Origin of the sequence: Sphingopyxis sp. SE2 (genome assembly GCF_032227185.1) — a bacterium.
Lineage (GTDB): Bacteria > Pseudomonadota > Alphaproteobacteria > Sphingomonadales > Sphingomonadaceae > Sphingopyxis.
Map to the genome: position 1 here is coordinate 1130541 of NZ_JAPMXW010000001.1, position 908163 is coordinate 2038703.

Below are 908163 nucleotides of genomic sequence, written 5' to 3' on the forward strand. Positions count from 1 at the left end.
GGCCTTTGGGCCGCGTTGAACCAGAAGCCTTGGGGTAGGTCTTGGGGGCCGCTTTGTCACACTCTCACGGCCCGTTGGCCCCGATTTTGCGGGCCGCTGTGACCTATGGGCAACACATTCCTATAATCATTTGGGGTTTGGCGCTTTGCTGGCGCCCATTGCCAGCGGTGTTTGACCTGCCTAAAGCGGCGGTATGCGTGTCACTATACATGCGCCGCAAAGGCCGATCGCTTCATGATCCTGCGTCCGTACGAGCGCACCATTTTCAAACGCTATTTGCTTCCGCAGCGCGGCGAGGGGTTCATCTTCGTCGCGGCGGCGTTCAGCTTCACCGCGGTGATGCTGGGGGTCGCGGCGCTGGTCGTGGTGATGAGCGTGATGAACGGCGTGCGCAGCGACCTGTTCGACAAGATCGTCGGGCTGAACGGCCACGCGGTCGTTCAGGGATTCGGCGGGCGGATCGACGATTGGCAGGGCGTGTTGAAAGAGGCGAAGGCGACGCCGGGGGTCGTTTCGGCGACGCCGCTGATCGAACAGCCCTTGCTCGCAACCTTCAGCGGGCGGGTCGAAGGCGTGCTGGTGCGCGGCATGACCGTTCCCGACATCCGCAGCAACAAGACGCTGGGCGGAAAGGTGCTGCAGGGCAGCCTCACGACGCTGACCGCGGGTTCGGGCAATGTCGCTATCGGCAGCGAGCTGGCGCGCAATCTGGGCGCGCAGGTCGGGTCGAACGTCACGATCATCAACCCGCAGGGCCGCTCGACGCCGTTCGGGACGGTGCCGCGCGAGATCAGCTACCGCGTCTCCGCGATTTTCGAGATCGGCGTCTATGATTTCGACAAGGCCTATATCGTGATGCCGATGGAGGATGCGCAGCTGCTGCTGCTCACCGGCGATGCTGTGCAGATGATCGAGGTCAAGACCGAGGACCCCGACCGCGTCGGCGAGATCATGCAGCCGCTCGCCGAAAAGCTCGCGGCGCGCGCGGTCGTCTCCGACTGGCGATCGATGAACGCGAGCCTGTTCGAGGCGTTGTCGATCGAACGCGTCGCGATGTTCGTGATCCTGTCGCTGATCATCCTTGTCGCCTCGTTCAACATCATCTCTTCGCTGATCATGCTCGTGCGCGCGAAGACGCGCGACATGGCGATTTTGCGCACGATGGGGGCGCCGCGCGACGCGGTTATGCGTATTTTCATGGCGATCGGGCTGTCGATCGGTGTTGCCGGAACGATCGCCGGGATGATCGTCGGTTTCTCCTTGCTCTATTTCCGGCAGGGTGTGCTGCGCGGGGTCGAGTTTCTGACCGGCCAGCCGCTGTGGGATCCGTCGATCCGCTTCCTCACCGAATTGCCGTCGAAGCCCGATCCGGTCGAGATCACCGCTATCGTCATCATGGTGATCGTGTTCAGCTTCCTCGCGACGCTCTATCCGGCGTACAAGGCCGCGAATACCGACCCCGTACAGGTGCTGCGTTATGAATGATGTCGCGCTGGAACTGGTCGGGCTGAAGCGCAGCTTCCGCCAAGGCGACGTCACGATCGAAGTGCTGCGCGGCGTCAACGCGTCGCTGCGGCGCGGCGAGATCGTCGCGCTGCTCGGGCCTTCGGGATCGGGCAAGTCGACGATGCTGCAGGCGGTGGGCCTGCTCGAAGGCGGGTTCGAGGGCGTCATCCGCATCGACGGCGAGGACGTTACGCGCTTTGAGCAGGGCGAGCGGACGAAGACGCGGCGCGAGAAGATCGGCTTCGTCTATCAATTCCATCATTTGCTGCCCGATTTCAACGCGATCGAGAATGTCGTGCTGCCGCAGTTGATTCGCGGCGCGGGGCAGGCGGAGGCGGAGGAGCGGGCGGCCGATCTGCTCGGACGGCTGGGGCTGGGCGAGCGATTGCACCACAAGCCGAGCAAGCTATCGGGCGGCGAGCAGCAGCGCGTCGCGGTGGCGCGCGCGCTCGCGAACCGGCCTCTGCTCGTGCTCGCGGACGAGCCGACGGGCAATCTGGATGAGGCGACGGCGGACCGGGTGTTCGACCAGTTCGTCGGCCTCGTGCGCGATCATGGTTCGGCGGCGCTGGTCGCGACGCATAACGAGCGGCTGGCGGCCAAGATGGACCGCGTGCTTCGCTTGCACGAAGGGCATATCGAGGCGTAGGCTGACGCCGGCAAAAAAGGGGACCAACGATGGCGCTTTACGATCTTTCGGCGAAATTGCCCGGCGGCGGGACGCAGTCGCTTGCGGACTATCGCGGCAAGGTGCTGCTGATCGTCAACACCGCATCGAAATGCGGTTTCACCCCGCAATATGAAGGGCTGGAGGAACTGTATCGCGATTATAAGGATCGCGGGTTCGAAATCCTCGCTTTCCCGTGCAACCAGTTCGGCGCGCAGGAGCCGGGCGATGCCGAGGAAATCAAGAATTTCTGCTCGCTGACCTATGATGTTTCCTTCCCTCTGATGGCCAAGATCGACGTCAACGGCGACGATGCCGATCCGATCTTCAAGCATTTGAAGAAGGAAAAATCGGGGCTGCTCGGCAGCGGGATCAAGTGGAACTTCACCAAATTCCTCGTCGATCGCGACGGCAAGACCGTGTCGCGGCACGCGCCGACGACGAAGCCCGAACAATTGCGCAAAGAGATTGAGGCGCTGCTGGGTTAAGCCTTGGCAGAATCACCGCTGTCACTGTAGCGTCATCCAATGGCCTACAGCCCCTTCGTTCCCCTGCGCGTCTTTTCCAGTTTCACCATGCTGGAGGGAGCGATCGAGCCCAAGGCGATTGCGAAAGCCGCGCGCGAGCGCGGGTTTCCGGCGATCGCGGTGGCCGATCGCAACGGGCTCTATGGCGTCATGGCATTCGGCGAGGCGTGCAAGGCGGCGGGGGTGCAGCCGATCGTCGGCACGCTGCTCAGCGTTGCGCGGCCCGGGCAGCGGCTGGCGAACGGCGCGCCGCAGATCGACTGGCTCGCGCTCTATGCGCAGGACGACACGGGATACGACAATCTGTGCGCGCTGGTGTCGGCGGCGCATCTCGGCCGTCCGGTCGAGCAGGATCCGCACGTGCTGCTGTCCGACATAGCGGGCAAGACCGACGGGCTGATCTGCCTGACCGGCGGCGGCGAGGGCGCGCTCGCGCGGCTGCTCGCGGGCGAGCAGAAAAGCGCCGCCGACGATTATGTCGAGCAGTTGGAGGCGCTATTCGGCGGGCGGCTCTATATCGAGCTGTCGCGGCGCGGCGATGAGGTCGAGAAGGCGGCCGAGGATGCGCTGATCGATCTGGCTTACGCACGCGCGCTGCCGATCGTCGCGACCAACCCGGCGAACTTCGTCGAGCCGCAATTCCATCCCGCGCACGATGCGATGCTGTGCATCGCGCAATCGGCCTATGTCGAGAGCGAGGACCGGCGCGTATCGAGCCCCGAGGCGTGGTTGAAGCCCGCCGAGGCGATGGAGGATGCTTTCTCGGACCTGCCCGAGGCGATCCGCAATACGCTGGTCGTCGCGCAGCGCTGCGCCTTCATGGCGCCTAAACGCAAGCCGATCCTGCCGAGCCTTGCGGGCGACCGCGAGGGCGAAGCGGCGCAGCTCAAGGCCGACGCGCACGCGGGGCTGGCGGCGCGGCTTGCCCATTATCCCGACCTCTCCGACGAAGACCGCGAAGCCTATGTCACGCGGCTCGATTTCGAAGTCGACGTCATCACCCAGATGGGTTTCCCCGGCTATTTCCTGATCGTTGCCGACTTCATCAAATGGGCGAAGGCGCATGACATTCCGGTGGGGCCGGGGCGCGGTTCGGGCGCGGGCAGCGTCGTCGCCTGGGCGCTGACGATCACCGATCTTGACCCGCTCAAACTGGGCCTGCTGTTCGAACGCTTCCTCAATCCCGAACGCGTGTCGATGCCCGACTTCGACATCGACTTCTGCGAAACGCGGCGGGGCGAGGTGATCCGTTATGTGCAGGAGAAATACGGCCGCGACACCGTCGCGCAGATCATCACCTTCGGTAAGCTGAAGGCGCGCGCGGTGCTCAAGGACACGGGCCGCGTGCTCCAGATGAGCTACGGTCAGGTCGACCGGCTCGCGAAGCTGGTGCCGAACCATCCGACCGATCCCTGGACGCTCGAACGCGCGCTGAACGGCGTCGCCGAGCTGATGACCGAGTATAAGCAGGACGACGGGGTGCGGCGCCTGTTCGACATGGCGCGGCAGTTGGAAGGCCTGCCGCGGCACAGCTCGACCCACGCCGCGGGCGTGGTGATCGGCGACCGCCCCCTCGACCAGCTCGTCCCGCTCTATCGCGACCCGCGCTCGGACATGCCGGTAACGCAGTTCGACATGAAATATGTCGAGACCGCGGGCCTCGTGAAATTCGACTTTCTTGGCCTCAAGACGCTGTCGGTGTTGAAGGAAGCACGGCGCCTGCTCGCGCTGCGCGGAGTCGACGTCGATCTCGACGCGCTCGCGTGGGACGATGAGGAAGTCTATGCGCTGCTCCAGCGCGGCGAGACCGTCGGGGTGTTCCAGCTGGAATCCGAAGGCATGCGGCGCACGCTGTCGGCGGTGAAGCCGACCAATTTCGGCGACATCATCGCGCTCGTCGCGCTCTATCGGCCGGGGCCGATGGACAATATCCCGCTGTTCGGCGCGCGCAAGAACGGGCGCGAGAAGATCGCCTATCCGCACCCTTTGCTCGAAGGCATCCTTGCCGAAACCTATGGCATCTTCGTCTATCAGGAACAGGTGATGCAGGCGGCGCAGATCCTCGCCGGCTACAGCCTCGGCGGCGCCGACCTCTTGCGCCGCGCGATGGGCAAGAAGGTCCAGGCCGAAATGGACGCCCAGCGCGACACCTTCGTCAAGGGCTGCGGCGAGCATAATGGCATCGACGCGAAGGCCGCGAACGAGCTGTTCGACTTGATCGACAAATTCGCGGGCTACGGCTTCAACAAGAGCCACGCCGCGGCCTATGCGCTGCTGTCGTACCAGACCGCGTGGCTGAAGGCGCATTATCCGCACGAATTTTTCGCGGCGTCGATGTCGTTCGACAGCCACCAGACCGACAAGCTCTCGATCTTCATCGACGACATGCGCCGGCTCGACGTCGCCATCGCGCCGCCCTCGGTCAACGACAGCGAGGCCGATTTTTCGGTCGGACGCGGCGATGACGGACTGACCGTCCGTTACGCGCTCGGCGCGCTCAAGGGCGTGGGTGAGAAGGCGATGGAGGCGCTCGTCGCCGAGCGGGCGAAGGGCGATTTCGTCAGCCTTGACGATTTCGCGAGCCGCATCGACCCCAAGCTGCTCAACCGGCGCCAGATCGAGGCGCTGGCGGCGGCGGGGGCGTTCGACTGTATCGAGCCCGACCGCCCGCGCGCCTTTGCCGGGGCCGAGAGCCTGCTCGCCTGCGCGAACAGCTCGGCGCACGAACGCTCGACGGGGCAGGGCGGTCTGTTCGGCGGCGACATCGCGATCGCGCCCGCGCTGCAACTGCCCGCCGCCGAACCCTGGACGCTCGCCGAGCGGATGACGCGCGAGAAGGACGCCTTCGGCTTCTATTTCTCGTCGCATCCGGTCGAGCAATATGAAGCGATCGTCTCGGCGCGCGGCGCGCGCTCCTATGGCGACATCTGCGACAATGTCGAAATGACGGCGGGAACGCGCATCCCGATGGTGATGGCGGCGATGGTCGAAAGCGCGCGCCCGCGCGTGTCGCAGCGCGGCAACCGTTTCCTCAACCTCACCCTGTCGGACCGCAGCGGCCAGTTCCAGTCGAGCTGTTTCGACGAAATCGCCGGCAAGACGCTCGAGGCGCTGGCGGCCGAGGGCGGCTGCGCGATGCTGTCGGTCGAACTCGATCTGCTCGAAGGCGAGGAAACGCCGCGGGTCACCGTGCGCGGTGCGCAGTCGCTGGCCGATATGGCGGCGACGGCCGCGCTCCAGCTGACCTGCCGCGTCGACACGCCGGCGGCGATCGAGGACATGGCGCGGCTGCTCGTCAAGCGCGACGACGCGAAGGGCCGCGTGGTCGTCACCACGATCGATCCGCTGACCGATGACGAGATCCGCATCGAACTTGGCCGCGGTTTCGCGCTCGGCCCCGACACGGTATCGCGGCTCGACATGATCGCGGGCGTGACCGAGCCCGCGCTGTCGCTCGTCGCGCCGCGCGAGTTCCGGGTGCGCTGACCTTCCTTCCCGCTTGCGTATCGGAGGTTTCCGCCCCTATCCATTGCCGGCAACGATATATATTTGAGGATGCCGCACCATGGGAATGCAGGGCCAGCCGCTGCTCGTCACCAGCCTGATCGATCACGCCGCACGCGAACATGCGGGGCGCGAGATTGTGTCGCGATGGGCCGACGGCAGCATGACGCGATCGAACTGGGGAGAAGTCGGCGCCGACGCGCGCCGTTTCGCTGCCGCGATGGTGAAGCTCGGGATGAAAAAGGGCGACCGCATCGCGACGCTGGCGATGAACCATGGCCACCATCTCGTCAGCTGGTACGGCACCGCCGGCATGGGCGGGGTGCTGCACACCGTGAACCCGCGGCTGTTCGACGAACAGCTGATCTACATTATCAACCATGCCGAGGACCGCGTGCTGCTGTTCGACGCGATGTTCCTGCCGATCGTCGAACGGCTGCGCCCGCAATTGCCGGCCGTCGAGCATTTCATCCTGTTCGACGCCCCGGCACGCGAGGGCTATCTTTCCTATCGCGACCTGATCGATGCCGAAGACGGCGGCTTCGAGTGGGTTTCCCTCGACGAGCGCGATCCGGTCGGGCTTTGCTATACCAGCGGGACGACGGGCAATCCGAAGGGCGTGCTTTACGAGCATCGCTCGAACGTCATCCACGCGATCACCGAAATCCAGCCCGACGTGTTCGACATGTCGAACCGCAGCGTGGTCCTGCCGATCGTGCCGATGTTCCACGCGAACAGCTGGGGCATTCCCTTCGCCGCCGCGACCGTCGGCGCGAAGCTGGTATTTTCCGCAACCAACGACGCGCAGATACTGTGCGACCTGATGCACGACGAGGGCGTCACCCACAGCGCGGGCGTGCCGACGGTGTGGATCGCGATGTTCGCGCATATGGACGCGACGGGGATCGGCTATGGCAAGCTGCACCGCGTGATCATCGGCGGGTCGGCGTGCCCGCGCGCGATGATCGAGCGGTTCATGACGGCGGGGATCGACGTCGGCCATGCTTGGGGGATGACCGAAACCTCGCCGATCGGGACGATGGGCAAGCGGCCGTGGAATTGGGACGAAATGAGTTTCGACGAGCGCGTCGACATCGTCGCGCGGCAGGGCTGCCCGCCGTTCGGGGTCGAGCTGCGCGTCGTCGACGACGAGGACAAGGAACTGCCGCGCGACGGCGAGACGAGCGGGCGGCTGCAATGCCGCGGACCGTGGATCATCCAGCGCTATTTCAAGGCCGATACCGACGCCGCCGATGCCGACGGCTGGTTCGATACCGGCGATGTCGCGGTGCTGCACCCCGACGGGGTCATGCAGATCACCGACCGCGCCAAGGATGTGATCAAGTCGGGCGGCGAATGGATCAGCTCGATCGAGCTCGAAAACGCCGCCGTCGGCGCGCCAGGGGTGCAGGAAGCCGCAGCGGTGGGCGTCTATCATCCCAAATGGGACGAGCGGCCGATCCTGCTGATCGTGAAGAAGCCGGGCGCCGAGGTGAGCGAGGCGAGCGTGCTCGATTACCTTTCGGACAAGGTCGCCAAATGGTGGCTGCCCGACGAGATCGTCTTCGTCGACGAGCTGCCGCACACGGCGACGGGCAAGATTTTGAAGCGGCAAATTCGGGATGATTACAAGGATTACAGGTTGAAGTCGCTGGCGGAAGCGTGAGGCGAGAGAAAAGGGATCGCCCCCGCGAAGGCGGGGGCCGCTGGCGCCCTGGCTCAGGCGTTGATGCTGTCAAACAGATCGGCCCATTCGGGGTTACCCTCGGAAATCAGCCGCAATTTCCATACGCGATTCCATTTCTTCAACGCTTTCTCTCGAACAATCGCTTCGTCGATACGATCGGAAGGCTCGGCATACACTAGCCGGGTCAAGCTCCACCTTTTGCAAAATTCCGATCCCGTTCCCGATCGGTGTGCAAAAATCCGAGCTGGCAAATTGTCTGTCACGCCGATGTAGAGGATTCCCATCGGCTTGTTGGTCATGATGTAGACATAGGCCTTCCTCATCCATCGTCTCTCCATGACGCCAGCGGCCCCCGCCTTCGCGGGGGCGACGGTGTTTAGAACAGCTCCATCTGGCCGTCGCGTTCGGGCGGGCGGAACAGGTCGCTGCGGATCGGCGGGAAGCTTTTGTCCATGCCATGTTCGCGCGCGGCGCGCTTGACGCGGGTGCGGATGAGCTGCGCCCAGACGCCGTGGCCGCGCATGCGCGTAAAGAACTGGGCGTCGTTGTCGCGACCGCCGCGAATGTCCTGCACCATGTGCATGACCTTGTCGGCGCGGTCGGGATAGTGCGCGTCGAGCCAGGCGCGGAACAGCGGTGCGACCTCATAGGGGAGGCGCATCAATATGTAGGACGCACGGATCGCCCCTGCTTCGGCGGCCGCGGCCATGATCGCCTCGATTTCGTGGTCGGTGATCGCGGGAATGATCGGCGAGATGTTGACCTGTGTCGGCACGCCCGCTTCGATCAGCCTGGCGATCGCGGCGAGGCGGCGTTTGGGGTGCGGCGCGCGGGGCTCGAGCGTGCGCGCGATGGCGGGATCGAGCGAGGTCACCGACACCGCAACACCGACCAGATTGTCGCGCGCCATGTCGGCGAGCAGGTCGATGTCGCGCAGCACGCGGTCGGACTTGGTGGTAATGATCAGCGGATGGCGCGTTTCGGCGAGGACCTCGACGACCGAGCGGGTGATGCCCCATTCGCGTTCGATCGGTTGGTAACCGTCGGTGTTGGTGCCGATCGCGAGCGGCGCGACCTTGTAATTGCGTTTCGCGAGTTCGGCGCGGAGCAGCTTCGCGGCGTCGGGCTTGGCGAAGAGCCTGCTTTCGAAGTCGAGCCCGGGCGAGAGGTCGTGAAAGGCGTGGGTCGGGCGTGCGAAGCAGTAGATGCAGCCGTGCTCGCAGCCGCGATAAGGGTTGATCGAGCGATCGAAGCTGATGTCGGGAGATTTGTTGCGCGCAATGATGGTCCTGGGATGCTCGACGGTCACCGTCGTACGCAATTTGGGCGCTTCGCCATCGATTTCATTAGCAGCGTCGAGCCAGTCGCCATCGGCCTCGCGGTCGAGCGATCCGGTGCGGGTCGGGCGCAAGTTGGTCGGGGCTCCGCGGCCCGCAATCGGGGGCAGGGGCTTCGGTGAGTCCATTGGTCGAGCTTAGCTCGGCAATGAGAACATATAAAGAACAAATCTAGTTTCGTCATTCCGGCGAAGGCCGGAATCCCGATCTCGGCGTGAAAGCGATAAGGCGAGATCCCGGCCTTCGCCGGGATGACGAAATGACTATTCGGTCAGCCGCGGCATCAGCTCGACGAAGTTGCACGGCTTGTGGCGGCTGTCGAGCTGGGTCGAGAGAATGCCTTCCCACGCGTCGGTCACCGCGCCGGTCGAACCGGGGAGCGCGAAGATATAGGTGCCGCGCGCAACCACGGCGCAGGCGCGCGACTGGATCGTCGAGGTGCCGATCGTCTTATAGCTGAGCCAGCGGAACAGCTCGCCGAAACCCGGAATATCCTTGCCGTCGAGCCGGTGCAGCGCTTCGGGCGTGACGTCGCGGCCCGTGAGGCCGGTGCCGCCGGTGGTGATGACGACATCGACCTCGGGGTCGTCGATCCAGTTGTGGAGGCGCGAGACGATCAGGTCGGTCTCGTCCTTGATGAGCGCGCGCGCGGCGAGGATATGGCCGGCGCCGGTCAAGAGGTCCTCGAGCTTGTCGCCCGACCGGTCGTCGGCGGCGCTGCGGCTGTCCGAAATCGTCAGGAGCGCGATGCGGACGGGCCTGAACGCCAGGCTCTCGTCAATCGGCATTCGCGAAATCGCCGGCATAGGTCAGGCGCGTGCGGTCCTTCCCGTCGGGGAAGCGCGGCCATTTCCCCTGCGCGAGCGCGGCGCGGCTGACCGACGGCTTGCCCTGCTGCGCTTCGTACATCCAGTAGTTGCGCAGCACGATGCCGACATAGCCGCGCGTTTCCCAATAGGGGATCGATTCCATATAGAGCAGCGGGTCGCCATTGTCGCGGATCTCGGTCTGCCAGCGCGCGATCGGCGCGGGGCCGGCGTTATAGGCGGCGATGACCTTGGGCAGCTGGCCGCCCGTCGCGGGATCGCGGCTCAGATATTGCAGATAACGCTGGCCGAGATCCATGTTCACCGCGGGCGTCTTGAGATCGCCGAGCGCCGCGACCGCGCCTTCCCAGCGCACAATGTCGCGCGCGGTGCCCGGGCGCACCTGCATCAGCCCGGTCGCGCCCGCGGGGCTCACGACGCCGCGCTGGAAGCGGGATTCCTGCAAGGTGTGGGCGAAGACGAGCGCCGGATCGACACGCCAGCCACCATTCGGTTCCCATTTGGGTTGCGGATAGCGGGCCTGCACAGCGGGCTTGCGGCCGTGCGGCGTATTGTGCGCGAGATAGAGCTGGGTTTCGGGCAGGCTGAGCGCGCCCGCCATCGCGATCAGCTGCGCATGCTGGTCGGAATTGCCGATCTGGGCCTGATGGCGCAGCGCCTGACCCGCGTAGACATCCTCGCCGATCTCGGCGAGCGCCATCGCGATGCGGACGTTGGGCAGCTTCTCGAGCGCGCGCCACGCGCTCCGGTCGGCGCGGATATTTTCGCGCTGGACCGCCGCCTCGACGCCGAGCGATTCGGCGGCGAGCAGGCCGTAGAAGGTTTCCTGATTGGCGGCCGCAGCGCGCAGGCGCGGCTGTACGAGGGCGGGCTGGCCCGCGGCGACGGCGGCGCGCGATGCCCAATAATAAGCGGCGGCACGCTGTTCGCTGTCGGGCGCTTCCTTGGCGACGCGGTCGAACGCGGCGAGCGCGGTGCGGTAATCGCGAAGCCGCCACGAAGCGAGACCCTGAACCCAGGCGCCCTGCGTCGCCCAGGCTCCGCCGGCGGCCGTGCAGGCGAGCGACAGGCGCAGCGCATTCTGATCGTCATTTTCTATATAATAGGACCATGCGACCTTTTGCGTCCATTCGGCGCGTGCCGGGGGGCTCAGCTGGTCGATGACGGCGTTGAGCAGGGCTTCGGCGCCTGCGGGGTCGTCATTCTTGATCCGGTCGGGGATCGTCGCCGCGAGGCGCGCCGCCGCGGGGTCGCTGACGCTGTCGGCGCCGAGCCGGCGCGGCGCGCTGCCGGCCCAGGCGAGACGCGCCTCGAAGGGAAGCGTCGGCAGATCGGTCGCGCCGCGCCTGGTCGCGAGGCGGCCGAGCTGCGCGGCTTGCGGCAACCAGGGCGAGCGCGAAAGGATCGGCATGATGTCGGCGACTTCGGCGCGCGGGCTGTTCGCCGCGGTCAGCAGTTCGGCGCGCAGGAAATCGGTGAGCGGGCCGTTATCGGAACCGTCGAGCAGGGATTTGGCTTCGGCCCAACGCTGGCCGCGGATCGCTGTGAGGACCTGCGTGTAAAGCTGCTTTTGCTTCGATGACAGGATATCGGGCACCGTTTGCGGCGCCGAGGCGAAATCGCGGTCGCCGGCATCGGCGGCGACCGCCGGCGCGGCGGCGGCGAGCGAAAGCGCCAGAGCGGCGCCGGAGAGGAGGATTCTGGTCATATTTTCCATCTGTCAACGTCCCCGGTTGAACCGTTTCAGGCTATCCCAAGCCGCCGCTTTCTGGGCGGGCCGGGCCAGCAACATCGCGGGATGCGCCACAGCCACCGCGTCCATCTTGGCGCCATCTTGGTTAATATTCAGTAACCTTCCGCGCGCGTCGGGAAGCGCCGTCGCGGCGGCCATGCGCGTGATGTCGCTTCCGATCAGCAGCAAGCGTTCGGGTTTGGCGAGCCGCAAATGATGCCATAGCAGACGGTCGAGTTCGGCCGCATCCGGGCCGTCGCAGCGACCGCCCGCGGGGCGCGTCACGGCAAGGCTCGCGGTGTAGCAGTCGCCGCGCGCCACGCCGATCGCGCGCAGCATCGCGTCGAGCAATTTTCCGGCGGGTCCGGCAAAGAGCGTGCCGTCCTGCTGATCGTCGATTTCGGGCCAGGCGGTGAGCAGCATCAGCGGCGCGCCCGCTTCGCCGACGGGAAGCACGCGGCGCGCGTCCCATTGGCTGCCGGGCACGTCGGCGCCGGTCGCCAGCCAGTTTTGAAATTCGGTCCAGTCGTCGGGAAATACGACCGGGCCCTTCGGTTCGAGTGCCTCGGGCGCTTCCTGCCGCTGGAGCGCAGCGGGGAGCGGGAGCGGCTCGGGATCGTTATCGGGGGCGCGTTTCGCCTTGGCGGCCGCAGCGTCATTCGCCGGCGGCACGACGAGCCAGCCCGCAGGTTCCTCGCCGACGAGCGCATCGACACCCGCCAGCGACCACCAGTCGCGGATGCTTTCCGCCAGCAACGCAGAGTTTTGCCCTCCCATGAAATTGTTTGAAACAGACAGTTGACGGGCGCGTCAATTGGCGGGCATCGCAATTCGTGACAGAATGAGCGCCGGACACGATGAATGATCGGCGCGGGGACGGCAGAAAGGTATTTGCGGTGAGCGAACGGGAATCGATGCCCTATGACGTGGTCATCGTCGGCGCGGGTCCGGCGGGGCTTTCGGCGGCGATCCGCCTGAAACAGATGGCGAATGAGGCCGGCAGCGAATTATCGGTGTGCATCCTCGAAAAGGGGTCCGAAGTCGGCGCGCACATCCTGTCGGGCGCGGTGATCGATCCCAGGGCGCTCGACGAACTTTTGCCCGAATGGCGCGATCAGGGCTGCCCGCTCGCCGAAGTGCCGGTGAACGACAATCAGCACTGGATTTTGACCAAGAACAAGAAATTCGGCCTTCCCGAATTCATCTCGCCCGGTTTCATGCACAATGAGGGCACCTATACGGGCAGCCTCGGCAATCTTTGCCGCTGGCTCGCCGAGCAGGCCGAAGGGCTGGGCGTCGAAATCTTCCCCGGATTTCCGGCTGCGGAAATCCTCTACAATGAGGATGGTTCGGTCAAAGGCGTCGCGACCGGCGACATGGGCGTCGCGCGCGACGGCAGCCACAAGGCCGATTACGCACCGGGGCTCGAACTCCACGCGAAATACACTTTCTTCGCCGAAGGCGTGCGCGGCCATCTGACCAAGATGCTCAAGCCGCAATTCGCGCTCGACGCCGATTGCGAGCCGCAGGTCTATGGCCTCGGCGTCAAGGAATTGTGGGATATCGACCCCGCGAACCATGCCGCGGGCCGCGTCATTCATACGCAGGGCTGGCCGCTCGACCAGAACGCCAATGGCGGCGGCTTCCTCTATCATCAGGCGAACGGACAGGTGGCGCTCGGCTTCGTGACCTGGCTCAACTATCGCAACCCGCACATCTCCCCCTTTCAGGAGATGCAGAAGTGGAAGACGCATCCCGAGATCGCTAAAATCCTGAAGGGCGGCAAGCGCGTCTCCTATGGCGCGCGCGCGATCAGCGATGGCGGGCTCCAGTCGGTGCCGAAGCTCGCCTTCCCGGGCGGCGCGCTGATCGGCGACAGCGCCGGTTTTCTCAACGTACCGCGCATCAAGGGCACGCACACCTCGATGAAATCGGGGATGATGGCGGCCGAAGCGGCCTTCGCGGCGGTGACCGCTGGCCGGTCGAGCGACACGCTCGACGCCTATCAAGCGGCCTATGACGGCAGCTGGGTCAAGAAGGAACTCAGCGTCGTGCGCAACGTGCTGCCGCTCGTCGAGAAATATGGCGACCTTGCGGGCACGATCCTGTCGGGCATGACGATGTGGCTCGAAACGTTCAAGATCAAAGTCCCGTTCACGATGAAGCATCATCCCGACAATGAGAGCCTCTATCGCGCCGACATCATGCCGAAACCGGACTATCCCAAACCCGACGGTGTGCTGACCTTCGACCGCCTGTCGTCGGTGTTCATTTCGAACACAAATCACGAGGAAGATCAGCCGGTTCACCTCCAGCTCAAGGATCCGTCGATCCCGGTCGCCTATAATCTGCCGCTCTATGACGAGCCCGCGCAGCGTTATTGCCCTGCGGGGGTTTACGAGATCGTCGGCGAGGAAGAAGGCGATCCGAAATTCGTGATCAACGCGCAGAATTGCGTTCACTGCAAGACGTGCGATATCAAGGACCCGACCCAGAACATCAACTGGGTCACCCCCGAAGGCGGCGGAGGCCCCAATTATCCGAACATGTAAGCCCGCGCGCTTCCTTTTGATCTCCGCCGCCGTTGCGGCGGCGGCGCCCGTGCATGCCGCCGAGGACAGCGGCGAAGTCCTCAATGCGCTCGTACGGGCGCGATTGGCGGAAGAGGGCGGAGCGCCGGCGGCGGCGCTGTCGGCGCTGGCTGCGGTGGCGAGCGCGGCGCCTGGGCTGCCCGGTATCCGCGGACGGATGCTCGAACAGGCGATCGAGGCGGGCGATCTCGATGCCGCGCGCTCCGCCGCGCAGAGCCTGTGGACGGCGGGCGACCGGCGTTTCGATGCGCAGCTGGTGCTGATGGTCGACGCGATGCGCCGGTCGGATTGGAACGCCGCCCGTACCTATATGGCGGGGCGGGCGGACAAGACGGGCGCCGACACGATCGCGCGGTTGATCCTGCCGACGGTGAGTGCGTGGATCGACATCGGCGCGCGCAAGAAATTTCCCGAACAGCATCTGCTCGCGGTGAACAGCGCGACCCGGCCCGAGCCGGCGCTGACGCTGCAGGTCGTGCTCGTCCAGATCGCGGCGAAGCGCGCCGATTCGGCCGCGTCGCTGACCGACAGCATCACACTGACCGACCGGACGAGCCAGCTCATGGGAGTGCGGGTTGCTGCGACGCTGGACAAGGCGGGTAAAAGCGACGCGGCCGAGCGTCTGCGAGGGCGGATCGCACTTGCGTCGGGGCAACGCGAAGATCCCATGCTGCTGCTTCCCGACCAGCCGGTTTCGACACCGCGCGCGGGCGTGGCGCAATGGCTCGGCATTTTGGCCGACGGTCTTGCCCGGACGCCGAACGGCAGCGCGAAGCTGCCGTTGCTGTTCGCGCGTGCGGCCTATTGGCTCAACGAGGACGATTGGGCAGTGCGGGCGACGCTGGTGGAGGCCCTCGACCGCAACGGCCAGTCCCGGGACGCGATGGCCTTGCTCGATAGCGGGCGTCAGGAACTGCCCGCCGCGCTGACGATGCGGCGCGCCGAACTGATGGCCGACGCGGGCGATCTCGCGGGCGCAGCGCAGCTTGCCGAAGCCGCCGCCAATGCCAGCCCTGCGCGCGGTCTGCTCGTCCGGCTTGCCGACATCGCGCGGCGATCGGGCGACCCCGCGGCGGCAGCGCGCGCCTATGAGCGGCTCGAGGCATCGCTCGGCGACGGCGAAAACGACCGGGCTTTACGCGGCACCTTGCTGATTGCGCGGGCGGAATTGCTATTGCAGTCGGGGCGGTGGGACGAGGCGCAAGCGCTGATGGAGCGAGCGGTTGCGCTGCGGCCCGGCGACGCGTCGATATTGAATTTCGCCGGTTATTCGGCGCTCGAACGGCGCAAGGATATCACGCAATCGCTGGCGCGGATCGAGGCGGCATGGCGCCGCGAGCCGCGGAATGCGAGCATCAGCGATTCGCTCGGCTGGGCCTATTTCCTGACCGGACGCACCGGCGATGCCGTGGATCTGCTCGAAAAAGCCCAGCGCGGCGAACCTGACAATCCGGTGATCGTCGAACATCTGGGCGACGCCTATTGGAAGGCGGGACAGAAGTTTCGCGCGCGCTATAATTGGCGCGCCGCGGCGCTGCTCGCCGAGGCCGAGATGGCGACGCGGCTGACGGCAAAGCTGCGCGACGGGTTGACTCCCGCCACGACGGCGCCGTGACGGCGTTTCGCGAGACCGGCTGGGCCAAAATCAACCTCGCGCTGCATGTCCGGGCGCGGCGTCCCGACGGCTATCATGCGATCGAGACACTGTTCGCCTTTGTCGACGGCGGCGATGCGATCGCGGCGGAGTTCGCCGATGCCGACAGCCTGACGATCGACGGCGAGTTCGCCGAAGGATTGAGCGCTGACGGCGACAATCTGGTGATGCGGGCGCTGGCGCTGCTTCGCGACCGCCATGGCGCGGACCGCGTGCCACCGCTCGCGGTGACGCTGACCAAGGCGCTGCCCGTTGCGGCGGGGATCGGCGGCGGGTCGGCCGATGCCGCGGCGATGGCGCGGCTGGTGCGGCGTCACTTTCTGCGCGAGATCGGCGATAGGGCGCTGGCGCGGATTATGAGCCCACTCGGCGCCGATGTCGCCGCTTGCGTGGCGAGCGAGACCTGCCTCGGTGTCGGCACGGGCGAAGAATTGAGCGTCGTGCCCGGACTGCGGCTCGGCGGAACGCCGGTGCTGCTGGTCAATCCGCGCCAGCCGGTCGCGACGGGGCCGGTGTTCGCCGCATGGGACGGGATCGATCGTGGGCCGCTGTTCACGGGCGCCGAGCCGCGCGCGGGGTTGCTCAGCGCGCGCAACGATTTGCAGCGCCCGGCGATCGCCCAGTGCCCGGCGATTGCGGACATATTGCTCGAACTCGGCGCGCTCAGGCCCTGGCTGGCGCGCATGTCGGGTTCGGGGGCGACCTGCTTCGCGCTGTTCGATGCGGCGGCCGAGCGCGACGCGGCGGCCGCCTTGCTCGCGGAGCGGCATCCGGGCTGGTGGACGATGGCGGGAGCATTAAGGTGAGCGAAGCGTGGCGGCAGATCGGCGAAGCGCGCGCGGGCGGTATCTTGCTTATCGCCGATCATGCTTCGGCGTTCGTGCCCGAGGATATCGATCTGGGTATCGAGCCGGCGCTGCTGTCGAACCATATCGCGATCGACATCGGCGTTGCCGAGGTCGCGGCGCGGCTCGTCGAAGCGGGCGCGGTCGATGCGGCGATCCTTGGCGGCGTGTCGCGGCTCGTCGTCGACTGCAACCGCGAGGAGGATGCGCCGGGGGTGCTCCCGATCGCGAGCGACGGCCATGCGGTGCCGGGCAATGCGCTGAACGACGATGCGCGCGAGGCGCGGCTGGCGCGCTTCTTTCGGCCCTATCACGACCATATCGCGGCGACGATCGCGGCGGCGCGGCCCGCGACGATCCTGTCGCTGCACAGCTTCACCCCGTCGCTCGCGGCGCATCCCGATCAGGCGCGGCCGTGGCATGTCGGGGTGCTCTATAACGAGGACGACCGGCTCGCGGGCGCGGCGATCCCGGCTTTGGAGGCCGAAGGACTGATCGTCGGCGACCAGCAACCCTATTCGGGCAAGCTGCTCAACGCGACCATGAACCGCCATGCGGAGGCGAACGGCATCCCCTATGTCGGGATCGAGATGCGGCAGGATCTGGTCGGCGAGGCCACGGGCCAGGCGCTGTTCGCCGAGCGGCTGGCGCGGATGTGCGAGAAAGTGGCGTTGAACATCGGTGCATAGGCGTGTAGAGGCGCATTTCATCGTCATTTTATGAAATAATATTATCAGGAACTCTCCAAATGCCTTCTTATCGTTCGCGCACGACCACCCATGGCCGCAATATGGCGGGTGCCCGCGGCCTTTGGCGCGCGACGGGGATGAAGGACGATGATTTCGGCAAGCCGATCATCGCGGTGGTCAATAGCTTCACCCAGTTCGTGCCGGGGCATGTTCACCTGAAAGACCTCGGCCAGATGGTCGCGCGCGAGATCGAGGCTGCGGGCGGGGTGGCCAAGGAATTCAATACGATCGCGGTCGATGACGGGATCGCGATGGGGCATGACGGGATGCTCTATTCGCTACCGAGCCGCGACCTGATTGCCGACAGCGTCGAATATATGGTCAATGCGCATTGCGCCGACGCGATGGTGTGCATCTCGAACTGCGACAAGATCACGCCGGGCATGTTGATGGCGGCGCTGCGCATCAATATCCCGGTGGTGTTCGTGTCGGGCGGGCCGATGGAGGCCGGCAAGGTGGTGCTGAAGGGCAAGGAAGTCGCGCTCGACCTCGTCGATGCGATGGTCGCCGCGGCCGACGAGAAATATACCGACGAGGAAGTCACCGCGATCGAGCGTTCGGCGTGCCCGACGTGCGGGTCGTGCTCGGGCATGTTCACCGCAAACTCGATGAACTGCCTGACCGAAGCGCTGGGGCTGTCGCTGCCGGGCAATGGCTCGACCCTCGCGACGCACGCCGACCGCAAGGAGCTGTTCCTGCGCGCCGGACGGATCGTCGTCGAGATGTGCAAGCGCCATTATGAAGAGGGCGACGACAGCGTGCTGCCGCGCAATATCGCCACGTTCGAGGCGTTCGAAAATGCGATGAGCCTCGACATCGCCATGGGCGGGTCGACGAACACCGTGCTCCACCTGCTCGCCGCGGCGTTCGAGGCGGGCGTCGATTTCACGATGGAGGACATCGACCGGCTGTCGCGCCGCGTGCCGTGCCTGTCGAAAGTCGCGCCGGCAAAGAGCGATGTCCATATGGAGGACGTCCACCGCGCGGGCGGGATCATGGCGATCCTCGGCGAGCTCGAGCGCGCGGGGCTGCTCCACGCGCACCTGCCGACGGTGCACAGCGCGACGCTGGGCGATGCGCTCAACAAATGGGATATCGCCCGCACGAACGATCCCGAGGTGCAGAAATTCTTCCTCGCCGCGCCCGGCGGAGTGCCGACGCAGACCGCGTTCAGCCAGGACCGGCGCTGGGACAATCTCGACCTCGACCGCGAGGCGGGGGTGATCCGATCGGCCGACCATGCGTTCAGCAAGGACGGCGGGCTCGCGGTGCTGTCGGGCAATATCGCGCTCGACGGCTGCATCGTGAAGACCGCGGGGGTCGACGAAAGCATCCTCAAATTCTCGGGCCCGGCGAAGGTCTATGAAAGCCAGGACGCGGCGGTCGCGGGCATCCTTACCGGACAGGTCGAGGCTGGCGACGTCGTCGTCATCCGCTACGAAGGGCCAAAGGGCGGCCCGGGGATGCAGGAAATGCTCTATCCGACGAGCTATTTGAAATCGAAGGGGCTGGGCGCTGCCTGCGCGCTGATCACCGACGGGCGCTTTTCGGGCGGCACATCGGGGCTGTCGATCGGCCATGTCTCGCCCGAGGCGGCCGAGGGCGGGGCGATCGGGCTGGTCGAGAATGGCGATCTCATCAACATCGACATCCCGTCGCGGACGATCACCCTCGCGGTGGCGGATCGCGTCCTTGCCGAGCGCCGCGCCGCGATGGATGCGAAGGGCGACGCCGCCTGGCAGCCCGAGAAAGCGCGCCCGCGCAAGGTTTCGGTAGCACTTCAGGCCTATGCCGCGATGACGACGAGCGCCGCCAGAGGAGCGGTGCGCGACCTGTCGCAGCTGAAGGGCAAGGGATGAAGCGATTTGGGGGGGCATTGCTGGCGCTGATCGCGCTCGCGGGCTGCGATCGTGCGCCGGACAATGGCGATCTGGCTGAGGCTGAAGCGCGCGGGTCGCGCGAGGCGGCCGAAAATGGCCGTATCGAATGCGCGCTGGAGGGCGCCAAACTGTTCGACCGCACTTGCACGGTCGACGAAATGAGCGGCGCGGACGGAACGATCCTCGTCGTCGGGCGCGCCAATGTCGGTTACCGCAGGTTACAGATCACCACCGACGGGCGCGGGGTCGTGTCGGCGGATGGCGCCGAGCCGGCGAAGGTCAGCATCGTCGGCAACAATATGATCGAGGTGGCGATCGGGCACGACCGCTATCGCCTGCCAGCGAATACGGGCGGCGCGAAGTAGGCGCGTTCGCGCGATCGTGATAAGGCGGAGGCATGTCCGTTCCCGCCGACGCCCCGATCCTGACCAGCGATGCGATGCGCGAGGCCGAGGCGGCGTGCGCGGTGCAGGGAACCTCGCTTTCGGAACTGATGGAGCTTGCGGGCGCGGCCGTTGCCGATACCGCCTGGCGGATGGCGGCGGGCGCGCCGATCCTGATCCTCTGCGGCCCGGGCAATAATGGCGGCGATGGCTATGTCGCGGCACGACGGCTCGCCGAACGTGGCGCGGCGGTGCGGGTCGCCGCGCTGGCCGAACCCGCGACCGCGCTGGCGAAGGCGGCGCGGGCGGGGTGGAACGGCCCCGTCGAAGCCCTCAATGGCCGGCTAGCCGCGGCGCCTCTGATCGTCGATGCGCTATTCGGCGTCGGCCTTTCGCGGCCCATCGCCGACGATATCGCAGTTGTTCTGGGACTTTTTTCGGACCGGCGCATCCTGGCGGTCGATGTGCCGAGCGGCGTCGACAGCGACGGGGGCACCGACTGGATGCCGCCGCTTCGCGCCCATGTGACGCTGGCGCTGGGTGCGCTGAAGCCCGCGCACGTCCTGCTGCCGACCGCGCCCGCCTGCGGCCGCGTCCTGCTCGCACCGATCGGCATAGCGGCAAACAAGGCGATGCGGACGCTGCCGAGGTCGCGCGAGACGAAACCGGAGGCGGCGGCCCACAAGTTCACGCGCGGCATGGTGCTGGTCTTTGCGGGACCGATGCGTGGCGCCGCCGGCCTGACGGCCGCAGCGGCGCTGCGGGCGGGCGCGGGCTATGTCGTGCTCGACGGCAGCGAGCGCGCACCCTTTTCGGCGATCATTACCGAGAGTGACGAGAAGTTCGGCGAACGGCTCGACGATCCGCGCGTCGGCGCCGTCGTCATCGGGCCGGGATTTCCGGCGGGTGATGAATTGTTGTTCGACGTCGAGGCGGCGCTCGATTCGGGGAAGCCGCTCGTGCTCGACGCCGCGGCCATCGACGCAGCGCTGCCGCGTCTCTCCGAAACGCCCCGAAAAGCCATCCTGACGCCGCATGAAGGCGAGTTCTCGCGCGCCTTTCCGCAACTTTACGGCAGCAAGATCGACCGCGCCAAGGCAGCCGCGGCGCGCACGCAAGCGGTCGTCATCTACAAGGGCGCCGACACGATCATCGCCGCCCCCGATGGCCGGGTGGTCGCCGCGTGGCCAGGGGAACCCTGGCTCGCGACAGCGGGGACGGGCGATGTGCTCGCGGGCGCGTGCGGCGCGATGCTGGCGCGCGGCGGCGATGCGTTCGATGCGGCCGTGGCGGCGGTGGGCTGGCATATCGCGCGGGCCGCGCGTATAGGCCCCGGCTTGATAGCCGACGATCTGATAAGGGACTGACATGAGCGAAGCTGCGCTGATCGAGCGCATCGCCGCGCGCGGCGATGGCGTGACGGGCGACGGCCGCCATGTGGCGGGCGGCGTGCCCGGCGACCGCGTGCGCGACGACGGCATCATCATCCCGGGGCCGAACCGCACCGAACCCGTGTGCCGCCATTTCGGCAAATGCGGCGGATGCCAGTTGCAGCATGTCGCCGAACCGGCGCTCGCCGATTTCGTGCGCGACCGGGTGGTCGGCGGGCTTGAGGGACAGGACGTTCCCTATGGCGATGTGCGTCCCGCGAAGCTTTCGCCGCCGCAGAGCCGCCGCCGCGCCGCGCTGACCGCGCTCAGGACGGGCAAGCAGGTCGCGATCGGTTTCAACGCGGCGCAGAGCAACCAGATCGTCGACATGCGGATGTGCCCGTTGCTGCTTCCCGAACTCCTCGCGCTGATCGCGCCGGTGCGCGCATTGCTCACGATGATCGCGCAGCCGCGGCGCCCGGTAAAGGTCAAGCTGCAGATGCTCGATCAGGGCGTCGAGTTGATATTGGAGGGCGTCCGGGCCGAGGGGCTCGACGCCGCGATGGCGCTACAGGATTTCGCCGGCGCGCAAAACCTCGCGCGCTTTGCGATCGATCAGGGCGAGGGGCTCGAAATCCTCTGGCAGCCCGAACCGCCGACGATGCGCTTCGGCGACATTTTGGTCGAGGTCCCGCCTTTCGCCTTTCTGCAGGCGACGGCGGCGGGGCAGGCGGCGTTGGTCGATGCGGTGGCCGAGGCAATCGGCGATGCCGGCGCGGTCGCCGACCTGTTCGCCGGCGTCGGCACCTTCGCCCTGTCGGTGCAGGCGGGACGCAAAGTCTATGCGGCCGAGGGCGCGCGCGATGCGATTGCCGCGCTGACCGGCGCCGCGAACCGTGCCCGAGCGCTCGTGGCGACCGAGCATCGCGACCTGTTCCGCCGTCCGCTGGTGCCCGCCGAGCTCAATCGTTTCGGCGCGATCATCCTCGACCCGCCGCGCGCCGGGGCCGAGGAGCAGGTGAAGCAGATCGCGGCCTCAAGCGTGCCCGCGATCGCCTATGTCAGCTGCAATCCCGCGAGCTTTGCGCGCGATGCGAAAATCCTGACCGAAAGCGGCTATACGCTCGACTGGGTACAGCCCGTCGGCCAGTTCCGCTGGTCGACCCATGTGGAACTGGCGGCGCGCTTTTCGAAATAAATCGTCGTCCCCGCGAAGGCGGGGGCCGCTGTAGGCTTTTTCCAGCACCGCTGCGTAAAACGACCGTCGCCCCCGCCTTCGCGGGGGCGACGGGTTCTCTCAATGCAGCACAAATCCCATGAAGGCGTGCAGGCAGAGCGCGAATAAAGCGAGGCTGGCCAGCGCGAAGACAAGGAAGCGCCACATGACGCGATTGACCGTCACCTGAATCAGGCTGTGGACGATGCGAAGGACGACATAGGCCCAGGCGATCTGGGTGTTGAGGCCGCCGCCCATTCCGCCGACCGCCAACGCGATCGCGACGGCATAGAAGACCGTCGGCTGTTCCATCAGATGGTTATAATTGTGCGCCTTCCACTGCACTTCGGGGGGAAGGACGTCGTCGAGCCCCTTGCCGGTGCCGCCGACCATCTTTGCCGCGTCGATCTTTGCGCGCTGCATCGCCGGGATGCGCGTCGCATACATCCACACCCACATGATCATCGACCAGAGCGCGAGCGTCGCGACCGGTCCCAATATGGCGTTCGTGTCCATCCTTCTTTCCCCCTCAACCCAAAGTGGCGATTACCGCAAGCAGCGCGAGGGCCAGAAGACACAGGGTCGACGCCGCAAAGATGGCAAAGCGCACCGGAATGCGGTTCACCGTCGCCTGCCAGACGCTGTGCACGACACGCAGCGCGACATAGGCCCAGGCGATCCATACGACATAGGCGGGGTAGCCGCCGACGCCGTGCAGGATCAGGATGACGGCATAGAAGAGCGTCGGCTGTTCGAGCAGATGCGTGTAATTGTGCGATTTCCAGTTGGTGACGGGCGGCAATATGCCTTCGAGGTCGCCGCCGCGACCGCCCGGTGGTGCTGCCTTGAGATCGATACCCGATTGGGCGAGCGCGCGAAAACGCGTCACGGCGACCCAGACCAGCATGACGAGCGTCCACAGGATCAGCACCGCGCCCGGTGCGAGGATGTTCGGCGTCATATGGCTCCCCCTTTTGTCGTGTGGCTGCGATGCTAGGGATGATGCGCCGATATGCAATTGTGAAAATTCAGCGGTGCCGGGTCGCGAGTTCGCCGCGGATCGCCGCGCCGTCGCCGTCGACGCGCGGCGCGAAGCCGAGATCGCGGGGCGGCATCGCGCCATATTTCACCGGCGGCTGCATTTCGTGGAAGGCGCCGGCATCGGGATGGGTGCGGTGGCGGAAAAATCCGGTCGCGACCAGATGCGGGTCTTGCCTGACGTCCTGAAGGTCGCGCGCCGCCATCGCGGGAATGTCGTTGGCGGCGAACAGTTCCAGCCAGTCGGCGCTGGTCTTTGCCGGCGTCTTGCGCGCGATTTCGCTATAGATGATCGGCATGTGCTGCCCTTTGGCCTTTGCCGCCTCATATTCGGGGGTCGCGAGGAGGTCGGCACTTCCCAGCAGGCCCAGCAGCCGCGCCGTCGAGTCGGGGGTGTAGGGAACGATCGCGAGATAGCCGTCGCTTGTCGGGAAAGGCTGACGCGTCGGGTCGAGCTGGCGCGGATAGCCGGCGGGCCCGATCGGCGGGTCGAGCGTATCGTCGCGCAGATGTTCGGTGAGCATGAATGAAGCGAAGCATTCGAACATCGGCACTTCGACCTCTTGCCCTTCACCCGTGCGGAGTTTGTGGACGAGCGCAGCGAGGATAGCCTGCGCGCCGAACTGGCCCGCGATCTTGTCGGCGATCAGCGACGGGAAATAGCGCGGGGCAGGGTTGCCGTCGACGCGGGGAAGCAGGCTGGTGGTGCCGGTCGCCGCCTGGATGACGTCGTCATAGGCCTGAAGGTCGGCGTAGGGGCCGTCCTGTCCGAAGCCCGTGCCATGGACGTAAATGATATCGGACTTGAGCGCCTTGCAGCCTTCGTAATCGAAGCCGAGCCGCGCGATCGCCTTGCCCCGCACATTGTGGAAGAAGACGTCGGCGTCCGCGATCAGCTCGCGAAGCACCGCCGCGTCTTCGGGCTTTTTGAGATCGAGCGCTATCGAACGTTTCCCGCGATTCACGGTGAGGTGGATCGACCCCATCGTCGGGTCGGGAACGCCGTTGCCGAGATAGCGCGATATGTCGCCCATGCCGGGGGTTTCGATCTTGATCACCTCGGCGCCGAGATCGGCGAGCATCTGGGTCGCATAGGGTCCGAAGATGACCGTGGTAAGGTCGACGACCCGGATCCCTGACAACATATGCGCACATCCTCTCTCTGCTTCGCGCGCAGGATAGAATGATTGCAAAGTAAAACGGAAGAGGCTTCGTCGTCAGGCCGGCTGTTCTGTCGGGCGACCCGCTTCGTTGCCGGTTCCGACGGCGTAGGCGGCCGATATGCGGCGATAGGATTTCGACCGGAAAGCCGCGATCGTCGCGATGACGCCGAGCGCGCCGGCAATCGAAAAGACGATCGCGATGCCGCGTTCGGGGCCGCGACCGTACCAGTCGCCGATCGCGTCGGCGCCGGCACCGTCGGTCATCAGCGGCACGAAGACGAACTGCGTCAGCGGCGCGATCAGGAAGGCGGTGAGCGGCGAGGCCGACTGCTCGACCGACTGGGCGAAGCCGAAAACGCGGCCCTGCCGTTCGTAGGGAACGACCTTTTGCAGCGTCGTCTGTTCGGCCGCTTCGGCATAGGGACCGAGGAACATCCAGAGAAAACAGCCTGCCGCAAGCAGCAGGATCGACGACTGGATCGTGAAGAAGACCGCGACGATCCATGCCGCCAGATTGACGAGAAGCAGGGTGCGGACGGGGTTCGCGCCGAGCCCGGTTCGCGCGATCACCATCCCGCTGAGGATGAAGGCGCAGGAAATGACGGCCCAGAGCAGCCCCCATTCCTCGACCTTCATCAGCGACAGGCCATAGGCATCCATCAGCGCCATGAAGACGCCGCCGAGAAGATTGTTGAAGGTCGTGAAGAGGATGAGCGCGATGAGGCCCGGAATGCCGAGCACGACGCCGAGCGTCCCGGCAAGATCGATGCGCCGCGGCGCGTCGTGCATTTCGGTATTGCGCGGCTCGTCGACCCGAACGAACAGCATGTGGAAAATCGCGACCAGCGTAAAGCCGATCGCGAAAGCCAGCGTCCCGACCATGCCGCCCCATGCGACGAGGAAGCCGCTGATCGCCGATGTCGTCAGGAAACCGATGCCGCTGACCATGCCGACGAGGCCATTTGCCTTATCGCGCCGGTCTTCTGGAACAAGGAGGGTGACGAGCGTGGGAAGCGCGATCATGCGGATATTGCCGACGATCACGGCGAACATCGTGACGAGGATGAAAAGCCAGAGCGTGAGGCTGCCGGTATCCGCGCCGCGAATGTCGGGGTCGAGCGCATAACCCGCCAGCGCGGCGGCGTAGAGCGCCAGCGACGCCATGCTCGACACGAGCATCATGTTGCGCTTGCCATGATGGTCGACGAGGCTGCCGAACCAGATGCCGAGCGCGGCGGTGAGCACCAGATAGATGCCGGCGATCATCCCCGTCGCGAACACCGACCGGGTTTCGAGAAAGGTCCAGAAGGTCAGCGCGAACCACACCGTGAAATTGGTGATATTGGCGATCAGGTTGTTGGCGAGGAGATGATGGAAGGGCTGCATGGGAGGCGCAATCTAGCGCTCCCGCCCAAAAGGAAAAGGGCCGGTCGCATCGCGCGCCGGCCCTCTTTTTTTCCGAATTGCCGTCCGTCAGAACAGCTTGGTCACCGTCGCGCTGCGGCGTTCCTGTTCGACTTCGCCCGTATAGAGGCTGACCATGGGTTCGTCGCTGACGACATGGGTCTCGTCGGCGCCGAAGCCGTTGAACTTGGTCCGCATCGCGCAGCCATAGGCGCCGAGCATCCCGATCTCGATGAAATCGCCGGCCTTGATGTCGGCAGGCAGGAAGAAAGGCCCCGCCATATGGTCGAGATCGTCGCAGGTCGGGCCGTAGAAGCTGAACGGCACCATCTCGGCGTCGCTGCCCGCGTCGCGCTGCAGCGTGACCGGAAAGCGCCAGCCGACATGCGCGGCGTCGAACAGCGCGCCATAGGCGCCGTCGTTAATGTAGAGTTCCTCGCCGCGGCGCTTTTCGACGCGGACGATCAGCGAGCTATACTCGGCCGACAGCGCGCGGCCCGGTTCGCACCAGAGTTCGGCCGAATAGCTGATCGGCAGGCTTTCGAAGCTGCGGTGGATCGTCTCGAAGTAGGCGTCGAGCGGCGGCGGCTCCATGCCCGGATAGGATGAGGGAAAGCCGCCCCCGACATCGATGATGTCGACGGTGACCGACGCCGCGACGATCGCGGCGCGGACGCGCTCCATCGCCTGCGCATAGGCGTGCGGCGTCATCGCCTGGCTGCCGACGTGGAAGCAGATACCGAGCGCGTCGGCGGCCTGCCGCGTCGCCATCAGCAGTTCGGCGACCTCGTCGGGCTCGGCGCCGAACTTGGCGGCGAGGCTGAGCTTCGAATGGTCCGACGAGACGCGCAGGCGCACGAGCAGGTTCAGATCCTGCGCGCCTTCGGTCGCGCGGACGATCTTTTCGAGCTCGTCGAGCGTGTCGAGCGAGAAAGTGCGCACGCCATGCTTCCAATAAGCTTCGGAAATCGCTTCCTCGGCCTTCACCGGGTGCATGAAGCAGAGCGTCGCCTGCGGCAGCGTGCGCGCAACGAGGCGGACCTCGGCGATCGACGCGACGTCATAATGGGTGACACCCGAATCCCACAGCACGCGCAGCAGGTCGGGCGACGGATTCGCCTTGACCGCATACATGGTCGTGCCGGGAAATCGCTCGATGAAGAAACGCGCTGCGCGCCGCGCGGCATGCGGGCGGACAAGCGTAACAGGTTCGACCGGCGAAAGTGCCTGAATCAGCCCGTGGGCGCTATGATGCTGGTGCAACTCAAGGGACCCCCAAAAATAACGTTAAACATCCAAGGCTGCCTTGCGGTTATTGGAAGTCCCCCTGGGGCAGCGGGTTGCGCATATATGGCGGGGGGTCTCCCCTGTAAAGACCCTCCCTCGCAATTTTGTAACGCGATGGTAACAGGCGAAGTCGAACCGGGGCCGATCCGTGTCAAACCGCGTCGAGCCGCGCAATGCGAGACGAGTACGAGACAAGGCTTTGTCGTCGCGCTAGAGACGGCACATAGTCAAAGCCGAAAAGGACCTCCCCGCCATGGTGTCTCGCGCCGACGTGAATCATGACTTTTCCGACGCGGAACTCGAAGAATTGGCAGCCTATGGCACGATCGAGTCGCATCGCGCCGGCGACCTGATCGTCGAGGAAGGCGCGATGGCGCCCGACTGCATCATCACCCTGTCGGGGCATACCGATATCTATGCGTCGACCGACGAGGGGCGCAAACGCGTCGGCTGGATGGAGCGCGGACAGTTTTCGGGCGACCTGTCGGTCCTGACCGGTCAGCGCCACCTGTCGCGCGTCGAAATGGGCGCGGACGGCGAGATCATTCGCATCGCTCACGCCGATTTCCAGCGGCTGATCGCGAGCAACAGCCATTATTCGGATATCTTCGTCCGCGTGCTTTCGGCGCGACGCGAGTTCAGCAAGCACCGCGGCTTTGCCGTCACGATCATCATCGGCGCGGCGATGGATCGCAGCGTCTATGCGATACGCGACCTGTTGATGAAGCACGGCGTCGCGCATCGCTGGTTCGACCCCGCCGACGGGCCGGTCGCAGGACATCTGCTCGCCGAGCGCGGGCTGACCGAGGATCAGCTGCCGGTCGCGATCCTCGGCGCCGCCGAAGTGCTGGTGCAACCGACCCCCGAGCAGCTTGCGGTGGGGCTCGGGCTCGATCTGCTTCCGGATGGCGCGACCGCCGATGTGCTCGTCGTCGGGAGCGGGCCCGGCGGGCTCGCGGCGGCGGTCTATGCCGCCTCAGAAGGGCTGACGGTCATCGCGCTGGATTCGCTCGCGCCGGGCGGACAGGCGGGCACTTCGTCGAAGATCGAAAATTATCTCGGCTTTCCGACCGGCATTTCGGGGAACGAGCTAGCGCGCCGCGCGACGGTTCAGGCGCAGAAATTCGGTGCGCGGCTGGTGTCGCCGGTGCGCGCCGCGTCGATTAATCGCGACGGCGACGCCTATTGCCTGCACCTCGCCGACGGACGCAAGCTGCGCAGCCGTGCGGTGGTCGTGGCGAGCGGCGCGAAATATCAGAGCCTGCCGATCGACGGGATAGAGGCCTATGAGGGCCGCGGCATCTATTATGGCGCGACGCCGATGGAGGCGCAGCTGTGCAGCGACGCCGAGGTGACGATCGTCGGAGCGGGCAATTCGGCGGGGCAGGGGGCGATCTATCTCGCGAGCGTCGCGAAGAAGGTCTATGTGATTTTCCGTCGCGGCAGCCTCCGCGAGACGATGTCGGAGTATCTCGTCAAGCGGCTGGAGGAGCATCCGAATATCGAGATCATCCCGTCGACCGACGTCGTCGCGCTGCACGGCGAAGAACATCTGGCGGGCCTGACCTATCGTTGTCGCGAAACCGGAGACGAGGGGCATTGCGATTGCGGCTTCCTGTTCCTCTTTCTGGGCGCAAGCCCGAACACGAGTTGGCTGCCCAAGGAAATGGTGTGCGACGAGCGCGGCTTCGTGAAGACCGGCACAGACATCGCTCCGCTCGAGCTCGTCAAGGCGGGCTGGTCGCTCGACCGCATGCCGAGCCGGTTCGAGACGAGCTGGCCGCGCATCTATGCCGTCGGCGACGTTCGCAAGGGATCGGTGAAGCGCGTCGCCTCGTCGGTCGGCGAGGGATCGGTCGTGGTCAGCGACATCCATCAGGCGCTGGCGGAGCTTGGCACCCAATAATCCTCCCTGCCGCGAAGCGATGGGGAGGGGGACCGCTCGCGTAGCGAGTGGTGGTGGAGGGGCGGCGTCACAGCCCCTCCGTCAGCGCTCCGCGCTGCCACCTCCCCATGGCTTCGCCACGGGGAGGATCAATTACCCCAGCCGCGTCTTGAAATCCTCGTAACCGAATTCGCGGATCTGCGTCAGTTCGTCACTCTCGCTGTCCCACAGCCAGATCGACGGCAGCGGCACGCCGTTGAAGGTGTTCGTCTTGACCATCGAATAATGCGCCTGGTCGAGAAAGGCGAAGCGCTGGCCGATCCGCGCGCCGCCGGGCAGGCGATAGTCGCCGATCACGTCGCCCGCGAGGCACGACGGGCCGCCGAGACGCGTGGGCATGCCCTCGCTACCTTCATCGAGCATCGCCGGACGGTAGGGCGCCTCGATCACGTCGGGCATGTGGCAAGTCGCCGATATGTCGGTGATACCGATCGGCATGCCATTGTCGAACAGGTCGAGGATTTCGCCTACCAGAATGCCCGCGTCGAGCGCGATCGCTTCGCCGGGTTCGATCATCACGTCGCAATCGGTCGCCGCGCGCACCTGTTTGAGGAAGGCGATCAGGTCGTCGACCTGATAGTCGGCGCGCGTCACATGGTGCCCGCCGCCGAAATTAATCCATTTGAGCTGGTTGAAAAAGGGGCGCAGCATCGGCTGCACCGCGTCCCAGGTGCGCTGGAGCGGCGGAAAATCCTGCTCGCACAGGCTGTGCATATGGACGCCGTCGACGCCCTCCATATGCTCGGGCAGCAATTGGCTGATCGGAAAGCCGAGGCGGCTGCACGGCGCGGCGGGGTCGTATTTCGCGACCTCGCCCTCGCTGTGCATCGGGTTGATGCGCAGGCCGATGTCGAACGTCGCGCCTTGGGCGCGCAACTCGTCGAGCAGCGGGCGGAAGCGCGCAATCTGACCGGGCGAATTGAAGATGAGATGGTCCGACAGCGCCGCGATCTCGGGCAGGTCGATCTCCTTGTAGCCCGCGCAATAGGTCGCGACTTCGCCGCCATATTCGCTGCGGCCGAGCTTTGCTTCGTAGAGGCCCGAGGCGCACACGCCGTCGAGATAGTCGGCGACGGTCGATCCCAGCGACCACATCGAAAAGGCCTTGAGCGCCGCGAGCACGCGCGCGCCCGATGCGTCGCCGATATGACGGAGCAGCGCGAGGTTCGCGCGCACTTTCGCTGCATCGACGACGAAGGCGGGAGAGGGGACGCGGCTCAGGTCGAAGCGGGCAAAGGCTCCGGGGTCGCCGGCACGGGTTTCCATGTCGCTTGGGATTCCTGAATTAAGTCAGACCGCGATGGGTCCCTTGAAGATGAAGAACGCCCCCGCCGCGATCAGACCGAAGCCGACGAGATGGTTCAAGGTCAGCTTCTCACCGAGCCAGAAGACCGCGAACCCGGCGAATATGATCAGCGTGATCACTTCTTGCAAGGTCTTGAGTTCGGCGGCGCTGTAAACGCCATAGCCGATCCGGTTCGCCGGGATGACGAGGCAATATTCGAAAAAGGCGATCCCCCACGCGATCAGCACCGCGAGCCACACCGGCCGCGACACCGCCCCGAGTTGTCCATACCAGGCGAAGGTCATGAAGATGTTCGAAACGAACAGCAGCCCGATGGGCGCGAGCCAGGCGGTCATTTCGGGTCTTTCGTCGCGGTCAGCGGCAGCACGTCGCGAAACAGCGCGGCGAAGAAATGCCCCGGTTCCTCGACCATCGGCATATGCGCCGAATGTTCGAGCCAGACGAGCTTCTTCGAGGGTGCCTTGACCTGTCCGAACCACTGGGCCGCAACAGGCGAAGGGACAGTATAATCATGCCGTCCGAGCAGGAAGACGATCGGCACGTCCATCTTCTTCACTTTCGTGAAGCTGACATCGGCGAGGCGCGGCCAGAGCGTCGTCACCGAAAATTCGCTGCCCTTGCCCCAAGCCTGCACGTCTGCTGGCCCATATTCGGGCGACAGGCGCGGGGTCTGGAAATAATATTTGAGGTCGGGCTTGTTGTAGATGAGCGATCCGTAGGGGATCGCATATTTGCGCCAGCCGTCGGCCTTGGCGATGGTGAATTCGCCTTGCGGATAGGGGGCGAGTGCGTCGAGCGCCGCGACGGCTTCCGTATTGCCCGCCGCGAGCGCCTTTGCGCGCGTCCACGCCATGCCCGTTTTTTCACCTTCGCGAAAATCGATGCCCTGGCCGACGCCGACATAGGCGTAGAGAAGGTCGGGCCGCTCGACCGCGACCGACAGGCCGACGATCGAGCCCCAGCTGTGCCCCATCAGCACGACCTTGCGCTTGGCATAGCGTTTCTTGAGTAGCTCGATCAGTTCGATGGCGTCGTCGCGATAGCGTTCGGGCGTCATCGTCGGCGCGAGCGTCGCGGGGTCGTTGAGCGGATAGCTGCGTCCGGCGCCGCGCTGATCATATTGCACGACCGTGAAGACATCCTCCCATGGCCGCTGGAAGGCCCATGCGAAGGGCATCTCGACCGCGCCCGGACCGCCATGGACGAAGATCAGGATCGGATTCGCCTTGTCCGAGCCGCGGACGTTCACGACCTGCCGCGCGCCGCCGAGCGTGACCTCGAACGTCTCCTGTACCCCGTTCGGCGTCACGATCTTGCCGATGTCGGCGATGATCGCACGAGCGGGGGCATAGGGATCGTCGGATTGGGCTGCGACGGGGGTGGCGAAAGCCGCAAGCAGCGCGGCAGTCAGGAGGGCGATTCTCATGCCCGATCCTTAGCGCGCCAACCCTGCGATGTCGTCATCCCGGCGAAGGCCGGGATCTCGCCCTATCGCATCGACGCGCCGGCGAGATCCCGGCCTTCGCCGGGATGACGGATTTTTGGGATGGCGGGCCTTTAGAAATCAAGCGGACCCGCGAGTTCCTTCACCTGCCACGGCAGGCCGTGCTTGTTCAGCATGTCCATGAAAGGATCGGGATCCATCTGCTCCATGTTGAACACCCCGTTACCCGACCAGGTGCCGGTGACCATCATCGCGGCGCCGATCATCGCCGGGACGCCGGTGGTATAGCTCACCGCCTGATTGCCCGTTTCGGCGAACGCGTCCTCGTGATCGCAGATATTGTAGAGATAGAGCGTCTTTTCCTTGCCGTCCTTGCCGAGGCCGGTCGCAATGACGCCGATGTTGGTCTTGCCCTTCGTCGTCTCGCCAAGGCTCGACGGCTCGGGAAGCACGGCCTTCAGGAACTGCAGCGGGATGATCTCGCGGCCCTCGTAGATTACCGGGTCGATCCGCGTCATGCCGACATTCTGCAGCACGGTCAGATGCTGGATATAGGCGTCGCCAAAGGTCATCCAGAAGCGGATGCGTTTGATCTCGGGCAGGTGCGTCTTCAGGCTTTCGATTTCCTCATGATACATGAGATACATATTCTTCGGGCCGACTTCCTCGAAGTCGAACGACTGCTTCACCGACATCGGCGGGGTTTCGACCCAGTCGCCATTTTCCCAGTGGCGCGCGACCGCGGTCACTTCACGGATGTTGATCTCGGGATTGAAGTTGGTCGCGAAATGCTGGCCATGGTCGCCGCCGTTGCAGTCGAGAATGTCGAGCGTGTCGATGCGGTCGAAATGATGTTTCCTGAGCCAGGTCGTGAAGACGCTGGTGACGCCGGGGTCGAAGCCCGAGCCGAGCAACGCCATCAGCCCGGCTTCCTTGAAGCGGTCCTGATACGCCCATTGCCAGTGATATTCGAACTTCGCCTCGTCGCGCGGTTCGTAATTCGCGGTGTCGAGATAATGCGCGCCGGTCGACAGGCACGCCTCCATGATCGTGAGATCCTGATAGGGGAGCGCGAGGTTCACGACATGCGTCGCGCCGATCGAGCGGATCAGCGCCGCGGTCGCGTCGATATGATCGGCGTCGACCTCGGCGGTCTTGATCGTGACGCCCGTGCGTTCCTTCACCGACTCGGCGATCGCGTCGCATTTGAACTTGCGGCGGCTCGCCAGCGTGATGTCGGGAAAGATGTCGGGGTTCATCGCCATCTTGTGCACCGCGACCGAACCGACGCCGCCCGCGCCGATCACCAATACCTTGCTCATGAAAAATCTCCTGCCCGCTATGCTGCGGCTTGTGTTGTATGCCGCGCCCTATAGGACGAAGCCATGACACAGCAAAGCCCCGAAGCCCTGATCGATCCGACACGTACGCCCACGCTTGCAGGGGTCGAACGCGCGGCGGCGAAAGTCGCTGCATTGCTGCCGCCGACCCCGCTGCTGCCGCTTGAGGTCGATGGCAGGACGATCTGGTGCAAGGCCGAGTGCCTGCAGCCGGTCGGCGCCTTCAAGATCCGCGGCGCGTGGCACCGGCTGACCGACCTCAGCCCCGAACAGGCCAATGAAGGCGTCGTCGGGGTGTCGAGCGGCAACCATGCGCAGGGGGTCGCCTGGGCGGCGAAGCGGCTGGGGATCAAGGCGACGATCGTGATGCCGAGCAATGCGCCGGCGATGAAGCTCGCCGCGACGCGCAAGCTCGGCGCCGAGGTGGTGCTCTATGACCGCGTCACCGAATCGCGCGACGCGGTCGCCGCCAAGCTGCTCGCCGAGCGCGGCGGAACGCTCGTCCATGCCTATGGCGACCCGTGGATCATCGAGGGACAGGGCAGCGCCGGGATCGAGGCGGCGGCGCAGATGAAGGCGCGCGGCATCGACGGCCCCGACAAGGTGATCGCCTGTTGCGGCGGCGGCGGTCTGTCGGCGGGGCTCGCGCTTGCCTTGCCCGATGCCGAGATCGTCGCGGTCGAACCCGAGGGCTGGGACGATGTGACGCGCAGCCTTGCCGCGGGCAAAATCCTCTCGGTCGAGGATATGGCCTATCCGACCGAATGCGACGCGCTTCAGACGCCCGAAACCTGGCCCATCAACTTCGCGGTACTGCAGGCGCGCGGCGTAAAGGGCGTCGTTGTGACGCGGAGCGAAGTGCGCGATGCGATGCGGCTGGCGTTCGAGAGACTGCACCTCGTCGTCGAGCCCGGCGGCGCGGCGGCGCTCGCGGCGGTGCTCGCGGGGAAAGTATGGGTGACCGATGCGACGCTCGTCACCCTGTCGGGCGGCAATGTCGACCCGCTGAAATTCGCCGAGATCATCACCGAATAGGCTGGCGGAAACTTATCCGCCCGCATGCGTTTGGACGGGGAAGGAGAAGCAAGATGCAGAAAAGCGTAATTCTGGCGAGCGCCGCGGCGCTCGTGCTGCTGGCCGGCTGCGAAAAGGCCGAGGCGCCCGCCCCGACCGATACGACCACGACCGAGGTTCCGGTCGAAACCGCACCGCCCGAAACCGCCGAAGCCACCGACCCGGCAACCGCGCCGCACCGCTTCGCCAGTTGGGCGGGCAAGTGGACCGGCGTCGAGGGCATGTACGTCACGATCACGACGGCCGAGCCCGGAAAATACAAACTTGAGATGCAGTCGGACCTCGACACCAAGGGAACCTATGACGGTGAGGACAGCGAGCATGGCATCCGGTTCAAGCGTGGCGGTGAGGATCTGAGCCTCCACCGCGGCAATGGCGAGGATACCGGGCTCAAATATCTGGCGGGCAAGAAGGAATGCCTGATCGTGAAAGAAGGCGAGGGTTATTGCCGCGATTAAAGCATGGTGAGTATCGCGGCATGGTTTTTTGACGCTGTCGCGGCTTTGTCACCGAACCGTAGCGGGAATGGCAAGAATCGCTGGCATGGGCGGCCCCGGGGACAACCTGTCTCAGGGAGACCATGTCGCATGGCCACACAGCCGAACCGCACGATCGCCGCTGCCGTTGTGCGCGAAGATGCCGAGCAAAAGCAGCGCTTGCTCGACCGCGCCTTCGCGCTGGCGTTCAAGGGCCTTGTCTATGCCCAGATTTGGGAAGATCCGGTCGTCGATATGGAGGCGCTGGCAATCGGGCCGGGCAACCGGATCGCAACGATCGCAAGCGGCGGCTGCAATGTCTTTTCCTATCTGACCGCCAATCCCGCCGAGATCGTCGCGGTGGACCTCAACACCGCGCATGTCGCGCTGAATAACCTGAAACGCGTCGCAATACAGCGGCTTCCCGACTATCTCAGCTTCCGGCGCTTCTTTGCCGATGCCGACAGCAACGCGAATATCGCCGACTATCGCGCGTTCGTCCGTCCCTATCTCGACGAGACGAGCCGCCGCTATTGGGAAGGCCGCGACATCGCCGGGCGCCGCCGCATCAACGGCTTCGCGCGCGGGCTCTACAAACGCGGACTGCTCGGAAACTTCATCGGACTCGCGCATCTTGTCGCAAGGATGCACCGCGTCGATCCGCGGCAGTTCCTCGAAGCCAAGACGATCGCGGAACAGCGGGCGATCTTCGACGCCAAGTTCGCGCCCTTTTTCGACCGGAAATTCATCCGCTGGGTGACCGATCAGCGCTCCTCGCTCTTCGGGCTCGGCATCCCGCCGGCACAATATGACGCGCTCGCTTCCGGCAGGCCGATGGCCGATGTGCTCCGTGCGCGGCTCGAAAAGCTCGCCTGCGACTTTCCGCTGGAGGAGAATTATTTCGCCTGGCAGGCGTTCGGACGCGGTTACGGGAAGGGCGTGACGATGCCGCTGCCGCCCTATCTGCAGGCCGAAAACTATGCGGCGGTGAAGGCGCGCGCGGCGCGCGTGACGATGCTGCATGCCAACATGACCGACATGCTTGCCGCTGCCGACGCGGCCAGTTTCGACCGATATATATTTCTCGACGCGCAGGACTGGATGAGCGACGCGCAGCTCGCCGCGCTGTGGACCGAGGTGACGCGCACCGCGCGGCCCGGCGCGCGCGTGCTGTTCCGCACTGCCGCCGAGCCGAGCCTGCTGCCCGGTCGGCTTCCCGGCGATTTGCTCAGCCGCTGGATCTATCGCGAGCAAGCGTCGCGCGACTATACGCGTCGCGATCGATCCGCGATCTATGGCGGGGTCCATCTTTATATGCTGAAGGATTGAGGCATGCGCCGGGGGGAGGGGCATGCCGCGCTGATGGATGGCGTCTATCGCGGCCAGCGTCATATCTATGATCTGACCCGCAAATATTATCTGCTCGGCCGCGACCGGTTGATCGACGAGCTGACGCCGCCGGTGGGCGGCCGGGTACTCGAAATCGGATGCGGAACCGGACGCAATCTGATTGCCGCGGCGCGATGCTGGCCCGGCGCGCGTTTCTATGGCATCGATATTTCAGAGGAGATGCTGAAAAGCGCACGCGCCTCGATCGCGCGCGCCGGACTCTCCAAAAGGATCAGCGTGGCAGCGGGCGATGCGACCGATTTCGATCCGAACGCGCTGTTCCGGATCGACGGGTTCGACCGGATATTCCAAAGCTATACGCTGTCGATGATCCCCGACTGGCAGCGCGCGATGCGCGAAGCGATGCGTCACTTGTCGGCCAACGGCTCGCTCCACATCGTCGATTTCGGTCAGCAGGAGGATCTGCCTGGCTGGTGGCGTGCTGTGCTCCTGGGCTGGCTGGCTCGCTTTCATGTCGAGCCGCGCGCGATGCTGATCGAAGCGGGACGCGAAGTGGCGAATGATATCGGTGGAAAAATGTCGGTAGAGCGTCTCCATCGCGGCTATGCCTGGTCGCTCAGGATCGACAGGCGGTCGCCGCGCTGATCAGGGTGCTGTGCGGATGGCGTTGAACGAGAAATCGACGTCGACCGCGGCGGCGATCGCGTCGGTCGCGGTCCATTCGCCCTGCCCAACACCAAAAGCGGTGCGATCGATGCGCGCGGTGCCGGCAACGCGCGCCTCGTCCCCGTCGATGCGCAGCGTGAAGCGCACGGTCGCGGGCTTGCTGGCGCCGCGCAGGTCGAGCGTTCCGCGCGCTTCGTAGCGGTCGCCGCCAAGGTGCCGGACGTCGCGCGCGGTGAAGACCGCGTTCGGCTGCACGGCGGTGTTGAAGAAATCGCTCCCTTTCAGCGAATCGTCGCGCTGTCCGTCGCCCGTGTCGGCCGACGTAAGGTCGATCGTCACGCGGATATTCGACTTAACGAGTTCGTCGGGGCTGAAGCGGATCGCGGCGCGCCAGCGGCCAAAGCTGCCGTTTACGGCCTCGCCGTTCCAGCGCGCGGTGAAGCCGAGGCGGCCGCCCGGCGCGACGGTCCAGTCTGCGAGCGGTTCGCCCTTGTCCTCGGGAGCCTCCTTGGCGACATCCTCGACAGGCGCCTTGGCGTCGTCGGTCGCGGAAGCGGCGGGCGCCACTGCGGGCACGACGGGCGCCGCAGTCGGCACCGGCACCGCCTTCTCCGCGACTGTCCGGCTCCTCTCGGGATAGATCGTCTGCCCCACGGCGAACGCGCCCGCGAGGAGCGCCAGCGCGCCGATCGCCGCGCCGACGGCCTTGCCGCGCGCGAAGGGGATCATGCGCTGCAGTTCGGGCTTGCCGAGCAGCCACTGGTGGCGAAATGCCCCCGCGATATGGAGCAGGAACAGCCCGATCGCGATCCATGCCATTGCACCGTGGAGGCTCTCGGCGGGTTCGTGCCAACTGCGGCCGACGGGCAGGTGCGGCCAAGGGAGGATGCCGTAGAGCAGCGTCGGCACCTGCACCCGCGCCGTCGATACGAGCAGCCAGCCGGTGAGGGGGCCGAGAATCATCACGAGGTAGAAGAGCCAATGGACGATGGCGGCAAGCATGCGCGCCCACGCCGGACCGTCGGATGCGGGCGGGCGCGGCAGGATGAACCGGATGGCGAGCCGCGCGACGCTGAGTAGCAGGATCGTGATGCCGATCGATTTGTGGAGCTGATATCGCGCGAAGAGTTCGGGGCTGTTGTTCCCCTCGAGCGCCCAGCCGAGCGCGATCTGGAAGGCCAGAAGCAGCGCGATGAGCCAGTGAAGCGCGATGGCGGTGTAGCTGTAACGCGTTGCAGGCATGGCAATCTTTCGTGATCGACGGCGTCGGATTCTCGCCCTAGCTTATCGCGTCGCCAATATGCTGTCGCCCGGGAATCAGTCGTCGAAACCGACGAACCGCACCGCCTCGTCAACGCCCTTGCGCTTCGACACCACGGCATTCGCCGGAAAGTCGCCATCGGGCCAGCCCATCGCGACGCAGATCATGATCACCTGATCGTCGGGGATGCGCGCATGTTCGCGCACGACGGGGCTCTGCATGATCCCCTGGCTGTTGATCACGCAGCCGAGCCCGCGCGACCATGCCGCGTTGACCAGCGCGTTGGTCACCGCGCCGCAATCGAAGGGCGCGATGTCGCTGCCGAGCAGCACGCGGTCATAGGTGACGACGATGCTGACCGGCGCGTCGAACTGACGAAAGCCGCGCAGCACCCAATCCTGCCGCGCGTCCTTGTCCTCGCGCGCGATGCCCATCGCACCGAACAATTGCTTGGCGATCTCGATCTGGCGCGCGCGATGGTCGTCGGCGATGCCGTCGAAGCGGCGGAATTCGCGGCTGTCGGGTTTGCCCGCGAGAATGCCGTCGGTGTTGCCTTGGCGGATCGCCGCAAGCGGCGCGCCGGTGACGACCGAGAAATTCCAGCACTGGTTATTGAACGACGAAGGCGCGCGCATCGCGACCTCGAGTATCTCGGCGATCAGTTCCCTGGGAACGGACTTGTCGAGGAAGCCGCGGATCGAGCGTCGTCCGACGACGACGTCGTCATAACCGGGCGCGGTCCTCACGCCGCCTTCAGAAGCTGCAGTTCGAGCCGGTCCCAGATTTCGACGAGCGCCTCGGTGAGTTCGCGCATCATCGCTTCGTCATGCGCCGGGCCGGGCGTAAAGCGCAGGCGTTCGGTGCCGCGCGGCACGGTCGGGAAATTGATCGGCTGCACATAGACGCCATATTCGGCGAGCAATATGTCGCTGATCTTCTTCGCGCGCACCGGGTCGCCGACCATCAGCGGGACGATGTGCGTGGTCGAATCCATCACCGGCAGACCGGCGTCGCGGAAGCTTTGCTTGAGATAGGCGGCGGCTTGCTGCTGCGCCTCGCGCTCGACGCTCGACGATTTGAGGTGCCGCACGCTCGCGAGTACGCCCGCGACGAGCACCGGCGACAGGCTGGTCGTGAAGATGAAGCCGGGCGCATAGCTGCGGATCACGTCGATGATATTCTTCTCGGCGGCGATATAGCCGCCCATCACGCCGAATGCCTTGCCGAGCGTGCCTTCGATGATCGTCACGCGGTGCGCAGCCTCGTCGCGGTCGGTGATGCCGCCGCCGCGCGGGCCGTACATGCCGACGGCATGAACTTCGTCGCAATAGGTGAGCGCGTTATACTTCTCGGCAAGGTCGCAGATCGCGTGGATCGGGGCGACGTCGCCGTCCATCGAATAGACGCTTTCGAACGCGATCAGCTTCGCCGCTTCGGGATCGTCGGCGGCGAGCAGTTCTTCGAGATGGTCGAGGTCGTTGTGTCGCCACACGCGCTTTTCACAGCCCGAATTGCGGATGCCCGCGATCATCGAGGCGTGGTTGAGTTCGTCCGAGTAGATGATGCAGTTGGGCAGGAGCTTGCCGAGCGTGCCCAGCGTCGCTTCGTTCGAGATATAACCCGACGTGAAGAGCAGCGCACCGTCCTTGCCGTGCAGGTCGGCGAGTTCGTGCTCGAGGTCGATGTGGTAGTGGGTGTTGCCGCCGATGTTGCGCGTGCCGCCCGAACCGGCGCCGACGTCGTGCAGCGCCTCTTCCATCGCCTCGACGACCTTGGGATGCTGGCCCATTGCGAGATAATCGTTCGAGCACCAGACGGTGATCGGCTTCGGCCCGTTATGGCCGGCGAAGCAGCGCGCGTTCGGGAAAGCGCCCTTGTTGCGCAGGATATCGATGAAGACGCGGTAGCGTCCCTCCTCGTGCAGCCGATCGATCGCGCGTGCGAAGATATCGTCGTAATTCACGTTTCAGCCCCGCAGTCAGGTTCCAGTCAAGCTCTGGGCGCCGCTCCCCCGGCGGCTATTAACATGCGGGCCAATAACGCCGAAAAGCGCCGAAGGCCAGTGCGAACGATTCGCAGCACTGGGGCAAATTGTCCTATCGCCTTGATATCGCCATCGCTGTGATCGACCGCACGCCAGATTCGATCCGCGACGGCTAGTTGCGAATCCAGTGAAAATGGAAAGGATGCCGCTATGCGTCTTGTCATGACCGTCATCGTGCCGATTGCTGCGGGGCTTTGGGCGTCGAGCCCGGCACCCGCGCAGGCGCCGGCACCTTTCGACGGGAGCTGGATGAGCTGCGAAACATATCAGGGCGCGGAGATCTGCGAGTATAAAATGCTCGCCCAGCGCGGCGACCGGCTATGCGGCGTCCAGCGCTATTTCGCGACCAATGCCTATTATGAACAGCGCTTTGTCGGCACGGTAAAAGACAATGCCGCGCATATCGAGAAGATTTGCGGCGACCCGGGGTCGGAGACCGACACTTATTGCAGCGGACGCGCGCCTTCGGGCGCGGCGAAGGTGGGCTGGCAGGTTATCGACCGGAAGCTGGGCCTGTGCGGCGGACGGTTGGTCGATGGTGGGCGCGATTCCCACTCCTGCACCGGCGCAGGCCAGCATTTGGGGATGCCGCGCGCGGACGAACTGGGCGAGCAAGGTCCCGGGCCCGAGGACCGCGCATGGCTGGCGTCGTGCGCCGGCGGCGCCGAGTGAATTAGATCGTTTCGACCGATCCGATGCCATAGGGGGCAAGCGCGGCGAGCGGCGGGGGCGGGCGGTCGTCGCTGCGGGTGAAGACGGCAATGCCGGGCTGGGGCGTGTCGGGCCAGGCTTGACCTTGGGTGAGATGGGCGATGCGTCTTGCAATGCCCGCGGCGCCGTCGATCAGGCAGACTTCGGGGCCCGCGGCCTCCTGCAATTCGTGCTGGAGCAGCGGAAAGTGCGTGCAGGCGAGGATGATGACGTCGATCGCATCGCCACCCGGCTGATCGCGCAGGCCCGCGATCGCATGCGCGATCGCATCGGGATCGACCGCCTCGCCGCGCAGCTTGGCCTCGGCGCCGGTGACGAGGCCCGGGCTGCCATGACGCAGCACGGTCTTTCCGTCGGCGAACCGCGCGCTCAGATCGTCGACATAGGGTTGGCGGACCGTCGCTTCGGTGCCGAGCACGCCGATCACGCCGGTCTTCGTCATTTCGGCCGCGGGTTTGATGGCGGGGACGGTGCCGACGATCGGCAGGTCGAGCGCGGCGCGGACGTGGCCGAGCGCGATCGTCGAGGCGGTGTTGCACGCAATGACGGCGAGCCGCGGCTGATACCGCTCGACGAGGCGGCCGAGCAGCGCCGGAACGCGCGCGGCGAGTTCCTCGTCGCTCTTCCTGCCATAGGGCAACCCGGCATAATCGGCGGCATAGACGATCGGTGCGGTCGGCAGCAGCGCCCGCGTGGGGCCGAGGACGGTGAGCCCGCCGAGGCCGCTATCGAAGAAAAGGAGGGGCGCGTCAGGGGGCGGCGGGTGCATGTCCGTCGCCTAGCAGGCGGCGGTGAGAGGTCAATGCCCCGTGGCCCCGGCTGCGCGGGGACGACGGATTTATCCATTTCGGCGATCGTCCGTCCGAATCCGTTGATTGCTTTTTCCAACCCCGGCAAAAGGAGCCGAACGGAGCGGGGATTTTATGACGATATTTTTGCTGATCGCTGCGGGATACCTGCTGGGTTCGATCCCGTTCGGCGTCATCCTGACGCGGTTGTTCGGCGCGGGCGACCTGCGCCAGATCGGGTCGGGCAATATCGGCGCGACCAATGTGCTGCGCACGGGGCGCAAGGAGCTGGCGGCGGCGACCCTGATCCTCGACGGCGCGAAGGGCGCGGTCGCGGTGTTGCTCGCGCGGCATTTCGTTCCCGAACTCGGCGATCATGCCGCTATGATAGCGGGCGCGGCGGCGATGATCGGCCATTGCTATCCCGTGTGGCTGAATTTCAGGGGCGGAAAGGGCGTTGCGACTCTGCTCGGGCTGGCGCTGGCGCTCGCCTGGCCGATCGGGCTGATATTCGCAGTCGTCTGGCTCGGCACGGTTCTGCTTCTGCGCATCTCGTCGCTTGGCGGAATGCTCGGCGCGGTGTCGGCGCCGATCGCCGCGCTGGCTTTGGGCTATCCGATTTATGCGATCGGGCTCGCAGGGCTCGCGGTGATTATACTGTGGCGGCATCGCGAAAATATCGCGCGGCTGCGCGCCGGAACCGAGCCGCGAGTCGGCGCCGGCAAAGGGCCTAAGTGACTCACGCGGAGCGGCTGGCGCGGCTGCGGCTGATCCGTACGCCGCATGTCGGGCCGATCAGCTGGCATCAGCTGATGGCGCGGTTCGGGTCGGGCGAGGCCGCGCTCGAGGCCTTGCCCGACCTCGTGCTGCGGGGCGGGGCGGGGCGGGCGCGGATCGCGCCGCTCGACGTCGCCGAGCGCGAGGTCGAGCGGGTCGCGGCGCTCGGAGCGCGGCACATCTTCAGCGACGAGGATGATTATTCGCCGATGCTGCGCGAGGTCGAGGGCGCGCCGCCCGTGGTCGTCGTGCGCGGCGACACCGCGATGCTGCGCCGCCCGTGCGTCGCCATCGTCGGTGCGCGCAACGCATCGGCGATCGCGTGCCGCTTCGCGCGCCAACTCGCCGCCGATCTCGCCGCGCGCGAGGTCACGGTGGTCAGCGGGCTGGCGCGCGGGGTCGACACCGCCGCGCACATCGGCGCGCTCGGCGGCGCAACGGTCGGCGTGATCGCGAGCGGGATCGATATCGCCTTCCCGCCCGAAAACGCCGCGTTGCAGGAAAAGATCGCGAGCGATCAGCTGCTCATCGCCGAGCAGCCGCCGGGGACCGAGCCGCTCGCGCGGCATTTCCCTTCACGCAACCGGATCATCGCCGGCCTTGCCCACGGCACCGTGGTGATCGAGGCGGCACCGAAATCGGGGTCGTTGATCACGGCACGTCGCGCCGGCGATTATGGCCGCGAGGTGATGGCCGTGCCGGGGTCCCCGCTCGACCCGCGCGCGCAGGGCTGCAACCTGCTGATCCGCGAGGGCGCGACCTTGATCCAGACGGTCGACGACGTGCTGGAAGCGGTCGGACCGATCGACACGCGCATGGTTCGGGAACCGGTGCGCCGCTATGCGGCGGCCGCTGCGCCGTTCGAGGCGGGCGAGGGCGAGCGACGCGGCGTCGCCGAACTGCTCGGGCCGACGCCGGTGGCGATCGACGAACTGGTCCGGCAGTCGGGGCAGGCGGCGGCGACCGTCCAGCTGGTCCTCCTCGAACTTGAGCTGGCGGGCCGGATCGAGCGGCATGCGGGGGCGCGGGTTTCGCTGGTGTGATGGCCGGCACAGCGCCCTAAGCCACAGCAATATAACAATTCATCCCGGTTCAGCCACGGTTCAGCGGCCGAGCGACAGGCTGATGATATTGTATCACATGCGGGGAGATTGATGATGCGTAGCCGATATCTGACCGGCGTTACGATGTTCGCCATCCTGGCATCGGTGCCGGCGCCTATGCCGATCGCCACCGCCCACGCGCAGGCGCCCGGCAGCCAGCAGGGCTTTTGCCGCACCGCCGATCCCTTGCCGCGGCTCGATCCCGAGACGCGGCCGCAGCAGCAATCGAACGCGGACTACAAGACCGAGGGCGGCCGCGACTCGCGCGACGAAGCGATGCCGATGGCACCGCCGCCGCCGCCACCACCTCCTCCTCCGCCCCCGCCGCCGTCCCCCGTCTATGCGCCCGAGGCGCGTTCGGACGATAGCGCCGAGGCGGTTGTGGTCACCGGATCGAGCGCCGAGCGCGGCGCGGACGACGTGTCGGCACCGGCGCCGCCCGCCGCTTCGTCGAGCGACTATGCGCGGACCAGCCCGACCATCGTGCCGCCCCATCCGCCGCGCCCGCCGCGCCCGCAGCCTCAGCCGCAATCGGGCATATTGACCGCGGGCGAGCATGACGACCTGCTCAATCCCGAACTTTATGCCGCCTATGTGAACCGTAGCGGCGATCTGGGGCAGGAGGTGCGGGCGCTGCCGCGCGTCGACACGACCCGCGTGGTGACGGTGAAAGTCAACGACCGCAGCGGCCAGCCGATCCCCTTCGCCGATGTCGTCGTGACCTGTTCCGACGGCAACAGCATCACCATGGCGACGCAGGCGGACGGCAGCGCGGTGTTCTTCCCGGGCCTCGACCGGCTGAGCGAACGGATCACCGTCGCGGCGCGCAAGGGCGGCCGTACGATCGCCGATGCACGGCCCGTGCTCGTCGCCGACGCGCACGGCGGCCAGACCGTCGGGCTGACCGCCAGCCAGGCCGCGACGAAGGCGACCAAGCTCGACCTGATGCTGGTCATCGACACGACGGGCAGCATGGGCGACGAGATCAATTACCTGCAGGCCGAACTCCGCTCGATCATCGGCGCGATCACCGCGAAGCACCGCAATCTCGATATCCGCATCGGCTTCGTTTTCTACCGTGATCTCGGCGACGAGTATGTCACGCGCACGATCGCCTTCGACCGCGACATCGGACGCGTGCAGGGGGCGCTCGCGCAGCAACAGGCGAACGGCGGCGGCGATTATCCCGAGGCGATGGATCAGGCATTGATCCGGGCGGTGGGGCAGGATTGGCGTCCCGACGCCGTAAAGTCGCTGCTGCTCGTGGCCGACGCGCCGCCGCACGACGACAAGTTCGGCCGCACTTGGATCGCCGCCGAGGCGGCGCGCGCCAAGCGTATCCACATCACCCCGGTCGCCGCGTCGGGCGTCGCCGACAAGGCCGAATATGCGATGCGCGCGATGGCGGCGGCGACGCAGTCGCGCTACCTGTTCCTGACCGACGACAGCGGCGTCGGCAATCCGCACGCGCCGCCGGCGATCGACTGTTATCTGGTGACCCGGCTCGACGCGCTCGTCCGCCGCGTGATCGACAGCCAGATCAGCGGCCGCCGGATCGAACCCGACGACAAGGAAGTCATCCGCAGCGTCGGCAAATATGACGCCGGCAAGTGCATCCTGCCGGCGGACTTCAAATGGCGGAATCAATGAATGATCGCAGCCGCAACACGCGCCGATTAGCCTCTTGACGGGCAGGGAAGGCGCGCGCCACCTGTGCGTCACAGGGCACGGGGAGTTCGGCAATGCAATTCGACGTCAGTATGGTCGCGCCGGTCGCGCGCGAGGCCTTCGAACGGATGCACGTCGATACATTGAATTTTGCCGTCCTGTTCGGGATATTGATCGCGACCGGCGTCGGTTATGACGTGGTCGCTACCTGGTATTCCGACCTCGCGCTCGCCTATCAGATCGGTTTTCTGTTCGCGAACCTGATTATTCAGGCGTGGGCGACGCTGTCCATTCTCGATGGTGCCGGCATCGCGCCCGTTCGGCCATGGAAACTACGCATCGGATCGATGTTCGGCGTTGGATTGCTGTCCGGGCTGGGGATTGGCTTGGGCCTGGTGCTGCTGATTCTTCCGGGTGTATATCTCGCGGGACGGTGGTTTCTCGCCGTGCCGATCCTGCTCGCCGAAGATATGTCGGTATCCGATGCGCTTTCCCAAAGCTGGGAGCGTACCGAAAACACGTGGTTGAGTTGCTCGACGATTGTGGTCGTTGCCTTCGCCTGGCAACTGGCACCGATTGCCGGGGGACTTTTCGTCGAAACGCCGAACGTGGCGGCTCAATGGGGATGGATGCTTTTGTCCAACACCTTCTCGCAAGCTGGCTGGTTGTTCGGTGTGGTGGCAGCCGCTACATTCTATATAGCGCTTGGCAGGCGGCAATCGGGCGCAGCCGAAATTTTCGGTTGACGCTGCCGCATACGGCGCCACCCTCACGCGTACGTACGTAAGAGGCATCTCAGGACTAAGGTTTTTCATGCAATTGGTAATTGTGGAATCGCCCGCAAAGGCGAAAACGATCGAGAAATATCTCGGCCGTGATTTCAAGGTGCTGGCCAGCTATGGCCATGTTCGTGATCTGCCGCCCAAGGACGGGTCGGTCGATCCCGACGACGGCTTCGCGATGCAGTGGCAGCTTTACCCCGACAAGGCGAAGCGGCTGAAGGAAATCCAGGATGCCGCCAAAGGCGCCGACCGCCTGATCCTCGCGACCGACCCCGATCGCGAGGGCGAGGCGATCAGCTGGCATGTGCAGGAGTTGCTGCGCGCGAAGAAAGCGCTCCCCGCCTCGGTCGACCGCGTGACCTTCAACGCGATCACCAAGCAGGCGGTGACCGACGCGATGGCGCATCCGCGTGCGCTCGACGACGATCTGATCGACGCCTATCGCGCCCGCCGTGCGCTCGACTATCTCGTCGGTTTCACCCTCTCGCCGGTGCTGTGGCGCAAGTTGCCCGGCGCCAAATCGGCGGGGCGCGTCCAATCGGTCGCGCTGCGCCTCGTGGTCGAGCGCGAGCGCGAGATCGAGGCCTTTGTCGCGCAGCAATATTGGTCGGTGACGGGCCTGTTCGAAATGGGCGGGACGCCGTTCAAGGCGCGGCTTTCGCGCTGGCGCGGCGACAAGATCGAGCGCCTCTCGATCACAAACGAGAGCGACGCGCGCGCCGCCGAGGCCGATGTGGAGGCGGGCCATTTCACCGTCGATGCGGTCGAAACCAAGCCGCTGACGCGCAACCCGCCGCCGCCTTTCACCACCTCGACGCTGCAGCAGGAGGCGGCGCGCAAGCTCGGCTTCTCGGCGAGCCACACGATGCGCATCGCGCAGGCGCTCTACGAGGATGGCGCGATCACCTATATGCGTACCGACGGCGTCCAGATGGACGGCAGCGCGATCAGCGCCGCGCGGAAAGCTATCGCGACGCGCTATGACGGCGGCTATGTCCCCGACCAGCCACGCCAATATCAGACCAAGGCGAAAAATGCGCAGGAAGCGCACGAGGCGATCCGTCCGACCGACTTTTCGAAGGACAAGGCGGGAAGCGGCGATCATGCGCGGCTTTACGAGCTGATCTGGAAGCGCGCGCTCGCGAGCCAGATGGCGTCGGCGCGGCTCGAACGCACCAGCGTCGACCTTTCCGACGGCACCGGCAAGACCGTGATGCGCGCGACGGGGCAGGTCGTCAAGTTCCCCGGCTTCCTCGCGCTCTATGACGAAGGCCGCGATGACAGTGCGGACGACGACGACGCCCGCCTGCTGCCCGCGATGACCAAAGGTGACGCGCCCGCGAAGACCGGCGTCGAGGTCGAAAGCCACGAGACGCAGCCGCCGCCGCGCTATTCGGAAGCAAGCCTCGTCAAGAAGATGGAAGAGCTCGGCATCGGGCGCCCGTCGACCTATGCTTCGATCCTGCAGGTGCTCAAGGACCGCGACTATGTGAGCGTAGAGAAGAACCGCTTCATCCCCGAGGAGAGCGGGCGGCTGCTCACGGCTTTCCTCGAACGCTTCTTCGAACGCTATGTCGGCTACGACTTCACCGCCGGGCTCGAGGAAGAGCTCGACGACGTGTCGGGCGGCCGCGCGCAATGGCAGGCGGTGCTCGAACGCTTCTGGCGCGATTTCAAGCCGCGCACGGGCGAGGTGATGGAGCAGAAGCCGTCGGAGATCACCGCGGCGCTCGACGAATTCCTCGGCCCCTATCTCTTCCCCGACAAGGGCGACGGCAGCGATCCGCGCCTGTGCCCCAATTGCGGCACCGGGCGGCTCGCGCTGCGCGGCGGCAAGTTCGGGCCGTTCATCGCGTGCAGCAACTATCCCGACTGCAAGTTTACGCGCAAGTTTGCGCAGCCCGGCGGCAGCGACGGCGCCGACACGGGGCCGGAGACGCTGGGCACCGATCCCGAAAGCGGGCTGGAAGTGACGAAGCGCAGCGGGCGGTTCGGCCCCTATATCCAGCTCGGAGACGGCAAGGAAGCGAAGCGGTCGTCGATCCCGAAGGATATTCCCGGCGAGGATTTTGACCTCGATTATGCGCTGCGGCTGCTGAGCCTGCCGCGCGAGGTCGGCGTGCATCCCGAAAGCGGCAAGGTCATCATGGCGGGGCTGGGGCGATATGGCCCCTATCTGCTCCACGACGGCAAATATGCCAAGCTGACGGGCACCGCCGAGATTTTCGACATCGGCATGAACGCCGCAGTCGTCCGCATCGCCGAGGCAGCGAACGGCGGCGGGCGCGGGCGTGCGAAGGCCGAGCCGCTCCAAACCTTCGGCCCGCACCCCACGAGCGGCGGCGAAATGAAGCTGATGGAGGGGCGCTTCGGTCCCTATGTCACCGACGGCACGACCAACGCGACGCTGCCCAAGACCGCCGACCCGGCGACGCTGACCGCCGACGAGGCGGTCGCGCTGATCGACGCGCGCGCGGCAAAGGGGCCGGCAAAGGGCAAGAAGAAGGCGGCGCCCAAGAAAAAGGCGGCGGCGAAGAAGCCAGCGGCAAAGAAGGCTCCGGCGAAGAAGGCTCCGGCGAAGAAGGCCGCAACCAAGGAATAGCCGTCATCCCGGCGAAGGCCGGGATCTCACCATCGCTTCATAGCGTTACGGCGAGATCCCGGCCTTCGCCGGGATGACGATCTTGTTTTGCCGTGATAAGGGAGGCGCATCGGGGAGACTTGCCCATGCGCCACGTTTTCGCTGTCGTGCTCGCCCTTTTATCGCTGCTCGCGCTACCCGTGTCGGCCCAGCCGACGCGCTACCTCATTTCCGCACAACCAATGACCGATACGCCTCCCGGCACACAAGCCTGGCGCGTGCAATATTGGACCACCAATGGCAGCGGTCAGCGCTTCGCCGTGACGGGCATCGTCGCCGCGCCGATGGAAGCGATTCCGCCGCGTCCGCGCCGCGTGATCGCATGGACTCATGGTGCGTGGGGCGTCGCCGAGAAATGCGCGCCGTCGCTCAGTCCCAATTTCTTTCAATATTCGGCGGGAATGAACGCGGTTCGGTCGGGCTATGTCGTTGTCGCACCCGACTATATCGGCCTCGCCAGCCCGGCGATGCACCCGTTTCTGGTCGGCCCCGATACCGCGAATGCGGTACTCGATGCGGTGCGGGCGGCGAGGGAGATTCCGGGTACCGCCGCTGGAAGCAGCTTCGCCGTGTGGGGCGAATCGCAGGGCGGGCACGCCGCGCTGTGGACGGCCGTGTTGGCCCGTTCCTACGCGCCCGACCTGACGCTCGTCGCGACCGCAGCCGCAGCGCCGCCGACCGATCTCGCTGCCAACCTGCGCGAAGGCGGCGACAAAAATGCGCGCGCGCTGCTCCTCTCTTTCGCGCTGCACAGTTGGTCGACGCTCTACGGCTATTCGATGGACGGCGTCACCAATCGCACCAATCAGGGGATCATCAACCGGCTGGCGCAGAATAATTGTGTTGCGTTCAACAAGAAGCCGAAGCTCGGCACGATCCTTGGCATCCTTACCGTCGCGCGTACTACGAAGAACAAGGATATCGGCAAGATCGAACCCTTCGGCTCTTTCGCGCGCGCCAACAGCGTCGATCCGGCGCGCGTGCCGGGGCCGCTGCTGATCGCACAAAGCAGCAAGGATATGATCGTTGCGCCCGCGGTCACCCGCAAGTTCGCCAAAGCGGTCTGCAAGCGCGGAACGCCGACCCGCTGGATCGACATGACCGGCGATCATGGCGCGAGCGCCAAGGACAGCACGCAAGAGACGATCGGCTGGATCACCGCGCGCTTCGACGGCAATTCTCCGCCAAATGACTGCCGGCGGATCTAGGCCCTTAAACCCGCGTCGCCGGCTTGGCGCGTAACTGGCCCTGATAATGGTATTTTCCGAGCGGCACGCCGCGGGTGCGCAGGATGTTGTATGCGGTCACCGCATGAAAATAGAAGTTTGGCAGCGAGTAGGAGAGAAGGAAAGTCTCCGGCGTGAAGGCCAGTGTCCGGGGACCCCAGTCCGAAGTTGTGGCATTGTCCACGTCGAGCGGCTGAAAGATTTCAATGTCCAGTTTCTTGCCAAGCCAGCCGTTGACTTCGTCCGGAGAAAACGCCTCCAAGGCCGTTACGGCCTGACCGATCATAACTTGCAGGTCGGCGAAAGGCATCGCGCCGACCAGCGGCGGCGGAGCGAATACGCCGGTCTTGGCGGCCTCAAGCCCCCATACGGCATGGTTCCTCAACGCCTCGATCTGAAAATGGAAGGGGGCCATGTCTTCGTACAGCCGGGCTCCCACGAAATCGTCCGGATCGCGGCCGGTTTCAGCGCAGTGCCGCGCCGCACGGTCGAGAAAGCCCTCAACGGCTCTTGTGGTCTGGAGGAAGGTCGGAACGATGAGGTCGTAGAACGATGCCATCACAAAGGCTTCCCCCAAGGGCGTCGTACACGGATAGCGACGCGTGAAATCAATGCTGCTGCAGATAGGCTAATATGACTTGCGGCCCGCTTTCCGAGAATTCCCCGATCTGCGAACCAATAGTCCGGCTTTTAGCGGAAGGTCTCTGGGTCGATCGGCGGCGTGCGATTGAACCACGCGGCGGCATCGGGACGGAACAGCATGTAGACTGCGGCACCCTGAATGGCGGTGATGATGATCGCTATGCCCAGCGAGAGGCCTTGGGGGCCAAGCGGATTGCTGAGATTGCTCAGCATCGACAACAGCCCGATCGCGAAAAATACCACCAATATCCATTTGGCGATCTTGCTCGCCCGCACCGAGATGAAATACCAGATGATCAGGTTGATGATCATGCCGACGGCGAACGTGCCGATAATGAAGCCCGATCCAAAGCCCATCGCCGCAAACTCGGGCATGCTCGCGAGTTTCTCCGATACGTCGTTCCACGCGAACAGGAAATTCAGTACGCTGAGTATCAGCGACCCCAGAAACAGACGGTCGAAAAATATGATGGAAACGGGTTTGATCATCTTTAGCCCCTCGTTGCTGTCGTTCAGTCGACCCAGTCGAGCCCCATGTCGCGATAGATGCTGCGGTCCTCGTCCCAGTTTTCCTTGACCTTGACGTGCAGGAACAGGTGGACCTTGCGGCCCATCAACTCGGCCAGCTCGGCCCGCGCGCGCGCGCCGATTTCCTTGATGCGCGCACCGCCCTTGCCGAGCACGATCGCGCGCTGGTTGTCGCGGGCGACGAAGATCTGCTGGTGGATTTCGGCGCTGCCGTCGGGACGCGTCTTGAACAGCTCGGTCTCGACCGTCGACTGGTAGGGCAGTTCCTCGTGGAGCTGGCGATAGAGCTGCTCTCGCGTGATTTCGGCAGCGAGCATGCGTTCGGGCGCGTCGCTGACCTCGTCCTCGGGGAAATGCCACGGCCCCTCGGGCATCAGCTTCGCGAGATGCGCCTTGAGTTCTGCGACGCCGTCGCCGCTGCTCGCCGAAATGAAGAAGGTTTCGTCGAAGGGGGCCTTGGTATTGAGTTCGGTCGCGATCGTGAGCAGCTTGTCCTTCTTGGTGAGGTCGACCTTGTTCAGGATCAGATATTTCTTCTCGGGCCGGTTCGCGATGCCCTCGAGCACGCGCTCGACGCGGCCCGTCAGTTTCGCCGCGGCGTCGATCATCACGAGGATCGCCTCGGCTTCCTCGAGGCTGCCCCAGGCTGCGGCGACCATCGCGCGGTCGAGCCGGCGCGTCGGGGCAAAGATGCCGGGCGTGTCGATCAGGATGATCTGCGTTTCGCCCTCCATCGCGACGCCCATCAGCCGCGTGCGCGTCGTCTGCGCCTTCGGGCTGACGATCGCGACCTTCTGGCCGACGAGCGCGTTGACGAGGGTCGACTTGCCCGCGTTGGGCGCGCCGACGACGGCGACGAAACCGCAATGCTGGATCATTCTTTCATTCCTTCGAGTTCGGCGAGCAGGGCTGCCGCCGCGGCCTTTTCGGCCGCCTGTTTGCTCGCGCCCTCGGCCTCGGCGCGCGCGAGCTTGCCGACGCTCACCGCAACGCGGAAGCGCGGCGCATGGTCGGGGCCTTCGCGCGAGACGATTTCATATTCGGGCGGGCGGCGCTTGCGGGCGAGCGCCCATTCCTGGAGCGCGGCCTTGGGGTGCTTGGGCGCCGCCTGCTGCCCGTCGATCATCTCGTTCCAATGGGTCAGGATGAACTGCCGGGCGGTGTCGGCTCCCTTGTCGAGATAGAGCGCGCCGATCAGCGCCTCGATCGCGTCGGCGGCGATATTGTCGCTGTAGCGGCCGCCGTCATTGCGCGCCTGCGCGCCGAAACGGATCAGCGCAGTCAGGTCGAGCCGCTGCGCGATCGCGGCGCAGGTCGCCCCCGATGCGAGCACATGCAGCCGCGACGACATCTCGCCCTCGCTTGCCGTGGGAAAGCGCGTGTAAAGCTCCGATGCGATGACGAGCCCGAGCACGCGGTCGCCCAGGAATTCGAGCCGCTGATAATCGGCGCGCCCGGTGCTGCCGTGCGTCAGCGCAAGGTCGTAGAGCGCGACATCGTCCGGGGTGCAGCCGATAATGTCGGCGAGCGCCCCGGTGTCCAGCGTATCGCTCAAAAACCGTCCCCGATGCGGCCCCAGCGCGCGGCGGTGAACCAGCTGATCGGGTTGATCCAGCTCGCCGAACCGTCGGTCGAGAACATGCCGACGAGCGCGTGGCCGACGAGATTTTCTTCGGGAACAAGGCCGATGCCCTGATTTTCCATCGCGGGGAAACGGCTGTCGGCGCTGCGGTCGCGGTTGTCGCCCATCAGGAACATATGCCCCTCGGGCACGACGACGAGCGGCGTATTGTCCTCGGCGATCGTCGTGATGTCGAGGATCGCATAGCTCTTGCCGCTGGGCAGCATTTCCCTGAACTGCTTGTAACGGCACTGGCGCGTCCCGTCGGCGGCGACTTCCTCGAACTCGGGCGCATAGCAGGGCAGGGTGCCCGTCGCGCGCGATGCTTCGATCATGTTCGGCGTCACCGGGATGACGAAGTCGGGCATGGCTTCGCGCTTCAGCGGCTTGCCGTTGAGCCAGACGATGCCGCCCTTCACCTGCACGCTGTCGCCCGGCAGGCCGATCACGCGCTTGATATAGTCATTGTCGTTGACCGGCGGCGCCTTGAACACGACGACGTCGCCGCGCTCGGGCGTGCGCGGGAAAATGCGGCCCGGGATCAGCGGCGCGCTGAACGGCAGGCTGAACTTCGAATAGCCATAGGCCATTTTGTTGACGAGCAGATAGTCGCCGATGAGCAGCCGCGGCTGCATCGATTCCGACGGAATGTTGAAGGGCGACAGGAAAAAGCTGCGGAAAATCAGCACCGCGATCGCGAGCAGCGCGAGGAAGCGGACGGTATCGACCGCCTCTTCCTTGGCGGATACCGGAGCGGGAGTCGGAGCAGGCGGCGTGGGGCCCGTCGGGGGCGTCACATCGGCGGTAAAGCTGGCATTGGTCATGCTGCGGCATTGGCGATGAATAGGTTGCCACGTCAAGCGAATATCGGCGGACGCCACTGGCGCCGCGCGGGCGGCGGGCCTAGAGAAAGGTCGTGATTCACTCCCCCTTCGAGGATATTAGACGATGACGACCGCATCCGACGCCTGGCAGGCTCTTTCCGACTGGCAGCCGCAAAAGCTCACCGATCTGGTCGCGGCCGATCCCGAAGCACGGCTCCAGGTGCTGGTGCGCAATGTCGCCGACATCCGCTTCGATTTCGCCAAGACGCATCTCGACGGAGCGGCTCTCGCGATCCTGTCGGGTCTTGCCGAAGCACAGGATTTCGCGGGGCGGCGCAAGACGCTCTTTTCGGGCGGCATCGCCAATCCAACCGAGGACCGGGCGGCGGAACATAGCGCCGAACGCGGCGACGGCGCGCCGGAATCGGTGCATGTCGCGCAGGCGCTGCATCAGCGGATGCGGATGATGATCGACGCGATCGAAGCGGGGGCGTTCGGCGAGATCCGGCACCTGCTCCACATCGGCATCGGCGGATCGGCGCTCGGCCCCGACCTGCTCGTCGACGCGCTCGGCCGTCATAGCGACCGATATGACGTCGCGGTGGTGTCGAACGTCGACGGCGCCGCGCTCGACGAAGTCTTCGCCAAATTCAGCCCCGAGCATACGCTGGTCGCGGTCGCATCGAAGACCTTCACCACCACCGAAACCTTGCTCAACGCCAATTCGGCGCTGCAATGGCTCGACGAGGCGGGCGTCGAAGATCCGGTCGGCCGTTTCATCGCGCTGACCGCCAAGCCCGAGCGCGCGATGGAGTGGGGGATCGACGAAACGCGCATTCTGCCGTTCAGCGAAACCGTCGGCGGCCGCTATTCGCTCTGGTCGTCGATCGGCTTTCCCGCGGCGCTCGCACTGGGCTGGGACGCCTTTGCCGACCTGCTCGAAGGCGCCGCCGAGATGGACCGCCATTTCCGCCTCGCCGACGGCGCCGACAATATCTGCCTGCTCGCGGCCTTCGCCGACCAGGTTTACGCCAATCGCCTGGGCTGCCAAACGCGCGCGGTGTTCGCCTATGACGAGCGGCTGCGGCTTCTGCCTTCCTATCTGCAACAGCTCGAAATGGAATCGAACGGCAAGTCGGTGACTTTCGAAGGACAGGCGGTGGCGCAGCAGACCGCGCCGATCACCTGGGGCGGGGTCGGCACCGATGCGCAGCATGCGGTGTTCCAGCTGCTTCATCAGGGAACGCATCTGACCCCGGTCGAATTCGTCGTCGCGCGCGAGCCCGATCACCTGCTCGACGATGCGCATCACGAAACGCTCGTCGCCAACTGCATCGCGCAGGGCGCCGCACTGATGACCGGGCGCGCGAGCGAGGATGGCGCGCGCAACTATCCGGGCGATCGCCCATCAACGACGATCCTGCTCGATCAGGTGACGCCGCGCAGCCTCGGCGCGTTGATTGCTTTCTACGAGCATCGCGTCTTCGCCAACGCCGTGCTGCTCGGCATCAACCCGTTCGACCAGTTCGGGGTCGAGCTGGGCAAGGAGATGGCGAAAGGCCTCGCCGAAGGCACGGTCGAGTTCGACGCCGCGACGCAGGCGCTGATGCAGGCGGCGCTCGGCGACTGAAGGCCTCGTCGCTGACTCTGAGTGCAAATTTCGATTGGCAAGCCGCGCCCGTGTAACCACATAGGCGCCGGGCGCGAATGCCTGCATGTCCAATTCAGGGGTAATTCATGAGCGATTTCGACTATGATCTCTTCGTTATCGGCGCCGGTTCGGGCGGCGTCCGCGCTTCGCGCATCGCGGCCTCGCACGGCGCGCGCGTCGCGGTGGCGGAGGAGTATCGGGTCGGCGGCACCTGCGTCATCCGCGGCTGCGTGCCCAAGAAGTTGCTCGTTTTCGGCGCCCATTTCGCCGAGGATCTGAAGGACGCGCGCAAATTCGGCTGGGATGTGCCCGACTGCAAGTTCGACTGGCCGGTGCTGCGCGACAATGTGCTCGCCGAAGTCGACCGGCTGGAGGGCCTCTATGGCCAGACGCTCGACAACCACAAGGTCACCGTGCTCAAGACGCGTGCGACGGTCGCCGGCCCGCAGAAGATACGCCTTGCCGACGGAACCGAACTCACCGCCGAGCGCATTCTGATTGCGACCGGCGGCTGGCCGCACGTTCCCGAATTTCCAGGCAGCGAATATGCGATCACCTCGAACGAGGTCTTCCATCTAGAAAGGCTGCCGAAACGCGTGGTGATCGCGGGCGGCGGCTATATCGCCAACGAGTTTGCCGGCATCTTCAATGAATTCGGCAGCAAGGTGACGATCGTCAATCGCGGCGACACGATCCTGCGTGGCTATGACGAGCAGATCCGCGACCGGCTGCTCCAGATTTCGATGACCAAGGGCATCGATTTCAAGTTCAACGCGCCGTTCCAGTCGATCGAGAAGAAGGATGACGGGACGCTCACGGTCCATCTCGAAGGCTGCGATGCGATCGACGCTGATGCAGTGCTGATGGCGACCGGGCGCACCCCGAACACCAAGGGGCTGGGGCTCGAAGAGGTCGGGGTCGAACTCGACAAAAAGGGTGCGATCAAGGTCGACGAGCGCAACCAGTCTTCGGTGCCGAGCATCTTCGCGGTCGGCGACGTCACCGACCGCATCCAGCTTACGCCCGTGGCGATCCGCGAGGGGCAGGCCTTTTCGGACACCTTCTACGGCGAAAAGCCGACGGTGGTCGACTATAGCAATGTTCCGAGCGCGGTGTTCAGCCACCCGCCGATCGGTGCCGTCGGGATGACCGAGGCCGAGGCGCGCAACAAGCTCGGCTCGATCCGCGTCTACACCAGCGATTTTCGCGCGATGAAAAATGTCCTCGCGGGGCGCAACGAGCGCGCGCTCTACAAGATGATCGTCAACGCCGCGACCGATCAGGTTGTCGGCCTCCACATGATCGGCCCCGACGCCCCCGAAATCCTGCAAGCGGCGGCGATCGCGGTGAAGGCGGGGCTCACCAAGACCGATTTCGACGCCACCGTCGCGCTGCACCCCAGCATGGCCGAGGAGCTGGTGCTGCTGAAATAGCCTCGATCCCCGTCTTGGCGGGCTATAGCTAGCCGATCCGGTAGGGCACAACGTCGCGCCGGTCGGGATCGACAAGGATCGGGCGGTCGCTCGGCGGGAAGGCGCGCTGGTCGCAATCGTCGCGCGGACAGATGCGGCACGACGGGCCGATGCGCGTCGCGGCCTGCGGTGCCGCGACGTCGACTCCGTCGGCATAGACGAAATCACCGGCATATTGCGCCTCGCACCCGAGCGCGACGGCGTAGCGCCGGGGGCTGCGCGCATAGCTGCCCGAGGGTTTCACGAGGCCCTTCGCCATCGACACATAGCGCAGCCCGTCGGGGGTCTCGGCGAGCTGGAACAATATGCGGTCGGGGATCGCCGCGGCCTCGTGGACGATCCACAGCGGACAGGCGCCGCCAAAGCGCGCGAACTGGAGGCGCGTCGCGCTGTGCCGCTTGGTGATGTTGCCCGCCATGTCGACGCGGCAGAAGAACATCGGAATGCCGCGCGCACCGGGACGCTGGAGCGTCGAGAGGCGGTGGCACGCCTGCTCGAAGCTGACGCCATATTCCAGCCGCAGCCGGTCGATGTCGTGCCGTACCGCGCGGGCGCTGGCGCGAAAGGGCGCATAGGGCATCAGCACCGCGCCCGCGGCATAGTTGGCGAGGCCGACATGGAGCAATTGGCGCGCGGCGGCTGTGCGCAGCGGCGAAGCTTCGACCACCGCGGCGATTTCCTTCGCGAGCGCGAGCGCGGCAAGCTGGTGCGCAAGTTGGAAGCGGCGGGTTTCGGCAGGCTGCGACGGGTCGATGACGAGGTGCCTCATCGTTGCGTCGAAATCGCGCAGCACCTGGCTCTGCTGATAGACGATCGAAATGCCGAGCGTGTCGCGAAGCCGCCGCTCGATCGTCTCGATCGCGGGCGAAGGCGCCTTGCCGCGCAATTGCCCCGCGAGTGCCTCAGCTGCGCGGTCGATGCTGTCGACATAATTGCCGGCATCGTGGAACCAGTCGCGCACCTCCTCCCACGGCAGACGGCTGCCTTCGGCGGTGCCGCCGGTCAGCGCCTCGTCGATGATCTGCAGCCGCTGCCCCGCGCGGCGATAGGCGGCGTGGAGTGCGACGAACTGGTCGGCGAGTTGCGGTTGCTGGAGCGCCGCGCGTTCGAGTTGCTCGGGCGGCAGCGGCGCCGAAGCGAACAGAGGATCGGCGGCGGCTTCGCGCAGCGCACCCGCCCGGCGATCGCCGGCATCGGCCGCGACCTCCTCCCATTCGAGCGGGAACAGGCGTTGCAATCGTTCGAGAAGCGCGGGGGTCAGCGGGCGGTCGTCGTGCTCGATCTGGCTGAGATAGGAGGTCGAAATACCAAGCTGCTGCGCAAAAGCAGCCTGCATCGTGCCGCGCTCGACGCGTAACTGCTTCAGCCGGGTTCCGGCAAAAATGCGTTGCCGAGCCATCGCATTCCTTCATCGAGTTTTTCGGCGGATTGCCGAGACGCAATCGATTTGAGACGTAATCGATTGCGTCTCGACGCTGTCCCAACGGATGAGGAGCCTATACGCGCGCAACAAATTTTGCAAAATCGAACTTCGCAATTTTGCAAATTCACATTTGCCTCCGCGATGCGAAGCGGGCAGACGACGCTTTCGAATTTTGATGGAGAGCCGCTTTGTCCGCCAATATCGCCGAAATGGAACGCCGCCGCGCCGCCGCAGCCCTTGGGGGCGGTCAGAAGCGCATCGACGCGCAGCACGCCAAGGGCAAGCTGACCGCGCGCGAGCGGCTCGACGTGCTGCTCGACGAAGGCTCGTTCGAGGAGCTCGACACCTATGTCGAGCATAATTGCACCGATTTCGGAATGCAGGATCAGAAGGTGCCCGGCGACGGCGTCGTCACCGGCAGCGGTACGATCAACGGCCGCCTCGTCTATGTCTTCAGCCAGGATTTCACCGTCTTCGGCGGCTCGCTATCGGAGCGCCACGCCGAAAAGATCATGAAGGTGATGGACAATGCGATGAAGGTCGGCGCGCCCGTCATCGGCCTCAACGACAGCGGCGGCGCGCGCATCCAGGAGGGTGTCGCGTCATTGGGCGGCTATGCCGAGGTGTTCCAGCGCAATGTGCTGGCGTCGGGCGTCGTTCCGCAGATTTCGCTGATCATGGGCCCCTGTGCCGGCGGCGCGGTCTACAGCCCCGCGATGACCGACTTCATCTTCATGGTGAAGGATTCGAGCTACATGTTCGTCACCGGTCCCGACGTCGTGAAAACGGTGACCAACGAGGTGGTGACGCAGGAGGAGCTTGGCGGCGCCATTACCCACACGACGAAAAGCTCGGTCGCCGACCTCGCGTTCGAGAATGACATCGAGGCGCTGCTCGCGGCGCGCGATTTCTTCGACTATCTGCCCGAGAACAACCGCAGCGGCGTGCCGGTGCGCCCGACGAGCGATCCTTATGACCGTGCCGAAGCCAGCCTCGACACGCTGATCCCGCCCAACGCGAACCAGCCGTACGATATGCACGAGCTGATCCGCAAAACCGTTGACGAGGGCGACTTCTTCGAGGTGCAGCCGGCGCATGCCGCGAACATCATCTGCGGTTTCGGCCGCATCGAGGGGCGCACGATGGGCATCGTCGCGAACCAGCCGATGGTGCTCGCGGGCGTCCTCGACATCAATTCGTCGAAGAAGGCGGCGCGCTTCGTGCGCTTCTGCGACGCGTTCGAGATTCCGATCATCACCTTCGTCGACGTCCCCGGATTTCTGCCCGGCACCGCGCAGGAATATAACGGCATCATCAAGCATGGCGCGAAGCTGCTCTTCGCCTATGCCGAGGCGACGGTGCCCAAGATCACGGTGATCACACGCAAGGCTTATGGCGGCGCGTACGACGTGATGGCGTCGAAGCACCTGCGCGGCGATCTGAACTATGCCTGGCCGACCGCGGAAATCGCGGTGATGGGCGCAAAGGGCGCGGTCGAGATCATCTTCCGCAGCGACATCGGCGACCCCGAAAAGATCGCCGAGCGCACCAAGGAATATGAGGACCGTTTCGCGAACCCGTTCGTCGCGGCATCGCGCGGCTATATCGACGAGGTCATCCACCCGCACAACACGCGCAAGCGGATCGCGCTGGGGCTGCGCAAGCTGCGGAACAAGCACCTCGAAAACCCGTGGAAGAAGCACGATAATATCCCGCTGTGACAACAGGCACTAAAATTTCGCTGTGGATGAGATAGTTAGGAACTGCGGCCCGGAAACGCGACCGCGATGTTTGGCTATCAGATGAGGTATCGAGATGCGTAAATCCGTTCTTGCCGCTGCTGTCGTCCTGTCGGCGCTCGTATCGCCGGCAGCATTGGCGTTCGACCCCGACACGCCGGTCGATGCGGAGAAGGAAGCCTTTCCGATCACGCTCGGCAGCGACGAGGACCCGACGATCGATCTGGCGTTCCGCACCGCCTTCGGGCTTCCCAAAGGCGCCGGGGCGGAGGCCGCGCGGACGATCGACGAACGGGCCTATCGTTTCCGCCCGGTCGCTATCCACCTGCTGCCGAATAATGTCGGCGTGCTGTTGAGCGCGGGATCGCTCGACGATGCGGGGCACAGCGAAGGGGGACTGAACGCGGTCCATTATCTGAAGTCGAGCGCTGCGGGCTGGGTCAAGCAGGGCGAATGGATCGGGATCGGCGCCACCGGCACGGTAGGCAACGCCGCGACGAGCTGGGCCTTTACGAACCTCCTCGGGCGCAATCCCTATCTGATCACCGCGGGCGGCGGCGTGTGGCAGGGCTGCGCGATCGGATCGGCCGTTGTGACCGAGTTGACGCCCGACGGGCCGGTCGACCGTGGCGGCTTTACCGACGGGATGAGTTCGGGCGCCGGAATCGGCCAGACCGAACAGGAATATGAAGGCCGGATCGCAGCGGCCGCGCCCGACAAGAGCTTTACCGTCGCCTACACCGGCACGCGGTCCTTCAAACAGCAATATGTTCTGAATAACGGCAAATATGAACCGGTCGGCAAGGACCAGGTTCCGGGTTGCTGAGGAGAATGGAATGAAACTGGGCCGCCTCAACCATATCGGCGTCGCGACGCCGTCGATCGCCGAAAGCATCATCTTTTACCGCGATGTGATGGGAGCAACCCACATTCACGAACCGTTCGACCTGCCCGAACAGGGGGTGAAGGTGTGTTTCGTCGATACGCCCGGCGCCGATGGCGCGCCGAACGGCACGCAGATCGAGCTGGTCGAGCCATTGCCCGGCAACACTTCGATCACGGGCTTCCTCGAAAAGAACCCGGCGGGCGGACAGCATCATCTATGTTATGAAGTGCCCGACATTCATGCCGCCAAGGCCGAGTTCGAGGGACAAGGCAAGCGCGTGCTTGGCGAGCCGCGGATCGGCGCGCACGGGACCTTGATCTTCTTCCTCCACCCCAAGGATATGGGCGGGGTGCTGACCGAGATTATGGAGACGCCGAAGGGCGATCACTGACTGTTCTCCTCTCCCCCTGCGGGAGAGGCAAAGTGAAGGTTGGGGACTTGTCCCCTACCGGAATTTGGAGAGGGGTTGGTTGGCGAGCCTGCGGCTCGCGACCCCTCTCCCAGCTACGACTGGCCAGCAAGCTGGCAAGTCTTCGCATCCCTCTCCCACAAGGGGAGAGGGGGTTTGGGATTAGGACTGCATATGACCGATAAACCGACCCTCGACCAATGGGCCGCCGCCGCCGACAAGGAAGTGAAGGGCAAGGACCTGACCTGGGCGACCCCCGAGGGGATCTACGTCAAGCCGCTCTACACGGCCGAGGACGTGACCGCCGACCCCGGCCTGCCCGGGTTCGCGCCCTTCACGCGCGGCGTGCGCGCGTCGATGTATGCGGGGCGGCCGTGGACGATCCGGCAATATGCGGGCTTCTCGACCGCCGAAGAATCGAACGCCTTTTACCGCCGCAACCTCGCCGCGGGGCAGAAGGGCCTCAGCGTCGCTTTCGACCTCGCGACCCACCGCGGCTATGACAGCGACCATCCGCGCGTCGTCGGCGACGTCGGCAAGGCAGGGGTCGCGATCGACAGCGTCGAGGATATGAAGATCCTGTTCGACGGCATCCCGCTCGACCAGATGTCGGTGTCGATGACGATGAACGGCGCGGTGATCCCGATCCTCGCCTTCTTTATCGTCGCGGGCGAGGAGCAGGGGGTCGAGCGCAAATTGCTCGACGGGACGATCCAGAACGACATCCTGAAGGAGTTCATGGTCCGCAACACCTATATCTATCCGCCCGAGCCGAGCATGCGGATCATTTCGGACATTTTCGGTTACACCAGCCGCGAGATGCCCAAGTTCAACAGCATCTCGATCTCCGGCTATCATATGCAGGAAGCCGGCGCGACGCAGGTGCAGGAACTCGCTTTCACCATCGCCGACGGCGCCGAGTATGTGCGCTATGGCGTCGCATCGGGGCTGGACATCGACAAGTTCGCGGGGCGCCTGTCCTTCTTCTTCGCAATCGGCATGAACTTCTTCATGGAAATCGCGAAGCTGCGCGCCGCGCGGGTGCTGTGGCACCGCGTGATGACCAACCTCGGCGCCAAGGACGAGCGGTCGAAGATGTTGCGCACCCATTGCCAGACGTCGGGCGTCTCGCTCACCGAGCAGGACCCCTATAACAATGTGATGCGCACGACGATCGAGGCGATGGCGGCGATGCTCGGCGGGACGCAGTCGCTGCACACCAACGCGCTCGACGAGGCGATCGCACTGCCGACCGACTTCTCCGCCCGCATCGCGCGCAACACCCAGATCGTCATCCAGGAAGAGACCGGGATGACCAAGGTCGTCGACCCGCTCGGCGGCTCCTATTATGTCGAGGCGCTGACGCAGGAGCTGGTCGACAAGGCGTGGGAGATCATCGAGCGCGTCGAGAAGGAAGGCGGCATGGCGAAGGCCGTCGCGGCGGGCTGGCCCAAGGCGATGATCGAGACCGCCGCCGCCGCCCGTCAGGCGCGCGTCGACCGCGGCGACGATGTGATCGTCGGCGTCAACAAATATCGGCTGAAGGACGAAGACCTGCTCGAAACGCTCGAGGTCGACAATAGCAAGGTCCGCGAGGCGCAGGTCGTACGGATCAACCGGGTCAAGGCGAGCCGCGACGAAGCGGCGTGTCAGGCGGCGCTCGACGCGCTGCGCAAAGCGGCCGCGGCGCCGCAGTCGATCGAGACCAATTTGCTTGCCCATGCGGTCGACGCCGCGCGCGCCCGCGCGACGCTTGGCGAAATCTCGTCGGCGATGGAAGAAAGCTTCGAGCGCTACGGCACACAGCCGACCCCGGTGAAAGGTGTCTACGCCGCGCCTTACGAGGGCGACGACCGCTGGCAGCAGGTGCTCGACGGCGTGAAGGCGGTCGAACGCCGAATGGGCCGCAAACCCAAATTGCTCGTCGCCAAGATGGGGCAGGACGGGCACGATCGCGGCGCCAATGTCATCGCCTCGGCGTTCGGCGACATGGGTTTCGACGTCGTGTCGGGGCCGCTGTTTCAGACTCCCGAAGAGACCGTCGTGCTCGCGCTCGATAGCGGCGTCGACGTCGTCGGCGCGTCGAGCCTCGCCGCGGGGCACAAGACGCTGATCCCCGAATTGATCGGCAAGCTGAAAGAGGCGGGCCGCAGCGACATCAAGGTCATCGCGGGCGGCGTCATTCCGCCGCAGGATTATCAATATCTCCGCGACGCGGGCGTGCAGGGCATTTACGGCCCCGGCAGCAACGTCGTCGAATGCGCCGCCGACGTGCTACGCCTGCTCGGCCACAACATGCCCCCGCTGGAGGATGCCGCGTGATCGGTTCGCTCGGCCTGTTGATCGCTGCTTTGTCGGCAGCTTCGGTAGATGCCGAACCTGCAAGCCGTCCGAGCGAGTTTCGCAAGGATGTCGCGGTCGAGTTGATCTACCGGCAACAAATCGACGATGTCTATTTCACCGATTGGTACGGCCGCCTTGAAAAGGCCGACGGCGCGTGGCGCGACATCTATTTCGAGACGAGCGACAAATTTGTGAACAAGGGGCTGGTCCGGATCAACTGCGACGATCCCGAGGCCGATATCGACTTCATCTTCTATAGCGTCGGCGAATATGGCGCTTCCGAAGACGCACGACAGGTGACGATCAGCTATGGCGACCGCCGACCTTGGGCGGACGGCAATTATCAGGACATGTTCGGCGAAACGCCGACGATCGAATTTTACGGCGCCGCGATCGAGCGCTTCTGCAAATAACATCAAAGGGTCGACGATCATGAATCTCTCCAAAACTGCCGAACAGGATAACCAGCCGCGCACCGACTGGACGCGCGAAGAAATCGCCGAGCTGTTCGACCTGCCGTTCGACGAATTGATGTGGGAAGCGCAGGGCGTTCACCGCCGCCATCACGCGCGCGGCGAGGTGCAGCTTTGCACGCTGCTCAGCATCAAGACCGGCGGGTGCGTAGAAGATTGCGGCTATTGTTCGCAGTCGAAGAGCGCCGACAGCGGGCTCAAGGCCACGAAGCTGATGGACGTGCGCGCTGTGCTGCAGGCGGCCGCGCAGGCGAAGGATGCCGGGTCGAAGCGCTTCTGCATGGGCGCCGCATGGCGCAACCCCAAGGACCGCGATATGCCCGCGATCGTCGAGATGGTCGAAGGCGTGCGCGCGATGGGCATGGAAACCTGCATGACGCTGGGCATGCTGACGAAGGAACAGGCGCAGACGCTCGCGGTCGCCGGGCTCGATTATTATAATCACAATATCGACACTTCCCCCGAGAATTACGAGAATATCATCTCAACGCGGACGTTTCAGGACCGGCTTGATACGCTGGAGGAAGTCCGCAATGCCGGGATCAACGTCTGCTCGGGCGGCATCGTCGGGCTCGGCGAGACGCGCGCCGACCGCGTCGGCTTCATCCACGCGCTCGCGACCCTCGAACGCCATCCCGAAAGCGTGCCGGTCAATGCGCTGGTGCCGGTGAAGGGCACCGTGCTCGGCGACATGCTCGCCGACACCCCGCTGGCGAAGATCGATGATATCGAATTCGTCCGCACCATCGCGGTCGCGCGCATCACCATGCCGAAATCGATGGTGCGCCTGTCTGCAGGGCGTGAGAGCATGTCTGAAGCGACGCAGGCGCTCTGCTTCATGGCGGGCGCGAACAGCATCTTCACCGGCGACAAGCTGCTTACCACCGCGAACGCGGGCGACAATGCCGACGCCGCGCTGTTCGCGAAGCTAGGCCTCCGCCCGATGGAAAGCGAAGAGCCGATGCGTGCGCAGATGGAGGCGGCGGAATGATCCTTGCAACCCTTTTGGCGCTGGCGGCGGCCGCGCAGGATCCCGAGATCGATTGCGACAATGCGATGGCGCAGTTCGAACTCAACGCCTGCGCCTACAAGGAATATGAACGCGCCGACGCTGCGATGAACGCGCAGTGGAAGGTGACGGCCGCGCACATGAAGGAAATCGACGCCGATTTCGACCGCTCGCAGGACAACCGCCCCGGCTATTTCGATACGCTCCTCGCCGCGCAGCGCGCGTGGCTGACCTATCGCGATCAGCATTGCGCCAGCGAAGGCTACACGATGCGCGGCGGGTCGGCCGAGCCGATGGTCATCAGCGGGTGCCAGACCCAGTTGACGGAAGCGCGCACCAAGCAACTCCAAGATTTGCTCGAGGAATATTGAGACAGATGTTCAAGAAAATCCTGATCGCCAATCGCGGCGAAATTGCCTGCCGCGTCATCAAGACCGCGCGCCGCATGGGTATCGCGACCGTTGCCGTCTATTCGGACGCCGACGCGCGCGCGCCTTTCGTGCAAATGGCCGACGAGGCCGTGCATATCGGGCCGTCGCCCGCGTCCGAATCCTATCTGATCGCCGACAAGATCATCGCGGCGTGCAAGCAAACGGGCGCCGAGGCGGTGCATCCGGGCTATGGCTTCCTGTCCGAACGCACCAGCTTCGCCGAGGCGCTGGCCAAGGAAAATATCGCCTTCATCGGCCCGCCGGTGAATGCCATCGCCGCGATGGGCGACAAGATCGAGTCGAAGAAGCTCGCCAAGGAAGCGGGCGTCAACGTCGTCCCCGGCTTCGTCGGCGAGATCCGCGACACCGAACATGCGGTCGAGATCTCGAACGAGATCGGCTATCCGGTAATGATGAAAGCATCCGCCGGCGGGGGCGGCAAGGGCATGCGGCTTGCCTATGACGAGAAGGAGGTCCGCGAGGGCTTCGAGAGCGTCAAGCGCGAGGGGCTGAACAGCTTCGGCGACGACCGCGTCTTCATCGAGAAATTCATCCTCAACCCGCGCCATATCGAGATCCAGATTCTCGGCGATCAGCACGGCAACACGCTCTATTTGAACGAGCGCGAGTGCAGCATCCAGCGGCGGCATCAAAAGGTCGTCGAGGAGGCGCCGTCGCCTTTCGTCTCGCCCGAAATGCGCAAGGCGATGGGCGAGCAATGCGTCGCACTCGCCAAGGCGGTCGGATATTACAGCGCCGGCACGGTCGAGCTGATCGTGTCGGGCGCCGATCCGACGGGTGAGAGCTTCTACTTCCTCGAAATGAACACGCGCCTGCAGGTCGAGCATCCGGTGACCGAGGCGATCACAGGCATCGATCTCGTCGAGCAGATGATCCGCGTCGCGGCGGGCGAGAAGCTCGAGTTGACGCAGGACGATGTGAAGATCGACGGCTGGGCGATCGAGAACCGCGTTTATGCCGAGGATCCGTATCGCGGCTTCCTGCCCTCGACCGGGCGGCTGGTGCGCTATCGCACCCCCGTTCCGGCGTGGGAAGGCGACGAACGCGGCGTCAACGGCGTGCGCGTCGATGCGGGGGTCGAGGAGGGCGGCGAGGTGTCGATCTTCTACGACCCGATGATCGCCAAACTCGTCACCTGGGGCGAAACGCGCGACGAGGCGGCCGACCTGCAGATCGCGGCGCTCGACCGCTTCGAGCTCGAAGGGCTCGGGCACAATATCGATTTCGTCTCGGCGATCATGCAGCATCCACGCTTCCGCTCGGGCGAACTCACGACGGGGTTCATCGCCGAGGAATATCCCGAGGGTTTTCACGGCGCCGATGCGGGTGAAGAGGTCACCCGCGCACTCGCGGCGATCGCGGGCTTCATGGCGAGCGCCGAGGCCGATCGCGCGCGGCGCACCGACGGCCAGCTCGGCGACCGGCTCGACCCGCCCGCGAAGTGGCAGGTGTCGATCGACGGCGCCTCGCACAAGGTCAAGGTGGGTGAAAAGCATATCAAGGTCGAAGGCGACCGGATCGACATCGCGCTCGAATATACGCCGGGCGACCGGCTGGTGGTCGCCGAGATCGACGAAACCGAACTCGCGGTAAAGGTCGCGAAAACGCGCACCGGCTGGCGCATGACGACGCGCGGACGCATCCACGATGTGCGCGTGCTGCCGTGGCATGTCGCTCCGCTCGCGAGCCATATGATTGAGAAGATCCCGCCCGACCTGTCGAAATTCCTGATCTGTCCGATGCCGGGCCTGCTCGTCGCGCTGCATGTGGGCGAGGGCGACAAGGTTGAGGCCGGCCAGCCGCTCGCGACGGTCGAGGCGATGAAGATGGAGAATATCCTACGCGCTGAAAAGGCGGGGGTGGTGAAGACCGTCAACGCGGCGCAGGGCGACAGCCTCGCGGTCGACGCGGTGATTCTGGAGATGGAGTGACGTTGTGCACGTCGATCACGAGCGGGGCGCACCGGCAGCGGAGGAAATCACCTTCGACGATTTCCTCCGCGTCGATATCCGCATCGGCACGATCGTCGACGCCGAGCCTTTTCCCGAGGCGCGCAAGCCGGCGTTCAAGCTGAAGATCGACTTCGGCCCCGCGATCGGGGTGAAGAAGAGCAGCGCGCAGATCCTCGACCGCTATGCGCTGGAGGAGCTTGCGGGGCGGCAGGTCGCAGCCGTGGTCAATTTTCCGCCGCGCCAGATCGGCAAGTTCATGTCCGAGGTTCTGACGCTTGGTTTTGCCGATGAAGAGGGTGCGGTGATCCTGTTTGCGCCCGATCAGGGGGTGCCGAACGGCTCGCGATTGTTCTAGCGGGATATTGCGTGTTCCGCTTCGGGGTGGGGAGCGGACGTTTAGTCCTCCCTGTCGCGAAGCGATGGGGAGGGGGACCGCGCCCGTAGGGCGCGGTGGAGGGGCTACGACGCTGCGTCATGAGCCCCTCCGTCAGCGCTTCGCGCTGCCACCTCTCCATGGCTTCGCCACAGGGAGGATTTGATGGCAACTATCGGTCGCGATCAGTCGTTGCGCCCAGCCTCCACCAACGCCACCGCCCTGATCCACCCGGCGCTCGCGCGCTCGATCTTCACCGGAAAGCAGCTGAAGGTGAAACCCGTCGCCGGGATCGCGGCGAGGTTGGTGAGCTTCTCGATCTGGTAATAGGGCCGAATACGCCCCGCCTTGTGGCCTTCCCAGATAATCGACGGATCGCGCGTTTCGGCCCAGCGTCGCGCGGTGTGACTGAACGGCGCGTCCCAGCTCCACGCATCGGTGCCGACCACCTGCACGCCGCGTTCCGTCAGATAGAGCGTCGCCTCGGCGCCCATGCCGCAACCCTGATCGGTAAAATTGTCGGTGCCATAGATCGCGCCCGACTGGACAAGCACGATGTCGAGCGGCTGGAGATCGTGGCCGATCCGTGCGAGTTCGGCCTCGACCTCGGCACCGCTCACCACATGGCCGTGCGGGCGATCCGAAAAGTCGAGCTTCACTCCGGGACGGAAGAAGAGGTCGAGCGGCGCTTCGTCGATCGACGGGGCGGGCGAGGCGCCGCTGTCGGTTGTCGAATGATAATGCCAGGGCGCATCCATATGCGTGCCGTTATGCGTGCTCAATGACAGCATCTCGACCGCCCAGCCTTCGCCGTCGGGCAGGTCATCCTTCGTCAGCCCCGGAAAGAACATCGCGATCTGCTCCCACGTATTCTCATGCGTCATATAGGTGATGTTGGGGCGCATCACCGGCGGGTCGGAGACGACATCGTTGGTGATCGGGATCGATAGGTCGATGAACTGCATGGCGTCCAGTCTGCCACCGGAATGACGCTACGCCAAGAAGGCTTGCGCACCGTCCGGCGCCCGTTAGAGATGGCGCAAAGCCCCGCCGACGAAACCGGGGCAGGGGAGAGTGTATGACCGACGCAGCCGCCGTCGCCGACCATGGCGCGGACTATCAGCCGACCGCGAAAGACATCCGCATGGTCATCGCCGCTTCGTCGGCGGGCACGGTGTTCGAATGGTATGATTTCTTCATCTACGGCACGCTCGCGGCGATCATCGGCAAGGCCTTTTTCCCCAGCGACAATGCGACGCTCGAAATATTGCTCGTCTGGGCGGGGTTCGCGGTCGGTTTCGGTTTCCGCCCGCTGGGCGCGGTGCTGTTCGGCTTTCTCGGCGACCGGCTCGGGCGCAAATATACCTTCCTCGTCACCGTTACGCTGATGGGTATCGCGACCGCGGGGGTCGGTATGATCCCGTCGGCGGCGACGATCGGCATTGCGGCGCCGATCATCGTCATCCTGCTCCGCGTGCTGCAGGGCCTCGCGCTCGGCGGCGAATATGGCGGCGCGGCGATCTATGTCGCCGAACATTCGCCGCCCGGAAAGCGCGGCTTTTACACCAGCTTCATTCAGGCAAGCGTCGTCGGCGGTTTCGTGCTCAGCCTGATCGTCGTGCTCGGCTGCAAGGCGCTGATGCCCGATGCCGTTTGGGAAAGCTGGGGCTGGCGCGTGCCTTTCCTGCTGTCGCTGATCCTGCTCGCCATTTCGCTGTGGATGCGGCTCAAGCTGTCCGAAAGCCCGGTGTTTCAGGCGATGAAGAAGGAGGGCGAGCTGGCCAAGAACCCGCTCAAGGAAAGCTTCACCTATCCCGGCAATCCGCGCCGCATCTTCATTGCGCTGTTCGGCATCGCCGCGGGCCTGACGGTTATCTGGTACACCGCGATGTTCTCGGGCCTGTCGTTCCTGAAAGGACCGATGAAGGTCGAGGATACCGCCGCCGAGATCATCGTCGGCCTTGCCGCCGCACTCGGCATGGGCTTTTTCATCTGGGCCGGCAAACTCTCCGACCGGATAGGCCGCAAGAAACCGATCGTCTGGGGTTATGCCGCGACGCTGGTGCTGCTCTTCCCGCTCTTCTGGTGGATGGGCAGCGTCGGCAATCCCGCGCTCTCGGCCGCCGCCGAGCGCGCGCCGGTGACCGTGACGGGTTCGCAATGCAGCTTCGACCCGTTCGCGCAGCAGCAGGCGACCGCGTGCGGCCGCACGCTCGGCGAACTCACGAAACTCGGCGTGCCCTATACGATCGCCGAGACCGGCAGCGGCTTCGACAGCGTCAAGATCCGCATCGGAAACCGCGAGGTCGCGAGCGAGGACCCCGAATTGCTCCAGCCCGCGCTCGAAGCGATGGGCTATGATTTCGCCAAGCAGATCCCGAACGCCGGCGGCGGCGTCGTCATCTTCCTCGCGCTGCTCGGCCTCAGCGCGCTGTCGGGTTTCACTTATGGCCCGGTCGCGGCGCTGCTGTCGGAGATGTTCCCGCCGCACGTCCGCTATTCGTCGCTGTCGATCCCCTATCATCTCGGAACCGGCTATTTCGGGGGCTTCCTGCCGCTGATCGCGAGTTTCATCGTCGCGAAGACCGGCAATGCCTATGCCGGGCTCTGGTACACCTGGGTCGTCGTTCTCGTCGCCTTCCTCGTCACGGCCTTCATGCTGAAGGACCCGGTCGAGGGGCAATGGGACAGGCCGGCCCTATGATCGCCCCCATTGGCGGAGGCAGCCAAGCCGTATAGGGGCGAAGGAATGATTGCCATTCCCTCGCCGCTTCGCCTTCGCCTTTCATCCGAAGCCCTCGTCGCCAACTGGCGCTGGCTCGCCCAGCAGAGCGGTCCGGCGGCGTGCGGCGCGGCGATCAAGGCCGATGCTTACGGTCTTGGCGCGCGCGAGGTGATGCGACATCTTTCCGCTGCGGGATGCCGCGACTTTTTCGTCGCGACCTGGACCGAAGCCGCCGCGCTGATGCCCTTGCCCGAAGGCGTGTCGCTCTCGGTCCTCCACGGCGTCGGCGCGAGCGACATGATCGCGGCGCGCACGCTCCCGGCGCGCCCGGTGCTCGGCAGCCTCGAACAGATCGCGCGCTGGCGCGAAGCGGGGGAGGGGCGCCCGTGCGATGTGATGATCGATACGGGCATGAACCGCCTCGGGCTTCGCGTAGAGGAAGCGATCGGCGGCGCGCTCGACGGCCTGAATATCGGCACCCTGCTCAGCCATCTCGCCTCGGCCGACGAGGACAGTGAACAGAATGCGCTGCAACTGGCAGCGTTCCACAGCGTCCGGCAGGCGGTTCCCGCCCGGCGCTACAGCCTCGCGAACAGCGCGGGCATCTGCCTCGGCGCCGACTATGCGTTCGACCTGACGCGCCCCGGCATAGCGCTCTATGGCGGCACACCCCGCGGCGAAGCCGGGGGGCATATCCGGCAGGTCGTGTTCCCTGAAGTGCGCGCCCTCCAGGTGCGCGACGTGTTTGCTGGCGAGACGGTCGGCTATGGCGCAACCTGGACCGCGAGGCAGGATAGCCGGGTCGTAATTGCGAACTTGGGCTATGCCGACGGCTATCTACGCTGCCATGCCGGATCGGGCTCGGCCACGTGGCGGTCGCGCCCGCTACCGCTCATCGGCCGCGTATCGATGGATCTGACCGCCTTCGACGCCAGCGAGGTGGACGAACTCCAGGAAGGCAACTGGCTCACGCTCGATTATGACCTCCCATCGACCTCCGCTCGCAGCGGCCTGTCGCAATATGAGCTGCTGACGGGGCTGGGGCCGCGGTTCGAGAGGCGTTGGATTTAGAGCGAGCGTTGCAAAAGGAAAATCAAACAAAAAAAGACCGCCTTCCCAAAGGAAGGCGGTCGATTTTCATGAAGCTCGATTGGCTTACCAGCTGGCCTTGATGCCCGCATAGAAGTAGCGACCAAAGCTGTCGAACGGATCACCGCCAGCGGTACCGAGCAAGCCGAGCGGCGGGAGCTTGTCGAACACATTGTCGATGCCGACATAGAAGTTGAACTTCTTGTCGATTTCCAGATTCGCCCGGAAATTGTGATAAAATGCGTCCGGATAATAGACCTGCGGGAACTGATCAGCGTTCTGCGGCGGAAGCGTCACAATGTTCCCCGGTGTGCAGCTGCCGCCGCCAGGGATCGTGCCGTTGGCCGGGCAGGCACCCTTATAGGGGTTCTGCGCTTCCTAAGTTCCGATCGTCTGTTTGCCGATGTACCGCACCGACCAGCTGAGGTCGAGATCGCCAAAATCGTAGTTGATGCTCGCGTTCGCGGCCCAGCGTGGATCGCCCAGTTCGCTCATCTGGCGGTTCGGGTTCGCCGGGTTCAACGGATCGGTGTAGTTGTCGAGGCGGATCAGATAAGTCGCGATCGCGCGGAACGACAGACGATGACCATTGTCGAACGTCCGGCGATAGGCGACGTCGAAGTCGATGCCTTCGGTCTTTTGCGCGGCGAAGTTGACGCCGCCCGAAATGACCGCACCGGCCTGCTGATCGAAGAAGCCGGTCGACTGGCGGTTCACCGTCGAACAGAACTGGTTGTTGATGCCGTCCGGGCTGTCATAGCACAGATTGATGATCGTCTGTGCACCAAGAGCCGCGATCAGGCTTTCGACTTTGATCTTGTAATAGTCGACCGTGAAGTTGAAACCCGGCAGGAAGCTGGGTTCGAACACCGCGCCGATCGTCAGGCTCTTGCCGATTTCGTTCAGCAGGGTGGGGTTGCCGCCCGAAAGGAAGCTGGTCGACGAGGTGCGGGCAAGGCAGTTCACCCACGGATCGCCCTCTTCGCGCTGGTCTTCCGGCACGCCCGACCCGGCGCACGCTGCGGCCGCAGCCGCGTCGAACACTGTCGGGACCCCGGCGGCGGCGCAATTGGCCGCGCGGTTCGGGTTGTTGCTGATGAACGAGGTGTCGCACGGGTCGGTCAACTGAGCGAAGTTCTGGCTGAGCGGCGAGAACAGGTCGCTCTGCGTCGGTGTACGAACCGACTTTGCATAGGCCGCGCGGAAACGAACGTCAGGGATCGGCGCGTACAGACCCTGGACGTTGTAAGCCCAGACCGTGCCCGCCGACGTATTATAGTCGGAGACGCGGGCCGCCGCACCGATCGTCAGTTCTTCAGCGAGCGGAACATTGGCGAGCAGCGGAATACTCACTTCGCCAAAGGCTTCCTTCACCGACAGCTTTGACGGCGTGAACGGCTGGATGGCGTTCAGGAACGTACCGCCGCTGGCCGTCAGCGCGTCATAAACCGACGATGCCGTTTCTTCGCGATATTCGGCGCCGAGTGCAAAACCGATCGGACCGCCGGGAAGTTCGAACAGCTGCGACAGATCGCCGGAAACGCTGGCCGTTGCGACGAACTCTTCAGCCTTTTCGACGCGCTTCGCCTTGGTGTTCACGAAGTCGAGAGCCGCCTGCGAAGGCGCCCCGCTGCCGAACACGTTGATCGGAACGCAATCCGGGCGATCATTGGTCGGGTCCGCATCGGCGTTCACGCGGCAAACGATCTGGCCCGACGTATTCTGTACCGCGTCAATGGCGAGCAGGAAGCCGTCAAGGTTGCCCTGTTCGTCGAACAGCACCAGATTGTTCAGCGAATCCATCTTGGATTCAAAGCGGCCATAATTCAGGGCGATTTCATAACCCCAGTCGTCGTTGAACGTCCCCTCGACGCCGCCTACAACGCGATAGGTTTCGCGTTTGTGCTTTTCGCCGCGACCACCGAAGTCGGTGTTGAAGCGGGAAATGGTGAACTCGGTCGCATCCGGCGTCGCACCGCAAACGCCATAGGCGGACAGGGTGCCGAAAGCCTGTGACGTCAGGAAGGGGTTGTCGCAGCGCAGTTCGGGGATCGCGTCGAACTGTTCCTGCGTCAGCGCGAAGAAATTCGCCAGCGATCCTTGGAAGAAGCTGGGCTGACCTTCCTGCAGCGCATCGACACGAACATATTTGGCCTCGATGAAGGGACGGAAGGCGTCGCTCACATCATAATGGGCCAGCAGGTTGAAGGCATAACGCTTTACGCCCGCGGCAAGCTGCCCGGTGTTGCGCAGCGTCGACCCCTGTCCGCCAAGGATGTTAGCGGAACCGCCGGCTTCGAAATCGCCATCGGGAACGTCGACGAACAGGTCGCCCACCGAGTTGAAGCGCAGATATTGCCCCCGACCGACACGGCCGAGCGTGCCGCCGTCCGAAATCGAGCCATTTTTGACGCCGCAGAAAAACTCCGTGTCGGTGATGCCGTCCGAGCCACCGGGCTCACTGCCGGTCGGTTCGACGGTCTGGAACTGACAGCGACCCGAATAAGCGCCCGTCAGGGCGTCGCGGTCGCTGAAATAGAGCGGCGTCTGTTCTGCATATTCGGCCGAAATCGCGATGTTGCCGCGGCCATCGGCGAAGTTTTTGCCGAAGGTGCCGCTGACAAAGACGTTGCCGCGGTCGCCGCGCGACGAGAGGCCGCCCTGGGCGCGGAGGTTGATACCTTCGAAGTCGCGCTTCGTAATGAAGTTCACAACGCCCGCGACTGCATCGGAACCGTAAATCGCCGAATTGCCGCCGGTAACGATGTCTACGCGTTCAAGCAGATCGACCGGAATGGTGTTCACGTCGACCAGATAGTCGCCCGGCGACGCCGTGATGTGGCGCTTGCCGTTGACGAGCACCAGCGTACGGGCGGTTCCAAGGCCGCGAAGGTCAAGGATGTTCAGGCCAGCGGTCCCGATGAAGCGCGTCGAGTTGCCCTGACTGAAGGTCGAACGCAGCGACGGCAGGTCATTGAGCGCGTCGCCCAGCGAGATGTCGCCGGTGTCGGTCAACTCGCCGACGTCTACCGACGTAAGCGGAACGGACGATTCCAGCGTCGGGCGCACGATGCGCGAGCCGGTGACGACGATCGAGCGTTCGGTATTATCATCGGTTGCTTCGGCGGTGTCCGCCGGAGCGGTGTCCTGCGCCAGCACGGGCTGGCTCACCGATATGGCCACTGCAAAGGCAGCAGCACCCCGAAACAGGTGCGACTTGTTCATTGATAACTCCCCGGTTGTCCGTTCAAAAAACAAGTTGAACGGATTACGCAGCAGAAAGACCGAAAAGAAATCCGAGCACAAGCCTTCCGTAGCGATTTCCCGACGCAGGCGATTTATGACAGGACGTTTGTGACATTTGCGCAACACCGGAGTCGCGAAACGGCAATAAGCCGCGGATAATATGCTTTGCCTCGCGCGACATGAACGAGCGCACTTGGCCCTCCGTACAGAGCAATATTTCAGATTTCTCGTTGCAGCAGAAACTAAATTTCTTTCCAGCCTTTGTCATGGGGTGAGGTCCGGCGCCGCAAGACTCGAGCGGCCGCTGTTCAGCCTGGCGGCGCGCGCGCCGCCACGACTCGCAGCGAACGGCGGCGCATGTTGCGACGCATCATAATTTGATGCTAATGCGGCAGCCTGTCCGGTGCGGCGCGGTCGCCAGGTTCCGGGCGTGCAGGGAGCGCGGGTGAAAATGGCGAAGTCCAAGGGGACGGCGGAAGACGATGTCGTCACGATCAAGAAATACGCCAACCGGCGGCTCTACGATACCGAACGCAGCTGCTACATCACACTCGACGATCTGGGGACGATGGTCCGCGATGGCCGCGATTTTCGCGTCGTCGATGCGAAAAGCGGCGAAGACATCACGCATAATGTGCTGACCCAGATCATCATGGACGAGGAAACGCGCGGCGAAACGCTGCTGCCGGTCAATTTCCTGCGCCACCTGATCGGCATGTACGGCGACAAGATGCAGTCGATGGTCCCGCAATATCTCGAAGCCTCGATGACGGCGTTCCGCAAGAACCAGCAGGACGTCCGTTCGGCGTTCGAAGGGGCGCTCGGCGCGAACCCGCTCGCCGAACTCACCCGCCGCAATATGGAAATGTTCCAGCAGGCGGCGGGGGCTTTCATGCCAGGTGCTGCGGGCAGCAAGGCGAAGGATACCGAGATCGCCGCGCTGAAAGCCGAAATCGCCGAGCTCAAGGCTGAGCTCGCCAAGAAATAACGGGGGCCGCTCTCCCGGCTCCCAAGCACAGAAAACAGGACAGATGATCAAGCATGCGCTCAGCGTAACCCGTCAGGCCGACTTCGCGGCCTGGTATCAGGATGTCATTGCCGAAGCCGACCTCGCCGAGGAATCGGGCGTGCGCGGCTGCATGGTGATCAAGCCGTGGGGCTATGGCATCTGGGAACGTATCCAGACGGTGATGGACGCCGCGATCAAGGACGCCGGCGTCCAGAACGCCTATTTCCCACTCTTCATTCCGTTGAGCTTCTTTGAAAAGGAAGCCGACCATGTCGATGGTTTCGCAAAGGAAATGGCGGTCGTCACCCACCACCGGCTGATCGCGGACGGGAAGGGCAAGCTCGTCCCCGATCCGGAAGCGAAGCTCGAGGAGCCGCTGATCGTTCGTCCGACTTCCGAAACGGTGATCGGTTCGGCGATGAGCCGCTGGGTGCAGAGCTGGCGCGACCTGCCGCTGAAGGTCAATCAATGGGCCAACGTCGTCCGCTGGGAAATGCGCACGCGAATGTTCCTGCGCACCAGCGAATTCCTGTGGCAGGAAGGTCATACCGCGCACGCCGACAGGGATGACGCGATGGCCGAAACGCTGCGCGCGCTCGAAATGTACCGCGCCTTTGCCGAGGATGTGCTGGCGATGCCGGTGATCGCGGGCGAGAAGCCCGAGAATGAGCGTTTCCCGGGCGCCGTCGCGACCTATTCGATCGAAGCGATGATGCAAGACGGAAAGGCGCTCCAGGCCGGCACCTCGCATTATCTGGGCACCGGCTTCGCCGAAGCCGCGAACATCCGCTATCAGGACAAGGACGGGGGTCACAGCCTCTGTCACACGACGAGTTGGGGCACCTCGACGCGCATGATCGGCGGCGTGATCATGACGCACGGCGACGACGACGGGCTGCGCTGTCCGCCGCGCATCGCGCCGCACCAGATCGTGATCGTGCCGATGCTGCGCGACAATGACGAGGATGCCGCGATCCTCGACTATTGCCGCGACCTCGAAACGCAGCTGAAGACGCTCGACGCGTTCCGCGAACCCGTGCGCGTGCTGTTCGACACCGGCGCGAACAAGGCGCAGACCAAACGCTGGGGCTGGGTCAAGAAGGGCGCGCCGATCATCGTCGAGGTCGGCCCGCGCGACGTCGCGGGCGGCAATGTCGCGGTGATCCGCCGCGACCGGCTCTACAAGGATGACGGCAAGCTCAACTCGGCGTTCGTCGCAAAGGGCGATTTCATCGCCGAGGCGGTTGCGACGCTTCAGGACATCCAGTCGAGCCTTCATGCCGAAGCGCGCGGGCGGCTGCACAGCAACATCCGCCGCGACGTCACCGACTTGAAGGCGCATTTCGCGGGCGATGACAAGTTCGTCGGCTGGGCCGAGGTGCAATGGTCGCGCCCCAGCGGGGCGGCGCTCGACAAGATCGTCGAGCAGTTGAAGGCGCTCAAGCTGACGATGCGTAACACGCCGCTCGATGCCGCGCCGGCGGACGGCGCCTGCTTCTTCACCGGCGAACCCGCGGTCGAGCGGGTGCTGATCGGGCGAACTTACTGAGCCCGACGCTCTTGCACCGAGGGCTGCGGGTCTTTAGCCTTCACGCCGAGGGGCTCGAAGGAGACTGTCGATGCGCTACCCCCTGCTGATCGCGGCAACGACGCTGGCCTTGGCCGCGCTCCCCGCCGCGGCCCATCATGGCTGGTCGTCCTATGACGAGACCAAGCCGGTCACCTTGACCGCGTCATTCACCGAATTGTCGTGGGGAAACCCGCACGGCAGCGCGAAGATGCGCTGGAAGGGCAAGGTCTGGGACGTCATCCTGGCGCCGGTCGGCCGCATGGAGGCACGCGGACTGACGCGCGCCGAGATCGAGCCCGGCAAACGCTTTCGCCTGACCGGTTATCTCCGGCGCGACGGCGCGCCCGAAATGCGGATCGAGCGCGTGATGATCGGCAAGAAAACGGTCGAGCTTCGCTGAGGCGGGCAGCGTGGAGCCTGTCCTGACCGCCGCCGCGGCGTGGCTCGATACGATCGGCGTCGGGCCATGGGCGCGCGGATCGGCGCTGGTCTATCCCGTTGCCAATACGCTGCATCTGCTGGGCCTCGTCATGCTGGTCGGCGGAATCGGCGTCGTCGATTTGCGGGTTATTGGTCTTTGGCGCAGCCTGCCGATGGCGGAACTGTCGCGCGCTCTGACGCGGGTTGCCGTCGCGGGGCTGGTCCTGATGATGGCCAGCGGCTCGATATTGTTCGCCGCCGACGGCGCGGCGCTGGCGCGATCGGCCATTTTCGAACGAAAATTGCTCCTTATCGCAGCGGCGTTGGCAAACGCCGCCGTTTTTCGACGGATATGGAACCCGCACATGGCGCGCTGGGCCGACAGCGTGCCCCGTCCGGCGCGGATAATGGCCGGCGCATCGCTGCTCCTCTGGCTCGCGGCGGGCGCATCGGGGCGCTGGATCGCCTATGGCTGACATCGTCCGATCGCGCGCTATCGCTTGGTAAAGGCGCCCGGCGCGCTTATAGCCTTGGACCAATGAAAAAACGTTCGAATATAGCCCCCGGCCTGCCGACCAGTGAGCAGATCCTCGACTTCATTACGGCGTCCGACCAGCCCGTCGGCAAACGCGAGATCGCGAAGCATTTCGCGCTCCACGGCAATGACAAGATCGCGCTGAAGGCGTTGCTCAGGGATATGACCGACGAGGGGCTCGTCGATCTGGCGCCGGGCCGCGCCTTTCACAAACATGGCGGCTTGCCGCGCGTAACCGTGCTGCGCGTCGCGGCGATCGAGGGCAGCAATGTCTGGGCGGTGCCCGAACGCTGGGAAGGCGCCGGTCCCGCGCCGCGGCTGCGCGTGATGGAGCAGGGACGCCCGAAACGTACGGGGGGCGCGCTCGGCGTCGGCGACCGCATCCTCGCGCGCACCGAGGAACGCGGCAGCGGCCATGTCGCGCATCCGATGAAGCGGCTGCAGGCGAGCGCAGAGATGGTGATCGGGGTGCTCGTCGAGGACAAGTCGCCCGGCGGCAAGCCGATGGTCTGGCTGCGTCCCGCCGACAAGCGCGCGCGCTTCGACTTCGCGGTCGCCGACAAGGGCGATGCCGAAATCGGCGATCTGGTGCGCGCCGAACTGACGGGGCGCGGGCCGGCGACCAAGGCGAAGGTCATCGACCGTATCGGCGATCCCTTCGCGCCGAAGTCGCTGAGCATGATCGCGATCGCGCGGCATGAGATTCCGCACGTCTTCGACGGCGAAACGCTCGCCGAGGCCGGGACGGCAGCGAAACTTCCGCTCACCCCCGACGGGCGCGAGGATCTGCGCGAGCTGCCGATCGTCGCCATCGATCCCATCGACGCGCGCGACCATGACGATGCCGTCTGGGCGATCCTCGACGAGGACCCCGGCAACAAGGGCGGCTTTCGCGCGATCGTCGCGATCGCCGACGTCAGCTTCTATGTCCGCCCCGACGGCGCGCTCGACCGCGAAGCGCGGCGACGCGGCAACAGCGTCTATTTCCCCGACCGGGTCGTGCCGATGCTTCCCGAAACATTATCGGCGGGCGTCTGCTCGCTGAAAGCGGGGCAAGACCGTGCTGCGATGGCGTGCCATCTTGTCATCGACAGGCATGGCAAGGTGACGTCATGGCGTTTCGCCCGCGCGTTGGTGCGGCTGCGCGCGAACATCGCCTATGAACATGCGCAGGCGGCCTATGACGCCGACGCGCCGCGCGAGGAGTGGGACGCCGATGTGCTCCCGACGCTCAAAAATCTTTGGGCGTGCTGGGCGCTCCTCGCAAAGGCTCGCGCCGCCCGCGCGCCGCTCGATCTCGACCTGCCCGAACGTCAGGTCATTCTCGACGAGCAGGGAGGCATCGCGGAAATTCGCGTCCGCGATCGGCTCGATTCGATGCGGCTGATCGAGGATTATATGATCGCGGCGAACGTCGCGGCGGCGAAGGCGCTCGAGGCGAAGAAATCGCCGGTGATGTACCGCATCCACGAACCGCCGAGCCGCGAGAAGCTCGTGAGCCTCAAGGATTATCTCGAAACCTTCGAGCAGAGCTTCGCGCTCGGGCAGGTGATCACCCCTGCGGTGTTTAACCGCCTGATCGATGGATTTTCGGAGGACGACCGGCTGCCCGAGATCATGCAGGCGATCCTGCGGAGCCAGACGCAGGCCTATTATGGCCCCGCCAACGCGGGTCATTTCGGCCTCGCGCTCGGCTCTTATGCACATTTCACTTCGCCAATCCGCCGCTACGCCGACCTGATCGTCCACCGCGCGCTCGTCGACAGCTATCGCCTCGAAGTGCCGGGCAAGCCCAAGGGTCTGCCCGCGCGCACCGGGCTGGGCGAGGCCGACGCCAAGGGACTGTCGCGCATCGGCGAGACGATCAGCGCGCTCGAACGCCGCGCGATGGAGGCCGAGCGCGAGACCGTCGACCGCTATGTCGCGGCTTACCTCGCGACCAAAACGGGCGAGATACTCGTCGCGCGCATCACCGGGGTCCAGCCCTTCGGCTTTTTCGCGACCGTCGACGGGCTCGGCGGCGACGGGCTCGTGCCGGTCTCGACCTTGGGCAGCGAACGCTTCTTCTACGACGAAGCGGCGCGGACGCTCGACAGCGAACATGGGCGCGTAAGCTATACGGTCGGACAGCGGATCGAGCTCAGATTGCTCGACGCCAATCCGATCAGCGGCGCGCTGCGCTTCGAACTGCCCGATGCGCCCGAGGGCGGCTTCCGGAATCGGTCGCCGCGCCGCGACGGGGTGAAGAAGACCGGCAAGGGCGCCGGGAAAGATAGGGCGGGCAAGCATATGGTCGGCAAGCGGGGGCGCCCGGCGAATATCAAGCACAAAGGACGGAAACGGTAGTTCAGGCCGCAGCCATCGCCTGCAACAGAGCCGCGCTCTCCGCGTCGGCCGGGAAGAACGCCTCGATGGCCAGTTCCGACAGGGTGATATCGACCGGCGTGCCGAAGATCGTCACCGTCGACACGAAGCGGACCTGCCCCATCGGCGTGTCCAGGATCAGCGGCACCGCGATCCCGTTCGCCGCGCTGCCGTCATGCGCGTGGGTGCCGCCGCCATAGCCCGCGAGTTCCTCGCGCAGTGCGATCAATCCAGCATCGGCGCTCGCATCGATCTGATGATCGAGCCGTTCGAGGAGATGCGCACGCCATTCGCCATGGTTGACGATATGCGGCGCGAGCCCATTGGGGTGCATCGCGACGCGCAGCACATTGACCGGCGGCTCGAGCAATTCGGGCGCCACGAGTTGCATGAGCAGCGCGACGGCGGCGTTCGCCGCGACCATGTTCCAGTGGCGATCGACCGCGAGCGCGGGATAGGGCTCGTGCCCTTTCAGCACATGCTCGACGATCGCCCGCATTCCCGCCATTTCGGGGCTGTCGAGCGGTCGCTCCTGATAGTCGGGGGCATAACCGCCCGCGAGCAGCAGCGCGTTGCGCGCGCGGTGCGGCACCTCGAGGCAATCGGCGAGCCGCTGCAGCATCGCCGCGCTCGGTTTCGAGCGGCCCGTCTCGATGAAGCTCAGATGCCGGGTCGAAATCTCGCTGTCGAGCGCGAGGTCCATCTGGCTCATCCGGCGCCGGACGCGCCATTCGCGGAGCTGTTCGCCAAGGGCTGCGGGCTTCATCATCATTCTCCTTCGTAACGTCCGCTATACCCCTGGCTTCGGTTTTTCCATTACCTCGGGCGTAATCGACGCCATTCCATTCGCGGTCCAATTGGGGCGGGTCGAAAGGAGAATCACTATGTCGATCCGCAATCTCAAGAATATCCTCATCGCCGACGCCGTCACCTGCACGGGCGTCTTCGCCATCGGCCTGCTCGCCGCGGCGCCGGTCGGCGCGCTGCTCGGTCTGCCAGCCAATATCGTCGCGATCGGCGGCTGGATCTGCCTCGCCGCCGCGCTGCTGATGGTCGTTGCCGCGCTGCAGAAGGTGCCGCACGCCGCGCTGGTCAAGCTGATAGCGCTTGGCAATCTCGGTTGGGTCGCGGCGAGCTTCGCGGTGGTCGCGAGTTTTGCCGCCGGAATGACCGGCATCGGCATCGCGGTCGTCGTCGCGCAGGCCTTTGGCGTGCTCGGTTTCGCGATCCTCGAATGGAAAGCGGTGGCGACGCCGCGTGTCGCGGCCGCCTAACTCAGCGCATCGAGCCGGGCGATATCGATCCCGCCCGGCACCAGCATCACCGGACAGGGGAGGGTTCCCGCATCCTGTCCGGTGAAATGCGCGACCAGCGGCCCGGGCGCTCCCGACGGCGCCGTCGCAAGGACCAGCGCGGCGATCTCGTCGCTCGCACCGATCAATTCGCGCACGACCTCCACGGGCTTTCCCGACTTGATCAATATCTGCGGCGTCAGGCCCGCTTCCTGCACCACGGCATCGGCAGCCGCGGCGGTCAGTTCCTCGGCATGTTCGCGCGCTTCGGCTTCGATCGTCGCCTGGACGCCGCCAAAGGCTACGAAATCGTGCGGCGCGATGATCGCGAGCACGGTGACGCCGCCGCCCGTTCGCGCTGCGCGCCGCGCCGCGAAGCGCAGCGCCAGCGATGCCTCCGGGCTGTCGTCGATCACCACCAGATATGTCCGCATCACCCCGACCCCTCGTGTTTTTGCTTGGCCCAAAGAGTGCGTCACATTCGTATGAAACGCAAGCTGGCCCGCTGGACCTTGATCGGTACAGGGCTTATGGCGAAGAAGAATCCGTAGCGGCAGGCCCCGCCTGCAAGACTGACAGGGACAAGCCTAGACATGCCAATCGAACTGAAAATGCCCGCTCTCTCGCCGACGATGGAGGAGGGCACCCTCGCCAAATGGCTGGTGAAGGAGGGCGATACGGTCAAGTCGGGCGACTTGCTCGCCGAGATCGAGACCGATAAGGCGACGATGGAGTTCGAGGCGGTTGATGAAGGCACGATTGCGCAGATTCTCGTCACCGAAGGCACCGACAATGTGAAGGTCGGCACCGTGATCGCGACGATCGCGGGCGAGGGCGAGGACGCGTCAAGCGCGAAAGCTGCGCCTGCGCCCGCCGCCGAGCCGAAGGCCGAAGCCCCGGCGCCGGCACCCGCTGCTACGGCGGCGGCTCCAGCGCCGACCCCGGCACCCGCGCCGGCAGCCACCCCCGCCGCATCGGGCGACCGTATCAAGGCGAGCCCGCTCGCCAAGCGTCTCGCCGCCGAGCAGGGCATCGACCTCAAGAGCGTGACCGGCACCGGCCCGGGCGGCCGCATCGTCAAGGCCGACCTCGAAGGCGCCCCGGCGGGCGCCGCAGCCCCCGCCGCGACAACCGCCGCTCCGGCTCCCGCCGCGGCCGCTCCGGCCCCGGCAGCCGCCGGCGCGATCCCCGATTTCGGCATCCCGCACGAGGACGAGAAGCTCAGCGGCATGCGCAAGACGATCGCGCGCCGCCTCAGCCAGTCGATGCAGGAATCGCCGCATATCTACCTCACCGTCGACATCCGCCTCGACGCGCTCTTGAAGCTGCGCGGCGAACTCAACGCCAGCCTCGAGAGCCGCGGCGTCAAGCTCAGCGTCAACGACATGCTGATCAAGGCGCTCGCCGTCGCGCTCGAACGCGTGCCCTCGTGTAACGTCAGCTTCGGCGGCGACGTGATGCGCCAGTACAGCCGCGCCGACATCTCGGTCGCGGTCAGCATCCCCGGCGGCCTGATCACCCCGATCATCGTCGACGCGGGCGGCAAGTCGATGTCGAAAATCTCGACCGAAATGTCGGAGCTTGCCGCGAAGGCGAAGGAAGGCAAACTCCAGCCAAACGAATATCAGGGCGGCACCGCCTCGATCTCGAACATGGGGATGATGGGGATCAAGCAGTTCACCGCGGTGATCAATCCGCCGCAGGCGATGATCATGGCGATCGGCGCGGGCGAGAAGCGGCCCTATGTCGTCGACGACGCGCTCGCGATCGCGACCGTCATGTCGGCAACCGGCAGCTTCGACCACCGCGCGATCGACGGCGCCGACGGCGCGCTGTTGATGAAGACCTTCAAGGAACTGGTGGAGAACCCGCTGGGGCTGGTGGCGTAAAATGCCCGCGAGGAACATTAGCCCCTCTCCCCTTGCGGGAGAGGGGTTGGGGAGTGGGGTCCGCGCCGCGGCAGCGGCGCATAAGACTCTCTCCGAAGTCCTCGCCCGCAAAGCCCTGTTGCTGGACCGTGCCCGCCAGATGCCCTCGAACCCGACCGATGCTGAACGCAAGCTCTGGTCGATCCTCCGCGCTGGTCGGCTCGAAGGTCTGAGATGGCGCCGCCAAGAGATGATCGATGACCTCTACATCGTCGACTTCATCTGCTTCGAGCATCGGCTGATCGTTGAAGCCGACGGCGGCCAGCATGGCAAAAATGCTTACGACATCGAACGCGATGCCTATCTGAACGCGCAGGGTTTCCGCGTCCTTCGCTTTTGGAACAACGACATACTCGCCAACAGCGATGGCGTCGTTGCGAGCATATTGGACGTCATCGATTCTTCAGGCGCGCAGACGCGCGCCGACCCCACACCCCAACCCCTCTCCCGCAAGGGGAGAGGGGGCTTTTGAAGGAGCCCATAATGGCTGACACAAACTACGACCTCATCGTCCTCGGCTCGGGCCCCGGCGGCTATGTCGCGGCGATCCGCGCGGCGCAGCTGGGGCTGAAAACGGCCATCGTCGAGCGCGAGAATCTCGGCGGCATCTGTCTCAATTGGGGCTGCATCCCGACCAAGGCGCTGCTGCGCTCGGCCGAAATCTATCATTATATGCAGCATGCGGGCGATTACGGCCTGATCGCCCAGCAGATCAGCGCCGATATCGACGCGGTGGTGAAGCGCAGCCGCGGCGTCGCCAAGCAGCTGAGCCAGGGCGTCGCCTTCCTGATGAAGAAGCACAAGATCACCGTCCATATGGGCGAAGGCAAGCTGACCGCACCGGGCAAGCTGGAAGTGAAGGGCGAGAAGGGGAGCGAAACCCTCACCGCGAAGAACATCATCGTCGCGACCGGCGCCCGCGCGCGCGATCTGCCCTTCGCGCCTGCCGACGGCAAGCGCATCTGGACCTATCGCCACGCGCTCGTCCCGCCCGAAATGCCCAAGAAGCTGCTCGTCATCGGATCGGGCGCGATCGGCATCGAGTTCGCGAGCTTCTACAGCGACATGGGCGCCGAAGTTACCGTCGTCGAAATGCTTGACCGGCTCGTGCCCGTCGAGGATGCCGACATCTCGGCCTTCCTCGAAAAGCAGCTCAAGAAGCAGGGCATGACGATCTTTACCGGCGCCGGCGTCGAGGAATTGAAGGCGACCGCGACCGGCGTCACCGCAAAGATCAAGACCAAGGACGGCAAGACCGAAAGCGCCGAGTTCAGCCACGCGATCGTCGCGATCGGCATCGTCCCGAACACCGAGAATATCGGGCTCGAGGCCTTGGGCGTGAAAACTACCAAGGGCCATATCGACACCGACGCGATGTGCCGCACCAACGTCCCCGGTATCTGGGCGATCGGCGACGTCACCGCGCCGCCGTGGCTCGCGCACAAGGCGATGCACGAATCGATCATCGCGGTCGAGGCGATCGCGGGCAATCACCCGCACGCGATGGACGTCCGCAACATCCCCGGCTGCACCTATTGCCGCCCGCAGATCGCCAGCGTCGGGTTGACCGAGGCGAAGGCGAAGGAACTGGGTTACGAGGTCAAGGCCGGAACCTTCCCCTTCATCGGCAACGGCAAGGCGATTGCGCTGGGCGAGTCCGAAGGCTTCACCAAGACCGTGTTCGACGCGAAGACCGGCGAGCTGCTCGGCGCGCATATGATCGGCGCCGAGGTCACCGAGCTCATTCAGGGCTATACGATCGGCAAGACCGCCGAGCTGGTCGAGGATGATTTCATCGGCACGGTCTTCCCGCATCCGACGCTCAGCGAGACGATGCACGAGGGCGTGCTCACCGCGTTCGGACGTCCGCTGCATATCTAGGCGCGCTTGAACCCGTCGATCCTTCATTTCTCCCGGACGGGCAGCGTTCTCAAGGCGCTGTTCTTCCTGGGGATGGCGGCGATCGCTTTCACTGTCTCCGGCCTGATGCACGCCGAGCGCGAAGCCCCGCCGCGGACCGTCCGCCTGCCCGATATCGAACTGTCCGCGCCGGCGCCGCATCGCGACCCGCTGGCGCCGTTCAAGGTCCCGTTCCTGATGATCGCGGGCGGGGTTTGCCTATTCTATGTTGGCCGGCACGGCCTCCGGGGCTTCATGCGAAGCGAGGCGGTGAAGATCGAAAACGGGGCCTTGCGCTTTCATCCGAGCTATGGCGCCCGGCCGAACCCGCTGCCGCTCGATGCCATCGCCGAGGCGCTCTTCGACCGCACCGACCGGCTGCCGGGCGATGGCCCCGCATCGGCGAAGCTCGGCGCCCGCCTACGGCACGGCCTTTACCTTCGCTACCGCGTCGATGGTTCGTTGAAGGAGGTGTGCCTGATCGACAATGACTTCGACGGCGGGGCGGAGCATTTACGGCGTTTCGCAGCCCATCTGGACAGCTGGCGCCAATCGGCGGCGCGAACGGCAAGGGGGGACCGGTCGTGACGCCGCCAATGACGCGGGTAGTGACGGGGGCCAGCAAGCAAAGGCACGTGCCTGCCGCGATTTCGCTGATCATCGCTGTCCTCGCGCTCGGCTTTGCGGTCGGCGCGGGCTGGACGCAGGATGCCGACTGGCAAGTGTCACACCTGCTCTCGCTGCGCATCGACGAAAGCGACCCCGCCTTCATTGCCTTCATGCAAGGCGCAAGCTGGATCGGCGGCGGCACGCCGCGCTGGATCATCGTCATCCTGCTCTGCGCGCTCGTCTGGCACTGGTGCGGGCCGCGCTGCGCGGTGGCGCTCGGCGGCGCGTCGCTGCTTTCGAACCTCGCGTCGAGCTTGCTCAAGCTCGGCTTCGGCCGCGCGCGGCCCGATCTGATCGATCATCTCGACCATCAGACGAGCTTTTCCTACCCGAGCGGCCACGCGACCAGCGCCGCGGTCGTCTATCTGCTCCTCGCCTGGCTCGCCCCGCCGCGCTGGCGCCCCTTTGCCTGGGCGTTCGCCGCGACGATGATCGTCCTCAACGCTTTCTCGCGCATCATGCTCGGCGTCCATTGGGCGAGCGACATCGCAGGCGGCACGATGCTCGGCGGCGCCTTCGCGCTGCTCGGTGCGTGGTGGGCCGGGCTTTCCTCTCGACAGACGGCGATCAACGGCTAACCTTGCGGCATGGCTCAAGGTACCCACGATTTCATTCCCGATCCGCGCAACGACGCGATCCTGATCAACGTCAACGGGACCCTCGTTCCTCGGGCACAGGCAAGCGTATCGGTGTTCGACAGCGGCTTCATGCTCGGCGACGGCGTGTGGGAGGGCATCCGCGTTCACAAAGGATGCATGGCGTTTCTCGACCAGCATCTGGACCGGCTATGGGAAGGCGCAAAGGCGATCGCGATGGATATCGGGATCACGCGCGACGCGCTCGAACGGCGCCTTTACGACACGATCGACGCGAACGGCATGGACTATTGCCATATCCGCCTGATGGTGACGCGCGGCATCCGTTCGACGCCCTATCAGGACCCGCGCGTTGTCGTCTCGCCCGCGACGATCGTAATCATCGCCGAGCACAAGGATCCGCTCCCCGCGACGGTCGAGAAGGGGCTGTCGCTTTTCACCGTCCATGTCCGGCGCGGCGACCCCGCAGTACAGGACCCCAAGCTCAATTCGCATTCGAAGCTCAATTGCATCACCGCGTGCATCCAGGCGGCACAGGCCGGCGCCGACGAGGCGCTGATGCTCGACCCGCACGGTTTCGTCGCGACGTGCAATTCGACGCATTTTTTCATCGTGCGCGGGGGCGAGGTATGGACGTCGAGCGGCGATTATTGCCTTGGCGGCATCACGCGCGGCAATGTCATCCGCATCTGCCGCGAAAACGGCATTCCGGTCTATGAGAAGAATTTCTCGCTCACCGACGTCTATGGCGCCGATGAGGCGTTCGTTACCGGCACCTTCGCCGGCGTCGTGCCCGCGCACACGATCGACGGGCGCAAGCTGACCGAGGGAAGGAGGGCGATGGTCGAACGACTGCAAAGCCTCTACAAGGCGCTGATCGAGCGCGACATTGCCGGGCGGTCGCGGCCGTGACAGACTGCGTGCGTATCGCCCCGAGCGGGGATCCGCTCAGGATCGCCCCGAGCGGGGAACCGCTCAAGATCGCAATGTGGTCCGGGCCGCGCAATCTGTCGACCGCGATGATGCGCAGTTTCGGCAGCCGCGCCGACAGCTTCGTCAGCGACGAGCCCTTTTATGGCGCATATCTCAAGGAAACCGGCGATCCGCAGCCGATGATGGACGCGGTCATGGCGTCGATGGACTGCGACTGGGGCGGCGTTGCGCGCAGCATGGCGGGCACCTGTCCGACCGGCGCGAAGCTCTGGTACCAGAAGCATATGGCGCACCACATGGTCGGCCCGATCGCCTACGACGATCTTCCCGGCCTGCGCCACGCCTTCCTGATCCGCGACCCCGCGCGCGTGATCGCGAGCTATGCGGCAAAGCGCGTTGCGGTGCGCCCCGATCATCTCGGCACCGCGAAGCAGGTCGAATTTTTCGACCGCGAGGCCGACCGGCTGGGCCACGCGCCGCCGGTGATCGACAGCGCCGACATATTGCGCGATCCGTCCGCGATGCTGCAGAAGCTGTGCGCAGCGCTCGGCATCGCATGGGACCCCGCGATGCTGCGCTGGAAGGCCGGAATCCACGATACGGATGGCGTCTGGGCCTCGCACTGGTACGATGCCGTCGCGTCAAGTACGGGCTTCGGTCCGCCCGACAAGCCGCAACCTGAACTGACGGCGGAGGGGCGGGCGGTCGCCGATGCCTGCCGTCCCGGTTACGACTATCTGGCACGGCATAAAATCACCGCCGCGTGAAAATTCTGCTGTCCTATTAAGTCCCGTTTTGCCATCCATTTTGCGGGCACTGAAAAGGGGCGGGAAAAACATGCAATCGCGAGTAAAGTTCGGCAGTTTTCTGCGGGGAATCATCTTTGTCTCGACGGCGCTGGCCGGAGCCGCTGCGCTCCCGGTGCAGGCGCAAGATAGTGCCGGCCAGATCGTCATCACCGCCGCGCGTTACGTCGACGTGCTGACCGGCAAAACGGTCGACAATCCCGCGATCTTCGTCGGCGCCGACGGCCGCATCACGAACATCGCCGATGCGCGCACCGTGCGCTGGGGATCGAACGTCAAACATGTCGACCTTGGCGACAGAACGCTGCTGCCGGGCCTGATCGACATGCACGTCCATCTCGACGGCCCCGCCGACATCGGCGGCTATCGCGGGCTCGAATTCACCGACAGCTTCTGGGGCATGACCGCGGTCAAGAATGCGAACGACATGCTCGGCGCGGGCTTTACGACCGTGCGCAACCTTGGGTCGAGCGACCGCAACGATATCGGGCTCAAGCAGGCGATCGACGCGGGCTATGCCACCGGCCCGCGCATCGTGCCCGCGGGCTATGCACTGGGCGCCACCGGCGGCCATTGCGACAGCACCTTTCTGCCGCCAAGCCTCGAAAGGGAGGACGGCAAAGAAGAGGGCATCGGCGATACGCCCGACGAACTGCGCTATCAGGTCCGCCGCCAGCGCAAATATGGCGCCGAGGTGATCAAGGTGTGCGCGACCGGCGGGGTCTTTTCGCGCAACACCGAACCGGGGCAGTTGCAGGTTTCCGAAAAGGAGCTCGCCGCGATCGCCGACGAGGCGCATCAATGGGGCCTGCGCGTCGCCGCGCACGCGCATGGCGCCGAAGGCATCCGCGCCGCGATCGCCGCGGGGATCGACACGATCGAGCATGTCAGCCTGGTCGACGACGAGGGCATCCGCATGGCTACCCAGCGCAAGCGGCCGGTGTGGTTCTCGATGGATATCTACAACACCGAATATACCCAGGCCGAAGGCGCGAAGAACGGCGTGCTCGAGGATAATCTGCGCAAGGACCGCGAGATTGCGCAGATCCAGCGCGACAATTTCCGCAAGGCGGTGAAAGCCGGGGTGCGCATGGTGTTCGGCTCCGACGCCGGGGTGATGCCGCACGGCGAGGTCGGCAAGCAGTTCCGCGTCATGGTCGAATATGGGATGACCCCGATGCAGGCGATCCAGGCCGCGACGAAGAACGCCGCCGAGGCGCTCGGCCGCGAGCAGGACGTCGGCGCGATCGCGGTCGGCCGCTATGCCGACATCGTCGGGGTCGACGGCGACCCGCTGACCGACGTACGTCAGCTCGAAAGCGTCGATGCGGTGGTGAAGGGCGGGGTGCTGGTGAGGGGCGAATAGCCCCTAGACCACCAGCCGGTCGAGCATCGCCTCGCGCATCTCGGGCGTGAAGTTCAGCACCGCCTCGGCATAGGTCGGGATATCGCCATGGTCGCGGCGCACCGTGGCGAGCGCGGCGTCGAGATAGGAGGGATTGACCGACATCAGCGCGCGGATCGCATCGTCGTGAATCTCGGCGCCGTAACGCGATCGGATATGCGCCGCGCCCTGCGCGATGCGTTCCTCGATCTTGCCCGCGGTGTTGGTGAGCAGATAATCGTGCATCAGATCGTCCTCATGGACGCCGAGCAGCCGGTGGACGATCGCGACGGCGAACCCCGTGCGATCCTTGCCCGCGACGCAATGGACGAGGCTGGGCGCATCATATTCGGACAGCGCGGCGAGATAGAGCCGCAGCGTCGCGACGAGCGCGGGGCGGTAGGGCATGCCGGCATAGGTATCGATCATCCGGTCGCGCGCCGTCGCGACGTCGATCGTCCCGCCCGCCGCCTGCAGATGCGGCGCGAGCCCCGCAGTCACACCGCCCGCGAACAGCACGCGCGCCGAGAAATTGTCCGACCGCCGGCACGGATGCAGCTCGCGCTCGTCGTCGCCGCGAAGATCGACGACCGTTTCGAGCCCCAGCGCGTCGAGCGCGGTCAGATCCTCGTCGGTCGCCGCCTCATGGTGCGCCGATCGCCACAGCATCCCATCGCGCAGCCGCCCGTTGCCATCGACGGCATAGCCGCCATAGTCGCGGAAATTGTGGATGCCGGACAGCGGCAGGACACGCTCGGCGAGCATGGTCATTCTCCTGTAAACATAGGGGGACGCTTTTCGACGAACGCATTGATCGCCTCGCGGTTATCCGCGGTTTCGTGGACGATCGCCTGATAGGCTGCGCTCAACTCCAAAATATCGTTCATCCGGCTGTGCTGCGCCTCGCGCAACAAACGCTTCGTCAGGCGCAGCGCGCGGGGCGGGTTGCAGACGATCCGCTCGGCGATGGCGATCGCCCGGTCGAGCAGCTCCGCATCGGGCACGACGTCCGTCACCAGACCATATTCCTTTGCCTGCGCGGCGTCAAAGCGGTCGCCGGTCAGGAACAGCTCGGCGGCGCGCGGGTAGCCGAGTATCTTCTGGAGCAGCCAGGCGCCGCCGTCGCCCGGGACGATCCCGACCTTGATGAAACTGCACGCGAATTTGGCACTCTCGGCCGCGATGCGAATGTCGCAGGTGCAGGCGAGGTCGGCGCCGAGCCCGATCGCATGACCGTTGACCGCCGCGATCATCGGCACCTCGCAGTCCATCAGCGCACGGATCACCGCCTGCACGCCCTTGCGATAATTGGCGCGGGTGGAATCGGGCTGGTCGAGCACGCCGATGCCGGTGCGGTCCTGCATGCCTTTGAGGTTCCCGCCGGCGCTGAACGCCTTGCCGCTACCGGTCAGGATGATCGCGCTGACGCTGCGGTCTTCGCCAAGGTCGCGCAGCGTGTCGATAATGTCCTGGCAGTCCTCGTGCGTGCCGATCGCATTCATGCTTCCGGGCTTGATCATCGTCAGGATCGCGATCTTGCCCCGCCGCTCGACACTCAAAAATTCGCCCATCTTCAATTATCCTTTGCTGCCTAACCAAAGCTATTGCATGGCTGGTGCGACATGCAAGGCTTTGCGCTCTATCCGTTCGATCCGCCTAGCGACATTGCCGCACTGCGCACCGATTTGCGGGCCTGGCTTGCGGTGAACCAGCTGCAGGGCGATCTGGTGGCGCGGGCGAATTGCTGGGTGAGTTTCGACGCCGGTTTCAGCCGCGCGCTCGGTGCCGCGGGCTATGTCGGGATGACGCTGCCGGCGCGCTATGGCGGCGGCGACCGCCATCCGCTCGAACGTTATGTCGTGATCGAGGAATTGCTGGCGGCGGGCGCCCCCGTTGGCGCGCACTGGATCGCCGACCGTCAGACCGGCCCGCTGATCCTGCGTTACGGCAGCGAAGAGCAGCGCGAGCGCTATCTGCCGGGCATCGCGAAAGGCGAGCTCTACGCCTGCATCGGCCTGTCCGAACCCGGCGCGGGGTCCGACCTCGCAGCGGTGCGGACCACGGCGCGCGAGACCGCCGAAGGCTGGCGCATCAACGGCCAGAAGATCTGGACCACCGGCGCACATTTCTCGCACATCATGCTCGCGCTCGTGCGGACCGAAGAGGGCAGCGAACGCAACGCGGGGCTTAGCCAGCTGCTGATCGACCTCGCCACCCCCGGCATCACGATCCGACCGATCATCGACATGGCGGGCCACCATGATTTCAACGAAGTGTTCTTCGACGATGTGCTCGTCCCCCACGGCGCCCTCGTCGGCGAGCGCGGGCAGGGGTGGCAACAGGTCACCGCCGAACTCGGGCTCGAACGTTCGGGGCCCGAGCGTTATCTGTCGAGCCATGCGCTGCTCGTCGCATTGATCGACGCGGCGGGCGCCGACCCCGATCCGGCGGTCGCGACATTGATCGGCGAACTCACCGCCGAAATGTGGACGCTGCGCCAGCTGTCGATGTCGACCGCAGCGAAGCTCGCGGCGGGCGAGGATCCGATGGTCGAGGCGTCGGTGGTCAAGGAACTGGGCAATGCGTTCGAACAGGATATGCCGCGCCGCGTGCAGGCGATCGTGACAAGCGGCTGGGATGATCCCGATGACCTCGCAAAACTGCTCCGCGCGCTGCTTATCGCTTCGCCGAGTTTCTCGCTGCGCGGCGGAACGCGCGAAGTGATCCGCGGGATCATTGCACGCGGATTGGGCCTGCGATGAGCGCCGCGCGCGACATGCTGTGCGATACGGCAAGCGCCGTATTCACCGAAGCGGCGAGCGTGGGCATCGGGCCGGTCGAGGATGCGGGCTTTGGCCTGCTGCTCGTTCCCGAGGCCGACGGCGGGTTCGGCGGCGACTGGGGCGACGTGAACGCGGTGCTGTGGATTGCGGGTCATAGCGTGCCCGACCTACCCGTCGCGGCGCTGATCCTGTCGGGATTGGGCGATGTCGATCCTGCCCTGCACGCCGCCGCGACGGTCAGCCTGATGGCTGGCGCGATGGGGCAGGCGCTCACCCTGTCGATCGACCATGTCAACACGCGCCAGCAGTTCGGCCGCCCGCTCGGCAAATTCCAGGCCGTGCAGCAATCGCTTGCCGTGATGGCATGTGAGGTGCGCGCGGTCGAGGCCGCGGCGGCGGCGCTGGCGGCGCGGCTCGACGCGACGGGGGGCGATGCGTTGGCCGCGGGCTTCGAGATCGCAGCGGCGAAACTGCGCGCCAATCGGGCGGTCGGAGTTGTGACGTCGGTAGCGCATCAGGTGCATGGTGCGATCGGTTTTACCGAGGAATATGACCTCCATCGTGTCACCGTCCCGCTAATGCGCTGGCGCGGTACGCACGGTAACGACGCGCATTGGGCGCAAATCCTCGGCCGTCAGGTCGCCGGTTTCGGCGGGCGCGGTCTCTGGAAAGCGATGACCGCGCGCGACGCCTGAACCCTAACGGACCGCGCCGTCGTCTCGGAGCGCCGCTATCTCATCGGCGTCATAGCCAAGCCCTGCCAGAACCGCATCGCCATCGCCGCCGACCGCAGGCGCCGGGCGCGGCGTATCGTTGACCGTCGCCGAATAGCGCGGGGCGGGGGCAGGCTGGATCGCGCCGCCGACGGTCAGGAAGGTCTCGCGTTCGACATTATGTGGATGCTGCGGGGCTTCGGTCAGCGACAGGATCGGCGCGAAGCAGACGTCGGTCATTTCCATGATCGCGCACCATTCATCGCGCGTCTTCGTCCGGAACAGCGCGGTCAGCTTTTCCTTGAGCGGCCCCCATTTCGACGGGTCGAGTTGCGCATCGAAATCAGGGTCATCGGCGAGCCCGGTTTTTTCGCGGAGCAGCGCATAGAATTGCGGCTCGATCGAGCCGATCGAGATATATTTGCCGTCGGCGCAGACATAGGAGTCATAGAAATGCGCCGCGCCGTCGAGCATGTTGACGCCCGCTTCGTCCTTGAGCCGCCCGGCGGCGAGAAAGCCCCAGGTCATGCCCGCGAGCAGCGCCGATCCGTCGGTCATCGCGCAGTCGATCACCTGACCTTCGCCAGTGCGCGCCGCGTGGACGAGCGCGCTCGACATGCCGAAGGCGAGCATCATGCCGCCGCCGCCGAAGTCGCCGACATAGTTGACGGGCGGGACGGGCTTTTCGCCTGCGCGGCCGATGCCGTGAAGCACACCCGACAGCGAGATATAGTTGATGTCGTGCCCCGCCGCCTGCGCATAGGGGCCGAACTGGCCCCAGCCGGTCATGCGCCCGTAGACGAGCTTCGGATTGTCGGCGAGCAGCACCTCGGGCCCGAGTCCGAGCCGCTCCATCACGCCCGGGCGATAGCCCTCGATAATCCCGTCGGCGCTCTTGCAAAGTTCGCGCGCGATCCGCACCGCCTCCGGGTTCTTCATGTCGAGCGCGATCGACGTGCGGTTGCGGCTCAGCGGATCGCGTGGATCCATGAAACCGCCGGGGCGATCGATGCGGATGACCTCGGCGCCATGGTCGGCGAGCATCATGCCGCAGAAGGGACCGGGACCAATGCCGGCAAATTCGATGATCCTGATGCCCTTCAGCGGCCCGGCCATGATGCTCTCCTGTTCCTCAGATACGTTCGATGATGATCGCGGGCGCCATGCCGCCGGCGGCGCACATGGTGACGAGACCATAGCGGCCGCCCGAGCGTTCGAGTTCGTCGAGCGCGGTGCCGATCAGGATCGAGCCCGTTGCGCCGATCGGGTGCCCGAGCGCCATCGCGCCGCCGTTGATGTTCACCTTCTCACGGTCGAGATCGAGGTCGCGGATGAACTTCTCGGCGACGACCGCGAAGGCCTCGTTGATTTCCCAGACGTCGATATCGTCCTTGGTCAGCCCGGCCTTTTCCAGCACTTTCTTCGCCGCCGGGACGGGGGCGTTGAGCATCAACGTCGGATCGTCGCCGATATTGGCATAGGCGACGACGCGTGCGCGCGGTTTCAGGCCGTTCTTCTCGGCATAGTCCTTCGACGTCAGCAGGATCGCCGCGGCGCCGTCGACGACGCCCGACGAATTGCCCGCATGGTGGAAATGCTGGATTTCGAGATCGGGATAGCGGCGGTTGATCTGTTTCCGGAAGGTGAAACCGCCGCCCATGTCGAAATCGGCGAGGCCGGCGAAGCTCGGCTTCAGCGCGGCGAGGCCTTCGGCGGTCGTTTCGGGGCGCGGAAACTCCTCGCGGTCGAGCGCGACGCTGCCGTCGGGATTGTACACAGGGACAACCGACTTGGCGAAGCGGCCTTCCTTGATCGCGCGATCGGCGCGCTGCTGGCTGACGAGCGCGAGCGCGTCGAGCGCCTCGCGGCTGATGCCTTCGATCGTCGCGATCGCGTCGCCGCACACACCCTGATGCGATTGCGGGTGGATTTCGTCGAGCGCTTCATGACCCGACCCCATCAAACGCGGGGGCAGGCCCGCATTTGCCTGTTCCGCCGCATAGGCGGTCGTGTAGCTCATCATCTCGGTCCCGCCCGCGATGACGCAATCTTCCATACCGCTCATCACGCTGGCAGCGGCGAAGTTCACCGAGCTGATGCCGCCGCCGCAAAAACGATCGAGCGTCGTGCCGCTGGCCTTCGTGTCATAGCCGGCCGACAGCGCCGCCATGCGCCCGAGGTCGCCGCCCTGCTTGCCGTTCTGGCTCGACGTCGACCAGACGATGTCGTCGACCGTCGCGGTGTCGAGATTGTTGCGGTCGCGGATCGCGGCGAGCACGGTCGCGGCGAGATGCTGCGGATGGAGGTGCGAGAGAGCGCCCTTGCCCGGCTTGCCGACCCCGCGGGGTGTACGAACGGCGTCGATGATATAGGCCTCGGCCATGATGGTATCCTTTCGTGGAGAGCTTTGAAGATCGTCGGTCGATTGAAAAGCGCGTTGATGGGGAGTTTAGCGGGGGGCCATGCGGATTGCGCCGTCGAGGCGGACGGCTTGGCCGTTGAAATAGGTGTTGCGGACCATCTCCATCGCGAGGCTCGCATATTCCTCGGCCTTGCCGAGACGTTTGGGGAAGGGGACCGAGGCCTCGAGGCTCTCCTTTACCTTCGGGTTCATATTGTTGAGGAGCGGCGTGCCGAATACGCCCGGCATGATCGAATTGACGCGGATACCGAGATCCATCAGGTCGCGCGCCATCGGCAGGACGAGGCCGTTCACGCCGGCCTTTGCCGAGCCATAGATGACCTGGCCGATCTGCCCGTCCTGCGCCGCGACCGAGGCGGTCAGCACGATCGCGCCGCGCTCGCCGTCTTCCATTTCGGGGAGTGTCGCCATGCCTTCGGCGGCGATCGACGCAACGCGATAGCTCGCGGTCAAAATGCCTTCGACACCGAAGGCATAATCGGCGGTCGGCGTCCGGCGATAACCGCCGCTTTCCTTGTCGTACGCGAGCGTCTTGCCGCGGCGCGAGGTCATCGCGCAATGGACGCACACGCGTTCCTGCCCATGCGCTGCGCGCGCTTTCGCATAGCCGTCGAGGACCGATTGTTCGTCGGTAATGTCGACATGCACGAACAGCCCGCCGATCGACGCCGCGACCTCTTCGCCAAGCGCGTCATTGATGTCGAAGATCGCGACCTTCACCCCCGAGGCTGCGAGAGCCTCGGCGGTTGCGCGGCCGAGGCCCGACGCGCCGCCGGTGATCACGGCCGATAAGCTGGAATCGATTTTCATGGGGGGCTCCTCAGGCGGGAATCTGGTTGAAGGGGACGCCCTTGTCGGGGCGATGGTCCTGCGGCAGACCGAGGATGCGCTCGGCGATGGTATTGAGCAAGGTTTCGTCGGATCCGCCCGCGATGCGGCCTGTCGGCGCATTGATCCAGCTCGACGCCCAATCGTCCTTGGGCGAGGCATGTTCGTCGAACGCGAAGGCATCGGTGCCCTGAAGGTCGAGCGCGAGTTCGGAGAGCTTCTGGCGCGAGCGCACCGCGACGAGCTTGTTGAGCGAGCCTTCGGGGCCCGGGGTCATGCCCGCCTGCATCATCAGCCGGGCGCGCCGGTTGATCGAATCGAGCCCGGCGCGCATCGCATGGTTGCGCGCGATCTGCTGACGGATACGACCGTCCTCGATCGCGGGGCGGCCGTTCAACCGCACCTCTTTGGCAAGCTCGACGAAGAGGTCGAGGTGCGGCCCGAAACCCGCGCTGTCGGTCGCGACATAGCGCTCGATCATCAAGGTCGCGATCGCGACCGCGAAGCCGCCGCCGACCGGCGACATGCGATGGTCGTCGCTGACCTTCACATCGTCGAAGAACACCTCGTTGACGTGACTGTCACCGCCCGCGAGCTTGATCGGGCGCACGGTGACGCCGGGCGCCTTCATGTCGACCCAGAAATAGGTGAGGCCTTTGTGCTTCGCGACCGTGGGATCGGTGCGCACGACGATAACACCATAATCGCTATATTGCGCCCAGCTCGTCCAAACCTTCTGTCCGTTGATCTTCCAGCCGTTGCCGTCGGTCTCGGCACGCGTGCGCAGGCCGGCAAGGTCGGTGCCGCCCGAGGGCTCCGAAAAGAGCTGGCACCAGATTTCTTCGCCCTTGAGCGCCTTGAGCACGCGTTCCTTGACGAACTCGCGGTCGCTGCCGAACTGCATCAGCACGGGGACGGGCATGCCGAGCGAGATGCCGAAATAGACGTTGGGGAAGCCATGCTTCATCTCCTCGCCCTCGAAGGTGATTTTCTCGATATGGCCGAGGCCCTGACCACCGAGGTCGGTCGGCCAGTTGATCCCGGCGTAACCGGCGTCGAACTTCGCCTTCTGGTAACGGCGGCCGAGCGCGAGATCCTCCTCGACGCTCAACCATTTGCGCGCCGCCTTGCCGAAGGTCGGCACCATCGATTCGCACCAGGCTGCCGCCTGGGTGCGATATGCTTCGAGATCGGTCATGCGTGTGCTCCTGCCAACCGGTCGACGAGTATATCTTCCCAGAAGAAGCTGCTCCCCTGCTCGAGCGCGAGCGTGCGTGCGCGGCGCATGTGGAGATGCAATCCGATCTCCCACGTTACGCCGATCCCGCCGTGGATCTGCACGCAATCACGCGCCGCGGTGTCATAGGCCTCGGTCGCCGACAGGCGCGCGGCGGCGGCGGCCGGGATGAAATCATTCTGTCCCTCGCGCGCCGCGGCATGGATGGCGTTTGCGCGCGCGAGTTCGACGAGGCCGTAAAGCTCGGCGATGCGGTGCTTGATCGACTGGAAGGCGCCGATCGGCTGGCCGAAGGCTTTGCGGGTTAGCGCATAGTCGCGCGCGATCTCCATCAGCGCTTCGGCCCCGCCGGTCTGTTCGTGCGCGGTCACGACCGCTTGCAGCGCAAGAATATGGAGCGCGGCCGCGCGCGCAGCGTCGCCGGTGACGAGCGCTTCGCCCGGAGCCCCGGCGAACAGAAGGTCGGCGATGCAGCGGCTGTTATCGAAGCTGTCGACGGCCTTGCGTTCGATGCCGGCGAGATCGACGATCGCCAGCGCGGGTGTTCCGCCCTCTTGCGCGAAAACGATGGCGACATCGGCGAACAGTCCGCCCGATACGCCCGGAGCGGTTCCTGCAACCTGACCCGCTTTCGATGTCACGGGCGGGACAGCGGGCAGGGCATCCGGCCCCGAAACAAAGGCGATGGCACCGATCGTCTCGCCGCTCGCGAGGCCCGGAAGCCAGCGCGCCCTCTGCTCGTCGCTACCGTAAAGCTCGATCGCCTTGGCCGCCCCGAAGCTCGACGTCAGGAACGGCGCGCCGCTGAGCGACCGCCCCGCCTGATGCGCGATCAGCCCCAGCTCGACGAGGCCGAGGTCAAGGCCACCATAGGCCTCGGGGAGCGCGAGCGCGGTCCAGCCCTGTTCCTTCGCCGTCGTCCAGAAACCATCATGATATTGGCCGCTGGTCTGGAGAAGCGGGAGTAGCTCGTCCTTGTTCACCCGCGCTTCGAGCGCGCGCCGCGATTCGGTTGCGATCGCCTGTTGCCCTTCGTCGTACAAGATCGACATTGGCTCGATTCCTCTACCCTATGTTTTCGGTCATCATCCGGACGTTAACGTAAACGTCAAGTGTTTTGACGCTACGGCCGCTCGCCGGTCAACTGACGGCCGTGTCAGGCGTGCCCGGCTTTCCAGTCGCGCTTGATCTTTTTCGCGAGGCTCCATTTGTGAACCTCGGTCGGGCCGTCGTAGATTCGGAACGCGCGTACCTCGCGGAACACCTGTTCAACGATCGTCCTGTCGGTGACCCCGGTACCGCCCATCACCTGAACGCAGCGATCGGCGATACGCATCAGCGCCTCCGACACCGCGACTTTCGCCATCGAGCTTTCGACGGTGCCAAGCGACCCGGTGTCGAGCACGCCGGCGCACCAGTCGATCATCAGTTCGGCCTGTTTCAGATCGATCATATTCTCGGCGAGCATGAAGCCGACACCTTCATGGTCGATCAGCGGCTTGCCGAACGCCTCGCGGCGGTTGGCATAGTCGGTCGCGATCTCGTGTGCGCGGATGCAGCAGCCGAGCCAGCGCATGCAGTGCGACAGGCGGGCAGGGGAGAGGCGAACCTGCGCGTAGCGGAAGCCTTCGCCGGCTTCGCCAAGCATCTGGTCAGCGGGAACGCGCAAATTGTCGATGGTCAGCGTCGCATGGCCGCCGGGCATCGAACTGTCAATCGTGTTGGGTACTTCGTCGATGCGGATCGCAGGGTCGGGCAAGTCGACCAGGAACATGCACGCGCCTTGCTCGGCCTTCGCCATTACGATGCCGACACGCGCGCCCTGTGCGCCGGTGATGAAGGTCTTGCGGCCATTCACCACCCAATGATTGCCGTCGAGATGGCAGGTCGTCTTCATCATCGACGGGTCGGATCCCGCGCCGCCCTCATCGGCGGGCTCGGTCATGAAGAAGGCCGAACGGACGCGGCCCTCGACCATCGGCTTCAGGAACCGTTCCTTGAGTTCGGGGCTGCCTTCCTTACCGAGCAGATACATATTGCCCTCGTCGGGTGCCATCGTGTTGCACGCGAGCGGGCCGAGCGGCGACAGACCGCTCTTGATCAGCACGACGGCGGTCTCGCGCTGGTTGAGATGGCTGCCGTCGTCGAAGATATGCGGTGTCAAAACCCCGGCGGCGCGGGCATGCTCGCGCATTTCCATCACCAACTCGTCGGTCGGCGCGCCGTGATGGTCGCGGCGCGGGTCGCTTTCGTAAGGAATCACGATTTTGCGGACGAATGCTTCGACCTGGTCGGCGATGGCCCGCGCCCGATCCGATATGCCTTCGCCCGCCGTCATTCCGATTCCCTTCGTTATCTAAGTTTCTTTTCAGTCAACCCGACGTTGACGTAAGCGTCAAGTTATTTCATGGACCACCGCGACGATGCCGTAAGGGCAGGACCGCACAGGAGGATCGAGATGGCTTTCAAGACACGCATCACCGAAATGCTGGGTATCGAACATCCGATCGTCCAGGGCGGGATGCAGAGCGTCGGCTATGCCGAGCTTGCGAGCGCGGTGTCGAACGCCGGCGGCCTTGGCATATTGACCGCGCTGACCCAGCCGACGCCCGAAGCGCTCCGCGCCGAAATCGAGCGGTGCCGCGCGATGACCGACAAGCCGTTCGGCGTGAACATGACCGTCTTCCCGACGATCAACGCACCCGACTACAACGCCTATGCGCAGGCGATCATCGATGGCGGGGTCAAGATCGTCGAGACCGCGGGCACGCAGGCGGTGCGCGAGATTTGGGAGATGCTGAAGCCGCATGGCGTTACCATCCTCCACAAATGCACCGCGGTCCGCCACGCGCTGTCGGCCGAGCGCGCGGGCTGCGACATCATTTCGATCGACGGCTTCGAATGCGCGGGCCACCCAGGCGAGGACGATATTCCGGGCCTGATCCTGATCCCGGCGGCGGCCGACAAGGTGAAGATCCCGATGCTCGCGAGCGGAGGTTTCGGCGACGGGCGCGGCCTCGTCGCGGCGCTGTCGCTCGGTGCCGAGGGCATCAACATGGGCACACGCTTCTGCGCGACGAAGGAAGCCCCTATCCACGACAATGTGAAGCAGGCCTATGTCGACAATGACGAGCGCGGCAGCTTCCTGATCTTCCGCAGCCTCAAGAATACCGCGCGCGTCGGCAAGAGTGCGGTGAGCGAAGAAGTCGTCCGCCGCCTCGCGGTCCCCGACGCGACCTTCGCCGACGTCGCCGAGTTGGTGAACGGCAAAGCGGGGCGCGAACTGCTCGAAACCGGCGACCTCAGCAAGGGCGTGTTCTGGGCGGGCATGGTGCAGGGTCTCATCCATGACATACCGACCTGCAAGGAACTGATCGACCGGATCATGTCGGAAGCCGATGCGATCGTCGATCAGCGGCTGGCGTCGTTGCGCACCTGATGCGCCCAAAGGCCTGACCTTAGCCGCTGGCGCGCCGCAACGGCTTTCGATATGATCCGATTCTTCGCAATTTGACCGTATCGAAGCCCGCCGGCGCCCGCGCCCGCCGGCGCGGCAAGGGGGATGTTTGAGCCTCATCGAATATAAGGGTTTCGGCGGTGTCCGCCTCGCCGCCGATATGCTGGGCGACGAGAACGATCCCGCCGTGTTGCTGGTCCCCGGGATCGGGCAGGATCGCGCCGCGTGGCGCGAGGTCGCCGACGCGCTCGTGCTGTCGGGGCGGCGTGTCGTGAACCTCGGCCTGCGCGACGAACAGCCGTTGGCGCCGCATGTCGAGGATCTCCGCCTGGTGCTGGCGCAGATGGGGTCGCGCCCCGTCGTGGTCGCCGCAGCCGACGGCGGATGGGTCGCAGCGCGCGCGCTCGCGCTCGACGGTGCCCACCTTGCCGCCGGGCTCGTCGTTGTCGACATGCCGGTCGACGAGGGGGCGATCGCCGACGGCCTTGCGGCCCGTGTCGCGGTTCCGACCCTCGTAATACGCGGCGGTTTCTCGCCCGCGCAAAGCAGCGCGGTGGGCGATGCCTTCAACGTCGCGCTGCCGATGGGAGAGAGCGCCGACATCGACGATTGCGACCTCGCGCTGGCATCGGACCGGAAAGAGGCGCTGCTCGGGCAACTCCTCGAATTTCTCGAACGTCACCAGCCGCGCGAGGCGATGGAGTTCAAGGCGGGATCCGACCCGCGCACCCTCCGCGATGCGATGGGCTGTTTCGCGACCGGAATCACGATCGTCACCGCGCTCGACGCGACAGGAACGCCGGTCGGGCTGACCGCGAACAGCTTTACCTCGGTGTCGCTCGACCCGCCGCTCCTCCTCGTCTGCATCGCCAACACGGCGGGAACCGCGCCGATACTGCGTGACGCGGCGCATTTCGGAGTCAATGTCCTGCAAATCGGCCAGCAGCCGACGTCGAACCGGTTCGCCGCAAAGGGCGAAGACCGGTTCGCCAACCAGCCGTGGGCGCCCGGGCAAACCGGCGTGCCGCTCCTCGGCGGTTCGCTCGTGTCGTTCGAATGCCAACGCGAATCGCTCCACGAAGCGGGCGATCATTTTATCCTCGTCGGCCGCGTCGTCCGCGCGCAGTTCGAACCGCATCGCGACCCGCTGCTCTATTTTCGCGGAAAATACCGGCGGCTGCATTTCGCATGATGGCGGACAGGGTGGTTTTGTTAAGTTAAATCCATGTATTTGAAATATAATTTCAAATCATGTCCGCGTAATTTCGGACCCACACGGTTCCACCGCGCATCTGAATTCATGATTCAGTCCGTTCAACTCTTCTGCCATTGTTCGCTGCAATTGTCTAATATATTCTTCGCTACTCCATCGCGCACTGGGAGCAGTCCGATCTATTTATCGTCAGAGATTTGAGGCCTGAAGTTGTCATGCACAGCATCGGGAAAGCGAGCCAACGGGGAGGCGTTGGATGAGTACCATTGGCCGTTTCCAGCCTGTCGGCTTTCGGACTGAAAATGAAAGAAGCAGACATTGAGCTTCGCCAAAGCGTCGTCCTTGCGAAAACCGACATTGGTCTGTGCTGGCCGACGGCGGCTAGCCGGCAGGAGGCCGGGCAGACGGATCGATCGAACCGAATAGCGTTTCCAGCAGCGGGCATTCCGGGGTCTTGCCATCCGCGCATCGCACGACGGTTTCGGCAAGCACCGACTCCATGGCCTGAAGATCCGCGATCTTGGTACGAATGTCGGTCAGATGGACCACGGCGACCTCGCGCGCTTCGGTGCATGGGCGATCGCGGTCCTCGGCCAGCCGAAGCAGCGCGCGGATCTCGTCCAGCGTGAAGCCCAGTTCCCGCGCGCGCCGCACAAAGCCGAGCCGCATGAGATGACCATAGCCATAGAGCCGGTGACCGCCGTCGCTGCGCGCAGGCGCGGAGAGCAGGCCAATTTTCTCATAATAGCGGATCGTCTCGATGTTGCATCCGGTGCGCCGCGACAGTGCTCCGATGGGGAGCCGGGGCGCTGTGTCCTGCAGATTTTTCCGATCCATGCTGAAATACCTCTTGAACCTGTAGCCGCTACAGATCCTATCTAGGGTCAACAACGTGATTCGGAGAACAGAAAATGACCCAGCCGAAAACGGCTTCCAGACGTGGTGCGTGGATAGCGATTGTTGGAGGAAGTCTGGGCGCGCTCGGCGCGGCCTCTTGCTGCATCGTCCCGCTAGTGCTCTTCACACTGGGCGTCAGTGGCGCATGGATCGGCAACCTGACCGCGCTCGCCCCCTATCAGCCCATCTTCCTGGCGGTGGCGATCGCCTTCCTGGCCGCCGGGTTCTGGCGGATCTATCGTCAGCCGCGCGTGGTCTGCGCCGAGGGCGAGTGCGGCACGCCTTCCTCCAACCGCTTGGCAAAGACGGCCTTGTGGCTTGCAACGGCGCTGATCGGACTCGCCGTCCTCTTCCCCTATCTCGCCCCCCTATTCCTCGACCTTTGAACAAGGAGACCATGATGAAGAAGCTTACCCTGTTCGCGGCCGCGGCTGCGCTGTTCGCATCCGGGCCGGCCTTTGCCGCAATCCGGACCACCACCTTGGCGGTCGAGAACATGACCTGCGTGACCTGCGCTCCCACCGTCAAAAAGAGCCTGTCGCGCGTACCCGGCGTGACCGCTGTCGAAGTGTCGGCCAAAACGCATACCGCGACGGTCACCTATGACGACGCCAAGACCAGCACCGCGGCGTTGATCGCGGCGACCACCAACGCTGGCTACCCTTCCCGAGTCCGCAAGTGAAAGTCGTATCATGAGTGATTGCTGCAATCGGGGCGACGGCTCTCAGGCCAAGAAGTACGACCTTATCGTCGTGGGCGGCGGCTCGGCTGGGTTCTCGGCCGCGATTACCGCGGCGGAGCAAGGAGCCCAAGTCGCCGTTATCGGTGCCGGCACCATCGGCGGAACCTGCGTCAACGTCGGCTGCGTTCCTTCCAAGGCGCTGATCCGCGCGGTCGAGAGCATTCACCACGCGAATGCCGCGCCGATGCGGTTCAACGGTGTCGAGGCCGGGGCACGAATGGCCGATTGGGGCAAGGTGATCGCCGAAAAGGACTCGCTCGTCTCGGGCCTTCGTCAGGCGAAATATGCGGATCTCCTGCCTCTCTACAATAATATCGCCTACCATGAAGGCACGGCGCGGCTCGTCGAAAATGGCGTCGAGGCCGGTGGAAGGCGGTTCACCGCTGACCGGATCGTGATTGCGACAGGTACGCGTCCGGCGGTGCCGGCTATCCCGGGCCTTCCGGACGTCGATGCGCTCGACAGCACTACCGCGCTCGACCTGACCGAGTTGCCGAAATCGATGATCGTCCTCGGGGGCGGCTATATCGGTGTGGAACTCGCCCAGATGTTCTCCCGCGCCGGCGTCGACGTGACGCTCGTTTTCCGCAGCCGCCTTCTCCCCGATATGGAGCCGGAGATCGGTGCCGCGCTGACCGACTATCTTTCGAGCGAAGGCATCACGGTTCTGGGCGACCTCGCCTATCAGTCGGCCCACAAGACGGCGGAAGGGGGCACTGCGCTCACCGTCCTGCGCAACGGGGTCGCCGAAACCATCGTCGCGGAGCGCCTTCTCGTAGCGACCGGGCGCGCCCCGAATGTGGAGGACCTCGGTCTCATCGAGGCAGGGGTGAAGCAGACGCTCAGCGGTGCCATCATTGTCGATGACCATATGCGAACCTCGGTGCGCGGCGTCTATGCCGCCGGCGATGTGACGGGCCGAGACCAGTTCGTTTACATGGCAGCCTATGGCGCAAAGATCGCCGCCAAGAACGCCTTGAACGGCGATAGCCTGCGGTACGACAATTCGGCCATGCCGGCCGTCGTATTCAGCGATCCGCAGGTAGCCAGTGTCGGCTTCACCGAAGCGCAGGCTATCGCGGCAGGATATGCAACGCGAACCTCGACCCTCCCGCTCGAGAATGTTCCGCGCGCATTGGCGGCTCGCGACACGCGCGGCCTGATCAAGCTGGTTGCGGATGGCCGGACCCGCAAACTGCTGGGCGCGCATATCTTGGCGCCGGAAGGTGCGGACAGTATCCAGACCGCCGCCATGGCGATCCGCTGCGGCCTCACGATCGACGATCTGGCGGAGATGATCTTCCCCTATCTGACCACGGTCGAAGGACTGAAGCTGGCTGCGCAGACATTCGATCGGGATGTGAAAAGGCTGTCCTGCTGTGCAGGATAAGATTGCTCGGTCGCGTCGCGGCGGTGAGATGACATGAGTAGCCCGCGCGGTTCCGATCCCGCCAGCGGCGCCGGGGATTGGTCGGGTAACTGGCGCACGCTTGTCGGGCTCTGGGCTATTCCCGGCCTAGCCATGCTGGCCGCCATGTGGCTGGAACCTACGCCCCGCGCGGTCATCTGGACCGTCATGCTGGCCTCCATGGGTGCGGCTTGTATCATGAACGCCAGACGGTGCGGCCGGACTCATTGCCGTTTCACCGGACCGTTCCTGATTGGGATGGCGATACTGGTCGTCGCCTACGCGATTGGGATGCTGCCGCTGGGGCCACATGGCTGGGGTATTCTGGGCGGAGTCACGCTTGGCGGGTTTGCCGCTCTGTGGTGGGGCAGCGAACGGGCATGGGGCAAGTTCTCGCGTTCCAAAGATAAGGGCGTTTCTCGCAGCTGTTAGGTTTCGTGGGAGATCGGACGTCCGGCCACTGCTATAATGGCCCATTTGCGAACGACTGGTTTTGGGCCACGCGTCGCTGGCGGTGAATGGCCGGGCTTGGGCGCGAAGCTGCCTATTCCCGCTCAAAGAGGGGAATGGACGCAAAATCGTTGGGCGCGCTCCTGCGGCGAGATTGGCGTCCCGATTTCCGTACTTCGTCCTGATCACTCCGGCGTCGGATCGGCGCCGCCGTCCGACTGGTCGAAGTGCCGCGCTGCCGCTCAATTAAGTCGCGCAGACTTTCCGTCAGGACCAGGGTTGCGGCGCCCATCTTGACGATCTCGACTTCGCCTCTTGCGATTAGAAGATAGAGGGAACTGCGACTTATGCCCGTAAACCGACATGCATCGGGAACCCGCATGCTGATGGGCTCGATTGCAAGCGGCGACGACGGCGGAGGGACAGGGGACTGGAAGGGCAAACGGCGCTCTCGCTGAATAATGGTGACGGGACGGTTGGAAGGGCACCGCCCTGTCGCGCTCGATTATCCAGAATCGTGCTGCGCGATTCCACACGACGTTTGTACGCCACCGCCTGTTCTCCTACGTTAGGCTGCCTTCAACTTGGCCCGATGGACCCCCTTGGTTGTCGCCGAACGGCACGGCATACGGACGTAAAGCAACGCGTTCTCGGATGCAGGCGGAGTGTCGCGGGACAGTTGCGATTGCCCGGAACGCGGGTCGACAGATCGCCAGACACAGTCTCAGCGCTGCCAAATTGGCGCGCGGCTGATCCGCCGCTCGGTCATTTTCGTCCGCCATGTTCGTGTCCCGCGAGGGTGCGGATGCGCACCTCGAAACGTCGCAGAAAACCGTCGATTTGAGATCGAGAGGCAGCGGCGACGTCGGATCAGCCGCTCCAAAAGCGGCAGAAAAGCGCTATGCACCCGTGCGTGAGGTGTGTCTCTCCAGTATGTGGGTCCGATGCGAAGCATCGCGGCCCGGAAACGTCGGACCGGGGCAGGTGAAAGAGCCTAGGGGCGATTGACCGTTTTGGGGTGGGGAGCGGACATTCCACAACCGTCGCCCCCGCGAAGGCGGGGGCCGCTAGCGGCCTTACTCAGCGGCATTGTGTAAAACGACAGCGGCCCCCGCCTTCGCGGGGGCGACGGCTAGGTTCGGTCGCTAACGGACGTTCGTGTGGCTTTGCCCCGATCGGGGGAGAAGCGACGCATTCTCCTTGAGAATTTCGATCCGTTCCGAGCAGATCGCGTGGACCGCGCGACCGAGTTCCTCGACACACCTGCCGAGCCACGTCAGCTCCTCTGCGGTAATGCGGTAATGCTTCGAATACCGGGCTTTCACATAGGCTTCTTTGAGCTTCTCAAAGCGTGCCCGATCCTCGCGCATTTCACGCGGCCAGGCATCCACCAATCGCATGTCGATCCGCTCAGCTTGGGTGCGGAGGAAGACTAGGTTGTGTACATGCGGCGTGTAGAACGTGCAGACTAGCAAAACGCAGTGGTATAGGCGCTCGGTCGATTGGTGCAGTTGGAAGGCCGCATTGTTTTCGCGGCCTTGGTCCTTGTTGAACCGGTAGTTGTCGAAGAACTCGCCCGCGCTCGGGTACCACTCGTCGAAATACTCCTTCGCCATTGCGAGCGCCTGCTCCGGCGTCTTGGGCTTGGGAGTGTGAAGCGGCTTGTCGTCATATTCATAGAGCGCGATGCCGTCGCGCGCGACGTCCATGAAGAAATAGCGGCCATGGGCGAGGCCGTCGTTCACCTCCTGTAAGGTGTGGACGATGAAGTTGACGGGCGTCTTGAGCGTCTTGTCGATCGCGAGTTCGCGGATCAGCCGGTCTTCGAGCTTGCTCCAGAAATCGACCTTCTCGGTGAGACGCTTATCATTGACGATGATGAGAAGGTCGAAGTCGGAGCGGTAGCCCTTGGAGGTGTGCGGCTCGTCTACCCAGCCGCCGCGTGCGTAGCTGCCGTAGAGAATGATCTTGTCGATCCGGCCCTTCTTCTTCCAACCCATCGTGCCTAGTGCGATGGCGTCTTCGAACTCTTCGAAGACGATTGCCTTCACGCGTTCAAGCTCGCGCTGCTTACTGGCGGGAAGATGGTCGAGATCGGTTTTCATCGTTGGCGGCACCCTGTCGGCGCGGCGGCTGATTGGCAAGGTCTAGGAGGCTCATCGCCGCCAGAATTGCCACCACCTACGGTTCTTTCTGTCGACCGATTGGGCGATGACCCGCAAACTGCGGATCATCGCTTCCTCGACTTCTACGACGCTAACGCCGTGACGCTCGGCCAACTGGCGATAGCTTAGCTCCTCCACGCGGTGTCCGAGGAAGATGGCGCGGTCGGCCTCGTCAATCCGATCGACGGCGCGCTCATACTGGTGGAGCAGGTGGCGCCGCGCGCGGGTGTAGCGGCTCACCGTTTCCTCCCGTCGCAATAGTTCGCCCAATCCTCCATCATGAGGCGGCGCTTTTCGAGAAGATTGCCACGCCGGTAGGCGGCCTCGACCTTGTTGGCGACAGTATGGGCGAGCGCGGCCTCGGCAACGTCGCTGGGGTGGTTCGTTTCCTCGCTTACCCAATCGCGGAAGGACGAGCGGAACCCATGCGCCGTGTAGGGCTCGCCCATTTCCTTGAGCAGCTTGGTCAGCGTCTGATCCGACAGCGGGCGATTGCGCCGCATGCCGGGAAACACAAGGTCGCAACCCTTGATGCGAAGCCGCGCGCACCGCTCGACGATACGCAGCGGGCGGCGGGTGAGGGGGACGACATGCTCCCGATAGGCCTTCATGCGGTCCTTGGAGAGCTTCCACAGGCCCTTTTCCAGATCGAACTCACCCCATGTGGCGCCGCGAACTTCGCCGGACCGTGCGGCCGTGAAAATGGCAAATTCGAGCGCGAGGCGGCTGAAAGATTCCCTCTCTCGCAGTCGCTGCACGAAGGCAGGCACATCTTCATATGGCATCGCGGCAAAATGATTGTCGCGGCGCGGCTGGCGGGGCAGGCCTTTCGTAATCGCGCGCATCGGGGCGTCAGTGTCGCGATAGCCTGATGCGTAGGCCCAATCGAGGACGGCGCCGATCCGCTGCCGGACGCGGCGCGCCGTCTCCGGCTTCGCCAGCCAGATGTCCGCGAGCAGGTCGCGGATCATCGGGCCGGTGATCTGATCGACCTTGAATTTTCCGATGTGCGGGAAGGCGTAAAGCTCCATCGTTCGCATCCATTGCGCGTGATGCTTGCCGTTGCGCCACGTCTTCGAGTGTATCTCGTAGGTTGTGACGGCGGCGTCCTTGAAGGTCGGCACTGCCTGCCGCTTCCGCCGCTCAATTTGAGGATCAACGCCCAGCTCGATCTGGCTGCGAATTTCCTGCGCCATTTCGCGCGCGTGAGCCAGACTGACTTTCTGGCAGCTGCCAAGGCCGAAATCGCGGCGCACGCCGTCGCTCTGGACCCGGCACACCCAGCTGCTGGTGCCTCCCGGCCGTTCGAGGCGCATGAGGCCGTCACCGAGACTCACGCGCCGCTGCTTTTCCTTGGGCTGCGATAGCCCGTTCGAAGTGCTTTTCATCCCTTTGATCATAAAATTTGTTCCCACATTGGCAAAAATGTCGGCCTGGATCATGTGGGACGCACAGGGATACGAATCGCATCTCAAACCCGCAGCTAAGCTGGGATTTCGGAGATGGTTCGGGAAAGAGTGGGATTGAAACCTGGCGGACAGGGTGGGATTCGAACCCACGGTGAGCTTGCACCCACGGCGGTTTTCAAGACCGCTGCCTTAAACCACTCGGCCACCTGTCCTTGTGCCGCCGCCATAGCGCGCGGATGCCCGGCGGCAAGCGAAACCTTGCCCGCTCGACCCATCGTGCGAATGACTCGCCTCGTCCCGCCGCAGCCTAGCCAAGCCGCTCGCATCTGTGCGACACACACCCTATGGGTGGGGACATGATGCACGCTATACGTTTCAGAACCGGACGCCTTTTCGGGATCGCCGCAGCCTTCCTGTCGGCATGGATGCTCACCGCTTCGGCACCGCTTCATGCGCAAAGCGGCGATGCCGGCTTCGATAGCTATGTCCAATCACTGTGGCCCAAGGCGCAGGCGCGCGGTGTGTCGCGCACCACCTTTGACCGCGTCGCGGCGGGACTGCGTTACAATCCCCGCGTCGTTGCGCTCGATCGCGACAATCTGGGCAGCCCGCCAAACCCCAATACCCCGATCCCGGCCTTCGCGCCTTACAGGGCAAAGCATGTCGATGCCGCGCGCATCGGGGGCGGACGCCGCGTCCATGACCGCTTGCTTCCGCTCCTGTCGCGCATCGAGCAGCGCACCGGCGTTCCGACGAGCATCATGATCGCCATCTATGGCCACGAAACCGCCTATGGTCAGGTGACCGGGAATTTCGACCTGCCCGAGGCGCTCGCCACCCTGGCATATGAAGGGCGTCGCCGCAGCCTGTTCGAACCCGAACTGATCGCGACGATGGTGATGGTCGAGCGCGGCGTCCCGCGCAGCGCGCTGAAGGGCAGCTGGGCCGGCGCCTTCGGCTATCCCCAGTTCCTGCCGTCGGTCTATCTGCGCGTCGCCGAGGACGGCGACGGCGACGGTGTCGCACGGATCTGGTCGAGCGAAGCCGATGCGATCGAGTCGATCGGTTCCTATCTCCGGAACGCCGGCTGGCGCGCCGGACAGCCGTGGGGCGTCGCGGTCACGGTCCCCGCGAGCTTCAATCGCGGCGCGGTCGCCAATCGCCTTAACCCGACGCGATGCCCGCGCGTTTTCGACCGCCACAGCCGCTGGCGCTCGATGGCCGAATGGCGCGCGGCGGGCATCCAGGGGGCGTTTGCGGGAGGGGGCGGAATCCTACGCCAAGCTCGCCCAGATAGCCGGCGCGAGATCTTACTTGTTGCTGCCTTCTACGGTCGCGCCAGAAAGGCGACGGCTCAGTTCTATCCGGCGATGGCTACGCATTTTGAAGGTGTCTGGCCCAACGCGCCGATACTCAATGAAGCCGAGAGAACGCCAAAATCGCTCTGCCGCTTCATTCGCTTCCAGCACGGCCAACCGAATCTCTGTGGCACCTCTCGCAGCGGCCCAGCTTTCGACCGTCGAGTAAATTGAGCGTCCGACGCCACGACCACGCTGTGCGGCATCTACGATCATGAAGCCGAGATACCATGTGCCATCACGCGGATAATCGCGGAGGATGGCCGCGATTGCATATAGGCCGCCAGGCCCCTTCCATCCCAGGACAGCTTGATTGTGGGCGCTCTTTTCGGGCGGCACATCGGAGAAAAGCTCGCGAGCATCGTCCAGCGTGGGCGCGGCCCCGTCCTGCAACAGGAAATAGTCGCTGCAACGGTTGTACAGGTCTGCAACGTCTGCGGCGTCCGCTTGGGTAAGTTTGATCGGGGCTCCCGTCATCATCATCGCGTTTTGGCAGCAAGCACGCGCTGACCGTAATCCCGGAGTTCCCCGTTGGGACCGACATAGCGGTAGAGAGTGACGCGCTCGATCCCGAGTTCCTTGCAGAGGTCGGAAACGGACGTGTCGCGTTGGGCCATAGCAGCCTGAGCGAGCCGCACCTGGGCCTTGGAGAGGGCGAACTTGCGGCCACCCTTGCGTCCCCGCGCGCGGGCAGCGGCCAGGCCAGCCATGGTGCGCTCGCGGATCATATCCCGCTCAAACTCCGCCAGTGTGGCAAAAATGCCGAACACCATCCGGCCCGATGGCGTCGTGGTGTCGATCTGCGCGCCCTTGCCGGTGAGCACCCGCAGACCGATACCGCGATCCGACAGATTCTGCACCGTGCTGACCAGGTGGGTGAGCGTTCGGCCGAGCCGGTCGAGCTTCCAAACGATGAGGACATCGCCGTCGCGCAACGATTTCAGGCAGGCGGCAAGACCGGGGCGATCATCACGGCTACCGGATGCACGATCATCATAGATATTGCCTGGCTCGACACCGGCAGCGCGAAGGGCATCGTGCTGCAGGTCGAGCGACTGCGAGCCGTCGGCTTTGGACACGCGGGCGTAGCCGATCAGCATGGATCACAAACGAAGGTTTGAGGCGGTGACGAACATGAGCACATAAGATTGGGCTATTGTGTATCTTAACCAGCATCTCAATCAAGCTATCTCAAACCGTAGCTCGGAAAGAATAAGGAGCATGTATGCCGCGTCGCGTGACCCTGACCGATCGACAGCGCGAGGCGCTGCTTCACTTGCCGGTCGATCAAGGTGAGCTGCTGCGGCACTATACCCTCAGCGATGAGGATCTCGGGCATATCCGCCAGCGCCGGCGCGCCCACAATCGTTTTGGCTTCGCGCTGCAACTGTGCGTCCTGCGCTACCCGGGCCGGGTGCTCGCTCCTGGCGAGTTGATCCCGGCGCAGGTATCGGATTTCATCGCGGCCCAGCTCGGCCTGACCAGCGACGATCTACTCCTCTATGCCGCGCGCGAGGAGACCCGGCACGAGCATCTGGCGGACCTTCGCCGAATCTACGGCTATCGCTCCTTTTCGGGGCGGGGCGCACGGGATTTGCGCGAATGGATCGCTCGGGAAGCCGAGGCGGCGACATCGAATGAGGATCTTGCCCGTCGCTTCGTTGCGGAGTGTCGCCGCACCCGCACGATCCTTCCCGGCTCCTCGACGATCGAGCGCCTTTGCGCCGATGCGCTGGTTGAGGCCGAGCGCCGGATCGAGGATCTTATCGCCCATCGCATCACGCCAACCCTGAGCGAGAATTTGGCTCACCTGTTGGAGGATACGGTGGATGGTCGCGTCACGCGCTTCGTATGGCTGCGACAGTTCGAGGTTGGCGCAAATTCAGCAGCCGCTAACCGGCTGATGGATCGACTGGAATATCTTCAAAGGTTCGATCTTCCGGCGGATTTGCTGGACGGCGTGCCGGCGCATCGTGTGACCCGGCTTCGCCGGCAGGGCGAGCGCTATTACGCCGACGGCATGCGTGATCTGCCCGAAGACAGGCGGCTTGCGATCCTCGCTGTCTGCACCCTGGAATGGCGGTCATCGCTGGCCGATGTCATCGTGGAGACCCACGATCGCATCGTAGGCCGTCTCTATCGGGCCTCCGAACGCCTTTGCAACACCAGGATCGCCGACGCAAAGGCGGCCGTTCGGGACACGCTGAAGTCCTTTGCCGAAATCGGTGGTGCTTTGCTTGGAGCGCAGGACGATGGCACGGCCCTGGACGGGATAATCGCCACCGGGCCTGGCTGGGAACGGTTCAGAACCCTTGTCGCCACGGCCTCCGCGCTGACCAACGTGCTCGCGGCCGACCCGCTCAGCCGTGTGCTGGACGGCTATCACCGTTTCCGCCTCTACGCGCCCAGGATGCTGCGCCTGCTCGACATGCAGGCGGCGCCGATCGCCACGCCTCTTCTGGCGGCCGTTGCGATGCTGCGTAACGGGATCAAGGTCGATCCGCCGGTGGATTTTCTACGTCCCAACTCGAAATGGCATCGTCATCTTCGCGCTGAGCCCAGCGGCGACCACCGGCTTTGGGAAATCGCGGTGCTGTTCCACATCCGCGACGCCTTCCGGTCCGGTGACATATGGTTGGCGGGATCGCGCCGCTATGGCGACCTCAAGCAGCTTCTGGTCCCGCCACAGGCGATAGAGCAGACCGCGCGGCTCGCCGTGCCGCTGCGACCCGGCGAATGGCTGGCCGAGCGCAGGGCTCGACTGGATACACGGCTGAAGGAGTTTGGCCGCGCGGCGCGAACCGGCACGATCCCAGGCGGCATCATCGAGAACGGCAAGCTGCACATCGACAAGCTGAGGGCCGACACGCCCGAAGGGGCCGAGGATCTCGTGCTCGATCTCTATCAACAGCTCCCGCCCGCGAGGATCACCGATCTGTTGCTGGAAGTCGATGAGCGAACCGGATTTTCCGAGGCGTTCACGCATCTGCGCACCGGCGCGCCCTGCAGCGACCGGATCGGCCTGATGAACGTGTTGCTGGCGGAAGGCGTCAATCTCGGTTTGCGCAAGATGGCGGCGGCGACCAACACGCACAGCTTCTGGGAATTGCTGCGGATCGCGCGCTGGCATGTCGAAGGCAGCGCCTATGATCGGGCGCTCGCCATGATCGTGGAGGCCCACGCCGCCCTGCCCATGGCCGCCTTCTGGGGACAAGGGCAATCGGCATCCAGCGACGGGCAGTTCTTCCTTGCTACCGAGCAGGGCGAGGCGATGAATCTGATCAACGCGAAATATGGCAACGTCCCGGGCCTCAAGGGATACAGCCATGTGTCCGATCAATATGCGCCGTTCGCAACCCAGGTGATCCCGGCAACGGTCAGCGAGGCTCCCTATATCCTGGACGGGCTGCTCATGAATGACGCGGGCCGCCGCGTTCGCCAGCATTTTGCCGACACGGGCGGCTTCACCGATCATGTGTTCGCCGCCTGCGCCTTGCTCGGCTACAGGTTCGCCCCCCGTATCCGCGATCTCCCTCAGAAAAGACTCTATGCCTTCACGCCCAACGCGACGCCGGCCAATGTGCGAGCGCTGGTCGGAGGTAAGATCAATGAACCGCTCATCGAGCGCAACTGGCCCGACATCCTGCGCATCATGGCGACGATCGCAGCGGGGATCGTCGCCCCCAGCCAGATTCTTCGCAAGCTCGCCTCTTACCCGCGCCAGAATGAGCTGGCCCTCGCATTGCGAGAGGTGGGCCGCATCGAGCGAACCCTGTTCATGATCGACTGGATTCTTGATGCCGGCCTCCAGCGCCAGGCTCAGATCGGCCTCAACAAGGGTGAGGCCCACCACGCCCTAAAGCGCGCCATCAGCTTCCACCGCCGAGGTGAAATCCGGGATCGATCCGGCGAAGGCCAGCACTATCGCATCGCCGGAATGAACCTGCTCGCCGCCATCATCATATTCTGGAACACCATGAAGCTCGGCGAGGTCGTCAATACCCGGGCCGCCAGCGGTACCCATATCGAGCCTGATCTACTCGCCCACGTCTCGCCGTTGGGATGGGAACACATCAATCTAACCGGGGAATATCGCTGGCCCAAATCCTTAGCGTAGGATTCCGCCCCCTCCCGCAAACGCCCCCATCCAGCCGCTCAGCGGGCGCTGGCCCGACGGCAATGTCCAGGCGACCTTGCTCGAACCCGATGGCCCCGGCCGGACGGCATATTTGCTGACCGGTAACTATCGTGCGATATTGGACTATAATTGTTCCAATTTTTACGCATTGTCTGTGGGGTTGCTGGCGGATGAAATCGATCGTTAGGGGCGGGGGCCTGATGGCCGGGACGGCGTTGCTGCTCTCCGGTTGCGGCAGTTTTAATGGTCAGCGGGCGGAGGGGCCAACCGCAAGCCCCGCGCCTGCGACCACGGTGACGGGCGTAGTCGACGTGCCTGTGATGATCGGCGAGCCTTACAAGATCGGCGGGGTGACCTATACGCCCATCGACGTCGCCGATTATGACGAGGTCGGCTACGCGGGCTCATATGGCGACGAACTCGCCGGAAAACCGACCGCGAACGGCGAAAACTTCAATCCGGCATCGATCAGCGCGGCGCACAAGACCCTGCCGCTGCCGAGCTATGTCGAAGTGACCGCGCTCGATACCGGGCGGACAATCCTGGTTCGCGTCAACGACCGTGGCCCGATGGTCACCGACCGCCTGATCGACCTGTCGCGCGGCGCGGCCGAGCAACTCGGCATCACCGATGGCGCCACCGCCGTCCGCGTGCGCCGCACCAATCCGCCCGCCGCCGAGCGCGCACGGCTTCGGACCGGGCAGTCGGTCCGCGAACGGATCGCCACGCCCCAATCGCTGCTGGCGATTCTCCGCGCCAAGGCGAAGGAATTGCCGGTGCCAAAGGCCGCGACGGCGTCGGCGCCCGCCAGTCCGGCGACCGCATCGGCGACCGGAAAGGGAGGCGAGGACCGTTTCATTGTCGAAGGACCGAGCACGAAGATGCCGGCGCCCAACGCCGAGCCGGCCATAAAACCCGCGCAGAGCGCCAAGTCGGCGACCCCGGCGGCGAAACCTGCCGCCACCGGCACTTATGTCGTGCAGGTCGGCGCCTTCAGCACCGAAAGCCGCGCCAATGCCGCGGCGAAGTCGGTCGGGGGACACGTCAGCAAGACCGGAAAGCTGTGGCGCGTGCGTATGGGGCCGTTTGCCAGTGACGCCGAAGCCCGCAGCGCGCTTGGCGCCGCGAAAGCCAAAGGTTTCCGCGACGCCTTCGTCCAACGCGACCGCTGACGGCCGGATATGACTGAGCCAGCCCTGTTTTTGCGAACCGGCGCGATCCTCCTGTCGGGTTTGGCGCTGGCTGTTTCCAGTCCCGCGACATCGGCCGGCGAGGCTCGCCCGAAAAGCGCGCCGGTCGTCCGCGCGCCCTATGAGACCGAAGCCCCAATCGTGATGCTCAAGGATCTCGATTCGGGTCGGATTCTCTTCTCGCGCGGCGCCGACAAACGTTTCGCGCCCGCGTCGATGGCAAAGGTGATGACCGCCTATGTCGTTCTCGACCTGATCGAGAAGGGGCAATTGTCGCGCGACAAGCTGATCACCGTCGAAGACGCGACATGGAAGAAGTGGAGCGCCCGCCGAGGCGGCTCCACGATGTTCCTGCGCGCGGGCGAAAAGGTGTCGGTCGATGATCTTCTCAAGGGATTGATCACCGTTTCGGGGAATGATGCGGCATCGGTTCTCGCTGTAGGGATCGATGGCAACGAGGATGCCTTTGTCCAACGAATGAATGAGATGGCAGCAGAGATGGGTATGGCGTCGAGCCGATTCGGCACCGCGAGCGGCTGGCCCGACGGCGGCGTAACCAAAGTCAGCGCGGGCGATCTGGTCCTGCTTGCCAGCCGACTGATCCGCGATCATCCCGATGGCTATGCCCGCTATTTCTCGATCCCGAAATTCCAGCACGGCGTATCGCCCGACGGCCAGCCGATCATCCAAGCGAACCGCAATCCCATCCTGGGCCGTTTCGCCGGCGCGGACGGGCTTAAAACCGGGCATACGTCGGAAGCCGGTTATTGCTTTCTCGGCTCGGCGAAGCGTGACGGGCGCCGCTTGGTCATGGTCGTGGCCGGCCTGTCCAGCGCAAAGGCGCGCCGCGACGAGGCCGAACGGCTGATGAACTGGGGCTTTGCGCCCACCAACACATCGGTTGCTGCGAAAGGCCGGACAAGCGCTGCCGCGGCGAGATGACAAAGCCGATCCGCCGGGCTACGGCCGGTTCATGCGCGGCGTGCTTTTCCTTTTCATCCATCGCGGGCTAGCGACGTGACGTCCGGGCGTTTCATCACGCTGGAGGGCGGCGAGGGCGTCGGGAAGTCGACGCAGATCGGTGCGCTGGCGGCAGCCCTCGAAGAACGAGGCCTCGAAGTCGTCGCGACGCGCGAACCCGGCGGCAGCGCCGGCGCAGAGGCGATCCGGACGCTGTTGATGGAAGGCAGCGAGGACCGCTGGAACGCGCGCAGCGAGGCCTTGCTCTTCGCCGCGGCGCGCGCCGACCATGTCGCGCGCACGATCCGTCCGGCGCTGGCTGGGGGGGCGTGGGTGTTGTGCGACCGTTTCGTCGATTCGAGCCGCGCCTATCAGGGCGGCGGCGGCGGCATCACCGATGCCGATCTCCTCGCGCTGCACCGCTTCGGTTCCGAAGGGCTGTTACCCGATCGTACGTTCCTGCTCACCGTCAGCGCCGAAGAGGCGGCGCGGCGCCTCTCCGAGCGCGGGGGCAGCGACCGCATGGGGAACAAGCCGCTCGATTATCAGGCGCGCCTCGCCGCGCGCTTCGTCGAAATGGCCGCGGTCGAATCCGGACGCTGGCGGATCGTCGACGCCGACCGGCGCACCGAAGAGGTGACGGCGGCAATCCTTGCGGACCTTGCGGAATGGCTACCATGATCGGCCATCAGGAAGCCGAAAAGGCATTTCTCGAAGCGTGGCAGGGCGGCCGCGTCCATCATGCCTGGCTGCTGGCGGGGCCGCAGGGGATGGGGAAGGGGACTTTCGCCGAGCGCGTCGCACGCTTCCTCGTCACCCACGGGCGCAGCGGCGAAGGCCAAACGGCGCCGCTCGACGATCGCGGCGACGATGCCGCCGCGCGGCTGGTTGACGCGGGCAATCACCCCGAAATCCTGCGCCTCGCCCGTCAGCCGAAGGACAAGGCCAAGGAACTCGCGCGCAACATCACGATCGAACAGGTGCGGCAGATGATCCGCCGCCTGCATCTCTCTTTGTCGCTCGGCGAGTGGCGGGTGATCATCGTCGATGCGGTCGACGACCTCGAAACCGACGGGGCGAACGCGCTGCTCAAGACGCTCGAGGAACCGCCGGCGAAAACCCTTTTCCTGCTCGTCAGCCACTCGCCCGGACGCCTGTTGCCGACGATCCGCTCGCGGTGCAGAACCTTGCGTTTTCAGCCTGTTGGGCGTGACGCCATGACGACATGGCTGCATGATCTGCGGCCGATGATCGAGATGGAGGAGGTGCGCGCGATCGTCACCGCGTCGGGCGGCGTTCCGGGCAAGGCGCTTGCACTCGTCGATAGCGACGTCGCGGTCATGGAGAAGAAATTGCTCGCGATTGCGGCGAGCGGCGACCCGGAGAACCGGCTGCGCGAAGCGCTTGCGCGCGAGGTCGGCGGCACGAGCAATCGGGCCCGCCTCGAACTGGTCATCGATATCGTGCCGGGCCTGCTCTCGCGTATCGCGCGCGAACGCCCCGCCTCCGAAATCGCGCCGGTCCTCGCGCAATGGGATCGCGTCCAGCGCACCGTTCGCGATGCGATCCGCGGATCTTATGACGGTGCGATGGTCGGCTTTGAGATCGGCAACTGCCTGGCCGAGTTGGCGCCGCGGCACGATCGGGCGGCACGCTGACGCTTTCCCTCCCGCGCGCCAGCGGCTAAGGCGCGCGCATGTCCGAAAATAACCAACCTTTCTATATCACCACCGCGATCAGCTACCCCAATGGTCGCCCGCATATCGGTCACGCCTATGAAGCGATCGCCACCGATGTCGTGGCGCGTTTCCAGCGCGCGCGGGGCCGCGACGTCCGGCTGGTCACCGGCACCGACGAACATGGGCTGAAGATGTTCCAGACAGCGCGGGATCAGGGCCGTGCGACGATCGATCTTGCGGACGAAATGTCAGGATATTTCCGTGAGATGTATGCCAAGCTGAACATCAGCTATGACAATTTCATGCGTACGTCGGACGCCGCGCACCATGCTGCCTCGCAGGCGATCTGGAAAGCGATGGAGGCGAAGGGCGATCTCTATCTCGACCGCTATGAAGGCTGGTATTCGGTTCGCGACGAGGCTTTCTACGACGAAAGCGAGCTGAGCGACGGGGAAGGGGGCGCGCGCCTTTCGCCGCAGGGGACGCCGGTCGAATGGACCGTGGAGGAAAGCTGGTTCTTTCGCCTGTCGAACTATCAGGACCGGCTGCTCGCGCTCTACAACGAGCAGCCCGATTTCATTCGTCCCGAAAGCCGGCGGAACGAGGTGTTGCGCTTCGTCGAAGGCGGACTCAAGGATCTCAGCGTCTCGCGCACCAGTTTCGACTGGGGCGTGCCGGTGCCGGGATCGCCGGGGCATGTGATGTATGTCTGGGTCGATGCGCTGACCACCTACCTCTCGGGGCTCGGCTATCCCGATCCCGCCAGCGACTTCGGGACGTTCTGGCCGGCGAATATCCATATGATCGGCAAGGATATCGTTCGTTTTCATACCGTTTACTGGCCGGCCTTTCTGATGAGTGCCGACCTGCCGCTGCCCAAGCAGGTGTTCGGCCACGGCTTTCTGCTCAATCGCGGCGAGAAGATGTCGAAATCGCTCGGCAATGTCGTGGACCCGATGGCGCTCGCCGACCGGTTTGGCGTCGATGCGCTGCGTTATTATTTGCTCCGCGAAGTCAGCTTCGGTCAGGACGGAAGCTATTCGGCCGAAGCGATCGTGCGCACCGCAAACGCCGACCTCGCGAACAGCTTCGGCAACCTTGCGCAGCGCAGCTTGTCGATGATTTTCAAGAATTTGGATGGCAAGCTTTCGGACGACTATGCGCCTGCTCAGGACGATATCGACCTGCTGGCCGACCTCGCCGACATGGCGGCGGTCCGTCTGCCGCGCGAATTCGAGCAGCTCGCCTTTTCGGTGGGCATCGAGGATTGGATCCGCGCCGTCTTCGCCTGCAACCAATATGTCGACACGCAGGCGCCTTGGGCGCTGCGTAAGACGGACCCCGAACGCATGCGTGCGGTGCTGATGACGCTGTTTCAGGCGGTCCGCACGCTCGCGATCGCCATCCGTCCGGTCGTGCCCGCTGCGGCCGACAAGCTGCTCGACCAGATGGGTATCGCCGAGGATGCGCGCAATTTTGCGGCACTTTCTGACACCGACTGGTTCGCGAAGCTGGTTGCAAGCGGCTTCGCGGTCGGCCAGCCCGTGCCGATCTTCCCGCGCCTCGAATTGCCAGAGGGAGAAGGGGAAGGGGAGGCCTGATGCTCGTCGATTCGCACTGCCACCTAAATTACAAGGGCCTTGCCGAACAGCAGGACGAGGTGCTGGTGCGCGCCCGGGCACGCGCGGGGTTACCGCGATGCTCAACATCGCGACGCGTGAAAGCGAATGGGACGAGGTGCTCGCCGCGGCCGAGGCGAACGCAGATGTTTGGGCCAGCGTCGGCATCCACCCGCACGATGCCGACCATCATCCCGATATCGACACCGCAAAGCTGGTCGAACGCGCCGCGCACCCGCGCGTGATCGGGATCGGCGAAACTGGGCTCGACTATTATTACGACAAAAGCGACCGCGTGCGCCAACAGGACAGTTTCCGCCGCCACATCCACGCGTCGCAGGAAACCGGCCTGCCGATCATCGTCCACACGCGCGATGCCGAAGCCGACACGCTGGCGCTGCTCGGCGAGGAGATGGGCCGGGCGAGCTTTCCCGGCGTGATCCACTGCTTCACCGCGAGCGACGATTTCGCGCGGAAGGCGCTCGATCTCGGCCTTTACATCTCGATTTCGGGAATCGTGACCTTCAAGAATGCCGCCGATCTTCAGGCGACCGCCAAATGGCTGCCGCAGGACCGGCTGCTGATCGAAACCGACTCCCCCTTCCTTGCCCCCGTCCCGCACCGCGGCAAGCCCGGCGAGCCCGCCTTCGTCGCCGACACACTCGCGTTTCTCGCCAACCTTCGCGGCGAGGAAAGCGATGCGCTGGCAGCCGCGACAAGCGCCAATTTCTATGCGCTTTTCGACAAGGCGGCACCATGACGTCGCACGCGCAATGAAGCTGAGAATTCTGGGTTGCGGCACGTCGTCGGGCGTGCCGCGGATCGGCAACGATTGGGGGCAGTGCGACCCCGACAATCCCCGCAACCTGCGCAGCCGCGCGTCGATCATGGTATCGCTCGGAGGCTTCCGTATTCTCGTCGACACCAGCCCGGATATGCGGCTACAGCTCCTCGACGCGGGGATCGGCGAGATCGACGCCGTCATCTGGACGCACGAGCATGCCGATCACACCCACGGTCTCGACGATCTGCGCCAGGTTATGCACCTGCGCCGCTCGGCGGTCCCGGTCTACGCCCGCGACCATGTCCTCGACATATTGAAGTGGCGCTTCACCTATGCCTTTGCGGGCAATGCAGGCTATCCGGCGTCGGTCGATCCGATCGATCTCCACGATCATCAATCGATCGGCCCGATCGAGGTTTCGGCGATCGAAATGCCGCACGGACCGATCAAGGCGAGCGGGCTGATCTTCAGCGATGGCGCTCACAAGATCGCCTATGCCACTGATTTTTCTAAATTTACGGACGAGATGGTCGATTTTTTCCAGGACGTCGACCTGTTCGTCATCGACGCGCTGCGCCGCTACCCCCACCCGACGCATCCGCACCTTCAGATGACGCTGGAGGGGCTGGCCAAGGTCGGCAATCCGCGCGCGATCATCACGCATATGGATAATACGATGGATTATGAGGATCTTGCGGCCGAATTGCCCGCGGGGGTCGAACCGGGCTATGACGGGTTGGAGGTCCAGCTATGAATGGAGATACCGTCGTCCAGACGCTGTGGTTCGCCGGCGCGTTCGCGCTGGTGTTAAGCTCGTTGCTCGCGCGCCGTTTGCCGATGGCCGACTGGCTCAAGATGGCCCTCGCATGGGTTGCGATATTCGGCCTCGTGTTCCTCTTGATCCGGACGTGGCAGACGGTGACATAAAGAGGGCGGGCCGCGTCGCGGCCCGCCCAGTTGTCGATCGGCGGCATTGGGGTCATCGCCGATCGCCCCATTCGATCGGTTATTCGCCGTTTTCCTGTTGTTCGGCCGCGTCCTTGAGCTGGCCTTTCGTCATCCCGGTCACGAGCACGTCGCCCGAACCCGCAAAGTTTGCGGCGGGCAGCGTCGCAACCCGGTCACCCACTTCGACCGTCACCGCCTGCACGACACCGCGGCCGGTCTGGCGCAGATTCTGGACGTGACCGATCACCTTGCCGCGCGGGTCGGTGACGGGCATGCCCGGAGCGACCGCGAACATGCCGTTGCCGCTGGCTGCGCCGCTACCCGCGGCGGCAAGCTGGCCGAGGCTGCCCTGGAAGCTGCCCGCGATCGAGCCGGCGCCGCTGGCACTGCCTGAGACGTCTGACAGCGCGCCGCCGGCCCGATCACGGACAGTCCCGACCGCACCGCGCGCGGTGCCGGTGACGGTCGAAGCGGCACCATGCGCGGTGCCGACGGCGCCACGCGTGGTCTGGCCCACGAAATCGGTGCCGACGGCTTGCGCGTCGAGGCTGCCGCTACCCGATGCCGAACCCGAACCACTGGCGTCGCCGCCGATCGTGCGGCCGAGCAGATTCGCGTCGCCATTGGCCGAACCCTTGCCGTTCGCATCGGCGCTGCCCTTGCCCTGAACGCGGCCCGAGCGGCGATCGACATTGGCGTCGCCGCGGCCCGAACCTGTGATGTCGTTCGCGGTGCCGAGCGTGCCGCCGATCGGCCCGGTGGGATTGCCGAGCGTGCCGCCTATCGTTCCGCCCAAGCCGCCGCCGAGTCCGCCGCTGCCGCCGAGCAGCTGCGCCGCGGCGGGGGTCGAAATTGCGATAGCCGACGCGGCGAGCGCGAGCGCCGGCATGAAAATACGATGTGCCACCATTCTTCTCCTTCATTGCGGCCCGGAGGGGAGGGCCTGAAGGAAGAACGATGGCGCGTTCGAATTTCTTCCGAAAAACCGTGCCGGGCGGGTCAGCGCCCGCCGCAATCCCCGCAAATTAGCCCGTGGCCATAGATTTTATCGCGACCCTTTTTGCCGAGGTCGCGCGCTTCGAAGACCAGCGCGGAAACCGCCGGTCCGATCCGTTCGATCGCCGGCGCGGGATAGCGAAGGGCGAGGCGCCCGGCGACCAATGGCGCAGCGAAAGAGGTGCCGCGCAGGCGGTCGGTTGTGTCGAGCCCGGTCGCGGCAAGCACGGCGTCGCCCGGCGCGGCAAAGTCGAGGTGCAGCGCCCGACCAGCCTCGGGCAGGGCGCGATTCCTGGCATCGACCCCGGTCACGGCAAACACGCCCTTATAGGAGGCGGGGTAAGCGGGCGGGGCGGCGGGGCCGTCGTTGCCGACCGCCGCGACGATCAGCATGCCGCGCTGCTGCGCGCGCGACACCGCGGCCGCCAGCAATTTGTTGTCGGGCCCGACGAGGCTGATCGTGGCCACAGCGACGCCGCGCTGAACCAGCCAGCCGAGCGCGCGCGCGATGGCGCTCGCATTGCCGCCCGCCGGATCGGAACCGTAAACGTCGGCGGCGAGCAGCTTCTGTCCCGAAGCCGCGCCGCGCACCCGCCCGCTGCCGATTAGCAGCGACGCCACGGCGGTCCCATGACGGCTCGCATGCGGCGCGCCGGCAGCGAAACCGCGCTGCTCGACGCGACCTGCGACCGACGGATGCGCGGCCACGCCGCCGTCGATCAGTCCGAGCCGGGCTTGGCCGGGCGACGCTGCCGTCGCCAAAACGGCTGTCGGCAGCGCGCCGCCGGGACCGCTCGCGAAATAGATATGATCGGCATCGACTTCGGCATGGGGGAGCAGCTTGGCGAGACGTTTTTGCGCGCGAGCGAGGCTATGATCGTCGGGAACGGCGAAACGAACGATGCCGAGATCGATGCCTTCGATCCGATCGCGGTCGATCAGCCGAAACCCTTCCTTGGCAGCGCGCGCGATCATCGCTTCGTCGACGCCGGTAGCGACGAGTATGCCGCGCACCGCAGGCTGGCCGTTGCGGTCGGGCTCTATCCGGTCGCGATTGTCGCGAAGCAGCCTGTCGATCCGGTCGAGCCGGACCCGTGCGAGCGTATCGCCCGCAGCTTCCAATGGCTCGGCGACGATGTCCGGCAGCGAAGGCAGGGTGCGCGACGTGTCGGGCAGCCGAACCGATGGCAGCGCGATCTGGGCGTCGACACGCACCGCGATTCCCGCGCACAAAAGCGAGAACATCACGGGCAGGGCGATCAAGACGCGCATCGAAACTCCTCATATCGTCGAACGGAAAGGCAGGGGAACCAATCGCGTCCGAAAAATTTAGCATGCTGCGGAAGAAACGATAGAGTGGCGTCGTTTCTTCCTCGAACCCGATGAAAAGGCGAATATGCGCTTCGAAGAGGAACTGGTCGAACTGCTGCCGCGCTTGCGCCGGTTTGCGCGTGGATTGGCGCGTCATCAAAGCGATGCCGACGATTTGTGCCAGGCCGCGATCGAGCGCGCGCTGAAATCGCGCGACCAATGGCAACAAGGAACGAGACTGGACAGCTGGATGTACCGCATCACCCGCAATCTCTGGATCGACGAGCGCCGCGCGGCAGGCCGGCGCGGCGTTCACGCCCCGATCGACGACGCGGCAACGCAAGTCGCGGGCGAAGGCGCCGCCGAGGTCGAGGCGGGGGCGCTTCGCGGCGATGTCGACGGCGCCATGGCCCGGCTTCCCGACGAACAACGCGAAGTCGTGATGCTCGTACTCGTCGAAGGCTATGCCTATCGCGAAGCCGCGGAGATACTCGATGTGCCGGTCGGCACGGTTACCTCGCGCCTCGCGCGCGGGCGCGAGGCATTGATGTTCTATCTCGGAGAAGCGGCATGAGCTTTGATCCCGCCACCGTCGCGGCTTTCATCGACGGCGAACTCGACGACCTGACAGCGCGCCGGATCGAGCGCGAGGCAGCGACCGACGCGGCGCTCGCGGCCGAGATCGCGCGCCACCGCACGCTCAAGGCGCAGTTGATGGCGCATTATACTCCCGTCGCGGAAGAAGCGGTTCCGGAACGGCTCCGGTCGCTGCTCGCGGTCGATGATGCAGTCGATGACAAGGTCGATACCAGTCTGGCCAATCGCCGCAGCGCCCGGCGTGCGCGCTTCAGCGGCATTCATTGGAGCGCCATCGCAGCATCGCTCATACTCGGACTCACGATCGGGCTGCGCCCCTGGATGCCTGCCGCGGATGTCGCGATCGACAATGGCACGCTGGTCGCGGCGGGCCCGCTCGCCGAGGCGCTCGATACGCAGCTCGCCTCGACCCAGCCGGGCGATCCCGCGGTGCGGATCGTCCTCAGCTTCGAGGACAAGGCCGGCCGCTATTGCCGCAGCTTCGAAAGCCGCGCCATCGACGGCATCGGGTGCCGCGAGCAGGATCGCTGGCAAATCGAAAGGACGTTGCCGGGCCAGAGGCGCGGTGATTACCGGCAGGCCTCATCGGGCGAACTTGCCGCGGCGGCGGCCGCCATGATGAAGCGCGATGCGCTCGACGCCAGCGGTGAACGGGCGGCGCGGGACGTCGGATGGGTCCGGCACCGATAATATTCGTCGGCAAAGGTTCATTCGCGGCAACCCATTCAGACATGGGGTGCTCAGGCTTTACTGTCGCATGAAGCGATTTTAGAAGCGATTTTAGACGGGGTTTATGATTTGCCGTGAGGGTGGATGGGATACCGCCCGTTGCACGTACCAATCTAATAGCATTTAACATAATATATATTATCGGATAAATATATGCCCGACGCGGCGAACCAATCCCCCATCGATCGCTTGCTCGTCATCATGCGCCAGTTGCGCAATCCCGACGGCGGTTGCGAATGGGATCTCGCGCAGAATTTTTCGACGATCGCGCCTTATACGATCGAGGAAGCCTATGAAGTTTCCGACGCGATCGCCAGCGGCGATCCTGCCGCGATCCGCGACGAACTCGGTGACCTTCTGCTTCAGGTTGTGTTCCACAGTCAGATCGCGACCGACGACGGCCTGTTCGGTTTCGACGATGTCGCCAATACGATCAGCGACAAGATGGAGCGCCGCCATCCGCACATTTTCGGAGATGCAAAAACCGACGATGTCCGCAGGCAATGGGAAGCGATAAAGGCCGACGAGCGCGCCGCCGAAGGACCAAGCGGCGCGCTGGCGGGCGTCGCGCTGTCGCTACCCGCCCTGCTCCGCGCCCAAAAGCTGCAAGGCCGTGCCGCGCGCGTCGGTTTCGACTGGCCCGATACCGACGGCCCGCGCGACAAGATCGCCGAAGAACTGGCCGAAGTGGCGGGTGCCACCGATGACAGCGAGCGTCACGAGGAAGTGGGCGACCTGTTGTTTGCCGTCGTCAACTACGCGCGCAAGCTGGGTGTCGATGCCGAAGGTGCGTTGCGCGATGCCAATGCCAAGTTTGCGCGCCGCTTCGCGGCCATGGAAGACCGCGCAGGCGGAACGCTGACGGGCCTGTCGCTCGACGCGCAGGAAGCGCATTGGCAAGCGGTCAAGCTGTCGGAGCGTCCCTGAGGTTCGGCCACAGCCGTTCGAACCGCGCGCGGTCGGCGGGATCGAGCCGCACGGTCAGCACATGCCCCTCACCCTCCGGCTCGTCGGCGAGCACCTCGCCGCGCGCATGGAGCCATGCCATCGCCTCGCCCTGCTCATAGCCCAGATGGATACGTTGCACCTGATGCCGCGCGGTCAATTGTGACGCCATGAGGATGCGCGCGTCCTCGACGCCCTCGCCCGTCACCGCGGAAATGACCGCGACGTCGGGACGCCGCGCCGCCATTTCTTCGATGATCGCCCGGCGATCGATATCGGCGGTGTCGATCTTGTTCCATATCTCGATCTGCGGGATGGCCTCGGCCGTATCGCCCTCCCCGCCATCCTGCGGGCCGTTCGCGCCGAGCGAATTGAGGATTGCGCGCACATCGTCATATTGCGCTTCGCTGTCGGGATGGACGATGTCGCGCACATGAACGATCAGGTCGGCGGTGGTGACTTCCTCAAGCGTCGCACGGAAAGCGGCGACGAGCTCGGTCGGCAGGTCGGACACAAAGCCGACCGTGTCGGACAGGATCGCCTTGTCGATGCCGGGCAGCCGGATTTCGCGCATCGTCGGATCGAGCGTGGCGAAAAGCATATCTTCCGCCATGACGTCACTTCCAGTCAACCTATTGAAAAAAGTTGATTTTCCGGCGTTGGTATAGCCGACGAGCGCGATGACGGGCCATGGTGCACGCTGGCGTTTCGACCGTTGAAGCTGGCGCGTCCGGCGCGCGTCCTCAAGGCTACGCCGGATTCGCGCCATCCGGTTGCGGATCATCCGCCGGTCGGCCTCGATCTGCGTTTCGCCGGGGCCACCGAGGAAGCCGAAACCGCCGCGCTGGCGCTCGAGGTGGGTCCAGCTGCGCACGAGCCGCCCCGCCTGATAATCGAGATGCGCGAGTTCGACCTGCAAGCGGCCCTCGGCCGTCGCGGCGCGCTCGCCGAAGATTTCGAGGATCAGGCCGGTGCGGTCGATCACCTTGGTGCCGAATGCCGTTTCGAGATTGCGCTGCTGGATCGGGGTGAGCGCCGCATCGACGACCACGAGCTGGACGCCCTTCGCCGCTATGTCGGGCGCGATCGCGTCGATCTGCCCGACGCCGAGCAACGTTGCGGCCCGCGTCTGGCGCAGGCGGAGCGTGTGGACGGCGACGACATCGAGCCCGATCGCGAGCGCAAGCCCCCGCGCCTCCTCGGCGCGCGCGTCGAGATCGCGCACGAGCCGCTGGCTATGCCATTCGGGCACGATGACAAGCGCGGAAGCGCCGCGCGTTACCTCGTCTTCATTGTCAATTATCGGGTCGATCAGGCGTCGTCCGTTTCGCCGTCACCCTCGCCATTGTCGGTCAGGTTGATCGGCCCGTTCGGCTGAACCGTCGAAATCGCGTGCTTGTAGACGAGCTGCACCTGCCGCTCGCGCTCGAGCAGCATGCAGAAGAGGTCGAAGGCGACGATGTCGCCCTGCAGCATCACGCCGTTGACGAGGAACATCGTGACCGACTCGTCCGAACGGCGGACCGCGTTCAGGAACACATCCTGCAACGCCTTGCCCTTGCTCGCCGGCGCATCGCGCAGATTGTCGCCGAGCAGCGACAGGTCGAAATCGTGCGACGGCATCACGGTCGAGATCGCATGCTTGTACACCAGCTGCGACTGCCCGTCGCGGCGGAGCAGCAGCGAGAAATTGTCGAACCAGGTGATGATGCCCTGCAACTTGACGCCCTTGACCAGGAACATGGTCACCGGGGTCTTGCTCTTGCGGAGGGCGTTGAGGAAAATATCCTGGAGATTCTGGTTTTTATCGGACACATTTGCCTCCTGTTTTTGGCGGTGTAACCGCGGGGTACGGTGCCGGTTTCCTCCGGCATTCAAGACCTTCTTCTGAAACGCAATATGCGGCAAAGCGCGTGGGACGTCTAGCGCAAAGCCTAACCTTCGCCTTCCGAACTCTCGGTAAGGCCCAAAAGTTTCAGTTTGCGGTGCAGGGCGGACCGTTCCATCCCGATGAAGGTCGCGGTGCGCGAAATATTGCCTGAAAAGCGGTTGATCTGGATACGCAGATATTCGCGCTCGAAATTCTCGCGCGCTTCCTTAAGTGGAATCGCGGTGATCGATTCCGAATTGGGCAAGATGTCGGCCCCGCCACGTACCAGTTCGGCGGGCAGCATGTCGGCGTCGATCCGCGCCAGCCGGTCGCTCGGTGCAAGGATCATGACGCGTTCGATGACGTTTCGCAGTTCGCGGACGTTGCCCGGCCATTCATGCGCCTGCAGCGCCGCCATCGCCTCGGCGCTGATCTCGGGCGGCGGGACCCGGCGGTCGGCCGCATAGCGCCGGACATAATGGTCGCAAAGGCTCGCGATATCGTCGCGCCGCTCGCGCAGCGGCGGGATATGCACCGGCACGACGTTGAGCCGGTAATAAAGATCCTCGCGGAACCGGCTTTCGGCGATTTCGGTCATCAGGTCGCGCGCCGAACCCGAAATGATGCGGACGTCGACGCGGATCATCGTGCGTCCCCCGACGCGGGCGAAGCTCTGGTCGGTCAGCACGCGCAGGATCTTGCCCTGCGTTGTCAGCGGCATGTCCGCGACCTCGTCGAGGAACAGGGTGCCGCCGTGCGCCTGCTCGAGCAGGCCGACGCGGATCGAACCGTCCTCCGCCTCGGACCCGAACAATTCGAGCTCGACCGTTTCCGGGTCCATGCGCGCCGACGAAATGACGCGGAAGGGCGCATTTTGCCGTCCGCTCCATCCGTGCAGCACACGCGCCGCAACCTCCTTGCCAACGCCCGGCGCGCCCGTGATCAGCACGCGGCTTCCCGTCCCCGCCACGCGCTTCAGCGTCGCGCGGACATTGTTGATTGCCGCGCTGGTGCCGGTGAGTTCGTCAGACGGACCCGCCTTTTCGCGCAGCTGCTCATATTCGAATTTCAGCCGCTCATTTTCGGTCGCGCGCGCGACGAGATGAAGCAGGCGCGACGCCTCGAACGGCTTTTCGATGAAGTCGAACGCGCCGCGCCGGATCGCCGCGACCGCGGTATCGAGGCCGCCATGGCCCGAAATGACGATGATCGGCAGCGTTGGATCGAACGCCTTGATCGCTTCGACGAGACCGAGGCCGTCGAGCCGCGAGCCCTGCAACCAGACGTCGATCAGTGCGAGCGAAGGCCGCCGTTGACGGATTGCTTCGAGCGCGGAATCGCTGTCGGACGCGGTGCGCGCCTCATAACCTTCGTCTTCCATGACCCCGGCGACTAGGTCGCAAATGTCGCGTTCGTCGTCGACGATCAGAATATCAAGCGCCATGATCTTCTCTGTCCTGCCGGTTCCGGATGCGCCCCGGGACCGTTTCGTTCTGCCCCATATTCTGCTCCCCGCCCTTTCCGGCCAAGGGCCGGAGCCGGTCGGGATGGAGCGTCAGGGTCACGCACGTCCCCTGCCCCGCCGGATTGTCCGAAAATTCAAGTTCGCCATAATGTTGCTCGACGATCTTCTTGACGATTGCGAGGCCGAGGCCCGTCCCGCCCTGGCGCGTCGTCATATAAGGTTCGGCGATCGCGTCGCGCGCCTCGGGCAACCCGATACCGTCGTCGGTGACGCGAATGATCACCTCCCCGCCCGCACCGATGTCGAGCGCCGCATTGATGTGGCCCGTCGCAGCGGTATCGGAGTTTTTATGTTTTTCTTCAACCGCTTCTACCGCATTTTTGACGATATTAGTCACCGCCTGCGACAAGAGGCGGCGATCGCAGACGAGCGGTTCGGTCTCGGCCGGGGTCTTGACCGAGAAGGCGATGTCGGGCTTTGCGACCTCGAACAGAAAGACCGCCTGGCGCAATATGTCGCGCACGTCCTCGACGCCGAAGGTCGGCTTGGGCATCCGCGCGAAGCTCGAAAATTCATCGACCATGCGCCGCATGTCGTGAACCTGCCGGATCACCGTGTCTGTGAGCTTCCGGAAGGTCGCCGCATCGCCCTCGACCTTATCGCCGAAGCGGCGCTGGAGCCGCTCGGCGGCAAGCTGGATCGGCGTCAGCGGATTCTTGATCTCGTGCGCGATGCGGCGTGCGACATCCGACCAGGCGGCGCGACGCTGGTCGAGCAATTGCTGCGTGATGTCCTCGAAGCTGAGGACGAAACCGTCGCCCTGCGCCACAGCCTTGGCGGCGAGCGTCGCGGGTTCGGCGTCCTTGCGCGAGAGTTGCACGATCGCTTCGCGCTCGTCACTCGTCAGCAGGCGCGCCAGTTCGGGTGCAACATCGTCGAGAAAAAGGCCGACAAGGTCGTCGGCAGGCTGACCGATCAGCCGCTCGGCAGCGGCATTGGCGAGCAGAATGCGGCGATCGGCATCGACCGAGACCACTGCGGACGACACGCCGCTGAGCACCGCTTCGATGAAGCTGCGCCGCGCCTCGAGTTGCTCGTTCACATTGACGAGCACGCCGGTCTGCCCCTCCAGCTGCTCGGTCATCCGGTTGAAAGCACGGGTCAGTACCGCGATTTCGTCGTCGCGGACCGGCGGTGTCACGCGGACCGACAGGTCGCCATCGGCGGCGGTTCGCGTCGCGCCGATCAGCGTCCCGAGCGGCCGCACGATGCGGTCGGCGACCACGATCGCGGCGATCACCGCGAGCGCGAGCAGCAAAAGCGACCCGAGATAGAGCGCACCGTTGAACTGGAGCTGGAGCATCTGCGACCGGTCGAAGAGCTGATTATAGTCAGCGAGGACCGCACCCGCGCGCGCCGATTGCTGAAACCCTGGAACATTGGTATCGCGGGAGGCATAGACAAAGGCGCGATCGGTTCCCGGCAAACGCGCCGCGGCTTCGATGCGATCGGACCGGCGCACGACGACGACATCCTCGCCCGCGTCGAGGCGCGCGATCATCGCCTTGCTCAGCCGGCTTGTGGCAGGGCGTTCGTCCGGATCGATCGCCGTCGCCGTCCGCGCGACGCCATCGCTGCCGATCTCGATGATCGCCGATTCATTGAGGCTGCGAACGACGACCTGCTGGAAATAATAATCGTTAAATCCAGGCGCATCGATCGGAAACTGCTGCAATCGCGTGCCGAGGTCGGTCGCCATGGCAAAGGTGTTCGCGCCGACCTGTCGCTGATTTTCCTGATAATAGCCTTCGGCAAGGTTGGCGGCGTTTTCGAACATGCCGCGCGAGCGATCGGAGAACCAGAAGTCGACGCCGAACTGGAACAACAATGAAGCGAAAATCACGACGAGCAGCGTCGGCGCCGCCGCGATCAGCGAAAAAAGCGCGACGAGCCGGACATGGAGACGGCCGTTGCCACCTGCCATCGAACGCACCGCGCGCGCGCGCGCGACGCGGCTGCCGATCAGCACGATCAGCGCCATCGCCGGCACAAGGTTGACGACCATGATCGCCGCCACCAGCGCCGGGGTCAGCAACCGCTCGCTCTGCGCGTCGCCGGTAACGAAAATATAGGTCGCGATCGCGACGCTGACGATGATGCCGAGCGTGTAATATTCGGGCGTTCCAAAGCGCCAGAAGCCCGAACGCGCTTCCTCTTCGTCCGAATCCATGTCGAGGGCCAGGGAAGTCGATCGCGCCATTGTTGCCGCGTTACGACAATCCTGTTGCATAGAAAACACACAATCCGTGCGAATGTCGCCCAATCGCACCGATTTCAGGATTATTTCCCGGTCAGGGATGCGCCGGATCGATGTCGAGCTGCCCCAGCCGCTTGCGCAGCGTGTTGCGGTTGATCCCGAGTCGCCGCGCCGCCTCCAGCTGATTTCCGCGCACTTCGCGCAGAACGCGGCGGAATAATGCCGCCTCGACGATGGCCTCGAGCTGTTCGTGAATGTCGCCGTCGTTCGTCGGATCCGCCATCTGCTCGCGCGCCCAGTCGTCGACGGCGCGCGCGATCAGCGCCGCGGGCTCGACCGCCCCGCCCCCCTCGCCGTTTTCGCGGAGCAATGTTTCGACATCGCGCGCCGTCACCACCGTATCGCGCGACAGCACGGCGAGCCGCTGGACGACATTGCCCAGCTCGCGGACATTGCCGGGCCAGTCATAGCGTTCGAGCCACTGCATTGCGGCGGGAGCGAATTGGCGGTGCGGAAGCCCCGAGCTGCGCCCCGCATCGACGAAATGACCGACAAGTGCGGCGATGTCGCTGCGGCGGTCGCGCAACGGCGGCAGCGTGACCGGGATGACGTTGAGGCGGTAGAAGAGATCCTCGCGGAAGCGGCCATCGGCGACGAGCGTACGCATGTCGCGGTGCGTAGCGGCGATGACGCGGACGTCGGCGCGCAGCGCCTGACTGCCGCCCACGGTTGAATATTCGTTGCTCTGGAGCACGCGGAGCAGCCGCGTCTGCGCCTCAAGCGGCATGTCGCCGATCTCGTCGAGAAAAAGCGTGCCACCCGCGGCCTGCTCGAAGCGCCCGGCATTGCGGCTGTGCGCGCCGGTAAACGCCCCCTTTTCGTGCCCGAACAGCTCGGCTTCGATCAACTCGCGCGGGATCGCAGCCATGTTGATCGCCACGAAAGGCCCGCCCCGGCGCAGTCCGGTCGCGTGGATCGCGCGCGCAACGACTTCCTTGCCCGTGCCCGATTCGCCGAGGATGAGGACCGCGAGGTCGTTCGACGCGAGGCGGGCGATGGTGCGGTAGACCGCCTGCATCGCCGGCGCACGCCCGACCAGTCCGTGGCTGTCGGCGGGTGCGGTGGCGTCGCGCGCCGCCGGTTCGCTGCTCCGTTCGAGCGCGGCGCGGACGCTGGCGGTGAGTTCGTCGAGATCGAAGGGCTTGGGCAGATAGTCGTAGCTGCCGATGCCGGTCGCGCGCACCGCGGTGTCGAGCGTATTCTGCGCCGACAGCACGATCACCGGCGTCGCAGGGTCGATGCCCGTGTGCGCCAGCGAATCGATGCCGTCGCCGTCGGGCAGGACGACGTCGGTGATGACGAGGTCGGGGCGATGGTCGGCCAGCCAGGCGTTGCGCTCGGCAAGGCTGCCGACCGATGCGAAATGACCGCATTCGCCGACAAGCGTTTCGCGGATGATCATCGCGATCGCCGGATCGTCCTCCACGAGCAGGATCGTCTTGCCCTGCGTCATGCCGCGCGCCCTTCCCTAGCGACGGGCAGGTGGACGCGAAAGCGCGTCCATTCGCCGTCGCGGATATGCTGGACCGTGCCGCCCATGTCGCGCGCGAGCTTGGCGACGAGCGCGAGACCGAGCCCGCGTCCCTCGCGCTTCGTCGTCACGAAGGGATCGAACAGATCGCCGCGAATGTCGGCGGGAACGCCGGGACCATTGTCGCTGACGCTGACCTCGATCGGCAGCGCGATGCGTCCGCGCCCGTCGCCATTGTCGATCGACAGGCCGTGGCGATAGGCGGTCGTCAACCGCACGACGCCGTCGTCGCGCCCGCCCACGGCCTCGCACCCGTTGGTAAGGAGGTTGAGCAATATCTGTACCATGGCGTCATGGTTGCCGTGCACGAGCGGCAGCGAAGGGTCGAAATCCTCGGCAAAGCGCACGCCGGGAAACTGGCGCGCACGCGCGGTTTCCATCGCCTGATGGATCGGCTGATACAGGTTGATCGGACTGCACGCGATCGGCTGGCCACGCGAAAAATGCTCCATCTGGTCGATCAGCGTCGCGATCCGGTCGACCTCGGCGCAGATCAGCGTCGTGAAGCGTTGCCCGCCGGCGTCGGTCTTGCGCGCGAGCAGCTGCGCCGCACCCTTGATGCCCGCGAGCGGATTCTTGATCTCGTGCGCGAGCATCGACGCGGCGGCGCCCGCCGCCCGCCCCGAACGACCGATCGCGCCCCCCATCAGCTCGGCATCGCTTGGCGAGGGGACGAGCGCGAGGATACGGTGGCCGCTGTTTCCATAGGGGACCATCTGCATGTCGACGAAGACCGCCTTGCGCCCACCGACCGAGATTTCGGCGCGATGCGCGAAAAGCGCCGACGTCGCGGCGTCGCTCATCCGCTGACGATAGCTGCGATCCATCGCGATCACGTCATAGATGACGCGCCCGACCATCGCAGAGCGGCTGACGTTGCAAAGCTGTTCGGCGGCGGCGTTGACGAAGAGCACGACCCCGCCGCCGTCGATGAGCAGCGTGGGAACGGGGTGCGACTGGATCAGCTCGTCATGGTCGAAGCTCGGGATGCTCGACGTCAGAGCGCTCACGCAGCGGCCCTGGTCAAATGCGGACCGTAAAAGGCCTCGAGCGCGTCGAGCACACCCTTGCTGTCGGGGATCTGGTTGACCTTGTTGCGGAACTCGGCCGAGCCGTGCAGCCCCTTGACGTACCAGCCGAGATGCTTGCGCGCCATATTGACGCCGGTCATCTCTCCATAATGGTCGATCATCGCGCGGTAATGCGATGTAATGACGTCATATTGTTCGTCGAGGCCGGGATCGGGCCGCTCGGCCTCGCCGCGCAGCGCCGCCATGACCTGGCCGAGCAGCCAAGGGCGGCCATAGGCGCCGCGGCCGATCATGACGCCATCGGCGCCGCTCTGCGCGAGTGCCGTGCGGGCATCGTCGGCCGAGCAGATGTCGCCATTGACGATGACCGGGATCGACACGGCATCCTTGACCGATCGGACAAAGCCCCAGTCGGCCTCGCCGCGATACATCTGGTTGCGCGTGCGGCCGTGAACGGTGACGAGCTTCGCGCCCAGATCCTCGGCGATATGCGCGAGTTCGGGGGCGTTGAGGCTGTCGTGGCACCAGCCCATACGCATCTTGACCGTCACCGGCACCGAGACCGCCTCGACGCACGACTTGATCAGCGCCGCGGCGAGCTTCAGGTCGCGCATCAGCGCCGATCCGGCGTCGCCGTTGGTGACCTTGCGCACCGGGCAGCCCATGTTGATGTCGATGATCGACGCGCCGCGGTCCTCGTTGAGCTTCGCGGCCTCGCCCATCTCATAGGGTGTGCAGCCGACGAGCTGCATCGAGACCGGTTCCTCGACCGGATCCCACGCCGCTTTCTGGATCGACTGGCGCGTTTCGCGGATCGCGGCCTGGCTCGCGATCATCTCGGTGACGTTGAGCCCCGAGCCATAATAGCGCACGAGCTTGCGAAACGGCAGATCGGTGACGCCGGTCATCGGCGCGAGGATCACGGGATCCGCGATGGTGATATTGCCGATCTGGATGGGCCGGAGCGGCGCCATGGCGGGGAGCTTTCGTCGAATTGCCTAAAATTTAAGCAGCGCCCCTACACGCTAAGCAGCTTTCCCGCAAGGCGCGGCTGCGCTAACCGCGCGGGCGATGACCGAGTCCGTTTCTTCTTCTTCTGTTCTGCGCGTCGCCGCGATCCTGCTTGCCGGGGGCACAGGCACGCGCGCTGGGTTCGAACAGCCAAAACAGCTTGAATGGCTCGGCGGGAAGCCGGTGCTGTGCTGGAGCCTCGAGGCATTCGATGCGCATCCGGCGGTTTCGGGCGGCGTTCTGGTTGGCAACGGCGACGTCAAGGCTGTCGTCGCTCCGCTTCCCGAAGGATGGATTTCCGCCAACCCCGGCCCCGAAAGGCAGGATTCGGTCGCGAATGCGCTCGCCGCCCTCGCCGAATGGGAGGATGACGCGATCGTCCTGGTCCACGACGCGGCGCGACCCGGTGTCGGCCCCGAGGTGATCGACCGGCTGCTCGAAGCGCTCTCTCACGCCGACGCGGCCATTCCCACGCTTCCCGTTCCCGATACGCTGGTCGAGCAGGCCGATAGCGCGGCGGGCGATGTTATCGCGCGCGAGCGGTTGGCGCGGGTCCAGACGCCGCAGGCGTTCCGGCTTGGCGCGCTGCGCCGCGCGCACGCCGCGGCAGCTGGCGCAAGCGCGACCGACGATGCCCAGCTTGTGCGGCAGACCGGCACCGCCGTCGCGACCGTCGCCGGCGACGCGCGGCTCCACAAACTGACATATGCCGAGGATATGGCGATACTCTCGGGGCTATTGGGGACAGGCGCCATGATGCGAACCGCCGTCGGCATGGGATATGACGTCCACCGCTTGGTGGAAGGAAAACCCCTATGGATCGGCGGCATAGAAATTGCGCATAGTCATGGACTTGAAGGCCATAGCGATGCCGACGTCGGGCTTCATGCACTGACCGACGCAATCCTCGGCGCGCTCGGCGATGGCGACATCGGCGATCATTTTCCACCCACCGACCCGCAGTGGCGCGGCGCGGCATCCCATCGCTTCCTGAGCTTTGCCGGCGAGCGCATCGCTGCGAACGGCGGACGGATCGCGCATCTCGATCTGACAATCATCGCCGAAGCCCCCCAAATCGGGCCGCACCGCGTCGCGATCCGCGAACGAATTGCCGAAATCCTTGCGATTCCGGTCGGACGGGTTAGTGTGAAAGCGACAACGACAGAGCGGCTCGGCTTTACCGGCCGTCGCGAGGGGATATCGGCCCAGGCCGTCGCGACCATCCAACTTCCGGAGAATTGATCTTGCAATCTGTCGAAGAAGCGCGCCTTGCCGCGCGCGACGAACTTGCCGCCGCCGTGCTCGCCGGCAATCGGTCCGCAGGTCGCAGGGTCGCCGTTGCCGAAAGCTGCACCGGCGGCATGGTCAGCGCCGCGCTGACCGATATCGCGGGCAGCTCGGATGTGTTTTCTGCCGGGTTCGTTACCTATTCGGGACAAGCAAAACAGGCGCAGCTCGACGTCAGCAGCGAAATCCTCGAAACCTTCGGCGAAGTTTCGCTCGCCACGGCGTGGGCGATGGCCGCGGGTGTGCTCGCGAACAGTGACGCCGACGTCGCGGTCGCGATCACCGGCATTGCCGGACCGGGCGGCGGGTCGGAAAAGAAGCCCGTCGGTCTTGTCGTTTTCGCACGCGCGCTGCGCGGGCAGAATCCCGACGATTATTTCACCCAGCGCGTCCAGTTCGAATCGACCGATCGCGCCACCATCCGCCACCATGCGACGCTGTTTGCTCTCGACCTGCTTCAGCCCGACAAGGACGGGCTGCGGCCGTCGGAGGATATCGCCCTCCCCGCCCCGTAAAGCGCGTCGGCGCGCGCCTCGAACGCTGCGATCATCTTGCGCAGGGCCTTGTCGAACATCTGTCCGGCGAGTGCTTCGAACATGCGGCTGCGGAACGCGAAATCGACCATGAAATCGACGCGGCAGCCGCCGCCCTCGAGGGCATGGAAATGCCATTCGTTGCTGAGGTGCTTCATCGGCCCGTCGATATAGCTGACGATAACCTCGTGCGGCCGCTGCTTGTGGACGCGGCACGAGAAGCTTTCGCGCAGCCCCTTGAAGCCGACGATCATGTCGGCGACGGTTTCATGCTCGCTATCGTCGCGGATGCGCAGCGCGACGACCCATGGCAGAAATTCGGGATAGCGCGCGATATCGGTGACGAGCGCGAACATCTGCTCGTCGCTGTACGGTAACTCGCGCGTTTCGTGATGCCTTGGCAAAGGCCGCTCAGTCCGCCTTGACGCGCGCCAGTTGCGCCTCGCGCGCGGCGCGCATCCGCTCGAAATCGTCGCCGGCGTGGTAGCTGGAACGGGTCAGGGGCGATGAGGCGACCTGCAGGAAACCCTTGGCGCGCGCGATCTGCGCATAGGCGTCGAACGCTTGCGGCGTGACGAATTCGGCGACCTTCGCATGCTTCGGCGTCGGCTGAAGATACTGGCCCATCGTCATGAAATCGATGTCGGCGCTGCGCATGTCGTCCATCACCTGATGCACCTCCATCCGCTCTTCGCCGAGGCCGAGCATGATCCCCGATTTGGTGAAAATCGACGGATCGCGGCGCTTGACGCTTTCGAGCAGGCGCAGCGAGGCATAGTAGCGCGCACCGGGCCGGATCGTCGGATAGAGCCGCGGCACGGTTTCGAGATTATGGTTATAGACGTCGGGGCGCGCATCGACGATCGCGGCGACCGCGCTTTCGGGCTTGTTGCGGAAATCGGGAGTCAGGATTTCGATCGTCGTCTGCGGCGTTTCGCGGCGCAGCGCGTTGATGACCTTCACGAACTGGCTCGCGCCGCCATCGGGCAGGTCGTCGCGGTCGACCGAGGTGATGACGATATGCGTCAGCCCCATCTTCGCCGCGGCGATCGCCGTATGCTCGGGCTCGAGCAGGTCGACCGGGCGCGGCATGCCGGTCTTGACGTTGCAAAAGGCGCAGGCGCGGGTGCAGGTGTCGCCGAGGATCATCACCGTCGCATGCTTCTTGGTCCAGCATTCGCCGATGTTCGGGCACGCCGCTTCCTCGCACACCGTGTGCAGGTTGAGCTCGCGCATCAGCTTGCGGGTTTCGGCATAGCCTGGGCTGGTCGGCGCCTTGACGCGGATCCAGTCGGGCTTGCGCGCGCGCTGGCTGGGAGTGGTAGCGGAGGCCGGCTGGGATTGAGCGGGAGCGTTCATGGCGCCCACATAGTCGTGCACGCGCCTCTTCTCAACCTCTCTACCTATGCTAAGGCGCCTCCATGACTCACTTTGCAGACATGATCGAAGGATACCGGCGTTTCCGTAACGGCGGCTGGGCGGAACAACGCGAACGCTGGGAACAGCTTGCCGAGGGGCAATCTCCCAAGGTGATGGTGATCGCCTGTTCGGACAGCCGCTCGGAACCGTCGCAGATTTTCGACACCAATCCGGGCGAAATCTTCGTTGTGCGCAACGTCGCCGCGCTGGTGCCCCCGTTCGAAACGAATCCCGGACGCCACGGCGTTTCGGCGGCGCTCGAATTCGCGGTGCAGTTTCTGAAGGTCGAGGAAATCGTGGTGATGGGGCATGGCCTCTGCGGCGGCTGCCATGCGGCATTGCACCGGTCGATGGAAGGCGCCGAACCCGGGCGCGGCGGTTTCATCGCCGACTGGATCGGCGTGCTGGACGAAGCAAGCGCCGAAGTGCGCGCGGCGCATCCCGACATCGACAATCGCGACGCGGGGCGCGCGATGGAAATGGCAGCTGTGCGCGTGAGCATAGCGAATCTGCGGACCTTCCCCTGTATCGAGGAGAAGGAAAAGCGCGGAAGCCTGAAACTGCGCGGCGCCTTTTTCGCAATCAGCGACGGAATATTGCATGTGATGGACGACGCGACGGGAGAATTCGCTCCCGCCTGACAGGGGAGAATGCGATGAGTTTCAGAAATATGATGTGGCTGACGATCATCGCGATCGCGGCCCTTATCGGCGCCTTCCTCGGCCCTCCGATTTTCGAGGCCGTGGGCGACACGACGATGATGATCCTCGCGCCGATCCTTCTGATCCTCCTCGTCGGCGTGTGCGTCTGGGCCCTGTCGAGCAACAAACGCGGCATCAAGGCCGACGGGCCCGCGCTTGCCGACGCGCGCGCGATGCAGCCGCAGGCAGGAAAGGCGCGCATCTATGTTTGCCGCCGGGGTTTCGTAGCCGCAATGCAGGGGATGGACGTCACGCTCGACGGCAGCGAACGCGGCCAGATCAAATCAGGTCAGATGCTGATGGCGGAAGTCGAACCGGGGCGTCATCATCTGCATGTCGCCACGGCGAAGAAAAGCCTGGCACGTCCCGCCGAGTTCGAGATCGATCTGGGCCCCGGCGGGGTCGCGGTGATCCACGCGATGATCGAAATGGGGGCGCTCAAGGGCGACATCAAACTGACCCGCCTCGACGCGCAGGCGGCGCGCGACAATGTGAACGCGACCAAATTGATCCTGTGGCAAGAGGCCCCCGCCTAGCTGGCGTCTTCAGGCCGGGGGTTGCGCTCGGCATTCGGCCGGTTCACAGCAGCATCATGTCCTTCAAGCCGGTCATTCCGCGCTGGCTGCGCCTCGCGCAGTTGCGCTTCCACCGTCGCGCCCGGAATGAAGTCGGCGATATCCGCCGTCGGATCGCGATGGTCGGCGGCGCGGTCCTGCTCGGGCTCGTCGCGCTGGCTTTTGCCGCAGCGGGCGATCGGGCGCAGCACGCGATATTCCGGATGTCGGACTTCGCGTGGTGGCTGCCGGCGGTGGTGACCCCGGCTGCCTTCGCACTGATCGTATGGACGGCGAACCGCTATTTCCCCGCCTCGCGCGGATCGGGCATTCCGCAGATCATCGCGGCGGGGCGGCGTCCCGAACAGGAGGCCGGCGGCGCGCTCGTCTCGCTGCGCACCGCCTTCGCCAAGCTGGGCCTGACGCTTGCGACGCTGTCGGTCGGTGGATCGGTCGGGCGCGAAGGTCCGACGGTGTGCAGGTCAGCGCCGCGATCATGGTCGCGATGCACCGCTGGCTGAAGGTCCGCGTCACCGCCGGCGTCTTCATCGCGGGCGGTGCGGCGGGCGTCGCGGCGGCGTTCAATACGCCGCTCGCCGGCATCGCCTTTGCCATTGAGGAACTCGCCGCGGCCTATGAACAGCGCGTCGCGGTGCTGACGATGGGCGCCGTGCTGATCGCCGGTCTCGTCAGCCTGTCGGTCGCGGGCGACTATGTCTATTTCGGCGTGATGCGCGATACGCTACCCATCGCCGACGTGCTGCTGATCGCGCCGATAGCCGGGATCGGCGGCGGCTTGGCCGGCGGGTTGTTCGCGCGGATCGTTCTCGCGGCGAGCGACCGGTCGGCGGGTTGGGCCCGGCGCGCTGCTGCGCAGCCGGTGCTGTTCGCCGCGGGATGCGGGCTGGTCGTTGCGCTGGTCGGGATTGCAACCAACGGCGGCACCTGGGGCACCGGTTACGACGTCACGAAATTCCTCGTCGAAGGCAATCAGGGGAAGCTCTGGTTTTTTCCGGCCAAATTCGCCGCGGCGCTCGCTTCGACGCTCAGCGGCGCGCCGGGCGGCATTTTTGCGCCGTCGCTCGCGGTCGGCGCCGGTTTCGGCAACCTTCTGACGCCCGCCTTTCCCGACAGCCCGGCGGGCGCGGTCGTGATGTTGGGCATGGCAGCCTATTTCGTCGGGGTCGTGCGCGCTCCGCTGACTGCGGTGATCATTCTGATCGAAACCACCGCGGCGCGCGGCATCATCCTGCCGCTGTTCGCCACCGCGCTGATTGCCGACTGGACGAGCGCGCAAATCTGCCCGACCCGACTGTATCACGGGCTCGCGAGACGCATCATGCAGCCAAAGGCTTCGGCGGTCAGACGGGACGAGGAGTAGCGGCACGCCCGGCGAGTACGCCGAAAGCTAAGCCCACATATTTTCCGATGTCCGAAATGGGGTGGGGAGCGGACGTTGCGGCAATTTAGCCCCTCCCCTTCAGGGGAGGGGCAACGCAGACTTGGCAGCTTGCTGCCTAGTCGTAGTGGGGTGGGGTCTATCGGCCTTGCGCAAGGCCGATAGACCCCACCCCCAACCCCTCCCCTGAAGGGGAGGGGCTTTCTTCTCTCAATGGCCGCAACCGGTCGCGATCGGCCATTCGGCTAAACCCTGCCACATCACTCAAAGCAAAACGCCCGCGGAAAAACCGCGGGCGTTTCGTTATTCCGGCAATGCGTGGCTGGGCTCAGCCCCGAGCGACGCCCGCGATGGCCTGATCGACCAGCGCCTTGTCGGCCGCGGAGTCATGCTTGTCGGCGATCAGCTTCGCCGCCGCATCGGTCGCCGCCTTCGCGGCAGCGGTGCGGACTTCGGCGAGGGCGCCGGCTTCGGCCGCGGCGATGCGGTCTTCAGCCATCTGCTTGCGGCGCGCGATCAGCGCGGTCGCATCGGCCTTCGCCTTGGTCACGAGCGCCTCGGCCTCGGCGTCGGCGCGGGCGCGCATCTCTTCGGCTTCCTTGGCCGCGTCGGCGAGTTTCGCCTCATATTCGGCCTTCAGCGACTCGGCGTCGAGGCGCAACTGCTCGGCTTCCTTGAGCTGCTTCGAAATCTCGGCAATCTTGTTGTCGAGCATGCCCGCGATCAACGCCGGCACTTTCTTCCACAGCAGGATCGCGATGAAGATCGCCATTGCGATCGACACCCATGTGGTCGCCGTAAGGATACCGAAGGACGCGGGTTCAGCCGCCCCTTCGGCCATGATCATGAGGAAATCAGCCATGGAGCACCGCCTTCACCGCCGCCTTGGCATCCGCCGCGGCGACCTTCACACCCGACAGTTTGGCGACGAGGTCGCCCGCCGCTTCGGCCGCGACAGCCTCGATTTCCGCCATCGCCGACGTGCGCGCCGCGCCGATGTCGGATTCCGCCGCCGCCAGCTTGTCGGCGAGTTCGGCATCGACCTTGGCAAGACGCTTTTCGGCGTCCTTTGCGGCCTTGTCCTTGGCGTCGGTCACCGCCTTTTGCGCGGCGGCGCGGCTCGCGTCGCTCTGCTGGCGGTAGCTTTCTTCCAGGCTGTCGGCCGCGGCGTGCGCGGCTTTCGCCGCCGCCAGATCGTCGGCCACCTTGCGGTCGCGGGCGTCCACCGTCGCCTCGATCTTCGGCAGCATGCCGCGGCCGATGACGAAAAAGACGAAGCCAAAGGTCAGCAGCACCCAGAAAATCTGCGATGCGGCGTACCAGCTTTCAGCGAATTGGCTGATTTGAGGCATGGATATACTCGACCGACAAAAGAAAAGCAGTCGCGGGGCCTGTTTTAGCGAGCAGACCCCGCAGACGAAATCAGGCTGCCTTGAGGTACAGCAGGATCGCGATCAGGAACGACAGCAGGCCGAGAAGTTCGGCGGCCGCGAAGCCGATGAACAGGCGGCCCTGCTGGCCGTCGGCCGCCGCGGGGTTGCGCAGCGCGCTTTCGAGGAAGCTACCGAACACGTTGCCCACACCGATGGCGGCCATACCGGCACCGATAGCGGCCAGACCGGCACCGATGAGCGAAGCAGCTTGAACGTCCATTTTATACTCCTTGGGAAAAACGTAGATTATGCAGTTGAAAAATTAGTGAAGATTGATCGCGTCGTTCAGATAGAGCGACGTGAGCAGCGCGAAAACATAGGCCTGGATGCCCGCCACCAGCAGTTCGAGACCGCTGATCCCGATCATCAACGCCATGCTGGGGAGGCCGACGCCGATCCCGATCGCGGGGCCGGCGGCAATGCCGTCGATGATGAACGACGCGAACACCTTCATCAGCACGTGGCCCGCGGTCATCGCGACGAAAAGTCGCAGCGCAAGGCTGAACGGACGAACGAGGAACGACACCAGTTCGATAACGGGGATCAGCCACATCAGCCAGATCGGGGTGCCGTGCGGCACGAAAAGCGAGAAGAAATGGAAGCCGTGGCGCCAGAAACCGACGATCAGCACGATCGCGAAGCTGAGGATCGCGAGCACGCCGGTGATCGCAAAATGGCTCGTCACGGTGAAGGGATGCAGGCCGAACAGGCCGAAGGGCATCAGACCCAGCACGTTCAGCATCAAGATGAACATGAAGAGCGAGAAGACATAGGGCGTATATTTGCGGCCTTCGGGGCCGATATTCGCGTTCATCATCCCCGAAATGAAGCCGGTGAAGCCCTCGACGGCGACCTGCCAGCGGCCGGGAACGAGCTGGCGCTTCATCCCGCCGATCATGAAAACCCACAGCAAAAGGCCGGCGATCACCATCCACAGCGCGCTGGTGGTGAAGGCAACCTCATGATTGCCGACATGGAACATGTCGAACATCTTCTGCACCTCGAACTGGTGCATCGGGTCCACTTTGCCTTGATCCGCCACGCGATACCTCGCCTAAAATCCAATCAATCCGGCTTCTTGGGCCGGACGTTCGCAATCCGAAATATGTTCCTGAAGGCGACGACTATTCCGAGGAACAGCACCGCCAACAGGCCCCAGGGCGACGTGCCGGCAAAATGGTCGATCGTCCAACCGACCAACGCGCCGCCACCGATCCCGCCCAGCAGCTCGGCCAGGACGCGATTACCGAGCTTGTAATTGGCATCGGTCTCCGGTCCGGCGGTCGCTGCGGTCCTTCTTGCTTCTGCGGTTTCGGCCCGGTCCAATCGCTCTTCGAGCGAGACCAGGCGCGAATCCTCAGAGTCAAGTTCCGGATCGCTGCCATTCCCCGTCATTTGCGCCATCCTCCTGAAACGGAACCGGAAACTCCCGATTCCGCCTGCAAAAAAAGGCCCGAAAATTCGGGGGACCCCTAAGGCGCGGTCCGTTTAGGAACGCGGCCCCATTAAGTCAATGCTTCTGCTTGTGCGCACAAAAATGCCGCCGCGTTTAGGGGCGCGGCGGCATCTGAGAGCCCTCGGGCTCCGTTATTCGGTTTCGGATCTTACGGGCAGCGCGCGTCGCGTTCGGGCGGGCTCGCGTCGCGCGTTTTCCATACGCCGCCGGGGGTTTGATATTTTTCGCCCGGCTTGGTCTTCGCGATCAGGTTGCAGCCGCTGGTAAAGGCGAATTGCTCGACCGTGCTGCCGGTCGACTGCGCGCTCGCGGTATAAGCTGCCTTGCGCTTGATGTTGAGGTCCTGCACCAGCGCGCGGATCGCCGGCGTCGGCGGCGTCGCAAAGCCCAGATAGCCGTCTGGCTGCTCGCCGATCTGTCCCGCGGCGCGCGCGGCGGCATAGGCCGGGTCGCGCTGCGCCATCGCCGACGGCACGGCAAGCGCCACGGCCGCCGTCGTCGCGATCGCGGCAAGGGCCAATCCGGTCGGTTTCCACTTCGTCATACGCATCACATTCTTCCCCATCAGAATATCTCGCTATTCTGCTCGATGAGCTTTTTGGCATCGCCATCAAGCCTGTACACTACTTCCTGCCGGATGTTGATGTTCAGGTTGATCTCGATCGGCTTGTCGGGCGTTTCGATCTGCACGCAGCCCGTAAGGGCCCCCATCAGGGTCGGCGCACCTATCATCACCGCAACATGCCTGACGTCAATGGTCGGCCTCCTTGCTCCTATCTTGGTTCTCTTCATCGCACAGGCTCGCTTTCTGGTGGCTGAACGGGGGCGGCCTCACCCCCTGCGGCGGCTTCGGCTTCTTCCTGGGCCCGCATCAGGGCGGGCAAATTCTGTTCGATCAGCAGCGAGGGGTCGTAAAACCCCTTCGCCGAGGTGAGGAGCTGGCGGAACGGCGCCTTGATCTTCACATTGAAGACCAGCGGCAGTTTCGCAACCTGATTGGTCAGGAAATTGCGCGTCGCCCCCTCGCCCTGTCCTACGCCGCCAAAGCGGATGTCGGTCACCATTTCGCCGTCGAGATCCCCATTCAGGATGATCGTCAGATCGTCATATTTGAGGCTGCGCAGCGCACCAAAGGCAAAATTGGCGATCGTGCCGAGATTGCGGTTCGACAATTCGCCGACATAGGCGAGCGTGCCGCCGCCGGCGCGCGAATCGATGCGTCCGCCAACGATGCGCCCGCCGAGCCCGTCGAATTCGACGGGCAGCGTCCCGTCGAACACACCCGTTGCGTTGATATTGTCGAACCCGAAATTCTGCAGGAACACCGCGGCGTCGACGCCGACGATGTCGAACGACAGCCGCCGCGCCTTGTCGGCATTGAAATCGAGCGTCGTCGGGTGGAGCAGCAGCTTGCCGCCGCCGAAGGGCCAGCTCCCGCCCTCGATGCGGACGCGGTTGTCGCCGAGCAGCCGATATTCGATCTCACCGTCGACCACGGGAATACCCGGATTGATCTCCGTGATCTTCGCGATCTGTCCCGGCGCCGACTTGAGTCCGATCAGATCGTCGAAGCTCAGCGTCGTCGTCAGCCCGGTCACCGGACCGAAGGCCGCGGCGAGGCTGGCATCGGCGGTGGCGAAGGTGCCGCGGCTCGTGACGCCGTCGGCGGTCCACTCGATCCGTCCGTCGCCGACCACCGAGCCCTGGACGTTGGCGACAACGCCGAGCGCGAGGCTGGTCAGCTGGTCAGGCTGGAATGCCTCGTCGAACCGGAGTTCCTCGACGACGAGGTCCGCCGAGCCGCTGCTGTCGGCGAAACGGTGACGGATCAGCGTGTCGAGGATTTTCGTTCCGGTCTTCCGTTCGTTGAAGCCGGCTTTCGCTTCGATGATTCCATCGGCGAAACGCAGGTTCGCATCATCGCTGACGAGCGGGGAGAAGCGTGCGTCGGGCGCGGCGTCGGTGAGCAAAAGCCCGCCGTCGAGCGTCAACGCGCCATTAGCGAAACGCCACTGCCCTGCAATCTCGCTCATGTTGAGGGGCACTGCGCCGATCTTGCCCTCGGCGCCGCGAAGCTCGCCGGCCATGCCGTGCGGTATCGCGCGCCCGTTCAGGCTGTCGGCGGCGAAGCGCGTCGCGCCCTCCCCCTTGCCCATTCGGATATCGGCGCCCGCGAGCGACCAGCGCATCGCCGTGAGGTCGATGTTCGCCGGCCCGCTCGTCAGGCTGAGCGGCGAGCTGCCACTCGTTCCTCGCAAGGCGATGCGCGGAATGCGGATATCGCCGCGCAGCCCGCCCGGCCCGGCGCTGAGCAGCGGCGCGCCCGGACGGCTGCACAGATCGATCGCGCTGCGACCGAGCCGGAATCCGCCGACCTCGATCCGGTCGACGGCGAGGCGACTGCATCCGCCGTCGAGCGCAAGGGCTCCAGTTGGAGCGAGAAAACCGTTCAGCGGCACCGTCAGCCGCTCGACGCGCCCGCCCACGAGCGGGCCCGACAGCGCCGCGGTCGTCGCGAAGCGGAGCAGGCCGCCGACGCCGCCCGAAAAGCGCACCGGCGTCAGCGCAAGCCGCGCCCCTTCGGCGCTATAGGGTTCGAAGCTGGCAAGGCCTGTCACCCGGCCGTCCTCGTCGCGATCGATGCTGAGCGTCCCCGACGGCAGATCGCCGCCATCGATGCTCCAGCGGCCCGTCGCGATCACCGCGGGTTCGTCCGCGCCATAGAGATAGCCGATGCGGCTGTCGGCGCTGCCGGTGAAGCGGGCGCCGCTCGCGCTCGTCAGTTCGGGCGCGATCAGGTCGACCCGCGCGGTCGCCCCCTCGCCCGCGAGCGCGAACCCCGCGCTGCCGCTCGCATCGGCGAGCACGCGGCCAAGCGCCGCCATCGCCTTTTCCGCAAGTGGCCCGACCGGCGATCCCGCCAGTCCGCGCGCGCTTTCGGCGAGCGAGCGGCGCAAATCCGCGCTGCCGCTCGCGCGTGCGAAACCAATGCGGCCGTCGAACTTCGGCGCCGCGCTGCCGACGCTGCCCTCGGCCTCGAGATTCACGCTCTCGGCCGCGAAATCGGGTCCACGCAGGCGCGCCATGTCGGCGTCGATGGCGAGTTTGGTCAGCACTGCGGTCCCGTCGAAGCTGGCGAGCAGCCCCATCCGGTCGGCGGCGAGCGATCCGGCGATCAACCGCACGATGCTGGCGTCGGCCTTGCCCTTCCAGCTCTGCAAATCCTCCGTCAGCGACAGGTCGAGCGCGATTTGCGGCGACGCCGCACTGACGCTGCCGTCGGCGCAGCGAAGCGAGCGTCCGCGCAGCGGCCCCACCAGCTGCGGCCGGACATCGCGGACGAGGATTGTCCCATAGAAGCTGACATCGTCGCCGTTGCACCCCGCCGCCGCGACCCGCGGAGCAATCAGCGCGAGCTTGCCGGTAAAATCGCGGCGCAGATTGCCGCCGCCGTTCAGCGCCGCGCCGACGTCGCCCCACGGCGTCTCGACCCGCGCCCGCGCATCGCGGAGGGCCACCGACAGATCGGGCAAGGCGAAGGGATCCTTGCTTTCGGGATCGCGAAACTTGTCGAGCGAACCGAACGACAGCCGCCCGTCGATGAAGCGGCCATAAAGCCGGACACCCTCGGCGTTGATTCCCGACACATAGGGCCCCGACCAGCCATAGCCGAGCAGGACTTCGACGCGCCGCGCCGTCAGGTCGGGCCGCTTCGGGTCGCCGATAACGATGTCGGACAATATCTCGCTGCGAAAGCCGATCCGCTCGATCGTGTAACGCGCGGGAACGTCGCGGCCACTGAGTTCCCCCCGGATAAACTCGTCGGCGATCGGTTCGCGCGCGATCCAGGCCCCCGCGACGAGGACGATCACCGCGCCGGCGGTCAGCCATCGCTTCTTGAACAGCAGCTTCCGGTATTTGAACCTCGGCGCCGCTCCGTCCGTCGCGTCAGTCATGCTAGGCTGGCCGATGACGTCATGGCGGCAAAATCTCGTCCCTCACCCCAAATCCTGTTCAGGGGAGAAACGCCGGACATCATATTTCGCTGCAAGAAACTGATCCGGTTCGCCATCTTCCTTTTCCTATGACCGTTGAGTGCGCCCCACAAGGCGGTTATTCCCGCACCATGGGGGACAGGGAAACACCGGATCATCTCGGGCACCGCGCGCGGCTGCGATCGCGTTTGCTCGCCGATTCCGAAGGGCTCGCGGATTATGAACTGGTGGAATATCTGCTCGCCCTCGCGATCCCGCGCCGGGACACCAAGCCGCTCGCAAAGGCGCTGCTCCGCGAATTCGGGTCGCTTGCGCAGCTTGTGAGCGCCGATCCCGAATCGCTGCGCCGCGTCCACGGGCTCGGCGACACCGGGATCGCGGCACTCAAGATCGTCCAGGCGGCCGCTCTGCGCCTTTTGAAAGGCGAGTTTCGCGACAAACCGCTCTTGTCGAGCTGGGACGCCCTTCTCGACTGGCTGCGCGCCGACATGGGACCGATCGACGTCGAGCGCGTCCGCGTCCTCTATCTCAATTCGCGCAACATGCTGATCCGCGACGAGCTTGCGAGCGAGGGATCGATCGACCAGTCGGCCATCTATGTCCGCGAGGTGATCAAGCGCGCATTGGAACTCGGCGCCTCAGCGATCATCCTCGTCCACAATCATCCAAGCGGCAGCCCCGAACCGAGCCGGCAGGACATCGCCATCACCCGCGAGATCGCGAGCGCGGCCGCAAAGCTCGGGATCGCGCTGCACGATCACATCGTCATCGGCGGTTCGGAGTATCGCAGCTTTCGCGCGATGGGACTTCTTTAGCCCATTTGACTTATTCCGCCCCCGGCGACATCATCGCGTGATGCAGATTCGACGCGGCCTTCTCCGCTTCCGTTTCCACGGAGGACAGCTTCTCGCGGGCATTTAGCCCCGGGTTCCGGCGCGATCGCCCCGAGCCCGGGGCACCTTCCGTCCCATATTGCCGCGCGTGGCGAAAGGCCGCGCGCCAGCCGGAAAGTCCGCGCCATGACCAAGAAGAAAAGCGGGGCCGCGATGCCCCTTATCCGCATGATCGACAGCGAAGCCGACGCACTGACCGAACTCACGCTGCAAAATCAGCGCGATTCGATCTCTTTCCATGAATTGCTGCTCGACGAGATCGACCGCGCCGCGATCTGCGACCGCGCCGACATCCCGCCCGACGTCGTCACGATGGGGTCGAGCGTCACCTTCCTCGACGAAAAAAGCGGCGCCCAGCGGACGGTGCGCCTCGTCTATCCCGCCGACGCCGATATCGCCGCCGGACGAATGTCGATTCTGACGCCGGTCGGCGCGGGATTGATCGGACTCAGCGTCGGCCAGTCGATCAACTGGCCCGACCGCGGCGGCATCGAGCACCGGCTGACGATCGTCGCGGTCGAGCAGCCAGTACGCGCCGCATGAACGGCGATGCGGCCGCCGGATCGCTCCGACGGCCGCACCACCCCGCGAGGCGCGCTTAGGCGCCGCGCGACAGGAAACCGGTAAGTTCGGTCTTGTTCACGCCGCCCGACTTGTCGCCGTCGGCCGATGCGAACGCCTGACCGATCCAGCTCTTCACCTCGGCCGATTCGACATCGGCGGCGGGGTCGGTCGCGGCACGCAGCTTCTTCATCCACGCACCGAATTCGGTCTCGTTGAGATCGCCATTCTTGTCCCCGTCATAAGTCGGGAATTCCTGATCGACGATCTGCGCGATCTGCGTCGGCGTCGCCGCACCCGACTGCGCGGGTTCGGTCGCAGCCGGCGGCGTCGAAGAATCGGGCGCCGGAGCCGGAGCGGTCGTGTCCGGCGTCGTCGTGTCGGGCATCGGAGCCGGCTCGGTCGTCGTCGGCGGATTCATCGGATCCGAAGCCGGCGGGGTCGTCTGAGCCAGCGCCGGGAAACTCACGGCGGCGGCGCCGATCAAAAGCATCTGTTTCAACATGGTCTATCTCCAGTGTAGCGGATTATTCCGGTTCCGACTCGGGCTTTTCCTCATCGTCCGGAGCGGGCTGATCGGCCGGAGGGGTCGGCTCAGCCGCGGGGGGCGTGTCGCTGGGGACCGCGTCCTCGGTCGGCGCCTCGTCAGCAGGCTTGGTTTCGTCCATGGGGGTGCTGTCCGGAGCAGGCGCGGTGCTATCGGTGGGAGCCGGCGGCGTCTGGGTCGTCGGAGCCTGCTCTTCGCTTGCCGGGGGAGTGGTCTGGGCCAGGGCGGGGAAGCTGATGGCCGCTGCGCCGATCAAAAGCACTTTTTTCAACACATTCATTCTCCTGTATCGGCGACCTTGATTGATCGGTCGCCTTTCTGATGGGGCGAAAGATCAACACACCGGATTTCGGCAAAGTTGCCGCTGCGGGAGATTTGGCGAAACGCCCCGTCCCTGCTACGGGGCGCCCCGTCCCGGTTACGCGGGGATTCCGCGACAAGCCGCCCGAAAAGGAAGGAAATTCAATGGTTCCGCGTTACGCACGGCCGGAAATGACCGCGATCTGGTCGGCCGAGAATCGCTTTCGCATCTGGTTCGAGATCGAAGCGCACGCGACCGACGCCCTCGCCGAACTCGGCACCGTCCCCAAATCCGCTGCCAAGGCGCTGTGGGACTGGTGGGCGACGAACCCTACGATCGACGTGGCCGCGATCGATGCGATCGAAGCGGTGACCAAGCATGACGTCATCGCCTTCCTGACCTGGGTTGCCGAAAATGTCGGCGACGAAGCCCGTTTCATGCACCAGGGCATGACGAGCTCCGATGTGCTCGACACCTGCCTCGCGGTCCAGCTTGCCCAAGCGGCCGATATCCTGCTCGCCGACCTCGACGCGCTCCTCGATGCGATCAAGCGCCGGGCCTATGAGCACAAGCTGACCCCGACGATCGGCCGCAGCCACGGCATTCACGCTGAGCCCGTCACTTTCGGGCTGAAGCTGGCCGAGGCCTATGCCGAATTTTCGCGCTGCAAGCTGCGCCTCCAGGCCGCGCGCGCAGAGATCGCGACCTGCGCAGTGTCGGGTGCGGTCGGCACCTTCGCCAATATCGATCCGCGCGTCGAAGCGCATGTCGCCGCCAAGCTCGGCCTGTCGATCGAGCCCGTTTCGACGCAGGTCATCCCGCGCGATCGCCATGCTATGTTCTTCGCGGTGCTCGGCGTCATCGCCTCGTCGATCGAGCGCCTTGCGGTCGAGGTCCGCCACCTCCAGCGCACCGAAGTGCTCGAGGCCGAGGAATATTTCTCGCCCGGACAGAAGGGCTCATCGGCGATGCCGCACAAGCGCAATCCGGTGCTCACCGAAAATCTGACCGGCCTTGCGCGCATGGTGCGCAGCGCCGCCATCCCCGCGATGGAAAATGTCGCGCTGTGGCACGAGCGCGACATCAGCCACTCGTCGGTCGAACGCTTCATCGGCCCCGACGCGACGATCACGCTCGACTTCGCGCTCGCGCGGCTGACCGGGGTCGTCGACAAGCTGCTCGTCTATCCCGAGCGGATGCAAAAGAATCTCGACCGGATGGGCGGCCTCGTCCATTCGCAGCGCGTGCTGCTGGCGCTGACGCAGGCGGGCGCCAGCCGCGAGGACAGTTATGCGCTGGTCCAGCGCAACGCGATGAAGGTGTGGGAATCGGACGGCCAGCTCTCGCTGCTCGAACTGCTGAAGGCCGACGCCGATGTGACCGCGCGGCTGTCGGCGGATCAGCTCACGGAACTTTTCGACCTCGGCTATCATATGAAGCATGTCGACACGATCTTCGAGAGGGTGTTCAAAGCGGCCTAGCCGCGGGCTGGAAACGCGCGGCATTCTGTCATAGTGTCGTCGCCGGATCGACAGAGGAGCAAGACGAAGTGGGAATCCTGCGTACGATCATCTGGGTCTTGCTAACCGCCGTGCTCGTCATCTTCGCGATGGCGAACTGGCAAGTCGTCACCGTCACGATCTGGCCGGGCTGGGAAGCCGAGACCAAATTGCCCGTCGTCATCTTCGCTTCGTTCCTGATCGGCAGCGTGCCGATGTGGGTCGCACTGCGCACGACGCGCTGGTCGCTGAAGCGCCGCCTCGACGCCAGCGAGCGGCAGGCCGCCGACCTGCGCGCGCTCGCCAACCGTCCGGTCGCCCCTGCCCCCGCGACTGAGCCGGTGAACGATATTCCGCCCGCCCCCACTGACCTCTTCTCGACGGACAAGCCATGACCTCCCCGCTTTACCTCGCCATCGATACCACGCACCTCGATGCCGCGCTGACGCTCGCGCAGAAGGTGCGGCGCCATGTCGGCGGGTTGAAACTGGGCCTCGAATTCTTCTGCGCCAACGGCCACCATGGCGTGCACGAGATGGCGAAACTCGGCCTGCCGATCTTTCTCGACCTCAAGCTTCACGATATTCCGAATACGGTGGCGAAGGCGATCCAGGCGCTGCGTCCACTCGAACCCGCGGTGCTGACCGTTCACGCCGCGGGCGGCCGCGCGATGCTCGAAGAGGCCAAGGCGGTGGCCGGCGCCAATACGAAAGTCGTCGCGGTCACCGTGCTCACCAGCCTCGACGCGCCCGATCTCGACGACATCGGCGTCGGCGGCACCCCGCACGATCAGGTCGTGCGCCTCGCTGCGCTGGCGCGCAAAGCCGGGCTCGACGGTATCGTCTGCTCGGGCCAGGAGGTGAAAGCCGCGCGCAAGGCATGGCCCGGCGGCTATTTCGTCGTCCCCGGCGTCCGCCCTGCGAACGGCAAGAGCGGCGACCAGAAACGCATCGTGACGCCGGCGCAGGCGATGTCGGACGGCGCCTCGATCCTCGTCGTCGGCCGCCCGATCAGCCAGTCGGCCGACCCCGATCTCGCCGCGCGCGAAATCGAGGCGACGCTTTAAAGGGCAGGCCTCAGTTCATGATCAGCGCTTGCGACTGGATATTGTAGCCGACAAGCATCGGTCCCTTCGGCGACGATTTGAAGGTAAAGGTTTCGGTCGCGTCGCCCTTTTCATATTTCGTTTGCATATTGAGCACGATCAACGTCGCGCTCCCGTAATTGACCCGCCACCCCTGCTGCGTCGATTTCCCTGCTTTGCCGAGCTTGCGTTGAACGACTCCCAGAAACTCCTCAAACTCCACAATATCGGCGGTGTTCTGCATTTCATCTGCCGATCCGAAATAGATGTCGTCAAACTTTCCCGCATTCGCAGACGCGTGAAAAGCGGCAACGGCCTTTTCCGATGCTGCAAGCTCTGCGGTCGCATTGACCGGATTGCAGGCGGCGAGACAAAGGCACGATAAAGCCAGCAATAATCGATACACCGCACTCTCCCCCTTGAGCGGAACCTAGCATAATGCCCGGGACTGCCAATATGCCCTACATCGACGGTTGCCTCGACGCCGATTGACGAGCAAAGAGCGGCCATGCTCCCTCTCGTCAAAATCTGCGGGCTGTCGACGCCCGAAACGGTTGACGCCGCCATTCACGGCGGCGCGACGCATATCGGCCTCGTCCATTATGAGCCGAGCCCGCGTCACGTCGACCTCAAGACCGCGGCAGCGTTGCGCAAGCGCGCGGGGCCGCATGTCAAGGTCGCGCTGTTGCTCGTCAACGCCTCGCAGCAGTTGACTGGCGATGCACTCGGCATGGTGCGGCCGGACATCATCCAGTTCCACGGCAGCGAGACGCCCGAATGGCTTGCGGTCGTGAAGCGGCTCGCGCCGGCGGAAATCTGGAAGGCGGTGGGGTTGAAGGATTCCGAGACTCTGGTGCGGATGCAGAAATATCACGGGATCGCCGACCGCATCCTGTTCGATGCCCCCGCGGCCGCCCTGCCCGGCGGGACGGGAACGCGGTTCGACTGGTCGCTGCTCAAGAACCACCGCCACACGATGGACTGGGGCATCGCAGGCGGACTGACGCCGGGCAATGTCGCTCAGGCGCTCGCCGAAACCGGCGCCCCGCTCGTCGATGTCTCGTCGGGCGTCGAAAGCGCGCCGGGCGTCAAGGATGTGGACAAGATCGCGGCTTTCCTTAAAGCGGCGGGTCGATGACCGACCTACCCAACAGCCTCCGCACCCAGCCCGACGAGCGCGGCCATTTCGGCCAGTTCGGCGGCCGCTATGTCGCCGAAACGCTGATGCCGCTGATCCTCGACCTCGAACGCCATTATCGCGCGGCGCAGCAGGACAATGCTTTCAAAGCCGAGTTCGACGATCTGCTCAAAAATTATGTCGGCCGCCCGAGCCCGCTGTGGTTCGCGCAGCGGCTGACCGAGCACCTCGGCGGGGCGAAGATTTACCTCAAGCGCGAGGATCTCAACCATACCGGCGCGCACAAGATCAACAATTGCATCGGCCAGATCCTGCTCGCCAAGCGGATGGGCAAGACGAAGATCATCGCCGAAACCGGCGCGGGCCAGCACGGCGTCGCGACCGCGACCGTCGCCGCGCTCTTCGGCCTGCCCTGCACCATCTTCATGGGCGCGGTCGACGTCGCACGGCAGCAGCCGAACGTGTTCCGCATGAAACTGCTCGGCGCCGAAGTCGTCGCGGTCGAAAGCGGCGCGAAGACGCTGAAGGACGCGATGAACGAGGCCCTGCGCCACTGGGTCGCGAACGTCCACGACACCTTCTACATCATCGGCACGGTAGCGGGGCCGCACCCCTATCCCGAACTCGTCCGCGATTTCCAGTCGGTGATCGGCGACGAGGCGCGGGCGCAGATATTGGAAGCCGAGGGGCGCCTCCCCGACATGCTGATCGCGCCGGTGGGCGGCGGTTCGAATGCGATCGGGCTGTTCCATCCCTTCCTCGACGACGAAAGCGTCGAGATCGTCGGGGTCGAGGCGGCAGGCGAAGGCCTCGACGGCAAGCACGCCGCCAGCCTCGCAGGCGGACGCCCCGGCATCCTCCACGGCAACAAGACCTATCTGCTCCAGGACGAGGACGGCCAGATCACCGAGGCGCACAGCATCTCGGCGGGGCTCGACTATCCGGGTATCGGGCCCGAACATAGCTGGCTCCACGAAATCGGCCGCGTCCGTTACGAACCCGTCACCGACGCCGAGGCGCTCGCGAGCTTTCAGAAGCTGACGAAGCTCGAAGGCATCATCCCCGCGCTCGAAAGCGCGCACGCAATCGCTGCCGCCGAACGCATCGCGCCGACGCTGGGCAAGGACAAGATCATCATCGTCAATTGCTCGGGCCGGGGGGACAAGGATATCTTCACCGTGGCCGATGCGTTGGGAGTTTCGTTGTGAAGCCCGATCAACGTCGCGCGCTCGTCGTCTTTCTGATCGCCGCAGCCGTTCAGGCACTCGGCTTTCCGCTGATCAGCAGGATCTTCGGCCTCGGCGACCGGTTCCAGTCGCCGTCCTGGGTGGTCGTCGTTCTTGTGTCGTTGATGTTCGTGTGGCTCGATAAGGCCGCCAACCAGAAAAAGCCCGCCGAATGACCCGCTTCGCCGCCACCTTCGCCAAGCCGCGCCCCGCGCTCGTCGCCTTCATCACCGGTGGCGACGGCGATACCGCCGCGAACCTCGACGCGCTCGTTTCGGGGGGGGCCGACGTGATCGAGCTCGGCATGCCCTTCACCGATCCGATGGCCGACGGCCCCGCGATCCAGGCTGCGAACCTGCGCAGCCTTGCCAAGGGCACGACGACCGCCGATTTGTTCGCGATTGCCGCCGCTTTTCGCCAGCGCCACTCCGACACGCCGCTCGTCCTGATGGGCTATGCCAATCCGATGACGATCCGCGGCCCCGAATGGTTCGCCGACGAATGCGCGAAGGCCGGGGTCGACGGCGTGATCTGCGTCGACATTCCGTCCGAGGAAGACGCCGAACTCGGCCCCGCGCTCCGCGCCGCGGGGGTCGACCCGATCCGCCTCGCGACGCCGACAACCGACGCCGCGCGCCTGCCCGACGTGCTGAATGGCGCCGGCGGTTTCCTCTACTATGTCTCGGTCGCGGGCATCACCGGGCTCCAGCAGGCCGCGCAGGCGAGTATCGAGGGCGCCGTCGCGCGTCTGAAAGCCGCGACCGACCTGCCCGTGGCGGTCGGCTTCGGCGTCCGCACCCCCGAACAGGCCGCGCAGATCGCCAAGGTCGCCGACGGCGTCGTCGTCGGGTCGGCGTTTATCGACATCATCGCCGAACATGGCGACGCCGCGGCGCCGCATGTCGAGGCTTTCACCCGCACCCTCGCCGATGCTATCCATAGCGCCAAGGAGATCGCCGCATGAGCTGGCTCGACCGCGTCCGCAACGCGCTGCCCTTCGGGGCGAAACGCGACACCGCCGACAATCTCTGGCACAAATGCCGCCAATGCCAACAGATGGTGTTCGTCAAGGAATGGCAGGACAATCTGAACGTCTGCCCGCGCTGCGACCATCACGACCGCATCGGCGCCAAGGAACGCTTTGCGCAGCTCTTCGACGGCGGCTTGCACGAGTTGATCGCTGCCCCCGCGGCGCCCGAAGATCCGCTGAAGTTCCGCGACACCAAGAAATATGTCGACCGCATCAAGGCGGCGCGCGCGCAGACCGGCGACCGCGACGCCTATCAGAATGCGTTCGGCCGTATCTCGGGCCAGGGCGCGGTGATCGGCGTCCAGGATTTCGCCTTCATGGGCGGGTCGATGGGCGTCGCCGTTGGCGAAGCCTTTGTCGCGGGGGTCGAGGATGCGATCAAGCGCGGCGTCCCCTATATCGCGATCACCGCGGCGGGCGGCGCGCGGATGCAGGAAGGCACGCTGTCGCTGATGCAGATGCCGCGCGCCACCGTGGCGCTCGCGCGCCTGCGCCGCGCCGGCCTGCCCTATGTGGTGCTGCTCACCGATCCGACCACCGGTGGCGTCACCGCCAGCTATGCGATGCTCGGCGACATCCAGATCAGTGAGCCCAAGGCGCTGATCGGCTTCGCAGGCCAGCGCGTGATCGAGAATACGATCCGCGAAAAACTGCCCGAAGGCTTCCAGCGCGCCGAATATCTGCTCGACCACGGGATGATCGACATGGTCGTCCACCGCAAGAACCTGCCCGAAACGCTGGGGCGCCTGATCGGTTATCTGGCGCCCGAGAAGGCGGCCTAAGCGGACCCGGCGACAGGCCTTTTCCTTCGTCACCCCGGACTTGATCCGGGGTCCATACGACCGCAGCGGCAAATGGATGCCGGATCAGGTCCGGCATGACGAACGAGAAGCAGGCCCTGACGACCGTCCCACGATCAAGGCTCGACCATGCCCGACCACGCCTACAGCTCCGACCCCGCGGTCCAAACGCAGCTCGATCGGCTCGCCGCGCTGTCGCCGGGGCGCGACATTCTTGGGCTCGAGCGGATCGCTGAACTCTGCGCGCGGCTCGGCAATCCGCAGCTCCAGCTTCCGCGCACCTTTCATGTCGCGGGCACCAACGGCAAGGGATCGACCTGCGCCTATCTCCGCGCGATCCTCGAAGCGCAGGGGCGCCGCGTCCACGCCTATACAAGCCCGCATCTCGTCCGTTTCAACGAACGCATCCGCCTCGCCGGAACGCTGATCGACGATATGCTGCTCGCCGCCCTCCTCGAAGAAGTGCTCGACGAGGCGGCCGACCTGCAGGCGAGCTTTTTCGAAGTCACCACCGCCGCCGCCTTCCTAGCCTTCGCCCGCATCCCCGCCGACGACTGCATCATCGAAGTTGGGCTCGGCGGACGTCTCGACGCGACCAACATCATCCCGCCCCCTGCGGTCGCGGGCATCGCCTCGCTCGGCATCGACCACGAAGCCTTCCTGCTCGCGCCCGAAGCCGGGACGCCCAACGATCCGGCAATGCGGATCGCGTGGGAAAAAGCCGGAATCATAAAGCCCGAGACCCCCGTCGCGACGCTTGCCTATCCGCCGCATGTGCGCGACACCGTCGCCGCCAAGGTCGCCGATGTCGGCGCCACGCTCTTTCCGGAGGGCGACGGCTGGACAATCCAGCAAGAAGATGACGCTTTTCGCTGGACCTCGAAACTGGGCTCGGTCGCGCCGTTGCTGCACCCGCGCATGACGGGCGCACACCAGATGCGCAACGCCGGGCTCGCCATCGCGATGCTGCGACTCGCTCCCAATCCGCAGCCAACCGACGACGCGATCGTAGGCGGTGTCGCAAATGCCTTCTGGCCGGCCCGCATGCAGCGCCTCGGCGCAGGACCGCTCGCCGACCTGCTGCCTGACCGCGCCGAGATTTGGCTCGATGGCGCCCATAATATCGATGCGGGTTTCGCGCTCGCACGGCAATTTGCAGGCGAACCGCGGCGCATCCACCTCGTCACCGGAATGCTCGCGAACAAGGATCCCGCCGCGATTATCGCGCCGCTTGCCGGTCGCCTTGCCAGCCTGACCGTCGTCCCGGTACCGGGGCACGCGCATCATGACGCCGCCGCCTTTGGGTCCGATGCGAAAACCGCCGTCTCGGTCGGTGACGCGCTTCGCGAACTCGACGTAGACCCTGCGCGCGAAATCGTGCTGATCGCGGGCTCGCTCTACCTCGCCGGCGAAGTGCTCAGCGCGAACCGGGAACTGCCGGAATAGGCTTGTCCTCTTCGGGGTGCGCGAGCTCGTGCCCGTCATCCTCGGTGCTTGGCTGGCGTACCGTCTGCACCACGAAACCCTTCTTCCAGAGAATCCAGAGCAGCAGCATTCCGGGCACGGCGATAGCGACGGTGAACAGCCAGAAACCGACCCAGCCGAGCCCTTCGGCAATATATCCGCCCGGCGCGGCGAGCCAGGTGCGCCCGACCGCCGCGAAGGACGATAGCAGCGCGAACTGCGTCGCAGTATAGGCGAGGCTCGACAGACCCGAGAGATAGGTGACGAATACCGTCAGCCCGATGCCGCTGGTAAAATTCTCGGTTCCCACCGCGATCGCGAGCATCAGCGGCGAATGACCGACCGAGGCGAGCACGGCGAACAGCAGGTTGCTGAACATCATCAACAGGCCCGAGACCAGCAGCGCGCGTCCCATGCCGAGCCACGCTATGAACGGCGCCGCGACCGCCGATCCGACGATCAGCGCGACGAAACCGACGCCTTTGTTGATCGCGACGAATTCGGTGTCGGTGAATCCCAGCTCGACGATCATCGGATTGAGCATCCCCTGCCCCATCGCATCGCCGACCTTGTAGACGAGGACGAAGAGCAGGATCAGCACAGCGCCATGGCGCGTGAAGAATTCGCGGAATGGATTCACCACCGTGTCCTGCAGCCAACTGCCGAAGCTCTGGCCCGCAGCGCGCGCGCGGCTGGGATCGAAGCGTCCGGGCCCCGCATAAAGCGCGCCGAGCAGCGCCGGCAGCACGGCGAGCCCGGTAAAGCCATAGGCGACCGCCCAGCCGAGGTTGAACCCCTCGGGCGACGCCAGCGCGATTGTTCCAACACCCGCGATCAGATTACCCGTCCGATATCCGAACTGGTTCATCGCGGTGCCGTGCGGCAATTCGGCGTCGCTCAATATCTCGATGCGATAGGCATCGATGACGATGTCCTGCGTCGCCGACAGGAAAGCGACGATGATCGCCCAGAAGGCGAAGGCGGCCAGATTGTCATTGGTCGGGTTACTCGTCCCCAGCTGCCAGATCGCGACGACCAGAAGCGCCTGGATGAAGAACAGCCAGCCGCGCCTTTGCCCGAACGTCTTGGTCAGAAAAGGCAGAGGCAGCCGGTCGACAAGCGGCGCCCAGAGGAATTTCAACGTATAGGGCGTTGTCAGCCCGATCGCGAAGCCGATCGTCGATTTTTCGATCCCGACCTTGGATAGCCAAAAGGTCATAGTCCCCAGCAGCAACGTGAGCGGAAAGCCGCTCGAAATGCCGAGCAGAAAGGCGACGATCGGCATCGGCTTGCGATAGGGCGCGAAGCTCGGGATCACGAACGCCAGGCCGATAACGAGCGCGATCACGAGGAGCAGTATCAAAGAATCGAGCCCAAGCTGCATCGCGAACCTCCCCATATCCGCTCATGCGGACCCTCGGAGGTGAAAGGCCTAAAGCCTTGGCCTCAAATTGGAAGCGGCTAAATGGCGGATCGACCGCGCCAACGCTCGACCGGTCGCGCTCAAGCGGCTTCGGGTCGCCAAAAAGTCGTCAGCCCGCTTACCTTGCGCGGCGCCTCATTCTTGCAGATCATCGTTTCGAGCGCCTTCAGCGCCGCGACGAGCGCCGACGCGCTGTGCGGCTTGCCGAGGCAGGCGAGCGCGATCTCGCTCGCGTCGGCGGGGCAACGACCCGTCACCAGCAGCACTGCGATCCCGCGGTCGCGCGCCAGCCTTGCCACTTCGCGCCCGGTCATGTGGCCCGCAAGCCCCAGGTCGAGCACCAGCGCGTCGACCGGCTCGGCCGCCATCACCGCCACTGCGGCCTCGCCCGAATCGACGGTCGCGACGACCTGGTACCCGCCGTGTTTCAGCGTGTGTTCATTGTCGAAAGCGGTCAGCGGATCATCCTCGATGATCAGCAGCCGCTTGATGCAGGTCGGGCGGGACGCGAAGAGCATAGTTACTCCCTTTGACGTCGCCATGACTCGCTCCGCGCCGTCCCGCAAGATCGCTTCTGCTTGCCATCGACGAAGCGGGTCTTTTCCGGCTATGAGCGTGATCACGACGCAACACTCTCCCCTGAAAACGACAAGAAAGCCGCATCCGTTCCGATGACGACCCGCCGCCCGCCTCGCTCGACGTCTCGCCCCGCCGCAAACCGCCCCCCCGCAGGCCGCGACGCCCCGAAAGGCCGCCGCGACGCGCGCGGCGCCGCATCGGCGCTCAAAACCAAGCCCACCGAAGAGCGCGAGGACGGGCCGCAGCGCATCGCCAAGCTGCTCGCGCGCGCCGGCGTCGGATCGCGCCGCGACGTCGAGCGGATGATCGAGGAAGGGCGGATCGCGCTGAACGGCGAGGTGATCGCCCAGCCCGCGCCTTTGCTCGCCTCGCTCGACGGGCTGACGGTCGACGGCAATCCGGTCGCCAAGCCCGTATCGACGCGGCTCTATCGCTTCCACAAGCCCGCCGGCTGCCTCACCGCCGCGCGCGATCCCAAGGGACGCAAGACGATCTACGACCTCTTGCCCAAGGGACTGCCGCGCCTGATGCCCGTCGGCCGCCTCGACTATAATACCGAGGGGCTGCTGCTGCTCACCAACGACGGCGAGTTCAAGCGCCAGCTCGAATTGCCCGCGAGCGGAGTCGAACGCACCTATCGCGCCCGCGCCTTCGGCGACATCAGCCAGGCGCAGCTCGAGGAACTGGCGATGGGGATCGAGATCGATGGCGTGCGCTATGGCAAGATCGACGCCAATCTCGAACGCCGCACGGGGCGCAACCAGTGGGTCGAATTGACGCTGACCGAAGGCAAGAACCGCGAAGTCCGCCGCGTCCTCGAACATTTCGGGCTGCAGGTCAGCCGCCTGATCCGCACCCGCTACGGCGAATTCACCCTCGCCGGGCTCGACATGGGCGCGGTCGAGGTCGTGCCGCGCGACGAACTCTTCAAGTTCCGCCGGCGTTTGAGCTGATGCGCGTGATTTCGGGCGAATGGCGCGGGCGCAAGCTGCTCGCACCGAAGAACGACGCCACCCGCCCCACGGCCGATCGCACGCGCGAAACGCTCTTTTCGATGCTCGCGAGCCGTCTCGGCAGCTTCGAGGGGCTCTATGTCGCCGATCTTTTCGCGGGATCGGGGGCGCTCGGGATCGAGGCGCTGTCGCGCGGCGCCGAACAATGTCTGTTCGCCGAGCAGGATCGCGATGCGCTCGACGCGCTCCGTAAGAATCTGGGAGCGCTCGGCGCAACGCCGCGCGCGGACATTCGCGCCGGATCGGTCCTGGCGCTGGGTCCGGCAAGGCGCACTTACGACCTCCTGATGCTCGACGCCCCCTATGACACGGGTGCAGGGAGTGTCGCGCTCGACAAGCTGGGCCGCCTCGGCTGGATCGGGCCCGACAGCTGGATCTCGGTCGAAACGGCGCATAACGAGAATGTGGACGTCGCCGGCTTCGAAATCGACGCCGAGCGTAAGGTCGGCAAGGCGAAGCTGACGCTGCTTGTGCGGGCGGGCGGGCTTTGACCGCAAGAAGCGGGACGTTGCGCTCCCCGGTTCGCCGCTAGGGCCGCGCCATGACCGCACCGATCAACCTCCGTATGGGCGCCGCCGAATGGGCCATGTTGATCCTGCTCTCGGTCCTCTGGGGCGGTTCCTTCTTCTTTCTCGGGGTCGCCCTGCGCGAGGTGCCGCCCTTCACCCTCGTCCTCGCCCGCCTCGGCCTCTCGTCGCTGCTGATGCTGGGTTTCATGGCCGCGACGCGTCGCGCGATGCCGCGCCGCGCCGGGCTATGGCCCGCGCTTTTTCTTCTGGCGCTGCTCAACACCGCGCTCCCCTTTTCGCTTTTCGCCTATGCGCAGACCCAGATCGCCAGCGGCCTCGCCTCGATCCTCAACGCGACCACGCCGCTCTGGGGCGTGATCGTCGCGCACCTCTTCACCCTTGACGAAAAGGCCACGCCCGCGAAGCTCACCGGGGTCTGCGCTGGTCTTGCCGGGGTTGCCGTGATGATCGGCGGCGCCGCGCTATCGGGGATCGGCACCAACTTGTCCGCGCAATTGGCGTGCCTCGGCGCAACGCTGTGCTACGCGCTCGCCGGCGTCTATGGCCGCCGTTTCCGTGCGTGGGGCGTCGGTCCGCTCGACGTCGCGACCGGGCAGCTGATCGCGGGAACATTGCTTATCCTGCCCGTCGCGCTGTTCGTCGACGCGCCCTGGCGGCTCGCGCTCCCGGGAACGACCACGCTGCTCGCGATCGGCGGGCTCGCGCTGTTTTCGACCACAGTCGCCTATTTCCTCTATTTCAGCCTGATCGCGCGCGCCGGCGCGACCAACACGCTGCTCGTCACATTGCTCATTCCGGTCACCGCGATCCTGCTCGGCACGCTGCTGCTAGGCGAAGTGTTGTTGCCGCGGCACTGGGTCGGCATGGCGCTGATCGCCGCCGGGCTGGTTGCGATCGACGGCCGCCTCGTCGACCGTTTTTGGCTCAACCGGCTTCGGGTCTGAGCATCCGCGCGCGGACCATCAGCAGGCCGAGCCAGCTCACAATCCCGGCAAGCGCCAGATAATAGCCCACGGTTTCGGTCCCGCCGCGTTCGGCCAACGCCTGCGCGATGATCGGCGCCATCGCGCCGCCCAGGATGCCGCCCGCGTTGAACGCCACCGACGCCCCCGTATAGCGCACGCGCACCGGAAACAGCCCGGTTAGCCAGCTTCCGAGCGGGCCATAGACCAGCCCCATCACGAACAGCGCTGTCGCCAGCCCGAGGAATATCAGCGGCCAGCTTTCCGACGCCAGTGATGGCCCGAACAGGAAACCGATCAGGATCGTCGCGCCGCAGCCCCAGCTCAGCACACGCTGCGCGCTCGACGCGTCGCTCCAATAGCCCGCGACGATGATCCCGGCGGCCATGAACAGGATCGCGCCGAGCTGGATCAGCAGGAACTGCTCCTTAGGATAGCCGAGTGCGGTCGTCCCGTGCGCGAGCGCGAAGCTGGTCGCGAGATAGAAGATCGCAAAACAGGCGACGACCGCGAAGGTCCCCGCGAGCGTCGCGACCAGATGGTGCCGGAATAGCTCGCCGAGCGGCACCGCGACCGGCGCTTCCTTGGCGACGGCTTGGGCGAAATCGGGCGTCTCGCCGATCTTCAACCGCACCCACAGCCCCAGTCCGACGAGCACCGCCGACAGCAGGAACGGTATGCGCCAGCCCCAGGCGGCAAAGTCGGCGTCGCTCAGCCCCAGCCCCAGAAGCAGGAACAGGCCGTTCGCGGCGATGAAGCCGACCGGCGCGCCCAATTGCGGAAACATGCCGAAGCGCGATTTCCATCCCGGCGGCGCATTCTCGACCGCGAGCAGCGCTGCCCCGCCCCATTCGCCGCCGAGCCCGAAGCCCTGCCCGAAGCGCAGGATGCACAGCAGCAGCGGCGCGACCCAGCCAACCATCGCATAGGTCGGCAGGAAGGCGATCAGCAAGGTCGAGGCACCCATCAGCATCAGCGAGGCGACGAGGGTCGACTTGCGCCCGATCCGGTCGCCATAATGGCCGAAGACGATCGCCCCGACGGGCCGCGCGAAAAAGGCGAGCCCGAACGTCATGAAGCTGTACATCAGCTGCGCCGAGGCCGAACTTTCGGGAAAGAAGAGCGGCCCGAACACCAGCGCTGCCGCGGTGCCATAGATGTAGAAATCATAAAATTCGACCGCGGTGCCGGCGAGGCTCGCGGTCAGGATGCGTCGATGCTGTCGATAGGGTGCCAGATCCACGGGCAACGCCCCTCCCCTTCAAAGTTGGCGACGCTTTGGGCGCGCGTTCCATCGCGCGCAAGCATAATGCGAACGTCAGCGTCCCCCCGCGGCGAGTTGCGCGCGCAGGCGCACCAACTCGCGCTCGGGCACCCGCGACATCGAAGCCGCGGGCTTGCCCTTGCGCAGCCGTTCGCGGTCCTTCTCCGACGGCTCGACGCGGCGCACGCGCACCGGCGCATGCCCCTGCGCCTTCATGCCGAGCTGTTCGGCCGCGCCGCGTGACAAGTCGATGAGCCGCCCGCGCGCGAACGGTCCGCGGTCGTTGACGCGGACGATGATCCGCCGCCCGCTATCGAGCGCGGTAACCTCGACATAGGTCGGCAGCGGCAATGTCGTGTGCGCGGCGGTGACCCAGCCGGGACGGAATTTCTCGCCGTTGGCGGTGTGGTTCCCCGATTCGCCGCCGTACCAGCTCGCATAACCGAGCGCGTCATAGGCGGGCGCGGCGGCGGGCACATAGGTCGTGCCGCGGATGCTATAGGCGGGCCCGATACGCACGGGGGCGTCGGCCACCGGGCGATAATTGCCGCCGGCGCACGCGGAGAGCGCCAGAAGGGGTAAAGTCATTCCGGCGAGTTGCGTTGTCGAGCGTCGCTGCATCGCGCGACCGTAGAGGCCGGATATGGGGAGATAAAGTCCTTATGGGCGGCTTTGGGGTGGGGAGCTGCCGTTTAGAGAATGCGTCGCCCCCGCGAAGGCGGGGGCCGCTAGCGGCCTTATTCAGCGGCGCCTGCGTAAACCGACAGCGGCCCCCGCCTTCGCGGGGGCGACGGCAGCTTCCGGCCGAACGCCGATGTTCCATTCGCCAAACATCCGCTCGCGCATTACATCCGAGCCCATGACCGATTTCCGCTTTCATCGGCCCGGCATCGTCGGCGCGGGTCGCGTCGCGCGGGCGCTCGCGCTCGCGCTGAGACGACATGCGACCGAACCGCCGATGCTGTGGGGCCGCTCCCCCGAAAAGGCAGGCGGCGCGGCAACCGCAGTCGGCGCCGTCGCGGAACCGGACCTCGGTCGCCTGATCGCCGAATGCGACGTCATCGCGATCGCGGTCGCCGACGATGCCCTCACCGATGTCGTGTCCCGCATCGCGGCGGCGCTCCCCGCGGGCCCCTCTCCCTTCATCTTTCACGTCAGCGGACGCAACGGAGCGGCGGCGCTCGAAACGCTCGGCAAGACCGGCGCAATGGTCGCCGCGATCCATCCGGCGATGACCTTTACCGGCGATCCCGAAGCGGAAGTTATCCGCATGACCGGAGCGCGGTTTGCGATCACAGCGGCGCCCGGCGAGGCCATCGAACGGGCGCGGCAAATCGTCGCATCGTTCGGCGGGGTTGCGGTCGAAATCGCCGAGGATCGGCGCGCGCTCTATCATGCCGCGCTTTGCCACGCGTCGAACCATCTCGTCACGCTGATCAGCGGCGCGGCGCACGGACTGGAGCGCGCCGGGGTCGATGATCCGGCGGCATTGCTTGCTCCGCTCGTCCGCGCCGCGCTCGATAACAGCCTCGCGCACGGTTTTGCGGGATTGTCGGGCCCGCTTTTGCGCGGCGACGCGCAGACGATCGGCGGCCATCTCGAAACACTCGAGGCGCATAGCCCTAGCCTGCTGCCCGCCTATCGTGCGATGGCGCGCGCGACGCTCGACGAACTCAAGCGCCGCGAAACCACGCCCTCGGACCATCTCCCCGCACTGGACAGGCTGCTCGCTGTTCCCTAATCGTTCGCGCGTGAACATGTCTCCCACCTCGACGCCTGACCTGACCCGCCCCGACCCGTCGGACCCGCCCTATCTGCAGGGCCTCAACGGTCCGCAGCGGCAAGCGGTCCTGACCACCGAAGGCCCCGTGCTGATGCTCGCGGGGGCCGGCACGGGCAAGACCGCCGCGCTCACCGCACGCCTCGCCCATATCATCGCGACGCGCCGCGCGTGGCCGTCCGAAATCCTCGCGGTCACCTTCACCAACAAGGCGGCGCGCGAGATGCGCGAGCGGATCGGGCGGATGATCGGCGACGCGGTCGAGGGCATGCCGTGGCTCGGCACCTTCCACAGCATCTGCGCCAAGATGCTCCGCCGCCACGCCGAACTCGTAGGGCTGCAGAGCAATTTCACGATCCTCGACACCGACGACCAGCTCCGTGTTTTGAAGCAGCTGATCCAGGCCGAGGGGCTCGACGAGAAACGCTGGCCCGCGCGCCAGCTCGCGGGGCTGATCGACAAGTGGAAGAACCGCGGGCTGACCCCCGCCGACCTCGATGCCGCCGACAAGGAGGCCTATGCAGACGGCAAGGGGCAGCATTTCTATGCGCTCTATCAGGCGCGGCTGAAGACGCTCAACGCCTGCGATTTCGGCGACCTGCTGCTCCACATGCTGGTGATATTGAAGACGCACCGCGACGTGCTCGAACAATATCAGCAACGCTTCAAATATATCCTCGTCGATGAATATCAGGACACCAACGCCAGCCAATATCTCTGGCTGCGGCTGCTCGCGCAGGCGCGGAAGAATATCTGTGTCGTCGGTGACGACGACCAGTCAGTGTACAGCTGGCGGGGCGCCGAAGTCGCAAATATCCTCCGCTTCGACAAGGATTTCCCAGACGCGACGGTGATCCGCCTTGAACAGAATTACCGCTCGACCCCGCAGATTCTCGCCGCCGCATCGGCGCTGATCGCGCAAAACTCGGGCCGGCTCGGCAAGACCTTGTGGACCGAACTCGACCCGGGCGACAAGCTGCGCGTCGTCGGCGTATGGGACGGACCCGAGGAAGCGCGGCGGATCGGCGAAGAGCTCGAAAGCCTCCAGCGCCAGCGCGTGTCGCTCGACCGGGCCGCGATCCTCGTCCGCGCGCAGTTCCAGACGCGCGAATTCGAAGACCGCTTCATCGCAATCGGCATGCCGTACCGCATCGTCGGGGGTTTCCGTTTCTACGAGCGCGCCGAAATCCGCGATGCGCTCGCCTATCTCCGTCTCGTCCAGTCAAGCGCCGACGATCTCGCTTTCGAACGCATCGTCAATGTTCCAAAACGCGGGCTCGGCGACAAGGCGCTCGCGCGCATCCACCAGTTCGCGCGGGCCGAGCAAGCGCCGCTGTTCCACGCCGCGTCGCGGATCACCGAGACCGACGAGCTGACGCCGCAGGCGCGCCGCCAGCTCGTCAATTTCGTGGCGCAGATGCGCGGTTGGCAGGCAAAGGCGAACGAACTGTCGCATCCCGAACTCACCCAGCTCATCCTCGACGAGTCGGGCTATACCGCGATGCTGCAGGCCGATCGCAGCGCCGAAGCCGCGGGGCGCCTCGAAAACCTCTCCGAACTCGTCCGCGCGATGGAGGAATATGAAACGCTCGAGGAATTTCTTGAGCATGTCAGCCTCGTCATGGACCGCGACAACGACGACCAGACCGAGACGGTGACGATCATGACGATCCACGCCGCCAAGGGCCTCGAGTTCGACCATGTCTTCCTCGCGGGCTGGGAGGACGGCGTCTTCCCGTCGCAGCGGTCGATGGACGAAGGCGGCACCGCCAGCCTCGAGGAAGAGCGCCGCCTCGCCTATGTCGCAATCACCCGCGCGCGCCAGCGCGCGAGCATCTATCACGCCGCCAACCGCCGCATCTATGGCCAGTGGATGAGCAGCATCCCCAGCCGCTTCATCGGCGAAATCCCGCCCGAGCATGTCGATAGCGAGAATAGTTTCGGAGGCGGCCAGAGCCTGTGGCGCGCCAATTGGTCGGCGCAGGGCGACCCCTTTGCGCATGTCGCCGAACGCCAGCCTGCGCGCACGATGACGCGCGGCCCCGCATGGCAGCGGGCGCTCGCCTCATCGTCGACCGTCACGCGCGCGCCGGCCCCCAGCGAGAAAGGCCCCGCAGCGTCGGTCGGCGCCAAACCGCGCGCCGACCTCGCGATCGGGATCCGCGTTTTTCATGAGAAGTTCGGCTACGGTGAAATCATCGATATCGACGGCAACAAGCTAGAAGTCGAATTCGATCAAGCGGGCAGCAAGCGGGTGCTCGACAGCTTCGTCAAGCTCGCCTGACGCATATTGTCTACTCAATCAATTATGATATGACATTACATGCGACCCGAGTCGCATGTTGGGAGAGACTTCATGAAAACCAAGCTCTTAGCGGGCGCGATGGCGCTCGCCCTGGTCGGCTGTTCGGAAAAACCCGCTGAAGCGGTCAGAGAGGCCCCTGCTTATGACATGGCGCCGGTCGACGCCTCCGAAGCGGTGTCGACCCAGGCCATTCCCGCGCCATCCACTGTGAGTAGCCCCAATATCAACGTCACCGCGGCGCCCGGGGTCGCGTTCAACTATGCCTATGCCTTCCGGCTCGACGACAATCGCATCGCCAAGGTGCAGGAGGAACACGCCGCGGCGTGCGAAGCACTCGGCACGACGCGCTGCCGGATCACCGGCATGACCTATCGCCTCGTCCGCGGGAATGAAGTCGAGGCGCAACTGCTGTTCAAGCTCGACCCCGCGATCGCGCGCAAATTCGGTCGCGACGCGCTCGGCAGCGTCGAAAAGGCTGAAGGCGTGCTGGCGGAAGCGCGGATCAGCGGCGAAGATGTCGGGACGCAAATCAACGACTCGCAGCGGCGCAGCGCCGATATAGGGGCCGAAATCGCCCGGTTGGAGGCACGGCTCAAGCAGGGCGGCCTCGGCGACCGCGAGCGCACCGAATTGCAGCAACAAATTTCCGCTATGCGTCGGCAGCTTGATGGCGAGCGCGACACGCGCCGCGCCGGCGAAGCGATGCTCGCGACCACGCCGATGCAATTCGACTATGTCGGCACCGGCGGGCTCCCCGGCATCGGCTACGGCAATCCGTTCAGCGACGCGCTGAACATGCTGATCCGTAGCGGCAGCGTGATGCTGTCGTTCCTCCTCGTCGTCGGGGCGGCGGTCCTGCCATGGGCAGCGCTATTCCTGTTGCTGCTCGCGGGATGGCGGACGGCGCCCGCGCTCGCGATCCGGAAATGGCTGCACGGAGCCTCCAAAACGCCCGCCGTTCCGGCGCCGTCGGCCGACTGAGATCCGGGCGCGCGCTTGCAAAGGTCCGGCGCCCCGTTATGGCTGGAGCCATGACGGGGCAGACGACATGGCTGGACCAGGCACGCGACGCCCATCGCCGCGGCGATGTCGCCGCCGAAACCGCCGCGCTCGACACCGCGATCCGGGCCGACCGCGGCAACATCCCCGCATTGCTGGCGATGGCGGAGCTCAAGCGCCGCCTCGCCGACGACCGCGCGGCGGGCAGCTATTACCGCCTCGCGCTGGGCACAGCCGCGCAGGCCCGCAGCGTTCCGCCGTCGCTTCATCCCGGACTCCAACGCGCCGAGCAGTTCCTTGCCGAGACCGACCGCGCCTTTGCCGATCACCTGCTCGGCCAGTTGCGCGGTGCGGGTATCGACACCGGAAACGCCACGCCACGTGTAGCCGAAGCGCTCAGGATGCTCGCCGGCGAGCAGCCGCTCTACCTGCAACAGCCGAACATGTTCTATTTTCCGGGTCTCGCCCAACGCCCCTTTTTCGAACGGTCCGATTTCGGCTGGGCGAAAGCGGTCGAAGCCGCGACCGACGCGATCCGCGCCGAGTTGCTCGCCATGGTCGATGGCGCCTCCGATCCGTTCGGTCCCTATGTCACCGCCGCGCCCGGTCGGCCACCGCCGAACAATCCGCTGCTCGACAAGCCCGACTGGGGCGCGGCCTGGCTCTGGAAGGACGGCGCGGTCGCCGACGGGATGGCGGCGCTGTGTCCCGCGACCCTCGCCGCGCTGGAACTCGCGCCGCAGCCCGTGATTCCGGCGCGCGCTCCGATCGCGCTCTTCTCGCGCCTGACGCCCGGCACGCATATCCAGCCGCACCACGGCATGCTCAACACGCGGCTCATCTGTCATCTGCCGCTGATCGTCCCCGACGGTTGCGGGCTGCGCGTCGGCGCCGAAACGCGCAGATGGTGCGAGGGCGAGCTTCTGATTTTCGACGACAGCTTCGAGCATGAGGCGTGGAACCGCGGGGTCAGCGACCGCACCATCCTGCTGTTCGAAATCTGGCGCCCCGACATCGATGCCGACGAGCGCGAGCAATTGACGCGCATCTTCGCCGCGATCGACACTTATGGCGAACAATAGACCAGGGAACAGGAAGACATGATCAATCCGGGAATGGATGCCGACATATACGACGCCTTCATCGAGCAGTTGCAACGCTATGTCCGCGAGCGGCTGATCCCGGCCGAGGACCAGCTCGAGGAACTCGGCCGCGTTCCCGACGATATTCTTGCCGAAATGCGCGACATGGGGCTGTTCGGGGTGACGATGCCCGAAGAATATGGCGGCGCGGGCATGAACGTCAGCCAATATGTCGGCTTCATCCGCGAACTCGCTTACGCCTCCCCCGCCTATCGCTCGATCGTGTCGATCAATATCGGCATGGTGTGCAAATCGATCGTCGGTTTCGGCACAGAGCAGCAGAAGGCACACTGGCTGCCCAAGCTCGCGGCTGGATCGATCGCGGCCTTCGGCCTCACCGAACCCGACAGCGGCTCGGACAGCGCGGCGATGAAGACGCGCGCGGTGCAGAGCGGCAACGGCTATGTGCTGAACGGCACCAAGCGCTACATCACCAATGCGCCCTTCGCCGACGTCATCCTCGTCATGGCGCGCACCAATGCCGGGGCATTGCCCAAGAATGCGCATGTCAGCGCCTTCCTCGTCCCGCGCGACGCGCCCGGCGTGTCGATCGGCAAGCCCGACGGCAAGATGGGTCAGGCGGGATCGCAGATCGCCGACGTGATCCTCGAGGATGTGCATGTCGACGGCGATGCGCTGCTCGGCGGCGAGGAAGGGATCGGCTTTCGCGCCGCGATGCAGAGCCTCGACAACGGCCGTCTCTCGGTCGCCGCGGCGAGCGTCGGCTATGCCAAGCGCATGCTCGACGCCGGCCTTCAATATGCGATGGAGCGCAAGGCGTTTGGCGAGCCGATCGCCAATTTCCAGCTGATCCAGGCGATGCTCGCCGACAGCAAGGCCGAAATCTATGCCGCCGATTGCATGTTGAACGACGCATGCGCACGCGCCGATCGGGGCGAGAAGATATTGGTCGAAGCCGCGGCGACCAAGATGTTCGCCAGCGAAATGTGCGGACGCGTCGCCGACCGCGTCGTCCAGATCCACGGCGGCGCCGGCTATCTCAAGGAATATCTGGCCGAACGCTTCTATCGCGACTGCCGCATTTACCGCATTTATGAAGGGACGACGCAGATTCAGCAGCTAGTGATCGCGAAGAATATGATTCGGGATTTCGCTGGTTAAGGGCTAGCGACACCGGTCCGCTCCCCCATCCGGCCTCCCATAGGCTACTATCATCGGGGAGGCCGGGCGGGGAGCGGGCCGGTGCCGACGAAAGGGGAGGAAAGTCGCTGGTGGAGCCGAGGGGAATCGAACCCCTGACCTCTGCAGTGCGATTGCAGCGCTCTCCCATCTGAGCTACGGCCCCGCGACGGGCGGGGTCTTAACGGCACTGGCTGGCAGTGGCAACGGCTTTTCTGACGATTGCCGCCGCCGCGGGAAAAATTTGAGGAATGGGGGGATTCCGATGGCCAAGGCATGGCATTTGACCAGTCGACCGCAGGGGCTGCCGACGCACGACAATTTCGCGCTCCGCGACCTGCCCGACGCACCGCTCGAAAAGGATCAGCTTTGCGTCCGCAACCTCTGGCTGTCGGTCGATCCCTATATGCGCGGGCGCATGAATGATGCCAAAAGCTATGCGGCGAGCTTTCAAATCGACCAGCCGATGACCGGCGGCGCGATCGGCGAGGTCGTCGAAAGCCGGATGGAAGGTTTCGCGCCCGGCGACCTGATCCTTCACATGGGCGGCTGGCGCGACGGCGGCGTGATCGGGCTCGACATGATGCCGAACAAGCTGCCCGCCGCGGCGCTGGCGGCGGGCATGACGCCGCAGACGTTCCTGCACAATATGGGCCTGACGGGCGGCACCGCCTGGATCGGCCTACTGCGCATCGCGAGCGCGAAACCCGGCGATACGGTTTTCGTCTCGGCCGCCGCGGGCGCGGTGGGCTCCGCGGTGGTCCAGATTGCCAAGGCGCGCGAAATGACGGTGATCGGCTCGGCGGGCGGCGCGGAAAAATGCGAATGGGTCCTCGATCTCGGCGCCGACGCCGTGATCGATTACAAGGCGGGACGGGTGCTGCCGCAACTCGCCGCCGCGCTCGAACGCCTCGGCAAGCCGGGAATCGACGTCTATTTCGACAATGTCGGCGGCGAGCATCTCGACGCCGCCTTTGCGACAGCGAATGACTTCGCACGCTTCGCAATCTGTGGCATGATCGATGTCTATAATGATGGAAAATCACAGGAAATGAAATATCTCATCCGCGCGATCCCGGCGCGGATCCGCATGGAAGGCTTCATCTACACCGACCAGTTCATCGAGTGCATGGAGGAATTCTATGCCGACATGGGCGGCCTGATCGCCAGCGGCGCGGTGACGATGCGCGAAACCGTGCACGAGGGGCTGGAAGCGACGCCCGATGCGTTTCTGGGTCTGTTCTCGGGCAAAAATACCGGGAAAATGCTGGTCAGGCTCTGACCTGCAACCAATCCGGCTTCAGCTACCGAAACCCACCGAGAGAAAGTCCGGCATCGGGCCGTTCCAGCCGTCGTCCGGATCATCGTCGTCGTGCTGGCGCGGCTTCGTCGGCGTCGGCTTGCGGTCGCCGGTTTTCTTTGCAGGCTTCGCCGCAGGCTTTTCCGTATCGCCGCGCTTCGTTCTGCCGCCGCGCCCCGACTTCTCGCGTCGCGGTTCGCCTTCTTCGTCCTTTGCCGGCGCGGCGTCGGCTTTGCCGCCGCCATGGACGGGGATCTTGTAGCCCGTCAGCTTCTGGATGTTGTCGACCGCCTCATCGTCCGAGGGGGTTACCAAGGTAAACGCGCGTCCCTTGGCTCCCGCGCGGCCAGTGCGGCCGATGCGGTGGACATAATCGTCGGGATGCCAAGGCGCGTCGAAGTTGAAGACGTGGCTGACGCCCTTGACGTCGAGCCCGCGCGCCGCGACGTCCGACGCGACTAGGATGTTGATCGTTCCCGCCTTGAACCGGTCGAGTTCGGCTGTGCGGCTCGACTGATCCATGTCCCCCTGAATCTCCCCCGCTTTGTAGCCATAGCGCTGGAGGGATTTCGCCAGTTCGCGCACCGTGGTCTTGCGGTTGCAGAAGATGATCGCGGTACCGACTTCCTCCGCCTCGATCAGGTCGCGCAACGTGTCGCGCTTGCCGCGTTCCGACGTCTTTACGAGGAACTGCTCGATATTCTCGTTTCGGCTCGCCGGGCGCGCGACCTCGATCGTCTTCGGATTCGAGAGGAACTTGTCGGCCAGCTTCTTGATCGGCGGCGGCATCGTCGCCGAGAAGAGCAGCGTCTGCCGATTCGCCGGCAGCTTGGTGCAGATATTCTCGATGTCGGGGATGAAGCCCATGTCGAGCATCCGGTCCGCCTCGTCGATCACCAGCAGGTTGCAGCCGGTCAGCAGAATCTTGCCGCGCTCGAACAGGTCCATCAGGCGGCCGGGCGTCGCGATCAGCACGTCGACGCCCTTTTCGAGCGCCTTCACTTGGTCGCCCATCTGCACGCCGCCGATCAGCAGCGCCATCGAAAGCTTGTGATACTTGCCGTACTTCTCGAAATTTTCGGCAACCTGCGCCGCGAGTTCGCGCGTCGGCTCGAGGATCAGCGAACGCGGCATCAGCGCGCGGGCGCGACCGTGCGCGAGAATGTCGATCATCGGCAACACGAAGGAAGCGGTCTTGCCCGTCCCCGTCTGGGCGATGCCGATCATGTCGCGCATCATCAGCACCGAGGGGATCGCGCCGGCTTGAATGGCGGTCGGTTCGTTGTAGCCCGACTCGTCGATCGCGCGCAAAAGTTCGTCGGAAAGGCCGAGGTCGGCAAAATTCATGAGGCAATATGTCCGGAAATAAAAGGAGCGTGCCGCCTCCCACGCAGGCGGACGTTGCCGCGGCCCTTGGGGAAATAGCGGAGAAAAGTCAAGGAAAGGCCGCGAAGAACGCGATCAATCGTCCTCGTCGTCGTGAACCGGGACCATCAGCCGGAACTTGTCGATCTCGCACTTCGCGCCGGTTCGCGCGTGAATCTCATCGCGGTCCTCGCAGAGCTTGCCGTCCTTGCTGCCCTGCATGTAAAAGCCGGCGTAGAAATCGAGCGCGCGACAGCCGCGATTGAGCTGGGCGCGCAATCTCTGCTTCTGCCGCGTGATCAGGTCGATACTGTCGCGCTGAACCGCCTGCATCCCCATGATGTTGCGCATGGCGACGCATTTGGGGGCCTTTTTTTCCTTCCAGACGATCGGCAACTCGATTTCCCGTCTGGGCGTCGAGCGTTCGGCGGCGAAATTGTTGATCGGCGACCGCCGGGCGGGAACGCGGATGATCAATTGCTGCTCGATCACCATCTGCCAGAAGGACGATGCCTGATCGACGGTCGGCGTGGACATCGCCACCAGCGGGTCGGGCGCCGCCGGGGGCGGCGCTGCATCGGCGGCCGGCGCAGCCGCGGCAAACCACAGGAACGCCGCTGTCAGCACAGCCGCGCCGCCGCTCCCTTGGCGTCCTGACAAAAGATGCTGCTCACCCTTGGCTCCCGCGTCCATCCCCGCTGGACGAATACACGCGATTCGTCCATCGCCCCCTTTAACGAGGATGATTGAACATCAAATGAACTGTCGTCCCCTCATTCGCTATCGGGGTGCAGGAATTTACGGAGTGTAAGCTATGACGCAGGCGCCATCGACATCGCTGCTGCGTGACCTCGCGGCTTTGCTCGGGCCCAAAGGCTATAGCGCCGACCCAGACACGATCGCGCCCTGGCTGACCGACTGGCGGGGCAAATATCACGGCCGCGCCGCCGCGATGCTGTCGCCCGCATCGACCGAAGAGGTCGCCGCCATCGTCCGGCTGTGCGCCGACGCGAAGGTCGCGCTGGTCCCGCAGGGGGGCAACAGCGGCATGGTCGGCGGCGCCACCCCCGACGCCAGCGGCGACCAGTTGCTGCTGAGCCTGCGGCGGATGAACCGGATCCGCCATGTCGACGAGGCCGCCCGGCTCGCCGTCGTCGAGGCGGGCGTGATCCTCGAAACCTTCCATAACGATGTGCTGACTCACGGTCTGCGCTTTCCGCTGACTCTCGGGGGCAAGGGGTCGGCTACGATCGGCGGGCTCGTGTCGACCAACGCCGGGGGGACGCAGGTGCTGCGCCACGGAACGATGCGCGCGCTGGTCGCGGGGATAGAGGCGGTGCTGCCCGATGGCAGCGTCTTCGACGGGCTCGCACCGCTCAAGAAGGACAATCGCGGCTATGATTTGCGGCACCTGCTGTGCGGCGCCGAGGGGACATTGGGCATCGTCACCGCGGCCTGCCTGCACCTCGTCCCCGCGGCGGCGGCGCGGCGCACCGCGTGGATCGGCGTCGATTCGCCCGAAAGCGCGCTTCTGCTGCTCCGCCGTCTCGACGCGGCGGTCGGCGATGCGCTCGAGGGGTTCGAGCTGATCCCGCAAAGCTGCCTCGATGCGGTGCTGCGCCATATTCCCCAGACGCGCGCACCGCTTGTCGCCGCGCACCCTTGGCACGTACTGATCGAGCTCGCCGGCGACAGCGATCAGGCGCTGGGCGACGCGCTCGACCCGCAGCTCGCGGCGGCGATCGACGCCGGCCTGATCCGCGATGTGGTGATTGCCAAAAACGAGCGCGAAAGCGACGATTTCTGGCGGCTGCGCGATTCGATTTCCGAAGCCGAGCGCGCCGAGGGGCCCGCGCTGCAACATGATATCAGCGTGCCCGTCGACCTGATGCCCGCCTTTATCGCCGAAAACCCGCGCCGGCTGGATCGCGCCTTTCCGGGCATCGGGGTGCTGTCCTTCGGGCATCTGGGCGACGGCAACGTTCATCATCACGTCCAGCCGCCCGCCGGGGTCGACGCTGCCCCATGGCTCGCCGAACATGGCGCGGCGGTCAGCCGGCTCGTCTATTCGCACGTCGTCGAGCTCGGCGGATCGATTTCGGCCGAACATGGCATCGGCCAGATGAAGCGCGACATATTGGCCGAACTCGACAGCCCGGCGCGGCTGTCGGCGCTCCGCGGCGTCAAGGCCGGTCTCGATCCCGCGGGCATCCTCAACCCCGGCAAACTCATCGCCTGACGCATCGCACATACGATCGCCCCCTTGCGTCGCACGGCGCGGGCCAATAAGGCGCTGTATCTTTTTTGTCCCGCCGACGGGAACCTACCGGAGTTGAAACATGGCCACTGCGCCCGCACCTGCCAACCTGCCGCTGTTCTACAAGGACCTCGCTCCGCTTTCGAGCGTCGATCACGCCGATTTCCGCGCCCGCCCGCTTGACAGCGCCGAATTTCTGGTTGGCCAGCATGCGATTCCGCTGACGTCGGACGAGTTCGTGTCGGCCTGCCGCTTTTTCCCGATCGTCTTTTCGGCCGGCGACAATCCCGTCCCGCTCGCGTTGATGGGCCTCAATGAAGGCATCAACACCTTCGTCGATGACGAAGGCAAGCTGGTCAACCCGGTCTATGTCCCGGCCTATATCCGCCGCTACCCCTTCCTGCTCGCCAAGCTCCAACCCAATACGGACGAACTGTCGCTGTGCTTCGACCCGACCTCGGGCGCGCTCGGCAAGTTCGACGAAGGCGACGAGCTGTTCGTCGATGGGCAACCGTCGGACCAGACCAAGGCGGTGCTCGAATTCTGCAAGAATTTCGAGGAAGCCGGCCAGCGCACCGGCATGTTCATGGACGAGCTGAAAAAGGCCGACCTTCTGATGGACGGCGAAGTCGCGATCCAGCAGGAAGGCAATGACAAGCCCTATGTCTATCGCGGCTTCCAGATGGTCGACGAGAACAAGCTGCGCGAACTGCGCGGCGACGTGCTGCGCAAGCTGATGCAGAACGGCATCCTCGGCCTGATCTTCGCGCATCTCTTCTCGCTGCAGCTGATGCGCGAAGTGTTCGCCGAACAGGTCAAGAGCGGCAAGATGCCGCTGAACACCGAATTGCCCGCCGTCTAAAGGCAGATAAACACAAGGCCGCTCCCGGCTCGGTGCCGGGGGCGGCCTTTTGCGTTTTGGCGGCACCGCTCGGCCGCAGGCTCAAAAGTCGACTGCGACGCCCTTGAGTTCCCAGTCGCCATAGCGCACCGGGTTGCGCCCGCCGGGCTGATCCTCGGCCTTGTCCTCATCGATCGGCCGGGGCGCCGGAACCGCGCTGTTCGTCCAGCCTTCGGGCGCCTTCATATGCGCGGGGCGCTTTACAGCGCGCGGCGTTCCGCCGATGGTCGCGTTCGGGCTGCTGTCGTTCGTCATGCCCGCAATATAGGATTTTTCATGCGCCACGCCAACCACGCCCTTCCCGGTCATGGCTGATCGTCGCCCGCCGCGTCGCCGCCGGTCGCCGGGCGAGGCCGATCCGCCGGGCATGGCGCCGCGCCGCGCCGCGCTCCGCCTGGTCGATGCGATCCTGCGCCGCGGCGATCCGCTCGACGTCGCGATGCACGCCGCCGCGCAGGGGCTGACCGGCGCAGACCGCGCGTTCGCCGTCGCGATCGCGTCCGAAACGATGCGCTGGATGGTCGACATCGACGCGCTGATCGACGGGGCGACGGCGCAAATCCTTCCCGATGACGTCAAATCGCGCGCCGTGCTGCGGATCGCGCTCGCGCAGTTGCTGGTGCTAAAGAGCCCCGGCCATGCGGTCGTCTCTACCGCGCTGCCGCTCGTCGATGGCGGGCCGCGGCGGCTCGTCCACGCGATCCTGTCGCGCGCGCAGCAGGAGGAATGGAGCCTTCCCGACCGCGCGACCCTGCCCCTGCCCGCCGCCGAGCGCTGGGCCGAGCAATGGGGCCTGAAGATGGTCGAAGCCGCCGAAGCAAGTTGGAGCGCACCGCCACCGATCGACCTCAGCTTCGCCGCCGAACCCGGCGCGGACGAATGGCCCGAAGCGCTGTCGCTCGCGCCGCGCCACCGCCGGCTGCCGCGTGGTCAGGCGGTGGAGGCGATGCCCGGCTTCGACGAAGGCGGTTGGTGGGTGCAGGATCTGGCCGCCAGCCTGCCCGCAAGATTGCTCGGTGCCGGCGAAGGCCGGACGGTGCTCGACCTCTGCGCCGCGCCCGGCGGCAAGACGATGCAACTCGCCGCCGCGGGCTGGGATGTCGTCGCGGTCGACGCCAGCGCCAAGCGGCTCGAACGGCTGCGCGCCAATATCGAGCGCACCGGCCTTTCGGCCGCGATCGTGCGGGGCGATATCCGCTCGTGGGACCCGGGCGCACCCGCCGATGCGGTCCTGCTCGACGCGCCCTGCTCGGCGACCGGAATCTTTCGCCGCCATCCCGACGTGCTCCATCGGATCGAGCCGCGGCAGATTGCCGAAATGGCCGCCTTGCAGGCCGATCTGCTCGCGCGCGCGGCGCGCTGGGTCAAGCCGGACGGGACGTTGGTGTATGCCACCTGCTCCCTCGAACGCGCCGAGGGGGAAGATCAGGTGGCGGCCTTCCTCGATCATCACAAGGATTGGGCCGTCGACCCCGTCCGCCCCGACGAACTGCCCGACGCGATCGCGCCCGACGGCAGTGGGTTCATCCGCACCTTTCCCGGTCTGCTCGCCGACGCGGGCGGCCTCGACGGCTTCTTCGTCGCACGGCTGCGCGCGCCTTCAAACTGAATCACGCGAACGCGCCGGCTACTTGAATCGTCATCCCGGCGAAGGCCGGGATGACGGGAAGAGGAGACCTCCTCAGAACACCGCCTTCGGCGCGTCTTCCTTCATCATCGCGGCGCGGACCATCGGGATCGGCGGGCCGCCATAAGACAGGAATTCGTCGTGGAAGGCTTTCCACTTCGTCCGGTCGCCCTTCGTCCAATCCTCGCGCAGCTTGCGGATCATCAGCTTACCCATCGTATAGTTGAGATAGGCGGGATCATAGGTGCCGCGTGCCGCCTGCTGGCGCGCATTGCCTTCGTCCTGATAGCATTGCTCCTTGAACAGCTTTTCCGAATCCGCGACCGTCATGCCCTGCGTGTGCAGGCCGATCGCCGACAGATAGCGGCAATCGCGCAGCAGCGCGTTCGACAGCTGGCCGATGTGCGTTTCGAGGTCGCCCTCGCCCAGTCCGGCATCCCACATCATCTCCTCGGTATAATGCGCCCAGCCCTCGGCAAACGCATAGCCGACGAACAGCTTGCCGAAGATGCTCTCGGCGCGGTTCGAATGGAGGAAGTTGAGGAAGTGCCCCGGCCACACTTCGTGGACCGAGGTGAAGAGCAGATCCTTCTTGCCGGGAATGAAGGCGTCCTGCGTCGCCTTGTCCCACGCCGGATCGGGCGGCGAGATATAATAGACCGACGGCAGGCCTTTCTCATACGGCCCCGGAATATCGATATAGGCGCTGTTCTGCCGGTTGTATGGCGGCGATTCCTCGACCTGCGCCTGTTCGGTGCCGGGGATCGACACGATATCCTTCTCGACCAGAAAGGCGCGCAGGACCGGAAGCTGGCGCCGCGCCTCAGCGACGGGGCCGCCCTCGGGCTTGTCCGAATTCATCTTCTTCATGCAGTCGGCGATCGTCATCCCCGCGGCATAGGTCGCGCAGGCCGCTTTCAACGCGTCCTGGTTGCGCTTGAGGTCGGCGCGGCCGATGCGTTCGAGTTCGGCGAGCGGAGTATCGACGCCCTCGTTGGTCAAGATCATCTTCGCGAACTTGTCGGCGCCCAGCGCATAGCCGTCCGGCGTCCCCGGCTGCGACCCGACATATTCGGCGAGGTCGGTCATCGCCGCGCCCGCTTTCGCTACTGCCTCGTCGAATTGCTTCTGCAGCGCCGCGTCCTTGACCGACGCGAAAGCCGCCTTGGCGTCGCCCTTGTAATAATCGGCAAAGCCGCCGAAGCCCGCGGTGCCATATTTAACGAAGGTCGCGGGAAGCGGGAGCTTGAGGTTCGCCTTGATCTGCGCCGCCGCCGCCGGAACCTTTTCGGCATAGGCGATGAACGCCTTCATCCGCGTGGTCGCGTCAGCATAAGGACGCGCGATATAGACATTGGGATCGAGCGCGCCGGTGTAGAAAGCCGGGTTCTTCTGCGCGAAATCGGTGTCCCGCAGGAAGAAGAGCTGGCCCTGCGCGACATGGATCAGATAGTCGCGCTCGAATTTTTCGGCGTCGGTCATCTCGCCATCGAACGCCTTCGCGTCGGCGATCGTCTTTTCGAGATAGGCGGCCTGCTTTTCGAGGCCCTCGGGCGACCAGTCGGGTAGCTGACCGTCATACTCATGCTTGCCTTGATAGACGGCGAAATTCGGGTTGAGCGGGAAATAGCCGGCGAGAAAATTGTCGCGAAACTCGGTCCATGACTTGGCGCTCGGGGCCGTTGCCGATTTGTTTTCGGATGCGTTGCAAGCGGTCAGCACGAGCAGCGTCACGGCCATGGCAGCGCCGCCGAAACGAGTGAATTTGCGAGTCATTCCCGGTATCTCCCTGATAGTGATGGGGGTTTCTGCCACCCTGACCGACAAGTGACACCCGCTAATCGACGAACGGCAGTTTTGGGGTGGGGAGCGGACATAGGTCCCTAAGGGAACTCAATAGACCGCATCCCCGAGCGAAGACGAGGGGCTATGCCGAGCAAAGTCGAGGCAGCGTGGCTACGCGGTTCTCGCTTCGCTCGAACGAGCCCCTCGTCTTCGCTCGGGGACGCGGGTTCTATAGTTGGCTCGCCAAACCGATTACGTCGCTTCCGGCCGAAACGGCCACGGCACAATTGGCCTAGACAGCTTCGCAAACACCATTACGGCGGTCGGCGATGGCGACGATCCCCCCACCCGAAGGCGAAGATCCGGTGATGCCGGAACCGGCGCCCAAAGCCCCCTCCCCGCTCAGCTTTCCCGACTTCCGCTATTTCTGGCTCGCGCGCTTCACCGCGGTGATGGCGACGATCGCGATGGTCGTCGTGATCGGCTACCAGCTCTACGATACCGCGCGCTCCGACTATGGCATGTCGATCAAGGAGGCGTCGTTCCAGCTCGGGCTGCTCGGCCTCTTTCAGTTCGTCCCGCTCGCAATCCTGACGCCCGTCGCCGGCTGGGCGGCCGACCGGTTCGAGCGGCGGAGCGTCGCGATCTTCTCGAATCTCATCGACCTGCTCATCGCCGCGACGCTCGGCTGGTTCACCTGGACGGACGGGCTGACATTGCCACTGCTCTTCGGCCTCGCCGCGCTGCACGGCGTCGCGCGCGTCTTCTCCGGCCCGGCGATGAGCGCGATCGCGCCCAATATCGTGCCCCCCGCCGTGCTGCCGCGCGCGATCGCGATGAGCAGCATCGCCTGGCAATCGGCGTCGGTGATCGGCCCCGCCGCGGGCGGCCTCATCTATGCCGCCCACCCCGCCTCGGTCTATGGCTTCGCCGCCGCGCTGCTCGCGGTCTCGGCCTTCACCTTGAGCCGCGTGCGCCCGGTTCTGCCCCCGCCCGCCGAAGTCCGCCGCCACCCGCTACGCGAGATGGTCGACGGGCTGCAGTTCGTGTGGGTCGAACGCTTCCTGCTCGGCACGATCACCCTCGACCTGTTCGCCGTGCTGCTCGCCGGCGCAACCGCGATGTTCCCGGTCTTCGCGCGCGACATATTGCACGCCGGGCCCGAAGGCGCGGGATTGATGCGCGCCGCCGTCGCGGCGGGTTCGGTCGCGGTCGCCGTCGGCCTCGCCATCCGCCCGATCGAGCGCAATGTCGGGGTGAAGATGCTGTGGGCGGTCGCGGTATTCGGCGCCGGGACGGTGATTTTCGGCCTCTCGACCAACCTGTTGCTGTCGCTCGGCGTGCTCGTGGTCATGGGCGCGGCCGACATGTTCTCGGTCTTCGTGCGCGGCACGCTCATCCAGCTCAACACCCCCGACCATATGCGCGGCCGCGTCAGCGCCGCATCGGGGCTAGCCATTTCGGCGTCGAACGAACTGGGCGAAATGCGTGCCGGAGCCATGGCCGCGGCGCTGGGACCGGTCGGCGCGGTCGTCGTCGGCGGTGCGGGCGCGATCGGCGTGACCGCGCTCTGGGCGTGGATATTCCCCGAACTCCGCCGCGCGCGCACCTTCGAACCGCAGTTCAGGCAAAGCAAGCAATAGGTCAAAACCATTTGCCGCCCCTCGCGCTCGTTTCGTCCGAAACCTATTGTCAATTTAATTTGTTGAGTTATCTATCTCCTACCCGTCACCGCGGTTCCCCCTTGTCCCCTCAATGGAGAAACCGTCATGCACAGCGCGACGATCCGCCATAAGATCCTCACGATTCCAGGCCTCAACAACAGCGGCCCGACCCACTGGCAAAGCCTGTGGGAACATCGATTCCCCAACAGCGAGCGAATCGAACTCGGGAGCTGGGACAATCCCGACAAGGACCAATGGATCCGGAAAATCGCCACCGCGATCGAGGCCGAGAGCGAACCGGTGCTGATCGCCGCGCACAGCCTCGGCTGCCATGCCTTTGCCCATTGGTTCGCCGGCGCGAGTGCGCTGACGCGGACGCGCATCGCCGGCGCGCTGCTCGTCGCGCCGCCCGACCTCGGCCGGCTGCGGTACAAGCACAGGACGCTGCGCTTTGCCGACTCGCCTACGTTCACATCGCGCACGCCGATGATCGTCGTCGCCAGCGACAATGATCCTTATGCCAAGACCGCGCAGGTGTGGCGCCTCGCGCGGCATTGGGATGCGCGCTTCGTCAACGCCGGGCCCTTCGGTCATATCAACGCCGACTCGGGGATCGGGGACTGGCCTTATGGACAGTATCTCCTCGCCTCGTTACAACCCGCGCCGACGCCGGCATTGGCGGACGAGGCCCGCTGGCTGCGCGCCGGGGACTGGCCAAATCGCGTCCGCCGCGACCCGCGGTTCGAATTCAAGGAAAGAGCGCACCGATCATGAAAGCCAATTCGATCCTCGATACCATCGGGAACACGCCGCACATCCGTATGGCCAAGCTGTTCCCCGACGCCGAAGTCTGGGTGAAGTCGGAACGCAGCAATCCCGGCGGGTCGATCAAGGATCGCATCGGCCTCGCGATGATCGAGGCGGCCGAGCGCGACGGCAGCCTGAAAGCCGGCGGCACCATCGTCGAACCGACGTCGGGAAACACCGGCATCGGTCTCGCGATGGCGGCCGCGGTGAAGGGCTACAAACTCGTGCTCGTCATGCCCGAAAGCATGTCGGTCGAGCGCCGCCGGCTGATGCTCGCCTATGGCGCGACCTTCGACCTGACGCCGCGCGAAAAGGGCATGAAGGGCGCGATCGAGCGCGCGATCGAACTGGTCGAGACGACGCCGGGCGCGTGGATGCCGCAGCAGTTCGAAAATGAGGCGAATATCGACGTTCATGTCCGTACGACGGGCCCCGAAATCCTCGCCGATTTCAAGGACACGCCGATCGACGTGCTGATAACCGGCGTCGGCACCGGCGGCCATATCACCGGCTGCGCGCAGTTCCTGAAAGAGCATTGGCCGAACCTGAAGGTCTTTGCGGTCGAGCCCGATCTCTCGCCGGTCATTTCGGGCGGCCAGCCCGGGCCGCACCCGATCCAGGGCATCGGCGCGGGCTTCATCCCGCGCAACCTGCACACCGATCTGCTCGACGGGGTGATCAAGGTCGACGCCGCCGATGCGAAGAATTTCGCGCGCCGCGCCGCGACCGAGGAAGGCCTGCTCGTCGGCATCTCGTCGGGGGCGACGCTCGCCGCCATCGCGCAGAAGCTCGCCGAGCTGCCGCCCGGCACCCGCGTGCTCGGCTTCAACTACGACACGGGCGAGCGTTATCTGTCGGTCCCCGATTTCCTGCCGGAAATCTGATCTTCCGCCATGCGCCGCGAGGGCGATGACACGGCGTTGCCGCTGCGGCACGACTGGACGGGCTGGCTGTTCGTCCTGATCGCCGCGCTGGCGATCGGCGGCGTGCTCTATGCCAATGGCGCGAAAGACGGCGCACGCTATATGGCGCGGCCGCACCCCGTGGCGCCGCCCGCCGACATCGTGCCCGAAGCGCCGCCGATGGAACTCGCGCCGGTGACCGAGGCCGACGCGCGCACGCAGAATGCGAAGATTCCGCTCGTCACCAAGGGTTTCGCCGCGCCGCGCCCCTTCGTCTATGCGGGCGGCGGCGACGCCAAGGCGCGCGCGCGCGACTGCCTTGCCGCCGCGATGCTCTATGAAGCCGGCGACGATGCCAAGGGGCAACAGGCGGTCGGCCAGGTCGTGATCAACCGCGCGCGCCACCCCGCCTTCCCCAAATCTATCTGCGGCGTCGTGTTCCAGGGCGCCGAGCGCGTCACCGGCTGCCAGTTCACCTTCACCTGCGACGGGGCGCTCGCACGCCGCTATTCGGACGCGGCGTGGCAGCGTGCGCGGGACAATGCCGACCTGATGCTGGCGGGCGGCACCTATCCCAAGGTCGGACTCGCCACCCATTATCACACCGACTGGGTGCGCCCCTATTGGAGCGACAGCCTCGAAAAGATCGCGATCGTCAATACGCATCTCTTCTTCCGCTGGCCGGGCTATTGGGGGACGCCGGGCGCCTTTCGCGGCGCGGTATCGGGCAGCGACGGGCCGGTGGCAAAGCTGGCAGCGATTTCCCCGCTTCACGCGATCGCGCTGGGCCTGTCCGCCGACACCGCTCCGGTCGATGCGAACGCCGCGGTCGGCGAGGCGAAGATCGTGCCCGGCGCCGGCGAGAGCGCGGGCCGCGATACCATCTATATCCAGCTCGACCGCAAGGCCGCGCCCGAAAGCTTCGTGACCACGGCGCTGCGGCTGTGCGGCGACAAGCCCTATTGCAAATTCATGGGCTGGACCAACCCGGTGCTGAAGCCCGACAGCGACGCGATGAACGACACGCAGCGCGCGGCGATGAGCTTCTCCTATCTCCGCGACGACAAGGCGGGGTTCGAAAAGGCGCTGTGGAACTGCAGCGAGTATAAGCGCGACGACGTCCGCCAGTGCATGAAGCGGTAGCGGCGGCCCCCATCCACCGGTCTCAGGGAATCGCGTAGGTCACATTCGCCTGCCCGACCGGCCGGTCGGCATCGTCGGTCCATATCCGCACATCCATCACCGCAAGCCGCTTGCCGAGGCGGAGCATATGCGCGTCGGCGAACAGCGGCCCCGGGCGGCACGGGCGCAGGAACTGGTAATTGAGCGCGCTCGTCACAGCCATCGCGACGGGGCCGATATGCGCGAGGACGAGGGCATAGGCCGCCATGTCGGCAAAACCCATCTGCGTCGGGCCCGAGATCAGCCCGCCGGGGCGCAGCGCCTTGTCGTTCGGGTCCATCCGCGCCTGGATATGGCCGGGCACGGCCGATATCACATAGCCGCGCGAACCCGGCTCGGAATGCGGAAACGCCTGCTTCATGAATTCGTTGAGCGCGTCCGCATCCAAACGGATCACGCCCGAAGAGATTGGCTCCGATATGGGTGCGGCCTCCCCCGCCATCGGGCTTAGCGCGACAGCTTCTTGTAAGTCGTCGCGTGCGGACGCGTCGCGCCTTCGCCGAGGCGGCGGATCTTGTCCTCCTCATAGGATTCGAAATTGCCTTCGAACCATTCGACATGGCTATCGCCCTCGAACGCGAGGATGTGTGTCGCGAGGCGATCGAGGAAGAAACGGTCGTGGCTGATGACCACGGCGCAACCCGCGAAATTCTCGAGCGCTTCTTCGAGCGCCGCGAGCGTTTCGGTGTCGAGGTCGTTGGTCGGCTCGTCGAGCAGCAGCACGTTGCCGCCCTGCTTCAGCATCTTGGCCATATGGACGCGGTTGCGTTCACCGCCCGACAGCTGCCCGACCTTCTTCTGCTGGTCGGTGCCCTTGAAGTTGAAAGCGCCGACATAGGCGCGCGTCTGCATCTCGTGCTTGCCGATCGACATCATGTCGTGACCGCCCGAGATTTCCTCCCAGACATTCTTGTTCGGGTCGAGCGCATCGCGGCTCTGGTCGACATAGCCGAGGCGCACCGTGTCGCCGATCGACACATTGCCGCCATCGGGCTGTTCCTGCCCGGTGATCAGCTTGAACAGCGTCGATTTGCCCGCGCCGTTCGGGCCGATGACCCCGACGATGCCGCCCGGCGGCAGCGTGAACGACAGATCCTCGAACAGCAATTTGTCGCCATAGGCCTTCGAGATGTTCGACACCTCGATCACCTTGCCGCCGAGGCGTTCGGGGACCTGGATGACGATCTGCGCCTTGCCGGGGGTCCGGTTTTCCTGCGCCTCGACGAGCTGGTCGAAGCTCTTGATACGCGCCTTCGATTTGGCCTGACGCGCCTTGGGCGATTGCCGGATCCACTCGAGCTCGTCCTTGATCGCTTTCTGGCGCCCCTGGTCTTCGCGCGCTTCCTGTTCGAGGCGCTTGCCCTTCTTCTCGAGATAGGTCGAATAATTGCCTTCGTAGACGAAATAGCGGCCGCGATCGAGCTCGAGGATCCAGTTCACGACATTGTCGAGGAAATAGCGATCGTGGGTGACGAGGATCACGTTGCCCGGATAGTCGACCAGATGCTTTTCGAGCCACGCGACGCTTTCGGCATCGAGGTGGTTGGTCGGTTCGTCGAGCAGCAGGATCGACGGCTTTTCGAGCAACAGGCGGGTGAGCGCGATGCGGCGCTTTTCACCGCCCGACAGATTCTCGACGCTCCAGTCGCCCGGCGGGCAGCGCAACGCTTCCATCGCGATTTCGAGCTGGTTGTCGAGCGTCCAGCCGTCGATCGCGTCGATCTTTTCCTGCAGCGTGCCCATTTCCTCCATCAGCGCGTCGAAATCGGCGTCGGCGGGCGGGTCGGCCATCAGCGTGCTGATCTCGTTGAAACGGTCGAGCATGTCGGCGACGGGGCGGACGCCGTCCATGACATTTTCCTTGACCGTCTTGGTCGGGTCGAGCTGCGGCTCCTGCGCCAGATAACCGACGGTGATGCCCTCGCCGGGCCAGGCTTCGCCCGCGAAATCCTTGTCGATGCCCGCCATGATCTTCATCAGCGTCGATTTGCCGGTGCCGTTCGGGCCGACGATGCCGATCTTGGCGTCGGGATAGAATTGCAGGCTGAGGTTGTTGAGCGTCGGCTTCTGCGCGCCGGGATAGGTCTTGGTCAGACCCTTCATCACGAAACTATATTGGGCGGCCATGGGGTCAAGCTCCGGTAGTGGCTGGGCCGCGGTCGTGCGGCCGGGAGAGTTGGGGGCCGGTTAGCGAATGGGGGCGCGGTTGGCAATCGGCGCTTGCGGCGGGCCGAATTGCCCCGCTAGGACAAAGGCATGACGAACCCCATTCCTGCCCGCCTTCTCGCGCTTGGCGGCGCGAGCCTTGCCCTTTTCGCCACGCCGCTGTCGGCATCGATTCCGCCGCCGCCGAGCGCGGTCGAGCTCGCACAAAGCGGAGACGACCTCGCCTGGTCGATCACCGAGGACCTTACGACCGAGATTGGCCCGCGGATGGCCGGCACCGAAGCCGAAGCCGCCGCGCGCAAATGGGCGGTCGCGCGGCTGCAATCGATGGGGTTCGCCAACGTTCGCGACGAGCCGTTCGATATGCCGGTGTGGGTGCGCGGCGAGGAGGAGGCGTGGCTGACCAGTCCCTTCCTGCCGCAGAAGCTCGCAATCACCGCGCTCGGTACCAGCGCCTCGACCGGCGCGAAGGGCATCGAGGGCGAAATCGCCTATTTCGAAAGCTTCGACGCATTGGTTGCGGCGCCCGACACCCAAGTGAAGGGCAAGATCGTCTTCATCGATCACCAGATGGCGCCCGCGCAGGACGGCAGCGGCTATGGCTATTACGGCCGCGGCCGCTTCACCGGCGCCAATGTCGCGGCCAAGAAGGGCGCGATCGCGACCGTCATCCGCGCGATCGGCACCGACGATCATCGTAACCCGCACACCGGCGGCACCAATTTCGAGCCCGGGGTGAAGCCAATCCCCGCCGGTGCCATCTCGAACCCCGATGCCGACCAACTCGTCCGCCAGTGGAAGCGCGTGACCGCAGGCACGGCAACCGGACCGCTGCGCATGAAACTCGTCCTCACCCCGCGGAATCTCGGGACGAAGAAGTCGGGCAATGTCATCGCCGAGGTTCCCGGGCGCGATCCCGCCGCGAGCCCGGTTGTCGTTGCCTGCCACCTCGACAGCTGGGACCTCGGCACCGGCGCGATCGACGACGCGGCGGGCTGCGGCATCGTCGCCGCCGCTGCCAAACATGTGATGAGCGCAGGCCAGCCGCGCCGCACGATCCGTATCTTGTGGGCGGGCGCCGAGGAAGTCGGCGTGTTCGGCGGCAAGGCCTATTTCGATGCGCACGGCAAAGAGAAGCACGCCGTCGCGCTCGAATCCGATTTCGGCGCCGATCGCGTGTGGCGGATCGACTTCAAATTGCCGGACAGCGCCAAGGGCCTGGCTGACCGGCTCGCGGCCGCGGTGATGCCGTTTGGCGTCGTTCGCGGCAAGCAGCCTGCGAACGGCGGCGCCGACATCGGCGCGCTCGTTCAGGCGGGCGTTCCGGCGATCGATCTGGCACAGGATGGGACACGTTATTTCGACCTGCACCACACGCCCGACGACACGCTCGACAAGATCGACCCTGCCCAATTGCGGCAGAATGTGGTGGTCTGGAGCGCGGTTCTGGCGATTCTCGCGAACAGCGAGGATAGCGAACTTCCGTGACGGTTACGGATAAATGACAGATTCCCGCGCACGCCGACCATCTCAATTATTTTTGTTGACGATTCACGCGGAACGGCTAAATCCCGCCGCTCGCGGTACGGGAAGTTTTCCCGGACGCGGAAAGGCATTTTAGGGAGCCCACACATCATGAAGAAGTTTGCTGCTATCGCCGTTGCTGCCAGCATGTTCGCCCTCGCCGCTTGCGGTGAAAAGGCTGCTGAAGAAGCCACCACCGAAGCTCCGGCTGCTGAAGCTGTTGCTGAAGAAGGCGCTGACGCCGCTGCTGCCGGCGCCGAAGCCGCTGCCGCTGGTGCCGACGCTGCTGCCGCTGGCGCCGAAGCCGCTGCTCCGGCCGACGCCGCTGCCGCTCCGGCCGACGCCGCTGCCGCTCCGGCTGACGCCGCTGCCGCTCCGGCCGAAGAAACGAAGTAAGTCGCAGCCCTTCGGGGCATTGACTGAAACGAAAAAGGACGGTCTTCCTTCGGGAAGGCCGTCTTTTTTTGTGTCCGCGGTTTTCGCGCCCGTCGCCTTGCGGCCTCCCCGCGGACATGAGAAGACCCCACCCCGATGGGAGAGCAGCGCGCGATGGCAAAAGGGCCCGTGACCATGCCGGGAAAGAGGCTCGTCCTCCTGCTCGACGGCACCTGGAACAGTTCCGAAGACAATACGAGCGTCTGGCGGCTCAGCCAGCTCGTCGCGCCGCAGGATGCGGCGGGTGTGCCCCAGCCTTGCTATTACACCGCCGGGGTCGGCACCCCGCGCGGCGAACGCATCCGGGGCGGCGCGCTCGGCTATGGCCTCGATCGCGACGTCATCGGCGCCTATCGCTGGTTGATGGGTCACTACGACCAGGGCGATCAGATATTCCTCTTCGGTTTCAGCCGCGGTGCCTTCACCGCGCGCAGCGTTGCGGGCATGATCGCGCGCTGCGGCCTGTTGCGCCCCGGCTCGCCGCTCTCGGTCGAGGAGCTTTACGAACGCTATCGGCTCGACGACAGGGCGCCCTCTTTCGTCGAACTGCACCAGACGAAAAAGCTCCCGCCCGGGGAAAAGCGCCTGCTGCGCCACTCGCGGCGCGTCCCGGTCAAGATGATCGGCGTTTGGGACACCGTCGGCGCGCTCGGTATTCCGTTCGGCAATATTCCCGGGATCAGCCGCCGACGCTTCGGCTTTCACAACACCCGGCTGTCGGCGATCTTCGAGCATGCCTATCAGGCGCTCGCGCTCGACGAGCATCGCGCGGCGTTCGCGCCGACGCTCTGGACGCGCTTCACCCCCGACACGCCCGATCCGCCGGGCAAGCGCCGCGTCCGGCCGACGATCGTCGAACAGCGCTGGTTCGCGGGCGCGCACGCCAATGTCGGCGGCGGCATTGCCGGCGACGACCTGCCGCAGCTGCCACTCGCCTGGTTGATGAAAAAGGCCAGCGATCTCGGTCTCGCCTGGCGCGGCGAAGTTGTTCCCACCGGCCATGAGATCGGAGCGCCAATCCACGACAGTTTCAGGAGTTTTCTGGGGGGCTTCTATCGCATCTTCAAGCTTGGTCGACGCTTTCACCGCCGTGTCGCCGCGCCCGCCGTTCCGGGTGAAAAAGGGACATGGCTCAGCGTCAACGAAACGATCGACGCCAGCGTGTTCGACCGCTGGCGCAAATCGTCCGGATATCGCCCGCCCGACCTTCGCCGTTGGGCGGCGGAGGTTCGCATGGATCCCGCCAAATTACGCGGCACAGTCGATGCGCGAAGCGGTGCGGTGATCGAGCCGCCCGCGTCGCTCGCCCCGCGAGCGCCACGACGCACGTCGGCGAAGAAACGGGGCTGATCGAGCAGCAAATGGTCGGGGAGACAGGATTCGAACCTGCGACATCTTGCTCCCAAAGCAAGCGCGCTACCGGGCTGCGCCACTCCCCGACGCTGCGGGCGCCTTAGACAGGCTTTGACGCCAAGTCTATCCCGCAGACGTCGCAATCAGCCGCGCATAGAAATCGATCATGCGTTTGAAGCTGTCGATCGTCATATGTTCGTTGGTGCCATGGATCATCGCGGTTTGCTTCAGCGTGAAGTGCATCGGCATGAAGCGGTACACATCCTGTGAAATCGGCTCCATGCTGCGGCTGTCGGTCGCGGCGACGACCAGATAGGGCGCGACGACGGCGCGAGGCGTATCGGCGCGCGCGGCCGCCACCACATATTTCCAGCCTTGCGAGTTCGTCGACGACACGCGTGACGGCTCGTTCGGCGGCTTGACCCAGCTGAGCTCGACCGGCGCGTCGCCCACCGCGGCCTTTGCGCGCGCCATGACGTCGGCGGAGCTGTTCCACGGCGCGATGCGATAGTTGATCAGCGCCGTGGCCGATTGCGGCAGGACATTCTCCTTGGGGCTGCCCTGCAGCATCGTCGGCGCGATCGTGGTGTGAAAGGCGGCCGCCGACGAGGGTGACGTCGATAACTGGTTCTTGACCAGGTAGCCGAGCAGCCACTTGTTCGCGACCGCCATCTTCGTCGTCCCGCCCTTGTGCGCGGCGAGCGCCTCGATCATTGCCGCGCCGGGCCCGCGCATCTCGATCGGGAACGGCTTTTCGGTGATCGCGAGCACCGCGCGCGCGAGCGTCGTCACGCCGGTATCGGCCGGCGGCATCGAACTATGCCCGCCCGGCGCGTTGGCGGTGACTTTCAGCGTCGCATAGCCTTTTTCCGCAACGCCGATCAGGATGGCGGGCCCGTCGATCACCGGCGTATCGAGCAGCACGACGCTGCCTTCGTCGAGTGTATAGAGCGCGCGAACGCCTTCAGCTTTCAGCTTCGCGGCTGCGGCGACCGCGCCCGAACCGCCGGCTTCCTCGTCGTGCCCCGACACCAGATAGATGCCGCGCTTCGGCTGGAAGCCCTGCTTTGCCAGCGCCTCGATCGCCTCGAACAGGCCGATCAGCGATCCCTTGTCGTCGACCGTCCCGCGCCCCCACACCGAATTTTCGGCGATCGTTCCGGCGAAGGGCGGATATTTCCAGTCCTTTTCGGTCCCCTCGGTCACCGGCACCACATCCTGGTGCGCCATGAGAATGATCGGCGCCAGCGACGCGTCGCTGCCCGGCCAGTGATAGATAAGCGTGCGGTTCGGCAGGATCGTGCGCGTCATCGCGTCGTGCGTCGCGGGATAGGTCGCCGCGAGCCACGCGTGCAGCCTGTCCCATTCGGCGATGTCGTTGTCGGCCGCGTCCTGATGCGAGATCGTCGGAATCTGCGCCGCCGCGCTCAGATGCGCGACCGCGGCGTCCAAGTCATAGGCCGGCACCGCGGCAAGCCGGACGTCGCTGCCGTCGGCGATATTCTTTGGCGCAAAGTTCGCGGTGCGCACCGCCACCGTTCCCGCCACGACCGCGATGACCGCAAGCCCCCCGGCCAGGATGGCCCGACCTTTCCCCATGTCCCTCTCCTTGCTGACGGCGCAATGGACCGCCATCGGTCAGGATTTGCAAGGGAAATGGTGAAGGGAGTGGTGGGCCCGGCAGGACTCGAACCCGCAACCTAGCCGTTATGAGCGGCCAGCTCTAACCATTGAGCTACAGGCCCCCTCTCGAAACCCGGTCGGGGAATGTGCGGGCGATAGCGGACGGCGCGTTGCGTTGGCAAGCGCCAACCTCAACGCGCCGCCTTGCGCTCGGCCATCGCCAATATTCCGGCCGCGGTCGTCGCCTCGATCCCGCGCCGCGCGAGATGGCCGAGCACCACGTCCCACCAGCGATAGAAGAGATCGAGATCGGCCTGGCTGCGAACATAGGGGGTGTTTCCCGGCTGCAGCGACGGCGAATGGAAGGAGAAGTTCAGTACCGGCAGGCGGAGGTCTATGGCGATGTCGATCGCCCGGCACGCACGCTGGGCCGGGATGCCTTCGGGGGTCAGTGCGATCCGTTCGACGAGGCCGAGGCGCGCGAGCGCGGCGCCGGCATGTGTCCCTTCGCGCGCGACCCGGTGATAGATGCCGCGGCCGGCGCGGCCCAAAAGGCCGCCGAACACCGTCGTAACCGGAACCTCCAGCACCGCGCCCTGTCCCGCCTTGACCCACCAGGGATGAAGCGGCGCGTCGCGATAGTCGGGGCCATGGCCCGCGCGATAATCGAAGCCGCTTCGGACCGATGTGTCGCAACGAAATCCCAGTTCGGCGAGCATCGCCGCCGTACCGGAACCAAGCCCATAGCGCCCGGCGCGATAGGCCGTCGGCTGAACACCGAACCGATCGCGGATCCCATCGCGCAGCGCGGTCATCTTCGCGCGTTGCAGGCCCGGCGGCAGGTTGCCGGTATAGCTGTTCCGCGCATTCACTTCTTCATCGTGCGGCGGCGTGACCCACGGGTGAAGCTGCGCGCCGATCTCGCAGCGCCCGGCCTGCTGCGCGGCGCCGAGTATCTCGGCGGCGCGGTCGTCGGCGACGATCGGCCAGTCAACGAGATAGATGGGGTGCACCCCCGCGCGCTCGAAATAGCCCTGGCATTCGGCGAGCGCCGGGACCGAGGCAAGGCGATAGCCGGTGCGCGCGAACGGCGCATCCCAGTCGAAATCCTCCTCGGTGTCGATCGTGACCCAGAAACGCGGCTTCTCGCCCGAATCCAGTGCGATCATTTCCGACGCGGCCGGATATGCAAAGAAACTGCCCGCAGGCTGCACGACGCCCCCCTTTGCCAGCCACCGGCCCGCAGGCCTATTCGCCCTGCTGCGCCTCCAGCTCGACCTCGGCCTTCGAGTTGGCGGAGGGCAGGTGCAAGGTCAAGGCGTTATGCCCGATATCGAGCCGTCCGCCGATCGCGCGGGCGAGGCTGTCGACAAGGCGGAGCGAGAAGCCGAGGCTGAGCACCGCGGCCCCGGGCGCTTCGCCCTCGGGGCTGAATCCCGGATCGAGCAGGTCCGCCGCCGTCGCGAAACGGATCGCCGCGGGGCGGACCACCCGCAGCTGGAGCATGTCGTCATGCCGCGACTCGGTGACGAGTTGCCCCACCAGAATCGCACCCGGTTCGGATACATCGACGAGCGCGGTGAGCAATCGACCGACCATACGCCGCACATTGGCGTCGCCGGCGAGCCCGAGAAAGGGTCCGCCGACGCGCGAGATACTGAGGTCGACGCGCTGGTCCGCCAGCAGTGCGGCAAGGTCGCGTTCGATCTGCGTCACGATCGCGCCGATGTCGACCACCTCTTCGACCGGTTGCACCAAGGGCACGGCATCGCTGCGCGCCGCGGTTTCGAGGTCGTCGATGATCGACTGCACCGACGCGGCGTCGGCGACGATCGCGTCGGCCATCGCGCGATAGCCATGGCTCACCGGCCCGAACATCTGGCCCGAAATGATCTGGGCGAAACCCGAAATCGCGTTGAGCGGGCTGCGCAGTTCGTGGATCAACTGGCGGATCGAATCGCCCGAATCTTCGGCGGCAGCCGGGCTGTAGGGGGTTTCATTGCGATGCGGACGCCGCGCGCTCGCACGATAGCCGCGAAACTGCCCGGTCGCCGGGTCGAACCAGGGCAGCGCCGAAAAGCGCCATTCGCCGGCCTCGGCGGGGGTTCCCTCCAGCAGCATGCGCGCGTTGATGATTTCCGCCCGCTGGCGAAAGGCGCCCGCGGCGACGCCGTCGGTGCCCGGCTCACCGCCAAAGGCCGCCTCGGCGATCGACAGCCCGATCACCGCGCCGCGTGTCACCCCGTCGACCCAGTGAATCACGCCATCGGGCCCGGTTTCGAACAGAAAGGCGGCGCGCGGCGGTCGCGGCGTGGCTGCCGGCTGGCCGCGGGTCGACTGATATTTGTCGATCCGGCGGACAAGCTCGCTGATCTGGCTCGGGCCGCTATCGGCGACGGATTCGGGCGCCGCTGGCGCCACCGGCATCGGCTCCTCGACCGCAACGCTTACGGGCTGCGGCAATGCTACCGACGCGCTGCCGAGGCTGGCCAGGGCGCGCGTGACGCTTTCCGGCAGGTCGCGGCGCCCGGCGAGCACCGACCGCGCCATCGCGCTCGTCGCGGGCAGCAGCGCAAGCCAGTCGGCTTCGGCCAGCCGCACTTCGCGCAGCATGATCGCCGATACCGCCGGAACATCGTTGGCATAGAGCGCGACGAGCGGTGCGAAGCGGCCGTGGGGCGCGAGCGCGCGCGCGCAATCGCGGCGGACGGATTCAGGGACCCGTGGCCGCAGTACGGCGAGCGCATGCAGGCTGCGGCGAATATCGTCATCGTCCAGTTGATTGCCGCGCTGAGCCAGAATATCGGAGAGTTGCCGCCAAGCGGTGATACTCGCGCGGCGATCCGCTGGCGCCTGGCGCAAGATGGTGGCAATCATCGAGTCAGCGGTCACGCGAAGTCAGCCCCACACCATCGGTCGTTGGTTAGCATATGTTTACCGGCTAGCGTGAATCCTCCGGTCATGAAAGTGTCTTAACCTTCCGCGTCGCATTGTGGGACAATTGCAATCGCCTGAAATAATATTATGGTCATCGCAATTTTGGAAAGCGGATGTTTCAACGATGGCTAGTCAGAAATTCGATCAGATTGATTTGCAGATATTGGGCGAGCTGCAGAAAAACGGGCGGATGACGAATGTCGAACTGGCACAGATGGTGGGGCTGACGGCGCCGCCATGCCTCCGCCGCGTTCGGGCACTCGAGGAGTCGGGCGTGATCCGCTCCTACCACGCCGACCTCGACGCCGCGAAGCTCGGCTATGGCATCACCGTCTTTGCGATGGTCAGCCTGCGCAGCCAGGCCGAATCCGACCTGAAGGCGTTCGAGGATTATGTCGGCGGCCTCGCCGAAGTGCGCGAATGCTATATGCTGAACGGCGAGATCGACTTCCTGCTCAAGGTCGTCGCGCGCGACCTTCAAAGCTTCCAGTCGTTTCTGACCGCGCATCTGACGTCGGCGCCGAACGTCACGAGCGTCAAGACGTCGCTGACGATTCGCACGGCCAAGCAGCTCGCGGGCATCCCGGTCGAATCCTGATCCTCCGGGCATGAAAAAGGGCACCGTTCCGGCCCGGAGCGGCGCCCTTTTCATTGACCGCCGGGTTCAGTTGCCCGTGGCGGACGTCGCCGCGGGCGCAGCCGGAGCCGCGGCGGCAGCCGGAGCCGTTGCCGGCGTGTCGATCTTCACCGTCCACAGTTCGGCAAGCCGCTTGCGGGGCCCGGTCACCTGCGCAAAGCTGGCCTTCGCGCCGGCGGTGTCGCCCGACTGCGCCTGCGCCACACCCAGGCGATAGGTCCACAGGTCCTTGTCGCCGCCGGCGGCGAGTGCCGCCTTGTAAAGCGGGATGGCGTCGGCGTAGCGGCCGTAACCGACCATCGCGTCACCCGTCGCTCCCGCGACCTTGGGGTTTGACAGCGTCGACGGCTTTTGCGCATAGGCGGTGAGCGTCGATTCCTCGTCGCCCATACGCTCGGTCTGGCTCTTCAGAAGTTCGTTGAACTTCGCGTCGCTGGCGGGGATCACATTGCTCTGTTTGCCGGCCTTGATCAGCGCGACGACCTCGCCCGGCAGCGCGGCTTCGGTCGCGAGCGCCGCATATTCCGCATATTCGGGACGCTCCTGCATCGCCCCGGTGGCGCGCATCAAGCGAAAGATGTCGAGCCCGATTTCCTTGTCCTGATTAGACTGCAGCGCGATGAACAGCGTCTGGCGCCAGACCGTCGGCTGGTTGTAGTCGCGCAGGCGCAGCGTCATGAGGTCGAGCACCTCATTGTTGCGCTTGGCGGCCTGCAAAGCCTTGATCGGGCGGACATAGAGTTCGTCGGAGGGCCGTTGCCCCGCGGCGCGGCTCGCTTCGATCGCGGCCTTTGCCGTCGCGAGCCCCTGCTCGACCTGCCCGGCGTTGAGATAGCTGTCCATCAGGAGGACCGGCACATTGGGCTCGGTCGAACCCGCGGCCTTCGCGGCCTCGAGCCGCTTGATCGCCTTCGGATAATCCTTCGCGCCATAGGCGAAGTTGCCCGAGAAGAAATTGTAGACGGCCAGATTCTCGGGCGGGGTGCGGCCCGAATCGAGCATCGCGTCGAGCGCCTGCGCCTGGATCGTCTGATCCTTGTTCAGGATGCCGAGCTGGAGCTGATAGAAAGCGGCGAGATATTTGTCGTCGGGCGTGGTGGCGGTGCCCTGCCCCTCGGTCAGCGCCGCCTGGAGCGCCGCGGCGTCCTTTGCCGTCGTCGCTTCGGTCATTTTCTTGAGCGCGGGCGCGAAGCCCTTGCTCGCCGACAGGCCCCCGCCCTTGGCTTCCTCGCCCTTTTTCGGCTTTTCCTTCTTCTGAGCGGAAGCCGGCGCCGCGGTCGCCATCAGCGCACAGCCCAGCACGGCGGCCATTGCCGTTGCGGGCATCGAGCGGAAACGGGTGAACATCGAAATCTCTCCTTTGAACTCGGCTACCATCGCCACACGCGCAAATCGGGCGCGCGCAGGCTCGGCCGCGCGTCGATAACGCGGCTAACCGCGTCGCGTTGCCATGGCAAGACAGCGGACATCGATATTTCACTGGAGGAAAGCGGCTGAACGGGAATTGAACCCGCTTCACCGGTCCACGCATCGGGCGCGGTCAGGCGATCTCGTCGATCGTCCGCTTGATCTGGCGCAATATGGCGGGATCGCCCGGTGCGCCCGCCATCGCCGCTTCGGCGAGTTCGATCAGGGGGATGATACCGAACGTCGCGGCGAGACCTTTCAGGCGGAGCGCCGCCATTTCCCAGTTCGCGTCACAGCGCGCACGGCGCATCAGGTCGGACAGGTCGCGCGCGCTGCCGGTGAAGGCGCCGCGCAGGTCCATCGCCATCGCCGGATCGTCGCCGAACGCGGAATTCAGGTAACGATCGAGGGGGCCACTGTCGAAGGACATTCCACAGCTTTGGCAGTCTGTGGTTAAGTTTCCGTTTCATGGCGGCTATTTGATGCTAAGATGGCGGGATGACAGGGGAAAAGAAAATCGTCGGATTGTGGCGGGATTCCGCGGCAAATCAGGAAGCGGACAGCGCGGCCTCGGCCGAAGCGACGGCGCCCGAGACCTTGGCCGCGCCCGAAGCGGCGGTGCCTGCCGAACGGGATTGGCTCGATATGTCCTCGCTGAACGATGACGAAAACGTCGGGGAGGCGCCGCCGCCGGCATGGCATGATCGAACCGTCCCCGCCCTGCTCGTTCTTCTCGCGATCGGCTGGACGGGTTTCGCACTCGCGGCGGCTACCGAAGCCTTCGCGCGAGCGCCAGCGCTCGCCGACTGGCCGCTGCTGATCGCAACGATCGCGATGCCGCTGACCTTGCTCGCGGTGCTTTGGATGCTCCTGCTGCGCTCTGGCCGATCGGAACAGGCGCGCTTCGCCCGCGTCGCCGCGGCGCTGCGCGAAGAGAATATGGCGCTCAACCAGTCGATGCACGCGCTCGGCCTGCACCTCGCCGATGCGCAAAAGCAGCTCGGCGAACAGGCGAAGCTCGTCCAGCAGCTCGGCCTCGATACCGTCTCGCGCCTTACCGAAAGCAGCGACAAGCTCGCGAGCAACGCCTCGGTGATCGCCAACGCCCACGACCAGCTCGCACGCTCGGGCGACGTCGCGATGCAGCGGATGGACGGACTGCTCGCCGGTCTACCGCGGATCGACGATGTCGCCCAGCGGCTGGCGGTCAATTTCCGCGAGGCGGGGCTCGTCGCGCATCAGCAGGGCGCCACTCTCGAGGCACGGCTAGCCGCGCTCGGCGAGGAAGCCGCCAGGACCGCGCAAACGAGCGACACGGCGACCGCGAGCATTCTCGAGGCGATCGTCGCGTTACAGGGACAGGCAAAGGAAACCGAGTCCGACCTCCTCGCCGCCTCGGCGCAGGTCACCGACGCGCATGCCGCTGCGCTCGCCCAGATGACGAGCCTCGCCGTTTCGGCGCGCGGCGAGATGACTTCGACCGTCGCCGCGATGACGGGCGAGATCGACAAGAGCTGGCAGCAGTTCCGCGACGGCGTCGATGCCGCCGCCGCGCAAATGGACGTCCGGCTCGCGGCGGCGCGCGAGGCGAGCGATGCGATGGGCGCGCAGCTTGTCGCGCACGCCGACGCCAGCGACGCGCTCGCTTCGCGCATCACCGCGCATGTCGCCGATGTCGGCGCACAGCTCGAAATACTCGACGTGAGCGTCACCGCGAGCACCGGGGTGATCGGCCGCGCGATCGACGATACCAAGGCGCAGCTCGGCGCTTTCATGCAGGAAGTGCAGAGCGGCAATACGTCGGCGCACCAGCTCATCGGCCACGCCGAATCGCTGCTGCTCGCGCTCGACGCGGTGACGCGCGAACTCGACGAGACGCTGCCGCATGCGCTCGACCGCATCGCCGCGCACGGCCAGACGACGCAGACGGCCTTGTCGCAATTGCGCCCGCTTCTCGACGCCTCGGAACTGGTGGCGCAGTCGACGGTGTCGCACGTCAACGCCGTCCAGACGACATTGAAGGCGAACGAGGAACAGATGGCGGGTCACGCGGCGAGCCAGCAGGAGCTGGCCGACCGGATCAACGGCGCGCTGGCGGAGGCCGAAGCCGCGCTCGCGAAGCTGCGCGAAGGCGCCGACGACTTCGCCGAACAGGGCGGCGCGCGGATGATCGCGACGCTGGCCGAGGTCCGTACCACCGCCGATTCGGCCGCCGACGAAGCGCGGCTGACGCTCGAAAAGCTGGTGTCGGGCGCGCGCGACGCAATGCAGGCGACCGCAACCGGCGCGATCGATGCGGCGTTCAAAAATGAAGTGACGGCCCAATTGAACGCGATCGAGGAAGCGTCGGCGCGCGCCGTCGCCGCGGCCAATGGCGCAGCCGACCGGCTAATGCGCCAGCTGATCACGATCATGGACACGAGCGCGAGCGTCGAGCAGCGCGTGAACGAGGCCGAGCAGGCGATCGCCGCGTCCGATCGCGATTCGCTCGCCAAGCAGGCCGGCCTGTTGACCGAGGCGCTGAAATCGACCGCGATCGACGTCACCAAGATCCTGTCGAGCGAAGTCAGCGATACCGCCTGGGACGCCTATCTCAAGGGCGACCGCGGCATCTTCGCGCGCCGGGCGGTCAAGCTGGTCGAGAATAGCGAGGCCAAGGAAATTCTGCGCATCTACCAGAATGACGACGCGTTCCATGCCTCGGTGAACCAGTTCATCCACGATTTCGAGGCGATGCTGCGCCTGCTGATCGGCGCGCGCGACGGATCGGCGATCAGCGTGACTTTGCTGTCGTCCGACATCGGCAAACTCTATGTCGCACTGGCGCAGGCGATCGACCGTCTGCGGAACTGATCGCGCGGGAAACGGCCGCATGCGACCGGTTGCGGCCATTGAGAGAAGAAAGCCCCTCCCCTTCAGGGGAGGGGTTGGGGGTGGGGTCTATCGGCCTTGCGCAAGGCCGATAGACCCCACCCCACTACGACCAGGCAGCAAGCTGCCAAGTCTGCGTTGCCCCTCCCCTGAAGGGGAGGGGCTAAATTACCGCAACGTCCGCTCATCACCCCAAAGCCGACGATGCCAGAGCGACAATCGTGCCTGCCGGGGAACTCAGGCCCGCCCGGTCAGCACGTCCGGGTCGGCCCAGCCGTTCACATAGGCGGTATAATAGAGCACAAAGGCAACCGCTGCGGCGATAGTCATCTGCAGCATGATACGCCCCGGACGAAAACGCGCGGGTGCACCGCGATCCTGCCCCGGCACGAACGGCTCATCGTCGTCGCTCACGCGTCGCCCGTGAAAGGGCAGAACGAAAAAAGCGCTGAACACCCAGAATAGCGTGAAGATCGCGAGCGCCGAGGTCCATTTCATCGCGATCGCTCCTCAGACATCGACGAGCATGACATCGACGACGGGCTTTTTCCCCGTCCAGTCGGTCGCGACGCGGCGCACGCCCAGCCGGATCGCCTCGCGCAGCTTGTCTTCTTCGCGTGCGGGGCCGGTGGCGGCCTGCTCGGCCGCCTCGCGCATTTCGTCGATAAAGGCTTCGCGCTCATCCTCGACCGGCACACCGCGATAACTGATCGCGCTTTCGACGAAGGCCTTGCCGGAGAAGATCGCCGCAACGGTTATATGGCCGTTGAGCGACAGCTTGCGCCGCTCGTTGATCGTCTCGCCGTCGGCGGGAAGGATGACGTCGCCGTCGAGGATCAACCGCCCCGCGCGCACGCGTTCGACGATCTTCGCCTTGCCCGGCGCCAGTTTCACCAGATCGCCATTTTCCTGCACCAGCGCGTCGGGCACGCCCTTTTCGAGCGCGAAGCGCGCCTGTTCGTGCATATGACGAATCTCGCCATGCACGGGCACGACGAGCTTCGGCCGCAGCCAGCCATAAAGCGCGGCAAGCTCAGGTTGCCCCGGATGGCCGCTGACATGGATATGCGCCTGCTTCTCGGTCACCGTCAGCACATCTTTTGCCGCAAGCTGGTTCATGATCCGCCCGATCGCGACCTCGTTGCCCGGGATCTGCTTCGACGAGAAGACGACAGTGTCGCCCGCCTCGAGCTTGATCTGGTGGATGTCTGCCGCCATGCGCGCGAGCGCGGCGCACGGTTCGCCCTGGCCTCCCGTGGCGATCACCATCACCTTGTCGCGCGGCAGACGCATCGCCTCGTCGAAATCGACCGTCGGCGGGAAATCCTTCAAATAGCCGACCGAACGCGCGACGCCGAGAATGCGGTCGAGCGAACGCCCCGCGACGCACAGGCTGCGCCCGGTGGCCTTCGCAACTTCGCCCAGCGTCGCGAGCCGTGCGGCGTTCGATGCGAAGGTGGTGACGACCACGCGCCCCTTGGCCGCGCCGACCGCTTGTTCCAGTCCTTCGCGAAGCGCCCCTTCGCTGCCCGAGGCCTCGGCGTTGAAGGCGTTGGTCGAATCGCACACGAGCACATCGACGCCCTCGTCGCCGATCGCGGTCAGCGCCGCGGCGGTCGCGGGCACGCCGAGGATCGGTTCCTCGTCGAGCTTCCAGTCGCCGGTGTGGAAGACACGGCCGTAAGGCGTGTCGATCACCACCGCGCTCATTTCGAGAATCGAGTGCGCGAGCGGGACGAGGCGGATGCCGAACGGGCCAATCCGGAAATTGTCGTCGATATCGACCACCTTGATCTCGACTTCATTTTCCAGCCCCTCTTCGGCGAGCTTGTGCGCGATCAGCCCCGCGGTGAAGCGGTTCGCATAGAGCGGCACACCGAGCTCGGCGGCGAGATAGGGGATGGCGCCGATATGATCCTCATGCCCGTGCGTCAATATGATGCCGAGCAGGTCCTTCTTCCGGTCCTCGATGAATTCGAGGTCGGGCATAACGATGTCGATGCCCGGATAATCGTGGCTGCCAAAGGTCACGCCCAGATCGGCCATGATCCATTTGCCGTCGCAGCCATAGAGATTGGCGTTCATGCCGATCTCGCCCGATCCGCCCAGCGCGAGAAAAAGCAGCTCCTTGCCCGGAGTCGTCATATTATTGGCTTTCGTTGATGATAGAGGTGCATCAGCCCGTTCAGCGTCAGATCGGGTTCGATACGATCGAACAGGTGCGCCTGTTCCTGGAATAGCGTCGCGAGACCGCCCGTCGCGACGACGGTGAGCGGCTTGCCGATCTCGGCTTTCATGCGCGCGATGAGCCCTTCCATCATCGCGACATAGCCCCAATAGACGCCGATCAGCATCTGGCTTTCGGTGGTCCGCCCGATAACGCTGTCGGTCGCCGGCGCCTCGATCGCGATGCGCGGCAGTTTCGCCGCCGCCGCGACCAATGCCTCCAACGACAGATTGACCCCGGGCGCGATGATTCCGCCCATATAGGCGCCGTCGGGGCCGATATGGTCGAGCGTCGTCGCGGTGCCGAAGCTGATTACGAGCTTGTCCTTGCCGGGCTCGACCGCCTGCGCCGAAATCGCGTTGCACGCGCGGTCGGCGCCGACCGATTGCGGCTCGTCGACCTTGAGCGCGATGCCCCAGCTCACCGGATCGCGTCCCGCGACGAGCGCGTCGACGCCGAAATATTTGTGGGCGAGCAGCTGGAGATTGTGGAGCGCTCGCGGGACGACGGTCGAGATGATCACCGCGTCGACCTCGCGGCGCTCATGGCCTTCGATCCGCATCAGCTGGTCGAGCCACACCATATATTCGTCGGCGGTGCGCCGGTCGTCGGTCGCGATCCGCCAGCGCGCGAGGAGTTCGGTGCCGCGGAACAGCGCAAATTTGGCATTGGTGTTGCCGACGTCGATCGCGAGCAGCATCTATTTCCCCTCCTCGACCGGACGGCGTAGTTCGATGTCGCCCGCATGGATCAGCATGACTTCCCCGTCCGCGCGGCGCAAGCGCAGCGCACCGTCGGCGGCGAGCCCGTCGAACGTCCCGTCGATGTCCTGCTCCAATACGCGGAGCGGCGTCCCGACCGGATGCCCAAGCGGCAGCCACGCGCGGACGATGCTTTCGACGCCCTCGTGCCGCCAGGTCCAGAGCGCATCGACCAGCGCGACGGCCAGCGCCTCGGCGAAGCGATCGCGGTCGATCGCAACGCCGCACTCGGCGAAGCAGAAGGTTTTGCGATCGGGCAGTTCGGGCGCCGACGCCAGATTGACCCCGATGCCGATCACCACGCTATCGCCGCTACGCTCAAGGAGGATGCCTGAACATTTCGCGCCATCGACCAGCAGGTCGTTCGGCCATTTGAGTTCGAGCGGAACCGAGGGCGCGAAAATCTTTACGACCTTCGCCAGTGCGACCGCGACAACGAGCGCGAGCGTCGCCGGCGACGGATCGCTCGCGGTCAGCCGGACGACGGTCGAGCCCATGAAATTTCCCAAGCCGTCGCCCCACACCCGACCCAAACGGCCGCGCCCGGCGGTCTGGCGGTCGGCGACCAGCCAATGCCCCTCGCCGACATGCTCGCCGCCTGCCAGCCGCGCCAGCAGGTCGGCGTTGGTCGAGCCTGTCTGCTGGGTCCGCTCGATCGGCGGGATCAGAAGAGCACCGCCGCCGCGCCGGCCGAAAGAACCGCCAGTGCAGGGATGAAGAGATAGCCGATGACCGAGAGCCAGAGAGCGCTCGCGGTAATCACCGCATCCTCGACGATCGCCCCGCCGCCCTTCGGAAATTCGGTGTCCGACTTGTCGTCGAAATACATCGTCTTGATGATCGCGATATAATAGAAAGCGCCGATCACCGAAGCGACGATGCCCGCAACCGCCAGCGGCACGAGGTTCGCGTTCACCGCGGCCTCGAACACCAGATATTTCGGCCAGAAACCGAACAGCGGCGGGATGCCTGCAAGGCTGAACAGAAACACCGCCATCGCCGCGGCGAGCCCCGGGCGGCGCTGCGACAGGCCGGCGAGCGCCGGAATGCTCTCGACCTGATTGCCGCCCTCATCGTGCAACTGGAGCACGACGAGGAAGGCGCCGAGCGTCGTCAGCATATAGACGAGCAGATAGGTCAGCACGCCCTCGACCCCCTGCTGCGTCCCCGCCGCAAGGCCGATGAGCATGAAGCCGACATTGTTGATCGACGAATAGGCGAGCAGGCGCTTGATATTCTTCTGCCCGATCGCCCCGACCGCGCCGAGGATGATCGACGCGAGCGCGAGGAAGATGACGATCTGCTGCCACGCGCCGGCCGCGGGGCCCATCGCGTCGATCACGACGCGCGTCATCAGCGCCATCGCCGCGACCTTCGGCGCGGTGGCGAAGAAGGTCGTCACCGGGGTCGGCGCGCCCTCATAGACGTCGGGCGTCCACATGTGGAACGGCACCGCGCTAATCTTGAAGCCGAGACCCGCGAGCACGAAGACGATGCCGAAGATGAGCCCGATGTTGAGCTCGCCTCCCATCGCCTTTGCGATGCCCGCAAAATCCGTGGTGCCCGAAAAGCCGTAGAGCAAAGAAATGCCATAGAGCAGCATGCCCGACGCCAGCGCGCCGAGGACGAAATATTTGAGGCCCGCTTCGCTCGACCGCTCGTCGGTGCGCATGAAGCTCGCCAGCACATAGGCGGCAAGACTGTTGAGCTCGAGCCCGACGTACAGCGTCATCAGGTCGCGCGACGAGGCCATGATCCCCATGCCAAGCGCGGCGAACAGGATCAAAGCCGGATATTCGGCGCGCATTCCGCCGCAGAAGAAGCGCGGCGCGACGACGATGCAGACGAAGCTCGCGGCATAGATCAGTAGTTTGGCGAAGCCGCCGAAGCTGTCTACCGAGAGCGTGCCCGAAAAGACCGTCGCCTCGACCCCGAACAGCGCAACCGCGGCGGCAGCTGCCGCAGCGAGCGTCAGCAGCGCGCTGAGCTGGTAGAGGCCGACCTGCCGGTCACCGACGAAGGTGCCGAGCATCAGCGTGATGAGCCCGCCGATCGTCAGGATCAGCTCGGGCCAGATGAGCGCGAGATCGGCGGTCATTGGACGCCTCCCGCATGGCTCGATCCGTGGGCGGCTTCTCCGTGCGCGGCAGCCGGCTTGGGCTTGCCGGCGGCAAGATGCGCGTCGCCCGCGGGCCTCGCGGGAGCGAGGCGCGCAACGACCGTCGTCACATCGCCGCGCATCGGCGCGAGGAAGCTTTCGGGATAGACGCCCATCCACAGCGCCACGGCGGCGAGCGGGGCCATGATCGCCCATTCGCGTGCGTTCAGATCGGGCATCGCCTTCACATCGTCCTTGGTGAGTTCGCCGAACACGACGCGGCGGTAGAGATAGAGCATGTACGCGGCGCCGAGGATGATGCCGGTGGTGCAAACGAAGGCGACGACGCTCGACGCTTCATAGATGCCGAGCAGACTCAGGAATTCGCCGACGAAGCCGCTGGTCCCCGGCAGGCCGATCGACGCCATGGTGAACAGCATAAAGAAGAGCGCATAGGCCGGCATGTTCACCGCAAGCCCGCCGTAGCGGTCGATCTCGCGCGTGTGCAGCCGGTCATAGATCACGCCGACGCAGAAGAAGAGCGCGGCCGAGACGACACCATGGCTGAGCATGATGATCAGCGCGCCTTCGATCCCCTGCTGGTTGAAGGCGAAGAGACCCGCGGTGACGATCGCCATATGCGCGACCGACGAGTAAGCGATCAGCTTCTTCATGTCGTTCTGCGCCAGCGCGACGAGGCTGGTGTAGACCACCGCGATCATCGACAGGCCGAAAACGATCCACATCAATTGAGCGGACGCATCGGGGAACATCGGCATCATGAAGCGGATGAAACCATAGGCACCGAGCTTCAGCAGCACGCCCGCAAGGATCATCGACCCCGCGGTCGGCGCCTGCACATGCGCGTCGGGAAGCCAGGTGTGGACGGGCCACATCGGCATCTTGACCGCAAGGCTGGCGAAGAAGGCGAGCCACAGCCAGGTCTGCATCGCGGGCGGGAAATCATAGTTCAGCAGCGTCGGAATGTCGGTCGTTCCCGCTTCCATGATCATCGCGATCATCGCGATCAGCATCAGCACCGATCCGAGCAGCGTGTAGAGGAAGAATTTGAACGCCGCATATTTGCGGTTCGCCCCGCCCCAGATGCCGATGATGAAATACATCGGGATCAGTCCGGCTTCGAAGAAGATGTAAAAGAGCAGCAGGTCCTGCGCCATGAAGACGCCGATCATGACGACTTCCATGATCAGGAACATCGCCATGTAGAGCCCGACGCGTTGCTTGATCGCATCCCAGCTCGCGAGGATGCAGAGCGGCATCAGGAAGACGCTGAGCATGATCAGCATCAGCGCCATGCCGTCGATACCGAGCGCCCACTGAAAACGCCCGAACAGGTCGGCGCGCTCGGTGAACTGCCACTGCGCGCCGCCGATGTCGAAATTCGCCCAGAGGATGCAGCCGAGGACAAAGGTCGCCAGCGTCGCGCCGAGAGCGACGAAGCGCGACATCTTGTCGCCGACGAACAGACAGACGATGGCGGCGATCGCGGGGACCGCCAGCATCAGCGAAAGGATGGGAAGCCCGCTCACAGGAAATTCACCATGGCCCAGCTGGCGAGGCCGACAAGACCGAGCAGCATCACAAACGCATATCCATAAACATAACCCGATTGCAGCCGGACCGCGAGACGGGTCCCCCCTTGGACGAGCGCCGCGGCGCCATCGGGACCGAAGCGGTCGATGGTGCCTTCATCCCCTCGCTTCCAGAAGAAGCGGCCGATCGCGAAGGCGGGCTTCACGAAGAGGATGTTGTAGAGCTCGTCGAAATACCATTTGTTGTACAGGAACTGGTGGAGCAGCTTGAACTGCGCAACGAAGCGCGCCGGCAGGCTGGTGTTGCGGATATAGCTGTTCCAAGCGAGGAACAGGCCGATCGCCATCACCGCGAACGGCGTCCACTTCACCCAGGTCGGAACCTCGTGCGCGGCGTGCATCAGATGCTCGTCGAAAGCGATGCTGCCCTTCCAGAAGGCAAGCCCTTCCTCGGGATAGATGAAGGGGTGCGCGAAGACGAAGCCCGCGAACACCGCGCCGATCGACAGCACGACCAGCGGGATGAGCATGCTGACCGGGCTTTCGTGCGGGTGATAGCCCGCGGTGCCGTCGCCGTGCGCATCATGATGGTGATGCGCATGGGCATGATCGTCGGCCGAATGCTCCTCGGAGGGATCCTCATGCTCGCCATGCACCGCATGCTGGATATGCTCGCTCTCTTCCCAGCGCGGCTTGCCGTAGAAGGTCAGGAAGACCAGGCGCCACGAATAGAAGCTCGTGAGCAGCGCGGCAAAGATGCCGACCCAGAAAGCGACCACGCCGCCGCCTCCGGCAGCGAAGGCCGCTTCGAGGATGCCGTCCTTCGAGTGGAAGCCGGCAAAGCCCGCGACGCCCGCGATACCGACGCCGGTGATCGCCAGCGTGCCCATCATCATCGCCCAGAAGGTGAGCGGGATATGCTTCCTGAGGCCGCCATAATAGCGCATGTCCTGTTCGTGGTGCATCGCATGGATCACCGAACCGGCACCGAGGAACAGCAGCGCCTTGAAGAAGGCGTGCGTAAACAGGTGGAACATCGCCGCGCCATAGGCGCCGACACCCGCGGCAAAGAACATATAGCCGAGCTGCGAACAGGTCGAATAGGCGATGACGCGCTTGATGTCCCACTGTGTCGTGCCGACGGTCGCGGCGAACAGGCAGGTCGCCGCGCCGACGAAGGTAACGACGCCGAGCGCAATCGGCGCGGTTTCGAACATCGGCGACAGGCGGCACACCATGAAGACGCCCGCGGTGACCATCGTCGCGGCGTGGATCAGCGCCGACACCGGGGTCGGGCCTTCCATCGCGTCGGGAAGCCAAGTGTGGAGGCCGAGCTGCGCCGACTTGCCCATCGCGCCGATGAACAGCAGCAGGCAGAGGATCGTCATCGTGTCGAGACGCATCCCCATGAAGGTGATGCTGCTGCCAGCCATGCCCGGCGCCGCGGCGAGGATCTCGGGGATCGAGACGGTGCCGAAGACGAGGAAGGTGCCGAAGATTCCGAGCATGAAGCCCAGATCGCCGACGCGGTTCACGACGAACGCCTTGATCGCGGCGGCGTTGGCGCTCGGCTTCTTGTACCAGAAACCGATGAGCAGATAGGATGCGAGGCCGACACCTTCCCAGCCGAAGAACATCTGGACAAGATTGTTCGCGGTCACGAGCATCAGCATCGCGAAGGTGAAGAGCGACAGATAGGCGAAGAAGCGCGGCTGGTCCGGATCCTCCTCCATATAGCCCCAGCTGTAGAGGTGGACGAGCGCCGACACCGTCGTGATCACGACGAGCATCACCGCGGTCAGCGTATCGACGCGCAATTCCCAGTTGAACTGGAGCGCGCCCGAGCTCACCCAGTGCAGCACCGGGGTCACGCCAGCTTCGCCGGTGCCCATCACGAACGACAGGAAGATCGGCCAGCTCAAGGCGCAGCTGGTGAACAGCGCGCCCGTCGTGATGATTTTCGACGGCACATTGCCGATCACGCGCTGGCCGAGCCCTGCAACAAGCGCCGCCAAGAGCGGCAGGAATACGATCGCCTGGATCACCGGCTTACCCCTTCATCCGGTTGGCATCGTCGACGGCAATGGTGCCGCGGCCGCGGAAATAGATAACGAGAATGGCGAGACCGATCGCGGCTTCACCCGCGGCGACGGTCAGCACGAACATCGAGAAGACTTGGCCCACGAGATCGCCGAGCGCCGCGCTGAACGCGACGAGGTTGATGTTCACCGCGAGCAGGATCAGCTCGATCGCCATCAGGATAACGATGATATTCTTGCGGTTGATGAAGATGCCGAGCACGCCCAATGTGAACAGCACCGCCGAAACGGCGAGATAATGGCCGACCGAAATCACAATTCCATCCCCTGCCCGACGCCCGGATCGACGAGGCGCGTCGCCTCTTCGGGACGGCGCCGGTTCTGCGCCGAAATATTCTGGATGCGAACGCCACCGCGCGTGCGATGTGTCAGCACGATCGCGCCGATCATTGCGACGAGAAGAACGATGCCCGCCGCCTCGAACAGGAAGATATACTTCGTGTAGAGCAGTTCGCCGATCTGCTGGATATTGCTCTTGTCGCTGACGACCGGCGCCGCGCGCGCGGCGAGGTCGACCCCGCCCGCCTGCCAGGCGCCGACCGCGAACACCAGCTCGGCCGCCAAGATGATCGCGACGAGCGCACCGAGCGGCAGATAACGCACGAAACCGGCACGCAGTTCAGCGAAATCGATGTCGAGCATCATTACGACGAACAGGAACAGCACCGCGACCGCGCCGACATAGACGATGACGAGCAGCATCGCGATGAATTCGGCTCCCGCGAGCAGCATCAGTCCCGCCGCGTTGAAGAAGGCGAGGATCAGCCACATGACGCTGTGGACGGGGTTGCGCGCGAAGATCACCATCGCCGCGGAGGCGATGACGATCGTCGCGAAGAGGTAGAAGGCGAAGAGCTGGATCATGTGCGCGCGCCCTTATCGCCAGGGCGCGTCGGCGGCAAGATTCGCCGCGATCGCGCGTTCCCATTTGTCGCCGTTGGCGAGCAGCTTGGCCTTGTCATAGAGCAGTTCTTCGCGCGTTTCGGTCGCGAATTCGAAGTTCGGCCCCTCGACCACCGCATCGACCGGGCATGCTTCCTGACAGAAGCCGCAATAGATGCACTTGGTCATGTCGATGTCGTAGCGCGTCGTGCGGCGCGAACCGTCTTCGCGCGGTTCGGCCTCGATCGTGATCGCCTGCGCCGGGCACACCGCCTCGCACAGCTTGCACGCGATGCAGCGTTCCTCGCCGTTCGGATAGCGGCGCAGCGCATGCTCGCCGCGGAAACGCGGGCTCAGCGGGTTTTTCTCGAACGGATAGTTGATCGTCGCCTTCGGCTTGAAGAAATATTTCAGCGTGAGGGCGTGCGCCTTCACAAACTCCCACAGCGTGAAGCTTTTGATGAGGTGGGCAATGGTACTCATGAATACCTCGTCAGCATCAGATAGCCGGAGATCAGGAAGATCCAGAGAAGCGAGATCGGCAGGAAGACCTTCCAGCCCAGCCGCATCAGCTGGTCATAGCGGTAGCGCGGGACCGTCGCCTTGACCCAGCTGAAGACGAAGAAGAAGAACAGGATCTTCGCGAACAGCCAGATGATGCCGGGAACGGCATAGAGCGGCGCCCAGTCGATCGGGGGCAGCCAGCCGCCCCAGAAGAGCACCGCGTTGAGCGTGCACATCAGAAGGACATTGGCATATTCGCCGAGCCAGAAGAGCGCGAAGCTCATCGACGAATATTCGGTCTGATAGCCCGCGACGAGCTCGCTTTCCGCTTCGGTCAAGTCGAACGGCGCGCGCGCGGTTTCGGCGAGCGACGAGATGAGGAACATCACCGCGAGCGGGAAGAGCAGCAGGTTGAAGCCGAACGCGTTGACGAAGCCGAGCCCGTGGCCCTGCTGCGCTTTCACGATCTCGTTCATGTTGAAGCTGTCGGCGAAGAGCACGACGCCGATCAGGATGAAGCCGATCGAGACTTCATAGCTGATCATCTGCGCCGAAGCGCGCATCGCCGAGAAGAAGGGATATTTCGAGTTCGACGACCAGCCCGACAGGATCACGCCGTAGACGCCGAGCGACGAGATCGCGAGAATGTAGAGCAGCCCGACGTTGATGTCAGCGAGCACCGCGCCCGAATTGAACGGGATCACCGCCCATGCGAGCAGCGCGACGGTGAAGGTGATGATCGGCGCGATCAGGAACAGGCCGCGGTTGGCCGAGCTCGGGATGATCGTTTCCTGCAGGAACACTTTCAAACCGTCGGCGAAGCTTTGCAGCAGGCCGAAGGGGCCGACGACGTTCGGGCCGCGGCGCAGCGCGATCGCCGCCCAGATCTTGCGGTCGGCATAGATGATCATCGCAACCGCGAGCATCAGCGGCAAAGCGATGAGCAGGATGCCGCAAATCGTCGCGACGCCCCACGCCCAGTTCGGGTCCATGCCCCACGAGATGAAGGTCTCGGTCATTTGCCGGCCCCGTCCTGGTTGCGCCAGCCGTTATGCGGGCCGGGCCGTTCCGACTTGCCCTTGGGATTGAAGCCGCGCCAGACGGCATAACCCATGCCGGCAAACAGCACGCCAGCGATTGCATGTACCGGGGTCATTCCGCGGCCTCCGCAAAATCGACGCCATGGATCAGCTCTTCCGAGCAGCGCTGCATCGTCGGCGACGCGCGGCAGATGGCGTTGGTGAGATAGAAATCCTTGATCGGCGACGGGATCGCGCGCGCTTCGGGCTTGGCGGGCAGCTTGGGCACCGTCCAGCCATAGTCGGCGATGCCTTCGACGCCCAGCGCAGGCACGGCAGCGATCATCGCGGCGCGGCACTGGTCGAAGCTATCGAAGCCGACCGAGACGCCGACCGCATCGGCGAGCGCACGGAAAATGCTCCAGTCCTCGCGCGCATCGCCAGGTGCGAACACCGCCTTCTCGCTGCGCTGAACGCGGCCTTCGGTGTTGACTGTGGTGAAGTCCTTTTCGGTCCACGCGGCGGCGGGCAGGATAACGTCGGCGGCATGCGCGCCCTTGTCGCCATGATGGCCGACATAGACTTTGAACGTCTCGGGCAGCGCCGCGAAATCGACCTCGTCGGCGCCGAGGAAGAAAGCGAGCTTCGGCTTCGCCGCGATCACATCCTTGATCCCGCCGGGCAGGCCGTAGCCGAGCATCAGCGATCCCATGCGCGCGGCCGAGAAATGGACGACGTTAAAGCCGTTCCAGCCGTCCTTGACCGCATTCACCGCCTTGGCGAGCGCGAGGCCCGCGCCATGCACGCCGGGAACCGACAGCGCGCCGCCACCGAAGATCAGCATCGGCCGCTCGGCGCCCTTCAGCGCGTCGAGGACATGCGCGGGCAGCTTCGTGACGAGCGATGCGTCGTCGCCGAGCCATTCGGTCTTGTAGGTGAGGTCGGTTTCGGGGCCGATCGCAAAGACCTTCGCGCCCTTCTTCCACGCCGCCTTGCGGATACGCGTGTTGATGAGCGGCGCTTCCCAGCGAAGGTTCGTGCCGACGAGCAGGATCACGTCGGCATTCTCGGCCTCAGCAATCGTCGTGTTGAAATTGACCGCCGACAGGCTGGTAACGTCATAGTCGAGCCCGGTCTGGCGTCCTTCGAGCAGGTTGCCGCCGAGCGCGGTCACCAGCGATTTCGCGGCGAACATCGTCTCGCAATCGGCGAGGTCTCCCGCGATCGCGGCGACCGACGAGCCCGCATTCACCGCCTTGATCGCGGCAAAGGCTTCGGCCCAGCTTGCGGGCTGGAGAGCGCCGTTCACGCGGACATAGGGCTGGTCGAGGCGGCGGCGGGTCAGACCGTCGACATGGTGGCGCGTCTTGTCGTTCGCCCATTCCTCGTTCACATCGTCGTTGATGCGCGGCAGCACGCGCAGCACCTGCCGCCCGCGGCTGTCGATGCGGACGTTGGTACCGACCGCATCCATCATGTCGATGCCGAGCGTCTTGGTCAGCTCCCACGGACGCGCCTCGAACGCATAGGGCTTGCTGGTCAGCGCGCCGACGGGGCAGAGGTCGACGACATTGCCGCTGAGTTCGCTCTGGATTGCATGCTCCAGATACGACGTGATCTGCATATTCTCGCCGCGATAGATCGCGCCGATATCCTCAACGCCCGCGACTTCCTCCGCAAAGCGGACGCAGCGCGTGCACTGGATACAGCGGGTCATCACCGTCTTGACGATGGGGCCCATATATTTTTCGGTGACCGCGCGCTTGTTCTCGTCATAGCGCGTCGCGCCGCGGCCATAGGCGACCGACTGGTCCTGCAGGTCGCATTCGCCGCCCTGATCGCAGATCGGGCAGTCGAGCGGGTGGTTGATGAGCAGGAACTCCATCACCCCTTCGCGCGCCTTCTTCACCATCGGGCTATCGGTGCGGATCACCTGCCCTTCGGCGGTCGGCAGCGCGCACGATGCCTGCGGCTTCGGCGGGCCGGGCGATACTTCGACAAGGCACATACGGCAATTGCCGGCGATCGACAGACGCTCGTGGTAGCAGAAGCGCGGAATTTCCTTCCCCGCCATCTCGCACGCCTGCAGAACGGTCGCGCCCTGCGGGACGTCGAGTTCTACGCCATCTACGGTAACTTTAGGCATTATTCGGCTGCCTCCAGCGCGCCGCCATTCTCGCGGATGCGGCGTTCGATTTCGGGGCGGAAATGCTTGATCAGGCCCTGGATCGGCCACGCCGCCGCGTCGCCGAGCGCGCAGATCGTGTGGCCTTCGACCTGCTTGGTCACGTCGAACAAAGTGTCGATCTCGCTGATGTCGGCGTCGCCGGTGCGCAGCCGCTCCATCACGCGCCACATCCAGCCGGTGCCTTCGCGGCACGGCGTGCACTGGCCGCAGCTTTCATGCTTGTAGAAATAGCTGATGCGGCTGATCGCCTGAACGACGTCGGTCGACTTGTCCATCACGATCGCGGCGGCGGTGCCGAGACCCGATCCGACGGCCTTCAGGCCGTCGAAATCCATCGGCGCGTCCATGATCTCGGCCGCGGGAACCAGCGGAACCGACGAGCCGCCGGGGATCACCGCGAGCAGATTGTCCCAGCCGCCGCGAATGCCGCCGCAATGCTTGTCGATCAGTTCGCGGAAGCTGATGCCCATCTCTTCCTCGACGACGCACGGGCGCTCGACATGGCCCGAGATCTGGAAGAGCTTGGTGCCCTTGTTATTCTCGCGCCCGAAGCTTGCGAACCACGGCGCGCCGCGGCGGAGGATTGTCGGGACGACCGCGATGCTTTCGACATTGTTCACCGTCGTCGGGCAGCCGTAGAGGCCCGCGCCCGCCGGGAACGGGGGCTTGAGGCGCGGCTGGCCCTTCTTGCCCTCGAGGCTTTCGATCATCGCGGTTTCTTCGCCGCAAATGTACGCGCCGGCGCCGCGGTGGACGAAGACGTCGAAATCATAGCCCGACTTCGCCGCATTCTTGCCGAGCAGGCCGGCATCATACGCCTCCTGCACCGCGGCGAAGAGCGTCTCCGCCTCGCGGATGAACTCGCCGCGAATATAGATATAGGCAGCGCGCGCGCGCATCGCGAAGCCCGCGATCAGCGCGCCTTCGATCAGCTTGTGCGGATCGTGACGGATGATCTCGCGGTCCTTGCACGAACCCGGTTCGGATTCGTCGGCGTTGATGACGAGGAAGCTCGGGCGATCGGCGCGCGGCTCCTTCGGCATGAAGCTCCATTTGAGCCCGGTCGGGAAGCCCGCGCCGCCGCGGCCGCGAAGCCCCGACGCCTTGATCTCCTCGATAATCGCGTCCTGGCCGCGGCTCATCAGATCCTTGGTCTTGTCCCAATCGCCGCGCGCCTGCGCGGATTTGAGGTTCCACGGCTGGAAACCGTAGAGATTGGTGAAAATGCGATCCTTGTCGGCGAGCATGGTTACTCACCCTTCCCTTTGCCGCCCTGACGCGCGGCATATGTGGCAAAAAACACGACGGCGAGCCCCATGAAGGCGGCGCCCAATGCGATCCAGACCGCCATCACCAATCCTTCCGATAGTCGTGGTTGGCCTTGACCATTTCCTTCAGCGTCGTTGGTCCGCCCTCGGGCTCGCTCGTATGGCGTCCCGGAACCTGCGTCCCCGTCTTCGGCGTCTTGCCCGCGGCAAGGTCGTCGAGGATGCGCGTCATGCTGTCGTAGTCGAGGTCTTCGTAATTATCGTCGTTGATCTGAACCATCGGTGCGTTGGTGCAGGTGCCCATGCACTCGACCTCGGTCAGCGTGAACAGCCCGTCGGGCGTCGTCTTGCCCTTGGTCATCCCGCGGTTCTTGCACGCCGCCATCACATCGTCCGACCCGCGCAGCAGGCACGGCGTCGTGCCGCAGACCTGCACATGATAGCGGCCGACGGGGACGAGATTGTACATCGTATAGAAGGTCGCGACCTCATAGGCGCGGATGAACGGCATATCGAGCGCGGCGGCGACATATTCGATCACCGGTACGGGCAGCCAGCCCTGCGTCTGCGTCTCGGCACCGACCTGGCGTTGCGCAAGGTCGAGCAAAGGCATCACCGCCGAACGCTGCCGCCCCGCAGGATAGCGCGCGATGACCGCCTTCGCCTTCTCGGCATTTTCGGCGGTCCACGCAAAAGCGCCCCAGCGCGCGCGGACTTCGGCTTCATCTGGAATTTGCGGTGCGTCGGCCATTAGCGGTCACACTCTCCGAAAACGACGTCAATGGCGCCGATAATTGCAGTGGTGTCGGCGAGCATGTGGCCCTTCGACATCATGTCCATCGCCTGCAGGTGCGAAAATGCCGTCGGGCGGATCTTGCAGCGGTACGGCTTGTTGGTGCCGTCGCTGACCAGATAGACGCCGAATTCGCCCTTGGGGCTTTCGGTCGCCACGTAAACCTCGCCCGCCGGGACGTGGAATCCCTCGGTATAAAGCTTGAAGTGGTGGATCAGCGATTCCATCGACTGCTTCATCTCGCCGCGCTTTGGCGGGACGACCTTGCGGTCGAGGCTCGCGACCGGGCCGGTGGGCATGTCGCGCAGGCATTGGAGAATGATGCGCGCCGACTGATAGACTTCCTGCACGCGGACCATGAAGCGGTCGTAGCAGTCGCCGCGCGTGCCGACCGGAATCTCGAAATCCATCTTGGCATAGGCGTCATAGGGCTGCGACTTGCGCAGATCCCAAGCGATGCCGCTGCCGCGGATCATCGGGCCCGAAAAGCCCCATGCCAGCGCGTCTTCTTTCGACACCGTCGCGATGTCGACGTTGCGCTGCTTGAAGATGCGGTTGTCGATGACGAGGCTCATCGCGTCGCCGAACAGCTTCGGCAGCCGCTTTTCGCACCATTCGCCGATGTCGTAGAGCAGCCGTTCCGGCACGTCCTGATGGACGCCGCCCGGACGGAAATAGGCGCTGTGCATCCGCGCGCCCGACGCGCGCTCGAAGAAGTTGAGGCAATCCTCGCGCAGCTCGAACACCCAGAGGTTCGGGGTCATCGCGCCGACGTCCATGACGTGCGAGCCGATGTTGAGCATGTGATTGCAGATGCGCGTCAGCTCGGCGAACAGCACGCGCAGATATTGCGCGCGGTCGGGCACTTCGAGGTCGAGCAGCTTCTCGATCGCGAGGACATAGCTGTGCTCCATCCCGAGCGGCGAGCAATAGTCGAGCCGGTCGAAATAGGGCAGCGCCTGCAGATAGGTCTTATACTCGATCAGCTTTTCGGTGCCGCGGTGGAGCAGCCCGACGTGCGGGTCGACGCGCTCGATGATTTCGCCGTCGAGCTCCATCACCATGCGGAGAACGCCGTGCGCCGCGGGGTGCTGCGGGCCGAAGTTGATCGTGTAATTGGTGACGACTTGATCGCCCGCGGTATCGGCGGTATCGACCGGATAGCCCTCGAACATGTCGCTGCCGTGGTGCTTGACCGCCCCGGAATAATTGGAGGGAGAGTCGGTCATGCGTCACCTCCTGTTTTGGGCTTGCGCGGCGCGCGCGGCTTGGCGGGCGCCTTTTCGGCTTTCTCGGTCGCGGGCGTCTTGGCCTTGGCGGCCTTGGTCGCCTTTGCGCCGTCGCGACTCGTCTTCGCGGCCTTGATGTTGGTCTTCGCGCCCGCGCCGGTCTGCGCCGTGTTTTCGGTCGTTTTCGGAGTCGGCGGCGGCGAAGCCTTCGCCTTTTCGTCGGCTGCCTTGACCTCTTTTGCGGTCATCGGCGTCGGTGCGCCCTTGCCCGGACCTTCGCCCGTCCCGCCGGCCTTTTCATCGCCCGGCAGCACATAATCGGCGCCTTCCCACGGGGACAGGAAGTCGAAATTGCGGAAATCCTGCGCCAGCCGCACGGGCTCGTACACGACGCGCTTGTCCTCTTCGGAATAGCGCAGCTCGGTATAGCCGGTCAGCGGGAAGTCCTTGCGCTGCGGATGTCCCTGAAAACCATAGTCGGTCAGGATGCGGCGGAGGTCGGGGTTGCCGCTGAACAACACGCCGTACATGTCGAACACTTCGCGCTCGAGCCAGCCGGCGTTCGGCCACACGGGAACGATCGTCGGAACCGGCGTCGCCTCGTCGGTCGACACGCGGACGCGCAGGCGGTGATTCTTCGTCACGCTGAGCAGGTGATAGACCACCTCGAACCGCTCGGCGCGATCGGGATAGTCGACCCCGGCGATTTCCATCAGCTGCTGATATTCAAGGCTGTCGCGCAGCGCGACCATCACCCCGGCGACGGCTTCGCGCGTCACCGTGATGCTGTCTTCATCGACCGTGAACACATGCGCGACGAGGTCGGCGCCGAGCACCGTCTTCAGCGAAGCCGCGAGCGAAGGCTGCGGCGCGACGAGGGGAGCGGGATGGGCCATCAGCGTTCGATCGTTCCGACGCGGCGGATCTTCCGCTGCAACTGCATCACGCCATAGAGCAGAGCCTCGGCGGTCGGCGGGCAACCGGGAACATAGATGTCGACGGGCACGATGCGGTCGCAGCCGCGCACCACCGAATAGCTATAGTGATAATAGCCGCCGCCATTGGCGCAGCTGCCCATCGAGATCACATACTTCGGGTTCGACATCTGGTCGTAAACCCGGCGCAGCGCGGGGGCCATCTTGTTGCACAGCGTTCCCGCGACGATCATCACGTCCGACTGGCGCGGGCTCGCGCGCGGCGCGGCGCCGAAGCGTTCCATGTCGTAACGTGGCATGTTGACGTGAATCATCTCGACCGCGCAGCAGGCGAGCCCGAAGGTCATCCACCAGAGCGAGCCGGTGCGCGCCCAGTTGAACAGATCCTCGGTCGAGGTGACGAGAAAGCCCTTGTCGCCGACCTCTGAATTGAGGTCGTCGAAGAAGCCCTGATCGGGGTTCGTGCCGGGGGCAACCGGCATCTGGCCGGGCATGATGATGCTGGAAGTGCTCATTCCCAATCCAACGCGCCTTTTTTCCACGCGTACACAAGGCCGAGGGTCAATTCGGCGAGGAAGATCATCATCGTCGCCCAACCGGCCCAGCCGATTTCCTCGAGGCTCACCGCCCAAGGAAAGAGGAAGGCCGCTTCGAGGTCGAAGATGATGAAAAGGATGGCGACGAGGTAGAAACGCACGTCGAACTGGCTGCGCGCGTCTTCAAAAGCGGGAAAACCGCATTCATATTCGGTCAGCTTCGCCGGATCGGGCTTGTGCGCCCCGGTCAGCCGGGCGACCCCCATCGGAAGGAACACGAAGGCACAGGACAGGCCGAGGGCGATGACCAGAAAGATCAGAATCGGCAAATATTGCGTCAGATCGACCATGGGAGCTCGCAGTTCTGTTGTTTTGGGGTGTCGCGCACCCGTTTATGGGGGGCGCTTTAGGCCAGCGCGACGCGTGTCGCAAGCGCTGCGGGCAGGATTTTCGTTCCTTGCGTAACCAAAAACCCATTGCATGCTGGCGAGCGGGCCTATCGCTGTGATACGCCATCGAAAAAGGGCCGCTGGACCGCAGTTTCAGGGCCAAAATCGATAAAGGGAGCTTTCATGGGACCAATCACCGCTCGCGCCGCCCTCGCCCTCGCCCCGCTGGCGCTTTTTCCGGCGACCCCGGCGCATGCCGAACTGGTCAACGCGGCGAATCCGGAAACGATCAAGGCGATCGTCGAGTCGCAGGGCTGGCCCGCGACGATCGTCGCCAAGGATGGTGACGACCCTTATATCGAGAGCAACCGGGCCGGCCTCAAATTCCTCGTGCTTTTTATGAACTGCGACGCGGGCGAGCGGTGCAAGACGCTGCAATATTATATGGGTTTCAGCGACGCGAAAGACGTCACGCTCGACCGGCTCAACCAGTGGAACAAGGAAAAACGCTTCGCGCGCGCCTATAAGGACGACGCGGGCGACCCGGTGCTCGAAATGGACGTCGACCTCGATTTCCAGGGCATCCCGCGCGAGAATGTCGGCGAGACCTTCAACACCTGGGCGTCGCTGATGGACAGCTTTCGGGCGTATGTTTTCGAGAAGTGAGACAGGCCAAGCAAAAACGCACAGCACTTCCCCCTTTTCGTCACCCCGGACTTGATCCGGGGTCCATAACCGCACCGTTGGAATGGATGCCGGATCAAGTCCGGCATGATGAAAGGAAGATCACGCGTTGCGCAGCGCGCCCGCGACCAGCTTCTGCAGCTTCGAATGCACCGCGGCGCTGCCCGCAATGAATTCGCTGCGGTCGATCGCACGGTCGCCGCCGCGGAAATCGCTGACGAAGCCGCCGGCTTCGCGCACGAGCAACATGCCCGCGGCGACGTCCCAGACCTGCAGGTCGCTTTCCCAGAAACCGTCGTAGCGGCCCGCCGCGACCCACGCGAGGTCCAGGCTCGCGGCGCCGAAGCGGCGGATGCCGGCGACTTCGGGCGCGACCGCACCGAAAATGCGACTCCACTGCGCCATATTGCCATGGCCCATATACGGAATGCCCGTCGCGATCAGGCATTCGTTGAGGTGGCGGCGCGACGCGACGCGAAGGCGCCGGTCATGCAGCCACGCGCCGCGGCCGCGCTCGGCCCAATAGCTTTCGTCGGTGACGGGCTGATAGACGAGCGCCGCCGTCACCTCGCCCCAGCCGCCGCCGGGCTTGGGCTCCTGCACCGCGATCGAGATCGCGAAATGCGGGATCGCGTGGAGAAAGTTCGAGGTTCCGTCGAGCGGATCGATGATGAAGCGCGGCTTGCCGGGATCGCCCTCGATCTCGCCTGCCTCTTCCATCTTGAAGCCCCAGCCCGGACGCGCGTGGGTCAGCTCGTCGTAAAGCGTGCGCTCGGCCGCCTGATCGGCCTTCGACACGAAATCGGCCGGGCCCTTCTGCGAGACCTGCAGATGCTCGATCTCGCCGAAGTCGCGACGCAGCTTTGTGCCGGCCTTGCGCGCGGCGCGTTCCATGACGGTGATGATGCCGGATACGGCCATAATCAATCTCCCCCCTCCCGCTTGCGGGAGGGGTCGGGGGAGGGAATGTTTCCTACCGGAAAGAACCCGTCCCTCGACAGGCCCTCCCCTAGCCCCTCCCGCACGCGGGAGGGGAACTCATTCAATCCGCACGCCGCACATATTCGCGGTCGTACACATGCACGACGATGCGGGTCCCGCTGGTGATGTGCGGCGGCACCATCACGCGCACGCCATTGTCGAGGATCGCGGGCTTGTACGACGAGGACGCGGTTTGTCCTTTGACCACCGCGTCGGCCTCGACGATCGTCGCTTCGATCGTTTCAGGGAGTTCGACCGAGATCGGGCGTTCTTCCCAAAGCTCGAGCACGACGTCCATGCCGTCCTGCAGGAACTCGTGCGCTTCGCCGACGACGTCCTTCGAGATGTTGATCTGTTCGAAGCTGTCCTTGTCCATGAATACCAGATCGTCGCCCTCGGCATAGAGGAACTGGAAATCCTTGGTGTCGAGGCGCACCTTTTCGACCGTATCCGCGCTGCGGAAACGGTTGTTGAGCTTGCGCCCGTCGATCAGATTCTTGGCTTCGACCTGCATATAGGCGCCGCCCTTGCCCGGCTGGGTGTGCTGGATCTTGGTGACCTTCCAGATGCCGCCTTCATATTCGATAATATTGCCGGGACGGATTTCAACGCCGGTGATCTTCATCGCGCACACTCACTAGACAAGAATGGAAAGAGCAAAGCCGCGCCCGCCGGGCACCGCCATCAGGTGCGCGCCTTTAGCCGCGCGCGCGCCGAAGGGCAAGCGGCGTGTCAGGGCGTCGCCACGACCATCGCGCGCGTGCGCTTGTAGCTGAGCCAGACCAGCCCGACGAAGAGCAGCAGGCCCACCCACGGCGCATAGGGCGCATAACCGTCGCCGACCACGGCGAGCGGCGCGTCGCTGCCGCTGCCCGCGACAATGCCTGCATAGAGCACGCCGAACAGGCTTTCGCCGACGATCATGCCCGTCGCGGTGAGCACGCCCATGCGGTGCGCGAAGCTCGCGTTCGGGCGCTTTGCCGCCCAGCGATCGTAGAACCAGCCGCCGACCGCGCCGATCACCACCGGCAGGATCACCGCCATCGGCAGATAGATACCGATGCCGATCGCCAAGGGGGGAAGCCGGAGCTTGCCCGCGCGCCCCAGCATCGCATCGACGACGATGAAGCCGGCCCCCGCGATCGCGCCATAGCTCAGCATCGTCCAGTTGAGGTCGCCGCCGAGCACCCCCTGCGCGAGCGACGAGATCAGCCCCGCCTGCGGCGCCGCGAGCGCGTTCGGCCCTGCCCCCGGCGCGCCGACGAAACCCAATGTCTCGTTGAGCACGTTGAGCACCGGCGGCACGACAAGCGAGCCGAAGATCACGCCGATGATCAGCGCGACCTGCTGCTTCCAAGGCGTCGCGCCGACGAGCTGGCCGGTTTTGAGGTCCTGCAGATTGTCGTTCGAGATCGTCGCGATGCCGAAGACGAGCCCGGTGACGATCAGCGCATAGGCGACCATCGCGCTCACTTCGACCTCGCCCCCACCGCGCCCGAGCAGGCCGAGAAGGAGCAGCGACGAAGCGATGATCGCGAGGATGCCGATTCCCGACACGGGCGAGTTCGACGCCCCGATCAAGCCCGCCATATAGCCGGTGACCGAGGCGATCATCAGCCCGACGATGATGATGAACAGGATCGCGCCCGCGATCAGCGCGAACGACGCGCCGGCGAGCGGCCCGCCCGAAAGCTCCGTCCAGAGCAAAGCGCCGATCGGCAGCATCAGGAACAGCGACCCGCCGAACACCCAGCCGATCGACATATCCTGTTCCTCGATCGCCAGCGCCTGCCCGCCCTGTCGCGCGCGGCTTGCCGCCATCGCCGAACGGATGCCGCCGAGCACCGGGCCTGCGATCTTGATCAGCGTCCAGATCGCCGCGACCGCGATCACCCCCGCGCCGAAAAAGCGCACGTCGGCGCGAAACACCGTGTTCGCCAGCGTCTCGGCATCGCCCGCGCCGCCTTGCGTCAGGATCGGTAGCAGCACCCACCAGCCGGTGATCAACCCGACGAGTTGCGCCATGCCGACCGACAGCCCGACGAGGTGGCCGACCCCGAACAGCGCGAAGGCGAGCCCGCCCGCGACGCCGGTCGCGCCGCTCCCGACCGCGAACCAGCGCGCGACCTCGGCCCCTGCGAGCTTCATCTGGGTGAGCAGGGTAAAGCCCGCCGCGACGAGCGCGTTCCACACGAGCGCCGACAGGCCCGCGCGATTCTCCTCGGCGCCCTCGGCGCTGGCCACACCGACCTTCAGCACTTCGGCGGCGGCGCGGCCTTCGGGATAGGGCAGGTCCGAATCGACGACGAGCGCGCGGCGCAGCGGTACCGAGAAGAGCACCCCCAATATGCCGCCGAGCATCGTGATCGCGGTCGTTTCGAGCAGCGGAAAGCCCTGCCAGTAACCGACCATGACCAGCCCCGGCAGCACGAAGATGATCGCCGCCAGCGTGCCGGCGGCGCTCGCGATCGTCTGGACGATATTATTCTCGAGGATCGTCGACCCCGCCATATAGCGCAGCAGCGCCATCGAAATCACCGCCGCGGGAATCGACGTCGCAAAGGTCAGCCCGACCTTCAGCCCCAGATAGACGTTCGCCGCGGTGAACGCCAAAGTCAGCAGCCCCCCGAGCAAGACGGCCCGGATCGTAAGTTCGCGCCCGCGTGACGTCGGCGCTGCGGTGGTTTCGGCCATAAATTTCTCCCCGGCGGCTGTCTTGCGGGCTGGCGCGCGCCGCGCAAGCGAAAACGCGATGAACCGAAGCCGATTTGACGCATCGATCCAATATGGCGCGCGGCAACGGTGCCATATCGGCCGCCATGATGAGTATCGAGCGTCCTGACCTTACCCCGCCGCCCCCTCGCGGCAACGCAGCAACTTCGTCGCGGGGGGCTCCTTGCGCCGGCCTTTTTGGCTGGCGCAAGGATGCGGCGACGTCGCCTGCTCCCAAAAAGGCGCCGAAAACGCCGGGGCGCGACTATCCCGCCGGCTGATTTTCGAGAATATCGGCAAAGGCGCGCACCGCCGCTGCCGGCCCGTCGGGATGCGCCCACACGCCGCCGGACACCGCAAGAAAATCGGCCCCGGCTTCGACCAGAATCTTTGCATTATCCGTCGTGATCCCGCCGATCGCGACGCACGGCAGTTCGAACAAGCCCTGCCACCAGGTCAATATTTCGGGTTCGGGATGATGCTCGACGGCCTTGGTCGTCGTCGGGAAGAAGGCGCCGAACGCGACATAATCCGCGCCGGCTTCACCCGCTTCCATCGCGAGATGGCGGCTGTCGTGGCACGTCACCCCGATCTGCGTGTCGGGGCCGAGCAGGCGGCGCGCTTCCTTCGGATCGCCATCGCCCTGCCCCAGATGGACCCCGTCGGCCTTCAGCCGTTTCGCGAGCGCGACGTCGTCGTTGACGATGAAGGCGACCTCGTGCGCGGCGCAAATCGCCTGCAGCGGTTCGGCGAGCCGCGCCGCTTCATGCTGGTCGATGTCTTTGACGCGAAACTGGAAAGCGGCGACAGGTCCGGCGGACAGCGCTTCCTCCAGCCGGGCCGGAAAATCGCCCCCGACGTCGAGAGGAGAAATGAGGTAAAGCTGGCAATGGGTCGTGGTCATGGCGCGTTCATAGCGATGCCGCCAGAGACGGGCAAATGCAGAACATCGTGCGCCTTGCCGCCATCACCCTCCCCGCCGCCATCGCGCTTTCGGCCTGCGCCACTACGGCCGCTGCACCGCTGCCCGACGGCAGCGACGTCGCGCTTGGCGAGCGCGCCTATGTCGACGGCCCGATCGTCCAGCCGGTCGAAGTTATCGAGGACAGCCGCTGCCCGATGAACGCGCGCTGCGTCTGGGCCGGGCGCGTGCGGGTCAAGATGGTCTGGATCCGCGGCAATGGCGAAAAACAGCCGTTCGAGGCCACGCTCGGCGAGCCGACCCATCTCGCCGACGGCCAGTTCACGCTCGAATCGGTGCGGCCGGAAAAGCGCACCGATGTGGCGCTGGAATCCTCCGACTACCGCTTCTCGTTCCGTTTCGCGGGCGGGCTGTAGATCCCTCGTCATCCCGGCGAAGGCCGGGATCTCGCCGGTGCATCAGAACGCGAGGTTGAGATTCCGGACTTCGCCGGGATGACGCCCGACATGGGGCGGCCGGCTAACGCACCCGCGCCAGCACGAAACCGTCCCATTTCTTCGCGCCGACCGTCTGCACCGCGGTCGCGTCGAGGCGCGGATTGGTCGCAAGCATGTCGAACAACGCGCGTGTGCCGGCAATGCGCTCGTCGTCGCTGTCCGCGTCGAGCACCCCGCCCTCGCGCACGACATTGTCGACGATGATCGTCGTGCCGGGACGGCCGAGCCGGATCGCCTCCTCGACATAATGCGCGTTGTTCTGCTTGTCGGCGTCGATGAAGACGAAGTCGAAAGGCGCTTCGCCGGTCATCGCGGCAAGGCTGTCGGCGGCGGGGCCGACGCGGATATCGACCTTTCCCGCCTGTCCCGCCCGCTCCAGATTCTCGCGCGCCACGCGGGCGTGATGCGCCTCCAACTCGAGCGTCACCAGTTCGCCGCCGTCGGGCAGCGCCCGCGCCAGCCAGATCGTCGAATAACCGCCGAGCGTTCCGATTTCGAGGATGCGCTTCGCGCCGGCGATCTGCGCGAGCAGGAAGAGCATCTTGCCCTGCACCGCCGACACGTCAATCGGCGGCAGTCCCTGTTTTTCATTGTTGGCGAGCGTGGTGGCAAGCGCGTCGTCCGTGCCCAGCAATTTGCCGGCGATATAATCGTCGACGGCTTGCCACCCCTCTCCCATCACCTAGGCCACAGAGGCCGCGTGAATTTCGTCGATCGCGCCGCCGAGCGAGCTGTTGAACTCGTCGTCATTCATCTGGTGACGAAGGTCTTCCAGAAGCGCGCGGCTGAAGCTCGCGATGATGCCCGGGTTTTTCGCCAGCTCGACGCACGCCTCGGGGCGCGCGAAGCCGCCCGACAGCGCGACGACGCGCAGTACCTTGGGATGATCGACGAGCGGTTGGAACAGGCCTGCTTCGGTCGGCAAGGAGAGCTTCAGCATCACCGGCGCGCCGGTCCAGGCATCGAGCGCCGCGAGCAGTTCCTTGAGCAGCAGGCGGTCGGCGGCATCGCGCTCGGCGCTCTTGATGTTCACTTCGGGTTCGATGATCGGGACGAGGCCATGCGCCGCGATGCGCTTCGCTTCGGCGAACTGCTGATCGACGATCGCCTTGATCCCCGCCGGATTGGCGAGATTGACGACGCTGCGCATCTTGGTGCCGAACACGCCCTTCGCAACCGCGCGTTCGCACAGATCGTCGAGGCCCGGGTTCGCCTTCATCAACTGGACGCCATCGGCTTCGTCCTCAAGCCCCTTGTCCACTTTAAGGAACGGCACCACGCCGCGTTCCCACAAGAGCGCCGGAACCGGCTTGCCGCCCGCTTCGCCGTCCATCGTGCGTTCGAACAGGATCGCGCCGATCACCTTCTCGCCATTGAAGCAGGGTGCAGTGACGATGCGGCTGCGCATGTCGTGGATCAGGCCGAACATCTCTTCGTCGTTCGAAAAGGCGTCGGCTTCGATGCCATAACCCTTCAATGCCTTGGGCGTCGAACCGCCGCTCTGGTCGAGCGCGGCGATAAAGCCCTGCCCCGATTTGATCTGGTCGAGCATTTCGGCATTGGCGGTGGTCATGGGATCTCCGGTTGTTTGCATACGTATGTGGCGGTGCCCATAGCGGCCCCAGTGGCCCGATGCAACGCGGGCGGAAGTTCTACGCCTTCAGCGCGTCGACGCCCGGCAACGGCTTGCCTTCCATCCATTCCAGGAAGGCACCGCCGGCGGTCGAAACGAAGCTGAAGTCGCCGGCGACTCCGGCGTGGTTGAGCGCCGCGACGGTATCGCCGCCGCCCGCGACCGAGGTCAGCGAGCCTTCGCGCGTCAGCGCGGCGGCAGTCTTGGCGAGCGCGACGGTCGCGGTGTCGAACGGCGGCGTCTCGAACGCACCGAGCGGCCCGTTCCACACGAGCGTGCGGCAATTTTTGAGAACGTCGGCGAGCGCCTCGACCGCGGCGGGGCCGACGTCGAGGATCATTTCGTCGGCGGCGACCTCGTGGACGTTGACGGTGCGCGTCGGCGGATTCGGCGCGAATTCCTTCGCCACCACGACGTCATAGGGCAGATGGATCGTGCAGCCCGCCGCATCGGCGGCGTCGAAGATCGCATTGGCGGTGTCGACCAGATCATGCTCGCAAAGCGACTTGCCGACATCGACCCCGCGCGCGGCGAGGAAGGTGTTCGCCATGCCGCCGCCGATGATCAGATGATCGACCTGCGCAACCAGGTTCCTGAGCACATCGATCTTGCTCGACACCTTCGCGCCGCCGACGACCGCCGCGACGGGATGCGCCGGATTGCCGAGCGCGGCGTCGAGTGCCTTGAGTTCGGCTTCCATCGCGCGGCCGGCATAGGCAGGCAGGCGATGCGCGATACCCTCGGTCGAGCCATGCGCGCGGTGCGCCGCCGAAAAGGCGTCGTTGACGTACAGGTCGCCGATCTTGGCGAGCGCATCGGCGAAGGCGGGGTCGTTCTTTTCCTCGCCGGGATAGAAGCGCGTATTTTCGAGCACCGCGACGTCGCCGGGCGCGAGCACCGCGACGCCCGCCTTCGCGCCGTCCCCTATGGCTTCGGGGATGAACATGACCGAATGGCCGAGCACATCCTCGACCCCGCCCATGACGAGGCTCAGCGACTGCGTCGGGTTCTTCGCGCCCTTCGGCCGCCCGAAATGCGCGAGCAGCAGGACGATCGCCCCCTTGTCCGACAGTTCGCGGATCGTCGGCATCGCCGCCTGGATCCGGGTCGCGTCGCTGACCGCCCCCTCGAACAACGGAACGTTGAGGTCGACGCGCACGAGCACGCGCTTGCCGGTGACGTCACCGATATCGTCGAGGGTCTTGAACGCGGTCATTTCTCTCACTCCGTCCCCGGAGCGTGCCCCTGCGAAGGCAGGGGCCCATCTCCTAAGCTTTCCGTCTCCGCGTCCTCACTGTATCGATCCGACCGGAGATGGCCCCCTGTTTTCGCAGGGGCACCGTCGAATTACAGCAGCTTGGCGATCACGCCCGCGGTGTCGACCATGCGGTTCGAGAAACCCCATTCATTGTCGTACCAGCTGACGACGCGAACCAGCTTGCCTTCGAGCACCGAGGTTTCGAGGCTGTCGATCGTCGAGCTGGCCGGGCAGTGGTTGTAATCGATCGAAACCAGCGGTTCGTCCGAATAAGCGAGCACGCCCTTCAGCGCGCCTTCCGACGCATCCTTCAGGATCTTGTTCACTTCCTCGACGCTCGTGTCGCGCTTCGGGGTGAAGGTCAGGTCGACCAGGCTGACGTTCGGGGTCGGCACGCGGATCGCCGAACCGTCGAGCTTGCCCTTGAGCTCGGGAAGCACTTCGCCGACCGCGCGCGCGGCGCCCGTCGTCGTCGGGATGATCGACATGCCCGCGGCACGCGCGCGGCGCATGTCGCTGTGAATCTGGTCGAGGATCTTCTGGTCGTTGGTATAGGCGTGGACCGTGGTCATCAGCCCGCGCTCGATGCCGAGCGTGTCGTTGAGCACCTTGGCGACCGGCGCGAGGCAGTTGGTCGTGCAGCTCGCGTTCGACACGATCTTGTGCTCGCCGGTCAGCTTGTCGTGGTTGACGCCATAAACGACGGTCAGGTCGACGCCCTTCGCGGGGGCCGAGATCAGCACGCGCTTCGCGCCGGCGGCGAGGTGCTTGCCCGCGCTGTCGGCGTCGGTGAAAAAGCCCGTGCATTCGAGCGCGATGTCGACGCCCAGCGCGCCGTGCGGCAGGTTCGCGGGATCGCGTTCGGCGGTCACCTTGATCGCCTTGCCGTTGACGATCATCTGGTCGCCTTCGGCCGAAACCTCACCCGGGAAAGGACCGTGAACGCTGTCGCGCTTGAACAGCAGCGCATTGGCCTTGGCGTCGGCGAGGTCGTTGATCGCAACGAGCTCGAGCCCGCAGTCGGGGCGTTCGAGGATCGCGCGCGCCACGAGGCGGCCGATGCGTCCGAAACCGTTGATTGCGACTTTCACTGCCATGTCGGGGAGTCCTTTCTGCGAATGGGCGGCCGGTCCTTAATCGTTCAGCCGGGCCAGGATCTGGGGTGCGATAGCATCGGCGGTCAGGCCGAAATGCTTGAATAGTTCTTCAATCGGGGCCGAGGCGCCGAAGCTGTCGATGCCGAAGCGCAGGCCGTGGCGGCCGGTATAGCGTTCCCAGCCGAAGGTGGTGCCCGCCTCGATCGACACGATCAGCGCGTCCTGGGGCAGGATATCGGCCTGATAAGCTGCGGTCTGCTCGTCGAACAGCTCGGTTGAGACCATCGAAACGACGTCGGCACCCCGACCTGCGGCTTCGAGCTTGTCGGCGACTTCGATCGCGAGCGACACTTCCGAGCCCGTTGCGACGAGCACGACCTTGCGCGCGGCCGAAGCTCCACGCAGGCGGTAACCGCCTTTCGCGCATAGATTTTCGGTGACGTCATGACGCAGCGGCGGGAGATTCTGGCGGGTCAGTGCGAGCAGCGACGGGCGATCCTCCTGCGCCAGCGCGAGCGCCCAGCATTCGGCGGTCTCGACCGCGTCGGCGGGACGCATAACGAGCAGGTTCGGCATCGCGCGGAGCGACTGGAGATGCTCGATCGGCTGGTGCGTCGGGCCGTCCTCGCCGAGCCCGATGCTGTCGTGCGTCATCACATAGACGACGCGCTGCTGCTGGAGCGCCGACAGGCGGATCGCCGCGCGGCAATAATCGGCGAACACCAGGAAGGTGCCGCCATAGGGCACGACACCGCCATGCAGCGCCATGCCGTTCATCGCCGCGGCCATGCCGAACTCGCGGATGCCATAATAGATATAGCGGCCCGAATAATCATTCCTTGTCAGCGGCTTGGTCGACGAGGTTTTGGTATTGTTCGAACCCGTCAGGTCGGCGCTGCCGCCGACCAGCGACGCGATGTCGGCGGTGAGCGCGCTCAGCGTGTTCTCCGACGCCTTGCGCGTCGCGACCTTCGGCGGCTCGGCGACGAGGCCGTCGAGATAGGCCTTGAAGGCGTCGCCCGGAACGACCTTGCCACTCAGCCGCGCTTCGAAATCCTTTTTCTTTTCGCTACTTGCGAGCCGATCATTCCATTCGGCATGAAGCTTCTTGCCCTTCTCGCCGAACGCCGCCCACGCCGACGCGATGTCGGCCGGGATAACGAACGGCTCGGCGGTCCAGCCGAGTTCCTTGCGCGCCGCGGCGATCTCGTCGGCGCCGAGCGGGGCGCCATGCGTCGCCGACGTCCCCTGCTTGTTCGGCGCGCCGAAGCCGATGATCGTGCGGCACGCGATCAAAGACGGGCGCGGATCGGCAAGCGCGGCGTCGATTGCGCGGCGAATGTCGGCCGGATCGTGACCGTCGCAGCTTTCGACATGCCAGCCCGTCGCCGCATAGCGCGCCTGAATGTCCTCGCTCGTCGACAGGTCGGTCGACCCGTCGATCGTGATCTTGTTGTCGTCCCACAGCACCATCAGTCGCCCGAGCTGCAAATGTCCAGCCAAACCAATGGCTTCGTGGTTGATGCCTTCCATCAGACAGCCGTCGCCGGCGATGACATATGTGCGATGATCGACAAGATCGTCGCCATAGACCGCGTTCAGATGCCGCTCGGCGATCGCCATCCCGACCGCGGTCGCGAGCCCCTGCCCCAGCGGCCCCGTCGTCGTCTCGACGCCCTCGAGCTCGAAATTCTCGGGGTGTCCCGCGCACGGACTGCCCAGCTGGCGGAAGTTGCGGATGTCGCCCAGCGTCGGCCGCGCATAGCCCGCGAGATTGAGCGTCGCATAGGCGAGCATCGAGCCGTGACCCGCGGAAAGAACGAATCGGTCGCGATCGGCCCATTTCGGATCGCTCGGATCGAACTTCAAATAGTCCGAATAAAGCACGGTGGCGACGTCGGCCATGCCCATCGGCATCCCGGGATGGCCGCTGTTTGCGGCCTGTACGGCGTCCATCGCAAGCGCGCGGATCGCGTTGGCGAGTTGACGTTCGGCCAAATGACCTTCGGGATATGTCATGAGTCCCCCGGGAAAGGATGTGAAGATGACCGGATTCGGTGGGGACAGCCCTTTGCGGGGGCGGGGTCAGGAGTCAACCGCCTGTGGACAAATTGTGGCGCATTTCGGCGCGGAGAGGCGATTGCACCCCTCCCCGCGCGCTGCTAACCCTTGGCCATGGAACTCGATCTCGACGAATCCAGTCTGGCCATCGGCCGTATCGAACGCGCACTGAGCCGCATCGAAAAGGCCCTGACCGACCGGGCGAACCGCCCCGCACCCAGCGTTGCCGCGCCCGCCGCCGATCAATCGCCGCTGAAGGCCGAGGTTGCCGCCGTCATCGGCGAACTCGACCGACTGATCGCGGAGGCCGACCGTGGCTGACGTCAAACTGACCATCGGGGGCCGTCCCTACGACGTCCACTGCGCCGACGGGCAGGAAGCGCAGTTGACCCAGTTGGCGTCGGTCATCGATGAAAAGGTCCGGACGATGCCGGGCGGGACCGAGGTGCGGCAATTGCTGTTCGCGGCGCTCATGCTCGCCGACGAGATGCAGGAAGCCCGCGGCAGGGTCGAAAAGACCGAACCCCAATCCGATTCGCTGCGCGCGGCGGTCGCGCTCGCCGAGAGCCGCGAGGCGCAGGCGCGCGACGAATTGAAGGCGGCCATCGCGCGCGAGCAGGACGCGATCAAGGCGCTGGAGACTGCGCGGCAAAATTCGGCGACCACGGCGCCTTCCACCAATCCGTCGAACGACCGCGCGCTGCTGCAGATCGCCGACCGTATCGAAGCCCTCGCGGGAAAAGTCGAGCAACTCCCTTGAGCACGCGCGTCCGCGCCCTTACATAGGGGGCGGCGGGTACTGCCCGGCACGAGCTTTTGCGAAAATCCCTGAGGCGATACATCATCCTAGGGGGCTGTCCCTGCCCGGACCCTGGTCCGACGTACATGGTCCCCACCTGACGTTACTGGCGTCAGAGGACTTTCCAGCAAACGACCTCGGCGGTCCCGCCAACCTGCCCGCCAAGCTCCCGAGGAGGCGATGACCGACCTGTCCGCCGACCTTGCCCAGCAGAAACAGAAATTGCGCGAGCGGCTGCGCTTCCGGCGACGGCATTTCGCCGCGAATCTTGACGGCATGGCGCAACTGGCCGCGTTCCGCGCGCCCCCTGCGCCGCTTTCCGAGCTTCTCGCCGACCATGCCATCGTCGGCGCCTATGTCGCGTGGGGCGACGAGCCCGACATACTTCCGATGTTCGCGGACCTTGCGCAAGCGGGCGCGCTTGCCCTGCCCCATCACGCCGGACGAATCGCGGAAATGGATTTTCGCTTGTGGCGGCCCGACGAATCGCTGGCGAAAGGACCGTGGGGCACGCGCCAGCCTACCGACGACGCACCGTTAGCGAGGCCGAACCTCATTTTCTGTCCGCTCGTCGGATTCGACCGCAGGGGCGGCCGGATCGGTCAGGGCGGCGGTCATTACGACCGCTATTTTGTCGCGCATCCCGGCGCGCTGCGCATCGGTATCGGCTGGTCGGTGCAGGAAATCGACGCTACGCCGCGCGAATCGACCGATATCGCGCTCGACGCGATATTGACCGAGCAGGAATTCATCCTTTGCGGAGATCGTTTGTGAATCAGGACAGCCAGGATCGGTTCGACGGCAATCCTCGCCCGAGCTGGCGCAAGCCCGCGGGCATGTTCCTGATCCTTGCGCTGATCGGCGGCTGGACCGCGATCGTCGTCAGCCTTTCACCATGGGTCGGCACATGGCCGGTGCTGGTGCAGGCGATCTTCTATCTCGTGGCCGGGATCATCTGGATCGCGCCCTTGAAGCCGCTGCTGCGCTGGATGGAACTGGGGACTTGGCGCCGCTAAAGAGCGGCGCCAATCCAATTTTCCGGTGATGGAAAGTCCCAAGCTGCGGTGGCCATTCCGTCCCTGAAGACGAGAAATGGCGCGAGTGACGGGGCTCGAACCCGCGACCTCCGGCGTGACAGGCCGGCACTCTAACCAACTGAGCTACACCCGCGTGTGCTTGGGAGCCGCGCCAATATGGCCCCCGCTTCGGCCTGTCAACCGTCGCTTTCATCATGCGTGCGATTTAATCGATCGCGCACCTCGTCGGTGGTCGTGAGCGTGCCGTGTTCGAACAGGAAACCCGCGAGATCGGGCGTCCCCGTCGACGCGAGCACCGTCTGCAAAATCAGCAGCAGCGGAACCGCGAGCAAAGCGCCCGGCGTCCCCCACACCCACCCCCAGAAGCTCAGCGACACGAGAATGAGCAGTGGATTGATCGTCAGCCGCTTGCCGAGCACCAGCGGCGTGATCAGATTCGCCTCGACCAGATGGACGCCGATAAAGATCAGTGCAGGCAAAAGCGCGAGCCCGACGGCGTCGAAGGTCATTAGCCCGCCGAGCCCCAGCAGCACCGCGGCGACGATCGGCCCCAGATAGGGCACGAAATTGCAGATGCTGACGATCCCGCCCCACATGAAGGGCGACGGCATGCCGAGCGCCCACAGCAGCAGCGCGACCGAAAGGCCCAGAATCGCGTTGATCATCGTGATAGTCGCCAGATAGTCGGCGGTCGCATCGACGACATTCTGAATCACACGCGCGGTCTGCATCGCGCCGTCGAAGCTGCCGCGCCGGCGAATCGTGCCTTTGCGCAGCCGCGTCCAGCCCGCGAGAAAGAAGAAGATGACGAGCACCGCGAAGAACAGCTGGATCGCGGCCGAGGGCGCCGACGAGATGAAATAATCGACCACCGAGGTGGGCGCGGTAGCAGCGACCGCCTGCGCGGTCGCCTCGGTCCCGCTGGCGACCGAGGTCAGCGTGCGGTCGACGAAGCGTTGCAGCGTCGAATAAAAGTCGATGAGCGGCGCCAGATTGCTCTGGATGCGCGGAATCGATTCGGGGATGCGCGCGAACCAGCCCGTTGCCGGCACGACGATGATTGCGAGCGCCGCGTTGATAATCGCGAGGAAGGTAGCAAGCGCAAAAAACGCCGCGAGCGCGGATGGCAGGCCGCGGCGTTCGAGCCATTCGAGCAGCGGCACGAGCGCGATCGCGATGACGATCGCCGCGGTGAGCGGAAGGAAGAATTCCGCGCCGGCTTGCAGGGCAAAGGGCAATCCCAGGCAGAATGCGGCGCCGAGGATCAGCGCGAGCGCGGCAAGCAGCCGGTCGCGGCGAAAATCGTCGATCTCGATCTGGTGCAGCGGATTGACGCGCGGCGGACGCACATCCTTGCTGCCCCGGTCCTCCGCCACCCCGCTTCTCCTCGTTAACCGCCTCACCTTACGCGCGCTTTCCTTGCCGCGCCAGCCGCCCTGTTTCGCGCCGGGCAAGGACCGCACCTGTCCCTAATTGGAGCAAAACATCCTCTTCTACCTGCATTTTAACCAGAAATTACCCTTTATCGGCGACTGACGGCTCCAAGGACCAACCTGTTTCGGAGTCAAAATGATGATGATAGCGCCTGTGGGGGGCGCGAAGCATCGGCTTCTTCCCTCTTGTTCGATCGTTGCCCTGCTCGCCGCGCTCGCGCTGCCGATGCAGGCCGACGCCGCCGGCACACGCGCCGGCTCCACCATCAGCAACACCGCGACCGCGAGCTTCGATGCCGGCGGCGGCGCGACGACGATCGATTCGAACCGCGTCGACCTGCTCGTCGACGAGCTGCTCGACGTCACCGTCGATTCGAGCAACCCCGCCGACGTCCCGACGACGCCCGGCGCGACGGGTCAGGTGCTGACCTTTTCGGTCACCAACAACGGCAACGGCGTCGAGGCCTTCGCCCTGACGACGATCGCCAATGCGGGCGGCGACGATTACGACCCCGCTGTCACGCAAATCTATCTCGACAATGGCGACGGCCTTTTCGATTCGAGTACCGACGCGCTTTATACGCCGGGCGCGAACGACCCGTCGTTCGATCCCGACGAAAGCGTGACGGTCTTCGTCCTCGCAACGACCCCGGGTTCGGCCGCCGACGGCAATCGCGGTATCATCAGCCTCGCCGCCGCCGCAAAAACGGGCACGGGCGATCCCGGCGACAGCTTCGCGGGACAAGGCGAAGGCGGCGGCGATGCTGTCGTCGGCTCGACCGGCGCCGACGGGCAGGACGCGGGTGCATTCCTCGTTTCGGCCGCGACCGTGACGCTCGTCAAATCGGCGGTCGTCACCAATTCGCTGAGCACAGCCGACCCGATCCCGGGTGCGACGATAACCTACACGATCGTCGCCACCGTCGCCGGCAGCGGCTCGGTGAACGGCCTCGCGATCACCGACGATATTCCGGCGGACACCAGCTATGTCCCCGGGTCGATCACGCTCGGCGGCAGCGTGCTCTCCGACGCGGCTGATGCCGACGCCGGCAATTATAACGGCACGCGGATCAACGTCGCGCTCGGCACCGTTGCCGGCGGCCAGACCCGCACCGTCACCTTCCGCACCACGATCGATTGATGGAGATGCCCATGCGCACCGGCCTTTTCCTTTTGCTCGCCGCACTGATGCCCGGTCCGGCGCTTGCCGCGAACCAGGTCGCGCTCGACAATCATGTGTTCGTCGAGCGCGTTTCGACCGACGCCGAGGGCAAGCAACGCATATTGCTCGAAGAACCCAAGGTCGTCGTTCCCGGCGACCGGCTCGTCTTCGTGCTCAACTATCGCAACGCCGGCGCGCAGCCGGCCGACAAGTTCGTCGTCACCAATCCGATGCCCGCGGCGGTTCGCTTCGCGGACGCCGGCGACACGCGGCCTTTCGTCTCGGTCGATGGCGGCAAGCAGTGGGGACTGCTTGCCGACCTCAGCGTTCCGATGGCGGACGGCACGCGCCGCGCCGCGCAACCCGCCGACGTGACGCATATCCGCTGGGCTTTCCAGACCCCGATCCCGGTCGGCGGCACGGGCAAGCTCATGTTTCGGGGAGTTGTCAAATAGCGAAGTGAAATAACCGCTTAACGGTCGCCAGCGGTGGGGAAACGGCGACCACATAAAGCCCAGGAGCTCAGCTATGACCAGCAAGCTGACTTATATGGGTGCCATCGGTCTGACGGCGCTTTCGAGCGTCGCCGCCGCGCCGGCCCTTGCCGCCGGCACGACCGCGGGCACCACGATCACCAATACCGCCACCGTCGACTATCAGGTCGGTGGCGTCGCGCAGGGCCAGCAATCGGCCTCGAACAATTTCACCGTCGACCGCAAGATCAACCTGCTCGTCGAGGAAGTCGCGGATCTCACGACGACCGTCGTGCCCGGGCAGGCCAATGCGGTCACCACTTTCCAGTTGACCAACATATCGAACGAGACGCTCGATTTCGCGCTAGTGGCGACGCAGATCGTCGGCGGCACCGCCTCGCACGGCGGCAGCGACAGCTTCAACGTCAACAATGTCCGCATCTATCGCGACAATATCTCGTCGGGGACGATCGGCAGCTGGGATGCGGGCGATACGCTGATCACCGGCTATGTCGACGAACTCGTCGTCGATACCGCAATCCGCCTGTTCGTCGTCGCCGATATCCCGGCAGCCCTCGCGAACAATTCGGTGGCGGGCGTAACGCTCCGCGCGACCGCCCGCGAAGGCGGGAGCATCGGAACCCAGGGGGCGGCTATTACCGAGACGGCCGGCGCGAACACCGCCGGCAAGGACACGGTATTCGCCGATATCACGGCGGGCGTCGCCGGCGATGCGGCCCGTGATGGATCGCACAGCGATAACGACGATTATACGGTGCAGACGGCGACGCTTGCGGTCACGAAGACCAGTCGCATCATCTCGGATCCGGTCAATGCTACGTCCAATCCGAAGCTGATACCCGGCGCGGTCATCGAATATTGCATTGCGGTCGCCAATAGCGGCAGCGCCGCGGCGACATCGGTGGTCATCACCGACCCGGTTCCGGGCCAGTTGACGTTCAATGCGGGCTCGATCCTGCTCGGCGGAACGGTCACCAGCGGAACGTGCGATTTCAACGGCGCGACGGGCGGCAGCTATGCGGCGCCGAACGTATCGGGGACGATCGCGTCGATCGCCGCGGGCACCGCCAGCACGCTCGTCTTCCGCGCGACCGTCAACTGACCGGGTAACGAAGGGGGCTGCGGGCGATCCGGCAAAGCCGGCGTCCGCAGCCTCCTTCGGGGCTTGTATGGCACTCCGCACGACCTTTTCCGGCCTCGTGACCGCCCTGGTCGCGGCAGCGCTGCTGCCCGCAACCACGGCCGATGCGCAGATGATCAGCAACACCGCTTCGGCGCAGTGGACGCATGACGGGCGCCCCGGTCAAGCGCTGTCGAACCGCGTCGATGTAACTGTCAGCCCGCAACCGCCCGACCGCCCGACGATTACCACCTATCGCCTGACGAACGGCGGTGGCACCAAATCGGCACCGATCGCGCCGACGCAATGCAGCCGCGCCGCCGCGCGTAGCGCGACGAGCACGATCAGCCTCGGCGGCGCCTATGCGGGCATATCGACCGCTCCGGCGTCGCTGCAAAGCACCGACAATTTCCGTGCCGGCGAAGTGCTGGTGGTGGGAATCACGCTCGCATCAGCGAATAGCGATCCACAGGCGCGCGACATTCTCTCCGTCGCTCTCGAACTCGAAAACGGCGATCGCGAGCAAATCGGCTTGACCGAGACCGCGGCCAACAGCGGCGAATTCGTCGGCTTCATCAACACGATCGGCGTCCCTCCCGCCGTCGTGCAGGGCGATTGCCGCCTGTCGGTCAATCCCGGCGCCCCGGTGGCGCTACGCTTCACCGGTTCGGCAAACGCCAGCCTCGTTGGGCTCGCGACGATCAATTTCCTCGTCGACCCGTTCGGCATCGTCTTCGACAGCGGCGACGGCGCGCCCGTTGCCGGCAGCCGCGTGACGATCGTCGACGCAGCGACCGGCCAGCCGGCACCGGTGTTCGGCGACGACGGCGTCTCGGCCTATCCGTCGAGCGTGGTCACGGGCCAGAGCGTCACCGACGCGGGCGGCACCGTCTACGACTTTCCGCCGGGCGACTATCGCTTTCCTTTTGTCACACCCGGCAGCTACCGCCTCATCGTCGAACCGCCAGCGCCGTTCACCGCGCCTTCGAAGTCAAACGCCGCCGATCTGGCGAGCTTGCGACGCCCCGACGACGGCCAGCCGTTCGAGATCACGCGCGCAAGCTACGGCGATATATTCACGCTGAGCAGCCCCGCCCCCGTGCGCGTCGATATTCCCGTCGATCAGCCGGGGGTGCCGCTGGTTCTGCGTAAAACGACCTCGACACAGGTCGCGGTGCCCGGCGACGTGATCCAGTATCGCATCGAGGTTGCGAACCGCGATGCCCGCCGCAGCACCGGCGCCGTCACGGTGCGGGATCTGCTGCCCACCGGCATGCGCCTCCGCGCCAATACGGTGCGCATCGACGGCGTCCGCACCGACGCTCTCGTCCAAGCGAATGGCCGCGAGTTCGCGGTCACCCTGCCCGGTATTGCCGCGTCGCGATCGCTGCTTCTCACCTATCTCGCCGAGGTCATTGTGTCGGCGCAGCCCGGCAATGCGCTCAACCGTGCGAGCGCGACCGACAACCGTGGAACACAAAGCAATATCGCCGAAGCGACGATCGCGATCAAACGCGACCAGCTCGGCGACCGCATGACGATCATCGGCCGCATTACCGACGGCGGCTGCAGCGTCGATCCGGGCAAGGCCGACGGCATCGGCGGCGTTCGCGTGATGCTGCAGGACGGTAGCTACACCGTCACCGACGAGGACGGCCGCTATCATTTCGAGGGCGTGCGCCCCGGCATCCATGTCGTCCAGATCGACCCGTCGACGTTGCCGCTCGATCGCGAAGCGGTCGATTGCGCCCGTTCGACGCAGAGCGCCGGCAGCGCCATCTCGCGCTTCGTCAAAGGGCGCGGCGGGTCGCTGAAGCGCGCCGATTTCCGCGCGTTCGCCGCTACGCCCCGCGCCGCGCCCGACAAGGCGACCATCAAGGCGCCCAAGGTTCTGAGCGATCCCGAAGCCGCCGGTGGGGGCCGCGACTGGCTTGCCGGCCAGGCACCGGGCATCGGCTGGCTCTTTCCCGAAAGCGACCACAATCCGCGCGCGAAGGCGATCCGCGCCGCGATCAAGCACGCGCCCGGGCAGACGGTGTCGCTTCACGTCAACGGCAAGCCCGCCGATCCACTGACCTTCGAGGGCGTGAGCAAGTCGGCCGACGGCAGCGTCGCGGTCAGCCTGTGGCGCGGCCTCGAAATCCGCGAAGGCGAAAACCGTCTTGTCGCCGAGGTGAAGGACGCGAACGGCGCCACCGTCGAAACGCTCGAACGCACCGTCCATTATTCGATCACCCCGATGCGCGCATCGCTGATCCGCGAAAAGTCGGCGCTCGTCGCCGATGGCGTGACGCGGCCGGTGATCGCGGTGCGCCTGACCGATCGCGACGGCAAGCCGATCCGCGACGGGCTGACGGGGGATTTCAGCGTTCCCGCTCCCTATTACCCGGCGGTCGAGGCCGACGCGCAGCAGGCGCGCCAGCTCGCGGGTCTCGAACGCGCGCAGCCGGTGTGGAAAATCGACGGCGACGACGGCATTGCCTATATCGAACTCGAACCGACGACGGCATCGGGCACGCTCGCGATCGATTTCATCTTCCGCGACGACAAGGTGACGCGCAAGCAGACGATCGAGGCCTGGCTCGATCCTGGCAATCGTCCGTGGACTGTGGTCGGCTTCGCCGCCGGCACGCTCGGATACAACAGGCTGGACGACCGGATGGAGCCGGTGGCCGAGACGCTCGACGATCTCAACGCCGATGCGCGTCTCGCCTTGTACGCCAAGGGCCGCGTGCTCGGAAAATGGCTGATGACGCTCGCATACGACAGCGACAAGGACAAGGACGACGCGCGCTTCGGCGGCGTGATCGACCCGCGCGCCTATTACACCATCTACGCCGACCGCAACGAGACGCGCTACGACGCCGCCTCGGTCCGCAAGCTCTACCTGCGGCTCGAACGTGCGCAATTCTATGCGATGTTCGGCGATATCGAGACCCGCATTTCCGAACCCGAACTCGCCCGCTACCAGCGCGCGCTCAACGGCGGCAAGGCGGAGTATCGCGGCCGCAACCTCGCCGCGACCGCCTTCGTCGCCGACACCCCCTATCGCTTCCGCCGAGACGAAATTCAGGGTAACGGCCTGACGGGCCCGTACCAGCTCGGCGCCAAGGACATCTTGCCGAACAGCGAGCGGATTGTCCTCGAAACGCGCGATCGGCTGCACAGTGAGCGCATCGTCGAGAGCATCAGCCTATCGCGCCATGTCGATTACGACATCGATTATCTGGCGGGCACGATCCGGTTCCGCGAACCGGTGCTCAGCCGTTCTTCCGCGCTCGATCCACAATTCATCGTCGCCGAATATGAGGTCGACGGCGTCGGCCAGCGTGTGCTCAATGCGGGCGGCCGCGTCAGCTACCAGTCGAGCGACGAGACATTGCGCGTCGGCGCGACTTTCATCCACGACGAGGACGGCAACGCCCGCACCGACCTCGGCGGGATCGACGCGCGCTATCGCCCGACGATCGAGACCGAGGTGCGCGCCGAACTCGCGGTAAGCGAAGCCAAGGCGGTCAACGGCGGCACGGCCGCCGCCGGCACCGCGAAGGCATGGCTGATCGAAGCCGAGCATCATAGCAGCAACGCCGACTTTCTCACCTATGTCCGCGAGCGCGAGGCTGGTTTCGGCACCGGCCAGCTCAACAGCGGCGAGAACGGGACGCGCAAGTTCGGTTTCGACGCGCGCGTGAAAGCCAGCCGCAACCTGTCGGTGATGGGCAGCGCGTGGCAGGAAGATTATCTCGAAACCAGCGCGCGACGCCGCGCGGCGCGCGCGCGCGCCGAATATGACAATGGCAACAGCGTCATGCGTGCCGGACTGACCCATGCCGAGGACCGCTTGGCCGATGGCACGCGTAACCGGTCGGACATCATCCAGCTCGGCGCGACGCAGCGGCTCTTCGCCAAACGGCTCGAACTCGATGCGCAGACCGAATTCGCGCTGGGCGGGAAAGATGCGAGTGTTGATTTCCCGACCCGCCATCGCCTCGGCGCGCGTTTTGCGGTGACCCGTGACGTCAATTTCGTCGGCAGCTACGAGATCGCCGACGGCGATACGATCAAGGCGCGCACCGCGCGGCTCGGCTTCGACCTGGCGCCATGGTCGGGCGCGCGATTGCTCGCGACAGCGAACCGGCAGGAGATTGGCGAATATGGCCCGCGCAGCTTCGCCGCCTATGGCCTGTCGCAATCGCTGAAGCTCAGCGAGCGCGTGTCGGTCGATGTATCGGTCGACAGCAACCGGACGCTCGACGGCGTCCGCGCGAAGGACGTGCTCAATGTCGATCATCCGGTCGCGTCGGGAGGCTTCCTCGGCGGTAACGGCGCGCTGACCGAAGATTTCGTCGCGATCAGCACCGGCGCGACCTATCGCGCCGGCCGCTGGACGCTGACCGGCCGCGCCGAATATCGCGACGGCGAACTCGCCAACCGGTACGGCCTGACGCTCGGCGGTCTCCGCCAGCTCGGCGAAGGCCGCGCGCTTGGCGCCCTTTTCACCTACGCCAAGGCGAGCGGCAGCGGCGCGACGCCAACGACCGAGGTCATCAACTTCGAATTGAGCTGGGCCCACCGCCCCGCTGATTCGCGCGTGTCATGGCTGGGCAAGAGCGAATTCCGTTCGGACAAGGTGCGCGACGCCGTCGCGGGCGAGGCCAGCCCGATCGGCGGCGGCGCGCTGACCATCGATGGCGACGCGACGAGCCGCCGCGCGCTCAACAGCCTGTCGGTCAACTGGACGCCGATGGGCAACCGCGAGGTGGGCGGCCGCCGCGGCGGCGACCGGATGTGGTATGAACGCGGCGAATTCGGCTTCTTCTGGGGCACGCGCTATAATTTCGACAAATTCGGCGCCGACGACGTCAAGGGCTGGTCGAACCTGCTCGGCGCCGATTTCCGCTTCAACCTCGGTGAGCATATCGACGTCGGGGCATCGGGCACCGTGCGCGTCGGCACCGGCGGCGACACCGCGAGCTGGGCGGGAGGCCCGACGGTCACGCTGGCGCCGATGAAGAATGCGAATGTGACGTTCGGCTATAATTTCGCGGGGTTTCACGACCGCGATTTCGAGGATGCGCGTTATTCGCGCTCGGGCGCCTATGTGACCTTCAAGCTGAAGTTCGACCAGTCGAGTTTTCAGGGGTTGGGCTTGTAATGGCTAATCCTCCCTGTGGCGAAGCCATGGAGAGGTGACAGCGCGAAGCGCTGACGGAGGGGCAAGGAAGCAACGTTGCTCGCCCCTCCACCACCCTTCGGGCGGTCCCCCTCCCCACCGCTTCGCGGCAGGGAGGATTAATCTCAATCCGCGAACAGCAGGACCGGCGTCTCGATCAATTTCTTGAGCGCCTGCACATAGCTCGCGGCGTCCCAGCCATCGACGACGCGGTGGTCGCAGCTTATCGACAGGTTCATCAGCTTCGCGCGGCGGATATCGTCGCCGTCGAACACCGGGCGTTCGACGATCTTGTTCGGGCCGATGATCGCGACCTCGGGCCGGTTGATCACCGGGGTCGTCGCGATGCCGCCGAGCGGGCCGAGCGAGGTCACGGTCAAAGTGCCGCCGGTTAATTCCTCGACCTTCGCCTTGCCCGTGCGCGCGGCTTCGGCAAGGCGCGCGATCTCGCTCGCAAGCTGCCAGACATTCTTGTCCTGCGCATCACGGATCACCGGAACCATCAGCCCCGCGTCGGTCTGCGTCGCCATGCCGAGATGCACCGCGCCGTGGCGCGTGACCACGCCGCCTTCGTCGTCGTAGCGCGCGTTGATCATCGGAAATTCGGGAATCGTGCGGCAGATCGCGACGATCAGGAAGGGCAGCATCGTCAGCTTGGGACGGCCACCACGGTTGGCGTTGAGGTCGGCGCGCATCTCTTCGAGCGCGGTAACGTCCATTTCCTCGACATAGGTGAAGTGCGGGATCGCGCGTTTCGACGCCGCCATATTCTCGGCAATCTTGCGGCGCATGCCGATGACCTTGATCGGCTCGTCGGCGCGCGCACGGCTGGCGCCGGGGGCGTGATAGCCCTGCCCCGCGCTGTAACGCAGGAAGGCATCGAGATCGGCGTGACGGACCCGGTCGCCATCGGATTGCACCTGTGACAGATCGATGCCCAGATCCTTGGCGCGCGCGCGGACAGCGGGCGATGCCAGGACAGCCTTATCTCCCCTCCCGCTTGCGGGAGGGGTCGGGGGAGGGGTTGTTTCAGAAACGGCCGGAGTGGGCTCAACAGGCCCTTCCGCAACCGGGAGCGAAACCGCCTCAGCATCCGAAACCTCTTCGGCCCCCGGCGTCTCCGAGACAATCTCTTCTTCGATCGGCGTATCGGCAGGGGGCGCTTCAACCTCGCCCTCCCCATCGCCATCGGTCTCGATCACCGCGAGCGTCGAGCCGATCGGGATCAGGTCGCCGACCTCGCCCGCCAGTTCAACGACGATCCCCGACACGGGCGATTCCATTTCGACGGTCGCCTTGTCGGTCATCATGTCGGCAAGCTGCGCATCTTCCTCGACGCGTTCGCCTACACGCACGTGCCAAGCGACAATTTCGGCCTCGGCGATGCCTTCGCCGATGTCGGGCAGACGGAATGAATAGCGGGCCATGGCGTCAGTCCTTCAAAATCTTGGTCAGCGCGGTCGCGATACGCACCGGGCCGGGGAAATAGGCCCATTCGAGGCTATGCGGATAAGGCGTGTCGAAGCCGGTGACGCGCTCGACCGGCGCCTCGAGATGATAGAAGCAGCGTTCCTGCACCAGCGCGGCGAGTTCGGCGCCGAAGCCCGAGGTGCGCGTCGCTTCGTGGATGATCAGGCAGCGGCCGGTCTTTTTCACCGACGCCTCGATCGCTTCGATATCGAGCGGCAGCAGCGTACGCAGGTCGAGAATCTCGGCGTCGATGCCCATTTCCTCGACGATCGTCTTGGTCACATGCACCATCGTGCCATAGGCGAGGATCGTCAGCGCCTCGCCGGCGCGAACCGTCGCCGCCTTGCCGAGATCGATGCGGTAATAGCCCTCGGGCACCGCGCTCGCGTCATGCTTCGACCAGGGTTCGACCGGGCGGTCGTAATAGCCGCTGAACGGGCCGTTATAAATGCGCTTGGGTTCGAGGAAGACGACGGGATCATTATCCTCGATCGCCGCGATCAGCAGACCCTTTGCATCATAGGGATTCGACGGAATCACCGTCTTCACGCCGCAGATGTGCGTCATGATGCTTTCGGGCGACTGGCTGTGCGTCTGGCCGCCGAAAATACCGCCGCCGAACGGGGTGCGCACGGTCATCGGACAGATGAAATCGTTCGCCGAACGATAGCGCAGGCGCGCCGCCTCGCTGACCAGCTGGTCGAGCCCGGGATAGATATAGTCGGCGAACTGGATCTCGGGAACCGGGCGAAGGCCATAGGCGCCCATGCCGACCGCGACCCCGATGATCCCGCACTCGTTGATCGGCGTGTCGAACACCCGGGTCTTGCCATGCTTTCTCTGGAGGCCCGCGGTGGCGCGGAACACGCCGCCGAAAAAGCCGACATCCTCGCCCATCACGACGGTCGCCGGATCGCGTTCGAGCATGACGTCCATGGCGCTGTTGATCGCCTCGATCATGTTCATCGTTTTGGTTTCGGCCATCATTCGGGCTTCCAATCCGGGCCGAACTTGGCCTCTTGCTCGGCGAGCATCTGATCGCATTGCTCCTTGAGATGCCAAGGCATCTCCTCGAACACATCCTCGAACATCGTCTCAAACGGCTGGTGCATCCCGTGCCCCAATATGCCGAGCTTTTCAGATTGTTTCTGCGTCGTCTTGACCAGCTCGTCGAGCTCCTTCGCCTGCGCCGCGTGGCGCTCCTCGTCCCATTCGCCGAGCGTGATCAGGTGCTGCTTGAGCCGCGCGATCGGGTCGCCGAACGGCCAGGCGGTCGCTTCGTCGGCGGCGCGATAGGCGCTCGGGTCGTCCGAGGTGCTGTGCCCCTCGCTGCGATAGGTGAAATGCTCGATCAAAGTCGGGCCGTTGTTCGTCCGCGCCCGGTCCGCCGCCCATTGCGTCGCGGCGTAAACCGCGAGCGGGTCGTTGCCGTCGACGCGCAGCCCGGCGATGCCATATCCGACCGCGCGCGCCGCAAAGGTTGTCCGCTCGCCGCCGGCAAAGCCCGAGAAGCTCGAGATCGCCCACTGGTTGTTCACGACGTTGAAGATGACCGGTGCGTTGTAGACGGTCGCAAAGGTCAGCGCCGAATGGAAGTCGCCCTCCGCCGACGAGCCTTCGCCGCACCATACGGTCGCGATACGGCTGTCGCCCTTCGACGCCGAAGCCATCGCCCAGCCCACCGCCTGCGGATATTGCGTCGCGAGATTGCCCGACACGCTGAAGAAGCCATGCTCGGGCGCCGAATACATGATCGGCAACTGGCGACCGAGCAGATGATCGCCGCGATTCGAATAGATCTGGTTCATCATCTGGATCAGCGGATAATCGCGCGTGATCAATATGCCCTGCTGGCGATAGCTCGGGAAAACCATGTCGGTCCGGTCGATCGCCATCGTCGAGGCGACCGAGGTCGCTTCCTCGCCGGTACACTTCATATAGAAGCTCGTCTTGCCCTGCCGCTGCGCGCGGAACATCCGGTCGTCGAACGCCCGCGTCAGCATCATGTTGCGCAGCATCGAACGGAGCCGCTCGGGCGAGAGCCGGGGATCCCACTGCCCCTTCGCCTGCCCATCGAAATCGAGCACACGGACAAGACCATAGCAAAGCTCGCGCATCGCATCGGGCTTGGTCGCTTCGCCGGGGCGCGGGGTCGCTTCGACGGCGGGGACCTCGATATCGCCGAAGTCGGGCGTGTCGCCCGGACGATAGCGCGGTTCCGGGATATGAAGCGACAGCGGCGGCAAATTGCTCGCCGGACGCCCAACCTCCTTTTGGGGGGTCGTCTCAGGCATATCTTCTTCCCTTCGGGCGCGAATCGCGCACCTAGTTATATTTCAACGTGGCGACATATTATTACTGTCGTCATACGAATGCAATGCCGGCGGTCAGACCGCTACCGGCGCGGAAATATGCGCTTGCGGCGCATAATCCTCGACCGCGAAATCCTCGAATCTATAGTCGAATATGCTCGAAGGCCGGCGAATGATGCGCAGCTTCGGCGCGCCTTCGGGAATGCGCTGCAACTGCCGTTCGACCAGTTCGGCGTGATTGAGATAGAGATGGACGTCACCGCCGGTCCAGACGACTTCATGCGCAGTGAGATCGCACATCTCGGCGATCATCCGCGTCAGGAGCGCCGCCTCGAAGATGTTGAACGCAAAGCCGAGACCGAGGTCGCACGACCGCTGGAAGAGCAGGCACGACAGTCCGCCGTCGCTGCGGATGTGGAACTGATAGGTCATGTGGCAGGGTGGCAGCGCCATCCGGTCGAGATCGGCGACGTTCCAGCCGGTGAAGATATGCCGGCGCGACCCCGGATTGTTGCGAAGCGAATCGATCAGCGCCGCGATCTGGTTGTGGCCCCGCTCGGAGCGGCGGAAGAGTCCGTCGCCCGCCGGCTCGTAGCGGGGCCAGTTCACCCATTGGTGCCCATAGACCGGCCCGAGATCGCCCCACTTGGCGGCGAAATCCACGTCGGCGATGATCCGCGCCTCGAAATCCTCGGCGCTGATCGCCTCACCCGTCGCGCGGCGATATTTGTCGAGCGGCCAGTCGGTCCAAATCCGCACGCCTTGCGCAACGAGCGACCGGATATTGGTGTCGCCGGTCAGGAACCACAGCATCTCGCGCAGCGCGGTCTTCCAATAGACGCGCTTGGTGGTCAGCAGCGGAATCGCATCGTCCTTCAGCGAGAATCGCATCGTCTCGCCGAACAGCGAGCGCGTGCCGACGCCGGTGCGATCGACGCGCTCGTCGCCTTCGACCCAGATCCTGCGCATCAGGTCGAGATATTGCAGTTCATAATGGATGGAATCAGACAAGACTCGGCTCCCGGCTTTGTCCCTTGGTGCTAGGCTTCGCGCCGCGAGGGGACAAGGGAACAACATGGGAAGCGGCATGGCTTGCGTCACAAAGCCTCCGATGCGGGGCAGTCGGACGTTGGGAATCGCGCTGCGTGAGCGCATGGGGACGGCGATGACCCTGTTCGAACCCCTCGGCAAAGCGCCGGATCCGGCGGCGCTGGCTGGCTTCGTGCCGTGCCAGCTTGAGGATGATTTCGCGCGCCTTTTGCTGCGCCCGATGTTCAACGACGAGCGCGAAACCCTGTTCCTCGCCGCATTCGACGCCTTCGAACGCCTCGTGCGGCTCGAACGCGTCGATGGCGATAGATCGGGCCGCTGCGTTATCCCGCCGAGCGCTTGGCGCACGCTCGTCGATGGCGGCATTACGACGGTCGTCATGGCGCACAACCACCCCTCCGACACGCCCTGGCCGAGCGATGCCGACATCCGCGCGACGCACGCTGCCGCGCTTTTCCTGCGGACCATGGACATCGATCTGGCCGATCATCTGATTTTCGTTGCGGGCGGTCATTTCAGCTTTCGAACTGCCGAAATGCTGTAGCTACGGCAATTGCATTGAATGTGCCGATTGGCGCTTGAAGTTCACAGATTGCGCGTCTAGAGGACCGCCCTGCCTTCGCGGCGACCCCGGTCGGCGCGCAGATCGGTCGGGGAGTAGCTCAGCCTGGTAGAGCACTGTCTTCGGGAGGCAGGGGCCGGAGGTTCGAATCCTCTCTCCCCGACCAATTTCCTGCAAATTGCAGATTCTATACTGTCGCTTCTTGTAAGTCGGCGAACAAATCCCTAAATTCAAACTACGCCGCCATGGTTTTCCCCCTTTCCATCGCGGCCAGTGTCCCGTCAGCTTTGGCGCGGACGCGTCCTCCCTGGACCCTGGCCACCTCGTACTTCGGTACGAGGTGGTTTTTTATTATTCGGCTGCCTCGGGATAAATTTCCGAGTCGGGGGTCGCTCGACCGACCTCGGCAACAAGGTTCGAAAACCAGTTCGCAAGACGCATGACCCGTTCCGAATCCGGCGTTCGGCCGGGCGCGAGATACAGGCTTCGGTCGATCTCGATCTGCACGGCATGGATCGCATGTCCCGGCTTCCCATGTGTTCGAACGATATGCCCGCCGGCATAGGGCTGATTTCGCGACAGCGGCGCGCCCAGACACTCCGCCGATGCCATGACCCGATCGACCAGCCATGCGCCCGCCGTCGCTCCGAAATGGTCGCCAACGACGATTCGCGCACCATGCCCCATCTGGCCGGCAGGAATCGGGGGCATCGAATGCAGGTCGATCAGGATCGCATGTCCGAACCGGCGCCGCGCCTCCTCCAGCGTGCGGGCCAGCGCAGCATGATAGGGCCGGTGGAACGATTCGAGCCGCCAATGCAGTGCTGCATGATCGATCGGCCGCCTCCACAGCGGCCCGCAGTCGGCAAGCCGCGTCGGAATCACGCCGAGCCCCGCACGCTCCTTTCGCCCCGGCGCCGAAAATTGCATCCGAAGCGGCATCGCGACCTCGCCCGGCGCCATCTGCCCTTCGCCGCGATTGAGGTCGGCTACCGCGCGTGCCCACAGGGCCTGCACGACGGTGGCACCCGCATCGGCGGCACCCGCGGCGATCAGGTCGCACCAGCTATCCTCGAGCCGTTCGAGCTCGGGCCGGCCAACGCGGGCGGCGGCGAGGATCTCGGGCGGATAGATGCGCCCGGCGTGCGGCACCGACACCACGACCGGGCTGCTCACCTCAGGCCGGTTGACAGCGATGGCCGTGGGCGGAATGGTGCGGGAGGGCATGAACGATGGGTGGCAAAAAAAGCCGGACAAATCCAGTGTCCGCGTCAATTTGTTAAATCTCTGACGCTATGCCGGACGGGATTTTGAAGGCGCATTCCGAACGAATGGGCGGCGCCGAAAGACCAGGGAACAGATTTCAGCATGATTCGCATTTTGCTCGCCGAAGACGATGATGTGATGCGCGAGTATCTGGCGCGAGCGCTGACAACCGCCGGCTATCACGTCACTGCGGTCGACCGCGGCACCGCCGCCGTGCCCTATATCGATTCGGGAACCTTCGACCTGCTCCTCTCCGATATCGTCATGCCCGAAATGGACGGGATCGAACTTGCGCAGCACACCGCGAAGGCGGCGCCGCAGACGCAGGTGATGTTCATCACCGGATTCGCCGCGGTGTCGTTGCGCGCCGAGGAAAATGTGCCGCAGGCCAAGCTCTTGTCGAAACCCTTCCACCTCAAGGATCTGGTGCGCGAGGTCGACAATCTGTTCGGCCGTGCGGACCGGTCGAACCAGCAATAGCCTTCTTTTCCGCTCGCGCGGAGGCGGCACCGGCCCGGTCCCCCAGCGCCCCAAGACGACGCGTGGCGTCGAAGGGCCTCCCTGACGATAGTAGCCTATGGGAGGCCGGGTGGGGGAGCGGGCCGGTGCCGAACTGTTGGAACAGACTCGAAGGAAGGGCTTGCCAAGCCGCGCAGAGGCCTTTAGGGGCCGCGTCACCCCAAGGGATGGGCGTGTAGCTCAGTGGTAGAGCACTGTGTTGACATCGCAGGGGTCGCAAGTTCAATCCTTGCCACGCCCACCATTAAAAACGCCGCCGCCCCATCGGGTTGGCGGCGTTTTTGCTGTCAGGCCATTCCCTTCGTCAGGTCGCCGCGCGACGCGTCGCCGATCTGGCTGCCGCCGTCGCAGTCGAGAATCGTGCCGGTGATATAGCCCGCGGCCGGCGAGCAGAGGAACACCGCCGATTCGGCGACCTCTTCGATCCGGCCCCACCGTTTCATCGCGATCCGGTCGTAATGCGCAGCCCGTGTTTCGGCGTCGGGCGCGAGGCGCTTGATCCCTTCGGTATCGGCGATCGGTCCCGGCGAGATGCCGTTCACCCGCACCTCCGGCCCCCACTCGAGCGCGAGCACGCGAATCAGCTGGTTGATCCCCGCCTTCGCCGCACAGGCATGCGCCTGCAAAGCCGAGGCGTTGATCGCTTGCCCCGCGGTAATCGCGATCAACGAGGCGCCCGGCCGGTTGAGCAGATCATGACAGCCACGAAACACGTTGAAGGTGCCGTTGAGGTCGATGTCGACGACCGTGCGAAAGGCGTTCGCCGACATGCCGAGCACGGGTGCGAGGAAATTCCCCGCCGCGCCCGAAATCACGATATCCATCGGCCCCAGTTCGCCCGCGACCTGTTCCATCACGCCGCGGATCGCAGAAAAATCGCGCACGTCGCCCGTAAGGCCGAGCGCCCCCTTGCCGATCTCCGCTGCCGCGCGCGCCGCCTTATCGGGATCGCGCCCGGCGACGGCGACCTTCGCGCCGAGTTCGGCAAAGCGTTTCGCGATGCCAAGGTTGATGCCGCTTGTGCCGCCTGCGACAAAGGCGGTCTTTCCTGCCAGCAGGTTATCCCGAAATGTCGACATCGCATTCATCCTCTTCTCCACGGTTGGCGACGACCTGGACGATGCGGGGTTGACGGATCGAAACCAGTCGCCTTTTGAAACTGGAACAGACAGCAAGGATGATCCGATGGCAAGTGCCGGCCCCACCTCGAACAGCTTCATCTCGCAGCGGCTGAAACTTCATTATGTCGACTGGGGCAATCGCGGCGCGCCGCCGCTTCTCCTCGTCCACGGCGGCCGCGACCATTGCCGCAACTGGGACTGGGTCGCCGAAAAGCTCCGCGATCGCTACCATATCATCGCCCCCGACCTTCGCGGTCATGGCGACAGCGCCTGGTCGCCCGACGGCAATTACGACATGGACGGCTTCGTCTACGACCTCGCGCAGCTGATCCATCAGCTCGACCTCGGACCGCTGTCGATCGTCGCGCATTCGATGGGGGGGAATATCGCGCTGCGCTATACCGGCCTTTATCCGGACAATGTCCGCAAGCTCGTCGCGATCGAAGGGCTCGGGCCCTCCCCCAAGGTGATCGCCGAGCGCGCGAAGACCAGCTATGCAGAGCGTTTCCGCAAATGGATCGACGACAAGAGGCAGGCGGCGGGACGCACCCCGCGCCGCTACGCTACGCTCGAAGATGCACTGGCGCGCATGATGGGCGAGAACGCCTATCTGACCGAAGCGCAGGCGCGCCACCTGACGATCCACGGCATCAGCCGTAACGAGGACGGGACGTGGAGCTGGAAGTTCGACAATTATCTGAACGTCTGGCCCGCCTTCGACATGCGGCAGGACGACATCGCGTCGCTATGGGGCGCGATCGCCTGCCCCACCCTGCTCCTCTATGGCGCGAACAGTTGGGCCTCGAATCCCGAGAAGGACGGCCGGCTCGAGCATTTCAACACAGCAAAGGTCATCGAGTTCGAAAATGCCGGCCACTGGCTGCACCACGATCAGTTCGACCGGTTCATGTCCACGCTAGACGAATTCCTCTAAGCCGGACGTCGATTGCGCGCCGCGGCGCGCGATGAGAGGCGGCGCGATGGCCTATACGGGGCACATATCGACAAGACAGCGTGTGTTGGCCGGCGGCAGCGCCCTGATGATCGTCGTCGCGGTCGGTTTCGGTCTTGCGAGCGGCCTCGACCTCGACGTCGTTCGCAAGGCGAGTGAAGCCATCACGGCTATCGCGATCCCGGCCCCTCCCCCGCCCCGCTCGGAGGCTCGGCCTGCGGAGACACCAAGCGAAAAGGCCAGCGGCAAGGCCTCGCCCGCCAACAAGGAGGCAAGGGCCACGGCGGTTGCCGCGCCGCCACCGAAGCTGCCGCCGGTCATCCCGCCCGTCGCGGCTGCGCCGAAACCCGGGGCCGGCAACGATATCTCGGCGGGCGCCGCCACCCAAACCGGACCGGGATCAGGTGCAGGCGGGCGCGGCGACGGGACGGGCGCAGGCGGCGCGGGGAGCGGCACCGGCGGGGGCACCAAAGCTGCGTGGCGGAGCGGGACGATCCGCGACCGCGATTATCCGCGCGAAGCGAGCCGGGCGAAAACCGGGGGCGAGGTCGAGGTGCGCTTCACCATCGAGGCCAGCGGCCGGGTCAGCGGGTGCCGCGTCACCCGGTCGAGCGGCGACGCTTCGCTCGACGAAACGACGTGCCGGCTAATCGAGGAGCGGTTTCGCTTCAAGCCCGCGACCAACGCGGCGGGCGAGGCAATCGCAAGCCCCTATGGCTGGCGGCAGACATGGTGGCTGGAGCGGCGGCGCTAGGGGCCGGACAGCGGCCGGAGGGACCACCCGGCAGGACGGTCGGCTCGCTTCGATCGATCGGGAAATGAGGTGGCGGAGACGGAGGGATTCGAACCCTCGGTACCGGATTTACCAGTACGACGGTTTAGCAAACCGTTGGTTTCAGCCACTCACCCACGTCTCCGCATGGTCTGCCGCGCTAACGGCAGTCTGGCCTAGGCGGGTCGCTATAGCTATGCGCTTCGCGCCCCGCAACGCCAAAGATTGTGCTTTTTTGACGTCGCCGCGGCCATTTCGTCGCGCGAACGATTCGATCCGGCGCAAATTCGACTCGGGTCATCGCCCGTTCATTGCCCGGGCGCCAAAGCGAGTCATGATTAACGCAGGTTTCGCCGTGAAGGCGCGGTTCGATTTTTGGGGGTCCACTATGCGGAAGACGTTCACCAGCCTTGCTTTTGCGGCGATGGCATCGCTCGGCCTCGCGCTGACGCCGCTGCCCGCGGCGGCGCAGATGCGCGAGATCGACCCCAGCAACATGGAAATCGATTCCGACCTCGATAATCCCGCCCCGCCGCCGGTGACGAGCTCGACGACGGACCCGTCTTACGACAGCGACCTTGCGACCGGCGATCAGCAGACGAGCGAAGTGCCCATCGACGGCAGCACGGCGGCTAGCGCCGCTCCCGCCGACGTGACGGCCACCGACGTTTCCGCCGACGCCAGTTCGACCTATAAGAAGGATGATCTGATTGGCGCCGCCGAAGGCATCTTCGGCAAGGGCGCGCAGGGGCTTGCCGGCTTGATCGAGGATATCCTCAAGGAACAGGGCGAACCCAATGCCTATATCGTCGGGCGCGAGGCGGGCGGCGCGCTGGTGGTCGGGCTGCGCTACGGGTCGGGGACGCTCCACCACAAGATCGAGGGCGAGCTTCCCGCCTATTGGACCGGCCCGTCGATCGGTTTCGACGCCGGCGCCAATGCCGGCAACACCTTCGTCCTCGTCTATAACCTCTTCGACAGCGAGGACCTCTACAAGCGTTATCCGGCGGGCGAAGGCGCCGCCTATCTGGTCGGCGGCTTCAACGCGAGCTATCTGCGCCGCGGCGACGTCGTGCTCATCCCGATCCGCGTCGGCGTCGGCGCACGGCTCGGCGCGAACGTCGGCTATATGAAGTTCCGCAAGAAACAGAATTGGCTGCCATTCTGATAACAACCCGTTTGCCACGGGGGCGATAGCCCGCGCTTCGGCGCGGGCTTTTTCTTTGCGCGGCGGCTCGATCCGCCCTTTTCTGGCGTCGGGCGATCCATCGTTACCGGACGTTAATATGATTGGTGCACAGTGGGCAGCATGAGACGGTCGGATTCCTCCACACCGATCGAGCCGCGCCGCTTTCGCTTTCGGATTTTTCCCAGCCCGGCGGCCCTGCCGTTACCGGTGTATCGCGATTTTGTGGCGATGCTGTACAGCATGTGGCTTCCCATATCCGGGCTCGGAATCGTGTTCGTCGGCATCTGCCTGCTTGTCGGCCGCGAGCTCGAAAGCCCCTTCCTGCTCTTTCTGGCCGCAATGGGCGCTCTCACCACCCTTCTGCGCCTCGCCACCATCCGTGCCTATTCCCGCGCCGCCCCGGTGGGCAGTTTCGACGACCTCAGACGCTGGGAACGGCGTTACGCGATCGGAAACTATGCCTTCGCGATCCTGTTGGCACTTCTCAACATGGTCGCAATCTCCGCCCATTATCCGCTGCTGCATCTCATCACGATCAGTCTGGTATTCAGCTTTGGCGCGGGTATCGTCTCGCGCACCTCGATCCGCCCGAATATCTGCGTAATCAGCCTGCTTCTCGCAACGCTGCCGACTGTTGCCGCGCTGACGCTCCATGCGCTCGAACGCCATGGCATGCCGTTGCATGCCGAACTGTTTCTGGTCGAGGCGCTGGTTGTCGCGATGATCACGGCGCTCAGCCTCCAGACCGTTGCCCACCTCTACCGCTCGGCGGTCGAGCACCATACGGCACGGCACGACATGGCGAAGCTTGCAAGAACCGACGCATTGACCGGTCTCTCGAATCGCCTGCTGCTCCGCGAACTGTTCCAGCTTCATACCGAGACGGCGATCCGCGCCAAAAACATGGTCGCACTGCATTTTCTCGACCTCGACGGCTTCAAGGCGATCAACGATCGCTACGGCCATCCGGCGGGCGACGCGTTGCTCGAACAGGTCGCGCGGCGCCTTGAGGGGATGGTTCGCGCCGACGACGTCGTGTCGCGGCTGGGCGGAGACGAATTCGTCGTGCTTCAGATCGGCTTGCGCGATGATTCCGAAGCCGAGTTGCTCGCGCGCCGGATCATCCGCGAGATCAGCAAGCCCTATGTCGTCGATGGCATATCGATGTCGGTGTCGGTCAGCGTCGGCATCGCCACCGCGCCCAAGCTGGGAGTCGAGCTGGAACGCCTTTTGGCGTGTGCCGATGCCGCTCTCTATCGCGCGAAGGCGGATGGAAAGGCGCGCGCGCTCTTCTGTATCGAAGCCGACGCTGCGATGGCCGACATGGCGGCCTGACGCCTCCCGTCCGCACAATTGTCCGAAAGGCGGCTCATCGTTTCCTTCGCCGCTGTCAGTCGCCGTCGAAGGCGATCAGCGTTTCGCACGCCAGCCCCGCCGCCGTCAGCCGCTGCGATCCTCCGAGGTCGGGCAGGTCGATGACGAACAGCGCCGCGGCGACTTCGGCGCCGACGCTCCGCATCAGCGCCGCGGCGGCGAGGATCGTGCCGCCGGTCGCGAGCAGATCGTCGACGAGGATAACGCGGTGCCCGGGCAGCACGGCGCCTTCGTGCAGTTCGAGGCGGTCGACGCCATATTCGAGTTCGTAATCGACGCCGATCGTCACGCCGGGCAGCTTGCCCGCCTTGCGCACGGGGACGACGCCGAGGCCCATCGCGGTCGCCATCGCGGCGCCGAACAGGAAGCCGCGCGCTTCGACCGCGACGACGAAATCGGGGCGATAGGCCGCCGCGCGTGCGCTCAGCCGGCGCACGCTCTCACTGAAACCGGCGGCGTCGCCGATCAGCGTCGTGATGTCGCGAAACTGGATGCCCGGCTTTGGAAAGTCCGGGATGGTGCGGACCAGCGACGTGAGGTCGAGATCCGGCTGGGGCGGAAGGGCGATCATGTGGTCACAATCGCCCTTCCCTTTTCCCTCAATGCTTCTTGTCGGCCCAGATGTTCCGGTACGACAGGTAGGTCAGCACCGTGAAGATGAGCACGAAGAAGAAGACGGCATAACCGACCTGGATGCGCTTGATCAGCTTCGGTTCGGCAGTCCAGACCAGGAACGCGGTCACGTCCTTCGACATCTGGTCGACCGTCGCCTTGGTGCCGTCGGCATAGGTGACCTGGCCTTCGGTCAGCGGCGGCGCCATCGCGAGGTTGAGGTTCGCGAAATAGGGGTTGTAGTGCAGCCCCGTGCCCGGCTTCAGCTCTGCCGGCAGGTTCGCCGGTGGGTTCTGGAAGCCGGTCAGCAGCGAATAGACATAGTCCTTGCCACCTTCGCGCGCCTTGGTGATCAGCGAAAGATCGGGCGGCAGCGCATTGTTGTTCGCGGCGCGCGCGGCGACTTCATTCGCATAGGGCGACGGAAAATAATCCGACGGCAGGCCGTCGCGGGTCGCCGGCTCACCCGTGTCGGGGTTGATCGACGGGACCTGGAAGCCCTTGGCGAAAGTCTTGATCTGCCCTTCGGTGTATCCGAGGTCCGCAATGTCGCGGAAGGCGACGAGGTGCAGGCTGTGGCAGGCCGAGCAGACTTCCTTGTAAACCTGCATCCCGCGTTGCAGCTGGGCCTTGTCCCAATGCGGCAGCAGGATGCCGTCGCTGGCGAGCTTCAGATGCTTGGGATGCTTGTGAAACTCGTGCGCGACATTGGGCTCATTCTTGAGCGGCGTCGTGAGGATCGCGAGCACCAGCGCGGTAATGAAACCGAGACCGACGAGAAAACCGAGCGGACGAACCATGGCTGTATCAGCTCCTATTAAAGTCCGGCGCTCAGGCCGTTGCCGAAGCCGACGTCGCGTCGGTGGCGTGTTTGGCGAGGACCGCTTCGGTGATCGAATTCGGCATCGGCAGCGGGCGTTCGATCCGCGACACGATCGGCAGGATCACCAGGAAGTGAGCGAAATAATAGATCGCACCCAGCTGGCTGAGGATCACCCACGGCTGTTCGGCGGGCTGCATGCCGCACCAGCCGAGGAGCAGCACGTCGGCGACGAGGATCCAGAAGAAGATGCGGTACAGCGGACGATAGTTCGACGATTTGATCGGCGAGCTGTCGAGCCAGGGCAGGAAGAACAGCAGCGCGATCGATGCGAACATCGCGATGACGCCCCATAGCTTCGCGTCGATCCACAGGAAGTTGAAGGTGAAGGCCTTCAGGATCGCGTAGAAGGGCAGGAAATACCATTCGGGAACGATATGCGCCGGGGTTGAAAGCGAGTTCGCCGGGATATAATTGTCGGCGTGGCCGAGCGTGTTCGGGCTGAAGAAGGTCAGCGCGACGAATACGAGCAGGAAGACGCCGACGCCAAAGCCGTCCTTCGCGGTGTAATAGGGGTGGAACGGGACGGTGTCCTGTTCGTCCTTCACTTCGATGCCCGTCGGGTTCGACGAACCCGGGATGTGCAGCGCCCAAATGTGCAGGATGATGACACCCAGGATCACGAACGGCAGCAGATAGTGCAGCGAGAAGAAGCGGTTGAGCGTCGCGTTGTCGGGGACGAAGCCGCCGAGCAGCCATTCGCGCACCGGCTCGCCGACGAGCGGAATCGCCGAGAAGAAGCCGGTGATCACCTGCGCACCCCAGAAGCTCATCTGGCCCCACGGAAGGACGTAGCCCATGAAAGCGGTCGCCATCATGAGGAGGAAGATCACGACGCCGAGCAGCCACACCATCTCGCGCGGAGCCTTGTACGAACCGTAATAAAGGCCGCGGAAGATGTGGAGATAGACGACGATGAAGAACATGCTCGCGCCGTTCATATGCGCGTAGCGGATGAACCAGCCGGCGTTCACGTCGCGCATGATATGCTCGACCGAGTTAAACGCGACGTCTGCATTCGCCGCATAGTGCATCGCAAGAACGATGCCGGTGATGATCTGAATCATCAGCGCGGCGCCAGCAAGGACGCCGAAGTTCCAGAAATAGTTGAGGTTGCGCGGGACCGGATAGCCGGGCCCCGTGGCATTATAGACGAGGCGCGGAATCGGCAGCTTCTCGTCCATCCACTTCATCAGCGGATGCGTCGGCTCATAGGGTTTCGCCCAGGGAAAGCTCATCTTATTCCTCTCCTCAGCCGATCGTCACGACGGTGTCGCTGGTGAATTCATAGGGCGGCACAACCAGATTCTTGGGTGCTGGCCCTTTACGGATGCGCGCCGCGGTGTCGTAGTGCGACCCGTGGCACGGGCAGAAATAACCGCCGAAATCGCCGCGATTCTCGCCCTCGGCTGCGCCGAGCGGCACGCAGCCCAAATGGGTACAGACGCCCAGCGTGATCAGCCAGTTTTCCTTGCCCGGCTTGGTGCGCTGGTCGATCGTTTCCGGATCGCGCAGGTCGCCCATCGGGACCGCCTTGGCTTCGGCGATTTCCTTGGCGACGAGATTGCGCACGAACACCGGCTGCTTGCGCCAGCTCGTCTTGATCGCCTGCCCCGGCTGGATCGCCGAAATGTCGATCTCGGTCGACGACAGCGCGAGCACGTCGGCCGACGGGTTCATCTGGTTAAGCAGGGGCAGCACCACGGCGACCGAACCGACACCAGCGAAACTCACTGCCGCAATATTGATGAAATCCCGGCGGCGTACGCCATCTTCGATACCGGCGTTGAGTTCAGTTTCACTGGCCATTCGATTGCCCTTGTATGGGTGAACCACAATAGTTCTCGAAGGTTTGGCCGTCCCTGTTGCACGCGCACGAAAGCGCACAACCCGGCGGCCCCTCCGGGAATTGCGGGCCTGATAGCCGCACAGTCCGAGCTTGCCAACAGGCAATTTCCGCTTGCGTCACCCGGCCGCCGCGATGCAGCCAAGCCCCTCGATTCGCGGCGCCTTCGGCTTTATGGCGGCACCATGGAAATCGCCCTGTTCCAACCCGACATCGCCGGCAACGTCGGCACGATCCTGCGCACTGCCGCCTGCTTCGGCACGCCGGCGCACATCATCGAACCCTGCGGTTTTCCGTTCGGCGACGCCGCGCTCAAGCGCGCGGGCATGGATTATGCCGTGCGTGCCAACGTCCGGCGGCACCCGGGCTGGGACGCTTTTCACATATGGTCGCAGATCGGCGGGCAGCGCGTCGTGCTGCTGACGACCGCGGGCGCGACGCCGCTTCCCGATTTCGAATTCGAGGCAAGCGACGTCCTGCTGTTCGGGTCGGAAAGCGCCGGGGTACCGAAGCACGTCCACGACGCGGCCGCCGCGCGGGTCGCGATTCCAATGCTGCCCGGCTTTCGATCCTTGAATGTCGCGGTCGCGGCTGGCATCGCGCTCGCCGAGGCGCTCCGGCAAACGAAAGGCTTTCCCGCATGATCTCGCTCGACCCGCAGCAACAGCGCGCGCGCACCTGGTTCGAATCGCTTCGCGACCGCATCTGCGCCGAATTCGAGGCGATCGAGGCCGAGGCGGGAAGCGACGCGCGCTTTTCCTATACGCCGTGGGACCGCGAGGCCGAGGGGCTGGCGCCCGGCGAAGGCGGCGGCGGCGTGCGCGGCGTGATGACGGGCCAGGTTTTCGAAAAGGTCGGGGTCAATGTCTCGACCGTCGGTGGCCAGTTCGCGCCCGATTTCGCCGCCTCGATCCATGGCGCGGCCGAAGACCCGAGCTTCTTCGCCACCGGAATCAGCCTGGTCGCGCATATGGCGAACCCGCACGTCCCCGCGGTGCATATGAACACGCGCTTCCTCGCGACGACGAAGCGCTGGTTCGGGGGCGGCGCCGACCTCAATCCGCCGATCCCGTATCAAGAAGATACCGATGCGTTCCACGCGCGGCTGCGCGCCGCCTGCGCCCCCTTTGGCCCCGACGTTTATGAACGCTATGCCAAGTGGGCCGAGGATTATTTCTATATCCCGCACCGCGGCGTCCATCGCGGCGTCGGCGGCATTTTCTACGACCATCTCGAATGCGGCGACGATGTCGAATATGACCGCAATTTCCAGCTGACGCAGGCGGTCGGCGAGGCGTTCCTCGACATTTTCCCGCAGATCGTGCGCCGCCGCATGAACCTGCCCTTCACCGAGGCCGAGCGCGAGGAACAGCTTATCTGGCGCGGCCGCTACGCCGAATTCAACCTCGTCTACGACCGCGGCACGCTGTTCGGGCTCAAGACCGGCGGCAATATCGACGCGATCCTGATGAGCCTGCCGCCGCTCGCCAAATGGGCCTGATACGAAAAGGGCGCCCCGTTGCCGGAGCGCCCTTCTCTCTTAGGCTTATGCCGGATCAGGCGAAGACGTCGCCCGACGCGCGCGGTGCGATCGCGCGATAGACGCCCACCGGCATCGAAAAGGAGATCATGATGATCGGCAGATAGACGAGCGCCGCCATCACGATCATCGTCAGCATCGCGCCGACGACCGATCCGCCAACGATCGCCCCAAGCACGCCTCCGAAGATCATGCTTGCGATAAAGATATAGACGAGCATTCCGATCGTGAAGAGCAGGTAAAAACCCACGATTACCCATTGCGACGGGCCGGTCAGCCGCCACGATTCGCCGAGCCCGGTAACCGGATTGCGCGTCAGCCGCTCGGCCATCACCGGCCCGGCAACCATGAACCGGCCCTGCACCCACAAGAGAAAGACGACCATCGCGATATAGAGAATGATCATCAGGAAGATCGCCCCGCCGCCGATCGCGCCGGCGCCGCCCGATTCGAACGCAGCCGGGGACAATCCGCCCATGCCACCGAGCGCCGCACCGAAGATCAACGTCATGATGAACATGACGATGAAGATGACGATATAGGCGGCGATCATGACCACGATCATGCCAAAGGCGAGCGCCGGCCCGGCCTGGAATGCCCAAGCGAAATTGGGCGCTTCGCCGGGGTGCATGCCGCCGCGCCAGATCAACATCGACACGCCGTAGAAAATGACCGCGGCGATCAGCGCGAACAGCCCGATCTTGCCGAAAGCCCCCATGATAAGCGACGGATCGTTGGGCGACATCGCCATCGCGGAAAAGGTCGACCCGAGAAACAGATAACCGAGCAGACCAACGAGGATCAGCGCCCCGCCGACCCACATCAGCATCTGCATCCAATTGGCCTTCAGAAACGCGAAGGTTTCGGAAAAGGCCGCTCCGATACTCATTTTCGTCATGTCACTTTCCCCTGCTTGTCAAAGCCTGTTCTTCACTCCGTTCAAGACTGGACGAAAACCGACCGGCTTCGTCCCGATTGCGACACCTTTATCATTATTGCGGGCTTGCCCGTCACTGAAACACCTCGGACGAGGTCCGTAGCGCGAGCTGGCGATAAGCGGCCGCCGATACCGCGATCGACACCAGGCTTCCGATCGCGCCGAACGCCGCCTCGACCAGCCCGCCCATCATGCGGCCGAGGCCCGGTTCGCTGCCGAAGATCACCGAGACGACGCCGCCGATGATCAACGCCGCGATCACGATCACGATGCCGACGAGAAACAGAAAGAAGAACACGGCCCAGCCGTTGTCGCGCGTGAGCTCCCAGCTCGTCCGGATCGCCTCGAAAGGATTGTAGATCCGGCGATCGGCGATTGCAGGCGTCACAAGCGCGAGCCGCCCGATCAGGTAGATGCCGGGCACGATCAGCAGGATGAAACCGAAACCGATCGCGATTCCGCACAGGATCTGGACCGCAATCATCGTCGGGAAGAGCATCAGGCCGAAGGTCAGCGCCTCGCCGACGCTGATCCCCGCCCGCGAGAGCCAGAGCCTCAGGATCGCTGCGGTTCCGATCAGGGTGCAAAGCGCGATCACCACCTGCCCGGGGATCATCTGGCGGAAGCTTTCGCGGAATGTCGCCATGACCTGGTTGAAATCGGCGCCCGCGGGCGGCTCGATCGGAACGGGTCCGAACCAGGCGAAGGCGAGCGCCGGCAGGAAGAGAAATACGCCCGCGATCGTGCCGACGAGCGCCGTGTGCGATTTCAAAAGCTGCAACGTGTCGTCCCACGCCGCGCCCATGTCGAATTTTACCATTGATACCCCGTCATTTTTTGGTTCCCCGTTGGCGCGAAGGTGACGATCTTCGGCGCGTCTGTCCAGCCCTGTCGGTCATGCGGGCCGGGGGGTCTTGCGTCCGAGGCCCCGGCGGGCCAGATAGCCGGCACAATGACCGCCCTGCCCCCGCCCGAATGGACGATAAGCCCCGGCCTCACCTGCTATGACGCGGCGCTCGTCGACATGGAGGCGCGCGCCGCGGCGATCCACGCAGGGAGCGCCGGCGAGCGCATCTGGCTGATCGAGCATCCGCCGCTCTATACCGCGGGAACGAGCGCCGATCCCGCCGAGCTGCTCAATCCGCAGTTCCCGGTTTACGATGCGGGGCGCGGCGGACGCTATACCTATCATGGGCCCGGCCAGCGCGTCGGCTATGTCCAGCTCGACCTGACGCGGCGCGGGCGCGACGTGCGCGCCTATGTTTCGGCGCTCGAAGGCTGGGTGATCGACGCGCTCGCGCTGCTCGGCGTCGCGGCGCGGCGCGCCGAGGGGCGGATCGGCATCTGGACCGATGATGTGGAGGGCCGCGAAGCGAAGATCGGCGCAATCGGCGTGCGCGTGAAGCGCTGGGTGACGATGCACGGCTTTTCGCTCAACGTCGCGCCCGACCTCGCGCATTTCGGCGGGATCGTGCCGTGCGGCATCGCCGAGTTTCCGGTGACCAGCCTCGCCGCGCTCGGCAAGGCCGCGACCTTCGCCGATGTCGACGCGGCGCTGGCCCAGACACTGCCCGCCTTTCTCGACAAGCTCGGGCCGACCGACTAGGAAGCCCGCATGACCCGCATATTCCTCACCTCGCTCCCCCTGCTCGCCCTGGCCGCCTGCGGCGGCGGCGACAGCACGGGCAAATCGACGACCAAGCTCGACGCGGTCGAGGTCCAGCCCGGATCGATCAGCGATTCGATGATCGTCCTCGATAATGTGGCGGGCGACGGCACTGCGGTCGACAACAGCATTCCCGACGATGACACGAAAAAGGACGCGCCCAAGGCCGAAGCGGCGAGCGAGGGCGACGAAGCCGCGAGCGACGACGGCGACGATCCCGAAGCGGTCGACATGCCGATCGCGAAAAAGGCGATTACCGACGACGCCGCCGCCAAGAAGGGAGAATAACGCCTAGCGCAGCCCCAGATGCTTGTGCGTCTGGAGCGACAGGCGCCAGCGCGGATCGGCCATCACCAGATCGATGCACGCCTGCACATTGGCGCTCGCGTTCGGGTCGTCGAGCGGCTGGACGAGCAGATGTTTGAAGTCGAGGCCCGCGAGCCGCGCGACATCGCTGCCGGGCTGCGGCCAGACGAGTTTGAGTTCGTCGCCGCTCGTCTGAACCAGTTCGCTTCCCGCTTTCGGGCTGACGCAGATCCAGTCGATGCTGCGCGGGATCGGCAGCGTGCCGTTGCTTTCGATCGCGATGGTGAAGCCGCGATCGTGCAGCGCACCGATCAGCGCGTCGTCGACCTGCAGCATCGGCTCGCCGCCGGTGAGCACGATATAGCGGTCCTCGCCGCCCTCGCCCCAGCTTTCGGCGACAACGTCGGCTAGCGCCGCGGCCGATTTATACTTGCCGCCGAGCGTGCCGTCGGTGCCGACGAAATCGGTATCGCAGAACTGGCAGATCGCCTTGGCACGGTCCTGCTCGCGTCCCGTCCACAAATTGCAGCCGGCAAAGCGGCAGAAGACCGCGCGGCGTCCCGCCTGCGCCCCCTCCCCCTGCAGGGTGAGGAAAATCTCTTTGACGGCGTAGGTCATGGCTTCAGGCGTAGCGCGTCGGGTCGGTGAGACCCGCGTCGGCGAAGCCCTTCGACCGCAGGCGGCAGCTGTCGCACGCCCCGCAATGCAGCCCCTCGGGCGTCGGATCGTAGCACGACCAGCTCATCCCCGCGTCCATGCCGAGCCGCGCCGCTTCGGCGGCGATATCGGCCTTGGTCATATGCTGGAGCGGCGCATGGATGCGGAATTCGACGCCCTTGTCGCCGTCGCGCGTCGCCAGCGCCGCGAGCTTCTCGAAACCCTGGATGAATTCGGGGCGGCAGTCGGGATAGCCCGAATAGTCGAGCGCATTGACGCCGATGACGATGTCCTGCGCAGCCCGTGCCTCGGCGAGCCCGAGCGTCAACGACAGGAAGATCAGGTTGCGCGCGGGGACATAGGTGATCGGGACATCGTCGCCCACTCCGTCCTTGGGCACGTCGATGTCGGCGGTCAGCGCCGAGCCGCCGAAACGGCGGAGGTCGAGCGGCAACACGATATGTTCGGCGGCGCCGACATAGTCGGCGATGCGCGCGGCGGATTCGAGTTCAACGCGGTGGCGCTGGTTATAGTCGATGGTGAGCGCGACGATGCGCGCGCCCGCTTCGCGCGCGAGGCCCGCACAGACCATCGAGTCGAGCCCGCCCGACAGAAGGACGATCACGCTTTTTCCGGAAACTTGCTGCATCGGCGCCAGATAGGCCCGTGCCGCCGGGGGTGCAAGAGGGCCCGCCGCATCAAAGAAACGGGCCGCGAGGCGGTCGCCGCGCGGCCCAGTCCGGCATGACAGCCGTTAGGGAGAAGACATACGAAGAAGCATGTCTTCCTTCGACCTAGCGCCGGATGGTAAACATCGGGTTAGCGCGGCGCGCAAAGATCAGCAGCCGCCTGTGCGCCGCGCTTCGATCGCCTGCGAGAAGGGCCGGCCCTCGGCAATGCCCTGCGTATCGATCTGGACCAGCCGGTTCGTCTCGCTGCGGATGGTCGTACGACCGTGCCCGGCGCCGGGACAGGTATAGTGGACGGTCACCGAATTCGGCGTATCCTCGATGACATAGCGCGAACAGGTCGCACCCGGGTGATAGACCTGGATCATCCGCCGCGCGTCGCCGACGCAGACGGTCTGGACGACCGCGTCCTTGCCGCGTTCACGCAGCTGCCAGCTGCCCTTTTCGAGCCGGTCGAGCATCGCCAGCGACGGCGCCTGCGCCGGCACCGCGGTCGCCGCGCCCGCAAGGCCGAGCGCCATCAAACCATATCGCACGAGGGGAGAGAAGATCGCCATTTTCACCTGTCCACTGGTCGCCGCGCGGGCTGGATGCGACCCCGTTGCCCGTAGGTAACAACGCGCCCGAGGCTTTTCAACCGCTTGGCGCTGGATTTGCTCGTTTCGTCGCCGGCTTCGACGAAGCCCGTTCGGTTATTCGGCGCGATCGTGGGTCGCGATCTCGTCGAGCGGGATCGGGAAAAAGCGCGAGCAAAAGGCGCAGTCGACGACGATCCTGCCGTCGTCGTCGGCCATTTCGGCGCGCTCGGCCTCGGGAAATTGCGCGAGCACGCCGGCGAAATAGCCGGTGCTGCACCGGCAGCCCCGCGACACTGTAACGCCCGGCTCGACGCGCACCTCATCCTCATGGAAAAGCCGCCACGCCAGCGTCTCGAGCGAGGTCGCGGGATCGGTGAGCTCCTCGTCCTTGAGCGTCGCCGCGATCGTCTTGGCATGCTCCCATTCGGGATTGTCGTGGCGAACGTGCAACCGGTCGCGGCCGACCTCGCCCTCGGGAAGATGCTGGAGCAGCAATCCGCCGGCAACGCATCCCGCCTCGGGATCATGACGCGCGGCGAGCTTGATCAGGCTCGAAATCTGCTCCGATTGCTCGAAATAATGCTCGGCCGCCTCGCCGATCGACGTGCCTTCGAGCGGAACGATGCCCTGATAGCGTTCGCCGGTCGTCGCCTGATCAAAGGTGATCGCAAGAAAGCCCTCGCCGAACAGCGCGAACAAGGTCGGATCGGAACCCGCCTCGGCTAGCCGCTCGGCATCGAACTTGAGGTAGCCGCGCAGTTCGCCGCCGCGATAATCGCAGACGAGCAGCTCGACCGGCCCGCCGCCGGTCTGCGCCTGCAGCGTCATCTGGCCGTTCTCGTCCTTCAGCGTCGAGCCGAGCAGCACGGTGAGCACCAGCGCCTCGGCGAGCAGTTTTTCGGCGACCGGCGGATAATTATGTGCGCCGATAATCGTCCGCAGCGTCGGCCCGAGCCGCACCAGCCGCCCGCGTACATGGCGCTTGGCGATGGTGAACAGCAAAGGCTGGTCGAACCAGGTTTCGATGGTCTCGCTCACGTCCTTAAACTCACAATTTCCCGAGCGCCCAGAGCAGGATCGATTTTTGCGCATGGACGCGGTTTTCGGCCTCGTCCCAGACGCGCGACTGCGCGCCATCGATCACCGCATCGACGACCTCGTCGCCGCGGTGCGCGGGCAGGCAATGAAGGAAGATCGCGTCTTTCTTCGCACCCGCCATCAGTCGCTCGTCGACCTGATAAGGCGCCATCGCCGCAATCTTGTTATGCGCGTGATCCTGTCCCATCGACACCCATGTGTCGGTGACGACCAGATCGGCGCCCGCCACGGCCTCGCGCGCATCGCGCACGACCTCGATGCGTGAACCCTTCGCCCGCGCCGCCTCGACGAAGCTCGCCTCGGGCTCATAGCCTTGCGGCACGCCGGCGCGGACGTGGAAGCCGAACAGCCCCGCCGCCTCGATCAGCGACGCGAGGACATTGTTGCCGTCGCCGAGCCACGCGAGTTCGAGCCCCGGCAGGGCCTTGCCACTCTCGACCACCGTCAGCAGGTCGGCGACGATCTGGCACGGGTGCGAGAGGTCGGTGAGGCCGTTGATCACCGGCACGCTCGCATATTCGGCGAGTTCCTCGGCTTTCGCATGATCGTCGGTGCGGATCATGATCGCATCGGCATAACGCGACAGCACGCGCGCGGTATCGGCGATCGTCTCGCCGCGCCCGAGCTGGGTCACGCCCGCGTCCATGATCATCGGCACCCCGCCGAGCTGGCGGATCGCGATGTCGAAGGATGCGCGCGTGCGCGTCGAATTCTTCTCGAACACCATCGCGAGCACATGGCCCGCGAGCGGCGCATCGGCGTCGGGCTTTGCCTTCGGCCAGCCCGCGCGCGCCGTCTTGCGGTCGATCGCGTCCGACAGCATCGCGGCTACGGCGTCGCCGCCCGCGTCGGACAGGTTCAGGAAGCGCCGCATCATGCCCTCCGTTCTGCAGGAACGGAAAACATCAGGACTCGGGCGGCGTGTAGCTCGCCGCGCCTGCCGACAGTTTTTCGATGAATTCGGCGATGTGGCTGTCGTCGATGTTGAGCGGCGGCAGCACGCGGACGACATTCTCGCCCGCCGCGACGGTCAGCAGCCCGTGATTGTCGCGCAGGTGCGCGACGAACGCGCGGCTGTCCGAATTGAGCTTGAGGCCGAGCATCAGGCCAACACCGCGCACACTGTCGAACAGATGGTCGTGGTTGGGGATGAGCTGTTCGAGCGCGCCGCGCAGCCGCTCGCCGGTCGCCTTCACCTGATCGAGGAAGCCATCTTCGAGCACGACGTCGAGCACCGCCTGCCCCGCCGCGCAAGCGAGCGGGTTGCCGCCATAGGTCGACCCGTGCGTGCCAATGACCATGCCGCGCGCCGCCTTTTCGGTCGCGAGGCACGCCCCCATCGGGAAGCCGCCGCCGATGCCCTTGGCGCTCGCCATAATGTCGGGGGCGACACCATAATGTTCATAGGCATAGAGATGGCCGGTGCGCGCGACGCCGCACTGGACCTCGTCGAAGATCAGCATCAGGTCGCGCTTGTCGCAGATGTCGCGCAGCGCCTGCAGGAAAGGCTGCGAGGCGGGGCGGATGCCGCCCTCGCCCTGGATCGGCTCGACAAGGAAACCCGCGGTGTTGTCGTCGACCAGATCGAGCGCGGCGTTGATGTCGTCGAACGGCGCATAGGCGAAGCCGGGCAGCAGCGGATCGAAACCCTTGCGCAGCTTTTCCTGATTGGTCGCCGAGATCGTGCCGAGCGTGCGGCCGTGGAAGGCGTTGTTGAAGGTGATGAGGGTGTGCTTTTCGGGATTGCCCGCGCTCGAATGATAGGCGCGCGCGGTCTTGATCGCGCATTCGACCGCCTCGGCGCCCGAGTTGGTCAGGAAGACCGTGTCGGCGAAGGTATTGTCGACCAGCCGCGCGGCATAGGCCTCACCCTGCGGGCTGCCGTAAAGGTTCGACACATGCATCAGCGTCGCGGCCTGCTCCTGAATCGCCTTGGTCAGGTGCGGGTGGCCGTGACCGAGCAGGTTGACCGCGATCCCGCTCGCGAAGTCCAGATAGCGCTCGCCTCGCTCGCCGATCAGATAGGCGCCCTCGCCGCGCACCGGACGCACGGCACACCGGGGGTATACGGGCATCAGCGGCGTGATCGACATGGCAAGCACCTTTCAGTCAAAAGTAAAAAGGCGACCCCGTTCGGGCCGCCCTTGGTCGGGCGGCTCCTATACTGCCGGTGCCGGAGGCGCGTCAACACAGCGGCGCCGTGCGCCCGGACGACAAAAAGATCAGAGCGCCGGAACCGGCGTCGCCCGGATTTCCTTCTTCGCGCGATCGATCGACCACAGCAGGCGCGGCTCGGCCGGGTCCCAGTCGATCGCCTGCCCCTCGGTCGGCACCGGCAGCGTCGCCACCAGTTCGAGCGTCGCGCCCGCCTTCGGCAACCGCAGCGCATAGATTTCGGGCCGGTCGTGCCCGCTGGCGTACATCAGCCCGTCGGCGCCCCACGCGAAACCCGAACAGCTTTTGGGCGCGAAGCGCGCGAGTACGGCGTCGGGGAAAAGCCAGGATTCGAGCGGACGAAAGGAGGCGTCCATGCGAACCAGCGTCGTGAAGCGGTGGTCGCGCCCCGGCTCGCCGCCGCGGTCGTCATAATTAGCGAACACCGCCCACCAGCTTCCGCCGTGCCAGTCCATCGCGGTGAGCGAACCATAGATCCGCCCGAGGCTGACCGTGCGGACATGGCGGAGCGTCTTTGCATCGAAAATCTCGACGCTGCTCGCCATCGGCACCTTCGGATAATTGGAGGCGGCGCAGACGAGCTCGGCCTTCACCACCGCGCAGCTGTTGAGGTGCGGGAACAGCTTGGGGTCGCCTTCCCACGCGGCGACCCGCTTGCCGCTCGCCTTGTCATATTTGCCGATCGCGAAATTATCGATGGCATAGACATGGGTCCGATCCGCCGCGACGCCCTGATCGGCCTCGGGCGCCGCGATCGTCGCAAGCGTCAGGAGCGCGGCGGCGAGCATCAGAAGCGCACCGACGCGCCGGCATAGAAGGTCCGGCCATAGCGTTCGTTCTGGATGATCCAGTCACGGCGCTCGCCCTGATACTGGCGCGTCGGCTCGTCGGTCAGATTCTGCCCCTCGACAAACAGGCTGACATTGTCGGTCAACGCGAACGACGCCTTGGCGTCGAGCCGGCGCAGATCGTCATTATACTGATCGCCGAGCATATCGGCGCCGAGCGAAATCAGCGCGCTGCCGGTGTTGTGATAGGCGATCGACGCCTCGATCGGCCCCTTCTGATAGAAAAGCTGCGCGCCATAGAGCAGGTTCGACTGCTCGGGGAACGCCGCGGGGTCGGCACGGCCGGGAACTTTCAGCTTCGAATCGATCAGCGTCATATTCGCCTCGAGCCCGAAGCCGGAGAGAAAGCTCGGCAGGAAGTCGAACTGCTGGCGATAGGCGAGCTCAAGCCCGATGATGTCGGCGCTCGTCCCGTTCGCCTTTTGCGAGAAGCCGAGCACGGCATAATCGCGCCCGCCATAGCTGGTGTCGAGCAGCGTAAAGCTTTGTGTATAGACGGGGTTCTGGATGAATTTGGCGAACACGCCGACCGAAAGCAGCCCGCCCTTCGCAAAATACCACTCGGCCGAGGCGTCGAGCGCGTCGGCGACATAGGGTTCGAGGTTCGGGTTGCCGAGCGACACCGACCCGTCGAATGTGCCGTCGTCGTTCGCTTCATAGGCGATCTCGCCGCCGGGGGTGAGGTCCGAATAATTGGGACGCCCGACGCTGCGCGTATAGGCGAGGCGGACAATGACCTCGTCATTCGGTTCGATCCGCACGATCAGGCTCGGCAGCCAGTTGGTGTAGCTGCGCTTCGCGTTCACCGGGACGACGTCGGCCTCATTCTCGAGCTGGAACCCGCGGATCGTCAGGTCGGTGCGTTCGACGCGGATGCCCGGCGTCACCGTGATCGACCCGAAATCGAGGTTCGCCATCGCATAGCCCGCCGCGATATCTTCGCCGAGGTCGAGGTCGTCCAGCGTCGCATTGGCGAGCGTCGAGCTCTCGTCGAGCACAAAATAGGCCGCGTTCGCGGGGTCAGCGGTGAAGGCGTCGATCAGGCCGGCGTCAATCACCGGCGTGATCAGATAGTCGTGCCCGCCGCCGGCATGCGAAATCACGTCGGCGCCCTGCAAGCCGAACTGGCCGAGCGTGAAGCGCGTCGCCGCATTGCTCCCCCGCGAAAAGATGCTGTTGTTCGCATCGAAATCCTTGTCGGTCGCGCGATATTTCCCGCCGAGCTTCAGCCAGCTGTCGTCGCCGAAGCCAAGCTTGCGCGTGACGTCGAGCCGGCCAGTCCAGATATATTCGTCGCCGCTTTCGTCCTGCACCGTATATTGGCGAAAGCCGAGGCCGTCGGCGGTCAGCGGAGTGCGCGGCACCGCGCTGAACAATTTGTCGGTGAAGTCGAAATCGACGGTCCCCGGGTTGCCGCGGAATTGCCAGAGCTGGTTCGGCTCGATCACTTCATTGTGCGAGCGCGCGATGCCATAGTCGAAGGTCCAGTCGTCGGCCTCGGTCGTCCCGCCGACCATGCCGACGAGAACGGACTTCTCCTTATACTCAAGCCGCAGGTCCGATCGCTGCTCGGTCACTGTCGATACGCCGGTCAAGCCATCTGGGTTCAATGTTACGGTCCCATTGTCCCGTTGTGCCTGCGTCGCGAAATCGAGGCGGAAGCGCTGGCGATATTCATTCTCGGTGAATTTGCTGTAGAGCCCGCGCGCCCACAGGTGGGTCGTGTCGCTCGGCCGCCAGTCGAGCGAGGCGATGCCCCCGATGCGTTCGCGCTCGAGCTGGTAATCGGTATATTTGATGTTGGTCGGCAGCCCGCCGCGCGCCGCGCCCGGAAACGGCGCCCAATCGTCGGGAAAGATGCCGAAGCTCTGGAAATCGCGCTTCGAATAGCTCGCGCCGATCAGGATGCCGAATTGCTCGTCGCCGCCGAAGCGCCCGCCGATGCTCGCATCGCCGCGTACCGGCACCTTCTCGTTGAGCGTCTGGTAACCCGCTTGCACATTGGCCGAGAGGACGAAAGGCTCGGCGAAGTCGAACGCGGTCTGAGTCACGAGGTTGATCGTGCCGCCGATACCCTGCGCATCGAGATCGGCGGTCTTCGCCTTGGTCACCTCGACGCGGTTGAGCAATTGCCCCGAGACGATGTCGAGCGGCAGACGGCGCGTGTTGCCGTCGGGGTTGCCGAGCTCGAAGCCGTTGACGGTATAATTGTTGAGGTCCGACGGAATACCGCGGATCGCGACATAGCGTCCCTCGCCCTGATCATATTGCACGCCGACGCCGGGCAGGCGCTCGATCACTTCGGCGACGTTGCGGTCGGGAAGCTGGCCGATCTCGTCCGCCGCGGCGACGTCCATGATGCCGACGGCCTCGCGCTTGATCTCGATCGCGCGTTCCTGCTGCGCGCGCTGGCCGGTGACGACGATCGCCTCGCCCTCGTCGGTCGGCGTGGCGCCCTGCCCGAAAGCTGGCGAGGCGGCGAGCAGCGCGATGGCGCTGACGCCGGCGAGGGAGAGTTTGACGGACATGAAAGCGACCCCTTTTGGAAAGACGCGCTGCGCCTAGGGGTCCGCCGCGTCGATTCGACGACGCATCAATGACAATACGACTATTCTTTCGTGACGTCGCCGTCACATTGTCAAAGCAAGCGCGCCGCCTCCATCGTCAGCGCGAGCGAGCGTTTGCGCGCACCGTGATCGTACATCGACGAAGCGATGATCACCTCGTCGACACCGGTGCGCGTCTGAAAGGCCTTGAGGCCCGCCGCGATGTCGTCGGCGGTGCCGATCGCCGAGCATTGCAGCACATGGTCGAGGATCGCCCGCGCATTGGGCGGCAGACTGTCCTTATAGCCCGCGAGCGGCGGCTTCATCTTGCCCGGATTGCCGGTGCGCAGCGCGACGAACGCCTGCTGCTGCGACGAGGCGAGGAGTTCGGCCTCCTCACGCGTGTCGGCGGCGAAGGCGTTGAACGCCGCCGCGGCATAGGGTTCGGCGAGCTGCGCCGAGGGTTTGAACTGGCGGCGGTAGATATCGAGTGCTTCGTCGAGCGCGTCGGGCGCGAAATGGCTGGCGAAGGCGTAAGGCAGCCCGAGCATCGCCGCGAGCTGTGCGCCAAAGGTGCTGGATCCGAGAATCCACAGCGGGATATGGGTGCCCGCGCCCGGAACCGCTGTGATACCGAGTTGTTCGTCGCCGGCGAGAAAGGCCTGCAATTCCAGCACATCCTGCGGAAACTGGCGCTCGTCGCTCGCGAGGGTGCGGCGCAAGGCGCGCGCGACGCGCTGATCCGATCCGGGTGCGCGTCCCAATCCCAAATCCACACGGCCAGGGAACAAGGCTTCGAGGGTGCCGAATTGCTCGGCGATCACCATCGGCGCATGGTTCGGCAGCATGATACCGGCCGATCCGATCCGAATGCTCTTGGTGGCCTGCCCGATATGCGCGAGCACGACCGAGGTCGCGGCGCTCGCGATCCCCGCCATGCCATGATGTTCGGCGACCCAATAGCGCGCATAGCCGAGCGCCTCGGCATGCCTTGCGAGATCGGCGGCGTTGGCGAGCGACTGGGCGATCGTGCCGGTATCGGTAACGGGCACGAGGTCGAGGAAAGAGAGTTTCGTCATGAAACCGATATGCGGTTGGCGAGTGAGAGGTGCAAGCGCACCGCTTCACGGGCGGCGCGAAGAAAAACTACGCCCGCTCGTCCTTGGGCGAGTCCATCAGCACATAGGTGGTGATCGAATGCACCTGCGGCAGCACGCCGAGCACCTCGGTGTGGAAATGCTTGTACGACGCGAGATCCTCGGTCTCGACGCGCAGCAGATATTCGATCGTGCCGGTGATATTGTGGCATTCGCGCACTTCGGGCGCCTCGGCCATCGCGGCCTCAAAACCGGCCTGCGACTTTTTGGTGTGCGACGACAGCCCTACGGTCACATAGGCAAGGAAGGTGAGCCCGAGCTTCGCGGGGTCGATCACCGCGCGATAGCCCTTGATCACCCCGCTGCGTTCGAGTTCCTGCACGCGGCGCAGGCAGGCCGAGGGCGACAGCCCGACGCGATCGGCGAGTTCGAGGTTCGAGATTCGCCCGTCGCGCGACAATTCGTGCAATATCTTGCGGCCGATGGCGTCGATCTTGATCATGGATTGCATAATCTAACCGAATGCGGGTCATCTTTGCAATCCGTCGCGCAGCTAAACGCATTATGTTGCGCGCATGGAACAGACCACCCTCGCCGCGCTCTCCGCCTTCGCGCTCGTCTCGTCGATCACCCCGGGGCCGAACAATATGATGCTGATGGCGTCGGGCGCCAATTTCGGCCTGCGCCGCACCGTTCCGCATGCGCTCGGCGTCGGCATCGGCTTCACGCTGATGATCGTCCTCGTCGGCGTCGGGCTGATGGGGCTGTTCGACCTGTTTCCCGTGCTCAATATCATACTCAAGGTGGTGAGCGTCGCCTATCTGCTCTGGCTCGCGTGGAAGATCGCCAATGCCGCCGCACCCGACACGACGGGCAGCGCGCGCGGCAAGCCGATGAGCTTCTTTCAGGCGGTGCTGTTCCAGTGGGTCAATCCGAAGGCCTGGTCGATGGCGCTCACCGCGATCGCGCTCTACGCGCCCGACCGCAATTTCGCCGCGGTGCTGCTCGTCGCGGTGATCTTCGGGATCATCAACCTGCCCTCGACCAGCCTGTGGGCGGTAATGGGGGTGTCGCTGCGCGGCTGGCTGTCGAGCCCGGCGCGATTGAAAGCGTTCAACTGGACGATGGCGGCGCTGCTCGTCGGCTCGCTCGCGCTGCTGATCTGATTGCAAGGTTGCATCCCGCAACCTAAAGACGGCGCTCCCCTCCCTCTGACCGGAGAACAGAGCCATGCAAAGCCGCCGCCTCGGACAAAGCGCCATCCACGTCTCCGACATCTGCATGGGGACGATGACCTTCGGCAGCCAGGCCGACGAGGCGACGGCGTTCCTCGTGCTCGACCGCTGCTTCGACGCCGGGATCAATTTCTTCGACACCGCCGAGGGCTATCCGGTGCCGCCCGACGTCAAATGGGTCGGCCGCACCGAGGAAATCGTCGGGCGCTGGATGAAGACCAAGCCGCGCGACGCGATCATCCTCGCGACGAAAGTCTCGGGTCCGAGCCATGTGTGGTTCAAATCGCCATGCCGGGGCGGCATGACCGCGCTCGACCGCAAGAATATCATGCAGGCCATCGACGACAGCCTGACGCGGCTTCAGACCGACTATGTCGACCTCTACCAGACGCACTGGCCCGACCATGACGCGCCCTATGACGAGATGATGGACGCGCTCGACGAGCTAGTTCGCGCCGGCAAGGTGCGCATCCTCGGCTGCTCGAACGAGACGAGCTGGGGGCTGATGAAGTCGCTCGCGGCGTCGGAGAAGCTTGGGCTTGCGCGCTATCACACGATCCAGAATAATTTCAGCCTCAACAACCGCCGCTTCGAGGACGAGCTGGCGCAAGTGTGCCGGCAGGAAGGCGTCAGCCTGATCCCCTATTCGCCGCTCGCCGGCGGCGTTCTGACGGGCAAATATCAGGGCGGCGCGACCCCCGAGGGCGCGCGCTTCTCGCGCTACTTGCAGATGGAGGGGCGGCAGGCGGCGATGGGCCGCCGCTTCGTCAACGACAAGACGCTCGCCGCGACCGAACGCTATCTGAAGATCGCCGAAGAAGCCGGGCTGCATCCGGTGACGATGGCGACGGCGTGGTCGAAACAGCATGATTTCGTCGCGTCGACGATCGTCGGGGTCAGCGCCTATGATCAGGTCCAGCCGATCCTCGATGCGATGGAACTGGTGCTTTCGGACGAGGTGATGAAGGCTCTGCACAAGGTGAGCAAGGACATCCTCTACCCGATGGGGTAAAGCCGGTCCTTTCATTTCGTCATCCCGGACTTGATCCGGGATCCATTTACGCGACGGTGGAATAACGGATGCCGGATCAAGTCCGAGGATGACGATTCAAATAACTTTAGTGGGCGGCCATTCGAGGGTCAGCGCCTCGCCGACCCGCAGCGCCCGCCATGTCGCCGAAAGCCGCTCGAAATCCTCAAACACCCGCCGCCGCGCGGCGTCGAATTGCGCGCGCTCGTCGGCGCTGAGCGAAGCGCGCGTCCGTTCCGCCTCACCGAGCGCCGCGCGCTGCGCCGCGCTGTCGGGGCGCTGGCCGCTCCGCCAAGCGACGTCGAAAAGGAAGGCGGCGAGTTCGGACAGCTCGCCCTCGCGGCCTTGGCTTTTGATCAGCTTCGCGCCCTTCGCGACCTGCTTGCGCGCTGCGCGCTGACGCTCCTTCGCCGACAGCGCACCGCCCGCCTCGACATGGAAGGAGCCCGCGTCGCCGCCCGCCGCGATCTGGCCGAACACGCCGGCCTTCAGGCCAAGCGCCGCCTCGACGACGAAATGCACCATATCGTGCGGCAGGTCTGGATCGAAGCCCGGCGCCGGATCCATGACGAGCGCCGGGGCGCCTTCGCGCTCGATGCGCATGCTGTAGCGGCGTTCGCCCGAGCGGATGAAATGGACTTTCATGGGACCTGTCTGTAGCTTCGCGTCCCGTTCCACCAAAAGGATTTGCGATGACTTCTGCCCGCCGCGCGTTTTTCGCCCTCGCCGCCTTCTCCGCCGTCATCGGCACCGCGCATGCCGCGAACCCAACGATGTTCCGCGACGCGGGTTGCGGCTGCTGCCTCAAATGGCTCGAGCAGGTGAAGACCTCGTTCGGGGCGAAGGCGGTCGTCGTCAATTCGCCCGACATGGCCGCGGTCAAGGACAAGCAGGGCGTGCCGCAGGCGCTCAGAAGCTGCCACACCGTGCTCGTCGGGGGATATGTGATCGAGGGCCATGTCCCCGCGAAGGAGATCGCCCGCCTGCTCCGCGAAAAGCCGAAGGGCGTGAAGGGCCTCGCCGTCGCGGGCATGCCGGTCGGGTCGCCCGGCATGGAACATGGCGACCACCGCGAAGCCTATAAGGTCATGACCTTCGGCCCCGGCGGCCAGCGCGTCTATGCGAGCTACGCCGCGAGCGGCGGCGCGCACGCGCACTGACCGTCAAGCGGGGCTTCAGGCCAGCTCGGCCTTGAACAGTTCGAGCATCCGCGCCCACGCCTTCTCCGCCGCCGCTTCGCTATAGACGCGGCCGTCGGGCGGGCACCAACCGTGCTGGGCCGGATAGACCTCAACCTCGTGCCATTGCTTGCGGGGTTCGAGCACCGATTTCAGCAGGACTTTCTCGTTCGGGCTTTCCTTGTCGTCATCCTCGGCGATCGCGAAAAGATAGCCGGCTTTGGTGCCGGGGATCAGCAGGTGCGGGCTGTCGGGCTTGTCGGTGCCCACGCCGCCGCCGTGAAAACTCGCCGCCGCGCCGACGCGGTCGGGCTTCAGCGCCGCGGTATAGATGGTCATCGGCCCGCCCATGCAGTAACCGGTGGTGCCGAGCCCCCGCTTCGTATCGACCTCGCCCTGCGCGTCGAGGAAGGCGAGATGCGCCTTCGCGTCGGTCTCGACGATCGGCTTGGTGAGCTGCTTGAGATAGCCGAACAGCTTTTCGCGCACCGCGGCGACGCCCCAATTATTCTCGGCATCGACGACGGGCGCCTTCTGCCAGCGGTAGAAGGGATTCACCGTCAGCACCGCATAGCCCTCGCCCGCGAGCCGGTCGGCCATCTGGCGAAAGGCGGGGCGCAGCCCGCGAATGTCGGGCCACACCAGCACGCCGGGGTGCTTGCCCTCGGCGGGGGCGACGAAATAGGCGTCGCAAATGCCGTCGGCGGTCGTGATGGTGACGTCGCGGCCCTTCACCGGCTTGCCCGCGATCGCGCGCGCCGGCAGCGCCGCCATCAACGCGCCCGCACCCGCGAGCGTGGTGAAGCTGCGGCGCGCGACGGGCATTCCGGCGCGGTCGCGATCGGCTTCCATCTTTTCGGTACACATGGGCTCTCTCCTTGGGGCATTTTTTGAAAAGGCGCAGAAAACTGCGCAACTTCACTCGCGATTGCAGGTTTCGTCCCGTTATCGGGATCGACCAGAGGGCAAAGCTAATCGACGCTCGCTTTATAGGACAGCGGTTTTTGCCCGATTAGATCCTCCCTGTGGCGAAGCCATGGGGAGGGGGACCGTCGCCGCAGGCGATGGTGGAGGGGCCGCGACGGGTGCGCCATAGGCCCCTCCGTCAGCGCTTCGCGCTGCCACCTCCCCATGGCTACGCGACAGGGAGGATCATTATCTCATCAAAGTTCAGCGCCACATGATGAACGCCAACCTCGCGCAGCATTGCGCCGTGCGCCGCGCGGTCGACGATATGCCCCGCGCCGCAGAAGCCGACCACCGTCATCCCCGCCGCGATCGCCGCTTGCGCGCCGGTCGGCGAATCCTCGATCGCGAGGCACGCCGCCGGATCGACCCCCAGCCCCTTTGCCGCCGCAAGATAGATGTCGGGAAAAGGCTTGCCGCGATCCCAGCCGTCGGCGCTGTAGACATGCTCGCCGAAATGATGGCCAAGCCCGAACAGTCCCAGCGCCCAGCCGATATATTCGGCGCGGCTCGACGAGGCGATCGCGCGCGGCGTGGCGCCGAGCGTATCGAGAAAGTCGGCGACGCCCGCGACGGCATCGAACCCTTCCATATAGCGCGCCCGCGCCCGCTCGCGGTGCGTTTCGCGGAAATCGGCGGGAAGCGGCCGCCCGTAACGCGCCTCGATCCGCCGCTGCGTCTCCTGCCAGTTATGGCCGTAATAGTCGCGCAGACATTCGTCATAGGTCGCAGGCATCCCCGCCGCGGTCAGGCTTTCGGCGAGCGAGAGGTTCGCGCGCACCTCACTGTCGGCGACGACGCCGTCGAAGTCGAAGATCACCGCTGCATAGGACATGGGATTCAGCGCATCACCTCATGTTCGCGGACATGGGTCCACGGTCCCTCGCCCGACCAGCCGCGCCCGTCGGGAAAGGCCAGCTTCAACCCGCGAAGCTGTTCGGGCGCAAACAGGCGCATGTTGACGCCCATCAGGTCGACTTCGCCGCCCATCCGCTCGATCAGGCCTTCGGTGGCCGACCAGTGCGTCGAGCAGCCGCAGGTGGCGCAGAAATGCAGGTCCGAATTGGGGTTTTCGCGGTCGGCGCGGTTGTAGGTCCGCGTTTCGCCTTCGATCACCACATCGCGCGGCGAACAATAGGCCCAGAGAATGCCATGCGAAAAGCAGAGCGAGCAATTGCACTCGGCGAGTTCTTCGGGTGCCTTGGCGAGGCGCACCGAAACGGCGCCGCAATGGCAGCTCGTCTCCCAGCTCATTCCACCGTCACCGACTTGGCCAGATTGCGCGGCTGATCGACATCGGTCCCCTTCGCGACCGCCACATGATAGGCGAGCAACTGCACCGGCACCGCATAGACGAGCGGCGCGATCAGCGGGTGGACCTTGGGCATCTCGATCGTCGCCATGCAGCCGTCGCCGGCTTCGGCGAGGCCTTCGGCGTCGCTGATCAGCACGACCTTGCCGCCGCGCGCCATGACTTCCTGCATGTTGCTGACGGTCTTTTCGAACAGCGGGCCCGACGGGGCGAGGACGATCACCGGCACCGCTTCGTCGATCAGCGCGATCGGGCCGTGCTTCATCTCGCCCGAGGCATAGCCTTCGGCGTGGATGTAGCTGATTTCCTTGAGCTTGAGCGCGCCCTCGAGGGCGAGCGGATAGTCGGGGCCGCGGCCGAGGTAGAGCACGTCGCGCGCGGGGGCGACGAGGTGCGCCATCGCGGCGATATCCTCGTCGTGCGCGAGCGCGGCGTTGAGCGCGGCGGGCGCCTCGATCAGATGTTTGACGATCTCGCGCTCGTCGGCGGCGCTGAGCTTGCCCTTCTTGAGCGCGAGATGCGCCGCGAGCGCGGCGAGCACCGCGAGCTGGCAGGTGAAGGCCTTGGTCGAGGCGACGCCGATTTCGGGCCCCGCGTGGGTCGGGAGCAGCAGGTCGGCTTCGCGCGCCATGCTGCTGGTCGGCACGTTGACGACGACCGCGATCGTCTGGCCATGCGCCTTGCAGTGGCGGAGCGCCGCGAGCGTGTCGGCGGTCTCGCCCGACTGCGAGATGAAGAGCGCGAGACCGCCCGGCGCCAGCACCGGATCGCGGTAACGGAACTCCGACGCGACATCGATGTCGACGGGCACGCGCGCGAAGGTCTCGAACCAATATTTGGCGACCATTCCGGCGTAGAAGCTGGTGCCGCATGCAACTATCGTGATGCGGTCGATCTTCGAAAGGTCGAAATCCATCTGCGGCAGCGCGACCGTCTGTTCGAGCGGGCGAATGTACGAGGAGAGCGTCTGCGCGACCACCGTCGGCTGCTCGAAAATCTCCTTCTGCATGAAGTGGCGGTAATTGCCCTTCTCGACCGCTGCGGCGGTGACGCCCGAGGTGGTGATCTCGCGCTCGACGGGATTATTGTCGGCGTCGAATATCTGCGCGCCTTCGCGCCCGACGATGACCCAGTCGCCTTCGTCGAGATAGGCGATCTTCTGCGTCAGCGGCGCGAGCGCCAAAGCGTCGCTGCCGAGATAGGTTTCGCCGTCGCCATAACCGACGACGAGCGGCGAGCCGAGGCGCGCTCCGATCAGCAGGTCGGGGTGGCTGCGAAAGGCGATCGCCAGCGCGAAGGCGCCGCGAAGCTCTGGCAGCACCGCCTTCACCGCATCGGCGGGCGATTTGCCGGCTTCGACCTGTTCGGAAACGAGGTGCGCGACGACTTCGGTATCGGTTTCGCTCTCGAACCGCCGTCCGCGGCCGGTCAGCGCCTCGCGCAGCGGCTTGAAATTCTCGATGATGCCATTGTGGACGAGCGCGACTTCGCCCGTCGCGTGCGGGTGCGCGTTGCTCGTCGTCGGCGCGCCGTGGGTCGCCCAGCGCGTGTGGGCGATGCCGACGGTGCCGGGCGCGGGGTTGCCCGCCAGTTCCTTCACCAGATTACCCAGCTTGCCTTCGGCGCGGCGGCGGATCAGCTGCCCGTCCTCGACCGTGCACACGCCCGCCGAATCATAGCCGCGATATTCCATGCGCCGAAGCCCGTCGACGAGACGGTCCGCGACCTGGGTCGTGCCGATGATTCCGATGATTCCGCACATGGATAATGGCTTTCTCTTATAGCGTGTAGGGGACGCGAATACCCGGCATCGATGCCGGGAAATCCTTTGTATTGCGTGTCACGAGAACGCGGCCGCGAATCTGGGCGGTCGCAAGGATGATGGCATCGGGCGCTTTCAGTCTCGATCGTTCGCGGCGCAGCGCGGCCGCGCGGTGCGAAATCTCATCGTCGATTTCGTCGAGCCCGAAACGGCCGAGAAACTGCAGCGCATCGCGAACGACCGCGTCATGGCCCTTGGACAATATTTCGATCCACGCCATCCGGCTGATCCACATGCGGGCCCCGCTTTCCGCGATGCGCCGCAACTCCCGCTGGGCGGGAGCATGGTCCAGCAAGGTGTCGATGAGGATATTGGCGTCGAGGCTGTAGCCGCTCATCCGGACTTCTTTTTGCGCTTTTTGGCGGCTTTTTTGGTCAGCGCCAGATAATGCGCGCGTTCCTTGTCATCCTCGTCGGTGAAACATTCGGGCGATTCCGCCCGGACCTCTTCATAATCATCGTCCCACGGCCGGGTCCATTCGGCGCGCCGCTGGCGATCATATTCGCGCGGATCGATCGAAATGCCGTGCCGCGCCCAGGCACCGAAGCCCACTTCCAGCCAGTCCTTCGGCGTCTCGGCGCGATAGGCCGCCACCGCCTCGCGAAGCACCGATGCGCGCGACTTCCCCTGCTCGGCCGCAAGCTGGTCGAGCCATTTGATATCTTCATCGGGCAGGTCGGCAAGAATACGAGTCATTGATATACTGATATCATATCATGATATCATGTCAATCGATCGACTTGCGGTAGACGAGGAAACCCGACTTTTCCGCGACCCGATCGTAGAGCGCCATCGCGGTCTCGTTGGTTTCGTGCGTCAGCCAGTATACGCGCGGAAGCGAACGCTCCCGTGCGGCGCGATAGACCGCTTCGATCAACGCCCGACCGACGCCCTGCCCCCGCGCCCCTGCGGAAGCGAAGAGGTCCTGCAGATACAGCGACGGCAGCAACGACGTCGTGCTGCGGTGGAGCAGATAATGGGTCAGGCCGAGCAGTGCGCCGTCCCGTTCGGCGACGAGCGCGAACATCGGTTCATACGGATCGAAAAAGCGCTCCCAAGTCGCCGCGGTGATCTCGGGCGCCAGCGCGGTACCGCCGCTGCGTCCGTAAAATTCATTGTAGCCGTCCCATAAGGGGAGCCAGCGGTCGTAATCGGCGCGGATCGCCGGACGGACGATCAGATCGCTCATACCCGCCCGAAATTGCGATCGACGAAGATCATCGCGAATTGCACCGGGTCGGGTGCCGCGCCATTGCCCTCGGCAAAGCGCGCCCGCCCATCGGTCCAGATTTTCCGGATCTGCGCGGGCAGTTCGGGACCGAATTTCATCTGCTGTGCAACGATCTGATCCCAGCTTCCCTTCGCACCGAAACTCTGCTCGAGCTGCGGCACCATCGCCTCGCAATAACGCTCGGTCGCTTCGTCGAGATGGCCGATCGCCCTCAGCACCCACGCGTCGACGAAGCGCAGGAAGGGCTTGTCGTCGTAGCGATCGCTCATTTGCTCTTCTCCGCCGCCTTCTTCTTGCGCATCGCGTCGTGGAAGCGGTCGGCCCAGCCGGGCTTCATCAACTGCTCGCCGCGCACGATGCGAAGCTCGCCGTCGGCGACGTCGCGCGTCACCGCGCTGCCCGCCGCGACGATCGCGTCGGCGCCGATCCTGACCGGCGCAACGAGCGCGCTGTTCGATCCGATGAAGGCGCGCTCGCCGATCTCGGTCTTATATTTGAAATAGCCGTCGTAATTGCAGGTGATCGTGCCCGCGCCGATGTTGGCATTCGCGCCGACGCTGACGTCGCCCAGATAAGTGAGATGGTTCGCTTTTGCGCCCGGGCCGAGCACAGCCTTCTTGGCCTCGACGAAATTGCCGATCTTCGCCTTCTCGCCCAGCACCGTGCCGGGGCGCAGCCGCGCGAACGGACCGACTTCGCATCCCGCGCCGATGATCGCGCCCTCGATATGGCAGTTGGCGCGGATATTGACGCCATTGCCGACCGACACGCCGGGACCGAAAAAGACATTGGGCTCGATCGTCACGTCGCGGCCAAGCTCGGTATCCCACGAGAACCAGACCGTGTCGGGGGCGCGCAGCGACGCGCCGCCCGCCATCGCTTCTTCGCGTTTGAACGCCTGCCACTGCGCCTCGGCCGCGGCGAGTTCGGCGCGGCTGTTGATCCCGGCGACGTCGGCGGGATCGGTCGTCACGACCGCGCACGACCGCCCGTCGGCATTCGCGATATTGACGATATCGACGAGGTAAAATTCCTTCGCGGCGTTGTCGTCGGTCACCCGCGCGAGCAGCGCGAACAGGTCGCGCGCCTTTGCCGCCATCAACCCTGAATTGCAGAGCCGCACCGCGCGCTCCTCGGGAGTCGCGTCCTTGTGCTCGACCATCTTCACAACGCGGTCGCCTTCGGCAATCACGCGGCCATATTGCAGCGGATCGGCGGGTTCGAAGGCGAGGACGACGACGGCGGGCGCGTCGGGAGTGTTCAGCCGGTCGATCATCGACCGCAGCGTTGCCTCGGGAACGAAGGGCACGTCGCCATAGAGGATCAGCACATCGCCCTCGAAGTCCGCGAGCGCGCCCTCCGCCTGCCGCACCGCATGGCCGGTGCCAAGTTGCGGGTCCTGCACCGCCAGTTCGGCACTGCCGCCGAGCGCGGCCTCGAGCTGATCGGCCTTGTCGCCGACGACCACCACTTTCTTCGCCGGCGCGAGCGCATCGACCGCCGCCATCAGGTGCAACAGCATCGGCCGCCCCGCGATCGGGTGGAGCACCTTGTGCAGGTCGGATTTCATGCGGGTGCCCTTGCCCGCGGCAAGGACAATGGCGGCAATGGGGGCGGCGATGGAATTGCTCATGGCCGCTGCCATGCCAGCAAATCATTGCGGTTTCCAGAGCATCGCGCCATGCGCGGCGGATGAACGGATTTCCTTTTGCGATCGTCGGCTTCGATCTCGACGGCACCCTTCTCGATACGCTCGGCGACCTGGCCGCGGCGGTCAATCATACGCTCGCGCAAATGGATCGCGCGCCGCTTGCTGAGGCGGCGGTGCGGCCGATGATCGGGCGCGGCGCGAAGCATATGCTCGAGGAGGGGCTGCGCGCTTCGGGCGGCGTCCCCGATGGCGCGGTTGAGCGCCTCTATCCCGAACTGCTGCGCTTTTACGAAGCGCATATCGCGGTCCACAGCCGCCCCTTTCCCGGCGTCGTCGCCGCGCTCGACCGCCTCGACGCGCTGGGCGTGCGCACCGCGGTCGTGACAAACAAGCTTGAGGGGCTCGCGCGGCAACTGCTCGGCGAACTGGGGCTCGCCGACCGCATGGCGGCGATCATCGGCGGCGACACGGTGGGGGCACGCAAACCCTCGCCCGAGCCGATCCGCGCGATGCTCGAGCGGTGCGGCGGCGGACGTGCGGCGTTCGTCGGCGACAGCATCTATGACGTAACGGCGGCAAAAAATGCGGGTCTGCCGAACGTCGCGGTGAGCTTCGGCTTCCTCGATCGGCCCGCGAACGAGCTGGGCGCCGACCATGTGATCGATCATTATGACGAGTTGGTCCCGCTGCTCGCGCGGCTGTAGAAGGGAAATATCGCCTCCTTGTCCGTCATCCCGGCGGAGGCCGGGATGACGATAATCAAGAATCGGCTAGCGTTTGCGCCACTTCGTCCAGAGATGCTTCGCGAGCATCGCGGGCGGCATGCGCAGCCAGTGCGAGCGGATGTAGAAAACCTGTTCGAGCAGCGGGTTCGTCACCCGCCCCCAGTCGTCGCGCGCGAGCAGGCGGCGGCGGAACCATGCGTCACCGGGGTCTTGCCGGTCCCATCCGCCCGGCAGCACCGCGCCATAGAGGTCGCGCGACAGCCGGGCGGCGCGATGCACCGCAGCTTGCAGCCCGTGCAGGTCGGCGCGCCCGTCGAGCTGCCCCCAAAACCCCGCGTCGGCCGCGGCGAAATCGCGCGTCATCAGGTGAAAATCCCAAAGGTTGCGCAAGCCCCCCTGCAGATCGCCGTCGGCGAGCATGTGCGCCGCGCAATGCACCGTCATGTCGGTCGGTTGCAGCACCGCAAAGCCGTCCCCGCTCGTCACCGCATCGCTGACCAGCGCGAGCGCGTCGGGGGTGATGCGGTGCGTCTTGGGCAGGATCGTGTGGTGGACGTCGATCATGCGGTCGCGGCCCGAGTGGATCATCGGCGGCAGTTCGTGCATGTGCGCGCGGTAATAATGATCGTCATAGGGGTCCGACTTGACCCATTCCCAGCCCGCCTTGAGCAGCGCATTCTCGGCGCGGCGGATGTCGGCCGCGAGCACGAGGATATCGAGGTCGCCGATCTGGCGTCCGGCAGCGCACGCCATGGCCGCGGCGGCATAGGCCGCGCCCTTCAGGAGCACGAACTCGATCCCCACGGGCGCGAGCGCGCGGCGCGCCATTTCGGCTTCCCACAAGGCTTGGCGCTGCGCGACCTCTGCCGCCGCGCGCTGGTCGGCGAACAGCGCGGCAACCGCATGCGGGAGGGCGGCGCCGTCGAGCCGGTGCGCGAGCGTCGCGAGCATCGCTTCGCTGCGCGCGACGCCAATCACGCCGTCCCAGTCGCGCGGCGCAAGGCCCGCGGGGTCGCGCCGCCCGGCGAGCAGATCGACGAAGGCGGCGACGGCGCTCACCGCGCCGCCTCCGCCCATAATTCTTCGACCAGCGCTATCCCCGCCGCGCTGTCGGGATAGGTGATGCCGAACGCCGGCGTTTCGCGCACCAGCCGCGTCAGCGCGGCAAAGCCCGCTTCGCCGAGCGCGACATAGTTGGTCGACGCCTCGGTCAGCCGGACGAAGGCCTCGCCCTCGCCCATCGACTCGATGCCCGCCGCTCTGCCGAAGCGCGGGAAGAGCAGCAGCGCCGGGCGCGCGGGCGCGTGCATCGCGGCGATCGCGTCGGCGCGCGGGATCAGGTGGCGGATATCGCCCTTCGGCGTCCCCGCCAGCAGCGGCCCGAGCCGCGCGGCATCGACGCGCGCAGCAACCTCGGCGATCGCTTCATTCTTGAGGCTCACCGCGCGCGGAAAGGCGAAAGCGTCGCCACCCGCCGGGTCGATCAGCGTGAACTCGTCGCCCATCAGCCGCCAATCGCCTTCTCCGAGCAGCGCGGCGAGGGTCGATTTGCCCGAGCCCGATTCGCCCGACATGATCAGCGCGCGGTCGTCCCTGGCGACCGCGCTCGCGTGGAGCAGCAGGTGCCGCCGCCACCCCAATGCGACCTGCAGGTTCATCGCCATCTCGGCGGCGAGCAGCCCCATCGACAGCGGCAGCGGCAGCGCGCCGGGGACGATGAAATCGCCGCCGATATGCACCGACGGGCGCAGCCAGCGCCGCCACGGCCGCGCCGCAAACAGCCGCACCGTCGCGTCGGCAGGGCGCGCATCATCACGCGGATAGCCGGCATAAAGACGGTCGAGCGCCGCCACGGGACCGGCCCAGTCGCTGCCGATGCGAAATTGCACCGGGCCGACGGCAATGCGCACGCTGTGCCTCACGCGCGCTCCACCAGCCCCATCGCCGCGAGTTCGCCAAGCCGCTCGGCAAGGATCGGCTGCGCCTCCCCGGCGCCGCCGAGGTCGAACGTCGCAGCAAGCCGCTCGGCAACGCGCGCGGGGGTGCAGGCGTCGGCACCCATCGCGTCCAATATCTCGGGCAACGGCGACACGACGAGATGCGTCTGCATCGACCGCCGGTCGAAAATCGCAGTCAGCTCGCCGAGCGGTTCGATCCGCAGCGCATCGGCCGGGGCGGCGCGATAGGCGCGATCAGCCATAATCTTCGGCGGCGGCGGTCAGTTTGGCGAGGATGGCCATCAGCTTCGCGCGTTCGCCCGCGCTGATGTTCGATTCGAGCTGCGCCTCGCTCGCAAGCGCCGCGGGGACGATCGCATCATAGAGCGAGCGCCCGGTGTCGGTGAGTTCGAGATGGTGCGAGCGCCCGTCGGCCTCGTGCGCCTGGCGCGCGATCAACTGGCGGTCGGCGAGCACCTTGGCGGCGCGGTTCACGGTGACCTTGTCCATGCGCGTCGCGGCGACCAGCTCACGCTGCGTCTTCGGCTGGCCTTCGCCGAGCACCGCCATCAGCCGCCATTCGGGAATCTTGAGCCCGAAGCGATTCTCATATTCGGCGGCGATCCGGCTCGACAGGGCATTCGATGCGATGGAGAGGCGGTAGGGCAGGAAATTGTCGAGATTCAGCTTCTTCGCGGCCATGCTTGTCAAAACCCCCAACTATCCCGGCGCCGGAAGCCTAAACGGCCCTTTATCGGTGCGCAATCCCGGGCGGCGAGGATTTCCGATTAGGGTGGAAAGCGGACGTCCAAATGTTACCAGCGTGCATGGCCATCTTGCACAAATCCGCCGCCTCGCTTGGGTTCTACGGCGATGATCTTGATCCAACCGAGATAACCGATCTGCTAGGCGGTGAACCATCAGTAGGTGTTCGAAAAGGCGGGACTTGGCTTACTTCCTTGGGTGCCGAGAAGGTTGCTCGCACCGGGTCATGGCGATTGAAAGCGCACCCCCATGAACCCGCAAATCTGGATTTCCAGATAAGCTGGCTGTTGAACGGCCTGACGAAGGACCTTGGTCCATGGCGATCATTATCAAAACGCTATCGAGGCAGGATTTTCTGCGGTTTGTTCCTAGCGAGCGGGAACGAAGGCCTCACCCTCCAACCTGAAACCCTTGTTTGCGTTGGTGAACGGGGTCTGCTTATTGATCTCGATATCTACGGGCAAGATGTCCCTGATTGAACGGCAGCAACCGGTCGAAAGCGGACGCCGTCCCGCAAAAGGTGCATCTGTCAGAACGTCGTCCGAACACCGACCCACAGCGTGCGCGGGATCGCGCGCTCGACGATGCCCGACGAGGAAATCGCCGCCGGCACCAGCTCGTCGAACAGATTCTCGCCGCGCGCCTCGATGCTGACCGCGTCGCTGAACCGCCACGACAGCCCGGCGTCGAGCGTCAGTGCGTCGCCCAGCGTAAGCAAGCCAAGGTCATCCTCATTCTGCTCGCCGATATAGCGCAGCGTCGCGAAGCCGCCCAATGGCCCCTGCGCATGGCTGCGCAGCGAGACGCTGCCGCCATGCTCTGCGATCTGCGCAGGGCGGCGGCCGTCGAGCGTCGCCGCGCCCCCCGACGCATCGACCTCGGCGTCGGTAAAGGCATAGGTCGCACGCAGCGTCGCGGGCCCGATCCGCTGCTCGGCCGCCACCTCGACGCCCTTGCTGTCGATCGCGTCGAGATTCTGCCGCTGGTTGAGGTTCGGCGCGAGCGTCACATTGGCGATCGCGTTCGTGAGCCGGTTGGCGAAGAGCGTCGCCGACAATTTCGTGCCGCCGCTTTCCCAGTCGGCGCCGACCTCGCCGCCCCACAGCCGCTCGGGCTTCAGCATCTCGTTCGCCATCGTCGTCTCGGCGCCGACGCGGAACGGGCGGTAAAGCTCGTTGAGCGTCGGCAGGCGCCAGCCGCGATAGGCGGCGGCGCGCAGCGAAACCGAATCGGAGGTCCAGCGCACGCCCGCGCGCCCGCTGCCTTCCCACCCCCGCCGCGCGGCAAAGCGGAGGTCGGTGATGACCGGCCCGCCGCCGCGATTGCGCTCGAGCCGATAGCCGGTGCCGAGCCACCAGCGATCGACACGCCCGCTCAGCGTCCAAAGGAAGCCGTCGCTTGCATCACCCGACGTCCATTCAGCGAAGGCCCCGACGGTATCGCTGCTGCCCCCGGCCGTGCGGTGGCGGCCGGGAATGCCGTCCGTGAAGAAGAAATCCTCCTCGGTCCGGCCGACGGTGCGGCGCCAGTCGGCGCCGACGCGGAGCGGATTGGCCCCGCCGATCGCGGGACGCAGTTCGAAGCGACCGCCGATACCGGTCGCAGGGATGCGCTGGAACAAGACGGGGTTCGCGCTGTCGCGCCCCGCCGCGACGCTCGCGAAGCCGCTCTCGAAATCGCGGAGTTGGATATAGCCGAGCGCGAGCCATTGGGTTGCGCCCACTGGGTCATGGACGAAACGCACGCTGGCATCGACGCCGTCGGTCTTGCTCGTCGTGAAATCGACCCCGCGGTCGCGCCGGTCGGAGAAGCCGCGGACGCTTGCTTCGATCCGGCTGCTGTCGCCCGCGTCGAAGCGCAGGCGAAGCCCTAGCCCGCCCTGTTCATACGGCGCCGCGCGGTCGGCCGCGCCGCGCTGGCCCTTAGCGACGGGGATGAATCCGTCGCCGCGGCTGTAGCGCCCATCGATCGCGACCTGCCCGCCGCCGATCTGACCGCCCACCGACGCCGACGCATCCCATCCGTCGCGGCTGCCATAAGCCAGGCTCGCCTCGGCGCCGTCGGTCATCGTCGAATGGAGGCCGATCGTCCCCGCAAGTGCGCCCGGCCCGTCGGCACCGCCGCCCCCGCCGCGCGTCACGACGATGCCGCCGAGGTTGATCGCGTCATAGGCGCCCCACGCGACCCAGCCGCCGAACGGGTCGGCCTGCGGCACCCCGTCGAGCGTTACCAGCGCGCGGCTCGACGCGTTGCCGCCGAGTCCGCGCAGCGTCACGCCCTGGCTTGTCGGATGTGCGCTGCGGCCGTCCGAGCGGCGGAACTGAACGATGCCCGCTTCGTCGCGCAGGCGGTTCTCGATGCGCGAGCCAAGGCCTGGATCGATATCCGCGATCAGCGATACGCTCTGAACGGCATTTCCTGCGCCGGGTCGAAGCATGCCACCGGCGGTGACAACGATCCACTCATCCCAATTCGCCGGCTTTGGCGCCTCAACAAGCGGATCGAGATAAACGGGGTCATTGACATCCTGCCCCATCGCCGCCACCGGCATGACCAGCAGCGCGGCTCCCGTCAGCAGCCGGATCACGCGGGCTTGACCGCGTCGGGATGCGCCTTCTGGAACGCTTCCAACTCCATGCACGCCGCATCGATCGCCACCAGCCGCGGATAATCGCCCAGCGGGGTCTCGAAACGCCGCGCATTATACATCTGCGGGACGAGGCAGCAGTCGGCGATCCCCGGCGTGTCGCCGCCGAGGAAGCGCCCCTCGCCGGCCATCGCTTCGAGCGCATCGAAGCCTTGCACGATCCAGTGGCGATACCAGCGGTCCTTGGTCTGCTCGTTGAGCCCGAGGTCGCGCTTCAGATATTTGAGCACGCGGAGGTTGTTGAGCGGATGGATGTCGCTCGCGATCACCTGCGCGCGCGCCAGCGCGACCGCGCGCGGCATCGCCTCTTCGGGAATCAGCCGCGGTTCGGGAAAGGCGCGGTCGAGCCAGTCGATGATCGCCATGCTCTGGATGATCGGTTCGCCATCGACGACGAGCATCGGGACGAAACCCTGGGCATTCTGTTCGAGAAAGGCGTCGCTACGCTGTTCGCCCGCGATCAAGCTGATTTCGACGCGGCTATAGTCGAGCCCTTTCAGGTTCAGCGCGATGCGGACGCGAAAGCTGGCCGAGGAGCGGAAATAATCGTGAAGGACGAGCTGGGTCATAAAATAGTGCGCGCCATTCTTTCCTCGTCATCCCGGCGAAGGCCGGGATCTCGCCCTTGCGTCAGCCCGGAACGGTGAGATTCCGGCCTTCGCCGGAATGACGAATATGAGGAGGCTGCGTTTCGTTCAAGGACGATCGGCCAGCGGCTTTTTATTCTTTCGGCATCTCGGCAATCCATTGCCGCAGCAGCGCCGCCCCTTCCTTGTGCACCGTCGACCGCCCGACCTCGGGCATCGCGATGCCGGGGTCGGTGCTTTCGAGCCGATAGATCAGGAAGCTGTGATCAGGATCGCCGGGCGCGATTGCGAACTCCATGCCGCCGCTGCCGCGTCCCGCCGCGGTCGGGCGCTTGCCGATGCCATAGTTGACGCCCGTCGGATCGTCGGTCCAGCGCAGGAACAGCCCGCTGTTCGACGCGCTGCCCGCCGGGTTGTGGCAATGCGCGCAATTGACGTCGAGATAGGCGCGGGCGCGGGTTTCGACGCTCCCGGCCTTGGGATCGTCCCATTGCGGCATAACCGGTTTCAGCGCGGCCGGATTTTCGAAATAAAGGCCCCGCACCTTCTCCGAGACCGCGGGGTCGAGGATGAAATTCCGCGCCTTCGGCCCGATCGGCACGATCGCCCCGTTCAGGCTGTGGCATTCCTTGCACTGGTTCTTGTTCGGCACCGCATAGCGGATGCTGTGCGTTTCGCCATCGGGGCTCTTGAACGTCACCGGCACGCGGCGCCCGCCGAGCGCGAGCGTCGCATCCTTGCCATCGGCATCCCAGATATAGGGCAGCGCCACCCAGCCCGCCGCGCGGTGGATGAGCAGCCGCGTCTCGACCGCGCGCCCGCCGTTGACGTCCGCCCAGCCGAAGCTTTTGACGAGCACCGTCCCGACCGGAAATTCGACCGACCCGTCGGCTGCGACCTTCGCCTTCTTCGCCGCGGGGATCGAGATGAAACGTTGCTTGTCGGTATAGTCGCTGAACAGCGGCGCGCGCAGCGTATAGCCGACGCCGGTCGCGGGCTGTCCGGGGTCGTTGCCGCGAAACAGGCCGAACGCCGAAAGCTTCGGCGGCATCGCGTCGCTCTCGACGAGCGCCTGATCGACGCCGGGCAGCGAACCCGCCGCTCCCCCGCTCGCGCATAGCAGCGCCGCGGCCAGCGCGGCGAAAACGCGTTTCACTTGACCTTCGCCTCCATGCTTTCGGGCAGCGTGATCGCCGGCAGCGCGGCGGGCGGCGCGCCCTTCGACAGGTCGGCCGGCGCGGGCTTCGCCTCGCTCTGCGGCGTTTTCACATCGGGCAGGTTCAGCGACAGCACCCCGACCGGATCGAGCACGATCGCATCGCCCGCGCCGTCCCACAAAATCGGCGGAATGCCGCCGCCCATCGCCGCCGCGATCTGATCGCCGCCGGGGAATTGGGGCGCATAGCCCGCCTTGCCATGCTGGTTGCCGCGCACGACGATTGCGCGGGGCAGCGGCTGATATTTGGGATCCTTATGTTCGTAGCGATAACCGACGATCATCACATTGGCGGTGCCGTTCTGGTCGAAGACATTGTCGAAAATCTCGACATTGCGGTTCGCCATCACGAGCACGCCGGTGCCCGTCGGCACGCTCGCGACGATATTGCCCTTCGGCGCGAAATTGGGCGTGCTGTTGTCGTTCACGACATTTTCGAAAACGCGGACATTATGCCCGCCCTGCATCGGCAGGCTCGGCAGGTCGAACACCAGGATTCCGCCGGTATTCTTCGTCGCGACATTGTCGTGAACGTCGGCGTCATAGCTGTTCTCAATCTCGATCCCCGCGACATTTTCGGTCGCGACCGAATCGCGGACGACGATATTTTTCGACTGGCCGACATAGATGCCCGCATCCGACGCCCCGCGCACATAGGCGCTGTCGATCAGTACGTCGGTGCTTTCGACGGGGTAGATGCCATAGGCGCCGTTGGTCGCCTTCGGCCCCGCGGTCCATTCGACGCGCAGCTTGTGATAGACGATGCGGTCGGCGCCCTTCGACTTGATCCCGTCGCCCTTCGTATTGAGCACCGCGAATTCGGTGAGCAGCACATCGTCCGAGGTGACGAGCAGCCCCTCGCCCGCGCCCTGCTGCCCGGTGAAGTCGAGGATCGAGCCGCCCTCGCCCGCCCCGGCACCGCGCAGCGTGACGTTCGCGACGTCGAGCGACAGCCCGTCGGTCAGCGTCCACGTGCCCGCGCCCAGTTGCACGGTGTCGCCCGGTTCGGCGAGGATCAGCGCCTCCTGCAGCTTTTCATTGGCGTCGGGCGTTGTCGCACTGACGCTGATGACTTTCGCCGCCGCCGGCTGGGCGGCAAGCGCCGCCACGATGCAAAGCGTCGCCGCGTGGTGGCTGAGGCCATGGAATCGCATATGTCTCTCCCCTGATTTTTACGGGAGCATGGTGCAAGACTTGACGGAAGCCAAGCGATGTTGCTGACATATGTGTAGCTAACCGGGGAGAGGTCGCTTGATTCACAGATTTGGACTGGCGCTTGTCGCCTTCATTGCCGTGCCGTCGATCGCGGCGGCGCCCGCATCGCTGGCGGGCCGCTGGAAAACCGACGACGGCAAGGGCATCGTCGCGATGGCGAAGTGCGGCGCCAAAATGTGCGGCCGCATCGCCGAGCTTTTGATCAAGGAACCCGCCGGCGGCCAGCGCGACGACCGCAACCCGGACAAGGCGAAACGCGGTCGCATGGTCGAGGGTCTGCAAATCTATTGGGATCTCGTCCCGCACGGCGATGGCTGGAAAGGCGAAGGCTATAGCCCCGAGGACGGCCGCTATTACAACGCCCACCTGCGCGTGAAGGGCAACAAGCTGACGATGAAGGGCTGCGTGTCGGTGTTCTGCCGCACGGTCACCTGGACGCGGGTGGGGTAACACAATCCTCCCTGTCGCGAAGCGATGGGGAGGTGGCAGCGCCCTTCGACTGCCTTGCAGGCGCTCAGGATAAACTGCACCCTTTGGCGCAGCGCTGACGGAGGCTACGGCACGAGGTCCCCGCCTCTCCACCATCCGCCCGCGGAGGTTCTGCTCCTCTCCCATGGTTATCGCCACGGGAGGATATTTCGTCACCCCTCGCCCAAAATCCAGTCGACGCCCGCCGCGACATGGATGCGCGTCGTGTCGTAGATCGGCAGGACATTGGCGTCGGTGTCGACGAGCATCACCAATTCGGTACAGGCGAGCACGACCGCCTGGATATCCTGCTTCGCAATGTCGGTGATGAAGGTCTTCATCGTCCGGCGCGAGCTTTCGTTCGCCTTGCCGAGCATCAGCTCTTCGTAAATGATCCGGTCGATTTCGTCGGCGCGGCTCGCGTCATAGGGCGCGAGCGTCAGCCCGTGACGCACAAGGCGCTGGCGGAACCAGGGTTCGGTCATCACATTGCGCGTGCCGATCACCGCGGCCGCCTTGATCCCGTCGGCCTTCATCTTCTCGCCGGTCTCGTCGACGATATGGAGCAAGGGGATCGAGATCGCCGCCGCGACATCCTCGGCGACCTTGTGCATCGAATTGGCCGCGATCATCAGCGCGGTCGCGCCCGCCGCTTCGAGCCGCTGAGCCGAGGCGATCAGCACCTCCTTCGCATGCGTCCATTGCTCCGCCGTCGTGATCCGCGACAGCTCGCAATAGTTGAGGCTCTCCATCAGGATCGGCGCCGAACAGGCGGTACCAAGGCGCTTTTGCACCCCCTTGTTGAGATGGCGGTAATAGAGCTCGGTCGACGCCCAGCTCATCCCCCCGATCAGGCCGATTTTGCGCATAAGATTCCCTGTCTCAAAAACACGTCGCCCCCGCGAAGGCGGGGGCCGCTGTCGAGGTAGCGCGAGGCTGCCAGCGGCCCCTGCCTTCGCAGGGGCGACGATTCTTGTCTAGTGCCCGCTGCCGCTCAGCGCCTTGACGATATCGTCGGCCATCTTCTTGGCGTCGCCGAGCAGCATCATCGTCTGGTCCATATAAAAGACGTCGTTGTCGACGCCAGCATAGCCCACGCCGCCCATCGAACGCTTCACGAACAGCACGGTCTTGGCGTTGGCGACGTCGAGGATCGGCATGCCATAGATCGGCGACGTCTTGTCGGTCTTTGCCGCCGGGTTGGTCACGTCGTTCGCGCCGATGACGAAAGCGACGTCGGCCTGTGCAAATTCGCCGTTGATGTCCTCGAGCTCGAACACCTCGTCATAGGGCACATTGGCCTCGGCGAGCAGGACGTTCATATGGCCCGGCATGCGCCCCGCGACCGGGTGGATCGCATATTTGACGTTGACGCCTTCCTTCTTGAGCTGATCGGCCATTTCGCGCAGCGCATGCTGCGCCTGCGCGACCGCCATGCCGTAACCGGGGACGATGATGACATTTTCGGCCTGGCTCATCAGGAAGGCGGCGTCGTCGGCGCTGCCCGGCTTCCACGGGCGCTGTTCCTTGGTGCCGCCCGCACCCGCCGCGGCATCGTCGCCGCCGAAGCCGCCGGCGATCACGCTGATGAAGCTGCGGTTCATCGCGCGGCACATGATGTACGAAAGGATCGCACCCGACGAGCCGACAAGCGCACCCGTGATGATCATCGCGGTGTTGCCGAGCGTGAAGCCCATCGCCGCCGCGGCCCAGCCCGAATAGCTGTTGAGCATCGACACGACGACCGGCATGTCGGCGCCGCCGATCGGGATGATCAGCAGGAAGCCGATCAGGAAGCTGAGGCCCGTGACGGTCCAGAACACCCACGGCGACTGATCGAAGGTGAAATAGGCGACGAGGCCGATGATCGCGGCAAGCGTGCCGAGATTGATGACGTGCCGCCCCGGCAGCATGATCGGCGCGCCCGACATATTGCCGTTGAGCTTCAGGAAGGCGATGACCGATCCCGAGAAGGTGATCGCGCCGATCGCGATGCCAAGCCCCATTTCGACGCGGCTGACGGTGAATATCTGCCCCGCGGCATCGGCGATCCCGAATGCCTGCGGGTTGAGATAGGCGGCGGCTGCCACCGCGACGGCGGCGAGACCGACGAGGCTGTGGAACGCCGCGACGAGCTGCGGCATCGCGGTCATCGCGATCTTGCGCGCCATGACGATGCCGATCACGGCGCCGATACCGATCGCCACGAGAATCTCGACCAGACCGATTGAGTCGACGCCGCCGTCAACCGTAACCGGCGCATGCGTCAGCAGCGTCGTGACGACCGCGATGGTCATGCCCGCCATGCCATAGCGGTTGCCGCGGCGCGACGAGGCCGGCGACGACAGGCCGCGCAGCGCGAGGATGAAGAGGATGCCCGAAACGAGATAGGCGATGGCGGCCCAGGGGTTCACGGCGCCGTGGCCGCCGGCTGCGGCGGCAAGGATCGGCTGAAAGTCCATCTCAGCGTTCCTTCTTCTTGTACATCGCCAGCATGCGTTCGGTGACCGCGAAGCCGCCGAAGATGTTGATGCTCGCCATCACGACGGCGGCGAGCCCGAGCCATTTCGACGAGGCCGAACCCGCCGCGGCGCTCGCGATCAGGGCGCCGACGATGATGACCGACGAGATGGCGTTGGTGACGCTCATCAGCGGCGTGTGCAGCGCCGGGGTCACCGACCAGACGACGAAATAGCCGACGAAGCACGCCAGTACGAAAATCGAAAAAATCGCGATAAAATCCACGGGCTCGCTCCCCTGCTGATTCCGTTTCGCGCACCTCTTGCCGTGGCGGCGCCAGCCTGTCGACTCCAAAGCGGACAAAAAGAGGCGCCCGCATTTCCCAAGGCGAGAAATGCGGGCGCTTTTAGACATAAAATATCGTGTCGCCGGGCTCTCGGCGATATTTTTACATGCCAGGCACCAGCACCGCATCGACAATATGGACGACGCCGTTCGACTGGTCGAGATCGGCGCCGGTCACCGTCGCCTTGTTGCCGCTGCTGCTCGTCAGCAGGATCGCGTTGCCGCTTTTCGTCACGGTCAGATCCTGCCCGCCCGCGGTCTTGAGTAACGCTTTGCCGCCACCTGCGTCGATCTTCGCCGCGAGATCGGCGGCGGTCAGCTTGCCCGGGACGATATGATGGTTGAGTACGCCCGCCAGCACCGCCTGCTGCGCCGGGCGCATCCAGCCGTCGCGCGTCACCGGCGGGACCTGCGTGAAGCCTGCGTCGGTTGGCGCGAAGATCGTGAACGGCCCCGCACCCGACAGCGTCGCGGCGAGCCCCGCCTGCGTCAGCGCCGCCGTCAACATCCTGTGGTTCGGCGAGGCCGCAAGATTCGCGGCGATCGTGCTCGTCGCCTGCATCGCCGACGCATCGCCGCCGATCGCGGCCGACATCGCGCCTTCGCCCGCGGCCGGTTCGGCCGGCGTTTCGCCCTTGCCGCAGCCCGACAGCGCGAGCGCGGCCGCGGCGGCGACCGAAATCAGGAGGGTCTTCATATGATATCCTTCGAAAAGCCTGTCCGCAGCCCGAATCGGCCGCCGCGCGCCGGCATCAACACGCCGTTGATGACGCTCTTGTTACCGCCCGGCCGAGATTTATGACGCCGCCTCAGCGGCCGACGATCAACTGCGTCATCAGCTTGTGGATGCGCTGCGGGTCGCTCTTGCGCGAAATCTTGACCTCGAGCGGCGTCGCGGCGCCCGAAACCCACATTTTCATGTCGGCGTCGAGATCGAAGGTGCCCGCCGTCTCGAACGAAAAGCGCGTGACCGAACGCCACGGGATGCTCAGAAATTCCTTCTTCGATCCCGTCAGCCCCTGCACATCGACGAAGACGAAGCGCAGATTGGTCAGCAGCGCGGTGTCGCGAACGGTGCGGAAGGCGGCGAGCACGCGTTCGCCGTCGATCAGCCACGCCTGAAACTCGGCCTGCGCTCCGGCGACGTCGATATCCCCGGCGCTGAACAGGCCCATATTTCGCTTACCCCAGCAGCCGCTCGTTCACGACCTTGCCGCCCTGCGTCAGGCGCACGGCATTGCCGATTTCCTCGTCGAGCACCGGCCTCCCCGCTTCCTTGTCCCAGAAGGCGGAGAGGAAGTTGAACAGGTTGCGGCTGAACAGCGCGCTGGTGTCGGCGGGCATCAGCGCCGCGATATTCTTCGCGCCGATCACGGTGACGCCGTGGATCTTCTTCGCCTCGCCCGAAACCGAGCCTTCGACATTGCCGCCGCTTTCGGCCGCCATGTCGACGATCACGCTGCCCGAGCGCATCGTCGCGAGCTGCGCGTCCGAAATCAGCCGCGGCGCGGGGCGCCCCGGGATCAGCGCGGTCGTGATGACGATGTCCTGCTTGGCAATGTGCGACGACACGAGTTCGGCCTGCGCCGCCTTATATTCGTCGGACATTTCGGTGGCATAGCCGCCCGCGCCCTCGCCCTCGATCCCCGCGACGCTTTCGACGAAGATCGGCTTGGCGCCGAGACTGAGAATCTGTTCCTTGGTCGCCGCGCGCACGTCGGTCGCGCTGACCTGTGCACCGAGGCGGCGCGCGGTCGCGATCGCCTGAAGCCCCGCAACGCCGACGCCCATCACGAACGCCTTGGCGGCACTGACGGTGCCTGCGGCGGTCATCATCATCGGAAAGGCGCGGCCATAGGCGTTCGCCGCCATCAGCACCGCCTTGTAACCCGCAAGGTTCGCCTGACTCGACAATATGTCCATCGACTGCGCGCGCGTGATGCGCGGCATGAATTCCATCGCGAGCGCCTCGATCCCGAGCTTGGCATAGCCATCGACGCGTTCGCGCTCGCCGAACGGGTTGAGCCCCGCCGCGAGCCATGCCCCATCGGCAAAGCCCGACAGGCTCGCCGGATCGGGCCCCTGCACGCCGAGGATGATGTTCGCGCCCTTGAGCACATCGACGCGGCTGCCGACGCTCGCGCCCGCGGCGCTATAGTCGGCATCGGCGATCGAGGCCTCAACGCCCGCCCCCGACTCGATGGCAACTTCGGCGCCCAGACCGATGAATTTCTTCACGGTTTCGGGGGTCGCGGCGACGCGGGTCTCGCCGGCGGCGAGCTCCTTCAATACGGCGATGCGCATGCCGGCCGGATCAGGAGGCGATGAGGAGGACGACGACGAGCGTGACCACCGCGGTGATGATCGACCCGACTTTCAGCAGGCTGAGGAAACCCGAATAGGTTTCGTTCGCTGCCTTCATTTCCTGCTGTGCCATCGCTTTTCCCCTATTACGCCTGTTTGCTGTGCGCAAACGCACAGCGCAGCGCCCAGAATCGGTTATCGCGCCGGTCTTAGCCACGCGCCCCGCGATGCTCAAGTGCGGGTTTGGCACCATTATAAGCGTGTGGCAAAAGAGGATTGGCCTTAATCGCCCTTTTACCCCTATCGGATAGATATGCGTCCCACAGCAGAACATACCCGTAGCAATGTCGGTTCAGGGGGCAGATTCGAAACGATGACGAACACGCGCGACACGCGAATGGTGATGATCGTCGACAGCGAACCTGCCCAGCAGCGTTTCCTGTCGGCCCTGGCGTCGCGCGGCGGCTGGCGCAGCATCGTCGCGCCCGACACCGACACCGCGCTCGCCAAGCTCGGCACGCAGGAAGGCATGGCGCTCGACGCGGTGCTCGTCGATCAGGGCGCGCCGGGCATGGACATCGCCGAATTCGTCGCCGAGCTGCGCCGCTGGCGCCCCGCGCTGCCGCTCGTCGTCATCACGATGCGCAACGGGGTCGAGGTCGCGGTCGGCGCGATGCGCGCCGGGGCGAGCGACTTCGTCCAGAAACCGATCGCGCCCGACCGGCTGCTCGAAGCGCTCGACCGCGTCGTGTCGACCGGCGGTCCGCAGGGCGAACTGCGCCCGCTCACCGAAAAGCTTCGTGCTCCATTGGCTTTCGAGGAAATCATCGGGTCGAGCCCCAATTTCCGCAGCGCGCTCGCGATCGCCGCGAAGGCCGCGCGCGCACGCGTGCCGGTGATGATCAACGGCAAGCCCGGCACCGGCAAGGAAGTCTTTGCGCGCGCGATCCATAGCGCCAGCCCGCGCGCCCGCGGCCAGCTTGTCATGGTCGATTGCTCGGCGGTGTCGCCGGGCCTGATCGGATCGGGACTGTTCGGCCACGAACGCGGTGCCTTTCCGGGCGCGTTCGACCGTCAGGTCGGCCGGCTCGTGCAGGCCGACGGCGGCAGCATCATCATCGACCATGTCGAGTGCATCCCGCTCGAAACGCAGGCGAAGCTCGTCGAATTCCTGAACTCGGGCGAGGTGCAGATGATCGGCGGTTCGATCCGCCAGAGCGTCGACGTCCGCATCATCGCGACGAGCGCCAGCCCGCTCGACAAGCTGATCGAGGCGGGCCATTTTCGCGAAGACCTCTTCTACGCGCTGTCGAGCGCGCAGCTCACCCTGCCCTCGCTTTCGGAGCGCCGCGGCGACGTCGGCCCGCTCGCGCGTCACCTGCTCGCGCGCATCGGCGGCCTGCCCGGCATGGGACCGATCGGCGTCACCGACGACGCGCTGCGCCTGCTCGCCGCCTATGCCTGGCCGGGCAATGTCCGCCAGTTGCAGGACGTGCTGTTCCGCGCCGCGGTCGAGAGCAAGACCGGCGTGCTCACCAGCGCCGATTTCCGCGCTATCGAAGCGGCGCTCGGCGGCGTCAGCAACGACGGCGACGTCGTGATCAACGGCGAGGCGATCGGCGTCACCCTCTATCTGCCCGACGGCAATTTGCGTCCGCTGGAGGAGATCGAAGCCGACGTCATTCGCCTTGCGATCGGCCATTATCGCGGCCGGATGAGCGAAGTCGCCCGGCGCCTCGGCATCGGCCGCTCGACGCTGTATCGCAAGCTCAGCGATCTGGGGATCGATACCGCGGCCTGATAGCTTTCTCGTCGTCATCCCGGCGAAGGCCGGGATCTCGCCGGTGCGTTTCTACGATAAGTCGAGATCCCGGCCTTCGCCGGGATGACAAACTTGGGGTCAGGCCGTCAGCGCCGCGTCGCGTAGCCCGCGCCACACGCGCAGCGCCTGCCGGTTCTCGGCGATGTCGTGGACGCGCAGCAACTGCGCGCCGTGCGCCGCCGCCTGATAGTGCAGCGCCACCGTACCGCCGAGCCGCTGGTCGGCGGGCGCCTCATTGTCCAGCGCGCCGATCATCCGCTTGCGGCTCGCGCCGAACAGGATCGGGCAGCCGAGCGTATGAAACAGCGCGAGGCCGTTCACCAGCGTCAGATTTTCGCCGACCCCCTTGCCGAAACCGAGGCCCGGATCGACGATGATCTTCGCGCGGCCGATCCCCGCCGCGACGCACGCCGCGACGCGCTCGGCGAGCATGTCGTAGACGTCGAACAGGACGTGCGCATAAGTCCCGTCCGCGTGCGGATCGCTCTTCGCCGACGGCGCGTGCATCAGCACCACCGGGCAGCCGGCCTGCACCACGACCTCCATCGCGCGGTCGTCGTAGCGCAGCGCCGAAATATCGTTGACGAGGTGCGCCCCGGCGGCGAGCGCCGCCTCCATCACCGCGGCCTTGCGTGTGTCGATCGATACCGCGACGCCGCCTTTCGCCAGCGCGGCAACGACGCCCTCGATGCGCGCGATCTCGTCGCCTTCCCAGATCAGCGGCGCGCCCGGCCGCGTCGATTCGCCGCCGACGTCGACGATCGCCGCGCCCGCGGCGCCCATCGCAAAGCCCGCTTCGGCCGCAGCGGCGGCATCGACATGCTTGCCGCCATCGGAGAAGCTGTCGGGGGTGACGTTCAAAATGCCCATCAGCTGTGGCTCGCCCAGCCGGACGGTCCGTTCACCGAGCTGGAGATTGCCCCGCGGGCGCGCCACGCCGGCGCGCTGTGCTTTCGCCGCCTCGGCGAGCCGGTCGGGCATCGCCGCGATCCAGCCGTCGAGTTCGGCGACGGGGACGACCGCCGATTTCACCGCGCCATCGTCGCGCAGGCTGACATGCCACGCCGCGAACCAGACCATCGTGTCGGCGATGCGCAGGCAATGCTCGTCCAGCTCGTGCGGGCGGTCGACGAAGCAGGTGGGGCGGAGATAGACGCGCGCGTCCTCCCATGTCTTGCCGAGATCGGGCTTGGTGAGTGGCTGAAACATGCCCGTTCCCTCAATCCGTCACCCCCGCGAAGGCTGGGGCCGTTGGCAACCTTGTGCAACACCAATAGGGTCTCCCCGCCTTCGCGGGGGCGACGCCTATTAAGCCTCGTTGGCGAGCAGCCAGTCCTGCCGCACCGCGTCGATCACCCGCAGTTCCTTGCCGGTATCGATATGCCAGAAGGTCCAGCCGTTGCAGCTCGGCGCGCCCTGCACCCCCGCGCCGACCTTGTGGATCGATCCCGGCGCCTGACCCTCGCAATCGAGGCTGCCATCGACGCGCACCTTCGCTTTCCAGCGGCGCCTGGTATCGGTCAGCAGCGTTCCCGGCGCGATCATCCCGCATTCGACGAGCGTGCCGAACGCAACGCGCGTCGCGGCTTTCGGCGCCATCATCGTCCTTACCGCGCTCTCGTCGAGCGGCAGCGCCATTTCGATGCGCTCGTTCGCCGCGGCGATATAGTCATCCTCGCGCTCGATGCCGATGAAATGGCGGCCGAGGCGCTTCGCGACCGCGCCCGTCGTGCCGGTGCCGAAGAAGGGATCGAGCACCACGTCGCCGGGGTTCGAACAGGCGAGCAGGATGCGATAGAGCAAGGCTTCGGGCTTCTGTGTCGGATGCACCTTGGTGCCGCCCTTCTTGAGCCGCTCCTGACCACCGCAGATCGGGATCAGCCAGTCCGAACGCATCTGCAATTCGTCGTTCAGCGTCTTCATCGCGCGATAGTTGAAGGTATAGCGCGACTTCTCGCCCATCGACGCCCAGATCAAAGTCTCGTGTGCGTTGGTGAAGCGCGTGCCCTTGAAATTGGGCATCGGGTTCGCCTTGCGCCACACGATGTCGTTGAGGATCCAGTAGCCATTGTCCTGCAGCGCGGTGCCGACGCGGAAGATATTGTGATAGCTGCCGATCACCCAGATGCTGCCATTGGGCTTCAGGATGCGCTTCGCTTCCTTGAGCCAGGCGTGGGTGAAGCGGTCGTAAGTGGCGAGGCTGTCGAACTTGTCCCAATCGTCGTCGACCGCGTCGACCTGACTGCCGTCGGGACGCAGCAGATCGCCGCCGAGCTGGAGATTATAGGGCGGATCGGCGAAGATCATATCGACCGACGCTGCGGGAAGGCTGCGCATCATCTCGACGCAATCGCCCTGCAAAATGCTGTCGAGCGGCAGGTCCGCGGGGTCGACCTTCGGCGTCCGCCGCTTCGTCGCCGGCGCCTTGACCCGTTCCATCACACCCATGTTTCGCCCCTGTCTTCGACTGAAAGAAGGCCCTGATGAGTCAGGCGGAGTCCGCCGTCAAGCACCGGACTCTAGGGATTCCGCGTGTCCAAATAGTTAATATGATGAGAACGAAACGAGTCTGACACACCATATGGAGTCGCTCGCGACTCGGAGACTCAACCACTGGTGGTGTGGCGATGAGGACTCACCGGCGAAATTTTTTCCTCTCCCCTTGGGGGAGAGGGATGTGAAGACTTGCCGGCTTGCCGGCTAGTCGGAGCTGGGTGAGGGTCTGATGGCGCAAATGCCCTCATCCAAGTCCGCCTAATCGCTTCGCGATAAGGCTGCCTATCCTTCTCCCCCAAGGGGAGAAGGACTTAGAGCCCCGGATCGACCCCCGTCAGTTCGATCGAGCGCATCCACAGCTCGCGCGCCAGCTTCAGGTCGCGCGCCATGCGCGTCGCGCGCGCCGGGCCCGACCGGCCCGTCACTTCACCCAGCCCCTGCGGCCCCAGATAGTCGCCGCCCTGCACATGCGCGCCCGTCGCCGCCTGCAACGTCGGCCACGCCCCCTGCGCCGCGCTGTTGAAGAAAGGCGACGCGAGCGGGGTCAATGCGCGCAGCGGCAACGGCAGGTGGCGCTGCAATTCGGTGAGCGCGACGCCGGGATGGCAGCCGATCGCCTGCGTCGCGCGGCCCGCGGCGCTCAATCGGCGGTCGAGCTCGAACATGAAGAGCAGGTTCGCAAGCTTGCTCATCTGGTAGCGCCCCCAGTTGTGATAGCCGCGCGACGCCGACAGGTCGCTGTAATCCATCGTCCCGCTCTTGTGCGCGATGCTGCCGGTGACGACGATGCGATCGTCGACATGGCCGTGGACCAGCCCGGTGAAGGCGAAGGTGCCGAGGTGATTGACCCCGAATTGCAGCTCGAAGCCCTGTTTCGTGAGCGTCCGGGGCGGGATCATGACCCCGGCATTGTTGACCAGCACGTCGATCCGCGGCCCCGCGACTATGGCCTTCGCGGCATCGCGGACCTGATCGAGATCGGCGAGATCGAGCGGCTGGAAGGACAGCTCGGCGCCCGGCACATCGGCCCGGATGCGGTTCATCGCCGCCTCGGCCTTGTCGCCGTCGCGGCAGGCGAGGACGACATGCGCGCCCCGCGCGGCGAGGATTCTCGACACTTCGAAACCGATACCGGCATTGGCGCCGGTGACAAGGAAACGCCGCCCCGTCTGCGCGGCGACATCGTCGGCCGAAAATCCCCTGCTCATCGCCGTTTCCCCTCTTAGGCTGTCGGGCGGTCAGACCAGCTGCATTTGTGCGACCGGAGCGAAACTGGTCCGATGGTGCGGCGTGGGGCCATGCTGACGCAGCGCCGCAAGATGATATGCCGTGCCATAGCCCATATTGGTCTCCCAGCCAAAGCCGGGATAATCGCGCGCCGCCGCGACCATGAAGCGGTCGCGATGCTCCTTCGCAAGGATGCTCGCGGCAGAGATGCACGGGTGCAGCGCGTCGCCGCCGATGATCGCGCGCGCGCTGTAACGCCATTTGGGCAGCCGGTTGCCGTCGACCAGCACCTCATGCGGATCGAACCCCAGCGCCTCGACCGCACGCGTCATCGCGAGGAAGGTCGCCTGCAATATGTTGATCCGGTCGATCTCGGCGACGGTCGCTTCGCCGACACTCCAGCGACAACGCGCCTTGATCTCGACTTCCAGCTCGCCGCGCCGCTTTGCCGTCAGCTTTTTGGAATCGTCGAGCCCGGCAATCCCGCCTTCGCACAGCAGCACCGCCGCCGCGACCACCGGCCCCGCCAGCGGTCCGCGCCCGGCCTCGTCGACCCCGACGATCATGAAATCCGCCACGGCGGATACCTCCGATATTCGGCCGCCTGATACAGGCACAGCCGGTTGCCCGCAGGGTCGGCCAGCCGCGCCTCGCGCCAGCCCCATGCCTCGTCCTTCGGCATCTGGTCGAAACGCACCCCGCGCCGCGCGAGATAGGCAACCCACGCATCGAGCGCGCCGCTCTCCAGATACGTCGTCGCGCCGCCCGCCGCGCCGTCGCCGGCATGGATCGACAGCGTCACGCCGTTCGCCGCCTCGAAGCGCGCGTAGCCATTGTCCGGGCTATCGACGATCTGGGTCAGCCCGAGTTGCTTGTAGAAAGCGACCGACACCGCATAATCGGTCGCGGGCAAGGTGATCTGGTTGAGCGCCGGCCCGGTGAACAGCCCGTCGTTGCGCACATATTGCTGCCCCATCGGGCCGTGCCCCGCGCCCAGCCCCGGCGCGCCATGCAGCGACAGCCGCACGAAATCGCGCGCGCGCGCGATCGCGGGCTCGAGCGGCATGCCCTGTGCGAGCCCGGTCGCGATCGCGCTCGCGAGCGTGCAGCCGGTGCCATGGCTGTGCGGCGTGTCGATCCGCGGCGCTTCCCAGCGCGCGACCTCGCCTTCGCCGGTTTCGAGCAGCCGGTCGGTCACGGTCTCGCCTTCGGCATGGCCGCCTTTGACGAGCAGCGAACAACCGTGCGCGAGCACCGCCTCCTCGCCGCCCAGGGCTTCGAGTTCGGGCAGGTTCGGCGTCGCGACCATCGCGCGATCGAGCAGGGCCTTGAACGCCGCGATCGTCGCCGCGTCGGCGAGCACCGACCCGCTCGACGCGATCATCACCGGATCGAACACCAGCGCCGCTTGCGCGAGGTCGGGCTGGGCAAGCCGATCCGCCACCGCGGCAGCGGTTTCTGCACTCCCGATCATGCCGATCTTGATCGCATCGACGCCGATGTCCGACGCGACGCTGTCGATCTGCGCGAGCACCATGTCGGTCGGCACCGGATGGACGCCCTGCACGCCCAGCGTGTTCTGCGCGGTGATCGCGGTGATCGCCGTCATCGCATGGCCGCCGAGCATCGTGACCGCCTTGATATCGGCCTGGGTCCCCGCGCCGCCGCCGCTATCCGACCCGGCGACAATCAGAACGCGTGCGGTCACGGTTCACCAACATAAGCATCGTCACCCCGGACTTGATCCGGGGTCCACGACGCCGGGGCAGCGGAGGATGCCGGATCAAGTCCGGCATGACGAAGGAAGAAATTGATCACCCCTTATACTTTCGCTCCGTCGAAGCCGGGAATTTCGCCAGCGCCGCGCCTTCGCGCAGCGGGCGGTCGAGCAGGTCGCCGCCGCAATTGGGGCAGCGCTCGTCGAGCTTGTCGGCGCAGTTCGCGCAGAAAGTGCATTCGAACGAGCAGATGAAGGCGCCGTGGATGTCGGCGGGCAGATCGCGTCCGCACTTTTCGCAATCGGGTCGCATTTCAAGCATGTCTGGATTCCTTAAAAGCCGTTCGCCCTGAGCTTGTCGAAGGGCCGTTCTTCCTCCCCGTCCATAGAGAAAAGAACGGCGCTTCGACAACCCCGGGTCCGGCCCGGGGACAAACGGGAGAGAGTTGATATTCAGGCCGCCGCCGCGCGCACCGCGTCGCAGATCATGTCGACGACCTGCTCGACTTGCCCGGCATCGTCGCCTTCGGCCATCACGCGGATCAGCGGTTCGGTGCCCGACGGGCGGATCACGAGGCGCCCGCGCCCATTGAGCGTCGCCTCGCCCTCGGCGATCGCCGCGACGACATCCTTGTGCTCGAGCGGCTTGCCGCCGGCAAAGCGAACATTCTTCAAAAGCTGCGGCACCGGGTCGAACCGGTGAAGCAGCTCGCTCGCGGGCTTCCCGGCCGCGACGAGTTCGGCGAGCACCTGCAATGCCGCGAGCGTGCCGTCGCCGGTCGTCGCATGGTCCGACAGGATCATATGCCCCGACTGTTCGCCGCCGACGTTGAAACCACCATCCTTCATGCGTTCGAGGACATAGCGATCGCCGACCTTGGTGCGCTCGAGCCGCAGTCCCTCGCCTTCCAGAAAACGTTCGAGGCCGAGGTTCGACATCACCGTCGCGACGACCCCGCCCCCCTTCAGCCGCCCCTGCCGCGCCCAGCTCGCGCCGATCAGCCCCATGATCTGGTCGCCGTCGATAATCGTCCCCTTTTCGTCGACGACGATCAGCCGGTCGGCGTCGCCGTCGAGCGCGATGCCGATATCGGCGCCGCTCGCGACCACCGTTTCCTGCAGCAGCGCGGGCGCGGTCGATCCGCATTTATCGTTGATGTTGGTGCCATTGGGCTCAACCCCGATCGCGACGACGTCGGCGCCCAGCTCCCAAAACACCGTCGGCGCGCTGTTGTACGCCGCGCCATTGGCGCAATCGAGCACGATACGCAGCCCGTCGAGGCGCACCGATTCGGGCAGGCTCTGTTTCACCGCGTGGATATAGCGCCCGCGCGCGTCGTCGATCCGCTTGGCCCGGCCGATATGCGCCGCATCGGCCAGCTTCGGCTCGACGGTCAGCAGATGCTCGATCTGCGCCTCGTCCTCGTCGGACAATTTATATCCGTCGGGCCCGAACAGCTTGATCCCGTTGTCCTGATAGGGATTGTGGCTCGCGGAGATCATCACGCCCAGGTCGGCGCGCATCGAGCGCGTGAGCATCGCGATCGCCGGGGTCGGCATCGGGCCGACCTGGACGACATCCATGCCGACGCTGGTAAAGCCCGCGACGAGCGCGTTTTCGAGCATATAGCCCGACAATCGCGTGTCCTTGCCGATCACGACGCGATGCTTGTGGTCGCCGCGCAGGAAATGCGCGCCCGCCGCCATGCCGACACGCATCGCGACCTCCGCCGTCATCGGAGCCCGGTTGGTCAGGCCGCGAATCCCGTCGGTTCCGAAAAATTTGCGCATCGTCCCTCTGCTATCTGACCATCGACCGGCAAATGCCTGCCCCGGCTTCCCACGGGATGGCCCCCGCGGAGCATTTCCCGGCCCAAAAACCGGTTCCCGTTTCTTTCGGGAGGTGCTCTAAGTCACCCTCTTTTGCTTGGCAAGCTGGCCAGAATAATCGCCGGGAGAATCCGCTTTGAAATCCGCTTGGTTCATTCTCTCGGCGCTGGTCGCCGGCATGTTGCTCGGGATCGGCGTCGAGATGGTCTCGGTCGAATGGGGAACGGCATCGCTGCCCTATGTCGAATGGATCGGCCTGCTGTGGCTCAACGCACTCAAGATGACGATCATCCCGTTGATCGTCGCACTCCTCGTAACGGGCATCACCGCGACGGCCGATGCCGCGCGGGCGGGCAAACTGGCCGGCCGTGCGGTGGCGATCTTCGTCGGCGCAAACCTGGTCGCCGGGCTGATGACCTTGGTGGTGCTCCCGCTTCTGCTCCGCGCCTTCCCCATGTCCGCCGCCGCCGCCGAGGGGTTGCGTCATGGGCTCGGCGGCTCGACCGAGGCCGTGCCGTCGCCCACCTTCACCGATTTTGTCCTCGGCCTCATCCCGACCAATCCGATCGCCGCGGCGGCCGACACATCGATTCTCCCGCTCATCGTTTTCACGACAATTTTCGCTTTCGCGATCAGCCGTGTAGGCAGCGCCGAGCGCGCAACCCTGTCGGGCTTCTTCAAGGCGCTGGGCGATGCGATGCTCGTCGTCATCGGATGGGTGCTGGCGCTCGCGCCGCTCGGGGTTTTCGCGCTCGGCTATGCGCTCGCGATCAAGGCCGGGGTCGCCGCGTTCGGCGGGCTCGTCCATTATGTGCTGATGCTTTCGGCGATCGGCGCCTGCACCATCATCCTTGGCCTCGCTCTCGCAATGTTCGTCGTCGGGGTGCCCCTGCCACGCTTCGTGCGCGCGATGGTGCCGACCTTCGCCGTCGCGATCAGCACGCAAAGCTCGCTCGCCAGCCTGCCCGCGATGCTGAAATCGTCGGAGGAACTCGGCGTCGACCCGAAAAAGGCCGATATCGTCCTGCCGCTCGCGGTCGCATTGTTCCGTTTCACCAGCCCGGCGATGAACCTCGCGGTCGTTGTCTATATCGCGTGGCTGTTCGGCGTCGAACTGACGCCGTGGGAGATGGCGGTGGGGCTTGCGGTCGCGCTCGCCGCGGCGCTCTCTTCGGTCAGCCTGCCCGGCTCGATCAGTTTCGTGACCTCGATAGCGCCGATCGCGATCGCGATGGGCGTCCCCGTCGCGCCTTTGGGGCTGCTCGTCGCGGTCGAGACTTTTCCCGACATCTTCCGGACACTCGGCAATGTTATCGGCGACGTCGCCGCGACGAAATATGCCGCCGACGGCGTCGAAAATGAAGCAGTAGGAGAAACGCCATGAAATATCGCAAGCTCGGCCACGGCCTCGAAGTTTCGGCGATCGGCATCGGCTGCATGCCGATGATCCGCGGCGGCAACATCCTTTATGGCGAGGCCCCCGACTTGGGCGAATCGACGCGCACGATCCACCGCGCGATCGACCTTGGCGTGACCTTTTTCGACACCGCGCAAATCTATGGCCCGTTCAGCAACGAGGAATTGCTGGGCGAAGCGATCCGCGGCAAGCGCAACGGGCTGGTCATCGCGACCAAATTCGGCTTCCGCTTCGAAGGCAAGCAGATCATCGGCGTCGACGGCTCGCCCGCGAACGCCCGCGCCGCGTGCGAAGGCTCGCTCCAGCGGCTCGGCATCGACACAATCGATCTTTTCTACCAGCACCGCGTCGACCCCAATGTGCCGATCGAGGAGACCGTCGGCGGCATGATGGAGCTGGTGAAGGAGGGCAAGGTCCGCCACATCGCGCTCTCCGAAGCCGGGCCCGAAACGCTCCGCCGCGCCGCAAAGGCCGCGCCGATCGCCGCATTGCAAAGCGAATATTCGATCTGGGAACGCGATATCGAGGACGAGATCCTTCCCGTCTGCCGCGAGCATGGCATCGGCTTCGTCCCCTATTCGCCGCTCGGGCGCGGGTTCCTCGCGGGCGCGGTGCGCAGCCGCGACGAACTTCCCGAAAGCGACTGGCGCCGGAACGACCCGCGTTATTCGGACGAGAATCTTCCCGCCAACCTCGCGATCGTCGATGCGATCGGCGCGGTGGCGGACAAGCATGGCGTGTCGAAAGCGCGGGTCGCGCTCGCCTGGCTGCTCGCGCAAGGCGACGACATCGTGCCCATCCCCGGCACCAAACGCCGCGCGACGATGGAGGACAGCGTCGCCGCCGCCGACGTCACGCTCACCGCCGAAGATCTCGCCGCGATCGACGCCGCCGCGCCCAAGGGCGGCACCAGCGGCCCGCGCTATGGCGAACAGGGGATGCGGATGGTGCGGCTGTGATCTTGTAGCGGGTCGTGGCGGCTGGCGACCGAACCTAGCCGTCGCCTCCGCGAAGGCGGGGGCCGCTGTCGTTTTACACAATGCCGCTGAGTAAGGCCGCTAGCGGCCCCCGCCTTCGCGGGGGCGACGGTTGTGGAATGTCCGCTCTCCACCCCAAAACAGACGTCCCCCTCGCGCACCGCACACAAGGCTTACCCCCGCAAGGCAAACCCGCTAGCGTCGCCCCCATGCACCAGATTCTCGCCTCGCTCGCCCTCGTCCTGACCAGCACCGCCGCCGCCCACGCGCAAACGATCGACGGCGCGGTCGAGGGCGATGCGATCCTTCAGGATTTCACCTTCGCGACCGGCGAAAAACTGCCCGAGCTCAAGATCCATTACACCACGCTCGGCACGCCGCGGCGCGATGCCAAGGGCGATGTCACCAACGCGGTGATGATCCTCCACGGCACCGGCGGGACCGGAAAGCAATTCTTCCAGCCGCAATTCGCGAACGAGCTGTTCGGCCCCGGGCAGCCGATCGATGCCGGCAAATATTACATCATCCTGCCCGACAATATCGGCCATGGCGGCTCGTCGAAGCCGAGCGATGGGCTGCGCATGAAATTCCCGCGCTATGATTACACCGACATGGTCGCCGCGCAGTATCGGATGCTCACCGAAAAGCTCGGCGTGAAGAAATTGGAGCTGATCCTCGGCACCTCGATGGGCTGCATGCACGCCTTCATGTGGGGAACGACGCGCCCCGGCTTCGCCGAAAAGCTCGCGCCCTTCGCCTGCCTGCCGGTCGAGATCGCGGGGCAGAACCGCATGTGGCGGACGCTGTCGATCGACGCGATCAAGGCCGACCCGATATGGAACGGCGGCGATTACAAGGAACCACCCGCTGCGGGCCTGCGCACCGCCGCTTCGCTCGTCCTGATCGCGGGCGCCAATCCCTATGCGCTGCAGGCGCAATATCCGACGCGCGAAGCCGCCGAACAATATAAGGATCAGGCCTTCGCGCGCGCCTATGGCCGCAATGACGCCAATGACGCGATCTACCAGCTCGACAGCTCGCGGACCTATAATCCCTGGCGGGATCTCGAAAAGATCGAGGTGCCCGTCCTGTGGATCAACTCGGCCGACGATTTCATCAACCCGCCCGCCTATGGCATCACCGAAAAGGCGACCCCGCGCATGAAGCGGGCGAAGTTCATCCTCATCCCGGCGAGCGCAGAAACCAAGGGTCATGGCACCCACACATGGGCGAAATTCTGGAAGGATGATCTCGCCAAGCTGATGGCGGAATAGGGCCGCCGCGCCTTCGCCGCTATGGCGAAGTTGGGTTTGCGGCGTCCCAAGCTTCTATCCCTTCCCCAATTCCCGCAAAACCGTTAGTGCGCGCCCATGATCCTCGTCATCGACAATTATGACAGCTTCACTTTCAACCTCGTTCACTATCTGATCGAGCTTGGTGCCGACGTGCGCGTCGAGCGCAACGACGCGCTTACCGCGGCGCAGGCGCTGGCGACCGGCGCCGACGCGATCCTGATCTCGCCCGGCCCCTGCACCCCGAACGAAGCGGGCATCAGCCTCGACCTCGTCGCCGCCTGCGCCGACGCGCGGCGCCCGCTGCTCGGCGTGTGCCTCGGTCATCAGGCGATCGGCCAGCATTTCGGCGGCACGGTGCAGCGCGGCCACCTGATGCACGGCAAGACCTCGCCCGTCTGCCACGACGGCAGCGGGCTTTACGCGGGCCTGCCCTCGCCCTTTCAGGCGACGCGCTACCACAGCCTCGAGGTTGTCGACATTCCCGAAAGCCTCGTCATCAACGCGACGAGCGACGACGGCGCCGTCATGGGTTTCCGCCACGCCGACCTCCCGATCCACGGCGTCCAGTTCCACCCCGAAAGCATCGCGACCGAACATGGTCATGCGATGCTCGCCAATTTCCTGAAGATCGCGGGATTGCCGGTCGGCGAACGGCAGGCGGCATGAGCCGCTTCGGCCCGTTCCCCGACCCCTCGGAGCTGCTGGGGCACGACGAGGCGGCGGGCGCCTTCGCGACGATGCTCGACGGCGGCGCGACCGACGAGCAAGTCACCCAATTTCTGATCGCGCTCTCCGACCGCGGCGAAACGATGGTTGAAATCGCCGCCGCCGCGCAGGCGATGCGCGAGCGGCTGATCCCGATCGACGCCCCCGCCGGCGCGATCGACGTCTGCGGCACCGGCGGCGACGGCCATCATACGCTCAACGTCTCGACCGCCGTGTCGATCGTCGTCGCGGCATGCGAGGTTCCGGTCGCAAAGCATGGGAATCGCGCCGCTTCCTCGAAATCCGGCGCCGCCGACACGCTGGAAGCATTGGGCCTCGACATGGAGCGCGCCGACCGCCAGGCGCAGGAACAGCTCGCCGATCTCGGTATCTGCTTCCTCTTCGCCGGAACGCGCCATCCTGCGATGAAGCGCATCATGCCGATCCGCCGGGCGATCGGGCGGCGGACGATCTTCAACCTGATGGGGCCGCTCGCCAACCCCGCGCGCGTCACGCGCCAGCTCGTCGGCATCGCGCGCCCCGCCTATGTCCCCGTCTATGCCGAGGCGCTGCACCGGCTCGGCACCGATCATTCGCGCGTCATTTCGGGCGACGAGGGGCTCGACGAGCTGTCGCTCGCGGGCGGCAACGAGGTCGCGGTGGTGACGCCCGAAGGCGTGCGGATGCAGCGCAGCGTCGCCGCCGATGCCGGGCTCCCGACGCGCGCGCTCGCCGAAATCCGCGGCGGCGATGCCGAATATAATGCGAAAGCGCTTCGCGGCCTGCTGCAAGGCGAGCCCGGCGCCTATCGCGACGCGGTGCTCTACAATGCCGCCGAGGCGCTCGTCGTCGCGGGCGCCGCCGAAACCTTGTTCGAAGGCGTCGAGGAAGCCGCCGAGGCGATCGACAAGGGTCTTGCCAACGCGCTGCTCAATTGCTGGATCGCCTATAAATGAACAAGCTAACCCAGATACTTGCGACCAAGGCCGAAGAAGTCGCCGAACGCCGCGCGGCACGGTCCTTTTCCGATCTCGACGCCGTCGACGCCGGCCCGGTGCGCGGCTTCGCCAAGGCGTTACAGGCGAAGATCGACGCCGGCGGCTTCGCCCTGATCGCCGAAATCAAGAAAGCATCGCCTTCCAAGGGACTGATAAGGGCGGACTTCAACCCGGCGGAGCACGCCCGGGCCTATGCCGGGGGCGGTGCCGCCTGCCTGTCGGTGCTCACCGACGCGCCCTGGTTTCAGGGGCATGAGGATTATCTCGTCGCCGCGCGCGCCGCCTGCGCGCTTCCCGCGCTGCGCAAGGATTTCATGGTCGATCCGTGGCAGGCGGCCGAAGCGCGCGCGATCGGTGCCGACGCGATCCTGATCATCGTCGCCGCGCTCGACGACGGCGTGATGCAGGAGATCGAAGCCGCCGCCTCCGATCGCGGCATGGACGTCCTCGTCGAGGTCCACGACGAAGCCGAACTCGACCGCGCGCTCACGCGGCTCAAATCGCGCCTGATCGGCGTCAACAACCGCGACCTCCGCACCTTCGAAACCGACCTCGCGGTCACCGAACGCCTCGCAAAGCTGGTCCCGCCGGGCACGTTGCTCGTCGGCGAAAGCGGCATCGCGAGCCACGCCGATTGCGCAAGACTGGCCGAAAGCGGCGTCAAAACCTTCCTCGTCGGCGAAAGCCTGATGCGCCAGGATGACGTCACGGTGGCAACGAGGGCGCTGCTGGAGGGCTGACGTTCGCTTTGGGGTGGGAACTGCTATTGCCGATCCTCCCTGTCGCGAAGCGATGGGGAGGGGGACCGCCGCGAAGCGGTGGTGGAGGGGCCGCAACCTCGCACTATTAGCCCCTCCGTCAGCGCTACGCCGCTGCCACCTCCCCATGGCTTCGCCACAGGGAGGATTAAAACTGCAAACGCTTTGCTGCCATTGCTCTTGCCTTTCCCCCGCCGCCTTGCTTCCGTCCTCCCGCAATGACACTCAAACCGACTCATCTCGACGAGACCGGCGCCGCGCATATGGTCGATGTCGGCGGCAAGCCCGTAACGCAGCGCCGTGCGGTCGCCGGCGGGCGCATCGCCATGTCCCCGGAGGCGCTCGAAGCGATCCGCAGCGGCAATGCGCCCAAGGGCGATGTCCTCTCGACCGCGCGCATCGCCGGGATCATGGCCGCGAAGCGCACGTCCGACCTTATCCCGCTCTGTCACCCGCTCGCGCTGACCAAGGTCGGCGTCGATTTTACGTGGGAAGAGGGTGGCATCGCGGTGACTGCTGTCGCACAGACAACCGGCCAGACGGGGGTCGAAATGGAGGCGCTCACCGCCGCCTCGGTCGCGCTTCTCACCCTCTACGACATGGCGAAGGCGCTCGACCGCGCGATGATCCTCGGCGACATCCGCCTCCTCGAAAAGAGCGGCGGCCGCTCGGGCGACTGGCGCGCCGAATGAGCGGACTGCTCGCCGTCGAGGACGCACAGGCGCGGCTCCTCGCGCTGCGCGACCCCATCGTCAGCGAAAATATCGCCTTTTCCGAATCGCTTGGGCGCCATCTTTCATCCGATGTCGTCGCGCTGCGCGACCAGCCCGCGGCGCCGCTCTCCGCCATGGACGGCTACGCGATCCGCTTTGATGACCTGCCCGGCCCGTGGACCGTCATCGGCGAAAGCGCCGCGGGCGCCGCGCCCGACCGCGCCGTGGGTCCGGGCGAGGCGATGCGCATCTTCACCGGGGCGATGCTTCCTGCCGGCGCCGACACCGTCATCGTTCAGGAGGATGTCGCACGCGAAGGCGACGCGTTGACGCTGACGCGCGACGGCCCCGGCGCGCGCGGCCGCCATGTTCGCGCGCGCGCCGCCGATTTCGCCGCCGGCGACTGCCTTCTCCCTGCAGGCACGCGCCTGACGCCCGGCGCGATCGCGGCGGCGGCGATGAGCGGTGCGGGAGAACTCGCCGTCGGCCGCCGTCCGCGCGTCGCGATCGTGACGACCGGCGACGAGCTTGTCCGGCCCGGACGTCCGCTCGCGCCCGGCCAGATCCCCGACAGCAACGGCGTCATGCTCGCCGCGATGCTCGCGGGCGAAGCCGATGACGCCGTCCTCGCGCATCATCTTCCCGACGATCGCGCGAAACTCGCCAGCGCGCTCAAGGAGTTGGCACGACGTCACGACGTCATCGTCACCGTCGGCGGCGCGTCGGTCGGCGATCACGACCATGTTCGCGGCGCGCTGGGCGACGCCGGCGGGCGGCTCGATTTCTGGAAGATCGCCATGAAGCCCGGCAAGCCGCTGATCGCCGGCACGCTCGGCGACGCCGTCCTGCTCGGCCTGCCCGGCAACCCCTCGTCGGCCTTCGTCACCGCGACCTTGTTCCTGTTGCCGCTCGTCCGCCATCTCGCCGGCGCGGGCACTCCCTTGCCGCCCGTGCATCGCGCGCCGCTCGCCGCGCCGCTCGGCGAAGGCGGTACGCGCCGCGATTACCTCCGCGCGCGACTCGAAAACGGCCGCCTGACGCCGATGATCGGACAGGAAAGCGGCCGCACGCTTCCGCTCGCCGCGGCCAATGCGCTGCTGATCCGCGAGATCGGCACGCCCGCGCGCGATGCCGGGGCGATGGCGGACTATATCGTCATCGCTTGACAAGTTCCGATTTGTTCCACTATCGTTCTCAATATGTCCGATACGGCATCATGGAGAACGACCGATGTTGACCGCGAAGCAGCATGAACTGCTCCACTTCATCCAGCAGCGCCTCGACGCGAGCGGCATCTCGCCCTCGTTCGAGGAGATGAAGGAGGCGCTCGGCCTCAAGTCGAAATCGGGCATACACCGGCTGATAAGCGCCTTGGAAGAAAGGGGTTTTCTCCGCCGCCTACCCAACCGCGCGCGCGCGCTCGAAGTGCTCAAGGTACCCGAAGCGGCGAAGCCCGCCGTGCGCAACGATCGCGACAATATCGTCCCGCTGCGCAAGAGCCCGCCCGCGATCCGGCCGATCGCGGCGAACGACATCGTCGAAGTGCCGCTGCACGGCAAGATCGCCGCCGGCGTGCCGATCGAGGCGTTCGAGGATCACAACAATCTCGCCGTCCCCGCGGCGCTGCTCGGCTCGGGCGAACATTATGCGCTCGAAGTCTCCGGCGATTCGATGGTCGAGGCGGGCATCTTCGACGGCGACTATGCGCTGATCCAGAAAGCGAGCACCGCGCGCGAGGGCGACATCGTCGTCGCGCTCGTCGACGGGCAGGACGCGACGCTCAAATATTTCCGCCGCGAAGGCCAGATGATCCGGCTCGACCCCGCGAACAGCGCCTATGAGCCGCAACGCTACCCCGCCGAGCGCGTCATCGTGCAAGGGCGTTTGTCGGGACTGCTTCGTCGTTACCACTAAGCTGCTGCGGACGCCGCCACGGATGCTCGTCGCCCACGCGAAGCGCGGCCACGGCTTCCGGCGCTTCGCCCAGATAGATCGCCAGCCCGCCGGTTTCGGCAAGGCTGTCGCGGTCGATCGTCATCCAGCGCACCACGCATTCGTGCGGTAACCAGCGGTCGCTGATCACGACGTCGGCGGCGGCGCAGGCGGCGGCCATGTCAGCCCCCTCGATCCGGTCGCGCCCGTGCGACGCCAGTATGATGCGCCGCGCACTGCCCTCACCCTGCGCCCAGCGGCAGAAATCGCGATTGCATTCGACATAGTCGAGCTCGGCCAATGCCAGAAGCGGCGCGTCAACCCCGGCCGCCTCGGCGACGGTATCGCGGACATAATCGCCCGCCCGGTCGCGCAGCAGCGCGTAGCCGCCATCGGGGAGCGCGGCGGCGATATGCCGCCCGTCGCCGGTGACGAGCAGATCGGGGCGCGGCGCGGCGAGCAGCGTCGCCATCCCGATGATCAGCGGCACCGCCCCGGCGCGGCGCCAGCGCGTCTGCCACAGTAGCAGCCACAGCCCGCCGAAGACCGCGAGAGCGAAACCCCAGCGCGGAAAGTTCGGCATCGTCGCGACCGCGCCCGGCGCGTTGGCGACGCCGTGCGCCAGCGCGATCAGCGCGCGCAGCGCCTGTTCGGCCACCCACCAAAAGGGCGCGCCCAGCCCCACGCTGTCGAACAGCAGCGCGAGCGCCTCCGCCGGCATGATGACAAAGGTCGTCAGCGGGATCGCGACGACATTGGCGAGCGCGCCGTAAAGCCCCGCCTTGTGGAAATGGAACAGCGCGATCGGCGCCAGCGCGACTTCGACGACGAGGCCCGTGATCAGCAATCCGGCGATCCCGCGCCCCAGCCGGAATAGCCACGGCTCCTCGCGGCGTGCCATGAATGCCCGCATCGGCCGGCTCTCGTGCAGCGCGATGATCGCCGTGACCGCGGCAAAGCTCAGCTGAAAACTCGGCCCCGCCAAGGCTTCGGGCCGCCAGAGCAATACGATCAACGCACCCGCCGCGACGAGCCGCAGCGTCAGCGCCTCGCGCCCCATCAGGAAGGCGACGAGCACGAGCAGCGCCGCGATGAACGAGCGCAAGGTCGGCACTTCGGCGCCGGCAAGCAGCGTATAGCCTCCGCCCGCGAGCGCCCCCGCCGCCGCCGCGAGCGGCAGGGCAAGGCCCGCGAGCGCCAGCCGTCGGTTGAGCGCCAGCAAGCGCATCCCCAGCAGCATGGCAAAACCGACCACCGCGGTCACATGCAGCCCGCTGATCGACAGCAGATGCGCGAGGCCGCTGCGGCGCATCGCCTCCTCGTCGGCCTCGGAAATCGCGCCGCGGTCGCCGGTCACCAGCGCCGCCGCGATGCCGCCCGCCGAGCCTGCAACCTCGCCCTGGATATGCGCGCTCAGCCGTGCGCGCAGCGGCGGCGCGGCGGCTTCCTTCCCCGGCACGCGGGACACCTCGCCCAATATCGTCCCGACCGCGCCGATTCCGTCGAACCAGGCGCGCTGGGCAAAATCATAGCCGCCGGGCAGGCTCGCGGTCGGCGGCGGCATCAACCGCGCGCGGACGCCAATCGTTTCGCCGTCGGCAAGCTCCGCCGCCTGTTCGGCGCGCAGCGTCAGGCGCACGCGCGGCGGCAGGTCGCTCCGCCGCTGCGGCAGCGCGAGGATGCGGACCTGCCCCTTTGCCGGAAGCGGCTCGACGCGCTCGACGATGGCCGAAAAGCTCGTCGTTACCGGCGCCGCGAGCACGGGCGCCGCGACCCACAGCGCGCGGGCCCAGATCAGCAGGATTCCTGCCGCCGCGGCCCCGCTCCCGACGGCAAGCGCGCGGCCGAGCCGGCTGTGCCAGCCGACGAGCAAGCCGAACAACAGGACCGCCGCCAGCGCGAGCAACAGCCCGATCCAATGCGCATGCGCGGGCAAGGCGAACCAGGCGGCGATCCCCGCGCCCAATGCGACGGGGAGCCAAAGCCCGATCCGCTCGCGCTCGGCTTCGAGCCGCGCTTCGAGCGCTTCGCGCATCCGTTGCAGGACAGCCGCGCGGCGCGTCGAAATGGGCGTTTGAAGCGGACTTGTCGCCATGCTAGGGGCACCCCCGATCCCCGTCCAACAGGGCGGCAAAGTGAGTGAAAGAGGCCGTAGTGGCAACCGAAAACCCAACCAGAACGGCCGAAGCGACCCCCGAGGCGACCGGCGCCGACGTCGTGACCCGCTTCGCCCCGTCGCCGACCGGCTATCTGCATATCGGCGGCGCGCGCACCGCACTGTTCAACTGGCTCTTCGCGCGCCATCACGGCGGCAAATTCCTGCTCCGCATCGAGGACACCGACCGCGCGCGCTCGACCGACGCCGCGATCGACGCGATTCTCGACGGGATGCAGTGGCTCGACCTCGATTGGGACGGCGAGACCGTGTATCAGTTCGCGCGCGCGCCGCGCCATGCCGAGGTCGCGCACGAATTGCTCGCGAAGGGCGAGGCCTATCGCTGCTATCTGACGCAGGACGAACTCGCCGCGCTGCGCGCCGAAGCGCAGGAAAAGCGCCAGCCTTTCCGCGTCCGCAGCCCATGGCGCGATCGCGACGACGGCGATCCGTCGGTGCCGCATGTGCTGCGCCTCCGCGCGCCGCAGGAGGGCGCGGTGACGATCGCCGACAAGGTGCAGGGCGAGGTCACCGTCCAGAACGCCGAACTCGATGATTTCATCCTGCTCAGGAGCGACGGCACGCCGACCTATATGCTCAGCGTCGTCGTCGACGATAACGACATGGGCGTGACGCACGTCATCCGCGGCGACGACCATCTCAACAACGCCTTCCGCCAGCTCGCGCTGCTTCGCGCGATGAACTGGCGCGAACCCGTCTATGCCCACGTCCCGCTGATCCACGGCGCCGACGGAGCGAAGCTGTCGAAACGCCACGGCGCGCTCGGCGTCGACGCCTATCGCGACGAGATGGGCTATCTGCCCGAAGCGGTGAACAATTATCTCCTCCGCCTCGGCTGGGGGCATGGCGACGACGAAATCATCAGCCGCGCGCAGGCGACCGAATGGTTCGATCTCGACCATGTCGGCCGCTCGCCGTCGCGCTTCGACTTCAAAAAGCTCGAAAATCTCAACGGCCATTATCTCCGCGAAGCCGACGGCGCGCGTCTTGCCGACCTCGTCGCGCCGCGCGTCGAAAAGCTGGTCGGGCGCGCGCTCGATGGCGTCGATCGCGACCTGCTGACGCGCGCGATGGACGCGCTGAAGCCGCGCGCGAAGACACTCGACGAAATCGCCGACGGCGCGACCTTCCTCTTCCAGCCGGACCCGTTGCCGGTGGACGAAAAGGCGGCCGAGGTGCTAAAGGCCGCGCCCGAAGGCTTGCTGGCCGCCGTGACCGAGCGGCTGCGCGGGCTGAACGACTGGACGACAGAAGAGCTGGACGCCGCCGTGCGCGCCGAAGCCGAAGCCGCCGAACTGGGGCTCGGAAAACTCGCGCAACCCCTACGCGCTGCATTAACCGGCCGCACCGTTTCCCCGGGAATTTTCGACGTGCTGCTCTTGCTCGGACGCGATGTCAGTCTCGCCCGACTTGACGCAGCGCAACATTATCCGGCAGGGGCGTAGCCACTCTCTCTCCCCGCCGTCAGAACAGGGAAAAAAATATGACCGACACCGCGAAAATCACGCTGGGCGACAAGACCGTCGACAGCCCTGTCCTGTCGGGCACCGTCGGCCCCGATGTGGTCGATATCCGCAAATTCTATGCCCAGACGGGCGCCTTCACCTACGACCCCGGCTTCACCTCGACCGCGAGCTGCGAATCGCAGATCACCTATATCGACGGCGACGAAGGCGTCCTGCTTCACCGCGGCTACGCGATCGGCGACCTCGCCGAAAATTCGAGCTTCATGGAGGTCTGCTACCTTCTCCTTAACGGCGAGCTTCCGAACGCGGGCGAACTCGAAAAATTCGACAACACGATCACGCGCCACACGATGCTGCACGAACAGCTCGCGACCTTCTATCGCGGTTTCCGCCGCGACGCGCACCCGATGGCCGTCATGTGCGGCGTCGTCGGCGCATTGAGCGCCTTCTATCACGACTCGACCGAGATCCACGATCCGCACCAGCGGATGGTCGCCAGCCACCGGCTGATCGCGAAGATGCCGACGATCGCCGCAATGGCTTACAAATATTCGGTGGGTCAGCCCTTCGTCTATCCCGACAACAAGCTCAGCTACACCGGCAATTTCCTGCGCATGACCTTCGGCGTCCCGGCCGAGGAATATGAGGTTGTTCCCGCCGTCGAGCGCGCGCTCGACCGCATCTTCATCCTCCACGCCGACCACGAACAGAATGCGTCGACCTCGACCGTCCGCCTCGCCGGCTCGTCGGGCGCCAATCCCTTCGCGTGCATCGCCGCGGGCATCGCCTGCCTGTGGGGCCCCGCGCACGGCGGCGCGAACGAGGCCGCGCTCAACATGCTGCGCGAAATCGGCCGTCCCGAGCGCATCCCCGAATATATCGCGCGCGCGAAGGACAAGGACGATCCGTTCCGCCTGATGGGCTTCGGCCACCGCGTCTACAAAAATTACGACCCGCGCGCGACCGTGATGCAAAAGACGGTGCGCGAGGTGTTCGACGCGCTGAAGGTCAACGACCCGGTGTTCGAGGTCGCGTTGCAGCTCGAGGAAATGGCGCTCAACGATCCCTATTTCATCGAAAAGAAGCTGTTCCCGAACGTCGACTTCTATTCGGGCGTGATCCTGTCGGCGATCGGTTTCCCGACGACGATGTTCACCGCGCTCTTCGCGCTCGCGCGCACCGTCGGCTGGGTTGCGCAGTGGAACGAGATGATCTCGGACCCCGCGCAGAAGATCGGCCGCCCGCGCCAGCTCTACACCGGCCCGGCGCACCGTCCGTTCGTCCCCGTCGACAAGCGCTGAGCGGGTTCGTCACCTAATGACAAAGGGGCCGCACTGCGGCCCCTTTTTGTGTTAGGTGGCTTTCGACCGATAGCGGACATTTAATCCTCCCTGTCGCGAAGCGATGGGGAGGTGGCAGCGCGAAGCGCTGACGGAGGGGCTATGGCGCACCGTCGCGGCCCCTCCACCACCGCCTGCGGCGGCGGTCCCCCTCCCCATCGCTGCGCGACACTCCTCGTCATCCCGGCGAAGGCCGGGATCTCGTCCTATCGGTTTACCGCACCGGCGAGATCCCGGCCTTCGCCGGGATGACGGTCAAACTGATGACAGCTCACCACCCCGAAACCGCCCTTCTACTCCCCCTCCCCATCCATCCGCGCGCACAGCGCATCGATCTTCGCCGCCAGTTCGGCGATCCGCATCTGGTCCAGCTTTTCGTGCAGCCGCATGATCTCCAGCTCGGCGCGCAGGTTGATCTCGTAATCGACGCTCGCGGTCAGCCGGTCCTTCGCCGCCTGCCGGTTCTGGCTCATCATGATGATCGGCGCCTGCACCGCGGCGAGCGTCGAGAGCATCAGGTTCAGGAAAATGAACGGATAGGGATCGAACGCCAGCCCGAAATGTTCGAGCACTTCCGAGTTGAGCAGCATCCAGCCGAGCAGCACCAGCGAAAAAACGATGATGAAGCCCCACGAGCCGCCCACGGCAGCGACCTTGTCGGCGAGCCGATCGCCCATGCTCGCCTGCGCATCCCCGATATCGGCGGCGTCGCGGCTGCTCGGCGCGCGCTTCGCGATCGCCTGCACGACGCGGTTTTCCTCGGAATCGAGTTCGTCGAAGGCGCGGCCGAGCAATCGCAGCGACAGATCGTTGAGATGCGTGTCCGCGTTCACATCGCTCCTATCCGACCCAGCGCCACATCCCGGCGACCATATAGCCGAGCGCACCATGCGCCCATGTCGCGACGATCCAAAGCACTATTCCGCCCAGCAGCGCGTGCGGCCGCGGAACCGCTTCGCCCCATGAGGCCTTGCCCGCAAACTGTCCCGCATAAGGCACAAAGCTCGTCCGCGCCGCCCAGCCGCGCCACGCATCGCCCATCAGCCGCGCCTTCTTCGCATCCTGCCCCGCCGACCCGACGAGCGCGAGAAAGGCGATCGTCGCGGAGAGTATGATCTGCCCCGGCGTCGGCATGACCATGATATGCGCGGCCGCCCATAGCGCGAACCCCCACATCATCGGGTGCCGCGTGATCGCGAACACCCCGCGCGGGGCGGCGGCCGCGTCCCTGGCGGCGTGCGGCGCGGGCAGCGCCGGATTGCCGATCAGCGACCCCATGAAGAGGATGCTGGCGAACAGCACGATCAGCGAGGCTGCCGCCCACAGCGCATCGCCGACCGCCCACAGCGGCGGCTCGGGCGGCATCCCGCGCCAGGCCTGCACGACCATGATCAGCGTCGCGATCGCGACGATCGAATAGACGATCTGGAACCCCCGCTCGCCGAGCCGCCCCGCGAGCCCATCCCGAAGCGGATGCGACAGAACAAGATGCGATCCGACGAACAAAATGCAGGTGACGATCAAAAGCGAGATGGGTTGCATGGCCAAATCCTCATCGAGCAATGCCGCTGCTCCGACGTCCCCCTCGTCGGGCGACTCGGAACATTGTCATCGCCACCATCCGCGACAAAGATAACAGTGTCAACATAGAGGATGGGAAAGCGGTGCGAAGGTTCGACCTCCGCGCCGCATCCCTACCAGTCGTATGCGTTGGGCAGCGCCCCTTCCTGCGGCGTCGCATAGCGCTCGCGCAGGCGGTCCTGCCGCGTCGTCAGCGACTGCGCCTTGCCGTCGATCCACACCATCGTCGGACGACTGCCCAGCTCGAGCGGGTCATTGTCCCAGATCACGACGTCGCCGGCGCGCCCCGGGCGCAGCGACCCGATGCTGCCTTCCATGCCGACCGCGCGCGCGGGCACGCTGCTGATCGACGCGAAAGCCTGGTCCCAGCTCAGCCCGCTCGCACCCGGCACGCGCGTCAGACCGACAAGGTTGCCGGCATATTGCGTCGCATAGCCCATCTTGTGCGCGTCATCGTCGTCGAACACCCCGACCGACACGTCGACGCCGGCAGCCTTGAGCCGTCCCGCGTTCGACTGCGTCGCCCCGAGTTGTTCGAAGCTCGACGGCAGGTCGGTGAGCGGCGAGACGAGCACCGGCACCTTCGCCGCGGCGATCTCGCGCGCGACGATCCAACCCTCGGTGGCGCCGACGAGCACCAGCTTCAGCGCGGGAAATTCGCCCTTCAGCTTCAGCACATTGACGATGTCGACCGCACGGTCGACGCGCACGAACAGCGGCGTCGTGCCGTCGATCACGCGCACGAGCGCGTCGGCGTCGGCGCGCTGGATCATCGCGTCATTGCCCCACTCGGCAAGCGCCGCGGGGTTGCGCGCATAGCTGCGCGCCGCGAGCAATTGTTCGCGGAACAGGAGGAAGGTCGCCGCACGGCTGCCGCCGGCCTTCGACGCGCCATCCTCGCCGAACGCGACATATTGGAGGGCGCGTGGGCGCGTCACCATGTCCATGTCGTCGGCCAGGTCGACCACCGCGCCCTGCCCGGCGAACAAATTGCTGCTGCCGCCCGGTGCGACGATCGCGCGCGTGACGCCCGACGCACGATTGACCGCGACGGGCGACCCCATCGGGTTCAATGCGGGCGCGATGTCGAGCCCCGCCGAAAAGCGCGTGCGCGGCGCCGAGCGGTCGTTGGTGCCGCTGACCGCATCGACCTCGACCAGCCCGACGCGGCTGAACGCCGCGACGATGCCAGGCGTCACATAACGGCCCTCGGCATCGACGCGCTCGATGCCGGCGGGGACCGCGACGCCCGCGCCTGCCGCGACGACCTTGCCGCCGCGCACGACGACGGTGCCGCGCTCGATCGGCGCACTGCCGTCACCGATGACGAGCTTTGCGTTGGTGATGGCGACGTCCTGCGCTGCGGCGGGAAGCGCGACCAGCGCAGCGGCAGACAGAAGGAGCGAACGGATCATTTCACATCTCCTTCACCCGGCTGGCCGAGCTCGAAATCGCTCACCGGCCGCCGCTTGGGGTCCATCGCGTCGAACATCAACGCGCCGTCGATCCACACTTTTTCGGGGCGCGTATAGGCGCTGAATGGATTGCCGTTCCACAGCACGACGTCGGCCATCTTGCCGGGCTTCAGGCTGCCCGTGCGGTCGGCGATCCCGAGCGCCTTCGCCGGATTATACGACAGCCAGGTCCAAGCCACCTCGTCGCTGACGTCGATGCCGATGCGGCGCCCGGCGGCGCGTGCCTTCGCGGCTTCCTGGTTCAGCCGCTGGATCTGGTTCGCGTCGTCCGAGTGGACGATCGTGCACGCACCGGCCTTGTAGACGAGCGGGATATTCTCCGGCACCGAGTCATAGGCTTCCATCTTGAAGCCCCACCAGTCGGCCCACATCGCCGAACAAATGCCTTCCTTCGCGAGGATGTCGGCGATCTTATAGCTTTCGACCGCGTGGTGAAAGGTCGACACCTTGTAGCCGAACTCCTTCGACATATCGATGACGAGCGCCATCTCGTCGGCGCGGTAGCAATGATTGTGGACGAGAATCTCGCCCGCGAGCACGCCCGCGAGCGTTTCCATCGCGAGATCGCGGTCGACCGCCTTGCCGTCGTCCATCTTCTTCTTGTACGCGGCCGCCTTGGCCCAGGTCGCGCGGTTCACCGCGAAATTGCCCATCCGCGTCGAGGGGGCACGCCCCTTGCCACCGTAAACGCGCTTCGGATTTTCGCCGCACGCCATTTTCAGGCCATAGGGCGCGCCGGGGAATTTCATCCCCTGTACCGTGCGCGAGGGCACATTCTTGAGCGTGATGGAGCGCCCGCCCATCAAATTCGCGCTGCCCGGCAGGATTTGCAGGCTCGTCACGCCGCCGTTGGCGAGCGCGCGGCTGAACCCCGGATCCTGCGGCCAGACGCTATGTTCGGACCAGACTTCGGGCGTCGTCGGCGACGTCGCCTCATTGCCGTCCGAATGCGCATCGACACTCGGGCTTGGATAGTCGCCAAGATGGCTGTGGATGTCGATAACGCCCGGGGTCAGGAACTTGCCGGTTCCGTCAAAGACCGCGATGTCGGCGGGAATCGGCGTATCGGGACCGCCGATCGCCTCGACCTTGCCTTCCGCCAGCAGCACGGTGCCATTTTCGATCCGCCCGCCCTCGCCGTCGAAGATGGTGACGTTGCGCACGGCGGTGACCTGCCCCGGATAAGGTTTATAGGTCGACGGGTAAGGATCCTTGTTGAACTTCGCCGGCTTTTCGGCGGGCTTGTCGCTCGCCGAGGCCGTGTCCTTTCCGGTCGCCGCACAACCAACGAGCGCCAGCGACACCGCAGCCAGCAGGCTGCCCTTCACACCCTTGATCATCGATTACGCCCCTTTGGGATGGGTACCGGCCGCCTGCGGCTCGCCCAGTTCGCCGCTGCCCGGAACGGCCGGTTCGCGGTCGGCGAGCGTGTCGAGGTGCATCCACTTCTTCACGATCGGCGACAGCGCCAGCACGACGATGCTGACCCCGATGGTGATCAGGCCGATTTCCCAATAGATGCCGAGCGTGGCGTCCTTGGTCATCGCGCCGTCATGCCCGCCGGTCGCCTCGCCGATCTTGCCGGCAACGAAATTTCCGACCGCGGTCATGTAGAACCAGGCGAGGAAGCTCGGCGCGAGGCGGTTCATCGCGCTCAGCCCGACCGGCGACAGGCAAAGCTCGCCGGTCGTATGGAGGAGATAGAGCAGGAAGACGAAGAGCACCGGCGTCGCGACCTCGGGCCCGACGCTGCTCGCGCCCCACACGAAGACGAGGAAGCCGAGACCGACTTGCGCCAGCGCCAGCGCGAATTTCGCGGGCGCCGACGGCTCGAGGCCCTTTTTGCCCAGCCATTGCCACAGCGCGGCGAAGACCGGCGCGAACAGGATGATATAGATGGGGTTGATCGACTGGAACACCGACGCCGGCACGCCGCCCTTGTCGACATATCGGTCGGTGTAGAGGTTGAAGCTGCCGCCGGCCTGTTCGAACAGGCCCCAGAACAGCGGGTTCAATGCGATCAGGAACAGGATCGCGAACATGCGCTCGCGCGGCTCCTTGTCGAGCTTGAACGATTCGTAAAGCACATAGCCGAGCAGCGCGAGGCCCGAGATGATCAGCAGGTTCTGGATGATGTCCTGATACTGGACCAGCGCCCACATCACCGCGACGGCGCCGAGGCCGACGGCATAGATGGTCATTTCCTTGTTGCGCGGGAGCGGCGCCGGCGCTTCGCCCGCGCCGAGCAGCACATTCTTGCCGAGAACGAAGACGATCAGGCCGGCGACCATGCCGATGCCCGCAAGGCCGAAGCCATAGGCCCAGCCGATCTTCTGCCCCAGATATCCGACGAGGATCGTGCCGAGCGCGGCACCGACGTTAATCCCCATGTAGAAGATGGTATAGGCGGCGTCGCGGCGCATGTCGGTCAGGCGGTAAAGCTGGCCGACCATCACCGAGATATTGGCCTTGAGGAAACCCGAACCGACAATGATCAGCGCGAGCGCGAGCCAGAAGACGTTGATCGTCGGGTCTTCCTGCCCGCCGACGCCCTCGAACGCCATGAACAGATGCCCGAGCGCGAGCAGAACGCCGCCGAACAGCACCGCCTTGCGCTGCCCCAGATAGCGGTCGGCCAGATAACCGCCGAGCACCGGGGTAATATAGACGAGGCTGGTGTAGGCGCCGTAGATCAGGTTCGATTTGCCGTCCGAAAACAGCCAGTGCTGCGTCAGGTAGAAGATCAGCAGCGCGCGCATGCCGTAATAGGAGAAACGCTCCCACATCTCGGCGAAGAAGAGCATATAGAGGCCCTTGGGATGGCCGGCGAATTCGGGCTTCTTGCTGCCGGCGATCAATCCGCCGACGGTCAGGAATACCCCGAGAACGACCAGCGCGATTACCGCGATCCAGTCGCCTTCGTCCCAAAGGCCTATATCTTTCATCAAAACGTCCCTTTTATCGATTATCTTGGACGCGGCCTCCCGCCGCGCGAATGGGGCAACCTAGCGCGAAAATTGCGTATGGGAAGAATCTAATTGCGCCTGAAACCGGTTCAGCCGGGCCAAAATCCGTTGCGAATCATTCGCAACACTTGCGCGGCGGCGCGGAAAAGCCCACATGGCGCCCCATGTTCAACGACACCTCCTCGCTCCTCGCCCACCTTGCCACCCGCCGCTCGGGCAAGGCGCGCGACATGGTCGCCCCCGGCCCCGACGCCGCGGCCTTGCGCGACATCGTCGCGCTCGCGCTGCGCACCCCCGACCATGGCAAGCTCGCACCCTGGCGCGTCGTTACGATCGCCGACGACCAGCGCGACGCCTTCGCGGCGCTGCTCAAAAAGGCGTGGGTGGCCGAAAATCCCGGCGCGGCGGGGCTGGACCTCTCGGCGCTCGACCAGTTCGCGCATCAGGCTCCGTCGCTGCTCGTGCTGATTTCCACCCCCGCCCCCGGCGCCAAGATTCCCGTGTGGGAGCAACAGATGTCGGCCGGCGCGGTCGGCATGAACCTCCTCCACGCCGCGCATGCGCACGGCTTCGTCGGCAGCTGGCTCACCGGCTGGGCGGCCTATAGCGCAGAGGTCGCGGCGGCATTCGGCGCCGGCGAAGACGACAAAATTGTCGGCTATTTCTTCATCGGCACCGCTTCGCGCGATCTCGACGAACGCCCGCGCCCCGAATATGACGACGTCGTTCGCGCCTGGGAAATTTAGTTTCAAATGCCGGACTGAATTTGTAATTAGCCGAATTTGACTGTGCTGCTGTCTTATGGCATTAAGGCGGCATGCTCGATCAGTCCAAACCCGTGTATCAGCGTCTGCGCGACGTCATCGCCAACGCCATCCTCGACGGCAGCTATCGTGACGGCGACATGCTTCCCTCGGTGCGTTCGCTCGCCGCGGAGGAAGGCGCAAACCCGCTGACGGTCGCCAAGGCCTATCAGACGTTCCAGGACGAAGGGCTGGTCACGGTCAAGCGCGGGGTCGGCATGTTCGTCGCCGAGGGCGCCACCGAACGCCTCCGCGACCTGATGCGCGCCGATTTCCTCGCCAACGTCTGGCCTCCGGTCGCGCAGCAGATGCGCCGCATCGGCCTCGACGCGCGGACCTTGCTCGATCTGACCGAGGCCTGACGGCTACCGCCCGATCTGCGCCGCCTTGTCGCGCAAATCCGCCGCCGCCTGCGCCTTCCCGCGCTTTTCCAGCAGCCCGGCGTAAAATTCCATGATCCCCGCATTGAGCGGCTGCAACCGATAGGCGCGGTCGATCAGCACCAGCGCGCGCGCATCATCGCCCTTCGCCGCCCAGGCGCGCGCCAGTTCGCGCAGGATCACCACGTCGCGATCGCCGATCCGCCGCCGCACCCGCTCGAAATGCCCGATCGCCTGGTCCCAATGTTCGAGGTCCATCGCGAGGTGCCCGGCGAGCCGGTCGGCGGCGATGCTCGACGGCTGCCCGTCGCGCAGCGCGAGGATCGCCGCGCCCGATCCGGCGGCATCGCCCGCGCGGTAAAGTGCGTTGGCGAGGCGCAGCGTGGTGCGCTCGCCCGCGTCGATCGCGCGCGCGGCGCGATAGGCTTCGACCGCAAGGGCGAACCGCCCGCCCGCGAGCGCGGCGTCACCGAGCAGGATATGCGCATCGGCGACGCCGCGGTTCGCGTCGCGCAGCCGCACGGCGCGGTCGATCGCGCGCGCGCCGTTGCCGCTCGCAAGGTCGGCGGCGATCGCCGGGATCGCCTTGGCCGGGTCGAGCGGCGCGGCGTCGGCCGCCATCGCCACCAGCCCGTAATCATCGTCGATCGCGAACGGCACGGCTTCGCCCGGGCTGAGCGCCGTCGCGCGCCCCATATAATCCGCCGATTCCATGTCGCGTCCCAGCTCGGCGGCCGTACGCGCCGCAAGGATCAGCGACCAGCTGTCGGCGTCGGGGCGGCGGACGAGCGGCAGCAGCGCCTCGCGCGCGGCGTCGGGATCGCCATCGGCCCATTCGGCGGCAGCAAGAATACGCCGCGCGGTGAAATTATGCGGCTGTTCGGCAAGCAGCCGGTCCGCCCACGTCGCCGCGACCGCCTCGCCGCCGAGCTCGAGCTCGACGACCGCGCTCAGCAGCATGAACGACGGCTGTTCGTCGAGTTCGCCCCGCGTGCGCTGGAGCAGGCTGCGCGCCAGCGCATATCGGCCCGCGCGCGCTGCGAGCACCGCCTGCAGATAATAGAGGCGCGGGTCGCGCGGCACGATCGTCGCCGCATGGCGAAGCGCCGCCAGCATGTCGCGATACCGCCCGAGGTCGCCGAGCGTCGCGGCCTGGTCGATCAGCGCGTCGGCATTGTCGGGGTCGGCTTTGAGCGCATCGGCATACCAGCTTAGCGACGCCTCCAGCCCCTCCCCGCTCCGCACGAGATTGGCCTTGAACGCCAGCGCCGCGCTGTTCGCCTTGTCGAGTTCGATCGCATAATCGACCGCGTCGCGCGCGCCGAGCGCGTCGGCATTGGCCTCACGAAAGCGCGCAACATCGACCCATAGCGCCGAATTGCGCGGCAGTTCGTGCACCGCGCGGTCATAGGCTTCGCGCGCGGCGAAGAGATCGCCGTTCGCCAGATGGACGTCGCCCGCGACCCATGCCGCCTCACCCATCATCTCGGGGATGACCGGCCCACCCTCCAGCGTCTCGAGCGCGCGCGCGCCTTCGCCTTGCATCGCATAAGCCCGGGCGAGCAGCGGCCGCAGCGCCGCATCCTTGGCGCCGGCGCCGAGCGCGCCCTTGACCGCCGCCTCGGCGCCGACTCCGTCGCCGAGGCGGATCGCGACGCGCGCCAGCATGACGCGCCTTGCGATGTCGCCCGGATCGTCGGCGATCGCCGCCTGCAACGCCGCGCGCTGTTGCTCATAAGCCCGGCGCGGCGTGTCCGGTCCGCCGCCGCCGCACGCCGCGAGCAGCAGCGCCGCCACCAGCGGCGCGGCGGTCCAGACGCGGCGCAAGGTCATTCAGCCCTGCATCCGATATTGTTTGAGCAGGTCGTAGAGCGTCGGCCGGCTGATCCCGAGCAATTTCGCCGCGAGCGAGATATTGCCCTCGCTCTGCGTCATCGCGCGGCGGATCGCGACGCGGTCGGCGGCCTCGCGCGCGCTGCGCAGGTTGAGCCACGCCTCTTCGCCCTCTTCGCCGCCGCCCGCCATATCGAGATCCTCGCGCATCACCAGCTTGCCGTCGGCCATGATAACGGCGCGCTTGATGCGGTTTTCAAGTTCGCGGACATTGCCCGGCCAGCGCGCCTCGTCGATCGCCTGCAGCGCGTCGGGCGCAAAGCCGCGCACCCCGGGATTCATCTCGGGCGCATATTGGTGGAGGAAATGGCGCGCGAGCAGCACCGCATCGCCCGGCCGCTCGGCGAGCGACGGGATCTTCACCACCATCTCGGCGAGCCGGTAATAAAGATCGTCGCGAAAGCTCTGCTCGGCGATCATCGCATCGAGGTCGCGGTGCGTCGCGCAGACGATCCGCGTATCGACCGGAATCGCCTTGCGCCCGCCGATCCGCTCGATCGTGCGTTCCTGCAAAAATCGCAGCAGCTTGACCTGCAACGGCAACGGGATGTCGCCGACCTCGTCGAGGAAGAGCGTCCCGCCGTGCGCCAGCTCGATCTTGCCCTCGGTCGTCTTCACCGCGCCCGTAAAGGCGCCCTTTTCATGCCCGAACAGCTCGCTTTCGAGCAGATTCTCGGGGATCGCGGCGCAGTTGATCGCGACGAACGCGCCGTCGCGCCGCCCGCTCGCCTCGTGCAGCCCGCGCGCGAGCAATTCCTTGCCGGTGCCACTCGCGCCGAGCAGCATCACCGACACGTCGAGGTTCGCGACGCGCTCGATCGTGCGCGCGACCTTCAGCATCTCGGGCGCGCCGGTAATCATCCCGCCGAGCACGCGATTATCGCCCGCACCCTGGCTCGCCAGCCGCGCATTTTCGACTTCGAGTCCGCGAACGTGAAACGCACGCGCGACGATCAGCCCCAGTTCGTCGATGTCGATCGGCTTCTGATAGAAATCCCACGCCCCGCTCGCGATCGCGGTCAGCGCGCTCGCGCGTTCGCCATGCCCCGACACGACGATCACCTTGGTATCGGGCTTGGCCTCGAGGATCGCCTTCAGCGTCCGGAACCCCTCGCGCGTTCCGTCGGGATCGGGCGGCAGGCCGAGGTCGAGCGTCACCACCTCGGGTTCCTCGGCGCGCAGCAGTTCGATCGCGGCGTCATGGTCGCCCGCGACAAACACGCGATAATCGTCATAGGCCCATTTGAGCTGCGTCTGCAGCCCGGCGTCGTCTTCGACCACCAGCAATTTAGGCAATCCGGTCCCGCCCTCGCTCATTTCATTCCCGCCTTCATCACCCGCGCATCGCCCCCGGCGGCGGCGCGCGCGTCGGCTAGCGGCAACCACAGGGTGAAATTGCTTCCCTTGCCCGGTTCGCTCGTCACCTCGATCGCCCCGCCCATCCCTTGCGCGAGCTGCAGCGCCTCGAACGCGCCGAGCCCGAAGCCCGATTCCTTCGTCGACACGAACGGCTTGAACAACTCGTCGCGGATGAACTCGCGCGTCATGCCGCATCCCTGGTCGATCACGTCGATGCGCGCGCGCCCCTGTTCGGCGACCGCGACGACCTGAACCGGCGTGTCCGGCGCCGACGCGTCGATCGCGTTGGCGACCAGATGCTGGACGATCTGGCGGACCGCGCCCGCCTCGGCCCACGCCGACAGGCCGGCCTGGCAGCCGACGAACAGCGCGCGGCGCGGCCGCATTTCCGCGGCAACCTCGTTCAGCAGCGGCTCGACCAGCGTGCGGCCGGGCTCGGCCGCCGGCCCGCGCTCGCGCGGCGACAGGCGGACGAGCAGGTCGCTGAGCCGCCCCGCCGAAATCTTCAGCGTCTGCGTCATGTCGGCGCGGAATTCGGGCTTGTCGGCGTGGCGCTCGGCATTGCGCGCGAGCAGCGACAATTGGCTCGCCAGATTCTTGATGTCGTGCATGATGAAGGCAAAGCGGCGGTTGAATTCATCGAAGCGCCGCGCCTCCGACAGCGCCTGCTGGCTCTGCGATTCGGCGAGATAGCTCGCCGCCTGCTGCCCCGCGATGCGCAGCACGTCGAGATCTTCCCAGTCGAGCGCGCGCGAGACCGCCGGGCGGTGCAGCACCGCGATCGCGATCATCCGCTGGAAATGGAGGACCGGCACGACCACCCACGCGCGCGTGTCGGCGATCAGCCAGTCGGGGATCGCCAGATCCACACCCGCCGGATGCTTGCCCGGAGCGCCGCGCCGCTCGGCGTCGAGGTCGACGATATGTTGCGTTTCCTGCAGCATGAAGGCCGAACGCAGCGACAGTCCGGCCTCTTCGCCCACGCCGCCAGGCCAATGCCATTGTTCCGCGACGCGAAAGCCGCCCGACGCGGCGGGCAGCATCAGCAAGGCACCCGGACTGCCGGTCAATTGCGCGAGCGCCTTGGCAACGCGCCGATAGAGGTTGCGATCGTCATCGCTCCCATCCCCCTTGGCGCCCTGCGCCAGCGTCGCGGTGAATCGCATCCACTCGGCGCGATAGTCGTAACGATGCTCGAAGAAATGCTTGGAGATGATCACGGCGAGCCACGCGCGCGAACGCGCGGACGCCAGCATGAGTCCTCCCGCGCCCAGCGCGACAGCCAGCGAGATCGCCTGCGCCAGCTCGGCATAATCGCTCCCGACCGCGCGCGCGACCGCACCGGTCAGCGCGATCAGGATCAGATAGACGGCGGCGCCCAGCAGGATCAGCGATCGCGTCGCCGCGGTGCGCGACAGCCGCATCCGCTCGCGCCCGATGTCCATCGCCGCGACGATATGGATCGGCACGGTGAGCAGCGCGACGGCAGGCAACAACGCGATCAGCGTCGAGGCCTTCGCTCCCGTCAGCGCGCCGATCAGCTGGACGTTGAGTTCATAGGCCCACAGCATGGCGAAACCGCCAGCGACCGCCAGCACCGGCATCCGCAGCCCGCCGCTCGCGCGCCGGACGGCGCCGTCGATGATCAGCAGCCCGCCGATCGCGACGATCATCGCGGTGAAGGTCAGCGTCGGCTTCATCCATGGCGCCGCGGCGGCGCCCGCGCGCCAATGCGCCGCCGCGCCGAGCAGGAAGGCGAGCAGGCAGATCGTCGCCAGCATCCGCAGGATCAGACGCAGCGGCCGCGGCATCGGCGCGCGCGGCGACCAGAATGTCGCGCCGAGCCAGCCGAGCATCGCGCCGTCGCGGACCATCTGCGCCACCAGCGCCTCCGACGATCCCGGCGAAAAGATCGTCAGCGCCGCGCACCACAGCGCGGTCGCCGCCGCCACCAGCACCTGCCAACGCGGCGCGGGCATCAACGCCGCCATGCGCGCGCGCGGCCGCATCAGCAGCCACAGGGTCGCGCCCGAAAAACTTGCGAGCGCCGCGACGCACAGGATGTACGACAGGGTCGCGAGCACGCTAGCGCGCTCCCTCCGGCCACAGCACGACGCGCACCGTCTGGAGCAGGATCAGGAGGTCGAGGAAGGGCGAGTAGTTTTTGGCGTAATAAAGATCATATTCCAGCTTCACGCGCGCGTCCTCGACCGAGGCGCCATAGGGATAGTTGATCTGCGCCCAGCCGGTCAGGCCGGGTTTCACCATGTGGCGTTCGGCATAATAGGGCAGCTTTTTCTCCAGCTCCTCGACGAAGCTCGGCCGTTCGGGGCGCGGCCCGACGAAGCTCATGTCGCCCTTCAGCACGCACCAGGTCTGCGGCAGTTCGTCGATGCGCAGCTTGCGGATCACGCGGCCGACGCGCGTGACGCGGGGATCATTCTCGCTCGCCCACACCGCCTTGCCCGACGCTTCGGCATCGATACGCATCGAACGAATCTTGAAGATGTCATAGGTCTCGCCGAACAGGCCGACGCGCGGCTGGCGATAGAAGACCGGCCCGCGGCTGTCGAGCACCACCGCGATGCCGGCGAGAAAGATCAGCGGCAGTCCGACGATCAGCACGATCAGGCTGGCGAGGATGTCGAACAGGCGTTTGCCCACTTTGGAAATCCGCTGCCCCGCCGAAAAGCCGTCGGAAAAGATAAGGCCGCTCGGGTTGGTGGTCGCAAGGTCGACGCGCCCCGTCTCGCGCTCGATGAAGCTTGCGATGTCGTTGACATGCACCCCCGTCGTCTTGACGCGGAGCAGGTCATTCAGCGGCAGCGCGTTGCGTCGCTCCTCGAGCGCGAGCACGACTTCGCCCGCGCGCAGCATCACGACATGCTCCGACAGATTGGCGATCGCCTCGCGCGGGATCGCCCCCGGCACCGTCTTCTCGTTCGCGCTCATCGCGACGAAACCGACCATCTCAAGCCCGCTCCCCGGCGCATCGGCGAGCGCCGCGAGCCGCGCCGCACGCGGCCCGGCGCCGAGCACCAAAATGCGCCGGCGAAAGGCTTCGGTGCCCGCCGACTGCGTCAGCGCGACGCGGATCACGAACAGCACGCCGATGGCGAAAATCATCGCATAGAGGCTGTTCGCACGCCACAGCGTCGCCGTTGGCAGCAGGAACCCCAGTACCGACAGAAAAATCACCCCGAGCGAAATCGCGGCGAGCAGGCGCGCGGTCGCAAAGCGCATCGAGCGCAGCCCCTCGTTCCCGTACATCCCGGTCGCCATCATCGCGAGCGAATTGGAAACGCCGAAGGTCAGGAGCGGCAGCCAGCGGCTCGCGAGCGGCCCCGCATCGAACCCCGCCTGATGCGCGTAGAGATGCCACGCCCCCTCGGCCGAGCCGAGCAGCGCGAAAAATTCGATCAGCGCCAGCCAGACGACGGCGTGCGGGACATAATGTTTGAACAGCCGGAACATGTTGGCGAAGTCCTACAGCCGAGGCGTCAACTGTCGGTTAATTTTACACTTGCTATATCGGCAATGACAAGGTGACCCGCTGCTTCGAAAGCGATAGACCGAATTCATGACGCTGATGATCCAGCCCCTCATCCTGTGCGGCGGTGCAGGCACCCGCCTGTGGCCCGAATCGCGCGGCACCCGCGCGAAGCAGTTCCTGCTGCTGCACGGCCAGCGCAGCCTGTTCCGCCAGACCGTCGAGCGCACGCCCGCGGGCCCCGATTTCCTGCCACCCATTGTCCTCTGCGGCGACGGCCATGTCGCGATGGTGCGCGAACAAATGGGCGATCGCGAAGAGACGCTGCTCGTCGAGCCGATGCCGCGCAACACCGCCGCCGCGATCGCGCTCGCCGTCGCGCAGGCCGACGCCGACACGCTGCTGCTCGTGATGCCGAGCGATCATGTCATCGCCGACGTCCCCGCCTTTCACGCCGCGATCGCCAAGGGAGTGCGCCTTGCGCAACGGGACTGGATCGTCACCTTCGGCATCACCCCCGACCGCCCCGAAACCGGCTTCGGCTACATCGCCGCCGGCAAGGCGCTCGGCGAGGACGGGTTTGCGGTCGACCGCTTCGTCGAGAAGCCCCCGCTCGCCGATGCCGAGGCGATGCTCGCGGCGGGCGGTTACAGCTGGAACGCCGGTATCTTCCTGTTCCGCGCCGCGCGGATGCGCGACGCGATGCTCACCCATTGCCGCGCGATCTTCGAAGCGGCGGACAATGCGGTTGCCGCCGGGATGCGCGACGGCGACGCGCTCTATGCCGACGCGATCGAGTTCGCCAAGGCGCCGTCGGACTCGATCGATTATGCCGTGATGGAAAAGGACGATCGCGTCGCGGTCGTCCCCGTCGCGATGGGCTGGTCCGACCTCGGCTGCTGGCACACGATCCACGCCCTCGCCGAAAAGGATGCCGCCGACAATGCCGTCACCGGCGACGCCTTTCTCCACGACAGCCGCGGCAACCTCGTCCGCGCCGGCGACAAGCGCGTGTCGATCCTCGGCATGGACAATATTGCGGTGATCGTCGACGGCGACGACATTTTGGTCATTCCGCTCGAACGCTCGCAGGAAGTCCGCGCCGCCGCCAAGGCGCGCGAATAGGCCTGTGCGATCGCCCAATTTCGCCGACGCCCCGCTCGGGCTGCTCGATCATCATCCGAACGAGCTGCGCGCGCGCCACTGCCACGACGACGCCTTCGTCGCCGTGGTGCTCGAGGGCGGCTATCAGGAAGCGGGCGACGAGGGCCGTTTCGACGTTCGCCCCGGCGACGCGCTGATCCACCACCCGTTCGAATCGCACCTCGACCGCGTCGAGGCGAAGGGCGCGCGCGTCCTCGTGCTGGGCCTGCCCGCCGAACTGGCGGCGACCTCGCATGTTCGCGGCCGCGTCGGCGACCCCGACGCGCTCGTCCGGATCGCCGCGCGCGACCCGCGCGCCGCCGCGGCCGCCTTCGCCGAGCAATTTGTCGCCACCCCCGACGCCGCGCTCGACTGGCCCGATTTGCTCGCCCGCGACCTCTGCGGCCACGCGCCCGTCCGGCTCGGCGAATGGGCCGAGCGCACGGGCGTGCGCGCCGAAACATTGAGCCGCGGCTTTCGCGCCGCCTATGGCTGCACCCCCAAGGCGTTTCGCGCCGACGCCCGCGCCCGCGCCGCGCTCGCGGCGATCCGCGTAGGCGGCGAGCCGCTCTCCGACATCGCGCACCGCCTCCATTTTACCGACCAGGCGCACATGACGCATGCGGTCGCGCGGCTCAGCGGCGCGACGCCGGGCGCGTGGCGCCGCATGGTGCCCGACGTCAAATCGATACAAGACATGGCCGACCTTGGCGTGTAGCAACCGGACAACACACCTGTTGGAGACGATCATGCTCGACCGCCGCACCCTCATCGCCACCCTCGCCGCGACCTCCGCGCTCGCGGGCGTCCGAAATCCCGCCGCCGCGCTGACGGCCCAGACCGCAAGCGGCGAAGGCGCGAAGCTCACCGCGATCTACGATCGCTTCTACGACCGGATGGTCGATGAAAGTCCCGAATTCGCGACCGCGCTCGGGCTCGACAAGGACGCCCGCCTGCCGCTCAAGGCCAAACTCGACGACCGCTCGCCCGCGGGAATCAAGCAAAGCCACCAGCTCTATCGCGACGGTCTCGCCGAACTGAAAAAAATCGATGCCTCAAAGCTTTCGGGCATGGACCTCGTCAACTACGAAACCTTCCGCGGCCCGTGGGAGCATTCCGTCAAGGCGTATGACACGTTCGGCTATGGTCTCCACAGCTGGCCCGAACCGCATCCGGTCACGCAATTGAGCGGCACCTACCGCTCGATTCCCGATTTCCTGATCAACCAGCACAGCATCGCGAACGCCGCCGATGCCGAGGCCTATCTCGCGCGCTGCGCCGATTTCGCGGTGCAGATGGACAACGAGACGGGGCGGATCAAGGCCGACCATGCGAACGACATCATCCCGCCCGATTTCGTCATCGACCGCACACTCGGCCAGTTCGACCGCATCTGGGCCCCCGCCGCCGACGCCAACGGGCTGACGAAAAATCTCGCCGCCAAGACGAAAGACATCCCCGGCGACTGGGCGAAACGCTGCGCCGCCATCGTCGAGGGCAAAATCTATCCCGCGATGCGCCGTCAGGCCGACGAGCTTCGCGCCGCCCGCCCCCGCGCGACCCACGACGCCGGCGTGTGGCGCCTGCCCAAGGGCGACGAATATTATGCCTATGCGCTCCGCTATGCGACGACGACGGGCATGTCGGCCGAGGAAGTGCACAAGCTCGGGCTCGACCGCGTCGCGGATCTCAGCGCGCGCGCCGACGCGATCTTCAAGACGCAGGGGATGACCAAGGGGACGGTCGCCGAACGGATGCGCGCGCTCGGCAAGGACCCGCGCTTCCTCTATCCCAACACCGACGAGGGCAAGGCGAAGCTGATCGCCGAACTCAACGCCCAGATGCAGGCGATTCAGGCGCGCCTTCCCGAAGCCTTCGGCCGCCTGCCCAAGGCCAAGGTCGAGATTCGCCGCGTCCCCGCCGATATCGAGGATGGCGCGACCGGCGGCTATTACCAGATCCCCGCACTCGACGGCTCGCGCCCCGGCGCTTATTACATCAACCTGCGCGACACCGCCGAAAATCCGTCGTGGACGCTGCCGACGCTCACCTATCACGAGGCCTCGCCGGGCCATCACCACCAGATCGCGCTGGCGCAGGAGGCCGAGGGCATCCCGCGCCTCCGCCGCCTCCCCGCTTACTCGGTCTATACCGAGGGCTGGGGCCTCTACGCCGAACAGCTCGCCGACGAGATGGGGGTCTATGAAAACGACCCGTGGGGCCGCCTCGGCTATCTGCAATCCTATATGTTCCGCGCCGCGCGGCTCGTCGCCGACACCGGCCTCCACCACTATAAATGGACGCGCGAGAAGGCGATCCAATATTATAACGAGACGCTCGGCACCCCCGAACCGTCGAACATCACCGAGATCGAGCGTTATTGCGTGTGGCCGGGACAAGCGACGAGCTACATGGTCGGCCAGACGAGCTGGGTCCGCATCCGCGAACAGGCGAAGGCCGCGCTCGGCGACAAGTTCGACCTGCGCGCTTTCCACGACACCGCGCTCGCGGCGGGCGCAATGCCGATCGAAGTGCTCGAATCGGTGATCGCCCGCTGGACCGCGGCGCAAAAGGGCTGACGATAGCGTCAGGAAAAACTCTGAAGCGTGCCCATCCTTATTTGGTCGTCATCCCGGCGCAGGCCGGGATCTCACCGATGCGTTTCGATGCAAGGTCGAGATCCCGGCCTGCGCCGGGATGACAAAGAAGAGACCGCGCTTCAGCCTGAGATACGCTCGCCCTAATTCTGGAAAATCGCCGGAGTTCCGGGTTTGACCATCTGCGCGACGCGCGCGGCGTCCCAGTTGGTCAGCCGGACGCAGCCATGGCTCTCCGCGCGGCCGATCGTGTGCGGCTCGCTCGTTCCGTGAATGCCGTAATGCGGCTTGCTGAGATCGATCCACACGACGCCGACCGGGCTGTTCGGGCCGGGCTGGAGCAATTTCGCCTCCTTGTTGTCGCTCACGTCCCAGAACAGCTTGGGATTATAGTGAAAGTCCGGGTTGCGGCTGACGCCCTTTATCTCCCACGTCCCGATCGGCAGCGGGTCGTGGCGGCTGCCCATCGTCGCGGGGAATTGCCCGACGAGCCGGTCGGCGTCGTCATAGACTTTCAGCACGCCTTCCGATTTGTCGACGACGATCTTCGCGGCGGCAAGCTGCTCGGGCGCGACGCCCAGCCGTTCGAGCGTGCCGTTCCAGCCGCGCGGGTCGTCCCCCGTCTTCGGGACAGCGACATCGGGGATGTTCGGAACGCGAAAGGACCGCCCCGCGCCGACCAGCGTCGACGGGCTGTTCAGCGCGACCAGCGTCTCGGGCGTCGTATGAAACCGCTCGGCAAGCGCTTCGGTCAGGTTGCGATAGCCGAGCGCGGGCAATTTGGCCTGATCGGCGGCGTCTTTCGGAAAGGCCGGAACGAACGGCCCCTTCGCGAAGCCCGCGGGGATGATGACCATCCGCGTCGCGGGGATGTCGCGCCCCTGTTGCAGCGCCTGTTCGGTCGCCGTGTCGAGCTTCCCATTTTCTTCGAGCCCGCGCGCTTTCTGGAAGCCGCGCAGCGCGGCGACATAGGACGCCCCTTCCTTCCCGTCGATCACGCCGGGCGAGAAGCCGAGATGGTCGAGCAGAACCTGCGCGCGAAGCGTCGGCGGCGCGGCGAAGGGCGCCGCCTCGGTCTCGGCATCCTCGAATCGCAAGCTGTCGGCGTCGGCCGCGACTGCCTCTTTCTGGTCGGTATCCGTATCTTGGGGGGCTGAATCGCAGCCGGCGATCAACAACAGGCACGGCAGAATGGATAAACGTTTCAAAAATTGTCCTCCCGGGTTCGAGGAGGATCAACGGTCCGGCGCACCAAAGGATGCGGGGACGGCGAACCGCCCAGCGCCGAGCTGCCCCAGGACATCGTGCGCTCAATTTGCACCGTCCTGCGCCCGACAAGCTCAGGGCGAACGGTTCATATTAGCGCATGCCGCTTTAGGGCGCGGGCGGGACGCTCGCCGCCCGCTTCGGCCGCGAGACGCGCGGCAGCGACCTGCGCGACCTCGATCCCGACGGCCATGTGTTCGACAAATCGGGGCTGTGATCCGTCCGGTTCAATCGGCCGGCGGGACGGCGATCGCCATGCCCGCTTTCACCCGGTCCATCACGACGAAGGATTCGAAGCGCTTGATGTCGGGGTCGTCGAAGAAGTGCGCGGCGATAAAGGTTTCGTAAGCAGCCATGTCGGGGACGACGACGATCAGCAGAAAGTCGGTGCGGCCCGTGACATAATAGCATTGCTGCACCTCGGGCGCCGCGCGCAGCCTGCTTTTCAGCGCCGCCATCTGCGCCGTATGCTCACGCTCCAGCTCAACCTCGACGATCACGCTGATCGCGCCGCCGCAGCGGGCGGGATCGACAATCGCGACATTGGCCTCGATCACGCCCAGCCGCTCCATGCGCCGCAACCGGCGCTGCACCGCCGCCGCCGAGAGATTCACGCTGTGGCCGATGTCGCGCAACGGCGTCCGGTTGTCGGCCTGCACCGCGCGCAATATCGCCCGGTCGAAACGATCCAATTCGACAGTCATGCAAAATTGTTGCGTAGCTTGCGGTAAAATCAAGCAGATTTTTCGGCAACGGCGCAATAGAATCTCGCCATGCCCCGGATTCGTCCCCTCTCCCGCCGCCGCATCCTTGCCCACATTCCGCTGATCGCCGCTGCCGGCTTTGCCTCGTCGCTGCGGGCCGCGGAACCGCCGGAACAAGACATCGCCGACATGGCCGCCGATGCCGTCGCCACCGGCGTTCCACCGGCGCTGGGAATGATCGCGATCGAGAACGGCCGCCTCGGAACGCCGAGCGCCTTCGGCGTCGAGGCGCGCGGCCGGCCCAGCGCAGCGTCCGCAACGGGGCGCTGGCATATCGGATCGAACGCCAAGTCGATGACCGCGACGATGGTCGCGCGGCTCGTCGAACAAGGCCTCCTCGACTGGAAGGCTTCGCTCGCCGACCTGCTGCCCGACGTGCCAATGCGCGAAGACTATCGCGCCGTCAGCTTGCCCGACCTTCTCTCGCATCGCGCAGGCCTCGCGCGCAACAGCGCCGCCGGGCTCGCGGCCATGCCCGACGACGATCCGCGCAGCGAGCAGGAGCGGCGCCGCGCATATGCCGCCGCGGCCCTGACCGAACCGCCGGTCGGCCCGATCGCCGTCGGGGCGGGAAGTTACAGCAATACAGGATTCCTTCTCGCCGGCCTCATCGCTGAACGCGCCACCGGACTGCCGTTCGAAGCGCTAATGCGCCGCGAGCTTTTCGTCCCGCTCGGGATGACGAGCGTCGGCTTCGGCGGCACGCCGCCCGGCGAAATCGCGGGCCATTCAAAGGGGGGGCCGGTCTATGGCGCGGCCGGCGACAATCCCGACTTTCTGCGACCTGCCGGCGGCCTTCATCTGTCGCTCGCCGACTGGGGCAGCTATATTCTCGACCAGATGCGCGGCCAGCGCGGCGAAGGGCGGCTCCTGCGAGCCGAATCCTATCATTTCCTTCATCGACCGCAGCCCGGCAGCAACAACGGCCTCGGCTGGGGGCTGGAAGCCGCTCCCGGCGGCAAGCCGATGTGGAGCCACGACGGCTCCAACGGCCGCTGGTTCGGCATCGTCGCCGTGCTGCCCGACGAACAGCGCGCCGCGATGGTCGTTGCCAATGCCGCCGGCGCCGAGGTCGAAGCCGTCGTCAACCGCATGGTCGTCAGGACGCTCGGGCTCGCCTGATCGAAGCTCGGCCGGGAATCGACACGGACTCTAATCCCCCGCGAAATCGAAGGCGCTGACGCCGCGCTCGCCCTCGCGGAACCGCAGCGGGCGGCCCAGCGGCGGCATCGACCGCTGGACGCAGCCGGTGCGTGTGCAGCGGCGACAGCCAAGCCCGATCGGCGTCGCGGGCGATCGCATCAGGTCGATCCCGCGCGCGGCGATCAACGGCGCGGCGACCTTGGCATCGACCCCGACGCATACGGCAAAGCGCGCGGGCGTCCCGCTGCCCGTCGCGCCGGGTGCCGCGACCGAGCGCGACTGGGTGAACCAGCGCGACCCGTCCTCCAGTTCGACCAGATCGGCGATCACCTCGCCGGGCCGCGCGAATGCCTCATGAACGCTCCACAAAGGGCAACGCGCATCGCCATCGACCAGCGGCGACTGGCTCGCCCCGGCATAGCGCTTGCTCCCCTGCCCCGCGCGGTCGATGCGCAGCATGAAGAAGGGCAGCCCGCGCGCGCCCACGCGCTGCAACGTCGTCAGCCGGTGCGCGACCTGCTCGTAACCCGCGCCGAAGCGCCGCTGGAGCAGCAGCAGGTCGTACCCCGTCGCGTCGCAGGCGCGCAGGAACCGGCCATAGGGCATCATCAGCGCCGCGGCGAAATAGTGGATCAGATGCCGCTCGAACAGCCGCGCCGCCGCGCTCTCGGCAAATTCCGCCCCCGCGACGAGCGCGTCGATCTCGTCCTTCGCCTCGATCTGCGCCAGCGTCGCCGCCGCCTGAAATGTCCGCGAGGCCGGACGCAGCAGCTCGTTCAGCATCAATTGGCGCGCGTGCCAGTCGAGCCAGCGCAGCCGGTCGGGCATGACGTCCGACGGCAAGATGCGGATGCCGAGCTGGTGCCGCATGCGCAGCCGCTCCGAAATCGTCCCGTACAGGTCGCCTCCCGCCAGCCGCAACTCGTCGGCCAGTTCCTCGGCGCGCGCGTCGAGGTCGGGAAAATGATTGCGCCATTTCTCGATCGCGCGGCGCACCGCGGCAACTTCGGGCGCGTCGCCGTCGCCTTCCGAACGCCCTTCGGGCACCGCATCGAACAATCTTGCGAAAGCCGCCGCGGTTGCCGGTGCGGTCTGCAACCATTCCTCGACCTCCTGCGCCCCGATCCCCAGATCGGCAAAGCGCGGATCGGCGAGCCGGCGCCGCAGCCCCGCGAGCCCGCCAGGCACTTCCTCCGCCCCCAGCTTCGCCGCATCGAACCCGAACCGCTCTGCCAGCCGCACGATCACCGTCGCGCTCAGCGGCCGCTGGCCATGCTCGATCAGGTTGAGATAGCTCGGCGAAATGTCGAGCGCCTCGGCCATCGCCGCCTGCGTCATCGCCGCCTCGCGCCGCACCTTGCGCACCGCCGGCCCCGCAAACACTCGCCGCTCCGCCATTTTGTAACTTTCTTTACTAATTTACACGCAAATTTACACCTTATTGGCATATTTCACAAATAATATTGACAAAGCTTTTCACTTTCCGCGGCACCTTCGCCAACATCCACCCCATCACCTCCTCTCAAGGACAAAGACGATGGGTTATCAGGAAGACATGGCACAGGCCGGCCGCCTCATCCGCGACTATGACGGCACCTGGGACGGCATCAGCGGCGAAAGCATCGCCCGCATGCGCGCCCAGAACAAGTTCCGCACCGGTCTCGACATCGCCCGCTACACCGCGCGCATCATGCGCGCGGACATGGCCGCTTATGACGCCGACCCCGCCAACTACACCCAGTCGCTGGGCTGCTGGCACGGCTTCATCGCGCAGCAGAAGATGATCTCGATCAAGAAGCATTTCGGTACCGTCAAGGGCCGCTACATCTATCTCTCGGGCTGGATGATCGCCGCGCTGCGCAGCGAGTTCGGTCCGCTGCCCGACCAGTCGATGCACGAAAAGACCAGCGTTCCGGCGCTGATCGAGGAAATCTACACCTTCCTGCGTCAGGCCGACGCCCGCGAACTCGGCATGCTCTTCCGCGACCTCGACGCCGCGCGCGCCGAGGGCGACGAACTCAAGGCCAAGCAGGTTCAGGCCGCGATCGACAATCATGAAACGCACGTCGTGCCCATCATCGCCGACATCGACGCGGGCTTCGGCAACGCCGAGGCGACGTACCTCCTCGCCAAGAAGATGATCGAGGCCGGCGCCTGCGCGCTCCAGATCGAAAATCAGGTCTCGGACGAAAAGCAGTGCGGCCATCAGGACGGCAAGGTCACCGTGCCGCACGAGGATTTCATCGCGAAGATCCGCGCCTGCCGCTACGCCTTCATGGAACTCGGCGTCGAGGACGGCATCATCGTGACGCGCACCGACAGCCTCGGCGCGGGCCTCACCAAGCAGATCGCCTTCTCGAAGGAGCCCGGCGACCTCGGCGACCGGTATAACAGCTTCCTCGACTGCGAAGAGGTCGAGGGCGCGGGCAACCCCGGCGACGTCCTGATCAACCGCAACGGCAAGCTGATGCGTCCGAAGCGCCTGCCCTCGAACCTCTATCAGTTCCGTCCCGGAACCGGCGAGGATCGCTGCGTGATGGACTGTATCGCCTCGCTTCAGAACGGCGCCGACCTCTTGTGGATCGAGACCGAGAAGCCGCACATCGAACAGATTGCCGGCATGGTCGACCGCATCCGCGAAGTCGTCCCCAACGCGAAGCTCGCTTATAACAATTCGCCGAGCTTCAACTGGACGCTCAACTTCCGCCAGCAGGTGTTCGACGCGTGGGAGAAGGAAGGCAAGGACGTCGGCGCCTATGACCGCGCCAAGCTGATGAGCGCCGATTATGACGCGACACCGCTCGGCGAAGAGGCCGACAACCGCATCCGCACCTTCCAGCGCGACGCGGCGAAGCGCGCGGGCATCTTCCACCACCTGATCACGCTGCCGACCTATCACACCGCGGCGCTGTCGACCGACAATCTCGCCAAGGAATATTTCGGCGACGAAGCGATGCTCGGCTACGTCAAGGGCGTCCAGCGCGCGGAGATCCGTCAGGGCATCGCCTGCGTGAAGCACCAGAATATGAGCGGAAGCGACATCGGCGACGACCACAAGGAATATTTCGCCGGCGAAGCGGCTCTCAAGGCCGCGGGCAAAGACAATACGATGAACCAGTTCGCCGCTTGAACGAGTTAGACGCGGGGGCCCGTTGCAACCCCCGCGTCGCCCATCTTGGCGCGGGACTCGCGGCCCGCCCCGCGCCTACCGAGCTTTCCTGGGGAGGAAAGCCTGTCCGTCGGAAGCTTATACGGGCTTCCGGCGGACATTTTTATCGCGGCAGCACCGCCGCCTCGCCGCGCGTCTTGACGAGCGACCAGATGATCCCGCCCGCGATCAGCGCAACCGTCACGCCAAGGCTGACCAGCGGCGGGAATTTATCGCCGCCGAGGACGAAATCGGCGACGAAGATCTTCGACCCGATGAAGACGAGCACCAGCGCGAGCGCATATTTGAGGTAGTGGAAACGGTGCACCATCGCCGATAGCGCGAAGTAGAGCGCGCGCAGACCAAGGATCGCCATGATGTTCGACGTATAGACGATGAAGGTGTCGGTCGTGATCGCGAAGATCGCCGGCACGCTGTCGACCGCAAACACCAGGTCGGCAAGGTTGATCACGACGAGCGCAAGGAACAAGGGCGTCGCTGCGAGCACGATCTTGCCCGTCTTCGTATCGGGGACACGCACGAAGAATTTCTCGCCGTGCAGCTCGTTGGTGATCGGGATGTGCCGCGATAGCCATTCGACGACCGGATTGCCCTTCACATCCATCGGCGTGTCGCTCGCGAACAGCATCTTCACGCCGGTAAAGACGAGGAAGGCCGCGAAGATATAGAGCACCCAACCATATTCGGTGACCAGCGCCGCGCCGCCCGCGATCATGATCCCGCGCAGCACGATCACCGCGACGATGCCCCAGAGGAGCGCGCGATACTGGTAGCGCGGCGGGATCGCGAAGGTCGCGAAGATCAGCGAAATCACGAAAATATTGTCGATCGACAGCGCCTTCTCGATGAAGAAGCCGGTATAATATTGCAGCCCCGCCTCGCCGCCCTTCGCAGCCCATACCCACGCGCCGAACGCCATCGCGATGCCGATGTAGAGCGCCGAGAGCTTCAAACTCTCGCCGATCCCCATTTCCTTGTTCTCCTTGTTCAGGACGCCGAGGTCGAAGGCGGTGAGCGCAATGACGAGCGCGATGAAGGCGAGCCAGAACCACGCCGGGGTGCCCAGCCAGTCGGCAAAAAGAAATTCCATGATGTCTTTCCCTGGATGCGCCGAAAGCGCCGCCTTTCGGCAGCGCTCCAGTCGTCAATTGTCGGTGATCAGCGGGCGAGCGCCGGGCGCAACGCGGGCGAACGCAAAGTCAGCGCCACAAGCCGCTCCTTGACCACGAGCTTCAACGTCTTCAGCCGCAGCAGACGGAATGGATCCACGCTACGCCGACGCGCCTCGCGCCGCTCGGCATCGTCGAGCTGGCGATGGAGCTGGGTCAGGCGATAGAAACTGGGATGGAAAATCATCGAAAAAGGGCCTCCTGATTGCAAGATCAAGCAGGTGACGCCGATGCCAAAACCCTCAAAACAGGGGGGAGAAAGGGCCGCAAGCATCGGTGTCACCCGATGCGGTCCGACATCACGTGGCGGGATATTCCGCCGACATGCCAGAGTAGCCCGCATTTCCTTTATTTAGAAGCCGCCGCCGCTTGCAAGTCCCCGCCCGCCACCCCTATTCCGATGAAGGAGCAAGCATGATGAGCGTCGAAATCGCAAAGGACGGCCCCGTCACGATCGTCACGATCGAGCGCCCGGCGAAGCGCAACGCGGTCGATCCCGCGGCCGCCGACGCGCTGCGCGACGCCTTCGCCGCCTTTGCGGTGGACGACGATGCGAAGGTCGCCATCCTGACCGGCAGCGGAGGTCATTTCTGCGCCGGCTTCGACCTCGGCGCGGTCGGCGCTAACCGCTACGATCCCGACGGCCCCGGCCCGATGGGACCTACGCGGATGCTGCTCGAAAAGCCGGTGGTCGCCGCGGTCGAGGGGCATGCCGTCGCCGGCGGGCTCGAACTCGCGCTCTGGTGCGACCTCCGCGTCGCGGCGGAAAGTGCCGTCTTCGGCGTCTATTGCCGCCGCTGGGGTGTCCCGCTGATCGACGGCGGCACCGTCCGCCTGCCGCGCATCGTCGGGCAAGGCCGCGCGCTCGACATGATCCTCACCGGCCGTCCCGTCGAAGCCGACGAGGCGCAGCGCATCGGCCTCGCCGACCGCGTCGTCCCCGACGGCAGCGCGCTCGCCGCCGCGGTCGAGCTCGCCAAACAGATCGCCGCCTTTCCGCAAATCTGCATGAACAGCGACCGGCTGAGCGCCTACCGCCAATGGGATTTCGGAATCGAAGGCGCGCTCGCGCACGAAGCGCACGCCGGCCTCGCTCCTTTGCGCGAAGGCGCGGCAGCGGGCGCGAAACGCTTCACCGACGGAGCCGGTCGGGGCGGCAGCTTTGCTACTTTTACCGGGGAATGACCGAGAAACCATAAAGGCGGCCCCCCGGGGGCAAGCCCGAGGTGCCGAAGGTTGGGAGGGGGGCATTGCGCACGCGATGTCTGCAACTTTGCAGGCCGCGAACGCGTGAGGTCCGGCATTTCTTCGAAGCCCCGCGCGATGCCGGTGGTGGAAGCGATCAGGAAACGCGATTAAAGTGCGTCGTTTCCAGTTTTTGAAGCTTGTCGCTGGACCAGACGATCGTTTCGGTCATGGATTTCAGATCCTTCGCAACGGTATAGACGCGCGTCGACACCCGCGCGCCCGCCTTGCTCAGCGTCATCACCAAGGTGTCGGGCGCCGGCTGACGCAGAGCGACGCTGTCGATGAAATCCATATTGCCGGTGACCGGTACGGCGACGCCATCGAGCGCGGCGGTCGATTCGGCATGCCTGCGCGAGCCGTCCGGCGCGACGATTTCGACCCGCGTTGTCCATTTGCCGTCCTGCGATGCGCGAAACGTCATCGTCACCCGTTGCGGCCGTTCTTGCTCGGGCATGGCCGATGCGTCCAGCGACCAGCTTCCGGCGAGCGGCAGCGGCTCGGATGCCGCGCTGTGGACGGCGTCGGATGTTCCGGCCTGATCGGCGGAAGGGGCGGTTGCGACCATCAATCCAGCGGCCGCCAAGGGTATTGCGATGAGCATAACGATCATTCCTTTCGAACCACGAACCCCAATGGTTGCGGTGTGCGCCAAATCCTTCACGGTGGAGCGCTGGCTCGAAAGATCGATATTTTCGTCACAAGTTTTTTGGCGGTCCAGAAGCCGCGCCAATTCGCGGCTGCTGCCGACGCCCGTTTTCCGGCGGGCGGAGCGCAAACGCTCGTTAATCGAGGTTTCCGAACGGCCCAGACGCGCTGCGATGGTCTTGACCGTATGCCCGGCGACCAACAGGCGCAAGATTTCCATTTCCAGGTCGGTAAGGCGTGCGGACAAGCCGGGAGCAGGTTCATCGGCAGACATGTGCTTCGCTCACCACAGCCTCACGAACAGGTCCATCCCAATTTAATTGGGAAAAGGCAGCAGGGCCAGACCGGGCGTGAGAGAAGCGTCTCCGCCTACCCCTTCGCCATCAGCTTCATCGTCATCGCCGTCAGCGCCTCGGTCGCAGTCGAGATCACCGCCGGCGCGTCGGGTGCCCAGAAGGGTGAGTGCAGGCTCGGCAGCGTGCGGCCTTCCTTCTTCGCCGCGTCATATTCGGCCTGCGGCACCCCGCCGACCCAGACAATCAGGCTCTTGATGCTTTTGTCCTCGCGCCCGAAACGGCCGAAGTCCTCGCCGCCCATCACCGGCGGCATCTTGACCACGCGTTCCCCGCCGAAGCTCGTCGTCAGGAACGCTGCCATTTCCTCGGTGAATTCGGGGGTGTTGAAGGTCGCGGGTGTATATTCGTCCCGCTGCACCGTCACCACGGGCATCCGGTCCTCGGGCACGCCCGCCGCGATCGCCTCGCCCTTCGCGATGCGTGCGATGCCGTCGAGCAGATGGTCGCGCACCGTGTCGGTATAGCTGCGCACCGTCAGCTGCAGCCGCGCTTCGTCTGAAATAATATTATGCTTGGCGCCCGCATGAAAGCTGCCGACGGTCACCACCGCGCTATCGAGCGGGCTTACCTCGCGCGACACCAAGGTCTGGAGCGCGCCGACGATGCGGCTCCCAAGCACGATCGGATCCTTCGTCGCCTGCGGATAGGCGCCGTGGCCGCCGACGCCCTTCACCAAAATGTCGACGCTGTCGACATTGGCGAGCGCATAGCCCGGCGTATAGCCGATCTTGCCCGCGGGAAACTGCGCCGCGTCGTGGAACGCCAGCACATATTCGGGTTTCGGGAAGCGCGTATAGAGGCCGTCCTCGAGCATCATCCGCGCGCCCGCGCCGCGTTCCTCGGCGGGCTGGCCGATCATCACCAGCGTGCCCGACCATTTATCCTTGTTCGCCGCCATCAGCCGCGCGACGCCGACCCAGGCGGTCATATGTGTGTCGTGGCCGCACGCGTGCATCACGCCGGTTTCGACGCCTTCCTTGGTGGTGACGCGCACCTTCGACGCGCCGGGCAGCCCCGTCTGCTCGGTCACCGGCAGCCCATCCATGTCGGCACGCACCATCACGACGGGGCCGGCGCCGTTCTCCATCACCGCGACGATGCCGGTGCCGCCGACCTTTTCGGTGACCTTGAAACCCAGCTCGCGCGCCTCGGCGGCGAGGATGCCCGCCGAGCGGACCTCCATGAAGCTGAGTTCGGGGTGGGCGTGCAGATCCTTGTAGATCGCCATCAGCGACGGCATCTGCTGTTCAACCTCGCCGCGCAGCGCCTGCGCCGCCGCGGGCATCGCGCCCGATACCGTCAAGACCAGCGCCGCCGCACCCGTCCACAAAATCCGCATCATCTTTCCCCTGTTTTGTCCGTTCTTCAGCCCGCCGGGACCAGTTCGATCACGTCGAGCAGCGATTCATACGCCGGTGCGGGCAGCACGACGCGCCACCGATTGTCGCCGATCCGTTCGACCAGCCCCGCCATATCGCGCATCCGGTCGCTGCCGTAATTGATCGCCATCTTCTCGTCGCCGAGCTCGAGCGTGCCGAGGAAGACCTGGCGCTTCAGATTGTCGGGAAAGATCAGGCCGACGGGGCGCTGCGACCCCGACAGCTTGGTCAGGCTCGACAAGCCTTGCTCGGGCGCGACGCGGCAGCGGAACCAGCTATAGGCGATATAGCCGAGCACCCCGCGCCCCTGCGCACCGACCTTGATCGTGCGGCAGCGATATTCGCCCGCGGGCAGATGCGGGTTGGGCAACGCCGCCATCGGCTGAAGCAGCGCGCCCTCGCGGTCGATCTCGGCGCCAAAGCCCTTGGCGCGCGCATCGGCGAGCGCCGCCTGCCAGCTGCTGTACCAGCCGCGGATCCGCTGCTTGTCGGCATCGGTCGCGGTCGCACGCCAGCCGCCCGTCGCCTCGGGAAGCGGCGCGTCGGCCGACGACGACGGCATCGCAGGAACCATCGTGCGACACGCGCTCAAAGTGACGCCCAGCGCCACCGCAAAAACCCATATGGTGCGACCCATGATTCTCTGTTTCTCCCCGACCCCTCGATGGTTAACCTTAAGGGCGCAAAGGAGATTGCTCAAGGGCGGAGGAGCTTAAGCCGCCGTCCAGCCGCCATCGACGCTGAGGTTCGCGCCGGTGATGTTCGCCGCTTCGTCGCGCGTCAGGAAGCTCGCGAGCGCCGCGACCTGCTCGACCGTGACGAACTGCTTCGTCGGCTGCCCCGCCAGCAGCACATCGTTGATCACCTGCTCGCGCGTCATGCCGCGCGCCTTCATCGTGTCGGGAATCTGGTTCTCGACCAGCGGCGTCCAGACATAGCCCGGGCTGATGCAATTCACCGTTATTCCGGCGTCCGCCACCTCCAGCGCGACGGTCTTGGTCAATCCCGCAAGCCCGTGCTTCGCGGTGACATAGGCCGATTTGAACGGCGAGGCGACGAGCGAGTGCGCCGAGGCGGTGCCGATGATCCGCCCCCATTTCTTCCTCCGCATCCCCGGCACCGCGTGACGGATGGTGTGGAACGCCGCGGTCAGGTTGAGCGCGATGATCATGTCCCACTTCTCGACCGGGAAATCCTCGACCGGCGAGACGAACTGCATGCCCGCATTGTTGACGAGGATGTCGACGCCGCCGAAATCCTTGTCGGCGCGCGCGAACATCGCCTCGATCTCTTCGGACTTGGTCAGGTCGGCGCCGTCATAGCCCGCCTTGCCCCCGCTGATCGCCTCCAGCCCCTTGCGTTCTACCTCGACCGCATCGGCGTCGCCGAAGCCATTGATGATGATGTCGGCGCCGTCGGCTGCGAAGGCTTTCGCGATGCCGAGCCCGATGCCCGAGGTCGATCCGGTGACGAGGGCGGTCTTTCCTTTAAGGCGCATGGTGCGGGGTCCTTCTTCTTGGGGGGAGAGAAATCATCCGAGGTCGTTGCCGGCCTTCGGCTTCAGCCCGTCGGGCTGCACTGCGAAGCTGTCGGACCGGCCCTCGGCGATGCTTTCGGCGAGCAGATGGCCGTCCTTCATCGCCGCCTCGACCGCGGCGCGGCCGAGCGCCCAGTTGACCTCCATCGTCGAGCGCGAAAATTCGAAGTCGCGCGCGCCGGTCTGCCACGCGGGCGGCTCGTGGATCAACTGCACGACGTTCAGCGCCTTGCACTCGACCATCCGCCGCACCGCCTTCACTTCGGCGAGGTCGGCGAACTCCTCGGGCAGCTTCGCGAGCATCCGGTCGATCAGCCGATGCTCCTTGCGCCGCCGTACCAGCCCGTCCGAGATCCGCCGCGTGCGGCTCGAAAAACGGATGTCCTTCTCGCGCGACCAGGCCTGCTCGAGGTCGTGCGGCCGCTCGCCCCGCGCCGGAAACAGGTCGACCTGAAACACCAGCATATCCTCATGCGCCGCCGCGACGACATGTTCGAGCGGGGTGTTCGACACGAGGCCGCCGTCCCAATACCAATGCCCGTCGATCTCGACCGGCGGCAGCCCGGGCGGCAGCGCCCCAGACGCGAGGATATGCCGCGCGTCGATCGTGTCGCATGTCGTGTCGAAATAGCGGAAGTTTCCGGTCTCGACCGCCACAGCGCCGACCGACAGCCGCACCTTGCCCCGGTTCACCCGGTCCCAGTCGACCAGCCGGTCGAGCGTCGCCGCCAGCGGCGCGGTGTCATAGAAGCTCACCGCCTCGGGCGTCTGCCGCGCGGCGAGTGCCGGCGGCGGAAAGCGCGGCGTGAAAAAGCCCGGCACGCCGAACGCCATCACCTGCCCCGCCGCCGCCATGTGCGACCATTCGCGTGCCCAGTCATTGTCGGGGGTCGGCAGCGAGGGGAGCGCCGACGACACGCCCTCCCAAAACTCGCGCATCTTGCCGACCGCCTGATCGCGCTCGTTCCCCGCGATGATCGCGGCGTTGACCGCACCGATCGAAATCCCCGCGACCCAGTCGAGTTCGATGCCTAGGTCGATCAGCGCCTCATACACCCCCGCCTGAAACGCCCCGAGCGCGCCGCCGCCTTGCAGGACGAGCACGACGAGGTCGGGAAGCGGCAAGGCGGCGCGGGCGGCTCGGCGGGGCATGGACTCGGGCGACAATCCTCTGACGTGCAGCGGCGCCCATGTTGCACCGCAGCACGCGCCATTGCAATGGCTTGTCGGCTTCGAAGCCCCTTCCAATTGCCCCCCGCTGCTGTAACACTCGCGCCGGAACGACCTTGATGGTGGAGAAGCCCGATGCGCCTCGACGATTATGATCCCGGAGACGATATTCGCGATCTGGGCCGGGGCGGCGGCGGTTTCGGCGGCGGCGGAGGCGGTGGTCTCGGCGGGCTGCTGATCGGTTTCCTGCCGATGCTGCTCGGGCGCAAAATGGGCTGCGGGACGATCCTGCTGCTCGGCGCGGTGGCGTTCTTCGTGCTCGGCCCCGGCTCCAACATGTTGAATCTCGGCAGCGGGACGAGCGATCCGATGGCCGACAGCCGCAGCGGTGCCAACGTCGCCTGCGACACCCAGGCCGAACGCTTCGCATGCAACGTCTTCGGCTCGACGCATCAGGTGTGGAGCGAACTCATCAGCGGCTATCAAAGGCCGGCGCTCAACTTCTTCACCGAACGGAACCAGTCGGGCTGCGGCGCGGCGCAAGCGGCGATGGGCCCCTTCTATTGCCCCGCCGATCAGGGCGTCTATCTCGACACCGCCTTCTTCCGCGAACTCGAACAGCGTTTTGGCGCCGCGGGCGACGCCGCGCAGGCCTATGTCGTCGCGCACGAGGTCGGCCATCATATCCAGACGATCAGCGGCATCTCGAACCAGGTTCGCCAAGCGCAGGCGCGCGCCTCGCAGGCCGAGGGCAACCAGTTACAGGTTCGCATGGAATTGCAGGCCGACTGCTACGCCGGCGTCTGGGCATCGCGCGCGCGCAACAGCGCTGGCCAGCCGGTGATGGAACCGGGCGATATGGAGGAAGCGATGCGCGCCGCCAACGCGATCGGCGACGACACGCTGATGCGCTCGGCGGGGCAGCGCCCCGTCCCCGAAAGCTTCACCCACGGGACGAGCGAGCAGCGCATGACTTGGCTCCGCCGCGGCCTGCAGACGGGGGACCCGCGCCAGTGCAACGCCTTCGATACCGCCATCTGACCGCCGCGCTCGCGGCATCCCTCTTGGCGGCATCGCCGGCGTCGGCCGAAACGCTCTATATCGTGGCCGGGCGGCTGATCGACGGCGTGTCCGAAACCGCCCGCACCGGCCAGTGCATCACGGTTGAGGCCGAGCGGATCAAGGCGGTCGGCGCGTGCGGGCAAACGCCCGAAGGCGCAACGCGGCTCGACTGGTCGGCCTTCACCGTCCTCCCCGGCCTGATCGACCTCCACACCCACCTCGCCGACCTCGGCCAGAGCGCCGATCTCGCCGCGCCGATGAAGGCCTCGCCCGCCGAAACCGCGCTCGTCGGCGCGCGCAACGCGCGCGTCACGCTCGAAGCGGGCTTCACCAGCGTCCGCGACGTCGGCACCTATCGCGGCCTCACCGATGTGGCGCTCCGCAATGCGATCGACCGCGGCGACGTTCCCGGACCGCGCATGTGGGTCGCGGGCGCCTATCTCACCATCCCCAAGGGCGGCGGCGAACTCAACGGCGTCGTCCCGAACGAAGAGTTGCCGCCCGACATGCGCCTCGGGGTCGCCGCGACGCCCGAGGAAGCGGCGGCCAAGACGGCGTATCTGCTCGACCATGGTGCCGATTTCATCAAGACGATCGCGACCGGCGCGGTGCTCGCGATCGGCACCGAACCCGGCGCGCCCGAACTGACGCCCGAACAACTCCGCGCGATCGTAAAGGTCGCGCATGCGCGCGGCAAAAGGGTCACCGCGCACGCGCACGGCGCCGAAGGGATCAAAAATGCGATCCGCGCCGGCGTCGACAGCATCGAGCACGCCAGCCTCGCCGACGAAGAGGCGCTGCAACTCGCGAAAAAGCACGGCACCTGGCTCGCGATGGACATCTACAACGGAACCTATATCGACGAGGTCGGCACGAAAGAGGGCTGGCCCGAGGAATATCTGCGCAAGAACCGCGAGACGACCGACGCGCAGCGCGCCGCCTTCCGCCGCGCGGTCGAGCTCGGTGTCAACATCGGCTATGCGACCGACGCCGGGGTCTATCCGCACGGGCTCAACGCGCGCCAGTTCCGCAATATGGTCAAATACGGGATGACCCCGATGCAGGCGATCCAGTCGGCGACCGGCCGCGCCGCCGAGGAAATGGGGCGCGGCGACGTCGGCGTGATCGTTCCCGGCCGCTATGCCGACTTCGTCGCGGTCAGGGCCGACCCGCTCGCCGACATCGGCGTGCTCGAAAAGATCGACCATGTGATGAAGGGCGGCGTGCTGGTGCGCTGACGGCGGGTTTCAGCCCCTCTCCATCATCGTCACCCCGGACCTGATCCGGGGTCCATTAGCGCGACGCCGGAGGATTGGATCCCGGATCAAGCCCGGGATGACGACGTCAACTATGCTCGACCTCGTGCACCGCCTTCTTGCCGCGCACCTTCTTGACCGCCGCAATCTGCGCCCGCCCGATCCGCGACGCGGCATGAACCTCTGCCCGCGCGAGCAGCAGCGCCAAATCCTCGCGGCCGATGTCGAACGTCTCGCCCAGATCGTCGAGCGCGGCGTCGATGTCGTCCATCAGCAGCCCCGCCGGCGCCGCAGCGACCGCGGGCTTGCCTTCGACCGCCGCCGCGCGGTGCGGATAGCTGTGCCCCGAAAAGCGGTGAAAGACCCAGCCCGCCGCGACGAGGAGCAGCGAATTGACGAGCATCGGCAGCAGCAGGTGCGCGGCGTGCCCCGATTGCAGCGCATGGCCGCCGATCACCGCGCTCAGCGCCGCGGCGCCCCCCGGCGGATGCAGGCAGCGCAGCAGCGACATGATCAGGATCGCGCCGCCCACCGCCAGCGCCGCCGCGAGCGCCGGCTCCGGCACCATTCCCGTGACGATCACCCCGAACGCCGCCGACAGGACATTGCCGCCGACGATCGACCAGGGCTGTGCGAGCGGGCTCGCGGGGACCGCGAACAGCAGCACCGCCGACGCGCCGACCGGCGCGACGATCCACGGCGTCGCCGCTGGAAAGAACAGCACGCAAAACACGCCCGCGACCGCGATCCCGATCAGCGCGCCGACGCTGCCGATCGCGCGGTCGCGCAGGCTCGCGCCCGCCAGCAGCGGCACGAACAAACGGATGGTGGTGGTCGACAGCGCCCGGAACAAGCGATTCTCCTCTTTCGGGCCGCGCCGATGGACCATTATGGCGCTGCGATCCAGACAGCTTTGATTGAACGGCGCGAAGTTCGATTTACGATCACCCTTGAACCAGCCGGTCGCGCCGCTAAACCGCTTTCATGCGAAACCAACTCCTTGCCAGCGCGATCGCGCTCGCCGCCGCCCTTTCCACCCCCGCCCTCGCCCGTCCGATGACCGAAGTCGACCTCGCGACGCTGAAGCGTGTTGCCGCGCCGACGGCGTCGCCCGACGGCCGCTGGGTTGTCTTCCAGATGACCGAGACCGAGGCGGAAACCTACAAAAGATCGACCGGCCTCTGGCTCGTCGACCGTCAGACGAAGGGCGCAAAGCCGGCACCGATCGCCGACACCGCGGGCAAGAACGAGACCTCGCCTGCCTTCGACAAGGACGGCTTCCTCTATTTCCTCTCGAACGCCTCGGGCAAGGATCAGGTCTGGCGCATCGATCCGAAAGCGGGCGGCGCCGCGACGCAGGTGACCGACACCCACGCCGACGTCGCGGGCTTCAAAATCTCGCCCGACGCGACCAAGCTGCTCGCCTGGGGTGACATCGCCAAGGAGTGCACCGACTTCGGCTGCGAGGCAAAGGACAAGGGCGCGCTGACCGGCCCCGGCACCGGCCGTCTCTACAAGGATGGCGCAGGTTTCGTGCGTCACTGGGACCATTGGGAAACCCCCGGCACCTACAGCCGCCCCTTCGTCTTCAACCTCGCAGGCGGCAAGGCGATGGCCGCGCGGCCGGCCGACGGCAATCTGATTGGCGACACCCCCTCGAAGCCCTTCGGCGGCGGCGAGGAACTTGCATGGGGTGCCGACAGCCGCACGGTATTCTTCACTTTGCGCAAGGCCGACCGGAACGAGCCGATGTCGACCAATCTCGACATCTACAGCTGGCTCGTCGACAGCCGGATGGCACCGGTCAATCTGACGCAGGACAATCAGGCGACCGACACGCTGCCGACGCCGTCGCCCGACGGCAAATGGCTCGCTTACGTCGCGATGGCGCGCCCGGGTTACGAGGCCGACCGGCTCGTGCTGATGCTGCGCAACCTCGAAAACGGCGAGACGAAGAAGCTCACCAACGCGTGGGACCGCTCGGTCGGCTCGATCGCCTGGGCCCCCGACAGCAAGTCGCTCTACGTCACCGCGCAGGACACGCTCGAACATCCGGTCTTCCGCGTCGATGCCGCGACGGGCAAGGTCGAGAAATTGAAGGCGTCGCCCGATGAATATGCGGGCAATATCGGCGATGTCACCCCGCTCCCCGGCGGCGCCCTCCTCTATTCGCGCAACAGCGCGCTCGCGCCGACCGACCTCTTCGTCCGCGATGCCAAGGGCAAGGTCGGCCAGCTCACCGACGTCAACGCCGCGACCCTCGCCACATTCGATCCGGTAAAGCTCGAAAAGATCGAGTTCGCCGGTGCGAACGGCGACAAGGTCTGGGGCATGATCCTCAAACCCGCGAACAGCACGGGCAAGCTGCCGGTCGCCTTCATCGTCCATGGCGGGCCGCAGGGCAGCTTCGGCAACAGCTGGTCGACGCGCTGGAACCCGCGCCTCTTCGCGCAGCAGGGTTATGGCGTCGTCACCGTCGATTTTCACGGCTCGACTGGCTATGGGCAGGCCTTCACCGACAGCATCAACAAGGATTGGGGCGGCAAGCCGCTCGAGGACCTCAAGCTCGGCCTCGCCGCCGCGGGCCAGCAGGATGCGCAGCTCGATCTCAATAACGCCTGCGCACTCGGCGCCTCCTACGGCGGCTATATGATGAACTGGATCGCGGGCCAGTGGACCGACGGCTTCAAATGCCTCGTCCAGCACGATGGCGTCTTTGATCTTCGCGCGATGGCGTTCGAGACCGAGGAGCTGTGGTTCGACGAATGGGACCATGGCGGCCCCTGGTGGGAACGCACCGACCCCGAAAAGTGGAACCCGGTCAATCATGTCGACAAGTGGAAGACCCCGATGCTGGTGATCACCGGCGAAAAGGATTTCCGTATCTCGTACAGCCAGGGCCTCGCCGCCTTCACCGCGCTCCAGCGCCGGAATGTTCCGTCGCAATTGCTCGTCTTCCCCGACGAAAATCACTGGGTGCTCAAGGGGGCGAACAGCGTCCAGTGGCACCAGACGGTGTTCAACTGGCTGGGTGAGCATCTGAAGAAGTAGGCCGACTTTTCTGCATCGTCACCCCGGACTTGATCCGGGGCCTGCCTTCTTGACGAAAAGAAAGGCGGGTGCCGGGTCAAGCCCGGCATGACGAGGTAGATAGGGCTGTTCCAGCTATCCCCCCTTGCCGCCTCGCCCCCCGGCTGGCAAAGGCGCCCGGCTATGCCGATGGAAAAAACCTTCGATCCCGCCGCTATCGAGGCGAAATGGGCCCATGAGTGGGAAAGCCGCGGGCTGTTTCGCCCGTCGCGCCCCGACGCGACCCCCTTCACGATCGTCAACCCGCCGCCGAACGTCACCGGCGCGCTGCACATCGGTCATGCGCTCGACAACACGCTGCAGGACGTGCTCGTCCGCTACGAGCGGCTGCGCGGCAAGGACGCGCTGTGGGTGGTCGGCATGGACCATGCCGGCATCGCGACGCAGATGGTCGTCGAACGCCAGCTCAACGAGCGCCAGCAGAAGCGCACCGATTTCACGCGCGACGAATTCGTCGACAAGGTCTGGGAATGGAAGGCCGAAAGCGGCGGCCAGATCACCGGCCAGCTCCGCCGCCTCGGCTGCTCGATGGACTGGAGCCGCGAGCAGTTCACGATGGATCCGCATTTCACCGAGGCCGTCGTGAAGGTCTTCGTCGACCTGCACAAGAAGGGCCTGATCTACCGCGACAAGCGGCTCGTGAACTGGGATCCGGCACTCAAGACCGCGATCTCGGACCTTGAGGTCGAATCGCGCGAAGTGCCGGGCCATATGTGGCATTTCAAATATCCGCTCGCGGGCGGCGAAACCTACACCTATGTCGAGCGCGACGCCGACGGCAACGTCGTGCTGCAGGAAGAGCGCGACTATATCGCGATCGCGACGACGCGCCCCGAAACGATGCTCGGCGACGGCGCGGTCGCGGTGCACCCCGACGACGAACGCTACCGCCCGATCGTCGGCAAATATTGCGAAATCCCGGTCGGGCCGAAGGAACATCGCCGCCTGATCCCGATCATCACCGACGAATATCCCGATCCGCATTTCGGGTCGGGCGCGGTCAAGATCACCGGCGCGCACGACGAGAATGACTATGGCGTCGCGCAGCGGGGTGGCATCCCGATGTACCGGCTGATGGACGAGGTCGCGGCGATGCGCGCCGACGGGGCGCCCTATGCCGAAGCCGCCGCGCGCGCGGTCGAGATCGCGAAGGGCGCGACCGCGACCCCGGCCGAAATCGACGCGCTCAACCTCGTTCCCGAGGAATATCGCGGGCTCGACCGCTACGAAGCGCGGAAACGCGTCGTCGCCGACATCGACGCCGAGGGCCTGATGGTCAAGGTCGAGGACAAGCTGATCATGCAGCCCTTCGGCGACCGCGGCGGCGTGGTGATCGAACCGATGCTCACCGACCAATGGTATGTCGACGCCAAGACACTCGCGCAGCCGCCGATGCAGGCCGTGCGCGACGGACGCATCAACATCGTGCCGAAGACGTGGGAGAAGACCTTCTTCAACTGGATGGAGAATATCCAGCCATGGTGCGTCTCGCGCCAGCTCTGGTGGGGCCACCGCATCCCGGCCTGGTACGCCGACGATGGCCGCATCTTCGTCGCCGAGACCGAGGAAGAGGCGCAGGAACAGGCAGGCGCGGAAGTCGCCCTCACCCGCGACGAGGATGTGCTGGACACCTGGTTCTCCTCCGCGCTCTGGCCCTTCGCGACGCTCGGCTGGCCCGAGAATACCGAGCTGCTGAAGCGCCACTACCCCAACGACGTCCTCATCTCGGGCTTCGACATCCTCTTCTTCTGGGATGCGCGCATGGCGATGCAGGGCATGGAGTTCATGGGCGATGTGCCGTGGAAGACGCTCTATCTCCACGGCCTCGTCCGCGCGCCCGACGGCGCGAAGATGTCGAAGTCGAAGGGCAATGTCGTCGATCCGCTCGGACTGATCGACCAGTATGGCGCCGACGCGCTGCGCTTCTTCATGTCGGCGATGGAAAGCCAGGGCCGCGACATCAAGATGGATGACGCGCGCCTCGCGGGCTATCGCAACTTCGCGACGAAGCTGTGGAACGCCGCGCGTTTCTGCGAAGCCAATGGCATTTCGGCCTCGACCAGCTTCGAAGCGCCGTCCGCGACGCGCCCGGTCAACCGCTGGATCATCGGAGAAGTCGCCGCGACCGTCACCGCGATGGAAAGTGCCTTCGCCGCCTATCGCTTCGACGAAGCCGCGAACGCGATCTACAGCTTTGCGTGGGACCGCTTCTGCGACTGGTATCTTGAGCTGATCAAGGGAAGCATCGACGAAGAGACCAAGGCCGTCGCCGGCTGGGTGCTCGACCAGATCCTCGTCATGCTCCACCCCTTCATGCCCTTCATCACCGAAGAGCTGTGGACCGGGCTCGGCGACCGCGCCGATTATCCGCTGATCACCGCCAAATGGCCCGCGCCGAACGCCGCACGCGATGCCGACGCCAGCGCTGATATCGACTGGCTGATCAAGCTCGTGAGCGAACTGCGCACCGCCAAGGCCGAACTCGGCCTGCCGCCGGGCGCGCGCCTCACCGCGCATTTCCCGGCATCGCTGAAATCCCGCACCGACAAGCTCGCGGCGCAGCTCGACCGCCTCGCGCGCCTCGAAAGCGTCAGCTTCGACTCCGCCCCCGCGGGCGCATCGGCGCAGCTCGTCGTCGAGGGCGAGACGATCACTGTCCCGCTCGAGGGCGTGATCGACATCGCCGCCGAACGCGACCGGCTGACCAAGGCGCTCGCCGCCGCGACGAAGGAACGCGACGGCCTCGCCGGCCGCCTGAACAATCCCTCCTTCGTCGAACGCGCCAAGCCCGAAGCGGTCGAAAAAGCGCGCGCCGACCACGCCGCAAAGGAGGCCGAAGCCGACCGCCTGACCGCCGCACTGGCCCGCTTGGGGTGAGTGACGGCGAAAGCCCCGTCACGCCGACGCCCGTCGCGGCGGCGGCCGATCCCGCCGCGAGCCCAATCCCGCCGCGCCAGACCGCGCGCGACGGGCGGATGGATCTGACCCACGGCCCGATCACCAAAACGCTGATCCTCTTCGCGCTGCCGACGCTCGCGTCGAACATCCTCCAGACGCTCTCGGGGTCGGTGAACGCGATCTGGGTCGGGCAATTCCTCGGCGAAGGCGCGCTCGCCGCCACCGCCAACGCCAACATCATCATGTTCCTGATGTTCGGCGCCTTCTTCGGTTTCGGCATGGCGGCGACCGTCCTCATCGGCCAGTCGATAGGTCGCGGCGACGTCGACGCCGCGCGCCGCGCGACCGGCGGCGTCATCGGCCTCGCGCTGATCTTCTCGGTCGTGATCGCGGTCGTCGGCTGGTTCGCGTCGGATCGCATATTGCGCTGGCTCGAAACCCCGCCCGAGGCCTTCGCGCTCGCGCACGATTATCTCCGCGTCACCTTCCTCGCCGTCCCCGCCTCGATGCTGTCGGTGACGCTGATGATGGCATCGCGCGGCGCGGGCGATGCGATAACGCCCTTGCGCTTCATGATCCTCGCGGTGGTGCTCGACATCGTCTTCAACCCCGTGCTGATCCTCGGCCTCGGCCCCTTCCCGCGCCTCGGCATCGCGGGCAGCGCGCTCGCCACCGCCGCCGCCGGCACGATCAGCCTCGCGGGCATGATCGGCTGGTTCTATGCGAAGAACCATGTCCTGCGCCTGCGCGGCCGCGAACTATCCTATCTCTACCCCAAATGGTCGGAGCTGCGTTTCATCATCGGCCGCGGCCTGCCGATGGGCGCGCAGATGCTCGTCATCTCGGGCGCCGGGCTCGTCATGGTCGGCCTCGTCAACCGCGAGGGGCTGGTCACCGCCGCCGCCTATGGCGCGACGCTCCAGCTCTGGAACTATATCCAGATGCCCGCGCTCGCGGTCGGTGCGGCGGTCAGTTCGATGGCGGCGCAGAATATCGGCGCGAACCGCTGGGACCGCGTCGCGTCGGTGACGAACAGCGGCATCATGATCAACCTCGCGATGACCGGGGCGCTCATCGTCCTGCTCCTGATCTTCGACCGCGCCGCGCTCGCCCTCTTCCTCGGCAGCGAGAGCTCCGCGATCGAGGTCGCGCGCAATATCCAGCTCATCGCGACCTGGACCTTCCTGCCTTTCGGTACGACGATCGTGCTGATCAGCACGTTGCGCGCCAACGGATCGGTCGTGCCGCCGCTCGTCATCCTCTTCCTGTCGATGTTCCCGATCCGCCTCGGCATCTATTATTTCGGTTATCCGACGGTGGGCAGCGACATCCTCTGGTGGAGCTTTCCCTCGTCGTCGCTCGCCTCGCTCGCGATGGCGTGGGCGATCTACCGGCGCGGCAACTGGCGCCGCACGCTGCCGCAACCCGCCGGCTGACCGGCGGCCGCTTTCGACCAAGGCGCGCGCAGCTTCGACTGGCGGCCCGGCGCCCGCTAGCCATCGACCGGCTTTTGCCGCTAAAGCAACGTCAATGAATGTGACAAACCGCAAAGACGCGCTGCGCGACCAGCGCGCGAAAATGCTGGCAGCGGCGCCCGACTGGCGCGCCTCCGACGCCCGCGTCAACCCGCGCGTCGCGATCGGGTCGATCATCGCGATGTGGCTGATCTATTTCCTGATCACCACGGGGCTCGCGATGCTGACGGGCGCGCCTGATCAATGGTCCTATGCCGGCCGCCGCGCGATCGTCGTCATCGCGGGTATATTGTGCACCTTCGTCCTCTATCAGCTGCTCCAGCGCGCGCAGCCGCAAAGCTTCGGCGCCCGCCTTGCCGCGGCGATGGGCGCCGCGATCCCCCTCGTGGTCGTCTATGCGACGATCAACCTGCTCGTCTTCTTCTATTGGTTTCCCGCACCCGACACCGCGAAGATCATCGAGGAAGTGCAGTCGAAATTTCCCGTCGCCTGGGAAATGGTCCTGATCCTCGACAGCTCGATCCGCTGGTACTTCTTTTTCGCCGTATGGGCGGCGCTTTACGTCGCTTTCGGCTATGCCAACGAAATGCGCGCGGTCGAACGGCGCGCCAATCATTTCCGAATTGAAGCGCAAACCGCGCAGCTTCGCGCACTCCATTACCAGGTCAATCCGCATTTCCTCTTCAACACGCTCAACTCGCTGTCAACGCTGGTCCTGAAGGGATCCAAAAGCGAGGCCGAGACGATGATCATGAACCTCTCGTCCTTCCTCCGCTCGAGCCTGGCGGTCGACCCCGAACAGCTCGTCAGCCTCGACGAGGAAATCGCGCTTCAACGCCTCTATCTCGACATCGAACAGACGCGCTTTCCCGACCGGCTCCAGGTCGAAGTGACGATGCCCGACGAGCTGAAAAACGCCTGCGTGCCGGTGCTGATCCTGCAACCGATCATCGAAAATGCGATCAAATACGGCGTTTCGCCCAGCAAGGGCAAAATCGCGATCCGCCTTGCCGCCAGCGCCGAATTTGGGCTGCTCATCCTTCGCATCGAGAATGACATCGACCCCAGGGCGCCGGTTCCCGCCTCGGGCACCGGCCTCGGCCTCGGCAATGTCCGCGAGCGCCTGCTGACGCGCTATGGCCCCACCGCCGGCTGCGAATGGGGCCCGTCGGACGATGGCGGTTTTGTGGTATCACTGTGGCTGCCGCTGGCTAGGGAGGCTTGCTGACCCTCATGATACAGACGCTTCGCACCCTGATCGTCGACGACGAACCGCTCGCGATCGAGCGCCTGCAAATCCTCGCCGGCCAACAGGATGGCGTCGCGCTCGTCGGCACCGCGAGCGACGGTGCGTCGGCGCTGCGGATGGTCGACGCGCTCGCGCCCGACCTCGTGCTCTGCGACATCGCGATGCCCGACCTCAACGGGCTGGAGGTCGCCGCGGCGATCGAGGCCATGGACAATCCGCCCGCGGTCGTTTTCGTCACCGCCTTCGATCGCTATGCCGTCGCGGCATTCGACGTCGCCGCGGTCGACTATCTGCTCAAACCCGTGTCGCCCGACCGCCTCGCGCGCGCGCTGTCGCGCGTCCGCGAATGGCGGATGACCGAGCGGACGCCCGCGCAAAAGAGCAAGTGGATCAACGAATTCTGGGTCCAGAACCGCGGCGAGATGCTGCGCATCGACGCGGGCCAAGTCGACCTCATCGAGGCAGAGCGCGACTACATGCGCCTGCACGTCGGCGGCCGCAGCTGGCTCATTCACCAGACGATCAAGTCACTGGAAGCGCGCATGGACCCCGACCAGTTCATGCGCATCCACCGCTCGAAGATGATCCGCCGCGAAGGGATCGTCGGATTGAAACATCATGGCGACGGCGCGTGGAGCGTCGATCTGGGCGAAGGCGGCATCCACCGCATCGGCCGCACCTATTTGCACGACGTCAAGGCGATCATGCACGCCTGACGAAACGGCGGCCATGCCGCCGGCTCGCTGGAAGATGTCACCTTGGGTGAGGAGCGGACATATGCTCCTCTCCCCTTGAGGGAGAGGATAGCGCAGCTTGCTCCCTTGGGAGCTAGCGAAGCTTGGAGAGGGGGTGCGACGCCGGCGGACGCAAACCCCCTCTCAACTTCGGCTAGGCAGCAAGCTGCCAAGCCTTCGTATCTCTCCCTCAAGGGGAGAGATATCAAACCATCCAATGGCAGCTACCACAAAAAAGGCGGTCATGCCGTTGGGCAAGACCGCCTTCTTGGGACGACATACGGCCGGGGTTGGTCAGGGAGCGGCGACGACCACCGGCCCTTGGTCGGCCAGTCGCGTGCCGCCGCCGTTGAACAGCGCGGCAAGCTTCGTTTCGGCATCGCGCGTCGCGTGCGCCATGCACTCGCGCTCGGCGACGCGCTCGCGCAGCGTCACGCGGCTCGGCGATCCGCAAACCTTCTGGACGGCCATCTTGACGCGGGTCGTCAACCGTTCGCGGCCGCGTTCGCTCGACAGGTTCAGATCGTCATACGACACGGTAACGCTCCGCGTGTCGTCTTGCGCGAAAGCGGGCGCAGCGAGGCCGGCCGTCGCCAGCGGCACTGCCAGCAGCATGAGGGAAAATTTCGCCATGGGGGAGTCCTCTCTACAAGGGATGCGGGATACCGGATCGCGGACCGGGGAGACCGTCTTCCGATATCCCGCAACACGGGTAATACTCTTTGGACGTCATGGGATTCATCTTTGGATCGATGGGGGCGAACGGCCGCTCGATTTACGGACGAAGTGCGTCCATCCGTCGACGAATGGCCGGCGGCGGGGCAATATCATGGCGCCGGACTTGCATTGAACACGCGCTTGGGGTCAAATCCGCCAGTGGCCAGGAAATTATCTTTCGTTGCGAGTCGGCGCGGCGGCGAATTGCTGCTCCGCTTGCTGCTGCTCGCGCTGGCGGGAGCACTCGCCGGAGTGCTGCTGGGCGACAAGAGTGCCGAACCGCTTGCGGCAGCGCGCATCGGCGATGATCCCGCCTCCTATGCGCAGTACAGCGCCAACCCCGACGCGCGCGTACCGCAGGGCGAAACCGCCGCCCCGTGCTTCGCTTGCCCCGACAGCTATGGCGTCGCGGCCCGGCTTCGCGTCGAACGCGAGTCAAGGATGGAGAATGCCTTCCGCGAACTCGGCGCCGTCGACCTCGACGCGCCGCTGCCGGACGAACGGGTCCCCGAACCCGCCCCCGAACCCGCCGACGATGGCTACCAATATGGCGGTCGCTTTCCCGACCCCGGCCCGCGGCTCGAAACGCTCGCGCCCGAAGACATAGCCCTACCGGTTACGGAAAAGGGAACCCCGCCCGTCGAAACGCCTGTCGCGCCGACGACGAAATATTGAGAATCTTGAACGGATTTAGTTCAATCTACAACAAATGAGCTGTTCGTCCTGAGCTTGTCGAAGGGCCGTCATTCCTTTGCTACGTCAAAAAACAGGACGGTGCTTCGACAAGCTCAGCACGAACGGATGGGCGTTGCAGATTAACTGCTCGCCGCATTCCAAATTCTCCAGCCCCTACTTCGGCGGCACGGGCGCGGGCGGCGCGCAGCGCGTCGTATCGCCCGCCTTGCACGCCGCGACGTCGGCCTCCCATTTGATCCGCTCTTCGGCCGACATGGCGGCCACGCGCGCCTTTTCGGCCTCATAGGCCGCGGTTTCATCGGCATAGACCTGCTGGTCGTGCGCCACCTGCTGCTGCGCCGCCGACACTTCCTGTGCATAAATCGTGTTGTCGGAACGCGCGCGCGCGGCCTGTTCGGCGTTGAGCCGCGCCGTATTCGCGCGCTCCTCCGGCGTTGTGCCGTCGGGCGCCTTCTCTTCGGCGGCGGGCGCGGGCGTCGCCGCGGGTTCGGTAGCGGGGGCCGCTTCGGGCGCCCGCCAAGCCATCGCCTGGCCCGACGAAAGCAGCGCGAAAGCGGCGGTCGCCGCCCAAATCCTTCTGGTCATCGAAGTCACTCCTTCAAATCATTCCTGTCCGGCGGTCGAACGCTTGGTCCGGTGGACCGTTCCCGCCGATTTGACCTCGGGCGGGGCAGCCGCCATGCTGGAGTTCACCCTGTCCGATCGGCCGCCCCTTTGCCAGCACCCCCTAAACGCCCGCTCACCAAACATCCCCTCAACCGCCCGGTATTTTTCACGCCGCTGGCGGTGCTGCTCGCCGCCGTCATCCTCAGCCTGTGGCAGGGCGCAGCCGTCGTCGCGGCCGAAACCGCGATCAACGACTGGATCCTTCGCAATTTCTCGCCGCTTTTCGCCTGGGCGGGGATCGGCTTTCTGGCGCTGCTCGCGAGCATCGCTCTCTCGCCGCTCGGCGGGCGGATCATCGGCGGCCCGGGTGCGACGCCCATTCTCTCGCGCTGGCGCTGGTTCGCGGTAACCCTCTGCACCACCATCGCCACCGGCATCCTCTTCTGGGGCGCGGCCGAGCCCTTGTTCCACCTCAACGATCCGCCCGCGATGCTCGGGCTAGAGCCCGGCAGCGACGCCGCCGCGACCTTCGCGATGTCGACGATGTTCCTGCACTGGACGCTGACGCCCTACGCGATCTACACCGTCGCCGGGCTCGCCTTCGCGCTGGTCTATTACAACCGCCGCGAGCCCTTCAGCCTTTCGTCGCTCTTCGTCCCGCTGCTCGGCCAGCGCGCGCATGGCGTAGCGGGCGTCGCGATCGACATCCTTTGCCTCTTCGCGCTCGTCGCCGGCATGGCCGCCTCACTCGGTGCCGGCGTTCTCGCGCTCGCCGGCGGGATCGAAGGGCTCGGCGGTTTCACGGGCGGCGCGCCGCTCCGCTGGACGATCGCCGGCGCGATTGTCGCGACCTTCATCCTGTCGGCCGCGCTCGGCCTCCAGCGCGGCATCACGCGCCTCTCGCTCTTCAATATTTGGCTGTTCTTCGCGATTCTGTTGTTCGTGCTGATCGCGGGGCCGGCGGACAGGCTCGCCGGGCTCGGCATCGCGGGCGCGGCCGATCACGTCGCGACATTCCTGCCACGCAGCATCGGTGTCGACGTCGATCCCGAATGGCACCGACAATGGACGATCTTCAACTGGGGCAACTGGTTCGCTTGGGCCCCGGTCACCGCACTTTTCCTCGGCCGCCTCGCGGTCGGTTACACCGTCCGCGCCTTCATCCTGTTCAACCTGCTGCTCCCGTCGCTATTCGGTGCGGCATGGATGACGATCATCGCCGGCACGACCATCGCCCTCGACCAGCAATCGGGCGGCAACCTTTACGCCGTGCTTAGCAGCGTCGGCCCCGATCCGCTCCTCTATCGGCTGTTCGACCAGCTCGGCGGCGGCCTGCCGGTTCTCACCTTGCTGATCGGCGCGATCTTCATCTCCTACGTCACCGCGGCGGACAGCAATGTCTCGGCGATGAGCGCGCTCTCGACGCACGGCATCTCCCCCGAAACGCCGGAGGCGCCGCTGATGGTCAAGATCGTTTGGGGCGCGACCGTCGGGCTGGTCGGAACGATCCTCGTCGCTGCCGGCGGGATCGGCGGCATCCGCATGATGTCGGTGCTTGGCGGGTTCCCTGCGCTCTTCATCATTCTGGGCGCCGCGCTCTCGTTGCTCGCGATAGCGGTACGGGGACGGCACGAGGCCGCCCCCGCCCGGTCCTGAGAAAGGGGTCCCAGGACCTACCAGATTTTCGTGCGTTCTTCGGGCTTCAGATAGTATTTGGCGCCCGCGTCAACGCCGAACGCCTTGTACCACGCATCGACGTTGCGCACGGGACCGATGATGCGCCAGCGCGCGGGGCTGTGGGGGTCGCTCGCCACCTGCTGCTTGATCGCGTCGTCGCGCGCCTTGTCGCGCCACGCCTGCGCAAAGGCGAGGAAGAAGCGCTGATCGCCGGTCAGCCCGTCGATCACTGGCGCTTCCTTGCCGCCAAGCGAGCGGTGATAGGCATCATAAGCGACCTCCAGCCCCGCGAGGTCGGCGATATTCTCACCCATCGTCAGGTCGGGATTGATGAAGGCGCCGGGCGCCGCCTCATAGGTCGCATATTGCGAGCCGAACGCCTTCGCCTGGGCATCGAAACGCGCCGCGTCCTCGGCGGTCCACCAGTCGCGCACCGCGCCCTCGGCGTCGATCTTGCGGCCCTGATCGTCGAACCCATGGGTGATCTCATGGCCGATCACCGCGCCGATTGCGCCGTAATTGACCGCATCGTCGACGCTCTCGCTGAAATAGGGCGCCTGCAATATGCCCGCCGGAAACACGATCTTGTTCTCCAGCCCGCCATTATAGGCGTTCACCGTCTGCGGGTTCATCGCCCATTTCTTGCGATCGACGGGCTTGTTCAGGTCCGACAGGGCATAGGCATATTCGAAGGCCGAGCTGCGCTTCACATTGCCGTAAAGATCGACGGGGTCGATCTTCAGCTCCGAATAGTCGCGCCATTTGTCCGGATAGCCGACCATCACGTCCATCTTCGCGAGCTTGGCAAGCGCTGCATCCTTCGTGGCGGGCGCCATCCAGCTGTTGGCCCGGATGCGATCGCCCATCGCGAGCTTCAGGTTCGCGACGAGCGTCTCCATCTTGGCTTTGGCCCTCGCAGGGAAATATTGCTTCGAATAGGTCTCGCCGACCAGTTCGCCGAGGCTGCCGTCGACGAGCGTCAGCCCGCGTTTCCAGCGCGGACGCAGCTCGCCGACCCCGCTCAGCGCCTTCGTATATTCGAAGCGACTGTCGACGAACGTCTTGTCGAGATAGGGCGCCGCATTGTCTGCGACATGGAACTGCTGCCACAGCTTGATCGTGTCGAGCGGGGTCTTGGCATAGAGCGCGGCGATGTCGCGAATTGCGGTCTTCTCGTTGACGATGATGCGTTTCTGCGGCGCGATGCCGGCGCCGTCGAACCACGCTTTCCAATCGAGCCCCGGCGCATAGGCGGCGAGTTCGTCCGACGACATCGGGTTGTTGATCTTGCCGATGTCGCGGCGATCGGCGATCGCCCAGCTGACCTTCGCGATCTCGGTCTCGAACGCCATGATCGCGTCGGCCGCCCTTTCGGGGTCGGCGTTGCCCGCCATCTTCATCGTCCGCGCGATATAGGCGCGATAGGCGTCGCGCTGCGGCTTGAAGCTGTCGTTCAGATAATAGTCGCGTTCGGGCAGGCCGATCCCCGCTTGGCCGAGCCAGAGCACGTTGACGGTCGGATCGGCGGTATCGGCATAGGGGCCGCCGCTGACGATCGTCGAACCGAATGTCCCCTGCGTGCTGCCCATGAAACGCGCCATGGCGCTCTTGTCCGCGATCGCCGAGACCGCGGCGATGTCGGCCATCAGCGGCTTCGTGCCGAGCGCCTCGACCCGCGCCTCGTCCATGAAGCTCTGATAAAGGCCGCCGACCTGACTCGTCGCAGGCGCGCTCGTCACAAGTTGGCGAAGCTGCCGCTGGGTCAGATTATAGACGTCATAATCGACCCCCGCCGAGGCCTGGTCGGCCGGAATCTCGGTTCGGGCGAACCAGCCGCCGTTCGCATATTTGTCGAAATCGTCACCCGGCTTCACCGAAGTGTCGCGCGCGCCCAAATCGACACCCCATTTTCCGAAGGTCAGGGCCGTCAGCGCATCTTCCGCCGGGGCATCGTCCCCGCCCGTTTCCGCCGCCGCCTTGAGCATATCCCGCGCATCGACGTCATTCGCCATGGCGGGCGTCGCAACCAGCGCTACCGCAATCGCCAGCCCCGCGACGCTCGAAGTGAAATTCTTCATATCCCCAGTCTCCCATTCCCCGGCGCCGCGTGTAGACGCGGCGCGCATGGCCATCCTTGTCCGCCCGCCGCGCCGGAGGGTCAAGCGAGCGGCCCGACGCTGGTCGAAGCCTTTGTGGGGTTGGTGGAAACACCCGCATTGCGGCGCCGCATCGGGCCACCTATCTATGCGGCGAACGGGCGCAAACCGCCCTTGCGCTATCAGAACAAATCTGGAACAAATCCCTCCCATGAGTCTCACCCATATTTCGGTTCGCGGTGCGCGCGAACACAACCTCAAGGGCGTCGACGTCGACCTGCCGCGCGACGCGTTGATCGTCATCACCGGCCTGTCGGGCAGCGGCAAATCGTCGCTCGCCTTCGACACCATCTATGCCGAGGGCCAAAGGCGCTATGTCGAGAGCCTCTCGGCCTATGCCCGCCAGTTTCTCGAGATGATGCAGAAGCCCGATGTCGAGCATATCGACGGGCTTTCGCCGGCGATCAGCATCGAGCAGAAGACGACGAGCCGAAACCCCCGCTCGACCGTCGCGACCGTCACCGAAATCTACGACTATATGCGTCTGCTTTGGGCGCGCGTCGGCATCCCCTATTCGCCCGCGACGGGGGAACCGATTTCGGCGCAGACGGTCAGCCAGATGGTCGACCGCGTGATGGAGCTGCCCGAGGGTACGCGCGCCTATCTGCTCGCTCCCGTCGTGCGCGGCCGCAAGGGCGAGTATAAGAAGGAGCTCGCGCAGTGGCAGAAGGACGGCTTCACGCGCGTCCGCATCGACGGCGAGTTCTACGAAATCGGCGAGGCGCCGGCGCTCGACAAGAAATACAAGCATGATATCGAGGTGGTCGTCGACCGTATCGCGGTGCGCGAAGGGCTGGAGACGCGGCTGGCCGACAGTTTCGAGACGGCGCTGAAACTTGCCGAAGGTGTCGCGTATGTCGACATGGCCGATGGGGAGGTTCCGGGGCGCGGGGGCGAGGTCGGCGGGGCGATGAAGGGCGCGGGCATACCGGCCAACCGCTTGATTTTCAGCGAAAAATTTTCCTGCCCGGTCAGCGGCTTCACGATCGCCGAGATCGAACCGCGATTGTTCAGCTTCAACGCGCCGCAGGGCGCGTGTCCGGCGTGCGACGGGCTCGGCGAGCGGCTGGAATTCGACCCCGAACTCGTCGTCCCCAACCACGCGCTGAGCCTGAAAAAAGGCGCGGTCGTGCCGTGGGCGAAGTCGAACCCGCCCTCGCCTTATTATATGCAAGTGCTTGAAAGCCTGGGCAAAGCTTATGACTTCGGGCTCGACACGCCGTGGCAGGACCTGCCCGGCGCGGTGCAGCAGATCATCCTCCACGGCACCGGCGGCATGCCCGTCGAGCTGACCTTCAAGGACGGCAAGCGCACCTATACGACGCACAAGGCGTTCGAAGGTGTCATCGGCAACCTCAACCGCCGGATGTTGCAGACCGAGAGCGCGTGGATGCGCGAGGAGCTGGGAAAGTACCAGACCGCACAGCCGTGCGAAACGTGCCACGGCGCGCGGCTGCGCCCCGAACCGCTCGCGGTGAAGATCGCGGGCGAGGACATCAGCATGTCGGCGCAGCGGTCGGTGGCGGACGCGCTCGATTGGTTCAGCACGCTCGACGAGAAGCTGAACGACACGCAGCGGCAGATCGCGAAGGCGATCCTGAAAGAGATCAACGAACGGCTGGGCTTCCTCAACAATGTCGGGCTCGACTATCTCAACCTCAACCGCACCAGCGGCACGCTCAGCGGCGGCGAGAGCCAGCGCATCCGCCTCGCGAGCCAGATCGGCAGCGGCCTGTCGGGCGTGCTTTATGTGCTCGACGAGCCGAGCATCGGGCTGCACCAGCGCGACAACGACCGGCTGCTCGCGACGCTGAAGCGGCTCCGCGACCTCGGCAACACGGTGATCGTCGTCGAGCATGACGAGGATGCGATCCGCCACGCCGACTATGTCGTCGACATGGGCCCCGGCGCGGGCGTCCATGGCGGCGAGATCGTCGCCGAGGGCACGCTGAAACAGGTGCTCGCGAACAAGAAGAGCCTGACCGCGGCGTATCTGACCGGCGCGAAGAAGATCGAGGTGCCGGCGCACCGCCGCCCCGGCAACGGCTTCGACCTGGTGCTGAAAGGCGCGCGCGCGAACAATCTCCAGAATGTCACCGCGACGATCCCGCTCGGCACCTTCACCTGCGTCACCGGCCTGTCGGGATCGGGCAAGTCGAGCCTGATCATCGACACGCTTTACGCGAGCGCGGCGCGCGTGCTCAACGGCGCGCGGCTGGTCGCGGGGCCGCACGACAGCCTCTCCGGCCTCGAACATTGCGACAAGGTGATCGACATCGACCAGTCGCCGATCGGCCGCACCCCGCGGTCGAACCCCGCCACTTATACAGGAGCCTTCACGGTGATCCGCGACTGGTTCGCGGGGCTGCCCGAGGCGCAGGCGCGCGGGTACAAGCCGGGGCGTTTCAGCTTCAACGTCAAGGGCGGGCGCTGCGAGACGTGCACCGGCGACGGGCTGATCAAGATCGAGATGCACTTCCTGCCCGACGTCTATGTGACGTGCGAGACGTGCCACGGCAAACGATATAACCGCGAAACGCTGGAGGTGAAGTTCAAGGGGATGAGCATCGCCGACGTGCTCGACATGACGGTCGAGGATGCGGCGGAGTTTTTCAAGGCGGTGCCCGCGATCCGCGACAAGATGGCGATGCTCGTCCGCGTCGGGCTCGGCTATATCAAGGTCGGGCAGCAGGCGACGACGCTGTCGGGGGGCGAGGCGCAGCGGGTGAAGCTGGCCAAGGAACTGTCGCGCCGCTCGACCGGGCAGACGCTCTATATCCTCGACGAGCCGACCACCGGCCTGCATTTCGAGGATGTCAGGAAGCTGCTCGAAGTGCTGCAGGCGCTGGTCGATCAGGGCAACAGCGTCGTGGTGATCGAGCATAACCTCGATGTCATCAAGACCGCCGACTATATCCTCGACCTCGGCCCCGAAGGCGGCGTCAAGGGCGGCGAAATCGTCGCGGCGGGGACCCCCGAGCAGGTGGTGAAGGAAAAGCGCAGCTTTACCGGACAATATCTGGCGCCGTTGCTGGCAGGGTAACCGAACAGCCGCGCGGGCGGCGGCCACTGCACCCGAACCGGCGCGCTTCCTTTCAGAAAGAGGCGCCGCCTTCGCCTCCGCGCGATGGCCGGAATGGAACCAGATTGGAACGAATCGCGATTGATTATTCGATCGCGCCGAATAGCCTTGCCCTTTGCTTGCGGGGGTGGGCGGGATGACCAGATCGAATTCGGCAATCGCGGCGATATCGATGTTCGCCGTCGGCTTGTCCGCATGCACGAGCGGCGGCGCGGCGCGCGTCGAGCCCGCGCATGTGATGCTGTACGACAAGGCGCGCAACTGCGAAGTCGACCGCCCCGACCCGGCGGGGATCGGACCGCGCAAGAGCGGGTCGCCCCGGCCGGGCGCGATCGCGCTCGACTGTTTCCGTTTCCCCTCGTCGAACCCCGGCAAGGAATTTGCCTATGAGCTGGCGCTGAAAAGCGATCTCGACCGCAACCGGCTGGCCTTTGTCCTGCTGAGCCAGGCCGACACGATCTGCATCGTCGAAAAATCGCTGATGCTGGAACGGCAGGCCGAGGTGAACGGCTGGCTGAGCATCGCGACGACGGGGCTGTCGGTGGCATCGACGATCGTGACGGGCGATCAGGCGAGCAATATATTGTCAGGCGGCGCCGCCTTTACCAGCGGATCGCGCGACCATGTGAACACGCATGTCTATCGCAACCAGATCATCCAGACGGTGACGACCGCGATCGACACCAAGCGCGGCGAGGCGCTGGCCGATATCCTGACCAATTTGAAGAAAAAGAAGGAAGAATATTCGATCGACGCGGCGATCCGCGACGTCAACGCCTATCACCAGCTCTGTTCGTTCGGAACCGGGCTGCAACTGGTGATGGAGGCGGTCGAAAAGCAGGCCGCCTATGAAGAGGCGATCAAGCTGAACCATATCGACACCGAATTGTCGCGGCTGGAACGCGACCTGCGCACGGCGGGCCGGACGTCGGAGGAAGGCAAGGCGATCATTACGCAGATGAACGCGCTGCGCGAGGCGCGCATCCTGCGCAGCACCGACGTCGACCTGAACCCGCCCGATCCCGACGACGCGACCGGGCAGGTGGTAACCCCCGCCGCACCGGGCGACGGGACGCCGGTCGTGACGCCCGACCCCGCAGCGGGCGGCGGCGACGGCGAAGCGGAAGGCGATACGGCGGCGCCGGATGGCGCGGTCCAGCCGGCGATCGTTCCCGCCACGGAGGATGAGGGATAGGCACGGGCGCGACGGCAAAAGGAGCGCGGCGCCGCGCCCCTACCCCATCAGCGTCGCGGTGATTTCCTCGGCGGCGTAGATGCGGATCACCGGCGGCGCGGGCGACAGGGCGCACATCTCGGTGACGAAGGCGCGCGATGCGGGCTGCGCGAAATGCGCGCGCACCGCGTCGACGCTCTCCCACTCCTCGACGAACATCAGCCGGTCGGGGTTTTCGACATCGATATGGCAATTATGCGCCAAACACCCCGGCTCGGAACGCGACCGCGCGCTATGTTCGGCGCCGAGCGCGATGATGCGTTCGCGATGCTCGGGGGCGAGGATGACGTGGCCGGTGATGAGGATCATCTAAGCCTATTCCGCATCCTCGGTTTGCTCATCATCATTAGCATAAGAAAGTACGGACGTGCGGAGCTGCTCAAAAATTTGATCCGCACCCGACCGCTTGTCCGTAACACTCCTAAGTCGCTCGGCCACCTTGCGCCCAGTTTCAAGTGCGGGTGCACCTTGGTAAGCAATCAACAGATCTCGGCAATCGTTCTGTTGGATGCTAGCTGAAAGTGGCTTAAATGTTACCTCAAAGTCTCTGCTTTCAGGCCCCGCCACAAAGATGCCATTGAGCATCTCGTAAACCTTGCCGGATAGTGGGACTTCGTTCCCAGAAATTGTCGCTGCCGGATCATTTCTGCCCGGATGGACAAGGTACGCATGGATAGCGGAAATAGGCATAATCTTGATTAAGCAAATCCGATCTGAACTGACAAGATTAGAGTTCAACTCGCTCTGGCACGTTCAGAGCGGGGTCATGACACTTCCATGACACTCCCTGTCACAAACACGTCACACAAAACCCCCATTGGCGGCTCAGCGAGTCGCCGCGGGGGTGGCGGCTTGGTTTGGTAACGACCCCCGACAGGATACCCCGATGTTCCAGAAATTTGGTCTTATCGCTGGTGCGGCGACGTGCGCGCTGGCGCTTTCCGCGTGCCAGGATCAGGCGTCTTCGGGCGGCGGCGCGCGCGATTATATCAGCGCGGTCGGTTCGTCGACCGTCTATCCCTTTGCCACCGCGGTCGGCGAGAAGTTCGCCGAAGCGACGGGCAACAAGACGCCGAAGATCGACAGCACGGGCACCGGCGGCGGCTTCGAGCGTTTCTGCGCCGGCGTCGGCGGCGACACGCCCGACATCGCGAACGCGTCGCGCCGCATCAAGAAGAAGGAGTTCGACACCTGCGCCGCGAACGGCGTGAAGGAGATCGTCGAAATCCAGGTCGGCATCGACGGCATCGCGCTCGGCGAAGCGCAGCGCGGCCCGGGCTTCAAGCTGTCTGAAGAGGATGTCTACAAGGCGCTCGCCGCGAACCCCTATGGCAAGCCCAACACCGCGAAGACGTGGAAGGACGTGAACCCCGCGCTTCCCGCGGTCGCGATCTCGGTATTCGGCCCGCCGTCGACGAGCGGTACCTATGATGCGTTCAAGGAGCTGATCCTCGGCAAGGGCTGCGACGCCAATCCCGAGATGAAGGCGCTGAAGGACAGCGACAAGGACAAGCATGAGGCGGTGTGCACGACGCTGCGCGGTTCGCCCTATTATGTCGAGCAGGGCGAGAATGATAACCTCATCATCTCGAAGCTCGACAAGAACCCGACCAGCCTCGGCATCTTCGGCTTTTCCTATCTCGACGCCAACAAGGACAAGATCAAGGCGGTGCCGGTGCAGGGCGTCGCCCCCACTTACGCGGCGATCGCCGACGGCAGCTATCCCGGTTCGCGCCCGCTGTTCATCTATGTGAAGAAGGCGCATGTCGGCGTCGTCCCCGGGCTCGCCGAATATGTCGCCGAATTCCTGAAGGGCGCGGCCGACGGCGGTTATTTGAACGCCAAGGGGCTGATCGTGTCGCCGAAGGCGGTTGCGGACAAGGCGGCGGCGAACGGCAAGAATATGACCGCGCTGGACGGCGCCGAGCTGAAGTAAGTTTCCTCCCGCTGGTGGCCGGGCGGGTTCGCCCGGTCCGGCCGCCGCTTTTTTGACGTTGGACTCCCCTACCCCGTTTGTGCTGAGCTTGTCGAAGCACCGTCCTTCCTTCCTCTGCGGTGAAGAAAAGAACGGCCCTTCGACAAGCTCAGGGCGAACGGAATTGGGGTCAGGTTAAGAGAAAAACGTGACCTTCAACGCCGCCGCCCTTTTGCTTTTGATCGCGGGCCTTGCGCTGATCGGCTGGCTCGCCGGCCGGGCGCGGTCGAGCCTGCTCGCGGGCCGCGCGGGGGCGAAGCTCCATTCGCGGCCGCAATATCATGGCTGGTATGTCGCGCTGTGGCTGTTCGCGCCCGCGGCGATCTTCCTCGCCGTCTGGTCGTCGGTGTCGCCGGCGTTGATCACCAACCAGGTGCTGACGAGCGAGGCGGCCGAGAGCCTGCCCGCCTTCGGGTTCGAGCGCGGGGCGATATTGTCGGATGCCCGTTCGGTCGCGCAGGGCGAGCAGGCCGACGTACGGCTGCCCGCCGCGGCGCCGCTGGTGAAGCCCTATGCCGACGCGAGCCACAAATATGCGTGGATCGGCATCGCGGCGATGCTCGCGCTGGCGCTCGCGGGCGGGCTTTATGCCTTCACGCGCATCCACCCCGATTTCCGGGCGCGGAGCCGCGTCGAGAAGATCGTGATGGCGGTGCTGCTGCTCGCGTCGCTCGTCGCGATCCTGACGACGTTCGGCATCGTGCTGTCGCTGCTGTTCGAATCGATCCGCTTCTTCCGCCTCGTCTCGCCCGCCGAACTGCTGTTCGGCACGACCTGGGCGCCGACGAGCGGCGCGCCGCAGCCCGATACCTTCGGCGGCATCCCGCTGTTCTGGGGCACGGTGCTGATCGGCGCGATCATCGCGATGATCGTCGCCATTCCCATCGGGATGATGACCGCGGTCTACCTCACCCAATATGCCGCGCCCGCGGTGCGCAAATGGGTGAAGCCGCTGCTCGAGATCCTCGCGGGCGTGCCGACCGTCGTCTACGGCTATTTCGCCGCGCTGACGGTGGCGCCGGCCTTGCGCGAATTCGCGGTGATGATCGGCATCCCCAACGCCTCGACCGAAAGCGCGCTCGCCGCGGGCATCGTGATGGGGGTGATGATCATCCCGTTCGTGTCGTCGATGGCCGACGACAGCATCAACGCGGTGCCGCAGGCGATGCGCGACGGGTCGCTGGCATTGGGCGCGACGCCGAACGAGACGATCCGTCAGGTGCTGATCCCCGCCGCGCTGCCGGGCGTGATGGGCGGCATCCTGCTCGCGGTCAGCCGCGCGATCGGCGAGACGATGATCGTGGTGATGGCGGCGGGCCTCTCGGCGAACATGACCGCCAACCCCTTTGCCAGCGTCACGACGGTGACCGCGCAGATCGTCAAACTGCTCACCGGCGACCAGGAGTTCGACAGCGCCAAGACGCTCGCCGCCTTTGCGCTGGGGCTCGTGCTGTTCATCGTCACGCTGCTGCTCAACATCGTCGCGCTGCGCATCGTCAAAAAATATCGGGAAGCATATGAATAGGGACACCGCCCCGACCGACTGGAAAGGCGCGGCGATGCAGAAACGCATCGCGGGCCGCTACGCCGCCGAGCGCCGCTTCAAGCTGATGGGGCTGGGCGCGGTGCTGCTGTCGGGCGCGTTCCTGGCCTTCCTGCTGTTCGTGATGGTCGGCAACGGCGCGCGCGGCTTTACCTATACGCATGTCGCGGTGCCGGTCGATTTCGTGGGCACGCCGCTGACGATCGACGCCGCGCGCCTCGACGATCCCGACGCCGACCAACTGATCGCGAACGCGGGGCTGGCCGACATCGTCGCCTTTGCCGCCGACGAGGCGCTGGGCGACGGCGGGTCGGCGCTGATTTCCGAAAATGCGTGGAAGGAAGTGCGCAGCGCGATCAAGGCCGATCCCGAGCTTTTGAACGGCAAGACCGTGTTCGAACTGCCCGCCGCGTCCGAAGTCGACATCATGGCGAAGGAAGGCGCGCGCGGCGACCTTGGCGCGCGGGTCGATGCGCTGGAGAAGGACGGCAAGCTGTCGACGGGCATCCACTGGCCCTTCTTCAAGAACGCCGACGCCACCGACCCCGCGGTCGCGGGCATCTGGGGCGCGCTCAAGGGGTCGGTGCTGACGATCTTCATCGCCTTCCTCATCGCCTTCCCCACCGGCGTGCTCGCGGCGCTTTATCTGGAAGAATATGCGCCGAAGAACCGCTGGACCGACCTGATCGAAGTGTCGATCAACAACCTCGCCGCGGTACCCTCGATCATCTTCGGCCTGCTCGCGCTCGCGGTGTTCATCAACTGGTTCGGCCTGTGTCAGGCGAGCCCGCTCGTCGGCGGACTGACGCTGGCGCTGATGACGATGCCGGTGATCGTGATCGCCAGCCGCAACGCGATCAAGTCGGTGCCGCCGTCGATCCGCGACGCCGCGCTCGGTGTCGGCGCCAGCCCGGTGCAGGTGGTGTTCCACCACGTCCTGCCCCTCGCCCTCCCCGGCATCCTCACCGGCACGATTATCGGCATGGCGCGCGCGCTGGGCGAGACGGCGCCGCTTCTGCTCGTCGGCATGCGCGCCTTTATCGGCGACGTGCCGGGCGGTATCTGCTCGCCCTCGACCGTGCTGCCGATGCAGATATTCCTCTGGTCGGACGAAGTCGACCGCGGCTTTGTCGAGAAAACCTCCGCCGCGATCATCGTGCTGCTGATTGTGCTGCTGTCGATGAACGCCTTTGCGATCTATCTTCGCAACAAATTCGAAAAACGCTGGTGAAGCTGACAGGCATGATAATGACCCAAGAAGACCTGACCATTACCGACCCGAAGATGAAGGCGCACGGCGTCAACGTCTTCTATGGCGAGAAACAGGCGATCAAGGATGTGTCGATCGACGTCGGCACCGACCTCGTCACCGCGTTCATCGGCCCGTCGGGCTGCGGCAAATCGACCTTCCTGCGCTCGCTCAACCGCATGAACGACACGGTCGCGAGCGCGCGCGTCACCGGGCAGATCGAGCTCGACGGCGAGGATATCTATGCGCCGTCGATGGACGTCGTGCAGCTGCGCGCGCGCGTCGGCATGGTGTTCCAGAAACCGAATCCCTTTCCCAAATCGATCTATGACAATGTCGGTTACGGCCCGCGCATCCACGGCCTCGCGCCGTCGAAGGCCGACCTCGACGTGATCGTCGAACGCGCGCTGGTGCGCGCCGGCCTGTGGGACGAGGTCAAGGATCGCCTCGGCGAAAGCGGCACCGCGCTGTCGGGCGGCCAACAGCAAAGATTGTGCATCGCGCGCGCGATCGCGGTCGACCCCGAAGTCATTTTGATGGACGAGCCCTGCTCGGCGCTCGACCCGATCGCGACCGCGAAGATCGAGGAGCTGATCCACGAACTGCGCGGCAAATATGCGATCGTGATCGTCACCCACAATATGCAGCAGGCGGCCCGCGTGTCGCAGCGCACCGCCTTTTTCCACCTCGGGACGCTGGTCGAATATGGCAAGACCACCGACATCTTCACCAACCCGCGGCAGGAACGCACCAAGGATTATATCACCGGCCGCTACGGTTGATCCGTAGCGCAACAGGACGAAAACGATGGCATTAACGAACGATCATACGGTCAAAGCCTTCGACGAGGACCTCAACCGCCTGCGCGGGCTGATCAGCGAGATGGGCGGCCGCGCCGAACAGGCGCTGCTCCAGGCGATGACGGCCCTCAGCAAGGGCGACCTCGACCTCGCGGCGCAGGTCGTGCGCGACGACAAGAAGATCGACGCGCTGGAGGCCGAGGTCGAACAGCTCACGGTGCAGACCATCGCCCTCAGGGCCCCGATGGCCGACGACCTCCGCGAAATGATTGCGGCGCTGAAGATCGTGTCGGTCGTCGAGCGCATCGGCGATTATGCGAAGAATATCGCGAAGCGCGTCGCGCTGATGGACCAGACGCGGTCGATCGAAGCGATCCCGGTGCTGATGTCGATGTCGAACATCGTCGTCGAGCTGGTCCACGACGCGCTCGACAGCTTTGCCGCGCGCGACGCCGAACTCGCGGTGCGCGTTACGGTGCGCGACAAGAATGTCGACGATTTCTACAACAGCATCTTCCGCACGCTCGTCACCTTCATGATGGAGAATCCGAAATATATTTCGGAAAGCGCGCACCTGCTGTTCGTCGCCAAGAACCTCGAGCGCATGGGCGACCATGCGACCAACATCGCCGAGATGGTCTATTATGTCGTGACCGGCGAGCGGATGGAAGAACGCGAGCGCGGGGAGACCCCCGAGGAAAGCGCCGCGGCGGAGAAGGAGCAAGGCTGATGCCGCAGCCCGACCTGCTGCTGATCGAGGATGACGAGGCGATCGCCGAACTCATCGTCTGGCATTTCGCGCGCGAGGGTTTTTCGGTTCGGCAGACGCCCGACGGCGAACAGGCGCTCGTCCTCGTCGAGGAACGCGTGCCCGACATCGTCCTGCTCGACTGGATGATCGAAAGCCTGCCGGGGATCGAGGTCTGCCGGCGCCTGCGCCGCAATCCCAAATCGGCGAACGTCCCGATCATCATGCTCACCGCGCGCGGCGAGGAAGAGGACCGCATCCGCGGGCTGGAGACCGGCGCCGACGATTATGTCACCAAGCCGTTCAGCCCGCGCGAACTGGTCGCGCGCGTGTCGGCGGTGCTCCGCCGCCTGCGCCCGGCGCTCGCCGGCGAGATGCTGAGTTATGCCGACATCGAGCTCGATTCGGTCGCGCACAAGGTCGTGCGGAACGGCCAGATCGTCGCGATGGGGCCGACCGAGTTCCGCCTGCTGCGCCATTTCATGGAGCATCCGGGCCGCGTCTTTTCGCGCGGGCAATTGCTCGACAGCGTCTGGGGTCAGGACAGCGACATCGAACTGCGCACGGTCGACGTGCATATCCGGCGGCTGCGCAAGGCGATCAACCTGCCGGGTACCGCGGATATCATCCGCACGGTTCGATCGGCGGGTTATGCACTCGATTCCGGCAAGAGCGTGTAGAGGTCGCGCGGCGGTTCCGCCGGTTGCGGTCATGCCATCATCGTCACCCCGCACTTGATCCGAGGCCCGTGACTCAAGGCCGCGATGGATCCCGGATCAAGTCCGGGATGACGAAGGTCGGATAACGACCGATTGCGGACATAGGCTGCGAGGTGGTAAACCCTCGTCGATGACCACGAGACGAGACCTGCTACTCTTTTTTGCTTCCGCGGTTGTTTTTGGCGCGTGTTGCGTCGCCATGCTCACTGCGAGTGCTGAGCTGTCGATTTATCCCGTCGTCACTTACGGATTTATGGCGATATGGGGATTGAGCGCACTTGTTTGGCCGCTGTTTCTGGTGCGGGTTTTAAGCGACGCCGTGCGGATCGCTTGGAATAGGCTACTATCTCGCTAGCTTTTTGTTTCGTCCGCCCTCCACCCCAATGCGGACGTTCGTCAGAAAACAATCTGCGCGCGCGCGCCGACACTGTCGACGCCATAGTCGCGGTCGCCGCCGGCGGGGATGACCGCGTCGTGATATTGCAGCCGCGCATAATTGATCATGAAGCGCACATAATCGATTGGCGTCCAGATCAGCGACGCCATATAGCCGTCCTGCTTGCCGCCGACGATGCCCGCGTCGTTGAGGTCGAGGTGATCGTAGCGCAGGTTGATCTGCCAGGCGCCGATCCCGCCGTCGCTCACGGGGTTCTTGACATGGACCTCCTTGAAGATGCCGCCTTTGTAGGCGCGCGTGTCGTCGGTCAGGAACAGCCCGGCCTCGACCGAGCCGCCGAAGAAATGCGGATCGGCGAGGCCCGGACGATCGACTGACTGCCAGAAGGCCTCCGCCGCGCCGTGCAGGCGCCCGCGGATGAAGGCGGTCTCGGCGCCGAAGCCGGTCTCCGCATCGGCCTCCATATTCGGGGTCGCAACGAAGCGAATGTCGGCGCTATGGACGAGCGGGCGCTGGCGATAGCGCACCGTCGGCACGGTATCGCCGAGCTTGCGCCAGTGCGCCGAGCCGCCGAAGTGGAGCTGGGTCTTGCCCGCCTTGGGCGCGTAAACGACGCGGCCGTCGAAGCTGTAGCCGTCGTTGCCGCTGTCGAGCGCGGTGAAGTTGTCGGTGAAGACGCCGCCCTGCAACAGCAGTGCGCCGGTCGAATATTCGGCCGAAACGCCCGCGCGGCGGATGAAGTTGAAGGCGTCGGTAAAGGCCGAACGCTCGATGAAGCTGGTATCGTTGCTGCTCGACAATTCTTCCAGCCCCTGGAAGCTATTGTGCTGGCCGACGGTGAGCTTCAGGGGTCCGTCATCGTAGGTCATGAACGCGTCGAGCAATACGACGTCGCTTTCGGCGAAATCGGCCTCGACCTTATATCCGAAGCCGCCGGGGATCGTTCCGCCGAAACCCATGCGGATGCGGCGCAATTCGTTCGAAAAGCCGAGCGCGGGATCGGTGATCGCGCCGGGTGCGCCGACATAGGCGGCATCGACCTGAACCCGGCCGCGCGGCTTGAAGCTCCAGCCGTCGGCGGTCTTGATCTCGGGCGCGCCCTTCCATTTGATTTGCGTCGCCGAGGCCTCGGGGGCGGGCGCCGGAGCGGGAGCCGGCGTCGCGACGGGCGGCGGCGACGCCTGATCGAGGCGCGCTTCCAAGGTTTCGACCTTGGTCCGAAGCGCCGCGAGTTCGGCGCGCAACGCGGCCGCCTCCTCGGCGCTCATCGCCTGTGCATGCGCCGTCGCCGGCAGGCTGAACATCGACGTCGCCAAAAGGGCGGCGACCAGGGCGTGGCGCATGAACGAAGCTCCATTGCGAAAAGGTGACTGTCCGATGGCGCTATTATTGCTGGTATATGACAATCCGGCGTCACTGACATGACAATTCAGCGACAATTGATGTTTTTCGGCGGCGCGCATCCCCCTTGCCTGCCCGCGATGAACGGTTAAGGACGGTCGCGTTTTCATTGACAACTTTTCAGCCTTTCCGGGAGACCATCATGACGATCAAATTTGACGGCCGCGTTGCCATTGTCACCGGCGCCGGCGGCGGCCTCGGCCGCGCCTATGCGCTCGAACTCGCGCGGCGCGGCGCCAAGGTCGTGGTCAACGATCTCGGCGGATCGCGCGACGGCACCGGCCATTCGGACGCGGCATTGCAGGTGGTCGAGGAAATTCGCGCCGCGGGCGGCACCGCCATGTCCAACGGCGGCAGCGTCACCGAATATGAGCAGATGGTCGAAATGGTCGCCAAGGCTAGGCAAGAATGGGGCGGCGTCCACGTCCTGATCAACAATGCCGGCATCCTGCGCGACAAGAGCTTTGCCAAGATGGAGCCCGCCGATTTCGACCTGGTGCTGAAAGTTCATGTGTCGGGCAGCGCCAATGTCACCAAGGCGTGCTGGGAGCTGATGCGCGAGCAGGCCTATGGCCGCATCCTCATGACCGCCTCGTCGACCGGCCTCTACGGCAATTTCGGGCAGGCGAATTACGGCGCGGCGAAGTTGGGCCTCGCAGGGCTGACCAAGACGCTCCACCTCGAAGGCGCGAAATATAATATCCGCTGCAACACGATCGCGCCGGTCGCGGGGACGCGGATGACCGAGGACATCTTCCCGGCCGAGCTGTTCGAGAAGTTCACGCCCGAGAATGTCGTCCCCGCCGCGCTCTATCTGGTCAGCGAGGATGCCCCGACCAACATGATCGTCGGCGCGGGCGCGGGCGCGTTCCATGCCGCCTATGTCACGATGACCCCCGGCGTCGCGCTACCCGAAGGCGAACGCACCCCCGAGGGCGTCGCGGCGGCGTGGGAGAAGATCATCGACCGCAGCGGCGAAACCGTCCCGCAATCGGGCAGCGAACAGTCGATGAATGTCATGAAGGCGTTGATGGCGCTGGGCTGAACCTAACGATCCTCCCTGTCGCGGAGCGATGGGGAGGTGACAGCGCGAAGCGCTGACGGAGGGGCGATGACGCTACCGTCGCGGCTCCTCCACCACGCCCTTCGGGCGCGGTCCCCCTCCCCATGGCCTTCGGCCACAGGGAGGATTAATCCGCTTCACTGTATTGACACAGCAACACGCCAGTGCGATAAGGGCGGCGGGGCAAGGGGATCGGACAGAAGGACGACCCCGATGTATAGTGAAAGCGACCTGCAAGCCGCGGTCGATGCAAAGGTTCTGACGCCGGAGGCCGCCACGGCATTCCGGTCGCATATCGCATCGGTTCGCGCTGCCCCCGGAGCGGATGAGGAATCATTCCGCCTCATCACCGGCTTCAACGATATTTTCGTCAGCATCGCGGCGGTCATCCTGCTCGTCGCGGTGGGCTGGATCGGCGAATCGATCCATAGCGCGCTCGCGGGCGCCTTCGTCGCGGGCTCGGCCTGGTTCCTCGCTGAATATTTCACCCGCAAACGCCGCATGGCGCTGCCCAGCATCGTGCTGATGCTTGCCTTCGCGGGCGGCGTCGCGGCGACGATGATCGGTTTTCTGGTCGAACATGGCGAAGCGATATTCGGTCAGGACCCCGGCGATACGGTCGGGGGACTGCTGATGGGCGGCATCGCGTTGGTCACCGCAGCCGCGACCTGGTTCCACTGGCGGCGCTTCATGGTGCCGATCACCGTCGCGGCGGGCACGGCCGCGCTCGCGGCGATGGCGGTGGCGCTGATCCTGTCGATCACCGGCATGCCCGAAGAACCCGACGCGCTGGTGATGTCGCTCGTGCTCATCGCCGGGCTCGGCGTCTTCACGCTTGCCATGTGGTGGGATCGCAGCGACCGTGCACGCCAGACGCGCCGCAGCGATGTCGCCTTCTGGCTCCACCTGCTCGCCGCGCCGATGATCGCGCATCCGATCTTCTTCCTGCTCGGCGTCACCGAAGGCGAGAATATCACGAGCATCGCCGCGGTGCTGGTGATCGGCGTCTATATCCTCTTCGGGCTGATTGCGCTCGCGATCGACCGCCGCGCGCTGCTCGTCTCGGCGCTCGCCTATGTGCTCTTCGCGATGACCCAGCTGTTCCGCACCTTTGGCGCGGTCGAGCTCAATGTCGCGCTGACCGCTTTCGTCATCGGCTCGGCGCTGCTGCTGCTTTCGGCCTTCTGGCAGAATGCCCGCGCGGTCGTTGTCGGCCTGCTGCCCGACGATCTGGCGAACCAGCTGCCCGCGACCGTCCGGACCGCCGGCGTCGCGGCGCACGGATAGGAAATCGCGGAAAAACAAGCCGGGCCAAGCCGGTTTTCGGGGGCTCCGACGGAAGGGTCGGGGCCCCTTTTTCGTCGCCGCCATCCGGCGACCGGGCACCCGGAGATGATTCGCCCCCTTGCCTGCACGGCGAGGCACGGTAAGAGAAGCGCGGATCCGCAGGGCCGAGCATCCTGTGGACCGTGCTTTCGCCTGAGCCGCAACGGCAAGGCGTTCCTGCACCCCAGTAACAGGGCGCGGACGGGCGGGTCCGGGCCAAGGAATGTGCCACTCTCCCAGGTGAAGCGATGACACCGCCGAACATCTTGATGGTGGAGGACGACCCTCCGATCCGAACCCTGACCGCGCGCGCGCTGCAGGAACATGGTTATATCGTCCGCACCGCCGGGACCGCGCCGCAGATGTGGGACGCGCTCCGGGCGGCGCCCGCCGACCTCTTGCTGCTCGACATCATGCTGCCCGGCACGTCGGGGATCGACATCTGCCGCGAAGTCCGGCGGACGAGCGACATCCCGATCATCTTCCTGTCGGCGAAAGGGACCGAGACCGACCGGATCGTCGGGCTCGAACTGGGTGCCGACGATTATCTTCCGAAACCGTTCGGGGTTCGCGAACTCGTCGCGCGCGTGCGCGCCGTGCTGCGGCGCCACGCGATCGAGCGGCCGCAGGCGGACCGCGAGCGCGGCCTGATCCGCTTCGACGATTGGACCGCCGACCTGCCCCGGCGCCAGCTCACCTCGCCCGATGGCGCCGCGGTCGAGCTGACCGGCGCCGAATTCGACCTGCTCGTCAGCCTGTGCGACAATGCCCAGCGCGTCATCGCGCGCGAGCGGCTGATCGAATTGTCGCGCACGCGGCTTGGCGACAGTTCGGACCGCAGCATCGACGTCCTCATCAGCCGCCTGCGCCGCAAATTGTCGAGCCCCGGCAAGCCGGCACCGATCGTCACCGTTCGCGGCATCGGCTATATGCTGAACGTGCCGGTGGAGCGGCTTTGAGCCTGTTCGAAAAGCGCGGCTTCGGCCTGTTCGGACAGATCGTCGCGATCCTGTTCGCCGCGGTCCTGCTCGAAAGCGCCGCGAGCATGTTCCTCTATGAGCGCGCGAGCCAGTTTTCGATCAACGGCGACAAGGCGCGGCGCCTTGCCGAACATCTCGTCCTCTCGGGCAAGCTGATCGAGGAAGCGCCGCGGTCGCAGCGCGACACGGTGGCGTCCGAACTGACGACGACGCGTTATCATCTGGTGTGGCAGGAACGGCTGGTCAATCCGCCGCCGGTCTCGCCCAAGCTCAACCAGATCACGCGCCAGATCCTCGACTGGGAGCCCGAGATACAGAAACGCGACCTGCGCCTCTATCTCCAGTCGCCGGGGCTGCACAGCACGATTTCGGGCGCGATCCGCCTCAACGACGGGAGCTGGGTCAGCTTCAGCGCGCGCGACCATGTCCGCAAACTCGACCTGACGCTGTTCCGGACCTTGCAGACGCTGGTTCCCGCGATCGCGCTCGTGCTGCTCGCCAGCCTGCTCATCCGCCATACGCTCCGCCCGATGCGCGACCTGACGCGCGCCGCCGAGACGCTCGGCAAGCATGATTTCGTCGATGTCCCGTTGCGCGGCCCCGCGGAGGTCCGGAAGGTCATCGACGCCTTCAACGACATGCAGCACCGCATCACGGCGATGATCGCCGACCGCACGCAGGCGCTCGCGGCGGTGGGACATGATTTCCGCACGCCACTCGCGCGGCTGAGGCTGCGTGCCGACAGCGTCGCGGATCCGTCGGTCGCGTCGGCGATGGAGCAGGATATCGGCGAGATGGAGCGCATGATCGACTCGCTGCTCGCTTATCTTTCGGGCGACATCGACGATCCGACCGAGCCCGTGGCGCCGACCGACATCGCGGTGATGTGTGCGACCGCGGCCGACGAGGCGAGCGACCGCGGGCATCGCGTCCTTTATGCCGGGCCCGATCATTTGGTGCTGTCCGTGCATGGCATCGCGATCAAACGCGCGCTGCTCAACCTCGTCGGCAATGCGCTGCGCTTCGGGAACGAGATCGAGGTGCGGCTGCGCAGCGGCGACCGGCGGATCGAAATCGAGGTGGCCGACGACGGCCCCGGCATTCCCGAACATCTGCGCGAACAGGCCGTCCAGCCCTTTGCGCGGCTCGACAGCGCCCGCGCGCGCGACACCGGCGGTTTCGGGCTCGGCCTGTCGATCGTCGAGCGGATCGCGCGGATGCACGGCGGCTCGCTCGAGCTCGGGCAGAGCCATCTTGGCGGTCTCGCCGCACGCCTGCACCTTCCTGCCGCCTGAGAAACATTTCGTTACACAGGCGCTGCACCGCAGCAAAATTCGATCGCCATGTGCGTGAAACCAACCAGCAAGGAGTGGTTTCATGAACGATCTGATCGGGCGCGTGTTCGATTTCGAAAAGCGCGTCTTCCCCAGCCGCAACGACCTGTTCGCCAAGCTCGTCGCCGACGGCCAGAGCCCCAAGGCGCTGATGATCTCCTGCGCCGACAGCCGCATCGTACCCGAACATATCATGCAGGCCGAACCCGGCGACATGTTCGTCTGCCGCAACGCCGGCAACATCGTCCCGCCCTTTGCGACGCAGAATGGCGGCGTGTCGTCGACGGTCGAATATGCCGTCGCCGCACTGGGCGTGCGCGACATCATCGTGTGCGGCCATTCGGACTGCGGCGCGATGAAGGCGCTGATGAATCCGCACATGATGGAAGGCATGCCCAATGTCGCCGCCTGGCTGCGCCACAGCCACGCCGCCGAGCATGTCGTGCGAACCGGCTATTCCGACCTTGACGACGCCGGTCTGGTCCGCGCCGCCAGCCTCGAAAATATCGTCGTCCAGCTTGCGCATCTGCGCACCCACCCCTCGGTCGCCGCGGGTATCGCGCGCGGCGAGATTTCGCTGCACGGCTGGTTCGTCGACATTCATCTGGGCGTCGTGATGGGCCTCGACGGCGCCACCGGGCGCTTCATCCCGATCCGTGCCGAAGACCCCCTGCCCGTCGCGCTCGCCGCCGGGCAGCGGCTCGCGATGCACGCCGGTCAGGCAGAGGCCGCCTGATCATGGCAAGCCAGGCTCTCCCCGCCAGCTCGGCCAGTGGCTTTTCGCGCGATTTCGCGGCGTCGATCGTCGTGTTTCTCGTCGCGATGCCGCTGTGCATGGGCATCGCCGTCGCATCGGGACTTCCGCCGGAAAAAGGCCTGATAACAGGCATTATCGGCGGGATCGTCGTCGGCGCGATCGCCGGTTCTCCCCTCCAGGTCAGCGGCCCCGCCGCCGGCCTCGCGGTGATCGTGTTCGAACTGGTCCGCACGCAGGGCATGGAGGCGCTCGGCCCCATCCTGCTCATCGCGGGCGCGGTCCAGCTGATCGCCGGCGTGATGAAACTCGGCGGCTGGTTCCGCGCGATTTCGCCGGCGGTCGTCCACGGCATGCTCGCGGGCATCGGCGTGCTGATCGTCATCGGCCAGTTCCACGTGCTGTTCGATGCCAAGCCGCTCGCGAGCGGGCTTGAAAATATCGCCGCGATGCCGGGCCGCCTGCTCGGCCTCAACGCGAGCAGCCCCGGCGGCGCCGAACTCGCGCTTTTGATCGCCGGCATCACGATCGGCGTCATGGTCGCGTGGGAAAAGTGGCGCCCGGCGTCGATGCGCCTCGTCCCCGGCGCGCTGCTGGGCGTCGTCGCGGGTACGGTGGTTTCGCTCGTGCTGGGCATGAATGTCGCGCGTGTCGAGGTGCCCGATTCTATCCTCGCCGCGATCACCCCGCCGACGGCTTTCGCAAGCTGGCTGACGCCCGAAATCATCGCCGCCGCGATCGCGGTCGCGTTCATCGCCAGCGCCGAGACGTTGCTGTCGGCGGCGGCGGTCGACAAGATGCACGACGGTCCGCGCAGCGATTTCAACAAGGAGCTGCGCGCGCAGGGCGTCGGCAACATGCTGTGCGGCGGCGCGGGCGCGCTGCCGATGACGGGCGTCATCGTCCGCAGCTCGGCGAACGTCCAGGCCGGTGCCGTGTCGCGCCGTTCGACGATCCTGCACGGCGTCTGGATCCTCGCGTTCGTCGCGCTGCTGCCGTCGGTGATGCGCGCCATGCCGATGGCGACGCTCGGCGCGGTGCTCGTCGTGACCGGCTGGCGGCTGGTCAAGCTCGACCATGCGCGCGAGCTGCTCAAGCACCACGGCGTGCTGCCGGTACTCATCTGGGCGACCACCCTCGTGCTCGTGGTCGCGGTCGACCTGCTGACCGGCGTGATCGTCGGCATCCTCTTCTCGCTCGTCGAACTCATCCCCCATGTGCGCCGCCTGCGGCTCAAGGTGGATCATTCGGACAATGCGGAAGGGACGCGCGTCAGCCTGTCGGGCGCGGCGACCTTCGTCCAGCTTCCCAAGCTGGAAGACACGCTGGGTTCGATCCCGCGCGACAAGGCCGTCACGATCGACTGCGGACAGCTTTCGGGGATCGACCATAGCTGTGCCGAATTGCTGCGCGACTGGGTCGCACGCCGCAAGGCGCATGGCAGCCCGACGGTGCTGCTCGGCGACGACAAAAGGCTGCGGCGTCTGGCGACCGCCTGACTGATCGAGAGCTCCCCCCGAAGGGCGGAGGAACGGGTGTGGGTCAGGCGACCAGAGAGAGGCCTGATCCACACTCGCCGTTTTGGAGGTGGACGCTGCGACAGCAGCATTCCTGATTGAATTCCTGATTGAATCGTCATCCGGCGAAAGCCGGGATCTCAGCGTCTCGGCCTGACGCACCGGCGAGATCCCGGCCTTCGCCGGGATGACGAGGTAAAGATTGGTCTGACCTAGTCGCCGACCAGCTTCATCAGCTTGCGTTCGACCGGAGCAAGCACATTCGACAGCTCGTCCCCGCGCTTCAAAATCGCCCCGGCTTCGGAGACAAGGGCCCACATGCCCTGCCGGCTCCGCAAGGCGGGGCGTTTTTCGATGCGATATTCGGGCCGCTCGGCAGCGCGGCGAAAAGCCGAGAAGATCGCGGCGTCGCGGTGGAAATCCATCGCATAGTCGCGCCAATGCCCCGCCGCGACCATGCGGCCATAGAGGTCAAGAATGCGCATCAGTTCTGGGCGCTCGAAGCCGGTCTGCAGCGGTGCCGTTCTAGTTGCGAACGGCAGGGGCGTCACCGTCCCCATCAGGCGCGGGTCCGGCTCCCTTTGCGCCGCGGCGCTTCGTCATCCACGGCGGCAAGCTCGCGTTCTTCGAGCAGCGCTGCGAGCTGCTTCTGCATCTGCTCGAGCTGGCATTGCAGCAGTTCGACCTTTTGCGTCGCGGGGTCGAAGGTTTCGCTGCACGGCGTGCCATAGGGCACGAATTCGCGCGCATATTCGGTCGCGTCGAGCAGGGTCGAGCGCGCCGGGATGCCGACCATCACCGCACCCTCGGGCACATCCTTCGTCACCACCGCGTTGGCGCCGACGCGCGCGCGCGCGTTGACGGTGACGGGGCCGAGGATCTGGGCGCCCGAACCGACAATGACATCGTCGGACAGCGTCGGGTGGCGCTTGCCGCCGATGCCGTTCGCGGGGTCGGTACCGCCGAGCGTCACGCCCTGATAGATGGAGACATTGTCGCCGATCTCGGCGGTCTCGCCGATCACGACGCCGAAGCCGTGATCGATGAACAGATGCCGGCCGATCGTCGCACCCGGATGGATGTCGATCGCGGTCAGGAAACGCGACAGATGATTGATGAAACGCGCGAGGAAGAACAGCCGCGCCTCGAACAGCCAGTGCGCGACGCGGTGCATGCCGACCGCGAGCAGCCCCGGATATAGCAATATTTCCCAGCGCGACCGCGGTGCGGGATCGCGTGCCTTGATCGAATCGAGATAGGCGACCAGCCCGTTGAACATACAATGTCCCCTGCGACCCTATTTGTTCCCACCAAGATAGAGGCTGGGAAGCGCCATTTCCAGCCCCGGTGCGTTTTTCCTCGTCAGCGGCCGAAAAGGCCGATGCGAAGCAGGAGCAGGCCTTCGGAACGCAACCGGCGCTCGCCTCCGTGGCTCGCGATCAGACCGGCCCAGCGATCGAGCATCAGCAGCGCGCGACTTCCGGAGAAATCGCGGCGTGCCGGCGTTGCGGAATTTCTGGCATCGGCCAACCGCGCCCTTGCTTCGGGTTCGGCTTCGACGACGCCCGCGCCCCAAACAAGGCCCCAGCGTTTGCCGCCGACCTCGGTGCCGCCGGACAGCGCGAAGAGATGGGCGCCGAAGCTTTCGGACGCCGCGAACCGATCGGCATCGCTTTCGGCGAGCAACATCGCCTCCGCCGCATCGACCAAGGCGTCGAGGCCGCCCTGCCCCGACCAGCTCGCCTGAAGCTCGGCAAGCAAGGGTTCGCCCTTGGGCAGCGCCGCGGGGTCGTTCGCGATCATCGCCGCCATGTCGCGCCACCAGGCGAGCTTGATCTGCCCGATCAGCGGCTCGCGCGCGTCGAGCAGCAGCTTGGTCAGCCGCGCGGCGAGCCCCCATAGCGCCGCCATGGCGGGGCGCCGCTCGCGGGGCACCGCGACCATGACGCGCGGATCGCGCATGTCGGGGTAGAACGCCGTCTCCGGGTCGTCAGGCGCGATTGAGGACCGCCTTTACCGCCTTCACGACGCGCGGCGTATCGACGAGCGCGGCCTTTTCGAGATTGTTCGCATAGGGCAGCGGCACATCCTCGTTGCACACGCGCATGACGGGCGCGTCGAGGTCGTCGAAGCCATGCTCCATCGCGACCATGGCGAGTTCGCTGGCGATCGAGCAGACCGGCCAGCCTTCCTCGACGACGACGAGATGGTTCGTCTTCTTGAGGCTGGCGAGCACCGTCGCGGTGTCGAGCGGGCGGAGCGTGCGGAGATCGATGACCTCGGCGTCGATCCCCTCGCCCGCCAGCTGGTCGGCGGCTTCGAGCGCGAGCCCGACGCCGATCGAATAGCTGACGATGGTGACGTCGCCGCCCTGGCGCATGATCCGCGCCTTGCCGATAGGCAGCACGAAGTCCTCGACGTCGGGAACCTCGAAGCTGCGGCCATAGAGCAGCTCGTTTTCGAGGAACACGACCGGATCCTCGGTGCGGATCGCGGCCTTCATCAGCCCTTTGGCATCGGCGGCGTCATAGGGCGCGATCACGATCAGGCCAGGGACGCTGGCGTACCATGGGCCGTAATTCTGGCTGTGCTGCGCGCCGACGCGCGCCGCGGCGCCGTTGGGCCCGCGGAAGACGATCGGACAGCGCATCTGGCCGCCCGACATATAGTTGGTCTTCGCCGCCGAGTTGATGATGTGGTCGATCGCCTGCATCGCGAAGTTGAAGGTCATGAATTCGATGATCGGCTTGAGGCCGCCCATCGCCGCGCCCGCGCCGAGACCGGCGAAACCATATTCGGTGATCGGGGTGTCGACGACGCGTTGCGCGCCGAATTCCTGCAGCAGGCCCTGCGTGACCTTGTACGCGCCCTGATATTCGGCGACTTCCTCCCCCATCACGAAGACGCGGTCGTCCTTGCGCATTTCCTCGGCCATCGCGTCGCGCAGCGCTTCGCGGACGGTGAGTTTGACCATCGCGGTGCCTTCGGGAATCGCGGGGTCCGAGGCGCGTTCGGTCGCGGCGGGTTTCTCGGCAGCGGGAGCGGGGGTCGGAGCAGGAGCCGGCGCTTCGGCCTTGGGCTCTTCCGCCGGAGCGGGTGCCGCGGCAGGCGCCGCCGCATCCTCGCCCTCACCCGCGATCGTCGCGATCACCGTGCCGACCTTCACATTGTCGGTGCCTTCGGCGACCAATATCTGGCCGATCGTGCCCTCATCAATGGCTTCAAATTCCATCGTCGCCTTGTCGGTCTCGATCTCGGCGAGGATGTCGCCCGACTTCACCGTGTCGCCTTCCTTGACGAGCCACTTGGCGAGCGTGCCCTCTTCCATCGTCGGCGACAGCGCCGGCATCTTCAATTCGATGGCCATCTCAATATTGCTCCACCAGCACGTCGGTATAAAGTTCGGACAATTCGGGTTCGGGCGCGCTTTCGGCAAAGTCGGCCGATTCCGCGACGACTTGGCGGATCTCCTTGTCGATATCCTTGATCTTGTCCTCGCTGACGCCGGCGTCGGTCATCAATTTCTTCAAATGCTCGATCGCGTCGCTCTTGTCGCGCACCGCCTGCACTTCCTCGCGGCTGCGATATTTGGCGGGGTCGGACATCGAGTGGCCGCGATAGCGATAGGTTTTGAGCTCCATCAGCACCGGACCCTTGCCCGCGCGCACCCATTCGAGCGCCGCCTCGGCCGCGCCGCGCACCGCGAGCACGTCCATGCCGTCGACCTGCATGCCCGGGATGCGGAAGCTTTCGCCGCGGCGATACAGCTGATCCTCGGCCGACGCGCGGTTGACCGATGTGCCCATGGCGTACTGGTTGTTCTCGATCACGAAGATGATCGGCAGCTTCCACAGCTCGGCCATGTTGAAGCTTTCGTAGACCTGCCCCTGGTTCGCGGCGCCGTCGCCGAAATAGGCCATCGCCACGCCGCCGTCGCCGCGATATTTGTGCGCGAAGGCAAGCCCGGTCCCGAGCGACACCTGCGCGCCGACGATACCGTGGCCGCCGTAGAATTTATGCTCGACGCTGAACATGTGCATCGAGCCGCCCTTGCCCTTCGAAATGCCCGCCTGGCGTCCCGTCAGTTCGGCCATGATAACCTTGGGATCGATGCCGTAGGCGAGCATGTGGCCATGGTCGCGGTAGCCGGTGATGACGCTGTCCTTGTCGCCGTCGAGCGCCGACTGCAGGCCGACCGCCACGGCTTCCTGGCCGATATAGAGATGGCAGAAACCACCGATCAGGCCGAGACCGTAAAGCTGCCCCGCCTTTTCCTCGAAACGGCGGATGAGCAGCATTTCGCGGTAGAATTTCTCGAGCTCCTCGGGCGACGCGTCATAGGGGACGGGATCGCGCGGCATCTCGCGATTGGTCGCGGGGGCTGGGGTGGATGCAGTCTTTGTTGGCGCGGCAGACTTGCGCGCGGGAGCTTTGGCCAAGACGGGTTCCTTTGCATTTAGCCGTTACGGCAAGGGTCCCTATAGGAGAGCCGCGCCGCACTTGGCAACGCCCACCATGGCAGGGGACAAAGCCAAGTTACGTATGCAGGAAAAGGCCGCAATCTGGCCCCTCCCTTCAGGGGAGGGGTTGGAGTGGGGTCTGTCGAGATCGCGCCAGGCGATGGATTCACCGCTGCGACTAGGGAGCAAGCTCCCAAGTCTCGCTGCCCTCCCCTAAAGGTTAGGGCTTGGTTCGCTCAGCGCTTCGCGTCGGGCTCCATCGGAATGATCACCTCGTCGGGGTGATAGGCGCCCAGTTTCTCGCGCACATATTCTTCGGCGAGATCGGGGTCGACGCGCCGCCGGTCGAGCAGGTTGACGCGGTTCTGGAGCTCATTCTGTTTCCTGGTGAGCTCGCTTAAGATGACGCGCTTCTTTTCGACCGACTGGCCATATTCGCCCCAGGCATAAAGCCCCGTCGGACCGAAGATGATGTAGCCGACCATCGCCAGCACGACCATCACCGCAATGGCCGGACCGGTGGCCCGGCTCATCGATTTGCGGAATTTGTGGCGCTGCGTCATTCCGGCCCTTGAATCAGAGTTGATTCGTGGCGTCAAGGCGCCAGGCGCCGGTTTTCAACCGTTCATCGCATCAGGACAGCCGCCAAAGGTGGGGGGCCGATTTGCAGAAGGTGCCAAGCCGCATCGCGCCCTCCCACAGCTCGAGGCTACGACCGGCCGCTTGCCCCTGCGCGATCTGCAGCGCGAAATCGGGGCTTTCCGCCTGGAAATCAATGCGCTCGGACTGGCCCGAGGAGTGATCCTCGAGCAAAATATAAAAGGACCGCATGTCGAATACCTTGGATGACGGGAGCGGGTGCGACCCGGGCTCTCGGCATATTATGATCGGCTATCCGCACGAAACGGAGGGACTGCGGGCATTGAGCCGGGACCACGAAAAGCCAATCTGGTGGAAAAACCGCAACCGTCGAGAGAGAAGGTAACAGGTTTCGGCCGATCGACCTAAGCAATTCGGGCCCGGCTGTAGCCCATGTTATGAAAAAATCGCTGCGCCCGGATAGCGCGCCATGTCGCCCAATTCTTCCTCGATACGGATCAACTGGTTATATTTGGCGAGCCGGTCCGAACGCGCGAGGCTGCCGGTCTTGATCTGGCCGCAGTTGGTCGCGACCGCGAGGTCGGCGATCGTCGAATCCTCGGTCTCGCCCGAGCGGTGCGACATGACGGCGGTGTAGCGCGCGCGGTGCGCCATATCGACCGCGTCGAGCGTTTCCGACAAAGTGCCAATCTGGTTGACCTTGACGAGCAGCGAGTTGGCGAGGCCGTCCTTGATCCCCTGTTCGAGGCGCGCGGGGTTGGTGACGAACAAATCGTCGCCGACGAGCTGGCACTTGTCGCCGATGAGGTCGGTGAGCGCCTTCCAGCCGGTGAAATCATCCTCGCTCATGCCGTCCTCGATCGACTTGATCGGATAGTCGTTCACCAGCGCGGCGAGATATTCGGCCATCTGTTCGGGGCTCAGCGAGAGCCCTTCGCCGCTGATCTCGTACTTGCCATTCTTGAAGAATTCGGTCGCGGCGCAGTCGAGCGCGAGCACGACGTCGGTGCCGAGCTTGAAGCCCGCCTGATCGACCGAGGCGGCGATGAAGTCGAGCGCGGCGCGGGTCGAGGCGAGGTTCGGCGCGAAGCCGCCCTCGTCGCCGACCGCTGTGGCGAGCCCCTTCGCCGACAGCCCCTTTTTCAGCGTGTGGAAGATTTCGCTGCCCCAGCGCACCGCCTCGGCGATGCTGCTGGCGCCGACGGGCATGATCATGAATTCCTGCACGTCGATCGGGTTGTCGGCATGTTCGCCGCCGTTGATGATGTTCATCATCGGCACCGGCAAGGTGCGAGCCGAGACGCCGCCGACATAGCGATAGAGCGGCAGGCCGCGCGCGTCGGCCGCGGCCTTGGCGGCGGCGAGGCTGACGCCGAGGATCGCGTTGGCGCCGAGGCGGCTCTTGTTCGCGGTGCCGTCGAGGTCGATCATTGCCATGTCGAGTTCGCGCTGGTCCTCGGCATCGAGGCCGATCAGCGCCTCGACGATGTCGCCGTTGACCGCCGCGACCGCCTTGGTCACGCCCTTGCCGAGATAGCGCGCCTTGTCGCCGTCGCGCAGTTCGACCGCCTCGTGCGCGCCGGTCGAGGCGCCCGAGGGAACCGCGGCGCGGCCGAAGCTGCCATCCTCCAGCAGCACATCGACTTCGACGGTGGGATTGCCGCGGCTGTCGAGGATTTCGCGGCCGTGGATGTCGATGATGGCGGTCATGGAAACTGTCCTGCTGGGCGCCCCGAACGGAGCAGGTTGAGAGAGCGCCCGCCTGTTATCGGCCGGGTGACGTTAGTGCAACCGCTGCATAGGAATTTTGCGCGGGGATGGAACCATTGGGCGCGCCTTGCTATATATCTTGCAGGACCAAAAGAGGATGCCCGCCCGCGCGGCGCCCGACACGACAGAAGAGGACTAAATGATGGCCAAAGCCGCTACTCCCGCGACGAAGAAAGCCGCAGCTCCCCGTCCCAGGGCGCCCGCGAAGGCTGCCGCCACCAAGGCCGCGCCCGCCCGCAAGCCCGCATCCGTGAAGGCCGCCAAGGACCATCCCATCCGCGACCAGATCGCCGCGACCCGCGACACCATCAAGTCCGAAGCGTCGAAAAAGGCCGCCTCGCTGAAGGATGAGGCGACGGCGTTCAAGAACCAGGCCTCGGCCAAGGCGCGCGACGCCGCGACCAAGGGCAAGGACAAGGCGGCCGAGGCCGTCGGCAGCCTTGCCAAGATGCTTGAGGACAGCGCCGGCACCGTCGACAGCAAGTTCGGCAAGCAGTACGGCGACTATGCCCGCTCGGCCGCCTCGACCGTCGCCGGCCTCGCCACGACGCTCGACAAGAAGGATCTCGACGAACTCGCGGCCTCGACGCGCGACATGGTCAAGAAGAACCCGGCGATCGCCGTCGGCGCCGCCACGGTGATCGGCTTCGTTCTCGCGCGCATGCTCAAAGGCAGCTCCAACGATTGACAGCAGCTTGTCATCTTCCGATCCGAACATTCCGCCAACGTCCGATGAGCGCCGTTTCGACGGCATAAGTCATGGCTATGCGCCGGACGGGCGCCCGCTCGCCCCGCCCCCCGTTCCGCTCGAAAAGATTGTCGGCGATGTCGTCGACAATCTGTCGGCGACGGCAAAGGCGGAGCTTGCGCTGCTCGAAGCGCGCGGCGAGCTGGCGCTGCACGGCGCGTCATGGACCGCGGGTTGGGGCGCGGTCGCCGCCTCGGCTTTGGGCATCGCGATGCTCGCGCTCGCTTTCGGGGCGATTCTGGCGCTCGCGCCGCATGTCGGGCCGTTCGTCGCGACCCTGATCGTCGTCGCCATATTGCTCGCCGTGGCCGGGTTCGCCGGCTGGCGCGCGCGAAAGAGCTACGCCGACATTCGCACTGCGCTCCGCAGCGACCTGACCAACGAGAGGATCGACGATGCCGCGGATGCGTAACCGCCTGATCGCCGCGGCGCGACGCTCGATGCTTCAGCGGGGCGAACTTTATCGGCGGCTCGATGTCGCGAAGGAGGCGCTCCGGCCGTCGGCGCTCGTCGATCGGGGCAAATACCGGATCGGCGAAAAGGTCGACGATGCCGCGCATGCCGTCGGCCAAGAGCTTCGCGACAATCGCTGGCCGATCGCGATCGCCGCGGCGGCGGGCGCGCTGTGGTTGCTGCGCGAACCGATCAAGGAACATGCGCCGAAACTGACGCGCAAGATTCAGGACCTGGCGAGTGAAGTCGCCGATCATTTTCGTGCCGTCGACGAACCGGCGGACGAGGATGAATTTGAAACTCTGGAGGAAGACGATCATGAAGCCGTTCGGTGAAACCGCCCGCGAAACGCGTGCCAAAGCGAGTGAACTTGCGGAGAAAACCGCCGAAAACGCCCGCCTGACCGCCGAGGCGGCGAAGGCGCGCATTCAAGGCGGCTATGGCCGCGCCCGCGCCGCGACCGAAGAATTCGCGGCAAAGGCCAGCGAACAGGCCGGCGTCGCGCGCGAAGCCGCCGGTGAGGCCTATCAGAAGGGCAAGGCGCAGGCGAAACGAGCCAACAGCAAGCTCAAGGACGTCGCCGAGAAGCAACCGCTGACGCTCGTCGCCGGCGCGGTCGCGATCGGCGCGCTGCTCGGTTCGCTGCTGCCCAAGGGCGTCCGCAAAGACGAGGAATGAGCTGCACTTGCCGTTAGGGCAAAGCACTGGTAGGGGCCGCGCCTTCTCCCCTACCAGCGTTTATCCGCAAGGAAAGCAGTCATGAGCAAATTGCATCTCGTCTTCGGCGGACGCGTCAGCGATCCGCAGGGTCTCGACTTCGTCGACCTCGGCAATCTCGACGTCGTCGGCCTCTATCCCGACTATAAATCGGCCGAAAAGGCATGGCGCAGCGCGGCCCAGCGCACCGTCGACGACGCCGAAATGAAATATGTCGTCGTCCACCTGCACAAATTGCTGCAGCCCGACGCTGAGTAAGCGGCATACATCCCATCCGTATCCCCGAGCGAAGACGAGGGGCTATGCCGAGCGAAGTCGAGGCGGCGACATGGCAGCTTCTCGCTACGCTCGAATGAGCCCCTCGTCTTCGCTCGGGGATACGGTGGTTTAACTAGCCGCTTTACCGAAAATTGTCCGCGTAGGCCTGGATTTTCAGCGTGCGGACCGGCGTCGGCGTAATCTCGACCTCGATACCGTTCTTCTCGGCGTAAGCGACCGCCTCTTCGCGGCTGGCGAAGCCGAGGCGAAGCTGGCGCTGCGTGTCGCCGCTGCCCGCCCAGCCCATCAGCGGATCGGCCTTGCGCGCCTCGGCGGGCGCGAATTCGAGCATCCAGCGCTGCGTCCCGGCGCGCCCCGACTGCATCGCATTCTTGGGCTTTTGGAAGATACGCGCTTTCATCGGGGTCGTCCTGTATAATCGGGGTCTGTGCCGCCGCCTTAGCGCCAAGCTCGCGACACCGAAAGGGGTCTATTGCGCATCGCGCCGCGCCTGCGCGGCTTTGGTCAGCAAGGTCGGGCGCGCGTTCGCCGGATCGTCGGGCCAGCTGTGCTTGGGATAGCGTCCGCGCATCTCTCGCGCGACATCGTGCCAGCTCCCGCCCCAGAAGGATGCGATGTCGCGCGTCGTCTGGATCGGGCGGTGTGCGGGCGAGGTCAGCGCAAGGATCAGCGGCACCGGCGGATCGCCCACCGTCGGGTGGCGCGCGAGGCCGAAGAGCTCTTGGACGCGCACGTTGACGGTCGGGCCGCCGTCGGCGCCATAGTCGATCGGATGGCGGCTACCCGCCGGGGTCGCATAGTCGGCGGGGGCGTGCTTTTCGAGCAGCTGCCGCGCCGGCCAGTCGAGCATCGCCATCAGCGCGTCGGCAAGCTTGCGATCGCCGATATCGCGCAGGCCGCGGCACCCCGAAAGCAAGGGTTCGAGCCAGATTTCGAGGCTGTCGCCGAGCGCGTTGGTCGACAATATGTCGAGCCCCGCGAAGGATGCGCGCTGGCGCAGCGCCTGCGACGCTGGCCCCCAGCCGATCAGCACCAAACCCTTGTCGCGCACCGCAGCCATGCGCACCGCGACGTCGTCCTCGGCCTTGTCGCTGCGCGCCGCCTGCCCGCTCGTCAGCGCGATCGCGCCGAGCCGTCGCTCGCGGCGGTGGTCGACGCGGTCGTTCGCGCTGTCATAACTGCTCGCCGAATGTTCGACGATCCGGTCGGCGAACAGCGCCTCGACCTCGTCCTGCCCGATCGGCGCGGCGGCGAGGATGCGCACGCCCGCGGCATGGCCCTGCGCATCGGCGATCGCGAGCCATTCGCTGCCCGCAAGCGGGTCGACCGCATCGATGCGATAGGCGCGGCCGCCGACGCTCAGATATTCGCCGCGCTGCCCCGCGCGCTGGCGCGCGACGCGGTCGGGCCAGGCGGTCGCGATCCAGCCGCCGATCGAGCGCGGCGCGGCCTCGCCCGCCCCCGCCGCCAGTTTCTCGCCGATCGTCGCGAGCCGCCGCGCGAGCCGCCACGCGCCTTCGCTGCGCTGGTTCCGCTGGCCGCGCCAGCGCGACAGCCGCGCTTCGACATCGACGCCGCGCCCGCCGAGCCCCGGCTCGGTGAGCAGCACCGCGAGCCGCCCCGCGATCTCACCCTCGCCCGCGCGCGCCGCATCGAGCAGCATGTGCGCGAGCGGCACCGGCAGCGGGATCGCCGCGAGCGCCTTGCCGTGCGCGGTGATGCGGCCATCGTCTGCCAGCGCGCCGATCGCCTGCAATCGCGTCTTCGCCTCCGAAATCGCGGCGGGCGACGGAGGGTCGAGCCAGCCCAATTGACGCGGATCGACAATGCCCCAGCTCGCGCAATCGAGCACGACGGGCATCAGGTCGTTTTCGTGGATTTCGGGCGGATCGAAGGGCGGCATGCCCGCGGTCGCCGCGGCTTCCCACAGACGGTAGGCGACCCCCGGCCCCTGCCGCGCGGCGCGGCCCGCGCGCTGCGTCGCCGACGCCTGGCTCGCGCGTTCGGTGACGAGGCGCGCGATCCCCGCCGCCTTGTCGAAGCGCGGACGGCGCGACAGGCCGGCGTCGATCACGATGCGCACGCCGTCGATCGTCAGGCTGGTTTCGGCGATGCTCGTCGCGAGGATCAGCTTGCGCCGTCCGTCGGGATCACGGACGAGCGCCTTGCGCTGGAGCGCCGGGTCGATCTGGCCGTGCAGGCGGTGGACGGCCAGCGGCAGGCGCGCCTCCTCGACCGCCGTCGCCGCGCGCTCGATGTCGGCGGCGCCGGGCAGGAAAGCGAGCATGTCGCCTTCGGCCTCATCGGCGAGCGCCTGCCGCACCGCCGCGAGCACCGACGCTTCGAGCCTGTCCTCGGCGCGGCGGCCGATATGGCGCAGGTCGAGCGGCCAAATCTTGCCTTCGCTCTTCACCACCGGCGCGTTGCCGAGCAGCGCGCCGAAGCGCGCGCCATCGAGCGTCGCCGACATGGCGACGAGGCGGAGGTCGTCGCGCAGCCCCTGCTGCGCGTCGATCGCCAGCGCGAGTGCGAAATCGCCATCGAGGCTGCGTTCATGCACTTCGTCGAACAGCACCGCCGATACGCCGGCAAGTTCGGGATCGGCGAGGATGCGGTTGCGGAACAGCCCCGGCGTCATCACGAGTAGGCGGGTGTCCTTCGACTGCTTGCTGTCGAGGCGGGTCGCATAGCCGACCGGGCCGCCGACCGCGGCGCCCATCTCTTCGGCAATCCGCTCGGCGGCAGCGCGCGCCGCGAGCCGGCGCGGCGAGAGCAGCCACACCGCGCCCGTGCACCATGGCTGGGCGAGCAGCGCCGGGGCGACGCGTGTCGTCTTGCCCGCGCCGGGGGGTGCTACAACGACCGCATTGGGTTTCAGCACCAGCGCCGCCATGATGTCGGGCAGCACCTGATCGATCGGAAGCGCCTGCCTCATACGCGCGCTGCCGGGTTGCCCAGTTCGGCATTCAAACGGAAAGCCTCGGCGGCGAGTTTCGACACTTGGCCGCCCCCCACCTCGCTCGCCTCGGTCAGCACCAGATTGCCGAGCTCATATTTGCCGCTCGCCTTGATCCGGGGTTCGAGGTCGCGCAGCCTTTTGCCGCGCCAGAAGCCGAGCAGGACGCGATGCGCTTCGGCGCGGATCAATATGCACGGGCCATTCGCCATGAAGACGAGGTTGGTCCATTTGATCGTTTCTTCAAAGGGCGCGGCGGCCATGATCGCCGCGCGCATCATCCGACACCGTTCCAGCTGCCAGCCCGACAGCGCCGCGATATAGTCATCGGGGCTGTCCGCCGCGGGGCCCATCGTCGCCATGAAAGCTCAATAAGCGCGCGCGACCGCGAAGGCGACCGCCTCGGTCAGCGCCGATTTCGCCTGGCTCGCACGGAAGCCGCCGATCGCATCGACCGCGCGCTGGCCGTAGTGACGCGCCCGCGCCAGCGTATCGGCGATCGTATCGTGCTTGTGGAGCAGCGAGGTCGCATAGGCGAGATCCTCGTCCGATGTGCGGTGGCCGACGATCGCCTGTTTCCAGAATTCGCGCTCCTCCGCGGACCCGCGCGCATGGGCGAGGATGACGGGCAGCGTGACCTTGCCGTCGCGGAAATCGTCGCCGACGCCCTTGCCCATCGTTTCGGCGTCCGAAACATAGTCGATCGCATCGTCGACGAGCTGGAAGGCGATGCCGAGATTGCGGCCATAGGCGTCGAGCGCCGCTTCGGTCGCTTCGTCGCGCTCGGCCACGACCGCGGCGATCTTGCATGCCGCGGCGAACAGTTCGGCGGTCTTGGCGTTGATGATCGCGAGATATTGATCCTCGCTCGTCTCGATCCGGCGCTGGGCGGAGAGCTGGTTGACCTCGCCCTCGGCGATCACCGCCGAGGCGCGGCTGAGGATCTTGAGCACCTTCAGCGATCCGTCCTCGACCATCACCTCGAACGCGCGGCTGAACAGGAAGTCGCCGACGAGCACCGACGCGCTGTTGCCCCAGATCATGTTCGCGGTCTTGCGGCCGCGGCGGAGGTCCGATTTGTCGACGACATCGTCATGGAGCAGCGTCGCGGTGTGGATGAATTCGACCGCCGCCGCCAATTTGCAATGCCGCCGCCCCGGATAGTCGAGCAGCTTGCCGCAGGCGAGCGTCAGCATCGGCCGCATCCGTTTGCCGCCGCCCGCGATCAGGTGCCCTGCGAGTTCGGGGATCAGCGGCACTTCGGACTGCATGCGGTCGAGGATGACCGAATTCACCTCATTCATGTCGGCGGCGACGAGCGCCATCATCGGGTCGAGCGAGGGCGGCCTCTGCCCATGTAGCTGATGAATTTCGGCAGTCATGACGCGGCGACCCTTGGCCGCGCGGTCGCGATTTTGCAACGACTTTCGGCTTGCCAGCAGCCCCCCGCCGGTGCCAAGCGTGCCGGAGATAAGAGGAGCCGCGCACCCATGGACGACCAGCTGAGCCGTTACCGCCAGAGCATCGACAATATCGACGCCGCGCTCGTCTATATGCTCGCCGAACGGTTCAAGGTGACCAAGGCGGTCGGCGAACTCAAGGCGCGCGAGGGCCTGCCCCCCGCCGACCCGAGCCGCGAGGAACGGCAGATCGAGCGGCTCCGCAGCCTCGCCCGCGATGCCGACCTCGACCCCGATTTCACCGAGAAATTCCTGCGCTTCATCATCGACGAGGTGATCCGCCATCACCAGCAGGCGAAGCGCGAGCAGGACGCATGAGCCCGGGCCACCCGATCTTCGCCCGCTGGCCGGCCGAGCATCCCGAGCGCATCCAGCTTTTTTCCGCGCCGACGCCAAACGGGGTGAAGGCGGGGATCATGCTCGAGGAAACCGGCCTTCCCTATGAGCCGCACCGGATCGACATCATGGCGAACGAAAGCCATGACCCGGCCTTTCTCGCGCTCAACCCCAACGGCAAGATCCCCGCGGTCTACGACCCGCAGGGCCCCGGCGGAAAACCGCTCGCGCTATTCGAATCGGGTGCGATTCTGATCTACCTCGCCGACAAGAGCGGGCGGTTCCTGTCGGCCGATCCGGCCACGCGCTACGAGACGATCCAGTGGGTGATGTGGCAGATGGGCGGCGTCGGCCCGATGTTCGGCCAGCTCGGTTTCTTCCATAAATTCGCCGGGCGCGAATATGAGGACAAGCGCCCGCGCGACCGCTACGCGGCCGAATCCGCGCGGCTGCTCGGCGTGCTCGACGGCCGTCTCGATGGCCGCGCGTGGATCATGGGCGATGAATACAGCATCGCGGATATTTCGCTGCTCGGCTGGGTGCGCAACCTGATCGGCTTTTACGAGGCGCGCGAAATCGTCGGTTTCGATCGCTTTGCGCATGTCCAGCGCTGGCTGGATGCGGGGCTCGCACGGCCCGGCGTCCAGCGCGGGCTGGAAGTAACCGCGGCGTGAGGCTGGTAAAGGCGGGAGCTCGGCACCGTCAGACTCTTCAATTTTTCAGATGGACGTTGATCATGCCGTCGGCTGGAATCGCTTTTCGGCAGCACGACAAATTGCCGCACACGAAATAGGGCTTTGCCGGAAGGAATACGGCGGGATGATGATCGGCAAAAAGGTGGTCCCGCTCTCGTGCGCGGCGCTGCTCATCCTTCTCGCCGCCGTGCCGATGTTGGTCGTTACCGTGCCCGGAGCATCGGATTATCCCAATCATCTTGCGCGTCACCATATTTTCGCGGCGATCGGACAGGGAACGGCACTCGACCGTTATTTTATCGTCGACTGGCGCTGGGTCGGCAATCTTGGCGTCGACCTTCCCGTCCTGGCGCTTTCGTCCTGGCTTGGCGTGGAGCCCGCCACGCGCATCGTGAGCGCGCTGATCGCTCCGCTCACCGTTGCCGGCATCCTCCTATTGTCCCGTTCGGCGCACGGCCGTGTGACGGGGGGCGCGATGCTCGCGCTGCCATTCGCTTTCGCGCAGCCCTTTTTGTTCGGTTTCCTCAATTATTGCCTGTCCGTGGCGCTGGCGCTGCTCGTCGCGGCGGCGTGGTATGCCAAGCGGCCGGGTAGCCTTCATGCCGCGCTTGCCTTCGGTCTCGGCGCCATCGCGGTGTGGACCGCCCATATCATGGGATGGGCGATCCTGCTTTTCCTTGTTGCCAGCGCAGAGCTCGCGATGGTGCGAAGCTGGCGCGATCTGGTGCATCGCGCCTTGCGCGCTGCGCCGTTGATTTTGCCGATCGTTCCACTCCTGGTCTGGCACGCCGAAGGCGGCGGCCGTTTGTTCTGGTATGCTCCCCACCTCCTGCAGGCGAAGGCCATGAATTTCGTCACGGCGCTCAAAGGCCTGTCGATGCCATTCGACCTCGCGATAACGGCGAGCATCTGCCTCGGCGCGATCCTTGCGTTCCTGTGGGCGGGCGGGCGCCGGCTGGAGCCTCGCCTCGCCGCGGGCGGCGGATTGCTGCTGTTCGCGACGCTCGTGCTGCCGACGACGGTTTTGGGAAGCTGGGGTGCGGACCTGCGCCTCGCTCCCGTGGCGATGATGGTCACGATCATGGCGATCCGCCCCGCTCCAAGACCCGAACGCGAGCGGCTGCTGATCATGCTGGGCGCGAGCCTGTTCGTGCTGCGCGCAGGGTGGACATCGGTGCATTGGTGGCAGGCCGACCGCGCGCTGCAAAAGAGGCTGGTTCTGCTCGACGAGGTGCCGCGGGGGAGCCGGCTTGGATTCCTGTCCGCGGAAGCAGGGTGCGACAACTGGACATTGACCCCGAACCGCAAGCTCGGCGCCTATGCGATCACGCGGCGCGACGCATTCGGCAATACGCTGTTCCAGATCCCCGGCTCGGACGTGATGACGATCCGGCAACCACCGGATCGCGCCCGCTGGTTCGACGGTTCGCAGGACATTCCGGTCCACTGCCCCGAAGGCGCGCCGGATCGGCATGTGCTCGGCGAACGAATGAGAAGCATGGCACAGGCGGATTTCAACGCATTGTGGATCGCGGGAATCGATAGCAAGAGCGTTCCCCGCTTGCCGGGCTATGCGATAGTCTACAGCCGCGGGATCGATACGCTGTTGATCAAGCAGGCGTCCGAGCCCCCTGAGCCCGGCTCGATTCCGCGCCCTCAATCGGCGATCAGGTGGATGGGCGCCGGTCCGTAGAGGGCGCCAAGGAAAACGCAGGCCATAACGACGCCGACGAAGAGGCTTCGCCTGTCCTTTATCGCGAAAGCCACCGGGTCGCCCTCGACCTCGCCGCGCCGGGCCATCATCCAGATGCGGTTCAGCCAGTAGATCAGCGGCAGGCAGAGCAGCCACAGCATTTCGGGCAACGCATAATGTTCGGCCGTTTCCGGGTCATGCGCGAACAGAGCGAGCACGAGGATCGCTACCATTCCGGCCGAGATCCCCGACATCATCACCACGTCAAGATCGCCGCCGACATAGCCGCGCCCGCTCAGCAGGCGCCCGGGTTCGATCGCGTCGCGCATCTCGACATAGCGTTTCAGATAGGCGAGGCTCAGGAACAGGAAGACCGAGAAGAGCAACAGCCAGAAGCTGAGTGCTACCCCGATCGCGATCGCGCCGATCCAGATACGGATCGTGTAGAGCGAAGCGAGGACGATCGCGTCGCCGACCATCACCGCCTTCAGCCGGAACGAATAGGCGGTCGTGATCGCCATATAGGCGAGGAGCCAGAAGGTCAGTTCCGGGCCACCCAACAGCCATCCCCCGGCAAGGCCGACGGCCGCGAGAAGCAGGGACAGGCCGAGCGCGGCGGGGATCGGGAGATCGCCATAGGCAAGCGGCCGTTTCCATTTGGTACGATGCGCACGATCGGAGTCGATATCGAGCAGGTCGTTCAGCAAATAGATCGACGAGGCGATCAGCGACATGAGCAACGCGGCCGCCACGGCCGTGAGCAATATGGCGGGCTTCGTGAACTCGCCCGACGTCAGCGCGGGAACGATCACCAGCGCGTTCTTGGCCCATTGGTGGGGCCGCATGGCCCTGACAATGGCTCGGGCGGGGCTGCGGCGCAGGTCGCCGAGGCGTTCGACCGCCGATCGCGGCGGGACATGGCCGACCGACCAGCCCTGCCGCGCTTCGCGCCACAGGCAGCTGTCGGCGCGGCTGTCGCCCACATAGTCGAACGGCGTATCGGCACCGATGCGTGCACGGATGGCCGCCAGCTTGGCGGCGCCTTTCAGGTTGGAGCGGCCGCGCGTTGCAATGACCGGATCCGAAAGCGCCAGATGATCGGCGATGCGGCGGATGTGCCGCCAATGGCTTGCGCTCGCGAGGATCACCGGGCGGCCTTCGGCCCTCGCCTGCTCGATGAGATCGAGTACTTCTGGCCGGTAGGGCAGTCGCGCGGCATCGATGCGGTCGCGCCGCGCGGCCATTGTCTTGGCGACGGCGCGACCCGCGATCAGCCATGCCAGCACCGCGATCAGCGCGGCTATGCCCGATCGCCCGATCCGCACGAAGCTTTCGAGCGAGATATCCGCGCGCGTCAGCGTCCCGTCGACGTCGACGAACAGCGGCACGGCCTCGTTGGCGAGGTCAGGGGCGCGGTCGGGTTGTTCATGCAGCATCGCGTACGGCCCTTCGCGCCGGAAGCCGCTCGATCCAGGCGGCGACCGGGACGGCTGCCATGACGATCAGCAGCGGAATCGCCGGATCGCGGTAGCGGATGATGATATAGGCGGCGGCATGGATCAACCAGAAGCCCGCGATCATGGCGGCAAAAATCCATTTGCCGTCGCTTGCGATCCGCCGCGAACGAAAGGCGAGCAGCCCGATCAGCAGGATCAGCCCATATTGCGCAACCTCGAAGAGCCGGATCGAGGCGATGGCCTTCGAGGCCGCGAAATCGTTCGCGTCGGGAAGATTGGGTTGCCAGAAATAGACGAGTTTGAGCGCGGCCAGTTCCGCCGCCCGGCCAGGATTCGCGTCGATCCAGTCGAGCGCTGCGGCTTGCAGGCGGTCCGCATTGCCGGCCTCGCCAAGGCGCAGGCGCGTGGCGTCCCAATCCTTCGCCAGCGGCGTGTCGGCGATGCTCACGAACCTGCCGGTCGCGGCGGGGTTGTTGCCGAGATACAGGTTGAACGCGGCGTTGGTGGTGAGGACCGGACGGCCGACCATCTGGTTGGTCGCGTAAAGCCACGGCGCCAGCATCACCGCGCCGCCGACGATGAAGCATAGCCCCGCGGAAAAGGCCGGTGCAAAGCTGCCCCGCGCGCGCCAGAGCATCAGCAGCGCGGCGGCGACGCCGAAGCAGAGCAGCAGCGCCGAACCGCCCGTGACCAGCGCCGCCCCCCACAACAGGCCGGCGACCAGCGCGGTGCCCGCCGGGCGTTCGCCGCGCGCGATCCCGACCGCGCAGAGGGCGATGCCAAGCAGCAAGGGGGTCGAGAGATTCTCCTTTGCCAGCATCGTCGCGTTCCAGAGGCCGGGAAACCAGAGCGCATAGACGGCAGCGGCGATCAGCCCCGCGCCGCGATGCCCGGACAGCGCGATCGTGAGCCGGTAGATCAGTCCGATGCTGACCGCGCACAAAAGCAGATTGACCGCGATCGCCACGCCGACCGAACTGCCCAAAGCCTTGAAAAAGGGAGCCAGCAGCAAGGGGTAGCCGGCGCTGTAGAAAGCCTTTTGGCCGTACATATCGGCGAGCTCGCCGCGTTCGGCGAGGCCTTGGGCCATGGTGAAATAGGCGAGCGGATCGCTATCGAGTGGATGCTGCAGGACCCACGCGCCCGCCACTCTCAGAACCACGGCGACGAGGACGATCGCGGCGAGCAGGGCCGAGCAGGCTCGCGGTGAGAGCTCCAGTATCGCGGGCTGAAGATTTGGGCTCGGCGGAGTCACGGGATTTACGCCGAGCGCGCGACCAGCACGCAGCCGACGGCGATCAGCAGGGTTCCGACGACGCGTGCGACGCTGATGCTTTCGTTCAGCCAAAAGGCACCCGCAAGCATCGTCAGAATGAAGCCGATCCCGACGAAGGGATAGGCCAGCGACAGCGGGGCACGGCCGAGAACGAAAAGCCAGAGCAGCGCTCCGATGCCGTAGAGGGCGAGGCCCAGCAGGATCATCGGGGATTGCGCGAGGCCGCCAATCTCTCCGCCGATGCCCGTCGATCGGCCACCGGCGGCGGCGGTCGTCCCGATCTTGAGGGCGAGCTGCGCAAGGGCGGAGAGGCTTACGCTTGCGAGGATCAGAAGGAGCAGGCGCACTGTCATGGACAATCTTTCGGTCTGTCAGCGGTTTGCCACTAATCGCGGCGATACAAGATAAGGTTAATCTTGAGCCAAATGTCGAGCCAATTCCTGCCGAACAGGCCACTGTCCGTCGCGCGTGCCGACTTACCGCCGGCCGCGATCAGGATCGTCGCGAATGTCGGCGCGGGGCGGCTGAACGACGCTTGCCGGATCGATCATGACCCACTGTGGTTTGCGATTGAGCCGCGCATTGAACAGCTTGTTGAAGCTCACAGGATCGTGCGAAGCTTCGTTCAGCGCCCGTCCGTAGCGCTTTTCGACGGCGCCCGGATCATAACCCATCAGTTCCAGCAGGGTCGGGAAAATCATATAGTGGCTCGACCGGTTACGGTTATGCGCGACATCCCGGCGCCAATCCACGCCCGAACCCCGGTTGCCGTCGATCACCACCAGCGGAACGACGCCTTCTTCCTGGACGGGATCGACGCTGCAATGGGTGGAAAGTCCGGGATTGCCCCGCTCATGCAGATTCTGGCCATGGTCGGACGTGTAGATCATCGTCGTCTGCGAAAAATCGGCCTCGTCGCGAAGCGTTTCGAAGAACGCCCCGACATTCCACAGCAACGTATTGCGATAGGAATTGTGGTAGCGAACCCAATCCTCCATTCCACCGGCGAAGCCCGCGCGGCTGCCGGTATCGGAAATATTCCGGTATCGTCCGCGTGGCAGAACCGGATGATAGCGCAGGTAAGCCGCCGGAAACTTGTCGTGAACCGGAAAATGGGCACCGACCTTGTTCACGAGAATGAATTTCGGACGATGATCGGCAGGTTCCCGGATGAGTTCGCTCGCCGCCGCCCGGTCGCGCTGTTCCACGGGCACATTGTCGAATTGCACGAAGTGGTCGATCAGCGCGCGCTCTTCATCGCTCATCATGTTTTGCAGCGCGCCGCCGGTTCGCTGGCTGTCGATATAGACGGTGCGCAGCCCGGCCTTGCGGGCATAGGCCCAGATCGACGGCTGCGTGCCGTTGATCCGCTGATAGTCATTGCGCGTGCCGCCGTAGCGAAGGGTGACATTGCTGCCGACGCTGCAATTGGTGACCGACGCGGCGAGACCATAGTTGTAAATGCGGGCGGATGGCCAAGTGCCTGAGAGCGGCGTGGGCACGCCGGTCGGCGAATTGACGTCCAGATACTGGCCGGCGACGCTTTCATCGACGATGAGGATGATATTCCGGCTGAGCGGCCGGCGGGCCCACCGAAGGCGAACGGACTGGCGCTCGCCAATATTGCCCGTCGCCTTCTCATATCCGGCAAGCGTCAGATAGGCGATCGGCGCGAAGCTCGGCGGCTGTCCACGCGCACCGTCGCCGCCGCGAAGGAAAAGCAGTCCCGTCAGTGCGAACATCGCCAGCCAGGGCGTCGCGGCGACCAGCCATCGGGGGAGCGGAAGGTGCCGCCGCGGCGCCATTCCGATGGCCGCCAGCAGAAGCAGCGCGGGAAGCGCCGCCCCGACAAACGCGGTCTGATTCTGCGCCAGGGCATCGCCAATGAACGCCGCGGAGTGCAGCATGTTGATGAAGGCGTCGTAGGTCAGGAACTCGGTCGTCACGCGCTCGAACACGAGCATGTAATAGGCCGCCCCGGCCAGCAGGAACGCAGTGATCCAGCGTAGAATTGCCGGCGGAGTGTAGGCGGCCCCGAGGAGCCCACCCCACAATATGATGAGGAGAAACAGATAGCCCGCGTGCGGGACGGGTCCTACGAGATCGGCAGAGCGATTACGATAGCGGGCAGCGCCGAAAGAAAACAAAGTGCCAGCAATACCTCTTTGACGTAAGCCCGCACATCAGAGTATCGCTTCATGTCGCCCCCGGAACATGCCCTATGCTATTCCCTTTCCCGCCAAGGGAATATTAAATCGACGTTATTGTCGGCAAGGTCCGCAGCGACGATACCGATTGGCGAGACGATCATCGTCGCGGCGAGGTGCCAGTTCACCTTGTTTTGGCAGCTTCTCCGCGGTCATTCTTTCCCGGCCGAAAGCGAGCGCGAGCCTCGACCAGGCGGCACGTCATCTGCTCGAGATCGTCGTGGTCGCTGGACAAAATGACTTCGCACCCGGTCGGCTTTCCGTTCGTTCCGTAGCGCACGAGAAACTCTGCGATCCGACGCGGTCCTACCCCGCCGGCAGCCTTAGGCGCACCAGCAACCCGCCCAGATCCTCGCTCTCCTCCAGCATGATATTGCCGCCGTAAATCTCCGCCACGTCGCGCACGATCGCGAGCCCCAGCCCCGTCCCCGGCTTGCCGCTGTCGAGCCGCACGCCGCGGTCGAAGATACGCGAGCGGTCGGCGGGCGAGATGCCCGCGCCGTCGTCCTCGACCAATATCTCGGCCATATTGTCGTCGCGGCCGATCGTCACGAAGATGCTGCCCCCGCCATATTTGGCGGCATTTTCGAGCAGGTTGCCGATAAGTTCGTCGAGATCCTGCCGCTCGACGCGCGCAATGACGCTCTTGTCGCCCGCGGCATCGAGCCGCACATCGGGATAGAGCGCGGCGACCGCGCGCGACACGCTGCCGACGCTGTCCCATACCACCGCGCGGGCCTGCGCCGCGCCGCGGCGGCCGACCGCACGCGCGCGTGCGAGGTGGTGGTCGACCTGCCGCTGCATCGTCGCCGCCTCGCGCCGCACCGTTTCGGCCAGTTCGCTGTCCGAGCTGGTTGCACTATTGACGAGCACAGTGAGCGGGGTCTTCAGCGCGTGCGCGAGATTTCCGGCGTGGAGCCGGGCTTCCTCGGCCTGTTTCTCATTATGCGCGAGCAGCGCGTTGAGTTCGTCAACCATCGGCTGCACTTCGAGCGGCAGCGGCGCGGTGACGCGGCGGTTCTGCCCCCCGCGCATCGCCGCGATCGCGCGCCGGATGTGGCGCAGCGGCCACAGGCCATAGAAGGTCTGGAGCGCCGCGAGGATGATGAGACCGAGCCCGAGCAGCACGAGGCTGGGGATCAATGTCTGCCGCACCGCGCTGACCTGCGCATCGAGCGCCTCGCGCGACTGCGCGATCTGGTACCGCCAATTGGTCCGGCTCCCCGGCAGGATGACATTGCGTTCGAGCACGCGCAATTCCTCGTCGGGGAACTGGTTGCTGTCGTATGTGTGGATCTGGTTGTCGACATGGGGTGTCGGCGCCTTCAACGTGCGCTCCCACAGCGAACGCGAGCGGTAGGGTTCCTGATTGCCCCCGCTGATCTGCCAATAGAGGCCGCTGTACGGTTCGAGGAAGCGCTGGTCGCCGAGCGGCTCGATCAGCCGCACCTCGCCATCGGGGCCGATCTCCGACGAGCGGATCATCGCGATCAGCACATATTCGAGGCCCGAGTCGAAATTGCGCGTGATCGCGCTCTTCAGCACCTGATCGAGCGCGAAACCGCCGCCGATCAGCAGCACCGAAATCCAGAGCGCCGCGATCGCGATCATGCGCCGCGCCAGCGAGCCGGTGATGCGGCCCGACGTGGCTAGGGGCTTGATTGCCGCGTCCGGGTCGGTTTCGACCTCCGGGGCGACGTCGGCCGTCGACATGGTTTATTGCGGATCGTCGAGTTGATAGCCGAGCCCGCGGATCGTCGTGATGATGTCGGCGCCCAATTTTTTTCGGATGCGCGTGACGAACACTTCGATCGTATTCGAATCGCGGTCGAAATCCTGATCGTAGATATGCTCGATCAGCTCGGTACGCGACACGACCTTGCCCTTGTGGTGGAGCAGGTAGGACAGCAGCTTATATTCCTGCGCGGTCAGCTTCACCGGCTCGCCGGCGAGCGTGACGCGGCCCGAGCGCGTGTCGAGACGGACGTCGCCCGCGATCAGTTCGCTCGACGCATTGCCCGACGCGCGGCGGATCAGCGCGCGCAGGCGAGCGATCAGCTCCTCGGTCTGGAAGGGCTTGGCCAGATAGTCGTCGGCGCCGGCGTCGAGCCCCGCGACCTTGTCCGACCAGCTGTCGCGCGCGGTCAGCACGAGCACCGGGAAATTGCGCTTTTCGCGGCGCCAGCGGTCGAGCACGGTCAGCCCGTCGATTTCGGGAAGCCCGAGATCGAGGATCGCCGCGTCATAGGTTTCGGTCGAGCCGAGGAAATGCCCGTCCTCGCCATCGGTCGCGAGGTCCACGGCATAGCCAGCCCCCTCGAGCGTCGCCTTGAGCTGCGGGCCCAGCGTGGGTTCGTCCTCGACAATCAAAATCCGCATTCAGGCGCCTTTCCTTTGCGAAACCGAACCGGACGGCCCGCATGTTTCGACTGTGTATCAAGTCCGAACGTCCATCGCAAAATCTCGTTGCGACGAAACGGGCGGTCTTTTTGGGGTCCAGACCCACTATTTGTCAGGGTTTGCGGCCGACGATCCGGCCCGTGCGGGCATCGACATAGACAACGACCACCTGGCTGCCGTCCATGAATTTGAGCTTGTAGATCATCCGTCCCGCATCGAACTGCGGTCCGCCAAGATAGGTCATGTCGTTGTAGGGCGGGCGCGAACGGATATCCGCGACCAGCTTGTTCAGCGGAACCACCTGCCCCTGCGCCGCGGCCTGGCGCAGATTGTCCTGATCACGGTCGCCGCGCGCGAGCGCGGGGGCGCCTGCCGACAGCAGCAGGGCGGAGATCAGCGAAAGGGTCAGGGTGCGGGTCATGGCCGTTTCTCTAACGCGAAAGCATTGAATAGGCGATGAATGGGCGGGTCAGCCACGGTTCGGGTTTCCACCATGGCGCGAAGGGCCATGGTGGGCGCGACAGGGATTGAACCTGTGACCCCACCCGTGTGAAGGGTGTGCTCTACCGCTGAGCTACGCGCCCGTCCCGGTGCGAACCGAAGTCCGGCGTCCGAAAGCCGGACGTCCATAGCCGCTGGCGCGGTGAATGCAACGCCCATTTGCCCGAAAATTCGCCCACCGACCGACTGGTAATGCAAATCGGGCCGCAGCTTGCGCCGCGGCCCGAGATGTTTTTACCAAAAGGCGCGGGCCAACTTAGTTGACGGCGTCCTTGAGGGCCTTGCCGGCCTTGAACTTCGGCTGGTTCGACGCCGCGATGGTCATCGTTTCGCCGGTGCGCGGGTTGCGACCGGTCGATGCCTTGCGCTTGCTGACCGCGAAAGTGCCGAAGCCGACGAGACGGACTTCGCCGCCCTTCTTCAGCGAGCCGGTGATCGCGTCGAAGACAGCTTCCACGGCCTTGCTGGCATCACCCTTGGTCAGGCCGCTCGAATCGGCGACGGCGGCGATCAGGTCTTGTTTGTTCATGCCTAAGGAACCCCTGCATTATGGTTGAATGATTCTCATGGCCCGAAGCCATGGCGCGCCACTAACGATGTTTGCCCCTGTCTTGTCAAAGCAAAAAAGGGCGAAAAACGTTCCAAAACGTCGATTTTGCGACGAATTTGGGGTGAAACGCCCCCGAGCGGCGGCGCCTCAGTGCCGAATCGCCGATTCGGGGTCGCTTCCCGGCGGCACCGGCGGCGACGCGGCAAGCTCGTCGGCCTCGGTCCATTCGATCGGCACGACCGGCGACACGAGCGCTTCGGCCAGCACCTGATCGACATGGTTGACCGGGATGATCTTGAGCCCGCTCGTGATATTCGCCGGGATTTCAACGAGGTCCTTTTCATTTTCCTCGGGTATCAGCACCGTCTTGATGCCGCCGCGCAGCGCCGCGAGCAGCTTTTCCTTGAGCCCGCCGATCGCGAGCACGCGCCCGCGCAGCGTGACTTCGCCCGTCATCGCGACGTCGCGGCGCACCGCGATCCCGGTCAGCGTCGAAATCATCGCGGTGACCATGCCGACGCCCGCCGACGGGCCGTCCTTCGGCACCGCGCCTTCGGGCAGGTGAATGTGGATATCCTTGCGCGCGAACAGGCTCGGCTTGATGCCATAGGCCGGCGCGCGCGCCTTCACGAACGACAGCGCCGCCTGCACCGACTCGGTCATCACTTCGCCAAGCTTGCCGGTGGTACGCACCTGTCCCTTGCCCGACGCGGTGACCGCTTCGATCGTCAGCAATTCGCCGCCGACCTCGGTCCATGCCAGCCCGGTGACGGCGCCGACCTGATCCTCCAGATCGCCCATGCCGTGGCGGAACTTGCGCACGCCGGCGAATTCGGAAAGATTGTCCGGCGTAACGGTGACGCTTTCCGCCTTGCCTTCGAGAATGCGGCGCAGCGCCTTGCGCGCCAGCCGCGCGATCTCGCGTTCGAGCGTGCGGACGCCGGCTTCGCGGGTGTAATAGCGGATGAGGTCGCGCAGCCCCTCTTCGGTCAGCTCGAACTCGCCGGCCTTCAGCCCGTGCGCCTCGACCTGCTTGGCGATCAGGTGCAGCTTGGCGATCTCGACCTTTTCGTCCTCGGTATAACCTTCGAGCCGGATGATCTCCATGCGGTCGAGCAAAGGCTGCGGCAGGTTGAGCGAATTGGCGGTGGTCACGAACATTACGTCGCTGAGGTCGACGTCGACCTCCAGATAATGGTCCTGAAACTTGCCATTCTGTTCGGGGTCGAGCACCTCGAGCAGCGCCGAGGCCGGATCGCCGCGAAAATCCTGACCGAGCTTGTCGATCTCGTCGAGCAGGAACAGCGGGTTCATCGTGCCGGCCTTTTTGAGGTTGGTCACGATCTTGCCCGGCAGCGAGCCGATATAGGTGCGGCGGTGGCCGCGGATTTCGGCCTCGTCGCGCACGCCGCCCAGCGACTGGCGCACGAATTCGCGGCCCGTCGCCTTCGCGATCGAACGGCCGAGCGAGGTCTTGCCGACGCCCGGAGGGCCGACGAGGCACAGGATCGGCCCCTTCAGCTTGTTGGTGCGCGCCTGCACGGCGAGATATTCGACGATCCGGTCCTTGACCTTTTCGAGCGCATAATGGTCGTCGTCGAGGACGGCCTGCGCCTTGGCGATATCCTTCTTGAGCTTCGACTTCTTGCCCCACGGCAGGCCGATCAGCGTGTCGAGATAGTTGCGGACGACCGTCGCTTCGGCGGACATCGGCGCCATCGCGCGCAGCTTCTTGAGCTCCGCCTGCGCCTTCGCCTTCGCCTCCTTCGACATTTTGAGGCTGTCGATCTTGAGCTGCAACTCGGCCAGGTCGTCGCCACCCTCGCCATTGTCGTTGCCGAGCTCGCGCTGGATCGCCTTCAACTGCTCGTTGAGATAATATTCGCGCTGGCTCTTTTCCATCTGGCGCTTCACGCGGCCGCGGATCTTCTTTTCGACCTGCAGCACGCCAAGCTCGCCCTCCATGAAGGCGAAGACCATTTCGAGCCGCTTCGACGGCGCATCCTCGACGAGCAAGGCCTGCTTGTCGGAGACCTTGATGTTGAGGTTGCCCGCAACCGAGTCGGCGAGGCGCGAGGCGTCTTCGATCTGCGACAGCTGCACCGCGGTTTCGGCGGGCATCTTTTTGTTGAGCTTGGCGTAATTTTCGAACTGGTCGACGACCGAACGCATCAGCGCGGCAGTATCGACGCTGTCGTCGACCGTGTCGCCGATCGGCTTGACGCTCGCCATCACCGCCTTGTCTTCGTCGGCGAGCGACAGCAGCTTCGCGCGCTCCTTGCCTTCGACGAGCACGCGAACGGTGCCGTCGGGCAGCTTGAGCAGCTGGAGCACGGTCGCGATCACGCCGACATCGTACAGGTCGTCGCGCTGCGGATCGTCTTCGCCCGGATCGAGCTGCGCGACGAGGAAGATTTCCTTGTCGCTTTCCATCGCGGCCTCGAGCGCGGCGACCGAGCGGTCGCGGCCGACGAACAAAGGTACGATCATGTGCGGGAAAACGACGATGTCACGCAGCGGAAGAAGGGGATAAGATTGCGTCATTACGGCTCCTGGGCGGGCCCCGCGACCGGGCGCACCGCCCTTTCTTATAGGTGGTTCGTCGCTAATATGGCGTAACTTCGCACGCATTCAATGTAGGAGTGCTGAACAGGAAGAATAACGTCGCCCCCGCGAAGGCGGGGGCCGCTATCGGCCTGATACTGCGCCGCAACGTAAAGCGACGGCGGCCGCTCCCAGAGGCACGTGACTCTGGTCGCCCTTCGCGGGGGCGACGGATAATCAGAACGGCAGCTTGAAACCCGGGGGGAGCGGCAGGCCGCTCGTCATCTTGCCCATTTCCTCATTGCTCGCGGCATCGGCTTTTTCGCGCGCGTCGTTGAACGCGGCGGCGAGCAAATCCTCGAGCATCTGTTTGTCCGAAGGAACGATGAGGCTGTCGTCGATGTGGATCGCCTTGATGCGGCCCTTCGCGGTCGCGGTGATCTTCACCAGACCGCCGCCCGACACGCCTTCGACCTCGACGCTGTCGAGCTTCGCCTGCGCCTCCTGCATCTGCGCCTGCACGGTGGCGGCGGCTTCCTGCGCCGCCTTCATCATTTCTTCGATCGATTTCATAGGTTCGACCTATGGCGATTGTCGTCGTCTTCGACAAGCCTCGCCTCGGGAAAAGCGGTCAGGGCGGCCTTTACGACAGGCAATTCGCGGATTCGCGCATCATTATCGTCGAGCTTCGCCTGCCGCACCTGCCCAAGACTCGGCCGCGCGTCACCCTCGCCCGGCCGCACCTGCCAGCGGCTGCCGGTGTGGCTCAGCAGCGCCTCGCCAAGCCGCCGCGCGAAATCGCCGTCGAGCGCGGGAACCGGTGCGTAGACGAGTAGGCCGGGCTCGAGCTCGACAAGCTTGAGATCGTCATAAACTTGACGCGCAAGCTGATGATTGCCCGAGCTTTCGAGGAGTTGGTGAATTTGCGCGATCGTCAGCGCCGAAGCCGGCATTTCGGCCGCGGGCGCTTCTGCGGGCGATGCCACGGAAGTATCGCTTTGCGCCGAAGGCGCCGCGGGCGCGACCATCGGCGTCGCCGGCACACCGCCCTTTTCGAGCAGCTTCGCAAGCTCGCCCGGATCGGGCATCGACGCGGCGTAGATCACGCGCAGCAGCAGCATTTCGAGATGTTCGAGCGGATTGTTCGCGCGCAGCACCTCTTCATGCCCCTTGAGCAAGAGCTGCCAGAGGCGATTGAGCGGCGCGAAACCGAGCTTTTGCGCCCAGTCGCCGATGCGTTCGCGGTCCGATGCAGCAAGCGCGGGGTCGTCGTGGCGCGAGACCTTTGCCAGCGTGATCGCATGCGTCAGGTCCATCAACCCGCGCACCATCGCGACAGGCTCGATCCCAAGCGCATATTGCGACCGCGCCAAGTCGATCGCGCCACCCGCGTCGCCGCCCAAGATCGTCGCCATCAACTGCGCGATCGACGTGCGATCGGAGAGGCCGAGCATCACGCGAACCTGATCGGCACTGATCTTTCCCCCGCCGTCGAGATCGGCGTGCGCGATCGCCTGGTCGAGGATCGACAGGCCGTCGCGCACCGATCCCTCGGCGGCGTTGGCGATCAGCCAGATCGCCGGCGCCTCGGCCTCGACGCCTTCCTTCTGCAGGATCGCGCTGAAATGCGCGAAGAGCATGTCGGGGGTGATGCGGCGAAGGTCGAATCGCTGGCAGCGCGACAGCACCGTCACCGGCACCTTGTTCACTTCGGTCGTCGCGAACAGGAATTTGACGTGCGGCGGCGGCTCTTCCAATGTTTTCAGCAATGCGTTGAACGCGTTGCGCGACAACATATGCACTTCGTCGATGATGTAGATCTTGTAGCGCGCCGACACCGCGGCATAGCGCACGGCCTCGATAATCTCGCGCACATCGTCGACGCCGGTGTTCGACGCGGCGTCCATTTCGATCACGTCGATATGGCGGCCTTCGGTGATCGCGCGGCACGGCTCGCACACGCCGCATGGGTCGATCGTCGGCCCGCCCTGCCCGTCGGGACCGATGCAGTTCAAGGCTTTGGCGATCAGGCGCGCGGTCGACGTCTTGCCGACCCCGCGCACGCCGGTCATCAAAAAGGCGTGCGCCAGCCGGTCGCGCGCGATCGCATTGCCGAGCGTGCGCACCATCGCGTCCTGACCGATCAGTTCGGCGAAGGTCTGCGGGCGATATTTGCGGGCAAGGACGCGGTAGGGACCCGATGACGCCTGCGGCACCGTCTCGGGCAGATCCATTCCCAGCATCGGGGTATCGTCGTCGGCGGAATCGTCCATGGCCCCGTCTTAGGGGGACGCTGCGGTCTTGTCGAAGGGGGAAATGGGTGGAAGCCGGAACGACCCGCGGCGAATTCGTTGCGGCTGCTTCCTTCCGGACCTGACCGGGTTGGCGAAGACCACGTCCGCCCGACTTCCGCTGCGCATATGGCGAGGAGCGCGGGGAAATGCAAGCGGTGGTCCCAACCCTCCACTTCGTCATTCCGGCGAAGGCCGGAATCTCGACCTCGCGCCCTGACGCCTCGGCGAGATCCCGGCCTTCGCCGGGATGACGAAAACGGGCTAGCGCGGTCCCTGCATATTGCGGCTTTCGGCCGGGATATGGACGGTCAGCCCGTCGAGATCGTCGGTCAGCACGATCTGACACGACAGGCGGCTGGTGCGGCGCACCCCGGCGGCGAGGTCGAGCATATCTTCCTCCATCTCGCTCGCGGGCGGCAGGCGGTCGAAATCCTCTTTCGCCACAATGACGTGGCAGGTCGAGCAGGCCATTTGGCCCTCACACGTGCCTTCGAGCGGCATCAAATGCGCCTGCGCGACGTCGAGCAATATGTCGCCGGCCTGCGCCTCGGCCTCGGTGCGCGCCTTGCCGTCGGCGTGGATGAAGGTGACGCGCATCAGTTCACGCCCTGCAATCGCGCGGCGTCCTTGATCGCATTCAGACCCTCGCGCAGTTCCCGCTCGCTCGTATAGCGCCCCCAGCCAAGCCGGATCGACGCGCGCGCGTCGGCTTCGCCGATCCCCATCGCGCGCAGCACATGGCTGACCTTGCCCGAACCGCTACCGCAGGCGCTGCCGAGCGAAAAAGCAACGTCGCGCGCGTCGGACATCAGGCGGAGGCCGTTCACGCCGTCGCGCCGGACGTTGAGATTGCCGTGGTAGCGCGGGTTTTCGGCGCCATTCAGCGTCCATTCGGGGAGCATATCGCGCGCGAGCGACCAGAGCCGCTCGACATGCGCGGCGTCCTTGTCGAAGCGTTCGGCGGCGAGCGCGGCGGCGGCGCCGAAGCCGGCGCAGAGCGCGGGCGAAACGGTGCCCGAACGCATCCCCTGCTCCTGCGCGCCGCCGAACATCAGCGGCGGCAGGTCGACGCCGTCCCGGACCCACAGCGCGCCGATGCCCTTGGGTCCGTGGATCTTGTGCGCCGATATCGCGATCAGATCGGGGCCGTCGGGAATGGCGACGCGGCCGTAGCCCTGCACCGCATCGCAGAGCAGCAGGCTGTTCTTCGCATGCGCCGCCGCGGCGAAATCCGCGACGGGCTGGATCGTGCCGACCTCGTTGTTGACGAGCATCGCCGCGACGACGCCGCCTTCCGGGATCAGTGCGTCATCGGGCGGCAGGGCCAGCCCTTCGCCGTCGGCCGGGAGGATCGTCGCATTCAGCCTTTCGAGGCATTGCAGCGAGGCTGCATGTTCGATGCTCAGCCCCGCGACGCCGCCCGGCATGACCTCCGCGCCGCGCAGCAGCGCCCAGTTGAGCGCCTCGGTCGCGCCCGAGGTAAAGAAGACGCGCCCGCCCTTCGGTAGCAGCGCCGCGACCTGGTCGCGCGCGACCTCGACCGCTGCTGCGGCGGCGCGGCCGGCCTTGTGCGTGCTCGAGGGATTCGCAAAACTATCGCCCTCACCAGCCCCCTCGAGCCAGCGCAGCATCGCCTCGCGCGCCTCGGGAGCGAGCGGCGTAGTGGCTTGATAGTCGAGGTAAATCATCCGGCGCGAAAGTCCTTATTGCGAAAGATTCGCAAAAGTTGCATGTTGAGACCTATTTTCTATATAGGCGCCAATCTCGCTCCGCCACCCCGCCCCTCGGCGAATCACTGGCAAGCCCAAGACATATAGAAGGTGCGCCCATGCCCGACGTCATTTTCCCCGGCCCCGAGGGCCGCATCGAAGGCCGTTTCTCCCCCCCGCCGCGTCCACGCGCGCCGGTCGCGCTGATCCTGCACCCGCACCCGCAGGGCGGCGGGACGATGAACGACCGCATCACCCAGGCGATGTACAAGAGCTTCGTCGCGCGCGGTTTCGCGGTGCTGCGCTTCAACTTCCGCGGCGTCGGCCGCAGCCAGGGCACGTTCGACAACGGGATCGGCGAACTCTCCGATGCCGCCTCGGCGCTCGACTGGGTCCAGTCGATCCATCCCGAAGCGCAGACCACCTGGATCGCAGGCTTCAGCTTCGGCGCGTGGATCGGCATGCAGCTCTTGATGCGCCGCCCCGAAATCCGCGGCTTCCTGTCGGTCGCGCCGCCGGCGAACATGTACGACTTCAGCTTCCTCGCCCCCTGCCCCTCGTCGGGCATCATCGTCGCGGGCGGGCAGGACGAGATCGTGCCGCCGAGCGCGGTGCAGAAGCTGGTCGACAAGCTGCGAACGCAAAAGGGCATCACGATCCATCACGACGAAATCCCGCGCGCGAATCATTTCTTCGAGCATGAGCTCGACCAGCTGATGAAGTCGCTCGATAACTATCTGGATATGCGCCTCGCGCCCGATTCGCCGATCCGCTGACGAAATGATCCTCCCTGTGCCGCAGGCATGGGGAGGTGGCAGCGGCGTAGCCGCTGACGGAGGGGCCAATGGCGCAACGTCGCTGCCCCTCCACCACCGCTTCGCGGCGGTCCCCCTCCCCACCGCTTCGCGGCAGGGAGGATCTTTTATTATTTCACCGGCACCAGCCAGATCGCGACATTCGCGAACATCACCAGCGCGGCGACCAGCATCAGCCGCGCGCGGCGACGATCGCCCTTGCGGAAGACGATGACGGCACCGCCGGTAAGCAGCACCCCGGTCAACATCAGGATGGACATGATCGTGTCGGACATGGGGCGGCTTTATCGGCGCCGTCACAAATTTGCCACCTCGCTTATGGCCAATTCGCGCGGCTTGGCCTAAAGGCCGCTCATCGATTCCCTTAGACCCCTCGGGAGCCGCATCATGCGCATCGCCATCGCCTCCGACCACGCCGCTTACGAGCTGAAAGCCGCGCTTGCCGATTGGCTGCGCGAACAGGGGCATGAGGTCGAGGATCTCGGCACCAACGGCCCCGAAAGCGTCGACTATCCCGACTATGGCTATCGCCTCGGCGCCGCGATCGCTGAGGGGCGCGCCGACCGCGGCGTCGCGCTATGCGGTTCGGGCATCGGCATTTCGATTTCGGTCAACCGCAACCCCGCCGCGCGCTGCGCACTCGTGTCCGAGCCGCTGTCGGCGAAACTCGCGCGCGAGCATAATGACGCCAACGTCGTCGCGATGGGCGCGCGCCTGACCGGCATCGACATGGCCAAGGCGTGCCTCGACGCCTTCCTGACCACCGAATTCGCCGGCGACCGCCACGCGCGCCGCGTGGACAAGCTTTCCAATCCTCCCGTCAATTTGGCCCAACTGGAGACCAGCCGATGACCACCGAAACGCTCGACAAGCCCATCAAATCGGCCGGCTATTTCACCGACGGCGTCGGCACAGTCGACCCCGCGGTCGCGGCGGCGATGAAGCATGAACTCGAACGCGAACAATATCAGATCGAGCTGATCGCGTCGGAGAATATCGTTTCGAAGGCGGTGCTCGAAGCGCAGGGCAGCGTGTTCACCAACAAATATGCCGAAGGCTATCCGGGCCGCCGCTATTATCAGGGCTGCGCCCCGTCGGACGAGGTCGAACAGCTCGCGATCGACCGCGCGAAACAGCTCTTCGACTGCGGCTTCGCCAACGTCCAGCCGCATTCGGGCGCACAGGCTAACGGCGCCGTGATGCTCGCGCTGACCAAGCCGGGTGCAACGATCCTCGGCATGAGCCTCGACGCCGGCGGCCACCTGACCCACGGCGCGGCGCCCGCCATGTCGGGCAAATGGTTCAACGCGGTGCAATATGGCGTGCGCGCCGACGATCATCTCGTCGATTTCGACCAGGTCGAGGCGTTGGCGAAGGAACATCGCCCGTCGCTGATCATCGCGGGCGGCTCGGCCTATCCGCGCACGCTCGATTTCGCGCGCTTCCGCGCCATCGCCGACGATGTCGGCGCGCTGCTGATGGTCGATATGGCGCATTTCGCCGGCCTCGTCGCCGGCGGCGCGCATCCCTCGCCGATGGAGCATGCGCATGTCGTCACCACGACGACGCACAAGACGCTGCGCGGCCCGCGCGGCGGCATGATCCTGACCAATGACGAAGCGATCGCCAAGCGCATCAACTCGGCGGTCTTCCCCGGGCTGCAGGGCGGCCCGCTGATGCACGTCATCGCCGCGAAAGCCGTGGCCTTCGGTGAAGCGTTGCGCCCCGAGTTCAAAACCTATGCGAAGGCGACCATCGCCAATGCCCAGGCGCTTGCGGGCCGGCTGAAGGCGCGCGGCGCCGATGTCGTCGCGGGCGGCACCGACACGCACCTCGCGCTGATCGACCTCCGCCCGCTCGGCATCACCGGCCGCGACGCCGACGAGGCGCTCGAGCGCAGCGCGATCACCTGCAACAAGAATGGCGTGCCCTTCGACCCGCTGCCGCCGGTCAAGACCAGTGGCATCCGCGTCGGATCGCCCGCGGGCACGACGCGCGGCTTCGGCATCGCCGAGTTTGAAGAGATCGGCGATATGGTCGCCGACGTGCTCGAAGCGTTGCGCGACAAGGGCGAGCATGGCGACGCCGACGTCGAAGCCAATGTCCGCGGCCGCGTCCGCGCGCTGTGCGAGCGCTTCCCCATCTATCAGGGATAAGACGATGGCGCGGCAGCACCCCGAGGAACCGACGCTGGTCGAGTTGACGATCGAAGAGATCAAGGCGATGGGCAAGCAGGGAATGGATCATCCCTCGACGCGTCCGGTACTCGTCGGGGCCGGGATCGGTACGGTTCTGGGTGCGGCGCTGCCGGTGGTGAGCTGGCCGGTCGGCCTGTTCGTCGGGGCGGCTGTTGTGCTGCTCAACCGGGTGAAACGCTAGGCCTATGCGCTGCCCCTATTGCGGACATGAAGACAGCCAGGTGAAGGACAGCCGTCCGACCGAGGACGGCGCGGCGATCCGCCGTCGCCGCCAGTGCGAGGATTGCGGCGCGCGCTTCACGACCTTCGAGCGCATCCAGCTCCGCGAAGTCGCGGTGCTCAAGACGGGCGGGACGCGCGAACCCTTCGACCGCGAGAAATTGATGCGCAGCGTTCAGATCGCGTGCCGCAAGCGCCCGATCGACGGCGCGCGCATCGAACGGCTGGTGTCGGGCATCCAGCGCCAGCTCGAAACCTCGGGCGAAAGCGAAGTGCAGGCACAGCAGATCGGCGCAATGGTGATGGAGGCGCTCAAGGGCTTCGACAATGTCGCCTATATCCGCTTCGCCAGCGTCTATCGCGATTTCACCGAAGCCAAGGATTTCGAGGAATTCGCCTCGACGATCACCGAGGCTGCGCGGCCGATCAAATGACCGCGGCCGCCCCGCCCCCCGTCATCGTCCTCGTCCGTCCGCAGCTTGGTGAGAATATCGGCAAGGCGGCGCGCGCGATGCTCAATTTCGGGCTGACCGAACTGCGCCTCGTCGCCCCGCGCGACGGCTGGCCCAATCCCGATGCCGGCCCGGCGGCGTCGGGCGCCGATGCCGTGCTGGCCGAAGCGCTGGTTTTCGATACGCTCGCCGACGCGGTCGCCGATTGCACGACCATCTATGCCACCACGGTGCGCAAGCGCGGCGTCACCAAACCGGTGCTGACGCCGGAAGCGGCCGCCCGCGAGGTCCATGCCAGCGCGGGACGCTCGGCCTATGTTTTCGGGCCCGAACGCTCGGGACTCGAAACCGACGACGTCACCCTCGCGCACAAGATCGTCACCGTGCCGATCAACCCCGAATTCGCGTCGCTCAACCTCGCGCAAGCGGTGATCCTGCTCGCCTATGAATGGTCGAAAGGCGTCGCGCTGGCGAGCCCGCCCGAAGTGCCGCTCGATCCCCCGGCGGAGCATGGCGTACTTGAGGAATTCATCCAGCATCTGGAGCGCGATCTCGACAAGAGCGGTTATTTCTTCCCGCCCGAACGACGCGAAATGACGCTGCGGACCTTGAGGAACGCGCTAACCAAGACGGGCTGGTCTTATAATGACATCCGCATGATGCACGGCATCGTTACGGCGCTTGGCCGCCCAAAAGAAAAGAGCTAAGCCCGCAGAATCATATAATATAGGATCGATGCCTCCATGATGACGCTCATTCTTTCGCTCGCACTCGCCGTGGCCGGCGCGCCGGATCAGGCTGCCAGCGACCAGACCGCCTCGGTTCAGACGGCCAAACCTGCCAAACCGAAGAAAATCTGCAAGTCGACGAAGATGACCGGCAGTTCGATCGGTCGCCGCGTCTGCAAGACCCAGGAGCAATGGGCCGCGCAAGCCCGCGACGGCACACAATCTCTCGATCTGGTCGACCAGGGCTACAAGGCCAATACCGGTAACGGCGCGGTCAATTAATACCGGTCTCGGTCCTGCAACATCGCATTTGGTCCGACAGGTTCGCGAGGTGCAGGAAGAACGGGCCAGGTATCCCATGCGGCTGAACGAAGCTGGCGACCAATCGCCCGGACGCAGTAGAGCCGCCTCTTTACACGGAGCGAACAGTTTATGATTTCCGCGATGCTTTCCCTTGCCTTGGCGGCAAGCGCCGCCAATAGCGCAGAGGCCCCGGCAAAAGCAGCAAAACCCAAAAAGGTCTGCGAAAAAATCGAGGTCACCGGCAGCACTGTACCCAAACGCGTGTGCCGCACGGTCGTCGAAACCGCGAAGCCGAAAGACGAGACGGCCCCGGCACCCGCCGAAGCCCCGGCAGGCGGTTCAACCAACTAACCGGTCTCAGCGATCGGCGCGCGCGCGGTCCCATTCGACCGCCTCATAAGCGATCGACTGTTCGACCAGTTCGTTCCACACCGCGCGCAGCCGCTCGGGCTCCAGCCCGGCAGCTTCGGCTGCGCGCGCGACATTGCCCAGCACCTCGGCCTTGCGCGCTTCATCGCGGACGGCATTGCGGTCGGTCTTGATGCGCGCGGCGGCATCCATATAGCCGAAGCGGCGGACGAGCAGCGCAACGAGTTCGCGGTCGACCTGATCGACCCCGGCGCGGACCTCGATCATCGTTTCGCATTGTTCTGGAAGTTTGGCGGACGTCATGCGCGCTGCCTTTAGCGGCTTTTTCGCCGCTGTCGAGCGGCGGGCTTGCCGCTTGACTTTACCGACCTCTCCGTCTAACCGCGCGCCTTCGCAATGGACCCCGCACCCCGGTGAAGCGGCGGTCGCATATGGTGTCGAGCCTGTCGAGACATCCATATGGTGCGACCCGGGAACGAGCCGAAATCCTTCGGCACACAGCAAATTGGAGACGACAATGTCGAAGCGCCAGAGCGCCAAGTATAAACTCGACCGCCGGATGGGCGAAAATATCTGGGGTCGCCCGAAGAGCCCGGTCAACCGCCGCGAATATGGCCCCGGCCAGCACGGTCAGCGCCGCAAGGGCAAGATGTCGGACTTCGGCATCCAGCTTCGCGCGAAGCAGAAGCTCAAGGGCTATTACGGCGACATCACCGAAAAGCAGTTCAAGAAGAACTACTTTGAGGCTTCGCGCATGAAGGGCGACACCGGCCAGAACCTGATCGGCCTGCTCGAGCGCCGCCTCGACGCCGTCGTCTACCGCTCGAAGTTCACGCCGACGATCTTCTCGGCACGCCAGCTCGTCAGCCACGGCCACGTCTATGTGAACGGCGTGAAGTGCAACATCGCGAGCCGCCTCGTGAAGCCGGGCGACGAAGTCACCCTCGGCAAGAAGGCGCAGGAAATGGCGCTGGTCGCCGAAGCCCAGAGCCTGCCCGAACGCGACCTGCCCGAATATCTCGCCATCGACGGCACCAAGGCGACCTTCGTCCGCGTCCCGACGCTCGACGAAGTGCCCTATCCGGTGAAGATGGAACCGAACCTCGTCGTCGAATTCTATTCGCGCTGATCGGGTTTCCAGGAACCAATTCAGAAGGGCGGCCGATCTGGCCGCCCTTTTTTTTGCGCTGCGTCAGCGCGGCAGGAACTGCGTGATACGTCGCAACATCTCGGCGCGAACATCGCTGTCGCCGATGTCCTGGGCTACGCGCGGATATTCGATGAACTCGACTTTTTTTCCGGCCGTCGACAGCGCGCCGTGCATGGCGCGAACCTGGTCGATTGTGGAGTCATGAGCGAGCCCGCCGGCGACCATCAACACCGGAGCCTGAATCCGCTCCGCATTTTGTGCCGGAGATCCCTCGCGGAGATGGGGCCCCGAACCGAGGAGTTGCTGCATGACCAAATTATTGCTGAACTTGGTGCTGGCGTCTTTCAGCTTCTGAAGGTCGGTAATGGGCGCTATCGCCACGATCGACCGGAACAAGGATGGCGCCACGACGCCCGATTGCAGTGCGGCGTAGCCGCCATAGCCCCAGCCGACGATGGACAGCCTGCCTGGATCGGCGCCCTCTCCCACGATCCAGCGCCCCGCATCGCTGACGTCGCCAATGGCGGTGCGCCAGGATTGAAAACCTCCGTCGCGAAACCATTGCTCGCTATAGCCCGTCAGCCCCCGATAATCGGGCTGCACCACCGCATATCCGCGCTGGGCAAAATATTGCGCGAGCCAGTTGAACCCCCATTCGTCGCGATCGGCCAGTCCGCCATGCGGAATGACGATGGCGGGCAACCCCACCGCATCGGCACGGCCGGGCGGCAGCGTCAGATGAGCCGAGAGCATGGTCCCGTCAGCGGCTGGATAACGAACCGGCCGGACGGGCGATAACGCCAGGTCGGCCAGCGCAGGGCGGTCCTCGAGCAGTGGCCGCAATTGCTTCAATGTCGGCGTATAGCGATAGTAACGGCCCGGATCTGTGTCGGAGCCTGCCCACAACAGCCAGTGCGCCTCGCCGACCGATGCGTCGATGAAATATACGCTGCGTCCGCCCAAAGCCTTGGAAAGCGACTGGGCCATATCCGACAGACGAGGGTCGGTCAGTTTCATTTGCCGACGATCGGTAACATAGGTCGCACCGATGACGCGCTGGTCGCGACCGACCTGAACCAGTCCATCCACATCGGCCCGAGGGTGCCGGAACAATGTCTGTCCCTTGCCCGTTCCGTCGAGCTGAACTGCGACGACGGCATCGCGACCGTCAACCTTTGCCAAACCAATAGCCCGGTTGCTTTCGGCATCGACGGCAAAGGGGTCGAATCCATTGTGCCGGACAAGATCGAACGCCGACAGCGGTTGCCAGTCTCCACCTTTGTCGTCCCGAAAGAAATAGCGTATCCGGTCGGTCGGGTAGCCTGTCCTTCCGGCGGCCGTCAAAGCCCCCATGATCCTGATGTTGCCTTGGCCATCGGTGATATATTCGACCGCATCACGCTGGGGCCTTTCGGCAATTTTTATGAGGTCTCCGGACAGGTCCACCAAATCGACGCCCATCCCTTCCTCATCCTTCTTCAGGAGCGATGCCGAGTGGAGATTGGCCTCACGGACATTGCTGCGCATGATCAGAAGGCTATCAGGGGTTCCAGGCTGCCAGTCGATCACGCTCCCGCCCCGCCCGTCGAAGCCGATCGAATTGGCGCCGCGCCGTTTGCTCAATGTCTTGACGTTGCCGCCAGCGGAATCGACCGCGATCAATGTCGTGAAGCCGTAGACGAATTCGCCGATCTTCTCCCTCCCCGCGACCTGGCAGACGATGCGAGCGTCGGTGGCCCACCGGCACCATCTGAGCGTTTCGGGATCGCCGCTCGCTCGCAGGATACGCTGTGGCGCCGATCCATCTTCGATACGGACGACATAGAGGTCGTTGGCCAGACCCTTGTTCGGCGCCACGAATGCAATCTGCTGCCCGTCGGGCGACAGGCTCACTTGCGCGACCCCTTCCTGCGCCCCGAAGCGGCGCTCCAGATCATTCTCCTGCGCCTGCGCCGCCCCCGCGGCAATCCCCAAACCCAGCAAATATAGCCAGCGCCCCCGCATATCCATCCCCCTGTTATCCGGTCCCCTTTTGCTTCTCTAAAAGCCGACGTCCGCTTTTCCAAGCGCCGAAAGTGCCACAAGCGGCGCTTGCGCCCCCGGCACGGGGCTGGCACAAGCCCGCGGTCGAATACGAAAACCCGAGGAACTTCCATGCTTCGTTTCCCCCGATCGACCGCAGCCCTTGCGGTTCTCCTGACCGTTGCCGCGTGCAACGCGTCGGACAAGACGGCCACGTCGGCCGTCGCCATTCCCGATGTCGAAATCCCCGAATTGTCGCTCGCGACGCTTCAGGAGGTGACCAAGGAATTGTCGTCGGACGCTTATGAGGGCCGCGCGCCCGGCACCGCGGGCGAGGAAAAGACCGTCGCCTATATCATCAAGAAATATGAGGAAGCGGGGCTGAAGCCCGGGAACAACGGCAAGTGGACGCAGGACGTGCCGCTGGTCGAGATCACCGCGAAGAACGCAACCCCGCTGAGCTTCACCGGCGGCAAGACGCCGGTCACCGCGCAATATGCGAAGGACTATGTCGCATTCAGCTATCGCGTGCAGCCGAAGACCGCGGTCAAGGACAGCGACGTCGTCTTCGTCGGTTACGGCATCAACGCCCCCGAAAAGGGCTGGAACGACTATGCCGGGCTCGATGTGAAGGGGAAGACCGTCATCGTCCTCGTCAACGATCCCGACTGGCAGACCAAGGAAGCCAAGGGCGAATTCAACGGCCGCGCGATGACCTATTACGGCCGCTGGTCGTACAAATATGAGGAAGCCGCGCGGCAGGGCGCCGCGGCGGTGCTGATCGTCCACGACACCGAGCCCGCCGCCTATGGCTGGAACGTCGTCGAATCGAGCAATACGGGGACGCAATATCTGGCCGACAGCAAGAATGGCGGCGCCGACCAGACCGTCGCCAACGGCTGGATCCAGCTTCCCAAGGCGAAGGAACTGTTCGCGAGCGCCGGGCAGGATTTCGACGCGCTGCGCGAGGCCGCCAAGAAGAAGGGTTTCAAGCCCGTCGCGCTGACCGGCGTGAAGGCGAATTTCAGCTTCGACAACGCGATTTCGAAGAAGATGTCGCGCAACGTCATCGGCGTGCTGCCGGGCGCCAAGCGCGCGCAAGAATATGTTCTCTACACCGGCCACTGGGATCACCTCGGCCGCTGCACGCCGGTCGACGGCGACGACATCTGCAACGGCGCGGTCGACAATGCGAGCGGCATCGCGGGCCTCGTGACGCTGGCGCATGCCTTTCAGAAGGCGGGCGCGCCCGACCGCAGCATCGTCTTCCTCGCCGTCACCGCCGAGGAATCGGGCCTGCTCGGCTCGAAATATTATGCCGAAAACCCGATCTTCCCGCTCGCGCAGACGGTCGGCGGCGTTAACATGGACGCGCTCAACGCCAGCGGACCTGCCAAGGACATCGTCGTTGTCGGCGGCGGCAAGTCCGAACTCGACGCCTATGTCGAAAAGCTCGCCAAGATGGAGGGTCGTACGGTCAAGGCCGAGCCGACCCCCGAAAAGGGCTTTTATTACCGTTCGGATCACTTCAGCTTCGCCAAGCTCGGCGTGCCGATGTTCAACTTCGGCAGCGGCGACGAGTTGGTCGAGGGCGGGGTCGAGGCCGGCAAGAAGGCGGCCGAAGATTATGAGAAGAACCGCTATCACGCGCCGGGCGACGAATATGAGGCGATCACCAACTGGGACGGCATGATGTCGGACCTGCGCCTCTATTATGCCGCGGGCCGCATGCTCGCGATGACCGACGCGTGGCCGAACTGGGTCGAGGGCGACGAATTCCGCGCCGCCCGCGACAAGTCGCGCGCTGCTGCGAAATAGGGTAATCCCCTCATCCGTTGGTGCTGAGCTTGTCGAAGCACGGTCCTTCTTTTCGACGGTGCAGGAAAAGAACGGCCCTTCGACAGGCTCAGGGCGAACGGATTTCGAGATAGCTCTATACCGGAAAGCAACATGACCCTACGCATGCCTGCCGAATGGGCGCCGCACGATGCCGTGTGGATTGGCTTCCCGCACCTCGCAGAGGAATGGTCGGGGGCGATCGATGAAGGACGGCGCGACGTCGCCGCCTTCGCCAACGCCGTCCACGACGGCGGCCGCGGCGAAGAGGTGCGGCTCGTGGTCAACGATGCGCGGCAGGCGGACATCGCCGCCGCGCTCGTCGATCCGGGCGTGAAGATTCTCGTCCAGCCCTTGGGCGACATCTGGCTGCGCGATACTGGGCCGATCATCGCGGGAACGGGCACGGGACGCCGCGCGCGCAATTTCAAATTCAACTGGTGGGGCGAGAAGTTCGTCATGCCGGGCGACCAGGAAATCGGCGCCGCGCTGGCACGCGAAAGCGGGCTGCCGGTCGACGATCAGGACTGGGTGCTCGAAGGCGGCGGCATCGATGTCGATGGTAGCGGCCTTTGCGTCACCACCGAGGAATGCCTGCTCAATCTCAACCGCAATCCGTCGCTGACGCGCGAGGATATTGCGGTGCGGCTGCACCAGTCACTCGGCATCGAGCGGCTGTTGTGGCTCGGCAACGGCCTCGTCGGCGATCACACCGACGGCCATGTCGACAATCTCGCGCGCTTTGTCGGCGAAGGCCGGCTCGCGCTGCCGGTCGCGGCGGGCGAGGACGATCCCAATGCGCATATCTATGCCGATGCCCGCGCGCGCACCGCGGCGTTCGGCGGGGTCGAAATCGTCGACCTCCCATCGCCCGGCCGGGTCGAGATCGGCGGCGAAATCGCCGCGGCGAGCTATATGAACTTCTATATCGGCAACAGCGTCGTGATCGTCCCGATCTATGGCGTTCCTAACGATCAGACTGCGATCGACACCCTTGCCGCACTGTTCCCCGACCGCCGCGCGGTCGGCGTTCCTGCGCGCGGGATCATCGTCGGCGGCGGCAGCTTCCATTGCTCGAGCCAGCAGCTTCCTAGCTAGCATCGGGCGCGAAGCCCCCTATATTCCGCCCCGACTCCCGCACACCGGATAGGCCATGACCCGCACCATCACCGTCTCCGCGCTACAGCTTGCCCTGCCCGGCCCCGTCGAACCGAATATCGAGGCCGTCTCGGCGCTTGTCGAGGAAGCGGCGGCGAAAGGCGCGCAGGTCATCCTGCCCCCCGAGCTCTTCGAAGGCCCCTATTTCTGCCAGGTCGAGGAAGAGGAGCTGTTCGCGACCGCGCGCCGGACGACCGAGCATCCGAGTGTCGTGGCGATGCAGGCGCTGGCGGCGAAGCTGAAGGTCGCGATCCCGACGAGCTTCTTCGAGCGCGACGGGCCGCATTATTACAACACGCTCGCGATGATCGGCCCCGACGGCGCGATCATGGGGACCTATCGCAAAAGTCATATCCCCGACGGCCCGGGTTATGAGGAAAAATATTATTTCCGTCCCGGCAACACGGGCTTCAAGGTGTGGGACGTTTTCGGGACGCGCATCGGCGTCGGCGTCTGCTGGGACCAATGGTATCCCGAATGCGCGCGCGCGATGGCGCTGATGGGCGCCGAACTGCTTTTCTATCCGACCGCGATCGGGTCCGAACCCTATGACGCCGACCTCGACACCAGCCGCATGTGGCGCCGGGCGATGCACGGCCATGCGGTGTCGAACTGCATGCCGGTGGTCGCCGCGAACCGCATCGGGCCCGAGGGCGACGCGAATTTCTATGGCCACAGCTTCATAACCAACGAATGGGGCGACATGACGCAGGCCTTTGGCGCGAGCGAAACCGGGGTGCTCGTCGAGACGATCGACCTCGACCGCGCGGCGAAGCACCGTGCCGGCATGGGCTTCTTCCGCGACCGCCGGCCCCAGCTTTACGGGCGGCTCGTCGAGGACATCTGATCGCCAGCAAGGGGGCAAGCGATGGAATTACCCGCGGATATCTTCACCGAGCCCGAGGACGTCGATCCCGAAACGCTCGCCAACCTCGGCCCGCTGCGGCGGCTTGCCGGAATCTGGGAGGGCCAGCGCGGGGTCGATATCAACCCCAAGGCCGACGGCCCCGAAACGCGCGAATATTATGAGCGGATTGAGCTGCAGCCGATCGACCCGCAGGCGAACGGCCCGCAGCTCTTCTACGGGCTGCGCTATCATCTGCACGTCAACACGCGCGAAGAGGATATCGCCTTCCACGATCAGGTCGGTTACTGGCTCTACGAGGCGTCGACGGGCCTGATCCTCCAGACGCTCGCGATCCCGCGCGGGCAGATCGCAATCGCCGCGGGCCACGCTGCGCCCGATGCGAAACAACTCGTCGTCAAGGCGGAGCGCGGCCAAACCGAATATGGCATCTGCTCGACGAGCTTCCTCGAACTCGCCTTTCGCACCGATGCCTATCAACTGACGGTCGATTTTCACGACGACGGGTCGTGGAGCTATGTGTCCGACACGACCTTGATGGTGAAGGGAAAGGGCGAGCCCTTCCTCCATCGCGACCGCAACCGCCTGACAAAAATCGCCGAGCCCGACCTCAACCCCTGGGCGAAGATCGTCCGCGGCGCCGCCTGAGCATCAGCTTTCGAAGCGGCGGATGCTTTCCAGGTCGGCGCGGTCGAGCGGCTGCGTCAGCCACAGGCCGCCGCGCCCGGCCCGCGACCAACGCACAATCGCGCGGCGCTTGACGTCGCCGGCGAGTATGAGGTCGAATTCCTTGCCGACCTCGAAATGGCCGTCGTGGACGAAGCCCGCGCCGTTCTGCGACAGGTCGACCAGTTCGATGGGCGTCGCCGCGCCCTCATCGGTCACCGCCTGCGCTTTCGTATGCACCGGCAGGCGCGGCTGACGATAGCCGGTGGCGCGCTGCTCGGCCGCCAATTGCTTGAGCACGTCGGCGACGTCGACTTCCTTGTCGAAGGAGACGCCGCAGCGTCCTGCGTCGGACCAGACGACCTCGCCGCGGATCGTAACGGTATCGGAAAGCGCGATCTCGAGCTTTTCGCCGACCGCGATGGGGACATCGGCCGCGAGCATCATGCCGCGGTCGGAAATGTTGCGGACCCGCCACAAGCCCGCGTCGCCGTTGCGCATCACCTTGGCGATCCGCCAGACCGTGCGATAGCGATCGCCTTCGCGGCGATCGGTGCTGGCGGCGATATCCCGCTCCTCTGCCGGATCCGAGAAGCGATGTTGGTTCATGCCGTCCACCTTATAGAAGCAGCGGAACAAGCATAAGTGCTTGTCTATACTGCAAAACACACAATCCCCACGCCACCGCAATACTAGAATTAGTCATATAATTCAATCATGTTGCAGATCATCGTTAACATCTTCGTCGTCACGCGCCGGAAACGCGCGCACCCCGTGAAGGCGAATGTCGCATTTTGCATATTTTACGGTGGTGGAATGCAGGGATTAAGCGCCGGATCGGCAGATATCGGCATTGGCTCAATAGCGGCCGGAAAGCAGCGCGCCGGCGCCCGGAACCCGCGTCGCAAGCCCGAGCCGCGCGAGCATCTGGTGCGCGGTGCAAATCGCCGCCGATATCACGGGTTTCCCGATCGCATCCTCGATCCGCTGCACCGCCGGCAACGACGGCATCTGGACGCACGCGGAAAGGACGAGCGCGTCGACGCCGGTCAGGTCGAGCCGCTTGTAATGGTCGAGCAGCTTGGCGGGATCCTGCGCCGCGACCTCCAGATTGTCGGGGATTTCGAGCGCGAGCCAGTCGGCGACCTCGACGCCCTCATTTGCGATATAGCCGACGACCATCTCGGTCAGCGGCTTCATATAGGGCGCGACTAGCGCGATGCGCTTCGCCCGCAGCGCCTTCAGCCCCTCGATCAGCGCGCCGGCGCTGGTGACGACGGGCGCCGCATGGCCATTCTCGACCGTGCGCTGGTGGAGGCGGGCTTCTGAAACGCGATGATACCCTTCGCCCATGCTCATGATCGCGACGAGGCAGGCATAGCCGAGCACATCGACCGCGGCGTCGGACAATTCGAGCGCGCAGCGGTCGGAGTCGGCGTCCATCGCCGCCAGTTCTTCCTTCGTCACCTTCTTCATCCGCATCCGCGACGAGTGGAAGGTGAAGCGTTCGGGCGCGATGGCCTCGCGCGCGCGGAGCAGCGCGGGGATTTCGGTTTCCATCGTGACGTTCGAGCTGGGCACGATCTGCCCGATGCGAATGGGGCGTGTCATATCGCGCTCAGACCGCGACGATCGGATTACGGAGCGTGCCGATGCCTTCGACGGTGCATTCGACGACGTCGCCCGGCCACATGAATTCCTGCGGATCACGCCCCGCGCCGACCCCCGCCGGGGTTCCGGTCGCGATGATATCGCCGGGTTCGAGCGTCATCACGCCCGAAATGTCGGCGATCAACTGCGGCACGTTGAACAGCATGAAGCGGGTGTTGCTGTTCTGCTTCTCGACCCCGTTCACATGCGTCAGGATGTTGAGGTTGTGCGGATCGCCGATCTCGTCGGCAGTCACGATGCACGGCCCCATCGGCGCGAAGCTGTCCTGCCCCTTCGATACGATCCACTGCCCCGCGCGGCGGCAATCGCGCGCCGACACGTCGTTGATGACGGTGTAGCCGAACACATGGTTCAGTGCGTCGCCCTCCGCGACGTGGCGCGCGGTGCTGCCGATGATCACCGCAAGTTCGGTTTCCCAGTCGAGCTGCTGCGTGACCTTCGCGTTGTGGCGGATCGGGTCGTTCCACGCGACGACCGCGGTCGGCGGCTTCGAGAAGATCACCGGCTGCTGCGGGAGTTCTTTCGATGTGTCGAGGCTGCGCGCCGATTCAGCAACATGTTCGGTATAGTTAAGACCGATACCGAAGATATTCTTGCGCGGGCGCGGGATCGGCGCGAGCAAGGCGACATTACCCTCGGGCAGCGAGGTGCCGATCAGGTCGGCGGTCGTCGCGCTTTCGATCGCTTCGCCGAGGAAACGCAGACCTATCGGGCCCAAGTCGATGAAATCGAGCATCGTCGAGGGCAGATCCTGCCCGATCGCGTCGCCGAAATATTCGACGTCGATCACAAGCCCGTCGTGGATAAGGCCGAGCCGGGGTTCGGTCTCGACCGTGCGATAAGTCACAAAGCGCATAGATAGTCCTGTCTGCTCAGGCGGGCTGGTGGCCGCCATTTTCGGAATAGGGTTCCTCAATGCGGACGCCGAGCGCCTCCATCACAGGGAAGTCATTGAACGAGAAAAGGAAAGCTTCCTCAGAGGCATCGAGGTTGACATGCTCGTGCCACATCCACGCGGGCACGCAGAAAATGTCATGTGTCGCCCAGTCGAACCGCTCGCCGCCGATGATCGAATAGCCGCGGCCGCCCGCGACATTATAGACGACATTGCCGGTGTGGCGGTGCGCCTTTCCGCGGAAACCGCCTTTGAGCATCTGCATATGCGCGCCCATCGTCTGGAGCGCCCAGCCGCCGGTCAGCGGGTTCGAATAGCGGACCATATGCCCGTCGAAGGGCGTGCCCTCGGAGACTTTGGCGAGGTTCCACAGCGCGTCGCGCGTCGCTTCCCAGCGATAGACCAGCACCGGCGAATAAGGCTTCTCCCACGCTGGCACGCCCTCGGGCCGCAACCCCGCCCCACCATAGCTCAGCGGCAGATCGTCGACCGGAAACGCCGCCGTTTGCGCGGGCTGGTCGTAGACCGCGTAGAAATTGGTCTCGAGGCTGTTCATCAGCGGGATATCGAGCCCGTCCTGCCAGATCGACACCTCGCCCCCGGCGAGGACGCCATGATCGTGCCAGGCGCCGTTCGGGGTCAGCACATAATCATTGGCGCCGAGCGTGATATGATGCCCATCGACGACGGTATACGCGCCCTTCCCCTCCATGATGAAACGGTGCGCCGACGCGGTGTGCTTGTGCGCGGGGGTGATTTCGCCGGGGCGCATCGCCTGCATGCCGCTGAACAGCCAGCCGCACACCGCGACATTCTCGCGCCCCGCATCGCTGTCGTTGAGCAAAGTCACGACGCGGCGCCCCGCCTCTTCGGGCTTCACCAGATCGAGCGCGCGCAGGCACATGTCGCGCATCTCGGCATAGCGCCAGAGCGTCGGGCGATAGCGCGTCTCCGGCTCCCACGGCTCGATCGCATTGGCGCGTTTCCAGAAGGCGCCTGCATTATGCCCCGCAAGCTCCTGATAAAAGGCTTCGAGTTCGGGCGTATCTGTCACGCGCGACCGCCCGAGCACATCGTCACGCGGATCGACGATCGTGCTATTGCCTGCCATCATGACGTCTCCTCGGAATCGGCGGGCCTCGGCTCGTCGACGAACAGGGCCGACGCGCGGGGGGTCCGGTCGACCGTCAGGTTGAAAATGTCGAAGCGGTTATAGCCGCCGATGATGTCGTGCATCAGCTTCGGCCGGATGCACTCGCCAAGGTCAATATCGGCATAGACGATGCCTTCGTCATCAATCAGCGCCTCGCCGACCAGATTGCCGTGCGGGTCGATCACGCCCGAAAAGGCGCTGTTCGGGCGCGACAGCAACTCGCGATTCTGCGGCCGATCGGCGCTCATTGCGTCGATGATTTCGGGGCTTATCGCCGAACAAGCGACGATGGTGAAGACCTTGCCCTCGAAACTGTGCGCGGTCGCGCGGATTTTGATCGCCTCGGCCATATTGTACGACGCGGGCGCGACGGGCAGCGCGATATAATTGGCGACGTGGACCAGCTCGCCCTGCGACAGCAAGGCGAAGCGCGCGAGCGTGTTGGTATTTTCGCCGCATGCGAGCGTGCCGAGCGGCCCGACGGGGGTATCGTAAATGCGGATCGAGCCGCCGTCGCCGCCCGCCCAAGTCAGCTTCTCGGCCCAAGTCGGCACCAGCTTGCGATGCCGCCCGAGCAGGCTGCCGTCGGCACCGATGATCAGGTTGGTGTTGTAGAGCGTGCCGACGCTCACCGGATCGCGTTCGTTGATGCCGATGACGACGGTGCAGCCATGATCGCGCGCGGCATCGCACAGCGCCGCGACCTCGGGGCCATCGACCAGCACCGACGCGCGGTACAGCCGCTCGTGCCACTCGGCGCCCTCGATCGGCGTCATCAGCCAGTTCCAATAAGGATAGGCGGAAACGAACACCTCGGGAAAGGAAACAAGCTCAGCGCCATTGCCCGCGGCCTCCGCGATCAGCGCGCATGCCTTGTCGATCGTGCGCGCAGTATCGAGAAACACGGGCGCGGCCTGCACCGCGGCGACGCGCGATTTGGGCAGGAAGGGCGCCGATGCCTCGCTCATGTCACTGCCGCCCGTTGGTGATATTGCGGCTTGTCCCACGCGCGCATCGCGCAGACCTTTTCGAGCCGGCGGGCCGTTTCGACGATGTCGCGATAGCGCAGGTAAAGCGGCGTCAGTCCAAAGCGCAAAATGTCGGGTGCGCGGAAGTCGGCGATCACGTCAAATTCCTTGAGCGCCTGCACGATCTGATAGCCTTGCGGATGCGCATAGGCGACCTGGCTGCCGCGCTCCGCATGCCCCTGCGTGCTCACCAGTTCGAAGCCGTAAACGTCGCACAGCGGCTGCATCTGCTCGATGAACAAGTCGCCGAGCGCGAGCGATTTGCGGCGGATTTCGGCCATGTCGGCTTCGAGCATCAGGTCGACGCCGACTTCGAGCGCCGACAGCCCCAGCACCGGCGGCGTGCCGCACTGAAAGCGTTCGATCCCCTCGGCGGGGTCGTAATCCTCCTCGAAATCGAACGGCCGCGCATGACCGAACCAGCCCGACAGCACCGGCGTGGCGCCGTGGTGCCGCGCCGCGGCGAAGAGATAGGCGGGCGCGCCGGGGCCGCCGTTCAGGAACTTGTAACCGCAGCCGATCGCGAAGTCGGCGTTCGCGCCATTGAGGTCGACCGGGATCGCGCCCGCGCTGTGACTCAGATCCCAAACGACGAGCGCCCCGGCTTCGTGCGCCGCCCGCGTGACTGCCGCCATGTCGCGGACACGGCCCGACTTGTAGTGGACCTGCGTCAAGAGCAGAACCGCGACATCATCGTTCAGCGCATCGACGACATCGTCCGGCGCGACGGTCACCGCCTTCACGCGCCCACCCGAAAAAGCCTCGATCCCCTGCATCATATAGACATCGGTCGGGAAATTGGTCGCTTCCGACAGGATCACCGTCCGTTCACGCCGCAACGAAAGCGCGGCGGTCAATGCCTTGAAGATATTGACTGAAGTCGAATCGGTCGCGACGATCTCTCCCGGCTTCGCGCCGATCAGCCGCCCGATCTTGTCGCCGATCCGGCGCGGCGCGGTCGACCATTCGGCGCCGAGCCACGAGGTGATCAGCCCCTCGCCCCACTCGTCGCCGATCACGTCGGCGAGCCGCTCGCCCGTCGCCTTGGGCAGCGCGCCAAGCGAATTGCCGTCGAGATAGATCAGCCCCTCGCGCAGGTGAAAGCGCCCGCGAAAATGAGCAAGCGGATCGGCTGCATCGAGCGCCGCCACGTCGGTCGCGAAGATCGTTTCGGTCATGCGATTTCCCTCAGGATGGCGCGCACCGGGCTGGCATCGGCGCCGACGATGCGGAGCGGCAGCGCGACGAGCTCGTACCGGCCCGGCGGCACATCATCGAGCACCAGCCCTTCCAATATTCGCATATCAGCGGCCTTCACCGCCTGATGCGCGTCGAGCGTCTTCGATTGTTCGGGGTCGAGCGATGCCGCATCGGTGCCGATCAGGCGCACGCCGATGCTGCCGAGCCGCGCTATCACTTCGCTGGCGATCGCGGTGAAATCGCCGTCCCACGCCTCGTGCGGAAACCGCTCATAGGTTCGCAGCAACACGCGCTCGGCACCGTCGATCGCGGTCCAGTCGATATCGGCAATCTCGACCCTCCCGCGCGCATGGCGCACGTCGAGCAGCACGCACGGTCCGATATAGGGATCGAGGTCGCAGTCGGCCGACGAGACGCCGTCATTGGCATAGTGCAGCGGCGCATCGCCGTGGGTGCCTGCGTGCAGCGGCGTGAACATGCCGCCGACGTTGACCGGGCACCCATCGCCGATCACCGCATGGCTGTGGAGCGCGAAGGCGGGCTCACCCGGCCACACCGGCACCGCGGCGTGGAGCGGCTGCGAAATGTCCCAGATCCGGCTCATGCGCGCGTCCCTTCGGAATAATCGCCGCCCCCATAGTCACCACCTTGCCGCGGCGCGACCATCTCGGTCCGCATCGACCAGAGTTCGGGGAAGAAGCTGAGGCTCAGCGCCTTGACGAGGTAATTGACCCCCGACGATCCGCCCGTCCCCGGCTTGTGCCCGATCACGCGCGCGACGGTCTTCATGTGCTTGAAGCGCCATTCCTGGAAATAATATTCGAGCGCGGTGATCTTCTCGGCGAGGGTGTAGAGATCCCAGTGATGCTCGGGATCGGTGTAGATCGCGAGCCATGCCTTCTCGACCGCCTCCGACGCCTCATAGGATTTGGTCCAGTCGCGCTCGAGATGATCGGCGGGAATGGCGAAGCCGCGCCGCGCGAGCAGCCGCAGCAACTCGTCATAGAGCGACGGAGCCTCGAACGTCGCACGCAGCCTTTCAGTCGCTTGCGGGTCGTCCTTGTGGACGATCATCATATCCTCGCGCTTGTTGCCGAGCAGATATTCGAGCTCGCGATATTGCTGCGACTGGAAGCCCGACGCGCGGCGCAGGAAACCGCGAAAGGTCAGGAAGTCGTGCGGTGTCAGCGTCGCGAGCACTTCCCAGCTGTGGATCATGTGGCGCTGGATCGTCGCGATCCGGTCGAGCCCCTTGCCCGCGATCTCGAGCTGGTCGCCCTTGATCGCGTCATAGACGATCCGGCCTTCATGCAGGACGAGCTTGAGCCACAGCTCCATCGTCTGGTGCATGATGATGAACAGCATCTCGTCGGGCTTGTCCGACACCGGCACCTGCGCCGACAGAAGCTGCTGCGTCTGGATATGGCGCGCATAGGTCAGGCCATTGTCCCACTGGATCGTCTCGCCGTCGATCTCGGTCTCGAAAATTTCGGTGCCGCCGTCGCGCGTCTGCCTGATCATGAGCGTGCCTCTCTGCCTGCCGGAGCGGCCGGCAGACGTCCTTCATAGGCCAGATCGCCGGGCCAGCCATCCCCCGGTTCGAGCGCCGGTTCGCCCGCAATCTTGCGATAGATGCTGGCGAAGTCGGTTTCCTCGGTCGCGCGCAGCAATTCCTCGAAGCCCGCAACGACGAAATAGGTCTGCTGCAACTGGTCGAAATGATATTTGGTCCGCATCACGCGCTCGATATCGAGCCAAATCCGCCGCGGTTCGGGCGCGGTCAGCGCCGACACGGTTTCGGCGAGGCTGGACATCAGCCCGCCGCCAAAGGCGCGAAGCTCGCCATCCTCGACGACCAGCCCGAACTCGACCGTATAAAGCCAAAGCCGCCCGAGGAAATCCGACGCGCCCAGCTTTTCAGCGCGCAGCCCCGCCTGCCCATAAGCGACGAGGAAGTCCGAAAAGGCCGGATCGGTCAGCATCGGCACATGCCCGAAAATGTCGTGAAACATGTCGGGCTCTTCGCTGTACGCAATCTGCTCGGGCGAGCGGAGGAAATTGGCCGCGGGAAAGCGCCGGTGCGCGAGATGCTCGAAAAAAGGCTCGTTCGGGATCCAGCCGGGCACCGCGACGACTTCCCACCCCGACGCGGGTTTCAGCAGCGCGTTGAGTTCGGCGAAATCGGGAACCCCCGGCTTCAGCTTGCGAAGAATGTCGAGCCCGCCGAGAAACGACCGGCACGCATAGCCGTCGAGCGCCGCCGACTGCCGTTCGAAAAGGGCGCGCCAGGTCTTGTGCTGCCCGTCGGTGAAGGCACGCCAGTTTTGCGGCATTGTCCAATCGGCCGCGACGCCTTCGGGCGGTACGTCGAAAATATGCGTCGCGGCCATCGGTCTCTCTCCAAACCTTCGGCCGCCAGACTAGCCTGCGCGTGCGCGAACATTGTGCGGATTTGGTGGCGAAGCGGGGCGAAAAATCGTCATTCGTTCTGCATTTTTTCTTATTTGAAGGAATATGTTCCTCCATGTTAGCTTCTTGCCGCCATTCAAGGACGAAACGCATGGACAAGCTCGACTGGAAGATCGTCGCCGCGCTCGAACGCGACGGCCGCCAATCCTATGCCGACCTCGGCGAGCAGGTCGGCCTCTCCAAATCGCCCTGCTGGTCGCGGGTGAAAAATCTCGAGGAAAGCGGCGTGATCGAAGGCTATGCCGCGCGCCTCGATCCGATCGCGATCGGCCTCGCGGTGCAGAGCTTCGTCGAGGTGCAGATCCGCTTCGACGCGCATATCGAATTCGAAGCCGCGGTGCTCGCGCATCCCGCCGTCGTCGAGTGCCACACGACCGCGGGCGAAAGCGACTATTTGCTGAAGATCTTCGCACGATCGGCCGACCATCTCGACGAGCTGCTTCGTCACAATCTGTCGAAACTGCCCGGCGTCCAGCGCTTGAAGACGGTGGTGTGCCTCAAGACGATCAAGCGCCATGGCCATCTCGCCGAATGGGCGCGCACGACCGAGAGCCGCGACCGCGTCAACTGACCATCAAAACCGCTTCCGTACCGAAAGCTGGATCGTGCGCCCGAGCGGGTCCACATCATAGCGCCGATACCCCGCCGGAACACTCCCGTCGTCCAGCACCACGCGCCGATAGCTGTTGAACAGGTTTCGGATTTCGAGCGAGATGTTCAGATCCGAAAGCCATTCTGGCTTCTCCGGCGTTCGCAGCAGGCGCTCGGGCTCGGCGAAGAGGCGGAGGTTCAGCGTCGTCACGGGGCGATGGAGATAATCCGGCTGGCCATCCGATCCGGCAGGCGCGCGGAGCCGGAATCCGCTCTGCCAATTGCCGTCGAGCGTCACGCCCATGCCCGGTTTGCCCGCCACAAGCTGGACGCTCACATTGTGCCGCGACTGCGCCGTATCGCCGTCCAGCCGGTCGATCACGGGGGCGCCAAGGCTGGTCAGCAGTTCGCTGCGCAGCAACCAGCCGTGGTTCACAGACAGGGTGAATTGCCAGGGATGACCCGTCAACGCAGCGGAGGCGCCTTCCTCCTTCCGCCCCGGTGCAAGCAACAGCGTCAGGCTGTTGTTCAGCCGTTCGGTCGTGTCGCGCACGATCCGGATCGGCCGGGCGTCCACCCGGATCAGGCGCCCCGCCGCATCGCGGACGAACCGGTCGGGAAAGGCGACTTCGACCGCCAGCGAAACCCCGGGAAATCCGCCCGCGCCACCCGTCGACTGCTGTCCCCGATATTCGACCGACAGCGAGAGCAGCCGGGGATCGAACGGACGCAAAGTGGCGCCCAGCGACAAGGTGCGACGTCGGCCCGATCCCAGATCGGGGTTGCCGCCGGTGACCCAGACCGGTTCGGCGATTTCCTGTCGTGCGAAATCGTAAACGCGTCGCACCTCTTCTGAATAAGGGGCGGTCAATTGATCGAGCGATGGCGCGAGCTTGGCGAAGCTGACCGATCCGTCGAACCGGAGTGCGGGAACAGGGCTCCAGTTCGCGCCCAGCTCGAACCGCGGACGCGACGTCTCGCGGGAACCGAAGGTCAGACCGCCGGCGAAGTCCAGCGCCAGGTCACCGAGCAGCGAATGCGGGTTTTCGTTTCGACTGGCGATCGGCACCGCGAACGACAGCCGGCCGTCATATCGGTCCTGTCCCACGCGGACGGTGCGGTCGTCATCGTCTATTCCGTTCCTGAACCGACTGGTCGTGCGGTTGCGGTTCATTCCCGCCGTCAGCGTCGCCGTCAACGGCCCGGCCGGCAGGTCGGCGATCGATCGGTTGTAGGTCAGCCGCGTGCTCAAGTTTTCGCTCACCGACCGGTTGCGGCTTGTAGCGAATCCTTCGGGCGACAGCCCGTCGGGCTGGTCGATGCGGCCGTTCGCCCAGACGCGCGTATAGTTGGCGCTGAAGATCGCGCGCCCGCCGGCGAGAGGCCCCGACAAGCTGGTCGAAAGACCGAGATTCCGGGAATTTTGCCTGCCGAGCAGGACCGGCGCGCGCGCGCCGGGGTCGGTCTGCGCCAGGCCCAGCGATTGCCGGCTGCCACTTGCCGCGGCGTTGAGGCTCAAGGAAGCACTGAAGCGCCCGATCGGCCGCGTAAGCCCCGCGGAGACCGACATCTGCTCCGTCGCGGGACGCAGCGACCGAAAGGCGTCGTCATCCGCCCGTGGTGGCGACGAGGCGCGCGAACTTTCGAACAGCGCGCTCTCGCCCGCAAGCTGGACCTGCGCGCTCCACCGCGCCTTGCCGTCGATGACGAAACGCCCCGCCGATCCGCTGCCGCCAATTTGGCCCCCCGCGGTCGGCGCCTTAACGCTGGCCTGCGCCTCCCAAGACACGAAATGTCGTTTGAGGACGAGGTTCACGACGCGCTGGTTGCCCGCATAGCCGTATCGCCCGGCGGCTTCGGGCGGCAGGATCGCAAGACGCTTGAGCGCGGCCGGCGGGAAGCTCGCCAAATCCTGAATCGAATCGACGCGCTCGCCATTGATCAGAATGATGGGCCGTTCGTCGGGTCGCCCGGTCAGCGGCGTGATGCGGCGCACCAGTTCCCCGATCGAATAGGCACCATAGGAATCGATCTGCAACTCGTCGAGCTCGATTTCGGGTTCGACGAGCGCCTCGCCATATCGGGCGGTGACGACGATCTCCTGATCATCGCCGACTGCGACGGCCTCGCCGTCGGCGGCGTCCGGCGATAGCGCCCCGGCAGAAGGCAGGTCCTGCGCGCCTGCAGCAACGAACGGCCACAGGCACATCGAGGCCAGCAGCACCGCACAACGCCATCCGGGATTGCGGAAGGCCTCGCGCCCGCCGGACGGGCCCGATGGATCGTCCGCGTCGTTTTTGCGCGCTGCTTCCCTTTCCCGCATCCGGCTTCGCGATTCCCTGGCCCTAAACCTCCGTTCGTAACCGATTATCGAGTGCGCTAAGACCGCCGCCCCCCGGCCGCCGACAAAGTCGAATGCGGACGGGAACGGCGACGGTCGCAGCGGCGAGAAGCCATACACTGATTGATGTGGCCGGGCACGGAGGGTTCAGCCCGGCCACCTCCCAACCGGACTTAGGAGAGATTCAGGTTGGGGATCGAGATGCTTGCATCGTGGATCGTGCAGGTGTTGCCGTTCGGATCGATCGGCGGCAGCGTCTTGTTGGTGATCGTCAGCACCTTGGTGCTGTTGTTCCAGTCGCCGCGAACGGTGCCATAGCAGGGGTCGTTGGCGATCGTGTTGGCGCCCATGGTGATGTCGACCTTGGTGGCATCGCCCGGGACCGTAGCGGCCGACCAGGTGCCCTGCGGGACGACGGCGAAGCAGCTGAAATCGCCCGGCGCGATATCGGGCGATGTAATCGCGACGGTGGTGCTCGACGTGACCGTTCCGTCGAAGGTGACGTCGCAGGTCACACGAAGGGTCTGCTCCAGATCGGCATAGCCGCTGCTGCCGTTGGCGTTGCCGCTGAACGATTGCGCATTGGCAGCGAAGGGCATGGCGAGCGCTGCGACGGTTCCCATCAGGGCCGTGAATTTGTTCATGACACTTCCTCTTCCTAGTCGATGTTGATTTGGAAAGGCGGGATGCCTCCCGACTCCTATGACGCACGCGATGCGAAAGAGAGGGGATGGAGCGCGACATTTTTTATACGCATTTTTAGTATTTTGGTAGTGACATCGAATAGGGTTTCGAAGAAATTTACCATCGCCCGCAGATGTCTGCCAATCTTCTTGAGCGCCGTGCGCCAAATCTGCATCGTCACCCAACACCCGTTCGTGTTGAGCTTGTCGAAGCACCGTATTTTTTGACGGCAGAAAGGAAGAACGCCCCTTCGACAAGCTCAGGGCGAATGGATCATATTAAACGCACGATGCTCTGACGCCTTAACCTCGTTGCCGACCATGGAGCGAGAGCCATGATCCGACCGGGTTCAGGCGCATCGCCCTCCTATCGCGTATAAAAAAACGGAGGCCGCCGTCGATAACGAGCGGCGGCCCCAGGGGAGAGGTTCGTGATACTCGCGCGGTCCGATTGCACGGAGAAACCGACACCCCTCCAATATCGCTTGTTCCGAGCCGGCGCCGTGTCCCCTTCGCGACGCCTCTTCGGCCAGATGTTCGACCAGCCAGGTCCCGTCGATGGCCCTCCTAGAACTTCACCGTGGCGTTCAGGCCGACGATGCGGGGGTCGAGCGTGAAGACGTTGGTGCTGAGGCCGGTGTCGTCGCTGTTGGTGAAGGTGCCGGTGATCGGCGCCTTGTCGAACAGATTCTTGACATAGAGCTGGAGCGCGAAATCGCCTTCGCCGCGTGCGAGGTTGACCGCCAGATTGACATTGTCCCACGCCTTCAGCCGGTCATATTCGGTGTTGAAAACCCGCGCATAGCTCTTGCCCTGCCGATAATAGTCGCCGCGGAAGGTCAGCACCCAGTCGCCGCCTTCGAGGAAGACGCTATATTGGGCGCCGATGTTGAACGTATAATGCGGCGCGTTGGGCAACTCGTTGCCGCCGAGGTCGGCATAAAAGCCCTTCCCGCCGTTCGGCGCATCGGTCAGCGGATTATAGGTGAAGCCCAGCAGCCGATCGAACTGGAACGCGGGATTAACGCCCGGGAGCTCCGGATTGAAGGTGCCGTAACGCGCGGACCCGGCGCATAGCGCCGAGAGCATCAGCAGCTTGAAATCCTCGGGCACCCGATCAAAATCCAATATCCGTTCGACGAGAGCTTTGGGCGCGATGCAGTTGGAGGGAACCTGAAGCCATGGCCGCAGCAGCATCCAGTCGGGATTGCCCTGGGTCCGGTCCATCACGTCGATCGACTTCGCGCCCTTGTCGATCCGCGTGTCGAGCAGGCCGAGCGTCGCGTCGAGCCGGAAGTTGCGCGAGGGCCGCCACGCCGTCTCGAGCTCGAGCCCCCAGGTCTTGGCGCTGAAATTTTCGTTGAGCGAGATGCGGTCGACGATCTGCGAAATCTGATAATCCTGATAGGCGTTGAAGAAGGCGGCCGCGTTGAGCGTGAACCGGCCGCCGTCGAAGCTGTTCTTCGTCCCGATTTCGAACGCCGTCACATATTCGGGTTTGAAGGTTTCGGGGAGCGGCTGATATTGAATCACCTTCTGGTCGATATCGGCGCGCGGCGGGTTGGCGCCGCCGCCCTTGTAGCCGCGCGATCCCGAGGCATAGAGGAGGGTGTCGTCGGTGAAGGACAGGTCGGGCTTCCAGTCGACGACCAGCCGCCCGGTCACCGCGTTCCATTTCTGTCGGATTTCGGGAAACTCGCGGAAACCGCGGCTGATCGTGCCGCCTGAGATTGGGCCACCCCTCGTGGGGTCATTTTCGATCGCGCCGAGCAGCAACTGGCTGGGGACCGGTGTCGCGATCTTCTTGTCACGCGTATAGCGCAGCCCCAGCGTGATTTTCAGGTCATCGGCCGCCTGCCAATAAAGCTCGCCGAATATCGCCTGCGATTTGGTCCGTACCGGATTCTTGCTGCGGAAATAATTATGGCCGTCCTCGGGTCCTTCGCCGATCGGATTGGGATCGACCCAGACGCATTCACGGCCTGTCGGCGTTCCTTCGCCGCAGTTGCGGGTTATCGAGCCGCCGCCCTCCCTGGCGCCATTATAGTTATACTGGGCGATCAAGGTGAACAGGTTGTTGTATACGAAATAGTCGTCCTGCGATTTGAAATCGAGATAATTGGCGCCGATGTTGAAGTTCAACGGGCCGTCGAAGGCGGATTGCAGCCGCAGTTCCTGCGTCCATTGGCGATTGCGCGACCGGCTGAGATCGGCCGACAGGATACGATCCGACGCCCCCAGTTGCGGATCGGTGAAGATACCCCCCGGGGTCGGCCCCGGAACGGTTACCGGCTGGGGCGGGCCCGACGAATTTTGAACCAGCACCGCCGAATCGTTGAAAACGGGCGCCGAGACGAAGCGATTATAATCCTGCGACGAATAATAGCGATCGCGCGCATAGGCGGTCTGCGAAACGAGTTTCAGATCGTCGCCAAGGCCTAGTTCCATGTTGAACTGAAACACATCATTCTTGGCGCGGAAGACGGGGTCATAACTCGTCGCGACCTCCCGCAAGTCGCGCGATTGGACGACATCGCCATAAGGATCGAAATTGCGAGGAATTGGAAAGACGAGCGGGCGGCGTGTCGCAACGGTCGGATCCCGGCCCATACTCATGTTGATCTGGGGGAACATGACGTAAGCGAGCGCCTTCGCATTCGGCGCACCAAAGGCGGCATCGCCATAGAGCGACGCCGACTGGCACCCCTGGCTGAACCGGCTCTGCAGGAATTCGGGCACCGCGATATCGCCGACCTGCGCCACGCCGGGATCGGTGGTGCATAGCTGTTTGCCGGTGCGCGAGCGGTTGTCGTCTTCCTCGAAATGCTGCCAGATCGCATTGACCTTGAACCGGTCGCTCGGCTCCCACTGGACCGATGCGCGCGTCGACCACAGGTCGCGGCCGTTGATCCGCTGCTGCGTGAACGTATTATAGTCGAAGCCATCGCGCTTCGTCATCGCGCCCGCGACGCGGACGGCCAGCGTGTCGGTGATCGGCACATTGAGCATCCCCGACAGGCGCCGCGTTTCGAAGCTGCCGGCCTCGGCCTTCACTTCGCCTCCAAAACTGTCGTCGGGAAGCGCCGGGATGACGTTGACCACGCCCGCGGTCGCGTTGCGGCCGTAGAGGGTGCCCTGCGGACCGCGCAGTACCTCGACGCGCTCGAGGTCGAAAAATTCGGCTTCGAAAAGGCGGTTGCGGATCAGCGGCGTGTTGTTGAAGCTCACCGCGACGGCGGGGTCGTTCGATGCGGAAATCGCCTTGGTCCCGATGCCGCGGATCGTGAAGTCATAGCCGCTGAAATTGCTTTTCGAGAAATTGACGTTGGGCACCGCGCGCACCAGTTCGGCTCCGCTCTCGATCTTGTGGTCGTCGAGCGCCTTCGGCGTGAAGGCGCTGATCGCGATCGGCACGTCGCTGATCTTTTCTTCGCGCTTCTGCGCCGTGACGACGATTTCAGTATCGTCCTCGATCTCACCGCCGGCGGCGAGCGGGGTTACGTTTCCCTCCCGCGTCACCACAAAGACGTCGCCGTCGCGGCGATAGCCGAGGCCGGTGCCGAGCAAGAGCGCGCGCAGCGCCGTTTCGGGGTCGGACCGCTTGCTGTGGCCCGCGGTGCGCTTGCCGTTGACGATCGCCGCATCGACCAGGATCGTCGCGCCGCTTTGCACGCCGAAGTCGCGTAGGGCCCGGTCGAGCGACTGCGCCGGAATGCGGTAACTCGTGACATGTTCGCGCGCCAGCGCCGTATTGCCCGACAACGCCAGGCAGCCGATCGCCGCACCACTCAACAGAAATTTGCGCAAATTGCATGCACGAACCCGCATGTCCCCTCTCCCTCACCCTGTGCTGCGGGATTCATGTCCCGCTGTTCCGGCGTTCGATGCGACGCCATTCGGATAGACGCCCCATTTTCAGACATGGGGGGATCGGTCGAATAATATTTTCAACAATGTTAATATCTACGCCGGTGAACGGGTCGTTAGGAAAATTAGTCGGCGGGCGCGTTTTTATCCCCCCTCTTGCGAATTTCCCGCGTCTACCCTGTTAACTCCAGCACAGAGTGGAGCCGCAATGACCGTTTTGGGGACGATGCCGGGATGACGCGTAGGGCTGGGAGCATCTCGCAATGCCTGTTTTGTCAGGATCATTATTGACGATGGCTGTCCCGCAACAGGACCGGGATCTGGCCGCATGGATGGCGACCTATGGCCCGGGCCTGCGCCGCTATTTCCGGCGTCGCGCCGACGACGCCGATGTCGATGATCTGGTGCAGGAGGTTTTCCTGCGCCTGCAATCGGCACAGCTCAGCGCGCCGATCGACAATGTCGAACGCTATCTGTTCACCGCCGCGCGCAACGCGCTGATCAGCCGGCACCGCCGGCAAAAGGCGCGCGCGAGCCTTTTGCACGACGAGTTCGAGGACGGCCTCGAAATCGCCGAGCAACGGTCGCCCGAACGCATCGTGATCGGCCAGCAGGAATATCGCCGCGTGCTCGAGGCGATCCAGAATCTTCCGCCGCGCGCACGCGAGGCCTTTCAATATCACCGGTTCGAAAATCTGACCTATCAGGCGATTGCCCAGCGGATGGGCATTTCCAAGGAGGCGGTGAAGGAGCTGATGCACCGCGCGCTCGTGCGCATCGTCGAAGAAATGGAGCCCGACCTGTGAGCGGCAACGACGCCTTCGCCCGCGCCGCGCTCCGCGCCGAGGCGGTGCAATGGTTCAACCTCGAACGGTCGGGCGACATGACGGTCGACGACGAGCTTCGCTTCCTCGACTGGCTCGATCAGTCCGACGCCCATCGCGACGCCTATCGGCTCGTCGAGCGCGCCTGGCTGATCGCCGGAACGATTCCACAGGAAGCCGAAATGCTGGCACCGCCTGCGCTCGATGGCGAAACGGGACACCGGCGGCCCGGCTGGCGCCGACATCTGGCGCTGGCGGCCTCGCTGCTGCTGGTCTTCACGCTCGGTTGGATGGCCTATCTCGATGGTTTTCCGGGCTTCGGCACGACACAGGCTCAGCAGTTCCGCACCGGCGTCGGCCAGACGACGACCGTCACCCTTCCCGAAGGCTCGGTCGTGACGCTCGATGCCGAAACCGAAATGCGGCTACACGAAACACCGCGCGAGCGCCGGGTCGATCTGGTCGCCGGACGCGCCTTCTTTCGCGTGGCTCCCGATCCGTCGCGACCCTTTATCGTAAACGCCGGCGGGAAGAGCGTGCGCGCGATCGGTACCGCCTTCGAGGTCAGCTTCGAGCATGGCAACATGGTCGTCACGCTCGCCGAGGGGAAAGTGCGGGTTGAGGAGACGGAATCCGGGTCGGGCAGCGGCACCGACATGGTGCCCGGCGGCCAGCTCGTCATCGGCGCCGACCATAATTGGACGCTCAGCCGCGTCGATGTCGCGAAAGAGACGAGCTGGACCGAGGGACGCCTGATCTTCATGCGCGACCCCTTGTCCGAAGCGGTAGCCGAAATGAATCGCTATTCGCCGCGAAAGCTCATCTTCAAGGACGGCAAGATACCCGAAAAGCAGGTCGTCGGCGTGTTTCAGGCGGGCGATGTCGACGCTTTTGTCAAGGCGATGGAATTGAACGGCATCGCGCGCCGGGTCTCAACGACCGACGATCAGATTGTCCTGTCAGGAAACGAGTAGTGCCGGTCAGGCCGCAGCGGGGGGAATTCCCGTCGGAATCAGGAACAGCGGCAGGATACGCGCGATCAGGTCGCGCATCGCGTCGTCGGGCTGGTCGAGCATATCGCGAACATGCGGTCCGATGACGGCGTCGCCGAAAGCGGTCACCGCCATCATCAGCACCGCCGCGCGCACCCGGTCGGGTGCGGCTTCGTCGGTCGACTGGCCGACAATCGCCTCGACCAGCGCGCGCACCGCGGCGCGCACGGGTTCGAGATGTTCGACGTCGCCCGACAGGATGATCCACGCCGCGAGCGGCCCCGCGCCGCCCTTGTCGAAAGCGTCGAACACGCGGTCGGCCACCGCGCGCGGCGCGGCGCTGTCGGTTTTCATGAGTTCGACGACATTGCCGAGCGCGTCGGTCAGGTCGCGCACCATCGATTCCATCAGCGCCGACTGCAGCCCCGCCGCCGAGCCGAAATGATGGAGCACATTGGCGTGCGACATGCCGATCGCCTGCCCCACATTGGCGAGCGTCACCGCGGCGGGCCCGCGATCGAGGAGCAGCCCGCGTGCCGCCGCCAACCCCTCCTCGCGAACCTCGGCCCCCGAACGCTTGCGCCGTTTCTGGTGCGGCCGCGCTTGCTTGTACATGCACAATTTCCTTGCGGCCCCGCGCCCCGCGACGGCCTTCGCTTCAAAAGCCTTACCCGAAAGCGGCGGATTGTCACCCTCATCGTCCCGCTTGCCGTTTCGGAAATCACATGATATATACATTGATGTTAATGTAACTTTGATCGCAGAAAGGTTGCACGATGACCATCCCCCTCCGCACCCCCGACGACATCCGGATCGAAAAGCGCGACCTCAAATTCGGGCGCGAGACGCCGCCGCCGCGCTGGTGGCACAGCGGCGACCCCGGCCGCACCGCCTTTTTCAACGCGCTGTCGTCGACCTTCCCGGTCGGCGAGAAATTCTTCATGACTTCGGTGCGCCATTATCGCGAGGGCACGCCCCAGCCGCTGCGCGGCCAGATCGACGATTTCCTCTATCAGGAATCGATGCACAGCCGCGAACATGTCGTGTTCAACCGCCAGGCCGAGGACGCGGGCTTCGACATCGCGTCGGCCGAGGATCGCGCGCGCCGGACGATCGCCTGGGTCAAGCGCCGCTCGCCGATCCAACAACTCGCCGCGACCTGCGCGCTCGAACATTTCACCGCGACGCTCGCGCACGATGCCCTCGCCAACCCCGTCCATCTGGGCGGCGCGGCCGAAGAGGCGCGGCAGCTGTGGCGCTGGCACGCGATCGAGGAGATCGAGCATAAGGCCGTCGCCTTCGACACCTATCTCCACGCCGCGCGGACGATGACCCCGCTGCGCCGTTGGCTGAAGCGCAGCACGGTGATGTGCGTGACGACGATGCGCTTCCACTATGTTATCTTCCGCAACACCGCCGACCTGCTCGCGCAGGACAGCCACAACAATTGGGCGACATGGAAAGGTCTGCTGGCATGGCTCTATGGCCGCGACGGGCTGATGCGCGCGCTGCTGCGCGGCGTCTTCACCTATATGAAGCCGGGGTTCCATCCGTGGGAGCTCGACGACCGGCCATTGCTCGAAGAGGCGCTCCGCCTGCTCGAAGGCGGCAAGGCGAAGGAGCTGGCCGCATGAGGCGGGCGCTCATCCTTCTCGCCGCCGCCGCATTCGCTACGCCCGCCGCCGCGGCCGACATCACCGGCGTCTGGGCGACGGGCAGTGAGGGCGGGCGCGTCGAAATCTATCGCTGCGGCAAGGCGCTGTGCGGCAAGGTGGTCGACGCCAAACGCCTGCGCGCCAACCCCGACCTCCGCGACGTGCGCAATTCGGACCCCGAGCTGCGCCAGCGCAAAATCAAGGGCCTCGTCGTCCTCAACGGCTTCACCGGCGGCCCGACCGAATGGAAGGGCGGCCCCGTTTACGACCCGGAAACCGGCGATGGCGCCGCGAACGGCCGGCTCAAACTGCTTCCCAACGGCAAACTCGAGCTCAAGGGCTGCATCGCCTTTTTCTGCCGCACCAAGATCTGGACCCGCACCGGATAGAGCGCGATCCTATTGACGAGATAAGGAAGGCAGTGTTTCAATCTAGCGCGATCGCCCTCAATGCTTCAGATACTGGCTCGGCGGGACGCCGAAGGCGCGGCGGAACATCGCGGCGAACCCGCTGGGGCTGTCATAACCGACATCATAGGTGACCTGCGTGATCGACGCGCCCGCCGCGAGCAGCGACAGCGCTTCCATCAGCCGCACCTGCTGCCGCCAGACGGCGAGCCCCATTCCCGTTTCCTGCTTGAAGCTGCGCGTGAAGGTGCGCCGCCCCATCGCCGCGAGCGCCGCCCAGTCGTCGATGTCGCGCGGGTCGGCCGGGTCGGCGATGATCGCGTTGCAGACGCGCAGCAGCCGCGGATTCGACGGCATCGACACCTGATAGGGCGCGTTGGGCATCCGGGCGATCTCGTCGAGCAGCAGCGCGATGATCCGCCCTTCGCGCCCGTCGACATCATAGAGCGCCGGAAAATCGACGACCTCGAGGATCAGCGATTTGACGAGGTTCGACACCTCGAACACGCGGCATTGCTTCTCATGCTCGTGCCCCGCGCACGGCAGATAGAGCGTGCGCAGCGACACCGGGCCGCGGCACGCGACCTCGTGCCGCGTGCCCGCGGGCAGCCATACCGCACGCTGCGGCGGGATCACGAAGCTCGTCTCGGGCGTGCGCACCGACATCACCCCGGCCGAGGCATAGAGGATCTGGATATGGTCGTGGCTGTGCATCGGGTCGACGAAGCCCGCGGGATATTCATCCTGCAGCGCCATCACCGGCCGGCCGGCTGTCAGGACATCGACACTATGCTTCATGGCCCGATCCTCGCAGATATTGGACAAATACGCCATATAGGCCGAACGCCGCGCTGACCAGCCGCGCAGCCTCCACTGGCCTGTCCCGTGCGGTGATTGGCCCGTTTGGGCGATAGAAGCGAGCCTGTAAAAGCTATCAGACGATCAAAGGATCGTTTCGAGAGGATATACCAATCATGTCAAAGGGCTTGAGTGCCATGCAGGACGACATGGCCGACCCCGACATCCGCCGCTTCGTCGATGCGATCAACGCCGCCTATGCCGAACATGCAGCTCCGGCCGGTGCAAGCATGGCGCTGCGCCGCGCGGTCGCCGAACGCGTGCGCCGGCCGTGGCGCGAGGGTGGCCCGATAATGGCAGAGACCCGCGAAATGGATATGGGAGGCGTCCGCCTGCGCCTCCACTGTCCGGTCGCGGACGAAAAGCTCCCCGTCATGCTCTATATCCATGGCGGCGGCTGGATGTTGTTCAGCATCGACACCCACGACCGGCTGATGCGCGAATATGCGGCGCGCGCGCGAATAGCGGTGATCGGGATCGATTACAGCCTGTCGCCCGAAAGCAAATTCCCTGTCGCGCTCGAGCAATGCGCCGCCGCGCTCGACTGGATCGGTGCGGAGGCCGACGCGCTGAACCTCGACGCGGACCGCGTGCTCATCGGCGGCGATTCGGCTGGCGCCAATCTGTCGGTCGCGACCTGCCTGCTGCAACGCCAGCGCGGACGCCCGCTGCCCGCCGCAATGTTGCTCAATTACGGCGCCTTCGCGCCCGAACGCACATCCAGCTATGCACGCTTCGGCGCGGGCGATTATTCGCTCGAGGCCGACGAGATGGATGCCTTTTGGGCCGCCTATATCGACGGGCCCGAGCAGCTCGCCGACCCGCTCGTCGCGCCGCTGCGCGCCGACCTGACCGGGCTCCCGCCCGCGTTCCTGGCGATCGCCGAATGCGACATCCTCGTCGATTGCAACGACGCCTTCGCCCGCAAGCTCGAAGAAGCCGGCGTCCCGACCCGTACCGTCACCTACGGGGGTGCGACGCACAGCTTCCTCGAAGCCATGTCGATCGCGCCGCTCGCGAACCGCGCGCTCGACGAGCAGGCGGCGTGGATCCGTGATACGCTGAAAATATGACCTCGCTCTACGATCCGCGCGACGCCGCCGACGTCGGCCGGCTGATCGCCGGCTATCCGCTCGCGTGGCTCGTCTCGCGCGATTTTCACGCGAGCCCGCTGCCGCTGATCGCCGAGACCGACGCGAACGGAGCGGTGACGGCGCTGTTCGGTCACTGCGCGCGGCGCAACCCGCTCGTCGCCGATTTCCGCACCGACCCGCGCGGGCTGATCCTGTTCACCGGACCCCAGGCCTATGTCCCGACGGCCTTGCTGTCGAAGCCCGACTGGGCGCCGACGTGGAACTATGCCGTGCTGCGCTTCACGGTCGACATCGAGTTCGTCGAGGGCGAAACCAAGGAGGCCATCGAGCGGCTCGTCGCGAAGATGGAAGACGGCACCTGGTCGACAGCGAACCTCGGGCCGCGCTATGCCAAGATGATCGATCAGATCATCGCCTTTCGCGCGCATGTCCGCTCGGCCGAGCACAGCTTCAAGCTCGGGCAGGACGAAAGCGCCGGTGGCTTTGCCGAGATCGTCGCGGGCCATAGCGACCGGACGCTCGCGGCGTGGATGGAAGGACAGGCAGACAGGTGAAGCTTTTCTTCGACGACCGCCAGATGGCCCACGCGCCGGCACGCGAATTGCATAATGGCGACTGGGTGCCCTATGCCGAAAATATCGAGCGGCCGCGTTCGATCGTCGAGGCTTTCACCGACTGGCACGCAGTGCGCGACTTCGGCATGGCGCCGCTGCTCGCCGTGCACGACGCCGGCTATCTCGCCTTCCTCGAACGCGCGCATCGCGACTGGATCGCCGCAGGCCGCAATGGCGATGCGATCGGCTACACCTTTCCGGTCAGGCGGCGGCGGCCGCTGAGTTTCGGGCGCATCGATGCCGATCTCGGCGCCTACAGCTATGACGCCGGGACGCCGATCGCGGCGCGAACCTGGCAGTCGGCCTATTGGTCGGCGCAGGGCGCGCTGACCGCGCTCGACCATCTGGCGACGAGCGGCGAGACACACGCCTTCGCGCTCTGCCGCCCCCCCGGCCACCACGCCGGACGCGACTATATGGGCGGCTATTGCTACCTCAACAACGCCGCGATCGCGGCGCGCGCGGCACGGGACCGCGGCCTTGGCCCGGTGGCGATCCTCGACATCGACTATCACCACGGCAACGGGACGCAGGACATCTTCTACGAAGATCCCGATATCTTTTTCGCCTCGATCCACGCCGACCCGCGCACCGACTATCCCTTCTATTGGGGGCATGCCGACGAGCGCGGCGAAGGCGCGGGCGAAGGCGCGACGCTCAACCTCCCCCTGCCCCGCGGCACCGACGGGCGAAGCTATGCGCCCGCGCTCGACGCCGCGCTGGCCGCGATTGCGGACTGGGGCGCGAAACTCCTCGTCCTGTCCTTCGGCGCCGACACGCACAGCAGCGACCCGATCTCGAGCTTCGCGCTAGAGCGCACCGACTATGTCGAGCTGGCGGGCCGCATAGCCGCGCTCGGCATCCCGACGCTGATCGTGATGGAGGGCGGCTACGCGGTCGGCGACCTCGGCAAGAATGTCGCGGCATTCCTGTCGGGATTTGTGGAATAGGGTCAGCTCTGGAGAGAGAGAGCTGCCATTGCCAACGTTCGTCGGTTTCCATCTTTTCGTCATCCCGGACTTGATCCGGGATCCCGGCGGCGCTGAAGTCATGGACCCCGGATCAAGTCCGGGGTGACGATGATTGAGAGGTCCGCTTCCGGTCGTTAGCGGACGCCCTCAAAAATCCCGCTCGCATCGACTTCGCTCGATGCGAGCGGAGCAGGTTGGGCTGCTTCCGGTCGAAACCAGTCACCCCCACCTCGGCCACGATAAAAAGGCCGCCCCGCCTCCCGACGGGGCAGTCCTCCTCACATCAATCCAGGCTAAACCGCACCGTCGCGCCCAGCGTCCGCGGCCGGGCGACCGAGCCGGCGAACGCAAAGGGCGCATTCAAAATGCCATATTGGTTGAACAGATTCTTCGCGAACAGCCCGAGTTCGATCCGGTCGTTCACCGTCACCGACGCGTTGAGGTCGACGAGGTGGAAATCGCCCTTCTCCAGCGACCCCGCAAAATCGACGGGCGCGCTCGACAGATAGCGGTGCGCGATGCCGAAGCGCGGTTTCAGCGGCGCGTCGGCGAAGCTCAGGTCGAGCGAGTTCGACAGCGTCCATTCGGACGCTCCCGGCAACCGCGTGCCCTTCGCATAGCCGCCGCCCGGCGCGAAGCTGTCGGGCAGCAGCGTCGACAGGCGTGCATCATTATAGGTGATGTTCGACGAGAAGCTGAGGTTGCGCGTCGGCCGCAGGTTCAGGCTGATCTCGACCCCGTCGATGTCGGCACCGCCGCCGTTCACCGTATAGGCGTCGAAATCGACCGGCGTGAACAGGCGCGCCTGCACATTGCCCCAGTCGATATGATAGGCTGTGACGTCGACGCTCAGCGTCCGGTCGATCAGGTCGAACCGCGTACCGATCTCGTAGTTCTTCGTCGTGTCGCTTTCGAAAGTCAGCGGCAGGCCGGGGACGGCGGCCGAATAGACGTTGACCCCGCCGATCCGGAAACCTTCCGAATAGAGCGCATAGATCATGAAGTCGTCCGACGGCTTGTACGTCAGCGAGGCCTTCGGAATGAAATCCGAATCCTTGTCCGCCGCCGGCGCGAAATCGAACGGGTCGACCAGATTGGCGTTGGGCAGATATTGCAGCCGCGGCCGCGAGCGATATTCGAACAGGCGCCCGCCGAGCGTCAGCGTCAGCGTGTCGATGATGTCGAACGACGCTTCGCCGAAGATCGCCTTTTCGGTGACGCGGTTGCTGCTGATCGTCCGCGTCGCAAGGTCGCCGGGGGCGAGTTCGCTGCCCGGCCGCCCGCCGAACTCGCCGGGGTTCGCGTCGATATAGTCGGCGATGCCCTCGACAAAGGTGCCGTCGGTGTTGTTCGAGCGCAGCCGGGTATAATTGGCGCCGAGCAGCCAGCGGAAACGCCCGCTGTCGGGCGAGGCGAGCCGCAGTTCGCCATATTCGGTCTTCGACTTGCCGTCGCTGCTCGCCAGTTCGGGCGTGTCGGTGCGCGGGTCGTTGCCGTTGAAGATCGAATTGTCGAAGGCGAGGTTCGCTTTTTTCTCGGTATAGCTGCCGACCGCGGTCAGTGTCGCAAAGCCCAGATCCTGCTCGATCCGCAGGCTGTGCATCATGAAGCTGGTGTCCTGATATTCGGCGACGTTGGTCGCGCGCTCGAAGGTCTTGGGCGGACCGAAGATCACATAGGTCTGATCGTCGAGATCATATTCCTGATACATGCTCAGCGCCGAAATGCGCGTCGCCTCGGTCGGGGTGAAGACGATCGACCCGCGCAGTCCCCTGACCCTGAGGTCGTTGCTGCCGTCCTTGCCGAGCAAAGTGTTGTCGAGATAGCCGGCGTCGTAGCGCTGGAGCGCGACGAGGCGAACGGCGAGCTTGTCGGTGACGATCGGCAGGTTGACCATACCCTTGACCGCATAGCTGGCCTCGCCGGCGCGCTTGGTCGTCGCGACATTCCCCTCAAACCCCGCGTCGAACCGGGCGGGATCGGCCTCGTTCACGACATAATTGATCGCGCCGCCGAGCGAGGAGGAGCCGAACAAAGTGCCCTGCGGCCCGCGCAGCACCTCGACGCGGCTGACGTCGAAGCTGTCAACGTCGGGGATGACGAGCGGGAAGCCGGGTTCGATCAGCGGCACTTCGTTGAGATAATAGCCCGTCGTCGCCTGATTGGCTTCGTGATAGGTCGAGGAAGCGACGCCGCGGATCACGACTTCGGACACGCCCGGCTGATAATCGTTGAATATGACGCCGGGGACGCGGGTGATATAATCCGAGAGGCTCTGGGCGTTGAGTTTCTGCAGCGTCGCTTCGCTGACCGCACTCACCGATCCGCTGACGTCGCGCACCGACTGTTCGCGCTTGGCGGCGGTGACGACGATCTCGCTGTCGTCGGTCTCCTGCGCCAGCGCGCCCGTCGCATAACCCAGCGCCAGGATCGAGATACCGCATGCGGCGACCCGCCGGATCGATGCAAACCCCATTTTTGCCTCCCTATTTGATAATGCCTATTGGTAGGAAAATCCGACGCTCAAGCTATCACGCGAAACTGGCGTGACGGCGATGGTCGGGCCATTATCCAGCCGGATCGGGCCAGCGCGTGCCCGTAGGAAAGCGCAGTTTCGCGGGGGCTTGCGATCAAATTGCCCGATCGATGGATTGGGCGGCCTGATCGGCGCAGTAAGCCATCGGCGCCGTCATAGACTGGACCGAACATCCCGCCGGTCGAAAGAGGGTCGCATGCGCAGCATCGGAAATATGGGTCGGAGAGCGTTTATGAGCGGTGCCGCGATGGCGGTCTTCCTGCTCGGAAACCGCGCTGTTTGGGCCAAGGGTCCCGCCCGACGCTGGCCCGCGGTCGCGCCGCCGCAATCGCCCCGCATTTCGGACGTGATCGAGCAATTGGGCCGCACGCGCGACGATGCTTATAGCTGGATGAAATTCATTCCGGAAAGCGGCGAGCGCGACCGGACCAACCTGCCCGCGCCGGTCGCGAAGATGCTCGCCGACGAAAACGCCTATGCCGATGCGGTGCTGAAGCCGACCGAGGCGACGCAAGCCGAGTTGGTCCGCGCGATGCTGGCGCGCGGTTCGGATGCCGCTGCGGCGCCCGCGCTCGAAAAGGACGGCTGGACCTATTCCTCCGCGATCCCGCCGGGTGCGACGCACGCGCGCTACAGCCGCCAGCGCGGCGACGATAAGGCCGAACTGCTCGTCGACGAAAGCGTGCGCGCCGAAGGCCAGCCCTATTTCCGCAGCACCGGCCACCAGCCGAGCCCCGACCATCGCTGGTTTGCGTGGGCCGAGGATGTCATCGGCAACGACCGCCACCGCATCTGCATCCGCGACAATCAAGACGGCGCGATCCGCACGATCGTCGACAAGGACGCCTATGGCTATGGCGGGCTCGTCTTCTCGCCCTCGTCGCGCTGGCTGTTCTGGATCTGGCGCGACGCGCGCAACCGGCCGACGCGGCTCTATCGCACGTCGGTCGACGGCAAGACCACCGATCTCGTCTATGAGGAGAAGGACCCGGCGATCTTCATGTCGGTCAAGCGCACAGCGGCCGATGGCTTCGTCGCGCTGACGCTCGCGGGTCCCGAGACCGCCGAAGTCCGCCTCGTGCCCGCGCGCGACGAAACCGCCGCGCCTGCCCCGGTCTGGCTGCGCAAGGCGGGCGTGCGTTACGAAATCGACGAATGGGACGGCGGTCTCGTCGCGCTGACCGACCGTGACGATGCCTTCGACATGCAGTTGCTGCGCCTCGACCCAAAGGATTTCCGCACGCTCGCCGCGCTCGTCCCGCACCGCCCGGGCACGCCGATCCTGTCGATCCTGCCGTTCCAGCGCGCACTCGTCCGGCTCGAACGCGCCGAGGGCCTGCACCGCCTCGTCATCCTCCGCCCCGACGGATCGGAGCAGGCGATCTCCTTCGACGATCCCGCCTATGCGATCGAACTCCCGCCCGAACAAAGCTATGACGCGGCTTCGGTGCTGATCGCGCACCAGTCGCCCAAATCGCCGCGCCGCTGGATCCGCGTCGACCTCGCGAGCGGCGGACAGACGGTCGTTCAGCAGCAGAAGGTCGAAAGCTTCGACCCCGACGATTATCAGGTCGAACGCCTGTTCGCCCCCGCCCCCGACGGCGAATTGGTTCCGATCACCTTGTTGTCGCGCCGCGGCGCGCCCAAGGACGGCAAGGCGCCGCTCCTCCAATATGGCTATGGTTCCTACGGCGTGCCGAGCGATCCCGAATTTTCGATTCCCGCGCTCGCGCTCGTCGATCGCGGCTGGCGCTACGCGATCGCGCATGTCCGCGGCGGGTCGGAGAAGGGCCGCCGCTGGTTCCTCGGCGGCCGCAAATTCACCAAGCGCAACAGCTTCACCGATTTCGTCGCCTGCGCCGAATATCTCGCCGCCGAAGGCTATACGGCGAAGGGCAAGGTCGTCGCCTATGGCCTTTCGGCCGGCGGACTGCTGGTCGGCGCGAGCATGAATATCGCGCCTACGCTATGGGGGGGCGTGATCGCAAAGGTGCCGTTCGTCGACATGCTCAACACGATGAGCGATGCGACGCATCCGCTCGTCCCGCTGTTCCGTCCCGACTGGGGCGACCCGCTCGCCGACCCCAGGGCCTACGACTATATCGCCTCGATCTCGCCCTATGAAAATGTCCGCGCGGCCCCCTATCCGCCGCTGCTCTGCACCGCCGGGCTCAAGGACGACCGCGTCGCCTATTGGGAGCCGGCGAAGCTGGTCGCCGAGGTGCGGCAGAAGTCGACGAGCGGCAATCCCGCGATGTTGATGACCGATATGGACAGCGGCCACCAGGGCAGTGCCGACCTCGCGAGCGAATATAAGGAAATGGCGCTCTTCTGGGCCTTCGCCATGCGCTGCGTCGCGTGAGCGGAAACGCTAAACACTGAGTTCCAACCTGGCCCGCATCCCCGAGCGAAGACGAGGGGCTATGCCGAGCGAAGTCGAGGCAGCGTCACTACGCGGCTCTCGCTCCGCTCGAGCGAGCCCCTCGTCTTCGGCCAAAGGCCGAAGTTTATCCTGAGCGCCCGCCAGGGCAGTCGAAGGGCTCGGGGATGCGGATGATTTAGATTTCGCAGTTCGATCTAAGTCTCTGTTTTGACGAATGGATCGCAGTTCCTCCATCCATGACGCCGCTTGCCACCGCCAAATCCCGCCGAAACGGAGCAAAGTCGCGCTTAAATCCGGCCGCGCGCGCTCGTTAAAGCTCGCATGACCACCAAAGCGACAGCATCGAACGAGCCGGTAGGGCGGCTCCTGGGTTGGCTGGGGCTTCGCCACGCACGCGGCAGCGCCCCCGATGGCGGCCTTGCGCCCCCCGACCCCGGCGGCCCGCGCCATCTGGCGCGCGAGGCGCGTTACGAGCTCGCCGCTTCGATCACCTCTTTCCTCGTCGACAACGACCTCGACGTGTCGCCGACGAACCTCCTGATCGCGCATGGCGCCTTTTCGGGGCGCAACCCGCGGCTCGCGCGACAGATCGTCGCGCAGGCGCAGACCGCCGAGGGGATCAGCCAGAAATGGCTCAACGAACTCGATGATCAGGAAGCGGGCCAGCCCGATCGCGTCGAAATCGACCGGCTGATGACGCGGCTCGAAACGAATATCGAGGCCTTTCAGGCGAATACGAAGGAAGCCCGGACCGTCACGAGCGACTATGGGATCGAGCTCGAACAGCATGTCACCGATCTCGAGCAGCTCGAGAAGACCGGCCGTATCGTTTCCAGCCTCGCGGATCTCGCCAAAGTGATGCTCGACCGCACGCGCAAGGCCGAAGACGATATGCGCAAGAGCGAGGACGAAGCGAAAGCGCTGCGGCGGAGCCTCGAACGCGCCAAACGCGACGCCGAGCTCGACTATCTGACCGGCTTGCCCAATCGCCGCGCCTTCGAGGTCCTGCTCGACCGGCACCACAAGGAAGCGCGCGCCGCTCTCGAACCGCTGAGCGTCGCCTTCTGCGACATCGACGAGTTCAAGAAAGTCAACGACATCCACGGCCACGAGGCGGGCGACCGCGTGATCAAGGCGATCGCCGATACGTTGGCGCGCATCTCGAACGATCATTGCCATGTCGCGCGGCACGGCGGCGAGGAATTCGTCATGCTATTCCGCGGCCTGACCCCGACCGAGGCCGCAGCCAAGCTCGACGACGCGCGCGAAGCGCTTGCCGACCGGCGGCTGATCAACCGCAAGACCGACGAACCTTTCGGCCAGATCACCTTCTCGGGCGGGGTTGCCGACGTCTTCGGCTATGGCGACACGCGCGCCGCGCTCAAGGCGGCGGACGAGGCGCTCTACAAGGCCAAGGCCGCCGGCCGGAACTGCATCCGCATCGCCGACCCGGCCTAGACTTCACTTTCCCACAAGGGGGGCGGGGGCCCGCGGGCGGCCGGCACCAGCGCCGGCCGCCCGCGGCACTATCATGCCGTCGCCGGGCGCGTCGTCCACCACCCGAAACTCGCGATGATCGCATAGCAGATCAGCGGGACCGCCAGCGCGATGCGGATATCGCCGCTGAGATCGGCCACCGTTCCGAACAGAAACGGGACGATCGCCCCGCCGATGATCGCGGTGCACATGATGCCCGACCCCTGCGGCGTCCGTTCGCCCAATCCCTCGGTCGCGAGGCTGAAGATCGTCGGGAACATCAGCGAATTGCAGAAGCCCACCAGAATCAGCGCCCAGCCGGAGAGCGCCCCCGTGGTCACCGCCGACAGGATGATCAGCGAAATCGCGCCGGCCGCAAAGGTCGCGAGCACCCGTCCCGGCTTGGCCAGCCGCAGGATGAAACCGCCGAGCAAACGGCCGACCAGCGCGCCCAGCCAGTACATCGCAACCAGCTTGCCCGCCGCCTGGAGCCCCAGCCCCATCACGCTCGGCTCGGCGAGATAGGCCATCAGGTTCGACCCGATCGCCACTTCGGCGCCGACATAGACGAAGATGCACAGCGCGCCGAACTGGACGCGTCGGTTGTGAGTCAAGAGGCCCCAGGTGCCCTCCAGCTTCACAGCGTCGGTCCTGGCGTGGTCGAGCGCCGACCGGTACATCCAGAACACTGCGGCGATGACCAGCATCAGCACGCCGAGCCACATATAGGCGGTGCCGATCGAAGCACCCTCGGCGACGCGATAGGCCTGAATTTGTGCCTCGGTAGAGGTCTCGGCGTCGATCGGCTGCTCATCGCCGAGCAGAAAGGCCGCGCCGCCATAGACCATCAGGAACACGCCGATCGAATTGAACGCCTGCGCAAAGGTCAGCCGGCTGTGCGAGGTTTCGACGGGCCCCAGCGTCGTGATCACCGGATTCATCGCGACCTGAAGCACCGTGATCCCCGCGCCGATGCAGAAGAGCGCGGCAAGAAATCCGGGATAGGATGCCGCGGCCGACGCCGGGATGAACAGGAAGGCGGCGGCCGCCACGATGATGAAGCCGAGCACGAAGGTGCGGATATAACCGAGCTTCGACATGATGATCCCGGCGGGGATCGAAAAGGCGCCATAGGCGATAAAAAACGCCATCTGCACGAGGTTCGCCTCGGCATGCGTCAAATGGAACATCGGCTTGAACTTGCCGACGAGCAGGTCGTTGATGTTCGTCACCCCGCCGAGCAGGAAAAACACCGCGAAGGCGAGGATCAGCACGACTTTGGTGCCGCCCCCTCCCTTGCCGGGCTGTTCGACCGCGTTCGGGTCCACACTCGTCGCAACGCTCGGCGCCAATGCCATGTCTCTCTCCAAACCTTGTTTTCTGGCTATCCCGCGCCCGGTCTTGTCATTTTGCGGCGGGCGGGCAAGGCAGATTCTCGCCGACGGCCTCGACATTCGTATTCAGCAGCGTCGCGGCAAAGCCCTTGTCGGCCTTGACCGTCACCGCATTGTCGACCTGCCGCAAATTCGCCTCCGCATCGGCGAAGCAGCGCAGCGGGACCTTGATCGTCGAAACCTGACCCCGCGCCGCCGCCTTGACCACCTCCGAAATGTCGAACGCCTTGCCGCCCAGCGCGAGGCTGACCGGCGCGCCGCCGGCGGCATCGACCCGCCAGTCGACGCGAAGCGCGAAGCTGTTATTGAGCTGGCGCGACAGGTCGGCATAGGGCCCGGTCAGCTCGAGCGTGGCCGGGCCGGTCCAAGTGAAGCTCTTGCCGTCTTCCTGCGCGCGCACGTCGACCGAGCGCGCCGCGATCATGCCGCCGGGGCTCGCGATCGGCGCCGATTCGACCGGGCGCTTGCCCCCCGCATCGGTGATCGACAGCACCCACGGCGCCCGCGCGCGGCCGCCCGAGAAGAAATTCTCGACGTTCAGCGCCGCCGAAATATCGACGCCCAGCTCTTCCGAGAGCTGCGGCACCGTCGTCGTATCGCCATATTTCAGCCCGTAGCCTGCGGCAAATTGTGGCTTTTCGACCGGCGAGCGCGCATCGGAGGGCCAGGCGAAGGGCAGCGTGCCGGTGAAGCCGCGCGCGGTCTTGCCGTCCTTGCCCGCGACGAGCACGTCGGCGACGCCCGCGCCCTGCGAGCCCGGCAGCCAGGCCGCGACGAAGGCGTCGGCGACGTTGATTTCGGGGTTGGTGAACATCGGCCGCCCCGAGAGGAAGAGCGCGACCACCGGAATGCCCGCCGCCTTCAGCTTCTTGAGCGTCGCCAGATCGGTGGCTTCGGTCGGCTGATAATCGAGCGTCGCGACGTCGCCCTGGAACTCGGCATAGGGCGCTTCGCCGAACACGACGATCGCGACGTCGGGCTTTTCGGCAAAGCTCCCGCTTTCCGACAGCACGGCCTTGCCACCCGCATCGCCGACCGCCTTGTCCAGCGCTTCCCAGATCGTCTGCCCGTTCGGGAAGTCCGACCGCACGACGTCGGTGCCCTGCCAGCTGATCGTCCAGCCGCCCGATTGCATCGCCATATTGTCGGCGCCCGGACCCGTGACGAGCACGCGCGCGCCGGGCTTGACCGGCAGGACATTGCCATTGTTTTTCAGCAAAACGAGCGACTTGGCGACGGCCTCGCGCGCCACGGCGACATGATCGGGCGTCCCGACCGCCTTCACGGCGCTGCGGTCGACATGGCCTTCGGGAAACAGCCCCAGCTTGTATTTGACGCGCAGGATGCGGCGCACCGCATCGTCGAGGCGCGCAGCGGCGATCGTGCCGTCCTTCGCCTGTTTCAGCGTCGTTTCGTAAAGACCCTTCCAGCTGTCGGGCGCCATGAACATGTCGAGCCCGGCGTTGATCGACTGCGCGCAATCGGTGACGCTGCACCCCGCGACCTGCCCATGGCCGTTCCAGTCGCCGACGACGAAGCCTTCGAAGCCCATCTTCTCCTTAAGCGCGTCGGTCAGCAGCCCCTTGTTGCCATGATGCTTGACCCCCTGCCAGCTCGAGAAGCTCGCCATCACGGTCAGCGCGCCCGCGTCGATCGCGGCGGGATAACCCATCGCATGTTTCGCGATCAGTTCCTTCTCGTCGACCTTGGCATCGCCCTGGTCCTTGCCCTCGAACGTCCCGCCGTCGGCGAGGAAATGCTTGGCGGTCGCGGCGACATGGCTTGCATCGACGGTCTTGCCTGGGGCGAGCTTGCCCTGCAGCCCCAGCACCATCGCTTTCGCATATGCGGCGACGAGCTGGGGATCGGCGGCATAGCCTTCATAGCTGCGGCCCCAGCGCAGATCCTGCGGCACGGCGAGCGTCGGCGCGAAGGTCCATTCGATGCCGCTGCCCGCGATCTCGGCCGCGGTGACCGCGCCGATGCGATGGATCAGTTCGGGATCGCGCGCCGCGCCGAGCCCGATATTGTGCGGAAAGAGCGTCGCGCCCGGGATATTATTATGCCCATGGACGGCATCGACCCCGAAAATGATCGGGATCGCGACTCCATTCGCCTGCGGCTTCATCGAGACGGCACGAAATTCGCCGACAAGCTTCGCCCAGTCGGCGGCGCTCGAACGTTCATTGCCATTGGGGCCGCTGTTGCCGCCCGCGAGGATCGACCCGAGCGGATAGGCCTCCAGATCCTTAGGCGTGATCGTGCTGATGTCGCCCTGGATCAGCTGGCCGACCTTCTGCTCGATCGTCATTTTCTTCATCAGCGCGTCGATGCGCGCCTCGGTCGCGGCGTCGGTGATGGCGGCCGGGCTCTTCGCCGCGGGCCAGAGTTCGGGATGGACGGTCGCCGCGCCGCCGGAGTCCTGCGTCGCTGCCATTGCGGTTCCCGCCAGAAGCAGCGCGGTCGCGATCACCATTGCCTGTCGGCGCATCGTCTCTCCCATCCCCATAATGTGAACGTTATCAATATTCGATGTCGCATAGGGGCCGAATGAAATCAAGCACTCTGTTGGGCTTGTTCGGGAGGGTGCGTCAGCGTGGACGCGGCATCGTCGCGAGCAGCAGCACCGCGATCGCGGTGAGCCCGGCAAGCAACAGGAAAAGCGCGTCGAATCCGAAGCCGGGGACGAGCGAAATGGTCAGCCACGGCATGATCAGCGACGGCATCGTATTGGTCAGGTTGAAGATGCCGAGATCGCGTCCGCGCCGGTCCGAACGCGGCAATATGCGCAAGGTCTGGCTGGCATGGAGCGACAGGAACACCGTCGTTGCAACGCCGAACACCAGATAGCTCGCCTTTGCCGTGTCGAGCTCGATCGCGAAGGCCATGCCGATCATCCCGGCTGCCGACACGGCCGCGCTGGCAACGAGCGGCAGGAAGGGCCGGTCGTTGCGGTCGGCCCACCGGCCGCTCGCCAGCGCGATCGGTATCGCAAGCGTCAGCGCGACCCCGAATATACGCGCCTTTTCATTGTCGTGCATATCGGGATCGATCGAACGGAACCAGAAATAGAGATAGGCGAAGAGCGCCGCCTCGGCGATCTGGACCAAGAGGCGCGCGAGCCACATCCGCACCGCCGGCCCGCTCGGGCGCTGCCGGGGCGCATCGGCGGCGCGCGCCGGGGGCGCGGTCAGTTCGGGAAAGGCGCGCGGCCGGCCGAACAGCAACACCGGGAGCACCGCGCTCGCGACGAGCAGCGCGATGACGGCCAAGCGGCTGTCGCCCGAAACGAGGCCCGGCCAGGTCACGAGCGCGCCCGACCAGGCGCCGAGCGCGGGCGAGAAAGCGAGCAGCCCGCCGAGCAGCCCCTTTTGCGCATCGGGGACGCAATCCCCCGCCCAGGCCGAAAGCGGCCCGAGCATCATGTTGAGTGCGAGTTGCCAGCCGAGGATGATAGCAACGAGCGTCCAGACATCGTGCGCGCGCGGGACGAGGAGCAGCAGCGAAATGCTGAGCACCAGCCCGGCCAGCACCCAGCCGCGCCGATTGCGCGTCCGGTCGCTGAGCCAGCCGAAAAGGATGCCCCCGGCGCTCGCCGCGATCGCCCCGAAGAAGGTGGTATAGCCGAGGGTCTGAACATCGGCCGCTCCGGCCAGCTCGGTCATGCGCGCCGGCAGCCAGATCGTCAGGAACGGAACATAGGCGATCGCCCCACCCGCCCAGGCAAGTGCATAGAGGAGCAGGAAGGGAAGCGACTGGCGCCGCGCTGCGACGCTGTCAGCCATGGACGATTGCCGGCGCGGCGGTCGATCCTCGCGGGACCAGCCCGCCCTGCACCCGCGTCGGTTCGGTCGGGCGCGGGGCACCGCGCTGCGCCGCGATGATCAGCTCGACCGCGCGCGACGCGGTCTCGGCGACCGGCTGATCGACCGCGGTCAGCGCCGGCTGGGTGAAGCGCACCACGGGCGTATTGTCGAAGCTGACGATCGAAAGCTCGCCGGGCACGTCGAGCCCTCTTTCGCGCGCGACCTCCAGCGTCGCCAACGCCATCTGGTCGCTGCTCGCGATGATCGCGGTCGGTGGGTTCGCACCGTCGAGCAGTTGCCGCGCCGCACTCGCCCCCGACGCATAGGTGAAATCGCCCTCGACGAGCAGCCCATCGGTCGCGAGCCCCGCCGTCGCCATCTCGCCCGCCCAGCCGTCGATGCGCCAGCGGCTGAGGCTATATTCGGGCGATCCCGCGATGAAGCCGATCCGCGTGTGACCGAGGTCGATCAGGTGGCGCGTCGCGCGCCGCGCCGATCCCTCATCGTCCATCGTCAGCGCGATTCCCGCCGCGCCGCCGCGCGATCCGATGCGCGCGAAGGGGATCTTCTGCTGGTCGAGCAGCCCGACGATCAGCGGGTTGTCCGAATGCGGCGGGGTCAGGATCACGCCGTCGGGCTGGAGCGCAGCGATCGCCGCGCGCAGTTCGCGCTCGACATGGTCGTTGTGCGTGTCAACCAGCTCGAAAATCATGCGATAGCCATATTCGGCGCATTTCAGCATCCCGCCGAGCAGCATCTGGTCGACCCAGTCGACCCCCTGCCGCCCCTGCCAGTCGGCGATCGTGCGCTCGCGGTCGTTGATCGCGAGGATCAGATAGGAGCGCGACCCGCTCATCCGCTGCGCCGCGATCGACGGGACATAGCCCAATTTGTCTATCGACGCCTGGACGCGTTCCTTCATCTCGGGGCGGACATTGGGCTCGTCGTTGATGACGCGGCTCACCGTCTGCAGCGACACGCCCGCGTCGGCTGCAACATGCTTGATCGTGACCGACTGCCGCCGACGCCCCATTATTCGCCTTGATCCCCCCTGCTGCCGCAATCGCTAACGGCATCACCGCCACATTGCCAGACGCGAACCCAATCTATTTCCATGTTTTTCGGATATCCGCTTTCGTCAACACCCTTCAGCCCGCGTCCTTCGGCGAGCCCGCCGCCGACCGCGAGGTTCAGGATCAGGTGGAAGGGGCGGTCGAACGGCGCCGCGGGATCGTTCGATCCGCTCGTCGACCATTCGCTCGCGACGCGCGTCGCATAGGGCTTGCCGTCGACCGTCCAGACGATCTTGCCCTTTTGCCAGACGATGCCGAAGATATGGAACCCGTCGAGCGGCGCGGGAAGCGCGGTTTCGTCGCCCTTATATTTATTATCGGGCCATTGGCCCCCGAAATGCAGCGTGCCGAGGATGCGGTTCTCTACCCCGCCCGCGCAGGTATCGCACTGCACGCCCAGGTTCACCGCCTCCAATATGTCGATCTCGCCCGATGCCGCCCAGCTGCCGTAACGATTGGCCTCGGGCAGCATCCAGATCGCCGGCCACGTCCCCTGCCCCTGCGGCAGCTTTGCGCGTACCTCGATCTTCCCGTAGGTCCACGCCGCCTTGCCGCGCGTGACGAGCCGCGCCGAGGTAAAGGGCTTCGTCGCCTCTGCCTTCGCCTTTTCGGGGTCGCCGCGCTGCGACAGCGGGAACGCCGGCCCGGTCATCGCCTCCTTGCGCGCGGTGACGACAAGCTTGCCGTCCGCGACCACCGCGTTCGCGGTTCGGTCGGTATAGCATTGGCGCTCGCTATTGCCGCCGCCCCAGCAATCGACGTCGAAATCCCATTTGCCGCGATCGATCGCGCGTCCGTCGAACTCGTCGGACCAGACGAGCCGCCATCCGGCGTCCGCAGGCTGCTGCGCCGCGGCGACGGCCGGCGCAGCGGCCAGCATCAGGATCGCTGCTGCGCGCATCAAGCCGCCTTCGGCTCCTCGGCGCCGCAATAGCGCGCGACATAGGAGTGGTGCTCGGGCAGCGTCGCGACCGTCTGCTCGATATTGTCACGCAGCGTCTGGAACAGGCGCTCGACCTCGTCGTCGCGCAGCTTGGCGGCGATCGGGTGATAGGTCTGCGGCTCGATCCCCTGCCCCATCATCACCTGCACCCAGCTATTCTCGGCGAACAATTCCTCATTCTTGCGGAAGACGCGCCCCGTTTCGCGGAACAGCTCGATCTTCTGCTGCAGCGAATCGGGGATCGGCATCGCCGCGACATGGCGCCAGAAGGGGCTGTCGCGCCGGTTCGTCGCCTTATAGTGCAAGACAACGAAGTCGCGGATCTGCTCGATGTCGAGCCGCTGCTGGTCGTTGAACTCCATCGCGTCGCGCTCGCTGACGCGGCCGTTCGGCATCAGCCGGATGAAGCGCAGCACCGCGCGCTGGATCAGATGCACCGTCGTCGCCTCGAGCGGCTCGACGAAGCCTCCTGCAAGCCCCACCGCGACGCAGTTGCGGAACCATTGCTTGCGCCGCACCCCGCCCCGGAACTTGATGTCGAAGGGTTCGATCAGCGGCTCGCCGACGCTGCTCATCAGCCGCTCATACGCCGCATCGCGCGACAGATAGCCGCTTGCATAGACGATCCCCGCGCCCATGCGGTGCTGCAGCGGGATGCGCCATTGCCAGCCCGCGTCGTGCGCGATCGCCTGTGTATAGGGCATCGGCGGCCCCAGATGTTTCGCCTGCACCGCGATAGCGCTGTCGTTGGGCAACCAATGCCCCCAGTCCTCGAACCCCGCGTGCAATGCGCCTTCGATCAAGAGGCCGCGAAAGCCCGTGCAGTCGACGAACATATCGCCCTCGATCCGCCGCTCGCCGTCGAGGTGCAGCGCCGCGATGTCGCCGCTTGTCCCATCGAGTTCGACACGCGCGATCTTGCCTTCGACGCGCTTGCAGCCGTCGGCCTCGGCCAGTTTGCGTAGATAGCGGCCATAAAGCGTCGCATCGACATGATAGGCATAGTTCATGCGCTCTTCGGGAAGGTGCGCGAACTTGCCCTGCATCCCCGCGACGAGCTCGAGGCAATAATCGGCATAAGGCTGCTCGTGCCCGCGCTCGCGCGCGTTGAGCCAGAAATGCTGGAAGCCCGCCGACCAGTGATCCTTCCCGCTGAGGCCAAAGCTGTGGAAATAGCTGTCGCCGTCGTGCTTCCAGTTATCGAACAATATGCCGAGTTTGAAGGTCGCCTGCGCCGCGCGCATGAACTCGGTTTCGGCTATGCCGAGGATGCGGTTGAAATTGACAAGCGGCGGGATCGTCGATTCCCCGACACCGATCGTGCCGATCGCCTCGGACTCGACCAGCGTCAGATCGACGGTATGTCCCATCGTGCGCGCAATCGCCGCCGCCATCATCCAGCCCGCGGTGCCGCCGCCCGCGATCACGACGCGCTGAACCGGTTTCCTGTCGCTCATTTACTCAAGGCCCTCAGCAAGAAGGCGCGCAGCCGCCCCGCCGTCTCGGACGTGAGCGGGGCGAGGATGCTGCGCGCGGTTTCGGGAATATGGTCGGTGACGCTGGCGTCGTTTTCGAAGACATAATGGTCGAACTGTTCACGCCAGATCGCCTTGTCTTCGGCCGGCAGGTCGCGGATCGCGAGGATCGCGTGGTTGAGCGCCGCCTGCGGCTGGCCGAGCCATGCCGGGGTGCGGCGCCACCAATAATTGACGAGGATGTTGAAGTCGGCGAGCCCCTCGACATGGTGCCACCACATCGACGGGATGAAGATCGCATCGCCGGGTTCGAGCTCCACCGTCAGCGCCTCGGCCATCGCCTCGACGAAGCGCGGATGCTTCGCGAGGTCCGGCGCGTCGAAATCGACCATGCTGACGACGCGCCCCGCGGGCGTATTGTCGATCGGCCCGAGATAGAGGTTGCGGAACGCGCCCGGTGGGAACAGCGTGAAGCGGCGACGTCCGGCGGCGCAGCACGCCAGATTGTCGGGAAAGTCGTTGTGCGCCGCGATCTTGGTCCGCGTGCCGATCCAGATGCTCTTCAAAGGATCGCGTGTCCCAAGCTCGACCCCGTTCGCTTCGTCGAGCCCGTCGAAATGCGACGGAATATCGATCGATGCCAGATAGACGGTGCGCGCCTCGCCGCGTTCCTCGGCCGTATCGATACCGGCAAAAATATCCGCGAGCTTGCCCGTCCCGACGCGGAAATTCATTTGCATTTCGTTGTCGTAGAACAGCCGCCCGTCGTGCCCCGGCGGGCCGATCGACACTTTGAAGGGCCGATCGCGCGCATGGTCCAGTAGATAGCGCCGCGCATCGCGCGCCGACTTCCTGCCCGCTTCGACGAGCGGCCAGTCGGCGACGAGCCCGCGCAGGACAAAGGGCTCGCGCGCGCCTTCCAGCAACGCGCCCGGCCCCGCCCCCTTGTCCCATGGCCGCTCGGGCACCCGCGCGAGGCGGCCGGTAAAGGCGCCGGGTTGTTCAGCCACCGCCGAGCCTGCGGTTCTTGCGCGCGACGAGCGCCGACAGTTGCGACAGCGACGCGAGCGCCATGAACATCGGCATCAGATGCCCCGCCGCGTGCAGCGCGCCGAGCGCCTCGGCGTCGAGCCCGCGCAGCTTCGCCTCGTCGATGATATGGAAACCGACGAGCGAATGAACCGAACCATCGTCGAGCGTGACCTCGAGGCTGAAGGGTTCGAGCAGGTCATAGGCGAGCAGCGCATCGTAAAAGGCCTTGCTCTCGCGATAGCCTTCGTCGAGATCGCCGAGCCGCTCGGCGATCTCGTCCAGATAGGGGGTCGCTTTCCCTTCGCCGTCGAACAGCCGCACGCCGTCGCTCGCGCCGGCGATCCGCGGATGGTCGAGGTCGATATGGACCTGCCCCGCCCCCTCGCCGCCCGCCGGCCGCCCGATCAGGAACGGCCCGATCGCAAGCGACAGCGGGCGATAGCGCGCATCCCAGCGTGCCCCTTCGAGGAACAGATTCTCGCCATTCTGGAATCCGAACATCGCGAGCGCGGTGAAATCGTCGCGTCCGGTTTCGCGGCGGAACAGGATCGGGAAATGCGCCTGCACGCGCCGGAACTCGGTCGGCACGGTCAGCGTCGCCATGACATCGTCGCCCAGTTCCGCCCCGGCGTCGGTGCGCACGCGCAATTCGCGGTGGGTCATATTGTCGAGAACGGCGTGGCGGGTCATCCAATTCCTTCCTGTCGCGCCGCGGCGGCATGGGCGCCGGGTCGCAGGGCGTCGAGATAATCGCGATTGGCGGGCAGCGCCGCGGCGAGCGACCGCGCGCGCTGGCGGTTGTCGGCAAGCAGCCCGGCCGCACGCCCGCCCGTCGCCGGCAGATCGGCGGGGACCGGAAAGCCCATGCCATAGAGAATATATTGATGGCTCTCGGCGGAGAAAATCTCGTCGACGCGCGGGAAGTCCCAGACCGACGGCGGCTGGTCGCGCCAGAGCGCCAGCATCTCGGCCAGCCGCGGCGGGATATGCGCCGCGTCGCGCTGCGCCAGCCAATAGGGCTCTTCGCGCCGGCTGAGCGCGTAATGCAGCTTCAGAAACTCGACGATGCGGTCCCAGCGATAGCGGAACAGCTCGTTGAACCGCGCGGCGTGGATCGGCAGCGCCGCGCGGCTCGCGGGAAAATTGTCGATCAGCGCGTTCAGCGACAGTTCGATCATCACGATCGCCGAGGCTTCGAGCGGCTCGATGAAACCCGCCGACAGGCCGACCGCGATGCAATTGCCTTCCCAGAAGCGCGCGCGATGCCCGGTCGGGAAGCTCAGCCGCCGCGCCGGAACCTCGGGCGCATCGGGCAGCGCGCGCGCGATATAGGCACGCAGCACCGCCTCCGCCGCATCGTCGTCCATGAAGCGGCTCGCATAGACGCAGCCGATGCCGCGGCGCCCCGGCAAGCCGATGTCCCAGATCCAGCCCGCTTCGTGCGCGGTCGATACCGTCTGCGATGCGACCGGGCTGCCCGGCGTCACCGGCACCTGCGCCGCGAGCGCGCGGTCGTTGAACAGCGTATCGCCGCGGTCGATCCAATCGACCCCCAAATGCCCGCCGATCAACAGCGACGCATGGCCGGTGCAGTCGATGAACAGATCGCCCGCGATTTCACCATTCTGGTGCGTGGAGACCGAGGCGATTCCGCCCGCTCCGTCTGCATCGATGCCCGTGACATGATCGGCCACATGCCGCACGCCCAGTCGCTGCACCGCGTGGCGCGCAAGCAGCGCCGCGAATTTCCCGGCGTCGAGATGATAGGCATAATTCGCCGCACCCTGATAATCGGGCATCGCCCGCTGCCGCGGCGCGAGGTTCAGGTCGCAGACATGCGCCTGCGGCGTCATCGCCGCGGCGAAAGACAGGTCGGCGGCGCCCGAGCGCCACGCCGCAAGCAGTTCGGTCGTCGGCGCCGCGGGCGGCGCGGTGAAGGGGTGGAGATAGCGGTCGTCCGCCGCGCCGGTGACCCAGCCGTCGAACCGCGACCCCTGCTTGAAAGACCCGTCGCACGCGGCGAGAAATTCGCCCTCGCCGATACCGATCGCCCCGAGCGTTGCGCGCATTGTCGGCCAGGTGCCCTCGCCGACACCGATCGTCGGAATATCGGGCGCCTCGATCAGCGTCACCGAAAGCCGGCCCGCCATCGCCCGCGGCGAACTGGCGAGGCGTGCTGCCGCCAGCCAGCCGGCGGTGCCACCGCCCACGATGACAATCCTCTCGATCGCGCTCGCGCTATTCATTGTCTTCGATCCTAGGCCGCGAAACCGCCCTCGTCACGCAAAAGAGCCGCGCCCGAAAAAGGCGCAACTCTCTTGCCTGCGACCCGGCGGAAATGGCCCGCCGCCCTAAAAGCTGAACCTGACCCCTGCCGCGTAGCGGGCGAAGCCCGGCTCGACGAAGTTGACATTATTCTTGTGGCGGAGGTGCCCGCGGCGCCCTTCGCCGGTCAGGTTGATCGCCTCGACAAAGCCTGTGAGCCCCGGGATGAACTCGTAACTCGCGCTGGCATCGATCTGCCAATATTCCTCGGTATAGAAGGGGTTGGGGCCCGTTCCTGCCAGGAATTCGTCGCGCCAGTTCCATGCGACACGCGCCTGGATGCCATTCTTGTCATAGAAAGCCACGGCGTTGGCGCTGTCGCTGAGGCCGGTCAGCGCGAACTGCGGGACCGACGACGGCAGCCTGTTGTCGTAAGTCGCATCGCCGTTGACGATCGTATAGTTCAGGATCACGCCGAAACCCGTGTCCCAGAAACTGTGCTGGAGCGCGAATTCCCAGCCGTTGAGCGACGCGGTCTGGTCGCTGTTCACCGGCGTCGTAATCTCGAAATTGACCAGCGGATCGCCGGGCGCCGCGTTGATGATGTTGCCCGTGACCGTGTCGGGGAAGGTGTCGATGATATATTCGCGGATGTCGGCCACGGTCGCGTCTGCGCCGAGCGCGGCGATCGCGGCATTCCAGCGCGGCCCGCCGACCGGCGTCGTCAGGCCGAAGGCGCTCGCGTCGATCCGCGTCGAGGAAATGAAGTTTTTCACATCCTTGTGGAAATAGCCCACCGACAGATAGGAATCGCGGCCGTAATACCATTCCGCCGACAGGTCGATATTCTTCGATTTATACGGGATGAGCCCCGGATTGCCCTGCGCGCCAAAGCCGCCGCCGACGCGGAACAGCGTGTCGATCGTCCGCCCGCCCTGCATGCTGGCATAGTCGGGGCGCGTGATCGTGTGGCTGTACGATGCGCGCAGCTTGACGTCCTGCATCGGCGAGATGTCGAAATCGATCGCGGGCAGCCAATTGTCATAGGAGCCTTTGAACCGCGTGAAGTCGCTCTCGCCCGAAAAGACGACGTTGAGTTCATTGTCGCCGATCCAGCGGGTGGTGACGGGCACCGGCACCAGCGCCGCCGACGAAATGTCGGTCGTCTCGTAGCGGATACCGGCGACCAGATGCGCCGGATTCTCGAACAGGTCGAATACGGTCGCCACCTGCAAATAGGGCGCCAGCGTCTTTTCGGTGATGCGTCGATCGGTGTTGAAGTTCGCCAGGCAGGTTCCCGGTTGGGCGGAGCCCGTCGCGGGATTGCTGCAAACCTGATAATTCTGCTCGTTGAGATCAGCCAGCCGTTCGAAATCGAAGCTATAGAAGCTCTCGATCATTCCCGATTGGGCAAGGCCCGGAAACTTGTCGGGCAAGGTGACCAGTTTGAAAATGTCGTCGGGAATATCCGACGCGGGCCCCGCCCCGCCCCAGGTGTCGTCGTTCTGGACCGTACCGAACGCCGAGCGCACCTTGCTGTCGACATAGGACACGCCGAAATCGATGCTGTCGAGGAAGCCGTCGTCGTGATCATATTGGCCGCGCAACTGCACCTGGTTGATCCGGTTGCGGAAAAAGGCGTTGCGGAAGGCGTTGCCCGTCGGCGTGATCAGCGACGCATCGAGCGGATCGATGCCGGGGTACATGCCATAGGATATGACCGGCAGGTCATTCTCGAAATTGATCGTCTGGTTCTGGACGCCGAACACGGCATTGCCCAGCGACATGCTCGACCCGAAGCGGTTGACCGGATTGACCTCGGCGGTCGAATGATGCGCGTCGAGCTCGAAGGTCACGCCGTTCGTGCCCTTCCATTCGAGGTTGAACCCGAGCGAATTATTCTCCGCCCGGTTCTCGATCAGCGCGCCGCTGTACGACAGATCCTTGCCGCCATAGAGCGCATCGGGTCCGGGCGTCCCGTCCGGCGCGGCAAATTCCTCGCTATAGAAGATCGGCCCGGCGACCGGCCCGTCGGTCCACGCGCTCGACGTGTTTTCATGGTTGAACCACACGCCGACATTGCTGTTCCGCGTTTCGACGGTGTTGCGCGAATAGATATAATCGACCGTCGCGGTCAGCTCGTCGGTCGGCCGGAACTGCAGCACCGCCTGCCCGTTGATGCGCTCGCGGTTGATGTCGTTGAGGTCGTAGGACGCGTTCTGCGGCACTTGATAAACATCGTCCGGCCCCGGCCGGTTCGTGATGTTCGCATAGCGCGGATCGGGCACTTCCACCCCGTCGACGATACGGGTCGGGTTGGCCAGCGAACCCCAGTTGTTCTCGTTACCGAGATAGCCGTCGCGCCAACCGACGTTCGCCCGGTTGGTGCTCGACTTGCGCTTTTGATACGACCCCGCGACCATGATGCCGACGCGATCGTCGGCGAAGGTCGTGCTGAAGATGCCCGATACTTCGGGCGTGACCGTATCGCCCCCGTTGCGCGACGTATCATAGACGGCCTTGGCCGACAGGCTGCCGCGCATCCCCGGATTGTCGAGCGGGCGCGGCGTGCGGATATTGATCGACGAGCCGATGCCACCCGACTCGATCGTCGCGCGGCCGCTCTTATAGACCTCGACCGACGCGATGCCTTCGGACGCGAGGTTGGCGAAGTCGAACGAACGCGACGACGGCGCGCTGCCGCCGTCGCCGATCAGCGCGGTCGGCATCTGGCGGCCGTTGAGCGTCACCAGATTGAATTCGGGACCGAAGCCGCGAACCGTGACCAGCGAGCCTTCGCCGTTCGAGCGGTCGATCGACACGCCGGTGATGCGTTGGAGCGATTCGGCGAGGTTGGTGTCGGGGAATTTGCCGATGTCTTCCGCCGAAATCGCATCGACGACGCCCTGCGCCTCGCGCTTGATGTCGGCCGAGGCCGCGAGCGAGGCGCGGATGCCGGTGACGATGATCTCGTCGCCGTTCACTTCGCTGTCGGCCGGCGCTTCCTGCGCGACCGCGACCTGCGCGACGCCCATCATCGACAGCGCCGAAGTCCCCGCCAGAAATTTGGCAAGCCACTGTTTTTGAGATGCCCGCATCCCCGTTCCTCCCACATAGCCGCTCTCTTTTGGTGGCGGCATTCCCGTTATGTGAACGTTATCTAAATGGGAACGTTCTCATTGTCAACGAGTCGAGCGCGGCATTTGGGTCACAATGCTGCGGTTTTTTGTGCGGCAAACGTATGCAGCAAACGCCAGGCGCGGAAAAGCGTCAGCGGCTCCAGCGCGCAAAAATCGCGGTCGGCAGCAACAACCCCCGCGCTTCCTCGCGCACCGCGAGTTCGCCGCACTCGATCTTGCCGGGCAGGTCGGCGAAAAGCTGCGCGAGCAGTTCGCCGATCGCGAGCGCCGACATGCGCACGGCATAGACGGTCAGGAACAGCGCCCGGCTGTCCGCGTCGAGCAAGCGGCGGCAATCGGCGAGCAGCGGCGCGAGCCCCTCCTCGATCTGCCAGCGTTCACCACCGGGACCGCGTCCGAACTTCGGCGGATCGAGCAGGATCGCGTCGTAACGCCGCTCGCGCCGCACTTCGCGCGCGGTGAATTTCCCCGCATCGTCGACGATCCAGCGCACCGGCTTGTCGCCCATGCCGGCGAGCGCGGCATTTTCGCGCGCCTGTCCGACCGATTTCTTCGACGCATCGACGTGCGTCACCGACGCGCCCGCGGCGGCGAGCGCCTGGCTGCCGACGCCGGTATAACCGAAGAGGTTGAGGAAAGCGGGCTCGGCCTTGTCCGCCACTTGCTCGCGCAGCCAGTCCCACACCGGCGCCATGTCGGGAAAGAAGCCGAGATGGCGAAAGGGCGTGCACGACGCGGTGAAACGCGTCTCGCGCCACGCGAGCGGCCAGCCTTCGGCCGGAACCGGCTTGTCGTAATACCAGCGCCCCCCGCCATCGTCGTCCGACGCCGGGATGAATTCGCCGTCGGCCTTGTCCCATTCGCTTTGCGGCAGCGCGGGCGCCCACATCGCTTGCGGCTCGGGGCGGATGAAGCGATAGCGGCCATAGCGTTCGAGCTTGCGCCCGTTCCCGCTGTCGACCAGCCCATAATCGGCCCACGCCTCGCCGACGAGCGTGACGAGGGGCAGCAGATCAGCCACGCGCGGCTTCCGCGAGGATGAACGCCTTCACCGCGTCATAGTCGCCGGGAAGCTTCGTATAACGTTCCTCGCGCTCGAACAGATTGCCGAGCCGCGCGGGCAGCGGCGGGCGCACGCCGGTGGCGCGCTCGACCGCCTCGCGGAATTTCGCGGGATGCGCCGTCGCGAGCGTGACCACCGGAATGTCGGCATCGATGTCGAGCGTGCGCGCCGCGGCAAGGCCGACCGCGCTGTGCGGGTCGATCACCTGCCCGCCGCGCTCCTGCGCCCAGCGCAGCGCGAGCGCCATCGTGTCGCCGTCGATGCTCGCGCTCGCGAACAGGTCGCGCGCGCCCGCCAGCATGTCGGCGGGGATCGTCATCGCGCGGTCCGTGTCGAATTCGCCCATCATCGCGGTGATCGCGGCGCCGTCGCGCCCCGCGAGGTCGAAGAGCAGCCGCTCGAAATTGCTGCTGACCTGAATGTCCATGCTCGGCGTCGCGGTCGGCGTGACCGTCCCGGCGCTGTAATCGCCGCTGGTCAGCGCGCGGTGGAGAATGTCGTTGACGTTGGTCGCGACGACGAGCCGCGCGATCGGCAGCCCCATCTGCGCCGCGACATAGCCCGCGAACACGTCGCCGAAATTGCCCGTCGGCACAGAGAATGCAACTGCGCGGTCGGGCCCGCCGAGGCGAACCGCGGCATAGAAATAATAGACGATCTGCGCCATCAGCCGCGCCCAGTTGATGCTGTTCACGGCCGACAGCGTCACATGGCTCCGCGCCTCTTCGTCGCCGAACAGCCGCTTCACCATGGCCTGCGCGTCGTCGAAGCTGCCGTCGATCGCGATATTGTGGACGTTCGGCGCTAGCACCGTCGTCATCTGGCGGCGCTGGACGTCGCTGACGCGGCCTTCGGGGTGGAGCATGAAGATGCGGATATGCTCGCGCCCGGCGACCGCCTCGATCGCCGCCGACCCCGTATCGCCCGAGGTCGCGCCGACGATCGTGATATCGGTCTCGCCGCCCGCGAGGAATTTTTCGAACAGCTGGCCGAGCAGTTGCAGCGCGACGTCCTTGAACGCGAGCGTCGGGCCGTGAAAGAGTTCGAGCAGCCAGTGACGATGGTCGAGCTGGACGAGCGGCGTCACCGCGTCGTGGCTGAAGCGGCCATAGGCGGCCTTGCACAGCCCGCGCAGCTCGTCCTCGCTCAGCGCGCCTTCGACGAACGGCGCCATCACCCGTACCGCGGTTTCGACATAGTCGAGCCCGGCGAGCGCGCGGATTTCGTCGGTCGACATCCGCGGCCAGTTCGCCGGAACATAAAGCCCGCCGTCGCCGGCAAGCCCCGCGAGCGTCGCGGCACGAAAGTCGAGGGTCGGCGCAGAGCCGCGGGTGCTGATATATTCCATGACGCAGATGCGCCTAGCGGGGGGCGATCAAGGTCGCAAGCGGCGACGGACAGCCAATATATAGATGACGAGCGCCGCGGCGGCGAACAGGAACCATTGCACCGCATAGGCGAGATGGTTGTTCGGCGTATCGTCGGCCGACGGCACTCCGCTCGCGCGCAGGCCAGCCACCGGCGCATCGGCGACGAGCATCGCGCGCGCGGGCGCCGCCTTGCCCGTCGCCCGCTCCATCACCGTCGGCTGCTCGGGGCCCGGGACGATCGTTCCCTGCACCGTGCCGCCCGCCCATTTCGGCGGTTTGAAATCGTCGCCGATGCCGACGTCGACGAGCACGCCGGGCCCTTCGGCGCCGGCGCGGCAGTCGGCGATCATGCGGATGCCGGACCTCCCCTCGCGGTCGGTGCCGCTGCGCGGGTCCCAGCGCACCGGTTCGAGGCACACGACGCTGCTCTTGCGATAGAGCATCGCATCGGGAACCGGCGGCAGTTCGGGGTAGGTCACCAGCGACGACATCGCCATGTTGCGCTGGTAGAGCGCGATCAGCGCCTCCTTCTCGCTCTTGCGCTGCAGCTGCCAGACGCCGAGCGCGATCATCACCGCGACCGCGGCGAGGACGAGCAGCGTCGGGATCAGCGGCCAGCGCCGCGCGGGCACCGGATCGTTCGCGGGTCCGGCGGGATCAGTCATTTTCGTCCTCCACCTTACGCCCCTCGCCGGCCTGGCGCTGATGCTCGCTCGCCAGCAAAGCGGCTTTGCCGACGCGCAGGCCGTAAACGACCGCGGCGGCGGTCAGCGGCACCCACAAGAGCACATGTACCCAGAAGGGCGGCCGGACCAGCGCATCGAGCGTCAACGCGATCGCGATCAGCAACGCACCGATGATCAGCGTCAGGAACGCCGCGGGCCCGTCGCCGACATTATAGCGGCCGAAATCGAGCGCACAGACGCGGCAGTGCGGCGCGAATTTCACCGGCCCCTCGAACAATGTCTGCGCGCCGCACTGCGGGCAGAGGCCAAAAAGGGCAGCGCGCCAGACCGGCGGCTGCCCCTTTTGCATTTGGTTGTCGTCGGGCAATTTAGTGCGCTGCGACCGGCGCGCCCCAGCCACCCCAGACATAGACGATGATGAAGAGGAACAGCCACACGACGTCGACGAAGTGCCAGTACCACGCCGCGGCTTCGAAGCCGAAATGCTGCTGCGGGGTGAAATGGCCCTTATAGGTGCGCACGAGGCAGACGATCAGGAAGATCGTGCCGACGAGGACGTGGAAGCCGTGGAAGCCGGTCGCCATATAGAAGGCCGAGCTATAGTTGCTCTGCCCGAAACCGAAGGGCGCATGGGCATATTCATAGGCCTGGATCGCCGAGAAGACGGCGCCGAGAATGATCGTCAGCCACAGGCCTTTCTTCAGACCTTCGCGGTCGCCGTGGATCAGCGAATGGTGCGCCCAGGTGATCGTGGTGCCCGAGCAGAGCAGGATCAGCGTGTTGAGCAAGGGCAGCGAGAAGGCGTCGATGACTTCGATGCCCTTCGGCGGCCACATGGTGATCGCGTCGGCGCCGTCCTGGCCGAACAACGAGGTGACCGCGCCTTCGGCATATTCGATCGGAACCGGGAAGAGCGAAAAGTCGAACCAGGCCCAGAACCAGCCGACGAAGAACATCACTTCGGACGCGATGAACAGGATCATGCCGTAACGCAGGTGCAACTGGACGACCGGGGTATGGTCGCCGGCATGCGCTTCGTTGATGACGTCCGACCACCAGCTGAAGAAGGTCGCGATCACGCCCATGAAGCCAAGGCCGAGAACCCATTTCCCGACGCCGCCGAAATGGTCGGCGTGCATCGCCATCACCAGACCGAAGAACATCGTCAGCGCCGCGACCGAGCCGATGAGCGGCCAGACGCTGGGATTTACGAGGTGATAGTCATGATGTTTGGCACCGGCCATGTCACAATTCCCGTTTTTGCTGCCCCAGCATGACGATTCCCCATCATCTGCCGGCCCTTGTTAGACTCTTGTTCGCGGCCTTAGCTCGCCTTTTTACCCTCGTCTACAGGGTGAAAGGTATAGCTTAAGGTGATTTCCTGCACGTCGCGCGCGTCAGGGTCGTCCTTGATCTTCGGATCGACGAAGAACAGCACCGGCATGCGCATCTGTTGCCCCGGCTCCAGCCGTTGCTGGGTGAAGCAGAAGCACTGGATCTTGGTGAAATATTGGCCTGCCTGCGTCGGCGTGACGTTGAAGCTCGCGGTCCCGACCACCGGCTGGGCCGAATTATTCTCGGCGATGAAGATCGCCATGTCGCGCGCGCCGATGCTGACCGTATCGGTCGGATGCTCGGGATAGAATTTCCACGGCAGGTTCGGCGAGACGTTGGCGTCGAAGCGCACGGAAATGGTGTCCGACAGGATCTTCGGTTCCTCGGCCGCGGCGACGGGGTCGTAACGCTGCGTCGTGCCGCCGAAACCGGTCACGCGGCAAAAGAGATCGTAGAGCGGCACCGCCGCGAAGCCGAGGCCCACCATCGCCAGCGCGAGCAGCGCGGCGAGGCTGGCGGTCTTCGCGTTGGGGGACATGCGGGCGATCATGCGAAAATCTGCATCTTGGCGATGGTGATGAAGAAAAAGAGGATCGCGAGCGCGCCGAGCATCCACGCCATCATGTTGGCGCGGCTGCGCTGGCGGCGCCGATATTCGGCTTCATCGAAGGGCTCGAGATTGGGTTCGTCGGTCATAGCGGCCACCAATGGTCGGCGACGACCGCGCCGAACAGGATGAAAAGATAGGCGATCGAATAAGCGAACAGCCGCTTTTCGGGTTGCATCGTATCGCCCTCGCCCGTGCGGCGCGTGCCGACCTGGATCGACAGCAGCACGAAGATGGCCGACAGGATCACCGCGGTCCAGCCGTAAAGCGCGCCGGTGTAACCGAGCGGCCACGGCGCGATCGCGCCGATCGCCATGATGATCGCATAGAAGAGAATCTGGCGCCGTGTCGATTTCTCGCCCGCGACGACGGGCATCATCGGAATGCCCGCGGCGGCATAGTCCGAGCGGACGAACAGCGCGAGCGCCCAGAAATGCGGCGGGGTCCACAGGAAGATGAGCAGGAACAGCAGCACCGGCAGCGGCGCGATCGACCCCGTCGCGGCGACCCAGCCGATCAGCGGCGGAAAGGCGCCCGCCGCACCGCCGATGACGATATTCTGCGGCGTCCGCGGCTTCAGCCACATCGTATAGACGAAGACGTAGAAGAGGATCGAGGCGAGCAGCAGCAAGGTCGCCTGCCAGTTCGACGCGAACAGCATCAGGAACAGCGAAAAGGCCGCAAGCCCGACGCCGAACTGCAACGCGGTCTGGCGGTCGAGCCGTCCCGCGGGAAGCGGCCGCCCGGCGGTGCGCTTCATCTTCGCGTCGAGCCCCGCCTCATACCATTGGTTGAGCGCGCCCGACGCCCCTGCCCCCAGCGCGATCGCGAGGATCGACGAAAAAGCGAGCACCGGATGGACCTCGCCCGGCGCCGCGAGCAACCCGCACAGCGCGGTGAACACCACCAGCGACATGACGCGCGGCTTGGTCAGCGCGAACAGGTCGCGCCAGTCGGCGGGAAGCGCCGTTTCGCCGTGGGTCAGGCTCTGCGCCATGGTCACTCCGGCCATCAGGGAAACGCCCCCTGCCGATTGTCGGCAGGAGGCATAACCGATCAGGCGATAACGTTACGCGATCCGGGGCAGTTCGTTGAACTGGTGGAACGGCGGCGGGCTCGACAGCGTCCATTCGAGCGTCGTCGCGCCTTCGCCCCACGGATTGTCGGCGGCCCGCTTGCCCGCGAACAGCGAGTAGAGAATGTTCGCGAAGAAGATCAGCACGCCCACGCCCATGATCACATAGCCGTAAGACGAGATCAGGTGCCAGAAGGCATAGGCTTCCGCATAGTCGGGGTACCGGCGCGGCATGCCCTGCTGGCCCAGGAAGTGCTGGGGGAAGAACAGGACGTTCACGCCGATGAAGAAGATCCAGAAGTGCAGCTGGCCCAGGAACTCGCTGTACATCCGGCCCGACATCTTGGGGAACCAGTAATAGAAGCCGGCGAAGAGCGAGAAGACCGCGCCCAGCGACAGCACATAGTGGAAGTGCGCGACCACATAATAGGTGTCGTGCAGGTTGGTGTCGACGCCGCCGTTGGCGAGCACGACGCCGGTCACGCCGCCCACGGTGAACATGAAGATGAAGCCAAGCGACCAGACCATCGGGGTCTTGAAGCTCATCGAACCGCCCCACATCGTCGCGATCCAGCTGAAGATCTTGATACCCGTCGGGACCGCGATGACCATCGTCGCCGCGGTGAAATACATCTTCAGGTTCACGCTCATGCCGACGGTGAACATGTGGTGCGCCCACACGATGAAACCGACGACGCCGATTGCGACCATGGCATAGGCCATGCCGAGATAGCCGAACACCGGCTTGCGGCTGAAGGTCGAGATGATCTGGCTGACGATGCCGAAACCCGGCAGGATCATGATGTAGACTTCGGGGTGGCCGAAGAACCAGAAGAGATGCTGGTAGAGGACGGGATCGCCGCCGCCGGCCGCATCATAGAAGGTGGTGCCGAAGTTGCGGTCGGTCAGCAACATGGTGATCGCCGCGGCAAGCACCGGCAGCGCGAGCAGCAGCAGGAAGGCGGTGACGAGCACCGACCATACGAACAGCGGCATCTTGTGCAGCGTCATGCCCGGCGCGCGCATGTTGAAGATGGTGGTGATGAAATTGATCGCGCCGAGGATCGACGCCGCGCCCGCGAGGTGGAGCGAGAAGATCGCCATGTCGACCGCCGGCCCTGCCGAGCCGCTGGTCGACAGCGGCGCATAGACCGTCCAGCCGGTACCGGCGCCAAGCCCGCTGCCGCCGGGGACGAACATCGATCCGACGAGCATGACGAACGCGACCGCGGTCAGCCAGAAGGAGACGTTGTTCATGCGCGGGAACGCCATGTCGGGCGCGCCGATCATCAGCGGCACGAACCAGTTGCCGAAGCCCCCGATCATCGCGGGCATGACCATGAAGAACACCATGATCAGGCCGTGCGCGGTGATCATCACGTTCCAGAAATGCTTGGCCTGCACTTCGCCCGCCGATGCGTCGAAGAATTGCGCCCAGCCGACCAGATGCTGGATGCCGGGTTCCGCCAGCTCCCAGCGCATCATGCCCGAAATCACGCCGCCGACGATGCCGGCGACGATCGCGAAGATCAGGTAGAGGGTGCCGATGTCCTTGTGGTTCGTCGACATGAACCAGCGGACGAAAAAGCCCGGCGTGTCGTGGTCGTCATGCGCGTGATCGGCATGGCCGTGCGCGGGTGCAGTCGCTGCGATATCGGTCATCTGTCGGACCCCTTGTTAATTCTTGGCGGCCGGCGCGGCGGCGGGAGCCGCTGCGGGCGCAGCTTCGGTCGTGGCGGGAGCCGGCGTCGCGCCGGCGTGGGGGCGGGCGGCGCGGCTGCGGGCGCAGCGGCGACCGGACCGGCGGGGTTGCCGCCCTTCGAGCGGACCCATGCTTCCCACTTGTCGACCGGAAGCACTTCGACGGCGATCGGCATATAGCCGTGATCGACGCCGCACAGTTCCGAACACTGGCCGTAATAGACGCCGACCTTGTTCGCGGTGAAGGTCGTTTCGTTGGCGCGGCCCGGGACCGCGTCCATCTTGGTCCAGAAGGCCGGAACCGCGAAGCTGTGGATGACGTCGGCGCCGGTGATGATCAGCTTCACCTGGCGGCCGACGGGAACGACCATGCGGTTGTCGACGGCGAGGTGATAGGGCTCGCCCGCCGCCTCGGCCTTGTCCTTGGGCAGTATCTTGGAGACATATTCGCCGATGCCCTGGTCGGGATAGGCATAGCCCCAATACCATTGATAGCCGGTGACCTTGATCGTCAGCGCGTCCTTCTTGGGCGGTTCATATTGCGCCGCGAGCAGACGGATCGACGGAACGGCGATCACCGCGAGGATCAGCACCGGAATCGCGGTCCAGATGATCTCGATAAAGGTGTTGTGCGTCGTCTTCGACGGCACCGGATTCGCCTTGGCGCGGTAGCGGAACATCGCCCAGAGCAGAAGCCCGAGAACGATCAGCGTGATTATCGTGATGACGGGCAGCAGGATGACATGGTTGAACCAGTAAGCCTGTTCGCCGATCGGGCTGACCTGCGGCTGGAAATCGATGCCCGCATCGACCGGCTGGCCGACGCCGGGGGTCGGCTTCATCGGCACATAGGTGGCATCGCCCGCCGAAGCCGCGGCGGTCGTCGCCGCCGGGGCGGCCGCATCGCTGGCGGCCGGAGCCGGATTCGCCGGAGCCGTTGCGGCGGGGGCTTCGGCCGGCGCCGCAGCCGGTGTTGCCGGCGTTTGCGCATGACCGGCGCTCACCGCGCCGAGCGACAAAGCCGCCGCAATTACAAGGGTTTTCAAGCTCTTCATAAGGATAGTGCCGCCCGTTGCCTGTTGTATTTATGATGCCCCAGCCTGCCCTTCCCCGCTGCCGGACATGCGCCCGCGCAGCCATCGGACAGGCTGAATCTCGCGGGCGCTATAGACCCGCTTGCCGCTTGCCTCAAGCATCTCTAACACTATTTTGCGGCTGGCAAATCTTCGCCGCTTAAACCCGCTCGCCCGCCACGGGCGGCGCACAGGACAAAAGAATAATCCTTCATGACCGACGATGAAATCCTGGCCGAATTCCGTGCCGCCGACGCCTTGCTCCAAGGCCATTTCCTTCTTTCCTCCGGCCGCCACAGCGAATATTATCTGCAATGCGCGCGCGTGCTGATGGATACCGAGCGCGCCGGGCGGCTCGCCGCCGCGCTCGCCGCGAAGCTGCCGCGCGACCTTCGCCAGGCGATCGACATCGTCGTGTCGCCCGCGATGGGCGGCGTCATCATCGGCCATGAAATGGGCCGCGCGCTCGGCAAGCCCGCGATCTTCGTCGAGCGCCCGACCGGAACCTTCGAACTGCGCCGCGGCTTCGCGATCGATCCCGGCGCGAAAGTGCTGATGGTCGAGGACGTCGTCACCACCGGCCTCTCGTCGCGCGAGGCGATGGACGCGGTACGCGCCGCCGGCGGCGAAGTGGTCGCCGAAGCCGCGCTTGTCGACCGCTCGGCGGGCAGCGTCGAACTCGGCGTGCCCTTCTATCCGCTCGTCGCGATCAATTTCCCCACCTATGCCGAGGACGAACTGCCCGAGGCGCTCGCCGCGACCGAAGCGGTGAAGCCCGGCAGCCGGAGCAAGGCGGCTTGACCGGCCCCGCCTCCTCGCGCCTGCGGCTCGGCGTCAACATCGACCATGTCGCGACGATCCGCAACGCGCGCGGAGGCGAGCATCCCGATCCGGTGCGCGCGGCAGAGATCGTCGCCGCGGTCGGCGGCGACGGCATCACCGCGCATCTGCGCGAGGATCGCCGCCATATCCGCGACGACGATCTCGCGCGCATCCAGGCCGCGACCGACCTGCCGCTCAATCTCGAAATGGCGGCGACCGACGAAATGCTCGAGATCGCGCTGCGCCACAAGCCGCACGCCGCGTGCATCGTCCCCGAAAAGCGCGAGGAGCGCACGACCGAGGGCGGGCTCGACGCCGCGGGCCAGCACAATCACCTCGCCCCCATCGTCGCGCGCCTCAACGACGCGGGCATCCGCGTCAGCCTGTTCATCGAACCCGACCCGCGCCAGATCGAGGCCGCGATGCGCCTCCGCGCGCCCGTCGTCGAATTCCACACCGGCCGCTACGCGCATGTCGAGGGCGAGGAACGCGCCGCCGAACTCCGCCGTCTCGCCGACGCCGCCGCGCTCGCGTGGAAGAACGGCATCGAACCGCACGCGGGCCACGGCCTCACCTATGACAATGTCGTCCCCGTCGCCGCGATCCCGCAACTCGCCGAACTCAACATCGGCCATTATCTGATCGGCGAGGCGATCTTCACCGGGCTCGAAGATGCGGTGCGCCGGATGCGCGCGCTGATGGACGAGGCGCGAGGGTGAGTGTGAGTGTGAGTGTGAGTGTGAGAAATAACCGTCGCCCCCGCAAAGGCGGGGGCCGTTGTCGGCTTGTCACGACAGCATGGTCCAAGGCCGACAGCGGCCCCCGCCTTCGCGGGGGCGACGGCCTGTCGGGGCCGTCATGATCATCGGCCTCGGCTCCGACCTCTGCAATATCGAGCGCATCCAGAATTCGCTCGACCGTTTCGGCACCCGCTTCGAAAATCGCGTCTTCACGGATATCGAGCGCGCGAAGGCGGCGCGCCGTCCCTTCACGCGCGCCGGAACCTACGCCAAGCGCTTCGCCGCGAAGGAGGCCTTTTCCAAGGCCGTCGGCACCGGCTTCAAGCGCGGCGTGTTCATGAAGGACATCGGCGTCGTCAACGCCCCCTCGGGCGCGCCGACGCTCGCGCTGACGGGTGGTGCCGCCGACCGCCTCGCGCAGATGGTCCCGTCGGGATATCGCGCGCACATCCATCTGACGCTGACCGACGACCATCCGTGGGCGCAGGCCTTCGTCATCATCGAAGCAATCAAGGACTGACATTTTCATGGCGAAGCGTGGTTCGAAAAACAGGGCGAAGGACGACGGCTGGGGCAAGCTGATCCGCGATATCGTGGTGATATTGCTGCTCGTGCTCGGCATCCACAGCTGCGTCGCCAAGCCCTTCTATATCCCGTCCGATTCGATGATGCCGGTGCTGCGCAACGGCGACCGGCTGATCGTCAGCAAATATCCCTATGGCTGGTCCTATTCGTCGGTCAGCTTCCACCTCGCGCCCAAGGTCGAGGGACGGATCTTCGGCAAGCTGCCGCAGCGCGGCGACATCGTCGTGCTTGAACATCCGGTGACGCGCATCGACTATATCAAGCGCGTGATCGGCCTGCCCGGCGATACGATCGAGCTCCGCAACGGCGAACTCAGCATCAACGGCAAGCCGGTGAAGCGCGAGGTTCAGCCGATGCTCACGATCCCGGTCGATTCCAACCTGCCCGGCCCCGACAGCAGCCTGTTCCGGTTCGTGAACCGCGACGCGGGCGGCAAGCCCGTGCTCGAACTCCCGATCGTCCGCGAAACCCTGCCCGGCGGCGCCACTTTCGACACGATCGACATGGGGCCCGGCTATGCGACCGACGATTATGGTCCCGTCACCGTGCCTGCGGACCATCTGTTCCTGATGGGCGACAACCGCGACGGTAGCGCCGACAGCCGCGTCGACACCAGCCAGAAGGGGCTCGGCGGTCCCGTACCCTTCGACGCGATCGCCGGGCGCGCGGAGATCATCAGCTTTTCGACCGACGGAACCGCCGAATGGTATAATCCCTTGAGCTGGTTTGGCGCGCTCCGATCGGGCCGCGCGGGAACCGATCTGCGCCCGGAACGTCAAGGCGAATAGGACAACAGGGAGCAACCATGGCGGCGACACGAAAACCGGCGGCCACACGCACCGCCGCCTCTGCCGCCGCCAAGGCCGAGGCGCACCGCGAAGCCCCCGGCCCCACCGAAATCCGCAGCCAGCTCGTCCGCGCCGAACTTTTGAAGGCGGGTGTCTGGCTCGGCCTCGCGTTGCTCATCGGCGTGTGCATCGTGCTCATCCAGCCGATCCTGCTGATTTTCGCCGGCATCGTCATGGCATCGATGCTCGACGGCGGCGCCCGGCTGCTCGGCCGCGTGCTGCCGATCGCGCGCGGCTGGCGGCTACTCATCGTGTGCCTTTCGCTCCTCGCCTTCCTCGGCTGGACGATCCTGTTTGCTGGGTCGCAGATCGCCGATCAGGCCGCAACGCTGCAAACCGTCGTCATGGCGCAGATCGAACGCATCGCGGCCTGGGCGAGCGACCATGGCATGGGCAGCTTCCAACTCGATACCAAGACGATCACCGAAAATATCGCCGGCACCGTCGGCCGCGTCACCGCGGCGGTCGGCACCGTTCTCGGGGGCCTCACCAGCCTCGTGATGATCGTCGTTCTCGGCATCTTCATCGCGATCGAACCGCGTCTCTACGAGCGCGGCGTCGCGTGGATGCTGCCGATGAAGGCCCGCGAGAATTTCTATATCACCACCGCGCGCATGGGCTTCACGCTCCGCCGCCTGATGGCGGGCCGCCTGCTCGGTATGCTCGTCGAAGGCATCGGCACCTGGCTCGCCTGCATGGCGGTCGGCATCCCGATGGCGGCGTTGATGGGGCTGCTCACCGGCCTCCTCGCCTTCATTCCCAATATCGGCGCGATCGTGTCGGGCGTGTTGCTCGTCCTCGTCGGCTTTTCGGCGGGGACCGACACGGGACTCTATGCGATCCTGATCTATCTCGTCGTCCAGACGGTCGACGGCTATCTGATCGTCCCGATGGTCGCCAAAAAGACCGTCGACCTCGCCCCCGCGCTCGTGCTCGGCGCGCAGATTCTCTTCGGCACGCTGCTCGGACTGATGGGCCTGTTCCTCGCCGATCCGATCGTCGCGATGATCAAGGTCGCGCTCGAACGCGAGGCCGAGCGCAACGCCGGTGCGGCAGACTGGAAGACGACCAGCTAGCAAACCCCACAATCGTCATCCCGGCGAAGGCCGGGATGACGGAATAAGGATCAGGGCTGCGGCGCACCCGGCGGCGGGCCCGCCGGACCACCGGGGGCGCCCTGCATCATCTGTTGCTGCTGCATCTGCTGCATCTGCTGCTGCATCGCGCGAACCTCGGCCTCCGAGCGGAAGTCGAGCAGCGTGACGGCGAAGTGCAGCGTGCTGTTCGCGGGGATCGGCCCGACCGCGCGGTCGCCATAGCCGAGCTGCGGCGGAATCGTGATCTTGTATTCGCCGCCCTTCTGCATCCGCGTCAGCGCCTCGGAAAAGCCCGGGACGACCTGCGCGACCTGCATCGGCGCCTGTTCGTTGGCGTCGAAAACCGTGCCGTCGTCGAGCTTGCCTTCATATTTGACCAGCACGACATCGGCCTTCGTCGGGCTCGGCCCGGTGCCGGCCTTGACAACCTCGAACCCGATGCGCGGGGTCATATGCCAGGCAAAAGCAGCGCCCGCGACCAGCAGCGCGGCGAGGCCGAACCACATCAGCCACAGCCCGCCCTTGCTCACCGGACGCAATGGAACCGTCGTTACGCTCATCTTGGCTAATCCTTCCGCTGCCCCGGCCGGGGCGAAAATGCTGGCGAGGCCTATAGGCGGTGCGGCGCGGACCGGTCCAGAGGCAATTGAGCATCAGAAGCGCACGCGAGAGAATGTCGGCATTGGGGTGGGAAGCTGTCGTCCAGATCCTCCCCTTTGCGCAGCAATGGGGAGGTGGCAGCCCGCAGGCTGACGGAGGGGTCGACGCCGTCAGGCGTCGATGCAAGGCCAGCCCCCTCCACCACCGCTTCGCGGAGTGTAGGGTTGGATTGCCCCCGGCAATCCAAGTCCAGTCCGGGGGACTGGACGACCCAACACTCCCCCTCCCCAGCGCTTCGCGATGGGGAGGATCGAGCGGCCGCAACCGGTCGAAACCCGCCATCCCGCTCCGCACAAACGAAAAAGGGCGCCGCGTTGCCGCGGCGCCCTTTTCACGAACGGGATCCCGAACGGGAGACGGTCTTACTTGATACCGTCGCGCTCCATCCGCTTGCGCTCCATCTTGCGGGCGCGGCGGACGGCGGCGGCGTGCTCGCGCGCACGCTTTTCGCTGGGCTTCTCGTAGTGACGGCGCAGCTTCATTTCGCGATATACGCCCTCACGCTGCAGCTTCTTCTTGAGCGCGCGAAGGGCCTGGTCGACATTATTGTCGCGAACGATGATCTGCATACGCCGTGTCGTCTCCTGTTCGTCAAAACGGTTCGGGCCACCGGTGCGTCCGGTCCGCCGTAAACCGCCGATATTCGGGCAATAAAAAGAGCGCCGCGAAAGCGCGACGTTCCGATGCTGCGCCAACTAAAGGGATTCGCGCCGAAATGCAAGCCCAAAGGCGGTGAACCGCGCCGGTCGCATCGCCGGACCGCCCTGCCCTCGCCGGGATTGTGCCCGGCCGGTGGCTTGTGGCATAGGTAGCAGGACGAAACCAATCAATATGTAAGGGACAGGCCATGGCGACCCAGCTCAAGCGCAACAGCAAATATAGCGAAGCCGAATGGACGGCGCGGCAGGAACTCGCCGCCTGCTATCGCATCTTCGCGATGATGGGCTGGGACGAGATGATCTTCAACCACATTACGGTGAAGGTCCCCGACGAGGACGGCGCCTTCCTGATCAACCCCTATGGCATGCACTTCAGCGAAGTGACCGCGTCGAGCCTGATCAAGATCGACATCGACGGCAACAAGCTCGACGAAGACAATCCCTGGCACGTCAACAAGGCGGGCTTCGTCCAGCACAGCCTGTTCCACCGCGTCCTGCCCGACGCGCATGCGATCATCCACACGCACACGACCGCGACGATGGCGGTCTGCGGGCTCGAAGGCGGGCTCCAGCCGACCAATTTCTATGCGTGCAACTTCATGGGCCAGCTCGCCTATCATGACTTCGAGGGCGTGACGGTGCGCGAGGAAGAGGGCGAGCGGCTCGTCAAAAACCTCGGCGACAAGCGCATCCTGATGCTGCGCAACCATGGCCCCGTGGTGATGGGCAAGTCGCTGACCGACGCCTTCATCAAATATTGGGCGCTGCAGCGCGCGTGCGAGATCCAGCTCGCGACGATGAGCATGGGCAAGCCGGTTCTCGTCGACGAGGAGGTGATCAAGGTCCACCAGCGCGACCTCTATATGGCGGCGATTCCGGGCCAGTCGGGCAAGGCCGAATTCGACGCGATGGTGCGCAAGGTCGACAAGATCGATACGAGCTGGCGTGACTAATCCGCTCGCTGCGCTAACAGGGGCGGCATGACGCGATTCTCGGTCAACGACCGCCCGGTCGAATATCGCATGGACCCCGAAACGCCCCTTCTGTGGGCGCTGCGCGACGCATCGAACCTGACGGGGACCAAATATGGCTGCGGCACCGGCGATTGCGGGGCGTGCACCGTCGACATCGACGGCGAGGCGATTCGCAGCTGCCTCGTCACGATTGCCGAGTGCGAGGGCCGTTTCGTCACGACGATCGAGGGGCTCTCGCGCGACCGCAGCCATCCGGTCCAGCAGGCGTGGGTCGCCGAGCAGGTGCCGCAATGCGGCTTCTGCCAGTCGGGGATGATCATGTCGGCGGCGGCGCTGCTGCGCGCCAACAGCAACCCGAGCGATGCCGAGATCGACGCCGCGATGACGGGCATCTGCCGCTGCGGCACCTATCCGCGCATCCGCACCGCGATCCGTCTCGCCGGCCGCGTGATCCGCGGCGAGGAACGCATCGCCGCCGCCCCGCCCCCCGGCATCCGTCCCGAGGACGCCGCGCGCGCCGTGCCCGCGCTGCGCCCGCCGCGCGGCAGCTGAATGCGCGCGTTCATCTAGCTGAACCGGAGGCAACGACGCGGTCAGCCATCGATCATCTTGCCAATGGTAAGAATCGATTCATCATCCCGGCTGGCGTCTCCAGCAAACGGGACTTGAGTTGGAGAATGGCGAGATGAAGAAGATGTTCGGAGGGTTGCTGATCGCGGCGACGATCCTGACCCCCATTGCCCCGGCGGCCGCGCAGGCGGCCGGCGAAAGGGTACAGATCGCGCAGCGCGGCGACCGTGGCGACCGGGGCCCGCGCGGCCCCGAAGTGCGGCGCGGCGGCAACCGCGGCGGCGAAGCCCGTCCGCAGCGCCAGCGCAGCGAGCAACGGCAGGTCCAGCGTCAGCAGCGCAGCGAAATGCGGCAGCGCAGCAATGATGAGCAGCGTCAGGCGCAGCGCCAGCAATGGCGACAGCGCGGCGATAATGAGCAGCAGCGCCAGGCTCAGCGCCAGCGCAGCGGAGTCTACGACCGCAACAACGATGGCCGTATCGATCGCCGGTGGGACCGTAACCGCAACGGTCAGGTCGATGGGCGGTACGATCGCAACGACAATAATCGCGTCGACCGGCGTTACGACCGCAATCGCAACGGCGACCTCGATCGTCGCTGGGATCGCAACAACAACAACCGCATCGACCAGCGCGACCGGCGTTACGATCGCAACCGCGACGGCCGGATCGATCGGCGGTACGACCGCAACAACAACGACCGCGTAGACCGGCGCTATCGCGACGGCCGCCACGACCGCTGGGATCGGAACCACAATCGCTGGAACCGCGACTGGCGCAGCGACCGCCGCTACGACTGGCGCAGCTATCGCGACCGGAACCGCAGCTATTACCGCCTGCCCCGCTATTACAACCCGTATCGCGGCTATGGTTATACGCGCTTCAGCATCGGCTTCACGCTCGGCTCGCTCTTCTACGGCCAGCGCTACTGGATCAACGATCCGGGCTATTACCGCCTGCCGCCCGCCTATGGGGGCTATCGCTGGATCCGCTATTATGACGACGCGCTTCTGGTCGATACCTATTCGGGCGAAGTGGTCGACGTGATCTACGATTTCTTCTGGTAATATTCCTTTCGGTTACCCGAAGACAAACTGAGGGGCCGGTTCGCCGGCCCCCTTTTTTGCATGGCTGCTTGCGACCGAACCTAGCCGTCGCCCCCGCGAAGGCGGGGGCCGCTGTCGTTTTACACAATGCCGCTGAGTAAGGCCGCTAGCGGCCCCCGCCTTCGCGGGGGCGACGGCTGTGGAATGTCCGCTCTTCACCCCAAAGCAGACATTTCTCACCCCCCCTTGCCCTTCCCCGCCCGCTCCGCCACGATGGCGCGATCAAACAGGGGAGACTTCATGCGTAAACTGGGAATGGTCGCGGCAGCAACGCTGGCGCTGCTCGGAACGACCGCGCACGCGAAAACCACGGTGATCTATGCAGCCCGCATCATCACCGACGCCAGCAAGCCCACTGGCGGTCCCTCGACCGTCATCGTCACCGACGGCCGCATCACCTCGATCGCTCCCGGCCGTGCCGGAGCCCCCGCGGGCGCCGAAATCGTCGACCTCGGCGACAAGACCTTGCTTCCCGGCCTCGTCGACCTCCACGTCCACCTGACCGGCGACCCGGGCGGCGACTATCGCAGCGAAGCCGTCGATCCCGACGAATGGGGCGTCGTCGTCGGCGCCAAGAACGCCGCGATCACCTTGCGCGCGGGCTTCACGACGGTGCGCGAGGCCGGATCGGCGCAATATACCGCCTATGCGCTGCGCCGCGGCACCGCGAACGGCTTTATCGAAGGACCGCGCATCGTCGCCGCGGGTCCGGCGCTGTCGATCATCGGCGGCCACGGCGACGTCACCGGCTTCCGCGAGGATGTTCACGACGTGCTCGATCAGGGCTACACCTGCACCGGCGCGCTCGAATGCGCCGAAAAGGTCCGCAAGGCGTCGCGCGCGGGCGCCGACGTCATCAAGATTACCGCGACCGGCGGCGTCCTGTCGCAACAGGCGCGCGGGCTCGAGGGCCATTTCACCAGCGCCGAACTGCAAAGCATCGCCGACACCGCGCACTCGCTCGGCCTCAAGGTCATGGCGCACGCGCATGGCGCGGGCGGCATTACCGCGTCGGCCGCCGCGGGGATCGACAGCATCGAACATGGCACCTTCGCCGACGATGCGACGCTGAAAGTGATGAAAGCCAAGGGCACCTATCTCGTCCCCACGCTGATGGCGTTCGAGGGGATCCGCGAACGGCTCGGCAAGGGCATCTATACCCCGACGGTCGAGGACAAGGTGCGCATGACGCTGAACGATGTCGGCAAGGCGGTGACGCGCGCCAAGGCGCTCGGCGTCCCCATCGCCTTCGGCACCGACGCGGGCGTGTTCGAACATGGCCGCAACGGCGGCGAGTTCGCGCTGCTGGTCAAATATGGCCTGACCCCGCGCGAAGCGCTCGCCAGCGCCACGACGGTCGCCGCGGAGCTGCTGTCGATGGAAAGCGAGATCGGCCGCATCGCGCCCGGCATGTCGGCGGACATGATCGCCGTGAGCGGCGACCCGCTCGCCGACGTCACGGCGCTCGAAAAGGTCGACTGGGTGATGGCGCGCGGCCGCATCGCCGACTGAGTATCGGCCGCCGCGCCCGCGCCGCGCGCTTTGGTCGTTTGACACGGCCGTTTGACACGGCGGGCCGCGTCGTCCACCCTCGCGCCTTCGCTCACAGCCAAAGGAGATCGACCCGCCGCCTTGCGGGCATGACGCTATGCGCCAGTTCACGATTGAAAGCCTTTCGACCGCCGATTCCATCCCCTTCCTCGCCGACCTCCCGCCCTGGGCCGAAACGCTGACCGGCCTCGGCCTGCTCGCATTGCTTGCGTGGACCGGCTATTTCATCGTCAAGCATGTCGTGCTGCGCATCGTGACCCGCTGGCTGCCGCACGAAGGGCTCACCCCGCTTCCCGTCGCGGCGCGCCTCGCCTTCATCGTCCCCGCGCTCATCATATCGAACGGGATCGCCGCGGTGCCGCATCTGCCGCCGGCCGCCGTCACGGTGGTCAGCAATGTCGCCGCCGCCTCGATCATCCTCTTCGTCGCGATGGCGGTCAGCCGCGCGCTCAGCCTCGGCAACCAGATTTACGACCGCCGCCCCGACGCCGCCAGCCGGCCGATCAAGGGCTATGTCCAGCTGCTGAAGATCATCCTCTACGGCGGTGCCACGATCCTCATCGTCGCCGCGTTGATGGACCAGTCGCCGGTCCTCCTGCTGTCGGGGATCGGCGCGATGGCGGCGGTGCTGCTCTTGGTGTTCAAGGATACGATCCTGTCGCTCGTCGCCTCGGTCCAGCTCACCTCGAACGACATGCTGCGCGTCGGCGACTGGATCGAAATGCCCGCGCTCAACGCCGACGGCGACGTGATCGACATCGCGCTCCACACGGTCAAGGTGCAGAACTGGGACAAGACGATCACCACCATCCCGACGCACCGGCTGATTTCGGAAAGCTTCAAGAATTGGCGCGGCATGTCCGAATCGGGCGGGCGGCGGATCAAGCGCTCGCTGTTCATCGACCAGAACGGCATCCGTTTCCTGACGCCCGACGAAAAGCAGGCGCTGCGCCGCTTCCAGCTGCTCGACGATTATCTCGGGCACAAACAGGCCGAACTCGGCGAATGGAACGCCGCCGCCGAACGCGCCGGGCGCGATCCCATCAACATCCGCCGCATCACCAATATCGGCACGCTGCGCGCCTATATCGTCGAATATCTCCGCGCCAATTCGCATATCGCCACGGATATGACGCTGATCGTGCGCCAGCTCGATCCCACGCCGCAGGGGCTGCCCATCGAACTCTATTGCTTCACCAACACCACCGCGTGGAGCGCGTACGAGGATATCCAGTCGGACATCTTCGACCATCTGCTCGCGATCCTGCCCGAATTCGGTCTCCGCCCGTTCCAGGAACCGAGCGGCCTCGATCTGCAGCGCGGCTTGGCGGCCTGATCGCGACGGGGCGGCGTCACGCCGCGCGGCGGACCCGTCCCCGCGCCGGTGCGGCCGCCTTCAGCCCGATCAGCGCCTCGATCTCGACCGCTGCGGCGAACTGAACACCGACGCGGTTGCCCGCCGACCAGCGCGCTTCGGCGTCGACCGGCTGGCCGGGCCCGAATTCGAGCGTCAGCGGCGTTCCCGTCGGCACATTCCACAGCCCCTCGATCAGCGCGCCGCGCGACGACATGTTGCGGACGATCGCTTCGTAACGATGTCCGCCGCTGTCGATCTGGATCGTGCGGAAGATCGTGAGCCGCGCCTCGCGCGCGCTCTTATACCCCTTGGCCTCGACGCGCCCGCCGCCCTCGCGGAGCATTTCGAGCACTTCGGTGAGGTCCATCGGCTTGCCATAGATATAGCCCTGAACATGGCTGCACCCGAGCCCGCGGACCAGCGCGAGATCGTCGTGCGTCTCGACTCCCTCGGCGGTCGTCTCCATATCGAGCGCGGTCGCAAGCCCAACGATCGACGAGATGATCGCGGCGTTCATGCTGTTCTTGTCGGCGGCGCCGAGCACGAAGCTCTGGTCGATCTTGATCTTGTCGAACGGCGCCTTCTTCAGATAGCCAAGCGCCGAATAGCCGGTCCCGAAATCGTCGAGCGCCAGCCGCACGCCGGTGCGCTTCAATTTCTGGAACATCGCCAGATTCTCGGGGCTTTCGTCGAGGAATACGCCCTCGGTGATCTCGAGCTCGAGCTGTTCGGGCCGGATCCCCGCCGCCGACACCGCGTTCACGATCGTCGCCGGCAGTTTTTCGTTGGCGAACTGGCGCGGCGAGACGTTCACCGCAACGCGGTAATCGGGACCGAGTTCGGCGATCGCGGCGCAGGCCGATCGGATGATCCATTCGCCGATCGGGACGATCAGGTTCGATTCCTCGGCGACGGGGATGAATTTTGACGGGCTGATCGTGCCCGCCGTCGCATGATGCCAGCGGATCAGCGCCTCGAAGCCCGAAATCCGCTCGCTCGCGACGTCGACGATCGGCTGATAGAGCAATTGCAGCTCGTCCTTCGCCAGCGCGTCGCGCAGCGCATCCTCGATCGCCTTTCGCTCGCTCGCCTGATTGTGCATCGCGTCGGCATAGAAACGATAGACGCCGCGACCCGCATCCTTCGCGGCATAGAGCGCGAGGTCGGCGTTGCGGACGAGCGCGGAGGCGCTCACCCCCTGCCCGTCCGACACCGCGATCCCGATCGACGATCCGATCCGCACCTGCTCGCCCTCGATCGCGAACGGCTTCGCGAGGCTCAGGATGATCGCATTGGCGATGCCCGCGAGCTTCTCGGGCTGGCTCATCTGCGGAACGACGATCTGGAACTCGTCGCCGCCGAGGCGCCCGACCTGTCCCTTGTCGCCGATGATCTGCGTCAGCCGCCCCGCGACCTGTTGGAGCAGCTGGTCGCCGACAGGATGCCCCAGCGTGTCGTTCACCGCCTTGAACCGGTCGAGGTCCATCAACAGCAGCGCGCACGGTTGCGGCTGGCCGCTGTGGCTCTTCAGCGCGCGTTCGAGCAGGTCGGTGATGTGGCGCCGGTTCGCAAGGCCGGTCAGCGTGTCATAGCGCGCGAGCTGGTTGATCTCGCGCTCCGACCTCTTCTGGTCGGTCAGGTCGGTGCCGCTGCCGCGGAACCCCTGGAAATTGCCGAACTCGTTGCTGATCGGCTGGCCCGAGATCGACCACCAGCGCTCCTCGCCCGGCACCGCCGCCTGCACCGTCAGCTCCTTGAACGGCGTGCGCGACGACAGGCTAAATCCCAGCGTCCGCTCCTCGCTCTCGTCCTTGCCGACGCGCTTGCGGATGATGTCGGTAAAGGGGTGGCCGAGCAGATGGGCGAGCGGCCGGTCGAGGCGCGCCGCGACGGTGGGCGAGATATAGACAAGCCGTCCTTCGCGATCGGTTTCCCAGAACCAGCCGCGCCCCGCACGCTCGAAATCGCGCATCAGGTTGAGCGCGCGTTGCTGGTCGCCGACCGCGAGGCGCGCCGCGCGCGTCGCGCGCCGCTGATGGCGGACATCCTCGCGCATCATCGCGGTGAGCAGGCCCAGGAAGATGAAACCGGCGACGCCGAACGGCCACGACGCGACCCCGATCGCACCGCCGAGCACCGTCGCCCCGGCAAAGGTGAAGAAGGCGGGCCGCACGATCGCCGCCGCCGACGCGGCGACCAGCAGCGACCCGACATGGATCGCGGTGAAGGCGTCGAAATAGCCGCCTCCGTCGGGAACCGCGATCGCGGCGAACATCGCCGCCGCGTTGAGCAAGGAACCGAGCGCGATCAACGCCATGCACAATATCGCCATCGTCCGCACGCGCTGGTGCGCGATCGGCCGGGGACGGCGCATCGCCTGGCCGATCACCATCAGCGCCACGTCGCACGGCAGCCCGGCCGCCATCACCAGCCAGTGCGAGGCATGATCGAGAAAGCCGGCGGCGCCCGGCAAAAAAGCAAAGCTCAGGAAAGCAAGGACGCGGCCGATGAGCACATAATGCCACAGCTTCGCGACGCGCATGACGTCGGTAACGAACGCGGGCGAATCGAACGGCGATTCACCTGTCGCCAGATCGCCCGCTCGCGGCTGGATGATGGTGCGCCTTACCCCCAATGTCCTGATTTTCCCGCTTTATGTGATGGCGGTTTCACTGGCCGCAGGGGGTTACCAAATCCTTACCGCAGCGCGCCGGTTTCCGCCGATACTGTGCCAAAACGGAGACGGTCATACCGATGCAACTCGCCGGAGGATGTTGGCTTTGGGGTGGTGGGCGGGCGTCAAAATCCTCCCTGTCGCGAAGCGATGGGGAGGGGGACCGCCGCCGCAAGCGGTGGTGGAGGGGCTGCGACGTAGCTTCATCAGCCCCTCCGTCAGCGCTTCGCGCTGCCACCTCCCCATGGCTTCGCCACAGGGAGGATCGTCCGTCCGCAATCGGTCGAAACCGGCCGTGCCGCTATCGCGGTTAAAAGCCATGACCGTCAAAACGGAAGGGGTTACGTTTCGGTTCGCAACTTGTTATGGTGCGGCATGCCTGCCGTCCGCCTGTTCCCGCCCGACCGCTTTTTCGACCGCGCCGAATGGTCGGCGATCACGCGCGCGTCATCGTGGCGCGGTATCTGGCTGGTGGCGCATGCGTGGATCGTCAGCATCGCGCTCGTCAGCCTCGCCGCCTGGTCGCAGAACCCCGCCGCATGGCTGCTCGCCATCATCTTTGTCGGCGGACGCCAGCTCGGGCTCGCGATCCTGATGCACGACGCGGCGCATGGCGCGCTGCACCCGAACCGCAAACTCAACAATTTCCTCGGCCAATGGCTGACCGGCGCGGCGGTCGGCTCGGACCTGATCGCCTATCGCACCTATCACCTTCAGCATCACAAATTCACCCAGCAGCCCGAAGACCCCGACCTGTCGCTGTCGAAGCCTTTCCCCACGACGCGCGCCAGCCTGCGCCGCAAGATGCTGCGCGACCTCACCGGGCAGACCTTCTTCAAGCAGCGCATGGCGCAATTCACCTTCGCCTTCGCCGGCCTCAAGGCGATGCTGCGCGGCGAGGCGGCGCAGAAGGGCGGCGCGAGCACCAAGGCGGGGACGCCTTTCAACAAGCAATCCGACGACGGCATGACGTCACCGACGATCGACGTCGCGGGCGCGATGGCGGTAACGCGCGCGGTCGGGCGTTTCCTGATCGTTCAGGCGGTGCTGCTAGGCGCTTCGCTCGCGCTCTACGGCTGGACGCCTTACCTGCTCTGGCTCGCCGGGCTCGCGACGACCTTCCAGCTTTACCTCCGCATCCGCAACATAGCCGAACATGCCTGTACGACGACGGGAAGCGAGGATCCCTTCACCCATGCGCGCACCACCCATGCGGGCTGGCTCGCACGGGCGACGGTCGCTCCATATTGGGTGAATTATCACGCCGAACATCACCTGTTCATGGGCGTGCCCTGCTATCGCCTGCCAGAGGTCCACGCCGCGCTCGGCCGCGCGGGCAAGCATGATTCGATGACGATCGCGCCGAATTACACCGCAGTGCTGCGCCGCGTCACCGCTGCCGGCTGATCAGCCTTCCTGCACAAACCGCGCGCCCGCGCGATCCTTCACCGTCTTTTCGGGATCGAAAATCATCCCGTTCATCGCGACATAGACGCCGGGCGGCAGCGTCTGCACCGCCGCCAGTGCAAAGCCGACATTGAACTCGGCATCGCTCGCGCGCACCGAGGCGGGCTGCATCGCGCCGGTCATCACGATCGTCTTGCCCTCGATCCCGGCAAGCACGCGCCCGGTGACGACCATGGTGTCGGTGCCGTGCGTCACGAGGATGCGCGACGCGTCGCTCGCCGCCACCGCGGCGCGGATCGCCTCGCGATCGGCATCGTCGAGTTCAAGGCTGTCCTTGCGCATCAGCTGCGTCACCCGGTGCGCGACATGGACATTATTCTCGCGCAGCATGTCGGGGATCGCCGCCGGGCCGATCTGGAATTCGCTCAGCGCGTCGAAATAGACCTTGTCGATCGTCCCGCCCGTCGTGAAAATATCGATCACGCGCATTCATCCTGCACCGGCAGCGCCGGCGTGCCGTCGGGCGCCGCAAAGGGCCGCTTGAAGGTGAAGGCCTCTGCGGTCGGCCCCTTGGCCTCGATCACGGCGATCCGCGCCATGCCCTCGGCCACCGTCGGCCGATGCCCCGCCGGGACCCACCACAGCGCCTGGTAAACCGCCATATGCTCGAACCACTCCTTGCGCCGCTTCATCACCGTCAGATGATCGGGGGTGCGATAGACATAGGCCGCGAGCGCATCGATATCGCGCCACACCGACATGTTCGCGATCAGGTGCGGATCGTCGGTGACGGGCACGTCGGTGGCATTATTGCCGTCGCCGGTCAGCCGCCATACGAAGCCATCGGCCGCCTCGGCCACCGCATTCACATGGTCGAGCGCATCCATGAAGTCGCGATTCGCGACATGCTCGGGCGGCAGGCGAAAGCGCCCGATATTGATCTGCGCCAGCTCATAGGCCGCCATCTGCGTCTCCTTCAGGCCAATGCCTCGGCGATCAACCGCCGCGTGTTCTCGATCCCGAACAAGGCGATGAAGCTCCCCATCCGCGGCCCCGCGCTCGATCCGAGCAGGGTTTCGTACAGCGCCTTGAACCAATCGCGCAGATTTTCAAAGCCATAGGCCTCGTTCTTGCCGATCTCATAGACGATATTCTGAATATCGTCGGCCGACGCATCGGCAGGCAGCGCGGCGAGCTTCGCGTCGAGTTCCTTGAGCGCCGCGCCCTCGCCGCCCGCGGGCTTGCGGCGCTTCAGCGTCGGCGCGACATAGTCGCGGTTATACGCCATCGCATTGTCGATGAGGCCATCGAGCTCGGGATAGGTCGCGGCATCGGCGCCCGCGACATATTGGCCGAGGTAGCGCCAGATCTGCTCCTTCGACGCGTCGGCGCCCATCACCCCGACAAGGTTGAGCAGCAGCCCGAAAGTCACCGGCAATTCGGTCGCGGGCACGTCCTGCGCGCGCGCCACATGAACATGATGCACCGGGTTGCCGAGCTTCTTGTCGGGCTCCTGCGCCGGATAATTTCCGCGCATCTGCAGATATTCGTCGACCGCCTTGGGCACGACGCCGATATGGAGCTGCTTCGCCGCCTTGGGCTCGCGAAACGCGAAAAAGGCGAGGCTTTCCTCGCTGCCATAGCTCAGCCATTCCTCGATCGAGAGGCCATTGCCCTTCGACTTCGAAATCTTCTCGCCCTTTTCGTCGAGGAACATCTCGTAGATCAGCCCCTCGGGCTTGCGTCCGCCGAGCGCCTTGGCGATCTTGCCCGACTGGACGCCGCTGTCGGTCAGGTCCTTGCCGTACATTTCATAATCGACGCCAAGCGCGACCCAGCGCATCGCCCAGTCGACCTTCCACTGCAGCTTCGCGCCGCCGCCAAGGATCGAGTGCGTGATCGTCTCGCCCTCATCCTCGAACGACACCAGCCCCGCATCGGCATCGACGACCGTCACCGGCACCTGCAGCACGATCCCCGACTTGGGGCTGACCGGCAGGATCGGCGAATAGGTCGCGGCGCGCTCGGCGCGCAGCGTCGGCAGCATGATGTCGAGGATATCCTGATTGTGGCGGAGGACATTCTTCAGCGCGTCGTCGAACGCGCCCGCCTTATACTGTTCGGTCGAGCTGACGAATTCATATTCGAAGCCGAAACGGTCGAGAAACTCGCGCAGCATCGCATTGTTATGATGCGCGAAACTTTCGTGACTACCGAACGGATCGGGGATCGCGGTCAGCGGCTTGCCCAGATATTCGCGCAGCATGTCGCCGTTCGGCACATTGTCGGGAACCTTGCGCAGGCCATCCATATCGTCGCTGAACGCGACCAACCGTGTCGGCGCACCGCCGGTAAGGGCTTCGTATGCGCGGCGAACCATCGTCGTGCGCAGCACTTCGTTGAAGGTGCCGATATGCGGCAGCCCCGACGGGCCATAGCCGGTCTCGAACAGCACCGGATCGTTCCCCGGCTTGCCCTCCGGATAGCGTTTGACCAGCTTGCGCGCTTCCTCGAACGGCCAGGCCTTGGACGTTTGCGCGGGCTCGCGCAGCGAAGGATGAAGGTGCAAGTCGGTCATGCCGCGCCCATAGCGGCAAGGCGGGCGGAAGAAAAGCGCGCCCGTCGCCCCCGCGAAGGCGGGGGCCGCTGGAGACCTTTTTCGGCGTCGCTGCGTATACCGACGGCGGCCCCCGCCTTCGCGGGGGCGACGGGCGGCAGTCATCGTTACCGGAAAATTTACCATGAAAGCATAATGTCCCGGACATGGACAATTTCCGCCTTCCCGCGCCTCGCGGCCACAAACGCACCCCGGTGTCGATCGACGTCACCGTCAACGGCATCCTCAACTTCGTCGACGGCCGGATCACCGACCTGTCGGAGGGCGGCGCGCGCGTCGACGGAGCGAGCATGCCGGCGCGCTCGCGCTGCGAAATCCATTATGGCGGCGAAGTCACCTACGCCGTCGTCATGTGGTCCGAATTCGACCGCATGGGCGTGCGCTTTCCCTATGAACTCACGCACGGCGCGCTCCACAAGGCGCTCCAGAGCGCACGGAGCGCGGCGACGATCGAACCCGCGCAAATCTTCCACCGCAACCGCCCGGCGGTATTCGGGCGGCGCGGATTGAGCTGAACCTCTCAACCAAAGCGGACCTGAATTCCGTTCGCCCTGAGCTTGTCGAAGGGCCGTTCTTCCTTCTATCCAGACGTCTATGGCGTTCTGGGCATATATTCTGCATTGCCACGGCGGCGCCTATTATACCGGGCATACGGACAATCTACCGCGTCGCGTGGGCGAACATGAGTCTGGCATGATCGCTGGCTTTACCGCCGACAAATTACCCGTCACTCTCGTCTGGAGCCAAGAGTTCGCGACGCGGTTCGAGGCGTTGGAAGCTGAGCGTCGGATCAAGGGATGGAGCCGCGCTAAGAAAATGGCGCTGATCCGAGGAGACTGGGACAAGATTTCGGCGTTGGCAAAAGGAAAGAACGGTCCTTCGACAAGCTCAGGACGAACGGATGAGGAATAGCCGGGCTCCCGTCCGCCTTGCCGCGTTCGCCTTTTGTCCCTAGCGTGGGACGATGGCGCCCGACCCGCTTACTCTGCCCGCGATCCACGCGAGCCATATCGGCATCTGGATCGCCGACACGCACGGCCGCGTCCAGCGCGTCGGGCGCGGCGAGGCGATCGCCGCCGTCGCGGCAACGCCGCACCTGCTCCTGAACGCGACGCTCACCGGCGACCGGCTCGGCTATCCCGAACTCTCGGGGCTCGACCTGCTCGAGCTTTTCGCTTTTCTCTACCCCGCGCGCTTCGCGGTGCCGACCCCGGCGGGGATCGCCGCCGCCGTCGGGCTGACGCCGCCGAAGGCCGAGGAAGACATCGCCGCCTTCCTGCCCCAGGCCGCGGCGGCGATGCTCGCCAGCCTCACCGATCCCGACTGGCCCGAACGCGAAGGCGCGTGGCACGGCGTCGAGGCGCTCGCGCGCCAGCGCTGGTCGTGGGCGCCGCTCGTCCAGCCGCGCCTGTCGCGCCCCGACGCCAATGATCGGTGGCTCTTCGCCCGCCTCCCCGAATGGGAGGAGCAATCGCCGCGCGGCGCGCCGCGCCAGGTGACGATCGACGAAGCCGACGTCGCCGCGCGGCTCGACCGCCTCACCGGCGACGGCGCCGAGCGCCGCCCCGGACAACAGGATTACGCCCGCGCGACCGCCGCGATCTTCGGCCCGCGCGAGCGCAAGGACGCGCCGCAGATGCTCGTCGCCGAGGCCGGCACCGGCATCGGCAAGACGCTCGGCTATCTCGCCCCCGCCAAGCAATGGATCGACCAGTCGGCGGGCAGCGTCTGCATCTCGACCTTCACCAAGGCGCTGCAACGCCAATTGTCGCGCGAGACCGAACGGCTCTACCCCGACGCCGCGACCCACCGCGAAAAGGTCGTCGTGCGCAAGGGACGCGAAAATTACCTTTGCCTGCTCAACCTCGAGGATGCACTGCAGGGCGGCTTTTCGGGGCGCGCCGCGATCCTCGCGCAGCTCGTCGCGCGCTGGGCCGCCTATAGCCGCGACGGCGACATGATCGGCGGCGACCTTCCCGGCTGGCTCCCCGCGCTGTTCCGCCGCAACGGCACCACCGCGCTCACCGACCGGCGCGGCGAGTGCATCTATGCGGGCTGCCCGCATTTCCGCAAATGCTTCATCGAACATTCGGCGCGCGCCGCGACGCAGGCCGATATCGTCATCGCCAATCATGCGCTGACGATGGTGCAGGCGGCGCGCCCGCGCGACGGCGGCGCGCCCGCCACCCGCCTGATCTTCGACGAAGGCCATCACCTCTGGGACGCCGCCGACAGCATGTTCGCCGCCGCGCTCACCGGGCAGGAAGCGGTAGAGATCCGCCGCTGGGTGCTCGGGCCCGAGGGCAAATCGCGCGGGCGCCGCCGCGGCCTCGCCGCGCGCCTCGCCGATGTCGCAAGCTATGACGAGGCGGGAGACCGCGCGATTCAGGCCGCGATCGCCGCTGCCGCCGAACTCCCCGGCGACGGCTGGCTCGGCCGCCTGTCCGAGAATGAGCCGTGGGGCGCGATCGAGCGGCTGCTCGTCGCGGTGCGCGCCATGGTCTACGCGCGCGGCATCGACAGCCGCACCGCCGACACCGGCTATGGCCTCGAAACCGAGCTCGCCGATCCCGACCCCGAACTCGTCACCGCCGCCGCGAGCGCGAGCGACGCGATCGAGGCGCTGCTCCGCCCGCTGATGGCGCTCGGCAAAAGGCTCGAGGCACTGATCGAGGATCCGCCCGACTGGCTCGACGGGCAGGCCCGGGCAAGGGTCGACGGCGCGCGGCACAGCCTCGGCACGCGCATCGACACATTGGGCGGCTGGCTATCGCTGCTCGGGCGCGTCGGCGGCCCCGCCGACCCCGACTTCGTCGACTGGCTCGCGGTCGACCGTTACGACGGGCGCGAGTTCGACTGCGGCCTCCACCGCCACTGGCTCGACCCCGCGCGTCCCATCGCCGAAGTCGTCTATCGGCCGGCGCAGGGCGTGCTCGTCACCTCGGCGACCTTGCGCGGCGGCGGACACGGCAGGGGTGACAAAGGAAGCGGAGGCTGGACCGACGCCGACATCCGCACCGGCGCGCGCCACATGGACGGCGGCGTCCAGCATTTCGCCGTGCCGAGCCCCTTCGATTATGCGCGCCAGTCCGAAGTGCTGATCGTCACCGACATCGCGCGCGGCGACCTGCCCGCGCTCGCCGGCGCCTACAGCCGGCTGATCGAGGCGTCGGGCGGCGGCGCGCTCGGGCTGTTCAGCGCGATCCGGCGGCTGCGCATCGTCCATTCGCGCATCGCCGACCGGCTCGCGCGCGCCGGGCTGCCGCTCTTCGCGCAGCATGTCGACCCGCTCGACACCGGTACGCTCGTCGACATTTTCCGCGCCGACCCGCACGCCTCCTTGCTCGGCACCGATGCGCTGCGCGACGGCGTCGACGTCCCCGGCGATTCGCTGCGGCTCGTGGTGATGGAGGGCGTACCATGGCCGCGCCCGACGATCCTCCACGCGGCGCGCCGCGCGGCGCAGGGCGGCAGCGCCTATGACGACATGGTCATTCGCGCGCGTATCGGACAGGCGTTCGGCCGCCTGATCCGCCGCGCCGACGATTTCGGCCAGTTCGTGATGCTCTCGCCCAGCTTTCCCTCGCGGCTGCTCAGCGCCTTTCCCGAAGGAACGCCGGTCCGTCGCCTGCCGCTCGACGAGGCGGTCAATCATGTCGCCGCGGCGAATGTCGAAAGGCGAAAAAGCGCGTTTGCCGCCTTTTCACCGTCATAAGTTTGCGGCACAAGGCCCCGAATAAGGGCATAAGCGCGGGGACGCGGGGAGAAATTTTGAAAACCTTGACCATCCTGCGCCACGCCAAGTCGGGTTGGGACGTGGCCGTCGAGCGCGACTTCGACCGTCCGATCAACAAGCGCGGCGCGCGCGGCGCCGAACTGATCGGCCAATGGCTGAAACGGCGGAAACTGCCCGTCGACCGCATCGTCGCCTCGCCCGCTGTCCGCGTGACCGAAACGCTCGACATCTTCCAGCCCGCCGCCGGCCTCGACGCGCTCGAACCGCATTGGGACCGCCGCATCTATCTCGCCTCGGCCGCGACGCTGATCGACGTGATCCGCGACACCGGCCGCGATGCGCAACACCTGCTGATCTCGGGGCATAATCCGGGCCTCGAGGATCTGATCCTGATGCTCGTCCCCGAATCGGACGATGACGACCTCCGCGCCAGGGTCGAGGAAAAGCTCCCGACCTCGGCGCTCGCCCGCCTCGACCTCGACATCGCCGACTGGCACGATCTCGACACCGGCATGGCGCGCTTCGCCGACTTCATCCGCCCCCGCGACCTCGACCCCGCGCTCGCCCCCGCCATGGACGACGATTAGGGCCCAGCTCGCCCGCCCGTCCCGTCTGGCCAACCCGCCTCGTCGCCCCTATGGCGGCAAATGATGGCCGACGACCGCTTCCAGTCCCGCTTCGCCGCCGATGCGAGCCTGCTGCCGCATATGGCGGACCTCGCGAACGACCGGGTGCTGATCGCGCTGCTGGGCGAAGCCGATTATCGCGCCGCGAGCTTCCTCGACCAGCGGCTGCTCACCGATCGCATCGGGCGCGAGTGGACGGCGTGGAGCGCGCTGCCCGACCTCGGCGCGTCGGCGCCGCGGCCCGATTTCATCTTCCACATCGGTCATGTCGGATCGACGCTGGTCTCGCGCCTGCTCGCCGAGGTCGGCGGCGCGTTGCCGCTGCGCGAGCCGATGCTGCTGCGCACGCTGGCGCAGGTCGCCGAGCGGCTCGACCGGCCCGAATCGCTCTGGTCGCCCGAGCTTTACCGCGCGCGCCTCGCGCAAAGCCTCGGCTGGCTGGGCCGCGGCTTCGCGCCGGACCAGCGCGCGATGGTCAAGGCGTCGAGCGTGATCACCGTGATCGCCGGCGACCTCACGGGCCCCGACGGCCACGCGCTGTTCCTCCATGTCCCGCTTCCCCGCTATATCGAAACGATCCTCGCGGGCGAGGCGTCGATGGCCGAAACGTTGACACAGGCCCCGGCGCGCATGGCGCGGCTCGCGGGCCTGCTTCCCGATTTCCCGCATGCGCTGTGGCAGCTGCCGCCGGTCATCCGCGTCGCGATGAGCTGGCTGTGCGAAATGGCGACGGCGCAGCGCGCGCTGCCACCGGACGCTCCGCGCCACCTCTGGGTCGATTTCGAGGCGATGCTGACCGCCCCCGCCGCCGCGCTCGCGGCGCAAGCGGCGCATTTCGGCTTGCCGGTCGACAGCGCGCGTATCGATGCCGCGCTCGCCGGGCCGATCATGCGCCAATATTCGAAGGCGCCCGAACATGGCTACAGCCCCGACCTTCGCCGCGAACTGCAGGCGCAGGCAGCGCGCGATCATGCCCATGCGATCGCCGAAGCGATCGCATGGGTTGAAGCGCTCGCCGCGCGCTATACAAGCCTTGCCGACCTGCCGATCCACGGCCAATAGGAAGCTTTAGATGTTCAAGCTCGTCCAGCTGCTCGACGACAATGCGGTCCGCACGCTGCGCGAGATCGCCGCCGGCGGAAAATTCGTCGACGGCAAGATCAGCAACCCGCATTCGAAGGTGAAGAACAACCTGCAGCTTCACGACGCGGGCGCCTATGAACGTTCGTCGAAGATATTGCTCGACGCGATGGTGCAGAATCCCGACTTCATGGAATTCTCCTTTCCGGCGCGCATCGCGCCGCCGCTGCTGACGCGCTACACGCCGGGCATGCACTATGGGCTGCACCCCGACGCCGCCTATATCCCGCTGCCCGACGGCCAGCTGCGCACCGACGTCAGCTGCACCGTCTTCCTCAACGACCCCGCCGATTATGACGGCGGCGCGCTGCATGTACGGCTGGGCAGCGCCGACCTGCGCTTCAAGGAAGCCCCGGGGGTCGCGATCATCTATCCCTCGCACACGCTGCACGAGGTCGAGCCGGTGACGCGCGGCGAGCGGCTCGTCGCGATCACCTTCATCCAGAGCCTGATCCCCGACGTCCAGCACCGCGGCCTGATGTACGAACTCAACGAGGTGGCCGCGCTGGAGGGCGGCAAGATGGAGCCCGCGAACTTCACGCGGCTCCAGGCGGTCCAGTATCAGCTGCTCAGGATGTGGCGGCGCTAGGCGCCACCCACCCTCAATAGCCCATCAGGCTGAGCACTTCCTTGCGGCTGCGCTCGTCGTCGAGGAAACAGCCGAGCAGGCGGCTCGTCACCATGCCGACGCCCGGGGTGCGCACGCCGCGCCCGGTCATGCAGCCATGCTGCGCGTCGATCACCACCGCGACGCCGTGCGGCTGGAGATTGTCCCAGATGCAGCGCGCGACTTCAGCGGTGAGGCGCTCCTGCACCTGCAACCGCCGCGCATAGCCATTGAGCACGCGCGCGAGTTTCGAGATGCCGACGACGCGGTCCTTCGGCAGATAGGCGATCGACGCCTTGCCGGTGATCGGCGCCATATGATGTTCGCAATGCGACTGGAACGGAATGTCGCGCAGCAGCACGATCTCGTCATAGCCGCCGACTTCCTCGAAGGTGCGCGACAGATGGACCGACGGATCCTCGCCATAACCCTGGCAATATTCCTTCCACGCGCGCGCGACGCGACGCGGCGTGTCGCGCAAACCCTCGCGCGCCGGGTCGTCGCCCGCCCACTCGATCAACGTGCGCACCGCGTCGGCGACATGGTCCGGAACCACCACCTTGCCGTCCGGCCCCAACTCGACTTTGTCGCTCATTGCCCCGCTTTCACTGTTGCCATCATGTCGCACATTTCGACGTCCCGATGGAGATACGCAAGGGCAGGACCAAAAGAAATTGTCCTCCCCCGTCAACTTTACGTTGCGGAATCTTGACTTTTTCTCATTCCGGAGAGGCGCGGTTTCGCGTCCTTTTTCGGGCCGAACAAGTGACTTGACGCTTTCGTCAACTCGGCGCACCTTCCTTGCCATACAGAACTCGCTCAAGCGGGTCGTATTCCGGAGAGGCCGGCGTTTTCCCCGACGCCGGCGGGAGAGGACGATGACCAGCATAGCTGGCAAGTGGGATTCACGAGGGCACATGGCCGTTTCGGCCCGGTGCCCTTTGCCATGTCTGGTCGTATCCCCTCCCCTTACCACAATTTGAAAGTTGGGCGGCCCCGCACCTCGCGGGGCTGAAAAAGGGAGGCTATAGATGAAGTTCAAGGCACTGATCGGAACGTCGCTCCTTGCGATGACGGTGGCGACGCCGGCATATGCGCAAGACGCGGCGGATGAAGTGGAACGCGATGCTTTCGGCGGCGAAATCGTCGTCACGGCGCAGCGCCAGTCGGAACGTCTGCAGGACGTGCCGATCGCGGTCAGCGCCTTTTCGACCGAAGCGCTCGAAGCGCAGCAGATCAAGACCCCGTCGGATCTTCAGCTGACCTTGCCCAACGTCACCTTCACCAAGACCAATTTCACCGGCGCCAGCTTCACGATCCGCGGTATCGGCGACCTTTGCGTCGGCACGACCTGCGACAGCGCGACCGCGATCCATCTGAACGGCGATCCGCTGTTTTCGACCCGCCTGTTCGAAACCGAATTCTTCGACCTCGAACGCGTCGAAGTGCTGCGCGGGCCGCAGGGCACGCTGTTCGGCCGCAACGCGACGTCGGGCGTGGTCAACGTCATCACCGCCAAGCCGAAGCTCGGAACGTTCGAAGCCGCCGCCGAAGCCGAATATGGCAATTATAATTCGCTCAAGGGCAAGGCGATGGTCAACATCCCCCTTGGCGATTCCGCCGGCATCCGCGTCGCGGGCATCTACCTCAACCGCGACGGCTATACGAAGAACGAGTTCCTCGACACGCGGATCGACGACCGCGACCTCTATTCGGTCCGCGGCTCGTTCCGCTGGGAGCCGACCGAGGACACCACCATCGACCTGCTCGCATCCTATTTCCGCGAAAAGGACAAGCGCACCCGCATCCAGAAACAGCTCTGCCAGCGCGACCCGACCGGCATCCTCGGCTGTTTGAACAACCGCCTCGACAATTCGCCCTTCAACGGCAACGCGACCTTCACCGCGGCGCTGACCTCGCGCGAATTCCTCGCAACGCAAGGGATCCCCGCCGCCTTCGCCTTGGGCAGCCTCTATGGCCCCGACGTCTATGCCAATACGACGATCCCGTCGGATCCGCGCACGGTAAACACCGCCTATACGCCGAGCTATTTCACCAGCGAACTGACGCTGCAGGGCCAGATCGAGCATAATTTCGGCCCGGTGTCGCTGCAGGTTTCGGGCCAGTATCAGAAGGTCAAGCTCGACGCGTCGCAGGATTATAACAGCAATATCGGCGACCGCTCGCTCTATGCCGGCGGCCTCGCAACGCTTGCGGCGGCGGCGGGCGGCGCGCTCGGCCCGGCGCTTCAGGCCTATTTCGCCCCGGTTGCCGACGCGATCATCCCGAACGGACCGAACGGCCAGCTTTGCACCTCTCTCGCGGAAGAGAGCGGCTTCGGCTCGTTCGGCGGCAACAGCATCTGTTCGGACCAGTCGCTGCAATTCGACCGTTCGAACCAGTATAACAGCAGCTGGTCGGTCGAAAGCATCCTGACGAGCGACTTCGACGGGCCGTTCAACTTCCTGCTTGGCGGCATCTATGCCGACTATCACCTGACCGAGAACAGCTATTACGTGAACGCGTTCCCGATCGATTATCTGACCGGCGTTCTCGGCGCGTTCAACTCGTTGAGCAACGGGCTGCCGCCCTCCTTCCTCGGCACGCCCTTCTTCCGTAACAATACCGCCGATTTAAAGATCAAATCCTACGGGATCTTCGGCGAAGCCTATGTCGAGTTCAACGACCGGATCAAGCTGACCGCCGGTCTGCGCTACAACAACGACAAGAAGAGCGTCCAAGCGCGTTCGACGCTGGCCAGTTTCCTCGTGCCCTTCGGCCAAACGGGGACGGCCTTCGATTCGCCTTTCGTCGGCACCTTCGACGCCGATCCAGGCACACCCGGCAACCAGCTGATCCAGTCGCGGAGCGTCAAGTTCAACGAATGGACTGGGCGCGCGGTGCTCGACTTCAAGTTGACCGAGGACAATCTCCTCTATGCCTCCTATTCGCGCGGTTACAAATCGGGGGGCATCAACCCGCCGCTGCAGCCGATCTTCCAGGTGCCCGAGTCCTTCCAGCCCGAGCAAGTCGACGCTTTTGAGATCGGGTCAAAAAATACCTTTGGCAACGGCGCACTCCAGCTGAACCTCACCGCCTTCTATTATAAATACAAGGATCTGCAGCTCAGCAAGATCGTCGCACGCACGGCGGTCAATGACAATGTTGACGCCGACATCTACGGCTTCGAAGTCGAAGGCATGGTCCGCCCCGATCCCGATGTGCTGATCAATCTGGGCTTCAGCTATCTGCACACCAAGGTCGCGAGCGACAAATATACCAGCAACCCTCGCGACTTTGGCGGCGGACGCGCCGATGCGGTGATCATCAAGGATATCACCAACGCAGCGAACTGTGCGGTGGCGTCAGCATCCGGCAGCGTGGCGGGAGTCAACGCCTATGTGAATCAGGTCAATCAGCTGATCAATGCCGGCGCCATTCCCGGTCTTCAGGCCGGAGCCGGTTTGCAGGGGACAAAGCCTTTCCCGGCCGATGGCGGTATCGCGTCGACCGGCGCCTACAGCGTTTGCGCCGTCGTCGCGGCACTCGCGCCGACTCTTGGCCAAGCCTTCGGAGGCATCGAAACCTCGACCACCATCAACGGCGAAACCTTCCAATATTCGGCCGGCATTCCCGTCAACATCAAGGGCAATCAGCTGCCGCAGGCGCCGAACTACAAGTTCAGCGCGGGCATCCAATATACGGCGCGGCTGGGCGACGGCGACATGACGCTCGTCCCCCGCGTCGACCTCGCCTATACCGGTGAAAGCTATGGCAGCATCTTCAACGGCAATGTGAACCGGATCAAGGGCTATGCCCAGGTCAACGCCCAGCTGCAGCTCAACGGTCCCGACGACAAATGGTATGTGAAGGGGTTCATCCAGAACGTCTTCGACGCCAACAGCGTCACCGGCCTCTACATCACCGACCAGTCGTCGGGGAATTACACCAACATCTTCACCCTCGAACCGCGCCGCTACGGCATCGCGGCGGGCGTGCGATTCTGACGACCGACCGGCAACAATACCGACGAACCCGGCCTCTCGATCGAGAGGCCGGGTATTCTTTTGATCGGGACCGACGAAAAGAAAAGGGCCGGGCCATCATGCGATGGCCCGGCCCCTTCTTCGACCCTGCGCGTCAGCGCATCAATCAGAACTTCGCGCGCAGCTTCACCCCATAGAGCCGCGGCGGCGCCGGATAGACGGCGAAGCTCGCGCTCTGCTCGGGGATCGGGAAGGCCGTGATGTTGTAATATTTGTTGAAAAGATTTTCGACGTAGAACTCGACCGCATAATTCTGGTCGGGTCCGAAATTCAGGCCCGCCCGCGCATTGACGATCGTATAACCATCGTTGGTCGTGAACGGCACCGCGACCGGATCGTTCATCGTGTTCGCGTCGCTGTTCATCCGCCAGTCGAGGTGCAGCAGGCCGCCAACATTGCTGCTGAGCTGCGGCGTCCAGGTGACCGCGCCGGTGACGACATGCCTGGGCGAATTGGTGAGCGGCAAGCCGTTGTCGTCGCCGGCGACCGCGTCCTTCACTTCGGTATCCACATAGGAATAGCCGAGCACAATGTTGAGGCTGGGCGCCGGACGGATCACCGATTCCAGCTCGACACCCTTCGCCACGAGCTTGTCGAAATTCTGGACGACGAAGTTATTCCCCTCGAACGCCAGGTTCTGATAGCCCTTGAGCTCGGTATAGAAGGCATTGGCGTTGAACTGGAACGCGTTGCTGAAATCGGTCTTCACGCCGAATTCGAACGAATCGACATCTTCATTCCCGAACTCGAGGTCCGACGCCTGTGCGCCATTGCCGCCGAGGAAGGCGGTGTCGAACGACCCGCGGTCGAGGTTGTAGCCGCCCGATTTATAACCGCGGTCATAACCGCCATAGACCATCACGCGATCGTCGAGCTTGACCGACAGCTTTGCAGTTCCCGTCAGCTTGCTCTCGCTGCGCTTGTCGCGAAAGATGCCGTTGAATTCGGGATTGACCACGGGGTTGCAGACAAGGTTGAAAATCGCGTTGCCGAGTCCCGACGGCAGACCCTGCAGCGCCTGGCGATAGAGGCCGTAACGATCGCTTTGCAGCGTCGCGCACCCCGGCAGGTTCGACTGCAGGTCGGCGTTCAGCTTCTTCGATTCATGATTGTAGCGCAGACCAAGGGTCAGCGAGACATTGTCGTTGAAGTCGATGATATTGTGCGTGAACAGCGCAAAGGCTTCGGTGTCGACCCGATAACGATCGCCAATCTGCCCCTGCCCCGCCTGCGGCGCGGGAAGGGGCGTCAGGAAGGTGTCGAGCACGCCCGCCTGCGCGGCGGCGGCCGCGAGCTGCGGGTTCGACGCCAGCAGTACCTGTCCCACCAGCGGCGAGTTCGGGATCGACTGGAAAATCTGGAAGCCCGTCGGACCGGGCACCGCCGAATCGGTCAGCGCGTTGATAAAGGCGTCGACATATTGCGCGCCCTGCGTGCCGAAGCGGGTGCGTTCGGTATATCGCAGCTTCTCGTTGAGGTAGAAGCCGCCGATCAGCCAGTCGACATGATCGTCGAAAGCCGTGCCCTTGAGGCGGATTTCCTGCGTGAAATCGCGCATGTTGATGGGCATATTTTCACGATAGGCGCGGTCGATCCCCGAGAAATCGACGTCCATGCCGCGGATCGCCTTCCAGTCGCGATAGGCGGTGATCGACGTCAGTTCGACGCCGCCCAGATCCCAGTCGAGCTGGCCCGAAACGCCCCATTCGCGCATTTTTTCGGTCAGGTCCCGATCAGGCGAGTACGCGACCTCGCGATTCTTGGGGTTATATGGGATCACGATGCCGGTCAGGCCATTGGCCGCGGCCAGCCCCTGAATCACAGCGCTTGCGGCGAAGGCCGGCGTGCCCGGCTGCGCGAAGCCCGAATTGGTGTTGAGCGCGCCGCAGCACTGCTCATTGGTCTTGGCATAATCGGCGATCAGCCGGAACGAGACGTCATCCTTTTCGAACAAGGCCTGCCCGCGCACCGACCAGCGGTCGAGATCGTTGAAACGGCGATCGCTGTTGACGTCTTTGATATAGCCGTCGCGCTTGTGGTAGCCGCCGTCGAGCCGCACCGCGAGCGTTTCGGAAACCGGTCCGGTGACGCCGGCCTTCAGCTCGATCTCGTCGAGGTTGCCATAGCTCGCCTCGGCATAGCCGCCGAGATTGAAGCTGGGCTTTTGCGTAATGATGTTGAGCGCGCCGGCCGAGGTGTTGCGGCCGAACAGCGTGCCCTGCGGCCCGCGCAGCACTTCGACGCGGTCGATCGGCGGCAGGTCCGCGAGGGCAAGGCCTGCGCGCGCGCGGAAAACGCCGTCGACAAAGACGCCGACCGAGGGTTCGAAGCCGGGGTTGTCGCCTGCGGTTCCGATGCCGCGGATGCGCAGCACGACGCCGGTTGCCGAGGACTGACCGGTCGTCGCCTGAAAGCTGGGCGCGATCTGGCGAAGCCCGCGAATATCGCTGATGCCCGAGTTTTCCAGCTGCTCTCCGCCAACCACATTGACCGCGATCGGGATGTCTTGCGAGCGCTGCGCACGGCCGGTTGCGGTCACGATGATGTCATTACCATAATCGCTGTCGTCGGTGACCGCAGGCGTCGCGGGCGCCGCATCCTGGGCAAAGGCATAGGCCGGGGTCGTGGCAGCGCACAGCATCGTGCCGCCCAACAAAATGTTGCGCAAAATCATGACAGGTCCTCTCTCCAAAACCGTCGCGGCGCAGCCAAAGGCTTATCGGGAGATGCCCGACGGTGAAGTGCCGGTCTAACGCACCGCCCCGCGGCGTCAACGCGCGCGCGCGCGAGCATCCGGCTTTTCCGTCCATTAGTGGCACAAAAGCAACAGTTTACGCTACGGCAGGCGTAATCTGATTGTCACAAAAAGTGCTGAAGCAACGATGGATGAGGGGTGGTGCCTGGGGACGGGATCGAACCGCCGACACTGCGATTTTCAGTCGCATGCTCTACCAACTGAGCTACCCAGGCGAAGCGCTTGCGGCCGGTCGGCCGCGCTGGCGAGCGGCGGCTATAGGCAGGGCTTTGCGTCCTGTCCAGCATCTTTCTTTGCGATCATCCCTCGTCGAAACGATCGTCGTCGGCGGTGCCGTCGGGCGCCTGATCGGCCGGCACGCGATAGTCCTCGCCGAACCAGTTGAGGAGGTCGCGATCGCGGCAACCGCGGCTGCAAAAGGGCTTATATTCGGGGTCGCGCGGCTTGCCGCACAGCGGACAGCGCGGGGGTTTACTGGGCATGACCCGCTCCTTTGACGGCCGCATCCGCGATCAGGCGGACCGCGCGGCCGGTGCGATTTTGTAGAGTTTCGATCCACGCCGAATGCGCCGCGATCCGGTCGATCACCGCGCCGCGCGCGGTCAGCGTCAGGTCGCCCGTCCCCACCGCGCGTTCCGCCTGACGCAGCAGCAGCGCGGCATCGGTCGCGGCGGGATCGAGCCGGACCTGCTCGATCAGCGAGGGCCGCTCGCGGCGGCGGACGATCTGCATAAAGCCGAAGCCGTTGACCGCGGTGCGCTCGAACGGCTGGGGCAAGGCGGCGTCGACCGCCGCGTCGATCGCCTGCCGCCCGGCGCGATCGGGCACCGAGGGAAAGTCGATCCCGATCGACCCGCCGATGTCGCAGCGACGGATCAAGGCCGCCGCCTCGCGCGCGCCCGCCAATGCCAGCGCCAGCGCGTCCCCCTCGCCGTCGATGTCGATCAGCAGCATCGCGGGGGTCGCATCGACCCACAGCGCGCCGCCCGCAAAGGGCCAGTGGCCGGTGCGGACATGGTCGATCAGTTCGGACCAGCCCGCCTGTTCGAGCCGGTCGGGAGCGGCCGGTTGCAGCTCGGCGACGGCGATGCCAGTAGCGGCAATGCGCGCCCGCAGATCGGGCCCGTCACCGACGTCGGCGCCCGCCTCCGCCATCCGCGCCCGCGCGGGCTTGTCGCGGCCGCGTTCGCGCAGCGCCATGCGGGTGATTTGGACGATCAGCCGCGCCCCGGTCGAGGTCGACGGCGGCAGGCCGGTCAGCGTCGCCTGCGGCGCCCCCGGCCAGTCGAGCGCGACCAGCGCGCCTTTGCCGCCCCTGCCCGCTTCGATCAGCTTCGCGCCGACGATCGCGCCGACGCGCGGCCCTTCGCCTTCGCGTTCGATCCGCGCCTCGACGATTGCGCCGTCCTCGATCAGCGCCGCGCGCGCTTCGCCGATCCCGGCTTCATAGAGCCACTCAGCCAAGCGGGATTCCCGCGCTCGTCAACAGCGCGCGCGTTTCGAAGAGCGGCAGGCCGACGACGTTCGAATGGCTCCCCGACAGGAATCGCACAAAGGTTTCGGCGCGCCCCTGGATCGCATAGCCGCCCGCCTTGCCCATCCCCTCGCCGCATTCGACGTAGCGGTCGATCTCGGCGGCGCTCAGCGCCTTGAACGCGACGATCGTGTCGACGACGCGGACGCGCGGGCGATCATCGGCCCCGACGACGCAAACCCCCGACCAGACATGGTGGCGCCGCCCCGACAGCAGGGCGAGCATGCGGCGCAGGTCGGCTTCATCGGCCGGCTTTTCGAGGATGCGGCGCCCGACCGCCACCGTCGTATCGCCCGCGAGGACGATTTCGTCCGGTGCGCGCGCGACCGCGAGCGCCTTGCCCCGCGCCAGCCGCGCGACATAATCGCGCGGCAGCTCGCCCTTCAGCGGCGTCTCGTCGATTTCAGGCGCCGCGATGCGCGCAGGCTCCAGCCCGATCCGCGCCAGCAATTCGCGCCGCCGCGGCGAGGTCGAAGCCAGAACCAGTGTTGGCATGGGCGCAGCCATGGTCGCCGCGCCGCTCACTTGAAGCGATAGGTGATCCGACCCTTGGTCAGGTCATAGGGGGTGAGTTCGACGAGCACTTCGTCGCCCACGAGAACGCGGATGCGATTCTTGCGCATCTTGCCGGCCGTGTGGCCCAGAATCTCGTGATCATTTTCCAGTTTGACGCGAAACATCGCGTTGGGCAGCAGTTCGACCACTTGGCCGCGCATTTCCAGAAGTTCTTCTTTCGCCATCTATCCTCTATGGGCTCGAAATATCGGGATGCGCGCCCATAACCGCAATTCGCGGCAATTGAAAGCAATCTGTCATGGAGCGCGGTGCAAGGGGCGCGGAAGGCCGCGAACCCGGTTCTTTTTGTCTCACGCGGAGACGCGGAGCCGCGGAGAGGTTCGCTCGGGCCGACAGGCCCTTTCTCCATCTACGGTGCGTCGTGTCGCAGCGCGGAAGAGGAAAGGCCGCTGCGCGGCCGGCACGACATCTCCGCGTCTCCGCGTCTCCGCGTGAATCGGAATGTCACGACACCAGTTTGAGCTTGCGTACGATCCGCCAGCCGACGGTCTTCATCCACGCATAGCTCGGCCAGCGCGGCGGCATCGCGGGGTCGAGCCCCATGCGGCGCAGCGCGGCGTTGGCCGCATGCGCTTCGGATTCGCGATAGCTCCATTCGCTGCGCCAGGTGATCGACAGCGAAATCGACGGCGCATCGCCATTGGCGACGAAATGCGGCGCCATCACGGGCATCAGCACCGCGTCGCCGGGGCCGAGCGGCACCTGCTGCGCGTCGTCCTTATACGCCTCCTCCCATGGCAAATTGCGGTGGCCGCCGGTGTGATAGCGCTCATGCTCGCGGCGATGCGCGAAACGCTCGTCGCCCGCGGGCCAGACGTTCATCACCTTCCGCCCCTTGAGCTGGAGCAGGATATTATGCTCGGGGTCGAAGTGGAACGGCGTGATCGACCCCGGCGACGAGATGAAGATGAAGCCCTGCGGCGTCAGCATCGCGCCGGTGCGCGGGGTCACGACGGGTTCGAGTTCGCCGAGCAGGTCCATCAGCAGCGTGCGATAGGCCGCGACATTCTCGATATTCTTGAGCACCGCCCAGCTGCCGTTGCTGTCGATCGTGCGGATGGTCTCGCCGATCGACAGGCCGTTCGAGGGCACATCCTCGGGCCGGATGCCGATCGGCACATCGCCCGGATTATATTCGACCTCGCTGGCGGGCAGGCCTTCGCCGAGCACCGCGAGCGCCTCGATCGACAGCAAAGGATGGTCGGGAAGATGGTGGTGCAGCAGTCCCGCGCGCTGCGGATAGAGCGCCGCCATCCGCTCGAGCGTTTCGGCGGGGAATACGGCGCGGTCGATCGGCTGGTGCGCGGTCATGTCGGGCTTCCTACTTCATTTGCGGGCGCGGCGGCACCCTTCCAGCGCCGCCACAGGCGCTCGGCCTTGTCCAGCATCGCAAAGCGCAACCGGTCGGCGGGCGCCGACAGCGGCACATTGACCCAGACGAGCGCGCGGCGCTCGCGCCAGACGCTGTCGATCATCGGGTGGCCGGGCGCGGCGCAGCTGTCGACCCACGCGATCTTCGGATCGTCGAGCAGGTCGAGATTCGCCTGTTGCAGCAGCACCCCGGGCGAGAAGCGGGCATAATGTTCGTCGAACGCGGTCTTGAACGAAAAGCCGCCGGGCGGGCAAAGGAAGTTGACCAGCATCGCGAGCGGGCGGCCGTCCAGATCGAGCGCGCGCATGTCGAGCTTCCCCGCGTCCGCCGCGCCGGTCAGGATCGCGCGAAACCACGCCGCGGTATCGCCATGGCTCGCGAGCGCCGATCCGGCGCGCCCCTTCCAGCCGCGCGCTTCGAGGGTGAGGAAGGCATCGATCCAAGGATCGAGCCCCTCCCCCGCCTGCCAGCGCCGGACGCCGACCGCACCCTCTTCGGCGAGCCGGTTCGCCTGGCGCCGCAATTCCTTGCGCTTCTTCGCGCGCACCGCGCCATCCCAATAATCGCCCGGCGACAGCGCGCTTTCGAGCAGCGCGCGTTCTTCGCGGTGCACCGCCCGCGCCTCGCCGCCGCGCACCCGCGCGACATCGACCAGCGCGCGGTGGAGCGGGCCGTCCTCGGTCAGGCGCGGCACATGCAGCAACGTGCGCGCCCACGGCGCGGCATCGCACCAGCCGAGCAGGATCGACCAGAACAGGCTTTCGAAACCGGCGCGCACCAGCGGGGCGCCATGAAAATGATTGGGGTGCGCCCAGCCGGTCACATGCCGCAGCGGCAGGCGGCCATAATGGAACGCGGGCGCGACGGGCATCACGCCGATCACCGGCCCGTCGCTGCCATCGCGCACGAGCACCAGCCGCGCCTGGCGTTCGGGATCGAGCAGGTGGAGCGCCGATTGCAGGCACCAGCGTTCGGCGAAAGGATTGGGCTCGCTCGCCTCATCGGCAAGCCGGTCCCACGCCGCCGCGAGCTCGCCCGAAAGCGACAGCGGATCGACGACGCGCACGGTCAGCGGCGCGGCTTCGCCGGCGCTTCTCGGAAAGGCGGGATGGACCGTCATCGGCAAGAGATTAGCAGCGAAGCGTTAAGATGGCGTGGCGATTCGTCCGGGGAAATTCCGCATTCGTGCGGTCGAAATGGCAGCCGGCCGGTTGCGGCCATGTAATCCTCCCTGTGGCGAAGCCATGGGGAGGCGGACCGCCGCGAAGCGGTGGTGGAGGGGCGGAGACGTCACGCCATTGGCCCCTCCGCCAGCGCTTCGCGCTGCCCCCTCCCCATGTCTGCGGCACAGGGAGGATGCTTCTTTCCTCGTCACCCTCTAACGAGACACGTGGCTCGTTAGACTTGATCCGGGGTCCATTCTCGCCGCGCGGAAGGGATGGACTCCGGATCGGTGGGATGACGAATATTGGGAAACACCCGCTTCCCACCCCGTTTTCGCCGTTCGGCACAATTCGGGACGCAATGGCAGCAAGCGACCGATTGCGGACATTCGCCATTTGTTCGATAAGCAAGCGAGCGCGAATGAAGTATAGGAGTGCAAATTTGCGATCCATCTTGATTGGAATTTGCAGTGTGTTGCTAGGCGCTTGCCATTTCTTGAGCACTCCCTTTCCCGATGTGAACAAGGAAAAGCTTGTAATCAGTCTCCAAAGGACTGCCTGCTTTGGGTCTTGTCCAGATTACAAGGTCACGATCACAGGAAGCGGTCGCGTGGTTTTTGAAACAACGCCACATCTCGACCTCGATGATGGAGCGAATGTTCATCGCGCATACTCGACAGAAAGTGGTGTCCGGGTCCCCGGCACTCACGAGACAACCATAGATCCACAGGCGATCGACCAACTTCTGGCGCAATTCCAAGAAGCTCGATTCTTTTCCCTTCGCGATGAGTATCGAGCGAAGGTTACCGACAACCCGACCTATGTGGTGACGATTGATACCGGCAACGGCAAGAAATCGGTCGTCGACTATGTCGGCAAGGAAGCGGGGATGCCCGCATCGGTGACAGCGCTTCAAGATGCAATTGATACGGCAGCACGAACTGATCGCTGGATCGAGGGGACACCGCAGGTCATCCCGATGCTTCAAGAAGAAGGCGCTGACTTCGCTGGCATTTTGGGACTCGAACTCATGGACGCTGCGGCGAAGCGCAACGACGTGGGGACGATGCAGCGCTTGAAGGATTTGAGGGCTCCGGTTTTTCTGGCGAAAGGGCCGAGCCCACTGAGAACAGCAATCTACGAAGGACATAGTGATGCGATCAAATGGCTGATTGCTAACGGAGGGATTGCAGACGAAGCGCAGTGGAAGAGCGCGCTGCAGGAAGCAGTGGAGTCCGATAATCACGCCGCGTACGACGCTTTGTATCAGCCGCAGAACGCCCGTCGGATTGACCGCACCTTCGCAACAAAGCTTCTAACGGGTGCCGCTGCGAACGCAGACCCCCAGATTGTTAGCGAGATGCTCCGACTGGGGGCGAATCCGAACGGAGATGATGAAGATAGTCGCTTTTTCGACCCTCCACTCTTTGAAGCTGCCCACGGTGTGATGAGCAATGACGAAAAGCATCCTGCCACCACCGATCGCAGAGCAGTTATCCGGCTGCTATTGGCTGCGGGAGCAAAAATCGAGCATTGCCAATACGGCTACTGCGATAGCGTCTTGTGGCAGGTGAGTGACGCTGGCGTCGCGAGACTGCTGTTGGACGCTGGGGCCAATCCGGACTTCAAGGACAATGAAGGAGAACATGTCCTTTTCAACATTTCAGATGAAGACGTTGCGCTATTGCTCATTTCTCGAGGCGCTGAACTGGGGGCGGTTAGGCCCGCAGACGGGAAAACCCTGAGAGGGTGGAGCGAGTACCAGAAATGGCCGAAGGTGTTGGCGCTTCTCAATCGATCTGGGCTTTGAGTGAAGGCACTCCCTAGCAAAAAGCTATGTCCGCGTTCCCACCCGAAAACCCTCATCGCCCCACCGCAGCCCCCGGTTCAATCCAGCGCCGCGGCCAGCCGCTGGCGCAGCGCGACAAGCGCCTCGACCGGAATTCCCGCCACCCGCGCCGGCGCACCGGCATCGGGCGTCTCGCGCATCGAGACCGCGCGCGGCGCGGGCGCCGCGCCTGCCTCGGATGCCGGTTCGGACAACGCCTTGCGCGCGCCCTCGACCGTAAAGCCCCGCACATGCAGCAAATGGTGGATACGCTCGGCGAGCGCGACATCTTCGGCGCGGTAATAGCGGCGGCGGCCCGACCGCTGGAGCGGCTTCAACTGCGGAAAACGCGTTTCCCAATATCTGAGCACATGCGTCGGCACGCCGATCCGCACCGCCAGCTCGCCGATCGCCAGCATGGCGCCCGCCGCCTTGCCGTCATCGCCGGCCATGTCAGACGCCGGCATCGATAAGGCGGAACCTATTTGCCGGCAACGCGCGCTCGCATCGTCTGGCTGGCGCGAAAGGTCATCACGCGCCGCGGCAGGATCGGAACCTCGATCCCCGTCTTGGGATTGCGGCCGATCCGCTGCGCCTTGTCGCGCAGCACGAAGGTACCGAAACCCGAGATTTTGACATTCTGCCCGACCGCGAGCGCGTCGGACATATGGTCGAGAATCGATTCGACGATTGCCGCCGATTCATTGCGCGACAAGCCGATCTGCTGGTTGATGCGGCTGGCGATATCGGCTCGCGTAAGCGTCCCTGCGGTCATGTTGATCCCTTCCCCCTCCTGAAGCGAAATTATGCGGCCGGTTCCCTGACAGCCCCCACCGTCACGAGTCCCGTTACGCATATGTAACAAATCCGAATTAATCCGCCAAACTGAAACGGATGGAAGGAGAAGTTGACGCGGTGAATTCCATCCACTGCCGGTGCCGCGACTTCAGCCTAAACCCGCAGCACCGCCGCGCCCCAGGTGAAGCCGCCGCCCATCGCTTCGAGCACCACCAGGTCGCCGCGCTTGATCCGCCCGTCGCGCACCGCAAGGTCGAGCGCGAGCGGCACCGACGCCGCCGACGTGTTGGCGTGCTGGTCGACCGTCAGGACGACGCGCTCGGCGGGCAGGCCCAGCTTTTTTGCGGTCGCGTCGATGATCCGCTTGTTCGCCTGATGCGGCACGACCCAGTCGATCTGCTCGGCCGACAGCCCGAGCTCTTCCATCACCTCGGCCAGCACATTGGCAAGGTTGGTGACCGCGTGGCGGAACACTTCGCGGCCTTGCATCCGGACATGGCCGACCGTTCCGGTCGTCGACGGCCCGCCGTCGACATAGAGCATGTCCGAATATTTGCCCTCGGCATGGAGCCGCGTCGCAAGGATGCCGCGGTCGTCGACGACTTCTTCGGCCGACAGGACGATCGCGCCCGCGCCGTCGCCGAACAGCACGCAGGTCGTGCGGTCTTCCCAGTCGAGGATGCGGCTGAACGTCTCGCTGCCGATCACCAGCGCGTGCCTCGCCGCGCCGGTGCGCAGCATCGAATCGGCGACCGACACGGCATAGAGGAAGCCCGAGCACACCGCGGCGACGTCGAAGGCGATGCAGTCGGGCGCGCCGAGCAGCGCCTGCACTTTCGTTGCGCTGGCCGGAAACGTGTTGTCGGGGGTCGCGGTCGCGACGATGATCAGGCCGATGTCCGCCGCCTCGAGCCCCGCCGCCGCCAGCGCCTGCTTCGCCGCATCGGCGCCGAGCGTCGCGGTCGTCTCGTCGGGCTCGGCGATGTGGCGGAAACGGATGCCGGTGCGCTCGACGATCCATTCGTCGCTCGTGTCGACGCGGCTGGCGAGCTCGGCGTTCGACACGCGCGTGCGCGGCAGCGCCGAACCCGTACCGGCCAGGATCGCGCGCAGCGTCATGCCGCGTCGCCGCTGCGGAAGTTGGCGAGATCTTCGGTCACCTGACGCGTGATATCCTTTTCGATCAGCTCGGCGCACAGGTGGACGCAGTTCGCGACCCCCTTCGCATCGGCGCTGCCATGGCTCTTGAGCACCACGCCGTTGAGGCCGAGGAACACCGCGCCATTGTGATTATTGGGGTCGAGATGGTGGCGCAGCAACTCGGTCGCGGGGCGCGAGATCAGGAAGCCGATCTTCGAACGCGTCGAGCTTGTAAAGGCGCGGCGGAGCAGGTCGGTGACGAAGCGCGCCGTCCCCTCGATCGTCTTCAGCGCGATATTGCCCGAAAAGCCGTCATGGACGACGACATCGACATTGCCGCGCGACAATTTGTCGCCCTCGATGAAGCCGGTGAACTCCATGGGCAGTCCGTGCGCCTCGCGCAGCCGCGCCGCGGCGTCGCGGATCTCGCCGGTGCCCTTCAGCTCCTCGGTGCCGATGTTGAGCAGCGCGACGCGCGGTTTTTCCAGCCCCATCGCGGTGCGCGCATAGGCGGCGCCCATGACCGCGAACTGGATCAGGTTGTTGGCGTCGCAATCGGTGTTCGCGCCAAGGTCGAGCATGACGACGTCATTGTCGCCGAGCGTCGGCAGCAGCGCCGCGAGCGCCGGCCGGTCGATCCCCGGCATCGTGCGCAGCGCGAGCTTCGCCATCGCCATTAAAGCACCGGTGTTGCCCGCCGAAACGGCGCCGCCGGCATCGCCGCGCTTCACCGCATCGATCGCCAGCCCCATCGAGGTGCTCTTCGCCTTGCGCAGCGCCTGGCTCGGCTTGTCCTCGCCCGACACCACGCCGTCGGTGTGGAGGATGTCCGACGCTGCGCGCAGGTTCGGGTGATGATCGAGCGCGGCCTTGATCTGCTCCTCGTCGCCGACGAGGATGAAGCGGAGGCCGTCGTGCTTGTGGCGCGCCATCGCGGCGCCGGCGAGCATCATGCGCACGCCGACGTCACCGCCCATCGCATCGATTGCGATTCGCGGTGTCAGTGCCATCTAATGCCCTCCGGCCTGTTTATTACGCGCCGACCGACACCACTTCGCGGCCGTTATAATGGCCGCAGGCGTTGCAGAGGTTGTGCGGGCGCTTCAGCTCGCCGCAGTTCGGGCATTCCTGAAAGGCTTCGACCTTCAGGCTGTCGTGGCTGCGACGCATGCCGCGCTTCGAGGGCGAGGTTTTTCGCTTGGGAACGGCCATGATTTTTCCTGCATTCTCAAATAGTGTGTCACGAATCGGCTACCCGGATTTGTCGTTCCCGTTGCCGGAAAAGACTGGCCCGCCCGCCACGCCGAAGCCCATTCCCGTCTGGATGACGCAGGAAAAACTTCCGCCGGAAGGTGCCTCAACGCCAGATGGTGTCGGGTGCCGGATCGGGCGCGGCTATAGCGTTTTTGCCCGCAAAGGCAAGCCCATTGCGCGGGAATGGCTGCGACGTCATTCTCCGGCGCAGGCTTGCCCTGCTCCCCGCGCAATGCCACACCATCCTTGTCGCCGGGCCAGCCGGTGCAAGAGGGGGAACAAATGATAATCTTGCCGATCAGCCTGACGATCGCCGCCGGTGCGGCGCTGCTCAACCTGTGGCTCGCGCTCCGCGTCGGCCGCGTGCGGACGCGGGAGAAAGTCTTCATCGGCGACGGCGGCAACGACCTCTTGACCCGCCGGATGCGCGCGCACAGCAATTTCGTCGAAAACACCGCTTTCGTGCTGATCCTGCTCGCGCTCGTCGAACTCGGCTTCGGCTCGTCGATGTGGCTGTGGGCCGTCGGCGCGCTCTATCTCGTCGGCCGCATTCTCCACGCGCTCGGCATGGACGGGATGATGTGGGGCCGCATGGTCGGCACGATCGTCACCATGCTCACCCAGCTCGGCCTCGCGCTCACCGCACTCGCGATCGTCTATCTCACGCCGGTGAGCATCACGGCGACCGAGGTCGAGACGGTAGCAGCAACGCCGAAGTAATTTCTCCCCTCCCGCTTGCGGGAGGGGTCGGGGGAGGGCCTGTTCCGGTCCAACTTGGGGAAAAGCGACAAGCCCTCCCCTAACCCCTCCCGCAAGCGGGAGGGGGACCTCAGCCGCCGAGCGCCATATCGCTCACGAACGGGTTCGTCCGCCGTTCGTGCGCGAAATTGCTGTGCGCGCCGTGCCCGGGCAGAAAGGTCGTGTCGCCGCCCAGCGGCCATAATTTCTGCGTGATCGAATCGAGCAATTGCTGATGATTGCCGCGCGGAAAATCGGTGCGCCCGATCGATCCCTGAAAGATCACATCGCCGACGATCGCGAGCTTCGACGGCGCATGATGAAAGACGACATGCCCCGGCGTGTGCCCCGGACAGTGGATGACGTCGATCTTAAGATCGCCGACCGTCACCGTATCGCCGTCGACGAGCCAGCGGTCGGGTTCGAAGGATTCGCCGACCATGCCGAAACGCACGCCGTCCTCGGCAAAGGCCTCGATCCAGAAGCGGTCGTCCTCGTGCGGCCCCTCGATCGGGACGCCAAGTTCCTTCGCGAGCATCCCCGCCTGCCCGCAATGATCCATATGCCCATGGGTGACGAGGATCTTCTCGACCTCAACCCCGGTCTGCTTGACCGCTTCCTTCAGCTTGGGCAGGTCGCCGCCGGGATCGACAAAGGCCGCCTTGTTCGTCGCGGTGCACCACAGCAAGGTGCAATTCTGCTGGAAAGCGGTGACCGGCACGATCGCCGCGCGCATCGGAGGATTGGGGGGAGGATTGGGAGCGTTCATGGCGCTCGATGTGGGGAAAAGCGGCAGAAATGGCAAGGGTAAGGCTGGGTGAGCGATCTGTCGTTGTTGCTAGTGCCGTCGCCCCCTCAACGCAGCGTCATCGTATCCCCCTCGACATTCACCGCGTCGAGCTTCGCCAGAAAGCTCTGCCCCAGTAGCGACACGCCCATATCGGCGTCGATCACCGCCGCCGGAACCTGCCGCACCTCGATCCCTTCGACCACCACGCTGCCCAGCGTCACCGTGCGCATCGGCACGTCGCCGCCCGCGGTGCGCGCCATGCCGCCGATCGGCAGGCTGTCGACGTCGATCCCGATCGCCTCGGCATCGCGCCGCGTCAGCGCGACGATCGACGCACCGCTGTCGACCAGCATCCGGATGTTGGTGCCGTCGACCTCGGTATCGGCATAGAAATGCGAATCGCCGGCCCGGCCAAGGCGCACTTCGCCGCCCAAGCCCCTTGCGGCCGGCGCCGAAGGCCCCGACGACCAGGTGCTGCGCTTGCCGCGCTGCGTCGTCCAGTTGCTATTGTCCTGCGTTTCCGCCGCAGCCCGCGCACCGTCCGCATCGCCGGACGACCGGCTGGCGACGCTCGCCACACCGACCGACACCGCCGTGATGGCGACCGCCAAGCCAAGATACCGCCCGATCATGGGCGGTTTGTCGCAGATTGGGGTTGGAAATTGGTTAAGCGGGCTCGCGCTGCTCGATGAACGCGCGCCACGTCGGCGCGCCGCCGCGGATGCTATAGGCGATCCGCGCGCAGGCGTAAGGACGCCCGGGGCGATTGTCGGCCTCGCGCGCCGTCGACGGCCACACGCCCTCACCACCGGCGGACCAGCAGATCAGCGCCTCGGCCTCCTGCCCCGCCTCGATCGCCGCGCGCTCGGCGGCGCTCATCGACGCGGGCGCATCCCAGCCGAGAATCGCGCGATGCGTCGCGCCCTTGGAGAAAAGAGCATGAAGAAACGGGCTGTCGCGATCGACGAGCAGGCTCCTGATGCGTTCGCGATCGGCCGCCGCCAGCCACTTTCCGCCGAACATCGCTCCCCACCGCGCCTCGTCGCGCGAGCGCAGGGCGTCGGCGAGTTCGCCGGCGGCCGCCTCGAACCGCGGCGTCCAGACCGACTCCCTGGCGAGCGGCGCCAGCGCGACAGCGGGCGCGGGCGCTTCGGGCTGGACGGGCAACAGCGACGTCGGCGCCGCAGCGGCGACGGCGGACAGAAAAGCGGCGGCGAGCGCCGAAGAGATCAGCATGGCGCGCATGGCCGCCAACCTAGCAGCAAAGGCTGCACCTGTCATGAACCCGCGGCGAGCCCTTCGCGCATCCATGGCGGCGCCTCGGCGGCATCAATATCCTCCACCCGCCGATGCTCGACCGACCAGCCGAGTTCGGGATAGGCGATCATCTGCCTTTTTTCATCGGCCTCGGCGATCGGCACCACGACGATCCGCCGATTGACCTTCTGCCGCCAGTTCATCCGCGCCGTATTTTCCTGCCCGACGTAACAGCCCTTGGCAAAGCTGACCCCGTTCAGTTCGGCGGCATTGCATTCGAGCCACAGCGTCGCTCCATCGCCGAGTTCGGCGCGGCCCTCGGCAACGCCCAGCGCCAGCCGGTGCGCGCGCCACGCGGCATCGGCGCCCTCGCCTTCATCCGCCGGCGCAAGCCAGCGCTGGCCGAGCCCGGCCAGCCGCGGATCGACGACGCCGAGGTCGCCCGCCGGCGCCCAATGCACCGCCAGTTCGGGCTCCAATGCAATCGTGATCGCGCGGCGCAGGCGATAGAGGGTCAGGCGCTTCACCAGCGCTTCCGCCGCATCGCGCTCGCAATCGATCAGCACATCCGCTTGGTCGGCCCAGATCAGGAAATCGAACAGCGCCTTGCCCTGCGCGGTGAGCAGCGCCGCCCACACCGGCAAATTGCCCGACGTGTCGTTGGTGACGAGCCCTTGCAGAAAGCCGCGGACGTCCTCCCCCGACAGACGGATGAGGGCGCGGTCGTGAAGGGTTGTGTTAGCCATGCACGGACAATAGGGAGCGCGGGAGCCAACTTAAAGCCCCTCCCCTTCAGGGGAGGGGTTGGGGTGGGGTCCATCGGCCTTGCTCCATGCTTCGAGACCCCACCCGCGTCAGAGTCGCGTGCCTCTGAACGCCCCCTCCCCCGAAGGGGAGAGCGGAGAAGATGATGACCGACCGCCTGACGATCCGCCGCCCCGACGACTGGCACGTCCATCTGCGCGACGGCGCGATGCTCGAACATGTCGCGCAATATACCGCGCGCCAGTTCGCCCGCGCGATCGTCATGCCCAACCTGTCGCCGCCGGTGACGACCGCCGACGAAGGCCGGGCGTATCGCGAACGCATCAACGCCGCGGTGCCCGCCGGGCTCGACTTCACGCCGCTGATCGTCGCTTACCTCACCGACCACAGCAGCTCCGACGAGATGGCGCGCGGACACGCCGAGGGCGTCTTTACCGCCGCCAAACTCTATCCCGCGCACGCGACCACCGGCAGCGCGCACGGCGTCACCGACGTCGCGAACATCATGGGCGTGCTCGAGAGGATGCAGGAGATCGGCATGCCGCTCCTCATCCACGGCGAAGTCACCGACCACGACGTCGACATCTTCGACCGCGAGGCGGTGTTCATCGAACGCACGCTCGAACCGCTCGTCCGCGCCCTTCCCGCGCTCAAGATCGTCTTCGAACATATTACCACCGCCGAAGCCGCTGAGTTCGTCGCCGCCGCGCCCGCCAATGTCGCCGCGACGGTCACCCCGCAGCACCTCCACATCAACCGCAACGCGATGCTCGTCGGCGGCATCCGCCCGCACGCTTACTGCCTGCCCGTCGCGAAGCGCGAGCATCACCGGCTCGCGGTACGAAAGGCCGCGACCTCGGGCTCGCCCAAATTCTTCCTCGGCACCGACAGCGCGCCGCACGCGGTGCATACGAAGGAAGCGTCGTGCGGCTGCGCGGGCATTTTCAACGCCCCCTATGCGCTCGAATCCTATATCGAGGCGTTCGACGAGGACGGCGCCCTCGCCCATTTCGAAGGCTTCGCCAGCGAACATGGCCCGCGCTTCTACGGCCTGCCGCTCAATACCGGCACGGTGACATTGGAACGCGCCGAGACGCTCGTCCCCGACCGCATCGGCGAAGTCGTCCCCTTCCACGCCGGCGAAACGCTGGGCTGGCGGCTGGTCTGAAAATCCTCCCTGTGGCGAAGCCATGGGGAGGTGGCAGCGCGCAGCGCTGACGGAGGGGCTATAACGCGACGTCGCGGCCCCTCCACCACTCGCTTTCAGCGAGCGGCCCCCCTCCCCATGGCTTCGCCACAGGGAGGACCGAACTCAAGCCACCTCGATCATCCGCTCGGCGCGCATCTTGCGCAGCATGTCGAAACTGAACACCGCGATGCTCGCCCAGATCAGGATGAAGCAGGCGAGTTGCGCGGGTTTCAGCGGCTCGTGGAAGACGAACAGGCTCAAGACGAACTGGAGCGTCGGCGCGAGGAATTGGACGAAGCCGAGCGCGGCATAACTCATCCGCCGCGCCGCGGTGGCAAAGAGCAGCAGCGGCACCGCGGTGACGACCCCGCCCGCCATCAACAAGAGGCTGATGCCGCCGTCCGATCCGAAACCGCGCCCGTCGCCCGCCCACAGATACCAGGCGGACACGGCGAGCGACGGCAACAGCAGCACCGTCGTCTCGACCGAAAGCCCGGGCAGTGACCCCACCGGCACGACCTTGCGGATCAGGCCATAGATGCCGAACGAAAAGGCCAGCGTCAGGCTGATCCACAGCGTATCGAGCGCGCCCGCGAGCAGGATCGCAACCCCGACCCCCGCAATCGCCACCGCCAGCAATTGCAGCTTCGAAAGCCGCTCGCCGAGGAAGATCATGCCGAGCATCACATTGACCAGCGGGTTGAGATAATAGCCGAGGCTCGCCGCGAGCACATGGTCGGTGAAGATCGAATAGATATAGACGAGCCAGTTGACCGCGATCAGCAGCGAACTCGCCAGCAGCAGCCGCAGCGTCCGCCAATCTTTGAGCGCCGCCAGATATTCGCCGATCTGCCGGCGAAACAGCATGATCAGGAAACAGAGCGGCAGCGACCAGATGATCCGCTGCGCCAGCACCTCGACCGGCGGGACGCTCGCGATCAGTTTGAAGAAGAGCGGGACGAAGCCCCAGATGCCATAGGCGGCCAGCGCATAGGGCAGCCCGCCCTCATTGCTCCCCGCGGGGGCCGGTGTCTGTGCCATGGCGCTCGACTTCTAAAGGATCAGATGATGCCGCCGCCGAGCATCAGGCGGATGACGCCGATGACGATGACGACGATATTGAGGTTCCGCCCGCTCGTCTTGTCCGACATCGCGCCGAGCGCGAGGCCGACGACGGCGAAAGGAATGATCACCCAGTTCGCCCAGCCGAGCAGCGGAATGAACGCAAAAACGGCCAGAACCAGGGCGATAGCGCCGATGATGAGCGATCCGATATTGAGCATGGACAGGGTTTTCGCACGCCGCCCGCGATGCGGCAAGAGCCTTTCGGTTCGTCGATGGATGGGCTCGTTTCATCTTGTTGCCTTGCGTTCATGCAACGCGATCGGGAGCCGGCTCGTTTTCTCCTCGAAGCGCCCGAGCCTGCCAAGGCACGGAGCGCGGAACCAGGAAAGGACTTACCATGCGTATCTTCACCAAAGGCCTGATGGGCGCGTTCGTCGCCGCCAGCGTCCTCGGTACCACGCCGCTCCACGCCGGCGTGACGACCCCCGCCAAGGCGCCGGGCTATCACGAGTTCGAACAGGCGTCGGACTTCTACCGCAAGCGCAAGGATCGCCGCTATTATGCGCGCGACGAGCGCATCGATCGCGACACCCGCATCTGGCGCGACAATGACGGCCGCTATCGCTGCAAGAAGGACAATGGCACGACCGGCCTTCTGATCGGCGGCGCCGTCGGCGGCCTCGCCGGTCACGAAATCGCCGGCGGCGGCGACAAGCTGCTCGGCACTGTGCTCGGCGCTGCGGGCGGCGCGCTGCTCGGCCGCGAGATCGACCGCGACAAATATCGCTGCCGCTAAATTGAGACAGAAACCGTCTCGAGTGCGGGTTCGAGACCCCTCCACCCGCACACGCTGATGGCGAGGGCACCGGTTAACGCCGGTGCCCTCAAGCGTGTGCGCCTTGTCCCCCGGCCGTTCTTGTCCCACAAGCGTCGTCCACCGCTGCGGGAAAGAGACATATCATGCTGAACGGCCCCCTGCTCGTCACCGAGCGCCTGATCCTCCGCCCGCCCGCGGCGGAGGATTTCGACGCTTTCGCCGCGATGTGCGCCGAGGAAGAGACGATGCGCTTCATCGGCGGCGCCTGCCCGCGTTCGGCGGCGTGGCGCCAGTGGTGCACGCTCGCGGGCGCGTGGCACATCCGCGGCTTTTCGATGTTTTCGGTGATCGAGCGCGATACCGGCTTATGGGTCGGCCGCCTCGGCCCGTGGGAGCCCGACGGCTGGCCGGCGCCCGAGATCGGCTACGGCGTCAGCGCGCGCTTCGCGGGCAAGGGCTATGCCTTCGAGGGCGCGGTCGCCGCCTGCGATTTCGCGGTCGAATTCCTGAAATGGCCCGAGCTGATGCACAGCATCGACCCCGCCAACACGCGTTCGCAAGCGCTCGCCAAACGCCTCGGCGCGGCCAACAGCGGCCCGACGCGCCTCCCCGCCCCGTTCGAGGACGCGCCCGTCGACGCCTGGACGCAAAGCGCCGACGCGTGGCGCATCAAACGCAGGGAATTTCAGCCCTGACCGGGCGCATCCTTACAAAAGCGTCTCGCTCCGAGACAGGTTGCGGCCAATAAAGCCCGCGCGTTAACGCATTTTATTTGGGCCTTTTTGACCAGGATCGGGCATTCCCGGTAAAGGATTAAGGGAGTGTTAGCGATGATCTTGCGCGGAAAATGGCTCGTTGCCGGTTTGCTGGTCGCGGCGGCGCCGCTCGGCGGATGCCGCGACAACCCCAATGCCAAGGCCGATCTCGCCCCGCTCGACGACGGGCTGACCAACGCCGACCCGGCGATCAAGGGCTCGCTCGAAGACAAGATCATGGTCGATCCGGCGCTCGCGGGCCAGTCGAACCGCAACGCCGTCGGCCCGGGCAACCGGCCGATCGACGGCGGCGTTCCCGGCGTCCGGAGCGGCAAGGCCGCGACCGCCGCCGAAGCCGCCGCGGCGCTAAAGGCCGGCAAGCTGCTGACCGCGCCCAAAGCCCTCCCGATGGAGGCCGGCTGCAACGGCTGCGAAGCGGAGGCCCGCCCGGTGACCATCGGCGCCCTCGCGCGCGATCAGCAAAAGGGCGGCGGCTGCGACGCCAAGCTGACCTACAGCAACGCGTGGGCGAACCGCCTTCCCGCCGCGTTCAAGGTCTACCCGCGCGCGACGCTGCGCGAGGCCGCGGGGATCGCCGGCGGCAAATGCAACATCCGCGTCGTCAATTTTCAGACCGCCGCCTCGATGCAGGCGGTACTCGACTATTATCACACGATGGCGATCCGCGCCGGCTACACCAGCGATCACCGCGTCAACGGCAACGAGCATATGCTCGGCGGCACCAAGGGCGATCTCGCCTATGTGCTGATGATGCGCCGCGACGGCGGGATGACCGACGTCGATCTCGTCGCCTCGGGCGGCAAATAAGCCCCATCCCGCAAACGACATGAAAAAGGCCCCGGGGAGAGGGATCCCGGGGCCTTTTTCCTTGCTTGCGTGACGAGCAAGCGAACGGACCGAAAGGTCAGATCTTGTCGCCGAGCGCGCCCTCGACCTTGCCCTTCAGATTCTGGGCTTCGCCCTTGCGCTCCTGCGCCTCGCCTTCGGCGCGCAGACGCTCGTTGTCGGTCGCCTTGCCGGTCGCCTGCTTCACATTGCCGGCGGCTTCGTTCGCGATGCCTTTGGCTTTTTCGGTGAGTTCACCCATGGCGTATCTCCTTGCTTTTGCAGAGGCGGAGGGGTGCGCCTCTTGCCGGACCAACGACGCGGCGGGGCATATGTTCCGCCGTTTGAGGCAGGCCGTTCGGGAGCGAGGGTCGCTGGCCGACGTCGGCATCGGGGTGGGGAGCTGCCGTTTAGAGAATGCGTCGCCCCCCACCCTCGCTCTTGGCAATCCACGGCTCGCCTCATCCTATCCTCTGCACGGTTCGTCAGCCTTGGCGTGGCCCTTGCTCGCTTATACGCGTTCAAGATTCATCCGTTCCAAACATCATTTCTCAAAGGAGACCCCAAGCGATGCGGAAACTCGCAGGCTTTGTTGCAACTTTCTCTCTCGGCATGGCGGCCGTCGTGGCCGCCCCCGCGCTGGCGCAGGACGCCGCCGCGGCGACCGTCGACCTTTCGGTCGGCACCAAGGTTTTCGATTCCGAGGGCGCCGAACTCGGCACCGTCTCGAGCGCACAGGGCGCGAACGTCGTCGTCGATCTCGGCGAAGGCAAGCAGGTGACCCTCCCCGCCAATTCCTTCGGTCAGCTCGAAAAGGGCCCGACGATCGGCGCCACGCGGGCGCAAGTCGTCGCCGCGGTCGATCAGGCCGCGGCCGGCAACGAAGCCAAGCTCACCGCCGCGATCCAGCCCGGCGCCGACGTGCGCGGCGTCAATGGCCAGGCCATCCTCGGCAAGGTCAAGCTCGTCGCCGCCGACGGCGTGGTCCTCACCACCCCGACCGGCGACGTGAAGCTGCCGCGCAACGCCTTCTTCATCGGTCAGGCGGGTCTTGCGACCAGCTTCACGGCGGAACAATTCGCCGCCGCGATGCAGCAAGTGAACAGCGCCGCCGCCGCCGATGACGCCGCGGTCGCCGCCGCGCTCGTCGCGGGTGCCGACGTCCGCAGCCTCAAGGGCGCGGCCGTGCTCGGCAAGGTCAAGTCGGTCAGCGCCGATGCGGTCGTCGTGACCACCCCCGGCGGCGACGACGTCAGCCTGCCGCGCAGCGCTTTCCTGATGTCGCCCGCCGGCCTCGCCGCGGCCTATACCGCCGAACAGTTCGCCGCCGCCGTCGCACAGGCGACGGGCGAACCGGCACCGCAGGCCGACGCCACCGCGGCCGCCGACGCGGCGGCCGAACAGCCGGCCAACTAAGCCGCTCCGGCTTCAAAGGTTCAGGGCGCGGAAGCATCGCTTCCGCGCCCTTTTCCATACGCGCAGGCGCCCTGAACAAATTGTCATCCCGGCGAAGGCCGGGATCTCACCCTCGCGGTTTTGCGCACCGGCGAGATCCCGGCCTTCGCCGGGATGATGAGATAGAAAGGCAGCGTTTCCCGCCCCGATCCGACACCCCGGATTACCGCCTTGCAATATCACTATTATCGATTATCGATATGCACCGTATCGGTAATCGAAAAGGGGATTCGCGATGCTACGATGGAGCCGCCGGCTGCTCATGGGATTGAACATCCTGAACTGGGTGTTCCTCGCGCTGTTCCTGATCGCGCTCGTCGCGGTCAGTCTGCGGCCCGATCTGGTCCTCGACGCGATCGCCGGCGCCAAGCCCGCGATCGACGGCGGCTATATGCTCGACCTGTTCCGCATCACCCTGCTGCTCTGCATCCCGGTCGCCATCGCCGCGCATGCGATCTTCACCCGCCTGATCGCGATGATCGACGCGACAAAGGCGGGCGCGGCCTTCACCCTCGACAACGCCCGGCGGCTCCGCGCGATCGGCTGGTGGCTGCTCGCGACGCAGGTCATCGACGCCGCCTATGGCTGGCTGTCGCTGGAAATGTCGCGCATCAGCGGAGAGGTATTCGGCTGGCAGCCCAGCCTCACCGCCTGGCTCGCCGTGCTGCTCCTCTTCGTCCTTGCGCGCATCTTCGAACAGGGCGCGGCGATGCGCGAAGAGCTCGAGCAGACGATTTAGGAAATCCGATATGCCGATACGAATCCAGCTCGACGACATGCTGTGGCGGCGGCGGATGACGCTGACCGAGCTCAGCGAACGCGTCGACATCACCGTCGCCAACCTGTCGGTGCTCAAGACCGGCAAGGCGAAGGCGATCCGCTTCTCGACCCTCGACGCGATCTGCCGCGCGCTCGAATGCCAACCCGGCGACCTGATCGCCTTCGACCCGGAAGGACCGGCCGATGAAGAGTGATATTGCTACCGTCTATCGCAGCGCCTGGGCCTTCGCTCTCGCCTGTCCGCTGCTCTTCCTCATCCCCGTGCTCGTCGAACTCGCGCAGCATGTCGTCGAATGGCGCGCGGGCATGTACGACGGCATCGCGGGCGCCAAGGCGGCCGAAGCCGACCCGCTTCGCCTGCAATTCGGCTTTGCGAAGACACTCGCGCTGCTGCTGCCCGGCTATTGGTTCACGCGCTATATCCTCTTTGGTTTCGACGCGCGGCGCGCCGCGCGCATCGAATGGCCCGCGATCGGCCTGTGGCTCATCCTGTTCGCGCTGAACGGCGTGCAACAATGGTGGACGCTGTTCGGCCCCTCGCTGACCGGCCTGATGGGCCTTTCCGGGACGACCGCGCAATGGACCGGCTATGCGCTGGTCTTGTTCAGCAGCATCGCCGGCATCTATTTCATGGCATGGACCGTCGCCTGGGCGCTCGGCAACGCCGCGATCGGCCCGATCCGCTCGGTGCGGATCATGGCGGGCAGCTTCTGGCGCACCATACTGCTACTCCTCGCCGGCGTGCTGCCGCTGATGATCGCGCACTATGCGCTCAGCTTCGGCGCGATCTTCGCCCCGGCGATCCTCGACTGGCCGCTGCTGCTGCTCGACGCGCTCGTCGTCGGCCTGCTCGCGCTGACCATGGCGGGCAGCAACGCCATCGCCGCCCGCCATGCCGCCGCGGTCAAGGGCAAGGATTTGCGGCCCGAACCGGCGGTGGCCCGTGGTTTGGCGGGCACGTTGTAACGAGCGCCGGGAAATGACCGTTAGTTGACGCACGATCCTCCCTGTGGCGAAGCCATGGGGAGGTGGCAGCCCGAAGGGCTGACGGAGGGGTTATAATGGCGCGAGGTTTCCGCCCCTCCACCATCGCCTACGGCGCCTCGCGGGAAGCAACGCGCCCCGCGCGTTGCTTTTACCCCGCTCGCTCCCCCTCCCCATGCCTGCGGCACAGGGAGGATATTTCTTTCCTCGTCATCCTCGTACGAGGCACGTGACTCGCGCGACTTGATCCGGGGTCCATTCGTTCAACGCTGCGAGAACGGATCCCGGATCGAGCCCGGGATGACGGAAGAGAGAATATACCAAGGTAACTCACCACCCGTTTCGATCGTTCGCCGCCGATCTGGATCGAATGACCGGAATCGACCGAACCTAGCCGTCGCCCCCGCGAAGGCGGGGGCCGCTAGCGGCCTTACTCAGCGGCATTGTGTAAAACGACAGCGGCCCCCGCCTTCGCGGGGGCGACGGTTGTGGAATGTCCGCTCTCCACCCCAAAACAGACATAATGCCGAAACCCCTTCCGCCCTCACGCCGCCATCCGCAGCCGGTTCCGCCCCTCGCGTTTCGCCGCGTACAGCGCCTGATCCGCCCGGTGCAGCAACTCCTCGATGTCGGGCTCGCCGTCGAACACCGCCAGACCGATGCTGATCGTCGCCTGCGGCACGCCGTCGTCGGCCGCGGTGCCGGTCTCCACCGCCTTGCGCACGCGCTCGGCGACGATTTCGGCTGCCTGCGCGCTCGATCGCCGGAGGATGCACACGAACTCCTCGCCGCCGATGCGGCCGAGCATATCCTCTTCGCGCAGCGCCGCCTTGGCGCGCTGCCCGACGCGGTGGATGACGCGGTCGCCGACCGCATGGCCGTGGGTGTCGTTGATCCGCTTGAAATGATCGATGTCGAAGATCGCGACCGCCAGCGGCGCGCCATGCTCGCGCGCGCCCGCCAGCGCTTTTTCGAGGAAGGCCAGTGTGTGCCGCCGGTTGGGCAGCCCGGTCAGCATGTCGGTGTTCGCGACGCGCTCGGCGGCGCTGCGCGCGGCTTCCAATATCCGCGCATTCTCGACCGTCTCGGTCACATCCTGCACGGTGCCGAAAATCGCGACCGCCTGCCCGCCGCGACCCGCCTCGATCGACCCGTGCGACTTCACATGGCGAATCTCGCCGTCGGCGCGCACGATACGTCCCTGAAACTCGAAGGGCTCGCCGGTGCGGACCGCCTCTTCCAATATCTTCCGGACCGCGGCGCCGTCTTCGGCGACATATTGTTTGACGCTGTAATTGACGTCGACCGGCGTGCCGGGAACCAGCCCGTGGATGCGATAGGCCTGGTCCGACCAGTGGATCGTCCACGCGACCAGATCGACGCGCCAATGCCCGACGAGCGCCACCGCCTCGGCCTGGAGCAGCCAGCGGTTGCTCTGCTCCAGCCGCTTCGCCAGCCGCTGGCGCACGATCAGCAGCGACGCCAGCGGCAGCGTCGTGAACAGCAGCGACAGCAGATAGAATTGCAGGAACAGCACTTTGACCTTCGCGGGCTCATCGATCGCGACGATCGGGCCATAGCCCTGCCCGCTGAGCAGCGAAGTGATGATCGTCACGATCAATATTCCCGCCGCCGCACCAAAGGGGCCCAGCCGATAGGCGGCCGCGACGACCGCCATGCACGGCAGGAAGGTCGCGGGAAATTCGGCCTGGCTGAATGCGGCGATCGTGACCAGTCCGGCGCCCGTCAGGATCGCGGTCGCCTCGGCCTTCATCCGCGGCGGCGCATTGTCCATCGCTTTCGTGCCGATCATCCGGGCGAGCATCACGATCGGCGGGGTGACGATCAGCATTCCGAGCAGCACCGTCGTCAGCCACGAAAGGTAAAAATCGATGCTCGCGCCGACCAGTGTCCCTGCGAGCAGCGCGCTGGCCGCGCTTGCGCCGAGCGCCGCGCCGCAAAAGCTGACGACCGAGCGCGGGACCATGAACGACAGGTCTTCCGTCCGGTCGCGGCGGATCAACCACAGCGCGATGGCGGCCTCGCACCCGTTCGCCAGCGTATAGGCAAGGCAGGACAGGGGCGGCACGCCGCTCCACAGGTTCGCGGCAAGGCTGGCCGCCGCCATGCCGGCGAACGACGACACGCGCGCTCGCGCATGGCCCGGCATCAACAGCAGCAGCGCGAGGAAATAGCCGCTCGGCGGCCAGACCGCCGCGATATTGTCGACACCCTTGGTCGTGTGCAGCGACAGGCTCGCCAGCAGAAAATATCCCGTTGCGGTCAACAGGAACCAGAAGACCGCTTCGACTCTGGGCGTCAGCGACTGGGTCATGCGACCAGTTAACCGAAAAGGGGAAAATAAACCGCTAATATATGCGCCGCCTTTGCGGCCGGGCCTTTGCGGCGATCAGCCGACGCCGCCAAAGGTCAGCCCGACGACTTCGGCGACCTTCGCCTCGTCCCAGTCGATGCGCCGGTCGAGGATCAGCATCGCCAGGCCGTGCACCAGCGCCCAGGCGTGCGTCGCGGCGGTATCGACATTCGCCGCGCCGGGCAGTGCCTCGCCGACCCCGGCGCGCAGCAGATTATAGGCGACCTCGCCGCCGTCGCCGCCTTCCTTGCGGCCCGCCATCTGGCGCGTGAAGCTCAGGCGAAAGAGCGCGGGTTCGTCGTGGGCGAAGCGGACATAGGCGATCCCCGTGGCCTTGAAGCCCGCGACGCCGCCGCCCGCCTTCAGCCACGCCTGCGCCTGCAGCGCGCCCAATCGCCGCAGCCCTTCGTCGGCGAGCGCATCGAGCAGCGCCTCCTTGTCGGGGAAATGGCGATAGAGCGCGGTCGCGCTGACCCCGACGTCGCGCGCCAGCGCGCGCAGGCCGAGTTCGGCGCCGTCGCCCTCGGCCAGCCGCTCGAGCCCCGCCGCGATCACCGCCGCGCGCAGGTCGCCGTGATGATAGGCGCGCGCCGCCTTCGTCGCGCCGCCGCCTTTTAAGTTGACACTGTTATCTTTGCTCGCCATAATGTTGCCACTGTAAACATATCGAGTCGTCCGCGCAACCCTCCGCGGCACCTTCGCCAACTTCCGTAAGGAGCATCGCCATGGCAAGCAATGTCGAAACCCTGATCCGCAGCGCCGTCGTCAAAGGCATCGGCAAGGTCGCCGACTTCAACCGTAAACGCCTCCCCCGCCCCACCGACGCCCACCCCTTCCTCACCGGCATCCACAAACCGATGACGCAGGAGTTCACGCTCGAAGAGCTGCAGGTCGAAGGCGAGATTCCGGCGCAGCTCAAAGGGCGCTACCTCCGCAACGGCCCGAACCCCGCCATCGCGCCCGACCCCGCGAGCTACCACTGGTTCACCGGCGCCGGCATGGTCCACGGCATCCGCATCGAAGGCGGCAAGGCCGACTGGTATCGCAACCGCTGGGTGCGCGGCAGCGAGGCGTGCGAAATGCTCGGCGAGGAACTTCCTCCCGGACCGCGCGAAGGCCGGAACGACGCGCCGAACACCAATGTCGTGGGCCTGGCCGGCCGCACCTTCGCTATCGTAGAAGCGGGCGGAAAGCCGGTCGAGCTCGGTTACGAGCTGAACACGATCGCGCACAACCCGTTCGACGGCACGCTACTCGGTGCATATACCGCGCACCCGCACCACGACCCCTTCACCGGCGAGATGCACGCGATCACCTATCGCGGCGACGAACCGAACAAAGTCTGGCACGTCGTGCTCGACAGCCAGGCGCACGTCATCCGCGAGGAAGCGGTCGCGGTGAGTGACGGCCCTTCGATCCACGATTGCGCGATCACCGAAAATTACGTGCTCGTCTTCGACCTTCCCGTCACCTTTTCGATGAAGATGCTGCTCGCCGGCTATCGCTTCCCCTACGCCTGGAACGGGGCGCATCCGGCGCGGGTCGGTCTCCTTCGCAGGAACGGCCGCGGCGACAGCATCATCTGGGTCCCGGTCGAGCCCTGCTATGTCTTCCACCCCGCCAACGCGTTCGAAACCGCCGATGGCAAGGTTGTCGTCGACGTCGTCGCGCACGAGACGATGTTCGCCGAATCGAAACGCGGGCCCGACAGCCAGAAATCGCGCATGGAACGCTGGACGATCGATCCCGCCGCGGGCACGACGACGCGCACCGTCATCCACGACCATGCGCAGGAATTCCCGCGCTATGACGAGCGGCTGACGACCCGGCCCTATCGCTACGCCTACAGCGTCGCGATCCCCGATGGAGAGACGGCCGAATGGGCGCTCGCCGAAACGCGGCTGTTCAAACACGACCTCGGCAACGGATCGACAGCGATCCACGACTTCGGCACCGGCCGCCATCCCGGCGAATTCGTTTTCGTACCCCGGAGCGCCGATGGAGCCGAAGACGACGGCTGGCTGATCGGCCTTGTGATCAACATGAACGACGAATCCACCGACCTCGTCATCCTGAATGCCGACGACTTTACCGGGTCAGCGCAAGCCGTCGTTCATCTTCCCCACCGGATTCCTCCGGGGTTCCACGGCAACTGGGTCGCGGATTGACGATATCGAGGCGAGCCATCAACGCCTCGGTCACCCTGAGCGACCGTTCATTGTCGATGTCGATCGCCGTTGCACCGTTGCTGACCAGCAGCGGGGCGATGTCGACTTTCAGGCGGCGCGAAAGGCGGGCGAAAATATGGTGGATGGGCCCGAGCCCGAAACGGAAGCGCAGCAAGTTGATCAGCCCGAAAGCCTGCATCACGCGCAACGGTTTTTTCACGAACTGGCCGCCGCCGCGAAACGCCTCCGCTGCTCTGAGCGCGTCGCGGTCGCCGATCCAATAGGCGTTGCAATTCGACACGGCGACGTCCGAAAATTCATAGAAGCGCCGCTGTCCCTCGGGATGAACCGCGAGAACATCCTCGCGCCGCGCCAGCGCCACGCCGGCCTCGACGCCGAGCCGTGCAGCTTCGACATTGATTTCCGCGATCGTGGCAGGAGTGAGCAAGCAATTATCCGCGGTCGTGATGAGCAGCGGAAAGCTCGCCACCGTCGCGACTGCCAGCACCGAGTCCGCCAGATTGTCCGCCGCCGCCACGATGACGAGTCGGTCGCCGAGTCTTTGAATCACCGGATCGGACAGTTCGTCGAGCAATCCGTCATGATGCGTCGAAACGAAAATCTTCGCGGCCGGTGTCGCCGCAGCGCTTTCGAGCACATGCGCGACCATCGGCCGGCCCGCCACGGGAACGAGGCATTTGTCGCCGACTCCATGCGCCCCGGCAAGCGCGTCGACCGCACCCGGACGACGGCCGGCGAGGATCAGGATCGACCCGTTCATGCTGCATCCCTTCGCGCAAAATCGACAAGCTGGCGGATCATGCTTTCAGCCACGATCGTTTCGATCAGATCGGCCTGGGTGAATCCCGCCGCGATCGCCGCCCTGCCGAACACCTTCTCGGACCAGAGGTTGCAGTTCAGATTGACTTCGAGCAGCCGGGTCTCGCCGGTCGTGAAATCGACCCGATACTCGAAGCGGCCGTAATCGAACGGCCGGAAGATTTCGGCCATCCTTCGCGTATATTCGGCGAGCCGGGCGCCGATATCCGCGTCATCGAACAGTTTGAGGCTGTATTTCTGACTACGTTCGACCAGATCCCGCTTTTCCTGATATGTGCGCAAATGGCTCGGATCGGCCTGCTCGAATATCATCATCGGCAGCATCGCGGGGTCGCCGTCGCAGGTGATCACAGGCACCTCGACGTCGCTCCCCTCGACGAAGGGTTCGACGATCGCATCATGGTCCAGCGCATGGATTTCCGCGACCGCGCGCGCGAGTTCGATACGACTATAGGCATCGCGGAGCCCCCACGATGCCGAACTGTTGTTCGGCTTGATCACCCACCGACGCGCCGGCGGGCAGCGCGCGACATCGACCGGCGCCCCCCGGCGGAAGAGCGTCCAGGGCGCGGTCGGAATGCCGCGCGCTACCGCCTCCAGCTTGGTCAGATGCTTGTCGTCGGAAAGCCCGCGCACGATCGGCGAAGCGCCGACATAGGGCAGCCCCAGCCTGTTGCAGAGCAGCGGCAACAGCATTTCCGAATTATAGAAACCGCCGCGATTGAGGAGAGGAAAGACGAAATCCGCGTCGGGTCGCGTAAAAAGTTCGGCATAGCCGTCGGCAACGACGAGCGGCATGCCGATGCGTTCGAGTATCTCGCGCGTCTCGCGGTGATAGACGGCATGGTTGCCGTCATCGGGATGGAGGCCGCCGGTCCATTTGGCATGCTTGGCGACGAAAAGAAGCCGCTGCGTGTCGCGGAGGCGATCGGGAAGCCGGGTGGGTTTGAGGTCGGTCGTTCGCATGTGGGCGACCCGACCACGCCGAGGTTTCACCGCAATGACCATTTGATGACCGGATTGAAAGCAAAATGCCAAATCTCTGTCATTTGATTCCGGTAGGTCGCGATAAATCCTCTCGACCCGGATGCCCATGCTTCTGCACCCCAACGATTTCGCTAGAACCGCGTCAGTTCCGGACGGCCGCTCTACCGCCCGCCTCGCGTCAGCCCTCGTCAGCGGCGGCGACAGTCGCATCCACCTCGATGCGCATGGCCGCAACCGATATTATGCGACCGCCATGCCGAGCGACGCGATCGCTTACGGCTCGTCGACGATCAGCAGTATTTCGGACTATGCCTTCGCCACATTGGCGCGCCGGTGGCGCGACCGGCTGGATCAGCCGATGCCGGCGTCCGACTATTCCGAAGGGCTGGATGCGATCCGCGCCGGCCTTGCGGGCTACTTCGGGCTCGACGCAAGGACCGCTATCGTCTTTGCGGCATCGGGCACCGATCTCGAATATGTCGGGCTTGCCGGGGCGCATGACGGGCGTCCGCTTACGGCGGTTCTGCTCGGCCGCGACGAAGTGGGCAGCGGCTGCGTTCATAGCGCTGCGGGACGCTTCTTTGCCGAGGTAACGGCGACCGGAGCGCGGGTCGTGCCGCATACTGCGATCGATCCCGTCTTTGCCGGAACCGAACTGATTGATGTCGCTGTGCGCGATCGGGCCGGTCTCCCTCGTGCGTCCGCCGCCATAGCGGCCGAACTGTCGCTCCATGTCGAGCGCGCTGCCGCGAACGGCCGCCGCGCGGTCATCCATGTCGTCCACGGATCCAAAACGGGCCTGACCCTGCCCGCTCTCAGCGACGTCGAGCGACTGGTCTCCGTCCATAGCGACGACATGATCGTCGTCGTCGATGCCTGCCAGCTTCGGATCAGCGCCCCCGTCGTGCGCCAGTATCTCGCGCTCGGATGCGTCGTGCTGATGACCGGCTCGAAGTTCGCGGGCGGGCCGCCTTTCAGCGGCTTTGCGTTCGTTCCGCGCGCCGTCCGCAGCCGCGCCATGCCCCTGCCGCTCGGGCTTCGACGCCTTGCCAACCGCGCTGAATGGCCCGAAGACTGGCCAGGCGCCGACGCACTCAATGCAGGTGACAACTTCGGTCTGCTCCTGCGCCTCGAGGCCGCGTTGATTGAAATCGAGCGGTTCTCCGCGCTTCCGACCGCCCGCGTCGCCGAAGTGACGTCGCGGTTCAGCCATCACGTCATGAACATGGTCAGGCGACTTGAGCTTTCGGAGGTGCCCGGCGCGGGAGGCATATCGTGCCTTGCCAGTGAAACCTTGCGCACGCTCGACCTGTCCGCTCGCTGGCCAAACTGCGACTTCGAAGCGGCTCGGCAACTGCACGACCATATCGCGCACCATTCGCGGCGCTGGCTCGGGCAGGAAATCCGCCTCGGCCAGCCCGTGAAAACACACCAGATGGATGATGGACGGATCGCGGGCACACTGCGCCTGTCGCTTTCGATGCCGCTGATGGCCGAACTGGCGCAGCTGTGCGATGAGGCGCTCGATCAGAGGCTCGAAAATGATGTGGCACTGATCGGCGCCGCGATTTCCACGGCCGGCACCACGACGCTGGTCGAGAAGCGGCCCGTCTCCCTCCTCTAACCCGAAAAGGCGGTCAAATTGCCCGGCCGCTCAACGAGAATCTTCATTCGGACGTCGCCGAACAACGGCTCGTCGCGGATCGCGGACGATTTGAGCAGCACTTTGCATGCGACACTCGTTTGTCTGTCACTATGACGAAAAATATCGCCCTCTCCCGCCCCGCCATGAGCGCGATTGCCGCGTTCTTGGTCCTGTCCACCCCTGGCGCGTTCGCACAGGGCGCCGACCATCACCATGACCCCGCCGGTCGCTGCACCTCCCCAAACCCCGCCTACGGTGCCCGAACCGAGCGCCCCGGCCCTGGTTGCCGCGCCGCAAACCGCAGAGCCCCCAGCCACCCAGCCGCCGGCGCCGAAGCCGGTGATCCGCGTGCCGCTGGAAATCGAGCCGGCTGAAGCCGCTCCCGCGCCGAAGGCGGCCGAGCGGGCCGAGCCCGCCCAGCCCAAGAGCGAACGCGCCGCGCCGCGCACCCGGACGGCCGCCGCTCCGGTAGCTTCGGAGCCGGCCCCCGAGGCCCTTTCGGCCGATGCCGCGCCCTTGGAAGACATCGCCCCCGTCGCCGCGCCGATGACCGCCGCTGCCGAACCGGCGGCCGAGGTCGCGCCGCCGCCGCCCTTCGAAACCGCCACCACCGGCGGCAGCGATTTTCCCTGGGAGTTCGCTGGCGGTGCAGCCGCGCTGCTGATCGCTGGCGGTGCCGGCCTGGCCTTTGCTCGCCGTCGGCGCAACGAGCGCGCGTTTGCAGACCGCGCTTATGATGATGAGCCGGCGATCGCTACGACGCCGGTCACGGCCGAAGCGCAGCCCGCCGAGGCGCAGGCCTGGATTACCCCCGCCTATGTTCCCCGCGAACGCGTCGAGGCGCCGCGCACCACCCCGGCCTTCGCTGCGGCGCCGAGCGGCAGCATGGGTCGCCATGAAGCGATGGCGCTCGCGGGCCCGACGCCCGACAATCCCTTTGCGACGCTCAGCAAGCGTCTCAAGCGCGCGCGCTTCCTCGATCGTCAGGAACGCACCGCTTACGACGAAACGCTGGCCCAGCAGCAGGATATGACGCGCAAGCCCGTCAGCGCATGGGAAATCTCCCAGCGCCCGGCGACCCCGCCGGAGCAAAAGCAGGAGGTTCGCCGTCCCGAGCCTGGCCGTGGCAACCCCGGTCTCCGTCCCGGCTTTGCCCGCAACTGACGGGAAATCCCGCGCCAGATGAAAAAGGGCGGTGCCTCGCGGCACCGCCCTTTTCTTTTCGCTGGTACCGGCCGGCGAACCAGCCGGAACCGCGAACCGAATTACTTCAGTTCGACGGTCGCGCCGGCAGCTTCGAGCTTCTTCTTCAGCTCTTCGGCTTCCGCCTTGCTGGCGCCTTCCTTGACGGCCTTCGGCGCGCCTTCGACGAGCGCCTTGGCTTCGCCCAGGCCCAGGCCGGTGATCGCACGGACTTCCTTGATCACGTTGATCTTCTGGCCGCCGTCACCGGTCAGGATGACGTCGAACTCGTCCTTCTCTTCAGCGGCGGGAGCAGCGGCGCCCGCGCCACCCGGAGCGGCAACCGCAACGGCAGCAGCGGCCGAAACGCCCCACTTTTCTTCGAGCAGCTTCGAAAGCTCGGCAGCTTCCAGAACGGTCAGCGCCGAAAGGTCTTCAACGATCTTTGCAAGATCAGCCATTTTCATTCTCCATCAGAACCGGGAAAGCCCGGTGAATTGTTACGTTTACGCTTTGGACCCCGGATCGAGTCCGGGGCGACCGGCGAGCCGGTCGGTTTATGCCGCTTCCTTGGCGCCATAGGCACCAAAGACCCGCGCCAGCTGACCGGCCGGGGCTGCCGCAATCTGGGCAACCTTGGTGGCCGGAGCCTGGAGCAGGCCGACAAGCTTGCCACGCAGTTCGTCGAGCGACGGCAGCGATGCAAGCGCCTTCACGCCATTCACGTCGAGGACCACATCCCCCATGCCACCACCAACGATTTCAAGCTTGTCGTTGGTCTTGGCAAATTCCACCGCGATCTTCGCAGCCGCGACCGGATCGGTCGAAGCGGCGATTGCCGTGGGGCCGGTCAGCAGGTCGCTGATACCGGTGTAGGAGGTGCCATCGAGCGCGATCTTGGCCAGGCGGTTCTTCGTGACCTTGAAGCTTGCACCCGCGGTCCGCATCTGCTCGCGAAGCACCGTCGACTGGGCGACGGTAAGACCCAGGTTGCGAACAATCACAACCGAGGCGGCATTCGACAGCGTAGCGTTCAGCGAGGATACGGCTTCGGCCTTTTCAGCACGATCCATGCCTGTTTCTCCACTCATGCCCGGATGCACATGCGCCCCTGCCCAAAGACAAAAGCGTGCGCGGCCGGGCCGCTAACACACGCAAAAGCCATGCGAGCCAAAGCTCGCCTGTCCTTCACGCAACGATGTCCGATGGGGTCGGTCAAGCCGCGTCACCTGGGCGTGCCAAGCGGGCGACCGAATAAGACTGTTCCCCGTCTCGGCTGGAAATTAAGAAGGGCATATTCCCTTCACCAACTGTCTCGGACGGAGCTGTCACGGCCGAAACCGCGACAACACGGCCGCGCTCATAGCGGCGGCGCGTGTAGAGTCAAGCTTTCCTTGGATCCTCCGCGGCTCAGGCGCGCGCGCGGATCGACCAGCAGGCGGCACGGACATGCACCGTGTCACCGTCGATATAGCGATCGAACGCCGGCAGCACCTTCGCCACTATCGCAGCCCGTTCTGCCGGATCGGACTGCGCCAGAAACAGCCCGAGCGGTCCCATCTTGGCGACATAGTCGGCAAGCGCAGACGTCGGTAGGGTGCAAGCAAAATCGATGGGTTCGATCACGATGTCCGACCATCCGGCATCCCACAAAAGCCCCAGGACGCGCTCATCGCTGGCAAAGGCAAACTGCCCCGGCGCATCCGGATCGGGCGCCGGCATCGCCGGCAGAAAAGACTCTGCGGCACGCCAGGAGGCGGTCATAAAGTCGTTCTCCCGTGGGCTGCGCCACGCGATCGCCTGGAGCAGCCCCTTCGGGACCATTGCTGCGCGGATGTTTGCGAAAGCGGCGACGCTGTCTGAAAAGAACATCACTCCGAAGCGGGAAATCGCCATGTCGAACGCTGCGGCAGGAAAATCATATATCTCGGCGTCCCCCTCCTCGAAGCGCACCGGCAGTCCTTCGACGGCCCCGCGCGCTCGCGCCCGGGCGATCATCGGGGCGGAAATGTCGACACCCAGAACATCCCCTCCGACGCCAAGCCACGGCGCAGCCGCGAGCGCGGTCGCGCCGGTTCCACAACCGATGTCGAGCAGGCGGTGCGGGCTCGCCGCGGCGACCGCATCGGCCAGATAATCGGCGACCGGCGCGAACAAAGCGTCGAGCATCTGCTGTTTCGCTACCCATGTTTCTCCCGCAGGCCCGTTCCAGAGCGCGGGCTGGTCGATGGGGGCGATTTTCACGTCGGTCATGATGATCTTTTCCTTGTCTTGGCGAATCGATCCCGCCATTCTGCCACTTCAAGTCGACTTGAGGTCAAGCATGACTGCACTGGACATTGCCGAAGTTGCCCGACGCTCTGGAGTTCCGGCATCAACGCTACGCTATTATGAGGAAAAAGGCTTGATCGCCTCGATCGGCAGGCGCGGGCTGCGGCGCCTGTTCGATCCCGCGATTCTCGATCGGCTCGCGCTGATCGCGCTTGGCCGCGCCGCCGGTTTTTCGCTCGACGAGATGGCGGGCATGTTTACGCCCGAGGGCGCACCCAGGATCGACCGTGCCACGCTTGCGACGAAGGCCGACGACATCGATCGCACGATCCGCCGCCTCGTGGCGATGCGCGACGGGCTTCGCCATGCGGCCGCATGCCGCGCGCCAAGCCATATGGAGTGCCCGACATTCCGCAAAATATTGAAGGCTGCTGCCGACGGGGCTTTCACGCCGCCCGCGAACCGCATCAACCGCTGACTAATTCTTAATACCAAAGACAATCCGGCCTCTTGTCAAAACTAATATAAGATATATCTTAGATACATCTAATCGTACGAAGGAGTTTAAGATGCGACATGGAATGAACCGGCACGGGTGCGAAGAGCGCCATGCCATCCGCGCGATGCGCCACGGTATGCACCGTGGCGGTCGCGGTTTCAGTGGTCGCGGCTTTGGCGGGCGCCACGGCCATGACGACGATGGCGGCGCACGGCGCCGGCGGATGTTCGACAGCGGCGAGCTGCGACTCGTGCTGCTCAAGCTGATCGCCGACGAGCCGCGCCACGGCTATGACCTGATCCGCCAGATCGAGGAGCTGACCGGAGGCGCCTATGCGCCGAGCCCCGGCGTGATCTATCCCACCCTCACCCTGCTCGACGACATGGGACTGATCGAGGCGCTGCAGAGCGAAGGCGCGAAGAAGCTGTTCGCGATCACCGACGCCGGGCGCACCGAGATCGAGGCCAACGTCGCACTCGCCGAACGGCTGATCGCACGCCTGACCGAAATCGGTGAGGAACGCCAGCGCACCGACAGCGCCTCGGTCCGCCGCGCGATGGGCAATCTGAAGGCCGTGCTGATGAACCGGCTGGGCGAGCGCGACCTCCAAGAAGCGACGCTGCACGAGATCGTCGCCCTGATCGACGAGGCGGCGCAGAAGATCGAGCGTCTGTGATGACGCCGTCCTCTTTTGGCTTGATCGCCCAAGTCCCGACCGCCCACGCGAGCAAATATCTGCAGCAGTTGTGCAAGCATTGGCAACACAATTTGGCGGTCGAGTTCACGCCCGAGCATGGCACCGTTACCTTCCCCAAGGATGCGCGCGGCGCCACCTGGACGGGCGATGCGCTCGTCACCTTCGATGCGGGCATCGACACGCTGTCGGTCCGTATCGACGCGAGCAGCGACGCGCACGCCGAAGCGATGACGGGCGTCGTCGCACGCCACCTCGACCGCTTCGCCTTTCGCGAAGCCCCGCTGGCGTTCGACTGGAAACCCGCCTGAAACCCGGCCCGCTCCGCCACCCTGGCCGGAGCGGGCCTTGCGCCCTTGCGGAACGCAAGCCCGCGATGGCACGTTGGACCAGCGCCGCCCCCGTTGGCGCCGTTACAAAGAAAGGAATATCCGTGCCCGAGCCCCAAGGCCTGCTTTGCCCGACCTGCCGCGTGAATTTGACGATGTCGGAACGGCAGGGGATCGAGATCGATTATTGCCCGCAATGCCGCGGCGTGTGGCTCGATCGCGGCGAACTCGACAAGATCATCGAGCGCAGCGAAGCAACGAGCGCCCCCGCCCCTGGACGCGTCGGCCCCTCCCGCCACCGGCCCGAATATCGCGAGCGATGGCTATGACGACCGCCATTATAGCCAGCCGTACAAGAAGAATTACCGAAGGAAAGCCACTCAGCGAAGATTGTTCGACTAAAAGTCGTCGCCCCCCGGAAGGCAGGGGGCGACGAAGGATCTCCATAACCCTCACCGCATTTCGGTGCGCGTGAAATAGACGCCGAGACTCGATATTCCATAAGATGAACCAGGCTGCGTCTGCACCGGCAGGCTGAAGAGAGATGCGTGCAGCCAGGCGGCGATGCCGCCGACCACCATGGCAGCGGCGCGCGGAAGGTGCGCGGTGCGTCAGGCGCCGCAGGCGGCGCTAGCCGTCGACATGCACACCGACGCACCGCGGTGAAGGCGGCGAGCGTTCCGGCGTTGGCGAGCGCGGCAAAGTTCGCCGAGCGGAATGAAGCCCGCGAGCACCGCGACGATCGCGGTGAAGATGGTGATGCGGCCTGCAGGCGTGCCCGCGCGAAAGCTTCGCAAGGCCCGCGAGCAGCAAGCCCGTCGCGCGCCATGGTGAAGAAGATGCGGCTCTGCCCATAAGAAGAAAGCGGGGATCACGGTCGGCAGCGCGATGACCGCCGAGCCAGCGGATATTATGCGCGGCGGCGGACTGCCGAGTTCGCGCAGGATCAGCGCGAGCAGTTCGGGGCTGTTGGCGAAGCGTATAGGTGATCGCGCGCCACCGCGGCGACCGCGACGGCGGCGATATAGATATATAGCGACGCAGGCGATCATCGAGCCAACGATGCCGATCTTGAGGTCGCGATCAGGATTCTTCGCTTCACCTCGGCCGCGGTCGCGATCGCGTCGAAGCCGTGAAAGCGAAAAGATGATCGCCGCCGCGCCATCACGCCGCTCGACGCCGTCAGAGCCCATATGCTTCGCGAAGCCATAGGGGCTGAACGGTTCCGGATTGGCGGCGTCGAACGCGGGCAATGCGACCGCGACGAACACGACAAGCGCATCTTGACCAGCACGAGCAGCGCGTTGAGCGTACGCTCTCGCGCGTGCCGACGGCAATCCCGCGATACCGCGATAATCGCGATCGCCGGCAGGTTGACGATGCGCCAAGCTCCGGCCCTTGCATCAACGCCATCGGAAGCCCGCCCACGCCTGGGCAGCGGCGCGGCATATTGACTCAGCCGACCGCGACCGCGCTGACGACGAGCGAATATTCTGAGATCCAGGCTCCACCCGACGATCCATGCGATGGTTCGCCGATCACGACATAGCTATGGTATAGGCGCGCGGGCAAGATCATCGTCATATTTCGGCATAGGCGAGCGCGGCGCAGGCGCAGATCAGCCCGGCGATGGCGAAGGAAAGGATGACCGCCGGCCCGCCTTGTCGGCATGACGCCGATCAGCGTCAGGATTCCCGTGCCGACGATCGCGCCGACGCCGAGTGCGATCAGGCCGAAGCCAGCCAGCGTTCGCGCCAGTGCCTGCTCCCCTCCTGCCGTTCCGGCACGATCGGTTTGCGGCGAAACAGGCTGTCGGTCATGCGGCGGGAACCACACTTGGAATCTGGAATATGTTGGGCTGCTTGTAAGGGCGTGGGGGTGAGCGCAAGACGTGTGGTGGAAGCGGGAGCCGGTTAGTGGCGGATGACGGCTTTGGGGTGGTGAGCTGTCGTTGCGGCAATTTGGCCTCCCATGGGAGGGCAACACCAGGCAACGCTGCCTGATCGTAGTGGGGTGGTCTATCGACGCTGCGCAAAGCTGATGAGCCCACCAGCCCCTCCCTGAAGGGGGAGGGCTTTCTTCTCTCAATGGCCGCAAACCGACCCGCCCCCCTCAGACCAGCGCCTCGATCGCCTCCGCCAGCTTCGCGTCGCGTTCGGACAGGCCGTCGGCGTCGTGCGTCGTCAGCAGGATGTCCACGCGGTTGTAGACGTTCGACCATTCAGGATGATGATCCATTTTTTCGGCGACGATCGCGACGCTCGTCATGAAGCCGAAGGCCTGCGCGAAATCGGCGAATGTGAACCGGCGCGTGATGGCATCGCGCGACGGTTCGTGCGTCCATTCGGGAAAGCGGACGAGCAGCGCGGCGCGCTGGGTGTCGTCGAGTTTCTGGACCATATCTTTTCTCCCGCTGGTCAATGCCGTGCGCTCGCCATAAGGAAGGGCGCGATGAGCGACAAGAGCAGCCTGCCCCCCGACTTGCCCGGCGCATGGACCGGAACCGCCCCCGACGCCGACGCGCTGTTCGCGATGGCCGAGGCGGCGCTCGCAACCATGCCCGATGTGTTCAAGCCGCATATCGAGGGCGTGGTGATTTCGATCGAGGAATTCGCCGACGACGACGTGCTCGCCTCGCTCGACATCGAGCACCCCTATGATCTCACCGGCCTGTACGAAGGCCGCCCGCTGACTGAGCGCAGCATCGGCGAAAGCGGCGGGATGCCCGACCGCGTCACCCTCTATCGCATTCCCATCCTCGTCGAATGGATCGAGACGGGCGAAAAGCTCGAATGGCTGGTGCGCCATGTCCTGATCCACGAGATCGGCCATCATTTCGGCTTCTCCGACGACGATATGCACGCGCTGGAGCGCATGGCGTGAGCGCGCCTCCGCGCGCGGGTGGCGTGGCCGAGCTTTTGCTGCTCGACGACGTCGCCTGTATTCGCGGCGACCGGCTGCTGTTCGAAGGCCTGTCGCTGACGCTGGACCGCGGCGACGCGCTGTGGCTGCGCGGCCCCAATGGCGCGGGCAAGTCGAGCCTGATCCGCCTCGCCGCCGGGCTTCTGGGCGCAGCCGCAGGCACGGTCGAGCGCCGCGAGCGCGTCGCGCTGATCGACGAAGCCAGCGCACTCGACACTGAACTGCCCTTGCGGCGCGCCCTCGACTTCTGGGCGCGCGTCGATACGGTCGACGGCCATGCCGTCGACCGCGCGATGGATGACATGGCGCTGACGCCGCTCGCCGACGTGCCAGTGGCGATGCTGTCGACCGGGCAACGCAAGCGCGCCGGGATGGTGCGCGTGATCGCCAGCGGCGCGCCGATCTGGCTGCTCGACGAACCCGCGAACGGCATGGACGATGCCGCACAAGCGCGACTGATTGCGGCGATCGCGAAGCACCGGGCAAACGGCGGCGCGGTGCTGCTCGCGTCGCACTTCGCGCTCGGCATTCCGGACTTGGCCGAACTCGACATGGGGGCGCTCGCTTGACCGCGCTCATCGCTCTTTTCTGGCGCGACCTGCGGCGCGCGTGGGGCAGCGGGGCGCTGTGGTTGCCGGTGATGTTTTTCCTGCTTGTCGCGACCGCCTTTCCTTTTGCGGTAGGGCCGGACGCGCCGCTGCTGCGCCGCGCAGGCGGCGGCATGGTATGGGTTGCGGCTTTGCTGGCGGCGCTGCTGCCGATCGACCGGCTGGTGCGACCCGACCGCGAGGCGGGCGTGCTCGACCAGCTTGCGGTGCGAGGTTTCGCCGACGAGTTGATCGCGGCGGTCAAGATCGCTGCGCACGCCGCCGGCTTTGGGCTGCCGCTGATGATCGCCTTGTTCCCCGCGTCGGCGCTGCTGGCGCAGGATGCGGAGCGCGTCGGACTGCTCGCGACGGGGATCGCGATTGCCATCCCGGCACTGGCCTCGCTCGCGGTACTGAGCGCTTCGCTGACCGCGAACCACAAGGGCGGCAGCGCGATCGGCGGACTGCTCGTCCTGCCGCTCGCGGTGCCGATGCTGATTTTCGGCGCAGGAATGCTCGACCCGTCGGGGCGCGGCGCAATCAAGCTGCTGGCCGCGGTCAGTCTTCTGCTGACCGTGATCGGGCCGTTCGCGGCGGGCGCGGCGATGCGGGGGCTGCGCGAATGACGCGCCAGTCGCTTGCGCATATCGCGCTGGTCGTGCGCGATTATGACGAGGCGATCGACTTTTATGTCGGGGTTCTGGGGTTCACGCTGATCGCCGACGAGTATCAGCCGGCGCAGGACAAGCGCTGGGTGCTCGTCGCTCCGCCGGGCAATCCCGAAGGCGGGGCGACGATCCTGCTGGCGCGGGCGGCGAACGAGGAACAGGCGAAATTCGTCGGCGACCAGTCGGGCGGGCGCGTCTTCCTGTTCCTGCAAACCGACGATTTCGTCCGCGATTACCAGCGCCTGCTCGACAAGGGCGTGCGGATCGAGCGCGAACCGCTGGAAGCCGACTATGGTACCGTCGCGGTCTTCCTCGACCTTTATGGCAACAAGTGGGATTTGATCGAGTTTCGTCGGTCGGCCTGATTGCCGGCGCGCGAAAGTTGACGAAGTTGACGCCCCCATGCGCGCGCGAACAAGGCGATAACCGCGACGGCGATCGATGGAACAGGGCTTTGGTATCGGCGTCATCCAACAGCGTAGATCATGTCGATATTTTTTAGGAAAGCGATTTATGGCGGATGACGGCATTCGACCGATTGCGGACATTGGTCGCCCATGCGATGCTTCCGCTTATGAACTTTTCTGCGACAATATCTTCGATAGCGATTCTGTGGTTATCGTCGGTTTCTGACACGCCGGAGCTTGCGGCGTTGACCAGCCCCCAAACCGCCGCTGAACAAATCACCCAATGTGGCGCGGGCGCAGTCGATATCCGATATGACGATCTCCTGCAGTCTTATGTTCTCACCGTTCGTGATGCGACAGAAGCGCAACTCCGTTGCATCGAAACGGCTGCCGGATATCACGATGTCGAGTTGCAACCGGAGCTTCAGAAAGATTTCGATGAGATAAGAGCCGCCAAATATTCAGCAGCTTATCAAGAGCACGCGGTCGCTTGGCTGTCGTCGCGGGGCCTTCTCGATAAGGTGCCAAAGTTTCGAGCCGGTGAAACGGATGAAGCGGCGTTCTCCGGAAAGCTGGAGATGTTTTGTGGGCCAGCCGCTAAGGGAGCTCTGCAATCAGAATACGGCCCCCGCACCGTCAGTCCCGAATGGCTTCGAAAGATTCCCCTGCCACCAAGAGCCGAGGACGACGAGGCGATATCCTGCCTGATAGCAACGGCGTCTGTTGCGGGTTTTGGGCTGGGTTTTATCGGGAACGAAGCGTTCGCTGAGTAGGTCCGCTTCCCACCCCATAGCCGACATAAGAAAAGGGCCGGAGTTTCCCCCGGCCCTTCCCTAAGTCATATGCGCTTGCGATCAGGCGCCGGCGACGTCGGCCGTGTCGACCTTCACGCCGGGACCCATCGACGACGACAGCGCGACCTTGCGGACGTACTTGCCCTTGGCGCCCGACGGCTTCGCCTTGACGATCGCGTCGACGAAGGCGTCGAAGTTCTGGCGGAGCTTTTCCTCGCCGAACGACAGCTTGCCGAGGCCGGCGTGGATGATGCCGACCTTCTCAACGCGGAATTCGATCTGACCGCCCTTTGCGGCCTTCACGGCTTCGGCGACGTTCGGGGTCACGGTGCCCAGCTTCGGGTTCGGCATCAGGCCCTTGGGGCCCAGCGTCTTGCCGAGGCGGCCGACGATGCCCATCATGTCCGGCGTCGCGATGACGCGGCCATAGTCGAGGTTGCCCGCGAGCATGTCTTCCATCAGGTCTTCGGCACCGACCTTGTCGGCGCCGGCGGCCAGCGCCTTTTCGGCATTGTCGCCGCGCGCGAAGACCGCGACCTTGACGTCCTTGCCGGTACCGGCGGGCAGCGTGACGACGCCGCGGACCATCTGGTCGGCGTGACGCGGATCGACGCCCAGGTTCATCGCGATTTCCAGCGTTTCGTCGAACTTGGCGGTCGCCAGCTCGCGCACCAGCTTGATCGCTTCGTCGACGCCGTGGAGCTTCAGCGCATCGACCTTGCCCTCGAGGGCCTTCTGCTTCTTGGTCAGCTTAGCCATGGGTTCAGCCCTCCGTCACTTCGAGGCCCATCGAGCGGGCGCTGCCTTCGATGATCTTCGTCGCCTGTTCGAGATCGTTCGCGTTGAGATCCTTCATCTTGATCTCGGCGATTTCGGCTAGCTTCGAACGGGCGATCTTGCCGCCGCTGATCTTGCCGGGTTCCTTCGAACCCGACTTGAGGTTCGCAGCCTTCTTGATCAGATAGGTCGCCGGAGGCGTCTTGGTGACGAACGAGAAGCTCTTGTCCGCATAGACGGTGATGATGGTGGGCGTGGGCGTGCCCTTGTCCATGCCATCGGTCGCGGCGTTGAACGCCTTGCAGAATTCCATGATGTTGACGCCGCGCTGACCGAGCGCCGGCCCGAGCGGCGGCGACGGGTTGGCGGTGCCGGCGGGCACCTGCAGCTTGATGTAGCCGCTGATCTTCTTGGCCATGATGGCCTCCTTTCTTTCTGTCGCCCCGGACCGCGATCCAGAGCTCAAAATAAGCGGTCGAACAGAAGGGCATCACGCCTTCCTCCCGCGCGGAATCGCAACCTTGTCTGATGCGAAGCGGCGCCCATAAGACCAAAGGCGCCGAAAAACAAGCCTTATTGGGGGCGGTAGCGGATCAGGCCTTCCTGCGCGACGGTGGCCATCAGCGTGCCGTCGCGGCGATAGATCGATCCACGGCACAGCCCCCGGTCGCCGCCCGTCCACGGGCTGTCCATCACGAAGACGAACCAGTCGTCGACGCGAACGTCACCGTGAAACCACATCGCATGATCGAGGCTGGTCGACACCATGCCGGGCGTCCAGAAACTGACGCCGTGCGGCAGCATCGCCGAAGACAAGAGCCCCATGTCCGACGCGAAAGCGAGAAAGCCGCGGTGGAGCAGCGGGTCGTCGCCGATCGGCGACGCGACGCGGAACCACTGATAATGCTGCGTCGCCTTTTCGGCGGCGGGCGGCCGAAAGCTGCGCACCTCGAACGGGCGGCTGCGTGCCATATGCGCGAGTTGGCGGTCCGAGATATGCGGGTCGGCCGCGATGAAGTCGGTGAAATCCCAGCAATCCTCGGGCGGCAGCAGCTCGGGCATCGGAACCTGATGTGACAGCCCTTCCGCAGGCAGCTGGAACGAGGCGGTCAGGTTGAAGATCACCTTGCCGTCCTGGCGCACGACGACGCGGCGGTTCGAAAAACTGCGGCCGTCGAAGTCGCGGTGGAGGCGGAAGTGCAGCGGTTTGGTCTCGTCGCCGCCGCGCAGGAAATAGGCGTGCAGCGAATGCACCTGCTTGTCGGGATCGACCGTGCGCGCGGCGGCGGTCATCGCCTGCGCGATGACCTGCCCGCCGAAAATCCGGTCGCGCGAGGTGGTCGGCCGCGCGGGAAAGGTGAATTCGTCGTCGAGGCCGGGCACGGCGTCGAGATCGAACAGACGGGCCACCGCGCCGACGACCTTGTCGGCGGGCGTGCTGCTGTTGATTTCGCGCGCAAGATCGAGGCGCGCCTGCAGCTCTTCGGGCGTGAGTATGGTCATGACGACAGCCTAACCCCTGATCCGTCGCCCCCGCGAAGGCGGGGCCGCTGTCGACATAGCGCAAGGCTGCCGACGGCCCCCGCCTTCGCGGGGGCGACGTTACTTGAAGCGTTCGACCTGTTCGAAGTCGAGTTCGACCGGGGTGGCGCGACCGAAGATCGACACCGACACCTTGACCCGCGCCTTTTCGAAATCGAGTTCCTCGACCAGCCCGTTGAAGCTGGCAAAGGGACCGTCGAGCACCTTGACCTGATCGCCGATTTCATAATCGACGCGGATTTCGGTCTTCGGACGCGCCGCCGCCTCTTCCTTGCTGTTGAGGATGCGCGCGGCTTCGGCCTCGCTGATCGCCTGCGGCTTGCCCGACGAACCGAGGAAACCCGTGACCTTCGGCGTGTTCTTGACGAGGTGATAGACGTCGTCGGTCATCGTCAGCTTGGCGAGGACATAGCCGGGGAAGAATTTGCGCTCGGCCTGGACCTTCTTGCCGCGCTTGACCTCGGTGACGGTCTCGACCGGCACCTCGACCGCTTCGACGAAGTCGGTGAGGCCCATGCGTTCGGCTTCGGAAAGCACCGAATCGCGAACCTTGTTCTCGAAACCCGAATAGGCGTGAATGATGTACCAGCGCGCCATGTCTATCCGTATCCTGTCCCTGTAACCGCGGGCGTTAGCGCGCGAGCGACGTCAGCCAGCTGACGATCGCGTTGAAAACCGTGTCGACGCCAAGGAAGAAGAGCGAAAGGATCGTCGTCATGATCAGCACCATGATCGTCGTCTGCACCGTTTCGCGGCTCGTCGGCCAAACGATCTTGCGAGCTTCGGCGCGCACCTGATTGATGAACTCAGCCGGGCTGGTCTTGGCCATGTCGATCGTCCTGTCCTAATAGCGTCAATGATCCGGGCCAGATGGGTTGCCGCCGCCCACGCGTCAAGCGCGCTTTGGGCAAGTGTCCGCCCACCCTCCCCGAGCATGTCGGCGAAAGGCGGAAGGGGAACGGCGCATCTGTCCGAATGAAGCGGCCTTTACTTGGGCAGCGCCGCGATTGCAAGCGCGGGCGCACGGGTGAATTCGCGCTGCATCCAGAGCAAGAGGCCGACCATCAGAATCCACGCGGTCGTCGGTTGCAGCGCGAAGATCAGGTGCAGCTCGCGCGCCGCCGCCTTGCCGTTTTGCGGGTCGAAGCCGACGAGGTCGAGCGCCGCATAGCTGACCGCGATCGCGGCGGCGACGCCGAATTTGGCCATCAGGTTCAAAAGCGCGAAGAGGAAGGCCGACCGATTGCGCCCGCAACGCTCGCTATCGCGCGGAATCAGGTCGGCGAGTATCGAATAAGTGAAGAGCAGCCCGACAAAGCCGGTGCCGAGCATCAGCGAAAAGCCGACCGCCTGCCCCAGCCCGCGCGGCTGCTGCGCCAGCGTCGCGACGAGCAGGCTGGAGATCAGCAGCCCCATCGCGATCATCATCGGCGGCTTGCCGAAGCGGCGCGCGAGGAAGGTCCAGATCGGAGACGCGAGCGCCCCGCCAATGAAGCTCGCAAACAGCAGAACGGCGCTCTGCGCATCGAGGTCGAGCACCGCGGCGGCGAAGAAGACGAAGAGCGACGTCAGCGACCCGAAGGCGAAGCTGTTGAGGAACTGTACCCCGAGCAGCAGCATCAACGGACGGAACGACAGCGACGTCCGGATTTCATGCCGCCATCCGAAGCCGGCTTCGGCCACCACCGTCCGCGGCGGCACGCGGCGGATCGCCAAGAGCGCGATCGGCACCAGCAGGAGGAAGAGGCTGGCGTAGGCGATGATCCGCCCTTGCAGGCTGAGCCCCGGAATAAGCAGCTGCGCCGCGGCAGGCGCGGCGAAAGCGAGGATCAGCGCGATCTTCGCGAACCAGTCGCGCATGCCATAGAGAAGCGCGCTGTCGGCCGGCGTGCGAACGAGCGCGGAGCCCCACGACAATTGCGCCACCTCATAGAGACTATAGCTTGAGTAAAAGAGCACCATTATCAGGAAGAGCGCCGCAAAGGGTAGCTGGTTGCCGACGGTCACGAGCGCAAGCAGCAGCAGCGACAGGGGAAGCAGTGCAAGCAACATCCAGCGCCGGTGCGCGCCGAGCCCGGTCCGAACGCGATCGACCGTTGTGCCGATCAGCGGATCGACCACGCCGTCCCAGATCGTCGTGAGCGAAAAGAGCAGCCCGACCAGCGCGACCGAAATCGCCCCGCCCTCGGCGATATAGGGCGGCAGATAGACGCTGAACGGCAGGCCGAGCATAACCGTCGGCCCCGCGGTGGCGGCATAGGCCGCGACGGCGCGCGGCCGCAGATCGGAGGTTTCGTCGGCCGGGGCGGCCGATGGCAGGGCGGTACTGGCCAAGATGCGACGCTCCCGAAACGGAAGCCGCAAGCTTTCAGCTATTTACAATTGTGTCAACAACAACCGGCGGGTCGCCTACCGAATCTTGAAGTGCGACAGGAACGGCTGGAGGCGCCAGTCAATCTGTTCACTATCGAGCCATTCAACCTCGATCCCCATCAAGGTGTTCAACATCGAATCGCCGACGACGATATCGAAGAACAGGCGCGCGGCGGCGTCCGGGCGGTCGATCTCGGCCTTGCCGGTGGCCGCCCATTCGGCGAACAGTTCGATCAGTTCCTCGAGCGCGGGCACATGAAGGTCGAGGTAGATCTGCATCGCGAATTCATGGTCGCGCAGACTTTCGGAGATCAGCATGCGCATCAGGCCGACAGCGTGCGGCGATTCCATCAGCTCTTTCTGGCGATGCGCGTAACGCTTCAGGATGTCGACACTCGACAGTCCCCGAATCGCATCGTCATCGAGCGACCGGAGCATGGCTTCGTCGCACCAGCGCGTCGCGATCGCGCGAAGCAGCCCCTGCTTGTTACCGAACAGTTCATAGAGCGTCGCGAGCGAGCCGCCCGAGCGCTTGACGATCTCGGCAAGGCTGGTGCGTTCATAGCCCTGTTCGAGAAACAGCGACTCGGCGGCGTCGAGAATGGCGCTTTGCCGCCGTTCGCGTGGTGAAGAATACCTATCCATTTGACATAAAGTCGATTCCGGCGTGCCCAATTATGCCCCCCCTCTCTTGCCCTTTTCTGTAATTTAAATTACACGACCCCTCAGCGCAAGCTTTTGCGTATATAACAATCCCGCACAACTGCGATTTTTCAGGGGTCCTTATGAGTCGCGTCCGTCCTCTCAGCTGCGCCGCCGGCGCTGCGCTGGCTTTTTTGCTGGCCGCCTGCTCGTCCGAGGCGCCCCCCGCGCCCCCGCCGCCCGAGGTCAATATCGTGACCGTCCGCACGCAAGCCGTGCCGAACGTGATCGAACTGCCCGGCCGGGTTCAGGCGTATCGCACGTCCGAAGTCCGCGCGCGCGTCAACGGCATCGTCGAGCGGCGGCTGTTTAACGAGGGCAGCTACGTGCGCGCCGGGACGCCGCTGTTCCGGATCGACCCGCGCGAGCTGATCGCGACCGCCAATGCGGCGCGCGCGCAGCTTGCCCGTGCGCAGGCGACCGCCGCCAACGCCCGGCAGGTCGTCGGCCGTTACCAGCCGTTGCTCGCCGACCAGGCGATCGGCAAGCAGGAATATGACGCAGCGGTCGCCGCGCAGCGCACCGCCGAAGCCGATGTGGCGGCCGCACAGGCCAATCTGGAATCGGCGCGCCTCAACCTCGGCTATGCGTCGGTCACCGCGCCGATTTCGGGCCGCGCGCGCCGCGCCGAGGTTACCGAGGGTGCGCTGGTGAGCGCGTCGCAAGGCACGCTGCTGACCACGATCGAGCAAATCGACCGCGTCTATGTCAATTTCGGCCAGTCGAGTTCCGACCTTTTGGCGATCCGCGGCGACATGGGATCGGGCAAGGTGAGCGTGCCGGAGCTCGAACGCGTCGAGGTCCAGCTGATCCTCGAGGACGGCACCGCTTATCCGGTCGTCGGCCACCTCGACTTCCTCGACCTCTCGATCGACGAAGCGACGGGCACCGCGGCGCTGCGCGCCGAATTTCCCAATCCCAATTCGGCGCTGCTTCCCGGCCAGTTCGTCCGCGCACGCATCTTTGCGGGCAATCGCGCCAACGGCGTGCTGATCCCGCAGCGCGCGGTCAAGTTGGCGGAGGACGCGGCGAGCGTGATGGTGCTCGACGCCAAGAATGTCGCGACGCCGCGCCCGGTCAAGCTGGGTACGATGGTCGCGGGCCAGTGGGCGATCCTCGACGGGCTGAAGCCCGGCGACCGGGTAATCGTCGACGGGCTGCAAAAGGTGCAGCCGGGTGCGCCCGTCCGCGTCGCGCAGCCCAAGGGAACGGCGTCAACCCCCGCGGCGAAGCGCTGACCTGACATGACCCCCCGCTTTTTCATCGACCGGCCCATCTTCTCCTGGGTCATCGCCATCGGCATCCTGCTGGCCGGGATCATCGCGCTGCGCGGCCTGCCCGTAGAGCAATATCCGTCGGTCGCGCCGCCGTCGCTGACGATCAGCGTCACCTATCCGGGCGCCGACGCGGGCACGCTCGAACAGAATGTCACGCAGGTCATCGAGCAGGAACTGAACGGGGTCGAGGGCTTCCTCTATATGGCCTCGACCAGCGAATCGAATGGCACCGCCTCGATCACCCTGACCTTCGAGGCGGGGACCGACATCGACAATGCGCAGATGGAGGTGCAGAACCGCCTGCGCCGCGTCGAGCAGCGCCTGCCCGAGGATGTGCGTCGCCAGGGCATTTCGGTGACCGAGGCCAATTCGGGCTTCCTGCTGATCGTCGCGATCACGTCGAAGAGCGGCGACACCGACCCGATGGAGGTCAACAATTTCGCCAACACCCGCGTGCTCGACGAGCTCAGGCGCGTAAACGGGGTCGGCAACGTCCAGGCCTTTGCCCCCGAATATGCGATGCGCATCTGGCTCGATCCGCAAAAGCTCGCGTCCTACAACCTCTCCGCCGCCGAAGCCTTGGGCGCGGTGCAGGAGCAGAACAGCCAGACGCCGGGCGGCCAGCTCGGCGACCAGCCACTCGCCAAGGGCGCGCAGCTCAACGCCGTGATCACGACGCAGGGCCGCTTCACCAAGCCCGAGCAGTTCGAAAGCATCATCCTGCGCGCCAATCCCGACGGGTCGGCGGTGACGCTGGGCGATGTCGGCCGCGTCGAGCTGGGCGCGGCGAGCTATCTCTTTTCATCCGAACTCAACGGCAAGCCGATGGCGGGTCTCGCGGTCCAGCTGACCCCCGGCGCCAACGCGCTGTCGACCGCCGAAGGCATTCGCGCGCGGATGGACGAGCTTTCGAAGGGCTTCCCACCCGACATCACCTGGTCGATCCCCTATGACACGACTCCCTTCATCAGCCTGTCGATCGAAGAGGTTGTAAAGACGCTGGCCGAGGCGATGCTGCTCGTCTTCCTCGTCATGTTCCTGTTCCTCCAGAACTGGCGCGCGACGGTGATCCCGACCGTCGTCGTGCCGATCGCACTCGCGGGCGCGTGCCTTGGCCTGTGGATGTTCGGCTTCTCGATCAACGTGCTGACGCTGTTCGGCATGGTGCTGGCGATCGGTATCCTCGTCGACGATGCGATCGTGGTGATCGAAAATGTCGAGCGCATCATGAACGAGGAACATCTGCCGCCGTATGAGGCGACGGTGAAGGCGATGGGACAGATCACGTCGGCGATCATCGGCATCACTTTGGTGCTGATCGCGGTGTTCATCCCGATGGCCTTCTTCCCCGGATCGACCGGCGGCATTTATCGCCAATTCTCGATGACGCTCGCGATCTCGATCGCCTTTTCGGCGCTGCTCGCGCTGACGCTCACGCCTGCGCTCTGCGCGACGCTCTTGAAACCGCACGACCAGACCGCGCGCAAGGGACGGATCGGGGCATTTTTCGACCGCTTCTTCGGCCGCTTCAACGACTGGTTCGGGCGCACCACCGACCGCTACCAAGGCGGCGTGGGCAAGATGCTGGCGGCGCCGCTGCGTTGGCTCGGCGTCTTCGTCGCGATGGTCGCGGTGACCGCATTGCTCTTCTTCCGCTTGCCGGGTTCCTTCCTGCCGCAGGAGGATCAGGGCTATCTGATCACCGTCATTCAGGCGCCGCCGGGCGCGACGACGCAGCGCACCGGCGAGGCGACGAAGCAGGTCAAGGCCTTCTTCGCCGAACAGCCGCAGGTCGCCAACATCGTGCTCGTCAACGGCTTCAGCTTCTTTGGCCAGGGTCAGGCGAATGCGATCATGTTCACGCCGCTGAAACCCTGGGAGGACCGCCCGGGGAAGGAAAACAGCGCCGATGCGATCGCGGGCAAGGCGATGGGCACCTTCATGGGCATCAAGGAAGCGTTCGTCTTCTCGCTCAGCCCGCCGTCGATCCCCGAACTCGGCACGTCGAGCGGCTTCACCTTCAAGCTGCAGGACCGCGGCGGCAACGGGCGCGACGCGCTGATCGCCGCGCGCAACCAGATCCTCGGCGGCGCGATGCAGAGCAAATTGCTCGCCAACGTCCGCCCCGAGGGGCAGGAGGATGCGCCGGTGCTGAAGCTCGACATCGACCGCATCCAGGCGCGCGCGCTCGGCCTGTCGATCGGCGACGTCAATGCGACGCTCGCGATCAGCTTCGGCAGCGCCTATGCCAACGACTTCACCCGCGAAGGCCGCGTGCTGCGCGTGCTGCTCCAGGCCGACGCCGCGAGCCGCATGACGCCGCAGGACGTGCTCGATCTGCGCGTGCGCAGCGCGAACGGCGGCATGGTGCCCTTCGGCTCGTTCAGCACCGCCGAATGGTCGGCCGAGGCGCCGCAGCTCCAGCGCTATAACGGCTATCCCGCGATGACGATCTCGGGCGAGCCCGCGCCGGGCCAGTCGACCGGCGAGGCGATGGCCGAGATGGAGCGGCTCGCAGGCGCGCTTCCGGCCGGCTTCGCGTTCGAATGGACCGGCATTTCCTATGAAGAGAAGCAGTCGGCGGGCCAGATCGGCATGTTGCTCGGCCTGTCGCTCGTCGTCGTCTTCCTGTTGCTCGCCGCACTTTACGAAAGCTGGTCGGTGCCGGTCGCGGTGCTGCTCGTGGTGCCGCTCGGCGTGCTCGGCGCGGTGCTCTTCTCGATGCTGCGCGGGCTGTCGGCCGACATTTATTTCAACGTCGGCCTGATCACGATCATCGGGCTTGCGGCGAAAAACGCGATCCTGATCGTCGAATTTGCAATCGAGCAGGAAGCCGAAGGCAAATCGACGCTCGATGCGGTGATGAAAGCGGTCAAGCTGCGCCTGCGTCCGATCATCATGACCAGCCTCGCCTTCATCCTCGGCATGGTGCCGCTCGTCATCGCGAGCGGTGCGGGCGCCGCGAGCCGCATCGCGGTCGGTTCGGGCGTGATGGGCGGGATGATCGCCGCGACGTTGCTCGGCATCTTCTTCATCCCGCTCTTCTATCTGTCGGTGCGCAAATGGCTGAGCCGCAAGCGGCCCCCTGCCCCCGCCGAAAAAGGCCATCATGAGGAGCCCGGCCATGCGTAACCTGATCGCGCTCGCCGCGGCGACGACGCTCGCCGGCTGCGTCAACATGGCACCGAAGCACGAGCGCCCGCCGCTGTCGACTGCCACCGACTATCCCGCCGAATTCGCCGGCGACGTGACGCTCGGCCAGCGGGCGGCCGACGTCGCATGGCGCGACTTCTTTGCCGACCCGCAACTCGAGGTGTTGATCGAGCAGGCGATCACCCGCAACCGCGACCTCGCCGTCGCCGTGGCGCAGATCGAGGAAGCGCGCGGGCTCTACCGCATCCAGGACGCCGATCGCCTGCCGACCGTGGGCGCGAGCGCCGATGCGACGCGCTCGCGCAGCCAGTTGGTCCCGGGCACCGGGGCCTCGACCACCAACCGCTATTCGGTCGGCGTCGGCGTGACCTCGTTCGAGCTCGATTTCTGGGGGCGGGTCAAGAATCTGTCCGAAGCCGCGCGCAGCCAGTATCTCGCGACCGAACAAGCCGAGCGCGCCTTCCGCCTCGCGCTCGTGCGCGACGTCGCCTCGACCTATTTCTCGTCGCGCGGCGCCGAGGAGCAGATCGAGCTCGCCGAAGCCACGGTGACGAGCCGCAAGGAAGGGCTGCGCATTGCGAAACGCCGCCTTGACGCCGGCGTGACCTCGGCGCTCGACTATCGCCAGTCGGAGACGCTGTTGACGCAGGCCGAGACGCAGCTCGCGAGCCTGAAGCTCGGCAAGGCGCAGGCCGATAATTTTCTCGCCGTGCTCACCGGCGGGCCCGTCGCGGGTCCCCTGCCCGCGCCGCTGCCGCTCGTCGCGCAGGCGCAATCGCCGGCGCTGACCGCCGGGCTGCCGTCGGACCTGCTCGTCGCGCGTCCCGACATCGTCGCGGCCGAGGAACGGCTGCGCGCCGCGCGCGCCAATGTCGGCGCCGCGCGCGCGGCCTTCTTCCCGTCGATCTCGCTGACCGGCAATCTCGGCTTCGCGTCGGGGTCGCTCGACAATCTGTTCAGCGACGACGGTTTCGGCTGGAGTTTCGGCCCGTCAATCACGCTGCCGATCTTCGATTTCGGACGCAACAAGGGCAATCTGACCGTCGCCGAGGCGCGCGAGAATATCGCGGTCGCGACCTATGAGCGCACCGTGCAAGGCGCCTTTCGCGAGGTCGCCGACGCGCTTGCCGGGCGCCGCTACCTCGCCGAACAGGTCGAGGCGCAGGAGCGCGGCACGCTCGCGACGCGGCAGATCGCCGACCTTGCGCGCAAGCGGTATCGCGAAGGCGTTTCGACCTATCTCGAAGTGCTCGACGCCGAGCGCAATCTGTTCGCGTCCGAACAGACGCTGATCGAACTCCGCCGCGCGCAGGTCGACAATCTGGTCACGCTCTACGTCGCGCTCGGCGGCGGGCTGGTCGAGCGCCGCTGAGGCCGGCATTATGAGCGCCGATGCCCCGGCTCTGCTGAAGGATATTCTCGGGCCTCAGGCGCTGGAGACGATCGCCGATGCGGGGACGGCGGCGGCCGCGCGCTTCGACCGCGGTGCCTTCCTGCGCGCGGCGTCGCACGGGCTTGAGGCGCTGTCGATCATGGAGCGCGTGCGGCATATCGCAGACGCGCTCCATCCGGCGCTGCCCGGCGCATATGCGGACCGCCTTGATGTTCTCCGCGCGATGGCTCCACGCTTGACCCACGGATTCCAGGCGATCGCGATCAGCGAATATGTCGCGCGCCACGGGCTTGCAGACTTCGATGCGTCGATGGATGCGCTCGCGGACCTGACGCGCTTCGGCTCCGCCGAATTCGCGATCCGCCCCTTTCTGGTGGCCGATAGTGCGCGCGCGCTGGCGACGATGACCCGCTGGAAGAACAGCGATGACGATCATGTCCGCCGGCTCGCGAGCGAGGGCGCGCGGCCGCGCCTGCCGTGGGCGGCGCGCGTGCCGGCGCTCAGGGCCGATCCGACGCTGGCGGCGCCGATCCTCGAGGCGCTCAAGGCCGATCCCAGCCTTTATGTCCGCAAATCGGTCGCCAACCATCTGAACGACATCGCCAAGGACCGGCCCGAATGGTTGCTCGCGCGCCTCGCCGGCTGGCCGCAGGAGGATGCACGCACGGCATGGATCGTCCGCCACGCGCTGCGCACGCTGATCAAGCAGGGTGACCCCGGCGCGCTCGCGCTGATCGGCGTCGGCCATGGCGCGGCGGTGCGCGTGCGCGATTTCGCCATCGTTCCCGCGACGGTGCGCCTTGGCGACCGGATCGCGATCGGCGCCGAAATCCTGTCGGATTCGCCTGACAATCAACCGCTGGTCGTCGATTACCGCATTCATTACGCCCGCGCGGGCGGCAAGACCGCGCCCAAGGTGTTCAAGCTCAAGAGTTTCGAACTCGCGGCGGGCGATACCGCCACCCTCCGTATCAACCAGACGATCCGCGATTTCAGCACGCGGCGCCATCATCCGGGGCGGCATGAGGTCGAGCTGATCGTCAACGGCCGGACGATGGCGACCGCGGCGTTCGACCTGGTACCGAGCTGAGGCCCCCGCCTATGGCGGCGTCGTCACCGGCGGCGGCTCTACCTCGACCGGTTCGGGCGTGCGGTCCTGAATCGGCAGGCGCAGGTCGATGCGGCGACCGCCCACCTCGGTCGAGATCACGGCGTCGCCGTCCTCGATCCCCACGCGCGTCCGGTCGCCGACCGGGATGTCGCCGATATCGGGGATGTCGAGGGGTTCGACCGGACCCGCGGGATCGGCGCGTCGGGGTCGCGGCGCAGCTTTCCGGCCCGATGCCTCGGTCATGAAGTCGCGCCAGATGCGTGCGGGCATGCCGCCGCCCGATATGCCCCGAAGCGGTGTATTGTCGTCGTTGCCGATCCACACCCCGACGACGAGGTCGTTCGCATAGCCGACGAACAGCGCGTCACGATTGTCCTGCGTCGTGCCGGTCTTGCCATAATTGGCCTGCGGCAACCGCGCGGCGCGGCCGGTGCCGCGATTGACCGCGGCGCGCAGCATCGTCTCGATATCCTCATGCTCGCTCGACCCGAAGCGCGACGGCCCCCATACCAGATTTTCGAACCAGCCCTTTTCGGCCTCCTTGAACGCGTGCGGTTCGACCGGATAGCTGTTCGCCGCGACCGCGGCATAGGCGGCGGTCAGTTCGAGCAGGGTCATGCTCGACGTGCCGAGCGCGAGGCTGGGGTCGCCCTTCGGCAGCGGCGCGGTGACGCCCAGGTCGCGCGCCATCGCGATCACCTTTTCGTCGCCGACTTCGCCGAACAGGCGCACCGCGGCGACATTGCTCGACGAGGCGAAGGCGTCTTCGAGGCTGATGTCCTTCGAATAGGCGCCGCCCGAATTTTTGGGGCGGTAGGAGCCGGTTTCGATCGCGCTGTTGTCGATCCGGTCGTCGGGTTCCCAGCCCGCGTCGAGCGCCGCGAGATAGACGAAGAGCTTGAAGGTCGAACCCGGCTGGCGCCGCGCCTGCGTCGCGCGGTTGAAGGGCGAAGCGGCGTAATCCTTGCCGCCGATCATTGCGACCACCTCGCCATTCGGGCGCATCGCGACGAGCGCGACCTGCGCCTTGCCGAGCCCCGCGCGGCCTGTCACGCGGCGCGCGATCGATTGCAGCCGCGCGTCGAGCGTCGTCGTGATTGTCTGGCGCGAATAACCGACATCGCTCAATTTGCGCGCGGCGGGCAGCGCCCAATCGGCGAAATAGGTGCCGGTGGGCAGCGTATTGCGCGTGCGCACGTCGATGCGCGGGGTGCGGATCGCCTTGGCTTCGGCCGCGGTTATAGCGCCGGTGTCGACCATCGCGTTCAGGACGAGTTTCATGCGCTTTTCGGCAAGATCGGGATTGCGCGTCGGCGCGAGGCGCGACGGCGCCTGCACCAGCCCGGCCAGCATCGCCGCCTGCGCGGGGGTCAGCTTTTCGGGATGGCGGTAGAAATAATGAAGCGATGCCGCGCGCAGGCCATAGGTGTTGTCGCCGAAATAGGCGTTCGAGAGATAGCGTTCGAGAATCTCGTCCTTGGTCAGCCAGGCTTCGAGCCAGAAGGCGATCAGCGCCTCGCGCGCCTTGCGGCCCAGCGTCCGCTTCGGCGTCAGGAAGGTGAATTTGGCGAGCTGCTGGGTGATCGTGCTGCCGCCCTGCGTCCGGCCGCCGGTGACATTGCTCCACACCGCGCGCGCGATGCTGCGCGGGTCGATGCCCCAATGGCTGTAGAAGCGCCGGTCCTCGATCGCGAGAAAGGCGCCGGTGACATGTTTGGGAAGCTTCTTCGCCTCGACCGGTGCATCGACGATGGCACCGGTGCGCGCGATCGGCGTGCCGTCGGAAGCAAGCAAGGTGATCTGCGGCGGCGCGATCGGTTCGAGCGATTTCGACAGCGGCGCGGTGAGTGCGAGCCAGCCGACGAGCAGGAGGAAGGTGACGCAGAAAATGGCGAAGCCGCGCGAAATGCGGCGCATCCATTTGCGCCGCCGCGTTTCGGGAACGGGCGGCTGCGGGGGCGGCGCCATGTCGGCGAAGCGCCCATCCGGCGGCATCATCGCGAGGGTGGGGTCGGGGCCGTCGGGTTTACGAAACCAGGTCATGCTCGGGGCCGTATTACAGCCCCAATACAGCATAAGCAAATGGATTGGGGCGGGCGCGGCTAAATCTGATCCGCATCCCCGAGCCCTTCGACTGCCCTGACGGACGCTCAGGATAAACTTCGGCCTTTGGCCGAAGACGAGGGGCTATGCCGAGCGAAGTCGAGGCTGCGGGGTTACGCGGTTCTCGCTCCGCTCGAACGAGCCCCTCGTCTTCGCTCGGGGATGCGGAAGCTTCGGATTTCGCGCAATGGGTCTAGTCGGCGGGATCGTCGCGATCCTGCTGCCGCGCGCCGCCATGGTCCTTCTTGATAAAGCTCATCTTGCCCTGCGGCTCGAGGATCGCCCAGGCGACGTCGGCGAGCCGACCGATCCCGGCGAGCCGCATTTCGGAGAGGATTTCGTCGCGCGTCAGCCGGTCGCGGCGCAGGTTCTCGGTCACGATCCGGCCGTCGCGAACGACCACCCGCGGCGTCCCTTCGAGCAAATCCTTCGCGCGCGGTACCAGATAGGCGGTCCAGCTGAGGACCAGCGCCCAGAAGGCGAAGGTGCAGATCGCCAGCGTCGCGCCGGTCAGGCTGAAATCATTGTGCGTCACGCCCTGCTGGATCAGGTCGCCGAGCACGACGAGAACGACGAATTCGAACGGCGTCATCTGGCCGAGCTCGCGCTTGCCGAGCAGGCGGATCAGCAGGAACAGGACGAAGAACATCACGGTGGCGCGAAGGACGATATCCATCAGGGAAGCACCTTTATCCTCAGCGGCATCGCACCGATGGGCCGGTCGCCGTCGAACACCGCGATCTCGCCGCGCGTGCCCGCGAACAGCGGGGGGTTGATCTGGCCGTCGATCTTGACCTGCAACCGCTCACCGGCGTCGAGCGGGCCGTAGGAGAAATGGAAATATCCGTCCTCGAAGCTCTCTTCGGCCGGCGCCGGGATCATCGTGTTGACCGTCATGTCGTGCCACAGCGCCGGAGTCACCGCGATCACCGCATCGTCGAGCGGGGCGTTGGCGGTCAGCGTGACGTCGGTTTCGAAGAATTCGCCGTTGCGGATGATCACCGGCGTCTTCACGGTCAGGCGGGCGGCGCCGAAATCGGCGGTGCGCGGGGGGCTCGGCTGGCCGCCGGTTAAACCAAGGACGGCGGCCAGCAGCAGGCTGCCGAGGAGGAGGATCGATATCGGGCTGGCGTGCCGGTCCCAGAAACGCTGGCGCGACGGCTTCGCATCCTCCAGTCCTTCGAGCGCTTGCATCCCATCCTCCTGCCCGGCCGTGACCGGCCGAGAGCCCATATTGGACGCTTGGCGCGGCGGTTCGTTCCCGCGGGTTCGGTGGTCGGCAGTGTTATCTAGGCGGCGTTCGCGAGCGTGTCGCGCGCGATGCGTTGGAGCGCCGTCGCCTGCGCATCCGACAGACCGAGTTCGTCGGCGCCCTTTTCCTTCGGACCCAGCGTCGTGGGATCGATCCCCGTAACCGCGCTGAAGGTAACGAGCGCCGAGAGATAATAACCCGCGACGCTCGCGTGATAATGGTCGTAAGCCCAAAGGTCGAGCTGGTCATAACCGATCCCGTCATAGGGATTGGGGTCGGCGACCCCGCTCGTCATCGCGCGGTTCCACGCTTGCCCGACCGGCAGCACGCCCGCGACCGCGGGGTTGGCGGACCGCGCGCGGTCGGCGGCGGCACGAAGGTCTTCGGCCATCGCCGTCACCGGCTTGCCATACCAATGCCCCTTGGGCTTATAGGCCTGGTCGGCGCGCGACCAGGTCGCGACGAGGCGGATGTCGACCGCGGGATTGCGCGCCTTGAACAGCGCCGCGAGGCGGCCGACATTGCGGATATATTCGGCGGGATCGCCGGGCCGTTCACGGTCGAGCGTGCTATATTCCTGCAGCACGACGACGTCCCACGCGCGGTCGAAACGCTGGCGCCGCTCGTCATAATGAAAGCCCAGCGTCTTGCCGCCCTGCGTTTCCAGGCTGACGCGATAGTCGAGCCCCGCCTGCTCGGTGAACAGCTTGAACAGCGCGGGCACGCCGCCGTAACCCGCATTGTTGAGGTCGGTGACCGACCCCGCGCGCCAGTTGCGCGCCGCCGAATGCGCGCCTTGGGTGAAGCTGTTGCCGATGAAAAGGATCGTTTTCGGCGCCGCCTTGGCCTCGGCCGCCGACGCGGCAGCTTCACCATGCGGGGCGGTGCTGGCGACCGCCTGGCCGGGCGCGCACCCTGCCAGCATCAGCAGCACCGCTCCCGACATGGCCTTCAGGGGTCCAGTGGATCGAAGCCCCGAAGCTCTTTGCATTGCATTTCCCATCAGAATTTCACCGTCGCACCGACATAGAAGCGGCGTCCGGCAATATCATAGACGCCGTTCTGGTTGGTCAAGCGACCGCTCTCGGTCCCGCTCGGCAGGAAGGGGCTGGTCGAATTGAACAGATTGTTCACCCCGCCATAGAGGCGGAATTCCTTGCCGCCGCTGTCGATATCGAACGACATAAACAGGTCGTGCTCCCACACGTCGCCGATGTTGAGGAAAATCGGCACCTCGGCATTCGGGTTGGTTTCGAGGAGCGCCGCATATTGATCGGCGAGCGAATTGCTGTCGTTGATCTTGCCGTAATAAGTCGTCGTCCAGCGAATGCGGAAATTGTCGAGCTTCCAGCTCAATGAGCCGCGCGCGCGATATTTGAAGCTGCCTTCGGCAAGGTCGCCCGCAAGATCGTTGGTGACCGTCCCGTCGACGCCCTGGAACTGCACCTTCTGCTTCAGCACATGCGTGCCGTCGTAGCGCAGGTCGAAGCGGCCGGGAATGCCGAGCGCGTCGTCGAGGCGGAAGCGATAGTTGAACGCGACGTCGATCCCCTGCGTGTCGAAGCGCGCCAGATTGACCTGCCGCTGGACCAGCTCGACGATCTGGCCGTTGTTCGCGTTGCGCGTGATGTCGGCGCAGAAGGGGTTGTCCGCCTGCGGCACGTCGGTGTCATAGCATTGCAGCTGGATGTCGCGGTTCGAATAGGCGTCGATCGCGTCCTTGATGCGGATGTCGTAATAATCGACCGCGATCGTCAGGCCGGGCACGAAACGCGGCGCGATCACGGCGCCGAGCGTCAGCGTATCGGCGGTTTCTTCCTTGAGGTCGAGGTTGCCGCCGTTGGGGCTGTAGAGGTTGTTGCCCGCCTGCGAATATTGCTGCGTTACATTGTCGGCCGCCTGCTGCGCGAACAGCGCCTGAATGCCGGGATCGAGTCGGCAATTGGCCGCAATCCGCCCCGCCGTCGTCGGAGTGACGCCGTCGCAGAGATCGTTCGCGGCCTCGAAATTGCCGCGCGGCGGCGAATAAAGCTCGGCGATGTCGGGCGCGCGCTGGGCGCGGGCATATTGCGCGCGGAAGCGGATATCGGGGATCGGGGCATATTGAACGCCGCCGCGCCAGCTGAACACCGTCCCGACATTGTCGATATTATAGTCGGCGACGCGCGCCGAGGCATCGACGCTAAGCAGATAGGCGCCCGGCGCGTCGCGGAGGAGCGGCACGCTGACTTCGCCATAGCCTTCCAGCGCGCGGATCGAGCCGCCGAAATTGGGCACCGCGTTGCCCGTCGTTCCGCCCGTTTGCGACAGGAGGTCGCCGGTGAGTTCCTGGCTGTCCTTGCGGTAATCGATGCCGAAGGCGGCGCCGACCGGACCGGCGGGAAGCTGGAAGAGTTCGCCGGTGACGAAGGCCTGGCCGGTATATTGGCGGATCGTCAGCTCCTGATGCAAGTCGGCGCGGATCCACGCCGCCGCCTCCGGCGTGATCGCTCCTTCGCCGAACAGGTTGATCGGCACGCAGCCCGCGGCGCGCGCGTCGGCGTCGGCGCATTGCGGCCCGTTGGCTCCCATTTCGGCATCGAGCGCCTGCGTCAGGTTGACGCCGTTGATCTCGTTCCGGCGCCACTGGTCCTGCTTGTACTGGCCGTAGCCGAAGCTCGCTTCCCAGTTCCAGCTGTCCGAAATCTTGCCGCGCAGGCCCGCCCAGCTGCGGATCGTCTCGCGCTTGTTTTCGGTGATCTGGCCGCCGACCTCGTCGAAGCGGCGATCCCAGGCGATGCCGACGCCGGAGGACGGCGTTTCGTTGCCGCGCAGTTCGGCGGGGACGAAGGGATTGCAGGGGCCATTACGCAAGCACGGGATCTTGCCATATTCGACCTCGGTCGTGATGCCTGTGACCGGATCGGTCAGCGGATAGGTCGAATCCCAGCCGATACCGACCGATTCGCGCGTTTCGCCCGAGGTGATCCGCGAATATTGGAGCTGCGCGAAGGCCTCGACCGCGTCGGAAAATTCAAATTCGAGCTTGGCGGCGCCGAGATAGCGTTTGCGCGCGAGGATCAGCGAGCGACCGGTGCGCTGGTTGTAGCCGTCGCGATTGGGCAGGAAATAGCCCGTGTTGCCGTCGTCGGTGGTTCCCACTCCGATCGGCTCGCCCGTCTGGACATCGGGGCCGAGCGGCGCGAGCTGGCCGTTCCGGTAAAAACGGTCGCGCCGCGAACTGACTCCCGAAAACACGCCGCCCGGAATGAAACTGCTGAGATCGCTCATCACCAGCGGCGGAAATTCGGACGCAGGACGCGATCCGCTGGCGGGCGCGCCGTTTTCGTTGATATAGACCCCCTCGAACTCGTTGATGCCATTATCGAAATCATAATCGTAGGACACCGGCCGCACCGCCCATTCGCGGTCGACCGCGCGGATGCCCCAGTCGCGGTCATAGGTGCCGCTGAGGAGGAAATAGCCGCGTCCGTCGGCGAAGCGCGTGCCATAGGTCGCGCCGAGCGTCAGCTCCTGCCCGTCGCCCTCCGAGGTGATGCCCGCACGTGCGCGCAGCGTCAGGCCGCGCTCATTCTTCTTGGTGATGATGTTGACCACGCCCGCGACCGCGTCCGAACCATAGACCGACGAGGTGCCGCCGGTGATGACCTCGACCCGGTCGATGAAATCGCTGGGGATCGTCGACAGGCTGACGAGATTGCTGATCCCCGAGTTCGACACGGTGCGGCGGCCGTCGATGAGGACGAGCGTGCGGTTCGAGCCCAAGTTACGCAGTTCGATCGAGCTGAGGCCCGAATTCTGCGTGTTGCCGGTGACCGTCGAATCATTGTTCGCCGACGACAGCTGCGGCAGGTCGGCAAGCGTCTCGCTGAGTTCGCTATCGCCCGCTTCGAGCAAATCTTCTGAGGTCACGCCGATCACCGGCGCCGGCGTGTCATAGGTTTCGCGCGCGATGCGGCTTCCGGTAACGACGATCGCTTCTTCGCCCGCCGCCGCGGCGGCAGCAGCTTCGTCTGGCGTTTCCTGCGCGGCGAGTGGCGCGGCGAAAGCGCCGATGCCGGCGAGAACCAGCACGGTGCGGCTGCTGTGGCGGGCCCAGCGGGCTTTGGTCATATTCATTGTCTCACTCCCCATATCTTGTTCTTGTCCGGTCAATCGGCGTCGGTTTCGATCGGCTGTGCGGCGAGCGGCGCGGGCTCGCCCCCCAGCGCGCGGTGAAGCGCGTCGCGGTCGAGCGCCTTTTCCCATCCCGCGACGACGATCGCCGCGAGCGCATTGCCGATGAAATTGGTGAGCGCGCGGCACTCGCTCATGAAGCGGTCGATGCCGAGGATCAGCGCGAGCCCCGCGACGGGCACCGACGGCACGATCGACAACGTCGCCGCGAGCGTGATGAACCCCGCGCCGGTAACCCCGGCCGCGCCTTTCGAACTGACCATCGCGACGAGCAGCAGCGCGATCTGGTCGCCGAGGCTGAGATCGACCCCGACCGCCTGCGCGATGAACAGCGCCGCGAGCGTCATATAGATGTTGGTGCCGTCGAGGTTGAAGCTGTAGCCGGTCGGCACGACGAGGCCGACGATCGGCTTCGCGCAGCCCGCCTGTTCGAGCTTCTGGATCAGGCTGGGCAAGGCCGCTTCGGACGACGAGGTACCGAGCACGAGCAGCAATTCGGCCTTGAGATAGGCGATCAGGCTGAAGATCGAGAAGCCGCACAGCCGCGCGACCGCGCCGAGGACCACGATCACGAAGAAAAGCGAGGTCAGGTAGAAGGTCGCGATGAGCAGGCCGAGGTTGGCGAGCGATTCGACGCCATAGCGGCCGATCGTAAAGGCCATCGCGCCGAACGCGCCGATCGGCGCGAATTTCATCAACATGCCGACGAGGCCGAAGAAGACGACCGAGACTTTTTCGAGCAGGCCGAGCACCTGCTGTCCCGGCTCGCCCGCGTGCGACAGCGCGAGGCCGAAAAGGATCGCGGCGAACAGCGCCTGCAAGATCGATCCCTCGGTCAGTGCCGAAACGAAGGTGGTCGGAATGATTTCGAGCAGGAAGGCGGTGAGCGTCGCTTCGTGCGCCTTCGCCTCATATTGCGCGACCGCCCCGGCATCGAGCGTCGCCGGGTCGATGTTCATGCCCGCGCCCGGCTGGATCACATTGGCGACCACCAGCCCGACGATCAGCGCGAGCGTCGAGAAGAAGAGGAAATAGGCGAAAGTCTTGCCGACGACGCGGCCGAGCGCCTTGGTCTCGCCACCGATCGAAGCGATTCCCGTCGCGACGGTCAGGAAGATGACCGGCGCGATGATCATCTTGACGAGCTTGATGAAACCGTCGCCGAGCGGTTTGAACTCGGTCGCCACCGACGGCCAATAATGGCCGAGCAGCACGCCAGCGAGGATCGCGCCGAGCACCTGGACATAGAGATGTGCCCACCACGGCCGCGGATTCGGCTCCGCCTGTATCGCGTTCAGATCGATCGTGGCTGCCACCAGCCTCTCCCCATTCTCGCGCCCATCGACGCATCTCGCGGCCGTCGAGCGACCTTTCCGCTAATCTAGGAGCGGCGCAGAGAGGGGGTCAAACATGACATGAGATGGGCACAATATCATGTAATAAATAGATTTTATATATTCGCGTATCGACCGGCGAACGCATATTGTGCGATTCTCCGCATACACTCGGCAATGTTTGTGCAATAATCCGCACATGCCTTCGATGAGCGATTCGACTCCGATCGGTCCCCAAGCCAACCGCCGGCGCGTGATCGTCGCGGCTGCGGCGGGACTTGCCATCCTGCTCGTCGCCGGGTTCGCGCTTGCGCAGTGGGCGGCGGGCCGCGCGAGCGCACAGGCCGATCTGGAGGCGCGCCAGAATGCGCGCGCGCACGCGAGCCTGCTCGAAAGCGAATTGCAGAAATTCCGCCTGCTGCCTCGCGTCCTCACCGAATTTCCCGACGTGCGCGCGGCGCTCGCCGACAAGAGCGCCGCCGCCTCGCGCCGTCTCGACCGCGAACTCGAGCAGCTCGCGGCGCGCACCGATGCCACGGTGATCTATGTTCTCGACGCCGGCGGCACGACGATCGCGGCGAGCAACTGGCGCGCGCCGACGAGCTTCGTCGGCCAGAACTACCGCTTTCGGCCCTATTTCCAGGGCGCGATGCAGCGCGGCGCGGCCGAGCTGTTCGCGCTCGGGACGGTGAGCGGACGCCCCGGACTCTATCTGGCGCGGCGCGTCACCGTGGGCGGACGCCAGCTCGGCGTGATCGTGCTCAAGGTCGAGTTCGACAAGCTAGAGGCACGTTGGGCCGATTCACCCGCGACGACGCTGGTGACCGACGCGGCGGGGATCGTCGTGATGAGCAGCGATCCGCGCTGGCGCTTCCGCTCTTTCGCGCCGATCTCGGCCGAAGCGCAGCAACGGCTACGCGCGACGCGCAGCTATGGTGAGGCGCGGCTAGCTCCCCTGCCCGCCGACCGCATCGACGGCGATCTTCGTATCGGCGACGATCTGTTCCGCCAGGCCGACGAGCGCGTGTCGCTCCCCGGCAGCACGCTCCGCCTGCTCCAGCCCGCCGGGCCCGCGCGCGCCAGCGCCGGCGCGATCGCGCGCGTCATCTTCCTGATCCTCCTTATCCTGGTAGGCGCGGCGATCGTCACGCTGCTCCGCTTCGTCGAGCGGCAGACGATGCGGCAGGCCGCGCACGAAGCGCTCGAACGCGAGGTCGCCGCCCGCACGCGCGATCTGCGTACCGCCAATGAGGAGCTACGTCAGGCATCGGAACGACAGGCCGAAACCGATCGCCGTTATCGCGCCGCGCGCGAGGAACTGGCGCAGGCGAGCCGGCTCGGCTCGATCGGGCAGATCACCGCGGGCGTCGCGCATGAGATCAACCAGCCGGTCGCCGCAATCCGGACCTTCGCCGAAAACGCGCTTGCCTATCTCAATCGCGAGCAGGCGGGCAAGGCGCGCGGCAATCTGGACCATATCGTCGAGTTGACCGCGCGGGTCGGGGCGATCACCGGCGAGCTGCGCAATTTCGCGCGCCGCGCGCCGGCGCCGCTCGGTCCCGTCCCGATGCAATCGGCGATCGACGGGGCGTTGCTGCTGATCGGCGACCGGCTGCGCGCGCAGGGCATCGCGCTCGACGTGGAGGTAGAGGATCCGGCCATCGCGGTGCATGCGGGCCGCGTGCGGTTGGAGCAGGTGCTGATCAACCTGCTGCAAAATGCCGCTGAGGCGGTGCGCGACGTCGACGGTGCGCGCGTCACATTGCTGGCGCACGGCAGCGCCCCGGTGCTGATCGACATTTGCGACAACGGCCCCGGCGTTCCCGCCGAGATCCTTCCGCAGCTGTTCACGCCCTTCGTCACCGGGCGGCCCGACGGGCTGGGACTGGGGCTGGCGATCGCGAGCGACATCATGAGCGGCTTCGGCGGCACGCTGACGCTCATCCCCTCGCCGCTCGGCGGTGCAGGCTTTCGCCTGACGTTGAGGCCGGCATGAGCTTCTTCACCGCCGAGCAGACGATCTTTTTCGTCGACGACGACTCCGCACTGCGCGAGGCCAATGTCCAGACGCTCGACCTTGCCGGGCTGACAGCCGAGGCCTATGCGGACGCGCACAGCGTGCTGCCGCGGATCGCCGCCGATTTTCCGGGTGTCGTCGTGACCGACATCCGGATGCCGGGGATGGACGGGCTCGAGCTGCGCGCCGCGATCCACGCGATCGATCCCGAGATTCCGGTCGTGCTGATCACCGGCCATGCCGACGTCGCGATGGCGGTGCGCGCGCTGCACGACGGCGCCTTCGACTTCCTCGCCAAGCCCTTTGCCGCCGACCATCTGGTGGGCGTCGTTCGCCGCGCGCTCGCGCACCGCGCGCTGATCCTCGACAACCGCCGGCTGACCGCGGCGGCCGCGGCGATCGACAGCCCGCTGATCGGCGAAAGCCCCGCGATGGTGCGGCTGCGCGAAACGATCGCGCAGCTCGCGCAGGCGGACATCGACGTGCTGATCGAGGGCGAGACGGGGACGGGCAAGGAACTGGTCGCGCATATGCTCCACCGCCAGAGCCGGCGGAGCGCGGCGTCGCTCGTCGCAGTCAATTGCGCCGCGCTGCCGCAAGAGCTGGCCGAAGCCGAGCTGTTCGGCAGCGACATGATCGACCGGGCGACGGGCAAGCTGGGACAGGCCGGGCGGATCCGCAGCGCGCATCGCGGGACCTTGTTCCTCGACGAAATCGACACGATGCACCCCGCGGTGCAGGCCAAGCTGCTCCGCGTGATCGAGGAGCGCGAAGTGCAACCCTTGGGCGCCAGCGCGCCCGAACCCGTCGACCTGCGCGTCGTCGCGGCGACCAAGACCGACCTGAGGGACGCGGTGCGCGGCGGCGATTTCCGCGAAGATCTCTATTACCGGCTGCACGTCGTGAAGCTGCGCATCCCGCCGCTGCGCGAGCGGCGGTCGGACATTCCGCAGACCTTCGCCTTCTTCCTCGACGAAGCCGCGGCGAAGATGGGGTTGGCGGGGTTCCGGATCGACGACGCGGTGCGCCGCCACCTTGTCGAGCACGACTGGCCGGGCAATGTCCGCGAGCTCAAGAATTTCGCTTATAGCGTCGTGCTCGACCTGCCGTCGGACCCCGGCCGCGCGGCGATGCCCGCCGACGCGCCGCTCGCCGAGCGCGTGCGCCGTTTCGAGGCGACGATTATCGAGGACACGCTTGTGCAGACGCGTGGCCATATCGCCGAAACGATGGCACGGTTGGGGGTGCCGAGAAAGACGCTTTACGACAAGATGGCGAAGCTGGGGATCGATCCCAAGCAATTCCGGAGCTGAACCTCGTCTATTTTCCCTGCGCAGCAAGCACGCGCAAGATGTTGCCGCTCCACATCTTCTCGATGTCGGCGTCCGAATAGCCCGCCGCCTTCAGCCGTTCGGTGACCTTGGGCAGCGCCGAAATATCCTCGATGCCGGGCAGGCCGCCGCCGCCGTCCCAGTCGGCACCGAAGCAGATGTGATCCACCCCGCCGACCTCGATCGCGCGCAGCACCATCGTCATATAATCCTCGAAATCGGCCGCCCACAGCGCCTCGGTCTTGTCGAGTTCGCGCCACTGGCGATTGAGATCGGCCTGTTCGGCGGGAGACAGTGACCCGATCCGTTCATATTTGCCGAACAGCTCGCCGCGCGCGGCCGACATCTTCATCTCCGACATGAAGATGGTCGAGATGCACATCGCCCCGCCCTTCGCCGCGAGCGCCTTCAACCGCCCCTCGTCGAGGTTGCGCGGATGGTCGTAGGCCGACCTCAGGCTCGAGTGCGACAACAGGATGGGATATTTCGACAATTCGAGCATCTGGTCGAACGCCGCGTCGGACGAATGGCTCGCGTCGATGACGATGCCGAGACGGTTCATCTCCGCCACCCACTGCTTGCCGAGCGGGCTCAGTCCCTTCCAGCGTCCCTCGCCCGTCGCGCTGTCGGCGAATTGGTTATCCTTCGAATGCACCGGCCCGGCGAGGCGCAGCCCCTTGTCGTAGAACTCCTGGAGCAAAGACAGATCCTCGCCGAGCGGATAGCTGTTCTCCATCGACTTGAAGGCGATGAGCTTGCCTTCCTTGTTCAGCCGCACTGCGTCGGCCGCAGTCCGCGCAGGCGCGATGGCGTCGGGATATTTGGCGATGGTGCGGTCGATCAGCGCCGACCGCGCCCGCGCGAAAGCCAGCGCGTCGGCATAGCCCTTGGCGGTCAGCGGGCCTTGCTCGGTATAGATGGCGAAGAAGCCGCCATCGAGGTTGCCGTCCTTCATCCGCGGGATGTCGAGCTGCGCCATATCGTCCGCGAGCGCGTGGCGATCGGCGAAGCTCCAGCCCGTGCGTTCGAAATGAAGCGGCGTGTCGAGATGCGTGTCGAGCACGAGCATCCGGCTGTGCAGCGGCGCTTCGGGCGCCGCCTTCGGCTGGTCGCCGCCGGTCGAGCAGGCGGTCAGCGCGGTGGCCGTCAGCAGGATCGCGATAGGCTTCACTTCTTGTCCTCCACAGGCTTCAGGTCGAGATCGTGATAATCCCAGCTGAAGTCGGCGATCTTGCTAACCGCCTTCATCGTCACGCCCGTCACCTTGCCGTCGGCGTCGAGCGCGAAGGTCACATAGGCGGGTTCGATCGCCGGATCGTCGAATTTGGTGACGAAGCTGTCATATTGCCAATGGTCGAGCCGCCCCGCCATCCGCGGCGTTGATGTAAAATCGATCGTCAGCCCCTTCGCGTCCGAGCCGATCACGACGTCGCCATACCAGGGGTCGCGATAGCGCCCGGCGTAGCCCGCCAGCGCGAGCGAGGGACCGCTCTGCGCCGGCGATGCCTTCGACTGTTTCAGAAACTCGACCCCTCCGGCGAGCCGCGCCTGATACCAATCCTCCCATTTCGTAATCCAGCCATATTCGGGCTGGTCCAGATAATGGTCGAGCAGATCGTAGGTGAGGCCGAGGAGCATCCCGCTGTCCTCGCTGTTCATCATGATCGCGAAGCCGACATTTTTGTCGGGGATCATCACGACGCGCGTGATCGAACCGAAGACGCCGCCGCCGTGCTGGATGATGCGGTGGCCGCGATAGTCCTGCACATTCCAGCCGAGCGCATAGGCCTGCTGCGTCGGCTGCGCGGGTTTGAGCGCGTCGGGCAGCGGGGTGATCGGCACCGGCGTCACCGGCGTCCACATCTCGGCCGCCTGTTCCTCGCTGAACAGGCGTTTCCCATCGGGGAGTGCGCCATGCGCGAGCTGGACCTTGAGCCACGCCGCCATGTCGTCGGCGCTGAGCGCCAGCCCGCCCGCGGGGGCACCGTTGCGGCCGAGTTCGTCGCGCTCGTTCAGCGCCTGTTGCGGGCCGAGCCCGCGCAAGGGGCCCGACAGCCGCGCGTGCGGCCACGACCGGTTGGCAATGCGGAAGCGGTCCTCGCTGTCGCTCGTTGCATTCTTCATGCCGCCGGGGCGCAAAACGTGCGCGCGGATGAAGTCCTCCCACGTCTGGCCGGTGACCTCTTCGATCAGCTGACCCGCGACCGCGTAGAGGATATTGTCATAGGCATAGGCCGAGCGGAAACTCGTCTTGGGCTTCAAATAAGCGACGCGCTCGACCGTCTGCTTGCGCGTGAGGTGCGTGCGCGGCACGAACATCAGATCGCCCTGCCCGAGCCCGAGCCCGCTGCGGTGGACGAGGAGATCGCGGATCGTGATCTCGCGCGTGACCCACGGGTCGTACATGCGGAACCACGGCATATGTTTGATGACGGGGTCGTCCCACGCGATCTTGCCTTCGTCGACCAGCACCGCGAGCGCCGCGGCGGTCATCGCCTTGCCGGTCGAGCCGGTCTGGAAAATCGTCTGTGCATCGACCGGCGCGCGCTCGCCGAGCTTGCGCACGCCCCAGCCGCGCGACAGCGTCGTCTTGCCGTCCTCGACGATCGCGATCGACACCCCCGCCGCGCCAATTTTCTTGCGCAGCGCCTCGACGCTTTCGCCGATGTCGGCGGGCGGCTCGGCCCACGCCGGCACGGCGACCGACAGCATCAGCGACAGGGCAAGCAGGCGTTTCATGGCAAAGCCTCCATATGGGGAGCGAGTGCGGGGCGCAGCAGGCGCCAGATACCGACGGTGAGCAAGGGCAACACGAAGGTCGCGAGGAACAGCCACGCGAGGAAGCGGTATCCGCTGGCGATCAGGTCGACGAGGCCGACGCGCGCCGCGACGAACATACAGCCGACGAGCACGACGCCGCCGATCGCCGCGCGCGCGCCGGTCCCGAGCGGCCGGCGGCCGCGCGCCTCGACGACGCCCGACACGCGCTCGTTGATCGCATGGATCGCGCCAACCCCGCTTTCGAGCAGCGCGGCGAAGATCATCAGCTGGAACAGCACATGAAAACCCGGCACCGCCATCTGGCGCAGCAGGAAATCGGAGGGCAGCGTCTCACCGCCAATCGCGGGGTAGAAAGCCATCATCGCGACGAAGAAGAGGATCGCGGGCAGCATCGTCAGCGGCCCTGCGATCAGCCCGGCAACCACGGCATCGCGCTGGCTCGTCAGGTGACGGAGGACGGGCAGTATAACGACCGCCCCGACGATATTGTAGCTCGCATAGGTGATGCCGCCCGCCACCCAGTTCCCCGAAGGCGGCGGCGCATTGGCGAAACCGCTCGCGATCAGGTCGCCGAAGCTGGTGAGCGCGAACAGCAGGAACAGCGCGTAGACCGCATAGATCAGCATCGAGGCATATTTGAACAATGTCTCGACCAGCGCGGTTCCGAAGGCGGTGAAACCGAGGATGCCGAGCGCGAGCAGCACCGATCCCGCGAGCTCGGGCCAGCCGAACGTCGCCGCGCCGATCGCACCCGCAGCCGCACCGAACACCGCGAGGATCAGTACGACGAAGATCAGATAGGCGACCTCGAACGCGATCCAGGCGGGGCCGAGCAGTCCTTCGAAGAAGCTGCGATAATCATAGGCCCGTATCCGGCGCGCGAGCGCAAAGGTCAACGCGGCGACGACGCTCCAGATCAGCGTCGCGAGCAGCATGGCGGAAAGCCCGCCCCAAGGCCCCGACGGCACGAAATATTCCGCCAGTTCGCGCCCCGTGGCATAGCCGCCGCCGATGATGACGGCCTTCAGCGCGAAACCGGGCAGCAGGAAGCGCTGGAACCAGCTCGACCTGCCACCCGTCTCGCCCACACTCATGCGAGAATATTGTCCACGAGCGCATCGAAGGACGCGCCGCCGCGGATCGGATCGGTGACCGGCAGGCCGAGGCGTTGCCGCTCGGCCGCCATCAGCGCCTCGGCCGCGTCGGCGTCGTAAGCCGAGGTGTTGAGACTCACGCCGCCGCAGCGGATCGCGGGATTGGTGCGGCTGCCGAGGCGGATCGTCAGGTCGATCACCTCTTCGATGCTCGGCAGTGCAAAGCTTTCCATGCCGAGAATCACCTTGCGCGCCGGATCGTGGCAGACGACGAACACGTCGGGCTGGCTGCCGTGCAGCAGGCCGAGCGACACCGCCGCATAGGCGGGATTGAAGATCGATCCCTGCCCCTCGATCAAATCCCAATGGTTTTCAGGCGCGTCGGGGCTCAATATCTCGGCCGCCCCGGCCTCGAAATCCGAAACCACCGCGTCCATCGGCATGCCGCCGCCCGCGATCATGATCCCCGTCTGGCCGGTCGCGCGGAAATCGGCGTCGATCCCGCGCGCGACGAAGGCGCGATGGAGCGCAAGCGCCGTATATTTCTTGCCGAGCGCGCAGTCGGTGCCGACGGTCAGCAATCGTTTGCCGCTCCGCTTGCGCCCATTGGCGATCGGAATCGACGGCGGCGGGGTGCGCACGTCGATCAGGCGCTGGCCGGTGCGCCGCGCCGCCTCGACGAGCGCGGGGATGCTTGTGAGCCGCGTGTGGAGCCCGCTGACGATATCGAGCCCCGCCTCCATCGCCTCGACAAGCACGGCGACCCACGCGTCGCCGATGACGCCGCCCTGGTTCGCGACGCCGATCACCAGCGACTTCGCCCCCGCGGCACGCGCCTCGGCGGGGGACAGCCGCGGCAGGCCGGCGCTGACCGAGCAGGCGCCGATTCCATATTCGCCGACGCAGCGGTCGGCCGCCCAGTCGGCGAGGCCAAAGGCGGTCTTGGCATAGCCCGCCTCGGTCGTGTCGCCGAGGAACAGCAGATAGGGTTGCGGCAGGGTCAGGCTTTCGGCCAGTCTGCCGGTGGGCGCGTTCATCTTGTCCAACTCCAGTTCGCTCAGAAAGCCATGTCGAGCGCGACGCCGATCGTGCGCGGCTGCAGCGGCGAGATCCCGAGGAAGCTCGGCTGGTTCAGCCCGTCGGCAAACGTCGATCGCGCCATCTCGCCCTTGTTGTCGAGCAGATTGCGCGCATAGGCGCGGAGCGTCCAGTGATCATCGAAGGTCACCGACGCGTTGAGATCGACCGACGTATAGGCCTTGGCGCGCGCGACGAGCGGATCGCTCTCGACCAGCGACAGGCGGTTGCTCGCGTGGCGGATGCCGGCGCCAAAGCTGCCCTTGTTGCCGCCGCCCAGTTCGAACTCGTAATCGGCGCGCAGCGCGCCGCTGAACTTGGGCACCGCGGGCAGGCGGTCGCCATCGACGCCGCTGATCTCGGGCACGTCCTCGCTAAGCGTCGCGTCGGTGTAGCTGCCGGTGGCGCTGATCGTCAGCCCCGCCGCCGGGCGCAGCGCGAGGCTGCCTTCGAAACCCTTGCTCGTCGCCTTGCCGCCGTTCGCGCCGCCCGACACGCCGCCGAAGGCGCGTGTGACCTGGATGTCGGTCCAGTCCATCCAGAAGAAGGCGGCATCGACCGACACCATGCGGTCGGCGAAATCGGCCTTCAGCCCGACCTCGTAATTGGTCATGCGGTCGGCATCGACGCTCGGCGGGACATTGGGAACGATGACGTTCGGGCCGCCGGGGCGATAGCCCGTCGCGACGCGGGCGTAGAGCATCGCATCCTCGTTGATGTGGAACTGCGGGCTGACCGAGAAGGTCCAGACGCTTTCGGCCGATTCACCCGGATCGTTGGCGCTGGGAACGATCGCGCCTTCGCTGATCTGGGTGAAAGTCTGTTCGTTGCGCGCCCAGCGGAGGCCGCCGGTCACTTCGAACTGCTCGCTCAGCTTGAAGGTCGCGTTGCCGAAGATCGCATATTCCTTGTAGGTCGCGGGCAGCCCGACGATCGCCAGCGGGTCGAGGCCCGGGATGCTATTGCCGTCCATGTCGAACGACCGCACGAGCTGGGCATTGCTCGTTTCCTCGTCGGTGAAGAAACCGCCGATCATCCATTCGAACCGCCCGCCGCTCGGCGAAGCGAGACGGACTTCCTGCGTCCATTTCTTGAGCCCGAGGTCGAGCGAAAAGGGTGTGATGCCCGGATCGACCGCGCCGTCGGTGAGCAGCGGGAACAGCACACCAAAGGCGTAGCTTGCATCCTGCACCTGCCGGCTCTGCGTCTGACTATATGTCGTCGCGGAGGTCAGCGTCGCGGCGCCGAAATCATAGTCGATCGTCGCCGAATAATAATCGAGATCGATGTCGTAGGATTCGGGGACATAATTGTTGAACGAATGGCCGTTGCCGAGCCGGTTGCCGTCGAGATCGGCGGCGTAGAGACCATTTCCGTCCGAATCGAGCGACTGCCAGATGCCCGCGAGCTTGATGCTGAGCTCGGGCGTCGGCTGCCACAAGAGCGCGGCGCGGCCGCCGCGCTGTTCATAGTCATTCTGGTCCTTCAGCCCCGCATTGTTGACGCTGTCGACCCAACCCGGCGTCTTGCGCCACGCGAAGCTGCCCGAAATCGCGAGCGTGTCGGTGACGATCGGCGCGTTGGCATAGACCTGCCCGCCCCAGCCAAGGCTACCCGCGTCCTTGATCGTGAAACCCTCGACGCCCGCGCGCACCTTGAAAGCGCTCGTATCGGGCTGGACGGTCACATATTTGACGAGGCCGCCGATCGAGCTGGCGCCGTAAAGCGTGCCCTGCGGCCCCTTGAGCACCTCGATGCGTTCGAGGTCATAGGGCATGAGGTCGATCGTGAACGACCCCGCCCGATTGTAGAGCGCGCTCGACCCCACCGGCGCATCATCGAGATAGATGCCGACGGTCTGGCTGGCGTTCAATGGCGCGACGCCGCGCAGCGTGATCGTCGTCTGGCCCGGCGTGCCGCCATTGCTGACGTTCATGCCGGGAACATAGCCCGCATAGTCGACGAGCGAGGCCGAACCCTGCTCCTGCAGTTCCTCGCCGCTGACCACGGCGATCGATATCGGCACGTCCTGCACATTCTGGACGCGCTTTTGCGCAGTGACGACGATCTCGCCCGCGGCTTCGATCGCGCCCGCTTCCTGCGCCTGTGCCGGCATCGCGGCGATCACCGCGGCGATGCTTGCTGCAACGAAAAGTCCCTTGTTCATCGTCTTACCCCCAGACTTGGGCGAGCAGGCGGCGGAAATTGCCACCGAGCACGGCCCGGATGTTATCGTTCGAATAGTTGCGGCGGATGAGTTCCTCGACGAGATCGAAGGTCTTCAACGGATGGTCGAAACCGTCGATGTCGATCTTGTCGCGAAAAGCGTAGCTGCCCTTGTAGCTGCCCTTGAGCGCGGCATATTCGTCCGGCTGCATGTCGTCGTAACCGTGCAGGTCGGCGTCGGAGCCGATCCCGACATGGTCGATGCCGACGAGCTTCGCGACATGGTCGATATGATCGGCCATATGCCCCACGTTGGTCGGGTCGGTCGTCCGCACGAACATGCGCACCCCCGTGATGCCCATCACCCCGCCCTTTGCGGCGAGCGCCAGAATCGCTTCATCGGTCTTTACGCGCGGGTGATCGACGAGCGCGCGGGCGTTGCTGTGGGTGATCGCGATCGGGCCCTTCGCTATCTCGATCGCGTCCAAGGTCGTCTTGTCACCGCAATGCGAGACATCGACGAGCATCTTCTGCTTTTCCATCTCGGCGATGATCGCCGCGCCATAATCGCTGACGCCGCCGTCGACGCGCTCGGTGCTGCCCGACCCGATCCGGTTCTGGCTGTTGTAGGTAAGCTGCGCGCAGCGGAGGCCGAGGCGGCGGAACAGCGCGACATCCTCGACCTTTTCGAAATGCTCGGCATTCTGGATGCCCATGATGACCGCGCATTTCTTTTCCGCCTTGGCGCGGTCGAGATCGGCGACCGTGTCGACGAGGGTGAAGACATGGCTGTTGCGCCCGGCGAAGCCCTGCCAGCCGGCGAGGAATTCCATCGCCTGCGCCTTCGCGTCGGGGCCGCCAAGGCCGTAAGCGTTGTGAAAGCCGGTGATGCCGCTCGCCCGGAACTCGGCGGCTTCGGCGTCGGTCAGCCGGTGCGCGACATAATTCTCGTCGAGCGTGATCTTGAGCGGCGCGAGCATGTCGATGACGAGCGACGAGGCGACGAGGTCGACCGCGCGGCGCGAATAGGCCTTCGCCGGGGCCGCCGCGAAGGCATAGGCGCCGCGATTCACCATCGGCGCGGACAAAGCGACCCCGACCGCGCCCGCGAGTGCCGCGCGGCGCGTCATCGGGAATGACGACGTCATTCCAGCCTCCCTCAATGAAATCTCAATTCAAAGACTATTGTCCTAATCAGAAAATTGTCAACCCGTTTAGGACATCAAATTGTCACGAACCCCAAATTTCTGCCGGGCAATGGATCATCCCGCCGCGATATTCGACACCCGGCACGCGATCGCGCGCAAGGAAGGTCGGCCCGTCGAGATCGACGATGTCGCAGAGCTGGCCGACCAGATAGGACGGCGCCATCGACAGGCTGGTCCCCATCATGTTGCCGACCATCACATCGAGCCCGAGCTTTTTCGCCTGCCGCGCGATCGCCAGCCCTTCGGTCAGGCCACCGCATTTATCGAGCTTGATGTTGACGATGTCGAAGCGCCCGACGAGTGCGGCGGTATCGACGAGCGAGAGCGCGCTTTCGTCCGCAGCGAAGGGCAGCGGCCGCTTCAACCCGTCGAGGTCGGCCTCGCGCCCGCGCCTGAGCGGCTGTTCGAGCTGCGCGACGCGCGCAGAGACGAGCACCGGGAGCAGGTCGGCGAGCGTGCCGACGTCATAGCCCTGATTGGCGTCGACGCCGATCCACGCGTCGGGGCGTGCGGTGCGGATCGCTTCGATGCGCGCGATATCGTCGGCAAGGTCGCCCGTCAGCTTGACCTTGATCGGCGCCTCCGGGTCGATCGCTAACGCGGCCTTCGCCATATTCTCGGCGCTGTCCGCCCCGAGCGTCAAGGTCGAGCGCAGAGCCCTGGGCTGCTCAAGCCCCGCGAGCGCCCACACGGGACGTCCCGCCTGCTTCGCTTCCAGATCCCAGAAAGCGCAGTCGAGCGCATTGCGCGCGCCGCCGGGCGGCAGCAGATGCTGCAATTCCTCGCGCGTTGCGCCGCGCTCGATGTCATCGCGAACCCGTGCCGCTTCGGCCAGCATATGGTCGATGTCGTCCCCGAGATAATAGACCCCGGCTCCTTCGCCGCGCCCGACATGTGTGCCGTCGGATATCTCGGCGACGAGCAGCGCGGTTTCGGTGAAGACGTGGCCGGAGATGCGGAAGGGCTGATGATAGGGAAAACGCTCGACCCGAAGGTCGAGCGTCAATTTCGAGGCCTGCTGCGTCGCCATCAATAGACCATCCCGAAGCCATAGAGATGGAAGACGAGCGTCACCCAGACGAGTACGAGCGCGGCGAGCGCGAGCAACACCGCGCCCAGCTTCATCGTCCACTTCTGCTTGCCCTTGATGCTGAGCCAGAGATGCCAGGCCGCCGTCGCCAGCAGACCGAAAGCGGCGAGCGGGGTCAGGATACGCAGCAGGTGGATGAGCCAGTCGAGCGGCCCGCCGATGCTGCCGATGTCGGCTGAGAAAGCGGCGATCAGCCCGATCCATCCGGCGAGCGCGCCGAGCGCGATCCAAGCGAAGACACGCGACAGGCGATAGGCGCGGAGCGACTTGTCCTGAAGCGCGAACTCGGCCTTGAAGCTGCGCCGCACCAGCGCACGCACCGGCCATGCCAGCGCCGCGAGCAAGATAATGCCGAAGGCGAGGATCAGCGCGGGATTGAGCCATGCGGCGTTGACGCCGGCGGGCGCGGGCTCGAAGACCATGAAGGGCGACCCGGCGTCGATGCTCCAGCGCACGACGCGGCCGTCCTTGACCTCGGCGGCAAGACGCTCGCCCGTGCCCGTATCGCGCCACACAAAGGGTTCGACCTCGACCCAGTCGCGCGCGCCAGCGCCGAGCCCGTCGAGCGCGGGGAGCGTGATCTTTCCATCCTCGGTCAAGCTGATCGACGCCTGCCCCAGCAGGCCGAACAGGCTCATGAAATTGGTGAAGGAGCCGCGGCTGCTGATATAATTGCCGACCATCATCTGCGCATGCTCACGCGCCGTCTTGGCATCGACCTGCGCCGGCTTTTCGGCCGGACCCGGCAGGTAGCGATCGGCGAATTTGTGGAACAGCGCGCTGCGCACCGCACCCGCCGCGCCGTCCTTGCCCGCGCTGTTCATCGATACGAAAACTCCGGTATCGGCGTCGGGGAACAGCCAGAGGTAGGAGTGGAACCAGACGGTGTCGCCGCCATGCGCGATCGCGCGGTGGCCGTTGACCCATTGTTCATAAAAGCCGAGCGCCATGCTGTTAAGCGGGCCGACGCCGGGGGCCTTGAAATCGTGCATCATCTTCGCGGTTTCGGGCTTCATCAGCCCCGCGCCGTCATTGAGGTGCGCAATCATGAACTTCGCCATGTCGGCGCCGCTCGACGACAGGCTGCCCGCGGGCGCGGGGATCACCATTTCGAACGGCTCGGGCTTCCCGGTGACGTCGGGATAGCCCTTCGACATATGCGGCACGAGGCGCGCGGGAAGCGGCTGGCGGAACGACGAATGCGTCATGCCGAGCGGCTGGAAGATATGATTTTCGATATAATTGTCGAACGGCTCGCCGCTGACGCGCTCGACGATATAGCCCGCGAGCGCGGTGGCATAGTTCGAATAGGCCGGGGTCGTGCCGGGCGCGAAGACGCGCTCGGGCAGCGCAAGCGGCATCTGCTTCTTCAGCGTCATCACCGCTTTCGGATCGCTGCTGATCAGGTGGCGCACCGATTCCTCGAAGCCCGCGGTGTGCGTCATGATGTTGCGCATCGTCACCGGCTTGCCCTCATAGGGCGGAATCTTGAAATCGAGATAGGCGTTGACGTCCTTGTCGAGGTCGATCTTGCCGGCCTCGACCTGTTGCATCACCGCGGTCCAGGTCAGCAGCTTCGACACCGAGCCCGGGCGGAAAAGCGTCGTCTCGGGCAGGACGGGCGCACGCTTGGCGACATCCGAATAGCCATAGCCCTTCTGAAGCACGACCTCGCCGCCGCGCACGACGACCACGACCGCGCCCGGAATGCGCCCGCGTTCGAGGGCGTAGGGCAGATAGCCGTCCATCCACGCTTCGAGATCCTTGGGGTCGAGCGCGACCGGCGCCGTAGCCGTCTTGGCAACCGGCGCAGTCGCCTCGGCCTTCTTCACGGCGGGCGCGGGCACCGGCCCCTGCGCCGCGAGCGGCAGCGCGGCAAAGGCCGCCAGCCCGATCATCGCCTTGCGGATGAAACGCATCGCTTTCCCCTTTTGTCTGGCGCGCCTGTCACACCTTGCGGCAAGCCGCGCGACCCCTTACCAAGGGACCAACAGTTGTTGGCCCAATAGGGACATAATGATCCTGATTAGAAAATTGTCAAATATGGAATGGAAAAACTGATGGCGGACCGTGCAACCCCGCCGACGCTCGGCACGGTGATGAAGGGCATTCGCGCGCGAAACGGCTGGACGCTCAAGGAAATGAGCGCGAAGTCGGGCATTCCGGTTTCGACGCTGTCGAAGGTCGAGCATGACCGGCTGACGCTGAGCTATGACAAGCTCCAGCAACTGAGCCAGCGACTCAAGATTCGCATGTCGGACCTGTTCGCCGAGGATGAGGAGGACAGCACCCCGCGCGTCACCGGGCGCCGCAGCATCGGAACGATCGAGCGCGCGGCGCGCGTAACCACCGACAATTACGACTATCATTACCTCTGCACCGATCTGCGCCAGAAGCGGATGATCCCGATCCTGACGCGCATCCGCGCCCACAGCGCGAGCGAGTTCGGCGAGCTCGTCCATCACCAGGGCGAGGAATTCATCTATGTCCTCGAAGGGCGGATCGAGGTGCACAGCGAATTCTACGACCCCGTCACGCTCGACGTCGGCCAGGGCATCTATATCGATTCGTCGATGGGCCACGCCTATGTCGTCGCCGACGGGTATGACGAAGCCCTCGTCCTCGGCGTCTGTTCGAGCGCCGACGACGGGCTGATGGACAGCTTGATGAGCCTTCACGGATAACCCACCGAAAAACGGAGAAGAAAATGGCACCGCCCCGGCGCTTCGCACCCTCGCTTTTGCTGCTGTGCAGCTCGATGCTGGTCGCGGGGCCGATCGCCGCGCAGGCGCCGGCCTATGACCTGATCATCCGTGGCGGCACCCTCTACGACGGGTCGGGCAAGCCGCCCGTCGTCGGCGATCTCGCAATCAAGGACGATCGCATCGTCGCGGTCGGCAAGGTCGACGGCACCGCGAAGAGCGAGGTCGCGGCAAAGGGCATGGCGGTCGCGCCCGGCTTTATCAATATGCTGAGCTGGGCGACCGAATCGCTGATCGCCGACCCCAAAAGCCAGAGCGACATAAGACAGGGCGTCACGCTGGAGGTGATGGGCGAAGGCTGGTCGATGGGGCCGATGAACGCCACGATGAAGCGCCAAGAGACCGAGCGGCAGGGCGACATCAAATATCCGATCGAATGGACGACGCTTGGCGACTATTTCGGCTGGCTGGAGAAGCGCGGCATATCGACCAATGTCGCAAGCTTCGTCGGCGCGGCGACGGTCCGCGTGCACGAGCTGGGCGAAGGCGACGTCGACCCGAACCCCGAGCAGCTCGCCCGGATGCGCGCGCTGGTGAAGCAAGCGATGAATGAAGGCGCGATGGGGGTCGGCAGCTCGATCATCTACGCGCCGGGCTCCTACGCCGAGACCGACGAGCTCGTCGCGCTGACGAGCGAGGCCGCGAAATGCGGCGGCATGTATATCAGCCATATGCGGTCAGAGGGCGACCGGATCGAGGAGGCGGTCGACGAGCTGATCGAGATTTCGCGCCGTTCGGGCGCGCCCGCCGAAATCTATCACCTCAAGATGGCGGGGCGCAGCAATTGGGGCAAGCTCGACACGATCGTGAAGAAGATCGAGGATGCGCGCGCCGCGGGGCTGCGGATCACGACCGACATGTACACCTATACGGCGGGAGCAACCGGGCTCGACGCCGCAATGCCGACGTGGGTGCAGGCGGGCGGGCTCGAGCAATGGATCGAGCGGCTGAAGGATCCCGCGATCCGCGCGCGCGTCGCCGAGGAAATGAAAAAGCCCGGAAGCGACTGGGAAAATCTCTATTTCGGCGCGGGCGCCGACAAGATGATCCTCTCGGGCTTCAAGAATGACGCGCTGAAACCGCTGACGGGCAAGACGCTCGCCGAAGTCGCGAAGATGCGCGGCAAGTCGCCCGAGGAAACCGCGATGGACCTCGTCGTCGAGGACGGCTCGCGCGTCGGCACCGTCTATTTCCTGATGTCCGAGGACAATGTCCGCAAGCAGATCCAGCTTCCCTGGATGAGCTTCGGGTCGGACGCGGCGTCGCAGGCGCCCGAGGGCGTTTTTCTGAAATCGGGGGCGCACCCGCGCACCTATGGCAATTTCGCGCGGCTGCTCGGCCGCTATGTCCGCGACGAGAAATTGATCCCGCTCGAACAGGCGGTGTACCGGCTCACCACCCTGCCCGCGACCAATTTGGGCATCAAGGATCGCGGCGCGCTCAAGCCCGGCTATTATGCCGATGTGGTGGTCTTCGACCCGGCGACGATCGGCGACCGTTCGACCTTCGAGAAACCGCACCAATATTCGGTCGGGGTGCGCGACGTGTTCGTCAACGGCGTCGCGGTGCTGCAGGGCGGCGAGCATAGCGGCGCGACGCCTGGCCGCGCGGTGCGCGGCGCCGGGTGGAACCGCTGTTCCTAAGCGGCGGCTAAAAGCCGCCGCTGCTCGGCGGGTGACTTGAACAGGAAATCGTGCGGCAGACCGAGGCGGACGCTTGCCTGACAATGCGGCGCAGCACGGTCGACATGGTGATCGGCGAGCCGGCCGGCGATGCCCAGCGCGGTGCGGTCGAGCCGTGTCAGATCATAGCGCGGGCCGAGGTCGAGCTTGCGACGGATATGATCGGGCAAGAGCGACACCGACGCGCGCGCAATGGCGCGATGCAGGAAGCGCGGCACGCCCGGCGCGGCGCGGCCCGACTGGATAATATCGAGAAATTCGAAGATGATCGGATGCGGCTCGAAGCGCGGTTCGAGCTCCTCCATCATCGTCATGAAGGCCGCCACCGTCGGCGGCGTACGCCGCGCCCCGAACTCGCGACCGATCGCATCGCCATCGGCCATGAAGCGATCCTTGTCGGCGTCGCTCAGGGGGTGGACGAAACGATCATAGGCCATCAGGAAGCCGTATGAGGCGGTCGCCGCGACCCAGTCGAGCAGCAGCGGGTCCATCGCACGATATTTGTCGCCCGCCGGCGTTTCGCCCTTCACCTTGCCGTGCATGCGGTTGACCTTGCCGATCACCTCCTTCGCGGCGCTTGCGGGCCCATAGCAGGCGAGCATCGCGACGAGACCCGTGCGGCGCGAACGGCCGATCGGGTCGGCCTTGTAGGTCGAATGATCCCACACGCCCGACCGGATGCGCGGCTCGGCGAATTCGAGCAGCACCGCCGCGATGCCGCCGATGCCGAGCGCGATCGCATTCTTGTAGACGCGCCACTGGACGCTGTCCGGCGCGAGCAGCGCGGGTTCGCCGAGGGGCGCGGCGAAATCGATCGCCGTCCCCAGATAATCCTCCTGCATCGGCGCACGCACCACTTTCTCTCGCTCCTTCAGAAGTCATAACCCAGAGTGAGGCCCCAGGTTCGCGGCTGGTTGGCGAAGCGCACGACGACATTGGCGTTGCTCGCCACCGCCGACCAATAATATTTGTCGAACAGATTCTTCGCCCAGAGCGAGGCCGACCAGCCGCTTTCGCTCTTGAGGCCAAGGCTCGCATTGACGATGCCATAGGCGTCGACCTTGTAGAGATCGAGATCCTCGAAGATCGTGTTCGACTTGCTCTGGTACCGCGCGCTGACCGCTCCGGTCAGGCTCAGCGTGTCGCTGACCGGCGTGTCATAGGCGAGCGTCACGCTGCCCTGAAATTCGGGGCTGTAGATAAATTCGGCGCCATCGAAATTCTCCGGCTGTCCCGCCGCGTTGGTGCCGTCATAATCGTTGATCCGCGTCTTCAGCCACAGCGCGTTGGCGGCGAGCGTCAGCCCCGTCGCCGGGCGGATCGTCAGCTCGCCCTCGACGCCGTAAGCTTCGCTGTCGGGAACATTGTCGAGGCGCGAGAGCGCGGTATAGATCGGATCGGCGAAATAGGTGCTGATCTGCTTGTCGCGATAGTCGTAGTAGAAGGCCGAAAGATTGGCCTGCACTAGGCGATCCGCCAGCGTCGCCTTCACGCCCACTTCATAGGCGGTGAGCTTCTCCTGCGTCACCGGCGCATTCTGGCGCGCGAGGTTCGCGGCGTTGATCGGCGTCGTCCCCGATTTATAGCCGCGCGAGACCGAGGCGTAGAGCAAGGTATCGTCGTTCGGCGACCAGTCGAGCGCGGCGCGCCACGCGACATTATTCTCGTCGAGCAGCGACTGGACCTCGCCGAAGGTACCGGTCATGGGATCGAAAGTGTTGCACTGACCCTCGGCGATTTCGGGCGCGAGCACGCCATAGGTCTGGAAATAGAGCGCGCGGTTCACGACATTGACGTTGGGCAACATATTGCCGTTGAAGTCGCGCGAGCAGCCGTTGTAGCGCTGCTTGTCCTCGGTATAGCGCACGCCGAGCGTGAGTTTGAGCTGGTCGGTGAGTTCGGCATCGGCGTTGCCGAAAATGCTCCATGTCTTGGTGCGGATACGGCCGAAATCCTCGTAGGTGCGGAAAGCCTGCGAAAGTTCGAGCGGGGTGTACCCGCCCGAATTGAACGGCGTTCCTAGCAAGGGCACGCCCGCGCCGCGGATCAGCCCGACATTGGCATTCTGGCCGAGCAAAGTGCGGTTGGAATCGATGATCCGATCGTTGGCGTAATAGGCCCCGACGAGCCAGTTCACCGCGCCGCTTTCGCCTTCCAGATGCAGTTCCTGTGCAAAGCTCTTGATCCGCCCCACCGTGTTCTGGAGCAGGATTTCGAAGGGCGCACCGCTCCAGTCGGAGAGCGCGTTGCGCTTGAAATCATTGTAGCTGGTGAGCGAGACGAGCTTCATCGTCTCGCCGAGATCCTGATCCCAGCGCAGCTTCAAGCCCCAGAAACGATTGTCCTCGGCGAGCGGGCCGGCGAGGCCGAGCCCGGTGCCGATATCCGCCGAACGCGCCGCTTCGGGTGCCCAGTCGGCCTGGCTCGCCTTGGTCGGGAAATTCGCCCCGAGATAGTCGGCGAGCCCCGGCGCATTGAAGAAGCGCGAATTGCTGGTGCCGCTGACGGGGTTGGTGGCGGGGGTGAAACCGATCCCCTGCCCCGCGACGGTATCCGACCTGTTGCGCCACCAGGTCACCGACAGGTCGAAATGCGTCCCCGGCGCAGGGTCGATGGCAAGCGAGCCGCGGATGCCCAGCTTGTCGACCTCGCCAAGCCGTTCGCCCCGCGTGTTGCTGACCTGCCAGCCCTTGTCGCTATTCTCGCTGCGAAAGGCGATGCGCGCGGCGATGCCTTCGCCAAGCGGGCCCGAGATATGGCCGCCGATATTCCAGGTCTGGTAATTGCCGAGGTCGGCCTTGATGCTGCCCTCGAAACTGTCAGTCGGCTTGGCGGTGATGAAGTTGATCAGGCCTGCGGTGGTGTTGCGGCCATAGAGCGTGCCTTGCGGCCCCTTCAGCACCTCGACGCGCTCGAGGTCCATCACCGGGCCGGTGTTCATGATCGGATAGGCATAGGCGACCTCGTCGACATAAGTACCGACCGTCGAGGTCGACGACAGGTTGATCGTATTGAAGCCGATCCCGCGCAGCGTATAGGTCGGAACCCCCTGATAGCTTTGCGAGACGGTAAAGCTCGGCGCCACCGCGGTCAGGTCGCGCATGTCGGTCACGCGCAGATTTTCGAGCGTTTCGGCATCGACCGCCTGGATCGCCATGCCGACGTCGTTCATCGATTCGGCGCGGCGCTGCGCGGTGACGATGATGTCGCCTTCGGCCGCGACGCTGTCGGGCGCGGTTTCCTCCGCCGCAAAGGCCGGAGCCGCGACGACGAGCCCCATCGCCGAACCGGCGGCCAGGAAAATACGCATTGCCTTCATCACTCATCCTCCCTCAAACGGCTTGTCGCGGGGCTCGTCTTTGTGCGAGCGTCGCGCGAAACCGGACCGTGACAGAACAAGGGATTGCGGCGGGAGGGACAAGCTGACACCTGTGTCAGGGAGTGGAGGGACGAGCGGGTGATCGACGAGAGGGCGGAATGCTGGTCGGAAATGCCGGGGCTGATCGCAGCGGTGCAGGCGGCTGGCGACGCGATCGGCCTGCCCTATGTCGCGGCACAGGCCGACCTTGGCGACCCCGAGCCGATGAGCGACGAGGCCGGACGCCCCTATGCCGAAACCAGCTTTCGCTGGGTCGATCCGAATTACGCCTATTGGCGCGACCGCAAGCTGGCGCTGCACATCGCCTTCCTGACCGCGGCGCGGCTGGTGGGCGAACCCTTTTACTACAGCGACGGCCGCCTTCGCACCTGGCGCGCGACGCAGCTTCTTGAAGCCGTCGATTGCTCGCAGGCCAAGAACACGCCCAATTTCGGCGAAGCGATCATCGCGCCGGTGCATCTGCCGCGCGGGCTGGTCGGCGCGGTCTTCTGGTGCTCGCGCGAGCCCGTCGGGGTCGAGGCGATCTTCGCAAAGCACGCCGGGCATCTGCACAACCTCGCGGTCAGGCTGGTCGCGACGCACAACGAAGCGCGCGGACGCCCGCGCAACGCGACGGTGCCGCAGACGCTGACGCGGCGCGAAGTCCAGTGCCTGCGCTGGGCGGCGGCGGGCAAGACCGACGGCGAGATCGGCATCATCCTGTCGCTCTCGGTGTCGACGGTGCGCTTCCACCTGCGCAATGCCGCGGCGAAGCTCGGCGCGACGGGACGCGCGCAGTCGATCCAGATCGCGGCGGGGCTCGGCTTCGTCGGCGCGCGCGCGGCCTGATGCAGGTGCCAGCTTGGCCCGGCATCGCGCAGGGGCCTAAGCCGGAGCCATGGACATGCTGAACGATCCGGCGCTGATCGCCTTTCGCGACCAGGTTCGCGCCTTCCTGGCTGCGCATCTGCCCGACGATATTCGCCTAGCGGCCGCACGCGCGACCAGCGTCTTCATCGATCCCGACGTGTCGCTGCCGTGGCAACGCATCCTGCACGCGCGCGGCTGGGCGGCGCCCGACTGGCCCGCCGAGTTCGGCGGCCCCGGCTGGAACGAAATCGAACGCTATATCTTTGCCGCCGAATGCGCGCTGGCGGGCGCGCCGAACCTCGCGCCAATGGGGCTCAAGATGGTCGCGCCGGTGATCATGCACTATGGCAGCGCCGAACAGCGCGCCCATTATCTGCCGCGCATATTGTCGGGCGAGGATTATTGGTGCCAGGGCTTTTCGGAGCCCGGCGCGGGGTCGGACCTCGCCGCGCTGCAACTGCGCGCGGTGCCCGACGGCGACGACTATGTCCTGAACGGGTCCAAGATCTGGACGACGCACGCGCATTTCGCGAACCGCATGTTCGCGCTCGTGCGCACCTCGAACGAGGGCAAGCCGCAGGCGGGGATCAGTTTCCTGCTGCTCGACATGAAGGCGCCGGGCATCGCGGTCGAGCCGATCCGCACGCTCGCCGGTGATCACGAACTCAACCAGGTGTTTTTCGACGACGTCCGCGTCCCGCGGGCGAACCGGCTCGGCGGCGAGAATGAGGGCTGGTCGGTCGCGAAACATCTGCTCACCTTCGAACGCGGCGGCAAGTATGCGCCAGGGCTGATCTGCCGCCTCGAACGGCTGCGCGCCCGCGATGACATCGATCCGGTGCTGCGCGCGCGGCTCGACCGCGAAGCGGTTGCGCTCAAAGCATTGCAGGCGCTCGAGCTGAAAGCGATGCGCGGCGTCGGCGGCAGTCCGGCGCTTTACGCCTCGGCGCTCAAGATACTCGGGACCGAGACCGCGCAGCGTATCGACACGCTGGCATGCGAGGTCGCGGGCCATGCCGCATGGGCCGACGCCGACGGACAGACGCCCGCCGAGCTGGCGGTCGCGGTGCCGCGCTATCTCAACGACCGGGCGGCGAGCATCTATGCGGGGTCGAACGAAATCCAGCGCGACCTGATCGCGCGGACGATGCTGGGTTAGTCAGCCGCCTCGGTAAAACGCGCGAGATGACCGGCGCGCGGGCCGAATGCCGCCGCGATCGCGAGCGCCCTTTTGAAATAGCCACCCAGACTCAGTTCCTCGGTCAGCCCCATCGCGCCATGGATCTGCACCGCGCTTTCGCCGACCACACGCACCGCGTCGCCAACCTCGATACACGCCGCGCTGACCGCCTGCGCGCGGTCGCGGTCGTCCTGATCGACTGCGGCGACCGCCACCTCGGTGAGCGCGACCGCCTTCATCATCGCGAGCTGCATGTCGGCCGCGCGATGGCGCAGCGACTGGAAACGGCCGATCTCGATCCCGAACTGTTTGCGCTGGCCCAGATAGTCGACGCTGTCGGCGATGATGCGCTGCATCAGCCCGACCGCCTCGGCACATCGCCCGGCCAGAATCAGATCGTTCGCATAATCGGCCAGCACCCGCGCTTCGTCCCCGTCCGCCAGCAGGTCCGCATCGCCCGGCTTGAGCGTGAAGGAAAGGTCGGCCGACACGCTGCCGTCGTGCATGATGCGGTGGCGCTGCTCGACCTTGTCGCCATCGGCGGCAACGAGCAGCAGCGCATCGTCGCTTGCGAGCAGCAACAGGTCGGCCTCGGCCGCGCCCGCGACCAGCGCCGCGCTGCCGCGCACCAGCTCGCCTTCGACAGCGGGCATCGACGCGGTCGAAGCCGTACAGACGATCGCGATGCGACGATGGCCCGCCGACAGATCGCCGAGCGCCGGATGCCCGGGCGCAACGCGCGCGAGAAGCACCGTCGCCGCGACATGCGATAGCCAGTCGGCGCCCGCGAGCGCCGGACCAAGTTCGGCCATCACGACCGCAATGTCGACCGCACCGCCGCCGAAACCGCCGACGCTTACGGGCAGCGCGATGCCGGCAAGGCCAAGCGTTTCGCACAGGTCGCGCCAGCCGGGACGTTCGTTGTCGGCGAGGAAGCGCTGCACGCTGTCCTGCAGCATCTGTTGCGCTTCGCCAAGCGGCGGGTCGAGTTCGGCCATGTCAGATCCCTCGCCCGGCAGGCCGCGTCTTTGCGTATATTTGCGTCATCTGCTCTCCCGCACCCTTTCTGCAACCTGTCGCGCCGCGGGTCTAGCTGATTGGCGTGGCAGGTCGGGCGTCTGCACCCCCCACTCAACCTCATATACTTAGTAATCAAAGTATTGCATGGAGGCGGAATGAACGGGACAAGACGAGTCGATATCGCAACACCGGTCCGGTCGGCGGCATGAACCCGATCTGGCTCCCCGCGTCGCTGTTCGGCGGCCTGTTCCAGGCGTGGCGCACCGCGCTGCAACAGCGCCTCCGCGCCGAACTCAGCGTCAGCGGCGCGGGGCTCGTCCGCTATCTATACGGCCTCCCCTTCGCCCTCGCCTTTGCCGCCATCTGGCTGACGATCCGGCACGAAGCGGTGCCGACATTCGGCACCGCTTTCGCGGGCTTCGTCCTCGCCGGGGCGGTCACCCAGATGGCGGGCACGATCCTGCTCATCATGGCATTCGGGCATCGCGGTTTCGTCGTCGGCACCGCCTTTTCCAAGACCGAAGCGGTGCAGGCCGCACTCGTCACCGCGCTCTTCCTCGGCGAACGATTGCCGCTGCTCGCGTGGATCGGGATCGTCGCCGGGGTTGCCGGCGTGCTGGTGCTCGCGCTTGCCGGACGCGGCGTTTCGACGCGCGAGATCTGGCGCGCGCTCGGCCAGCCCGCGGCGCTCTGCGGCCTCGGCGCGGGATCGATGTTCGCGCTCGCGGCAATCGCGGTGAAGCTCGCGACCGCCGAACTCGATGGCGTTGATCTAATCGGGTCGGCGCTCGTCACGCTCGTCGTCGTCATGGCGATCCAGACCGGCTTGCACCTGCTCTGGGTCGCGTTGCGCGATCGCGACACGCTGCGCGCCATATTCCGGACCTGGCGCAATTCGAGCCAGGTCGGGCTGCTCTCGGCGCTCGGTTCGGCCTGTTGGTATATCGGCTTTGCTGCGGCGCCGGCGGCGCTCGTGCGGATCGTCGGGCAGGTCGAGGTCGTCTTCACCATCGGCTTCGCGCATTTCTATCTGCGCGAGCCGGTGCGCTGGCACGAGATCGTCGGGCTGCTGCTCGTCGTCGGCGGCGTCGTGATGGCGCTGCTCGCGACCTTCTAGGGAAAGGCGGGCGCCTTGCTGACCATGGCGGGCAACGGACGACCCATGACGCCGGCGAGCCAGTCGGCGGCTTCAATGAGCTGCGACAGCGTCACACCTGTCCCCATGCCGCTCCGATCGAGCAGATAGACGACATCCTCGGTCGCGACATTGCCCGCCGCGCCGGGCGCGAAGGGACAGCCGCCGAGCCCGCCGAGCGACGCATCGACCGTCGCCGCGCCTTCCTCCACCGCGGCCCAGACATTGGCGATGCCGGTGCCGCGCGTGTTGTGGAAATGGACGCGCACCGGCAGATCGCCGACCGCCTCGCGCACGCGCCCGACCATCTCCGACACCTGCGCCGGCACGCCGACCCCGATCGTATCGGCGAGCGCGATTTCGCGCGGGCGCGCGTCGGCAGCGCGCTTCGCCATCTCGACGACGCGCTGGGTCGCCACCCTGCCCTCGAACGGACAGCCGAACGCGGTGGCGATGGTGATCTGCCCGCTGCGTCCCGCCCCCCGCGCCAGCGCGACGATCTCCATCGCGGCGGCGAGCGATTCGTCCGAGCTTTGCCCCTGATTGCGGATGCCGAAACTGTCGCTCGTCACGCACACCGCGCCGAGTTCGTCGATCCGGCCCGTCGCGAGCGCGCGCTCGGCGCCGCGGCGATTGAGGACGAGGCCGATATAGGTCATATCATCGCGCGCCGGCAGCATCGCCACCAGCTCCTCGGCGTCGGCAAGTTGCGGCACCTTCTTCGGATTGACGAAACTCGTCACCTCGATACGCCGGATCCCATAATCGATCGCACGGCGGATCAGTTCGAGCTTGTCGGCGGTCGAAACGATCGCCGTCTCATTCTGCAGCCCGTCGCGCGGGCCGACCTCCACCAGTTCCACGGCTTTATTTTTCAACATCTTGCGTCCCGAGTGTTCCGAGTCATTTAGCAGGTTGAAAATTACATAGCATTCTAAGTATACAAAGGCCATGGGCGAGGCAGGTCGTTTTATCAGAGTCGGCCGCGAAAGGAATGATATGAGCGATACGGGCAGCGGGGGCGCGCTGGAGGGCATCAGGGTGGTCGAGATGGGTCAGCTCATCGCCGGCCCCTTCTGCGGGCAGCTTCTCGGCGACATGGGCGCTGAAATCGTCAAGCTCGAACCGCCGGTGACCGGCGACCAGATGCGCAACTGGGGCCAGGGCGACAAACCGAGCTGGTGGCGCGTGATCGCGCGCAATAAATATTCTGTCGCGGTCGATTTGCGCTCCGAAGAAGGACAGGCGCTCGCGCGCGAACTGATCGCCAAGGCCGACATATTGATCGAGAATTTCCGCCCCGGTACGCTCGAGAAATGGAACCTCGACCCCGTCGAACTCCGCAAGACGAACCCGGGGCTGATCGTCGTGCGCGTATCGGGCTATGGCCAGACCGGCCCCTATTCGTCGCGCGCGGGCTTCGGCGGCATCGGCGAAGCGATGGGCGGCTGGCGCGGAATCGTCGGCTATCCCGACCTCCCCCCTGCGCGCATGGGCGTGTCGATCGGCGATACGCTCGCCGCGACTTACGGCTGCATGGGCGCGCTCGCCGCGCTTTACCACCGCAGCAAGACCGGCGAAGGCCAGATCGTCGATTCCGCGCTCTACGAGGCGGTGCTGCAGGTGATGGAATCGACCGTGTCGGACTATTCGGCAAGCGGCACCAAGCGGCGGCGCACCGGATCGACGCTCCCCGCGATCGCGCCGTCGAACGTCTACCCGTGCAAGGACGGCGAATATCTGATCGGCGCCAATCAGGACGGCGTCTTCGCAAGGCTCGCCGCCGCGATGGGCCGCCCCGAACTCGCGAGCGACGATCGCTATGCGACGCACCGCGCGCGCGGCGCGCGGCAGGAAGAACTCGACGCGCTGATCGGCGAATGGACGCGGATGCTGACCATCGAGGAACTCGAGACGAGGATGATCGAAGCGGGCGTGCCTGCGGGTCGCATTTTCGACGCCGAAGACATGATGGCCGACCCGCATTTCGCCGCGCGCGAAGCGCTGGTGACGGTGGCCGACGAAGAACTGGGCGAAGTCACGATGCAGGGTGTCTTCCCGAAACTGTCGGCGACGCCGGGCAGCGTGCGTCGCCCTGCCCCGCTCACGGTCGGACAGGATAGCGCCGACGTGCTCAGACGCTGGCTTGGACGGGAGGGCTGACGCGATGATCACCCTCTATGGCGGCCCGACCCCCAATGCGCGCAAGATCGCGATCGCGCTCCTCGAAATGGGGCTCGACTGGCGGCTCGAGTATATCGACATCCTCGCGGGCGACCAGCTGACGCCCGAATTTCTCGCGCTCAACCCGAACAACAAGACGCCGGTGATCGTCGACGAGGACGGACCCGGCGGCGAGCGCTTCGTGCTTTGGGAAACCGGCGCGATCCTCCTCTACCTCGCCGAGAAGAGCGGGCGTTTCCTGCCCGCCGATCCGGTGAAGCGCGCGATCTGCTGGCAATGGCTGATGTTCCAGGTGTCGGGCGTCGGCCCGATGTTCGGGCAGGAGGCGCATTTCACTCACTATGCCAGGGACCGGCACGACTATGCCATCGCGCGCTACAGCCGCGAGGTCGACCGGTTGATGATGGTGCTCGACAAGCGGCTGGGCCAAGCCGAATGGCTCGCGGGCGACGACTATACGATCGCCGACATGGCGACCCTGCCCTATCTGCGCCGCCAGTTGATCGAAAAGGCCGGACGTTTTCCGAACGTCGATCGCTGGGGCGCCGCGATGCTCGAACGCCCCGCGGTCGCAGAGGGGATGACGGTCGGCGTCGCGCGCGCCGAGACGATCGAGGGCGGCCTCACCGGCTTCACCGACGAGCATCGCGCAATCCTGTGGGGCGACCGCCAGCACGCGAAACGCTAGGCGCGGTTATACGGTTCCCGCCAGCGACGGCGTCTGTTCATAATATTCGATGAGCAGGTCGGTGAGTTCGCGTATCTTTCGCGCCGGATGCGGGCTGGGCGGCCGGACGACGTATATGCCCGCCGGCGGCGGAAGATGCCGCGTCATGACCCGCACGAGCGCGCCCGACGCCACATAGTCGTGCGACAGGCCGTCGGGGAGATAGGCGATCCCGAGCCCGGCGACCGCCGCCGCGATCAGCGCCGTCCCGTTGTCCGCCTTGAAACGCCCCTGCGGACGGACCGTCACGACCCTGTCGCCATCGAGGAGCAACCAGCTTTCGGTACCCTGCATCAGCGCCTGATGGGCGACAAGTTCGTCCGGAGTCTCGGGCGCGCCGTGTGCGTCGATATAGGCTGGGCTGGCGAGCAACCGTCCATACATCGGGCCGATGCGGCGCGCGATCAGGTTGGAGTCCTGCAGATAGCCGACACGGATCGCGCAATCGTAACCCTCCGCGATCAGGTCGACGAAGCGATCGGTGTAACAGGTCTGGATATGGAGCCGCGGATGGCGGCAAGCCATTTCGGCGAGCACGGGCGCGAAATGGGTCGGGCCAAAGGTCAGGGGCGCCGAAACCCGCAAGCGCCCGCGCAGCTCGCCCGCGGGAAGAATTGTCTCTCTCGCCACATCGATTTCGGCGCTGGCCCGCGCCGCATGGTCGCGGAAAATGACGCCGGCTTCGGTCAGCGCCGCGCCGCGCGTCGATCGCGCGAGCAATTGGACGCCAAGGTCGGCTTCGAGGCGCGACAGCCGCCGGCTGACGATCGATTTGGAAACGCCCAGCCGACGCGCGGCGGGCGATACACCCCCGGCATCGGCCACTTCCACGAAGGTCCTGAGGTCGTCGATGTCCAATGGATCGTTCCTTATTTCGCGACACAGTGTGCCATTGGACGGCACTACCGCATCAACTTCAGGAACGGCAAGAAGATCGAGCAGGCGCCCGGGCAGACAGCGCGGGCCTGCCGGCACATTGCCTTACTCTATCGACAGCAAGGGATAATCATGACCTTTCGCAACGGCCTCGCGTCGCTTCTTCGCCCCGAAGATTCGGTCCTCGTCCTCATCGATCATCAGCCCTATCAGCTAGCGAACCTGAACAGCCATGATCCGCACGCGGTGGTCAATAATTCGGCCGCGCTCGCGAAAACCGCCAAGGCGTTCGGCGTCCCCACCATCCTGACCAGCGTGGTTGCCGCCCGCGGCGGCCTGATCTTTCCGCAGATCACCGATCTGTTCCCCGATCAGGGTGTGATCGATCGCACCTTCATCAACACCTAGGAAGACCGGAAAGTGGTCGACGCAGTGAAGGCAACGGGCCGCAAGCAGTTGATCATTGCGGGTCTGTGGACCGAAATCTGCGTCGCAATGCCGGTGATCCAGGCGCTCGGCGAAGGCTGGGACGTCACGGTCATCACCGATGCGTCAGGCGGCACGTCGATCGAGGCGCATCAAGTTGCGATCCAGCGCATGATCGCAGCGGGCGCGAACATGATGACGTGGCTCGCGCTCGCGGCGGAATGGCAGCGCGACTGGGCGCGGACCGAACATGCCGCCGAACTGACCGACGTCCTCATCCAGCACGCCGCGGGCAGCGGTATCGCCTATCTGTGGGAGCAGCAGTTGCTCAACACGCCCGTGCCCGGCGGCGCCGGCTGACCCGTTGGTGCCGGGATCGCCGGTCCCGGCACCACCTCTTCGCGCTCCGCGCGCGCCAGTGTCTCAATCACCTTTCACGGCCGCATGGTTCGCAGCGCCGAACATGTTCGACCATTCCTTCTCGTCGAGCGCCTGGTGCCGGCCGATATATTTCGCCGGCGCCTTCAGCTCCTCGCGCGTCATCGCCCGCGCTACCGCCGGGCGCTCGCGAATCTCTTCGAACCAGCGGCGCATCGCGGGCCAATCGTCGAGTCCCATTCCCATGACGAATGCCGACGCGCGGCCGGGCCAGATCGCCATGTCGGCGATGCTATAGTCGTCGCCCGCGACATAGGCGCTCTTTTCCAGCCGCTTTTCGAGCACGGTGAGGAGGCGCGTGAGCTCCTTCGTATAGCGCTCGGTCGCATAATCCTGCCCCGCCGGGGCGTAGCGGAGGAAATGGCTCGCCTGCCCGCCCATCGGCCCGAGCCCTGCGACCTGCCAGGTCAGCCATGACAGCGTTGCCGCGCGCGCCGCGCCCAACGCGGGCAGGAAGCGCCCGCTTTTCTCGGCCAGATATTGCAGGATCGCGCCCGACTCGAACACCGTCACCGGGTCGCCGCCACCTGCCGGGGCATGATCGACGATTGCGGGCAATTTGTGATTGGGGTTGATGCGCCCGAACTCGGCGGTCAGTTGGTCGCCCTCGAAAATGTCATAGGGAATGACGCGATAGGGCTCGCGGATTTCCTCAAGCATGATCGCGATCTTCTGCCCGTTCGGGGTCGCCGAATAATGCAGGTCGATCATCACAATATCTCGTGGATCGCATGGCGCACGCCGAAACCGGTGCGTTCGCCGACGCCGACCGCGAGCACGCCGTTGAGCCAGGCATATTTCGCGCTGGCGGTTTCGAACACCGGCGCGATTCGCAGATAGTAGCGTGAGGGGTCGGCATCGGGCACCGCAGGGTCGGCGAAGGTCGCGCGCACATCGTCGGGAATGATGTTGCGGCCGGTGTAGCTCAGATAAATGAGGTCGCCGTCATCGGTCTGCCACACCGCGCGCGCATCGAAGGTGCCGACCGACGCATCCTCGCCGAGCCGCCCGCTGCGCGACCAGTTGCCGCCACCCGGCAAGACTATCCCATTGATCCGGGACCCGAAAAAACGGCCGCCGCTGATATAGCCCAATCGCTGGTCGCCGAACGGCGATGCGCCGATTCCGATGATTCCGCCGCCGACTTCGAACTCGACGGTGCAGAGATGGCGCGTTGCGAGCGCCGCTTGCGAGTTTTCTTCGTTCATGATGCGAGTCCTCTTCCTGCCTATGGACAATCATAAAACCATTAGTATACTAAGGGTCAATCAGATTGACGGATCGGAAGGCTTTCCGGGACCGGCAGCGATCAGCTCTATGGGAGGGTGACAATGAAGGCTCGCAACCAGTTTCTACTGTCCGGCGTCGCGGGAATCGCGATGCTCGCGGGTGCCGCACCGGCATTCGCGCAGGCGGCGCCCGCCGACGCGGCGACCGTCGATGCGTCGGACGTCGACGACAGCAACATCAACGAAATCATCGTCACCGCGCAGAAGCGCGAGCAGAGCCTGCAGGACGTGCCGATTTCGATGGAGGTCGTCAGCGGCGCCAAGCTCGCCGAGTTCAACACGAGCGACATCAAGGCGGTAATGAATTACACGCCGAACGTCTTCGTCCAGTCGACCGCCGGCAACGACGTCATCTATATCCGCGGCTTCGGTTCGCCGCCGGCGAACTTCGCCTTCGACCAGTCGGTCTCGCTCTATGTCGACGGTATCTATGCCGGCCGCAACCGTCAGGCGCAGGCCCCCTTCTTCGACCTCGAACGCGTCGAGGTGCTGCGCGGCCCGCAGGGCGCCCTGTTCGGCAAGAACACCGCCGCGGGAGCGGTCAGCGTCGTGTCGGCGGGGCCGACGAAGGATTTCGAGGGCGCGATCACCGGCCTTTACAATTTCGACCATAAGGGCACCGACTTTTCGGGCTATCTGTCAGGACCGATCACCGACACCCTCGGCGCGCGCTTCGCGTACAAGATCGTCAACCAGGACGGCTATATCTATAACCGCGCAAAGGATCACGACGACCCCGAGATCAAGTCGCAGCTGCTGCGCCTGACGCTGAAGTGGGAACCGTCGGACAATTTCGACTACACGGCGAAGGTCGAATATGGAAAGCGGACGGTCATCGGCGGCATCACCGTGTCCAGCCCGCTGACGAGCGGACAGGATCCGCAGACGAACCGCTATCTCGAACGCTCGGCGCTCGGCGACGAAGGCAACAAGAACAAGTCGGTGATGATCTCGGGCGTCGGCAATCTCGCGCTCGGCGATTTCACGCTGACCTCGGTCACCGGTTACAGCTGGTTCAAGTCGAAGATCGTCAACGGCTTCGACCAGACGATCCCGAACAGCGGCGGGGCGGTTGTTCCCAACTCGGTGTATAATGCCTTCCCCGAACGTTTCGACCAATTTTCGCAGGAAATCCGTATCCTGTCGCCGACCGGTCGAACCTTCGAGTTCATCGCGGGCGCCTATTACGACAAGTCGAACTACACGCTCGAGCAATATCAGGGCTTCAACATCGCGGCGCTCAACTATTTCGGCCGCATCGACAGCCTGTTCAAGCAGAAGGCCGAATCCTGGTCGGTGTTCGGCCAGGCGACGGTCAACATCAGCGACGCGTTCCGTGCGATCGGCAGCCTGCGCTACAGCCATACCAAAAAGGACGGCGATTTCGCCTCGCGGCTGGTCTACGGCCCCTTCCCGATCCGCCCGATTTCAAGCGCCACGGGGTCGATCAGCGAAGGCAATTTCGATCCGTCGGTGACGCTGCAATATGATATCGCGCCGCGCGTCATGGTCTATGCGACGTGGGGCCGCGGGTCGAAATCGGGCGGCTTCGTATCGAACACGCTTGGCACCGTAGACAGCACCTTCACCTTCGAACCCGAACGGTCGGAGAATTTCGAGGCGGGCGTCAAATCGACGCTGTTCGACGGCAAGGTCGTTGCGAACGTCTCTGCCTATCACACCAAATTCAAGGATTTGCAGGTTTCGGTCTATCGGCCCGAAACGTCGAGCTATCTGACCGGCAACGCCGCCAGCGCCACGTCGAAGGGCATCGAGGGATCGCTCAGCATCTTCCCAATCCCCAATTTCGACATCAGCGCCTCGGCCGCCTATTCGGATATCAAATATGACGATTATCCGGGCGCAGCTTGTCTCGCCATCCAGGTGACCGACGGCACCTGCAATCCCGCCGACCCGGTCAGCATCGAGAACAATAATCTCGCCGGATTTCCCGTCGCCTATTCTTCGAAATGGACCGGCAGCGTCACCGCGCACGCCCGCTTCGACATGTCCGATGATCTGAAGCTCGACATCACCGGCGTTGCCGCGGGCCGGTCGAAATATTTCAACTCGGACAATCAGAGCCCGGTGTTCGGGGTGCAGAACGGTTATGTGAAGCTCGACCTGCGCGTTCAGCTCGCCGATCAGGACGACCGCTGGCACGTCGCGCTCGTCGGCAAGAATCTGACGAACCAGAAGACGATTGGCAGCGCCTTCAACCTGCCGGCACCGATCACCGCAACGCCGCGCGCGATCCTCTACCTCGAACCTACGCGCAACATTTCGGTCGAGGCGGGGATCAAGTTCTAGGTTCGGATTCGACGATGTCCCAGGGATCGGCCGCGGCCAAAGCTTTCCTAGACCGGGAAGCGGCGGCCGCGGTCGTGACCTGTTTAAACAGGTGAACCGCGGCATGATCGACGTCTATTTCACCCCCACGCCGAATGGCCACAAGATCTCGATCATGCTCGAAGAGGTGGGGCTGCCGCACCAGCTTCTCGCGATGAACATGCTCGAAGGCGATCATCTGACCCCCGAATATCGCCGCATCAATCCCAATGGGCGCCTGCCCGCGATCGTCGACCATGATCCGATCGGCGGCGGCGCACCGCTGCCGGTGTTCGAGAGCGGGGCGATCCTGCTTTACCTTGCCGAGAAGAGCGGGCAGTTGCTTCCGGCCGACCCGCGCCGCCGCAGCCAGGCGCAGCAATGGCTGATGTGGCAGATGGCGAGCTTCGGCCCGATGCAGGGACAGGCGCACCACTTCATCCGCTATGCGCCCGAGGGGCAGGCCTATCCGGTCGAACGCTATCGGGGCGAGACGCTCCGCCTGCTCCACGTCCTCAACGGGCGGGTCGCCGAGACCGACTATCTCGCCGAAGAATATTCGATCGCCGACATCGCGTGCTGGCCGTGGACGCGCGCGATCCGCGCAATCGGGCTGACGCTCGACGATTATCCCGCCGTCGCCGACTGGTTCGCGCGCATCGGCGAACGGCCGGCGGTGATCGCCGGGACCGACGTCAAAAATGCCGCCAACCTGTCGAGCGCCCGCCCGGTGCTGACCGAGGAGCAATGGTCGAATTTGTTCGGGAAGAATATGCTGGAAGCGCCGACGCGCTGATCCCTTCTCCCCTCCCGCTTGCGGGAGGGGTTGGGGGTGGGCCAGCAACGGCGCGGTGATGCCCACCCCGCTGCGAACAGCGAGCAAGCTCGCAACTCTCGCTGCCCCTCCCGCCTGCGGGAGGGGATCAAATGCTGTCGGCGTGGCCCCACTGATATTCGACCTTGCCCTCCAGCCGCCGCACCGCGACCCAGTCGCCACCCGCAAGGCTGTCGTCCCCGATCAGCGCCATGACGCCCCCGGCGATATCCTCGGGCGCGCACGCTTCGTTGTTCGCCAGCACAGTCTTCATCCATTCGGACTTCCCGCCCGCGCCGGTCGTGTCGAGGATCGGCGTATCGACCAGCCCCGGCAGCATGCCCGCGACGCGCACATTGCACTCCTCCTTCAAAGGCGCGCAGCAGCGCGTGAACATCATCACCGCCGCCTTGGTCGTCGCGTACATCGCGTCGTAAAAGCCGGTGCCGAGCGCGACGGTCGACACGGTATTGATAATCACCCCGCCCCCGCGCGCCTTCATCTTCCGCACCGCGATCTGCGTCGCGGCGACAAGCGAAGTGATGTTGACATCGATGATCCAGCGGATGCGCGCGGCATCGACATCGGGGAATTGCGGCAGGCCCGACACGACCCCGGCGTTGTTGTGCAATATATCGACGTCGCCATGCGCCTCAAACCAGGCTTCGACCGCGGGGACGTCGGAAAGGTCCAGAACATGGATTGTTACCCGCGCGCCCTTTGACGCGACGAGCCGCGCGGTTTCGGCGAGCGCATCTTCCTTGACGTCGACGAGCCCGATTTCCGCCGCGCCACGCTCCGCCAGCATCACCGCGGTCGCGCGGCCGATGCCGCCTGCCGAGCCCGTGACGATCGCGCTCTTGCCCTTGATATCCATGACCTTCTCTCCCGTCGATTTTGCCATTACCGTAAAGCACATTGACAGATAAACTTAAATATCTAAGTATTTTTCGACCGAGAAGACTCGTGCGTTTTTGGGGAGAGTTATGACCGAGGCCACCGCCTTCAGTGCAGGCACCGCAGCGCCGGGCAACGGCCATGCGCTCCGCCGCAACGTCGCGCTCGCGATGCTGTTCGTCGTCGGAACGATCAACTTCGTCGATCGTCAGCTCCTCTCGGTGCTCGTCGAGCCGATCCGCGCCGAAATGAATTTCAGCGACACGCAATTCGGGCTGCTCACCGGCTTTGCCTTCGCCCTCTTCTATGCCGCGGCGGGCGTGCCGGTGGCGATGATCGCCGACCGCTGGAACCGGGTGAAGCTCATCGGCATCGCCTGCGTCGTATGGAGCGGCTTCACCGCAGCGTGCGGGATGGTCTCGAATTTCTGGCAACTGGCCTTGATGCGCTTCGGCGTCGGCGCGGGCGAAGCCGGCGGAACGGCGCCATCGCTTTCGGTGATTGCGGATTATTATCCGCCCGCGCGGCGGCCGCTCGCGATCGGCCTGTTCACGCTCAACGGCCCGTTCGGGGTTTTTGTGGGCGCAACCTTCGGCGCATGGGCGGCCGCGAATATCGGCTGGCGCAACGCCTTCATCGTCATCGGGATCGTCGGTATCCTCGTCGCGCCACTTTTGATCTGGCTCGTTCGCGAACCCGCGCGCGGGGCGATGGACGCGCACAAGCCCGCCGACGAAGCCCTGCCCTTCAGCCAGAGCCTCGCGATGTTCATCCGCCGTCCGTCGCTCCGCATGGTGATGATCGGCAGCGGGCTCGCCGCCTTTGTGAGCTATGGCATGCTCAACTGGATCCCCGCCTTCCTGATGCGGACGCAGAAGATGCCGTTGGAAGCCATGGCGACCTATTTCGGTCCGGCCGCGGGCATCACCTTCGGCATCGGCATCCTCGGCGGCGGCTGGCTCGTCAGCCACCGCGCGAAAGTGTCGGCGCGTGCCTACGGCACCATCCCCGCGCTCGCGACCGCGGTGCTGATCCCGACCTTCATCGCGGCGCTTCTCGTCGATAGCTGGCAGGTCTCGCTCGCGCTGATGCTGATTCCGATGGCGGCATGCACCGCCTATGTCGCCCCCGCGCTCGCGCTCGTGCAGAACCTCACCCCGCCGCGCAGCCGCGCGACCGCCGCCGCCGTACTGATGCTGATGTTCAACATCATCGGCCTCGGGCTCGGCCCGCTGTTCGCGGGGATCGTCAGCGACACGCTGAAACCCGATTATGGCGACGAAAGTCTCCGTTGGGCATTGATGGCACTGATGCCCTTCGCCGCCGCCGCGGGTCTCGCCCAGTATCGCATGACGCGCTATCTCGAAAAGGATTTCGCCGAATGACCGACGTCGCGGGAAAGACCGCCTTCATCACCGGCGGCGCGAGCGGGCTCGGGCTTGCGACCGCCAAGGCGCTCGCCGCGAAGGGCGCCTCGGTAATCCTCGCCGATATCGACGGCGCCGGCGCCGAAGCGGCCGCATCCACGCTGCGCGGCGAAGGCGCCAACGCGCTCGGCCTCCAGCTCGACGTCACCAGCGAAGAGAGCTGGGCCGAAGCCGGCGCGAAGGCGCGCGACTTCGCCCCCGTCCGCATCCTGTTCAGCAACGCCGGAGTCGGCGGCGGATCGGGGCCGTTCGAACAGTATGACACCAACGTCTGGCGCTGGAACTATGCGGTCAACGCGCATGCGCATCTCTATGCCTGCCGCACCTTCCTCGGTGAGATGAAGGCGAGCGGCGAGCCGAGCCACCTCGTCATCACCTCGTCGATGGTCGCGATCGTGCCGCCCCCGATCTCGGTCGCCTATATCAGCTCGAAATATGCGACGCTCGGAATCGCGATGGCGCTGCGCAACGAACTCGCTGAAACCTGCGTCGACGTTTCGGTGCTGATGCCCGGCATGTCGGCGACGCGGATCGTCGAGACGACGCGCGAGCTGCGCCCCGTCGAGGTCGAGGTCGGCAAGGCCGCCGCGACGAGCCAGGCGATGCAGGGCGTGCTCGCTGGCGGCATGTCGCCTGACAGGATCGGCGCGCGGGTGGTCGAGGCGATCGAAGCCGGCGATTACTGGATTTTCACCCATCCCGAATGGAAGGCGATGGCCGAACTGGTGACGCAGGACATGCTGTCCGCCTTCGGCCCTTCGGCCGACCCGGCGTACGAGGGCGACGATATCGACGGGCTGATCGCGGCCAATGGCGGCCGCATGTTCGGCGCCAAGGTTTAAGGAGAGCATCATGGCAGAGCAGGACGACATCCGCGCAATGGCGCAGCGTTTCTTCGACGCGATCGAGGCGGGCGACATCGAGACGATGCAGAGCAGCTTCACCCCCGACGCCGAAATCTGGCACAATACCGACGAGCTGATCGTCACCCCCGCGCAGACCGCGCAGACGCTGACCGGTATGGTCGCGCGGATCAAGGACCGCGAATATGCCGACCGCCAGCTCACCACCTTCCCCGGCGGCTTCGTCCAGCAGCATGTGCTCAAGGGCAAGCGCGTCCACGACGACGGCGCCGTCCGCCTCCCCTGCGCGATCATCTGCAAAGTCGAAAATGGCAAAATCACGCGGCTCGACGAATATTTCGACAGCGCGCATGTCGCCGAATTCCGCAAATTTGCGAACGCCTGAGGAGTCAGTCATGCCCGTGTTGCGCCAAGTTCCCCGCTCGGAAGTCACCGACGAGACCGTCCTCGCCTATTACAACCGCCTGTTCGGCGACCGCGACCCCGTCGCCGAGCCCGGCACCGCGACCGGCACGCCCGGCGACTGGTGGACAGTGTTCGCGCTGTCGCCCGACATCTTCGAGCATGCGGTCAAAGGCTTCGCCGTCTATCGTAACCCGGCGCGCACGATCGACCCGGTGCTGCGCGAGCTCGGCCAGACCCGCGCCGGCTGGGTCAAGGGAAGCCAGTTCGTCTTTTCGCAGCATTGCAAGTCGCTCCGCGGCCTCGGCGTCAGCGAGGAGAAGATCGCCGCCATCGCACACTGGCAGGTCGCCGACTGCTATGACGAGCAGGAACGCACCGTGCTCGCCTATGCCGATTGCCTCGCACAGGCCGGCGGACGCGTGCCGCTCGAGGTGTTCGACAAGCTCAAGACCTTCTGGAACGACGAGCAGATTTTCGAATTCACCTACATCACCTGCCTCTACGACATGCACGCGGTGATCACGCGCGCGCTACGCATGGAATATGACGCGCGCGAAGATCCGATCGTCGAGATCGCGGCACCCGAAGGCTTCAGCGCCGCCGACTTCCTCAGCGCGCCGCGCCCCGCAAACGGGTGATGGGCGACTACGGGCCCGCCGAAGTCGTCGCGACAGGCCTTCGCTTTCCCGAAGGTCCGGTGCCGATGGCCGACGGCTCAGTGCTGCTTGTCGAGATCGCGCGCGGCACGCTGACCCGCGTCGCACGCGACGGGACGCTGTCGGTCGCCGCCGAACTCGGCGGCGGGCCGAACGGGCTCGCGATCGGCCCCGACGGCGCCGCCTATATCTGCAACAATGGCGGGTTCGAGTGGATCGAGGCGGGTTCCCTCCTCTTCCCCGGCCATGCCGCGAATGCCGAACCTTGCGGATCGATCCAGCGCGTCGACCTGACCACCGGTGCGGTGACGACGCTCTACGACAGCTTTGAGGGCGAGCGGCTGAAGGGGCCGAACGATATCGTCTTCGACGCCGATGGCGGCTTCTGGTTCACCGATCATGGACAGGTTCGTGCCAGCGGCCGCGACCACGGCGCCATCTATTACGCCGCCGCCGATGGATCGCGGATCAGCCGCCAGCGCGCCGACATGATGGGACCGAACGGCATCGGCCTCTCGTCCGATGGCAAGACGCTCTATGTGAGCGAGACGATGACCGCGCGCGTCTGGGCGATCGGCATCGTCGCGCCGGGCGAACTCACACCCCCGCCGCCATGGTCGCCCGGCCGTTTCGTCGGCACGCCGCCCGCCTTTCGCCTGCTCGACAGCCTCGCGGTCGAGAAAAGCGGACGCATCTGCGTCGGCACGATGGTCGAGGGCGGGATCACGGTTTTCGACCCCGACGACGGTGGTTCGGAATTCCTGCCGCTCCCCGACGTCGGCATCACCAATATCGCCTTCGGCGGCGCCGACCGGCGCGATGCCTATATTACAGCGTCGACCACCGGCACGCTCTATCGCGTCCGCTGGCCGCGACCCGGGCTAGAACTTGCAAACCGTCAACTTAATTGACGGTTGTGCCGAAAAATGATAAGACTCGCGTGAGAGGACAGGATGAAATTCTATAATAGCGTCGGCCCCAACCCGCGCGTCGTGAAGCTGTTCATGGCCGAAAAGGGTATCGAGATCCCCGAGGTCACAATCGACCTGCGCGGCGGCGAGAACCGGCGCGCGCCCTATAATGTCGATGTGAACCCCGCCGGGCAGACGCCCGCGCTCGAACTCGACGACGGCAGCACCCTCTGCGAGATCACCGCGATCTGCGAATATCTCGACGAGAAATATCCCGGGCCCACGCTGATCGGTTCGACGGCGGAAGAACGCGCCAACACGCGCATGTGGACGCGGCGCATCGACCTCAAGATTTGCGAGCCGCTGACCAACGGCTTCCGCTTCGCCGAAGGGCTGCCGCTGTTCGAGGCGCGGCTGCGCTGCCTTCCCGAAGCGGCCGAAGGGCTGAAAGCGACCGCGCAGGACGGGATAAGCTGGCTCGACGCACAGATCGCGGGGTGCGAATTTATCGCAGGCGATGCCTTCACACTCGCCGACATCATGCTGTTCGCTTTCCTCGATTTCGGCGCGTCGGTCGGTCAGCCGATCGACCCCGCCAACACGAATATTCTCGGCTGGTACGAGCGGATGAAAAGCCGCCCCAGCGCCACCGCAAACTAAGGAGACGGATCATGGCTGCAACCAATAGCGAATTCGAATTCTGCGGGGTCAACCACCTCGCGCTCGTGTGCAAGGATATGGCGAAGACGGTCGAATTCTATCGCGACAAGCTTGGCATGCCGCTCACCAAGACGATCGACCTGCCCGGCGGGCGCGGCCAGCATTTCTTTTTTGACATCGGCAACGGCGACAGCCTCGCCTTCTTCTGGTTCCCCGACGCGCCCGAAGCGGTCCCCGGCATTTCGGCCCCCGCCGCGCTGCCGACGCGCGGCAGCTTCGTGTCCGCGCACGGATCGATGAACCATATCGCGATCAACGTCCGCGCCGACAAATTCGACGATTATTACAACCGTCTGATCGAAAAGGGCATCGAGGTGACGCCAGTGCTGAACCACGACGACAGCCCGACGCAATCCTCGGCCGAAATGCACCCCGGCGTCTTCGTGCGCTCGGTCTATTTCTTCGACCCCGACGGCGTCTGCCTCGAATTCGCGGCGTGGACCAAGACCTTCGACGAACGCGACGTCGCGCACGACCCGGTCCAAGCCGACGGCACCAAGCGCGAAGGCTTTATCGTCGGCCGCGCGCCGGTGCCCGCCGAATAAAAGATTCCCGAAGACACCACTGGGAACTCCTCCTGGACCCGGCCTGTGGCCGGGTTCTTTTTAGGGGTGGTGATCGGCAGCTTTCGACCGAATGCGGACGTTAAATATGTGATCCCCGGCGAAAGCCGGGGCCCAGAATGCGGACGCCAACCTGGCGCTTTTCCGCACTGGACCCCGGCTTTCGCCGGGGTGCACGAGGGGGCAGCTCACCACCCCAAGGCCGAAATCCAGCCTACCCCACCGCGCGGTCGCGCCCTTCCCAATAGGGCGCGCGCAATTCGCGGCGGAGCACCTTGCCCGACGGATTGCGCGGCAAGGCGTCGATGAACGCGATGCTTTTGGGGACCTTATACGCGGCAATCCGCGCGCGCGCCCAAGCGATCACGTCGGCGGGCTCGAGCGCCGCGCCCGCGGCGGGGACGATCAGCGCCTTCACCCCCTCGCCCCACTTGTCGTCGGGGACGCCGATCACCGCGACATCGGCGACGCCCGGGCAGCCCATGATCGCACTTTCGACCTCGGCCGGATAGACATTCTCGCCCCCCGACACGATCATGTCCTTGATGCGGTCGTGGACGTAATAGAATCCGTCGGCGTCGCGATAGCCGACGTCGCCGGTGTGGAGCCAGCCGCCAGCGAGCGTCTCTTCGGTCGCCGCGGCGCGGTTCCAATATTGCTTCATCACGATGCCGCCGCGGATCGCGATCTCGCCGATCTCGCCCTCGTCGAGTTCGTTCCCCTCGCCATCGAGGATCGCCATTGCGGCGCCCGGCCAGGGTTTGCCGCATGATGTGAGCTTGCCCGGCAGATCGTGCGCGGCGGGCGAGAGGTAGGAGCCACCGCCGGCGGACTCGGTCATCCCGTAGAATTGCACGAAATCGCAGCCGAAGGTTGCGCGCGCCCGGCGCAGGACATCCTCGGCGATCGGCGAGGCGCCATAGGCGATCGACTTGAGCTGCGGATAAGCGCCGCTGTTCGCATCGGGCTGAAGCAGCATCATCTGGATCATCGCGGGGGCGAGGAAGGCGTGCGCGACATCTTCCTCGCGCAACATCCGCACCGCGTCGGGAGCTGTAAAATCCTTCACCAGCACCAGCCGTCCGCCTTGCGCGAGCCCCGAGAAACTAACGTTCGTCCCCGCGACGTGGAACAAGGGCATGACGATCATCACCGTCTCGTCCTCGCCATAAGCGAAGCCGTCGACCTTGGTCGCCGCTTCGAGGAAAGTGCGATAATTGGCGTTGGTCAGCACGACGCCCTTGGGCAGCCCGGTCGTGCCGCTGGTGTAGAGTTGAAGCACATCGTCGGCGAGTTGCGGCGCGTCGGCGAGCGGCGCGTCGGATGCGCCGCCAAGCCACGCGTCGAACGGCTCGAACGCCGGATGTTCGCCGTAGAGCGCGATCAGGCGCGGCGGCGCGGCCAGATCGGCCACCGCCGCGAGCGCGCAGTCGAAGAAATCCTCGCCGACGAAGAGCAGCTTCGGCCCGGCATCGCCGAGGATGAAGCCGATTTCGGCGGGTGCGAGGCGGCAGTTGATCGGCGCGAAGCAGGCGCGTGCGCGCGCGGTGCCGAAGAAGAGCGGATACCAGCTGTCGTGGTTCTTGGTGAGCGCCGACACGCGGTCGCCGGGCGCAATGCCCGATGCGATCAAAGCGTGTCCGACGCGGTTCGAGCGCGCGTCGAGTTCGGCGAAACTCGTCTCGCGCGTCCCGAACTTCACTGCGGTCGCGCGCCCCCGCATTTTCGCTTGTGCCGCCGGAATGTCCGCCAGCGTCCGGATGGCCTCCAGATCGATCATTTTGCTCTCCCAACCGTCGTTTCGACTTGAATTAGATAGAATACTAAGCAAATGTTTGGCCAGCCCAAAAATCGAGAGGATTGGCCTTGTTCGACCACCCCATATTGCCGACGACGATCGTCGGAAGCTACCCCCAGCCCGACTGGCTGATCGACCGCGAACGGCTGAAGGCCAGCCTGCCCCCGCGCGTGCGTGCCGAGACCTTGTGGCGCATCCCCGAACCCTGGCTCGCCGACGCGCAGGAAGCCGCGACGCTGATGGCCATCCGCGACCAGGAAGAGCTCGGCATCGACATCGTCGGCGACGGCGAGATGCGCCGCGAAAGCTATTCGAACCGGCTCGCGACCGCGCTTTCGGGAATCGACCGCGAGAAGCACGGCACCGCGATCGACCGCACCGGCAACGCGAATCCGGTGCCGCTCGTCTCGGGCCCGATCCGCCGCGTCGCGCCGATCGAGGCGCAGGATGCGGCCTTCCTGCGCCGTCATTCAACGAAACCGGTGAAGCTCACCCTCCCCGGTCCCTTCACGATGACGCAGCAGGCCGAGAACGGATATTATCCAGACCTGCGCGCGCTCGCGATGGACTATGCCGACGCGGTCAATGCCGAGGTCAAGGATCTGTTCGCGGCGGGCGTCGACGTCGTCCAGCTCGACGAACCCTATCTGCAGGCGCGCGCCGCCGAGGCGAACAGCTATGCGGTCGAGGCGATCAACCGCGCACTCGACGGCGTCGGCGGCACCACCGCGCTCCATATCTGCTTCGGCTATGCGATGGTGCATCACGGCGCGGGCGCGACCGGACCGAAGCCCAAGGCTTATGACTTCCTTGCCGAACTCGAAGCCTCGGCGATCGACGTGATTTCGATCGAGGCCGCGCAGCCGGGGCTCGACCCCGCGATCCTCGCCGAACTGCCGACCAAGACCATCATGTACGGCGTGCTCGACCTGTCGATCACCGAAGTCGAGCCCCCCGAAATCGTCGCGAACCGCATCCGCGAGGCGCTACGCTACGTCGACGCCGAGCGCCTGTGGATCGCGCCCGATTGCGGGATGAAATATCACAGCCGTGAGCATAGCCAGGCGAAGCTGAAGGCGATGGTCGAGGGTACGGCACTGGTGCGGGCGGAACTGAAGTAATTCTCCCTCCCGCTTGCGGGAGGGGATTATGCGTCGATGAACGCGCTTAGCAACGCCACCACTACGTCGGGCGCCTCGACCGTCGGCAAATGCCCCGCGCCCGCGACCACTTCCAGCCGCGCCCCCGGGATCGCCTCGACAATCTCGTCATGATGCGCGCGGCTGGTGATGCCGTCCTTCTCGCCCCAGATCAGCAGCGTCGGCACCGCAATCTCACCGAGCCGCGGGCGGCTGTCGATGCGCGCCATGATCGCGCGCTGCTGCGCGAGGAAGGTGCCGGCGCCGGTGTCGGCCGCCATTTGGCGGGCGATATCGAGCAGGCGCTCGTCGCTCCGCTTCCCTTCGGGAAAGAGGATCGGAATGCGTTCCTCGACGACCTGATCGAAATTGCCGCTTTCGACGAGGTCGATATAGCCCTGCCGCCGGGCGGTCTGCGTCGGGCCGTCGGCCGAAGCGAGCGTCGAGATGAGCGCGAGCTTGGCGACACGTTCGGGGGCGCGACGCATGACCTCAAAGGCGACGAAGCCGCCCATCGCATGCGCGACCAGCACGAATTGCGGCGGGGCGTTGTCGAGCAGGCGCTGCGCAAAGCCCTCGATCCTGTCGTCGCTGCGGTTGTCGGCGACGATGACGTCGCGATCGGTCCACGCGTCGAGCAGGGGCTGCCACACGGCGTCGGTCAAAAGCTGGCCGGTGATGAGGACAATGGGGAGAGTCATTCGAATACCTCTTATCAAACCATTTGCCCTGAGCTTGTCGAAGGGCCGTTCTTCCTTTTCAACGTCAAAGAAAGAGCGGTGCTTCGACAGGCTCAGCACAAATGGAACAGGGGGGCCGCTAGACCACCTGATGCAACAGCGCCTCGCCCGCGGCGAGACGGCGGCAATTCTCCTGGGCGACCGTCAGGCTGCGCACGAGCGTTTCGGGGGTGAGCCAGGCGATGTGCGGCGCGAGCACCGCATTTGGCAGACCGAGCAATGGGTTGCCGCGCGGCAGCGGTTCTTCGGCGAAGACATCGAGCCCCGCGCCGCGGAGATGTCCCGATGTGAGCGCCTCGACCAGCTTCGCCTCATCGACCAGTTCGCCGCGCGCGGTGTTCACGAGCACCGCGCCCTTCTTCATCGCGAAGGGGTCGATCGATGCGCGCGTGTCGTCGGTGAGCGGGATGTGCAGCGACACGATATCACTTTCGGCGAGCAGGCGGTCGAGCGGCCAATATTCATAGGGCACATCCCGCGCGCCGCGCGCGGTATACACGACCTTTGCGCCGAGCGCCGCGAGCACCGGCGCCAGCAGCTGTGCCGAGTTGCCGAAACCGACGAGGCCGACCGTGCGCCCGCCGATCTCGCCAACACTGTCCAGCTCGGACGGATCGGCGGTCCAGCCCTCGCCGCTACGCGTTCGCGCATCGAAGAAGCAGGTGCGCCGCAACACTGCCATCATCAGCGACAGCGCCATTTCGGCGACCGCTTGGCTGTTGGCGCCAGGCATATTGCACACCGCGACGCCATGGCTCTGCGCCGAATCGAGCGCGATCGTGTTGACGCCGACCCCCAGCTTCTGGATCAGCTTCAGCTTCGGCGCCGAGGTGATGAAGTCGGGCGTGACGGGAGTCAGAACGTGGAGCAGCGCGGTGATGTCGGGCGCCACCGCGTCGAGCGGCGCCGCCTCGTCGACATGCACGACGACGCCGGGTCCGAAGATCGCATCGACAGCCTCGCGGAATCCGGGGCTCGGGCGGGCGTGGAGGACGATCATGCCGCGACCCGGCCGATCGAACCTGCAAAGGCCGAAAAGCCCGCGAATTCGGCATCGGCACCCATCGCTTCCTCGATCCGCAGCATCTCGTTCCACTTCGCCATGCGTTCCGACCGCGTGAAGCTGCCGACCTTCAATTGCCCCGCGTCCCAGCCGGTCGCGAGATGCGCGATCGTGACATCCTCGCTCTCGCCCGAGCGCGCCGACACGATCGCACCCCAGCTGCGCGCTACCGCAGCGTCGAGCGCGGCTTTCGCCTCGGTGACGGTGCCGACCTGATTGACCTTGATCAGCGCCGCGTTGCACACCGCCGCCTCGGCCGCGCGCGCGACGCGCTCGGCATTGGTGACGAGCACATCGTCGCCGATGATCTGCACCTTGTCGCCGATCGCCGCGGTCACCGCCGCCATCGTCGTCCAGTCGTCCTGCCCCGCCGGATCCTCGATCGACAGGATCGGATAGCGCTTCGCCCATTCGACGATCCGCGCCGCCATTTCCTCGCCCGACAGGCGTCCGTCGTCGAGCGCGAGATCATAGCCGCCCGCATCGCCGAGCTCGTTCGCGGCGATGTCGAGCGAGATGAATACCTCTTCGCCCGCGCGGTGCCCGCTCGCCTCGATCGCCTTGGTCATCGTATCGAGCGCATCCTCGTTCGACGCAAAATTGGGCCACCAGCCGCCTTCGTCGGCGACGCCCGACAGCGGACCTTTGGCTTCCATCAGCCTGCCCGCCGCGCGATAGACGTCGTCGGTGATTTCGAGCGCGCGGCGGAAGCTGCCCGCCTTCGGGCACATCACCATGAAATCCTGCACATCGGTGCGCCGCCCCGCATGCGCACCGCCGCCGAATATCTGGATTTCGGGTAGCGGGACGCGCACCTTGCGCCCGCCCGCGAGATAGCGCCATAGCGGCTCGCGCGCGTAGGCGGCTGCGGCATGAAGCACCGCCATCGATACCGCGACGACCGCGTTCGCGCCGAGCCGCGCCTTGTTGGCTGTGCCGTCGAGCGCGCAGAGCGCAGCGTCGACCGCCGCCTGATCGCGCGCGTCGATGCCGGCGATCGCGCCCGCGATTTCCGATCCGATCCCCGCCACCGCGCGGTTGACGCCGAAGCCACCGAACGCGTCGCCGCCGTCGCGCAGGTCGATGGCTTCATGCGCGCCGCGCGAGGCGCCTGCGGGCGCGATCGCACGCCCGATCGCGCCCGATTCGAGCACCACTTCGGCCTCGACGGTGGGCCGGCCGCGCGAATCCCAAAGCTGGCGGCCGGTGACGGAGGCGATACGCGAAGTCATTGGAAGGTCCTTTTCCAGTTGGCGACGAGCGCGTCGATCGATTGCGGCGCGAGGATGAGCATGCGCGCCTGATCGCGCACGGTGCGCTTGTGTTCGGGGTTGGTCAGATAGGGCGCGGGCGACTTGCCCTCGACGCGCGCGAGGAGGAGCGCGGCGGTGAGCTTGCCCGCGCGCAGCAGCAAGCCGTCGGCGTCCTCCCAGCCGATACCGGTGCGATAGGCCGCAACCAGTGCCCCGGCGGCTACATTCATCCGGGCATCGTCCGACCACACCGCCTTCAGCAACAGGTGCGTCGTGCAAAAGGCAAGGTCGAAGGCCGGATCGCCATAGACCGCACATTCGGCGTCGAGGAACACCGGGCCATCGCCGCTGACAAGGATATTCTTGGGGCTGACGTCGCCGTGGACGAGCGCGATCTTGCGCGAGGCCAGATCGTCGGCGAGCGCGGTGAGCGCGGGCGCGAGTTCGCTATCTTGCTGCGCAACATAGAGCAGAAAAGGATCGACGCGCAGCGCACGGAACATCTCGTCGTTGGGAAAGGCGGCGCGGTCGCGATCATTGTGCGCGGTTGCATCGTGCACAGCGGCGATCCCCTGCCCCACCTGCGCCGCAAAGGCGGGATCGACACGCCCCGCCATCAGCTCGTCCTTCCACACCGGACAGCCGGGGAGGAAGCGCATCGCGAAAGCGTGACCGGGCAGTTCGGCGAGCACTTCGGGTGCGATGCGCGGGTCGACGCCGCGCGCTCGCCTGAGCCAGCGCACCTCGCTCGTCCCGCGCTCGACTGGCGCATGCCATTCGGCGGCGACGCGCAGCTGTTCGAGCGGACGCTTCACGACGATCGGCCCCGTGGGCGTCTCGACCTTCCACACATCGCACGACACGCCGCCGGTCAGCGGTTCGAGGACGACATCGCTATCCCCCACCAGTCCGGCGGCGCGCAGGTCCGCGATGATGTCCGGTTCTGCCGTTTCCATGTTCAGCTACCCTAGCGCATTCAGAGGCATTCCACCCTCACCCTTCCCACCGGCGGGGCCAGTGGGCCCCTTCCCTCTCCCAATGGGAGAGGGAGGGAGGCGCGAAGCGCCGGAAGGGAGAGGGTGATATGCGTCGCAAATTACAGCTTCTCCCGGATCCAGGCGCCGACGAGGTCGGCGGCATTCTGCCGCTCCTCGATCGAGTCCTCGAAATAATGCGCGCCGGGGATCAATTCGAGCTTCTTGTCGCTGCTCCCGAGGAAATCGAAGATTTTGCGCGCGTCGCTCGGGAAAACGCCGGTGTCGGCGGTGCCCTGAACCACGAGCGCGGGCGTGTCGTGCTTCGCGAGATGCGGCTGGCCCTGGCACGGCGAGGTTTCGAGGCTCCACATGTTGAGCCAGGTCTTGATCGTATTAGCGCGCCCGATGCTCGGCGTGCGGTTCGCGATCGCGGGGTCGCCGCGATAGCACCAATTGGGCTTGCGGTCCGACGGGTCGATCGCGGGATCGACGCAGCGGATATCGCCCCAGCAACGGAACATCGGGAAGATGCGGTCGGGAATGCCCGCGTCGTTCAACCGCTTCAGTTCGGCCTTCGCCCAGTCGGTGATGCGCTGGTTGCGCGCGCGCTGCGCGGCGCGATATTTTTCGATGAACGCGTCCGAATAGGGCGGCCCGTTGTCGGGATTGAACGGATCGAGTTCGGGATCGGTCAGCGTCGGATCATTCTCGTCGATCACCGATGCGTCCATCCAGTCGGTCAGCACTTCGGGGCGCCCCTGATGCGCGTTGAAGCTGATGTAGAGGTCGCCCTTGACGAGCTGCGCGAGCGCATCCTGCCCGGCCGACGGCAGGCGATCGGTCAGCGTCGGCGCGATCGCCTCGGCCTGATAGGCGCCCATCAAGGAGCCGCCGCCCGAATTGCCAAGAATGACGATCTGCTCGACCCCCGCCTCTTCTTTGAGCCACTTCATGCCGACGCCGATATCGAGCACCGCATGTTCGAGCAGGAATTGGTCCTCGACGCCGCGATAGCGCGTGTTCCAGCCGAGGAAACCGAAACCCTGCCGCGCGAAATAGGGGGCGATATAATGTTCGGAGAAATCGACATTATAGTGTGTCGCGATGATCGCGACCTTCGGCCGCTTGCCGCTTTCGGTCCAGTAAATGCCCTGGCACGGATGCCCGCCCGCCTGAATGCGCGGCGCGGTCGGCGATATGCGCCCGATAAATTGCGCGTCCAGTCCTTCGATCCCGTTCGGGTCCATCATCGTCTCTCCTGTCTGTTATATCGCATCGTCATCCCGGACTTGATCCGGGATCCATTGCCTCGGCGCTGGTTGAATGGATCCCGGATCAAGTCCGGGATGACGAAAATGGGAACCATCTCAGCGCGTAACCTCGAAAGGCAGCTTGTAGCCTTCCAGCCCGGCGCGAATGGCCTTTTTATCGATCTTGCCAGTCGGGCCGAGCGGGATTTCATCGACAAACAGCACGTCGTCGGGCATCCACCAGCGCGCGATCTTGCCGTCGAGATAGGCCTTCAAATCCTCAGCGCAGGCGTTCGCGCCCTCTTTGAGCTGGCACAGCAGGATCGGCCGCTCGTCCCATTTGGGATGCGCAACCCCGACGACCGCGGCGTTGGCGACCGCGGCGTGCCCCATCGCGATATTCTCGATCTCGATCGAGCTGATCCACTCGCCGCCCGACTTCACGACATCCTTGGCGCGGTCGGTGATCTGCATATAGCCTTCGGCATCGATCGTGCTGACGTCGCCGGTATCGAAAAAACCCTCGTCGTCGAGCACCTCGCCGCCCTCGCCGCCATAATAGGCGCCCGCGATCGTCGGCCCCTTGATCATCAGCCGCCCCGGGGTCTTGCCGTCGTGCGGCAGCCGGCTACCGGCGTCGTCGACGAGCTTCATTTCCAGCCCGCAGAGCAGCCGCCCCTGCTTGAGCTTATAAGCCATCTGCTCGGGTTCGGACTTCGCCGCGACCGCCGCATTGGGAACCGACACGGTGCCGAGCGGCGAGGTTTCGGTCATGCCCCAGCCCTGTATGACGTCGACGCCATAATCGTCGCGGAAGGTGCGGATGATCGATTCGGGGCACGCCGAGCCGCCGATCGTCACGCGCTCCAGCGTCGTGAAACGCTTCCCATTTTCCTGCATATAGGTGAGCAGCATCTGCCACACCGTCGGCACCGCGGCGGAATAAGTGACGCCTTCCCCTTCGATCAGATTATAGATCGATTCGCCGTCCATGCGCTGCCCGGGCAGCACGAGCTTCGCACCGACCGCGGGCGCCGAATAGACGACGCCCCAAGCGTTGGCGTGATACATCGGCACGACGAGCAGCACGGTGTCGCGCGCCGACAGCGCGAGCGCATCGCGCTGCAACGTCATCAGCGCATGGATGTAATTGGAGCGGTGCGAATAGAGCACGCCCTTGGGATTGCCCGTCGTGCCGCTGGTATAGCAAAGCCCGCACGCGGCATTCTCGTCGAATGCACCCCAATCATATTCGGCCGGATGCCCCGCGATCCAGTCGTCGAAGGCGGTCGCGGCAAAGCTGGTTTTCGGCAACGACGCCGCGTCGCAGAAAAAGATCACCTTCTCGATCGATGGCACCTGCGGCAGCAACTCTTCGACAAGTTCGGCGGTCGCGGGATCGGCGATCAGAAGCCGGTCGCCGGCATGGTTCGCGATATAGGCGATCTGTTCGAGGAACAGCCGCGGGTTGAGGGTGTGGAGCACCGCGCCCATCCCCGCCGCGCCATACCAGGCGGCGAGGTGCCGCGCGCCGTTCCACGCCATCGTCGCGACGCGGTCGCCGGGCTTGATCCCTTCGGCGGCGAGCGCATTCGACACGCGCTTCGCGTCGGCATGAATGTCGGCATAGGTCGCGCGGGTGACGCGCCCCTCGGCATCGCGCGACACGATCTCGCGCGCGCCGTGCCAGTTCGCCGCATGGTCGATGATCCGGTCGACCGTCAGCGGCACATTCTGCATCAACCCGTCCATGCGGCACTCTCCCTCGTCGCTGAATAGATAGTATACTAAGTATTTTGCCTTTGCAACGCCGCCCGGCCTTGCTTCGCCCGCATCGCTCTTCTAGCGTGACGATGTCGGCACCCGCCGGCAACAGGGGCACAACATAGCGTCATATGCGCACAAACCAGCTTATCATCGCGCTTTTTCAACGCTTCTGCTGGCTCGACGAAGGGCTGCAAGCGCGGCTTCACGATCATGGCTGGCCCGACGTCAATCGCCCGCAATCGATGATAATGACCAATATCGTCAGCGGCGTCGTGCGCCCGTCGGACATCGCGCGCAACCTCGGCGTGTCGCGGCAAGCGGTCCACAGCACGATCAACCAGATGGTGAAGCTCGGCATCGTTCGGCTCGACGTCGATCCCGACGACCGCCGCCACATGATCGTGTCGCTGACCGACCTTGGCGCGCGCATGCGCAAGGATGCGCAGCGTTCGATGGACGCGCTCACCGCGCAGATCGCCGACCGCTTGGGTCAGGACAAGTTCGACGCGCTGCTCGCCGCGCTCGAGGCCGACTGGGGCGACAATATCGCGCGCGCGCGCGCGACTTCGCGCACTCGCTAGACGGCAAGCGCCTTCGCGACGGCGACCAGCCGCGCGGCGGTCATATCCACCAGCGACGCGGGCAACGGCTCCTTCAGACTGCCATCCTCGGCAAAGGCGGCGTGCGCGTTCGGCACCAGCACCTGTTCGGGGATCACGAGCATCTGGATCGTCGACAAGATCTGGCGCAGGTGCATCAGCCCGCGCAGCCCCCCGAACGGGCTGATCGACGCCGACATGATCGCCGCCGCCTTGCCGCGATAGGCGGAGAGCGCGACAAGTCCCTCATCGCCGGTGGGCCGCGACGCCCAGTCGATCGCATTCTTGAGCAGCGGCGGCAGCGAACCATTATATTCGGGCGACACGAACAGCAGCCCATCCTGCGCGGCGAACAGCGCCTTGAGCTTCAGCGCATCGGGCGGAAAGGCACCGGCTTCAAGCGCCGCCGAATAAAGCGGCAGGTCGAACGCCGCGAGATCGACCCGCGTGACGCTTGCGCCCTGCGCTTCGAGGCTCGCGGCGGCAAGTTCGCCCAACGCGCGGTTATAGGATCCCTCGCGAATGCTCCCGACGATGACGGCGATGCTGGTCATTTTTCCTCCCGGACAATATGATTAGAATACTAACTTATTGTCCGGTCGCGGCAAGATCAAGCGGTCAGGCCTTGATGTCCGAAAGCACCGCGAGCTTGCGCGTTTCGTCGGCGAGATTGTCGATCACGCGGCGCATCAGCCCCTGCAACACCTCGACCTCCTCGTCGCTCATGCCCTTGGTCGCGATCTCGTGGATCTCGGCGTTCATCGGCGCGAGGATTAACTCGAGCTTCTTGGCGTGCGGAGTCAGATGGATGAAGGTCTTGCGCCGGTCGTCGGCGGTCTTCTTGCGCGTGATCAGCCCGGCCTTTTCCAGCCCTTTCAGCGCGACGACGGTGGTCGGCTCGCGCATCCCGACGCGTTCGCTGAGTTCGCGCTGGGTAATGCCGTCCTCGCGCCACAGCTGGCGCAGGAAACGCCACTGCCCCGCCGACACGTCATGCGTCAGCGTGCGGCGTTCGAGCAGCCGCGAAAAGGAGCGGAAGACGACGCGCGCGAGGTAGCCGATGCTGTTTTCAGGATCGGTGTAATATTCGGCAGGATGCCGATAATCCTTTGTTTTCTTGACCAAAATCCTGCTCCCCTGTCGCGGCGCCGGGTGCCGACCCCGCCGCGTATCAAATCTTAGGACGCGAAGGTTCGCGCGGCAACCATCTTCGTCGTCGCGTCCTGTCCTGTCGCCGTTCCAACCCCGCGATAATGTTGGACAAGATTCGTCGATCGATATACTTAGAATGCTAAGTTAATGGAGGCGATGTGCAAAAATTCATTCGGACGAAAGCGGTCGCGGCGCCCTTGCCGCTCGCCAATGTCGACACGGACATGATCATTCCCGCCGAATATATGAAGGCGCTGACGCGTTCGGGCCTGGGCCGCCATCTCTTCCGCGAGCTGCGCTTCGACGGGGATGGTCGCGAACGCGCGGATTTCATTCTCAACCGGCCTGCCTGCCGCGACGCGCGGATTCTGGTCGCCGACCGCAATTTCGGATGCGGCTCGTCGCGCGAACATGCAGTGTGGGCGCTCACCGATTTCGGCATCCGCTGCGTCATCGCGCCGAGTTTCGGCGATATCTTCGCGGGCAATGCGCGCAAGAACGGCCTGCTGCTGGTTCGCTTGCCCGATGAATGTTGCGCCCGACTGCGCGGCGAGATCGAAGCTGCGCAATATGCGCCCATCGAGGTCGACCTCGAAGTGCAGCGCATCCGCCTCGCCTCGGGCGAAACGATCGCTTTCAACGTCGATCCCGACGACCGGCGCATATTGATGGAGGGACTCGACGATATCGCCCGCACGCTGCGTCATGCCGACGCCATCGCGCGGTTCGAAGCGGCGCTCTAGCCCAGCATTTCGGGCGACGCGATACAGCCCGCAATCGCACTCGCCGCCGCGAGCGCCGGGCTCATCAGGTGGGTGCGCCCACCGCGCCCCTGGCGATTCTCGAAATTGCGGTTCGAGGTCGCGGCGCAGCGTTCGCCGGGGTTGAGCCGGTCGGCGTTCATTCCGACGCACATCGAACAGCCGGGCTCGCGCCAGTCGAACCCCGCGGCGCGCAGCGTGTCGGCGACACCCTCCGCCTCGGCCTGTCTCTTGACCAGTCCCGATCCCGGCACGACCATCGCGCGGACGTGCGGCGCGACGCGGCGTCCGCGCACAATGTCGGCGGCGATGCGCAAATCCTCGATCCGGCTGTTGGTGCAGCTGCCGATGAAAATGCGGTCGAGCCGCTGGCCGGCAATCGCCCGCCCGGCGGCAAGGTCCATATAGGCGAGCGCCCGCTCGGCCGCGGCGCGCGCGTCGGGATCGGCCAGCGCCGCCGGGTGGGGAACGGGATCGTCGATCGCGACGACCTGCGACGGGTTGGTCCCCCAGCTCACCATCGGCCGCACATCGCGGGCATCAAATTGCAGTTCGCGGTCGAATGCCGCACCGGCGTCGCTCGCCAGCGCCGCCCAGCGCGCCGCGGCTGCCTCCCAAGCGTCACCGCGCGGCGCCGCAGGGCGGCCCTTCAGATAGGCGAGCGTCGTCGCATCGGGCGCGACCAGTCCGGCGCGCGCGCCCATTTCGATGCTGAGGTTGCACAGCGTCATCCGCGCTTCCATCGACAGCGCCCGCACGGCCTCGCCGGCATATTCGATGACATGCCCCCCCGCGCCGTCGACGCCGATCGTGCCGAGCAAATGAAGCGCGAGATCCTTGGCATGGACATGCGGCGCCAGCGCGCCCTCGACGCGCACGCGCATGTTGCGCGAGCGGCGCTGGCGGATCGTCTGCGTCGCCAGCACATGTTCGACCTCCGACGTTCCGATCCCGAAGGCGAGCGCACCGAACGCGCCGTGGGTCGAGGTGTGGCTGTCGCCGCAGACGATCGTCATCCCCGGCTGCGAGCGCCCCTGTTCGGGGCCGACGACATGGACGATCCCGCCGCGCGGATCGCCCATCGGGAAATTCTCGATCCCGAAATGACGCGTATTTTCGACCAGCACTTCGAGCTGCGCGCGCGCCTCGCGGTCGGCGACCCCCGCAGGTCCTGCCGCCTGCCCCGCCGTCGGGACATTATGGTCGGACAGGGCCAGCGCGCGCTCGGGACGCCGCACCGCCCGCCCCGCGGCCACAAGGCCGGCAAAGGCCTGAGGCGACGTGACCTCGTGCAGCAGGTGCAGGTCGATATAGAGCAGGGTCTCGCCATCGTCCTCGGCGACGGCGTGCGCATCCCATATCTTGTCGTAAAGCGTGCGCGGGCGGGTCACAATTTCCCCAGCGTCTCTTTCCGGGGCCCCAGATAACCGAAGAGATAGGCTGCGACTTTCCGCATCTGAATCTCTTCGGCGCCTTCGGTGATGCGATAGCGACGATGGTGGCGATAGATATGTTCGAAGGGTTTGTGGCGCGAGTATCCGATGCCGCCGTGGACCTGCATGGCGCGGTCGGCGGCTTCGCAGACAAGGCGGTTCGCCCAATAGTTGCACATGCTGACCTTGTCGGACAGCGTGCGCTCGATTTCCTTGTGCGGCGTGTTGTCCATATCCCACGCGGTTTTGCGGATGAGCAGGCGCAGCATCTCGGCCTGCGTTGCCAGCTCGACGAGCGGGAACTGGATCGCCTGGTTCTTCGCCAGCGCCTCGCCGAACGGCTTGCGCGTCCGGGCGTATTTCACGCTCTCCTCGATGCAGTAGACGGCGGCGCCCAGCGAGCTTGCCGCCTGGCGAATGCGGTTCTGGTGGACGAAGCTTTGCGCGATCGCGAGCGCGCCGCCCTCGGGGCCGAGCCGCGCGCTGTCGGGCACCCACACATCGGTGAACGTCATGCGTGGATGGTCGGTCGGCATGTTGAACGTCCACATATATTCGTCGACGCTCATCCCCGGCGTTCCCGTCGGCACGAGCAGGCAGGTGATGCCCTTCGCATTCCCGTCGGCGCCGCTCGTGCGGCAAAAGGTCGCGCAGTGCGTCGCGACGTGCATGCCGGTGATCCACATCTTGCGCCCGTCGATGCGCCAGCCGTCGACGCCATCGCGCGTTTCTCGCACGCCGCGCGTCTCCATATGCGTCGCGTCGCTGCCGTGATCGGGTTCGGTCAGGCCGAAGGCGGTGCGCCGCCTGCCCTCGAACCCGCCGAGGATGAACTCGGCCTTCTGTTCGTCGCTGACCCCGAACTGTTCGAACATCTCCACAAAGGGGAAGTTGCCGACGATGCTGTGCTCGTTCTGAAGGTCGTTGTGCAGCCCCAGCCCCTTCGCCGCCAGATGCTCGCGGATCACCGCCATCCACAGGTTGCTGCCGTCCTTGCCGCCATATTTCTTCGGCGCCGAAAAACGCCAGTGGCCCGCGGCGTCGGCTTTGCGCGTCGCGGCCTTGAGCAGCTCTTCCCACTCGTGCCGCGGCAGCCCCTGATTGTCCCAGTCGGTGCGCGCATGCTCGCGGCGATGGTCGAAAAAGCGGATATTGTCGTCCGCAAGCTCGAGCGGCTTGATCTCGGCCGCGATAAAGCGATCGAGCTCGTCCAGATAGGCCGCAAGGTCGGCGGGCATCGCAAAATCCATCGTCTCTCTCCCTAATCTATCTTATCCGCGCCACGCCGCGCGCGCCGCGGCCAGCGGCGCATATTTGGGGCTGTCGACCGCGCATTTGTCGAGCACATCGCGCCGCAGCTTTGCGAGCAGCCCGGCCTCGGCAAGCGTCCGCTCGCCCGACAGCAGGGCATCCGCGAGCGCCTTGTCCTCCGCGCGGCATCCGGCGCCCAGATCGCGCAGCACGATACCGAGCGCGTTCATCGCGACCACCGCCTCGAACTTGGCGTGCCCCTCGGACGCCGGCTTGATCGCGCTCGCGATCCAGTCGCGCACCGCCTCGACCATCTCGGCATTGGTCGGCTCGCCCATCGGCGCGGGTGCGGCATCCAGCGACGCGGAAAGCGCCCGGTCGCGCTCGGCATCGGGCGCCTCCGCCTCGATCAGCCGGACGAGGTCGAGCTCCTGCTCGGCCGTCCGCCGCCCGACGACGACGCGCTCGACCGTCTTGTCGGCGCCGCTCCGCCATGCCTGCCCCATCTGCAGGCACCCAAGCGCCCACCAGAGCGTCCGGTAGACGAGCCAGAAGCGAAAACGGTCCACGTCGACACGCGTCCCGCCGGCGCCCTCATAGGCCGCAAAATAATCGTCGAGGCTGCCGAGCCCGAACGCGGGCCTGTCCAGCTGTCCAAAGCGCCACACGCTCATGCAGCCGAACGCCAGATCCTCGTGCGCGTCGCCCCGGTGCGCCAGCTCCCAGTCGAGCACCGCGGCCAGGCCGTCCACTCCCGCCATCACGTTGCCCATCCGGTAGTCGCCGTGCACCAGCACCGGCGGCGCCGGGTCGGGCAGATGATCCTCGCACCAGCGGATCGCGAGCGCGATCGCCGGGCGGTCGCCGCCGTAAGACAGAAAGCGCGCCTTGAGCTCGGCGAGCGCCGCGCCCGTGTCCATCGGCGGGATCGCATCGGGAACCGTCTCCAGCGGAATGGCGTGAATATGCGCCAGCTCGCGGCCGAGATCCCCGAGCAACGACGCGGGCGGATCGGCCAATATCTTCGCCGGCGACACCTCGCCGACCACCCGCCGCATCACATAGCCGGTGCCGAGAGCGTCGCCCGGCTCCAGCACCCCCACCACCTCCGGCGCCCGAACCCCCGCCGCGCAGGCCGCCATCACCAGCGCCGCCTCGTCGCGATGCCCGAACGGACGATCGGCCATATAGGCGGCCGATGGCGCGCGGCGCAGGACATAACCCGCCGTCCGGCCCTCCGCCCGCCAGTCGAACGACCAGCTCTCCATATTCGCCCCGCCCGAAAGGCGCGACAAACCGGAAAGCGCGCCGGCGCCAACGATGCGCAGCATCAACAGGGAAAGCAGATCGGACAAATCCGTCACAGAGCCGGCGATGGGCGCAACATCGGGTTTCGTCGGTATCTCGCGCATAGCCCTGCTTCCCACCCCCGTCGCCCGACACTTTACTTAGTATGCTAACTATAAGCGAGGAATCGGTTCGCGGCAAGCCAGCTCGACAGGCCGGATAACAGATTTGGCGTCAATCGACGAAGCGCGGTTCGTTTTCGCCCGGGTCCGCGCCCATGCGCCCGACGCGTGTGGCAGCCACACCCGGCCTCCGGACTATTCGCCGTCGAACGGCGGTTCGGCCGGCGAATAATCGCCCGCGCCCTTCGCCGTGCCGATCGACGACAATATGACCAGGCCGATCGCAAACCATTGCGTGAAAGAGAGCAATTCGCCGAGCAGGAAGAAACCCATCAGCGCCCCGACCGCGGGTTCGGCGCTGAGCAGCGTGCCGAAGCTGTTCGGCGGGAGGCGGCGCAGCGCGACCATTTCGAATCCGTATGGAATCGCGCTCGAAACAAGGCCCACGACCAGCCCAAGCGCCAATATCTCCGGCTGGAGCAGATCGGCGCCGGCGTGGATGATGCCGATCGGCGCCGCGACGACGGCCGCGACGATCGTGCCGCCCGCCGCGGCGGCGGGGCCGTGCTGCGCGCCCGCGCGCTTACCGAGCAATATATAGGCGGCCCAGCAAAGCCCCGCGAACAGCGCCAGCGCGACGCCCCGCCAGTCGAGATGCGCCGTGCCCGCGCGAATCGGCAGCAGGAGCAGCAGGCCGAACACCGCGATCCCGATCCAGAGAAAGTCCGCGCGCCGGCGCGAGGTCAGCACCGCGACGCTCAAGGGACCGATGAATTCGATCGCGATCGCGATGCCGAGCGGAATATAGCTCAGCGCATTGTAGAAGCTGAGGTTCATCGCGCCGAGCACGACGCCATAGGCAAGGATCGAGCGCCACCCCTCGCGATAGTTCAGCCGCCACGGGCGGAGCACCACCGACAGCAGGATCGCGCCAAAGATCAGGCGCAGCGCCGTGGTCCCCGCAGGACCCACCAGCGGGAACAGGCTCTTCGCCAGCGCCGCACCGCCCGTCACCGAAACGAGCGACAGGAACAGCGCGCCGAGCGCGAGCAAATCGATCGTTCCGCGAATGGGCGTCCTGGGGTCGGGAAAGGTCATGGCCGCTCGTCGTTGGACAAGAGCGGGCCAATTCGCAAGGTGCGTTCGGCGCGTCCCTGAACACAGGCCGGACCCGCAACGAAAATGTCCCGTCCGGGCCATCAAGCTATTCTTTCGGCGCCCCGAACATGATGACGCTGGAAGATTCGAACATCCCCGCGTAAGGCGCGTGCCATGAGGATCGCGATCATCGATACCAGCACGACGCGCGCGGCGATCATTTCCGATGGCTTGCGCGAGGCGGGACTCGACGATCTGGTGCTGATCGACCCCGCCGGCGCGCTCGCCCGCCAGATCGAGGCGGCGCAGCCCGAAGTCGTCCTGATCAATCTCGAAAACCCCAGCCGCGATCTGCTCGAGGATTATTTCGCCATGTCGCGCGCGCTGGCGCGGCCGATCGCGATGTTCGTCGACCAGAGCGACGCCGAAGCGACCGGGGCGGCGATCGACGCGGGGGTGTCGGCCTATGTCGTCGATGGCCTGTCGAAACAGCGGATCAAGCCGGTGATCGACCTTGCGGTGCGGCGTTTCCAGGCCTTCTCGCGCCTCCAGCGCGAGCTCGACGAAGCGAAAAACGCGCTCGCCGAGCGCGCGGTCATCGACAAGGCCAAGACGATCCTGATGAAGCGCCGCCAGGTCGACGAGCCGGCAGCCTATGCGTTGCTGCGCGGTCAGGCGATGCGCAGCAACCGCCGCATTTCCGAAATCGCGGAGGCGATCGTAACGAGCGAGGCGCTGATGGGGGACATGGAATGACCGACAGGTTTCGTATCGGTTTTCTGCCGCTGGTCGACGCCGCCTTGCCGATCCTGGCGCACGAGATGGGTTTCGCCGCCCGCGAAGGCGTGGAGATCGAACTCGTCCGCGACATGACCTGGGCGACGGTGCGCGACCGGTTGCTTTACGGCCACACCGACGCGGCGCACATGATCGCACCGCTGGCGATCGCAACCACGCTCGGGCGCGACCGGCCTCCGGTTCCCCTCGCGGTGCCGTTCGTGCTCGGGCTCAACGGCAATGCGGTGACCTTTTCGACCGGGCTCGCCGACGAGGTGGGGCTCGGCAACGCGCTCGGCGATCCAACTGAAACCGGGGCGGCGCTGCGGGCGATCGCGGCGGCGCGCAAGGCGGCGGACAAGCCGTTGCGTTTCGGCGTGGTGCACCGCTATTCGAGCCATAATTATATGCTGCGCTACTGGCTCGCGGGAGTCGGCATCCAGCCCGACGTCGATGTGGAGATCGTCGTCACCAGCCCGCCCTTCGCCGCCGATGCGCTCGCGGCGGGCGAAGTTGACGGCATCTGTGTCGGCGAGCCGTGGAACTCGATCGCGGTCGATCGCGGCGTCGGCCACATCGCCCTCGCCACCGCGCAGATCTGGCGGCGCGGGGTCGAGAAAGTGCTCGCGATGCGCGCCGCAATTCTCGACGAGCGACGCGACACGGTCGAGGCGCTGGTCCGCGCGCTGCACGCGGCCGCCGCGCATTTCGTCGAACCCGGCGCGGTCGAAACGAGCGCGGAGATATTGGCGCGGCCGGAGTATCTGGATGCACCGCGCGACGCCGTGCTGCGCGCGATCACCGACCGGATCCGGCTCGCGCCGGGCGGCGAGCCGATGCACTATCCCGACTTCATGTTCCAGTATCGCGAGGCCGCGAACTTCCCCTGGCGCAGCCAGGCGGCATGGCTCTATTCGCAGATGGTCCGCTGGGACTTCATGGCCTTCGATCCGGCGCAAGCCGCCGCCGCCGGCGATGTCTTCCGTCCCGATGTATACCGGAGCGCGCTCGCGGGCTCGGGCGCGCCCCTCCCGGGCGCGAGTTCGAAGCTCGAGGGCGGGCTCGACGAACCGATCGGCGCGGGCTCGACGCAGGGTCGCCTGACGCTCGGCAGCGACCGGTTTTTCGACGGCCGCGCGTTCGACCCCGACGATATCGAGGCCTATCTCGCTGAACTTCCCTGAGTTTGTTCCACGCTCCCTTTTTTGCTGCACCTGCGAAATAAACGCTTGCCGCCTGCCTGAGAATCAGGCAGTTTAGTCCCACCCGGCAAAGCTGCCGGGGCAGGACAAGGCGGCGACGGCTCCAACGAGGGGGCCGAACCGCAGGCGGACGGGGAGCCTTTTCCCCGGAAATCCCACAGGCAATGAAGCCGTCAGGATGCGCCCGCGCGGCCGCCGTCCTGGCGGCTTTTTTATTGCCCGTCGCACAAGGGGACGGACGATGACGACTGCAAGCGGAGGTGCCGGCACGGCATCCGGATCGAGTTTCTGGGCGAGCGGCCACTGGCCGACGCTCGTAGCCGCCTTTCTCTATTTCGACCTCGCCTTCATGGTCTGGGTCATCCTCGGCCCGCTCGCGCCCGCGATCTCCGAAGACCTCGGCCTGACCCCGGCGCAAAAGGGTCTGATGGTCGCAGTGCCGACGCTGGCCGGCGCGGTGCTGCGCGTGGTCAACGGCCTGCTCGTCGACCGAATCGGGCCGAAGCGTGCGGGCGCGATCAGCCAGCTCATCGTTATCCTGGGCCTGTTCACCGCCTGGCTTACGGGCGTCGAAAGCTTCGCCGGTACGCTCGCGCTTGGTATCATCCTCGGCTTCGCGGGCGCCAGCTTCGCGATCGCGCTGCCGCTCGCCAGCCGCTGGTATCCGCCCGAACATCAGGGCAAGGCGATGGGGCTCGCCGGCATGGGCAATTCGGGCACCGTGCTCGCCGCGCTGTTCGCGCCGGGCCTTGCCAAGATCTTCGGCTGGAACGCCGTGCTCGGGCTCGCGTGCATACCGCTGACGATCGTCTTCTTCCTCTATCTTGCGATGGCGAAGGACGCGCCCGATGCCCCCGCGCCGAAGAAGCTCGCCAATTATTTCGAGCCGCTCAAGACCGCCGACGCCTGGTGGCTGATGGCCTTCTACTCGGTGACCTTCGGCGGCTTCGTCGGGCTCGCCGCCTCGCTTCCCATCTATTTCACCGACCAGTTCGGCCTCACCCCCGTGATGGCGGGATATTGCACCGCCGGCTGCGTCTTTGCGGGGTCGCTGGTGCGCCCGATGGGCGGCGCGCTCGCCGACCGCATCGGCGGGGTCAAGGCTTTGATGATGGTGTTCGTCGTCGCCGCGCTCGCGCTCGCCGGGGTGCCGCAGGCCGCGACGCTGCCCGCCGCGCTCGGGCTGTTCGTGATCGCGATGCTCGCGCTCGGCACCGGCAACGGCTCGGTGTTCCAGCTCGTCCCGCAGCGTTTTTCGGCCGAGATCGGCGTGATGACCGGGCTCGTCGGCATGGCGGGCGGCGTCGGCGGCTTCTACCTCGCCTCCTCGCTTGGCTTTGCAAAACAGTGGAGCGGCAGCTTCGCGCCGGGCTTCTACATCTTTGCGGGGCTCGCCGTCGCGGCGCTCGTCGCGCTGATGTTCGTCAAGGGCCAGTGGCGCAGGGCCTGGGGCGCCGCCGAAGGCGTGCGGATCTAAACATGGACCGCACCTTCATCCTGCTGCTGGCGCTCGCGCCGGCCGGGACGGCGCACGCCGAGGAGGCGCTGCTGACGCCCCTCGGCGAAGCCCGGCTCCGCTATGAAAATGTCGATCAGGACGGGCTTGCCGCCGACGCCGACGCGCTCACCCTGCGCGTCCGCGCCGGGGTCGAGGTAAAGACGGGACGCTGGTCGGCGCTGGTCGAGGGTCAGGGCAATCTCGCCATCGTCGACGACTATTTCGACGGCCTCCACGGTGCCGCGACGCGGCCGCTGGTCGCCGACCCCGACAATATCGCCCTCGCCCGCGCGCAGCTTCGCTACGCCGCGCCCGCTTTTGCGGTCACTGCGGGCCGTCAGAGGCTCGGCTTCGACGACGAGCGTTTCGTGGGCTCGGTCGGATTTCGTCAGAACGGCCAGAGCTTCGACGCGGTGCGCGCCGAAATCACCCCGGTGAGGGGCGTGAAGGCCGATGTCGCCTACGCGTGGAGCATCCGCACGATCTGGGGGATCGACGGAGCCGGCGCGCGGCAGCAGGCGGTATCGGGCGACAATGTCTTCGCCAATCTGAGCGCGCAGACGCCCGCCGGCAAAATCGCCGCCTTCGTCTATCTCGTCGATCAGGACGAGGCCGCGATGCAGGGCTTCCGCCTGTCGAACCAGAGCTACGGCGTCCGGCTCGACGGCAGCCAGCCGCTCGGAAAGGCCAGGATCGCGTATCAGTTCAGCTATGCGCGCCAGTCCGACTGGCACCGCAACCCCAACAACTATGCCGCCGACTATTGGCGCGCCGATGTCGCGGTCGATCTTGGCGGCCCCCGGATCGGCGCCGGGTATGAGATACTCGGCGCCGACGACGGCGTGGCGCTGACGAGCTTCCAGACCCCCCTCGCAACCGGGTTCAAATTCCAGGGCTGGGCCGACAAGTTTCTCGTTACCCCGCCCGACGGCGTGCGCGACCTCTATGCGACCGCCGGCTGGGGCTGGGAGGCAGTCGGCGCGCTCAAGGCCGTGACGCTGCAAGCCGCATACCACAATTATCGCAGCGATCGCGCCAGCCGTTCCTATGGCGACGAGATCGACCTGCTCGCCAGCGCCAAGCTCGGCAAATTCACCGCCTCCGCCCGCTACGCGCACTACGACGCCGACAATTTCGCCACCGACACCGACAAATTCTGGCTGCAACTGGACTGGACACTCTGATGGAACATCGCCCGATCAAGGCGGAAAGCGACACGCGCGAGCATCTCGTGGTGATCGGCAACGGCATGGCCGGCTGCCGCGCGGTCGAGGAATTGCTCGCGCGCGATCCGGCGCGCTACCGCGTGACGATTTTCGGCGCCGAACCGCGCGTCAACTATAACCGCATCATGCTCTCCCCCGTGCTCGCGGGCGAAAAAAGCTTCGACGACATCGTGATCAACGATGCCGACTGGTATGCGTCGAACGGCATCGCGCTGGTCGCGGGCGACCCGGTGGTCGCGATCGACCGCGCCGCCAAGACGGTGACGACGCGCGGCGGGGCCAGCGAAAGCTATGACAGGCTGCTGATCGCGACCGGCTCCGATCCCTTCATCATCCCCGTCCCCGGCAAGGATCTGCCCGGCGTCATCGCCTTTCGCGACATGGACGATGTCGACACGATGCTCGCCGCGGCCGATGCCGGCGGCGACGCGGTGGTGATCGGCGGCGGGCTGCTCGGGCTCGAGGCGGCACACGGGCTTTCGCTTCGCGGCATGAAAGTCACCGTCATCCACCTGATGCCGACCCTGATGGAACGCCAGCTCGACGAAGCCGCGGGCTGGCTGCTCAAAAATGCGCTCGAAGCGCGCGGCCAGACGATCCTGACCGGCGCCGACACCGCCGAGATCGTCGGCGACGCCAAGGTAGAGGGGGTGAAGCTCAAGGACGGGACGCTGATCCCCGCCAGCCTCGTCGTGATGGCGGTCGGCATCCGACCCTCGGTCGCCCTCGCCCGCGACGCGGGCCTCGCGGTCGGGCGCGGTATCCAGGTCGACGATCATATGGTGACGAGCGACCCCGCCGTTCTCGCGGTCGGCGAATGCGTCGAGCATGACGGACAGGTCTATGGCCTCGTCGCGCCCTTGTGGGACATGTGCCGCAGCCTCGCCGACGGGCTGGTCGAACAGCCGACCGGCTATCGCGGCTCGGTGACCTCGACCAAGCTCAAGGTGTCGGGCATCGACGTCTTTTCGGCAGGCGATTTCTCGGGCGGCGACGGGTGCGAGGACATCGTGCTGCGCGACGCGAGCCGCGGCGTCTACAAGCGCGTCATCGTCAAGGATGACCGCATCGTCGGCGCCGTCCTCTATGGCGACACCGCCGACGGCAGCTGGTATTTCGACCTGCTCAAGAAGCAGGAAGATGTCTCCGACCTCCGCGACCTGCTGATATTCGGCCAGGCCTTCGCCGCGGGAGGCGGCGCGGCGGACCCTAAGGCGGCCGTTGCGGCGCTTTCCGACGATGCGGAAATCTGCGGCTGCAACGGCGTCACCAAGGGCCAGGTCGTCTCGTGCATCGCCAAGGGCGCGCACAGCCTCGATGCGGTGCGCGGCAGCTGCAAGGCGTCGGCGAGCTGCGGAAGCTGCACCGGCCTCGTCGAAAATCTGCTCGCGCTGACCCTCGGCGACGATGTCCAGTCGGGGCCGAAGACGATGTGCAAATGCACCAGCTTCGGCCACGACGACGTGCGCCGCGAAATCGTCGCACAGGACATGCGCTCGATCCCCGAGGTGATGCAGAAGCTGCACTGGACGACCCCCGACGGCTGTTCCTCGTGCCGCCCCGCGCTCAATTACTACCTGCTCTGCGCGCTTCCCGGCGAATATCAGGACGACCAGCAGAGCCGCTTCGTCAACGAACGCCTCCACGCCAATATCCAGAAGGACGGCACCTATTCGGTCGTCCCGCGCATGTGGGGCGGGCTCACCAACCCGACCGAGCTGCGCGCGATCGCCGATGTCGTCGAGAAATATAATGCACCGATGGTCAAGGTGACCGGCGGTCAGCGGCTCGACATCTTCGGGATCAAGAAGGAGGATCTGCCCGCGGTGTGGGCCGACCTCAACGCCGCCGGCATGGTCTCGGGGCATGCCTATGGCAAGGCGCTGCGCACGGTCAAAACCTGCGTCGGGTCCGAATGGTGCCGCTTCGGCACGCAGGATTCGACGGGGCTCGGCGTCAAGCTCGAGCGGATGAGCTGGGGCAGCTGGATGCCGCACAAGTTCAAGATCGCGGTGTCGGGATGCCCGCGGAACTGCGCCGAGGCGACGATCAAGGATTTCGGCGTCGTCTGCGTCGACAGCGGCTACGAACTCCACGTCGGCGGCAACGGCGGCATCCACGTGCGCGCCACCGACCTCCTCTGCAAGGTCGCGACCGAGCAGGAGGCGATGGACCATTGCGCCGCTTTCATCCAGCTCTACCGCGAGGAAGCGCGCTACCTCGAACGCACCGCGCCGTGGATCGAGCGCGTCGGGGTCGAATATGTGAAGAGGCGGATCGTCGACGACGCCGCGGGCCGCGAGGCGCTGCGCGCGCGCTTCCTCTACGCGCAAAGCTTTTCACAGGACGATCCCTGGGCACAGCGCGCCGAGGGTGCCGAGGCCGAACATCATGCGCCGATGGCGCGCTTCACCCCGCAGGAGGCCCTCGTATGACCACCACCGCAGAATGGCTCGACATCGGCTGGGTCGACCAGATCCCCGTGCGCGGCAGCCGCACCGTGCAGGTCGAGGGCGGCGACGACATCGCCGTCTTCCGCACCGCCGAGGGCAAGGTCTTTGCCCTCCTCGACCGCTGCCCGCACAAGCATGGGCGCCTCAGCCAGGGCATCGTCCACGGCGGCGCGGTCGCCTGCCCGCTGCACAATTGGCGGATCAGCCTCTCGACCGGCGAGGCGCTCGGCGAGGACAAGGGCTGCACCCCGACCGTCCCGGTCAAGATCGACGGTGGCCGCGTCCTCATCTGCCGCGCGAGCACGCTGAAGGCGGCTGCGTGAGGATCGACCTTCTAAAGCCCCTCCCCTTCAGGGGAGGGGTTGGGGGTGGGGTCCCGCGACCTTGCGCGACGCCTGCAAACCCCAACCCAACCCCTCCCCTGAAGGGGAGGGGCTAATGGAGGTCCGCACCACCTGTGCCTATTGCGGCGTCGGCTGCGGCATCCGCGCGACGGTGACCGGCGAGCGCAGCGTCGAGATCGCGGGCGATCCCGACCACCCCGCGAACCGCGGCCGTCTCTGCTCGAAGGGCACGCACCTCGGCGAAACCGTCGGGCTCGAAGGCCGCCTGCTCCACCCGATGATCGGCGCCAAGCGTGCGAGCTGGGATAAGGCGCTCGATCTCGTCGCCAAGAAATTTAAGGAAACGATCGCGCGCCACGGCCCCGGCAGCGTAGCTTTCTACGTCTCGGGGCAACTCCTCACCGAGGATTATTACGTCGCGAACAAGCTGATGAAGGGCTTCATCGGCACCGCGAACATCGACACCAATTCGCGGCTTTGCATGTCGAGCGCGGTCGCCGGACACACGCGCGCCTTTGGCGAGGATATCGTCCCCGCGACCTACGACGACCTCGACGCCGCCGACCTGATCATACTCGTCGGATCGAACACCGCCTGGTGCCACCCGATCGTCTATCAGCGTATCCGCGCGCGCTGCGAGGCGGGCGCCAAGCTCGTCGTCATCGACCCGCGCCGCACCGAAACCGCCGAGGAAGCCGACCTCCACCTCGCGATCCGTCCCGGCAGCGACGTCGCGCTGATGACCGGCTTGCTCCAGCATTGCCGCGAGGCGGGCGCCATCGACGAAGCCTATCTCGCCGCGCATGTCGCGGTGCCGCAGGATTTCTGGGACCAGCTTGGAGAGGGGAATGACCTGTGGTCGGTGGCGCGCTCGTGCGATGTCCCCGCCGCCGACCTCAGGCATTTCTACGAGCTGTTCGCCGCCCACCCGCGCACCGTCACCCTGTTCAGCCAGGGGATCAACCAGTCGACCGCGGGCACCGATCAGGTCAATGCGATCACCAACCTCCACCTCGCCACCGGCCGCATCGGAAAGCCCGGCGCCGCGCCCTTCTCGATCACCGGCCAGCCCAACGCGATGGGCGGGCGCGAGGTCGGCGGGCTCGCCTCGACCCTCGCCGCGCATATGGATTTCGCCCCCGAAAACCGCGCGCGCGTCCAGCGCTTCTGGGCGTCGCCGACGATGGCGGAGAAGCCGGGCCTCAAAGCCGTCGACCTGTTCCGCAGCCTCGGCGAGGGCCGCATCAAGGCCCTGTGGGTGATGGCGACCAACCCCGCGGTGTCGATGCCCGACGGCAATGCGGTACGCGAGGCGCTCGCGACCTGCCCCTTCGTCGTCGTGAGCGACGTGATTGAAAAGACCGATACCGGCGCCTTCGCCCACGTCCGCCTGCCCGCCGCGGCGTGGGGCGAGAAAGACGGTACCGTCACCAACAGCGACCGCACGATCAGCCGCCAGCGCGCGCTCTTTCCGCTCCCCGGCGAAGCGATGCCCGACTGGTGGATCGTCAAGGAAGTCGGGCGGCGCATGGGGTGGAAGACCGCCTTCGCCTACGACCGCCCCGCCGACATCTGGCGCGAGCATTGCCGCCTGTCGACCTATGACAATGACGGCGCGCGCCTCTTCGCGTTGCCCGGCGCGGCGCAGGGCGGCACCGCCGCTTACGACGCGATGACCCCGTTTCGCTGGGGCGGCGATCACCCCTTCGCCGGCGGGCGCTTTTCGACCGACGACCGCCGCGCGCGCCTAGTCCCCGTCGCGCAAAAACCGCTGCCCGAACCCCTCGCCAAATGGCCGCTGACGCTCAACACCGGCCGCTACCGCGACCAATGGCACACGATGACGCGCACCGGCCTCGCCCCCAAACTCGCGCGGCACCGCGAGGAGCCGTTGGTCGAGGTCCACCCCGACGACGCCGCGCGCCTCGGCCTGACCGACGGCGGCCTCGCGCGCGTCGATACGCCGCAGGGCGACAGCCTCTACCGCGTCGCCTTCCACCCCGGTCAGCGCCCCGGGGAGCTGTTCGTCCCCATCCACTGGACCGACCGCACCGCGAGCGGCGGGCGCACCGGCCTGCTCCCCCGCCCGCTCGTCGATCCGGTGTCGGGCCAGCCGGGGTTCAAGCGCACCCCCGCCGCGATCGCCGCGGTCACCCCCAAATGGCGCGGCTTTCTGCTCCTCGCACGCGAACTGCCCGAAACGCCGCGCTGCCTCTGGGCAACGCGCGTCGCGGTGCCTTCGGGGGTGATGTGGGAAGTCGCGGGCAATGGCGACCTCAAGAGCATCGAAGCGTTGCTCCCCAAGGGCGAACGCATCGAGGCGCAGGACGCCGCGCGCGGGACCAGACGCATCGCCATCGTCACGAACGGCCGCCTCGTCGGAGCCTTGTTCGTCACGACAAGCGGCGAACTTCCCCCGCGCGACTGGCTGATCGCGCAATTGTCCGCGCCCGAAGTCGCCCCCACCCTGCTCGCCGGCCGCGCGCCGGGCGTGCAGGCCGACCGCGGCCCGATCATCTGCGTCTGCTTCGATATCGGCCTCAAGACCATCGTCGCCGCGATCCGCGACCAGAGTCTCGCCGACGTCGCCGCGATCGGCGGCGCGATCGGCGCGGGCACCAATTGCGGCTCGTGCCGCCCCGCGCTCGCGCGCATCCTGACCGAGGAGACCAGCAATGCAGCCTGACGATTTTGCGCCCGGCACCGTCTGGCTCGTCGGCGCCGGCCCTGGCGACCCCGAATTGCTCACCCTGAAGGCGGTGCGGTTGATCGAGCGCGCCGACATCGTCTTTTGCGACGCGCTGGTGGGGCGCGGCGTCCTCGACCTCATCCCCGCGCGCGCCGAGCGCGTCAGCGTCGGCAAACGATCGGGGCGCCATTCGAAGGATCAGGCAACGATCGATGCGCTCCTCGTCGCCGCTGCACGGGCGGGCAAACGCGTGGTCCGGCTGAAAGGCGGCGACCCGACGCTGTTCGCGCGCGCGACCGAAGAGATCGATGCGCTCAACGATGCCGGCTTTCATGTCCAAATCTGTCCCGGCATCACCGCCGCGAGCGCCGCCGCCGCGTCGGCGGGTATGTCGCTGTCGCTGCGCGGCGTCGCGCGTGACGTTCGTTTCGTCACCGCGCACAGCCGCCGCGGCGCCGCGCTCGACATCGACTGGTCTTCGCTGGCGCGCGGCGGATCGACCCTCGCCTTCTACATGGGCCGCGAGGCCGCGGGCGAAATCCGGCGCGGCCTGATGCAGGCGGGGATGCCCGGCGAAATGCCGGTGATGATCGCATGCGAAGTCAGCGGCCCCGGCGAGCGGCGGCTCGTCACCCGGCTCGATCTTCTCGACCTTGCGACCAAATCCTTCGCCGCCGACGCTCCGACGCTCATTCTGGTCGGCGCCGCGGTGATGCTCGCCGGCGGCGCGGCAGCGCTGCCCGCGAACAGCTCGCGCGCGGCCTATGGCCAATAATTGCCGTCCGCGCAGTCTTCGCCGCCGGGGTACATGATCTTACCGCTCATCGCCCCAAAGCGGATATTACCGCAGTACGCCTTTCGACGCCTGCGCCCGCGCGTAGAGAAACAGCGCAATCGCGACGACCCAGATCACCGCGGTGAAGATCATCGGGAAGGTCCCGAACATCCGCATCAGGTCGCCATAATGCAGGCCGAACTGGTAAAAGCTGCTGATCGCCAGCCCGATGAGCGAGACGATGAAGGCGGTGACCGCATGGCGGCTGCGTACCAGCAACAGCAGCGACCCGAGCACCGATCCCCAGACCCCCAGTGCCCAGCCGACATTCGCCCACATCGGGAAGCTGGTGAAATAGGCCTGTTGCTCGGGCGTGAAGGCGGCCAAATATTCGGCATTGCCCATCTTGGTCATCGTATAGTCCATCGCGCCAAAGGCGTTCCAGACCAGCGACACGGCCCCGACAACCCACAGGTGCCAGGGCGTTTTGACGGCTTCGGTCATATTCATCTCCCCCTCAGAAAGATCAGGCGAAATTAGCAGATTTCTCGGTCGCCAGCAATATGGTGATATAGTCGCGCAACACAGCGATATTGCGGTCGAAATAGCCGATGTCGCGATAGGTGCGCGCCTGCATCACCGCGCCTTCCATCACCGTCAGCACGAACTCGCCAAGCGCCTTGCGGTCGGTGTCCTTCGGCAGGCGGTCGGCGGCTGCCTCGAAGCAGCCGGCGATCGCCGCCGACCAGTTCGAAAAATTCGCCGCCATCAGCTCGCGCACCACCGGGTCGGGTTCGTGGATTTCGAGCGCAAGGCTGCCGATAGGGCAGCCATAGGTGCAATCGGTGACGATCAGATGCGTGCGATAACCGGCGAGCAGTGCGAAAACCTTGTCGATCGGATCGTCGACGCCGTCCCAATTGGGCGCGAGCAGCATCGCGTCGATGCCGTCGCGATAGAGTTCGAGCACGCCGACGAGCACGTCCTGCTTGCCGGGGAAGAAATGGTAGAGGCTGCCCGAATGGACCTGGCTGCGCGACAAAATGTCGGCGACCGAGGTCGAGAGATAGCCCTTCTCCCAGAACAGCTCCATCGCGGTCATCAGGATGCGCTGGCGGGTGTCGGCGGCATTCATCCCTATCCCGCCCGGTCATAAGCGGCGCGGAGCCAGTCCGCGACATCGCCCTCCGCATCCTCGCCCGCCGCGATCCGCACGCGGTGCGACACCATCGCGTTCCAGCTTCCCGCCAGTTCGAGCTTGCCTGCCGGTTCCTCGCCCTTGAGCGCGAGACCGATGTCGAAGCGATCCTTGGTCGAGGGCATCAGCAGCGCGAACTGCTTCTTGCGGCGCAGGCTCACATAGCCCTTCTTCGGCGCCAGCTCGACGTCATCGCCAAAACCCTGCACGAGCAGGGTCAGCCGGTCGTAGAGCGGCCGCCAATGCGCCTTCGCGCCGTCGAACGCCGCTTCGACCAGCGCCTCATCGTCCTGCGACAGCGACGAGGAGGCGTTCGCGGCATGAACGATCATATTGGCATAGCCGTGGCCAAGCCCATGTTCGGATTTGAGGTGATTCACCAGCGCCATATGGCCGGCGATCCCGGTCGCGCGCGCGGTGGCGACCCATTCGTCGAGTCCCTTGCCGGTCTTCGCCCGCAAATTCTCGCCCATCTTCTCGAATTCGTCGGCCATCGGCGTCCTCCCTCGTCAAGATGAGTTGATTGAACATTCAACCAAGCAATTTGTCAAGAGACTTGGCAAGGGCGCGCGAACTCCCGATATGCGCGGCATGTGTGTCGTCGCCCTTGCCCACCGCGTCCATCCCGACTGGCCGCTCATCCTCATCGGCAATCGCGACGAGTTTCACGAACGCCCCGCCGCGCCGCTTCACGAGTGGGACGACGGCAGCGGTCTCGTCGCCGGGCGCGACCTGCGGGCGGGCGGCACCTGGCTCGGCGTCCATCGCCCGAGCGGCCGCACCGTCGTCGTCACCAACGTCCGCGGCGCGATGCCCGACCCCGCGAAGGAATCGCGCGGCGCGCTCGTATCCGACCTGCTGCGCGGCGAAGGGCGCTTCGCCGACCCGGCGGCGGAGGATCTGCCGCGCTTCAACGCCTTCAACCTGTTCGCCGTGGACGGCGGCGCGGCACGATTGCTGAACAACCGGCCTGTCCCGTTGATCATGCCGCTCGAACCCGGCGTCCACGCGCTCGCCAACGAACCCGTCGACGCCCCCTGCCCCCGCGCCGAACGGCTGCGCGCTGGGCTCGAAACGGCCGTCACGGCGGGCACCGACCCCGAAAAGCTGCTCGACACGCTGATGGCCGGGGACGACCCCGCGCTGTTCCTGCGCGGCGACGTCTATGGCACGCGCGCCTCGACGCTCGTGCTGATCTCGGCGGATGGCGCGGTCCGGATGACCGAGCGCCGATATGAAGCGGGCGGCCGTCCCGCTGGAACGACCGCCCTCGAATTTCGGATCGCTTCTTAAATCCTCCCTGTCGCGAAGCGATGGGGAGGTGGCAGCGCCCTTCGACTGCCTTGCAGGCGCTCAGGATAAACTGCGCCTTCGGCGCAGCGCTGACGAAGGGGCCTTAAAGCGGCCCCTCCACCACCCGCTACACGGGCGGTCCCCCTCCCCATCGCTTCGCGACAGGGAGGATCGCATGGCTTATTTCGGCGCGAGCACCATCAGCATCTGACGGCCCTCGGTGCGCGGGTGCGCCTCGACCTTCGCGACCTCGGCGGTCATCTCGGCGACGCGCTGGAGCACGTTGAGTCCGAGCTGGGTGTGGCTCATTTCGCGGCCGCGGAAACGCATGGTCATCTTGACCTTGTCGCCTTCCTCGAGGAAGTCGAAGACCTTCTTCATCTTCACATCGAAATCATGATCGTCGATATTCGGACGCATCTTGATCTCTTTGATTTCCTGCGTCTTCTGGCTCTTGCGTGCGAGGTTCGCCTTTTTCTGCGCCTCGTATTTGAACTTGCCGACGTCGAGGAATTTGCACACCGGCGGATCGGCGTTGGGAGATACTTCGACCAGGTCGAGCCCGACCTCGGCCGCCTGCTCGATCGCCTCGGCTGTTAGCATGACGCCCAGATTTTCGCCTTCCTCGTCGATCACGCGGACTTTGGGGGAGGCGATGAATTCATTGTAACGCGGGCCGTTCTTGGGCGGCATCGGTGCCATCGGGCGACGGGTCATGGGCGGTGGTATAGCTGTATCTCCTGAAACATATCGAACGCGCGTGCGGAATCGACGCCGGAACGCGCGCGACTGTCATATAGTGATCGCGCGGCGGGCGTAAAGGCCGCCGCGCTTTTCCGATAGCGGTTTTCGGCCAACTGTGGCCGGTCTGCCACGCTCAATCGCGGCTCACCATTTCGTCGGCGCAGGGTCGATCACGCGAAAGCCGCCGGCGCCGATTTCGCTGACCTCGAGCGCGCGCTCGGCGATGCCGCGGTTGTTGAAGCGGAAAATGCCGTCGATCCCCCCGAAGCCGTCGGCGGCGAGCAGGCGGTTCGCCGGGAAATTGCTCCCCGGCTTCCAGTCGCGCGCGATGCGCACCGTCAGCAGCACCGAATCATAGCCGAGGCTGGCGAGCCGGTACGGCGGCCGGCCGAAGCGGGTGCGATATTTGGTCGCAAGCTGGCTATAAAGCCCGTCGGAGACGCTGGCGAACCACGCCCCGCGCATCGCGGCATTGCTGCCGAGCGCGGCATCGGTGTTCCACAGCTCGGTGCCGAGGATCTGCTTGCTCCCCGTGCCCTTGATCACCGGCACGGCGCGAATGGCGTTGCCGCCGCTGTCGGCGATCAGCACCGCGTCGATCGCGCCCGCATTGGCGAGCCGCCGCGCCGCGCCCGACAGCGCGGTCGCGCTGCGGTCATAGCTTTCGACCGCGACCAAAGTGCCGCCCGCCTTGGCGACCGCGGCGCGGAACGAGGCGGCCGAGCGGTCGCCATAGACATTCTTGGGCACGAGCGCGCCGAAGCGTTGATGGCCTTTCGATCGCGAAAAGGCGACGATACGCTCGACCGACTGGCCGGGGACGAAGCCCATGATGAAGACGCCGTTGCCCGCGACGCTGCTGTCGTTCGAAAAGCTCAGCACCGGCACCTTCGCGCCGCGCGCAATCGGCGCGACCGCCGAGACATCCTCGCTGAGCAGCGGCCCGAGGATCAGCTTGTTGCCGTCGGCGACCGCCTGCCGCGCCGCGGCGGCGGCGCCGAGCGCGGTGTCGTAAGTCGTGATGCGCACGCGCTCGGTGCGCGTATCGAGCAACGCCAGCGTCGTCGCATTGGCGATCGCGGTGCCGACGTCGGCGTTGGGCCCCGTCTGCGGCACGAGCAGCGCAACGCGGTGACGATCGGTATCGGTGGGCAGCCCGGGGCCGACATTGTCGGTCGGGTCGGTCGGCGGCGGCGGGGTCGCCGGGCCGCCGGTTTTCGGCACGACCTGGCACGCCGCCAGCAGCCCCGCCATCGCCATCACGCCGAGCCCGCGCAGCATCGCGCGGCGCGACGACGCATTCACCTGGCGCGCGCCACCATGGCAGTCTGGGGCAGTTTCTGCCATTTTCGGCGTCATGCCAGATTCGAACATCTCAGATTCTCCCTTGCCCGGTCTCTATATCGTCGCGACGCCCATCGGCAACCTCGGCGACATCGGCGCGCGCGCGGCCAAAACGCTCGCCTCCGCCGACGTGATCGCCGCGGAGGATACGCGCGTGACCGCGAAACTGCTGTCGCATCTGGGTTTGCGTGTGCCGATGACCCCCTATCATGATCATAGCGACGAACGCACCCGCGCCGCGCTGGTTGCGCGCATGCAGGGCGAAGTTGTCGTTTTGGTGTCGGACGCGGGCACCCCGCTGATTTCGGACCCGGGATACAAGCTCGTCCGCGATGCGCGCGCCGCGGGACGCCATGTCACCACCCTGCCCGGCCCCTGCGCCGCGATCGCCGGCATCACCCTCTCGGGCCTGCCGAGCGACCGCTTCCTCTTCGCGGGCTTCCTCCCCAACAAGGCAAAGGCGCGCGCCGACACGATCGCCGAATTCGCCGCCCTGCGCGCGACTCTGGTCTTCTACGAAAGCGGCCCGCGCCTCGCCGCCGCGCTCGCCGCGCTCGCCGAGGGGCTCGGCGACCGCGAGGCCGCGGTCGCGCGCGAGATCAGCAAGATGTTCGAGGAATGCGTCACCGGCACCCTAACCGAGCTTTCCGCACGCTATGCCGACGCGCCGCCCAAGGGCGAGATCGTCGTCATCGTCGGCCCGCCCGGCGAAGCGAAGGCGGAAAACGCCGACGACGCGACGCTTGACGCCGCGCTGCGCGAAGCGATGGCGGACAAACCCGTCGCACAGGCGGCGAAGGCGGTCGCCAAACGCTTCGGCCTCGACCGGCACGACATCTACGCCCGCGCCCTCGCGCTCAAGGAACAGGCTTGAACCGCGCCGCCGCCGAGGCGCGCGGGCGCAAGGCCGAACGCCGCGCCGCCTGGTGGCTGCGCCTCCACGGCTGGCGCATATTGGGCGAGAGGCTGCGCGTCCCCGTCGGCGAAGTCGACCTCGTCGCGCGGCGCGGACGGATGATCGCCTTCGTCGAAGTCAAATGGCGCGACCGGGCCGAAGACCTCGACCTCGCGATCGACCCATACCGCCTCCGCCGCGTCGCCGCGGCCGCCGAAATGCTCGCCCCGCGCTTCGCGGGCCCGCGCGACGACATCCGGATCGACGTGATGCTCCTTGCGCCGCGCCGCCTGCCGCGCCATCTGATCCACGTCTGGCAACCCTGAGGAAGAAATAATGACCCTGCGCGCCGCGGTACAAATGGACCCGATGGACAATATCAACATCGGAGGCGACAGCAGCTTTGCGTTGATCCTGAAGGCGCTCGAACGCGGCTACGAGCTTTATCATTACGACGTTCGCGGGCTGACGTGGGAGGCCGGGCGGCTGACCACCAAGGCGCACCGCATCGTCGAGGCGCAGCGCGAGGCCGGCGCGCACTACAAGTTCGGCGACGAGGTGCTGCTCGACCTCGGCCGCGACGTCGACGCCGTGCTGATGCGGCAGGACCCGCCCTTCGACCTCGGTTATCTGACCGGCACCTGGCTGCTCGAACGCATCCAGCACGAAACACTGGTGGTCAACGACCCCGTCTCTGTCCGCAACGCACCCGAAAAGGTCTTCGTGCTCGATTTTCCCGAGTTCATGCCGCCGACGATGGTGACGCGCGACTTGGGCGCGGTGAAGGATTTCCAAGCGCGACACGGCGCCGTCGTGATCAAGCCGCTCCACGGCAACGGCGGCAAGGCGGTGTTCAAGATCGACGCCGACGGCGGCAATCTGGGCGCGCTGGTCGAACTGTTCGGACAGGTGTGGCCCGAACCCTTCATGGTCCAGCAATTCCTGCCGAGCGTATCGAAGGGCGACAAGCGCATCGTGCTCGTCGACGGCGAGGTCGCGGGCGCGATCAACCGCAAGCCCGGCGAAGGCGAATTCCGCTCGAACCTCGCGGTCGGCGGCTATGCCGAGGCGGCCGAGCTGACCCCGCGCGAGCAGGAGATTTGCGACGTCCTCGGCCCTGCCTTGCGCGAACGCGGGCTCGTCTTCGTCGGGATCGACGTGATCGGCGGCGAATGGCTCACCGAAATCAACGTCACCTCGCCCACCGGGATCGTCGCGATCGACCGTTTCAACGACAGCGATACGGCGGGCATGATCTGGGATGCGATCAAACGACGCATCGGCTGAGCCAGCAGCGCGTTACCCCTCGCATGACCGATTTCATCCTGAACCTGATCCAGAGCTGGGGTTATGCGGGGATTTTTATCCTCATGTTCATCGAGAATGTCTTCCCGCCTATCCCGTCCGAAGTGATCATGGGGCTGGGCGGGATCGCCGTCGCGCAGGGCCGATTCGATTTCTGGACGCTCGTCGCGGTCGCGGTCGCGGGAACGACTGCCGGCAACTGGATCTGGTACGCGATCGGACGCTGGATCGGGTATGAGCGGCTCAAACCCTTCATCGACCGCCACGGCCGCTGGCTGACGCTCGACTGGGACGAAGTCGAACGGATGCACAATTTCTTCCTGAAATATGGCCCGGCCATCGTGTTCATCGCGCGCTTCATGCCCGTCGCGCGGACGATGGTCTCGCTGCCCGCGGGCATGGTGCAGATGAATCAGCTCAAATTCCTGATCTGGACCGCCGCCGGCTCGACGATCTGGATCGCCGCGCTCGCCGGCGCGGGTAGCTGGTTCGGCAAGCAATTCGCCAACCTCGACGCTTTCGTCGGCCCCGTGGCGCTGGTCGCGATCGGCTCGCTGGTCGCGCTGTATCTCTACCGGGTCGTCACCTGGAAGTCGAAAACGAAGGGCGAATGACCCGATCTGCCACGGCGACGATGGCGGGTTTCGACCGGAAGCGGACGTACAGATCCTCCCCATCGCGAAGCGCTGGGGAGGGGGAGTGTTGGGTCGTCCAGTCCCCCGGACTGGACTTGGATTGCCGGGGGCAATCCAACCCTACACTCCGCGAAGCGGTGGTGGAGGGGTCTGGCCTTGCACCGACGCCTGACGGCGTCGACCCCTCCGTCAGCCCTGCGGGCTGCCACCTCCCCATTGCTGCGCAAAGGGGAGGATCTGGACGACAGCTCACCACCCCAAAGCGGCCTCACGCCCGTGGATGCGCGCTGCGATAAATATCGAGCAGATGCGCCGCATCGACCGCGGTATAGACCTGCGTCGAAGCCAGGCTCGCATGCCCCAGCAGTTCCTGCAAACTCCGCAAATCGGCGCCGCCCGCGAGCAGATGCGTCGCAAAACTGTGGCGCAGCGCGTGCGGCGTCGTCCGTTCGGGCAGGCCCAGTGCGCGCCGCGCCGATCGCACGCTCGCCCGCACCACGCCGGGCTGGAGCGGCCCGCCCCGCGCGCCGAGAAACAGCGGCGTCTCCTTCGCGATCGGATATGGACAGGCCGCAACATAGCGCGACACGGCATTCGCCACCGCGGGCAGAATCGGCACGATGCGCGTCTTCGCCCGCTTGCCGGTGACGCGCAGCGTATCGCCGAACGGCAGCGCCGCGCCGGTCAGCGACAGCGCCTCGCCAATGCGCAAGCCAGCACCATAGAGCAGCAGCAGCAGCGCGAAATCGCGCGCGCCGACCCAGCCCTCGCGCGCATTGTCCTCGACATCCTGCGCCAGCGCCAGCGCCTCAGCCGGCGCCACCGGTCGTGGCAGCCCTTTCTTGACGCGCGGCCCGCGCATCTGCGGCACGTTGGCGTTCGATCCGCCGACGAAGCGCAGGAAGCTGCGCAGCGCCGACAACTCGCGCGCCGCCGATGCGTTGCCGAGCCCCTCGGCGCGGCGCTCGGCAAGATAGGCGCGCAAATCGTTCGGCGTCAGCGCCTTCAGCATACGTGCATCGACCGCCCCGCCGCGATGGCGCGACAGAAAGGCGCAAAAGCGCTCGGCGGTCGCGATATAGGCGCGGCGCGTATGCTCCGACCGGCGCTTTTCGTGCGCCAGATGGGCATCCCAGTCGCGGATCATGTCTTGCGCCACCAAAGCTCCCTCTAGTCCCGTTCGTGTCGAGCGAAGTAGAGACACGCTGGCGCTCCATGCCAACGATGGACCAAGGTTAGTGGGTTTTCACTACCTCGGAAAGGATCGAGTCGAGCAGCAATATGCCCGCGTCGGTCACCGCCAGCCGGTCGCCGTCGTCGCGCATCAGCCCCTGCCCCGCCAGCCGCGCCACTGCATCGGCATCGACGAATGCCGCGCGCGGCAAGCCGCTCCGCGCCTCGATGCGGGCGAGGTCGATTCCCTCGGTCAGTCGCAGCCCCATCAGCATCGCCTCGGTCGCGCGCTCGTGCGGCGGCAGATCGGCCTCGACTTTCAGCCCATGGCCGTTGCGCGTCACCGCCGCGATGAAATTTTCGGGCTTCTTGTGCCGCTCGGTCGCTTGGCCCAATCGCCGGCCATGCGCCCCGGGCCCGACGCCGGCATAATCGGCGTAGCGCCAATAGGCGAGATTGTGGCGGCTTTCCTGCCCGATGCGCGCATGGTTCGACACTTCGTAGCGCGGCAACCCCGCGGCGGATGTCATCGCCTGCGTCGCGTCGAACAGATCGGCGGCGGCATCGCCGTCGGGGATGACGAGATCGCCTTTCGCCGCCAGCGTCGCGAAACGCGTCCCCGACTCGATGGTCAGCTGATAGAGGGAGAGATGGTCGGTGCCGAACGCCAGCGCGCCCGAAAGCTCGGCTTCCCATGCGGCGAGCGTCTGGCCGGGCCGCGCATAGATCAGGTCGAAGCTGACGCGCGCGAAATGCGCCTGCGCCGCCGCGATCGCGCGTCGTGCCTCCTCCTCGCTGTGCGCGCGGCCCAGAAATTCAAGCACTTCGGCATCGAAGCTCTGGACACCGATCGAAACGCGATTGACCCCCGCAGCCGCAAGATCGGCGAAATTGGCAACTTCGACCGAATTGGGGTTCGCCTCAAGCGTGATCTCGACATCATCGGCGAGGCCCCACAGCGCCTCCGCCTCGGCGATCACCGCCGCGACCGTTACGGGCGGCATCAGGCTCGGCGTGCCGCCGCCGAAGAAGATCGAGCCGATCGTGCGCCCGGGCAGCAACGCCGCCTCGTATCGCAAATCCGCGCGCAGGGCCGCGCGCCACGCCGCCTGATCGACGCGCTCGCGCACATGGCTGTTGAAATCGCAATAGGGGCATTTCGACACGCAAAATGGCCAATGGACATAAAGGGCGAGCGGTTCGGCCATGAACGCTCTTTAGAACACCCCCGCCACCAGCTTCGCAAAGGCGTCGGCGCGGTGGCTGATCGCATGTTTTTCCGCCGGTTCTATTTCCGCGAAAGTCAATGATTTGCTGGCCGGAACGAAGACAGGATCGTAACCGAAGCCCAGCTTGCCGCGCGGCGGCCAGATGAGATTTCCTTCCGCCCGGCCCTCGAAAACCTCGGCGTGCCCGTCGGGCCAGGCGAGCGCGAGGATGCAGACGAAACAGGCGCTGCGGTCGACGTCCGGCCCCTGTTCGGCGAGCAGACCTTCGACCTTGCCCATCGCCATATACCAGTCGCGGCCCGGATTGCCTTCGAACCATTGGCGTTCGGCCCAGTCGGCGGTGTAAACCCCCGGCCGGCCGGAAAGCGCCGCGACCTCGAGCCCGCTGTCATCGGCGAGCGCGGGAAGCCCCGCCGCCGCTGCGCTCGCGTGCGCCTTGAGCAGCGCATTCTCGCGAAAGGTCTTGCCCGTCTCCTCGGGCTCGGCCAGCCCGAGGTCGCCCGCCGACACGGGCTCGATGCCATAGGGTTCGAGCAGCGCGCGAATCTCGCGCACCTTGCCCGCGTTATGGCTGGCGATGACGAGCTTGCCGGGGGCGAGCTTGCGCGTCATCAGCGCCCCGTTGCCCGGTCCTGCGCCGCGAAAATCTCGCCGCAGCCGATGCGCGCGAGGCGGAGCAGGCGCAGCAGGCCCTCCTCGTCATAGGTCGCGCCTTCGGCGCTCGCCTGCACCTCGACGATCTGGCCCTTGCCGGTGAGTACGAAATTGCCGTCGGCCTCGGCGGTCGAATCTTCGTCATAATCGAGGTCGAGCACCGGGGTGCCCCGATAGATGCCGCACGAAATCGCGCCGACCTTGTCCTCGATCGGGTCCTCGGCCAGCGTCTTGGCCGCGAGCAGCTTGTCGACCGCGAGCCGCATCGCGACCCAAGCGCCCGAGATCGAGGCGGTGCGCGTGCCGCCGTCGGCCTGGATCACGTCGCAATCGATGATGATCTGGCGCTCGCCGAGCTTCTTCATGTCGACGACGGCGCGCAAGGACCGGCCGATAAGTCGCTGGATTTCCTGCGTGCGGCCCGACTGCTTGCCCTTCGCGGCTTCGCGGTTGCCGCGCGTGTGCGTCGCGCGGGGCAGCATGCCATATTCGGCGGTCACCCAGCCAGCACCCTTGCCGCGCATCCACGACGGCACCTTCTCGTCGACGCTCGCGGTCACGAGCACCTTGGTGTTACCGAAGCTGACGAGGACGCTGCCCTCGGCGTGGATGGTGAATTCGGTTTCGATGGCGATAGGGCGCATCTGGTCGGGCGCGCGGCCGGAAGGGCGCATGTCGGGATTCTCCTGTGATGTGTGCGGCGCGCTTAGCGATGCGGGCCCGGCTTGGCCAGAGCATAGCTTGCCCCCGTGCCTCGCCATCCCTAAATCCTCCCCATGACCACGCCGCCGATCACCGAACTCACCACGCGCGCGCGCGACGTGTTCCGGCTGGTGGTCGATGCCTATCTGGAGACCGGACAGCCGGTCGGGTCGCGCACACTGTCGAAGCTCGCGGCGCTCAACCTCTCGCCCGCCTCGATCCGCAATGTGATGCAGGATCTGGAGGAATATGGCCTGCTCGCGAGCCCGCACACCAGTGCGGGACGGCTGCCGACCGAACAGGGCCTCCGCCTCTTCGTCGACGGGATGATGCAGGTTGCCGAGCCCTCGGCCGAGGACCGCGCGCAGATCGAGGCAAGTCTGTCCGAAGGCGGTCCGATCGAAAGCGCGCTCGCACAGGCGACCTCGGCGCTGTCGGGGCTCTCGGCGTGCGCGGGGCTCGTGCTCGTTCCCAAGCATGAGCGCGTCCTGAAACAGCTCGCCTTCGTGCCCCTGTCGGCGAACCAATCGCTCGTCGTGCTCGTCGCGGGCGACGGGACGGTTGAGAATCGCGTGATCGATATTCCGCCCGGGCTCAACCCGTCGGCGCTGGTCGAGGCGGGCAACTATATCTCGGCGACGCTCGGCGGGCTGACGCTGAGCGAAGCGATGGCGCGCGTGCGCCGCGAGATCGAGGCCGAGCGCATCGCGATCGACCGCGCGGCACAGGATCTGGTCTCGCGTGGCCTAGCGATCTGGTCGTCGGACGGCGCCGACCGGCCGGTGTTGATCGTGCGCGGCCAGGCTAATCTGCTCGACGACAACGCGGTCGGCGATCTCGATCGCGTGCGGCAGCTTCTCGACGAGCTCGAAACCAAACAGGACATCGCGCAATTGCTCGACAGCGCGCGCGAGGGCGCCGCAACCCGCATTTTCATCGGATCGGAGAATAAATTATTCTCGCTTTCGGGCTCGTCCGTGATAGCGGCGCCCTACCGCGGATCGGACGGGCGCGTCGTCGGCGTGGTCGGCGTCATCGGCCCGACGCGCTTGAACTATGCCCGGATCGTTCCCATGGTGGATTTCACCGCACAATCGCTCTCCAGACTGATACGATAGGTTTATGACGACACAAGAAAACGACACGCCGGTCGACGACGGCACGAAAACCGAAGCTGAAACCGCGGACTCCGCAGCGCCCGCCGAAGGGTCGAATGAAGAACTGGCGCAGCTCGCCGAACAGGTCGCCGCGCTCCAGCAGGACCTGCTCTATGCGCGCGCCGAGACGCAGAATGTCACGCGCCGCAAGGACAAGGAAATCGCCGACGCGCATGCCTATGCGTCGACCAAATTCGCGCGCGACATCCTCTCGGTCGCCGACAATCTCGGCCGCGCGCTCGCCGCGCTCAGCGACGAACAGCGCGCCGATGAAGGGCTCAAGCCGCTGATCACCGGGCTGGAGGCCACCGAGCGCGAATTGCTCGGCGTCTTCGAACGCAACGGCATCACACGCATCGCCGCGATCGGCCTGCCGCTCGATCCCAACCAGCATCAGGCGATGCTCGAAATTCCGAGTGACAAGGAACCCGGCACGATCGTGCAGGAAATGCAGGCGGGCTATATGATGAAGGATCGCCTGCTGCGCCCCGCGATGGTGGGCGTGGCGAAGGCCGCGGATTGATCCGAACCTCCCCTCCCTTTACGGGAGGGGGTTTCACGAGGCACGTGACTCGTGAAACGGGGTGGGTGCGCGGCGCGTCTGCGCCGCATAAGAATCTTGAAAACGTCGAGGCGGAAAGGATTCTCTTCGCGCACAAGTGCGCGGGACCCCACCCCAAACCCCTCCCGCAAGGGGAGGGGCTTAAATCACGCCGCTTTCCGCAGCTTCGCGAGCTTCTTCAGCACCATCTCGCGCTTCAGCCGCGACAGATGGTCGATGAAGAGAATGCCTTCCAGATGGTCGTGCTCATGCTGGATGCACGTCGCCATCAGCCCGGTCATGCGTTCCTGATGATGCTTGCCGTCCTCGTCCTGCCAATCGACGGTGACCTCGGCGGGGCGCGTCACCTCGGCATATTGCTCGGGAACCGACAGGCAGCCCTCCTGATAGACGCTATGCTCCTCGCTCTCGTCCGAAAAGACGGGATTGATGAAGACGCGGGGTTCGCGGATCACCTTCTTGCCCTCTTCGTCGCCGGGATCGGCTTCCTGCAGGTCGATGACGAGAATGCGCTTCGCCACCCCGACCTGAATTGCCGCCAGCCCGATGCCGGGGGCGTCATACATCGTCTCGAACATGTCGGCGACCAGCGTTTTCAGCTCGGCGTCGAACGTCTCGACAGGCTTGGAAATGACGCGCAGCCGCGGATCGGGAGTCTCTATGATGGGTAGGATGGCCATGGCGTGCAGGTATGAACTCCGATGCCTGACGTCAACCCACCGGACGCCGCGCTCTCAGCGCCTGCGCCAGTGTCCCTTCGTCGAGATAATCGAGCTCGCCGCCCACCGGCAGGCCATGTGCGAGCTGCGTCAGTCGCACCGGATAGCCCTCCAGCCGCTCCGCCAGATAATGCGCGGTCGTCTGCCCCTCCAGCGTCGCGTTCATCGCCAGCACAACCTCGTCGATCCCGCCCGCGGCGACGCGCGCGACGAGGGCATCGATGCTGAGGTCTTGCGGCCGCACACCTTCCAGCGCCGACAGCCGGCCGCCGAGCACATGATATTTGCCGGGGAACAGCCGCGACTTGTCGAGCGCCCAGAGGTCGGAAACCTCCTCGACGACGCACAGGCTGCGTTCGTCGCGGCGCGGATCGGCGCAGATCGCGCACGGGTCGCTCGTGTCGACATTGCCGCAGGTCGAGCAGGTGACGAGCCGCTCGGATACGGTCTGGAGCGCCGCGAGCAACGGCGCAAAGCTGCTCTCGCGCTTCTTCATCAGGTGCAGCACCGCGCGCCGCGCCGAACGCGGGCCGAGCCCCGGCAGGCGGGCGAGTTGCTGGACGAGCGCTTCGATTTCGGTGGAGGCCATGCACAGCACCTATCGCGCGGCGGGAGCCCGCACAATCCTCTCCCCTTGCGGGAGAGGATGCCGAAGCTTGGCGCGAAGCGCTTAGCGAAGGCTGGAGAGGGGTTGCGGCGGCGCTGCCCCCTCTCCCGCTGCGACTAAGTGGCAAAGCCACCAAGTCTCGCTGTCCTCTCCCGCAAGGGGAGAGGGGTTGAATAAGATGCGCCCCTCCGCCAAAGGCGCTGCCCATGCGCATCGCCTTCATGGGAACGCCGCCCTTCGCGGTGCCGACGCTCGCCGCGCTCCACGGGGCGGGGCTCGACATCGTGGCCGTCTACAGCCAGCCCCCGCGGCCCGCGCGGCGCGGCAAGAAATTGCAGAAGACCCCGGTGCAGGTCTGGGCCGAAGAACACGGCCTTTCCGTCCGCACGCCGCGCAGCCTGAAAACCGAGGAAGCGCAGGCCGAATTCGCCGCACTCGATCTCGATGTCGCGGTGGTCGCGGCCTATGGCCTGATCCTGCCGCAGGCGGTCCTGGGCGCCCCGCGCGAGGGCTGCCTCAACGTCCACGGCTCGATCCTGCCGCGCTGGCGCGGCGCGGCGCCGGTGCAGCGCGCGATCCTGGCGGGCGATGCCGCAACGGGCGTGACGATCATGCAGATGGACGCGGGGCTCGACACCGGCGCGATGCGGCTGATCGAGACGACGCCGATAGGACGCAAGAGCGCGGGCATGCTCACCCACGAACTCGCTGAAATGGGCGCGCTGATGATGCGCCGAGTGCTGAGCGACCTCCACGCCTTTCCGCCGGTGCCGCAACCCGATGAGGGCGTCACTTATGCGGCGAAGATCGACAAGAGCGAGGCGCGGCTCGACTTCCTGACCAGCGCTGTGCAGGTCGAGAGGCAGGTGCGCGCGTTCAATCCGGTGCCGGGCGCCTTCTTCGAACTCGAAGGCGAACGATACAAAATACTGGCGGCCGAGGTCGTTCATCCCGCCGACACGGTCGCGGGCGCCGCGCCCGGCATCACGCTCGATGATGCGCTCACCATCGCCTGCAACCCCGGCGCGATCCGCGTGGGCCGCGTCCAGCGCGCGGGAAAGCCCGCGATGGAGGCCGGGGAATTGCTGCGCGGGCGCGCGATTCCCAAAGGTACACGGCTAGCATGACCACGCCCCTCCTCCGTCGTCACCCCGGACTTGATCCGGGGTCCATGACTCCGGCACCGGAATGGACCCCGGATCAAGTCCGGGGTGACGAGATCGGGAAAATGACCCACCCATGACCCGCTTCGCCCTCACCATCGAATATGACGGCCGTCCCTATATGGGCTGGCAGCGGCAGGCGCACGGCCCGAGCGTCCAGCAGGCGATCGAGGAAGCGATCCACCGTTTCACCGCCGAGGATGTGCAGGTGCTGAGCGCCGGGCGCACCGATGCGGGCGTTCATGCCATCGCGATGCGCGCGCATGTCGACATCGAAAAGCCGCTGACCCCGTTCAAACTGACCGAAGCACTCAACGCACAGCTTCGCCCCGCACCGGTCGCGATCATCGGGTGCGAGATCGTTCCCGACGACTGGCACGCGCGCTTCGCGTGCATCGGGCGGTCCTATGAATATCGCATCGTCAACCGCCGCGCACCGCTGACATGGGACAAGGGGCTGTCGTGGCAGGTCGCACGCCCGCTCGATACCGACGCGATGCACGCCGCCGCGCAGCAGCTCATCGGCCTCCACGATTTCACGACCTTCCGCTCGGCGCATTGCCAGTCGCAAAGCCCCGTCAAGACGCTCGACAAGCTCAGCGTCAGCCGCCACGGCGAGGAAGTGATCGTCGAAGCCGCGGCGCGCAGCTTCCTCCATCATCAGGTGCGCTCGATGGTCGGCTGCCTCGCACTTGTCGGGCATGGCAAATGGTCGGCGCGCGACCTGAAGGCGGCGCTCGACGCCGCCGACCGCAACGCGCTCGGCCTCAACGCACCGCCCGACGGGCTTTATTTCGTGAGCGCGACATATCCCTGAAACCCTCTCCCCTTGGGGGAGAGGGCAGCGAGACTTGCGAACTTGTTCGCTAGGGTCAGGACCCATTAATTCCGCGATCGAGGCGTCGGGGAGCGGGCCCTCACCCAGCTTCGGCTAGGCGGCGAGCCGCCAAGCCTTCGCATCCCTCTTCCCCAAGGGGAGAGGGAGGAACGAAAAAGGGCGGCCCTACCAGACCGCCCTTTCCTTCACCGCAGTGGACGCGATTAAACCTTTTCGGCGTAATAGAGCGGCGCATGCTCGTTGAGGATCTGGAGGATCTTCGCCTGCGCGGTCTTTTCGTCGCTTTCTTCCATCGCGGCGAGTTCGCGCGCGAGACGGCTCGACGCCGCTTCGAAGATCTGACGCTCCGAATAGCTCTGCTCGGGCTGGTCGTCGGCGCGGAACAGGTCGCGGGTCACTTCGGCGATCGACACGAGGTCGCCCGAATTGATCTTCGCTTCATATTCCTGCGCGCGGCGCGACCACATGGTGCGCTTCACCTTCGGCTTGGTCGTCAGAACCTGCAGCGCTTCCTTCAGCGTCTTGTCCGACGACAGCTTGCGCATGCCGACGCCTTCGGCCTTGTTCGTCGGAACGCGAAGGGTCATTTTTTCCTTTTCGAAGCGGAGAACATAAAGTTCCAGCTGCATGCCGGCGATTTCGGATTTTTGCAGCTCGATGACGCGCCCCACGCCATGCTTCGGATAAACAACATAGTCACCGACTTCGAAAACGGGAGTGCTTGCGGACATTCAAGTTCCTTTCAGTGGCCTTGCCGGGGAGACGGGGAAGCGCGTGAACAGCTCTGTATCCGGCCCTCTATCGGAGGGGGATTGGGCTGGTAGGGCGGCGCTAGCCAGTCAGCGTGACAAGGAATGGGCTCCATCGGAAACGCCAAGCGTGCCCCAGCCCAAGCGGCGGGAAGAGGCGCAATGTCGGCGTGTTGATATTTATTATAACAGATTCGCAACAAAATTGCCACCCCTGCGCGGAAATGCGCGGGTCAGCGCCTTGACGGCTCCTTACACCCGTTTCAGGTTGAAACGAAAGCATAGATGGAGAGCGGTAATGAAGGATCAAGTCTGGTGGGTCACCGGAGCGTCGTCGGGCATCGGCGCTGCGCTCGCCAAAGCGCTGTCGAAGCGCGGCGCGAAGCTGATCCTGTCGGGGCGCAATGTCGCCGCGATCGAGGCCGTTGCCGCCGATTGCGCGACCGAGACTTTGGTCCTGCCGTTCGAGGCGACCGACTATGCCGCCCTCCCCGCGATCGCCGAGCAGGCTTGGGCGTGGCGCGGCCGTGTCGATGGCCTCGTCAACAACGCCGGCATCTCGCAGCGCAGCCTGGCGATCGAAACCGACTTTTCGGTTTATGAGCGGATCATCGCGGTCGATCTGCTCGCCCCCATCGCGCTCACCCAGCAATTGCTGCCGCGCATGGTCGGCGCGGGCGGCGGACAGATCATCGCCATATCGAGCGTCGCGGGCATCGCGGGCGTGCCGCTGCGCAGCGCCTATTCGGCGGCAAAACATGGTATCATCGGCTATCACGACGCGGTGCGCGCCGAGAATGAGCATCTGGGGCTGAAAGTCCTCGTCGTCGCGCCGGGATCGGTGCGCACCAACGTCAGCCGCAACGCGCTCAGCGCCGACGGCAGCATCCGCGGCGAAAGCGACGCCGCGATCGACAACGGCCTGTCGCCGGACGATGCGGCGGCGCGGATGCTCGCCGCGGTCGATGCCGGCACGCGCGAGCTGGTCGTCGCCGAGGGGGCCGAGGCAGCGATCGCGGGGCTGCGCCGCGGCGATCCCGACGCGCTGTTCGACCGGATGAGCGCGATGGTGCGGGCGGGCTATGCGCAGCAGATGGGGGCCGGCCGCGGACAATAGCGCTGCGCGGCCGGCAGGTCGAATTCAGCGCGCGAACTTGAAATTGGCGACCAGCGGGTCGGCCGCCGGCTTTTTCGGGTAATCGGCATCCGACTGGATATAGGCGGGATTGAAGCGCGCGAGCCAGTTGGCCGCGCCGCCCAACCATTCGATCCGCTCTTCCTTGGTGAAATAAATGCCATAATGGCCGTTCTTCGGCTGCTCGATATATTCGAAATCCGTGCCCTGCTGCTTGCCGCTCCCCTTCAGCCGCGACACCAGCGTGCGCGCCTGCGCGATCGGTACGCGCGGATCGCGCACGCCGTGGACGATCAGGATCGGCGCCCATTTGCCGTCGGTGTTGCGCGCCGGCGACACGTCGGACAGCGACGACGCGCCCTTGGCAAGATAGTTCGCGCCGAACGAACCGAGATAGTCCTGGTCGTAATCGCGCATCATCGGCAGGTCATAGACGCCCGCTCCTGCGATCGTGCACCGCCAGCGAGCGGCATCGCGCTGTGCCGCGCGCGCCGCCGCATAGCCGCCATAGGACCAGCCCATCACGCACGCGCGACCGGCATCGACGACGCCCTGCGCCGCCAGATGGTCGACGACGTCGTTGAGATCGTCCTGCATCCGCGTGCCGAAGCCGTCCGAGCGCCCCGCCTTGACGAACGCATTCCCGTAGCCACCCGAACCGCGATAGTTGGGCTGGACCACGACATAACCCTGTTCGGCGATCGTCTGCGCCCACTGGTCGTATGACGCATAGTCGCGAACACCATAGGGGCCGCCGTGGGTCAGGACGACCACCGGCAGCTTCTTCTGACCGGCGCGCAGGCGCGGGGTCGTCAGGATCGCCTCGATCTCCAGCCCGTCGCTCGCCTTGTACCGGATCGTCTTGACGGGGTTCAGCTTGCCGTCGCCCAGTGCGTCGCTCGCATGCCCGATCAGCGAAAATTTCCCGCTTTCGACGTCGTAAAGATAATAGCTTCCAATCTGTTCGGGACTGGCCATCGACACGATCAATCGCTTGTCGCCGTCATCGCTGCTGACAATGACCGCGTTAGCCTCGCCGAAATCCTCCGCAAGGAATTTCTGGACGGCGGCAAGGCGTTCGTCAGTGAATTTGCGCCGAATACGATCGGTGGCATAGGCATAACCGACGATCCCGTCACGATCCTCGTTGGGGATGGCGGTGCCGACGTCGTATCCGGGAATCGAGAACAGCTTCTCTAAGATCTCCATCGTCGCCAGATTGGCTTTGTAAATCGCCCGATAGCCCTCGTGATTGCTCGATACGATCGCCATGTCGGGCGCGTTCAAAAAAACGAGCGGCCGGATGCCCGCGCTGGTGAAATTCTTGTCGATGACCTTCTGCACCGTCCGGAAATTTTCGCCCGCGTTGCTGCGATAGAGATAACGCTGTTCGCCGCTGTCGCGATCCGATCCGATCCCCATGCGCACTACCCCGTCGCCGTCGGCGGCCCAGCTGTCCACGATCGGATTGGTCCGCTGCACATTTTCGAGCACTTTGCCCGTCGCGACATCGACCCAATCGACCTGATAACTGAACATCCTCTCGGTATTGCCGTCGTCGATCTGGCGGCCGAGCAGGATGCGCTTCTTTTCCTTGTCGATATGCAGGATGTTCGAGGCGTCGGCGGTGGCCTGGTCCCAGGCGAGCGGGTGGGTCTTGCCGGTTTCGGTGTCATAGGCGGCGAGACGCAGAATATCGACGCGCTGGCCGAAGGCGGCGACAAATTCGCGCGATGCCAGCTCGAGGATCAGGTAGCGGTCGTCGACCCAGCGATAGCTCGTCACATCGCGCTGCCCCGCTTCCTTGAAAGTGGAAGCGCGCGCAAAAATCTGAGGCTTCGAGCCAGGTTTCGACAGGTCGAGGACGGCATAGCCGAACTCGTTGCCGGCACCGAGCGTCATCGCGATCTTGGTGCCGCCCGGCGACATCTGCAAATCGCTCATCAGCGGCAGCGACGCGAGCGTGTCGAGACTGACCTTTTCGGCCACCGGCTTTCCCGGCGTCGTCTGAGCGACGACGCCTGCCGGCAGCGCTGCGGCCGATAGCAGGAGCGCGGCAACGAACATCTTCTTGGGCATATTCCCTCCGTATCGCGTCGCCGAAGCGCGCAACCCACTGGCTTTCCGACCGATTGGCAAGCCTTCCCTCGGCCGCGAGACTATGAAAGCCGTCCGCGGTTGGCAACAAAGGAAGTTGAAATCGAAACCGGAAAGGCCCCGCCGGATCGCTCCGGCGGGGCCGCTCCTTTGCCCGCGACGGCGGCCCGGCCTACGCCGCGCCGTGCGCCAGCGCTGCGAGGAGCAGGATCGCCACGATGTTGGTGATCTTGATCATCGGGTTGACCGCCGGCCCCGCGGTGTCCTTGTACGGATCGCCGACGGTATCGCCGGTGACCGCGGCCTTATGGGCCTCGCTGCCCTTGCCGCCGTGGTTGCCGTCCTCGATATATTTTTTCGCATTGTCCCACGCGCCGCCGCCCGAGGTCATCGAGATGGCGACGAACAGCCCGCCGACGATCACGCCGAGCAGCAGCGCGCCGAGCGCTTCCAATGCCGCCGCCGGACCGGCGACCGCGCGGATCACGAAGAACACGACGATCGGCGCGAGCACCGGAAGCAGCGACGGAACGATCATTTCCTTGATCGCCGCCTTGGTGACGAGGTCGACGGTGCGGGCGTAATCGGGGCGGCTGGTGCCGTCCATGATGCCCTTGTTGTTCGCGAACTGGTCGCGCACGTCCTTCACCACGTCGCCCGCCGCCTTGCCGACCGCGGTCATGCCGAGCGCACCGAACAGGTACGGCAGCAGCGCGCCGAGCAGCAGCCCGACGATGACATAGGGCGACGAGAGCGAGAAGGTCAGCGGCGCATCGATGCCGAGCGCGGCCGAATATTCGCTGATGTCGGCGGTGTAGGTACCGAACAGCACCAGCGCCGCAAGCCCGGCCGAACCGATGGCATAGCCCTTGGTCACCGCCTTGGTCGTGTTGCCCACGGCGTCGAGCAGGTCGGTCTTTTCGCGCACGCTGTCGTCGAGGCCCGCCATTTCGGCGATGCCGCCGGCGTTGTCGGTGACGGGGCCATAAGCGTCGAGCGCGACGACCATGCCTGCAAGCGCGAGCATCGCGGTGGCGCCGAAGGCGATGCCAATGATGCCCGCAACCTGATAAGCGACGATGATGCCGACGCAGATGACGAGCGTCGGCAGCGCGGTCGATTCAAGGCTGATGGCGAGGCCTTGGATCACATTGGTGCCATGACCCGTTTCCGACGCCTTGGCGATGCTGCGCACCGGACGATAGTTTGTGCCGGTATAATATTCGGTGATCCAGATGATCAGCCCGGTGATCGCGAGGCCGAGCAGCGAGCAATAGAAAAGGTCGCTGCCGTTGAAGTCGGTGCCCGCGATCGTCGCGCTCATGTCCCCAAGCGCATATCGGGTCGAGAACCAGATCGCCGGGATCGAGAGGATCGCGGTGACGAGGAAGCCCTTGTACATCGCGCCCATGACATTGTTCGACGAGCCGAGGCGGACGAAGTAGGTGCCGATGATCGAGGTGATGATGCACACGCCGCCGATCAAGAGCGGCAGGCTCATCAGCGGCACAAGCGCGTCGCCCGCGCCCTTCAGCAGCAGCGCGATCAGCACCATCGTCGCGCCGACGGTGACGACATAGGTTTCGAAAAGGTCGGCCGCCATGCCCGCGCAGTCGCCGACATTGTCGCCGACGTTATCGGCGATCACCGCGGGGTTGCGCGGATCATCCTCGGGAATGCCCGCCTCGACCTTGCCGACGAGGTCGGCGCCGACGTCGGCCGCCTTGGTGAAGATGCCGCCGCCGAGACGCGCGAAGATCGAGATCAGCGACGCGCCGAAGGCCAGCGCGACGAGCGCATCGACGACGGTGCGATCCTCGCCGCCGACGGTAAAGCCGCCGGGGCCGATCAGATACCAGAAGAAGACCGAGATCGCGAGCAAGGCAAGCCCCGCCACGAGCATGCCGGTGATCGCGCCGGCGCGGAACGCCATCGTCAGGCCCGCCTGCAATCCGGTCTGCGCCGCAGCAGCGGTGCGGACGTTGGCCTTCACCGAGATGTTCATGCCGACAAAGCCCGCAACGCCCGACAATATGGCGCCGATGAGAAAGCCGACGGCCGAGATCGGGCCGAGGAACAGCCCGACCAGAATGGCGACGACGACGCCGACGATGGCGATGGTGCGATATTGGCGGCCCAGATAGGCCTTGGCGCCTTCCTGGATGGCGCCGGCGATTTCCTGCATCTTCTCATTACCCGCCGATGCGCTGAGCACCTGCCGCGAGGTAATGAATCCATAGAGCACAGCCAAAAGGCCGCACGCTATCGCGATCAAAACCGGATTCATGCGTGTTGCTTCCTTCCCATGAGAAGGGCGACGCAGAAGATAGCAGTCGAGCACGTCCGACTTATTGATGCCGGTTCGCTCTCTCCCCTGATGCGACCGCCCCAAATTTGGACGCCGAGTTATGGGAAGAAAGAATGCGGCGCGCAACCCCGGTTATTCGGCGCTTTTCCGTGCTTTCGGATCAGTGCATGAAGCCCAGCCGCTCGGGCACCGCGATACGCTGGGCACGGTGGGTCAGCATGATTCCCTCGCCCACCCCGGCATGGCCGATCGGCGTCACCGCAACGTCGAGCCCTGCCGCCGCTTCGCGAATGGCGCCAGCCGAACCGGGGTCGGCGGTGAACAGCAGCTGGTAATCGTCACCCGCCGTCGCAGCCGCGAGCCGCGTATCGAGGACGTCGGGCCGCACCGCGAGCAGCGCTGCCGACAGCGGGATCGTCTCGAGCATGATGCCGAGTTCGCAACCGCTCGCTTCGGCCATGCGCTGTCCGTCGATCAGCAGGCCGTCGGAGACATCCATCATCGCGTGGACGTGCGACGCGACGGCCTGCCCGAAGCGGAGCTGCGGTTGCGGACGGCGATAGGCTTCGAGGCAGGTCTCGTTCGGATCGAGCTGCCCCAGTCGCATCGCAAGGCCCAGCCCGGCGTTGCCGATCGTCCCTGTGACCCAGATCTGGTCGCCCGGCCGGACGCCGTTTCGCGCTGGCGCCCCCGTCGCGGGCGCCCTGCCGATCGCGGTCAGCCCGAGGGTGCGCGGCGCGCCTTCGGGAATGCCCACCGTGTCCCCGCCCAAAAGCGGCACTTCGTATCGGCGCAGGACTTCGCCAAGGCCACGGACGAAGGCTGCGTCCCAATGTTCGTCGCCGGTCAGGCTATAGCCGGCAAGCACGCCGAGCGGCGCCGCGCCCTTGGCCGCCAGGTCGGACAGGTTCACCGCGACGAGCTTCCACGCGACATCCTGCGGCCGTTCGTCGGGGAGGAAATGGATGCCCTCGACGATCATGTCGTGGGTGAGGACTAGGTCGCCCAGCACCGCCGCATCGTCGGCAAGCCCACGCGCGGCGGGATCGGTCGCGATGGCGCGCAGGCGGGCGATAAAATCGGCTTCGCTCATATTACCCTCTCGTTCGAGGGATGCTCTCTGTCCGTTCGGGTCGAGCGAAGTCGAGACACCCATCGCCGTAGCGCCAAGCCGAGGGGCATCTCGACTTCGCTCGATGCGAACGGATATCTTATGCGCTGGTTCCCCGCACATCCTTGCCGATCGCGTCGAGCAAGCCGTTCGCGAACCCCGCCTCGCGCTGGTCGAAAAACGCCTTGGCGACATCGACATATTCGCTGACCACGGCGCCGACGGGCACGTCGCCGCGCGCGATCAGCTCATAGGTGCCCGCGCGCAGGATCGCCTTCATCGTGCGGTCGAGCCGGTCCATCGTCCAGCCGCTCGCGAGCCGCGCGACGATCGCCGCGTCGATTTCGTCCGCGCGCGCAAGCACGCCCTTCACGATATCGTCGAAAAAGGGAATGTCGGCATCGGCATATTCGGCGTCCTCGATGATCGCGCCGATGCGGTGCTGGTGGAACTCGTGGATGAGTTGCGCGACCGGCGTCGCTTCCATCTCGTGCTGGTAGAGCGCCTGCACGGCGGCGAGGCGGGCGGCGGAGCGGGATTGGGCGCGTTTGTTCATGGCTTTTCTACTTTAATCGATTCTGGACGCTGAGCGCATGGGCAGGTAGCCCCTCGGCACCCGCGAGCGCGACGGCGGCGGGGCCGATCGCCGCCAGCGACGCTTCGTCGAGCGCGAGGAAGCTCGTGCGCTTCATGAAGTCGGTGACCGACAGCCCGCTCGAAAAGCGCGCGCGGCGGCCGGTGGGGAGGACATGGTTCGGCCCCGCGACATAATCGCCTATCGCCTCCGGCGTCTGGCGGCCAAGGAAGACCGAGCCCGCGTGGCGCACCTTGGCGAAGAGCGCGTCGGCCTCGGCGGGATCGACCGCGAGTTCGAGATGCTCGGGCGCGAGCCGGTCGCACAGGGGAATCGCGTCGGCGAGGCGCGGCACGACGATCACCGCGCCATTGTCGGCCCAGCTCGCCTGCATCGTCGATGCGGTGCTGAGCGTCGGGATGACATGCGCGACCGCCGCCGCGACGGCATCGGCGAAGTCGCCGTCGTCGGTGAAGAGGATCGATTGGCTCGTCGGATCATGTTCGGCCTGGCTCAACAGGTCGGCGGCGATGACGTGCGGTTCGTTCTTTGCGTCGGCGACGACGACGATCTCGCTCGGTCCCGCGACCATGTCGATACCGACGACGCCGTAGAGTTGGCGCTTCGCCTCGGCGACCCACGCATTGCCCGGCCCCGTTACGACATCCACCGGCGCGATGCGGTTGGTACCATAGGCGAGCGCCGCGATCGCCTGCGCGCCGCCGACGCGCCAGATCTCGTCGACCCCGGCAATATGCGCCGCGGCCATCACGACCGGGTTGGTCTCGCCGCCCGGCGTCGGGGTCATCATCACGATCCGCTCGACCCCCGCGACCTTGGCGGGAAGGATGTTCATCAGCACCGACGAGGGATAGGCCGCGCGCCCGCCGGGGACATAGACACCCGCCGCGTCAACCGCGCGCCAGCGTGCGCCAAGCCGCGCGCCCGCGGTGTCGCGATAGTCGCGGTCCTCGGGAAGCTGCGCGGCGTGATAGGCGCGGATGCGGGTCGCGGCGAGGTTCAGCGCATCGCGCAGCCCGGGCGCAAGTGCCTCATAGGCTGCGGCGCATTCGGCTTTCGAAATGCTCCACCCGCTCGCGCCCAAATCGAAGCGGTCGAACTTCGCGGTATAATCGGCGAGCGCCACGTCGCCCTCGGCCTTCACCCGCGCGATGATCGCCGCGACGTCGGCCGACACGTCGGATGCGCTCTCGCGCCGATCATTGACCAGCGCGTCGAACTCGGCCGCAAAGCCGGGATCGGAGGCGTCAAGCCGCCGCATGAGCTGCGGCCTCGCGGAATTTCTCGACCAGCGCCGGCACTTCGGCCGAACGCAGCTTGAACGCCGCGCGGTTGACGATCAGCCGCGCCGACACCTCGCTGATGATCTTCTGCTCGGCGAGGGCATTTTCGACGAGCGTGCGCCCGGTCGAGACGAGGTCGACGATGTGCGAGGCAAGCCCCAGCTTCGGCGCGATCTCCATCGCGCCGTTCAGCTTGATGCACTCGGCCTGGATGCCCTGCGCCTCGAACCAGCGGCGCGTCGTTCCGGGATATTTGGTCGCGACGCGGATATGGCTTTCGCCGAGCCCCGGCGGCGCGCTGCCCTCGGGTCCCGCGAGCGACAGGCGGCAGTGGCCGATACCAAGGTCGACCGGCGCGTAAAGTTCCGAATAATCGAACTCGTCGACGACGTCCGACCCGACGATGCCGAGCTGCGCCGCGCCATGCGCGACGAAGGTCGCGACATCGAAGGCGCGCACGCGGATCAGCGAGATGTGCGGCTGGTTTGTCCCAAAAACTAACGCTCTGCTTTTCTTGTCGAAAAACTCGTCCGAAGGTTCTATCCCGACCCGCGCAAGCAGGGGCAGCGCCTCGTCGAGGATGCGTCCCTTCGGGATGGCAAAGATGATCGGTTCGGGCATAAGCTTGCGCGCCCATAAGCGGCGAGAGGAAAAAGGGCAATGAGCGACCGCTACGACTTCATCGACATGGCCGAAACCGGCCCGAAGGCCGTCCGCACCGCTTTCGCCAATCAGGTCGCCTATTGCCGCCACAATGACGCGCGGGTCACCGCGCGCGTCGTCGCCGCGCTGGGATCGCTGCTCGACAAACCGGCGAGCGAATTCGCGCGCCGCATCGCAGGCTGGCAGGGCGCGCCGCTCGCCGATGCGCTGCCGCTGCGCGCCGCGGGCGGGATTCATGCGCTCCACCTGTCGGGCGCGGCGCACGAGCTCGCGCCCGTCTATGCCGATGCCGAGGATATCAACGACGACGCCATCGTCGCCGGGGTCGTCCGGCGGCACGAGGCAGCGCTGCTCCCGTGGCTCGACGGCCCGCCGCAGACCAATGAGGCGGGACGTTCGTCGAACTTCGTCGCCGCGATGCTCTGGCTCGCCGAGCAGGGCGTGCCGCCGCGCTTCGAATGCTTGGAGATCGGGTCGAGCGCCGGGATCAACCTGATGATCGATCGCTATCATTACGACCTCGGCGGCGTGCATGTCGGGCCGCAGCCGGGCGCTATGACCTTTACCCCCGAATGGCGCGGCCGCCATCCGCCGATGCACGCCATCGAGATCGCGAGCCTCAAGGGCTGCGACGTCGCACCGGTCGATCTGACCGACCCCGCGCAGGCGCTGCGGCTCAAGGCCTATATCTGGCCCGAGCATGAAATCCGCTTCGCGCGCATCGAGGCCGCGATCGCCGAGGCGCATGCGGCAAAGCCGAATCTGGTCCGCGCCAACGCCGCCGATTTCGTCGAAGCCGAGCTCGCAAAGCCTCAGGTCGCGGGCACGACGCGGCTGCTCATGCACTCGATCGTCTGGCAATATGTCCCCGCCGACCAGCAGGCGCGCGTCACCGCCGCGATGGAAAAAGCGGGCGCGCGGGCGACGCCCGAGCGTCCGCTGGCGTGGGTCGCGCTCGAGGCGAACCGGACGGTGCATCATCATGAATTGGTGGTGCGGTATTGGCCGGGAGGTGAGACGCCGAAGAAACTGGCCCACGCGCATGCGCATGGCGCGTGGGTGGAGTGGCTGGGGTAGCTCCGGACTCGGGGTCGGCTTCGGGGTGGGGAGCTGCCGTTTAGAGAATGCGTCGCCCCCGCGAAGGCGGGGGCCGCTAGCGGCCTTATTCAGCGGCGCCTGCGTAAACCGACAGCGGCCCCCGCCTTCGCGGGGGCGACGGCAGCTTTCGGCCAAAACCCGCCGCTCGCAACCCGCGTCCCATGCTTCAAAGCCGCGCTTCCAGCCGCGCGAGCAGCGCCTGCACCGGCGTCACTGCCGGCGCTTTCCAGCCGGCCTCCATTACCGCGATCCGCTCGAACAACCGCTCGCTGGCGGCGATGATCCGGCGGACCGACGCGTCGAACCCTTCGCAGACATTCCAGTCGGCCGCGACCGGCGCGCCGATCCGCGCCGCGCTGTCGTTTGGCCCGGCGCCCGGATCCCCCGCGAACATCGCGCGGCGGTGGAGTAGCCAGGCGATGACGTGCATCAGCCGCGTCGTCGTCTTCAGCGATTCGCAGGCGAGGCCGATCTGCGCCGCCGCGTTGCCGCGAACACTGCCGAGGTCGCGCTGCGCGGCAAAGGCCGCATGCGCCTCGTCGGCGAGCAGCATCGCCTCGACATAGAGATTTTCGACCTGCGCGCGCTGCACCGGCACATCGATCGCCATCATGTTCATGTCCCCGCCGGCCATGACACCGGAGATGCCATGTCCGCTATCGGGTCCGCAACGTCGGTAACCATGAAATTGAGGGCATCGGACGTCCCGTTTTAATTCAGGCATTTAGGATTGGTCGAGATTTGGCTCAGGCCGAGCCGAAAATGGTGATTTTTCGCGACCCGGAGCGCGGCCTACTTCAGTAGGTGAGCACCGGAAGCGCGGGAAATCGCCATTTGCAGGCCGGCATGGGCCGAATGTCGGCCGATCCTAGGCGATGATGTCGGGCAGCAGTTGATCCTCGCACCAGGCGATCTCGTCGCGCAGCTTGAGCTTGCGCTTTTTCAGCCGCGCGATCTGCAGCTGGTCGGCCGCCGTCCCTTCGCCGAGCGCGATGATCGCGGCGTCGAGGTCGCGATGCTCGATGCGAAGCAGTTCCAGGCGCTGGGTAATTTCCTCGGGGCTCACACGGCCTCCCTGCCACGTTCACCATTAGTCCGCAACGGGGACCGCCTGAGCGAATCGTCACGACATCGGGGCGGTTTCATGTTTTACTTCGTCCTGCCCATCGAGTCGAAAAGGAGAATGCCAATGAGCACGTCGCACCTTTCCACCCTGAAGTCCCGCCACGCGGACCTCGATGCGAAAATTGCGAATGAAGAGCGCCGTCCCGCCCCCGATACCGGAGTCGTCGCGCAGCTCAAGAAGCAGAAACTGAAACTCAAGGAGGAGATGCTCGCGATCGGCTGATCGCCAGCGCTATCGCCCCGCTGATGCCACCCTGTTCAAGGACGCATCAGCGCCGGCGATAGAGGGGCCCCCGCTCGAGGCCCGTGCGCCGCAGATGCGGCGGCAAATCGGACTGCGAAACCACCTGACGACGCACCGCCTGCGGATCGATCGCGCGGTCGAAGGCGATGCCGAACTTGCCCTCGCCGACCCAGATCACGCGCCCGGCGACCGGCCCGATGTTACGCAAGTCGACTTCGACCGCCGCTCCTTGCGCGACGACGACCTTGCCCTCGGCAAGCATCCCGCCGGGCGATAGGTTGCGCACGCGCACGGTGACGGACCCGCCGCCGCCGGGCAGCGCCAGTTGCGCCTGCATGAACAGGCTGTCGCGATCGGCGCCGCGCGACAGCGCCGCGACCTCCTCGTCCACCGATGCCGGTCTTTGCGAATCCATTTGCGCCCCGTTTCTTTCGTATCGAGGCGCGGAATCTAGGGCCCAGCAGTTGCCGAATCGTAAATGGGGCGCGGAGCCCGCGATCAATCCTCGCGTGAAATCCGTTCGTTACGCTCGTGGCGCTCCTGCGCCTCCAGCGTCATCGTCGCGATCGGCCGGGCCTGCAGACGCGCGAGCGAGATCGGCTCGCCGGTCACCGCGCAATAGCCATATTCGCCCTCTTCGATGCGGCGGATCGCCGAATCGATCTTGGCGATCAGTTTTCGTTGACGATCGCGGGTGCGCAGCTCGATCGCCCAATCGGTCTCGCTCGACGCGCGGTCGGCGAGGTCGGGTTCGCGCAGCGGGCCATCCTGAAGATGCGCAAGCGTCGATTCCGATTCGGACAGGATCGATTTTTTCCAGGCGAGCAGCAGGCCGCGAAAATAATCCTGCTGCCGCTCGTTCATAAACTCTTCGTCGTCGCTGGGGACATAATCCGAATCGAGATTGGACCTGGCTTCACGAAGCGCGTCTGCGCCAACATCGGCAATCTTGGTCGGCATGAGGGGCTCTCGCGTCCTTTCCTGTCACCCGGCGGGCCGCAAGCGGCTTAGGGAGTGGCGCGCCTATAACCAGCCACCGCCCGCGATACAAGCGCCGAAGCTGCCGATAGCGACTTGGCGTGAAGCGGCGATGAACCGTCTGTATATTTGGGGTGAATCCGCGGGCCGTCCGGTCACCCCATCGCTCGCACCGGGACGGCGATTTAGGTCCGAAGGTTAACCAATCGCACAGGATTACTGCATTATTCGTGCTGTTTTGGGACAGATATGGCGTTTTTGTTGATTCCGCGCTCCTTTTCCCGCTCTCGGACAGGTAAACGCGGTTAACGGAATTGCCGCATTCACAAAGCTTTGGCCTTTTGGGTTATAGCGAAGGTGAATTGGGGGTGTCGGTCGAGGGCGCTTCGCACCTGCAACGGGAAAGAAAGAGAAGCCTATGTCTGTTCGAATGGCCCTTGCCAAGCTTTGCGCCTGCACCTGCGGCGGGGCGATCATCGGTAGCGGCGCGATGCAGATCACCGACGTTCCGAAGGCGCGGGCGCAGGTCCAGTCCTGCTCGCCGTGCGTCGCCAAGAAAAAGGTCGTGCGCAAACGCCACGCTGCGCGCAAGCCGGTGAAGCGCGTCCGCCGCGTCGTTACGACGAAGAAGGTGATCCGCACCATCACCCCGCAGACGCAGGTGGTGACGCAGACGATCCCCTTGCCCCCGATCCCCTACGCGCCCTTTCCGCAATCGGGCTGGGAAGGCGGCGGCGGTAGCGGCGGCGGCGTGACGGTCATCGGCGGCGGTTTTGGCGGCGGGTTCGGCGGCGGCTTCTTCGGGGGCTTCTTCGGCGGCAGCTCGGGCGGCGGCAGCAGCGGCAGCATCGTCGTCACCTCGACGACGACGGGCGGCGTGTCGACCTCGACCAGCACCTCGTCGGGGGTCTCGACCTCGACCGGCAGCGTTTCGACGTCCACGGGCGGCGTTTCAACCTCGACCGGCGGCGTGTCGACGTCCACGGGCGGCGTGTCGACGTCGACCGGCAGCGTCAGCACTTCCTCGGGCAACGTGTCGACCTCGACGGGCAGCGTCAGCACCTCGACATCGTCGGGCAATGTGTCGACCTCGACCGGCAGCGTCAGCACCTCGTCGTCGAGCAGCAGCTCATCGTCGAGCTCCTCATCCTCATCCTCCTCATCGAGTTCCTCTTCGTCGGGCGGCAGCTCGCACGGCCATGGCAGCTCGTCGCACGGCGGCAGTTCGGGCGGGTCGAGCAGCAGTTCGTCGTCCTCTTCCTCCTCTTCGTCGAGCAGCAGCACCTCGTCGGGTGCGACCGGTGGCAGCAGCAGCTTCGGCTCCACCGGCAGCACCAGCTCGTCCTCCTCTTCGTCGAGCAGCAGTTCGTCGTCGAGTTCCTCGTCGAGCTCGGGCGGCAGCACCAGCAGCTCGTCGGGCGATCCGACCCCTGTTCCTGCGCCGCCGATGATGCTATTGTTCGGGGCAGCAGCAGCCGCGCTTGTGGCGCGCCGCCGCGCTGCGAATCGCAACGACGACGACGCCGACGCGGCTTGAGGAAATCCACTGGCGGTCAGGGGGGCTAACCCGGACCACCGAACTAAGGGCTGCCCCCTCGGGGCGGCCCTTTTTTAACGCCTTCGCCAATCAGTTTGCCAAATGGAAAACCATCTCTATAGTTCACCATATGGCGAACCAACAAACAGCCCTCGATACCGTTTTCCATGCGCTCGCCGACCCGACGCGCCGCGCCGTCGTCAGCCGGCTGCTCACGGGCGCCGCTCCCGTAAAGCGGCTGTCCGAACCGTTCGAAATGGGCCTTCCCGCCTTCCTGAAACATCTCTCGGTTCTTGAAGCGTCGGGGTTGATCCACACCGAAAAGCAGGGCCGTGTCCGCACCTGCCGCGTCGATGCCGCGCGGCTTGCGGCGGCCGAGGGCTGGCTCGCGGAGCAACGCGCCGTCTGGCAGGGCCGCACCGACCGCCTCGCCGCTTTCGTCGAATCGCTAAATCCCCCGGAGGAAAAATCATGAGCAAAAGCGAACTCACCATCGCGCGCCATATCGCCGCGCCGCCGTCGGTCGTGTGGGACGCGTGGAGCGACCCTGCAAAACTCGCGCAATGGTGGATCCCCGCGCCGATCGAATGCCGCGTCGACAAGCTCGACGTGCGCCCCGGCGGCGGTTTCGTGACGCGGATGCGCGAGGGCGGCGGCGACTTCGGGCCGCATGTCGACGGCTGTTTCCTCGAAGCGGTGCCGAACGAACGCATCGTCTTCACGACCGTGCTGACCGAAGGCTGGCAGCCCGCCGAACCCTGGCTCGCGCTGACCGCGATCCTGACCTTCGAGGCGAAGGACGGCGGCACGCTCTATTCGGCGCGCGTGCTCCACAAGAACCCTGAGGACAGCGCGAAGCACGACGAAATGGGTTTCCAGGAAGGATGGGGCACGGCGATCGGCCAGCTCGCGGCGATGCTGGAAAAATAATCCTCCCTGTCGCGCAGCGATGGGGAGGCGGCGGCGGCCTTCGACTGCCTTGCGGGCGCTCAGGATAAACTGCGTCTTCGGCGCAGCGCTGACGGAGGGGCTATGGCGCGGCCCCTCCACCACTCGCTACGCGAGCGGTCCCCCTCCCCATCGCTCCGCGACAGGGAGGATCAGGTGAAGTCGGGCTTGCGCCTTGCACCCCGCAACGCCATAGCGCCGCCATGCACGATATCCGCCTGATCCGGGATGACCCGCAAGCCTTCGATGCCGGCCTCGCGCGCCGCGGCCTCGACCCCTTGTCCGCCGATATTCTTGCCGCCGACGCGTCGCTGCGCGCGCTGCAGACCGAGATTCAGGCAGCGCTCGCGCGCCGCAACGAGGCGTCGAAGCTGATCGGGCAGGCGATGGCGCAGGGCGACAAGGACCAGGCCGAGGCGCTGAAGGCCGAAGTCGCCGAATTGAAGACCTCCCTTCCCGCCAAGGAGGAAGCCGAACGCGCGCAACTGGCGGCGCTGCAGGACAGGCTCGCCGCGCTCCCCAACCTCCCCGCCGATGACGTTCCGGATGGCGAAGACGAAGCGGGCAATGTCGAAATCTCGCGCTGGGGCACGCCGCGCAGCTTCGACTTCAGCCCAAAGGAACATGCCGACTTCGCGCCCGCGCTCGGGCTCGACTTCGAGACCGCGGCGAAAATGTCGGGCGCGCGCTTCGCTTTCCTGAAAGGCCAGATGGCGCGGATCGAGCGCGCTCTCGGCCAGTTCATGATCGACAAGCAGACGGTCGAGGCGGGCTATACCGAATGCGCGACGCCGCTGATGGTGCGCGACGAGGCGGCGTTCGGCACGACGCAGCTCCCGAAATTCCGCGAGGACCTGTTCCAGACCACCGACGGCCGCTGGCTGATCTCGACCTCCGAGATGAGCCTGACCAACGCGGTGCGCGAAGAGATATTGCCCGAGGCCGATCTGCCCATCCGCATGACCGCGCTCACCCCCTGCTTCCGCTCCGAAGCCGGATCGGCGGGACGCGACACGCGCGGCTATATCCGCCAGCATCAATTCTGGAAGGTCGAGCTGGTTTCGATCACCCGCCCCGAGGACAGCGATGCCGAACTCGAACGCAAGACGCGCGCGGCCGAGGAAATCCTCGAGGCGCTCGAGCTGCCGTATCGGAAAATGCTGCTGTGCAGCGGCGACATGGGCTTCGCGGCGCGCAAGACCTACGACCTCGAAGTCTGGCTGCCGGGGCAGGACAGCTACCGCGAGATTTCGAGCTGCTCGAACTGCGGCGACTTCCAGGCGCGCCGCATGAACACGCGTTTCCGCCGCGAGGACGTAAAGGGCAACGAGTTCGTCCATACGCTCAACGGCTCGGGCCTTGCGGTCGGCCGCACGCTCGTCGCGATCCTCGAAAATTATCAGCAGGCCGACGGCAGCGTCGACATTCCGAAGGCGTTGCTGCCCTATATGGGCGGGATCACGAAACTTATCCCTGCGATTTAACATTTTCGTCATGCCGGACTTGATCCGGCATCCATTCGGCGACGGCGTCATGGACCCCGGATCAAGTCCGGGGTGACGAGCAAGGAAAGTCACAATAATGCGCATCCTCCTCACCAACGACGACGGCTATCACGCCCCCGGCATGGCGGTGCTGGAGGCGATCGCGCGGCAGCTTTCAGACGACATCTGGGTCTGCGCCCCGTCCGAGGAACAATCGGGCGCGGGCCACTCGCTCACCCTCTCGCGTCCCGTGCGCATCCGCGAGCATGGGCCGCGCCGCTGGTCGTGTAGCGGCACTCCGACCGATTCGGTGATGATGGCGATCGGCAAGCTGATGCCCGAAAAGCCCGACCTCATCCTTTCGGGCGTCAATCGCGGCGCCAACCTTGGCGATGACATCACCTATTCGGGCACCGTTTCGGCGGCGATCGAAGGGGCGCTCGCGGGCATCCGCGCCATCGCGCTCAGTCAGGTCTATGCCCGCGAAGGCATGGGCGACAGCGTGCCGTTCGAGGCGGCCGAACATTGGGGCGCCAAGGTGCTGGCCCCGCTCGTGACGATGGACATGGCGCCACGCACGCTCATCAATATCAACTTCCCCGCATTGCCCGCCGCCGAGGTCAAGGGCATTCGCGTTACAAGGCAGGGTTTCCACGACTATGGCCGCGGCTCGATCGTCGAGGGCACCGACCCGCGCGGCTATCGCTATTACTGGTTCGGGCTGCACGGCATCGAGCACAGCCTCGGCCATGACAGCGATCTCGAGGCGATCGACGACGATTATATTTCGGTCACTCCGCTCCAGCTCGATCTGACCCACGACGCCTCGCTCGCCGCGCTGCGCGGCGCTTATGGCGGCTAGCGTTACGCGCGCGGCTTTGGCACAAGGGCCGCGATGAGCAAACGGCCGAACCCCAAGCTCCAGATCCAGAGCGGCTTCCACCTGCTGAAGCGCGCAAGCAAATGGCCGGTCTGGGCCGACCTTATCACCCGGCTTGGCGTCGCCTTCCTGTTGATCGGCGTGGTCGTGCTCGTCCACTGGATCGATCGCGATGGCTTGATCGACCATCATGACGGCAAGATCAGCTTCCTCGACGTCGTCTATTTCACGATGATCTCGGTCACGACGACCGGGTTCGGCGATATTGCCCCGATATCGGACCGGTCGCGGCTGATCGAAGCCGTGATCGTCACGCCGATCCGCATCGCGGTGCTCTTCATCTTCGTCGGCACCGCCTATAATTTCGTCATCAAGCGCACATGGGAAAAATGGCGTATGGCCCGCATTCAGTCCAAACTCACCAACCATATCGTCGTACTCGGCTACGGCGTCAGCGGCGGCGAGGCTGTGCACGAGTTGATCCAGCGCGGCACCGACCCGTCGTGCATCGTCGTGATCGACCAGGCACGCAACCGGATCAATGCCGCCGAAGCCGCGGGTTGCAATGTGCTCGAGGGCGATGCGTCGAACGACGACACGCTCGTCGACGTGCGGATCAACGAGGCGCAATCGGTGCTCGTCTCGGCGGGACGCGACGACACCTCCATCCTGATCGTGCTCACCGTCCGTCATCTTGCGCCGAACGTGCCCATCAGCGTCGTCATCCGTGCGCAGGACAATGAACTGCTGGCACGACAGGCAGGCGCGAACAATGTCATCAACCCGGTCAGCTTCACCGGCCTGCTGCTTGCCGGATCGGCACAGGGTGCGCATGTCGCAGAATATATGGCCGACCTTGCCAGCATCGGCGGTCGGGTCCAGCTTCGCGAACGGCGGATCGCCGCCGAAGAGGTAGGGCTTGGCATCGACCAGCTCGCCAGCGGCGGACGCGGCCTGCGCATCTATCGCGGTGGCAAGCCCTATGGCTTCTGGGAGCCCGAAGCACAGCAACTCGCGCATGGCGACATGATCGTCGAGGTCGTCCGCTGCGAAGAGTCCGAAGCAAGCGTTCCCGGCGGCTAGCGCCCCGCCTGCTCCCGCCCCCTGCTAGGCCCGCCAGTAAAGCCAGCCGGCCCACAGCCAGCCGATGATCAGCAGGCCGCCGCCGACCGGCGTCACCGCGCCGAGCCAGCGCGGCGCGCCCAGCGCCATCGCATAGAGCGTAATCGCAAAGATCGCCGCGCCGCCGAGCAGCATGATCGCCGGTCCGCGCGCGAACCCCATGATGGCGAGCGCCGCGACTGCATGGACCAGTTGATAGACGCCGCCGGTGCGCAGCCACTCGGCCTCCTGCGGCCCCGACGCGCCATGCGCGCCGAACGCGCCCGCCGCGACCGCCATCGCCGCCGAAATCGCCGCAAATGCTCCGATCGCCATATATTCACCCTTTTCGTCCGAACCGCGCGCTCCATGCCCATAAGCGCCGCGCGTGACAAGCGCCGCGAAATCGACTATGGGCGCCGCCAATCATGACAGTCAAAACGCTCCCCTCCCAGCCGAAGGTCGGCATGGTTTCGCTCGGCTGCCCCAAGGCGCTCGTCGACAGCGAACGGATTCTGACCAAGCTCCGCGCCGATGGTTACGGCCTCTCGCCCAACTATGCGGGCGCCGACGTCGTGCTCGTCAACACCTGCGGCTTCCTCGACTCGGCGAAGGAAGAAAGCCTCGAGGCGATCGGCGAAGCGATGGCCGAGAACGGTCGCGTCATCGTCACCGGCTGCATGGGTAACGAGGCCGACGTCATCCGCGCCCGCTTCCCCAAGGTGCTCGCGGTCACCGGCGCGCATCAGTACGAGCAGGTCGTCGACGCCGTCCACGACGCCGCGCCGCCGACGCAGGGCCCGTTCATCGATCTGGTGCCCGAGGGCGGGCTCAAGCTCACCCCGCGCCATTACAGCTATCTGAAGATCAGCGAAGGCTGCAACCACAGCTGCTCTTTCTGCATCATTCCCGACCTGCGCGGTAAACTCGTCAGCCGCCGTATCGATGCGGTGCTGCGCGAGGCCGAAAAGCTCGTCGCCGCGGGGACGAGGGAATTGCTGGTGATCAGCCAGGATACTTCGGCCTATGGCGTTGATATTCGTCACGACCCGCGCCAATGGCACGGCCGCGAGGTGCGCGCACACATGACTGACCTCGCGCGCGAACTCGGCCAGCTCAGGATCGGCGAAGGCCGCGCGCCGTGGGTGCGCCTCCACTATGTTTATCCCTATCCGCACGTCGACGCTGTCATTCCGCTGATGGCCGAGGGGCTGCTGACCCCATATCTGGATATCCCCTTCCAGCACGCGAGCCCGAGCGTCCTCAAGCGCATGAAGCGCCCTGCGAACGAAGCGAAGGTGCTCGAACGGCTAAAGAGCTGGCGCGCGATCGCCCCCGACATTTCGATCCGCTCGAGCTTCGTCGTAGGCTTCCCCGGCGAAACCGAAGAAGATTTCCAATATCTTCTCGACTGGCTAGACGAAGCGCAGCTCGACCGCGTCGGCGCCTTCCGCTTCGAACCCGTTGCGGGCGCCCAGGCCAACGCGCTGCCCGATCCCGTGCCCGAAGAGGTCAAGGAAGAGCGCTATCAGCGGATCATGGCGAAAACCGCTGCGATCAGCGCCGCGAAGCTCGAAGCCAAGATCGGCCGCACGCTGCCCGTGATCATCGACGAGGTCGGCGAAGCCGACGAAGACGGCAGCATCGGCGCCACCGGCCGCAGCCAGGCCGACGCGCCCGAGATCGACGGCCACGTCTATCTCCGCGACGTCGCGGAGACACTGAAGCCCGGCGACATCGTCGACGTCGAGATCGAGGACGCCGACGAGCATGATTTGTTCGGGGCGGTGGTCTAACCGCCGGTTGCCGCCGAGGCGGCCGCCTGCTGTTCCAACCAGCGCTTGCCCGCCGGCGTGACCAGCGAAGAGGGCAGGTCGCGGCCCACCTCGTTGTAGATCGCCGCAACGTCGGGCCGCGACTTGAGCGGCAGAAAATGATCCTCGCCGTCGGTTCGTACCGCCTGCGTCGTGAACTCCTGACCCTGCAAATTGCGCAGCATGTCGGTGCGCAGCGCGGGATCGCGGAGCGATTCGATCACGATTTCCGCCGCGCGGTCGGTGCGTCCGGCGCATTGCAACGCCTCAACCGCCGCCGACGGCGAATCGGCGCGGTTTTTCTCCACGGTGGCGAGCAGCGGCAGCGATTCAGCCTTCCGACCGAGTTTCTCCAGCGCGCAGGCGCGGTCCGCGGCGAGGAACTGCCGCACATAGGGGCTGCCATATTGGCTTGCCACAAAGATGGCACGCTCGGATGCCGCCAACGCCTTCTCCCATTCGCCCATTCTCGCGAGGCGGGCGGTCCGATTCGCCACGAAGTTGACCAGCCAACCATTCTTGTTCGCATCGAACGGGATCGCAGCCATCGCGTCGAACAGCGCGTTCGCTTCCGCTTCGCGTCCCAGTCCATCCAGCGCATTGGTCCGCGAATCAAGGGCCCAGAAATGATATTCGCCCAGCGTCTCAAACTTCGCCGGATCGGCGAAACTCTCGGTCAGTGCCAGCACCTCGTCATAACGGCCGGCCTCGTCGAGCGCGGTGACAAGCGCCGACAGTTTCTCGATATCCTCGGGACTCCGGCGCCGGTCGGCCCGCGCCCTTCCGATATTGGTCTCGAACGCGCTCTCCATGTTCGGCCCCGCGCTGCGTTCAAGCTCGGGCCAGAAAGCGGAATAGCGGCGATCGGCGAGCAGGCGGAAATACCAAAAGGGCTCGGTGATACTGTCAAGCAGCGGCCTCGCGGCCTCGATATTGCCGGCCTCGACCTCGCGCACGAACAAGCTCTCGCGGACATTATCCCGGTCACGGTCAGGCAGGGTCCGGAAGATCGGCGCATTCACGAAGCGGCGGTTCAGGGCCAATGCCAGATCGGGTCGGTCGGCCTCCGCCAGCTTGCGGCCCAGCCAGCGAAAATTGTTGATCGGGTCAGCCAGTCCGCCCGCGTCGGCAGGCTTCATCGCCCCGGCGATCAGGCGGTCGATCGCCGCATCATATTGCTTCGCTTCCAGCGCAATCATCACCGTGGCGATCGGCGCCACGACTGGGCCGTTTACCTTTTCGTTCTGGGTCAGCAGCGCATAGGCCTCATCATAGCGCTTCTCATCGATCGCGCATTGCAAGTCGAACCGCAGCTTGAACGAGACAAAGCTCGGATCGAAAGATTTCCGCCGTACGATCTCCGTCAGGACCGGGACCATGTCTCGGCATGCGCTCGTCCCTTCCGCGGCGTAGAGCGCCGTAGCCCGCTTCAGCAGTGCGTCGTTATCGAGGCTGGCCGGGTCGACTGCGGGCGTCTCGGCTCCCCGCACCCCGGACGACAAAAAAGCGAACAGGAGCAAACCACCGGCCCAGAATCTCAAACCACATCCTCCCCGCCTGATCGCAGACGAACATGAAGCGGTTTGGCCCGCCTGTCAAAAGCCTCCAAGGTCAGAACAGCCGCGTAATCCCGTAAAAAGCCGCCGCGACGACCGCGCTCGCGGGTATGGTGATGAACCAAGCCGCGACGACATTGCCCGCGACGCCCCAACGCACCGCGCTCGCACGGCGCGCGACGCCGGCGCCGATGATGCTGCCGGTGATCGTGTGCGTCGTCGAAACCGGAATGCCGAGCAGGCTCGCGGTGAATACCATGATCGACCCCCCGGTCGAGGCGGCGAAACCCTGATGGTGCGACAGCTTGGTGATGCGGCCGCCCATCGTCTCGATGATCTTCCACCCGCCCGACAGCGTGCCCAGGGCGATCGCGATATAGCAGGCGAAGGCGACCCAGTGCGGCACATGGAATTCGCCCGACAGATAGCCGGTCGAATAGAGGAGGACCGCGATGATCCCCATCGTCTTCTGCGCGTCGTTGAGCCCGTGGCTCAGCGAATAGGCAGCCGACGAGAAGAGATGGAGAGTACGGAACGTGCTCTCCGCAAACTTCGCGGTGGCGCGGCGGAGCGCCCAACTGCTGATCAACATCACCAGCATCGCGAGGAACATGCCGAGCATCGGCGACAGGAAGATCGCGATGACCGTCTTGTTGAGCCCGGTCCACTGGATGCCTTCAAATCCCGCATGGGCAACGCCCGCGCCGACGATCCCGCCGACGAGCGCGTGGCTCGACGAAGAGGGAATGCCCTTGAGCCAGGTGACGACATTCCAGAACATCGCGCCGACCAGCGCGCCGAACACGACCGCCGGCGTCACCAGATCCTTGTCGATCAAGCCCGCGCCGATCGTCTCCGCCACCTTGTGCAGCGCCGGGAAAGCAAGGCTGAGGAAATAGGCGGCGAAGTTGAAGAAGGCGGCGAACAGCACCGCCTGCACCGGACGCAGCAAGCGCGTCGCGACGACGGTCGCGATGCTATTGGCGGCGTCGTGCAGACCGTTCAGAAAGTCGAACGCCAGCGCGAGGACGATAAGGCCGGCGAGGAGCGGGAAAGCGAGTTCGTGCATGAAGGACGCCCCCGCTTATGCGTGGTCGATGACCAGGCCGTCGATTTCGTTCGCGACATCCTCGAAACTGTCGGTGACGCGTTCGAGATGGCGGAACAGCTCGCGCGCGATCAGGAAGCGCGTCGGATTCGCCTCGCCATGTTCGCGGAACAGACGCTTGAGCCCCGCGGCGTGGATTTCGTCGGCATGGCCCTCCATCCGCACCAGCCGTTCGGTGAGTTCGTGGAGGCGCGGGCCGTTGGCGCCAATGTTGCGGAGCAGCGGTAGCGCCTCGGCGGTCAGGCGCGCGGCATCGACGATGATGCCCGCGATGTCGCGCATCTCGGGCTCGAACTCGGTGACGTCGTAGAGGTCGACCGCACCCGCGGTCTTCTGCATTTCGTCGATCGCATCGTCCATCGAGGCGATTAGATCGGTGATCGCGCTGCGGTCGAAGGGGGTCAGGAAAGTACGGCGGACGGTCTGAAGCACTTCGCGCGTAATCGCGTCGGCATCATGCTCGCGCTCGATGATCTCCTGGACATGGTCGGCCATGCCCTCCCCGCCCTGTAGCATCCGCGACAGCGCGTTCGCCCCCGCGACGAGCGTCGCCGCGTGGCCTTCGAACAATTCGAAGAAATTTCCCTGTCGCGGCAGCAAACGCTGAAACCATGCGAACATGCGGCTTACCCCTGTCTTGTCACTCATATTCTGAACCACGTCGCGCGGCTGCGCGACGGCGCGGAAGCCGCCATCGCCGAAGGAACGGATCAGCGCCTGCAAATCGGCCTCGTCGACCGCCTTCGCGGCCTCGCGGAACGAGAACCATTTGCGTTCGCGCTCATCCATTTCCTTCCACTCGTCGAGTTCGTTGGTCACCGCGAGCGGAAAGACCTCGACATTGTACATGATCGACGCGCCGTTCGCGCGGCGCTTGCGATATTCATAGCTGCCGATTGGCGTCGGACAGACCGCGCCGATCACGCCCGCCTCTTCCTCAGCTTCGATCGCCGCGGCAGCGTGGCGCGTCATCCCGTTGAGCGGATTGCCTTTCGGCACCACCCAGCGCTTCGTTTCGCGCGAGGTGATCAGCAGGATTTCGGTCGGGCCGTCCTGCTGAGGGCCGCCGAATCGATAGGGCAGGACCGCGATCTGGCGCATTTAGATCAATCCTTTCCTATAGTTGATGCGGCGCGATGGCAGATTGATGACAATTGGGTTTCGCCCCTATGACAATAATGTGACAGCCACAAGGGACGGCGCCTCGCAAACCCCTACTTTCAGGGCTGTCAATTCGATTGCAAAATGCAACGCGGTGCGTAAGCTGCCACCCAAAAGCAGACGGGAGACGAGATGATGGCAGGCACGGCGACGATGGAACGCCCCGTGGACGCAAAGGCTGCACCGGTCGATCAGGATGTGCTGATCGTCGGCGCCGGCATTTCGGGCATCGGCATGGCGGTGCATCTACAGATGAATTGCCCCGACCGCAGCTTCGCCCTCGTCGAACGCCGTGAACAGCTTGGCGGCACCTGGGATCTTTTCCGCTATCCCGGCATCCGTTCGGACAGCGACATGCACACGCTCGGCTTCATCTTCGAACCGTGGAAGCATGAAAAATCGATCGCCGACGGCCCGGCGATCCTCGAATATCTGAACCGTATCGTCGACGAGCGCCATATCCGCGAACGCATCCGCTTCGACCGCAAGGTCGTCGGCGCCGACTGGGACAGCGCCGCCGCGCGCTGGACGGTGACGATGGAGGACAGCGAAGGCGCGACTTCGACAACCACCGCGCGCTGGCTTTATCTCGGGTCGGGCTATTACGACTATGACGAGCCCTTCGACGCGGGATTCGCGGGGCGCGAGGATTTCCAGGGCCAGATCATCCACCCGCAATTCTGGCCGAAGGATCTCGATTATCAGGGCAAGAAGGTCGTCGTGATCGGGTCGGGCGCGACCGCGGTGACGATCGTCCCCTCGATGAAGGGGGCGGCGCACGTCACGATGCTCCAGCGGACGCCGACCTGGTATTTCATCCGCCCGGCCAAGGACGGCTTCGCCAACTTCCTGCGCAAATTCCTGCCCGAAGAGCTCGCTTACAAGATCACGCGCTTCAAGAATGTCCGGCTGCAGGACATCGCGTTTCGCCGCGCGCGCGAAAAGCCCGAGAAGGTCAAGGAGTTCCTGACCAAGAAGCTGAAGGCGAGCCTTGGCGACCATTATGACGCCGAAGCCTTCACCCCGCCCTACAATCCGTGGGAGCAGCGGCTGTGCCTCGTCCCCGACGCCGACTTCTTCGAAGCGATGAAGGCAGGCGAGGCATCGGTCGTGACCGATCATATCGAGAAGTTCGACGCCTCGGGCATCCAGTTAAAGTCGGGCAAGCATCTCGACGCCGACATCATCATCACCGCGACGGGCCTGAAACTAGCGGTCGCGGGCAAGATTCCGGTGCGGGTCGACGGCGCGCCGATCGATTGGCACGATCATTTCTATTACAAGGCGTGCATGTTCTCGAACGTCCCGAATTTCTCGGCGGTGTTCGGCTATCTCAACGCAAGTTGGACGTTGCGCGCCGACATCGTGTCCGAATATGTCTGCCGCGTGCTCAACCATATGCGCGATACCGGGACGACGGTTGCGACCCCTGCTCTCGCCGATCCAGCAAGCCTCGAAGAGGAAAATGTCTTCGACTTCTCGTCGGGCTATATCCAGCGTTCGCTGCACATCATGCCCAAGAGCACGGCTGCGCTGCCGTGGCGGCTCAGCCAGAATTATGTGCAGGATCGGATCGACATGCGCACCGGTGCGATTGCCGACGGCGTGCTGACCTTCAGCAATGCGAAGGCCACGGTGACAACAGCCCCCGCGGAGCTCGAAGCCGCAGAGTAAGGTCAGGTAGTCGCCCCCGCGAAGGGCGTTTCAGAGTCACGTGCCTCTGAACGCGGCCGCCGGAGAGGTAGCGCAAGGCCGATAGCGGCCAGTTAAGGGTTGGACATGTCTCCGGCATGTCCAAGGATTGACCGGGGGACAATCCGGCCCTTCACTCCTTCGCGGGGGCGACGTGAAATCGGCGGACCCGATCGGTCCTAATCGACGTGCTCGGGCTTGCCTTTGGTCGAGCCCTTGGCGAAATCCTCGAGCTGTTTTTCGGTCATGCTGTCGACCATCTGTTTCGACGCGCCCTTGAGCTTTGACTTGGGCGTGTCGCCGCGTTTGGCGCTGAGCGCGGCACCGGCGGCCTTTTGTTGCGCTTTAGATTTGGCTGGCATGGCGTTTCTCCTTTGCCGCCCCGCTAGCCATTAACGATTGTGCCGCCGTTGGGATGCAGCACCTGACCCGACATATAGCTACTGTCGTCGCAGGCGAGGAACAGGAAGCAGGGCGCGACCTCATTGGGCTCACCCGGCCGTTTCATCGGCGTGGCCTCGCCAAAGGTCGCGACCTTTTCGGCGGGCGCACCGCCGCGCGGGTTGAGCGGGGTCCAGATCGGGCCGGGCGCGACGCCGTTTACGCGAATGCCCTTGTCGATCAGATTTTCGCTCAACGAACGGGTGAAGGCGGTGATCGCACCTTTGGTGGCGCTGTAATCGAGCAGGCCCTTCGACCCCTGATACATCGTGACGCTGGTGCAATTGACGATCGCCGAACCTTTTTTGAGATGCGGCAGCGCCGCCTGCACCAGATAGAACATGCCGAAGATATTGGTGGCGAAGGTCTGTTGCAGCTGATCCTCGCTGATGTCGCGGATATCCGCCGCCGGATGCTGTTCGCCGGCGTTGTTGACGAGTATGTCGAGGCGGCCGAGTTTCTCGACCGTCTGCGCGACGATCTTTTCGCCCGCCTTCGGCTTGCCCACATCGGCCTTGATCGCGATCGCGCGCCGCCCTTCGGCCTCGACGATCGCGGCGGTTTCGACGGCATCGGCGCTGTTCTCGAGGTAGACGACGGCGACGTCGGCGCCCTCGCGCGCAAACAGCGCGCAAACCGCGCGGCCGATGCCGCTGTCGCCGCCCGTCACGATCGCCACCTTGCCGTCAAGGCGCCCCGATCCCGGATAGCGCGGCTGCCATTTCGGCGCACGATCGAGGTCGGCTTCGCGGTCGGACGGCGGCTTGGCGATCGTCTTGCCGCTGCCCACGTCGCGGCGCAGCTTCGCCGCCGCGCTTCGCTTGCCCTTCTTTTCCTTCGTGCTTTCGCCGACCTTGCCGGCTTTGGGCTGCTTCGCCATGGCTTGTCCTTGTTCAGTTGATAGGGAGAAAGTCGCGCGCGAACTCGTCTTTCACGACCTTGACGAGCGCGCCGGTCATCGGGACATTGATCTTGTAGCTACCCTCGGCATAGGCGCCGATTTCATAAGGCGCGATCGCGATCGTCAGCCGGTCGAGATAGCGCCCGTCGGACGAGCCGAGCCACAATGTCTGCGCCGACGCCGGTGGACATTTGGCGAAAACGCTGTCGGGCGCTTCCTCGATCCCCTTCGCCGCCTTCGCGCGTTTGATCCCGGCGCAGAAGCCGTCGCGGATCGCCGAGTCGAACGCCGCGCTGCTTTCGAACAGGTCGACCGGCTTCATCCGCTTGCGCCGATTACGATCCCAGATCAGCGTGTCGAATGTCTGCATGCCGTGCGCGCCGCCCGAATAGGTTCCGATCTCCGCCGACAGGCTGAGAAAGCGCGGGGTACTGGTGACGCGCTGCCAAGTCTGAAGGTGGCTATGCTTGCGATAGGGGAAGCCCTCCTTTTCCGCTGCTTCCTTGTCGCGCCGCGCCGCCGCGATCAGCGCCTCGCGTTTCGTTGCCCGGTCCTTGTCGAGCATTTTCGCCAGTTCGGGAATCCGCGCGGCGTCGGCGGGATAGGCGTATGCGAATTCGATGAGGTCGGTGTTTTCGCTGACGTTCGACGCCGCCGCGCCCTTCGCTGCTTCGTCGGCAGCGGCCTCGGGCGGTGCGCCGGGCACCGATGCCGCGGCGACCTTTTCCGCTTTGGTCGGCTTTTCTTCGGAACAGCCCGCCAGCAACAGCGCGCCGACAAGGATCGGGATGGCGTTTCGCCAATGTGGGTCGGTCATCATGCGGACATAACGCCGGGAATCGACAAAATATCCACGGCGGCCTAGCACGGCCCGCATGACCGACTATTCCGACCTGATCCAGCCCGACAAGGGACAGGATGCCCGCACCATCCATCTCGTCGACAAGAAGGGCTATGACGAATGGCTGAAAGGCCGCAGCGCGCGCGAACGCGCGCATCTGGCGGCGGTGGGCTTCAAGCCCGACGCGTTCGTCCACGCGATCCTGCCCGGCGACGATCCCGAAAAATGGGCCGTCGTCACCACCGTCGCCGATGTCGCGAGCCTGTCGGCCTGGTGCCTCGCGAAGCTGGGGCAGATTTTGCCCGAGGGCCGCTACCGGCTCGAAGGCCAGCAGCCGGGCAAGGCGCTGTTCGGCTGGATGAGCGGGCAGTATCGTTTCGACGCCTATAAATCGAAGCCGTCCACCAAAGGCCCGCGCGTCCTGCTGACGACCGACGTCGGCGCGATCGCGCCGCTGGTTGCCGAAATGCGCGCGGTCGCGCTCGTCCGCGACCTCGTCAACACGCCCGCCGCCGACATGGGGCCCGCCGCGATCGAGAAGGCGGCCGAGCGCATCGCCAAGACGCATGGCGGCAAGCTCTCCGTCACCAAGGGCGAGGCGCTCGAACAGGGCTATCCGATGATCCACGCGGTCGGCCGCGCCGCGGCGAAGCATCACGCGCCGCGGCTGATCGAGATCGAGTGGGGCAAGGAGGATCATCCGCGCATCGCGCTCGTCGGTAAGGGGATCAGTTTCGACAGCGGCGGGCTCGACATCAAACCCGCGGCGGGAATGCGGCTGATGAAGAAGGACATGGGCGGCGCCGCGCATGTGCTCGCGCTCGCCGAACTAGTGATGGCGAGCGGGCTGCCGGTGCGCCTCCACTGCCTCGTCGCGGCCGCCGAAAATGCCATCTCGTCCGACGCCTTCCGCCCCGGCGACGTGCTGAAGAGCCGCAAGGGGCTGACGGTCGAGATCGGCAACACCGATGCCGAAGGCCGGCTTGTGCTCGGCGACGCGCTCGCCAAGGCCGGCGAAGGCAATCCCGAGTTGATCGTCGATTTCGCGACGCTGACCGGCGCGGCGCGCGTCGCGCTCGGCCCCGACCTGCCGCCGCTGTTCGCGAACGACGACGATCTGGCCGAAGCGATGCTCGCGGGCGGGATCGAGCGCGACGATCCCCTGTGGCGCATGCCATTGTGGGACGGCTATGCCGACCTGCTCGAAACCGACATCGCCGACCTCGGCAATGCGGGCAGTTCGCCCTTCGCCGGCTCGATCACCGCCGCGCTGTTCCTGAAACGCTTCGTCCCCGAAGCCACCGTTTGGGCGCATCTCGATACCTTCGCCTGGCGTCCCTCGGCCAAGCCCGGCCGGCCCAAGGGCGGCGCGGCGCTGGGGTTGCGCGCGGCATGGGCGATGCTCCAGGCGCGCTACGACCGGCGCGTCAAAAGCTGATCATTCTTGATAATGCAGGCCCTGCTGGTCTAATGGCCCGCGATTGTCCGCGCCCGGCGGACCTCGGGTTTCAACAGGACGGCAAGTGACAGCAGATAGCGGCGAACATTCAGCGGCAAATCGCGTGCGTATGGGACGTCCCGGCGCTGCGGGCGCAGGCCGTGACCGGTTCGGTTTGACCGGAACGTCGCAGCATTTCGATCCGCGCGTCGTCGCGATCCGTCCCGACCTCGCCGATATCGCCGTCGCCGGCACGCATTTCGCGCCGCATTATGCGGCGCCGATGATGCGCAGCGGCGTCCTCCCGGCCGCGGCGCTGCGCGCATCGCCGTCGGTCGATGCCGACCAGACGAGCGAGTTGCTGTTCGGCGAGGGTTTTGCCCTGCTCGACCTCACCGGCGGCTGGGCCTGGGGCTATTGCCTCGCCGACCATTATGTCGGCTACCTCGCCGCCGAAGCGCTCGCCGCGCCGATCGCGCCGACGCACCGCGTCGAAATGATCGAAGCGATGCTCCACAGCGCGCCCGACGCCGCGAGCGGCGGCCCCGCCGTCCTGCCGCGGGGGGCGCTGGTGATGGGCGAGGTCGAGGGCGAATGGCTCGCAACCTCGCACGGCTATCTGCCGCTCGCGGCGCTGGTCGAAGTGGTGACCGGGGACAGCGACCCCGCCGAACTGGCTGAACAGATGATCGACGTCCCTTATCTTTGGGGCGGACGCACTGCGAAGGGAATCGACTGCTCGGGCCTCGTCCAGCTCGTGTGGGGTGCCGCGGGCGTCCAGCTCCCGCGCGACAGCGACCTCCAGCTTGCCGCCCTCGGCCCCGACAAGGATGTCGATCCGGCGGCGCTCGCGCGCGGCGACCTGGTCTTCTTCCCCGGCCATGTCGGCATCATGGCCGACGACAAGAACATCATCCACGCCAGCCGACGATGGATGGCGGTGAAGGCCGAACCGCTGGCCGACGTCATCGCGCGTTCGGCTGCAAAGGATCATGATCCGCCGGTGAGCGGATATAAAAGACTGCGATAACATATGACACAGACGGTTTTCATCGACGGCGCGGCGGGTACGACGGGCCTCGAAATCGCCGAGCGCCTTGCGGGGCGAAGCGAATTTTCGCTGATCACGCTGGATGAGGCGCGCCGCAAGGATGCCGCCGCGCGGCGCGAGGCGCTGAACGATGCCGATTTCGTCATCCTCTGCCTGCCCGACGACGCCGCGCGCGAAGCGGTGGCGATGATCGGCAATGACCGCACGCGCGTCATCGACGCATCGACCGCGCATCGCATCGCGCCGGGCTGGGTCTATGGCTTTCCCGAAGTCAGCGGCCATGACGCCGTCGCCGCCGCAGCGCGCGTGTCGAACCCCGGTTGCTATTCGACCGGCTTCATCGCGCTCGTCGCCCCGCTGGTGCGCGCGGACCTGCTGCCCGCCGACTGGCCCTATATCTGCCATGCGGTCAGCGGCTATTCGGGCGGCGGCAAGGCCTTGATCGAACGGTTCGAACAGGACCGCGACATCGCATGGCGCGGCTATGCGCTGGCGCTCGGCCACAAGCATGTGCCCGAAATGCAGGCGCGGTGCGGGCTGTCGATCGGCCCGCTTTTCTCGCCTGCCGTGATCCCCACGCATCGGGGCATGGTCGTCGAGGTGCCGCTGCCGCTGAACGCGATGCCGACCGCCGCAGCGCCCGACGCGCTCCGCGCCGCGCTTGCGAACTTTTACGGCACAAGCCCGATCGTCGTCATGGGCGCCGCGCCCGAAAGCGGCGAAATGCTGCTCCGCGCGTCCGACCCCGGCGACGATCGCATCGAATTGTTCGTATTTGCGAATGCAGACGCCAGCCAGGCCCGGCTCGTCGCACGGCTCGACAATCTGGGCAAGGGCGCGAGCGGCGCGTGCGTCCAGAACCTCAACATCATGGCGGGCTTGCCCGAGACCGCGGGCCTGCGGCTGTAAGGTCTAATGCACCGTGTCGAGGATATCCTCGACCGACAAATAGGTAATCAGCCGCTCGATCTGGCGCCAGCGCGCGAAATGGAGATGATTGCCAAGCGCGCGATATTGCTCGGCGCGCGCGGCGGCCGCGAAACCGGCTTCCTCGCCATGCAGGGTGATCAGCGCATGGGCATCCTCGACCGCGGCACGATCGGCAAGAAAGGGGGCTGGCAGGTGCATCGGTTCCTGGTCCGTTACTCGAACCCTTCTCCTACGCGCCGCACCTCACCGCGCCGTTCCCAACCGTGATGAACGGACAGGTAAGGTTAATCGCCAGCCCTTGCCGGTTAACCATTCGTCCGCGCGCGCTATCCCTTTGACGCCGCGCGCCGCCCGTGTAGACAAGACGCCATGCGCAAGATCCTGAAATATGCCGCCCTCGCCCTGCTGGTCCTGCTGATCGCCGGCGGCATCACGCTTTATGTCATGTCGCGGCCCGATGTGGCGCGCTTCTCGACCGCCGAACTCAGCGGCCGGGTGCCGGTGATGGCCTCGCAGCGCACCGAGACATTTCCGACGATCAACGTGCCCGAGGCGACGAGCTGGCCCGCGGGCCAGGCGCCGCGCGCCGCGCAAGGACTGACGGTCGCGCGCTTTGCCGAGGGTCTCGACCATCCGCGCACGATGCTGGTGCTGCCCAATGGCGATGTGCTCGCCGCCGAATCGCAGAGCCCGCCGCGCAAGGACGGCGGCGTGCAGGGCGCGGTGATGAAGAGCCTGATGGGCAAGGGCGGCGCGGGACGCCGTCCGTCGGCGAACCGCATCACCCTGCTCCGCGATGCCGACGGCGACGGCAAGGCCGAGGTGAAGACCGCCTATATCACCGGCCTCAACTCCCCCTATGGCATGGCGCTGGTCGAGGGCACGCTCTATGTCGCGAACACCGACGCGCTGCTCGCCTTTCCCTATGTCGAGGGCGAGACCAAGATGAGCGGCAAACCGGTGAAGGTCGTCGATCTGCCCGCGAAAGGCACCAACCGCCACTGGACCAAGAGCCTCGTCGCGGCGCCCAATGGCTGGCTCTATATCGGCGTCGGCGCAGATTCGAACATTGGCGAGGCGGGCATGAACCGCGAGTTCCGCCGCGCAAGCGTGCTCGAGGTGCGGCCCGAGAACAAATATATGCGCACCTTTGCCGCGGGCATCCGCAACCCCGTCGGCCTCGCCTTCTACCCCGGTTCCGACCGGCTGTGGACCGTCGTCAACGAACGCGACATGCTCGGCAGCGACCTCGTCCCCGATTATCTGACCGACCTCGACGAGGGCGATTTCTATGGCTGGCCCTGGTATTATTGGGGCGGCTTCATCGACCCGCGCGTCGAGCCCGAGGCGGAAGATCGCCGCCAATATGTGAAGCGCCCGGAATATGGTCTCGGCGCACACACCGCGCCGCTCGGCATGACCTTTACCGACGGCCTCGACCTCGGCGAACGCTGGACGAACGGCGCGCTGATCGCCCGCCACGGATCGTGGAACCGCGAACCCGTAACGGGTTACGACGTGGTGTTCGTCAAGTTCGGCGCGAACGGCAAGCCGGTCAACGCCCTGCCGATCACCCTGCTCGACCAGTTCCTCGGCAAGGACGGCGAAACCACCCGTGGCCGACCCGCCGACGTCAAGGTCGCGAAGGATGGCAGCGCGCTGGTCGCCGACGATACCGGCGGCGTCATCTGGCGGGTTGCGAAGGCGGGTTGATCACCGAACCATTGTGCCGTCATTGGGAGCGAAGCGAACAATCCAGAGAATAATCGGGTTGGGCTGAAGCAGCGCCCTCCCTACTTCGTCATCCCGGCGAAGGCCGGGATCTCGCCGGTGCGTTAGGCCGAGACGACGAGATCCCGGCCTTCGCCGGGATGACGATTCAATGAAATCTGACCACGCGCCAGCGGCCCCCGCCTTCGCGGGGGCGACGCCAGACTACACCCGCATCGGCATCAGCACATAAAGCGCTGGGCTCTTCTCGCTTTCGCGGATCAGTGTCGGCGCGTTGGCGTCGGCAAGGTGCAGTTCGACGTTGTCGCCATCGACCTGCCCCAATATGTCGCTGAGGTAGCGCGCGTTGAAGCCGATCTCCATCGCATCGCTGTCATAACCCGCCGCGAGTTCTTCGGCCGCGGTGCCATTCTCGGGGCTGGTCACGCTCAGCGTGATGCGATCCTTGTCGAGCCCGACCTTGACCGCGCGCGTCTTTTCACTCGCGATCGTCGACACGCGGTCGACGCCCTGGAACAGGCTCTTCGGATCGACCTTGAGCAGCTTGTCATTCGCAGTCGGGATCACGCGGCTATAATCGGGGAAGGTGCCGTCGATCAGCTTCGAGGTCAGCACCGCATGACCGAGCTGGAAACGGATCTTGCTCGCCGAGAGGCTGATTTCGACATTGCCCTCGGCTTCGTCGAGCAGCTTGCGGATCTCGCCGACGCATTTGCGCGGCACGATGACGTCGGGCATCGACGCGGCGCCGTCGGGGCGCGTGACGGTATAGCGCGCGAGGCGGTGGCCGTCGGTCGCCGCCGCCTTCAGCACCGGCCCCGTCGCATCCTCGGCGACGTGGAAGAAGATGCCGTTCAGATAATAGCGCGTTTCCTCGGTCGAGATCGCGAAGCGCGTCTTGTCGATGATCTGGATGAGCTCGGCGACGGGCAGCTCGAAATTGGTCGGCAGGTCGCCCTCGGCGATCACCGGGAAGTCGTCGCGCGGCAGCGTCGGCAGATTGAAGTTCGACCGGCCGGCCTTGACCTGCATCTTGCCCTCGGCGGCGGCCAGGCTGACCTCGGAGCCTTCGGGCAGCTTGCGCGCGATTTCGAACAGCGTGTGCGCCGACACCGTCGTCGTGCCCGGCGTTTCGACCTTCGCCGCGATCGTCTCGACCACCTGCAGGTCGAGGTCGGTGGCCATCAGCTTCAGTTGACCCGATGCGTCGGCTTCGATCAGGACATTCGAGAGGATCGGGATCGTGTTGCGCCGTTCGACCACCGACTGGACGTGGCCGAGGCTCTTCAACAACACTGCGCGTTCGATCGTCGCTTTCATTCTAAATCGCCATCCCTGTGCTTTCCGCGGGAAAAGTCCCTGAGGGACAGACCGTCGGAGGCGATTCGCGCCCCGATTCTGGCCCCTGAAAATGTCCACCTTCCTTAACGCACGCGCCGGCGGGCGCAAGCCATGCTTGCAAAGCGGCCCCAATCGCGCGAACGAGACGCGATGCTTCGGCGCGCCTTTCTTTTCCTGATAGCGATGATGGCGCCCGCGTCGGCGCTCGCTGCGCCGCCGGTGGCGCTCGGCATTTTCGACGGCTGGGGCGCATTCCGCGATCCCGCGACGCCGCGCTGCTATGCCATCGCCGCGCCCGCTGCGACGATCGGCACGCCTCGGGTCAAGGCCTATGCCAGCGTCGGTTATTGGCCGAAATCGCGCATCCGCGGCCAATTCTATGTCCGCCTGTCGAAAGCGCGCGCGCCCGACCGCGAGCTGCGGCTGACGATCGGCAGCCGGCGCTTCATCCTGACCGGCAACGGCGCGCACGGCTGGGCGAGCGACGCGCGCATGGACGCGGCGATCGTCGCGGCGATGCGCTCGGCGCCGAGCATGAGCGTCGAGAGCGGCACCGCGACGGGCAGAGCCATCGCCGATACCTATCGCCTGCGCGGCGCGGCTACGGCGATCGATGCGGCGGCGCTGGGGTGCGCCCAGCTGCGCTGATGCGGCCTAGCCCCGTCCCAGCTTCGCGAGTTCGGTCGCAAGAAAGTCGAGAACCAGCCGCACCCGCGGAACATGGCGCAGCCGTTCGTGCGTCAGCAGCCACAGCCCCGTACTATCTTCGCTTTTCGGCGGGAGGCAGCGGATCAGGTCGGCTTCGCGATCGGCGAGGAAGGCTGGCAGGACGGTGAGGCCCATTCCCGCCCGAACCCCGGCGAGCAAGCCCGACGCCGTGTCGTATCGCATCACGACCGACTCCTCGAGCCCATATTGGCGCAGCCAAGCCTGATAGGGCTCCCACACCCCGCCGCCACCGCCGATGAAGGGATGGGCGGCGAGTTCGTCGCGCGTGTGCGGAATACCATGCCGGTCGGCATAGTCGCGGCTGCAATAAACCGTCCAGGGATTGTCGGCGATGCGCCGCCCGACGAGGCCCGCGCCGGTCGGCTGCTTGCTGCTGCGGATCGCGATGTCGGCGGCGCCGGCGGCAAGATCGCGCGGCTCGTCCGACGTGTCGAGATGGATATGGATCGCCGGATGCGCGGCGCGCAGGTCGCGGAGGATCGGCGGCAGGATCGTCACCGCAAAGATTTCCATCGTCGTCAGGCTGACCGTCCCACCCGCATCGCGCGACCGCGCGCCCGCCGCTTCGCCGAAGCGGTTGGCGGCATCGCGAACCGCAATCGCGCTCGCCAGCATCGCTTCGCCGACGGGGGTCAGCGCGTAGCCCGCCTGCCGCCGCTCGAACAGGTTGAGACTTGTCGCCGCCTCCAGCGCGGCGATGCGCCGGGCAACGGTCGTCTGGCTGACGCGCAGCGCCTGCGCGGCGGACAGGGTGCTGCCCGTTTCCGCCACCGCCAGAAAGGCCTTGAGGTCGTTCCAATCATACATGACGCCTTGTGCGTCATAATCGCCCGGGCCTCATTCTGCAATTTTGCAGAATGTCTCGGCAACATCGTTGCTCCTTTCACGCCGGACGATCGCTTATTTTCATCTGACCGGCTTCCTCCCCTCCTCCCCGAGCCGGACGATGGAGACACAAGATGAAAAAGCTTATGATCCTCGCCGCCTTCGCCGCCGTATCGGCCGGCCAACCAGCATCGGCGCAGACCACCTCCGCAAATCCAAGCGTCGCCGTCGCACACCGCGATCTCGACCTCAGGACCGAGGCGGGCGCCAAGACGCTCGACCGCCGGATCTGGCGCGCCGTGGTTACGGTGTGCGGAACTGCGCCCGATTATGACATCGAAGGAAAGAATGAGGTGCGCGAATGCCGCCGCGACACCCGCCGCGTCGCCTCTGCACAGGCCGATCTGGCAATCGCCGGCGCCACGCGCGACCAGAACATCCAGGTCAGTTCGATCCGCAAATAATCTGCGGGCCCTTGTTGCAGGCCCCCGATAGCCGGGGCGGCGATCCGGGCACGGTCGCCGTCCCGGCGTTTTGTCCAGCTTCCGTATAGCCGCGGCGGGATACGGCGCGACTGTTTTGGAGTGAGGCGTGGCCTTAAGCTCCTCCCTATCGCGAAGCGATGGGGAGGATCTGTACGTCCGCTTCCGGTCGAAACCGGACCATGCGGATCGCCGCGAAACCCGCTTGACTCAAAATCGCTCGTGTCCGATATTTCTGTTATGACAGAAATTGAAGAATACTCCTCAAAACTGTCCCCCGCCGCGACCGAGTTCATCCTTCATTGGGGCAATCTCGGCGGGCAATGGGGCGTCAACCGCTCGGTGGCGCAGATTCATGCGCTGCTCTTTATTTCCGACCGTCCGCTCCACGCCGAGGAGATTGCCGAGATGCTCGGGCTCGCACGCTCGAACGTTTCCAATTCGATCAAGGAACTCCTCGGATGGCGGCTGATCGAGCGCGTCCCCCTGCTCGGCGCCCGGCGCGACCATTTCACAGCCGAGAAAGATATATGGGAAATGGTCACGCGCATCGCCGCGGGGCGCAAGGCGCGCGAGGTCGATCCCGCCGAGGCGGCGCTCAAGGCCTGCGTCGCGCGTGCCGCGCACGACCCGCAATTGAGCAGCGATGCCAAGGCGCGGCTCGCCGCCATGCTCGATTTCGTGACGACGATGGGCCGCTGGCACGACGAGATGCTGAGCGTACCCAAACCGGCGCTGATGCGGCTGATCAAATTGGGCGCCGGCGTGACGAAGCTGATCAACTGGCGCCCGGGCAAGGGCAAGGACGCGGGATAGGAGGCGGGCGGTGCGGGGCACGGCGAAAAGACCCGTCGAAGCGCCTGTCGTGCAGGGCGACGAGGATACGCTCTACGATTATCGCTTTCGCCGCCTCGTCGCGCACGCCGCATGGGACGCGCTCCCCGAAGACATTCGCCGCCGTTTCAGCAAGCGTCTGACGGGCGCCGCGGTCGCGACCTACAGCGGCGAGATCGTCTGGACGCGCCTGTCCCGCGCGGGCTGGCTGCTCGCGCAATTCTGCCGCCCGATCGGTGCGCCGCTGCCGCTTGCACCGAGCGGCCCTGCTCCCGCAGCGGTCGCGGTGAGCGAGGATCGGACGAACGGCGGCCAATGCTGGTCGCGCCTCTATGGGCGCGGGAGCGGGCATCCGCAGGTGATCCACAGCGCCAAAAGCTTCGCCGGCCCGACGGGGCTCGAGGAGCATATCGGCGGCGGTTTCGGCATGGCGCTGAGCGTGCATGCCGAGGCCGACGCGCTGATCTTCACGTCCGACCATTATTTCTGGCAGTTCGGCCGCCTCCGCCTCCGCCTTCCGCGCTGGCTGACGCCGGGAATCACAATCGTGACGCACCAGCATCTGGGCACCGGCCGCTTCGCCTTCGACCTCAAGGTGACCCACCCGCGCTTTGGCGAGCTCCTCAATCAGCACGCCCTGTTTCGCGATGGCTGACGGTCCGGTCATCCTGTTCGACGCCGAATGCATCCTCTGTTCGGCGAACGCCCGCTTCATTCTGCGCCACGACAAGGCGGCACGGTTCCGGCTCGCCTCGGTCCAAAGCGTCGCCGGCGCCGCGATCTGCCGCCACAATGGCGTCGACCCCGACGATCCGACGACGCTCCTCCTCGTCGAGGACGGGCGGGTACGGCGCGACAGCGATGCCATCCTCGGCATCTATCAAGGGCTCGGCTTCCCATGGGCGCTCGCGGGCGTCTTGCGTCTGATCCCCGCCGCGCTCCGCGATCGTGTCTATCGCTGGATCGCGCGCAACCGATACCGCTTCTTCGGCAAACGCCAAAGCTGCTGGATCGCCCCGCCCGAATATAGGGACCGCATATTGTGACGAAGAAGATCTTGATTCTGGGCGGCTATGGCGTCTTCGGCGGGCGGCTCGCCGAATTGCTGGCCGATCGCCCCGATCTCGAATTGTTGGTCTGCGGCCGCGACCCCGCCCGCGCCGAAACCTTCTGCGTCCGCTACCAAGGCAAGCCGCGTGTGGTTCCCTGCGCGCTGGACCGGCGCGACATCGCCGATGCCCTTCGACGCTTCGCGCCCGAACTCGTCGTCGACGCCTCGGGCCCGTTCCAGGACTATGGCGCCGGTCGTTACCATGTCGTCGAGGCGTGCATCGCGGCAGGCATCGACTATCTCGACTTTGCCGATGGTGCCGATTTCGTCTTCGGGATCGATCGCTTCGACGCCGCGGCCAAAGCGGCGGGCGTCTTTGTTCTGTCGGGTGTCAGCAGCTTCCCCGCGCTGACCGGCGCGGTGCTGCGCGAAATGGCGCAGACGATGGATATTCGCAGCGTCGAGGGGGGTATCGCGCCGTCGCCTTTTGCCGGCATCGGCCTCAACGTCATGCGCGCGGTCGTCGGCTACGCCGGCGCGCCGGTGAAGCTGCGCCGCGGCGGACGCGACACGCACGGCATCGGCCTCGCCGAAAGCATGCGCTTCACGGTCGCGGTGCCCGGCCGTTTGCCGCTACGCAATATTCACTTCTCGCTCGTCGATGTTCCCGACCTCCAGCTTTTGCCGCGCGCCTATCCGGCGATGGCCGATATCTGGATGGGCGCGGGGCCGGTGCCCGAGATTTTGCACCGCATCCTGAACCTGCTCGCCAAAGCCCGCAGGCGCTTACGCCTGCCGTCGTTCCAGCCATTCTCGCGCCTCTTCTATGCCGTGCTCAACCGGATGCGCTTCGGCGAGCATCGCGGCGGCATGTTTGTGCACGCCCGGGGCATCGCGGACGGCCGGGCGGTCGAGCGCAGTTGGCATCTTTTGGCCGAGGGTGACGACGGCCCCTATATTCCGTCGATGGCGATCGAGGCGATCGTCCGCAAATGGCTCGCCGGTAACCGTCCCCCCGCCGGTGCGCGGTCGAGCGTCGATGCGCTGACGCTGGCGGATTATGATGCGCTGTTCGATGGCCGCTCGATCCACACCGGCTTTCGCAGCGAAGAGCCCGACGCGCCGCTTTATCGCCGGATTCTCGGCTCCGCTTTCGACACGCTGCCACCGCGGCTGAGGGAGCTTCACGGCAGCAAGGCCGCGCGCCGGTGGCAGGGCCATGCCGAAGTCCGCCGCGGCACGGGCCTGCTCGCACGGATCGCGGCCGCAACGATGCGCTTTCCGAAAGCGGCTGAGCGAGCCCCCCTCAGCGTCGCGTTCGACCCCGAAACCGGCGGCGAACGCTGGACCCGCGATTTCGCCGGCAAGCGCTTTTCGTCGCACCAATCGCGCGGCACCGGCCGGAACGAATATCTGCTGGTCGAACGCTTCGGGGTGCTGTCGTTTGCGATGGCACTAGTCGTCGAGCGGGACCGGCTCCATCTGGTCCCGCGGCGCTGGTCGGCTTTCGGCCTGCCAATGCCGCGCTGGCTGATGCCCTATGGGGCGAGTTTCGAAACCGAAACCGGCGACCGTTTTCGTTTCGACGTCGAAATCGCTACGCCGCTCACCGGGTTGATCGTCGCCTATCGCGGATCGCTCGAACCGGCGTGACGCGCACTAAATCCCTTGTCCGCCCCTTGCCGATCCTTACATACAGGCGCACGATAATTTCCCAACCAATGAGGTCGCCTTGCCATGTCCCGTAAAAGCCTGTCCGCCCCGCTCGCGCTGGTTGCCCTGATGACTCCGGTAGCCATGACGCCGGCGGCGGCCCAAGCGGCTGAAGGAGCGGCCGAGGCGGCGGCGGCATCGGCCCCCGCCGCGGCGCTCGCCTATCCCGACACCCTGCGCGGCGACACGGTCGACCCCCAATTCGGCGTCGACGTCGCCGATCCCTATCGCTGGCTTGAAGACGACGTCCGCGTCAATCCGAAGGTCGCCGACTGGGTAGCGGCGCAGAACGAGGTGACCGACGCCTATCTCGACACGCTGCCTGGCCGCGACGCGTTCAAGGCCCGGATGACCGAGCTTTACGATTACGAACGCTTCGGCCTGCCGACCAAGGCCGGAAGCCGCTATTTCTACAGCCGCAACGACGGGCTGCAGCCGCAGTCGGTGCTCTATGTGCGCGAAGGGCTGAAGGGCGAAGGCCGCGTGCTGATCGATCCGAACCTGTGGACCAAGGACGGCGCAACCGCGCTCGCCGAATGGAGCCCGTCGGAAGACGGCAAATATCTCCTCTATTCTGTGCAGGACGGCGGCACCGACTGGCGCGTCGTGCGGGTGATGGACGTCGCGACCGGGAGCGACCTGCCCGACATGATCCGCTGGGTGAAATTCTCGGCGCTCGACTGGGCGAAGGACGGCAGCGGCTTTTATTATTCGCGCTTCCCCGAACCAGAGGAAGGCGAGGCCTTCCAGTCCTTGAACGAGAATCACAGCGTCTATTTCCACAAGCTCGGTACACCGCAAAGCGAGGATGTGCTGATCCACGCGACCCCCGACAAGCCCAAGCTCAACAACAGCGCGATCGTCACCGACGACGGCAAATATCTGCTCGTCGTCTCGTCCGAAGGCACCGACGAACGCTATGGCCTGACGCTGTATCCGGCGGGCAAGCCCGGCGCGAAGCCGATCACCCTCGTCGACGATTATGCGAACAATTGGGAATATGTGACCAACGCGGGCACGCGCTTCACCTTCCTCACCAACAAGGACGCGCCGCGCGGACGGATCGTGTCTTTCGACGTCAAGAAGCCCGGCGAACTGACGCAGATCGTCGGCGAGAATGAGGCGACGCTGGTCGGCGCATCGCGCGTCGGCAATCGCATCATTCTCTCCTATCTCGGCGATGCGAAGTCGGAGGCGCGGATGGTCGCGCTCGACGGCAAGCCGATCGCCAACATCAATCTCGCCGACATCGGTTCGGCATCGGGCTTCGGCGGCAAGTCGAGCGATCCCGAAACCTTCTACGCCTTTTCGAGCTATGCGCGCCCGACGACGATCTATCGTTTCGACACACAGACCGGGAAGAGCGAGATTTTCGCCGAGCCCAAGCTGACCTTCAAGCCCGCCGACTTCACCGTCGAACAGCGTTTCTACAAGTCGAAGGACGGCACCGACGTGCCGATGTTCGTCGTGATGAAAAAGGGCCTCGATCGCAGCAAGGGATCGCCGACGCTGCTTTATGGCTATGGCGGTTTCAACGTGTCGTTGACCCCGGCCTTCTCGCCGACGCGGCTCGCCTGGGTCGACAAGGGCGGCGTTCTCGCGATCGCGAATCTGCGCGGCGGCGGCGAATATGGCAAGGCGTGGCACGACGCCGGGCGCCTCGACAAGAAGCAGAATGTCTTCGACGATTTCATCGCCGCGGGCGAATATCTGATCGCCGAAGGCATCGCGGGCAAGGGCCAGATCGCAATCGAGGGCGGGTCGAACGGCGGCCTGCTCGTCGGCGCGGTGACCAACCAGCGCCCCGACCTGTTCGCCGCGGCGCTGCCCGCGGTCGGGGTGATGGACATGCTGCGCTTCGACCGCTTCACCGCCGGCCGCTATTGGGTCGACGATTATGGCTATCCGTCAAAGGAAGGTGATTTCAAGAATCTGCTCGCCTATTCGCCCTATCATAATATCAAGGACGGAACGGCCTATCCGGCGGTGCTGGTGACGACCGCAGATACCGACGACCGCGTCGTGCCGGGGCACAGCTTCAAATATACCGCCGCGCTCCAGCACGCCGATGCGGGCGACAAGCCGCATCTGATCCGCGTCGAAACCCGCGCCGGCCACGGCAGCGGCAAGCCGACCGACAAGATCATCGCCGAAGCGGCCGACAAATATGCCTTTGCGGCGAAATGGACCGGGCTGAACGTCGAATAATGTCCTACGCCCTCTCCTTCTCGGCCACCGATCCCGCCGAATTATGGGCCGAGGCGGGCGACGCCGCCGCGTCGCTCGTCGCGGGCGAGCGCGACGGCATCGCCAATATGGCAAATGTCGCGGCGCTGATCTGGCAGGCGATCCCCGACCTCAACTGGGCGGGCTTCTACCGCTTCGACGGCAGCGAACTCGTGCTCGGCCCGTTCCAGGGCAAGGCGGCGTGCATCCGCATCGCGCTCGACAAGGGCGTGTGCGGTGCCGCCGCGCGGCTGCGCGCCACCCAGCGCGTCGACGATGTCCACACCTTCCCCGGCCATATCGCGTGCGACGCCGACAGCCGCAGCGAACTCGTCGTGCCGGTGATCGCGGACGACCGGCTGGTCGGCGTGCTCGACCTCGACAGCCCGACCCCCGCGCGCTTCACCGCCGCCGACCAGGCGGGCGCCGAAGCGCTGGTGGCGCGCATCGCGGCTTCGCTCGCAAGCTAAACCCGCCCCAAATCGGGACATAAACTTCACGGTTAACGGAATCGCGAACACACGCCATTTTTGCTAACAAGCTGTTAACCAATCGGTTCGGGCCGAGGGAACAGGGAGCAAGTCATGCGCACGTTCGTGTTGTTGGGATTGGCCGCGGGGTCGCTGTTGCTGGCGGGTCATGCCCGCGCCGAACAGCCCGCACTCGACTATGGCGTTCCCGCCGATCCCGATACGCGCGTCTACACCGGCTATCCCGACCGCGTGCCGAGCGAGGTCGACTATCGCACCGTGAACGGCACCTATGATGCCGAGGGCCGCTGGAGCGGCACGTGGGACGGCACCTATGAAGCGCCCGACGGACGCGTCTACGAAGGGCGCTACGAGGGCACGATCGAAGGCCATGGCGCCGGCTATCCGCCGCCGCCCGCTTATGATCCATATTATAGTGGCGGGTATGACCCGCGTTACGAAGCGGAAATGGAACGCCGCTGTGGCCGGGGGGGCACAGTGGGCGGCGCGGTTGTCGGCGGGCTCGTGGGGGGTATCGCCGGCAACCGCATTGCCGGCCGCGGCGACCGCACCGCGGGCACGCTGATCGGCGCCGGGGTCGGCGCGCTCGCCGGGTCGGCGATCGGCAGCGCCGCGGACCGGAAGAAATGCGAACAATGGTGGTCGAGCCGCAGCGCCCGCTATCAGGGTGGCTATTATCAAGGCGGTTATTATCCCGGCGGCTATTTAACCACCTACCATCACGGCGGTTACGGCTATGGCTACGGCTATTATACGCCGGGCGTTGTCGTCACGACGATCATCAACGGCGCGCCGGTCGTGACCGAGACGGTCGAGACCTCGACGCGCACCTATTATGAAAATGTGCCGGTGCGGAAACGCTATGTCGCGAAGAAAAAATGGAAACCGAAACGCAAGCCGGTGCCGCGCTGCGTCTGCTGAAGTGTCATGAGATAGGTCTGGTCACCTATTATCTGGTCTCAAGGCCCGTCATCCACCGGATGGCGGGCCTTTCCTTTGGCCCCGCGCTTTGCCGCCTCCGCGCAAGGGCGCGTTAGATGAACGCCAGCAAAACCAAGGCTGAACGCCAGATAAGCGCCGGGTTCAGCACCGCGTCACGGCGGGTCCGCTAAACCATCCTCAACAGGCTGCCCCATGCCGCCTGCGTTGTTTGAGGAGACCGAACCATGGCTATCAAGACCAACCTGACCAGAGCCGCAATTGGTGCGGCCACCGCCGGCGCGATGCTGATGAGCGCCGCCCCCGCCGCGGCGCGCGACCGCTATGACCGCGACGGGATCAGCGCGGGCGAAATCATCGCCGGCGCCGTCGTCCTCGGCGGCCTCGCGGCGATCCTGTCGAGCGGCGACAACGACCGCTATGATCGCTACGACCGATATGACGATCGCTATCGCTATGACGATCCGCGCTACGGCTATGGCTATAATTACAACCGCTATGGCAACAGCCGCAGCGCGATCCGCCAGTGCGTTAACGCCGTCGAACGCGGCAGCCGCCGCTATGGCCGCACCGACGTCACCGAGGTGACCGACATCGACCGCAAGCGCGACGGCTATCGGGTCAAGGGCCGCGTCGTCGTGCGCGACGGTTACGGCGGCCGCTGGGGCCGTGGCGGCTATTATGACCGCGGCAAGTTCAGCTGCGACGTTCGCTACGGCCGCGTGCGGGACATCGACTTTTCAGGTCTGCGTTAAGCCTCCGAACCTATCGCCTTCCGGCCCGCCCGTGCTCCGCACGCGGCGGGCCTTTTGCTACGCCCGACGCCCGCTTTACCGTATCGGATAGCGATTCCGGCCTTGCCATCGCGGGCATATCCCGCAAAAATCGGGTTTTTCCTCAGGGGGATCCCGAGCCCATGCGTCGCCGCACACTCCTCGCCGCCGTTCCCGCCGCTGCGCTATTGCCGACGGCCGGCCTCGCCGAGGGCACGAAGCCTAAGACGGCGCCCGCCGCCCCCAAGGCGAATGCTTCGATGCCGCCGGTCTGGGACGCCGGTGCCGACCGCTTCGTGCGACCCGACGTCCAAAGCGGCGACCGCCCCGTCGGCGCCAGCTTCGCGTCGCGCACCGCAGCTTATGGGCTCAGCGGCGCGGCGGGAACCGCGCATCCGCTCGCGACACAGGCGGGGATCGACATTTTGAAGCGTGGCGGCTCGGCGGTCGATGCGGCGATTGCGATCAACGCGTGCCTTGGCCTGCTCGAGCCGACCGCGAACGGCATCGGCGGCGATGTCTATGCGATGATCTGGGACCCGAAGACGAAGAAGCTCGCCGGTCTCGCGGGATCGGGCAAGAGCCCCCGCGGGCTCGACCTCGCGACGGTGCGCAGCCGCGCCAAGGGCGGCACCCTGCCCGCCTATGGCGCGATCAGCGTGTCGGTGCCGGGGACGGTCGACGGCTGGTGGACGATGCACCAGCGTTACGGCAAGCTGCCGTGGAAGGAGCTGTTCGAGCCCGTCATCGCGCATGCCGAGGCGGGGGCGCCGGTCCCCGACATGATCGCATATTATATCCGCCGCAGCCTCGCCGGCTTCCGCCAGCCCGGCCGCGGAATCGAAGAAGTCGACAATGCGATCCGCACCTATGGCCTGAACGACGGCAAAGGCCCGGCTGCGGGACAGGTTTTCCGCAACCCCGACCTTGCGCGCACCTTCCGCCTGATCGCCGAAGGCGGCCGCGACGCCTTTTACGAGGGCGAAATCGCGCGCACCATCGACGCCTATTTCAAGCGGATCGGCGGCTGGCTGCGCTACGAGGATCTCGCCGCGCACAAGTCCGAATGGATCGAGCCGCACAAAACGGGCTATCGCGGCACCGACGTTTATGCCCTCGGCGCGAACACGCAGGGGATCGCGACCTTGCAGATGCTCAACATCCTCGAGCATTTCGACCTGAAAGGCGCGGGCTTCCAGTCGGCGCTGTCGATCCACCTGCAGGCCGAGGCGAAGCGTCTCGCCTATGAGGACCGCGCGCGTTACTACGCCGATCCGCACTTTTCGAACGTGCCGGTCGAATGGCTGATCTCGAAGGAATATGCGGCCGAGCGCGCCAAGCTGATCCGCCCCGACCGCCTGCTCACCCCCGTCCATCCGGGACAGGCGCCAAGCCGCGGCGACACCACCTATTTCAGCTGCGCCGACCAGGACGGGATGATGGTGTCGATGATCCAGTCGAACTTCCGCGGCATGGGGTCGGGGCTGGTCGCCGACGGTCTCGGCTTCATGTTCCAGGATCGCGGGCAATTGTTCAGTCTGCAGGACGGGCATCCGAACATCTATGCGCCCGGCAAGCGGCCGTTCCAGACGATCATCCCGGGCTTCGCAGCGCGTGGGCAGGTGCCGTGGATGAGCTTCGGCGTGATGGGCGGCGACATGCAGCCGCAGGGGCAGGCGCAGATCGTCATCAACCGCGTCGATTACGGGCTCGAAATCCAGTCGGCCGGCGACTCGCCGCGCTGGCACCATGAGGGATCGTCCGAAACGATGGGCGAGGATTCGCCGGATCTCGACCCGAACGGCATGTTGCGGCTCGAAAGCGGGGTGCCCGAGGCGAGCCGCCGGAAGCTGGCCGATATTGGCTGGACGATCGGCGAACCCGATGGCGGATTCGGTCGCTATCAATGCGTCGAGCATCGCATGGATGGCGACACGCGTGTCTATGCCGCAGCGAGCGAGATGCGTGCCGACGGGTGTGCGCTGGCCTATTGAGGCGCGCCGACGGCCGGATAATTCCGCACAATTATCAAACACGCTATACGAAAATTTACCTTCCCTGTTTAGGACTCGTGTCCGGGACCAAATAGATAACCGTCCGAGGTGGGAATCGGGCGGCAAATACTGAGTCGCGCATGTCGAATCCCGAGGCCTCCCCTGCCTCATCAAACCCGGAGGAAAAGCGCCAACCGCGGCAGTCGCGTCTGGTCAAGGCGGCGCTCGCCTGTCAGCGGCTCGGCCGGTTCGACGTCACGCTGCGCAATGTCTCGTTGACGGGCGTCGGCGGACAGGGACCCCATATCCTGCAGATCGGCGAGCGTATGACGCTGTTCCTGCCCGGCCACGAACCGATGTTGGGGACGGTGCGCTGGGTCGCGGGCACGCGCTTCGGCATCCAGACCGACCGCGAGATCGAAACCATGCGGCTGCGCGCCGCGCACACCGACCAGATCGCCGCCGCCGACAGCATGGCCGAGTTCCAGATCATCCCCCCGCCGCGCGTCGATACCTGGCGCCCCGGCCTCACCCGCGCCACCGGCCTGCCGGGGCAATTCGGACGCAAACGGTAAGGCCTACCCGCGCGCGTCGAAGGCCGATCGCGCCCTTTCGATCCGGTCGAGATTGGTTTCGGCCCAGATCCAGACGCCGCAAAAGGCTTCACCCAGACTGTGACCGAGATCGGTAAGGCAATATTCGACCTTGGGCGGGACCACCGGGTGGACCGTGCGCACCAGCAGACCGTCACGCTCCATCGCCCGCAAAGTCTGCGTCAGCATCTTCTGGCTGATCCCCGGAACGAGCCGCGCCAATTCGGTGAAGCGGCAGGTTCCATGATCTTCCAGTTCCTCGAGGACGAGGAGAGTCCATTTGTCGGCGACTCGGCCGATGAGTTCGTTGACGAGCGTCTCGACACGCGGATCGACCGGCGCATGCGGATCGTATGAAATTTTTTCGGCGGCAGGCATGGCTGAAAATCCAACTCTCTCTTTTTGGTAACTATCGCACCTTCGGGTGCCTACTTTCCTTTGGAGAGTATAGGAATATCTAGGCCTCTCACCACCCCCAAAGGAGAAGCGCCATGAAGACCAGCGGCAACACCATCCTCGTCACCGGCGGCGGCTCGGGCATCGGCCTCGCGCTCGCGCAGCGCTGGCACGACGCGGGCAACAAGGTCATCGTCACCGGCCGCAACGCCGCCAAACTCGACGCGGCGATCGCCGGACGCCCGAACATGTCGGCAATGTCGCTCGACGTCACCGATGCCGACGCCATCGCGGCCTTTGCAAAAGAGATCGTCGCCAAGCACCCCGACCTCAACATCCTCGTCAACAACGCCGGCATCATGAGCGCCGAGGATGCGAGCGCGAAGCGCGACCTGACGCACGCCGAGACGACGGTCGTGACCAACATCCTCGGCCCGATCCGGCTGATCGACGCGCTCGTCGATCATCTCGCGGCGCAGGCCGACAGCGCGATCGTCAACGTCACCTCGGGGCTCGCCTTCGTCCCCTTCCCCAAGGCACCGACCTATTCGGCAACCAAGGCGGCGATGCACAGCTATTCGGTCGCGCTCCGCATCCAGCTCGAAGGCAAGGTCGAGGTGATCGAACTCGCGCCGCCCGCGGTGCGCACCGACCTGACCCCCGGCCAGTCGACGCGCGAGGGCTATATGCCGCTCGATGATTTCGCCGACGAGGTCATGGCGCTGTTCGCGCAGCAACCGACGCCAGAAGAGGTTCTGGTGCAGAACGTGCTGCCGCTGCGCAATGCCGAGGCGAACGGCACCGTGCCGCAGGTGCTGGCGATGCTGAAGTCGCTGTAATCTTTGATCCTCCCTGTGCCGCAGACATGGCGAGGTGGCAGCGGCGCAGCCGCTGACGGAGAGGCTGGTGCCTATCGCCCCTCCACCATCCTGCGGATGGTCCCCCTCCCCATCGCTTCGCGACAGGGAGGATAACCGCGCCCAATTGCGCTTTTCGCCCTCTCCCACTATATGGCCGCGCATCATGCAGATTCCCGGCCATATCGACCCCGTCACGACGGGCACCGTCCCGCTGCGCGGCGGCAACCGCATCGACCTCGTCGGGCTGACCCGGGACGCGATCGGCGGCGTGCTCGTCGAGGCCGGACTGGACGCGAAAGCGGCGAAGCTGCGCGCCAAGCAGATCTGGCACTGGATCTATCACCGCGGCGTCACCGATTTCGAGGCGATGACCGACATCGCCAAAACGATGCGTCCCTGGCTGACCGACCGCTTCATCATCGGGCGCCCGACGGTGCGCGAGGCGCAGGTGTCGAGCGACGGCACGCGCAAATGGCTGCTCGCCGCCGCCGACGGCCAGGAATATGAAATGGTCTTCATCCCCGACGCCGATCGGGGTACGCTGTGCGTGTCGAGCCAGGTCGGCTGCACGCTCAATTGCCGTTTCTGCCACACCGGCACGATGCGCCTCGTCCGCAACCTCGGCGCGGGCGAGATCGTCGGGCAGGTCCTGCTCGCACGCGACGCGCTCGGCGAGTGGCCCAAAGGCACGATGGCGGGGTTCGGCGCCGATCCCGAAGATGACGATGCCGACGAGGATGCCGCTGGCCACTATACCGCCGACGGCCGCATGCTCACCAACATCGTGATGATGGGCATGGGCGAGCCGCTTTATAATTTCGACGAGGTCAAGGGCGCGCTCAAGATCGTGATGGACGGCGACGGGCTCGCGCTGTCGAAGCGGCGGATCACTTTGTCGACCAGCGGCGTCGTGCCGATGATGGCGCGCGCGGGCGACGAGATCGGGGTCAATCTCGCGGTCTCGCTCCACGCGGTGAACAAGGAAATCCGCGACGAGATCGTGCCGCTTAACCGCAAATATGGCATCGAGGAGCTGTTGCAGGCCTGCGCCGACTATCCCGGCGCGAACAATGCGCGGCGCATCACCTTCGAATATGTGATGCTCAAGGACAAGAACGACAGCGACGCGGATGCCCGCGAGCTCGTGCGGCTGATCAAGCAATATAATCTGCCGGCGAAGGTCAATCTGATCCCGTTCAATCCTTGGCCCGGCGCGCCCTATGAATGTTCGACGCCCGAGCGGGTACGCGCGTTCAGCAACCTGATTTTCAAGGCCGGCATTTCGGCGCCGGTGCGCACCCCGCGCGGGCGCGACATCATGGCGGCGTGCGGACAGCTGAAAAGCGCGGCGACCAAGCCGACGCGCGCCGAACTCGACCGCATCGCCGAGGAAAAACAGGCCGCGCTCGGCTGATCGCCCTTCGCGCGCCGACTTCTTCCTTTTAAAAATCGCCAGAAATCCGTGGTTCCGCGGGTATGATTTCGCATAGCCATTCCATACCGTGTGGTAAAAATAACACAGGTAAGAAAATTGTCATATTCTGAACGATCCATTCATTGAAGCGACAGCCGCGAACGCCATTTAAGAGCCGGCCGCGACCCAAAGGGCGCAGCCGGATTTGAAAGAAGGAAAACAACATGAAGAAGTTCGCAGTTGCAGCCGCTCTCCTGACGGCCATCGTTGCAACCCCCGCCATGGCGGCCGAAGGCGGCGAAGCTCGCGCCGAAGTGCGCGGCGGTCTGATCACCGGCAATGGCCAGGACGAAGGCACGCTCGGTCTCGCCGCCGGTTATGATTTCGACCTCGGCAGCTCGACCTTCGTCGGCGCCGAAATCGCGGGCGACAAGGTTCTCGTCGACGGCGCGAACGTCCAGTTTTCGGCTGGCGGCCGCGTTGGTGCCAAGATCGGCGCCAGCGGCAAGCTTTATGCCACCGGCGGTTACACCTTCGGCGACGTCGACGATCCCTATGTCGGCGCCGGCTACCAGCATAAGCTGACCCAGAATGTCTATGCCAAGGGCGAATATCGTCACCAGTTCATCGACAACTTCGGCGACTTCGACACCTTCGTCGTCGGCCTCGGCTTTGCTTTCTGATCCTTTCGGACCAGCGAAACGAAAAGAGAGGGGCGGCCCATCGGGTCGCCCCTTTTCTTTTGCCCACGCTCCGGCCACGGTGCGGCGATGACGGCATTCGCATATATCGGCGCGGCGCTCGCGGAAATCGCGGGCTGCTTCGCCTTCTGGGCGTGGCTGCGGCTGGACAAGTCGGTGTGGTGGGTCGTGCCCGGGGTGGCATCGCTCGCGCTGTTCGCCTGGCTGCTCACGCTCGTCGATGCCGAGCATGCCGGGCGCACCTACGCCGCTTATGGCGGCGTCTATATCGTCTCGGCGCTGCTGTGGCTGTGGGCGGTCGAGGGCGCGAAGCCCGATCGCTGGGACCTGATCGGCGCCGCCGTGTGCCTTGGCGGTGCGGCGATCATATTGTTCGGGCCGCGGGGCGGTTGAGTCCTCAATCCTCCCTGTGCCGTAGGCATGGGGAGGTGGCAGCGGCGCAGCCGCTGGCGGAGGGGCTTTAGCGCAACGTCACGGCCCCTCCACCACTCATCTGCGATGAGCGGTCCCCCTCCCCATCGCTACGCGACAGGGAGGATACCTTTATCCGGCCTCCGGCAGCGCCTGTTCGACCAGCGGCGCCAGCCCCTCGGCCACCACTTTCACCCCCCTGGCATTGGGATGGAGATTGTCGCCGAGCATCAGCGCCTTGTCGGTCACCACATTATCGAGGATGAAGGGATAGAAGCTCACATCATATTTCGACGCGAGCTCGGGATAGATGGGATTGAACTTCCCCGCATAATCGCTGCCGAGGTTCGGCGCCGCCATCATGCCGGTGAGCAGCACGGGGATGTCGCGTTTCTGAAGCTCGGCGAGCATCGCGTCGAGATTGGCGCGCGTCTGGTCGGGGCCGATGCCGCGCAGCATGTCGTTACCGCCGAGCCCGAGCAGCACGAGCGCGGGCTTCGCCTTGGCATTGTCGAGCACATAGGTCAGCCGCTGGCGCCCCGCCGCGGTCGTGTCGCCCGAAACCCCGGCATTCTGGACGCGCGCGACGACGCCGTCATCGGCAAGCGCGGCCTGCAATTGCGGCGCGAGCCCTTCCTTCGGACCAAGCTGATAGCCGGCGTAAAGGCTGTCGCCGAAAGCGATCACGAGCGGGGCGTCGGGCGGGATTGCGGGCGCCGCTTTCGCCGCGCCCTTGTCGTTCGTCGATGCTGGTGGCGCCTCCGCCGACCCGCACGCCGCGAGCGGTTGGCAAAGCGCAATCACGCAACCATATATCAAGGCAGAACGCCATCCGGCCGTTTTCATTCCAAAGGGTCCTCTCCTTGCCCGACACCCCACGACAATCGCCCGATCTGGCGATCGCCGCCCATAATGTGACGCTGACTTTGGGGAGCGACAAGGCCCCCGTCGAAATTTTGCGCGGAGTCGACCTCGAGGTTGCGGCGGGGACGTCGGTCGCGCTGCTCGGCCCCTCGGGATCGGGCAAAAGCTCGCTGATGGCGGTCCTCGCGGGTCTTGAGCGCGCCAATGGCGGCAGCATTCATGTCGCGGGGCTCGACTTTGCGGCGATGGATGAAGACGATCTCGCGCGCGCAAGGCGCGGCCGCATCGGCATCGTCTTGCAGGCCTTCCACCTGCTCCCGACGATGACCGCGCTCGAAAATGTCGCGGTGCCGCTCGAACTCGCTGGGCTGTCCGATCCGTTCGGCCGCGCCGCTGCCGAACTCGAAGCCGTCGGCCTCGGCCACCGTCTCACCCATTATCCCGCGCAGCTTTCGGGCGGCGAGCAACAGCGCGTTGCGATCGCGCGCGCGATGGCAAGCTCGCCCGCGATCATCTTTGCTGACGAGCCGACGGGCAATCTCGACACCGCGACGGGACACGCGATCATCGAGCTGATCTTCGCGCGCCGCGCCGCGCTCGGTGCGACGTTGCTGATCATCACACACGACCCCGAACTCGCCGAACATTGCGACCGCGTCGTCGTGATGCACGACGGTCGGATCGAGGAGCGGGCGTGAGCGTGGCCGAATCATCCTCCCTGTGGCGCAGCCATGGGGAGGTGGCAGCGGCGCAGCCGCTGACGGAGGGGCTATGGCGCTGCCGTCGGGGCCCCTCCACCATCTGTTTCGCAGACCGTCCCCCTCCCCATGGCTACGCCACAGGGAGGATTGGTTGATGCTCCCCCTCGCCACGCTCTGGCGGATCGCGCGGCGCGACCTTGCGGCCCGGATTCGCGGCCTCCGCCTCCTCGCGGTCTGCCTCTTCCTCGGCGTCGCGACGCTCGCGGCGATCGGCAGCCTGACGCGCGGTATCACCTCCGAACTCGAAGTGCGCGGACAGACCATCCTCGGCGGCGACATCGAATTCAGCCTGCCGCAACGCGAAGCGAGCGCCGAAGAAATGGCGGGCTTCCGCCGCGTCGGCACCCCCTCGGCCACCGTCCGCCTGCGCGCGATGGCGAACGATCCCGATGGCGAGGCGCTGCTCTCCGAGTTGAAGGCCGTCGATAGCGCCTATCCGCTCTACGGTACGATGCGGCTCGAAAGCGGCGCACGCCAAGGCCCGCCGCCTCCGGGCAGAATCTGGATCGGCAAGGACCTCGCTTCGCGGCTCGATCTCAAGGTGGGCGAGCGCGTAAAGTTCGGCGAAAAAGCGTTCCTTATCGACGGCATCATCGCCGAAGAACCCGACCGGCTAGGCGAAGGTTTCACGCTCGGTCCGGTCGCGATCATCGGGCTTTCCGACCTGCCCGCGACGCAGCTGATCCAGCCGGGAAGCCTTTACGAGAGCAAATATCGCGTCCGCTTGCCCGACAGCGCGAACCCCGAAGCCGTCGGCAAAGCGCTCACCGCCGAATTCCCCGACGCGGGGTGGGACATCACCGACAGCAGCAACGGCGCGCCCGGCACGCGGCGCTTCATCGAGCGCATGGGACAATTCCTGTCGCTCGTCGGCCTCGCGGCGCTCGTCATTGCCGGGATCGGCGTCGGTAACGGGGTCGCGAGCTATCTCGCGGGCAAACGCCCGGGCCTCGCGACTTTGAAGGTGCTCGGCGCCGACAGCGGCACCGTCGCGCGCATCTATGGCCTGCAGATCCTCGCGGTCGCGGCGGTGTCGATCGCGGCGGGGCTGATCGTCGGCGCGCTCGCGCCCGCGATCATCGGCGCGATTGCGGGCGATGTGCTGCCCGTCAAACCCGGCGTCGCGATCTATCCGCTGCCGCTTGGCGTCAGCGCCGCCTACGGTCTGCTCATCGCAATCGCCTTCGCCCTGCCCCCGCTCGCCGCGACACGTCACGTCCCCGCCGCGGGCCTATATCGCGCGACGGTGAGCGGCGCGGCGCGGATCGACCGGCGCACGGTGATCGCGGTCGCGGCCGCGCTCGCCGCAATCATCGCGCTCGCGGTCGGCACCGCGCGCGAGCCCTTGTTCGCGCTCGGATTCGTCGGCGCAGCGATCGGCCTGCTCCTCATCCTCGTCGGGCTCGGCTGGCTCGTGCGCCGTACCGCGAGCCGCCTGCCGCGCCCGAAACGCCCGCTCTTCCGCCTTGCGCTCGCCAACCTGCACCGTCCCGGCGCCGCGACCGGCGCGCTTGTCGTCGCACTCGGGCTCGGCCTCACCCTGTTCGTGACGCTCGCGGCGATCCAGACGAGCATCACCGCCGAAATCCGCTCGACCGTGCCGCAGCGCGCGCCGAGCTTCTTCGTTCTCGACGTGCCGCGCAGCGACGCCGCGCGCTTTCGCACGCTCGTGACCGGCGCCGACGCCAAGGCCGAAATCAACATGATCCCGGCGCTGCGCGGCAGCGTCACCGAATTTCGCGGCCAGCGCGTCGACGAGCTTGCCGAACTGCCCGAGGGCGCGTGGGTGCTGCGCGGCGACCGCGGGCTAACCTATAGCCCGGTCCTGCCGAACGGCAGCGAGCTCGTTGGCGGCGCATGGTGGGCGGCCGATTACAGGGGCCCGCCGCTGGTCAGCGTCGAGCAGGAGGTCGCGACCTCGCTCGGGCTGGGGCTCGGCGACACGCTCTCTGTCAATGTGCTGGGGGTCGAGGTGCAGGCGAAGGTCGCCTCCTTCCGCACCGTCAACTGGGACAATTTCGGGCTCAACTACGTCCTCGTCTTCTCGCCCGGCACCTTCGACGCCGCGCCGCACAATATGGTCGCGACGGTGGCGGTAGGCCCCGAAGCCGAAACCGAGCTGTCGCGCAGCATCCCGCGCGCCTTCCCCTCGGCGTCGCTGATCGCGGTGCGCGATGTCGTGAGCCAGGTCACCACCCTGCTCACCCAGATGAGCCAGGCGATCGCCGCCGCCGCGAGCATCGCGATTCTTGCGGGGATAGCGGTGCTGATCGGCGCGATCGCCGCGAGCCGCGAGCGGCGCGTCTACGACAGCGTCATTCTGAAGCTGCTCGGCGCGACGCGCGGCCAGGTACTGGGCGCGCAGGGCATGGAATATGCGGTGCTGGCGGCTATTCTCGCGGTGCTGGCATTGGGGCTCGGCCTCGCGGGCGCCTGGTATGTCGTGACGCAGCTCTTCGAGTTCGACTTCGCCCCCGATCCGCTGATCGTCGGGCTGACCTTGCTCGGCGGCGCGGGTCTGTCCTTTCTGATCGGCATCGCGGGCAGTTGGCCCTTGCTCTCGGCCAAGCCCGCGCAGGCGCTGCGCAGTCTCTAGTTCAACAGGCGCACTACCGCCGACACCGCCGCGACGCCGAGCACGACCGCGACCATCGCCTGCCAGATATGCGGCGGGACGCGGCCGAAATGGCGCGCGCCGACATAATTGCCGAGCCACATCGGCACGAACAGCAACACCGCCATCAGGAACAGCCGCCAGGTCGCGATGCCGAGCCACAGCGACGCGAGCGTCCCCGCGATCGCGGTCATGAAAAAGATCATCAGCATCGACGCGCGCGCCACTTTCGGATCGATACGGCGGCGCAGGTAAAAGGGCACGACCGGCGGCCCCGGCATCGCGGCAAAGCCCGTGAGGATACCCGACGTGATCCCCGTCCCCGCAACGGCAAGCCGTCCGGGGCGGTGGCCTTCGGGCTTTTTCGGCAGCAGCACGGCGACAAAGGCCGCGACCGCCGCGAGCGTGATCAGCAGGCGCGCGATGTCGGCAGGGGTCAGGTCGAGCACATACATGCCGACCGGCGTCGTCGCCATCGCTGCGAGCCCGATCGGAAGCGCCGTCTCGCGGTCGGCGTCGGCGATGATATGCCCGATCCCAACGGGGCCGATCAGCAGCTGCAACAATATCCCCATCACCACCGCCTCGCCCGGCGGGATCAGAATGCCGAGCAGCGGCACGAGGATGATCGCCATGCCGAACCCGGTCAGCCCGCGCACATAGGCGGCCCCAAAGGTCATCGCCGCCGCGCCGACGAGCGTCAGCGGCGCGAAGCCGAAAAGATGCGGGGTATCGATCATGAGCGCGGATCTTTCGGTTTCAGCGTGATCAACCACGCGTCGGGCGGGGTGAGGTAACGAAGCGGCAAGAGGCTGGTCCCGAGCCCCGCCCCGACGAAGACGCGCTGTCCACCGTCGCTTATGTCACCGCATGCAAAGCGGTCGCCGTAGCGCGAGACATAGGTCAGCGCGCCGATGAAGGGGAAGCGGATCTGGCCGCAGTGCGTATGACCCGCAAATACCGCCGCCACCGGCCGCGGCACGTCGGGCACGATGTCGGGGCTGTGCGTGAGCAGCAGCGGCACATCCGCACCGAGACGGTCCATCGCGGCGAGCGTCGCGGGAACATCGTCGTGCCCCGAATAATCGTCGTCGACCCCGCCGACGATGAGCGGGCCGAGCTTTACCGCTTCATTCTGCAGCACCCGGATGCCGCGCTTTTCGAGCTCGCCGCGGAGCGCGTCGGGCCGGAACCAGTGATCATGATTGCCCGGTGCGACGACGACGCCGAGAGGCGCCTTCAGTTCGCCGAGCGGCGCCACGACCTCGGCCGGCGAGTAGACATGCGACGCGCTGCGCTTTTCGCTGACGAGATCGCCCGCGATCAACACGAGGTCGGGCTTCAGGCGGTTGAGGTCGGCCACGATCCGGAGGAGCCGTTCGGGCGGCATATCGGGTCCCGCCACGTGGATGTCCGACAGCAGGAGTAATTTGAGAGCGGGCTGTCCCATGGGCAGACCTGCCACTTCCACCGTCGCGGTGCGGATCACCGGATCGCGCGTTGCGTTCCAATAGCCCTTGGCGAGAAGCCCCGCGCCGGCGAGCCCCAGCAACAGGAGCCAGCGCAGCCAGCGGCGCGGACGACGCTTCTCCTTCCCGCTCAATCGCGCAGATCGGGCGGGGTCGCTTCGCCCTTCAGCATCGCGATCGCGTCGGCGAGCGGCATGATGCGCTGGCCGTCCTGGCCGAGCGTACGGATCGCGACCGTTCCCTCTTCGGCCTCGCGCTTGCCGACGACGAGCAGATAGGGGACTTTCGCAAGGCTGTGTTCGCGCACCTTATAGTTGATCTTCTCGTTACGAAGGTCGCTGTCGGCGCGGATACCCGCCGCGGTGAGCTCTGCCACCGCGTCCTTCGCATAATCGTCGGCGTCCGAAACGATCGTCGCGACGACCGCCTGCACCGGCGCGAGCCAGGTCGGGAAGCGCCCTGCGAAATGCTCGATCAAAATGCCGATGAAGCGCTCATAGGTGCCGAGGATCGCGCGATGCAGCATCACCGGGCGGTGGCGCTCGCCATCCTCGCCGATATAGCTCGCGTCGAGGCGCTCGGGCATCACGCGGTCGGACTGGATCGTCCCGCACTGCCACGTCCGGCCGATCGCGTCGGTCAGGTGGAATTCGAGCTTGGGAGCGTAGAAAGCGCCCTCGCCCGGCAATTCTTCCCAGCCATAATCCTCGTTCGCCATGCCCGCGCGCGCGACGGCTTCGCGAAGCTCGGCCTCGGCCTTGTCCCACATATCGTCGCTGCCGAACCGCTTTTCGGGGCGCAGCGCGAGCTTCACCGCATATTTCTCGAACCCCAGCTGGCGATAGACGCGGTCGAGCAATTCGCAAAAGGCGCGCACTTCCTCGACGATCTGGTCTTCACGGCAGAAGATATGACCGTCGTCCTGCGTGAACTGGCGCACGCGCATGATGCCGTGCAGCGCGCCGTGCGGCTCGTTGCGGTGGCAGCAGCCCATTTCGGCCATGCGCAGCGGCAGATCGCGATACGACTTCATGCCCTGACGAAAGATCAGGACGTGCGCCGGGCAGTTCATCGGCTTCAATGCCATCCACTCGGCATCGTCGGAAACGATCGGGCCCTCGTCCTCGATGTTCGGGATTTCGTCGGGGATGACGAACATATTCTCGCGATATTTGCCCCAGTGGCCGGATTGTTCCCACTGCTTGGCGTCCATCACCTGCGGCGTCTTGACCTCCTGATAGCCCGAGCCGTCGATCGCGCGGCGCATATAGGCTTCGAGCTCCCGATAGATGCGATAGCCCTTGGGGTGCCAGAAGACGCTGCCATGCGCCTCTTCCTGCAGGTGGAAGAGGTCCATCTCGCGCCCGATCTTGCGATGGTCGCGCTTGGCGGCTTCTTCGAGGCGGACGAGATGCTCGGCGAGCTGCTTCTTGTTAAGCCAACCGGTACCGTAGATGCGCGACAACTGCGCATTCTTCTGGTCCCCGCGCCAATAGGCACCCGAGACGCGCGTCAGCTTGAACGCCGCGGGATCGAGCTTGCCCGTCGAAGCCAGATGCGGCCCGCGGCACATGTCCATCCAGCCGTCGCCCGAGCGATAGACCGTCAACTCTTCACCCTGCGGCAATTCGGCGGCCCATTCGGCCTTGAACGTCTCGCCATCGGCCTGCCATTTGGCGATGAGCTTGTCGCGCTCCCAGACTTCGCGCGTGAGGGGAAGATCGGCGGCGATGATCTTGCGCATCTCCTCCTCGATCAACGGCAGCTCCTCGTCGCGAAACGGGCCATGCTCGGCGGCCGGCGCGAAGTCGTAATAGAAGCCGTCGTTCGTCGACGGGCCGAAGGTGATCTGCGTGCCGGGAAACAGCTTCTGCACCGCCTCCGCCAGCACATGCGCATAGTCGTGGCGTGCGAGTTCGAGCGCGTCGGCCTCGTCGCGGCTGGTGACCAGCGCGAGGTCGGTATCGCCTTCGAACGGACGCATGATGTCGCGAAGCTCGCCATTGACGCGCGCCGCGATCGCGGCCTTGGCGAGGCCGGGACCGATCGCCGCCGCGACGTCGGCCGGGGTCGAACCCGCGGGCATTTCACGCACCGAGCCATCGGGAAGGCTGATTTTCAGCATCTCACTCATCGAAATCCGTCTTTCATCGCTTTGGTCCGCGCCATGGCACAAGGCGGCGCGCACCGGAAGAGGCCGCGTCCAGCTTTCGAAAATTCGGGTGGAAGGACGCCGCGCCACCCGAACCCGGGTGGCAGCCGGCGCGCGTTCAGGCCGCGGCCGACCGCCCCCGGCATGCGGGGGTAGTGGTGGTCCGGGTCGTGATCGGCGTCCGCGTCATGCCGTCCACATAGGCGGCGCGAAAGCCTTTGTCATCACCCGCCGGAAACCTATGCTGGCCTTCGGCCTTCCGGGAGTTCCATCATGTCCGACGCACCGACGCACAGCATCGCCGCCATTCTCCCCTGCAGCGACCTCGACGCCAGCACCGCATTCTACGAAATGCTGGGGCTGAAAGTCGTGAGCGACCATGGCACTTATCGCCTGCTCGCCGACGGCAAGGGCTGGCAATTGCACCTGACGAACGAATCCGGTCCAACATGGCCCGAGCGCGACCAGAATCCCTTCGGCCTCTACCTCTACACCGAACGCGTCGCGGAACTCGCCGAACGTGTCGGCGACCGCATCATCGAGCGCGAAAAGGCGCCGACGCACAAGCCGTGGGGCATGTATGAATTCGCGCTGTCCGACCCCGACGAGACACTGGTGCGCGTCGGCTGGCCGAGCGAGCTGATCGGCTGACCCAACAAGCATCCTTGTCACTATGTAAATGAAGCTTGACTATTCATGTCGCATCATGTCAATGTTCCTTTACCTATTAACAAGGGAGCTTGACCGATGCCGCCAATATTCCGTGCCCTGCTCTGGGCCATTCCCAGCTTCGCCGTTGCGCTCGCCTGGATCGCCGGCCTCATCCCGGGGCCGCTCGGCAGCGCGTTGGTCCTTGCCGTGCCGATCGCGATGATCGCGACCATGCCGCGCGCGGCATGCCGGAGGGGTTGAGCGATGGCGACCAACCCCGCACAGCGGCGTTACGTCGGCCGCATGATCCCGATTTCGATCGCCTATATCGCGGCGGTGATGCTCGCGAGCTGGATCATTCCCGATGACGCCGCGGCGACTCCCCTAACCGTCGCGGTGGCGCTGGTTCCCGCGCTCGCGACATCGGGCTTCATCTGGGCGATGGCGCGCTATCTGGCCGAGCTCACCGACGAATATGTGCGGATGCTCGAGATCCGCAAGATTCTGGTGGCGACCGGGCTCACGCTGGCGCTGGCAAGCGGCTGGGGCATATTGGAATTGTTCACCGATGTGCCGAAGGTGCCGCTTTTCTTTGTCTTCCCGGTCTGGTGCCTGGGGCTGGCGGCCGGGTCGCTCGTCAACAGGCTGACCATCGGCGACGCCGGACCTTGCGCGTGAAGAACCGCCTGAAAGTCCTGCGCGCCGAGCGCGACTGGAGCCAGCAGGATCTTGCCGAAAGGCTGGAGGTGTCGCGCCAGTCGGTCAATGCGATCGAAACGGGCAAATATGATCCGTCGCTCCCCCTCGCCTTCCGGATCGCCGACCTGTTCGGCCTGCCGATCGAAGCGATTTTCCTGCGAGAGCGATAATCGCGCCGGCGAGCCTTGCAGGCCGCCTCCCCGCCCGCTACGGCGGCGGCAGCCGGAAAGGAGCCCGCCGCCATGTTCAAGCGCCTGTTCGTCGACCATCCGAAGAGCGTCGATGAAAATTACATCGAACATTTCGGCGTCGCATCGAAATTCGGGGTGACGATGATCTGGGGCGGCCTCTGCGCGCTGGTCCATGCGGTCGTCCCCGGCTGGTGCATCACCACGGGCAGCGACACGATCCAGCGGCTCAACCACATCATGGTCGAAAAGCGGCGCGCCAAGGGGCAGGCCGTGATGCAGATGAGCACGATCGACTGGGTCATCTGATCGCGGTGGACGCCGTTCCCGAATATCTCGAACGCTCGGGCCGCCCGCGGCTCGCCTATCGCCATACGCCGGGCGCCGGTCCCGCGATCGTCTTCCTGCCCGGCTATATGTCCGACATGGCGGGGGGCAAGGCGACCGCACTTTTCGACTGGGCGGTTGCCGAAGGCCACGCCTGTCTGCTGCTCGATTATGCCGGATGCGGGCTTTCGGACGGATTGTTCGCCGACCAGACGCTCCTCGATTGGCGCGGCGATGTGCTCGACATGATCGACGCGAAGGCCGAAGGCCCAGTCGTCATCGTCGGATCGTCGATGGGCGGCTGGCTGATGCTGCTCACCGCGCTCGCGCTGGTCCAGCGCGACGGGTCGGCGCGCGTCGCGGGGCTTGTCGGGATCGCGGCGGCGCCCGATTTCACCGACTGGGGCTTCACGTCGGAAGAAAAGGCAATCATCCTCGCCGAGGGCGCCTTGGTCGAGGAAACGCCGTACAGCGACCAGCCCTATGTGACGACGCGCGGCTTTTTCCAGTCGGGCGAAGCCAACCGCCTGCTCGACGCCGAAATCCCGCTGACCTGCCCCGTGCGCCTGCTCCACGGGCAGGAGGACGGTGACGTTCCGCCCGAAATCAGCCTGCGCCTGTCGAAAGCGCTCGCGAGCGCGAATGTGCAGGTCACGCTCGTCAAGGGCGGCGATCACCGCCTGTCGCGCGATACCGATATCGCGCTGCTGATCGACACGGTCGCGCGGCTCGCCACGCAAATCTAGAAAAGGACTCCCATGGCCCGCAGCGACTTCCGGTTCCACGTCACCAAGCGCGTCCGCTATGCCGAGATCGACGCGCAGCGCGTCGTGTTCAATAGCCGCTATCTCGAATATTTCGACATTGGCATCACCGAATATTGGCGCGCCGCGGGCGTCTATGACCGCTGGCCCGACCACAGCAGCCCCGAATTCCACGTCGCGCGCGCCGAGGTCGATTACAAGGTGCCGATCCTGCTCGACGAAGAGATCGACATCTGCGTGCGCGCGTCGCGCGTCGGCAAAAGCTCGATGACCTTTCTGTTCGAACTGCACGGCGCGGGCAAGGACGACCTGCGCGCCACCGGACAGCTCGTCAACGTCCATGTCGCCGAGGCGCAGGGCGCGCCGGCGCCGGTACCGGACGAATTCCTATTCCTGTTCGAAGCGTTTGAAGCGCGGCCCCTTCGCGCCTAAATACGCGCCATGACCAAATATCTTCATACGATGATCCGCGTGTCGGATCCCGACGCCACAGTCGATTTCTTCAAGCTGATCGGGCTCGAGGAAACACGCCGCTTCGATGACGAGAAGGGCCGCTACACGCTGATCTTCCTCGCCGCCCCCGGCCAGCGCGATGTCGCCGAGGTCGAACTGACCTATAACTGGCCGCCCGCCGACGGCAGCGCCCCCGAAGACTATACGGGCGGGCGCAATTTCGGCCACCTCGCCTATCGGGTCGACGACATCTATGCGACGTGCCAGCGCCTGATGGACGCCGGGGTGACGATCAACCGCCCGCCGCGCGATGGCCATATGGCCTTCGTGCGCTCGCCCGACGGCATTTCGGTCGAGCTTTTGCAGGAAGGATATCTCGAGCCCGCCGAGCCCTGGGCGTCGATGCCCAACACGGGCAGCTGGTAAGCACCGCGCGATGGGCCTGTTGATCAACATCGACGTGCCCGACCTCGCCGCCGCCGAGCATTTCTACACCGCGGCCCTCGGCCTGTCCGCCTCCCGCCGGTTCGACGACGACATCGTCGAGCTGACGGGATGCGAAATCCCCATCTATCTGATCCGAAAGCCCGCCGGAACGGCGATCGGCCCCGGCGGCGGCGATTTTCGCCGTTACAACCGGCACTGGACGCCGGTGCATCCCGATTTTTCAGTCGAAAATCTCGATGAAGCGATCGCGAAAGCCCTCGCCGCCGGCGCGGTGCAGGAGGGCGAGACATTGGACCTGCCCTATGGCAGACAGGCGATGTTCGCCGATCCGTTCGGCAACGGATTCTGCCTGATCGCGTTCAACGAGCGGGGCTATGACGCCCTTCTGACCTGAGCAGGAGAACCAAGGCCCGCTGGCGCCCGCTCCGTCTTGAAAGAGCGAGACGCTGGAAAGGAGATGAAATGGCTGCGCTGGACATCGTCCGAATTCCCGTCCTCAGCGACAATTATGTCTGGCTGGTCCATGATCCCGCCAGCGCGGCGACGATGGTCGTCGATCCCGCCGTCGCCGAGCCCGTGCTGGAAGCCGCGGCGGCGCGCGGCTGGACCATAACCGACATCTGGAACACCCACTGGCACCCCGATCACACCGGCGGCAACGCCGCGATCAAGGAAGCCACCGGTTGCACGATCACCGGCCCCGCGGCGGAATATGCGCGCATCCCGACGCTCGATGTGCAGGTGAAGGGCGGCGACAAAGTCAAGCTCGGCGACCATGTCGCCGACGTCTGGGACGTGCCCGCGCACACGGCGGGTCACATCGCCTATCACTTCGCCGAAGACGCCGCGATCTTCGTCGGCGACACGATGTTCGCGATGGGCTGCGGCCGGCTGTTCGAAGGCACGGCCGAGCAAATGTTCGCCAATATGCAGAAGCTCGGCACGCTCGACGATGCGACCCGCGTTTATTGCGCCCACGAATATACGCTGTCGAACGCGCGCTTCGCGGTGACGGTCGATCCCGGCAACGACGCCCTCGCGGCGCGGCTGGCGGCGGTCGAAGCCGCGCGCGCGGTCGGCGAGGCGACGGTGCCGACCAGCATCGGCGAAGAGCGCGCGACCAACCCCTTTTTCCGCGCGTCCGACGCTGCCGAACTCGGGCGGATCCGCGCGCTGAAGGATGCCGCCTGATGCCGCCGCTTCAGCACCCATTCATCTGCAACGGCCATATTGGCCGATCTCAAGGAGCAATTTCATGGCGAAGCTGAACCCGATGGCTGCCGCGCTGTTGACCGCGGCCATGCCGCTGGTCGCCAGCTGCGCGCCCGCGGGATCGGGCGAGCCGGGCGCCGCGGCGCTCACGCCCAAACAGGCCGAGCGGCTCGACAAGCAGCTTGCCGGCAAAATTCCGGGTAAGCCCATGCGATGCCTGCCAAGCTATCGCACCAACGAAACGATCCGCGTGTCGGACAATATCCTGCTCTATCGCTCGGGCGGCAACCTCGTGTATCGTAACGATCTCAAAAGCAGCTGCCCGGGCCTCGCGCGCGACAGCGACATCATGGTGGTACGCCAATTCGGATCATCGACCTGCGAAGGCGATTTCTTCCATCTGGTCGACCGGTCGAGCGGCATTCGCGGGCCGACATGTGTGTTTGGCGAATTCGTCCCCTATCGCAAACCGGAGGGGGACAAAGGCTGAACCCAGGTTCAGTCGCAGGCGGGGCCCGGTTTGCGCCGAGCTCTTCGGGTCGCACCCCCGCCTGCACCTGCTCAAGCTCCCCCTGAAGGGGAGCGGCTCTATGCCTTGTACAGCGCCGCGATCTTGTCCGCATAAACCTGCTTCAGGACGTGGCGCCGGATTTTCATCGACGGCGTCATCTGCTCATTCTCGATCGCGAAGGCTTCGTCGGCGAAGTCGAACTTGCGCACCTTCTCGATCACCGAGAGCTGGCCGTTGACGCGGTCGACCGCGGTGCGGATCGCGGTGCGGAATTTCTCATGCTCGCGCAGCAGCTTCAGATCCTTGGGCAGGCCCTCCGCCTCCGCCCATTCGGCCATCCATTCGGGATCGGGGACGAGGATGCCGACGAGGTGCGGGCGCTTGTCGCCATAGACCATCGCCTGCAGGATTTCGGGCTGGAGCGTCAGCATGCCTTCCACCCGCTGCGGCGAGACATTGTCGCCCTTGTCGTTGACGATCAGGTCCTTCTTGCGGTCGGTGATGACGATGCGGCCCTTGTCGTCGATATGGCCGATGTCGCCGGTGTGAAGCCACGGCCCGGCTTCGGGATCGCTGGCATCGGCGATCAGCACGCGCTCGGTCTCGGCGTCGTTGCGCCAATAGCCCTTCATCACCAGTTCGCCGCGCACGCAAATCTCGCCATCGTCGGCAATGCGCACTTCGGTGTTCATCAACGGCGGACCGACGGTGTCCATCTTGATCCCGGCGCTCGGGCGGTTGCAGCTGATCACCGGCCCCGCCTCGGTCTGGCCATAGCCCTGGAGCAAGGTCAGCCCGATCGAATGAAAGAAGACCCCGATTTCGGGGTTGAGCGGCGCACCGCCCGACACCAGCGCCTTCATCCGGCCGCCGAAACGCTTGCCGATCTTGGGCCGGAACAATTTGTCGAGAATCAGGTCGACCGGCCGGTCGAACACGCCCATCCGCCGCTCATAATCCTTCTCGCCCACGCGCAGCGCCTGGTTCAGCATCCAGTTCGCAAGCTTGCCCTGTTTTTCGACCGCCTTGATCATCCGCGCGCGGATCACCTCGAACAGCCGGGGCACGACGACCATGATCGTCGGGCGCGTCTCCTCGATGTTGGAGACAAGCTTTTCGAGGCCTTCGCTGTAATAGATTTGCGCTCCGACCATGATCGGCAGAAACTGGCCGCCCGAATGCTCATAAGCATGGCTGAGGGGCAGGAACGACAGGAACACCTCTTCGTCGCCGATCCCGAAATCATTGACCAGCACTTCGGCGGCGCCCGCCGCATTGTGCAGGATCGCGCCGTGATGCTGCATCACCCCGCGCGGCGCGCCGCCGGTGCCGCTGGTGTAGATCAGGCAGGCGATGTCCTCGCGCTTGACGCCGAGCCCGCGCGCTTTGGTTTCCTCGACATAAGTCTCGCCGCCTTCGACGAGCGGCGCCCAGTCGTGGACCGAAACCTCGCCCTGCTGACCGACGCGCAGGCTCTCCATCGTGATGACGATATGCGCCTCGGACCGCATGACCGCGGGCATCAATGTGCGCGCGAGCTTCGCGGTCGACACGATCACCGCCTTCGCGCCGCTGTTGTCGAGAATATGCTGATGATCGCGTTCGGTGTTGGTCGTATAGGTCGGCACGGTGATGCAGCCCGCTGCCATGATGCCAAGGTCGGCGATGCACCATTCGGGCCGGTTCTCGCTGACCAGCACCACCCGGTCGCCTTCCTTCAGACCGAGTTCGCGCAGATTGTGCGCGAGTGCCGCCACTTGATTGGCGACCTGCCGCCAGCTCAGCGGCTGCCACGCGCGATCGGCCTTGCGCCACAGGAAGGGATCTTCGCCACCACGCCCCGCGCGGTCGAAGAACATCGCGACCAGGCTCGGAAAATGGTCGAGATGGGGATTTTCAAGCTTCATTCTGCCTCTCTCCAGGGAGATTCATTGCGTCTGTTCTGTTTTCGTTGGGGTAAGGGCCCAGACCCTAATTTTGTGCCGGCGCGCCGTCGATCGAAGAGCTGCCGGGACCGCGCGGATCGGCGGCGCCCCGATAACCCTCCGCGGTGCGTTCGACGGCATTGAGTTTCGACCCGAGCCCGGTGGCAGTGAAGCTGTAACCGAACGGTTTCATCTTCGCGGCGATCGCCTGCCCCGCTTCATTATTCTCGATCAGCACACCGGCCTTGCCGAAGAAAAGATTGGGCAGTTCCATCGCCGATTTCGCATCGAGCCCCCAATCGAGCACCCCGACCAGCACCTTGGTCACGTGCATGATGATGCGCTTGCCCCCCGCCGAACCGACCGCGAGCACGACCTTGCCGTCGGGGCCGTAAACGATCGTCGGCGACATCGACGACAGCGGGCGCTTGCCCGCCTGCACGCGGTTCGCGGTCGGCACGCCGTCCTGCGTCGGGGCGAGGTCGAAATCGGTGAGCTCGTTGTTGAGGAAATAGCCGCCCGCGATCAGCTGGCTGCCGAAGATGCTTTCGATGGTCGAGGTCATCGAGACGACATTACCCGCCGCGTCGACGGTGACGAAATGCGTCGTGCCCTGTTCGGGGATCGCGGGCGCGGCAGCGCGCGGCTTGGCGCCGGGCGGCGTGCCGGGTTCGTAGCGGCCCGCGGCGCGATAGGGCGAAATGAGCTGGCGGCGTTCGGCCAGATAGCTCTTGTCGAGCAGGCCTTTAACCGGAACGTCGACGAAATCCGCATCGCCGAGATAGGCGGCGCGGTCGGCGTAGGAGAGCTGCATCGCCTCGGCGAGCAAATGCCAACTCATCGGATTGTCCTTGCCCATCGCCTTCATGTCCCAGCCCTCGATCATGCCGAGAATGCCGAAAACGGTCGTCGCGCCCGACGAGGGCGGGCCCATGCCGCAGACCTTGTAGACGCGATAGCTGGTGCAGACGGCCGGGCGTTCCTTTGCCGTATAGGCCGCGAGATCCTTCGCGGTGAGCGCGGCCGCGTTGCGCGGCGCCTTTGCCACCGCGTCGGTAATCGCCCTGGCATTGCCGCCCGAATAAAAGGCGTCGGGGCCGCGCGCGGCAATGGCGCGCAGGGTTGCGGCATAGGCGGGATTCTTGATCCGCGTACCGACCGGTGCGGGCTTGCCGTCCACATAATAGATTGCGCGCGCGTCGGGAAAATCCTTCCACATCGGCTCGAACTCGACGAGCCAGTTGTTGAGCGCGGGGGTGACGATGAAGCCTTCTTCGGCGAGCTTGATCGCGGGCGCGAACAGCGCTTTCCATTCGAGCTTGCCCCATTTCTTATGCGCCATTTCCATCAGCCGCATATTGCGGGCACGCCGACCGACAGCCCGCCGGGAATGACGTCCATATAGCCGCGCGCTTTTCCGTCGGGACCGAGGAAGCGTTCGGGCTTGGCCGCTGCCGGCGCCATTTCGCGGCCGTCGATCGTCGATATGCTGCCGTCCTTCGCATTGTGATGCAGCATGAAGCCGCCGCCGCCGATGCCGCTCGATTGCGGTTCGACCAGCGTGAGCACCGCGACCATGGCAACGGCTGCGTCGGCTGCGGTGCCGCCTTGGTGCAAAATCTCGCGCCCCGCCTCGGTCGCGCGCGGGTCGGCCGACGAGGTTACGCCCTGCGCGGCGGCGAGCGACGGGAGGATGAAGGTGACGACCGCGGCGAGCGGGAGGAATCTTTTCAACATGGCCGCGACATTGGCGTGGCCCTCGGGCCAACGCAACCCCGTCAGTGCGCGGTGCCCACCGCATCGGCTACGCGCGCGAAACCTTCGCGCGCGGCGAGCTTTTCAAGGCCATGTGCGATCCGCGCCGCGAGACCCGGGCCTTCATAGACCATCGCCGAATAGATCTGCACAAGACCGGCGCCGGCGCGGATACGCCCCCACGCGTCGTCCGCCGATGCGATCCCGCCCGCAGCAACCAGCGGCAATCGGCCGCCGCTCGCAATGTGAAAATCGCGGACGCGCCGAAGCGCCAGTTCGGCAAGCGGCGCGCCCGACAGCCCGCCCGCTTCGCCCGCGTGGCGTGAGGCCAGCAGCGGGCGCTCGATCGTGGTGTTCGAGACGATGATGGCGGCCAGTCCCTTGTCGAAAGCGACCGCGACGATGTCGTCGATGTCCGCGGGTTCGAGGTCGGGGGCGACTTTCAGGAAAACCGGTTTCGCCGCCCCGGCGGGCTGCGCCGCCGCGACGCCGTCGAGCAGTGCTTCGAGCGCGCCCCTGTCCTGCAGCGCACGAAGGCCCGGCGTGTTCGGCGATGAGATGTTGACCGTCAGATAATCGGCCAGCGGCGCCATCGCCGCGGTGCCCTTCGCATAGTCCGCGATGCGGTCGGCGCTGTCCTTGTTCGCGCCGATGTTGATGCCGAGCGGCACCGGCAGGCCGTAACGGCGCAGGCAGCGGATGCGCTCGGCCGCCGCCGCTTGCCCGCCATTGTTGAAGCCCATGCGGTTGATCACCGCCCGATCCTCGACCAGCCGGAACAGCCGCGGGCGCGGATTGCCGTCCTGCGGCAGCGGGGTCAGCGTGCCGACCTCGACGAAGCCGAAGCCGAAGTGCGGCATCGCGTGGGCGACGCGGGCATCCTTGTCGAAACCGGGCGCGACGCCGATCGGATTGGGAAAGTGGAGCCCCGCGAATTCGGTCGCGAGCACCGGGCTGGTCAGCGCATGCCGCGCGCGCGGCAAGGGCGCGAGCGCGTTCAATGTCAGATTGTGCGCCGCCTCGCCGTCGGTGGCGTGGACGATCGGGCGGACGAGCGCATAGGCGGCATCGGTGAGCGAGGCGAAGAGCGACATGGCCCGCCATTGCGCCGAGCCGGACGCTATGGCAAGCCCCCCGCGGGCCAGCATAAACGCATCGGAAAAACCGGGAGAAAATCGTGTCGCACCTTCGCCTAGCCGCCAAAATGTCCACCGGCCTGCTGTTGCTCGCCGTGGCGGGCTGCGCCCCCGCCACGATCGATCAGGCACCCGCGACCGCCTCGGCGCCCACTCCCGAGGCGCCTCTCGACGTGCCCGCCGGCGCGCCGCTCGCCGAATTCTTCGAGAAATATGACGAGGCGCAATTGTCGCTTTCGCCGCAAACCAAAGCCTATCGCGGGATACGCGACGGCGATTACGGCAAATGGGACGATGTGAGCGACGAGGCCGAGGTCGCGCGGAACAAGCTGCAACAGGCGACCGCCGCCGCGATGCGCGCGAGCTACGACCCCGCCAATCTGTCGCCCGACGACGCGCTGTCGTTCGAGCTGTTCAACGCGCAGGCCGCGCGCGAGGAAAGTCTGTTCCCCTATCGCCATCACAATTATCTGTTCAACCAGATGCGCGGCGCGCAGAGCCAGATGCCGGCGTTCCTGATCAACATCCACCGCGTATCGAACGTCGCCGAGGCCGAGGCCTATGTCGAACGCATCCGCGGCATGGGCCCGGTGATCGACGCGCTGACCGCGCAGTCGGCCGAGCGCGCGACGCAGGGCATCCAGCCCCCCAAATGGGTCTATGCCTATGTCATCTCGGACATTCAGAATCTGCTGAAGCCCGAAAATGCGCTGATCGAGGATCTCACCGCCAAGGTCGGCAAGCTCGACATCGCGCCCGCCGAAAAGACGCGGCTGGTCGATTCTGCGAAAGCGGCATGGTCGACCAGCGCCGACCCCGCCTACACCCGCCTGCTCGCCGAAATGAAGCGCCAGCAGCCCGGCGCGCCGACCGCCGACGGCGTCTGGCGGCTCCCCGACGGCCAAGCCTATTACAAGGCGCTGCTCGCCAATTACACGACGACCGACATGACCGCGGCCGAGATCCACGACCTCGGCCTCGCCGAAGTCGCGCGCATCCACGGCGAGATGAAGGCGATCATGACGAAGGTCGGCTTCAAGGGCACGCTACAGCAATTCTTCGTCCACCTGCGCACCAGCCCGCAATATTTCCACACCTCGCGCGAGGCCTATCTCGCCGAGGTCGATAGCCATGTGAAGGCGATGGAGGCGCGCCTGCCCGCCTTCTTCAACACGCTACCCAAGGCGCCGCTGCAAGTGAAGGCGGTCGAGGCGTTCCGCGAGAAGTCGGCGGGCAAGGCCTTTTATCAGTCGCCCTCGCCCGACGGCTCGCGGCCCGGCACCTATTATGTGAACCTCTACGACCTCAATGACATGTCGAAGACCGAGCTCGAGGCGCTCGCCTATCATGAAGGCATTCCGGGGCATCATCTCCAGCGCGCGGTGCAGACCGAACTCACCGGCCTGCCGCCATTCCGCCGTTTCGGCGGCTTCACCGCCTATACGGAGGGCTGGGGCCTCTATACCGAGGAACTCGCCAAGGACATGGGCTTCTACACCGACCCCTACAGCGATTTCGGCCGCCTCGGCATGGAGCTGTGGCGCGCATGCCGCCTCGTCGTCGACACCGGCATCCATGACAAAAGATGGAGCCGCGAACAGGCGATCCAGTATCTGAAGGACAACACGCCCAACCCCGACGGCGACATCGAAAAGGCGATCGAACGCTATATCGTCTACCCCGGACAGGCGACCGCCTACCTCATCGGCAAACTCAAGATCATGCAACTCCGCAGCCGCGCCCAAGCGGCGCTCGGCGACAAATTCGATTTCCGCAGCTTCCACGACGTCGTGCTCGAATCGGGCCCGGTGCCGCTCGACATCCTCGAACGGCGCGTCGATAATTGGATCACCGCGCAGAAGGGTTAAGAAAATTGACGATTGGCGCTTGACGCGAGCCGACGAAGCGCAAATGATTTGGGCGCATAAGAAGGCAGCCGAGGAAAGGCTGTCGGGGTCTGGGTCTGATGTCGCAATCTTCTTCCTCGCCAACGGGCGTGGACGGCAGCGCGCCGTTCGAACTACATTATTTTCCGCCCGATCCCGATCTGGCGGAAATGGTGTCGAGCCTGTATTTCGCGCGCGTCAACATGCCGCGGTTCGACGAATATGAACGCGCCGACCGCCCGCAATTCCGCTTCGTGACCGCGGCTGACGGCGAGTATATTTTCGCCGACGACCATCATGCGCCGGTCTGCAAGGCCAATATCGTCGGCCCGACCAGCGGCCGCGTGCGCGCGATCAGCAATTGCCCGACGCAGATGTTCGGGTTCGGCATGCTCCCCGCGGGCTGGGCGGCGCTGATGGGCGACGACGCCGACAAGCTCACCGACCGCGCGATGGATGCGGCCGACCTGTTCGGTCCGTGGATCGAGGATGTCGCCGCCGCACTCGAAAAGGCCGCGACGGTCGAGGAAAAGCTGGTCATCGGCAATAATTTCGCACGCGAGGTGCTGACCAGAAACGAACGGCCGCCGATGTGGTTCATCCGCACGGTCGATGAATGGCTGACCGCCTCGCCCTCGCCGCAGGTGCCCGAACTGGTCGGGGCGACGGGCATGTCGATCCGCTCGGTCGAGCGGATGACGAAACATTATTACGGTCTGTCGCCGCGAATGCTCGCGCGCAAATATCGCGCGGTGCGCGCCGCTTCGGCGCTCGCGCGCGGCGAAGGGCTCGACGCGGCGCAGCTGGGCGACGCCTTCTACGACCAGTCGCACCTGATCCGCGAGATCAAACGCTTCGCCGGCGCGACGCCGGGCCAGCTCGGCAAGCCGACGACCTACACCGAAGCGACCACCAAAGGGCGCAAGCAGCTCGCCGGCAAGGTCAGCCCGATCGTCTCCGAGACGTGAGCCGCTATTAACCTTCAAAAATTGCGCGCCCTGTCGTTTTGGCGTTTCCATACAATCACGAATCGGGCGCGGGGCATAATTCCCCCTTGCGACCCAGAAGAGCTCATCCTCTGACGAGGACTTGAGACCTTCATCTTGGCACTCATTTGGCTTCGGCCGGATGGGTGCCTTTTTTTCGTATATCGGGCAGCCGCTTTGGGGTGGGCTTAAGCCGTTCCCCTCCCTTTTAGGGAGGGGTTAGGGGTGGGTGCGCGAGCGCAGCGAGTAATAAGGAAGAACGTCGCCTTCGGCGGCTACCCACCCCCCGGCCCCTTCCTAAAAGGGAGGGGAGAGATATGTCCGCAATCGGTCGAAACCGGCCACCCACCCACATCTTTACCCCGCCCAACCACGGCTTGCTTGCACCTCGCTGGCCCCTTGCCTATATAAGTGGAGTAATTTACTCCAGTTAAGAATCGTTCGCAATTGCGACGGAAAAGAACATGCGCCTGTCCAACCTTGCCGACTATGCCGTGGTGCTGATGAGCGCCGCCGCCCGCCAATGCGGGTCCCATTACGGTTCTGGGCCGATCCACGCTGGCATGCTCGCCGAGCAGACGGGCATCCCGGGACCGACCGCGCAGAAGCTGGTCAGCCAGCTCGCGCGTGCCGGGCTGCTCGTCGCGTCGCGCGGCAGCGGCGGCGGGGTGCGACTCGCGCGGCCTGCGGCGGCGATCAATGTCGCCGACATCATCGAAGCCGTCGAAGGCCCAATCGCGCTGACCTCCTGCGTCGCCGAAGGACGCCATGATTGCTCGCTCGAAGGCAGCTGCAAGGTGCAGCCGCATTGGGGCGTCGTGAACGGCGCGGTGCGTGGGGCGCTGGCGGAGATCAGTCTTGCGAGCCTCGTTAAGCCCCTCCCGCTTGCGGGAGGGGTTTGGGGAGGGCCTGTAGCAGCCACCAACCCAACGAACATTCCCTCCCCCAACCCCTCCCGCAAGCGGGAGGGGAGGATAGAAGCATGACCGACAACACCGAACTCCCCGTCAAGGACCAGGCCGCGCACGACGCCGCCGCCAAAGTCGCCGATTACGAGCATGGCTGGTCCTCCGCCATCGCGACCGACTTCGCGCCCAAGGGGCTGACCGAGGATACGGTGCGGTTCATTTCGGCCAAGAAGGACGAGCCCGAATGGATGCTCGATTGGCGGCTGAAGGCGTTCCGCCACTGGCAGACGATGGAGACGCCCGACTGGGCGAAGCTCAACGTGCCGCCGATCGATTACCAAGACGCGTACTATTACGCGGCGCCCAAGGCGAAGCCGAAACTGTCGAGCCTCGACGAGGTCGATCCCGAAATCCTCGAAGTCTATAAAAAGCTCGGCATCCCCATCGAGGAGCAGAAGGTGCTCGCCGGCGTCGAGGGCGCACGCAAGGTCGCGGTCGACGCGGTGTTCGACAGCGTCAGCGTCGCGACGACCTTCCGCGAGGAGCTGAAGCGCGCGGGCGTGATCTTCCTGTCGATTTCGGAAGCGATCCGCGAATATCCCGAGCTGGTGAAGAAGTGGCTCGGCAAGGTCGTGCCGATGCACGACAATTATTTCGCGACATTGAACTGCGCGGTCTTCTCCGACGGCACCTTCGTTTACGTGCCCGAGGGCGTGCGCTGCCCGATGGAGCTCAGCACCTATTTCCGCATCAATGCCGAGAATACGGGGCAGTTCGAGCGCACGCTGATCGTCGCCGACAAAGGCGCCTATGTCAGCTACCTCGAAGGCTGCACCGCGCCGATGCGCGACGAGAACCAGCTCCACGCCGCGGTGGTCGAACTGGTCGCGCTCGATGATGCCGAGATCAAATATTCGACCGTGCAGAACTGGTATCCCGGCAACGCCGAGGGCCTCGGCGGCATCTATAATTTCGTGACCAAGCGCGCGCTCTGCCAGGGCAAGCGCAGCAAGGTGTCGTGGACGCAGGTCGAAACGGGCAGCGCGATCACGTGGAAATATCCGAGCTGCGTGCTCAACGGTGACGACAGCGTCGGCGAATTCTATTCGGTCGCGGTCACCAACAATTACCAGCAGGCCGACACCGGCACCAAGATGATCCACAATGGCAAGCGCACGCGCTCGACCATCGTTTCGAAGGGGATCAGCGCGGGCAAGTCGAACAACACCTACCGCGGCATCGTCCGCGTCGCGCCCAATGCCGAGGGCGTGCGCAACTTCACCCAGTGCGACAGCCTGCTGCTCGGCAGTAGCTGCGGCGCGCATACCGTGCCGTACATCGAAGTCCGCAACCCGACCGCGACCGTCGAACATGAAGCGACGACGAGCAAGATCAGCGACGACCAGCTCTTCTACGCGATGCAGCGCGGGCTGGGGCAGGAAGAGGCGGTGGCGCTGATCGTCAACGGCTTTGCGAAGGAAGTGCTGCAGCAACTGCCGATGGAATTTGCGGTCGAGGCGCAGAAGCTGCTGGGGATCAGCCTTGAGGGGTCGGTCGGGTGACGCAGCTGACCCTTAACGACCATGCGAAGCAGACCCAAGCCCCTCCCCTTCAGGGGAGGGGTAGGGGGTGGGGCCTCTCGGCCGAACGCCTCGCCGAGCTGCATCGCCGCGCGGCGGACATGCGCCGCAACCCGACCGAGCCGGAGAAGCGGCTGTGGCGGCATTTGTCGAACAGCCAGCTGGGCGGGTTCAAGTTTCGCCGCCAGCAAGTGATCGGCTATTTTATCGCGGATTTTGTTTGTCCTTCGGCGAAGCTGATCGTCGAGGTCGATGGCGACACGCATGACGAAGCCAAGGACCGGCTGCGTGACGAAATTCTAAGCGGCCACGGATTTCGCGTGATCCGGGTGACGAACACCGATGTCATGCAGAATATGGATGGCGTGCTGGCGTTTATTTCCGAAGCGCTGCGCAAGGCGGACAGGCCCCACCCCAACCCCTCCCCTGAAGGGGAGGGGCTTGATGCGGTCGAGGCGCAGAAATTGCTGGGCATCAGCCTTGAAGGGAGCGTGGGGTGACACAAGCTCTTTTCGAATACACACGTCCCTTCAACTGGCAGCCGACTGAACACTACGGCCCCGAAGGTTCGTCGGATTGGTCGGAGTGGGATGAGCAGGATCTCGCTACAGCTCAAGAATTTCTCGACCTCACGGGTGAGCGGATCATCTGGCTCCATCCTTCGAAGAGCGGGCTGCCGTTGGAAGGTGTCAAAGGCGAACCGGACTATGCCGCTCAATCCGGCGAACACATATTTTTAATCGGCGAACATTTCTGGCCGGGATTTCCTGATCCGCCTCAGTTCGCGATCGTCAAATGCCATCCCGTCGAACGCACGACCCAGCACTTGGGCCACTTCGACTACTGGCCGGAAACTTGGACACGAAAAGACCAATGATGCTGAAAATTGAAAACCTCCACGCCACCGTCGCCGACAAGCCGATCCTGAAGGGTCTGTCGCTCGCCATAAATGCGGGCGAGATACACGCGATCATGGGCCCCAATGGCGCGGGCAAATCGACGCTCTCCTATGTGCTCGGCGGCCGGCCGGGGTATGAGGTTACCGAAGGGTCGGTGAGCTTCACGCCCGATGTCATGTTTCCCGGCACCAATACGTCCGACGAGGCAGGCTCCGGCTTTCAGCGCGGGACTGGAACCACCGAGACGCTCGACCTGCTCGCCCTCGACCCGCACGAGCGCGCCGCCGCCGGCCTGTTCCTCGGCTTCCAGTATCCGGTCGAGATCCCCGGCGTGTCGAACGTCCAGTTCCTCCGCGAAAGCCTGAACGCCCAGCGCAAGGCACGCGGCGAGGAGCCTTTGTCAGGCGGCGACTTCCTGAAGCTCGCGCGCGAGAAGGCGGGGCTCTTGAAGCTCGACATGGACATGCTCAAGCGCCCGGTGAACGTCGGCTTTTCGGGCGGCGAGAAGAAGCGCAACGAGATGGTGCAGATGGGCATCCTCGATCCCAGGCTCGCGATCCTCGACGAGACCGACTCGGGCCTCGACATCGACGCGCTGCGTATCGTCGGCGACGGGATCAACGCGATCATGCGCCGCCCCGACAAGGCGGTGCTGCTGATCACCCACTATCAGCGCCTGCTCGACTATGTGCAGCCCGATTTCGTGCATGTCCTCGCCGCGGGCCGCATCGTCAAATCGGGCGGGCCAGAGCTGGCGCTCGAACTCGAAGAACATGGCTATGCGGAGATCGCGGCGTGATGAGCGCCCATTTTTCCTTCTTTCGTGATGCCGGACTTGATCCGGCATCCATGACCGCATGGACCCCGGATCAAGTCCGGGGTGACGAAGTGTGGGAGGTTGCAGCTTGAACACTGCTATTCTCCCCTCGCGGCGCGATGAAGCATGGCGCTATAGCGACATCGACGCCGTCACCGCCGCATGGCCGCTGCCCGCGCCCGAGAGCATCGTCGTGCCCGCGGGCGGCGACTTCAAGCGCGCGATCGTGCAGGATGCAGGCGCGATCCATCAGATCGAGATGAGCGTCGGCAAGGGCGCGACGGCATCGCTGCATGTGCTGAACATCGGCGGTGCCTATGGCCGCATCGAACTGGCTGTGACGCTCCACGAAGGCGCAGATTTCCACCTCGGCGCGGCGCAGATCGGCGGCGGCGAACAGACTCTCGAGATCGTCACCACCGTCACCCACGCCGAACCCGGCGCGACGTCGCGGCAGATGGTGCGCTCGGTTCTCGGCGGCACCGCCACCGGCACCTATCTCGGCAAGGTTGCGGTCGCGCGCGATGCGCAGCAGACCGACAGCGAGCAGGATGTGAAGGCGATGCTGCTGGATCGCAGCGCGACCGCCAACGCCAAGCCCGAGCTCGAAATCTTCGCCGACGACGTCAAATGCGCGCACGGCTGCGCGATCGGTGAACTCGACGCGATGAGCCTTTATTATCTCCAGTCGCGCGGGCTGCCGCCCGCCGAGGCGAAGAAGATTTTGCTGCAGGCGTTCGTTGCGGGCGTGTTCGACGGCGCCGAGGATGAGGAACAGCTGCAGGCGCTCGCGCTGGCGAAGCTGGGGGAATTGGTGTGACCACCGCGACCGCCCTCCGCTCCTTCCCGGACGTCCGCGCCGACTTCCCCGGCCTGACCCTCGGCTGGCACTATCTCGACACCGCGGCGACCGCGCAGAAGCCGCAGGCGGTGATCGACGCCACCGTGAACGCGATCGGCCGCGACTATGCGACGGTCCACCGCGGCGTCTATGCCCGCTCGGCCGACATGACGCTCGCCTATGAGGCGGCGCGGCGGCGGATCGCGGGCTTTATCGGCGCGCGCGAAAATGACGTGGCCTTCGTGCGCGGCGCGACCGAGGCGATCAACCTCGTCGCTTACTCGCATCCGAAGAAAGGCCGCGTGCTGCTGTCGATGCTCGAGCATCACAGCAATATCGTCCCCTGGCAACTCGCGGGCTGGCAGGTCGACGTCTGTCCGCTCACCGAAGACGGCTGCATCGACCTCGACGCCGCCGAGAAGCTGCTCACCCCCGAACACACGATGGTCGCCTTCGCGCATGTCTCGAACGTGCTCGGCAGCCCGCTCGACGTCGCGCGCGCGGCCGAGCTCGCGCACCGCGTCGGCGCCGAGCTGCTGATCGACGGCTGTCAGGCGGTGCCGCGCCTGCCGGTCGATGTCGCCGCGCTCGGCTGCGACTATTATGCCTTCTCGGGTCACAAGCTCTACGGCCCCACCGGCATCGGCGTGCTGTGGAGCGACAAGCTCGACACGCTGCCGCCATGGCAGGGCGGCGGATCGATGATCGACCGCGTGACCTTCGCCCGGACGACCTACGCCCCCGCCCCGACCCGCTTCGAGGCCGGCACCCCCGCGATCGTCGAGGCGATCGGGCTCGCCGCGGCGGTCGATTATGTCGAAGGCATCGGCATCAACGCGATCCAAGCGCATGAATGCACGCTCGTCGGCACGCTGCGCGAGGCACTCGCACGCAAGAACAGCATCACGCTCTATGGCCCTGAAAATAGTGCCGGAATCGTCAGTTTTTCGATGGCGGGGGTTCATCCGCACGACATCGGCACTATCTTGGACGAAAGCGGGGTCGCGATCCGCGCCGGGCACCATTGCGCACAGCCGCTGATGGAGCATCTGGGCGTTCCCGCGACCGCCCGCGCGAGTTTCGGTGTGTACAACAATGACGACGATGTGGCGGCGCTGATCGACGGTCTCGCCCGCGTCGAGAGGATTTTCGGATGAGCGAGGACCGCATGAGCGAGACCGGGATCAGGATCGAGGAAGTGGAAAGCGTCCAGCCGCCGCCCAAGGCGCGCGTCGAGGATGTCGAAACCGCGCCCGAAAAGCTGGAACGCAAGCGCGACTATCTTGAAGGATTCCTCGCAGCCAAGCCGGCCGAGGTCGCTCCCGGTGCAGTCGGCGGCGACCTGTATGAGGCAGTGATCGACGCGCTCAAGGAGATTTTTGACCCCGAAATTCCGGTGAACATCTACGACCTCGGCCTCATCTACAATGTCGAGATCGACGAAGGGCATGTGCTCGTCACGATGACGCTGACGACGCCGCACTGCCCGGTGGCGGAATCGATGCCCGCCGAGGTCGAGCTGCGCGTCGGCGCGGTACCGGGCGTCGGCGATGCCGAGGTCAATCTCGTCTGGGACCCGCCCTGGTCGCCGCAGAATATGAGCGACGAGGCACGGCTCGAACTGGGGATGCTGTGATGACCGAGACCAAAACACCCGAAAAGACGAGGGTGGCCCGCCCCGCCGCCGTCACGCTGACGCCGAACGCCGAAGAGCGCATCGCCAAGCTGATGGCGTCGGCGCCCGAGGGCGCGATCGGCGTGCGCCTGTCGACCCCGCGTCGCGGCTGTTCGGGGCTCGCCTATTCGGTCGACTATGTGACCGAAGAGGTGAAGTTCGACGAGAAGATCGAGACGCCGGGCGGGGTCTTCTACATCGACGGCGCGTCGGTGCTCTACCTGATCGGCAGCGTCATGGACTGGGTCGAGGATGATTTCTCCGCGGGCTTCGTCTTCGAGAATCCGAACGCCAAGGGCGCGTGCGGCTGCGGCGAGAGCTTTACCGTCTAAAGCGCGCTTTTCCGCGAAAAACATGCTATGATGGCTCCTCCAAATGAAGGGGCAGCATCATGATCCGTGCCTTCTATCTGGCCTATGCGGCAATCTGCTACGCGATATTCTTTGCGACATTTCTTTACCTTATCGCCTTCGTCGGCAATCTGCCCATCGTCGACCCAACGGTCGATTTCGCGCGCGAAGCGCCGCCCGGGCAGGCGGTGCTGATCGACATCGTGCTGATCGCGCTGTTCGGGATCCAGCATAGCGCTATGGCGCGGCCCGGGTTCAAGGCCGCTTGGACGCGCATCGTCCCCGCCCCGATCGAGCGCAGCACCTATGTACTGCTAGCGAGCCTGGCATTGGTCCTGCTGATGCTATTCTGGCACGAGCTGACGGCACCGGTGTGGACGGTGACCAATCCGGTCGGCGCCGCGGTCCTGTGGGCGTTCTTCGGCCTCGGCTTGTGGACCGGCGTGCAAAAAGGACCCCGTTAGCGGGGTGATCGGCGTCTAAAAGGGACCCCTCATTTCGATGGTTTAAGCAGCCGGCTGGATAATCAGGCGGCGAGATCGGGATGTTGGTTTTGGAGACAGTGGTTCGGATTCGGCGCGAGTATGCCGGTGGTAAGGCGATCAAGGCGATCGCGCGGGATTTGCATGTGTCGCGGAAGGTGATCCGCAAGGCGATCCGAGCGCCGGAAGGCACATTCGACTATCAGCGCAAGGTTCAGCCACTGCCGCGGATCGGTCCGTTTCAGGATCGGCTCGATACGCTGCTGGAAGAGAATGAGGTGCGCGGCAGGCGCGAGCGGCTGCGGATGACGCGGATCCATGACCTGCTGGTGCGCGAAGGTTTTGAGGGCTCCTACGATGCCGTGCGCCGCTACACGGCGCGCTGGAAGGCCCTTCGGCGCAAGGATGCCGGCGATGGTGTCACCGCCTTCATCCCGCTGACGTTCAAGCCGGGCGAGGCCTACCAGTTCGACTGGAGCCATGAGGATGTAGAGATCGCCGGCACACCGATGCGAGTGAAGGTCGCGCATATGCGACTGTGCGCATCGCGAGCGGTCTATGTCCGAGCCTATCCACGCGAGAGCCAGGAGATGCTGTTCGACGCGCATGCGCGCGGCTTTGCCTTCTTCGGCGGCGTGCCGGGGCGCGGCATCTACGATAATATGAAGACGGCGGTGACCAGCGTGTTCACCGGCAAGGAACGGGTCTTCAACCGGCGGTTCCTGATCATGACCGCCCATTATATGATCGAGCCGACCGCCTGCTCGCCTGCGGCGGGATGGGAGAAGGGGCAGGTCGAGAACCAGGTGCAGACGATCCGGGGCCGCTTCTTCCAGCCCCGGTTGCGGTTCGCCAGCCTCGAGGAGCTCAATGGCTGGCTGGAGGCCGAGTGTCGGCGCTGGGCGGAACGGCAGGCGCATCCTGAGCAGGGCGAGCTAACCGTGGCGCAGGCGCTGGAGATCGAACGATCGGCACTGCAACCGATGCTGGGGCCGTTCGACGGCTTCAACGAGAGCGAGCATGCCGTGACGGGCACCTGCCTGATCAGCTTCGACCGCAACCGCTACTCGGTTCTCTCGACGATGGCGCGGCGCACGGTGCAGGTCCGTGCCTATGCCGACCGCATCATCGTGCGCTGCGGCGAGGAGGTTGTCGCCGAGCATCCTCGCTACTTCGGGCGTAACCGCACGATTTACGACCCCTGGCATTATCTGCCGGTGCTGGCCCGCAAGCCCGGCGCGCTACGGAACGGTGCGCCCTTCCAGGACTGGGATCTGCCGCCGGCACTGGCTCGCCTGCGCCGCAAGCTGGGGAACGGCGACGATGCCGACCGCCGGTTCGTCCGTGTGCTGTCGGCCGTGCTGACCGATGGCCTGGATCCGGTCGAAGCGGCCGTGCGCGAAGCGCTGGCGACCGGCACGGCGAGCGACGATCTGATCCTCAATATCCTGGCGCGCCGCCGCGAGCCGCCGCGCCCACTTACGATCATCACCTCCGAGGATAGCGCGCTACGCCATCCGCCGATCGCCGACTGCGCCCGTTACGACCAGCTGAGGACCTTCGATGCTGCGGCATGACATGATCGAGGCGATGCGCGGGCTTGGGCTCAAGGGCATGGCGGGCGCGTTCGACGATGCGGTCACCACCGGCCTTCAGCGCCAGCGCACCACGATGGAGATACTGACCGACCTTCTGCGGGCGGAAGCGACGCATCGCCATGCCGCGTCGATCCGATACCGGATGGCGGCCGCAAAGCTGCCGGTCGTGAAGGATATCGATGCGTTCCGGTTCGAGGGCACACCGATCAACGAGGGGCTGGTGCGTTCATTGCACAGCGGCGCGTTCCTGCCCGCACGGCGCAATATCGTCCTGGTGGGCGGCACGGGCACCGGCAAGACCCACCTGGCCATCGCTATCGCCGCCAATGTCGTTCGCTCGGGTGCGCGAGGCCGCTACTTCAACACCGTCGATCTGGTGACCCGCCTCGAGGAAGAGGCCAGGATCGGCAAGAGCGGTGCACTCGCCGCCCAGCTCGCCCGCCTCGATCTCGTGGTGCTGGATGAGCTGGGCTATCTACCGTTCGCCCGCTCAGGCGGCCAGTTGCTGTTCCATCTGATCAGTAAGCTCTACGAGCAGACCAGCGTCATCATCACCACCAACCTCGCGTTCGGCGAATGGCCCACGGTGTTCGGGGATCCCAAAATGACCACCGCGCTCCTCGATCGCGTGACCCATCATTGCGACATCGTCGAGACCGGCAATGACAGCTGGCGCTTCAAAAACCGCAGCTGACCACCCCCGCCGACCTCCGATTAAAAGATGCCTTTGCGCTGCGCGCGCCTCCGGTCGGGCTCCGCCCTCCCTACGCCGCGCGCAGCGCAAGAGCGCGTGTCCGATCAACCTTGCGCCATCTTGAAAAGGGGGTCCCTTTTGCGCGCCGATAGGGGGTCCCGTTTGCACGCCGATTGACAGCCTCGGCTGGCTGATTGTCCTCACCAGCACCTTCCTGATCAATCATTTCGAACTGTTCGGACTGCAGCAGGCGTGGTTTGCGTTGCGCGAAAGAGCAGCAGCGCCGCCGGTGCTGCGCCAGCCCTTCTTCTATCGCTTCGTTCGCCATCCGCTCTACGCTGGATTCTTCCTCGCATTCTGGGCGACGCCGGCGATGACCGCCGGCCACCTGCTGCTCGCCGCCGGCCTTTCTCTCTATATGCTGATAGCGATCCGGTTCGAGGAGCGCGACCTGATCGATGTCTTCGGCGAAGCTTATGTCAGCTATCGCCGGCGCGTCGGCATGCTCGTCCCGCGGATCGGCGGCGGCCCCTAGCGGCAGACCGTCCAGCCCGCCGTCCGTGCCGCCATGTCGAGATGGAAATGGTCGGCGTGCGCGCGGTTATAATCGGGTGACAGGACAGTGCTGAACAGGCCGCAGCTTTCGTCGCGGATGTCGTGCAGGAATTCGCTGCGCTTGTCGCCAGGCGACCAGTCGTTAATCAGGGCAATGCGTGTCCCGTCGGCGAGGATGAAGGCCGAAATGTCGATCGCGTTCGCTGTCGAATGCTGGCTTTGCGCCTGCTCGCCAGCGATCTTGCGGCAGTTATAGCTGCCGAGATTCTCCATCTCGATCACTTTCTGTCCGAAATATTTCCGCGCGAGCGGCTGAACCACGTCGCGATTCCATAGCGCCATCGCGGCAGTTACAGCACAGCCGGGCGCCGCATTCGCAGGCCGCATCGTTGGCACGAAACGGTCGCCGGTAAGGATCATGCGCTGACTCGCGCGGCAAATCCCGTTACCGACAGGCGGACGTCGCAGATAGCCTGCGCCTGCGCGGTCGAGGACAGCGAAACAGGCCGCGTCGTCGCTCGCGAGCGCGACGAGCTTGCTGTGCGTCGCCCATCCCCGTGGATGCGCGAGTTCGAAACGCGCGCCGGGGAAATGTTCGGGATGATCGCGCATCCACTGCATACCGAAGATCGCGCCGAGCGTCAGCAGCACCGCGACAGCGAACCAGATCAGATAGGGGCGTATGCTCTTCACGGCGCCTTAGTGACGCGCGGCGTCTTTTCACACAACCCCGCCTTGGCCTCTAAGGTCAGGCGAGTTGGGTGACGTCGCGATCGCGGCGCCCCTCCATTGCCTCTTCGCTTTCGAGCGCACCGAGCCGCCCTTCGGCGCGCGCCTTGCGGCCATAGACGATTTCGAAGAGCGGCCCTGCCATTACCGTGGTGACGATCGCCATCAGCACCATGATCGCGAATAAAGTCGGGCCGATGATGCCCTTTTGCAGGCCGATGTTGATGATGATCAGTTCCATCAGCCCGCGCGCGTTCATCAGTGCGCCGATGCCCATCGCGGTGCGATTATCCTCGCCAGCAAGCCGCGCAGCAAGCCAGCAGGCGCCGAATTTTGCCGCGATCGAGACGAGCAATATGCCGAGCGCGACGCCGAGGATTGACAGGCTGTTCACCGTGGTGAGCTGCGTATTGAGGCCCGAGTAGGTGAAGAACATCGGGAGAAGGAAGACCACGGTCATCGGCTCGACCTTCTTCCTGATCTCCTCGGTCAAAAGGCCGCGGGGCATGCAGGCGCCGAGCAGGAAGCCCCCGAACACCGCGTGGATACCTACCGCGTCCATGAAGAAGGCGGCCATTGCATAGAGCATCAGCACGATGGCGAGCAACGTGTGCGTCAATTCACCCTTTGCCTCGACAACTCGGCCGAGGGGGATCAGCAGTTTGCGGCCAACAAAGAACATGAAGAGCGCGAAGCCCAGCCCGCCCGCGATTGCGAGCAGCGCGATGCCCGGCCCGCCGCCGAAGGTTGCCAACACGATGGCGAGCACGCACCACGACACTGCATCGTCGAACGCGCCGGCGGTCAAAGACAGCGTGCCGAGCGAAGTATTCGCAAGCCCGCGCTCGTTGATAATGCGCGCGAGCATAGGGAAAGCGGTGAGCGCGATGCACGCACCCATAAACAAGGTCGCGCTGCCCTGCCCCAGTCCGTCGGCGAAGAGCCCGGGAATATCGAGCAGGAAGGGGGTGATCGCCGCCGCGAGCAGGAAAGGCGCGACAATCCCAGCCGCCGAAACGCCGACCGCGCTTTTCGCCTTCGACTGGAAATGATCGAGGCGCAGGGTCGTACCGACGAGGAACATGTAGAGTCCGACGCCGAATTGTGCGCCGACATAAAGAATATTGCGCGTCTCCTTCGGAAACAGCGCCGCCTGCCATTCGGGAAAGAAAAGACCGAAGAGCGAGGGGCCGATCAGGACGCCCGCGATCATTTCGCCGACGACCTGCGGCTGGCCGAGGAACTTCTTGGCGGCCCAGCCGACGATGCGGCAGACAAGCAGAATCACCGCGATCTGGAGGAAGAAATGGATGCTGAAATCGGTCGGGGTATAGCTTGCGGTAACGCTCGCCGCCGGGCCGTGCGCGCCGAGAACATTGCTGGCCGCCCGAATCAGCTCATCGAACATATTGGATACCAATTATCCTCTCCCCCGGAAGGCGTAGCGCGACTCACAATCTAGGACGTATCGGCCAATTCCTGACAGAAGTGAGGCACGAACAGTCCGCAAATGCAATAAAAGTCTGCAATTGGTCCCATTAACTCCGGCCAATCTTGACCTGCCCGATTCATCGTCCCTCGTTCCAACCTCCGTAACGACTCAATATAGCGTGATGTGAACGCTATCATAGACGAGTTTTTCGGAGGAAAAACTTCGGCCGGGGCATCGCTTCGACGCCGGAATCCGGTATTGCTGGACTGGAGGTACGAACCGCCGGCGTAGGGGGCAATGGGCTCAGTCGAGCGGAACGAAGCTGACGGTCAGCCCGTCCTTCGGTCGCGGGATCGGCAACACCTGCCATTCGGGCGCATAGCCGTCGCCGACGGTGATGCGGTGCGTCGTGATGACATGGTGGAAGAAGATTTTCGCCTGCATATAGGCGAAGTGCAGTCCGAGGCACATATGCGCGCCGCCGCCGAAGGGCACCCACGCATATTTGTGCCGCTCGCGCGCGACCTCGGGCGAGAAGCGCATCGGATCGAATTTCTCGGGCTCGGGCCAATGCTCCTCCATCATGTGCGTATAGGCGGGACTGACGCCGACCGACGTGCCCGCAGGGATGCGATAGCCGCCATATTCGAAATCCTTGAGCGCGCGGCGCGGGAAGCTCGGCACCGGGGGCACGAGCCGCAGCGCCTCCTTGAACGCCCATTCGGTCATTTCGAGCTGGCCGAGGCTGTTGTGCCCGACCCCCTCGCCCGCGGGAGCCACGGCGAGCATCTCTTCGCGCAACTTGTCCTGCCATTCGGGATGACGCGCCAGTTCCCAGACCAGCGTGGTGATCGAACTGGTGATGGTGTCGTGCGCCGCCATCATCAGGAAATTCATATGGTCGACGATCGCCTCGACCGACATATATTCGCCGTCATCATCGCGTGTTCGGCAGATCTGGCTGAACATGTCCTCGCCGCTACCCTCGCGCCGTTCGGGGACCATCTTGCCGAAATAATCGACCAGATAGGCGCGCCCCTTCGCGCCGCGGCCCATCGCGGTGAAGGGCAAGGGCACGCGCACGACGCCGATCGACGCCTGCACCATGTCGACGAAAGCCTTGTTTACCTTATCCGCCTCGGGACCCCACGGAATGCCGAGGAAGCTCGTGGCGGCGAGGTCGAGCGTCAGTTCCTTGATCGCCGGATAGAATTTGAACGTCTTGCCGCTCCACTTGCCGATGCGGTCGCGGATCCCCCGGTTCAGCGATTCGGCATAATGGCGCATCGGTTCGGGCTTGAACGCCACCGACAATATCTTGCGGTCGGCGCGATGCTTTTCGAAATCCATCAGCATCAGCCCCCGCGGAAAGAGCAGGTTGAGCACGGGTCCCCAGCCTTGCTCGGACGAAAATATCTTCTCGCGATCGAACATGACGAGTTCGTTCGCCTCGGGTCCGTGGAGCGCGACGCTGCGCCCGCCAAAGCTGTTGTTGCGATAGACGCGGCCATATTTGGCGACCATACGGCGCGCGAAGGCGGGATAGTCGCGAAGCTGCTCAAGCGTGTTGCCGAGCACCGGCATGCCGTCCTCGCCGGGAATGTGGTCGATCGCGCTGTCGGCGTTACGCGGCAGCCAATGCTGCGTGTCGGGTCCGAAGCGCTTTGCGGACCATTGACTGGTCATCGGCTGAATATTTGTCGACGCGTTCATCGGTGGGTCCTTGTCCATCATCTTCCGGCGATAGGCGTAACCAACTACTGACATCGATGCAAGTAACGCCTTTTCGGGCGCGAGGCACCATTCACCACAAATTCAACTCGACTCGTGCAATTTGCCGATCGAGTGACGGGTCGCAACCGTTGGCCCTTAAAGGACAAAGCCCATGGCGAAGAGTTTGAAGCGTCCCTTTTCCATCGCGCTCAGTGCGCTCGCCGCTACGACGCTCGGCGGCTGCTATTACGGCGATGTTTATGGGGCGAGCTATGCGTCTGGCGGCGATTGCGCCGCACGCTATGGCGACGCCTATTACGACTATGACGGCTATGCTTATGGCGACGGCTATGGCTACGACTGTTACGACGCGTCGGACTATGGCAGCGGCTTCGTGAACATCGGCTTCGGTGGCGGCTGGTATGACGATTATTATTATCCCGGCTACGGCATGTGGATGTTCGACAATTACCGCAACCGCTACCCGCTCCGCGGCCAGTATCTCAACTATTGGGGTGGGCGCCGCGCCTGGTGGAAGCATCATGGCGGTCGCAACGACTGGAAGCCGGGCCGCCCTGGCTGGCATCGTGGCGACCGCGACGGCAGGCCGGGCGACGGCCGCCCGGGCCGTCCCGGCGGCTGGCACCGCGGTGACCGCGACGACGACGGCCCGCGCGGCACGCGCCCGGGGCGTCCGGAAAAGCCGCCGGTCGCGGGCAATCCGGGACGTCCCGATCGCGGTCCCGGCGCGGTTCGCCCACGCCCGGGCCGCGATATCGCCTCACCAACGCGCCCGCCTTCAGCCCGGCCCGACCGCGGCCCGCGTCCGGCACCGGCGGTTCGCAGCGCCCCCGCACAGCGCGCAACCGCAACGCCGCCAGCCGGCCGTGCGCGTAGCGACCGGGCGAACAAGACCCGTCCAGACTGACTTCAGGCTGGCGGTGCGGGCTGCGCCGCCGGACCATTCTTCACGCCCGCCGATACCACCGTCGCTGCGACCAGGTCGCCGATGACATTGAGCGTCGTGCGGCACATGTCGAGGAAACGGTCGACGCCGAGGATCAATCCGATTCCTTCGGGCGGCACGCCCACCGAGGCGAGGATCAGCGCGATCACCGGCAACGAACCCGCGGGCACGCCCGCCGTCCCGATCCCGCCGAGAATGCAGACGAGCATCACGACGATCTGCTGCTGAAGCGTGAGGTCGATCCCAAAAAACTGCGCGAGGAAGATCACGGTCACGCCCTCGAACATCGCAGTGCCGTTCTGGTTCGCCGTCGCCCCGATCGTCAGCACGAAGCGCGCAACCCGGTCGGGCAGGCGCAGATTGTCGTGCGCGACGCGCAGCGCGGTCGGCAGCGTCGCGTTCGACGAGGCGGTTGCGAAGGCCATGACGAAGGCCTCCTGCGTCTCGCGAAAGAAAGCGACGGGCGATTTGCCGGCCAGCGTCTTGAGCAGTAGCGGGAAGACGACGAACATCTGGAGCGCGAGCGCGAGCAGCACCACGCCGACAAAGGCCGACAGGCGGATGATCAGATCCCAGCCGAACTGCGCGGCGAGGTTGAACATGAAGCAGAAGACGGCGATCGGCGCGAGCTGGATGACGAGGCCGATCAGCTTCATCACCACCTCGAACACCCCTTCGATCGCGGTCTTCAGCGTTTCGGTGCGCGGGGTGCTCACCAACATCAGCCCGATGCCGAAAAACAGCGCGAAGAACATCACCGCGAGCACGTCATTCGCGCCCATCGCCGCGAAGATATTGTCGGGGACGATCGCGACCACGGCGTCCATCCCGGATTTCGATTCGCCCGCGCGATCGGCGATCGCCTGCGCCCCCGCGGCGCCCTCGGCCATCAGCGAGCGCGCCAGCGCGGGATCGACCCCGGCGCCGGGCCGGAGCAAGTTGACTACGAGAAGGCTGATGACGACCGAGATCGTCGACACCGCGATCGTATAGACGAGCGTGCGCAAGCCGACCGATTTCAGTGCGCGCATCTCGCCCATTTCGGCGACCCCGACGATCAGCGCCGAAACGAGCAGCGGGATGACGAGCATGAAAAGCAGGCGCAGGAAAATCTGCCCGAGCGGCCCCGTCACATAGGTGGTGACGGTTTCGACCCACGCCGCGTCCGGCGCGCCATAATGAACCGCCAGGCCGATCGCGAGGCCGGCGAGGAAGCCGATGAGCATTCGCCAGCGCAGCCTCCGGGCGCGCGCCTCGTCACGCTCGGCTTCGTCGATTGCCGCTGCTTCGGCCATGGCTCAGCTCCTTGCTCGCCCCCATGGGGCGGCCGGCAGCTCGCGCGCTAGGCGTTATCGGCCGCTGGCTTGTTATCCCCCGTCGCATTCGTATCACGAAGATCAAGCCCGCGGGTTCCATGATGCGGCGTATGCGACGGCGCGTGCGGCCGTTCGGCGTCGGCGGGTTCGGGCACTTCGAGCATGCCCTCCCATTTGGTGATGACGCTCGTCGCCACCGCATTGCCGACGACATTGGTCGCGGTGCGCCCCATGTCGAGGAAATGGTCGATCGCGAAGACGAGCGCGACGCCCTCGACCGGCAGGTCGAACATCGCGAGCGTCGCGGTGATGACGACGAGGCTCGCGCGCGGCACCGCTGCGATGCCCTTCGACGACACCATCAGCGTCAGCAGGATCAGTATCTGCGTGCCGATCGACAGCTCGATACCATAGGCCTGCGCGATGAAGATCGTCGCGAAGCTCGCATACATCATCGACCCGTCGAGGTTGAAGCTGTAGCCCAGCGGCAGCACGAAGCCCGAAATACGGCGCGGGACGCCGAAGCGGTCGAGCTGTTCGAAGAGCTTCGGCATCGCGGCCTCGGAGGAGGCGGTCGAAAAGGCGATAAGCAGCGGTTCGCGAATGTAGCGGATGAGCTGGATAATGCGTCCGCGCAGAAAGATCGCGCCGGCGGCGAGCAGCAGCACCCAGAGCAGCACGAGCGCGATGTAGAATTCGGTGAGCAACTCGGCATAGGTCGCGAGGATGCCGAGACCCTGCTCTGCGACGACCTTGGCCAGCGCACCGAACACCGCGAGCGGCGCGAGGCGCATGACATAACCGGTGATCTGCAGCATCAGTTCGGCGAGCGCCTCGGCGCCGCGCACCAGCGGCTTGCCCTTTTCGCCGAGAGCGGTCAGCCCGACGCCGGCGAAAAGCGAAAAGACGAGGATCTGGAGAACATTATTCTCCGCCATCGCGGCGATGACATTCTTGGGGAAGATATGCTCGATGAACTCGAACATATCGAGCTTCTTCACCTCACCCACCGACTGGGCGGATGCGGCCATGTCGACCCCGACGCCGGGCTGGAGCAGGTTGACCATGATCAGGCCAAGGCTGATCGAGATCAGGCTGGCGATGATGAACCAGGCGATCGCGCGCGTGCCGATGCGGCCGAGCGCCGAACTGTCGCCCATATGCGCGATGCCGGTGACGAGCGTGCCGAGGATCAGCGGCGCGACGAGCATCTTGATGAGGTTGAGGAAGATGGTGGCGAGCGTGCCGAAGCTGCGCAGCCAATATTCGAACGCCTGGCTGTCGGCGGGCACGACGACGCGAACCGCATATCCCACCGCGATCCCGAGCACCATGCCCGCGAGAATATACAATGTAAGCTTGCGGTCCATGCGGCCGTCCCCCGAATATTCATTATTGGCGCGCCGTGACCGGCCGGATTCTCCGCCCCCTTTGACCGACCGCAAGCCGCAGCGTCAAGGGGGCTGGCCGTTCGCCCGCTATGCCGTCAGGTTATGAAGAAGCTGATCGCGAAACAGGTCGAAATGCCGGTTATGATGTTGAGCGGCACCCCGATCTTCACGAAATCGACGAAGCGATAGTCGCCCGCGGCATAGACGATCGTGTTCGTCTGATAGCCGATCGGGGTCGCGAAACAGGCCGACGCGCCGATCATCAGCGCGATCACCAGCGGACGCGGATCGACCCCGAGTTCGGCGGCGATCGCGAGCGTCACCGGCGTCATCAGCGCCGCGACCGCATTGTTGCTGAGCAGTTCGGAGAGAATGAGCGCGAAGAAGTAGATGCCAAAGACGAGCACCCACATCGGCTGGCCGGCAAGCACGGGCTTGACCCAGCCGACCATCATCGCGACCGCGCCGCTCTGTTCGAGCGCCAATCCGACCGCGAGCATCGCGAAGATCAGGATCAGCACGTCGCCGTCGATCGTACCCCATGCTTCCTCGCTATCGATGCAGCGCGTCACCAGGATCACGCCGATCGCGATGATCGCAGCGACGCCGATCGACATGACGTCGAGCGCGGCCAGCGCGACGACCGAAAACATGCACAGCATCGCGATCCACGCCTTGCCGCGGCGAAAGGCGCGCACCTTGGCGAGATCGGCGCCGATCAGGTGCGGATTGTCGCGCAGCGCCTCGACCTCGCCCGGACCACCAGCGACGAGCAAGCGGTCGGCGGGGCGGATACGCACGCTTGCAAGGTCGGGGCCCGGTTCGTGCGCCGGACGGTCGAGGCCGATGATCCGCGCGCGGACCTTTTGCAGAAAAGGAATGTCGACCAGCCGCTGACCAATCGCGGGGTGGTTCGACGCGATCATCGTCTCGACGACCATGTCATTCTCGTCCGGATCGCCGCTGCCGATGCCTAGCCGGAAACGCCCCTGCTCGCGCCAAGTCATCAAGGTCGCGCCGTCGACGCGGAGGATGATCCGGTCGCCGGTCGCAAGCGTCCAATGCTCGAGTTCGGCGCCGTGGACGACCACCGAACCGCGGCGGACGCCGACGATACGACCCGAGCGCGGCAAGTCGCGGAACGCCTCGACCGTCATGCCGACGAGATAATCATCCTCTTCCAGCACCAGCTCGGTCAGATATTGATGCGCGTCGTGCGTCCCGGCAGGCCCCTTGATCGGTTTGTCGGCGGGCAGCAGCCACCACATCAGCGCGAGGCCGACCATCCCCGATGCGGCGGTAACGAGGCCGATCGGTGTGATCTCGAAAATGCCGAAACGCTCCATTCCCGCCTGACGCACGATGCCATCGACGACCAGGTTGGTGGAGGTGCCGATCAAGGTCAGCGTGCCGCCTAGCACCGCGATGATCGACAGCGGCATGAGCAGCTTCTTGGCACTGACGCCCGTCACCTCCGCAAGCTTCATCATGATGGGGATGAGCACCACGACGACAGGCGTATTGTTCAGGAAAGCCGAAGCGAAGAGCGCGCCGACCAGGACTTCGACGATCGCGAGCCGCGGGTGTTTCTCGGCACGCTTCATGATCGCATCGGCGACGCGCTGGATCACGCCGGTGCGGATGAGTGCGCCCGACAACACGAACATCGCGCCGATGACGATCGGCGCCGAGTTGGAAAAGACCGAATAGAGCCCGTCGGAATCGAGGATGCCGAGCGCGAGATAGGTGCAGGCGCCGAGGATCGCGATGACGGTCGCGGGCAGCCGCTCCATCAGGAAGCCGACGAACATCGCGGCGAGAATGAAAAGCGACAGGACCGCCTGATGCGCCTCGATGAAGGCTCGCAGCGCCTCGATCATGTCAGCCGTTCTGCGCCCGGTGGAGCAATTTATGATCGGCAAGAACGAGCGCCATCATCGCCTCGACCACTGGCGCGCCGCGAATACCCACACAAGGGTCGTGGCGGCCCTTGGTGACGATGTCGGTCGCCTCGCCCGCCTTGTTGACGGTCGGCACGGGGGTCAGGATCGAACTCGTCGGCTTGAACGCGACGCGCACCACGACCGGCTGGCCGGTCGAGATGCCACCGGCGATCCCGCCCGCGTTGTTCGAGAGGAAATCGGGCCGATTGCTGCCGTCGCTTGCGGGGCGCATCGGGTCGGCATTTTCTTCGCCACGGAGGCGCGCCGCGTGGAAACCCGCACCAATCTCGACGCCCTTAACCGCATTGATCCCCATCATCGCGGCGGCAAGGTCGCTGTCGAGCTTGGCATAGATCGGCGCCCCCCAGCCGGCGGGAACGCCGCTCGCGGCGCATTCGATCACCGCGCCCAGCGAGCTTCCCGACTTGCGCGCAGCATCCATCAAACCTTCCCAGCGCTGCGCCGCGGCGGGATCGGGGCAGAAAAAGGGATTGCGATCAATCTCTTCGAGGTCGAAGTTTGCAGGATCAATCGCATCGCCGCCGATTTCGGCGACCCAGGCGTGGATCTGCACCTCGGGGATCACCAGCCGCGCGACCCCGCCCGCCGCGACGCGCGCAGCGGTCTCGCGCGCGCTCGAGCGGCCGCCGCCGCGATGGTCGCGGATGCCATATTTGGCGTCATAGGCATAATCGGCGTGACCGGGGCGATAGGCCTGCGCGATCTCGCCATAATCCTTCGACCGCTGGTCGACATTCTCGATCATCAGGCTGATCGGCGTGCCCGTCGTCTTGCCCTCGAAGGTGCCCGACAAGATGCGCACCTGATCGGGTTCCTGCCGCTGCGTGGTATGGCGCGACTGGCCGGGGCGGCGTTTGTCGAGAAAGGGCTGAATATCGGCTTCGGACAGCGACAGCCGCGGCGGACAGCCGTCGACAACCGCGCCGAGCGCGGGGCCGTGGCTTTCCCCCCAAGTGGTGAAGCGAAGAACGCGTCCGAAGCTGTTGAAACTCATTGCCCTATCCCATCCGGCCAAACGCAGGCGCGTAATCCGCGCGTCCGCCTAGCGGCCAAGCCGCGCCCGAGTCCAGCATCATCGCCATGAAATGCGGCCCCGCGAAGGGCGATGCGAAGCGTGCGGCAAGATCGGGCGAATAACCGAAGCGCGGATAATAATCCGCATGGCCGAGAACAAAGCTGATCGCCACGCCCCGCGCTCGCAGTTCTTCCAGCGCGGCGCGGATCAGCGCACCGCCGATACCCTGCCCTTGCCGGTCGGGCGCGACCGACACGGGCGCGAGGCCGGCCGCCATCAGCGGCACTCCGTCGGCCTCGACATCCATCCGGCTGAACAGCACATGCCCGACGATCGCGCCGTCCCGTTCGACGACCAGCGACACCAGCGCGTCGCCGTCGGCCCCGATCATCCGGACGAGCTCTGCTTCGCCCTGATGCCCGAATTCGGTTGCCGCGAAGGCGGCGCGAATGACGTTGTCGATGGCTTCGGCATCCTCCGCGCGTGCGGGACGGATGACGAGGCCGTCAGGCAAGCGCGATGTCCGGGGCGTCTTCCTGCTTCATTCCGACCGTGTGGTAGCCCGCGTCGACATGGTGCGTTTCGCCCGTCACCCCGCTCGCAAGGTCGCTCAGAAGATAGAGCGCCGAGCCGCCCACGTCGTCGATGGTGACGTTGCGGCGCAGCGGGGCGTTAAATTCATTCCATTTGAGGATCAGGCGGAAGTCGCCGATTCCTGACGCCGCGAGCGTCTTGATCGGGCCCGCCGAGATCGCATTCACGCGCACGCTCCGCGGGCCATAATCATTGGCGAGATATTTGACGCTCGTCTCCAGCGCCGATTTGGCGACGCCCATGACATTGTAATGCGGGATGACCTTCTCGGCGCCATAATAGCTCAACGTCAGCAGCGAACCGCCGCCCTTGCCCGTTTCGGGGTCGAAGGGCGTCATCATCGCCGCTGCGCGCTTGGCGACCGCGGTGAAGCTGTAGACGCTGATATTCATCGTCATCAGAAAATCGTCGAGGGTCACATCGGCATAGTGGCCGCGCAGCGCTTCCTTGTTGGTATAGCCGATCGCGTGGACGACGAAGTCGATCGTCGGCCAGCGTGCGCCAAGCGTCGCAAAAGCCGCGTCGAGATTGTCCATGTCGGACACGTCGCAATCGATCAGGAAATCGCAGCCGAGTTCGTCGGCGAGCGGCTTCACACGCTTGAGCATCACGTCGCCCTGATAGGAGATCGCAAGCTCGGCACCGTGCGCATGCAATGCCTTGGCGATGCCCCAAGCGAGCGATTTGTCGTTCGCGAGGCCCATGATCAGCCCGCGCTTGCCCTTCATCAGACCCGTCATTTTTTGTCTCCGGCCTTTGCAATAATTACGTCGTCGACGCGCCCAATAGCGTCGTGGCCCAAATCCTCAACCTCGACGAGCGCGGCGTTGAGTTCGGCGCCCATCACCATACCCAATCCGACGAGGTAGAAAAAGAAAAGCGCGACCATCACACCCGCAAGGCTGCCATAGGTTGCGTCATAGCTGAGCAGGCTGGCGAGCAGCGGCGGCAGCGCGAGGGTCACCCCGATCCACCAGAAGGTCGTGAACAGCGCGCCTGGCCATTTGGGGCATTTGAGTTGGCGATATTTGGACGGGGTGAGGCTGTAAAAGAGCATGTAGATGGCGAGGAACAGGCCGGCGCCCGATACGCTGCGCGAGATCAGGACGACGCCCCACGCCTGATATTGTTCGGGAAGGAAGCGGGTAACAAATTGCTCGATGCCGAGGATCAGCACCTGCATGCTGAACGACAGCAGCATCAGCACGACCGCGCCGGTGATGATGCCGATCGACAGCAGGCGATAATGAAAAAAGCCCTTCGAAAAATGCGTGCCATAGGCGCGGCGGAGGATGTCGCGCACCGTTTCGATCAGGCTGCCCACGGTCCACAGCGCGACGAGCGCGCCGAGCCACAGGAAGATGCCGGTGCGCGCGGTCATCACCTCGCGGATCGGTCCCGACAGCGCCTTGGCGACCGTCGGCGGCATGGTGGAGAACACCGCCTCGACCGCGCGTTCGCCGCCGACGCTGCCGCCAAAGATCGACAGCGCGGCGGCGAGCAGGATGAAGAAGGGAAAAAGCGCGATCAGCGCCAGATAGGCGAGATTGCCCGCGTGAATAAAGCCATCGGTATAGGTGCCGACGATGACGCGGCGAACGACATGATATGCGCGCGTACCCGGACCGAGCTGTTCGCGTCCGCGCTCAATCAGCCCCTCGGCGCGGGCGCGCAGATGAACGCGCTTGGCACGCTCGGCGCGCGCCTCGGGCGAGTGCGGCGAATGGCCTTCGGCCAGAAATTCCTTACCGACCTCGTCGGCGACCTCGCGCTCGAGCGCGGCAACGATCTTTTTTTCGTGGGTATCAGCCACGCATCACACGCCGAGATCCGCCCGCACGTTGCGCGGATCGGTCCATTCGCTGAGCAGCTTGATCAATGCCGCATCGTCGGCGGGCAGGTCGACCATCAGCCGCACGAGCTGGTCGCCCCGCCCGCCGCTTTTCTGGCTGAAACCTTTTCCTTTCAGGCGCATGACCTTGCCCGACGACGAACCCGCGGGGATCGACAGCATCACCGGGCCGTCGACCGTCGGCACCTTGACCTTCGCGCCCTTGACCGCCTCGTTCAGCGTGACGGGCAGGTCGAGCCGGATGTTGGCGCCCTCGCGCTCGTAGAAGGGATGGTCCTTGACGGTGATCGTGACGATGCCGTCGCCGGTGCCGCCCGGCCCCGCCTGCCCCTTTCCGGCAAGACGCATCTGCGTTCCCGTCTCGACCCCGGCGGGTAGTTTCAGGTCGATCGTGCCCCCGTCGGCGAGTGTGATGCGCTGCGGCGCCTGCGTCGCGGCGTCGATGAAGGAGACCGACAGGCGATAGGCGACATTGGCGCCCTTTTGCAGCGGCGCGCTGCGTCCGCCGAAGCCTCCGAACGGACCGCCGCCGCCGCGCCCGCCGAACAGCCCTTCGAAAATGTCGCCGAAATCGGCGCCGTCGCTGCCGAAACCGCCCTGCCCGCGCGGATCGCCGCGAAAGCCCCCTCCTCCGCCGCCATAGCCGAACGGCATGGCGGGATTGCCGTCGCCGTCGATCTCGCCGCGGTCATATTGCGCGCGCTTGGTCTTGTCGGACAGCAGGTCATACGCCTTGGTGACATCGGAGAATTTCTCCGACGCCTTCGGATTGTCCTTGTTCTTGTCGGGGTGCAGTTCCTTGGCGAGCTTGCGATAGGCGGACTTGATCTCCGCTTCGCTTGCACTCTTCGCAACGCCCAAGGTGGAATAGGGATCGGCCATTTTGCTCCTGTAGCCCGATAAGTGACTGGCCGTGAAGGCCCATTGGTGCGCCATGTGGTAATGTGCCGGGGAACGGTCAAGTTCCACATAGATCCCGCTCGACCGCGAACGCAGCGCGCATTATGAACGCGCGCATGACGGACGATCCCTTTGCACTGTTCGACGGCTGGTTCGCCGAAGCGCGCACCAGCGAGCCTAATGACGCCAATGCGATGGCGCTCGCCACGACGACGCCGGACGGTCGGCCATCGCTGCGCATGGTGCTTTTGAAAGGTCATGGCCCCGACGGCTTCGTCTTCTATACCAATCTAGACAGCCGCAAGGGCGGCGAACTCGCTGCAAACGCCCATGTCGCCTTGCTCTTTCACTGGAAGTCGCTGCGCCGGCAGATTCGTATCGAGGGCATGGCGACCCCGGTCGACGATGCCACCGCCGACGCCTATTTCGCGACGCGTAGCCGCGACAGCCAGCTCGGCGCCTGGGCGAGCGACCAGTCGCGTCCGCTGGACCGCCGCGAAACCTTCGAGGCACGTTTCGCCGAGATGCAGGCGCGCTTCGACGGACAGGACGTGCCGCGTCCGCCGCGCTGGTCGGGCTGGCGCGTTAATCCTTCGGCTATCGAATTCTGGCAGGACCGGGCCCACCGTCTGCACGAACGCACGCTGTTCCGGCGCGCCGGCGACAGTTGGACGAGAGGATATCTGTATCCATGAGCGCCGCCCGCCGCCTTCCGATCATGCAGGTCGACGCCTTTGCCGACCGGCCCTTCGCGGGCAATCCCGCCGCGGTGATGCCGCTTGAGGAATGGCTCGACGACGCGACTCTTCAGGCGATCGCGGCGGAGAACAATCTCGCCGAAACCGCCTTCCTCGTGCCCGACGACAGCGACGAGGCCGATTATGAGCTGCGCTGGTTCACGCCGACGATCGAGGTCGCGCTCTGCGGCCATGCGACGCTGGCGAGCGGGCATGTGCTGCTGTCGGCGGCGCAATGGCGGAGCGAAATGCGCTTTCGCACGCGCAAGGCCGGCATCTTGCAGGTCAGGCGTGACGGCGAGGACGAAGGCTATCGCATGAAGCTGCCCGCTTATCGGGCGGAAGCGAAGCTGCTACCCGACATCGCGCGCGCGATGGGCGGCGACGTCGTCGAAACGCTGTGGCACGAGGGCGGGTATGCGCTGATCGTCTATCATGGCGCCGAAGAGATCCGGGCACTAAGCCCCGACCTCGCCGCGCTGAGCAAGGACGACATCCTCTATATCGCGACTGCGGCGGGTACGGGCGACGCGTCGGGGGCCGACGTCGTCAGCCGCGCCTTCGCCCCGGGCGCCGGCATTCCGGAGGATCCGGTGACCGGGTCGGCGCACAGCGTGCTCACCCCCTATTGGACGACGCGCCTCGGCCGCGACGCGTTCGCGGCCTATCAGGCGAGCGCGCGCGGCGGTCATGTCGGCTGCCGCCTCGACGGCGATATGGTCGAGCTTACGGGCAGCTGCGTGACGACGGTCGTGGGCGACTTCCTGCTATAAGCTTTCGGTCAGATCGGCGAGGTGGCGGCGCAACGCGGGGAACTGATCATCCCGCGTGACGCCGAGCCGAACGATCGTCACCCGCTGCGACGGCGAGACGATAATATATTGGCCCTGATGGCCGATGCAGGCGAAGAGGTCGTTCGGACCACGATCGGGCCATAATGCCGGCGTAACACCGGCGGGGCGTCTGCGGTTCAGCCAGATATGACCGCCATAGCCCGCGTCATTCCGCGACGGCGTCAGCATGAAGCGCATCCAGGTTTCGGGGAGCAGCCGCTGGCCATTGACCACGCCGCGATTGCGCAGGAATTCGCCGAACCTTGCGTAATCGCGCGCGGTCGCGTGCATGATCGACCCGCCGATCATCGTGCCCTGCGCGTCGAACTCCGGCATCAGGCTGGCCATGCCGAGCGGCTCGACCAGCCGTCCTTCGATGAAGCCCAGCATCGCGTCGCGCCGCGCGTCGGAATTCGGCGACGGCGTCAGCGTGTCGGCGAGGATGTCCGACAGGATGACGCTGGTCGCCGAGCTGTAGTTGAAGACCTCGCCCGGCTGCGCCGCCGCGGGTTTGGCTTCGGCAAAACCGGCCATATTCCCCGCGCCGTCGCCGAACAGCATCGTGACCGTATCGCCCTGCCAGATCGGATCGCCATTTTCGACATGCTCGAGTCCCGACGACATGTGCAGCAGGTTGCGCAGCGTGATCGCACCGCGCGGATCGCCGCTGCGCTGCCACGCCGCCACGGGCGCCGGCCCGTCGAGCGACAATTGCCCGTCGGCGACGAGGAAGCCCGTGAGCACCGCGGTGATGCTTTTCGCCATCGACCAGCTGATCAGCTTGCTTTCGGGACCGAAGCCCGCGGCGTAGCGTTCGTAGATCAACTCGCCATCGCGCAGGACGAGCAAAGCGCGCGTCTGCCCGACATCCTCGGCCTCGACGAACAGCGCGTCGGCGCGGGCCTTGACGGCGGTGGGCAAGGCGGGGAGTGCACGCGGGGTTCCGGCTGACGCGACATCGTCCAGCGACACGCCAAATCTGGGCGTCGGCGATGCGGGCGCCATATTGCCTTGACCCGTCGCTTGGCCGAGCGACCAGACGCCGAGCATCGCAAGGGCGCCACTTGCCAGCAGCCGTTTTTTCGTGATCATGACCTGGGTGAATAACATCAATCCGACCGACCCTTCAACGGGCGAGACGTCTTCCCCCGCCCCGCCGTCTCCTGCGCCGCCGCCGCGGAAGAAACCCGGCCGTTGGGGCGGCTGCCTGCCTTGGGCGATCGCCGCCGCGGTGCTGCTTGCCGTCTTCGCGATATGGAAGTTCCCGTCTTTCAAGGCGCAGGCCGAACTGGGGTCGGCCTATGCCGCGCGCGTCGGCTGTTCGTGCCGCTATGTTCAGGGCCGCAGCCTCGAAAGCTGTCAGAGCGATTTTGAGCCGGGGATGGAGATGGTCTCGCTGAGCGAGGATCCGGCGACAAAGACCGTCACCGGCAGCGTTCCGCTGCTTGCCTCGCGCAGCGCACGCTACGCCGGTGCGAGCGGCTGCCTGATGCGGCCTGAAAATTAACATCCGAAACGGCTCGCGGCGAATGCAAGCACCGCGGGGGCGCCGAAGACGAACAGCCAGATCGTCGCTTCCTCTGCCCAGCCATAGCCCGCGTGAAACACGCCAACGAGCAGGTTGCCGATCGATACGACGAACCAGAGGATCAGGAATAGTCGCGTCGCGCGGGCGGCGTCCCGTATCGCGATGCGGAAGAGCGTCAGTAGCCAATCCCCGCGACCAGCATGACCGCTGTGTGCGGCATCCCCTATTCCTCCCCGCCCGCTGGCAGGATAGCCGATCGGTTACGGCGGCGCCATTCGCCGGGCGACATGCCGACTTTGCTCCGGAAGGTCGCGCACAGATGCGCGTGACTCGAAAATCCGGTGGCAAAGGCGATTTCAGCGATCGACAGCGGGCGGTTCATCAGGAACCAGCAGGCGCGGCGCAGCCGCTGGCGCAGCACATATTGCGCCGGTGTACGCCCGGTCGCGCGGGCGAAATGAACGATCAGGCTGTTCACCGACATGCCCGCCTCGGCCGCCATATCCTCGACCGTCAGCGGCGTTTCGAGCTGAGCCTGAATGAAGATCATCAATTGGTTGATCCGCTGAATCATGGCCGGGGATTCGGCGCGACCGATCATATTGTCCAGCGTCTTGGCCAGGATCGCAACGAGCGGACCGGCGGCCGAAGAATCGCCCGCCGCGAGCGCGCGGACGAGCGCTGCAATCGCGAGGTCGTAATGTGCCGCGAGCGCCCGCGTATGGGGCGCGATCGAAAGCAGCGGCAGGGGAATCTCGACCTCGCTGTAGCGAACCGCGCCCCCTTTCGCCGTAGCGCGGTACAGAAACCCCGCCGGGACGAGCCACATCTCGCCCGGCAGCGGGTCGCCGAGCGACGTCCGCATCGCGCCCAGCCAGGTTTCGAGCCAGTGATAACTCCCCGCTTCGTAAAGGATCAGCGCATGGACATCACGTTCGATCGTCCAGTTCGAAGGGCCATCGATCCGGTCGGTAATCGAGGCAACCCTGAGTCCACCCACTTCCATGACCGAAGTATGGCAAGAATGGGAGAATGTGAAAGCCTGCTATATTCGCCGATAATATGGTTAAATCGCCCCACCTAAAAACCCCCGACCTCGGTCGCTGTCGGGGAAAAGCGGGTGTGGATGACAATGTTTGCGTGCCCCAAACACGCAGCGACAGACCCCTCTAATAAGGCGGGCGGCGCCATCGCCGCCCGCCGCTTTTTTTGCGGCGAGACTGCTGGCTCAACTTTGCGAGAAGAAATCATCCATCGCCCGATTGACGGCTTCGGGCGCATCCCAAGGTACAAAATGGCCGCAATCGGGAACCTCGACGATCGTCACGTCGGGCACGAATTCTTCCATCCCCTCGAGATTGCACGGTGGCAGCGCGACATCGTCGAGCGCCCAGATTACGAGCGTCGGGATGGCAAGTTTCGGAAAAGCAACGGCGGGCGGTTCGGCATAGGGTTCGTCCATTGCGGGCACGGTGATCGGCGATCCGCGATACCAGTTGATCATCGCGCGGCACGTATCGCGATCTTCCCAATCCTTGAGCAGCCGCGAAATTTCGTCGGCGGGCTGAAGGCCGCCGCTCGGCACGCGCCCTTCGAAGGCGTGGGCGAGGATGCCGGCGATGCCATGGTCTTCGATGATCGAGTCGCTCGCGGGATCGCGAAAGGTCCGGATATACTGGCTGGCCGCGCGCTGCGCTTCGTTCGTCGCGAGCAGGCGCTGAAAGATGCCGGGGTGCGGCGCGTTGGCGATCACCGCGCGCGTCACGCGCCCTGCCCACGCCGGGTGCAGCCCGCCAGGCTGGCCGCCGAGCGCAACCCCCCATGCGATCGCCCCACCCCAGTCGTGACCGACGATCATGAATTTATCGACGTCGAGCGCGTCGGCGAGCGCAAAGATGTCGGCGATCAGTTTATCGGGCGTGTAAGATTCGACGTCCTGCGGTTTCGACGAACCGCGATAGCCGCGCTGGTCGGGCGCAATACAACGGAAACGCTCGGCGAAATGCGGCAACTGATGGCGCCAGGTGCGGTGCGATTCGGGAAAGCCGTGCAGGAAGATCAGCACCGGAGCATCGCGCGGCCCCATGTCGACGACGTCGAGTTCGACCCCGGTCGAAAGCCTCACGCGCTGCTGTTCGAAATCGCCGATCATCCACCCTGCTCCTTTGGTTTCGTTTCGAAACCAATCTGGCGGGGATATGGGCGGCTGGCAAGCGGCGTTGTGATCGCTTTGGCACGGCGGTTCCGCGATCGATAGTCGCGTTTGGAAGTTGACGAAGTTGACGCCCCATCGCGCGCACGAGAGGGTAATCGCTGTCGCAGAAACGGATCGGGGCGGCACGGAGGTGGTGGGGTCATCCGGCAGGGTAGATCATGGCCGGATTTTTTAGGAAAGGGATTTCTACGGCGAAAAATGAGATAACGGCAAACGACCGGTAGCTGGCATGGCCGCGTAGGCGGCTTCGAATAAGGTTCGCGCAGCGACGCAGAGGTGAAAAGCTGCCCTAGTTGCGCTCTCTGCGCCTCTGCGCCTCTGCGCGGAATATTTGGAAGGCGGCATTCGACCGTTAGTTGCCGTTGGATCCTCCCTGTGCCGCAGGCATGGGGAGGTGGCAGCGCGAAGCGCTGACGGAGGGGCTATGGCGCACCGTCGCGGCCCCTCCACCACCGCCTGCGGCGGCGGTCCCCCTCCCCATCGCTGCGCGACACTCCTCGTCATCCCGGCGAAGGCCGGGATCTCGTCCTATCGGTTTACCGCACCGGCGAGATCCCGGCCTTCGCCGGGATGACGGTCAAACTGATGACAGCTTCCCACCCCAAAGCCGCCAGCGGCGCAACCGCGGACAACGCCGGTGCGAGCGACAGGCTCAGGGATAGCTGACTGTCTTCGGCACTTCGGGGATGGGTATGAATTCCTTGCTATCGCCGGGAACGAGCGGGAAATTGCCGTCCTTCCAGTCGCGCTTCGCGGCGTTGATGCGCTCGCGGCTCGAACTGACGAAATTCCACCAGACGTGGCGCGGGGTGGTGAAGGCCTCGCCGCCGAGCAGCATCACCCTGGCATCGCTCGACGCGCGCAGCGTCATCGCCTGCCCGGGTTTCAATATATAGAGGCTGTGGCGTTCGAGCGGCTCGCCATCGAGGGTCGCGTCGCCGATCGCGACGAGCACGGCGCGTTCATCGGCTTCGGCATCGATCGGCAATGTCGCACCGGCGTTCATCAGGATGTCGGCATAGATGGTAGCGCTGTGCTGCGTCGTCGGCGCCGTCGCGCCCCACAAGCTGCCCATGATGACGCGTGCCGACACGCTGCCGTCCTCGACGAGCGGCAACTTGTCGGCAGGGACATGCTCGAACGCCGGATCGATCTCTTCCTTACCGTCGGGCAGCGCCAGCCAGGTCTGCATGCCCGAGATGCCCGAGCCGGTCGCGCGTTCGGCCTGCGGCGTGCGCTCCGAATGGACGATGCCGCGCCCCGCGGTCATCAGGTTGCACGCGCCGGGGCGGATCGTCGCATAGGTGCCGAGGCTGTCGCGATGGTCGATCGCGCCCTCGAACAGATAGGTGACGGTCGACAGGTTGATATGCGGGTGCGGGCGCACGTCCATCCCCTGCCCGATGTCGAAATGCGCGGGGCCGAACTGGTCGACGAAGATGAAGGGGCCAACCATCGTCCGCGCCTTGTTGGGCAGCGTGCGGCGGACGTCGAACGCGCCGATATCGTGGGTCGAGGGGGTGATGACGGTCGTGGACATCAGCCGAGCCTTTCCAGTGTTTTCTTCGTCTTTTCGGTTTCGACATTGCCAGTGTTCAGCGTCGAGGTTGGTTCGAGCAACAGCACATGGCATTCGCCGTCCAGTGCCTCGGGGCAATGTTCGGTGCCGTGCGGCACGATGATGAATTCGCCTGGCTCGACGATCACGTAGCGGTCGCGAAACGCCATTTTCATCCGGCCGGCGACGACGAGGAAGAGTTCGTCCTCGATATCATGGTGATGCCAGTCGAACTTGCCGTCGAGCTTGACCAGCTTCACCTGAAAATCATTGACGTCGCCCGCGACGCGCGGGTTCCACGCGTCGGGGATTTTGGCGAAGGCTTCGGCGAGATTGACCTTGTCGGGCATCGTCATTCGTCCGGCGCCGTGGCGCGGATCGCGAGCGCATGGACGCGCTGTCCCGGCAGGTCGCCGAGCGCCTTGTTGACCGTGCGCTGGCGCGCGACGCGGTTCATCCCGGCGAAGCCCGCCCATTCGATGGCGAGGCTGAAATGCGACTCGCCGCTGCCGTCGTCGCCCATATGGCCGTGATGGCTCGCGCTGTCGTTGCTGAGGGTGAAGTTCGCGTCGGGAAAGGCTGCCGCGAGCAGGCTTTCCATCTCTTGCTGTACGGGGCCTTTGTTGCTCATGGGCTTGACCATAGGCCCTCCATCGCCAAATTATAAGGCCTTCCGGCTACCAACGTCCCACCCCGATTCCGAAAGCCCGCTTTGCCGTCTTCCGCCCGCCCTTCCCGATTCCATGGCCGCGTCCCGCGCGAGGAACGCTGCGCCGCGCCCGGATGCGCCGAGGCCGGCGAGTTTCGCGCCCCCGTCTCGTCGCACCGATCGCCCGACGGGCCGCCGCCTTACCGCTGGCTCTGCCTCGACCATGTGCGCGAATTCAACGCGGGTTATAATTTCTTCGAAGGGATGAGCGCCGACCAGATCATGGCGGCGCAGTCGCCCACGGCCGGCTGGGAAACCGAAAGCCGCGCCTTCCGTCCCGCGGGCAGCGCCGACCTGCCGCCACGCTGGGCCGATTTCCGTGATCCGATGGATGCGCTCGGCGCGCGCTTTCGCCAGCGGATGGACGAAGCACGGCGCGAGGCGGCCAATCCCCGCCTGTCGCGCGAGGAACATGACGCGATGCAGTTGATGGCGCTGCCCGCCGACGCCGACCGCGCGGCGCTCCGCCGCCGTTACAGCGAACTCGTCCGCAAATATCATCCCGACCGGAATGGCGGCGATCGCAGTTTCGAAGCACGGCTGGGTGCGGTAGTCGAGGCCTATCAGTTGCTCAGGAAGAGCAAGGCGTTCGCATAGGAGAGCCGCAATGACCGACCTGGACGAAGCACGGATCGAGGTGGTGCGCCGCCACATGGCGCTCGAGATCACGCACGACTGGGACGGCGTCCTCGCGACCTTCGACCATCCGCGTTACGAACTGATGGGCCCCGGGACGATCTTCGACGGCGAGGCCGCGGTGCGCTCCTATTTCGCGTCGTCGCGCGAACCCTTTCCCGACCAGGCGAACGAGGTCATCGCGATCGCCGCCGACGCCGCGACGAACACCGTGCTCGTCGAATTCTGGCTGACCGGCACGCACACCGGCCCGCTCAAGCTTGGTCTGCGCACGATCGAACCCACCGGCAAGGCCTTCCGCATCCGCATGGCGGCCAGCTTCGAATTCGCGCCGGGTGGCGACAAGATCGTTTGCGAGCGCCCCTATTACGACCAGTCGGCGGTGATGAAGGCGCTCGGCCTCTTCTGAAAAGGCGTTGCAAGGCGCAACCCGTCGCTATACCGCGACGGCGAAGCGCCGCCGCGCGGCGACTCTCCCCGTTTGCTTGCTGGACTTTGCCATGACCGATATCCCGAACAGCCTTCCCGATCACCACGGCTCGACGCTGCTTGCGGCGCCCGATACCGAGGTCGATGCGCGCGAAGTCTTCGGAGTCGATATCGACATGAAGGTGCCGGCGTTCAGCGAGGCCGACGAGCGCGTCCCCGACCTCGACCCCGCCTATGTCTTCGACGGCGACACGACGCTCGCGATCCTCGCGGGCTTCAAATACAACCGCCGCGTGATGGTGCAGGGCTATCACGGCACCGGCAAGTCGACGCATATCGAACAGGTCGCCGCCCGCCTCAAATGGCCGTGCATCCGCGTCAACCTCGACGCCCATATCAGCCGCATCGACCTCGTCGGGCGCGACGCGATCGTGCTGCGAGATGGCCAGCAGGTCACCGAATTCCGGGAGGGCCTGCTGCCCTGGGCGCTGCAGACGCCGACGGCATTGGTTTTCGACGAATATGACGCGGGCCGACCCGACGTGATGTTCGTGATCCAGCGCGTGCTCGAGACCGAGGGCAAGCTGACGCTGCTCGACCAGAACCGGGTGATCCGCCCGAACCCGCATTTCCGCCTCTTCTCGACCGCGAACACCGTCGGGCTGGGCGACACGAGCGGACTTTATCACGGGACGCAACAGATCAACCAGGGCCAGATGGACCGCTGGAACATCGTCGTCACGCTGAACTATCTGCCCGCCGCGACCGAAAGCGCGATCATTCTCGCCAAGGTGCCCGATACCGACGAGACCACCGTCGCCAATATGGTGAAGGTCGCGGATTTGACGCGGCAGGGCTTCATCAACGGCGACATCTCGACCGTGATGTCGCCGCGGACGGTGATCAGCTGGGCGCAGAACACCGCGATCTTCAATAATATCGGCTTCGCCTTCCGCCTCTCGTTCCTCAACAAGTGCGACGAGGCCGAGCGGATGATCGTTGCCGAATATTATCAGCGCGTATTTGGCGAAGACCTGCCCGAAGGCGTCATCGGCAAGTGATATACAAGCGCCACCTTCTGGTGGCGTCCGCCGCTCTGTCGCTCGGCGGCTGCAGCATCGCGGCGGTGGATTACGGCAAGATCCGCCATGCCGAATATGTCGCCGATCCGCGCTGCACCGCTCAGCCGGGCGCGGTCGTCGATGGCGAGGCGCTGCCCTATTTCTTCGCGACGAGCCGTCTGCCCGATTGCCGCACGAGCGAGATCGAACTGCTCCACCACCGCGGCGACCGCATCCGCTATGGCCGTTTCAACGCGCCGCGCGATGTCGAAGTCGGCAAGAAGGAACGCTTCCTTACGCCGCTCGCCTTCCAGACGCCGGCCGACTGGTGGCGCGCACTGCAGGCCGAGACCGACCGCAGGCAGGGCCGCGTTCTTCTCTATGTCCACGGCTATCGCGAGAATTTCAACACGACGTCGAAGGACGCGGCGCAGATCGCGCGCATGACCGGCTTCGACGGCCCGATCGTCGAATATAGCTGGCCGTCGCAGGGCAAGTTTCTGAGCTATGTCGTCGACGAGACGAACATGTATCACGACGTCCGCAATTTCCGCGATTTCCTGAAATCGCTCGCCGAACAGAGCTGGGTCAAGGAGATCGTCGTCGTCTCGCACTCGCTCGGCGCGCGGCTGGTGATCCCCGCCGTCGCCTATGTCGACCGCACGTCGAGCCGCGCCGACAGCAGCAATATCTCGAACGTCATCCTCGCCTCGCCCGACATCGACCGCGAGACGTTCGAGCGCGATATCGAGGACGAAGTGCTGTCGGCGCGGCGCGTCGCGGTGGGCCGCCGGATCACCGCCTATGTCTCGCGCGCCGACAAGGCTCTCGCCGCCTCGCGCGCGATCCACGGCTACCCGCGGCTCGGCTCGCCCTATTGCTTCAATCCGTTTGAGGCCGACGAGTTGAAGGCGAAGGGACTCCCCGAGCGCTGCTACCCCGCCGCGCGCCCGGGATTCACCGTGATCGACACGACCGACGTATCGCGCGGTTCGACCGGGCACAGCAATTTCCTGCGCAGCGCCGTTGTGTGCCGCGATTTCATCGACGTCGTCGCGAACAAGCAGACCCGGCCCGAGCGGGTCCCGACGCACCTCGCGCATGTGTTTCGCCTGGCTCCCGATCCGGCCATACCGAAGGACGGCGACGACGCGATCTGCCACCGCACCCCCGAAACCGAGGCACCCGAATAGCGGCTAGAAACCGCACATGATTGCGAAGTTGGTGAGCCAGACGACCGGTCCCTCGCCGGTCCAGAGCCACAGCCCGCCGAGCGCGACAGCGACGAACAGCGCGAGCGCGATCCAGTCCTGCCGCGCGAGCTTCATGCCGATTGCAGCCGTTTGACCGGCGCGTCGGCGATCGGCAGGTGGACGAGCCCCGCGAGCAGCCCGAGCGCGATCGAGAAGCCCCACGCGATATTGTAGCTGCCGGTCGCGTCGAAGATCAGCCCCGCCATCCACGCGCCGAAGAAGCTGCCGAGCTGGTGGCTCAAAAAGACGATGCCGTAGAGCATCGAGAGATAGCGTATGCCGAAAATGCGCCCCACGATCCCGCTGGTGAGCGGCACGGTGCCAAGCCAGAGGAAGCCCATCGCGCCTGCGAACACCAGCGCGCTGGCATGGCTCAATGGCAGGAATAGGAAGAGCGCAATCACCGCCGAGCGCGCGGTATAGAGCGCCGAGAGCACATATTTCTGTCGCAAGAGATCGCCCGCACGGCCGAAGACATAGGAGCCGAGGATGTTGAACAGGCCGACGAGCGCAAGCACCTGCGCCCCGATCTCGATCCCCAGCCCCTTGTCGTCGAGATAGGCGGGGAGATGCGTCGCGATGAAGGCGATGTGGAAGCCGCAGACGAAGAAGCCCGCGTTGAGCAGCCAATAGCCGCGGTGGGTCGCGGCTTCGCGGAGCGCGTCACGCGCGCTTTGCTCCTCCGCCTGCAGCGTTCCCGGCGTGTCGGTGCGCCCCGCAACGCCGATCGCGAGCAGTCCGCACAGCGCGACGAGCCCGGCCATGATCCAGAGCGTCTGATGATAGCCGACATCGCCGAGCAGCATCGACGCGAGCGGCACGACGAGGAACTGGCCGAGCGACCCGCCCGCGGTGACGATGCCGAAGGCGCCGCTGCGCTTTTCCGGGCTGACGACGCGGCCGACCGCCCCCAAAACGACGACGAAGGTGGTTGCCGACTGCGCCATGCCGATGAAGATACCGAAGCTGATATGCAGCCCGATCGCGTCGGTCGCGAAGGCGGCGCCGATCAGCCCGAGCGCATAAAGCAGCGCGCCGAAAAAGACGACGCGCCCCGCGCCATGCTTGTCGGCGAGCGCGCCGACAAACGGCTGCACGAGGCCGAAGAGCAGGTTCTGGAGCGCCATCGCGAGCCCGAAGTCGGAGCGGCTGATGCCGATATCGACGCTCATCTGCGGCAGAAACAGGCCGAACGACTGACGCACGCCCATCGCGAGCGTGACGATGAAGGCGGCGCAGGCGATAACGATCCACGGGCGCTTCATGGGGGAGAGTTGGGGGGAGCTCATGTCGCGGCGATGCGCCTGCCTTCCGTTTGCGTCAAGCGAGCTTGGCTATCGCGGCCCCTACCTCCCCTTTCGTCATCCCGGGCTTGACCCGGGATCCGCCTGTCTTGAAGCGGAAGAAGGCAGACCCCGGATCAAGTCCGGGGTGACGATTGGAGTAGCCCTTTCTTCATTCCGAAAAGCTGGTTAGAGCCGACTCGATGTCCGCTTCCTCTCCCCTCGACGATTTCAAGGCCGCGCTGTCGAGCGTCGCGCGCGCGGTGACGCGCGATGCCGAGGTCGAGGTCGGTTTCACCGCAGACGCGCCGGCACAGGTCGGCAAGGCGATCAAGGTGCCGACCCCGTCGCGCACGCTGCCCGCCGATCAGGTCGCCGAAGCACGCGGCTTTGCCGACTCTTACGCTTTGCGGATGAAGCACCACAGCGACAAGATCCACAATGCCGCGCGCCCCGCCGAGCCAATTGCGGCCGCAGCATTCGACGCGATGGAACGCGCGCGGATCGAGGCATTGGGGGCGCGCCACATGGACGGGATGCGCGGCAATCTGGCCGCCAGCCTGATGATGCGGATGCGCAGCGACCCGATCAGCCGCGCGCAGAACCGAGAGGACGTGCCGATCTCGAGCGCGCTCGAACTGATGCTGCGCGAAGCGCTGACCGGCGAGCAGGCGCCGCAGGGCACCGAAACCGGCCTGTCGCTGGTGCGCGAGTGGATCACCCAGGAAGCGGGCGGCGACCTCACCGCGCTGTCGATGCAGCTCGACGATCAGGCGGCCTTTGCAGAAACGGCGAAGCTTGCACTCCGCCACCTCGACCTGATCCACAGCGACGAGCCGCTGGAAGAAGGCAGCGAGGACGGCGGCGAGCAGGACGAGAGCGAAGCCGAAGAGAGTCAGGAAGAACAGGAAAGCGAAGACGGCGGTGCCGGCGAATCGCAGGTCGATGCGCGCGCCGAAATGGCGGGCGATCAGGCCGACGACGGCGACAGCGACCCCGATGCACAGGAAATGGAAGCCGACGGCGAACCCGAAATGGGCGGCGAAGGCGACGAGGGCATGCTGCCCGTGCGTCCCAACCGCCTGCCGAGCGACATCCCCGATTTCAACTATCTGCGCTTCACCGAAAAGCATGACGAGATTATCGCGGCGACCGAGCTGTGCGATGCCGACGAACTCACCCGCCTGCGCGCCTATCTCGATCAGCAGATGACGCATCTGCAGGGCGCGGTGACCAAGCTCGCGAACCGGCTCCAGCGACGGTTGATGGCGCAGCAGAACCGCGCGTGGGATTTCGATCAGGAGGAAGGGCAGCTCGACGCCGCACGGCTTGCGCGCGTGATCGTCTCGCCCGGCCAGTCGCTCTCCTACAAGATCGAGCGGGACACCGACTTTCGCGATACCGTCGTGACCTTGCTTATCGATAACAGCGGCTCGATGCGCGGCCGCCCGATCAGCATCGCCGCGATCAGCGCCGACATCCTTGCGCGCACGCTCGAACGCTGCGGCGTGAAGACCGAAATCCTCGGCTTCACGACGCGGACGTGGAAGGGCGGGCAGAGCCGCGAAGACTGGCTCGCCGCGGGTCGTCCCGCCCACCCCGGCCGCCTCAACGACCTCCGTCACATCATCTACAAACCCGCCGACGAACCCTATCGCCGCGCGCGCAAGTCCTTGGGGCTGATGATGCGCGAGGGGTTGCTCAAGGAAAATATCGACGGCGAGGCATTGATGTGGGCGCATCAGCGGATCATCAATCGTCCCGAGGAACGCCGGATATTGATGGTGATCAGCGACGGCGCGCCGGTCGACGACAGCACGCTGTCGGTCAACCACGGCGCCTATCTCGATCAGCATCTGCGCCAGGTGATCGAGTGGATCGAGAACCGCTCGCCGGTCGAGCTGTGCGCGATCGGCATCGGTCACGATGTCACGCGCTATTACAGCCGCGCGGTGACGATCATGGACGCCGAGCAATTGGGGGGCACGATGGTCGAGCAGCTCGCGGGTCTGTTCGACATCGACTAGCGTCGGCTCGGCACGACAGGGGCGGGTGACAACCCCTTTTCCCCTCGTTACAAATCCTTCCCGATACAGCAGGGACTCGCGACCTATGACGAGAGCCGCTGTATCGACATATATGCTGAAGGTCGCCGGCATGATTTGAGGCCGCATCGGTTCGATGCGCGGCTGAGGGGGCGACTGGCATATGAAAAAAGCATCCGACCTGTTCATCGAATGTCTTGAGGAAGAAGGCGTCGAGTATATTTTCGGCGTTCCGGGCGAGGAGAATCTGGATTTCCTCGACAGCCTGTCGCGCTCGAAGACAATCAAGCTGATCCTGACGCGGCACGAGCAGGGCGCGGGTTTCATGGCCGCGACCTATGGCCGCCATACGGGCAAGACCGGCGTATGCCTCGCGACATTGGGGCCGGGCGCGACCAATTTCGTCACCGCGGCCGCTTACGCTCAGCTCGGCGGCATGCCGATGATGATGATCACCGGCCAGAAGCCGATCAAGAAGTCGAAGCAGGGCCGCTTCCAGATCCTCGACGTCGTCGCGATGATGGGGCCGATCACCAAATATACGCACCAGATGGCCTCGTCGGACAATATCCCGAGCCGCGTCCGCGAGGCCTTCCGCCTCGCCGAAGAGGAAAAGCCCGGCGCCGTTCATATCGAGCTGCCCGAGGATATCGCCGACGAACATACCGATTCGACGCCGCTGAAGCGCAGCCATTCGCGCCGTCCGAACGCCGATAGCAAATCGATCCGCGAGGCGGTGAAGGCGCTCGAGAATGCGAAGTCGCCGGTGCTCGTGATCGGCGCGGGCGCGAACCGGACGATGACGAGCCGCATGCTGCTGCAATTCATCGAGAAGACCGGCATTCCATTCCTGACAACCCAGCTCGGCAAGGGCGTGATCGACGAGCGGCATCCGAAATTCCTCGGCTGCGCGGCGCTGTCTTCGGGCGATTTCGTCCACCGCGCGGTCGAGGCGTCGGACTGCATCGTCAACCTCGGCCACGACGTGATCGAAAAGCCGCCCTTCTTCATGCAGCGCGGCGGCCCGACCGTCATCCATGTGTCGACCAAGACCGCCGAGGTCGACCCCGTCTATTTCCCCGATATCGAGGTGATCGGCGACATCGCCAACGCGGTGTGGCAGATGAAGGAGGATATCGTCCCCAACGGCGGCTGGAAATTCGACCATCTGCTCGCCTATCGCAAGGCCGAGGTCGAGCATACCGCGCCGCTCGCCAAGGATGAGCGCTTCCCGATCTTCCCGCCGCATCTGGTGCAGTCGGTCCGCGACGCGATGCCCGACGACGGGATCATCTGCCTCGACAATGGCGTGTACAAGATCTGGTTCGCGCGCGGCTATACCGCGTGCAAACCGAACACGGTGCTGCTCGACAATGCGCTCGCGACGATGGGCGCAGGGCTACCGAGCGCGATGATGTCGGCGATGCTCTATCCGGAGCGCAAGGTCATGGCGATCTGCGGCGACGGCGGCTTCATGATGAACAGTCAGGAGATGGAGACCGCGGTGCGCCTCGGCCTCAACATCACCGTGCTGATTTTGAACGACAACAGCTATGGCATGATCCGCTGGAAACAGGCGAATATGGGCTTCAAGGATTGGGGCCTGACCTATGGCAACCCCGATTTCGTCAAATATGCCGAAAGCTATGGGGCCAAAGGGCACCGCGTCGAAAGCGCGGCGCACCTCAAGGAACTGCTCGCGCATTGCCGCGATACGCCGGGCGTCCACCTGATCGACTGCCCGGTCGATTATTCGGAGAATGATCAGATTTTGAATAATGACATCAAGAGGCTGTCGAAGGAGCTGTAATTCCTCACCCCCTCCCGCTTGCGGGAGGGGCAGCGAGACTTGCGAGCTTGCTCGCTAGTCGCAGCGGGGTGAGATACTTCACCGCCGCTGACCCACCCCCAACCCCTCCCACAGGCGGGAGGGGGGAGAAGCTGAATGAAACTCAAGGACGTCTACCCGCTCTATCTCAACAACAAGGCGGCGCAGCCGAACACCGACCTCGAGGTGATCGACAAGTTCACCGGCGAGGTTGCTTTCCGCACCGCGCTCGCGACCCCTGACATTATCGACGCGGCGATCGCGGGCGCTGTGCGTGCTGCCGAACCGATGGCGCGGCTCGCGAGTTTCGAAAAGCGCGATGTCCTTACCCATTGCGTCGCGCGCTTTCAGGAGCGGTTCGACGAGCTCGCCTACGCGCTGTGCGTCGAGGCAGGCAAGCCGATCGCCGATTCGGAAGGCGAAGTAACCCGCCTGATCGACACCTTCCGCATCGCCGCCGAGGAAGCGACGCGCAACTATGGCGAGGTCCAGCCGCTCGACATTTCGGCGCGCGCCAAGGGCTATATGGGGATGTGGAAGCGCGTGCCGATCGGGCCGTGCAGCTTCATCTCGCCGTTCAACTTCCCGCTCAATCTCGCGGCGCACAAGATCGCGCCGGCGATCGCGATGGGTTGTCCGTTCGTGATGAAGCCGGCATCGCTGACGCCGCTCGGTGCGATCATCATGGGCGAGGTGCTCGCCGAATGCGACATCCTGCCCGAAGGCGCGTTCAGCATCCTGCCCGCGACGCGCGACGGCGCCGACCTGTTCACCACCGACGAGCGGCTGAAACTGCTCTCCTTCACCGGCTCGCCGGGCGTGGGCTGGGATCTGAAGGCCAAGGCGGGCAAGAAGAAGGTCGTGCTCGAACTCGGCGGCAACGCCGCGGTCATCGTCGACAAGGATGCCGATTTTGATCATGCGCTCGCGCGGATCATCTTCGGCGCCTTCTATCAATCGGGCCAGTCGTGCATCGGGGTGCAGCGGATCATCATCCACGCCGACATCTACGACAAGTTCCGCGACATGCTCGTCGCAAAGACCAAAACGCTGGTCGCGGGAGATCCCAAGGATCGCAAGACCTTCATCGGTCCGATGATCTCCGAAAAGGAAGCCGCGCGATTGGACGGGTGGATCGAGGAAGCGGTCGCGAATGGCGCAAAGCTGCTCGTCGGCGGCAAGCGCGAAGGCGCGATGCTCGAGGCCACCTTGCTCGAAGACGTCGACCGCAGCGCCAAGGCGTATCGCGAAGAAGCGTTCGGCCCCGTCGCGATCCTGTCGAAATTCACCGACTGGGATGAAGCGCTTGCCGAGATCAACGACAGCAAGTTCGGACTGCAGGCGGGCATCTTCACGCGCGACATCCACAAGATACTCGAGGCGTGGGATCGTCTCGACGTCGGCGGCATTGTCGTGAACGACGTCTCCTCCTACCGCGTCGACAATATGCCCTATGGCGGGGTCAAGGACAGCGGTCTGGGCCGCGAAGGGATCCGCTTTGCCATGGAAGATATGAGCGAAATCAGAAATTTGGTGATTCGGCGAACCTGATTGGATCATGGTTAATCGCATATGTGTCAAATAGGCAACGTCACCAAAGCGCCTTCAAACTTTCTTCAAACTGTCGCGAGTTTGAATCGCGCGCTGTAACAAAACTCCTGTCTAGGCCGTGGGCAGCCAAAAGCTGTTTACGGAGCACGACATGGCCTCGATTTCGACCCTGCCGATCCCCGCCCGGTTTCCCGACCCGTTCACGACCGATCCGCATATTCCCGAGCGCGTGATCGGCGAACGCCGCAGCTATCGCACCATATGGGTCAGCGACATCCACCTCGGCACGCGCGGCTGCAACGCGCCGCTGCTGATCGATTTCTTCGACCATGTCGATTGCGAGACGCTCTATCTCGTCGGCGACATCATCGACGGCTGGCGGCTCAAGAAGCGCCACTTCTGGCCCCCCGAGCATAATGACGTCGTGTGGCGCGTGCTCAAGCGCGCGAAGCGCGGCACGCGCGTCGTCTATGTCCCCGGCAACCATGACGAGATGGTCCGCCCATTCGACGGCTTCGATTTCGGCGGGGTCGAGATCCGCCGCGAGGCGATCCACGAAACCGCCGACGGCCGCAAATTGCTCATCGTCCATGGCGATGAATTCGATGCCGTGATGCTCGCGCACCGCTGGCTCGCCTTCGTCGGCGACGCCGCCTACACCGCGCTGATGAAATGCAATGTCGTGGTCAACTGGGTCCGTGGCAAGCTCGGCCTGCCCTATTGGTCGCTGTCGATGGTCGCCAAGCACAAGGTCAAGAATGCGGTCCAGTTCATCGGCCGCTATGAGGAAGTCGTCGCCCACGCCGCGCGCTCGCGCGGGGTCGATGGCGTGGTGTGCGGTCACATCCACAGCGCCGAGATGCGCGAGATCGAGGGCACCGAATATTATAACGACGGCGACTGGGTCGAGGGCTGCACCGCGCTGGTCGAGCATCATGACGGAACGATGGAAATCCTGCACTGGGCCGAGGAGGTCGCGGCGCGGAGCGTCCCGACGAAGCTCGCGTTGCCCGCCGCCGCATGAGGATCCTGATCGTCACCGACGCGTGGGAGCCGCAGGTCAACGGCGTCGTCCGCACGCTGCAGGCAACGATCGGTGAATTGCGCTCGGTGGGGCATGAGGTTGGGGTGATCTCGCCCGATCTCTTCCGTTCGGCTCCCTGCCCTTCCTACCCCGAGATCCGCCTCGCATTCGCCGGGCGGCGCGCGGTAGGACGCCGCATCCGTGCCTTTTCCCCGCAGGCGATCCACATCTCGACCGAGGGGCCGCTCGGCCTCGCCGCACGGCGCTGGTGCCTGCAGAACGACTTTCCCTTCACCACCGCCTATCACACGCGCTTCCCCGAATATGTCGCGGCGCGCCTGCCCGTCTCACCGGCGCTCGTCTGGCGCTTCATCCGCTGGTTCCACCGCCCGGCGCGGCACATCATGGTCGCGACGCGCAGCCTTGCGCGCGAACTCGCCGGGCAGGGTCTCGGCCAGACGATGATGTGGGAGCGCGGTGTCGATCACAAGCTGTTCCGCCCCGACCGCGCGCCGCATCCGGCCTATGCCGGACTCGCGCGGCCGATCCAGCTTTATGTTGGCCGCGTCGCGGTGGAAAAGAATATCGGCGCTTTCCTCGACAGCGATCGGCCGGGCTCCAAGGTGGTCGTCGGCGAAGGGCCTGCGCTCGCCGAACTCAAGGCGCGGCATCCCGACGCGCTGTTCCTCGGCAAACTGGGCGGTGACATGCTGGCGGCGGCCTATGCCGGCGCCGATGTCTTCGTCTTTCCCAGCCGCACCGACACCTTCGGGTTGGTGGTCATCGAGGCGCTGAGCTGCGGCACCCCCGTCGCCGCCTATCCGGTACCCGGTCCAGGCGACATCGTGCGCGACGGAGCCGGCGCGCTCGACGAGGACCTGGGCCGCGCGATCGACACCGCGCTGCTATGCGACCGGAAGGACGCAGCGGCGCTCGGCGCGCGCTACAGTTGGCCCAATTGCACCGCGCAGTTCGTGAAGGCGCTGACGTTCCTACCGTCGGTGCCGGCGGTGGACACGGTCGCCACGCCGCACCTCGCCTAAAGCGCGACAGCAGGAAGCGACCGGTTGCGGGATCATCTCGGGACTCTGAAATCCAGCTTCTCGCCGGCCGCATAGGCATCCCATGCCTGGCGCGTGCGAAAGCCGCCCTGTCCCTTGTCCCACGCAGAACCCGAAAAATAGACGAACGGCTTGCCGGGCGCGACGCGTAGCAGGACGAGCTGATTGTCAGCATCGGCGCGTATTTCGGCGATCATCGCGGGATCGACCCGGATCGCGATCGCCATCCGGCCATGATCGCCGTCCGCGGGTCCCCACCACGAAAGAAGTCCCTTCGCACGGTCCACCGTCAGTTCGCCGGCGCCCGACCCCGTGGTCCGCTTGCCGATGCCGATCCCGACGAGGAGCGGTTCGTCGCTGTCGGACGAGATGGTCGAGACCATGCGGGTAAAATGCGTGCCGAGCGGAAGCGTGAAGCGGCGCGTCTCCCAGACCTTGCGATCCACATCGACCGGCCAGGGCGCATAATCGACGATAAAATCGGCCGCCTGCCCGCTTGCGGACAGGATGCGGTGGCTGACGTAGTTGCGCGACGTCCACAGCTTGTTGTCGTGCCAGATGCCGAGCCCGCCGGCGCCGCGCGTCGAACCGACATTGTAGAAGTCCAAGCCTTCGCCGCGATAACTGTGTTGGTCGCCGCTGCGCAGCTGGCGATCGGTGAAGGGCCAGCGCACATTCTTGCCCCACGAATCGATTCCCGAGCCCGAGGGCGGTTCCGCCGCTTCGAGCGCATGGCCGTAAATCCGGTGCGCGGTGCGATCATTCTCCCACAATAGATCGTCGTAGCGATAGTCGGCGCGGACCACCGCGGCCCCGGGCTCGCGGTCAGGCGGCGGCGGGAGCGACCCCGCGACCGCCGGCATGTCCGGCGCCTCTTGTGTCGCCGCGGCTATCGCCGGGGCCACCGCAAGCAAGAACGCCATTGTCGCGGGGGCACGCCCCTTTTTCCAGATGGTCGAAATCCGCGTCATATCTCTCTCCCTGGCAGCGATCCGATCGGGCGACGAACCCGCCTTATGTCACGCTGTGCGACGATGTGGCACCCTTGCGGCCATGGCTCGTGGGCCCGATGGATCAAATTTTTAAAATGAAATGAAATTATTTAAGTTGTCATATGACTTATAATCGCTACACTCAAGCGGATATGGTGCATTATGTGCCAGCAACGGGAGAATGGGCGCGTGAGGCAGGGCGGCAGCAACGCTGTGCATGACGACAGGCTGGCGCTTCGCAAGCGGCGGCCGTCCCTCGTCGACGCCGCGTGCGAGCATATCCGCACCAGCATCATGTCGGGCGTGCATCCGCCCGGCGCCCAGCTCCCTACCGAGGCCGAATTCGTCGATGTGCTCGGCGTGAGCCGGACGGTGATTCGCGAAGCGATCGCCCGCCTTGCGGCGGCGGGACTGGTCGAGGCCCGCCAGGGAAAAGGGCTCTTCGTCAGCGAAACCGCGCGCTACCAGGCTTTCCAGGTCACGCGCGACGAGGTCGAGAATCTCAGCGATGTGATCCAGCTTCTCGAACTCAGGCTCTGCGTCGAAACCGAGATGGCTGCGCTGGCGGCCGAGCGGCGCACCGAGGTCGACGTGATGAATATGCGCCAGCAGATCAGGATTCTTGGCGAGGCCGCAGTCGGCCTTGAGGATTCGGTCAAGGCCGATGTCGAATTCCACAACGTCATCGCCCGCGCGAGCAAAAACACCTATTACGCCAAGCTGATCGATTTCCTCGGCGTCCGCCTCGTTCCACCGCGCTCGCTCTATCTGCGGCAGGGCCAGGCCTATATCGGCGACAGCTACAAGGCGGTGATCAGCGCCGAGCATGAGGCGATCCTCGACGCCATCATCCACCGCGATCCGGACGCCGCGCGGGTGGCGGCGCGAACCCATATGAGCGGCAGCCTCAAACGGCACCGCGAACTCCACGACTTCATGTCGTCCAACAGCCCGACGGGCTGAACCAGACCAAAACACAGACCTGCAGAAGAACTCAGGCACCGAATTACGTCCGGCAGAATAATAAGATCAATCTGCCATACTTGTATGATGTCTTATAGGGAGAGGTCCATTGAAGGTCAGTCTTCGCGCCTCCGTGGCGCTGATGGCACTCGTATCGGGTGCACCCATGGCAATTGCGCAAACCGCGCCAGCCGCCGATCCGGCTGCGGGTGAAGGGCAGGACACGTCGGGCGACATCGTCGTCACCGGCATCCGCCAGAGCCTTTCGCGCGCTGCCGAGATCAAGCGCGAGTCGACCGCCGTGGTCGATTCGATCGTCGCCGAGGATATCGGCAAGCTTCCCGACCTGACCACGGCCTCGGCGCTCCAGCGCGTGCCCGGCGTTCAGGTCGTCGTCGGCGGTAATAACGAGATCGTCGGCGCCCGCATCCGCGGCCTCGACGACATCGTCACCACGCTCAACGGGCGCGAGATTTTCACCGGCGTCGGCCGCGGCTTCTCGTTTCAGGATCTCCCGGCCGAAGCCCTTGCGGGGGTCGATGTCTACAAGTCCAATTCGGCCGAACGGATCGAAGGCGGCGTCGCTGGCGGCGTCAACATGCGCCTGCGCCGCGCGCTCGACTTCAAGGAGCTGACGATCGCGGGCAGCGCGCGCGCGACCTATCTGCAGGAAGCCGGTTCGAAGAATACGATCAATCCGGCGCTGAGTCTGCTGGTGGCCAACCGCTGGGACGCCGGTGAGGGCGAGATCGCGGCGATGGTCGGCATATCCTATCAGCGCAACAAATATGCCCGGCCGATCGCGTGGAACGACTGGACACGCGCCACGAGCGCGGGCCCCGCGGGCTCGCCGCAGAATTTGCACGCGCCCACCGGCTTCGCCGCCGCCATCGAATTCGGCAAATATGAGCGTCCGCAAGCCAATTTCTCGCTCGAATGGGCGCCCGACAGCGACACGACAATCTACGCCGAGGGGCTGTTCGCGGGGTATCGCGGCGACGTCTTCCAGGCGCGCCCGACCTTCCGCGCCTTCACCGGCAACTCGCTCGAGGCGACCGCCGGCGACACCTGCGAGGATTTCGCCGTCGGCCCCGACGGCTATTATTCTGGCAATGTGCAGAGCCCGGACAACCCGACGGGCACCGGCACGATCCGCGAACTGTGCAACGCCACAGGCTATACGGCTCGCAATATCGAATATTACACCGCGACCGTCGCGAACAAGTCGAGCACCGACATCTATGTGATCGCCACGGGCTTCAACAAGGAAATCGGCGCGCTTACCTGGAATACCGACATCTCCTATGAATCCTCGACCAACCGGAACGACAGCTTCCGCGTCGATATCGGCAAGCGCATCGACGAACTGGTCCTGGTCCGCGACGTCGACCATGAGGTTGAGGCGACGATGCCGGGCAATCCGATGAACGATCCCGAAGGCCTCGCCTTCGCCAACGGCATGAGCGAAAATATCAACCGCAGCCGAGGTACTTTGTGGGCCGTAATGAGCGACGCCAAATATGATTTCGACGGGGTCCTCGACTATGTCCAGGCGGGTGTCCGCGTTGCGAAACGCAAGGCCGCCTTCGAGCAATATCTTGGCGGCCCACCAGCCCCAGGCGGCTCGTTTGTGACGCCGCTCGATGGCGCGGGTCTCCCCAGCGATATTCTTTCACAGGCCCCCGGCGTTCCGCAAATGAACGGCGGCGCCTCCTTCCTGCAGCTCGACCCCGACTATCTGGTTCAGGAATCGATCAAGCGACAGCTCAGGACGCTGTACGGCATCTCGCCCGACACGCCGGCCTTCGACCCGACGCGCGACTATGATGCGCAGGAAAAAAGCTATGCCGGCTTCCTGCAGGCGGGTTACGACATCGCGCTGACCGATACGATTTCGATCGACGGCATGGTCGGCGCGCGCCTGACCCGCACTGACCGCGAGATCGCGGGTTCGGGTCGCGTGACCGATCCGGTGACGGGCACGTCGCGGATCGAACTCGTCCGGCGCTCGACCAGCGACACCGACCTGCTGCCCAACGCCAGCGCCCGCATCCGGTTCGGCGGCGGGCTCCAGTCGCGCTTCAATTACTCGAAAACGCTGTCGCGGCCCAGCTTCGGCCAGCTCAATCCGGGCCTCAGCTATGTCGTATCCTACGTCAACACGATCCAGAATTCGGGATCGGGCGGCAACCCCGACCTCCGCCCGCAAAAGGCCGACAGCTTCGATGCGTCGCTCGAATATTATTTCGGCCGCAGCAACTATGTCTCGGCGGTCGCCTTTTATCGCGACATCACGGACCGGATCATCAACGGGACCGAGGTGCGGACGATCGACGGCCTGCAATATGTGATCTCGACCCCCCGCAATCTGGGTTCGGCCAAGATCAAGGGCGTCGAAGTCGGCGGCCAGCTGTTCCTCGATTTCCTTCCGGAAGGACTCGACGGTGCGGGCATAATGGGAAATTTCACCGTCATCGACAGCGAGGTGACAACCCCCGGCGACCGGCTTCAGGGCCTGCCGCTGCTCGGGGTCTCCAAATATAATTACAACATCGGCCTGATCTACGAGAAATACGGCATTTCGGCGCGGATGATTTACACCTATCGCTCGCGATATTTCGACGGCGACATCACCAACGGCCTCTCGCTGCGGCCGGTTTCGATCCCGGTAGGGCTCAACGGCATCCGCGCTGCGGGGCGGCTCGACTTCGGCCTGAACTACGACGTGGCGCCGGGCATCACGGTCAGCCTCGCCGGCACCAACATCACGGGCCAGAAGACGCGCAACTTCGAATCGCGTGAGGATTTCGTTCGCGAAGTGCGGAACGACGACACGACCTATTCGCTCGGGGTCCGCTTCAACTTCTGAGCCTGAACGTGAATGCCGGAACAAAAAGGAGGATGACTTGAACAGAAAACGGATGTTCGCGGCGCTCGGGTTGGCGACGGCTTTGACCGCCGGCAGCTTCGCCCTCGCGGGCGCGGCGCACGCGCAGACGGCGGCCACGGTTCTCAACCAGCCCGGCAAGGCATTGCCCGGCGGCGTCCGCGCCACGCGAACGCGGGATAAGGTGACGATCGACTGGCCATCGGCGCAGGATGAGCGCTCGCAGCTCATCCTGTCACTCGACCCGGGCAAGCCGCTGATCGAGGCGGTCTCGATCGCCGGCAAACCGGTCCTCGGCGGCGTCGATCCCGCCGGCGTGGTCACCGTCGGCACGCGCGACCTCAAGCAGGGCTGGACGATCTTTTTCGACAACCCCCGCAAGCGCCCGTTCGAAAGCTTCCCGCTCACGCTGGCGCGCAGCGACATCAGCGTGCGGGCGGAGGGCGGCAATACCAGGGTGATAGTCGGCGGCGCCGCTGCCGGGCCCTTCTCAGGCACCTATGAATTCACCATCTACCCCGGCTCACGGCTTGTCCGCGCCGCGATGGTGATGTCGACCGCGCGCGAGGCCACCGCCTACACCTTCGATGCCGGTCTCGGCGTCGCATCCTCGGCCGCCTTGCCGTGGCGCTCGATCGCCTTCACCGACACCAGCGATACGATCGTGCGCAAGGAAGGCGATGCTTCGCGGGGACCCGCAGTCTCGCCCAAGGTGCGCGCACGGATGATCGTCGCGGAAGGGCCCACCGGCGGATCGCTCGGCATCGTCCCGCCGCCGCACCAATTCTACTACCCGCTCGATTATGCCAACAACGACAATTCGGCCTGGTACGGCAACGACTATCGCAACCTCGACGGCCGCACGAGCTTCGGCGTGCGCCAGACGCTCGAGGGCGACCGGCGCTATGTGCCGTGGGTCAACGCACCGCCGGGCACGATGCAGGACATGGGCGTGTTCCTGCTGCCTGACAGCGGCGATGCGGCCAGCGTCACCAAGGCTGCGCTCGCCTATACCCGCGGCGATCGCTTCAAGGCGCTCGAGGGGCACCGCACCTTCACCAGCCACTATCATGTCGAGCACACCGAAGCCTATCTGAACACGCAGCGCTTCCAGCAATCGACGGCAGTGCCCGACGGGCTCGAGGCGCCCGAGTTCGTCAAACGCTTCAAGAACATGAACGTCGAGATCGTCCACCTCGCCGAGCTTCACCTCGGCCGCGAGGCGCTCGATCGCGCCGGCGACCGGCTGACTTTGCTCAAGACGATGCACGCGGAGACCGCGCGGCTGTCGGACGACAAGCTGTTGCTGCTCCCGGGCGAGGAGCCCAACGTTCATCTCGGCGGGCACTGGATCAGCTTCTTCCCGAAGCCGGTCTATTGGACGCTCGACCGCAAGGAAGGGCAGCCCTTCGTCGAAAATGATCCCAAGCTCGGAAAAATCTATCATGTCGGCTCGCAGGAGGATGTCCTGAAGCTGATGCAGGACGAGAAGGGCCTGATGTGGACCGCGCACCCGCGGATCAAGGGCTCGCTCGGCTTCCCCGACAAACACAAGGACACGCCCTTCTTCAAGAGCGACCGCTTCCTCGGCGGGGCGTGGAAGAATATGCCGGTGGACTATTCGCAGCCGCGCCTCGGCTGGCGCGTGCTCGACACGCTCGACGACATGAACAATTGGGCGGCGAAGCCGTCCGAACGCAAGTTCACCCCCGGCGAGGTCGATGTGTTCCAGCTCTCCGACGAGAGCGAGCTCTATGCGCATATGAACATCAACTATCTCCGCCTCGACGGGCCGCTGCCGCGCTATTCCGATGGCTGGCAGAGCGTGCTCGACGCGCTGCGCGGGGGGCGCTTCTTCACCACCACCGGCGAGGTACTGATCCCCGAATTCACGATCGACGGCGCGAAGAGCGGCGGGGAAGCCGCCTTTGGGCGGAATACGACGGTGCGTGCGAAGATCGAATGGACCTTCCCGCCCGCCTTCGCCGAGATCGTCAGCGGCGACGGCAGCAAGGTCTATCGCGAGCGCATCGACCTCACCGGCGCCGCCCCTTTCGGAAGCCGCACGATCGAGAAGCGCCTCGATCTCAGCGGCCGCAAATGGGCGCGCATCGAAGTGTGGGACGTCGCGACGAACGGCGCGTTCACGCCCCCCGTCTTCCGGAAAACGAAATAGCCCTCCCCCCTGCCCGTGCAGTCGTCAGCGCATCCCCTCTGACGACTGCACGCGGCCCTTTTGAATCGGAGCGGGCTCGCGCCGGTCCGGTCCTTCTTGGAGCAACCATGTTCGATCGAACCTATTATGCCACCCATCCCGACATGATGGTGGGCGCGTCCAATGACGAGCTGCGCGATCGCTATCTCATCCAGAATCTGTTCCGTCCCAACCAGTGCGTGCTCAACTATACGCATGCCGACCGGCTCGTAATCGGCGGCGTGCTGGTCGATAGCGGAAGCGTCAAACTACCCGACCAATCGGAGCCGGCGTCGGCAGCCGGCCACCCGTTCCTTGAGCGGCGCGAACTCGGCATCGTCAATGTCGGTCGGATCGAAGGAACCGTGACCGTCGATGGTGAGCTGTTCGTGCTCGGCGCGAAGGACAGCCTGTATGTCACAATGGGCGCGAAAGACGTCCGCTTCTCCGGTAACGGCGCGCGCTTCTATCTCGCCTCGTCCCCCGCGCATCGCGCCTTCGATACACGCAAGCTGCCGCTCGCCGACGCCAAGATGCTCGCGCGCGGCAGCCTGGAGACGGCCAACGACCGGACGATTCACCAGCTCGTCATCCCCGGCGTGTGCGACAGCGCGCAGCTGGCGATGGGCCTGACGATCCTCAAGCCGGGAAGCGTGTGGAACACGATGCCGCCGCATGTGCACGAACGCCGGAGCGAGATCTATTTCTACTTCGATCTCGACGATCCCGAGCAGGACCGGGTGATGCACTTCATGGGCCAGGCCGACGCCACCCGCCATATCGTCATGACGGACGGCGAGGCGGTGATCTCTCCGCCCTGGTCGATCCACATGGGCGTGGGGACCAGCGCCTACGCGTTCATCTGGGTCATGGCCGGCGAAAACCAGGACTATGACGACATGAACATCCTCGACATCTGCCAGCTTCAGTAAGAGCGGCATTCGCCGATCGTCCCGGCGACCCTAGTCCACGCGGCGGAACCGGATGGCCGTGCCGCCGCCGGGCGCGAGGCGCAATGTCAGCGTGTCGCCGCTGGTGACCATGCGTTTCTCGATCGTCAGCGCGCCCGGGTTGCTGCGATAGTCGGCGGCGGGGCCGTCGGCGTAGATTTGCGCCTCGTACCGCGCGCCCGGCGCGAGGAAAGCCAGCGGCTGCCGCAATTCGCGCGTCTCTTCGTCGCCGATAGCGCCCTGCAGCGTCCTCGACTGCTCCCAGTCGGCAGGGACGTCGCGGCTGAACCGGAAGGCGTCGGGGCGCGCCTCGTAATTTTCGGGGAGGTCGGCGGCCATCTGGATCGGCGAATAGATGACGACATATTCGGCGAGCTGGGTCGCGAGCGTCGATTGGCCGATCAGCTTGACCCCCTTCGCCTTGCCGTAGCGCATGATCTCCGCCAAATCGAAATCGGGATAGGCGCGAGTGAAACTGAACTTGTCGCCATTGGCGATCCAGTCACCGTCCCAGCCCTCGTTCCATCCCTCGACGAGCACGCCCTCGAAGCCGTATTTGGCAGCGAAGTCTATGTGTCGCTTCACGTTGGCGGTGTTCGCGCCATGTTTGGGGCCGCTGCCCCAGGTCGATTTCTCTAGGTGCATTTCCCACCAGATGCCGACATATTTGCCGGGCTTGAACCATTGGCCGATGCCCGGAACCTTGCTCGGCTCATTGAGGTTGAGCGTGATCCGGCTGTCGGCGAGCGCGCCGGGCGTTTCGCCGACGAGCACGGTGCGCCACGGTGTCGTGAACGGCCCCGTTTTTTCGCAAGTATGCCGTCGGGCCATGGCATCAGCCACGCATTATAGGTGCCCGCGCCGTCGCCCCGAAGCAGCATCGAGGGGAAGTCTACGAGCGCGGCTTCGTGGAAGCTGAGATAGAGTCCGTTGTCGCCCTTCAGCGTCAGCGGGGTTTCGGCGAGCGTGACGCGCCGCGCGTCGGTCTGTTTATAGAGATATTCGTCGCGTTCCTGCCCCAACCCTTCATACCACCAGGCCTGATACGCCCCGACGGTGCGGAACTGGCTGTGGTCGGCGACCACCGACACCGACTGCCCGGCGGGGATCGCGCGATAATCATAACGGAAACCGAAGCCATCGTCGAAGAGGCGGAAGGTCACGCCGACCGCCCGGTTGAGCGGCGTATCGCCCGCGAGCGTTACCGACAGCTGGTTGTGATTGTCGCGGATCAGGCGCTGTTCGCCCCACGGCTGTTCCCACGTCGTATCGACCGCGCTTCGCTCCGCATCGGCGATTGCCGCGAAGCGGGGATCGGCCTCGCCCGCGAAGCGCAGCCCGAGGCGCGACGGCGCGATGACCGTCACGTCGCCGCGCGTCACTTGATAGCGCGCCTCGCCATTTTCGACCGAAACGCACAGCTCGAGTATCTTGCCGGGGGATTGCGCACATTCGCGCGCCGCGGCGGGCGAAGCCATTGCGAGCATCGAGAGGCCGAACAGGGGAAGCGTCTTCAGGATCATAGTGTCTCTCATGCTGGGGGAAGGTCGTTATGTCCGGAAAGCCGCCGTCAACTGCCGCCGCAACGCCGCGCGCGGCGGCGAGCGCATCGCGCCGAGCGCGCCGCGAAGCGCCTCCGGGATATGCACCGCGGACAGTTCGGGATCGCCGAACACATGGGTGTCGAACATTGCGCGCCAGTAAGCGCGTTCCCCGGGCGGCAGATCCCGGAGCGCGAGCAGCGCCGCGAGGAAGACATTGTTCGGCTTTTCGACGCCCGTTGCCGCATCGCCCCACCCAATAATTGACCATCGCATTATAGGGATCGAGCGAGGCGACATGGTGCCACCAGTAGCGGGGAATGAAGATCGCATCGCCGGGATCGAGCGTCGCGACGCGCGCGGCGGCGAGCGCATCGCGAAACCGCGGGAAACTGTCGAAATCGGGGTTCTCCGGATCGACGAGCGACAGCGGCGGCGGATTATCGAGCGGCCCGATATAGAGGTTCGCGACCTGATCGGGCGGGAACGGGAGGAAGCGCCGCCGTCCCGCGATCACGCAGGCGAGATTATGGTCGCGGTCGTTGTGCGTCTGGGTCTTTACCGCGCCGCCGAGCCACAGCTTGGGCCCGACATCGGCGGGCAACAGCGGCATCGGGTTCTGGCGGACGAAATCGGGCAGCGCGCCGGCGAGCGGCAGCATCTGGATCGCGAGCGTCGGGACATCTTCGCGTCCGATCAATCCTTCGATCCGCGCCAGCGTATCCCGCAGCGGCGCCTGCCGCTTGGTAAAGGTGAATTCGCGCAGGTCGGTGCGATAGGCGAAGCGGCCGCGCGCCCGCGCGGGCGCCTCCATCACCGGCACGGGCACCCCGCGGTCCATGCCCGCCAGATAGGCGTTGAGGCGGCCGGGCGAATGGCGCCCGGCCGCCAGCGCGACCCAGTCGTCGAACAACCCCTTGACGACGACAGGCGTTTCAGACGCGACGAGCGCGGCGAAGTCGGCGGGCGCGGGCGCCCCGCACGCCGCGATGCGCGGCAAGCCGTCGAGCGGGGAATGCGGCGCCGGGCTGCGATCGAGGCGCGCGGGTTCAGCCATGCGCGGGCTGCAGGAGGCGCGCGAGACAGGCATCGTGCGTCGGCTGGCGCAGCACCGCTTCGCGCACGTGTCGGTCGTCGGCTATGACGACATGCTGCTCGCGCGGCTCAGCACCCCCGCGCTGACGACGATCCAGCAGGATACGCTGGAGGCGGGCCGCCGGCTGGTATCGCAGGTCATGGATCCGCAGGCCGAACAATATCTTGATTATTTGCCGACGCATCTGATTGTGCGCGAATCCTGCGGCGCCTGACGCGCGCCGTCAGATCGCCAAGGAGATGGTCCGTTGAGTGTCGCCAGCATTGCCCTGCCCCGCATCCTCCGCATCGGCGGCGGCGCGTCGAAACAGCTGCCCGAAGTGCTCGCGAGTCTGGGCCTCTCGCGGCCGCTGATCGTGACCGACGCCTATCTCGTCAGCAGCGGGCGCGTCGCCGAATTGACCGACGGGCTGGCGGCGGCGGGGATCGCCGCGCGCGCGTTCGCCGAGACTGTGCCCGACCCGACGGTGGCGTCGATCGATGCCGGGGTCGCGTTCCTGATGAAGGGCGAGCATGACTGCGTCGTCGGCTTCGGCGGCGGCAGCCCGCTCGACAGCGCGAAGGCGATCGCGCTGCTCGGCCTCCACGGCGGGGCGATGGCCGACTATAAAGCGCCGCATGTTCAGGACACGCCGGGGCTGCCGGTGATCGCGATCCCGACGACCGCGGGCACGGGGTCGGAGGCGACGCGCTTCACGATCATCACCGACGAGGCGACCGACGAGAAGATGCTGTGCCCGGGGCTCGCTTATCTGCCCGTCGCGGCGCTGGTCGATTATGAGCTGACCTTTACGAAGCCCAAGCGGCTGACCGCCGATACGGGGATCGATTCGCTGACGCATGCGATCGAGGCCTATGTGTCGAAGCGCGCGAACCCGTTCAGCGACGGCATGGCGCTGCTCGCGATGCGCGCGATCGCACCCAATTTGCGCCGCGTATGTGCCGACCCGATGGATGCGGCGGCGCGCGAGGCGATGATGCTGGGCGCGACGCAGGCGGGGATCGCTTTCTCGAACAGCTCGGTCGCGCTGGTCCACGGGATGAGCCGGCCGATCGGTGCGCATTTCCATGTCCCGCACGGGCTGTCGAACGCGATGCTGCTGCCGGCGGTGACGGCGTGGTCGGCGCCCGCGGCGCTCACCCGCTATGCCGACTGCGCGCGGGCGATGGGGGTCGCCGATGAGGCCGAGGGCCACCAATCGGCGGTGGCGCGGCTGCTCGATGAACTCGCGGCATTGAACCGCGAGCTCGAGGTGCCGGGGCCGGCGACGTGGGGGATCGACGCGGCGCGCTGGGAGGGACTGGTCCCGACGATGTGCGCGCAGGCGGCAGCGTCGGGATCGCCCGCGAACAACCCGCGCGTGCCCGATGCCGAAGAGATGGCGATGCTCTATGGGCAGGTCTGGGCAAGCTAGCGATGGAAATCCGGCGCTATGCGGCATCCGACTTCGACGAGGTGAAAACGCTTTGGGAAGAGGCGTTTCCGAACGATCCGCCGTGGAACCGCGCCGACGTCGCGATCCCCGCCAAGCTCGCTTTCCAGCCTGACCTGTTTTTCGTCGCGCTCGACGGAGGCGCGGTGATCGGATCGGTGATGGCGGGTTACGACGGGCATCGCGGCTGGCTCTATTCGGTGGCGGTGCGGCGAGCGTGCAAGCGCGGCGGCGTGGGAACGGCACTCGTCCGCGAAGCCGAACGGGCGCTGCACGCGCTGGGATGCGAAAAGATCAACCTGCAGGTCCGCGCGGCGAACGAGGCGGTCGTCCAATTCTATCGCGCGCTGGGATATGCGGTCGAGGACCGCATCAGCCTCGGCCGGCGGCTTTAGGGTCGGGGTTGCGCAGATGCTCGATCAGCGGCAGATCGAGCCACGCGTGGCGCTGCTCGGCCCATACGGCCTGTTCGGGCATCGGAAAGTCAGGATCGGCAAACGCCCCCGCCGCGACGCCGATCAGGTGCGGAAGCCGGTCGGGCTCCCACCACAGCGACGATCCGCAGTCGGGGCAAAAATGGAAGGATACGTCGCGGCCGCTGGCCGACGGGCGCTTGAAAGCCTTGGCGCCCGCGACGGGCAATGTCACACGCTCGCGGGGAAAAAAGGCCGCGACGCTGAAGAGCGATCCGGTTCGCCGCTGGCAATCGAAGCAATGGCAGAGCGATACCTTCGCCGGATCGCCGGTGCAGATGAGGACGAGCTTGCCGCAGTGACAGGAGGCGGTGCGTTCCATGATCCGAAGGCATATCACCGCGCGGCAAGCAAACAAGACGCGCCGATCGCCCCGCCATCGCCGCTTCGTTCATTGACCTGTAAGCTGCACCCTGCTTAAGCGCGCTCGCCCCGCCTCCCGCTCTCCTACGTCTCGATGTGGAGGCGGGGCATCTCTTTCAAAAATCTCATCATTGCGGGTCCGGCAAACCGTCAGGCGTAGCCCTTATGGGAGTCGCTCTCCCATCGCGATTTGCAGCACCGCATACCATTCGGCGCGCGTCCAGCGCGGGATGAACGCCTGCGGAATTTCCCTGATCCGTTCGACCTTCTGCGTGCCGACGATCGGGATCGGACGCGCGGGGTGCGCCATCACCCAGCTATAGGTCGCCGCAGCGCGCGAGACGCCATGTTCAGCGGCTTTCGCGTCGAGCAGCGCGGCGACCGCCTGCCCGCGTTCGTCCGCCGGATCGCCAAGGCGGCCGCCGCCAAGCGGCGACCAGGCGAGGAAGGCCATGCCCTGCTCCATCGACTGGTCGAAAAGGCCATCGAAGAGCGGGGCGAGGTGAAGCGGCGAAAATTCGCTCTGGTGGCTGACCAGCGGGACGGGAAGGAAGCGAGCGAGCGCCGATGTCTGCGCGGGCGTGAAGTTGGAGACGCCGATTGCCCCGATCTTTCCAGCGCGGTGCGCCTCTTCGAGTGCGCGGGCGACCTCCTGCGGGTGGGCGAGCAGGTCGGGGCGGTGGATCTGCCACAGCTCGACCCGGTCGGTACGCAGGCGGCGGAGCGAAGCATCGATCGCCGACGCCATATAGGGCGCGCTGCTGTCATAGGGCACGCCCGGGATGATCCCGCCCTTCGTCGCGAGAACCATCGCGTCGCGCAATCCGGGAGCGTCGGCGAAGACCTCGCCGAGTAGGGTTTCGGCCGATCCGAAGCCGCCGGGCGCGTCGAAGCCATAGATGTCGGCGGTGTCGAACAGCGTCACACCCGCCTCGAACGCCGCGTCGATACGCGCGCGGGCGATGGCGAGGTCGACGCCGGCGAAGCGCCACATGCCCCAGGCGATGGGCGCGACCCCGTGCCCGGCGATATCCACAGGAGCGGGCGCGGGAAGATGGACCGCCATCGGTCAGAGCCCGAGCAGCTTGCGCGCGTTGCCCGAACGGATTTGCGCGCGCTCCTCGTCGGTCAGGTCGAGCTTCGCGAAGGCCTCGAGCGTCTTGGGCAGCGAAATTTGCGGGAAATCCGAAGCAAGCAGCACATGGTCGACCCCGACGTTGCGGATCGTCCAGACATATTCCTCCTCGATCGGCGAGTCCGCCGCGAGGATCACGCTCGCCGAAATGTCGAAATAGATATTGTCGGCGAAGAGATTTTCGGCGGTGCGCGCGAGCGCGAGGATATTCCAGAAACGGAAGCCGAGCCCCCCCATATGGCCGAAAATGAACTTCGTCTTCGGCGCCGCAAGCGCGAGGTTGAAGAGTTTCTCATTGTCGCTGGGGACGATGCTGGCATTGTCCATGACGACGATCAGCCCCTTATCCCCCGCATGCTTGACGAGCGTCAGCACGCGCGGGTCGGCGGCGTCGAATTTCTGGGTGTGCGGGTGGATCTTGAGCAGGCGGACGCCGCGCGCGGCGACGCGGTCGACTTCGGCGAGCGCGGCGTCGCCGTCATAGGGGTGGACGGTCGTAATGGGGATCATGTCGGGGTTCTTCGCGGCGAGCGCGATCAGCGCGTCGTTGCGCTGGGCTATGTCGGCGGGATTGCCCGCAAGCGCCTGATTGGGACCGCCGAACCACATCGCGCCGAAGGCGTCGACCGACTGGCCGGCGGCTTTCAGCTGCGCCCGATATTCGGCGAGCGACGCCGCGCCCTTGTGCAGGTGAACATGGGTGTCGACGACGGCGCTCTGCGCGAGGACGGAAACCGACGGTGTAAGCAAGGCGATCGAAAGCAGCAGGGCTCGCATGATGTCTCCAGTGCGCGAGGGGAGGAATGTCCCCGACCTGCCACAAAGGATGCGCGCCGCCAATTACCTCGGCGCGGCGGACCTCAATTGGTCCAGTAAATATAGTCCTGTCCGTCCTTCCACGGCGCGTCGAGCGGCACGTCGATCCGCACCGGCCCTTCGACCAGCCCCGGCCAGATCGGCTTGGCCATGCCCTTGTTCTGCGCCTCGATCATCGCGCTGAGTTCGGCGACGCGCCGCGGATCGCGCGCGGCGAGATCGTGGCGTTCGGTCGGGTCGGTCGCGAGATTGTAGAGGCGCGCCTTGTCGGGTCGCTTCGTCACCTGCAATTTCCAGTCGCCCGCGCGCACGGCGCGATAGTCGCCCGAACGCCAGAACATCGCGGGGCGCTTCGCGGGGCCGGCGAGGATATTTTCGCTGTCGATCGTCCGATCCTGCGGCAGGTTTGCGCTGGCGGCCGCGGCGATCGTCGCGAAAATGTCGAGATGGCCCGTGACATCGGTCCGCTGCGTGCCCGCCGTGATCGCCGCTGGCCAGCGCATGAACAGCGGCGTCCGGATTCCGCCTTCGAAGAAGGTCGCCTTCCAGCCGCGGAACGGCGCGTTCAGGTCGGGCATGCCATTATACCAGGCGCCACCATTGTCGCTGGTGAAGATGACGAGCGTATTGTCGTCGATCCTCGTCTCTTTGAGCTTTGCCATCACGTCGCCAATGCGGCGGTCGAGCTGCGCGATCATCGCGCCGTAAACGCGCGTCTTGTGATCCTTGATCTGCGGCAGCCGGCCGTAATCGGCTTTGGTCGCCTGGAGCGGCGTATGCGGCGCGTTGAAGGCGAGATATAGGAAGAAGGGCCGGTTCTTATTCGCCTCAATCGCCTCGATCGCCTCATCGGCGAAATAGTCGGTCATGTGCCCCTTCGGATGAAAGCGCTTGCTGCCGTTGAAGGTGACCGCGTGGCGGAGGTTCGCCCAGATGAAGCGGTCGATCGGGTCCCACGACAGCTTGGCGTTGACGCTGTCCGGATCATCCTCGGGCAGGAACATCGCGGCGCCCGCGAGGATCGCGAGGCTTTCGTCGAAGCCTTGGCGCTGCGGCTGCAGCTGCGGCGCTTCGCCGAGATGCCATTTGCCGATGTGGAGCGTGTGATAGCCCGCCGCCTTCACCGCCTCGGCGATGGTCACTTCGTTCGCCGGGACGCCCATGTCGGGATAGGCGGGAATGTCGGGGGTGATCAGTTCGTCGTGGAAGATCGCGCGGTGCGGCCCGACGCCTTCGCCGTGCGCGAGGTTCTCGGCGAACTCGACCGGCACCGCCGTATATTCGAAGCCGAAGCGCGTTGGATAGCGCCCCGTCATCATCGCGGCGCGCGACGGCGAGCAGGTCGCGTTCGCGGCATAGGCGGTGGTGAAATCGACGCCTTCGCGTGCGAGCGCGTCGATGTTGGGTGTCTTGACGACCCCCGCCACCCCGCCGCCGTTGAGGCTGATGTCGTTATAGCCGAGGTCGTCGGCGACGATCAGTATGATGTTCGGCGGGCGCTGGCCCTCCGGCGCCTGGGCCGGTCCTTGCTGCCAGGCGACCGCGCGGTTCGGCTGCACCGGATCGTTCCAGTCCTGGAGGATGCCGGGGATGCGATATTTATTCGCCTCATACGCCCAATATCCGCCGGCGCCGGCGAGCAATAATGCGGAGAGGGCCGCCCATCTCTTCTTCATCATCTTCACCCATATCGCGTGTCAAATTGCCGCAAAAACAATTGACACTATATGTGTCACTATATTGGCCGGGACGCAAGATCGTTTGACCCCGGCGCCAAGTCGGGCCAGCAGGGGTGCCATGGCGACAGGGCTGGGAAAATCGAGCGCGCAACAGGTCGCATCGCCGCGGGTCGACGGGCGCCGCGAACGCGGGCGGTCGAGCCATCGGCGCATCGTCGAGGCGATGATGGAGCTGATCGTCGGGGGCGACCTGTCGCCGAGCGCGGCGCGCGTCGCCGAGGAAGCGGGCATTGGGCTGCGCACCGTGTTTCGCCATTTCGACGATATGGACGCGCTTTATGCCGAGATTACCGCGACGATCACCGAAGAGGTGATGCCGGTGGTGATGGCGCCCTATCCCGACCAGCCGTGGCGCGACAATATCCGCGAGCTTGTCGGCCGCCGCGTGCGGGTGTTCGAAACGACGCTGCCCTTCCGCCTCGCCGCCAATATCAAACGCTATCAGTCGCCCTTCCTGATGGGACAATATAGCCGCGTCGTGATGATCGAGCGCGAGTTGATCCTGCGCCTGTTGCCGGCCGCCGTGCGCGCCGACCGGATCGGCGTCGAAGCGCTGTGCGCCGCGCTGTCCTTTCACAGCTGGCGCACGCTGCGCCACGACCAGAGCCTGTCGGCCGAGGAAGCGGGCACGGTGATGGGGCGGATGGTCGAGGCGCAGATGGCGGCGATCGCCGCCGACTGAATGCCTATCTGCGTGCGCGGCGCCGGCGGCGCAGACCCCAGATCAGACCCGATAGCAGGAGGGCGAACGCGCCCACCCACAGGCCGAAGCGGATCAGGCGCGGCTTGCCCTGCTGTTCGAAGGCATAACGGTTGATCTGTTCGTCGGCGGTATAGCCCGCGGGCATGTCGAGCACGCCGTTCGCCTTCGCATAAGCGCGATAATCGGCCATCATCGTCTTGAAGCGATCGGGCTGGGCGGCGGCGAGGTCGCGCGTCTCGCCGGGATCGGTCTTGAGGTTGAAAAGCCGCCACTCGCCGTCGCCGGTGGGCGGCAGATTGCGCACCAGCTTGTAATCGCCGCGGAACAGCGCCGCATTGCCCGACAGTTCATAGCCGAGCGGCGCGTCGCCGTGGACGCTTCCCGTGCCGCCCTTCAGCACCGGAACGAGGCTGCGACCCGTCACAGGCTCGACCGCCCTGCCCCGCCAGTTCCCGCCATGGCCGGACACGCCGGCAAGCTCGGTCAGCGTCGGCAAGATGTCGGTGACATGCGCCAGCCCGTCGCTGATCCCGCCCGCACGAATATCGGCATGGCCGGGCCAGGCGATGATCAGCGGGACGCGCAGCCCGCCTTCGGTCGCGCTGAACTTGTAGCCCGACAGCGGCGACGCCGCGGCGCTCGCCCAGCCGGGACCGATCGCCGAGAAACTGCCGCGCCGCCCGATGTTCGCGGTCGACAGGTCATATTGCATGCCTAGGAACAGCCGGTTACGCAGGCTATTGAACGGATTGGTCGGCTCGGCGCCATTGTCCGAGAGGAATACGAAGATCGTATTGTGATAGTCGCCGGCCGCCTTGAGGTGCGCGACGAGGCGACCAACCTCACGGTCCATCGCGGTCGCCATGCCGGCATAGGCCTGCATCACGCGCACCGCTGCGGCGCGCTCTTCGTCGCCCAACTTCTTCCAGTCGGGCGTCGTCGGCATGGTGACCATCGGCACACCCGAAGGCACGATGCCGAGCGCCGCCGCGCGTTTCGCGCGCGCTTCGCGGAGTGCGGTCCAGCCGTCGCGATACATCGCCGAATAGCGCGCGATGTCGCTGTCGGGCGCCTGCACCGGAATATGGTTGGCGAGGAAGTTGATCGAGGCAAGGAAGGGTTTGCCGCTCGCGCGCCCCTCCTCGATATAATCGATCATCCGCTGGACGACGAAGCGCGACGAATAATAATCGCTCGGTAGAGTCGCTGGTTTGCCGTTCTCGGTCCAGTTCGCCTTGTCGTACATGCCCTCGATCGGACGCTGTTCGAAATTGTCGGCGCCCGCGTCGGCCAAGCTGAAGGCGCGGTCGTAGCCCCGCGCGTGCGGCAGCCGCGTGCCGTCGCTGCCGAGATGCCATTTGCCGGTAAGGTAGGTGCGATAGCCCGCCGCCTTCAAAAGCTCACCGATCGTCACGACGCGGTGATTCATCACCGTGTCGTAACCGGGCTTGCCGCGATGTTCGTCGGGGATCGTCTCGGGCATGTTGCCGAGGCCGTTTCGGTGGTTCATCACCCCCGTCTGCAGCATGGCGCGCGACGGCGAGCAGGACCCCGCGACATGGAAATTCGAGAAGCGCATCCCGGCATAAGCGAGCGCGTCGATATTGGGGGTCGCGAATTCGGCGCCGAAGGAGCCGACGTCCGAAAAGCCCCAGTCGTCGGCGAGCAGGATAACGATGTTCGGACGGCCCGGCGTAGGCTTTTCGGGCTGCGCCTCCACGGGAAAAGCGCCGATCAGGGCGGCGATGGCGATGATGGCAGCACGCCGGGACCCGCCTATGCGACCCAGCCTAGTGGTCCTCCAGCGTACTGCCATCACTCCCACCCCCTCGGGATATGGCACTTACTATGTCAATATATTGCCGAGTCAATGGCCGATGCAGGATACGGACCCTAACGCTCGCTATAGTCGGGAGCGCGCTTTTCAAGGAAAGCGGCGAGCGCCTCGCGATGATCCTCGGTCGCCGAAAGGATGACCTGCTGCCGGTCCTCGATCGCCATCGCGGCCTCGAGGCCGGGCGCGTCGATGTTGAGATTGAGCGCCTGTTTCGAGAGACGGAGACCATAAGGCGAGGTCGCGAGCATCTCGTCGGCGAGCGCGAGGCCGCGGTCGAGCAACGCTTCCTTATCGACGATCTCGCTGACAAGGCCCGCGCGCAGCGCACGTTCGGCGTCGATGAAGCGGCCGGTGAGAATCATCTCGGACGCGAGGCTCGCCCCGACGAGCCGCGGCAGGAAATAGCTCGACGCCATGTCGCAGCCGCCGAGGCCAATGCGGATATAGGCGGCGTTGCAGCGGAACGACGGCGCCGCATAGCGCACGTCGGACGCGAGCAGCAGCGACAGCCCGCCGCCGCACGCCGCGCCGTGGCCAAGCGAGACGATCGGCTGCGGACAGGCGCGCATCTTGCGATAGATGTTGCCGATGCTCGTCTGGGTGCGCAGCGTGCGCAGCACCGGCGTCTCGTCGGACGAACGGTCCTCCTGAATGTCGAGCCCGGCGCAGAAGCCGCGTCCGGCGCCGCGCAATATGACGACGCGGACGTCGGGGCGCTCGGCGAGCCCGCCGAAATAGGCATTGAGTTCGTCGACCAGCCCCTCGTTCAGCGCGTTGAGGCGCTCGGGCCGGTTGAGCGTCGCGATCTCGACCGCGCCGCGACGTTCGATCAAAAGCTCGCTCATAAGGTCTGTCCGTCGTCGATGGTGATCACGCTGCCCGTGATGCCGAGCGCGGCGTCGGAACAGAGCAGGAGCAGCGGCGCGTGGAGGTCGCTCGGCGGGCGCATCCGCTGGCGCGGGAAGCTCTTCACCATCGCCGCGCCAGTGTCGCTGTCGAACAGTTCGGCGGTCATTTCGGATTCGAAATAGCCCGGCTGGATCACATTGACGCTGATCCCGCGCCGCGCCCATTCGCGCGCGAGCGCCTTACCCAGATGGCGCACCGCCGCCTTGGTCGCACCATAGACCGAGGTCGCGGGAAAGACCTTTTCGGCGGTGATCGAGCCGATCAGGACGATGCGGCCGTGCTGCTTTTCGCGGCTGCCCGCCTTGTCGAGCCGCTTCGCGCCTTCGGTCGCGGTCAGGAATACGCCGCGGACGTTGGCGGCGAGCAGGAAGTCGACGTCTTCGACCGAGAGCCCCATCGCCATCTTTTCGGTCGCGACGCCGGCGTTGGCGACAATCGTATCGACCGTGCCGAACGCGGCCTCGGCGGCATCATAGGCGGCCTTGGTCGATGCCTCGTCGGTGACGTCCATGCTGACGGCGATCGCCTGCCCGCCCGCCGCTTCGATCGCGGCGACCTGTTCGGCGAGCTTGTCGGCGCGGCGCGCGGCGAGCACGACCTTCGCCCCCGCAGCGGCGAGCGCCTTCGCAAAGCCCGCGCCGAGCCCCGACGACGCCCCGGTCACCAGCGCGACACGCCCCGTCAGATCGAACTTCGGTTGCTCGGCCATCATCTTCCCTTCCTTCGTTTGCTACGCATTGGTCGCGATTGACGTTTACGTCAACGGGCAGGGCCACGGGGAAAAGGGAGATACGGGGTTGACGAAGCCTCTTTGTTCTCTTAATGTTCTTCTTGTGCACAACGAACCTCATCCCCCGTCGCGGCTGCCGAGCGTAGCGGGCGGGGGATAAAGGTCCGGTCAGCGCCCTTCGCCGGACTTGACGATATACTCGCGATCCTCGGCCGGCACATAGTCCCGGATCAACAGCACCCTCGCAACTTGACGCACCGGCGAGATCCCGGCCTTCGCCGGGATGACGATTCAGCAAAGGGCGCGGGGTCTGCCGATGACGTCAGGGCGTACGGCGGGCGGTCGATAGCGAATAGGGACGCGCCGCTACTGCCTTGCCCCATTCGGCATCGGGCTTCGCCTGCATTATGAAACGGAGCGTGCCGCCGCTGCGGATTTCGGCGTCCGAAATCCAGCTTCGCGTCAGCGGCTTGCCGTTGAGTTCGACCTTCCCGACATAGGGATTGGCGTCGGACAGCCCGACCGTCTCGACGGTGAAACGCTTGCCGTCGGGCAGGCCCAGCACCGCGCGATCGACGAAGGGGCGCCCGATCACATATTGGTTCGACCCCGGCGCGACGGGGTAGAAGCCGAGGCTCGTGAACACGAGCCACGCCGACATCTGGCCGAGGTCGTCGTTGCCCGACAGGCCGTCGGGGGTGGGCTTATACTGGCTGTCGACGATCTGTTTCAGCCGCTCCTGCGTCCGCCAAGGCGCGCCGGCAAAAGCGTAGAGATAGGCGACATGGTGGCTCGGCTCGTTGCCGTGGATATATTGGCCGATCAGCCCGGCGATATCCTCGGCATGGCTATAGTCGAGCTTCGAAATGTCATAGTCGAACATCGCGTCGAGCTTGGCGATCGTCTTGGCATCGCCGCCGAGAATGCGGAAGAGCGCGGCCTGATCCTGCGGGACGAACCAGCTGTACTGCCAGGCGTTGCCCTCGGTATAGTCCGAGCCATAGTTGATCGCGGTGGGATCGAACGGAGTGCGGAAGCTTCCGTCGGCCTTGCGCGCGCGCAGCCAGCCGGTCTTGGCATCGAAGCTGTTCCGCCAATAGCCGGCGCGCTTGTAGAAGCGGTTGGCGATGTCCTTGCGGCCCATCTTCTCCGCCATGCGTGCGATCGTCCAGTCGTCATAGGCATATTCGACGGTTTTCGATGCCGCTTCGGGCTCGCGGTCGATCGCGACATATCCGAGCTTCATATAGTCGCCGAGCCCGCCATAGGGGGCATAGTCGGCACTCGCGACCATTGCGTCCAATGCCTCGTCGGCGTCGAAATCGCCCACGCCCTTCAGATAGGCGTCGGCGATCACCGGAACCGCGTGATAGCCGATCATCGTCCAGGTTTCGCGGCCGTGGAACTGCCAGACGGGGAGGATGCCGTGCGGGCTGGCCTTGCGGCTCGCGACAAGCGATTTGACGATGTCGCTGTTGGTTTGATCAGGCGCGACCAGCGTCAGCAGCGGATGCTGCGCGCGGAAGGTGTCCCAGAGCGAAAAGGTCGAGCGGAAGGTGAAATCCTTCGCGGTGTGGATCTGGTCGTCGGGGCCGCGATAGCGCCCGTCGACGTCGCTCCACACGCTCGGCGCCAGCAGGCTGTGGTAGAGCGCGGTGTAGAGATTGGTACGCATCGGCGCAGGCGCTTCGATCTGAAGCGCGCCCAAAGCCTTGCGCCATTCGCCTTCGGTGCGCGCACGGACGGTATCGAAGTCGGCACCCCCAGCTTCTTTTTCGGCGGCATCGAGGTTGGCGACCGCGCCCGCTTCGTCGACGCCCGAGAGCGCGACGCGGACTTCGAGCGGGCCGGTTAGCGCGCCGAAATCGAGGCGGGCTTCGAGCGCCTTGCCGAGCTTTTCGGCGAGCGCGTCGCTGCCGCGGCCGGGGGGATGGAAACCCTTGTACGGAATTTTCTCGTCGCGATCGAGGAAGGCGTGGTCCTTGAGCGGCGCGGAGAAGCGCATCGCGAAGAAGAGCTTGCGCCCCGGCGCCCAGCCGCGCGTCTCGCGAAAGCCGGTGAGCGTGCCGTCGGAGCGAAGGTGGAGGCCCGACCAGAGGATCTTGCCGGGATAGTCATAGAGCGACGAGCGGAGATCGAGGAGCAGATGTGCCTGCTTGCCCGTGGGGAAGCTGTAGCGATGGACGCCGACGCGCGTCCCCGCGGTGAGTTCGGCGCGGATGCCGGAATCAGCAAGGGTCACGGCATAATAGCCGGGGCTCGCCCTTTCGGTGTCGTGGCTGAAGCGCTGGCGATAGCCCGAGCCGGGTTGTTTGGGATCGCCGGGATCCAGCTTCACCTCTCCAACCTGCGGCATGACGAGGATGTCGCCGAGGTCCGAATGGCCCGCGCCCGAAAAATGCGTGTGGCTGAAACCCTGGATCGTCGGGTCGTGGTAGCTGTAGCCCGCGGCATGATCGTAGCAGTCGCGGATCTGGCACGTCGCGTCGGTGTCGGGCGACAGCTGGACCATGCCGAAGGGCGCCGTCGCGCCGGGGAAGGTGTGGCCTTCGGGGCCGGTGCCGATCATCGGATCGACGAAGGCGAGCGGATCGGGCGCCGGCTGCTCGGCGAAGGACTGGATCGGCATAAGGGCGAGCAGCGCGGCGGCGGCGGTCAGGCGTTTCATCGCGCCCTTGTGCCGCGAAGGCACCGCCCTGTCCAACGGCGCGGCGCCCGCCCTGCTCACGCCGCAACCCCCACCGCGTCCATCGCGAGCGCGATCGCGCCGAGCGGCCCTGCCATCGTCCCGAGTTCGGGCGCGATGACATAGGCGCCACCGCCGGGGATCTGCATATAGCCCGCGAGGCTCGCCTCGAGCCGCGCGTTGATCCGCGGGAGCAGTTGCGGCTGGCCGGCGAGCACGCCGCCGCCCATCGCGACGCGCATCGGTCCGGTCGTGCAGGCGAGCGAATGGACCATCGATGCCAGCGTGTGCACGATCGGTTCCCAGACGGGATCGTCCGCCGCGACGTCGGCCAGCGACCGGCCGCCCAGCCGGGCCTTCAATGCGGTGCCGGAAGCGAGGCCTTCGACGCAATCGTCATGAAAGCGGCAGACGCTCGGCACCTCGTCGCCCGCGAGGCGCGGGACGAGAATATGGCCGATCTCGCTGTGGCTGAAACCGCGCGTCGGCTTGCCGTGGACGACCAGCCCGACGCCGACCCCGGTGCCGACGGTGACATAGGCGAAATCGTCGAGGCCGCGCCCGCTGCCCCAGCGAATTTCGGCGAGCGCGGCGCCATTGACGTCGGTGTCGAAACCGATCGGAACGGGAAAGGCCGACTTCAACGGACCGAGCAGGTCGGCGCCTTCCCAATCGGGCTTGTTCGTGGCGCCGACGCGGCCATAGTCGGCCTTTACGGGATCGACCCGGATCGGACCAAAGGACGCGACACCGATACTGCAAAAACCGGGCGCCCGCGCCCAGCCGTCGAGCACCGCCAGAATCGCGGGCAGCGTTTCCGACGGCACGGTCGTCGCGATCGTGCGCTGGTCGCGGATCTCGCCCGGTCCCGCGGCGAGCGTGCAGATACATTTGGTGCCGCCCAGCTCGATGCCGGCGAACAGGCGCACTTCGCCGCGGTCTGCTACTGGACCATCCATCAGCGCCACCCCTTCGCCCGATCGCTCAGGCTTGTGGCGGGCGCCGCGCTGCAGCGCAAGGCCGAACGTGGCGGGATCTGGAGAGATTTCACGAGACATTCCGTTCTTATCATTTTCTTTTCGCTATCAATTGTCTTTGTCGGAATCACGCCGGAGTGGAGCCGAAGGACGGCGGGCGGTCGGCTTTCGCGGTCCCGAACGCCGAGGGTTTGGCGCCCATTTCGAAGACGAGTTCGCCGCCGCCGATCAGGTCGGAATGCGCGATCCAGTTCTTGCTCCACGGCTGGCCGTTCCAGGTGACCGACTGCACATAGGGGCGGTCGGGGCCATTGCCCTCGGCGCGGACGGTCAGCGTCTTGCCCGCGCCCACGGTGACCTCGGCGACGTCGAACAAGGGCGAGCCGAAGACATAGACCGCGCTCACCGGATCGACCGGGTAGAGGCCGAGCGCCGAGAGAATGAACCAGGCGCTCATCTGGCCGCAATCGTCGTTGCCGATCACGCCGTCGGGGTCGTTCTTGTACATTTCGGTCAAGAGCCGCCGGACCATCGCCTGCGCCTTCGCGGGCGCGCCGCAATAGGCGTACATATAGGCGACGTGGTGATTGGGTTCGTTGCCGTGCGCATATTGGCCGACGAGCCCCGAGATGTCGGGCGGCGCATTGTCGGGCAGGGTCGAGGGCGCGTTGAACAGCGCGTCGAGCTGTTTCTCGAACGCCGCGTCGCCGCCGAAATGCTCGATCAGGCCGTAGATGTCGTGCTGGTTGAGGAAGGTCGCCTGCCAGCCGTTCGCCTCGGTATAATCGCGCCATTTCTTGACGTTATGGCCGATCTGGACGGGATCATAATCCTGCCACCAGCTTCCGTCCTTGAAGCGCGGGCGCGCGAAACGCGTTTCGGGGTCGATGACGCCGCGGTAGTTCTGCGCGCGCTTGCGCAGCGCTACGGCGTCTTCCTTAGCGCCGACTGCATCGGCGAGATGCGCCATCGCCCAGTCGTCGTAAGCATATTCCTGCGTCCGGCTGACCGACTCCCACACCTCGTCGCAGGGAATGTAGCCGAGATCGTAGTAGAAGCCGCGGCCCAGCGTGCTGTCGATATCCTTGTAATCGCGGTCGAAGGCGCGGCGGCGGATATTCGGCCAGGCGGCGGCATAGTCCGCCTTGATTCCTTTCGCCTGCGCCTCGGCGAGCACCGACACGCCATGCCAGCCGATCATGCACGCGGTCTCGACCCCTTGGAGCGGCCAGACGAGCGGGCCCGCGGGGCTTTGCGCCGTCTGACGGCAGATGTCGCGGGTCAGGAGCGCGGCGCGATCGGGATCGATCAGCGTCAAGAGCGGATGGAGCGCGCGATAGGTGTCCCACAGCGAATAGGTGCTGAACGCCTCTTCGCCCTTCGCGGCCTGATGCACCTGCCGGTCGAGCCCGACATAGCGGCCGTCGCGATCGGTGAAGAGCGTCGGCGCGAGCTGCGCGTGATAAAGCGCGCTCGCCATGATGACGCGCTGTGCCTCGGTGCCGCCCGACACGCGGACGCCGCCGAGCGCCTTCGTCCAGGTGCCGCGCGCGGCCTTCACCGCGCCATCGAAATCCCAGGCGGGCGCCTCCTGTTCCAACGCATCGCGCGCGCCCTTTACGTCGACCGCCGAAAGGCCGGTCTTGATCATGATCGGTGGACCACCGGCATCGTCGAAGAAGAAGGCGACCTTGAGCTTGTTGCCCTTGATCGACTTCGCCCCGTCGGGGGCGGGCTTGCCGTCGTCGCCGAAGAATTGGACGCGGTCGGGCCTCCGCGACATCCGCATCGCGAAATGGATGTGGCGGCCCTTGGCCCAGCGATTGACCTGCCGGCTGCCGGTGAGCATGCCATCCTCGCCCAGATCGAGCGAGGCGTTTTCGACGACGATGCCCTTGTCCCAATCATCCTCGATCGCATGCGCGAAATCGATCAGGATATGGCCCGCCCCCTGCCCGAAATGATAGCGGTGGAGCCCGCAACGTTCGGTGACGGTCAGCTCGGCGAGCACGCCGGTTTCGAGCTTGACGCGGTAATAGCCGGGCTCGGCATGTTCGTCCGAATAACGCTGGCGAAAGCCCTCGCCGGGTTTCTCGATCGTGCCCGGCTCGAGCTTCAATTCGCGCCGCGTCGGCACGACGAGGACGTCGAGCATGTCGCCGATGCCGGTGCCCGAGAGGTGCGTGTGGCTGAACCCCATGATCGAGCCGTCTTTCTGGTGATAGCCCGAACAGGCATCCCAGCCATGGGTGTTCGTATCGGGGCTGAGTTGCGCCATCCCGAACGGCAGCGATGCGCCGGGAAAGGTGTGGCCGTGGCCGCCGGTCCCGATGAAGAGGTTGGGTTTGCCCACGGCGAGCGCCTCGCCCCCGCCCGCGACGCGCGAGCAGCCGGCTGGGATTGCTCCGCCGAGCGCGAGCAGGCCCGTCGTGGCGAGAAGCTGGCGGCGGCTGGTCGTGATCATCAATTGGCCTTTAAGCTTTTGAGGTTGGTATCGCCCTCACCCTTCCGGCGCTTCGCGCCTCCCTCCCTCTCCCACCGGGCGAGGGAAAGAGCGCCGCAGGCGCGAAAGGGTGAGGGTGGCGTAATCTTCACAGCGGCCGCGCAAGCAGCGCGGGGCGCTTGTCGGCGACTTCGACGATCAGCTGACCGAACAGCGCGTTCGCCCACGCGAACCAGCTGCGCGTGAAATTCTTGGGATCATCCTTGTGGAAGCTTTCGTGCATGAAGCCGGTGCCGCCGTGCGTCGTCTTGAGCCAGCGCAGGCATTGCAGGATCGTCGCATCGTCGTCGGCGTTCATCGCGCGGGTGATGATCGACATCGGCCAGATCATGTCGAGCCCGATGTGCGGCCCGCCGATCCCCTCGGCCGCCGTGCCCTTGAAGAAATAGGGGTTGCGTTCGGACCAGGCGAGTTCGGCGGTGCGACGGAAAAGCGGATCGTTGCGGTCGACGACGTCGATCAGCGGCAGGCCCGACAGGCTCGGCACATTGGCGTCGTCCATGAACACCCAGTTGCCGAAGCCGTCGATCTCATAGGCCCAGACCTGACCGCCCTTGCCATCGTCGATCAGCGCATGGGCTTTCAGCGCCGCCTCGACCTCGGCGGCGAGCGTCTCGGCCGCGGTCGCGGCCGCATTGTCGCCGCGCGCTTCGCGGTGGACGGCCGCGACCTTGCGCAGCACCGATACCGCGAACAGGTTCGACGGGATCAGGAAGGGATAGAGGCACGCATCGTCCGACGGGCGGAACATCGAATGGATCAAGCCGATCTTCTTCGTCGGCCGGCCATAGCCGCCGAGCATCAGACTGTCCGACGGCTGGAGCGCGGGGCGCTGGAATTTATATGGTCCGGGCCCGTCCTTGCGCTGCTGTTCGCGGAAGGTCGCGACCGCGAGCTTCATCGCACGCGACCATGTGTCGTCGAACGGTGCCTTGTCCTTCGTGCGCGTCCAATATTCGTGGCTGAGGCGCATCGCGTAGCAGAGCGAGTCGATTTCCCATTTCCGCTCGGCGACGCCGGGCTTCATCTCGGTCTTGTCGGTGTGCGACCATTCGAGCTTCGACGGCGCGTTCGGGTCCTTGTCGAAGGCGTTGGCATAGGGGTCGATCAGGATGCAGCGCGCCTGCCGCTGGATCAGCCCCTGGAACAATCGCTTGAGCTTCGCGTCCTTCGCGACGAGATGGATATAGGGCTGCACCTGCGCCGAACTGTCGCGCAGCCACATCGCCTCGATATCGCCGGTGATGACGAAGGTGTCGGGGCGGCCGTCGAGCGTGCCCGTCTGGACCGTCGTGTCGAGCGTGTTCGGATAGCAATTTTCGAACAGCCAGGCGAGTTCGGGGTCGGCGATCTTCGCCTTCACGCGCGAGATCTCGGCCTCGATCGCGGGGCTGGTGAAGGCGCGTTCGCCGGGCGCGGGGCGCTTGCTCGCGAAGCTGCCGGTCGCGGCGCGCGCGGCGACGGGCATCGCGGCGGCGAGCGCCAATGCGCCGGCGCCGGCCATGATCTCGCGGCGATTGGGGGTCATGTTCATCTCCGAATTCAGTTGGAAGGCGCGCTGATCGAGAAGGGCGCATCGGCAGGGGCGGTGCCCCATTGCTTGTTCGGCTGCGCACCCATCACGAAGTCGACCGTGCCGCCCTGCGACAGCGCGCGGTGGGTGAAATAGGTCTTGGTTTGCGGCTTGCCGCCGAGCGCCACCGACTGAAGATAGATGTTCGCGTCGCTGTTGTTCTTCGCGTTGATCGTCAGCGTCTTGCCATTGGGCATCGTCAGCTCGGCCTTCTGGAACAGCGGGCTGCCGATCGCATATTCGCCCGTCGCCGAGGCAACCGGATAGAAGCCAAGCGCCGAGAAGACATACCAGGCCGAGGTCTGGCCATTATCCTCGTCGCCCGGATAGCCGTCGGGCGCCGACGAATAGAGTTTCGCCATGATGTCGCGCACATGATGCTGCGTCTTCCACGGCGCACCCGCCCAATTATAGAGATAGGGCATGTGCTGGATGGGCTGGTTGCCATGGGCATATTGGCCCATGTCGACGATCTGCATCTCGCGGATCTCGTGGATCACCTGCCCATAATAGCTTTCGTCGAAGATCGGCGGGGTGGTGAAGATCGCGTCGAGCCGCTCGACGAATTTCTGCCGCCCGCCCATCAGGTTCATAAGCCCCTGGACGTCCTGCATCACCGCCCAGCTGTAGTGGAGCGCGTTACCCTCGGTGAAGGCGTCGCCCCACTTGTAAGGATTGAACGGCGTCGACCATGACCCGTCCTGGTTGCGGCCGCGGATCCAGCCGCTCTCCTTGTCATAGAGCTTGCGGTAGTTAAGCGCGCGTTCGGTATATTTCTTCGCATCGGCATCCTTGCCGAGCAGCTTGGCGAGCTGCGCGATCGAGAAATCGGCGGTGGCATATTCGAGCGTGCGCGCGGCATTCTCGTTGATGCCGACGTCATAGGGGACATAGCCCAAGCGGTTGTAATATTCCGCGCCCTCGCGTCCAACCGCGGCGATCACCTTGCCCGCCTTGTCCTTCGGCCGGCCCTCGCTCGTCGTCGCATTCTTGATCATCGCTTCATAGAGCGTCTCGACGTCGAAGCCGCGCACGCCGTTGTAATAGGCGTCGGCGATCAAATTCGCCGAGTTCGACCCGATCATCACGTTGCGATAACCGGGGCTCGCCCATTCGGGCAGCCAGCCGCCTTGTTTGTAAGTGTTGACCAGCCCCTGCATGAACTGGCTGTCGCGTTCGGGATACATCAGCGCGAAGAAGGGGAATACCGCGCGCCAGGTGTCCCAAAAACCGTTGTCGGTGAACATGTAGCCGTCGTGCACCTTGCCGTCATAGGGGCTGTAGTGGACGATCTTCCCGTTCGCGTCCTTTTCATAGAAAATGCGCGGGAATTGCAGCATCCGGTAGAGCGCCGAATAGAAGGTGCGGATCTTTTCGGCGTCGGGATCGGTGACGCGGATGCGCGAAAGCTCCTTCTCCCACGCCGCCTTCGCCTTCGCCTTGGTCGCGTCGAAGCTGTCGTTGCCGATTTCCGTGCGCAGGTTGCGGAGCGCCTGTTCGGGGCTGATGAAGGAGGAGGCGACGCGGACGTGGACCTTGTCGCCCTTCTTCGTCTTGAAGCTGAGCACCGCGCCGACATGGTCGGCTTCGCGGGCGAGTTCGTTCGTCGGGGCATTTTCGCCCGCCCAGGTGCGTGCAAGCGCGAAGTCGCGGTCGAATTCGGCGACGAAATAATTGTGGAAATTGTCGGGCACGCCGCCGTGATTGTTGCGGACATAGCCGGTGATGCGGCGGTTCTTGACGTCGACCTTGACCATCGAGCCGCCTGCGAGCCCGTCGAGCAGGATATGCGCATCGTCGCTTTCGGGGAAGGTGAAGCGGAATTGCGCCGCACGTTCGGTCGGGGCGACCTCTGCGGTCACGTCATAGTCGGCGAGGTAGACCTTGTACGAATAGGGGCGCGCGACCTCGGCCTTGTGGCTGAACCAGCTGCCGCGTTCCTGCTGCTTGACCTTCACCGGGCCGGTTTCCGCCATCAGCGCGAAGGCGGCATAGTCGTTCATCCACGGGCTCGGCTGGTGCGTCTGCTTGATGCCGCTGATCTTTTCGCCGTCATAGGTATAGCCCCAGCCGCTGCCGGGCTCGCCGGTCACGGGGGTCCAGCTGTTCATACCGAAGGGCACCGCGACCGCGGGATAGGTGTTGCCGTAGGACAGGCGATAGCTCGAATCGGTGCCCATCAGCGGGTTGACGTAATCGACGAGCGCGGTCTGGTTCGCGGCCGATTGCGCGAGTGCTGCTGGCGTTCCGACGCTGGTGAGGAGCAGCGCGCTCGCAGCGGCACCCAGCATCATCTTGCGGATCGTCTTCACTTCGTCTCTCCCCTGTTCGCCGTTCGGGCCGGCAGCGGGCGCGCTGCGACGCCCTCGTTCGTCATTTTTACCGTCGCGATCGTGCCGTCGGCGTTGAAGATCATGCGGTCGATCGCGAGCTGGCGCCGCTCGCCCGAATCCTCATCGAGCGGGCGGCGGTGATAGGCGATGTACCAGTCGTCGGTGCCGGGCACATTGACCACCGAATGATGGCCCGCGCCGCGCGCGATCTTGAAATCCTGCTGAAGAATCTTGCCCATCGGCTTGAACGGCCCGGTCGGCGACGGACCCATCGCATAGGCGACCGAATAGTCGGGACCGGTCCAGCCGCCTTCCGACCACATCAGATAATAGACGCCCTTCCGCTTCACCATGAACGAGCCCTCGACATAGCCGGGGGGCGTGATTTCCTTGAAGGTCGTGCCGTCGGAGAAGGGGACGATCGAGGTCAGGTCGTCGCCCAGCCGGACGACGTTGCAATGCTTCCAGCCGCCATAATAGAGATAATGCTGCCCGTCGTCGTCGCGGAAGACGAACTGGTCGATCGGCTGCGCGCCATTGTGGAAGGCATCGATCAGCGGCTTGCCGATCGCGTCCTTGAACGGTCCTTCGGGCCGGTCGCTGACCGCGACGCCGATGCCGCCGAGCTGATCGTCCGACTGGATGTCGTTGGCGCCGAAGAAGAGATAATATTTGCCGTCCTTCTCGATCGCCGAGGGCGCCCACACGGCATAGGCGGCCCACGCCACATTCTCGACGTCGAGCGCATGGTCATGCTTCGTCCAGTGAACGAGATCGGGCGATGAAAAGACGTTGAAGAAGGTCTGGAAATGATAGGAGGGCCGGACCGTCTTCTGTTCGCGCAGCTTTTTCTGCTGCTCGTTGAAATGCTCGGACAGATCGGGTGTCTCGCCATGGTCCGAATAGGTGGGATAGATCCAGTAGCGGTCGCCGAAGATGCGGATTTCGGGGTCGGCATACCAGCCCGGAACGATCGGATTCTCCGCCGCGGCTGGACCGCCCGTCAGCAGTGCCATGCCCAGAAGCAGCGATTTCAACCCGACACGCACTTGGCGGCCCTCCCCTATTTTCCCGTTACGAACCACCGAAGCATTTTCCAGCTCGCCCCGAAAGAGGCGGGTGGCTCCTTGCGGAGCCACCCGAGGGGGAGAGCTGGGCTATGCGCCCCATCAGAACTTGTACGAAACGCCGACATAAGCGCGGCGGCCGAAATAGTTGCTGCGGACGAAGCGCGCCTTGGTGTCGTTGCCGAGGTGCTGACGCTCTTCCGACTTGGTCAGGTTGATGACCGAGGCGGTGAGCATCAGGCCGTCCATCAGCTCGTACGACGCGTTGATGTCGACCTGTTCATAGGGGTCGGTGTAGACGTTGAGGCCCGAGGCGAGCCCGCCGACGACTTCGCCGCGGCGGTTGTACGAGGCGCGAACCAGGAATTTGTCGGTTTCATAGAAGACCGAAGCGTTGACCTGCGTCTTCGCGCTGCCGACGAGCGCCGACTTGCCGACCGTCTCGCCATCGAGCGTGATATCGGCGACCGACGTGTCGTTATAGGTGAAGTTCACCTGCGCGCCGAGACCGAAGTCGAGCGTATGCTGGGCATAGACTTCGACACCCTGCGACCGGGCGTTCGAGCCGTTGGCGACGGTCGAATAGGGCTGGATCAGCACCTGTTCGCCATTCACTTCGCGCGTCACGTCGAGCACGAGCGGGACGACGAAGTCGGACACGTCCTTGCGGAACAGGCCGACGCCGAGCACCGAGCCGCGGTCGAAATACCATTCGACGCCAAGGTCGTACTGCCATGCCGAGAAGGGCTGGAGATCGGCGTTGCCGCCGCTGCCCGACCAGCCTTCGAATTCGCCGAACTGGCCGCGGTCGAAAGCGTAGGCTGCCGAACGATAGGTCAGCGAACGCTGCGACCCCAGATCGTTGAACGACGGACGCGAGATCACCTTGGCGACCGCGCCGCGGACGACGACGTCGGGCACGACTTCATAGACGACGTTCAAGCTGGGGAGCCAGTCGGTGTAGCTCTTCGACTGATCGATCCGCGTGTTGACGATCTCCTCGCGCTCGTCGAGCGGCCGCACCTGGCAATTGCCGTCGGGGCCGAGCGGCACATCGGGATCGAACGGGCCGCCGGGGCCGTCGACGCAATAGTCATTGAGATATTGCAGGCGGTCCGAGGTCACGCCCGACTGTTTGGTGTGCGCGACGCGCAGGCCGATATTGCCGCGCAGCGGGCCGCTTTCGAAATCGGCCTGCACATAGCCGGCGAACACCTTTTCCTTCAGGTCGTAGGTGTTGTTCGGCTCGGGCACGCGCACCGACGGCCCATAGGTGTCGTTGATATAGTCGAGATAATTTTCGAAATTGATGCCCGGGAACAGGTTCGCGTCGAACCCGCCGGCGATGTTGCCGATCGGATTGTCATAGAAATATTCGGGCCGCGCGACCGCGCCTTCGGGCGTGTCCTGATAGCGCCGCTTGGTCGCCGGATCGGCATACCATTCGTTGCGGCCGGTTTCGCGGTGAATGCTCATCTCGCGCCATTTGCCGCCGACGCGGAAGGCGCTCAAAAAGCTGTCGAAACGGCGGACGAGGTCGAGCTGGGCATAACGCTGCGAAATCGCGCTGTTGGTGAAGCCCGATCCGGTCGAGCCGACGTCGATCTGGGCGATGCCGTTTTTGATATTCTCCTGCAGCTCGGGCGAGAATTCCATGTTGAGGTTGCCGCCGGTGAAATCCCAAAAGCTCAGAAAGTTGCCGTTCTGCTCCTCGCCCGTCACCGTCAGGCGCGGTTTGGCGGCGACGCCGAAGCGCATCGACGGGCCGCCGATCGCGCGCGTCTTGCCGAACTTCGCGACCGCGTCGAAATTATCGGTGTTCCACGCGACCTCGGTCTCGAACGTGTTCGAAACCTGCTTTTCGCGACTGTAAGTCCCCGCGATCTGCGGCGTTTCCATCGTGCAGGGCGGCGTATTGACAAGACAGCCGGTTCCCGCCGCGGGCACCTGGAAATTGGCCGACTGGAAGATCGTGCCGCTCTCGTCGAAAGTCGGGCCGGTGAAGAAGTTGCCGTAACCCCATTCGGGGATCTTCAGCACATTGCTCTGGAAATTGCTGCTGTAGTCGAAGCGGAAATAATTGGCGGTGACGGTCAGATTGTCGAACGGCCGCATCTGCGCGGTCGCCTGGATGCCGAGGCGCTTGCGATGCTGCGAGAAGACTTCGGCGTTGACGGACTGCGGCGCCCAATGACCCGAATAATGCGTGCCGTCCTGCGCGGTCACGCCCTCGCCCGGCCAATAGGAGATCGCGTCGTCATTTTCGAACGGATTGCCGTTGACGTCGGTCGCCGGGGTCAGGATGTTGCCGTCGTCATCGCGATCGCTCCACCAGCGCCAGGTTTCGGTCGAGCCGCGCAGTTCGCGGTTCGAGCGTTCCTGATAGGTCGCGCCGACGAGGAAGCCGAGCCGTTCTTCGGGGTCCTTCCACGAAATCTGGCCGGCGATCTGCGGGTCGAATTTCTTGGTCGTGTCCGAATAGGTGCCTTCGGCCGAGACGAAGCCCGACCAGGCCGGGAGGTCGAACGGACGGCGGGTGTTGAGGATCACCGTACCGCCGACGCCGCCTTCCTCGAGCCGCGCTTCGGCCGATTTATAGACTTCGGTGCTGGCGATGAAGTTCGACGGCAGCAGGACATAGTTGAACGAGCGCGACGGATCGCCGCTGTCGGCGCCGGCGATGAAATTGCCGTTGAGCAGCGTGAGCGTCAGGTCCGACTGGAGACCGCGGATGCTGACGCGGCTGCCCTCCCCGCCGTCGCGGGTGATGATCACGCCGGGGACGCGCTGCAGCGCATCGGCGACATTCTTGTCAGGGAATTTGCCGATATCCTCGGCGGTGATGACTTCGATCAGCGAATTGGCTTCGCGCTTCTGCTCGAGGCTCTGTTCGATCGACTGGCGATAGCCGGTAACGACGATCGCGTCGCCCGGGGCCTCCGCGGCCGCGTCGTCCGCGGGCGGCGCTTCGGGGGCTACCTGTGCATGCGCCTGCCCCGCACCACATAATGCGGCCATCGCGCCCGCACTCAGCATCAGCTCGCGCATCAGCGCCGCGCGCCGATTCGTCTTCGCTGAATGGATTTGTCCTGCCTTCATCACATCGACCTCCCTGTTCGAGGGGCTGTTCGCCCCCGCTTGTTATCCGGCGCCCTCAAGGTCACCGAGCCGCGGATCGTTCGACCCGTTGAGCCTCTATCAGAATATAAAAAACAATTTGTCAAAATAAATTTTTCAAGCCGGTGGCGGGACACGATGAATCGTTGCCGACCCAGCCAAAATCCGCAGTTTTTCGTGGTTTCTTGCGGTCAGATAGGTTGCCGCACGACTCGACATCCGCCATCCCCGGCCCGGGATGGCGAATGCGTCTCGCGTTTCGTTCCCCGCCCGTCAGTCGGGCGCCGGAGTCGTCCACAGCGGCGCGGCGATCTTTGCCAGCGCCTCCGCCGGCGCCTTGGGCACCGCGCGGTCATAGGTCAAAAGGCCGTTGATCTCGTCCTCGACGTCGGTGGTCTGGGTGTAGACCGAGGCGCTCAGCCCATTCTCCTTCGCCTGCCGGATCACGCCTTCCATCTTGCGGCGGAAGCGGACGAGATATTCCTTCTCGTCTTTCGCGACCTGATAGCTCCAATTGTCCTTGCCCGGTTTCCAGATATGCCCCGGCACCGGGAAACCCACCCCGCCATATTCGCCAAGCACGATCGCGCGGTTCGTCTGGAGCGGCGGCGTCCTCGGCACATCCTCATAAGTGTGGATGTCGAGCATTTCCGATACGCCCGGCGCGACGTCGACCCAGCCCGAATTGGCGTTGACCAGCCGCGAGGGATCGAGCCCCTTCACGAAGCGCGCGAGCGTTTCCGAATCATATTGGCCCCACCCCTCGTTATTGACGACCCAGGTCACGATCGACGGAAAGGCGCTGAGTTCGCCGACCATCTCGGACAATTGCTTCTGTTGCTCGGCGAGCGTCTCCGACGGGAAGATCGCCTGATACTGGCTGGTGCCGGCAAGATACTGGTCCTCGCCGCCGCCCGAGGGCATATCCTGCCAGATCAGCATGCCGAGCCGGTCGGCGTCGTGATAATAGCGCGCGGGTTCGACCTTGATATGCTTCCTCAGCATATTGAACCCCGCCTTCTTCAAGAAGACGATGTCGCTCTTCATCGCCTCCTCCGACGGCGGCGTATAAAGTCCGTCGGGCCACCAGCCCTGATCGAGCGTGCCGTGCTGGAACAGCGGCTTGTTGTTGAGCAGGATCGCGGGCTGCCCCGCGACACGACCGGGCCCGATCGACACTTTGCGCATCGCGAAATAGGCGGCGACGCTGTCGCGCGGCGCGCCCTGAACCTGCGCCTTTGCATAGACGCGGCTTTCATGGTCGGTGAAGCGCGAGTCATAGGCCTTGCGATCGCGCTCCTTTTCGCCGGCATAGGGATCGGCGATCGTCACCAACTCGGCCTTGAGGTCATAGAGATGGGGATCGTCGGGCGACCAGAGATGCGCGTTCGGGATCGCCAGCGTCGCCTGCCGGTTGGCGCGGATGATCGTCGAGGCGATCGTCTTGCCTCCCGCGCTCGCGGTCAGCCGCACCGCGTCGGTATCGTTCGCCCAGCCGCTCAATGCCACTGCGACGTCGACGGTGCCGCGGTCGATGTCGGGCATCGCGCGCACGTCGGCGATATGGAGCTTCGGCACCGGTTCGAGCCACACCGTCTGCCAGATTCCGCTGACCGCGGTATACCAGATGCCCGCGGGGTCGAGAATCTGCTTGCCGCGCGGCTGGATGCCCGCGCTCGTCGGGTCGAGAACCTCGACGACGAGCTCGTTCGCGCCGTCCTTCAGATAGGGGGTGATGTCGAAGCCGAAGGCGTCGAAGCCGCCTTTGTGCGAGCCGACGACCGCGCCGTTGACACGCACCGTCGTCTCATAATCGACCGCGCCGAAGTTGAGCATGACATTCTGGCCGCGCCAGCCGGCGGGGACGGTGAAGCTGCGGCGATACCAGACGCGGTCGTCGGGGGTGACCCGGCGCGCGACGCGCGACAGCTTCGATTCGACCGGAAAGGGCACGAGGATCTTGCCGTCCATCGCCGCCGGCCGGTCGGCCGCCTTGGGGGCGATCGCATAATCCCACAGGCCGTTGAGGTTGACCCAGCGCTCGCGCACCATCTGCGGGCGCGGGTAGAGGCGCCATGCGTTTTCGGGCGTCACCTCCTTGCCCCAGCGCGTCATCAGCTCGCCGGTGTAGACCGCATCGTCCGCGGGTGCGGCGGGGGGTACAGCGGTTTGGGCCTGTGCCGCGAGCGGCGCGAGGGCGAGAAGGGATGCGGTGATCAGAAGGCTGCGCATGGTATCTCCTGTTGAAGAGGGGAGCCCGGGACCCAAGGGGGAAGGCGGATCCCGGGCTCGCGCCCCCGCGGAGGACACGGGGGCGAGGGGCTCGTTAAATCAACGTTTTCGAGACATCGAAGGAGGGGCGGCGCCGGGCGCGGCGCCCCACGTCTTGTTGGGTTTGGGCCCCATGGTGAAGACGAAGGTCGCGCCGTCCTTGACGTCGTCGTGGCGAAACCACGGCTTGTTCCACGGCTTGCCGTCGAGCGTCGCCGACTGGATGTAGACGTTCGTGTCCGAATTATTCTTCGCGACGATCCGCAGCGTCTTGCCATTGCCCATGTCGAGGCTGGCGTCGTCGAACAGCGGGCTGCCGATGATATAATCCTGGCTCGACGGATCGACCGGATAGAAGCCGAGCGCCGATAGCGCATACCAGGACGAGGTCGCGCCCTGATCGTCCATCCCCGGATAACCGTAACCCGCGGCGTCGCTGGCGTAGGTTTTTTCGAGGATTTTGCGGACGAGCGCCTGGGTCTTCCACGGCTGCCCGCTCCAATTGTAATAATAGGGGGCCTGCTGGTCGGGCTGATTGCCGTGGACATATTGACCGATGACGCCCGTGCAGTCGCGACAGATGCCCGTCGGATTATAGGGTTTGGTGAAAAATTCGTCGAGCTTGGCGTTGAACGCGTCGCGGCCGCCGAGCAGGCCGACCAATCCCTGCACATCGTGCGGGACGAGCCACAAAGTCGACCAGCCCGATGCCTCCTTCATCATGAAGTTATAATAGGGCTCCTGCGGATCGAAGGGTGCGATCCATTTGCCGTCGGCGGTGCGCCCGCGCATGAACCCGATCGATTTGTCGAAGACATTGGCGTAATTGCTCGCGCGCTTCAGGAACATCCGGTAGTCGGCATCCTTGCCGAGCTTCTTCGCGTAGAGCGCGAGCGCATAATCGTCCCAAGCATATTCGAGCGTCTTGTCGGCGCCCGCCTTGCCGCCGGCATAGGGCGGGCTGGGATTATGGTCGGGCACGATGTCCGAAATCCAGCCCTGCTTCATATATTCGGCAAGATAGCCGCGCGGCCCCTTCGGGTCGGTCGCATTCTTGCGCAGATATTCATAGGCGGCTTCATAATCGAATTCGATGCCGCGCTCCCACGCGCCGAGGAAGAGGAACACCGCATTGTCGCCGTGGAACGAGGTGTTCATATAGCCCTTCTCGCGCGCCATCGCGAGTTCGGAGGCCATGATATTCTTGACAGCCTCGGGCTCCATCAGTTCGAGCAGCACGATCTGGTTGCGCCCCGTATCCCAGAAGGGAACCGGGCCGTAACGGTCGTGCGACGCGGTCTGGACCTTGCCGTTGGTGTCGGCGAATTTCTCGCCCTTCTGCGCGATCAGGCGCGGCGAGGCGAAGGATTGGAAGAGCGTCGAGTAAAAGAGCTTGCGCTGCTTGTCGGTGCCGCCCGTCACGCGGACGCGGTTCAAGAGCTGCGCCCAGGTGTCCCGCGCCGCCTTGTGAACGCCGTCGAAATCCCAGCCCGGCACTTCGGCGGCGAGCCGCTCGGCCGCCTGTTCATAGCTGGTGCCGTGCGCGATCTTCATCAGCACCTGCTCGCCGGCCTTCGTTTTGAAGGTCACATAGCCGCCCGCGTAACTGCCAGCGATGTCGCGCGCGCCGGGCTGCACGTCGCTGGTGCCGATGCCCCAGCCGATATTGTCGCCGGGCGATTTGCGGAAGGTGCCGAGCGCGGCGAAAGGCTTCGAGAATTCGGCGACGAAATAGGCACCGTCGGCGCTGTGCCCGTCTTTCGATATCCCGCGTACGATGCGGTCGCCGACGACCTCGACCGCCCCGCCGTGGCGCGGCAGGTTGACGATGACGTTCGATCGGTCGCTCTGCGGGAAAGTGAAGCGCATCACGCTCGCCCAGCGCGTCGCGGTGAGCTCCACCTGGGTGCGGAAGGTGTCGAGATAGACCGAATAATAGCCCGGCGACGCCTTTTCGCGCGACTTGTCATACCAGGACTGGCTGTAGGCGGGCGGCGGCGACCAGTCGCCCACGACCGGCATGATGATCGGCTCGGCGCCGCCGCCGTATGTCGAGCCGCCGCCGCCGGTGAAGCCGATCATCGTCGGGTTGGCGTAATAATAGGGAACGGGGACGCCGTTCGGATAGAGCAGCTCGATATTATTGTTGACCGGCGCTGCCTCGACGGAGCCGTGCGGCAGGCGCGCGCCCGGCGAGGTCTGCCCCGAATAGACGGGCTCGCCCGGCGGCGGGGCATTGCCGATCACCGCCGGATCGTCGAGCGGCGCGGTGCCGACGAGCGGGTTGGCGAGATCGACCGGCGACTGCGCCGTCGCGGACGAAAAGGCCAGCATCGCGGCCGAGGACGCCAGCGCGATCGCCGCCCTTCGCAGCCGGGGTTGCAGCCGGTTCGAACCCTTTTCCTTTTTCATTGCGCCCCTCTTCCATGAAAAATTATCGTTGATTGCGTGCCGCTGAGGCGCGCTTTGCAGCCCGCTGGGGCAGTCATGGCAGGCGCCCCTCTCCTGGATAGGCCAGCAGCAGGTCGGCACCCGCATCGGCCGCGATCTGCGTGGTGCCGGTGAGCGCAAGGCACGCGCCCGCTTCGAAAGCGAGGCCGTCGGCGAGCCCGTTTCCGGCCACCGGGATCAACCATGCGGTGACGCCATCGGGGAGCGCGATCGTCCGCGCCCCGCCGGCGAACCGTTCGAGCACGAACTTCGGACCATCGACGAGGATAGTGCGGTCGTCCGCGATGCGGCCCGGCGACGGATAGGCTGCATAGGGTCGCGGGTCGGCGACCGCGACGCCGTCGTCGAGGTGCAGTTCGCGCGGACGACCGTAATCGTAGAGCCGATAGGTCGTCTCGCTGTTCTGCTGCACTTCGATCAGCGTCAGCCCCGCGCCGATCGCATGGACCGTGCCCGAGGGGACATAGAAGAAATCGCCCGCCTTGACCGGCTTCCAGTCGAGCAACTGCTCTATGCTGCCGTCGAGCGCGGCCGAGCGCAGTTCGGCCCGGTCGACGGGCGCCTTGGTCCCGAGCGCGATGGTCGCGCCGGGCTCGGCGCCGAGGATCAGCCAGCATTCGTCCTTGCCGCGCGGCAATCCGCGGGCATGCGCCTGCGCGTCGTCGGGGTGGACCTGCACCGACAGTTTTTCGCTGGTGAACAGATATTTGATCAGCAGGTCGGGCGCCGCGTCGCCGGGCGCCTGGAACCATATCTCGCCCACGGGTTCGCCGCCCGCCGGCGACGCCCCGAACGGAGCCTGCAATTCGCGGCGCCCCCAGGGCTTTTCCACCCGGTGAGTCGCAAGCAAGGTCGCTGGCACCAATCCCCTCCTTCATTGCCCCGCCCGCCTTTCCGGGTCGGGAGCGCCGCCACCCGAAGGCATTCCGGCGGCCGATTTTTCACAGCCTGCCCCGCCCACGCCCTCGGCGTCAAGATAATAATGAAAATTAATTTATTTGATCGAGAGGATGTTTGTGGCATGTCCAAGCGAAAGAGGACGGCGCTGACGTCGATCCTGCGGGAGAGAAAAATGACGGATACGCCCGAGAGCGCAGCCTTTTCCGGCGCTGACGCGCAGCCCCGCGCGCGCCGAGGCGTCCTGGCCGCTGCGATCGGGACGGCGGCGCTCGCCGGGCTCCTCTTCGGATTCGATACGGCGGTCATCGCGGGCGTGACCGGCGACCTCACCCGCCTCTTCGCCCTCACCCCCGAAACGCTCGGCGTCACCGTGTCCGCCGCGCTCTGGGGAACATTGGTCGGCGCCCTGTTTGCAGGCAAGCCCGGCGACGCCTTCGGCAGCCGCGACAGCCTGCGCGTGCTCGCTATCCTCTATTTCGTCGCAGGGCTCGGCTGCGCGCTCGCGCCCAGCTGGACGGCGTTTCTCGTCTTCCGTTTCATATGCGGGCTCGCGATCGGCGGCTCGTCGGTGCTGGCGCCCGTCTATATCGCCGAGATCGCGCCGCCGCGGCACCGCGGCTTTCTCGTCGGCCTGTTCCAATTGATGATCGTCACCGGCATCCTCGTCGCCTATCTCAGCAATGCGACGATCGCGGGGCTGATCGACGGCGACGCGGCGTGGCGCTGGAAACTGGGCGTGACCGCCGCCCCCGCCCTGCTCTTCTTCATCCTGCTCTTCGCGATTCCCAACAGCCCGCGCTGGCTGATCGCCAAGGGACGCCGTGAAGATGCGAACATGGCCATGGCCCGCATCGGCGGGCCGACCACCGAACTCGACCGGATCGAAGAGGCGCTCGAACGCGATCCGCCGGGCGAGAAATTGTCGTGGCACCGGCACCGGCGGCCGATGATGCTCGCCATCCTGATCGCGATGTTCAACCAGCTCGCGGGCATCAACGCGGTCCTCTATTATCTGAACGATATTTTCGCGCGCGCGGGGTCGCTATCGCCCGACCGGCAGGCCGTGATGATCGGCATCGCCAATCTGGTCTTCACGCTCGCCGGCATGGCGCTGATCGACCGCCTCGGGCGCAAGACGCTGCTGCTCGCGGGCGCGGCGGGAATGACGCTGTGTCTCGCCGCCGCAGCCGGGGTGCTGTTCGGCGCTTTGGACAATGCACTGATGCTGCCCGCGCTGGTCGGGTTCATCGCCTTTTTCGCAACCAGCCAGGGTGCGGTCATCTGGGTCTATATTTCGGAGATTTTCCCGACGCCGGTGCGCGCGCGCGGCAGCGCGCTCGGTGCGAGCACGCACTGGTTGATGAACGCACTGATCGCCGGGATATTTCCGGTGCTCGTCGCCTGGTCGCCCGGCGCACCCTTCGTCATCTTCGCCGCCGCGATGGTCGTTCAGTTCGTCGTCGTCGCGGCGGTCTTTCCCGAAACCAAAGGCGTCGACCTCGACGACATGGCGCAACGGCTCGATTAGCGTCAGCGCCCCGCCTGCATCAGGATCGATTCCGACGGCAGGATATGGTCGAGGAAGGGGATGATCGCGGCGCCGATCGCCGAGGCGTCGTCGGCCGCGCCCGCGCGCCGCACCGGCGCCACCGCCGGAAGCTGGAGCCCCGTCATCCGCGCATTGAGCCGCTCGACGAGGCCGTCGACCAATTTGCCCGGGAGCCGCCCGCCGATCAGGATGGCGGCGGGATTGATCAGGCAATTGACCGCGATCAGCGGCTGGATGAGCGCGTCGGCGGCATCGTCGAGCCATTTCAGGATCACCGCCTCGGCATCGGACGAACTGTCGAGCAGCGCATCGGGCGCCTCGATGCCATGTCCGGCGGCTTCGAGCCGCGCGTAAAGCGCCGACAGCGAAACCGTGTCCTGCACATTCGCGCCGTCGCCGCGTTCGGGATCGGGCATCGCCCAAATCTCTCCCGACCGCGAGTCGGCGCCGCGGACATAGCTGCGGTCGATGACGAGCCCCCCGCCGAGGCCGGCGCTGATCAGCAGGTAGAAGAAGCTCGGCAGCGCGATGCCATTGCCGAGATGCACTTCGCCGAGTGCTGCCGAAGCGGCGTCATTGTCGGCATGGAGCGGCCAGGGAAGCACCTCGCCGAGGAGCGCGCCGAGGTCGATCCCGTCCCACGCGTCATATTCCTTTGGTCGGTGCGGTAGCGCGATGCGGCCAAGGTCGTCGGGAAGCGCCACCCCGACGCCGAGGATGCGCGCCCGGTCGACCCCGCCCTCCTCGAGCAGACCGGGCAATATTTCGCGCACATGGTCGACGACCGTTTCAGGCAGCGCGAACGCGATCTCGCGCGTGTGGCGGCTGCGGATCTTGCCGGCAAGATCGAGCGTCACCAGCGTGATATGGTCGCGGTCGATGTTGAGCCCGATCGCAAAGGCGCCGTCGGGATCGATGACGATCCGCATCGCGGGCTGACCACGCTTGCCCTGCAGGCGGCCCGCCGGTTTGACGAGGCCGAGATCGATCAGTCGCTTTGTGATGTTCACGATCGTCGGCGGCGTGAGGCCGGTCACCCGCGCGAGGTCGCTGCGCGTCGTCTCTTCGGTCAGGCGGATCGCCTGGAGCACGATCCGCTGATTATAGTCGCCCGCGCGCTCGAGGTTGGTGCCCGACAGGCTGAGCGTCAGCCGCGCGTCGCGCGCCTCTGGGCCGCTCGTGGCCGATTGGCGGCGGTCGCGACCCGGAAGATTGAGGCTCATTGCAGGACTGTCCTCCAAGCTGGTTCGAATGCCCGGCGCCCCCCGCCAAACAGATTCATGCTATAAAGCGTAGCCGCTTTAATAATTCGATTTTCGATAAAGCCGAGCGGCGGCGTCCTGTCAATCGAACGCCACCGGGTCTCAGCGCTTCGACGCGATATAAGCGGCGACCTGTTCTTCGAGGATGCTCAGCGGCAGCGCGCCTTCGCCGAGCACCGCTTCGTGAAATTCGCGAATGTCGAAGCGCGCACCGAGTTCGCGTTCGGCGCGCTCGCGCAGTTCGGCGATCTTCAGCTGTCCGACCATGTAGCTGGTCGCCTGCCCCGGCCAGTTGAAATAGCGGTCGACTTCGCGCGCGATATCGGTGTCGGAAACCGAGCTGTTCGCGCGGAAATAGGCGATCGCCTGTTCACGCGTCCACCGCTTCGAATGGATGCCGGTGTCGAGCACCAGCCGGATCGCGCGCCAGACCTGCAGCGACAACATGCCGAACCGGTCGTAGGGGGTCTTGTAGACGCCCATTTCGTTCGCGAGCCGCTCGGAATAGAGCCCCCACCCCTCGATATAGGCGCCATAGCCGCCGAACTTGCGGAACTTGGGGATGCCGGCCAGTTCCTGCTGCCGCGCGATCTGGAAATGATGGCCCGGCGCGCCCTCGTGCGCGGCGATCGCCGCGACCTGAACCTTTTGCGTCTGGTTCATGTCGACGAGGTTGACGTAATAGATGCCGGGCCGCGACCCGTCTGCCGAGGGCGGATTATAAAAGGCGGTCGACGCGGTCGCCTCGCGCCACTTCTCGACCGCGCGCACTTCGAGCGCGGCCTTCGGCAGCACGCTGAAATAGCGCGGTGCCGCCGCCATCGCCGCGGCGATCACCGCGCGCGCATCGGTCAAATAGGTTTCGCGGCCGTCCTTGGTGTTCGGATATTTGAGCTTCGGATCGGTGCGGATATGGTCGAAAAATTGTTCGAGCGTGCCCTTAAAACCGACCTCGCGCTTGATGGCTTCCATCTCTTCGCGGATCGCCGCGACCTGCTTCAACCCCAGTTCGTGAATCTGCTCGGCGGTCAGGTCGGTGGTCGTCGAATTCTTGAGCCGGTCGGCATAATAGGCCTCGCCGTCGGGGAGGCTCCACACGCCGAAGTTGCCCTTCGATTTGGGCTCGATCTCGTCGATCGCGGCGATCAGCACCTCATAGCCGTGTTTGAACGGCCCGGTCAGCGCCGCGGTCGCATCGGCGATCAGCTTCGCCTTGACCGCATCGGGGGCATCGAGCGCGCCGACTTTTTTGCGGAAATCGCCGAGCAAGGTCGAATCCGCTCCGTCGCCAAACGGAGCGCCGACGAGGATTTTCTTCGCATCGGCGCGCGCGGGCGCGAAATTGACCTTGTTGGGCACCGCCCCGGCGGCTGCCTGCTCGCGCATCGTCGCCGCGACCTCGCCCATCACGCGGTCGGTATCGCGCAGACGCGCGATATAGGCCTCGGCGTCGGCGACCGTATCGATCTTGTGATTGTTGATCAGCAGCACCGGGATATCGCCCGCCGGGCTGCCGTTGGTCGTTACCGGAAAACGAAGCTTGCGGAACCGGAAGGACGCACGGCGGCGCTCGACGTCATATTCGAACAGTCGGTAGCTGACGCGCGCGCTCGGTCCCAATTGTTCGGGCCGAAAGCGCGCGCGCATTTCCTTCAGCTGTCGTTCGAGCAGTTCCTGTTCGCGCACCGCGGCGGCGTCGGTATAATCGTCGAGACGGTCGTAATCGCTCTTGAGCCCGAGCTGCGTCTGGCTTTCGGGCTGAAGCGCGATCCGCGCGTCGAAAGCGTCGTCGAGAAAGCGGAGCAGCGCTTCGTCCTGCGTCGCCGCTGGCGTCGTCTCGGCCATCGCGGGGGCGGGAAGAACGGCTAGCGGCAATAGCGGCATCAGCATCAGGGCAATTGCGAAACGCATGAAAATTCTCCTGTCGAATGCGCCACTTGTACCCACCGCTTGCGTCGGCGCAATCGCTACCCGACGGCACCGGGTCGATGGCGGGGAGACCTCGCTTCGGCGATTGCAGACGCGAAACCGCCCGGCTAGCGCCTTGCGCATGACAATGCCCCGCTCCCGCCGCCTCACCCTGCTCACCGCGCTTGCCTCGCTCGGCCTCGCGCTATCCCCGGCGGCGGCCGCCGACGCGCCGCAAGCCACGCTCTATACGGGCGCGACGGTCATCGACGGCACCGGCGACGCGGCGCACGCCGATCAGGACATATTGGTCGAGGGCGAGCGCATCGTGGCGATCGGCGCGCATGATGTGCTGGCGTCGCGGGCCGGGGCGGCCCGGCGGGTCGACCTGTCCGGGCGCTTCGTCATTCCGGGGTTGATCGACAGCCACGTCCATCTCGCGACGCCGCCCAACCGGAAACGCGCCGAGGCGATCCTGCGCCGCCAGCTTTACGGCGGCGTCACCGCGGTGCGCGACATGGCCGACGATCTGCGCGCGGTGGGCGATCTGGCGCGCGCTTCGCTCGTGGGCGAGATCGCCGCGCCCGACATCTATTATGCCGCGCTGATGGCGGGCCCGCCCTTTTTCGCCGACCCGCGCGTCCTGTCGGTCAGCCGCGGCTTTGCGCCGGGAACCGCGCCGTGGATGCAGGCGATCGATGCGGACACCGATCTGCGCACCGCGGTGACGCTGGCCCGCGGCACGTCGGCGACGGCGATCAAAATCTATGCCGACCTTCCCGCCGAGCGCGTCGCGGCGATCACCGCCGAGGCGCACCGCCAGAAGATGATGATCTGGGCGCACAGCGCGGTCTTCCCCGCCCGTCCCGCCGAGGTCATCGCGGCTGGGGCCGACGTCGTCAGCCATGTCTGCTATCTGGGCTATGAGGCGCAGCCGCGGATGCTCGCGGCCTATGAGGATCGCACGCCGGTCGACGAGACGCGCCTCGCGCCGACGGGCGACGACCCCGTCGTCGGGCGCCTTTACAGGGCGATGGCGAAGCAGGGCACGATCCTCGATGCGACGGGCAGCCTCTTCGTGAAGTTCGAGGCGGCGCGCAAGGCCGACCCAAAAGCGAAGCCGCTGCGGTGCAGCGGCGCGCGAACGATCCGCCTGACGCAGCAGGCGTGGCGCGCCGGCATTCCGATCGCGACCGGCACCGACTTCGTCAACCCCGCGAGCAACTCTTGGCCCGAGGTGCATGCCGAGCTGCGCTATCTGACGGACGATGTCGGCATGCCGCCGCTCGCCGCCATCCATTCGGCGACGCTGGTCGGCGCGCGGGCGGCCGGGCAGGACGAGGATATGGGATCGATCGAGCCCGGCAAGCTCGCAAACTTCGTCGTGCTGACCGCCGACCCGGTGGCCGACATCGACAATATCGAACGGATCGAGATGACCGTGAAGCGCGGCCGCGAATATCGGCGCACCGATTATGTTGCACCGACGCCGAGCGAGCTGGGCGACGAGGATTGACCCATCAAGCGGGGTCGGACCGACCGGGGGTTAAAATGCGACTGTAAGGCTCGATGCACCGTCCTCCGGGCGCGATGCAGCGCGGGGAGGGATAGCGTCGAAAACTTCGGCAGCTTTGTACCCGGGCGGGGGCAAACGCCGCCACCGCTCCGAAATCTCGACGGTTTCCCAAAGACCGGGTCCGACAAACAGCAACGCGCCGCCCGCGCTCGCGCAGAGAAAGAGGATCGCCGAGAGCAACATGACCAGCGGGGTCGCGTCGCGCGGCGAAATCGTATGGGACATTTGGTGGAGTCTGACCGCCACCAGCCAGGCCACGGCGAGCAGCGCGAGACCTGCGGCGCGCAGGCCGAAATTGGCGGCGGCGCTTTCATGCCATTTCGTCATTCGATCCTCCATCGGGAGGCCGCTCAATTACGCACGGCCGCATAGGAAATCGAGATCGGGAAAAGCGGATAGGCGTTGAGATCGCATAGGATTGGCGATCCGGTCAGAATCTAGCGCGCGGCGTCCAGCAGGAATGCGACCGCCGCCACGGCCGCACACATATAGACCGTCAGCAAGAGCGCACCCTGCGCGCCCAGCCAGTCGACCACCCGGTCACGGAATCGCCGTTCACTCGCGCCCGGCTGCGCCTCGATCTCGTCCTGCATCATCGGACGAAGATAGGTGGGCGCGACATTTGATTTCGAGAGCGATCGGCAGCGTCTCTCATAGTGTTTGCATATGTTTCAGCGCGGCGGTTCGCCACCCTCCGCCAACGCGTCGTTGCCGAGCCGCAGCCGATACCCGATACCAAGCTCGTTGCTGATGATCCGCGGTTGCTGCGGATCGGTTTCGAGCTTCTGGCGCAGCGTTCGCACGAGCACCCTCAGATATTCGACATGATGTTCATGCTCGTGCGGCCAGACCTCCGCCATGATCTGTTTGTGCGTGATCACCCGCCCCGGGAATTTCGCGAGCTGGGCGAGCACGCCATATTCCTTCGGAGTCAGATGAACCTCCCTCCCCGCCTTCGTCACGGTGCGCGCCACGAGGTCGATCGTCACATCCTCGACGGCAAGCGCCAGCATGCCCCCGTCGCGGGTCAGGCGATTGCGCAGCGCAACGCGGACCCGCGCAAGCAGCTCGTCGGTATCGAAGGGTTTGGTGAGATAATCGTCGGCGCCCAGATCGAGCGCGGCGACCTTTTGATCGGTCGCATCGCGCGCCGACACGACGATCAGCGTCGTGTCGGATTGCTGCTTGAACAGCGGCACCAGTTCGAGCCCGTCGCGATCGGGAAGCCCGAGATCGAGCAAGGTGATGTCGGGACGCTCGGCGCGAAGCTGCTCCAGTGCCCCGCGCGCGGTCTCGGCCTCGACGATCGCATAGTCGTTCCTAGCCAGCGCCGCGTGGATGAGGCGCCGGATGTGGAGCTCATCGTCGACGACCAGGACCTTGTGACGCACTTTCATGGAATTTCCTTGTCGCTCATCGGCGCGATGATCAGCGCCTCGGGTATCTGGATCGTGAAGCGGGCGCCGTGCGGCTGCGCGTTATTGCCCGCCTCGACGGCGAGCCCCATCGCTTCGGCAAAGCCCTTGACGATCGCGAGCCCGAGGCCCGTGCCGTGCTTCGCCCGGTCGCTGCCCTCGAGCCGGGTGAAGGTCTCGAACACCCGCTTTTCGTTCCCCGGTGCGATGCCCGGGCCTTCGTCGATGACCGAAAGAAGGATCGCATCGGACGTCCGCTGGCCCCGGATGAGGATCGGCGTGCCGGGATCGGCATAGCGCCCGGCATTGTCGAGCAGATTGATAAGGCAATGGTGCAGAAGCACGGGATCGACGCGGACAAGCGGGACATTGGATGGAATGTCGACCTTCACCTCGTGCCCGGCAAGCGAGGCGCGCGCGTCGTGCGCGGCGCTCGCGGCGGCATCGAACAGGTCGGTCGCCTCGACCTTCATCGGCAGCGCGCCCGCCTCGACGCGCACCATGTCGAGGAGGTTCGAGACGAAGCGGTTGAGCCGCCGCGCCTCAGCCTCGATCGTTTCGGCGAGGCCCGGCGAGGGCTGGCGCTGCATCTCCTGCGCCGCCGACAGGATCGTCGTCAGCGGCGTTCGAAGGTCGTGGCTGACCGACGAGAGCAGCGCCGATCGTAGCCGGTCGCGCTCGTCGATCTGCCGCGCTCGCAGCGACGCTTCCTCGAGTTCCATGCGGTCGAGCGCGATCGACGCCTGGTCGAGCAAGCTCATCAGGAGCGGCACCTGATCCGAGCGGACGGGTTCGCGGGCATCGTCGCGGGTCAGGCCGAGCACGCCGAGCACACCGCGCGTCGTGCGAAGCGGATGGAACAGCCAGTCCGATGCGGTTAGCGTCGACGACCCGCGCCCGGCCGGCTGGTCGTTGTCGATCGCCCATTGCGCCGCGGCGCGCTCGATCTGCTCGAGCCGGTCCTCGGGCGGCACCGCGGCGCGCAGCATCGGCCCGTCGGGCGAAGGCAGGAGAAGCACAGCACGGACGTCGAGCAGCCGGCCGACCTCGGCGCAGATCGCGTGCATCAGCGCGTCCTGATCGGGCGCGATAGTGAGCTGGCGCGAAAAGCTGGCAAGCGCCGCATTCTGGCGCGCGCTCGACTGCGCCAGATCGGCCTGGGCGCGCACGCGTGCGGCGAACTGGCTGGTGACCACGGCAACGCCGAGCAACACCAATATGCTGACGACATTTTCGGGATTATTGACGGTGAGCGTGCCGGTCGGCGGCAGGAAGAAGAAATTATAGGCAAGGCTCGATGCGAGCCCCGCGAACAGCCCGGCGCGCAGACCGAAGCTCGCCGCGGCGAACATCACCGGGATCAGATAGAGCAGCGCGATATTGCCGAGATCGAGCGCGGCGCGGAGCAGGCGGCCGAGCGCGGTTATCGCCGCGACCATCGCCAACGACCACAGATAATCCGCCGGCTCGCCCCACCGCCCCGCCGCGCCGATTCCGCTACGTCGCGCCGTGCGCGCGTCGGGCTCGCCCGGCAGGACGTGCACCGCCACATCGTCGATCGTCCGCACGAGCTGGTCGACGACCGAGCCGTGACGCATCTCGAACCACCAGGAACGTGCCGATTTGCCGATGACGATCTGGGTCGCGCGTGCATCGCGCGCGAAGGCATGCAGGCCTTCGACCACGCTGGCCGCGGGAACGGTCGCGGTGGAGGCACCGAGCCGCGAGGCGAGCGCAAGCGTGTCGGCGAGCTGTCGGCGGTCCTCGTCGGACATGCTGTGGCTGCGCCGCGTCTCGATATGGACTGCGCTCCATGGCGCTTTCAGCGCATCGGCGAGCCTTTTCCCCGCGCGGACAAGTTCGGTCGCGACCGGAAGCTCGCTCACCGCGACGACGATCCGCTCGCCGACCGCGAAGCTGCCCGCCAGCGCATGGCTGCGCACATGGTCGAGCATCTGCGCATCGACCGCTTGTGCGGCGCGGCGAAGCGCGAGTTCGCGCAGTGCCGTCAGATTCGATTTGGAAAAGAAGTGCGTAAGAGCGCGCGTGGCTTCCTGCGGAATATAGACTTTCCCCTCGCGCAGCCGTTCGATCAGCTCGTCGGGCGGGATGTCGACAACCTCGATCTCGGCATTTTCGAGGATCGAGTCGGGCACCGTCTCGCGCACGCGGACGCGCGTGAACGAAGCGACGACGTCGTTGAGGCTCTCGACATGCTGGATGTTGAGCGTCGAATAGACGTCGATCCCGGCGTCGAGCAATTCCTCGACATCCTGATAGCGTTTCGGGTGCCGGCTGCCCGGAGCATTCGTGTGCGCAAGCTCGTCGACCAGGACCAGTTGCGGCCGCCGTTCGAGGATCGCGTCGATATCCATCTCGCGAAGGCTGTGCCCTTGGTGATCGACCTCGCGACGCGGAATGATTTCCTGCCCTTCGACAAGCGCTCCGGTTTCCCGGCGACCATGCGTTTCGACCACACCGATCACGACGTCGACCCCGGCCTCGCGCTTCTGCCTGCCGCCGGTCAGCATCTCCCACGTCTTGCCCACGCCAGGTGCGGCGCCGAGGAAGACCTTGAGACGGCCGCGGCCTTCCTGCGCCGCCTGACGCAGAAAGGCCTCGGGTGATGGTCGGTCGGTTTCGATCACGGGGAGGATTTAGCCTTAAAGGCATCGAGTCGTCGATTGAGCTTGAACACATTGATGCGCGGTTCACCGAGAAAGCCGAGCAGCGGTTGTTCCACGCTCTGGTCGACAAGCCTTCGAACGGCCGCCCGATCAAGGCCGCGGACATCGGCCACCCGGTCGACCTGGAAAAAAGCCGCTTCGGGGCTGATATGGGGGTCGAGCCCCGAAGCGGAGGTCGTCACCAGGTCGGCAGGAACGGGTTGGCCCGGCGAGGTTCCGGAAAGCCTTGCGACATCGCCCGCCACGCGATCGGCGAGCAATTCTGACGTCGGCCCGAGGTTCGAACCCGACGAGGCAAGCCCGTCATAGCCGTCGCCCGCCGCCGACGGGCGGGTGCTGAAATAGCGTTCGGAGGCAAAGGCCTGTCCGGCGAGTTCGGACCCGATGACCTTGCCATTCTCACGCACCAGGCTGCCGTTGGCCTGGCTCGGGAAGAGCGCCTGCCCGATGCCGGTGATGGCCAGCGGATAGGCGATGCCGAGTAGCGCCGCGAAGAGCGGCGTCATCACAAGCGCCGGACGCAGCGCGCTGATAAAATCCTTGTTCATTTCGGTCTCCTCAGACCAGACCCAGGCCGCCGACGGCGAGGTCGATGAGCTTGATGCCGACGAAGGGCGCGGCGAGGCCGCCGAGCCCGTAGATGGCAAGGTTGCGCGCGAGCAGCGGCCCCGCACCCATCGGACGATAGGTCACGCCCCTGAGCGCCAGCGGCACGAGCAGCGGGATGATCAGCGCGTTGAAGATGATCGCCGACAGAATCGCGCTTTCGGGCGTCGCGAGCCCCATGATGTTGAGCACGCCGAGCCCCGGATAGAGCGCGACGAACATCGCCGGGATGATCGCGAAATATTTGGCGACATCGTTGGCGACCGAGAAGGTCGTGAGCGCGCCGCGCGTCATCAACAGCTGCTTGCCGAGCCCGACCACTTCGATCAACTTGGTCGGATCGCTGTCGAGGTCGACCATATTGCCCGCCTCGCGCGCCGCCTGCGTGCCGGTGTTCATCGCAACGCCGACGTCGGCCTGCGCGAGCGCGGGCGCGTCGTTGGTGCCGTCGCCGCACATCGCGACGAGCCGCCCGCCCTCCTGCTCCTTTCGGATCAGTTCGAGCTTGTCCTCGGGCGTCGCCTGCGCGAGGAAATCGTCGACCCCCGCCTCGGCGGCGATCGCCGAAGCGGTGAGCGGATTGTCGCCGGTGATCATCACCGTGCGGATGCCCATCGCGCGCAATTCGCCGAAACGCTCGCGGATGCCTGCCTTGACGATGTCCTTGAGGAAGATCGCGCCGAGCAGTTCGCCGTCCTTCGCGACCGCGAGCGGCGTGCCGCCGGCGCGCGCGATCTCGTCGGTGACGCGGCGAAGCTCGGTCGCCGCGGTGGTCGTGCCCGCGCCCGGGTTGGCGCGCAGGATCGAGTCGACCGCGCCCTTCTGGATCACGCTGTCGCCGATCCGGATGCCCGAGATGCGGGTCTGCGCGGTGAAGGCGATGATCTCGGCGCCCGCCGGCAGGTCCGCCGTCCGGTCAAATTTCTCGCGCGCCAGCACGACGATCGAGCGCCCCTCGGGCGTTTCATCGGCGAGGCTCGCAAGCAGCGCCGCCTCGGCGAGCTCAGCCGCCGAGTGACCGCCGACGGCCCGGAATTCGGTCGCCTGCCGGTCGCCGACGGTGATCGTGCCGGTCTTGTCGAGCAGCAGCACATCGACGTCGCCCGCCGCCTCGACCGCGCGGCCCGACTTGGCGAGGACGTTGAAGCGGACGAGACGGTCCATGCCCGCGATGCCGATCGCCGAGAGCAGCGCCGCGATCGTCGTCGGGATCAGCGTGATGAGCAGCGCCGCGAGGATCGCGACGGGGATGCTGCCGCCTGCATAGCTCGCAAAGCCCGGGATGGTACCGACCGCGATCAGGAAGATGATCGTGAGTCCGACGAGCAGCAGCGTCAGCGCGATTTCGTTCGGCGTCTTCTGCCGCTCGGCGCCTTCGACGAGCGCGATCATGCGGTCGAGAAAGCCCTGCCCCGGTCCCACGGTCACGCGCACGCGAATTTCGTCCGAGATGACGCGCGTGCCCGCCGTCACGGCGCTGCGGTCACCGCCCGCCTCGCGGATCACCGGCGCGCTTTCGCCGGTGATTGCCGCTTCGTTGACCGACGCGACGCCGGCGATCACCTCACCGTCGGACGGAATGAGGTCGCCGGTTTCGACGAGCACGATTTCGCCGACCCGCAGTGCGCTTGCCGGCACGCTTTCATACGCCTTGCCTTCGCCCTTCAGGCGCTTGGCGGTCAGTTCGGCCTTGGTGGCGCGCAGCGATGCCGCCTGCGCCTTGCCGCGGCCCTCGGCGAGCGCCTCGGCAAAGGTGCCGAACAGCACCGTCAGCCACAGCCAGATGACGAGCTGGAGCTTGAAGCCGGTCGCAAGACCGTCCTGCCCGACCATAAGCAGGACGGTCAGCAGCGCGGCGATCACCGCTGTCGTGAACATCACCGGGTTGCGGATCAGTTCCCGGGGATGGAGTTTGCGAAAGGCATCGCCGATCGCCGGGACGATCAGATCCGCCGTGAACAGCGACCTGGTTTCAGACCGAGCCATATGCGTTAATCCTTAGAAAAGCTGGCCGCGGATCATCGCGAGATGATCGGCGATCGGACCGAGCGCGAGGCCGGGAAGGAAAGTCAGGCCGCCGACGATCAGCACGATGCCGACGAGCAGACCCGTCCACAGCGGGCCGGTGGTCGGGAAGCTGCCCGCCGTTGCCGGCGTATATTTCTTCGCCGCCAGACTGCCCGCGATCGCCAGCATGGGAATGATGATGAAGAAGCGGCCGAGCCACATCGCGGCGCCGAGCATCCCGTTGTAGAAGGGCGCGCCCGCGGTCAGGCCCGCAAAGGCCGACCCGTTGTTCGCGACCGCGCTCGTGAAACCATAGAGGATTTCCGAAAAGCCGTGTGGCCCTTTGTTGAGCGGCCCCGCCAGGCCCGCCTCGGTGACCGACGCGATCGCCGTGCCGCCGAGAATGATCAGCGGCAGCACCGCGATCGCAAGCACCGCGAGCTTGACCTCGCGCGCCTCGATTTTCTTGCCGACATATTCGGGGGTGCGCCCGACCATCAGCCCCGCGACGAACACCGCGAGGATCGCGAAGAGCAGGAAGCCATAGATGCCCGCGCCGACGCCGCCGATGACGACTTCGCCAAGCTGCATGTTGAACAGCGGGATCATGCCGCCCAATGCGGTGAAGCTGTCGTGCATCGCGTTGACCGCGCCGCACGAGGCCGCGGTGGTGACGGCGGCGAACAGCGACGAAGCGGCGATGCCGAAGCGGACTTCCTTGCCCTCCATATTGCCGCCGGCGACGCCGAGCTGGTGGAGCACGGGGTTGCCCGCCGCTTCCTGCCAATAGACGACGCTGACGCCCGCGAGGAAGATGACGAGCATCGCGGCGAGGATCGCCCAGCCCTGACGCTGGTTGCCGACCGCCCTGCCAAAGGTCCAGGTCAGGCCGAAACCGATCGCGAAGATCGAAAGCATCTGGACGAGGTTCGTGACCGCGTTCGGATTTTCGAACGGATGCGCCGAGTTGGCGTTGAAGAAGCCGCCGCCGTTCGTGCCGAGCATCTTGATCGCTTCGTGCGACGCAACGGGGCCGAGCGCGAGCGTCTGCTTGACGCCCTCGAGCGTCGACACCTCGACCGAACCCGCGAGCGTTTGCGGTACGCCGTTCGCGACCAGGAAGATCGCATAGACGATACAGATCGGCAGCAGCAGGTAGAGCGTCACGCGCGTGACATCGGCCCAGAAATTGCCGAGCGTCGCGGCGCTGCGCCGCGCGAACCCGCGAAAGAAGGCAAAGGCGAGCGCGATGCCCGTCGCCGCCGACAGGAAATTCTGGATCGTCAGCCCGAGCATCTGACTGAGGTTCGACAGCGTCGCCTCGCCCGCATACCATTGCCAGTTGGTGTTGGTCGTAAAGCTGATCGCGGTGTTGAACGCGCCATCGGCGCCGACTGCCTCATAACCGAGCGGATTGAGCGGCAGCACGCCCTGCAAGCGCAGCACCGCATAGGTGAAGAGCAGCAATGCGAAATTGAAGATCAGCATATGGACCGCGTAGCGGCGCCACCCCTGCTCCTCGTTCGGGTCGATGCCCGCCAGGCGGTAGAAGCCCGCCTCGACCGGCCCCAGCAGGCGGTGGAGCGGGGTTCGCTGGCCGTCATAGAGCGCGAAGAGCCAGCGGCCCATCGGCTTGGTGATCGCGAGCAAAAGGCCCACGAAGACGATGATGAGAAGCCATCCCTGAAAGGTCATGGCACGCCCCCTCTAAAAGCGTTCGGGCCGTGCGAGCACGGCGACGAGATAGACGAGAAGGCCGATCGCGGTGGCGCCCGCGAGCCATAGGTCGAGAGTCATGGCGTCACCTCACGCGTCGTCGCAAAGGCGCGCATAGCCGAGGCTTGCCGCCAGAAGCGCGAGGATGATGCCGATCCAGAGAATATCCTGCATGATTTGCTCCAGCAAAGCGCCCGCCACAAAGGTGACGGGCCGTCTGCGGAGCATCAATTAGTTCAGGCGCGCGTTTGAATTCGAGAGAGTGAAATCAGCCCTCGCATAGTGTTTGCATATGATTTTGCGAAAACAGGCGTCAGCTCCGGGCCAGTTCGCGCGCATAGCCCTTGAAGCCCCATGTCAAGATGATTGCGGCGAGCGGCAAGGCGACCGCCGTGACGATGGCGATCGAATAGCGCAGTGCGGATTCGTCCCGGAAAATATTGTCGGTGAGCAGTGCCATCAGCATCGGACCGAAGCCGAGGCCGACCAGATTGACGACGAAGAAATAGAGCGCGGTCATCCGCGCGCGATATTCGTTCGGCGTGATCAGCTGCAGGGCGACGCCGCCCACGCCGTGCATCGTCAGACACGGGAAGGCCAACGCCAGCATCGCGAACGCGAGCGCCGGATCGGGCATCAACGCCATCGCTGCCAGGGGCGGGCCGCCGAGCAGGATCGACAGGCGCATCACGCGCAAATGCGCATCACCCACCCCCTTGGCGAACAACCGGTCGGCGAGCGCGCCGCCCGCAATCAACCCGAGGGCGCCGCCGACCGCCATGATGACGCCGAACCACAGGCCCGCTTGCGCCACCTCCATGCCGTAACTGCGCGCGAAGAAGGTCGGTATCCACGCGATCGCGCCATACATGACGAGGCCGATCAGCGACATGCCGCCGAACAGCGCGCCGAGCGCCGCCCGCTGTCCGCCGATGTGCGCGACAAGACCGGGCGCGCCGGCGGCCGACGCATCCGGCATCATTGCAGCCGCCGCTCGCCCGCGACGAAGAGGTTCGCGCACGGTCAGCATGAGCAGCGCGACCAATATTCCCGGCGCCGCCACCCAGACGAAGATCAACCGCCACGCATCCATCGGACCGTAGAAGGGGACATCGACCGTCGGCGCGGCCAGCACCGCCTGAACCACGAAGGAGCCGAGGATCATCGCCACGCCCGAACCCAGCGGCACGCCGATCGAGTAGACCGCCATCGCGCGCGCCAGCCGGTCGCGCGGAAAATAGTCGCTGAGCATCGAATAAGCGGCGGGCGATAGCGTCGCTTCGCCCACGCCGACGCCCATGCGCGCGGCGAAGAGCGACGCATAGCTTCCCGCAAAGCCGCAGCCGGCGGTCATCACGCTCCACACCGCGATGCCCGCAACGATGAGGTTCCGGCGGTTATAGCGGTCGGCGATCCATGCGAGCGGCAAGCCGAGCAGCGTATAGAAAAGCGCGAAGGCCAGTCCGATCAGCAGGCTGACCTGCGTGTCCGAGATATCGAGCGCCGCGCGGATCGGTGCGACCAGGAGGCTGAGGATCATCCGGTCGACAAACGACAGCGTATAGGCCAGCAGCAATATCGCGACGACATACCAGCTATAGGCCGGCCGCGGCCAGGGCGGCGGTTCCCGTTCCCCTGCACTCGCCTGCCCGGCCGCATCGCCGCTCGCGCGCTCGCTCGCCATATCCTCTCCCGGCTTTCGCTCCGTTCGCAGCCACCCTCTTGCACCGCGGGGCATGCTGCGATATGAAGTAGATACTTAGCTAACTAAGTATTTTGCGCAGACAGTCAAGCAGGAACGCACAAACACGACAACGAAAAAACAAACCTGAACAAATGGGAGAGCGATTCATGGCCAGAAAAATACTGAACCCGTCGTCACGGCTGTTGGCAGGGATTGCCCTGCTGACGATGCCCGCCATCGCCGCGGCACAGGATAGCGAAGAGAGCGCCGACGGCGATATCATCGTCACCGCCCAGCGGCAGGAGCAGAAGCTGCAGGACGTCCCGGTATCGGTCACCGCCTTCGGTTCGGAACAGCTTCGCGCGAACAATATCGAGACCGTGGCCGACATCGCGCTCCGTACGCCCGGATTGGCCGCGAGCGCGGTCGATCCCATCAACACGAATTTCGCGATGCGCGGCATCGGCAGCGCGCCGGGCATCAGCCAGAACGCCGGCGGCGACCCGTCGGTCGTCGTCTTCGTCGACGGCGTCTATGCGGGTCGCGGCAGCACGCCCGACCTCGACGCCCTCGACCTCGAACGCGTCGAGGTGCTCCGCGGTCCGCAAGGCACATTGTTCGGCAAAAACGCCATCGGCGGGCTGATCCAGTTCGTCAGCCGCAAGCCATCGGCCGACAACAGCTTCCATTTCGAGGGTACGTACGGCAATTACGACCGTGTCGGCGTCGTCGCGCGCGGCAATATGGCGCTCACCGATAAAATCTATCTGTCGGCGGGACTGTCGCATAAACAGCGCGACGGTTTCGAATTTAACGAGACGACGGGGAACGACGTCAATGACCTCAATCTGACGACGGGACGCCTCGCCTTGCGGCTGGCGCCGACCGACACGCTCGATATCATACTTCGCGCCGACGTCTCGCGGCAGGATCAGAAGGGCAATCCGCGTCACAATAATTGCGACGCCAGTTTCAACGGCGGCGTCCACTGCGTCGGCATCAACCCCGATCCGCGCGTGGTGAACGCCTATATCGACGGCATGATCAAGCGGACGATCCAGTCCTATTCGGCCGAGATCAACCTCGACCTGCCCTTCGGCACGCTCACCTCGCTGACCGCGCTCCGCAAGGTCGATTTTCAGTTCGAAACGCCCTTTTTCAGCAATCCGGTCAACCCGCCGAACCAGATCGAATCGACCGATTTCGGCGACGAAGACAACAAGCAGTTCAGCCAGGAATTGCGGCTGGCGTTCGATGCGTTCGACGGCCGGCTGAACGGTCAGACGGGCCTATATTACCTGAAGGAGGACACCGACCGCATTCAGGGACAGATCCAGGATTTCGCAACGCCCGCGATCAGCGGCATCGGCATATTTCCGCAGTCGGTCAACGCGCGCAGCTTCGCGATCTTCGGCCAGCTCGACTACGAGATCGTCCCGTCGCTGACCGCCACTTTGGGCGCGCGAATGACCTGGGAGAAAAAGAGCGGCCGGTTCGCGGGCTACAAGGGCGACGACGGTCCCGGCGTGCCGCCGCCGCTCGGCACGCCGGCCGGCTATGACGTCACCGCGAGCCAGAAATGGAAAGCCTTCACCCCGCGGTTCGCGCTGAACTGGAAAGCGACCGACGACGTGCTGCTCTATGCGTCGGCGGCGCGCGGTTACAAGAGCGGGGGGTTCCAGGGCCTTTCGGGCACCGCGGAGGGCGCATCGACCCCCTATGACCCCGAATTCGCCTGGGGTTACGAGGTCGGTGCCAAGACCGAATGGTTCGACCGGCGACTGCGGTTCAATGTCGCTTTGTTCCAGACCGATTATTCGGATCTTCAGGTGTCGCAGCTCGTCCCGCTCTGCTGCGTCGTCGTCAGCAACGCGGCGAAGGCGAAAATCAAGGGCGCCGAGGTCGAAGTGCTCGCGCGCCCGTTCGAAGGCTTCCAACTCGACGGCAGCTACGCCTGGCTCGACGCGAAGTTCACCGAATATTCGATCCCCGGCCAAGCCTATACGGGCAATCGCCTGCCCCGATCGCCGAAGAACAAGTTCAATATCGGCGGGCAATATGAGGCGCCGATCGGCGATTTGTCGGCAAAGCTCCGGGTCGACTACAGCTGGGTCGACGACGCCTTTTTCGAAGCGTCGAACATCCCGCAACAATTGTGGCCGAGCCACGAGAACCTCGACGCGCGCCTGTCGATCGCGGGCCCCGACGAACGGTGGGAGCTTTCACTGTGGGGCAAGAACCTCACCGACGAGCTGGTTCCGACCTATGTCACCTATTTCGGCCCATACCGCCAGATACTGACGCCCTATGCGCCGCCGCGAACCTATGGCGTCACCATGGCATTCAAGATCTGATCCGCGGCGCGGCGGGGAGACCTCCCCCGCCGCCCCCTCCCCGTTCAACGAAAGGATTGATGATGGACCAGCCCGAATTCCGCTACCTCTGCTCCTATCGCGCCGCTTTCACCGAACCGCAGCAGCAGATCGGGACCGCGCATTTCGGCCGCCGCATGATCGCCGCGCTGACCGGCGGCGAAGTCGAGGGGGAACGGCTGCGCGGCCGCGTCATGCCGAGCGGCGGCGACTGGGCGACGATCGACGACAAGGACACGCTGCGCCTCGACGCGCGGATCACCTTCGAAACGCACGACGGGGCGCTGATCTATGTCTCCTATCGCGGCGTGCTGCGGCCGCTGTCGGTGGCGCATCGGCATGCCCGAGGCGGCGGCCCGCAAACGGCGGCCGAGCGCAAGGAAATTTATTTCCGCACGACCCCGATGTTCGAAACCGGCGATGAGCGCTATTCCTGGCTCAACGACATCGTCGCGGTCGGGCTGGGTGCAAGCGTCGGCGGAGCCGTCCGCTACGATGTGTTCGAGCTGCTTTAGCAGGGCTTGGGACCGGGCTTTGGCGAGCTCCCGGTTCAGATCGGCGAATGCTGATGCAATGCCAGTTTCCAGCCATCGGGACGCCGCACATAGGCTGAACTGATAAGCGCGGCATAGGGCTCACCATCGGCACGCGTCACATCCGCGCGGTAGCTGATGATCGCAAAATCGTCGCCACTGTTCAGAAACAGGCGATTTCCCATCCTCAGGTCACGCCAACGGTTGGCGTTGGTGGCGGTTGCCGCCACCTCCTCGCGCGAATGCATGCCGTGCATCTCTCCCGCTTGCGGAAAGGCGAGCAGACACCGGGCATCGACATGGTTCAGGAAATGCTCTTTCCCGTCGAGCCAGAATCCTTGCTCGATGTCGTAAAGCTCCTCTTCGAGTGCCATCGCATTCCCCTTCCAAACGGAAGCTGATCAACCACCTTCCTTCTGCGCGCGCGCCGCCTTGACCCCCGCCAGAAACTGATCTTCATTGACCTTCACCGCCAATCCCTTCTTCGACATGAAAAAGGCGGCGCGCGGCATGGTGATATTGCCTTCGCTGGTCGCCAGCACCGCGCCCTGCGGCGCCATCGCCGTGACCTTGCCGAGCACCGCGGCCCCATCGGCGCTCCGCACTTCGGCGCCCGGCTTCAACACGCCGTCGACCGCCGCCGCATCGGCCTCGGCCTGCTTCAGCACCGCGACGATCTTCGCTTTGGGTGCTTTGAGCGCCGGGCCCTTGGCGCCCTTCACAAAGGCTTTCTTCGGGACCACCAGTCCATTGCCGTCGATCGAAACCGCAACCCTGTCTCCCGACACTTTGGCGATCTGGCCGACTTCTTCGCCATTCTGGTCATAGACTTTGGCGCCGGCGACGAGCGACGCGGCGGGCGCCGCCTCTTGCGCCTGCGCGGCGGGAGCGGCGATCGGGATCGCGCTCGCAAGGCACAGCGCGGCGATAGGGCCGAAGAATTTGGGCATGAAACACTCCTGTCGAACAAGAATGGCCCGTGCCGCATCGCGCCGCGGCACACCAAATGCGATATTGCCCGGCCGTGCAACGGACACGGCGAGCCGACGTTTGCTAGCGGTAGTCGATCGCCAATTTCTCCGCCGCGGCAACGGCAGCGGCGCGCGCGTCGCCGGCCGTGCCGCCGGCCACTTTGGCAAGCGCCACGCCCATCCGGCGCCAGGGTCGCGTGACCGGCTTGCCGAAGATGCGGACATCGACCGAGGTTGCAGCATTCGGTGGCGTCAATGCGTCGGCGAGCCCCGTGATCGCGAAATCGGACGCGTCGCGGTCGGCGAGGAGCACGGCGCTGGCGCTCGCGTCGGGAACCGCGATCGCGCGGATCGGCAGGCCGAGAATCGCGCGCGCGTGGAGGTCGAATTCGGAGAGCGATTGCGAGATCAGCGTCACCATGCCCGTGTCGTGCGGGCGCGGGCTGAGCTCGGAGAAGATCACCGCGTCGCCCTTCACGAAAAATTCGACCCCGAAGATGCCGTGGCCGCCGAGCGCATCGACCACCTTGGTCGCCATATCCTGCGCGCTCGCCAGCGCCGCGTCCGACATCGCCGCGGGCTGCCAGCTTTCGCGATAATCGCCGCGTTCCTGCCGGTGGCCGATCGGCGGGCAGAAGGCGACGCCGTCCTTGTGCCGCACGGTGAGCAGCGTGATTTCGTAATCGAAATCGATGAACGCCTCGGCGATCACGCGCAGCCGGTCGCCGCGCATCCCGGCGGCGGCATAGTCCCACGCCGCATCGACCCCGGCGGCATCCTTCACCATGCTCTGCCCCTTGCCCGACGAGGACATTACGGGTTTGACGACGAGCGGGAAGCCGATGCGCTCGGCCGCAGCCTGCAATTCCTCACGCGTTTCGGCATATTCGAAGGTCGAGGTGGTGAGCTTGAGCTCGCTCGCCGCAAGATCGCGGATCGCGTCGCGGTTCATCGTGAGCTGCGCCGCACGCGCCGAGGGAACGACGTGGAAGCCTTCGGCCTCGACTTCGGCGAGAATCTCGGTGCGGATCGCCTCGACCTCGGGGACGATATGATCGGGCTTGTGCTTTTCGATCGCGGCGCGGAGCGCATCGCCGTCGAGCATCGAAAAAACCTCATACTCGTCGGCGACCTGCATCGCGGGAGCTGCGGCGTAGCTGTCGCACGCGACGACATGGCAACCGAGGCGCTTCGCCGAAATCGCGAATTCGCGGCCGAGTTCGCCCGAGCCGAGGAGAAGGATCTTTGCGGTGGGGGTCATGGGGGCAGCTCCGAATCTGAAGCGCCTCCACAGCCGATATTGCGCCGCCGCGCAATGCACGTTTGTTCAACGAGTCGGGCCGGCCCGGGATTAGAATGGATCGCGACGGACATAGGAGAAAGACGATGAACGCGATTGCCGAGCTGGAACGCACGCTGCCGACCGAGGCACTGTTCGACCGATATCATGTCGGCTGGGAAACGAAGGACGCCGACCTGATCGCGTCGCTGCACTCCGCCGACACCATTTTCCGGCTCCACGACGGATCGCCCCCGGTCGAGGGACGCGAGGCGCTGCGCGAACATTGCGGGCATCTGTTCGCGACCTATGATTTCTCGATGCTGATGGGCAAAAGAATCTTCGGCCGCGATTACTGGACCTTCGACTGGACGATGGTCCTGACGCTCGCGATGCCGGGCGGCACCGCCTTTGTCGCCCACGTCGGCATGCTCGACGTGATCATGGTCAACGCCGAGGGCGAGGTCGCGAGCAAGCATGTCTACCCCGATATCGCGCAGATGGAGTCGGCCTTCGAGCGGGCGGGAATCGTGCGCTAGATGGCGTCAGCGCCATGCTTGCGCGCCGACCCCGGCGGGTGAATAATCGCCGCCATGCCTGACCCGGTGGCGCCTTTCCTCACCAGCTGTTTTCCGGTGGGGACGCGCGCGCTCGCGCCGCATGCCAATCTGGTGACGGCGGTGCTCGCCGGCCGGTCGGGGCCGCTCCGGCTCGAACGCGGCGGCCTTTGGGTCGAGGGCGATTTGCTGCTCGTCCGGCCGGGCATCGTCCACGGCGTCGCGCTCGCGGAGCGCGGCGCCGACGTCCTTTACCTCAATGGGCTGGCCTTTCCCTTTGACGCACCGCTCGCTGTACCGCTCGAAGGCGCATTGGCACGCGTCGCGCGTGAGGCGCTGGACGGCGATGCCTCGGCGGTCGCCGAGTTGCGCGACCGCCTCGCACCGCCCCGCGAGCGGGCATTGCCCCCCGACATGGCGGCGGTGGTTCGCGCGATCCACGGCGACCCGATGTGGCGGATGTCGCAGGACGAGTTGGCGCAGCGGCTCGGCATGGAACGGACGCAGGCGCTGCGCACCTTCCGCCGGTCGACAGGACAGGGTTTTCGCGAGTTCAAGCTGTGGTCGGCGCTGCAACATGCGACGCAGCAGATGGCGGGCGGCGCGCTCGTCCGTACCGCCGCGATGGATGCCGGTTTTGCCGACACCGCGCATCTGTCGCGCGTGTTTCGCCATGTCTTCGGCCTCACGCCAAGCGAGGGGATCGCGGGGCTCGCCGTCGCGCCCATCATCGCGCGCGATCAGGCGCTTCGCACCGCGACGCTTATGTGATAGCCTTCGTCCAACGCTGCGTAACAACCATGAGGTTGATTATGACGGACGATTGGCGAGTGGATGACCTGGCGCTGTGCATCAGCCGGCATGAGCGTTACCCGCCCGAGGTTCGCCCGGGCGCCGTCTTTACGGTGCGCACGGTGTGGACCGACATGCCCGACCTTGTCGGCGGGACGTCCGGCACCGCGCTGAAGTTTCGTGACGTGCCCGACCTCGGCCCGCGCGCCGCCTATTGCGCGCGCCGTTTTCGCAAGATCACGCCGGGCGTGCCCGACGATTTCGATGCCGAAGTGATCGATTTACTCGCCGGCGCGAAGGATATCTGCCGCTGATCGCGGTTTTGCGCGAACGATGCGCTTTGATCGATTTCACCGATAAGTGTGCCCGGAAAATTGGGGTTGAGTGCGCGCGCCGGTCCTTATAGCTGGCGCCCTGCAAATCATTTTGCAGTGCAGCAAACAAAGGAAACACTCTCCCATGGGTATCATCGGAAGCTCGATCAAGCCGTTCAACGCCACCTCGTACCATCAGGGCAAGTTCGTCCCCGTGTCGGACGCCGATGTCGCGGGCAAGTGGGCGGTTTTCTTCTTCTATCCGGCCGACTTCACCTTCGTCTGCCCGACCGAGCTCGAAGACCTTGCCGACCAGTATGAAACGCTGAAAGGCCTTGGCGTCGAAGTCTATGCCGTGTCGACCGACACGCATTTCAGCCACAAGGCCTGGCACGACAGCTCGCCGGCGATCGGCAAGATCAACTATCACATGCTGGGCGACCAGAACCACGTCCTCGCCAACAATTTCGGCGTGCTGCGTGAAGATTCGGGCCTCGCCGACCGCGCAACCTTCGTCGTCGACCCCGACGGAGTGATCCAGGTGATGGAAATCACCAGCGAAGGCGTCGGCCGCAACGCCGAGGAACTCGTTCGCAAGATCAAGGCCGCGGTCTATGTCCGCGCCAACCCCGGCCAGGTCTGCCCGGCGAAGTGGGAAGAGGGCGCCGAAACGCTCGCGCCCTCGATCGAACTCGTCGGCAAGATCTAAGCCGATTTGCGAGGACCGGGCGGGCGGCGCTCGCCCGGTCTTTGCTCAAAAAGAACAAGATTTTTGACGCCGTCCCCCGCGGCGAACCCTTGCTCCTGTCCGAAAGGCTCTCCCCATGCCGATGCTCGACGCCAATACGACCGCCCAGCTCAAAACCTATCTCGGCAACCTCCGCCGCCCGATCGAGCTGGTCGCAAGCCTCGACGCCTCGCCCAAGTCGGCCGAGATGCGCGCGCTGGTCGAGGAAGTCGCGGCGCAGTCGGACCTCGTCACGGCGCGTTTCGATGGCGACGATGCGCGGCGCCCGTCCTTCGCGATCCGCGGCGACGAAGGCCGCGCCGAAGCAGTGTTCGCGGGGCTGCCGATGGGGCATGAATTCACCTCGCTGATCCTCGCGCTACTCCACGTCGGCGGGCACCCGCCGAAAGAAGATGCCGAGCTGCTCGACGCGGTGCGCGCACTTGAGGGCGATTTCGTCTTCGAAACCTTCTTCTCGCTTTCGTGCCAGAATTGCCCCGACGTCGTGCAAGCGCTGAACATCATGGCGGCGCTGGGTCCGAATATCCGCCACACCGCGATCGACGGCGCGCTGTTCCAGGACGAGGTCGAGCGGCGTCAGGTGATGGCGGTGCCCGCCGTCTTCTTGAACGGCGAACCCTTCGGGCAGGGCAGAATGGACCTCGCGCAGATCGTCGCGAAGCTCGACACCGGCGCGGTGGCGCGCGCGGCCGAAAAGATCGCCGCGAAGGAGCCGTTCGACGTGCTCGTCGTCGGCGGCGGCCCCGGCGGCGCCGCGGCGGCGATTTATGCGGCGCGCAAGGGCATCCGCACCGGCATCGTCGCCGAACGCTTCGGCGGGCAGGTGCTCGACACGCTGGGGATCGAGAATTTCGTCTCGGTCCAGCACACCGAGGGCCCGAAGCTCGCGGCGCAACTGGAAGCGCATGTGAAAGATTATGAGGTCGATGTCATGAACGTGCAGGAGGCGGCCGAGCTGATCCCTGGCGGCGCGAACGGCCTGCACGAAGTGAAGCTCAAGAGCGGCGCGAGCGTCAAGGGCAAGACGGTAATCCTGTCGACCGGCGCGCGCTGGCGCCAGATGGGCGTCCCCGGCGAGGCCGAATATCGTAACAAAGGCGTCGCCTATTGTCCGCACTGCGACGGGCCGCTGTTCAAGGGCAAGCGCGTCGCGGTGATCGGCGGCGGCAATTCGGGCGTCGAGGCGGCGATCGACCTTGCGGGGCTCGTCGCGCATGTGACGCTGATCGAGTTCGACAGCCAGCTTCGCGCCGATGCGGTGCTGCAGACCAAGCTGCGCAGCCTGCCCAATGTCACGGTCATCACCTCGGCGCTCACCACCGAAGTGCTCGGCAACGGCGAGAAGGTCGTCGGCCTGCGCTATCGCGACCGCAACAGGGACGAGGAGCATCTCGTCGAGCTTGAAGGCATTTTCGTCCAGATCGGCCTGATCCCGAACACCGAATGGCTCGGCGATGCGGTGGCATTGAGCGACCGCGGCGAGATCGAGGTCGACGCGCGCGGCGCGACGAGCCAGCCCGGCATCTTCGCCGCGGGCGATGTGACGACCGTGCCCTACAAGCAGATCGTCATCGCAATGGGCGAAGGCTCGAAGGCATCGCTCTCGGCCTTCGACCACCTGATCCGCGCGGGCGCCTAGCGTCGTAGAGGGCGAAGCACCTACCTCACTATCTCGTCATCCCGGCGAAGGCCGGGATCTCGACCTCGCCATGCCAAGCGACGGTGAGATCCCGGCCTTCGCCGGGATGACGGATCAGTGTTGGAACCGGCTTTACCTGTCCGGCCAGGCCTCGGTGTCATGGTCGGGGTGCTGGTGGTTGCTCGCCTTGATCGCGCCGACGAGGTCGCTCATTGTCTCTTCGGTCGTCCCCTCCCCCTTGATCGGCAGGCTTTCGAACAGCGATAGCTGGCCTTCGAGGCCGAACTGCACGCGCGGCGGGAATTGCGACGGATCATCGAACGATCCGGTCGTCAGGTTGATGTGCTTGCTGTCGAAATAATCATAGGCAAGCGGCGTCCCGCATGTCCGGCAGAATCCGCGCGCGGCCTTGTCGGAGCTTTTGAACCATGTCGGCGCGCCGCGCGTCCATGTGATCGCATCGCGCGGCACACCGATCAGCGCGATGAAGAAATTGCCCGCCGCCTTCTGGCACATGCGGCAATGGCAGATATGCGACGTGTCGAGCACGGCGGTGACATGATAGCGCACCGTGCCGCACTGGCAGCCGCCCGAGGCCTGGGTTTCGATCCTGTCCATGACCGCAGGCTACCAAAGCCGACGCGCGCTCACAATGGCGCGCGCGGGGAAACGGTGCGCGGCGGCGATGCGCCGCACACCCGCCCGATCAGGCACCGTAACGCTCGATGACCTCGGCGAGCGGCACATGGCCGAGACAGACGCCGCTGCCGACCGCGCTTTCGCCGGTTTCGAGCGCGGTCGCATAGAGGACCGCCGGATCGGCCTCCAATCGCGCGCGCAGCGCCGCCAGCTTCGGCCAACGCACGGGCTCTGCCACCTCGTGGAACTCGAGCCAGCGCGCGATCCCGACGAACAGCGCGTCGGCGAGCGTCGGCCGGTCACCGACCAGATAAGGGCCCTCGCCGACCATTGCTTCGAGCTTGTCGTGGCGTTCGATCACGGCCTCCTTGCCAAATTCGCGCAATGATGCCTGCAGCGCCGGGCGCGGGGGGTCCATTTCGAGCGCGACCCACAGCGGGGTGAAGGCGCCGGTGAAGCCGGTGTTGATGAACGCCATGGTCTGCCGCATCCGGTCGCCCTCGGGCGACAGCGGGTCGGGGCTGATCCGCCGTTCGTCGTCGCGCGCGGCGAGCCAATGCGCGATCGCCATCGTTTCGGTCAGCACCCGGCCCTGATCGGTGATCAGCGCGGGCGTTTCGTGCCGCGCGTTGATGCGGGCATAGGCGGGCTCGCGCATTTCGCCGAGCATGTCGACGCGGCACAGGCGATAAGGTTTGCCCAGCCATTCGAGGGCCGCGACAAGCCCCATGGAACTTCCCAGCGGGAAGCCATAGATAAGGATCGGTTCCAATATATTGCTCCATCGTCTTCTTGAAGGGGGAGCTGCGCAGCGGTTCGAGATATAGTGCGCCGGGAGCCCGCGTAAATTACGCACCTTTTTGTAACCATGGGGACGATGATGAAGGATCTGGTTTCGCGTTGTCCGATCGAGGAAGTGATGCAGTTATTGAGCGGCCGCTGGCCGACGCTGCTGATCTACTATCTCAGCGACGGGACGAAACGGTTCAGCGACTTGCGCCGCGACAATCCCACGATTTCGCACAAGATGCTGACCCTCGAGCTTCGCAAGCTCGAGGATGCGGGGATCGTCCGGCGCACCGAATTCGAAGGCTATCCGCGGCGCGTCGAATATGATCTGACGGTGGACGGCGAGCGGCTCGTCCCGCTGATCGACGCGCTCGGCGACTGGTGGGATTCGGTCGCGCCTGCACCGGCCGTCGCGGAGGCCATCGCCCAATGATCGTCCGCCGGCTGGGAGCGGGCGACATCGCCGCGGTGCGCGCGCTCAACACCGTCTATGCCGCCGCCTTCGAGGATCCCGTGACCTACCGCGCCGACCGGCCCGACGACGCCTGGCTCGCACGCCAGCTCGGCCGCGATGGCGTCATCGTGCTGGTGGCCGAGCACGACGGCATCATCGTCGGTGGCCTTACAGCCTATGATCTTCCCAAGCTCGAGGCGGCGCGCAGCGAAATCTATCTTTACGATCTCGCGGTCGACGAAGCGCACCGCCGCCGCGGCATAGCCACCGCGCTGATCGCCGAACTCCAGCATATCGCCGCCGAGACCGGCGCGTGGGCGGTCTTCGTCCAGGCCGATTATGTCGATCCGCCCGCGATCGCGCTCTACACCAAGCTCGGCACCCGCGAAGAGGTCCTGCATTTCGACCTGCCGCCGCGCCCGCGCGATTGAGAAGAAGAAAGCGGGAACATCGCGCTAGGCCGTCCGCGCCGCCGCTGCTACACCCCGCGCCATGTCCGAGAAGAATCATCTCTATCTGGTCGATGGCTCCAGCTACATCTTCCGCGCCTATCACCGCCTGCCGCCGCTTACGAACCCCAAGGGCGTGCCCGTCGGCGCGGTCTATGGCTATACGACGATGCTGTGGAAGCTCGCGAAGGATCTGCACGACGCCGACGGGCCGACGCACCTCGCGGTCATCCTCGACCATAGCAGCCAGTCGTTCCGCAACGAGATTTACGACCAGTATAAGGCGAACCGTCCCGAGCCGCCCGAGGATCTGCGCCCGCAATTCCCGCTGATCCGCGACGCGACGCGCGCCTTTTCGCTGCCGTGCATCGAGATGGAGGGCTTCGAGGCCGACGACCTGATCGCCTCCTATGCCGAGGCGGCGGTGCGCGAAGGGTGGGACGTCACCATCGTCAGCAGCGACAAGGATCTGATGCAGCTGATCCGCGAGCCCGAGGGCGGCCCGCATGTCGACATGCTCGACACGATGAAGAACGTCCGCATGGGCATGGAAGCGGTGAACGAGAAGTTCGGCGTCACTCCCGATCTTGTCGGCGACGTGCTCGCGCTGATGGGCGACAGCGTCGACAATGTCCCCGGCGTGCGCGGCGTCGGCCCGAAGACCGCGACCAAGCTGATTCAGGAATATGGCAATTTGACCGCCGCGCTCGACGGTGCCGTGGGCATGAAGGCGTCGAAGCTGCGCGACAATCTGATCGAGCATCGCGCCATGGCCGAATTGTCGCGCATCCTCGTCGACCTGAAGCGCGATTGCCCGCTGCCCGACCCGCTCGACGCACTGAAGCTCGGCGCGATCCCGCCGCTGCCGCTCAAAAGCTTCCTCGACGAGCATGGCTTCCGCTCGCTTTCGGCCAAGCTCGACCTCGGTGGCACGCCGGGCGGTCCGCCGACCCTGCCGCGCGCGAGCGCCGCGACGGCGGCGCCCGCCGCGGCCCCCTCGACCCCTACCCTTCCCGCCATGCCGCCGATCGACCGCGCGCTGTACGAAACGGTAACGACGATCGAGGCGCTAGACCGCTGGATCGAGGCAGCGCGCGCCGCGCATGTCGTTGCGATCGATACCGAAACCGCGACGCTCGACAGCGTGACGGGCGATCTCGTCGGGGTCAGCCTGTCGACCGGTCCCGGGCGCGCCTGCTACATCCCGCTCGGCCATGGCGGAACCGACATGTTCGCCGAACGCCCCGAGCAGGTACCGCTCGCCGATGCGATCGGCCGGCTGCATGCGCTTTTTTCCGATGAAGCGGTGCTGAAGGTCGGCCATAACCTGAAATATGACATCGGCGTGCTCGCCCAGCACGGCATCACCGTCGCGCCCTATGACGACACGCTGGTGATGAGCTTCGCGCTCGACGCGGGCAAGCATCAGCACGGGCTCGACGAATTGTCGAAGCTGCATCTCGATCACGTCTGCCTGTCGTTCAAGGACGTGTGCGGGACCGGTAAGTCGCAGATCAGCTTCGCCGAAGTGCCGCTCGACCGCGCAACGCAATATGCGGCTGAGGATGCCGAGGTCGCGTGGCGGCTGTGGAAGCTGCTCAAGCTCCGCCTGCCGGTCGAGGGCGGCACGCGCGTCTATGAAATGGTCGATCGGCCATTGGCCGCCGTCGTCGAGGGCATGGAACGCGCCGGCATCATGGTCGACCGCGACTATCTCGCGCGCCTGTCGGGCGAGTTCGCGAACGACATGCTGCGCATGGAGGGCGAGATTCACGGACTCGCCGGACAGCCCTTTGCGATCGGCAGCCCCAAGCAGCTCGGCGAAATATTGTTCGACAAGATGGGCCTGAAAGGCGGACGCAAGGGCAAGTCGGGCGACTGGTCGACCGACCAGAGCGAGCTCGAACGGCTCGAACGCGACGGCGTGCCGATCGCGCGCAAGATATTGGAGTGGCGCCAGCTTGCGAAGCTCAAGTCGACCTACACCGACGCGCTGCAGCAGCAGATCAACGCGACGACCGGCCGCGTCCACACCAGCTACAGCCTCGTCGGCGCGCAGACCGGGCGCCTGTCGTCGACCGACCCCAACCTCCAGAACATCCCGATCCGCACCGAAACCGGCCGCCAGATCCGCGACGCCTTCATCGCGGCGCCGGGTCATGTGCTGATCGCCGCCGACTATAGCCAGATCGAACTGCGTCTCGCCGCGCATATGGCCGACGTGCCCGAGCTCAAGACCGCCTTTGCGCAGGGGCAGGACATCCACGCCGCGACCGCGATCGAATTGTTCGGAGAGGTGAATCGCGACACGCGCGGCAAGGCGAAGACGGTCAATTTCTCGATCCTCTACGGCATTTCGCGCTGGGGCCTTGCGGGCCGGCTCGAAGTGACGCCCGACGAGGCGCAGGCGCTGATCGCGCGCTATTTCGAGCGTTTCCCAGGCATTTCGGACTATATCACCGACACGCTCGAGAATGCGCGCGCCAAGGGCTATACCGAGACTTTATTCGGGCGCAAAACCTGGTTCCCGCGCATCAAGGCGGCGAACCAGAACGAGCGCGCGGGCAGCGAACGCGCCGCGATCAACGCGCCGATCCAGGGCACGAGCGCCGACCTGATCAAGCGCGCGATGGCGCGGATGCCGAAAGCATTGGCGGACGCCGGGCTTTCCGACGTCAAGATGCTCCTCCAGGTTCACGACGAACTCGTGTTCGAAGCGCCCGAAGACAAGGCCGCGGCGGCGAGCGAGGTCATCCGTGCGGTGATGTCGGGCGCCGCCGAACCGGCGATCAAGCTGTCGGTCCCGCTGGAGGTCGAGGTCGGCACGGGCAAGAGCTGGGGCGAAGCGCATTGATCGCCGCGCTGCTGTTCGTCGCGGCGCTCGCTGCCGAGCCCGCGGCCGTGCCGCCGGAGACCGCCGTCTCAGCGCCGTCACCCATCGCCGACACCGACCTGCGCGAATTCGCCGCAATCGCGGGACGCAAGGTCGCCGGGCGGCCGGTCGAGGGGCCCTATGCGAACGCCGACAAGGTGCTGCTGATCCGCCGCGACGACAAGGGCTATCCGGTCGTGGCGGGGAGCATGGGTTTTCCGGTGCGCCAGTCGCTCCCCGCGCCGCCCGCCGGCACGCTTGCCGTCGTCCGCTTGCATCAGCGGTCCGAAACGGTCGTTCCCGGCCCGACCACCGACGACCTCGCCTTCGTGAAGGCAAACCGGCTGCCGCTGTTCGTGATCGGCGAATGGGCGCGACCCGCGCCGATGTGGGAGGTGGCGTGGGTCGATGATGCGGTCCGTTACCGCACGATCGGCGAGGTCGGCGAAATCGGCCCCTGGCGCGACTGACCGGCGCGAAGGCACGTCGCACCGACCGCGCCACCCTTTCGCCCGCACAACTTTGTCTCTATGACGGATCGATGACATACGACCGGCACTTTTGTGACGGCCGGAACAAAGGGTCCCCATGAGCAAGTTCGAACCCGTCGCCAAGGCGCCGGTCCGCATCCAGCAGAATATCCTCGCGCGCAGTGAGCGCCGCCTTCTCAATTGGCTGTGCGCGCGCCTGCCCGCTTGGGTCACGCCCGACCAGCTGACCACGCTTGGGTTCGCCGGCGCGGTGCTCGTCGCGGCGGGCTATCTGCTCAGCTGGTTCGACAGCGAATGGCTCGGCCTGTCGCTCGCCGGCTATATCGTCAACTGGTTCGGCGATTCGCTCGACGGCAGCCTTGCTCGCTGGCGCGGCATCGAACGCCCCAATTACGGCTATTTCGTCGATCACAGCGTCGACGCGATCGCAACGCTGCTGATGATCAGCGCGATCGGCATGAGCCCCTATATGCGGCTCGACGTCGCCTTGATGGGGGTAATCGGCTATTTCCTGCTCTCGATCCACACCTTCATTTCGGCGAAGATCCTCGGGGAATTCCGCCTGTCCTACATGGCGGGCGGGCCGACCGAGCTGCGGCTGATGCTGATGGCGATGACCATTTCGATGCCGATCATCGGCGGGGCCGACATAAAAGGCACCAATTTCTCCGCCTTCGACCTGTTCGCGATCGTCGTCTCGAGCATCCTCGTCACGCTGTTCATCGTCCAGACCTCGGCAACGGCGCGAATGCTCCGCCGCCGGTGCCGCCCACATCATGGACGCGTCCGCGCCTGCGCATAGGTGCCGAGCAGGCGTAGCGACTTGGTCTGGAAATCGAGCTCCTCGAGCGCGCGGTCGATCCGCTCGTCGCCGGGAGCGCCGACGATGTCGGCATAGAATTTGGTCGCCGCGAAACTGTCGCCGGTTTGATAGCTTTCGAGCTTGGTCATGTTGACGCCGTTGGTCGCAAAGCCGCCGAGCGCCTTGTAGAGCGCCGCGGGGATATTCTTCACCTCGAACATGAAGGTCGTCATCAGCGGCCCGGCAATCGCCGCGAAATCGGCGAGCGGTTCGCGCGCGAGCACGACGAAGCGCGTCGTGTTGTGGTCGGCATCCTCCATGCCCGTTCCATGCAGCGTCAGACCATAAAGTTCGGCCGCGTGCGGCGGCGCCAGCGCCGCGAGGCCGACCTCGTCGCTGTCGGCGACCCACGCCGCCGCCCCCGCGGTGTCGCTGTGCGCGACGGGCGCGATATTGTTGGCGCGCAGCCAGTGGCGGCATTGCCCGAGCGCCTGTTCGTGGCTCATCGCGCGCGTCACCGGCCCCAGGTCGCGGCTCATCAGGCCATAACGGATCGGCAGGAAATGCTCGCCGACGATCGACAGGCCCGATTCGGGGAGCAGGAAATGGATGTCGGCGACGCGGCCGTGCAGGCTGTTCTCGATCGGAATGATCGCGCGGTCGACGCGGCCTTCGCGCACGGCGTCGATCGCGTCCTCGAACGCATAGCAGGGCATCGGCAGCGAATTCGGGTCATATTCGCGCGCGGCGAGGTCGCTGTTCGCGCCGGGCGCGCCCTGGAAAGCCAGTCCGCGTCCGGGCTCGGCGAGCGCCACCGCCCGCATTTCGTCGACCAGATGCTGCGCCGAAGCCGAATAGCTGCCCATCGATTGCCTTCCCAGGGTGGAGCCGCGGCGCATAGCCGTCCCGCCCGCCGCGCGCAACCGGACCTTCGGCCTTCGGCTCGTCGGGCGATTTCATCCCCTTGCGCCGCCGTCGCCGCCCCTTTAAGGGAGCCTCAAAATCAAAGATGCGCCCGGCTAGCGGGCGCCAGCTAACGGGGCTGCTAGAGCATGGACGATCGCAACAATACTATTGCCGGCTGGGTGCTGTTCGCCGGCATTTGCGCACTGGGCCTGACGATCGGGTCGCAGATGCTGTTCGCCAACCACGCCCCCGAAAAGCCCGGTTATCCGATCGAAGACGCCGAAGCCGGCGCCGGTGGCGGCGAATCGGCCGTGCCGCTTCCTAACCTGCTCGCCGCTGCCGACCCGGCCAAGGGCGAGGCCGTCTTCGCAAAGTGCGCCGCGTGCCACACGATCAACCAGGGCGGCGCCAATGGCATCGGCCCCAACCTGTGGGGCGCGCTCGGCAAGCCGCACGGCCATGTTCCGGGCTTCGACTATTCGGCGGCGCTGAAGGGCGTGCCGGGTAACTGGGACTTCGCCGGCATGGACGAATGGCTCAAGAGCCCCCGCAAATATGCGCCGGGCACCAAGATGTCGTTCGCGGGGCTCAGCAGCCCCGAAGATCGCGCGAACCTGATCGTCTATTTGAACAGCCAGGGTTCGAACCTGCCGCTGCCCGCCGCCGAAGCCGCACCCGCGGCGGAAGAAGCGGGCGCCGCTCCGGCGGAAGGCGAAGCGACCGCTGCCGCGGCCCCCACGGCCGAGGAAGGCGCCGCTGCTCCGGCTGCGGACGCCGCAGCCCCCGCCCCGTCCGAAGCCAAGAAATAATGCGGCTCGCGCCCGTGCTGCTGGCGGGCGCACTCGCGCTCGCCGGCTGCGGCAAGAGCGAACCCCCTGCCGACGACGCAGCCGCGAGCGGCGAAGCGGCGGTCGAGGTCCCTGCCGTCGCGCCGACCGCAGCGATGGGTGAACAGGTCTTCCGGCGCTGCGTCGCGTGCCACACAGTCGAAAAGGGCGGGGCCAACGGCATCGGCCCCAATCTGCACGGCATCGTCGGCGCCCCCGTCGCGGCGAAGCCCGATTTTTCCTATTCGGGCGCGATGAAGGCGAAGGGCGGCGTCTGGGACGAAGCCGCGCTTGACGCCTATCTGAAGGCGCCGATGAAGGACGTCCCGGGCACGCGCATGGCCTTCGCCGGGGTGATCGACCCCGCAGATCGCAAGGCGCTGATCCTGTTTCTGGAAGAACAGAAATAACCCATCTCCTCCCTGTCGCGCAGCGATGGGGAGGTGGCAGCGCGAAGCGCTGACGGAGGGGTTTTGGCGCGACGTTGCGGCCCCTCCACCATCCGCTTCGCGGGGCGGTCCCCCTCCCCATCGCTTCGCGACAGTGAGGATTTTCCGATCAACGCTCCTCGATGTTCGCGTAGAAATCCGTGATGATCTTCCACGCCTCGTCCGCCGTCTCGACGAACTGGAAGAGGTCGAGGTCGCGCGCGCTGACCACGCCCTCTTCGACCAGCGCGTCGAAATTGACGACGCGCTGCCAGAACTCCTTGCCGAACAGCACGATCGGGATCGGCTTGATCTTGCCCGTCTGGATCAGCGTCAACAATTCGAACATCTCGTCGAACGTGCCAAAGCCGCCGGGAAAGACGCAGACCGCGCGCGCGCGAAGCAGGAAGTGCATCTTCCTGAGCGCGAAATAGTGGAACTGAAAACTGAGCGATGGCGTCACGAAGCGGTTCGGCGCCTGTTCGTGCGGCAGCACGATATTGAGCCCGATCGAATCGCGACCCTCATCGTCGGCGCCGCGGTTCGCGGCTTCCATGATCGACGGCCCGCCGCCCGAGCAGACGACGAAATGGCGGCAGCCCTTGTCGTCGCACGGATATTGGCTGGCCAGCCGCGCGAGCGCGCGCGCCTCGTCATAATATTTGGCTTTCGCCTTCAACCGGCGCGCGATGTTGCGCTGCGCGTCATCGGTCGCCGCAGCTTCGAGCCCGTCGGCCTGCGACGGTTCGGGGATGCGCGCCGAACCATAGACGACGAGCGTCGATTCGATCCCGGCCTCGTCGAGCAGCAATTCGGGCTTGAGCAGTTCGAGTTGAAAGCGGACGGGGCGCAAATCTTCGCGCAGCAGGAAATCCGTGTCCTGAAACGCCAGTTTATAGGCGGGGTGCGCCGTCTGCGGGGTGGTGGTCGCCTGTTCGGCGAACTGCGCGTCGTCCTTGGCTTTGTGAAAACGCGAACGATGGGGTTGTTTATCTTCTGCCATTGGCGGACGGCTAGCCGGTCCGCGTGACTTTGCCAAGACAGACGGGCTTCAGCGGCAGTAGCCGTTGCCGCTCATATCGAAGTGGAAATGATTATAGTGCGCCGCATTGTAATCGGGACCGAGCACGGTGCCGAAACGGCGGCAGCCCGATTTATGGAGCGCGCGGAGGAAGTCTTGCGACGGCTTGTCGCCGTCCCAGCCGCCGTCGAGCATGATGCGGCGTCCGTCGGCGAGGATGAAACCCGACACGTCGATCGCGTTCGAATAGGCGTGCTGCGACAGCCGGCCCGAACGCCCGCCATAGATGTTGCGGCAACTATAGGTGCCAAAGGTCTCGATCTTCACAACCTCGGTGCCGAAAAATTTCCGCGCCGCGGGCTTCACCGCATATTGCGCCCAGGCGGCGAAATTCTTTGCGAGCGGACAGGTCATCGCGCCGAGCCCCGACACCGGTACGCCGACGTCGAGCAGTTTCACCGAATCGATCGAGGTACATCCCCCGCCGTGATCCTGGTTGGGGAGCGGCGTGAAGCGCACGCCGGCCTGCTTGAGGTCGAAGGCGCATTGCTGCGCTTCGGCGCTGGTGAAAGAGGGTGTGCCGACGGGCTGCGGTCGGCTCGGCTTGCTCGCCGACGTCCGTTTCCCGCCGCTGTTCTTCATCGCCTCGGGCGTTCCGAAACAGGCGGAAAGCGCGAGTGCCGCGGTAGCGGCGATCAGGATCCGGGGCTTCAGGAACGTCGGGATCGGCATGGCCGTCAAAATACCGACGAAATGGTTAACAAGCTGTATACCTTTTTCTCCACTCGTCGAAAATTTCGCGCGGTCCGTGCAATTTGTTTGACAGTTGCGTCCCCGACCCTAAACGCGGCGCCGGGCCACGCGGTCCCAACGCCGCGCGAGCTCTCTGCAAGGAGAGACTATGATGAGTGAAGTGACGACGCCACAGGTGCGCCCGACGCGCCCCTATTTTTCTTCCGGACCCTGCGCCAAGCCGCCGGTCTGGTCCCCCGAAAAACTAGCTACCGAATCGCTCGGCCGCTCGCATCGTGCGAAGATCGGCAAGACGCGTCTCCAATATTGCATCGACCTGATGCGCGAGATGCTCCAGCTTCCCGACACGCACCGCATCGGCATCGTTCCAGGCTCCGACACCGGCGCCTTCGAAATGGCGATGTGGACGATGCTCGGCGCCAAACCCGTCACGACGCTCGCATGGGAGAGCTTCGGCGAAGGCTGGGTCACCGATGCTGCGAAGCAGCTCAAGCTCGACCCGACGATCATTCGCGCCGATTACGGCGAGCTTCCCGATCTGACGCAGGTCGACTGGTCGAACGACGTTCTCTTCACCTGGAACGGCACGACCTCGGGCGTCCGCGTCCCGAACGGCGACTGGATCGCTGATGATCGGCAGGGCCTGAGCTTCGCCGACGCGACCAGCGCCGTGTTCGCCTACGACCTGCCGTGGGACAAGATCGACGTCGCGACCTTCAGCTGGCAGAAAGTGCTCGGCGGCGAAGGCGGCCATGGCGTGCTGATCCTCGGTCCCCGCGCGGTCGAACGGCTCGAAACCCACACCCCCGCCTGGCCGCTGCCGAAGGTGTTCCGCCTCATGTCGAAGGGCGCGCTCGCCGAGGGCGTGTTCAAGGGCGAAACGATCAACACCCCGTCGATGCTCGCGGTCGAGGACGCGATCTTCGCGCTCGAATGGGCGAAGTCCTTGGGTGGTCTCGACGGACTGAAAGCGCGCAGCGACGCCAACGCCGCCGCGCTCGACAAGATCGTCGAGGAACGCGAGTGGCTGAGCCACCTCGCCGCCGATCCCGCCAGCCGGTCGAAGACCTCGGTCTGCCTGTCGGTCACCGGTGCCGATGCGGATTTCATCAAGAAATTCGCTGGCCTGCTCGAAAAGGAAGGCGCGGCCTATGACATCGCGGGTTATCGCGATGCACCTCCGGGCCTTCGCATCTGGTGCGGCGCGACCGTTGACACCGCCGATGTGGAAGCCCTCGGCCCGTGGCTCGACTGGGCCTACGCCGAACTTCGCAAATAATTTCCATCGTCATTCCCGCGAAAGCGGGAACCCAGTGCTGTCACCACCTACGCTGGAACTGGGTCCCCGCTTTCGCGGGGATGACGAAGTTGAAGGATCATCAAAATGACCACTCCCAAAGTTCTGATTTCCGACAAAATGGACCCCAAAGCCGAAGCGATCTTCAAGGAACGCGGCATCGATGTCGACGTCATCACCGGCAAGACCAAGGACGAGCTGATCGCGATGATCGGCGATTATGACGGCCTCGCGATCCGCTCGGCCACCAAGGTCACCGCCGACGTCCTCGCCGCCGCGACGAACCTGAAGGTGGTCGGCCGCGCCGGGATCGGCGTCGACAATGTCGACATTCCGGAGGCGTCGAAGAAGGGCGTCATCGTGATGAACACCCCCTTCGGCAACAGCATCACCACCGCCGAACATGCGATCGCGATGATGTTCGCCCTCGCGCGCCAGATTCCCGAAGCCAACACGGGAACGCAGGCGGGCAAATGGCCGAAGAACGACTTCATGGGCGTCGAGCTCACTTCGAAGACGCTCGGCCTGATCGGGTGCGGCAATATCGGCAGCATCGTCGCCGAGCGCGCGCTGGGGCTGCGCATGAAGGTCGTCGCCTTCGACCCCTTCCTGACCCCCGAGCGCGCGATCGAGCTCGGCGTCGAAAAGGCCGATCTCGATACCCTGCTCGCCAAGGCAGATTTCATCACGCTGCACACGCCGCTGACCGACCAGACGCGCAACATCCTGTCGGCCGAGAATATCGCCAAGGCGAAGAAGGGCGTGCGCATCATCAACTGCGCGCGCGGCGGGCTGATCGACGAAGCGGCGCTGAAGGAAGCGCTCGAATCGGGCCATGTCGCGGGCGCCGCGCTCGACGTGTTCCAGACCGAGCCGCCCGCGGCCGACCATCCGCTGTTCGGTACGCCGAACTTCATCTGCACCCCGCACCTTGGCGCCTCGACCGACGAAGCGCAGGTCAATGTCGCGATCCAGGTTGCCGAGCAGATCAGCGATTATCTGCTCACCGGCGGCATCACCAACGCGCTCAACGTCCCCAGCCTCTCGGCCGAGGAAGCGCCGAAGCTGCGCCCCTATATGAGCCTCGCCGAAAAGCTCGGCAGCCTGGTCGGCCAGCTCGCGCACGACAATCTCACCACAATCTCGATCGAGGTTGAGGGCGCCGCCGCCGAACTGAACCTCAAGCCGATCACCGCCGCGGTGCTCACCGGCCTGATGCGCCGTTATTCGGACAGCGTGAACATGGTCAACGCCCCGCACCTCGCCCGCGAACGCGGTCTCGATGTGCGCGAGGTCCGCCACGACCGCGACGGCGACTATCACACGCTCGTCCGCGTCACCGTCGCGACCGAGGCCGGCGACCGCTCGGTCGCGGGCACCTTGTTCAGCAACGGCGACCCGCGCCTCGTCGAAATGTTCGGCATCAAGGTCGAGGCCGACCTCGACGGCCATATGCTCTATATCGTCAACGAGGATGCCCCGGGCTTCATCGGCCGCATCGGCACCGCGCTCGGCGAAGCGGGACTCAACATCGGCACCTTCCATCTCGGCCGCCGCGCCGCGGGCGGTGAAGCCGTGCTGCTGCTCAGCCTCGACTCGCCGATGCCCGAGCCTTTGCTGTGGCAGCTGTGCCAGTTGCCCGGTGTGAAGACGGTGAAGGGTTTGAGTTTTAAGCCGCCAAGTCCCCTCCAGCTTGCGGGAGGGGTTGAGGAGGCATGTCGAGGGGCAGGCGTCCTGAGAACAGACCCTCCCCGCCCCCCCCCGCAAGCGGGAGGGGAGAAATATTGAATCCCTCCTCCACCCGCCTAAGGCCGCATTCGATGACCAAGGGCCCTGCCCTGCTGCCCGAAGGCCTCCGCGATCGCCTGCCCGCGCAGGCCGAGGCCGCCTCGCGCGTCACGCGCGCGCTCGTCGATGCGATGCGCGCGCACGGCTATGGCCGCGTATCGCCGCCGCTCGCGGAGTTTCGCGAAACGCTCGGCGGCGACGATGAGCGCTCAACCCGCGACCTGCTGCGTTTCACCGACCCGGTGTCGCAGCGCACGCTGGCGCTACGCCCCGACATTACGCGGCAGGTTGGCCGCATCGCGACTTCGCTCCTCGCCGGCGCGCCGCGCCCGCTGCGCCTTTGCTACGCGGGACAGGTCGTCAAACTGCGCGCCAGCCAGCTCCGCCCGGCGCGCGAGATGTTGCAGGTCGGCGCCGAGTTGATCGGCAGCGATAGCGTCGCCGCCGCACGCGAGATCGTGACGGTCGCGATCGACGCGCTCGACGCCGCAGGCATCGGCCCCGTCACGATCGATTTCACCCTGCCCGACGTCGTCGACCTGCTCGCGGGCGGGCCGCTTCCCGTCGAAGCCGATATCCAGCAACTGCGCGACGAACTCGACGCCAAGGACGCCGGCGCACTGACGCGGATCGGCGCAACCGCCTATCTGCCGCTGCTCCGCGCGACCGGCCCGTTCGATCAGGCGATTGCCGACCTCCGCGCCTTCGACACCACCGGCGTTCTCACCGCCCGCATCGACGCGCTCGAAGCGATCGCCGCGCCGATCCGCGACCGTGTCACGCTGACGCTCGATCCGACCGAGCGCCACGGTTTCGCCTATCAGAGCTGGTTCGGCTTCCAGATTTTTGTGCCCGGACAGGGCGACGCGGTCGGCCGCGGTGGCGGCTATTCGATTCCCGTCGGCGAGCAGGAAGAATCGGCGGTGGGCTTTTCGCTCTATCCCGATCCGCTGATCGACGCAGGGCTCGGCGCCGAAAACATGGCCGAGCGCCGCATTTTTCTGCCGCTCGGCCACGACCCGGCGCTCGCCGCAAGCCTGCGCGCCGACGACTGGCAGACGGTCGCCGCGCTGTCGGAGAGCGACGACGCCCGCGCGCTCGGCTGCGGTTTCATCCTTGGCCGCGACGGACCCGTGGAAGTTTAAAAGTCCGCCCCGCCGAAGCGCGCCATGCCCTGATTGAACCCCGGCGGGTCGAGCACGGTGACGTCGAGGTCGATCGGCTCGCCGATCCAGTGCGCAAGGCTGGTATGGTCGGCGAGGTCGTCGTCGGTCAGCGGATGGACCAGCGCGCGCAGCCCTGTCGGCTCGATCGCCGCGATAACGGCGTCCTGCGACCGCGCCAGAAAATGCACCTCATATTGCGCGATCGGATGCGGACCGACCGGACGGTCGGTCATCGCTCCCACGAACAGGATCGCCGGGTCGCGCCCGAAATCGTCGTGCAGCGCCGCCGCAGCGGGGCGCTCGGCGGGGTCATAATAGATATGGGCGTGATAGGGGGCGTCTGGGTTTGTCATCTCCCCTCCCTATCGCAGCGATCAGCGCGCGAACAGCCGTTTCAGCCAGACGTCGACCGCTGCGGTGGGCGCATAGGACGGATCGCCCAACCGCCGGTTGATTTCGGCATGCCCCTGCAACCCCTCGCCCGGAAAACTGCCGTGCTCGACGCGGCTGCCCCCGGTTTCAAGAACCGCGCCCAAGGCTTTGGCCTGCCGCACGCCATCGGGACGCTGCACATAGAGCAGCAGGAAGTCCGGCGCATTGGGCGCGGCCGCCTGCTGCGTCGGTGACAGGGCCATTTGCCGCGCGGGATCGGTCCCGAACGCCTGCACATAGGTCTTCTTCATGATCGGCGGACCATCTTTCATCTGCGCCGCCACATCATAGGCCGCCCCGTCGATCGGAATCACGCCCGATATGTCGGCAAAGGACAGGCCCGCGCCCTGCAGATAGCGTTCGTCGGTGCCGACCAGCGCGACGAGATGCGCGCCGGCGCTATGCCCCATCAGCACGATGCGCCGCCGGTCGATGCCGAGCATGTTCGCGCGATCGACCAGTGCCTTCACCGCCGCAGCGACATCGGCCGCCTGCTGCTCGACCGTCGCAGCGGGGACGAGCCGGTAGTCGATCGATGCGAAGGCATAGCCTTGCTGGGGAAAATGCTCGGCCTTGAAACGCCCCGTCGCATTGTCCTTGCTGCCGCGCTTCCACCCACCGCCGTGGACAAAGACGATCAGCGGCGCCGGCCCTTTCGTCCCCTTTGCGCGCCAGATATCGAGCCGTTGAAGGGCGGCGGTCCCATAGGAAATCGTCTCGCTGCCCGGCGCCTTCGGGCCTTCATCGGCGCCCATGCGCTCGGCAAGGCGTGCATCGATCCGGTCGCGCAGCCGTTCGCGGGCATCGGCGAAGGGGCCAGGCACCGAGACACTCGCAACCGCAAATGCGGCAACCGTTATATACCCGATCCATTTTTGCTTGTTCATCGTCGCTCTCCGCTATCCCGGCGCATGCGCTTCTCGCCCGGATTTGTCGCAAAAACTTGCCACCATCCCTTGCCTCTCCGGCCAAATCCGCTAAGGCCGCGCCGGGCCGAAAGGCGCCAATCAGCAGGACAGCATCATGGCAAATGTTACCGTCATCGGGTCGCAATGGGGCGACGAGGGCAAGGGCAAGATCGTCGACTGGCTCGCCAGCCGTGCCGATGCCGTGGTCCGCTTCCAAGGCGGTCACAACGCCGGCCATACGCTTGTCGTCGGCGAGCAGGTTTACAAGTTGTCGCTGCTGCCTTCGGGCATCGTGACGGGCACACTGTCGATCATCGGCAACGGCGTCGTGCTCGACCCGTGGGCACTGCGCGACGAGATCGCCAAGCTGCGCGGTCAGGGCGTCGAGATCAACGCCGAGAATTTCGCGATCGCCGACAATTGCGCGCTGATCCTGCCCTTCCACCGCGACCTCGATGCGCTGCGCGAGACCGCCGCGGGTGCGGGCAAGATCGGCACCACCGGCCGCGGCATCGGCCCCGCCTATGAGGACAAGGTCGGCCGCCGCGCGATCCGCGTGTGCGACCTTGCGCATCTCGACAAGCTCGAACCGCAGCTCGACCGCCTGACCGCGCACCACGACGCGCTCCGCGCCGGCTTCGGCGAGCCGCCCATCGACCGCGAGCGGTTGGTCGCCGACCTTCGCGAGATCGCCGACTATGTGCTCGAATATGCGCAGCCCGTCTGGAAGCGCCTGAAAAAGGTCCGCAAGGCCGGCGCACGCATCCTGTTCGAGGGCGCGCAGGGCGTGCTGCTCGACATCGACCATGGCACCTATCCCTTCGTCACCAGCTCGAACACGGTGAGCGGCACTGCGGCGTCGGGTTCGGGCCTCGGCCCCTCGGCGGTCGGCTTCGTGCTCGGCATCGCCAAGGCCTATACGACGCGCGTCGGCAGCGGCCCCTTCCCGACCGAGCTCGAGGACGAGATCGGCCAGCGGCTCGGCGAGCGCGGGCATGAATTCGGCACCGTCACCGGGCGCAAGCGCCGCTGCGGCTGGTTCGATGCTGTGCTCGTGCGCCAGAGCTGCGCGGTGTCGGGTGTCACCGGCGTCGCGCTCACCAAATTGGACGTGCTCGACGGTTTCGACACGATCCGCATCTGCACCGGTTATCGCCTCCGCGGCAAGATCCTCGACTATTTCCCGGCGCACTCGGCCGACCAGGCCGAGGTCGAGCCGATCTACGAGGAAATGGACGGCTGGCACGAATCGACCGCGGGCGCGCGCAGCTATGCCGATCTGCCCGCACAGGCGATCAAATATATCCAGCGCGTGCAGGAACTGATCGAAACCCCGATCGCGCTGGTGTCGACGAGCCCCGAACGCGAGGACACGATCCTGATTCGCGATCCGTTCAGCGACTGAGCCGAAAGCGCCGGTCGTCGCACGGACGCGGCGGCCGGACGCAATCGGGCCCGCCGTCACTGAACTGCCATCCGCCGTGCCTAGTTGGCTGTGGATGACCAGCCGCGAAACGACGCACCTCCTCGCGCGTCCCGATATCTACGACGCCCTGCCGCGCCCGGCGCGCGAGCGGCTGGAAGTCATCGCCTTCGGCGCCATCCAGTGGCCCTGGCTGCTGCGATCATTGTGGGGCGGACGAAAGGCCGAGAAAGCCGCGCTGCTACGCCGGCTCGACCTTCCCGACGATGCGCTGCCACATCTCGGCAGCTGGAAAGCCGACACGCGCTTTCTGACGCATATCGTCGACGCGATTGAGGCATTGCGCCCGGCGGTCGTGGTCGAGCTCGGCTGCGGGGCGAGCAGCCTTGTCATTGCGAAGGCGCTGTCGATGTTCGGCGGCGGGCGGCTCGTCAGTTACGACCAGCATCAGGAATTTGTCACCGCCACCGCGCACTGGCTTGCCGGTCAGGGGGTTTCCGCCGACCTTCGCCACGCGCCGCTCGGACCGCCGCCCGGCGACTGGCCGGGCCTGTGGTATCAACTCGCCGACCTGCCGGCGGACATCGGCCTGCTCGTGATCGACGGCCCGCCATGGGCCTTGCATCCGCTGGTACGCGGGGCGGCCGAATCGCTGTTCCCCCGCCTTGCCGACGGAGCGACGATCCTGCTCGATGACGCCGCCCGGCCGGGCGAGCGTCTCGTCGCGCGGCGCTGGCAGAAGAGATGGCCGCAGATCGATTTCGCGTTCGACCGGTCGGGCACGAAGGGCACGCTCATCGGCCGCGTTCCGGGCTGACATCGGGCAACTGGACGCGTATGTCGGTGACAGCCATTCCTTTCAAGGTGACCCCATGCCGCGCCATATCCTCGTTTTCTACGGCAGCTATCGCCGCGACCGGCAGGGTATCAAGCTCGCGCGCTGGCTCGTCGATGCCATCGATGCGCGCGGCGACAGCGCCGAACTGATCGACGCGAAAGCGGTCGACCTCCCGATGCTCGACCGCATGTACAAGGAATATCCGAAGGGCGAGGCGCCTGCGGCGATGGAGGAACTTGCGGGGAAGATCCGCGCCGCCGACGGTTTCCTGTTCGTCACCGGCGAATATAATTGGGGGCCGCAGCCGGGGCTCAAGAATCTGACCGATCATTTTCTCGAGGAATGGTTCTGGCGCCCCGCCGCGATCGCCTGTTATTCGGCGGGCCCATGGTCGGGGGTGCGCGCGATGATGGGCTGGCGCGACACGCTCGGTGAGATGGGAATGGCGGTCACCTCGTCGATCCTGCCGGTCGGGCGGATCGGCGGCGCGTTCGACGCCGAGGGCAATCCGACGGGCGACGACGGCGCGCGGCTTCAAAAGAGCTTCCCGCGCTTCGCCGACGACCTCAATTGGTGGATAGACGCCGCCAAGGCGCAGCGCGCGAAGGTCGATCCGCCCTACTAAGCCTGCTCTAGCCAGACTTGAGTTCGCGGCCGAGCCGCAGGCTGGCGCGCCAGAAGAAGAAGGCGGGGATGAGGCCGAGCCACGCCGCGCCATAAAGAACGTAGCGCACACTTTCTTCGCCATAAGCGGGCGCGAGCGCGTCCGACAGCACGCCGAAGAGGAACGGGCCAAAGCCCAGCCCGATCAGATTCTGACCGAACAGCATGATCGACGCCGCGACCGCGCGCGCCTGCGGCCGCACCAGTCCCTGTACGCAGGCATACGCAGGACCATAATAGGCCGAATTGAGGATGGTCGGGACGATAAGCAGCGCTACTGCGACGCGCCAGTCGTCCATTTGATAGCCGAGAAAGAGGATCGGGGCGCCGACGGCCATGCCATAAGCAGGCAAGGTCAGGATATGTCGCTTGTCGCGCTTGCCGAAAATGTCGGCGCATTTGCCGCCGAGCCAGGTGCCGAATACCCCTGCCAGCCCCAACACCACTGCCATCGAGAGTCCCGCTTCGGTCGTCGACAGGCCGTGGCTGCGGATGAAGAAGCTGATCGTCCACAGCGCCTTGCCATAGCCGAGAAAGGCGGTGACGGACGCCGCGATCAATATGTAGAGAAACGCGCGCGACGAAAAGATTTCGCGCATCGCCTGGCGCGCGGGAAGCTGTGCGGGCGCAGCGGTCGCCGTCGTTTCGACGGGCCGGTGATGCCGCGGTTCGCGCATCACGAACAGCACTACCAGCGCGAGGAGCATACCGGGCGCCCCGACGAGCATCAGCGCGATGCGCCAGCCGTATAGATCGTTGACGATACCGCCGAGAATCAGTCCGAGCAACGAGCCGATCGGCACGCCGAGCCCGTAAAAGGCGATCGCCGACGAGCGTTTTTCGGGCACCACACTATCCGAAATCAGCGAATGCGCGGCGGGCGTGCACCCAGCCTCCCCCACGCCGACACCGATGCGCGCGAGGAGCAATTGCACGAAATTCTGCGCGAGCCCGCACACCGCGGTCATCGCCGACCAGATGGCGAGCGCGAGGGCGATCAGCCGGACGCGGTTCGTCCCCTCCCGGTCGGCATAGCGCGCGATCGGGATGCCGAGCAGCGCATAAAAAACGGCGAAGGCCGGGCCTGCAAGCAGGCCAAGCTGGGTATCCGAAAGGCCGAGGTCGGCCTTGATCGGTTCGGCGAGGATGTTGACGATCTGCCGGTCGAGGAAATTGAAGATATAGACGATCAGCAGGATCCACAGCATCGTCCGCGTCTGCGCGGAAACGCTGGTGGCTGACGGCGAAGCGATACCCGGGGCCGGAGCGGCTTTGTCAGTCATCTATCTCTCCCGCCGCCATCGGAGCAGACCGGAGGGACCGGTGTCAACGCCCTTGCGGTGCGCCGGGAAGGCCGTTCGCAATTGCCGTTACGGCGCCCGCCGCGCGGCGCATGGAAAAATTTTTCGGCCGGTCAGTGTCGGTCGCGCCGCCGCTTCCGATCCCTGCCCTCCAGCTCGAGCAATTCCATCGGGACATGGATCGCACGCACCGCGAGACGGACCTCGACGAGAAAAAGGATCAGCGAGACGAGCAGCAACAGCATCGCTGCCGCAAAGGCCCATGACGCCGCGACTCCAAGATTGATTCCGGTAAAGGCCTGGGTGAACAGCAAAGCGACGAGCAGGCAGACGACGATGCCGCACGCCACGGCAGAGAGGATCGAATTGTTGATGATCCCCATCCGCCGGTCGGCGATGCGCAGTTCGGCGACGATGCGTTCATGCTCGACGCCTTCGGTGTCGGCCCAGCGTTCCATCAGGTTGCGCGAGCGATCGACGACGCGCGCCAGCCGCCCCGCGATGACGTTGAGCAGGCTGCCGGTCGCGACCAGCAGGAACACCGGCGTGACCGACAGTTGGATCGTCTGCGCAATCGCGCCGGCGTCGAGGTCCATCATCCCCCGGCTGCGACCGACGGCGTGTTGACCCCGTGCATGGCGAGGAATTTGCGGATGTTGCGCGCCGCCTGCCGGATGCGCTGTTCATTCTCGACCATCGCGATGCGAACATAACCCTCGCCGTCCTCGCCATAGCCGACGCCCGGCGCGACCGCGACCTTGGCATGGGTCAGAAGCTGCTTCGAGAATTCGAGGCTGCCCATTTCCTTGAGCGCGGGCGGCAGCGGCGCCCAGGCGAACATCGACGCGGGCGGGCTCGGAATGTCCCAGCCGGCGCGCGCGAAGCTTTCGACCATCACGTCGCGGCGCTTCTGGTAAAGCTCGCGGTTTTTGGCGACGATGTCCTGCGGACCATTAAGCGCGGCGCAGGCCGCGGCCTGGATCGGGGTGAAGGCGCCGTAATCGAGATAGGATTTGACCCGTGTCATCGCGGCGATCAGCTTTTTGTTGCCGACCGCAAAACCCATGCGCCAGCCCGCCATCGAATAGGTTTTCGACATCGAGGTGAACTCGATCGCGACATCCTTCGCGCCCGGTACCTGCAGGATCGAAGGCGTCGGATTGCCGTCGTAATAAAGCTCGGAATAGGCGAGGTCGGACAGGATCCACACCTTATTCTCCTTCGCCCAGGCGACGAGCCGCTCATAGAAGGCGAGGTCGACCGCTTCGGCGGTCGGGTTCGACGGATAGTTGACCACCAGGATCGACGGGCGCGGTACGGTGAAGGCCATCGCGCGGTCGAGCGCGCGCCAGTAATTCTCGTCGGGCGTCGTCGGAACGCTGCGGATCGTCGCGCCGGCGATGATGAAGCCGAAGGTGTGAATCGGATAGCTGGGGTTCGGCGCGAGCACGACGTCGCCGGGGCCGGTGATTGCGGTCGCGAGGCTCGCAAGCCCCTCCTTCGACCCCATCGTCACGACGACTTCACTTTCGGGATCGAGCTCGACGTTGAAGCGGCGCCCGTAATAATTGGCCTGCGCGCGGCGGAGGCCCGGAATGCCCTTCGACTGCGAATAGCCGTGCGCGTCGGGCTTCATCGCGACTTCGCACAGCTTTTCGATCACATGCGCGGGCGGCGGCAGGTCGGGGTTGCCCATACCCAGGTCGATGATGTCCTCTCCCGCGGCGCGGGCGGCCGCACGCATCGCATTCACTTCAGCGATGACGTAGGGCGGCAGGCGCTTGATGCGATAGAATTCATCTTCGGACATGGGAAACTAGAACAACTCCTTTGCGTTACGGGAAGGTCAGAACCTGATTGACGCGCGCGGCAATCTCGCCAGCCGCATCGCGGCTTGTTATAGGCATTATATCCGCACTGACCAGCAGGAACGAGCATGAACGATACGGGTAAGGACGACACGACCGAGACGCCGAATCCCTTCATGCCATCACCCGATGACCTGCAGCATTGGGCCAGTGTCATGGGCCGCGCGCAGCAGATGATGCTCGAATATGCGCTGGGTCAGGCCAACCAGGGCAACAGCGCCGCGGCGGGTATGTTCGACCCCGCGAGCTGGCTGCAAAATCCGACCACCCAGCTGTGGGCCGAACAATCGTCGAAGCTGTGGGAACAGGGCGTGGCCTTCTGGACTTCGCTCGCGACGATCCAGCCGTCGTTCGCGCCGGACGCCGATGCGCCGAAAGACAAGCGTTTCGCCGATCCCGACTGGACCGCCAACCCGGTCTTCGCGCTGATCCGCCAAACCTACGGCCTGCTCGCCGAACAATTGCTCACGACCACCCGCACCATGCAGGGGCTCGACGAGCATGCGCGCGCGAAGATGGAATTCGCCGCGAAGAATATGACCGACGCGCTGTCGCCCTCGAACCTTGCGATCACCAATCCCGAAGTGATCAGACGCGCGGTCGAGACGCGCGGCGAAAGCCTGCTCAAGGGGTTGAAGAATATGCTCGCCGACCTGTCGCGCGGGCAACTCTCCCACGTCGACCCCGACGCGTTCGAAGTCGGGGTGAATATCGCGACCACGCCGGGCAAGGTGGTCCACGAAACCGATCTCTATCAGCTGATCCAGTACAGCCCGACGACGAAGGAGGTTTTCACCGTCCCGCTCGTCATCTTCCCGCCGTGGATCAACCGCTTCTACATTCTCGACCTCAATCCCGCGAAAAGCTTCGTAGCTTGGGCGGTCGAACAAGGCCTTTCGGTCTTCATGGTATCGTGGAAGTCGGCCGACGCTTCGATGAGCGAGGTCGTGTGGGACGATTATATCGCGGCGCAGGTCGATGCCATCGATACGGTGCGCGAGCTTCTCGACGTGCCGCACGTCCACACGATCGGCTATTGCGTCGCGGGCACCACGCTCGCCGCGACGCTGGCGATGCTCGCTGCGCGCGGCGAGGCCGACAAGGTCCGGTCGGTGACCTTCTTTACTGCGCAGGTCGATTTCGAACTGGCGGGCGACCTCAAAATGTTCGTCGATGAAGGCTATCTGACCCTCCTCCAGCAGCTGTCAGCGGGGGGGTTCCTCGACGGGCGCTATATGGCGGCGACCTTCAACAGTCTGCGCGGCCGCGATCTTATCTGGAATTATGTCGTGAGCAATTATCTGCTCGGCAACGACTATCCGCCTTTCGACCTTCTCTACTGGAACGGCGACGTCACCAACCTGCCCGCGAAGTGGCACCGGCAATATCTGGTCGACCTCTATCGCGACAATCGTTTGGTGATCCCGAACAGCCTGGAGGTGATGGGCACGCCGATCGACCTCAAGAAGATCGAGACCCCCGCCTATATCCAGGCGGGCCGCGAGGATCATATCGCGCCGCTCGCGAGCGTCTGGCGGCTGATGGACCATCTCTCGGGGGCCAAGACCTTCGTGCTCGCGGGTTCGGGCCACATCGCCGGCGTGGTCAACCCGCCCGCGGCGGGCAAATATCAATATTGGACCGGCGACAACGGGGCCGCGTCGCTCGACGATTTTGTTGCGAGCGCGTCCGAGACCAAGGGCAGTTGGTGGCCGCACTGGATCGGCTGGATCGCGCAGCAGGATGATGAAAAAAGCGCCGCCAAGGGCGCGCGCATCCCCGGTAAAGGCAAGAAAAAGCCGATCGAGGACGCCCCCGGCCGCTACGTCAAACAGCGGTAATATCTGGCGAATATATCGGCGCTCTGGCCGACGGTGCAGCATTTTTGTGCGCTGCACAAATTTTTTCTTGAAATCGCCGATCCACTCCTATATTGTGCAGTGCAACATAAAGGAGTTGTCCCGATGGCTACCAAGATGGATAGTGCCGAAAAGGCTTTCGAAGCCGCGACGCTGGAAACCGCCGCCAAGCCGGTGGCCGCTCCTACCGCTCCCGCCGAAGCTGCATCCGCGGCGAAAGCGGCGGCGCCCGTGAAAACCAAGACTGTCGCGGCGAAGGCCAAGCCGGTCCAAAAGAAAGCCGCAAAGCCGGCAGCCAAGAAGGTCGCCCCCAAGAAGGCGGCTGCGAAGACCATTGCCCCCAAGCCCGCGAAAGCCGCGCCGAAGCCGGCCGCTCTCGCCACCAAAGGACTGAAGACCATGAACGACACCGTCAAGAAGTTCGCCGAAGAAGCGAAGACCCGCGCCGAAACCCTGACCGCCGACTTCAACGAGAAGGCGAAGGAAGCCATGGCCAAGTCGAGCAAGCTCGCCGAAGAAGCCGTCGAATTCAACAAGGCGAACATCGAAGCCCTCGTCGAATCGGGCAAGATCGCTGCCAAGGGCATCGAAACGCTCGGCCAGGAAGGCGTCACCTTCGCTCGCAAGAGCTTCGAAGACACGACCGCCGCGCTGAAGGGCTATACCGCCGTCAAGACCCCGGCCGACTTCTTCAAGCTCTATGCCGAGAACAGCAAGAAGGCGTTCGACGCCGCTGTCGCGCAGACCTCGAAGACCAGCGAACTCGTCGTCAAGCTGACGAACGACAGCTTCGCGCCGATCTCGAACCGCGTTTCGGTCATCACTTCGAAGATGAAGGCCGCCTAAGCGCCCTCTCTTCCATCGTTGGCGCGGGCGACTCCCCTCCCTCTCCCCGCCTGCGCCGACACCCCAAGGCCGCTCGCTTCCCCGGAAGCGGGCGGTTCTTGTTTTGGTTCTGCCCGCTGGCGAACAAGAGGTTAAAATCCGCGACCGCGCCCCTTGCGCTTCGGCCGCGGCTTGCGATATTCCTGCGATGATGTTTCCAGTTTCGACCATCCAGCCGGTCCGCGCCATGGCGGAGTCAAAGAATGTCCGCGCCATGGCGGACAAGGACGACGGCTCGCCCGGCAGCCCCGGCGTTGGTATCGCGACGCGCACCCGCGCCAAGGCGAAAAAGCCCTCGATGTACAAGGTGCTGCTGCTCAACGACGATTACACGCCGATGGAATTCGTCGTGATGGTGCTCCAGCGTTTCTTCAACATGGATATCGAGCAGGCGACGCAGGTGATGCTGCACGTCCACCAGCAGGGCGTCGGCGTGTGCGGCGTGTTCAGCTACGAAGTCGCCGAGACCAAGGTAAACCAGGTGATGGACGCCGCGAGGCAGAACCAGCATCCGCTGCAATGCACGCTGGAAAAGGCCTGATCAGCCCGATTTTGCGGCCTGTTCGGCTTTGAGCGCCAGCGACGGCTCCCCTTTCAGATCGCCATAGCGCAGCGGCTCGCCGCACCCCGGACAGACGGTCGATGTGCCGACGTCGGCACCGCAAGCGCGATGGGTATAGCGCATGGCCGGCCCTCCCCCCGTCTCACCCTCTTCATAGGCCCAGCGTTCGGCCCAGTTGCGCATCGCGTAGAGGACGTCGAACAGATCCTTGCCCTTCGCGGTCAGGCGATATTCGTAGCGCGGCGGCCGCTCTCGATAGGCGCGGCGTTCGATCACCCCTTGCTCGACCAGCAGCTTGAGCCGCGCCGATACGATCTGCGGACCGAGCCCGGTGTTCGCCGCGATCTCCTCGAACCGCCGCCGCCCGAAGAACAGGTCGCGCAGGATCAGGAGCACCGCGCGGTCGCCGAGCAATTCGGCCGAGCGGCCGACGGGGCAGAACGTATCCGACAAATCCGCGCGTTTGGGCATTGTTCCAGCACTTCCCCTTCCTCGTCATTCCCGCGAATGCGGGAACCCAGTTCCGGCGCTGGTTCGCTGGGTTCCCGCGTTCGCGGGAATGACGATTAAATTTAATCCTTGTTACTATGATTATCATAGTTACGATGTGGCGCAACAGGAGAGTCGCTGATGCCCAACCCCGCAGCCGTCATCATCGGAGCCGGAGACGCCACCGGCGGCGCGATCGCCCGCGCCTTTGCCGCCGCGGGCCTCACCGCCTGCGTCAACCGCCGCGAACGCAACGCCGAGCAGCTGGAAGCCCTCGCGCAGCAGATCCGCGACGACGGGCATCAGGCGCGCGCCTTCCCCGCCGACGCGCGCGTGGAAGAAGCGATGATTGCGCTGTTCGATCAGGTCGAGGCCGAGGTCGGCCCGGTCGAGGTCGCGGTGTTCAACATCGGCGCGAATGTGAATTTCCCGATCGTCGACACGACGGTGCGCGTCTACACCAAGGTCTGGGAAATGGCATGCCTCGGCGGCTTCCTGATGGGCCGCGAGGCGGCGAGGCGCATGGCGCCGCGGGGCCGCGGTACGATCATCTTCACCGGCGCGACCGCGTCCCTGCGCGGCGGATCGGGTTTCTCCGCCTTTTCGGGTGCCAAGGGCGCGCTCCGCATGCTTGCGCAGTCGATGGCGCGCGAACTCGGCCCGCAGGGCATCCACGTTGCGCACACGATCATCGACGGCGCGATCGACACCGAATTCATCAAAGGGCGCCATCCCGATTTCGACAACGCGAAAGCACGGGATCTGATCCTCAATCCCGCAGCCATCGCCGCCAATTATGTGATGCTCCACAGGCAGCCCAAAAGCGCTTGGACGCACGAACTCGATCTTCGCCCCTGGGGAGAAAAATGGTGACCAAAACGCTCGAACTCATCTTCGACTTCGGCAGCCCCAACGCCTATCTCTCGATGAAGGCGCTTCCCGACCTGCTCGACCGCACGGGCGCCGATCTCGTCATCGCCCCCTGTCTTTTGGGCGGCATCTTCAAGGCGACGGGCAACAAGGCGCCGATGATCCAATATGCCGACGCGCCCGCGAAGCTCGCATATGAGAATCTCGAAATGCGCCGCTTCATCGCGAAGCACGGCCTCGTCAGATTCCGCATCAATCCGCATTTTCCCGTCAACACGCTGACCGTCATGCGCGGCGCGATCGTCGCCGAGGACGAAGGCAATCTTGACGATTATGTCGACGCGGTTAACCGCGCGATGTGGGAGGAAGGCCTCAAGATGGACGATCCGGAGGTGATCGCACCCTTCCTCTCGGCGAACGGCTTCGACGGCCCCGCCCTCCTCGCGCGCACGCAGGAGCCCGCGATCAAGGCAAGGCTGGCCGCCAACACCGAAGCCGCGGTCGCGCGCGGCGTGTTCGGCATCCCGACCTTTTTCGTCGGCGGCGAGATGTTCTTCGGCAAGGACCGGCTGGCGCAGGTCGAGGAAGCACTCGGCCAGATCGAGGCTTAGGCCTGCGCCGCGGGCGGCGGGCGCCCGGCGACGAGGATTCCGGCGACGATCAGCGCCAGCCCGGCGACATGGAACAGGTGCAGCGCCTCGCCGAGGAACAGCATCGCGAGTCCCGCGCCAATCAGCGGCATGACATTCATATATTGCCCCGTCGCCGCCGAGCCGATCAGTTCGACCCCGCGATTGAAGAAGAGATAGGCGAGAAAGGACGGGAAGATCGAGACATAGGCGATCGCGAGCGCACTCCCCGCCGCCGGAACGATCAGCCGCCCCGACCAGAGTTCGTGCGCGTAGACAGGCGCGATCACCGCGATGCCGACGACCATCGATGCCGCGAGAAAGCTTAGCGGATGCACCACAGGGCGGCGGCGGAGCAGCACCGAGTAGAGCGCCCAGATCAGCACCGCCACGCTGATGATCGCGTCCCCGATATTGAGCCGGAGGCCCCATAGCATCGCAGGATCGCCGCGCGCGATGATCGCGAGCACGCCGGCGAGCGAGATCAGCACTCCCGCAACCTGCCGCAGGCTGGTGCGATCGCCCATCACCAGCGCTCCGGCGATCAGCACAAGCGCGGGCTGGGCCGACTGGATCAGCATCGAATTGAGCGCGGTGGTGCTCTGCAAGCCCGTGTAAAGCAGGATGTTGAACGAACCGATCGCGAGCGCGCCGAGCAGCGCGACGATCGGCCAGTTCGCGCGCAGCACCGGCCAGTCGCGCCGCAAATGCGGCCAGGCGAGCGGCAGCAGCAGCAAGAGCGCGAAGGTCCAGCGCCAGAAAGACAGGGCGGCGGGCGGCACGAGGTCGCGCGCCGCGCGTCCGACGATCGAATTGCCCGCCCAGAACAGCGCGGTGACCGTCAGCAGTGGATAAGCCCGTTTCCAAAGCGCCGCGAACGGGCCACCGTCGTTCATCATTCCGTTCCGCTCACGCCACGCCGGCTCTCTCATTCACGGCTTGGCCGAAAGATGCAATCGGGAGGAGGATATAAGCGACTGCCTTCCGACCGGAATACGACATTCTTTCCATTGTCATCCCGGCGAGGGCCGGGATCTCGCCGGTGCGATAAACCGTTAGGGTGAGATCGTGTTTCAGAGTCACGTGCCTCTGAACACCCTTCGCCGGGATGACGGAACTGAAATGTCCGCTCACCACTCCAAAACCGCCGGCAACCGACGCGTTCGCGCCGACGCGTCTCCAGACGAAGGATTCCCCTTAACTGAAGTCGAGCTGGATGATCTGCGTCGGCGTCGCGCGGCAATACATTTCGATTTGCTTGGCGCCATCGGGATAGGTTGCGGTCATCGCCGCACGGATGCGCCATCCGCCGTTGCCCTGCTCGAGGTGGACGAGCCGGTCGTACGACAGCCGCGTGCCGCCGGTCACCCCGATCTGGCGCGCCGCATCGTTCATGCAGTTTTGCACCGAAGGCCGCGCCGCGCTCGGCAGCGCTGAAAGATTGGCGCTCAATGTCGCCGGAGGCCCCGCCGGATAGGTCGGCGTTGGCGTGCCGTCCTGCACCGGCTCGCCGGCTTCGGCCTTTTTCTTCTTGCTCTGGCTCGCGAGCAGGGCAAGCAGCCCGCCCGCGACGACGATGCCGCCGATGATCAGCCCGGTGCTCGGCCCCTTATCCTTGTCCTTTTCGGGCGGCCGGAGGTTGCGATAGCCATAGCCGAAGTCGGCGCGGCATCCGTTGTTCACCCAGACATAGCTCGAGGTATAGCCCCATTGCCGCCCGGCGTTGCAGCGCCCGCCGATCCGGCGCACCAGTTCGACGCGGTCGTTCGTCGCGACATTGCACTGCTGATAGCGGTTGCTGCGCGACTCGCAGCGGATCGTCCCCGCATAATCGTCGACCGGCTGCGGCAACGGCACCGGATTGCCGCCATTATTGGCATAGCCATAGCGGAACTCGGCGCGGCACCCGCCCGACACCCAGATCTGCGTCGCGGTAAAGCCCCAGTCGCGCCCTTTCGAACAGCGCCCGCCGATGACGCGCATCAATTCGACGCGATTGTTCGTGCGGACGTTACAGCGCTGAAGCCGGTTGTTCCGCGATTCGCAGCGGATGGTTCCGGCATAGCCATCGCCATAGCCGGGGCGCGGCGGCTGGATCTGCGGGCCGCCGGGTGGCGGATAGGGCAAGGTCGTGGCCTGCGGCATCGCGGGCACAGCAAGTTGGCTGGCAATCAAGGTGGCCGTAATCACGACCGTGACGACATTATTCCGCATGACCTTCTCCCCTGTGAAAAGTCGTTTTACGTAAACGCTGCGATTGTCGAGGCCCGATATGGGCAAGAATAGTTTCACATTTTCGATGGGAAAGCCACGACGAAAGCTATTCGCTCATACGGCAACTTAACCATCCTTGGCGGCGCCCACCGCCGGCCGCCATCGCCGGCATGGCCAGTCCGCTTGCGCGGCCCGGCGCATGCGCTAAAGACAGCCGATGGATCAGATCGTCATTCGCGGCGGCCAGCGACTCAAGGGCCGTATCCCCATCTCCGGTGCCAAGAATGCGGCGCTCACCCTGCTGCCCTGCGCGCTGCTCACCGACGAGCCGCTGACGCTTCGCAACCTGCCGCGGCTCGCCGACGTCGACGGATTCGGCCACCTCTTGAACCAGCTCGGCTGCTCGACGACGATCGAGGGATCGCGACCCGAAGATTTCGGCCGCGTGATGACCGCGCGCACGACCACCCTCACCTCGACCGTTGCGCCCTATGACATCGTGCGCAAGATGCGCGCGTCGATCCTCGTGCTCGGACCGCTGCTCGCGCGCGCGGGCGAGGCGACCGTGTCGCTTCCCGGCGGCTGCGCGATCGGCAACCGCCCGATCGACCTCCACCTGAAAGCCCTCGAGGCCTTCGGCGCCGAGATCGAACTTGCGTCGGGCTATGTGAAGGCGAGCGCGCCCGGTGGCGGACGCCTCCCCGGCGGCAAGTTCACCTTCCCCGTCGTCTCGGTCGGCGCGACCGAAAACGCCGTCATGGCGGCGGTGCTCGCCAAAGGCAGCTGCGTGCTCGAAAATGCGGCGCGCGAGCCCGAGATCGTCGACCTGTGCAACTGCCTCGTCGCGATGGGCGCGCATATCGACGGCATCGGCACCGAAACGCTGACGATCGAGGGTGTCGACCGGCTGCACGGCGCAACCTATCGCGTCATGGCCGACCGCATCGAGGCGGGCAGCTATGCCTGCGCCGCGGTCATCACCGAGGGCGATGTCGAGCTGGTCGGCGCCAAGGTCGATGAAATGGACGCGACGCTCGCCGCGCTGCGCGAAGCCGGCGCGACGGTCGAGCCGACCAAGGCCGGCATCCGTGTCGCCATGTCGGGCCGCGCCGAACCCGTCACGCTCTCGACGGCGCCCTACCCGGGCTTCGCAACCGACATGCAGGCCCAGTTCATGGCGATGGCGACGCTCGGCAAGGGCGCGTCGCTGTTCACCGAGACGATCTTCGAAAACCGCTATATGCACGTCCCCGAACTGGCGCGCATGGGTTGCGACATTCAGGTCAAGGGCCGGACCGCGATCGTCCGCGGGGTCGACCATCTGGTCGGCGCGCCGGTGATGGCGACCGACCTGCGCGCATCGATGAGCCTGATCATCGCGGGCCTTGCTGCCGAGGGGCAAACCGAGGTCAACCGCGTCTATCACCTCGACCGCGGTTACGAGCGGCTCGAAGAGAAGCTCCAGGCCGTCGGCGCCGACATCGAGCGGATCAGCGCAGGGTAAGTCTCTCCGCGCGGCCATATTTGCCGCTTGCGCTGCCCTTGATCCAGTCGCCGAGCAATTTGAGATAGCCGTCGGTGATGCGCGTTATACGGCGCGAGCCGTCGGCGGCAGTCGTGAACTCGAACATGCCGTGATCAGTGCGGGGAAAGAGGTAGACGTCGAAGGGCTTGCCTTCTCTCGCAAGCCCGAGCAGCGCGCCGCGCGTCGTTTCGATCGGCGCCTCGCGGTCTTCGCCCGCAAGCACCCACAGCAAAGGCGTATCGAGTTTCCGTAGCGCCGCAACCGCGTCATAGTCCCAGATCAGTTCGAGGTTGTCGAAGCGCGCCCGCCCGATCCGCTTCAGCTCCTCGTTCGGCATGCGCGCAATCGCCCCGCTATACTCGCCCTCGATCTTCGCCGCCCATGGTTGGTCCGCCATCTCGCGTCGCACGGCATCGAGCGCTTCGTAGCCGGTGTCGAAATCCGACAGCAGCAACCCCGCGGTAGCCTGCGACAAGCGGTTGACCAGCGCCTCGGCATCCTTGCCCAGCCCCACCGCGCGCACTTCGGAGACCATCTGCTCGCGATCTTCCTCGATCGGCGAGGCGACGAGGCCGAAGCCGACGGTCACATAGTCGGCCTTGGTCAATGTCGCCGCGAGCGGGGCCACCCAGCCGCCCTGGCTGCCGCCGAAAAAGCCCGCGCGACCGAACCGGCCCGCCGCCATCTCCCGCGCCTTTTCGAGCGCATGCGCCGCATCGGCAGCGAGCAGTTCGAAATTCTGCGTATATTCGCCATCGGAACCGCCCGTCCCGCGCTTGTCGTAGACGAATACCGAAATCCGCTGCGCCGCCATCGCATAGCCATAGATGCCGCCGATCGGCGACGAGCGTTCGGACCCGTGCACCATCACGAGGAGCGGACGCGTGGGGTCCGCGCCCGGCGGCTCGATGAGCATGCCCGTCATCTTCGTGCCGACGCTGTCGAAACTCGCCGGCGTCTCGCGGAACGCGACCGGTTGCCAAGCCGCGCCTTTCACATTCACCTGACCGGCATCGCAAGCCAGTGGCGCATCCGGGTCCGACGTCGCGCCACGCCGCCCATCGCGGAACAGATAGCGCAGCCCTGGCGCCGGGATCGACGGGAGCTTCGCAAGTACCACGAAATCGCCATCGGGGGCCGCATAGGTGCCGGGCTGGCAAGCGGCTTGCGCGAAAGCCGGTGCGCCCGGAAGCGCGGCGAGGAGCAACAACGTGCTGGCAAACATCTTCATATCACCGTATTATTACGGCAATACAGTTATGGCAACCGGTCTTCTTGCTGCACCGGCATCGACACCGTGTTTCCGCTGACCGACGGCCGCTCGGGCCGCTTCGCGACCGCGATCACCAGCCCGATCAAAGCGACGATGCCGCCGGTGATCGACAGCGCCGCCCAATGATAATTTTCGAATACGGTCGAAAAACCCATCGCGATGATCGGGATCAGCACGCTCGACCAGGCCGCCTGCCCCGGCCCAACCGCGCGTATGACGTTGAAATAGAGCGGAAAGGTCACCGCGCTCGCGATGATGCCGAGATAGAGCACGCCGCCAAGATAGACGGGCGTGGACTCGATTACCGGCGGGCCCGTGGTGATCCACGCATAGCTGCCGTCGGCGAGTGCGCCGAACAGCATCGCCCAGGCGATCATCACCACCATCGACTGCGCGCGCGCGAAGGCTGTCCCCTGCATGACATTGGCGGTGGAGGCGCTCATCACGCCCGCTAGCGTCAGCGCGGTGCCGAGCAGCACTTCGCCTGCCCCGACGGTTGCGGCGCGATATTCGTGGAGGATCATCAGTCCGACCCCGACGATTGCGATCCCCGCCCCTGCCAGGAAGCGTCCTTCGAGCGGCGTCTTCAGAAAGGCGCGCCCGAGCAAGGTGTTGGGCACGATCAGCAACGCGAAGAGCACCGCGACAAGGCCCGAGGCTATGTGCTGTTCGGCGCGATAGACGAAGTTGAAGTTCAGTGCGAACTGCGCGGCACCGAGCACTGCGGCAAAGGCCATCGCGCGGGGGCCGATCCATATCGGCTCGCGCCGCATCGCGGCAAAGACGAACATCGCGATCGCCGCAACGGCGAAACGATAGGTCACCGACCAGCTCGGCGGAACGACGCCGAGCTGTCCCTTGATGACGATCCACGTCGACCCCCAGATCAGCGTGACCAGCGCAAAGGGCAGTAGGACGCGCGGGCTGAGCAGCGTCGGCTGCTCGCCGCTCATAGCGCGCCGATCGCCGCCGCCAGCGGCGCGACGGCTTCGGCGTCCTGATCCCAGCTGACGACGAGGCGCGCCGCGCCTTCGCCCCAGTCGTAGAAGTCGAACCCGGCCCCGCGCAGTTTCGCTGCCTCTTCGGCGGTCATCCGCACAAACAGCTCGTTCGCCTCGACCGGATACATCAGCCGGCTGCCGCACGCCGCCGCCAGCTTCGCCGCGCCGGCATTGGCGGCGCGCGCGTTGGCCAGCCACAGATCGTCCTTCAGCATCGCGCGAATCTGCGCCGCGACGAAGCGCCCCTTGCTGAGCAGATGCCCGCCGCGCTTCTTGAGCTCGCGCACTCCGGCGCCGCCGCTGCCGCCGAAAAAGACGATCGCTTCAGCCATCATCGCGCCATTTTTGGTGAAGCCGAACGACAGCGCATCGACTCCGGCGCGCCATGTGACGTCGGCGGGCGCGCAGCCGAGAAAGGCGACGGCATTGGCGAAGCGCGCGCCGTCCATGTGGAGCTTCAGCCCCTTGCCCTTCGCGATCGCGCTGATCTCTCCGATCTCGTCGGCGCGCCAGGCCAGCCCATATTCGGTCGCGTTGGTGATGCTGACCGCCGCCGGTTGGACCTGATGCACGTCCTGCCGGATTCCCGCGATCCGCGCTTTCAGCGCGGCGGCGTCGATCTTCGCGCCGCGCCCCGGTAGCGGCATCAGCTTCGCGCCGCCCGAATAGAAGGTCGGCGCGCCGCATTCGTCGACCTCGATATGCGCTTCCTCGTAGCAGAGAATGCCCTGCCACGGCCGCACGAAATGCGCGAGGATGATGCTGTTCGCCGCGGTCCCCGTCGGGATCCACACGACCTCGCAATCCGTCTCGAAAAGCTCCGAAAAAGCCGCGTCGAGCGACTGACTGAGCGCGTCGCCGTCATAGGCCGTATCGACCCGATTCGCGGTGGCCATCGCTTCCATCACTACCGGATGGACGGTTGCGGCATTGTCGGAGAAAAATCGGGTCGCGGTCATGTCTCGCGCCTTAGCGCAGGTGCGCGCCGCTTGCTAACCCCTCATTTTCGCGGCGCTTCGTTGGCGTCAAATGCCGAGCGAATCCGCGCAGTCGAAAGCCGAAGCGAGCTTTTCGCGGAAGCCCGAAACGTCCGATCCCACATCGACGAGCACGGCATCACCTATCGCGCCCGCATCGAGCCGCTCGTGGAGCGCGATGGACAGCGAATCCTCGGTGAACAAGTCGCCGACGAAGCGATTATGCGCCACGAAACCCAGCCGCTCCGGCGTCGATTCGATCACCACTGCGCGCCACGCGGGGCCATAGCTCGCCTTTGCCCACAGCTGCGTCCCGACGGGAAGCGCGCGCGTCGGCTTGCCCGTCACCACCGCGACGTTGATCATCGTACGATCGGCATCGTTGAAGGCCTGCCGGATCTCGATCGAACCCCCGCCGAATCGCGCGGTGCAATCGCCCGCGGCGCGCTCCACATAGCCGAGGTCGGCATAGGAGGCATCGTTGAACGCAGGCGTCAGGCTGGCGGCCGCCAGCAAAAGGGAGAACATGGACCAAGGCTCCTGTCGCAGCCGGGCCCGTTCCCGGCCGCCTTATTGACCCTGTTTCGCGAGCAGTTTCAAGCGCAAGGCGTTGAGTTTGATGAAGCCCGCCGCATCCTTCTGGTCATAGGCGCCGGCATCGTCCTCGAAGGTCACATGGCGTTCGCTGTAGAGGCTGAACGGCGACTTGCGGCCGACGACGCTCGCATTGCCCTTGTAGAGCTTGAGGCGGACGGTGCCGGTGACGTTCGTCTGGCTGTGGTCGATCGCGGCCTGCAGCATCTCGCGCTCGGGCGCGAACCAGAAGCCGTTGTAGATGAGTTCGGCATATTTCGGCATCAGCTCGTCCTTGAGGTGCGCAGCGCCGCGGTCGAGCGTGATGCTTTCAATTCCGCGATGCGCGCGCGCATAGATTTCGCCGCCGGGCGTCTCGTACATGCCGCGCGACTTCATGCCGACGAAGCGGTTCTCGACGAGATCGAGGCGGCCGATGCCATGCTTGCGGCCAAGGTCGTTCAATGCCGCGAGCAGCGTCGCGGGCGACATCGCCTGACCGTTCAGCGCGGCGCCGTCACCCTTCTCGAAATCGATCGTGATATATTCAGGCGTGTCGGGCGCGTCCTCGGGATTGACCGTGCGCGAATAGACATAGTCGGGCGTCTCTTCCCACGGATCCTCGAGCACCTTGCCTTCGGACGAGGTGTGGAGGAGATTCGCGTCGGTCGAGAAGGGGCTTTCGCCGCGCTTGTCCTTGGGCACCGGGATCTGGTTCTTCTCGGCGAAGTCGATCAGCGCGGTGCGGCTGGTCAGATCCCATTCGCGCCACGGCGCGATCACCTTGATGTCGGGGTTGAGCGCATAGGCGCTGAGTTCGAACCGCACCTGATCATTGCCCTTGCCCGTCGCGCCGTGCGCGACCGCATCGGCGCCGGTTTCCTTCGCGATCTCGACGAGGCGCTTCGAAATCAGCGGGCGCGCGATCGAGGTACCGAGCAGATAATCGCCTTCATAGCGAGCGTTGGCGCGCATCATCGGGAAGACGAAATCGCGGACGAATTCCTCGCGCAGATCGTCGATATAGATGTGCTCGGGCTTGATCCCCATCAGTTCGGCCTTGGCACGCGCGGGTTCGAGTTCCTCGCCCTGCCCGAGGTCGGCGGTGAAGGTCACCACCTCGCAGCCATAGGTGACCTGCAGCCACTTCAGGATGACGCTGGTATCGAGGCCGCCCGAATAGGCGAGGACGACGCGCTTGAAGGACTCGGACATGATGCACCTTTGGCGAGGGAAGACGCGGGCGCGGCTAGCAGTCCGCCGTCCAAGGTGCAACCGGCTTGGCGCCCCGTCGCGCGCAAGCTATCGTCACGCCCGGGAGAAGCGCCATGGCCAAAGCCGAAATCAAGACCAGGGCGACCGAGGTTTCGGTCGCCGATTTCATCGCCGCGGTGCCCGACGCGAGGCGCCGCGAGGAAGCGGCCATCGTCGATGCGATCCACCGCCGCGTCACCGGCCTGCCGCCCAGGATGTGGGGTCCGTCGATCATCGGCTATGGCAGCTACGACTATGTCTATGACAGCGGCCATTCGGGGACGATGTGCCGCGCCGGCTTCTCACCCCGCAAGGCCGCGATGACGCTCTATCTGATGGGCCATTATTGCGACCGCCAGCCCGAAGCCGACGCGCTGTTCGCAAAGCTCGGCAAGCACAAGACGGGCAAATCCTGCCTCTACATCAACAAGCTCGCCGATGTGGATTTGGCGGTTCTCGAACAGCTCGTGGCGCTGAGCTGGGATGTCATGAACGAACGCTATCCGGCATAGCCTCGCTCCGCCTCGCCCATATAATCGCGGGTCAGCGGTAGCGCGTGGCGGCTGCGCGCGAACTGGATCTGGTAATTGCCCATCCCGCCGCTCTCGAACGCCGATGTCGCGCCGGCGAGATAGAAGCACCACATGCGAAAGAAGCGAACGCCCATCATCCGGACGATCTCGTCTTCATGCGCGAGCGTCCGCGCATACCATTGGCGCAGGGTCAGCGCGTAATGGAGCCGTAGCGTCTCGATGTCGGTCGCGATCAGCCGGCTCTTTTCGCTCGCCGCCAGCGTCTCGCTCAATGCCGGAATATAACCGCCGGGGAAGATATATTTGCGCGTGAAGGCGTCGGTCGATCCCGGCCCTCCGAAGCGCCCGATCGTGTGGAGCAGCATCACCCCGTCGGCGGTCATCAAATTGGCCGCGGCGCGAAAGAAAGTCTCGAAATTGAGTGCGCCGACATGCTCGAACATGCCGACCGACACGATGCGGTCGAACCCGCCCTCCTCGCGCGCGGCGAGGTCGCGATAGTCGATCAATTCAAACGTCACCCGGTCGGCGACGCCGGCCGCCGCCGCGCGCTGGCGCGCGAGCGCGAGTTGCTCTTCCGATAGCGTGATCCCGAGCACATCGACCCGTTCGAGCTTGGCGAGCGTGATCGCCATCCCGCCCCAGCCGCAGCCGATATCGAGCACCCGCTGCCCCGGCGCGAGCGCAAGCTTGGCGGCGATATGCGCCTTTTTCGCGGCCTGCGCCTCTTCCAGCGTCATGTCCGGCCGCGACCAATAGGCGCAGCTATATTGCATGTCCTCGTCGAGGAAGAGGCGGTAGAGATTGTTGCCGATGTCGTAATGATGCTTGACGTTCGCGCGCGAGCGGCGCTGGCGGTTTATCGAGCCAATCCGCGTTTTTACCCATTCGGCGCGCCGGCCCAGCCACGTCTTGTCGTGCAGCTTCGCGCCGCGGTCCCACGGCGTGTTCGAGCGAACGAGCGCGACGAACTCCATGATGTCGCCCTCCACCAGTTCCATCTCGCCATCCATGAACGCTTCGGCCGCGCCGAGGCGCGGATCGAGGAGGATGCGGCGCATCCCCCTCCGGCTGGTGAAGCGGATCGTGACGTTGGAAAAGCCCTCGGCCGGCTGGCCATATTCCTCGCGCGCGCCATCGGGCATGACGACGGTCAGCCGTCCGTGACGAATGATCCGGGAGAGAAACGGACTCAGAATCGACATATGTTATGCGCCGAATATTTGCACCGCGAGGGGGTCCAGGTCAAATTCCGGCATACCATTCATAATCGACGCGGTCCTCCCAATAACCGCCCTTGCCCGCGCCGATAGCATCGAGACTCGCGACCGCTTCGATCGCGTTGACATATTTGGCGTGCTTGTAACCCAACTGGCGCTCGATGCGCAGGCGCAGCGGGGCGCCGTTGGCGATCGGCAGCACGGCATCATTGAGCGCCCAGGCAAGGATCGTCTGCGGATGGCGCGCGTCGATCATGTCGCAGCTTTCATAATAGAGCGCGTCGCCAATCCGATCGGCACAGCGGAATACGATATAGCGCGCGCCGTCCCGCACGCCCGCCGCATCGAGAATCCGGTGAAGCTGCACACCCGTCCACTGCCCGATCGCGCTCCACCCCTCGACGCAGTCGTGGCGCGTGATCTGCGTGCGCTGCGGCATCGCGCGAATGTCGGCCATCGACAGCGACAGCGGGCGCGCGACGAGGCCCGAGACCTTGACGCGCCAGTCCACGAAAGCGTTCGCGGCATGTGCGGCATAAACCGCCCCGGCGGGGAGGCGCGTGCCGTTCGGCCGGAAAAAGGGCGACAGGTCGGCGCGGCCGAATTCGCGCGCGAGCGCGTCGCGGTCGATCAGCGCGCGCTGGCTCGCGCGGTTCATCTCCTCGCCCATCGCCAGGATCTTGCGCACGGCGGGCGCGTCGTTGATCGCGTCGCAGCCCGCGAGCAGCGGCAGCGTCCCCGCCGCGGCGACCATTCCGCCGGCGCGGGCGATCAACTGGCGGCGCGGGAGGATGATGTCGCTCATGCGCGCCCGTCCTTCGCCGGCGGCAGGCGGAACCAGCCGGTGACCATCGAGCGAAGCTCGTTGACCGGCCCTGCGAGCAGCACCATCGCAATGTGGACGATAAAAAAGGCTACGAGCGCCCAGGCGGTGATGAAGTGGATCGAGCGCGCCGACTGGCGCCCGCCGAAGATATCGAGCAACCACGGCCACGCCGCGTTCATACCGGGCGACATGGTGAGCCCCGTCGCGATCATCAGCGGCAGCGCGATGAAGATGACGCCGATATAGCTGAGCTTTTGCAGGATGCCGTAGCGCGCCGCGGCTTCGCCTTTCGGAAAACGAAGCCGCGCATGCTCCTTCACATCGTGCCAGATATGGCGCGGCGACCATTCGGCGCGGCGGACGTGCAGGTCCTTGCGCAGATGTCCGCCGAGAAGCGTCCAGAGCATATAGAGCGCGAGCCCGACCGAGAGTAGCCACGCGAATAGCAGGTGCCAGCGCCGCCCGTCGGCGAGGCTGTAGCTCGTCGGGATCGTCGCCCAGCCCGGAAAAGCCCAGGTCTTTGTCGTCCCTTGCGCGTCGGTCCATCGGCCGAGCACGCCCGTCGTGTCGATCTTCCAGTCGCCGACCCGCAAATATCCCGCGTCGGCGGTCGAGCCGATCACCAGCCAGGCCCGATCGAAATTGGCGCCATATTCGCCCCAATAGAGGCGCGGGTGCGCATTGAAGATCATCAGCCCGCTCATCAGAAGGACGAGCAGGGTGACCGCATTGACCCAATGCCAGATGCGCGTCGGCAGCCGGTGGCGATAGACGCGCACCGGCTCCGGCTTTTCGGGAGCGACGGGAGTTTCAGCCTTGGCCATGGTCCCGGTTCGCTCCTGTCCTTCAATCGGTTACGCGACGACCTCCGCCGCATATTCGCCGCGATAATGGTTGCGCAAGCTCACCTTGTCGATCTTTTCGCTGCCGAGCTTGGGTAGCGCGTCGTTCGACATCCAGATCTTGCACGGCACCTTGTACGGCGCGAGGCGCGCGCTGAGAAAGGCGACCAGATCGTCGGCGGTCACGCTGCTGCCCGGCTTCATCCACACCACCGCGCCGACACATTCGCCGAGCCGCTCGTCGGGAAGCCCGAACACCGCGCATTCGTTCGCCTCGGGATGCTCGTAAATCGCCGCCTCGACTTCCTGACAGCTGATATTCTCGCCGCCGCGAATGATGATGTCTTTCTTGCGATCGACGATGAACAGATAGCCGTCCTCGTCGAGATAGCCGAGGTCGCCCGAACGGAAATAGCCATTGTCGAAGAAGGCCGCCTTCGTCGCCGCCTCATTGTTCCAATAGCCCTCGAAATTGGCGACCGACCGGATGCAGACCTCGCCCACGCCCCCCTGCGGCACCGGTTCGCCATTGTCGTCGAGGATCGCAAGATCGACGAGCGGCTTCGACGCCGGTCCCGTCGACAGCGGCTTGTCGACATAATTCTCGTTGATGATGCCGCAGCCGACCGCATTGGTTTCGGTCAGGCCGTAACCGAGCAGCGGTTTCGCTTCACCCATCTCCGACGCAAGACGCCGCACATGTTCGGGCGGACGCGGCGCGCCGCCGCCGGCGTAGCTCTTGCACGTCGACAAATCGTAGTTCTTGCGGTTCGGGCTGACGAGAATCTCATAGCTCATCAGCGGAACGCCGACGAAATAATTGACCTTCTCGTCCTGGATGAGCCGCATCGCCTCGTCCGCATTCCACTTGGGCATCAGAACGAGCTTGCGCCCGATCGCGATGCTCTGAAGGAACACCGGAATTTCCGCGGTGACGTGAAACAGCGGGGTGCAGATCAGCGTCGCGGGCTGGATGTCCGACATCAGCCCGTCCTGCGTGAGCAGATGGACGATGCTCGCGGTTTGCGTCACATAGTTGAAGATCGCCTGCACCACCGCATGATGGCGCGAATAGGCGCCCTTCGACTGGCCGGTCGAACCGGAGGTGAAGAGGATCGTCGCCAGATCGTCGCCGGTGAGAGCGGGCAATGCCGTCCCGGCGCCGCCCGCGCTCGTGATCGGGGCGATCGCTTCGTCGATCGGCTTTGAAAGATCGAGCGTGATGACCTTTGCGCCATGGCTGACGCCCGGCTCCGCAAGCCGCGCCGCGCGCTGGACGTCGGCGATGACCAGCTTCGCTTCGGCATCCTCGATGCCCGCGGCGAGCTCACCGCCCTGCCACCAGCCGTTGAGCAGCGTCGCGCAGCCGCCCGCCATCAACACGCCGAGGTAGGAGACGCACCAGGCATTGGCGTTGCGCATCGCGATGCCGACGCGGTCGCCCCGCTCGACGCCATGCCCTTCGACGAGCGCCGCGGCGACCTTGCGCGCGGCGGCATAGACCTGTTTGAAGCTCAGTCGTTCGTCGCCCTCGACCAGAAAGGTCGCGTCGCCATGCTGCGCACAAAAAAAGGCGACATAGTCGGCCAGATTCGTCGGCGCATTGGCGATGACGGGCAGCTCGCGGCCAAAGCGTTCGACGGATCCGACCTGGATCGGCCCGCCCGGACCGGTGATCAGATTATAGGCGGCTTCCAGGCGCAAATCGAGCGCAGATGGCATCGTGTATCTCTCCTCTTGGTCTCGCTCGCCTTACCCCTTATGGGGAGGCCTCTCCTGGGGAAGGACAGCGCGACGATATGTTTCTTTTTGCAACCTTAGCCGAAGCAACGCAATATCTTAACTTTCAGGATTTGATGGGACCGAACAGCGAGATCGCGTTCAGCGTCTTCGGCCTCCCCATCCGCTGGTATGCGCTCGCTTATCTCGCCGGTATTTTCGTCGGTTACTGGTATCTGTTGAAGCTGATCGCGCAGCCCGGCGCGCCGATGGCGCGGCGCCATGCCGATGACATGATCTTCTATGCGATGCTCGGGATCATCCTCGGCGGCCGGCTCGGCTATGTGCTCTTCTACAACCTCGGCAACTATATCCAGAAGCCCCTCGAAATCTTCAAATTGTGGGACGGCGGCATGTCGCTCCACGGCGGCGTGATCGGCGTGCTGGTCGCGATCTGGTATGTGACGAAGAGAGAAAATCTCAGCTTCCTGCGCTTTTGCGACTATATCGCCTGCGTCGTCCCCTTCGGCCTCTTCTTCGGCCGCCTCGCCAATTTCGTGAACGGCGAGCTGTGGGGCCGCGCGACGACCGTGCCGTGGGCGATCATCTTTCCGGGCAGCGGCACGATGGACCCGCGCCACCCAAGCCAGCTTTACGAAGCGGGCCTCGAAGGGATCGTGATGATGGCCGTCCTCGCTTTCTTCTTCTGGCGCACCGATGCGCGCTACAAGCCCGGCTTTCTGTTCGGCATGGCGGCGATCATCTATGGCCTCAGCCGTTTCGCGGTCGAGTTCGTGCGCGAGCCCGACGTCCAGCTCGGCACCTTGTCGTGGGGGCTGACGATGGGGCAGACGCTGACCATCCCGATGCTTCTCGCCGGCGCATGGCTCGTCGCGACCGCGAAGGGGCGCCGCCAGCGCGTCGAACCGGTCGCCGGACTCGACAGCGTTGCGTGACGGGCCGCCGAACCCCGAGCAGCTGATCGGCGACATCGCGGCGGCGCGAGCAATGACCGTTGCCGACTATATGGCGGCCGCAAACGCGCATTATTATGCGACGCGCGACCCGCTCGGCGCCGCGGGCGATTTCACGACGGCGCCCGAAATCAGCCAGATGTTCGGCGAGATGGTCGGTATCTGGATCGCCGACCTGTGGTCGCGCGCGGGCAGCCCGGCGTTTCGCTATGCCGAACTCGGCCCCGGGCGCGGCACGCTTGCCGCCGATGCGCTGCGCGCGATGGCACGTTTCGGCTGCACGCCGCAGGGCGTCCATCTCGTCGAGACGAGCCCGGCGCTGCGCGCCGCGCAGTCGGCGCGCCTGCCGGCGGCGACGCACCACGGCGGCATCGCCGACCTGCCGGGCGAAGACGCGATCGTCATCGTCGCCAATGAATTTTTCGACGCGCTGCCAGTGCATCAATATGTCCGCGCCGTCGACGGCTGGCGCGAGCGCATGGTCGAGAGGGTCGACGGCAAATTTACGGCGGTGCCCGGTGCCGCCCCTGCCGACGATCATATCCCGGTGGCGCTGCGCGGCCGTGGCGAAGGGGATATCGTCGAAACCGCCCCCGCATCGGCCGCGATCATGCAGGGCTGCGCCTTTCGGCTCGCGCGTCACGGCGGCGCGATGCTGGTGATCGACTATGGCTATCGGGGGCCCGCCGCAGGCGACACGCTGCAGGCGGTGAAGGCGCATCGATTCGCCGATCCCTTTTCCGACCCCGGCGAGGTCGACCTCACCGCCCATGTCGATTTCACGCCGCTCGCGCACGCGGCGCGGCGCGGCGGAGTCGTGGTGACCGGCCCCGTCGGCCAGGGCGCATGGCTGCAGGCGATGGGCATCGACGCGCGGTTGCACGCGCTCGCGAGTGCGGCACCCGACCGCGCCGAAGAACTGAAGGCGCAGCGCGACCGGCTCGTCGAGCCGCAAGCGATGGGCGAATTGTTCAAGGTCATGGCCGCCACCGCCCCCGGCTGGCCGCGACCCCAAGGGTTCGGGGCGATCGAGGAACCGGCATGACGACCATCACCCTGGCCCGCGACGAGGACGTCGGCGAGCTGACCCTGTTCGCGAGCACGGCCTTCACCCACACCTTCGGGCATATCTACGACCCCGCCGATCTTGCGGCCTTCCTCGCCGGCTGGAACCCGCCCGAACGCATCCGCGACCAGATCGCCGATCCCGGCTGGGCGATTGCCCTGGCCCATGACGACGCTGGCGCGATCGCCGGCTTCATAAAAATGGGCCCGATCGATTTCGACCTTCCCGAAGGCCAGCCGGGCGAAGATGCGACCGAACTCCACCAGCTCTATGTCGGAGAAGCCGCAAAGGGCACCGGCATCGCCGTGGCGCTGATGGACTGGGGCATCGAATGGGCCCGCGCGCGCGCGTCGATCCTCTATCTTTCGGTCTTCACGGAAAATCCGCGCGCGCAGGCCTTTTACCGTCGCTACGGTTTCGTCGACGTCGGCCGCAACGCCTTTCGCGTCGGCAATCATGTCGACGAGGACCGCATCTTCCGGCTCGACCTGTGACCGCGCCTTTCGTTACCGCACCCACGCTGGACGGCATCGCGCACGGTTTCTTCGGCCGCCGCGGCGGCGTGTCCGCTGGCGAGCTCGCCTCGCTCAACTGCGGACTCGGGTCGGGCGACGATCCGGCGCTGATCGCCGAAAACCGGCAACGCGTCGCCGATGCCGCGCTGCCCGATGCGACGCTCACCGGCCTCTATCAGGTCCATGGCAATCGCTGCGTGATCGTCGATGAGAGCAACGATCTCGCCGCACGCCCCGAAGCCGACGCTCATGTCACGCGTACCTCCGGCATCCTGCTCGGCATATTGACCGCGGACTGCGTCCCCGTCCTCTTCGCCGACCGCGACGCCGGCGTCGTCGGCGCGGCGCACGCGGGTTGGAAAGGCGCGCTCGCCGGAATCACCGACGCGACGCTGGACGCGATGGAAGGCCTCGGTGCTCGCCGCACCCATATCGCCGCCGCGATCGGCCCCTGCATCGGCCGCGCCTCCTACGAGGTCGACGATGGCTTCGTGCAGCGCTTCGTCGGCGACGATCCCGCGAACGAACGCTTCTTCGCCGCGGGCAAGCCCGGCCACGCGATGTTCGACATCGCCGCCTATGTCGCTGCGCGGCTCGCCGCGGCGGGCGTCACGCGAATTGCCATCGGCGGGCAGGACACCTATGCCTTGCCCCAGGATTATTTCAGCTATCGTCGCGCGTGCCACAAAGGCGAAAACAGCTATGGCCGTCAATTGTCGGTGATCGGACTGAGGTAGCACACACTCACCCCGTCATCCCGGCGGAGGCCGGGAGCTCGTGGTCGCAACATGACGCACCGGCGAGATCCCGGCCTTCGCCGGGATGACGGGGTGACAGGGACGGAAGAGGGGGAAGGATGACGCGCACGCGCTGGTTGGGCTTGATCGGCGGCTTCGTCGTCTTCTGCATCATGCTTCTGCTCCCGGCCCCCGCCGGAATGGAAATGACCGCTTGGCGCGTCGCGGCGCTGACCGTGCTGATGGCGATCTGGTGGATGACCGAGGCGCTGCCGCTCACCGTCACCGCGCTCCTCCCCTTCCTCACCGTGCCCGCCTTCGGCGTGATGGACGCCAATGCCATCGCGAAGGAATATTATTCGCCGATCCTGTTCCTGATCCTCGGCGGCGCCTTCCTCGCGCTCGCGATCGAGCGCGTCGGGCTGCACCGGCGCCTCGCGCTCGCGCTGCTCAAGCGCGCTTCGCCGACGGCATCGGGCCTGCTCTTCGCCTTCATGGCGGCGACCGCACTGCTCAGCATGTTCATCTCGAACACCTCGACGACGCTCATCATGATCCCGATCGCGCTCGCGGTCGTGCGCGCGGGCGGGGTGCAGGACGGCGAGACCGACGGCTTTGCGGGCGCGGTGATGATGGGCATCGCCTTTGCCGCCTCGCTCGGCGGACTCGGAACGCTTGTCGGCAGCCCGACCAACGCGATCGCCGCGGGGCTGATCGAAAAGGCGCTCGACCTGCGCATCTCCTTCCTCGACTGGGCAATCTATGGCGTGCCGATCGTTTTGCTGTCGGTCCCGATCGCGATGTGGACCCTCACGCGCGTCCAGCGGCTCGCCGAGCATCCCTTCGACGGCACCGCCGCGGCGACCGCGCTCGGCAATCAGGCGATCTGGTCGACCGCCGAGCGCCGCGTCGTCCCGATCTTCCTTCTCGTCCTTATCGCATGGATCGCGCAGCCCTGGCTCGAACCGATGCTGCCCGACGGCGCGCTCACCGACGGCACGATCGCCGTCGCGGGCAGCCTGCTGCTCTTCATTCTTCCCGACGGCACCGGCCGCCCGCTCCTCCTGTGGAAAGAGGCCGACCGCGCGCCGTGGGGCGTCATCATGATGTTCGGCGGCGGCCTCGCGCTCGCCGCCGCGATCACCGCGAGCGGCCTTGCCGCCTGGCTCGGCGCGGTGCTCGCGCCGCTCGGCAGCGTGCCGACGATCCTGCTCGCCGCGACGATCGTCGCGCTGACCATCCTGATCACCGAATTCGCGAGCAATGTCGCGACCGCGAGCGGGATCATGCCCGTGCTAGCGGCGCTGATCGCCGCGACGGGGGTCGACCCCATATTGCTCGCGCTTCCCGTTGCGATGGCCGCGAGCTGGGGCTTCATGCTGCCGTCGGGAACCGGCCCCAATGCACTCGCCTGGGCGACGGGGCATATCGCGCTGCCGCGCATATTGAAGGCGGGGCTTGCGCTCGACATCATCGGCGTTCCGTTGCTGATCGGGGTGATCTGGGCCATCGCCATGATCGGGTGACCCGCGCAATATAGTTTCAAACGAAACTTGGCGCGCTATAAGGGCCGCCCGATTCAAGGAGCATCCCATGGCCATGCGCGGCAAACCCAAGACGAACAGCAAGAAGATCGGCGACAAGGACCTCAGCCCCGCAACGCTGATGATGGGACTCGGCTACGACCCGGTGCTGTCCGAAGGTTCGCTGAAGCCGCCGATCTTCCTGACCTCGACCTTCGCCTTCGAAAGCGCGGCGGCGGGCAAGCGCTTTTTCGAGCATATCACCGGCAAGCGCGAAGGGCCCGCCGACGGCCTCGTCTATTCGCGTTTCAACGGCCCGAACCAGGAAATCCTCGAGGATCGCCTCGCGGTCTGGGACGGCGCCGACGACAGCCTCGTCTTTTCGAGCGGCATGTCGGCGATCGCCACCCTGCTCCTCGCGCTCGTCGGCCAGAATGACGTGATCGTCCATTCGGGCCCGCTCTATGCCGCGACCGAAACGCTGATCGCGCGTATCCTGTCGCGCTTCGGCGTCAGCTTCGTCGACTTCCCGGCCGGCGCGACGCGCGAGGAAATCGACGCGATCCTCGCCCGGGCCAAGACGCTGGCCGACGAAAAGGGCGGCAAGGTCGCGCTCGTCTATCTCGAAAGCCCGGCGAACCCGACCAACGCGCTCGTCGATGTCGAAGCCGTCCGCGCGGCGCGCGACGCCGCCTTCCCCGGCGAGGCGAAACCCGCGATCGCGATCGACAATACTTTCCTCGGCCCGCTGTGGCAAAAGCCGCTGAAACAAGGGGCCGAACTCGTCGTCTACAGCCTCACCAAATATGCCGGCGGCCACTCGGACCTCGTCGCCGGCGGCGTATCGGGCGATCAGGCGCTGATCAACGCGATCCGCCCGATGCGCAACACGATCGGCACGATCTGCGATCCCAACACCGCATGGATGCTGCTGCGCAGCCTCGAAACGCTCGAACTCAGAATGAGCCGCGCGGGCGAGAACGCGCTGAAGGTCTGCACCTTCCTCCGCGACCATCCCAAGGTCGAAGGGCTGGGCTATCTGGGCTTCATCACCGATCCGCGTCAGAAAGACATCTACGACCGCCACTGCACCGGCGCCGGATCGACCTTCTCGCTCTTCATCGAGGGCGGCGAGGCCGAAAGCTTCCGCTTCCTCGACGCGCTCAAGATCGCGAAGCTCGCGGTCAGCCTCGGCGGCACCGAGACACTCGCGAGCCATCCTGCGGCGATGACCCACCTGTCGGTCCCCGACGAGCGCAAGAAAGCGCTGGGCATCACCGACAATCTCGTGCGCGTGTCGATCGGGATCGAGGATGCCGACGACCTGATCGCCGACTTCGCGCAGGCGCTCGACGCGGTCTAAAGACCGCGCCGCGCGCGCCAGTCGACCACCTGCCAGCCCATTTTCGGCGCGAGCAGTTTGAGCCTACGCGACGGCGTCGTGGCGACCGCCTCGTCGGCAAAATACAGCATTGGGTGGTCCGAGACATGATCCGAATAGGCGCGCACATGCGCCGCCTCGCGCGTGATGTCATTCGCGGCGAGCCAGTCGGAAATGCGGGCGAATTTTGCATCGCCATAGCAATTTTCGCCGGCAAGGCGCGCGTGGATGTGGTCGGCGCCGTCGGGCTCGTCGAGCCGCGTCGCGAGCACGTCGTCGATCCCCAGCCGCCGCGCGATCGCGTCGACATAGAGATGGAAGGACGCCGTCGCGAGCAGCAGCCGGTATCCCGCCTCGCGGTCGGCGGCGATCTGGTCGAGCGCCGCGGGGTGTAATCCCCTCGCCACCACCTTGTCGGCATAGCTTTCGGCAAGCGGCGCGATCTCGGCGCGGCGAAAACGCTTTCCCACCAGCAGCCGGAGGTTGATCGCCTTCAGCCGCGACCGGTCGATCAGGCGCAGCGACCAGGCCGCGCCCGCCAGGCCGACGAGTGGCAGGAGCAAGAGCCGCCATTGCTGCCGCCGCCGCGCAACATGGATGAGGAACCCGCTGTAAGTCCCTGAACGCGTTATCGTCCGGTCCATGTCGTACACGGCGACGCGGTGGGCATAATCGGGAATGGCGGTGACAAGCGGATCGTCCATCCCCGTTCCTTAGTCGGGCGACTTGGCACCGCCAAGACATCGTAAGCTACACCATGGATTTGCTTGCCGTTATGGGTCAAATAATACAATGTCGCCCGTACGATGGTGGCCAGGGCGGATTTCGAACATAGCGATGGAGCTGACGGCGCCGAAGTCCGCTTCACAGGCCGACTGACGCTCGCCCGTCTGGGCGACGTGCCCGCGCGGCTCGACGCGCTCGGTGCGATCGCGACGCTGGACCTGTCGGCGATCGACCGGATCGATACGGTCGGCGCGTGGATCGTGACGCGCACCGCCAAGGAACATGGGTCTCAGGTCGTCGGCGCGAGCGCCGAGGTAAAGCGCCTGCTCGACGCCCTCGCCAGCGACAAGAGCGAATATCGCGTCCACCGCGACCGCCGCCCGGCGTGGATGCGGATGCTCGAACAGGTCGGCACCGCGAGCGTCGCGATCTGGCACGAACTGCTCGGCATCATCGGCTTTTTCGGCGCGATGATCGTCGCCCTTTTCAATCAGATTCGCGCGCGCCGCCGTCTGCGCTGGAACGCGATCGTCACGCGCTTCCAGACCGTCGGCGTCGACGCGCTGCCGATCATCGGCCTGATGAGTTTCCTGATCGGCATCGTCATCGCGCAGCAGGGCGCGGTACAGCTCGAACAATTCGGGCTCGAGGTGTTCACGATCAATCTCGTCGGCCGCGCCTCGATCCGCGAACTCGGCCTGTTGATGACCGCGATCATGGTCGCCGGCCGCTCGGGCTCGGCCTTTGCCGCACAGATCGGCACAATGAAGCTGACCGAAGAGGTCGATGCGATGCGCACCATCGGGGTCTCGCCGATGGAAGCGATCGTGCTGCCGCGCGTCGCGGCGTCGACGATCACCATGCCCTTGCTCGGCTTTTACGCCAGCCTCTGCGCGATCGCGGGCGGCGGCCTTTTCTGCTGGGTCGGGCTCGACATCCCGCCGCTCACCTATATCCAGCGTCTGCGCGAAATCATCCCGATGACCGATTTCTGGATCATGCTGATCAAGGCGCCGGTGTTCGGCGTCCTGATCGGCGTTACCGGATGCTATGAAGGTATGCAGGTGCGCCAGAACGCCGAAGAGGTCGGGCAGCGGACGACCTCCGCAGTTGTCGCCGCGATCTTCCTCGTCATCGTCCTCGACGCGATGTTCGCCGTCTTCTTCTCGTCGCTGGGATGGAATTGATGGCCGAAGAGACCGATATCGAAATCCGCGAGGAGCTGGCCGCCGCCGACGCCGTGCGGCCCGAGAAGTTCGAGCGCGCCATCTGTATCCGCGGGCTCAAGAACCAGTTCGGCGACGCGGTGATCCACGACGGGCTCGATCTCGACGTGCGCTCGGGCGAGATTCTCGGCGTCGTCGGCGGATCGGGCACCGGCAAGTCGGTGCTGATGCGCTCGATCATCGGGCTGCAAACGCCGGCCGCGGGCGAAATCGAAGTCTATGGCAAGACGCTCGACACGATCGCCGACGAAGAGGAATCGCGCGACCTGCGGCGGCGCTGGGGCGTGATGTTCCAGGGCGGTGCGCTGTTTTCGACGCTGAGCGTCGCGGAAAATATCCAGGTTCCCCTGCGCGAATATTATCCGCGGCTCGACAAGAATCTGCTCGACGAAATCGCCGCCTACAAGGTCGAGATGGTCGGCCTGCCGCCCGATGCCGGACCCAAATATCCAGCCGAGCTGTCGGGCGGGATGGTCAAGCGCGCGGGGCTCGCGCGCGCGCTCGCGCTCGACCCGGCGCTGCTCTTCCTCGACGAGCCGACCGCCGGCCTCGACCCGATCGGTGCCGCCAAGTTCGACGAGCTGATCCGCGAACTCGCCGATACGATGGGCCTCACCGTCTTCCTCATCACGCACGATCTCGACACGCTTTACGCCACTTGCGACCGCGTGGCGGTGCTCGCGGAAAAGAAGGTGATCGCGGTGGGGACCATTCCCGAACTGCTTGCCACCGAACATCCGTGGATACAGGATTATTTCAACGGGCCGCGCGGCCGTGCTGCAGCGGGCGGGAACCAAACCGCGCGCGCGCGATAGGAACAGCTGATGGAAACACGCTCGAACAACGTCCTCGTCGGCGCCTTCGTCCTCCTTTTCACTGCGGCGCTCGCGGTGTTCGTCGTCTGGCTCGCCAATGACAGCGGCGGCACGAAACGCGAATATGACATATTTTTCAAACAGTCGGTCGACGGGCTGAACAAGGGCGCGCAGGTGCAATTCTCCGGCGTGCCGTCGGGACAGGTGCGCGAGATCGCGCTCTGGCCCGACGATCCGCAGTTCGTCCGCGTCCGCATCGAGGTGAACGAAGGGGTGCCGGTGCTCCAGGGTACGACCGCCGCGCTTGAAGGCGTCGGCTTTACGGGCGTGTCGCAGATCTCGCTCGACGGCGCGGTCAAGGGCGCGCCGCCAATCACCGACAAGGGCCCCGCCGGCAAGCCGGTGATCCCGACGCGCGTCGGCGGGCTCGGCGAACTGCTCAACACCGCGCCGCAACTGCTCCAGCGCCTGTCGACGCTCAGCGAGCGTCTCGCGGAACTCGCGAACGACAAGAATCAGGAAAGCTTCGCCAATATATTGAACAATATCGAAGCGACCACCGCGACGCTCGCGCGCAACGGCCCCGCACTCGAACGCGCGCTCGCCGACACGCGCATCGCGGTCCAGCAGGCGGGCCAGGCGGCCGAACAGATCGGCAGCCTCGCCGCCGCGACGCAGGGGACGATCGACCGCAACGTCGACCCGGCGATGCGCAACCTGCGCGACACGCTTGCGTCGGCGAACGAATCGATGAAGACGCTCGAAGGGGCGATCGCCGATGCGCGGCCCGGTCTCAAGACGTTCAGCGAAACGACGATCCCCGAAACCAACGCGCTGATCCGCGACCTGCGCCGCACTTCCGCTTCGCTGTCGAGCCTGACCGACAAACTCGACCAGCAGGGCGCCGGCGCGCTGCTCGGCGGCAGCAAGCTGCCCGATTACAAGGAATGAGGATGCCCATGATGCGTAGATTTCGCGCCCCGCTCATTGCCGCTGTCGCGGCCGCGACGCTGTCGGGCTGCATCGGGCTCGGCGGCAAGACGCCCCCCTTCCTGCTGACGCTCGATCCCGAGGCCGAGCCGCAGGCGGGCGCCGCGCGCACCGCTGCCGAGGCGGCGACGCTGACCATCCTGATCCCGACCGCACCCCAGAAGCTGCGCACGACGCGCATCCCGGTGCAACAGGATGATGCGAGCGTGACCTATGTGAAGGATGCGCAATGGGTCGAGGCGCCGTCGCGCCTGTTCCAGCGGCTGGTGTCCGAAACCGTCGCCGCGCGCACCTCGCGCGTCGTGCTCGACGAGGGACAATATCTGACCGCGCCGGGCGAACAGCTCGCGGGACAGCTCATGGAATTCGGCGTCGATGCGCGTTCGAACGAGGTGGTCGTCGCCTATCAGGCGATGCTCGTCGCCGCGGGCGGCAAGACGGTCACCCAGCGCCGCTTCGAGGCGCGCGAGCCGATCAGCGGCAAGGTCGAGGCGAAGGCCGTCGGCGAAGCGCTGACCCGCGCCGCGAACAAGGTCGCGGTCGATGTCGCGGGATGGCTCGGCGGATAGAAATCCTTCCGTCCGCCGTATCTGTTTCGATTACCCCTGAGGTAATCGCTTAGCCGCCGGCATCGCCCTATCGTCGCTCCATCACATCGACAGGAGGGACGGATGCAGAGACGCGAAATCATGACATTGGCAGGCATAGCCGCGGCGGGCGCCTTTTTGGCGCCGACGCGCGCCCTTGCCGCAGCCCCGGACGCAAAACGGCCCGCCGAGAGCTTCGTCGCCGCAAAGGATGGAACGTCGTTGTTCGTCCGCGACTGGGGTGCGGGCCAGCCCGTATTGTTCCTCTCGGGGTGGGCGCTGCCGTCCGATTTCTGGGGTTATCAGATGCTCGCGCTCGCGCGCAAAGGCCGTCGCGCGATCGCCTATGACCGGCGCGGGCACGGCCGCTCGGCCGACCCGGGGCGCGGCTATGACCATGACACGCTCGCCGACGATCTGGCGGCGGTGATCGACGGGCTCAAGCTCGACGGCGTAACCATCGTAGCGCATTCGATGGGCGGCACCGAGGTCGCGCGCTATTTCGCCCGGCACGGCGGCCGCGGCGTCGCGCGCATCGTGCTCGTCGGCACCATCACCCCTTGCCTGGTGAAGCGTCCCGACAATCCCGATGGCATCGATCCGGCCACACTTGCAGCGGGCGCCGACCTGCTTGCGCGCGACTTCCCCGCGTGGATCGCCGCCAACACCAAACCCTTCTTCACCCCCGAGACCTCGCCCGCGATGGTGGCATGGGGCCAGAATATGATGATGTCGACCTCGCTGCTCGGCGCAGCCCAGCTCGCGCGAGCGAATTTCACCACCGACTTTCGCGCCGATGTACGAAAGATCAACGTCCCGACGCTTGTCGTCCACGGCGACCGCGACGCCTCGGCGCCGCTCGCGTTGACCGCAACGGCAACCGTCGCGCTCCTCCCAAATGCGACGCTCAGCATCTACGAGGGCGCGCCACACGGCTTGCCGCTGACGCATGTCGAACGGTTGAACGCCGAGCTCCTCGCCTGGCTGGCCAAGGGCTGAGCATGCACCGCTTGCCTTTGCCGCACGGCGCGCCTAGAGGCGCGGCCACGGCAGGTTGCTGCCGCTGCGTGCAGCCTCTTTCGGGTTTCCGGCTGCGCCCGTCCTTTCGAGCCCGCAGACTTGAAAGGACCATGCCATGGCGTGGGTCATCCTCGCGATCGCCGTTGTCACCGAAATCATCTGGGCGCTCAGCCTGAAATGGGCGGCGACGATCGGCAGCTGGCAAGCTTCGATCGTTCCCGTTTCGCTGAGTTTCCTCAACATGGCGCTGCTCGCGTTTGCGATGCGCGGTATTTCAGCCGGGACTGCCTATGCGATCTGGACCGGACTCGGCGCGATCGGCGTCGTTATCGGCGGGATCATCCTGTTCGGCGAGAAGGTGAGCGCCGTACAGCTTGGCTTCATGGCGCTGATCGTCATCGGCGTCGCGGGGACGAAGCTCTTCGCCCCCGCCTAACCGCATGATCAGCCAGCGAGACTCTTCGACGCCTGCTCTGTCACGTCGCGCGACAGGCCGGGCTGCGCGAGGATGCGCTCGAGCTCGGCGCGCATCAGCGCCTGCCGACCCTCGTCGAACCGTTTCCAGCGGCCGAGCGGCGGGATCATCCTGGCCGCGGTCTGCGGGTTCTTCGGATCGAGCGCGATGACGAGGTCGGCGATCAGCCGGTAGCCCGTCCCGTCGGCCTGATGGAACGCCGCCTGATTGCCCGTCAGCGCGCCATAGAGTGAACGCACGCGATTGGGATTCCCCAGCGTGAAATCGGGATGCTGCGCGAGTTCCTTCACCGCATCGACGGTATCAGGGCGCAGCGACCAGGCCTGCACCTGGAACCATTTGTCGAGCACGAGCGGATTGTCGCGATAACGCTGATAGAAGATGTCGAGCGCCGCTACCCGCTCTTCGCTGTCGCCATGCGCGAGCGTCGCGAGCGCCGCCTGCCGCTCGGTCATTCCGTCGGCGCCGGAGAAGATGCGAAAAGCCAGCGCCGACGCATCGCCGAGACCTGCCGCGGCGAGATAGGCGAGCGCCACGCCGCGCAGGCGGCGGCCGCCCTTCGCGTCGCGCGACAGGTCGGTCGCCGCGGGCGCATCACCGACGAGGACGGACCGCCATTCGGCTTCGAGCGCGGCACCGATCGCAGCCTGCAACGCCAGCCGTTCGCGGCGGATCGCATCGGGGTCGACCGTCACCATCTGGTCGCCGATAAAGGCTTCGCTGGGAAGCAGCACCGCCTCGGCGACGAAGGCGGGGTCGTCGGCGCGGCCCGCCAGCGTCTGCGCCACGGCTTCGATCACCGCGCCGCTGGCGCCGCCCTTGCCCGACACCGCGGCGACGAGCGTATCGAGCATCAGTTGCTGCAACGCCTCGTAGCGCGCGAACGGATCGTCGTCGTGCGCGGCGAGCCATGCGAGCTCGCCGTCTTCACGCGCGAAATCGACGATCACCGGCGCCGAAAAACCGCGGTTGATCGAAAGCATCGGCCGGCTGCGATAGCGCCCCAGCGACACCGTCATTTCAGCGCGGTCGAGCAGCACGAGCTGCTCCGCCTCTTCCCCGTGGCCGCCGCCCGGATCATGAACCTTGATACGCAGCGGGATCAGCATCGGCGCCTTGTCGGGCTGCCCCGGCGTCGGCGGCACGGCCTGGGCCAGATGGAGCGTATAATCGCCGCTCGCCGCGTCGGTTTCGATCCGCGCGGTGATCCGCGGCGTACCCGCCTGCCCGTACCACAGGCGAAATTGGGCTAGATCGACCTTTGCGCCATCCTCGATCGCGCGGACGAAATCCTCGCACGTCGCCGCCTCGCCGTCGTGGCGCTCGAAATAGAGGTCGGTGCCCTTGCGGAAGCGTTCGGCGCCGACCATCGTGTGCATCATCCGGATAATCTCGGCGCCCTTGTTATAGACGGTGGCGGTGTAGAAGTTGCTGATTTCCTGATAGCTATCGGGACGGATCGGATGCGCGAGCGGCCCCGCATCCTCGGGGAATTGCGCCGCGCGGAGCAGACGGACGTCCTCAATCCGCTTGACCGGCGGCGATCCCATGTCGGCCGAGAAATTCTGGTCGCGAAAGACGGTGAAGCCTTCCTTCAGCGACAATTGGAACCAGTCGCGGCAGGTGACGCGGTTGCCCGACCAATTGTGGAAATATTCGTGCGCGACGACGCCTTCGACCCCGTCATAATCGAGGTCGGTCGCGGTGTCGGGGTCGGCCAGAATATAGCGCGTGTTGAAGATGTTGAGCCCCTTATTCTCCATCGCCCCCATATTGAAATCGCCGACTGCGACGATGTTGAACAGGTCGAGGTCATATTCGCGGCCATAGACCTCCTCGTCCCATTTCATGCTGTTCTTGAGCGCCTCCATCGCGTGGCCGGTGCGATCGAGGTCGCCCTCACGCACCCAGATGCCGAGTTCGACCCTCCGCCCCGACATCGTCGTGAAGCTGTCCTTGTTGACGACGAGATCGCCCGCGACGAGCGCGAAGAGATAGGAGGGCTTCGGCCACGGATCTTCCCACAATGCCCAGTGCGTACTGCCTTCACCCTCTCCCCGCTCGATGCAATTACCGTTCGACAGCAGGATCGGGAACGCCGCCTTGTCGCCTTCCATCCGCACCTTGTAGCGGCTCAGCACGTCGGGCCGGTCGGGATGGAAGGTGATGCGGCGAAAACCCTCGGCCTCGCATTGCGTGCAAAGCATGCCGTTCGAGGCATAGAGGCCCATCAACTGGGTGTTCGCCGCCGGGTTGATCAATGTCTCGATTTCAACGGTCGCCGCGATCCGCTCGCCCAGATCGACGATCAGGTCACTGCCGTCCATGTGCCAGTCGTTCCAGCTCTCGCCGTCGACGCGCACCGCGGCGGGGGTCAGCCCGTCACCGCGCAGCACGAGCGGCGCGGGCACATCGGCATGACGCACGACCGACAGCACCGCGGCGACCTTCGTTTCGTCGAGCCCCAGCGCGAAATCGAGCGCGATGTCCGGAACCTGCCATTCGGGCGGGCGATAATCGCCGCGATGGATGGTGACGGGGACGGCGGGCGTGGAAGAGAGGTCGGTCATCCAATCGATCTAGGCAGGACGCCGCCGACGCGCAATAAGGCGCGCGATGGCACAGATGCTGATTTTCGGAATGGGTTATGCCGCGAGCCATCTTGCCGGACGGCTGCGCGCGCGCGGGTGGGAGGTCGAGGGAACGACGCGCGACGGGCGCGCGGGCGGCATCGCCTTCGACGACGAGCGCGCGGTGCACAAGGCATTGCGCGGCGCGACGCATATCCTCTCGTCGGTTCCGCCGGCCGAAGGTCGCGACCCGGTGCTCGCGCGCTATGGCGAGGCCATCGCGCTCGCTCCGGCCGCCTGGACGGGCTATCTTTCCTCGACCGGCGTCTATGGCGATACGCGCGGCGCGTGGGTCGACGAGAGCGCCCCGGTCAAGGGCCGCCGCGCCGATCGAAACGCCGCGGATGCGGCTTGGTCAACGCTGCGCAGCGAGGTGAGCGTCTTTCGCCTCCCCGGCATCTACGGTCCCGGCCGTTCGATCCTCGATCGCATCCGCGAGGGGCGAGCGCACCGCATCGACCTGCCCGATCAGGTTTTCAGCCGCATCCATATCGACGATATCGCAGGCGGCGTGATCGCCTCATTCCGGGGCCCGGCGGGAATCTACAACCTCGCCGATGACGAACCCTGTCCCCAGAACCGGCTCGTCGAATGGGGCTGCGCGATGCTGGGCGCGCCATTGCCGCAACTGCAGTCGCTCGAAGAAGCCGGCCTGTCGCCCGCCGCGCGTGCCTTCTATGCCGAGAACCGCCGCGTCGCGAACGGCAAAGCGAAACGCTTGCTTGGCTGGACGCCGCGCTACCCAACGTTTCGTGAGGGTCTGGCGGCCTGCCTCCCCTAACCCGTTCGCCCTGAGCTTGTCGAAGCGCCGTTCTTCCCTTCAGCATCGCAAGAAGAAGGACGGTGCTTCGACAAACTCAGCACAAACGGGATTGGCCGATCCATCTCAAATCAAAACATCGACCGTATGGATCAGCACGCCCACCAATCCGCCGACGAGCGTGCCGTTGATGCGGATATATTGGAGGTCGTCGCCGACCGCATTTTCCAGCCGGTCGGTGATCGTCTTGGCATCCCAGCCGCGAATCGTGTCGGACACCAGCTTGAGCGCGGTTTCGCCATAGCTGTCGACGATACCGACGACAGCGCGGCGTGCATAGCGATTGAGCGTGCGCTTGATGCCCGCATCCTCACCTAGCATCGCGCCGAATTGCGTGACGAGTTCGCCGATCCGGCCCGCAAGCATCGTGTCAGGGTTGCGCGCCGCCTTGAGCAGCGCGCTTCGCCCCTGCTCCCACAGGCCATCGAGCCAGCGTTTTACCGCCTTGTTCTCGAGCAATTCGTCGCGGACCTTGGCGACCTTCGCCTTCACCTCGGGGTCGTGCTGGAGGTCGAGCGCCATCTTGGCGAGCCCTTCCTCGACGCGGATACGCAGCGGGTGCGTCTCGTCGACCGCCATTTCGCTCAGCAGTTTCGACAGGCCGGCGACGATGCGGTTCGAGATGCTCTCGTCGAGCCCAGTGAAGCGCACGATCGCGTTGCTATTGTCGTGGACCATCTGGTGAATCAGATGCTCGTTAAGTTCGAGCGTCTTCGATCCCCATTTGACCATCGCATCCAATAGGGGTTGATGCCGCCCCTCGGCGAGCGCGGCCTGCAACGCCTGTCCCAGCAGTGGCGCGACGTCGAGTTCGCGCAGGCGATCGGCGATCGCCGATTTGACCATGCCGCCGAGCCTTTGCTGGTCGAGCGCACCGAGCCCGTCGGCGATGATCCGTGACGCGCCGAGGCGCAGCCGCCCGCCGCCCTCGCCCGGCTCGGACAGGAATTTGCCGACCGCACCCGCGACGTCGACCGTCTGCATCTTGCGCGCGATCAGGCGCGGCAGCAGGAAATTGGTGAGCAGGAAGCGCGCGAGCGTATCGCCGATGCGGTTCTTGTTGCGCGGGATGATCGCCGTATGCGGGATCGGCAGACCCATCGGATGGCGGAACAATGCCGTGACCGCGAACCAGTCGGCGAGCCCCCCGACCATCGCCGCTTCGGCAAAGGCGCGGACGAAGCCGACCGCGGGATGTACATCCTGAAAATATTTCGCGCCGATGAAGACGAGCGCCATCACGATCAGCATGCCGGTCGCGACGACGCGGATATTGGAGCCTTTCGCCGCGATGGCGACGCCCATCGGCCGGCTGGAAGCGATGTCGGTCATGCGAACCAAATGGCGAAACAGGGCAAAGGTTGCAACCGGCGCGGTCGGTCGCCGCGCCGGTTGCCGTTCATCACTCCGCCGGATCTGGCGCGGGCGCCGCATGCGGCCGCGTGTCGTCGCCCGGCTTGTAGGTTAGCAGGTTAGTCGAGAAGAAGCGGCCCAGGCGCTTTTCGATGCTGTCGGCCAGGCTGAAACCGGCCGGCACGATCAACAGCGTCAGCAGCGTCGACAGGATCAGCCCGCCGATCACGACCACGCCCATCGGCGCGCGCCACGCGCCGTCACCCGACAGCGATATCGCCGTGGGGATCATGCCCGCGACCATCGCGACCGTGGTCATCACGATCGGCTGCGCACGCTTGCGGCCGGCATCCATCAACGCCGCGGTCTTGCCGATGCCCTTGTCCATTTCCTCGATCGCGAAATCGACGAGCAGGATCGAGTTCTTCGCGACGATGCCGAGCAGCATCAGCAGCCCGATGAACACCGGCATCGACACTTCCATGCCCGTGATCAGCAGGCCGAGCAGGCCGCCCAGCGGCGCCAGCAGCAGCGACGACATATTGACCAGCGGCGACAGGAAACGGCGGTAGAGCAGCACCAGCGTTGCGAACACCAGCATCAAGCCCGACACGACCGCGATCATGAAGTTCTGCAGCATCTCGGCCTGCCATTTGGCATCGCCCTGGATGACCTTGCGAATTCCCTGCGGCATGTTCTTGATCGACGGCAGCGCGTCGATCTTTTTCTGCGCATCGCCCGTCACCAGCCCCGGCGCGAGGTCGGCGCCGATCACGATGCGCCGCGTCTGGTTGTAGCGGCGCAGCTCGGTCGGCCCGGCACCGAAGCCGATCTCGGCGACCGCCTTCAGCGGAACCGTCGTCCCGCGCGACGTCGGAACCGGTAGATTCTCGATCGTCGCAAGGCTGCGGCGCGAATCTTCGGACAGGAGCACGCGGATCGGGATCTGACGATCGGACAGCGAGAATTTCGCCGCATTCTGGTCGATGTCGCCGAGCGTCGCGATGCGGATCGTCTGGCTGAGCGCCGCGGTCGTCACGCCGAGTTCGGCGGCGAGGTCCATGCGCGGGTTGACGATGATTTCGGGGCGCGGAATATCACCCTCGACCCGAACCGCCCGCAATTCCTTGAGCTTGCTCATCTCATCGACGATCTTGCGCGCATGGCGTTCGAGCGCCACCGGATCGTCGCCGCCGACGATGAAAGTGATGTCGCGGCCCGAAAAACCGCCCGACTGACTCTGGAACGACACGCGCGCGTCGGGGATCGCCGCCATCTTGGGCTGCAGGCCGCGTTCCCATTCGACGCTGGTGACCGGCCGATCCTTCTTCAGCGTCAGGAACGCATTCCCGCCGCCGACATTGACGTCGTAAAAGGCATTCTCGACCACCGGGTCGTCGCGCAGGATGGCGTTGATCTGGTCCGCGATCGTCTCGCTCTGTGAAAGCGTCGAGCCGGGCGGCAATTCATAGCGGATCTGGCTGTAATCGCTGTTCGTGGTCGGCTGGAACTGCTGCGGCAGGATCATGAACAGCCCGATGCTCGACGCAAAGGCGAGGATGCCGATGCCCACGATCCACACGCGATGGTCGAACAGCCGCGCATAGGCGCGCTGAAGCATGAATTTTGCCCAGTTGGTGAAGGCGAAACGCCGCATACCCGCGGCATAGGCCAGCGCCCCGCCCAAGATCATCAGCAGGCTCGTCAGCAGGAAAGCCATGATCGCCGACAGCGGCGTCATCAGCAGGAAATGCAGCGCCGGATTGGGCGCATCCTGACCCGCGGGCACCGGCTGGAAATATTGGAACGTCAGTGCCAGCACGGCGACGCCCGCAACAATGAACGGCACCAGGAAAAAGATCAGCCGGGTCGGGAACGCCTCGTACCGTGCCTTCACGACCTTTTGCTTCGCGCTGTCGAGCGTGAAACCGAGCACCCGTTCGTAACGGTCGATCCACGGCCCTTCGGCATGGCTCTGTTCGCCCTGCGCCGACAGGAAATAGGCCGCGATCATCGGCGTGATCATGCGCGCAACAGCAAGGCTCATCAGCACCGCGAAGACGACGGTCATGCCGAACTGGATAAAGAACTGCCCCGACACGCCGGGCATCAACGCAACGGGCAGGAACACCGCGACGATCGACATCGTCGTCGCGACGACCGCAAGGCCGATCTCGTCGGCGGCATCGATCGAAGCCTGATAAGCCGTCTTGCCCATGCGCATGTGCCGGACGATATTCTCGATCTCCACGATCGCGTCGTCGACGAGCACCCCCGCGACCAAACTCAGCGCGAGCAGCGACAGGCCGTTCAGAGAAAAGCCCATCATCTCCATGAACCAGAAGGTCGGGATCGCCGACAACGGGATCGCGAGCGCACTGATCAGCGTCGCGCGCCAGTCGCGCAGGAACAGGAAGACCACGACAACCGCAAGCACCGCGCCTTCGATCATCGCAGCCATCGAGCTGCGATATTGCTCCTTGGTATATTCGGTGCGCGTGAACAGGATCTTGAAATCGACCTTGGGATTGTTCTTCTTGATCTCTTCGAGCTTCTTCATCGTCTCGTCGTGGATCGTGACGTCCGACGCGCCCT

864 protein-coding genes, 10 tRNA genes, 1 other RNA gene and 9 pseudogenes (1 of these 884 cut by a window edge) are annotated in these 908163 nt (G+C 65.4%); 419 read left to right on the top strand and 465 right to left on the bottom strand.

Annotation, left to right across the window (positions count from 1 at the left end; translation table 11 throughout):
* Positions 1 to 234 precede the first annotated feature (234 nt).
* The 5 genes from OVY29_RS05325 to OVY29_RS05345 all read left to right on the top strand — a co-directional run bounded on the left by OVY29_RS05325 (position 235) and on the right by OVY29_RS05345 (position 7870).
* Positions 235 to 1485 (top strand): lipoprotein-releasing ABC transporter permease subunit, encoded by a 1251-nt coding sequence (locus OVY29_RS05325; protein WP_037555701.1) that lies wholly within the window; start codon positions 235 to 237, stop codon positions 1483 to 1485.
* Entirely contained in the window at positions 1478 to 2155 is a 678-nt protein-coding gene (locus OVY29_RS05330; protein WP_037555703.1) for an ABC transporter ATP-binding protein, read from the top strand. The genes OVY29_RS05325 and OVY29_RS05330 overlap by 8 nt, the downstream gene beginning before the upstream one ends.
* Before the next feature lie 29 nt (positions 2156 to 2184).
* Positions 2185 to 2661 (top strand): glutathione peroxidase, encoded by a 477-nt coding sequence (locus tag OVY29_RS05335; RefSeq protein WP_037555704.1) that lies wholly within the window; start codon positions 2185 to 2187, stop codon positions 2659 to 2661.
* 39 nt (positions 2662 to 2700) lie between these two features.
* Positions 2701 to 6186: a DNA polymerase III subunit alpha gene (dnaE, locus tag OVY29_RS05340; RefSeq protein ID WP_037555706.1), complete on the top strand. Its 3486-nt coding sequence runs from the start codon at positions 2701 to 2703 to the stop codon at positions 6184 to 6186.
* Between the two features lie 79 nt (positions 6187 to 6265).
* Positions 6266 to 7870 (top strand): long-chain fatty acid--CoA ligase, encoded by a 1605-nt coding sequence (locus OVY29_RS05345; protein WP_037555707.1) that lies wholly within the window; start codon positions 6266 to 6268, stop codon positions 7868 to 7870.
* 53 nt (positions 7871 to 7923) lie between these two features.
* Here the strand turns inward: OVY29_RS05345 and OVY29_RS05350 are convergent, their stop codons facing one another.
* From OVY29_RS05350 to OVY29_RS05370, 5 genes are all read right to left on the bottom strand, one after another.
* Positions 7924 to 8214 carry a GIY-YIG nuclease family protein gene (locus OVY29_RS05350; protein ID WP_037555708.1) on the bottom strand — a complete coding sequence of 97 codons (291 nt, stop codon included), beginning with the start codon at positions 8212 to 8214 and terminating at the stop codon, positions 7924 to 7926.
* Positions 8215 to 8267: 53 nt separating this feature from the next.
* Entirely contained in the window at positions 8268 to 9356 is a 1089-nt protein-coding gene (locus tag OVY29_RS05355) for a PA0069 family radical SAM protein (RefSeq protein WP_037555710.1), read from the bottom strand.
* A 135-nt stretch (positions 9357 to 9491) separates the two neighbouring features.
* Positions 9492 to 10016, bottom strand: a complete 525-nt coding sequence (gene moaB, locus OVY29_RS05360; RefSeq protein WP_037555711.1) for a molybdenum cofactor biosynthesis protein B — start codon at positions 10014 to 10016, stop codon at positions 9492 to 9494.
* Complete coding sequence (locus OVY29_RS05365) at positions 10006 to 11763, bottom strand: lytic transglycosylase domain-containing protein (RefSeq protein WP_037555838.1); 1758 nt, start codon at positions 11761 to 11763, stop codon at positions 10006 to 10008. The genes moaB and OVY29_RS05365 overlap by 11 nt, the downstream gene beginning before the upstream one ends.
* 12 nt (positions 11764 to 11775) lie before the next feature.
* Entirely contained in the window at positions 11776 to 12543 is a 768-nt protein-coding gene (locus OVY29_RS05370; RefSeq protein WP_313911095.1) for a uracil-DNA glycosylase family protein, read from the bottom strand.
* Positions 12544 to 12683: 140 nt separating this feature from the next.
* Between OVY29_RS05370 and OVY29_RS05375 the strand changes: the two genes are divergently transcribed.
* Genes OVY29_RS05375 through OVY29_RS05410 form a run of 8 tightly spaced genes read left to right on the top strand, consistent with a single transcriptional unit; the run spans position 12684 to position 22457 of the window.
* A complete protein-coding gene (locus tag OVY29_RS05375) occupies positions 12684 to 14339 on the top strand; it encodes an electron transfer flavoprotein-ubiquinone oxidoreductase (protein WP_037555840.1) in 1656 nt (551 codons plus the stop codon).
* A 16-nt stretch (positions 14340 to 14355) separates the two neighbouring features.
* A complete protein-coding gene (locus OVY29_RS05380; RefSeq protein ID WP_235211529.1) occupies positions 14356 to 15993 on the top strand; it encodes a tetratricopeptide repeat protein in 1638 nt (545 codons plus the stop codon).
* Complete coding sequence (locus OVY29_RS05385; RefSeq protein ID WP_037555715.1) at positions 15990 to 16838, top strand: 4-(cytidine 5'-diphospho)-2-C-methyl-D-erythritol kinase; 849 nt, start codon at positions 15990 to 15992, stop codon at positions 16836 to 16838. The genes OVY29_RS05380 and OVY29_RS05385 overlap by 4 nt, the downstream gene beginning before the upstream one ends.
* Entirely contained in the window at positions 16835 to 17566 is a 732-nt protein-coding gene (locus OVY29_RS05390; RefSeq protein WP_037555716.1) for an N-formylglutamate amidohydrolase, read from the top strand. The genes OVY29_RS05385 and OVY29_RS05390 overlap by 4 nt, the downstream gene beginning before the upstream one ends.
* Positions 17567 to 17625: 59 nt before the next feature.
* Positions 17626 to 19485, top strand: a complete 1860-nt coding sequence (ilvD, locus tag OVY29_RS05395) for a dihydroxy-acid dehydratase (protein WP_037555718.1) — start codon at positions 17626 to 17628, stop codon at positions 19483 to 19485.
* Positions 19482 to 19871: a hypothetical protein gene (locus OVY29_RS05400; protein WP_037555721.1), complete on the top strand. Its 390-nt coding sequence runs from the start codon at positions 19482 to 19484 to the stop codon at positions 19869 to 19871. Before ilvD ends, OVY29_RS05400 begins: the two co-directional genes overlap by 4 nt.
* A gap of 32 nt (positions 19872 to 19903) precedes the next feature.
* Positions 19904 to 21256, top strand: a complete 1353-nt coding sequence (locus tag OVY29_RS05405; protein ID WP_313911096.1) for an NAD(P)H-hydrate dehydratase — start codon at positions 19904 to 19906, stop codon at positions 21254 to 21256.
* 1 nt (position 21257) lies between these two features.
* Positions 21258 to 22457, top strand: coding sequence for a class I SAM-dependent RNA methyltransferase (locus tag OVY29_RS05410; protein ID WP_037555723.1), 1200 nt, complete (start codon positions 21258 to 21260; stop codon positions 22455 to 22457).
* A gap of 99 nt (positions 22458 to 22556) precedes the next feature.
* On the opposite strand, the gene OVY29_RS05415 is transcribed toward OVY29_RS05410, so the two are convergent.
* The 5 genes from OVY29_RS05415 to OVY29_RS05435 form a co-directional block, all read right to left on the bottom strand.
* The gene (locus OVY29_RS05415) at positions 22557 to 22991 is read right to left on the bottom strand and encodes an MAPEG family protein (protein ID WP_037555724.1); all 435 of its coding nucleotides are present in this window, start codon (positions 22989 to 22991) and stop codon (positions 22557 to 22559) included.
* 13 nt (positions 22992 to 23004) lie between these two features.
* Positions 23005 to 23436, bottom strand: a complete 432-nt coding sequence (locus OVY29_RS05420; protein WP_037555725.1) for an MAPEG family protein — start codon at positions 23434 to 23436, stop codon at positions 23005 to 23007.
* Between the two features lie 67 nt (positions 23437 to 23503).
* A complete protein-coding gene (locus OVY29_RS05425) occupies positions 23504 to 24658 on the bottom strand; it encodes a CaiB/BaiF CoA transferase family protein (RefSeq protein ID WP_037555726.1) in 1155 nt (384 codons plus the stop codon).
* Between the two features lie 72 nt (positions 24659 to 24730).
* Entirely contained in the window at positions 24731 to 26062 is a 1332-nt protein-coding gene (locus OVY29_RS05430; protein WP_037555728.1) for an MFS transporter, read from the bottom strand.
* A gap of 87 nt (positions 26063 to 26149) precedes the next feature.
* Complete coding sequence (locus OVY29_RS05435) at positions 26150 to 27343, bottom strand: type III PLP-dependent enzyme (RefSeq protein WP_037555730.1); 1194 nt, start codon at positions 27341 to 27343, stop codon at positions 26150 to 26152.
* A gap of 277 nt (positions 27344 to 27620) precedes the next feature.
* Here OVY29_RS05435 and OVY29_RS05440 point away from each other — a divergent pair, with 277 nt between their 5' ends.
* A complete protein-coding gene (locus tag OVY29_RS05440) occupies positions 27621 to 29273 on the top strand; it encodes an FAD-dependent oxidoreductase (protein WP_037555731.1) in 1653 nt (550 codons plus the stop codon).
* A 132-nt stretch (positions 29274 to 29405) separates the two neighbouring features.
* Here the strand turns inward: OVY29_RS05440 and OVY29_RS05445 are convergent, their stop codons facing one another.
* From OVY29_RS05445 to OVY29_RS05460, 4 genes are all read right to left on the bottom strand, one after another.
* Positions 29406 to 30578 (bottom strand): carboxynorspermidine decarboxylase, encoded by a 1173-nt coding sequence (locus tag OVY29_RS05445; protein WP_037555732.1) that lies wholly within the window; start codon positions 30576 to 30578, stop codon positions 29406 to 29408.
* 24 nt (positions 30579 to 30602) lie between these two features.
* Positions 30603 to 30953, bottom strand: a complete 351-nt coding sequence (locus OVY29_RS05450) for a DMT family protein (RefSeq protein ID WP_037555733.1) — start codon at positions 30951 to 30953, stop codon at positions 30603 to 30605.
* Positions 30950 to 32044 carry an alpha/beta fold hydrolase gene (locus OVY29_RS05455; protein ID WP_037555734.1) on the bottom strand — a complete coding sequence of 365 codons (1095 nt, stop codon included), beginning with the start codon at positions 32042 to 32044 and terminating at the stop codon, positions 30950 to 30952. Before OVY29_RS05455 ends, OVY29_RS05450 begins: the two co-directional genes overlap by 4 nt.
* Before the next feature lie 131 nt (positions 32045 to 32175).
* On the bottom strand, positions 32176 to 33384 hold the full coding sequence (locus OVY29_RS05460) for a saccharopine dehydrogenase family protein (protein WP_037555735.1): 1209 nt from the start codon (positions 33382 to 33384) through the stop codon (positions 32176 to 32178).
* A gap of 63 nt (positions 33385 to 33447) precedes the next feature.
* Between OVY29_RS05460 and OVY29_RS05465 the strand changes: the two genes are divergently transcribed.
* The 4 genes from OVY29_RS05465 to OVY29_RS05480 all read left to right on the top strand — a co-directional run bounded on the left by OVY29_RS05465 (position 33448) and on the right by OVY29_RS05480 (position 36947).
* Positions 33448 to 34437, top strand: a complete 990-nt coding sequence (locus tag OVY29_RS05465) for a threonine/serine dehydratase (protein ID WP_037555736.1) — start codon at positions 33448 to 33450, stop codon at positions 34435 to 34437.
* 53 nt (positions 34438 to 34490) lie between these two features.
* Positions 34491 to 34934, top strand: coding sequence for a hypothetical protein (locus OVY29_RS05470; protein WP_037555737.1), 444 nt, complete (start codon positions 34491 to 34493; stop codon positions 34932 to 34934).
* Between the two features lie 129 nt (positions 34935 to 35063).
* Positions 35064 to 36281: a DUF3419 family protein gene (locus OVY29_RS05475; RefSeq protein WP_313911097.1), complete on the top strand. Its 1218-nt coding sequence runs from the start codon at positions 35064 to 35066 to the stop codon at positions 36279 to 36281.
* A 3-nt stretch (positions 36282 to 36284) separates the two neighbouring features.
* Positions 36285 to 36947 carry a class I SAM-dependent methyltransferase gene (locus OVY29_RS05480; RefSeq protein ID WP_313911098.1) on the top strand — a complete coding sequence of 221 codons (663 nt, stop codon included), beginning with the start codon at positions 36285 to 36287 and terminating at the stop codon, positions 36945 to 36947.
* On the opposite strand, the gene OVY29_RS05485 is transcribed toward OVY29_RS05480, so the two are convergent.
* From OVY29_RS05485 to hemA, 3 genes are all read right to left on the bottom strand, one after another.
* Positions 36948 to 38210 (bottom strand): YceI family protein, encoded by a 1263-nt coding sequence (locus OVY29_RS05485; protein WP_052182280.1) that lies wholly within the window; start codon positions 38208 to 38210, stop codon positions 36948 to 36950.
* A 75-nt stretch (positions 38211 to 38285) separates the two neighbouring features.
* Entirely contained in the window at positions 38286 to 38975 is a 690-nt protein-coding gene (locus tag OVY29_RS05490) for a nitroreductase family protein (RefSeq protein WP_037555741.1), read from the bottom strand.
* Positions 38972 to 40192 (bottom strand): 5-aminolevulinate synthase, encoded by a 1221-nt coding sequence (gene hemA / locus OVY29_RS05495; RefSeq protein WP_037555742.1) that lies wholly within the window; start codon positions 40190 to 40192, stop codon positions 38972 to 38974. Before hemA ends, OVY29_RS05490 begins: the two co-directional genes overlap by 4 nt.
* Positions 40193 to 40423: 231 nt before the next feature.
* Between hemA and OVY29_RS05500 the strand changes: the two genes are divergently transcribed.
* Positions 40424 to 40945, top strand: coding sequence for a hypothetical protein (locus tag OVY29_RS05500; RefSeq protein ID WP_037555743.1), 522 nt, complete (start codon positions 40424 to 40426; stop codon positions 40943 to 40945).
* 1 nt (position 40946) lies between these two features.
* Here the strand turns inward: OVY29_RS05500 and murI are convergent, their stop codons facing one another.
* Complete coding sequence (gene murI / locus OVY29_RS05505; RefSeq protein ID WP_037555745.1) at positions 40947 to 41753, bottom strand: glutamate racemase; 807 nt, start codon at positions 41751 to 41753, stop codon at positions 40947 to 40949.
* Positions 41754 to 41907: 154 nt separating this feature from the next.
* On the opposite strand from murI, the gene plsY reads away from it, so the two are divergent.
* The 6 genes from plsY to OVY29_RS05535 all read left to right on the top strand — a co-directional run bounded on the left by plsY (position 41908) and on the right by OVY29_RS05535 (position 49951).
* Positions 41908 to 42510 carry a glycerol-3-phosphate 1-O-acyltransferase PlsY gene (gene plsY, locus OVY29_RS05510; RefSeq protein ID WP_037555746.1) on the top strand — a complete coding sequence of 201 codons (603 nt, stop codon included), beginning with the start codon at positions 41908 to 41910 and terminating at the stop codon, positions 42508 to 42510.
* On the top strand, positions 42507 to 43592 hold the full coding sequence (dprA, locus tag OVY29_RS05515) for a DNA-processing protein DprA (protein ID WP_037555747.1): 1086 nt from the start codon (positions 42507 to 42509) through the stop codon (positions 43590 to 43592). Before plsY ends, dprA begins: the two co-directional genes overlap by 4 nt.
* Positions 43593 to 43703: 111 nt before the next feature.
* Positions 43704 to 45302, top strand: coding sequence for a vWA domain-containing protein (locus tag OVY29_RS05520; RefSeq protein ID WP_235211530.1), 1599 nt, complete (start codon positions 43704 to 43706; stop codon positions 45300 to 45302).
* A gap of 92 nt (positions 45303 to 45394) precedes the next feature.
* Entirely contained in the window at positions 45395 to 46066 is a 672-nt protein-coding gene (locus OVY29_RS05525; RefSeq protein ID WP_037555749.1) for a hypothetical protein, read from the top strand.
* 67 nt (positions 46067 to 46133) lie between these two features.
* The gene (gene topA / locus OVY29_RS05530) at positions 46134 to 48704 is read left to right on the top strand and encodes a type I DNA topoisomerase (protein WP_037555750.1); all 2571 of its coding nucleotides are present in this window, start codon (positions 46134 to 46136) and stop codon (positions 48702 to 48704) included.
* 125 nt (positions 48705 to 48829) lie between these two features.
* Positions 48830 to 49951 (top strand): lipase family protein, encoded by a 1122-nt coding sequence (locus tag OVY29_RS05535; RefSeq protein WP_052182281.1) that lies wholly within the window; start codon positions 48830 to 48832, stop codon positions 49949 to 49951.
* 4 nt (positions 49952 to 49955) lie between these two features.
* On the opposite strand, the gene OVY29_RS05540 is transcribed toward OVY29_RS05535, so the two are convergent.
* The 5 genes from OVY29_RS05540 to lepB (OVY29_RS05560) all read right to left on the bottom strand — a co-directional run bounded on the left by OVY29_RS05540 (position 49956) and on the right by lepB (OVY29_RS05560) (position 53584).
* Complete coding sequence (locus OVY29_RS05540) at positions 49956 to 50528, bottom strand: DUF1993 family protein (protein ID WP_037555751.1); 573 nt, start codon at positions 50526 to 50528, stop codon at positions 49956 to 49958.
* A 131-nt stretch (positions 50529 to 50659) separates the two neighbouring features.
* Positions 50660 to 51100 (bottom strand): hypothetical protein, encoded by a 441-nt coding sequence (locus tag OVY29_RS05545; RefSeq protein ID WP_037555753.1) that lies wholly within the window; start codon positions 51098 to 51100, stop codon positions 50660 to 50662.
* A gap of 23 nt (positions 51101 to 51123) precedes the next feature.
* Complete coding sequence (gene era, locus OVY29_RS05550; RefSeq protein ID WP_037555754.1) at positions 51124 to 52017, bottom strand: GTPase Era; 894 nt, start codon at positions 52015 to 52017, stop codon at positions 51124 to 51126.
* The gene (gene rnc / locus OVY29_RS05555; protein ID WP_313911099.1) at positions 52014 to 52694 is read right to left on the bottom strand and encodes a ribonuclease III; all 681 of its coding nucleotides are present in this window, start codon (positions 52692 to 52694) and stop codon (positions 52014 to 52016) included. Before rnc ends, era begins: the two co-directional genes overlap by 4 nt.
* Positions 52691 to 53584, bottom strand: a complete 894-nt coding sequence (gene lepB / locus OVY29_RS05560; protein WP_037555757.1) for a signal peptidase I — start codon at positions 53582 to 53584, stop codon at positions 52691 to 52693. The genes rnc and lepB (OVY29_RS05560) overlap by 4 nt, the downstream gene beginning before the upstream one ends.
* Positions 53585 to 53708: 124 nt before the next feature.
* Between lepB (OVY29_RS05560) and pgi the strand changes: the two genes are divergently transcribed.
* Both pgi and gor read left to right on the top strand, forming a co-directional pair.
* Entirely contained in the window at positions 53709 to 55214 is a 1506-nt protein-coding gene (gene pgi, locus OVY29_RS05565; RefSeq protein ID WP_037555758.1) for a glucose-6-phosphate isomerase, read from the top strand.
* 107 nt (positions 55215 to 55321) lie between these two features.
* Entirely contained in the window at positions 55322 to 56668 is a 1347-nt protein-coding gene (gor, locus tag OVY29_RS05570; RefSeq protein ID WP_037555759.1) for a glutathione-disulfide reductase, read from the top strand.
* Between the two features lie 28 nt (positions 56669 to 56696).
* Here gor and OVY29_RS05575 read toward each other — a convergent pair whose 3' ends face one another.
* On the bottom strand, positions 56697 to 58106 hold the full coding sequence (locus OVY29_RS05575; protein ID WP_037555760.1) for a short-chain fatty acyl-CoA regulator family protein: 1410 nt from the start codon (positions 58104 to 58106) through the stop codon (positions 56697 to 56699).
* 212 nt (positions 58107 to 58318) lie between these two features.
* On the opposite strand from OVY29_RS05575, the gene OVY29_RS05580 reads away from it, so the two are divergent.
* The 9 genes from OVY29_RS05580 (at position 58319) to OVY29_RS05620 (ending at position 67748) form a co-directional block, all read left to right on the top strand.
* On the top strand, positions 58319 to 59851 hold the full coding sequence (locus OVY29_RS05580; protein WP_313911100.1) for an acyl-CoA carboxylase subunit beta: 1533 nt from the start codon (positions 58319 to 58321) through the stop codon (positions 59849 to 59851).
* Between the two features lie 94 nt (positions 59852 to 59945).
* The gene (locus OVY29_RS05585; RefSeq protein ID WP_037555762.1) at positions 59946 to 60695 is read left to right on the top strand and encodes a hypothetical protein; all 750 of its coding nucleotides are present in this window, start codon (positions 59946 to 59948) and stop codon (positions 60693 to 60695) included.
* Positions 60696 to 60705: 10 nt separating this feature from the next.
* Positions 60706 to 61146, top strand: coding sequence for a methylmalonyl-CoA epimerase (mce, locus tag OVY29_RS05590; RefSeq protein WP_037555763.1), 441 nt, complete (start codon positions 60706 to 60708; stop codon positions 61144 to 61146).
* Between the two features lie 192 nt (positions 61147 to 61338).
* The gene (gene scpA / locus OVY29_RS05595) at positions 61339 to 63486 is read left to right on the top strand and encodes a methylmalonyl-CoA mutase (RefSeq protein WP_037555765.1); all 2148 of its coding nucleotides are present in this window, start codon (positions 61339 to 61341) and stop codon (positions 63484 to 63486) included.
* Positions 63483 to 63920, top strand: coding sequence for a hypothetical protein (locus OVY29_RS05600; RefSeq protein WP_037555766.1), 438 nt, complete (start codon positions 63483 to 63485; stop codon positions 63918 to 63920). Before scpA ends, OVY29_RS05600 begins: the two co-directional genes overlap by 4 nt.
* A gap of 19 nt (positions 63921 to 63939) precedes the next feature.
* Entirely contained in the window at positions 63940 to 64971 is a 1032-nt protein-coding gene (gene bioB / locus OVY29_RS05605) for a biotin synthase BioB (RefSeq protein WP_037555768.1), read from the top strand.
* Positions 64968 to 65360 carry a lysozyme inhibitor LprI family protein gene (locus OVY29_RS05610; protein WP_313911101.1) on the top strand — a complete coding sequence of 131 codons (393 nt, stop codon included), beginning with the start codon at positions 64968 to 64970 and terminating at the stop codon, positions 65358 to 65360. The genes bioB and OVY29_RS05610 overlap by 4 nt, the downstream gene beginning before the upstream one ends.
* A 5-nt stretch (positions 65361 to 65365) precedes the next feature.
* The gene (locus tag OVY29_RS05615) at positions 65366 to 67372 is read left to right on the top strand and encodes an acetyl/propionyl/methylcrotonyl-CoA carboxylase subunit alpha (RefSeq protein WP_037555770.1); all 2007 of its coding nucleotides are present in this window, start codon (positions 65366 to 65368) and stop codon (positions 67370 to 67372) included.
* A 4-nt stretch (positions 67373 to 67376) separates the two neighbouring features.
* A complete protein-coding gene (locus OVY29_RS05620; protein WP_037555771.1) occupies positions 67377 to 67748 on the top strand; it encodes a tRNA-binding protein in 372 nt (123 codons plus the stop codon).
* A gap of 203 nt (positions 67749 to 67951) precedes the next feature.
* On the opposite strand, the gene OVY29_RS05625 is transcribed toward OVY29_RS05620, so the two are convergent.
* Complete coding sequence (locus OVY29_RS05625) at positions 67952 to 68731, bottom strand: cyclase family protein (protein WP_037555772.1); 780 nt, start codon at positions 68729 to 68731, stop codon at positions 67952 to 67954.
* Between the two features lie 113 nt (positions 68732 to 68844).
* Here OVY29_RS05625 and OVY29_RS05630 point away from each other — a divergent pair, with 113 nt between their 5' ends.
* Together OVY29_RS05630 and alr are read left to right on the top strand one after the other, a co-directional pair.
* Complete coding sequence (locus tag OVY29_RS05630) at positions 68845 to 70470, top strand: MFS transporter (RefSeq protein ID WP_313911102.1); 1626 nt, start codon at positions 68845 to 68847, stop codon at positions 70468 to 70470.
* Between the two features lie 45 nt (positions 70471 to 70515).
* Positions 70516 to 71562, top strand: a complete 1047-nt coding sequence (alr, locus tag OVY29_RS05635) for an alanine racemase (RefSeq protein ID WP_037558000.1) — start codon at positions 70516 to 70518, stop codon at positions 71560 to 71562.
* An 84-nt stretch (positions 71563 to 71646) separates the two neighbouring features.
* Here the strand turns inward: alr and OVY29_RS05640 are convergent, their stop codons facing one another.
* Together OVY29_RS05640 and OVY29_RS05645 are read right to left on the bottom strand one after the other, a co-directional pair.
* Positions 71647 to 71877, bottom strand: coding sequence for a hypothetical protein (locus OVY29_RS05640; RefSeq protein WP_313911103.1), 231 nt, complete (start codon positions 71875 to 71877; stop codon positions 71647 to 71649).
* Positions 71878 to 71958: 81 nt separating this feature from the next.
* Positions 71959 to 74805 carry a TonB-dependent receptor domain-containing protein gene (locus OVY29_RS05645; RefSeq protein ID WP_313911104.1) on the bottom strand — a complete coding sequence of 949 codons (2847 nt, stop codon included), beginning with the start codon at positions 74803 to 74805 and terminating at the stop codon, positions 71959 to 71961.
* A 472-nt stretch (positions 74806 to 75277) separates the two neighbouring features.
* Here OVY29_RS05645 and phaR point away from each other — a divergent pair, with 472 nt between their 5' ends.
* The 5 genes from phaR to OVY29_RS05670 all read left to right on the top strand — a co-directional run bounded on the left by phaR (position 75278) and on the right by OVY29_RS05670 (position 80706).
* Entirely contained in the window at positions 75278 to 75814 is a 537-nt protein-coding gene (gene phaR, locus OVY29_RS05650; protein ID WP_037558004.1) for a polyhydroxyalkanoate synthesis repressor PhaR, read from the top strand.
* Between the two features lie 43 nt (positions 75815 to 75857).
* Positions 75858 to 77384, top strand: coding sequence for a proline--tRNA ligase (gene proS, locus OVY29_RS05655; RefSeq protein WP_037558006.1), 1527 nt, complete (start codon positions 75858 to 75860; stop codon positions 77382 to 77384).
* 70 nt (positions 77385 to 77454) lie between these two features.
* The gene (locus tag OVY29_RS05660) at positions 77455 to 77805 is read left to right on the top strand and encodes a DUF6152 family protein (RefSeq protein WP_037558009.1); all 351 of its coding nucleotides are present in this window, start codon (positions 77455 to 77457) and stop codon (positions 77803 to 77805) included.
* Positions 77806 to 77815: 10 nt separating this feature from the next.
* Positions 77816 to 78301, top strand: coding sequence for a DUF6644 family protein (locus tag OVY29_RS05665; protein WP_037558011.1), 486 nt, complete (start codon positions 77816 to 77818; stop codon positions 78299 to 78301).
* A 62-nt stretch (positions 78302 to 78363) separates the two neighbouring features.
* A complete protein-coding gene (locus OVY29_RS05670; RefSeq protein WP_037558013.1) occupies positions 78364 to 80706 on the top strand; it encodes a ribonuclease R family protein in 2343 nt (780 codons plus the stop codon).
* 1 nt (position 80707) lies between these two features.
* Here the strand turns inward: OVY29_RS05670 and OVY29_RS05675 are convergent, their stop codons facing one another.
* A complete protein-coding gene (locus OVY29_RS05675) occupies positions 80708 to 81490 on the bottom strand; it encodes a helix-turn-helix domain-containing protein (protein ID WP_037558184.1) in 783 nt (260 codons plus the stop codon).
* 118 nt (positions 81491 to 81608) lie between these two features.
* Here OVY29_RS05675 and OVY29_RS05680 point away from each other — a divergent pair, with 118 nt between their 5' ends.
* Positions 81609 to 81998 carry a hypothetical protein gene (locus tag OVY29_RS05680; protein WP_037558015.1) on the top strand — a complete coding sequence of 130 codons (390 nt, stop codon included), beginning with the start codon at positions 81609 to 81611 and terminating at the stop codon, positions 81996 to 81998.
* Here the strand turns inward: OVY29_RS05680 and OVY29_RS05685 are convergent.
* Complete coding sequence (locus OVY29_RS05685) at positions 81995 to 82450, bottom strand: universal stress protein (protein ID WP_037558017.1); 456 nt, start codon at positions 82448 to 82450, stop codon at positions 81995 to 81997. The two genes, OVY29_RS05680 and OVY29_RS05685, sit on opposite strands and share 4 nt — an antisense overlap.
* 159 nt (positions 82451 to 82609) lie before the next feature.
* Here OVY29_RS05685 and OVY29_RS05690 point away from each other — a divergent pair, with 159 nt between their 5' ends.
* The 8 genes from OVY29_RS05690 (at position 82610) to OVY29_RS05725 (ending at position 90213) form a co-directional block, all read left to right on the top strand.
* Entirely contained in the window at positions 82610 to 83905 is a 1296-nt protein-coding gene (locus tag OVY29_RS05690) for a pyruvate dehydrogenase complex dihydrolipoamide acetyltransferase (RefSeq protein WP_037558018.1), read from the top strand.
* 46 nt (positions 83906 to 83951) lie between these two features.
* Complete coding sequence (locus OVY29_RS05695) at positions 83952 to 84416, top strand: DUF559 domain-containing protein (RefSeq protein WP_313911105.1); 465 nt, start codon at positions 83952 to 83954, stop codon at positions 84414 to 84416.
* A gap of 11 nt (positions 84417 to 84427) precedes the next feature.
* Entirely contained in the window at positions 84428 to 85825 is a 1398-nt protein-coding gene (gene lpdA / locus OVY29_RS05700; RefSeq protein ID WP_037558021.1) for a dihydrolipoyl dehydrogenase, read from the top strand.
* Between the two features lie 6 nt (positions 85826 to 85831).
* The gene (locus tag OVY29_RS05705) at positions 85832 to 86431 is read left to right on the top strand and encodes a hypothetical protein (RefSeq protein WP_037558023.1); all 600 of its coding nucleotides are present in this window, start codon (positions 85832 to 85834) and stop codon (positions 86429 to 86431) included.
* Positions 86432 to 86478: 47 nt separating this feature from the next.
* On the top strand, positions 86479 to 87090 hold the full coding sequence (locus OVY29_RS05710; protein WP_052182529.1) for a phosphatase PAP2 family protein: 612 nt from the start codon (positions 86479 to 86481) through the stop codon (positions 87088 to 87090).
* Between the two features lie 9 nt (positions 87091 to 87099).
* On the top strand, positions 87100 to 88020 hold the full coding sequence (locus tag OVY29_RS05715) for an aminotransferase class IV (RefSeq protein ID WP_037558025.1): 921 nt from the start codon (positions 87100 to 87102) through the stop codon (positions 88018 to 88020).
* Positions 88021 to 88094: 74 nt separating this feature from the next.
* Positions 88095 to 88808: a hypothetical protein gene (locus OVY29_RS05720; RefSeq protein WP_037558027.1), complete on the top strand. Its 714-nt coding sequence runs from the start codon at positions 88095 to 88097 to the stop codon at positions 88806 to 88808.
* 70 nt (positions 88809 to 88878) lie between these two features.
* Positions 88879 to 90213, top strand: coding sequence for a metal-dependent hydrolase family protein (locus tag OVY29_RS05725; protein WP_037558029.1), 1335 nt, complete (start codon positions 88879 to 88881; stop codon positions 90211 to 90213).
* A gap of 3 nt (positions 90214 to 90216) precedes the next feature.
* Here the strand turns inward: OVY29_RS05725 and OVY29_RS05730 are convergent, their stop codons facing one another.
* Complete coding sequence (locus OVY29_RS05730) at positions 90217 to 90996, bottom strand: tyrosine-protein phosphatase (RefSeq protein WP_037558032.1); 780 nt, start codon at positions 90994 to 90996, stop codon at positions 90217 to 90219.
* Positions 90997 to 90998: 2 nt separating this feature from the next.
* Positions 90999 to 91802 (bottom strand): crotonase/enoyl-CoA hydratase family protein, encoded by an 804-nt coding sequence (locus tag OVY29_RS05735; protein ID WP_037558033.1) that lies wholly within the window; start codon positions 91800 to 91802, stop codon positions 90999 to 91001.
* Positions 91803 to 91853: 51 nt separating this feature from the next.
* On the opposite strand from OVY29_RS05735, the gene OVY29_RS05740 reads away from it, so the two are divergent.
* Positions 91854 to 92993 (top strand): acyl-CoA dehydrogenase family protein, encoded by a 1140-nt coding sequence (locus OVY29_RS05740; protein ID WP_313911106.1) that lies wholly within the window; start codon positions 91854 to 91856, stop codon positions 92991 to 92993.
* Positions 92990 to 93709, top strand: coding sequence for an acyl-CoA dehydrogenase family protein (locus OVY29_RS05745; RefSeq protein WP_313911107.1), 720 nt, complete (start codon positions 92990 to 92992; stop codon positions 93707 to 93709). Before OVY29_RS05740 ends, OVY29_RS05745 begins: the two co-directional genes overlap by 4 nt.
* Positions 93710 to 93712: 3 nt before the next feature.
* Here the strand turns inward: OVY29_RS05745 and OVY29_RS05750 are convergent, their stop codons facing one another.
* The 6 genes from OVY29_RS05750 to OVY29_RS05775 all read right to left on the bottom strand — a co-directional run bounded on the left by OVY29_RS05750 (position 93713) and on the right by OVY29_RS05775 (position 100552).
* A complete protein-coding gene (locus OVY29_RS05750; RefSeq protein WP_037558037.1) occupies positions 93713 to 94843 on the bottom strand; it encodes a CaiB/BaiF CoA transferase family protein in 1131 nt (376 codons plus the stop codon).
* Positions 94844 to 94859: 16 nt separating this feature from the next.
* Entirely contained in the window at positions 94860 to 96110 is a 1251-nt protein-coding gene (locus OVY29_RS05755; RefSeq protein WP_037558039.1) for an acetyl-CoA C-acetyltransferase, read from the bottom strand.
* A gap of 66 nt (positions 96111 to 96176) precedes the next feature.
* On the bottom strand, positions 96177 to 96959 hold the full coding sequence (locus tag OVY29_RS05760) for an SDR family NAD(P)-dependent oxidoreductase (RefSeq protein ID WP_037558041.1): 783 nt from the start codon (positions 96957 to 96959) through the stop codon (positions 96177 to 96179).
* Positions 96960 to 96969: 10 nt separating this feature from the next.
* Entirely contained in the window at positions 96970 to 98175 is a 1206-nt protein-coding gene (locus OVY29_RS05765) for an acyl-CoA dehydrogenase family protein (RefSeq protein ID WP_037558043.1), read from the bottom strand.
* A complete protein-coding gene (locus OVY29_RS05770) occupies positions 98172 to 99266 on the bottom strand; it encodes an acyl-CoA dehydrogenase family protein (protein WP_037558045.1) in 1095 nt (364 codons plus the stop codon). The genes OVY29_RS05765 and OVY29_RS05770 overlap by 4 nt, the downstream gene beginning before the upstream one ends.
* Before the next feature lie 104 nt (positions 99267 to 99370).
* Complete coding sequence (locus OVY29_RS05775; RefSeq protein ID WP_037558047.1) at positions 99371 to 100552, bottom strand: acyl-CoA dehydrogenase family protein; 1182 nt, start codon at positions 100550 to 100552, stop codon at positions 99371 to 99373.
* A gap of 120 nt (positions 100553 to 100672) precedes the next feature.
* On the opposite strand from OVY29_RS05775, the gene OVY29_RS05780 reads away from it, so the two are divergent.
* Both OVY29_RS05780 and OVY29_RS05785 read left to right on the top strand, forming a co-directional pair.
* Positions 100673 to 101653 (top strand): NAD(P)H-dependent flavin oxidoreductase, encoded by a 981-nt coding sequence (locus OVY29_RS05780; RefSeq protein WP_037558050.1) that lies wholly within the window; start codon positions 100673 to 100675, stop codon positions 101651 to 101653.
* Between the two features lie 127 nt (positions 101654 to 101780).
* On the top strand, positions 101781 to 102863 hold the full coding sequence (locus OVY29_RS05785; RefSeq protein ID WP_037558052.1) for a flavin reductase: 1083 nt from the start codon (positions 101781 to 101783) through the stop codon (positions 102861 to 102863).
* A 402-nt stretch (positions 102864 to 103265) separates the two neighbouring features.
* Here OVY29_RS05785 and OVY29_RS05790 read toward each other — a convergent pair whose 3' ends face one another.
* Positions 103266 to 103721 carry a MerR family transcriptional regulator gene (locus OVY29_RS05790; RefSeq protein WP_011542781.1) on the bottom strand — a complete coding sequence of 152 codons (456 nt, stop codon included), beginning with the start codon at positions 103719 to 103721 and terminating at the stop codon, positions 103266 to 103268.
* Between the two features lie 74 nt (positions 103722 to 103795).
* Between OVY29_RS05790 and OVY29_RS05795 the strand changes: the two genes are divergently transcribed.
* Genes OVY29_RS05795 through OVY29_RS05810 form a run of 4 tightly spaced genes read left to right on the top strand, consistent with a single transcriptional unit; the run spans position 103796 to position 106363 of the window.
* A complete protein-coding gene (locus OVY29_RS05795) occupies positions 103796 to 104167 on the top strand; it encodes a mercuric transporter MerT family protein (protein ID WP_011542782.1) in 372 nt (123 codons plus the stop codon).
* 11 nt (positions 104168 to 104178) lie between these two features.
* Complete coding sequence (merP, locus tag OVY29_RS05800; RefSeq protein ID WP_317154158.1) at positions 104179 to 104463, top strand: mercury resistance system periplasmic binding protein MerP; 285 nt, start codon at positions 104179 to 104181, stop codon at positions 104461 to 104463.
* A 10-nt stretch (positions 104464 to 104473) separates the two neighbouring features.
* Positions 104474 to 105913, top strand: coding sequence for a mercury(II) reductase (gene merA / locus OVY29_RS05805; protein ID WP_011542784.1), 1440 nt, complete (start codon positions 104474 to 104476; stop codon positions 105911 to 105913).
* 33 nt (positions 105914 to 105946) lie between these two features.
* Entirely contained in the window at positions 105947 to 106363 is a 417-nt protein-coding gene (locus OVY29_RS05810; RefSeq protein ID WP_011542785.1) for a hypothetical protein, read from the top strand.
* Positions 106364 to 106475: 112 nt separating this feature from the next.
* Here OVY29_RS05810 and OVY29_RS24685 read toward each other — a convergent pair whose 3' ends face one another.
* From OVY29_RS24685 to OVY29_RS05830, 5 genes are all read right to left on the bottom strand, one after another.
* Positions 106476 to 106763, bottom strand: a complete 288-nt coding sequence (locus OVY29_RS24685; protein ID WP_409581455.1) for a helix-turn-helix domain-containing protein — start codon at positions 106761 to 106763, stop codon at positions 106476 to 106478.
* Positions 106764 to 107526: 763 nt separating this feature from the next.
* The gene (locus OVY29_RS05815) at positions 107527 to 108486 is read right to left on the bottom strand and encodes a nucleotidyltransferase and HEPN domain-containing protein (protein WP_313911108.1); all 960 of its coding nucleotides are present in this window, start codon (positions 108484 to 108486) and stop codon (positions 107527 to 107529) included.
* A gap of 51 nt (positions 108487 to 108537) precedes the next feature.
* Positions 108538 to 108786, bottom strand: coding sequence for a sigma factor-like helix-turn-helix DNA-binding protein (locus tag OVY29_RS05820; RefSeq protein ID WP_313911109.1), 249 nt, complete (start codon positions 108784 to 108786; stop codon positions 108538 to 108540).
* Positions 108783 to 110105, bottom strand: a complete 1323-nt coding sequence (locus OVY29_RS05825; RefSeq protein ID WP_313911110.1) for a phage integrase central domain-containing protein — start codon at positions 110103 to 110105, stop codon at positions 108783 to 108785. Before OVY29_RS05825 ends, OVY29_RS05820 begins: the two co-directional genes overlap by 4 nt.
* Positions 110078 to 110167: transfer RNA gene (locus OVY29_RS05830), tRNA-Ser, on the bottom strand. Before OVY29_RS05830 ends, OVY29_RS05825 begins: the two co-directional genes overlap by 28 nt.
* A gap of 144 nt (positions 110168 to 110311) precedes the next feature.
* On the opposite strand from OVY29_RS05830, the gene OVY29_RS05835 reads away from it, so the two are divergent.
* The gene (locus tag OVY29_RS05835) at positions 110312 to 111487 is read left to right on the top strand and encodes a lytic transglycosylase domain-containing protein (RefSeq protein ID WP_409581456.1); all 1176 of its coding nucleotides are present in this window, start codon (positions 110312 to 110314) and stop codon (positions 111485 to 111487) included.
* On the opposite strand, the pseudogene OVY29_RS05840 reads toward OVY29_RS05835, so the two are convergent.
* Positions 111425 to 111796, bottom strand: a pseudogene (locus tag OVY29_RS05840) (N-acetyltransferase family protein); the annotation flags it as partial. The gene OVY29_RS05835 and the pseudogene OVY29_RS05840 overlap by 63 nt on opposite strands.
* Positions 111793 to 112413, bottom strand: a complete 621-nt coding sequence (locus tag OVY29_RS05845) for a recombinase family protein (protein ID WP_008832583.1) — start codon at positions 112411 to 112413, stop codon at positions 111793 to 111795. The gene OVY29_RS05845 and the pseudogene OVY29_RS05840, both read right to left, overlap by 4 nt.
* A gap of 125 nt (positions 112414 to 112538) precedes the next feature.
* Here OVY29_RS05845 and OVY29_RS05850 point away from each other — a divergent pair, with 125 nt between their 5' ends.
* The 10 genes and pseudogenes from OVY29_RS05850 to OVY29_RS05895 all read left to right on the top strand — a co-directional run bounded on the left by OVY29_RS05850 (position 112539) and on the right by OVY29_RS05895 (position 122610).
* Positions 112539 to 115430 carry a Tn3 family transposase gene (locus tag OVY29_RS05850; protein WP_313911111.1) on the top strand — a complete coding sequence of 964 codons (2892 nt, stop codon included), beginning with the start codon at positions 112539 to 112541 and terminating at the stop codon, positions 115428 to 115430.
* Positions 115431 to 115458: 28 nt separating this feature from the next.
* Positions 115459 to 115638: pseudogene (locus tag OVY29_RS05855) on the top strand (lytic murein transglycosylase); the annotation flags it as partial.
* A gap of 13 nt (positions 115639 to 115651) precedes the next feature.
* The gene (locus tag OVY29_RS05860) at positions 115652 to 116623 is read left to right on the top strand and encodes a septal ring lytic transglycosylase RlpA family protein (RefSeq protein WP_313911112.1); all 972 of its coding nucleotides are present in this window, start codon (positions 115652 to 115654) and stop codon (positions 116621 to 116623) included.
* 9 nt (positions 116624 to 116632) lie between these two features.
* On the top strand, positions 116633 to 117583 hold the full coding sequence (locus OVY29_RS05865) for a D-alanyl-D-alanine carboxypeptidase family protein (RefSeq protein ID WP_081933273.1): 951 nt from the start codon (positions 116633 to 116635) through the stop codon (positions 117581 to 117583).
* Positions 117584 to 117658: 75 nt separating this feature from the next.
* On the top strand, positions 117659 to 118282 hold the full coding sequence (gene tmk / locus OVY29_RS05870) for a dTMP kinase (RefSeq protein ID WP_037558057.1): 624 nt from the start codon (positions 117659 to 117661) through the stop codon (positions 118280 to 118282).
* Complete coding sequence (locus OVY29_RS05875) at positions 118270 to 119259, top strand: DNA polymerase III subunit delta' (RefSeq protein ID WP_313911113.1); 990 nt, start codon at positions 118270 to 118272, stop codon at positions 119257 to 119259. Before tmk ends, OVY29_RS05875 begins: the two co-directional genes overlap by 13 nt.
* A gap of 38 nt (positions 119260 to 119297) precedes the next feature.
* Positions 119298 to 120881: a methionine--tRNA ligase gene (gene metG / locus OVY29_RS05880; RefSeq protein ID WP_037558061.1), complete on the top strand. Its 1584-nt coding sequence runs from the start codon at positions 119298 to 119300 to the stop codon at positions 120879 to 120881.
* Positions 120881 to 121659, top strand: a pseudogene (locus tag OVY29_RS05885) (TatD family hydrolase). The gene metG and the pseudogene OVY29_RS05885 overlap by 1 nt, the downstream one beginning before the upstream one ends.
* A gap of 13 nt (positions 121660 to 121672) precedes the next feature.
* Entirely contained in the window at positions 121673 to 122437 is a 765-nt protein-coding gene (locus OVY29_RS05890; RefSeq protein WP_037558065.1) for an MBL fold metallo-hydrolase, read from the top strand.
* Positions 122434 to 122610 carry a hypothetical protein gene (locus OVY29_RS05895; protein WP_200880231.1) on the top strand — a complete coding sequence of 59 codons (177 nt, stop codon included), beginning with the start codon at positions 122434 to 122436 and terminating at the stop codon, positions 122608 to 122610. The genes OVY29_RS05890 and OVY29_RS05895 overlap by 4 nt, the downstream gene beginning before the upstream one ends.
* 79 nt (positions 122611 to 122689) lie before the next feature.
* Here OVY29_RS05895 and OVY29_RS05900 read toward each other — a convergent pair whose 3' ends face one another.
* Both OVY29_RS05900 and OVY29_RS05905 read right to left on the bottom strand, forming a co-directional pair.
* Positions 122690 to 123538, bottom strand: a complete 849-nt coding sequence (locus OVY29_RS05900; protein WP_200880232.1) for a hypothetical protein — start codon at positions 123536 to 123538, stop codon at positions 122690 to 122692.
* 92 nt (positions 123539 to 123630) lie between these two features.
* Positions 123631 to 124899: a S8 family serine peptidase gene (locus OVY29_RS05905; protein WP_313911114.1), complete on the bottom strand. Its 1269-nt coding sequence runs from the start codon at positions 124897 to 124899 to the stop codon at positions 123631 to 123633.
* A gap of 124 nt (positions 124900 to 125023) precedes the next feature.
* On the opposite strand from OVY29_RS05905, the gene OVY29_RS05910 reads away from it, so the two are divergent.
* The 3 genes from OVY29_RS05910 (at position 125024) to mazG (ending at position 127191) form a co-directional block, all read left to right on the top strand.
* Entirely contained in the window at positions 125024 to 125512 is a 489-nt protein-coding gene (locus OVY29_RS05910; protein ID WP_037558070.1) for an RNA polymerase sigma factor, read from the top strand.
* Complete coding sequence (locus OVY29_RS05915) at positions 125509 to 126225, top strand: hypothetical protein (protein ID WP_037558072.1); 717 nt, start codon at positions 125509 to 125511, stop codon at positions 126223 to 126225. The genes OVY29_RS05910 and OVY29_RS05915 overlap by 4 nt, the downstream gene beginning before the upstream one ends.
* A 192-nt stretch (positions 126226 to 126417) precedes the next feature.
* The gene (gene mazG / locus OVY29_RS05920; RefSeq protein WP_037558075.1) at positions 126418 to 127191 is read left to right on the top strand and encodes a nucleoside triphosphate pyrophosphohydrolase; all 774 of its coding nucleotides are present in this window, start codon (positions 126418 to 126420) and stop codon (positions 127189 to 127191) included.
* Here the strand turns inward: mazG and hflX are convergent.
* The 7 genes from hflX to dusB form a co-directional block, all read right to left on the bottom strand.
* Positions 127169 to 128524, bottom strand: a complete 1356-nt coding sequence (gene hflX / locus OVY29_RS05925; protein WP_052182533.1) for a GTPase HflX — start codon at positions 128522 to 128524, stop codon at positions 127169 to 127171. The genes mazG and hflX overlap by 23 nt on opposite strands.
* A complete protein-coding gene (gene hfq, locus OVY29_RS05930) occupies positions 128521 to 129117 on the bottom strand; it encodes an RNA chaperone Hfq (RefSeq protein WP_081933275.1) in 597 nt (198 codons plus the stop codon). The genes hflX and hfq overlap by 4 nt, the downstream gene beginning before the upstream one ends.
* Positions 129118 to 129143: 26 nt before the next feature.
* Positions 129144 to 130523, bottom strand: a complete 1380-nt coding sequence (locus OVY29_RS05935) for a sigma-54-dependent transcriptional regulator (protein WP_037558081.1) — start codon at positions 130521 to 130523, stop codon at positions 129144 to 129146.
* Complete coding sequence (locus OVY29_RS05940; RefSeq protein WP_235211626.1) at positions 130513 to 132774, bottom strand: ATP-binding protein; 2262 nt, start codon at positions 132772 to 132774, stop codon at positions 130513 to 130515. Before OVY29_RS05940 ends, OVY29_RS05935 begins: the two co-directional genes overlap by 11 nt.
* Before the next feature lie 121 nt (positions 132775 to 132895).
* The gene (locus OVY29_RS05945; protein ID WP_037558086.1) at positions 132896 to 134314 is read right to left on the bottom strand and encodes a sigma-54-dependent transcriptional regulator; all 1419 of its coding nucleotides are present in this window, start codon (positions 134312 to 134314) and stop codon (positions 132896 to 132898) included.
* A complete protein-coding gene (locus OVY29_RS05950) occupies positions 134311 to 135402 on the bottom strand; it encodes a two-component system sensor histidine kinase NtrB (protein ID WP_037558088.1) in 1092 nt (363 codons plus the stop codon). The genes OVY29_RS05945 and OVY29_RS05950 overlap by 4 nt, the downstream gene beginning before the upstream one ends.
* Positions 135399 to 136397: a tRNA dihydrouridine synthase DusB gene (dusB, locus tag OVY29_RS05955; protein ID WP_313911115.1), complete on the bottom strand. Its 999-nt coding sequence runs from the start codon at positions 136395 to 136397 to the stop codon at positions 135399 to 135401. The genes OVY29_RS05950 and dusB overlap by 4 nt, the downstream gene beginning before the upstream one ends.
* Before the next feature lie 97 nt (positions 136398 to 136494).
* Between dusB and OVY29_RS05960 the strand changes: the two genes are divergently transcribed.
* Together OVY29_RS05960 and OVY29_RS05965 are read left to right on the top strand one after the other, a co-directional pair.
* Positions 136495 to 137676: a bifunctional 2-C-methyl-D-erythritol 4-phosphate cytidylyltransferase/2-C-methyl-D-erythritol 2,4-cyclodiphosphate synthase gene (locus OVY29_RS05960; protein ID WP_313911116.1), complete on the top strand. Its 1182-nt coding sequence runs from the start codon at positions 136495 to 136497 to the stop codon at positions 137674 to 137676.
* Positions 137677 to 137678: 2 nt separating this feature from the next.
* On the top strand, positions 137679 to 138236 hold the full coding sequence (locus OVY29_RS05965; RefSeq protein ID WP_037558097.1) for a CinA family protein: 558 nt from the start codon (positions 137679 to 137681) through the stop codon (positions 138234 to 138236).
* Here OVY29_RS05965 and OVY29_RS05970 read toward each other — a convergent pair.
* Positions 138179 to 138658: a type II toxin-antitoxin system RatA family toxin gene (locus tag OVY29_RS05970; protein ID WP_037558098.1), complete on the bottom strand. Its 480-nt coding sequence runs from the start codon at positions 138656 to 138658 to the stop codon at positions 138179 to 138181. The genes OVY29_RS05965 and OVY29_RS05970 overlap by 58 nt on opposite strands.
* A 7-nt stretch (positions 138659 to 138665) precedes the next feature.
* On the bottom strand, positions 138666 to 139613 hold the full coding sequence (lipA, locus tag OVY29_RS05975) for a lipoyl synthase (protein ID WP_037558099.1): 948 nt from the start codon (positions 139611 to 139613) through the stop codon (positions 138666 to 138668).
* Positions 139614 to 139675: 62 nt separating this feature from the next.
* On the opposite strand from lipA, the gene OVY29_RS05980 reads away from it, so the two are divergent.
* The 3 genes and pseudogenes from OVY29_RS05980 to OVY29_RS05990 all read left to right on the top strand — a co-directional run bounded on the left by OVY29_RS05980 (position 139676) and on the right by OVY29_RS05990 (position 142309).
* On the top strand, positions 139676 to 140314 hold the full coding sequence (locus OVY29_RS05980; protein ID WP_037558100.1) for a carbonic anhydrase: 639 nt from the start codon (positions 139676 to 139678) through the stop codon (positions 140312 to 140314).
* Between the two features lie 14 nt (positions 140315 to 140328).
* The gene (locus OVY29_RS05985) at positions 140329 to 140910 is read left to right on the top strand and encodes a DUF2846 domain-containing protein (RefSeq protein WP_152567719.1); all 582 of its coding nucleotides are present in this window, start codon (positions 140329 to 140331) and stop codon (positions 140908 to 140910) included.
* Between the two features lie 56 nt (positions 140911 to 140966).
* A pseudogene (locus tag OVY29_RS05990) lies at positions 140967 to 142309 on the top strand (chloride channel protein).
* Positions 142310 to 142655: 346 nt separating this feature from the next.
* Here the strand turns inward: OVY29_RS05990 and OVY29_RS05995 are convergent.
* The 8 genes from OVY29_RS05995 to OVY29_RS06030 all read right to left on the bottom strand — a co-directional run bounded on the left by OVY29_RS05995 (position 142656) and on the right by OVY29_RS06030 (position 149172).
* Positions 142656 to 143189: an ATP synthase subunit B gene (locus OVY29_RS05995; RefSeq protein WP_037558103.1), complete on the bottom strand. Its 534-nt coding sequence runs from the start codon at positions 143187 to 143189 to the stop codon at positions 142656 to 142658.
* Positions 143182 to 143679, bottom strand: a complete 498-nt coding sequence (locus tag OVY29_RS06000) for an ATPase (RefSeq protein ID WP_037558104.1) — start codon at positions 143677 to 143679, stop codon at positions 143182 to 143184. Before OVY29_RS06000 ends, OVY29_RS05995 begins: the two co-directional genes overlap by 8 nt.
* A gap of 70 nt (positions 143680 to 143749) precedes the next feature.
* Positions 143750 to 143980, bottom strand: coding sequence for a F0F1 ATP synthase subunit C (locus OVY29_RS06005; protein WP_037515205.1), 231 nt, complete (start codon positions 143978 to 143980; stop codon positions 143750 to 143752).
* Positions 143981 to 144022: 42 nt separating this feature from the next.
* Positions 144023 to 144775 carry a F0F1 ATP synthase subunit A gene (locus OVY29_RS06010; RefSeq protein WP_052182534.1) on the bottom strand — a complete coding sequence of 251 codons (753 nt, stop codon included), beginning with the start codon at positions 144773 to 144775 and terminating at the stop codon, positions 144023 to 144025.
* Positions 144776 to 144825: 50 nt separating this feature from the next.
* Entirely contained in the window at positions 144826 to 145155 is a 330-nt protein-coding gene (locus OVY29_RS06015) for an AtpZ/AtpI family protein (RefSeq protein WP_037558196.1), read from the bottom strand.
* 209 nt (positions 145156 to 145364) lie between these two features.
* The gene (locus OVY29_RS06020) at positions 145365 to 145760 is read right to left on the bottom strand and encodes a YdbL family protein (RefSeq protein WP_037558198.1); all 396 of its coding nucleotides are present in this window, start codon (positions 145758 to 145760) and stop codon (positions 145365 to 145367) included.
* Positions 145761 to 145780: 20 nt separating this feature from the next.
* Positions 145781 to 146008 (bottom strand): YnbE family lipoprotein, encoded by a 228-nt coding sequence (locus tag OVY29_RS06025; protein WP_037558108.1) that lies wholly within the window; start codon positions 146006 to 146008, stop codon positions 145781 to 145783.
* Positions 146005 to 149172, bottom strand: coding sequence for a YdbH domain-containing protein (locus tag OVY29_RS06030; protein WP_037558110.1), 3168 nt, complete (start codon positions 149170 to 149172; stop codon positions 146005 to 146007). Before OVY29_RS06030 ends, OVY29_RS06025 begins: the two co-directional genes overlap by 4 nt.
* A gap of 170 nt (positions 149173 to 149342) precedes the next feature.
* Here OVY29_RS06030 and radC point away from each other — a divergent pair, with 170 nt between their 5' ends.
* Both radC and rnk read left to right on the top strand, forming a co-directional pair.
* Positions 149343 to 150026, top strand: a complete 684-nt coding sequence (radC, locus tag OVY29_RS06035; RefSeq protein ID WP_037558111.1) for a RadC family protein — start codon at positions 149343 to 149345, stop codon at positions 150024 to 150026.
* Positions 150027 to 150230: 204 nt separating this feature from the next.
* Positions 150231 to 150647 (top strand): nucleoside diphosphate kinase regulator, encoded by a 417-nt coding sequence (rnk, locus tag OVY29_RS06040; RefSeq protein WP_037558112.1) that lies wholly within the window; start codon positions 150231 to 150233, stop codon positions 150645 to 150647.
* 55 nt (positions 150648 to 150702) lie between these two features.
* Here the strand turns inward: rnk and OVY29_RS06045 are convergent, their stop codons facing one another.
* Together OVY29_RS06045 and OVY29_RS06050 are read right to left on the bottom strand one after the other, a co-directional pair.
* Positions 150703 to 151170 (bottom strand): calcium-binding protein, encoded by a 468-nt coding sequence (locus OVY29_RS06045; protein WP_037558114.1) that lies wholly within the window; start codon positions 151168 to 151170, stop codon positions 150703 to 150705.
* Between the two features lie 22 nt (positions 151171 to 151192).
* Positions 151193 to 151486 (bottom strand): hypothetical protein, encoded by a 294-nt coding sequence (locus tag OVY29_RS06050; protein WP_313911117.1) that lies wholly within the window; start codon positions 151484 to 151486, stop codon positions 151193 to 151195.
* Positions 151487 to 151677: 191 nt separating this feature from the next.
* Between OVY29_RS06050 and purB the strand changes: the two genes are divergently transcribed.
* From purB to pyrF, 3 genes are all read left to right on the top strand, one after another.
* The gene (gene purB, locus OVY29_RS06055; protein WP_037558117.1) at positions 151678 to 152994 is read left to right on the top strand and encodes an adenylosuccinate lyase; all 1317 of its coding nucleotides are present in this window, start codon (positions 151678 to 151680) and stop codon (positions 152992 to 152994) included.
* 68 nt (positions 152995 to 153062) lie between these two features.
* On the top strand, positions 153063 to 153407 hold the full coding sequence (locus tag OVY29_RS06060; RefSeq protein WP_037558119.1) for a lipopolysaccharide assembly protein LapA domain-containing protein: 345 nt from the start codon (positions 153063 to 153065) through the stop codon (positions 153405 to 153407).
* Positions 153404 to 154078 carry an orotidine-5'-phosphate decarboxylase gene (gene pyrF, locus OVY29_RS06065; protein WP_037558121.1) on the top strand — a complete coding sequence of 225 codons (675 nt, stop codon included), beginning with the start codon at positions 153404 to 153406 and terminating at the stop codon, positions 154076 to 154078. Before OVY29_RS06060 ends, pyrF begins: the two co-directional genes overlap by 4 nt.
* Before the next feature lie 10 nt (positions 154079 to 154088).
* Here the strand turns inward: pyrF and OVY29_RS06070 are convergent, their stop codons facing one another.
* Positions 154089 to 154502, bottom strand: coding sequence for a hypothetical protein (locus tag OVY29_RS06070; RefSeq protein WP_152567720.1), 414 nt, complete (start codon positions 154500 to 154502; stop codon positions 154089 to 154091).
* A gap of 102 nt (positions 154503 to 154604) precedes the next feature.
* On the opposite strand from OVY29_RS06070, the gene OVY29_RS06075 reads away from it, so the two are divergent.
* From OVY29_RS06075 to OVY29_RS06100, 6 genes are all read left to right on the top strand, one after another.
* Positions 154605 to 155234 (top strand): phosphoribosylanthranilate isomerase, encoded by a 630-nt coding sequence (locus OVY29_RS06075; protein WP_037558125.1) that lies wholly within the window; start codon positions 154605 to 154607, stop codon positions 155232 to 155234.
* Complete coding sequence (trpB, locus tag OVY29_RS06080) at positions 155231 to 156442, top strand: tryptophan synthase subunit beta (RefSeq protein ID WP_037558127.1); 1212 nt, start codon at positions 155231 to 155233, stop codon at positions 156440 to 156442. The genes OVY29_RS06075 and trpB overlap by 4 nt, the downstream gene beginning before the upstream one ends.
* Positions 156439 to 156636, top strand: a complete 198-nt coding sequence (locus OVY29_RS06085) for a hypothetical protein (RefSeq protein ID WP_037558129.1) — start codon at positions 156439 to 156441, stop codon at positions 156634 to 156636. Before trpB ends, OVY29_RS06085 begins: the two co-directional genes overlap by 4 nt.
* Positions 156633 to 157424 (top strand): tryptophan synthase subunit alpha, encoded by a 792-nt coding sequence (gene trpA, locus OVY29_RS06090; RefSeq protein WP_037558132.1) that lies wholly within the window; start codon positions 156633 to 156635, stop codon positions 157422 to 157424. Before OVY29_RS06085 ends, trpA begins: the two co-directional genes overlap by 4 nt.
* Positions 157421 to 158272 carry an acetyl-CoA carboxylase, carboxyltransferase subunit beta gene (gene accD, locus OVY29_RS06095; protein ID WP_037558135.1) on the top strand — a complete coding sequence of 284 codons (852 nt, stop codon included), beginning with the start codon at positions 157421 to 157423 and terminating at the stop codon, positions 158270 to 158272. Before trpA ends, accD begins: the two co-directional genes overlap by 4 nt.
* A 147-nt stretch (positions 158273 to 158419) precedes the next feature.
* Entirely contained in the window at positions 158420 to 159736 is a 1317-nt protein-coding gene (locus OVY29_RS06100) for a bifunctional folylpolyglutamate synthase/dihydrofolate synthase (RefSeq protein ID WP_037558137.1), read from the top strand.
* Here OVY29_RS06100 and OVY29_RS06105 read toward each other — a convergent pair.
* Both OVY29_RS06105 and OVY29_RS06110 read right to left on the bottom strand, forming a co-directional pair.
* A complete protein-coding gene (locus OVY29_RS06105; RefSeq protein ID WP_152567721.1) occupies positions 159708 to 161138 on the bottom strand; it encodes an AmpG family muropeptide MFS transporter in 1431 nt (476 codons plus the stop codon). The two genes, OVY29_RS06100 and OVY29_RS06105, sit on opposite strands and share 29 nt — an antisense overlap.
* Positions 161139 to 161257: 119 nt before the next feature.
* Positions 161258 to 161695 (bottom strand): response regulator, encoded by a 438-nt coding sequence (locus tag OVY29_RS06110; protein WP_037558139.1) that lies wholly within the window; start codon positions 161693 to 161695, stop codon positions 161258 to 161260.
* A 153-nt stretch (positions 161696 to 161848) separates the two neighbouring features.
* On the opposite strand from OVY29_RS06110, the gene OVY29_RS06115 reads away from it, so the two are divergent.
* Genes OVY29_RS06115 through OVY29_RS06125 form a run of 3 tightly spaced genes read left to right on the top strand, consistent with a single transcriptional unit; the run spans position 161849 to position 164243 of the window.
* Positions 161849 to 162709 (top strand): pseudouridine synthase, encoded by an 861-nt coding sequence (locus OVY29_RS06115; protein WP_313911118.1) that lies wholly within the window; start codon positions 161849 to 161851, stop codon positions 162707 to 162709.
* Positions 162709 to 163260 (top strand): 16S rRNA (guanine(966)-N(2))-methyltransferase RsmD, encoded by a 552-nt coding sequence (gene rsmD / locus OVY29_RS06120; protein ID WP_037558143.1) that lies wholly within the window; start codon positions 162709 to 162711, stop codon positions 163258 to 163260. Before OVY29_RS06115 ends, rsmD begins: the two co-directional genes overlap by 1 nt.
* 50 nt (positions 163261 to 163310) lie before the next feature.
* Entirely contained in the window at positions 163311 to 164243 is a 933-nt protein-coding gene (locus OVY29_RS06125) for a DMT family transporter (RefSeq protein ID WP_037558145.1), read from the top strand.
* On the opposite strand, the gene OVY29_RS06130 is transcribed toward OVY29_RS06125, so the two are convergent.
* Together OVY29_RS06130 and OVY29_RS06135 are read right to left on the bottom strand one after the other, a co-directional pair.
* Complete coding sequence (locus tag OVY29_RS06130) at positions 164224 to 165510, bottom strand: MFS transporter (protein WP_235211628.1); 1287 nt, start codon at positions 165508 to 165510, stop codon at positions 164224 to 164226. The two genes, OVY29_RS06125 and OVY29_RS06130, sit on opposite strands and share 20 nt — an antisense overlap.
* A 69-nt stretch (positions 165511 to 165579) precedes the next feature.
* Entirely contained in the window at positions 165580 to 166113 is a 534-nt protein-coding gene (locus tag OVY29_RS06135) for a septal ring lytic transglycosylase RlpA family protein (RefSeq protein WP_037558147.1), read from the bottom strand.
* Between the two features lie 271 nt (positions 166114 to 166384).
* Here OVY29_RS06135 and OVY29_RS06140 point away from each other — a divergent pair, with 271 nt between their 5' ends.
* The 5 genes from OVY29_RS06140 (at position 166385) to OVY29_RS06160 (ending at position 172873) form a co-directional block, all read left to right on the top strand.
* Positions 166385 to 167266, top strand: a complete 882-nt coding sequence (locus OVY29_RS06140) for a Rossmann-like and DUF2520 domain-containing protein (RefSeq protein ID WP_037558149.1) — start codon at positions 166385 to 166387, stop codon at positions 167264 to 167266.
* Positions 167267 to 167282: 16 nt separating this feature from the next.
* Positions 167283 to 169589 carry an ATP-dependent helicase gene (locus OVY29_RS06145; protein ID WP_037558204.1) on the top strand — a complete coding sequence of 769 codons (2307 nt, stop codon included), beginning with the start codon at positions 167283 to 167285 and terminating at the stop codon, positions 169587 to 169589.
* Between the two features lie 72 nt (positions 169590 to 169661).
* Complete coding sequence (locus tag OVY29_RS06150; RefSeq protein WP_313911119.1) at positions 169662 to 170591, top strand: DUF4349 domain-containing protein; 930 nt, start codon at positions 169662 to 169664, stop codon at positions 170589 to 170591.
* Between the two features lie 50 nt (positions 170592 to 170641).
* A complete protein-coding gene (locus tag OVY29_RS06155) occupies positions 170642 to 171691 on the top strand; it encodes an aspartyl/asparaginyl beta-hydroxylase domain-containing protein (RefSeq protein ID WP_313911120.1) in 1050 nt (349 codons plus the stop codon).
* A gap of 18 nt (positions 171692 to 171709) precedes the next feature.
* On the top strand, positions 171710 to 172873 hold the full coding sequence (locus OVY29_RS06160) for an acyl-CoA dehydrogenase family protein (protein ID WP_037558156.1): 1164 nt from the start codon (positions 171710 to 171712) through the stop codon (positions 172871 to 172873).
* A 108-nt stretch (positions 172874 to 172981) separates the two neighbouring features.
* Here OVY29_RS06160 and OVY29_RS06165 read toward each other — a convergent pair.
* Positions 172982 to 173057: transfer RNA gene (locus OVY29_RS06165), tRNA-Ala, on the bottom strand.
* Between the two features lie 99 nt (positions 173058 to 173156).
* Here OVY29_RS06165 and OVY29_RS06170 point away from each other — a divergent pair.
* Positions 173157 to 174173, top strand: a complete 1017-nt coding sequence (locus OVY29_RS06170; RefSeq protein ID WP_081933278.1) for an NADP-dependent oxidoreductase — start codon at positions 173157 to 173159, stop codon at positions 174171 to 174173.
* Between the two features lie 18 nt (positions 174174 to 174191).
* Here the strand turns inward: OVY29_RS06170 and OVY29_RS06175 are convergent, their stop codons facing one another.
* Complete coding sequence (locus OVY29_RS06175; protein WP_037558158.1) at positions 174192 to 175538, bottom strand: DEAD/DEAH box helicase; 1347 nt, start codon at positions 175536 to 175538, stop codon at positions 174192 to 174194.
* Positions 175539 to 175652: 114 nt separating this feature from the next.
* Positions 175653 to 176216 (bottom strand): hypothetical protein, encoded by a 564-nt coding sequence (locus OVY29_RS06180; protein ID WP_313911121.1) that lies wholly within the window; start codon positions 176214 to 176216, stop codon positions 175653 to 175655.
* Between the two features lie 154 nt (positions 176217 to 176370).
* Between OVY29_RS06180 and OVY29_RS06185 the strand changes: the two genes are divergently transcribed.
* On the top strand, positions 176371 to 177795 hold the full coding sequence (locus OVY29_RS06185; RefSeq protein ID WP_037558160.1) for an FAD-binding oxidoreductase: 1425 nt from the start codon (positions 176371 to 176373) through the stop codon (positions 177793 to 177795).
* A gap of 100 nt (positions 177796 to 177895) precedes the next feature.
* Complete coding sequence (locus tag OVY29_RS06190) at positions 177896 to 178675, top strand: SapC family protein (protein ID WP_037558161.1); 780 nt, start codon at positions 177896 to 177898, stop codon at positions 178673 to 178675.
* 81 nt (positions 178676 to 178756) lie between these two features.
* Here OVY29_RS06190 and OVY29_RS06195 read toward each other — a convergent pair whose 3' ends face one another.
* Positions 178757 to 179023: a DUF1674 domain-containing protein gene (locus OVY29_RS06195; protein WP_235211630.1), complete on the bottom strand. Its 267-nt coding sequence runs from the start codon at positions 179021 to 179023 to the stop codon at positions 178757 to 178759.
* On the opposite strand from OVY29_RS06195, the gene OVY29_RS06200 reads away from it, so the two are divergent.
* Positions 179022 to 180323, top strand: coding sequence for a transcription antitermination factor NusB (locus OVY29_RS06200; RefSeq protein WP_313911122.1), 1302 nt, complete (start codon positions 179022 to 179024; stop codon positions 180321 to 180323). The genes OVY29_RS06195 and OVY29_RS06200 overlap by 2 nt on opposite strands.
* 72 nt (positions 180324 to 180395) lie before the next feature.
* Here the strand turns inward: OVY29_RS06200 and OVY29_RS06205 are convergent, their stop codons facing one another.
* The gene (locus OVY29_RS06205; protein ID WP_152567722.1) at positions 180396 to 182117 is read right to left on the bottom strand and encodes a DUF885 domain-containing protein; all 1722 of its coding nucleotides are present in this window, start codon (positions 182115 to 182117) and stop codon (positions 180396 to 180398) included.
* 338 nt (positions 182118 to 182455) lie between these two features.
* Between OVY29_RS06205 and OVY29_RS06210 the strand changes: the two genes are divergently transcribed.
* From OVY29_RS06210 to OVY29_RS06225, 4 genes are all read left to right on the top strand, one after another.
* The gene (locus tag OVY29_RS06210; protein WP_081933279.1) at positions 182456 to 183769 is read left to right on the top strand and encodes an MFS transporter; all 1314 of its coding nucleotides are present in this window, start codon (positions 182456 to 182458) and stop codon (positions 183767 to 183769) included.
* A 126-nt stretch (positions 183770 to 183895) separates the two neighbouring features.
* Positions 183896 to 184564, top strand: coding sequence for an RBBP9/YdeN family alpha/beta hydrolase (locus OVY29_RS06215; RefSeq protein ID WP_052182536.1), 669 nt, complete (start codon positions 183896 to 183898; stop codon positions 184562 to 184564).
* On the top strand, positions 184561 to 185481 hold the full coding sequence (gene cysK, locus OVY29_RS06220) for a cysteine synthase A (protein WP_037558213.1): 921 nt from the start codon (positions 184561 to 184563) through the stop codon (positions 185479 to 185481). Before OVY29_RS06215 ends, cysK begins: the two co-directional genes overlap by 4 nt.
* 9 nt (positions 185482 to 185490) lie before the next feature.
* Positions 185491 to 186642 carry a cell wall hydrolase gene (locus OVY29_RS06225; protein ID WP_052182537.1) on the top strand — a complete coding sequence of 384 codons (1152 nt, stop codon included), beginning with the start codon at positions 185491 to 185493 and terminating at the stop codon, positions 186640 to 186642.
* 22 nt (positions 186643 to 186664) lie between these two features.
* Here the strand turns inward: OVY29_RS06225 and OVY29_RS06230 are convergent, their stop codons facing one another.
* Entirely contained in the window at positions 186665 to 187042 is a 378-nt protein-coding gene (locus OVY29_RS06230; RefSeq protein ID WP_313911123.1) for a PaaI family thioesterase, read from the bottom strand.
* Positions 187043 to 187128: 86 nt separating this feature from the next.
* Entirely contained in the window at positions 187129 to 188808 is a 1680-nt protein-coding gene (gene ettA, locus OVY29_RS06235; protein ID WP_037558168.1) for an energy-dependent translational throttle protein EttA, read from the bottom strand.
* A 129-nt stretch (positions 188809 to 188937) separates the two neighbouring features.
* Here ettA and OVY29_RS06240 point away from each other — a divergent pair, with 129 nt between their 5' ends.
* The 3 genes from OVY29_RS06240 to OVY29_RS06250 all read left to right on the top strand — a co-directional run bounded on the left by OVY29_RS06240 (position 188938) and on the right by OVY29_RS06250 (position 192156).
* Positions 188938 to 190335: a M28 family peptidase gene (locus OVY29_RS06240; protein ID WP_037558170.1), complete on the top strand. Its 1398-nt coding sequence runs from the start codon at positions 188938 to 188940 to the stop codon at positions 190333 to 190335.
* Positions 190336 to 190540: 205 nt separating this feature from the next.
* Positions 190541 to 190939 carry a hypothetical protein gene (locus tag OVY29_RS06245; protein WP_161786586.1) on the top strand — a complete coding sequence of 133 codons (399 nt, stop codon included), beginning with the start codon at positions 190541 to 190543 and terminating at the stop codon, positions 190937 to 190939.
* A complete protein-coding gene (locus tag OVY29_RS06250; protein WP_200880233.1) occupies positions 190921 to 192156 on the top strand; it encodes a DUF2235 domain-containing protein in 1236 nt (411 codons plus the stop codon). Before OVY29_RS06245 ends, OVY29_RS06250 begins: the two co-directional genes overlap by 19 nt.
* Positions 192157 to 192168: 12 nt before the next feature.
* Here OVY29_RS06250 and OVY29_RS06255 read toward each other — a convergent pair.
* From OVY29_RS06255 to OVY29_RS06275, 5 genes are all read right to left on the bottom strand, one after another.
* A tRNA-Pro gene (locus tag OVY29_RS06255) sits at positions 192169 to 192245 on the bottom strand.
* A 37-nt stretch (positions 192246 to 192282) separates the two neighbouring features.
* Positions 192283 to 193758, bottom strand: a complete 1476-nt coding sequence (locus tag OVY29_RS06260) for a M20 family peptidase (protein ID WP_037558218.1) — start codon at positions 193756 to 193758, stop codon at positions 192283 to 192285.
* Between the two features lie 70 nt (positions 193759 to 193828).
* Positions 193829 to 193904: transfer RNA gene (locus OVY29_RS06265), tRNA-Ile, on the bottom strand.
* 69 nt (positions 193905 to 193973) lie between these two features.
* Positions 193974 to 194951, bottom strand: coding sequence for a polysaccharide deacetylase family protein (locus OVY29_RS06270; RefSeq protein WP_313911124.1), 978 nt, complete (start codon positions 194949 to 194951; stop codon positions 193974 to 193976).
* 79 nt (positions 194952 to 195030) lie between these two features.
* Positions 195031 to 196674, bottom strand: coding sequence for a sensor histidine kinase (locus OVY29_RS06275; protein ID WP_235211632.1), 1644 nt, complete (start codon positions 196672 to 196674; stop codon positions 195031 to 195033).
* 169 nt (positions 196675 to 196843) lie between these two features.
* Here OVY29_RS06275 and OVY29_RS06280 point away from each other — a divergent pair, with 169 nt between their 5' ends.
* Positions 196844 to 197317, top strand: coding sequence for an Lrp/AsnC family transcriptional regulator (locus OVY29_RS06280; RefSeq protein WP_037558177.1), 474 nt, complete (start codon positions 196844 to 196846; stop codon positions 197315 to 197317).
* 66 nt (positions 197318 to 197383) lie between these two features.
* Here OVY29_RS06280 and OVY29_RS06285 read toward each other — a convergent pair whose 3' ends face one another.
* The gene (locus OVY29_RS06285) at positions 197384 to 198703 is read right to left on the bottom strand and encodes a hypothetical protein (protein WP_037558219.1); all 1320 of its coding nucleotides are present in this window, start codon (positions 198701 to 198703) and stop codon (positions 197384 to 197386) included.
* A 193-nt stretch (positions 198704 to 198896) separates the two neighbouring features.
* Positions 198897 to 199193, bottom strand: a complete 297-nt coding sequence (locus OVY29_RS06290) for a hypothetical protein (protein WP_037558180.1) — start codon at positions 199191 to 199193, stop codon at positions 198897 to 198899.
* A gap of 68 nt (positions 199194 to 199261) precedes the next feature.
* Between OVY29_RS06290 and OVY29_RS06295 the strand changes: the two genes are divergently transcribed.
* Positions 199262 to 201616, top strand: a complete 2355-nt coding sequence (locus OVY29_RS06295; RefSeq protein ID WP_037558182.1) for a hypothetical protein — start codon at positions 199262 to 199264, stop codon at positions 201614 to 201616.
* A gap of 255 nt (positions 201617 to 201871) precedes the next feature.
* On the opposite strand, the gene OVY29_RS06300 is transcribed toward OVY29_RS06295, so the two are convergent.
* The 19 genes from OVY29_RS06300 to OVY29_RS06390 all read right to left on the bottom strand — a co-directional run bounded on the left by OVY29_RS06300 (position 201872) and on the right by OVY29_RS06390 (position 220076).
* On the bottom strand, positions 201872 to 202132 hold the full coding sequence (locus OVY29_RS06300; protein ID WP_037553853.1) for a DUF1467 family protein: 261 nt from the start codon (positions 202130 to 202132) through the stop codon (positions 201872 to 201874).
* A gap of 12 nt (positions 202133 to 202144) precedes the next feature.
* Complete coding sequence (locus OVY29_RS06305; RefSeq protein WP_313911125.1) at positions 202145 to 203779, bottom strand: ribonuclease J; 1635 nt, start codon at positions 203777 to 203779, stop codon at positions 202145 to 202147.
* Entirely contained in the window at positions 203776 to 204561 is a 786-nt protein-coding gene (locus OVY29_RS06310; RefSeq protein WP_037553856.1) for a type III pantothenate kinase, read from the bottom strand. Before OVY29_RS06310 ends, OVY29_RS06305 begins: the two co-directional genes overlap by 4 nt.
* The gene (locus tag OVY29_RS06315; protein WP_313912046.1) at positions 204562 to 205365 is read right to left on the bottom strand and encodes a biotin--[acetyl-CoA-carboxylase] ligase; all 804 of its coding nucleotides are present in this window, start codon (positions 205363 to 205365) and stop codon (positions 204562 to 204564) included.
* Positions 205287 to 206720: an NADH-quinone oxidoreductase subunit NuoN gene (gene nuoN / locus OVY29_RS06320; protein ID WP_313911126.1), complete on the bottom strand. Its 1434-nt coding sequence runs from the start codon at positions 206718 to 206720 to the stop codon at positions 205287 to 205289. The genes OVY29_RS06315 and nuoN overlap by 79 nt, the downstream gene beginning before the upstream one ends.
* On the bottom strand, positions 206717 to 208270 hold the full coding sequence (locus OVY29_RS06325; protein WP_037553860.1) for an NADH-quinone oxidoreductase subunit M: 1554 nt from the start codon (positions 208268 to 208270) through the stop codon (positions 206717 to 206719). Before OVY29_RS06325 ends, nuoN begins: the two co-directional genes overlap by 4 nt.
* Positions 208267 to 210318, bottom strand: a complete 2052-nt coding sequence (gene nuoL / locus OVY29_RS06330) for an NADH-quinone oxidoreductase subunit L (RefSeq protein ID WP_037553861.1) — start codon at positions 210316 to 210318, stop codon at positions 208267 to 208269. The genes OVY29_RS06325 and nuoL overlap by 4 nt, the downstream gene beginning before the upstream one ends.
* A gap of 4 nt (positions 210319 to 210322) precedes the next feature.
* Positions 210323 to 210628, bottom strand: coding sequence for an NADH-quinone oxidoreductase subunit NuoK (nuoK, locus tag OVY29_RS06335; protein ID WP_003051614.1), 306 nt, complete (start codon positions 210626 to 210628; stop codon positions 210323 to 210325).
* Positions 210625 to 211236, bottom strand: coding sequence for an NADH-quinone oxidoreductase subunit J (locus OVY29_RS06340; protein ID WP_037553862.1), 612 nt, complete (start codon positions 211234 to 211236; stop codon positions 210625 to 210627). The genes nuoK and OVY29_RS06340 overlap by 4 nt, the downstream gene beginning before the upstream one ends.
* A gap of 12 nt (positions 211237 to 211248) precedes the next feature.
* On the bottom strand, positions 211249 to 211737 hold the full coding sequence (gene nuoI / locus OVY29_RS06345; protein WP_037553863.1) for an NADH-quinone oxidoreductase subunit NuoI: 489 nt from the start codon (positions 211735 to 211737) through the stop codon (positions 211249 to 211251).
* Positions 211734 to 212777 carry an NADH-quinone oxidoreductase subunit NuoH gene (nuoH, locus tag OVY29_RS06350; protein ID WP_037553864.1) on the bottom strand — a complete coding sequence of 348 codons (1044 nt, stop codon included), beginning with the start codon at positions 212775 to 212777 and terminating at the stop codon, positions 211734 to 211736. The genes nuoI and nuoH overlap by 4 nt, the downstream gene beginning before the upstream one ends.
* Complete coding sequence (locus OVY29_RS06355; RefSeq protein ID WP_313911127.1) at positions 212774 to 212914, bottom strand: hypothetical protein; 141 nt, start codon at positions 212912 to 212914, stop codon at positions 212774 to 212776. Before OVY29_RS06355 ends, nuoH begins: the two co-directional genes overlap by 4 nt.
* A complete protein-coding gene (gene nuoG, locus OVY29_RS06360) occupies positions 212911 to 214923 on the bottom strand; it encodes an NADH-quinone oxidoreductase subunit NuoG (protein WP_037553866.1) in 2013 nt (670 codons plus the stop codon). The genes OVY29_RS06355 and nuoG overlap by 4 nt, the downstream gene beginning before the upstream one ends.
* On the bottom strand, positions 214923 to 216212 hold the full coding sequence (gene nuoF / locus OVY29_RS06365) for an NADH-quinone oxidoreductase subunit NuoF (protein WP_037553867.1): 1290 nt from the start codon (positions 216210 to 216212) through the stop codon (positions 214923 to 214925). Before nuoF ends, nuoG begins: the two co-directional genes overlap by 1 nt.
* Before the next feature lie 103 nt (positions 216213 to 216315).
* Positions 216316 to 216984 carry a complex I 24 kDa subunit family protein gene (locus tag OVY29_RS06370; RefSeq protein ID WP_037553869.1) on the bottom strand — a complete coding sequence of 223 codons (669 nt, stop codon included), beginning with the start codon at positions 216982 to 216984 and terminating at the stop codon, positions 216316 to 216318.
* Positions 216984 to 218201: an NADH-quinone oxidoreductase subunit D gene (locus OVY29_RS06375; protein ID WP_052182032.1), complete on the bottom strand. Its 1218-nt coding sequence runs from the start codon at positions 218199 to 218201 to the stop codon at positions 216984 to 216986. Before OVY29_RS06375 ends, OVY29_RS06370 begins: the two co-directional genes overlap by 1 nt.
* Positions 218202 to 218251: 50 nt before the next feature.
* Positions 218252 to 219151: an NADH-quinone oxidoreductase subunit C gene (locus tag OVY29_RS06380; protein WP_037553871.1), complete on the bottom strand. Its 900-nt coding sequence runs from the start codon at positions 219149 to 219151 to the stop codon at positions 218252 to 218254.
* On the bottom strand, positions 219151 to 219705 hold the full coding sequence (locus OVY29_RS06385) for a NuoB/complex I 20 kDa subunit family protein (protein WP_037553873.1): 555 nt from the start codon (positions 219703 to 219705) through the stop codon (positions 219151 to 219153). The genes OVY29_RS06380 and OVY29_RS06385 overlap by 1 nt, the downstream gene beginning before the upstream one ends.
* Positions 219702 to 220076 (bottom strand): NADH-quinone oxidoreductase subunit A, encoded by a 375-nt coding sequence (locus tag OVY29_RS06390; RefSeq protein WP_037553875.1) that lies wholly within the window; start codon positions 220074 to 220076, stop codon positions 219702 to 219704. Before OVY29_RS06390 ends, OVY29_RS06385 begins: the two co-directional genes overlap by 4 nt.
* Before the next feature lie 222 nt (positions 220077 to 220298).
* Here OVY29_RS06390 and OVY29_RS06395 point away from each other — a divergent pair, with 222 nt between their 5' ends.
* Positions 220299 to 220781: a YbjN domain-containing protein gene (locus tag OVY29_RS06395; protein WP_037553876.1), complete on the top strand. Its 483-nt coding sequence runs from the start codon at positions 220299 to 220301 to the stop codon at positions 220779 to 220781.
* A 120-nt stretch (positions 220782 to 220901) separates the two neighbouring features.
* Here the strand turns inward: OVY29_RS06395 and OVY29_RS06400 are convergent, their stop codons facing one another.
* From OVY29_RS06400 to thiE, 4 genes are all read right to left on the bottom strand, one after another.
* Positions 220902 to 221720 (bottom strand): inositol monophosphatase family protein, encoded by an 819-nt coding sequence (locus OVY29_RS06400; protein ID WP_037553877.1) that lies wholly within the window; start codon positions 221718 to 221720, stop codon positions 220902 to 220904.
* Between the two features lie 121 nt (positions 221721 to 221841).
* Positions 221842 to 222405, bottom strand: coding sequence for an elongation factor P (gene efp, locus OVY29_RS06405; RefSeq protein ID WP_037553878.1), 564 nt, complete (start codon positions 222403 to 222405; stop codon positions 221842 to 221844).
* 107 nt (positions 222406 to 222512) lie between these two features.
* Positions 222513 to 224474 (bottom strand): OPT family oligopeptide transporter, encoded by a 1962-nt coding sequence (locus tag OVY29_RS06410; protein ID WP_037553879.1) that lies wholly within the window; start codon positions 224472 to 224474, stop codon positions 222513 to 222515.
* 283 nt (positions 224475 to 224757) lie between these two features.
* Positions 224758 to 225396 (bottom strand): thiamine phosphate synthase, encoded by a 639-nt coding sequence (thiE, locus tag OVY29_RS06415; protein ID WP_037553880.1) that lies wholly within the window; start codon positions 225394 to 225396, stop codon positions 224758 to 224760.
* A 35-nt stretch (positions 225397 to 225431) separates the two neighbouring features.
* Here thiE and OVY29_RS06420 point away from each other — a divergent pair, with 35 nt between their 5' ends.
* Positions 225432 to 225830: a hypothetical protein gene (locus OVY29_RS06420; protein ID WP_037553881.1), complete on the top strand. Its 399-nt coding sequence runs from the start codon at positions 225432 to 225434 to the stop codon at positions 225828 to 225830.
* A gap of 103 nt (positions 225831 to 225933) precedes the next feature.
* Here the strand turns inward: OVY29_RS06420 and OVY29_RS06425 are convergent, their stop codons facing one another.
* The 5 genes from OVY29_RS06425 to tkt form a co-directional block, all read right to left on the bottom strand.
* On the bottom strand, positions 225934 to 226590 hold the full coding sequence (locus OVY29_RS06425; protein WP_037553883.1) for an O-methyltransferase: 657 nt from the start codon (positions 226588 to 226590) through the stop codon (positions 225934 to 225936).
* A gap of 3 nt (positions 226591 to 226593) precedes the next feature.
* Positions 226594 to 227463 carry a fructose bisphosphate aldolase gene (locus tag OVY29_RS06430; protein WP_200880138.1) on the bottom strand — a complete coding sequence of 290 codons (870 nt, stop codon included), beginning with the start codon at positions 227461 to 227463 and terminating at the stop codon, positions 226594 to 226596.
* A 100-nt stretch (positions 227464 to 227563) separates the two neighbouring features.
* Positions 227564 to 228760, bottom strand: a complete 1197-nt coding sequence (locus OVY29_RS06435; protein WP_037553887.1) for a phosphoglycerate kinase — start codon at positions 228758 to 228760, stop codon at positions 227564 to 227566.
* 131 nt (positions 228761 to 228891) lie between these two features.
* The gene (gap, locus tag OVY29_RS06440; protein ID WP_037553889.1) at positions 228892 to 229899 is read right to left on the bottom strand and encodes a type I glyceraldehyde-3-phosphate dehydrogenase; all 1008 of its coding nucleotides are present in this window, start codon (positions 229897 to 229899) and stop codon (positions 228892 to 228894) included.
* Positions 229900 to 229935: 36 nt separating this feature from the next.
* Positions 229936 to 231918 (bottom strand): transketolase, encoded by a 1983-nt coding sequence (gene tkt / locus OVY29_RS06445; RefSeq protein WP_037553890.1) that lies wholly within the window; start codon positions 231916 to 231918, stop codon positions 229936 to 229938.
* 156 nt (positions 231919 to 232074) lie between these two features.
* On the opposite strand from tkt, the gene OVY29_RS06450 reads away from it, so the two are divergent.
* From OVY29_RS06450 to OVY29_RS06465, 4 genes are all read left to right on the top strand, one after another.
* Complete coding sequence (locus OVY29_RS06450) at positions 232075 to 232281, top strand: hypothetical protein (protein WP_037553893.1); 207 nt, start codon at positions 232075 to 232077, stop codon at positions 232279 to 232281.
* Entirely contained in the window at positions 232274 to 232720 is a 447-nt protein-coding gene (locus OVY29_RS06455) for a cell division protein ZapA (RefSeq protein ID WP_037553896.1), read from the top strand. Before OVY29_RS06450 ends, OVY29_RS06455 begins: the two co-directional genes overlap by 8 nt.
* Before the next feature lie 219 nt (positions 232721 to 232939).
* Positions 232940 to 233533 (top strand): 5-formyltetrahydrofolate cyclo-ligase, encoded by a 594-nt coding sequence (locus OVY29_RS06460; protein WP_037553898.1) that lies wholly within the window; start codon positions 232940 to 232942, stop codon positions 233531 to 233533.
* Complete coding sequence (locus OVY29_RS06465; protein WP_268746855.1) at positions 233530 to 233775, top strand: DUF2842 domain-containing protein; 246 nt, start codon at positions 233530 to 233532, stop codon at positions 233773 to 233775. The genes OVY29_RS06460 and OVY29_RS06465 overlap by 4 nt, the downstream gene beginning before the upstream one ends.
* Positions 233776 to 233852: 77 nt before the next feature.
* Here the strand turns inward: OVY29_RS06465 and OVY29_RS06470 are convergent.
* Both OVY29_RS06470 and OVY29_RS06475 read right to left on the bottom strand, forming a co-directional pair.
* A tRNA-Asp gene (locus tag OVY29_RS06470) sits at positions 233853 to 233929 on the bottom strand.
* A gap of 43 nt (positions 233930 to 233972) precedes the next feature.
* Entirely contained in the window at positions 233973 to 235172 is a 1200-nt protein-coding gene (locus OVY29_RS06475; RefSeq protein WP_235211435.1) for an AI-2E family transporter, read from the bottom strand.
* A gap of 193 nt (positions 235173 to 235365) precedes the next feature.
* Between OVY29_RS06475 and OVY29_RS06480 the strand changes: the two genes are divergently transcribed.
* From OVY29_RS06480 to OVY29_RS06495, 4 genes are all read left to right on the top strand, one after another.
* Positions 235366 to 236370 carry a DUF11 domain-containing protein gene (locus OVY29_RS06480; protein ID WP_235211436.1) on the top strand — a complete coding sequence of 335 codons (1005 nt, stop codon included), beginning with the start codon at positions 235366 to 235368 and terminating at the stop codon, positions 236368 to 236370.
* Between the two features lie 11 nt (positions 236371 to 236381).
* Positions 236382 to 236846, top strand: coding sequence for a DUF11 domain-containing protein (locus tag OVY29_RS06485; protein WP_081932978.1), 465 nt, complete (start codon positions 236382 to 236384; stop codon positions 236844 to 236846).
* Positions 236847 to 236919: 73 nt separating this feature from the next.
* Positions 236920 to 237987, top strand: coding sequence for a DUF11 domain-containing protein (locus tag OVY29_RS06490; RefSeq protein ID WP_052182028.1), 1068 nt, complete (start codon positions 236920 to 236922; stop codon positions 237985 to 237987).
* A gap of 67 nt (positions 237988 to 238054) precedes the next feature.
* Entirely contained in the window at positions 238055 to 243160 is a 5106-nt protein-coding gene (locus OVY29_RS06495) for a hypothetical protein (RefSeq protein WP_313911128.1), read from the top strand.
* 143 nt (positions 243161 to 243303) lie between these two features.
* Here OVY29_RS06495 and OVY29_RS06500 read toward each other — a convergent pair whose 3' ends face one another.
* From OVY29_RS06500 to thyA, 4 genes are all read right to left on the bottom strand, one after another.
* On the bottom strand, positions 243304 to 244605 hold the full coding sequence (locus tag OVY29_RS06500) for a dihydrolipoamide acetyltransferase family protein (RefSeq protein ID WP_037553902.1): 1302 nt from the start codon (positions 244603 to 244605) through the stop codon (positions 243304 to 243306).
* Between the two features lie 4 nt (positions 244606 to 244609).
* Complete coding sequence (locus OVY29_RS06505) at positions 244610 to 245614, bottom strand: alpha-ketoacid dehydrogenase subunit beta (RefSeq protein ID WP_037553956.1); 1005 nt, start codon at positions 245612 to 245614, stop codon at positions 244610 to 244612.
* 17 nt (positions 245615 to 245631) lie between these two features.
* On the bottom strand, positions 245632 to 246942 hold the full coding sequence (locus OVY29_RS06510) for a 3-methyl-2-oxobutanoate dehydrogenase (2-methylpropanoyl-transferring) subunit alpha (RefSeq protein WP_037553903.1): 1311 nt from the start codon (positions 246940 to 246942) through the stop codon (positions 245632 to 245634).
* A 93-nt stretch (positions 246943 to 247035) separates the two neighbouring features.
* Complete coding sequence (gene thyA, locus OVY29_RS06515; RefSeq protein WP_037553904.1) at positions 247036 to 247971, bottom strand: thymidylate synthase; 936 nt, start codon at positions 247969 to 247971, stop codon at positions 247036 to 247038.
* Positions 247972 to 248125: 154 nt separating this feature from the next.
* On the opposite strand from thyA, the gene OVY29_RS06520 reads away from it, so the two are divergent.
* Positions 248126 to 248554 (top strand): JAB domain-containing protein, encoded by a 429-nt coding sequence (locus tag OVY29_RS06520; protein WP_037553958.1) that lies wholly within the window; start codon positions 248126 to 248128, stop codon positions 248552 to 248554.
* 107 nt (positions 248555 to 248661) lie between these two features.
* Positions 248662 to 248738: transfer RNA gene (locus OVY29_RS06525), tRNA-Pro, on the top strand.
* 185 nt (positions 248739 to 248923) lie between these two features.
* On the opposite strand, the gene OVY29_RS06530 is transcribed toward OVY29_RS06525, so the two are convergent.
* A complete protein-coding gene (locus tag OVY29_RS06530; RefSeq protein WP_235211437.1) occupies positions 248924 to 249748 on the bottom strand; it encodes an N-formylglutamate amidohydrolase in 825 nt (274 codons plus the stop codon).
* A gap of 192 nt (positions 249749 to 249940) precedes the next feature.
* On the opposite strand from OVY29_RS06530, the gene cpdR reads away from it, so the two are divergent.
* On the top strand, positions 249941 to 250318 hold the full coding sequence (gene cpdR / locus OVY29_RS06535) for a cell cycle two-component system response regulator CpdR (RefSeq protein ID WP_136174742.1): 378 nt from the start codon (positions 249941 to 249943) through the stop codon (positions 250316 to 250318).
* 208 nt (positions 250319 to 250526) lie between these two features.
* Positions 250527 to 250601: transfer RNA gene (locus OVY29_RS06540), tRNA-Val, on the top strand.
* A gap of 43 nt (positions 250602 to 250644) precedes the next feature.
* On the opposite strand, the gene OVY29_RS06545 is transcribed toward OVY29_RS06540, so the two are convergent.
* The gene (locus OVY29_RS06545; protein ID WP_037553960.1) at positions 250645 to 251436 is read right to left on the bottom strand and encodes an SDR family oxidoreductase; all 792 of its coding nucleotides are present in this window, start codon (positions 251434 to 251436) and stop codon (positions 250645 to 250647) included.
* A gap of 106 nt (positions 251437 to 251542) precedes the next feature.
* On the opposite strand from OVY29_RS06545, the gene OVY29_RS06550 reads away from it, so the two are divergent.
* Positions 251543 to 252412 carry an alpha/beta hydrolase gene (locus OVY29_RS06550; RefSeq protein WP_037553907.1) on the top strand — a complete coding sequence of 290 codons (870 nt, stop codon included), beginning with the start codon at positions 251543 to 251545 and terminating at the stop codon, positions 252410 to 252412.
* An 82-nt stretch (positions 252413 to 252494) separates the two neighbouring features.
* Entirely contained in the window at positions 252495 to 253184 is a 690-nt protein-coding gene (locus OVY29_RS06555; protein WP_313912047.1) for an energy transducer TonB, read from the top strand.
* A gap of 70 nt (positions 253185 to 253254) precedes the next feature.
* On the opposite strand, the gene OVY29_RS06560 is transcribed toward OVY29_RS06555, so the two are convergent.
* Positions 253255 to 253347: transfer RNA gene (locus OVY29_RS06560), tRNA-Ser, on the bottom strand.
* Between the two features lie 243 nt (positions 253348 to 253590).
* Between OVY29_RS06560 and OVY29_RS06565 the strand changes: the two genes are divergently transcribed.
* Both OVY29_RS06565 and OVY29_RS06570 read left to right on the top strand, forming a co-directional pair.
* Entirely contained in the window at positions 253591 to 254370 is a 780-nt protein-coding gene (locus OVY29_RS06565) for a DUF1134 domain-containing protein (RefSeq protein WP_037553961.1), read from the top strand.
* Positions 254371 to 254598: 228 nt separating this feature from the next.
* A complete protein-coding gene (locus OVY29_RS06570; RefSeq protein ID WP_235211438.1) occupies positions 254599 to 255726 on the top strand; it encodes a GGDEF domain-containing protein in 1128 nt (375 codons plus the stop codon).
* Positions 255727 to 255781: 55 nt separating this feature from the next.
* On the opposite strand, the gene OVY29_RS06575 is transcribed toward OVY29_RS06570, so the two are convergent.
* Genes OVY29_RS06575 through petA form a run of 4 tightly spaced genes read right to left on the bottom strand, consistent with a single transcriptional unit; the run spans position 255782 to position 259066 of the window.
* A complete protein-coding gene (locus OVY29_RS06575; protein WP_037553909.1) occupies positions 255782 to 256336 on the bottom strand; it encodes an adenine phosphoribosyltransferase in 555 nt (184 codons plus the stop codon).
* Between the two features lie 28 nt (positions 256337 to 256364).
* Positions 256365 to 257177: a cytochrome c1 gene (locus tag OVY29_RS06580; protein ID WP_313911129.1), complete on the bottom strand. Its 813-nt coding sequence runs from the start codon at positions 257175 to 257177 to the stop codon at positions 256365 to 256367.
* A gap of 31 nt (positions 257178 to 257208) precedes the next feature.
* Positions 257209 to 258495, bottom strand: a complete 1287-nt coding sequence (locus tag OVY29_RS06585) for a cytochrome b (RefSeq protein WP_037553911.1) — start codon at positions 258493 to 258495, stop codon at positions 257209 to 257211.
* Between the two features lie 13 nt (positions 258496 to 258508).
* Positions 258509 to 259066: a ubiquinol-cytochrome c reductase iron-sulfur subunit gene (gene petA / locus OVY29_RS06590; RefSeq protein ID WP_037553912.1), complete on the bottom strand. Its 558-nt coding sequence runs from the start codon at positions 259064 to 259066 to the stop codon at positions 258509 to 258511.
* A 222-nt stretch (positions 259067 to 259288) separates the two neighbouring features.
* On the opposite strand from petA, the gene OVY29_RS06595 reads away from it, so the two are divergent.
* Positions 259289 to 259747, top strand: coding sequence for a tRNA (cytidine(34)-2'-O)-methyltransferase (locus tag OVY29_RS06595; protein WP_037553913.1), 459 nt, complete (start codon positions 259289 to 259291; stop codon positions 259745 to 259747).
* Positions 259744 to 260604 carry an oxygen-dependent coproporphyrinogen oxidase gene (hemF, locus tag OVY29_RS06600; RefSeq protein ID WP_037553914.1) on the top strand — a complete coding sequence of 287 codons (861 nt, stop codon included), beginning with the start codon at positions 259744 to 259746 and terminating at the stop codon, positions 260602 to 260604. Before OVY29_RS06595 ends, hemF begins: the two co-directional genes overlap by 4 nt.
* Positions 260605 to 260659: 55 nt before the next feature.
* On the opposite strand, the gene OVY29_RS06605 is transcribed toward hemF, so the two are convergent.
* On the bottom strand, positions 260660 to 261541 hold the full coding sequence (locus OVY29_RS06605; RefSeq protein WP_037553915.1) for a hypothetical protein: 882 nt from the start codon (positions 261539 to 261541) through the stop codon (positions 260660 to 260662).
* Between the two features lie 112 nt (positions 261542 to 261653).
* The gene (locus OVY29_RS06610; RefSeq protein WP_037553916.1) at positions 261654 to 262400 is read right to left on the bottom strand and encodes a hypothetical protein; all 747 of its coding nucleotides are present in this window, start codon (positions 262398 to 262400) and stop codon (positions 261654 to 261656) included.
* A 132-nt stretch (positions 262401 to 262532) separates the two neighbouring features.
* Here OVY29_RS06610 and lipB point away from each other — a divergent pair, with 132 nt between their 5' ends.
* Positions 262533 to 263186 (top strand): lipoyl(octanoyl) transferase LipB, encoded by a 654-nt coding sequence (gene lipB, locus OVY29_RS06615; protein ID WP_037553917.1) that lies wholly within the window; start codon positions 262533 to 262535, stop codon positions 263184 to 263186.
* Positions 263187 to 263195: 9 nt separating this feature from the next.
* On the top strand, positions 263196 to 263534 hold the full coding sequence (locus tag OVY29_RS06620) for a hypothetical protein (RefSeq protein ID WP_037553918.1): 339 nt from the start codon (positions 263196 to 263198) through the stop codon (positions 263532 to 263534).
* A gap of 3 nt (positions 263535 to 263537) precedes the next feature.
* Here OVY29_RS06620 and queE read toward each other — a convergent pair whose 3' ends face one another.
* The 10 genes from queE to OVY29_RS06670 form a co-directional block, all read right to left on the bottom strand.
* Positions 263538 to 264170, bottom strand: a complete 633-nt coding sequence (gene queE / locus OVY29_RS06625; protein ID WP_037553919.1) for a 7-carboxy-7-deazaguanine synthase — start codon at positions 264168 to 264170, stop codon at positions 263538 to 263540.
* Between the two features lie 4 nt (positions 264171 to 264174).
* On the bottom strand, positions 264175 to 264858 hold the full coding sequence (queC, locus tag OVY29_RS06630) for a 7-cyano-7-deazaguanine synthase QueC (protein WP_037553920.1): 684 nt from the start codon (positions 264856 to 264858) through the stop codon (positions 264175 to 264177).
* A gap of 189 nt (positions 264859 to 265047) precedes the next feature.
* A complete protein-coding gene (locus OVY29_RS06635) occupies positions 265048 to 265455 on the bottom strand; it encodes a hypothetical protein (protein WP_037553921.1) in 408 nt (135 codons plus the stop codon).
* A gap of 135 nt (positions 265456 to 265590) precedes the next feature.
* On the bottom strand, positions 265591 to 266514 hold the full coding sequence (locus tag OVY29_RS06640; protein WP_235211439.1) for an Hsp33 family molecular chaperone HslO: 924 nt from the start codon (positions 266512 to 266514) through the stop codon (positions 265591 to 265593).
* Between the two features lie 10 nt (positions 266515 to 266524).
* Positions 266525 to 267451 (bottom strand): ornithine carbamoyltransferase, encoded by a 927-nt coding sequence (gene argF, locus OVY29_RS06645; RefSeq protein ID WP_037553922.1) that lies wholly within the window; start codon positions 267449 to 267451, stop codon positions 266525 to 266527.
* 28 nt (positions 267452 to 267479) lie between these two features.
* Entirely contained in the window at positions 267480 to 268667 is a 1188-nt protein-coding gene (locus OVY29_RS06650; RefSeq protein ID WP_037553923.1) for an aspartate aminotransferase family protein, read from the bottom strand.
* Between the two features lie 129 nt (positions 268668 to 268796).
* Positions 268797 to 269537, bottom strand: coding sequence for a hypothetical protein (locus OVY29_RS06655; protein WP_037553924.1), 741 nt, complete (start codon positions 269535 to 269537; stop codon positions 268797 to 268799).
* A complete protein-coding gene (locus OVY29_RS06660; protein ID WP_037553925.1) occupies positions 269537 to 272125 on the bottom strand; it encodes a TonB-dependent receptor in 2589 nt (862 codons plus the stop codon). The genes OVY29_RS06655 and OVY29_RS06660 overlap by 1 nt, the downstream gene beginning before the upstream one ends.
* Before the next feature lie 110 nt (positions 272126 to 272235).
* Entirely contained in the window at positions 272236 to 273222 is a 987-nt protein-coding gene (locus OVY29_RS06665; RefSeq protein ID WP_037553926.1) for an LLM class flavin-dependent oxidoreductase, read from the bottom strand.
* Positions 273223 to 273289: 67 nt separating this feature from the next.
* On the bottom strand, positions 273290 to 273742 hold the full coding sequence (locus OVY29_RS06670) for an Lrp/AsnC family transcriptional regulator (RefSeq protein WP_037553927.1): 453 nt from the start codon (positions 273740 to 273742) through the stop codon (positions 273290 to 273292).
* A gap of 73 nt (positions 273743 to 273815) precedes the next feature.
* On the opposite strand from OVY29_RS06670, the gene OVY29_RS06675 reads away from it, so the two are divergent.
* Positions 273816 to 274406: a LysE family translocator gene (locus OVY29_RS06675; RefSeq protein ID WP_037553928.1), complete on the top strand. Its 591-nt coding sequence runs from the start codon at positions 273816 to 273818 to the stop codon at positions 274404 to 274406.
* Positions 274407 to 274470: 64 nt separating this feature from the next.
* Positions 274471 to 275487: an aldo/keto reductase gene (locus OVY29_RS06680; RefSeq protein ID WP_037553929.1), complete on the top strand. Its 1017-nt coding sequence runs from the start codon at positions 274471 to 274473 to the stop codon at positions 275485 to 275487.
* Positions 275488 to 275583: 96 nt separating this feature from the next.
* Here the strand turns inward: OVY29_RS06680 and OVY29_RS06685 are convergent, their stop codons facing one another.
* The gene (locus OVY29_RS06685; RefSeq protein WP_037553930.1) at positions 275584 to 276150 is read right to left on the bottom strand and encodes a hypothetical protein; all 567 of its coding nucleotides are present in this window, start codon (positions 276148 to 276150) and stop codon (positions 275584 to 275586) included.
* A gap of 47 nt (positions 276151 to 276197) precedes the next feature.
* Here OVY29_RS06685 and OVY29_RS06690 point away from each other — a divergent pair, with 47 nt between their 5' ends.
* Complete coding sequence (locus OVY29_RS06690) at positions 276198 to 276665, top strand: DUF411 domain-containing protein (RefSeq protein WP_037553931.1); 468 nt, start codon at positions 276198 to 276200, stop codon at positions 276663 to 276665.
* Positions 276666 to 276680: 15 nt separating this feature from the next.
* Here OVY29_RS06690 and OVY29_RS06695 read toward each other — a convergent pair whose 3' ends face one another.
* The 9 genes from OVY29_RS06695 to glmU all read right to left on the bottom strand — a co-directional run bounded on the left by OVY29_RS06695 (position 276681) and on the right by glmU (position 283647).
* Complete coding sequence (locus OVY29_RS06695; protein ID WP_037553932.1) at positions 276681 to 277550, bottom strand: dienelactone hydrolase family protein; 870 nt, start codon at positions 277548 to 277550, stop codon at positions 276681 to 276683.
* Between the two features lie 268 nt (positions 277551 to 277818).
* A complete protein-coding gene (locus tag OVY29_RS06700) occupies positions 277819 to 278484 on the bottom strand; it encodes an HAD family hydrolase (RefSeq protein WP_037553933.1) in 666 nt (221 codons plus the stop codon).
* Positions 278485 to 278489: 5 nt separating this feature from the next.
* Complete coding sequence (locus OVY29_RS06705; RefSeq protein WP_037553934.1) at positions 278490 to 278903, bottom strand: GFA family protein; 414 nt, start codon at positions 278901 to 278903, stop codon at positions 278490 to 278492.
* Positions 278900 to 280723, bottom strand: coding sequence for a glutamine--fructose-6-phosphate transaminase (isomerizing) (gene glmS / locus OVY29_RS06710; protein WP_037553935.1), 1824 nt, complete (start codon positions 280721 to 280723; stop codon positions 278900 to 278902). Before glmS ends, OVY29_RS06705 begins: the two co-directional genes overlap by 4 nt.
* A 16-nt stretch (positions 280724 to 280739) precedes the next feature.
* Positions 280740 to 281120, bottom strand: coding sequence for a PIN domain-containing protein (locus OVY29_RS06715; protein WP_037553936.1), 381 nt, complete (start codon positions 281118 to 281120; stop codon positions 280740 to 280742).
* The gene (locus OVY29_RS06720; RefSeq protein ID WP_037553937.1) at positions 281117 to 281479 is read right to left on the bottom strand and encodes a ribbon-helix-helix domain-containing protein; all 363 of its coding nucleotides are present in this window, start codon (positions 281477 to 281479) and stop codon (positions 281117 to 281119) included. The genes OVY29_RS06715 and OVY29_RS06720 overlap by 4 nt, the downstream gene beginning before the upstream one ends.
* Positions 281480 to 281510: 31 nt before the next feature.
* Positions 281511 to 281972: a GNAT family N-acetyltransferase gene (locus OVY29_RS06725; protein ID WP_037553938.1), complete on the bottom strand. Its 462-nt coding sequence runs from the start codon at positions 281970 to 281972 to the stop codon at positions 281511 to 281513.
* Positions 281969 to 282283 (bottom strand): hypothetical protein, encoded by a 315-nt coding sequence (locus OVY29_RS06730; protein ID WP_037553939.1) that lies wholly within the window; start codon positions 282281 to 282283, stop codon positions 281969 to 281971. The genes OVY29_RS06725 and OVY29_RS06730 overlap by 4 nt, the downstream gene beginning before the upstream one ends.
* The gene (glmU, locus tag OVY29_RS06735) at positions 282280 to 283647 is read right to left on the bottom strand and encodes a bifunctional UDP-N-acetylglucosamine diphosphorylase/glucosamine-1-phosphate N-acetyltransferase GlmU (protein WP_235211440.1); all 1368 of its coding nucleotides are present in this window, start codon (positions 283645 to 283647) and stop codon (positions 282280 to 282282) included. Before glmU ends, OVY29_RS06730 begins: the two co-directional genes overlap by 4 nt.
* A 59-nt stretch (positions 283648 to 283706) precedes the next feature.
* Here glmU and gph point away from each other — a divergent pair, with 59 nt between their 5' ends.
* Positions 283707 to 284369, top strand: coding sequence for a phosphoglycolate phosphatase (gene gph / locus OVY29_RS06740; protein WP_037553941.1), 663 nt, complete (start codon positions 283707 to 283709; stop codon positions 284367 to 284369).
* 66 nt (positions 284370 to 284435) lie between these two features.
* Here the strand turns inward: gph and OVY29_RS06745 are convergent, their stop codons facing one another.
* The 4 genes from OVY29_RS06745 to OVY29_RS06760 are packed head-to-tail and all read right to left on the bottom strand — an operon-like array spanning position 284436 to position 287029.
* Positions 284436 to 285449 (bottom strand): nucleotidyltransferase family protein, encoded by a 1014-nt coding sequence (locus tag OVY29_RS06745; RefSeq protein WP_052182039.1) that lies wholly within the window; start codon positions 285447 to 285449, stop codon positions 284436 to 284438.
* On the bottom strand, positions 285446 to 286312 hold the full coding sequence (locus OVY29_RS06750; protein ID WP_037553942.1) for an HprK-related kinase A: 867 nt from the start codon (positions 286310 to 286312) through the stop codon (positions 285446 to 285448). The genes OVY29_RS06745 and OVY29_RS06750 overlap by 4 nt, the downstream gene beginning before the upstream one ends.
* Positions 286309 to 286590, bottom strand: a complete 282-nt coding sequence (locus OVY29_RS06755; protein ID WP_052182030.1) for an HPr-rel-A system PqqD family peptide chaperone — start codon at positions 286588 to 286590, stop codon at positions 286309 to 286311. The genes OVY29_RS06750 and OVY29_RS06755 overlap by 4 nt, the downstream gene beginning before the upstream one ends.
* Positions 286583 to 287029: a MarR family winged helix-turn-helix transcriptional regulator gene (locus OVY29_RS06760; protein ID WP_037553945.1), complete on the bottom strand. Its 447-nt coding sequence runs from the start codon at positions 287027 to 287029 to the stop codon at positions 286583 to 286585. The genes OVY29_RS06755 and OVY29_RS06760 overlap by 8 nt, the downstream gene beginning before the upstream one ends.
* A gap of 125 nt (positions 287030 to 287154) precedes the next feature.
* Between OVY29_RS06760 and OVY29_RS06765 the strand changes: the two genes are divergently transcribed.
* Positions 287155 to 287571 (top strand): DUF4279 domain-containing protein, encoded by a 417-nt coding sequence (locus tag OVY29_RS06765; RefSeq protein ID WP_081932964.1) that lies wholly within the window; start codon positions 287155 to 287157, stop codon positions 287569 to 287571.
* A 50-nt stretch (positions 287572 to 287621) separates the two neighbouring features.
* Here the strand turns inward: OVY29_RS06765 and OVY29_RS06770 are convergent, their stop codons facing one another.
* From OVY29_RS06770 to OVY29_RS06785, 4 genes are all read right to left on the bottom strand, one after another.
* Complete coding sequence (locus OVY29_RS06770; RefSeq protein ID WP_037553946.1) at positions 287622 to 289679, bottom strand: TonB-dependent receptor; 2058 nt, start codon at positions 289677 to 289679, stop codon at positions 287622 to 287624.
* Positions 289676 to 290308: a maleylacetoacetate isomerase gene (gene maiA / locus OVY29_RS06775; RefSeq protein WP_037553947.1), complete on the bottom strand. Its 633-nt coding sequence runs from the start codon at positions 290306 to 290308 to the stop codon at positions 289676 to 289678. The genes OVY29_RS06770 and maiA overlap by 4 nt, the downstream gene beginning before the upstream one ends.
* 151 nt (positions 290309 to 290459) lie before the next feature.
* Positions 290460 to 291482 (bottom strand): SO2930 family diheme c-type cytochrome, encoded by a 1023-nt coding sequence (locus OVY29_RS06780; protein ID WP_037553948.1) that lies wholly within the window; start codon positions 291480 to 291482, stop codon positions 290460 to 290462.
* Positions 291479 to 292696, bottom strand: a complete 1218-nt coding sequence (locus tag OVY29_RS06785) for a parallel beta-helix domain-containing protein (protein WP_037553949.1) — start codon at positions 292694 to 292696, stop codon at positions 291479 to 291481. The genes OVY29_RS06780 and OVY29_RS06785 overlap by 4 nt, the downstream gene beginning before the upstream one ends.
* Positions 292697 to 292793: 97 nt before the next feature.
* On the opposite strand from OVY29_RS06785, the gene OVY29_RS06790 reads away from it, so the two are divergent.
* A complete protein-coding gene (locus tag OVY29_RS06790) occupies positions 292794 to 293207 on the top strand; it encodes a DUF2147 domain-containing protein (protein ID WP_052182031.1) in 414 nt (137 codons plus the stop codon).
* Between the two features lie 191 nt (positions 293208 to 293398).
* On the opposite strand, the gene OVY29_RS06795 is transcribed toward OVY29_RS06790, so the two are convergent.
* The 7 genes from OVY29_RS06795 to OVY29_RS06825 form a co-directional block, all read right to left on the bottom strand.
* Positions 293399 to 294094 (bottom strand): aspartate/glutamate racemase family protein, encoded by a 696-nt coding sequence (locus OVY29_RS06795; protein WP_037556763.1) that lies wholly within the window; start codon positions 294092 to 294094, stop codon positions 293399 to 293401.
* Between the two features lie 108 nt (positions 294095 to 294202).
* Positions 294203 to 295687: an NAD(P)(+) transhydrogenase (Re/Si-specific) subunit beta gene (locus OVY29_RS06800; protein WP_052182388.1), complete on the bottom strand. Its 1485-nt coding sequence runs from the start codon at positions 295685 to 295687 to the stop codon at positions 294203 to 294205.
* A 1-nt stretch (position 295688) separates the two neighbouring features.
* Positions 295689 to 295970 carry a proton-translocating transhydrogenase family protein gene (locus tag OVY29_RS06805; RefSeq protein WP_037556765.1) on the bottom strand — a complete coding sequence of 94 codons (282 nt, stop codon included), beginning with the start codon at positions 295968 to 295970 and terminating at the stop codon, positions 295689 to 295691.
* Positions 295971 to 296133: 163 nt separating this feature from the next.
* Positions 296134 to 296727: a fasciclin domain-containing protein gene (locus OVY29_RS06810; RefSeq protein ID WP_037556762.1), complete on the bottom strand. Its 594-nt coding sequence runs from the start codon at positions 296725 to 296727 to the stop codon at positions 296134 to 296136.
* Between the two features lie 112 nt (positions 296728 to 296839).
* Positions 296840 to 297205 carry a PH domain-containing protein gene (locus OVY29_RS06815; RefSeq protein ID WP_037556760.1) on the bottom strand — a complete coding sequence of 122 codons (366 nt, stop codon included), beginning with the start codon at positions 297203 to 297205 and terminating at the stop codon, positions 296840 to 296842.
* Between the two features lie 7 nt (positions 297206 to 297212).
* The gene (locus OVY29_RS06820; RefSeq protein WP_037556758.1) at positions 297213 to 298334 is read right to left on the bottom strand and encodes an NAD(P) transhydrogenase subunit alpha; all 1122 of its coding nucleotides are present in this window, start codon (positions 298332 to 298334) and stop codon (positions 297213 to 297215) included.
* A gap of 10 nt (positions 298335 to 298344) precedes the next feature.
* Positions 298345 to 298467 (bottom strand): hypothetical protein, encoded by a 123-nt coding sequence (locus tag OVY29_RS06825; protein WP_037556756.1) that lies wholly within the window; start codon positions 298465 to 298467, stop codon positions 298345 to 298347.
* A 240-nt stretch (positions 298468 to 298707) separates the two neighbouring features.
* On the opposite strand from OVY29_RS06825, the gene OVY29_RS06830 reads away from it, so the two are divergent.
* Entirely contained in the window at positions 298708 to 300135 is a 1428-nt protein-coding gene (locus OVY29_RS06830; protein WP_037556754.1) for a sigma-54-dependent transcriptional regulator, read from the top strand.
* 99 nt (positions 300136 to 300234) lie between these two features.
* On the opposite strand, the gene folP is transcribed toward OVY29_RS06830, so the two are convergent.
* From folP to glmM, 7 genes are all read right to left on the bottom strand, one after another.
* Entirely contained in the window at positions 300235 to 301365 is a 1131-nt protein-coding gene (folP, locus tag OVY29_RS06835) for a dihydropteroate synthase (protein WP_037556752.1), read from the bottom strand.
* A 99-nt stretch (positions 301366 to 301464) separates the two neighbouring features.
* Positions 301465 to 302604 (bottom strand): site-specific DNA-methyltransferase, encoded by a 1140-nt coding sequence (locus tag OVY29_RS06840; protein WP_037556750.1) that lies wholly within the window; start codon positions 302602 to 302604, stop codon positions 301465 to 301467.
* A 359-nt stretch (positions 302605 to 302963) separates the two neighbouring features.
* Positions 302964 to 303860, bottom strand: coding sequence for an oxidoreductase (locus OVY29_RS06845; protein WP_037556747.1), 897 nt, complete (start codon positions 303858 to 303860; stop codon positions 302964 to 302966).
* A 30-nt stretch (positions 303861 to 303890) separates the two neighbouring features.
* On the bottom strand, positions 303891 to 304445 hold the full coding sequence (locus OVY29_RS06850) for a ribonuclease HII (protein ID WP_037556745.1): 555 nt from the start codon (positions 304443 to 304445) through the stop codon (positions 303891 to 303893).
* A complete protein-coding gene (thiD, locus tag OVY29_RS06855; RefSeq protein WP_313911130.1) occupies positions 304442 to 305587 on the bottom strand; it encodes a bifunctional hydroxymethylpyrimidine kinase/phosphomethylpyrimidine kinase in 1146 nt (381 codons plus the stop codon). Before thiD ends, OVY29_RS06850 begins: the two co-directional genes overlap by 4 nt.
* 106 nt (positions 305588 to 305693) lie before the next feature.
* Positions 305694 to 305918 carry a DUF1272 domain-containing protein gene (locus OVY29_RS06860; protein WP_037556743.1) on the bottom strand — a complete coding sequence of 75 codons (225 nt, stop codon included), beginning with the start codon at positions 305916 to 305918 and terminating at the stop codon, positions 305694 to 305696.
* A 131-nt stretch (positions 305919 to 306049) separates the two neighbouring features.
* A complete protein-coding gene (glmM, locus tag OVY29_RS06865; RefSeq protein ID WP_037556742.1) occupies positions 306050 to 307387 on the bottom strand; it encodes a phosphoglucosamine mutase in 1338 nt (445 codons plus the stop codon).
* 175 nt (positions 307388 to 307562) lie between these two features.
* Here glmM and OVY29_RS06870 point away from each other — a divergent pair, with 175 nt between their 5' ends.
* The 9 genes from OVY29_RS06870 (at position 307563) to lexA (ending at position 316203) form a co-directional block, all read left to right on the top strand.
* A complete protein-coding gene (locus tag OVY29_RS06870; RefSeq protein ID WP_037556741.1) occupies positions 307563 to 308810 on the top strand; it encodes a dicarboxylate/amino acid:cation symporter in 1248 nt (415 codons plus the stop codon).
* Entirely contained in the window at positions 308807 to 309802 is a 996-nt protein-coding gene (locus OVY29_RS06875; RefSeq protein ID WP_313911131.1) for an aldo/keto reductase, read from the top strand. The genes OVY29_RS06870 and OVY29_RS06875 overlap by 4 nt, the downstream gene beginning before the upstream one ends.
* Positions 309803 to 310029: 227 nt before the next feature.
* Positions 310030 to 311094: an alpha/beta fold hydrolase gene (locus OVY29_RS06880; RefSeq protein ID WP_313911132.1), complete on the top strand. Its 1065-nt coding sequence runs from the start codon at positions 310030 to 310032 to the stop codon at positions 311092 to 311094.
* A gap of 96 nt (positions 311095 to 311190) precedes the next feature.
* A complete protein-coding gene (locus OVY29_RS06885) occupies positions 311191 to 311781 on the top strand; it encodes an anthranilate synthase component II (RefSeq protein WP_037556738.1) in 591 nt (196 codons plus the stop codon).
* The gene (gene trpD / locus OVY29_RS06890) at positions 311778 to 312776 is read left to right on the top strand and encodes an anthranilate phosphoribosyltransferase (RefSeq protein WP_037556737.1); all 999 of its coding nucleotides are present in this window, start codon (positions 311778 to 311780) and stop codon (positions 312774 to 312776) included. Before OVY29_RS06885 ends, trpD begins: the two co-directional genes overlap by 4 nt.
* Entirely contained in the window at positions 312773 to 313558 is a 786-nt protein-coding gene (gene trpC / locus OVY29_RS06895) for an indole-3-glycerol phosphate synthase TrpC (RefSeq protein ID WP_037556735.1), read from the top strand. Before trpD ends, trpC begins: the two co-directional genes overlap by 4 nt.
* A gap of 236 nt (positions 313559 to 313794) precedes the next feature.
* Positions 313795 to 314268: a cyclic pyranopterin monophosphate synthase MoaC gene (gene moaC, locus OVY29_RS06900; protein WP_037556734.1), complete on the top strand. Its 474-nt coding sequence runs from the start codon at positions 313795 to 313797 to the stop codon at positions 314266 to 314268.
* On the top strand, positions 314265 to 315455 hold the full coding sequence (gene glp / locus OVY29_RS06905) for a gephyrin-like molybdotransferase Glp (protein ID WP_037556733.1): 1191 nt from the start codon (positions 314265 to 314267) through the stop codon (positions 315453 to 315455). The genes moaC and glp overlap by 4 nt, the downstream gene beginning before the upstream one ends.
* A 64-nt stretch (positions 315456 to 315519) precedes the next feature.
* On the top strand, positions 315520 to 316203 hold the full coding sequence (gene lexA, locus OVY29_RS06910; RefSeq protein WP_037556732.1) for a transcriptional repressor LexA: 684 nt from the start codon (positions 315520 to 315522) through the stop codon (positions 316201 to 316203).
* Here lexA and OVY29_RS06915 read toward each other — a convergent pair.
* Positions 316157 to 318316, bottom strand: a complete 2160-nt coding sequence (locus tag OVY29_RS06915) for a ComEC/Rec2 family competence protein (RefSeq protein ID WP_037556731.1) — start codon at positions 318314 to 318316, stop codon at positions 316157 to 316159. The two genes, lexA and OVY29_RS06915, sit on opposite strands and share 47 nt — an antisense overlap.
* A gap of 59 nt (positions 318317 to 318375) precedes the next feature.
* Here OVY29_RS06915 and gltX point away from each other — a divergent pair, with 59 nt between their 5' ends.
* Together gltX and OVY29_RS06925 are read left to right on the top strand one after the other, a co-directional pair.
* Positions 318376 to 319842, top strand: coding sequence for a glutamate--tRNA ligase (gene gltX, locus OVY29_RS06920; protein ID WP_037556730.1), 1467 nt, complete (start codon positions 318376 to 318378; stop codon positions 319840 to 319842).
* A gap of 38 nt (positions 319843 to 319880) precedes the next feature.
* Positions 319881 to 321164 (top strand): citrate synthase, encoded by a 1284-nt coding sequence (locus OVY29_RS06925; RefSeq protein WP_037556729.1) that lies wholly within the window; start codon positions 319881 to 319883, stop codon positions 321162 to 321164.
* Between the two features lie 332 nt (positions 321165 to 321496).
* Here OVY29_RS06925 and OVY29_RS06930 read toward each other — a convergent pair whose 3' ends face one another.
* From OVY29_RS06930 to OVY29_RS06950, 5 genes are all read right to left on the bottom strand, one after another.
* A complete protein-coding gene (locus tag OVY29_RS06930) occupies positions 321497 to 322036 on the bottom strand; it encodes a DUF1003 domain-containing protein (RefSeq protein WP_037556021.1) in 540 nt (179 codons plus the stop codon).
* A gap of 7 nt (positions 322037 to 322043) precedes the next feature.
* A complete protein-coding gene (locus OVY29_RS06935; RefSeq protein WP_037556023.1) occupies positions 322044 to 322745 on the bottom strand; it encodes an NnrU family protein in 702 nt (233 codons plus the stop codon).
* 152 nt (positions 322746 to 322897) lie between these two features.
* The gene (locus OVY29_RS06940; protein ID WP_052182305.1) at positions 322898 to 324199 is read right to left on the bottom strand and encodes an amidohydrolase family protein; all 1302 of its coding nucleotides are present in this window, start codon (positions 324197 to 324199) and stop codon (positions 322898 to 322900) included.
* On the bottom strand, positions 324196 to 325599 hold the full coding sequence (locus tag OVY29_RS06945; protein WP_081933116.1) for an amidohydrolase: 1404 nt from the start codon (positions 325597 to 325599) through the stop codon (positions 324196 to 324198). The genes OVY29_RS06940 and OVY29_RS06945 overlap by 4 nt, the downstream gene beginning before the upstream one ends.
* 3 nt (positions 325600 to 325602) lie before the next feature.
* Complete coding sequence (locus OVY29_RS06950; protein WP_313911133.1) at positions 325603 to 327204, bottom strand: oligopeptide:H+ symporter; 1602 nt, start codon at positions 327202 to 327204, stop codon at positions 325603 to 325605.
* Between the two features lie 185 nt (positions 327205 to 327389).
* Here OVY29_RS06950 and OVY29_RS06955 point away from each other — a divergent pair, with 185 nt between their 5' ends.
* Together OVY29_RS06955 and OVY29_RS06960 are read left to right on the top strand one after the other, a co-directional pair.
* Positions 327390 to 327971 carry a nitroreductase gene (locus tag OVY29_RS06955; RefSeq protein WP_037556025.1) on the top strand — a complete coding sequence of 194 codons (582 nt, stop codon included), beginning with the start codon at positions 327390 to 327392 and terminating at the stop codon, positions 327969 to 327971.
* 71 nt (positions 327972 to 328042) lie between these two features.
* Positions 328043 to 328390 (top strand): GntR family transcriptional regulator, encoded by a 348-nt coding sequence (locus OVY29_RS06960; protein WP_037556026.1) that lies wholly within the window; start codon positions 328043 to 328045, stop codon positions 328388 to 328390.
* A 3-nt stretch (positions 328391 to 328393) separates the two neighbouring features.
* On the opposite strand, the gene OVY29_RS06965 is transcribed toward OVY29_RS06960, so the two are convergent.
* The 4 genes from OVY29_RS06965 to OVY29_RS06980 are packed head-to-tail and all read right to left on the bottom strand — an operon-like array spanning position 328394 to position 335134.
* Positions 328394 to 330241, bottom strand: a complete 1848-nt coding sequence (locus tag OVY29_RS06965) for a tetratricopeptide repeat protein (protein ID WP_037556027.1) — start codon at positions 330239 to 330241, stop codon at positions 328394 to 328396.
* Positions 330242 to 331618 (bottom strand): PEP-CTERM-box response regulator transcription factor, encoded by a 1377-nt coding sequence (gene prsR, locus OVY29_RS06970; protein ID WP_037556028.1) that lies wholly within the window; start codon positions 331616 to 331618, stop codon positions 330242 to 330244.
* On the bottom strand, positions 331615 to 333744 hold the full coding sequence (gene prsK / locus OVY29_RS06975) for an XrtA/PEP-CTERM system histidine kinase PrsK (RefSeq protein WP_037556029.1): 2130 nt from the start codon (positions 333742 to 333744) through the stop codon (positions 331615 to 331617). The genes prsR and prsK overlap by 4 nt, the downstream gene beginning before the upstream one ends.
* A 1-nt stretch (position 333745) precedes the next feature.
* A complete protein-coding gene (locus OVY29_RS06980; RefSeq protein WP_037556030.1) occupies positions 333746 to 335134 on the bottom strand; it encodes a TIGR03013 family XrtA/PEP-CTERM system glycosyltransferase in 1389 nt (462 codons plus the stop codon).
* A gap of 106 nt (positions 335135 to 335240) precedes the next feature.
* Here OVY29_RS06980 and OVY29_RS06985 point away from each other — a divergent pair, with 106 nt between their 5' ends.
* The 3 genes from OVY29_RS06985 to OVY29_RS06995 are packed head-to-tail and all read left to right on the top strand — an operon-like array spanning position 335241 to position 338872.
* Positions 335241 to 336275: a mannose-1-phosphate guanylyltransferase gene (locus tag OVY29_RS06985; RefSeq protein WP_037556031.1), complete on the top strand. Its 1035-nt coding sequence runs from the start codon at positions 335241 to 335243 to the stop codon at positions 336273 to 336275.
* 4 nt (positions 336276 to 336279) lie between these two features.
* The gene (locus OVY29_RS06990; protein WP_052182309.1) at positions 336280 to 337011 is read left to right on the top strand and encodes a helix-turn-helix transcriptional regulator; all 732 of its coding nucleotides are present in this window, start codon (positions 336280 to 336282) and stop codon (positions 337009 to 337011) included.
* A gap of 31 nt (positions 337012 to 337042) precedes the next feature.
* A complete protein-coding gene (locus tag OVY29_RS06995; RefSeq protein WP_037556041.1) occupies positions 337043 to 338872 on the top strand; it encodes a DUF885 domain-containing protein in 1830 nt (609 codons plus the stop codon).
* Positions 338873 to 339033: 161 nt separating this feature from the next.
* Here OVY29_RS06995 and OVY29_RS07000 read toward each other — a convergent pair whose 3' ends face one another.
* Entirely contained in the window at positions 339034 to 340098 is a 1065-nt protein-coding gene (locus tag OVY29_RS07000) for a L,D-transpeptidase (protein ID WP_235211547.1), read from the bottom strand.
* A 285-nt stretch (positions 340099 to 340383) separates the two neighbouring features.
* Positions 340384 to 340860: an Lrp/AsnC family transcriptional regulator gene (locus OVY29_RS07005; RefSeq protein WP_037556032.1), complete on the bottom strand. Its 477-nt coding sequence runs from the start codon at positions 340858 to 340860 to the stop codon at positions 340384 to 340386.
* A gap of 69 nt (positions 340861 to 340929) precedes the next feature.
* Between OVY29_RS07005 and OVY29_RS07010 the strand changes: the two genes are divergently transcribed.
* Entirely contained in the window at positions 340930 to 342042 is a 1113-nt protein-coding gene (locus OVY29_RS07010; protein WP_313911134.1) for a serine hydrolase domain-containing protein, read from the top strand.
* A gap of 30 nt (positions 342043 to 342072) precedes the next feature.
* On the opposite strand, the gene OVY29_RS07015 is transcribed toward OVY29_RS07010, so the two are convergent.
* Positions 342073 to 343461: a short-chain fatty acyl-CoA regulator family protein gene (locus OVY29_RS07015; protein WP_037556037.1), complete on the bottom strand. Its 1389-nt coding sequence runs from the start codon at positions 343459 to 343461 to the stop codon at positions 342073 to 342075.
* Between the two features lie 139 nt (positions 343462 to 343600).
* On the opposite strand from OVY29_RS07015, the gene OVY29_RS07020 reads away from it, so the two are divergent.
* On the top strand, positions 343601 to 345193 hold the full coding sequence (locus OVY29_RS07020; protein ID WP_037556034.1) for an isocitrate lyase: 1593 nt from the start codon (positions 343601 to 343603) through the stop codon (positions 345191 to 345193).
* A gap of 142 nt (positions 345194 to 345335) precedes the next feature.
* Here the strand turns inward: OVY29_RS07020 and OVY29_RS07025 are convergent, their stop codons facing one another.
* Both OVY29_RS07025 and OVY29_RS07030 read right to left on the bottom strand, forming a co-directional pair.
* A complete protein-coding gene (locus tag OVY29_RS07025; protein WP_313911135.1) occupies positions 345336 to 346322 on the bottom strand; it encodes a TerC family protein in 987 nt (328 codons plus the stop codon).
* Between the two features lie 68 nt (positions 346323 to 346390).
* Positions 346391 to 346588, bottom strand: a complete 198-nt coding sequence (locus tag OVY29_RS07030; RefSeq protein WP_037556036.1) for a DUF465 domain-containing protein — start codon at positions 346586 to 346588, stop codon at positions 346391 to 346393.
* A gap of 227 nt (positions 346589 to 346815) precedes the next feature.
* Between OVY29_RS07030 and OVY29_RS07035 the strand changes: the two genes are divergently transcribed.
* Positions 346816 to 347586: a crotonase/enoyl-CoA hydratase family protein gene (locus OVY29_RS07035; protein ID WP_235211573.1), complete on the top strand. Its 771-nt coding sequence runs from the start codon at positions 346816 to 346818 to the stop codon at positions 347584 to 347586.
* 157 nt (positions 347587 to 347743) lie between these two features.
* Here OVY29_RS07035 and OVY29_RS07040 read toward each other — a convergent pair whose 3' ends face one another.
* The 5 genes from OVY29_RS07040 to OVY29_RS07060 form a co-directional block, all read right to left on the bottom strand.
* Complete coding sequence (locus OVY29_RS07040; RefSeq protein WP_081933168.1) at positions 347744 to 348568, bottom strand: helix-turn-helix domain-containing protein; 825 nt, start codon at positions 348566 to 348568, stop codon at positions 347744 to 347746.
* Between the two features lie 95 nt (positions 348569 to 348663).
* The gene (locus OVY29_RS07045) at positions 348664 to 349992 is read right to left on the bottom strand and encodes an amidohydrolase (protein ID WP_081933169.1); all 1329 of its coding nucleotides are present in this window, start codon (positions 349990 to 349992) and stop codon (positions 348664 to 348666) included.
* Positions 349993 to 350015: 23 nt separating this feature from the next.
* A complete protein-coding gene (locus OVY29_RS07050) occupies positions 350016 to 350666 on the bottom strand; it encodes a DUF4893 domain-containing protein (RefSeq protein ID WP_037556826.1) in 651 nt (216 codons plus the stop codon).
* Between the two features lie 75 nt (positions 350667 to 350741).
* A complete protein-coding gene (locus OVY29_RS07055) occupies positions 350742 to 351527 on the bottom strand; it encodes a 3-hydroxybutyrate dehydrogenase (protein WP_037556827.1) in 786 nt (261 codons plus the stop codon).
* Positions 351528 to 351560: 33 nt separating this feature from the next.
* Entirely contained in the window at positions 351561 to 352718 is a 1158-nt protein-coding gene (locus OVY29_RS07060) for a patatin-like phospholipase family protein (RefSeq protein ID WP_037556828.1), read from the bottom strand.
* A 153-nt stretch (positions 352719 to 352871) separates the two neighbouring features.
* On the opposite strand from OVY29_RS07060, the gene OVY29_RS07065 reads away from it, so the two are divergent.
* Positions 352872 to 353777 (top strand): neutral zinc metallopeptidase, encoded by a 906-nt coding sequence (locus OVY29_RS07065; RefSeq protein ID WP_313911136.1) that lies wholly within the window; start codon positions 352872 to 352874, stop codon positions 353775 to 353777.
* Positions 353750 to 355036: a metal-dependent hydrolase family protein gene (locus OVY29_RS07070; RefSeq protein WP_037556830.1), complete on the top strand. Its 1287-nt coding sequence runs from the start codon at positions 353750 to 353752 to the stop codon at positions 355034 to 355036. The genes OVY29_RS07065 and OVY29_RS07070 overlap by 28 nt, the downstream gene beginning before the upstream one ends.
* A 106-nt stretch (positions 355037 to 355142) precedes the next feature.
* Here OVY29_RS07070 and OVY29_RS07075 read toward each other — a convergent pair whose 3' ends face one another.
* A complete protein-coding gene (locus OVY29_RS07075) occupies positions 355143 to 355907 on the bottom strand; it encodes an HPP family protein (RefSeq protein ID WP_235211574.1) in 765 nt (254 codons plus the stop codon).
* 131 nt (positions 355908 to 356038) lie between these two features.
* Here OVY29_RS07075 and OVY29_RS07080 point away from each other — a divergent pair, with 131 nt between their 5' ends.
* The 5 genes from OVY29_RS07080 to OVY29_RS07100 all read left to right on the top strand — a co-directional run bounded on the left by OVY29_RS07080 (position 356039) and on the right by OVY29_RS07100 (position 364482).
* Entirely contained in the window at positions 356039 to 358105 is a 2067-nt protein-coding gene (locus OVY29_RS07080) for an alpha/beta hydrolase family protein (protein ID WP_037556831.1), read from the top strand.
* 162 nt (positions 358106 to 358267) lie between these two features.
* Positions 358268 to 361021, top strand: a complete 2754-nt coding sequence (locus tag OVY29_RS07085; protein ID WP_037556832.1) for a valine--tRNA ligase — start codon at positions 358268 to 358270, stop codon at positions 361019 to 361021.
* The gene (locus OVY29_RS07090; protein WP_313911137.1) at positions 361018 to 362478 is read left to right on the top strand and encodes an MATE family efflux transporter; all 1461 of its coding nucleotides are present in this window, start codon (positions 361018 to 361020) and stop codon (positions 362476 to 362478) included. The genes OVY29_RS07085 and OVY29_RS07090 overlap by 4 nt, the downstream gene beginning before the upstream one ends.
* A 94-nt stretch (positions 362479 to 362572) precedes the next feature.
* Complete coding sequence (locus OVY29_RS07095; RefSeq protein WP_313911138.1) at positions 362573 to 363745, top strand: sensor histidine kinase; 1173 nt, start codon at positions 362573 to 362575, stop codon at positions 363743 to 363745.
* 5 nt (positions 363746 to 363750) lie between these two features.
* Positions 363751 to 364482, top strand: a complete 732-nt coding sequence (locus OVY29_RS07100) for a LytR/AlgR family response regulator transcription factor (RefSeq protein WP_037556834.1) — start codon at positions 363751 to 363753, stop codon at positions 364480 to 364482.
* A 312-nt stretch (positions 364483 to 364794) separates the two neighbouring features.
* Here OVY29_RS07100 and OVY29_RS07105 read toward each other — a convergent pair whose 3' ends face one another.
* Positions 364795 to 365133, bottom strand: a complete 339-nt coding sequence (locus OVY29_RS07105; RefSeq protein WP_081933170.1) for a UrcA family protein — start codon at positions 365131 to 365133, stop codon at positions 364795 to 364797.
* A gap of 288 nt (positions 365134 to 365421) precedes the next feature.
* On the opposite strand from OVY29_RS07105, the gene OVY29_RS07110 reads away from it, so the two are divergent.
* Positions 365422 to 365892 (top strand): hypothetical protein, encoded by a 471-nt coding sequence (locus OVY29_RS07110; protein WP_037556836.1) that lies wholly within the window; start codon positions 365422 to 365424, stop codon positions 365890 to 365892.
* A gap of 174 nt (positions 365893 to 366066) precedes the next feature.
* On the opposite strand, the gene OVY29_RS07115 is transcribed toward OVY29_RS07110, so the two are convergent.
* Entirely contained in the window at positions 366067 to 366498 is a 432-nt protein-coding gene (locus OVY29_RS07115; RefSeq protein ID WP_037556837.1) for a hypothetical protein, read from the bottom strand.
* 129 nt (positions 366499 to 366627) lie between these two features.
* On the opposite strand from OVY29_RS07115, the gene OVY29_RS07120 reads away from it, so the two are divergent.
* Positions 366628 to 368175: a BCCT family transporter gene (locus OVY29_RS07120; protein ID WP_037556838.1), complete on the top strand. Its 1548-nt coding sequence runs from the start codon at positions 366628 to 366630 to the stop codon at positions 368173 to 368175.
* Between the two features lie 17 nt (positions 368176 to 368192).
* Here OVY29_RS07120 and OVY29_RS07125 read toward each other — a convergent pair whose 3' ends face one another.
* Positions 368193 to 370274, bottom strand: coding sequence for a M13 family metallopeptidase (locus tag OVY29_RS07125; protein WP_037556839.1), 2082 nt, complete (start codon positions 370272 to 370274; stop codon positions 368193 to 368195).
* A gap of 229 nt (positions 370275 to 370503) precedes the next feature.
* Between OVY29_RS07125 and uvrA the strand changes: the two genes are divergently transcribed.
* Positions 370504 to 373395: an excinuclease ABC subunit UvrA gene (gene uvrA / locus OVY29_RS07130; RefSeq protein WP_313911139.1), complete on the top strand. Its 2892-nt coding sequence runs from the start codon at positions 370504 to 370506 to the stop codon at positions 373393 to 373395.
* A gap of 175 nt (positions 373396 to 373570) precedes the next feature.
* Complete coding sequence (locus OVY29_RS07135) at positions 373571 to 374629, top strand: hypothetical protein (RefSeq protein WP_052182458.1); 1059 nt, start codon at positions 373571 to 373573, stop codon at positions 374627 to 374629.
* A gap of 39 nt (positions 374630 to 374668) precedes the next feature.
* On the opposite strand, the gene OVY29_RS07140 is transcribed toward OVY29_RS07135, so the two are convergent.
* Positions 374669 to 374977 carry a putative quinol monooxygenase gene (locus OVY29_RS07140; RefSeq protein ID WP_037557310.1) on the bottom strand — a complete coding sequence of 103 codons (309 nt, stop codon included), beginning with the start codon at positions 374975 to 374977 and terminating at the stop codon, positions 374669 to 374671.
* Between the two features lie 6 nt (positions 374978 to 374983).
* Positions 374984 to 375358, bottom strand: coding sequence for a hypothetical protein (locus OVY29_RS07145; protein ID WP_313911140.1), 375 nt, complete (start codon positions 375356 to 375358; stop codon positions 374984 to 374986).
* A 196-nt stretch (positions 375359 to 375554) separates the two neighbouring features.
* Here OVY29_RS07145 and OVY29_RS07150 point away from each other — a divergent pair, with 196 nt between their 5' ends.
* The 6 genes from OVY29_RS07150 to phoB all read left to right on the top strand — a co-directional run bounded on the left by OVY29_RS07150 (position 375555) and on the right by phoB (position 381663).
* The gene (locus OVY29_RS07150) at positions 375555 to 376604 is read left to right on the top strand and encodes a substrate-binding domain-containing protein (RefSeq protein ID WP_037557312.1); all 1050 of its coding nucleotides are present in this window, start codon (positions 375555 to 375557) and stop codon (positions 376602 to 376604) included.
* 187 nt (positions 376605 to 376791) lie between these two features.
* Positions 376792 to 378168 carry a phosphate ABC transporter permease subunit PstC gene (pstC, locus tag OVY29_RS07155; protein ID WP_037557314.1) on the top strand — a complete coding sequence of 459 codons (1377 nt, stop codon included), beginning with the start codon at positions 376792 to 376794 and terminating at the stop codon, positions 378166 to 378168.
* A complete protein-coding gene (gene pstA, locus OVY29_RS07160) occupies positions 378161 to 379417 on the top strand; it encodes a phosphate ABC transporter permease PstA (protein WP_037557315.1) in 1257 nt (418 codons plus the stop codon). The genes pstC and pstA overlap by 8 nt, the downstream gene beginning before the upstream one ends.
* Before the next feature lie 17 nt (positions 379418 to 379434).
* The gene (gene pstB / locus OVY29_RS07165; RefSeq protein WP_037557320.1) at positions 379435 to 380217 is read left to right on the top strand and encodes a phosphate ABC transporter ATP-binding protein PstB; all 783 of its coding nucleotides are present in this window, start codon (positions 379435 to 379437) and stop codon (positions 380215 to 380217) included.
* A gap of 25 nt (positions 380218 to 380242) precedes the next feature.
* On the top strand, positions 380243 to 380965 hold the full coding sequence (gene phoU / locus OVY29_RS07170) for a phosphate signaling complex protein PhoU (RefSeq protein ID WP_037557316.1): 723 nt from the start codon (positions 380243 to 380245) through the stop codon (positions 380963 to 380965).
* Positions 380965 to 381663, top strand: a complete 699-nt coding sequence (gene phoB, locus OVY29_RS07175; protein WP_037557317.1) for a phosphate regulon transcriptional regulator PhoB — start codon at positions 380965 to 380967, stop codon at positions 381661 to 381663. The genes phoU and phoB overlap by 1 nt, the downstream gene beginning before the upstream one ends.
* Before the next feature lie 435 nt (positions 381664 to 382098).
* Here the strand turns inward: phoB and OVY29_RS07180 are convergent, their stop codons facing one another.
* A complete protein-coding gene (locus OVY29_RS07180) occupies positions 382099 to 383442 on the bottom strand; it encodes an OprO/OprP family phosphate-selective porin (RefSeq protein WP_052182524.1) in 1344 nt (447 codons plus the stop codon).
* Between the two features lie 200 nt (positions 383443 to 383642).
* Between OVY29_RS07180 and OVY29_RS07185 the strand changes: the two genes are divergently transcribed.
* From OVY29_RS07185 to OVY29_RS07210, 6 genes are all read left to right on the top strand, one after another.
* Positions 383643 to 384545, top strand: coding sequence for an SDR family oxidoreductase (locus tag OVY29_RS07185; RefSeq protein ID WP_037557950.1), 903 nt, complete (start codon positions 383643 to 383645; stop codon positions 384543 to 384545).
* A 231-nt stretch (positions 384546 to 384776) separates the two neighbouring features.
* Positions 384777 to 385850 (top strand): hypothetical protein, encoded by a 1074-nt coding sequence (locus tag OVY29_RS07190; RefSeq protein WP_037557947.1) that lies wholly within the window; start codon positions 384777 to 384779, stop codon positions 385848 to 385850.
* A 287-nt stretch (positions 385851 to 386137) separates the two neighbouring features.
* A complete protein-coding gene (locus OVY29_RS07195) occupies positions 386138 to 386848 on the top strand; it encodes a response regulator (protein ID WP_037557946.1) in 711 nt (236 codons plus the stop codon).
* Entirely contained in the window at positions 386845 to 388164 is a 1320-nt protein-coding gene (locus OVY29_RS07200; RefSeq protein ID WP_037557942.1) for an ATP-binding protein, read from the top strand. The genes OVY29_RS07195 and OVY29_RS07200 overlap by 4 nt, the downstream gene beginning before the upstream one ends.
* Before the next feature lie 82 nt (positions 388165 to 388246).
* Entirely contained in the window at positions 388247 to 388939 is a 693-nt protein-coding gene (locus OVY29_RS07205) for a carbonic anhydrase (RefSeq protein ID WP_037557940.1), read from the top strand.
* Positions 388940 to 388941: 2 nt separating this feature from the next.
* Entirely contained in the window at positions 388942 to 390456 is a 1515-nt protein-coding gene (locus tag OVY29_RS07210; RefSeq protein ID WP_037557938.1) for a SulP family inorganic anion transporter, read from the top strand.
* Positions 390457 to 390686: 230 nt separating this feature from the next.
* On the opposite strand, the gene OVY29_RS07215 is transcribed toward OVY29_RS07210, so the two are convergent.
* The 6 genes from OVY29_RS07215 to OVY29_RS07240 form a co-directional block, all read right to left on the bottom strand.
* Entirely contained in the window at positions 390687 to 391034 is a 348-nt protein-coding gene (locus OVY29_RS07215) for a DUF2794 domain-containing protein (protein ID WP_037557936.1), read from the bottom strand.
* The gene (gene cysE, locus OVY29_RS07220) at positions 391034 to 391753 is read right to left on the bottom strand and encodes a serine O-acetyltransferase (RefSeq protein ID WP_037557934.1); all 720 of its coding nucleotides are present in this window, start codon (positions 391751 to 391753) and stop codon (positions 391034 to 391036) included. The genes OVY29_RS07215 and cysE overlap by 1 nt, the downstream gene beginning before the upstream one ends.
* An 83-nt stretch (positions 391754 to 391836) precedes the next feature.
* The gene (locus OVY29_RS07225; RefSeq protein ID WP_235211622.1) at positions 391837 to 392436 is read right to left on the bottom strand and encodes a hypothetical protein; all 600 of its coding nucleotides are present in this window, start codon (positions 392434 to 392436) and stop codon (positions 391837 to 391839) included.
* 28 nt (positions 392437 to 392464) lie between these two features.
* Positions 392465 to 393841, bottom strand: a complete 1377-nt coding sequence (locus OVY29_RS07230) for a pyruvate dehydrogenase complex E1 component subunit beta (protein ID WP_037557930.1) — start codon at positions 393839 to 393841, stop codon at positions 392465 to 392467.
* Position 393842: 1 nt separating this feature from the next.
* A complete protein-coding gene (gene pdhA / locus OVY29_RS07235) occupies positions 393843 to 394913 on the bottom strand; it encodes a pyruvate dehydrogenase (acetyl-transferring) E1 component subunit alpha (RefSeq protein ID WP_037557928.1) in 1071 nt (356 codons plus the stop codon).
* 257 nt (positions 394914 to 395170) lie between these two features.
* Positions 395171 to 395467: an FtsB family cell division protein gene (locus OVY29_RS07240; RefSeq protein WP_235211621.1), complete on the bottom strand. Its 297-nt coding sequence runs from the start codon at positions 395465 to 395467 to the stop codon at positions 395171 to 395173.
* Here OVY29_RS07240 and OVY29_RS07245 point away from each other — a divergent pair.
* Positions 395454 to 395783 (top strand): hypothetical protein, encoded by a 330-nt coding sequence (locus OVY29_RS07245; protein ID WP_162473310.1) that lies wholly within the window; start codon positions 395454 to 395456, stop codon positions 395781 to 395783. The two genes, OVY29_RS07240 and OVY29_RS07245, sit on opposite strands and share 14 nt — an antisense overlap.
* A gap of 186 nt (positions 395784 to 395969) precedes the next feature.
* Here the strand turns inward: OVY29_RS07245 and eno (OVY29_RS07250) are convergent, their stop codons facing one another.
* Positions 395970 to 397244: a phosphopyruvate hydratase gene (eno, locus tag OVY29_RS07250; protein WP_037557921.1), complete on the bottom strand. Its 1275-nt coding sequence runs from the start codon at positions 397242 to 397244 to the stop codon at positions 395970 to 395972.
* 199 nt (positions 397245 to 397443) lie between these two features.
* Here eno (OVY29_RS07250) and OVY29_RS07255 point away from each other — a divergent pair, with 199 nt between their 5' ends.
* From OVY29_RS07255 to OVY29_RS07275, 5 genes are all read left to right on the top strand, one after another.
* Positions 397444 to 397992 carry a hypothetical protein gene (locus OVY29_RS07255; protein ID WP_235211620.1) on the top strand — a complete coding sequence of 183 codons (549 nt, stop codon included), beginning with the start codon at positions 397444 to 397446 and terminating at the stop codon, positions 397990 to 397992.
* Between the two features lie 7 nt (positions 397993 to 397999).
* On the top strand, positions 398000 to 398464 hold the full coding sequence (locus OVY29_RS07260) for a phage holin family protein (RefSeq protein WP_037557920.1): 465 nt from the start codon (positions 398000 to 398002) through the stop codon (positions 398462 to 398464).
* A complete protein-coding gene (locus OVY29_RS07265; RefSeq protein WP_037557919.1) occupies positions 398448 to 398840 on the top strand; it encodes a hypothetical protein in 393 nt (130 codons plus the stop codon). The genes OVY29_RS07260 and OVY29_RS07265 overlap by 17 nt, the downstream gene beginning before the upstream one ends.
* Positions 398824 to 399183 (top strand): hypothetical protein, encoded by a 360-nt coding sequence (locus tag OVY29_RS07270; protein ID WP_037557918.1) that lies wholly within the window; start codon positions 398824 to 398826, stop codon positions 399181 to 399183. Before OVY29_RS07265 ends, OVY29_RS07270 begins: the two co-directional genes overlap by 17 nt.
* An 81-nt stretch (positions 399184 to 399264) precedes the next feature.
* Positions 399265 to 399480, top strand: coding sequence for a DUF4170 domain-containing protein (locus OVY29_RS07275; RefSeq protein ID WP_037557917.1), 216 nt, complete (start codon positions 399265 to 399267; stop codon positions 399478 to 399480).
* A 142-nt stretch (positions 399481 to 399622) separates the two neighbouring features.
* Here the strand turns inward: OVY29_RS07275 and OVY29_RS07280 are convergent, their stop codons facing one another.
* From OVY29_RS07280 to OVY29_RS07295, 4 genes are all read right to left on the bottom strand, one after another.
* The gene (locus tag OVY29_RS07280) at positions 399623 to 399901 is read right to left on the bottom strand and encodes an ETC complex I subunit (protein WP_037557916.1); all 279 of its coding nucleotides are present in this window, start codon (positions 399899 to 399901) and stop codon (positions 399623 to 399625) included.
* 69 nt (positions 399902 to 399970) lie between these two features.
* Complete coding sequence (gene hrpB, locus OVY29_RS07285; RefSeq protein ID WP_313911141.1) at positions 399971 to 402436, bottom strand: ATP-dependent helicase HrpB; 2466 nt, start codon at positions 402434 to 402436, stop codon at positions 399971 to 399973.
* Entirely contained in the window at positions 402433 to 402819 is a 387-nt protein-coding gene (locus OVY29_RS07290; protein WP_037557914.1) for a DUF1801 domain-containing protein, read from the bottom strand. The genes hrpB and OVY29_RS07290 overlap by 4 nt, the downstream gene beginning before the upstream one ends.
* A gap of 6 nt (positions 402820 to 402825) precedes the next feature.
* Positions 402826 to 403839, bottom strand: coding sequence for a polyprenyl synthetase family protein (locus OVY29_RS07295; RefSeq protein ID WP_037557986.1), 1014 nt, complete (start codon positions 403837 to 403839; stop codon positions 402826 to 402828).
* Positions 403840 to 403947: 108 nt separating this feature from the next.
* On the opposite strand from OVY29_RS07295, the gene OVY29_RS07300 reads away from it, so the two are divergent.
* The 3 genes from OVY29_RS07300 to OVY29_RS07310 all read left to right on the top strand — a co-directional run bounded on the left by OVY29_RS07300 (position 403948) and on the right by OVY29_RS07310 (position 406641).
* Positions 403948 to 404235 carry a chorismate mutase gene (locus tag OVY29_RS07300; protein WP_037557913.1) on the top strand — a complete coding sequence of 96 codons (288 nt, stop codon included), beginning with the start codon at positions 403948 to 403950 and terminating at the stop codon, positions 404233 to 404235.
* Entirely contained in the window at positions 404232 to 404927 is a 696-nt protein-coding gene (locus OVY29_RS07305; protein WP_037557912.1) for a glutathione S-transferase N-terminal domain-containing protein, read from the top strand. Before OVY29_RS07300 ends, OVY29_RS07305 begins: the two co-directional genes overlap by 4 nt.
* Positions 404928 to 405072: 145 nt before the next feature.
* Entirely contained in the window at positions 405073 to 406641 is a 1569-nt protein-coding gene (locus tag OVY29_RS07310; RefSeq protein WP_313911142.1) for a hypothetical protein, read from the top strand.
* On the opposite strand, the gene OVY29_RS07315 is transcribed toward OVY29_RS07310, so the two are convergent.
* From OVY29_RS07315 to OVY29_RS07385, 15 genes are all read right to left on the bottom strand, one after another.
* Positions 406605 to 408077 carry a UbiA family prenyltransferase gene (locus OVY29_RS07315; protein WP_052182522.1) on the bottom strand — a complete coding sequence of 491 codons (1473 nt, stop codon included), beginning with the start codon at positions 408075 to 408077 and terminating at the stop codon, positions 406605 to 406607. The two genes, OVY29_RS07310 and OVY29_RS07315, sit on opposite strands and share 37 nt — an antisense overlap.
* The gene (locus OVY29_RS07320) at positions 408067 to 409353 is read right to left on the bottom strand and encodes a hypothetical protein (protein WP_313911143.1); all 1287 of its coding nucleotides are present in this window, start codon (positions 409351 to 409353) and stop codon (positions 408067 to 408069) included. The genes OVY29_RS07315 and OVY29_RS07320 overlap by 11 nt, the downstream gene beginning before the upstream one ends.
* Before the next feature lie 5 nt (positions 409354 to 409358).
* Entirely contained in the window at positions 409359 to 409727 is a 369-nt protein-coding gene (locus OVY29_RS07325; RefSeq protein WP_037557909.1) for an EamA family transporter, read from the bottom strand.
* A gap of 123 nt (positions 409728 to 409850) precedes the next feature.
* On the bottom strand, positions 409851 to 411521 hold the full coding sequence (locus tag OVY29_RS07330; RefSeq protein WP_313911144.1) for a sulfatase-like hydrolase/transferase: 1671 nt from the start codon (positions 411519 to 411521) through the stop codon (positions 409851 to 409853).
* Positions 411522 to 411887: 366 nt separating this feature from the next.
* Positions 411888 to 413192, bottom strand: coding sequence for a sensor histidine kinase (locus OVY29_RS07335; RefSeq protein WP_037557980.1), 1305 nt, complete (start codon positions 413190 to 413192; stop codon positions 411888 to 411890).
* A gap of 105 nt (positions 413193 to 413297) precedes the next feature.
* Positions 413298 to 413960 (bottom strand): response regulator transcription factor, encoded by a 663-nt coding sequence (locus tag OVY29_RS07340; protein ID WP_037557905.1) that lies wholly within the window; start codon positions 413958 to 413960, stop codon positions 413298 to 413300.
* A 133-nt stretch (positions 413961 to 414093) separates the two neighbouring features.
* Positions 414094 to 414402 (bottom strand): PepSY domain-containing protein, encoded by a 309-nt coding sequence (locus OVY29_RS07345; protein WP_037557903.1) that lies wholly within the window; start codon positions 414400 to 414402, stop codon positions 414094 to 414096.
* Positions 414403 to 414490: 88 nt separating this feature from the next.
* Positions 414491 to 414565: transfer RNA gene (locus OVY29_RS07350), tRNA-Val, on the bottom strand.
* Positions 414566 to 414738: 173 nt separating this feature from the next.
* On the bottom strand, positions 414739 to 415011 hold the full coding sequence (locus OVY29_RS07355; protein ID WP_037510426.1) for an HU family DNA-binding protein: 273 nt from the start codon (positions 415009 to 415011) through the stop codon (positions 414739 to 414741).
* A 168-nt stretch (positions 415012 to 415179) separates the two neighbouring features.
* The gene (lon, locus tag OVY29_RS07360; RefSeq protein WP_037557901.1) at positions 415180 to 417576 is read right to left on the bottom strand and encodes an endopeptidase La; all 2397 of its coding nucleotides are present in this window, start codon (positions 417574 to 417576) and stop codon (positions 415180 to 415182) included.
* Positions 417577 to 417813: 237 nt separating this feature from the next.
* Entirely contained in the window at positions 417814 to 418149 is a 336-nt protein-coding gene (locus OVY29_RS07365; protein WP_037557899.1) for a YbaB/EbfC family nucleoid-associated protein, read from the bottom strand.
* Positions 418146 to 419849: a DNA polymerase III subunit gamma/tau gene (locus OVY29_RS07370; RefSeq protein ID WP_081933264.1), complete on the bottom strand. Its 1704-nt coding sequence runs from the start codon at positions 419847 to 419849 to the stop codon at positions 418146 to 418148. The genes OVY29_RS07365 and OVY29_RS07370 overlap by 4 nt, the downstream gene beginning before the upstream one ends.
* A gap of 43 nt (positions 419850 to 419892) precedes the next feature.
* An RNA gene (gene ffs / locus OVY29_RS07375) (signal recognition particle sRNA small type) lies at positions 419893 to 419990 on the bottom strand.
* A 141-nt stretch (positions 419991 to 420131) separates the two neighbouring features.
* Positions 420132 to 420467 carry a 2Fe-2S iron-sulfur cluster-binding protein gene (locus OVY29_RS07380; protein WP_037557897.1) on the bottom strand — a complete coding sequence of 112 codons (336 nt, stop codon included), beginning with the start codon at positions 420465 to 420467 and terminating at the stop codon, positions 420132 to 420134.
* Positions 420467 to 421558 (bottom strand): cysteine desulfurase family protein, encoded by a 1092-nt coding sequence (locus OVY29_RS07385; protein ID WP_037557895.1) that lies wholly within the window; start codon positions 421556 to 421558, stop codon positions 420467 to 420469. Before OVY29_RS07385 ends, OVY29_RS07380 begins: the two co-directional genes overlap by 1 nt.
* A gap of 140 nt (positions 421559 to 421698) precedes the next feature.
* Here OVY29_RS07385 and OVY29_RS07390 point away from each other — a divergent pair, with 140 nt between their 5' ends.
* Positions 421699 to 422355 carry an alpha/beta hydrolase gene (locus OVY29_RS07390; protein ID WP_037510410.1) on the top strand — a complete coding sequence of 219 codons (657 nt, stop codon included), beginning with the start codon at positions 421699 to 421701 and terminating at the stop codon, positions 422353 to 422355.
* Positions 422356 to 422504: 149 nt separating this feature from the next.
* Here the strand turns inward: OVY29_RS07390 and OVY29_RS07395 are convergent, their stop codons facing one another.
* Positions 422505 to 422669 (bottom strand): hypothetical protein, encoded by a 165-nt coding sequence (locus tag OVY29_RS07395; protein ID WP_200880227.1) that lies wholly within the window; start codon positions 422667 to 422669, stop codon positions 422505 to 422507.
* A 112-nt stretch (positions 422670 to 422781) separates the two neighbouring features.
* On the opposite strand from OVY29_RS07395, the gene rpiB reads away from it, so the two are divergent.
* The 7 genes from rpiB to OVY29_RS07430 all read left to right on the top strand — a co-directional run bounded on the left by rpiB (position 422782) and on the right by OVY29_RS07430 (position 426645).
* A complete protein-coding gene (gene rpiB / locus OVY29_RS07400) occupies positions 422782 to 423246 on the top strand; it encodes a ribose 5-phosphate isomerase B (protein ID WP_037557894.1) in 465 nt (154 codons plus the stop codon).
* Positions 423243 to 424550 (top strand): serine hydroxymethyltransferase, encoded by a 1308-nt coding sequence (gene glyA, locus OVY29_RS07405; protein WP_037557893.1) that lies wholly within the window; start codon positions 423243 to 423245, stop codon positions 424548 to 424550. Before rpiB ends, glyA begins: the two co-directional genes overlap by 4 nt.
* 4 nt (positions 424551 to 424554) lie before the next feature.
* Positions 424555 to 424773, top strand: coding sequence for a hypothetical protein (locus tag OVY29_RS07410; protein WP_037557891.1), 219 nt, complete (start codon positions 424555 to 424557; stop codon positions 424771 to 424773).
* A 4-nt stretch (positions 424774 to 424777) separates the two neighbouring features.
* On the top strand, positions 424778 to 425245 hold the full coding sequence (gene nrdR / locus OVY29_RS07415; RefSeq protein WP_037557889.1) for a transcriptional regulator NrdR: 468 nt from the start codon (positions 424778 to 424780) through the stop codon (positions 425243 to 425245).
* A complete protein-coding gene (locus OVY29_RS07420) occupies positions 425242 to 425970 on the top strand; it encodes an RNA methyltransferase (protein ID WP_037557886.1) in 729 nt (242 codons plus the stop codon). The genes nrdR and OVY29_RS07420 overlap by 4 nt, the downstream gene beginning before the upstream one ends.
* A 36-nt stretch (positions 425971 to 426006) precedes the next feature.
* Complete coding sequence (locus OVY29_RS07425; protein WP_037557884.1) at positions 426007 to 426273, top strand: hypothetical protein; 267 nt, start codon at positions 426007 to 426009, stop codon at positions 426271 to 426273.
* Between the two features lie 150 nt (positions 426274 to 426423).
* On the top strand, positions 426424 to 426645 hold the full coding sequence (locus tag OVY29_RS07430; protein ID WP_152567713.1) for a hypothetical protein: 222 nt from the start codon (positions 426424 to 426426) through the stop codon (positions 426643 to 426645).
* 6 nt (positions 426646 to 426651) lie between these two features.
* Here the strand turns inward: OVY29_RS07430 and OVY29_RS07435 are convergent, their stop codons facing one another.
* Positions 426652 to 426966 carry a chorismate mutase gene (locus OVY29_RS07435; RefSeq protein WP_037557881.1) on the bottom strand — a complete coding sequence of 105 codons (315 nt, stop codon included), beginning with the start codon at positions 426964 to 426966 and terminating at the stop codon, positions 426652 to 426654.
* Positions 426967 to 427180: 214 nt separating this feature from the next.
* Here OVY29_RS07435 and rpsD point away from each other — a divergent pair, with 214 nt between their 5' ends.
* Entirely contained in the window at positions 427181 to 427792 is a 612-nt protein-coding gene (gene rpsD / locus OVY29_RS07440; protein WP_037557879.1) for a 30S ribosomal protein S4, read from the top strand.
* 63 nt (positions 427793 to 427855) lie between these two features.
* Here the strand turns inward: rpsD and OVY29_RS07445 are convergent, their stop codons facing one another.
* Complete coding sequence (locus tag OVY29_RS07445) at positions 427856 to 429817, bottom strand: alpha/beta fold hydrolase (RefSeq protein ID WP_037557976.1); 1962 nt, start codon at positions 429815 to 429817, stop codon at positions 427856 to 427858.
* A 150-nt stretch (positions 429818 to 429967) separates the two neighbouring features.
* Here OVY29_RS07445 and OVY29_RS07450 point away from each other — a divergent pair, with 150 nt between their 5' ends.
* The 4 genes from OVY29_RS07450 to OVY29_RS07465 all read left to right on the top strand — a co-directional run bounded on the left by OVY29_RS07450 (position 429968) and on the right by OVY29_RS07465 (position 434342).
* Entirely contained in the window at positions 429968 to 431653 is a 1686-nt protein-coding gene (locus tag OVY29_RS07450) for a M28 family metallopeptidase (RefSeq protein WP_037557877.1), read from the top strand.
* 132 nt (positions 431654 to 431785) lie between these two features.
* On the top strand, positions 431786 to 432769 hold the full coding sequence (locus OVY29_RS07455) for an agmatine deiminase family protein (protein WP_037557874.1): 984 nt from the start codon (positions 431786 to 431788) through the stop codon (positions 432767 to 432769).
* Positions 432770 to 432824: 55 nt separating this feature from the next.
* The gene (aguB, locus tag OVY29_RS07460; protein ID WP_037557873.1) at positions 432825 to 433676 is read left to right on the top strand and encodes an N-carbamoylputrescine amidase; all 852 of its coding nucleotides are present in this window, start codon (positions 432825 to 432827) and stop codon (positions 433674 to 433676) included.
* Positions 433677 to 433697: 21 nt separating this feature from the next.
* Positions 433698 to 434342 (top strand): FABP family protein, encoded by a 645-nt coding sequence (locus tag OVY29_RS07465; RefSeq protein WP_037557870.1) that lies wholly within the window; start codon positions 433698 to 433700, stop codon positions 434340 to 434342.
* Positions 434343 to 434345: 3 nt separating this feature from the next.
* On the opposite strand, the gene OVY29_RS07470 is transcribed toward OVY29_RS07465, so the two are convergent.
* The 9 genes from OVY29_RS07470 to phhA all read right to left on the bottom strand — a co-directional run bounded on the left by OVY29_RS07470 (position 434346) and on the right by phhA (position 442697).
* Positions 434346 to 434969, bottom strand: a complete 624-nt coding sequence (locus OVY29_RS07470; protein WP_037557974.1) for a PilZ domain-containing protein — start codon at positions 434967 to 434969, stop codon at positions 434346 to 434348.
* A gap of 249 nt (positions 434970 to 435218) precedes the next feature.
* Positions 435219 to 435971 carry an Asp/Glu racemase gene (locus OVY29_RS07475; RefSeq protein WP_037557868.1) on the bottom strand — a complete coding sequence of 251 codons (753 nt, stop codon included), beginning with the start codon at positions 435969 to 435971 and terminating at the stop codon, positions 435219 to 435221.
* A 7-nt stretch (positions 435972 to 435978) separates the two neighbouring features.
* Positions 435979 to 436887: a fumarylacetoacetate hydrolase family protein gene (locus OVY29_RS07480; RefSeq protein WP_037557866.1), complete on the bottom strand. Its 909-nt coding sequence runs from the start codon at positions 436885 to 436887 to the stop codon at positions 435979 to 435981.
* 16 nt (positions 436888 to 436903) lie between these two features.
* A complete protein-coding gene (locus OVY29_RS07485) occupies positions 436904 to 438040 on the bottom strand; it encodes a cupin domain-containing protein (protein ID WP_235211619.1) in 1137 nt (378 codons plus the stop codon).
* Positions 438037 to 439047: a carbon-nitrogen hydrolase family protein gene (locus tag OVY29_RS07490; RefSeq protein WP_037557863.1), complete on the bottom strand. Its 1011-nt coding sequence runs from the start codon at positions 439045 to 439047 to the stop codon at positions 438037 to 438039. The genes OVY29_RS07485 and OVY29_RS07490 overlap by 4 nt, the downstream gene beginning before the upstream one ends.
* Positions 439044 to 440285 carry a kynureninase gene (kynU, locus tag OVY29_RS07495; RefSeq protein ID WP_037557861.1) on the bottom strand — a complete coding sequence of 414 codons (1242 nt, stop codon included), beginning with the start codon at positions 440283 to 440285 and terminating at the stop codon, positions 439044 to 439046. Before kynU ends, OVY29_RS07490 begins: the two co-directional genes overlap by 4 nt.
* Complete coding sequence (gene kynB / locus OVY29_RS07500) at positions 440282 to 440911, bottom strand: arylformamidase (protein WP_037557859.1); 630 nt, start codon at positions 440909 to 440911, stop codon at positions 440282 to 440284. The genes kynU and kynB overlap by 4 nt, the downstream gene beginning before the upstream one ends.
* Positions 440908 to 441828, bottom strand: a complete 921-nt coding sequence (locus tag OVY29_RS07505) for a tryptophan 2,3-dioxygenase (protein WP_037557858.1) — start codon at positions 441826 to 441828, stop codon at positions 440908 to 440910. The genes kynB and OVY29_RS07505 overlap by 4 nt, the downstream gene beginning before the upstream one ends.
* Positions 441825 to 442697 (bottom strand): phenylalanine 4-monooxygenase, encoded by an 873-nt coding sequence (gene phhA, locus OVY29_RS07510; protein ID WP_037557856.1) that lies wholly within the window; start codon positions 442695 to 442697, stop codon positions 441825 to 441827. The genes OVY29_RS07505 and phhA overlap by 4 nt, the downstream gene beginning before the upstream one ends.
* A 170-nt stretch (positions 442698 to 442867) precedes the next feature.
* Here phhA and OVY29_RS07515 point away from each other — a divergent pair, with 170 nt between their 5' ends.
* Positions 442868 to 443347, top strand: coding sequence for an Lrp/AsnC family transcriptional regulator (locus OVY29_RS07515; protein WP_037557854.1), 480 nt, complete (start codon positions 442868 to 442870; stop codon positions 443345 to 443347).
* Between the two features lie 3 nt (positions 443348 to 443350).
* Here the strand turns inward: OVY29_RS07515 and OVY29_RS07520 are convergent, their stop codons facing one another.
* The 3 genes from OVY29_RS07520 to OVY29_RS07530 all read right to left on the bottom strand — a co-directional run bounded on the left by OVY29_RS07520 (position 443351) and on the right by OVY29_RS07530 (position 450219).
* Positions 443351 to 445591: a hypothetical protein gene (locus tag OVY29_RS07520; protein ID WP_152567712.1), complete on the bottom strand. Its 2241-nt coding sequence runs from the start codon at positions 445589 to 445591 to the stop codon at positions 443351 to 443353.
* 290 nt (positions 445592 to 445881) lie between these two features.
* On the bottom strand, positions 445882 to 446352 hold the full coding sequence (locus OVY29_RS07525; RefSeq protein ID WP_037557849.1) for a hypothetical protein: 471 nt from the start codon (positions 446350 to 446352) through the stop codon (positions 445882 to 445884).
* Positions 446353 to 446958: 606 nt separating this feature from the next.
* Positions 446959 to 450219 carry a TonB-dependent receptor domain-containing protein gene (locus OVY29_RS07530; RefSeq protein WP_037557844.1) on the bottom strand — a complete coding sequence of 1087 codons (3261 nt, stop codon included), beginning with the start codon at positions 450217 to 450219 and terminating at the stop codon, positions 446959 to 446961.
* Between the two features lie 332 nt (positions 450220 to 450551).
* On the opposite strand from OVY29_RS07530, the gene OVY29_RS07535 reads away from it, so the two are divergent.
* On the top strand, positions 450552 to 451064 hold the full coding sequence (locus OVY29_RS07535) for an RNA polymerase sigma factor (protein WP_037557841.1): 513 nt from the start codon (positions 450552 to 450554) through the stop codon (positions 451062 to 451064).
* Complete coding sequence (locus tag OVY29_RS07540; protein WP_052182518.1) at positions 451061 to 452056, top strand: FecR family protein; 996 nt, start codon at positions 451061 to 451063, stop codon at positions 452054 to 452056. Before OVY29_RS07535 ends, OVY29_RS07540 begins: the two co-directional genes overlap by 4 nt.
* Positions 452057 to 452062: 6 nt before the next feature.
* On the opposite strand, the gene OVY29_RS07545 is transcribed toward OVY29_RS07540, so the two are convergent.
* On the bottom strand, positions 452063 to 452689 hold the full coding sequence (locus OVY29_RS07545) for a TetR/AcrR family transcriptional regulator (RefSeq protein WP_037557838.1): 627 nt from the start codon (positions 452687 to 452689) through the stop codon (positions 452063 to 452065).
* Positions 452690 to 452850: 161 nt separating this feature from the next.
* Here OVY29_RS07545 and OVY29_RS07550 point away from each other — a divergent pair, with 161 nt between their 5' ends.
* Together OVY29_RS07550 and OVY29_RS07555 are read left to right on the top strand one after the other, a co-directional pair.
* A complete protein-coding gene (locus OVY29_RS07550) occupies positions 452851 to 453708 on the top strand; it encodes a metal-dependent hydrolase (RefSeq protein WP_037557835.1) in 858 nt (285 codons plus the stop codon).
* On the top strand, positions 453705 to 454118 hold the full coding sequence (locus OVY29_RS07555) for a DUF2147 domain-containing protein (RefSeq protein WP_037557832.1): 414 nt from the start codon (positions 453705 to 453707) through the stop codon (positions 454116 to 454118). The genes OVY29_RS07550 and OVY29_RS07555 overlap by 4 nt, the downstream gene beginning before the upstream one ends.
* Before the next feature lie 57 nt (positions 454119 to 454175).
* Here OVY29_RS07555 and OVY29_RS07560 read toward each other — a convergent pair whose 3' ends face one another.
* Positions 454176 to 454934, bottom strand: a complete 759-nt coding sequence (locus OVY29_RS07560) for an AraC family transcriptional regulator (RefSeq protein ID WP_037557830.1) — start codon at positions 454932 to 454934, stop codon at positions 454176 to 454178.
* Between the two features lie 176 nt (positions 454935 to 455110).
* On the opposite strand from OVY29_RS07560, the gene OVY29_RS07565 reads away from it, so the two are divergent.
* Genes OVY29_RS07565 through OVY29_RS07575 form a run of 3 tightly spaced genes read left to right on the top strand, consistent with a single transcriptional unit; the run spans position 455111 to position 457652 of the window.
* Entirely contained in the window at positions 455111 to 456067 is a 957-nt protein-coding gene (locus OVY29_RS07565) for an alpha/beta hydrolase (protein ID WP_052182517.1), read from the top strand.
* Positions 456064 to 456642 (top strand): FMN-binding negative transcriptional regulator, encoded by a 579-nt coding sequence (locus OVY29_RS07570; RefSeq protein WP_037557827.1) that lies wholly within the window; start codon positions 456064 to 456066, stop codon positions 456640 to 456642. Before OVY29_RS07565 ends, OVY29_RS07570 begins: the two co-directional genes overlap by 4 nt.
* Positions 456639 to 457652, top strand: coding sequence for a histone deacetylase family protein (locus OVY29_RS07575; protein ID WP_037557825.1), 1014 nt, complete (start codon positions 456639 to 456641; stop codon positions 457650 to 457652). Before OVY29_RS07570 ends, OVY29_RS07575 begins: the two co-directional genes overlap by 4 nt.
* 304 nt (positions 457653 to 457956) lie before the next feature.
* Here OVY29_RS07575 and OVY29_RS07580 read toward each other — a convergent pair whose 3' ends face one another.
* Positions 457957 to 460149, bottom strand: coding sequence for a TonB-dependent receptor (locus OVY29_RS07580; protein WP_037557823.1), 2193 nt, complete (start codon positions 460147 to 460149; stop codon positions 457957 to 457959).
* Positions 460150 to 460441: 292 nt separating this feature from the next.
* Between OVY29_RS07580 and OVY29_RS07585 the strand changes: the two genes are divergently transcribed.
* Together OVY29_RS07585 and OVY29_RS07590 are read left to right on the top strand one after the other, a co-directional pair.
* Positions 460442 to 462571 carry a S9 family peptidase gene (locus OVY29_RS07585; protein ID WP_200880226.1) on the top strand — a complete coding sequence of 710 codons (2130 nt, stop codon included), beginning with the start codon at positions 460442 to 460444 and terminating at the stop codon, positions 462569 to 462571.
* 342 nt (positions 462572 to 462913) lie between these two features.
* On the top strand, positions 462914 to 464050 hold the full coding sequence (locus OVY29_RS07590; protein WP_081933262.1) for a diguanylate cyclase: 1137 nt from the start codon (positions 462914 to 462916) through the stop codon (positions 464048 to 464050).
* 71 nt (positions 464051 to 464121) lie between these two features.
* Here OVY29_RS07590 and OVY29_RS07595 read toward each other — a convergent pair whose 3' ends face one another.
* From OVY29_RS07595 to coxB, 20 genes are all read right to left on the bottom strand, one after another.
* Entirely contained in the window at positions 464122 to 465426 is a 1305-nt protein-coding gene (locus OVY29_RS07595; RefSeq protein ID WP_037557821.1) for a sugar MFS transporter, read from the bottom strand.
* Positions 465427 to 465472: 46 nt separating this feature from the next.
* Positions 465473 to 467953, bottom strand: coding sequence for a glycoside hydrolase family 3 protein (locus OVY29_RS07600; protein ID WP_037557966.1), 2481 nt, complete (start codon positions 467951 to 467953; stop codon positions 465473 to 465475).
* A gap of 100 nt (positions 467954 to 468053) precedes the next feature.
* Positions 468054 to 469247, bottom strand: coding sequence for an MFS transporter (locus OVY29_RS07605; RefSeq protein WP_037557820.1), 1194 nt, complete (start codon positions 469245 to 469247; stop codon positions 468054 to 468056).
* Positions 469240 to 470301 carry a LacI family DNA-binding transcriptional regulator gene (locus OVY29_RS07610; protein ID WP_152567711.1) on the bottom strand — a complete coding sequence of 354 codons (1062 nt, stop codon included), beginning with the start codon at positions 470299 to 470301 and terminating at the stop codon, positions 469240 to 469242. The genes OVY29_RS07605 and OVY29_RS07610 overlap by 8 nt, the downstream gene beginning before the upstream one ends.
* On the bottom strand, positions 470301 to 471242 hold the full coding sequence (locus tag OVY29_RS07615; RefSeq protein ID WP_052182515.1) for a glycoside hydrolase family 16 protein: 942 nt from the start codon (positions 471240 to 471242) through the stop codon (positions 470301 to 470303). Before OVY29_RS07615 ends, OVY29_RS07610 begins: the two co-directional genes overlap by 1 nt.
* Entirely contained in the window at positions 471242 to 472741 is a 1500-nt protein-coding gene (locus OVY29_RS07620) for a tryptophan halogenase family protein (protein ID WP_037557817.1), read from the bottom strand. Before OVY29_RS07620 ends, OVY29_RS07615 begins: the two co-directional genes overlap by 1 nt.
* On the bottom strand, positions 472738 to 473769 hold the full coding sequence (locus OVY29_RS07625) for a cupin-like domain-containing protein (protein WP_037557815.1): 1032 nt from the start codon (positions 473767 to 473769) through the stop codon (positions 472738 to 472740). Before OVY29_RS07625 ends, OVY29_RS07620 begins: the two co-directional genes overlap by 4 nt.
* Positions 473762 to 474481, bottom strand: a complete 720-nt coding sequence (locus OVY29_RS07630) for a SapC family protein (protein ID WP_037557814.1) — start codon at positions 474479 to 474481, stop codon at positions 473762 to 473764. Before OVY29_RS07630 ends, OVY29_RS07625 begins: the two co-directional genes overlap by 8 nt.
* Positions 474478 to 476037, bottom strand: coding sequence for a tryptophan halogenase family protein (locus OVY29_RS07635; protein WP_037557812.1), 1560 nt, complete (start codon positions 476035 to 476037; stop codon positions 474478 to 474480). The genes OVY29_RS07630 and OVY29_RS07635 overlap by 4 nt, the downstream gene beginning before the upstream one ends.
* Before the next feature lie 105 nt (positions 476038 to 476142).
* Positions 476143 to 479154 (bottom strand): TonB-dependent receptor, encoded by a 3012-nt coding sequence (locus OVY29_RS07640; protein ID WP_037557810.1) that lies wholly within the window; start codon positions 479152 to 479154, stop codon positions 476143 to 476145.
* A 172-nt stretch (positions 479155 to 479326) separates the two neighbouring features.
* Positions 479327 to 480205 carry a class I SAM-dependent methyltransferase gene (locus tag OVY29_RS07645; RefSeq protein ID WP_313912048.1) on the bottom strand — a complete coding sequence of 293 codons (879 nt, stop codon included), beginning with the start codon at positions 480203 to 480205 and terminating at the stop codon, positions 479327 to 479329.
* A 4-nt stretch (positions 480206 to 480209) separates the two neighbouring features.
* Positions 480210 to 481607: a threonine synthase gene (gene thrC, locus OVY29_RS07650; protein ID WP_037557809.1), complete on the bottom strand. Its 1398-nt coding sequence runs from the start codon at positions 481605 to 481607 to the stop codon at positions 480210 to 480212.
* A 27-nt stretch (positions 481608 to 481634) separates the two neighbouring features.
* The gene (locus OVY29_RS07655; RefSeq protein WP_052182514.1) at positions 481635 to 482294 is read right to left on the bottom strand and encodes an SURF1 family protein; all 660 of its coding nucleotides are present in this window, start codon (positions 482292 to 482294) and stop codon (positions 481635 to 481637) included.
* The gene (locus OVY29_RS07660; RefSeq protein WP_037557959.1) at positions 482287 to 482664 is read right to left on the bottom strand and encodes a DUF983 domain-containing protein; all 378 of its coding nucleotides are present in this window, start codon (positions 482662 to 482664) and stop codon (positions 482287 to 482289) included. Before OVY29_RS07660 ends, OVY29_RS07655 begins: the two co-directional genes overlap by 8 nt.
* A gap of 19 nt (positions 482665 to 482683) precedes the next feature.
* Positions 482684 to 483559: a cytochrome c oxidase subunit 3 gene (locus OVY29_RS07665; RefSeq protein ID WP_037557806.1), complete on the bottom strand. Its 876-nt coding sequence runs from the start codon at positions 483557 to 483559 to the stop codon at positions 482684 to 482686.
* An 80-nt stretch (positions 483560 to 483639) separates the two neighbouring features.
* Positions 483640 to 484188 carry a cytochrome c oxidase assembly protein gene (locus tag OVY29_RS07670; RefSeq protein WP_037557957.1) on the bottom strand — a complete coding sequence of 183 codons (549 nt, stop codon included), beginning with the start codon at positions 484186 to 484188 and terminating at the stop codon, positions 483640 to 483642.
* 8 nt (positions 484189 to 484196) lie between these two features.
* Entirely contained in the window at positions 484197 to 484346 is a 150-nt protein-coding gene (locus tag OVY29_RS07675; RefSeq protein WP_168707817.1) for a hypothetical protein, read from the bottom strand.
* On the bottom strand, positions 484343 to 485269 hold the full coding sequence (locus OVY29_RS07680) for a heme o synthase (protein WP_200880225.1): 927 nt from the start codon (positions 485267 to 485269) through the stop codon (positions 484343 to 484345). Before OVY29_RS07680 ends, OVY29_RS07675 begins: the two co-directional genes overlap by 4 nt.
* Positions 485270 to 485326: 57 nt before the next feature.
* Positions 485327 to 486994, bottom strand: a complete 1668-nt coding sequence (gene ctaD / locus OVY29_RS07685) for a cytochrome c oxidase subunit I (RefSeq protein WP_037557804.1) — start codon at positions 486992 to 486994, stop codon at positions 485327 to 485329.
* Positions 486991 to 488088 carry a cytochrome c oxidase subunit II gene (coxB, locus tag OVY29_RS07690; protein ID WP_313911145.1) on the bottom strand — a complete coding sequence of 366 codons (1098 nt, stop codon included), beginning with the start codon at positions 488086 to 488088 and terminating at the stop codon, positions 486991 to 486993. Before coxB ends, ctaD begins: the two co-directional genes overlap by 4 nt.
* A gap of 231 nt (positions 488089 to 488319) precedes the next feature.
* Here coxB and pyrE point away from each other — a divergent pair, with 231 nt between their 5' ends.
* From pyrE to OVY29_RS07715, 5 genes are all read left to right on the top strand, one after another.
* Positions 488320 to 488907 carry an orotate phosphoribosyltransferase gene (gene pyrE / locus OVY29_RS07695; protein WP_037557801.1) on the top strand — a complete coding sequence of 196 codons (588 nt, stop codon included), beginning with the start codon at positions 488320 to 488322 and terminating at the stop codon, positions 488905 to 488907.
* Positions 488904 to 489647 carry a pyridoxine 5'-phosphate synthase gene (locus OVY29_RS07700; protein ID WP_037557799.1) on the top strand — a complete coding sequence of 248 codons (744 nt, stop codon included), beginning with the start codon at positions 488904 to 488906 and terminating at the stop codon, positions 489645 to 489647. Before pyrE ends, OVY29_RS07700 begins: the two co-directional genes overlap by 4 nt.
* A 139-nt stretch (positions 489648 to 489786) precedes the next feature.
* Positions 489787 to 490188, top strand: a complete 402-nt coding sequence (gene acpS / locus OVY29_RS07705) for a holo-ACP synthase (protein WP_037557798.1) — start codon at positions 489787 to 489789, stop codon at positions 490186 to 490188.
* Positions 490189 to 490195: 7 nt separating this feature from the next.
* Positions 490196 to 491041: a signal peptidase I gene (gene lepB / locus OVY29_RS07710; protein ID WP_037557796.1), complete on the top strand. Its 846-nt coding sequence runs from the start codon at positions 490196 to 490198 to the stop codon at positions 491039 to 491041.
* A 17-nt stretch (positions 491042 to 491058) separates the two neighbouring features.
* On the top strand, positions 491059 to 492177 hold the full coding sequence (locus OVY29_RS07715) for an AI-2E family transporter (protein WP_037557794.1): 1119 nt from the start codon (positions 491059 to 491061) through the stop codon (positions 492175 to 492177).
* Positions 492178 to 492227: 50 nt separating this feature from the next.
* On the opposite strand, the gene OVY29_RS07720 is transcribed toward OVY29_RS07715, so the two are convergent.
* Positions 492228 to 492758 (bottom strand): FKBP-type peptidyl-prolyl cis-trans isomerase, encoded by a 531-nt coding sequence (locus tag OVY29_RS07720; protein WP_037557793.1) that lies wholly within the window; start codon positions 492756 to 492758, stop codon positions 492228 to 492230.
* Between the two features lie 462 nt (positions 492759 to 493220).
* On the bottom strand, positions 493221 to 493427 hold the full coding sequence (gene rpsU, locus OVY29_RS07725) for a 30S ribosomal protein S21 (RefSeq protein WP_037510267.1): 207 nt from the start codon (positions 493425 to 493427) through the stop codon (positions 493221 to 493223).
* Positions 493428 to 493705: 278 nt separating this feature from the next.
* On the opposite strand from rpsU, the gene OVY29_RS07730 reads away from it, so the two are divergent.
* The 5 genes from OVY29_RS07730 (at position 493706) to OVY29_RS07750 (ending at position 499053) form a co-directional block, all read left to right on the top strand.
* On the top strand, positions 493706 to 494470 hold the full coding sequence (locus OVY29_RS07730) for a class II aldolase/adducin family protein (protein ID WP_037557791.1): 765 nt from the start codon (positions 493706 to 493708) through the stop codon (positions 494468 to 494470).
* Between the two features lie 27 nt (positions 494471 to 494497).
* Entirely contained in the window at positions 494498 to 495043 is a 546-nt protein-coding gene (locus OVY29_RS07735) for a 2Fe-2S iron-sulfur cluster-binding protein (RefSeq protein ID WP_313911146.1), read from the top strand.
* 133 nt (positions 495044 to 495176) lie between these two features.
* On the top strand, positions 495177 to 496127 hold the full coding sequence (locus tag OVY29_RS07740; RefSeq protein ID WP_037557954.1) for an RcnB family protein: 951 nt from the start codon (positions 495177 to 495179) through the stop codon (positions 496125 to 496127).
* Positions 496128 to 496406: 279 nt separating this feature from the next.
* Positions 496407 to 497678: a metal-dependent hydrolase family protein gene (locus OVY29_RS07745; protein WP_037557787.1), complete on the top strand. Its 1272-nt coding sequence runs from the start codon at positions 496407 to 496409 to the stop codon at positions 497676 to 497678.
* 136 nt (positions 497679 to 497814) lie between these two features.
* Positions 497815 to 499053, top strand: coding sequence for a mechanosensitive ion channel family protein (locus tag OVY29_RS07750; protein ID WP_037557784.1), 1239 nt, complete (start codon positions 497815 to 497817; stop codon positions 499051 to 499053).
* 16 nt (positions 499054 to 499069) lie between these two features.
* On the opposite strand, the gene OVY29_RS07755 is transcribed toward OVY29_RS07750, so the two are convergent.
* Entirely contained in the window at positions 499070 to 501709 is a 2640-nt protein-coding gene (locus OVY29_RS07755; protein WP_037557782.1) for an EAL domain-containing protein, read from the bottom strand.
* 414 nt (positions 501710 to 502123) lie between these two features.
* On the opposite strand from OVY29_RS07755, the gene OVY29_RS07760 reads away from it, so the two are divergent.
* On the top strand, positions 502124 to 503155 hold the full coding sequence (locus OVY29_RS07760) for a fatty acid desaturase family protein (protein WP_037557780.1): 1032 nt from the start codon (positions 502124 to 502126) through the stop codon (positions 503153 to 503155).
* Here OVY29_RS07760 and OVY29_RS07765 read toward each other — a convergent pair whose 3' ends face one another.
* The 3 genes from OVY29_RS07765 to OVY29_RS07775 are packed head-to-tail and all read right to left on the bottom strand — an operon-like array spanning position 503156 to position 505733.
* The gene (locus tag OVY29_RS07765) at positions 503156 to 503638 is read right to left on the bottom strand and encodes an asparaginase domain-containing protein (RefSeq protein ID WP_081933265.1); all 483 of its coding nucleotides are present in this window, start codon (positions 503636 to 503638) and stop codon (positions 503156 to 503158) included.
* Positions 503635 to 504120 (bottom strand): DUF3291 domain-containing protein, encoded by a 486-nt coding sequence (locus OVY29_RS07770; RefSeq protein ID WP_037557776.1) that lies wholly within the window; start codon positions 504118 to 504120, stop codon positions 503635 to 503637. Before OVY29_RS07770 ends, OVY29_RS07765 begins: the two co-directional genes overlap by 4 nt.
* A gap of 11 nt (positions 504121 to 504131) precedes the next feature.
* Positions 504132 to 505733 (bottom strand): lysine--tRNA ligase, encoded by a 1602-nt coding sequence (locus tag OVY29_RS07775; protein ID WP_037557773.1) that lies wholly within the window; start codon positions 505731 to 505733, stop codon positions 504132 to 504134.
* 185 nt (positions 505734 to 505918) lie between these two features.
* Here OVY29_RS07775 and OVY29_RS07780 point away from each other — a divergent pair, with 185 nt between their 5' ends.
* The 6 genes from OVY29_RS07780 to OVY29_RS07805 all read left to right on the top strand — a co-directional run bounded on the left by OVY29_RS07780 (position 505919) and on the right by OVY29_RS07805 (position 511863).
* Positions 505919 to 506287 (top strand): PilZ domain-containing protein, encoded by a 369-nt coding sequence (locus tag OVY29_RS07780; RefSeq protein ID WP_052182511.1) that lies wholly within the window; start codon positions 505919 to 505921, stop codon positions 506285 to 506287.
* Between the two features lie 79 nt (positions 506288 to 506366).
* Positions 506367 to 506684 (top strand): GIY-YIG nuclease family protein, encoded by a 318-nt coding sequence (locus tag OVY29_RS07785; RefSeq protein ID WP_037557770.1) that lies wholly within the window; start codon positions 506367 to 506369, stop codon positions 506682 to 506684.
* A gap of 52 nt (positions 506685 to 506736) precedes the next feature.
* Positions 506737 to 509487, top strand: a complete 2751-nt coding sequence (locus OVY29_RS07790; RefSeq protein ID WP_037557768.1) for an ATP-dependent DNA helicase — start codon at positions 506737 to 506739, stop codon at positions 509485 to 509487.
* 56 nt (positions 509488 to 509543) lie between these two features.
* On the top strand, positions 509544 to 510095 hold the full coding sequence (locus OVY29_RS07795) for a SixA phosphatase family protein (protein WP_313911147.1): 552 nt from the start codon (positions 509544 to 509546) through the stop codon (positions 510093 to 510095).
* 63 nt (positions 510096 to 510158) lie between these two features.
* Positions 510159 to 511196 (top strand): hypothetical protein, encoded by a 1038-nt coding sequence (locus OVY29_RS07800; protein WP_037556795.1) that lies wholly within the window; start codon positions 510159 to 510161, stop codon positions 511194 to 511196.
* Between the two features lie 10 nt (positions 511197 to 511206).
* Positions 511207 to 511863, top strand: a complete 657-nt coding sequence (locus OVY29_RS07805; protein ID WP_037556794.1) for a Fe2+-dependent dioxygenase — start codon at positions 511207 to 511209, stop codon at positions 511861 to 511863.
* 13 nt (positions 511864 to 511876) lie between these two features.
* Here the strand turns inward: OVY29_RS07805 and folE are convergent, their stop codons facing one another.
* Complete coding sequence (gene folE / locus OVY29_RS07810; protein ID WP_037556793.1) at positions 511877 to 512476, bottom strand: GTP cyclohydrolase I FolE; 600 nt, start codon at positions 512474 to 512476, stop codon at positions 511877 to 511879.
* Positions 512477 to 512912: 436 nt separating this feature from the next.
* On the opposite strand from folE, the gene OVY29_RS07815 reads away from it, so the two are divergent.
* On the top strand, positions 512913 to 515888 hold the full coding sequence (locus tag OVY29_RS07815) for a TonB-dependent receptor domain-containing protein (protein ID WP_313911148.1): 2976 nt from the start codon (positions 512913 to 512915) through the stop codon (positions 515886 to 515888).
* A gap of 145 nt (positions 515889 to 516033) precedes the next feature.
* On the opposite strand, the gene OVY29_RS07820 is transcribed toward OVY29_RS07815, so the two are convergent.
* From OVY29_RS07820 to OVY29_RS07855, 8 genes are all read right to left on the bottom strand, one after another.
* Complete coding sequence (locus OVY29_RS07820) at positions 516034 to 518601, bottom strand: TonB-dependent receptor (protein ID WP_235211571.1); 2568 nt, start codon at positions 518599 to 518601, stop codon at positions 516034 to 516036.
* Between the two features lie 220 nt (positions 518602 to 518821).
* Positions 518822 to 518897 (bottom strand) — tRNA-Phe (locus OVY29_RS07825).
* 84 nt (positions 518898 to 518981) lie between these two features.
* Entirely contained in the window at positions 518982 to 519164 is a 183-nt protein-coding gene (locus OVY29_RS07830) for a DNA gyrase inhibitor YacG (protein WP_037556792.1), read from the bottom strand.
* Positions 519154 to 520146 carry a ribonuclease gene (locus tag OVY29_RS07835; RefSeq protein WP_037556791.1) on the bottom strand — a complete coding sequence of 331 codons (993 nt, stop codon included), beginning with the start codon at positions 520144 to 520146 and terminating at the stop codon, positions 519154 to 519156. The genes OVY29_RS07830 and OVY29_RS07835 overlap by 11 nt, the downstream gene beginning before the upstream one ends.
* On the bottom strand, positions 520139 to 520711 hold the full coding sequence (locus tag OVY29_RS07840; protein WP_037556797.1) for a Maf family protein: 573 nt from the start codon (positions 520709 to 520711) through the stop codon (positions 520139 to 520141). The genes OVY29_RS07835 and OVY29_RS07840 overlap by 8 nt, the downstream gene beginning before the upstream one ends.
* 26 nt (positions 520712 to 520737) lie before the next feature.
* Positions 520738 to 520956 carry a translation initiation factor IF-1 gene (gene infA / locus OVY29_RS07845; protein ID WP_010162480.1) on the bottom strand — a complete coding sequence of 73 codons (219 nt, stop codon included), beginning with the start codon at positions 520954 to 520956 and terminating at the stop codon, positions 520738 to 520740.
* A 280-nt stretch (positions 520957 to 521236) separates the two neighbouring features.
* Complete coding sequence (locus OVY29_RS07850; protein ID WP_037556790.1) at positions 521237 to 522103, bottom strand: cupin-like domain-containing protein; 867 nt, start codon at positions 522101 to 522103, stop codon at positions 521237 to 521239.
* On the bottom strand, positions 522100 to 523284 hold the full coding sequence (locus OVY29_RS07855) for a GNAT family N-acetyltransferase (protein ID WP_037556789.1): 1185 nt from the start codon (positions 523282 to 523284) through the stop codon (positions 522100 to 522102). Before OVY29_RS07855 ends, OVY29_RS07850 begins: the two co-directional genes overlap by 4 nt.
* A gap of 539 nt (positions 523285 to 523823) precedes the next feature.
* Between OVY29_RS07855 and OVY29_RS07860 the strand changes: the two genes are divergently transcribed.
* Positions 523824 to 525137 carry a DUF6438 domain-containing protein gene (locus tag OVY29_RS07860; protein WP_313911150.1) on the top strand — a complete coding sequence of 438 codons (1314 nt, stop codon included), beginning with the start codon at positions 523824 to 523826 and terminating at the stop codon, positions 525135 to 525137.
* A gap of 77 nt (positions 525138 to 525214) precedes the next feature.
* On the opposite strand, the gene OVY29_RS07865 is transcribed toward OVY29_RS07860, so the two are convergent.
* The 5 genes from OVY29_RS07865 to rpmF all read right to left on the bottom strand — a co-directional run bounded on the left by OVY29_RS07865 (position 525215) and on the right by rpmF (position 528305).
* Positions 525215 to 525607 (bottom strand): MerR family transcriptional regulator, encoded by a 393-nt coding sequence (locus tag OVY29_RS07865; RefSeq protein WP_235211570.1) that lies wholly within the window; start codon positions 525605 to 525607, stop codon positions 525215 to 525217.
* Between the two features lie 29 nt (positions 525608 to 525636).
* Positions 525637 to 525930 carry an integration host factor subunit alpha gene (locus OVY29_RS07870; RefSeq protein WP_037556786.1) on the bottom strand — a complete coding sequence of 98 codons (294 nt, stop codon included), beginning with the start codon at positions 525928 to 525930 and terminating at the stop codon, positions 525637 to 525639.
* Positions 525931 to 526106: 176 nt separating this feature from the next.
* Complete coding sequence (locus OVY29_RS07875) at positions 526107 to 527072, bottom strand: beta-ketoacyl-ACP synthase III (protein ID WP_313911151.1); 966 nt, start codon at positions 527070 to 527072, stop codon at positions 526107 to 526109.
* Complete coding sequence (gene plsX, locus OVY29_RS07880; protein ID WP_037556784.1) at positions 527069 to 528103, bottom strand: phosphate acyltransferase PlsX; 1035 nt, start codon at positions 528101 to 528103, stop codon at positions 527069 to 527071. The genes OVY29_RS07875 and plsX overlap by 4 nt, the downstream gene beginning before the upstream one ends.
* Positions 528104 to 528125: 22 nt before the next feature.
* Entirely contained in the window at positions 528126 to 528305 is a 180-nt protein-coding gene (gene rpmF / locus OVY29_RS07885) for a 50S ribosomal protein L32 (RefSeq protein ID WP_011541714.1), read from the bottom strand.
* A gap of 324 nt (positions 528306 to 528629) precedes the next feature.
* Here rpmF and OVY29_RS07890 point away from each other — a divergent pair, with 324 nt between their 5' ends.
* A complete protein-coding gene (locus OVY29_RS07890; protein ID WP_037556783.1) occupies positions 528630 to 529067 on the top strand; it encodes an MAPEG family protein in 438 nt (145 codons plus the stop codon).
* A 109-nt stretch (positions 529068 to 529176) separates the two neighbouring features.
* Here OVY29_RS07890 and OVY29_RS07895 read toward each other — a convergent pair whose 3' ends face one another.
* The 4 genes from OVY29_RS07895 to OVY29_RS07910 all read right to left on the bottom strand — a co-directional run bounded on the left by OVY29_RS07895 (position 529177) and on the right by OVY29_RS07910 (position 531878).
* A complete protein-coding gene (locus OVY29_RS07895) occupies positions 529177 to 529854 on the bottom strand; it encodes an MBL fold metallo-hydrolase (protein WP_037556782.1) in 678 nt (225 codons plus the stop codon).
* Positions 529855 to 529940: 86 nt separating this feature from the next.
* Positions 529941 to 530486: a TIGR02281 family clan AA aspartic protease gene (locus OVY29_RS07900; protein WP_235211569.1), complete on the bottom strand. Its 546-nt coding sequence runs from the start codon at positions 530484 to 530486 to the stop codon at positions 529941 to 529943.
* A gap of 55 nt (positions 530487 to 530541) precedes the next feature.
* Positions 530542 to 531120: a hypothetical protein gene (locus OVY29_RS07905; protein WP_037556780.1), complete on the bottom strand. Its 579-nt coding sequence runs from the start codon at positions 531118 to 531120 to the stop codon at positions 530542 to 530544.
* 32 nt (positions 531121 to 531152) lie between these two features.
* The gene (locus OVY29_RS07910) at positions 531153 to 531878 is read right to left on the bottom strand and encodes a YgfZ/GcvT domain-containing protein (protein ID WP_037556779.1); all 726 of its coding nucleotides are present in this window, start codon (positions 531876 to 531878) and stop codon (positions 531153 to 531155) included.
* A 164-nt stretch (positions 531879 to 532042) separates the two neighbouring features.
* On the opposite strand from OVY29_RS07910, the gene pyrC reads away from it, so the two are divergent.
* Positions 532043 to 533065: a dihydroorotase gene (gene pyrC / locus OVY29_RS07915; protein WP_037556796.1), complete on the top strand. Its 1023-nt coding sequence runs from the start codon at positions 532043 to 532045 to the stop codon at positions 533063 to 533065.
* Between the two features lie 144 nt (positions 533066 to 533209).
* On the opposite strand, the gene rarD is transcribed toward pyrC, so the two are convergent.
* Both rarD and OVY29_RS07925 read right to left on the bottom strand, forming a co-directional pair.
* Positions 533210 to 534127 (bottom strand): EamA family transporter RarD, encoded by a 918-nt coding sequence (gene rarD / locus OVY29_RS07920; RefSeq protein ID WP_037556778.1) that lies wholly within the window; start codon positions 534125 to 534127, stop codon positions 533210 to 533212.
* Positions 534128 to 534147: 20 nt separating this feature from the next.
* Complete coding sequence (locus OVY29_RS07925) at positions 534148 to 534369, bottom strand: membrane protein (protein ID WP_037556777.1); 222 nt, start codon at positions 534367 to 534369, stop codon at positions 534148 to 534150.
* Positions 534370 to 534548: 179 nt separating this feature from the next.
* Between OVY29_RS07925 and OVY29_RS07930 the strand changes: the two genes are divergently transcribed.
* The 3 genes from OVY29_RS07930 to OVY29_RS07940 all read left to right on the top strand — a co-directional run bounded on the left by OVY29_RS07930 (position 534549) and on the right by OVY29_RS07940 (position 536551).
* Positions 534549 to 534947, top strand: coding sequence for a glycine zipper 2TM domain-containing protein (locus OVY29_RS07930; RefSeq protein ID WP_037556776.1), 399 nt, complete (start codon positions 534549 to 534551; stop codon positions 534945 to 534947).
* 164 nt (positions 534948 to 535111) lie between these two features.
* Positions 535112 to 535663, top strand: a complete 552-nt coding sequence (locus tag OVY29_RS07935; protein WP_081933165.1) for a GNAT family N-acetyltransferase — start codon at positions 535112 to 535114, stop codon at positions 535661 to 535663.
* 135 nt (positions 535664 to 535798) lie between these two features.
* A complete protein-coding gene (locus OVY29_RS07940; protein ID WP_037556773.1) occupies positions 535799 to 536551 on the top strand; it encodes a hypothetical protein in 753 nt (250 codons plus the stop codon).
* Between the two features lie 97 nt (positions 536552 to 536648).
* Here OVY29_RS07940 and OVY29_RS07945 read toward each other — a convergent pair whose 3' ends face one another.
* A complete protein-coding gene (locus OVY29_RS07945) occupies positions 536649 to 536831 on the bottom strand; it encodes a CsbD family protein (RefSeq protein WP_037556771.1) in 183 nt (60 codons plus the stop codon).
* 308 nt (positions 536832 to 537139) lie between these two features.
* Here OVY29_RS07945 and OVY29_RS07950 point away from each other — a divergent pair, with 308 nt between their 5' ends.
* From OVY29_RS07950 to OVY29_RS07965, 4 genes are all read left to right on the top strand, one after another.
* Positions 537140 to 537985, top strand: a complete 846-nt coding sequence (locus OVY29_RS07950; RefSeq protein WP_200880220.1) for a hypothetical protein — start codon at positions 537140 to 537142, stop codon at positions 537983 to 537985.
* Positions 537986 to 538259: 274 nt separating this feature from the next.
* Positions 538260 to 538763: a DUF2975 domain-containing protein gene (locus OVY29_RS07955; RefSeq protein ID WP_052182478.1), complete on the top strand. Its 504-nt coding sequence runs from the start codon at positions 538260 to 538262 to the stop codon at positions 538761 to 538763.
* A gap of 10 nt (positions 538764 to 538773) precedes the next feature.
* Positions 538774 to 538998: a helix-turn-helix domain-containing protein gene (locus tag OVY29_RS07960; RefSeq protein ID WP_037557566.1), complete on the top strand. Its 225-nt coding sequence runs from the start codon at positions 538774 to 538776 to the stop codon at positions 538996 to 538998.
* Positions 538988 to 539770 carry a hypothetical protein gene (locus OVY29_RS07965; protein WP_313911152.1) on the top strand — a complete coding sequence of 261 codons (783 nt, stop codon included), beginning with the start codon at positions 538988 to 538990 and terminating at the stop codon, positions 539768 to 539770. The genes OVY29_RS07960 and OVY29_RS07965 overlap by 11 nt, the downstream gene beginning before the upstream one ends.
* 562 nt (positions 539771 to 540332) lie before the next feature.
* Here OVY29_RS07965 and OVY29_RS07970 read toward each other — a convergent pair.
* Positions 540333 to 542123: a diguanylate cyclase gene (locus OVY29_RS07970; RefSeq protein WP_037557348.1), complete on the bottom strand. Its 1791-nt coding sequence runs from the start codon at positions 542121 to 542123 to the stop codon at positions 540333 to 540335.
* 75 nt (positions 542124 to 542198) lie between these two features.
* Positions 542199 to 542807: a TetR/AcrR family transcriptional regulator gene (locus tag OVY29_RS07975; RefSeq protein ID WP_037557347.1), complete on the bottom strand. Its 609-nt coding sequence runs from the start codon at positions 542805 to 542807 to the stop codon at positions 542199 to 542201.
* 80 nt (positions 542808 to 542887) lie between these two features.
* Between OVY29_RS07975 and OVY29_RS07980 the strand changes: the two genes are divergently transcribed.
* Entirely contained in the window at positions 542888 to 544330 is a 1443-nt protein-coding gene (locus OVY29_RS07980; protein ID WP_313911153.1) for a carotenoid oxygenase family protein, read from the top strand.
* On the opposite strand, the gene OVY29_RS07985 is transcribed toward OVY29_RS07980, so the two are convergent.
* Together OVY29_RS07985 and OVY29_RS07990 are read right to left on the bottom strand one after the other, a co-directional pair.
* Positions 544251 to 545111, bottom strand: coding sequence for an NTP transferase domain-containing protein (locus OVY29_RS07985; protein ID WP_081933217.1), 861 nt, complete (start codon positions 545109 to 545111; stop codon positions 544251 to 544253). The genes OVY29_RS07980 and OVY29_RS07985 overlap by 80 nt on opposite strands.
* Positions 545108 to 546136, bottom strand: a complete 1029-nt coding sequence (locus OVY29_RS07990; RefSeq protein ID WP_037557345.1) for a phosphoribosylglycinamide synthetase — start codon at positions 546134 to 546136, stop codon at positions 545108 to 545110. The genes OVY29_RS07985 and OVY29_RS07990 overlap by 4 nt, the downstream gene beginning before the upstream one ends.
* A gap of 127 nt (positions 546137 to 546263) precedes the next feature.
* On the opposite strand from OVY29_RS07990, the gene OVY29_RS07995 reads away from it, so the two are divergent.
* Positions 546264 to 547781 (top strand): hypothetical protein, encoded by a 1518-nt coding sequence (locus OVY29_RS07995; protein ID WP_037557344.1) that lies wholly within the window; start codon positions 546264 to 546266, stop codon positions 547779 to 547781.
* Here OVY29_RS07995 and OVY29_RS08000 read toward each other — a convergent pair.
* Positions 547778 to 548017: a hypothetical protein gene (locus OVY29_RS08000; RefSeq protein WP_313911154.1), complete on the bottom strand. Its 240-nt coding sequence runs from the start codon at positions 548015 to 548017 to the stop codon at positions 547778 to 547780. The genes OVY29_RS07995 and OVY29_RS08000 overlap by 4 nt on opposite strands.
* Between OVY29_RS08000 and OVY29_RS08005 the strand changes: the two genes are divergently transcribed.
* Complete coding sequence (locus OVY29_RS08005; RefSeq protein WP_313911155.1) at positions 548016 to 548966, top strand: LPXTG cell wall anchor domain-containing protein; 951 nt, start codon at positions 548016 to 548018, stop codon at positions 548964 to 548966. The two genes, OVY29_RS08000 and OVY29_RS08005, sit on opposite strands and share 2 nt — an antisense overlap.
* Positions 548967 to 549067: 101 nt before the next feature.
* Here the strand turns inward: OVY29_RS08005 and rplL are convergent, their stop codons facing one another.
* The 3 genes from rplL to OVY29_RS08020 form a co-directional block, all read right to left on the bottom strand.
* The gene (rplL, locus tag OVY29_RS08010) at positions 549068 to 549445 is read right to left on the bottom strand and encodes a 50S ribosomal protein L7/L12 (RefSeq protein WP_037557545.1); all 378 of its coding nucleotides are present in this window, start codon (positions 549443 to 549445) and stop codon (positions 549068 to 549070) included.
* Between the two features lie 96 nt (positions 549446 to 549541).
* A complete protein-coding gene (gene rplJ, locus OVY29_RS08015; protein WP_037557541.1) occupies positions 549542 to 550057 on the bottom strand; it encodes a 50S ribosomal protein L10 in 516 nt (171 codons plus the stop codon).
* 337 nt (positions 550058 to 550394) lie between these two features.
* A complete protein-coding gene (locus OVY29_RS08020; RefSeq protein WP_037557544.1) occupies positions 550395 to 551237 on the bottom strand; it encodes a class I SAM-dependent methyltransferase in 843 nt (280 codons plus the stop codon).
* A 70-nt stretch (positions 551238 to 551307) separates the two neighbouring features.
* On the opposite strand from OVY29_RS08020, the gene OVY29_RS08025 reads away from it, so the two are divergent.
* From OVY29_RS08025 to OVY29_RS08040, 4 genes and pseudogenes are all read left to right on the top strand, one after another.
* Positions 551308 to 551733 carry a helix-turn-helix domain-containing protein gene (locus OVY29_RS08025; protein ID WP_037557540.1) on the top strand — a complete coding sequence of 142 codons (426 nt, stop codon included), beginning with the start codon at positions 551308 to 551310 and terminating at the stop codon, positions 551731 to 551733.
* A gap of 145 nt (positions 551734 to 551878) precedes the next feature.
* Positions 551879 to 552430: a PadR family transcriptional regulator gene (locus tag OVY29_RS08030; RefSeq protein ID WP_409581476.1), complete on the top strand. Its 552-nt coding sequence runs from the start codon at positions 551879 to 551881 to the stop codon at positions 552428 to 552430.
* Positions 552430 to 552759 carry a DUF2218 domain-containing protein gene (locus OVY29_RS08035; RefSeq protein ID WP_037557539.1) on the top strand — a complete coding sequence of 110 codons (330 nt, stop codon included), beginning with the start codon at positions 552430 to 552432 and terminating at the stop codon, positions 552757 to 552759. Before OVY29_RS08030 ends, OVY29_RS08035 begins: the two co-directional genes overlap by 1 nt.
* Before the next feature lie 173 nt (positions 552760 to 552932).
* Positions 552933 to 553179 (top strand): annotated as a pseudogene (locus OVY29_RS08040) (zf-TFIIB domain-containing protein).
* Positions 553180 to 553388: 209 nt separating this feature from the next.
* Here OVY29_RS08040 and OVY29_RS08045 read toward each other — a convergent pair.
* From OVY29_RS08045 to OVY29_RS08055, 3 genes are all read right to left on the bottom strand, one after another.
* The gene (locus OVY29_RS08045) at positions 553389 to 554048 is read right to left on the bottom strand and encodes a hypothetical protein (protein ID WP_313911156.1); all 660 of its coding nucleotides are present in this window, start codon (positions 554046 to 554048) and stop codon (positions 553389 to 553391) included.
* Between the two features lie 184 nt (positions 554049 to 554232).
* Positions 554233 to 554361: a hypothetical protein gene (locus OVY29_RS08050; protein WP_313911157.1), complete on the bottom strand. Its 129-nt coding sequence runs from the start codon at positions 554359 to 554361 to the stop codon at positions 554233 to 554235.
* 528 nt (positions 554362 to 554889) lie between these two features.
* A complete protein-coding gene (locus OVY29_RS08055) occupies positions 554890 to 555177 on the bottom strand; it encodes a 4a-hydroxytetrahydrobiopterin dehydratase (RefSeq protein WP_037554043.1) in 288 nt (95 codons plus the stop codon).
* Positions 555178 to 555228: 51 nt separating this feature from the next.
* On the opposite strand from OVY29_RS08055, the gene OVY29_RS08060 reads away from it, so the two are divergent.
* The 5 genes from OVY29_RS08060 to OVY29_RS08080 all read left to right on the top strand — a co-directional run bounded on the left by OVY29_RS08060 (position 555229) and on the right by OVY29_RS08080 (position 558134).
* Positions 555229 to 555660 carry a metallopeptidase family protein gene (locus tag OVY29_RS08060; protein ID WP_052182051.1) on the top strand — a complete coding sequence of 144 codons (432 nt, stop codon included), beginning with the start codon at positions 555229 to 555231 and terminating at the stop codon, positions 555658 to 555660.
* A 23-nt stretch (positions 555661 to 555683) separates the two neighbouring features.
* Positions 555684 to 556268 carry a heme ABC exporter ATP-binding protein CcmA gene (gene ccmA / locus OVY29_RS08065; protein WP_037554064.1) on the top strand — a complete coding sequence of 195 codons (585 nt, stop codon included), beginning with the start codon at positions 555684 to 555686 and terminating at the stop codon, positions 556266 to 556268.
* Positions 556265 to 556912, top strand: coding sequence for a heme exporter protein CcmB (locus OVY29_RS08070; RefSeq protein ID WP_037554042.1), 648 nt, complete (start codon positions 556265 to 556267; stop codon positions 556910 to 556912). The genes ccmA and OVY29_RS08070 overlap by 4 nt, the downstream gene beginning before the upstream one ends.
* Complete coding sequence (locus OVY29_RS08075) at positions 556909 to 557319, top strand: VOC family protein (protein WP_037554040.1); 411 nt, start codon at positions 556909 to 556911, stop codon at positions 557317 to 557319. The genes OVY29_RS08070 and OVY29_RS08075 overlap by 4 nt, the downstream gene beginning before the upstream one ends.
* 155 nt (positions 557320 to 557474) lie before the next feature.
* Positions 557475 to 558134, top strand: coding sequence for a hypothetical protein (locus OVY29_RS08080; protein WP_313911158.1), 660 nt, complete (start codon positions 557475 to 557477; stop codon positions 558132 to 558134).
* 81 nt (positions 558135 to 558215) lie between these two features.
* On the opposite strand, the gene rplA is transcribed toward OVY29_RS08080, so the two are convergent.
* From rplA to OVY29_RS08115, 7 genes are all read right to left on the bottom strand, one after another.
* Positions 558216 to 558914, bottom strand: coding sequence for a 50S ribosomal protein L1 (gene rplA / locus OVY29_RS08085; RefSeq protein WP_037554039.1), 699 nt, complete (start codon positions 558912 to 558914; stop codon positions 558216 to 558218).
* Between the two features lie 4 nt (positions 558915 to 558918).
* Complete coding sequence (gene rplK / locus OVY29_RS08090) at positions 558919 to 559350, bottom strand: 50S ribosomal protein L11 (RefSeq protein WP_037554038.1); 432 nt, start codon at positions 559348 to 559350, stop codon at positions 558919 to 558921.
* 155 nt (positions 559351 to 559505) lie between these two features.
* On the bottom strand, positions 559506 to 560435 hold the full coding sequence (locus OVY29_RS08095; RefSeq protein WP_052182050.1) for an acyl-CoA thioesterase: 930 nt from the start codon (positions 560433 to 560435) through the stop codon (positions 559506 to 559508).
* 99 nt (positions 560436 to 560534) lie between these two features.
* Complete coding sequence (gene nusG, locus OVY29_RS08100; protein ID WP_037554037.1) at positions 560535 to 561071, bottom strand: transcription termination/antitermination protein NusG; 537 nt, start codon at positions 561069 to 561071, stop codon at positions 560535 to 560537.
* Between the two features lie 34 nt (positions 561072 to 561105).
* Positions 561106 to 561303, bottom strand: a complete 198-nt coding sequence (secE, locus tag OVY29_RS08105) for a preprotein translocase subunit SecE (protein ID WP_037554036.1) — start codon at positions 561301 to 561303, stop codon at positions 561106 to 561108.
* Positions 561304 to 561461: 158 nt separating this feature from the next.
* Positions 561462 to 562808 (bottom strand): MFS transporter, encoded by a 1347-nt coding sequence (locus tag OVY29_RS08110; RefSeq protein ID WP_037554035.1) that lies wholly within the window; start codon positions 562806 to 562808, stop codon positions 561462 to 561464.
* A 75-nt stretch (positions 562809 to 562883) separates the two neighbouring features.
* Positions 562884 to 563492, bottom strand: coding sequence for a TetR/AcrR family transcriptional regulator (locus OVY29_RS08115; protein ID WP_037554034.1), 609 nt, complete (start codon positions 563490 to 563492; stop codon positions 562884 to 562886).
* A 140-nt stretch (positions 563493 to 563632) separates the two neighbouring features.
* Between OVY29_RS08115 and OVY29_RS08120 the strand changes: the two genes are divergently transcribed.
* From OVY29_RS08120 to OVY29_RS08135, 4 genes are read left to right on the top strand one after another with little or no spacing between them, the layout of a single operon-like run.
* Positions 563633 to 564787, top strand: coding sequence for an efflux RND transporter periplasmic adaptor subunit (locus OVY29_RS08120; protein ID WP_037554033.1), 1155 nt, complete (start codon positions 563633 to 563635; stop codon positions 564785 to 564787).
* Positions 564788 to 564793: 6 nt separating this feature from the next.
* Positions 564794 to 567958 carry an efflux RND transporter permease subunit gene (locus OVY29_RS08125; RefSeq protein WP_313911159.1) on the top strand — a complete coding sequence of 1055 codons (3165 nt, stop codon included), beginning with the start codon at positions 564794 to 564796 and terminating at the stop codon, positions 567956 to 567958.
* Positions 567951 to 569351: an efflux transporter outer membrane subunit gene (locus OVY29_RS08130; RefSeq protein WP_081932983.1), complete on the top strand. Its 1401-nt coding sequence runs from the start codon at positions 567951 to 567953 to the stop codon at positions 569349 to 569351. The genes OVY29_RS08125 and OVY29_RS08130 overlap by 8 nt, the downstream gene beginning before the upstream one ends.
* 10 nt (positions 569352 to 569361) lie before the next feature.
* Complete coding sequence (locus OVY29_RS08135; RefSeq protein WP_037554031.1) at positions 569362 to 570462, top strand: DNA alkylation repair protein; 1101 nt, start codon at positions 569362 to 569364, stop codon at positions 570460 to 570462.
* A gap of 9 nt (positions 570463 to 570471) precedes the next feature.
* Here the strand turns inward: OVY29_RS08135 and OVY29_RS08140 are convergent, their stop codons facing one another.
* The 6 genes from OVY29_RS08140 to OVY29_RS08165 form a co-directional block, all read right to left on the bottom strand.
* Positions 570472 to 572526: a transglycosylase domain-containing protein gene (locus OVY29_RS08140; protein ID WP_200880141.1), complete on the bottom strand. Its 2055-nt coding sequence runs from the start codon at positions 572524 to 572526 to the stop codon at positions 570472 to 570474.
* A 253-nt stretch (positions 572527 to 572779) separates the two neighbouring features.
* Entirely contained in the window at positions 572780 to 573262 is a 483-nt protein-coding gene (locus OVY29_RS08145) for a DUF421 domain-containing protein (RefSeq protein WP_037554029.1), read from the bottom strand.
* Positions 573262 to 573780 carry a hypothetical protein gene (locus OVY29_RS08150; protein WP_152567562.1) on the bottom strand — a complete coding sequence of 173 codons (519 nt, stop codon included), beginning with the start codon at positions 573778 to 573780 and terminating at the stop codon, positions 573262 to 573264. Before OVY29_RS08150 ends, OVY29_RS08145 begins: the two co-directional genes overlap by 1 nt.
* A 95-nt stretch (positions 573781 to 573875) precedes the next feature.
* Positions 573876 to 574784 (bottom strand): DUF4886 domain-containing protein, encoded by a 909-nt coding sequence (locus OVY29_RS08155; RefSeq protein WP_052182049.1) that lies wholly within the window; start codon positions 574782 to 574784, stop codon positions 573876 to 573878.
* Between the two features lie 56 nt (positions 574785 to 574840).
* Entirely contained in the window at positions 574841 to 577957 is a 3117-nt protein-coding gene (locus tag OVY29_RS08160) for a TonB-dependent receptor domain-containing protein (RefSeq protein ID WP_313911160.1), read from the bottom strand.
* A 32-nt stretch (positions 577958 to 577989) separates the two neighbouring features.
* A complete protein-coding gene (locus OVY29_RS08165; protein WP_037554026.1) occupies positions 577990 to 579333 on the bottom strand; it encodes a dicarboxylate/amino acid:cation symporter in 1344 nt (447 codons plus the stop codon).
* Between the two features lie 223 nt (positions 579334 to 579556).
* Between OVY29_RS08165 and OVY29_RS08170 the strand changes: the two genes are divergently transcribed.
* Together OVY29_RS08170 and OVY29_RS08175 are read left to right on the top strand one after the other, a co-directional pair.
* Entirely contained in the window at positions 579557 to 581344 is a 1788-nt protein-coding gene (locus OVY29_RS08170) for an ATP-binding protein (protein ID WP_161786527.1), read from the top strand.
* Positions 581341 to 582678, top strand: coding sequence for a sigma-54-dependent transcriptional regulator (locus tag OVY29_RS08175; protein WP_037554025.1), 1338 nt, complete (start codon positions 581341 to 581343; stop codon positions 582676 to 582678). Before OVY29_RS08170 ends, OVY29_RS08175 begins: the two co-directional genes overlap by 4 nt.
* Positions 582679 to 582685: 7 nt before the next feature.
* Here OVY29_RS08175 and OVY29_RS08180 read toward each other — a convergent pair whose 3' ends face one another.
* From OVY29_RS08180 to OVY29_RS08215, 8 genes are all read right to left on the bottom strand, one after another.
* On the bottom strand, positions 582686 to 583867 hold the full coding sequence (locus OVY29_RS08180; RefSeq protein WP_037554023.1) for a dipeptidase: 1182 nt from the start codon (positions 583865 to 583867) through the stop codon (positions 582686 to 582688).
* The gene (locus OVY29_RS08185; RefSeq protein ID WP_313911161.1) at positions 583864 to 585435 is read right to left on the bottom strand and encodes a serine hydrolase; all 1572 of its coding nucleotides are present in this window, start codon (positions 585433 to 585435) and stop codon (positions 583864 to 583866) included. Before OVY29_RS08185 ends, OVY29_RS08180 begins: the two co-directional genes overlap by 4 nt.
* Positions 585432 to 586571, bottom strand: a complete 1140-nt coding sequence (locus tag OVY29_RS08190; protein WP_037554020.1) for a membrane protein — start codon at positions 586569 to 586571, stop codon at positions 585432 to 585434. The genes OVY29_RS08185 and OVY29_RS08190 overlap by 4 nt, the downstream gene beginning before the upstream one ends.
* Positions 586568 to 587608 carry a DUF1611 domain-containing protein gene (locus OVY29_RS08195; RefSeq protein ID WP_037554058.1) on the bottom strand — a complete coding sequence of 347 codons (1041 nt, stop codon included), beginning with the start codon at positions 587606 to 587608 and terminating at the stop codon, positions 586568 to 586570. The genes OVY29_RS08190 and OVY29_RS08195 overlap by 4 nt, the downstream gene beginning before the upstream one ends.
* Before the next feature lie 20 nt (positions 587609 to 587628).
* Positions 587629 to 589815, bottom strand: coding sequence for a TonB-dependent receptor (locus tag OVY29_RS08200; protein WP_037554019.1), 2187 nt, complete (start codon positions 589813 to 589815; stop codon positions 587629 to 587631).
* A 4-nt stretch (positions 589816 to 589819) separates the two neighbouring features.
* On the bottom strand, positions 589820 to 590962 hold the full coding sequence (locus OVY29_RS08205) for a dipeptidase (protein WP_037554018.1): 1143 nt from the start codon (positions 590960 to 590962) through the stop codon (positions 589820 to 589822).
* A gap of 82 nt (positions 590963 to 591044) precedes the next feature.
* Positions 591045 to 592052, bottom strand: coding sequence for a dipeptide epimerase (locus OVY29_RS08210; protein ID WP_037554017.1), 1008 nt, complete (start codon positions 592050 to 592052; stop codon positions 591045 to 591047).
* A complete protein-coding gene (locus OVY29_RS08215) occupies positions 592052 to 594031 on the bottom strand; it encodes a serine hydrolase domain-containing protein (protein WP_037554016.1) in 1980 nt (659 codons plus the stop codon). The genes OVY29_RS08210 and OVY29_RS08215 overlap by 1 nt, the downstream gene beginning before the upstream one ends.
* A 141-nt stretch (positions 594032 to 594172) precedes the next feature.
* Here OVY29_RS08215 and OVY29_RS08220 point away from each other — a divergent pair, with 141 nt between their 5' ends.
* A complete protein-coding gene (locus OVY29_RS08220; protein ID WP_037554057.1) occupies positions 594173 to 594796 on the top strand; it encodes a helix-turn-helix domain-containing protein in 624 nt (207 codons plus the stop codon).
* A 23-nt stretch (positions 594797 to 594819) separates the two neighbouring features.
* Complete coding sequence (locus OVY29_RS08225) at positions 594820 to 596517, top strand: D-aminoacylase (protein ID WP_313911162.1); 1698 nt, start codon at positions 594820 to 594822, stop codon at positions 596515 to 596517.
* Here OVY29_RS08225 and OVY29_RS08230 read toward each other — a convergent pair.
* Together OVY29_RS08230 and OVY29_RS08235 are read right to left on the bottom strand one after the other, a co-directional pair.
* Positions 596514 to 597413 carry an oxygenase MpaB family protein gene (locus tag OVY29_RS08230; RefSeq protein WP_235211443.1) on the bottom strand — a complete coding sequence of 300 codons (900 nt, stop codon included), beginning with the start codon at positions 597411 to 597413 and terminating at the stop codon, positions 596514 to 596516. The genes OVY29_RS08225 and OVY29_RS08230 overlap by 4 nt on opposite strands.
* 14 nt (positions 597414 to 597427) lie before the next feature.
* Entirely contained in the window at positions 597428 to 599875 is a 2448-nt protein-coding gene (locus OVY29_RS08235; RefSeq protein ID WP_037554013.1) for a TonB-dependent receptor, read from the bottom strand.
* A gap of 138 nt (positions 599876 to 600013) precedes the next feature.
* On the opposite strand from OVY29_RS08235, the gene OVY29_RS08240 reads away from it, so the two are divergent.
* Together OVY29_RS08240 and OVY29_RS08245 are read left to right on the top strand one after the other, a co-directional pair.
* Positions 600014 to 600763, top strand: a complete 750-nt coding sequence (locus tag OVY29_RS08240) for a helix-turn-helix transcriptional regulator (RefSeq protein WP_313911163.1) — start codon at positions 600014 to 600016, stop codon at positions 600761 to 600763.
* Positions 600764 to 600818: 55 nt separating this feature from the next.
* Positions 600819 to 601943 carry an acyl-CoA dehydrogenase family protein gene (locus OVY29_RS08245; protein WP_152567561.1) on the top strand — a complete coding sequence of 375 codons (1125 nt, stop codon included), beginning with the start codon at positions 600819 to 600821 and terminating at the stop codon, positions 601941 to 601943.
* Here the strand turns inward: OVY29_RS08245 and OVY29_RS08250 are convergent.
* The gene (locus OVY29_RS08250) at positions 601940 to 602962 is read right to left on the bottom strand and encodes an acyl-CoA dehydrogenase family protein (protein WP_037554008.1); all 1023 of its coding nucleotides are present in this window, start codon (positions 602960 to 602962) and stop codon (positions 601940 to 601942) included. The two genes, OVY29_RS08245 and OVY29_RS08250, sit on opposite strands and share 4 nt — an antisense overlap.
* A 227-nt stretch (positions 602963 to 603189) precedes the next feature.
* On the opposite strand from OVY29_RS08250, the gene OVY29_RS08255 reads away from it, so the two are divergent.
* On the top strand, positions 603190 to 604101 hold the full coding sequence (locus OVY29_RS08255; RefSeq protein WP_037554006.1) for a DMT family transporter: 912 nt from the start codon (positions 603190 to 603192) through the stop codon (positions 604099 to 604101).
* Here the strand turns inward: OVY29_RS08255 and OVY29_RS08260 are convergent.
* A complete protein-coding gene (locus OVY29_RS08260; protein WP_313911164.1) occupies positions 604098 to 605000 on the bottom strand; it encodes a hydroxymethylglutaryl-CoA lyase in 903 nt (300 codons plus the stop codon). The two genes, OVY29_RS08255 and OVY29_RS08260, sit on opposite strands and share 4 nt — an antisense overlap.
* Positions 605001 to 605118: 118 nt before the next feature.
* On the opposite strand from OVY29_RS08260, the gene OVY29_RS08265 reads away from it, so the two are divergent.
* A complete protein-coding gene (locus OVY29_RS08265) occupies positions 605119 to 606282 on the top strand; it encodes a CoA transferase (RefSeq protein WP_313911165.1) in 1164 nt (387 codons plus the stop codon).
* Between the two features lie 4 nt (positions 606283 to 606286).
* Positions 606287 to 606991 carry a glutathione S-transferase family protein gene (locus OVY29_RS08270; RefSeq protein WP_037554001.1) on the top strand — a complete coding sequence of 235 codons (705 nt, stop codon included), beginning with the start codon at positions 606287 to 606289 and terminating at the stop codon, positions 606989 to 606991.
* A gap of 6 nt (positions 606992 to 606997) precedes the next feature.
* On the opposite strand, the gene OVY29_RS08275 is transcribed toward OVY29_RS08270, so the two are convergent.
* Positions 606998 to 607888 carry a LysR family transcriptional regulator gene (locus tag OVY29_RS08275; protein WP_037554000.1) on the bottom strand — a complete coding sequence of 297 codons (891 nt, stop codon included), beginning with the start codon at positions 607886 to 607888 and terminating at the stop codon, positions 606998 to 607000.
* 150 nt (positions 607889 to 608038) lie between these two features.
* Between OVY29_RS08275 and OVY29_RS08280 the strand changes: the two genes are divergently transcribed.
* Both OVY29_RS08280 and OVY29_RS08285 read left to right on the top strand, forming a co-directional pair.
* Complete coding sequence (locus OVY29_RS08280) at positions 608039 to 608314, top strand: hypothetical protein (RefSeq protein ID WP_200880140.1); 276 nt, start codon at positions 608039 to 608041, stop codon at positions 608312 to 608314.
* Positions 608315 to 608326: 12 nt separating this feature from the next.
* Positions 608327 to 608692, top strand: a complete 366-nt coding sequence (locus OVY29_RS08285; protein ID WP_200880139.1) for an isochorismatase family protein — start codon at positions 608327 to 608329, stop codon at positions 608690 to 608692.
* A gap of 63 nt (positions 608693 to 608755) precedes the next feature.
* Here the strand turns inward: OVY29_RS08285 and OVY29_RS08290 are convergent, their stop codons facing one another.
* Entirely contained in the window at positions 608756 to 609481 is a 726-nt protein-coding gene (locus tag OVY29_RS08290; RefSeq protein WP_037553999.1) for a glutathione binding-like protein, read from the bottom strand.
* Complete coding sequence (locus OVY29_RS08295) at positions 609481 to 609978, bottom strand: DUF3237 domain-containing protein (RefSeq protein ID WP_052182045.1); 498 nt, start codon at positions 609976 to 609978, stop codon at positions 609481 to 609483. The genes OVY29_RS08290 and OVY29_RS08295 overlap by 1 nt, the downstream gene beginning before the upstream one ends.
* A gap of 123 nt (positions 609979 to 610101) precedes the next feature.
* Here OVY29_RS08295 and OVY29_RS08300 point away from each other — a divergent pair, with 123 nt between their 5' ends.
* Both OVY29_RS08300 and OVY29_RS08305 read left to right on the top strand, forming a co-directional pair.
* Positions 610102 to 612369 carry a TonB-dependent receptor gene (locus OVY29_RS08300; protein WP_037553997.1) on the top strand — a complete coding sequence of 756 codons (2268 nt, stop codon included), beginning with the start codon at positions 610102 to 610104 and terminating at the stop codon, positions 612367 to 612369.
* Positions 612370 to 612472: 103 nt separating this feature from the next.
* On the top strand, positions 612473 to 613183 hold the full coding sequence (locus OVY29_RS08305) for a glutathione S-transferase N-terminal domain-containing protein (protein ID WP_037554055.1): 711 nt from the start codon (positions 612473 to 612475) through the stop codon (positions 613181 to 613183).
* Between the two features lie 127 nt (positions 613184 to 613310).
* On the opposite strand, the gene OVY29_RS08310 is transcribed toward OVY29_RS08305, so the two are convergent.
* The gene (locus tag OVY29_RS08310; protein WP_161786526.1) at positions 613311 to 614078 is read right to left on the bottom strand and encodes an SDR family NAD(P)-dependent oxidoreductase; all 768 of its coding nucleotides are present in this window, start codon (positions 614076 to 614078) and stop codon (positions 613311 to 613313) included.
* A 109-nt stretch (positions 614079 to 614187) separates the two neighbouring features.
* On the opposite strand from OVY29_RS08310, the gene OVY29_RS08315 reads away from it, so the two are divergent.
* Genes OVY29_RS08315 through OVY29_RS08345 form a run of 7 tightly spaced genes read left to right on the top strand, consistent with a single transcriptional unit; the run spans position 614188 to position 619625 of the window.
* Positions 614188 to 615483 carry a spinster family MFS transporter gene (locus OVY29_RS08315; protein WP_052182044.1) on the top strand — a complete coding sequence of 432 codons (1296 nt, stop codon included), beginning with the start codon at positions 614188 to 614190 and terminating at the stop codon, positions 615481 to 615483.
* A complete protein-coding gene (locus tag OVY29_RS08320) occupies positions 615480 to 616367 on the top strand; it encodes an SDR family NAD(P)-dependent oxidoreductase (RefSeq protein ID WP_052182043.1) in 888 nt (295 codons plus the stop codon). Before OVY29_RS08315 ends, OVY29_RS08320 begins: the two co-directional genes overlap by 4 nt.
* A 10-nt stretch (positions 616368 to 616377) precedes the next feature.
* Complete coding sequence (locus OVY29_RS08325) at positions 616378 to 616773, top strand: nuclear transport factor 2 family protein (RefSeq protein ID WP_037553995.1); 396 nt, start codon at positions 616378 to 616380, stop codon at positions 616771 to 616773.
* A gap of 10 nt (positions 616774 to 616783) precedes the next feature.
* Positions 616784 to 617431 (top strand): carboxymuconolactone decarboxylase family protein, encoded by a 648-nt coding sequence (locus OVY29_RS08330; protein ID WP_037553994.1) that lies wholly within the window; start codon positions 616784 to 616786, stop codon positions 617429 to 617431.
* Positions 617431 to 618360: an SMP-30/gluconolactonase/LRE family protein gene (locus OVY29_RS08335; protein ID WP_037553993.1), complete on the top strand. Its 930-nt coding sequence runs from the start codon at positions 617431 to 617433 to the stop codon at positions 618358 to 618360. The genes OVY29_RS08330 and OVY29_RS08335 overlap by 1 nt, the downstream gene beginning before the upstream one ends.
* 42 nt (positions 618361 to 618402) lie before the next feature.
* The gene (locus OVY29_RS08340) at positions 618403 to 619020 is read left to right on the top strand and encodes a glutathione S-transferase family protein (protein WP_037553992.1); all 618 of its coding nucleotides are present in this window, start codon (positions 618403 to 618405) and stop codon (positions 619018 to 619020) included.
* Between the two features lie 11 nt (positions 619021 to 619031).
* Entirely contained in the window at positions 619032 to 619625 is a 594-nt protein-coding gene (locus OVY29_RS08345) for a VOC family protein (protein WP_052182042.1), read from the top strand.
* Positions 619626 to 619857: 232 nt separating this feature from the next.
* Here the strand turns inward: OVY29_RS08345 and OVY29_RS08350 are convergent, their stop codons facing one another.
* Complete coding sequence (locus tag OVY29_RS08350; RefSeq protein WP_037553991.1) at positions 619858 to 621423, bottom strand: long-chain-fatty-acid--CoA ligase; 1566 nt, start codon at positions 621421 to 621423, stop codon at positions 619858 to 619860.
* Between the two features lie 104 nt (positions 621424 to 621527).
* Between OVY29_RS08350 and OVY29_RS08355 the strand changes: the two genes are divergently transcribed.
* A complete protein-coding gene (locus tag OVY29_RS08355; RefSeq protein WP_409581477.1) occupies positions 621528 to 622562 on the top strand; it encodes a 5-methyltetrahydropteroyltriglutamate--homocysteine methyltransferase in 1035 nt (344 codons plus the stop codon).
* A 26-nt stretch (positions 622563 to 622588) separates the two neighbouring features.
* On the opposite strand, the gene OVY29_RS08360 is transcribed toward OVY29_RS08355, so the two are convergent.
* The 6 genes from OVY29_RS08360 to OVY29_RS08385 all read right to left on the bottom strand — a co-directional run bounded on the left by OVY29_RS08360 (position 622589) and on the right by OVY29_RS08385 (position 629615).
* Positions 622589 to 623281, bottom strand: coding sequence for an alpha/beta fold hydrolase (locus OVY29_RS08360; RefSeq protein ID WP_037553989.1), 693 nt, complete (start codon positions 623279 to 623281; stop codon positions 622589 to 622591).
* Positions 623282 to 623399: 118 nt separating this feature from the next.
* Positions 623400 to 624320, bottom strand: coding sequence for an NAD(P)-dependent oxidoreductase (locus OVY29_RS08365; protein WP_037553987.1), 921 nt, complete (start codon positions 624318 to 624320; stop codon positions 623400 to 623402).
* Positions 624317 to 625615, bottom strand: coding sequence for a phosphopyruvate hydratase (eno, locus tag OVY29_RS08370; RefSeq protein WP_037553985.1), 1299 nt, complete (start codon positions 625613 to 625615; stop codon positions 624317 to 624319). The genes OVY29_RS08365 and eno (OVY29_RS08370) overlap by 4 nt, the downstream gene beginning before the upstream one ends.
* Entirely contained in the window at positions 625612 to 626592 is a 981-nt protein-coding gene (locus OVY29_RS08375) for an aminoglycoside phosphotransferase family protein (protein WP_313911166.1), read from the bottom strand. The genes eno (OVY29_RS08370) and OVY29_RS08375 overlap by 4 nt, the downstream gene beginning before the upstream one ends.
* 140 nt (positions 626593 to 626732) lie before the next feature.
* Positions 626733 to 627863, bottom strand: a complete 1131-nt coding sequence (locus tag OVY29_RS08380) for an alpha/beta hydrolase (protein WP_313911167.1) — start codon at positions 627861 to 627863, stop codon at positions 626733 to 626735.
* 117 nt (positions 627864 to 627980) lie between these two features.
* Positions 627981 to 629615 (bottom strand): long-chain-fatty-acid--CoA ligase, encoded by a 1635-nt coding sequence (locus OVY29_RS08385; protein WP_037553982.1) that lies wholly within the window; start codon positions 629613 to 629615, stop codon positions 627981 to 627983.
* A 143-nt stretch (positions 629616 to 629758) separates the two neighbouring features.
* On the opposite strand from OVY29_RS08385, the gene OVY29_RS08390 reads away from it, so the two are divergent.
* The gene (locus OVY29_RS08390; protein ID WP_037553981.1) at positions 629759 to 630211 is read left to right on the top strand and encodes a MarR family winged helix-turn-helix transcriptional regulator; all 453 of its coding nucleotides are present in this window, start codon (positions 629759 to 629761) and stop codon (positions 630209 to 630211) included.
* Here OVY29_RS08390 and OVY29_RS08395 read toward each other — a convergent pair.
* Positions 630208 to 630783, bottom strand: a complete 576-nt coding sequence (locus OVY29_RS08395; protein WP_037553980.1) for an NADPH-dependent FMN reductase — start codon at positions 630781 to 630783, stop codon at positions 630208 to 630210. The two genes, OVY29_RS08390 and OVY29_RS08395, sit on opposite strands and share 4 nt — an antisense overlap.
* A gap of 64 nt (positions 630784 to 630847) precedes the next feature.
* The gene (locus OVY29_RS08400; RefSeq protein WP_037553978.1) at positions 630848 to 631354 is read right to left on the bottom strand and encodes a MarR family winged helix-turn-helix transcriptional regulator; all 507 of its coding nucleotides are present in this window, start codon (positions 631352 to 631354) and stop codon (positions 630848 to 630850) included.
* A 185-nt stretch (positions 631355 to 631539) separates the two neighbouring features.
* On the opposite strand from OVY29_RS08400, the gene leuD reads away from it, so the two are divergent.
* Positions 631540 to 632124, top strand: a complete 585-nt coding sequence (gene leuD, locus OVY29_RS08405) for a 3-isopropylmalate dehydratase small subunit (protein WP_037553977.1) — start codon at positions 631540 to 631542, stop codon at positions 632122 to 632124.
* Here leuD and leuC read toward each other — a convergent pair.
* The 4 genes from leuC to OVY29_RS08425 all read right to left on the bottom strand — a co-directional run bounded on the left by leuC (position 632121) and on the right by OVY29_RS08425 (position 637333).
* The gene (leuC, locus tag OVY29_RS08410; protein WP_037553976.1) at positions 632121 to 633533 is read right to left on the bottom strand and encodes a 3-isopropylmalate dehydratase large subunit; all 1413 of its coding nucleotides are present in this window, start codon (positions 633531 to 633533) and stop codon (positions 632121 to 632123) included. The two genes, leuD and leuC, sit on opposite strands and share 4 nt — an antisense overlap.
* Positions 633530 to 634825 (bottom strand): acyl-CoA dehydrogenase family protein, encoded by a 1296-nt coding sequence (locus OVY29_RS08415; protein WP_037553975.1) that lies wholly within the window; start codon positions 634823 to 634825, stop codon positions 633530 to 633532. The genes leuC and OVY29_RS08415 overlap by 4 nt, the downstream gene beginning before the upstream one ends.
* A 21-nt stretch (positions 634826 to 634846) precedes the next feature.
* Positions 634847 to 636238 carry a phosphotransferase family protein gene (locus OVY29_RS08420; RefSeq protein ID WP_313911168.1) on the bottom strand — a complete coding sequence of 464 codons (1392 nt, stop codon included), beginning with the start codon at positions 636236 to 636238 and terminating at the stop codon, positions 634847 to 634849.
* Between the two features lie 192 nt (positions 636239 to 636430).
* Positions 636431 to 637333: an EamA family transporter gene (locus tag OVY29_RS08425; RefSeq protein ID WP_052182040.1), complete on the bottom strand. Its 903-nt coding sequence runs from the start codon at positions 637331 to 637333 to the stop codon at positions 636431 to 636433.
* Between the two features lie 174 nt (positions 637334 to 637507).
* Here OVY29_RS08425 and OVY29_RS08430 point away from each other — a divergent pair, with 174 nt between their 5' ends.
* From OVY29_RS08430 to cobA, 8 genes are all read left to right on the top strand, one after another.
* Positions 637508 to 638089 (top strand): ANTAR domain-containing response regulator, encoded by a 582-nt coding sequence (locus OVY29_RS08430; RefSeq protein WP_037553973.1) that lies wholly within the window; start codon positions 637508 to 637510, stop codon positions 638087 to 638089.
* The gene (locus tag OVY29_RS08435; protein ID WP_037553972.1) at positions 638086 to 639294 is read left to right on the top strand and encodes a CmpA/NrtA family ABC transporter substrate-binding protein; all 1209 of its coding nucleotides are present in this window, start codon (positions 638086 to 638088) and stop codon (positions 639292 to 639294) included. The genes OVY29_RS08430 and OVY29_RS08435 overlap by 4 nt, the downstream gene beginning before the upstream one ends.
* A gap of 259 nt (positions 639295 to 639553) precedes the next feature.
* On the top strand, positions 639554 to 640789 hold the full coding sequence (locus OVY29_RS08440; protein ID WP_037553971.1) for a nitrate/nitrite transporter: 1236 nt from the start codon (positions 639554 to 639556) through the stop codon (positions 640787 to 640789).
* Between the two features lie 2 nt (positions 640790 to 640791).
* Entirely contained in the window at positions 640792 to 641994 is a 1203-nt protein-coding gene (locus OVY29_RS08445) for a hypothetical protein (protein ID WP_037553970.1), read from the top strand.
* Positions 641994 to 644471 carry a nitrite reductase large subunit NirB gene (gene nirB, locus OVY29_RS08450; RefSeq protein WP_037553969.1) on the top strand — a complete coding sequence of 826 codons (2478 nt, stop codon included), beginning with the start codon at positions 641994 to 641996 and terminating at the stop codon, positions 644469 to 644471. The genes OVY29_RS08445 and nirB overlap by 1 nt, the downstream gene beginning before the upstream one ends.
* On the top strand, positions 644468 to 644812 hold the full coding sequence (gene nirD / locus OVY29_RS08455) for a nitrite reductase small subunit NirD (protein WP_037553968.1): 345 nt from the start codon (positions 644468 to 644470) through the stop codon (positions 644810 to 644812). Before nirB ends, nirD begins: the two co-directional genes overlap by 4 nt.
* A 115-nt stretch (positions 644813 to 644927) precedes the next feature.
* A complete protein-coding gene (locus OVY29_RS08460) occupies positions 644928 to 647519 on the top strand; it encodes a molybdopterin-dependent oxidoreductase (RefSeq protein WP_313911169.1) in 2592 nt (863 codons plus the stop codon).
* The gene (cobA, locus tag OVY29_RS08465) at positions 647509 to 648297 is read left to right on the top strand and encodes a uroporphyrinogen-III C-methyltransferase (RefSeq protein WP_037556599.1); all 789 of its coding nucleotides are present in this window, start codon (positions 647509 to 647511) and stop codon (positions 648295 to 648297) included. The genes OVY29_RS08460 and cobA overlap by 11 nt, the downstream gene beginning before the upstream one ends.
* A gap of 66 nt (positions 648298 to 648363) precedes the next feature.
* On the opposite strand, the gene OVY29_RS08470 is transcribed toward cobA, so the two are convergent.
* Genes OVY29_RS08470 through OVY29_RS08480 form a run of 3 tightly spaced genes read right to left on the bottom strand, consistent with a single transcriptional unit; the run spans position 648364 to position 649989 of the window.
* Positions 648364 to 648801 (bottom strand): hypothetical protein, encoded by a 438-nt coding sequence (locus OVY29_RS08470; RefSeq protein WP_052182384.1) that lies wholly within the window; start codon positions 648799 to 648801, stop codon positions 648364 to 648366.
* Between the two features lie 22 nt (positions 648802 to 648823).
* Positions 648824 to 649432, bottom strand: coding sequence for a TetR/AcrR family transcriptional regulator (locus OVY29_RS08475; RefSeq protein ID WP_037556597.1), 609 nt, complete (start codon positions 649430 to 649432; stop codon positions 648824 to 648826).
* Positions 649433 to 649434: 2 nt separating this feature from the next.
* Complete coding sequence (locus OVY29_RS08480) at positions 649435 to 649989, bottom strand: DUF4287 domain-containing protein (protein ID WP_037556595.1); 555 nt, start codon at positions 649987 to 649989, stop codon at positions 649435 to 649437.
* 97 nt (positions 649990 to 650086) lie between these two features.
* Between OVY29_RS08480 and OVY29_RS08485 the strand changes: the two genes are divergently transcribed.
* On the top strand, positions 650087 to 650788 hold the full coding sequence (locus OVY29_RS08485) for an NRDE family protein (RefSeq protein WP_313911170.1): 702 nt from the start codon (positions 650087 to 650089) through the stop codon (positions 650786 to 650788).
* A 180-nt stretch (positions 650789 to 650968) separates the two neighbouring features.
* Here OVY29_RS08485 and infC read toward each other — a convergent pair whose 3' ends face one another.
* Positions 650969 to 651505, bottom strand: coding sequence for a translation initiation factor IF-3 (infC, locus tag OVY29_RS08490; protein ID WP_037556593.1), 537 nt, complete (start codon positions 651503 to 651505; stop codon positions 650969 to 650971).
* A gap of 171 nt (positions 651506 to 651676) precedes the next feature.
* Positions 651677 to 652813 carry a penicillin-binding protein activator gene (locus OVY29_RS08495; protein WP_081933151.1) on the bottom strand — a complete coding sequence of 379 codons (1137 nt, stop codon included), beginning with the start codon at positions 652811 to 652813 and terminating at the stop codon, positions 651677 to 651679.
* A 76-nt stretch (positions 652814 to 652889) separates the two neighbouring features.
* On the opposite strand from OVY29_RS08495, the gene rsmI reads away from it, so the two are divergent.
* Genes rsmI through OVY29_RS08515 form a run of 4 tightly spaced genes read left to right on the top strand, consistent with a single transcriptional unit; the run spans position 652890 to position 655690 of the window.
* Positions 652890 to 653750: a 16S rRNA (cytidine(1402)-2'-O)-methyltransferase gene (gene rsmI / locus OVY29_RS08500; RefSeq protein ID WP_037556592.1), complete on the top strand. Its 861-nt coding sequence runs from the start codon at positions 652890 to 652892 to the stop codon at positions 653748 to 653750.
* A complete protein-coding gene (locus tag OVY29_RS08505; protein WP_313911171.1) occupies positions 653747 to 654097 on the top strand; it encodes a YraN family protein in 351 nt (116 codons plus the stop codon). Before rsmI ends, OVY29_RS08505 begins: the two co-directional genes overlap by 4 nt.
* A 10-nt stretch (positions 654098 to 654107) precedes the next feature.
* On the top strand, positions 654108 to 655058 hold the full coding sequence (gshB, locus tag OVY29_RS08510) for a glutathione synthase (RefSeq protein ID WP_313911172.1): 951 nt from the start codon (positions 654108 to 654110) through the stop codon (positions 655056 to 655058).
* 23 nt (positions 655059 to 655081) lie between these two features.
* Positions 655082 to 655690, top strand: coding sequence for a DedA family protein (locus OVY29_RS08515; protein WP_313911173.1), 609 nt, complete (start codon positions 655082 to 655084; stop codon positions 655688 to 655690).
* 289 nt (positions 655691 to 655979) lie between these two features.
* On the opposite strand, the gene OVY29_RS08520 is transcribed toward OVY29_RS08515, so the two are convergent.
* The 4 genes from OVY29_RS08520 to rph form a co-directional block, all read right to left on the bottom strand.
* On the bottom strand, positions 655980 to 656858 hold the full coding sequence (locus OVY29_RS08520) for a tyrosine recombinase XerC (RefSeq protein ID WP_313912050.1): 879 nt from the start codon (positions 656856 to 656858) through the stop codon (positions 655980 to 655982).
* Between the two features lie 88 nt (positions 656859 to 656946).
* Positions 656947 to 658092, bottom strand: coding sequence for a radical SAM family heme chaperone HemW (gene hemW / locus OVY29_RS08525; protein WP_313911174.1), 1146 nt, complete (start codon positions 658090 to 658092; stop codon positions 656947 to 656949).
* 9 nt (positions 658093 to 658101) lie between these two features.
* Positions 658102 to 658725: an RdgB/HAM1 family non-canonical purine NTP pyrophosphatase gene (rdgB, locus tag OVY29_RS08530; RefSeq protein WP_037556586.1), complete on the bottom strand. Its 624-nt coding sequence runs from the start codon at positions 658723 to 658725 to the stop codon at positions 658102 to 658104.
* Positions 658725 to 659441, bottom strand: coding sequence for a ribonuclease PH (gene rph, locus OVY29_RS08535; protein WP_037556585.1), 717 nt, complete (start codon positions 659439 to 659441; stop codon positions 658725 to 658727). The genes rdgB and rph overlap by 1 nt, the downstream gene beginning before the upstream one ends.
* Before the next feature lie 102 nt (positions 659442 to 659543).
* Between rph and hrcA the strand changes: the two genes are divergently transcribed.
* A complete protein-coding gene (hrcA, locus tag OVY29_RS08540) occupies positions 659544 to 660587 on the top strand; it encodes a heat-inducible transcriptional repressor HrcA (protein WP_037556584.1) in 1044 nt (347 codons plus the stop codon).
* Between the two features lie 4 nt (positions 660588 to 660591).
* Positions 660592 to 661149, top strand: coding sequence for a nucleotide exchange factor GrpE (gene grpE / locus OVY29_RS08545; RefSeq protein WP_037556583.1), 558 nt, complete (start codon positions 660592 to 660594; stop codon positions 661147 to 661149).
* A gap of 185 nt (positions 661150 to 661334) precedes the next feature.
* Here the strand turns inward: grpE and def are convergent, their stop codons facing one another.
* Both def and recR read right to left on the bottom strand, forming a co-directional pair.
* Positions 661335 to 661868, bottom strand: coding sequence for a peptide deformylase (gene def / locus OVY29_RS08550; RefSeq protein ID WP_037556582.1), 534 nt, complete (start codon positions 661866 to 661868; stop codon positions 661335 to 661337).
* Positions 661869 to 661899: 31 nt separating this feature from the next.
* The gene (gene recR / locus OVY29_RS08555) at positions 661900 to 662496 is read right to left on the bottom strand and encodes a recombination mediator RecR (RefSeq protein ID WP_037556580.1); all 597 of its coding nucleotides are present in this window, start codon (positions 662494 to 662496) and stop codon (positions 661900 to 661902) included.
* A 224-nt stretch (positions 662497 to 662720) separates the two neighbouring features.
* Between recR and fmt the strand changes: the two genes are divergently transcribed.
* A complete protein-coding gene (gene fmt, locus OVY29_RS08560; protein ID WP_037556577.1) occupies positions 662721 to 663641 on the top strand; it encodes a methionyl-tRNA formyltransferase in 921 nt (306 codons plus the stop codon).
* 112 nt (positions 663642 to 663753) lie between these two features.
* Complete coding sequence (gene truA / locus OVY29_RS08565; protein WP_037556575.1) at positions 663754 to 664494, top strand: tRNA pseudouridine(38-40) synthase TruA; 741 nt, start codon at positions 663754 to 663756, stop codon at positions 664492 to 664494.
* Between the two features lie 224 nt (positions 664495 to 664718).
* On the opposite strand, the gene OVY29_RS08570 is transcribed toward truA, so the two are convergent.
* Positions 664719 to 665246 carry a CarD family transcriptional regulator gene (locus OVY29_RS08570; RefSeq protein ID WP_037556573.1) on the bottom strand — a complete coding sequence of 176 codons (528 nt, stop codon included), beginning with the start codon at positions 665244 to 665246 and terminating at the stop codon, positions 664719 to 664721.
* 316 nt (positions 665247 to 665562) lie between these two features.
* Here OVY29_RS08570 and OVY29_RS08575 point away from each other — a divergent pair, with 316 nt between their 5' ends.
* A complete protein-coding gene (locus tag OVY29_RS08575) occupies positions 665563 to 666381 on the top strand; it encodes an SDR family NAD(P)-dependent oxidoreductase (protein WP_037556571.1) in 819 nt (272 codons plus the stop codon).
* Between the two features lie 24 nt (positions 666382 to 666405).
* Here OVY29_RS08575 and OVY29_RS08580 read toward each other — a convergent pair whose 3' ends face one another.
* The 6 genes from OVY29_RS08580 to hisG all read right to left on the bottom strand — a co-directional run bounded on the left by OVY29_RS08580 (position 666406) and on the right by hisG (position 674414).
* A complete protein-coding gene (locus OVY29_RS08580) occupies positions 666406 to 668478 on the bottom strand; it encodes an alpha/beta hydrolase family protein (protein WP_052182374.1) in 2073 nt (690 codons plus the stop codon).
* A 190-nt stretch (positions 668479 to 668668) separates the two neighbouring features.
* Positions 668669 to 670783 carry a sodium-translocating pyrophosphatase gene (locus OVY29_RS08585; protein ID WP_037556570.1) on the bottom strand — a complete coding sequence of 705 codons (2115 nt, stop codon included), beginning with the start codon at positions 670781 to 670783 and terminating at the stop codon, positions 668669 to 668671.
* A gap of 181 nt (positions 670784 to 670964) precedes the next feature.
* Positions 670965 to 671897, bottom strand: coding sequence for a thiamine-phosphate kinase (gene thiL / locus OVY29_RS08590; protein WP_037556568.1), 933 nt, complete (start codon positions 671895 to 671897; stop codon positions 670965 to 670967).
* A gap of 118 nt (positions 671898 to 672015) precedes the next feature.
* Positions 672016 to 672471, bottom strand: coding sequence for a transcription antitermination factor NusB (gene nusB, locus OVY29_RS08595; protein ID WP_037556566.1), 456 nt, complete (start codon positions 672469 to 672471; stop codon positions 672016 to 672018).
* Between the two features lie 7 nt (positions 672472 to 672478).
* Positions 672479 to 673771: a histidinol dehydrogenase gene (gene hisD / locus OVY29_RS08600; RefSeq protein WP_037556565.1), complete on the bottom strand. Its 1293-nt coding sequence runs from the start codon at positions 673769 to 673771 to the stop codon at positions 672479 to 672481.
* Positions 673758 to 674414: an ATP phosphoribosyltransferase gene (gene hisG / locus OVY29_RS08605; protein WP_037556563.1), complete on the bottom strand. Its 657-nt coding sequence runs from the start codon at positions 674412 to 674414 to the stop codon at positions 673758 to 673760. The genes hisD and hisG overlap by 14 nt, the downstream gene beginning before the upstream one ends.
* Before the next feature lie 39 nt (positions 674415 to 674453).
* On the opposite strand from hisG, the gene OVY29_RS08610 reads away from it, so the two are divergent.
* Positions 674454 to 675533, top strand: a complete 1080-nt coding sequence (locus tag OVY29_RS08610; protein WP_037556562.1) for a DUF2332 domain-containing protein — start codon at positions 674454 to 674456, stop codon at positions 675531 to 675533.
* 187 nt (positions 675534 to 675720) lie between these two features.
* Here OVY29_RS08610 and OVY29_RS08615 read toward each other — a convergent pair whose 3' ends face one another.
* Both OVY29_RS08615 and OVY29_RS08620 read right to left on the bottom strand, forming a co-directional pair.
* A complete protein-coding gene (locus OVY29_RS08615; protein WP_235211564.1) occupies positions 675721 to 676188 on the bottom strand; it encodes a DUF1465 family protein in 468 nt (155 codons plus the stop codon).
* A gap of 234 nt (positions 676189 to 676422) precedes the next feature.
* Entirely contained in the window at positions 676423 to 676620 is a 198-nt protein-coding gene (locus OVY29_RS08620; RefSeq protein ID WP_037556561.1) for a YdcH family protein, read from the bottom strand.
* 123 nt (positions 676621 to 676743) lie between these two features.
* Here OVY29_RS08620 and OVY29_RS08625 point away from each other — a divergent pair, with 123 nt between their 5' ends.
* On the top strand, positions 676744 to 676902 hold the full coding sequence (locus OVY29_RS08625; RefSeq protein ID WP_081933159.1) for a DUF465 domain-containing protein: 159 nt from the start codon (positions 676744 to 676746) through the stop codon (positions 676900 to 676902).
* A gap of 46 nt (positions 676903 to 676948) precedes the next feature.
* Here the strand turns inward: OVY29_RS08625 and OVY29_RS08630 are convergent, their stop codons facing one another.
* From OVY29_RS08630 to OVY29_RS08645, 4 genes are all read right to left on the bottom strand, one after another.
* Entirely contained in the window at positions 676949 to 677314 is a 366-nt protein-coding gene (locus OVY29_RS08630) for a PilZ domain-containing protein (RefSeq protein WP_037556660.1), read from the bottom strand.
* A gap of 107 nt (positions 677315 to 677421) precedes the next feature.
* Positions 677422 to 677883, bottom strand: a complete 462-nt coding sequence (dksA, locus tag OVY29_RS08635; protein WP_037556559.1) for an RNA polymerase-binding protein DksA — start codon at positions 677881 to 677883, stop codon at positions 677422 to 677424.
* A 234-nt stretch (positions 677884 to 678117) separates the two neighbouring features.
* Positions 678118 to 678546 carry a hypothetical protein gene (locus OVY29_RS08640; protein WP_313911175.1) on the bottom strand — a complete coding sequence of 143 codons (429 nt, stop codon included), beginning with the start codon at positions 678544 to 678546 and terminating at the stop codon, positions 678118 to 678120.
* Between the two features lie 51 nt (positions 678547 to 678597).
* Complete coding sequence (locus OVY29_RS08645) at positions 678598 to 679413, bottom strand: hypothetical protein (RefSeq protein WP_235211563.1); 816 nt, start codon at positions 679411 to 679413, stop codon at positions 678598 to 678600.
* A 155-nt stretch (positions 679414 to 679568) separates the two neighbouring features.
* Here OVY29_RS08645 and OVY29_RS08650 point away from each other — a divergent pair, with 155 nt between their 5' ends.
* From OVY29_RS08650 to OVY29_RS08670, 5 genes are all read left to right on the top strand, one after another.
* Positions 679569 to 679913: an ArsR/SmtB family transcription factor gene (locus OVY29_RS08650; protein ID WP_037556557.1), complete on the top strand. Its 345-nt coding sequence runs from the start codon at positions 679569 to 679571 to the stop codon at positions 679911 to 679913.
* Positions 679910 to 680368 carry an SRPBCC family protein gene (locus OVY29_RS08655; protein ID WP_037556556.1) on the top strand — a complete coding sequence of 153 codons (459 nt, stop codon included), beginning with the start codon at positions 679910 to 679912 and terminating at the stop codon, positions 680366 to 680368. The genes OVY29_RS08650 and OVY29_RS08655 overlap by 4 nt, the downstream gene beginning before the upstream one ends.
* Positions 680369 to 680589: 221 nt before the next feature.
* On the top strand, positions 680590 to 681870 hold the full coding sequence (gene serS / locus OVY29_RS08660) for a serine--tRNA ligase (RefSeq protein WP_037556555.1): 1281 nt from the start codon (positions 680590 to 680592) through the stop codon (positions 681868 to 681870).
* Positions 681871 to 681967: 97 nt separating this feature from the next.
* Positions 681968 to 682732 (top strand): 5'/3'-nucleotidase SurE, encoded by a 765-nt coding sequence (gene surE, locus OVY29_RS08665; protein WP_037556554.1) that lies wholly within the window; start codon positions 681968 to 681970, stop codon positions 682730 to 682732.
* A gap of 33 nt (positions 682733 to 682765) precedes the next feature.
* Positions 682766 to 683833: a potassium channel family protein gene (locus tag OVY29_RS08670; protein ID WP_037556552.1), complete on the top strand. Its 1068-nt coding sequence runs from the start codon at positions 682766 to 682768 to the stop codon at positions 683831 to 683833.
* A 24-nt stretch (positions 683834 to 683857) separates the two neighbouring features.
* On the opposite strand, the gene OVY29_RS08675 is transcribed toward OVY29_RS08670, so the two are convergent.
* Positions 683858 to 684187, bottom strand: a complete 330-nt coding sequence (locus OVY29_RS08675) for a DUF423 domain-containing protein (RefSeq protein WP_313912051.1) — start codon at positions 684185 to 684187, stop codon at positions 683858 to 683860.
* A gap of 92 nt (positions 684188 to 684279) precedes the next feature.
* Between OVY29_RS08675 and rimO the strand changes: the two genes are divergently transcribed.
* Positions 684280 to 685647 carry a 30S ribosomal protein S12 methylthiotransferase RimO gene (gene rimO / locus OVY29_RS08680; RefSeq protein WP_037556550.1) on the top strand — a complete coding sequence of 456 codons (1368 nt, stop codon included), beginning with the start codon at positions 684280 to 684282 and terminating at the stop codon, positions 685645 to 685647.
* On the opposite strand, the gene OVY29_RS08685 is transcribed toward rimO, so the two are convergent.
* The 3 genes from OVY29_RS08685 to OVY29_RS08695 form a co-directional block, all read right to left on the bottom strand.
* The gene (locus tag OVY29_RS08685) at positions 685644 to 687206 is read right to left on the bottom strand and encodes a hypothetical protein (protein WP_313911176.1); all 1563 of its coding nucleotides are present in this window, start codon (positions 687204 to 687206) and stop codon (positions 685644 to 685646) included. The two genes, rimO and OVY29_RS08685, sit on opposite strands and share 4 nt — an antisense overlap.
* A 70-nt stretch (positions 687207 to 687276) precedes the next feature.
* Entirely contained in the window at positions 687277 to 688290 is a 1014-nt protein-coding gene (locus tag OVY29_RS08690) for an inorganic phosphate transporter (RefSeq protein ID WP_037556547.1), read from the bottom strand.
* Between the two features lie 15 nt (positions 688291 to 688305).
* Positions 688306 to 689430, bottom strand: coding sequence for a DUF47 family protein (locus OVY29_RS08695; RefSeq protein WP_200880203.1), 1125 nt, complete (start codon positions 689428 to 689430; stop codon positions 688306 to 688308).
* A gap of 195 nt (positions 689431 to 689625) precedes the next feature.
* Between OVY29_RS08695 and OVY29_RS08700 the strand changes: the two genes are divergently transcribed.
* Positions 689626 to 691164, top strand: coding sequence for an NAD(P)/FAD-dependent oxidoreductase (locus tag OVY29_RS08700; protein ID WP_235211565.1), 1539 nt, complete (start codon positions 689626 to 689628; stop codon positions 691162 to 691164).
* 197 nt (positions 691165 to 691361) lie between these two features.
* On the opposite strand, the gene OVY29_RS08705 is transcribed toward OVY29_RS08700, so the two are convergent.
* From OVY29_RS08705 to OVY29_RS08715, 3 genes are read right to left on the bottom strand one after another with little or no spacing between them, the layout of a single operon-like run.
* On the bottom strand, positions 691362 to 691544 hold the full coding sequence (locus OVY29_RS08705; RefSeq protein WP_037556545.1) for a DUF3008 family protein: 183 nt from the start codon (positions 691542 to 691544) through the stop codon (positions 691362 to 691364).
* Positions 691545 to 691567: 23 nt separating this feature from the next.
* Complete coding sequence (locus OVY29_RS08710; protein WP_081933150.1) at positions 691568 to 692503, bottom strand: SDR family oxidoreductase; 936 nt, start codon at positions 692501 to 692503, stop codon at positions 691568 to 691570.
* A 13-nt stretch (positions 692504 to 692516) separates the two neighbouring features.
* Positions 692517 to 693344 (bottom strand): DUF4163 domain-containing protein, encoded by an 828-nt coding sequence (locus OVY29_RS08715; protein WP_037556544.1) that lies wholly within the window; start codon positions 693342 to 693344, stop codon positions 692517 to 692519.
* Between the two features lie 55 nt (positions 693345 to 693399).
* On the opposite strand from OVY29_RS08715, the gene OVY29_RS08720 reads away from it, so the two are divergent.
* The 3 genes from OVY29_RS08720 (at position 693400) to argC (ending at position 696763) form a co-directional block, all read left to right on the top strand.
* On the top strand, positions 693400 to 694803 hold the full coding sequence (locus tag OVY29_RS08720) for a leucyl aminopeptidase family protein (RefSeq protein ID WP_037556543.1): 1404 nt from the start codon (positions 693400 to 693402) through the stop codon (positions 694801 to 694803).
* A gap of 130 nt (positions 694804 to 694933) precedes the next feature.
* Entirely contained in the window at positions 694934 to 695833 is a 900-nt protein-coding gene (locus OVY29_RS08725) for a C40 family peptidase (RefSeq protein ID WP_037556542.1), read from the top strand.
* Between the two features lie 3 nt (positions 695834 to 695836).
* The gene (gene argC / locus OVY29_RS08730; RefSeq protein ID WP_313911177.1) at positions 695837 to 696763 is read left to right on the top strand and encodes an N-acetyl-gamma-glutamyl-phosphate reductase; all 927 of its coding nucleotides are present in this window, start codon (positions 695837 to 695839) and stop codon (positions 696761 to 696763) included.
* 3 nt (positions 696764 to 696766) lie between these two features.
* On the opposite strand, the gene OVY29_RS08735 is transcribed toward argC, so the two are convergent.
* On the bottom strand, positions 696767 to 696982 hold the full coding sequence (locus OVY29_RS08735; RefSeq protein WP_037556540.1) for a hypothetical protein: 216 nt from the start codon (positions 696980 to 696982) through the stop codon (positions 696767 to 696769).
* Positions 696983 to 697153: 171 nt separating this feature from the next.
* On the opposite strand from OVY29_RS08735, the gene OVY29_RS08740 reads away from it, so the two are divergent.
* The gene (locus OVY29_RS08740; protein ID WP_037556539.1) at positions 697154 to 698497 is read left to right on the top strand and encodes a PQQ-dependent sugar dehydrogenase; all 1344 of its coding nucleotides are present in this window, start codon (positions 697154 to 697156) and stop codon (positions 698495 to 698497) included.
* 222 nt (positions 698498 to 698719) lie between these two features.
* Here OVY29_RS08740 and dnaN read toward each other — a convergent pair whose 3' ends face one another.
* On the bottom strand, positions 698720 to 699835 hold the full coding sequence (dnaN, locus tag OVY29_RS08745) for a DNA polymerase III subunit beta (protein WP_037556538.1): 1116 nt from the start codon (positions 699833 to 699835) through the stop codon (positions 698720 to 698722).
* Between the two features lie 171 nt (positions 699836 to 700006).
* On the opposite strand from dnaN, the gene OVY29_RS08750 reads away from it, so the two are divergent.
* Positions 700007 to 700504 carry a hypothetical protein gene (locus tag OVY29_RS08750; RefSeq protein ID WP_037556654.1) on the top strand — a complete coding sequence of 166 codons (498 nt, stop codon included), beginning with the start codon at positions 700007 to 700009 and terminating at the stop codon, positions 700502 to 700504.
* Between the two features lie 6 nt (positions 700505 to 700510).
* Here OVY29_RS08750 and OVY29_RS08755 read toward each other — a convergent pair whose 3' ends face one another.
* Positions 700511 to 701392 (bottom strand): LysR family transcriptional regulator, encoded by an 882-nt coding sequence (locus OVY29_RS08755; RefSeq protein WP_037556536.1) that lies wholly within the window; start codon positions 701390 to 701392, stop codon positions 700511 to 700513.
* A gap of 152 nt (positions 701393 to 701544) precedes the next feature.
* On the opposite strand from OVY29_RS08755, the gene OVY29_RS08760 reads away from it, so the two are divergent.
* The 11 genes from OVY29_RS08760 (at position 701545) to OVY29_RS08810 (ending at position 712488) form a co-directional block, all read left to right on the top strand.
* On the top strand, positions 701545 to 701874 hold the full coding sequence (locus OVY29_RS08760) for a UrcA family protein (protein WP_037556534.1): 330 nt from the start codon (positions 701545 to 701547) through the stop codon (positions 701872 to 701874).
* Positions 701875 to 702132: 258 nt separating this feature from the next.
* The gene (locus OVY29_RS08765; protein WP_037556533.1) at positions 702133 to 702708 is read left to right on the top strand and encodes a GbsR/MarR family transcriptional regulator; all 576 of its coding nucleotides are present in this window, start codon (positions 702133 to 702135) and stop codon (positions 702706 to 702708) included.
* 10 nt (positions 702709 to 702718) lie between these two features.
* A complete protein-coding gene (locus tag OVY29_RS08770; RefSeq protein WP_037556532.1) occupies positions 702719 to 703381 on the top strand; it encodes a DUF4166 domain-containing protein in 663 nt (220 codons plus the stop codon).
* The gene (locus tag OVY29_RS08775) at positions 703374 to 703772 is read left to right on the top strand and encodes a thiol-disulfide oxidoreductase DCC family protein (RefSeq protein WP_037556531.1); all 399 of its coding nucleotides are present in this window, start codon (positions 703374 to 703376) and stop codon (positions 703770 to 703772) included. Before OVY29_RS08770 ends, OVY29_RS08775 begins: the two co-directional genes overlap by 8 nt.
* Complete coding sequence (locus OVY29_RS08780; RefSeq protein ID WP_037556530.1) at positions 703769 to 705430, top strand: SDR family oxidoreductase; 1662 nt, start codon at positions 703769 to 703771, stop codon at positions 705428 to 705430. Before OVY29_RS08775 ends, OVY29_RS08780 begins: the two co-directional genes overlap by 4 nt.
* Positions 705431 to 705514: 84 nt before the next feature.
* Positions 705515 to 707698: a prolyl oligopeptidase family serine peptidase gene (locus tag OVY29_RS08785; RefSeq protein ID WP_037556529.1), complete on the top strand. Its 2184-nt coding sequence runs from the start codon at positions 705515 to 705517 to the stop codon at positions 707696 to 707698.
* Complete coding sequence (locus tag OVY29_RS08790) at positions 707698 to 708186, top strand: GAF domain-containing protein (protein WP_037556528.1); 489 nt, start codon at positions 707698 to 707700, stop codon at positions 708184 to 708186. The genes OVY29_RS08785 and OVY29_RS08790 overlap by 1 nt, the downstream gene beginning before the upstream one ends.
* 114 nt (positions 708187 to 708300) lie before the next feature.
* Positions 708301 to 709128 (top strand): glycine zipper 2TM domain-containing protein, encoded by an 828-nt coding sequence (locus OVY29_RS08795; protein ID WP_037556527.1) that lies wholly within the window; start codon positions 708301 to 708303, stop codon positions 709126 to 709128.
* A gap of 245 nt (positions 709129 to 709373) precedes the next feature.
* On the top strand, positions 709374 to 709901 hold the full coding sequence (locus OVY29_RS08800; protein WP_037556526.1) for a hypothetical protein: 528 nt from the start codon (positions 709374 to 709376) through the stop codon (positions 709899 to 709901).
* Between the two features lie 161 nt (positions 709902 to 710062).
* Positions 710063 to 711913: a gamma-glutamyltransferase family protein gene (locus OVY29_RS08805; protein WP_037556525.1), complete on the top strand. Its 1851-nt coding sequence runs from the start codon at positions 710063 to 710065 to the stop codon at positions 711911 to 711913.
* Between the two features lie 140 nt (positions 711914 to 712053).
* A complete protein-coding gene (locus tag OVY29_RS08810) occupies positions 712054 to 712488 on the top strand; it encodes a PilZ domain-containing protein (RefSeq protein WP_037556524.1) in 435 nt (144 codons plus the stop codon).
* A gap of 3 nt (positions 712489 to 712491) precedes the next feature.
* Here the strand turns inward: OVY29_RS08810 and OVY29_RS08815 are convergent, their stop codons facing one another.
* The gene (locus OVY29_RS08815; RefSeq protein ID WP_037556523.1) at positions 712492 to 712884 is read right to left on the bottom strand and encodes a winged helix-turn-helix transcriptional regulator; all 393 of its coding nucleotides are present in this window, start codon (positions 712882 to 712884) and stop codon (positions 712492 to 712494) included.
* A 113-nt stretch (positions 712885 to 712997) separates the two neighbouring features.
* Here OVY29_RS08815 and OVY29_RS08820 point away from each other — a divergent pair, with 113 nt between their 5' ends.
* The 4 genes from OVY29_RS08820 (at position 712998) to OVY29_RS08835 (ending at position 716270) form a co-directional block, all read left to right on the top strand.
* Complete coding sequence (locus tag OVY29_RS08820; RefSeq protein WP_313911178.1) at positions 712998 to 713741, top strand: SDR family oxidoreductase; 744 nt, start codon at positions 712998 to 713000, stop codon at positions 713739 to 713741.
* Positions 713742 to 713925: 184 nt separating this feature from the next.
* On the top strand, positions 713926 to 715176 hold the full coding sequence (gene rlmN / locus OVY29_RS08825) for a 23S rRNA (adenine(2503)-C(2))-methyltransferase RlmN (RefSeq protein ID WP_037556521.1): 1251 nt from the start codon (positions 713926 to 713928) through the stop codon (positions 715174 to 715176).
* Between the two features lie 224 nt (positions 715177 to 715400).
* Positions 715401 to 715859: an outer membrane protein gene (locus tag OVY29_RS08830; protein WP_037556520.1), complete on the top strand. Its 459-nt coding sequence runs from the start codon at positions 715401 to 715403 to the stop codon at positions 715857 to 715859.
* Between the two features lie 87 nt (positions 715860 to 715946).
* The gene (locus OVY29_RS08835) at positions 715947 to 716270 is read left to right on the top strand and encodes a YnfA family protein (RefSeq protein ID WP_037556519.1); all 324 of its coding nucleotides are present in this window, start codon (positions 715947 to 715949) and stop codon (positions 716268 to 716270) included.
* A 150-nt stretch (positions 716271 to 716420) separates the two neighbouring features.
* On the opposite strand, the gene OVY29_RS08840 is transcribed toward OVY29_RS08835, so the two are convergent.
* A complete protein-coding gene (locus OVY29_RS08840; protein ID WP_037556518.1) occupies positions 716421 to 717134 on the bottom strand; it encodes an arylesterase in 714 nt (237 codons plus the stop codon).
* Positions 717135 to 717151: 17 nt separating this feature from the next.
* On the opposite strand from OVY29_RS08840, the gene OVY29_RS08845 reads away from it, so the two are divergent.
* Together OVY29_RS08845 and OVY29_RS08850 are read left to right on the top strand one after the other, a co-directional pair.
* Complete coding sequence (locus OVY29_RS08845) at positions 717152 to 717850, top strand: ABC transporter ATP-binding protein (protein WP_037556517.1); 699 nt, start codon at positions 717152 to 717154, stop codon at positions 717848 to 717850.
* Between the two features lie 157 nt (positions 717851 to 718007).
* Positions 718008 to 720509: an ABC transporter permease gene (locus tag OVY29_RS08850; protein WP_037556516.1), complete on the top strand. Its 2502-nt coding sequence runs from the start codon at positions 718008 to 718010 to the stop codon at positions 720507 to 720509.
* Here the strand turns inward: OVY29_RS08850 and OVY29_RS08855 are convergent.
* Genes OVY29_RS08855 through thrS form a run of 3 tightly spaced genes read right to left on the bottom strand, consistent with a single transcriptional unit; the run spans position 720506 to position 724130 of the window.
* A complete protein-coding gene (locus OVY29_RS08855; protein ID WP_037556515.1) occupies positions 720506 to 721267 on the bottom strand; it encodes a sulfite exporter TauE/SafE family protein in 762 nt (253 codons plus the stop codon). The genes OVY29_RS08850 and OVY29_RS08855 overlap by 4 nt on opposite strands.
* The gene (locus OVY29_RS08860) at positions 721264 to 722130 is read right to left on the bottom strand and encodes a metallophosphoesterase (RefSeq protein ID WP_235211562.1); all 867 of its coding nucleotides are present in this window, start codon (positions 722128 to 722130) and stop codon (positions 721264 to 721266) included. Before OVY29_RS08860 ends, OVY29_RS08855 begins: the two co-directional genes overlap by 4 nt.
* Positions 722127 to 724130: a threonine--tRNA ligase gene (thrS, locus tag OVY29_RS08865; protein WP_037556652.1), complete on the bottom strand. Its 2004-nt coding sequence runs from the start codon at positions 724128 to 724130 to the stop codon at positions 722127 to 722129. The genes OVY29_RS08860 and thrS overlap by 4 nt, the downstream gene beginning before the upstream one ends.
* Before the next feature lie 291 nt (positions 724131 to 724421).
* On the opposite strand from thrS, the gene OVY29_RS08870 reads away from it, so the two are divergent.
* The 11 genes from OVY29_RS08870 to OVY29_RS08920 all read left to right on the top strand — a co-directional run bounded on the left by OVY29_RS08870 (position 724422) and on the right by OVY29_RS08920 (position 729379).
* The gene (locus OVY29_RS08870) at positions 724422 to 724799 is read left to right on the top strand and encodes a VOC family protein (RefSeq protein ID WP_037556514.1); all 378 of its coding nucleotides are present in this window, start codon (positions 724422 to 724424) and stop codon (positions 724797 to 724799) included.
* A gap of 96 nt (positions 724800 to 724895) precedes the next feature.
* The gene (locus OVY29_RS08875) at positions 724896 to 725060 is read left to right on the top strand and encodes a hypothetical protein (protein ID WP_161786559.1); all 165 of its coding nucleotides are present in this window, start codon (positions 724896 to 724898) and stop codon (positions 725058 to 725060) included.
* 3 nt (positions 725061 to 725063) lie between these two features.
* The gene (locus OVY29_RS08880) at positions 725064 to 725477 is read left to right on the top strand and encodes a hypothetical protein (RefSeq protein ID WP_037556513.1); all 414 of its coding nucleotides are present in this window, start codon (positions 725064 to 725066) and stop codon (positions 725475 to 725477) included.
* Positions 725474 to 725668 (top strand): helix-turn-helix transcriptional regulator, encoded by a 195-nt coding sequence (locus OVY29_RS08885; RefSeq protein ID WP_037556651.1) that lies wholly within the window; start codon positions 725474 to 725476, stop codon positions 725666 to 725668. The genes OVY29_RS08880 and OVY29_RS08885 overlap by 4 nt, the downstream gene beginning before the upstream one ends.
* Positions 725669 to 725740: 72 nt before the next feature.
* On the top strand, positions 725741 to 725995 hold the full coding sequence (locus tag OVY29_RS08890; RefSeq protein WP_037556512.1) for a DUF6356 family protein: 255 nt from the start codon (positions 725741 to 725743) through the stop codon (positions 725993 to 725995).
* Positions 725992 to 726759: an alpha/beta fold hydrolase gene (locus OVY29_RS08895; RefSeq protein WP_037556650.1), complete on the top strand. Its 768-nt coding sequence runs from the start codon at positions 725992 to 725994 to the stop codon at positions 726757 to 726759. Before OVY29_RS08890 ends, OVY29_RS08895 begins: the two co-directional genes overlap by 4 nt.
* 12 nt (positions 726760 to 726771) lie before the next feature.
* A complete protein-coding gene (locus tag OVY29_RS08900; RefSeq protein WP_037556511.1) occupies positions 726772 to 727209 on the top strand; it encodes an acyl-CoA thioesterase in 438 nt (145 codons plus the stop codon).
* Positions 727210 to 727218: 9 nt separating this feature from the next.
* Positions 727219 to 727656, top strand: coding sequence for a VOC family protein (locus OVY29_RS08905; protein ID WP_037556510.1), 438 nt, complete (start codon positions 727219 to 727221; stop codon positions 727654 to 727656).
* A 10-nt stretch (positions 727657 to 727666) separates the two neighbouring features.
* The gene (locus OVY29_RS08910; RefSeq protein ID WP_037556509.1) at positions 727667 to 728071 is read left to right on the top strand and encodes a VOC family protein; all 405 of its coding nucleotides are present in this window, start codon (positions 727667 to 727669) and stop codon (positions 728069 to 728071) included.
* A 68-nt stretch (positions 728072 to 728139) separates the two neighbouring features.
* On the top strand, positions 728140 to 728868 hold the full coding sequence (gene gloB / locus OVY29_RS08915) for a hydroxyacylglutathione hydrolase (RefSeq protein WP_037556508.1): 729 nt from the start codon (positions 728140 to 728142) through the stop codon (positions 728866 to 728868).
* 64 nt (positions 728869 to 728932) lie between these two features.
* Positions 728933 to 729379 (top strand): hypothetical protein, encoded by a 447-nt coding sequence (locus tag OVY29_RS08920; protein WP_152567650.1) that lies wholly within the window; start codon positions 728933 to 728935, stop codon positions 729377 to 729379.
* A 98-nt stretch (positions 729380 to 729477) separates the two neighbouring features.
* On the opposite strand, the gene OVY29_RS08925 is transcribed toward OVY29_RS08920, so the two are convergent.
* The 3 genes and pseudogenes from OVY29_RS08925 to OVY29_RS08940 form a co-directional block, all read right to left on the bottom strand.
* On the bottom strand, positions 729478 to 731307 hold the full coding sequence (locus tag OVY29_RS08925) for an AMP-dependent synthetase/ligase (protein ID WP_037556507.1): 1830 nt from the start codon (positions 731305 to 731307) through the stop codon (positions 729478 to 729480).
* Between the two features lie 64 nt (positions 731308 to 731371).
* A pseudogene (ggt, locus tag OVY29_RS08930) lies at positions 731372 to 733062 on the bottom strand (gamma-glutamyltransferase).
* 41 nt (positions 733063 to 733103) lie between these two features.
* Positions 733104 to 734174, bottom strand: coding sequence for a quinone-dependent dihydroorotate dehydrogenase (locus OVY29_RS08940; protein ID WP_037556505.1), 1071 nt, complete (start codon positions 734172 to 734174; stop codon positions 733104 to 733106).
* 83 nt (positions 734175 to 734257) lie between these two features.
* Between OVY29_RS08940 and OVY29_RS08945 the strand changes: the two genes are divergently transcribed.
* The 15 genes from OVY29_RS08945 (at position 734258) to OVY29_RS09015 (ending at position 747467) form a co-directional block, all read left to right on the top strand.
* Positions 734258 to 736084 (top strand): DUF885 domain-containing protein, encoded by a 1827-nt coding sequence (locus OVY29_RS08945; protein WP_037556504.1) that lies wholly within the window; start codon positions 734258 to 734260, stop codon positions 736082 to 736084.
* A gap of 98 nt (positions 736085 to 736182) precedes the next feature.
* Positions 736183 to 737070 (top strand): AraC family transcriptional regulator, encoded by an 888-nt coding sequence (locus tag OVY29_RS08950; protein WP_037556503.1) that lies wholly within the window; start codon positions 736183 to 736185, stop codon positions 737068 to 737070.
* A 482-nt stretch (positions 737071 to 737552) separates the two neighbouring features.
* Positions 737553 to 738074, top strand: coding sequence for an RrF2 family transcriptional regulator (locus tag OVY29_RS08955; RefSeq protein WP_037556502.1), 522 nt, complete (start codon positions 737553 to 737555; stop codon positions 738072 to 738074).
* Positions 738071 to 739558: a Fe-S cluster assembly protein SufB gene (gene sufB / locus OVY29_RS08960; protein ID WP_037556501.1), complete on the top strand. Its 1488-nt coding sequence runs from the start codon at positions 738071 to 738073 to the stop codon at positions 739556 to 739558. Before OVY29_RS08955 ends, sufB begins: the two co-directional genes overlap by 4 nt.
* Positions 739555 to 740076: an endonuclease domain-containing protein gene (locus OVY29_RS08965; RefSeq protein ID WP_081933149.1), complete on the top strand. Its 522-nt coding sequence runs from the start codon at positions 739555 to 739557 to the stop codon at positions 740074 to 740076. The genes sufB and OVY29_RS08965 overlap by 4 nt, the downstream gene beginning before the upstream one ends.
* On the top strand, positions 740073 to 740453 hold the full coding sequence (locus tag OVY29_RS08970) for a hypothetical protein (RefSeq protein ID WP_037556500.1): 381 nt from the start codon (positions 740073 to 740075) through the stop codon (positions 740451 to 740453). The genes OVY29_RS08965 and OVY29_RS08970 overlap by 4 nt, the downstream gene beginning before the upstream one ends.
* Positions 740453 to 741274, top strand: coding sequence for a Fe-S cluster assembly ATPase SufC (gene sufC, locus OVY29_RS08975; RefSeq protein ID WP_037556647.1), 822 nt, complete (start codon positions 740453 to 740455; stop codon positions 741272 to 741274). Before OVY29_RS08970 ends, sufC begins: the two co-directional genes overlap by 1 nt.
* A gap of 106 nt (positions 741275 to 741380) precedes the next feature.
* On the top strand, positions 741381 to 742112 hold the full coding sequence (locus tag OVY29_RS08980; RefSeq protein WP_037556499.1) for a SufD family Fe-S cluster assembly protein: 732 nt from the start codon (positions 741381 to 741383) through the stop codon (positions 742110 to 742112).
* Positions 742109 to 743290: an aminotransferase class V-fold PLP-dependent enzyme gene (locus tag OVY29_RS08985; protein WP_037556498.1), complete on the top strand. Its 1182-nt coding sequence runs from the start codon at positions 742109 to 742111 to the stop codon at positions 743288 to 743290. Before OVY29_RS08980 ends, OVY29_RS08985 begins: the two co-directional genes overlap by 4 nt.
* Positions 743287 to 743769, top strand: a complete 483-nt coding sequence (locus OVY29_RS08990) for an SUF system Fe-S cluster assembly protein (RefSeq protein ID WP_037556497.1) — start codon at positions 743287 to 743289, stop codon at positions 743767 to 743769. Before OVY29_RS08985 ends, OVY29_RS08990 begins: the two co-directional genes overlap by 4 nt.
* The gene (locus tag OVY29_RS08995; RefSeq protein ID WP_037556646.1) at positions 743769 to 744140 is read left to right on the top strand and encodes a HesB/IscA family protein; all 372 of its coding nucleotides are present in this window, start codon (positions 743769 to 743771) and stop codon (positions 744138 to 744140) included. The genes OVY29_RS08990 and OVY29_RS08995 overlap by 1 nt, the downstream gene beginning before the upstream one ends.
* A 59-nt stretch (positions 744141 to 744199) precedes the next feature.
* Complete coding sequence (locus OVY29_RS09000; protein WP_313911181.1) at positions 744200 to 744622, top strand: hypothetical protein; 423 nt, start codon at positions 744200 to 744202, stop codon at positions 744620 to 744622.
* Positions 744623 to 744702: 80 nt separating this feature from the next.
* Entirely contained in the window at positions 744703 to 746217 is a 1515-nt protein-coding gene (gene istA, locus OVY29_RS09005) for an IS21 family transposase (protein ID WP_300501672.1), read from the top strand.
* Positions 746204 to 746932, top strand: a complete 729-nt coding sequence (istB, locus tag OVY29_RS09010; protein WP_300501673.1) for an IS21-like element helper ATPase IstB — start codon at positions 746204 to 746206, stop codon at positions 746930 to 746932. The genes istA and istB overlap by 14 nt, the downstream gene beginning before the upstream one ends.
* Before the next feature lie 262 nt (positions 746933 to 747194).
* Positions 747195 to 747467 (top strand): isoprenylcysteine carboxylmethyltransferase family protein, encoded by a 273-nt coding sequence (locus OVY29_RS09015; RefSeq protein ID WP_313911182.1) that lies wholly within the window; start codon positions 747195 to 747197, stop codon positions 747465 to 747467.
* Here the strand turns inward: OVY29_RS09015 and OVY29_RS09020 are convergent.
* The 3 genes from OVY29_RS09020 to OVY29_RS09030 form a co-directional block, all read right to left on the bottom strand.
* A complete protein-coding gene (locus tag OVY29_RS09020; RefSeq protein WP_052182369.1) occupies positions 747464 to 748180 on the bottom strand; it encodes an extensin family protein in 717 nt (238 codons plus the stop codon). The two genes, OVY29_RS09015 and OVY29_RS09020, sit on opposite strands and share 4 nt — an antisense overlap.
* A 55-nt stretch (positions 748181 to 748235) precedes the next feature.
* Positions 748236 to 749624, bottom strand: coding sequence for a cation:proton antiporter (locus OVY29_RS09025; protein WP_313912052.1), 1389 nt, complete (start codon positions 749622 to 749624; stop codon positions 748236 to 748238).
* A 327-nt stretch (positions 749625 to 749951) separates the two neighbouring features.
* The gene (locus OVY29_RS09030) at positions 749952 to 751334 is read right to left on the bottom strand and encodes a cytochrome P450 (protein WP_052182379.1); all 1383 of its coding nucleotides are present in this window, start codon (positions 751332 to 751334) and stop codon (positions 749952 to 749954) included.
* A gap of 199 nt (positions 751335 to 751533) precedes the next feature.
* Between OVY29_RS09030 and OVY29_RS09035 the strand changes: the two genes are divergently transcribed.
* Complete coding sequence (locus OVY29_RS09035; RefSeq protein WP_052182367.1) at positions 751534 to 752289, top strand: hypothetical protein; 756 nt, start codon at positions 751534 to 751536, stop codon at positions 752287 to 752289.
* 2 nt (positions 752290 to 752291) lie between these two features.
* Here the strand turns inward: OVY29_RS09035 and OVY29_RS09040 are convergent, their stop codons facing one another.
* From OVY29_RS09040 to OVY29_RS09075, 8 genes are all read right to left on the bottom strand, one after another.
* The gene (locus OVY29_RS09040) at positions 752292 to 753623 is read right to left on the bottom strand and encodes a dicarboxylate/amino acid:cation symporter (protein ID WP_037556494.1); all 1332 of its coding nucleotides are present in this window, start codon (positions 753621 to 753623) and stop codon (positions 752292 to 752294) included.
* A gap of 47 nt (positions 753624 to 753670) precedes the next feature.
* Positions 753671 to 755014 (bottom strand): dicarboxylate/amino acid:cation symporter, encoded by a 1344-nt coding sequence (locus OVY29_RS09045; protein WP_052182366.1) that lies wholly within the window; start codon positions 755012 to 755014, stop codon positions 753671 to 753673.
* 116 nt (positions 755015 to 755130) lie between these two features.
* A complete protein-coding gene (locus tag OVY29_RS09050) occupies positions 755131 to 756912 on the bottom strand; it encodes an SLC13 family permease (RefSeq protein WP_409581478.1) in 1782 nt (593 codons plus the stop codon).
* Between the two features lie 4 nt (positions 756913 to 756916).
* A complete protein-coding gene (gene aroC, locus OVY29_RS09055) occupies positions 756917 to 757993 on the bottom strand; it encodes a chorismate synthase (RefSeq protein WP_037556492.1) in 1077 nt (358 codons plus the stop codon).
* A 4-nt stretch (positions 757994 to 757997) separates the two neighbouring features.
* Positions 757998 to 758528, bottom strand: coding sequence for a GNAT family N-acetyltransferase (locus tag OVY29_RS09060; protein ID WP_037556491.1), 531 nt, complete (start codon positions 758526 to 758528; stop codon positions 757998 to 758000).
* Complete coding sequence (gene fabI, locus OVY29_RS09065; protein ID WP_037556490.1) at positions 758521 to 759348, bottom strand: enoyl-ACP reductase FabI; 828 nt, start codon at positions 759346 to 759348, stop codon at positions 758521 to 758523. Before fabI ends, OVY29_RS09060 begins: the two co-directional genes overlap by 8 nt.
* Positions 759345 to 760421, bottom strand: coding sequence for a YihY/virulence factor BrkB family protein (locus OVY29_RS09070; protein WP_037556489.1), 1077 nt, complete (start codon positions 760419 to 760421; stop codon positions 759345 to 759347). The genes fabI and OVY29_RS09070 overlap by 4 nt, the downstream gene beginning before the upstream one ends.
* Positions 760422 to 760424: 3 nt before the next feature.
* Positions 760425 to 761342: a DnaJ C-terminal domain-containing protein gene (locus OVY29_RS09075; RefSeq protein WP_037556488.1), complete on the bottom strand. Its 918-nt coding sequence runs from the start codon at positions 761340 to 761342 to the stop codon at positions 760425 to 760427.
* Between the two features lie 134 nt (positions 761343 to 761476).
* On the opposite strand from OVY29_RS09075, the gene pdxH reads away from it, so the two are divergent.
* Together pdxH and OVY29_RS09085 are read left to right on the top strand one after the other, a co-directional pair.
* Positions 761477 to 762055, top strand: a complete 579-nt coding sequence (gene pdxH / locus OVY29_RS09080; protein ID WP_037556636.1) for a pyridoxamine 5'-phosphate oxidase — start codon at positions 761477 to 761479, stop codon at positions 762053 to 762055.
* Positions 762052 to 762870, top strand: a complete 819-nt coding sequence (locus OVY29_RS09085; RefSeq protein WP_037556487.1) for a PhzF family phenazine biosynthesis protein — start codon at positions 762052 to 762054, stop codon at positions 762868 to 762870. The genes pdxH and OVY29_RS09085 overlap by 4 nt, the downstream gene beginning before the upstream one ends.
* Here the strand turns inward: OVY29_RS09085 and OVY29_RS09090 are convergent.
* Positions 762865 to 764022 (bottom strand): serine hydrolase domain-containing protein, encoded by a 1158-nt coding sequence (locus OVY29_RS09090; protein WP_037556486.1) that lies wholly within the window; start codon positions 764020 to 764022, stop codon positions 762865 to 762867. The two genes, OVY29_RS09085 and OVY29_RS09090, sit on opposite strands and share 6 nt — an antisense overlap.
* Here OVY29_RS09090 and OVY29_RS09095 point away from each other — a divergent pair.
* Positions 764021 to 764437 carry a hypothetical protein gene (locus OVY29_RS09095; RefSeq protein ID WP_152567649.1) on the top strand — a complete coding sequence of 139 codons (417 nt, stop codon included), beginning with the start codon at positions 764021 to 764023 and terminating at the stop codon, positions 764435 to 764437. The two genes, OVY29_RS09090 and OVY29_RS09095, sit on opposite strands and share 2 nt — an antisense overlap.
* 244 nt (positions 764438 to 764681) lie before the next feature.
* Here OVY29_RS09095 and OVY29_RS09100 read toward each other — a convergent pair whose 3' ends face one another.
* The 5 genes from OVY29_RS09100 to OVY29_RS09120 form a co-directional block, all read right to left on the bottom strand.
* Positions 764682 to 765464: a helix-turn-helix domain-containing protein gene (locus OVY29_RS09100; RefSeq protein WP_052182365.1), complete on the bottom strand. Its 783-nt coding sequence runs from the start codon at positions 765462 to 765464 to the stop codon at positions 764682 to 764684.
* 222 nt (positions 765465 to 765686) lie between these two features.
* Positions 765687 to 766610, bottom strand: coding sequence for an alpha/beta fold hydrolase (locus tag OVY29_RS09105; RefSeq protein WP_037556485.1), 924 nt, complete (start codon positions 766608 to 766610; stop codon positions 765687 to 765689).
* 715 nt (positions 766611 to 767325) lie between these two features.
* On the bottom strand, positions 767326 to 768213 hold the full coding sequence (locus tag OVY29_RS09110; protein WP_037556484.1) for a pirin family protein: 888 nt from the start codon (positions 768211 to 768213) through the stop codon (positions 767326 to 767328).
* Entirely contained in the window at positions 768213 to 768587 is a 375-nt protein-coding gene (locus OVY29_RS09115; RefSeq protein WP_037556483.1) for a cupin domain-containing protein, read from the bottom strand. The genes OVY29_RS09110 and OVY29_RS09115 overlap by 1 nt, the downstream gene beginning before the upstream one ends.
* Positions 768584 to 768862, bottom strand: a complete 279-nt coding sequence (locus OVY29_RS09120) for a BolA family protein (RefSeq protein WP_037556631.1) — start codon at positions 768860 to 768862, stop codon at positions 768584 to 768586. The genes OVY29_RS09115 and OVY29_RS09120 overlap by 4 nt, the downstream gene beginning before the upstream one ends.
* A gap of 81 nt (positions 768863 to 768943) precedes the next feature.
* On the opposite strand from OVY29_RS09120, the gene OVY29_RS09125 reads away from it, so the two are divergent.
* From OVY29_RS09125 to OVY29_RS09140, 4 genes are all read left to right on the top strand, one after another.
* Entirely contained in the window at positions 768944 to 769537 is a 594-nt protein-coding gene (locus OVY29_RS09125) for a J domain-containing protein (protein ID WP_037556482.1), read from the top strand.
* A 10-nt stretch (positions 769538 to 769547) separates the two neighbouring features.
* Positions 769548 to 769985 carry an ester cyclase gene (locus OVY29_RS09130; RefSeq protein ID WP_037556481.1) on the top strand — a complete coding sequence of 146 codons (438 nt, stop codon included), beginning with the start codon at positions 769548 to 769550 and terminating at the stop codon, positions 769983 to 769985.
* Between the two features lie 91 nt (positions 769986 to 770076).
* Positions 770077 to 771066, top strand: coding sequence for a cobaltochelatase subunit CobS (cobS, locus tag OVY29_RS09135; RefSeq protein WP_037556629.1), 990 nt, complete (start codon positions 770077 to 770079; stop codon positions 771064 to 771066).
* Positions 771063 to 772259 (top strand): alpha/beta hydrolase, encoded by a 1197-nt coding sequence (locus OVY29_RS09140; RefSeq protein WP_037556480.1) that lies wholly within the window; start codon positions 771063 to 771065, stop codon positions 772257 to 772259. Before cobS ends, OVY29_RS09140 begins: the two co-directional genes overlap by 4 nt.
* 3 nt (positions 772260 to 772262) lie before the next feature.
* Here the strand turns inward: OVY29_RS09140 and OVY29_RS09145 are convergent, their stop codons facing one another.
* Together OVY29_RS09145 and OVY29_RS09150 are read right to left on the bottom strand one after the other, a co-directional pair.
* Positions 772263 to 772394, bottom strand: coding sequence for a hypothetical protein (locus OVY29_RS09145; protein ID WP_268746863.1), 132 nt, complete (start codon positions 772392 to 772394; stop codon positions 772263 to 772265).
* Positions 772391 to 773608, bottom strand: a complete 1218-nt coding sequence (locus OVY29_RS09150) for an MFS transporter (RefSeq protein ID WP_037556479.1) — start codon at positions 773606 to 773608, stop codon at positions 772391 to 772393. Before OVY29_RS09150 ends, OVY29_RS09145 begins: the two co-directional genes overlap by 4 nt.
* Before the next feature lie 197 nt (positions 773609 to 773805).
* Here OVY29_RS09150 and cobT point away from each other — a divergent pair, with 197 nt between their 5' ends.
* From cobT to OVY29_RS09175, 5 genes are all read left to right on the top strand, one after another.
* Positions 773806 to 775629 carry a cobaltochelatase subunit CobT gene (gene cobT, locus OVY29_RS09155; protein ID WP_037556478.1) on the top strand — a complete coding sequence of 608 codons (1824 nt, stop codon included), beginning with the start codon at positions 773806 to 773808 and terminating at the stop codon, positions 775627 to 775629.
* A gap of 181 nt (positions 775630 to 775810) precedes the next feature.
* Positions 775811 to 777457 (top strand): acetolactate synthase large subunit, encoded by a 1647-nt coding sequence (locus OVY29_RS09160; RefSeq protein WP_037556477.1) that lies wholly within the window; start codon positions 775811 to 775813, stop codon positions 777455 to 777457.
* 135 nt (positions 777458 to 777592) lie between these two features.
* On the top strand, positions 777593 to 779026 hold the full coding sequence (locus tag OVY29_RS09165) for an aldehyde dehydrogenase family protein (protein WP_313911183.1): 1434 nt from the start codon (positions 777593 to 777595) through the stop codon (positions 779024 to 779026).
* Positions 779027 to 779177: 151 nt separating this feature from the next.
* Entirely contained in the window at positions 779178 to 780050 is an 873-nt protein-coding gene (locus OVY29_RS09170; protein WP_037556473.1) for a UDP-2,3-diacylglucosamine diphosphatase, read from the top strand.
* On the top strand, positions 780047 to 781093 hold the full coding sequence (locus OVY29_RS09175; protein ID WP_037556471.1) for a glycosyltransferase family 4 protein: 1047 nt from the start codon (positions 780047 to 780049) through the stop codon (positions 781091 to 781093). The genes OVY29_RS09170 and OVY29_RS09175 overlap by 4 nt, the downstream gene beginning before the upstream one ends.
* Before the next feature lie 32 nt (positions 781094 to 781125).
* On the opposite strand, the gene OVY29_RS09180 is transcribed toward OVY29_RS09175, so the two are convergent.
* Complete coding sequence (locus OVY29_RS09180; protein ID WP_052182363.1) at positions 781126 to 782082, bottom strand: DUF4861 family protein; 957 nt, start codon at positions 782080 to 782082, stop codon at positions 781126 to 781128.
* A gap of 210 nt (positions 782083 to 782292) precedes the next feature.
* On the opposite strand from OVY29_RS09180, the gene OVY29_RS09185 reads away from it, so the two are divergent.
* The 4 genes from OVY29_RS09185 to kduI all read left to right on the top strand — a co-directional run bounded on the left by OVY29_RS09185 (position 782293) and on the right by kduI (position 789079).
* A complete protein-coding gene (locus OVY29_RS09185) occupies positions 782293 to 783066 on the top strand; it encodes a FadR/GntR family transcriptional regulator (protein ID WP_235211559.1) in 774 nt (257 codons plus the stop codon).
* 109 nt (positions 783067 to 783175) lie between these two features.
* Positions 783176 to 785935, top strand: coding sequence for a TonB-dependent receptor (locus tag OVY29_RS09190; RefSeq protein WP_037556466.1), 2760 nt, complete (start codon positions 783176 to 783178; stop codon positions 785933 to 785935).
* A 37-nt stretch (positions 785936 to 785972) separates the two neighbouring features.
* Entirely contained in the window at positions 785973 to 788129 is a 2157-nt protein-coding gene (locus OVY29_RS09195; protein WP_152567648.1) for a hypothetical protein, read from the top strand.
* A gap of 107 nt (positions 788130 to 788236) precedes the next feature.
* Positions 788237 to 789079 carry a 5-dehydro-4-deoxy-D-glucuronate isomerase gene (gene kduI / locus OVY29_RS09200; protein ID WP_313911184.1) on the top strand — a complete coding sequence of 281 codons (843 nt, stop codon included), beginning with the start codon at positions 788237 to 788239 and terminating at the stop codon, positions 789077 to 789079.
* A 30-nt stretch (positions 789080 to 789109) separates the two neighbouring features.
* Here kduI and OVY29_RS09205 read toward each other — a convergent pair whose 3' ends face one another.
* The 4 genes and pseudogenes from OVY29_RS09205 to OVY29_RS24690 form a co-directional block, all read right to left on the bottom strand.
* The gene (locus OVY29_RS09205; RefSeq protein ID WP_409581457.1) at positions 789110 to 789871 is read right to left on the bottom strand and encodes a glycoside hydrolase family 97 catalytic domain-containing protein; all 762 of its coding nucleotides are present in this window, start codon (positions 789869 to 789871) and stop codon (positions 789110 to 789112) included.
* A 113-nt stretch (positions 789872 to 789984) separates the two neighbouring features.
* Positions 789985 to 790632 (bottom strand): annotated as a pseudogene (locus tag OVY29_RS09210) (glycoside hydrolase family 97 N-terminal domain-containing protein); the annotation flags it as partial.
* Between the two features lie 15 nt (positions 790633 to 790647).
* A complete protein-coding gene (locus OVY29_RS09215) occupies positions 790648 to 790914 on the bottom strand; it encodes a hypothetical protein (protein ID WP_052182360.1) in 267 nt (88 codons plus the stop codon).
* A 40-nt stretch (positions 790915 to 790954) separates the two neighbouring features.
* A pseudogene (locus OVY29_RS24690) lies at positions 790955 to 791638 on the bottom strand (cupin-like domain-containing protein); the annotation flags it as partial.
* Here OVY29_RS24690 and OVY29_RS09220 point away from each other — a divergent pair.
* Genes OVY29_RS09220 through OVY29_RS09230 form a run of 3 tightly spaced genes read left to right on the top strand, consistent with a single transcriptional unit; the run spans position 791556 to position 793561 of the window.
* Positions 791556 to 791948 carry a substrate-binding domain-containing protein gene (locus OVY29_RS09220; protein WP_235211558.1) on the top strand — a complete coding sequence of 131 codons (393 nt, stop codon included), beginning with the start codon at positions 791556 to 791558 and terminating at the stop codon, positions 791946 to 791948. The pseudogene OVY29_RS24690 and the gene OVY29_RS09220 overlap by 83 nt on opposite strands.
* Before the next feature lie 33 nt (positions 791949 to 791981).
* Positions 791982 to 793148, top strand: a complete 1167-nt coding sequence (locus OVY29_RS09225; RefSeq protein WP_037556458.1) for an iron-containing alcohol dehydrogenase — start codon at positions 791982 to 791984, stop codon at positions 793146 to 793148.
* A 2-nt stretch (positions 793149 to 793150) separates the two neighbouring features.
* Positions 793151 to 793561 (top strand): GNAT family acetyltransferase, encoded by a 411-nt coding sequence (locus tag OVY29_RS09230; RefSeq protein WP_037556456.1) that lies wholly within the window; start codon positions 793151 to 793153, stop codon positions 793559 to 793561.
* Here OVY29_RS09230 and OVY29_RS09235 read toward each other — a convergent pair.
* The 4 genes from OVY29_RS09235 to OVY29_RS09250 all read right to left on the bottom strand — a co-directional run bounded on the left by OVY29_RS09235 (position 793539) and on the right by OVY29_RS09250 (position 797632).
* A complete protein-coding gene (locus tag OVY29_RS09235) occupies positions 793539 to 793961 on the bottom strand; it encodes a GFA family protein (RefSeq protein WP_037556454.1) in 423 nt (140 codons plus the stop codon). The two genes, OVY29_RS09230 and OVY29_RS09235, sit on opposite strands and share 23 nt — an antisense overlap.
* A gap of 204 nt (positions 793962 to 794165) precedes the next feature.
* Positions 794166 to 795068: an aldo/keto reductase family oxidoreductase gene (locus OVY29_RS09240; protein ID WP_037556452.1), complete on the bottom strand. Its 903-nt coding sequence runs from the start codon at positions 795066 to 795068 to the stop codon at positions 794166 to 794168.
* 3 nt (positions 795069 to 795071) lie between these two features.
* Complete coding sequence (locus tag OVY29_RS09245) at positions 795072 to 795914, bottom strand: amidohydrolase family protein (protein ID WP_037556450.1); 843 nt, start codon at positions 795912 to 795914, stop codon at positions 795072 to 795074.
* An 83-nt stretch (positions 795915 to 795997) separates the two neighbouring features.
* A complete protein-coding gene (locus OVY29_RS09250; protein WP_235211557.1) occupies positions 795998 to 797632 on the bottom strand; it encodes a sulfatase-like hydrolase/transferase in 1635 nt (544 codons plus the stop codon).
* A gap of 118 nt (positions 797633 to 797750) precedes the next feature.
* Between OVY29_RS09250 and OVY29_RS09255 the strand changes: the two genes are divergently transcribed.
* Positions 797751 to 798374 carry a TetR/AcrR family transcriptional regulator gene (locus OVY29_RS09255; protein WP_052182357.1) on the top strand — a complete coding sequence of 208 codons (624 nt, stop codon included), beginning with the start codon at positions 797751 to 797753 and terminating at the stop codon, positions 798372 to 798374.
* Between the two features lie 4 nt (positions 798375 to 798378).
* Here OVY29_RS09255 and OVY29_RS09260 read toward each other — a convergent pair whose 3' ends face one another.
* From OVY29_RS09260 to OVY29_RS09320, 13 genes are all read right to left on the bottom strand, one after another.
* Positions 798379 to 800211 (bottom strand): arylsulfatase, encoded by a 1833-nt coding sequence (locus OVY29_RS09260; RefSeq protein ID WP_313911185.1) that lies wholly within the window; start codon positions 800209 to 800211, stop codon positions 798379 to 798381.
* A 77-nt stretch (positions 800212 to 800288) separates the two neighbouring features.
* The gene (locus OVY29_RS09265; protein WP_037556446.1) at positions 800289 to 801077 is read right to left on the bottom strand and encodes an enoyl-CoA hydratase/isomerase family protein; all 789 of its coding nucleotides are present in this window, start codon (positions 801075 to 801077) and stop codon (positions 800289 to 800291) included.
* Positions 801074 to 801850: an SDR family NAD(P)-dependent oxidoreductase gene (locus tag OVY29_RS09270; protein ID WP_037556624.1), complete on the bottom strand. Its 777-nt coding sequence runs from the start codon at positions 801848 to 801850 to the stop codon at positions 801074 to 801076. Before OVY29_RS09270 ends, OVY29_RS09265 begins: the two co-directional genes overlap by 4 nt.
* Before the next feature lie 343 nt (positions 801851 to 802193).
* On the bottom strand, positions 802194 to 804539 hold the full coding sequence (locus OVY29_RS09275) for a GH92 family glycosyl hydrolase (protein ID WP_037556623.1): 2346 nt from the start codon (positions 804537 to 804539) through the stop codon (positions 802194 to 802196).
* A 56-nt stretch (positions 804540 to 804595) separates the two neighbouring features.
* Positions 804596 to 805516: an ROK family protein gene (locus OVY29_RS09280; RefSeq protein WP_052182356.1), complete on the bottom strand. Its 921-nt coding sequence runs from the start codon at positions 805514 to 805516 to the stop codon at positions 804596 to 804598.
* 145 nt (positions 805517 to 805661) lie between these two features.
* Positions 805662 to 807998 carry a GH92 family glycosyl hydrolase gene (locus OVY29_RS09285; protein ID WP_313911187.1) on the bottom strand — a complete coding sequence of 779 codons (2337 nt, stop codon included), beginning with the start codon at positions 807996 to 807998 and terminating at the stop codon, positions 805662 to 805664.
* 127 nt (positions 807999 to 808125) lie between these two features.
* Complete coding sequence (locus OVY29_RS09290) at positions 808126 to 809565, bottom strand: glycoside hydrolase family 125 protein (protein ID WP_037556621.1); 1440 nt, start codon at positions 809563 to 809565, stop codon at positions 808126 to 808128.
* A 14-nt stretch (positions 809566 to 809579) separates the two neighbouring features.
* A complete protein-coding gene (locus tag OVY29_RS09295) occupies positions 809580 to 811904 on the bottom strand; it encodes a GH92 family glycosyl hydrolase (protein ID WP_037556620.1) in 2325 nt (774 codons plus the stop codon).
* Between the two features lie 14 nt (positions 811905 to 811918).
* Positions 811919 to 812992 carry a glycoside hydrolase family 43 protein gene (locus OVY29_RS09300; protein ID WP_313911188.1) on the bottom strand — a complete coding sequence of 358 codons (1074 nt, stop codon included), beginning with the start codon at positions 812990 to 812992 and terminating at the stop codon, positions 811919 to 811921.
* A 120-nt stretch (positions 812993 to 813112) separates the two neighbouring features.
* Positions 813113 to 816109, bottom strand: a complete 2997-nt coding sequence (locus OVY29_RS09305) for a TonB-dependent receptor (RefSeq protein ID WP_037556440.1) — start codon at positions 816107 to 816109, stop codon at positions 813113 to 813115.
* A 291-nt stretch (positions 816110 to 816400) separates the two neighbouring features.
* Positions 816401 to 818359: a glycoside hydrolase family 2 protein gene (locus tag OVY29_RS09310; protein ID WP_200880198.1), complete on the bottom strand. Its 1959-nt coding sequence runs from the start codon at positions 818357 to 818359 to the stop codon at positions 816401 to 816403.
* A gap of 99 nt (positions 818360 to 818458) precedes the next feature.
* Positions 818459 to 820810 (bottom strand): GH92 family glycosyl hydrolase, encoded by a 2352-nt coding sequence (locus OVY29_RS09315; protein ID WP_052182355.1) that lies wholly within the window; start codon positions 820808 to 820810, stop codon positions 818459 to 818461.
* 73 nt (positions 820811 to 820883) lie between these two features.
* The gene (locus OVY29_RS09320; RefSeq protein ID WP_037556617.1) at positions 820884 to 821711 is read right to left on the bottom strand and encodes a class I mannose-6-phosphate isomerase; all 828 of its coding nucleotides are present in this window, start codon (positions 821709 to 821711) and stop codon (positions 820884 to 820886) included.
* A gap of 210 nt (positions 821712 to 821921) precedes the next feature.
* Here OVY29_RS09320 and OVY29_RS09325 point away from each other — a divergent pair, with 210 nt between their 5' ends.
* Positions 821922 to 823277, top strand: coding sequence for a sugar porter family MFS transporter (locus tag OVY29_RS09325; protein ID WP_313911189.1), 1356 nt, complete (start codon positions 821922 to 821924; stop codon positions 823275 to 823277).
* Positions 823278 to 823279: 2 nt separating this feature from the next.
* Here OVY29_RS09325 and OVY29_RS09330 read toward each other — a convergent pair whose 3' ends face one another.
* Positions 823280 to 824521: an ROK family transcriptional regulator gene (locus OVY29_RS09330; protein ID WP_313911190.1), complete on the bottom strand. Its 1242-nt coding sequence runs from the start codon at positions 824519 to 824521 to the stop codon at positions 823280 to 823282.
* A gap of 141 nt (positions 824522 to 824662) precedes the next feature.
* Positions 824663 to 826471 carry a DUF885 domain-containing protein gene (locus OVY29_RS09335; protein ID WP_152567647.1) on the bottom strand — a complete coding sequence of 603 codons (1809 nt, stop codon included), beginning with the start codon at positions 826469 to 826471 and terminating at the stop codon, positions 824663 to 824665.
* A gap of 145 nt (positions 826472 to 826616) precedes the next feature.
* Here OVY29_RS09335 and OVY29_RS09340 point away from each other — a divergent pair, with 145 nt between their 5' ends.
* Positions 826617 to 827984 carry an amidohydrolase family protein gene (locus tag OVY29_RS09340; RefSeq protein WP_037556438.1) on the top strand — a complete coding sequence of 456 codons (1368 nt, stop codon included), beginning with the start codon at positions 826617 to 826619 and terminating at the stop codon, positions 827982 to 827984.
* A gap of 30 nt (positions 827985 to 828014) precedes the next feature.
* Here OVY29_RS09340 and OVY29_RS09345 read toward each other — a convergent pair whose 3' ends face one another.
* The 10 genes from OVY29_RS09345 to OVY29_RS09390 form a co-directional block, all read right to left on the bottom strand.
* A complete protein-coding gene (locus OVY29_RS09345; RefSeq protein ID WP_313911192.1) occupies positions 828015 to 828371 on the bottom strand; it encodes a hypothetical protein in 357 nt (118 codons plus the stop codon).
* Positions 828372 to 828481: 110 nt separating this feature from the next.
* Positions 828482 to 828640 carry a hypothetical protein gene (locus OVY29_RS09350; RefSeq protein WP_161786557.1) on the bottom strand — a complete coding sequence of 53 codons (159 nt, stop codon included), beginning with the start codon at positions 828638 to 828640 and terminating at the stop codon, positions 828482 to 828484.
* Between the two features lie 75 nt (positions 828641 to 828715).
* Positions 828716 to 829441 (bottom strand): response regulator, encoded by a 726-nt coding sequence (locus OVY29_RS09355; RefSeq protein ID WP_037556437.1) that lies wholly within the window; start codon positions 829439 to 829441, stop codon positions 828716 to 828718.
* Positions 829438 to 832107 carry a sensor histidine kinase gene (locus OVY29_RS09360; RefSeq protein ID WP_037556436.1) on the bottom strand — a complete coding sequence of 890 codons (2670 nt, stop codon included), beginning with the start codon at positions 832105 to 832107 and terminating at the stop codon, positions 829438 to 829440. Before OVY29_RS09360 ends, OVY29_RS09355 begins: the two co-directional genes overlap by 4 nt.
* The gene (gene kdpC, locus OVY29_RS09365; protein WP_037556435.1) at positions 832104 to 832694 is read right to left on the bottom strand and encodes a potassium-transporting ATPase subunit KdpC; all 591 of its coding nucleotides are present in this window, start codon (positions 832692 to 832694) and stop codon (positions 832104 to 832106) included. Before kdpC ends, OVY29_RS09360 begins: the two co-directional genes overlap by 4 nt.
* Before the next feature lie 10 nt (positions 832695 to 832704).
* Positions 832705 to 834738, bottom strand: a complete 2034-nt coding sequence (gene kdpB / locus OVY29_RS09370) for a potassium-transporting ATPase subunit KdpB (protein WP_037556434.1) — start codon at positions 834736 to 834738, stop codon at positions 832705 to 832707.
* Positions 834739 to 834750: 12 nt separating this feature from the next.
* Complete coding sequence (gene kdpA, locus OVY29_RS09375; RefSeq protein ID WP_313911193.1) at positions 834751 to 836454, bottom strand: potassium-transporting ATPase subunit KdpA; 1704 nt, start codon at positions 836452 to 836454, stop codon at positions 834751 to 834753.
* A gap of 12 nt (positions 836455 to 836466) precedes the next feature.
* On the bottom strand, positions 836467 to 836556 hold the full coding sequence (kdpF, locus tag OVY29_RS09380; RefSeq protein ID WP_037556432.1) for a K(+)-transporting ATPase subunit F: 90 nt from the start codon (positions 836554 to 836556) through the stop codon (positions 836467 to 836469).
* 9 nt (positions 836557 to 836565) lie between these two features.
* The gene (locus OVY29_RS09385) at positions 836566 to 836703 is read right to left on the bottom strand and encodes a hypothetical protein (protein WP_161786556.1); all 138 of its coding nucleotides are present in this window, start codon (positions 836701 to 836703) and stop codon (positions 836566 to 836568) included.
* Positions 836704 to 836788: 85 nt separating this feature from the next.
* On the bottom strand, positions 836789 to 838159 hold the full coding sequence (locus OVY29_RS09390; protein WP_313911194.1) for an MFS transporter: 1371 nt from the start codon (positions 838157 to 838159) through the stop codon (positions 836789 to 836791).
* Between the two features lie 167 nt (positions 838160 to 838326).
* Here OVY29_RS09390 and OVY29_RS09395 point away from each other — a divergent pair, with 167 nt between their 5' ends.
* Complete coding sequence (locus OVY29_RS09395; RefSeq protein WP_313911195.1) at positions 838327 to 840513, top strand: TonB-dependent receptor; 2187 nt, start codon at positions 838327 to 838329, stop codon at positions 840511 to 840513.
* Positions 840514 to 840575: 62 nt separating this feature from the next.
* On the top strand, positions 840576 to 841046 hold the full coding sequence (locus OVY29_RS09400; RefSeq protein ID WP_037556428.1) for a DUF3237 domain-containing protein: 471 nt from the start codon (positions 840576 to 840578) through the stop codon (positions 841044 to 841046).
* A gap of 35 nt (positions 841047 to 841081) precedes the next feature.
* On the opposite strand, the gene OVY29_RS09405 is transcribed toward OVY29_RS09400, so the two are convergent.
* From OVY29_RS09405 to purT, 3 genes are all read right to left on the bottom strand, one after another.
* Entirely contained in the window at positions 841082 to 841438 is a 357-nt protein-coding gene (locus OVY29_RS09405; protein ID WP_037556427.1) for a hypothetical protein, read from the bottom strand.
* Between the two features lie 27 nt (positions 841439 to 841465).
* Positions 841466 to 842014, bottom strand: a complete 549-nt coding sequence (locus OVY29_RS09410; protein WP_052182351.1) for a hypothetical protein — start codon at positions 842012 to 842014, stop codon at positions 841466 to 841468.
* A 103-nt stretch (positions 842015 to 842117) separates the two neighbouring features.
* Positions 842118 to 843296 carry a formate-dependent phosphoribosylglycinamide formyltransferase gene (gene purT, locus OVY29_RS09415; RefSeq protein ID WP_037556426.1) on the bottom strand — a complete coding sequence of 393 codons (1179 nt, stop codon included), beginning with the start codon at positions 843294 to 843296 and terminating at the stop codon, positions 842118 to 842120.
* Between the two features lie 125 nt (positions 843297 to 843421).
* On the opposite strand from purT, the gene OVY29_RS09420 reads away from it, so the two are divergent.
* From OVY29_RS09420 to ahpF, 5 genes are all read left to right on the top strand, one after another.
* A complete protein-coding gene (locus OVY29_RS09420) occupies positions 843422 to 843853 on the top strand; it encodes a nuclear transport factor 2 family protein (RefSeq protein ID WP_037556425.1) in 432 nt (143 codons plus the stop codon).
* Between the two features lie 54 nt (positions 843854 to 843907).
* Positions 843908 to 844642, top strand: a complete 735-nt coding sequence (locus tag OVY29_RS09425) for an AraC family transcriptional regulator (protein WP_313911196.1) — start codon at positions 843908 to 843910, stop codon at positions 844640 to 844642.
* Positions 844643 to 844683: 41 nt separating this feature from the next.
* Positions 844684 to 844977 (top strand): hypothetical protein, encoded by a 294-nt coding sequence (locus OVY29_RS09430; protein ID WP_313911197.1) that lies wholly within the window; start codon positions 844684 to 844686, stop codon positions 844975 to 844977.
* A gap of 145 nt (positions 844978 to 845122) precedes the next feature.
* Entirely contained in the window at positions 845123 to 845686 is a 564-nt protein-coding gene (gene ahpC / locus OVY29_RS09435) for an alkyl hydroperoxide reductase subunit C (protein WP_037556422.1), read from the top strand.
* A gap of 121 nt (positions 845687 to 845807) precedes the next feature.
* The gene (gene ahpF, locus OVY29_RS09440; RefSeq protein WP_037556605.1) at positions 845808 to 847364 is read left to right on the top strand and encodes an alkyl hydroperoxide reductase subunit F; all 1557 of its coding nucleotides are present in this window, start codon (positions 845808 to 845810) and stop codon (positions 847362 to 847364) included.
* 132 nt (positions 847365 to 847496) lie between these two features.
* Here the strand turns inward: ahpF and OVY29_RS09445 are convergent, their stop codons facing one another.
* Entirely contained in the window at positions 847497 to 847982 is a 486-nt protein-coding gene (locus tag OVY29_RS09445) for a GFA family protein (RefSeq protein ID WP_037556421.1), read from the bottom strand.
* A gap of 88 nt (positions 847983 to 848070) precedes the next feature.
* Positions 848071 to 848775 (bottom strand): glutathione S-transferase family protein, encoded by a 705-nt coding sequence (locus tag OVY29_RS09450; protein WP_037556420.1) that lies wholly within the window; start codon positions 848773 to 848775, stop codon positions 848071 to 848073.
* Positions 848776 to 848880: 105 nt separating this feature from the next.
* On the opposite strand from OVY29_RS09450, the gene OVY29_RS09455 reads away from it, so the two are divergent.
* From OVY29_RS09455 to OVY29_RS09475, 5 genes are all read left to right on the top strand, one after another.
* Positions 848881 to 849225, top strand: coding sequence for a helix-turn-helix domain-containing protein (locus OVY29_RS09455; protein WP_235211555.1), 345 nt, complete (start codon positions 848881 to 848883; stop codon positions 849223 to 849225).
* A complete protein-coding gene (locus OVY29_RS09460) occupies positions 849222 to 849677 on the top strand; it encodes an AAC(3)-I family aminoglycoside N-acetyltransferase (protein ID WP_037556419.1) in 456 nt (151 codons plus the stop codon). The genes OVY29_RS09455 and OVY29_RS09460 overlap by 4 nt, the downstream gene beginning before the upstream one ends.
* A 61-nt stretch (positions 849678 to 849738) precedes the next feature.
* Positions 849739 to 852549 (top strand): DNA polymerase I, encoded by a 2811-nt coding sequence (gene polA, locus OVY29_RS09465; protein ID WP_037556418.1) that lies wholly within the window; start codon positions 849739 to 849741, stop codon positions 852547 to 852549.
* A complete protein-coding gene (locus OVY29_RS09470; RefSeq protein WP_313911198.1) occupies positions 852546 to 853037 on the top strand; it encodes a hypothetical protein in 492 nt (163 codons plus the stop codon). The genes polA and OVY29_RS09470 overlap by 4 nt, the downstream gene beginning before the upstream one ends.
* A 118-nt stretch (positions 853038 to 853155) precedes the next feature.
* Positions 853156 to 853860: a CDP-alcohol phosphatidyltransferase family protein gene (locus OVY29_RS09475; RefSeq protein ID WP_313911199.1), complete on the top strand. Its 705-nt coding sequence runs from the start codon at positions 853156 to 853158 to the stop codon at positions 853858 to 853860.
* On the opposite strand, the gene OVY29_RS09480 is transcribed toward OVY29_RS09475, so the two are convergent.
* Complete coding sequence (locus OVY29_RS09480) at positions 853833 to 854726, bottom strand: prephenate dehydratase (protein ID WP_037556415.1); 894 nt, start codon at positions 854724 to 854726, stop codon at positions 853833 to 853835. The two genes, OVY29_RS09475 and OVY29_RS09480, sit on opposite strands and share 28 nt — an antisense overlap.
* Before the next feature lie 186 nt (positions 854727 to 854912).
* Here OVY29_RS09480 and OVY29_RS09485 point away from each other — a divergent pair, with 186 nt between their 5' ends.
* A complete protein-coding gene (locus OVY29_RS09485) occupies positions 854913 to 855575 on the top strand; it encodes a c-type cytochrome (protein ID WP_037556413.1) in 663 nt (220 codons plus the stop codon).
* Complete coding sequence (locus OVY29_RS09490) at positions 855575 to 856003, top strand: c-type cytochrome (RefSeq protein ID WP_037556411.1); 429 nt, start codon at positions 855575 to 855577, stop codon at positions 856001 to 856003. Before OVY29_RS09485 ends, OVY29_RS09490 begins: the two co-directional genes overlap by 1 nt.
* A gap of 148 nt (positions 856004 to 856151) precedes the next feature.
* Here the strand turns inward: OVY29_RS09490 and OVY29_RS09495 are convergent, their stop codons facing one another.
* Together OVY29_RS09495 and OVY29_RS09500 are read right to left on the bottom strand one after the other, a co-directional pair.
* Positions 856152 to 857024, bottom strand: coding sequence for an LOG family protein (locus OVY29_RS09495; RefSeq protein ID WP_037556410.1), 873 nt, complete (start codon positions 857022 to 857024; stop codon positions 856152 to 856154).
* Positions 857025 to 857072: 48 nt separating this feature from the next.
* On the bottom strand, positions 857073 to 857774 hold the full coding sequence (locus tag OVY29_RS09500; RefSeq protein ID WP_052182349.1) for an extensin family protein: 702 nt from the start codon (positions 857772 to 857774) through the stop codon (positions 857073 to 857075).
* Between the two features lie 172 nt (positions 857775 to 857946).
* Between OVY29_RS09500 and OVY29_RS09505 the strand changes: the two genes are divergently transcribed.
* The 3 genes and pseudogenes from OVY29_RS09505 to OVY29_RS09515 all read left to right on the top strand — a co-directional run bounded on the left by OVY29_RS09505 (position 857947) and on the right by OVY29_RS09515 (position 862025).
* Positions 857947 to 859074 carry a phosphoserine transaminase gene (locus tag OVY29_RS09505; RefSeq protein WP_037556601.1) on the top strand — a complete coding sequence of 376 codons (1128 nt, stop codon included), beginning with the start codon at positions 857947 to 857949 and terminating at the stop codon, positions 859072 to 859074.
* A 105-nt stretch (positions 859075 to 859179) separates the two neighbouring features.
* Positions 859180 to 860763: pseudogene (gene serA / locus OVY29_RS09510) on the top strand (phosphoglycerate dehydrogenase); the annotation flags it as partial.
* Positions 860764 to 860912: 149 nt separating this feature from the next.
* Positions 860913 to 862025 (top strand): ATP phosphoribosyltransferase regulatory subunit, encoded by a 1113-nt coding sequence (locus tag OVY29_RS09515; RefSeq protein WP_313911200.1) that lies wholly within the window; start codon positions 860913 to 860915, stop codon positions 862023 to 862025.
* Here OVY29_RS09515 and OVY29_RS09520 read toward each other — a convergent pair.
* Positions 862022 to 862399: a DOPA 4,5-dioxygenase family protein gene (locus tag OVY29_RS09520; RefSeq protein ID WP_037555485.1), complete on the bottom strand. Its 378-nt coding sequence runs from the start codon at positions 862397 to 862399 to the stop codon at positions 862022 to 862024. The genes OVY29_RS09515 and OVY29_RS09520 overlap by 4 nt on opposite strands.
* A gap of 21 nt (positions 862400 to 862420) precedes the next feature.
* Positions 862421 to 863365, bottom strand: coding sequence for an alpha/beta hydrolase (locus tag OVY29_RS09525; RefSeq protein WP_037555486.1), 945 nt, complete (start codon positions 863363 to 863365; stop codon positions 862421 to 862423).
* Between the two features lie 136 nt (positions 863366 to 863501).
* On the opposite strand from OVY29_RS09525, the gene OVY29_RS09530 reads away from it, so the two are divergent.
* The 3 genes from OVY29_RS09530 (at position 863502) to OVY29_RS09540 (ending at position 866272) form a co-directional block, all read left to right on the top strand.
* On the top strand, positions 863502 to 864791 hold the full coding sequence (locus OVY29_RS09530; protein ID WP_037555487.1) for an adenylosuccinate synthase: 1290 nt from the start codon (positions 863502 to 863504) through the stop codon (positions 864789 to 864791).
* A gap of 94 nt (positions 864792 to 864885) precedes the next feature.
* Positions 864886 to 865626: a class I SAM-dependent methyltransferase gene (locus OVY29_RS09535; protein ID WP_052182256.1), complete on the top strand. Its 741-nt coding sequence runs from the start codon at positions 864886 to 864888 to the stop codon at positions 865624 to 865626.
* Positions 865627 to 865681: 55 nt separating this feature from the next.
* Positions 865682 to 866272 (top strand): NADPH-dependent FMN reductase, encoded by a 591-nt coding sequence (locus tag OVY29_RS09540; RefSeq protein ID WP_037555488.1) that lies wholly within the window; start codon positions 865682 to 865684, stop codon positions 866270 to 866272.
* A 7-nt stretch (positions 866273 to 866279) separates the two neighbouring features.
* Here the strand turns inward: OVY29_RS09540 and OVY29_RS09545 are convergent, their stop codons facing one another.
* The 3 genes from OVY29_RS09545 to OVY29_RS09555 form a co-directional block, all read right to left on the bottom strand.
* Complete coding sequence (locus tag OVY29_RS09545; protein WP_037555490.1) at positions 866280 to 867593, bottom strand: spinster family MFS transporter; 1314 nt, start codon at positions 867591 to 867593, stop codon at positions 866280 to 866282.
* A gap of 131 nt (positions 867594 to 867724) precedes the next feature.
* On the bottom strand, positions 867725 to 868210 hold the full coding sequence (locus OVY29_RS09550; RefSeq protein ID WP_235211518.1) for a DUF2721 domain-containing protein: 486 nt from the start codon (positions 868208 to 868210) through the stop codon (positions 867725 to 867727).
* Positions 868207 to 869421 carry an LL-diaminopimelate aminotransferase gene (locus tag OVY29_RS09555; protein ID WP_037555491.1) on the bottom strand — a complete coding sequence of 405 codons (1215 nt, stop codon included), beginning with the start codon at positions 869419 to 869421 and terminating at the stop codon, positions 868207 to 868209. The genes OVY29_RS09550 and OVY29_RS09555 overlap by 4 nt, the downstream gene beginning before the upstream one ends.
* Positions 869422 to 869547: 126 nt before the next feature.
* Here OVY29_RS09555 and OVY29_RS09560 point away from each other — a divergent pair, with 126 nt between their 5' ends.
* The 3 genes from OVY29_RS09560 (at position 869548) to clpS (ending at position 872764) form a co-directional block, all read left to right on the top strand.
* Positions 869548 to 871320, top strand: a complete 1773-nt coding sequence (locus OVY29_RS09560; RefSeq protein WP_313911201.1) for a class I poly(R)-hydroxyalkanoic acid synthase — start codon at positions 869548 to 869550, stop codon at positions 871318 to 871320.
* Between the two features lie 123 nt (positions 871321 to 871443).
* Entirely contained in the window at positions 871444 to 872184 is a 741-nt protein-coding gene (locus tag OVY29_RS09565) for a phasin family protein (protein WP_052182258.1), read from the top strand.
* 253 nt (positions 872185 to 872437) lie between these two features.
* A complete protein-coding gene (clpS, locus tag OVY29_RS09570; protein WP_235211521.1) occupies positions 872438 to 872764 on the top strand; it encodes an ATP-dependent Clp protease adapter ClpS in 327 nt (108 codons plus the stop codon).
* On the opposite strand, the gene OVY29_RS09575 is transcribed toward clpS, so the two are convergent.
* Positions 872765 to 873256 (bottom strand): winged helix-turn-helix transcriptional regulator, encoded by a 492-nt coding sequence (locus tag OVY29_RS09575; protein ID WP_037555496.1) that lies wholly within the window; start codon positions 873254 to 873256, stop codon positions 872765 to 872767.
* A gap of 159 nt (positions 873257 to 873415) precedes the next feature.
* Here OVY29_RS09575 and OVY29_RS09580 point away from each other — a divergent pair, with 159 nt between their 5' ends.
* Both OVY29_RS09580 and OVY29_RS09585 read left to right on the top strand, forming a co-directional pair.
* The gene (locus OVY29_RS09580) at positions 873416 to 874147 is read left to right on the top strand and encodes an SDR family NAD(P)-dependent oxidoreductase (RefSeq protein WP_313911202.1); all 732 of its coding nucleotides are present in this window, start codon (positions 873416 to 873418) and stop codon (positions 874145 to 874147) included.
* Positions 874141 to 874755 (top strand): 2-hydroxychromene-2-carboxylate isomerase, encoded by a 615-nt coding sequence (locus OVY29_RS09585; protein ID WP_037555498.1) that lies wholly within the window; start codon positions 874141 to 874143, stop codon positions 874753 to 874755. Before OVY29_RS09580 ends, OVY29_RS09585 begins: the two co-directional genes overlap by 7 nt.
* Here OVY29_RS09585 and OVY29_RS09590 read toward each other — a convergent pair.
* The gene (locus tag OVY29_RS09590) at positions 874752 to 875669 is read right to left on the bottom strand and encodes a DMT family transporter (protein WP_313911203.1); all 918 of its coding nucleotides are present in this window, start codon (positions 875667 to 875669) and stop codon (positions 874752 to 874754) included. The genes OVY29_RS09585 and OVY29_RS09590 overlap by 4 nt on opposite strands.
* 301 nt (positions 875670 to 875970) lie before the next feature.
* On the bottom strand, positions 875971 to 876987 hold the full coding sequence (locus OVY29_RS09595) for a DUF3011 domain-containing protein (protein ID WP_052182259.1): 1017 nt from the start codon (positions 876985 to 876987) through the stop codon (positions 875971 to 875973).
* Positions 876988 to 877204: 217 nt separating this feature from the next.
* On the opposite strand from OVY29_RS09595, the gene murA reads away from it, so the two are divergent.
* Complete coding sequence (murA, locus tag OVY29_RS09600; RefSeq protein WP_037555501.1) at positions 877205 to 878491, top strand: UDP-N-acetylglucosamine 1-carboxyvinyltransferase; 1287 nt, start codon at positions 877205 to 877207, stop codon at positions 878489 to 878491.
* Here the strand turns inward: murA and OVY29_RS09605 are convergent.
* The 5 genes from OVY29_RS09605 to OVY29_RS09625 form a co-directional block, all read right to left on the bottom strand.
* A complete protein-coding gene (locus OVY29_RS09605) occupies positions 878478 to 879743 on the bottom strand; it encodes an alpha/beta hydrolase family protein (protein WP_313911204.1) in 1266 nt (421 codons plus the stop codon). The genes murA and OVY29_RS09605 overlap by 14 nt on opposite strands.
* A 26-nt stretch (positions 879744 to 879769) precedes the next feature.
* Positions 879770 to 880738: a DMT family transporter gene (locus OVY29_RS09610; RefSeq protein ID WP_037555503.1), complete on the bottom strand. Its 969-nt coding sequence runs from the start codon at positions 880736 to 880738 to the stop codon at positions 879770 to 879772.
* The gene (locus OVY29_RS09615; protein WP_037555504.1) at positions 880735 to 881745 is read right to left on the bottom strand and encodes a threonine aldolase family protein; all 1011 of its coding nucleotides are present in this window, start codon (positions 881743 to 881745) and stop codon (positions 880735 to 880737) included. The genes OVY29_RS09610 and OVY29_RS09615 overlap by 4 nt, the downstream gene beginning before the upstream one ends.
* A 66-nt stretch (positions 881746 to 881811) precedes the next feature.
* Complete coding sequence (locus tag OVY29_RS09620) at positions 881812 to 882291, bottom strand: hypothetical protein (protein WP_037555505.1); 480 nt, start codon at positions 882289 to 882291, stop codon at positions 881812 to 881814.
* A gap of 42 nt (positions 882292 to 882333) precedes the next feature.
* On the bottom strand, positions 882334 to 883551 hold the full coding sequence (locus tag OVY29_RS09625; RefSeq protein WP_037555506.1) for an argininosuccinate synthase: 1218 nt from the start codon (positions 883549 to 883551) through the stop codon (positions 882334 to 882336).
* Positions 883552 to 883664: 113 nt separating this feature from the next.
* Here OVY29_RS09625 and OVY29_RS09630 point away from each other — a divergent pair, with 113 nt between their 5' ends.
* Positions 883665 to 884102, top strand: a complete 438-nt coding sequence (locus OVY29_RS09630; protein ID WP_037555507.1) for a DUF1801 domain-containing protein — start codon at positions 883665 to 883667, stop codon at positions 884100 to 884102.
* Here the strand turns inward: OVY29_RS09630 and OVY29_RS09635 are convergent.
* From OVY29_RS09635 to OVY29_RS09650, 4 genes are read right to left on the bottom strand one after another with little or no spacing between them, the layout of a single operon-like run.
* Positions 884090 to 885328, bottom strand: coding sequence for an SAM-dependent methyltransferase (locus OVY29_RS09635; protein ID WP_037555508.1), 1239 nt, complete (start codon positions 885326 to 885328; stop codon positions 884090 to 884092). The two genes, OVY29_RS09630 and OVY29_RS09635, sit on opposite strands and share 13 nt — an antisense overlap.
* Before the next feature lie 40 nt (positions 885329 to 885368).
* Positions 885369 to 886148, bottom strand: a complete 780-nt coding sequence (locus OVY29_RS09640) for a molybdopterin-dependent oxidoreductase (protein ID WP_081933088.1) — start codon at positions 886146 to 886148, stop codon at positions 885369 to 885371.
* Positions 886145 to 886993 (bottom strand): cytochrome b/b6 domain-containing protein, encoded by an 849-nt coding sequence (locus OVY29_RS09645; protein ID WP_037555509.1) that lies wholly within the window; start codon positions 886991 to 886993, stop codon positions 886145 to 886147. Before OVY29_RS09645 ends, OVY29_RS09640 begins: the two co-directional genes overlap by 4 nt.
* Positions 886994 to 887023: 30 nt before the next feature.
* Positions 887024 to 888733: a class I adenylate-forming enzyme family protein gene (locus OVY29_RS09650; RefSeq protein WP_037555510.1), complete on the bottom strand. Its 1710-nt coding sequence runs from the start codon at positions 888731 to 888733 to the stop codon at positions 887024 to 887026.
* Between the two features lie 77 nt (positions 888734 to 888810).
* Here OVY29_RS09650 and lgt point away from each other — a divergent pair, with 77 nt between their 5' ends.
* From lgt to OVY29_RS09680, 6 genes are all read left to right on the top strand, one after another.
* Positions 888811 to 889686, top strand: a complete 876-nt coding sequence (lgt, locus tag OVY29_RS09655; RefSeq protein ID WP_409581458.1) for a prolipoprotein diacylglyceryl transferase — start codon at positions 888811 to 888813, stop codon at positions 889684 to 889686.
* 52 nt (positions 889687 to 889738) lie between these two features.
* Complete coding sequence (locus OVY29_RS09660; protein ID WP_235211522.1) at positions 889739 to 890749, top strand: class I SAM-dependent methyltransferase; 1011 nt, start codon at positions 889739 to 889741, stop codon at positions 890747 to 890749.
* The gene (locus tag OVY29_RS09665; protein ID WP_037555513.1) at positions 890746 to 891264 is read left to right on the top strand and encodes a GNAT family N-acetyltransferase; all 519 of its coding nucleotides are present in this window, start codon (positions 890746 to 890748) and stop codon (positions 891262 to 891264) included. The genes OVY29_RS09660 and OVY29_RS09665 overlap by 4 nt, the downstream gene beginning before the upstream one ends.
* Complete coding sequence (gene pgeF, locus OVY29_RS09670; protein WP_052182260.1) at positions 891261 to 892022, top strand: peptidoglycan editing factor PgeF; 762 nt, start codon at positions 891261 to 891263, stop codon at positions 892020 to 892022. The genes OVY29_RS09665 and pgeF overlap by 4 nt, the downstream gene beginning before the upstream one ends.
* A gap of 119 nt (positions 892023 to 892141) precedes the next feature.
* On the top strand, positions 892142 to 893548 hold the full coding sequence (locus OVY29_RS09675; protein WP_313911207.1) for a DASS family sodium-coupled anion symporter: 1407 nt from the start codon (positions 892142 to 892144) through the stop codon (positions 893546 to 893548).
* A gap of 67 nt (positions 893549 to 893615) precedes the next feature.
* A complete protein-coding gene (locus OVY29_RS09680; protein WP_313911208.1) occupies positions 893616 to 894908 on the top strand; it encodes a cystathionine gamma-synthase family protein in 1293 nt (430 codons plus the stop codon).
* Here OVY29_RS09680 and OVY29_RS09685 read toward each other — a convergent pair.
* A complete protein-coding gene (locus OVY29_RS09685) occupies positions 894905 to 895630 on the bottom strand; it encodes an HAD family hydrolase (protein ID WP_052182261.1) in 726 nt (241 codons plus the stop codon). The two genes, OVY29_RS09680 and OVY29_RS09685, sit on opposite strands and share 4 nt — an antisense overlap.
* A gap of 102 nt (positions 895631 to 895732) precedes the next feature.
* On the opposite strand from OVY29_RS09685, the gene OVY29_RS09690 reads away from it, so the two are divergent.
* From OVY29_RS09690 to OVY29_RS09715, 6 genes are all read left to right on the top strand, one after another.
* Positions 895733 to 896839 (top strand): ABC transporter permease, encoded by a 1107-nt coding sequence (locus tag OVY29_RS09690; protein ID WP_037555516.1) that lies wholly within the window; start codon positions 895733 to 895735, stop codon positions 896837 to 896839.
* Positions 896839 to 897693 (top strand): ABC transporter ATP-binding protein, encoded by an 855-nt coding sequence (locus OVY29_RS09695; RefSeq protein ID WP_037555517.1) that lies wholly within the window; start codon positions 896839 to 896841, stop codon positions 897691 to 897693. Before OVY29_RS09690 ends, OVY29_RS09695 begins: the two co-directional genes overlap by 1 nt.
* 9 nt (positions 897694 to 897702) lie before the next feature.
* Complete coding sequence (locus OVY29_RS09700) at positions 897703 to 898644, top strand: MlaD family protein (RefSeq protein WP_037555518.1); 942 nt, start codon at positions 897703 to 897705, stop codon at positions 898642 to 898644.
* Between the two features lie 8 nt (positions 898645 to 898652).
* Positions 898653 to 899252 carry an ABC-type transport auxiliary lipoprotein family protein gene (locus OVY29_RS09705; protein ID WP_052182262.1) on the top strand — a complete coding sequence of 200 codons (600 nt, stop codon included), beginning with the start codon at positions 898653 to 898655 and terminating at the stop codon, positions 899250 to 899252.
* A gap of 102 nt (positions 899253 to 899354) precedes the next feature.
* A complete protein-coding gene (locus OVY29_RS09710) occupies positions 899355 to 900269 on the top strand; it encodes an alpha/beta fold hydrolase (RefSeq protein ID WP_235211520.1) in 915 nt (304 codons plus the stop codon).
* A gap of 136 nt (positions 900270 to 900405) precedes the next feature.
* Positions 900406 to 900726, top strand: a complete 321-nt coding sequence (locus OVY29_RS09715) for a DMT family transporter (protein ID WP_037555519.1) — start codon at positions 900406 to 900408, stop codon at positions 900724 to 900726.
* Positions 900727 to 900734: 8 nt separating this feature from the next.
* Here the strand turns inward: OVY29_RS09715 and pepN are convergent, their stop codons facing one another.
* Positions 900735 to 903335, bottom strand: coding sequence for an aminopeptidase N (gene pepN / locus OVY29_RS09720; RefSeq protein ID WP_037555520.1), 2601 nt, complete (start codon positions 903333 to 903335; stop codon positions 900735 to 900737).
* A gap of 46 nt (positions 903336 to 903381) precedes the next feature.
* Between pepN and OVY29_RS09725 the strand changes: the two genes are divergently transcribed.
* Complete coding sequence (locus tag OVY29_RS09725) at positions 903382 to 904176, top strand: epimerase (protein ID WP_037555522.1); 795 nt, start codon at positions 903382 to 903384, stop codon at positions 904174 to 904176.
* 105 nt (positions 904177 to 904281) lie between these two features.
* Here OVY29_RS09725 and OVY29_RS09730 read toward each other — a convergent pair whose 3' ends face one another.
* Together OVY29_RS09730 and OVY29_RS09735 are read right to left on the bottom strand one after the other, a co-directional pair.
* Entirely contained in the window at positions 904282 to 905547 is a 1266-nt protein-coding gene (locus OVY29_RS09730; RefSeq protein ID WP_081933092.1) for a DUF445 domain-containing protein, read from the bottom strand.
* Positions 905548 to 905617: 70 nt separating this feature from the next.
* Positions 905618 to 908163 carry the 3' portion of an efflux RND transporter permease subunit gene (locus OVY29_RS09735; RefSeq protein ID WP_037555523.1) on the bottom strand. 871 nt of this gene lie beyond the right edge of the window, so only the last 2546 of its 3417 coding nucleotides appear in the window; the start codon falls outside the window, past its right edge — the gene reads right to left on this strand; it ends in the stop codon at positions 905618 to 905620.

Excerpts from the sequence above, each read along its gene's own strand:
- OVY29_RS08315 (WP_052182044.1), top strand. The coding sequence starts at position 614,188 with ATGACCGAGGCCACCGCCTTCAGTGCAGGCACCGCAGCGCCGGGCAAC.
- OVY29_RS05725 (WP_037558029.1), top strand. The coding sequence starts at position 88,879 with ATGCAATCGCGAGTAAAGTTCGGCAGTTTTCTGCGGGGAATCATCTTT.
- OVY29_RS07150 (WP_037557312.1), top strand. The coding sequence starts at position 375,555 with ATGTTCCAGAAATTTGGTCTTATCGCTGGTGCGGCGACGTGCGCGCTG.
- OVY29_RS07605 (WP_037557820.1), bottom strand. The coding sequence starts at position 469,247 with ATGGCTGACAGCGTCGCAGCGCGGCGCCAGTCGCTTCCCTTCCTGCTC.
- plsX (WP_037556784.1), bottom strand. The coding sequence starts at position 528,103 with ATGGCACTGACACCGCGAATCGCAATCGATGCGATGGGCGGTGACGTC.
- OVY29_RS05465 (WP_037555736.1), top strand. The coding sequence starts at position 33,448 with ATGACACAGCAAAGCCCCGAAGCCCTGATCGATCCGACACGTACGCCC.
- OVY29_RS08250 (WP_037554008.1), bottom strand. The coding sequence starts at position 602,962 with ATGGCCGAACTCGACCCGCCGCTTGGCGAAGCGCAACAGATGCTGCAG.
- plsY (WP_037555746.1), top strand. The coding sequence starts at position 41,908 with ATGACGATATTTTTGCTGATCGCTGCGGGATACCTGCTGGGTTCGATC.
- OVY29_RS06885 (WP_037556738.1), top strand. The coding sequence starts at position 311,191 with ATGATCCTCGTCATCGACAATTATGACAGCTTCACTTTCAACCTCGTT.
- glmU (WP_235211440.1), bottom strand. The coding sequence starts at position 283,647 with ATGAGCAATTCCATCGCCGCCCCCATTGCCGCCATTGTCCTTGCCGCG.
- OVY29_RS06760 (WP_037553945.1), bottom strand. The coding sequence starts at position 287,029 with ATGGCCGCGAAGAAGCTGAATCTCGACAATTTCCTGCCCTACCGCCTC.
- pyrE (WP_037557801.1), top strand. The coding sequence starts at position 488,320 with ATGACCGACGATGAAATCCTGGCCGAATTCCGTGCCGCCGACGCCTTG.
- pdxH (WP_037556636.1), top strand. The coding sequence starts at position 761,477 with ATGACGGACGATCCCTTTGCACTGTTCGACGGCTGGTTCGCCGAAGCG.
- def (WP_037556582.1), bottom strand. The coding sequence starts at position 661,868 with ATGGCCATCCTACCCATCATAGAGACTCCCGATCCGCGGCTGCGCGTC.
- era (WP_037555754.1), bottom strand. The coding sequence starts at position 52,017 with ATGATCCAGCATTGCGGTTTCGTCGCCGTCGTCGGCGCGCCCAACGCG.
- OVY29_RS09680 (WP_313911208.1), top strand. The coding sequence starts at position 893,616 with ATGGCCATGCGCGGCAAACCCAAGACGAACAGCAAGAAGATCGGCGAC.
- glmM (WP_037556742.1), bottom strand. The coding sequence starts at position 307,387 with ATGCGCAAATTTTTCGGAACCGACGGGATTCGCGGCCTGACCAACCGG.
- lipA (WP_037558099.1), bottom strand. The coding sequence starts at position 139,613 with ATGAACGCTCCCGCTCAATCCCAGCCGGCCTCCGCTACCACTCCCAGC.
- OVY29_RS07035 (WP_235211573.1), top strand. The coding sequence starts at position 346,816 with ATGATGAGCGTCGAAATCGCAAAGGACGGCCCCGTCACGATCGTCACG.
- infA (WP_010162480.1), bottom strand. The coding sequence starts at position 520,956 with ATGGCGAAAGAAGAACTTCTGGAAATGCGCGGCCAAGTGGTCGAACTG.
- OVY29_RS08215 (WP_037554016.1), bottom strand. The coding sequence starts at position 594,031 with ATGCGTTTCATCCGCAAGGCGATGATCGGGCTGGCGGCCTTTGCCGCG.
- OVY29_RS07660 (WP_037557959.1), bottom strand. The coding sequence starts at position 482,664 with ATGCAAAAGGGGCAGCCGCCGGTCTGGCGCGCTGCCCTTTTTGGCCTC.
- hrpB (WP_313911141.1), bottom strand. The coding sequence starts at position 402,436 with ATGAGGCAGGCGCTTCCGATCGATCAGGTGCTGCCCGACATCATGGCG.
- OVY29_RS07080 (WP_037556831.1), top strand. The coding sequence starts at position 356,039 with ATGCGAAACCAACTCCTTGCCAGCGCGATCGCGCTCGCCGCCGCCCTT.
- OVY29_RS06550 (WP_037553907.1), top strand. The coding sequence starts at position 251,543 with ATGGCAAGTGCCGGCCCCACCTCGAACAGCTTCATCTCGCAGCGGCTG.
- OVY29_RS07305 (WP_037557912.1), top strand. The coding sequence starts at position 404,232 with ATGAGCCCGGGCCACCCGATCTTCGCCCGCTGGCCGGCCGAGCATCCC.
- OVY29_RS05450 (WP_037555733.1), bottom strand. The coding sequence starts at position 30,953 with ATGACCGCCTGGCTCGCGCCCATCGGGCTGCTGTTCGTTTCGAACATC.
- maiA (WP_037553947.1), bottom strand. The coding sequence starts at position 290,308 with ATGACCCAGCTCGTCCTTCACGATTATTTCCGCTCCTCGGCCAGCTTT.
- OVY29_RS06660 (WP_037553925.1), bottom strand. The coding sequence starts at position 272,125 with ATGTCCGTCAAACTCTCCCTCGCCGGCGTCAGCGCCATCGCGCTGCTC.
- OVY29_RS05860 (WP_313911112.1), top strand. The coding sequence starts at position 115,652 with ATGGCCGGGACGGCGTTGCTGCTCTCCGGTTGCGGCAGTTTTAATGGT.
- OVY29_RS08140 (WP_200880141.1), bottom strand. The coding sequence starts at position 572,526 with ATGACCTGGTTTCGTAAACCCGACGGCCCCGACCCCACCCTCGCGATG.
- OVY29_RS08710 (WP_081933150.1), bottom strand. The coding sequence starts at position 692,503 with ATGGCGAAGCAGCCCAAAGCCGGCAAGGTCGGCGAAAGCACGAAGGAA.
- OVY29_RS09120 (WP_037556631.1), bottom strand. The coding sequence starts at position 768,862 with ATGAGCAACAAAGGCCCCGTACAGCAAGAGATGGAAAGCCTGCTCGCG.
- hemW (WP_313911174.1), bottom strand. The coding sequence starts at position 658,092 with ATGGCCGAACCGCTCGCCCTTTATGTCCATTGGCCATTTTGCGTGTCG.
- OVY29_RS06960 (WP_037556026.1), top strand. The coding sequence starts at position 328,043 with ATGCTCGATCAGTCCAAACCCGTGTATCAGCGTCTGCGCGACGTCATC.
- OVY29_RS07830 (WP_037556792.1), bottom strand. The coding sequence starts at position 519,164 with ATGCCCAGTAAACCCCCGCGCTGTCCGCTGTGCGGCAAGCCGCGCGAC.
- OVY29_RS09520 (WP_037555485.1), bottom strand. The coding sequence starts at position 862,399 with ATGACAAACCCAGACGCCCCCTATCACGCCCATATCTATTATGACCCC.
- rplA (WP_037554039.1), bottom strand. The coding sequence starts at position 558,914 with ATGGCTAAGCTGACCAAGAAGCAGAAGGCCCTCGAGGGCAAGGTCGAT.
- OVY29_RS07325 (WP_037557909.1), bottom strand. The coding sequence starts at position 409,727 with ATGACAGTGCGCCTGCTCCTTCTGATCCTCGCAAGCGTAAGCCTCTCC.
- aguB (WP_037557873.1), top strand. The coding sequence starts at position 432,825 with ATGACCCGCACCATCACCGTCTCCGCGCTACAGCTTGCCCTGCCCGGC.
- OVY29_RS08295 (WP_052182045.1), bottom strand. The coding sequence starts at position 609,978 with ATGAACGAAGAAAACTCGCAAGCGGCGCTCGCAACGCGCCATCTCTGC.
- OVY29_RS06785 (WP_037553949.1), bottom strand. The coding sequence starts at position 292,696 with ATGCGATTCCATGGCCTCAGCCACCACGCGGCGACGCTTTGCATCGTG.
- OVY29_RS06295 (WP_037558182.1), top strand. The coding sequence starts at position 199,262 with ATGACAGGGGAAAAGAAAATCGTCGGATTGTGGCGGGATTCCGCGGCA.
- OVY29_RS08440 (WP_037553971.1), top strand. The coding sequence starts at position 639,554 with ATGACGACTGCAAGCGGAGGTGCCGGCACGGCATCCGGATCGAGTTTC.
- OVY29_RS07335 (WP_037557980.1), bottom strand. The coding sequence starts at position 413,192 with ATGATCGCGATCGCGGCGCTCTGGATTTCGGTGCTGCTGATCGGCGGC.
- phoB (WP_037557317.1), top strand. The coding sequence starts at position 380,965 with ATGCCGCAGCCCGACCTGCTGCTGATCGAGGATGACGAGGCGATCGCC.
- OVY29_RS09075 (WP_037556488.1), bottom strand. The coding sequence starts at position 761,342 with ATGGCCGATCCCTATTCCACCTTGGGCGTTGCGAAGAGTGCAAGCGAA.
- OVY29_RS07185 (WP_037557950.1), top strand. The coding sequence starts at position 383,643 with ATGACGATCAAATTTGACGGCCGCGTTGCCATTGTCACCGGCGCCGGC.
- OVY29_RS05625 (WP_037555772.1), bottom strand. The coding sequence starts at position 68,731 with ATGCAGTTCATCGACCTATCGATCCCGATCACCAACGATGTCGTCTCC.
- OVY29_RS07790 (WP_037557768.1), top strand. The coding sequence starts at position 506,737 with ATGGCGCCCGACCCGCTTACTCTGCCCGCGATCCACGCGAGCCATATC.
- OVY29_RS05790 (WP_011542781.1), bottom strand. The coding sequence starts at position 103,721 with ATGGATCGGAAAAATCTGCAGGACACAGCGCCCCGGCTCCCCATCGGA.
- OVY29_RS05330 (WP_037555703.1), top strand. The coding sequence starts at position 1,478 with ATGAATGATGTCGCGCTGGAACTGGTCGGGCTGAAGCGCAGCTTCCGC.
- OVY29_RS09330 (WP_313911190.1), bottom strand. The coding sequence starts at position 824,521 with ATGAGCCTCAATCTTCCGGGTCGCGACCGCCGCCAATCGGCCACGAGC.
- OVY29_RS06305 (WP_313911125.1), bottom strand. The coding sequence starts at position 203,779 with ATGACGACTCCGGGCAAGGAGCTGCTTTTTCTCGCGCTGGGCGGATCG.
- pyrF (WP_037558121.1), top strand. The coding sequence starts at position 153,404 with ATGACCTCCCCGCTTTACCTCGCCATCGATACCACGCACCTCGATGCC.
- OVY29_RS07545 (WP_037557838.1), bottom strand. The coding sequence starts at position 452,689 with ATGTACAAGCAAGCGCGGCCGCACCAGAAACGGCGCAAGCGTTCGGGG.
- OVY29_RS08260 (WP_313911164.1), bottom strand. The coding sequence starts at position 605,000 with ATGTTGAAAAATAAAGCCGTGGAACTGGTGGAGGTCGGCCCGCGCGAC.
- OVY29_RS09335 (WP_152567647.1), bottom strand. The coding sequence starts at position 826,471 with ATGCGTTTCGCAATTGCCCTGATGCTGATGCCGCTATTGCCGCTAGCC.
- OVY29_RS08460 (WP_313911169.1), top strand. The coding sequence starts at position 644,928 with ATGGAGGTCCGCACCACCTGTGCCTATTGCGGCGTCGGCTGCGGCATC.
- OVY29_RS05585 (WP_037555762.1), top strand. The coding sequence starts at position 59,946 with ATGCGTAAATCCGTTCTTGCCGCTGCTGTCGTCCTGTCGGCGCTCGTA.
- OVY29_RS06675 (WP_037553928.1), top strand. The coding sequence starts at position 273,816 with ATGGAACAGACCACCCTCGCCGCGCTCTCCGCCTTCGCGCTCGTCTCG.
- OVY29_RS09280 (WP_052182356.1), bottom strand. The coding sequence starts at position 805,516 with ATGGATGGTCCAGTAGCAGACCGCGGCGAAGTGCGCCTGTTCGCCGGC.
- OVY29_RS07430 (WP_152567713.1), top strand. The coding sequence starts at position 426,424 with ATGATTTCCGCGATGCTTTCCCTTGCCTTGGCGGCAAGCGCCGCCAAT.
- OVY29_RS09460 (WP_037556419.1), top strand. The coding sequence starts at position 849,222 with ATGATCGTCCGCCGGCTGGGAGCGGGCGACATCGCCGCGGTGCGCGCG.
- OVY29_RS05345 (WP_037555707.1), top strand. The coding sequence starts at position 6,266 with ATGGGAATGCAGGGCCAGCCGCTGCTCGTCACCAGCCTGATCGATCAC.
- OVY29_RS05470 (WP_037555737.1), top strand. The coding sequence starts at position 34,491 with ATGCAGAAAAGCGTAATTCTGGCGAGCGCCGCGGCGCTCGTGCTGCTG.
- rplJ (WP_037557541.1), bottom strand. The coding sequence starts at position 550,057 with ATGGATCGTGCTGAAAAGGCCGAAGCCGTATCCTCGCTGAACGCTACG.
- OVY29_RS06980 (WP_037556030.1), bottom strand. The coding sequence starts at position 335,134 with ATGTTCCGGCTGTTCAAACATTATGTCCCGCACGCCGTCGTCTGGCTG.
- purB (WP_037558117.1), top strand. The coding sequence starts at position 151,678 with ATGGTTCCGCGTTACGCACGGCCGGAAATGACCGCGATCTGGTCGGCC.
- OVY29_RS05425 (WP_037555726.1), bottom strand. The coding sequence starts at position 24,658 with ATGTTGTCAGGGATCCGGGTCGTCGACCTTACCACGGTCATCTTCGGA.
- lexA (WP_037556732.1), top strand. The coding sequence starts at position 315,520 with ATGTTGACCGCGAAGCAGCATGAACTGCTCCACTTCATCCAGCAGCGC.
- OVY29_RS09045 (WP_052182366.1), bottom strand. The coding sequence starts at position 755,014 with ATGGACCGCAAGCTTACATTGTATATTCTCGCGGGCATGGTGCTCGGG.
- nuoI (WP_037553863.1), bottom strand. The coding sequence starts at position 211,737 with ATGAGTACCATTGCCCACCTCATCAAAAGCTTCACGCTGTGGGAGTTT.
- OVY29_RS06025 (WP_037558108.1), bottom strand. The coding sequence starts at position 146,008 with ATGAAGAGAACCAAGATAGGAGCAAGGAGGCCGACCATTGACGTCAGG.
- OVY29_RS05775 (WP_037558047.1), bottom strand. The coding sequence starts at position 100,552 with ATGACGGCGGGCGAAGGCATATCGGATCGGGCGCGGGCCATCGCCGAC.
- dnaE (WP_037555706.1), top strand. The coding sequence starts at position 2,701 with ATGGCCTACAGCCCCTTCGTTCCCCTGCGCGTCTTTTCCAGTTTCACC.
- moaC (WP_037556734.1), top strand. The coding sequence starts at position 313,795 with ATGACACTCAAACCGACTCATCTCGACGAGACCGGCGCCGCGCATATG.
- OVY29_RS07800 (WP_037556795.1), top strand. The coding sequence starts at position 510,159 with ATGGCCGACGACCGCTTCCAGTCCCGCTTCGCCGCCGATGCGAGCCTG.
- OVY29_RS09425 (WP_313911196.1), top strand. The coding sequence starts at position 843,908 with ATGCCTGACCCGGTGGCGCCTTTCCTCACCAGCTGTTTTCCGGTGGGG.
- OVY29_RS09725 (WP_037555522.1), top strand. The coding sequence starts at position 903,382 with ATGGCACAGATGCTGATTTTCGGAATGGGTTATGCCGCGAGCCATCTT.
- OVY29_RS07230 (WP_037557930.1), bottom strand. The coding sequence starts at position 393,841 with ATGGCCATCGAATTGAAGATGCCGGCGCTGTCGCCGACGATGGAAGAG.
- OVY29_RS08890 (WP_037556512.1), top strand. The coding sequence starts at position 725,741 with ATGTTCAAGCGCCTGTTCGTCGACCATCCGAAGAGCGTCGATGAAAAT.
- OVY29_RS09555 (WP_037555491.1), bottom strand. The coding sequence starts at position 869,421 with ATGTCCGAAGATGAATTCTATCGCATCAAGCGCCTGCCGCCCTACGTC.
- OVY29_RS06795 (WP_037556763.1), bottom strand. The coding sequence starts at position 294,094 with ATGCGCAAAATCGGCCTGATCGGGGGGATGAGCTGGGCGTCGACCGAG.
- OVY29_RS06425 (WP_037553883.1), bottom strand. The coding sequence starts at position 226,590 with ATGGGAGAGGGGTGGCAAGCCGTCGACGATTATATCGCCGGCAAATTG.
- OVY29_RS08375 (WP_313911166.1), bottom strand. The coding sequence starts at position 626,592 with ATGGAAACGGCAGAACCGGACATCATCGCGGACCTGCGCGCCGCCGGA.
- OVY29_RS07005 (WP_037556032.1), bottom strand. The coding sequence starts at position 340,860 with ATGACTGTCGAATTGGATCGTTTCGACCGGGCGATATTGCGCGCGGTG.
- OVY29_RS09240 (WP_037556452.1), bottom strand. The coding sequence starts at position 795,068 with ATGGCGGTCCATCTTCCCGCGCCCGCTCCTGTGGATATCGCCGGGCAC.
- queE (WP_037553919.1), bottom strand. The coding sequence starts at position 264,170 with ATGACCTACGCCGTCAAAGAGATTTTCCTCACCCTGCAGGGGGAGGGG.
- OVY29_RS09395 (WP_313911195.1), top strand. The coding sequence starts at position 838,327 with ATGGCCAGAAAAATACTGAACCCGTCGTCACGGCTGTTGGCAGGGATT.
- pgi (WP_037555758.1), top strand. The coding sequence starts at position 53,709 with ATGACGACCGCATCCGACGCCTGGCAGGCTCTTTCCGACTGGCAGCCG.
- argF (WP_037553922.1), bottom strand. The coding sequence starts at position 267,451 with ATGATGCGGCGCTTCCTGAACCTGTCCGACGCGGGCGGCGACGCCGTA.
- OVY29_RS05355 (WP_037555710.1), bottom strand. The coding sequence starts at position 9,356 with ATGGACTCACCGAAGCCCCTGCCCCCGATTGCGGGCCGCGGAGCCCCG.
- phoU (WP_037557316.1), top strand. The coding sequence starts at position 380,243 with ATGGCATTAACGAACGATCATACGGTCAAAGCCTTCGACGAGGACCTC.
- OVY29_RS06715 (WP_037553936.1), bottom strand. The coding sequence starts at position 281,120 with ATGAGCGGCTACAGCCTCGACGCCAATATCCTCATCGACACCTTGCTG.
- OVY29_RS09525 (WP_037555486.1), bottom strand. The coding sequence starts at position 863,365 with ATGAACAAGCAAAAATGGATCGGGTATATAACGGTTGCCGCATTTGCG.
- OVY29_RS07840 (WP_037556797.1), bottom strand. The coding sequence starts at position 520,711 with ATGCCAACACTGGTTCTGGCTTCGACCTCGCCGCGGCGGCGCGAATTG.
- OVY29_RS08740 (WP_037556539.1), top strand. The coding sequence starts at position 697,154 with ATGCGCAAGATCCTGAAATATGCCGCCCTCGCCCTGCTGGTCCTGCTG.
- OVY29_RS05410 (WP_037555723.1), top strand. The coding sequence starts at position 21,258 with ATGAGCGAAGCTGCGCTGATCGAGCGCATCGCCGCGCGCGGCGATGGC.
- OVY29_RS08570 (WP_037556573.1), bottom strand. The coding sequence starts at position 665,246 with ATGTCCGCAAGCACTCCCGTTTTCGAAGTCGGTGACTATGTTGTTTAT.
- OVY29_RS07965 (WP_313911152.1), top strand. The coding sequence starts at position 538,988 with ATGAAGAGTGATATTGCTACCGTCTATCGCAGCGCCTGGGCCTTCGCT.
- OVY29_RS06840 (WP_037556750.1), bottom strand. The coding sequence starts at position 302,604 with ATGGGTGTGATGGAACGGGTCAAGGCGCCGGCGACGAAGCGGCGGACG.
- OVY29_RS07925 (WP_037556777.1), bottom strand. The coding sequence starts at position 534,369 with ATGCTCAATATCGGATCGCTCATCATCGGCGCTATCGCCCTGGTTCTG.
- OVY29_RS05680 (WP_037558015.1), top strand. The coding sequence starts at position 81,609 with ATGTCGATCCGCAATCTCAAGAATATCCTCATCGCCGACGCCGTCACC.
- polA (WP_037556418.1), top strand. The coding sequence starts at position 849,739 with ATGTCCGAGAAGAATCATCTCTATCTGGTCGATGGCTCCAGCTACATC.
- alr (WP_037558000.1), top strand. The coding sequence starts at position 70,516 with ATGATTGCCATTCCCTCGCCGCTTCGCCTTCGCCTTTCATCCGAAGCC.
- OVY29_RS05910 (WP_037558070.1), top strand. The coding sequence starts at position 125,024 with ATGCGCTTCGAAGAGGAACTGGTCGAACTGCTGCCGCGCTTGCGCCGG.
- OVY29_RS07280 (WP_037557916.1), bottom strand. The coding sequence starts at position 399,901 with ATGAAAGCGCGTATCTTCCAAAAGCCCAAGAATGCGATGCAGTCGGGG.
- OVY29_RS09710 (WP_235211520.1), top strand. The coding sequence starts at position 899,355 with ATGCAGAGACGCGAAATCATGACATTGGCAGGCATAGCCGCGGCGGGC.
- OVY29_RS06800 (WP_052182388.1), bottom strand. The coding sequence starts at position 295,687 with ATGGACTTTCAGCCGATCCTTGCCGCCGCAGCCGGCGGCCACGGCGCC.
- gap (WP_037553889.1), bottom strand. The coding sequence starts at position 229,899 with ATGGCAGTGAAAGTCGCAATCAACGGTTTCGGACGCATCGGCCGCCTC.
- OVY29_RS08435 (WP_037553972.1), top strand. The coding sequence starts at position 638,086 with ATGACCGACAGGTTTCGTATCGGTTTTCTGCCGCTGGTCGACGCCGCC.
- OVY29_RS08760 (WP_037556534.1), top strand. The coding sequence starts at position 701,545 with ATGAAAAAGCTTATGATCCTCGCCGCCTTCGCCGCCGTATCGGCCGGC.
- OVY29_RS07740 (WP_037557954.1), top strand. The coding sequence starts at position 495,177 with ATGAAGAAGATGTTCGGAGGGTTGCTGATCGCGGCGACGATCCTGACC.
- OVY29_RS09535 (WP_052182256.1), top strand. The coding sequence starts at position 864,886 with ATGACCAGCCGCGAAACGACGCACCTCCTCGCGCGTCCCGATATCTAC.
- OVY29_RS08300 (WP_037553997.1), top strand. The coding sequence starts at position 610,102 with ATGAAGGCTCGCAACCAGTTTCTACTGTCCGGCGTCGCGGGAATCGCG.
- OVY29_RS09265 (WP_037556446.1), bottom strand. The coding sequence starts at position 801,077 with ATGAGCGAGCTTTTGATCGAACGTCGCGGCGCGGTCGAGATCGCGACG.
- OVY29_RS07555 (WP_037557832.1), top strand. The coding sequence starts at position 453,705 with ATGAGGCGGGCGCTCATCCTTCTCGCCGCCGCCGCATTCGCTACGCCC.
- nuoH (WP_037553864.1), bottom strand. The coding sequence starts at position 212,777 with ATGACCGAGACCTTCATCTCGTGGGGCATGGACCCGAACTGGGCGTGG.
- OVY29_RS07180 (WP_052182524.1), bottom strand. The coding sequence starts at position 383,442 with ATGCGCCACGCCCTGGTCGCCGCCCTTTTGGCGACGTCGATGTTCAGC.
- OVY29_RS08270 (WP_037554001.1), top strand. The coding sequence starts at position 606,287 with ATGATCACCCTCTATGGCGGCCCGACCCCCAATGCGCGCAAGATCGCG.
- OVY29_RS06505 (WP_037553956.1), bottom strand. The coding sequence starts at position 245,614 with ATGAACATGATCGAGGCGATCAACAGCGCCATGGACGTCATGCTCGAA.
- OVY29_RS07785 (WP_037557770.1), top strand. The coding sequence starts at position 506,367 with ATGGCGTTCTGGGCATATATTCTGCATTGCCACGGCGGCGCCTATTAT.
- OVY29_RS09545 (WP_037555490.1), bottom strand. The coding sequence starts at position 867,593 with ATGACTGACAAAGCCGCTCCGGCCCCGGGTATCGCTTCGCCGTCAGCC.
- rpsU (WP_037510267.1), bottom strand. The coding sequence starts at position 493,427 with ATGCAGATCATCGTTCGCGACAATAATGTCGACCAGGCCCTTCGCGCG.
- OVY29_RS08195 (WP_037554058.1), bottom strand. The coding sequence starts at position 587,608 with ATGAACGCGCCCACCGGCAGACTGGCCGAAAGCCTGACCCTGCCGCAA.
- OVY29_RS07770 (WP_037557776.1), bottom strand. The coding sequence starts at position 504,120 with ATGGCGGCCTATGAGCTGGCGCAGATCAATATCGGGCGCTTTCGCCTG.
- OVY29_RS07905 (WP_037556780.1), bottom strand. The coding sequence starts at position 531,120 with ATGCGCGCCATGCTGATCTCTTCGGCGCTCGCCGCCGCTTTTCTGTCC.
- OVY29_RS07630 (WP_037557814.1), bottom strand. The coding sequence starts at position 474,481 with ATGACCCGCCACGCCGTTCTCGACAATATGACCCACCGCGAATTGCGC.
- OVY29_RS07875 (WP_313911151.1), bottom strand. The coding sequence starts at position 527,072 with ATGACGCTGCGCGCGATCCTGGCCGGTACGGGTTCGGCGCTGCCGCGC.
- OVY29_RS08305 (WP_037554055.1), top strand. The coding sequence starts at position 612,473 with ATGATCGACGTCTATTTCACCCCCACGCCGAATGGCCACAAGATCTCG.
- OVY29_RS09430 (WP_313911197.1), top strand. The coding sequence starts at position 844,684 with ATGACGGACGATTGGCGAGTGGATGACCTGGCGCTGTGCATCAGCCGG.
- glmS (WP_037553935.1), bottom strand. The coding sequence starts at position 280,723 with ATGTGCGGAATCATCGGAATCATCGGCACGACCCAGGTCGCGGACCGT.
- OVY29_RS05500 (WP_037555743.1), top strand. The coding sequence starts at position 40,424 with ATGCGTCTTGTCATGACCGTCATCGTGCCGATTGCTGCGGGGCTTTGG.
- OVY29_RS09475 (WP_313911199.1), top strand. The coding sequence starts at position 853,156 with ATGAGCAAGTTCGAACCCGTCGCCAAGGCGCCGGTCCGCATCCAGCAG.
- OVY29_RS05765 (WP_037558043.1), bottom strand. The coding sequence starts at position 98,175 with ATGACCGATCTCGAAGCATATCGCACCCAGGCGGCAGCCTGGTGCGAA.
- OVY29_RS08335 (WP_037553993.1), top strand. The coding sequence starts at position 617,431 with ATGGGCGACTACGGGCCCGCCGAAGTCGTCGCGACAGGCCTTCGCTTT.
- OVY29_RS06140 (WP_037558149.1), top strand. The coding sequence starts at position 166,385 with ATGACCGATTTCCGCTTTCATCGGCCCGGCATCGTCGGCGCGGGTCGC.
- rsmI (WP_037556592.1), top strand. The coding sequence starts at position 652,890 with ATGCCAGATTCGAACATCTCAGATTCTCCCTTGCCCGGTCTCTATATC.
- OVY29_RS06950 (WP_313911133.1), bottom strand. The coding sequence starts at position 327,204 with ATGAAAGATATAGGCCTTTGGGACGAAGGCGACTGGATCGCGGTAATC.
- OVY29_RS08940 (WP_037556505.1), bottom strand. The coding sequence starts at position 734,174 with ATGTCGCTCTTCGCCTCGCTCACCGATGCCGCCTATGCGCTCGTCCGC.
- OVY29_RS05325 (WP_037555701.1), top strand. The coding sequence starts at position 235 with ATGATCCTGCGTCCGTACGAGCGCACCATTTTCAAACGCTATTTGCTT.
- OVY29_RS07890 (WP_037556783.1), top strand. The coding sequence starts at position 528,630 with ATGATAATCTTGCCGATCAGCCTGACGATCGCCGCCGGTGCGGCGCTG.
- prsR (WP_037556028.1), bottom strand. The coding sequence starts at position 331,618 with ATGAGCGAGGGCGGGACCGGATTGCCTAAATTGCTGGTGGTCGAAGAC.
- OVY29_RS06290 (WP_037558180.1), bottom strand. The coding sequence starts at position 199,193 with ATGTCCTTCGACAGTGGCCCCCTCGATCGTTACCTGAATTCCGCGTTC.
- OVY29_RS07475 (WP_037557868.1), bottom strand. The coding sequence starts at position 435,971 with ATGACACGCCCCATTCGCATCGGGCAGATCGTGCCCAGCTCGAACGTC.
- OVY29_RS09530 (WP_037555487.1), top strand. The coding sequence starts at position 863,502 with ATGGCAAATGTTACCGTCATCGGGTCGCAATGGGGCGACGAGGGCAAG.
- OVY29_RS07485 (WP_235211619.1), bottom strand. The coding sequence starts at position 438,040 with ATGATGGCAGGCAATAGCACGATCGTCGATCCGCGTGACGATGTGCTC.
- OVY29_RS06210 (WP_081933279.1), top strand. The coding sequence starts at position 182,456 with ATGGCGACGATCCCCCCACCCGAAGGCGAAGATCCGGTGATGCCGGAA.
- OVY29_RS08035 (WP_037557539.1), top strand. The coding sequence starts at position 552,430 with ATGACGCCGTCCTCTTTTGGCTTGATCGCCCAAGTCCCGACCGCCCAC.
- OVY29_RS05615 (WP_037555770.1), top strand. The coding sequence starts at position 65,366 with ATGTTCAAGAAAATCCTGATCGCCAATCGCGGCGAAATTGCCTGCCGC.
- OVY29_RS08330 (WP_037553994.1), top strand. The coding sequence starts at position 616,784 with ATGCCCGTGTTGCGCCAAGTTCCCCGCTCGGAAGTCACCGACGAGACC.
- OVY29_RS06370 (WP_037553869.1), bottom strand. The coding sequence starts at position 216,984 with ATGGCCGACGCACCGCAAATTCCAGATGAAGCCGAAGTCCGCGCGCGC.
- OVY29_RS09620 (WP_037555505.1), bottom strand. The coding sequence starts at position 882,291 with ATGTTCTCCCTTTTGCTGGCGGCCGCCAGCCTGACGCCTGCGTTCAAC.
- OVY29_RS08720 (WP_037556543.1), top strand. The coding sequence starts at position 693,400 with ATGACCGACTATTCCGACCTGATCCAGCCCGACAAGGGACAGGATGCC.
- OVY29_RS08995 (WP_037556646.1), top strand. The coding sequence starts at position 743,769 with ATGACCGAGACCAAAACACCCGAAAAGACGAGGGTGGCCCGCCCCGCC.
- OVY29_RS08485 (WP_313911170.1), top strand. The coding sequence starts at position 650,087 with ATGTGTGTCGTCGCCCTTGCCCACCGCGTCCATCCCGACTGGCCGCTC.
- OVY29_RS07620 (WP_037557817.1), bottom strand. The coding sequence starts at position 472,741 with ATGAGCGACAGGAAACCGGTTCAGCGCGTCGTGATCGCGGGCGGCGGC.
- secE (WP_037554036.1), bottom strand. The coding sequence starts at position 561,303 with ATGGCCAAGACCAGCCCGGCTGAGTTCATCAATCAGGTGCGCGCCGAA.
- OVY29_RS07895 (WP_037556782.1), bottom strand. The coding sequence starts at position 529,854 with ATGAACGCTCCCAATCCTCCCCCCAATCCTCCGATGCGCGCGGCGATC.
- OVY29_RS08580 (WP_052182374.1), bottom strand. The coding sequence starts at position 668,478 with ATGCCCAAGAAGATGTTCGTTGCCGCGCTCCTGCTATCGGCCGCAGCG.
- OVY29_RS07980 (WP_313911153.1), top strand. The coding sequence starts at position 542,888 with ATGGCAAGCAATGTCGAAACCCTGATCCGCAGCGCCGTCGTCAAAGGC.
- OVY29_RS06815 (WP_037556760.1), bottom strand. The coding sequence starts at position 297,205 with ATGGGCCTGTTCAGCGCCGGGGATATCGACGTCGCCGGAGCGCAGGCC.
- OVY29_RS06450 (WP_037553893.1), top strand. The coding sequence starts at position 232,075 with ATGGAACTCGATCTCGACGAATCCAGTCTGGCCATCGGCCGTATCGAA.
- nuoG (WP_037553866.1), bottom strand. The coding sequence starts at position 214,923 with ATGCCTAAAGTTACCGTAGATGGCGTAGAACTCGACGTCCCGCAGGGC.
- OVY29_RS09515 (WP_313911200.1), top strand. The coding sequence starts at position 860,913 with ATGACCAAGGGCCCTGCCCTGCTGCCCGAAGGCCTCCGCGATCGCCTG.
- OVY29_RS08365 (WP_037553987.1), bottom strand. The coding sequence starts at position 624,320 with ATGATCGTCCTCCACGCCCGCCCGAGCCCCGGATTCCGCGAGGCTGTC.
- rpiB (WP_037557894.1), top strand. The coding sequence starts at position 422,782 with ATGCGCATCGCCATCGCCTCCGACCACGCCGCTTACGAGCTGAAAGCC.
- OVY29_RS07610 (WP_152567711.1), bottom strand. The coding sequence starts at position 470,301 with ATGGGGCGTCGGCGGCAGTCGGTCACGATCAAGCATGTTGCAGCCGAC.
- OVY29_RS08625 (WP_081933159.1), top strand. The coding sequence starts at position 676,744 with ATGAGCACGTCGCACCTTTCCACCCTGAAGTCCCGCCACGCGGACCTC.
- OVY29_RS07205 (WP_037557940.1), top strand. The coding sequence starts at position 388,247 with ATGAACGATCTGATCGGGCGCGTGTTCGATTTCGAAAAGCGCGTCTTC.
- OVY29_RS09325 (WP_313911189.1), top strand. The coding sequence starts at position 821,922 with ATGACGGATACGCCCGAGAGCGCAGCCTTTTCCGGCGCTGACGCGCAG.
- kynB (WP_037557859.1), bottom strand. The coding sequence starts at position 440,911 with ATGAGCCGGATCTGGGACATTTCGCAGCCGCTCCACGCCGCGGTGCCG.
- OVY29_RS08290 (WP_037553999.1), bottom strand. The coding sequence starts at position 609,481 with ATGATCGACCTGCATTATTCGGCGACCCCGAACGGGCAGAAGATCGCG.
- OVY29_RS08155 (WP_052182049.1), bottom strand. The coding sequence starts at position 574,784 with ATGTCGGGAGCGGTGCTGCTGATGCTGGCAGGGTGCGCGCCCGGCCAG.
- OVY29_RS07975 (WP_037557347.1), bottom strand. The coding sequence starts at position 542,807 with ATGGCGAGCAAAGATAACAGTGTCAACTTAAAAGGCGGCGGCGCGACG.
- OVY29_RS08795 (WP_037556527.1), top strand. The coding sequence starts at position 708,301 with ATGCGCACGTTCGTGTTGTTGGGATTGGCCGCGGGGTCGCTGTTGCTG.
- OVY29_RS07680 (WP_200880225.1), bottom strand. The coding sequence starts at position 485,269 with ATGGCCGGAGTGACCATGGCGCAGAGCCTGACCCACGGCGAAACGGCG.
- OVY29_RS09675 (WP_313911207.1), top strand. The coding sequence starts at position 892,142 with ATGACGCGCACGCGCTGGTTGGGCTTGATCGGCGGCTTCGTCGTCTTC.
- OVY29_RS06355 (WP_313911127.1), bottom strand. The coding sequence starts at position 212,914 with ATGACCCCGGTACATGCAATCGCTGGCGTGCTGTTTGCCGGCATGGGT.
- OVY29_RS05895 (WP_200880231.1), top strand. The coding sequence starts at position 122,434 with ATGAATGGAGATACCGTCGTCCAGACGCTGTGGTTCGCCGGCGCGTTC.
- OVY29_RS08245 (WP_152567561.1), top strand. The coding sequence starts at position 600,819 with ATGCTGAACGATCCGGCGCTGATCGCCTTTCGCGACCAGGTTCGCGCC.
- OVY29_RS08235 (WP_037554013.1), bottom strand. The coding sequence starts at position 599,875 with ATGAAGGCAATGCGTATTTTCCTGGCCGCCGGTTCGGCGATGGGGCTC.
- OVY29_RS06195 (WP_235211630.1), bottom strand. The coding sequence starts at position 179,023 with ATGACCGGGAAGGGCGTGGTTGGCGTGGCGCATGAAAAATCCTATATT.
- OVY29_RS08925 (WP_037556507.1), bottom strand. The coding sequence starts at position 731,307 with ATGAAGCTTGAAAATCCCCATCTCGACCATTTTCCGAGCCTGGTCGCG.
- OVY29_RS09160 (WP_037556477.1), top strand. The coding sequence starts at position 775,811 with ATGAAAAAAGCATCCGACCTGTTCATCGAATGTCTTGAGGAAGAAGGC.
- OVY29_RS05780 (WP_037558050.1), top strand. The coding sequence starts at position 100,673 with ATGGCTTTCAAGACACGCATCACCGAAATGCTGGGTATCGAACATCCG.
- OVY29_RS09575 (WP_037555496.1), bottom strand. The coding sequence starts at position 873,256 with ATGCCCAAACGCGCGGATTTGTCGGATACGTTCTGCCCCGTCGGCCGC.
- OVY29_RS06175 (WP_037558158.1), bottom strand. The coding sequence starts at position 175,538 with ATGAATTTTGCCGACCTCGGCCTTTCCGACGAACTTTTGCGCGCGATC.
- OVY29_RS07945 (WP_037556771.1), bottom strand. The coding sequence starts at position 536,831 with ATGGGTGAACTCACCGAAAAAGCCAAAGGCATCGCGAACGAAGCCGCC.
- OVY29_RS05455 (WP_037555734.1), bottom strand. The coding sequence starts at position 32,044 with ATGAGAATCGCCCTCCTGACTGCCGCGCTGCTTGCGGCTTTCGCCACC.
- OVY29_RS07745 (WP_037557787.1), top strand. The coding sequence starts at position 496,407 with ATGCGTAAACTGGGAATGGTCGCGGCAGCAACGCTGGCGCTGCTCGGA.
- OVY29_RS06700 (WP_037553933.1), bottom strand. The coding sequence starts at position 278,484 with ATGTCCTATGCAGCGGTGATCTTCGACTTCGACGGCGTCGTCGCCGAC.
- OVY29_RS08055 (WP_037554043.1), bottom strand. The coding sequence starts at position 555,177 with ATGGTCCAGAAACTCGACGACACCCAGCGCGCCGCGCTGCTCGTCCGC.
- OVY29_RS05480 (WP_313911098.1), top strand. The coding sequence starts at position 36,285 with ATGCGCCGGGGGGAGGGGCATGCCGCGCTGATGGATGGCGTCTATCGC.
- OVY29_RS09355 (WP_037556437.1), bottom strand. The coding sequence starts at position 829,441 with ATGAAAGTGCGTCACAAGGTCCTGGTCGTCGACGATGAGCTCCACATC.
- OVY29_RS06520 (WP_037553958.1), top strand. The coding sequence starts at position 248,126 with ATGACCCTGTTCGAACCCCTCGGCAAAGCGCCGGATCCGGCGGCGCTG.
- OVY29_RS05630 (WP_313911102.1), top strand. The coding sequence starts at position 68,845 with ATGACCGACGCAGCCGCCGTCGCCGACCATGGCGCGGACTATCAGCCG.
- OVY29_RS07585 (WP_200880226.1), top strand. The coding sequence starts at position 460,442 with ATGAGCGGTGCCGCGATGGCGGTCTTCCTGCTCGGAAACCGCGCTGTT.
- OVY29_RS08150 (WP_152567562.1), bottom strand. The coding sequence starts at position 573,780 with ATGCAAGCGCTCGAAGGACTGGAGGATGCGAAGCCGTCGCGCCAGCGT.
- OVY29_RS09455 (WP_235211555.1), top strand. The coding sequence starts at position 848,881 with ATGATGAAGGATCTGGTTTCGCGTTGTCCGATCGAGGAAGTGATGCAG.
- OVY29_RS09170 (WP_037556473.1), top strand. The coding sequence starts at position 779,178 with ATGGCCTCGATTTCGACCCTGCCGATCCCCGCCCGGTTTCCCGACCCG.
- OVY29_RS07505 (WP_037557858.1), bottom strand. The coding sequence starts at position 441,828 with ATGATCAGGCAGACGCGCGACGGCGGCACCGAAATTTTCGAGACCGAG.
- OVY29_RS08615 (WP_235211564.1), bottom strand. The coding sequence starts at position 676,188 with ATGGCCGGCGGGGACATGAACATGATGGCGATCGATGTGCCGGTGCAG.
- OVY29_RS09685 (WP_052182261.1), bottom strand. The coding sequence starts at position 895,630 with ATGGACGATCCGCTTGTCACCGCCATTCCCGATTATGCCCACCGCGTC.
- OVY29_RS05815 (WP_313911108.1), bottom strand. The coding sequence starts at position 108,486 with ATGAAAACCGATCTCGACCATCTTCCCGCCAGTAAGCAGCGCGAGCTT.
- OVY29_RS05755 (WP_037558039.1), bottom strand. The coding sequence starts at position 96,110 with ATGGCCGAGGCCTATATCATCGACGCCGTTCGTACACCCCGCGGGGTC.
- coxB (WP_313911145.1), bottom strand. The coding sequence starts at position 488,088 with ATGAAGAGCTTGAAAACCCTTGTAATTGCGGCGGCTTTGTCGCTCGGC.
- OVY29_RS06575 (WP_037553909.1), bottom strand. The coding sequence starts at position 256,336 with ATGATCGCCCTTCCGCCCCAGCCGGATCTCGACCTCACGTCGCTGGTC.
- OVY29_RS08000 (WP_313911154.1), bottom strand. The coding sequence starts at position 548,017 with ATGGTGATGGTCGGCGCCCTGTGCGAACGCGCCAGGGGTGGACAGGAC.
- OVY29_RS09255 (WP_052182357.1), top strand. The coding sequence starts at position 797,751 with ATGGCGACAGGGCTGGGAAAATCGAGCGCGCAACAGGTCGCATCGCCG.
- OVY29_RS06635 (WP_037553921.1), bottom strand. The coding sequence starts at position 265,455 with ATGGCGATCTTCTCTCCCCTCGTGCGATATGGTTTGATGGCGCTCGGC.
- OVY29_RS07265 (WP_037557919.1), top strand. The coding sequence starts at position 398,448 with ATGCCGCGGATGCGTAACCGCCTGATCGCCGCGGCGCGACGCTCGATG.
- OVY29_RS05850 (WP_313911111.1), top strand. The coding sequence starts at position 112,539 with ATGCCGCGTCGCGTGACCCTGACCGATCGACAGCGCGAGGCGCTGCTT.
- OVY29_RS06125 (WP_037558145.1), top strand. The coding sequence starts at position 163,311 with ATGACCGCACCGATCAACCTCCGTATGGGCGCCGCCGAATGGGCCATG.
- OVY29_RS09550 (WP_235211518.1), bottom strand. The coding sequence starts at position 868,210 with ATGATGGACCTCGACGCCGGCGCGATTGCGCAGACGATCCAACTGTCG.
- recR (WP_037556580.1), bottom strand. The coding sequence starts at position 662,496 with ATGGCCTCCACCGAAATCGAAGCGCTCGTCCAGCAACTCGCCCGCCTG.
- OVY29_RS05645 (WP_313911104.1), bottom strand. The coding sequence starts at position 74,805 with ATGAACAAGTCGCACCTGTTTCGGGGTGCTGCTGCCTTTGCAGTGGCC.
- OVY29_RS05520 (WP_235211530.1), top strand. The coding sequence starts at position 43,704 with ATGATGCGTAGCCGATATCTGACCGGCGTTACGATGTTCGCCATCCTG.
- OVY29_RS06200 (WP_313911122.1), top strand. The coding sequence starts at position 179,022 with ATGGCTGATCGTCGCCCGCCGCGTCGCCGCCGGTCGCCGGGCGAGGCC.
- OVY29_RS08390 (WP_037553981.1), top strand. The coding sequence starts at position 629,759 with ATGCGCACAAACCAGCTTATCATCGCGCTTTTTCAACGCTTCTGCTGG.
- OVY29_RS07870 (WP_037556786.1), bottom strand. The coding sequence starts at position 525,930 with ATGACCGCAGGGACGCTTACGCGAGCCGATATCGCCAGCCGCATCAAC.
- OVY29_RS07425 (WP_037557884.1), top strand. The coding sequence starts at position 426,007 with ATGATGACGCTCATTCTTTCGCTCGCACTCGCCGTGGCCGGCGCGCCG.
- proS (WP_037558006.1), top strand. The coding sequence starts at position 75,858 with ATGATCAAGCATGCGCTCAGCGTAACCCGTCAGGCCGACTTCGCGGCC.
- OVY29_RS06100 (WP_037558137.1), top strand. The coding sequence starts at position 158,420 with ATGCCCGACCACGCCTACAGCTCCGACCCCGCGGTCCAAACGCAGCTC.
- OVY29_RS09690 (WP_037555516.1), top strand. The coding sequence starts at position 895,733 with ATGGTGGCCAGGGCGGATTTCGAACATAGCGATGGAGCTGACGGCGCC.
- OVY29_RS07935 (WP_081933165.1), top strand. The coding sequence starts at position 535,112 with ATGCTGAACGGCCCCCTGCTCGTCACCGAGCGCCTGATCCTCCGCCCG.
- OVY29_RS07995 (WP_037557344.1), top strand. The coding sequence starts at position 546,264 with ATGCTTCTGCACCCCAACGATTTCGCTAGAACCGCGTCAGTTCCGGAC.
- OVY29_RS08835 (WP_037556519.1), top strand. The coding sequence starts at position 715,947 with ATGACGGCATTCGCATATATCGGCGCGGCGCTCGCGGAAATCGCGGGC.
- OVY29_RS06400 (WP_037553877.1), bottom strand. The coding sequence starts at position 221,720 with ATGGCCGTATCCGGCATCATCACCGTCATGGAACGCGCCGCGCGCAAG.
- OVY29_RS06005 (WP_037515205.1), bottom strand. The coding sequence starts at position 143,980 with ATGGACGTTCAAGCTGCTTCGCTCATCGGTGCCGGTCTGGCCGCTATC.
- OVY29_RS07040 (WP_081933168.1), bottom strand. The coding sequence starts at position 348,568 with ATGTCTGCCGATGAACCTGCTCCCGGCTTGTCCGCACGCCTTACCGAC.
- OVY29_RS07215 (WP_037557936.1), bottom strand. The coding sequence starts at position 391,034 with ATGGGGACGGTGACGCCCCTGCCGTTCGCAACTAGAACGGCACCGCTG.
- OVY29_RS07665 (WP_037557806.1), bottom strand. The coding sequence starts at position 483,559 with ATGGCCGGTGCCAAACATCATGACTATCACCTCGTAAATCCCAGCGTC.
- OVY29_RS06155 (WP_313911120.1), top strand. The coding sequence starts at position 170,642 with ATGACGGGGCAGACGACATGGCTGGACCAGGCACGCGACGCCCATCGC.
- OVY29_RS06565 (WP_037553961.1), top strand. The coding sequence starts at position 253,591 with ATGCGGAAGACGTTCACCAGCCTTGCTTTTGCGGCGATGGCATCGCTC.
- OVY29_RS09610 (WP_037555503.1), bottom strand. The coding sequence starts at position 880,738 with ATGAGCGGCGAGCAGCCGACGCTGCTCAGCCCGCGCGTCCTACTGCCC.
- OVY29_RS09245 (WP_037556450.1), bottom strand. The coding sequence starts at position 795,914 with ATGCGAGCCCTGCTGCTTTCGATCGCCTTGCTTACACCGTCGGTTTCC.
- OVY29_RS08575 (WP_037556571.1), top strand. The coding sequence starts at position 665,563 with ATGAAGGATCAAGTCTGGTGGGTCACCGGAGCGTCGTCGGGCATCGGC.
- OVY29_RS07355 (WP_037510426.1), bottom strand. The coding sequence starts at position 415,011 with ATGAACAAACAAGACCTGATCGCCGCCGTCGCCGATTCGAGCGGCCTG.
- OVY29_RS09595 (WP_052182259.1), bottom strand. The coding sequence starts at position 876,987 with ATGCGGAATAATGTCGTCACGGTCGTGATTACGGCCACCTTGATTGCC.
- OVY29_RS06430 (WP_200880138.1), bottom strand. The coding sequence starts at position 227,463 with ATGCTCGACCAGATCAAATCGGGGCAGGGCTTTATCGCCGCGCTCGAC.
- dksA (WP_037556559.1), bottom strand. The coding sequence starts at position 677,883 with ATGCCGACCAAGATTGCCGATGTTGGCGCAGACGCGCTTCGTGAAGCC.
- OVY29_RS06190 (WP_037558161.1), top strand. The coding sequence starts at position 177,896 with ATGGCCACTGCGCCCGCACCTGCCAACCTGCCGCTGTTCTACAAGGAC.
- lipB (WP_037553917.1), top strand. The coding sequence starts at position 262,533 with ATGACCGCCCTGCCCCCGCCCGAATGGACGATAAGCCCCGGCCTCACC.
- OVY29_RS05440 (WP_037555731.1), top strand. The coding sequence starts at position 27,621 with ATGGTGTCTCGCGCCGACGTGAATCATGACTTTTCCGACGCGGAACTC.
- OVY29_RS05915 (WP_037558072.1), top strand. The coding sequence starts at position 125,509 with ATGAGCTTTGATCCCGCCACCGTCGCGGCTTTCATCGACGGCGAACTC.
- OVY29_RS07950 (WP_200880220.1), top strand. The coding sequence starts at position 537,140 with ATGCGGAAACTCGCAGGCTTTGTTGCAACTTTCTCTCTCGGCATGGCG.
- OVY29_RS08790 (WP_037556528.1), top strand. The coding sequence starts at position 707,698 with ATGTCCTACGCCCTCTCCTTCTCGGCCACCGATCCCGCCGAATTATGG.
- rplL (WP_037557545.1), bottom strand. The coding sequence starts at position 549,445 with ATGGCTGATCTTGCAAAGATCGTTGAAGACCTTTCGGCGCTGACCGTT.
- OVY29_RS07960 (WP_037557566.1), top strand. The coding sequence starts at position 538,774 with ATGCCGATACGAATCCAGCTCGACGACATGCTGTGGCGGCGGCGGATG.
- infC (WP_037556593.1), bottom strand. The coding sequence starts at position 651,505 with ATGACCCGTCGCCCGATGGCACCGATGCCGCCCAAGAACGGCCCGCGT.
- OVY29_RS08020 (WP_037557544.1), bottom strand. The coding sequence starts at position 551,237 with ATGACCGACGTGAAAATCGCCCCCATCGACCAGCCCGCGCTCTGGAAC.
- OVY29_RS05575 (WP_037555760.1), bottom strand. The coding sequence starts at position 58,106 with ATGGCTCGGCAACGCATTTTTGCCGGAACCCGGCTGAAGCAGTTACGC.
- OVY29_RS09410 (WP_052182351.1), bottom strand. The coding sequence starts at position 842,014 with ATGCCCAAATTCTTCGGCCCTATCGCCGCGCTGTGCCTTGCGAGCGCG.
- OVY29_RS07655 (WP_052182514.1), bottom strand. The coding sequence starts at position 482,294 with ATGACTGATCCCGCCGGACCCGCGAACGATCCGGTGCCCGCGCGGCGC.
- OVY29_RS07465 (WP_037557870.1), top strand. The coding sequence starts at position 433,698 with ATGGAATTACCCGCGGATATCTTCACCGAGCCCGAGGACGTCGATCCC.
- trpD (WP_037556737.1), top strand. The coding sequence starts at position 311,778 with ATGAGCCGCTTCGGCCCGTTCCCCGACCCCTCGGAGCTGCTGGGGCAC.
- OVY29_RS09635 (WP_037555508.1), bottom strand. The coding sequence starts at position 885,328 with ATGTCGATTCTGAGTCCGTTTCTCTCCCGGATCATTCGTCACGGACGG.
- OVY29_RS06720 (WP_037553937.1), bottom strand. The coding sequence starts at position 281,479 with ATGACTCGTATTCTTGCCGACCTGCCCGATGAAGATATCAAATGGCTC.
- OVY29_RS08225 (WP_313911162.1), top strand. The coding sequence starts at position 594,820 with ATGGCACCGCCCCGGCGCTTCGCACCCTCGCTTTTGCTGCTGTGCAGC.
- OVY29_RS09695 (WP_037555517.1), top strand. The coding sequence starts at position 896,839 with ATGGCCGAAGAGACCGATATCGAAATCCGCGAGGAGCTGGCCGCCGCC.
- OVY29_RS09480 (WP_037556415.1), bottom strand. The coding sequence starts at position 854,726 with ATGGGCAGCTATTCGGCTTCGGCGCAGCATCTGGTCGACGAAATGCGG.
- OVY29_RS06655 (WP_037553924.1), bottom strand. The coding sequence starts at position 269,537 with ATGCTCGCCGCCGCGCTCCTGACGCTTGCGACGATCGCGGCGCCCGAG.
- OVY29_RS05740 (WP_313911106.1), top strand. The coding sequence starts at position 91,854 with ATGCAAGGCTTTGCGCTCTATCCGTTCGATCCGCCTAGCGACATTGCC.
- OVY29_RS07135 (WP_052182458.1), top strand. The coding sequence starts at position 373,571 with ATGACCAGATCGAATTCGGCAATCGCGGCGATATCGATGTTCGCCGTC.
- OVY29_RS06995 (WP_037556041.1), top strand. The coding sequence starts at position 337,043 with ATGCTCGACCGCCGCACCCTCATCGCCACCCTCGCCGCGACCTCCGCG.
- OVY29_RS07270 (WP_037557918.1), top strand. The coding sequence starts at position 398,824 with ATGAAGCCGTTCGGTGAAACCGCCCGCGAAACGCGTGCCAAAGCGAGT.
- bioB (WP_037555768.1), top strand. The coding sequence starts at position 63,940 with ATGAATCTCTCCAAAACTGCCGAACAGGATAACCAGCCGCGCACCGAC.
- OVY29_RS09270 (WP_037556624.1), bottom strand. The coding sequence starts at position 801,850 with ATGGCCGAGCAACCGAAGTTCGATCTGACGGGGCGTGTCGCGCTGGTG.
- OVY29_RS09705 (WP_052182262.1), top strand. The coding sequence starts at position 898,653 with ATGATGCGTAGATTTCGCGCCCCGCTCATTGCCGCTGTCGCGGCCGCG.
- OVY29_RS05670 (WP_037558013.1), top strand. The coding sequence starts at position 78,364 with ATGAAAAAACGTTCGAATATAGCCCCCGGCCTGCCGACCAGTGAGCAG.
- OVY29_RS06310 (WP_037553856.1), bottom strand. The coding sequence starts at position 204,561 with ATGCTGCTCGCGATCGACGTCGGCAACACCAATGCCAAATTTGCGCTG.
- OVY29_RS06810 (WP_037556762.1), bottom strand. The coding sequence starts at position 296,727 with ATGAAGACCCTCCTGATTTCGGTCGCCGCCGCGGCCGCGCTCGCGCTG.
- OVY29_RS05690 (WP_037558018.1), top strand. The coding sequence starts at position 82,610 with ATGCCAATCGAACTGAAAATGCCCGCTCTCTCGCCGACGATGGAGGAG.
- OVY29_RS05875 (WP_313911113.1), top strand. The coding sequence starts at position 118,270 with ATGGCTACCATGATCGGCCATCAGGAAGCCGAAAAGGCATTTCTCGAA.
- scpA (WP_037555765.1), top strand. The coding sequence starts at position 61,339 with ATGACCGATAAACCGACCCTCGACCAATGGGCCGCCGCCGCCGACAAG.
- OVY29_RS08125 (WP_313911159.1), top strand. The coding sequence starts at position 564,794 with ATGACCCCCCGCTTTTTCATCGACCGGCCCATCTTCTCCTGGGTCATC.
- OVY29_RS08200 (WP_037554019.1), bottom strand. The coding sequence starts at position 589,815 with ATGAACAAGGGACTTTTCGTTGCAGCAAGCATCGCCGCGGTGATCGCC.
- hrcA (WP_037556584.1), top strand. The coding sequence starts at position 659,544 with ATGACCACGCCGCCGATCACCGAACTCACCACGCGCGCGCGCGACGTG.
- OVY29_RS09285 (WP_313911187.1), bottom strand. The coding sequence starts at position 807,998 with ATGATCACGACCAGCCGCCGCCAGCTTCTCGCCACGACGGGCCTGCTC.
- hisG (WP_037556563.1), bottom strand. The coding sequence starts at position 674,414 with ATGCCCGAACCGATCATCTTTGCCATCCCGAAGGGACGCATCCTCGAC.
- OVY29_RS06580 (WP_313911129.1), bottom strand. The coding sequence starts at position 257,177 with ATGGTTCGTCCGCTCGGTTTTCTCGTCGGTCTCGGTTTCATTACCGCG.
- surE (WP_037556554.1), top strand. The coding sequence starts at position 681,968 with ATGCGCATCCTCCTCACCAACGACGACGGCTATCACGCCCCCGGCATG.
- OVY29_RS07955 (WP_052182478.1), top strand. The coding sequence starts at position 538,260 with ATGCTACGATGGAGCCGCCGGCTGCTCATGGGATTGAACATCCTGAAC.
- OVY29_RS05460 (WP_037555735.1), bottom strand. The coding sequence starts at position 33,384 with ATGAGCAAGGTATTGGTGATCGGCGCGGGCGGCGTCGGTTCGGTCGCG.
- merA (WP_011542784.1), top strand. The coding sequence starts at position 104,474 with ATGAGTGATTGCTGCAATCGGGGCGACGGCTCTCAGGCCAAGAAGTAC.
- OVY29_RS06160 (WP_037558156.1), top strand. The coding sequence starts at position 171,710 with ATGATCAATCCGGGAATGGATGCCGACATATACGACGCCTTCATCGAG.
- kdpC (WP_037556435.1), bottom strand. The coding sequence starts at position 832,694 with ATGAACAAGGATTTTATCAGCGCGCTGCGTCCGGCGCTTGTGATGACG.
- OVY29_RS07380 (WP_037557897.1), bottom strand. The coding sequence starts at position 420,467 with ATGCGCGTCACCTTCATCCACGCCGACGGCAAGGCGCGCACCGAGGCC.
- OVY29_RS07030 (WP_037556036.1), bottom strand. The coding sequence starts at position 346,588 with ATGATTTTCCATCCCAGTTTCTATCGCCTGACCCAGCTCCATCGCCAG.
- OVY29_RS07720 (WP_037557793.1), bottom strand. The coding sequence starts at position 492,758 with ATGAGCGTAACGACGGTTCCATTGCGTCCGGTGAGCAAGGGCGGGCTG.
- OVY29_RS07805 (WP_037556794.1), top strand. The coding sequence starts at position 511,207 with ATGTTCAAGCTCGTCCAGCTGCTCGACGACAATGCGGTCCGCACGCTG.
- OVY29_RS07385 (WP_037557895.1), bottom strand. The coding sequence starts at position 421,558 with ATGATTTACCTCGACTATCAAGCCACTACGCCGCTCGCTCCCGAGGCG.
- kynU (WP_037557861.1), bottom strand. The coding sequence starts at position 440,285 with ATGACCGAAACGATCTTCGCGACCGACGTGGCGGCGCTCGATGCAGCC.
- kdpB (WP_037556434.1), bottom strand. The coding sequence starts at position 834,738 with ATGGCTCGGTCTGAAACCAGGTCGCTGTTCACGGCGGATCTGATCGTC.
- OVY29_RS05715 (WP_037558025.1), top strand. The coding sequence starts at position 87,100 with ATGGCTCAAGGTACCCACGATTTCATTCCCGATCCGCGCAACGACGCG.
- glp (WP_037556733.1), top strand. The coding sequence starts at position 314,265 with ATGAGCGGACTGCTCGCCGTCGAGGACGCACAGGCGCGGCTCCTCGCG.
- OVY29_RS08900 (WP_037556511.1), top strand. The coding sequence starts at position 726,772 with ATGGCCCGCAGCGACTTCCGGTTCCACGTCACCAAGCGCGTCCGCTAT.
- OVY29_RS06205 (WP_152567722.1), bottom strand. The coding sequence starts at position 182,117 with ATGACTCGCAAATTCACTCGTTTCGGCGGCGCTGCCATGGCCGTGACG.
- OVY29_RS08815 (WP_037556523.1), bottom strand. The coding sequence starts at position 712,884 with ATGCCTGCCGCCGAAAAAATTTCATACGATCCGCATGCGCCGGTCGAT.
- OVY29_RS06680 (WP_037553929.1), top strand. The coding sequence starts at position 274,471 with ATGCAAAGCCGCCGCCTCGGACAAAGCGCCATCCACGTCTCCGACATC.
- OVY29_RS07970 (WP_037557348.1), bottom strand. The coding sequence starts at position 542,123 with ATGACCCAGTCGCTGACGCCCAGAGTCGAAGCGGTCTTCTGGTTCCTG.
- folP (WP_037556752.1), bottom strand. The coding sequence starts at position 301,365 with ATGTTTCAGCCACTCACCAAGCCCGATCTCGGCAAGACATGGGAGGAC.
- OVY29_RS07775 (WP_037557773.1), bottom strand. The coding sequence starts at position 505,733 with ATGACCGACTTGCACCTTCATCCTTCGCTGCGCGAGCCCGCGCAAACG.
- OVY29_RS08135 (WP_037554031.1), top strand. The coding sequence starts at position 569,362 with ATGAGCGCCGATGCCCCGGCTCTGCTGAAGGATATTCTCGGGCCTCAG.
- OVY29_RS08265 (WP_313911165.1), top strand. The coding sequence starts at position 605,119 with ATGAGCGATACGGGCAGCGGGGGCGCGCTGGAGGGCATCAGGGTGGTC.
- nirB (WP_037553969.1), top strand. The coding sequence starts at position 641,994 with ATGGAACATCGCCCGATCAAGGCGGAAAGCGACACGCGCGAGCATCTC.
- OVY29_RS06510 (WP_037553903.1), bottom strand. The coding sequence starts at position 246,942 with ATGCCTGAGACGACCCCCCAAAAGGAGGTTGGGCGTCCGGCGAGCAAT.
- OVY29_RS08735 (WP_037556540.1), bottom strand. The coding sequence starts at position 696,982 with ATGCACCTGCCAGCCCCCTTTCTTGCCGATCGTGCCGCGGTCGAGGAT.
- argC (WP_313911177.1), top strand. The coding sequence starts at position 695,837 with ATGACACAGACGGTTTTCATCGACGGCGCGGCGGGTACGACGGGCCTC.
- OVY29_RS07470 (WP_037557974.1), bottom strand. The coding sequence starts at position 434,969 with ATGAACCAACATCGCTTCTCGGATCCGGCAGAGGAGCGGGATATCGCC.
- OVY29_RS06395 (WP_037553876.1), top strand. The coding sequence starts at position 220,299 with ATGGGACCAATCACCGCTCGCGCCGCCCTCGCCCTCGCCCCGCTGGCG.
- OVY29_RS08840 (WP_037556518.1), bottom strand. The coding sequence starts at position 717,134 with ATGAAAACGGCCGGATGGCGTTCTGCCTTGATATATGGTTGCGTGATT.
- OVY29_RS08190 (WP_037554020.1), bottom strand. The coding sequence starts at position 586,571 with ATGAGTGTGGGCGAGACGGGTGGCAGGTCGAGCTGGTTCCAGCGCTTC.
- OVY29_RS06480 (WP_235211436.1), top strand. The coding sequence starts at position 235,366 with ATGATGATGATAGCGCCTGTGGGGGGCGCGAAGCATCGGCTTCTTCCC.
- OVY29_RS06145 (WP_037558204.1), top strand. The coding sequence starts at position 167,283 with ATGTCTCCCACCTCGACGCCTGACCTGACCCGCCCCGACCCGTCGGAC.
- OVY29_RS07530 (WP_037557844.1), bottom strand. The coding sequence starts at position 450,219 with ATGCGGGTTCGTGCATGCAATTTGCGCAAATTTCTGTTGAGTGGTGCG.
- dusB (WP_313911115.1), bottom strand. The coding sequence starts at position 136,397 with ATGGCGCCGCTCCGGCCCATCCAGATCGGCAATATCACCATCGCGGAT.
- OVY29_RS08520 (WP_313912050.1), bottom strand. The coding sequence starts at position 656,858 with ATGATCCGCGACTGGGATGCCCATCTGGCGCACGAAAAGCGCCGGTCG.
- OVY29_RS09565 (WP_052182258.1), top strand. The coding sequence starts at position 871,444 with ATGGCTACCAAGATGGATAGTGCCGAAAAGGCTTTCGAAGCCGCGACG.
- OVY29_RS08005 (WP_313911155.1), top strand. The coding sequence starts at position 548,016 with ATGACCCCGCCGGTCGCTGCACCTCCCCAAACCCCGCCTACGGTGCCC.
- OVY29_RS05945 (WP_037558086.1), bottom strand. The coding sequence starts at position 134,314 with ATGACGCAGGGCAAGACGATCCTGCTCGTGGAGGACGATCCGGCGATC.
- OVY29_RS07410 (WP_037557891.1), top strand. The coding sequence starts at position 424,555 with ATGGCGCGGCAGCACCCCGAGGAACCGACGCTGGTCGAGTTGACGATC.
- trpC (WP_037556735.1), top strand. The coding sequence starts at position 312,773 with ATGAACAAGCTAACCCAGATACTTGCGACCAAGGCCGAAGAAGTCGCC.
- gshB (WP_313911172.1), top strand. The coding sequence starts at position 654,108 with ATGACCCTGCGCGCCGCGGTACAAATGGACCCGATGGACAATATCAAC.
- OVY29_RS07480 (WP_037557866.1), bottom strand. The coding sequence starts at position 436,887 with ATGCGCTTTGTGACTTATCGCACGGTCGAGACCGAACCCCGGCTCGGC.
- OVY29_RS07985 (WP_081933217.1), bottom strand. The coding sequence starts at position 545,111 with ATGAACGGGTCGATCCTGATCCTCGCCGGCCGTCGTCCGGGTGCGGTC.
- OVY29_RS09560 (WP_313911201.1), top strand. The coding sequence starts at position 869,548 with ATGAACGATACGGGTAAGGACGACACGACCGAGACGCCGAATCCCTTC.
- OVY29_RS06880 (WP_313911132.1), top strand. The coding sequence starts at position 310,030 with ATGCACCAGATTCTCGCCTCGCTCGCCCTCGTCCTGACCAGCACCGCC.
- OVY29_RS08120 (WP_037554033.1), top strand. The coding sequence starts at position 563,633 with ATGAGTCGCGTCCGTCCTCTCAGCTGCGCCGCCGGCGCTGCGCTGGCT.
- OVY29_RS07865 (WP_235211570.1), bottom strand. The coding sequence starts at position 525,607 with ATGGCCGGCGATGACGGCAAGGCGGCGGGCGCCATGCTGGCGATCGGC.
- cobS (WP_037556629.1), top strand. The coding sequence starts at position 770,077 with ATGACCGATATCCCGAACAGCCTTCCCGATCACCACGGCTCGACGCTG.
- OVY29_RS07565 (WP_052182517.1), top strand. The coding sequence starts at position 455,111 with ATGTCAAAGGGCTTGAGTGCCATGCAGGACGACATGGCCGACCCCGAC.
- OVY29_RS06375 (WP_052182032.1), bottom strand. The coding sequence starts at position 218,201 with ATGTTCGAGGGCTATCCGGTCGATACCGCCGATACCGCGGGCGATCAA.
- uvrA (WP_313911139.1), top strand. The coding sequence starts at position 370,504 with ATGAGTCTCACCCATATTTCGGTTCGCGGTGCGCGCGAACACAACCTC.
- OVY29_RS06825 (WP_037556756.1), bottom strand. The coding sequence starts at position 298,467 with ATGGCACAGCAGGAAATGAAGGCAGCGAACGAAACCTATTCGGGTTTC.
- OVY29_RS06300 (WP_037553853.1), bottom strand. The coding sequence starts at position 202,132 with ATGAAATGGACCTCGGCGCTCGCGATCTTCACGCTATTCTGGGTGTTC.
- OVY29_RS08280 (WP_200880140.1), top strand. The coding sequence starts at position 608,039 with ATGACCTTTCGCAACGGCCTCGCGTCGCTTCTTCGCCCCGAAGATTCG.
- OVY29_RS09700 (WP_037555518.1), top strand. The coding sequence starts at position 897,703 with ATGGAAACACGCTCGAACAACGTCCTCGTCGGCGCCTTCGTCCTCCTT.
- OVY29_RS06820 (WP_037556758.1), bottom strand. The coding sequence starts at position 298,334 with ATGCGCATCGCCGTATTGAAGGAGCTCGCCGCCGGCGAGACCCGCGTC.
- OVY29_RS07595 (WP_037557821.1), bottom strand. The coding sequence starts at position 465,426 with ATGGCATTGGCGCCGAGCGTTGCGACGAGTGTGGACCCGAACGCGGTC.
- OVY29_RS09630 (WP_037555507.1), top strand. The coding sequence starts at position 883,665 with ATGGCCAAAGCCGAAATCAAGACCAGGGCGACCGAGGTTTCGGTCGCC.
- OVY29_RS05430 (WP_037555728.1), bottom strand. The coding sequence starts at position 26,062 with ATGCAGCCCTTCCATCATCTCCTCGCCAACAACCTGATCGCCAATATC.
- OVY29_RS08380 (WP_313911167.1), bottom strand. The coding sequence starts at position 627,863 with ATGATGGACCCGAACGGGATCGAAGGACTGGACGCGCAATTTATCGGG.
- OVY29_RS05770 (WP_037558045.1), bottom strand. The coding sequence starts at position 99,266 with ATGTCGATCTTGTACGACGAAGGGCAACAGGCGATCGCAACCGAATCG.
- OVY29_RS08160 (WP_313911160.1), bottom strand. The coding sequence starts at position 577,957 with ATGAATATGACCAAAGCCCGCTGGGCCCGCCACAGCAGCCGCACCGTG.
- OVY29_RS09640 (WP_081933088.1), bottom strand. The coding sequence starts at position 886,148 with ATGAGCGACATCATCCTCCCGCGCCGCCAGTTGATCGCCCGCGCCGGC.
- OVY29_RS07750 (WP_037557784.1), top strand. The coding sequence starts at position 497,815 with ATGCGCCAGTTCACGATTGAAAGCCTTTCGACCGCCGATTCCATCCCC.
- OVY29_RS08750 (WP_037556654.1), top strand. The coding sequence starts at position 700,007 with ATGCTTCGGCGCGCCTTTCTTTTCCTGATAGCGATGATGGCGCCCGCG.
- istB (WP_300501673.1), top strand. The coding sequence starts at position 746,204 with ATGCTGCGGCATGACATGATCGAGGCGATGCGCGGGCTTGGGCTCAAG.
- OVY29_RS08715 (WP_037556544.1), bottom strand. The coding sequence starts at position 693,344 with ATGATGACCGACCCACATTGGCGAAACGCCATCCCGATCCTTGTCGGC.
- OVY29_RS09215 (WP_052182360.1), bottom strand. The coding sequence starts at position 790,914 with ATGCGATGGTCAATTATTGGGTGGGGCGATGCGGCAACGGGCGTCGAA.
- OVY29_RS08920 (WP_152567650.1), top strand. The coding sequence starts at position 728,933 with ATGGCGAAGCTGAACCCGATGGCTGCCGCGCTGTTGACCGCGGCCATG.
- lgt (WP_409581458.1), top strand. The coding sequence starts at position 888,811 with ATGTTTCTTTTTGCAACCTTAGCCGAAGCAACGCAATATCTTAACTTT.
- OVY29_RS07290 (WP_037557914.1), bottom strand. The coding sequence starts at position 402,819 with ATGGCGACGATGGGCCCCGCGGCGGACAGCCCCGATGACTATATCGCG.
- OVY29_RS07525 (WP_037557849.1), bottom strand. The coding sequence starts at position 446,352 with ATGAACAAATTCACGGCCCTGATGGGAACCGTCGCAGCGCTCGCCATG.
- OVY29_RS05960 (WP_313911116.1), top strand. The coding sequence starts at position 136,495 with ATGACCGAGTCCGTTTCTTCTTCTTCTGTTCTGCGCGTCGCCGCGATC.
- OVY29_RS09445 (WP_037556421.1), bottom strand. The coding sequence starts at position 847,982 with ATGGACAGGATCGAAACCCAGGCCTCGGGCGGCTGCCAGTGCGGCACG.
- nusG (WP_037554037.1), bottom strand. The coding sequence starts at position 561,071 with ATGGCGCGCTGGTACATCATTCACGCCTATTCGGGTTTCGAGAACAAG.
- gph (WP_037553941.1), top strand. The coding sequence starts at position 283,707 with ATGAACGGATTTCCTTTTGCGATCGTCGGCTTCGATCTCGACGGCACC.
- OVY29_RS08515 (WP_313911173.1), top strand. The coding sequence starts at position 655,082 with ATGACCGATTTCATCCTGAACCTGATCCAGAGCTGGGGTTATGCGGGG.
- OVY29_RS07450 (WP_037557877.1), top strand. The coding sequence starts at position 429,968 with ATGCTTCGTTTCCCCCGATCGACCGCAGCCCTTGCGGTTCTCCTGACC.
- OVY29_RS05420 (WP_037555725.1), bottom strand. The coding sequence starts at position 23,436 with ATGACGCCGAACATCCTCGCACCGGGCGCGGTGCTGATCCTGTGGACG.
- OVY29_RS05335 (WP_037555704.1), top strand. The coding sequence starts at position 2,185 with ATGGCGCTTTACGATCTTTCGGCGAAATTGCCCGGCGGCGGGACGCAG.
- OVY29_RS09310 (WP_200880198.1), bottom strand. The coding sequence starts at position 818,359 with ATGCGCAGCCTTCTGATCACCGCATCCCTTCTCGCCCTCGCGCCGCTC.
- OVY29_RS09180 (WP_052182363.1), bottom strand. The coding sequence starts at position 782,082 with ATGACGCGGATTTCGACCATCTGGAAAAAGGGGCGTGCCCCCGCGACA.
- OVY29_RS06380 (WP_037553871.1), bottom strand. The coding sequence starts at position 219,151 with ATGGCCCATCCCGCTCCCCTCGTCGCGCCGCAGCCTTCGCTCGCGGCT.
- OVY29_RS09350 (WP_161786557.1), bottom strand. The coding sequence starts at position 828,640 with ATGATGCAGGACGAGATCGAGGCGCAGCCGGGCGCGAGTGAACGGCGA.
- OVY29_RS07580 (WP_037557823.1), bottom strand. The coding sequence starts at position 460,149 with ATGGGGTTTGCATCGATCCGGCGGGTCGCCGCATGCGGTATCTCGATC.
- OVY29_RS05845 (WP_008832583.1), bottom strand. The coding sequence starts at position 112,413 with ATGCTGATCGGCTACGCCCGCGTGTCCAAAGCCGACGGCTCGCAGTCG.
- OVY29_RS09585 (WP_037555498.1), top strand. The coding sequence starts at position 874,141 with ATGGTGACCAAAACGCTCGAACTCATCTTCGACTTCGGCAGCCCCAAC.
- OVY29_RS09650 (WP_037555510.1), bottom strand. The coding sequence starts at position 888,733 with ATGCCATCTGCGCTCGATTTGCGCCTGGAAGCCGCCTATAATCTGATC.
- hemF (WP_037553914.1), top strand. The coding sequence starts at position 259,744 with ATGATCTCGCTCGACCCGCAGCAACAGCGCGCGCGCACCTGGTTCGAA.
- phhA (WP_037557856.1), bottom strand. The coding sequence starts at position 442,697 with ATGGCCGCGACGCATATTTTCGACGTACCGCCCGAAGGCGTCGCGGCC.
- OVY29_RS07105 (WP_081933170.1), bottom strand. The coding sequence starts at position 365,133 with ATGGCGAAATTTTCCCTCATGCTGCTGGCAGTGCCGCTGGCGACGGCC.
- OVY29_RS06015 (WP_037558196.1), bottom strand. The coding sequence starts at position 145,155 with ATGACGGGGAATGGCAGCGATCCGGAACTTGACTCTGAGGATTCGCGC.
- OVY29_RS08905 (WP_037556510.1), top strand. The coding sequence starts at position 727,219 with ATGACCAAATATCTTCATACGATGATCCGCGTGTCGGATCCCGACGCC.
- OVY29_RS05675 (WP_037558184.1), bottom strand. The coding sequence starts at position 81,490 with ATGAAGCCCGCAGCCCTTGGCGAACAGCTCCGCGAATGGCGCGTCCGG.
- OVY29_RS09090 (WP_037556486.1), bottom strand. The coding sequence starts at position 764,022 with ATGATCACGAAAAAACGGCTGCTGGCAAGTGGCGCCCTTGCGATGCTC.
- OVY29_RS05890 (WP_037558065.1), top strand. The coding sequence starts at position 121,673 with ATGAAGCTGAGAATTCTGGGTTGCGGCACGTCGTCGGGCGTGCCGCGG.
- OVY29_RS09645 (WP_037555509.1), bottom strand. The coding sequence starts at position 886,993 with ATGGCCAAGGCTGAAACTCCCGTCGCTCCCGAAAAGCCGGAGCCGGTG.
- OVY29_RS06940 (WP_052182305.1), bottom strand. The coding sequence starts at position 324,199 with ATGATCCGTTCGCTCCTTCTGTCTGCCGCTGCGCTGGTCGCGCTTCCC.
- OVY29_RS06945 (WP_081933116.1), bottom strand. The coding sequence starts at position 325,599 with ATGATCAAGGGTGTGAAGGGCAGCCTGCTGGCTGCGGTGTCGCTGGCG.
- OVY29_RS09305 (WP_037556440.1), bottom strand. The coding sequence starts at position 816,109 with ATGAAGGCAGGACAAATCCATTCAGCGAAGACGAATCGGCGCGCGGCG.
- OVY29_RS08650 (WP_037556557.1), top strand. The coding sequence starts at position 679,569 with ATGGCGAACCAACAAACAGCCCTCGATACCGTTTTCCATGCGCTCGCC.
- kduI (WP_313911184.1), top strand. The coding sequence starts at position 788,237 with ATGTTCGATCGAACCTATTATGCCACCCATCCCGACATGATGGTGGGC.
- OVY29_RS07600 (WP_037557966.1), bottom strand. The coding sequence starts at position 467,953 with ATGCGCCGACAGGCAATGGTGATCGCGACCGCGCTGCTTCTGGCGGGA.
- rph (WP_037556585.1), bottom strand. The coding sequence starts at position 659,441 with ATGCGCCCTTCCGGCCGCGCGCCCGACCAGATGCGCCCTATCGCCATC.
- OVY29_RS08855 (WP_037556515.1), bottom strand. The coding sequence starts at position 721,267 with ATGATCGATACCCCGCATCTTTTCGGCTTCGCGCCGCTGACGCTCGTC.
- mazG (WP_037558075.1), top strand. The coding sequence starts at position 126,418 with ATGCCCGACGCGGCGAACCAATCCCCCATCGATCGCTTGCTCGTCATC.
- OVY29_RS06585 (WP_037553911.1), bottom strand. The coding sequence starts at position 258,495 with ATGAGCTTTCCCTGGGCGAAACCCTATGAGCCGACGCATCCGCTGATG.
- OVY29_RS06690 (WP_037553931.1), top strand. The coding sequence starts at position 276,198 with ATGACTTCTGCCCGCCGCGCGTTTTTCGCCCTCGCCGCCTTCTCCGCC.
- OVY29_RS09105 (WP_037556485.1), bottom strand. The coding sequence starts at position 766,610 with ATGATCGGCGATTTCGAACAGCAGCGCGTGAGGCTTTCGACCGGGGTC.
- OVY29_RS08080 (WP_313911158.1), top strand. The coding sequence starts at position 557,475 with ATGACGGCATTCGACCGATTGCGGACATTGGTCGCCCATGCGATGCTT.
- OVY29_RS08705 (WP_037556545.1), bottom strand. The coding sequence starts at position 691,544 with ATGCCAGCCAAATCTAAAGCGCAACAAAAGGCCGCCGGTGCCGCGCTC.
- truA (WP_037556575.1), top strand. The coding sequence starts at position 663,754 with ATGACCCGCTTCGCCCTCACCATCGAATATGACGGCCGTCCCTATATG.
- OVY29_RS07065 (WP_313911136.1), top strand. The coding sequence starts at position 352,872 with ATGCGCCTCGACGATTATGATCCCGGAGACGATATTCGCGATCTGGGC.
- OVY29_RS05400 (WP_037555721.1), top strand. The coding sequence starts at position 19,482 with ATGAAGCGATTTGGGGGGGCATTGCTGGCGCTGATCGCGCTCGCGGGC.
- OVY29_RS07045 (WP_081933169.1), bottom strand. The coding sequence starts at position 349,992 with ATGATGCGGATTTTGTGGACGGGTGCGGCGGCGCTGGTCTTGACGGTA.
- thrS (WP_037556652.1), bottom strand. The coding sequence starts at position 724,130 with ATGAGTGAGATGCTGAAAATCAGCCTTCCCGATGGCTCGGTGCGTGAA.
- OVY29_RS07640 (WP_037557810.1), bottom strand. The coding sequence starts at position 479,154 with ATGCGGGCATCTCAAAAACAGTGGCTTGCCAAATTTCTGGCGGGGACT.
- OVY29_RS08585 (WP_037556570.1), bottom strand. The coding sequence starts at position 670,783 with ATGAATCCGGTTTTGATCGCGATAGCGTGCGGCCTTTTGGCTGTGCTC.
- OVY29_RS08360 (WP_037553989.1), bottom strand. The coding sequence starts at position 623,281 with ATGACTCTCCCCATTGTCCTCATCACCGGCCAGCTTTTGACCGACGCC.
- cysE (WP_037557934.1), bottom strand. The coding sequence starts at position 391,753 with ATGTTCAACGGGCTGGTCGCCTATCTCGATTCGATCAAGGCACGCGAT.
- hisD (WP_037556565.1), bottom strand. The coding sequence starts at position 673,771 with ATGCGGCGGCTTGACGCCTCCGATCCCGGCTTTGCGGCCGAGTTCGAC.
- OVY29_RS09290 (WP_037556621.1), bottom strand. The coding sequence starts at position 809,565 with ATGACCCCCAATCGCCGCGAGATCATGGCCGGCGCCGGCGCATTGGCG.
- OVY29_RS07225 (WP_235211622.1), bottom strand. The coding sequence starts at position 392,436 with ATGCGCGATCCGCGCGTCATGGTCGCGGTGCCCCGCGAGCGGCGCCCC.
- OVY29_RS05730 (WP_037558032.1), bottom strand. The coding sequence starts at position 90,996 with ATGCTCGCCGAGCGTGTCCTGCCGCTGTCCGGCATCCACAATTTCCGC.
- OVY29_RS07190 (WP_037557947.1), top strand. The coding sequence starts at position 384,777 with ATGTATAGTGAAAGCGACCTGCAAGCCGCGGTCGATGCAAAGGTTCTG.
- OVY29_RS09495 (WP_037556410.1), bottom strand. The coding sequence starts at position 857,024 with ATGGCAGAAGATAAACAACCCCATCGTTCGCGTTTTCACAAAGCCAAG.
- ettA (WP_037558168.1), bottom strand. The coding sequence starts at position 188,808 with ATGGCCGCCCAATATAGTTTCGTGATGAAGGGTCTGACCAAGACCTAT.
- OVY29_RS07670 (WP_037557957.1), bottom strand. The coding sequence starts at position 484,188 with ATGTCCCCCAACGCGAAGACCGCCAGCCTCGCCGCGCTGCTCGCGCTG.
- OVY29_RS05835 (WP_409581456.1), top strand. The coding sequence starts at position 110,312 with ATGATGCACGCTATACGTTTCAGAACCGGACGCCTTTTCGGGATCGCC.
- eno (WP_037557921.1), bottom strand. The coding sequence starts at position 397,244 with ATGACCGCCATCATCGACATCCACGGCCGCGAAATCCTCGACAGCCGC.
- OVY29_RS07255 (WP_235211620.1), top strand. The coding sequence starts at position 397,444 with ATGATGGCCAAAGCCGCTACTCCCGCGACGAAGAAAGCCGCAGCTCCC.
- OVY29_RS05610 (WP_313911101.1), top strand. The coding sequence starts at position 64,968 with ATGATCCTTGCAACCCTTTTGGCGCTGGCGGCGGCCGCGCAGGATCCC.
- OVY29_RS09275 (WP_037556623.1), bottom strand. The coding sequence starts at position 804,539 with ATGAAACGCCTGACCGCCGCCGCCGCGCTGCTCGCCCTTATGCCGATC.
- eno (WP_037553985.1), bottom strand. The coding sequence starts at position 625,615 with ATGACTTCGCGTATCGCCTCCGTCACCGGCCGCCAGCTTTGGGATTCG.
- OVY29_RS07145 (WP_313911140.1), bottom strand. The coding sequence starts at position 375,358 with ATGCCTATTTCCGCTATCCATGCGTACCTTGTCCATCCGGGCAGAAAT.
- OVY29_RS06730 (WP_037553939.1), bottom strand. The coding sequence starts at position 282,283 with ATGAGCGATCGCTACGACGACAAGCCCTTCCTGCGCTTCGTCGACGCG.
- OVY29_RS08320 (WP_052182043.1), top strand. The coding sequence starts at position 615,480 with ATGACCGACGTCGCGGGAAAGACCGCCTTCATCACCGGCGGCGCGAGC.
- OVY29_RS06250 (WP_200880233.1), top strand. The coding sequence starts at position 190,921 with ATGGCAAAAGGGCCCGTGACCATGCCGGGAAAGAGGCTCGTCCTCCTG.
- OVY29_RS05745 (WP_313911107.1), top strand. The coding sequence starts at position 92,990 with ATGAGCGCCGCGCGCGACATGCTGTGCGATACGGCAAGCGCCGTATTC.
- queC (WP_037553920.1), bottom strand. The coding sequence starts at position 264,858 with ATGCAGCAAGTTTCCGGAAAAAGCGTGATCGTCCTTCTGTCGGGCGGG.
- OVY29_RS08030 (WP_409581476.1), top strand. The coding sequence starts at position 551,879 with ATGCGCCACGGTATGCACCGTGGCGGTCGCGGTTTCAGTGGTCGCGGC.
- OVY29_RS09000 (WP_313911181.1), top strand. The coding sequence starts at position 744,200 with ATGATCCGTGCCTTCTATCTGGCCTATGCGGCAATCTGCTACGCGATA.
- radC (WP_037558111.1), top strand. The coding sequence starts at position 149,343 with ATGGGGGACAGGGAAACACCGGATCATCTCGGGCACCGCGCGCGGCTG.
- OVY29_RS06340 (WP_037553862.1), bottom strand. The coding sequence starts at position 211,236 with ATGATCCAGCTCTTCGCCTTCTACCTCTTCGCGACGATCGTCATCGCC.
- OVY29_RS05545 (WP_037555753.1), bottom strand. The coding sequence starts at position 51,100 with ATGATCAAACCCGTTTCCATCATATTTTTCGACCGTCTGTTTCTGGGG.
- OVY29_RS06225 (WP_052182537.1), top strand. The coding sequence starts at position 185,491 with ATGCGCCGCGAGGGCGATGACACGGCGTTGCCGCTGCGGCACGACTGG.
- OVY29_RS07715 (WP_037557794.1), top strand. The coding sequence starts at position 491,059 with ATGGCGGCGACACGAAAACCGGCGGCCACACGCACCGCCGCCTCTGCC.
- OVY29_RS08350 (WP_037553991.1), bottom strand. The coding sequence starts at position 621,423 with ATGATCGATCTGGAGGCCATCCGGACGCTGGCGGACATTCCGGCGGCA.
- OVY29_RS07275 (WP_037557917.1), top strand. The coding sequence starts at position 399,265 with ATGAGCAAATTGCATCTCGTCTTCGGCGGACGCGTCAGCGATCCGCAG.
- OVY29_RS06595 (WP_037553913.1), top strand. The coding sequence starts at position 259,289 with ATGGAAATCGCCCTGTTCCAACCCGACATCGCCGGCAACGTCGGCACG.
- nirD (WP_037553968.1), top strand. The coding sequence starts at position 644,468 with ATGACCACCACCGCAGAATGGCTCGACATCGGCTGGGTCGACCAGATC.
- OVY29_RS05810 (WP_011542785.1), top strand. The coding sequence starts at position 105,947 with ATGAGTAGCCCGCGCGGTTCCGATCCCGCCAGCGGCGCCGGGGATTGG.
- OVY29_RS06670 (WP_037553927.1), bottom strand. The coding sequence starts at position 273,742 with ATGATCAAGATCGACGCCATCGGCCGCAAGATATTGCACGAATTGTCG.
- OVY29_RS05350 (WP_037555708.1), bottom strand. The coding sequence starts at position 8,214 with ATGAGGAAGGCCTATGTCTACATCATGACCAACAAGCCGATGGGAATC.
- OVY29_RS07615 (WP_052182515.1), bottom strand. The coding sequence starts at position 471,242 with ATGCGCGCAGCAGCGATCCTGATGCTGGCCGCTGCGCCGGCCGTCGCC.
- rarD (WP_037556778.1), bottom strand. The coding sequence starts at position 534,127 with ATGGCACAGACACCGGCCCCCGCGGGGAGCAATGAGGGCGGGCTGCCC.
- OVY29_RS09665 (WP_037555513.1), top strand. The coding sequence starts at position 890,746 with ATGACGACCATCACCCTGGCCCGCGACGAGGACGTCGGCGAGCTGACC.
- acpS (WP_037557798.1), top strand. The coding sequence starts at position 489,787 with ATGATCATCGGCCTCGGCTCCGACCTCTGCAATATCGAGCGCATCCAG.
- OVY29_RS06605 (WP_037553915.1), bottom strand. The coding sequence starts at position 261,541 with ATGACGAAAATGAGTATCGGAGCGGCCTTTTCCGAAACCTTCGCGTTT.
- OVY29_RS09165 (WP_313911183.1), top strand. The coding sequence starts at position 777,593 with ATGAAACTCAAGGACGTCTACCCGCTCTATCTCAACAACAAGGCGGCG.
- OVY29_RS08675 (WP_313912051.1), bottom strand. The coding sequence starts at position 684,187 with ATGGCGATCGGAGCATTTGCGGCGATTTCGGCGGCGATGGCGGTCGCG.
- OVY29_RS07560 (WP_037557830.1), bottom strand. The coding sequence starts at position 454,934 with ATGAAGCATAGTGTCGATGTCCTGACAGCCGGCCGGCCGGTGATGGCG.
- OVY29_RS08690 (WP_037556547.1), bottom strand. The coding sequence starts at position 688,290 with ATGCACGAACTCGCTTTCCCGCTCCTCGCCGGCCTTATCGTCCTCGCG.
- OVY29_RS09315 (WP_052182355.1), bottom strand. The coding sequence starts at position 820,810 with ATGAAAAAGGAAAAGGGTTCGAACCGGCTGCAACCCCGGCTGCGAAGG.
- OVY29_RS07675 (WP_168707817.1), bottom strand. The coding sequence starts at position 484,346 with ATGACCGACGAACCCAATCTCGAGCCCTTCGATGAAGCCGAATATCGG.
- OVY29_RS09175 (WP_037556471.1), top strand. The coding sequence starts at position 780,047 with ATGAGGATCCTGATCGTCACCGACGCGTGGGAGCCGCAGGTCAACGGC.
- OVY29_RS08395 (WP_037553980.1), bottom strand. The coding sequence starts at position 630,783 with ATGACCAGCATCGCCGTCATCGTCGGGAGCATTCGCGAGGGATCCTAT.
- gor (WP_037555759.1), top strand. The coding sequence starts at position 55,322 with ATGAGCGATTTCGACTATGATCTCTTCGTTATCGGCGCCGGTTCGGGC.
- phaR (WP_037558004.1), top strand. The coding sequence starts at position 75,278 with ATGGCGAAGTCCAAGGGGACGGCGGAAGACGATGTCGTCACGATCAAG.
- OVY29_RS08475 (WP_037556597.1), bottom strand. The coding sequence starts at position 649,432 with ATGAATGCCGCCGACACCCGCCAGCGCATCCTGATGACCGCGATGGAG.
- OVY29_RS08880 (WP_037556513.1), top strand. The coding sequence starts at position 725,064 with ATGGCGACCAACCCCGCACAGCGGCGTTACGTCGGCCGCATGATCCCG.
- rplK (WP_037554038.1), bottom strand. The coding sequence starts at position 559,350 with ATGGCCAAGAAGATCAGCGGCTACATCAAGCTGCAGGTGCCCGCCGGC.
- OVY29_RS07370 (WP_081933264.1), bottom strand. The coding sequence starts at position 419,849 with ATGGACGATTCCGCCGACGACGATACCCCGATGCTGGGAATGGATCTG.
- OVY29_RS09400 (WP_037556428.1), top strand. The coding sequence starts at position 840,576 with ATGGACCAGCCCGAATTCCGCTACCTCTGCTCCTATCGCGCCGCTTTC.
- kdpF (WP_037556432.1), bottom strand. The coding sequence starts at position 836,556 with ATGACTCTCGACCTATGGCTCGCGGGCGCCACCGCGATCGGCCTTCTC.
- rlmN (WP_037556521.1), top strand. The coding sequence starts at position 713,926 with ATGCAGATTCCCGGCCATATCGACCCCGTCACGACGGGCACCGTCCCG.
- dnaN (WP_037556538.1), bottom strand. The coding sequence starts at position 699,835 with ATGAAAGCGACGATCGAACGCGCAGTGTTGTTGAAGAGCCTCGGCCAC.
- OVY29_RS06285 (WP_037558219.1), bottom strand. The coding sequence starts at position 198,703 with ATGTTCACCCGTTTCCGCTCGATGCCCGCAACGGCAATGGCCGCCGTG.
- OVY29_RS08185 (WP_313911161.1), bottom strand. The coding sequence starts at position 585,435 with ATGAAACGCCTGCTTGCCCTGTCGCTGATGCTGTCGGTCGCCGTGCCG.
- OVY29_RS07125 (WP_037556839.1), bottom strand. The coding sequence starts at position 370,274 with ATGAAGAATTTCACTTCGAGCGTCGCGGGGCTGGCGATTGCGGTAGCG.
- OVY29_RS09235 (WP_037556454.1), bottom strand. The coding sequence starts at position 793,961 with ATGGAACGCACCGCCTCCTGTCACTGCGGCAAGCTCGTCCTCATCTGC.
- OVY29_RS07990 (WP_037557345.1), bottom strand. The coding sequence starts at position 546,136 with ATGCGAACGACCGACCTCAAACCCACCCGGCTTCCCGATCGCCTCCGC.
- OVY29_RS07010 (WP_313911134.1), top strand. The coding sequence starts at position 340,930 with ATGCCCCGGATTCGTCCCCTCTCCCGCCGCCGCATCCTTGCCCACATT.
- nuoN (WP_313911126.1), bottom strand. The coding sequence starts at position 206,720 with ATGACCGCCGATCTCGCGCTCATCTGGCCCGAGCTGATCCTGACGATC.
- metG (WP_037558061.1), top strand. The coding sequence starts at position 119,298 with ATGTCCGAAAATAACCAACCTTTCTATATCACCACCGCGATCAGCTAC.
- OVY29_RS05795 (WP_011542782.1), top strand. The coding sequence starts at position 103,796 with ATGACCCAGCCGAAAACGGCTTCCAGACGTGGTGCGTGGATAGCGATT.
- OVY29_RS07490 (WP_037557863.1), bottom strand. The coding sequence starts at position 439,047 with ATGAGCGAGGCATCGGCGCCCTTCCTGCCCAAATCGCGCGTCGCCGCG.
- lon (WP_037557901.1), bottom strand. The coding sequence starts at position 417,576 with ATGACGCAATCTTATCCCCTTCTTCCGCTGCGTGACATCGTCGTTTTC.
- lpdA (WP_037558021.1), top strand. The coding sequence starts at position 84,428 with ATGGCTGACACAAACTACGACCTCATCGTCCTCGGCTCGGGCCCCGGC.
- OVY29_RS07515 (WP_037557854.1), top strand. The coding sequence starts at position 442,868 with ATGGACAAGCTCGACTGGAAGATCGTCGCCGCGCTCGAACGCGACGGC.
- OVY29_RS06115 (WP_313911118.1), top strand. The coding sequence starts at position 161,849 with ATGACGACCCGCCGCCCGCCTCGCTCGACGTCTCGCCCCGCCGCAAAC.
- OVY29_RS09730 (WP_081933092.1), bottom strand. The coding sequence starts at position 905,547 with ATGACCGACATCGCTTCCAGCCGGCCGATGGGCGTCGCCATCGCGGCG.
- purT (WP_037556426.1), bottom strand. The coding sequence starts at position 843,296 with ATGACCCCCACCGCAAAGATCCTTCTCCTCGGCTCGGGCGAACTCGGC.
- OVY29_RS09505 (WP_037556601.1), top strand. The coding sequence starts at position 857,947 with ATGAGTGAAGTGACGACGCCACAGGTGCGCCCGACGCGCCCCTATTTT.
- OVY29_RS08910 (WP_037556509.1), top strand. The coding sequence starts at position 727,667 with ATGGGCCTGTTGATCAACATCGACGTGCCCGACCTCGCCGCCGCCGAG.
- OVY29_RS08955 (WP_037556502.1), top strand. The coding sequence starts at position 737,553 with ATGCGCCTGTCCAACCTTGCCGACTATGCCGTGGTGCTGATGAGCGCC.
- folE (WP_037556793.1), bottom strand. The coding sequence starts at position 512,476 with ATGAGCGACAAAGTCGAGTTGGGGCCGGACGGCAAGGTGGTGGTTCCG.
- OVY29_RS08075 (WP_037554040.1), top strand. The coding sequence starts at position 556,909 with ATGACGCGCCAGTCGCTTGCGCATATCGCGCTGGTCGTGCGCGATTAT.
- tkt (WP_037553890.1), bottom strand. The coding sequence starts at position 231,918 with ATGACATATCCCGAAGGTCATTTGGCCGAACGTCAACTCGCCAACGCG.
- OVY29_RS07420 (WP_037557886.1), top strand. The coding sequence starts at position 425,242 with ATGACCGCGGCCGCCCCGCCCCCCGTCATCGTCCTCGTCCGTCCGCAG.
- OVY29_RS06985 (WP_037556031.1), top strand. The coding sequence starts at position 335,241 with ATGACGCTGATGATCCAGCCCCTCATCCTGTGCGGCGGTGCAGGCACC.
- trpA (WP_037558132.1), top strand. The coding sequence starts at position 156,633 with ATGACCCGCTTCGCCGCCACCTTCGCCAAGCCGCGCCCCGCGCTCGTC.
- OVY29_RS08145 (WP_037554029.1), bottom strand. The coding sequence starts at position 573,262 with ATGGATATCGTCCTTCGCGCCACCGTGATGTTCTTCGTCCTGTTCCTG.
- OVY29_RS06045 (WP_037558114.1), bottom strand. The coding sequence starts at position 151,170 with ATGTTGAAACAGATGCTTTTGATCGGCGCCGCCGCCGTGAGTTTCCCG.
- OVY29_RS08310 (WP_161786526.1), bottom strand. The coding sequence starts at position 614,078 with ATGGATATCAAGGGCAAGAGCGCGATCGTCACGGGCTCGGCAGGCGGC.
- OVY29_RS09110 (WP_037556484.1), bottom strand. The coding sequence starts at position 768,213 with ATGTCCACGACCGTCATCACCCCCTCGACCCACGATATCGGCGCGTTC.
- OVY29_RS07635 (WP_037557812.1), bottom strand. The coding sequence starts at position 476,037 with ATGAATAGCGCGAGCGCGATCGAGAGGATTGTCATCGTGGGCGGTGGC.
- OVY29_RS05475 (WP_313911097.1), top strand. The coding sequence starts at position 35,064 with ATGGCCACACAGCCGAACCGCACGATCGCCGCTGCCGTTGTGCGCGAA.
- OVY29_RS08765 (WP_037556533.1), top strand. The coding sequence starts at position 702,133 with ATGACAGAAATTGAAGAATACTCCTCAAAACTGTCCCCCGCCGCGACC.
- OVY29_RS08170 (WP_161786527.1), top strand. The coding sequence starts at position 579,557 with ATGAGCGATTCGACTCCGATCGGTCCCCAAGCCAACCGCCGGCGCGTG.
- nrdR (WP_037557889.1), top strand. The coding sequence starts at position 424,778 with ATGCGCTGCCCCTATTGCGGACATGAAGACAGCCAGGTGAAGGACAGC.
- OVY29_RS06755 (WP_052182030.1), bottom strand. The coding sequence starts at position 286,590 with ATGGCTGATCGCGCCTATCGCGCCGCCCCGGCCGATGCGCTGCGGATC.
- OVY29_RS05995 (WP_037558103.1), bottom strand. The coding sequence starts at position 143,189 with ATGGCTGATTTCCTCATGATCATGGCCGAAGGGGCGGCTGAACCCGCG.
- OVY29_RS07140 (WP_037557310.1), bottom strand. The coding sequence starts at position 374,977 with ATGATCCTCATCACCGGCCACGTCATCCTCGCCCCCGAGCATCGCGAA.
- rnk (WP_037558112.1), top strand. The coding sequence starts at position 150,231 with ATGACCAAGAAGAAAAGCGGGGCCGCGATGCCCCTTATCCGCATGATC.
- OVY29_RS09420 (WP_037556425.1), top strand. The coding sequence starts at position 843,422 with ATGAACGCGATTGCCGAGCTGGAACGCACGCTGCCGACCGAGGCACTG.
- OVY29_RS09115 (WP_037556483.1), bottom strand. The coding sequence starts at position 768,587 with ATGACGATGCCCGACAAGGTCAATCTCGCCGAAGCCTTCGCCAAAATC.
- OVY29_RS06845 (WP_037556747.1), bottom strand. The coding sequence starts at position 303,860 with ATGAGCAGGGGATTTTCGGCCGACGATGTCGCCGCGCAGACGGGGCGG.
- OVY29_RS05405 (WP_313911096.1), top strand. The coding sequence starts at position 19,904 with ATGTCCGTTCCCGCCGACGCCCCGATCCTGACCAGCGATGCGATGCGC.
- OVY29_RS06170 (WP_081933278.1), top strand. The coding sequence starts at position 173,157 with ATGGCCAAGGCATGGCATTTGACCAGTCGACCGCAGGGGCTGCCGACG.
- OVY29_RS06685 (WP_037553930.1), bottom strand. The coding sequence starts at position 276,150 with ATGAAAGTCCATTTCATCCGCTCGGGCGAACGCCGCTACAGCATGCGC.
- ctaD (WP_037557804.1), bottom strand. The coding sequence starts at position 486,994 with ATGACCGATATCGCAGCGACTGCACCCGCGCACGGCCATGCCGATCAC.
- OVY29_RS06105 (WP_152567721.1), bottom strand. The coding sequence starts at position 161,138 with ATGCAGCTTGGGCTCGATTCTTTGATACTGCTCCTCGTGATCGCGCTC.
- OVY29_RS09040 (WP_037556494.1), bottom strand. The coding sequence starts at position 753,623 with ATGGCCGAAGCAGCGGCAATCGACGAAGCCGAGCGTGACGAGGCGCGC.
- OVY29_RS08870 (WP_037556514.1), top strand. The coding sequence starts at position 724,422 with ATGTCCGACGCACCGACGCACAGCATCGCCGCCATTCTCCCCTGCAGC.
- OVY29_RS08130 (WP_081932983.1), top strand. The coding sequence starts at position 567,951 with ATGCGTAACCTGATCGCGCTCGCCGCGGCGACGACGCTCGCCGGCTGC.
- OVY29_RS09095 (WP_152567649.1), top strand. The coding sequence starts at position 764,021 with ATGACCTGGGTGAATAACATCAATCCGACCGACCCTTCAACGGGCGAG.
- OVY29_RS08950 (WP_037556503.1), top strand. The coding sequence starts at position 736,183 with ATGTCGCAATCTTCTTCCTCGCCAACGGGCGTGGACGGCAGCGCGCCG.
- OVY29_RS08430 (WP_037553973.1), top strand. The coding sequence starts at position 637,508 with ATGAGGATCGCGATCATCGATACCAGCACGACGCGCGCGGCGATCATT.
- OVY29_RS07855 (WP_037556789.1), bottom strand. The coding sequence starts at position 523,284 with ATGACGGTCCATCCCGCCTTTCCGAGAAGCGCCGGCGAAGCCGCGCCG.
- rpmF (WP_011541714.1), bottom strand. The coding sequence starts at position 528,305 with ATGGCCGTTCCCAAGCGAAAAACCTCGCCCTCGAAGCGCGGCATGCGT.
- OVY29_RS08640 (WP_313911175.1), bottom strand. The coding sequence starts at position 678,546 with ATGGTGCGGATCACCTTCTTCGTCGTAACGACGCGGCGGACGCGCTTC.
- OVY29_RS06915 (WP_037556731.1), bottom strand. The coding sequence starts at position 318,316 with ATGGCGACAAGTCCGCTTCAAACGCCCATTTCGACGCGCCGCGCGGCT.
- OVY29_RS08470 (WP_052182384.1), bottom strand. The coding sequence starts at position 648,801 with ATGACCGAAGCCGTCAAAACGCCCTGGCACCTGTGGGTTGTCGGGGCC.
- OVY29_RS07930 (WP_037556776.1), top strand. The coding sequence starts at position 534,549 with ATGCGTATCTTCACCAAAGGCCTGATGGGCGCGTTCGTCGCCGCCAGC.
- mce (WP_037555763.1), top strand. The coding sequence starts at position 60,706 with ATGAAACTGGGCCGCCTCAACCATATCGGCGTCGCGACGCCGTCGATC.
- OVY29_RS08220 (WP_037554057.1), top strand. The coding sequence starts at position 594,173 with ATGGCGGACCGTGCAACCCCGCCGACGCTCGGCACGGTGATGAAGGGC.
- OVY29_RS07310 (WP_313911142.1), top strand. The coding sequence starts at position 405,073 with ATGATGATCGGCAAAAAGGTGGTCCCGCTCTCGTGCGCGGCGCTGCTC.
- istA (WP_300501672.1), top strand. The coding sequence starts at position 744,703 with ATGTTGGTTTTGGAGACAGTGGTTCGGATTCGGCGCGAGTATGCCGGT.
- murI (WP_037555745.1), bottom strand. The coding sequence starts at position 41,753 with ATGCACCCGCCGCCCCCTGACGCGCCCCTCCTTTTCTTCGATAGCGGC.
- OVY29_RS06500 (WP_037553902.1), bottom strand. The coding sequence starts at position 244,605 with ATGGCCCGCTATTCATTCCGTCTGCCCGACATCGGCGAAGGCATCGCC.
- OVY29_RS05905 (WP_313911114.1), bottom strand. The coding sequence starts at position 124,899 with ATGCGCGTCTTGATCGCCCTGCCCGTGATGTTCTCGCTTTTGTGCGCG.
- thrC (WP_037557809.1), bottom strand. The coding sequence starts at position 481,607 with ATGGAATATATCAGCACCCGCGGCTCTGCGCCGACCCTCGACTTTCGT.
- OVY29_RS09260 (WP_313911185.1), bottom strand. The coding sequence starts at position 800,211 with ATGGCAGTACGCTGGAGGACCACTAGGCTGGGTCGCATAGGCGGGTCC.
- OVY29_RS06280 (WP_037558177.1), top strand. The coding sequence starts at position 196,844 with ATGGCTAGTCAGAAATTCGATCAGATTGATTTGCAGATATTGGGCGAG.
- OVY29_RS08205 (WP_037554018.1), bottom strand. The coding sequence starts at position 590,962 with ATGACGTCGTCATTCCCGATGACGCGCCGCGCGGCACTCGCGGGCGCG.
- OVY29_RS06150 (WP_313911119.1), top strand. The coding sequence starts at position 169,662 with ATGAAAACCAAGCTCTTAGCGGGCGCGATGGCGCTCGCCCTGGTCGGC.
- OVY29_RS06185 (WP_037558160.1), top strand. The coding sequence starts at position 176,371 with ATGACGCAGGCGCCATCGACATCGCTGCTGCGTGACCTCGCGGCTTTG.
- OVY29_RS06620 (WP_037553918.1), top strand. The coding sequence starts at position 263,196 with ATGACCCGCATATTCCTCACCTCGCTCCCCCTGCTCGCCCTGGCCGCC.
- OVY29_RS06860 (WP_037556743.1), bottom strand. The coding sequence starts at position 305,918 with ATGCTTGAAATGCGACCCGATTGCGAAAAGTGCGGACGCGATCTGCCC.
- OVY29_RS09035 (WP_052182367.1), top strand. The coding sequence starts at position 751,534 with ATGGCGAAGAGTTTGAAGCGTCCCTTTTCCATCGCGCTCAGTGCGCTC.
- clpS (WP_235211521.1), top strand. The coding sequence starts at position 872,438 with ATGGCGGACAAGGACGACGGCTCGCCCGGCAGCCCCGGCGTTGGTATC.
- pepN (WP_037555520.1), bottom strand. The coding sequence starts at position 903,335 with ATGACCGACCTCTCTTCCACGCCCGCCGTCCCCGTCACCATCCATCGC.
- OVY29_RS05685 (WP_037558017.1), bottom strand. The coding sequence starts at position 82,450 with ATGCGGACATATCTGGTGGTGATCGACGACAGCCCGGAGGCATCGCTG.
- OVY29_RS08670 (WP_037556552.1), top strand. The coding sequence starts at position 682,766 with ATGAGCAAACGGCCGAACCCCAAGCTCCAGATCCAGAGCGGCTTCCAC.
- OVY29_RS08805 (WP_037556525.1), top strand. The coding sequence starts at position 710,063 with ATGCGTCGCCGCACACTCCTCGCCGCCGTTCCCGCCGCTGCGCTATTG.
- thiL (WP_037556568.1), bottom strand. The coding sequence starts at position 671,897 with ATGAGCGAAGCCGATTTTATCGCCCGCCTGCGCGCCATCGCGACCGAT.
- OVY29_RS07050 (WP_037556826.1), bottom strand. The coding sequence starts at position 350,666 with ATGGGTCGCACCATATGGGTTTTTGCGGTGGCGCTGGGCGTCACTTTG.
- gloB (WP_037556508.1), top strand. The coding sequence starts at position 728,140 with ATGGCTGCGCTGGACATCGTCCGAATTCCCGTCCTCAGCGACAATTAT.
- OVY29_RS07365 (WP_037557899.1), bottom strand. The coding sequence starts at position 418,149 with ATGAAATCGATCGAAGAAATGATGAAGGCGGCGCAGGAAGCCGCCGCC.
- OVY29_RS07095 (WP_313911138.1), top strand. The coding sequence starts at position 362,573 with ATGAATGTGACAAACCGCAAAGACGCGCTGCGCGACCAGCGCGCGAAA.
- OVY29_RS09580 (WP_313911202.1), top strand. The coding sequence starts at position 873,416 with ATGCCCAACCCCGCAGCCGTCATCATCGGAGCCGGAGACGCCACCGGC.
- aroC (WP_037556492.1), bottom strand. The coding sequence starts at position 757,993 with ATGAGTTTCAACAGCTTCGGACGCGTTCTTCGCTTCACCACTTGGGGG.
- OVY29_RS06850 (WP_037556745.1), bottom strand. The coding sequence starts at position 304,445 with ATGATCGTCGGGGTCGACGAGGCCGGGCGCGGACCGCTGGCGGGGCCG.
- accD (WP_037558135.1), top strand. The coding sequence starts at position 157,421 with ATGAGCTGGCTCGACCGCGTCCGCAACGCGCTGCCCTTCGGGGCGAAA.
- OVY29_RS07730 (WP_037557791.1), top strand. The coding sequence starts at position 493,706 with ATGGCGACCCAGCTCAAGCGCAACAGCAAATATAGCGAAGCCGAATGG.
- OVY29_RS06495 (WP_313911128.1), top strand. The coding sequence starts at position 238,055 with ATGGCACTCCGCACGACCTTTTCCGGCCTCGTGACCGCCCTGGTCGCG.
- OVY29_RS07315 (WP_052182522.1), bottom strand. The coding sequence starts at position 408,077 with ATGCTGCATGAACAACCCGACCGCGCCCCTGACCTCGCCAACGAGGCC.
- OVY29_RS07085 (WP_037556832.1), top strand. The coding sequence starts at position 358,268 with ATGCCGATGGAAAAAACCTTCGATCCCGCCGCTATCGAGGCGAAATGG.
- OVY29_RS06135 (WP_037558147.1), bottom strand. The coding sequence starts at position 166,113 with ATGACTTTACCCCTTCTGGCGCTCTCCGCGTGCGCCGGCGGCAATTAT.
- rimO (WP_037556550.1), top strand. The coding sequence starts at position 684,280 with ATGACAGTCAAAACGCTCCCCTCCCAGCCGAAGGTCGGCATGGTTTCG.
- OVY29_RS08325 (WP_037553995.1), top strand. The coding sequence starts at position 616,378 with ATGGCAGAGCAGGACGACATCCGCGCAATGGCGCAGCGTTTCTTCGAC.
- OVY29_RS05660 (WP_037558009.1), top strand. The coding sequence starts at position 77,455 with ATGCGCTACCCCCTGCTGATCGCGGCAACGACGCTGGCCTTGGCCGCG.
- OVY29_RS08060 (WP_052182051.1), top strand. The coding sequence starts at position 555,229 with ATGAGCGACAAGAGCAGCCTGCCCCCCGACTTGCCCGGCGCATGGACC.
- OVY29_RS08385 (WP_037553982.1), bottom strand. The coding sequence starts at position 629,615 with ATGGACGGGTTGATGCAGAATGTGCCGCTGACGGTCGACCGGATCATC.
- OVY29_RS07395 (WP_200880227.1), bottom strand. The coding sequence starts at position 422,669 with ATGTCCGACACGATCATGTCCATCCTGATGTTGACCGGGGTGCTGCTT.
- OVY29_RS06410 (WP_037553879.1), bottom strand. The coding sequence starts at position 224,474 with ATGGCCGAAACCACCGCAGCGCCGACGTCACGCGGGCGCGAACTTACG.
- OVY29_RS06435 (WP_037553887.1), bottom strand. The coding sequence starts at position 228,760 with ATGACCGCGTTCAAGACCCTCGACGATATCGGTGACGTCACCGGCAAG.
- OVY29_RS07780 (WP_052182511.1), top strand. The coding sequence starts at position 505,919 with ATGGACAATTTCCGCCTTCCCGCGCCTCGCGGCCACAAACGCACCCCG.
- OVY29_RS07240 (WP_235211621.1), bottom strand. The coding sequence starts at position 395,467 with ATGAGCCGGGCCACCGGTCCGGCCATTGCGGTGATGGTCGTGCTGGCG.
- OVY29_RS06230 (WP_313911123.1), bottom strand. The coding sequence starts at position 187,042 with ATGAAGCAGGCGTTTCCGCATTCCGAGCCGGGTTCGCGCGGCTATGTG.
- OVY29_RS06650 (WP_037553923.1), bottom strand. The coding sequence starts at position 268,667 with ATGTCGATCACGCCGCTGATGCCCGTATACCCCCGGTGTGCCGTGCGT.
- OVY29_RS08495 (WP_081933151.1), bottom strand. The coding sequence starts at position 652,813 with ATGCTGCGCGGGCTCGGCGTGATGGCGATGGCGGGGCTGCTGGCGGCG.
- OVY29_RS09605 (WP_313911204.1), bottom strand. The coding sequence starts at position 879,743 with ATGAAGATGTTTGCCAGCACGTTGTTGCTCCTCGCCGCGCTTCCGGGC.
- OVY29_RS06240 (WP_037558170.1), top strand. The coding sequence starts at position 188,938 with ATGACGAACCCCATTCCTGCCCGCCTTCTCGCGCTTGGCGGCGCGAGC.
- OVY29_RS07015 (WP_037556037.1), bottom strand. The coding sequence starts at position 343,461 with ATGGCGGAGCGGCGAGTGTTTGCGGGGCCGGCGGTGCGCAAGGTGCGG.
- OVY29_RS06485 (WP_081932978.1), top strand. The coding sequence starts at position 236,382 with ATGCGCACCGGCCTTTTCCTTTTGCTCGCCGCACTGATGCCCGGTCCG.
- OVY29_RS05540 (WP_037555751.1), bottom strand. The coding sequence starts at position 50,528 with ATGGCATCGTTCTACGACCTCATCGTTCCGACCTTCCTCCAGACCACA.
- OVY29_RS09085 (WP_037556487.1), top strand. The coding sequence starts at position 762,052 with ATGAGCGCCGCCCGCCGCCTTCCGATCATGCAGGTCGACGCCTTTGCC.
- OVY29_RS09100 (WP_052182365.1), bottom strand. The coding sequence starts at position 765,464 with ATGGAAGTGGGTGGACTCAGGGTTGCCTCGATTACCGACCGGATCGAT.
- OVY29_RS07210 (WP_037557938.1), top strand. The coding sequence starts at position 388,942 with ATGGCAAGCCAGGCTCTCCCCGCCAGCTCGGCCAGTGGCTTTTCGCGC.
- OVY29_RS07295 (WP_037557986.1), bottom strand. The coding sequence starts at position 403,839 with ATGACTGCCGAAATTCATCAGCTACATGGGCAGAGGCCGCCCTCGCTC.
- OVY29_RS07100 (WP_037556834.1), top strand. The coding sequence starts at position 363,751 with ATGATACAGACGCTTCGCACCCTGATCGTCGACGACGAACCGCTCGCG.
- lepB (WP_037555757.1), bottom strand. The coding sequence starts at position 53,584 with ATGACCAATGCCAGCTTTACCGCCGATGTGACGCCCCCGACGGGCCCC.
- OVY29_RS06725 (WP_037553938.1), bottom strand. The coding sequence starts at position 281,972 with ATGAGCGATCTGATCGTCCGTCCGGCGATCCGCGCCGATTACGACCGC.
- OVY29_RS09130 (WP_037556481.1), top strand. The coding sequence starts at position 769,548 with ATGACCGACCTGGACGAAGCACGGATCGAGGTGGTGCGCCGCCACATG.
- pstA (WP_037557315.1), top strand. The coding sequence starts at position 378,161 with ATGAATAGGGACACCGCCCCGACCGACTGGAAAGGCGCGGCGATGCAG.
- ahpC (WP_037556422.1), top strand. The coding sequence starts at position 845,123 with ATGGGTATCATCGGAAGCTCGATCAAGCCGTTCAACGCCACCTCGTAC.
- OVY29_RS24685 (WP_409581455.1), bottom strand. The coding sequence starts at position 106,763 with ATGCGGGTTCCCGATGCATGTCGGTTTACGGGCATAAGTCGCAGTTCC.
- OVY29_RS06830 (WP_037556754.1), top strand. The coding sequence starts at position 298,708 with ATGACGAACACGCGCGACACGCGAATGGTGATGATCGTCGACAGCGAA.
- OVY29_RS09250 (WP_235211557.1), bottom strand. The coding sequence starts at position 797,632 with ATGATGAAGAAGAGATGGGCGGCCCTCTCCGCATTATTGCTCGCCGGC.
- sufC (WP_037556647.1), top strand. The coding sequence starts at position 740,453 with ATGCTGAAAATTGAAAACCTCCACGCCACCGTCGCCGACAAGCCGATC.
- OVY29_RS05750 (WP_037558037.1), bottom strand. The coding sequence starts at position 94,843 with ATGGCCGGGCCGCTGAAGGGCATCAGGATCATCGAATTTGCCGGCATT.
- OVY29_RS08420 (WP_313911168.1), bottom strand. The coding sequence starts at position 636,238 with ATGCGCGAGATACCGACGAAACCCGATGTTGCGCCCATCGCCGGCTCT.
- OVY29_RS05980 (WP_037558100.1), top strand. The coding sequence starts at position 139,676 with ATGACTCACTTTGCAGACATGATCGAAGGATACCGGCGTTTCCGTAAC.
- OVY29_RS08725 (WP_037556542.1), top strand. The coding sequence starts at position 694,934 with ATGGGACGTCCCGGCGCTGCGGGCGCAGGCCGTGACCGGTTCGGTTTG.
- OVY29_RS08345 (WP_052182042.1), top strand. The coding sequence starts at position 619,032 with ATGGCTGCAACCAATAGCGAATTCGAATTCTGCGGGGTCAACCACCTC.
- OVY29_RS08820 (WP_313911178.1), top strand. The coding sequence starts at position 712,998 with ATGAAGACCAGCGGCAACACCATCCTCGTCACCGGCGGCGGCTCGGGC.
- OVY29_RS07390 (WP_037510410.1), top strand. The coding sequence starts at position 421,699 with ATGCCCGACGTCATTTTCCCCGGCCCCGAGGGCCGCATCGAAGGCCGT.
- OVY29_RS09715 (WP_037555519.1), top strand. The coding sequence starts at position 900,406 with ATGGCGTGGGTCATCCTCGCGATCGCCGTTGTCACCGAAATCATCTGG.
- OVY29_RS08425 (WP_052182040.1), bottom strand. The coding sequence starts at position 637,333 with ATGACCTTTCCCGACCCCAGGACGCCCATTCGCGGAACGATCGATTTG.
- OVY29_RS08050 (WP_313911157.1), bottom strand. The coding sequence starts at position 554,361 with ATGACGATGATCTTGCCCGCGCGCCTATACCATAGCTATGTCGTGATC.
- rdgB (WP_037556586.1), bottom strand. The coding sequence starts at position 658,725 with ATGACGCGCAAGCTCGCCCCCGGCAAGCTCGTCATCGCCAGCCATAAC.
- OVY29_RS07195 (WP_037557946.1), top strand. The coding sequence starts at position 386,138 with ATGACACCGCCGAACATCTTGATGGTGGAGGACGACCCTCCGATCCGA.
- OVY29_RS08255 (WP_037554006.1), top strand. The coding sequence starts at position 603,190 with ATGAACCCGATCTGGCTCCCCGCGTCGCTGTTCGGCGGCCTGTTCCAG.
- OVY29_RS08775 (WP_037556531.1), top strand. The coding sequence starts at position 703,374 with ATGGCTGACGGTCCGGTCATCCTGTTCGACGCCGAATGCATCCTCTGT.
- OVY29_RS07055 (WP_037556827.1), bottom strand. The coding sequence starts at position 351,527 with ATGCGCCTTAAAGGAAAGACCGCCCTCGTCACCGGATCGACCTCGGGC.
- OVY29_RS06765 (WP_081932964.1), top strand. The coding sequence starts at position 287,155 with ATGGCCATCTTGCACAAATCCGCCGCCTCGCTTGGGTTCTACGGCGAT.
- OVY29_RS06545 (WP_037553960.1), bottom strand. The coding sequence starts at position 251,436 with ATGTCGACATTTCGGGATAACCTGCTGGCAGGAAAGACCGCCTTTGTC.
- OVY29_RS05720 (WP_037558027.1), top strand. The coding sequence starts at position 88,095 with ATGTGGTCCGGGCCGCGCAATCTGTCGACCGCGATGATGCGCAGTTTC.
- OVY29_RS06875 (WP_313911131.1), top strand. The coding sequence starts at position 308,807 with ATGAAATATCGCAAGCTCGGCCACGGCCTCGAAGTTTCGGCGATCGGC.
- OVY29_RS09230 (WP_037556456.1), top strand. The coding sequence starts at position 793,151 with ATGGAAATCCGGCGCTATGCGGCATCCGACTTCGACGAGGTGAAAACG.
- OVY29_RS05865 (WP_081933273.1), top strand. The coding sequence starts at position 116,633 with ATGACTGAGCCAGCCCTGTTTTTGCGAACCGGCGCGATCCTCCTGTCG.
- OVY29_RS08700 (WP_235211565.1), top strand. The coding sequence starts at position 689,626 with ATGGCAGGCACGGCGACGATGGAACGCCCCGTGGACGCAAAGGCTGCA.
- sufB (WP_037556501.1), top strand. The coding sequence starts at position 738,071 with ATGACCGACAACACCGAACTCCCCGTCAAGGACCAGGCCGCGCACGAC.
- OVY29_RS09150 (WP_037556479.1), bottom strand. The coding sequence starts at position 773,608 with ATGAGCTCCCCCCAACTCTCCCCCATGAAGCGCCCGTGGATCGTTATC.
- OVY29_RS07340 (WP_037557905.1), bottom strand. The coding sequence starts at position 413,960 with ATGCGGATTTTGATTGTCGAGGACGAACCCACGCTGGGCCCGCAGCTC.
- ilvD (WP_037555718.1), top strand. The coding sequence starts at position 17,626 with ATGCCTTCTTATCGTTCGCGCACGACCACCCATGGCCGCAATATGGCG.
- OVY29_RS07455 (WP_037557874.1), top strand. The coding sequence starts at position 431,786 with ATGACCCTACGCATGCCTGCCGAATGGGCGCCGCACGATGCCGTGTGG.
- OVY29_RS08695 (WP_200880203.1), bottom strand. The coding sequence starts at position 689,430 with ATGCGCCAGATCGCGGTCCTGCCCTATCGATTCGGCGGCCCTCAGCAG.
- OVY29_RS09025 (WP_313912052.1), bottom strand. The coding sequence starts at position 749,624 with ATGTTCGATGAGCTGATTCGGGCGGCCAGCAATGTTCTCGGCGCGCAC.
- OVY29_RS09390 (WP_313911194.1), bottom strand. The coding sequence starts at position 838,159 with ATGGCGAGCGAGCGCGCGAGCGGCGATGCGGCCGGGCAGGCGAGTGCA.
- OVY29_RS08830 (WP_037556520.1), top strand. The coding sequence starts at position 715,401 with ATGAAGAAGTTCGCAGTTGCAGCCGCTCTCCTGACGGCCATCGTTGCA.
- OVY29_RS09500 (WP_052182349.1), bottom strand. The coding sequence starts at position 857,774 with ATGCCGATCCCGACGTTCCTGAAGCCCCGGATCCTGATCGCCGCTACC.
- fabI (WP_037556490.1), bottom strand. The coding sequence starts at position 759,348 with ATGACGGGTCTGATGAAGGGCAAGCGCGGGCTGATCATGGGCCTCGCG.
- OVY29_RS07020 (WP_037556034.1), top strand. The coding sequence starts at position 343,601 with ATGGGTTATCAGGAAGACATGGCACAGGCCGGCCGCCTCATCCGCGAC.
- rsmD (WP_037558143.1), top strand. The coding sequence starts at position 162,709 with ATGCGCGTGATTTCGGGCGAATGGCGCGGGCGCAAGCTGCTCGCACCG.
- OVY29_RS09345 (WP_313911192.1), bottom strand. The coding sequence starts at position 828,371 with ATGACGAAATGGCATGAAAGCGCCGCCGCCAATTTCGGCCTGCGCGCC.
- topA (WP_037555750.1), top strand. The coding sequence starts at position 46,134 with ATGCAATTGGTAATTGTGGAATCGCCCGCAAAGGCGAAAACGATCGAG.
- OVY29_RS09485 (WP_037556413.1), top strand. The coding sequence starts at position 854,913 with ATGGACGATCGCAACAATACTATTGCCGGCTGGGTGCTGTTCGCCGGC.
- nusB (WP_037556566.1), bottom strand. The coding sequence starts at position 672,471 with ATGAACAAACGCGCCCAATCCCGCTCCGCCGCCCGCCTCGCCGCCGTG.
- OVY29_RS08445 (WP_037553970.1), top strand. The coding sequence starts at position 640,792 with ATGGACCGCACCTTCATCCTGCTGCTGGCGCTCGCGCCGGCCGGGACG.
- OVY29_RS05735 (WP_037558033.1), bottom strand. The coding sequence starts at position 91,802 with ATGGGCGAATTTTTGAGTGTCGAGCGGCGGGGCAAGATCGCGATCCTG.
- OVY29_RS09490 (WP_037556411.1), top strand. The coding sequence starts at position 855,575 with ATGCGGCTCGCGCCCGTGCTGCTGGCGGGCGCACTCGCGCTCGCCGGC.
- OVY29_RS06705 (WP_037553934.1), bottom strand. The coding sequence starts at position 278,903 with ATGAGCTGGGAGACGAGCTGCCATTGCGGCGCCGTTTCGGTGCGCCTC.
- OVY29_RS07115 (WP_037556837.1), bottom strand. The coding sequence starts at position 366,498 with ATGACCAGAAGGATTTGGGCGGCGACCGCCGCTTTCGCGCTGCTTTCG.
- efp (WP_037553878.1), bottom strand. The coding sequence starts at position 222,405 with ATGAAGATCACCGGCGTTGAAATCCGTCCCGGCAATATTATCGAATAT.
- OVY29_RS06020 (WP_037558198.1), bottom strand. The coding sequence starts at position 145,760 with ATGACGAAGTGGAAACCGACCGGATTGGCCCTTGCCGCGATCGCGACG.
- OVY29_RS06385 (WP_037553873.1), bottom strand. The coding sequence starts at position 219,705 with ATGAGCACTTCCAGCATCATCATGCCCGGCCAGATGCCGGTTGCCCCC.
- OVY29_RS08115 (WP_037554034.1), bottom strand. The coding sequence starts at position 563,492 with ATGGATAGGTATTCTTCACCACGCGAACGGCGGCAAAGCGCCATTCTC.
- OVY29_RS06490 (WP_052182028.1), top strand. The coding sequence starts at position 236,920 with ATGACCAGCAAGCTGACTTATATGGGTGCCATCGGTCTGACGGCGCTT.
- OVY29_RS09145 (WP_268746863.1), bottom strand. The coding sequence starts at position 772,394 with ATGAAGCTCGCGCGGCAGGACTGGATCGCGCTCGCGCTGTTCGTCGCT.
- OVY29_RS08095 (WP_052182050.1), bottom strand. The coding sequence starts at position 560,435 with ATGACCATACTCACGCCCGAAGAGCTGCAGGCGCGCCTCGATCTTGCG.
- kdpA (WP_313911193.1), bottom strand. The coding sequence starts at position 836,454 with ATGACCTTTCAGGGATGGCTTCTCATCATCGTCTTCGTGGGCCTTTTG.
- fmt (WP_037556577.1), top strand. The coding sequence starts at position 662,721 with ATGCGCATCGCCTTCATGGGAACGCCGCCCTTCGCGGTGCCGACGCTC.
- OVY29_RS05365 (WP_037555838.1), bottom strand. The coding sequence starts at position 11,763 with ATGACCAGAATCCTCCTCTCCGGCGCCGCTCTGGCGCTTTCGCTCGCC.
- OVY29_RS06000 (WP_037558104.1), bottom strand. The coding sequence starts at position 143,679 with ATGCCTCAAATCAGCCAATTCGCTGAAAGCTGGTACGCCGCATCGCAG.
- OVY29_RS06420 (WP_037553881.1), top strand. The coding sequence starts at position 225,432 with ATGCAGAACATCGTGCGCCTTGCCGCCATCACCCTCCCCGCCGCCATC.
- OVY29_RS06955 (WP_037556025.1), top strand. The coding sequence starts at position 327,390 with ATGTTCAACGACACCTCCTCGCTCCTCGCCCACCTTGCCACCCGCCGC.
- OVY29_RS06610 (WP_037553916.1), bottom strand. The coding sequence starts at position 262,400 with ATGGTAAAATTCGACATGGGCGCGGCGTGGGACGACACGTTGCAGCTT.
- OVY29_RS07570 (WP_037557827.1), top strand. The coding sequence starts at position 456,064 with ATGACCTCGCTCTACGATCCGCGCGACGCCGCCGACGTCGGCCGGCTG.
- OVY29_RS08875 (WP_161786559.1), top strand. The coding sequence starts at position 724,896 with ATGCCGCCAATATTCCGTGCCCTGCTCTGGGCCATTCCCAGCTTCGCC.
- OVY29_RS07760 (WP_037557780.1), top strand. The coding sequence starts at position 502,124 with ATGCCTGCCGTCCGCCTGTTCCCGCCCGACCGCTTTTTCGACCGCGCC.
- OVY29_RS06965 (WP_037556027.1), bottom strand. The coding sequence starts at position 330,241 with ATGACCTTGCGCCGCGTCTGGACCGCCGCGCCGCTGGTGGCGGCGCTG.
- OVY29_RS07535 (WP_037557841.1), top strand. The coding sequence starts at position 450,552 with ATGGCTGTCCCGCAACAGGACCGGGATCTGGCCGCATGGATGGCGACC.
- OVY29_RS06260 (WP_037558218.1), bottom strand. The coding sequence starts at position 193,758 with ATGGGGAAAGGTCGGGCCATCCTGGCCGGGGGGCTTGCGGTCATCGCG.
- OVY29_RS08850 (WP_037556516.1), top strand. The coding sequence starts at position 718,008 with ATGCTCCCCCTCGCCACGCTCTGGCGGATCGCGCGGCGCGACCTTGCG.
- OVY29_RS08990 (WP_037556497.1), top strand. The coding sequence starts at position 743,287 with ATGAGCGAGGACCGCATGAGCGAGACCGGGATCAGGATCGAGGAAGTG.
- serS (WP_037556555.1), top strand. The coding sequence starts at position 680,590 with ATGCACGATATCCGCCTGATCCGGGATGACCCGCAAGCCTTCGATGCC.
- trpB (WP_037558127.1), top strand. The coding sequence starts at position 155,231 with ATGACCGACCTACCCAACAGCCTCCGCACCCAGCCCGACGAGCGCGGC.
- OVY29_RS07735 (WP_313911146.1), top strand. The coding sequence starts at position 494,498 with ATGACGCGATTCTCGGTCAACGACCGCCCGGTCGAATATCGCATGGAC.
- OVY29_RS09540 (WP_037555488.1), top strand. The coding sequence starts at position 865,682 with ATGCCGCGCCATATCCTCGTTTTCTACGGCAGCTATCGCCGCGACCGG.
- OVY29_RS08025 (WP_037557540.1), top strand. The coding sequence starts at position 551,308 with ATGACTGCACTGGACATTGCCGAAGTTGCCCGACGCTCTGGAGTTCCG.
- OVY29_RS07815 (WP_313911148.1), top strand. The coding sequence starts at position 512,913 with ATGAAGTTCAAGGCACTGATCGGAACGTCGCTCCTTGCGATGACGGTG.
- OVY29_RS07820 (WP_235211571.1), bottom strand. The coding sequence starts at position 518,601 with ATGATTTTGCGCAACATTTTGTTGGGCGGCACGATGCTGTGCGCTGCC.
- OVY29_RS07910 (WP_037556779.1), bottom strand. The coding sequence starts at position 531,878 with ATGGCTAACACAACCCTTCACGACCGCGCCCTCATCCGTCTGTCGGGG.
- OVY29_RS05525 (WP_037555749.1), top strand. The coding sequence starts at position 45,395 with ATGCAATTCGACGTCAGTATGGTCGCGCCGGTCGCGCGCGAGGCCTTC.
- OVY29_RS08800 (WP_037556526.1), top strand. The coding sequence starts at position 709,374 with ATGGCTATCAAGACCAACCTGACCAGAGCCGCAATTGGTGCGGCCACC.
- cobT (WP_037556478.1), top strand. The coding sequence starts at position 773,806 with ATGTCCGCTTCCTCTCCCCTCGACGATTTCAAGGCCGCGCTGTCGAGC.
- OVY29_RS09405 (WP_037556427.1), bottom strand. The coding sequence starts at position 841,438 with ATGGCACTCGAAGAGGAGCTTTACGACATCGAGCAAGGATTCTGGCTC.
- moaB (WP_037555711.1), bottom strand. The coding sequence starts at position 10,016 with ATGCCGATTGACGAGAGCCTGGCGTTCAGGCCCGTCCGCATCGCGCTC.
- murA (WP_037555501.1), top strand. The coding sequence starts at position 877,205 with ATGGATCAGATCGTCATTCGCGGCGGCCAGCGACTCAAGGGCCGTATC.
- ahpF (WP_037556605.1), top strand. The coding sequence starts at position 845,808 with ATGCTCGACGCCAATACGACCGCCCAGCTCAAAACCTATCTCGGCAAC.
- OVY29_RS07435 (WP_037557881.1), bottom strand. The coding sequence starts at position 426,966 with ATGACGTCCGCCAAACTTCCAGAACAATGCGAAACGATGATCGAGGTC.
- OVY29_RS05985 (WP_152567719.1), top strand. The coding sequence starts at position 140,329 with ATGAGTTTCAGAAATATGATGTGGCTGACGATCATCGCGATCGCGGCC.
- OVY29_RS07590 (WP_081933262.1), top strand. The coding sequence starts at position 462,914 with ATGACCACCAAAGCGACAGCATCGAACGAGCCGGTAGGGCGGCTCCTG.
- OVY29_RS09030 (WP_052182379.1), bottom strand. The coding sequence starts at position 751,334 with ATGACCAGTCAATGGTCCGCAAAGCGCTTCGGACCCGACACGCAGCAT.
- OVY29_RS09625 (WP_037555506.1), bottom strand. The coding sequence starts at position 883,551 with ATGTCCGAGTCCTTCAAGCGCGTCGTCCTCGCCTATTCGGGCGGCCTC.
- OVY29_RS05485 (WP_052182280.1), bottom strand. The coding sequence starts at position 38,210 with ATGCCTGCAACGCGTTACAGCTACACCGCCATCGCGCTTCACTGGCTC.
- OVY29_RS07025 (WP_313911135.1), bottom strand. The coding sequence starts at position 346,322 with ATGGAATTTCTTTTTGCCGACTGGCTGGGCACCCCGGCGTGGTTCTGG.
- OVY29_RS05535 (WP_052182281.1), top strand. The coding sequence starts at position 48,830 with ATGCGCCACGTTTTCGCTGTCGTGCTCGCCCTTTTATCGCTGCTCGCG.
- OVY29_RS06935 (WP_037556023.1), bottom strand. The coding sequence starts at position 322,745 with ATGCAACCCATCTCGCTTTTGATCGTCACCTGCATTTTGTTCGTCGGA.
- OVY29_RS09590 (WP_313911203.1), bottom strand. The coding sequence starts at position 875,669 with ATGAACGACGGTGGCCCGTTCGCGGCGCTTTGGAAACGGGCTTATCCA.
- OVY29_RS08610 (WP_037556562.1), top strand. The coding sequence starts at position 674,454 with ATGAGCGACCGCTACGACTTCATCGACATGGCCGAAACCGGCCCGAAG.
- petA (WP_037553912.1), bottom strand. The coding sequence starts at position 259,066 with ATGGCCAGTGAAACTGAACTCAACGCCGGTATCGAAGATGGCGTACGC.
- OVY29_RS06270 (WP_313911124.1), bottom strand. The coding sequence starts at position 194,951 with ATGATCGCACTGGATTCGGGCGAGAAGCCGCGTTTCTGGGTCACGATC.
- glyA (WP_037557893.1), top strand. The coding sequence starts at position 423,243 with ATGACCACCGAAACGCTCGACAAGCCCATCAAATCGGCCGGCTATTTC.
- OVY29_RS05940 (WP_235211626.1), bottom strand. The coding sequence starts at position 132,774 with ATGGATTCGGACGAAGAGGAAGCGCGTTCGGGCTTCTGGCGCTTTGGA.
- OVY29_RS08755 (WP_037556536.1), bottom strand. The coding sequence starts at position 701,392 with ATGTATGATTGGAACGACCTCAAGGCCTTTCTGGCGGTGGCGGAAACG.
- grpE (WP_037556583.1), top strand. The coding sequence starts at position 660,592 with ATGACGACACAAGAAAACGACACGCCGGTCGACGACGGCACGAAAACC.
- rpsD (WP_037557879.1), top strand. The coding sequence starts at position 427,181 with ATGTCGAAGCGCCAGAGCGCCAAGTATAAACTCGACCGCCGGATGGGC.
- OVY29_RS08415 (WP_037553975.1), bottom strand. The coding sequence starts at position 634,825 with ATGGATTTTGCGATGCCCGCCGACCTTGCGGCCTATCTGGACGAGCTC.
- cpdR (WP_136174742.1), top strand. The coding sequence starts at position 249,941 with ATGATTCGCATTTTGCTCGCCGAAGACGATGATGTGATGCGCGAGTAT.
- OVY29_RS06075 (WP_037558125.1), top strand. The coding sequence starts at position 154,605 with ATGCTCCCTCTCGTCAAAATCTGCGGGCTGTCGACGCCCGAAACGGTT.
- OVY29_RS06030 (WP_037558110.1), bottom strand. The coding sequence starts at position 149,172 with ATGACTGACGCGACGGACGGAGCGGCGCCGAGGTTCAAATACCGGAAG.
- OVY29_RS08340 (WP_037553992.1), top strand. The coding sequence starts at position 618,403 with ATGAAATTCTATAATAGCGTCGGCCCCAACCCGCGCGTCGTGAAGCTG.
- OVY29_RS07850 (WP_037556790.1), bottom strand. The coding sequence starts at position 522,103 with ATGACCGCGCACCAGCCGATCGACCGCGCCGTATTCCCCGCCGAAACG.
- OVY29_RS07345 (WP_037557903.1), bottom strand. The coding sequence starts at position 414,402 with ATGACCCGCACCCTGACCCTTTCGCTGATCTCCGCCCTGCTGCTGTCG.
- OVY29_RS09340 (WP_037556438.1), top strand. The coding sequence starts at position 826,617 with ATGCCCCGCTCCCGCCGCCTCACCCTGCTCACCGCGCTTGCCTCGCTC.
- lepB (WP_037557796.1), top strand. The coding sequence starts at position 490,196 with ATGGCGAAGCGTGGTTCGAAAAACAGGGCGAAGGACGACGGCTGGGGC.
- thiE (WP_037553880.1), bottom strand. The coding sequence starts at position 225,396 with ATGACCACGACCCATTGCCAGCTTTACCTCATTTCTCCTCTCGACGTC.
- OVY29_RS07060 (WP_037556828.1), bottom strand. The coding sequence starts at position 352,718 with ATGCCCCGCCGAGCCGCCCGCGCCGCCTTGCCGCTTCCCGACCTCGTC.
- OVY29_RS05935 (WP_037558081.1), bottom strand. The coding sequence starts at position 130,523 with ATGGCGCTTGATATTCTGATCGTCGACGACGAACGCGACATTTGCGAC.
- OVY29_RS07940 (WP_037556773.1), top strand. The coding sequence starts at position 535,799 with ATGATCTTGCGCGGAAAATGGCTCGTTGCCGGTTTGCTGGTCGCGGCG.
- OVY29_RS08785 (WP_037556529.1), top strand. The coding sequence starts at position 705,515 with ATGTCCCGTAAAAGCCTGTCCGCCCCGCTCGCGCTGGTTGCCCTGATG.
- OVY29_RS06925 (WP_037556729.1), top strand. The coding sequence starts at position 319,881 with ATGACCGACACCGCGAAAATCACGCTGGGCGACAAGACCGTCGACAGC.
- pstB (WP_037557320.1), top strand. The coding sequence starts at position 379,435 with ATGACCCAAGAAGACCTGACCATTACCGACCCGAAGATGAAGGCGCAC.
- OVY29_RS05760 (WP_037558041.1), bottom strand. The coding sequence starts at position 96,959 with ATGAAAATCGATTCCAGCTTATCGGCCGTGATCACCGGCGGCGCGTCG.
- OVY29_RS07550 (WP_037557835.1), top strand. The coding sequence starts at position 452,851 with ATGACCATCCCCCTCCGCACCCCCGACGACATCCGGATCGAAAAGCGC.
- OVY29_RS09660 (WP_235211522.1), top strand. The coding sequence starts at position 889,739 with ATGACCGTTGCCGACTATATGGCGGCCGCAAACGCGCATTATTATGCG.
- OVY29_RS06010 (WP_052182534.1), bottom strand. The coding sequence starts at position 144,775 with ATGCACCAGTTCGAGGTGCAGAAGATGTTCGACATGTTCCATGTCGGC.
- nuoF (WP_037553867.1), bottom strand. The coding sequence starts at position 216,212 with ATGCTCGCCGACAAGGATCGCATTTTCACCAATCTCTACGGTTTCCAG.
- cysK (WP_037558213.1), top strand. The coding sequence starts at position 184,561 with ATGAAAGCCAATTCGATCCTCGATACCATCGGGAACACGCCGCACATC.
- OVY29_RS07445 (WP_037557976.1), bottom strand. The coding sequence starts at position 429,817 with ATGCGGGGGCGCTGGCTATATTTGCTGGGTTTGGGGATTGCCGCGGGG.
- OVY29_RS05415 (WP_037555724.1), bottom strand. The coding sequence starts at position 22,991 with ATGGACACGAACGCCATATTGGGACCGGTCGCGACGCTCGCGCTCTGG.
- OVY29_RS08810 (WP_037556524.1), top strand. The coding sequence starts at position 712,054 with ATGTCGAATCCCGAGGCCTCCCCTGCCTCATCAAACCCGGAGGAAAAG.
- OVY29_RS06215 (WP_052182536.1), top strand. The coding sequence starts at position 183,896 with ATGCACAGCGCGACGATCCGCCATAAGATCCTCACGATTCCAGGCCTC.
- OVY29_RS08480 (WP_037556595.1), bottom strand. The coding sequence starts at position 649,989 with ATGGCCGACGAATTCGAGAAGATGGGCGAGAATTTGCGGGCGAAGACC.
- OVY29_RS06665 (WP_037553926.1), bottom strand. The coding sequence starts at position 273,222 with ATGACGAAACTCTCTTTCCTCGACCTCGTGCCCGTTACCGATACCGGC.
- merP (WP_317154158.1), top strand. The coding sequence starts at position 104,179 with ATGATGAAGAAGCTTACCCTGTTCGCGGCCGCGGCTGCGCTGTTCGCA.
- OVY29_RS08210 (WP_037554017.1), bottom strand. The coding sequence starts at position 592,052 with ATGGCGACGCAGCAGGCCTCGAAATTGACGCTCGACCTTCGGGTCGAG.
- OVY29_RS06695 (WP_037553932.1), bottom strand. The coding sequence starts at position 277,550 with ATGTGTACCGAAAAGATGGAAGCCGATCGCGACCGCGCCGGAATGCCC.
- OVY29_RS09615 (WP_037555504.1), bottom strand. The coding sequence starts at position 881,745 with ATGACCGCGACCCGATTTTTCTCCGACAATGCCGCAACCGTCCATCCG.
- OVY29_RS06110 (WP_037558139.1), bottom strand. The coding sequence starts at position 161,695 with ATGCTCTTCGCGTCCCGCCCGACCTGCATCAAGCGGCTGCTGATCATC.
- OVY29_RS06460 (WP_037553898.1), top strand. The coding sequence starts at position 232,940 with ATGACCGACCTGTCCGCCGACCTTGCCCAGCAGAAACAGAAATTGCGC.
- OVY29_RS06390 (WP_037553875.1), bottom strand. The coding sequence starts at position 220,076 with ATGGTCGATCTGACGCAATATTTGCCGATTCTGATCTTTCTGGTCATC.
- OVY29_RS07300 (WP_037557913.1), top strand. The coding sequence starts at position 403,948 with ATGGACGACCAGCTGAGCCGTTACCGCCAGAGCATCGACAATATCGAC.
- OVY29_RS09295 (WP_037556620.1), bottom strand. The coding sequence starts at position 811,904 with ATGATGCTGGGTGCCGCTGCGAGCGCGCTGCTCCTCACCAGCGTCGGA.
- OVY29_RS05445 (WP_037555732.1), bottom strand. The coding sequence starts at position 30,578 with ATGGAAACCCGTGCCGGCGACCCCGGAGCCTTTGCCCGCTTCGACCTG.
- OVY29_RS09385 (WP_161786556.1), bottom strand. The coding sequence starts at position 836,703 with ATGCTCCGCAGACGGCCCGTCACCTTTGTGGCGGGCGCTTTGCTGGAG.
- OVY29_RS08175 (WP_037554025.1), top strand. The coding sequence starts at position 581,341 with ATGAGCTTCTTCACCGCCGAGCAGACGATCTTTTTCGTCGACGACGAC.
- OVY29_RS08655 (WP_037556556.1), top strand. The coding sequence starts at position 679,910 with ATGAGCAAAAGCGAACTCACCATCGCGCGCCATATCGCCGCGCCGCCG.
- pyrC (WP_037556796.1), top strand. The coding sequence starts at position 532,043 with ATGACCGACCGCCTGACGATCCGCCGCCCCGACGACTGGCACGTCCAT.
- cobA (WP_037556599.1), top strand. The coding sequence starts at position 647,509 with ATGCAGCCTGACGATTTTGCGCCCGGCACCGTCTGGCTCGTCGGCGCC.